The sequence below is a fragment of the Streptomyces sp. LX-29 genome, assembly GCF_029541745.1.
Classification (GTDB): domain Bacteria; phylum Actinomycetota; class Actinomycetes; order Streptomycetales; family Streptomycetaceae; genus Streptomyces.
In genome coordinates, this window is sequence record NZ_CP089746.1 from 4,874,202 (window position 1) to 5,796,947 (window position 922,746).

The 922,746-nt window shown below is 73.2% G+C and carries 668 protein-coding genes, 15 tRNA genes, 1 other RNA gene, 9 pseudogenes, 1 CRISPR repeat array and 1 riboswitch (2 of these 695 running past the window's edge); of the genes and pseudogenes, 385 read left to right on the forward strand and 308 right to left on the reverse strand.

What is annotated here, in order from left to right; all coding sequences use genetic code 11:
• On the forward strand, positions 1-1,198 hold the 3' portion of the coding sequence (locus LRS74_RS20960) for a molybdopterin cofactor-binding domain-containing protein (RefSeq protein ID WP_277742435.1). Its footprint begins 1,148 nt before the window's first position; 1,198 of the gene's 2,346 nt are visible here — the last part of the coding sequence; the start codon falls outside the window, past its left edge; the stop codon is at positions 1,196-1,198.
• Between the two features lie 103 nt (positions 1,199-1,301).
• Here the strand turns inward: LRS74_RS20960 and LRS74_RS20965 are convergent, their stop codons facing one another.
• From LRS74_RS20965 to LRS74_RS20980, 4 genes are all read right to left on the reverse strand, one after another.
• Positions 1,302-5,366, reverse strand: a complete 4,065-nt coding sequence (locus tag LRS74_RS20965) for an amino acid adenylation domain-containing protein (protein WP_277742436.1) — start codon at positions 5,364-5,366, stop codon at positions 1,302-1,304.
• Between the two features lie 106 nt (positions 5,367-5,472).
• Complete coding sequence (locus LRS74_RS20970; protein ID WP_277742437.1) at positions 5,473-5,994, reverse strand: GNAT family N-acetyltransferase; 522 nt, start codon at positions 5,992-5,994, stop codon at positions 5,473-5,475.
• 95 nt (positions 5,995-6,089) lie between these two features.
• Positions 6,090-6,161: transfer RNA gene (locus LRS74_RS20975), tRNA-Cys, on the reverse strand.
• Between the two features lie 100 nt (positions 6,162-6,261).
• Positions 6,262-7,146, reverse strand: a complete 885-nt coding sequence (locus tag LRS74_RS20980) for an alpha/beta hydrolase (RefSeq protein WP_277742438.1) — start codon at positions 7,144-7,146, stop codon at positions 6,262-6,264.
• A gap of 152 nt (positions 7,147-7,298) precedes the next feature.
• On the opposite strand from LRS74_RS20980, the gene LRS74_RS20985 reads away from it, so the two are divergent.
• From LRS74_RS20985 to LRS74_RS20995, 3 genes are all read left to right on the forward strand, one after another.
• Entirely contained in the window at positions 7,299-8,204 is a 906-nt protein-coding gene (locus LRS74_RS20985; protein ID WP_277742439.1) for a LysR family transcriptional regulator, read from the forward strand.
• A 111-nt stretch (positions 8,205-8,315) separates the two neighbouring features.
• Positions 8,316-8,888 (forward strand): cysteine dioxygenase family protein, encoded by a 573-nt coding sequence (locus LRS74_RS20990; protein ID WP_144386321.1) that lies wholly within the window; start codon positions 8,316-8,318, stop codon positions 8,886-8,888.
• Positions 8,888-9,961 carry a putative sulfate exporter family transporter gene (locus LRS74_RS20995; RefSeq protein ID WP_277742440.1) on the forward strand — a complete coding sequence of 358 codons (1,074 nt, stop codon included), beginning with the start codon at positions 8,888-8,890 and terminating at the stop codon, positions 9,959-9,961. The genes LRS74_RS20990 and LRS74_RS20995 overlap by 1 nt, the downstream gene beginning before the upstream one ends.
• 226 nt (positions 9,962-10,187) lie before the next feature.
• Here the strand turns inward: LRS74_RS20995 and LRS74_RS21000 are convergent, their stop codons facing one another.
• Complete coding sequence (locus LRS74_RS21000) at positions 10,188-10,742, reverse strand: hypothetical protein (protein ID WP_277742441.1); 555 nt, start codon at positions 10,740-10,742, stop codon at positions 10,188-10,190.
• Positions 10,743-11,000: 258 nt separating this feature from the next.
• Here LRS74_RS21000 and LRS74_RS21005 point away from each other — a divergent pair, with 258 nt between their 5' ends.
• From LRS74_RS21005 to LRS74_RS21020, 4 genes are all read left to right on the forward strand, one after another.
• Positions 11,001-12,506 carry an MFS transporter gene (locus LRS74_RS21005; RefSeq protein WP_277742442.1) on the forward strand — a complete coding sequence of 502 codons (1,506 nt, stop codon included), beginning with the start codon at positions 11,001-11,003 and terminating at the stop codon, positions 12,504-12,506.
• 76 nt (positions 12,507-12,582) lie between these two features.
• Positions 12,583-14,382: a DEAD/DEAH box helicase gene (locus tag LRS74_RS21010; protein ID WP_277742443.1), complete on the forward strand. Its 1,800-nt coding sequence runs from the start codon at positions 12,583-12,585 to the stop codon at positions 14,380-14,382.
• A 575-nt stretch (positions 14,383-14,957) separates the two neighbouring features.
• Positions 14,958-15,611 carry a helix-turn-helix domain-containing protein gene (locus tag LRS74_RS21015; protein WP_277742444.1) on the forward strand — a complete coding sequence of 218 codons (654 nt, stop codon included), beginning with the start codon at positions 14,958-14,960 and terminating at the stop codon, positions 15,609-15,611.
• Positions 15,612-15,732: 121 nt separating this feature from the next.
• The gene (locus tag LRS74_RS21020; RefSeq protein ID WP_277742445.1) at positions 15,733-16,530 is read left to right on the forward strand and encodes a S16 family serine protease; all 798 of its coding nucleotides are present in this window, start codon (positions 15,733-15,735) and stop codon (positions 16,528-16,530) included.
• A gap of 36 nt (positions 16,531-16,566) precedes the next feature.
• Here the strand turns inward: LRS74_RS21020 and LRS74_RS21025 are convergent, their stop codons facing one another.
• On the reverse strand, positions 16,567-17,034 hold the full coding sequence (locus LRS74_RS21025) for an Lrp/AsnC family transcriptional regulator (RefSeq protein WP_277742446.1): 468 nt from the start codon (positions 17,032-17,034) through the stop codon (positions 16,567-16,569).
• A 134-nt stretch (positions 17,035-17,168) separates the two neighbouring features.
• Here LRS74_RS21025 and hppD point away from each other — a divergent pair, with 134 nt between their 5' ends.
• Both hppD and LRS74_RS21035 read left to right on the forward strand, forming a co-directional pair.
• The gene (gene hppD, locus LRS74_RS21030) at positions 17,169-18,314 is read left to right on the forward strand and encodes a 4-hydroxyphenylpyruvate dioxygenase (RefSeq protein ID WP_277742447.1); all 1,146 of its coding nucleotides are present in this window, start codon (positions 17,169-17,171) and stop codon (positions 18,312-18,314) included.
• Positions 18,315-18,470: 156 nt separating this feature from the next.
• A complete protein-coding gene (locus tag LRS74_RS21035; RefSeq protein WP_277742448.1) occupies positions 18,471-19,838 on the forward strand; it encodes an FAD-linked oxidase C-terminal domain-containing protein in 1,368 nt (455 codons plus the stop codon).
• A 46-nt stretch (positions 19,839-19,884) separates the two neighbouring features.
• On the opposite strand, the gene LRS74_RS21040 is transcribed toward LRS74_RS21035, so the two are convergent.
• Complete coding sequence (locus LRS74_RS21040; protein ID WP_277742449.1) at positions 19,885-20,937, reverse strand: NAD(P)-dependent alcohol dehydrogenase; 1,053 nt, start codon at positions 20,935-20,937, stop codon at positions 19,885-19,887.
• Between the two features lie 297 nt (positions 20,938-21,234).
• Between LRS74_RS21040 and LRS74_RS21045 the strand changes: the two genes are divergently transcribed.
• Positions 21,235-21,618, forward strand: coding sequence for a VOC family protein (locus LRS74_RS21045; RefSeq protein WP_277742450.1), 384 nt, complete (start codon positions 21,235-21,237; stop codon positions 21,616-21,618).
• A 29-nt stretch (positions 21,619-21,647) separates the two neighbouring features.
• Here LRS74_RS21045 and LRS74_RS21050 read toward each other — a convergent pair whose 3' ends face one another.
• Entirely contained in the window at positions 21,648-22,064 is a 417-nt protein-coding gene (locus LRS74_RS21050; protein WP_277742451.1) for an SsgA family sporulation/cell division regulator, read from the reverse strand.
• Positions 22,065-22,332: 268 nt separating this feature from the next.
• Here LRS74_RS21050 and LRS74_RS21055 point away from each other — a divergent pair, with 268 nt between their 5' ends.
• The 3 genes from LRS74_RS21055 to LRS74_RS21065 all read left to right on the forward strand — a co-directional run bounded on the left by LRS74_RS21055 (position 22,333) and on the right by LRS74_RS21065 (position 25,607).
• Positions 22,333-24,129, forward strand: coding sequence for an RDD family protein (locus LRS74_RS21055; protein ID WP_277742452.1), 1,797 nt, complete (start codon positions 22,333-22,335; stop codon positions 24,127-24,129).
• A gap of 128 nt (positions 24,130-24,257) precedes the next feature.
• Positions 24,258-25,058: an RDD family protein gene (locus tag LRS74_RS21060; RefSeq protein WP_277742453.1), complete on the forward strand. Its 801-nt coding sequence runs from the start codon at positions 24,258-24,260 to the stop codon at positions 25,056-25,058.
• A gap of 39 nt (positions 25,059-25,097) precedes the next feature.
• Positions 25,098-25,607 carry an RDD family protein gene (locus LRS74_RS21065; RefSeq protein ID WP_277742454.1) on the forward strand — a complete coding sequence of 170 codons (510 nt, stop codon included), beginning with the start codon at positions 25,098-25,100 and terminating at the stop codon, positions 25,605-25,607.
• A gap of 15 nt (positions 25,608-25,622) precedes the next feature.
• Here the strand turns inward: LRS74_RS21065 and LRS74_RS21070 are convergent, their stop codons facing one another.
• A complete protein-coding gene (locus tag LRS74_RS21070) occupies positions 25,623-25,877 on the reverse strand; it encodes a hypothetical protein (protein ID WP_277742455.1) in 255 nt (84 codons plus the stop codon).
• 315 nt (positions 25,878-26,192) lie between these two features.
• Here LRS74_RS21070 and LRS74_RS21075 point away from each other — a divergent pair, with 315 nt between their 5' ends.
• Positions 26,193-28,586 carry an immune inhibitor A domain-containing protein gene (locus LRS74_RS21075; protein ID WP_277742456.1) on the forward strand — a complete coding sequence of 798 codons (2,394 nt, stop codon included), beginning with the start codon at positions 26,193-26,195 and terminating at the stop codon, positions 28,584-28,586.
• A 123-nt stretch (positions 28,587-28,709) separates the two neighbouring features.
• A complete protein-coding gene (locus tag LRS74_RS21080) occupies positions 28,710-29,051 on the forward strand; it encodes a hypothetical protein (protein WP_277742457.1) in 342 nt (113 codons plus the stop codon).
• A gap of 48 nt (positions 29,052-29,099) precedes the next feature.
• On the opposite strand, the gene LRS74_RS21085 is transcribed toward LRS74_RS21080, so the two are convergent.
• Entirely contained in the window at positions 29,100-29,687 is a 588-nt protein-coding gene (locus tag LRS74_RS21085; protein ID WP_277742458.1) for an isochorismatase family protein, read from the reverse strand.
• A 153-nt stretch (positions 29,688-29,840) separates the two neighbouring features.
• A complete protein-coding gene (locus tag LRS74_RS21090; RefSeq protein ID WP_277742459.1) occupies positions 29,841-31,169 on the reverse strand; it encodes a nicotinate phosphoribosyltransferase in 1,329 nt (442 codons plus the stop codon).
• A 139-nt stretch (positions 31,170-31,308) separates the two neighbouring features.
• Between LRS74_RS21090 and clpS the strand changes: the two genes are divergently transcribed.
• The 8 genes from clpS (at position 31,309) to LRS74_RS21125 (ending at position 37,229) form a co-directional block, all read left to right on the forward strand.
• Positions 31,309-31,611: an ATP-dependent Clp protease adapter ClpS gene (gene clpS / locus LRS74_RS21095; protein WP_186319288.1), complete on the forward strand. Its 303-nt coding sequence runs from the start codon at positions 31,309-31,311 to the stop codon at positions 31,609-31,611.
• Complete coding sequence (locus tag LRS74_RS21100) at positions 31,611-32,264, forward strand: DUF2017 domain-containing protein (protein WP_277742460.1); 654 nt, start codon at positions 31,611-31,613, stop codon at positions 32,262-32,264. Before clpS ends, LRS74_RS21100 begins: the two co-directional genes overlap by 1 nt.
• 345 nt (positions 32,265-32,609) lie before the next feature.
• The gene (locus LRS74_RS21105; RefSeq protein ID WP_277742461.1) at positions 32,610-34,091 is read left to right on the forward strand and encodes an amino acid permease; all 1,482 of its coding nucleotides are present in this window, start codon (positions 32,610-32,612) and stop codon (positions 34,089-34,091) included.
• 67 nt (positions 34,092-34,158) lie between these two features.
• Positions 34,159-34,584 (forward strand): M67 family metallopeptidase, encoded by a 426-nt coding sequence (locus LRS74_RS21110; protein ID WP_277742463.1) that lies wholly within the window; start codon positions 34,159-34,161, stop codon positions 34,582-34,584.
• A 124-nt stretch (positions 34,585-34,708) separates the two neighbouring features.
• Entirely contained in the window at positions 34,709-34,825 is a 117-nt protein-coding gene (locus LRS74_RS33645) for a putative leader peptide (RefSeq protein WP_313956546.1), read from the forward strand.
• 107 nt (positions 34,826-34,932) lie between these two features.
• On the forward strand, positions 34,933-35,220 hold the full coding sequence (locus LRS74_RS21115; protein ID WP_277742464.1) for a MoaD/ThiS family protein: 288 nt from the start codon (positions 34,933-34,935) through the stop codon (positions 35,218-35,220).
• A complete protein-coding gene (locus tag LRS74_RS21120; RefSeq protein WP_277742465.1) occupies positions 35,220-36,170 on the forward strand; it encodes a cysteine synthase in 951 nt (316 codons plus the stop codon). The genes LRS74_RS21115 and LRS74_RS21120 overlap by 1 nt, the downstream gene beginning before the upstream one ends.
• Positions 36,171-36,476: 306 nt before the next feature.
• Entirely contained in the window at positions 36,477-37,229 is a 753-nt protein-coding gene (locus tag LRS74_RS21125; RefSeq protein ID WP_277742466.1) for an MBL fold metallo-hydrolase, read from the forward strand.
• Between the two features lie 137 nt (positions 37,230-37,366).
• Here LRS74_RS21125 and LRS74_RS21130 read toward each other — a convergent pair whose 3' ends face one another.
• A complete protein-coding gene (locus LRS74_RS21130; protein WP_277742467.1) occupies positions 37,367-38,626 on the reverse strand; it encodes a PTS transporter subunit EIIC in 1,260 nt (419 codons plus the stop codon).
• 245 nt (positions 38,627-38,871) lie between these two features.
• A complete protein-coding gene (locus tag LRS74_RS21135; protein ID WP_277744859.1) occupies positions 38,872-40,035 on the reverse strand; it encodes a PTS transporter subunit EIIC in 1,164 nt (387 codons plus the stop codon).
• A 249-nt stretch (positions 40,036-40,284) separates the two neighbouring features.
• On the opposite strand from LRS74_RS21135, the gene LRS74_RS21140 reads away from it, so the two are divergent.
• Both LRS74_RS21140 and rph read left to right on the forward strand, forming a co-directional pair.
• Positions 40,285-40,569, forward strand: coding sequence for a PTS glucose/sucrose transporter subunit IIB (locus LRS74_RS21140; protein WP_277742468.1), 285 nt, complete (start codon positions 40,285-40,287; stop codon positions 40,567-40,569).
• A 101-nt stretch (positions 40,570-40,670) separates the two neighbouring features.
• Positions 40,671-41,408, forward strand: coding sequence for a ribonuclease PH (gene rph, locus LRS74_RS21145; RefSeq protein ID WP_144386350.1), 738 nt, complete (start codon positions 40,671-40,673; stop codon positions 41,406-41,408).
• Positions 41,409-41,501: 93 nt separating this feature from the next.
• Here rph and LRS74_RS21150 read toward each other — a convergent pair whose 3' ends face one another.
• The 4 genes from LRS74_RS21150 to LRS74_RS21165 all read right to left on the reverse strand — a co-directional run bounded on the left by LRS74_RS21150 (position 41,502) and on the right by LRS74_RS21165 (position 45,054).
• Positions 41,502-42,131, reverse strand: coding sequence for a DUF1707 domain-containing protein (locus LRS74_RS21150; RefSeq protein ID WP_277744860.1), 630 nt, complete (start codon positions 42,129-42,131; stop codon positions 41,502-41,504).
• A gap of 54 nt (positions 42,132-42,185) precedes the next feature.
• The gene (locus tag LRS74_RS21155) at positions 42,186-43,151 is read right to left on the reverse strand and encodes an ATP-binding cassette domain-containing protein (protein WP_277742469.1); all 966 of its coding nucleotides are present in this window, start codon (positions 43,149-43,151) and stop codon (positions 42,186-42,188) included.
• Positions 43,152-43,196: 45 nt separating this feature from the next.
• Positions 43,197-43,961 (reverse strand): ABC transporter permease, encoded by a 765-nt coding sequence (locus LRS74_RS21160; protein ID WP_277744861.1) that lies wholly within the window; start codon positions 43,959-43,961, stop codon positions 43,197-43,199.
• A 292-nt stretch (positions 43,962-44,253) separates the two neighbouring features.
• Positions 44,254-45,054 (reverse strand): ABC-2 family transporter protein, encoded by an 801-nt coding sequence (locus LRS74_RS21165; RefSeq protein ID WP_277742470.1) that lies wholly within the window; start codon positions 45,052-45,054, stop codon positions 44,254-44,256.
• A gap of 263 nt (positions 45,055-45,317) precedes the next feature.
• Between LRS74_RS21165 and LRS74_RS21170 the strand changes: the two genes are divergently transcribed.
• Positions 45,318-48,335 carry a transglycosylase domain-containing protein gene (locus tag LRS74_RS21170; RefSeq protein ID WP_277742471.1) on the forward strand — a complete coding sequence of 1,006 codons (3,018 nt, stop codon included), beginning with the start codon at positions 45,318-45,320 and terminating at the stop codon, positions 48,333-48,335.
• 133 nt (positions 48,336-48,468) lie between these two features.
• Here LRS74_RS21170 and LRS74_RS21175 read toward each other — a convergent pair whose 3' ends face one another.
• From LRS74_RS21175 to LRS74_RS21185, 3 genes are all read right to left on the reverse strand, one after another.
• Positions 48,469-48,789: an SMR family transporter gene (locus tag LRS74_RS21175; RefSeq protein WP_144386353.1), complete on the reverse strand. Its 321-nt coding sequence runs from the start codon at positions 48,787-48,789 to the stop codon at positions 48,469-48,471.
• Positions 48,790-48,819: 30 nt separating this feature from the next.
• Positions 48,820-48,885: riboswitch (guanidine-III (ykkC-III) riboswitch) on the reverse strand.
• Between the two features lie 88 nt (positions 48,886-48,973).
• Entirely contained in the window at positions 48,974-49,276 is a 303-nt protein-coding gene (locus tag LRS74_RS21180) for a co-chaperone GroES (protein WP_058046871.1), read from the reverse strand.
• A gap of 112 nt (positions 49,277-49,388) precedes the next feature.
• Positions 49,389-49,709 carry a DUF3618 domain-containing protein gene (locus LRS74_RS21185; protein ID WP_277742472.1) on the reverse strand — a complete coding sequence of 107 codons (321 nt, stop codon included), beginning with the start codon at positions 49,707-49,709 and terminating at the stop codon, positions 49,389-49,391.
• Between the two features lie 178 nt (positions 49,710-49,887).
• Between LRS74_RS21185 and bcp the strand changes: the two genes are divergently transcribed.
• Positions 49,888-50,355, forward strand: coding sequence for a thioredoxin-dependent thiol peroxidase (gene bcp, locus LRS74_RS21190; protein ID WP_277742473.1), 468 nt, complete (start codon positions 49,888-49,890; stop codon positions 50,353-50,355).
• 55 nt (positions 50,356-50,410) lie between these two features.
• Positions 50,411-50,494: transfer RNA gene (locus LRS74_RS21195), tRNA-Leu, on the forward strand.
• 180 nt (positions 50,495-50,674) lie between these two features.
• On the opposite strand, the gene rdgB is transcribed toward LRS74_RS21195, so the two are convergent.
• From rdgB to LRS74_RS21210, 3 genes are all read right to left on the reverse strand, one after another.
• On the reverse strand, positions 50,675-51,277 hold the full coding sequence (rdgB, locus tag LRS74_RS21200) for an RdgB/HAM1 family non-canonical purine NTP pyrophosphatase (RefSeq protein ID WP_277742474.1): 603 nt from the start codon (positions 51,275-51,277) through the stop codon (positions 50,675-50,677).
• 20 nt (positions 51,278-51,297) lie between these two features.
• On the reverse strand, positions 51,298-51,717 hold the full coding sequence (locus LRS74_RS21205) for a hypothetical protein (RefSeq protein ID WP_277742475.1): 420 nt from the start codon (positions 51,715-51,717) through the stop codon (positions 51,298-51,300).
• A gap of 130 nt (positions 51,718-51,847) precedes the next feature.
• A complete protein-coding gene (locus tag LRS74_RS21210) occupies positions 51,848-53,155 on the reverse strand; it encodes an SGNH/GDSL hydrolase family protein (protein ID WP_277742476.1) in 1,308 nt (435 codons plus the stop codon).
• A gap of 480 nt (positions 53,156-53,635) precedes the next feature.
• Here LRS74_RS21210 and LRS74_RS21215 point away from each other — a divergent pair, with 480 nt between their 5' ends.
• The 6 genes from LRS74_RS21215 (at position 53,636) to yidC (ending at position 59,092) form a co-directional block, all read left to right on the forward strand.
• On the forward strand, positions 53,636-54,907 hold the full coding sequence (locus tag LRS74_RS21215; RefSeq protein ID WP_277744862.1) for a DUF445 domain-containing protein: 1,272 nt from the start codon (positions 53,636-53,638) through the stop codon (positions 54,905-54,907).
• 413 nt (positions 54,908-55,320) lie between these two features.
• Positions 55,321-56,127 carry a class E sortase gene (locus LRS74_RS21220; protein WP_277742477.1) on the forward strand — a complete coding sequence of 269 codons (807 nt, stop codon included), beginning with the start codon at positions 55,321-55,323 and terminating at the stop codon, positions 56,125-56,127.
• Between the two features lie 45 nt (positions 56,128-56,172).
• Positions 56,173-56,379: a DUF3311 domain-containing protein gene (locus tag LRS74_RS21225; protein ID WP_260867973.1), complete on the forward strand. Its 207-nt coding sequence runs from the start codon at positions 56,173-56,175 to the stop codon at positions 56,377-56,379.
• Positions 56,376-57,908, forward strand: coding sequence for a sodium:solute symporter family protein (locus tag LRS74_RS21230; protein ID WP_277742478.1), 1,533 nt, complete (start codon positions 56,376-56,378; stop codon positions 57,906-57,908). Before LRS74_RS21225 ends, LRS74_RS21230 begins: the two co-directional genes overlap by 4 nt.
• 66 nt (positions 57,909-57,974) lie before the next feature.
• Positions 57,975-58,292 (forward strand): DUF6412 domain-containing protein, encoded by a 318-nt coding sequence (locus LRS74_RS21235; RefSeq protein ID WP_277742479.1) that lies wholly within the window; start codon positions 57,975-57,977, stop codon positions 58,290-58,292.
• Between the two features lie 98 nt (positions 58,293-58,390).
• Positions 58,391-59,092 (forward strand): membrane protein insertase YidC, encoded by a 702-nt coding sequence (gene yidC, locus LRS74_RS21240; protein ID WP_277742480.1) that lies wholly within the window; start codon positions 58,391-58,393, stop codon positions 59,090-59,092.
• Between the two features lie 272 nt (positions 59,093-59,364).
• Here yidC and LRS74_RS21245 read toward each other — a convergent pair whose 3' ends face one another.
• Positions 59,365-60,465 carry a Gfo/Idh/MocA family oxidoreductase gene (locus LRS74_RS21245; protein WP_277742481.1) on the reverse strand — a complete coding sequence of 367 codons (1,101 nt, stop codon included), beginning with the start codon at positions 60,463-60,465 and terminating at the stop codon, positions 59,365-59,367.
• Between the two features lie 48 nt (positions 60,466-60,513).
• Between LRS74_RS21245 and LRS74_RS21250 the strand changes: the two genes are divergently transcribed.
• The 10 genes from LRS74_RS21250 to LRS74_RS21295 all read left to right on the forward strand — a co-directional run bounded on the left by LRS74_RS21250 (position 60,514) and on the right by LRS74_RS21295 (position 69,573).
• Positions 60,514-61,731, forward strand: a complete 1,218-nt coding sequence (locus tag LRS74_RS21250) for an ROK family protein (RefSeq protein WP_277742482.1) — start codon at positions 60,514-60,516, stop codon at positions 61,729-61,731.
• Positions 61,732-62,299: 568 nt separating this feature from the next.
• Positions 62,300-63,364: a hypothetical protein gene (locus LRS74_RS21255; protein WP_277742483.1), complete on the forward strand. Its 1,065-nt coding sequence runs from the start codon at positions 62,300-62,302 to the stop codon at positions 63,362-63,364.
• A gap of 207 nt (positions 63,365-63,571) precedes the next feature.
• Positions 63,572-63,742, forward strand: coding sequence for a hypothetical protein (locus LRS74_RS21260; protein ID WP_277742484.1), 171 nt, complete (start codon positions 63,572-63,574; stop codon positions 63,740-63,742).
• Positions 63,743-63,959: 217 nt separating this feature from the next.
• Complete coding sequence (locus tag LRS74_RS21265; RefSeq protein WP_347178149.1) at positions 63,960-64,196, forward strand: hypothetical protein; 237 nt, start codon at positions 63,960-63,962, stop codon at positions 64,194-64,196.
• A 115-nt stretch (positions 64,197-64,311) separates the two neighbouring features.
• Entirely contained in the window at positions 64,312-64,476 is a 165-nt protein-coding gene (locus LRS74_RS21270) for a hypothetical protein (RefSeq protein ID WP_277742485.1), read from the forward strand.
• Between the two features lie 126 nt (positions 64,477-64,602).
• A complete protein-coding gene (locus LRS74_RS21275; RefSeq protein ID WP_277742486.1) occupies positions 64,603-66,135 on the forward strand; it encodes an alkaline phosphatase family protein in 1,533 nt (510 codons plus the stop codon).
• A gap of 66 nt (positions 66,136-66,201) precedes the next feature.
• The gene (locus LRS74_RS21280; protein WP_277742487.1) at positions 66,202-66,984 is read left to right on the forward strand and encodes an HAD-IIA family hydrolase; all 783 of its coding nucleotides are present in this window, start codon (positions 66,202-66,204) and stop codon (positions 66,982-66,984) included.
• A 97-nt stretch (positions 66,985-67,081) separates the two neighbouring features.
• Entirely contained in the window at positions 67,082-67,681 is a 600-nt protein-coding gene (locus LRS74_RS21285) for a hypothetical protein (protein ID WP_277742488.1), read from the forward strand.
• A gap of 8 nt (positions 67,682-67,689) precedes the next feature.
• Positions 67,690-68,448, forward strand: coding sequence for a class F sortase (locus LRS74_RS21290; protein ID WP_277742489.1), 759 nt, complete (start codon positions 67,690-67,692; stop codon positions 68,446-68,448).
• 96 nt (positions 68,449-68,544) lie between these two features.
• Positions 68,545-69,573 (forward strand): glycoside hydrolase family 6 protein, encoded by a 1,029-nt coding sequence (locus LRS74_RS21295; protein ID WP_277742490.1) that lies wholly within the window; start codon positions 68,545-68,547, stop codon positions 69,571-69,573.
• Between the two features lie 68 nt (positions 69,574-69,641).
• On the opposite strand, the gene LRS74_RS21300 is transcribed toward LRS74_RS21295, so the two are convergent.
• The 4 genes from LRS74_RS21300 to LRS74_RS21315 all read right to left on the reverse strand — a co-directional run bounded on the left by LRS74_RS21300 (position 69,642) and on the right by LRS74_RS21315 (position 74,710).
• The gene (locus LRS74_RS21300) at positions 69,642-71,600 is read right to left on the reverse strand and encodes a kelch motif-containing protein (RefSeq protein ID WP_277742491.1); all 1,959 of its coding nucleotides are present in this window, start codon (positions 71,598-71,600) and stop codon (positions 69,642-69,644) included.
• On the reverse strand, positions 71,597-73,435 hold the full coding sequence (locus LRS74_RS21305; RefSeq protein ID WP_277742492.1) for a cellulose synthase catalytic subunit: 1,839 nt from the start codon (positions 73,433-73,435) through the stop codon (positions 71,597-71,599). The genes LRS74_RS21300 and LRS74_RS21305 overlap by 4 nt, the downstream gene beginning before the upstream one ends.
• Positions 73,436-73,818: 383 nt before the next feature.
• Positions 73,819-74,499 (reverse strand): FadR/GntR family transcriptional regulator, encoded by a 681-nt coding sequence (locus LRS74_RS21310; RefSeq protein WP_277742493.1) that lies wholly within the window; start codon positions 74,497-74,499, stop codon positions 73,819-73,821.
• A 137-nt stretch (positions 74,500-74,636) separates the two neighbouring features.
• A tRNA-Lys gene (locus LRS74_RS21315) sits at positions 74,637-74,710 on the reverse strand.
• Positions 74,711-74,790: 80 nt separating this feature from the next.
• Here LRS74_RS21315 and LRS74_RS21320 point away from each other — a divergent pair.
• Complete coding sequence (locus tag LRS74_RS21320; RefSeq protein WP_277742494.1) at positions 74,791-75,477, forward strand: nucleoside/nucleotide kinase family protein; 687 nt, start codon at positions 74,791-74,793, stop codon at positions 75,475-75,477.
• A 44-nt stretch (positions 75,478-75,521) separates the two neighbouring features.
• Here LRS74_RS21320 and LRS74_RS21325 read toward each other — a convergent pair whose 3' ends face one another.
• The 3 genes from LRS74_RS21325 to LRS74_RS21335 form a co-directional block, all read right to left on the reverse strand.
• Positions 75,522-76,400: a cytochrome c biogenesis CcdA family protein gene (locus tag LRS74_RS21325; protein ID WP_277742495.1), complete on the reverse strand. Its 879-nt coding sequence runs from the start codon at positions 76,398-76,400 to the stop codon at positions 75,522-75,524.
• Positions 76,397-77,179, reverse strand: a complete 783-nt coding sequence (locus tag LRS74_RS21330; protein WP_277742496.1) for a DsbA family protein — start codon at positions 77,177-77,179, stop codon at positions 76,397-76,399. Before LRS74_RS21330 ends, LRS74_RS21325 begins: the two co-directional genes overlap by 4 nt.
• Before the next feature lie 193 nt (positions 77,180-77,372).
• Positions 77,373-77,864, reverse strand: coding sequence for a hypothetical protein (locus LRS74_RS21335; RefSeq protein ID WP_277742497.1), 492 nt, complete (start codon positions 77,862-77,864; stop codon positions 77,373-77,375).
• 397 nt (positions 77,865-78,261) lie between these two features.
• On the opposite strand from LRS74_RS21335, the gene LRS74_RS21340 reads away from it, so the two are divergent.
• The 5 genes from LRS74_RS21340 to LRS74_RS21360 all read left to right on the forward strand — a co-directional run bounded on the left by LRS74_RS21340 (position 78,262) and on the right by LRS74_RS21360 (position 82,910).
• Positions 78,262-79,059, forward strand: a complete 798-nt coding sequence (locus LRS74_RS21340; RefSeq protein WP_277742498.1) for a hypothetical protein — start codon at positions 78,262-78,264, stop codon at positions 79,057-79,059.
• A gap of 460 nt (positions 79,060-79,519) precedes the next feature.
• The gene (locus LRS74_RS21345) at positions 79,520-80,197 is read left to right on the forward strand and encodes a DNA-binding response regulator (protein WP_277742499.1); all 678 of its coding nucleotides are present in this window, start codon (positions 79,520-79,522) and stop codon (positions 80,195-80,197) included.
• 236 nt (positions 80,198-80,433) lie between these two features.
• On the forward strand, positions 80,434-80,694 hold the full coding sequence (locus LRS74_RS21350; RefSeq protein ID WP_277742500.1) for an acyl-CoA carboxylase subunit epsilon: 261 nt from the start codon (positions 80,434-80,436) through the stop codon (positions 80,692-80,694).
• A gap of 567 nt (positions 80,695-81,261) precedes the next feature.
• Positions 81,262-81,795 (forward strand): ABC transporter permease subunit, encoded by a 534-nt coding sequence (locus LRS74_RS21355; RefSeq protein WP_277744863.1) that lies wholly within the window; start codon positions 81,262-81,264, stop codon positions 81,793-81,795.
• 62 nt (positions 81,796-81,857) lie between these two features.
• On the forward strand, positions 81,858-82,910 hold the full coding sequence (locus tag LRS74_RS21360; protein ID WP_277742501.1) for an ABC transporter substrate-binding protein: 1,053 nt from the start codon (positions 81,858-81,860) through the stop codon (positions 82,908-82,910).
• A gap of 28 nt (positions 82,911-82,938) precedes the next feature.
• Here the strand turns inward: LRS74_RS21360 and LRS74_RS21365 are convergent, their stop codons facing one another.
• The 4 genes from LRS74_RS21365 to LRS74_RS21380 all read right to left on the reverse strand — a co-directional run bounded on the left by LRS74_RS21365 (position 82,939) and on the right by LRS74_RS21380 (position 87,937).
• Positions 82,939-84,216 carry an MFS transporter gene (locus LRS74_RS21365; RefSeq protein ID WP_277742502.1) on the reverse strand — a complete coding sequence of 426 codons (1,278 nt, stop codon included), beginning with the start codon at positions 84,214-84,216 and terminating at the stop codon, positions 82,939-82,941.
• On the reverse strand, positions 84,213-85,013 hold the full coding sequence (locus tag LRS74_RS21370; protein ID WP_277742503.1) for an LLM class F420-dependent oxidoreductase: 801 nt from the start codon (positions 85,011-85,013) through the stop codon (positions 84,213-84,215). Before LRS74_RS21370 ends, LRS74_RS21365 begins: the two co-directional genes overlap by 4 nt.
• Positions 85,014-85,074: 61 nt before the next feature.
• Entirely contained in the window at positions 85,075-86,091 is a 1,017-nt protein-coding gene (locus tag LRS74_RS21375; protein WP_277742504.1) for a zinc-binding dehydrogenase, read from the reverse strand.
• A 277-nt stretch (positions 86,092-86,368) separates the two neighbouring features.
• On the reverse strand, positions 86,369-87,937 hold the full coding sequence (locus tag LRS74_RS21380; RefSeq protein ID WP_277742505.1) for an MFS transporter: 1,569 nt from the start codon (positions 87,935-87,937) through the stop codon (positions 86,369-86,371).
• A 498-nt stretch (positions 87,938-88,435) separates the two neighbouring features.
• Between LRS74_RS21380 and LRS74_RS21385 the strand changes: the two genes are divergently transcribed.
• The 21 genes from LRS74_RS21385 (at position 88,436) to LRS74_RS21485 (ending at position 107,347) form a co-directional block, all read left to right on the forward strand.
• Positions 88,436-89,218 (forward strand): DNA-binding response regulator, encoded by a 783-nt coding sequence (locus LRS74_RS21385; RefSeq protein WP_277742506.1) that lies wholly within the window; start codon positions 88,436-88,438, stop codon positions 89,216-89,218.
• Positions 89,219-89,396: 178 nt separating this feature from the next.
• Positions 89,397-89,648, forward strand: a complete 252-nt coding sequence (locus LRS74_RS21390; protein ID WP_277742507.1) for an acyl carrier protein — start codon at positions 89,397-89,399, stop codon at positions 89,646-89,648.
• Between the two features lie 39 nt (positions 89,649-89,687).
• Entirely contained in the window at positions 89,688-90,935 is a 1,248-nt protein-coding gene (locus LRS74_RS21395) for a beta-ketoacyl-[acyl-carrier-protein] synthase family protein (RefSeq protein ID WP_277742508.1), read from the forward strand.
• A complete protein-coding gene (locus tag LRS74_RS21400; RefSeq protein WP_277742509.1) occupies positions 90,932-92,077 on the forward strand; it encodes a beta-ketoacyl synthase N-terminal-like domain-containing protein in 1,146 nt (381 codons plus the stop codon). Before LRS74_RS21395 ends, LRS74_RS21400 begins: the two co-directional genes overlap by 4 nt.
• A gap of 118 nt (positions 92,078-92,195) precedes the next feature.
• On the forward strand, positions 92,196-93,239 hold the full coding sequence (locus tag LRS74_RS21405) for a beta-ketoacyl synthase N-terminal-like domain-containing protein (RefSeq protein ID WP_277742510.1): 1,044 nt from the start codon (positions 92,196-92,198) through the stop codon (positions 93,237-93,239).
• Positions 93,236-94,063, forward strand: a complete 828-nt coding sequence (locus LRS74_RS21410; RefSeq protein WP_277742511.1) for an alpha/beta hydrolase — start codon at positions 93,236-93,238, stop codon at positions 94,061-94,063. The genes LRS74_RS21405 and LRS74_RS21410 overlap by 4 nt, the downstream gene beginning before the upstream one ends.
• Complete coding sequence (locus LRS74_RS21415) at positions 94,063-95,046, forward strand: hypothetical protein (RefSeq protein ID WP_277742512.1); 984 nt, start codon at positions 94,063-94,065, stop codon at positions 95,044-95,046. The genes LRS74_RS21410 and LRS74_RS21415 overlap by 1 nt, the downstream gene beginning before the upstream one ends.
• A 16-nt stretch (positions 95,047-95,062) precedes the next feature.
• Positions 95,063-96,304: a beta-ketoacyl synthase N-terminal-like domain-containing protein gene (locus LRS74_RS21420; protein ID WP_277742513.1), complete on the forward strand. Its 1,242-nt coding sequence runs from the start codon at positions 95,063-95,065 to the stop codon at positions 96,302-96,304.
• Entirely contained in the window at positions 96,301-97,230 is a 930-nt protein-coding gene (locus tag LRS74_RS21425) for a beta-ketoacyl synthase N-terminal-like domain-containing protein (protein WP_277742514.1), read from the forward strand. Before LRS74_RS21420 ends, LRS74_RS21425 begins: the two co-directional genes overlap by 4 nt.
• Positions 97,231-97,357: 127 nt before the next feature.
• Positions 97,358-98,152 (forward strand): SDR family oxidoreductase, encoded by a 795-nt coding sequence (locus LRS74_RS21430; protein ID WP_277742515.1) that lies wholly within the window; start codon positions 97,358-97,360, stop codon positions 98,150-98,152.
• Positions 98,152-98,478: a DsrE family protein gene (locus LRS74_RS21435; protein WP_277742516.1), complete on the forward strand. Its 327-nt coding sequence runs from the start codon at positions 98,152-98,154 to the stop codon at positions 98,476-98,478. The genes LRS74_RS21430 and LRS74_RS21435 overlap by 1 nt, the downstream gene beginning before the upstream one ends.
• A gap of 1 nt (position 98,479) precedes the next feature.
• The gene (locus tag LRS74_RS21440; RefSeq protein ID WP_144386391.1) at positions 98,480-98,896 is read left to right on the forward strand and encodes a DsrE family protein; all 417 of its coding nucleotides are present in this window, start codon (positions 98,480-98,482) and stop codon (positions 98,894-98,896) included.
• Position 98,897: 1 nt separating this feature from the next.
• Positions 98,898-99,311 carry a hypothetical protein gene (locus LRS74_RS21445; protein ID WP_277742517.1) on the forward strand — a complete coding sequence of 138 codons (414 nt, stop codon included), beginning with the start codon at positions 98,898-98,900 and terminating at the stop codon, positions 99,309-99,311.
• A 65-nt stretch (positions 99,312-99,376) separates the two neighbouring features.
• Positions 99,377-100,528 carry a beta-ketoacyl synthase N-terminal-like domain-containing protein gene (locus tag LRS74_RS21450; protein ID WP_277742518.1) on the forward strand — a complete coding sequence of 384 codons (1,152 nt, stop codon included), beginning with the start codon at positions 99,377-99,379 and terminating at the stop codon, positions 100,526-100,528.
• Between the two features lie 44 nt (positions 100,529-100,572).
• The gene (locus tag LRS74_RS21455; RefSeq protein ID WP_277742519.1) at positions 100,573-101,538 is read left to right on the forward strand and encodes an ACP S-malonyltransferase; all 966 of its coding nucleotides are present in this window, start codon (positions 100,573-100,575) and stop codon (positions 101,536-101,538) included.
• A gap of 68 nt (positions 101,539-101,606) precedes the next feature.
• Entirely contained in the window at positions 101,607-101,858 is a 252-nt protein-coding gene (locus LRS74_RS21460; protein WP_277742520.1) for an acyl carrier protein, read from the forward strand.
• A gap of 12 nt (positions 101,859-101,870) precedes the next feature.
• Positions 101,871-102,806: a hotdog domain-containing protein gene (locus LRS74_RS33650; RefSeq protein WP_347178150.1), complete on the forward strand. Its 936-nt coding sequence runs from the start codon at positions 101,871-101,873 to the stop codon at positions 102,804-102,806.
• Positions 102,807-102,893: 87 nt separating this feature from the next.
• On the forward strand, positions 102,894-103,664 hold the full coding sequence (gene fabG, locus LRS74_RS21470) for a 3-oxoacyl-[acyl-carrier-protein] reductase (RefSeq protein ID WP_277742521.1): 771 nt from the start codon (positions 102,894-102,896) through the stop codon (positions 103,662-103,664).
• An 89-nt stretch (positions 103,665-103,753) separates the two neighbouring features.
• Positions 103,754-104,503, forward strand: coding sequence for a DsbA family protein (locus tag LRS74_RS21475; protein ID WP_277742522.1), 750 nt, complete (start codon positions 103,754-103,756; stop codon positions 104,501-104,503).
• Positions 104,504-104,588: 85 nt separating this feature from the next.
• The gene (locus LRS74_RS21480; protein ID WP_277742523.1) at positions 104,589-105,533 is read left to right on the forward strand and encodes an alpha/beta fold hydrolase; all 945 of its coding nucleotides are present in this window, start codon (positions 104,589-104,591) and stop codon (positions 105,531-105,533) included.
• Between the two features lie 62 nt (positions 105,534-105,595).
• Positions 105,596-107,347, forward strand: coding sequence for a biotin carboxylase N-terminal domain-containing protein (locus LRS74_RS21485; protein WP_277742264.1), 1,752 nt, complete (start codon positions 105,596-105,598; stop codon positions 107,345-107,347).
• 138 nt (positions 107,348-107,485) lie between these two features.
• Here LRS74_RS21485 and LRS74_RS21490 read toward each other — a convergent pair whose 3' ends face one another.
• The 4 genes from LRS74_RS21490 to LRS74_RS21505 form a co-directional block, all read right to left on the reverse strand.
• Entirely contained in the window at positions 107,486-108,139 is a 654-nt protein-coding gene (locus LRS74_RS21490) for an SGNH/GDSL hydrolase family protein (RefSeq protein WP_277742524.1), read from the reverse strand.
• 145 nt (positions 108,140-108,284) lie between these two features.
• Entirely contained in the window at positions 108,285-109,931 is a 1,647-nt protein-coding gene (locus LRS74_RS21495) for an amino acid adenylation domain-containing protein (RefSeq protein WP_277742525.1), read from the reverse strand.
• A complete protein-coding gene (locus LRS74_RS21500; protein WP_277742526.1) occupies positions 109,928-110,779 on the reverse strand; it encodes an alpha/beta hydrolase in 852 nt (283 codons plus the stop codon). Before LRS74_RS21500 ends, LRS74_RS21495 begins: the two co-directional genes overlap by 4 nt.
• Positions 110,780-110,786: 7 nt before the next feature.
• Positions 110,787-111,641, reverse strand: coding sequence for a 4'-phosphopantetheinyl transferase superfamily protein (locus LRS74_RS21505; protein ID WP_277742527.1), 855 nt, complete (start codon positions 111,639-111,641; stop codon positions 110,787-110,789).
• Positions 111,642-111,873: 232 nt separating this feature from the next.
• On the opposite strand from LRS74_RS21505, the gene LRS74_RS21510 reads away from it, so the two are divergent.
• From LRS74_RS21510 to LRS74_RS21545, 8 genes are all read left to right on the forward strand, one after another.
• A complete protein-coding gene (locus LRS74_RS21510) occupies positions 111,874-115,050 on the forward strand; it encodes an AMP-binding protein (RefSeq protein ID WP_277742528.1) in 3,177 nt (1,058 codons plus the stop codon).
• Positions 115,051-115,210: 160 nt separating this feature from the next.
• On the forward strand, positions 115,211-115,471 hold the full coding sequence (locus LRS74_RS21515; RefSeq protein WP_277742529.1) for a phosphopantetheine-binding protein: 261 nt from the start codon (positions 115,211-115,213) through the stop codon (positions 115,469-115,471).
• A gap of 9 nt (positions 115,472-115,480) precedes the next feature.
• Positions 115,481-116,509 carry a 4'-phosphopantetheinyl transferase superfamily protein gene (locus LRS74_RS21520; protein ID WP_277742530.1) on the forward strand — a complete coding sequence of 343 codons (1,029 nt, stop codon included), beginning with the start codon at positions 115,481-115,483 and terminating at the stop codon, positions 116,507-116,509.
• On the forward strand, positions 116,493-117,815 hold the full coding sequence (locus LRS74_RS21525; protein WP_277742531.1) for an acyl-CoA dehydrogenase: 1,323 nt from the start codon (positions 116,493-116,495) through the stop codon (positions 117,813-117,815). Before LRS74_RS21520 ends, LRS74_RS21525 begins: the two co-directional genes overlap by 17 nt.
• Before the next feature lie 20 nt (positions 117,816-117,835).
• Positions 117,836-119,020 carry an acyl-CoA dehydrogenase family protein gene (locus tag LRS74_RS21530; protein ID WP_277742532.1) on the forward strand — a complete coding sequence of 395 codons (1,185 nt, stop codon included), beginning with the start codon at positions 117,836-117,838 and terminating at the stop codon, positions 119,018-119,020.
• Between the two features lie 159 nt (positions 119,021-119,179).
• On the forward strand, positions 119,180-120,457 hold the full coding sequence (locus LRS74_RS21535; protein WP_277742533.1) for an NAD(P)/FAD-dependent oxidoreductase: 1,278 nt from the start codon (positions 119,180-119,182) through the stop codon (positions 120,455-120,457).
• A 59-nt stretch (positions 120,458-120,516) separates the two neighbouring features.
• A complete protein-coding gene (locus LRS74_RS21540; RefSeq protein ID WP_277742534.1) occupies positions 120,517-121,809 on the forward strand; it encodes a cation:proton antiporter in 1,293 nt (430 codons plus the stop codon).
• 196 nt (positions 121,810-122,005) lie between these two features.
• Positions 122,006-122,887 carry an alpha/beta fold hydrolase gene (locus tag LRS74_RS21545; RefSeq protein WP_144387216.1) on the forward strand — a complete coding sequence of 294 codons (882 nt, stop codon included), beginning with the start codon at positions 122,006-122,008 and terminating at the stop codon, positions 122,885-122,887.
• Between the two features lie 684 nt (positions 122,888-123,571).
• Here the strand turns inward: LRS74_RS21545 and LRS74_RS21550 are convergent.
• Entirely contained in the window at positions 123,572-124,420 is an 849-nt protein-coding gene (locus LRS74_RS21550; RefSeq protein WP_277742535.1) for an MOSC N-terminal beta barrel domain-containing protein, read from the reverse strand.
• 235 nt (positions 124,421-124,655) lie between these two features.
• On the opposite strand from LRS74_RS21550, the gene LRS74_RS21555 reads away from it, so the two are divergent.
• Positions 124,656-126,443, forward strand: coding sequence for a tryptophan 7-halogenase (locus LRS74_RS21555; RefSeq protein ID WP_277742536.1), 1,788 nt, complete (start codon positions 124,656-124,658; stop codon positions 126,441-126,443).
• Between the two features lie 128 nt (positions 126,444-126,571).
• Positions 126,572-128,077 (forward strand): FAD-binding oxidoreductase, encoded by a 1,506-nt coding sequence (locus LRS74_RS21560; RefSeq protein WP_277742537.1) that lies wholly within the window; start codon positions 126,572-126,574, stop codon positions 128,075-128,077.
• Here the strand turns inward: LRS74_RS21560 and LRS74_RS33655 are convergent.
• From LRS74_RS33655 to ehuB, 8 genes are all read right to left on the reverse strand, one after another.
• Entirely contained in the window at positions 128,062-128,424 is a 363-nt protein-coding gene (locus tag LRS74_RS33655; RefSeq protein ID WP_347178151.1) for a helix-turn-helix transcriptional regulator, read from the reverse strand. The two genes, LRS74_RS21560 and LRS74_RS33655, sit on opposite strands and share 16 nt — an antisense overlap.
• 236 nt (positions 128,425-128,660) lie before the next feature.
• The gene (locus LRS74_RS21570) at positions 128,661-129,446 is read right to left on the reverse strand and encodes an IclR family transcriptional regulator (protein WP_277742538.1); all 786 of its coding nucleotides are present in this window, start codon (positions 129,444-129,446) and stop codon (positions 128,661-128,663) included.
• A 375-nt stretch (positions 129,447-129,821) separates the two neighbouring features.
• A tRNA-Lys gene (locus LRS74_RS21575) sits at positions 129,822-129,895 on the reverse strand.
• Positions 129,896-130,046: 151 nt separating this feature from the next.
• Positions 130,047-130,808, reverse strand: coding sequence for an IclR family transcriptional regulator C-terminal domain-containing protein (locus tag LRS74_RS21580; protein ID WP_277742539.1), 762 nt, complete (start codon positions 130,806-130,808; stop codon positions 130,047-130,049).
• A gap of 240 nt (positions 130,809-131,048) precedes the next feature.
• Entirely contained in the window at positions 131,049-131,804 is a 756-nt protein-coding gene (gene ehuA, locus LRS74_RS21585) for an ectoine/hydroxyectoine ABC transporter ATP-binding protein EhuA (protein ID WP_277744866.1), read from the reverse strand.
• Between the two features lie 61 nt (positions 131,805-131,865).
• A complete protein-coding gene (gene ehuD, locus LRS74_RS21590) occupies positions 131,866-132,516 on the reverse strand; it encodes an ectoine/hydroxyectoine ABC transporter permease subunit EhuD (protein ID WP_277742540.1) in 651 nt (216 codons plus the stop codon).
• Positions 132,513-133,190 carry an ectoine/hydroxyectoine ABC transporter permease subunit EhuC gene (gene ehuC / locus LRS74_RS21595; protein ID WP_277742541.1) on the reverse strand — a complete coding sequence of 226 codons (678 nt, stop codon included), beginning with the start codon at positions 133,188-133,190 and terminating at the stop codon, positions 132,513-132,515. Before ehuC ends, ehuD begins: the two co-directional genes overlap by 4 nt.
• The gene (gene ehuB / locus LRS74_RS21600; RefSeq protein WP_277742542.1) at positions 133,187-134,119 is read right to left on the reverse strand and encodes an ectoine/hydroxyectoine ABC transporter substrate-binding protein EhuB; all 933 of its coding nucleotides are present in this window, start codon (positions 134,117-134,119) and stop codon (positions 133,187-133,189) included. Before ehuB ends, ehuC begins: the two co-directional genes overlap by 4 nt.
• A 94-nt stretch (positions 134,120-134,213) precedes the next feature.
• Between ehuB and LRS74_RS21605 the strand changes: the two genes are divergently transcribed.
• Positions 134,214-134,729, forward strand: a complete 516-nt coding sequence (locus tag LRS74_RS21605; protein ID WP_277742543.1) for a DUF3830 family protein — start codon at positions 134,214-134,216, stop codon at positions 134,727-134,729.
• A gap of 69 nt (positions 134,730-134,798) precedes the next feature.
• Here the strand turns inward: LRS74_RS21605 and LRS74_RS21610 are convergent, their stop codons facing one another.
• From LRS74_RS21610 to LRS74_RS21620, 3 genes are all read right to left on the reverse strand, one after another.
• The gene (locus tag LRS74_RS21610; protein ID WP_277742544.1) at positions 134,799-135,572 is read right to left on the reverse strand and encodes a hypothetical protein; all 774 of its coding nucleotides are present in this window, start codon (positions 135,570-135,572) and stop codon (positions 134,799-134,801) included.
• A 286-nt stretch (positions 135,573-135,858) separates the two neighbouring features.
• On the reverse strand, positions 135,859-137,310 hold the full coding sequence (locus tag LRS74_RS21615) for an amidase (protein WP_277744867.1): 1,452 nt from the start codon (positions 137,308-137,310) through the stop codon (positions 135,859-135,861).
• Between the two features lie 94 nt (positions 137,311-137,404).
• Positions 137,405-138,367 (reverse strand): D-2-hydroxyacid dehydrogenase, encoded by a 963-nt coding sequence (locus tag LRS74_RS21620; RefSeq protein WP_277742545.1) that lies wholly within the window; start codon positions 138,365-138,367, stop codon positions 137,405-137,407.
• Between the two features lie 324 nt (positions 138,368-138,691).
• Between LRS74_RS21620 and LRS74_RS21625 the strand changes: the two genes are divergently transcribed.
• Both LRS74_RS21625 and LRS74_RS21630 read left to right on the forward strand, forming a co-directional pair.
• Positions 138,692-139,558: an aspartate/glutamate racemase family protein gene (locus LRS74_RS21625; protein ID WP_277742546.1), complete on the forward strand. Its 867-nt coding sequence runs from the start codon at positions 138,692-138,694 to the stop codon at positions 139,556-139,558.
• Positions 139,559-139,611: 53 nt separating this feature from the next.
• A complete protein-coding gene (locus tag LRS74_RS21630) occupies positions 139,612-140,355 on the forward strand; it encodes a decarboxylase (protein WP_277742547.1) in 744 nt (247 codons plus the stop codon).
• 232 nt (positions 140,356-140,587) lie between these two features.
• Here LRS74_RS21630 and LRS74_RS21635 read toward each other — a convergent pair whose 3' ends face one another.
• The 3 genes from LRS74_RS21635 to LRS74_RS21645 all read right to left on the reverse strand — a co-directional run bounded on the left by LRS74_RS21635 (position 140,588) and on the right by LRS74_RS21645 (position 142,688).
• Positions 140,588-140,818, reverse strand: a complete 231-nt coding sequence (locus LRS74_RS21635) for a hypothetical protein (RefSeq protein ID WP_144387020.1) — start codon at positions 140,816-140,818, stop codon at positions 140,588-140,590.
• Between the two features lie 64 nt (positions 140,819-140,882).
• A complete protein-coding gene (locus LRS74_RS21640; RefSeq protein ID WP_277742548.1) occupies positions 140,883-141,845 on the reverse strand; it encodes a helix-turn-helix domain-containing protein in 963 nt (320 codons plus the stop codon).
• Positions 141,846-142,145: 300 nt separating this feature from the next.
• The gene (locus LRS74_RS21645; RefSeq protein WP_277742549.1) at positions 142,146-142,688 is read right to left on the reverse strand and encodes a flavoprotein; all 543 of its coding nucleotides are present in this window, start codon (positions 142,686-142,688) and stop codon (positions 142,146-142,148) included.
• Positions 142,689-143,151: 463 nt separating this feature from the next.
• On the opposite strand from LRS74_RS21645, the gene LRS74_RS21650 reads away from it, so the two are divergent.
• Positions 143,152-144,348, forward strand: coding sequence for an XRE family transcriptional regulator (locus LRS74_RS21650; RefSeq protein WP_277742550.1), 1,197 nt, complete (start codon positions 143,152-143,154; stop codon positions 144,346-144,348).
• Here LRS74_RS21650 and LRS74_RS21655 read toward each other — a convergent pair.
• Entirely contained in the window at positions 144,311-145,156 is an 846-nt protein-coding gene (locus tag LRS74_RS21655) for an alpha/beta fold hydrolase (RefSeq protein ID WP_277742552.1), read from the reverse strand. The genes LRS74_RS21650 and LRS74_RS21655 overlap by 38 nt on opposite strands.
• A gap of 129 nt (positions 145,157-145,285) precedes the next feature.
• Between LRS74_RS21655 and LRS74_RS21660 the strand changes: the two genes are divergently transcribed.
• The 3 genes from LRS74_RS21660 (at position 145,286) to LRS74_RS21670 (ending at position 147,561) form a co-directional block, all read left to right on the forward strand.
• Entirely contained in the window at positions 145,286-145,867 is a 582-nt protein-coding gene (locus LRS74_RS21660) for a hypothetical protein (RefSeq protein WP_277742553.1), read from the forward strand.
• 184 nt (positions 145,868-146,051) lie between these two features.
• Positions 146,052-146,366 carry a hypothetical protein gene (locus LRS74_RS21665; RefSeq protein ID WP_277742554.1) on the forward strand — a complete coding sequence of 105 codons (315 nt, stop codon included), beginning with the start codon at positions 146,052-146,054 and terminating at the stop codon, positions 146,364-146,366.
• Positions 146,367-146,451: 85 nt separating this feature from the next.
• Positions 146,452-147,561: an LLM class flavin-dependent oxidoreductase gene (locus LRS74_RS21670; RefSeq protein ID WP_277742555.1), complete on the forward strand. Its 1,110-nt coding sequence runs from the start codon at positions 146,452-146,454 to the stop codon at positions 147,559-147,561.
• On the opposite strand, the gene LRS74_RS21675 is transcribed toward LRS74_RS21670, so the two are convergent.
• The 3 genes from LRS74_RS21675 to LRS74_RS21685 form a co-directional block, all read right to left on the reverse strand.
• Positions 147,548-148,270: a hypothetical protein gene (locus tag LRS74_RS21675; protein WP_277742556.1), complete on the reverse strand. Its 723-nt coding sequence runs from the start codon at positions 148,268-148,270 to the stop codon at positions 147,548-147,550. The two genes, LRS74_RS21670 and LRS74_RS21675, sit on opposite strands and share 14 nt — an antisense overlap.
• Before the next feature lie 160 nt (positions 148,271-148,430).
• Positions 148,431-148,967 carry a hypothetical protein gene (locus LRS74_RS21680; protein ID WP_277742558.1) on the reverse strand — a complete coding sequence of 179 codons (537 nt, stop codon included), beginning with the start codon at positions 148,965-148,967 and terminating at the stop codon, positions 148,431-148,433.
• Between the two features lie 112 nt (positions 148,968-149,079).
• Positions 149,080-151,197: an EAL domain-containing protein gene (locus LRS74_RS21685; RefSeq protein ID WP_277744868.1), complete on the reverse strand. Its 2,118-nt coding sequence runs from the start codon at positions 151,195-151,197 to the stop codon at positions 149,080-149,082.
• Between the two features lie 613 nt (positions 151,198-151,810).
• Between LRS74_RS21685 and LRS74_RS21690 the strand changes: the two genes are divergently transcribed.
• From LRS74_RS21690 to LRS74_RS21700, 3 genes are all read left to right on the forward strand, one after another.
• A complete protein-coding gene (locus tag LRS74_RS21690) occupies positions 151,811-152,989 on the forward strand; it encodes a M6 family metalloprotease domain-containing protein (protein ID WP_277742559.1) in 1,179 nt (392 codons plus the stop codon).
• 1,126 nt (positions 152,990-154,115) lie between these two features.
• The gene (locus LRS74_RS21695) at positions 154,116-155,825 is read left to right on the forward strand and encodes an AMP-binding protein (RefSeq protein ID WP_277742560.1); all 1,710 of its coding nucleotides are present in this window, start codon (positions 154,116-154,118) and stop codon (positions 155,823-155,825) included.
• Positions 155,826-156,011: 186 nt separating this feature from the next.
• Positions 156,012-156,617 (forward strand): response regulator transcription factor, encoded by a 606-nt coding sequence (locus tag LRS74_RS21700; protein WP_277742561.1) that lies wholly within the window; start codon positions 156,012-156,014, stop codon positions 156,615-156,617.
• Between the two features lie 199 nt (positions 156,618-156,816).
• On the opposite strand, the gene LRS74_RS21705 is transcribed toward LRS74_RS21700, so the two are convergent.
• From LRS74_RS21705 to LRS74_RS21715, 3 genes are all read right to left on the reverse strand, one after another.
• Positions 156,817-158,094: a histidine kinase gene (locus LRS74_RS21705; RefSeq protein WP_277742562.1), complete on the reverse strand. Its 1,278-nt coding sequence runs from the start codon at positions 158,092-158,094 to the stop codon at positions 156,817-156,819.
• A 141-nt stretch (positions 158,095-158,235) separates the two neighbouring features.
• Entirely contained in the window at positions 158,236-160,794 is a 2,559-nt protein-coding gene (locus LRS74_RS21710) for a TOMM precursor leader peptide-binding protein (RefSeq protein WP_277742563.1), read from the reverse strand.
• Complete coding sequence (locus LRS74_RS21715; RefSeq protein WP_277742564.1) at positions 160,794-160,979, reverse strand: hypothetical protein; 186 nt, start codon at positions 160,977-160,979, stop codon at positions 160,794-160,796. The genes LRS74_RS21710 and LRS74_RS21715 overlap by 1 nt, the downstream gene beginning before the upstream one ends.
• Before the next feature lie 291 nt (positions 160,980-161,270).
• Between LRS74_RS21715 and LRS74_RS21720 the strand changes: the two genes are divergently transcribed.
• The 4 genes from LRS74_RS21720 to LRS74_RS21735 all read left to right on the forward strand — a co-directional run bounded on the left by LRS74_RS21720 (position 161,271) and on the right by LRS74_RS21735 (position 166,137).
• A complete protein-coding gene (locus LRS74_RS21720; protein ID WP_277742565.1) occupies positions 161,271-162,095 on the forward strand; it encodes an AfsR/SARP family transcriptional regulator in 825 nt (274 codons plus the stop codon).
• A 680-nt stretch (positions 162,096-162,775) separates the two neighbouring features.
• The gene (locus LRS74_RS21725; protein ID WP_277742566.1) at positions 162,776-163,981 is read left to right on the forward strand and encodes a beta-ketoacyl synthase N-terminal-like domain-containing protein; all 1,206 of its coding nucleotides are present in this window, start codon (positions 162,776-162,778) and stop codon (positions 163,979-163,981) included.
• Positions 163,982-164,073: 92 nt separating this feature from the next.
• Positions 164,074-165,303, forward strand: a complete 1,230-nt coding sequence (locus LRS74_RS21730) for an SRPBCC family protein (RefSeq protein ID WP_277742567.1) — start codon at positions 164,074-164,076, stop codon at positions 165,301-165,303.
• Between the two features lie 216 nt (positions 165,304-165,519).
• The gene (locus LRS74_RS21735) at positions 165,520-166,137 is read left to right on the forward strand and encodes an antibiotic biosynthesis monooxygenase (RefSeq protein ID WP_277742568.1); all 618 of its coding nucleotides are present in this window, start codon (positions 165,520-165,522) and stop codon (positions 166,135-166,137) included.
• Positions 166,138-166,393: 256 nt separating this feature from the next.
• On the opposite strand, the gene LRS74_RS21740 is transcribed toward LRS74_RS21735, so the two are convergent.
• The 7 genes from LRS74_RS21740 to LRS74_RS21770 form a co-directional block, all read right to left on the reverse strand.
• A tRNA-Lys gene (locus LRS74_RS21740) sits at positions 166,394-166,467 on the reverse strand.
• A 292-nt stretch (positions 166,468-166,759) separates the two neighbouring features.
• Complete coding sequence (locus tag LRS74_RS21745; RefSeq protein WP_277742569.1) at positions 166,760-167,440, reverse strand: bifunctional DNA primase/polymerase; 681 nt, start codon at positions 167,438-167,440, stop codon at positions 166,760-166,762.
• Positions 167,441-167,612: 172 nt separating this feature from the next.
• Positions 167,613-167,978 carry a hypothetical protein gene (locus tag LRS74_RS21750; RefSeq protein ID WP_277742570.1) on the reverse strand — a complete coding sequence of 122 codons (366 nt, stop codon included), beginning with the start codon at positions 167,976-167,978 and terminating at the stop codon, positions 167,613-167,615.
• A gap of 125 nt (positions 167,979-168,103) precedes the next feature.
• A complete protein-coding gene (locus LRS74_RS21755) occupies positions 168,104-169,459 on the reverse strand; it encodes an AAA domain-containing protein (RefSeq protein ID WP_277742571.1) in 1,356 nt (451 codons plus the stop codon).
• A gap of 52 nt (positions 169,460-169,511) precedes the next feature.
• Complete coding sequence (locus LRS74_RS21760) at positions 169,512-171,101, reverse strand: hypothetical protein (protein WP_277742572.1); 1,590 nt, start codon at positions 171,099-171,101, stop codon at positions 169,512-169,514.
• A complete protein-coding gene (locus LRS74_RS21765) occupies positions 171,101-172,462 on the reverse strand; it encodes a hypothetical protein (protein ID WP_277744869.1) in 1,362 nt (453 codons plus the stop codon). Before LRS74_RS21765 ends, LRS74_RS21760 begins: the two co-directional genes overlap by 1 nt.
• Positions 172,413-173,411 carry a phosphatase PAP2 family protein gene (locus LRS74_RS21770; RefSeq protein WP_277742573.1) on the reverse strand — a complete coding sequence of 333 codons (999 nt, stop codon included), beginning with the start codon at positions 173,409-173,411 and terminating at the stop codon, positions 172,413-172,415. Before LRS74_RS21770 ends, LRS74_RS21765 begins: the two co-directional genes overlap by 50 nt.
• A gap of 341 nt (positions 173,412-173,752) precedes the next feature.
• Between LRS74_RS21770 and LRS74_RS21775 the strand changes: the two genes are divergently transcribed.
• Positions 173,753-174,346 carry a histidine phosphatase family protein gene (locus LRS74_RS21775; RefSeq protein WP_277742574.1) on the forward strand — a complete coding sequence of 198 codons (594 nt, stop codon included), beginning with the start codon at positions 173,753-173,755 and terminating at the stop codon, positions 174,344-174,346.
• A 349-nt stretch (positions 174,347-174,695) separates the two neighbouring features.
• Here the strand turns inward: LRS74_RS21775 and LRS74_RS21780 are convergent, their stop codons facing one another.
• Positions 174,696-176,330, reverse strand: coding sequence for a hypothetical protein (locus tag LRS74_RS21780; protein ID WP_277742575.1), 1,635 nt, complete (start codon positions 176,328-176,330; stop codon positions 174,696-174,698).
• 218 nt (positions 176,331-176,548) lie between these two features.
• On the opposite strand from LRS74_RS21780, the gene LRS74_RS21785 reads away from it, so the two are divergent.
• Positions 176,549-176,989, forward strand: coding sequence for a hypothetical protein (locus LRS74_RS21785; RefSeq protein ID WP_277742576.1), 441 nt, complete (start codon positions 176,549-176,551; stop codon positions 176,987-176,989).
• Positions 176,990-177,193: 204 nt separating this feature from the next.
• The gene (locus tag LRS74_RS21790; RefSeq protein WP_277742577.1) at positions 177,194-178,066 is read left to right on the forward strand and encodes a fused MFS/spermidine synthase; all 873 of its coding nucleotides are present in this window, start codon (positions 177,194-177,196) and stop codon (positions 178,064-178,066) included.
• A 60-nt stretch (positions 178,067-178,126) separates the two neighbouring features.
• Here the strand turns inward: LRS74_RS21790 and LRS74_RS21795 are convergent, their stop codons facing one another.
• Positions 178,127-178,645 carry a hypothetical protein gene (locus tag LRS74_RS21795; RefSeq protein ID WP_277742578.1) on the reverse strand — a complete coding sequence of 173 codons (519 nt, stop codon included), beginning with the start codon at positions 178,643-178,645 and terminating at the stop codon, positions 178,127-178,129.
• Positions 178,646-178,687: 42 nt separating this feature from the next.
• Here LRS74_RS21795 and LRS74_RS21800 point away from each other — a divergent pair, with 42 nt between their 5' ends.
• The 6 genes from LRS74_RS21800 to LRS74_RS21825 all read left to right on the forward strand — a co-directional run bounded on the left by LRS74_RS21800 (position 178,688) and on the right by LRS74_RS21825 (position 186,960).
• Positions 178,688-179,470 carry a response regulator transcription factor gene (locus LRS74_RS21800; RefSeq protein ID WP_277742579.1) on the forward strand — a complete coding sequence of 261 codons (783 nt, stop codon included), beginning with the start codon at positions 178,688-178,690 and terminating at the stop codon, positions 179,468-179,470.
• The gene (locus tag LRS74_RS21805) at positions 179,467-180,930 is read left to right on the forward strand and encodes a HAMP domain-containing sensor histidine kinase (protein WP_277742580.1); all 1,464 of its coding nucleotides are present in this window, start codon (positions 179,467-179,469) and stop codon (positions 180,928-180,930) included. The genes LRS74_RS21800 and LRS74_RS21805 overlap by 4 nt, the downstream gene beginning before the upstream one ends.
• A 595-nt stretch (positions 180,931-181,525) precedes the next feature.
• A complete protein-coding gene (locus tag LRS74_RS21810) occupies positions 181,526-182,944 on the forward strand; it encodes a cellulose binding domain-containing protein (RefSeq protein WP_277742581.1) in 1,419 nt (472 codons plus the stop codon).
• A 956-nt stretch (positions 182,945-183,900) separates the two neighbouring features.
• Positions 183,901-184,971, forward strand: a complete 1,071-nt coding sequence (locus LRS74_RS21815; RefSeq protein ID WP_277742582.1) for a LacI family DNA-binding transcriptional regulator — start codon at positions 183,901-183,903, stop codon at positions 184,969-184,971.
• Between the two features lie 215 nt (positions 184,972-185,186).
• Positions 185,187-186,395: an FAD-dependent monooxygenase gene (locus LRS74_RS21820; protein ID WP_277742583.1), complete on the forward strand. Its 1,209-nt coding sequence runs from the start codon at positions 185,187-185,189 to the stop codon at positions 186,393-186,395.
• Positions 186,396-186,444: 49 nt separating this feature from the next.
• Positions 186,445-186,960 carry a GNAT family N-acetyltransferase gene (locus tag LRS74_RS21825; protein ID WP_277742584.1) on the forward strand — a complete coding sequence of 172 codons (516 nt, stop codon included), beginning with the start codon at positions 186,445-186,447 and terminating at the stop codon, positions 186,958-186,960.
• Between the two features lie 55 nt (positions 186,961-187,015).
• On the opposite strand, the gene LRS74_RS21830 is transcribed toward LRS74_RS21825, so the two are convergent.
• The 7 genes from LRS74_RS21830 to LRS74_RS21860 form a co-directional block, all read right to left on the reverse strand.
• Complete coding sequence (locus tag LRS74_RS21830; protein WP_277742585.1) at positions 187,016-187,450, reverse strand: hypothetical protein; 435 nt, start codon at positions 187,448-187,450, stop codon at positions 187,016-187,018.
• Between the two features lie 124 nt (positions 187,451-187,574).
• Positions 187,575-189,179, reverse strand: a complete 1,605-nt coding sequence (locus LRS74_RS21835) for a penicillin-binding transpeptidase domain-containing protein (protein WP_277742586.1) — start codon at positions 189,177-189,179, stop codon at positions 187,575-187,577.
• A 129-nt stretch (positions 189,180-189,308) separates the two neighbouring features.
• Complete coding sequence (locus tag LRS74_RS21840; protein WP_277742587.1) at positions 189,309-190,010, reverse strand: sensor domain-containing protein; 702 nt, start codon at positions 190,008-190,010, stop codon at positions 189,309-189,311.
• A gap of 393 nt (positions 190,011-190,403) precedes the next feature.
• Positions 190,404-190,476, reverse strand: a tRNA-His gene (locus LRS74_RS21845).
• 167 nt (positions 190,477-190,643) lie between these two features.
• The gene (gene orn / locus LRS74_RS21850) at positions 190,644-191,258 is read right to left on the reverse strand and encodes an oligoribonuclease (RefSeq protein WP_277742588.1); all 615 of its coding nucleotides are present in this window, start codon (positions 191,256-191,258) and stop codon (positions 190,644-190,646) included.
• Positions 191,259-191,263: 5 nt separating this feature from the next.
• Positions 191,264-192,727, reverse strand: coding sequence for a helix-turn-helix domain-containing protein (locus LRS74_RS21855; protein WP_277742589.1), 1,464 nt, complete (start codon positions 192,725-192,727; stop codon positions 191,264-191,266).
• Positions 192,728-193,095: 368 nt separating this feature from the next.
• Entirely contained in the window at positions 193,096-193,548 is a 453-nt protein-coding gene (locus LRS74_RS21860) for a hypothetical protein (RefSeq protein ID WP_277742590.1), read from the reverse strand.
• A 474-nt stretch (positions 193,549-194,022) separates the two neighbouring features.
• Here LRS74_RS21860 and LRS74_RS21865 point away from each other — a divergent pair, with 474 nt between their 5' ends.
• Positions 194,023-194,547 carry a universal stress protein gene (locus LRS74_RS21865; protein WP_144383416.1) on the forward strand — a complete coding sequence of 175 codons (525 nt, stop codon included), beginning with the start codon at positions 194,023-194,025 and terminating at the stop codon, positions 194,545-194,547.
• Between the two features lie 525 nt (positions 194,548-195,072).
• Here the strand turns inward: LRS74_RS21865 and glmS are convergent.
• From glmS to LRS74_RS21880, 3 genes are all read right to left on the reverse strand, one after another.
• A complete protein-coding gene (glmS, locus tag LRS74_RS21870) occupies positions 195,073-196,902 on the reverse strand; it encodes a glutamine--fructose-6-phosphate transaminase (isomerizing) (RefSeq protein WP_277742591.1) in 1,830 nt (609 codons plus the stop codon).
• A 132-nt stretch (positions 196,903-197,034) separates the two neighbouring features.
• Entirely contained in the window at positions 197,035-197,313 is a 279-nt protein-coding gene (locus LRS74_RS21875; RefSeq protein WP_144383418.1) for a hypothetical protein, read from the reverse strand.
• A gap of 182 nt (positions 197,314-197,495) precedes the next feature.
• Complete coding sequence (locus LRS74_RS21880; protein ID WP_277742592.1) at positions 197,496-198,374, reverse strand: DUF4429 domain-containing protein; 879 nt, start codon at positions 198,372-198,374, stop codon at positions 197,496-197,498.
• Positions 198,375-198,695: 321 nt separating this feature from the next.
• Here LRS74_RS21880 and LRS74_RS21885 point away from each other — a divergent pair, with 321 nt between their 5' ends.
• The gene (locus LRS74_RS21885; protein ID WP_277744870.1) at positions 198,696-200,282 is read left to right on the forward strand and encodes a beta-N-acetylhexosaminidase; all 1,587 of its coding nucleotides are present in this window, start codon (positions 198,696-198,698) and stop codon (positions 200,280-200,282) included.
• A 205-nt stretch (positions 200,283-200,487) separates the two neighbouring features.
• Here the strand turns inward: LRS74_RS21885 and LRS74_RS21890 are convergent, their stop codons facing one another.
• From LRS74_RS21890 to LRS74_RS21905, 4 genes are all read right to left on the reverse strand, one after another.
• A complete protein-coding gene (locus tag LRS74_RS21890; RefSeq protein WP_277742593.1) occupies positions 200,488-201,648 on the reverse strand; it encodes an acyl-CoA dehydrogenase family protein in 1,161 nt (386 codons plus the stop codon).
• Positions 201,649-201,651: 3 nt separating this feature from the next.
• Positions 201,652-202,596: a hydroxymethylglutaryl-CoA lyase gene (locus LRS74_RS21895; RefSeq protein ID WP_277742594.1), complete on the reverse strand. Its 945-nt coding sequence runs from the start codon at positions 202,594-202,596 to the stop codon at positions 201,652-201,654.
• Complete coding sequence (locus LRS74_RS21900; RefSeq protein ID WP_277744871.1) at positions 202,596-204,767, reverse strand: biotin carboxylase N-terminal domain-containing protein; 2,172 nt, start codon at positions 204,765-204,767, stop codon at positions 202,596-202,598. The genes LRS74_RS21895 and LRS74_RS21900 overlap by 1 nt, the downstream gene beginning before the upstream one ends.
• Positions 204,768-204,862: 95 nt before the next feature.
• Positions 204,863-206,494 carry a carboxyl transferase domain-containing protein gene (locus LRS74_RS21905; protein ID WP_277742595.1) on the reverse strand — a complete coding sequence of 544 codons (1,632 nt, stop codon included), beginning with the start codon at positions 206,492-206,494 and terminating at the stop codon, positions 204,863-204,865.
• Between the two features lie 240 nt (positions 206,495-206,734).
• Here LRS74_RS21905 and LRS74_RS21910 point away from each other — a divergent pair, with 240 nt between their 5' ends.
• The 4 genes from LRS74_RS21910 to LRS74_RS21925 all read left to right on the forward strand — a co-directional run bounded on the left by LRS74_RS21910 (position 206,735) and on the right by LRS74_RS21925 (position 209,870).
• Positions 206,735-207,370 (forward strand): TetR/AcrR family transcriptional regulator, encoded by a 636-nt coding sequence (locus tag LRS74_RS21910; RefSeq protein ID WP_277742596.1) that lies wholly within the window; start codon positions 206,735-206,737, stop codon positions 207,368-207,370.
• A 97-nt stretch (positions 207,371-207,467) separates the two neighbouring features.
• Positions 207,468-208,625 (forward strand): acyl-CoA dehydrogenase family protein, encoded by a 1,158-nt coding sequence (locus LRS74_RS21915; protein WP_277742597.1) that lies wholly within the window; start codon positions 207,468-207,470, stop codon positions 208,623-208,625.
• Positions 208,626-208,774: 149 nt separating this feature from the next.
• Positions 208,775-209,665: an acyl-CoA thioesterase II gene (locus tag LRS74_RS21920; protein ID WP_277742598.1), complete on the forward strand. Its 891-nt coding sequence runs from the start codon at positions 208,775-208,777 to the stop codon at positions 209,663-209,665.
• A 67-nt stretch (positions 209,666-209,732) separates the two neighbouring features.
• Positions 209,733-209,870 (forward strand): hypothetical protein, encoded by a 138-nt coding sequence (locus tag LRS74_RS21925; RefSeq protein WP_277742599.1) that lies wholly within the window; start codon positions 209,733-209,735, stop codon positions 209,868-209,870.
• A 200-nt stretch (positions 209,871-210,070) separates the two neighbouring features.
• On the opposite strand, the gene LRS74_RS21930 is transcribed toward LRS74_RS21925, so the two are convergent.
• Positions 210,071-210,907, reverse strand: a complete 837-nt coding sequence (locus tag LRS74_RS21930) for a phosphatase (protein ID WP_277742600.1) — start codon at positions 210,905-210,907, stop codon at positions 210,071-210,073.
• 151 nt (positions 210,908-211,058) lie between these two features.
• On the opposite strand from LRS74_RS21930, the gene speB reads away from it, so the two are divergent.
• From speB to LRS74_RS21945, 3 genes are all read left to right on the forward strand, one after another.
• Positions 211,059-212,039: an agmatinase gene (gene speB, locus LRS74_RS21935; RefSeq protein WP_277742601.1), complete on the forward strand. Its 981-nt coding sequence runs from the start codon at positions 211,059-211,061 to the stop codon at positions 212,037-212,039.
• A 182-nt stretch (positions 212,040-212,221) separates the two neighbouring features.
• Positions 212,222-212,953, forward strand: a complete 732-nt coding sequence (locus tag LRS74_RS21940) for a helix-turn-helix transcriptional regulator (protein WP_277744872.1) — start codon at positions 212,222-212,224, stop codon at positions 212,951-212,953.
• Positions 212,950-213,969, forward strand: coding sequence for a threo-3-hydroxy-L-aspartate ammonia-lyase (locus LRS74_RS21945; RefSeq protein WP_277742602.1), 1,020 nt, complete (start codon positions 212,950-212,952; stop codon positions 213,967-213,969). The genes LRS74_RS21940 and LRS74_RS21945 overlap by 4 nt, the downstream gene beginning before the upstream one ends.
• A 46-nt stretch (positions 213,970-214,015) precedes the next feature.
• Here LRS74_RS21945 and map read toward each other — a convergent pair whose 3' ends face one another.
• Complete coding sequence (map, locus tag LRS74_RS21950) at positions 214,016-214,783, reverse strand: type I methionyl aminopeptidase (protein WP_277742603.1); 768 nt, start codon at positions 214,781-214,783, stop codon at positions 214,016-214,018.
• Between the two features lie 95 nt (positions 214,784-214,878).
• Here map and LRS74_RS21955 point away from each other — a divergent pair, with 95 nt between their 5' ends.
• The 3 genes from LRS74_RS21955 (at position 214,879) to LRS74_RS21965 (ending at position 221,279) form a co-directional block, all read left to right on the forward strand.
• On the forward strand, positions 214,879-215,166 hold the full coding sequence (locus LRS74_RS21955) for a helix-turn-helix transcriptional regulator (protein WP_277742604.1): 288 nt from the start codon (positions 214,879-214,881) through the stop codon (positions 215,164-215,166).
• Between the two features lie 283 nt (positions 215,167-215,449).
• On the forward strand, positions 215,450-216,682 hold the full coding sequence (locus LRS74_RS21960; protein WP_277742605.1) for an esterase-like activity of phytase family protein: 1,233 nt from the start codon (positions 215,450-215,452) through the stop codon (positions 216,680-216,682).
• Between the two features lie 217 nt (positions 216,683-216,899).
• Positions 216,900-221,279 carry an ABC transporter ATP-binding protein gene (locus LRS74_RS21965; RefSeq protein ID WP_277742606.1) on the forward strand — a complete coding sequence of 1,460 codons (4,380 nt, stop codon included), beginning with the start codon at positions 216,900-216,902 and terminating at the stop codon, positions 221,277-221,279.
• A 205-nt stretch (positions 221,280-221,484) separates the two neighbouring features.
• On the opposite strand, the gene LRS74_RS21970 is transcribed toward LRS74_RS21965, so the two are convergent.
• Positions 221,485-221,928: a hypothetical protein gene (locus LRS74_RS21970; RefSeq protein ID WP_277742607.1), complete on the reverse strand. Its 444-nt coding sequence runs from the start codon at positions 221,926-221,928 to the stop codon at positions 221,485-221,487.
• 146 nt (positions 221,929-222,074) lie between these two features.
• Between LRS74_RS21970 and LRS74_RS21975 the strand changes: the two genes are divergently transcribed.
• Positions 222,075-223,499 (forward strand): S28 family serine protease, encoded by a 1,425-nt coding sequence (locus LRS74_RS21975; protein ID WP_277742608.1) that lies wholly within the window; start codon positions 222,075-222,077, stop codon positions 223,497-223,499.
• Positions 223,500-223,506: 7 nt separating this feature from the next.
• On the opposite strand, the gene LRS74_RS21980 is transcribed toward LRS74_RS21975, so the two are convergent.
• Both LRS74_RS21980 and LRS74_RS21985 read right to left on the reverse strand, forming a co-directional pair.
• A complete protein-coding gene (locus tag LRS74_RS21980) occupies positions 223,507-224,187 on the reverse strand; it encodes a hypothetical protein (protein ID WP_277742609.1) in 681 nt (226 codons plus the stop codon).
• A gap of 210 nt (positions 224,188-224,397) precedes the next feature.
• The gene (locus tag LRS74_RS21985) at positions 224,398-226,287 is read right to left on the reverse strand and encodes a glycoside hydrolase family 3 protein (RefSeq protein ID WP_277742610.1); all 1,890 of its coding nucleotides are present in this window, start codon (positions 226,285-226,287) and stop codon (positions 224,398-224,400) included.
• Positions 226,288-226,647: 360 nt separating this feature from the next.
• On the opposite strand from LRS74_RS21985, the gene LRS74_RS21995 reads away from it, so the two are divergent.
• Positions 226,648-226,899 carry a hypothetical protein gene (locus tag LRS74_RS21995; RefSeq protein ID WP_277742611.1) on the forward strand — a complete coding sequence of 84 codons (252 nt, stop codon included), beginning with the start codon at positions 226,648-226,650 and terminating at the stop codon, positions 226,897-226,899.
• Between the two features lie 237 nt (positions 226,900-227,136).
• Here LRS74_RS21995 and LRS74_RS22000 read toward each other — a convergent pair whose 3' ends face one another.
• Genes LRS74_RS22000 through LRS74_RS22020 form a run of 5 tightly spaced genes read right to left on the reverse strand, consistent with a single transcriptional unit; the run spans position 227,137 to position 230,555 of the window.
• Complete coding sequence (locus LRS74_RS22000; protein WP_144383436.1) at positions 227,137-227,583, reverse strand: NUDIX hydrolase; 447 nt, start codon at positions 227,581-227,583, stop codon at positions 227,137-227,139.
• Positions 227,584-227,607: 24 nt separating this feature from the next.
• Positions 227,608-228,399: an STM4013/SEN3800 family hydrolase gene (locus LRS74_RS22005; protein WP_277742612.1), complete on the reverse strand. Its 792-nt coding sequence runs from the start codon at positions 228,397-228,399 to the stop codon at positions 227,608-227,610.
• Positions 228,396-228,899: a hypothetical protein gene (locus LRS74_RS22010; RefSeq protein ID WP_277742614.1), complete on the reverse strand. Its 504-nt coding sequence runs from the start codon at positions 228,897-228,899 to the stop codon at positions 228,396-228,398. The genes LRS74_RS22005 and LRS74_RS22010 overlap by 4 nt, the downstream gene beginning before the upstream one ends.
• The gene (locus LRS74_RS22015; protein WP_277742615.1) at positions 228,892-229,536 is read right to left on the reverse strand and encodes a thymidylate kinase; all 645 of its coding nucleotides are present in this window, start codon (positions 229,534-229,536) and stop codon (positions 228,892-228,894) included. The genes LRS74_RS22010 and LRS74_RS22015 overlap by 8 nt, the downstream gene beginning before the upstream one ends.
• Positions 229,533-230,555 (reverse strand): radical SAM protein, encoded by a 1,023-nt coding sequence (locus LRS74_RS22020; protein WP_277742616.1) that lies wholly within the window; start codon positions 230,553-230,555, stop codon positions 229,533-229,535. The genes LRS74_RS22015 and LRS74_RS22020 overlap by 4 nt, the downstream gene beginning before the upstream one ends.
• A 549-nt stretch (positions 230,556-231,104) precedes the next feature.
• Between LRS74_RS22020 and LRS74_RS22025 the strand changes: the two genes are divergently transcribed.
• Positions 231,105-232,439, forward strand: coding sequence for a helix-turn-helix domain-containing protein (locus LRS74_RS22025; protein WP_277742617.1), 1,335 nt, complete (start codon positions 231,105-231,107; stop codon positions 232,437-232,439).
• Positions 232,440-232,775: 336 nt separating this feature from the next.
• On the opposite strand, the gene cyaB is transcribed toward LRS74_RS22025, so the two are convergent.
• From cyaB to LRS74_RS22040, 3 genes are all read right to left on the reverse strand, one after another.
• Entirely contained in the window at positions 232,776-233,372 is a 597-nt protein-coding gene (cyaB, locus tag LRS74_RS22030) for a class IV adenylate cyclase (RefSeq protein ID WP_277742618.1), read from the reverse strand.
• A gap of 76 nt (positions 233,373-233,448) precedes the next feature.
• Entirely contained in the window at positions 233,449-233,655 is a 207-nt protein-coding gene (locus LRS74_RS22035; RefSeq protein ID WP_277742619.1) for a DUF397 domain-containing protein, read from the reverse strand.
• Between the two features lie 16 nt (positions 233,656-233,671).
• Positions 233,672-234,595 (reverse strand): helix-turn-helix transcriptional regulator, encoded by a 924-nt coding sequence (locus tag LRS74_RS22040; protein ID WP_277742620.1) that lies wholly within the window; start codon positions 234,593-234,595, stop codon positions 233,672-233,674.
• Positions 234,596-234,933: 338 nt separating this feature from the next.
• Between LRS74_RS22040 and LRS74_RS22045 the strand changes: the two genes are divergently transcribed.
• Together LRS74_RS22045 and LRS74_RS22050 are read left to right on the forward strand one after the other, a co-directional pair.
• On the forward strand, positions 234,934-235,293 hold the full coding sequence (locus tag LRS74_RS22045) for a hypothetical protein (protein WP_347178152.1): 360 nt from the start codon (positions 234,934-234,936) through the stop codon (positions 235,291-235,293).
• Positions 235,290-235,562 carry a hypothetical protein gene (locus LRS74_RS22050; RefSeq protein ID WP_277742621.1) on the forward strand — a complete coding sequence of 91 codons (273 nt, stop codon included), beginning with the start codon at positions 235,290-235,292 and terminating at the stop codon, positions 235,560-235,562. The genes LRS74_RS22045 and LRS74_RS22050 overlap by 4 nt, the downstream gene beginning before the upstream one ends.
• A 9-nt stretch (positions 235,563-235,571) precedes the next feature.
• On the opposite strand, the gene LRS74_RS22055 is transcribed toward LRS74_RS22050, so the two are convergent.
• Complete coding sequence (locus tag LRS74_RS22055) at positions 235,572-236,477, reverse strand: LysR family transcriptional regulator (RefSeq protein ID WP_277742622.1); 906 nt, start codon at positions 236,475-236,477, stop codon at positions 235,572-235,574.
• Positions 236,478-236,570: 93 nt separating this feature from the next.
• Here LRS74_RS22055 and LRS74_RS22060 point away from each other — a divergent pair.
• Positions 236,571-237,398 (forward strand): annotated as a pseudogene (locus tag LRS74_RS22060) (EamA family transporter); the annotation flags it as partial.
• Positions 237,399-237,432: 34 nt separating this feature from the next.
• Here the strand turns inward: LRS74_RS22060 and LRS74_RS22065 are convergent.
• The 3 genes from LRS74_RS22065 to LRS74_RS22075 all read right to left on the reverse strand — a co-directional run bounded on the left by LRS74_RS22065 (position 237,433) and on the right by LRS74_RS22075 (position 240,649).
• A complete protein-coding gene (locus LRS74_RS22065) occupies positions 237,433-238,263 on the reverse strand; it encodes a sugar phosphate isomerase/epimerase family protein (protein ID WP_277742623.1) in 831 nt (276 codons plus the stop codon).
• A gap of 200 nt (positions 238,264-238,463) precedes the next feature.
• The gene (locus LRS74_RS22070) at positions 238,464-239,408 is read right to left on the reverse strand and encodes a helix-turn-helix domain-containing GNAT family N-acetyltransferase (RefSeq protein ID WP_277742624.1); all 945 of its coding nucleotides are present in this window, start codon (positions 239,406-239,408) and stop codon (positions 238,464-238,466) included.
• Between the two features lie 146 nt (positions 239,409-239,554).
• The gene (locus LRS74_RS22075) at positions 239,555-240,649 is read right to left on the reverse strand and encodes a LacI family DNA-binding transcriptional regulator (RefSeq protein ID WP_277742625.1); all 1,095 of its coding nucleotides are present in this window, start codon (positions 240,647-240,649) and stop codon (positions 239,555-239,557) included.
• A gap of 323 nt (positions 240,650-240,972) precedes the next feature.
• Here LRS74_RS22075 and LRS74_RS22080 point away from each other — a divergent pair, with 323 nt between their 5' ends.
• Genes LRS74_RS22080 through LRS74_RS22090 form a run of 3 tightly spaced genes read left to right on the forward strand, consistent with a single transcriptional unit; the run spans position 240,973 to position 244,120 of the window.
• Positions 240,973-242,139 (forward strand): Gfo/Idh/MocA family oxidoreductase, encoded by a 1,167-nt coding sequence (locus tag LRS74_RS22080; protein WP_277744874.1) that lies wholly within the window; start codon positions 240,973-240,975, stop codon positions 242,137-242,139.
• Positions 242,136-243,293: a dihydrodipicolinate synthase family protein gene (locus LRS74_RS22085; RefSeq protein ID WP_277742626.1), complete on the forward strand. Its 1,158-nt coding sequence runs from the start codon at positions 242,136-242,138 to the stop codon at positions 243,291-243,293. The genes LRS74_RS22080 and LRS74_RS22085 overlap by 4 nt, the downstream gene beginning before the upstream one ends.
• A complete protein-coding gene (locus LRS74_RS22090) occupies positions 243,290-244,120 on the forward strand; it encodes a sugar phosphate isomerase/epimerase family protein (protein WP_277742627.1) in 831 nt (276 codons plus the stop codon). Before LRS74_RS22085 ends, LRS74_RS22090 begins: the two co-directional genes overlap by 4 nt.
• Before the next feature lie 344 nt (positions 244,121-244,464).
• Here the strand turns inward: LRS74_RS22090 and LRS74_RS22095 are convergent, their stop codons facing one another.
• Positions 244,465-245,373 carry a ribokinase gene (locus LRS74_RS22095; RefSeq protein ID WP_277742628.1) on the reverse strand — a complete coding sequence of 303 codons (909 nt, stop codon included), beginning with the start codon at positions 245,371-245,373 and terminating at the stop codon, positions 244,465-244,467.
• Positions 245,374-245,532: 159 nt separating this feature from the next.
• Here LRS74_RS22095 and LRS74_RS22100 point away from each other — a divergent pair, with 159 nt between their 5' ends.
• Both LRS74_RS22100 and LRS74_RS22105 read left to right on the forward strand, forming a co-directional pair.
• Complete coding sequence (locus tag LRS74_RS22100; protein WP_277742629.1) at positions 245,533-247,764, forward strand: ATP-dependent RecD-like DNA helicase; 2,232 nt, start codon at positions 245,533-245,535, stop codon at positions 247,762-247,764.
• A 152-nt stretch (positions 247,765-247,916) separates the two neighbouring features.
• Positions 247,917-249,206 (forward strand): citrate synthase, encoded by a 1,290-nt coding sequence (locus tag LRS74_RS22105; RefSeq protein WP_277742631.1) that lies wholly within the window; start codon positions 247,917-247,919, stop codon positions 249,204-249,206.
• 487 nt (positions 249,207-249,693) lie between these two features.
• Here LRS74_RS22105 and LRS74_RS22110 read toward each other — a convergent pair whose 3' ends face one another.
• The 9 genes from LRS74_RS22110 to LRS74_RS22150 form a co-directional block, all read right to left on the reverse strand.
• Positions 249,694-252,009: a heavy metal translocating P-type ATPase gene (locus LRS74_RS22110; RefSeq protein ID WP_277742633.1), complete on the reverse strand. Its 2,316-nt coding sequence runs from the start codon at positions 252,007-252,009 to the stop codon at positions 249,694-249,696.
• Between the two features lie 86 nt (positions 252,010-252,095).
• Positions 252,096-252,329, reverse strand: a complete 234-nt coding sequence (locus tag LRS74_RS22115; protein ID WP_144383451.1) for a heavy-metal-associated domain-containing protein — start codon at positions 252,327-252,329, stop codon at positions 252,096-252,098.
• Positions 252,330-252,669: 340 nt separating this feature from the next.
• On the reverse strand, positions 252,670-252,870 hold the full coding sequence (locus LRS74_RS22120; protein WP_277742634.1) for a MerR family transcriptional regulator: 201 nt from the start codon (positions 252,868-252,870) through the stop codon (positions 252,670-252,672).
• 296 nt (positions 252,871-253,166) lie between these two features.
• Positions 253,167-254,225 carry a Gfo/Idh/MocA family oxidoreductase gene (locus tag LRS74_RS22125; protein WP_277742635.1) on the reverse strand — a complete coding sequence of 353 codons (1,059 nt, stop codon included), beginning with the start codon at positions 254,223-254,225 and terminating at the stop codon, positions 253,167-253,169.
• Positions 254,226-254,260: 35 nt separating this feature from the next.
• Entirely contained in the window at positions 254,261-255,280 is a 1,020-nt protein-coding gene (locus LRS74_RS22130) for a Gfo/Idh/MocA family oxidoreductase (protein ID WP_277742636.1), read from the reverse strand.
• A gap of 81 nt (positions 255,281-255,361) precedes the next feature.
• The gene (locus LRS74_RS22135; RefSeq protein ID WP_277742637.1) at positions 255,362-256,285 is read right to left on the reverse strand and encodes a sugar phosphate isomerase/epimerase; all 924 of its coding nucleotides are present in this window, start codon (positions 256,283-256,285) and stop codon (positions 255,362-255,364) included.
• 158 nt (positions 256,286-256,443) lie between these two features.
• Positions 256,444-257,316, reverse strand: a complete 873-nt coding sequence (locus LRS74_RS22140) for an ATP-binding cassette domain-containing protein (RefSeq protein WP_277742638.1) — start codon at positions 257,314-257,316, stop codon at positions 256,444-256,446.
• 5 nt (positions 257,317-257,321) lie between these two features.
• Positions 257,322-258,395 carry an ABC transporter permease gene (locus LRS74_RS22145; RefSeq protein WP_277742639.1) on the reverse strand — a complete coding sequence of 358 codons (1,074 nt, stop codon included), beginning with the start codon at positions 258,393-258,395 and terminating at the stop codon, positions 257,322-257,324.
• A 7-nt stretch (positions 258,396-258,402) separates the two neighbouring features.
• The gene (locus LRS74_RS22150) at positions 258,403-259,416 is read right to left on the reverse strand and encodes a sugar ABC transporter substrate-binding protein (RefSeq protein ID WP_277742640.1); all 1,014 of its coding nucleotides are present in this window, start codon (positions 259,414-259,416) and stop codon (positions 258,403-258,405) included.
• A 332-nt stretch (positions 259,417-259,748) separates the two neighbouring features.
• Between LRS74_RS22150 and iolC the strand changes: the two genes are divergently transcribed.
• From iolC to LRS74_RS22175, 5 genes are all read left to right on the forward strand, one after another.
• Entirely contained in the window at positions 259,749-260,708 is a 960-nt protein-coding gene (iolC, locus tag LRS74_RS22155) for a 5-dehydro-2-deoxygluconokinase (RefSeq protein ID WP_277742641.1), read from the forward strand.
• Positions 260,709-260,810: 102 nt separating this feature from the next.
• Positions 260,811-261,698, forward strand: a complete 888-nt coding sequence (locus LRS74_RS22160) for a deoxyribose-phosphate aldolase (protein ID WP_144383768.1) — start codon at positions 260,811-260,813, stop codon at positions 261,696-261,698.
• 159 nt (positions 261,699-261,857) lie between these two features.
• Positions 261,858-262,820, forward strand: coding sequence for a 5-deoxy-glucuronate isomerase (gene iolB / locus LRS74_RS22165; RefSeq protein WP_277742642.1), 963 nt, complete (start codon positions 261,858-261,860; stop codon positions 262,818-262,820).
• Complete coding sequence (gene iolD / locus LRS74_RS22170) at positions 262,817-264,694, forward strand: 3D-(3,5/4)-trihydroxycyclohexane-1,2-dione acylhydrolase (decyclizing) (RefSeq protein WP_277742643.1); 1,878 nt, start codon at positions 262,817-262,819, stop codon at positions 264,692-264,694. Before iolB ends, iolD begins: the two co-directional genes overlap by 4 nt.
• 27 nt (positions 264,695-264,721) lie before the next feature.
• The gene (locus LRS74_RS22175) at positions 264,722-266,215 is read left to right on the forward strand and encodes a CoA-acylating methylmalonate-semialdehyde dehydrogenase (protein WP_277742644.1); all 1,494 of its coding nucleotides are present in this window, start codon (positions 264,722-264,724) and stop codon (positions 266,213-266,215) included.
• 79 nt (positions 266,216-266,294) lie between these two features.
• On the opposite strand, the gene LRS74_RS22180 is transcribed toward LRS74_RS22175, so the two are convergent.
• Positions 266,295-267,515: an MFS transporter gene (locus LRS74_RS22180; protein WP_277742645.1), complete on the reverse strand. Its 1,221-nt coding sequence runs from the start codon at positions 267,513-267,515 to the stop codon at positions 266,295-266,297.
• Positions 267,516-267,579: 64 nt separating this feature from the next.
• Here LRS74_RS22180 and LRS74_RS22185 point away from each other — a divergent pair.
• Together LRS74_RS22185 and LRS74_RS22190 are read left to right on the forward strand one after the other, a co-directional pair.
• Positions 267,580-267,930: pseudogene (locus LRS74_RS22185) on the forward strand (MerR family transcriptional regulator); the annotation flags it as partial.
• A 180-nt stretch (positions 267,931-268,110) separates the two neighbouring features.
• A pseudogene (locus tag LRS74_RS22190) lies at positions 268,111-268,824 on the forward strand (FUSC family membrane protein); the annotation flags it as partial.
• 17 nt (positions 268,825-268,841) lie between these two features.
• Here LRS74_RS22190 and LRS74_RS22195 read toward each other — a convergent pair.
• On the reverse strand, positions 268,842-268,991 hold the full coding sequence (locus LRS74_RS22195; protein ID WP_277742646.1) for an Arc family DNA-binding protein: 150 nt from the start codon (positions 268,989-268,991) through the stop codon (positions 268,842-268,844).
• Between the two features lie 29 nt (positions 268,992-269,020).
• Between LRS74_RS22195 and LRS74_RS22200 the strand changes: the two genes are divergently transcribed.
• Entirely contained in the window at positions 269,021-270,244 is a 1,224-nt protein-coding gene (locus LRS74_RS22200; RefSeq protein WP_277742647.1) for a transposase, read from the forward strand.
• Between the two features lie 51 nt (positions 270,245-270,295).
• Positions 270,296-271,261 (forward strand): LysR substrate-binding domain-containing protein, encoded by a 966-nt coding sequence (locus tag LRS74_RS22205; protein ID WP_277742648.1) that lies wholly within the window; start codon positions 270,296-270,298, stop codon positions 271,259-271,261.
• 381 nt (positions 271,262-271,642) lie between these two features.
• On the opposite strand, the gene crcB (LRS74_RS22210) is transcribed toward LRS74_RS22205, so the two are convergent.
• From crcB (LRS74_RS22210) to crcB (LRS74_RS22220), 3 genes are read right to left on the reverse strand one after another with little or no spacing between them, the layout of a single operon-like run.
• Complete coding sequence (gene crcB / locus LRS74_RS22210; protein WP_277742649.1) at positions 271,643-272,017, reverse strand: fluoride efflux transporter CrcB; 375 nt, start codon at positions 272,015-272,017, stop codon at positions 271,643-271,645.
• Positions 272,014-272,370: a DUF190 domain-containing protein gene (locus LRS74_RS22215; RefSeq protein ID WP_277742650.1), complete on the reverse strand. Its 357-nt coding sequence runs from the start codon at positions 272,368-272,370 to the stop codon at positions 272,014-272,016. The genes crcB (LRS74_RS22210) and LRS74_RS22215 overlap by 4 nt, the downstream gene beginning before the upstream one ends.
• Positions 272,354-272,806, reverse strand: coding sequence for a fluoride efflux transporter CrcB (crcB, locus tag LRS74_RS22220; RefSeq protein WP_277742651.1), 453 nt, complete (start codon positions 272,804-272,806; stop codon positions 272,354-272,356). The genes LRS74_RS22215 and crcB (LRS74_RS22220) overlap by 17 nt, the downstream gene beginning before the upstream one ends.
• Before the next feature lie 270 nt (positions 272,807-273,076).
• On the opposite strand from crcB (LRS74_RS22220), the gene LRS74_RS22225 reads away from it, so the two are divergent.
• Positions 273,077-273,685 carry a TetR-like C-terminal domain-containing protein gene (locus LRS74_RS22225; RefSeq protein WP_277742652.1) on the forward strand — a complete coding sequence of 203 codons (609 nt, stop codon included), beginning with the start codon at positions 273,077-273,079 and terminating at the stop codon, positions 273,683-273,685.
• Between the two features lie 117 nt (positions 273,686-273,802).
• On the forward strand, positions 273,803-276,877 hold the full coding sequence (locus tag LRS74_RS22230) for a LuxR C-terminal-related transcriptional regulator (RefSeq protein WP_277742653.1): 3,075 nt from the start codon (positions 273,803-273,805) through the stop codon (positions 276,875-276,877).
• Positions 276,878-276,968: 91 nt separating this feature from the next.
• Here the strand turns inward: LRS74_RS22230 and LRS74_RS22235 are convergent, their stop codons facing one another.
• Genes LRS74_RS22235 through LRS74_RS22245 form a run of 3 tightly spaced genes read right to left on the reverse strand, consistent with a single transcriptional unit; the run spans position 276,969 to position 281,289 of the window.
• Entirely contained in the window at positions 276,969-278,042 is a 1,074-nt protein-coding gene (locus LRS74_RS22235; protein WP_277742654.1) for a polyprenyl synthetase family protein, read from the reverse strand.
• A gap of 2 nt (positions 278,043-278,044) precedes the next feature.
• Positions 278,045-278,998 (reverse strand): 4-hydroxy-3-methylbut-2-enyl diphosphate reductase, encoded by a 954-nt coding sequence (locus LRS74_RS22240; protein WP_277742655.1) that lies wholly within the window; start codon positions 278,996-278,998, stop codon positions 278,045-278,047.
• Complete coding sequence (locus LRS74_RS22245; protein WP_277742656.1) at positions 278,995-281,289, reverse strand: FAD/NAD(P)-binding protein; 2,295 nt, start codon at positions 281,287-281,289, stop codon at positions 278,995-278,997. Before LRS74_RS22245 ends, LRS74_RS22240 begins: the two co-directional genes overlap by 4 nt.
• A 215-nt stretch (positions 281,290-281,504) precedes the next feature.
• Between LRS74_RS22245 and LRS74_RS22250 the strand changes: the two genes are divergently transcribed.
• Together LRS74_RS22250 and LRS74_RS22255 are read left to right on the forward strand one after the other, a co-directional pair.
• Positions 281,505-283,145, forward strand: coding sequence for a class I adenylate-forming enzyme family protein (locus tag LRS74_RS22250; RefSeq protein ID WP_277742657.1), 1,641 nt, complete (start codon positions 281,505-281,507; stop codon positions 283,143-283,145).
• A 49-nt stretch (positions 283,146-283,194) separates the two neighbouring features.
• On the forward strand, positions 283,195-284,556 hold the full coding sequence (locus tag LRS74_RS22255) for an FAD-dependent oxidoreductase (protein ID WP_277742658.1): 1,362 nt from the start codon (positions 283,195-283,197) through the stop codon (positions 284,554-284,556).
• Between the two features lie 9 nt (positions 284,557-284,565).
• Here the strand turns inward: LRS74_RS22255 and LRS74_RS22260 are convergent, their stop codons facing one another.
• Both LRS74_RS22260 and LRS74_RS22265 read right to left on the reverse strand, forming a co-directional pair.
• Positions 284,566-285,189, reverse strand: a complete 624-nt coding sequence (locus tag LRS74_RS22260; RefSeq protein WP_277742659.1) for a C39 family peptidase — start codon at positions 285,187-285,189, stop codon at positions 284,566-284,568.
• A gap of 31 nt (positions 285,190-285,220) precedes the next feature.
• Positions 285,221-285,862 carry an NAD(P)H-binding protein gene (locus LRS74_RS22265; RefSeq protein WP_277742660.1) on the reverse strand — a complete coding sequence of 214 codons (642 nt, stop codon included), beginning with the start codon at positions 285,860-285,862 and terminating at the stop codon, positions 285,221-285,223.
• Between the two features lie 102 nt (positions 285,863-285,964).
• Here LRS74_RS22265 and LRS74_RS22270 point away from each other — a divergent pair, with 102 nt between their 5' ends.
• Positions 285,965-286,342 carry a helix-turn-helix domain-containing protein gene (locus tag LRS74_RS22270; protein ID WP_277742661.1) on the forward strand — a complete coding sequence of 126 codons (378 nt, stop codon included), beginning with the start codon at positions 285,965-285,967 and terminating at the stop codon, positions 286,340-286,342.
• 32 nt (positions 286,343-286,374) lie between these two features.
• Here LRS74_RS22270 and LRS74_RS22275 read toward each other — a convergent pair whose 3' ends face one another.
• The 3 genes from LRS74_RS22275 to LRS74_RS22285 all read right to left on the reverse strand — a co-directional run bounded on the left by LRS74_RS22275 (position 286,375) and on the right by LRS74_RS22285 (position 288,136).
• Entirely contained in the window at positions 286,375-287,064 is a 690-nt protein-coding gene (locus LRS74_RS22275) for a YdcF family protein (protein ID WP_277742662.1), read from the reverse strand.
• Between the two features lie 8 nt (positions 287,065-287,072).
• Positions 287,073-287,465, reverse strand: coding sequence for a hypothetical protein (locus tag LRS74_RS22280; protein WP_277745054.1), 393 nt, complete (start codon positions 287,463-287,465; stop codon positions 287,073-287,075).
• Between the two features lie 113 nt (positions 287,466-287,578).
• The gene (locus LRS74_RS22285) at positions 287,579-288,136 is read right to left on the reverse strand and encodes a hypothetical protein (RefSeq protein WP_277742663.1); all 558 of its coding nucleotides are present in this window, start codon (positions 288,134-288,136) and stop codon (positions 287,579-287,581) included.
• Positions 288,137-288,301: 165 nt separating this feature from the next.
• On the opposite strand from LRS74_RS22285, the gene LRS74_RS22290 reads away from it, so the two are divergent.
• The 5 genes from LRS74_RS22290 to LRS74_RS22310 all read left to right on the forward strand — a co-directional run bounded on the left by LRS74_RS22290 (position 288,302) and on the right by LRS74_RS22310 (position 292,555).
• Positions 288,302-289,768: a helix-turn-helix domain-containing protein gene (locus LRS74_RS22290; protein ID WP_277742664.1), complete on the forward strand. Its 1,467-nt coding sequence runs from the start codon at positions 288,302-288,304 to the stop codon at positions 289,766-289,768.
• On the forward strand, positions 289,762-290,247 hold the full coding sequence (locus LRS74_RS22295) for a hypothetical protein (RefSeq protein WP_277742665.1): 486 nt from the start codon (positions 289,762-289,764) through the stop codon (positions 290,245-290,247). Before LRS74_RS22290 ends, LRS74_RS22295 begins: the two co-directional genes overlap by 7 nt.
• Before the next feature lie 113 nt (positions 290,248-290,360).
• Complete coding sequence (locus LRS74_RS22300) at positions 290,361-290,906, forward strand: GNAT family protein (RefSeq protein WP_277742666.1); 546 nt, start codon at positions 290,361-290,363, stop codon at positions 290,904-290,906.
• A 36-nt stretch (positions 290,907-290,942) separates the two neighbouring features.
• A complete protein-coding gene (locus tag LRS74_RS22305) occupies positions 290,943-291,419 on the forward strand; it encodes a hypothetical protein (protein WP_277742667.1) in 477 nt (158 codons plus the stop codon).
• Positions 291,420-291,505: 86 nt separating this feature from the next.
• Positions 291,506-292,555 (forward strand): XRE family transcriptional regulator, encoded by a 1,050-nt coding sequence (locus LRS74_RS22310; protein ID WP_277742668.1) that lies wholly within the window; start codon positions 291,506-291,508, stop codon positions 292,553-292,555.
• 21 nt (positions 292,556-292,576) lie between these two features.
• Here the strand turns inward: LRS74_RS22310 and LRS74_RS22315 are convergent, their stop codons facing one another.
• Complete coding sequence (locus LRS74_RS22315) at positions 292,577-293,986, reverse strand: MFS transporter (protein WP_277742669.1); 1,410 nt, start codon at positions 293,984-293,986, stop codon at positions 292,577-292,579.
• Between the two features lie 95 nt (positions 293,987-294,081).
• On the opposite strand from LRS74_RS22315, the gene LRS74_RS22320 reads away from it, so the two are divergent.
• On the forward strand, positions 294,082-294,669 hold the full coding sequence (locus tag LRS74_RS22320) for a helix-turn-helix transcriptional regulator (RefSeq protein ID WP_277742670.1): 588 nt from the start codon (positions 294,082-294,084) through the stop codon (positions 294,667-294,669).
• 106 nt (positions 294,670-294,775) lie between these two features.
• Here LRS74_RS22320 and LRS74_RS22325 read toward each other — a convergent pair whose 3' ends face one another.
• The 4 genes from LRS74_RS22325 to LRS74_RS22340 all read right to left on the reverse strand — a co-directional run bounded on the left by LRS74_RS22325 (position 294,776) and on the right by LRS74_RS22340 (position 300,758).
• On the reverse strand, positions 294,776-297,073 hold the full coding sequence (locus LRS74_RS22325) for an MMPL family transporter (protein WP_277742671.1): 2,298 nt from the start codon (positions 297,071-297,073) through the stop codon (positions 294,776-294,778).
• 358 nt (positions 297,074-297,431) lie between these two features.
• Complete coding sequence (locus LRS74_RS22330; RefSeq protein WP_277742672.1) at positions 297,432-298,670, reverse strand: benzoate/H(+) symporter BenE family transporter; 1,239 nt, start codon at positions 298,668-298,670, stop codon at positions 297,432-297,434.
• A complete protein-coding gene (locus LRS74_RS22335; protein ID WP_277742673.1) occupies positions 298,670-299,611 on the reverse strand; it encodes a UbiA family prenyltransferase in 942 nt (313 codons plus the stop codon). Before LRS74_RS22335 ends, LRS74_RS22330 begins: the two co-directional genes overlap by 1 nt.
• Before the next feature lie 316 nt (positions 299,612-299,927).
• Positions 299,928-300,758 (reverse strand): class I SAM-dependent methyltransferase, encoded by an 831-nt coding sequence (locus LRS74_RS22340; RefSeq protein ID WP_277742674.1) that lies wholly within the window; start codon positions 300,756-300,758, stop codon positions 299,928-299,930.
• 188 nt (positions 300,759-300,946) lie between these two features.
• On the opposite strand from LRS74_RS22340, the gene LRS74_RS22345 reads away from it, so the two are divergent.
• From LRS74_RS22345 to LRS74_RS22395, 11 genes are all read left to right on the forward strand, one after another.
• Positions 300,947-301,963 carry a hypothetical protein gene (locus LRS74_RS22345; protein ID WP_277742675.1) on the forward strand — a complete coding sequence of 339 codons (1,017 nt, stop codon included), beginning with the start codon at positions 300,947-300,949 and terminating at the stop codon, positions 301,961-301,963.
• Entirely contained in the window at positions 301,953-302,894 is a 942-nt protein-coding gene (locus LRS74_RS22350) for a sugar phosphate isomerase/epimerase family protein (protein ID WP_277742676.1), read from the forward strand. The genes LRS74_RS22345 and LRS74_RS22350 overlap by 11 nt, the downstream gene beginning before the upstream one ends.
• Positions 302,891-304,219 (forward strand): M20/M25/M40 family metallo-hydrolase, encoded by a 1,329-nt coding sequence (locus LRS74_RS22355; protein WP_277742677.1) that lies wholly within the window; start codon positions 302,891-302,893, stop codon positions 304,217-304,219. Before LRS74_RS22350 ends, LRS74_RS22355 begins: the two co-directional genes overlap by 4 nt.
• Positions 304,216-305,364 carry an Ldh family oxidoreductase gene (locus tag LRS74_RS22360; protein ID WP_277742678.1) on the forward strand — a complete coding sequence of 383 codons (1,149 nt, stop codon included), beginning with the start codon at positions 304,216-304,218 and terminating at the stop codon, positions 305,362-305,364. Before LRS74_RS22355 ends, LRS74_RS22360 begins: the two co-directional genes overlap by 4 nt.
• Positions 305,361-306,458 (forward strand): Gfo/Idh/MocA family oxidoreductase, encoded by a 1,098-nt coding sequence (locus tag LRS74_RS22365; protein WP_277742679.1) that lies wholly within the window; start codon positions 305,361-305,363, stop codon positions 306,456-306,458. The genes LRS74_RS22360 and LRS74_RS22365 overlap by 4 nt, the downstream gene beginning before the upstream one ends.
• The gene (locus LRS74_RS22370; RefSeq protein WP_277742680.1) at positions 306,455-306,853 is read left to right on the forward strand and encodes a hypothetical protein; all 399 of its coding nucleotides are present in this window, start codon (positions 306,455-306,457) and stop codon (positions 306,851-306,853) included. Before LRS74_RS22365 ends, LRS74_RS22370 begins: the two co-directional genes overlap by 4 nt.
• Complete coding sequence (gene dxs, locus LRS74_RS22375) at positions 306,846-308,753, forward strand: 1-deoxy-D-xylulose-5-phosphate synthase (protein ID WP_277742681.1); 1,908 nt, start codon at positions 306,846-306,848, stop codon at positions 308,751-308,753. Before LRS74_RS22370 ends, dxs begins: the two co-directional genes overlap by 8 nt.
• Positions 308,750-309,904 carry a flavodoxin-dependent (E)-4-hydroxy-3-methylbut-2-enyl-diphosphate synthase gene (gene ispG / locus LRS74_RS22380; RefSeq protein ID WP_277742682.1) on the forward strand — a complete coding sequence of 385 codons (1,155 nt, stop codon included), beginning with the start codon at positions 308,750-308,752 and terminating at the stop codon, positions 309,902-309,904. The genes dxs and ispG overlap by 4 nt, the downstream gene beginning before the upstream one ends.
• A gap of 183 nt (positions 309,905-310,087) precedes the next feature.
• Positions 310,088-311,275 (forward strand): DegT/DnrJ/EryC1/StrS family aminotransferase, encoded by a 1,188-nt coding sequence (locus LRS74_RS22385; RefSeq protein WP_277742683.1) that lies wholly within the window; start codon positions 310,088-310,090, stop codon positions 311,273-311,275.
• Positions 311,276-311,277: 2 nt separating this feature from the next.
• Positions 311,278-312,396, forward strand: coding sequence for a DegT/DnrJ/EryC1/StrS family aminotransferase (locus tag LRS74_RS22390; protein WP_277742684.1), 1,119 nt, complete (start codon positions 311,278-311,280; stop codon positions 312,394-312,396).
• Between the two features lie 16 nt (positions 312,397-312,412).
• On the forward strand, positions 312,413-313,675 hold the full coding sequence (locus LRS74_RS22395; protein WP_277742685.1) for a nucleotide sugar dehydrogenase: 1,263 nt from the start codon (positions 312,413-312,415) through the stop codon (positions 313,673-313,675).
• A 25-nt stretch (positions 313,676-313,700) separates the two neighbouring features.
• Here the strand turns inward: LRS74_RS22395 and LRS74_RS22400 are convergent, their stop codons facing one another.
• The 3 genes from LRS74_RS22400 to LRS74_RS22410 all read right to left on the reverse strand — a co-directional run bounded on the left by LRS74_RS22400 (position 313,701) and on the right by LRS74_RS22410 (position 316,405).
• Positions 313,701-314,576 (reverse strand): AfsR/SARP family transcriptional regulator, encoded by an 876-nt coding sequence (locus tag LRS74_RS22400; RefSeq protein ID WP_277742686.1) that lies wholly within the window; start codon positions 314,574-314,576, stop codon positions 313,701-313,703.
• Between the two features lie 192 nt (positions 314,577-314,768).
• Positions 314,769-315,368: a hemerythrin domain-containing protein gene (locus LRS74_RS22405; RefSeq protein WP_277742687.1), complete on the reverse strand. Its 600-nt coding sequence runs from the start codon at positions 315,366-315,368 to the stop codon at positions 314,769-314,771.
• Positions 315,369-315,619: 251 nt separating this feature from the next.
• The gene (locus tag LRS74_RS22410) at positions 315,620-316,405 is read right to left on the reverse strand and encodes a carbon-nitrogen hydrolase family protein (RefSeq protein ID WP_277742688.1); all 786 of its coding nucleotides are present in this window, start codon (positions 316,403-316,405) and stop codon (positions 315,620-315,622) included.
• Between the two features lie 260 nt (positions 316,406-316,665).
• On the opposite strand from LRS74_RS22410, the gene LRS74_RS22415 reads away from it, so the two are divergent.
• Both LRS74_RS22415 and LRS74_RS22420 read left to right on the forward strand, forming a co-directional pair.
• Positions 316,666-317,433, forward strand: coding sequence for an alpha/beta fold hydrolase (locus tag LRS74_RS22415; RefSeq protein WP_277742689.1), 768 nt, complete (start codon positions 316,666-316,668; stop codon positions 317,431-317,433).
• An 88-nt stretch (positions 317,434-317,521) separates the two neighbouring features.
• Positions 317,522-320,347, forward strand: a complete 2,826-nt coding sequence (locus tag LRS74_RS22420) for a LuxR family transcriptional regulator (RefSeq protein WP_277742690.1) — start codon at positions 317,522-317,524, stop codon at positions 320,345-320,347.
• Between the two features lie 399 nt (positions 320,348-320,746).
• Here the strand turns inward: LRS74_RS22420 and LRS74_RS22425 are convergent, their stop codons facing one another.
• Complete coding sequence (locus LRS74_RS22425) at positions 320,747-321,352, reverse strand: response regulator transcription factor (RefSeq protein WP_277744876.1); 606 nt, start codon at positions 321,350-321,352, stop codon at positions 320,747-320,749.
• A 19-nt stretch (positions 321,353-321,371) separates the two neighbouring features.
• Positions 321,372-322,601, reverse strand: a complete 1,230-nt coding sequence (locus tag LRS74_RS22430; RefSeq protein WP_277742691.1) for a sensor histidine kinase — start codon at positions 322,599-322,601, stop codon at positions 321,372-321,374.
• Positions 322,602-322,795: 194 nt separating this feature from the next.
• On the opposite strand from LRS74_RS22430, the gene LRS74_RS22435 reads away from it, so the two are divergent.
• The 12 genes from LRS74_RS22435 (at position 322,796) to LRS74_RS22490 (ending at position 466,756) form a co-directional block, all read left to right on the forward strand.
• Positions 322,796-323,353, forward strand: coding sequence for a hypothetical protein (locus tag LRS74_RS22435; protein WP_277742692.1), 558 nt, complete (start codon positions 322,796-322,798; stop codon positions 323,351-323,353).
• Between the two features lie 75 nt (positions 323,354-323,428).
• The gene (locus tag LRS74_RS22440; protein WP_277742693.1) at positions 323,429-323,920 is read left to right on the forward strand and encodes a PH domain-containing protein; all 492 of its coding nucleotides are present in this window, start codon (positions 323,429-323,431) and stop codon (positions 323,918-323,920) included.
• Entirely contained in the window at positions 323,917-325,473 is a 1,557-nt protein-coding gene (locus LRS74_RS22445) for a PH domain-containing protein (protein ID WP_277742694.1), read from the forward strand. The genes LRS74_RS22440 and LRS74_RS22445 overlap by 4 nt, the downstream gene beginning before the upstream one ends.
• Positions 325,474-325,739: 266 nt before the next feature.
• Positions 325,740-350,186: a type I polyketide synthase gene (locus LRS74_RS22450; RefSeq protein ID WP_347178153.1), complete on the forward strand. Its 24,447-nt coding sequence runs from the start codon at positions 325,740-325,742 to the stop codon at positions 350,184-350,186.
• A gap of 47 nt (positions 350,187-350,233) precedes the next feature.
• A complete protein-coding gene (locus LRS74_RS22455; protein ID WP_277742696.1) occupies positions 350,234-360,433 on the forward strand; it encodes a type I polyketide synthase in 10,200 nt (3,399 codons plus the stop codon).
• A gap of 25 nt (positions 360,434-360,458) precedes the next feature.
• On the forward strand, positions 360,459-385,745 hold the full coding sequence (locus LRS74_RS22460; RefSeq protein ID WP_277742697.1) for a type I polyketide synthase: 25,287 nt from the start codon (positions 360,459-360,461) through the stop codon (positions 385,743-385,745).
• 193 nt (positions 385,746-385,938) lie between these two features.
• Positions 385,939-390,903 carry a type I polyketide synthase gene (locus tag LRS74_RS22465; RefSeq protein WP_277742698.1) on the forward strand — a complete coding sequence of 1,655 codons (4,965 nt, stop codon included), beginning with the start codon at positions 385,939-385,941 and terminating at the stop codon, positions 390,901-390,903.
• Positions 390,904-391,127: 224 nt separating this feature from the next.
• Positions 391,128-406,643 (forward strand): type I polyketide synthase, encoded by a 15,516-nt coding sequence (locus LRS74_RS22470; protein ID WP_277742699.1) that lies wholly within the window; start codon positions 391,128-391,130, stop codon positions 406,641-406,643.
• A 50-nt stretch (positions 406,644-406,693) separates the two neighbouring features.
• Entirely contained in the window at positions 406,694-428,149 is a 21,456-nt protein-coding gene (locus tag LRS74_RS22475; protein ID WP_277742700.1) for a type I polyketide synthase, read from the forward strand.
• Between the two features lie 57 nt (positions 428,150-428,206).
• Positions 428,207-437,884, forward strand: a complete 9,678-nt coding sequence (locus LRS74_RS22480) for a type I polyketide synthase (RefSeq protein ID WP_277742701.1) — start codon at positions 428,207-428,209, stop codon at positions 437,882-437,884.
• A gap of 41 nt (positions 437,885-437,925) precedes the next feature.
• A complete protein-coding gene (locus LRS74_RS22485; protein ID WP_277742702.1) occupies positions 437,926-455,124 on the forward strand; it encodes a type I polyketide synthase in 17,199 nt (5,732 codons plus the stop codon).
• 76 nt (positions 455,125-455,200) lie between these two features.
• Positions 455,201-466,756: a type I polyketide synthase gene (locus LRS74_RS22490; RefSeq protein ID WP_277742703.1), complete on the forward strand. Its 11,556-nt coding sequence runs from the start codon at positions 455,201-455,203 to the stop codon at positions 466,754-466,756.
• Between the two features lie 64 nt (positions 466,757-466,820).
• Here LRS74_RS22490 and LRS74_RS22495 read toward each other — a convergent pair whose 3' ends face one another.
• The 4 genes from LRS74_RS22495 to LRS74_RS22510 form a co-directional block, all read right to left on the reverse strand.
• Positions 466,821-467,015 (reverse strand): hypothetical protein, encoded by a 195-nt coding sequence (locus LRS74_RS22495; RefSeq protein ID WP_277742704.1) that lies wholly within the window; start codon positions 467,013-467,015, stop codon positions 466,821-466,823.
• A gap of 84 nt (positions 467,016-467,099) precedes the next feature.
• Positions 467,100-467,432 carry a hypothetical protein gene (locus LRS74_RS22500; protein WP_277742705.1) on the reverse strand — a complete coding sequence of 111 codons (333 nt, stop codon included), beginning with the start codon at positions 467,430-467,432 and terminating at the stop codon, positions 467,100-467,102.
• On the reverse strand, positions 467,429-467,599 hold the full coding sequence (locus LRS74_RS22505) for a hypothetical protein (RefSeq protein ID WP_277742707.1): 171 nt from the start codon (positions 467,597-467,599) through the stop codon (positions 467,429-467,431). The genes LRS74_RS22500 and LRS74_RS22505 overlap by 4 nt, the downstream gene beginning before the upstream one ends.
• Positions 467,599-468,153, reverse strand: a complete 555-nt coding sequence (locus tag LRS74_RS22510; RefSeq protein ID WP_277742708.1) for a hypothetical protein — start codon at positions 468,151-468,153, stop codon at positions 467,599-467,601. Before LRS74_RS22510 ends, LRS74_RS22505 begins: the two co-directional genes overlap by 1 nt.
• 281 nt (positions 468,154-468,434) lie before the next feature.
• Between LRS74_RS22510 and LRS74_RS22515 the strand changes: the two genes are divergently transcribed.
• From LRS74_RS22515 to LRS74_RS22535, 5 genes are all read left to right on the forward strand, one after another.
• Positions 468,435-469,682 carry a hypothetical protein gene (locus LRS74_RS22515; protein ID WP_277742709.1) on the forward strand — a complete coding sequence of 416 codons (1,248 nt, stop codon included), beginning with the start codon at positions 468,435-468,437 and terminating at the stop codon, positions 469,680-469,682.
• Positions 469,679-470,254, forward strand: coding sequence for a GNAT family N-acetyltransferase (locus tag LRS74_RS22520; protein ID WP_277742710.1), 576 nt, complete (start codon positions 469,679-469,681; stop codon positions 470,252-470,254). The genes LRS74_RS22515 and LRS74_RS22520 overlap by 4 nt, the downstream gene beginning before the upstream one ends.
• A gap of 131 nt (positions 470,255-470,385) precedes the next feature.
• Positions 470,386-470,856, forward strand: a complete 471-nt coding sequence (locus LRS74_RS22525) for a hypothetical protein (RefSeq protein ID WP_277742711.1) — start codon at positions 470,386-470,388, stop codon at positions 470,854-470,856.
• A complete protein-coding gene (locus LRS74_RS22530) occupies positions 470,856-473,198 on the forward strand; it encodes a DUF6571 family protein (RefSeq protein ID WP_277742712.1) in 2,343 nt (780 codons plus the stop codon). Before LRS74_RS22525 ends, LRS74_RS22530 begins: the two co-directional genes overlap by 1 nt.
• Positions 473,199-473,247: 49 nt before the next feature.
• Positions 473,248-473,874 (forward strand): hypothetical protein, encoded by a 627-nt coding sequence (locus LRS74_RS22535; protein WP_277742713.1) that lies wholly within the window; start codon positions 473,248-473,250, stop codon positions 473,872-473,874.
• 58 nt (positions 473,875-473,932) lie between these two features.
• Here the strand turns inward: LRS74_RS22535 and LRS74_RS22540 are convergent, their stop codons facing one another.
• The 3 genes from LRS74_RS22540 to LRS74_RS22550 form a co-directional block, all read right to left on the reverse strand.
• Positions 473,933-474,892: an ACP S-malonyltransferase gene (locus tag LRS74_RS22540; RefSeq protein ID WP_144383523.1), complete on the reverse strand. Its 960-nt coding sequence runs from the start codon at positions 474,890-474,892 to the stop codon at positions 473,933-473,935.
• Positions 474,893-474,996: 104 nt separating this feature from the next.
• Positions 474,997-476,430 carry an ABC transporter permease gene (locus LRS74_RS22545; protein WP_277742714.1) on the reverse strand — a complete coding sequence of 478 codons (1,434 nt, stop codon included), beginning with the start codon at positions 476,428-476,430 and terminating at the stop codon, positions 474,997-474,999.
• Positions 476,427-477,434, reverse strand: coding sequence for an ABC transporter ATP-binding protein (locus LRS74_RS22550; protein ID WP_277742715.1), 1,008 nt, complete (start codon positions 477,432-477,434; stop codon positions 476,427-476,429). The genes LRS74_RS22545 and LRS74_RS22550 overlap by 4 nt, the downstream gene beginning before the upstream one ends.
• Positions 477,435-478,000: 566 nt before the next feature.
• Here LRS74_RS22550 and LRS74_RS22555 point away from each other — a divergent pair.
• Both LRS74_RS22555 and LRS74_RS22560 read left to right on the forward strand, forming a co-directional pair.
• Complete coding sequence (locus LRS74_RS22555; RefSeq protein ID WP_277742716.1) at positions 478,001-478,663, forward strand: thioesterase domain-containing protein; 663 nt, start codon at positions 478,001-478,003, stop codon at positions 478,661-478,663.
• Positions 478,664-478,726: 63 nt separating this feature from the next.
• Entirely contained in the window at positions 478,727-480,139 is a 1,413-nt protein-coding gene (locus tag LRS74_RS22560) for a class I adenylate-forming enzyme family protein (protein WP_277742717.1), read from the forward strand.
• 115 nt (positions 480,140-480,254) lie between these two features.
• Here the strand turns inward: LRS74_RS22560 and LRS74_RS22565 are convergent, their stop codons facing one another.
• Both LRS74_RS22565 and LRS74_RS22570 read right to left on the reverse strand, forming a co-directional pair.
• The gene (locus tag LRS74_RS22565) at positions 480,255-481,916 is read right to left on the reverse strand and encodes an NAD(P)/FAD-dependent oxidoreductase (RefSeq protein WP_277742718.1); all 1,662 of its coding nucleotides are present in this window, start codon (positions 481,914-481,916) and stop codon (positions 480,255-480,257) included.
• A gap of 102 nt (positions 481,917-482,018) precedes the next feature.
• Positions 482,019-484,919, reverse strand: a complete 2,901-nt coding sequence (locus LRS74_RS22570) for a LuxR family transcriptional regulator (RefSeq protein ID WP_277742719.1) — start codon at positions 484,917-484,919, stop codon at positions 482,019-482,021.
• 698 nt (positions 484,920-485,617) lie between these two features.
• On the opposite strand from LRS74_RS22570, the gene LRS74_RS22575 reads away from it, so the two are divergent.
• Positions 485,618-486,667, forward strand: a complete 1,050-nt coding sequence (locus LRS74_RS22575) for a sulfotransferase (RefSeq protein WP_277742720.1) — start codon at positions 485,618-485,620, stop codon at positions 486,665-486,667.
• 167 nt (positions 486,668-486,834) lie between these two features.
• On the opposite strand, the gene LRS74_RS22580 is transcribed toward LRS74_RS22575, so the two are convergent.
• Together LRS74_RS22580 and LRS74_RS22585 are read right to left on the reverse strand one after the other, a co-directional pair.
• A complete protein-coding gene (locus LRS74_RS22580; RefSeq protein WP_277742721.1) occupies positions 486,835-488,865 on the reverse strand; it encodes a TerD family protein in 2,031 nt (676 codons plus the stop codon).
• A gap of 263 nt (positions 488,866-489,128) precedes the next feature.
• Positions 489,129-489,201 (reverse strand) — tRNA-Arg (locus LRS74_RS22585).
• A 380-nt stretch (positions 489,202-489,581) separates the two neighbouring features.
• Between LRS74_RS22585 and LRS74_RS22590 the strand changes: the two genes are divergently transcribed.
• From LRS74_RS22590 to LRS74_RS22605, 4 genes are all read left to right on the forward strand, one after another.
• On the forward strand, positions 489,582-491,204 hold the full coding sequence (locus LRS74_RS22590) for a dynamin family protein (protein ID WP_277742722.1): 1,623 nt from the start codon (positions 489,582-489,584) through the stop codon (positions 491,202-491,204).
• A gap of 833 nt (positions 491,205-492,037) precedes the next feature.
• Entirely contained in the window at positions 492,038-493,930 is a 1,893-nt protein-coding gene (locus LRS74_RS22595; protein ID WP_277744877.1) for a GTPase, read from the forward strand.
• Between the two features lie 170 nt (positions 493,931-494,100).
• Complete coding sequence (locus tag LRS74_RS22600) at positions 494,101-494,898, forward strand: single-stranded DNA-binding protein (RefSeq protein WP_277742723.1); 798 nt, start codon at positions 494,101-494,103, stop codon at positions 494,896-494,898.
• A gap of 275 nt (positions 494,899-495,173) precedes the next feature.
• On the forward strand, positions 495,174-496,598 hold the full coding sequence (locus LRS74_RS22605) for a Cys-Gln thioester bond-forming surface protein (RefSeq protein WP_277742724.1): 1,425 nt from the start codon (positions 495,174-495,176) through the stop codon (positions 496,596-496,598).
• A 267-nt stretch (positions 496,599-496,865) separates the two neighbouring features.
• Here LRS74_RS22605 and LRS74_RS22610 read toward each other — a convergent pair whose 3' ends face one another.
• The 12 genes from LRS74_RS22610 to LRS74_RS22665 form a co-directional block, all read right to left on the reverse strand.
• Positions 496,866-498,113 (reverse strand): tyrosine-type recombinase/integrase, encoded by a 1,248-nt coding sequence (locus LRS74_RS22610; protein WP_277742725.1) that lies wholly within the window; start codon positions 498,111-498,113, stop codon positions 496,866-496,868.
• 78 nt (positions 498,114-498,191) lie between these two features.
• Positions 498,192-498,434, reverse strand: coding sequence for a helix-turn-helix domain-containing protein (locus LRS74_RS22615; protein ID WP_277742726.1), 243 nt, complete (start codon positions 498,432-498,434; stop codon positions 498,192-498,194).
• A 455-nt stretch (positions 498,435-498,889) separates the two neighbouring features.
• Positions 498,890-500,365, reverse strand: coding sequence for an ATP-binding protein (locus LRS74_RS22620; protein WP_277744878.1), 1,476 nt, complete (start codon positions 500,363-500,365; stop codon positions 498,890-498,892).
• Between the two features lie 2 nt (positions 500,366-500,367).
• On the reverse strand, positions 500,368-501,243 hold the full coding sequence (locus LRS74_RS22625; protein ID WP_277742727.1) for a bifunctional DNA primase/polymerase: 876 nt from the start codon (positions 501,241-501,243) through the stop codon (positions 500,368-500,370).
• Positions 501,244-501,475: 232 nt separating this feature from the next.
• A CRISPR array of direct repeats spans positions 501,476-501,869; the repeat unit is 28 nt; unit sequence GTGGTCCCCGCGCACGCGGGGGTGTTCC.
• Between the two features lie 43 nt (positions 501,870-501,912).
• Positions 501,913-502,182 (reverse strand): hypothetical protein, encoded by a 270-nt coding sequence (locus tag LRS74_RS22630; protein WP_277742728.1) that lies wholly within the window; start codon positions 502,180-502,182, stop codon positions 501,913-501,915.
• Between the two features lie 202 nt (positions 502,183-502,384).
• Positions 502,385-504,556: an ATP-binding protein gene (locus LRS74_RS22635; protein ID WP_277742729.1), complete on the reverse strand. Its 2,172-nt coding sequence runs from the start codon at positions 504,554-504,556 to the stop codon at positions 502,385-502,387.
• A 91-nt stretch (positions 504,557-504,647) separates the two neighbouring features.
• Positions 504,648-504,836, reverse strand: coding sequence for a DUF6257 family protein (locus LRS74_RS22640; RefSeq protein ID WP_277742730.1), 189 nt, complete (start codon positions 504,834-504,836; stop codon positions 504,648-504,650).
• A gap of 78 nt (positions 504,837-504,914) precedes the next feature.
• Complete coding sequence (locus LRS74_RS22645) at positions 504,915-505,151, reverse strand: hypothetical protein (protein WP_277742731.1); 237 nt, start codon at positions 505,149-505,151, stop codon at positions 504,915-504,917.
• Between the two features lie 90 nt (positions 505,152-505,241).
• Positions 505,242-505,631, reverse strand: coding sequence for a DUF6251 family protein (locus LRS74_RS22650; protein ID WP_277742732.1), 390 nt, complete (start codon positions 505,629-505,631; stop codon positions 505,242-505,244).
• Positions 505,632-505,749: 118 nt separating this feature from the next.
• Positions 505,750-506,607, reverse strand: a complete 858-nt coding sequence (locus LRS74_RS22655) for a protein spdB (RefSeq protein WP_277742733.1) — start codon at positions 506,605-506,607, stop codon at positions 505,750-505,752.
• On the reverse strand, positions 506,604-507,317 hold the full coding sequence (locus LRS74_RS22660; protein WP_277742734.1) for a hypothetical protein: 714 nt from the start codon (positions 507,315-507,317) through the stop codon (positions 506,604-506,606). The genes LRS74_RS22655 and LRS74_RS22660 overlap by 4 nt, the downstream gene beginning before the upstream one ends.
• Positions 507,318-507,367: 50 nt before the next feature.
• Positions 507,368-507,637, reverse strand: coding sequence for a DUF6284 family protein (locus tag LRS74_RS22665; RefSeq protein ID WP_277742735.1), 270 nt, complete (start codon positions 507,635-507,637; stop codon positions 507,368-507,370).
• Positions 507,638-508,279: 642 nt separating this feature from the next.
• Here LRS74_RS22665 and LRS74_RS22670 point away from each other — a divergent pair.
• The gene (locus LRS74_RS22670) at positions 508,280-509,410 is read left to right on the forward strand and encodes an XRE family transcriptional regulator (protein WP_277742736.1); all 1,131 of its coding nucleotides are present in this window, start codon (positions 508,280-508,282) and stop codon (positions 509,408-509,410) included.
• Here the strand turns inward: LRS74_RS22670 and LRS74_RS22675 are convergent.
• Positions 509,394-510,170: a GntR family transcriptional regulator gene (locus LRS74_RS22675; RefSeq protein ID WP_277744879.1), complete on the reverse strand. Its 777-nt coding sequence runs from the start codon at positions 510,168-510,170 to the stop codon at positions 509,394-509,396. The two genes, LRS74_RS22670 and LRS74_RS22675, sit on opposite strands and share 17 nt — an antisense overlap.
• A gap of 411 nt (positions 510,171-510,581) precedes the next feature.
• Here LRS74_RS22675 and ettA point away from each other — a divergent pair, with 411 nt between their 5' ends.
• Genes ettA through LRS74_RS22690 form a run of 3 tightly spaced genes read left to right on the forward strand, consistent with a single transcriptional unit; the run spans position 510,582 to position 513,552 of the window.
• A complete protein-coding gene (gene ettA / locus LRS74_RS22680; protein ID WP_277742737.1) occupies positions 510,582-512,246 on the forward strand; it encodes an energy-dependent translational throttle protein EttA in 1,665 nt (554 codons plus the stop codon).
• 2 nt (positions 512,247-512,248) lie between these two features.
• Complete coding sequence (locus LRS74_RS22685; RefSeq protein ID WP_277742738.1) at positions 512,249-512,764, forward strand: thioesterase family protein; 516 nt, start codon at positions 512,249-512,251, stop codon at positions 512,762-512,764.
• Positions 512,761-513,552, forward strand: coding sequence for a hypothetical protein (locus LRS74_RS22690; protein WP_277742739.1), 792 nt, complete (start codon positions 512,761-512,763; stop codon positions 513,550-513,552). The genes LRS74_RS22685 and LRS74_RS22690 overlap by 4 nt, the downstream gene beginning before the upstream one ends.
• Before the next feature lie 111 nt (positions 513,553-513,663).
• On the opposite strand, the gene LRS74_RS22695 is transcribed toward LRS74_RS22690, so the two are convergent.
• The 14 genes from LRS74_RS22695 to LRS74_RS22760 all read right to left on the reverse strand — a co-directional run bounded on the left by LRS74_RS22695 (position 513,664) and on the right by LRS74_RS22760 (position 532,980).
• A complete protein-coding gene (locus tag LRS74_RS22695; protein ID WP_277742740.1) occupies positions 513,664-514,068 on the reverse strand; it encodes a globin in 405 nt (134 codons plus the stop codon).
• 374 nt (positions 514,069-514,442) lie between these two features.
• Positions 514,443-515,900 carry an FHA domain-containing protein gene (locus LRS74_RS22700; protein WP_277742741.1) on the reverse strand — a complete coding sequence of 486 codons (1,458 nt, stop codon included), beginning with the start codon at positions 515,898-515,900 and terminating at the stop codon, positions 514,443-514,445.
• Between the two features lie 50 nt (positions 515,901-515,950).
• Positions 515,951-517,288 carry a VWA domain-containing protein gene (locus LRS74_RS22705; RefSeq protein ID WP_277742742.1) on the reverse strand — a complete coding sequence of 446 codons (1,338 nt, stop codon included), beginning with the start codon at positions 517,286-517,288 and terminating at the stop codon, positions 515,951-515,953.
• 127 nt (positions 517,289-517,415) lie between these two features.
• Positions 517,416-518,873 (reverse strand): PP2C family serine/threonine-protein phosphatase, encoded by a 1,458-nt coding sequence (locus LRS74_RS22710; RefSeq protein ID WP_277744880.1) that lies wholly within the window; start codon positions 518,871-518,873, stop codon positions 517,416-517,418.
• Positions 518,874-518,875: 2 nt separating this feature from the next.
• Positions 518,876-521,665, reverse strand: coding sequence for a serine/threonine-protein kinase (locus LRS74_RS22715; protein WP_277742743.1), 2,790 nt, complete (start codon positions 521,663-521,665; stop codon positions 518,876-518,878).
• A gap of 45 nt (positions 521,666-521,710) precedes the next feature.
• Positions 521,711-523,042, reverse strand: coding sequence for a hypothetical protein (locus tag LRS74_RS22720; protein WP_277742744.1), 1,332 nt, complete (start codon positions 523,040-523,042; stop codon positions 521,711-521,713).
• A 59-nt stretch (positions 523,043-523,101) separates the two neighbouring features.
• A complete protein-coding gene (locus tag LRS74_RS22725) occupies positions 523,102-524,157 on the reverse strand; it encodes a glutamate ABC transporter substrate-binding protein (RefSeq protein WP_277742745.1) in 1,056 nt (351 codons plus the stop codon).
• 89 nt (positions 524,158-524,246) lie between these two features.
• Positions 524,247-525,671 carry a hypothetical protein gene (locus LRS74_RS22730; protein ID WP_277744881.1) on the reverse strand — a complete coding sequence of 475 codons (1,425 nt, stop codon included), beginning with the start codon at positions 525,669-525,671 and terminating at the stop codon, positions 524,247-524,249.
• A 256-nt stretch (positions 525,672-525,927) separates the two neighbouring features.
• A complete protein-coding gene (locus LRS74_RS22735) occupies positions 525,928-526,755 on the reverse strand; it encodes a tyrosinase family protein (RefSeq protein WP_277742746.1) in 828 nt (275 codons plus the stop codon).
• Between the two features lie 54 nt (positions 526,756-526,809).
• Positions 526,810-527,244 (reverse strand): tyrosinase cofactor, encoded by a 435-nt coding sequence (locus tag LRS74_RS22740; protein WP_277742747.1) that lies wholly within the window; start codon positions 527,242-527,244, stop codon positions 526,810-526,812.
• Positions 527,245-527,583: 339 nt separating this feature from the next.
• Positions 527,584-528,558 (reverse strand): BadF/BadG/BcrA/BcrD ATPase family protein, encoded by a 975-nt coding sequence (locus tag LRS74_RS22745; RefSeq protein WP_277742748.1) that lies wholly within the window; start codon positions 528,556-528,558, stop codon positions 527,584-527,586.
• Positions 528,549-529,811: a 6-phospho-beta-glucosidase gene (locus LRS74_RS22750; protein WP_277742749.1), complete on the reverse strand. Its 1,263-nt coding sequence runs from the start codon at positions 529,809-529,811 to the stop codon at positions 528,549-528,551. The genes LRS74_RS22745 and LRS74_RS22750 overlap by 10 nt, the downstream gene beginning before the upstream one ends.
• 496 nt (positions 529,812-530,307) lie before the next feature.
• Complete coding sequence (locus LRS74_RS22755) at positions 530,308-531,519, reverse strand: ROK family transcriptional regulator (RefSeq protein ID WP_277742750.1); 1,212 nt, start codon at positions 531,517-531,519, stop codon at positions 530,308-530,310.
• A 381-nt stretch (positions 531,520-531,900) separates the two neighbouring features.
• Positions 531,901-532,980, reverse strand: a complete 1,080-nt coding sequence (locus tag LRS74_RS22760) for a mechanosensitive ion channel family protein (protein ID WP_277742751.1) — start codon at positions 532,978-532,980, stop codon at positions 531,901-531,903.
• A gap of 259 nt (positions 532,981-533,239) precedes the next feature.
• Here LRS74_RS22760 and LRS74_RS22765 point away from each other — a divergent pair, with 259 nt between their 5' ends.
• Positions 533,240-533,776, forward strand: coding sequence for an HNH endonuclease (locus LRS74_RS22765; RefSeq protein ID WP_135342018.1), 537 nt, complete (start codon positions 533,240-533,242; stop codon positions 533,774-533,776).
• A 202-nt stretch (positions 533,777-533,978) separates the two neighbouring features.
• On the opposite strand, the gene LRS74_RS22770 is transcribed toward LRS74_RS22765, so the two are convergent.
• Positions 533,979-537,086 (reverse strand): beta-N-acetylglucosaminidase domain-containing protein, encoded by a 3,108-nt coding sequence (locus LRS74_RS22770; protein WP_277744882.1) that lies wholly within the window; start codon positions 537,084-537,086, stop codon positions 533,979-533,981.
• Between the two features lie 416 nt (positions 537,087-537,502).
• On the opposite strand from LRS74_RS22770, the gene LRS74_RS22775 reads away from it, so the two are divergent.
• The 4 genes from LRS74_RS22775 (at position 537,503) to LRS74_RS22790 (ending at position 542,572) form a co-directional block, all read left to right on the forward strand.
• Positions 537,503-537,829, forward strand: coding sequence for a hypothetical protein (locus LRS74_RS22775; RefSeq protein WP_277742752.1), 327 nt, complete (start codon positions 537,503-537,505; stop codon positions 537,827-537,829).
• A gap of 16 nt (positions 537,830-537,845) precedes the next feature.
• The gene (gene malQ / locus LRS74_RS22780; RefSeq protein WP_277742753.1) at positions 537,846-540,776 is read left to right on the forward strand and encodes a 4-alpha-glucanotransferase; all 2,931 of its coding nucleotides are present in this window, start codon (positions 537,846-537,848) and stop codon (positions 540,774-540,776) included.
• 201 nt (positions 540,777-540,977) lie between these two features.
• On the forward strand, positions 540,978-541,211 hold the full coding sequence (locus tag LRS74_RS22785) for a hypothetical protein (RefSeq protein WP_277742754.1): 234 nt from the start codon (positions 540,978-540,980) through the stop codon (positions 541,209-541,211).
• Positions 541,212-541,597: 386 nt separating this feature from the next.
• Entirely contained in the window at positions 541,598-542,572 is a 975-nt protein-coding gene (locus LRS74_RS22790) for an acyl-ACP desaturase (protein ID WP_277742755.1), read from the forward strand.
• Between the two features lie 230 nt (positions 542,573-542,802).
• Here the strand turns inward: LRS74_RS22790 and pepN (LRS74_RS22795) are convergent, their stop codons facing one another.
• The 3 genes from pepN (LRS74_RS22795) to LRS74_RS22805 form a co-directional block, all read right to left on the reverse strand.
• A complete protein-coding gene (gene pepN, locus LRS74_RS22795; protein ID WP_277742756.1) occupies positions 542,803-545,376 on the reverse strand; it encodes an aminopeptidase N in 2,574 nt (857 codons plus the stop codon).
• A gap of 362 nt (positions 545,377-545,738) precedes the next feature.
• On the reverse strand, positions 545,739-546,767 hold the full coding sequence (locus LRS74_RS22800) for an aspartate-semialdehyde dehydrogenase (protein ID WP_277742757.1): 1,029 nt from the start codon (positions 546,765-546,767) through the stop codon (positions 545,739-545,741).
• A 154-nt stretch (positions 546,768-546,921) separates the two neighbouring features.
• On the reverse strand, positions 546,922-550,251 hold the full coding sequence (locus LRS74_RS22805; RefSeq protein WP_277742758.1) for a S8 family serine peptidase: 3,330 nt from the start codon (positions 550,249-550,251) through the stop codon (positions 546,922-546,924).
• Between the two features lie 547 nt (positions 550,252-550,798).
• On the opposite strand from LRS74_RS22805, the gene LRS74_RS22810 reads away from it, so the two are divergent.
• Together LRS74_RS22810 and LRS74_RS22815 are read left to right on the forward strand one after the other, a co-directional pair.
• Positions 550,799-552,538: a TIGR03767 family metallophosphoesterase gene (locus tag LRS74_RS22810; protein ID WP_277742759.1), complete on the forward strand. Its 1,740-nt coding sequence runs from the start codon at positions 550,799-550,801 to the stop codon at positions 552,536-552,538.
• Between the two features lie 177 nt (positions 552,539-552,715).
• The gene (locus LRS74_RS22815) at positions 552,716-553,909 is read left to right on the forward strand and encodes a serine hydrolase domain-containing protein (protein ID WP_277742760.1); all 1,194 of its coding nucleotides are present in this window, start codon (positions 552,716-552,718) and stop codon (positions 553,907-553,909) included.
• Here the strand turns inward: LRS74_RS22815 and LRS74_RS22820 are convergent.
• Together LRS74_RS22820 and pepN (LRS74_RS22825) are read right to left on the reverse strand one after the other, a co-directional pair.
• Positions 553,893-554,930: a hypothetical protein gene (locus tag LRS74_RS22820; RefSeq protein ID WP_277742761.1), complete on the reverse strand. Its 1,038-nt coding sequence runs from the start codon at positions 554,928-554,930 to the stop codon at positions 553,893-553,895. The genes LRS74_RS22815 and LRS74_RS22820 overlap by 17 nt on opposite strands.
• Before the next feature lie 329 nt (positions 554,931-555,259).
• On the reverse strand, positions 555,260-557,869 hold the full coding sequence (gene pepN, locus LRS74_RS22825; protein WP_277742762.1) for an aminopeptidase N: 2,610 nt from the start codon (positions 557,867-557,869) through the stop codon (positions 555,260-555,262).
• 150 nt (positions 557,870-558,019) lie between these two features.
• Between pepN (LRS74_RS22825) and LRS74_RS22830 the strand changes: the two genes are divergently transcribed.
• Positions 558,020-558,661, forward strand: a complete 642-nt coding sequence (locus LRS74_RS22830; protein ID WP_277742763.1) for a DsbA family protein — start codon at positions 558,020-558,022, stop codon at positions 558,659-558,661.
• Between the two features lie 230 nt (positions 558,662-558,891).
• Here LRS74_RS22830 and LRS74_RS22835 read toward each other — a convergent pair whose 3' ends face one another.
• The 3 genes from LRS74_RS22835 to LRS74_RS22845 all read right to left on the reverse strand — a co-directional run bounded on the left by LRS74_RS22835 (position 558,892) and on the right by LRS74_RS22845 (position 562,725).
• Positions 558,892-559,533 (reverse strand): superoxide dismutase, encoded by a 642-nt coding sequence (locus LRS74_RS22835; RefSeq protein ID WP_277742764.1) that lies wholly within the window; start codon positions 559,531-559,533, stop codon positions 558,892-558,894.
• Between the two features lie 203 nt (positions 559,534-559,736).
• Entirely contained in the window at positions 559,737-561,185 is a 1,449-nt protein-coding gene (locus LRS74_RS22840) for an amino acid permease (protein ID WP_277742765.1), read from the reverse strand.
• A 172-nt stretch (positions 561,186-561,357) separates the two neighbouring features.
• Positions 561,358-562,725 carry an amino acid permease gene (locus tag LRS74_RS22845; protein WP_277742766.1) on the reverse strand — a complete coding sequence of 456 codons (1,368 nt, stop codon included), beginning with the start codon at positions 562,723-562,725 and terminating at the stop codon, positions 561,358-561,360.
• Positions 562,726-563,042: 317 nt separating this feature from the next.
• Here LRS74_RS22845 and LRS74_RS22850 point away from each other — a divergent pair, with 317 nt between their 5' ends.
• Entirely contained in the window at positions 563,043-563,642 is a 600-nt protein-coding gene (locus LRS74_RS22850) for a biotin transporter BioY (RefSeq protein WP_277742767.1), read from the forward strand.
• 500 nt (positions 563,643-564,142) lie between these two features.
• On the opposite strand, the gene LRS74_RS22855 is transcribed toward LRS74_RS22850, so the two are convergent.
• Positions 564,143-565,615, reverse strand: a complete 1,473-nt coding sequence (locus LRS74_RS22855; protein WP_277742768.1) for an amino acid permease — start codon at positions 565,613-565,615, stop codon at positions 564,143-564,145.
• 306 nt (positions 565,616-565,921) lie between these two features.
• On the opposite strand from LRS74_RS22855, the gene LRS74_RS22860 reads away from it, so the two are divergent.
• The gene (locus LRS74_RS22860) at positions 565,922-566,410 is read left to right on the forward strand and encodes a ribose-5-phosphate isomerase (RefSeq protein WP_277742769.1); all 489 of its coding nucleotides are present in this window, start codon (positions 565,922-565,924) and stop codon (positions 566,408-566,410) included.
• A gap of 191 nt (positions 566,411-566,601) precedes the next feature.
• A complete protein-coding gene (locus LRS74_RS22865) occupies positions 566,602-567,411 on the forward strand; it encodes a DNA-formamidopyrimidine glycosylase family protein (RefSeq protein WP_277742770.1) in 810 nt (269 codons plus the stop codon).
• Between the two features lie 61 nt (positions 567,412-567,472).
• On the opposite strand, the gene LRS74_RS22870 is transcribed toward LRS74_RS22865, so the two are convergent.
• Positions 567,473-568,711 carry a GNAT family N-acetyltransferase gene (locus tag LRS74_RS22870; RefSeq protein ID WP_277742771.1) on the reverse strand — a complete coding sequence of 413 codons (1,239 nt, stop codon included), beginning with the start codon at positions 568,709-568,711 and terminating at the stop codon, positions 567,473-567,475.
• Between the two features lie 153 nt (positions 568,712-568,864).
• Between LRS74_RS22870 and LRS74_RS22875 the strand changes: the two genes are divergently transcribed.
• From LRS74_RS22875 to LRS74_RS22890, 4 genes are all read left to right on the forward strand, one after another.
• Positions 568,865-570,013, forward strand: coding sequence for a PP2C family protein-serine/threonine phosphatase (locus tag LRS74_RS22875; RefSeq protein ID WP_277742772.1), 1,149 nt, complete (start codon positions 568,865-568,867; stop codon positions 570,011-570,013).
• 20 nt (positions 570,014-570,033) lie between these two features.
• Positions 570,034-570,528, forward strand: a complete 495-nt coding sequence (locus LRS74_RS22880) for an HD domain-containing protein (RefSeq protein WP_277742773.1) — start codon at positions 570,034-570,036, stop codon at positions 570,526-570,528.
• Between the two features lie 174 nt (positions 570,529-570,702).
• Positions 570,703-571,515, forward strand: a complete 813-nt coding sequence (locus LRS74_RS22885; RefSeq protein WP_277742774.1) for an ABC transporter ATP-binding protein — start codon at positions 570,703-570,705, stop codon at positions 571,513-571,515.
• Positions 571,512-574,067, forward strand: a complete 2,556-nt coding sequence (locus LRS74_RS22890; protein WP_277742775.1) for an ABC transporter permease — start codon at positions 571,512-571,514, stop codon at positions 574,065-574,067. The genes LRS74_RS22885 and LRS74_RS22890 overlap by 4 nt, the downstream gene beginning before the upstream one ends.
• Before the next feature lie 32 nt (positions 574,068-574,099).
• Here LRS74_RS22890 and LRS74_RS22895 read toward each other — a convergent pair whose 3' ends face one another.
• Positions 574,100-575,245: an acyltransferase family protein gene (locus LRS74_RS22895; protein WP_277742776.1), complete on the reverse strand. Its 1,146-nt coding sequence runs from the start codon at positions 575,243-575,245 to the stop codon at positions 574,100-574,102.
• A 495-nt stretch (positions 575,246-575,740) separates the two neighbouring features.
• Here LRS74_RS22895 and LRS74_RS22900 point away from each other — a divergent pair, with 495 nt between their 5' ends.
• Positions 575,741-575,935, forward strand: a complete 195-nt coding sequence (locus LRS74_RS22900; RefSeq protein ID WP_144383569.1) for a hypothetical protein — start codon at positions 575,741-575,743, stop codon at positions 575,933-575,935.
• Positions 575,936-576,251: 316 nt separating this feature from the next.
• On the opposite strand, the gene LRS74_RS22905 is transcribed toward LRS74_RS22900, so the two are convergent.
• Positions 576,252-576,325: transfer RNA gene (locus LRS74_RS22905), tRNA-Gly, on the reverse strand.
• 154 nt (positions 576,326-576,479) lie between these two features.
• Between LRS74_RS22905 and LRS74_RS22910 the strand changes: the two genes are divergently transcribed.
• The 5 genes from LRS74_RS22910 to clpX all read left to right on the forward strand — a co-directional run bounded on the left by LRS74_RS22910 (position 576,480) and on the right by clpX (position 583,257).
• Positions 576,480-576,556, forward strand: a tRNA-Pro gene (locus LRS74_RS22910).
• Between the two features lie 168 nt (positions 576,557-576,724).
• Positions 576,725-578,119, forward strand: coding sequence for a trigger factor (tig, locus tag LRS74_RS22915; protein WP_277742777.1), 1,395 nt, complete (start codon positions 576,725-576,727; stop codon positions 578,117-578,119).
• A 2,266-nt stretch (positions 578,120-580,385) separates the two neighbouring features.
• Positions 580,386-580,988 (forward strand): ATP-dependent Clp protease proteolytic subunit, encoded by a 603-nt coding sequence (locus LRS74_RS22920; RefSeq protein WP_277744883.1) that lies wholly within the window; start codon positions 580,386-580,388, stop codon positions 580,986-580,988.
• A 52-nt stretch (positions 580,989-581,040) separates the two neighbouring features.
• On the forward strand, positions 581,041-581,694 hold the full coding sequence (locus tag LRS74_RS22925; protein WP_144383571.1) for an ATP-dependent Clp protease proteolytic subunit: 654 nt from the start codon (positions 581,041-581,043) through the stop codon (positions 581,692-581,694).
• Positions 581,695-581,973: 279 nt separating this feature from the next.
• A complete protein-coding gene (gene clpX / locus LRS74_RS22930) occupies positions 581,974-583,257 on the forward strand; it encodes an ATP-dependent Clp protease ATP-binding subunit ClpX (RefSeq protein WP_144383572.1) in 1,284 nt (427 codons plus the stop codon).
• A gap of 75 nt (positions 583,258-583,332) precedes the next feature.
• Here the strand turns inward: clpX and LRS74_RS22935 are convergent, their stop codons facing one another.
• From LRS74_RS22935 to LRS74_RS22945, 3 genes are all read right to left on the reverse strand, one after another.
• On the reverse strand, positions 583,333-584,193 hold the full coding sequence (locus tag LRS74_RS22935; RefSeq protein WP_277742779.1) for a hypothetical protein: 861 nt from the start codon (positions 584,191-584,193) through the stop codon (positions 583,333-583,335).
• Between the two features lie 78 nt (positions 584,194-584,271).
• A complete protein-coding gene (locus LRS74_RS22940) occupies positions 584,272-585,306 on the reverse strand; it encodes a hypothetical protein (RefSeq protein ID WP_277742780.1) in 1,035 nt (344 codons plus the stop codon).
• 49 nt (positions 585,307-585,355) lie between these two features.
• Entirely contained in the window at positions 585,356-586,237 is an 882-nt protein-coding gene (locus LRS74_RS22945; protein ID WP_277742781.1) for a hypothetical protein, read from the reverse strand.
• Between the two features lie 220 nt (positions 586,238-586,457).
• Between LRS74_RS22945 and LRS74_RS22950 the strand changes: the two genes are divergently transcribed.
• The 12 genes from LRS74_RS22950 to LRS74_RS23005 all read left to right on the forward strand — a co-directional run bounded on the left by LRS74_RS22950 (position 586,458) and on the right by LRS74_RS23005 (position 603,544).
• Complete coding sequence (locus LRS74_RS22950; protein WP_277742782.1) at positions 586,458-589,100, forward strand: valine--tRNA ligase; 2,643 nt, start codon at positions 586,458-586,460, stop codon at positions 589,098-589,100.
• A 183-nt stretch (positions 589,101-589,283) separates the two neighbouring features.
• Positions 589,284-590,810, forward strand: a complete 1,527-nt coding sequence (locus LRS74_RS22955) for a folylpolyglutamate synthase/dihydrofolate synthase family protein (RefSeq protein WP_277742783.1) — start codon at positions 589,284-589,286, stop codon at positions 590,808-590,810.
• A gap of 1 nt (position 590,811) precedes the next feature.
• Positions 590,812-591,162 carry a DUF4233 domain-containing protein gene (locus LRS74_RS22960; protein ID WP_277742784.1) on the forward strand — a complete coding sequence of 117 codons (351 nt, stop codon included), beginning with the start codon at positions 590,812-590,814 and terminating at the stop codon, positions 591,160-591,162.
• Between the two features lie 504 nt (positions 591,163-591,666).
• The gene (ndk, locus tag LRS74_RS22965) at positions 591,667-592,080 is read left to right on the forward strand and encodes a nucleoside-diphosphate kinase (protein WP_277742785.1); all 414 of its coding nucleotides are present in this window, start codon (positions 591,667-591,669) and stop codon (positions 592,078-592,080) included.
• Between the two features lie 303 nt (positions 592,081-592,383).
• Positions 592,384-593,403 carry a rod shape-determining protein gene (locus LRS74_RS22970; protein ID WP_144383784.1) on the forward strand — a complete coding sequence of 340 codons (1,020 nt, stop codon included), beginning with the start codon at positions 592,384-592,386 and terminating at the stop codon, positions 593,401-593,403.
• A 244-nt stretch (positions 593,404-593,647) separates the two neighbouring features.
• A complete protein-coding gene (gene mreC / locus LRS74_RS22975) occupies positions 593,648-594,598 on the forward strand; it encodes a rod shape-determining protein MreC (RefSeq protein ID WP_277742786.1) in 951 nt (316 codons plus the stop codon).
• A gap of 5 nt (positions 594,599-594,603) precedes the next feature.
• Complete coding sequence (mreD, locus tag LRS74_RS22980; RefSeq protein ID WP_277744884.1) at positions 594,604-595,305, forward strand: rod shape-determining protein MreD; 702 nt, start codon at positions 594,604-594,606, stop codon at positions 595,303-595,305.
• A 140-nt stretch (positions 595,306-595,445) separates the two neighbouring features.
• Positions 595,446-597,587 (forward strand): penicillin-binding protein 2, encoded by a 2,142-nt coding sequence (gene mrdA / locus LRS74_RS22985; RefSeq protein ID WP_277742787.1) that lies wholly within the window; start codon positions 595,446-595,448, stop codon positions 597,585-597,587.
• Positions 597,588-597,649: 62 nt separating this feature from the next.
• Positions 597,650-598,783 carry a rod shape-determining protein RodA gene (gene rodA, locus LRS74_RS22990; protein WP_277744885.1) on the forward strand — a complete coding sequence of 378 codons (1,134 nt, stop codon included), beginning with the start codon at positions 597,650-597,652 and terminating at the stop codon, positions 598,781-598,783.
• A 40-nt stretch (positions 598,784-598,823) separates the two neighbouring features.
• Positions 598,824-600,365, forward strand: coding sequence for a CYTH and CHAD domain-containing protein (locus LRS74_RS22995; protein ID WP_277742788.1), 1,542 nt, complete (start codon positions 598,824-598,826; stop codon positions 600,363-600,365).
• Between the two features lie 81 nt (positions 600,366-600,446).
• Entirely contained in the window at positions 600,447-602,399 is a 1,953-nt protein-coding gene (locus LRS74_RS23000; protein WP_277742789.1) for a TIGR03960 family B12-binding radical SAM protein, read from the forward strand.
• A gap of 899 nt (positions 602,400-603,298) precedes the next feature.
• Positions 603,299-603,544 carry a winged helix-turn-helix domain-containing protein gene (locus LRS74_RS23005; RefSeq protein WP_277744886.1) on the forward strand — a complete coding sequence of 82 codons (246 nt, stop codon included), beginning with the start codon at positions 603,299-603,301 and terminating at the stop codon, positions 603,542-603,544.
• Between the two features lie 172 nt (positions 603,545-603,716).
• Here the strand turns inward: LRS74_RS23005 and LRS74_RS23010 are convergent, their stop codons facing one another.
• The 5 genes from LRS74_RS23010 to LRS74_RS23030 form a co-directional block, all read right to left on the reverse strand.
• On the reverse strand, positions 603,717-604,136 hold the full coding sequence (locus LRS74_RS23010) for a hypothetical protein (RefSeq protein ID WP_277742790.1): 420 nt from the start codon (positions 604,134-604,136) through the stop codon (positions 603,717-603,719).
• Positions 604,137-604,590: 454 nt separating this feature from the next.
• Positions 604,591-604,761 (reverse strand): hypothetical protein, encoded by a 171-nt coding sequence (locus tag LRS74_RS23015; RefSeq protein WP_277742791.1) that lies wholly within the window; start codon positions 604,759-604,761, stop codon positions 604,591-604,593.
• Positions 604,758-605,039, reverse strand: coding sequence for a hypothetical protein (locus LRS74_RS23020; protein WP_277742792.1), 282 nt, complete (start codon positions 605,037-605,039; stop codon positions 604,758-604,760). The genes LRS74_RS23015 and LRS74_RS23020 overlap by 4 nt, the downstream gene beginning before the upstream one ends.
• Before the next feature lie 220 nt (positions 605,040-605,259).
• On the reverse strand, positions 605,260-605,475 hold the full coding sequence (locus LRS74_RS23025) for a hypothetical protein (RefSeq protein WP_277742793.1): 216 nt from the start codon (positions 605,473-605,475) through the stop codon (positions 605,260-605,262).
• Complete coding sequence (locus LRS74_RS23030; protein ID WP_277742794.1) at positions 605,475-605,678, reverse strand: hypothetical protein; 204 nt, start codon at positions 605,676-605,678, stop codon at positions 605,475-605,477. The genes LRS74_RS23025 and LRS74_RS23030 overlap by 1 nt, the downstream gene beginning before the upstream one ends.
• Before the next feature lie 170 nt (positions 605,679-605,848).
• On the opposite strand from LRS74_RS23030, the gene LRS74_RS23035 reads away from it, so the two are divergent.
• The gene (locus tag LRS74_RS23035; RefSeq protein ID WP_277742795.1) at positions 605,849-607,189 is read left to right on the forward strand and encodes a tetratricopeptide repeat protein; all 1,341 of its coding nucleotides are present in this window, start codon (positions 605,849-605,851) and stop codon (positions 607,187-607,189) included.
• A 343-nt stretch (positions 607,190-607,532) separates the two neighbouring features.
• Positions 607,533-607,955: an SH3 domain-containing protein gene (locus tag LRS74_RS23040; RefSeq protein WP_277742796.1), complete on the forward strand. Its 423-nt coding sequence runs from the start codon at positions 607,533-607,535 to the stop codon at positions 607,953-607,955.
• Positions 607,956-609,205: 1,250 nt separating this feature from the next.
• On the opposite strand, the gene LRS74_RS23045 is transcribed toward LRS74_RS23040, so the two are convergent.
• Complete coding sequence (locus LRS74_RS23045; protein ID WP_277742797.1) at positions 609,206-609,988, reverse strand: GntR family transcriptional regulator; 783 nt, start codon at positions 609,986-609,988, stop codon at positions 609,206-609,208.
• 209 nt (positions 609,989-610,197) lie between these two features.
• Between LRS74_RS23045 and LRS74_RS23050 the strand changes: the two genes are divergently transcribed.
• From LRS74_RS23050 to LRS74_RS23070, 5 genes are all read left to right on the forward strand, one after another.
• Positions 610,198-610,569, forward strand: coding sequence for a hypothetical protein (locus tag LRS74_RS23050; RefSeq protein WP_277742798.1), 372 nt, complete (start codon positions 610,198-610,200; stop codon positions 610,567-610,569).
• A 3-nt stretch (positions 610,570-610,572) separates the two neighbouring features.
• A complete protein-coding gene (locus LRS74_RS23055) occupies positions 610,573-610,803 on the forward strand; it encodes a hypothetical protein (protein WP_277742799.1) in 231 nt (76 codons plus the stop codon).
• A gap of 226 nt (positions 610,804-611,029) precedes the next feature.
• A complete protein-coding gene (locus LRS74_RS23060) occupies positions 611,030-612,358 on the forward strand; it encodes an FtsK/SpoIIIE domain-containing protein (RefSeq protein ID WP_277742800.1) in 1,329 nt (442 codons plus the stop codon).
• On the forward strand, positions 612,355-612,579 hold the full coding sequence (locus LRS74_RS23065) for a hypothetical protein (protein WP_277742801.1): 225 nt from the start codon (positions 612,355-612,357) through the stop codon (positions 612,577-612,579). The genes LRS74_RS23060 and LRS74_RS23065 overlap by 4 nt, the downstream gene beginning before the upstream one ends.
• A 203-nt stretch (positions 612,580-612,782) precedes the next feature.
• Positions 612,783-614,246, forward strand: coding sequence for a replication initiator (locus tag LRS74_RS23070; protein ID WP_277742802.1), 1,464 nt, complete (start codon positions 612,783-612,785; stop codon positions 614,244-614,246).
• Between the two features lie 553 nt (positions 614,247-614,799).
• Here the strand turns inward: LRS74_RS23070 and LRS74_RS23075 are convergent.
• A complete protein-coding gene (locus LRS74_RS23075; RefSeq protein ID WP_277742803.1) occupies positions 614,800-616,419 on the reverse strand; it encodes a recombinase family protein in 1,620 nt (539 codons plus the stop codon).
• Between the two features lie 249 nt (positions 616,420-616,668).
• On the opposite strand from LRS74_RS23075, the gene LRS74_RS23080 reads away from it, so the two are divergent.
• The 7 genes from LRS74_RS23080 to obgE all read left to right on the forward strand — a co-directional run bounded on the left by LRS74_RS23080 (position 616,669) and on the right by obgE (position 625,799).
• Positions 616,669-617,208, forward strand: coding sequence for a GNAT family N-acetyltransferase (locus tag LRS74_RS23080; RefSeq protein ID WP_277742804.1), 540 nt, complete (start codon positions 616,669-616,671; stop codon positions 617,206-617,208).
• Positions 617,209-617,312: 104 nt separating this feature from the next.
• The gene (locus LRS74_RS23085; RefSeq protein ID WP_277742805.1) at positions 617,313-617,996 is read left to right on the forward strand and encodes a hypothetical protein; all 684 of its coding nucleotides are present in this window, start codon (positions 617,313-617,315) and stop codon (positions 617,994-617,996) included.
• A gap of 229 nt (positions 617,997-618,225) precedes the next feature.
• Complete coding sequence (locus LRS74_RS23090) at positions 618,226-619,002, forward strand: TIGR03936 family radical SAM-associated protein (protein WP_277742806.1); 777 nt, start codon at positions 618,226-618,228, stop codon at positions 619,000-619,002.
• 219 nt (positions 619,003-619,221) lie between these two features.
• Positions 619,222-623,217: an Rne/Rng family ribonuclease gene (locus tag LRS74_RS23095; protein WP_277742807.1), complete on the forward strand. Its 3,996-nt coding sequence runs from the start codon at positions 619,222-619,224 to the stop codon at positions 623,215-623,217.
• Positions 623,218-623,619: 402 nt separating this feature from the next.
• Positions 623,620-623,940 (forward strand): 50S ribosomal protein L21, encoded by a 321-nt coding sequence (gene rplU, locus LRS74_RS23100; protein WP_144383587.1) that lies wholly within the window; start codon positions 623,620-623,622, stop codon positions 623,938-623,940.
• Positions 623,941-623,954: 14 nt separating this feature from the next.
• Positions 623,955-624,212 carry a 50S ribosomal protein L27 gene (rpmA, locus tag LRS74_RS23105; protein WP_144383588.1) on the forward strand — a complete coding sequence of 86 codons (258 nt, stop codon included), beginning with the start codon at positions 623,955-623,957 and terminating at the stop codon, positions 624,210-624,212.
• 150 nt (positions 624,213-624,362) lie between these two features.
• Complete coding sequence (gene obgE / locus LRS74_RS23110) at positions 624,363-625,799, forward strand: GTPase ObgE (protein ID WP_277742808.1); 1,437 nt, start codon at positions 624,363-624,365, stop codon at positions 625,797-625,799.
• Positions 625,800-626,141: 342 nt separating this feature from the next.
• Here the strand turns inward: obgE and LRS74_RS23115 are convergent, their stop codons facing one another.
• Complete coding sequence (locus LRS74_RS23115) at positions 626,142-628,238, reverse strand: hypothetical protein (RefSeq protein ID WP_277742809.1); 2,097 nt, start codon at positions 628,236-628,238, stop codon at positions 626,142-626,144.
• Positions 628,239-628,571: 333 nt separating this feature from the next.
• Between LRS74_RS23115 and proB the strand changes: the two genes are divergently transcribed.
• The 5 genes from proB to LRS74_RS23140 all read left to right on the forward strand — a co-directional run bounded on the left by proB (position 628,572) and on the right by LRS74_RS23140 (position 634,194).
• Positions 628,572-629,759: a glutamate 5-kinase gene (gene proB, locus LRS74_RS23120; protein WP_277742810.1), complete on the forward strand. Its 1,188-nt coding sequence runs from the start codon at positions 628,572-628,574 to the stop codon at positions 629,757-629,759.
• Positions 629,760-630,011: 252 nt separating this feature from the next.
• On the forward strand, positions 630,012-630,485 hold the full coding sequence (locus tag LRS74_RS23125) for a hypothetical protein (RefSeq protein WP_277742811.1): 474 nt from the start codon (positions 630,012-630,014) through the stop codon (positions 630,483-630,485).
• A gap of 194 nt (positions 630,486-630,679) precedes the next feature.
• A complete protein-coding gene (locus tag LRS74_RS23130) occupies positions 630,680-631,978 on the forward strand; it encodes a glutamate-5-semialdehyde dehydrogenase (RefSeq protein WP_277742812.1) in 1,299 nt (432 codons plus the stop codon).
• Between the two features lie 148 nt (positions 631,979-632,126).
• Positions 632,127-632,759 (forward strand): hypothetical protein, encoded by a 633-nt coding sequence (locus LRS74_RS23135; RefSeq protein WP_277742813.1) that lies wholly within the window; start codon positions 632,127-632,129, stop codon positions 632,757-632,759.
• Between the two features lie 340 nt (positions 632,760-633,099).
• A complete protein-coding gene (locus tag LRS74_RS23140) occupies positions 633,100-634,194 on the forward strand; it encodes a hypothetical protein (RefSeq protein ID WP_277742814.1) in 1,095 nt (364 codons plus the stop codon).
• Between the two features lie 157 nt (positions 634,195-634,351).
• Here the strand turns inward: LRS74_RS23140 and LRS74_RS23145 are convergent, their stop codons facing one another.
• The gene (locus LRS74_RS23145; protein ID WP_277742815.1) at positions 634,352-635,434 is read right to left on the reverse strand and encodes a M48 family metallopeptidase; all 1,083 of its coding nucleotides are present in this window, start codon (positions 635,432-635,434) and stop codon (positions 634,352-634,354) included.
• Between the two features lie 125 nt (positions 635,435-635,559).
• On the opposite strand from LRS74_RS23145, the gene LRS74_RS23150 reads away from it, so the two are divergent.
• The 7 genes from LRS74_RS23150 to LRS74_RS23180 all read left to right on the forward strand — a co-directional run bounded on the left by LRS74_RS23150 (position 635,560) and on the right by LRS74_RS23180 (position 640,561).
• Positions 635,560-635,724, forward strand: a complete 165-nt coding sequence (locus LRS74_RS23150) for a hypothetical protein (RefSeq protein ID WP_186319035.1) — start codon at positions 635,560-635,562, stop codon at positions 635,722-635,724.
• A 69-nt stretch (positions 635,725-635,793) separates the two neighbouring features.
• Positions 635,794-635,955 (forward strand): hypothetical protein, encoded by a 162-nt coding sequence (locus LRS74_RS23155; RefSeq protein ID WP_277742816.1) that lies wholly within the window; start codon positions 635,794-635,796, stop codon positions 635,953-635,955.
• A 114-nt stretch (positions 635,956-636,069) separates the two neighbouring features.
• Complete coding sequence (gene nadD / locus LRS74_RS23160) at positions 636,070-636,681, forward strand: nicotinate-nucleotide adenylyltransferase (protein WP_144383597.1); 612 nt, start codon at positions 636,070-636,072, stop codon at positions 636,679-636,681.
• Positions 636,682-636,694: 13 nt separating this feature from the next.
• Positions 636,695-638,590: a LytR C-terminal domain-containing protein gene (locus LRS74_RS23165; RefSeq protein ID WP_277742817.1), complete on the forward strand. Its 1,896-nt coding sequence runs from the start codon at positions 636,695-636,697 to the stop codon at positions 638,588-638,590.
• A gap of 667 nt (positions 638,591-639,257) precedes the next feature.
• Positions 639,258-639,704, forward strand: a complete 447-nt coding sequence (gene rsfS, locus LRS74_RS23170) for a ribosome silencing factor (protein ID WP_277742818.1) — start codon at positions 639,258-639,260, stop codon at positions 639,702-639,704.
• Complete coding sequence (locus LRS74_RS23175; RefSeq protein WP_277744887.1) at positions 639,701-640,354, forward strand: histidine phosphatase family protein; 654 nt, start codon at positions 639,701-639,703, stop codon at positions 640,352-640,354. The genes rsfS and LRS74_RS23175 overlap by 4 nt, the downstream gene beginning before the upstream one ends.
• 134 nt (positions 640,355-640,488) lie before the next feature.
• Positions 640,489-640,561, forward strand: a tRNA-Ala gene (locus LRS74_RS23180).
• Positions 640,562-640,628: 67 nt separating this feature from the next.
• On the opposite strand, the gene LRS74_RS23185 is transcribed toward LRS74_RS23180, so the two are convergent.
• Positions 640,629-641,534: a helix-turn-helix transcriptional regulator gene (locus LRS74_RS23185; protein ID WP_277742819.1), complete on the reverse strand. Its 906-nt coding sequence runs from the start codon at positions 641,532-641,534 to the stop codon at positions 640,629-640,631.
• 94 nt (positions 641,535-641,628) lie between these two features.
• Between LRS74_RS23185 and LRS74_RS23190 the strand changes: the two genes are divergently transcribed.
• The 9 genes from LRS74_RS23190 (at position 641,629) to LRS74_RS23230 (ending at position 653,590) form a co-directional block, all read left to right on the forward strand.
• On the forward strand, positions 641,629-643,152 hold the full coding sequence (locus tag LRS74_RS23190; protein ID WP_277742820.1) for an MFS transporter: 1,524 nt from the start codon (positions 641,629-641,631) through the stop codon (positions 643,150-643,152).
• 70 nt (positions 643,153-643,222) lie between these two features.
• The gene (locus tag LRS74_RS23195; RefSeq protein ID WP_277742821.1) at positions 643,223-643,414 is read left to right on the forward strand and encodes a hypothetical protein; all 192 of its coding nucleotides are present in this window, start codon (positions 643,223-643,225) and stop codon (positions 643,412-643,414) included.
• 7 nt (positions 643,415-643,421) lie between these two features.
• Positions 643,422-643,655 (forward strand): hypothetical protein, encoded by a 234-nt coding sequence (locus LRS74_RS23200; protein ID WP_144383603.1) that lies wholly within the window; start codon positions 643,422-643,424, stop codon positions 643,653-643,655.
• Between the two features lie 306 nt (positions 643,656-643,961).
• A tRNA-Ala gene (locus tag LRS74_RS23205) sits at positions 643,962-644,034 on the forward strand.
• A gap of 292 nt (positions 644,035-644,326) precedes the next feature.
• The gene (gene leuS, locus LRS74_RS23210; RefSeq protein WP_277742822.1) at positions 644,327-647,200 is read left to right on the forward strand and encodes a leucine--tRNA ligase; all 2,874 of its coding nucleotides are present in this window, start codon (positions 644,327-644,329) and stop codon (positions 647,198-647,200) included.
• 251 nt (positions 647,201-647,451) lie between these two features.
• On the forward strand, positions 647,452-648,249 hold the full coding sequence (locus LRS74_RS23215) for a hypothetical protein (protein ID WP_277742823.1): 798 nt from the start codon (positions 647,452-647,454) through the stop codon (positions 648,247-648,249).
• A 271-nt stretch (positions 648,250-648,520) separates the two neighbouring features.
• Positions 648,521-649,366 (forward strand): DegV family protein, encoded by an 846-nt coding sequence (locus LRS74_RS23220; protein WP_277742824.1) that lies wholly within the window; start codon positions 648,521-648,523, stop codon positions 649,364-649,366.
• 563 nt (positions 649,367-649,929) lie between these two features.
• Positions 649,930-650,790 (forward strand): ComEA family DNA-binding protein, encoded by an 861-nt coding sequence (locus LRS74_RS23225; protein WP_347178154.1) that lies wholly within the window; start codon positions 649,930-649,932, stop codon positions 650,788-650,790.
• An 82-nt stretch (positions 650,791-650,872) separates the two neighbouring features.
• Positions 650,873-653,590, forward strand: a complete 2,718-nt coding sequence (locus tag LRS74_RS23230) for a ComEC/Rec2 family competence protein (protein WP_277742825.1) — start codon at positions 650,873-650,875, stop codon at positions 653,588-653,590.
• Here the strand turns inward: LRS74_RS23230 and LRS74_RS23235 are convergent.
• The 4 genes and pseudogenes from LRS74_RS23235 to LRS74_RS23250 all read right to left on the reverse strand — a co-directional run bounded on the left by LRS74_RS23235 (position 653,520) and on the right by LRS74_RS23250 (position 656,393).
• A complete protein-coding gene (locus LRS74_RS23235) occupies positions 653,520-655,010 on the reverse strand; it encodes a substrate-binding domain-containing protein (protein WP_277742826.1) in 1,491 nt (496 codons plus the stop codon). The two genes, LRS74_RS23230 and LRS74_RS23235, sit on opposite strands and share 71 nt — an antisense overlap.
• A 108-nt stretch (positions 655,011-655,118) precedes the next feature.
• On the reverse strand, positions 655,119-655,592 hold the full coding sequence (locus tag LRS74_RS23240) for a pyridoxamine 5'-phosphate oxidase (protein ID WP_277742827.1): 474 nt from the start codon (positions 655,590-655,592) through the stop codon (positions 655,119-655,121).
• Positions 655,593-655,749: 157 nt separating this feature from the next.
• A pseudogene (locus tag LRS74_RS23245) lies at positions 655,750-656,067 on the reverse strand (STAS domain-containing protein); the annotation flags it as partial.
• Positions 656,068-656,099: 32 nt separating this feature from the next.
• Positions 656,100-656,393 carry a hypothetical protein gene (locus LRS74_RS23250; protein WP_277742828.1) on the reverse strand — a complete coding sequence of 98 codons (294 nt, stop codon included), beginning with the start codon at positions 656,391-656,393 and terminating at the stop codon, positions 656,100-656,102.
• 122 nt (positions 656,394-656,515) lie between these two features.
• Here LRS74_RS23250 and LRS74_RS23255 point away from each other — a divergent pair, with 122 nt between their 5' ends.
• The gene (locus LRS74_RS23255) at positions 656,516-659,809 is read left to right on the forward strand and encodes a hypothetical protein (RefSeq protein ID WP_277742829.1); all 3,294 of its coding nucleotides are present in this window, start codon (positions 656,516-656,518) and stop codon (positions 659,807-659,809) included.
• A gap of 823 nt (positions 659,810-660,632) precedes the next feature.
• On the opposite strand, the gene LRS74_RS23260 is transcribed toward LRS74_RS23255, so the two are convergent.
• Both LRS74_RS23260 and LRS74_RS23265 read right to left on the reverse strand, forming a co-directional pair.
• The gene (locus LRS74_RS23260; RefSeq protein WP_277742830.1) at positions 660,633-661,016 is read right to left on the reverse strand and encodes an STAS domain-containing protein; all 384 of its coding nucleotides are present in this window, start codon (positions 661,014-661,016) and stop codon (positions 660,633-660,635) included.
• 19 nt (positions 661,017-661,035) lie between these two features.
• Entirely contained in the window at positions 661,036-661,287 is a 252-nt protein-coding gene (locus LRS74_RS23265; RefSeq protein ID WP_144383613.1) for a hypothetical protein, read from the reverse strand.
• Positions 661,288-661,345: 58 nt separating this feature from the next.
• Between LRS74_RS23265 and holA the strand changes: the two genes are divergently transcribed.
• Positions 661,346-662,338 (forward strand): DNA polymerase III subunit delta, encoded by a 993-nt coding sequence (gene holA / locus LRS74_RS23270; RefSeq protein ID WP_277742831.1) that lies wholly within the window; start codon positions 661,346-661,348, stop codon positions 662,336-662,338.
• Between the two features lie 112 nt (positions 662,339-662,450).
• On the opposite strand, the gene LRS74_RS23275 is transcribed toward holA, so the two are convergent.
• Together LRS74_RS23275 and rpsT are read right to left on the reverse strand one after the other, a co-directional pair.
• The gene (locus tag LRS74_RS23275) at positions 662,451-663,359 is read right to left on the reverse strand and encodes a hypothetical protein (RefSeq protein ID WP_277742832.1); all 909 of its coding nucleotides are present in this window, start codon (positions 663,357-663,359) and stop codon (positions 662,451-662,453) included.
• Between the two features lie 455 nt (positions 663,360-663,814).
• Positions 663,815-664,081 (reverse strand): 30S ribosomal protein S20, encoded by a 267-nt coding sequence (rpsT, locus tag LRS74_RS23280; RefSeq protein ID WP_277742833.1) that lies wholly within the window; start codon positions 664,079-664,081, stop codon positions 663,815-663,817.
• A 213-nt stretch (positions 664,082-664,294) separates the two neighbouring features.
• On the opposite strand from rpsT, the gene lepA reads away from it, so the two are divergent.
• The 4 genes from lepA (at position 664,295) to LRS74_RS23300 (ending at position 670,875) form a co-directional block, all read left to right on the forward strand.
• On the forward strand, positions 664,295-666,166 hold the full coding sequence (gene lepA, locus LRS74_RS23285) for a translation elongation factor 4 (protein ID WP_277742834.1): 1,872 nt from the start codon (positions 664,295-664,297) through the stop codon (positions 666,164-666,166).
• Between the two features lie 303 nt (positions 666,167-666,469).
• Entirely contained in the window at positions 666,470-668,356 is a 1,887-nt protein-coding gene (locus tag LRS74_RS23290) for a long-chain fatty acid--CoA ligase (protein WP_277742835.1), read from the forward strand.
• A gap of 618 nt (positions 668,357-668,974) precedes the next feature.
• On the forward strand, positions 668,975-670,207 hold the full coding sequence (gene hemW / locus LRS74_RS23295) for a radical SAM family heme chaperone HemW (protein ID WP_277742836.1): 1,233 nt from the start codon (positions 668,975-668,977) through the stop codon (positions 670,205-670,207).
• 101 nt (positions 670,208-670,308) lie between these two features.
• Positions 670,309-670,875 carry a Uma2 family endonuclease gene (locus LRS74_RS23300; protein WP_277742837.1) on the forward strand — a complete coding sequence of 189 codons (567 nt, stop codon included), beginning with the start codon at positions 670,309-670,311 and terminating at the stop codon, positions 670,873-670,875.
• Here LRS74_RS23300 and LRS74_RS23305 read toward each other — a convergent pair.
• Both LRS74_RS23305 and LRS74_RS23310 read right to left on the reverse strand, forming a co-directional pair.
• Positions 670,872-671,699, reverse strand: a complete 828-nt coding sequence (locus tag LRS74_RS23305; protein ID WP_277742838.1) for a DUF3097 domain-containing protein — start codon at positions 671,697-671,699, stop codon at positions 670,872-670,874. The two genes, LRS74_RS23300 and LRS74_RS23305, sit on opposite strands and share 4 nt — an antisense overlap.
• Positions 671,700-671,708: 9 nt before the next feature.
• Positions 671,709-672,443: an MBL fold metallo-hydrolase gene (locus LRS74_RS23310; protein WP_277744889.1), complete on the reverse strand. Its 735-nt coding sequence runs from the start codon at positions 672,441-672,443 to the stop codon at positions 671,709-671,711.
• A 320-nt stretch (positions 672,444-672,763) separates the two neighbouring features.
• On the opposite strand from LRS74_RS23310, the gene hrcA reads away from it, so the two are divergent.
• The 7 genes from hrcA (at position 672,764) to LRS74_RS23345 (ending at position 678,993) form a co-directional block, all read left to right on the forward strand.
• Positions 672,764-673,780, forward strand: a complete 1,017-nt coding sequence (hrcA, locus tag LRS74_RS23315) for a heat-inducible transcriptional repressor HrcA (protein ID WP_144383621.1) — start codon at positions 672,764-672,766, stop codon at positions 673,778-673,780.
• Positions 673,781-674,920 carry a molecular chaperone DnaJ gene (gene dnaJ / locus LRS74_RS23320; RefSeq protein ID WP_277742839.1) on the forward strand — a complete coding sequence of 380 codons (1,140 nt, stop codon included), beginning with the start codon at positions 673,781-673,783 and terminating at the stop codon, positions 674,918-674,920.
• Positions 674,921-675,044: 124 nt separating this feature from the next.
• Positions 675,045-676,136: a nitronate monooxygenase gene (locus LRS74_RS23325; protein ID WP_277742840.1), complete on the forward strand. Its 1,092-nt coding sequence runs from the start codon at positions 675,045-675,047 to the stop codon at positions 676,134-676,136.
• Positions 676,133-676,870 carry a 16S rRNA (uracil(1498)-N(3))-methyltransferase gene (locus LRS74_RS23330; RefSeq protein ID WP_277742841.1) on the forward strand — a complete coding sequence of 246 codons (738 nt, stop codon included), beginning with the start codon at positions 676,133-676,135 and terminating at the stop codon, positions 676,868-676,870. Before LRS74_RS23325 ends, LRS74_RS23330 begins: the two co-directional genes overlap by 4 nt.
• A gap of 183 nt (positions 676,871-677,053) precedes the next feature.
• Entirely contained in the window at positions 677,054-677,602 is a 549-nt protein-coding gene (locus LRS74_RS23335; RefSeq protein ID WP_277742842.1) for a hypothetical protein, read from the forward strand.
• Between the two features lie 80 nt (positions 677,603-677,682).
• Positions 677,683-678,042, forward strand: coding sequence for a histidine triad nucleotide-binding protein (locus LRS74_RS23340; protein ID WP_277742843.1), 360 nt, complete (start codon positions 677,683-677,685; stop codon positions 678,040-678,042).
• Positions 678,043-678,048: 6 nt separating this feature from the next.
• Positions 678,049-678,993, forward strand: coding sequence for a ribonuclease Z (locus LRS74_RS23345; protein ID WP_277742844.1), 945 nt, complete (start codon positions 678,049-678,051; stop codon positions 678,991-678,993).
• Here LRS74_RS23345 and LRS74_RS23350 read toward each other — a convergent pair.
• Positions 678,920-679,393 (reverse strand): ATP-binding protein, encoded by a 474-nt coding sequence (locus tag LRS74_RS23350; protein WP_277742845.1) that lies wholly within the window; start codon positions 679,391-679,393, stop codon positions 678,920-678,922. The two genes, LRS74_RS23345 and LRS74_RS23350, sit on opposite strands and share 74 nt — an antisense overlap.
• A gap of 324 nt (positions 679,394-679,717) precedes the next feature.
• Here LRS74_RS23350 and LRS74_RS23355 point away from each other — a divergent pair, with 324 nt between their 5' ends.
• The 6 genes from LRS74_RS23355 to LRS74_RS23380 all read left to right on the forward strand — a co-directional run bounded on the left by LRS74_RS23355 (position 679,718) and on the right by LRS74_RS23380 (position 688,010).
• Positions 679,718-680,842, forward strand: a complete 1,125-nt coding sequence (locus LRS74_RS23355; RefSeq protein ID WP_277742846.1) for a PfkB family carbohydrate kinase — start codon at positions 679,718-679,720, stop codon at positions 680,840-680,842.
• Positions 680,843-681,045: 203 nt separating this feature from the next.
• Complete coding sequence (locus LRS74_RS23360) at positions 681,046-682,974, forward strand: GTPase (protein WP_277742847.1); 1,929 nt, start codon at positions 681,046-681,048, stop codon at positions 682,972-682,974.
• Complete coding sequence (locus tag LRS74_RS23365) at positions 682,971-685,046, forward strand: dynamin family protein (protein ID WP_277742848.1); 2,076 nt, start codon at positions 682,971-682,973, stop codon at positions 685,044-685,046. Before LRS74_RS23360 ends, LRS74_RS23365 begins: the two co-directional genes overlap by 4 nt.
• Before the next feature lie 141 nt (positions 685,047-685,187).
• A complete protein-coding gene (locus LRS74_RS23370; protein WP_277742849.1) occupies positions 685,188-686,195 on the forward strand; it encodes a PhoH family protein in 1,008 nt (335 codons plus the stop codon).
• Between the two features lie 10 nt (positions 686,196-686,205).
• Positions 686,206-686,703 carry an rRNA maturation RNase YbeY gene (gene ybeY / locus LRS74_RS23375; RefSeq protein WP_277742850.1) on the forward strand — a complete coding sequence of 166 codons (498 nt, stop codon included), beginning with the start codon at positions 686,206-686,208 and terminating at the stop codon, positions 686,701-686,703.
• Positions 686,700-688,010, forward strand: a complete 1,311-nt coding sequence (locus tag LRS74_RS23380) for a hemolysin family protein (RefSeq protein WP_277742851.1) — start codon at positions 686,700-686,702, stop codon at positions 688,008-688,010. Before ybeY ends, LRS74_RS23380 begins: the two co-directional genes overlap by 4 nt.
• 73 nt (positions 688,011-688,083) lie before the next feature.
• On the opposite strand, the gene LRS74_RS23385 is transcribed toward LRS74_RS23380, so the two are convergent.
• Positions 688,084-689,523, reverse strand: coding sequence for an MFS transporter (locus tag LRS74_RS23385; RefSeq protein ID WP_277742852.1), 1,440 nt, complete (start codon positions 689,521-689,523; stop codon positions 688,084-688,086).
• A gap of 155 nt (positions 689,524-689,678) precedes the next feature.
• Between LRS74_RS23385 and LRS74_RS23390 the strand changes: the two genes are divergently transcribed.
• Entirely contained in the window at positions 689,679-690,506 is an 828-nt protein-coding gene (locus LRS74_RS23390) for a helix-turn-helix transcriptional regulator (protein WP_277744890.1), read from the forward strand.
• 27 nt (positions 690,507-690,533) lie between these two features.
• Positions 690,534-690,884, forward strand: coding sequence for a cytidine deaminase (locus LRS74_RS23395; RefSeq protein WP_277742853.1), 351 nt, complete (start codon positions 690,534-690,536; stop codon positions 690,882-690,884).
• A 424-nt stretch (positions 690,885-691,308) separates the two neighbouring features.
• Here the strand turns inward: LRS74_RS23395 and LRS74_RS23400 are convergent, their stop codons facing one another.
• A complete protein-coding gene (locus LRS74_RS23400; RefSeq protein ID WP_277742854.1) occupies positions 691,309-692,766 on the reverse strand; it encodes an MFS transporter in 1,458 nt (485 codons plus the stop codon).
• 134 nt (positions 692,767-692,900) lie between these two features.
• Here LRS74_RS23400 and LRS74_RS23405 point away from each other — a divergent pair, with 134 nt between their 5' ends.
• The gene (locus LRS74_RS23405; RefSeq protein WP_277742855.1) at positions 692,901-693,440 is read left to right on the forward strand and encodes a helix-turn-helix domain-containing protein; all 540 of its coding nucleotides are present in this window, start codon (positions 692,901-692,903) and stop codon (positions 693,438-693,440) included.
• Positions 693,441-693,526: 86 nt separating this feature from the next.
• On the opposite strand, the gene LRS74_RS23410 is transcribed toward LRS74_RS23405, so the two are convergent.
• The 7 genes from LRS74_RS23410 to LRS74_RS23440 all read right to left on the reverse strand — a co-directional run bounded on the left by LRS74_RS23410 (position 693,527) and on the right by LRS74_RS23440 (position 702,719).
• Positions 693,527-694,555 (reverse strand): methyltransferase, encoded by a 1,029-nt coding sequence (locus tag LRS74_RS23410; RefSeq protein ID WP_277742856.1) that lies wholly within the window; start codon positions 694,553-694,555, stop codon positions 693,527-693,529.
• 101 nt (positions 694,556-694,656) lie between these two features.
• Positions 694,657-696,609, reverse strand: a complete 1,953-nt coding sequence (locus LRS74_RS23415) for an FAD/NAD(P)-binding protein (protein WP_277742857.1) — start codon at positions 696,607-696,609, stop codon at positions 694,657-694,659.
• A gap of 47 nt (positions 696,610-696,656) precedes the next feature.
• On the reverse strand, positions 696,657-698,045 hold the full coding sequence (locus LRS74_RS23420; protein WP_277742858.1) for a methylaspartate mutase: 1,389 nt from the start codon (positions 698,043-698,045) through the stop codon (positions 696,657-696,659).
• On the reverse strand, positions 698,042-698,530 hold the full coding sequence (locus LRS74_RS23425; protein WP_277742859.1) for a cobalamin-dependent protein: 489 nt from the start codon (positions 698,528-698,530) through the stop codon (positions 698,042-698,044). Before LRS74_RS23425 ends, LRS74_RS23420 begins: the two co-directional genes overlap by 4 nt.
• Before the next feature lie 48 nt (positions 698,531-698,578).
• Positions 698,579-699,754, reverse strand: a complete 1,176-nt coding sequence (locus LRS74_RS23430; RefSeq protein WP_277742860.1) for a fatty acid desaturase — start codon at positions 699,752-699,754, stop codon at positions 698,579-698,581.
• Between the two features lie 890 nt (positions 699,755-700,644).
• Positions 700,645-702,150 carry a helix-turn-helix transcriptional regulator gene (locus LRS74_RS23435; protein ID WP_277742861.1) on the reverse strand — a complete coding sequence of 502 codons (1,506 nt, stop codon included), beginning with the start codon at positions 702,148-702,150 and terminating at the stop codon, positions 700,645-700,647.
• 275 nt (positions 702,151-702,425) lie between these two features.
• Positions 702,426-702,719 (reverse strand): helix-turn-helix domain-containing protein, encoded by a 294-nt coding sequence (locus LRS74_RS23440; protein ID WP_277744891.1) that lies wholly within the window; start codon positions 702,717-702,719, stop codon positions 702,426-702,428.
• Between the two features lie 295 nt (positions 702,720-703,014).
• Here LRS74_RS23440 and LRS74_RS23445 point away from each other — a divergent pair, with 295 nt between their 5' ends.
• From LRS74_RS23445 to LRS74_RS23455, 3 genes are all read left to right on the forward strand, one after another.
• Complete coding sequence (locus LRS74_RS23445) at positions 703,015-704,457, forward strand: MFS transporter (protein ID WP_277742862.1); 1,443 nt, start codon at positions 703,015-703,017, stop codon at positions 704,455-704,457.
• A gap of 80 nt (positions 704,458-704,537) precedes the next feature.
• On the forward strand, positions 704,538-705,530 hold the full coding sequence (locus tag LRS74_RS23450; RefSeq protein WP_277742863.1) for a quinone oxidoreductase: 993 nt from the start codon (positions 704,538-704,540) through the stop codon (positions 705,528-705,530).
• 408 nt (positions 705,531-705,938) lie between these two features.
• Entirely contained in the window at positions 705,939-706,964 is a 1,026-nt protein-coding gene (locus tag LRS74_RS23455; RefSeq protein WP_277742864.1) for a GTPase Era, read from the forward strand.
• 130 nt (positions 706,965-707,094) lie between these two features.
• Here the strand turns inward: LRS74_RS23455 and LRS74_RS23460 are convergent, their stop codons facing one another.
• Both LRS74_RS23460 and LRS74_RS23465 read right to left on the reverse strand, forming a co-directional pair.
• A complete protein-coding gene (locus tag LRS74_RS23460) occupies positions 707,095-707,367 on the reverse strand; it encodes a protealysin inhibitor emfourin (protein WP_144383647.1) in 273 nt (90 codons plus the stop codon).
• Positions 707,368-707,475: 108 nt separating this feature from the next.
• Positions 707,476-708,522, reverse strand: a complete 1,047-nt coding sequence (locus tag LRS74_RS23465) for a M4 family metallopeptidase (RefSeq protein WP_277742865.1) — start codon at positions 708,520-708,522, stop codon at positions 707,476-707,478.
• Between the two features lie 329 nt (positions 708,523-708,851).
• On the opposite strand from LRS74_RS23465, the gene leuA reads away from it, so the two are divergent.
• The 6 genes from leuA (at position 708,852) to LRS74_RS23495 (ending at position 715,401) form a co-directional block, all read left to right on the forward strand.
• Positions 708,852-710,627 carry a 2-isopropylmalate synthase gene (leuA, locus tag LRS74_RS23470; RefSeq protein WP_277742866.1) on the forward strand — a complete coding sequence of 592 codons (1,776 nt, stop codon included), beginning with the start codon at positions 708,852-708,854 and terminating at the stop codon, positions 710,625-710,627.
• 152 nt (positions 710,628-710,779) lie between these two features.
• Positions 710,780-711,514: a TerB family tellurite resistance protein gene (locus LRS74_RS23475; protein WP_277742867.1), complete on the forward strand. Its 735-nt coding sequence runs from the start codon at positions 710,780-710,782 to the stop codon at positions 711,512-711,514.
• Between the two features lie 368 nt (positions 711,515-711,882).
• The gene (locus tag LRS74_RS23480; protein WP_277742868.1) at positions 711,883-712,899 is read left to right on the forward strand and encodes a winged helix-turn-helix domain-containing protein; all 1,017 of its coding nucleotides are present in this window, start codon (positions 711,883-711,885) and stop codon (positions 712,897-712,899) included.
• 57 nt (positions 712,900-712,956) lie between these two features.
• On the forward strand, positions 712,957-713,706 hold the full coding sequence (locus tag LRS74_RS23485) for a type 1 glutamine amidotransferase (protein WP_277742869.1): 750 nt from the start codon (positions 712,957-712,959) through the stop codon (positions 713,704-713,706).
• A gap of 90 nt (positions 713,707-713,796) precedes the next feature.
• Positions 713,797-714,543, forward strand: a complete 747-nt coding sequence (gene recO, locus LRS74_RS23490; RefSeq protein WP_144383652.1) for a DNA repair protein RecO — start codon at positions 713,797-713,799, stop codon at positions 714,541-714,543.
• Positions 714,544-714,576: 33 nt separating this feature from the next.
• Positions 714,577-715,401, forward strand: a complete 825-nt coding sequence (locus LRS74_RS23495) for an isoprenyl transferase (protein WP_277742870.1) — start codon at positions 714,577-714,579, stop codon at positions 715,399-715,401.
• A gap of 79 nt (positions 715,402-715,480) precedes the next feature.
• Here LRS74_RS23495 and LRS74_RS23500 read toward each other — a convergent pair whose 3' ends face one another.
• The 4 genes from LRS74_RS23500 to LRS74_RS23515 all read right to left on the reverse strand — a co-directional run bounded on the left by LRS74_RS23500 (position 715,481) and on the right by LRS74_RS23515 (position 718,767).
• Positions 715,481-715,900, reverse strand: coding sequence for a Fur family transcriptional regulator (locus LRS74_RS23500; protein ID WP_277742871.1), 420 nt, complete (start codon positions 715,898-715,900; stop codon positions 715,481-715,483).
• Between the two features lie 130 nt (positions 715,901-716,030).
• Positions 716,031-716,912 carry a metal ABC transporter permease gene (locus LRS74_RS23505; RefSeq protein WP_277742872.1) on the reverse strand — a complete coding sequence of 294 codons (882 nt, stop codon included), beginning with the start codon at positions 716,910-716,912 and terminating at the stop codon, positions 716,031-716,033.
• Positions 716,912-717,679, reverse strand: coding sequence for a metal ABC transporter ATP-binding protein (locus LRS74_RS23510; protein ID WP_277742873.1), 768 nt, complete (start codon positions 717,677-717,679; stop codon positions 716,912-716,914). Before LRS74_RS23510 ends, LRS74_RS23505 begins: the two co-directional genes overlap by 1 nt.
• A gap of 14 nt (positions 717,680-717,693) precedes the next feature.
• Positions 717,694-718,767 carry a metal ABC transporter substrate-binding protein gene (locus LRS74_RS23515; RefSeq protein WP_277742874.1) on the reverse strand — a complete coding sequence of 358 codons (1,074 nt, stop codon included), beginning with the start codon at positions 718,765-718,767 and terminating at the stop codon, positions 717,694-717,696.
• Positions 718,768-718,907: 140 nt separating this feature from the next.
• Here LRS74_RS23515 and LRS74_RS23520 point away from each other — a divergent pair, with 140 nt between their 5' ends.
• Positions 718,908-720,287, forward strand: coding sequence for a glycine--tRNA ligase (locus LRS74_RS23520; RefSeq protein WP_277742875.1), 1,380 nt, complete (start codon positions 718,908-718,910; stop codon positions 720,285-720,287).
• Between the two features lie 100 nt (positions 720,288-720,387).
• Here LRS74_RS23520 and LRS74_RS23525 read toward each other — a convergent pair whose 3' ends face one another.
• The 4 genes from LRS74_RS23525 to LRS74_RS23540 form a co-directional block, all read right to left on the reverse strand.
• Positions 720,388-720,990, reverse strand: a complete 603-nt coding sequence (locus tag LRS74_RS23525) for a Uma2 family endonuclease (RefSeq protein ID WP_277742876.1) — start codon at positions 720,988-720,990, stop codon at positions 720,388-720,390.
• Between the two features lie 90 nt (positions 720,991-721,080).
• On the reverse strand, positions 721,081-721,662 hold the full coding sequence (locus LRS74_RS23530) for a TetR family transcriptional regulator (protein WP_277742877.1): 582 nt from the start codon (positions 721,660-721,662) through the stop codon (positions 721,081-721,083).
• Between the two features lie 8 nt (positions 721,663-721,670).
• A complete protein-coding gene (locus LRS74_RS23535; RefSeq protein WP_277742878.1) occupies positions 721,671-722,675 on the reverse strand; it encodes an aldo/keto reductase in 1,005 nt (334 codons plus the stop codon).
• Between the two features lie 135 nt (positions 722,676-722,810).
• Positions 722,811-724,193, reverse strand: coding sequence for an MFS transporter (locus LRS74_RS23540; protein WP_277744892.1), 1,383 nt, complete (start codon positions 724,191-724,193; stop codon positions 722,811-722,813).
• A gap of 224 nt (positions 724,194-724,417) precedes the next feature.
• Here LRS74_RS23540 and LRS74_RS23545 point away from each other — a divergent pair, with 224 nt between their 5' ends.
• Positions 724,418-725,293 carry a helix-turn-helix transcriptional regulator gene (locus LRS74_RS23545; protein WP_277742879.1) on the forward strand — a complete coding sequence of 292 codons (876 nt, stop codon included), beginning with the start codon at positions 724,418-724,420 and terminating at the stop codon, positions 725,291-725,293.
• 57 nt (positions 725,294-725,350) lie between these two features.
• On the opposite strand, the gene LRS74_RS23550 is transcribed toward LRS74_RS23545, so the two are convergent.
• A complete protein-coding gene (locus LRS74_RS23550) occupies positions 725,351-726,856 on the reverse strand; it encodes an MFS transporter (RefSeq protein ID WP_277742880.1) in 1,506 nt (501 codons plus the stop codon).
• A 110-nt stretch (positions 726,857-726,966) separates the two neighbouring features.
• Here LRS74_RS23550 and dusB point away from each other — a divergent pair, with 110 nt between their 5' ends.
• The 3 genes from dusB (at position 726,967) to LRS74_RS23565 (ending at position 732,800) form a co-directional block, all read left to right on the forward strand.
• Positions 726,967-728,103: a tRNA dihydrouridine synthase DusB gene (dusB, locus tag LRS74_RS23555; RefSeq protein ID WP_277742881.1), complete on the forward strand. Its 1,137-nt coding sequence runs from the start codon at positions 726,967-726,969 to the stop codon at positions 728,101-728,103.
• A gap of 400 nt (positions 728,104-728,503) precedes the next feature.
• Positions 728,504-731,218, forward strand: a complete 2,715-nt coding sequence (gene ppdK / locus LRS74_RS23560) for a pyruvate, phosphate dikinase (RefSeq protein WP_277742882.1) — start codon at positions 728,504-728,506, stop codon at positions 731,216-731,218.
• A 580-nt stretch (positions 731,219-731,798) separates the two neighbouring features.
• Positions 731,799-732,800 carry a helix-turn-helix domain-containing protein gene (locus tag LRS74_RS23565; protein ID WP_277742883.1) on the forward strand — a complete coding sequence of 334 codons (1,002 nt, stop codon included), beginning with the start codon at positions 731,799-731,801 and terminating at the stop codon, positions 732,798-732,800.
• A 5-nt stretch (positions 732,801-732,805) separates the two neighbouring features.
• Here the strand turns inward: LRS74_RS23565 and LRS74_RS23570 are convergent, their stop codons facing one another.
• From LRS74_RS23570 to LRS74_RS23590, 5 genes are all read right to left on the reverse strand, one after another.
• Positions 732,806-733,963 (reverse strand): alkaline phosphatase PhoX, encoded by a 1,158-nt coding sequence (locus tag LRS74_RS23570; RefSeq protein WP_277742884.1) that lies wholly within the window; start codon positions 733,961-733,963, stop codon positions 732,806-732,808.
• 172 nt (positions 733,964-734,135) lie between these two features.
• On the reverse strand, positions 734,136-734,972 hold the full coding sequence (locus LRS74_RS23575; protein WP_277742885.1) for a carbohydrate ABC transporter permease: 837 nt from the start codon (positions 734,970-734,972) through the stop codon (positions 734,136-734,138).
• Positions 734,973-735,905: a sugar ABC transporter permease gene (locus LRS74_RS23580; protein ID WP_277742886.1), complete on the reverse strand. Its 933-nt coding sequence runs from the start codon at positions 735,903-735,905 to the stop codon at positions 734,973-734,975.
• Positions 735,905-737,170 carry a sugar ABC transporter substrate-binding protein gene (locus LRS74_RS23585; RefSeq protein ID WP_277742887.1) on the reverse strand — a complete coding sequence of 422 codons (1,266 nt, stop codon included), beginning with the start codon at positions 737,168-737,170 and terminating at the stop codon, positions 735,905-735,907. The genes LRS74_RS23580 and LRS74_RS23585 overlap by 1 nt, the downstream gene beginning before the upstream one ends.
• A gap of 205 nt (positions 737,171-737,375) precedes the next feature.
• Positions 737,376-739,286 (reverse strand): APC family permease, encoded by a 1,911-nt coding sequence (locus LRS74_RS23590; protein WP_277742888.1) that lies wholly within the window; start codon positions 739,284-739,286, stop codon positions 737,376-737,378.
• A 231-nt stretch (positions 739,287-739,517) separates the two neighbouring features.
• On the opposite strand from LRS74_RS23590, the gene LRS74_RS23595 reads away from it, so the two are divergent.
• A complete protein-coding gene (locus tag LRS74_RS23595; RefSeq protein ID WP_277742889.1) occupies positions 739,518-740,291 on the forward strand; it encodes a hypothetical protein in 774 nt (257 codons plus the stop codon).
• Here LRS74_RS23595 and LRS74_RS23600 read toward each other — a convergent pair.
• The 3 genes from LRS74_RS23600 to nirB are packed head-to-tail and all read right to left on the reverse strand — an operon-like array spanning position 740,277 to position 744,316.
• Positions 740,277-741,269 carry an oxidoreductase gene (locus tag LRS74_RS23600; RefSeq protein WP_277742890.1) on the reverse strand — a complete coding sequence of 331 codons (993 nt, stop codon included), beginning with the start codon at positions 741,267-741,269 and terminating at the stop codon, positions 740,277-740,279. The genes LRS74_RS23595 and LRS74_RS23600 overlap by 15 nt on opposite strands.
• Positions 741,270-741,329: 60 nt before the next feature.
• Positions 741,330-741,680, reverse strand: coding sequence for a nitrite reductase small subunit NirD (nirD, locus tag LRS74_RS23605; RefSeq protein WP_277742891.1), 351 nt, complete (start codon positions 741,678-741,680; stop codon positions 741,330-741,332).
• Positions 741,677-744,316 (reverse strand): nitrite reductase large subunit NirB, encoded by a 2,640-nt coding sequence (nirB, locus tag LRS74_RS23610; RefSeq protein ID WP_277742892.1) that lies wholly within the window; start codon positions 744,314-744,316, stop codon positions 741,677-741,679. The genes nirD and nirB overlap by 4 nt, the downstream gene beginning before the upstream one ends.
• Positions 744,317-744,638: 322 nt before the next feature.
• Between nirB and LRS74_RS23615 the strand changes: the two genes are divergently transcribed.
• The 5 genes from LRS74_RS23615 (at position 744,639) to LRS74_RS23635 (ending at position 748,788) form a co-directional block, all read left to right on the forward strand.
• The gene (locus LRS74_RS23615) at positions 744,639-745,274 is read left to right on the forward strand and encodes a hypothetical protein (protein WP_277742893.1); all 636 of its coding nucleotides are present in this window, start codon (positions 744,639-744,641) and stop codon (positions 745,272-745,274) included.
• A gap of 5 nt (positions 745,275-745,279) precedes the next feature.
• Positions 745,280-746,656 carry a sensor histidine kinase gene (locus LRS74_RS23620; RefSeq protein WP_277742894.1) on the forward strand — a complete coding sequence of 459 codons (1,377 nt, stop codon included), beginning with the start codon at positions 745,280-745,282 and terminating at the stop codon, positions 746,654-746,656.
• A gap of 15 nt (positions 746,657-746,671) precedes the next feature.
• Positions 746,672-747,322, forward strand: coding sequence for a response regulator transcription factor (locus LRS74_RS23625; RefSeq protein ID WP_277742895.1), 651 nt, complete (start codon positions 746,672-746,674; stop codon positions 747,320-747,322).
• A 119-nt stretch (positions 747,323-747,441) separates the two neighbouring features.
• Positions 747,442-748,221 carry a TSUP family transporter gene (locus LRS74_RS23630; RefSeq protein ID WP_277742896.1) on the forward strand — a complete coding sequence of 260 codons (780 nt, stop codon included), beginning with the start codon at positions 747,442-747,444 and terminating at the stop codon, positions 748,219-748,221.
• Between the two features lie 111 nt (positions 748,222-748,332).
• Positions 748,333-748,788: a MarR family transcriptional regulator gene (locus tag LRS74_RS23635; RefSeq protein ID WP_277742897.1), complete on the forward strand. Its 456-nt coding sequence runs from the start codon at positions 748,333-748,335 to the stop codon at positions 748,786-748,788.
• Between the two features lie 96 nt (positions 748,789-748,884).
• Here the strand turns inward: LRS74_RS23635 and LRS74_RS23640 are convergent, their stop codons facing one another.
• Together LRS74_RS23640 and LRS74_RS23645 are read right to left on the reverse strand one after the other, a co-directional pair.
• Complete coding sequence (locus LRS74_RS23640) at positions 748,885-749,079, reverse strand: hypothetical protein (RefSeq protein WP_277742898.1); 195 nt, start codon at positions 749,077-749,079, stop codon at positions 748,885-748,887.
• 316 nt (positions 749,080-749,395) lie between these two features.
• Positions 749,396-749,899 carry a hypothetical protein gene (locus LRS74_RS23645; RefSeq protein WP_277742899.1) on the reverse strand — a complete coding sequence of 168 codons (504 nt, stop codon included), beginning with the start codon at positions 749,897-749,899 and terminating at the stop codon, positions 749,396-749,398.
• Between the two features lie 230 nt (positions 749,900-750,129).
• Between LRS74_RS23645 and LRS74_RS23650 the strand changes: the two genes are divergently transcribed.
• Both LRS74_RS23650 and LRS74_RS23655 read left to right on the forward strand, forming a co-directional pair.
• Positions 750,130-750,885 carry an XRE family transcriptional regulator gene (locus LRS74_RS23650; RefSeq protein ID WP_277742900.1) on the forward strand — a complete coding sequence of 252 codons (756 nt, stop codon included), beginning with the start codon at positions 750,130-750,132 and terminating at the stop codon, positions 750,883-750,885.
• Complete coding sequence (locus LRS74_RS23655) at positions 750,878-751,345, forward strand: NUDIX domain-containing protein (RefSeq protein WP_277742901.1); 468 nt, start codon at positions 750,878-750,880, stop codon at positions 751,343-751,345. The genes LRS74_RS23650 and LRS74_RS23655 overlap by 8 nt, the downstream gene beginning before the upstream one ends.
• Positions 751,346-751,687: 342 nt before the next feature.
• On the opposite strand, the gene LRS74_RS23660 is transcribed toward LRS74_RS23655, so the two are convergent.
• A complete protein-coding gene (locus tag LRS74_RS23660; RefSeq protein WP_277742902.1) occupies positions 751,688-752,050 on the reverse strand; it encodes a cupin in 363 nt (120 codons plus the stop codon).
• 107 nt (positions 752,051-752,157) lie between these two features.
• Between LRS74_RS23660 and cutA the strand changes: the two genes are divergently transcribed.
• A complete protein-coding gene (cutA, locus tag LRS74_RS23665; RefSeq protein WP_277742903.1) occupies positions 752,158-752,481 on the forward strand; it encodes a divalent-cation tolerance protein CutA in 324 nt (107 codons plus the stop codon).
• 40 nt (positions 752,482-752,521) lie between these two features.
• Here the strand turns inward: cutA and LRS74_RS23670 are convergent, their stop codons facing one another.
• Positions 752,522-753,208, reverse strand: coding sequence for an ElyC/SanA/YdcF family protein (locus LRS74_RS23670; protein WP_277744893.1), 687 nt, complete (start codon positions 753,206-753,208; stop codon positions 752,522-752,524).
• A 248-nt stretch (positions 753,209-753,456) separates the two neighbouring features.
• Between LRS74_RS23670 and LRS74_RS23675 the strand changes: the two genes are divergently transcribed.
• The 6 genes from LRS74_RS23675 (at position 753,457) to LRS74_RS23700 (ending at position 762,687) form a co-directional block, all read left to right on the forward strand.
• Positions 753,457-754,443: an adenosine deaminase gene (locus LRS74_RS23675; RefSeq protein ID WP_277742904.1), complete on the forward strand. Its 987-nt coding sequence runs from the start codon at positions 753,457-753,459 to the stop codon at positions 754,441-754,443.
• Positions 754,444-755,010: 567 nt separating this feature from the next.
• Entirely contained in the window at positions 755,011-756,009 is a 999-nt protein-coding gene (locus LRS74_RS23680) for a CbiX/SirB N-terminal domain-containing protein (RefSeq protein WP_277742905.1), read from the forward strand.
• 38 nt (positions 756,010-756,047) lie between these two features.
• Positions 756,048-757,346, forward strand: a complete 1,299-nt coding sequence (locus tag LRS74_RS23685; protein WP_277744894.1) for a deoxyguanosinetriphosphate triphosphohydrolase — start codon at positions 756,048-756,050, stop codon at positions 757,344-757,346.
• 556 nt (positions 757,347-757,902) lie between these two features.
• Positions 757,903-759,168, forward strand: coding sequence for an FAD-dependent oxidoreductase (locus LRS74_RS23690; RefSeq protein ID WP_277742906.1), 1,266 nt, complete (start codon positions 757,903-757,905; stop codon positions 759,166-759,168).
• Positions 759,169-759,238: 70 nt separating this feature from the next.
• Entirely contained in the window at positions 759,239-761,152 is a 1,914-nt protein-coding gene (gene dnaG, locus LRS74_RS23695; RefSeq protein ID WP_277742907.1) for a DNA primase, read from the forward strand.
• Positions 761,153-761,406: 254 nt separating this feature from the next.
• Positions 761,407-762,687, forward strand: coding sequence for an RNA polymerase sigma factor (locus LRS74_RS23700; protein WP_277742908.1), 1,281 nt, complete (start codon positions 761,407-761,409; stop codon positions 762,685-762,687).
• Positions 762,688-762,743: 56 nt separating this feature from the next.
• Here LRS74_RS23700 and LRS74_RS23705 read toward each other — a convergent pair whose 3' ends face one another.
• Together LRS74_RS23705 and LRS74_RS23710 are read right to left on the reverse strand one after the other, a co-directional pair.
• Entirely contained in the window at positions 762,744-764,186 is a 1,443-nt protein-coding gene (locus LRS74_RS23705; protein WP_277742909.1) for an FGGY family carbohydrate kinase, read from the reverse strand.
• Positions 764,187-764,242: 56 nt separating this feature from the next.
• On the reverse strand, positions 764,243-764,542 hold the full coding sequence (locus tag LRS74_RS23710; RefSeq protein ID WP_277742910.1) for a YtxH domain-containing protein: 300 nt from the start codon (positions 764,540-764,542) through the stop codon (positions 764,243-764,245).
• A gap of 198 nt (positions 764,543-764,740) precedes the next feature.
• Between LRS74_RS23710 and LRS74_RS23715 the strand changes: the two genes are divergently transcribed.
• The 4 genes from LRS74_RS23715 to LRS74_RS23730 all read left to right on the forward strand — a co-directional run bounded on the left by LRS74_RS23715 (position 764,741) and on the right by LRS74_RS23730 (position 766,111).
• Positions 764,741-764,813: transfer RNA gene (locus tag LRS74_RS23715), tRNA-Asn, on the forward strand.
• 5 nt (positions 764,814-764,818) lie between these two features.
• A tRNA-Asn gene (locus tag LRS74_RS23720) sits at positions 764,819-764,891 on the forward strand.
• Between the two features lie 280 nt (positions 764,892-765,171).
• A tRNA-Ile gene (locus tag LRS74_RS23725) sits at positions 765,172-765,248 on the forward strand.
• A 569-nt stretch (positions 765,249-765,817) separates the two neighbouring features.
• Positions 765,818-766,111: a hypothetical protein gene (locus tag LRS74_RS23730; RefSeq protein ID WP_277742911.1), complete on the forward strand. Its 294-nt coding sequence runs from the start codon at positions 765,818-765,820 to the stop codon at positions 766,109-766,111.
• Positions 766,112-766,485: 374 nt separating this feature from the next.
• Here the strand turns inward: LRS74_RS23730 and LRS74_RS23735 are convergent, their stop codons facing one another.
• The 3 genes from LRS74_RS23735 to LRS74_RS23745 form a co-directional block, all read right to left on the reverse strand.
• The gene (locus tag LRS74_RS23735) at positions 766,486-766,773 is read right to left on the reverse strand and encodes a hypothetical protein (RefSeq protein ID WP_277742912.1); all 288 of its coding nucleotides are present in this window, start codon (positions 766,771-766,773) and stop codon (positions 766,486-766,488) included.
• Positions 766,774-766,810: 37 nt separating this feature from the next.
• Positions 766,811-767,218: a chaplin gene (locus LRS74_RS23740; RefSeq protein WP_277742913.1), complete on the reverse strand. Its 408-nt coding sequence runs from the start codon at positions 767,216-767,218 to the stop codon at positions 766,811-766,813.
• A gap of 248 nt (positions 767,219-767,466) precedes the next feature.
• A complete protein-coding gene (locus LRS74_RS23745; RefSeq protein ID WP_277742914.1) occupies positions 767,467-767,730 on the reverse strand; it encodes a chaplin in 264 nt (87 codons plus the stop codon).
• A 254-nt stretch (positions 767,731-767,984) separates the two neighbouring features.
• Between LRS74_RS23745 and LRS74_RS23750 the strand changes: the two genes are divergently transcribed.
• From LRS74_RS23750 to LRS74_RS23765, 4 genes are all read left to right on the forward strand, one after another.
• Entirely contained in the window at positions 767,985-769,511 is a 1,527-nt protein-coding gene (locus LRS74_RS23750; protein ID WP_277742915.1) for a S8 family peptidase, read from the forward strand.
• 110 nt (positions 769,512-769,621) lie between these two features.
• Positions 769,622-769,999 carry a thioredoxin gene (gene trxA / locus LRS74_RS23755; protein WP_277742916.1) on the forward strand — a complete coding sequence of 126 codons (378 nt, stop codon included), beginning with the start codon at positions 769,622-769,624 and terminating at the stop codon, positions 769,997-769,999.
• Positions 769,992-770,600 (forward strand): histidine phosphatase family protein, encoded by a 609-nt coding sequence (locus tag LRS74_RS23760; protein ID WP_277742917.1) that lies wholly within the window; start codon positions 769,992-769,994, stop codon positions 770,598-770,600. The genes trxA and LRS74_RS23760 overlap by 8 nt, the downstream gene beginning before the upstream one ends.
• Before the next feature lie 31 nt (positions 770,601-770,631).
• On the forward strand, positions 770,632-771,060 hold the full coding sequence (locus LRS74_RS23765) for an OsmC family protein (RefSeq protein ID WP_277742918.1): 429 nt from the start codon (positions 770,632-770,634) through the stop codon (positions 771,058-771,060).
• Positions 771,061-771,065: 5 nt separating this feature from the next.
• Here LRS74_RS23765 and LRS74_RS23770 read toward each other — a convergent pair whose 3' ends face one another.
• The 8 genes and pseudogenes from LRS74_RS23770 to LRS74_RS23810 form a co-directional block, all read right to left on the reverse strand.
• Complete coding sequence (locus tag LRS74_RS23770) at positions 771,066-771,662, reverse strand: hypothetical protein (RefSeq protein WP_277742919.1); 597 nt, start codon at positions 771,660-771,662, stop codon at positions 771,066-771,068.
• On the reverse strand, positions 771,646-772,449 hold the full coding sequence (locus LRS74_RS23775; protein ID WP_277742920.1) for an FkbM family methyltransferase: 804 nt from the start codon (positions 772,447-772,449) through the stop codon (positions 771,646-771,648). Before LRS74_RS23775 ends, LRS74_RS23770 begins: the two co-directional genes overlap by 17 nt.
• Before the next feature lie 436 nt (positions 772,450-772,885).
• On the reverse strand, positions 772,886-773,782 hold the full coding sequence (locus LRS74_RS23785; protein WP_277742921.1) for a class I SAM-dependent methyltransferase: 897 nt from the start codon (positions 773,780-773,782) through the stop codon (positions 772,886-772,888).
• On the reverse strand, positions 773,779-775,380 hold the full coding sequence (locus LRS74_RS23790) for a condensation protein (RefSeq protein ID WP_277742922.1): 1,602 nt from the start codon (positions 775,378-775,380) through the stop codon (positions 773,779-773,781). The genes LRS74_RS23785 and LRS74_RS23790 overlap by 4 nt, the downstream gene beginning before the upstream one ends.
• 1,631 nt (positions 775,381-777,011) lie before the next feature.
• Positions 777,012-780,845 (reverse strand): annotated as a pseudogene (locus tag LRS74_RS23795) (alpha-(1->3)-arabinofuranosyltransferase family protein); the annotation flags it as partial.
• Complete coding sequence (locus LRS74_RS23800) at positions 780,842-781,582, reverse strand: class I SAM-dependent methyltransferase (protein WP_277742923.1); 741 nt, start codon at positions 781,580-781,582, stop codon at positions 780,842-780,844. The gene LRS74_RS23800 and the pseudogene LRS74_RS23795, both read right to left, overlap by 4 nt.
• Before the next feature lie 6 nt (positions 781,583-781,588).
• Positions 781,589-782,977: a glycosyltransferase family 4 protein gene (locus tag LRS74_RS23805; RefSeq protein ID WP_277742924.1), complete on the reverse strand. Its 1,389-nt coding sequence runs from the start codon at positions 782,975-782,977 to the stop codon at positions 781,589-781,591.
• Between the two features lie 160 nt (positions 782,978-783,137).
• Complete coding sequence (locus tag LRS74_RS23810; protein ID WP_277742925.1) at positions 783,138-784,133, reverse strand: DUF3068 domain-containing protein; 996 nt, start codon at positions 784,131-784,133, stop codon at positions 783,138-783,140.
• A 172-nt stretch (positions 784,134-784,305) separates the two neighbouring features.
• On the opposite strand from LRS74_RS23810, the gene LRS74_RS23815 reads away from it, so the two are divergent.
• The 4 genes and pseudogenes from LRS74_RS23815 to LRS74_RS23830 all read left to right on the forward strand — a co-directional run bounded on the left by LRS74_RS23815 (position 784,306) and on the right by LRS74_RS23830 (position 787,986).
• A complete protein-coding gene (locus LRS74_RS23815; protein ID WP_277745055.1) occupies positions 784,306-784,560 on the forward strand; it encodes a hypothetical protein in 255 nt (84 codons plus the stop codon).
• A 1-nt stretch (position 784,561) separates the two neighbouring features.
• Positions 784,562-785,839 carry a helix-turn-helix domain-containing protein gene (locus tag LRS74_RS23820; RefSeq protein WP_277742926.1) on the forward strand — a complete coding sequence of 426 codons (1,278 nt, stop codon included), beginning with the start codon at positions 784,562-784,564 and terminating at the stop codon, positions 785,837-785,839.
• Positions 785,840-785,982: 143 nt separating this feature from the next.
• Positions 785,983-786,753 (forward strand): annotated as a pseudogene (locus LRS74_RS23825) (IclR family transcriptional regulator); the annotation flags it as partial.
• Positions 786,754-787,164: 411 nt separating this feature from the next.
• Positions 787,165-787,986 (forward strand): hypothetical protein, encoded by an 822-nt coding sequence (locus LRS74_RS23830; protein WP_277742927.1) that lies wholly within the window; start codon positions 787,165-787,167, stop codon positions 787,984-787,986.
• A gap of 115 nt (positions 787,987-788,101) precedes the next feature.
• On the opposite strand, the gene LRS74_RS23835 is transcribed toward LRS74_RS23830, so the two are convergent.
• A complete protein-coding gene (locus LRS74_RS23835; RefSeq protein ID WP_277742928.1) occupies positions 788,102-788,536 on the reverse strand; it encodes a MarR family transcriptional regulator in 435 nt (144 codons plus the stop codon).
• Positions 788,537-788,655: 119 nt separating this feature from the next.
• Here LRS74_RS23835 and LRS74_RS23840 point away from each other — a divergent pair, with 119 nt between their 5' ends.
• Positions 788,656-789,675: an NADP-dependent oxidoreductase gene (locus LRS74_RS23840; protein ID WP_277742929.1), complete on the forward strand. Its 1,020-nt coding sequence runs from the start codon at positions 788,656-788,658 to the stop codon at positions 789,673-789,675.
• Between the two features lie 135 nt (positions 789,676-789,810).
• Here LRS74_RS23840 and LRS74_RS23845 read toward each other — a convergent pair whose 3' ends face one another.
• Positions 789,811-792,768, reverse strand: a complete 2,958-nt coding sequence (locus LRS74_RS23845) for a CHAT domain-containing protein (RefSeq protein WP_277742930.1) — start codon at positions 792,766-792,768, stop codon at positions 789,811-789,813.
• Positions 792,769-793,049: 281 nt separating this feature from the next.
• On the opposite strand from LRS74_RS23845, the gene LRS74_RS23850 reads away from it, so the two are divergent.
• Positions 793,050-793,874 carry an EI24 domain-containing protein gene (locus LRS74_RS23850; RefSeq protein WP_277742931.1) on the forward strand — a complete coding sequence of 275 codons (825 nt, stop codon included), beginning with the start codon at positions 793,050-793,052 and terminating at the stop codon, positions 793,872-793,874.
• A 94-nt stretch (positions 793,875-793,968) separates the two neighbouring features.
• Here the strand turns inward: LRS74_RS23850 and LRS74_RS23855 are convergent, their stop codons facing one another.
• Positions 793,969-794,751 carry a carbon-nitrogen hydrolase family protein gene (locus LRS74_RS23855; RefSeq protein WP_277742932.1) on the reverse strand — a complete coding sequence of 261 codons (783 nt, stop codon included), beginning with the start codon at positions 794,749-794,751 and terminating at the stop codon, positions 793,969-793,971.
• Positions 794,748-796,058: a pyroglutamyl peptidase gene (locus LRS74_RS23860; protein ID WP_277742933.1), complete on the reverse strand. Its 1,311-nt coding sequence runs from the start codon at positions 796,056-796,058 to the stop codon at positions 794,748-794,750. Before LRS74_RS23860 ends, LRS74_RS23855 begins: the two co-directional genes overlap by 4 nt.
• Positions 796,059-796,306: 248 nt before the next feature.
• On the opposite strand from LRS74_RS23860, the gene LRS74_RS23865 reads away from it, so the two are divergent.
• Together LRS74_RS23865 and LRS74_RS23870 are read left to right on the forward strand one after the other, a co-directional pair.
• Positions 796,307-796,792 (forward strand): DUF6299 family protein, encoded by a 486-nt coding sequence (locus LRS74_RS23865; protein WP_277742934.1) that lies wholly within the window; start codon positions 796,307-796,309, stop codon positions 796,790-796,792.
• Between the two features lie 134 nt (positions 796,793-796,926).
• The gene (locus LRS74_RS23870; RefSeq protein ID WP_277742935.1) at positions 796,927-800,127 is read left to right on the forward strand and encodes a glycoside hydrolase family 3 C-terminal domain-containing protein; all 3,201 of its coding nucleotides are present in this window, start codon (positions 796,927-796,929) and stop codon (positions 800,125-800,127) included.
• Positions 800,128-800,176: 49 nt separating this feature from the next.
• On the opposite strand, the gene LRS74_RS23875 is transcribed toward LRS74_RS23870, so the two are convergent.
• A complete protein-coding gene (locus LRS74_RS23875) occupies positions 800,177-801,073 on the reverse strand; it encodes an SGNH/GDSL hydrolase family protein (protein WP_277742936.1) in 897 nt (298 codons plus the stop codon).
• A 392-nt stretch (positions 801,074-801,465) separates the two neighbouring features.
• On the opposite strand from LRS74_RS23875, the gene LRS74_RS23880 reads away from it, so the two are divergent.
• Together LRS74_RS23880 and LRS74_RS23885 are read left to right on the forward strand one after the other, a co-directional pair.
• A complete protein-coding gene (locus LRS74_RS23880) occupies positions 801,466-801,960 on the forward strand; it encodes a DUF3145 domain-containing protein (RefSeq protein WP_277742937.1) in 495 nt (164 codons plus the stop codon).
• Between the two features lie 131 nt (positions 801,961-802,091).
• Positions 802,092-802,976: an NAD(P)-dependent oxidoreductase gene (locus tag LRS74_RS23885; protein WP_277744895.1), complete on the forward strand. Its 885-nt coding sequence runs from the start codon at positions 802,092-802,094 to the stop codon at positions 802,974-802,976.
• A gap of 530 nt (positions 802,977-803,506) precedes the next feature.
• On the opposite strand, the gene fabF is transcribed toward LRS74_RS23885, so the two are convergent.
• From fabF to LRS74_RS23910, 5 genes are all read right to left on the reverse strand, one after another.
• Positions 803,507-804,769 (reverse strand): beta-ketoacyl-ACP synthase II, encoded by a 1,263-nt coding sequence (fabF, locus tag LRS74_RS23890; RefSeq protein WP_277742938.1) that lies wholly within the window; start codon positions 804,767-804,769, stop codon positions 803,507-803,509.
• 96 nt (positions 804,770-804,865) lie between these two features.
• Positions 804,866-805,114 (reverse strand): acyl carrier protein, encoded by a 249-nt coding sequence (locus tag LRS74_RS23895; protein WP_205033926.1) that lies wholly within the window; start codon positions 805,112-805,114, stop codon positions 804,866-804,868.
• 75 nt (positions 805,115-805,189) lie between these two features.
• A complete protein-coding gene (locus LRS74_RS23900) occupies positions 805,190-806,200 on the reverse strand; it encodes a ketoacyl-ACP synthase III (RefSeq protein ID WP_277742939.1) in 1,011 nt (336 codons plus the stop codon).
• 11 nt (positions 806,201-806,211) lie between these two features.
• Positions 806,212-807,171: an ACP S-malonyltransferase gene (locus LRS74_RS23905; RefSeq protein WP_277742940.1), complete on the reverse strand. Its 960-nt coding sequence runs from the start codon at positions 807,169-807,171 to the stop codon at positions 806,212-806,214.
• Positions 807,172-807,271: 100 nt separating this feature from the next.
• The gene (locus tag LRS74_RS23910; protein ID WP_277742941.1) at positions 807,272-808,456 is read right to left on the reverse strand and encodes a helix-turn-helix domain-containing protein; all 1,185 of its coding nucleotides are present in this window, start codon (positions 808,454-808,456) and stop codon (positions 807,272-807,274) included.
• A 98-nt stretch (positions 808,457-808,554) separates the two neighbouring features.
• Here LRS74_RS23910 and LRS74_RS23915 point away from each other — a divergent pair, with 98 nt between their 5' ends.
• Entirely contained in the window at positions 808,555-809,220 is a 666-nt protein-coding gene (locus tag LRS74_RS23915; RefSeq protein WP_277744896.1) for a pirin-like bicupin family protein, read from the forward strand.
• 97 nt (positions 809,221-809,317) lie between these two features.
• Here LRS74_RS23915 and LRS74_RS23920 read toward each other — a convergent pair whose 3' ends face one another.
• The gene (locus tag LRS74_RS23920) at positions 809,318-810,142 is read right to left on the reverse strand and encodes a serine hydrolase domain-containing protein (RefSeq protein WP_277742942.1); all 825 of its coding nucleotides are present in this window, start codon (positions 810,140-810,142) and stop codon (positions 809,318-809,320) included.
• Positions 810,143-810,275: 133 nt separating this feature from the next.
• Between LRS74_RS23920 and LRS74_RS23925 the strand changes: the two genes are divergently transcribed.
• Positions 810,276-810,746, forward strand: a complete 471-nt coding sequence (locus LRS74_RS23925; protein ID WP_277742943.1) for a MerR family transcriptional regulator — start codon at positions 810,276-810,278, stop codon at positions 810,744-810,746.
• Positions 810,736-811,767: an aldo/keto reductase gene (locus tag LRS74_RS23930; protein WP_277742944.1), complete on the forward strand. Its 1,032-nt coding sequence runs from the start codon at positions 810,736-810,738 to the stop codon at positions 811,765-811,767. Before LRS74_RS23925 ends, LRS74_RS23930 begins: the two co-directional genes overlap by 11 nt.
• Positions 811,768-811,901: 134 nt before the next feature.
• Here the strand turns inward: LRS74_RS23930 and LRS74_RS23935 are convergent, their stop codons facing one another.
• The 3 genes from LRS74_RS23935 to LRS74_RS23945 form a co-directional block, all read right to left on the reverse strand.
• Positions 811,902-812,807, reverse strand: coding sequence for a DUF4429 domain-containing protein (locus LRS74_RS23935; protein ID WP_277742945.1), 906 nt, complete (start codon positions 812,805-812,807; stop codon positions 811,902-811,904).
• Positions 812,808-812,914: 107 nt separating this feature from the next.
• The gene (locus LRS74_RS23940; protein WP_277742946.1) at positions 812,915-814,117 is read right to left on the reverse strand and encodes an alpha/beta hydrolase; all 1,203 of its coding nucleotides are present in this window, start codon (positions 814,115-814,117) and stop codon (positions 812,915-812,917) included.
• Positions 814,118-814,216: 99 nt separating this feature from the next.
• Positions 814,217-814,951, reverse strand: a complete 735-nt coding sequence (locus LRS74_RS23945) for a TetR family transcriptional regulator (RefSeq protein WP_277742947.1) — start codon at positions 814,949-814,951, stop codon at positions 814,217-814,219.
• Positions 814,952-815,066: 115 nt separating this feature from the next.
• Between LRS74_RS23945 and LRS74_RS23950 the strand changes: the two genes are divergently transcribed.
• Positions 815,067-816,668: an MFS transporter gene (locus tag LRS74_RS23950; protein WP_277742948.1), complete on the forward strand. Its 1,602-nt coding sequence runs from the start codon at positions 815,067-815,069 to the stop codon at positions 816,666-816,668.
• 310 nt (positions 816,669-816,978) lie between these two features.
• Positions 816,979-817,296 carry a peptidase inhibitor family I36 protein gene (locus tag LRS74_RS23955; RefSeq protein ID WP_277744897.1) on the forward strand — a complete coding sequence of 106 codons (318 nt, stop codon included), beginning with the start codon at positions 816,979-816,981 and terminating at the stop codon, positions 817,294-817,296.
• Here LRS74_RS23955 and LRS74_RS23960 read toward each other — a convergent pair.
• Entirely contained in the window at positions 817,277-818,071 is a 795-nt protein-coding gene (locus LRS74_RS23960; protein WP_277742949.1) for a potassium channel family protein, read from the reverse strand. The genes LRS74_RS23955 and LRS74_RS23960 overlap by 20 nt on opposite strands.
• Positions 818,072-818,329: 258 nt before the next feature.
• On the reverse strand, positions 818,330-821,077 hold the full coding sequence (gene aceE, locus LRS74_RS23965; protein WP_277742950.1) for a pyruvate dehydrogenase (acetyl-transferring), homodimeric type: 2,748 nt from the start codon (positions 821,075-821,077) through the stop codon (positions 818,330-818,332).
• Positions 821,078-821,576: 499 nt separating this feature from the next.
• Here aceE and LRS74_RS23970 point away from each other — a divergent pair, with 499 nt between their 5' ends.
• Positions 821,577-822,014, forward strand: coding sequence for a DUF3052 domain-containing protein (locus LRS74_RS23970; protein ID WP_277742951.1), 438 nt, complete (start codon positions 821,577-821,579; stop codon positions 822,012-822,014).
• Between the two features lie 82 nt (positions 822,015-822,096).
• On the opposite strand, the gene LRS74_RS23975 is transcribed toward LRS74_RS23970, so the two are convergent.
• Positions 822,097-823,311: an IS30 family transposase gene (locus LRS74_RS23975; RefSeq protein WP_277740628.1), complete on the reverse strand. Its 1,215-nt coding sequence runs from the start codon at positions 823,309-823,311 to the stop codon at positions 822,097-822,099.
• A gap of 115 nt (positions 823,312-823,426) precedes the next feature.
• Here LRS74_RS23975 and LRS74_RS23980 point away from each other — a divergent pair, with 115 nt between their 5' ends.
• The 5 genes from LRS74_RS23980 (at position 823,427) to LRS74_RS24000 (ending at position 827,612) form a co-directional block, all read left to right on the forward strand.
• Positions 823,427-823,885: a peroxiredoxin gene (locus LRS74_RS23980; RefSeq protein ID WP_277742952.1), complete on the forward strand. Its 459-nt coding sequence runs from the start codon at positions 823,427-823,429 to the stop codon at positions 823,883-823,885.
• A 184-nt stretch (positions 823,886-824,069) separates the two neighbouring features.
• Positions 824,070-824,645 (forward strand): TerD family protein, encoded by a 576-nt coding sequence (locus tag LRS74_RS23985; protein ID WP_277742953.1) that lies wholly within the window; start codon positions 824,070-824,072, stop codon positions 824,643-824,645.
• Between the two features lie 266 nt (positions 824,646-824,911).
• On the forward strand, positions 824,912-825,487 hold the full coding sequence (locus LRS74_RS23990; RefSeq protein ID WP_277742954.1) for a TerD family protein: 576 nt from the start codon (positions 824,912-824,914) through the stop codon (positions 825,485-825,487).
• Positions 825,488-825,537: 50 nt separating this feature from the next.
• Positions 825,538-826,689, forward strand: a complete 1,152-nt coding sequence (locus LRS74_RS23995; RefSeq protein WP_277742955.1) for a DUF475 domain-containing protein — start codon at positions 825,538-825,540, stop codon at positions 826,687-826,689.
• A gap of 191 nt (positions 826,690-826,880) precedes the next feature.
• Entirely contained in the window at positions 826,881-827,612 is a 732-nt protein-coding gene (locus LRS74_RS24000) for a Tellurium resistance (RefSeq protein ID WP_277742956.1), read from the forward strand.
• Between the two features lie 253 nt (positions 827,613-827,865).
• Here the strand turns inward: LRS74_RS24000 and LRS74_RS24005 are convergent, their stop codons facing one another.
• Positions 827,866-828,993 carry a TerD family protein gene (locus LRS74_RS24005; RefSeq protein WP_277742957.1) on the reverse strand — a complete coding sequence of 376 codons (1,128 nt, stop codon included), beginning with the start codon at positions 828,991-828,993 and terminating at the stop codon, positions 827,866-827,868.
• Positions 828,994-829,410: 417 nt separating this feature from the next.
• Between LRS74_RS24005 and LRS74_RS24010 the strand changes: the two genes are divergently transcribed.
• From LRS74_RS24010 to LRS74_RS24030, 5 genes and pseudogenes are all read left to right on the forward strand, one after another.
• Complete coding sequence (locus LRS74_RS24010) at positions 829,411-830,598, forward strand: HpcH/HpaI aldolase/citrate lyase family protein (protein ID WP_277742958.1); 1,188 nt, start codon at positions 829,411-829,413, stop codon at positions 830,596-830,598.
• 149 nt (positions 830,599-830,747) lie between these two features.
• Positions 830,748-833,368, forward strand: a pseudogene (locus LRS74_RS24015) (phosphoribosyltransferase).
• Positions 833,365-834,228 (forward strand): HAD family hydrolase, encoded by an 864-nt coding sequence (locus tag LRS74_RS24020; RefSeq protein WP_277742959.1) that lies wholly within the window; start codon positions 833,365-833,367, stop codon positions 834,226-834,228. The pseudogene LRS74_RS24015 and the gene LRS74_RS24020 overlap by 4 nt, the downstream one beginning before the upstream one ends.
• A gap of 679 nt (positions 834,229-834,907) precedes the next feature.
• Positions 834,908-835,690: a phosphotransferase gene (locus tag LRS74_RS24025; RefSeq protein ID WP_277742960.1), complete on the forward strand. Its 783-nt coding sequence runs from the start codon at positions 834,908-834,910 to the stop codon at positions 835,688-835,690.
• 173 nt (positions 835,691-835,863) lie between these two features.
• Positions 835,864-836,184 carry a MazG-like family protein gene (locus LRS74_RS24030; protein WP_277742961.1) on the forward strand — a complete coding sequence of 107 codons (321 nt, stop codon included), beginning with the start codon at positions 835,864-835,866 and terminating at the stop codon, positions 836,182-836,184.
• Positions 836,185-836,962: 778 nt separating this feature from the next.
• Here the strand turns inward: LRS74_RS24030 and LRS74_RS24035 are convergent.
• Together LRS74_RS24035 and LRS74_RS24040 are read right to left on the reverse strand one after the other, a co-directional pair.
• The gene (locus tag LRS74_RS24035) at positions 836,963-837,184 is read right to left on the reverse strand and encodes a hypothetical protein (protein ID WP_144385604.1); all 222 of its coding nucleotides are present in this window, start codon (positions 837,182-837,184) and stop codon (positions 836,963-836,965) included.
• 194 nt (positions 837,185-837,378) lie between these two features.
• Positions 837,379-837,450, reverse strand: a tRNA-Val gene (locus LRS74_RS24040).
• Positions 837,451-837,690: 240 nt separating this feature from the next.
• Here LRS74_RS24040 and LRS74_RS24045 point away from each other — a divergent pair.
• The 3 genes from LRS74_RS24045 to LRS74_RS24055 all read left to right on the forward strand — a co-directional run bounded on the left by LRS74_RS24045 (position 837,691) and on the right by LRS74_RS24055 (position 840,308).
• The gene (locus LRS74_RS24045) at positions 837,691-839,076 is read left to right on the forward strand and encodes a hypothetical protein (RefSeq protein WP_277744898.1); all 1,386 of its coding nucleotides are present in this window, start codon (positions 837,691-837,693) and stop codon (positions 839,074-839,076) included.
• Positions 839,077-839,198: 122 nt separating this feature from the next.
• Positions 839,199-839,414 carry a zinc ribbon domain-containing protein gene (locus tag LRS74_RS24050; RefSeq protein ID WP_144385603.1) on the forward strand — a complete coding sequence of 72 codons (216 nt, stop codon included), beginning with the start codon at positions 839,199-839,201 and terminating at the stop codon, positions 839,412-839,414.
• Between the two features lie 207 nt (positions 839,415-839,621).
• Positions 839,622-840,308 (forward strand): DUF4383 domain-containing protein, encoded by a 687-nt coding sequence (locus LRS74_RS24055; protein ID WP_277742962.1) that lies wholly within the window; start codon positions 839,622-839,624, stop codon positions 840,306-840,308.
• Positions 840,309-840,424: 116 nt separating this feature from the next.
• Here LRS74_RS24055 and LRS74_RS24060 read toward each other — a convergent pair whose 3' ends face one another.
• The 4 genes from LRS74_RS24060 to LRS74_RS24075 all read right to left on the reverse strand — a co-directional run bounded on the left by LRS74_RS24060 (position 840,425) and on the right by LRS74_RS24075 (position 843,894).
• Positions 840,425-841,084: an O-methyltransferase gene (locus LRS74_RS24060; RefSeq protein WP_277742963.1), complete on the reverse strand. Its 660-nt coding sequence runs from the start codon at positions 841,082-841,084 to the stop codon at positions 840,425-840,427.
• A gap of 30 nt (positions 841,085-841,114) precedes the next feature.
• Complete coding sequence (locus tag LRS74_RS24065; RefSeq protein ID WP_277742964.1) at positions 841,115-841,762, reverse strand: response regulator transcription factor; 648 nt, start codon at positions 841,760-841,762, stop codon at positions 841,115-841,117.
• Positions 841,759-843,156, reverse strand: coding sequence for a histidine kinase (locus LRS74_RS24070; protein ID WP_277742965.1), 1,398 nt, complete (start codon positions 843,154-843,156; stop codon positions 841,759-841,761). Before LRS74_RS24070 ends, LRS74_RS24065 begins: the two co-directional genes overlap by 4 nt.
• Positions 843,157-843,276: 120 nt before the next feature.
• Entirely contained in the window at positions 843,277-843,894 is a 618-nt protein-coding gene (locus LRS74_RS24075; protein WP_277742966.1) for a hypothetical protein, read from the reverse strand.
• A 310-nt stretch (positions 843,895-844,204) separates the two neighbouring features.
• Between LRS74_RS24075 and LRS74_RS24080 the strand changes: the two genes are divergently transcribed.
• From LRS74_RS24080 to LRS74_RS24095, 4 genes are all read left to right on the forward strand, one after another.
• The gene (locus tag LRS74_RS24080; protein WP_277742967.1) at positions 844,205-845,065 is read left to right on the forward strand and encodes a putative protein N(5)-glutamine methyltransferase; all 861 of its coding nucleotides are present in this window, start codon (positions 844,205-844,207) and stop codon (positions 845,063-845,065) included.
• A gap of 260 nt (positions 845,066-845,325) precedes the next feature.
• Positions 845,326-845,949 carry a dihydrofolate reductase family protein gene (locus LRS74_RS24085; RefSeq protein WP_277742968.1) on the forward strand — a complete coding sequence of 208 codons (624 nt, stop codon included), beginning with the start codon at positions 845,326-845,328 and terminating at the stop codon, positions 845,947-845,949.
• A gap of 419 nt (positions 845,950-846,368) precedes the next feature.
• Entirely contained in the window at positions 846,369-846,581 is a 213-nt protein-coding gene (locus LRS74_RS24090) for a hypothetical protein (protein ID WP_277742969.1), read from the forward strand.
• Between the two features lie 460 nt (positions 846,582-847,041).
• Positions 847,042-847,941 carry an alpha/beta hydrolase gene (locus LRS74_RS24095; protein WP_277742970.1) on the forward strand — a complete coding sequence of 300 codons (900 nt, stop codon included), beginning with the start codon at positions 847,042-847,044 and terminating at the stop codon, positions 847,939-847,941.
• On the opposite strand, the gene LRS74_RS24100 is transcribed toward LRS74_RS24095, so the two are convergent.
• From LRS74_RS24100 to LRS74_RS24120, 5 genes are all read right to left on the reverse strand, one after another.
• Positions 847,938-848,621 (reverse strand): lytic transglycosylase domain-containing protein, encoded by a 684-nt coding sequence (locus tag LRS74_RS24100; protein ID WP_277742971.1) that lies wholly within the window; start codon positions 848,619-848,621, stop codon positions 847,938-847,940. The genes LRS74_RS24095 and LRS74_RS24100 overlap by 4 nt on opposite strands.
• 142 nt (positions 848,622-848,763) lie before the next feature.
• The gene (locus tag LRS74_RS24105) at positions 848,764-849,429 is read right to left on the reverse strand and encodes a VTT domain-containing protein (protein ID WP_144385594.1); all 666 of its coding nucleotides are present in this window, start codon (positions 849,427-849,429) and stop codon (positions 848,764-848,766) included.
• A gap of 211 nt (positions 849,430-849,640) precedes the next feature.
• On the reverse strand, positions 849,641-850,123 hold the full coding sequence (locus LRS74_RS24110) for a DoxX family protein (RefSeq protein WP_277742972.1): 483 nt from the start codon (positions 850,121-850,123) through the stop codon (positions 849,641-849,643).
• 245 nt (positions 850,124-850,368) lie between these two features.
• On the reverse strand, positions 850,369-852,471 hold the full coding sequence (locus LRS74_RS24115; protein ID WP_277742973.1) for an FAD/NAD(P)-binding protein: 2,103 nt from the start codon (positions 852,469-852,471) through the stop codon (positions 850,369-850,371).
• Positions 852,472-852,864: 393 nt separating this feature from the next.
• Positions 852,865-853,533 (reverse strand): HNH endonuclease family protein, encoded by a 669-nt coding sequence (locus LRS74_RS24120; RefSeq protein ID WP_277742974.1) that lies wholly within the window; start codon positions 853,531-853,533, stop codon positions 852,865-852,867.
• Positions 853,534-854,413: 880 nt separating this feature from the next.
• Between LRS74_RS24120 and LRS74_RS24125 the strand changes: the two genes are divergently transcribed.
• Complete coding sequence (locus tag LRS74_RS24125; protein WP_277742975.1) at positions 854,414-854,995, forward strand: TMEM165/GDT1 family protein; 582 nt, start codon at positions 854,414-854,416, stop codon at positions 854,993-854,995.
• Positions 854,996-855,147: 152 nt separating this feature from the next.
• Here LRS74_RS24125 and LRS74_RS24130 read toward each other — a convergent pair whose 3' ends face one another.
• Positions 855,148-855,816, reverse strand: a complete 669-nt coding sequence (locus tag LRS74_RS24130) for an HAD-IA family hydrolase (protein ID WP_277742976.1) — start codon at positions 855,814-855,816, stop codon at positions 855,148-855,150.
• A 267-nt stretch (positions 855,817-856,083) separates the two neighbouring features.
• Between LRS74_RS24130 and LRS74_RS24135 the strand changes: the two genes are divergently transcribed.
• The gene (locus LRS74_RS24135) at positions 856,084-858,219 is read left to right on the forward strand and encodes an MFS transporter (protein WP_277742977.1); all 2,136 of its coding nucleotides are present in this window, start codon (positions 856,084-856,086) and stop codon (positions 858,217-858,219) included.
• 185 nt (positions 858,220-858,404) lie between these two features.
• Here the strand turns inward: LRS74_RS24135 and LRS74_RS24140 are convergent, their stop codons facing one another.
• The 3 genes from LRS74_RS24140 to LRS74_RS24150 form a co-directional block, all read right to left on the reverse strand.
• Complete coding sequence (locus LRS74_RS24140; protein ID WP_277742978.1) at positions 858,405-858,923, reverse strand: GNAT family N-acetyltransferase; 519 nt, start codon at positions 858,921-858,923, stop codon at positions 858,405-858,407.
• A 146-nt stretch (positions 858,924-859,069) separates the two neighbouring features.
• The gene (locus LRS74_RS24145) at positions 859,070-859,294 is read right to left on the reverse strand and encodes an antitoxin (protein WP_277742979.1); all 225 of its coding nucleotides are present in this window, start codon (positions 859,292-859,294) and stop codon (positions 859,070-859,072) included.
• 102 nt (positions 859,295-859,396) lie between these two features.
• Positions 859,397-859,723 carry an antibiotic biosynthesis monooxygenase gene (locus LRS74_RS24150; protein ID WP_277742980.1) on the reverse strand — a complete coding sequence of 109 codons (327 nt, stop codon included), beginning with the start codon at positions 859,721-859,723 and terminating at the stop codon, positions 859,397-859,399.
• A gap of 114 nt (positions 859,724-859,837) precedes the next feature.
• Between LRS74_RS24150 and LRS74_RS24155 the strand changes: the two genes are divergently transcribed.
• Together LRS74_RS24155 and LRS74_RS24160 are read left to right on the forward strand one after the other, a co-directional pair.
• Positions 859,838-860,725 (forward strand): AraC family transcriptional regulator, encoded by an 888-nt coding sequence (locus tag LRS74_RS24155; protein WP_277742981.1) that lies wholly within the window; start codon positions 859,838-859,840, stop codon positions 860,723-860,725.
• Between the two features lie 251 nt (positions 860,726-860,976).
• Positions 860,977-863,142, forward strand: a complete 2,166-nt coding sequence (locus LRS74_RS24160) for a bifunctional glycosyltransferase 87/phosphatase PAP2 family protein (RefSeq protein WP_347178156.1) — start codon at positions 860,977-860,979, stop codon at positions 863,140-863,142.
• 162 nt (positions 863,143-863,304) lie between these two features.
• Here LRS74_RS24160 and LRS74_RS24165 read toward each other — a convergent pair whose 3' ends face one another.
• Positions 863,305-864,585 (reverse strand): cytochrome P450, encoded by a 1,281-nt coding sequence (locus tag LRS74_RS24165; protein ID WP_277742982.1) that lies wholly within the window; start codon positions 864,583-864,585, stop codon positions 863,305-863,307.
• Between the two features lie 240 nt (positions 864,586-864,825).
• On the opposite strand from LRS74_RS24165, the gene LRS74_RS24170 reads away from it, so the two are divergent.
• The gene (locus tag LRS74_RS24170; protein WP_277742983.1) at positions 864,826-865,995 is read left to right on the forward strand and encodes a steroid 3-ketoacyl-CoA thiolase; all 1,170 of its coding nucleotides are present in this window, start codon (positions 864,826-864,828) and stop codon (positions 865,993-865,995) included.
• 108 nt (positions 865,996-866,103) lie between these two features.
• On the opposite strand, the gene LRS74_RS24175 is transcribed toward LRS74_RS24170, so the two are convergent.
• The 5 genes from LRS74_RS24175 to LRS74_RS24195 form a co-directional block, all read right to left on the reverse strand.
• The gene (locus LRS74_RS24175) at positions 866,104-866,985 is read right to left on the reverse strand and encodes an ECF transporter S component (RefSeq protein WP_277744900.1); all 882 of its coding nucleotides are present in this window, start codon (positions 866,983-866,985) and stop codon (positions 866,104-866,106) included.
• Between the two features lie 299 nt (positions 866,986-867,284).
• A complete protein-coding gene (locus tag LRS74_RS24180) occupies positions 867,285-868,913 on the reverse strand; it encodes an ABC transporter ATP-binding protein (protein ID WP_277742984.1) in 1,629 nt (542 codons plus the stop codon).
• Complete coding sequence (locus tag LRS74_RS24185; protein WP_277742985.1) at positions 868,910-870,208, reverse strand: energy-coupling factor transporter transmembrane component T; 1,299 nt, start codon at positions 870,206-870,208, stop codon at positions 868,910-868,912. The genes LRS74_RS24180 and LRS74_RS24185 overlap by 4 nt, the downstream gene beginning before the upstream one ends.
• A complete protein-coding gene (locus tag LRS74_RS24190) occupies positions 870,205-871,008 on the reverse strand; it encodes an SCO2322 family protein (RefSeq protein ID WP_277742986.1) in 804 nt (267 codons plus the stop codon). Before LRS74_RS24190 ends, LRS74_RS24185 begins: the two co-directional genes overlap by 4 nt.
• The gene (locus tag LRS74_RS24195) at positions 871,008-872,309 is read right to left on the reverse strand and encodes a prenyltransferase/squalene oxidase repeat-containing protein (RefSeq protein WP_277742987.1); all 1,302 of its coding nucleotides are present in this window, start codon (positions 872,307-872,309) and stop codon (positions 871,008-871,010) included. The genes LRS74_RS24190 and LRS74_RS24195 overlap by 1 nt, the downstream gene beginning before the upstream one ends.
• A gap of 459 nt (positions 872,310-872,768) precedes the next feature.
• On the opposite strand from LRS74_RS24195, the gene LRS74_RS24200 reads away from it, so the two are divergent.
• The 6 genes from LRS74_RS24200 (at position 872,769) to LRS74_RS33660 (ending at position 882,468) form a co-directional block, all read left to right on the forward strand.
• Entirely contained in the window at positions 872,769-874,430 is a 1,662-nt protein-coding gene (locus tag LRS74_RS24200) for an aldehyde dehydrogenase (RefSeq protein ID WP_277742988.1), read from the forward strand.
• Positions 874,431-874,433: 3 nt separating this feature from the next.
• The gene (locus tag LRS74_RS24205) at positions 874,434-874,670 is read left to right on the forward strand and encodes a ferredoxin (RefSeq protein WP_277742989.1); all 237 of its coding nucleotides are present in this window, start codon (positions 874,434-874,436) and stop codon (positions 874,668-874,670) included.
• A gap of 212 nt (positions 874,671-874,882) precedes the next feature.
• On the forward strand, positions 874,883-877,801 hold the full coding sequence (gene lanKC, locus LRS74_RS24210) for a class III lanthionine synthetase LanKC (RefSeq protein ID WP_277742990.1): 2,919 nt from the start codon (positions 874,883-874,885) through the stop codon (positions 877,799-877,801).
• A 65-nt stretch (positions 877,802-877,866) separates the two neighbouring features.
• Complete coding sequence (locus LRS74_RS24215) at positions 877,867-877,992, forward strand: SapB/AmfS family lanthipeptide (protein ID WP_144385574.1); 126 nt, start codon at positions 877,867-877,869, stop codon at positions 877,990-877,992.
• A 158-nt stretch (positions 877,993-878,150) separates the two neighbouring features.
• The gene (locus LRS74_RS24220; RefSeq protein WP_277742991.1) at positions 878,151-880,403 is read left to right on the forward strand and encodes an ABC transporter ATP-binding protein; all 2,253 of its coding nucleotides are present in this window, start codon (positions 878,151-878,153) and stop codon (positions 880,401-880,403) included.
• Positions 880,396-882,468 carry an ABC transporter ATP-binding protein gene (locus tag LRS74_RS33660; protein ID WP_347178157.1) on the forward strand — a complete coding sequence of 691 codons (2,073 nt, stop codon included), beginning with the start codon at positions 880,396-880,398 and terminating at the stop codon, positions 882,466-882,468. The genes LRS74_RS24220 and LRS74_RS33660 overlap by 8 nt, the downstream gene beginning before the upstream one ends.
• Here the strand turns inward: LRS74_RS33660 and LRS74_RS24230 are convergent.
• Together LRS74_RS24230 and LRS74_RS24235 are read right to left on the reverse strand one after the other, a co-directional pair.
• Positions 882,394-882,936: pseudogene (locus tag LRS74_RS24230) on the reverse strand (response regulator transcription factor); the annotation flags it as partial. The gene LRS74_RS33660 and the pseudogene LRS74_RS24230 sit on opposite strands and share 75 nt — an antisense overlap.
• A gap of 176 nt (positions 882,937-883,112) precedes the next feature.
• Positions 883,113-883,718 (reverse strand): TetR family transcriptional regulator, encoded by a 606-nt coding sequence (locus LRS74_RS24235; protein WP_277742993.1) that lies wholly within the window; start codon positions 883,716-883,718, stop codon positions 883,113-883,115.
• Positions 883,719-883,938: 220 nt separating this feature from the next.
• On the opposite strand from LRS74_RS24235, the gene LRS74_RS24240 reads away from it, so the two are divergent.
• From LRS74_RS24240 to LRS74_RS24255, 4 genes are all read left to right on the forward strand, one after another.
• Positions 883,939-885,261, forward strand: coding sequence for a glycosyltransferase family 4 protein (locus tag LRS74_RS24240; protein ID WP_277742994.1), 1,323 nt, complete (start codon positions 883,939-883,941; stop codon positions 885,259-885,261).
• Positions 885,262-885,384: 123 nt separating this feature from the next.
• Positions 885,385-886,203, forward strand: a complete 819-nt coding sequence (locus LRS74_RS24245) for a class I SAM-dependent methyltransferase (RefSeq protein WP_277742995.1) — start codon at positions 885,385-885,387, stop codon at positions 886,201-886,203.
• Positions 886,200-887,294, forward strand: a complete 1,095-nt coding sequence (locus tag LRS74_RS24250; protein ID WP_277742996.1) for a prenyltransferase — start codon at positions 886,200-886,202, stop codon at positions 887,292-887,294. The genes LRS74_RS24245 and LRS74_RS24250 overlap by 4 nt, the downstream gene beginning before the upstream one ends.
• A gap of 73 nt (positions 887,295-887,367) precedes the next feature.
• Positions 887,368-888,180, forward strand: coding sequence for a maleylpyruvate isomerase family mycothiol-dependent enzyme (locus tag LRS74_RS24255; protein ID WP_277742997.1), 813 nt, complete (start codon positions 887,368-887,370; stop codon positions 888,178-888,180).
• A gap of 19 nt (positions 888,181-888,199) precedes the next feature.
• On the opposite strand, the gene LRS74_RS24260 is transcribed toward LRS74_RS24255, so the two are convergent.
• The 4 genes from LRS74_RS24260 to LRS74_RS24275 all read right to left on the reverse strand — a co-directional run bounded on the left by LRS74_RS24260 (position 888,200) and on the right by LRS74_RS24275 (position 892,048).
• Entirely contained in the window at positions 888,200-889,210 is a 1,011-nt protein-coding gene (locus LRS74_RS24260) for an LLM class F420-dependent oxidoreductase (protein ID WP_277742998.1), read from the reverse strand.
• A 165-nt stretch (positions 889,211-889,375) separates the two neighbouring features.
• Positions 889,376-890,203, reverse strand: a complete 828-nt coding sequence (locus tag LRS74_RS24265; protein WP_277742999.1) for a DUF5336 domain-containing protein — start codon at positions 890,201-890,203, stop codon at positions 889,376-889,378.
• 179 nt (positions 890,204-890,382) lie between these two features.
• Positions 890,383-891,330 (reverse strand): N-acetylmuramoyl-L-alanine amidase, encoded by a 948-nt coding sequence (locus LRS74_RS24270; protein ID WP_277743000.1) that lies wholly within the window; start codon positions 891,328-891,330, stop codon positions 890,383-890,385.
• A gap of 37 nt (positions 891,331-891,367) precedes the next feature.
• Entirely contained in the window at positions 891,368-892,048 is a 681-nt protein-coding gene (locus LRS74_RS24275) for a class I SAM-dependent methyltransferase (protein ID WP_277743001.1), read from the reverse strand.
• An 84-nt stretch (positions 892,049-892,132) separates the two neighbouring features.
• On the opposite strand from LRS74_RS24275, the gene LRS74_RS24280 reads away from it, so the two are divergent.
• From LRS74_RS24280 to LRS74_RS24300, 5 genes are all read left to right on the forward strand, one after another.
• A complete protein-coding gene (locus LRS74_RS24280; RefSeq protein ID WP_277743002.1) occupies positions 892,133-892,324 on the forward strand; it encodes a hypothetical protein in 192 nt (63 codons plus the stop codon).
• A complete protein-coding gene (locus tag LRS74_RS24285) occupies positions 892,321-893,217 on the forward strand; it encodes an SDR family oxidoreductase (RefSeq protein WP_277743003.1) in 897 nt (298 codons plus the stop codon). The genes LRS74_RS24280 and LRS74_RS24285 overlap by 4 nt, the downstream gene beginning before the upstream one ends.
• A 397-nt stretch (positions 893,218-893,614) precedes the next feature.
• Positions 893,615-894,469: a MaoC family dehydratase gene (locus tag LRS74_RS24290; RefSeq protein WP_277743004.1), complete on the forward strand. Its 855-nt coding sequence runs from the start codon at positions 893,615-893,617 to the stop codon at positions 894,467-894,469.
• Positions 894,470-894,511: 42 nt separating this feature from the next.
• Positions 894,512-895,588 (forward strand): Zn-dependent alcohol dehydrogenase, encoded by a 1,077-nt coding sequence (locus LRS74_RS24295; protein WP_277743005.1) that lies wholly within the window; start codon positions 894,512-894,514, stop codon positions 895,586-895,588.
• 235 nt (positions 895,589-895,823) lie between these two features.
• Positions 895,824-896,756 carry a 3-oxoacyl-ACP reductase gene (locus LRS74_RS24300; RefSeq protein WP_277744901.1) on the forward strand — a complete coding sequence of 311 codons (933 nt, stop codon included), beginning with the start codon at positions 895,824-895,826 and terminating at the stop codon, positions 896,754-896,756.
• Positions 896,757-896,798: 42 nt separating this feature from the next.
• Here the strand turns inward: LRS74_RS24300 and LRS74_RS24305 are convergent, their stop codons facing one another.
• Both LRS74_RS24305 and LRS74_RS24310 read right to left on the reverse strand, forming a co-directional pair.
• Positions 896,799-897,023, reverse strand: a complete 225-nt coding sequence (locus tag LRS74_RS24305; protein WP_277743006.1) for a hypothetical protein — start codon at positions 897,021-897,023, stop codon at positions 896,799-896,801.
• Positions 897,024-898,920: 1,897 nt separating this feature from the next.
• Positions 898,921-899,868 (reverse strand): annotated as a pseudogene (locus LRS74_RS24310) (hypothetical protein); the annotation flags it as partial.
• 838 nt (positions 899,869-900,706) lie between these two features.
• Between LRS74_RS24310 and LRS74_RS24315 the strand changes: the two are divergent.
• From LRS74_RS24315 to LRS74_RS24325, 3 genes are read left to right on the forward strand one after another with little or no spacing between them, the layout of a single operon-like run.
• The gene (locus tag LRS74_RS24315) at positions 900,707-901,555 is read left to right on the forward strand and encodes a Nif3-like dinuclear metal center hexameric protein (protein ID WP_277743007.1); all 849 of its coding nucleotides are present in this window, start codon (positions 900,707-900,709) and stop codon (positions 901,553-901,555) included.
• 16 nt (positions 901,556-901,571) lie between these two features.
• A complete protein-coding gene (locus LRS74_RS24320; protein ID WP_277744902.1) occupies positions 901,572-902,315 on the forward strand; it encodes a C4-type zinc ribbon domain-containing protein in 744 nt (247 codons plus the stop codon).
• A 14-nt stretch (positions 902,316-902,329) separates the two neighbouring features.
• On the forward strand, positions 902,330-903,574 hold the full coding sequence (locus LRS74_RS24325; RefSeq protein WP_277743008.1) for a bifunctional RNase H/acid phosphatase: 1,245 nt from the start codon (positions 902,330-902,332) through the stop codon (positions 903,572-903,574).
• A gap of 552 nt (positions 903,575-904,126) precedes the next feature.
• Here the strand turns inward: LRS74_RS24325 and yaaA are convergent.
• Entirely contained in the window at positions 904,127-904,924 is a 798-nt protein-coding gene (gene yaaA / locus LRS74_RS24330; RefSeq protein ID WP_277743009.1) for a peroxide stress protein YaaA, read from the reverse strand.
• Between the two features lie 165 nt (positions 904,925-905,089).
• On the opposite strand from yaaA, the gene LRS74_RS24335 reads away from it, so the two are divergent.
• Both LRS74_RS24335 and rnpB read left to right on the forward strand, forming a co-directional pair.
• Positions 905,090-906,748: an RNB domain-containing ribonuclease gene (locus LRS74_RS24335; RefSeq protein ID WP_277743010.1), complete on the forward strand. Its 1,659-nt coding sequence runs from the start codon at positions 905,090-905,092 to the stop codon at positions 906,746-906,748.
• Positions 906,749-907,008: 260 nt separating this feature from the next.
• Positions 907,009-907,410: RNase P RNA component class A (gene rnpB, locus LRS74_RS24340), an RNA gene on the forward strand.
• A 252-nt stretch (positions 907,411-907,662) separates the two neighbouring features.
• On the opposite strand, the gene LRS74_RS24345 is transcribed toward rnpB, so the two are convergent.
• Positions 907,663-907,863: a DUF397 domain-containing protein gene (locus LRS74_RS24345; protein WP_277743011.1), complete on the reverse strand. Its 201-nt coding sequence runs from the start codon at positions 907,861-907,863 to the stop codon at positions 907,663-907,665.
• Positions 907,860-908,690, reverse strand: a complete 831-nt coding sequence (locus LRS74_RS24350) for a helix-turn-helix transcriptional regulator (protein WP_277743012.1) — start codon at positions 908,688-908,690, stop codon at positions 907,860-907,862. The genes LRS74_RS24345 and LRS74_RS24350 overlap by 4 nt, the downstream gene beginning before the upstream one ends.
• Before the next feature lie 291 nt (positions 908,691-908,981).
• Between LRS74_RS24350 and LRS74_RS24355 the strand changes: the two genes are divergently transcribed.
• From LRS74_RS24355 to LRS74_RS24385, 7 genes are all read left to right on the forward strand, one after another.
• Entirely contained in the window at positions 908,982-909,254 is a 273-nt protein-coding gene (locus tag LRS74_RS24355; RefSeq protein ID WP_277743013.1) for a hypothetical protein, read from the forward strand.
• 80 nt (positions 909,255-909,334) lie between these two features.
• The gene (locus tag LRS74_RS24360; RefSeq protein ID WP_277743014.1) at positions 909,335-909,877 is read left to right on the forward strand and encodes a hypothetical protein; all 543 of its coding nucleotides are present in this window, start codon (positions 909,335-909,337) and stop codon (positions 909,875-909,877) included.
• A 372-nt stretch (positions 909,878-910,249) separates the two neighbouring features.
• Positions 910,250-910,513: a putative ATP-grasp-modified RiPP gene (gene tgmA, locus LRS74_RS24365; RefSeq protein ID WP_277744638.1), complete on the forward strand. Its 264-nt coding sequence runs from the start codon at positions 910,250-910,252 to the stop codon at positions 910,511-910,513.
• Between the two features lie 5 nt (positions 910,514-910,518).
• The gene (gene tgmB / locus LRS74_RS24370; protein ID WP_277743015.1) at positions 910,519-911,478 is read left to right on the forward strand and encodes an ATP-grasp ribosomal peptide maturase; all 960 of its coding nucleotides are present in this window, start codon (positions 910,519-910,521) and stop codon (positions 911,476-911,478) included.
• Positions 911,475-912,638 carry an ATP-grasp peptide maturase system methyltransferase gene (gene tgmC, locus LRS74_RS24375; protein ID WP_277743016.1) on the forward strand — a complete coding sequence of 388 codons (1,164 nt, stop codon included), beginning with the start codon at positions 911,475-911,477 and terminating at the stop codon, positions 912,636-912,638. Before tgmB ends, tgmC begins: the two co-directional genes overlap by 4 nt.
• Positions 912,639-912,704: 66 nt before the next feature.
• Positions 912,705-913,247, forward strand: a complete 543-nt coding sequence (locus LRS74_RS24380; protein WP_277743017.1) for a winged helix-turn-helix domain-containing protein — start codon at positions 912,705-912,707, stop codon at positions 913,245-913,247.
• Positions 913,244-913,774 carry a transposase gene (locus LRS74_RS24385; protein ID WP_277744903.1) on the forward strand — a complete coding sequence of 177 codons (531 nt, stop codon included), beginning with the start codon at positions 913,244-913,246 and terminating at the stop codon, positions 913,772-913,774. Before LRS74_RS24380 ends, LRS74_RS24385 begins: the two co-directional genes overlap by 4 nt.
• Positions 913,775-914,550: 776 nt before the next feature.
• Here the strand turns inward: LRS74_RS24385 and LRS74_RS24390 are convergent.
• Entirely contained in the window at positions 914,551-914,913 is a 363-nt protein-coding gene (locus tag LRS74_RS24390; RefSeq protein WP_277743018.1) for a hypothetical protein, read from the reverse strand.
• A 160-nt stretch (positions 914,914-915,073) separates the two neighbouring features.
• Between LRS74_RS24390 and LRS74_RS24395 the strand changes: the two genes are divergently transcribed.
• The 3 genes from LRS74_RS24395 (at position 915,074) to LRS74_RS24405 (ending at position 917,447) form a co-directional block, all read left to right on the forward strand.
• Positions 915,074-916,237, forward strand: coding sequence for a helix-turn-helix domain-containing protein (locus LRS74_RS24395; RefSeq protein WP_277743019.1), 1,164 nt, complete (start codon positions 915,074-915,076; stop codon positions 916,235-916,237).
• A gap of 198 nt (positions 916,238-916,435) precedes the next feature.
• On the forward strand, positions 916,436-916,897 hold the full coding sequence (locus LRS74_RS24400; RefSeq protein ID WP_277743020.1) for a hypothetical protein: 462 nt from the start codon (positions 916,436-916,438) through the stop codon (positions 916,895-916,897).
• A 97-nt stretch (positions 916,898-916,994) separates the two neighbouring features.
• Positions 916,995-917,447, forward strand: coding sequence for a hypothetical protein (locus tag LRS74_RS24405; protein WP_277743021.1), 453 nt, complete (start codon positions 916,995-916,997; stop codon positions 917,445-917,447).
• A gap of 113 nt (positions 917,448-917,560) precedes the next feature.
• On the opposite strand, the gene LRS74_RS24410 is transcribed toward LRS74_RS24405, so the two are convergent.
• From LRS74_RS24410 to LRS74_RS24420, 3 genes are all read right to left on the reverse strand, one after another.
• Positions 917,561-918,829, reverse strand: a complete 1,269-nt coding sequence (locus LRS74_RS24410; RefSeq protein ID WP_277744904.1) for a phosphatase PAP2 family protein — start codon at positions 918,827-918,829, stop codon at positions 917,561-917,563.
• A gap of 387 nt (positions 918,830-919,216) precedes the next feature.
• Positions 919,217-920,644, reverse strand: a complete 1,428-nt coding sequence (locus LRS74_RS24415; protein ID WP_347178158.1) for a phosphatase PAP2 family protein — start codon at positions 920,642-920,644, stop codon at positions 919,217-919,219.
• 285 nt (positions 920,645-920,929) lie between these two features.
• Positions 920,930-921,553 (reverse strand): hypothetical protein, encoded by a 624-nt coding sequence (locus LRS74_RS24420; protein ID WP_277743023.1) that lies wholly within the window; start codon positions 921,551-921,553, stop codon positions 920,930-920,932.
• A 352-nt stretch (positions 921,554-921,905) separates the two neighbouring features.
• Here LRS74_RS24420 and LRS74_RS24425 point away from each other — a divergent pair, with 352 nt between their 5' ends.
• On the forward strand, positions 921,906-922,746 hold the 5' portion of the coding sequence (locus tag LRS74_RS24425; protein ID WP_277743024.1) for an alkaline phosphatase D family protein. It continues 809 nt past the right edge of the window; only the first 841 of its 1,650 coding nucleotides appear in the window; its start codon is at positions 921,906-921,908; its stop codon lies beyond the right edge, outside the window.

The following is a 922,746-nucleotide window of genomic DNA, read 5'->3' on the forward strand; positions in this document are numbered from 1 at the left end:
GTACGAGGGCCAGATGGACAAGCTCGCGGCCAAGCTGGGGATGGACCCGGCCGAGCTGCGGCTGCGCAACGCCATGGCCACCGGCGACCTGCTGCCCACCGGCCAGGCCGTCACCTGCCCGGCCCCGGTCGCCGAGCTGCTGACCGCGGTGCGGGACGAGCCGCTGCCCCCGCTCCCCAAGGACGATCCGGACGTCCGGGAGGGGGAGTGGCTGCTGCCCGGAGGCCCGGACGGCGCGGGCGACCCGGACGCGGTACGGCGCGGCGTCGGCTACGCACTGGGCATGGTGCACATGCTCGGCGCCGAGGGCACCGACGAGGTCTCCACCGCCACCGTCAAGGTGACCGGCTCGGTGGCGACCGTCATCTGCGCGGCCGTGGAGACCGGGCAGGGCTTCACCACCCTGGCCCGGCAGATCGTCCAGGAGGTGCTGGGCATCGAGGAGGTGCACGTCGCCTCCGTCGACACCGACCAGCCGCCGGCCGGGCCGGCCGCGCGGGGCCGCCACACCTGGGTGTCGGGCGGCGCCGTCGAGCGGGCCGCCAAGATGGTCCGCACCCAGCTGCTCCAGCCGCTGGCACACCAGTTCGGCATGTCGACCGAGCTGCTCACCATCGCCGACGGCAAGATCACCTCGTATGACGGGGTGCTCAGCACCACCGTCGACGAGGCGCTGGAGGGCAAGGAGCTGTGGGCGACGGCGCAGTGCCGGCCGCACCCCACCGAGCCGCTGGACGAGTCGGGCCAGGGCGACGCCTTCGTCGGGCTCGCCTTCTGCGCGATCCGCGCGGTCGTGGACGTCGACATCGAGCTCGGCCTGGTCCGGGTGGTGGACGTCGCGCTGGCCCAGGACGTGGGCCGGGTGCTCAACCCGCGCCAGCTGACGGCCCGGATCGAGGCCGGGGTGGCCCAGGGCATCGGCGCCGCCCTCACCGAGAACCTGCGCACCTCGCGCGGCGTCGTCCGCCACCCGGACCTGACCAACTACGCCCTGCCGACCGCCGTCGACGTGCCCGACGTCCGCATCGTCGAGCTGATCGAGGAGCGGGACGTGGTCGCGCCCTTCGGCGCCAAGGCGGTCAGCGCGGTCCCGGTGGTGACCACGCCCGCGGCGATCGCGGCGGCCGTCCGCGCGGCGACCGGGCGGCCGGTCAACCGACTGCCCATCAGGCCGCAGTCGGCGGTCGTCAACGCCTGAGCCGGCCGGCGCCCCTCGCGGGGGCGCCCGCGCCCGGACAGCAGAAGGGGCGCGCCCGGGTCCCCGACCCGAAGCGCACCCCCATCGCCGCGTGCTTCGCCGTTCAGCCGGCCGGCGTGACCTCCAGCGACCCCGCCTGCGCCGCGCGCAAGGCCCGGGCCAGCAGCGGGGCGTAGCCGCGCAGATGCTCATCGCGCAGCATCTCGTAGTGCTGCGCGTGGACATGATGCACCGTCACCGCGCCGTCGGTGTACTCCCGCCACGCCTCCGGCACATGGGCCGGGTCGCGCCGGTAGCCGCGGACCCGCTCCTCGGCGGTGAACAGCAGCAGGTCGCCGCGGAACCGGTCCGGGGTGAACTTCCGCATCAGCTCCATGTCGTTGCGCAGGATGTCCAGCAGCGGGAAGCTGGTCCTGCCGGCCAGCAGCCGCGCGGGCAGCCCGGTCTTCCGGCTCAGCTCCGCCGCCAGCGCCTCGGCGTCCAGCTCGCCGCCGTCCGGCCGCAGCGCGGTGATGTCGCGGCCCCCGATGTCGTCCAGCAGCACCCCCAGCCACTGCCGGGTGCTCAGCTCCGGCAGGTCGTCGAAGGTCCGCCAGTTGTCGGGGTAGGCGTCGAGGACGGCCAGCAGGCCGACCTCCGCGCCGCCCTCCTGGAGCTGGGTGGCCATGGCGTGCGCGACCAGCCCGCCGAAGGACCAGCCCAGCAGGTGGTACGGGCCGTCCGGGCGCACCGCGCGCAGCTGGGCCACATAGTCCTCGGCCATCTCCGCCACGCTCGCCGGGGGCACCGCCTCCGGTGAGCTCAGCGCCCGCGCCTGGAGCGTGTAGACCGGCTGCTCCGGGCCCAGGTGGCGGAGCAGCTTGGCGTACGCCCAGCCGAGCCCGCCGCCGGGGTGCACGCAGAACAGCGGTGGGCGGCCGCCCCGCGCGCGCAGCGGCAACAGCGGGTCGAGCCCGTGGCCCCGATCGGACGCCGAACCCCCGGCCGCCTCGTGCAGCCGCCCCACCAACTCCGCCACCGTCGGCGCGTCGAGCAGCGCCCGGATCGACAGCTCCACGCCCAGCTCCGCGCCGATCCGGCTGACCAGCCGGGAGGCCAGCAGGGAGTGCCCGCCGAGGTGGAAGAAGTCGTCGTCGATGGTGACACCGGGGACGCCGAGGACCTCGCCGAAGAGCCCGCACAGCAGCTCCTCCCGGGGCGTGCGCGGCGCGCGGCCGGAGGCGGCCGCCTCGAAGGCGGGCGCGGGCAGCGCCCGGCGGTCCAGCTTGCCGTTGACGCTCAGCGGCAGCGCGTCGAGCAGCACCAGCGCGGCGGGCACCATGGGCGCGGGCAGGGTGCGGTCCAGCGCCTCCCGGGCGGCGGCCGGCTCCGGTGGGGCGCCGGGCCCCGGGACCAGATAGCCGACCAGCCGCCGGTCGCCCGGGGTGTCCTCGCGGACCACGGCCGCCGCCTGCGCCACCCCGGGCAGCGCCCGCAGCGCCGCCTCCACCTCGCCCAGCTCGATGCGGACGCCCCGCAGCTTGACCTGGTCGTCGGTGCGGCCCAGGTACTCCACCGCGCCGTCCGGCAGCAGCCGGGCCAGATCGCCGGTGCGGTACATCCGGGCGCCGGGCTCGCCGAAGAGCGGCCCGTACGGGTCGGCGGTGAAGCGCTCGGCGGTGAGCGCCGGCCGGTGCAGATAGCCGCGGGCCAGCTGTGCGCCGGACAGGTAGAGCTCGCCCGGGGTGCCGGGCGGGCACGGTCGGAGGGCGCAGTCCAGCACGTACACCCGGGTGTTCCACACCGGCCGGCCGATGGGCACCGGGCCGGCGGCCCCCGGCTCGCACGGGTGGTACGTGACGTCCACCGCGGCCTCGGTGGGCCCGTACAGGTTGTGCAGCGCCACCCCCGGCAGCAGCGCGTGGAACCGGTCCACCGTCTCGCGCGGCAGCGCCTCGCCGCTGCACACCACCCGGCGCAGCCCGGCGCCGCACCGCGCGGCCGCCGGCTCGTCCAGGAACGCCTGGAGCATCGACGGCACGAAGTGCAGCGTGGTGATGTGCTGCTGGCGGATCACGCGCGCCAGGTACGCCGGGTCCTGGTGGCCGCCGGGCCGGGCCACCACCAGGGTGGCGCCGGTCAGCAGCGGCCAGAAGAACTCCCACACGGAGACGTCGAAGCCGGCCGGCGTCTTCTGCAGCACGCGGTCCTCGGGGCCCAGCCGGTAGGTCTCCTGCATCCACGACAGCCGGTTGACGATGGCCTGGTGGGACACGGACACCCCCTTGGGGCGCCCGGTGGAGCCCGAGGTGTAGATGACGTACGCGGGGTTCTCCGGAAGGGGCGCCGGGAGCGGCCCGCAGGCGGCGCCGGCGCGGGGACGGGGGAGCGCCGCCCGGGTGGTCCGCGGTTCGGGGACGTCCAGCAGCAGCCGTGGCACGCCGCTCCCGGCGAGCGGCAGCGCGGCCGCGGTGTCCGCGCGGGTGAGGACCAGGGTGGGAGCCGCGTCCTCCAGGGTCAGTCGCAGCCGCTCGGCCGGGTGGTCCAGGTCGAGCGGGAGATAGGCGGCGCCCGACTTGAGGACGGCCAGCAGGGCGACGACGAGGTCGGCGGAGCGGGGCAGCGCGACGGCCACGGTGCGCTCGGGCCCTGCGCCGCGCGCCACCAGCCGGCGGGCGAGCCGCTCGGCGGCCGCGTCCAGCTCGGCGTAGTCGAGCCGGGTGGCCCCGAAGACCAGCGCGGTCCGCCGCGGTGTGCGGCGTGCCCGCGCGGCCAGCAGCTCCGGCAGCGTGGTGCGCGTCACCTCGCGCGCGGTGGCGTTCCCCGCCCGCACCGCCCGGTGCCGCTCGGTCTCGTCGAGGAGCTCCACCGAGCCGATCGCGCGGTCGGTGTCGGCGGCGTCCGCGAAGGCGTGCAGCAGCCGCAGGAACCGTCCACGGTGGGCGGCGAGGTCGGCCGCGCCGTACAGATGGCCGTTGGCGTTGAGGTCGATCCGCATGCCCTGCCCGTCGGACCGGTCGTAGGCCATGATCGACAGGTCTTCGATCAGTCCGTTGGAGAGGTTGTGGGCGGTGACGTCGTGCCCGGCGAAGTCGAAGTCGTAGCCGAAGGACATGACGTTGACGTGCGGTCCGAGCAGCCCCCGTCCGCCGTCGGGCAGTTGGAGGTCGCGGGCCAGGTCGATCCGGCGGTAGCGCTGGTGCCGCAGGGCGGTTCGGACCTCGCGGGACACCCGCCGCACGAACTCCCGGACCCGCAACCGGGGAGCGACCGTCAGACGCAGCGGAACGATGTTGGCCAGCATGCCGGGGGCCGCGCGCAGCGCGGCGTCGGTGCGGGCCGCGACCGGCAGGCTGAGCACGATGTCCGAGGTGCCGGTCATGCGGTGGAGATAGCCGGCCGTGATGGCCATCATCATCGCCGACCAGTGGGTGCCGCAGGCCCGGGCGGCGGCGCGCAGCCGGGCCGCCTCCGCCTCGGACAGCAGCGTCGTCTCGCGCAGCGGGTGCGCGAAGACGGTGGCCCGCCGCCCGGCGAGGCGGGGCGGCTCCGGGTAGTCCGCGAAGCGCTCCGCCCAGTAGGCGCGGTCGGCGGCGAAGTCCGCCGACTCCCGGTACTCCGCGTCCCGTTCGAGCAGCACCGCCAACGGCGTGAACCTCGACGGGCCGGCCGGTCGTCCCGCCGCCTTCGCCGAGTACAGTTCGGCCACCCGCCGGGCGACCAGGGCGCCGCCCGCCGCGTCCGTCACGATGTGGTGGTAGCTCTGGTACCAGGCGTACCGCTGTGGCCCGAGCCGGAACAGGGCGTACGAGAACAGCGGTTCACGCCCCAGGTCCATGGTCCGTGCCAGATCGGCGCGCATCCACCGCTCGGCCGCCGCCCGGGGGTCGGGGGCGTCGGCCATGTCGAGCACCGGCAGCCGCCACGCGGTGGCCGGGTGCGGCTGCATCACCTGCCAGGGCACACCGCCCTCCGAGCCGAAGCGGACGTTGAACGGCTCGGCCTCGGCCACGGCCTGGCGCAGCGCCTCTTCGAATATCTCCGCATCCACCGGGCCGTGGATCTCGAGGTACTCGCCGATCCGGAACGTGGTGCTCTCCGGCTCCAGCTGTTCGCTGAGCCAGATCTCGCTCTGACCGGTCGACAACGGCAGTCGGGAGCCCGGGACGTGGTGCGGGTCGAACTGCAACACTTCCCCCCAGGGGGTATCGGCGGAACCGGGGGAGCTCAGAGGAAAAGCTCGGTGTAATGGCAGAACGAACGACGCCCCCGAAAAGAATCGCCCTGGGGGCGAGCTATGAGGAGATGTCGATCCGCCAGTCGTGACAGCGCATGATGTGCCCGGCGGGATACTCGAACTCGCACGCGCCGAGCAGGGTGAAACCCGCCTTGTCACAGACGGCGTTGGAGGCGGCGTTCCCCACCGAGGGGAAGGCGTGCAGGTGCCGGTGGCGCCGCTCGGCGCGGGCGGCGGATATCACCGCCGCCGCGGCCGCCGCCGCGATGCCGCGGCCCTGGTGCCCCGGCAGTACGCTCCAGCCCGTCTCGTACACCGTCTCCCCGCGCCAGCTCCGTTCCCAGAAGCCCAGGCTGCCCACCGCCGTCCCCTCCGGCCGCAGCGTGATCCGGTACATCCGGCCCGTCCCGGTCGCGGGCAGCGCCAGATAGCGCGCATGCCGCTCGACGAGCTTCTCCTCGCTCTCCGGGCCGCCCAGATGCACCATCGCCGCGGGCGCGTTCAGCGCCCGCAGCAGGTCCAGGTCCCCCTCCGCCCAGGGCTCGATCCGCACCCGCGACGTGTCCGTGTGGTCAGCCATGCGGCCCACGGTACGAGGGGGGTCTGACAGGGGACGCGTACGCGCCGGCCGCGGCCGCCTCCTCGACGAGGGCGGCCGCGGCCGGCGTTCGCGCGAGGCCGTGACCGGAATCGAACCGGCGTCACCAGCTTTGCAGGCTGGCCCCTCAACCACTCGGGCACACGGCCGGGGTGTGGCGTCGCGGTCTCGACGATAGGAGCGGGGCCGAGGCGGTTCAACGGCTCGGGCCGCCCCGACACAGGACCGCAACAGCGCGTTCACGCGCCGTCACGGCCGGGTGAGGAAGTCCTCCACGATGGGCCGGAACAGCTCCGGTGCGTCGACCCAGGGGTAGTGGCCGACCTGGTGCAGCGTGCGGACGCGGGCGTGCGGGAAGGAGGCGGCGACGAGTTCGCCGGCGCGCATCCCGGTGACGGCGTCGCGGTCGCCGGTGACGACCAGGACCGGACGGGTCACCTCGCGCAGTCCGACGAGCAGGGCGCGGCGGGTGGCCTCGTCGACGCCCTGCCAGAAGCCGGCGCGGGGCACCGGGCCCAACTGGGCGCCCTCGGCGGCGGCGTGGGCGCGCTGGGGCTCCTCCCAGCGGCCGTAGGCCATGGGGGCCGCGCGGAACAGCAGGGCGCGGATCTCGCCCGTGTCGTGGGCCTCGGTCAGCTGCTGGGCGGCGATGTAGGCGTCGGGCCACCACGGCTCGTCGGCCCGGGACTCGAAGATCTCGCGGGCGTCGCCGGGGAGTTCGCCCTGGAGCCGGGAGCCGGGGCAGACCAGTACCAGGTGGGTGAGTCGACCCGGGTGGGCGGCGGCGTACGCCTGGGCGACGGCGGCCCCCGCGTCGTGGGCGAGCAGGGCGAAGCGCTCCAGGCCCAGGGCGGCGCGGAGCGCTTCGAGGTCCTCGGCCAGCCGCGGGAAGGCGTAGGCGGCGGGGCGGGAGGCGGGTGGGGAGGCGCCGGTGCCCCGGCTGTCGGGGATGACCAGGTCGCGGGCGGTGTCCATGCCACCGAGGTCGCCCAGGTAGGCGGCGTCCCGGCCGGGGCCGCCGGCCAGGCACACCAGCGGCGGTCGGGCGCGCCGCGGCGTGCCGTCGCCGCGCGCGGGCAGAAGGGTGTAGGACAGCTCGGCGCCGTCGTAGGAGGTGTAGGTGTAGTGCGGCATTGGTTCAGCTTGCCTGTTCTTCGCCCGATCTATTCCTGATCGATGGCCGATGGGGTCCGGTGGGCGGATTCCTGGGGCGGCTGTGGCTCCTGTTCTCAAAGCGGCACGTGGAGGACGGGTTCCCTACCCCAACTTCTGCTTATCATTCAGGGGTGTTCGATTCCCGGCACATCAAGACCTTCCACGAAGTGGTGCGGGCCGGCTCCTACTCGGCGGCCGCCCGCTCCCTCGGCTATACGCAGCCGGCGATCACCCAGCAGATGAAGGCGCTGGAACGCGCGGTCGGCACCCCGCTGTTCACCCGCGTCGGGCGGCGGATGCGGCTGACCGAGGCGGGGGAGGCGCTGGCCCGGCACGCCGGCACCATCCTGGACTCGCTCTCCGCCGCCCAGCAGCAGATGAAGGCCATCACCCGGCTGCGCGCCGGCCGGGTGCGGGTCTGCGCCTTCCCCAGCGCGAGCGCCACCCTCATCCCCGAGGCGCTGGCCCGGATCACCGCCAGCCACCCCGGGGTGCAGGTGGAGCTGCAGGAGTACGAGCCGCCGGAGTCGCTGGGGCGGTTGGTGCGCGGCGAATGCGACATCACCCTGGCCTTCACCTACCCCGGCCTGCACGAGCAGGTCCCGGAGGAGGTGGCGGAGATCCGGCTGCTGGAGGACGAGCTCACGGTGCTGATGCCCACCGGGCATCCGCTCGCCCGGCGCCGCGCGGTCAAGCTCGCCGACCTGGCCGAGGAGCGCTGGATCGCCGGCTGTCTGCGCTGCCGCGCCAACTTCCTGCACGAGTGCGCCGAGCAGGGCTTCGCCCCGGACATCGCCTTCACCACGGACGACAACCTGGTGGTGCAGAGCCTGGTCGCGGAGGGGCTCGGGGTGGCGATGATGCCGGGGCTCGTGCTGTCCTTCCTGTGCCACCGCAAGGTCACCGGACGGGTCCTGGACCCGGCCTCGCGCCGCCAGGTCTCCGCGTACGTCCTCCGCGAGCATCTGCGCATCCCCGCCACCGCGCTGGTGCTGGAGGAGCTCCAGACGGTCGCGGCGCGCAGGGTCGGATGCTGATCCTCCGGGCGCCCACCGGATCACCGGGGGGTCGATCCATAAGCTGTCGTTGGGTTCTGGCTTAGAAACCGTCGTTGGACGTGATGGATCAGTCGGCAGCACGCTGCCCGTATGACCGCTCCGACCGACTTCCGGCCCGCCGTGACGACACCTCGACTCGACTCGCTCGTCCGCGAGGTGCGCGCCACCGTCGACCGCGGGCTGCCGCCCGACCTCACGGCCTACCTGGTCGGTGAGCGGCTCGCCCCGCACCTGGGCGCCCCCGACCTGCTCACCGCCGAGCAACGCGAGGGCGACCCCGAGCGCTACCGCCAGCACGTGCTGCACGCCGAGCACGACGGGAGCTTCTCCATCGTCGCGCTGGTGTGGCTGCCGGGGCAGCGCACCTCCATCCACGACCACGTCTCCTGGTGCGTGACCGGCGTCCACGAGGGCCAGGAGAGCGAGCAGCGCTACCGCCTGGTCTCCGACGGCGCCAGCTCCCGGCTGATCGCCACCGAGCGGGTGGTCAATCCGCAGGGCGCGGTCTGCGGCTTCGCGCCGCCCGGCGACATCCACCGGGTGTGGAACGCCTGTGAGGGCACGGCGCTGTCCCTCCACATCTACGGCGCGGACATCTCCCGCCTGGGCTCCAGCGTGCGCCGCGTCTACCACCTCCCGACCGACGACCGGGACGCACGGTAATGGCGCTGCTCCGGGAGCGGCTCCACACGGCCGCGCCCGCGGCGGCGGAGCGGCCCAGATCACCGGGCAAGGTCCCCGGCCTGCTCTGCGCCGCGCTCGGCGTCGCCGCCGCCTGGGGGACGCACCGGCTGCTGCCGGGCGTGCCGATGCTCACCGCCGCCGTGGTGCTGGGCATCACCGCGGCCCATCTGCCGGGTGCGCGCGCGCTCGTCCGCGGCGCGGGGCGGCCCGGCCTCTCCTACGCCGGCAAGCGGCTGATGCGGCTCGGCGTGGTGCTGCTGGGGCTCAAGCTCAGCCTGGACGACGTGCTCGGGCTCGGCTGGGCGACGGTGGCCATGGTCTTCGGCGTGGTCGCGGCCACCTTCGGTGGCACCTGGTGGCTGGGCCGGCGGATGGGACTGCCCGGCGACCAGCCGCTGTTGATCGCCACCGGCTACTCGATCTGCGGGGCCTCCGCGATCGGCGCGGTCAGCGAGGTGTCCGAGAGCGAGGAGCGGGACATCGCCACCTCGGTGGCGCTGGTGACGCTCTGCGGCACCCTGGCCATCGCCGTGCTGCCGCTGCTCCAGGACCCGCTGGGGCTGAGCGACGCCCAGTTCGGCCGCTGGGCCGGGGCCAGCGTGCACGACGTGGGGCAGGTCGTCGCCACCGCGCAGACCGCCGGCGGCGCCGCGCTGAGCGAGGCGGTCCTGGTGAAGCTGATGCGGGTGGCGCTGCTGGCCCCGCTGGTGGCGGCCGTGGCGGTCGCCGCACGGAACCGCCGGGTGGCCTCGTCCGCCGCCCCGACCGCGGAGGGCGCCCGGTCCGCCCGGCGCCCGCCGCTGGTCCCGCTCTTCGTCCTCGGCTTCCTGGCCATGGTGGGTGTGCGCAGCACGGAGCTGCTCTCCGCCACCGCCCTGGACGTGGCGGGGACCGCCCAGGAACTGCTGCTCGCCGCCGCCCTCTTCGGCCTCGGCAGCGCGGTGCACCTGCCCTCGCTCACCCGTACCGGGGCGCGGGTGGCGGGGCTGGGGCTGTGTGCCTGGCTGGTGGTCGCGGGGGCGAGCTACGGCGGCGTGCTGCTCACCGCGTGAGCCGTCGCGGGGCGAGGCGGTCGAACGTCGGCGGCGGGGTGCCCCCGGCCCGCCCGTCTGCGCGCGCTGGTACGCGGCCGGCGGGGTGCCCGGCCCCGCCCGTCTGCGCGCGCCGGTACGCGGCCGGCGGGTGCCCGCCCCGCCCTGCTTTCCCGCGCGGCGTCGGCCAGCCCTGCTTCCCGCGCGGCGTCGGCCCGACCGGTGGACCCGGCCGGGCCGGCCGGGCTTACGGGTGCCAGACCTCCTTGATGGAGTCGATCTTGCCCTCGCCGTCCAGCGTGATGTCGTAGATGTTCCCGGAGCAGCTGTAGGGAGCCTTCACGGCGCTCTGGTCGGTCAAGCAGTCGGCGGCGTGCGACCACAGCTCGCCCACCGGCACCTCCTTGTGGGTGCCGGAGCCGGTGGACAGCTGCGCGTTCGTCTCCGGCGCGAACAGGTAGTAGTTGGCCTTGCCCTTGCCGTGGTAGATGAAGTCGTTCGGCGTGCACTCCGGCGCGGCGTCCTTGGCGGACAGCGAGCCCTTCGACGGGGGCACGGCGATCTCGACCATCTTGTGGCCGGCGGGCAGCGTTGGCGGCTCCCCGCAGTCACCGGGGCCCTCCTCCTCGGTGCCCTTGCCCTCGCCCTCGCCGGCCTTCTGGTCCTTCTGGTCCTTCGCCGGCTGGGAGGCGGAGCCGCCGGTGGAGCCACCCGCGGTGTCGTCCTCCGGCCCACAGGCGGCCGCGCCGCCGAGCGCGGCGACGAGCACGAGACTGCTGATGAGGCGTCGAGTCGGCTTCATATCGGATCCCCCGTCAGGTGAGAAAAACGTGATGATCATGCGGTTCCGGGGGCCGGGTGATTTCAAGATCAATCACCTGGCCCGGCGGGAATCGTAAGGCATGTTCATGGCGAGCTCGGTGCCGCGTTGATCACCGCGGGCATGTCGTAGCCGGTTCATGACACAGGCGGGACCGTCCGGACACCTAGGACCGAAGGACGATTCGATCTCCGCCCCGAGACAGGTGGCAGACCTGACGGCCCTTCCTACGCTGGCGCAATGACCACCCTCGACTCGCGCGGCCCCGACACCGCGTCCCCCTCGGCGCCGGTGGACGGCGACACCGTGCTCAGCCGCCGCTACCGCGCCCTCACCCTCGGCATCATCTCCGTGGTCTCGCTCGTCGCCTTCGAGGCGAGCGCCGTCAACACCGCCATGCCGGTCGCGGCGCACGCCCTGGACGGGGTGGAGCTCTACGCCTTCGCCTTCTCCGGCTACTTCACCGCGAGCCTGTTCGCGATGGTCCTGTCCGGCGAGTGGTGCGACCGGCGCGGCCCGCTGCTGCCGCTCTTCACCGGCATCGCGGGCTTCTGCGCGGGACTGCTGATCTCCGGCTCGGCGCAGCAGATGTGGATGTTCGTCGGCGGGCGCGCGGTCCAGGGCGTCGGCGGCGGACTGGTGATCGTCGCGCTGTACGTGGTGGTCGGCCGGGCCTACCCGGAGCGGCTGCGGCCCGCCGTGCTGGCCGCCTTCTCCGCCGCCTGGGTGCTGCCGGTCATCGTCGGCCCGCTGGCCGCGGGCACGGTCACCGAGCAGCTCAGCTGGCGCTGGGTCTTCCTCGCCATCCCGGTGCTGGTGCTGCTCCCGCTGTGCGTCATGCTCCCCGCCCTGCGGGCCCTCCCGCCGGGCGACCTCACCCCGGCCATGGACCGCCGGCGGATCCTGCTCGCCCTGGGCGTCGCGGCCGGCGCCGGGCTGCTCCAGTACGCCGCCCAGGACCTCGGCTGGGTCTCGCTGGCGCCCGCCGTGGCCGGGCTGGCGCTGCTCGTCCCCTGCGTGCTGCGGCTGCTGCCGACCGGCACCTTCCGCGCGGCGCGCGGGCTGCCCTCCGTCATCCTGCTGCGCGGCATCGCGGCCGGCGCGTTCCTGGGCGCGGAGAGCTTCATACCGCTGATGCTGGTCAGCGAGCGCGGGCTCTCGGCGACCCTGGCCGGACTCTCCCTCACCAGCGGCGGGCTGAGCTGGACGCTGGGCTCCTACACCCAGAGCCGGCCGCGGCTGGAACCCCACCGGGAGCGGCTGATGGGACTCGGCATGCTGCTGATCGCCCTCGCGCTCGGGATGGCCCCGCTGGCCCTGCTGGAGCCGGTGCCGGTGTGGATCGTCGCCGTGGCGTGGGTGATCGGCGGTTACGGCATGGGGCTCGCGGTCTCCAGCGCCAGCGTGCTGCTGCTGAAGCTGTCCCGCCCGGGCGAGGAGGGCGGCAACTCCGCCTCCCTCCAGGTCTCCGACGCCCTCGGCAACATCGTCCTGCTCGGTCTCGGCGGCGTGCTCTTCGTCTCCTTCGGCGGCGGCTCGGTGGCGGCCGAGGGCGGCCACGCCGGCGCGGCGGCGGCGACCGGCGGCTCCCATCCGGCCGCGTTCGTCGCCGTCTACGTGGCCATGGCGACGGTCGCGCTGGTCGGCGCCCTGGTCACCACCCGGCTGCGCCCCAAGGCGACCACGGGGCCCGCGACGGCCGACGATGTGAGCTCGATCCCACCCGCGGGTGGCGCCCCGCGATAACCCCGAGGCGTGAACCGGGGCCCAGGTAGGCTGACGCGGTTGCCGATCCCGAGCCCCGACCAGCCCGACGGAGACCGTGACTACCACCGCCGCCTCAAGCCACAGCCATCACCTCTCACCGGCCTTCCCGGGCCGTGCCCCCTGGGGCACCGCGAACAAGCTGCGTGCCTGGCAGCAGGGGGCGATGGAGAGGTACATCCAGACCCAGCCGCGTGACTTCCTCGCGGTCGCCACCCCCGGTGCCGGCAAGACCACCTTCGCGCTCACCCTCGCCTCCTGGCTGCTGCACCACCACGTGGTGCAGCAGGTGACCGTGGTCGCGCCCACCGAGCACCTGAAGAAGCAGTGGGCCGAGGCGGCCGCCCGGGTGGGCATCAAGCTGGACCCGGAGTACAGCGCCGGCCCGTTGGGACGCGAGTACCACGGTGTGGCCGTGACCTACGCCGGCGTCGGCGTCCGCCCCATGCTGCACCGCAACCGCTGCGAGCAGCGCAAGACGCTGGTCATCCTGGACGAGATCCACCACGCCGGCGACTCCAAGTCCTGGGGCGAGGCGTGCCTGGAGGCGTTCGACCCGGCCACCCGCCGGCTGGCGCTGACCGGCACCCCCTTCCGGTCCGACACCAACCCCATCCCCTTCGTCACCTACGAAGAGGGCAACGACGGCATCCGGCGCTCCTCCGCCGACTACACCTACGGCTACGGCAACGCGCTCGGCGACGGCGTGGTCCGGCCGGTGATCTTCCTCAGCTACAGCGGCAACATGCGCTGGCGCACCAAGGCGGGCGACGAGATCGCGGCGCGGCTCGGCGAGCCGATGACCAAGGACGCCGTGTCCCAGGCATGGCGCACAGCGCTGGACCCGCGCGGCGACTGGATGCCCAATGTGCTGCGCGCCGCCGACCAGCGGCTCACCGAGGTGCGCAAGGCGATCCCGGACGCCGGCGCGCTGGTCATCGCCACCGACCAGGAGTCGGCGCGCGCGTACGCCAAGCTGATCCGCGAGATCACCGGACAGGGCGCCACCCTCGTGCTCTCCGACGACTCCGGCGCCTCGCAGCGCATCGAGGACTTCAGCCACAACGACGACCGCTGGATGGTCGCCGTCCGCATGGTGTCCGAGGGCGTCGACGTGCCCCGGCTGGCGGTCGGCGTCTACGCCACCACGATCTCCACCCCGCTCTTCTTCGCCCAGGCCGTCGGCCGCTTCGTGCGCTCCCGCCGGCGCGGCGAGACCGCCTCGGTCTTCCTGCCCACCATCCCCATGCTGCTCGGCTTCGCCAACGAGATGGAGGTCGAGCGCGACCACGTCCTGGACAAGCCGAAGAAGGACGGCGAGGAGGAGGACATCTACGCCGAGGAGGAGAAGCTCCTCCAGGAGGCCGAGCGGCAGCAGGACGAGGACACCGGCGAGCAGGACATGCTGCCCTTCGAGGCGCTGGAGTCCGACGCCGTGTTCGACCGGGTGCTCTTCGACGGCGCCGAGTTCGGCATGCAGGCCCACCCCGGCAGCGAGGAGGAACAGGACTACCTCGGCATCCCCGGCCTGCTCGAACCCGACCAGGTGCAGCTGCTGCTCCAGAAGCGGCAGGCCCGGCAGATCGCGCACAGCCGTCGGAAGCCCGATGCCGAGGCCGACCTGATCGAACTCCCCGCCGACCGGCGTCCCGTGGTCACCCACAAGGAGCTCCTGGAGCTCCGCAAGGAGCTCAACTCGCTGGTCGGCGCCTATGTCCACCAGAGCGGTAAGCCGCACGGCGTCATCCACACCGAGCTGCGCCGGGTCTGCGGCGGCCCGCCCAGCGCGGAGGCCACGGCGGGCCAGATCCGGGAACGGATCAAGAAGGTGCGGGAGTGGGCGACGCGGATGCGGTGACGCTGGGCGCTGTGCCGATTTCGACGTGAGCCGCCTGCTCGCGGAGCACCGGTGGTGCGGTGGGTTCGGTACCGCCGGGCTCCGGCGTCGTGGTTGTTCGCCGTCGCGGCGGGGCGGGGGAGGCCGATCCCCGGGGCGCGGGGGCGCGGGGCGCGGGGCGCTCCGGGGTTGCGGTGGGTTTGGCACCGCCGGGCTCCGGCGCTGTGGTGGTTCACCGTCGCGGCGGGATGGGCCTGGCTGCGGCGAGAGCAGAGGCCGTCAAGGGGTTTCAGGCGGATTCATCAAGCTGCCATGAAACCGCTCCCGTCGACCGGCTGTATCACCACATCATCGGATAAAACGGTACGCAATGCGGTCGCCGTTGTGGCCTCCCTTGCTCGGATTCTGGACGGACTCTTCCGCTAAGCGGACCGGCTCGCTACCGTTCCGCGCAACGCACACGCCCCGTGGCAGCGCCGCCGCGGAGCGCAGCCGGTGCGTGGGACACACGACCGGCGGCTCTTCTGCGCGCCGTCGCCGGGACCGAGGGCGCATCCGCAGGGAGAGGGTCGCCACTCACACCGAGGAGGGGCGTCGTGACCGCGGAGACCTCTCAGACACTCGACCGGGGACTGCGCGTCCTCAAACTGCTCGCCGACACGGACCACGGGCTGACCGTCACCGAGCTCTCGACGAGGCTCGGCGTCAACCGCACCGTGGTCTACCGGCTGCTGGCCACCCTGGAACAACACGCACTCGTACGCCGGGACATCGGCGGGCGGGCGCGCGTCGGGCTCGGGGTGCTCCAGCTGGGGCGCCAGGTCCACCCCCTGGTACGGGAGGCGGCACTGCCCGCGTTGCGCGCGCTCGCCGAGGACATCGGCGCCACCGCCCACCTCACGCTCGTCGACGGCAGCGAGGCGCTGGCCGTCGCCGTGGTCGAGCCCACCTGGACCGACTACCACGTGGCCTACCGGGCCGGCTTCCGGCACCCGCTGGACCGCGGGGCCGCCGGGCGGGCGATCCTCGCGGCCCGTAACGCCGTCCGGGAGGGGCAGTCCTTCGATCCGGGATACGCCCTGACCCACGGCGAGCTGGAGGCCGGCGCCAGCGGCGCGGCCGCCCCGCTGCTGGGCATCAGCGGCATCGAGGGCAGCGTGGGTGTGGTCATGCTCACCGACTCGGTGCCGGAGCGGGTCGGCCCGCGCGTCGTGGACGCGGCCCGGGAGGTGGCGGAGGCGCTGGGCTGACGCGCCCCACCGCCGGCGCGGGCGATCGGAGCCGTCGCCCGGCCGATCCCGCCCCGAACGGCGGGGGTGCGCGGACCGGGTCGGGGGCTCGGTGATCCCAGAAGTGAACTAGGGTCACTTCATGCCCGCCGTGCCCGCACTCTCCCGCCGCGCCTGGACCCTGGTGATCTGCGCCACGACCGTCGTCGCCCTGCTCGTGGCCGCCGCGTTCGCACCGCTGCCCTTCGCGATCGCCTACCCCGGCAGCACCGTGAACGTCCTCGGCTCCGACAAGGGCAAGCCGGTGATCTCCATCTCCGGCGCGGACACCCGCAAGAGCAGTGGTCAGCTGCGGATGACCACGATCGTGGCGACCGGACCGGGCACCACCGTCCGGCTGGACGATCTGGTCGACAGCTGGTTCGACGGCGACCGCGCGGTGATGCCGCACGACGCGGTCTACCCGGTCGGCGACACCACCGAGGAGATCGAGCGCCACAACGCCAAGGAGATGAAGAAGTCGCAGGACACGGCGGTCCGTGCGGCGCTGCGCTACCTCCACCGGTCCGATGAGGACATCGACGTCACGCTCCGCCTGGCGGACGTCGGCGGGCCCAGCGCCGGGCTGCTGTTCACCCTCGGGATCATCGAGAAGCTGGACGGCGACGGCCGCGGCGGCGATCTCACCGGCGGTCGGACGATCGCCGGCACCGGCACCATCGAGGCCGACGGCACGGTCGGCGCGGTGGGCGGGGTGCCGCTGAAGACGCAGGCGGCGAAGCGGGACGGCGCGACGGTCTTCCTGGTGCCCAAGGAGGAGTGCTCCGACGCGGAGGCCGAGCTGCCGGAGGGGTTGCAGCTGATCCCGGTGACCGAGCTGAAGGACGCGGTCTCCTCGCTGCGCGCGCTCTCCTCCGGCCAGAAGGTGCCGAGCTGCTGATCGGCCCGCTCAGCCGGTCCTGCCGAAGCCTCCTCCTCAGTCCTCCGCGGCCTGCTTCACCAGCGGGATGATCCGCAGGGGGACCGCGTTCTCCATCACGATCGCCGTGGAGGCGCGCACGATGCCGTCGAAGCCCACCACCCGGTCGATCACCCGCTGGAGATCCGCGTTCGAACGGGCGACCAGACGGCAGAGCATGTCCCCGTGTCCGGTGGTGGTGTGCAGCTCCAGCACCTCGGGGACGGTGGCCAGATGGGCCCGCACATCGGTGCCCTGGCCCTGTTTGATCTCCAGCGTGGCGAACGCGGTGACCGGATAGCCGAGCGCCGCCGGGTCCACCTGGGGACCGAATCCACGGATCACCCCGTTGGCCTGAAGCCGGTCCAGTCGGGCCTGGGCGGTGCCCCGCGCCACGCCGAGCCGACGCGAGGCCTCCAGCACGCCGATCCGGGGCTCGTCGGCGAGCAGCTCGATCAGACGTGCGTCCAGACGGTCGATTCCCACGATGCCTCCTGTGCCGGCTGTGGCCGTAGTCACTATGTACACAATGCCGCGGCTTACTCGACAGTGGCTATACAAACTGCTCAGGAATTCAACAAACTATTGCGCACTCTGAGCCGCGGGGAGAGTCTGCGGTTATGACTGAGACACTGGATCACACCCCCGACACCGCGCGGCAGGCCGATCCGTTCCCGGTGAAGGGGATGGACGCGGTCGTCTTCGCCGTCGGCAACGCCAAGCAGGCCGCGCACTACTACGCCACCGCCTTCGGCATGAAGCTGGTCGCCTATTCGGGACCTGAGAACGGCAGCCGCGAGACCGCCAGTTATGTGCTCGTCTCGGGCGCCGCCCGCTTCGTGCTCACCTCTGTCATCAAGCCCACCACCGACTGGGGCCGCTTCCTGGCCGCCCATGTCGCCGAGCACGGTGACGGCGTCATCGACCTGGCCATCGAGGTCCCGGACGCGCGGGCCGCCTACGCGTACGCCGTCGAGCACGGCGCCACCGGCCTGGAGGAGCCGTACGAGACCAAGGACGAGCACGGCACCATCGTCCGCGCGGTCATCGCCACCTACGGCCAGACCCGCCACACCCTCGTCGAGCGCTCCGGCTACGAGGGCGTCTACCTGCCCGGCTTCGTCCCCGCCGACCCCATCGTCGAGCCCCCGGCCAAGCGCACCTTCCAGGCCATCGACCACTGCGTGGGCAACGTCGAGCTCGGCAAGATGAACGAGTGGGTGACCTTCTACAACAAGGTCATGGGCTTCACCAACATGAAGGAGTTCGTCGGCGACGACATCGCCACCGAGTACAGCGCGCTGATGTCGAAGGTCGTGGCCGACGGCACGCGCAAGGTGAAGTTCCCGCTGAACGAGCCGGCCATCGCCAAGAAGAAGTCCCAGATCGACGAGTACCTGGAGTTCTACGGCGGCCCCGGCGTCCAGCACATCGCCCTCGCCACCAACGACATCGTCGCCACGGTGCGCGCCATGCGGGCCGCGGGTGTGCAGTTCCTGGACACCCCCGACTCCTACTACGACACCCTCGGCGAGTGGGTCGGCGAGACCCGGGTGCCCATCGACACCCTCCGCGAGCTGAAGATCCTCGCCGACCGCGACGAGGACGGCTACCTGCTCCAGATCTTCACCAAGCCGGTCCAGGACCGCCCGACGGTCTTCTTCGAGATGATCGAGCGGCACGGCTCCATGGGCTTCGGCAAGGGCAACTTCAAGGCGCTGTTCGAGGCCATCGAGCGCGAGCAGGCCCTTCGCGGCAACCTCTGACACCCCTGCTCCGCCGCGACGGTCACCACCGTCGCGGCGGACCGGGACCGACCCACCCACCGACCAGCCCCACCCCGCACCAACACCCCCACCCCGCGGCGGCCCCCGCGTGTCGGCGATCTACCCCCGCCCCTCGCGCGGTGCGAGGCTGGAGCCATGACCGACCTCATCGAGCGGCTGCGTTCGGGACTTCCGGCCGAGGCCGTGCTGACCGACCCCGACGTCACGGACTCCTACGCGCGGGACATGGCGAGCTTCTGCGAGGCGGGCGCCCCGGCCGTGGTCGTGCTGCCGCGCACCGTGGAGCAGGTGCAGCACGTCATGCGCACCGCCACCGCGCTCCGCGTCCCCGTCGTGCCGCAGGGCGCCCGCACCGGCCTCTCGGGGGCGGCCAACGCCTCGGACGGCTGCGTCGTGCTCTCCCTGGTCAAGATGGACCGCATCCTGGAGATCGACGCCGTCGACCGGATCGCGATCGTCGAGCCGGGCGTCGTCAACGCGACCCTCTCCCGCGTCGTCGCCGAACACGGCCTCTGCTACCCGCCGGACCCCTCCAGTTGGGAGCAGTGCACGATCGGCGGCAACATCGGCACCGCCTCCGGCGGCCTGTGCTGCGTGAAGTACGGCGTCACCGCCGAGTACGTGCTGGGGCTCGACGTCGTCCTGGCCGACGGCCGGCTCCTCTCCACCGGCCGCCGCACCGCCAAGGGCGTGGCGGGGTACGACCTGACCCGACTGTTCGTGGGCTCGGAGGGCAGCCTGGGCGTGGTGGTCCGGGCCATCCTGGCGCTCAAGCCCGCGCCGCCGCGGCAGCTGGTGCTGGCCGCGGAGTTCCCCTCCACCGCCGCCGCCTGTGACGCCATCTGCCGGATCATGGAGCGCGGGCACGTTCCGTCGCTGCTGGAGCTGATGGACCGCACGAGCGTACGGGCCGTCAACGAGCTGGCGGGCATGGGTCTGCCGGAGACCACCGAGGCGCTGCTGATGTGCGCCTTCGACACCCCGGACCCGACCTCCGACCTGGCGGCCGTCGGGGAGCTCTGCCGGGCGGCCGGGGCCACCGAGGTGGTGCCGGCGGAGGACGCCGCCGAGTCCGAGCTGCTGCTTCAGGCGCGCCGGATGACCCTGACCGCGCTGGAGGCGATCAAGGGCGTCACGATGATCGACGACGTCTGCGTGCCCCGCTCCAAGCTCGCGGCGATGATCGACGGCACGGCCGAGATCGCCCGCAGGTACGACCTCACCATCGGCGTCGTCGCGCACGCCGGGGACGGCAACACCCACCCCACCGTGTGCTTCGACGCCTCCGACCCGGAGGAGTCGCGGCGCGCCCGGGAGTCCTTCGACGAGATCATGGCGCTGGGCCTGGAGCTGGGCGGCACCATCACCGGCGAACACGGCGTGGGGGTGCTGAAGAAGGAGTGGCTGGCCCGCGAACTGGGGCCGGTGGGAATCGAGTTGCAGCGCTCCATCAAGCAGGTCTTCGACCCGCTCGGCATCCTCAACCCGGGCAAGGTCTTCTGACGGAGAATCACGCACCACAGGAGGCGCGGGCGCCTCACTCGGCGGCTCACTCACGCAACGAGGCGACGTCGACCACGAACCGGTAGCGCACATCGCTGGCGACGACCCGTTCGTACGCGTCGTTGATCTGCTCCGCGGGGATGACCTCGACGTCCGCGGCCAGCCTGTGCCGGGCGCAGAAGTCGAGCATCTCCTGCGTCTGCCGGATGCCGCCGATGTTGGAACCGGCCAGGCTGCGCCGCTTCATGACCAGGGTGCTGAGGAGCAGCGCGGACCGGGTCTCGGGCAGCCCGACGTTGACCATCGCCCCGTCCACCCGCAACAGTCCCAGATAGGCGTCGAGGTCGAGGTCGGCGGAGACGGTGTTGAGGATCAGGTCGAAGGCGTCGGCGAGGTCGGTGAAGACGGCCGGGTCGGCGGTGGCGTGGAAGTGGTCGGCGCCCAGCCGAAGCCCGTCGTCCCTCTTCCGTGTCGACTGGCTGAGCACGGTGACCTCGGCGCCCCGCGCGTGCCCGATCTTGACGGCCATGTGGCCCAGGCCGCCCAGTCCGACGACGGCGACCTTGCTGCCGGGGCCCGTCTCCCAGCGGGCGAGCGGCGCGTACGTGGTGATGCCGGCGCACATCAGCGGCGCGGCCTCGTCGAGGGAGAGTCCGTCGGGGATGCGCAGCACGTAGTTCTCGTCGACGACGATGTGCGTGCTGTAGCCGCCGTAGGTGGGTTCGTCGGTGCGCGGGTCGCGTGCGTTGTAGGTCCACACCGCGCCTTCGCGGCAGAACTGCTCCTCGCCGGCGCGACAGTACTCGCACCTCCGGCAGGAGTCGACGAAGCAGCCCACCCCGACGCGGTCACCGACGGAGTGACGGGTCACGCCGGGGCCCACCGCCGCGACGACACCGGCGATCTCATGGCCCGGCACCATCGGGAAGATGCCCTCCGCCCACCCCTCGTGGACCTGGTGGATGTCGGTGTGACAGATGCCGGTGAACGCGATCTCGATCACGACGTCGTGCTCGCGCGGCTCCCGGCGTTCGATCGTGGTGCGCTCCAGCGGGGCCTTGGGGGAGGGGGCGGCGTAGGCGGTGACGGCAGTGCTCATCTCGGTCTCCTGAGTGAGGTCGGAAACCCCCTGCCCTCCAGTCTGTGCCGCGGGCCCGACGGCTGCGCCCCGGCCGCGGCGAGCGGGCCGAGACCTGGGGGAGTAGGCCGAAAGCCCGATGCGGCGGCGGCCGCGTGGGGCGTAGCGTCAGGAGTACGGAAGGCCGACGCCTCTTACCGCTCCGACGTCGACGCACCGGCACGAAAGCACCGGCACCGGCACCGACACCGGCCACGGCGCACCGCAGACAGCGCACAGCGCACCAGACCCCGCACGCAGGCCCTCGGGAGGCACCCCGTGACCGCCAAGCTCGATCACACGATCATGCACAGCAGCGACCAGTTCGTCTCCGCGCGCTTCCTCACCGAGCTGCTCGGTGCGCCGGAGCCCCGTCGCATGGGCCCGTTCGCCGCGGTCGATCTGGACGGCGGGCTGACCGTCGACTACGCGGACTTCATCGTGGCCCCCGACCGGATCGTCCCCCAGCATCTGGCATTGCTCGTCTCGGAGGAGGAGTTCGACGGCGTATACGCGCGCGTACGCGACCGGGACCTGCCCTACTGGGCCGGTCCCGGCCACACGGAGCCGCAGTCCATCGACCGCCGGAACGGCGGCCGCCGGCTCTACGTGGACGACCCCGACGGCCACGCCATCGAGTTCCTCACCGTCTCCGACGGCTGAGGCGCCGCCCAGCGCTCGGCTCGGCGGGGTCAGCAGCCCCATGCGAGCAGCTCGCGCAGCGCGTCGTCCATGCCGAGCTGCTCGCTCTCACTCCCCGGCGGGACCACCCGCAGGGTGCGCTCCAGCCAGGACGAGACGATCACCGCGCTGCCCTCCAACAGCGCCAGACCGTCCGGCGAGCTGAGCGCCAGACAGACCACGGCACGGCCGTCCACCCGGGTCGGCCAGATCTGCACGTCCCCCTCGCCGCAGGGGCGGAAGACCCCCTCCACCATCAGCTCGCGCGCGAAGGTCCAGTGCACCGGCGACTCGGAGCCGATGTGGAAGGCGATGTGTACGGCGTACGGGTCGTCAGACCGGTAGACCAGCCGGGTCGGGACCGGGATGCTGCGCTCCGGCGACAGCACCATCATCATCTCGAGCTCTCGCTCCACCACGGTGTTCATCGAGGGCGTCCCCTTTCTCGTACGTGTTCGCTTCACCGGGTGGGAGCGCCCTCCTTCCGTCTCATTACGCGACTTCGCGCGATCTGCGGAAACTTTTTCGCGCGCGTTCGGGACAGGTACGCGAAGCGAACGCGACTCGCACGTGCGAGTGGTGCGGTCTTTCGGTCGGGCCCGGTCCGCATGCACGTCTGATAGACCTGGAGCTCACCTCGCGGGCAGACTGCATACGCCCCACCCGCAGCACAGCAGACACGGGACATCGGAGATCATGAGCGCCCCTACCTCAGGTTCCGCGGACAGCAGCTCCATCGCGGGCTTCTATCCGGATCCCTCCATCCCCGGCTACATCCGGTACTGGAACGGTGCCGCCTGGGTCCCCGGCACCAGCCGCCCGGCCCCGGCCGAGGGTGAGGCCATGCCCGCCGCGCCGCCGGGCGTCACCACCGCCCAGCCCGCGCCGGTGACCCACGAGCCGATCGGCGGCGCCACGCAGATGACCGGCATGGTGCCGGACGAGACCGGGCCGATGTTCCTCGACCAGCCGTCCGTCGCCGCGGACGCCGCCGGGGCGGGCGCGCCGCCCCAGCTTCGGCAGCGGGGCGAGATGGACCTACGGGAGGCGGGTGGTGGCGCGGCGGACGGCGGAGCGCCGGGCCAGGAGGGCGGCGCCGCGCCGCGCGACGTGCGCGCCGTGCCGCCGCAGCCGGCGGCCTGGGGCGCCCCGCAGGGACCGCTCGGCGCCCACCCCGAGCCCGCGTCCGCCTGGCAGGCCGATGTCTCCCGACAGGCCGGCTTCGGCGGCGACCAGGACCGCCGGGTCTCCTGGGGCGCCGCCCCCGGCGCCCCCGGCGCTCCCGGCGGCTCGGCCACCCCGGCCGTCGACCCGCGGCTGGCCCCGGCCGCGGGGGCCCGCACCCCCTCGGGGGAGGGCGAGGGCGCGCCCGACCGGGCACTGCCGGCCGCCCGCCAGAGCCCCGCGCTGCCCCCGACGGGCGCGGTGCCCGCCCAGGGCTCCGGGCCCGCCTCCGAGAGCGGAGCCGCCCGTGGTGAGGGCACGCTGACCTTCCGCCGCTCGGGCACCGGGGCGACCGACGGGCCCCAGGGCGGCGGCGCGTCGGCGGGCGTTCCCCGCGACCGGGGGACCGTGACCATCCGTGCCACCCAGCGCGGCACCGCGCGGCAGGACGCCGCCACGCCCGCCGCCCAGGCGGCCCCGCCCGCGTCCGCCGCCGCCGCCCAGGCGGCCCCGGCCGCGTCCGCCGGCGCCATGCAGAGCTCCGCCCCGGCCACCACCCCGGCCTCCGCCCAGGTCGCCACCCCGCCCGCCGCCGCTGCTCCCGCTCCCGCCGGGGCCCCGCCCGCGTCGACGCCGGGCGCGCAGCCGCCCGCCGGGGCCGCGCCCCAGGCGCAGGGCGCCCCGGCGCAGCAGGGATGGGTGCACCAGGTGCACCAGCTGGCACAGCAGGGCGCGCCGGCGGCGCCCGCGCCCGCCGCCGGGGGTGGCCCGGGCGCACCGGAGGGCGTGATCCCGTGGAAGCCGCCGGTCGAGGATCCGTTCCGGCAGGCCGCGCAGGCGCAGGGCCGGCCCGCCGGGCTCGGCCGCCGGCTGATGGCCCGGCTGATCGACACGATCGTGCTGCTCGGCGCGGCCGCGGCCGCCGCCGTCCCGCTGTGGGGCAAGGCCATGGACCACATCGACGAGAAGGTGGAGGAGGCCAAGCAGACCGGTGAGACCGTCACCGTCTACCTCCTCGACGGCACCACCGGCGGCTACCTCGCCATCGTGGTGGGCGTGCTGCTGGTGGTCGGCCTGCTCTACGAGGCCCTGCCCACCGCCAAGTGGGGGCGCACCCTCGGCAAGAAGCTGTGCGGGCTGCGCGTCCTGGACATCGAGCAGCACGACACCCCCGGCTTCGGCGCCGCGCTGCGCCGCTGGCTGGTCTACGGGGTGCTGGGGCTGCTCGTCATCGGTGTGCTGAACGTGCTGTGGTGCCTGTTCGACCGACCCTGGCGGCAGTGCTGGCACGACAAGGCCGCCCGGACCTTCGTGGCCTCCCGCGACTGACCGGCGGCCGCGCCGGGAACCCCGCCAGACCCCGCTGGAACCCCGCCGGAGGCCGTCCGGCGGGGGCGGCATAGCCCGAACGGCGCGTGCCGGATGCGGTGCGGCGGGCGCCGGGTTCGACTCGGGCCATGAGTACCCAGCCGCCCGGCGACGAGCCGTCCGACCGCGAGCCGCCGCGCCCCGAGCCGCCCGGCGAGGGGTCGCCCGACCAGGACCCGTTCCGCAAGCGGCCCCCGTCCGAGGCCGGCGGCGAGCCACCGTCGGGCGGCGGCGCCGAGCCCCCGTCCCCGCCACCGCCGCCGGGCTCCGGAGCGGGCGGGCCGCGGGGGGCCGGCCCGTCCTGGCCGGGTGGCGCCGGGCCGGGCGAGCAGGGCCCGTACGGCGGCGGGCCTTACGGCGGTGGTCCCTTCGGCGGTGGCCCGTACGGCGCTCCGCCGCCCGGCGGTCCGTACGGTGCCGACCCGCTGGCCGGGATGCCGCCGCTGGGCAGCCTTCCGCGCCGACTCTGCGCGCGGATCATCGACGCGCTGCTCGTGGGGATCCCGCTCCTCCTGGTCGTGGCGTTCGTACGGGGCGGCTACGACCCCTATGACCCCACGGACTCCACGACGATGGCGGTCGCCGGCTCCGTCGTCTACTTCGTCTACGAGGGGCTGATGCTCTCCCACAGCGGGCAGACCGTCGGCAAGAAGCTGATGAGGATCCGGGTGGCGATGCTGAGCGACGGGGCGATCCCGCGGGGGCAGGCGGGCTGGCTGCGGGCCGCCGTGTACTCGCTGCCGGAGCTGGTGCCGTACTGCGGCTTCGTCTTCTGGCTGGTCAACGTGTTGTGGTGCACCTGGGACCGGCCGTACCGGCAGTGTCTGCACGACAAGGCGGCGACGACGGTCGTGGTCTCCACCGTTCCCGCCCCGGCACCCGCCCCCTGACCTGTCGCCGACCGCGCGCCGGCTGGTGTAATCGGGGGCATGAGCATCCACCAGCCGCCCTCCCCGTACGCCCCGCCCGTCTTCCCGGTGGGCATGCCGCCGCTGGCCACCACCGGCCAGCGCTTCCTGGCCCGGCTGATCGACACGGTGGTGCTGGGCGTCGTGTGGACACTGATGCTCAGCGCCACCGGCGCGCTGGAGTACACGCTGGAGAACCCCGGCGAGTACGACCTGCCCAAGGTGCTGGTCTCGGTGGTGCTGACCTTCACCCTCTACTTCGCGTACGAGGGCGCGATGCTGGCCCGCAGCGGTCAGACGCTGGGCAAGAAGGCGCTGCGCGTCCGCGTGGCGATGCTCGCGGACGGGAACATCCCCGGCCGCCATGGCTGGACCCGGGCCGCGGTCTACGCGCTGCCGGGGATCCTCTACCCGCTGCTGGTCGGCACCGTGTTCTGGGTGGTCAACTCGGTGTGGCAGCTGCGGGACCGGCCGTACCGACAGTGCCTGCACGACAAGGCGGCGAAGACGGTCGTCGTATCGGCCTGGTGAACGGAGCGGTCGGGGTCAGCCGCGCAGGGAGTGCTGGCGCGGCTGGGCCGGGGCCGACGGGCGGCCGGCGGCGACGGTGCGGCTGGGCCGGTGGTAGGCACGCGGCATCGGCACGGTCAGCGCGATGAGAAGTCCGAGCGCGAGCGATGCCAGAGCGATCAGGGCAATGCCCAGACCCGATCGCGTCTCGGACAACAGCAGCATGGCAAGGGTCGACAGAACGACGGTGGCCGAACCATAGGCGAGCTGTGCAGGAGTCGGACGCGGCATGGCGAGACCGTCCTCAAGGCATCGATATTCAGGGAGAGAGTCGCGACGGCGCGCAACCGCACCATGACTCTACGGTCCTGCATGCCCCCGCGGAACGCTTGGTAAGCGTGACCTAACCCACGCCCCGTCGCACGGGGAGCGCGCGGGGTCGCTGCGCACCTCAACCGGCCCCGCGAGTGCGCCTGTTGGTGTCCGCCGTCCGATCATCCGAGGGTGCCGGGCATACTGGCTCCACCTGTTCATGTCAAGGTCTGTCTTTTCAGTTTTCACTCCGGTCAAATACCGACACATATTTGACTGGGGAGGGCCAGACAAGTGAACAGGCAACGGAGGGCCGCAAGATCGGCCGCCATAGCCACCGTGGTCGCCGCATTGGGGGCGGCGACCCTGACCACCGGCCTCGCGCAGGCCGACGAGCGCCCGTCCGCGTCGCGGATCGAGCGCCATGACCCGGCGGCTCCCGGACAGGACGTGGATCACGACCTGGCGGGGCCGTTCAGCAAGGAGCGGGAGGCGCTCCGCGAGGCCGCGCTGCGGCAGGTGATATCCGGCGACAAGGAGCCGGTGAAGCGCGGCGCCTCACAGGTCGTCAAGCTCGGCAAGGGGAAGTACGTCGAGCTCGCCCGGGAGAAGACCGACAAGATCTTCACCATCCTGGCCGAGTTCGGCGACAAGGTCGACGACACCGCCATGTACGACCCTGACGGCCCCGACGGGCCGGAGCCGCCGGTGAAGAAGTACGGCGGCGAGCCGGGCCCGGCGCACAACACCATCGAGCAGCCGGACCGCACCAAGGACAACAGCACCGCCTGGCAGAAGGACTACAGCCGGCAGCACTTCCAGGACCTGTACTTCTCCAAGGCGAAGGGCAAGGAGTCGCTGAAGAAGTACTACGAGAAGCAGTCCTCGGGCCGCTACTCCGTCGAGGGCACGGTCTCGGACTGGGTCAAGGTGCAGTGGAACGAGGCCCGTTACGGCTCCAACTACTGCGGCGACACCAACTGCCACAACGCCTGGGACCTGGTGCGCGACGCCGTCAACCAGTGGGTGGCGGACCAGAAGGCTGCCGGCCGTACCGACGCCCAGATCAAGGGGGATCTGGCGCAGTACGACCTGTGGGACCGTAACGACTTCGACGGCGACGGCAACTTCAACGAGCCCGACGGCTACATCGATCACTTCCAGATCGTGCACGCCGGCGAGGACGAGTCCGCGGGCGGCGGCAAGCAGGGGAAGACCGCCATCTGGGCGCACCGCTGGTACGCCTACGGCTCCGACGCCGGCAAGACCGGGCCGGCCGCCAACAAGGCCGGCGGGACGGAGATCGGCGACACCGGCATCTGGGTCGGCGACTACACCATGCAGCCGGAGAACGGCGGCCTCGGCGTCTTCGCGCACGAGTACGGCCACGACCTGGGCCTGCCGGACGAGTACGACACCACCGGCAAGGGCGAGTCCTCGGTGGCGTACTGGTCGCTGATGTCCTCCGGCTCCTGGCTGGGCCGGGGCAAGGACTCCATCGGCGACCTGCCCGGCGACATGAACGCCTGGGACAAGCTCCAACTGGGCTGGCTCGACTACGACACCGCCAAGGCCGGCGAGAAGTCCCGGCACACGCTGGGCGTGGCCGAGTACAACACCAAGCGCAAGCAGGCCCTGGTGGTCGAGCTGCCCGCCAAGTCCGTGACCACCGAGATCGTCAAGCCCGCCGAGGGCGAGACGCAGTGGTGGGGCGGCCAGGGTGACGACCTGAAGAACACCCTCACCCGCACCGTCGACCTGACGGGCAGGTCCAAGGCGTCCCTGGACCTCAAGGGCTGGTGGGACATCGAGGCCAACTACGACTACCTCTACACCGAGGTGTCCACCGACGACGGCGCCAGCTGGACCCCGATCGACGGCACCGTGGACGGCAAGGCCATCCCGCGCGACGGCGGTGACAAGCCGGCGCTGACCGGCGTCTCCGGCGCGTACAAGTCCCTCTCCTACCCGCTGGACGCCTACACCGGCAAGAAGATCGGCCTGCGCTTCCGCTACCAGACCGACGGCGGCACCTCGGGCAAGGGCTTCACCGCAGACGCCCTGACGCTGACCGCGGACGGCGCGCCGCTGTTCACCGACGGCGCCGAGGGAGGCGACAACGGCTGGGCGGTGAAGGGCTTCTCGCGCGTCGGCGCCTCCTTCACCAAGGACTACCCGCAGTACTACATCGCCGAGAACCGCCAGTACGTGTCGTACGACAAGACCCTCAAGGTCGGTCCGTACAACTTCGGTTGGGCCGACAGGCCGCGGTGGGTGGAGCACTACCCCTACCAGCGCGGCCTGTTGATCTGGCAGTGGGACACCTCGCAGCGGGACAACAACGTCGGTCTGCACCCGGGTCGCGGTCTGATCCTGCCGGTCGACGCGCACGCCACCCCGGAGAAGTGGGCGGACGGCACGCTGATGAAGAACCGCTTCCAGGCGTACGACTCGCCCTTCAGCCGGTACCGCGCCGGCGGCTACACCGTCCACAAGAAGGGCGTCCCGACGGTGATCAAGTCCAAGCCGGGCGTCCCCGTCTTCGACGATCACAAGGGCGTCTACTGGTACGACAGCAACCCGACCGGTGGCGTCCGGGTTACTGACACCAACACCCAGATCAAGATCGTCAAGCAGCCGCGGCACGGCTCCTGGGTCACCCTCCAGGTGGGTCCGTCCACCAGGTAAACAGCGTCATTGCAGGTCAAAGCGGTAGCGGCCGTCGCCCACTAGCGGGCGGCGGCCGTTCGCGTTATAGATGCTCCTACGACCTTGTTATTGACACGACGTCTCACGGGGGAGATGAAGGCATTGGCCGACGGAGGTTTCACCCGCCTCCCGGGCGGCAGCGTGGTCGTCGCGCTGTCGCTGCCACGCCCGCAGGTAGCGGGCGTCTCGGCGGGCTCCCGAGTCCGGATCCTGGTCCACGCCGCCAACCGCCAGCGCGCCCTGACCAGGCTGCGCAATCTGGGGCTGCGCGCCGTGTACCTGCGCGGGAACACCGAACCGCCGACACCGGACGAGGTGACCGCGGTGCTGCACCACCCTGACGGGCTGGTCTGGCGCGCGGCCCCCGAGGACGACAGCGAGCTGTGGCACCCCATCCGGGCCCTGCTCCGGCCGCCGGCCACGACCCCGGCCTGCGGCGGCTGAGACGTCTTTGGGGGATGGGTCGGCGGCCCGGGCCGCCGACCCGCGGCGTCAGCCCACCACCGGCTTGCCGGACAGCTCGACGCCGGCCGCCCGGAGGTCCTCCAGGGCCCGCTCGGTCGTCTCCTCCGCCACGCCGGCGGTCAGGTCGAGCAGCACCTGGGTGGTGAAGCCCTCGCGCCGGGCGTCCAGCGCCGTGGCGCGGACGCAGTGGTCGGTGGCGATGCCGACCACGTCGACCTCGGTCACCTCGCGCGCCCGCAGCCAGTCGGCGAGCGGGGTGCCGTTCTCGTCGGCGCCCTCGAAGCCGCTGTAGGCGGCTGTGTAGGCGCCCTTGTCGAAGACGGCCTCGATGGCGCCGGAGGCGATGGCGGGCGCGAAGTTGGGATGGAAGCCGCTGCCCTCGGTGCCGGCCACGCAGTGCGCCGGCCAGCTGTGCACGTAGTCGGGCTGGTCGGAGAAGTGGTCGCCGGGGGCGATGTGGTGGTCGCGGGTGGCCACGATGTGCCGGTAACCGGGAGTGGTCGCCGCGATCAGGTCGGTGATGGCGGCGGCGACGTCGGCGCCGCCGGCCACCGCGAGGCTGCCGCCCTCACAGAAGTCGTTCTGCACGTCGACGACGATCAGAGCGCGATGCATGACGCCTGCCTTCCGACTGCGGGCGGACAGGACCGGGGCGCGGCGCGGCCCGTGACGGACGTGTCCGCGGCGGGTGTAACTGAGGGTATACATTCCCGGGAGGATCCGGGAGTGGGCAGCGGGGACGCGGGCTTCACCATCGCCGGGCCCGCCTCACAGGTACTCGGTGGGCAGCACCGGCTCGCCCCGGGAGAGCTGGGTCGCCGACATCGGCAGCCCCGCCCGCGCCGCGATGTGCCGGTCCCGGGCCGCGTCCAGGGGCTCACGGCCGACGATCTTCCCGCCCCGCACCAGCTCCACCAGCAGCTGCCGGTCCACGAGCTCGTCCGGGACCGGGCCGGAGCCGATCACCTCCGCCTCGGCCACGCCGTCCGCGTCCAGCCGCCGCGCGGCCCACTTGCGGCCGCCGATGGAGGTCTTGCCACCCAGCGACTTCTTCGCCACCGGCTCCAGGGGCACGTCCGGCCCGCTGCCGCCGGCCCGCGCGACCAGCTTGTAGACCATGGCGCAGGTGGGGTGGCCGCTGCCGGTGACCAGCTGGGTGCCGACCCCGTACGCGTTGACCGGCGCGGCCGCCAGCGAGGCGATCGCGTACTCGTCCAGATCGCTGGTGACCACGATCCTGGTGTTCTCGGCGCCGAGGTCGTCCAGCTGGTGGCGCACCCGGTGCGCGAGCAGCAGCAGGTCCCCGGAGTCGATGCGCACCGCGCCCAGGTCGGGTCCGGCGAGGTCGACGGCGGTGCGGACCGCCTCGGCGACGTCGTAGGTGTCGACCAGCAGCGTGGTGCCCTTGCCCAGCGAGGCGACCTGCGCGGTGAAGGCGTCCCGCTCGCTGTCGTGCAGCAGGGTGAAGGCGTGGGCGCTGGTGCCCACCGTCGGGATGTTGTAGCGGAAGCCGGCGGCGAGGTCGGAGGTGGAGGCGAAGCCGCCCACGTAGGCGGCGCGGGCGGCGGCCACCGCGGCCAGCTCGTGGGTGCGCCGGGCGCCCATCTCGATCAGCGGCCGGTCGCCGGCGGCGACGGCCATCCGGGACGCGGCGGCGGCCACCGCGGAGTCGTGGTTGAGGATGGACAGGACCACCGTCTCCAGCAGCACCGCCTCGGCGAAGGTGCCCTCCACGCGCAGGACGGGGGAGCCGGGGAAGTAGACCTCGCCTTCGGGGTAGCCCCAGATGTCGCCGCGGAAGCGGTAGTCGGCCAGCCAGGCGAGGGTGGGTTCGTCGACGATCCGCTGCGCGGCGAGGAAGTCCAGGACGCCGCTGTCGAAGCGGAAGTTCTCCACGGCGTCCAGCACCCGGCCGGTGCCGCCGACGACGCCGTAGCGACGGCCCTCGGGGAGGCGGCGGGTGAAGACCTCGAAGACGGAGGGCCGGTCGGCGGTGCCGGCCCGCAGCGCGGCCTGCAGCATCGTCAGTTCGTACCGGTCGGTGAAGAGCGCCGTCGAGGGGACGGCCACCGGCAGCCCCAGGTCCGCAGTGTTCATGGTCGTTGATGTTACTCCCAATCTCGTCAAAGTGACGAGATTGGATCGCCTTCCGTCGCACGGGCGTTCCCGTTCTGTGGCGCGGGTGTTCCGGGGCCCCGTTTGTGCGACGACCACCCCCTGGTGGCAGCATGGAACCGTGAGTGTCGCACCGGTGGAGATCGAGCGTCCCGAGTCGAGCGAGGCGGCTGCCGCCGTACCCGAACCCGACGTTCCCTGGGTCACGGTGGTCCACAACGACCCGGTGAACCTCATGAGCTATGTGACATACGTCTTCCAGGCGTACTTCGGCTATCCCAAGGACAAGGCGCACCGACTGATGCTCGACGTCCACCACAAGGGCCGTGCGATCGTCTCCAGCGGGAGCCGCGAGGAGATGGAGCGCGACGTGCAGGCGATGCACGGGTACGGACTCTGGGCCACCCTCCAGCAGGACCGCTGATGACGGGCTACTTCGAGCCGCTGCCCGGCGGCGGGGCGGCCATCGCCCTGGACGAGGTCCAGATCTCCATTCTGCGCAGTCTCGCCGTGCAGTTGCTGGAGCTGATCGGCCCCGGTGAGCAGCCGGTGGCGGGCGACGACCCGCTGGCCGCCCTCTTCGCCGAGGGGCCCAGCGAGCCGCCCACGGACCCCGCCCTGGCCCGGCTGTTCCCGGACGCCTATGGCGGCCCGGAGCTGGCCGGCGTGGCGGAGGGGGACGACCCGGAGGCCCGCAAGGCGCTGGAGGAGGCGCGGATCGCCTCGGCCGAGTTCCGCCGCTACACCGAGAACGACCTGCGGGCCCGCAAGCGCGATGACGCCCTCGCCGTCGTCCGGGCGCTGGACGGGCTGACCCACGGCGGGCCGGGCTCCGCGGACGGCGTCGCGCTCGCCGGGGGCGAGGCGGTGCTGGAGCTGGACCCGGACGAGAGCAGGCGCTGGCTGGGCGCGCTCAACGACCTGCGGCTGGCCATCGGCACCCGGCTGGAGGTCACGGACGAGGACGACGGCTCGGACCTGTTGCTACCGGAGGCCGACCCACGCAAGCCGATCGCCTTGGCGTACCGTTGGCTCGGCGGCTTGCAGGAGTCACTCGTAGAAACACTCATGACATGAGTTGGGCATGAGTTATATCGCTCGATAACAGGCGAATTTTGGACATGTGAGACAGGTGTCCTCTCAGGGGAGTCTCAAGTCCGAATAACGATCCTGTCACCTGGCCTACCCTTTTCGCTGACTCATGGAACGTTTGTCCGCTTTTTCTTGTGGTGTGCACCACAACCCCCCATCCGGATCAGTGTTGCAGGCGTGATAAATCTTCACGACCGCCTGCGAGACGCCACCCCTGTTTCGCGGGGGCGCTAGGACCGGCGGATCGCCGGAAGCACTCCATCCATCCGGGGGGATCGGGACCCGATCCGAGCCTTAGGGCCGGGTCGGCATGGAGAAAGGCGCACACACATGACCTCAGTGCAGGTCGCGCGACACGAAGACGACGCCACCGGCAATGGGGCCGCGGGCAGTACGCCTGAGGAGGGCTACGAGCGGGGGCTTGGCAGCCGCCAGGTCCAGATGATCGCCATCGGCGGCGCCATCGGCGTCGGCCTCTTCATGGGGGCCGGGGCGAACATCGCCAAGGCGGGCCCCAGCATCATCCTCATGTACGCCCTCGCGGGCGTCATCATCTTCTTCATCATGCGAGCGCTCGGCGAGCTGCTCCTCTACCGGCCGGTCTCGGGCTCCTTCTCGGAGTACGCCCGTGAGTTCCTCGGCCCGTTCTTCGGCTATGTCACCGGCTGGACCTACTGGCTGATGTGGATCGTGACCGGCATGGCGGAGCTCACCGCCGCCGCGATCTACATCCACTTCTGGTTCCCGGACATCCCGCAATGGGTGAGCGCACTGGTCTTCCTGGTGGTGCTCTTCGGCGTCAACCTGATCTCGGTGAAGATCTTCGGTGAGGTCGAGTTCTGGTTCTCGATGGTCAAGGTCACCGCGATCATCGGCATGATCGTCATCGGCCTGGGCGTGCTCACGCTGGGCTTCTCGGACGCCGGCGACACCGCCACCCCGTCCAACCTCTGGTCGCACGGCGGCATGTTCCCCAACGGCATCGGCGACAGCCTGATGACCCTGCAGGGCGTCATGTTCGCCTACCTGGCGGTCGAGCTCGTCGGCGTCACCGCGGGCGAGTCGGAGAACCCCAAGGAGACCCTGCCCAAGGCGATCAACACCCTGCCCTGGCGCATCATCGTCTTCTACGTCGGCGCCCTGGCGGTCCTGCTCGCGGTCGTCAAGTGGACCGAGTTCTCCGCCGGCCAGAGCCCCTTCGTGCACGGCTTCGAGAAGATGGGCATCCCGCTCGCCGCGGGCATCATCAACTTCGTGGTCCTCACCGCGGCCCTGTCGTCCTGCAACTCCGGCATGTACTCCACCGGCCGCATGCTGCGCGACCTGGCCAACAACTTCGAGGCCCCGAAGGTCTTCGGCAAGCTCAACGCCCGCAAGACCCCGGCCGTCGGCATCACCGTCTCGGTCATCCTCATGGGCATCGGCGTGGTCCTGAACTACGTCGTCCCGGAGAAGGCGTTCACCTACGTCGTCTCGGTCGCCACCGCCTCCGGCATCTGGACCTGGATGATGATCCTGCTCAGCCACATCCGCTACCGCTCCGCGGTCCGGGCGGGCCGGCTCCCGGCCTCGTCCTTCCCCGCCCCCGGTGGCGCGATCTTCAGCTGGGTCGCCTTCATCTTCCTGGTCTGCGTCACCGGCATGATCGCCTACGACAAGGACAGCCGGGTCTCCCTGTACGTCGGCGCCGTCTGGGCCGTGGCCCTGGCCGTCGGCTGGGTCCTGCTGCGCCGCGCCAACCCGCAGCTCGGCCAGCGGCAGGCGCAGCCGGCCGTCGCGGGCGAGCCGCAGGACGCCACGCCGGGCAAGTAACCCGGTTCGCATCTCGGTAGGCGGGCTCCGGATCTCAGATCCGGAGCCTGCCTCTTATTCTTTGGCCATGCTGACCATCACCCAGGCGCTTCGCGACCAGATCGTCGCGCATGCCCGTGCCGACCACCCCGACGAGGCCTGCGGCGTGGTCGCCGGGCCGGCCCGGAGCGACCGGCCCGAGCGGTTCATCCCGATGCTCAACGCGGCCCGCTCGCCCACGTTCTACGAGTTCGACTCGACCGACCTGCTGCACCTCTACCGCGAGATGGACGACCGGGACGAGGAGCCGGTGGTCATCTACCACTCGCACACGGCCACCGAGGCCTACCCCTCGCGCACCGACATCTCCTACGCCAACGAGCCCAGCGCCCACTATGTGCTGGTGTCCACGGCCGACTGCGGCAACGAGGAGGGCCCGGTGCAGTTCCGCTCCTTCCGGATCGTGAACGGCGAGGTCACCGAGGAGGCGGTGGAGGTCGTCAAGGAGTACTGAGGCGTACGAGCCCGTGCCGCCGTGGGCGGCCCACCCGCCCTACCGTCTCGCGGAACGGTCGAAAGCCGTCCGCATTCCGGGACGTCCCTCCGGTCGGGTGAACGGGAATCGATACGATGACCGCATGGTTTCGTTTGACGTGAGCGAGAAGACGCCGGGCATGCTGCTCGTGGCGCGGCTGCACGTCGACCTGTGCCGCCTCGCCAGCGCGATGTGTCGGTACCAGGGCGCCGCGGCCTGAGTGCCGCGAGCGCGTCCCCGGTACTCCGTACCGCGTGACTGCTTGTCCTTCCCGCCACCGGCCCGCGGGCCGACCGCTCCCACTCCGCACTCCGACAGGAGCCTTCCATGGCCATCGAGGTCCGCATCCCGACCATCCTCCGCACCTACACCGACGGCCAGAAGGCGGTCGTCGGCAACGGGGCGACGCTCGCCGAGCTCTTCGCCGACCTCGACACCCGGCACGCCGGCATCCAGGCCCGGCTGATCGACGAGGCGGCCGGCGGCGAGCTGCGGCGCTTCGTCAACGTCTACCTCAACGACGAGGACGTCCGCTTCCTGTCCGGCGTCTCCACCGAGCTCTCGGACGGCGACAGCGTGACCATCCTCCCCGCCGTCGCCGGCGGAATGCGGTAATGCGGTACGACAGTCCGCTGGCCGCGGTCGGCAACACCCCGCTGGTGCGGCTGCCGCGGCTCTCCCCTTCCCCGGAGGTCCGGATCTGGGCCAAGCTGGAGGACCGCAACCCGACCGGCTCGATCAAGGACCGCCCCGCGCTCCATATGATCGAACAGGCCGAGAAGGACGGCCGGTTGCGTCCCGGCTGCACCATCCTGGAGCCCACCAGCGGCAACACCGGCATCTCGCTCGCCATGGCGGCCAAGCTCAAGGGCTACCGCATCGTGTGCGTCATGCCGGAGAACACCAGCGAGGAGCGGCGCCAGCTGCTCGCGATGTGGGGCGCGGAGATCATCCCCTCCCCGGCCGCCGGCGGCTCCAACACGGCCGTGCGGGTCGCCAAGGAGCTGGCGGCCGAGCACCCGGACTGGGTGATGCTCTACCAGTACGGCAACCCGGACAACGCGGGGGCGCACTACGCCACCACCGGTCCCGAGATCCTCGCCGACCTGCCGTCCATCACCCACTTCGTGGCGGGCCTCGGCACCACCGGCACGCTGATGGGCGTCGGGCGCTATCTGCGCGAGCACGTCCCGGGCATCCAGATCGTCGCCGCCGAGCCCCGCTACGACGACGTCGTCTACGGCCTGCGCAACCTGGACGAGGGCTTCGTCCCGGAGCTCTACGACGCCTCCGTCCTCACCTCCCGCTTCTCCGTCGGCAGCGAGGACGCGGTGGCCCGCACGCGCGAACTGCTGGCCCAGGAGGGCATCTTCGCCGGGGTCTCCACCGGCGCCGCGCTGCACGCCGCCCTCGGCGTGGCCCGCCGGGCGGTGAAGGCGGGAGAGAGCGCCGACGTGGTCTTCATCGTCGCCGACGGTGGCTGGAAGTACCTGTCCACCGGCGTCTACACCGCGGCCACCACCGAAGAGGCGGTCGAGACGCTGCACGGCCAGCTCTGGGCCTGACCGCGGGGAGCCTCCGCCCGGCCCGTGCGACGGGCCGGGCGGTTCGCGCGGTGGCGCGGCGCACCGCCGCGCCACCGCGTCGCGGGGCGCACCGCCGCACCGCCTCCGCCGCACCGCCTCCGCCGCGCCGCACCGTCGCGGCGCGCGGTCGCGGCGCCGGACGCGTCCTAACCGGTGACTTCCCCCACAACCCCGGCCTGCGGAGGGCCGACCAGCACATTCGCGGCTTACTCTCGGGGCACCGCATGACCCCCGGATCCGCCCCTGGCCATCGGCATGGGGACCCCTCAAGGAGGTTCCTGCTCCATGAAGCTCACCGTCGTCGGATGCTCGGGGTCGTTCCCGTCCGCGGAATCGGCCTGTTCGAGTTATCTCGTCGAGGCCGACGGCTTCCGGCTGCTCCTCGACATGGGCAACGGGGCCCTGGGTGAGCTCCAGCGTCACTGCGGTCTCTATGACCTCGACGCCGTGATGCTCTCCCATCTGCACCCCGACCACTTCATCGACATGTGCGGCTACTTCGTGGCCCGCTACTACCGGCACGACGGCGGGCGGGCCCCGGCGATCCCGGTCTACGGGCCCGAGGCGACCGAGGCGCGGCTGGTGGCGGCGTACCACGACGTGCCCGACGCGTCGTCCATGCGGGAGGTCTTCGACTTCCGGACGCTGCGGCCGGGCACCTTCCAGATCGGCCCGTTCACGGTGCGTGTCGCGCGGGTGGACCACCCGGTGGAGGCGTACGGCTTCCGTATCGAGCACGGCGGCCGGACGCTGGTGTACTCCGGGGACACCGGGCCCTGCGAGGCCCTGCACGAGCTGGCCGTGGGCGCGGACCTCTTCCTGTGCGAGGCGGCCTTCACGCACGGCAAGGAGGACATCCCCGAGCTGCATCTGAACGGCCGGCAGGCGGGCGAGCAGGCGGAGCGGGCCGGGGTGCGCTCGCTGGTGCTGACCCACATCCCGCCGTGGACGGACCCGCAGATCAACCAGCGGGACGCGCAGGAGGTCTTCCGGGGGCCGGTGGAGCTGGCGAAGGCGGGCGCGGTCTACGAGCTGTAGCCGCACCGGCGGCGGACGGGCATGAGCGGGCCCCGCGCCGACGGGGGTGCGGGGAACGAGCGAAGGGCCCGGACCGCCCTGTCAGGTGGTGGTCCGGGCCCTTCGCCGTCTCGGGGCGCTCCGGGGAGCTCCGCGGCCTACGCCTTGGTGATGTCCTCGATCTCCTCCTCGGGCTCACGGCCCGGGGTGGCGAGGTTGAACTTGAGGATCGCGAAGCGGAAGACCGTGTAGTAGATGGCCGCGAACACCAGGCCGATCGGGATGATCATCCATGGCTTGCTGGCGAGGTTCCAGTTCAGGAAGTAGTCGATCGCGCCGGCGGAGAAGGTGAATCCGTGGTGCACGCCCAGGGCCCAGGTCAGGGTCATGGAGACGGCGGTGAGCACCGCGTGGACCACGTAGAGCGCCGGGGCGAGGAACATGAAGGCGAACTCGATGGGCTCGGTGACGCCGGTGACGAAGGAGGTCAGCGCCAGCGAGATCATCATGCCCAGCACGGCCTTGCGGCGCTCGGGGCGGGCGCAGTGCGCGATCGCCAGGGCGGCGGCCGGGAGGGCGAACATCATGATCGGGAAGAAGCCGCCCATGAACTGACCGGCGGTCGGGTCGCCGTGGAAGAAGCGGTTCAGGTCGCCGTGCCAGACCGCGCCGGTGGAGTCCTTGAAGGAGCCGATCTCCTGCCAGGCCACGGTGTTCACGAACTGGTGCATGCCGATCGGCAGCAGGGCGCGGTTGACCAGGCCGAAGACGCCGGCGCCGGCGGCGCCCAGACCGGTCATCCACTCGCCGAAGTCGGTGATGACGTCGCCGACGGGCTCCCAGACGAGGCCGAAGAGCACGCCCATGGCGGTGCCCACGAAGGCCATGATGATCGGGACCAGCCGGCGGCCGTTGAAGAAGCCCAGCCAGTCGACCAGCTTGGTGCGGTGGAATCGCTGCCAGATCACGGCGGACAGCAGACCCATGATGATGCCGCCGAAGACCTTGGGGTCGTTGTAGGTCGCCGGGGTGTCCGCGCCCTTCTGGACCACCGCCTCGGTGACCGGGAAGGCGGTCAGCACGTTCTTGTAGACCAGGAAGCCCACCAGCGCGGCGAGCGCCGTGGAGCCGTCGGCCTTCTTGGCGAAGCCGATCGCCACGCCGACGCAGAACAGCAGCGGCAGGTTGGCGAAGACCGCGTCACCGGCGGTGGAGAACACGGAGGCGACCTTGTCCCAGCCCAGGCCGTCGGGACCGAAGACGTCCTTCTGACCGAGGCGGAGCAGGATGCCGGCGGCGGGCAGGACGGCGATCGGCAGCTGCAGACTGCGACCCACCTTCTGCAGGCCCTGCATCAGGCCGGAGCCCCACTTCTTCTTCGCGGGCGCGGGCGCCGCCGTGGCGGTGGCCGTACTCATCGGATTCCTCCTGGCGAGGCGGGCACTCGGGGGAAGGGGGACAGCCCGCTCTATGGTCTACACCACTTGGTGGTTTAGACCTGTTGTAGCACGTGAGGTTCGGATAAAGGAATCCAAAGGAATCCATCGTTCCATGTGGACTGGACCACAGTGGTGTCCGGCCCCCGAACGAGGGTACAGAGGCCCGCGGCGAGGCGGCCCCGCCACCGTCCACCGGTCGGTCGCCCAGGGTCCGAACGCCCCGCTCAGCGCCGGGTGTTCTCCTCTTCCAGCGCCTCGGCGTCGGGCTCCCGGCCCGGGGTGGGGAGATCGAATTTCGTGATCACAAAGCGGAAGACCGCGTAATAGGCGACGGCGAAACATGCGCCGATCGGAATGATCATCCAGGGTTTGGTGGCCAGCCCCCAGTTGATGACGTAGTCGATGAGTCCCGCCGAGAAGCTGAAACCGTCGTGCACCCCCAGTCCCCAGGTGACCGCCATCGAGACCCCGGTGAGCAGCGCGTGGATGACGTACAGCGCCGGGGCGACGAAGAGGAAGGCGTACTCGATGGGCTCGGTGATGCCGGTGACCAGCGAGGTCAGCCCGACCGAGAGCATCATTCCGCCGACCTCCTTGCGGCGGGCCGGCCGGGCGCAGTGCGCGATGGCCAGCGCGGCGGCGGGCAGCGCGAACATCATGATCGGGAAGAAGCCGGAGGTGAAGATGCCGGCGCTCGGGTCGCCGTGCAGGAAGCGGTTGACGTCGCCCTGGTACGTCTGCCCGTCGGGGGCCGTCCAGCTTCCGTACTGGAACCAGACGAAGGTGTTGAGGAACTGGTGGAGCCCGACCACCAGCAGCGCCCGGTTGGCGACGCCGAACAGCCCCGAGCCCCAGGAGCCGAGCCGGGTCAGCGAGTCGCTGAAGTGTGTCAGCCCGCCTCCGACCGGCGGCCAGATCCACAGGCAGACCACCGCGAAGACCACGCCGGCGAACGACATCAGGATCGGGACCAGCCGGCGGCCGTTGAAGAAGCCGAGCCAGTCCACCAGCCTGGTGCGGTGGTAGCGCTGCCAGACCCGGGCGGTGAGCAGGCCCAACACGATGCCGCCGAAGACCCCGGGGTTCTGCGGCTCGCCGTCGTCGCCCGGGAACTGGGCCAGCACGTTGTGGTAGACGAGAAAGCCGGCCACCGCCGCCAGCGCCGTGGACCCGTCGGCCTTCTTCGCCATCCCGATCGCCACGCCCACGCAGAACAGCAGCGGCAGCCCCAGCGAGGGGTCCAGCAGCGCGCCGCCCGCGCCGACGAAGACCTTGGCCACGTCGTTCCAGCCCAGCCCCTCGGCGCCGAAGACGTCAGGCTGGCCGAGCCGGTTGAGGATGCCCGCGGCGGGCAGCACCGCGATCGGCAGTTGCAGGCTGCGCCCCATCTTCTGGAGCGCAGCCAGCGTGGCCGGCCCCCAGCCGCGCCGGGCGGGCCGTGCGCTCGGCGCCGGGGTCGCGCTGGAGGAACTCATCTCGCCCTCCCGGCGGAGGTCGCTGGCCATGCCGCATAATGGTGTAGACCACTTCTGCGCTGGTGTGTTCCGGGGTTCTCCCGGTCGCCGCGCCGGGTGATCGCCATCATTCGCCAGGCGGCGCACCTACGCCTGCGAAGTTGGGCTAAACGTGGTTAACGTATGAAAACCGCTCGTCGGTGTCGCCGAAGGGCCGGAACAACAGGAGTGGCCATGGCCAGCAAGGCAGAGAAGATCGTCGCCGGGCTCGGCGGTATCGACAACATCGAGGAGATCGAGGGCTGCATCACCCGCCTCCGCACCGAGGTCGCCGACGCGTCGCTGGTCAACGAGGCCGCTCTGAAGGCCGCCGGCGCCCATGGCGTGGTGAAGATGGGCACTGCCATCCAGGTCGTCATCGGCACCGACGCGGACCCGATAGCCGCCGAGATCGAGGACATGATGTGAGCCGCCGAGCCACACCGGTGAGCCGCTGAGGCCATGCCACCCGAGGGCCCCGTTCCGCACACCGGAACGGGGCCCTCGGCGTAGCCGATAGGCTCATGCCCATGTCTCGCATCGACGGCCGCACCCCGGACCAGCTACGCGACGTGACCATCCAGCGCGGATGGAGCAAGCACGCCGAGGGCTCGGTCCTCATCTCCTTCGGCGACACCCGCGTCCTGTGCACCGCCAGCGTCACCGAGGGCGTCCCGCGCTGGCGCAAGGGCAGCGGTGAGGGCTGGGTCACCGCCGAGTACGCGATGCTCCCGCGCGCCACCAACACCCGCGGCGACCGCGAGTCCGTCCGCGGCAAGATCGGTGGCAGGACGCACGAGATCTCCCGCCTCATCGGCCGCTCGCTGCGCGCCGTCATCGACTACAAGGCGCTCGGCGAGAACACCGTCGTGCTGGACTGCGACGTCCTCCAGGCCGACGGCGGCACCCGCACCGCCGCCATCACCGGCGCCTACGTCGCCCTCGCCGACGCCGTCTCCTGGGCCCGCGAGAAGAAGCTGATCAAGGCCAGCCGGCAGCCGCTGACCGGCACCGTCGCCGCCGTCAGCGTCGGCATCGTCGACGGCGTCCCGCTCCTCGACCTCTGCTACGAGGAGGACGTCCGCGCCGAGACCGACATGAACGTCGTCTGCACCGGCGACGGCCGCTTCGTCGAGGTCCAGGGCACCGCCGAGGGCGAGCCCTTCGCCCGCGACGAGCTCAACGGCCTCCTCGACCTGGCGGTGGCCGGCTGCGGCCGCCTGACCGAGCTCCAGCGCGAAGCCCTGGCCGCGGCCACCCGAGGCTGACCGCGCCCCCGACCGGGGTGCCCCGACCGCTCGGGGCGCCCCGGTGCTTTCCGGGCGCGGAGGGAACCACCCGCGGAGCCCCTCGGGGGGTTGTCAGTCGCCCCGGCCGAGTTTCCCGCGTTCGCCCTTCAGTCGCTTCAGCTCGGCCTGGGGGAGCTTGCGTCGCACGCCGACGCCGCCCATGAGGGCGAGGCCGGTGACGATGACGCGGGGGCCGTCGGGGATGCCCTGGCCGGAGCCGCTGTGGTCGAAGCCGCCCATGATGCCCACGCCGTTGACCCGGACGTCGACGTCGGGGTCGACGGTGACCTCGATGCCGCCCATGAGGGCGAAGCAGCGGATGACGACCTCGCGCTCCTCGAAGCGGGCCTCGCGCAGGTCGATCTCGCCGCCGCCCCAGAAGGCGAAGGCGGTGAAGCGCCGGGCCACCGTCCACCTGCCCCTGCGGCTGAAGCCGCCCATGACGGCGATGCCGCGCCTGGAGCTGGGCGGGCCGCCGACGCGGTCGCCCGGTGCGGGCACGGCGGGCGCGGGGCGGGCGACCGCGGCGACGGTGCCCGGGGCCGGCAGATCCCGGACCAGCGGCTCCAGCTCGCCGTGGGTGCGGGCGCGATAGGCGGCGTCCAGCCGCTCCGTGAACTCGTCCATGTCCAGCCGCCCCTCGGCGACGGCCTCACGCAGCGCCTCGGCCACCCGCTCCCGTTCCGCGTCGGACGCGCGCATCTCGGGGTTGTGCGAGGGCTCCGGAGACGGGGCGGCGCTTGTCATGTCTGCAGCCTAGCGAGGACCGGCGTACATCCGAGCGATCACAGCCTCGATGTCGGGCTCGCGCACCGACAGGTCGACCAGCGGATAGCCGTCCGCGACCGCCGCGACGATCGGGGCGGCGCTGCCGGTCGCCGGGAAGGCCAGCCACTGGCGCGGGCCTTCGACCCGGACCGTGCGGGCGCCCGGCACGTCGATCGGCGGCAGCTCCCGCTCCAGGTCGACCACCAGCGTGCGCTCGCTCTCGCCCACCGCGTGCAGCCCGTCGAGCCCGCCGTCGTACATCAGCCGGCCGTGGTCGATGACCATCACCCGCCGGCACAACTGCTCGATGTCGGTCAGATCGTGGGTGGTGAGCAGGACGGTCGTGCCGCGCTCGGTGTTCACCTCCCGCAGGAACTCCCGCACCTTCGCCTTGCTGATGACGTCGAGACCGATGGTGGGCTCGTCGAGGTAGAGCACCTCGGGGTCGTGCAGCAGGGCGGCCGCGATGTCCCCGCGCATCCGCTGCCCCAGCGAGAGCTGCCGCACCGGCACCTCCAACAGCTCCGCCAGGTCCAGCAGTTCCACGCACCGCTCCAGGTTCTCCCGGTAGCGGCGGTCCGGGATCCGGTACATCCGCCGCACCAGCGCGTACGAGTCGCGCAGCGGCAGGTCCCACCACAGCGTGGTGCGCTGCCCGAAGACCACGCCGATGCGGTGCGCCAGCCGGGAGCGGTCGCGTGAGGGGTCGACCCCGGCGACCCGCAGCCGGCCGCCGCTGGGCACCAGGATGCCGGTGAGCATCTTGATGGTCGTCGACTTCCCCGCGCCGTTGGGGCCGATGTAGCCCACCATCTCGCCACGCGGCACCCGGAAGCTGATGCCGTCCACGGCCCGCACCTCGCGTCGCTCGCGCCGTAGCAGGCCCTTCCTGCGGCGCACCACGAAGACCTTCTCCACTCCGTCCAGTTCGATGAACCCGTCCCGCCCGGACATGTCCCGGCGTCTCCTTTCTCGTGCCTTCTCCACTCCCGGCCTCGCTCAGCTGCCCGTGCTGCGGTACGCCCGAAGCCCCGCCCGCCAGGCCAACCCCGCCAGCGCGCAGCAGCCGACGGCGACCGGCGGCGCCCCGAACGCGGCCCAGTCCGGCAGGCCCGTCGGGTCGTCCCGGTCCAGGATGTACAGCGCGGGCAGCCAGTTGACGAAGGCCAGCGGGACGACGAAGGTGACGCCGCGCAGCAGCTCGGTGGCGAAGACGGTGGGCGGGTACTGGAGCAGCGCGTTGCCGCCGTAGGTGAACGAGTTCTGCACCTCGGAGGCGTCGTTGGCCCAGAACTGGAAGGCCGCCCCGGCCACGAAGACCGCCCCGAAGATGGCCGTTCCGCCGACCACCATGAGCGGCAGGAGCAGCAGCCGGTCCCAGGTCCAGTCGACGTCGATGCGGGGTGTCGCCCAGACCAGCACCAGCAGGCCCTGGACGAGCCGGCCCACCCGGCGCAGCGCGAAGCGGTCGGCGGCGACCTGGGCCAGGATCGGCGCGGGCCGCACCAGCAGGCTGTCCATCGTGCCGTCCCGCACCCGCCGGCCCACCCGGCCCAGGTTGCCCAACAGCAGGTCGGCCAGGCCGAAGGCGGTGCAGCTGGTCCCGTAGAAGAAGGCCACCTCCGCCAGCGAGAACCCGCCGAGCGCCTCCACGTGCGAGAACATCAGGGTGATCGCGACGAAGTCCAGGGCGTTGGCGATCAGATTGCCCAGCGTCATGATCACGAACGAGGTGCGGTAGGCCATCGTGGAGCGCACCCACATCGCCACGATGAGCCCGTACGCCCGCAGCCCCTGTCGCGCCTGGTCGAGGCGCCCGCCGCGACGATCCCCGGATACGCCGTCCCTGGATGCGCCGTCCCCGGATGCGCCGTCCCCGGATGCGCCGTCCCTGGATGCGCCGTCCCCGGATACGCCGCCCCTCGATACGCCGTCCCTGGATAAGCCGCCGGCGGCTGTCTGGGGGCCGTTTCCGCCCTGGTGCGGGAGTACGCCGCCACCGGCCCGCGCGGGCCCCGTGGACGGGCCCGTGGCGCCCTCGTGCGGAGGGATGTCGTCAGCCACCCTGAACGACCACCTTCCGGGTGGCGAGGGACTGGAGCGCGCGGCCGGCGGCCAGCAGTACCGCCGCCCACCCGAGTTGGAAGGCCAGCGCCTCGGCCAGCCCGGCGCCCCGGTGCCGGCCGAGCAGCACGTCGGCGGGGACCTGGAGCATCGCCGACCAGGGCAGCGCCCGGGCGATCTCGCCGAGCGTGCCGGGGAAGAGGTTGAGCGGCAGGATCATCCCGGAGAAGAAGAGGCAGAGCAGGCTGCTGAGCATGTTGAGCCCGGAGCCGTCGAGCAGCCAGAACGCGGCGAGCGCGACGAGGTAGCGCACCGCGAAGCCGACGAGCACGCCGAGCGTCACCGAGAGCAGGAAGGCCAGCCAGGTGAGCGGGGCGGTGGGCAGGGCGAGTTCGAAGACCAGTGCCCCGCAGGCCATCGGTGCCACGCCCCGCCCCAGCAGTTGGAAGAGCGCCCGGCCCAGATCGCCCGCCAGCCACCACAACTGGAGGTCGACCGGGCGGTAGAGGTCGACGGCGATGTCGCCGGTCCTGATCCGCTCCTGGAGTTCCTCCTGGAAGCCGCCGCCCATCAACGCGGCGGTGGCCAGCAGGGCCTGTCCGACCCAGACGAAGGTGATCGCCTGGGACACGTCGTAACCGCCGAGGTGCGGACGCTGGTCCCACAGTGCGGTATAGGTGTAGGCCCAGATGAAACCGAAGACGGTGTTGGTGAACACCCCTGCCGCGGTGGCGATCCGGTACGTCGCGTAGCGTCTGAACCCGCTCTTCGCGACGGACGCGTACAGCCGCATGTGACCGCCCCTCCCTCCGGGCTGCACCGAAGTTCAGGAGCCTAGGGCGAAGGTCGGAAGGACTTCCAGGTAATTTCACCGGTGGGAGTGATGGAGCTCACCCTTCTGGCCGGTTACAGAGCTGTCACAGGTGGGCTCCACCACCACCGTCGCAGAACGGATGATGCGACAGTGTCTTATGGGGCGTACCACGCTAATCGCCCGACACGCCACCATTCCGTCGCCGTGGAACCTCCGGCGGCGGCCGAGGAGTCTCAGGAGACATGAGCGACGAGCCCCACAAGCAGGAACCCCCACGGTCGAAGGACGGCGGCGAGCAGGCTTCCGGTTCCGCCTCCGACTCTGGTTCCCGCTCCGATACCCCCTGGGCTTCCCGGAAGGACAGCACCACCGCCGGCGGCGGCGAGGCCGTCGGCGAGAAGCGTGAGCGGCACGGCGACAGCGACGGTGGCGAGCGGCCCGGCACGGCCGGTGCGCGACGTGGCGAGATGAGCGAGCGGCCTTCCGGAGGCACGCCGAAGCCGACCGTGCCCCCGGCCCCGACCCAGGCTCCGAAGCCCGTCCCGAACCAGGCTCCGAGGTCGACCCAGGCCCAGGCGCAGGCTCCGGCCTCGAAGCCGGCCCAGGCCCCCGCCCCGAACCAGGCCCCCGCCCCGAACCAGGCCCCCGCCCCGAACCAGGCCCCCGCCCCGAGCCGGGCTCCGGCGCCGCGGGCGAAGCCGGCCGCGGCGGCCACCCCGCCGCGGGTCCCGAAGCCGACGCCCGGCGCCGCCCCGGCCGCGCCCGCCGCGGGCGGCCCGGTGCCCCCCGCCGGCGGCCCCTCCGCCGGTGACGCCAGCGCGCTCGACGCTCTCAACGCCGCCGTCGCCAAGAACGCCGCGGCCGGCGACGCCTCCCCGGACGCCGCCACCCGCGCCGTGCCCGCCGCCAAGCAGGGCTCCGCGGGCCAGGCCACGGCCGAGGCGGCCTCCGCGGCCGCCGCCGCGGGCCCGGCCGCGAGCGACGGGAAGAGCTCCAAGAGCGGGAAGGACGGGAAGGGCAAGGGCAAGGCCAAGCGCACCCGCCCCAAGCGCACCGGCTGGCGCCGGCTCGTCCCCACCTGGCGGATGGTGCTCGGCACCTTCCTGCTGATCGTGCTGCTCATCGGCGGCGCCCTGGTGACCGGCTACCTCCTGGTCGACATCCCCAAGGCCAACGCCGCGGCGACCGCGCAGAGCAACGTCTATCTCTACTCGGACGGCTCCGTGCTCGCCCGCCAGGGCAAGGTCAACCGGGAGAACATCAAGCTCAGCCAGGTCCCCAAGAGCGTGCAGCAGGCCGTGCTGGCCGCCGAGGACCGGGACTTCTACTCCGAGTCCGCGGTCAACCCCACGGCGATGCTCCGCGCCGCCTGGAACACCGCCACCGGCAAGGGCAAGCAGTCCGGCTCCACCATCACCCAGCAGTACGTCAAGAACTACTACCTGGACCAGGATCAGACGGTCACCCGTAAGGCCAGGGAGTTCTTCATCGCCATCAAGCTGGACAACGAGGTGAGCAAGGACGACATCCTCGAGGGCTACCTCAACACCAGCTACTTCGGCCGGAACGCGTACGGCATCCAGGCCGCGGCGCAGGCGTACTACGGCAAGGACGTCGAGAAGCTCAGCACCGCGGAGGGCGCGTACCTGGCGACGCTGCTCAACGCGCCGAGCGCCTACGACGTGGTGGCCCACCCGCAGAGCAAGAAGGCGGCCACCGCCCGTTGGGCGTACGTGATGGACGGCATGGTCAAGGAGGGCTGGCTGGACTCCGCCGAGCGGGAGAAGGCGAAGTTCCCGACCCCCGGCAAGCTCCGCCCCCAGTCCGGCATGTCCGGCCAGCGCGGCTACCTCGTCGAGGCCGTCCAGGACTACCTGATCAGCAACGGCGTCATCGACGAGCAGACGCTGGCGCGCGGCGGTTACCGCATCACCACCACCATCGACAAGAAGCGGCAGAACGCCTTCGTCGACGCGGTCCAGGGCCAGCTGCTGAGCAAGCTCAGCAAGGACCGCAAGGTGGACCGGTACGTGCGTGCCGGCGGCGCGTCGATCGACCCGAAGACCGGCAAGGTCGTCGCGCTCTACGGCGGCGTCGACTACACCAAGCAGTTCGTCAACAACGCCACCCGGCGTGACTACCAGGTCGGCTCCACCTTCAAGCCGTTCGTCTTCACCTCGGCCTCGCAGAACGGCTCCACCACCCAGGACGGCGTCCGGATCACCCCCAACACCGTCTACGACGGCACCAGCCAGCGCCCGGTCGTCGGCTGGAGCGGCGGCAGGTACGCCCCGGAGAACGAGGACCACGCCAACTACGGGCCGGTCACGGTCACCAAGGCCACCGACAAGTCCGTCAACTCGGTCTACGCCCAGATGGCGGTGGACGTCGGCCCGGAGAAGGTCAAGGAGACCGCGATCGAGCTGGGGCTGCCGGAGAAGACCCCGGACCTCAACCCGTACCCCTCGATCGCGCTCGGCACCGCCACCGCCAGCGTCCTGGACATGACCGAGGCGTACGCCACCCTGGCCAACCACGGCAAGAGCGACGGACACATCCTCGTCACGAAGATCACCAAGGACGGCTCGGAGCTCCAGCTGCCGGACCGCGACCCGAGCCGCCAGGCCGTGCCGCGCTCCGCGGCCGACGCCACCACCTCGATCCTGCGCAGCGTCGTGGAGTCGCCCGGCGGCACCGGCTACAACGCCAAGGCCGCCGGCCGTCCGGCGGCGGGCAAGACCGGTACCGCGGAGGAGGACAAGGCCGCCTGGTTCGCGGGCTTCACCCCCGACCTGGCGACCGTGGTCGCGGTGATGGGCCAGGACTCCAACACCGGCGCCCAGAAGCCGCTCTACGGGGCGACGGGCCTGCCGCGCATCAACGGCGGCGGCTACCCGGCCCAGATCTGGGCCGCGTACACCGCCGACGCCCTGAAGGGGAAGCCGGCCAAGGAGTTCGACCTGAGCGTGGAGGGCGGCCCGGCGGTGCCGGAGATCCCGCCGGCCACGACCACCACCGAGCCGACCGACGAGCCGAGCACCGCGCCGCCGACGACGGAGGCGCCGCCGACGACGGAGGCGCCCACCACGCCGCCGACCATCGAGCCCACCCTCACCCCGCCGACCCTGCCCACCCAGCTGCCCACCTTCACCCCGCCCACCCTGCCGCCCACGGGCGGTACCGGGGGCCCGGGCGGGCCGGGCGGCACCGGTGGGACGGAGGAACCGGGGGATCCGGGGACCGATCCGACGCTCTTCTAGCGCCGTACGCGCGAGGGGCCGCAGCCTGGTGACAGGCGGCGGCCCCTCGGCCGTGTACGGGCCCTCGGGCCGTCGGGGCACGGGTTCCCCGGCCCGTGCCGGCTCCGGCCCGCTACGGGCCCGGCGTGCGGGGTCAGTGGCCCGAGGTCGCCTTGAGGCCGACCACGGCCACCAGCAGCAGAGCGACGAAGAAGACCCGGGCGGCGGTGGCGGGCTCGCCCAGCAGGGTCATGCCGAGCACCGCGGCGCCGGCGGCGCCGATGCCCACCCAGACGCCGTAGGCGGTGCCGATGGGCAGGCTCCTGGCGGCCTGGGCGAGCAGCAGCATGCTGGCGACGATCGCGGCACCGGTGAAGACGCTGGGCCACAGCCGGGTGAAGCCCTCGGTGTACTTCATCCCGACCGACCAGCCGACCTCCAGCAGTCCGGCGACGACGAGCAGGATCCAGGCCATGACGGCACCTCCGTGTGCGTGGGCGACAGGGGTGCGTCGTCTTTGCCTGACCCGGTACGGCGCGTCTCGTCGGGATGGTTCCGACCGTAGCAAAGGGCATGAAAGAGGGTGGTGACCCAGGTCACCACCCTCGTTTCGTAGCGTGTCGGCCCCGCGTGGGACGCCGTCGCCGTGCCGGGCGCCGTTACAGGTACAGCCCCGTGGAGTCCTCGGACCCCTCCAGCCGCTCGGCCGCGACCGCGTGCAGATCGCGCTCCCGCATCAGCACGTAGGCCACCCCGCGGACCTCCACCTCGGCCCGGTCCTCCGGGTCGTAGAGCACCCGGTCGCCCGGCTCCACGGTGCGTACGCTCTGCCCGACCGCGACCACCTCGGCCCAGGCCAGCCGCCGGCCCACCGCCGCCGTGGCCGGAATCACGATGCCGCCGGACGAGCGCCGCTCGCCCTCCGGGATGTCGGTACGGACCAGCACCCGGTCGTGCAGCATCCGGATGGGCAGCTTGTCATGGGACGTGTTCGTACTCACGCGAAGACCGTACCTGTCCGAGGGGTACGGCCGCGCCACAGGCGGGGCACGGTCGTGCCCCGGCGCGCGCCGCTCATGCGTCGTGGCGCCGCGAGGAGGTCACCAGCAGGCCGATCACCCCGACGGCGAGCAGCGCCACCGGGACGATCCGCTCCATCCGCGGGGACCCGTCCTCGGCGACCAACTGGGCGCGCACCTGGGTGACCGCGCGCTGCGCGGCCACGTACGCCCGCCCGGCGGTGCGGTCCACCGTTTCGGCGGCCTTCGCCTTGGCGTCGCCGATGATCGTCTTGGGGTGCACCCGGACGCCGATCTCGTCGAGCGTCACGGCGAGCTCCTGCCGCCTGCGGGCGATGTCCGCCTCGATCTGCGCAGGGGTCCTGCCATCCGCCACCGCGCTGCCTCCGTCACAAGTCCGTCGATCCCGAGCTTTCCGTGGTGGACAGTCTGTCAGCTCTGTCCCGTCCATGCCCCACAGCACCCCCGTTTGCCCGGCTGGCTAGGCTCGGAGTGCGGCGCAGCGCGCCCGCCGGACACGATCGGTGCCCGGTGCACCCCCGACGAGGAGAGCCATGAGCGAGCGACTCAAGCCCGGCGACACCGCCCCCGCCTTCACCCTCCCCGACGCGGACGGCAAGCAGGTCTCGCTCGCCGACCACGCCGGCCGCAAGGTGATCGTGTACTTCTACCCGGCGGCGCTCACCCCCGGCTGCACCAAGCAGGCCTGCGACTTCACCGACAACCTGGACTTCCTCGCCGGCCACGGCTACGACGTGATCGGCATCTCGCCCGACAAGCCGGAGAAGCTGGCGAAGTTCCGCGAGAAGGAGAAGCTCGGGGTCACCCTGCTCGGCGACCCGGACAAGGCGGTGCTGGAGGCGTACGGCGCCTTCGGCGAGAAGAAGCTGTACGGCAAGACCGTGACCGGCGTCATCCGTTCCACCGTCGTCGTGGACGAGGAGGGCAAGGTGGAGCGGGCGCTGTACAACGTGAAGGCGACCGGCCACGTGGCGAAGATCATCAAGGACCTGGGGCTCTAGCCAGGACGCCCGCCTGCCCGCCGCGCCGGCGGCCCGATACGATGGCTGACGGCTGGCGGCCGTGGTGGAATTGGCAGTCACGCTGGGTTTAGGTCCCAGTGGGGTAACACCCGTGAGGGTTCGAGTCCCTCCGGCCGCACATCGCGCGTTCCGCGCCGCACGTGCCGTGCCGCGCCGTGAGGCGCGTCCCTGGCGCGGCGCGTCCCGGGCCGACGCGTCCTCATCGAGCGCCACGCTCCCGATTCGGGCGACGTTCGCGCACCACGGGCCCGGACCGGGCAACGACGGTCCGGGCCCGTGGTGTTGGCCGGGCTACGGGTCAGCCGAGCAGCTCGCGCACCACCGGGACCAGCGCCCGGAACGCCTTGCCGCGGTGGCTGATCGCGTTCTTCTCCTCCGGCGTCAGCTCGGCGCAGGTCCGGCTCTCCCCCAGCGGCTGAAGGATCGGGTCGTAGCCGAAGCCGCCGGAGCCCGCCGGCTCGTGGCGCAGCGTGCCCTCCAGCTTGCCCTCGACCACCCGCTCCTCGCCGCCCGGCAGCGCCAGCGCCGCGGCGCAGGCGAAGTGCGCCCCGCGGTGCTCCTCGGCGATGTCGCCGAGTTGGGCCAGCAGCAGGTCCAGATTGGCCTTGTCGTCGCCGTGCCGGCCGGCCCAGCGCGCGGAGAAGATGCCCGGGGCGCCGCCCAGGACGTCCACGCACAGCCCCGAGTCGTCGGCCACCGCCGGCAGACCGGTGGCCTGGGCCAGGGCGTGCGCCTTCAGCAGGGCGTTCTCGGCGAAGGTGACGCCGGTCTCCTTGACGTCCGGGATCTCGGGATAGGCGTCGGCGCCGACGAGTTCGACGTCCAGGCCGGCCCCGGTGAGGATCGAGCGCAGCTCGGTGACCTTGTGGGCGTTGCGGGTGGCGAGGATCAAGCGTGTCATGGGACCCGATTATCGATGCCCTAGCCGGGCGAGCAGACATCGGTCAGCTCGCCCAACGCGTCCGTCACCGGCTTCAGGTCGGGCGCCTTGCCCTCGTCGATGGCCGTCTGCACGTTGTCGACGGCCTTCCGCAGATCCTCGACGGCCTTCTCGATATCGGCGTTGTCGGTCTTGTCCGAGATCTTGTCGATGTCCTCGTTGAGGGTGTCCAGGATCTTGTCCGCGTCCTCCGGGTTGACCGCCGCGCCGGTCACCGCGTCCTGGAGGTCGTCCACGTCGTTGGAGATCTCGACCGCCAGTTGGGCGCAGTCCAGGGCCTTCTGGACCGTGTCGCAGCCGACCAGGGCCGGCCCGGCGAGGGCGACGACGGCGGCCGCGGCGAGCGCGGTGGCGGTGTTCCGGCGGCGGTGTGGGCGGTGCTGAACGCGACGCGTGGCCATGGGTGGTCCCCTCCCCAGCGGCGGCGGGCGGAAGCCCGCGTACCTGTTACCTCCCTAAACGCAGGGCACCCCGTGCGCGGTTGCCTCCGGTCCAGGGCTCCGGTTCAGGGCTCCGGCGCTGAGCTCCGGTTCAGAGCGCGGCGGTGGGCACGCCCTGGAGCTGCCGCAGGTTCAGCGACCGGGCCATGGCGGCGTATCCCTCGTCGCTGGGGTGGAGATGGTCGCCCGAGTCGTATGCGGGCAGCAGCCGCAGCGGATGGGCCGGGTCGCGCAGGGCGGCGTCGAAGTCGACCACGGAGTCGAAGACCTTCCCGGAGCGGATCTGCGCGTTGACGCCCTCCCGCACGGCGTTGAGCTCGGGGGTGAACCCGCGGTGGCCCTCGAAGGGCATCAGGGTGGCGCCGATGACGCGCAGCCCGCGGGCGTGCGCCTGACGGGTGAGCGTACGCAGCCCGGAGACGATCTCGTCGGGGTCGGTGACATGCGGATTGCGCAGGATGTCGTTGACGCCCAACTCGATGATGACGACCTTGACACCGGTGCGGGACAGGACGTCACGGTCGAAGCGGCCGAGCGCGCTGGGGTTGTCCGGCGGGAAGTTCCGGCCGCTGCTGAGCACCCGGTTGCCGCTGATGCCCTGGTTGAGCACGCCGTAGCGGGGCGCGCCCGGCTCCTCGCGCAGCCGTCGGGCCAGGAAGTCGGGCCAGCGGCGGTTGGTGCCGGCGGTGGAGGAGATGCCGTCGGTGATCGAGTCGCCGAGCACGGCCACCGCCCCGGTGGCGTCCTTGCTCCACACGTCGACGGCGGTCAGATAGCGCCAGTACGGGCTCTGCTCGGTGTAGGCGGCGCCCATGGTGTCCGCCGCGCGGTTCCCGTGCGCCAGGTAGGAGGTCTGGCGGGCGTGCGGGTGGTAGGTGACCGAGCCCGAGGGGGTGGGGGAGTAGGTGGTGACGAGCAGGTCGGCGGCGTCCGGGATGTTCAGCCGCACCGGGTCGCTCATCACGGCCTGACCCGCCGGGATGGTCACCGCGGTGCCGTCGTCGAAGGTGAGCCGGCGCATGGTGCCGGCGGCCGCGCCGGGGGTGCCGGGCGCGGCGGCCACCGCGAGCGAGGCGTGGGTGATGTCCAGCGGGCGGGAGCCGTAGAGGTTGGACAGGTGGATCCGCGCGCTGCTGCCGCCGACGCTGAGGTGGACCACGTTCCGTATCGACATGCCCGCGTAGCCGTCGGTCGTGTCCGGTTCCGCGGCCGCCGGCGAGGCGGACCAGCTGCCGACCCAGCCGCCCGCCGAGGCCGGCGTGGCCGGACCGCGGTGCCCGCGGGAGCCGGCCCCCAGGTCGCCTTCGCCGCGCCCCGTACCGACGAATATCGCGGTCGCCACCAGGACCGCCACCGCCGCGAGGGCCGCCATCAGGGCGAACACCGTACGTCTCGGCATCGGGGGCACGCTCATGAGCGGGCGTTTCTCCTCGGGCAGGCGGAGCCGGGCGGCTCGGGTGGTCGGGACGTGCGGTGACGTGCGTGACGCACGGGTGCACGGACGTACGGCGGTACGCGGCGGCCGCGCGGCGGCGTTGCGCGCGGGCGGGCCACATGATCCCACGGTGGGTGGCGCGACCTGCCGGCGCCCCGGCGGATCCGCGCCGGCCACTCGCCCGGTCAGACGCGAGAGGCCCGCGGCGCGTTCCGCCGCGCGCGTGATCGCCGCCTGACGGCGGTGGCGGTCGGGGCGACCGTCGGCCGTCGGGCGCTTCGGCGGGTGAGGCCGGTCGGGGGACTCCGGGGAGCCGGCGCGGGCCCGCCTCGCGCGGCGCGGGGAACCCGCGGCACGCTTCGGGAGTGGTCCGGATGAGCACAATGCACGAAGAGGCGGCGTGAACGGATGGAGCGGACGAATGCGGGTGAGGCCACCGTGGCGATGACCGGCTTCACCGTGGACAGCCCGGCGGACGCGGAGAAGCGGCGCGGACTGCGCCGCATGAAGACCCTCGCGACCGGGCTGCTGCTCGCCGTCGCCGCCGTGTACGCGCTCGCCACCTGGGCCGGGAGCGCCGGGGCCGGCGCCTGGACGGCCTATGTGGCCGCGGCCGCCGAGGCGGGCATGGTGGGCGCGCTGGCGGACTGGTTCGCGGTCACCGCGCTGTTCCGGCGGCCGCTGGGGCTGCCCATCCCGCACACCGCCATCATCCCCACCAAGAAGGACCAGTTGGGGGTGAACCTGGGCGAGTTCGTCGGCGACAACTTCCTCTCCGCCGAGGTGGTGCGGCTACGGCTGAGCGCGGTCGGCATCGGCGCGCGGCTCGGCACCTGGCTGTCCGAACCCGCCCACGCCGACCGGGTGACGGCCGAGCTGGCGACCGCGCTGCGCGGTGCGCTCACCGTGCTGCGCGACTCCGATGTGCAGGCCGTCGTGGGCGAGGCCATCACCCGGCGGGCCGAAGCGCACGAGATCGCCCCCGGCCTCGGCGCGCTGCTGGACAAGGTCGTCGCCGACGGCGGCCACCACCGGGTGGTGGACCTGGTGTGCGTGCGCGCCCACGAGTGGCTGACGCGGCACGGCGACTCCGTCATGACGGCGGTCGTCGGCGGCGCGCCCGGCTGGACGCCACGCTTCGTGGACCGCAAGGTCGGCGAGCGCGTCTACAAGGAGCTGCTGCGGTTCGTCGGGGAGATGCGCGACATGCCGGACCACCCGGCCCGCGGAGCCGTCGACCGTTTCCTCGCCGACTTCGCCGCCGACCTGCGGTCCGACCCCGACACCCGGGCCCGGGTGGAGCGGCTGAAGTCGGAGGTGCTCGGGCGCGGGGAGGTGCAGGAGCTGATCGCCTCCGCCTGGAACGCGGTCCGCGCCATGATCGTGGCCGCCGCCGAGGACGAGCGCAGCGAGCTGCGGCTGCGGGCGCGCGCCTCGATCCTGTCGCTGGGAGCCCGGATGAGCACCGAGGAGCGGCTGCGGGGGAAGGTCGACGGCTGGCTGGCGGACGCGGCGGTCTACGTGGTGACCACCTACCGGGACGAGATCACCTCGCTGATCACCGAGACCATCGCCGGCTGGGACGCCGAGCACACCTCCCGCAAGATCGAGACCCACATCGGCCGGGACCTCCAGTTCATCCGCATCAACGGCACCGTGGTGGGCGCCCTGGCGGGGCTGTGCATCTACGCGGTCTCCCACGCCCTGGGCGGCTGACGCCGGCCGCGACCTCGGCCGCGCCGTGGGGGTGCTCGGGCCGGGCCTCGCGGTGACCGTGGAGCGCTCGGTGCCGCGGACCCCGGAGCCCCCGGAGCCCCCGAAGCCCATGGAGCCCCCGGAGCCCCCGGAGCCTTCGGTCACCGCGGAGCGCCCGGCGCCGGATGCCGCGGACGACGCTGAGTGCCGCCGCGGACCGAGCGGGCGCGTGCGGCCGCATGTCCGTACGGCCGCCTCGGCGGTGATCCCGCGGCGGCGGCCCGCCGGGGCGGCGGTCGAGAGGGTCCGGCCGAGACGCCCGTACCGGGCGAGAACGCGCGCCGCGTCCGCTGCCGGGGGTCCACGAGGTCTGGAGGGTGCCGGCCGTACGTCCTATCCTCCGCACGGCGCGTCCCCGGTCCGAGGAGGGCACCGTGCGGCAGCGGGCACCAGCGGTCCTCGTGCAGAGCCCCCGTGCGCGCCGCCGGGCCGCGCTGGCCCGGGCGCTGTGGGGCGTCGCGGAGACCGCGCTCACGCTGGGCGTGGTCCTGTTGCTGCTCGTCGTCCACCAACTGTGGTGGACCAACCGGCAGGCGCGGGAGGGCGCCCGACGGGAGGTGGCCGCGCTGGAGCGGCGGTGGGACGCGGCGGAGCCCGGTCCCTCGTCCGGCGGCGGGGCGGCCACCGGACCGCGCGCGGGCCCGGAGGACGGCGCGGACGGCGGCGGGACCTCCGGGCCGGGCGGGACGGAGCGCCCGCGCGGCGCGGGGCGGTCCGCAACCCCGGCCCCCGGCCGGGCGTACGCCGTCCTCCGCATCCCCCGGCTCGGACTGGCCGTGCCCATCGCGGAGGGCGTCGGTCGCCGCGGGGTGCTCAACAAGGGCTACGCCGGCCACTATCCGCGCAGCGCGCCGCCGGGCGGGGTCGGGAACTTCGCGCTGGCGGGCCACCGCAACGCCCACGGCGAGCCGTTCCGCCACCTGGACCGACTGCGTCCCGGGGACACGGTGCGGGTGGACACCGCGGAGGTCCGCTACACCTACGCGGTCGAGCGCACCCTGCCGCGCACCTCGCCCGGCGACGGCACGGTCCTCGCCCCGGTGCCGTACAGCTCCACCCACCCCGGCCACCGCTTCACCCGGCCGGGCCACTATCTGACGCTGACGACCTGCACGCCCGCCTTCAGCTCCCGCTACCGGCTGGTGGTGTGGGGCACGCTGCGCGCGGCGGCGCCGCGCTAGGTTCGCCGACTGCCGGGACCGGCGCCCGCGTTAGGCTCGTACCTCGTGCTTCGTTCTCCGTCCCACCTGTGGCTGCTGGTGCCCTACGTGCTCTATCTGGGCGCGATACCGCTGGCCAACCGGGTCCACCCGACCGTCCTCGGGCTGCCCTTCCTGTTCTGCTACATCCTGCTGGCGACGCTGCTGACGCCGGTGGCCGTCTGGCTCACCTGGCGAGCCGACCGCGGTCGCGCCCGGGGTGAGCGCCGGTGAACGCGACGGTGGCGACCTCCGTCTTCGCGGGCTTCATGGTGCTGACCGTGGCACTCGGCCTGCTCGCGGTGCGCGGCCGGGGCTCCGGCGGCGGACTGGCCGAGTGGTCGGTGGGCGGGCGCAGCCTGGGCACCGTCTTCATCTGGGTGCTGATGGCGGGCGAGGGCTACACCAGCTTCAGCTATCTGGGCGCGGCCGGCTGGGGCTACAACACCGGGGCGCCGGTGCTGTACGTGCTGGCGTACATGTCCTGCGGCCACGCCATCGGCTATGTGGTGGGCCCGATGCTGTGGTCCTACGCGCGCCGACACGGCCTGGTCGGCATCACGGACATGGTGGCCCACCGCTACGGCCGGCCGTGGCTCGGCGCGCTGGTCGCGGTGCTGGCCACGCTGTGCCTGCTGCCGTACATCCAACTCCAGATCACCGGAATGGGCGTCGTGGTCTCCACGATCTCCTACGGCGCCATCAGCCTCAACTGGGCCAATTTCATCGCGTTCGCGGTCACCACCGGCTTCGTCGTCGTCAGCGGGCTGCGCGGCAGCGCATGGGTGTCGGTGCTGAAGGACGTGCTGGTCATCGGCACGCTCGCGTTTCTCGCGGTCTATGTGCCGGTCCACTACTTCGGCGGTTACGGCGACTTCCTGGACCGCATGGTCGCCGAGCGGCCGGAGTGGCTGACCGTCCCCGGGCACGGGGGCGGCGGCCTGGGGGAGGGCTGGTTCCTCTCGACGGTCTTCCTCAACTCCCTCACCGTCGTCATCTTCCCGACCACCGTCGCGGGCTACCTCGGCGCGCGCGACGCCGACGCGCTGCGCCGCAACGCGATGCTGCTGCCCTTCTACAACGTGCTGCTCTTCGTGCCGATGCTGCTGGGCATGGCGGCGCTGTTCGTGGTGCCGGGGCTGGCCGGGGCGGAGTCCAACCTGGCGCTGTTCAAGCTGGTGGTGGACTCGCTGCCGGCCTGGGCGGTCGGCGTCATCGGGGTCGCGGCCGCCCTCTCCTCGATCGTGCCGATGGCGGTCTTCATGCTGGTCATCGGCACCATGTGGGGGCGCAGCGTGCTGGGCGCGCTGCCCCGCTTCGCCGGCCGGCCGGACCGTCAGAAGCTCGGCTCCCAGGCGGTGGTGGTGGCCGCGGGCGCGGCGGCGCTGCTGCTCACCTACCTCGCGCCCAACACCCTGGTGCGGCTCTCGCTGGTCTCCTACGAGGGCATGGCACAGCTCATCCCGATGCTGCTGCTCGGCCTGGTGTGGCGGCGGCTGACCCTCCCCGGGGCGCTGGCCGGGCTGGTGGTGGGCGGCGCCCTGGTGAGCTTCCTCGTCTTCACCGGGCGCGATCCGCTGTGGGGCGTGAACGCGGGGCTGCTGGCGCTGGCCGCCAACCTCGCGGTCGCGGTGACGGTCAGTCTGCTGGGGCCGCGGGAGCGGGATCCGCGACCGGACGAGGAGGTGCTGGCCCTGGAAACCGAGAGCGGCCCCGGGGATCGGGAGGGCCTCGCCGACTCCGTTGTCGGTGGTCGGGGTTAGCATCGGACAGGACGGTCGTCGCCGAGGCGGCCGGTAGCCGACGGTGCGTGAGGGGAGGGGAGCCGGATGGGCGAGAGCACGCGCGTCGAACGGGTGCGGATGCGCCTGGGCATGCTCCTCTTCCTGCTGACCGGGCTGATGCTGACCCAGTCCGGCCTGGTGAGCGCGGTCGTCCTCTCCGCGGCCGCCGCCGTGGCGGCGGCGACGCTGGTGCTCTGCGTCCTGCTGGCCGCGCTGTACGCGCTGCCCAGCCCGCCGGGTCGCATACGCACCGCGATACGGGACCGGGAGCGCCGCACCGCGTTCCTGCCCCAGCGCGACCCCGACGCGGCGGGCCGCACCCGTCCCCGAGCCCCCGGCCGTCACCTCCCGACGGCCGCGTAGGAGCTCCGCACCACTTCTCTCCGCCGAGCCCGCGCGGTTCGTCATGCCGATTCCCGCATTCCGCACTCCGGCTGACGAGACCCGTGGAGGGCTCCACCATGTCCGTTTTCACTCCCCTCGGCGCGCTGCTGTCCCACCTGTCCGACGCGCTCACCCCGCTCTTCGGCGGCTCGGCGATGGCCGCCGCGGTCGTCCTGTTCACCATGGGGGTGCGTGCCGCGCTGCACCCGCTGGCGCGGGCCGCGGCCCGCGGCGAGAAGGTGCGGACCGCGATGGCCCCGAAGATGGCGGAGCTGGGCCGCAGGTACGGCAACGATCCGGACCGGCTGCGGCGGGCGGCGGCCGAGCTCTACGAGAAGGAGGGCGCGTCGCCGCTGGCGGGGTGTCTGCCGATGCTGGTCCAGCTGCCGTTCTTCTTCGTGATGTACCACCTGTTCTCCACCGGCAGCGGCGGGGCGGGGCTGCTGGACCACGCGCTGCTGGGCGCGCCGCTGGACGGCAGCTGGACCGAAGCGCTCGGCGACGGCGGGATGTTCGGCACCGCGGGGCTGGTGTACCTGGGGCTGTTCGCGCTCATCGCGGCGGTGGCGACGTGGACGTACACCCGCTCCCGCAAGGCGATGGCCGGCATGCGGACGTCGCCGGTCGCGGGCGCGGCGGGACTGACCAAGGTGCTGCCGCTGCTGTCCTTCGGCACCCTGGTCACCGCCACCGTGGTGCCGCTGGCGGCCGGGCTCTACCTGGCCACGACGACGACATGGACGGCGGTGGAGCGGGCGCTGCTGCACCGCGGGCGGTAGGGCGCCGTAGGCGCCTGGGGGCGGGGGTGTGGTGGGCACCCGAGGACGCCCCTGCCCGGAGAGAAATCGGAGGGCTGGTTTCGGTACCACCGGGCTTCGTCGTCCGGTGTCTCGCCGTGGCGGTGGGATGGAACCCCCGGTGTTCCGTCCCCGCGGTCGGCTGATGCGGGTCGGCACCGCCGGGCTCCGCCGTCTCGGGGCTCGCCGGGGCGGCGGGATGAAACCCCCGGGTGCTTCCCTGTGGTCCGCCCGGGCGCCGGAGGGACCGGCGCTCAGTCGAGACGGACGGTGCGGCCCTCCGCGGCGGAGCGGCGGGCGGCCTCCAGCACGCGCAGGGTGGCGGCGGCCTCGTCGGCGGTGACCGGGGGCGGGCCGCCGTGGCGGACGGCGTCGGCCACGGCCGCGTAGTAGGCCGGGTAGTCGCCGGGCAGGGTCGGCACCGGCTCGCCGCCGCCGGTCTGCGGGGACTCGCCCGAGCCCAGCCGGCCCCAGGTGGACGGGGCCTCCACGCCCCACGCGGTGCCGTCGCCCGGGCGCTTGCCCTCGCGGAGCGCGGCCTCCTGCGGGTCGAGGCCGTACTTCACATAGCCGGCCTGGCCGCCCAGCACCCGGAAGCGCGGGCCGAGCTGGGCGGCGGTGGCGCTCATCCACAGATGGCTGCGCACCCCGCCGGCGTGGGTGAGCGCGATGAAGGTGTCGTCGTCGGCGGCGGCGCCGGGGCGGCGCACATCGACCTCGGCGTAGACGGAGACGGCCGGGCCGAAGAGGGTGAGCGCCTGGTCGACCAGGTGGCTGCCCAGGTCGTAGAGGAGCCCGCCCAGCTCGGCCGGGTCGCCGGACTCCCGCCAGCCGCCCTTGAGCTGCGGCCGCCAGCGCTCGAAGCGGGACTCGAAGCGGTGGACGCGGCCGAGCGCGCCGTCGGCGATGAGCTGCCGCACGGTGCGGAAGTCGTTGTCCCAGCGGCGGTTCTGGAAGGCGCTCAGCAGCAGCCCGCGCTCGGCGGCGAGCGCGGCCAGCGCCTCCACCTCCGCGGCGGTGGCGGCGAGCGGCTTGTCGACCACCACCGGCAGTCCGGCCTCCAGGGCGGCGCGGGCGAGCGGCACATGGGTGCGGTTGGGCGAGGCGACGACGATCAGGTCGAGCTCTGCGGCCCGGTCCGGGGTGAACAGCTCCTCCGGCGTGGCGACGCAGCGCGCCTCGGGGTGCTCGGCACGGGCCTGCGTCTGCCGCTCGGGGTTGCCGGTGACGACGGTGTCCAGGACCAGGCCCGCGGTGGCCGCGATCAGGGGGGCGTGGAAGACGGAGCCCGCGAGGCCGTAGCCGATGAGGCCGACGCGCAGGGGGGTGCCGGTGCTGCCAGGGGTGCCATCCATGACCGTCACTTTGACAACAGTGTTGCCAAAGTGCAAGCGACGGGGAGAATGGCGTCCGTGCGGCACCTCCATGAACGCGATCCCGACGGCCCCCACGGCGCCAACCTCTCCGTGCTGCGCGGCCACAACGCCGCGCTGCTCCTCTCGTTGCTGCGGGACGCCGGCGAGGACGGGGTGAGCCGACCGGAGCTGGCCGAGCGCACGGGGCTCACCCCACAGGCCGTCAGCAAGATCACCGCGCGGCTGCGCGCGGACGGCCTGGCCGCCGAGGCCGGCACCCGCCCCTCCACCGGCGGCAAGCCGCGCACCGTGCTGCGGCTGGTGCGCGGGGCGCGCAGCGCGGTGGGGCTGCATCTGGACCGCGACGAGCTGACCGCGGTGCGCACCGATCTGACCGGGGAGCCGCTCGACATACGGGTGGCGCCGCTCGACTTCGGCGCGGGCGCTGAGGCGGTGCTGGACGCGGCGGTGGCGCAGGTCGCCGCGGTGCTGGCGCCGGACCGGGCGGTGCCGACGCCGGACGGGGCGGCGGCGCGGGACCAGGGAGCGGACCCGGTGGCGGGGGAGGAGCCGGCGGGCGAGCGGGTGGGCGGTGGTCGGGTGCTCGGGGTCGGCGTCGCGTCCCCCGGGCCGCTCGACCACGGCGCCGGAGTGCTGCGCCGCGTCACCGGCTTTCCGCACTGGGACGGCTTCCCGCTGCGCGACGCGCTCGCCGCGCGGCTCGGCCTGCCGGTCGTCCTCGACAAGGACACCAACGCCGCCGCGCTGGGCTTGGCGCGGCGTCCCGACGGGCCGGAGGGGTCGGCCGACTCGTTCGCCTATCTGCACCTGGGGACCGGGCTGGGCGCGGGGCTGGTGCTCGGCGGCGAGGTCTACCGCGGCGCGCGCACCGACGCCGGGGAGTTCGGCCACCAGGTGATCCAGCTGGACGGCCCGCCCTGCGGCTGCGGCGGCCGCGGCTGCGTCGAGGCCCTGTGCCTGGCAGCCGTCGCCGCCGGCGACCCGGCCCGCGCGGCCCGGCTGCTCGGCGTCGGCGCCGCCAACCTCGTTCGCCTCCTCGATGTCGACCGGGTGTTCCTCGGCGGCCGGACCGTGCTCGCCGACCCCGAGCCCTACGCCCGCGGGGTGGCCGCGGTCCTGGCCGCGGAGGCGGGCCGGTCCGGCGCCGGTCATGCGGTGGCGGTCGACGTGGCCGGGCGGGGCCGCCGCCTGGTGGCCGAGGGCGCGGCGCAACTGGTGCTCGGCCGCTTCTTCGGCCGGGCGTAGCGGGGCGCGCGGCGGTTCCGCGGCTGGTGCTGAGAGGCGGGCCGGTTTGGCGGGTCGGTGGGGGCAGGGCGGTTCCGTGGTCGGTGTGGCGGGGCGGGCCGGTTTGGCGGGTCGGTGGGGGCGGGGCGGTTCCGTGGTCGGCGTGGGCCGGGGTGATTCCGCGGTCGGCGGGGACGGCCCAGCGGTTCGCGGTCGGTGTGGGCCGAGGCGGTTCCGTGGTCGGGTGGGGGACAGCCTGGCGGTCCGCGGTCGGTGTGGGTCGGGGCGATTCCGCGGTTGGTGGGCGCGGCCCGGCGGTCCGTGGCCGGGTGGGGGACAGCCCGTTGGTCCGCGGTCGGTGTCGGCTGGGGCGATTCCGCGGTCGGGTGGGGCCGGCCCGGCGGCTTCGCGGTCGGGGGCGGGAAGTCCCGGCGGGGCGGGCCGGGGCGCGGAACGGCCGGGGGCTGCGCTGATCGAGGGGGATTGTGACGGCCACTCGGATGTCGTGCCGGGGCCGGGCCGCGCGGCGGCGGTCGGGTGGGGAAAGGCGCTGGGAGTCCCGCACAGCACCCCGCAGCGAAGGTGAGCCATGCGTCTGCCCAGCGCGCCCGCCGTCCGCCTGGTCATGGCCGCGCTGGTGGCCCTGACCCCGCTCGCGCCCGGGGCGTCCGCCGACGCCGTCGCGGCCGCTCGACACGGCGCCTCAGCCCGGCATCCCGCGCCCGTCACCGAGGCCGTGCCGATCGCCGCGGCCGTCGTCGAGGCCGTGCCGATCGCCGCGCCCGTCGCCGAGGCCGTGCCGACCGCCGCTGCCGTGCCCGGCTGTGGCGACGCGAAGAGCACCGACTTCCCGTTGGACGCGGCGCTGCAGGCGGACCCCAGCGACTACGCGCGCGGCGGCGATTGGCGGGTGTGGCGGTTGCAACTGCGGAACACCACCGAGCGGACCTGCCAGTCGATCCACCCGGTGGTGGTGATGGCGGGCCGGGACCGCAAGCTCCGGCCTCGACACATCCGGCTGGAGTTCCACGACAAGGAGCTGACCGCGGGGGAACGGCGCGTCCGGCAGGCGCGGTGGCGGCCGGTCCGCTTCGAGACGACCGACCAGCACGAGAGCATCGGCATCCTCGAAGCGCCCGGCTTCCCCGGCTTCACGGTGCCGGCCGACCGTTCCATCGAGGTGGCCCTGCGGCTCCGCCTCACCGACGACGCGCCGCTGGGCCCGGTCGTCGCCGCCGTCACCACGGTCCAGCGGCGGGACCGGGACGGCGACTGGGTCGGCCAGTCCGAGAACCACGCGTTCACGGTCGTCGCGGCCGCGCGGACGGAGGGCGGCGCCGGGGACGGCCGGGCGGAGGGCTCCACGGGCGACGACGCCCGCGGTGAGGCCGAGGACCGGCGCGAGTCGGACGGCCGGCGCGAGCACCACGGCCGGACCGAGAACGAGGGGCGCCCGTCCGCCGGTTCCGGCGCTCCCGCCCCGCCCGCCCCACCGGCCCTGGCCGACACCGGCCCCGCCCCCCGCCGCGCCGACCGGGCCGCGCTGCTCGCCCTCTCGGGAGCCAGCGCGGCGTGTCTGCTGGCCGGCGCCGCGCTGCTGGCGTCGGCGCGGCGGCTGCGGGTCGCCGCGGGCGGCGTTCGACGGACGGGCTGACGCGCTCCGCGTACGCCGCGCGCTCCGTGGGGCGCGGCGCGCGGCGCCTCGGGGCGGGGTGGCGCGCCACTTTCCGCCCGCCACTCGGGGCGGGTTTCTCTGGGGAGAGCTTGGCGGCGACGGCGCGCCGCCTGGGCATACTTGGCACGCTCTCGTCGCGGCCGGCGCGGAGCGAACGCGCTGATGGGCGAGTACGGGAGGTGCCCGATGACGGTGGTGAGCGGTGGCGGTCGGGTGATGCCGCAGGAGCGGCCGGAGGCGTCGTTCCGGTGCGGGGGTGGGAGCATCGACCCCCAGTGCGCCACCTGCGGCGGCACGGGCTGGATCGGCGACCAGATCGCCTGCCCCACGTGCAACTGCTCCGGCGAAGGCGCGTAAGCGGAGCGCGCGACCAGCGGCTCAGCCGCCCGACGACGGCGCGGTCCCGGTGTCGCCCCCTCGTGGGCGGGCGACGCGGTCAGGGATGCCCACGGGCGCGTTCGGGCGGTGGCGGGACGCGAGGATCGCGCCGTGGACTCCCCGTACGGCCGGAACCCGCCGCGCCGGTGAGCTTCCGTCATCCCCGGGAACGGCCGCAGGCCCCACGTACGACGCGGTGAAGGCGCGCATCGCCGCGCTGCGGGACGAGTGGGGCGAGGGTGGCACCCTGCCCACCGGGCGCGCTCTGGCGGAGGGGTACGGCGTCGCGCGGGAGACCGTACGGCAGGCGCGGCGCGAGCCGCTGGTGAAGGGGCGCGCGCGGCGGGCCGGTCGGGGCACGGTGGTGGCCGGGTTCGGGGACGCGGACGAGCGGCTGGAGGCCGTGCTCACACCCCGCGCGAGGCGCTGCTGAGCGGGACGCCGCCCGCGCTGCCCATGCTGCTCATCCCCTCGACTCCAGGCTCGGTCGGGGCGCCCGGCGCAAGGCCGACTCCGTCGGCGGCGGCTTCGCGGCCCGCGCCGACGGGGTGGCCACCGGCGACGACGCCGAGGAGCCGGCCGAGTCGATGAAGGGCGTGGAGATCTTCCGGCCCGACGGGGGCGACATCGACCAGAACCTCGGCCGTGACGTCGACATCGACCAGGACCTCGGCCGTGACGTCGGCGCGTGGACGTCGGCCGCCGGCGGCTGAATCCGCCCGTCTCCCCCTCCGTGGTGGAGATTTCACGGTGGCATCACCGCACGGCTCTGGCACATCACGACGACCCGCGTCAGGGTGACGGGCCGGTACCGCCACCCTCGACCCCGGGAGGACGACGTGTCCCGCAGCATCACCCGACGCTCCGTGCTCACCTCCGCCGCCGGCACCGCCGTGGTGGCCGTCGGCGGGCCGCCCACCCCTGCCGCCGCCGCGGCGCCCACCCTTCCGAACGGCACCAGCGCCGACAAGGTGCTGGTCGTCGGCATGGACGGACTGCGCCACGACCGCATCGCCGCCGCCGGCGCCCCCACCCTCACCGGGCTGATGGCGGGCGGCACCTTCGGGGCGAGCCTGTTGTACGCGCCGCCGATGGCGGCCACCTCCTCCGGCCCCGGCTGGTCCACCATCGCCACCGGCGTGTGGCCCGACAAGCACGGCGTGCGGGACAACTCCTTCGCCGGCAAGGACTACGGTCGCTACCCCGGCTTCCTGGCCCGGCTGGCCCAGGTGCGGCCGGGGCTGTCCACCTTCGCGGCGGTGGACTGGAAGCCCCTGGACGCCCAGGGCACGGTCACCCCCGGCGCCGACGCCAAGGTGGTCTACGACGGCGACGCCGAGGGCTATGTCAGCGCCGACGAGCGGCTGACCGTCGACACCGTCGGCGTGCTCCGCGACCAGAACCCCGACGTCGTCTTCGTCTACCTCGGCAACACCGACGTGGTCGCGCACGCGAGCGGCACCGGCCGGAGATACCTGGACGCCATCGCCGTGCAGGACCGGCAGTTGGGACGGCTGCTGGCCGCGATCGAGGCGCGCCCGAGCCGGGCCGCCGAGCGCTGGACCGTCATCGTCGCCACCGACCACGGTCATCTGGACGCCGGCGGCCACGGCGGCAGCGGCATCGCGGAGCGCCGCACCTTCGTGCTCGCCCAGGGCCCGGGCATCCCGGCCGGCGCCCGGCCCGCCGACACCCGGCTGGTCGATGTCGCCGCCACCGTCTTCCACCAGCTCGGCGTCCCGGTCGAGCCGGCCTGGGGGCTGGACGGCAAGCCGATCCAGCGGCGGGCCGGCGACGCCTTCGAGACGCTGTACGGCGCGCTCTCGCCGCGCGTGGACGAGACCGGCATCCCGGCCGGCGTCCTGGGACACACGCACACCCCGCCCAGCGGCTGGTCGGTCGTCAACTCCGCGATGGGCGGCGGCGGGGTGAGCGAGTGGCGGGGTTGGGCCTTCGCCACCGACGAGTTCTGGAGCCGCACCCAGCGCGACCAGTGGCGGGAGCTGAACGTCCGCTCCCGCGGCGTGTTCGCGGTCGCCGACTCCGACGAGTGGGCGGACCGGAGCTTCTCCGGGACGTACGACTCCACGCTGGTCAGCCCGGCGTATCCGGTCGGCGGGGCCACCACCGTACGGCTGGACTTCACCACCCACTACCGGCGGGAGGGGAACCAGACCGCACAGGTCCTCGCCTCCTGGAACGGCGCCACGCCGGTCCCGGTCCGGAGCTACACCTCCGATGTGGTCTCCCAGCCGCAGTCGCTGACCCTGGACGTGCCGGCCGGCGCCTCCAGCGTGAGCTTTCGCTTCCGTTACACCGGGTCCAACAACTGGTACTGGGTGATCGACGGAGTCGACGTGACCAGCGCCTGACGGGCCGAGCCTGACTAGGCTGGTCTCGCACAACCGTCTCATCGCAACCGCAAGAGAGCAGGTCACATGGGAGAGCGGAAGCCGATCGAGTCCTGGCTCACCGACATGGACGGCGTGCTGATCCATGAGGGGGTGCCGATCCCCGGCGCGGACGCGTTCCTGTCCCGGCTGCGGGAGTCCGGAAGCCCCTTCCTCGTGCTCACCAACAACTCCATCTACACGCCGCGGGACCTGCACGCCCGGCTCGCCCGGATGGGGCTGGACGTGCCCGTCGAGAACATCTGGACCTCGGCGCTGGCCACCGCCCAGTTCCTGGACGACCAGCGGCCGGGCGGCACCGCGTACGTCATCGGCGAGGCGGGGCTCACCACCGCGCTGCACGACATCGGCTACGTCCTCACCGACGCCGAGCCGGACTACGTGGTGCTGGGCGAGACCCGCACCTACAGCTTCGAGGCGCTCACCAAGGCCATCCGGTTGATCAACGAGGGGGCGCGGTTCATCGCGACCAACCCCGACGAGACCGGCCCGAGCCCGAAGGGCGTACTGCCCGCCACCGGCTCGGTCGCCGCGCTGATCACCAAGGCCACGGGCCGCGAGCCGTACTTCGTCGGCAAGCCCAACCCGCTGATGATGCGGGCCGGGCTGAACGCCATCGGGGCGCACTCCGAGACCAGCGCGATGATCGGGGACCGGATGGACACCGATGTGCTGGCCGGCCTGGAGGCGGGGATGCGGACCTTCCTGGTGCTCACCGGCCTCACCCGTCCGGAGGAGATCGACCGGTACCCCTTCCGGCCGTCCCGCGTGGTGGACTCCATCGCCGACCTGGTGGACCTCGTGCAGTAGCCCTTCGCCTCCTCACCCGAACGGCCCAGCCGGGGCCCGCAGCGGATGCGGGTCCCGGCCGTTCTTGTGAGCCTTCTGGGGTAACGGGAGGTTCACTATGCGTTCCCAGCGAATAACTCTCTGTGCCGCCACCGTGGCGGCCATCGCCTGCGTCTCCGTCGCCCCCGCCCCCGCCGCCTTCGCGGCGCCGGGCACCGCGGCCGTCGTCCGCGCGGACGACCGGCACGAGGACGACCGCGACGACCGGCACCGCGGACAGGACGAGGACCGTGGCGGCTACGGCCGCCACGACGAGGACGAAGGCCGGGGGGACGGGGGCCGCGGCGAGGACCACGGCCGTCACGACGAGGGCGGCGACCGCCACGGCGGAGGCCAGGGCGACCACGGCCGTCCGGACGAGGACTTCGGCGGCGGCTTCGGGCGCGGGGACTCCGGCGGAGACGACTTCGGTCGCGGCGACTCCGGTCGCGGTGGCGGTGACGACGGCTACGGGGGCCGGCCGGGGATACCGCACGAGCCCTACGCCCCGGTCCACGCCGGCGGTGGCGCCACCGCACGCAGCGACCAGTCCCGCGGGTTCGGCGGGGTGGAGGCGTACGGACTGGTGCTCGCGGGCGGCGCGGCCGTCGCGGTGGGCGGCCTGGCCGTGTACCGGCGCCGCGCGGCCCGCTCCACGTCCCGCTCCTCCGACGGCTGACCGGACCGATGTCCGAGGAAGCCGACGCGCCCGCGGAGCCCGCGGCCGGCTCCCCGCGAAGCGGTACCGCCCGGCTGCTCACGGGGGTGGCCTGGGCGGTGCTGCTGATCGGCCTGTGGCTGTGGGGCCGCGGCGCGTCCGACGGCACACCCACCGCCACCGGCGATGTGGCGGCCGTCGGCCGGCCGCCGGTGCTGGGGCTGCCCGCGGCGCACGCCCCGCTGACGGCCGCCCAGCCGCGGCAGGTCGTCATCGACTCGGCCAAGGTGCGGGCCCCCGTCGTCGCCCGCGGCCTCGACGCCGCGGGCGGGGTGGCCCCGCCGCCCTACGACCGGCCCGGCGCCGTCGGCTGGTACCGCGGCGGTCCCTCGCCCGGCTCCTCCGGTGCCGCGGTGCTGGTCGGCCACGTCGACACCGACTCCCGGCCCGCGGTCTTCTACCACCTCAGCGGGATGAAGCCCGGTCAGAAGGTCCGCGTCGGCCGTTCCGACGGCTCCGTCGCCGAGTTCACCGTCGAGGAGGTCGAGGTCATCTCCTACGCCCGCTTCGACCCCCGGCGCGTCTACGGCCCCCGCGCCGCGCACCGCGCCGAACTCCGCCTCATCACCTGCGGCGGCACCTTCGACCGTGCCCGCCACACCTACACCGCCAACGTCGTCGTGTCCGCCTATCTGACCGATGTGACGGCGGCCCCGAAGTCGCGGACGGCCGCCGGACGTCGGGGGCTGGAAGCGGTGTCGCGCGCGCCGGGCGTGCGCCCTGGCTGAGCCCGCTCGGGCCGGTCGATGCCTCCCCCAAGGGTGGGCGGGGTGTGTAAGGATGGATTCGACCGGCCTTGTCCCGTGCGTGCCAAGGGGGAGTGGATGTACGGCAGTGATACCGGCCGTCGGCGCAGGGTGGTCTGCGCGTTATCCGTGGTGGGGGCGCTAGTGACGCTGTCGGGGTGTTTCGGGTCGTCGGACGCCGACGACGGACCCCGCGCCGCCGCGCCGCCCAAGCAGCGGCCCAAGTCGGCGGTGCCGTACTGGGTGAACCCGGACGGCAGCGCGGCCCGCCAGGTCGCGGCCTACCGCGACCAGGGGGCGGACGAGAAGGCGGCACAGATCTCGAAGATCGCCGACCAGCCGGTGGCGGAGTGGATCGGCACCGAGGACCCGGAGGGGCAGACCCGCGGCTTCACCGAGGCCGCGGCGCGGGCCGATCGGGACGCGCTGCTGGTCTTCTACAACATCCCGCACCGCGACTGCGGGAAGTACTCCAAGGGTGGCGCGGCCGACGGCGACGCGTACCGCGCCTGGTTGGACAAGGCGGTCAAGGGGATCGGCGACCGGGCCGCCACCGTCATCCTGGAGCCGGACGCGCTGCCGCACGTGGTCGACGGGTGCACCCCACGGCAGTTCCACGAGGAGCGGTACCACCTGCTCACCGGCGCCGTCTCCGAGCTCAAGTCGCTGCCCAACACCAAGGTGTACCTGGACGCGGGCAACCCGGCGTGGATCACCGACCCGGGCCGGATGGTGGAGCCGCTGAAGCGGGCGGGCATCGACATGGCCGACGGCTTCGCCCTCAACACCTCCAACTACCAGACCACCGCGAAGAACACGGAGTACGGCAAGCGGCTCTCCGCGATGGTCGGTGACAAGCCCTTCGTCATAGACACCAGCCGCAACGGAAACGGGCCCGCGCCGCACCGCGAGGACCCCGAGGCGTGGTGCAACCCCGCCGGCCGGGCCCTGGGGGAGCGGCCGACCACGCACACCGGCGAGGACCTGGTCGACGCCTATCTGTGGATCAAGCGCCCGGGCGAGTCCGACGGCACCTGCAAGGGCGGCCCACGGGCGGGCCAGTGGTGGCCCCGCTACGCGCTCGATCTGGCCCGCAATTCCCGCTGAGCGGCGGCCACCCGGCGTGGCGAGGGCGGTGCGGGAGGGGAGCCCCGGCCCCCGTCCCCGCCCGCCGGTCAGAACGTGGGCACCTTCTCGTCCTCGGGGACCTTCAGCCACACGGCCTTCGACGGCGTCCCCGCGCCGTCGAGCACATGGAGCATGTACCAACCGGGCGGCACCAGGGACGGGTCCTTGGGGACGGTGATCGTGAGGTCGTCCTTGGTCGTGGTGAACTCCACCTCGATCGACCGCTGCTCGATGTTGGTGACATGGGTGAAGGAACCGGGTCGGATCAGCCGCGCCTTCCGGATCTTCGCGGCGTCCGCGGTGCGGTACGTGGCCTTCCCGCCCAGCTTCACCACCTTCCGCTCGGTGTCGCTCAGCGCGGGGCGTGAGTCGCGGTAGAGGTACGGCGGCGAGTAGATGTCGATCTGCTGCTGGAACTTCCCGGGCTTGGTGTTGGCCTTGTCGCCGAAGAGCGAGTCGGAGCCGAAGGTCATCACCCGGCCGTCGGGCAGCAGCAGCGCCCCGGAGTGGTAGTTGCGCCCGACCAGCGGGTCCGCGACCCCGCGCGAGGTGTTCGTCCTGGGGTCGTAGACCTCGGCCTTGAGGACGTTGCTGGCGTTGCGCCCGCGGTAGTCGCCGGAGCCGTTGGTGGTGAGGACCGTGTCGTCGGGCAGGATCACGCTGCTCGGGTAGCGGGCCTTGGCGTACAGCGGCGGGCCGTCCTTGAAGCGCGGGTTCTTGTCGTGCAGGTCCACGATCCGGGTCTTCTCGGTGGACTTGGGGTCCTCACCGACCCCGCCGCCGCCGAGCACCATGTACCGCTGGTCCTGCGCGGGCGGCAGCAGCACGGACATGGAGGTCTCCAGGGCGTCCGGGTCGCTGATGCCGGGGACCACGTCGAACTGGTTGCTCTTCACGTCCCACAACCCGGGGGTGCGGCCCTTGTCGGCCGGTCCGTAGCCGGCGTTGGAACCGGTGTAGAAGATCTTCCCCTTCTCGGTGAGGAAGAGCGCCGGGTAGGTGGGGAAGAACCGCTGCTTGGGCAGGTAGGTCCACTTCTTGGTCTTGGGGTCGTACAGTTCGTTCTTCCCGGGCACGACCTGGCCGATCTCGTCCAGACCGGAGACCGAGAGCACCTTTCCGTCCTGGAGTGTGGTGAGGGTCGGATACCAGCGCGCCTCGTTCATCGGGTCGACCGTGATGTAGCGCTCGCTGACCGGGTCGAATTCAAAGGAATCCTTGATGCCCTGGAAATCCTTCTTGTCGAAGGAGAGCTTCTGCGCGATGCCGTAGAAGTTCTGGGCGTCCTTCCCCTTGAGACCCGCGATGCGGTAGTTGTCCTCGGTGCCGGTCTGGTGTTTCTTTCCCTTGTGGAGCGCCTCCACATAGACCCGGGCGGTGCTGGCGGTCACCGTGACCTTGCCGGTCTTCTTGTTCTTGGTCTTCTTGGCGCGCGGCACCAGCACCGGGTCCTTGGACTCGAAGGTCTTTCCGTTCGCCTTTCCGGTGAAACGGGTGCCGGCGCGGAAGGTCCGCGGCTTGTCCGGGTTCTCGTTGTGGACGAACATCAGCCCGCCGGCCTTCTCGACGTCGCCCTCCAGCTTCTCGTACCGCTGGGTGCCGCCGGCGACCAGGAGTCTGCCGTCCGGGAGCTGGGTGTGTCCGGCGCAGAACATGTCCTTGGGGGTGGGGATGTTCTTGAAGGTGTTGTCCTCGGGGTTCCACAGCACCGAGCGGAAGGACTTGGCGGCGAAGTTGGCGGCGTTGTTGCCGGAGCCGGCCACCAGCAGCACCTTGCCGGTGTGGAGCAGGGCGGCGTGGATCGTGTTGATCCGGTTGTCCTCGGGAACGTCCACCACCTTCCAGTGGCCGTTCTTCGCCTTGTACTCCGGTCGGTTGATTTTGTAATGGTGGTATTTGTCGGCACTGAAGCGATAGAGGGCCGGTCCGTTGAATCCGGCCAGCACGATCACGGCCGCCGCACCGACCGCATAGCGGCGGGTGCGGCGTGTGGGTCGGTACTTCACTTGTCACGTCCCCCAAGGGCGGTCTTCGACTTCCGTTTCTCCTGGCGCACGGTCCACCGCCAGGCGATGATCGGGGCTGCCGTGATGACGAGCGCGAGCGAGGCCCAAACGGTCATCGCGGGATGACTGTGGCCGAAGTAGAAGGACGAGGCGAGCGACCCGCCGAAGACCAACAGGAAGAAGAGGTGGATACGGAAGGTTCCGAACAGCGTGTCGGGGCTGGCCGAGTCCCCCTTCGGGGTCACCACGAACCTGCTCTTGCGGCGCAGTACGGCATCCATGAGCGAGCGTGCGTAGATGGGTGCGGAGAGTGCGGACATCACCATTCCGGCGACCCCGCCGGAGCCCTCGGGCTCGTGCGGGGAGACGTTGTGCCGCCGGTTCCAGATGTACAGGCCGATCTGCAGGGCGGAGGCGTTGCCGTAGAGCATCATCCAGGTGACCGGGTCGACCTGGAGTCCGGCGGCGCCGAAGCCCAGGAAGAGCGCGCAGCTCAGGGCGGCGAGGATCCAGTTGAGCGCCGACATCGGGTAGAAGATGATCATCATCGTGTAGTTGAAGAACGTGCCCGGCGGCAGGGTGAAGGGCGCCTTCCAGAACTGCTTGAGGATCGTCTCGTAGGTGCCCCGGGACCAGCGCAACTGCTGGGTGAAGAAGTCGGTCCACGCGTTCGGCCCCTCGCCGACGGCGAGCACGTCCGGGGTGTACACCGAGCGCCACTTCTTCCCGGTGGCCGGGTTGCGGTGCCGATGCAGCTCGAAGCCGGTGGCCATGTCCTCGGTGATGGAGTCGTAGAGGCCGCCGATCCCCTTCAGCGCCTTGATGCGCACGGCGTTGCTCGTGCCCACGAACATCGGCGCGCCATAGGCGTTTCCGGCCCGCTGGATGAGCGCGTGGAAGAGGAACTGCTGGCTCTCGGCGGCCTTGGTGACGGCCGCGTCGTAGTTCCCGTAGACCTGCGGTCCGATGACGAAGGCGACGTCCGGGTCGCGGAAGAAGCCGAGCATCCGCTCCAGGTAGTTGGGGAGCGGGACGTGGTCGGTGTCGACGGAGGCGAAGTAGTCGTAGTCGTCGCCGTGGGCGTCCAGCCAGGCGTTGTAGTTGCCGTGCTTGGTCCTGGCCCGGTGCGGGCCCGACGGTTGGTTCCACTTCGCCACGCCCTTGCGGCTGAAGTGGTGCACGCCGAGGCGGGCGCAGACCCGCTTGACCTCCGGGTCGTCGCCCTCGTCCAGCAGCCAGACGTGCATCACCCCGCGGTGGCGCACTCTGACCGCCGCCTCCAGGGTGCGGGTCACCATCTCCAGCGGCTCCTTGCCGGGCACGAAGGAGGTGAGGAAGGCGACGCGGGTACCGGACTCGGGCACCACCGGGATCGGGTCGCGGGCCACCAGGGTGGCGTGGGCGTTGGACGTCACGTTCAGGGTGCGGAATAACTCGATCAGCCCTATGGACACCAGCATGACCGTGTCCAGCACCACCATGACCTGTGAGGAGCCGCCGCGCTCGCTCCAGTGGTCCGGCTGCATCAGCCACAGCAGCAGCCCCAGGGAGACCAGCGGGGCGGCGCCCAGGAGCAGCGCGGCGCCGATGCGGTGCGGCTCGTCGGCCACCAGGCTGCGGTAGCGCACCCGGTAGGGCCGGCTGGGGTCCGGCTGGGTCAGGGGCCCGGCGAGTCGGCTGTAGTGCTCGTAGTCGTAGCGCGGCAGCGGCTTGCGCGGCGGCGGCTGACGGTGCCGGTCGGGCCCGGCCTGATGCGGCCGCGGCACGCGGAGGCGTGTCGTCGCGGACGGGTCAAAGGTGTGGTGTTGCCGGGCGCCAGTCGGCGTCGACGTCATAAGTCCATCCCCCCGCACGCAAGGCTGACTGCGTGTCTCACTGTTCGGCCCTCGCCCAGTCCCCCATGGACCGCTGGGGACGCCACCGCGCGGGGCGGCCGTCCCTCGGATTGCAGGTGACAAAAAATGGACGACTGCCTTCCGGTTTCTTGAGCGTCGACCGGACCCCCTCTGGCCGATCGCCTCCGGCGGTGTCCAACTCCGCTGTGTGAAAGCTGTTTTGGAGCCTGTGCACCCAGCTCAGGGTCTCGAACGGAACTCCATGATCGCAAGGGTGAAACGCGGTGTTTACCGGGCAAAGGTGCGTAATGACCCAGACGGGGCAGCGGGGGGTGTGGGGCGTCGCGCGGGGCCGGTGTGCGGCGTCCGGCGCGGAAACCGTTTCAGCGGCGGTGTGCGGAGCGCAGTCGCGCGCGGATGTTGCCGAAGTGGTCGCGCACGGCGTCCTCGGCGCGCACCGCGTCGCCAGAGCGTACCGCCTCCAGGATCGCCCGGTGCTGGATGCAGGTGATCCGAGGGTCCTGTGGTACGTCGACGAGATCGGTGCGCACCCGGTGGAAGGCGTCCCAGAACGCCTCCAGCACCTCGCTGAGCAGCGCGTTGTCCAGTCCGCGGTAGAGCGCGGCATGGAAGGCCCGGTCGGTGTCGGCGCGGACGTCGCCCGTGGCCGACTCCTTCTCCATCCGCTCCACCAGGGTGTCCAGCTCGGCGAGGTCGGCCTCCGGTATTCGCCCGGCCAGCCGGGTGACCAGCCCGGTCTCCACCGCCTCGCGCAGCTCCAGCAGCTGGAGCAGGCTCTCCTCGCCGCGGTAGTGGCCGGCCACGGTGCGGAAGGTGAGGCCCTCGATCATCGGCGCCATCGACATCGGGCCGACATAGGTGCCGAAGCCATGGCGGATCTCCACGATGCCCATGGCCTGGAGCGCCTTCAGCGCCTCGCGCACCGAATTGCGGCTGACGCCCAGCAGCTCCATCAGCTCGGGTTCGGTCGGCAGCGGGGCGCCCGAGGGCAGCCGGCGGTCGATGATCAGCCTCTTGATCCGCTCCTGGATGTCGCGCGCCATTCCGCGACTGTGCACCGCCACCTCCCCTTTTGGCCAGCGGTGCGACGGAACGACACGACCCGATGCCCTGCCGCGGGCATGGCGCGGGCATGGCAAAGGGCCTCCCCGCCGATGGCGAGAAGGCCCCTCGTGTCACGTGCGCCGCCAGGGACTCGAACCCCGGACCCGCTGATTAAGAGTCAGCTGCTCTAACCAACTGAGCTAGCGGCGCTTGCTGACGAAGGAAACTTTACCCGATGGCAGAGGGTGCTCCGGACCACCCCCCGTCGGGCCCGCCCTAGGGTGGCCCGCATGGACATCGCAGAGCTGGCGGAGGACGCCTGGGAACTGCGCGGCGGCTCCCCCGCGGACGCCGGGCACCGTGCCGCGGGCGGTGCCGGGGCCGCCCCCGGGCGTCGGGTGCTGGGCATCGCCGGGCCGCCCGGCGCCGGGAAGTCGACCCTGGCCCGGGCGCTGGTCGCGGAGGTGAACCGGCGCCACGGCCCCGACACCGCCGGCTACCTTCCGCTCGACGGCTTCCACCTCTCCAACGCCCAGCTGGAGCGGCTGGCGCTCGCCTCCCGTAAGGGCTCCGCCCCCAGCTTCGACGTGTGGGGCTACGCCGCGCTGCTGCACCGCGTCGTCGCCGAGCCCGAGCGCGAGATCTATGTGCCGGACTACGACCGCACCCTGCATGAGCCCGTCGCCGCCCGGCACCGGCTGGCGCCCGGGGCCCCGCTGGTGATCACCGAGGGGAACTACCTCGGCTGCGACACCCCGGGCTGGCGCGACGCCCGCCGCCACCTGGCCGCGCTGTGGTACCTGGAGGCCCCGGACGAGGTCCGGCACGAGCGTCTGGTGGCCCGACAGCTGGCGGGCGGGCGCGACGCGGGGGCCGCGGCCGCCTGGGTGACGGACAACGACCACCCCAACGGAGAGCTGGTGAAGCGGAGCAGGTCCCGCTGCGACCGGGTGCTCGCACCGGTGCGGCTGCCCTAGGCGCTGGGCGCTCGGCGGGGAGTACCGCGAGGGGGCGTCGATCGTCAGCGGGCCCCGCCGGGGCCGGGCTGTCCGCCCCGTTCCGTCTCCTCCTCCGGGCGGGGCTGTCGCAGGGCGACCCGGGCGAGGGCCGCGGCCACCACCAGCGCCACCACCGCCAGCAGGGCGTAGTCCGGTACCGCGTCCCCGATCCGCCGCGCCGCGCGCTCCAGGGCGAACTCCTGGTCGGCGTCGAGGACGCCGGGGAGCGCGGAGGTGCCGTTGTAGCGGAGGAAGAGAGCGCCGATGCCGATGAAGAAGACGCCGGAGAGGAGAGAGGTGGTGTGCAGCCGGAGCCGGCCCAACGACAGCTCGCGGCCGCGCAGCCAGCGTCGCCGACCGAGCTCGAAGCGATCCCACAGCAGGGCCAGCAGGAACAGCGGCAGGGCCATCCCCAGTGCGTAGACCGCCAGCATGGAGGCCCCGTAGACCGCGTTGCCGCTGATCGCGGTCACCGTGAGCACGGCGCCCAGGATCGGCCCGGCGCAGAAGCCGGCCAGTCCGTAGACGCAGCCGAGCAGAAAGGTGGACGCGGCGGAGGCGGCCGAGCGCGGGGTGATCCGGCCCGCGGCCGCCTGGGCGCGGCGGGAGGCGAAGCCCAGCCCCAGGATCTGCGCGAGGCCGAGCGCGATCACCGTCCAGCCGCCGATGGAGATCAGCAGCTCGCGATGGCCGTTGAAGAGGCGGCTGGCGGCGCTGGAGGCCGCGCCGATCGGCACCAGCGTGGTGGCGAGCCCGAGGTAGAAGACGCCGGTACGCGCCAGCAGCCGTCCCGGTGACGAGAGGGAGTAGGCGAAGAACGCGGGCAGCAGCAGCGCGCTGCAGGGGCTGAACAGGGCGAGGGCACCGCCGAGGAAGGCGGCCAGATAGCCGATGTCCGTCACTTGCCGTCCGCCTTGGGGCCCGCGGGCCGCTCCGCGCCGCCGCCCGCCTTGGTCGCCGCCAGCGCCTCGTCGATGACCTGCTCGAACACCTCGGTGGGCTGTGCCCCGGCCACCGGCCGCCCGTTGATCAGGAAGGACGGGGTGGACTGCACGCCGATGCGGTAGCCCTCCTCCGCGTCCCGCTTGAGGGCCGCCTTGGCGTCCGAGCCCTCCATGTCCTCGGCGAAGCGGTCCAGGTCCCGCACGCCGCTCTCCTCGGCCAGGTCGATCAGCTTGTCCTTGGCGAGCGCGTCGCCCTTGCGGAGCTTGGCGAAGAGGGTGTCGTGGAACGGGCGGAAGCGGCCCTGCTGGGCGGCGGCCCAGGAGGCGCGGGCGGCCCGCTCGGAGTCCGCGCCGAAGACGGTGAAGTTGCGGAACTCGATGCGCAGCACCCCGCGGTCGACGTACTTCTGGATCAGCTTCGGTTGGGTCTCGCGGGTGAAGCGGCCGCAGTACGAGCACTGGTAGTCGGCGTACTCGACGAGCACCACGGGCGCGTCGTGGCGGCCGAGGGCCAGCTTGTCGCCGCCCTCGCGCCGCGCGGTGGCCTTGGTCAGCTGGTCGTAGAGCCGCTGCCGCTCGGGGTCGGTGGTGCGCTGTCCCGCGGGGGCGTCGGCGGCCGGTGCGGAGTCGTCGTCGCCCTGGGTGAAGGCGAGGGTGGTGGCGACGAGCGCGACGATGAGCGCGACGACGGCGCCGATCGCCGCGAGTCGCCGGGTGGTGGTGCCGCGTGCGGGCATGGAGGTGCTCCTGATGAGGTCATACGGGATCCGGGCATGCCGAGGACCGGCCGGCGCGACGGTGCCAGGGCCCGCGACGCGAGGGCGCGCACGGCACGAGGGCGCATGGCACGGGGGCGCATGGCACGAGGGCCGTGGCACCGGGACGCGTGGCGCGAGGGCGCGAGGCGCGGGGTGGCCGGTCGGGGGCGGCCTAGAGCCTGAGGACCGGGAGGAGTTCCGCGCAGCCCGTCGGGGGCAGCGGCGGTGCGCGCGGCGGCACGGCGCGCGGGGTGCGGTGCGCGGGCCCGGCGCCGTGGCCGGTGCCGGGGTGCGACAGCGGGTCGAGATGGCGCGGGCCGGAGAGCGTGGCCGACGCGCCGTCGGAGGCCGGATGTTCGCCGTTCTCGCACTGCGCGGGCGCCCGCGGCGCCAGGGCGCGGTCGGCGGTGCCCGCTCGGACGGCCGCGGCCAGGGCGGTCCCCGAGGGGTCCGCCGGGCTGGTGGCCGCGGCGGTCGCCGGGCCGGTCGGCGCCGCGGTCGCCGCGAGGGCCGGCCGGCCGGCCGAGGGGGAGGTGGTCGCGAGGGCCGTCGGCGAGACGAGACCCAAGCCGAGCACGAGCAACGCCAGCGCGAGCAGGGGTGGGAGGAGTAGCGTCGGAACGCCGGGGACACGCGCGGTCGCGCCGCGCCTCAGCGGCAGCATGCGCCTCCCCCCTCTCACTCCTTCACTCCTCCACTCAAGCGTGAGTGCTCCTCCACCCTGAGCGATCCATCGTAGACACGCTGGCAGCAAGCGGACAGCGACGCCCATCCGCAGTCGCTTTCGGTCGTCTCGCCGCCGCGCTCCGTGCCCGGTTCCGGTCCCTCCCCGGGGATACCGGCAGCTTGCTGACAGCACGTGCGCGCCGGCGCGCTCCATTCCGCGTAACCCGGCGCGAGGCTGGGGGCTTTGCCCACTCTTTGCCTTACTCCACGCGTTGACGTCGTCGCTGTGCGCGAATTACTGTCGTCACGGTTTCGATTTCTGCGGCCGACTCACGCATTCAGGCAGAAGAGAAATTCCTCGGGGAATCGTCCACCGCGCCGGGTCAGGGGAAGTCATGGCTGGTCTTCCGATGAGGCACGGGCCGGAGCGCATGCCGGGCCCGGGACCGGTGCGGGACGTTCCGGAGCGGGACGAGGTGGAGCGCGCGCTGCTCGCCGCGCGCGATCTGATCCGGTCCACCGTCGTCCGGCACCGCCACGAACTGGAACGGGCGTCCCTGGTGGGCGCGGGGCCCGCCGACGCCGTCGAACGACTGGTCCGCGGAGCGGTCCGCAGCGTCAGCGCCATCCTGTCCGGCGGCAGCGAACAGGAGGCCGCGCTGCTCACCGCGCTCGACCGGCTGGCGGCCGACGGGGGTGGGGAGCACCTCGCCGTACGGCTGCTGTGCGTGCCGCGCACGGTGGACGACAGCCGGGTCGGCTCGGCGGTGCGCGGCGGTCCGCGCCGCGAGGTGCGGGTGGCCGACGTCGAACTCCAGGAGGCGCTGCTGGTCGACGGCCGCGTCGCCTATATGGCGCCGCCGCCCGAGCGGGCACCCCGCCAGGCGTCGCTGGTGGAGGACTCCGCCACCGTGCGCGCCCTCGACCTGCTCTTCGCCGGCGCCTGGGAGAACGCGGAACCGCTCGCCGACTACCCGCGCCTGGGCGGCCGGCTCAGCCCGCAGACCGCGCGCCGGATCCTGGAGTGCCTGTGCACCGGGCACACCGACGAGGTCGCGGCCCGCGCGATGCGGGTGTCGCTGCGCACCTACCGGCGCTACGTCGCCGAGCTCATGCGCGAGCTCGGCGCGAGCTCGCGCTTCCAGGCCGGGGCGCGCGCGGTGGAACTGGGGCTGCTGCCGGGCCGCCGCTGACCCGGCGGCCGGGCGTCGACGCACGGACGGGGGACGGGATGACACGGGGATGAGGCGCATGTTGCCGGAGCCACCGGCCCGGGGTCGGGGCGGCCCCTCGCAGGGATCGCGGGGATCCGCGGGGGGACCGCTACGGGGGGCGCCAGGGGGAGTGTCCGCCGCCGTCGGGCCAGGCGGCGGCGGACGCGGCGCGCTCGGCCCGGAGGGTGGAGTCGGTCGCGGGGGATACGACGGGGCCGGCCCGGAGGGTGGAGTCGGTCGCGGGGGATGCGACAGGGCCGACGGGCGCGCGGGCGCGGGACGCGCGTCCGCCGAGCGCGGGGGCGTCGGGCCGGAGGCCCGGCCGGGCCCCCGGGGCGGTTCGGGTGGTGGTTCCGGCGGTGGCGGGGGCGCCCGCCCACACGGGCCGGATTCCCTGGAGCGGACGCTGGAGGCGGTCCGGGACCTGATCGAGTCGACGGTGGGGGAGCACCGGGACCGCCAGGCCCGCCATGCGCTGGTCGCGGGCGTCGCGGTGGCCGACGCCGCGGTGCTGGCGGCGGCCGAGCAGGTGGTCGAGGGCGCGCGCCGCGGGGTCTACGTGGTGCTGCCGGCGGCCGGCGCGCGGCTGGCCGCGGTCCACGCGGGGCTGGCGGAACTGGCCGCGCGGGTCGAGGAGCCGCGGGAGCTGCGGTTGCTCTGCGCTCGCCCGCCGGCCGGCTGGGCGCGGCGATACGGGGCGGGCCGGGTGCGGATCGCCACGGTCCCGCTGCCGACCCTGGTCGTGGCCGACGGCCGTACCGCGCTGGTCTGCCCCGCGTCGACGGACGGCGGCCGTGACGGCGGGCGGGCGGCCTCCGTCGTCGAGGACCCCTCCGTCGTGGGCGCGTTACACGCGATGCTCCGCAGCGTCTGGGGCGGTGCCACCCCCGCGGCGGGTCCGCTGGACGGCGCCGACCCGGCCCGCGCGGAGATGGTGCGGCGCGTGCTGGAGCGGCTGCGCGACGGGGTGACGGACGAGGCCGCCGCCCGCGAACTCGCGGTCTCCGTGCGGACCTACCGTCGGTACGTCACCGGCATCCTCGACCTCCTCGGCGCCGGCTCCCGCTTCCAGGCCGGGGTCCTCGCCTCCGAACTGGGCATCCTGCCCGACCGCTGACGGCGCCCCGACGGCCTCTCGGGGCGGCGGTTCGGCCCGGAGGTGCCGTTCCCGGACCGCCCGTTGTCCTCTTGCGGACAGCCTCCAGCGATCCGCTGTCGCCGCGCGAAGGGCGGCTCGTAGGGTGATGATCGCGATGCCGGGGCCGTGCGCCGGGGTGCCGGTGGCACCGCCCGTCCGCGCGAACGCGCGCCACACGCGACACCTCGCCCATCCGCGACCTTGGAGTGCCCGGCATGACGACCACCACCGCCGAACTCGCCATAGAGGGGCCGCTCGGGCCCGCTCTCGTCAAGGTCATCCGCGGCAACCCCAGCCCCGACGAACTGGCCGCTGCCACCTCGGTGTTGCTCGCCCTGGCCCGTCGCTCGGCCGCGGTGGAGCGGGGCGCGAAACAGGACAGGCGGCCCACCGACCCCGGCTGGCGGCGGGGGTTGCCGGACGGCTGCTCGCCGCGTTCCTGGATGTCCCTTCCGCGGACCCCGGTGACGCCGTAGGAATTCGTCGCGGAGCGACGGAAGGCCGCGCACCGGCTAAGCGGAACGGTGATTCCGGTAAGCGCGGAACACACCAGCCCCACCACCCAATTCGGCTTTCTCCGTCCACATTGTGAACCGGAGCGTGCTGGCGATAGGTTGCGTTCAGGCGTGCCGATGATCCGGTAACAGCCGGTAATGCAAGGGGTTTTGGGGATGACGGAGAGGCGCAGAAGAGGTGCGGCCGTGTTGACGCGCGTCGACAACGGGCCGGTACCGCAGGCGCGACACAGGCAGGCGACGCCGATCGGGTACGGCACGAATGCGCCGCATACGGGGCGAGCACGAAAGTCCCGGGGAAATCAACAGGGTGGCGCGGGGGTGTTCCGGCGCGCGGTGCTGCCTCCGCTGCTGCTCGGTTTAGCGCTGCTCATCGCCTGGGACACCGCCACCCGCACCGGTGCCGTTTCGACGTATTTCCTGCCGACCCCCTGGAGCCTGGCGCGGCACTTCACCGACGAGCTGCTCCATGGTGACCTGCCCGAGTACACCCGGGAGACGGCCTGGGAGGCGGCCGCCGGCGGCGGCATGGGCATCGGCGTCGCGCTGCCGCTCGGCTATCTCATCGCCCGCAACCGGATCGCGGCCGCCGCGCTCCAGCCGTACGTGGCCGCCACCCAGGCCATGCCCGCGGTGGCGCTGGCCCCGCTGCTCGGGCTGTGGATCGGGTACGGGCTGCTGCCGATCGCCGTGCTCTGCGCGCTGCTGGTCTTCTTCCCGATCCTGGTCAACACGGTGCTCGGGCTGCGCGCGATCGACCCGGACGTGCTGGGCGCGGCCCGGGTGGACGGCGTGGGGTGGTGGCGGATGCTCTGGCACATCGAGCTGCCGCTGGCCCTGCCGGCCATCCTCACCGGCGTCCGCAACGGGCTGACCCTGTCGATCACCGGCGCGGTGGTCGGCGAGTTCGTCATGGGCGGTGAGGGGCTCGGTCAGCTGCTGTCGGTGCAGCGCCAGGAGGCCGACACCCTGGGCCTGTTCAGCACGCTCGTCATGCTCTGCCTGCTCGCCGCCGTCGTCTACGGGGCGGTGCGCCTGGTCGAGCGGCTCGTGGAGCGCTGAGCGCGCACGCTCCGTGCCGTAGGGAACATCCACTTCATCCGTGAGTCCTTGAGGAGAATTCGTTGCTTTCCACACAGGGAACAGCCAAGCGCCCGGTCAGCAGACGCCGCGCCATCGGGGCGGCCCTGCTGTCGGTGACGGCCATCGCCGCACTGACCTCGTGCGCCGAGGAGCCGGACGGCGAGGGGGGCAAGAGCGGCGACACCGTCACCATCGGGCTCACCTACAGCCCGAACATCCAGTTCGCGCCGTTCTACGTGGCTCAGGAGAAGGGCTACTACAAGGACGCCGGCATCAAGGTGAACCTGCGCCACCACGGGGCCGCGGAAGACCTCTTCGGGGCGCTCAAGCAGGGCCGCGAGGATGTGATCTACGCGGGTGGGGACGAAATGCTCCAGGCCCGTTCCAAGGGTCTGTCGGTGGTCGACATCGCCACCGTCTACCACAAATACCCGGTCGCCCTGCTGGTCCCCGAGGACTCCGACATCCGTAAGCCGGAGGACCTCAAGGGCAAGAAACTGGGAACCCCCGGCGAATTCGGCGAGACCTATTTCGGATTGCTCGCCCTGCTCAAGGAGGCGGGGCTGGCCAAGAAGGACGCCGACGTGCAGTACATCGGCTTCACCCAGCAGGCGGCCCTGAAGGGCAAGCGGGTCGACGGCGTCATGGGCTATGTCAACAACGACGGGGTGGCCTTCAAGGAATCCGGCATTCCGGTGCGCGCCATCACCCTGGACACGGGCGAGGGGGGTGAATCCCTGGTCGGCCCGTCGCTCGGCTCCACTCAGAAGACCCTCGACAAGCGGGGCGACGAGATCCGCAAGTTCGTCGACGCCTCGCTGCGCGGCATGCGGTACACGATCGAACACCCCGAGGAGGCCGTGAAGCTCAGCAAGGGGTACATCCCGGGGCTGGGCGACTCCAAGCGCCAGGAGAACGCGCTCGCGGTCCTCAAGGCCACCGAGCCGCTGATGCGCAACCAGCAGGGCGAGATCGGCTACATCGACCCGCAGGTGTGGGGCAGGATGGCCGACTTCATGTACGAGCAGGGGCTGTTGGACAAGAAGGTGCAGCCCGAGGAGGCGTACGACAGCGACTATCTGCCCAAGTCCTGACCGGCCGGCCGGAGCCGACCGGCCGGACTCAGTCGGCGCCGCTCGCCGCCCGGCGGTGCAGGGCCGCGGCCACCGCGAAGGCCGCGCCCGCGCCGGCGGCGAGCACCGCCCAGCTGCCGCCCGCCGAGGCGTGGGCGATGACGAACAGACCCAGCGGCGGGCCGGTGGCGGTGCCCAGGTTCCAGGCGAGCGAGGCCAGCGCGCCGGCCCGGCCGGTCGCCGACTCACCCGCCCAGCGCAGCAGCAGCGGATAGAACGCCGAGGAGTAGGTGAGCTCGCCGGCGGCGAAGAGCACCGCGAAGGCCAGCAGCAGCCCGTAGCGCGCCGCGGGGCCGCCGGTGTCGCCGAGCAGCACCGCGAGCCAGCCGCAGCCGAAGGCCAGCGCCCACAGCACCGGCCCCGCCGCCAGGCTCACCGTCTCCGGCAGCCGCTCGAACCAGCGCCGGCCCAGCGGTTGCAGCGCCACCAGGGCGAAGGAGTTGGCGGCGATCACCACGCTCACCCAGCCCAGGGTCACCGCCATCCGGTCGTGCAGCAGCAGCGGCACGGTGGCCTCGATCTGGGTGAAGCCGACGATCGCGAAGAGCGCCTGGGCGAGGACGAGCAGCGCCATCGGGCGGGCGCGCAACAGCGTGCGGTACGTGGGCCCGGCGGCCGCCGGCCGCTCCGCGGCCCCCTCGTCCGCACCCGCGCCCGCACCCGTGTCCCGGCCCGTCCGCCGCGGCCGTAGCGCCCACACCACCGCGACCAGCGGCAGCGCGGCGGCCGCGTTGGCCAGGTACAGCCAGCGCAGCACGCCTGCCGGGGTGTCCGCGCCCTGGAGCGCCAGGCCGGCGACGACCGAGCCCACGCCGATACCCGCGTTGTTGACGATGTGTCGGATGGTGAAGGCGGTGCGGCGCCTGCTCTCCGGGACCGCGGCGTCGACCACGCCGACGACGGAGGCGTAGAAGAGCCCGAAGCCGACGCCGACGCAGCCGCCGGAGACCAGCACCAGCCAGATGGCGTCGGCCGGCGCCAGCAGGGCGTAGCCGACGCCCAGCGCGCCGCCGCCGGCCGCCGCGACCCGGTGCGGCCCGGCGCGGTCGGCCAGCGGGCCGCCGACCAGCGCGGCGGCGAAGCTGGCGGCGGCCATGGCGATGAAGTACCCGCCGGCGCCGCCCGAGCCCAGCCCCAGCAGTTCGCTGATGTAGATCGAGGTGAACGGGAAGCACAGGCCGTTGCCGAGGCTGGACAGCAGCAGGCAGGCCATGAGGGCGGTGAAGGGCCCGCCCAGCCGGGCGGGCCGGACCGGGGCGGTGGTCATGCGCCCGGCGCGCCCCGGAGCTTCATCAGCTTCTCGACCACCGTCAGGTCGTAGGGCGCCGGCAGCGAGACCACGACCTCCACCGCGCCGGCCGCGGCGAAGCCCTCGACCAGCCGCAGCTGGTCCGGGTTGATCATCACCGTGCGGGCCACCTCGCCCGGGTCCCGGCCGACCCGCTCGCACCAGCCGTCGAGCACCCCGCTGAGCTCCCGGAACTCGGCGACCGGGTCGGCGGAGGCCCAGCCGTACCAGTTCCACTGGTCGGCCTCGCGGGCGACCAGCTCCAGCGTCCGCTTCCGCCCGCCGCCGCCGATCAGCAGCGGCAGCTCGCCGGCCGGGCCGGGGTTGAGCCTCCCCAGCCGCTCCTTGATCGTCCGAACGGACTCCGCGAAGGCGTCCATCCGCGCGGCCGGACCCGGGAACGGCAGCCCGTACGCCGTGTGCTCGGCCTCGAACCAGCCGGCGCCGAGCCCCAGCACCAGACGGCCGCCGCTGAGCTGGTCCACGGTGCGGGCCATGTCGGCCAGCACATGCGGATTGCGGAAGGCGGTGCAGCTGACGAGCGACCCGAGGGCGGCGTGCTCGGTGTCCACCGCCATCGCCGACAGCAGCGACCAGCACTCGAAGTGGCGGCCCGCCGGGTCGCCGGTGTGCGGCAGGAAGTGGTCCCAGGTCCAGATCGAGTCCACGCCGAGCGCGTCGGCCGCGCGCCAGGCGGCGCGCAGCTCCCCGATGTCGGTGTGCTGCGGATGGAGCTGGACGCCGACGCGCGGGCCGGCGCGGTGGAGCTGTGACACGGTGGTCCTTTCGGGGCGGGACGGCGCCGCGCACCCGGGCGGGGGCGCGCCGGGGAGCGGGTCAGGGGGTGACGACGACCCGGTAGACGGGGGTCTCGGCCGTCTGCCTGAGTGCCTTCTCCACCTCGTCCAGCGGGTAGCGGGCGGTGACGAGCCGCTCCAGGCGCTCGGTCAGCGCGCCGCCGCGCAGCAGCTCCGCCGCGGTGCGCCAGTCCTCGGGCTCCTGGCTGTAGGAGCCGGTCACGGTGAGCTGGCGGCGGTGCACCTCGTAGCCGGGCAGCTCGGCGGGCGGGCCGTCCGGGGAGCCGCCGAAGAGCACGATCCGGCCGCCGTCGGCGACCGCCTCCAGCGCGGTGGCGATGGCCGGGGCGCTGGCGATGGTCACGAACACCACGTCCGCCTTCTCCAGCTCGGCGAGCCGCTCGGGCCCCACGACCGCGTCCGGCCCGGCGGGCTCGATGGCGGCGCGGCGCTGCTCGTCGCGCTCGACGACCACCACGCCGCGGGCCTGGAAGTGGCGGGCCAGGGCCAGGTGGAGGTGGCCCATGAAGCCGGCGCCGATGACGGTGACCCGGTCGCCGGGGCGGAAGGCGCCGCGCCGCAGCGAGTGGACCACGCAGGCCAGCGGCTCGCCCATGGCGGCCAGCGCCGGGTCGGCGTCACCGACGGACCAGACGTGCCCGGCCGGCACCCGGACGTACTCCGACAGTCCGGCGCCCATGGTGATCGCCCCGTCGGAGCGCACCCCGCCCTGCGGCGCGGCGCAGATCGCGGAGTCGCCCCGGCGGCAGGCGCGGCAGGCGCGGCAGCGGGTCAGCAGGTCCACGGTGACCAGCGAACCGACGGCCGGGGTGTCCTCCAGCTCGGCGGCCCGCGCCCCGACCCGCTCCACCCATCCGGACACCTCGTGCCCGGCGGCCGTGGGGTAGACGGGCATGCGACCCGCGTAGAGATTGCCCTCCATGGTGCACAGCCCGCAGGCGGCGATCCGCACGAGCACCTCCGAATCGCCCACCTCGGGCACGGGTATCTCGCCGACCTCGACCCGACCCGCCGCGGTGATGACAGCTGTGCGCATGGGAACTGCCTTCCGAATACAAGACGTTGTGTCCGGAGGCTATGACCTGCCCGGAGCGCGAGGCAAGATCCATGACCGTCGGGCCCCGAAGGGCAAGGTGGCAGGTGTACAAGGGAACTGACGGTGCGCCACCTCGGATTCCCGGGGAAGCGGCGTGTTCATCCCGCCGCGACGGCGAGACGTCCGACGGTGCCTCTCGGCGGTGCCGAGCGACCGTGACCCACGACCCGTGCGACACGAGCGCACCCGCGTGCCGGGGCCCGGGCGACTCCGTACGTCAGCCCTGGCCGCGCCCGCGGCGGAACGCGCTCCAGATCACCACGCCGCCCAGCGCGGCGACCACGCCGCCCACCACCGCCGCCACGTGCATCGCGTGCACGAAGCTCGCGTCGGCGAAGCCGGACAGATTCGGCAGGCCGAGGCGGTCGGCGAGGAGCCGGGTGGACTCGGCGGACTCACGGGCCGTGTCGGCGTAGCGGGCGGGGACGGCGTCGAGCTTCGGCGTGATCCGGTCGCGGTAGACGCCGGTGAGCACCGAGCCGAGGACGGCGACGCCGAGGACGCCGCCGATCTGGCGCATGGAGTTGTTGACGGCGGAGCCGGCGCCGGTGCGGTCGGCGGGGAGCACGGCCATGATCGCCTCGGTGGTGGGGGCGACGGCGGCGCCCATGCCCAGGCCCTGGAGGACCAGGAACACCCAGAAGAGCCCGAGCCCGCTGTGCTGGTCGAGGAAGACGTACGAGCCGAAGCCGACGGCGGCGGTGAGCATGGCGGTCGCCACCACCGGGCCCACTCCCCACCGTTTGGCCAGCGGGGCCGACAGCGGCGCGCCGAGCAGCACCCCGGCGGCGACCGGAGCCAGGGTCAGCCCACAGGTCAGCGGGGACTGGCCGTGCACACCCTGGAGGTAGAAGCTGGTGTAGTACATGGAGCCGTTGAGGCCGAAGAAGACCAGCATCACGGCGACGCTGGCGCCGGTGAAGCGGGCGTTGCGGAAGAGCCGCACATCGAAGCTGGGGTTGTCGACACGGAGCTCGACGACGACGAACAGGCCGACCAGGACCAGCCCGCCGGCGAGTGAGCCCAGGATGGCGGGGTCGCTCCAGTCGTTGCGATGGCCGCCCTCGATGATGCCCCAGACGATGGCGAACAGCCCGGCCGTGGAGAGTGCGACGCCCAGCGGGTCGAACTTCTGCCGCACCTTGGTGGCCGCGCCCGGCAGGTAGACGAACGAGCCGACCAGGCAGAGCACGACGATCGGCACGTTGATGAGGAAGACCGATCCCCACCAGAAGTGGTCCAGCAGCGCCCCGCCGAGCATGGGGCCGGCGGCGATGGCCAGCCCGCTGGATCCGGACCAGATGGCGATGGCGGTGGCGCGGTGCCGCTGGTCGAAGACGCGGGCGATGAGGGCGAGGGTGGCCGGCATGATCAGCGCGCTGCCGACGCCCATGGCGCCCCGGGCCACGATCAGTTCGGTGGCGGAGCCGGCGTACGCGGCCCAGCCGGAGGCCGCGCCGAACACCAGCATGCCGGTGAGCAGCAGGTTGCGGTGCCCGTAGCGGTCGGCGAGCACGCCACCGGTGAACAGCAGCACCGCGAAGACGAGGGTGTAGGAACTGATGCTCCACTGGAGCTGGTTGGGGCTGGCGCCGAGTCCGTCGCGGGGGTCGGCCAGTGTCTTGAGCGCGACGTTGAGAACGGTGTTGTCCAGCCAGACGGCCAGCTGGGCGAGGACGAGCACGCAGAGGGCGAGCCATTGCCGCCCGGTGGGCGGCCCGGCGGAATCGGGCGACGTGCCGGAGGGGCTGGGCGCGGAGTTGGGCGCGGTGTTCGGTGCGGCCATGTGTGCGGCGCCTTTCGGGACCGCGTGGGATACGGGTCCTGGTCGTGCGGCAAGTGGCAGGTCCGGCTTGACGGCAAGTTATCAATCGGTCGGTGTGGGGCGCAGCGTTATCAAGTCGCGGCTGCTTTCCGCTCGTTGACGGCAGACTGCCACTCGGGGCGGCGCGCCGCCGAGTGAGACTTCGCGCCACTTTGCGGAATGGGGTCTTCCCGCACGTCAGAGTGGGTAACGAGAGAAGCCGCCTCGGCGGGTTGGCGGGATTTGTCGCCCGATGTCCTCATGTCCATGCTTGCCGCATGGCTGCCTGAAGGGGGCGATTGGTATTGATCTTTCTTGCCGTGTCGCGCGCCGCCTGGCTACTGTGAAGCTGTGTGAGCACCGATCTCGGCGCCCGCGCGCCAAAGGTAACGGGGGTGCCCTTTGAGCCATTTCGGAATTCAACAAAACCGCCGAGCGCCTTTTGGTGGAGAAGTGGGCGCTGGGGACCGAGTGGACCGAGTGGATACTGAGTCGGGCACGGGTGAGGACGCGGACGGCGGTGGCCTGGAAGCGGCCCTGGGGGAGGCGCTTCGGCTGTTGGAGTCCGCGGTGCACCACCACCGGCGCTCCACGCTCGCCTATCTGACCTCCGAACTGCCCGTCGGCGGCGAGGAAGTGGCCGGCTGGGTGGCCCGGCTGGTGCTGCGCGCCGAGCGCGAGGTGGTCTGGGCGCTGCCACGGATGGCGGACGAGGCGCACGCCAAGCTGATCGCGCAGACCCTGTCCCAGCTGGCCGGCAAGGGCGTGCGGTCCCGGCTGCTGTGTCCGCCGGAGGTGATCCGCGGCCCGCTGTGGACGCGTTCGGTCGGCGCCTTAGGCGGCGCCGTGGAGGTCCGCACCTCCGCGGCGGTCCGCCAGGAGCTGGTGGTGGTCGACGGCGCCGCGGTGATCGCCCCCGATGCCGCCTCCGGTGAACGCGGCGGATCCCGCGCCTCGATGATCCAGAACTCCACCGTCGCCGACATGGTCCACCGGCTGCTCGCCGACATGTGGGACACCGCCCGCAAGCCGATGCGCCCGCTGTCCTTCGAGGGCGGCGCCCGCGGCCGCGTGCTGCACGAGGTGCTGACCCTCATGGGCGAGGGCTACAAGGACGACGCGGCCGCCCGCAAGCTCGGGCTCTCCGTCCGCACCTACCGTCGCTACGTCGCCGACATCATGCGCGACCTCCGGGTCGAGTCCCGGTTCCAGGCCGGAGTGCGCGCCGTGCGCGCGGGCCTCATGGACCGTGAATCCCCGTGACCGAAGGGCGCCGAAGCCGCCCGGCGAACAGCGAGAGTGCAGTTATGTGACATCTCGCAACGGCACTTCGCGGCCCGGTGACAGGTAGTGGACCGTGGCCTTGTGTCCCCGTTCTACGGGCCCCTAGCGTCAAGGGCGTTCAAGCGAAGCCCATGACGCAAATGGAGGTGTGCGGTATATGACCGCCCTTGCCGCAGAACGTCAGGAAACCATCAAGGAGCTCGTTTGCGACATCCTTGAGATCGAGCCGGACGAGGTCACGGAAACCAGCCTCTTCAAGGAGGACCACGACGCCGACTCGCTGCGCGCGATCGAGATCCTGGCCGCCCTGGAGAAGGAGTTCGGCGTCGTCATCGACCAGTCCGAGCTGGGCCGCATGGTGCACCTGAGCGGCGTCTACCAGGTCGTTTCCGAAGCGGCGGGCTGGTAGTCCGCTTCCGGAGCGGGCTGCGGAGGAGGCAGTTCCACGATGCATGAAGAGCCGGCCCGCAGGGTCGTCATCACGGGCCTCGGTGCGGTGTCCAGCATCGGTATCGGCGCCGCGGAGTTTCTTTCCGGACTGCGCGCCGGAAAGAGCGCGGCAAAGCCGGTCACCGCATTCGACACCACCGGGTTCGACCACGCGATAGCGTGCGAGATCCTGGATTTCGACCCCGAGCCGTGGATTAGGAATCTGGATATAGAGACCCTCGGCCGGGCGAGCCAGTTCTCGGTGACCGCGGCCCGTATGGCCGTCGCCGACGCCGGCCTTTCCGAGGAACGGCTGCGGGATTCCCCGTGCCTGGTCTCCATCGGCACCACCGACGGTGAATCGCGCGACCTGGACCACCTGGTCGAGCAGGAGGTGCGGCAGGGCCCGGAGCACATGGACGCCACCGTCGCCCGCCGGGTTCCCGCGGGCAGGCTGTCGGCGGCCATCGCGCAGGAGTTCGCGCTGCGCCGGGTGGAGGCGGTCACCCTGCCCACCGCCTGCGCGGCGGGCAACTACGCCATCGGCTACGGCTTCGACGCCATCCGCAGCGGAGACGTCGAGTTCGCCCTCTGCGGCGGCGCCGACGCGCTGTGCCGCAAGACCTTCACCGGCTTCTACCGCCTGGGCACCATCGCCCCCGAGCGCTGCCAGCCCTTCGACATCGACCGCAAGGGCATCCTCACCGGCGAGGGCGCGGGCGTGCTGCTGATGGAGTCGCTGGAGTCCGCCGTGGCGCGCGGCGCGCGGATCTACGCCGAGGTCCTCGGCTACGGACTCAACTGCGACGCCCACCACCCCGTCGCCCCCAACCAGGACAGCGTGGCCCGCTGCATGCGGCTCGCCCTGGACAACGCGGGCGTCAAGCCGGAGGAGGTCGACTTCATCTCCGCGCACGGCACCGGCACCAAGGCCAACGACGTCACCGAGGCCAGCGCCATCCGCCAGGTCTTCGGCGACCAGGCCCCGCCGCGCACCGTCTCCATCAAGTCGATGCTCGGCCACAGCATGGGGGCCGCCAGCGCGCTGGCCGCCATCGGCTGCGCGCTCGCCCTCACCGAGGGGTTCATCCCGCCGACCATCAACCACGTCCAGACCGACCCCGAGTGCGGGCTGGACTGCGTGCCCAACCGGGCGATCGAGGCGGACCTGAAGGTCGTGCAGAACAACGGCCTGGCCTTCGGCGGCAACAACGCCGTCGTGATCTTCGGCAGCTGGGACCGGCAGCGGGAAGGTGCGTCCTCATGAGCCAGTTGGTGACCGGCGCCGGTGCCGTGGTGAGCGTGGGCGACGGCGTCGAGGAGATCTTCGCCGCCCTCTGCTCCGGCACCAGCGGCCTCGCCCCGCTGCGCGGCTTCGACCGCAGCCGCTACCGGGCCCAGAACGCGTACGAGATCGACGACCGACCCGCCGGCGACGCCCCGGACGTCCCCGGCCGCGCCACCGACTGGCTGCTGCGTGCCGTCGGCCAGGCCGCGGCCCAGGCCGGGCTCGGCGAGGACCTCGGCGGGGTGCCGGTGCTCGTCGGCACCGGGCTGCGCGAGCTGCGCTCGGCCGAGCTCGGCTACCGCGACGGCGCCGCCTACGAGCAGGACCGGCTGCACTTCGGCACCGCGCTCCGCGAGCGCTTCGGCGCCGACCGCACCTACACCTTCGCCGGCGCCTGCTCCGCCTCGCTCTACGCGCTGGCCATGGGCAGCGACATGATCGCCGGCGGCGCCGCGGACACCGTGATCGTGGCGGGCGTGGACACCCTCACCGAGTCCATGTACGGGCTGCTGGACCGGGTCCACATGGACCCGCCCGAGCGCGTCCAGCCCTTCGACCGGGACCGGCGCGGGGTGCTGATGGGCGACGGGGCCGCAGCGGTGGTGCTGCGCCGCGACACCCCCGAGGAGCGGTCCGGCGCCCTGGGTCGGCTGCGCGCGGTCAGCATGAACTGCGACGCGTACCACGCCACCGCGCCCGATCCGCAGGGCATCGCCGAGGCGGTGCGCGACGCGCAGTCGCGGGCCGGGGTCAAGCCGGACGACGTCGACCTGGTGCTGCTGCACGGCACCGGCACGCTGCTCAACGACGAGGCGGAGGCCGCGGCCATCGCCCAGGTCTACGGGGCCGACGTCGGCGGGCCGCTGATGACCGCCATCAAGTCCATGACCGGCCACACCGCCGGCAGCTCCGGTCTGGTCAGCCTCATCGTCGCGCTGCGCGCCCTGGCCTCGGGCCGGGTCCCGCCCACCGTCGGCCTGGAGCAGCCGGTCGACGAGGCGGCCGACTTCCGCTTCGCCCGGGAGCCCGTGACCGCCGCCGACCTGCGCGTCGCCCAGGTCGACGCGTTCGGCTTCGGCGGTGTCAACGCGGTGGCGATCGTGGAGAGGACGGACCGGTGAGCGGCGCCCCCGAGGGACGCGCCCGCGCGCGCCGAGGCCGGCCGGTCGCCGCCGGGCGCCCGGGGACGGTGAGCGCCCCGCCCCGCCGGACCGGCGCGCAAGCGGATGAGGAGATGGGATGAGCACCGTACAGACCGTTGTGACGGGCGTCGGCCTGGCGTTGCCGGGCGGCCCCGCCGACCCGGGCGCCCTGCTGCGCGCGGTGGTGGCGGCCGGGGAGACCCCCGGCGGACCGGCCGCGGAGCCGCTCGCGCCCGTCGACCCGGCCGCGCTGATCGGCCGCAAGGGGCTGCGCTACAAGGACCGGTCGACCCAACTGGCGCTGGCCGCCGCGGCGGCCGGGCTGCGCGACGCAGGCCTGATCCCCGCCGACGGCGAGCGGCTCACCGAGCCCGCCACCTCCGTCGGCGTGGTGGCCAGCTCCAACCTCGGCAACCTGGACACGGTGTGCCAGGTGGCCGACGAGATCGCCCGGGAGTCGGTGCGGCACATCAGCCCGATGGGGCTGCCGAACGCCTCCAGCAACGTGGTGGCCTCCACCATCGCCATCCGCTTCGGCCTGCGCGGGCCCAACGTCATGCTCTGCAACGGCGCCACCTCGGGCCTCGACGCGCTGCACTGGGCCGCGAACCTGGTCGCCGCGGGCCGGCTCCGGCGGGCGCTGGTGGTCGGCGTCGAGACCCACAACGAGGTCGTGGAGAAGCTGCTCGGCCAGGGCCCCGAGGACCTCCTCGACGGCGCGGTGGCGCTGGTCCTGGAGAACGCCGCGGACGCCGAGGCCGCCCGCGCCCGCGGCGCCCGCCCGCTGGCGGCCCTCGGCGGCTACCACCGCGAGGCCGGCCTCGCGACGTGCCTCAAGGCCGTGCTGGCCGAGACCGACACCGCACCCGGCGTCTGGTTCACGCCCGAGCGGCACCCGGAGCCGGCGGCGGCACCCGACCCGGCGCTGGCCGGCGTCGCGCGCCACGACGTCTCCCGTCGCTACGGCCGCGCCTCCGGCGCCCACGGTGTGCTCCAGTGCGCCGCGGCGGTCGGCTGGCTCGGCGCGCAGGGTCCGGCCGCGCCCGGGTCCGCGCCCGCGGCGCTGCTCACCAGCGGCGACGACACCACGGACGGCGTGGCCGGACTGCTGGTCACGGCCCCGGCGGGGGAGTCGGCGTGATCGTCGGCCCGACCCAGCCCGTGGAACTGCGGCGGATGCGCCCGGCGGCGGCCGGGCGCACCCCGCTGCGGGTGCTGATGCTGCACGGGCTGGCCAGCGGGGCCTCCGTGTGGGAGCCCTTCGCGGAGCGGGCGCCGGAGGAGTGCGAGCTGTGGGCCGCCGAACTGCCCTGGCGGGGCAGCGGAGTGCCCGGCTGGGCCGAGTGCCCGGCGGCCGACTGGATCGAGCAGGCGGTGGCCGCCGTGCCCGGCGGGCCGCAGGTCGTGCTGGCCCACTCCTTCGGCGCCGGCGCGCTGCTCGCCTGGCTGGACCGGGCCCGGCCCGCGGCGGCGGCGCTGCGTGGGGTGGTGCTGGTCTCGCCGTTCTACCGGGCCGAGGCCGGCGACTTCAGCTGGGAGACCATCTCGTACTACCTCAACGACTTCTACCGCATCCTCGACGACGGCCTCCGGGTCAGCTCGGCCGGCCGGGTGGGCCCCGAGGTGCGGCACGGGATGGCGCTCAAGGTGCAGGACCGCATCGGGCCGTACGGCTGGGTGCGCTTCTTCGACACCTATCTGGGCACCCCGCGGCTGGGCACCGACCGCATGCGGATGCCGTTCCTGATCGTCGGCGGCGAGAAGGACTTCGCCGCCTTCCCGGCCGACTCCGAGGCGCTCGGCGCGGCGCTGCCGGCCGCCGAGGTGACCATCCTGCCCGGCGCCGGTCACTTCTCCATGGTCGAGCAGGCCGACGAGTTCGCCGCGGCCGCCCATGACTTCCTTCACTCGGTCTCCGTCCGGCCGCGGCCCGGAGACCCCGGCACATCGATGGAGCACACCTGATGACGCTGACCAAGTCGCTGCTGAACGAGGCGACGACGGTGCGCCTGCGGCCCCGCTACGAGGGCTCCAACATCTGCACCTGGATCGGGTTCAAGCACGTCAACTACCTCGTCGAAGAGGCGGTCCTGGTGCACTTCGCGCAGTCCGGGCTGCCGGCCCGCGCGCTGTACGAGGAGCACGGCCTGGGCCTGGACTTCACGACCATGGACACCCGCATCCTGCACGCCTTCCACCTGGACGACGAGGCCGAGGCCGAGGTGGTGCCGGTGGCCAAGGGCGGCGAGGAGGCGCTCACCTTCAAGGTGACCATCCGGGTCGAGCGGAACGGCGAGACCCTCAAGGCGGTCACCTCGAACGTGCGGCTCGCGCTGCGCGTGGACCGTTACCTGGAGGCGGCGGCCGAGGTGCCGGCGGAGCTCGCCCCGTTCGCGGTGGACCGGCTGGGCGTCGAGCTGCCCCCGGTGGCCGACCCCGGCCCGGAGTTCACCGCGGCCGCCAACGCGGCGCTCGCGGGCGGCGGCGACGAGCGGGCCGTGCTGACGGCGCTGACCACCGGCCGCAACGCCTACGCCTGGAAGTGGAACATCCCCTACCCGTACTGCCACTTCACCGAGCGGCTCCAGCTCTCCGGCTATCTGCGGCTGATGGAGGAGGCCAAGGACCGGTTCGTCGCCGACCGCGGCATCTCCATCAAGACGCTGCTGGACGACCGTCGGTGGATCCCGGTCGTGCCGCGCTCCACGGTCCGCATCGTCGACGAGGCGCTGATGGAGGAGGACCTCTACACCGTCTACACCGTGGAGGAGGTCTTCAAGGACTTCACCTACACCTCCCGGATGGACAACTACGTGATCCGCGACGGCGCGCTCCACCTGGTCCAGTCCGGCCGGATCGTGCACGGGTACGCGGTGATCGACAACCGCCGCGACTGGCGGCTGGTCTCCTTCGACGACCGGGTGCTCGACGCGATCCGCGGTCAGTGAGCGGGCGGGAGTCCCCATGAACGACGCCGATGTCGACGTGGTGGTGACCGGGCTGGGCACGGTGAGCTGCCAGGGCTCGGGCACCGCACGGCTGTGGCGCGGCATGCGCGCCGCCACCAGCGCCCCGACCCGGGTGCCCGACCCGCACGCGCGGATGCCGCACCCGCTGATGTACCTGGTGCCGGAGGCCGACCTGCCCGCCGGGCCCGCGGACCACCAGGGGCTGGAGCTGGGGCGCTGCTCGCGGCTGGCGCTGGCGGCGGCGCGGGAGGCGGTCGCCGACGCCGGTCTTGGCGGGCCGGACGGGCTCGCCGGCCCGGCCGCCGTCGACCCGTCCCGGGTCGCGGTCGTCATCGGCAGCGGCATGGGCGACGCGGAGCTGCACGAGCGGCGCCGCGCCGGCGCGGCGGCGACCGGCGACCGCTGGGCGCCGCTCTTCCCGGTGGCCTCCGCGGTCGCCGGCTGGCTGGGGGCGCGCGGGGCCGGCACCAGCGTCAGCAACGCCTGCTCGGCCGGCGGCTTCGCGCTGTCGATCGCCGCCGACCTGATCCGCTGCGGCGAGGCCGACGTGGTCGTCGCGGGCGGCGCCGACGCCTACAGCCGGGTCGGCCTGGCCGCCTTCAACGCGATGGGCGCCATCGACCCCGAGCGCTGCCGGCCGTTCGACGCGGACCGCCGGGGCGCGGTCTTCGGCGAGGGCGCGGCGGTGCTGGTCCTGGAGTCCGCGGCCCACGCGCGGCGCCGTGGGGCGCGCCGGGGGTACGCCCGGCTGGCCGGGGCGGGCTGGAGCTGCGACGCCCACCACGAGACCGCGCCGGAGCCGGAGGGCGAGCAGATCGGCCGCGCGATGCGGCGGGCGCTGGCCGAGGCCGGGGCGAAGGGCGGCGACATCGGCTGCGTGGTGCCGCACGGCACCGGGACCGAGCTCAACGACGTCGTGGAGAGCCGGGTGCTGGGCGAGGTGCTGGGCGGGGACGCGGGCGGGCCGCCGCTCTACAGCCTGAAGGCGCTGCTCGGGCACACCGGCGGCGCCGCCGCGGCGTTCGGCGCGGTCGCCGCCGCGCTGGTGCTGCACCACCGCACCGTGCCGCCCAACGTGCCGGTCGGCCGTCTCGATCCGCGCTGCCCGGTGCGGCTGCCGGCCGCGGAAGGCCGGCTGGCGGCGCCCGACGTCCTGGTCGACGCCTACGCCTTCGGGGGCAACAACGTCTCGCTGGTGTTCGGGCCGGCGCCGGAGCTCGGGGAGGCGGCCGCATGAGCGCGGGTCGGAGGGACGCCCTGGACGTGGTGGTGTCGGGCATCGGGGTGGTGTGCCCGGAAGGCCCGCCCGTCGAGGGCTGGTTCGACCATCGCACCGAACTCGGCCGGCGCGGCTACAAGTACCTGCCCGCCGCCTCCCAGTACTTCCTGGCCGCCGCCCGGCGCGCGCTGGCGCACGGCGGGGACGCCCTGGCGGCGGTCGACCCGGGCCACCGGGGCGCGGCCGTCGGCACCAACACGGCGGTGCACGCGGTGCACGAGGGGATCGACGACACCGTGCTGCGGGGGAAGCGCGGCGCCGACGACCTCTTCCCGCCCACCGCCCCGTACTTCTCGGTGAACCTCTTCAGCACCAAGCTGGCCACCGAGCACGCCGTCAAGGGCTTCAACCTCACCCTGACCACCCCCCGGGTGGCCGGCCTGGAGGCCATCGCGACCGGGATCCGCTGCCTGGCCGCCGACCGGGCCCGGGCGCTGGTCACCGGGGTCGCCGAGGCCGCCCTCGGCGACCCGGCCGCGGGGGAGGCCGCCGAGGCCGGGGCGGTGGCGCTGGTGCTGGAGCCGGCCGCCGCCGCGACGGCCCGGGGCGGCCGGGGCCACGGCCGGCTCGCGGTCCGCACCGCCTTCCTGCCGCCGGACGCCCTCGCGGCGCGCGCGGTCGCCGAGGCGCTGGGCCCGCTGGACGGCGCACCGGTCACGGCGGTGCTCGACGACTCCCCGGTGGCCGAGGCGGTCGCCGCGACCCTGGGCGCGGACGTCGAGCGGGTCCCCGCCGGCCCCGGCGCGCTGGAGCCGCTGCTGCGGATCGCCGGGGCGCTGCGCGCCGGGGCGCCGCCGTCCCTGGTCGTCACCGCGGCGGCCGAGGGACATCTCGCCGTCTGCCGGGTCACCCCGGCCGCGGACCCGCCAGCCGACGGCCGGTGAGGCGGCACGCGGGAGAAGCGACACGGCGACACGGCGACACGAGAGCGACAGGGCGACAAGGCGACGCGGCGACGAAGCGACGCGGCGGCGCGGCGGTCCGGAGACGAAGAGACGAGGAGAGAGGTCCGTGACGGAGTCACTCAAGGGTTCCTGGGCGCTGGTGCTGGGGGTCTCCAGCGGCATCGGGCTCGCCACCGCCCAGCGCCTGGCGCGCGAGGGCGTCAGCGTGCTCGGCGTCCACTTCGACCTGGGCGAGGGCCAGGAGAAGGCGGCCGTGGCCGCGGAGGAGCTGCGCGCGCTGGGCGTCGAGGCGCACTTCGTCAACGCCGACGCCGCGCAGGCCGCCACCCGCCGTGCGCTCGTGCCCCGGTTCGCCGAGCTCACCGGCGGCCGCCCGGTGCGGATCCTGCTCCACTCGCTCGCCTTCGGCACCCTGGCGCCGTACCTCCCCACCGGGGCGGGCAAGCCCGTCACCCCCCGGCAGATGAACATGACGCTGGACGTGATGGCGCACAGCCTCGTCTACTGGACCCAGGACCTGCACGCCGCCGGGCTGCTCGCCCCGGGGTCCAAGATCTACGCCCTGACCAGCGCCGGGGACACCCATGTCTCCCCGAACTACGGGGCGGTCTCCGCCGCCAAGACCGCGCTGGAGGCCCATGTCCGGCAGCTCGCCGTGGAGCTCGCCCCCAGCGGGGTGGCGGTCAACGCGCTGCGCGCCGGCGTGACCCTGACCCCGTCCCTGGAGCGCATCCCCGAGCACGGCGAGATGGTCGAGCGCGCGGCGCGCACCAACCCGCACGGCCGGCTGACCCGCCCCGACGACGTGGCCGAGGCGGTGGTGACGCTGTCCCGCACCGCGTCCTCGTGGATCACCGGCAACGTCATCGGCGTGGACGGCGGGGAGGTGCTCACCAGCTGATGGCCGAGCACCTGCTGATCGAGAGCACCGGCCCCGACGAGGGCCCCGGCTGCGAGCGCTTCGTCGGCGACGCCGCGCGGCTGGCCGCCGCCGGGGACGAGGTGGTGCTGTTCCTGGTGGAGAACGGGGTGACCGCCGCGCTGCCCGGGGCGCTGCCCCCGATGGCCGAACTGCTCCGGCACGGCGGCCGGCTCTACGTCGACGGCTACTCCCTGGGGCGGCGCGCCCTGGCCGCCGCGGACCTGCTGCCCGCGGCCCGGCTCGTGGACATGGACGAGGTGGCCGAGCGGCTGCTGACCCCCGGCATACGGGCGGTGTGGCACTGACATGGCCCACACCGCCCACGGCACCCCGCGCACCGCGGTCCTCTTCGCCCTCTTCGGCGCCCCGCACCAGAACGACATGCTGCTCAGCGCGCTGCGGCTGGCCCAGGCCGTCCTCGACCGGGGGGCCCGCGTCGCCTTCTGGACCTGCGGCGACTCCACCCATCTGACCCGCACCGGGGTGGGCGGGGAGCTGCCGCGCAACTACGCCGACTGGGACCGGGCCTACCCGTCCACGGCCCGCGTGATCGGCGATCTGATGGCCGACCACCCCGGGTTGATCGACTGGTACGTCTGCCACTTCTGCGCCGAGGCGCGCGGCGCGGCCGACCAGATCCCCGAGGTCCGCACCCGGCAGCCGTTCCTGTTCATGAACCATGTGCGGGCGGCCGACCAGGCCCTGGTCATGGGGAGGTTCTGAGATGACCGAGACCCCCGTGGACCGTCCGGCGCGGCGGCTGCTGGTGGTGGTCGAACGCGGCTACCGCGGCACGGTCGAGACCCAGTTCGCCGACGTGCTCTACGCCGTACGCGAGTTCCACCAGCGCTCCCGCGGTCTGGACCTGCTGCTGCGCGGGCTGGCCGCCGGCTACGCGGTGGAGACGGACCATGTGCCCGCCGTCCGGCTGGGCACCCGCACCCTCGACACCCTGCCCGACCCGCGCGCCTCGGTGCGCACCCTGATCGACGACGGGGTCGGCGTCCACGTCGAGGAGCCCGACCTGGCCCGGCTCGGGCGCAGCGCCGCCGACCGGCTGCTCCCCGGCGCGCGCCGGGTCGCGGCCCACGCCCTGACCGACCGCTGGAACGACTACGAGCGGGTGTGGTTCCTGTGACCGCCGCGCCCGCGCCCCACACCCCCGCAGACCCCTCAGCCACCAGTGAAGGAGCACACGCAACCATGGTTTCCGCCACCGCCACGAGCGGACCGCTCATCTCGGCATGGGCCGCCGTCTCGCCCTGGGGCCTGCGCGGGGAGGACTTCGCCTCCGGGCTGCGGTCGGGGCGGCGGGCCGACCGCCCGCTGCCCCGCGAGGAGTGGTCCGTGCCGTACGAGGCTGCCTGTCTGGTCCCGGACTTCGACATCAAGGCCGTGCTGGGGCGCAAGGGCACCCGCTCCATGGACCGGGCCACCGGTCTGGCCGTCACCGCCCTCCGGCACCTCCTCGCCGGGGGCGGAGCGGCAGCGGAGGGCGCCGACGCCGCCGAGGGCGGCCGGCTGGCCGGGGTCGGCGAGGACACCGGCCTGGCACTGGGCACCAGCACCGGCAGCGCGCAGAGCATGATGGACTTCACCCGCGACTCGCTCGTCAGCGAGCGGCCCTTCTTCGTCGACCCGGCCCGGTTCCCCAACACGGTGATGAACTGCGCGGCCGGCCAGTCCGCCATCTGGCACCGGCTCAAGGGCCCCAACACCACCATCGCCGGCGGCCGCGCCACCGGGCTGCTGGCGCTCCAGTACGCGCTGCGCCTGCAGCGCGCCGGGCGCGCCGGCAGCGTGCTGTGCGGCGCCGTGGAGGAGTTCTCCGCCGCCCGCGCCTGGCTGGAGTGGCACACCCGCGAGGCGGCCGCCGACGGCGCCGCGACGGACGGCGGGACGCTCGGCGAGGGCGCGGCGGTGTGGCTGCTGGAGCCCGCCGAGACCGCGGCCGGGAACGGGCGACGCGGGCTGGCCGAGGTCGCCGGCCTCGAGTTCGGCTTCGCCGCCGAGGCCGAGCAGGCCCGCGGTGTGCTCACGGACACCGTGCGTCGGCTCCTGGAGCGCACCGGCACGGCCCCGGGCGACGTGGGGCTGGTCGCGGACTCCCAGGCGCCGGGCGCCCTCGGGACGGCCGAACGCGCCGCCCTGGACGAGGTGTTCGCCGGCGCGGCCCCGCGCCGGCTGGCCTGCGCCGACTCGATCGGCGACACCTACGCGGCCTCGGCGGCCTTCCAGGTCGCCGCGGTGCTGGCGCTGGCGGAGACCGGGGAGACGGCGGCCGGGACGGTCGCCCTGGTCACCTCGGTCGACCGGGACGGCGTGGTCGGCGCGGCGCTGCTGCGCACCCGCTGACCGGGACGACCGGCGGACGAGGACACGGACAGGAGACGAGCGAGATGACGACGGCAGTGCGGGACGAGACGCGGGACGGCCGGGCGGGCGGCCCCCGCACGGCGCTGGTCTTCCCCGGCCAGGGCGCCCAGAAGCAGGGCATGGGCGCCGTCTGGCGGGACAGCGCCGCCTGGCCGGTGGTGGCCGAGATCTCCGAGTACATCGGGATGGACGTCGAGGACCTGATCCTCCGGGCCGACGACGCGACGCTCAGGCGCACCGACCTGGCGCAGATCGCGGTGTTCAGCACCGAGGTGCTGGCCTACCGGGAGGCGGCCGCCGCCGGGGCGCTGGGCCGGGTGGTGGCCTGCGCCGGACACAGCCTGGGGGAGTACACCGCCCTGCACGCCGCCGGGGTGCTGTCGCTCGCCGACACGGCCCGGCTGATCGCCGCCCGCGGCCGGGCGATGCGCGAGGCAGCGGAGACCGCCCCCGGCACCATGGCGGCGATCGTCAAGCTGACCACCCCGGTGGTGGAGGAGCTGACGGAGGCGGCGCGCGCGACCGGGCAGCGGGTCTGGGTGGCCAATGTCAACGCGCCCGGCGCGGTGGTGGTCTCCGGTACGGCGGAGGGGGTGGCGGCCCTGGAGGAGCCGGCCCGCGAGGCCGGCGGCAAGCTGATCCGGATCGCCGTCGGCGGGGCCTTCCACAGCCCGCTGATGGCACCGGCCGCCGACGCGCTGGGCATCGCCCTGGAGACGGCGGACTTCGCCCCCGGGACGGTCCCCGTGGTCGCCAACGTGGACGCCCGCCCGCACCCCGGATCCGAGGCGTGGCGGGAGCGCGAACTGCGCCAGCTCACCAGCCCGGTGCGCTGGGAGGAGAGCGTGCGCACCCTCGCCGAGGAGCTCGGCTGCACCCGCTTCCTGGAGCTGGGACCGGGGCGTCAGCTCATCGGGATGATCCGGCGGATCGCGACCGACGTGGAGAGGGTCGCCGTCGACAAACCCGAAGTGCTGACCGCGATATGACCTCGCGTCGGGGGCTGGCACGATAGGCGGCGTCACCATCCCCCGATTCTGATGAGGAGTCACTCCCCGTGAATGACACCGCCGTTATCGACATGGAAGACCTGCGGGCCACCGTCGCCGAGGTGCTGGACATCGACGAGGACCTGCTGACCGACGAGGCGCATTTCACCGAGGACCTGGACGTCGACTCGCTGATGGCGCTCGGCGTCATGGTCGTCCTGGAGAAGAAGTACGAGGTCAAGCTCCGGGAAGAGGAGCTCAAGGACATCACCAGCCTGCGCCGGGTGCACGACCTGCTCGCAGAGAAAATAAGGAAGTAGAAGAGAAGGAAGATGCCGACCCTCAGCAGTGTCACCCCGGTCGACGGCACGCCGGAGATTCTCGAGTCCGGGGCGGGCGACGGCGCCCGCGCCCGGACCCGGGTCACCGTCACGGAAGACAGCGAAAAGGTGTTCGTCGGCCATTACCCGGGATTTCCGATATTCCCGGGTGTGTGCATCGTCGAGTATGTGCACCGCAGTGCGCTGGCCACCTTCCCCGAGCCGGGCGAAGCCTGGTCCCTGGCGGCCGTCGAGTCGACCCGGTTCCTCAGCCCGGTCTTCCCCGGCGACACCCTCACCACCGAGATCACCTGGACCCGGCGCGGGGACGGCTGGCGCTGCCAGGCCGTCGCCGGCACCGAGCGCGGCCCGTCCGCCAAGGTCCGGCTGCGCTACGCGACCGAGCCGGCGGCCTGGACGGGGGAGCCCCCGGTGAGTCCGCCGGCCGCGGAGACGGCCGCCGCCCCGCTCACCACCGAGGCGATCAAGCGGATCCTGCCGCACCGCTACCCGATGCTGCTGGTGGACCGGGTCGAGGCGCTGGTGCCCGGCGAGCGGCTGACCGCCGTGAAGTCCGTCAGCTGCAACGAGCCCTGGTACCAGGCGCTGCCGGACAAGGCGGCCGCCACGGACTACCACTACCCCGAGACCCTGCTGGTCGAGTCCTGGTGCCAGTCGGCGGGGGTGCTGGTCGCCCACGACACGCCCAACCCCGATGTGCTGGCCGGACAGGTCATGCTCTTCGGCGCCATCTCCGACGTCGCCTATCTGCGCCCGGTGCGCCCCGGCGACGTGGTCGAACACCGGGTCCGGCTGGTGCGCGCGCTGCGCGACACCATGTTCGTCGAGGGGGAGAGTCTGGTCGCGGGCGAGCCCGTGATGAGGGTCGGCTCGGTGGTGATGGCGATGCGCCCCGCCGAGGAGCTGACCGGCCGCCCGACGGCGTGACCGTCCCCTGGCCTCCCTCCCGTGACTCCCCTATCCGCACGTCCGCAAGCGATGTCCAGCGTCAAGCGATCGACAGGAGCACCAGAAGTGTCCGCAGCATCCGCACCGTCCGCCGCTGAGAAGGCCGTCGAGAGGAAGGTCGCCCTGGTCTCGGGCGGCTCACGGGGGATCGGCCGGGCCGCCGCGCTGCGGCTCGCCCGTGACGGCTTCGACGTGGCGTTCTGCTACCAGTCCAACCCGGACGCCGCCCGAGCCCTGGAGAAGGAGGCCGAGGAGGAGGGCCTGCGGATCGTCGGCAGGCAGGCCGACGTCTCCGACGCGACCTCGGTACGGGAGTTCGTCGCCTGGACCGAGGAGCGGCTGGGCGCCGTCGAGGTGGTCGTCACCTCGGCCGGCATCACCCGGGACAACCCGCTCCTGCTGATGAAGGACGAGGACTGGCACCGGGTCGTCGACGTCAATCTCAACGGCACCTACAACGTGTGCCGCGCGGTGGTCTTCGAAATGATGAAGCGCAAGTCCGGCTGCATCATCAACATATCCTCCGTGGCGGGTGTCTACGGCAATGCCACCCAGACCAACTACGCGGCCACCAAGGCGGGAATCATCGGCTTCACCAAGTCGCTCGCCAAGGAGGGCGGCCGGTACAACATCCGGGTCAATGCCATCGCGCCGGGATTCATCGACACCGATATGACCTCGGTCCTGACCGACTCGCTCAGGACCGAGGCGGTCAAGGGCATTCCGCTGCGTCGCTTCGGCACCGCGGACGAGGTCGCGGACGGGGTGTCGTACCTGGTCCGGGCGGGGTACGTGACGGGCAGCGTGTTGCAGATCGACGGCGGCATCATCCTCTGAGCACCCCGGGCCGCGGCGGCCGGCCACGACGTTCGGAAAGACGTTCGGAAAGACTTTCGCAAAACTCTCGCAAAGAGGGGATGACGGCCATGGCGCGCAGAAAGCGCAGCACGCATCCGGTCTTCTATTTCAATTTCCGCAGCCCGTACGCATGGCTCGCCTATCATGATCTGATGGAACGTTATCCCGACGTCGCACGGGTGCTCGAATGGCGCCCGTGGTGGGAGCCGGACGCGGCCAACGAGCGCCGGCTGAACGAGGCCGGCGGTACGTTCTCCTACGTCGCGATGTCCAAGGAGAAGCACCTCTACATCCTCCAGGACGTGCGCCGGCTGACCCGCGACCGCGGCCTGTCGGTGACCTGGCCGGTGGACCGGGACCCGGTCTGGGAGGTGCCGCACCTGCCGTACTTCGTCGCCCGGGAGCTGGGTCGGGCCCCGGAGTACGTCAGCGCCGTCTACGAGGCCCGCTGGCATCGCGGCATGGACATCTGCGACCCGGCGACCATCGCCGTGCTCGCGGCGGAGCTCGGGCTTCCGGTGGACCGGATGACCGGCGCCGCCACCGATCCGGGGCTGCGCGAGAAGGAGGCGCACGAGGCGCTGCTGGCGTTGAGCGACGCCGGCGCCTTCGGGCCGCCGTTCTTCACCCACGGCTTCGACAAGTTCTGGGGGGTGGACCGGCTTCCGGCGTTCGTGGAGTCGGTCCGCGCGTCGCTCGACGGCGCGCCCGCCGACGCCGCTCCCGCCGCGTCCGGCGCCCCCGCGGAAGTACTGCCCGAGGCGGACTTCACGGCGGCCCTGGCGGGTGATCAGGGCCACCCCGGTGGCTGCGGCTGACCATCTCGGCGACCGTCCGCGCCGAGCGGTGCGAGACTGCCTGTGAGTCCTGACGGACCCCCACTGCCACCAGGAGGAAGCGCAGATGCCCGAGTCGAGGATTCCGGCCCGTCGGGACCGGCATGCCACGCTCAGGAGCCGGGCGCTGTCGGCGGCGGCGCTGCCGATAGCGCCGTTGTACGGCGCGGCGCTGGCGTATCGCGCCTTCCATCCCCGGCGCCGGGTGGTACCGGCCGAGGCCGGCCACCCCCGGGACCACGGCCTGCCGTGCACCGAGGTGAAGGTGCCGTTCCGCGCCGGGAGGTATGTCCACGCCTGGCTGTGCCCGGGCTCGCCGGAGCGGGTGGTGGTGCTCGGGCACGGGATGGGCGCCAGCAAGGTGCGCAGTCTCGAACATGCGAAGTTCCTGCACGAGGCCGGCTACACCGTCTGTCTGTTCGATCACCGCAACCACGGGGCCAGCAGTCAGGACGCGTCCTGGCGCGGCCTCGGCGACCGCTTCGCCAGCGACATCACCGCCGTGGTCGGGCACCTGCGCAGGGTGCGCGGCTACGGCGATGCGCGCTTCGCCATATACGGCTTCTCCTTCTCCTGCTTCTCGTCCATGTGGGCGCTCACCCACTCGGGCTTCGAGGTGGACGCGATGGTCTGCGACAGCGGCCCCGGGCACGATGTGCCGCCGCTGTTCCGGAAGTTCCTCGAGGCCGACGAGCTGCCGATGCCGGGGCCGCTGGGTGGCGAGCCCTCGCGGGCGGTGGTCACCGGAGTGCTGTGCGCCCTGGGCACGGCGATGATCCGGGCCCAGTGGCCGCCGCCGGTCACCGGCAAGTTCGCACGGATCCCCCTGCTGTTCATGTCCGGTGAGCGGGACGCCATCGTGCCGCCCTCCTCCGTCGATGCGCTGGCCGAGCGGTTTCCGCAGGCCGAGACCCATGTGCTGCCGGGGGCCGAGCACCTCCTGGGGCTGCGCGCCGATCCCGAGACTTACGCGAATGTCGTCCTCGACTTCCTCAAACGGGCCCTCGGCTAGCACGACAATGCAACTGTCCGTCCTCGGTGGACGGGGTTCTTCAGGAAAAGGGAAGAGAGAGCATGCGCAAGGTGCTCATCGCCAACCGTGGCGAAATCGCTGTCCGCGTTGCCCGTGCCTGTCGGGATGCCGGGATCGCGAGCGTAGCTGTGTACGCCGAGCCGGACCGGGACGCGGTGCATGTGCGTGCGGCTGACGAGGCCTACGCGCTGGGCGGTGACACTCCGGCGGCCAGTTATCTGGATATGGCCAAGGTGTTGGCCGCGGCGGCGGAGTCGGGTGCGGACGCGGTGCATCCGGGGTACGGGTTCCTGTCTGAGAACGCGGAGTTCGCGCAGGCTGTGATCGATGCGGGGTTGACCTGGATCGGTCCGCCGCCGCAGGCGATCCGGGATCTGGGTGACAAGGTCGCCGCTCGTCATATCGCTCAGCGTGCGGGTGCTCCGTTGGTCGCGGGTACTCCTGACCCGGTCTCGGGTGCGGAGGAGGTCGTGGCGTTCGCGCGGGAGCATGGGCTGCCGATCGCGATCAAGGCTGCTTTCGGTGGTGGTGGGCGTGGTCTGAAGGTCGCCCGCACGCTGGAGGAGGTGCCGGAGCTGTATGAGTCCGCGGTGCGGGAGGCGGTGGCCGCCTTCGGTCGGGGTGAGTGCTTCGTGGAGCGCTACCTGGACAAGCCGCGGCATGTGGAGACGCAGTGTCTGGCCGACCGGCATGGCAACGTGGTGGTGGTCTCCACCCGTGACTGCTCGCTTCAGCGGCGTCATCAGAAGCTGGTGGAGGAGGCCCCGGCTCCGTTCCTCACCCCGGAGCAGAACGCGCAGTTGTACGCGGCGTCCAAGGCCATCTTGAAGGAGGCCGGTTATGTGGGTGCCGGCACGGTGGAGTTCCTGGTCGGCAGCGATGGCACGATCTCGTTCCTGGAGGTGAACACCCGGCTTCAGGTGGAGCACCCGGTGACCGAGGAGGTCACGGGGATCGATCTGGTGCGGGAGATGTTCCGGATCGCCGATGGTGAGGAGCTCGGTTACGGGGACCCTGCGGTGCGGGGGCACTCGTTCGAGTTCCGGATCAACGGTGAGGACCCGGGTCGTAACTTCCTGCCCGCTCCGGGCACGGTCACGCTGTTCGCCCCGCCGTCGGGTCCGGGTGTGCGGTTGGACGCGGGTGTGGAGTCCGGGTCGGTGATCGGTCCGGCGTGGGACTCGCTGCTGGCCAAGTTGATCGTGACCGGTGCGACCCGTGAGCAGGCGTTGCAGCGGGCGGCGCGGGCTCTGGCGGAGTTCAGGGTGGAGGGGATGGCGACCGCGATCCCGTTCCACCGGGCCGTGGTCACCGACCCGGCGTTCACCTCCGATCCGTTCACGGTGCACACGCGGTGGATCGAGACGGAGTTCGTCAACACCATCCCCGCCTACACGCCCACCGGTGTGGAGGAGGTTGAGGCGGAGTCCCGCGAGACCGTGGTGGTCGAGGTCGGGGGTAAGCGGCTGGAGGTGTCCCTGCCCGCGTCTCTCGGTGTGGCGACCGCGGCCGCCGGAGGTGGGGGTGCGCGTAAGCCGAAGCGGAAGGCGGCTCGTAAGTCGGGTTCGGCGGCTTCGGGTGACGCGTTGGCGTCGCCGATGCAGGGCACGATCGTGAAGGTGGCGGTCGAGGAGGGTCAGCAGGTCGCCGAGGGCGAGCTGATCGTGGTCCTGGAGGCGATGAAGATGGAGCAGCCGCTGAACGCGCACCGCGCGGGCACGGTCAAGGGACTGGCCGCCGAGGTCGGCGCGTCCATCACCTCCGGCGCCGTCATCTGCGAGATCAAGGACTGAGACGCCCACCGCGCGGACGCCGCGAGGCGACGTCGCCCGAGGACGGCCCCGTGACCGCGGGCGCCGTCCTCGCCCGCGCGTACGGGCGCCTTCGGTCGCCTCGATCCACCGGCGCCGCGCGCGGAGTCACGCTCCGGCTCAGTGCCGCAGCCGGCCGCTCAGGACCTTGATCAGCTCGGTGGCGGAGACGGCGTGGCCGCGCATGGACGGGTGCAGCATGTCCCGGCTGAACAGGTCGCGTTGCTCGCGCGCCGGATGGGTCCACTTGTCGATGAACAGCGCGCCGTGGCGGTGGGCCACCGCCTCCGCGGCCTCGTTGAACGCCATCATCCGATCGTGCAGCACCGCGAGCCGCGGAAAGGCCAGGGTGAGGTCGATCAGGCCGGCCATGACGACGTCGGCGCCCACGTCGCGCAGCGCGACGATCATTCCCTCCAGGGTGCCGGCGACGACGACGGCGTCGAAGTCGTGGCCGAGCAGGTCGTTGCCGCCGCAGTGCAGCACGGCCAGGTCGGGCCCGAAGTCCAGCGCGGGGGCGAGCTGGGTGTCCCGCACCCGTCCCGCGCTGAGGTTGCGCTGCCCCAGGTTGAGGTAGGCCAGGTCCGGCTGCTGCCGGCGCAGCGCCTCCGCGGTGCGGTCCGCCCAGGACAGGCTGCGGTAGCCGGGCACGGGATCGCCGAGCCCCTCGGCGTGGCTGTCGCCCATCACCACGAACCGGCGCCAGGGGGCGCCGCTCAGGAGCTTGTCGATCTCGCTGTCGCTGAGGCAGTGCGGGTCCTTGGCCTCGCTCATCGGCTCGCTCCTTCCGCGGTCACCATGCCGACGCCGTCGATCCGTCGGCGGGCATGCGGTCCGGTGCAGTATGCCCCTTCGGCGGGGTGGTCCTGGACGCTCGACCCGTCGTTCACTCCGATGCGCGGATGCGTGTTGACCTGCGTCACGAGCTGGCACCTCCTGTGGGCGGGGCCGTGGGGGGCGGGCCGGGCAGCCCCGCGAGCCTGGTCCGGTCGGTCTTGCCGCGCGCCGTGGACGGCAGGCCGTCACAGATCAGGACGCGGTCGGGAAACATCCGCCGGGGCAGGGCATGCGCCATCGCCCGGTTGACGCTCCCCCTATGAAGACCGGACGCCACGACATACGCCCACAGTTCCCCGACATGTCCGGGACATGTCTTGGCGACCACGGCGGCCGCCGTCACCCCCTCCACCTCGAGCAGCACGCTCTCGATCTCCCGCAGTTCGATCCGCACCCCGCGCCGCTTGACCTGGTGGTCCCGTCGGCCGTGCAGTTCCAGCCGGCCGTCGGCGGCCAGCCGGCCCAGGTCCCCGGTGGCGTAGGCGCGGCGCACCGTGCCGTCACGGAACCGCACCGGGCGCGTCGGATCGGTCAGCCGCCCGCCGTCGGCCAGATAGCCGAGGAAGACGGTCTCGCCCGCGACCCGCACCTCCCCCTCGCCGTCGGTCCACCCTCCGTCGGCGTCGGTCACCTCGATGTGGTCGCCGGGCAGGGCCCGTCCGGCGGAGAGCCCGTCCGCGGCCGTCCAGCCGGGCGGCAGCGGCTCGTAGGTGCAGACGTTGGTCTCGGTCGGCCCGTAGAGGTTGTAGAACCGCACCCGGGGGAAGCACCGCACGTAGTCCTCCAGGAGGTGCGGGGGGAACGGTTCTCCGGCGAAGGCGGCGAGGCGCAGCGCCGGCGGCGGGGCCTTCGCGATCCCGCCGCCGAGCAGCAGCAGTCGGTAGAAGGTCGGCACGGCGTAGAAGACCGAGATCTCCTCCCGCCCCAGCCAGCCCACCACGTCGCGCGGGAAGAGCCGCAGCACCTCCGGCAGCAGATGGACGCAGGCGCCGGCGAGCGCGGACGAGAACAGGTCGAAGGTGCTGAGGTCGAAGGTGAGCGGGGACTGCGAGCCGACCCGGTCGGTGGCGTCGAGGCGGAACTCGGCGGCCGCCCAGCGCGCGAAGTGCAGCACGTTCCGGTGGCTCAGCAGCACCCCCTTGGGCCAGCCGGTGCTCCCGGAGGTGAACAGCACATAGCCGCCCGCGCCCTCGGTCGGGTCGCCCGGGTCGGGGGCGGTGGCGGGGAGCGGCACCAGCGACAGCCCGTGCGGCAGTCCCCGGACGCCCTCGGCGGGGTCCCCCGCGAGCCGGCGCGCCGCCGGCTCGGCGTCCGCCGTGGTGAGCAGCGTCCGCAGCCCCGCCCCGTGCACCATGCGCGCGGTGCGGGACCGGGGCTCCGCGGGGTCCAGCGGGGCCACCACGGCACCCGCGCGCAGCGCCGCGTAGAGGGCGGTCACGGCCGTCACGCCCTTGGGCGCGTGGACGCCGACGCGGTCGCCGGGGCGCACGCCGTGTGCGGCGAGCCGGGCCGCCACCTCGTCGACCCGTCCGTCGAGTTCGGCGTAGCTCAGCACCAGCCCGTCGGCGGCGAGGGCGGGGCGGTCCGGGTGCCGGCGGGCGGCGGCGGCCAGCGGCTGGTCCAAGCGGTCCGCGACGTCGGGCAGGCCGGGATCACCGGGGGTGCCGCGGTCGCCGGGGGTGTCGGAGGCGTCGGGGCGCGACGACGGCCCCGGCGAGGGGCCGGTCACGGGCGCGCGCCCCGGGCGTCCCCCGCGGGGGCGTCGAGTCCGGTCAGGAAGTCGACCAGCGCGGCGCGGGACTCCAGACGGGCGCTGTGCAGCAGCAGATGGTCGCCGTGGGGGAGGTCCACCCGGCGCACCGGGCCGGCCAGCCCGCGCTCGATCGCCGCGACCTGGGCGGGGGTGGCGAACTCGTCGGCGGTGCCGCCCACCACCAGCGTGGGCGCGGTGACCCGGGCCAGCCGGTCCTCGATGCTCCAGCCGCGGAAGGTCGGCGACAGCCAGACGTCGCTCCAGCCGTGGAGCGCCGCGTCGGGGTCCTCGTGGAACATCGCGACCTTCCGCCGCAGCAGGACCGCGTCGCCGTCGGCCCCCGGCGCCCGCGCGGCGCCCGACGCGTACGCCGCCGCCCCCGACTCGTACGCCTCGCGCACCGCGCGGATGGCGCGGAGCGTGCGGTCCTCCACGAAGACCAGCGGTCCCAGCAGCGCCAGCGCGGTGACCGGGCGGCGGCCCCGAGCGGCGTGCAGCAGCGCGATGGCGGCGCCGTCGCTGTGTCCGACCAGGACCGGGGCGCGCACCCCCAGCCGGTCCAGCACCTCGGGCAGCACCTCGTGCGCCTCGCGTTCCATGTAGTCGGCGGGGCGGGGCAGTTCGGTCGGCGCGGAGCGGCCGTAGCCGTGTCGGGTGTAGACCAGCGCCGGGCGCCCGGTGGCCTCGGCGACCGCGTACGGGAAGCGGCGCCAGGTGGAGACACAGCCCAGGCCGTGGTGGAGGTAGACCAGCGGGGCGAGATCCGAACGGCCGTCGATCCACACGTATTCGAGCGCCCCGTGGGTGGTGTGGAGCACAGGCATCGCGGTATCAGCCCAGCGTCAGATGGCGGAGGGTAACGAGGGGTCGGCCGCTGGCGGCGACGGTGTCGCCGGCGGGGGTGCGGACGGCCACGGCGGCATGGTAGCCGGGCGGCGCCGCCACGTCGACGAGCGCCCAGCCCGCCGGGACCGGGGAGCCGGCGGGCGCCAACCCCTCGGCCAGGCCCACGTGATGGGTGCGGATGCCGCCGGGCAGCCCGGTGCCGATGCCCTTCAGATACGCCTCCTTCCGCACCCAGCAACTCAGGAACGCCTCGTCGCGCAGCGACTCGGGCAGCGCCGCGATCGCGGCCCGCTCGTCCGGGTGCAGCGCGCGGGTGAGGTCCACCCCGCTGCGGCGCGCCCGCGCGGACTCGATGTCGGCGCCCACGACGCTCCGTGCCACCGCGACCATGGCGGCGTCCTCGGAGTGCGACAGCGAGAAGTGGAGTCCGGTGTGCTCCGCCAACGCCGGGCGCCCGTGCGGCTTCTCGCAGTCCGGCATGCCGCAGAGCTCGCGGGTCAGGGCGACCGCGGCCGGGTCCACGCCCAGATAGCCGCCGAGCAGCGTCCGCAGCCCGACGTGGGAGGTGACATAGCGCTCGCGCAGCCCGGCGTCCTTGAACCGCGCCGCGCGCCGGGCCTCTTCGGCGTCCAGCATCCCGTCCGCCACCGCCGCCGGGGCGAGGTTGGCCGACAACGACAGCAGCCAGACCGCGACACGGCCGGGGCCGGGAAGGTCCTCGGGGCTGGGGGGCGGGGCCGCGGGCCCCCAGGGTTCGACGGACGCGGTGGCGGCCCGGGGCGCGTCGCCCGTCCCCGCCGCACGCGCCGGATATGCCGTGCCGGCCGTGCTGTTGAGCATGATCCCCGCTACCCCCGCGTCCCTGCGTCACGCGACTGCCGTGCGCTCACGCACCTGTTCGCGCCCCCACGGGTGAGCCTAGAACGCCCCGGGGGTGATCTTCGAGCGGTTGCGACGACAGGAACCTGACGCGGACGTGGACCGGTGCCGGGGCGGCGGCGGTACGCGGGCCAGTTGTTGCCAGCCGCGGCGAAACCTGGCGCACGGCCGCGATGTGTGCTGCGCTTTCAGCGTGCTCCTGAACTGGCTCGAAGATCCGTCACCGACCCGGGGAATCCGCTTCGCCGCCCCCGGCCAGGGCTGGCTGTTCCGCTCCTACGCGGACCTCGCCGCCGAATCCCTGGCCGTCGCGGCCGCCCTGCGCGACCACCTCGGCCCGCCGCCCGCGGCCGGGGTGGTGAACCTGCTGACCGCGGACCCGCGGCGGTTCGTCACCGGCTTCTTCGGTGTGCTGCTCGCCGGGTGTACCCCGTCGCCGATCGCCCCGGCCACCGCCTTCCGGGACCGCTCCGGACACCCGGACCATGTGACCGGCATCCTGCGCACGGCCCGGCCGGTCGCGGTGCTGACGGACGAGAAGGCGTACGCCACCGCCGCGGCCGCCGCCACCGCCGCCGGGCTGGCCGGCCGGGTCCTGACCCATCCGGTGGGCGACGCGGGCGCGGTGCCGGAGCCCGCGCGGGGCACCGGCGGGCCGGTCGGCCCCGGGGCGCACCGTGCCGCCCCGCCGCGGGACGCGTTGCTCCAGTTCACGTCCGGCTCCAGCGGCAACCCCAAGGGCGTCCGGGTCTCCTGGGAGAACCTGCGGGCCAATGTGGCGGCCATCAGGCGCTGGTTGGACTGGAGCGACCAGGACGCCTTCGCCAGCTGGCTGCCGCTCCACCACGACATGGGCCTGATCGGGGCGATGATCACCCCGGTGGTCTCCGGGACCGACCTGTGGCTGATGACCCCGGAGCAGTTCCTCCGCTCGCCGCGCCGCTGGTTGGAGTGCTTCGGCGCGCACGGCGCCACCCTCACCACCGCTCCCGGCTTCGGCTACGGCTACGCCGCGCGGCGCGTCACCCCGGAGGAGATCGCCGACCTCGACTTCGGCGGCTGGCGGGTGGCGATCCTCGGTGCCGAGCGCATCGATCCGGCCGCGGCCGCCGACTTCACCGCGCTCACCGCCCCGCGCGGCTTCCGGCACACCAGTCTGGTCCCGGCCTACGGGCTGGCCGAGGCGACCCTCGCCGCGACCGGCACCACCCCCGGTACTCCCGCGCCGCTGATCGACGTCGGCCCCCGGCCGCCGCGCGTGGGCGACCCGGTCGAGGTGCTCGGGCGCGGGGTGCTGGGCGTGGACCGGGCCGGCGGCGCCGGCTGGCTCACCGGCTGCGGGGCGCCGGTGCCCGGGCTCACGGTCCGCGTCGTCGACGAGGACGGCGCGGCCCTGCCGGACGGCCGCTTCGGCGAGATCGAGTTGCGCGGTGACTCCGTGGCGCGCGGGCACGTCACCGCGGACGGGCTGCCCCCGGCCGCGCCCGGCGCCACCGCCTTCGTGCCGGACCCGGTCGACGGCGCCCCCGACGTGCTGCGCACCGGCGACTGCGGGCTGCTGCTGGACGGGCAGTTGTACGTCCTGGGCCGCATCGGGGACAGCCTCAAGGTGCGCGGTCGCAGCCTGTACGCGGAGGACCTGGAGGCGGAGCTGGCGTCCGCCTTCGGCCCCCGGGCGGGCCGCTGCACCGCCGTCCTCGGCGCCGCCTCCGGCCAGGACCTCGCCCTGGTGCTCCTGGAGGGGCCGCCGGCGGACGCCGCGGACGACCCCGACCTGGTGCGGGAGGTGCTGGCCAAGGTGCGGGCCGTGACCTCAGAGCGGGTCCGCACGGTGGTGCTCCGCGGCGGTCGCGGCAGCGTCCCGCGCACCTCCAGCGGCAAGCCCCGCCGCCGTGCGGTGTGGGACCGCCTGGTCGACAGCGCGGGCGGCTCCGACGACTGGGAGCTGATCGGCGATTCGGGCCCGCCCGGCGACGACGGGACCCCGGTTCGCCCCTGGGTGCGACAGCGGGGCGAGGCCGCCCGCGCGGAGCCGTCGCCCGACGCGCCCACGCAGCCGTCGCCTGACGTCCCCGCCGGTGCCGTCGCCCGCGCGGAGCCGTCGCACGCCGACGCCCCGGTCCCGGCCGCCCGCGCGGAGCACACCGAAGCGCCCGGCGCGGACCGGGCGGGAGCCCGCCGTACCGAGCGGGGAGAAACACCCCGGACCGAGCACGCGGAGGCGCCCCGCGCGGAGCGTGCGGACAGGCCGGGGGCGGAGCCTCTCGACGCGTCGGAGGAACCCGCCGGGCGGCGGCCCGCGCGGCTGCCCACCTCCCGCGAGCTCTACGACCGCTGGGAGCGCCAGCAGTGGAGCGTGCGGGAGGTGGCGGTGGAGCGGGACGCCGAGACCTGGGGCGGGCTGCGGCCCTTCGCCCGCCAGGAGCTGCTCTCCGCGCTGGCCGAGCTCGAGGTCGGCGAGGTGTGTGTGACCCAGACGCTGAGCTCGCTGGTCGACGGGGCGCCCACCGAGGACGACCGGATCTACCTGTGCACCCAACTCGCCGACGAGGGGCGCCATGTGCGCTTCTTCCAGGACTACCTGGAGTGTGCGGCCGGCGTGGACCTGGCCGCGCCCGCGGACGGCGGGGCCCTGGAGCTGGCGGCGGCGTACGGCCGGCTCTTCGAACCGGAGCTGCGCCGGGCCACCGCCGCCGCCCGGGACGCGGCGGACGGCGGACACGACGCCTGGTACCGGGCGTTGACGTACTACCACCTGATCACGGAGGGCGTGCTGGCCACCACCACGCTGCGCACCACCCGCGCCCTCGCGCGGCGCTTCGGCCTGCACGCCCTGGACGACGGGCTGACCCATGTGACCCGGGACGAGTCCCGGCACGTCGCCTTCGGGCTGGCCGCCGCCCGCGCGGGGGTGCGCGGGGGCTACCGGGACGCCGTCGCGGAGAGCTACCTCAGCGGGGTGGAGCTGGCCGCGCGGGTCATGGTGGCCCCCGACCGCCGGGCCGTGTCCCCCCGCCTGCGGCCGGCCCTCGTTACCCGCGCGGAACAGCTGTCCGGCCACTGGGAGTTGGCCCGAGACCGGATGCTGCGACAGCTGGGCCAGATCGGCCTCGGCGAGCTGCGGGGGGTGGCCGGGCGGAGCTGGGACGGCGGCCGGGAGCGAGCGCTGGACGAGTACCGCGAGCGGTGGGGGGTGGACCACCCGGTGCGGCTGGCCGCGGGCGGCGCGACCACGGGCGGCGCGACCGGAGGCGGCGCGACCGGAGGCGGGCCGGCGCGGGCGGCCACCGCCCCCGCTCCCTCCTCCGCCGGCGCGGGCGCCCCGGGGTCGTCCGAGGAGACCCCAGCCGGTCGCGGCCCGTCCGCCTGAGCGGCGACTGAGGGACGTCGGAATTCGGCCATGCCGCCGCTGCCCGGCGAACCGCGTGCGCCGACCGACCGTCTTCATCCAATGACCGTCACGAGCCGTCGACCACGCGCGGTACGAAGTACCGCACGTGGCGGGGAACTCTTGTTAAGGAGCGCAACGCATGGGAGCCGCTGAGGCGCTCGACGCCAGGATCCGGGAGATCATCGGCGAGATGTGTCCGCTGGGGGCGCGCACCGTACGGGACAGCGACCGCCTGTCCGACGACCTGGGGTACGACTCGGTCGCCTTCCTGGAGCTCGCGCTCGCGCTGGAGGCCGAGTTCGAGCTGGAGGCCATCGACGAGGACGAGGCGGGCGAACTCGCCACCGTCGCCGACATCGAGACCCTGGTGCGCCGGCTCTGCGGCGTGGGCGCGGAATAGGCGGGCACGGTGGGGGAGTCGATGGTCCGCGAGGAGGAGGGGCGGCTGCACGGCCGGTACCGACTCGTCGGCGCGGAGGTGGAGGTGTGGACGGCGCCGGTGCCCCGCCGGCTGACCGACGCGGCCCTGGCGTGTCTGTCGGCCCCGGAGCACGCACGGGCGCTGTCCTTCGGCGAGCCGTTGCGGCGCCATGAGTTCGTGGCCGGCCGGGCGCTGGCCCGGCGGGTGCTCGCCGCCCGGCTCGGGGTGCGCCCGGCGGAGGTGGCGCTGGCCGAGGATCCGGCCGGTCGGCCCTATCTGGCCACCGACCGTCGGCTGGCCACCCTGCGCCGCACCGAGGCCCGGGTGGGCGACTTCAACCTCTCCCACTCCGACGGACTGGTGTTGTTGGCGCTGACCGGCAGCGCCCACGCCCGGGTCGGGGTGGACGTGGAGCGGCTGCACCCGCGCCCCTGCGCCGACCGGTTGGCGGCCCGCTACTTCTCCACCGAGGAGCGGCGTCGGCTGGCCCGCTGCGCGGGGCACGAGGAGCGCGGGCTCGGCGAGTGGTACCGCATCTGGACCCGCCGCGAGGCGCTGGCCAAGGCCCGCGGGGCCGGGGCCCGGGGCATGCGGTGGCCGCCGCCCGCACCCGGGCGACACGGCGCGCGCATGCTCACCCCCGCCGTGGGCTACGCCGCCTGCCTGGCCGTGCTCCGCACCCCACCGTCCGCCTCACTCCGTCAGGAACCGCGCATGAACACCGTGGAAGACCTCTGCACGCTCATCGAGTCGTGCATCGCCTGGGAGGCGGACGAGACGCCTCAGCCGATCACGCCGGACACCGCGCTGCTGGCCACCGGGATGCTGGACTCCATGGCGATCATGAAAATAGTCGCCGCCGTGGAGGCGGCCACCGGCGTGCCCTTCCCCGAGACCCGCATCGTCGCCGCCAGCTTCACCTCCCCGCGCGCCCTGTGGGAGGCCGTGGAGGACGTCCTCGCCGACGTCGAGGCCGATGCCGCCGCCAGTGGAGACGCGCGTGGCGCTCTTCAGTGAACACCCCGCCCTGGAGGCCCGGGTCGCCTCCTACGCGGCCGCCGCGCGGTCCGCGCTCCGCGCGGGACGCGACGAGCAGGGGGCGGGCGGGCCGGACTCCGGGGAACGGGCCCCCGGCGCGCACGAGATACGCGCCCGCTGGCGCCGGATGGCGGTGCTGGGCGTGCTGCCGCCGCTGACCCCGCCGGAACCCGGGATGCCCGCCCCGACCCCGGGGGAACCCGCCCCACCCCCGACGGAGTCCGGCCCGGACCAGCCGGACGGCCCGGACCAGCCGGACGGCCTGGACCGGCCGGACGGCCCCGCTGCGGGGGCCGCCGCGCCCTACGGGGAGGTCGCCGGCACCCTCGCCGCCCTCGAGGGCCTGGGGCTGGCCGGGGTGGACATCGGACTGTGTTACGCCCTGACCTCGCAGGCGTTCGGGATGCAGTTCCCGCTGCGGCCGTGGCTCACCGCGGAGCAGCGGGCCGCGCTCGCGGGGGCGGCCGAAGGCGACCGGCTGCTGTGCCACGCGCTGACCGAGGCGGGCGGCGGCAGTGACCCGTTGTCGATGACCACGCGGGCCGAGCGCCGGCCGGACGGCTCGTATGTGCTGCGCGGCGAGAAGCGGTTCGTGACGGCGGCGCCGGTCGCCGACACCGCCCTGGTCTTCGCCCGCACCGGCGAGGGCCGCTCGCCCTTCGCCCTGTCCGCCTTCCTGGTCGACACCGCCGCCCCCGGTGTCGTACGCGGCGAGCCGGTGCACAAGACCGCGCTGACCGGGGTCCCCATGGGCGGGCTGCGGCTGGACGGGGTGCGGGTGGCCGCCGAGGCCCGGGTGGGCGAGGAGGGCGCGGGTCTGGCGGTGCTCACCGCCACCACCACCTGGGAGCGGGCGCTGCTGCTCGGCCACGCCCTGGGCCCCATGCGCCGCACCCTGGACCGCACCCTGGAGTGGGCCAAGTCGCGCGAACACTTCGGCCGTCGGATGGCGGCCAGCCACCTGGTGGCGGGCCGGATCTGCGAGATGGCGCTGGCGCTGTACCGCTCGCGGAAGCTGCTCTACGGGGTCGCCGCCCGGCTGGACGCCGGGGTGTCCGTGCGGCAGGTCGCCGACGAGGCGGCGCTGATCAAGATCTCGGTCACCGAGGACCACCAGGCGTTCGCCCGGCACGCGGCCCAGCTCGGCGGGGTGCGGGCGTTCCTGCGCGACGACGAGCTGGCGGTGGACCTGGCCGGGCCGATGGCCGGCAGCAGCTACGCCGGCCCCAACGACCTGCTCCGGATCACCGTGGCGCGCCAGCTCGGCCTGCCGGTGCCGAGCTGATGCGGGGAGACCGGGGGGCGATGAGGGCGACCGTACTGCCGGAGACGCTGGCGGACATCCTGGAGCTGACCGCCGAGGTCGGCGACCGGCTCGCCGCGCGGGCGGCCGCGGTGGACGCCGGCACCGAGCCCAGCGAGCCCGGATACCGGGAGCTGCGGGAGGCCGGGCTGCCGGCGCTGCTGGTGCCCCGCGCGGCCGGCGGCGCCGGACTGGACTTCGCGGGCTACACCAGGGTGCTGGAGACGCTGGCCGCGCGGGACGCCGCCACCGCGCTCGGCTTCAACATGCACAACGTGGCCATCGGGGCCCTCTGCGAGTCGGCCGACACCCCGCTGCCGGCCGGCGCCGAGGAGTTCCGGCACTGGGTGTTCACGGAGGTGACGGAGGGCCGCGCGCTGTTCGCCTCGGCGGTCTCCGAACCCGGCACCGGCGCCAAACTGCGCGCCCTGCGCACCACCTACCGCGCGGACGGCGACGGTTACGTCCTGGACGGCACCAAGTCCTTCGTCTCGCTGTCGGGCCTGGCCGACTACTTCGTGGTCGCCGCGGCCGCGCGGGAGGGGGCGGACGAGGTCTCGCACTTCGTGGTCGCCGCCGACGACCCCGGGGTGCGCTTCGGGGAGCTGTGGGAGGGCGCGGCGATGAACGGGACCCGCACCGGCGGCCTGGTCCTGGACGGCGTGCGGCTGCCGCGCTCCCGGCTCTTCCTGGGCGTGGAGGGCATGTCGCTGTACAAGCTGGTGCGCGAGCCGCACTGGATGGTGGCCGGCTACACCGGGGTGTACCTGGGGATCGCGCAGGCGCTGTTCGACCACGTCGTCGACTTCGTGCGCGGCAGCGCGCGGCACCGGGACTCGCCGGTGGTCCGGCACGAGGTGGGGCGACTGTCCGCCGAGCTGCGGGCCGCCCGCGCGCTGGTCTACGCCGCGGGCGAGCTGGTCGTCGCACGGCGTGGCTCGACCGAGGCGAACGCGTCCGTGCACGCCGCCAAGTACACGGTCGGCGAGCTGGCTCCACGGCTGGCGCTGGCCGCGGTGCGGATCTGCGGCGCCTCGGCGCTGGGGCGGGCGCGGCCGGTGGAGCGGCTGCTGCGCGAGTCGAGCTTCGCGCTGGTGATGCCTGCCAAGCCGGACGAGTGCCTGGAGTACCTCGGGAAGGCCGCGCTGGGGGTCAACCTGCGCGACGTCGACTCCCTCGACTGGTGACGGTCGTCGGCGAACACCCGAGCCCCGCCGGGCACGACAGGTCGAGCGCGAGGCAGGCGGGGCGGACCCGGCGAGCACCGGGCACCGAGCGCTGAGACCCGGAAACGCGAGAAACCGAGAGATCGAGAAACCGAGAGATCGAGGACGAGGGAGGGATCGATGCACCCGGACACGGTGGACGCGGTGGTGATCGGCGCCGGGCCCGCGGGTTCCGTCGCCGCCACGGTGCTGGCCGGGGCCGGTCGTTCGGTGCTGCTGCTGGAGCGCCGCACGCTGCCCCGCTTCCACATAGGCGAGTCCCTGCTGCCGTACAACATGGCGCTGTTCGAGCAGTTGGGCATCGCCGACCACCTGGCGGCCCAGGGGTACGTCGACAAGCACGGGGCGGAGTTCTGCGGGGGCTCCCTCGGCCGGTTCGGCCGGCTGTCCTTCACCGCCCAGGGGCCCGATCGCCACCACGCGGCGTACCAGGTGGAGCGGGCGAGCTTCGACCACACGCTGGCCCGGGTCGCCCGTGAGCGCGGCGCCACGCTGGTGGAGGAGGCCACGGTCGGCGAGCTGCTCCGCGAGGGCGAGCGGGTGACCGGGGTGAGCTACCGGCACGCCGGCCGCACCCACACCGTCCGCGCCCCGTACGTCATCGACTGCGGCGGCCGCGCCAGCAAGATCGCACAGACCTTCCGGCTGCGCCGCCCGCTGCCCGACCGCCGCATGGTCGCCGTCTTCCGCCACTTCACCGGCGTACGGGAGGAGCACAACCCCGGACACGAGGGCGACATCCAGATCGGCAACCACAAGGACGGCTGGCTGTGGGCCATCCCGATCCACCGGGACACGCTCAGCGTGGGTGCCGTGATGCCGCGCGAGGTCTTCGCCTCCGGCACGCCCGAGGAGCTCTACGACCGCCACCTGGCGCGCGTCGCCCGCATCGCGCGGCGCGTCACGGGCGCCGAGCCGGGACCCGAGCTGCGCGTGGAGACGGACTACAACTACTACGCGGACACGGTCGCCGGGCCCGGCTGGTTCCTGGCCGGCGACGCCGCCGCCTTCTTCGACCCGATCTTCTCCGCCGGCGCGTTCCTCGCCATGACCACCGGCAAGGCCGCCGCCGAGGCGGTGCACCGGCTGCTGGACGCCCCGGAGGAGGCCGCGCCGGCCCAGGAGGCGTACGCGTCCTTCTACAAGACCGGCTACGACATGTACGCCCGGCTCATCCACGCCTACTACGACCACACCTACAGCCTGCGCTCCTTCCTGAAATCCATGGGAATGGAGATAGAGGGCGCGGTCATCGACAACACGTGGTTCGTACGGCTCGTCAGTGGGGATTTCTGGACCGACGGCAATCCGCTGAACGAGCTGCTGCGCGGGGAATCCCGATGGGACACGTTCGCTCCCTTCGAGCGCGTCCGGAAGTGCCCGTTCTACAGCGGTTGAGTGTCATGTCTGGGTCACCGCGGCGAAGTCGCTTTTACCGACACGGGGGTTGATAGCACATGGACAGTCATCTGATCGTCACGCTGCTCTTGGATCTGGCGTTAATCGTCGTTCTGGCGCGCGTCTTCGGCGCGGCGGCGCGACGGCTGAAACAACCGGCGGTGATCGGCGAGGTGTTCGCCGGCATCCTGGTCGGCCCCACCCTCTTCGACGGCTGGATAGCCGACAACCTCTTCCCCGCCGAGGCGCGTCCCTTCCTCTCGGCCCTGGCGCAGGTCGGCGTCGCGGTCTTCATGTTCGTCGTCGGCCTGGAGGTCGACCGCACCCTGCTGCGCAACCGCGGCCGGATCGCCGCCAGCGTCTCCCTCACCTCGATCGCGCTGCCGTTCTCACTCGGCCTGCTGCTGGCGCTGTACCTGGTCGACCGCCACCAGAGCCCGGACGACCTGGGCTTCGTGCTGTTCATGGGCGCGGCCATGTCGATCACGGCGTTCCCGGTGCTGGCCCGCATCCTCACCGACCGGGGCCTGCACCGCACCGCGCTCGGCGGCCTCGCGCTGGCCTGCGCGACCATCGACGACGTGCTGGCCTGGTCGCTGCTGGCGGTCGTGGTCACGGTGATCGGCGCCGACGCCGAGCAGTGGCGGATCCTGCTGGTGCTGCCCTACGTCGCGGCCATGGTCACCGTCGTGCCGCCGCTGCTGCGCCGGCTGATGGCGCGGGGGAAGCCGGGGACGGGCGAGGAGCACGCCCGGGCGCGGGTGCTGGCGGTGGCGCTGGCGGGCCTGCTGGCCTCCGCCGCGGCGACCGAGTGGATGGGCCTGCACTTCATCTTCGGCGCGTTCCTCTTCGGCGCCGTCATCCCGCGCGACAGCTTCGAGTGGGCGCACCGCGCGGTGGTGGAGGGGCTCGGCCAGATCAGCACCGTCCTGCTGCTGCCGGTCTTCTTCGTCGTCGCCGGGCTCAAGGTCGACCTGTCCGGCCTGGACGCCGGTCGACTGGGCGAGCTGGCGCTGATCCTGCTGGTGGCCATCGGCGGCAAGTTCTGCGGCGCGTACCTGGCGGCACGGGCCCATGGGGTGGCCCAGCGGCAGGCCGCGGCGCTCGGCGCCCTGATGAACACCCGCGGGCTCACCGAGCTGATCATCCTCAGCGTGGGGCTCCAACTGGGCGTCCTGGACCAGAGCCTGTACTCCCTGATGGTGGTCATGGCCGTGGTCACCACCGCCATGGCCGGTCCGCTGCTCCAGGCCATCTACCCGGACCGGCTGGTCCAGCGGGAGCTCGACGTGCTCAGCCGGCCCAGCCGGCGTGAGCGGCGCGAGGCCCGGGCGGAGCGCGCCGCGCGGTAGCGGCCGTTCACGGGCCGGGGGCGAGCCGGTCGTGCGGGGCGGGTGACGGGCCGGGCGGGAGGTGACGTAGGCCACGATCTCGCCGCGGCGGATACGCGTGCTGTGACGGCGCGACTACGATCACGCACGACCGCGCTCAACTCTCTGGGGGCTCAAGGACATGGCGAAACCGGGGGTTCGGACAAAGCTGGCGTCGATGGCGGCGCTCCCGGCGGCTCCGCTGTACGGGGCCGCCCTGTCGTACCTCGTCTACCACCCGCCCCGTCGGCCCCACCACAAGAAGCCGGCCGACCTGGGTCTGACCAGCTCCGACGTGGTGGTGCCGCTGAACGGCGACACGGGCCGGGGCATCCATGTGTGGCTCTGCCCCGGTGATCCGGGCCGGGTGGTGGTGATGGGCCACGGGTTGGGGCTGAGCAAGTCCGCCAGCCTCGCCCAGGCCAAGCTGCTCAACGACGCCGGCTACACCGTCGCCCTCTTCGACCACCGCAACCACGGCAAGAGCGGCGCCGACCGTGCGTGCTGGTCGATGAGCGACCGGCACACCGCGGACGTCGTCGCGGTCGTCCGACACATGCGCGCCCGCCCGGAGCACGCCACCGCGCGGATCGCCGTCTACGGCTTCTCCATCTCCACCTTCCCCTCGCTGTACATGCTGCGGAAGGCGGACGAGTGCCCTGTCGACGCGGTGGTCTTCGACAGCGGCCCGGCGGTCGACCTGCGCCCGCTGTTCCGCAACTTCATCGCGGCGGGCGGACTTCCGGTGCCCCGCCCGCTGCGGACCGGCTCCGCCGGGCGGACGCTGGAGAAGGTGTTCTCCTCCGTCGCCACGGCCATGCTGCGGGTGCAGTGGCCCCCGCCGGTGACCGGTGCGTACGAGAGCACCCCCATGCTGTTCCTGACCGGCGAGCGGGACTCCATCATCCCCGCGCCCGCGGTGCGCGGCCTCGCCGAGCGCTTCCCGCGCGCGGAGGTCCACGAGCTGCCCGACACCGAGCATCTGCTGGGGATCAAGACGCATCCGAAGGTCTACGCCGAGACGGTGCTGGACTTCCTCCAGCGCACCCTCAAGGGCTGAGACGGGACACGCTTGGGCTCCCCCGCCCCCGTTACGCGGGGGAGACCAAGACCGTGCCCAGGGAGCCCGCTGCGCCGGCGGGCCCCATGGAATTGATGGCTCCATCCTGCGGCACGCGCGCCCCCAGCCGAAGGACTCTGTCACCAACCTGCCAATTCACCCGGCGTGGGCCCCGTGACGCGGAGCGGACCCCTGCCCCGCCACGCCGCCCCGAAGCCGCCGCCCCGGGCTCCGCCCGGGTTCCGTGGCAGATGGGGCGTCGCCCCACACGGTGGGGGTCGCTCCGGGCTCCGCCCGCAACCCGTGCGTGCGCGTCCGGGCTTCGCCCGGGGCCCGTGGCCGGGGGGCGGCACCTGACCCCGCCACCACGGCGCCGAAGCCGCCGTTCCGGGCTTCGCCCGGTCCCGTGGCGAGGGCGGGCGCCTGATCCCGCCGCGACGGCGCGTCACCACGACGCCGGAGCCCGGCGGTGCCGAACCGGGCGTGGCCCCCGGGGTCCCCGGCCGATGGGGCACCTGACCGGTGCCGACGCCACACGCGGTGGGGGCCCTCCGGGCTCCGCCCGGAACCGGCGTGGTGGGCTCGTCCCGGGCTCCGCCCGGAACTCGCACCGTGGGCACAGGGCCGGGCTCCGCCCGGGAAGGCGCGGCGCCATCCCGTCGAGACGGCGCGCCCCCGGGCGCCCTACGCCTCTGAGGCGCCCCATTCGGTCACCGTCACCTCGTCGCCCACGGCCAGCTTCCCCGGCCGTACGACCGAGAACTTCGTGCCGAAGACGATGCCGCCGGCCGCGGTGCGGCGGTAGTGGGCGAGGGTGCGCAGCGGCTCGGGGCCGGCCTTGACGCCCCGTGTCTGGTCGACCATGGTGACGGCGCAGCGGACGGCGAGCTTGAGGTAGCCCAGTTCGGCGTTACCGGCGAGGACCCGGCGGGCCCGGTCCTCCCAGTGCGGCTCCGCGAGTTCCACGGGGTCCGCGGAACGGGTGTCGACCACCACGTTGGGCCGGAAGCGGTCCATCGGCAGCGAGGGGGAGCCGGCCGCCCGGAGCCGTCGGTCGAGCTCGTCCATGCTCGCGCGGGAGAGCACGAGCAGCGCGCCGCTGTCGGCGTAGCCGGCGGTGCCGGGGATCCAGCCGTCGGTGACCCGTCCGTGGTCCCGCGGCACCCGCACCAGCCGGCTCGGGGCGCCGAGCAGCTCGGAGAACCAGGCGGCGGCGTCCGGGCCCTGGTCGATGCCCCGGTAGGGCTTGTCGAACATCTCCACCGCGCGCGGGGCGGAGTGGCTGTCCACCGCGATCCGCAGCGGCGTCATGCCCGGCGCGTTCAGGGTGAGCCGCTCGCCGTCGGCACTGATCTCGGGGCGCACCACCGCGAGGAGCGGCTCGCGTCGCTGGCTGCGGAAGACGCCGTCCTCGCTGACCACCATGAAGCTGCGGTCGTATGCCAGTCCCGCCGGTGTGAGCAGGGATTCGGTGAGCGGAATTCCGGCACACCCCTTGATGGGGTAGGAGATCAGATCGACGACTTTCACCATCACCCCACTGTACAGCCGGGTAAGGGGCGCCGACCGAGGTGGCCCCTTCGGTCGGCGGACGTTCAACCGCCGTATGCCCGCCCACGGTTGGGCCGCGCTCTCCCGTATGTCGTCAAGGCCGTCTCAGGGCCCGATAACTGCCGCTCTTACTGCCGCATTTACTGCCGGTCGGGGGATGACCCACGCAGTAGATTTCCCAGCACGTAGGACCGCATAACGGGGGAGTGACATGGGAGTGAGTACCGAAGAAATCAAGGCGCACTACGACGTGGTCATCATGGGCGGTGGCCCGGGTGGATCGACGCTGGGCGCGCTGCTGGCGCGGGACAGCGACCTGAGCGTCGCGATTATCGAGAAAGAGGAGTTCCCGCGCGAGCACATCGGTGAGTCCTTCGCGCACCCGCTCATACCGGTGCTGGAGGAGAGCGGCGCGCTGCCCAAGGTGCTGGCCTCCGACTGTTGGGTCCAGAAGTACGGCGGAATCTTCAACTGGGACCCCAGCGGGCCCTCGGTGGCCCTCTTCGACCACGCCAACTGGGCGGTGGACGGGATCTACCGCTGGGCGATGCACGTCAACCGCTCCGAGTTCGACAAGATCCTGCTCGACCACGCCAAGGACACCGGCGTCGAGGTCTTCGAGGGGGTGTCGGTCTCCTCCTGCACCCCGCGCGAGGGCGGCTGCGACGTGCTGCTCAAGGACGGTCGGCAGATCTCCGCGGGCTATTTCGTCGACGCCTCCGGGCGCCGCAACAGCATCGTGGCCAAGAAGAAGCGGCAGTGGCTCTCCGGCTACCGCAACATCGCCATCTGGCAGCACTACACCGGCGGCCGGTTCGCGCAGACCCTGCCCGGCGACTGGAACGTCTTCCGCGAGGAGAACCTCTCGCCCATCGGCTGCTTCGCCTTCCAGGACGGCTGGTGCTGGTACATCCCGGTGCCGAAGATCATCGACGGGGAGCGGAAGCTCACCCACTCGATCGGCATGGTGACCCTGCCGGAGATCCTCAAGGAGCCGGGCAAGGACTTCACCGACCCGGAGATCTTCCTGCGCACGGTCCAGCAGGTGCCGATGCTCAAGGACCTGATCCAGGACGTGACGCCGGTGATGAGCGACCGGATGCTCACCGCCACCAACTACTCCATGATCAACGACCGGTTCGCCGACTTCGACGAGCGCTGGGTGCTGCTCGGCGACGCCTCGTACTTCGTGGACCCGCTGTTCTCCTCCGGCGTGGCCTTCGCCGCCGCCCAGGCGTCCGCCACCGCCGCGCTGCTCCGGCACACCGCCGAGTCCTCGCTGCCCGAGGAGGACAAGCGCGGCCTGTGGCGGGACTACGACACGGAGTGGCACGGCATGGCGGAGACCTTCGCGCTCTCCATCGACCAGTGGTACCACGCCATCGGCAAGAGCCACCCGGACAGCGTCTACTGGTCCTCGCGCGGCGGCGCCGACGAGGCCGCCGCCAACCGCGAGCAGACCTTCCAGGCGCTGCTGAACACCGCCTTCACCCCGGATCTGCTCCAGGTGCTCAGCAAGGGCAGCCGGAAGGTGGACGACCTGGAGCACGAGGGCCCGTACATGCGCGCCTACGGGCTGGCGGCGGCCGCGGAGCCGGACAAGGAGGCGCTGATCTCCCTGGCGGCCGGCGTGGAGATGCGGTCGAGCGTGGGGCTGGACGTGCCCGGCTTCAAGGCGTTCATCCCGCCCGAGCCCCTGGAGTTCCCGGAGGAGGCCAAGTCGGCCATCGCCACGTACTGGAAGGATCCGGTGGCCAACGGGCACCTGGTGAGCTCGCCGCTGGCCGAGCCCATCGCCTGCCACCGCTTCTTCTTCACCGCGGACCCGGAGCGCGTCCAGATCCGCTCGGTCGAGGGCCGGGACGGCGGCGCCGAGCTGTGGGAGCTGCTGGGTGAGGGCCCCAAGCCCTGGCGCGAGCTGACCGCGCTGCTGACCGACGCACAACAGCGGCTGGCCCGACGGCTGCTGCGAGCGGGGATGTTGGAGGCCCGAGAGGCCGACTGATCCCCGGCGGCGGCGCGCTTCCCGCGGGCACACCGGCGACCGGTGTGCCCGCGGCGTCCCCGCGCGCGGCCGCGCGCAGCACCCCGCCCGGCCCCCGGGCGCCGACTCCGGAAAGGACAGTGCCAGCAGTGTCAGCAACAGAACAGGTCGCCGCCGCCGTCGCGGACTGGACCCGGTCGCTGGGCGAGGACGGTGTCGTCACCGATCCCCAGGCCATCGCCCGGACCGTGGAGAACACCTCCCGGTTCCCCATCCGGCAGGTGGTGGCGGTCCTCACCCCGCGCACGACCGAACAGGTCCAGGCGCTCGTGCGCGCCGCCCGCGAGCACCGGGTACCGCTCTACCCGTACAGCACCGGGCGGAACTGGGGGATGGGCTCCAAGATGCCGGTCCGGGACGGCTGCGCGCTGGTCGACCTCGGCCGGCTGGACGCCATCCGCGAGGTGGACGAGCGCTACCACTACGCGGTCGTCGAGCCGGGCGTCACCCAGCGCCGGCTGAGCGCGTACCTCCGGGAGCGCGGGCTGCGGCTCCAGCTCAACGTCACCGGCTCCACCCCCGACTCCAGCGTGGTGGGCAACCTGGTGGAGCGGGGGACGGGCTTCCGTAACCACCGCACCGAGGACCTGCGCGGCGCCGAGGTGGTGCTGGGCACCGGGGAGTTGCTGCGCACCGGCTTCTGGGCCGAGGCCAAGCAGCCGCGCGAGACGCACCACTACCGGTACGGCATCGGACCGCACCTGGACGGGCTGTTCACCCAGTCCGGGCTGGGGCTGATGACCGCGGCCGTGGTGAATCTGATCCCGGTCCAGGAGGAGACCCGGATGCTCATGTTCTCCTTCGCGGAGACCGAGCTGTCCCGGATCGTGGACCGGATCTCCGGGCTCTACAAGGACGGCACGCTGCGCTGGATCACGCATGTCTTCAACGACAAGCGCATCCTCACCATGACCAGCGAGGAGCGGGTGGCGACGTGGACCGGCATCGGCGCGGTCGACGGCAGCCTGGCGCAGGTGGAGTTCACCAGCGGGCAGATCCGCGCGGCGCTGGAGGAGTGCGGGGCGCGGGTCGCCTTCGTGGACCGTGAGGCGGCGTTCGCGGAGGACGCCGATCCGATGGTGCGCGGGATGTACCGGCTGCACACCGGCGAGCCCGACACGGTCTTCATGGAGGGGCTCTACCACACCCTGGGTAGCGAGTCCGGGATCGAGGGGGAGGTCACCGAGCTGGACGAGCTGGACCACTCCCGTTTCGGGATGCTGGCCTGCCTGCCGATCTTCCCGCTGGAGGGCGAGCAGGTGACCGAGGCGGTGGGCATCGTGGAGCGGGTCTGCGCGCGCCACGGCCTGGTGGCCGCGGTGGCGCTCAACCCGATCGACTCCACCTGTGCCGAGTCGGTGATCAACGTCTACTTCGACCGGACCGACGAGGAGGCGGTGGGGCGCGCCCAGCGGTGCGTCCGCACCCTCCACCGCGAGCTGTACGAGGCGGGCTTCCGCTTCTATCGGGTGGACATCGAGAACATGGGCCAGCTGGCGGAGCTGGACCCGGAGCTGTGGGCCGGAGCCGATGCGCTGAAGGCGGCCTTCGACCCCGACCACATCATCGCCCCGGGCCGCTACAGCCGGCTGTGAGGGCAGGCGGCCACGGCCGGTGCCGGGCCGGCCAGCGCCGGCCCGGCACCGTCCGCCCCGGGCATCATCACCACGGCGAGGATCACCATGCCGCCGCCACCCCCGCGGTGGCGGCGGCTGGCCACGGCCTCGAAGGCCGCCCTCTGTAAGCCGTCCAGGCCGAGCGCCTTGGCGAGCAGCCGGATGGTCTCCTTGCGTGGACGGTTGACGCGTCCGTGCTCCAGGTCCCTGATGGCCCGGACGCTGAGGGTGGAGAAGTCGGCGAGCTCCTTCTGGGTCATACCGATCTGGAGCCGGAAGTCGCGGAGAACGTCGGAGAATCGTGCGGTGGGCGCGGAAACACTCACGGTAGGCCTTTCCCGGTCGCCGCCGAGGCCCACGGTGTCGCCGAGGGCTCGGCCAGGGCTGCTGCCCCGCTCCGGCGCCCCGGGCCGGGTCGGAGTTGGAGCAGCCGGGTGGGGCGCCGAAATACAGACCCGAAACAGTATTCGTTATGACTGAACTCCGTTCGGAAGCTACGGAGTCACATCCCAACTGTCAAGGTTTGTATCACCGTTGGCCCGGAAGAGGCGTAGACCTGTCTTCATCCTGCCAGTCGGGCACCACAGCCGCGGGGTGCGCCCAGGTCGCGGGAGAGTGCGCGCGCGGTATCCCGCACGGCCACCGCGAGGCGCTGCCGGCTCTCCTCCGCCAAGAGTCGCTCCCGGGGGCCGACCAGCCCGATCGCCCCGGCCGCCGCGCCCGAGCGGTCGAAGACCGGGGCGGCGATGCCCGCCTCGCCCAGCGCCGACTCCTGGTCCTCCACGGCGTAGCCGGTGGCCCGGGCGACGTCCAGCTGGGTGGCCAGCTCGGCGGGGTCGGTGGGGCCGGCGCCGGCGGGGCGGGTCCGCGCCGCGGCCAGCAGCCGCTCCCGCTCCGGGCAGGGGGCGAAGGCGGCGATCGCCTTGCCGAGGGCGCACGCCGGCCAGGGGAGGGAGGACCCGGCCTCCGGCAGTTGGAGGGCGCCGGTCGGGCGCAGCGCGTGGTGCACCACCAGCACCCGCTCCCCGGTGAGCACGCCCACCCACACCGCCTCGCCGGTCTGCGCGGCCAGCGCCTCCGCCCACACCACCGATCTGGTCCGCAGCGTCTGCGTCTCCAGGTAGGCGTTGCCCAGGAAGACCAGCTCCGGCCCGAGCTGGTACTTGCTGGTCTCGGCGTCCCGCTCCACCAGGCCCTCCGCCTCCAGTGTGCGCAGCAGCGCGTGCACGGTCGGCTTCGCCGCGTCGACGCGGGCGGCGAGGTCGGTCACCCCCAGCCGGGGGCCGGCGCTCGCGAGCTCTCGCAGAATGCGCACCGCACGCTGGACGGACTGCACCGACTGGGTCATGTCTTGTCTCCTGTTCGGAGTTACTGAACGCGGCACATGAATGCGGCATCCCCCGTTCGTACGTACCCCACGGAAGTGGAGAGTACTGATGATCGTGACCAGGACACGACAGAAGAGAGTGAAGAGGGCGGTGGATCGGGGGCGCGGCCGGGAGCGGTCTGGTGGCGCGGCGCGCCGGGGCACGTGAAGCCCATGGCTGGACGGCGCATGCGACGCCTCCTGGGGCGCATGTGGCACGGCGGATGTGCGGAGCGTCGGCATGTGCGGCACGGGAGGCAGATGGGGCGCGCGCATGCGGCGCGGGGAGCCCGACCGAGGCGGCACATGCAAAAGTGGGCGTTCCCGACATATCGGGAACGCCCACTTTCTTCAGTGTGCGCCGCCAGGGACTCGAACCCCGGACCCGCTGATTAAGAGTCAGCTGCTCTAACCAACTGAGCTAGCGGCGCCTGCTGACAGAAGTAATACTACCTGGTCCTCGGGGGTGCCCCCGACCACCCCGGTCCCGGCCCCGGAAACCAGGCTCCCCGGGCGGCCCCGAGGCCGTGCGGCGGCGCCGCCGGGCCGGGGGAAGGGTCGTCGTCCCAAGAGAGGGGCCGCTCACAGGGTCAGCGAGAGCAGCACCGGGGCCGCCTCCCGGTTCAGGGTGTACGCCGCGTGTCGCAGCCGGTGCGCGTGCTCCACCGGCAGGGAGAGCGCCAGACAGCCGACCGACTCGCCCGCGGTGATCGGCACCGCGGCGCAGACCGTGCCCACCGCGTACTCCTGGAGGTCGAGCACGGGGACGGTGGCGGGCTGGTTGTCCAGCTTGTTGAAGAGGACCTTCTCGTTGGTGGTGGTGCGCGAGGTCAGCCGCACGGTCTTGTGGCGGGCGAGGTGATCGCGGCGGCCGTTGTGGTCGAGCTGAGTGAGCAGACACTTGCCCACCGCCATGGCGTGACCGGCCGAGCGGAAGTCGAACCACTCGTTGACCTTCGGCGTCCGCGGCCCGTCCGCGTACTGCATGATCTTGATCTCGCCGTCGACATAGCGGCTGACGTAGATCGCCGCACCAATGGAGTCGCGCAGGGAGTCCAGCGTCCGCTGGAGCTTGTTCTCGATGGCGGCCTGGCGGTCGGGGCCGCTGGTGCCGAGCAGGATGAGGGATTCGCCGACGACGTAGGCGCCGTCGGTCACCTGCTCCACATAGCCCTCCCGATGCAGCATCCGGAGCAGATGGGCGAGGTGTCCGACCGGCAGGCCGGTTTCACGGGCGATCTGGACGTCGGTCACACCGCCGCCGTGCCTGGAGACCGTCTCCAGGACGCGCAGCGCGTACTGCACCGAGTGGAACGGCGCGGTCGGCTCTGGCTTGAGCGCCACGGTTTCCCCCTACGAGGTTGTTACCGCTTGCCACAACGTCGTTGCTGCAGGTCACGACCCCGGGGCAGCCTTCACCCCGGTGCTGGGCACCTTCCCTGCGGAACGGCTGCCTATCACGGTAGCGGTCAACCGGGGCATCGGGAGCGGGTGTTGACGATATTGGGGGCGCGTTCCACCGTCGTCACCAGGAACGCGCTCCCATGGCATATGCCAACGTCATCCATCGACCGGCATGTCGGTTCAGAGCACCGCGCTCAGGAACTCCCGCGTACGCTCGTGCTCCGGCTCGCTGAAGATCCTTTCCGGGGGTCCGGACTCGATCACGCGGCCGGCGTCGAACATCAGAACCTCGTCCGAGATGTCCCGCGCGAAGCTCATCTCGTGGGTCACGCACACCATCGTGATGTCCGTCGTGTGGGCGATGTCCCGCAGCACGTCGAGCACGCCGGCCACCAGTTCCGGGTCCAGCGCCGAGGTCACCTCGTCCAGCAGCAGCACCCGCGGCCGCATCGCCAGGGCCCGCGCGATCGCCACCCGCTGCTGCTGCCCGCCGGACAGCTGGGTCGGGTAGGCGTCGCACTTCTCTCCGAGCCCCACCAGGTCCAGCAGCTCGCGCGCCCGCTCCTCGGCCTCCGCCCGGTCCAGGCCCAGGACGTGCACCGGGGCCTCGGTGACGTTGCGCAGCACCCGCATATGGGGGAAGAGGTTGAACTGCTGGAAGACCATGCCGATCTTCTTCCGCACCTCGCGGGTGTGCTTCTCGCCGGCCGGCACCAGCGAGCCGCCGCGCCGCTCATGGGTGAGGAGGGCGCCGTCGACGCTGATGGTGCCGGCGTCCGGTCGCAGCAGCGTCATCAGCAGTCGCAGGATCGTGGTCTTGCCCGAGCCCGAGGGCCCGATCAACGTCACATGGCGGCCGGGCGCCACCGAGAAGCACAGGTCGTCCAGGACCGTGGTGTCGCCGAAGCGCTTGGTCACCCGGTCGAAGCGGATCAGCTCGTCGGGGGCCGCCGTCGCCGCTGCCGCCGTGTCGGTGGGGAAGGTGGTCTTCTTCGGTTCAGTGGCCAAGACGGCGCTCCAGGGCTCGCAGCAGAAGGGATGCCGGGTAGGCGATGAGGACGAAGGCGATGCCGGTCATGGTGTACGGCTCGATGTACTGGAAGGACGAGGCGCCCTCGGAGCGCGCCTGCTGCAACATGTCGACCACGCCGATCAGCGCGAGCATCGGGGAGTCCTTCAGCATCGCGATCACGTAGTTGCCCAGCGCCGGCACCACGCGGCGCACCGCCTGGGGCAGGATCACCACGCCCCAGGTGCGGGCGGGGGAGAGGTTCAGCGCGGTGGCGGCCTCCCACTGCCCGGCCGGCACCGCGTCGATCCCGGCCCGGTACACCTCCGAGGTGTACGTGGAGTAGTGCAGGCCCAGCGCCAGCACCCCGGTGGTCAGCGCGGAGAAGGTGACGCCCCAGGTCGGCAGCACGTAGTAGAAGAAGAACAACTGCACCAGCAGCGGGGTGTTGCGGATGAACTCCGTGACGCCCAGAACCGGCCAGCGCACCGGCCGACGCGGTGAGCGCAGTGCCACCGCCCACACCAGACCCAGGGCGAAGGAGAGCATCGAGCCGAGGACGGTGGCCTCCAGTGTGACCAGCAGTCCGTCCAGCAGCTCGGGGAGGAAGTCGCGGGCGACGCCCCAGTCCCAGCTCATCGGGCACCCCCGGACGGCTCGGGCGACCGGCCCAGACCCGCCTTGGCCCGCCGCTCCAGCAGCCGCATCAGCCGGGTGAGCACGAAGGCCAGGGCGAAGTAGAGGGCGAGCACGATCGCGTAGATCTGGAGGCTCTCGCCGGTCGCCAGCCGGGACAGCTGGGCGGCGAAGGTGATGTCGGCGACGCTCACCGCCGAGACCAGCGCCGTGGCCTTGAGCAGCTCGATCAGCAGGTTGGTGAAGGGCGGGATCATCTCCGGGACGGCCTGCGGCAGGATCACCCTGCGCATCCGCTGCGCCGGGGTGAAGCTCAGCGCGATCGCCGCCTCCCGCTGCGCCGGGGTCACCGCGGCGATGGCGCCGCGCACGATCTCCGCTCCGTAGGCGCCGTAGGTCAGCCCGAGCGCCAGGACCGCCGCCCACATGGGCATCAGCTGCATCTCGAAGCTCAACGGCATCACGAAGAACAGCCAGAACATCAACACCAGCGCGGAGGTGCCCCGGAAGACCTCGACGTAGCAGCCGACGAGGAAGCGCACGATCCACAGCCGGGAGGTGCGCGCGACGCCGAGGGCGAAGGCGACGACCGCCGCGAAGGCCGCGCTGTAGAGCGTCAGCTGGACGGTGATCCAGATACCCGGCAGCAGCCAGTGCTGCCACAGTCCCACGGTCATGACGCGCACAGCTCCTCGGCGGTCAGATCGGTCATCTCCGCCTCGGTGAATCCGAAGGGCCGCACCACGCGCAGCAGTTCGCCGCTCTTCTTCATCGCGCGCAGCTCGCTGTTGAAGGCGTCGCGCAGCCGGGTCTCCGCCGGCCGGAAGGCGAAGCCCCCCGCGCCGATGTCGGGCTTGCCGTCGACCGTCGCCTGGAACGGCTCGGTCGCCTCCGCCTTGCCGCTGTGGGTCTGGCGGACCACGTTGTGCACGGTCACCGTGGTGCCGGCGAAGACGTCCACCCGGCCCTGCTCCACCGCCAGCAGTCCGGCCAACTGGTCGGGCAGCACGGTGATCTCGCTCTCCTTCACCCCGGCGGCGACCGCGTAGCCGATCTGCGCGTACGCCGTGCCGCTGGCCAGCTTGGCGCCGGTCCTGACGATGTCGCGGTAGTCGTGGAGGTTCTTGGGGTTGCCTCTGGCGACGATGAAGGCGTCGCGCATCCGGTAGTCGGGGTCGGAGAAGATCACCTGCTGGCAGCGCTCGGGGGTGATGTACATCCCGGCCGAGACCACGTCGAACTGCTGGGCGCGCAGTCCGGGGATGAGCGAGGCGAACTCGGTCGGCACCGGCTGGACCCGTTCCACGCCCAGCCGCTGGAAGACGACCTTGGCGATCTCCGGGGCCTCGCCGGTGAACTCGCCGTCCCGGTCGATGTATCCGAACGGGATCTCACCCGCGATGCCCAGCCGCACGGTCCCCTGGGACCGCAGCCGCTCCAGCAGGTTTCCGCCGTCCTTCGCGTCGGCGCCGGAGACCCGGCCGCAGCCGGCCGCGCCCCATGCCCCGAGTGCCGCCCCGCCGAGCAGGAGGGAACGGCGGTGGATTCCCGCCCGTATGCCGTGCGCCGTGTCGCGTCCTCTGTCTCTGCCACGTGATCGAGCCATGGGCGCGCGGCTACCCGACTTCACCGGAAACATGTCAGCCGGCTCGGGCACGATGGGTTGTCCGGAATATCCGCAACGACCGGGAGGAGAGCCGATGAGCGGCCACCCGAGTCCGCAGCGTTTCGTCGAGATCTCGCTGGACAAGCGCGGAGTGAGCTGCACCGCCGTGCTGTTGGACGACCGCGCGCCCCTCACCTGTGAAGCCGTGTGGAACGCGCTCCCGTTGGGCGGTGACGTCTACCACGCGAAGTACGCGCGCAACGAGATCTACACGCTGCTGCCGTCCTTCGCGCCGCAGGAGCCGCCGCTGGAGAACCCGACGGTCACCCCGATCCCCGGCGACCTGTGCTACTTCACCTTCACCGACACCCTGTTGGGCACCGCCTCACACGGCTACCAGCCGGATGCGGCACACCGGGGCGACAGCCGGGTGGTGGATCTCGCGCTCTTCTACGAGCGCAACAACCTGCTGCTCAACGGCGACACGGGCTGGGTGCCGGGCATCGTCTGGGGCGCGATCGTGGACGGCCTGGACCGGATGGCGGACGCCTGCCAGGACCTGTGGCGGGCCGGGGCGCGGGGCGAGACGCTGGGGTTCCGTCGGGTGTAGCCCGCCGGGCGCGGCGGGGTGCGCCGCACCCGACGGGTGCGCGGTCCGGCGGAGACGGCCGGGGCGGGGTCAGACGATCCGGACGCCCAGCGCGTAGGCGGTGATCGAGGCGGGGTCGGAGCGCAGGTGGTCCTTGGCCGCGGCGCTGAAGCTGGGGGTCCGGGAGGTCGCCGGCTCCAGCCGCCACAGCAGGTTGCCGTCGCCGCGCCAGTGCACGTCACCGCCGCCACCGGTCAGCGCGTAGCCCGGGGCCACCGCGGCGACGGCGGCCGGGTGGGCGGTCTGACCGGAGTCGGCGCGGGTGATGGCGACGTCGACGCGGCCGACCGGCAGGTGGCGGCGGAGCGCGATGGCGTAGGCGCGGATGTTGGCGGGGTCGGAGACCAGGTGGTCCTTGGACCGCGCCTTCCAGGAGAACTCGGTGGCGGGGAAGGAGGCGGTGCCGAGGTTGCCCTGGCCGTGCCAGTCCACCCGGAACCCGCCGCCGACCAGGACGTAGTCGGTGGACGAGGGGATCCCCGCCTCCGCCTCCGGGTGCGGGGCGGCGCCGCTGTCGGCGCGGGAGACGTAGACCGACCGCAGCAGCTGCGCGCGGCTGAGTCCGGCGATCTTCAGACCGATGACATACGAGGTGAGCTCGTGGGCGTGCGCCCGCAGATGGTCCTTGGAGCTCACGACCCAGCCCGACAGGTCGTCGTTGGGGTACGAGGCCGTCAACAGCGCCCCGGGGTCGGCGTCGGTGGCGGTGGCCCCGCCGCCGATGGCGATCATCTCCCCGTCGCCGACGAGCGTGGTCTTGTCGATCCAGTGCTGCTGGGGAGGGTTGCCACGATGCGAGAACACGGACACCGTTACGCGGCCGGAGGCGTCCTGAAAGGTGTTCAGACGCGTGCCGACGTTGTCGGCTCGGCGCGCCGCGGAGGGGATCGAACTCCGCGCGGCGGCGGTCCCACCGCTCACGGCTCCGACGGCAGCGGCCCCCGCGACGGCTGTCGCCGTACGCAACACTGCTCTCCTGCTCTTCATCGACCTGCCTCTCTGGTCACTGGTGCAACCTGTGGCGCTTGTCGGGACGTGACCCTAACCTTCGTCATGTGCATGGCGATATGCCCACAAAGGGGGGTTGACGTCAGGGGCGCGCCACCCCCGCTGCGTACAGCGCGTGCGCCGTGCGCAGTACCAGGGCGTCGGCGTGGCGCGCCGCCACCAGCTGCACCCCGATCGGCAGACCGTCGGCGTCCACCCCGCAGGGGACGGTCGCGGCGGGCTGCTGGGTGAGGTTGAAGGGGTAGGTGAAGGGCGTCCAGCCCGTCCAGCGGGTGTGCTCCGAACCGGGCGGCACCTCGACGCCGGCCGCGAACGCGGTGATCGGCAGCGTGGGGGTGACCAGCAGGTCGTACGCGGAGTGGAAGCGGCCCAGCGCCTGGCCCAGCGCGGCCCGTACGTCCACCGCCGCCAGGTAGTCCAGCGCGCTGTACCCGGCGCCCCGGGCGCAGATCTCGCGCAGCCCGGGGTCCAGCAGCTCCCGCTCCTCGGGCGTCAGAGGTTGCACCAGTCGCGCCGCGCCGCTGAACCACAGCACGTGGAACGCCTCCACCGGGTCCGTGACACCCGGATCGATCTCCTCCACGCCCGCGCCGAGCTCGGCCAGCAGCTCCACGGCGCGCCGCACCGCCGCCGCCACCTCGGGGGCCACCGGGGCCGCCCCGCCCAGCGCCGGGCTGTAGGCGACGCGCAGCCCGGACACCGCGCCGGTGCCCGACGCGAGGGCGGCCCGGAAGCCCGCCTCGGCCGGCCCGAGCGGCGCCAGCTGCGACCAGTCGCGCCAGTCCGGACCGCTGATCACCTCCATCATCAGCGCCGCGTCCGCCGCGTCCCGGGTGATCGGTCCCACGTGCGCGAGCGTCCCGAAGGGGCTGGCGGGGTAGAGCGGCACCCGGCCGTAGGTGGGTTTGAAACCGAAGACGCCGCAGAAGGAGGCGGGAATGCGGATCGACCCGCCGCCGTCGGTGCCCAGGCTCAGCGGGCCGGCGCCCAGCGCGACGGCGGCCGCGCTGCCCCCGCTGGAGCCGCCGGCGGTGCGCCGCGGGTCGTGCGGATTGCCGGTCACCCCGGTCAGCGGGGAGTCGGTGACGCCCTTCCAGCCGAACTCCGGGGTGGTGGTCTTGCCGACGAAGACCGCGCCGTGCTCGCGCAGCCGCGCCACCGCGGGCGCGTCCTCGTCCCAGCGCCGCCCCTCGGCACGCACCGTCCGCGAGCCGCGCAGCGTCGGGGCGCCGCGCACCGGTAGCAGGTCCTTCACCGAGACCGGCACCCCGTCCACCAGCCCGGCGGGCTCGCCCCGTCGCCACCGCTCGGCGGAGGCCGCCGCCTGCCGCAGCGCCTCCTCGGCGTCCACCCGACAGAAGGCGTTGACGCCGGCCGGGATCCGCTCGACGCGCTCCAACACCGCGCGGACCGCCTCGACCGGGGAGAGGGAGCCGGCGGCGTAGAGCTCGACCAGCCGGACCGCGCTGAGGTCGGCGGGATCGACGGCGTCCTCGACGCCGGCGGCGGCGCCGCCTTCCGCGTCCCCCGCCAGGTGGCCGGCGTCGGCGGCGGGGTGGTCGTGCGTGTCGTTCGCGTCGGTCACGGGCCCTCCACGGCTGGTGGTCGGCGAATCACTCCACGGGCGGTCACTCCACAGGCACATACCCCAGGCGCTTGTCGACGACGTTGAAGAGCGGCCGGCCCGTCACCCAGCGGTCGTAGTTGTCCTGGAACTGCCGGGCCAGCTCGTCCCGCCAGCCGACCGTGTCGCCGCTCATGTGCGGGGAGACCAACAGCCCCGGCACGTCCCACAGCGGGTCGTCCGCCGCCAGCGGCTCCTGGACGAACACATCCAGCGCCGCCCCCGCGATGCGCCGCTCCACCAGCGCCGCCACCAGCTCGTCCTGGTCCACCAGCGGGCCGCGGCCGACGTTGACGAAGCGGGCGGTGGGCCGCATCCGGGCGAACGCGGCCCGGTCGAACATGCCACGGGTCTCCTCGGTCAGCGGGGCCGCGCACACCACCCAGTCGGCGGCCGGCAGCAGCTCGCCCAGCTCCGCGGCGCCCCGCACCCCCTCGTCGGGGCGCGCCCGGCGCCCCACCAGCGTGACCGCCACACCCAGCGCGCCCAGGGTGGCGGAGATCGCCCGCCCGATGGGCCCGGCGCCGACCACCACCGCACGCGTCCCGGCCACCCGCTGCGTCTCCCGGTGCCGCCAGTGCCGCCGGCGCTGCGCCTCCCAGCTGCCGGGGAAGTCCTTGGCCAGGGCCAGCATCAGCCCCGCCACGTACTCGGCGATCGGCTGTTCGAAGACCCCGCGGGCGTTGGTCAGCAGGGTCGGGGAGGTGACCAGCTCGGGGCAGAGCACCCGGTCCACGCCCACGCTCGCGGTGTGCACCCAGCCCGGCCGCCGCCCACCGCCCGGCCAGGCGGCGCGGGCCGCGTCGGAGCCGAAGTCCCAGACGAGCAGCACATCGGCGGTCGGCAGCAGCTCCGGCAGCGTCCGCTCGTCGCAGACCCGCACCCGGGCCCGGTCGACCAGTCGGGGAAGCGGGACGGGGGGCTCCTCGCCGAAGACGAGGACGGTGGGGAGGCGGTGCTCGGTCATGGCGCGGACCCGGGGTCGGGGACGGTTTCCGGCCACACCACGGGTGGTCCGGGGCGTCCGAGGAGCGTCCCGTACCGACCGCGGAACTGCCGGAGATGTGAGGATTGACCACGCTAGGGACCCGTCACTACGGTCGTCAACACGGCTTGTGCCGCCGGGCCTTCCGCCCCTGGTGCCAGGGGTCCGACATGTCCCGGAGGCCGACGTGTCCCGGGGGTCGCGCGCCCCGGGGGTCGACGTGTCCCGGGGTTCGCGCACCCCGGGGGTCGACGTGTCCGAGGGCCGACGTGCCCTGGGGGTCTCACATGTCCTGGGGGTTCCGACATGGACGTCTCCTTCCTGGGCGGTCCGCGTCCACAGCGCGGCGTGGGCGTCGTCGCGCCCTTCGACTTCGCCCTCGACCGCGAGCTGTGGCGCTGGGTCCCCGACGAGGTGTCGCTGCACCTGACCCGCACCCCGTTCGTCCCGGTCGAGGTGAGCCTGGACCTGGCCCGGATCGTCAGCGAGCACGAGACGCTGCACGAGGCGGTGCGGGCGCTGTGCGCGGTCTCCCCGGAGGTCGTCGCCTACGCCTGTGCCTCGGGCAGCTTCGTCGGCGGCGTGGCCGGGGAACGGGCCATGTGCGAGGCGATGCGACGGGCCGGCGAGGTGCCCGCCCTGACCACCTCCGGCGCCCTGCTGGAGGCCCTGCGCGAGCTCGGCGCCTCCCGGATCGCGCTGGTCACCCCGTACACCCGGTCGGTCACGGACGCGCTGGAGGAGTATCTGGCGGGGGCCGGCGTGACCGTCGGCGGGCGCTCCTACCTCGGGCTGACCAGCCACATCTGGAAGGTGCCGTACCGGGACGTGGTCGGCATGGCCCGGGAGGCGGTGGTCGGGTCGGCGGACGCGCTCTTCATCAGCTGCACCAACCTCCCCACCTACGACGTGATCCCGCAGTTGGAGGCGGAGCTGCGGATGCCGGTGCTGTCGGCCAACCAGGTGACGATGTGGGCCGCGCTGCGCGCCATCGGCGCGTATGCCGTCGGTCCGTACCAGGCGCTGCTGGACTTCGATGCGCGCGGCGGCCCGGCGGCGCTCTCGGCCGACCGGGGGTCCGCGGCGCTGCCGGGGGAGCCGGACCCGGCGGCGGCGCTGCCGGGGGAGCCGGGCGAGGCGGTGCCGCCACCGCCGCCCGAGACCGAGACATGACATCTCGCGCCCGCCATCGGGCGTCGGGTGCGACAAGAGAGGCGAGTCAGGGTATGACACCAGGAGGCGCCCGGAACGACACCTGGCCACCGGCGGTCGGCTTCCTCTACCCGGGCCACTCCGCGGAGGACGACTACCCGCGGCTGGAGGCGCTGCTGGGCTGTGCCGCCCGGCTTCCGGTCGTCCACACCGACATCGGCGAGGACGCGCACCGGGTGGACGCGCTGCTGGAGATGGGCTCGGCGGAGCGGCTGGCCGCGGGGGTGGCGGGGCTCAAGCGGCGGGGCGCGCGGGCGGTGGTCTGGGCCTGCACCAGCGGCAGCTTCGTCTTCGGCTGGGACGGGGCGCACGCCCAGGTCCGCGCGCTGGGGGAGGCGTCGCGCCTGCCCGCCTCCAGCACCTCCTTCGCCTTCGTGCACGCGGTCCGCGCGCTCCGCGTGGCGCGGGTGACGGTCGCCGCGACGTATCCGGAGGACGTGGCCGCGCACTTCACGTCGTTCCTGGAGGCGGCGGGGGCGGAGGTGGTCGCGATGCGGGGCAGCGGCGTCGTCACCGCGGCCGAGGTCGCCACCTGGGGGCGCGAGGACGTCCTGGCGCTGGCCCGCGCGGGCGACCACCCCGACGCGGAGGCGGTGCTCATCCCCGACACGGCGCTGCACACCGCGGCCTGGCTCCCCGAGCTGGAGGCCGCGGTCGGCAAGCCCGTACTGACCGCCAACCAGGTCACGGTCTGGGAGGGTCTGCGCCTGCTGGGCCGCTCGGTGACCGGCCCGGCCCTGGGCGCGCTGTCCGCGTAGCCGCCGACCGGTCGGCGGGCCGGAACGGGGAGCTCGGCGGGTCGGAACGGGAAGCCCGACGGGCCGGAACAGGGAGCTCGACGGGCCGGAGCGGGGAGCTCGGCGGGTCGGAACAGGGAGTTCGACGGGCCGGAACGGGGAGCCCGACGGGCCGGAACAGGGAGCTCGACGGGCCGGAACGGGGAGCTAGGGGCCCACGAAGCGGTCCGTCGGCCCCTGCCCCCCCCGCCCGTCAGTACTCGCGGATGTACCAGCCCTTCTTCAGCTCCCCGTCCGGGGTGGCCTTGTAGTACAGGCACTTGTAGTCCGGGCCGCGGTAGTGACCCTTCCGGTAGACGTCGCACTTCGCCTTGGTCTTGAAGGGGCCGGCGACGAGCTTGACGGAACCGGCGGCCTCCGCGGCCGGGACGGCCGCGACGGTGACGGCCACCGCGACCGCGGCGGCGCTCAGGAGCTTCTTCACGTGACGATCCCCGTTTCGTGTGGGACGCGGGACGGCATCCCATGATCGATTACGGCGGATCATGCTACTGAGCGGTTGACGGGTGGGGAAGGTCGAAGAGAGGTGAACGCGGGCCAGCGCGGTCGGGTGCTCGACAGTCCCGACACAGTCCGGGTGCGGGTGCGCGAAAGGCCCGTTCGCACCCGTCGCAGGTCTGGAACGGGTCGGGGCGCGCCGCGCGTTGCTCACGCAGCTCGGGAACGACCGGTGGCAGCCACTCGGCCAGCCGGTGCGCGAGCAGCCGCGCGGGCCGACGGATGGCGCCTGCCGGCAGCGTCCCGGTGAGCGTGCGCGCCACCTGATCGCCGCCGACCCCGCGCTCCAGCCACCGACACACGGCGGGCACCAACTCCCGTACGTCCCGCTCGGACAGCACCAGCCGGGGCTCCAGGAGGCGCAGCCCGGCCAACAGCCGCGCGGCGTCACGAGCCGACGGCCCGGAGGGGGCGGGAACGACGGGCACGACGGCGGTGGGCCTTACGGCCGGCTTGACGAGATCCACGCGCTGCGGTGCCGGCGCCGGTCGCACCCGGCGGACCGCCGCCGCCCCGGCAACCGCCCTTGGGGCGGCGCCCCGCTGCTCGGCCACCGGCCCCGCCGCTCCGGGCCGCTCGAAGAAGGTCGTACGGGTCACCACCCGCCCACCGCTCACCCGCTCCCGCCGCCGCTCCAGATACCCGGCGGCCTCCAACTCCCGTAACGCCCGCGCCAAGGTCATCTCCCCCTCGCGGAACCTGCCGGTCAGCTCCTTGATCCCGACGCGGGCACCGTCGGGCAGCGACTGGATGTACACACCGACACCGATCGCGACGGCGGAGAGCCGGGGATGCTGCGCGAGGTGGTTGCCGACGACGGTGAAGTGGCTGTCGTGGCGATGCCGGACGTGGACCACTCCGGCGGTCGGGAAGGCGGCCGAATCGGGGGCCGGAAGGGAGTCCGAACGGGCGGCGCGCGCGGCGGGGCCCGCGCTAGGATGCGCTGAAGTCATCGGGAAGCGTGCTTCTTCCTGTTGATCAGGCCCTCGGCAATGGGGATGGCCGTCCCCGCCGGGGGCCGAAGTCTTTTCTGGGGTCATTCCTGCGGTTGTTGGCGCGACCGTACTCCGCAGTCGATCGCACCTGCCACCCCATCACTCGATGGAGTGACAAGGGGGTTGGGTGGGGATGGGTTTGGTTCTCTTCCAGGTTCTTTGAGGAGACGTCGCGGGACGCCGGGACGCGGTCGACCGGGACGCGGGTTTCCGCGATGCGGTGTTCGTCGGTGCGGGCGAGGAGACCCGCTGGCCCCTTCACGTAGCCAGCGATTCCCGCGCGGCCGCGAGCGCGAGATGCCACGGATACGCCTCAGGCCGTCCTTGCCCCGGCTTGTTCGGCACGAACCCGCCCGGCCCATAGAGGACTCGCACGCGGGCACCGCGGAGCGTCGCGAGGCTCTGTTCGAACTGGGGATGCTGGGCGTACGCCTCGTTGACGCACGGCATGGCGACCAGGGGGATGGCCTTCCCGATGGCCTCCGCGACGACTCCCACCACCCAGGTGCCCGTGATTCCCAGCGCCCACTGATTGATCGTGTTCATCGTGGCCGGCGCCACCACCACGACAGACGCCGGCGGCCACACATCGGGCTGGCCGGGTTGCCGGTAGGAGCTTCGCACCGGCCGCCCGGTGAGTTCAGCCAGCTCCGGCAGCCGGCCCCCCAGCCACGCTTCGGCGGTCGGCGTCAACCCGAGGCACACCTCCCACCCCTCCGCTTGGGCCCCTCGGATCGCGTGGTCGATGTAGTGCACGGGAGGCGCGGCACAGCCGAAGAGGTACATCACCGGGGCATCCATGCGCAGCAGTTCACCACACGTGGGGCATCAGCCCACTCCGTCACCCGATGTAGTGATACCGGGAGTTGGGGGGATGGGTTTGGTTCTCTCCCAGGTTCATTGAAGAGACATCGCGAGGCGCCGGGGCGCGGTCGGCCGGGTCGAGGAGGTCCGCGATGCGGCGCCGAGGCGGAGAGAACCCAGAGGCGATGAGGAGGGCAGAGTGCGAGTCATCCGACGAGGCCAGGTGTGTGCCCGCTGCGGCGCCACAGTGGCCAGGGATAACACGACGGCCGTATGCGAACCGTGTCGGAAAGCGTTGCGAGGACTGTTGGCGGAACCACCCCAGCTCGATGACGACTTCTGGCGTAGCGCCCCTATGCTCGCCGCTCTCAGCAGTTGGCACATGGGTAGGGTCTTCCGGGCATACCGCACCCATCCGGCACACGGGAAAGTCTTGCCCCAGGGAATCCTGGCGCGGTGGTTGAACCTGACTCAGGCGCAGTTGAGCCGTATTGAGAACGGCGCTGCTCCCCAGGAGCTCGACAAGCTCATTCACTGGGCGAAGACTCTGGGCATCCCCTCCGAGCACCTCTGGTTCAAGCTCCCGTGCGAGCAGCGACTCCCGACCGAGGATTCGCCCGGCGGCGAATCACGCTTCCCAGAGCTGGAGCGGCGTGCGTTTTTGGCCAGGGGGCGCGCTGTGGCCGCTCTGCCCTCCTTTCGCCTCGACGACCTACGTCACTTCGTCGCCGCATTGGATGACGCACGTAGATACGCGGACCGGGACGTTGTCCGATACCTCCACGACCGACTCAAGGAGTTCGCGGCAGATGACGGCCGGCGCGGACCGAAAGCGACACTGCCCGCAGTTCTCGGCCTGCTGGCCGCACTGGAGAGGCTGTGCAGCCATGCCAAGCCCGCCGTGCGCGGGGATCTTCTCTCGGTGGGGGCGTTGGCAGCTGAGTTCAGCGGCTGGCTCTACCGGGATATCGGCGCACTGGACATGGCCGAGCATTGGCAGGACCGGGCGATTGAGTGGGCCCGGGAGGCCGAGAACAAACCGTTGCAGGCGTACGTCATGCTGCGTAAGAGCCAAGGCTGCTGGGACACGCGCGATGCTCGCGGCATGAGCGTGCTGGCGCATGCCGTTCAAGAACCCGGCTACGCGTTGCCCGCTCGGCTGAGAGCGGAGGCCGCGCAGCAGGAAGCTCGCAGTTGGGCGATGCTCGGCGAACCGGTCGCCGCCGTGGAACGCAAGCTCGATGAGGCGCGCGCTCTCCTGGCCTCGGATCACGGGCAGCCGATGGGAGATGTCGAGGTGACAGGCGCGGCGTACAACGAGGCGACATTGGATCTGCAGACGGCTATTTGCCTTACCGAGGCTGGTCATCCGACAAGCGCCGTCGACGTCTATCGGAAGCGATTGGACCAAGACGGGCTGTCATACCGTGATCGCGGCTATTTCTCTGCGCTGTTGTCGGTGACGCTGGCTTCTGCGGGAGAGCCCGCAGAAGCGGCGACTGTGGGATTGGACGCTCTACGGGCGGCCGAAGCCACGTCCTCGGTCCGCACCGTGCGGGAGCTGATGCGAGTCTCGGACCGCCTGAGCCCCTGGGCCGCCCATCCGCAGGTGCGCGCCTTCAACACCGCTCTTCGAGCCGGGGCTCGCTGTTCGTGAGCCAGTCCGCGACGGCCCGCACCACGCTGGCTTGCCATTGCCGCGTCTGCGGTTGCTCGTAAGCCGGGTCGTCAGGCATGGCGATCCCGTGCTGGGCGCCGTCGATCTCGAGGAGGTGGCGCGTGGCGGAGCCCAAGCGGTCCAGGTAGTAACGCGAGCTTTCGACCGGGATGAACGTGTCCTTTGTGCCGTGCACGATCAATGTGGGCTGCTGAACCCTGCCCAGGTAGTCGGCTGGCACCACGTGCAACACTTCATTCAGCAGTGGCCGGCCCAGCTTGAACGTCGGTGAATGTGGCAGAAAGCCGTCGGCGAGCAAGGCATGAGCCTCTTCCTGCCGTAGTCGATCACCGGACCAGTAGGGCTTCTCCACCACGAACCGTCGCTTGTAGTCGAGAAGCGGATTCAGCAGCACCAAACGGCCTACGACCTCCGGGTAGGCGCCGGCTGCCATGGCTGAGATGCCTCCCGAGAAGCTGGCGCCGACGAGGTGCACTCCACCGGGCTGCCCCGTCCGGGCGGTGATCACATCCGCCGCCGCTCGGATGTCGTTCGCGACGGCCATGAGGGTGAGGTCCTCCTGTCGTCCCTCGCTCTCCCCATGACCGCGCAGATCGAATCGGAGCACGGTCATGGACGCCAGCGCTGCGATGCCCTGGGCCAGTCGCCGGAAGAAGCCGCCTTCCTCCCTGGTGACCCCACCTCCGTGGACGAGAACAACACCACCGACAGGTTGCTCCGTGAGCGTCAGGGTGCCGCGCAACCGCAGGCCATCCAGGCTCCGGAACTCGATGTGCTCCTCTGTCACTCCCACCTGTCCCTCCACCTTGCGACGTCGGACACGCGATCCTTCCCCGGTATACGCGCGACGCATACCGATCGCACGCATTTCGGCATAACGGTCTTCGCGAGTGCACCCCAGGGTGGAGCCATGGCGATGACTACCAGGAGACGGACGACCTCGACGGCGCAGCAGGCATGGTGGCCGCACAGCGGCCAGGAGATCAAACCCCATCCCGCCGGGGAAGCGTGGGACGCCGTGAGGGTGCCCACCCTGGTCGGCGAGCTCGTGCTGGAGCGGCTCGGCGCGGACAGCGGCGCGGTCATCGACGACCCGTTCACGGCCGTCTGGTACTGGCTCGTGCGGCCGGGCGCCGCCGCGGACTGGACGCTCCAGCGGGTGCTGAGCAAGGGTGCGTTCGTCGCCGTGCCGCCTCGGGAGCGTACGTACGGCCCCGGACCGCACTGGCGCGTGCCGCCGGGCCCTGACCGCTGTCTCACCGACGCCGACCGGCTGCATGCCGCGCTGCTGGCCGCCATGGGAATGGTGAAGTACTGCCTGCGTTGCGAGCGGCTGACCGCCGAGCCCGTCGCCGTCGTCGACGTCCACGGCGGCAGTGGAGCAGGCCGCACTCTCTACGCCTGCGAGCAGTGCGCGCTGCACTTTCCGACACACCGTGACCCGTTTACCGAACTCGCCGCCGCGCACCGCGCCCGGCAGGAGGGTCGATCCCGATGAGCGGGGAGACCGAACGCGTCACGGCCCGCGCGGGCTCCTCGGACCTTCAGTGCGGCATGCGAACGTGGCGGGCCGTCCTCGACCACCTCACGGAGTGCACCGCCTGCCGGAACGGCCCGGCTCCGTGCGCGGTCGGCCGGGAGCTCACCCAGACACACCGTCGGGCGACGCGGGGCGAGACCACATGACCGCCCGCTGGATGGCCCTCGGGCTGCTCCTGGGCGGGCCTTCCTCCGCGGTGCCAGCGGAGGAGGCCCTCCCGCCCGGTGAGCGAAAGCCGCCCCGCTGGGACGTGGCGGCGGCCGCTGAGCGGGCCGAGTGGGAGATCCAGCAGGCGGGGTACGAGCCGCTGGACCCGTACCCGGGCCGGGTGGCCGCCCCCTGGCGAAGCCGCTGCACCACCTGCGGAGCCGTAGGCACCCCGACCCTGGCTCGCGTCCGCCGCTTCGGTGGGTGCCGGCACCAGCGCTTACCCACCATGCGGACCCCCCGGGAATAACCGGAGATTCGCTCCGGTTGCGCTGACGGCAGATTCCGTACGCCGCGCGGGCGGCGACGCCGAGCGTAGAGAGGGGCGGGCCATCGTGGCCGAGGAGCAGCAGGACGAGGCGATTCGAGGCCGGGCCCGTGGCACCGCGCCGGTGCCGTTGTCGGTGCTTGATCTGGCGACCGTCGGGAGCGGGCTGACCGCAGCGCAGGCGCTCAGGACGACGGTGAGCCTGGCGCGGCTGGCGGAGCGGCGGGGATTCCACCGGTTCTGGGTCGCCGAGCACCACTCGATGCCGGGGGTGGCCAGCTCCTCGCCGGCGGTGATCCTCGCCCACCTGGCCGCGCACACCGAGCGGATCCGGCTCGGCTCCGGCGGGGTGATGCTGCCCAACCACGCGCCGCTGGTGATCGCCGAGCAGTTCGGCACGCTGGAGGCGCTGGCGCCGGGCCGGGTGGACCTGGGGCTGGGGCGGGCGCCGGGGACCGACGGCGCCACCGCGGCGGCGCTGCGTCGGGCCGACCGGCTCAGCGAGGGCGCCGACGAGTTTCCGCAGCAGCTCGCGGAGTTGGTGCGGTTCCTGGACGACGACTTCCCCGACGGGCACCGCTACGCCCGTGTGCACGCCATCCCCGGGCCGGTGCAGGGCACCGTCCCCGGCGGCGTGCAGTCCGCCGACCGGCCGTCGGTGTGGCTGCTGGGCTCCAGCGGGTTCAGCGCCCGGCTCGCCGGGATGCTGGGACTGCCGTTCTCCTTCGCGCACCACTTCTCCTCGGCCAACACCATCCCCGCGCTCGACCTGTACCGGGAGAGCTTCCGGCCCTCCGCCGTGCTGGACCGGCCGTACGCCTCCATCGGCGTCTCGGCCTTCGCCGCCGAGGAGGAGCGGGAGGCCCGGCGGCAGGTGATGACGGGCGCGCTGTCCATGCTCAGGCTGCGCACCGGGCGGCCCGGCCTGGTGCCCACCCCCGAGGAGGCGGAGGCGTACGTCTTCAGCGACATCGAGCGGGACTTCGTGCACAGCTGGCTGGCGAACGTCGAGTTCGGGACCCCGGACGCGGTCCGCGAGCAGCTCAACGACCTGATCAAGCGGACCGGTGTCGACGAGATCAAGATCACGGCGGTGGGGCACGGCCGGGAGGCCCGGCTGCGCTCGTACGAACTGATCGCGGACGCCTACGAGTTGCCGGTGGTCACGGGTTCTTGAGGTAGCCCACGTGGAACCGCACCGTTCCGGCGTACGCCGAGCCCTCGGGGAGGAACTGCCCTTGCAGCAGCGTCCAACGGCCCTCGCTGGTGTGGACGCACAGGCTCTGGTCGGGCTTCATCATGTTCATGTATAAGGAGCCCTGCTGGAGCCGAGCCCGCGTCGAGCACTTCGGCACGTTCGCGTCGTCGATGACTCCCAGCTTGACCCCTGAGGACGGCGCGAGCCAGCCCGTGGAGTAGTAGAGGTCGTGGGCCGGGCCCGGTACGTTCGAGATCGCTTCGCCGTCGACGTCCAGGTAGTGCGCGTTCGGCACGTCGATGTCGTAGACGCCGGTCATGTGCTCGTCGAGGGCGAGGAACGGATCCGTGGAGTCCGGCGAGGGCGGGTCGAGCACAGTGGGCGGGTCGGACGGGCCCTCGCTCGCGCTCTCGCTCTCGCTCGGGGACGGCGAGGAGGGGGTGGGCGATGCCGAGGCCGGCTCGGCGCTGCTGGCGGAGGGGCTCGGAGGCGTCGAGGTCGGGGGCGGGGGTGACGCCGTCGACGGGGCGGTCGAGGACGGTGGCGGGTGCGTCGCCGAGTCGTCGTCATCCGAGCCGATCATGTCGGGCACCACGATGGCGGCCACGCCCATGATCACCGTCGCCAGGACGCCCGCCCACGCCTGAAAGGTCCGTGAGCGCAGCAGGCCGTAGCCGTCGTCCCCCATGTTCGGCGCCCCCCGGCCGTCGTGAACCCTGGAATCTCGCTGGAGTGGCTCCCCATCGTGGCAGCCCTCGCCCGGCGATCGTTCGAAGTTGCACTACCGTTACGGAGCGGCTCACGTGAGCGCCCCCGGCCCCCTCCCGGACCGGCGAGACACCGGGTACTCAGGGAGTCCGGGGCGCCGGGAGTCGCCATTGGCCGGAGTGGCCGGGCGGGAGCGCCAGGTCACTCCGGACCGCCGCGTAGTACCTCTCGCGCGCGGTGCGCTGGCGCTGGAGCAAGGCCGACCATGTTTCCGGGCTACGGGTCTGGTCGCGTAGGAACCCTTCCATGTCCATCACCGCGACGACCCATTCGCGGGCCCTCTCCACCACGTCCGGGCTGCCGAGCATCAACAGGGCCTCCCCGGCCGGGTCCCGGGCCTCAGCGGCCTCGGCCAGCTGCGGCGCCGCCTCCTCGGGAGACAAGGGGTGCGGATGAGGGTCGTTGCCGAGGTGGGCCGCGACCCGGTACGTCAGGGTCACGCTCTTCTTCAGCGACCTGGCGTAGTCGGCGTAGGCCGTCAGCCGCCGCTCCTCCCAACGGGCGGCCTGCTCGCGACGGAAGCGGGCCTGATCGCCGCGCGTTATCGCCACGTACGATCCGAGGGCGCCGATCACCACGCCCAACAGGGCGGGGAGCTGTTGTATGAACGCGGACATGGCCACACGGTATAGGGCGATGTCAGAGCCGATTTGACCCTGTTTCGGGTTGCCCTCCGCACACACGTCAGGGTGCCCGGAGGCGGACCGAGCCCTGAAAAGAAGGGCGCGCTCAAGCCCCGCCGACCGCCGCCGCGTACCCCGCGCATCCGCCGATCATCGCCGTGATCAGCTCCGGCGAGACCGGTCGCGAGTAGAACCATCCCTGTCCGGTGTCACAGCCGATGCGCGCCAGCCGCTCCGCCTGTTCGGCGCTCTCCACGCACTCCACGGTGACGGTCTGGCCCAGCCGGTGGGCCAGGTCCACCAGGGCCTTGACGATCGTCTCGTCGGCCGGGTTCGGCTGGGCTCCGGCGCGGAAACCCTGGACGAAGGAGCCGTCCAGCTTCAGGGTGTTGACGGGGAGACGGCTGAGGTAGGCAAGGTTGGAGTAGCCGGTCCCGAAGTCGTCGATGGCGATCGCCACGCCCATGTCGCTCAGCTGCTGAAGCGCCTCCAGCGGGCGTCCGGCCGAGCCCATCACGGCCGACTCCGTCAGCTCCAACTGGAGGAGGTGGGGCGGGAGCCCGGTGCGACCGAGGATCGTGGCGACGTCCGCCACCAGATCCGAGTCCCACACCTGGCGCACCGCCACGTTCACGCTCATCACCAGTGGGTTGTGGGGGTGGGTGAGCTGCCAACTGCGGCCTTGGCGGCAGGCGGTCTCCAGGATCCAGCGGCCCAGGGGAACGATCGCGCCGTTCTCCTCCGCCAGTGCGATGAACCGATTCGGCGAGAGCCGGCCGAACCGCGGGTGCTGCCAGCGGACCAGCGCCTCCACCCCCCGCAGCACCCCGTCCACCAGCCCCACCAGCGGCTGGTACTCCAGCACGAACTCCTCGCGCTCCACCGCCCCACGCAGCGCGCTGGACAGCGCCTGGCGGGTCATGCGGTGGGCGTTGCGCTCGGGGTCGAAGAGGGTCCAGCGGGCCTTGCCGTCGGCCTTGGCCCAGTACAGCGTGGTGTCGGCCGCCTGCATCAGCCAGGTGGCGTGGGTCTCGGCGGCCGCCCGCTCCACGACGCCGATGCTGGCCGAGACCGACAGCCGGTGCCCGCCGAGGTCGAACGGCTGCTGGAGCGCGGCGAGGACGCACCGCGCCAGGTCGCACAGTTGCTCGGTGCCCTGCGAGTCCTCCACCAGCAGCGCGAACTCGTCCCCGCCCAGCCGCGCGACCAGATGGCCGCCGGGCCGCGCGCAGTCGGTCAGCCGTTGCGCCACCGCGCTGAGCAGCCGGTCGCCGACCCGGTGGCCGAGGGTGTCGTTGATCGCCTTGAAGCCGTCCAGGTCCAGGTAGCACAGGCCCACCCGGCCGGTGCGCCGGCCGGCGTCGGCGTGGTGGTCCGTGCCGGCGGACGGGGGGCCGGTGGGGGCGCCCGCTTCCCCGGGCCGGGCTCCGCCGCCCGGGGGCGCACCGCCGGGCGCCACCCCGCCCGGCGTTCCGCTGCCGGGGCTGCCGGGGGGACCAGTGTTGCCAGGGGGGCCAGGGGGGCCAGGGGGTCCAGGGTTGCCAGGAGGGCAAGGGCTGCCGGGGAGACCAGGGAGGCCAGGGCTGTCAGGGAGGCCGCCCCCGGGACGCCGGCCGCTCGGCAGCCCGGCAGCGCCCGGAGGCGCGTCGCTCGGATGTCCACCGCCCGGCGGCCGGCCGTCGGGATGTCCGGCGCCCGCAGTCCGGCCGTCGGGATGTGCGGCGCCCGCAGTCCGGCCGTCGGGATGCCCGGCGCCCGGAGCCCGGCCGTCGGGGTGTCCGCCGCCCGGAGCCCGGCCGTTCGGGAGCGCGCTCGCCGCGGCCTCCTCCAGGGCCACCGCCAGCCGCTCGAAGAAGAGTGCCCGGTTGGGCAGTCGGGTCACCGGGTCGTGCAGCCGCACATGGTTCAGTCGCGCCTGGAGGTCCCGCCGGTCGCTGATGTCGACGAGCGAGAGCAGCACGCTGCGGCCGTCCGGCGTCGACTCCACCGTGACCTCGGCCCACAGCACCTGTCCGTCGGTGCGTTTCAGTCGTCGGGTGCGGCAGAGCCGGTCCCGACAGCCGCGCAGCACCTCGCGGAACTCGGCCCAGGTGAGCGGGTCCTCCCGTAGGTCGGCCAGGTCGGCGGCGTCGCGCGCCGCCAGCTGCGCCGGGTCGGCGCCCAACAGCGCGCCGAAGGCCGGGTTGGCCTCCAGCACCGTCCCGTCCGGGTGGACGACGGCCATCGCGAGGCAGGCGGCGTGGAAGGCCGCCCGGTAGTCGCCGGGGGTCGGGCCGGCGGCGGCGCTCGGGCCGGGGTCGGTGGCGCTGGCCCGAACATGACGTTGTGTGATCGTCTGAGGCGTGGTGCGGGGCGCGGGGCCCTGGCCTTCAGGGGATCCGCTCACCGGTCGCTCCCGCGTGGTGTCCGTCTCGTACAGGTCGTCTGCATATCTCACACCGAGCGTCGGGCGGGCCGTGAACCGCCGCCCGAATAGGGAATCCCCGCTGGAAAAGTCGCGATCATAGAAGCTATTACTCCGGCCGTTCCAGGAGTGCAACCAAGGCCCAAAGCGTCTTCATCATCTCTATGGCCGTTTCTGCTCGACTCTGCACGGACTCGCTTGCATCAATGACCGACTGTGACCGTCAGTTACGTACCCGGATGCCGACCCTTTCACTCGACTGGGTCAGTGGAACAGGGCGCATCGCCGCATTCCGCCCGAGGGTGGTTGGGGTGCCCCGATGGGTTCCGATGCTGTCCGGGAGGTCTTTGTGGCCCGTCCGCGCGTGTCCGAAGGGGTGGGCCGACCGTCGCGGCTGCGCCGCGCCGGGGCCATGTGCACCTCACTCTCCGCGATGATCGCCACGACAGTGGTGGGAGTTCCCGCGGTGGCCGCCGGAGCGGGCGGCCCGTGCGCCCTCCCGCGCAGCACGGCGCACCACTCCGAGGGCCTGGACAGCTGGCATGCGGGCTATCCCCGCCCCACCCGCACGCTCGACGCGCTGATGCTCTTCCTCCGCTTCCCGGACGCCGTGCCGTACACCACCCCCCGGCAACTCGTCGACGACCACTTCCCGGCCACCACGGAGTTCTTCCGGCGCGCCTCCTACGGGCGCTTCTCCCTCCGGGTCCACCCGGTCACCCGGTGGCTGGAGATGCCCAGGGACTCCACCACGTACGCGATACGGCGCGACTGGGCGCCGGACCGCCGCACCGCCTATCTGCGCGACGCCATCGCCACCGCCGACCGGAGCGTGGACTTCGGGCGCTACGACCTGGTCTACCTCGTCGCCGACCCGGACGCCCCGGGCATAGACGCCGATGCCACCAAGGTCGTCAACTTCGACCGCCCGCTCCGCGCGGACGGCGCCGCGCTGCGCCGGCTCGTCACGATCTTCGAGCACCACCCACCCGACCGGAACGTGCTCGCCCATGAGACCGGACACGTCTTCGACCTGCCCGACCTCTACCACCGGCCGACCGGCGGCGGTGGGGACTGGGACACCCGGGTCGGCGACTGGGACCTGATGGGCAGCCAGTTCGGGCTGGCCCCGGAGCCCTTCGGCTGGCACAAGTGGAAGCTGGGCTGGCTCGCCGCCTCCCAGGTGCGCTGCGTCCGCGAGCCGGGCGCGACCACGCACGCCCTCCTGCCCGTCAGCGCCCCCGACCCGCACGACATCCCCGCGCCCGAGGGCCGCCCCCGGCTGGTCGTCGTCCGCACCGGCACCGCCCGGGCCCTGGTCATCGAGGCCCGCGCCCGCTATGGCAACGACGCCGAACTGTGCACGGAGGGCGTCCTCGTCTACCGCGTGCGCAGCGATGTCGCCTCCGGCGACGGCCCGGTCGAGGTCCTCGACGGCCACCCCCACAGCGAGGCGTGCCCGGACGAGTCGGTCTACCCGAGGCTCGCGGACGCCCCCCTGGGCGTCGGCGAACGCCTCGACATCCGCCAGGACGGCGTCCGCGTGGAGGTCCGCGGACGCACGACCCACGACGCCTGGCTCATCCGCGTCACGCGCGCGGAGCGCCCGTAACACGGCGTCGGACTGACTGTCGGGCCGTCTGTCGGTCTGCCTGTCGGACTGCCCGGCGGCCCGTCTGTCGGCCCGTCTGTCGGCCCGCCCGTCGGTCTGCCTGTCGGACCGCCCGCCGGCCGGCCCGTCGGACTGCTTGCCGGACAGCTCGTCGGAGACCCACCGGCCGTGGGCCGGGGCCCGTCGGCCGCGCATCGGGCTATAGGCCGCACTACGGCCGCCCGGTGGCCGCGTTCCGGCCGTGCTTCGGCCGCCCAAAGGCCGGGGTATGGGCTGCGCTCCGGCCGCCCATCGGCCGCGCCTCGCCGGCCGCTCTCGGGCGCCTTCGTCCGTGCTCCGGCCACCCTTCGGCCGCCGATCGGCTGTGCACCGGTCGCCCACCGGTCCGCATCGGCTGTGTACCGGCCGCCCTTCGGCCGCCGAGCGGGCGCACATCGGGCGTGCACCGACCACCCGTGCACCGGCCGCGCACGGGGCCTGCGCCGGCCGCGTTCCGGGCGTGCACCGGCCGCGTTCCAGGCGCGCACCGGCCACCCTGCCCATGGCGCTCTCCGGCCGCCTGGGGCGGGGAGCCTCTCTGGCGACTCTGCCCGGCGCTCTCCGGCGGCGCTCTCCAGCCGCCTGGCGGGCCCCTCTCCGGCCGACGCCCGGCCAGCCCTCGGCCAGCCCCCGGCCAGCCCGCGTCACTCGCCAGCGTCGCCTCCCGTCGCGCTCGCCGGCGTCGCCTCCCGGGTGCTCGCCGGGGCGTCGCCACCCGGCGTGCCGATACCGGCTGCGGGTCCGCGGGGGCCGCCCCGCGCGGGCTGCCACCCCGGCTGGGTTGTCGATGCGTGAAATCGTCGCCCGGGGGGGCCACCCCGCGCGGGGCGGCCCCCCCCCGGGCGACGAGGTGCCCGATGGCAGAGCGCCCGGTCGCCCGCCGCGTGCGCCCCCGTGGGCGTGGCACGCCCGTTGTGACCCCGGTGACCCCGACGCTCCCCGTTCGATGTCTGTACGGGCCACAGGACGCCCTGAGCGGTGGTCGAGTCGGGTTCGAGGGGGGCCGTCGACACTGGCGCCGGGGGCTTGCCGGGTGCACGTGCCGGATCGACGGCCTCCGCATCCAGCCGCGAGGGAGTTTGCCCCTATGGCCCCAACCGCGCACCTGGTCGACGAACTGCTGACACGCGCCGCTCACTGCGGCGGAGATACGGCCGTGATACACCCCGCGTCGGACGGCGCGATACGGCAGGTGTCGTACGACGAACTCGACCGGCGCGCCCGCGCGGTCGCCTCCTGGCTCCATGCCCACGACGCCGCCGGGCGCCGTGTCCTGATCGCCATGGACACCGGCCCGCACCAGGCGGCGGCACTGCTCGGCTGCCTGTACGCGGCGGCCGTGGCGGTGCCCGTGCCCGCGCCGGGCGACGCCTCCGGGACCACCGCCGCGCGGACCGCCGCCATAGCCCGGGACGCCGCCGTGCACCTGGTGCTCACCGAGGTCGCCCACGCCACGGAGGCGTCCCGTCTGCTCTCCCTCGTGGGCGCCCCGAGCCTGACCTGCCTGGCCGTGGACGGGCTGGGCCGGCACGACGAACACCCGTCCCGCGCGGCCGAGGATCCGCATGGAGCCCCGGCCGCACGGGACGGCTGGCTGCCCGCCCGCACCGACCCCGACACCCTCGCCCTGCTCAGCTACGACTCGGGGCCCGCCACCGCCCCGCGCGGGGCGCGACTGACCCACGGCGCCCTGCGGGTCGCCGTCTCCGCGCTCCGGGCCGCCCTGCGCACCGACCGCACCTCTCGGGTCGGCTGCTGGCAGGTCCGCCCGCACACCCTCGGGCTGATCGCGCAGGTGCTGCACCCCCTGTGGCTGGGCGCGACCGCCGTGCTGCCGCCCACGCTCCCGCCGCCCGCCGGGGGACGGGACGGCGACTGGCTGCGCGACCTGAGCCGCTACGGCGTCACCGAGACCGCCGCCCCCGACTCGCGCTATGCGCGCTGCGCCCTCGCCTCGGCGGTGGCCTGGGCCGGCGTCGACCTGTCGCGGCTGCGCACGGCGGTCAACGTCGGTGAGCCGGTCTCCGCCGCCACCCTGGCCGGCTTCGCCCGCCGCGGCGCCGCCGCGGGGCTCCGCGCCGACACGCTGACCCCCGGGTACGCCCCGGGCGAGGCGGCGCCCTGGCTGGCCGTGGAGGGCCGCGGCCCGGTGCCCGGCGCCGAACCGCGCGTGGTCGACCCGCGCGCCCTCCGCACCCTGCCCGACGGCGTCACCGGAGAGATCTGGGTCCGCGGCCCCGCCGTCGCGGACGGCTACTGGGGCAGCCCCCCGGACGCCGGGCGGGTCTTCCGCGCCCGCACCGCGGAGGGCGTCGACGGCTTTCTGCGCACCGGGGACCTCGGGTGGTCGGGGGAGGGCGGCACGCTGCGCCCCACCGGGCGGCTCGACGACCTCCTGATCGCCGACGGCGTTCCGCTGCACCCCCAGGACGTGGAACGGGAACTGCTGGGCTGCGGGCGCCCCCTGGGCACCGCGCGGGTGTTCTGCGCCGGGCCCGGCACCGGGCGGCTGGTGGTGGTCCAGGAGGTCCGTACGGTCCGCGGCGCCCACGCCGGACTGCCCCACCTCGCGGCGGCGATCCGGGACCGCGTGGCGCGGGAGTTCGGCGCGGAGCCGGGCACGGTGCTGCTCGTACGGGCCGGCACGCTGCGCCGGGCCGGCGGCGGCAAGGTCGGGCGCTCCGCGCTGCGCGCGCAGTACCTCCGCGGCGACGTGCGGACCCTGCACGTAGACGTCATCCCCGAGGCGAGCGGCTCCCCGGGGGAGCGCGGCTTACGCCACGGCGGGGCCGCCTGAGCCGGAGCTCGCGGGACGGGAACGGACGGCGCTGAAACACCCGATCGAAGGGTGGAATCGGCGAACGAACGGTAGAGCGGCCGGGTGCCCTTGGGAATAATCGCGGATGTGCGGCGACCGGGGTCCGGGGCACCGTAGGAGGTCGGTGGCGGCACGGGGTCGGGCGACGAAAGCGGCGGGGGAGACGTGGTCAGGGTTCTCATAGCCGAAGACATGCATTTGTTGCGCAAGGCGCTCGTCGCGCTGCTCGATCTCGAACCCGATATCGAAATCGTGGCCGAATTATCGAGTGGTTCCGATATCGTGCCGCGCGCCCAGGAACTCCGGCCGGACGTGGCGGTGCTCGATATCGACCTGCCTGGCATGGACGGGCTGACCGCCGCCGCGGAACTGCACACGCTCGTTCCCGAGTGCCGCACCATGATGCTGACCAGCCTGGGCCGGCCGGGGAACCTGCGCCGGGCGCTGGCCGCCCACGTCTCCGGCTTCCTGCTCAAGGACAGCAGCCCGGACACGCTCTGCTCCGCCATCCGCGCGGTCGCCAAGGGCGAGCGGGTGATGGACCCACAGCTCGTGCTCGCCGCGCTGGACGACGAGCCGCAGCCGCTGACCCCGCGCGAGCGGGAGGTGCTCCAACTGGCCTCCCAGGGCGAGGGGGCGCAGCAGATCGCCGCGCGGCTCTACCTGTCGGCGGGAACGGTACGCAACTATCTGACCTCCGTGGTCACCAAGTTGAACGCCCGCAACCGGGTGGACGCCATCCGGATCGCCCGCGAGGCCGGCTGGCTGTAACGAACGGTCGCCCCGCGCGAGCGGGCTCCCGGCCCGCCGTGGCGCGGGCCGGCGGCTCCCCCGTGCCGCACACCGCGCGGCACGGGGTTTCCGGGACCCCGCCACGCGCGGTACCGGGATTCCGGACCCCGGCCCCGCGCGGCACCCGGTTTCCGGAACCCCGCCCGCGCGGCACCCGGTTCCCAGGCTCCCCGCCGCCTTACGCCGGCACCGGCGGGGGCCCGTACTCGTCCTCCGTGCCGTGGTCGTCGCCGCCCCGCGCGGTGGAGCCGTCGGCCGAGTCCAACTCGGCCGTCAGCTCGAACCAGCCGTCGGGGCGCACCCCCGCCCGCAGTCGTCCGCCGAGCTTGGCCATCCGCACGCTCAGGTTGCCCAGCCCGCTGCCGCCGTGGGCGTTGTCGGCGCGCAGGATGGTGGAGGGCTTGCCCACCCCGTCGTTGGCGAGGGTCAGTCGGACCAGCGCGCCCTCGCGGGCGGCCTCGATGGCGCAGTTCTCCGCCTTGCTGTGGCGCAGCACGTTGGTCAGCCCCTCGCGCAACACGCTGGCCAGCACGGTGTCCACCAGGTCGGGCAGGTCCCCGCAGTCGACGTGGGTGGTGGTGTCGATGCCGACCGCGGCGAGCATCGACTGGGCGGTGCCGACCTCGGCGGAGAGTGACATCCGTCGGTAGCCGCGGGCCACCGCCCGCACATCGGCCAGCGCCTGCCGCGAGGTCTGGAGGATCTCGGTCAGCTCCTGCTGGGCCCGGGCGTTCTGCTCCGGCACCAGCCGGTGCACCAGCTCGCACTTGAGGGTGATGGTCGAGAGGCTGTAGCCGAGCAGGTCGTGCAGGTCGCGGGCGAACCGCAGCCGCTCCTGCGCGACGGCCATCCGGGCCAGCTCCGCGCGGGACCGGTAGACCTCGGAGACCAGCCCGGAGAGCCGGGAGAGACCGAAGACGACCAGTCCGGTCAGCCCGGTGGAGACGGTGGTGTAGGCGACCTCGCCCCAGCCGAACCCCACGTAGAACAGCAGCACGTCGGTGGTCGCCAGGATCGTGCCGAAGGCCAGCCAGCTCAGCGGGGCGCGCAGCACCAGCAGCGTGGAGCCGGCCAGGAAGCCCGGCATGCCCAACCAGGACTGCTTGAAGATCGCGAACGGGAGGAAGGTCAGCAGGGCCTGGACCCCCAGCGTCCAGTGCCGGGCCCGGCTCAGCCGGGGGGCCAGGCTGGGGAAGGAGTGCGCCAGCTGGAGGCCCAGCAGCATCAGCAGCGGGGGTAGTTGCGCGAGCATCAGCAGCGCGGCGTCCAGCCCCTCGGCCAGGGGGTGCGCGTCGTCCACGTAGGTGATCGCGACGCTGAAGTAGCCGAGCAGGACGACCACGGTGATCGCCACGGCCATGCGTGGCGCCAGGTCGTCCCGGTAGCGCTCCGGCTGGTGGCGGTGGCGCTCCGGGCCGTGACCGGCATCGCCGTAGGGCGAGGTGGTCCCCTGCACTCATCCTCCGGAAGTTCGGGCCGGATTGGGTGGCTTGCCCGAGAGTATCCGATCTTTATATGGGGTGGAGAGGGGGCGAACGCACCGATGGAGATCACAGGATGAGCCAGCGGGGGGATCAAGGGAAGAGCCCATACGGCATCAGAGGAACAGCGGGACGGGATTGAGATCGTCATACGGGGTGGGAGCCGTCAACCGGCCCAGCGCGACGGGCACCTCGAACAGTCGCCCGGGCGCGAACCGCGCCCAGTGCGGGCGCAGTCCGGGCACGAACACCTTTGCCACCGGCAGCCCCACGTCCGGCCGCGTCTGGTCCAGGACGAGCAGTTCGAGACCGCGGGCCCGGAGCAGCTCGACCAGCGCGGCGACGGCTTCGGCGGGGTCCGGGCTGGAACGTACGCAGGTCGCGAGCGAGAGCGGCGCGGCTGCTGGATCGGGGCTCAGATAGGTCTGGTTGGCGAGGGTGGCGGTGCTGAACCAGCGCAGCGCCTCCGGGTCCAGGTCCTCGTATCCGCCACCGTCCAGGCGCGCCCCGGCCACCGGCGGGAGCATCTGGTTGAGCTCCGTCAGCGCCCGGCGCAGCGCGGTGTGCCGGTCGAAGTCGGCACCGAAGCCGAGCACGATGTCCTCGGCCGGCTTGTCGACGCGCCGGGAGAGCGCGGCGACCACCGGGATGCCCAGGTCCGCGGTGAGGTCCAACGCCCACACCTCGCGCCGCATGGCGGCGTGGACCCGGCGCAGCTGGGCGATCCACGGGTCGCTCCACGGGGCGTCGTCGGCGTCCAGGGCGAGGCCCGGCTGGCGGGTCCGGTTGTACCACCACAGCGCCACCGCGTCCCGCTCCACCAGCTCCAGGAAGCCGCGCAGCGCCGCGTCGGCCAGACTGCCGCCCGCCGCCGCGCCGTTGGAGTTGGCCAGGCAGTAGCGGCGGCCCGGGGCCTGCGGGGCGTCGTAGTACAGCAGCGCGGTGGGCATGAGCCGGTGGACGCCGGCGGAGAGCGACCACACCGGGGTCCAGTCCACCTCGGCGTTCTCGTCGAAGGGGTCGCACACCCAGTGCCGCGCGGCGTGCGCCGCGTTCCACCGGTCCCGCTCGGCGAACTGCCGCTCCGCGTACAGCTGCACGGCGTCCGGATGCACCGCGGCGCCCGCCCCCAGGTCGCGCCAGCGGGCCCGCTGGCGGGGCTCGCCGTCGGTGAAGTGCCCGCTGTGGTGCTCCAGGGCCTCCAGCAGCGCCCCGGCCCTGGCCTGGTCGGCGGTGGCGCCCTTGCCGTGCGCGGCGGCGCGCAGCCCGGCGCGCACCGAGTCCAGGCCGCCCGGCGCGGAGGGCGCGGGGCGGTACGGGGCGTGGAAGCAGTTGAGGAACGCGGGCCCGCGCGGGTCCCGCTGGATGCGGGTGACCAGTCCGGTGACCGGGCTGACCAGGTGGCCGTAGGCGGCCAGCAGCCGGGACGGGGACATCGCCACGGCCGAGGAGGCCGCCGCCGCCGCGTCCCCGCGCGGGGTGAGTCGCACCGGCGCCCACACCCGGTCCGCGATCAGCTTCGGGTCGCCGCAGGTCGGGCACTGCGGGAGGCGGCGCACCGGGTGCCGTTCGGTGGTCGCGGTGAGGCAGTCCAGGGTGCACAGCGCGTCCTGGCCGGGGTGCCGGTGCCCGGCCAGCCACCCCGCCGCCTCCAGCGCGGCGAGTTGGAGCGCGGCGCCCCGACTCGCGGGCAGCGCGGCGGGCGGACGGGGCAGCGGCGCGTCGCGCTCCAGCCGGCGCAGCAGATGCGCCTCCGCGCGGCGACCCCGCCACAGCCGGTCGGCCATACAGCTCCAGCACGGCCCGTCCGGTGCGCCCAGCACCGGCCCGAACCACGCCTGGACGCCCACCGGTTTCACCGGGAGCCAGCGCCGACCGGCCGTCCGGTGCTCGGCGTCCACCCGGCTCAGGCCCGGGTCCAGGTAGTCGTCGCACACCACCACCGTCAGCCCCGCCTCCGCGGGCTCCGCGACACCGCGCAGCCCCGCCGCCCCTAACGCCCGCCTCGCCTCCTCGGGGTCGGTGCAGCCGAGCACCACGAGCGCCACGGCGGGTGCGGCCTCCGCGCGGCGGTCGGCGCGTGCGCCCTGGCTGCCGGGCCCCAGGGGCGGCGTGGGCCGTGTGACCTGGGTGTCGAGGCCCGGGCGCGACACGGACCGAGTGCGGGGGCCGGGGACGGGGAGGTCCGCGGCGGGCCCGGGGCGGCCGGGGGCGGGGCGGGCCGCCCCGGCGCGGAGTCCGGGGCGGCCCTGTCGGGCCTCCGGGCGGGCCGTGGAGGGCCCGTGTCCCCCCGTACCGGCCTCACCGCGCCCCAGGGCCCGCCCGGCGCCTCCGGAGTCCGCCGCGAGCCTCACGGGGCCGCCCTCGGCGCCGGCGAGCGACCAGTAGGCGTCCTCCGGACCCGGGGGCCGGTCGCTCTCGTAGACCAGGCCGGCGGCGCGCAGCCGGGCGACGATACGGGCGGTCTGGGCGGCGGGGACCGCGTCCGGCCCGCGGGCCGGGTCGGACGCGTCCGTGGAGAGCGCGGCGAGGTCGCGGGTGCCGTCGAGCAGGGGGGCGAGCGCCGCCACCTGCCGTCCGTGCAGCGCGGTCACCCCGCGCTCCGACACCAGGTAGACGGCCTCGCCCGGCACCGGCTCGACCCTCAGGTGCGGCGTGAAGCGCAGAACGCCCATCAGGTGGTGCTGAAGGTGCAGATGCAGATGCCGGGCGGCGGCACCGGCCAGGGGTCCTCGGTGAGGTTCTCGATGAGGAATCCGTCGGCGGACGAGGATCCGTCCGCGGCCGGTGTCTCGCCCGCGAGGGCCGTACTGAGCGTGTCTTCCGGCCCGAACGGCCGTAGCGCGGTGGGGGTGTTCATGGCTGTCGCTCCTCGTCGTGGGCGGTGGGGTCATATCGCGAAGGACATGCCAAGGAGTCTGCGGTGACGAATACACCGTGGACCAGTGCCCCCGTCATGACCAGGGCGTGAAATTGTCACGGCGCGCGCCTCCCAGGATTCATGACGGGAACGGGATTCCGGCACTGGCAGGGACGCCCCCCGCGCGCGAGGCTCGTATGTGCCTCGATGGCGGCACCTCGGCCAGGAGGGCATGCGACGGATGTGTGACGGGTGACGTGTGGCATGTGAACGTGACGGAGGTACGGAACCATGGACATCAAGCTCTTGGGGCCACTCAGCGTGGAGGCGTGCGGTCAGTCGATCGTGCCGAGCGCGGGCAAGCCGCGGCAGATCCTGGCGCTGCTCTCCGTCTACGCCAACCAGATGATGCCGGTTCCCACCTTGATGGAGGAGATCTGGGGCACGGGGCTGCCGCGGAGTGCTCTGACCACCCTGCAGACGTACATCCTCCAGCTCCGTCGGAGACTGGCCGCCGCCTACGGTCCCGAGGAACCGGACGCCTCCAAGGCGGTGCTCGCCACCCGCTACGGCGGCTATCTCCTGGAGGCCGAGCCGGGTTCGGTGGATGTCCACGAGTACGACCGGTTGGTCGCCGCCGGGCATGACGCCCTGGACGCCGGCGACGACGAGGAGGCGTCGCTGCTCTTCCGTGAGGCACTGGCGGTCTGGCGCGGCCCCGCCCTGGTGGACGTGCGGGTCGGGCCGATCCTGGAGATCGAGGTGGCCCGGCTGGAGGAGAGCCGGCTGGGCGTCCTGGAGCGCCGCATCGAGGCCGACCTGCGCCTGGGCCGCCATGCCGAACTGCTCACCGAGCTGACCGAGTTGACCGCCCGGCATCCGCTGCACGAGGGACTGCACGCCCAGTGCATGGCCGCGCTCTACCGCGCGGGGCGGCCCTGGCAGGCGCTGGAGGTCTATCAGGGGCTGCGCGGCCGGCTGGTGGAGGACCTCGGCCTGGAGCCGTCCCCGCGGCTCCAGAAGCTGCAACAGGCCGTGCTCGCCTCCGACCCGGCGCTCGACCTGGACCTCGGCGGCAGCTGGCGCCGCCCGGTGCTCGACCTGTTCGCCGCCTGAGGATGCGGCCCGCCGGGTCGTCCGAACCACGATGAAGCCGCCCGGCTCCCCTCCCGCCGGGCCCACCACGGCTCCGCTGCCCGGTCCCCCCGTCCGGGCGAGCGGAGCCGTGGTGCGTGCGCGACACGCGAGGGCCGAGGTCGACGGTCCGGGCCGCCCATCGGGGTCGCGGCCGGGGCCGCCGGCCGGGTCGCGTGTCGGACTCCGCGCGTGCTGCCGGCCCGTTCCGCGAGTGCTGCCGACCGGGTGCCGGACCGTCCACCGGGGTGCGCCGGGGGGAGAGGTTCGCCCCGGACCGTCCACGGGGCGCCGGCCGGGTCGTCTGCCGCGGCGTGTGTCGGGTCGGGCCACCCGCCCGGTACGTCCGCTCGGTGGGGCCGCGCCGGACCGCGCTCGATCGCGTAGGACCGTACCGGACAGCAACGGGAGCGCGAGCGGACCGCTCCGGGCTCGGATCCGATCACGGTCCACCCGGCTGGTGCGGTTGCCTCCGTGTGAACGCGATAAGTCCGCCCCGGACGCGGTAAGTTTCGCCGGGTACCGGCTCGACTCCGTCCCCGCCGCCGTCGACCGACGCCGGCCCATGAGCGCCGGACCGCCCGGACGACACGGAGTCGAAGGCCCGTCGAGGACGGGACGCCAGCTCGGCGGGGGAGTGCCACGCCGAAGGGGAAGCCCAGTTGACCGGAACGACCGTCACCGCGCGTACCGCCACCGACGTCGGCACCGGCGGCGCCGCGGCCGTCTTCACCGGCATCGGCGTCGCCGCCCCCAACGGCCTGGGCACCGCGTCCTGGTGGCGGGCGACGCTCAACGGAGAGAGCGGCATCCGCCCCGCCTCGCGGTTCTACGCCAACGGCTACCCGGCCCGCCTCGCCGGGGAGGTGCCCGGCTTCCCCGCACGCCCGCCGCGCTGGTCGCCTCGGCAGGAGCCCGAACGCGCCGTCGGCCTCGCCTCCGTCGCCGCCCGTGAGGCCCTCGACGACGCGGGCGTCGATCCGGTGGACCTCGGCGGTCCGTACGGCGCGTGGGCGGCGTCCAGGGGCGCCGCCGGCGGCCTGGTGCTCGGACAGCGCGAGCCGGGAGCCGTCGGAGCGGGCGCCGGCGCGCGGAACGGTCCGGGTGACCTCGTCGGCGCGCTGGCGACGGGACGGGTGGGCGGACTCGACCTGACCGCGCGGGCGCGCCGCACGATCCGCGCGGGCAGACGTGTGGTGCTCACCGGGGGCATGGACGGGGCCGGTTGCCCCTGGGGCTGGACGGCGCAGCTCGCGGGCGGTCGACTCAGCCCGGCCGTCGACCCGACCCGGGCCTTTCTGCCCTTCGACAGCGACGCCAGGGGCTATGTGGCCGGCGAGGGCGGGGCCATCCTGGTCCTGGAGGCGGCCGAGACCGCGCGGGAGCGCGGCGCCCGCCTCTACGGCGAACTCGCGGGCTATGCCGCCGTCTTCGACCCCCGTCCCGGCGTCCGCGGCAGCCCCGGGCTGCGCCGCGCCGCCGAACTCGCCCTGGAGGAGGCGGGAGTGGCGGTCCGCCGGGTCGACGTCGTCTTCGCCGACGCGGCCGGGGTGCTCGCGCTGGACCTCTCGGAGGCCGAGGCCATCAGCGGCCTCTTCGGGCGCTACCGCGTCCCGGTGACCGCGCCCAAGACCATGACCGGGCGGCTGTACGCGGGCGGCGCCTCCCTCGACCTGGCCGCAGCCCTGCTGGCGATCCGCGACGACGTCATCCCGCCGACCGTGCACACCACCCGCCCGGCGCCCGGCGTCGCCCTGGACCTCGTCACCACCCGGCCCCGTCCGCACCCGGTGCGCACCGTCCTCATCCTCGCCCGCGGCTGCGTCGGCTACGCCGCGGCGGCCGTCGTCACGGCCCCGCGCCGCTGACGTACCGCCGTGCCCTCGACCGGCCGTCGATCAGGGTTCAAGACCCTTCCGTCACCGTGGACGGTGCGGCGACGCGGGAGGAGCGGGCTGGCATGGCGAGCGAGCAGCGGCGGACGACCGGAACGCAGCAGACGGTCCACGGCATCACCGTACGGGCGCCGGCGACGACCGTGTACGGCATCATCGCCGACAGCGCCGCCTGGCCCCAGCGCTTCGCCACACACGTGCACGTCGAGCCCCTGGAGCGGGGGGCGGGCCGCGAGCTGATCCGGATATGGGCGACGGCGGGCGGCGAGGTGACGTGCTGGACCTCGCGTCGCGAGCCGGACCCGCGCGGGCTGCGCGTCGCCTTCCAGCAGGAGGTCACACAGCCGCCGGTGGCCGCCATGGAGGGCGTGTGGCGGGTGGTTCCCGGTGTCGGCGGCACCTGCCGCCTGGAGCTCCGGCACGCGTTCCGCGCGGTCGGCGACGACCCCCGGCAGGCGCAGTGGCTCATCGACGCCGTCGACGACACCAGCGAGCGGATGCTGGCGTCCGTGAAGATGTTCGCCGAACGCGACGGCGCCCTGAGCGAGGTGGAGTTCAGCTTCGCCGACACCGTGCGGGTGAACGGCGACGCGGCCGCCGTGTACGACTTCCTGCGCCAGGCCGACCTGTGGGAACGGCGGCTGCCGCACGTCTCCCGGCTCGACCTCAGGGAGGACTCGCCCGGCGTGCAGCTGGTGACCATGGACGCGCGGATGGCCGACGGCTCGGTGCACACCACCGAGTCGGTGCGGATCTGCTTCGCCCCGGACCGCATCGTCTTCAAGCAGACGGCCGCGCCCGCCCTGTTGGCCGCCCACACCGGCAGCTGGGCGATCGGCCCGGCCGGCGGCGGGACGCCGAGTGGGGGGCCGTACGCGGGCACCTCCGCGGAGGCCGGCCCGGCGGCGCACGGAGCGGCCGCCGCGGACCCGGCGGGTGTCGTGGACCCGGCGGGTGTCGTGGACGTCACCTGCCGGCATACCGTGATGGTCAACGCGGAGGCGGTGGAGCGGGTGCTCGGACCGGGGGCGACGCCGGCCGACGCCCGCGCCTATGTGCGGGGTGCGCTGAGCGCCGCCTGCACCGACACGCTCCGGCACGCGCGGGCGTACGCGGAGGGGCGCCGGGTGGCCGAGTCCCGTCGCGCCGTCGAAGGGCTTCCGGGCCCTGGACGGCCGCGGGTCCCGGAGCAGGTGCGGGCCCCCGAGCTCACACGGGCGCCCGAGCTCACCCGGGCCCCCGAGCTCGCACGGGCACCCGAGGCGCGTCCGGCCCACCGGCGCCGGCGCGGCTGACCGCCCGGGACGAGTGCCCCGCGCCGCAAGGCCACCCTCCTGCGGGCACGGCCGGGCCCCGTCCCTCGGCGCGGTGGGCGCCGTGCCCCGGCCCGCGCCCGCACCCCTCTCCGCCGTATCGCTTCTTCGCACCGCCCGCCCGCACCGCCCGCCCGTACCGCCGGCCCGCAGGACAGGCGTCTCGGCCTGCTGCAGGAAGAGAAAGGTCGCACCTCCATGCCCTACGCCATGCGGCACACTGGCCTCTTCACCGTCGTGAACACCTTCACACTTCGGGACCCCGCGCGGGCCCCCGAGTTCGAGCGCAGCTTTCTGGGCCACGCGGCCTGGATGCGGGCGCAGGACGGTTTCGACTCGCACCAGGCTGTGCTGCTGGCCGAGCGCCCGGGCGTGTACGTGAACATCGAGCGCTGGCGGAATCCGGAGAGCTTCCAGCGGGTGCGCGGCAGCTCGGTCTTCCAGGCGCACGGGCGGGAGTTCCACGCGTTGGGCGAGGTCGCCGTCGACCCGTCCCGCAATGTGCTGCGGGCGGGCGACGGCGATGTGTCCGAGGGCGCGCCGCTGGTGGTCGTGGAGTGGCTGACGGCGGAGGGGATGAACCTGGAGGAGTTCGACCGCGCCTACCGCGCGTACGCGGCCGCCCTCTGCCACGAGTCCGGCTTTCTCCACGCGGACCTCAGCCGCTCGCTCACCAAGCCCGGTGCGTACACCTTCGTCACCTGGTGGCGGGATGCCGACGTGTGGCGGGCGACCCGCCGGGCCGCGCCGGCCACCGGCGCCGCCGAGTGCGCCGTCCACCTCACCGCGCGACAGGCGGCCGGGCACGCCCGCTGACCGCGCGAGGCACGGCGAGGGCACGGGCAGGCGCGGAAGGGCCGGCCGGGCCGTGCCGGGTCCGGGCCGGGTCCGCGCCGCGCGGTCGTCGGGTGCGATACGGCTGGGTCGCCAGGTCGGCGCCCGTGCGCTCGTCGGGTGCGCCGCGCGGCCGTGCGCCGGGCCGCCCACGGCCTGGGACCCCCGGGCACCACCTGGGACCATCTGGAGACACGAGGAAGGCCCCTCACCGGAGTGAGGGGCCTTCTTCTGTCGGTGCGCCGCCAGGGACTCGAACCCCGGACCCGCTGATTAAGAGTCAGCTGCTCTAACCAACTGAGCTAGCGGCGCCTGCTGACGTAGAAGACCTTAGCATCCTGATCCGGCCAAACGAAAATCGATACTTCCGGACACCGTGGAGCCCGTGCGGAGCACCTGCGGGGCCCTGAGCTGCGGCCTACGGCCGTACATACGTCGGCCCGGCGGCCCAGGGGCGGCCGCGCGGGGATGGGGCGCGCGACGGGCGGCGTACCGCGCGAGCCGGGGGCGCGGCAGCGGACGGGCGCGGTCCGGTCGGGTCCGGGGGTCAGGCCGGGGTCGGGGGGTCAGGCCGGGGTCGGGGGGTCAGGCCGGGGTCGGGGGGTCAGGCCGGGGTCGGGGCGGCGAGCGGCCCCGCCGCCCGCGCGGTCGCCCGGGCGGCTCGCACGCAGGCCCACAGCAACACATCGGGCCCCGGCAGCCAGGGGTCGCCGGCCGTGGGTGCGACCAGCCAGCGGGCCGCGGGCTCGGCGGTCGGCCGGCGACCGGGCCGTCCGGCGGTCGCGGCCACGTCGCCCCAGGCGGGGTCGGCCACGTCGCCCCAGGCGGGGTCGGCCGGGTCCGCGGCGGTGCCCGGGGTGGCCCCCGGGGCCGCCTCCCCCGGCCCCATGGCCGGCTCCACGGGGCGCGGCGGCGGCACGGTGACCGCGTCGCCGGCGCCGTGGCACAGCAGCGGCGGAGTCGCCGCCCCCCACTCCTCCCAGCGCAGCAGCGCGGGCAGCCGCTGCGCGCAGCCCGGCATGGCGAAGATCAGGATGCGGTCCCGCTGTGCGCCCACCGGCCCGGTGCCCGGCCCGTACGCCCACAGCCGGCTCACCATGTGCCGCCCGAACAGCGCCGGAACGCTGATCACGTCGAAGGTCACGCCGCAGGGCAGCACCACCTGGGCGGCCGGGTGCTCCGCCCAGAGGGCCCGCACGCTGCGCGGGAACGGACTGGCCGAGGCGAGCCAGTCGGCTCCTTCCGGGGTGGCGTACGGACGGGGGTGTCGAGGCCGTCTGCTCATGCTGCTCATGGCCTCCACATCTATCGGCGCCCCATCCCGGATTCCGCGGATTGCCGATTACCGGGACAAGGGGCCGTGAGAAGGGGTATATTGCGCCGAACTCACATATCGAACATGTATCCGTTTCGCGTGTGCCTCGGGCATGCCCGGCGGCATATGCCTGGTCAGCGCCCTAGTCGACGCCGTGCGTCAGCTCCCGGCCGAACTCCACCATCTTCTTGGCGTAGTCCTCCGTCCACTCCGCGCGCTCCGCGATCAGGGCCGGTGGCAGCCGGTCGAACCGGCGCGGGTCGGCGAGCTGGGCCGCCGCCATCGCCTGGTACTCCATCGCCCGGTCCGTCGCCGCGCGGAACGCCAGCACCAGCTCCGTGGACCGGGCGAGCAGCTCCCGCGGGTCCTCGATGGACTCCAGGTCGAAGAAGTGCTCGGGGTCGGCCGCGGCCTCGGTGGGCTCGAACAGCAACGGTGCGGGCTTGAGCCGGCGCTGCGGACTGGGGGCGCCGGCGGGCGCCTGGGGAGCCGACTGCGGCTCGGACATGGACGTACCTCCCGGATCGTGTGCCGCATTCCATTGTCGCGCCGGGCGCAAGTGGCCGGTGACGGCCCAGGGCGCGTCGCGCGCCGCGGCGCGGCCCTCGCGCCGCCTCGGTCGCGTTCCGCCGCTCAGGGTCGCCAGGCCACCCGGTGCTCCGCCAGGTGCGCCAGGACCGCGTGGTTCGCCTCCCAGCCGTCCGGAAACTTCACCGTCACCCCCAGCCGCACCGGCTCCGTGGACGGATGCTCGTCCAACAGCTCGGCGACGCCCGCGCGGCAGACCACGACGCAGGCGTGCCGGTGGCGTGAGGCCAGCACGCACAGCCGGCCCGTCTCCAGGTGGAACTCCGTCGCGTCCGGGCGGCCCGACAGCGGGTGCAGGACCACCGTCACGTCGAACTCCCGCCCCTGGAGGCGGTTGGCGGTGTCCACCGTCACCCCGCCGACCCCGAGCGCGGTCAACGCCGCCCGCACCGCCGCCGCCTGGTCCCGGTGCGCGGTGCCCACCGCGATCCGGTCCGCGGTGAGCGGCACCGGCCGCTCGGACCGCTCGCTGACCGCCGCGCCGCCCCGGTCCAGCAGCCGCCGCACCACCAGCGCCACCGCGCGCACCGCCTCCGGGTCGGTGCGCGGGGTGTGCCGCGCGGGCAGCTCCAACAGCCCCCAGCCGGACTCCGCGGCCTCGTCCAGCACCCGGTCCGGGCCCGAGCCGTCCGAGGGCACGCCGAAGGACAGCCTCCGGTCGCCGTGGTCGGTGCCGCTGCGGAACGGCGTGTACGGGTAGAACGCCGCGGACACCAGCGGCGCGGCCGAGGCGGGCAGCCGCCAGGACACCGGGAGTCGGTGCTGCGGCAGCCGCGGGTTGTGCGAGAGCAGCGTGGCCACCGCGCTCGCCGACGGGTCGTACGACAGCCCCGCCCACTGCTCGGTGCCCACCACGCTGAACGGGTCCAGCTGCCCCGGGTCGCCCACGAACAGGGCCCGCTCGAAGAGCCCGGCGACGGCCAGCAGCGCGTCCGAGCGCATCTGGTAGGCCTCGTCGACGATGGCGTGCCGCCACGGCTCCACGTTCTTGATGTGCGCCCACTTCGCCGCGGTGGACACCACGACGCCGAGCCCGGTCAGCTCCGCGACCTTGGCGGAGGTCACCACGTTCGCGTGGCCGTCGAGCACCGGGTCGTACGGGTGCGGGTCGTTGCTGTGCAGCCGGCCTACCGGCAGCTCCGGGTCCTCCCGCGCCAGCCGGTCCACCAGGTCGTCCACCTGCGCGTTGGTCTGCGCCACCACCATCAGCGGCCGCCCGGCCGCCGCCAGCTCCCGCGCGGCCCGCACCACCAGCGTCGACTTCCCCGCCCCCGGCGGGGAGTCCACCACCACGCCCCGGTCCGTCCCGTGCAGGGTGTCGCGCAGGATGGCCTCGGTCGCGCGGGCCGCCGCCGCGCCCGGGTCGAAGGCGGCCTCCGTACCGGCCTCCGCGCCCCTCATGCCGCTCCCTCACGACCGGGGCGCGGCGCGCCGGGGGTCGGGTCCGTGCGGATCACAGGAAGTCCTCCGGGGTGACGGGGTCGGGGACGTGGCCGGCCGGCTCGGGGGAGTCGGAGGGCGGGCCGCCGTGGGTCCAGGGGGTGCGCTCGGGGTCGGGAAGCTCGGGGCCCCCGCGAGGGGCGTGCTCGAAGAGGGTCCAGCACACCCGCTCGCCCGGCTCGGGAACGGAGCCGGGCTCCGGCATCCTGCCCCGGCCCATGCCGCCGGTCAGCCGGACCACCGGCGAGCCGCCGTCCGCGGCGTACCCGACGAACTCGGCGGTCTGGGCCCTGCCGTCGTCCAGCGCCCGGTACAGCTTGGTCCGCTCGGCCAGCAGCGGGCGGTCGTCGGTGCGCAGGGTGAGCAGCGGCCGGGGGCGCGGCACCTTCGCCTCGGTCCAGGCCATCTCCACCTCCGTGACGGCTCCGGCGAACGCCTCCCCGGCCAGCCGCCGGCCCGCCATCACCAGCGGGTCGTCCAGTGCCTCCTGGGCGTCGAGCTGCGCCTGCGCGGTCTCCCGCGCCATCAGCTTGCGCGCGGCCGTCACCGCGTCGTCGTGCCGGGGCTGCGGCGGCTCCCCGGCCCGCACCCGGTCCCGGTGGCCGGTGTACGACCAGCGGTCGCGCTTCCAGCGGTCCACGACCCGCGACCCCTCCGGCAGCGCCCGCAGCAGGTCCACCGCCCGCCAGACGGCGTCCCAGGTCGGCCGCAGCTGGCCGCCGACGAGCGCGCGCAGCTCCTCCTCGGCGGCGCTCAGCCGCGCGCCCGCGCCGGGCACGCCGTCGATGACGCCCGCGCGGGCGGTGTCGTAGCGCTTCATCGCCGGGGCCAGCCGGGCGTTGTCGAAGACCGGGTCGGTGGCGGGGCCCGCGGGCGGGCACTCCAGCAGGCCGTCCGCGTCCCGCGCCAGCTCCGCGCGGAGCGCCGCCTCCGCCCCCGACATCCCCTCCGGGGGGTCGATCCAGCCCAGCAGCGCGCCCAGGTGCTGGTCCTCCAGCACGCTCTGCCCGGTGGCCCAGTGCCGGCCGAGCAGGTCGGTCAGCGCGAGCAGCAGCGAGGAGCCGGGGACGCGGGAGCGCTCGCCGTAGTGGGTGAGCCAGCGGCCGAGCAGCGGTACCCGCGCGGGGGCCGGGAAGGGCGCCTCCGGGTCCTGCTCGGCGGTCCGCCGGAACCGCATCGACCGGCCCAGCAGCCGCACGAACTCCACGCCCGCGCCGCTGGGCACCAGCAACTGCGGGGCGTCCGCGCACAGATCGACCTGGACCGTGACCTTCCGCCCCGTTTCGGGGTCGGTCTCCTTGCGCTCCTCCTGGACGGTGTCGTCGGCGTACGCCTCGATGTGCGGGAGCATCTCCTCGGCCAGCTCGGCCAGGAACGCGAACCGCAGATCGCGGTCGCGCGGCTGCGCCACCACCAGGAGTCGCGGCGCGTCCCGGTCGGTCCCCACCATCGCCCCCAGCGGCGCGCCGGCCTCGCCGGCGGTGGTGAGCGGCACGAAGACCAGCGGGCGGTCCGCGAGGTGTCGGTGCCGGACGGTGGTGGCGGGCCGGGCCCGCCCGTCCCGCACCGCCTCCATACGGGCAAGAGTGGTGATCAGCGACATCAGGCGCCTCCCGCCCGGGCCGCGGCGGCGGGACCGGCCGCGGCGGGTGCCGCCATCCCGGCCGCCGCCAGGGCCTCGGCGCGCAGCGCGGCGGCCCGGCGCAGCGCGACCACGGTGGGGTCGTCGTCCGGCTCCGAGGCGCCGGCAGCCCCGGAGACGCCACCCGCCCCGGAGACGTGGGGGGAGGCGTGACCGTCCTCGGAGGGGGTGCCCGCGCCGGAGGGGCCCGCCTCGGAGGGGGCGCCGGCCGCGGCCAGTACCGCGTCGACGGTCGTCAGACCGCCCAGCTCGCCGCGCACGCCGCGGCCCAGTGCCTCGACCGAGCCCGCCGCGCGGGCCCGCTGACGGCAGTGGAAGGCCAGCTCACAGGCGGCCAGGCACTCCGGCGCATAGGACGCGTCCACCGCGTCCACCGCCACCGCGAGCTCCTCGGCGGGCCGGGTCGTGCGGCCGTCCTCGGCGGGGCACAGGTCGAAGCTGGTCCCCTCCGGGAGCGCCGCCGCGATCTCCTCCACCCGGGTCAGCCGGCCCAGCTGCCGTCGGGTGACCGCGAGCTGCTTGCGCACGTCCACCAGCTCGCCCGTCGGCAGGTTGGAGAAGTCCTTCGGGCACACCAGCAGCACTCGGTGGCGCACCCGGTGGACGCCCGCGGGGGCCGGGGAGAGCCGGGGCACCTCCGCGTCGGTGAGCTTGACGACGTCGGTGAGCCGCGCGGCGACCCGCTCCAGGGCCAGGGCGTAGACGGCCGCCTGACGCGCCGCGGCGCCCACCTTGGCCGGGTCGGCGGCGCCGTCGATGACGGGGAAGGACTTGATCTCGACGACGGTCCAGCTGCCGTCGGGGTGGACGACGACCGCGTCGGGCTCCAGGAACGCGGGCGACCCGGCGACATCGAGGCTGAGCAGCGGGTGGTCCAGCAGCGTCCAGCGACCGACGGCGGTGGCCTCGCGCAGGGCCAGGGCGGTGCGCGCGGTCCGGCCCTCGGGGCCGACCGCGGTCAGGTCGGGGGTGCGGGTGCGGCCGGGTTCGGGGGCGGGCACCCCGTCCGCCTCGGCGCCCAGCGCCGCGTACAGCAGTCGCAGCAGTTCGTCCCCGCCGTCGGCCTTCACCCGGGCCTCGAAGGTGTTGCCGCGCTGGTGGGCGAACTGCGACTGGCCGAAGGTGGCGGGGGAGCCCAGGGCCCGGGCCAGGGCCCGCTTGTCGACCCCGGCGCCGTCCAGCAGGGTGCGGCGACGGCAGCCGGGGTTGGCGGCCAGCGCGGCGAGCGCGCGGGCGTCCAGAGGGTGTGGCGCGGCCGTGGGGCCGCGCAGATCAGCGAGCCGCCGCCGCAGCGCCGTCGTCGGCCCCGCGGGGGCCGGCAGCCGCGTCGGACTCGCCGTGCCCGCCTGCCTCGGCCGCGGCGCCCGAGCGCTGCTGCTGTCGGGGGATGCGTTCGCGTTCACGGGGCGAAGTCTCGCACCCGTCACCGACAGGCGTGGCGGAAGCGCTCGCTCCGGAAGCGGCGTCCTTCGCCCCGGGCCCCGGGGTCGCGTCGCCGGAGTCGCGGAAGCGGGCCAGCACCCGCTCGGCCAGCCGCATCGCGGGGCGGGCCAGCAGGAAGCCGATGCCCATGACGGCCATGCCGGCCGCGGCGTCCATGAAGTAGTGGTTCGCGGTGCCCATCACCACGATGGTGATGATCAGCGGATACAGCACCCCGACGATCTTGGACCAGACCGAGCGCCCCTGCCACCACAGGGCCACCCCGCACCACAGGGCCCAGCCCACGTGCAGGCTCGGCATCGCCGCGAACTGGTTGGTGAAGCCGCCGAGGCCGCGCGGGGCGCTCGCCTCGCTGCCCCACCAGCCGTAGGAGCTGTACTGCGCCATGGTGTCCACGAAGCCGTAGGCGTCGTCCAGCAGCCGGGGCGGGCAGGTGGGCATCAGCGTGAAGCCGACCAGCCCGATGAGCGTGGAGACCAGCAGCCAGGTGCGCAGCAGCCGGTAGTCCTGCGGGCGGCGCTTCCACAGCCAGACCAGCAGCGCCGGAGTGGCCACGTAGTGCAGCGAGGCGTAGATGAAGTCGGCGGGCACGCCTATGGAGGCGTACTTGGTGAATATGTCGTTGAGCGGCGTCTCGAAGTCGAGGTGCAGGCTCTGCTCGAACCGCAGGATGGACAGGCCGTGGTCCACGGCGGTCTGCACATCGCCGCGGGCCAGCAGGCGACCGGCCGAGTACGCGGCGTACACCACAGCGATCAGCGGCAGTTCGGTCCACCAACGTGGCCGACCGCCCTGTGATGCTCCGGCACGGGGCACGGTGTAGGGCATCCGGACGCTCTCCCAATGAGTTCAGGTCAGGTAGTCAGGCGGCCACGTCGACTGGATGAGGCGCGCACCAAACCGTACGGCGTAAGCGAAACGCCCCGCGCACCGCCCCCGAGGTGCCCCCGGGCCGCCCCAAGGTGCCACCACGTGCCGCCGTACGGCAGCACGCGAGGGCTAAGACGCCGCCGCCGCCCCGGAGGTTGCCTTTCGATCGCGTGAGCGATGATGGAGGGGCGACGGTCGGGCAGAGTCGCCAGAACGGCCGAAAGAGCGGGAGACACCGCCATCGGTCTGTCGCGTACATCACTCGGAACATTGCTCACACCCGGCGAAAGGCCCCCTGAATGGCACCGCGCATCCTGCTCGCCCGGCACGGTCAGACGGAGTGGTCGCTGAGCGGCCGCCACACCGGCCGTACCGACATCCCGCTCCTGGACGAGGGTCGGCGCGGCGCCAAGCTCCTGGGCGAGCGGCTGCACCGCGAGCCGTGGGCGGGGCTGCCGGGCGTGGAGGTGCGCACCAGCCCGCTGGTGCGGGCCAAGGAGACCAGCGAGCTGGCCGGCTTCGGCGACCGGGCCCGGGACTGGGACGCGCTGATGGAGTGGGACTACGGCGCGTACGAGGGCCTGACCCCCGCCCAGATCAAGGCGGACCGGCCCGGCTGGCTCATCTGGCGCGACGGGGTCCCCGAGGGCGAGACCCTGGCGCAGGTGGCCGCGCGGGCCGACCTGGTGATCGCGTGGGCGCGCGGCGAGGACCGCGATGTGCTCGTCTTCGCCCACGGCCACATCCTGCGGACCCTCGCCGCCCGCTGGCTGGGCCTCGACGCCTCCTTCGCCGCCCGGCTGCGCCTGGAGCCCACCTCGCTGTCCATCCTGGGCTGGGCCTACGGCGAGCCGGCCATCGAGCGGTGGAACGACACCGGACACCTGGCCTAGCCCCGCCGCCCGCCCGCCCCCGGCCGCCGCGCGGCACCCCCGCGCGGGGAGCCCGTGCGGCGTGGGGCGGGCGGTTTCCCTCCGTACGACGGCCCGCGCGGGGCCGTGCCGCGGCCCCCTCGGCGCCCGATGCCGGCCGGTCTCGGCTCGGGCGGGCACTCCGCGGGTCCCCCACGGCACCGCCCGCGTCGGTCGCACCAGCCGCGTCGGTGGCACGCCCCGCGTCGCTCGCACCGCCGGCTTCGGCCGTCTCACCCTGAGGAGTCGTCGCCCGCGCGGGGCGGGGCGGCCCGGACCGCTGTGGGCGGACGACGCCCTACCGTTCCCGCACGGGTCCACCCCGCGCGGATCACGCCGGGTGGCCGGCCGCCGCATACCGGGCGAGGAAGTCGGCGACGGTCGCGTTGCGCGCGTAGGCGCGGAGGGTGCGGGCGGCGCTGCCGAGCATGGCGCGGATACGGCTGGACTGGACGCGGGAGAGCAGGTCCTGGGTGCGCCGCGCCTCCAGGGCGGCCTCTTCGGGGCGGCCGCTGCCGGCCAGGTCGGCGGCGAGCTCTGCGGTGAACAGCGCGATGTTCCGCGCGAAGTGCGGTTTCTGGAGGTCGACGGCGCGCCGCGCGTGCTCGGCCGCCCGCCGCCAGTCGCCCAGCGCGGACCAGACCTGCGCCTCCAGGCCCTCCAACTCCGCCTCGCCGTAGAAGGTCATCCACTCCGGGTCGGCGGCCGAGGGGCCCCGCCCGAAGAGCCGCTGCGCCCGCAGCAGCGCGTGCTCGCACGCCGTGCGGTCGGCCAGCCCGGCCCAACCGCCCGCCTCGCGCAGCGCGATCAGCGACAGCAGTCGGGGCGAGGCGAGGCCCCGCGCGGCGCCGTGTGCGGCCTGGGCCGCGCGCACCGCCTCGCGCGGTCGACCCACATCGCGGGCGAGGAAGGCGATGTTGCAGAACGCGTGCGCCTCCAGCGCCCGATCGTCGGCGACCCGCGCGGTGGCCAGCGCCTCGGCGTAGTGCGAGCGGGCGTCGGCGAAGCGGCCGGAGTCGTGGGCGAGCCACCCCACCGAGATGGCGAGCTCGCCGGCCCCGGTGTGCAGCCGATCCGAGACCGACTGGCGTTGCGCTCCCGCGTCGAGGAGGGCGTAGGCGGTGCGCAGCGGCTGTGCGGAGCGCAGATAGAGCCCGTCGGCGCCGTAGCGGTCGTCGAACAGCCGGATGTGCCGCACCGCGTCCTCCACGGCGGCCGCCTCGGCCTCGCCGGCCCGGTGGTGGCCGCGGACCGGTCGGTCGGGCCAGGCGTCGCCGCCCTCCTCGCCGCCGTCCCGCCCGGGCATTCCCCAGGGGGTGGTGGCCACGGCGGTCGGGCCGCCGGTGATGAACGCGCGACGCAGCACGTCGCTCTCCTCGTAGACGTCGATGTCGGGGTCGGTGGGTGGGCCGGGGCGCGGATGCGCGGCGGCCGGATGTCCGGAATCGGCCGGGTAGGACGGGTCCTGTCCGAAGCCGGACGGCGATGGTGCGGAACCGACCGCGTACGCCCCGTCCACGCCGGCCATGCCTCTGTGCGCCGGGTCCTCGCGCTCCGCGCGGTCCCGCACGCTCCCGTTCATCGCGACCCCGCGCGCCGCGTAGCCGCGCACCGCCTCGCGCGGGGCGAATCCCAGGTCCGTGAGCGTCCGGCCGGGGAACATATGCCGGAACACCCGTTCGTACGCGTAGTTGGGGCAGCGGATCGCCCCGGACTCCACGCGCCCGATGTAGCGGGCGTCACACGACACCTGTTCGCCGATCTCGCGCGCGGCACGGCGCACGACGGCCGCGAACTCGGCGGGCGACAGCTGTCCGCGCAGCCGCCGGAACGCGGTGTTGGGCGAGGTGGCGGGGATCGGGCGCGGGGTCTGTGGGACGGGTGGAGCGGCGGGCGGAGCGGGGACGGGGGACGGTGGAGCGGAGGGCGACGACGAAGGCGACGAGGACCCGGGAAGCGGCGTCATGGCCAGCCCTTTCCCTACGGTGATGCCGTTTCGGCGGAGCTGCACCGTACCGCCGCCGTCTTATACGACATCAGGACTTTGGCTACAAACCGGATATCTCACGCGCGATCTGCCATGAACTGCCATCCTTTATGAGGGCATTGCGCCGTAGCCGTTGACATGGTCAAGCGTTGAACCTGGCATATGTACGCGGTTACGAGCGTGAGGAGGGGTTTCCCTTGGCGAAGGCCCGAGTGGACTTCAACGGCTCGCGGACGCCGCCCCGGCACCTTCACGGCCCGCACGGCTTCCACGGCGACCAGCGGTGCGACCTCGTCACCGTCCCCGCCCGCCAGGGCCTGGAGGCGGTGGACATCCTGCGGCTGCGGGTCGGCGGCGGAGTGGGCCCGGTGCTGCACGACGGCGCGGGCGACACTCTGGGCTTCCTGGTGCCGCCCGGCACCGCGGCCGGCTGGGACCTACCGGGCAGCGCGTGCACCCAGACGTTCGGGCGCGCCCCGGTCGACGAGGGGCACGGTGCGGCGGAGCCCCCGGTGACCGGCACCGGCTGGCTGGTCCCCCCACACGCGACGTACATCCCGGCCACCGACCCCCAGGCGCTGCGCGAGGCGCTGGGCGAGGCGGCCCGGACCATCGAGGCCGTCGACCGCTGCCAGTGACCCCGGCCTCGCCGGCGCGCGCCCGCGCGGTCACCTGGTGGCGTTCGCCCCCTCCGGCCACCCCTGGACCGCCCCTCGGGCCACCCCGCCGGTGACCCGCCCGGTGACTCGCACGGCGCCGGCGTCCGAGACGCCGGCCGGCGACCGCGGCACCCGTCGCGCACGCCCCGCCGGGCCCTCGTCGCCCCGGGCGATACTGGACGCGTGGCGAAGAGCAGAGGCAGGCAAGGCCGGGGGCGGGCCCCCGAACCGGTCGCGGGACCGGTCGACGGCGGCTGGGCGGAGCTGATACCCGACCGCGACCGCCCGCGCGGCTGGACCCTGCTGCTGGACGGCGCCCCCCAGTCCCATGTGGACCTGGACGACCCGGCCCATCTCGACTTCGAGTACCAGCGTCGGCTGGGCCACATCGCCGATCTCGCCACCCCGACCGGCGACCGCGGCCTCCACGCCGTGCACCTGGGCGGCGGGGCCTTCACCCTCGCCCGCTACGTCGCGGCCACCCGGCCCCGCGCCACCCAGCAGATCGTCGAAGTCGACACCGCGCTCATCCGGTTCGTCCGGGAGCATCTGCCGCTGGACCGCGGCTGGCGCGTCCGGGTGCGCGGGATGGACGCGCGGGCCGGGCTCGCCAAGGTGACCGACGGCTCCGCCGACCTGATCATCGCCGACGTCTTCAGCTCCGCCCGCACCCCCGCCCACCTGACCAGCACCGAGTTCGTGCGCGAGGTGCGGCGCGCGCTGCGCCCCGGCGGGCTGTACGCGGCGAACATCGCCGACGGTCCGCCGCTGGCCCACCTCAAGGCGCAGATCGCCACGGTGCGCACGGAGTTCCCCGAGCTGTGCCTGATGGCCGACCCCGCCGTGCTGCGCGGACGACGCTTCGGGAACGCGGTGCTGCTCGCCTCCGACCAGGAGCTGCCGGTGGCCGAGCTGCGCCGCCGGGCGGCGGGTGACCCGCACCCCGCGCGGGTGGAGCACGGCCGGGCGCTGCTGGAGTTCACCGGCGGCGCGGCGGCGGTGACCGACGCCGGCGCGGTCGCCTCGCCCGCACCGCCGCCCGGGGTGTTCCGCTAGCCCGCCCTTCCCCGCGTGCGCCGTGCGGCGGCACTCCCGCCGCCCGTGGCGCCGCGCGGCTCAGTCCTGCACGACCTGCACCCGCGGCGGATGGCCGTTCCAGGTCGCGAAGACCGAGGTCGTCTCCTCGTCCGAGACGAAGTCCACCCGGATCCAGGCGCTCTGCGTCCACACCCGCATCTGCCACTCCGCGTCCGGCGTCGCCGAGACCAGGGTGGCCGAGCTCGTCCCGAGGTCGAAGACGACCCGGCCGCCCTTGACCGAGTAGTTCTTCACCTTCCCGCCGTCCGCGCGGGGCCGGGACGGCGGCCTCGGGGGTGAGGGCGCGGCCGGCCGCCGGGTCGCGGGCCCGGACCGGCGGGGCGGCGTGGGGGAGTCCACCGAGGGCGGTTTGGGGCGGTGGGTGGAGGAGGCCAGCTCGGGGGAGGCCGTCGGTAGCGCGGCATCGGAGATGGGCAGCGCGCGTGGCGGCTCGTACGCGGTGCCCGTCAGCACCGTGCGCACGCCGTACCAGGACACCGCCATTGCCGCGCTCGTGGCCAGCGCCCAGGCCAGCGCGTGCAGAAGACCTCGTCGCATCCGGCTCATACTGCCTCACTCGAATGGCGTACGGTGCCGCCCATGGCAAGAGTGCTGGTCGTCGAGGACGACCCGTTCGTGCGCTCCGCCCTCATCCGGCAGCTGACAGAGGCGTCCCACACCGTACGCAGCGTCGGCACCGCACTGGAGGCGTTGCGCGAGGTGGCGCACGTCGGCTTCGACGTGGTCATCCTCGATCTCGGCCTGCCCGATCTGGACGGGGCGCAGGCGTTGAAGATGCTGCGTGGCATCACCGATGTGCCGGTGATCGTGGCCACCGCGCGGGACGACGAGGCGGAGATCGTCCGACTGCTCACCGACGGTGCCGACGACTACCTGGTCAAACCGTTCTCGGTCGCGCACCTGACGGCCCGCATGGCCGCCGTGCTGCGTCGCGCGCGCGGCGGGGCGGGGGCCGGAGGCGGCTGGGCCGGCGGTGAGCCGGAGCCCTCGCGAGTGCTGCGGGTGGGTGGGCTGTCCATCGATCCGCTGCGCCGCCAGGCCGAACTCGACGGCGCCCCGCTGGACCTGACCCGGCGCGAGTTCGACCTGCTGGCCTTCCTGGCCGGGCGGCCCGGCGTCGTGGTGGCGCGCAAGGAGCTGCTGGCCGAGGTCTGGCAGCAGTCCTACGGTGACGACCAGACCATCGACGTCCATCTGTCCTGGCTGCGCCGCAAGCTCGGTGAGACGGCCGCGAGGCCGCGCTACCTGCACACCCTGCGCGGGGTCGGGGTCAAGCTGGAGCCCCCGCCGGACGCGTCGCCCCAACCCCCGCCGCTGCCGCCCTCGCACCGGCCTCCGTCGCATCCGGAGCCGGGCCTGTGAGATGGGCACTGGTCAAGGTCTCACTAGCCGTCACCGTGATGGTGGTGCTGGCCTTCGCCGTGCCGCTCGGGCTGGTGGTCAAGGAGCTGGCGAGGGACCGGGCGTTCACCGACGCCGAGCGGCAGGCGGCCCAGATCCGCCCCGCACTCGCCATCACCACCGACCGCGGCCAGCTGGAACGGGCCGTCGCCAGCTCCCAGGCGGGTGGTGACGGCCGGATGGCGGTCCATGTGCCGGGCACCGAGGAGCTCCACGACGGACGGCGTGACGGCGCCCACGGCGGCTCCCGCCACGGGCTGGTCGACGGTACGCGCGAGGGCCCCCACGACGCGTACGTCGTCGGCGAGCGGCGTGCCGACCCGCGCGTCGTGGAGGTGGCCCGGCGCGGTCGCTCCACCATCACCCCCGTGCCCGGCGGCTACGCGCTGCTCCAGCCGACCGCGCTGAGCGCTCGTGAGTTCGCGGTCGTCGAGGTGTTCGTGCCGCACCGCGCGGTCAGCAACGGCGTCACCACCTCCTGGGTGATCCTGACCGGTGTCGGCTTCGCCCTGATCGCCGGCTCCGTGGCCACCGCCGACCGACTCGGCCTGCGCCTGGTGCGCCCGGCGGAGCGGCTCGCCCGGGCGGCGCAGGAGCTGGGCGACGGTCGGCTGGGCGTACGGGTGCGCGAGGACGGCCCGGCCGAACTGCGCGCGGCCGCCGTCGCGTTCAACTCCATGGCCGACCAGGTGGTGCAACTCCTCGCCAGCGAGCGGGAGCTGGCCGCCGACCTTTCACACCGACTGCGCACCCCGCTGACCGTCCTGCGGCTCAACGCCGCCTCCCTGGGCGAGGGCCCGGCCGCCGACCAGACCCGCGCCGCCGTCGCCCAGCTGGAGCGCGAGGTGGACCAGCTGATCCGCACCGCGCGGGAGGCCAAGACGCACGCCCCCGTCGGCTGCGACGCCTGCGAGGTCATTCGCGAGCGGATGGACTTCTGGTCCGCGCTCGCCGAGGACGAGGGGCGTACGGTGCGGCTCGCCGGCGTCTCCGAGACCGCGTGGGTGCCGGTCGCCCGTACCGAACTCGTGGCCGCGCTCGACGCGATGCTCGGCAACGTCTTCCGACACACCTCCGAGGGCACCGCCTTCGCGGTGGACGTGCACCGCAGTGAGGAGGCGGTGATCGTGCTGGTCTCGGACGCCGGCCCGGGCATCGCGGACCCGGACGCCGCGCTGCGCCGCGGCCACGGCGACGGCGGGCCCGGCTCCACCGGCCTCGGCCTGGACATCGTGCGCCGGGTCGCCGAGTCCACCGGCGGAGACGTGCGGATCGGCCGCTCGGTGCTCGGCGGTACGGAGGTGCGGGTCTGGCTCGCGCTCCACGGGAACGGGGGCTCGCGCAGGGGGCGCCGCATGTCGCGCGCGGCCCGCGCGGGGCGCTTCCGGCGCGGCCGCGCCCGGCGCCCGTCCCAGGTCTGACCCTGGGCGGGACGCGGGGGTGACGCCGGGCGGGACGCGGCTGTGACCGCCGGGCGGGACGACGAGGTGGACACCGGGCTGGAAGCGCGTACCTGGCGGGACCGCCTGGACGCGGGTATGGCCGCCGAGCGGGGTCGCGGGGGTTGACGCCGGCTGAAAGCGGGTGCATGGCGGGGACCGCCGGGCTGGAGGCGGGTGCCTGGCAGGACTGCCGGGCCGGCAGCCGGTGTGACCGCCGGGCGGGACCGGGAGGGTGAACGCCGGCGAGGACGCCTCCGCGACCGCCGGGCCGGGCGACGGGCGTCCCTGCCGGTGCGGGCACGGGGACGCCTGTCGGGACGGCGACAACGGGTGTGCGCGTACCGCCCGCGCCCCGCATTCCGACGCTCTTTCAGAGGCCGGTCCGATGCCTCGTCAGAGTCGCTGCGGGCGTGCCGCGGAGCTCCTCTGAGGGTCAGCTTTAATCGCGGCCGATGGCTTCCTTAAGCGCGCCATAAGAAGTGCGTCCGCAGCCCCGATCCGGTCATTTGCCTGATTCGTTCTCGCTAGCGTGCTGCTCGCACTCACCCCCGACATATGACAGGCAGGCAATGCGATGGGTTCCTCCCAACACCGTCGACGCATGAGCCGAAGGGCGCAGCTGATAGGCGCCGGCGTCGTCGTGGCGATCGCGACGGGTGGGGCGTTCGCGCTCACCGGCACCGCCCAGGCCGCGTCGGTCGGCGCCGCCTACTCCACGACCAGTCACTGGTCGAACGGCTACACCGGCCAGTACGTCATCACCAATGACACCGACCGGGAGCTGTCCGGCTGGACTCTGAAGTTCACCCTCCCGGTCGGGACCAAGGTGACCTCGGTGTGGAACGGCAAGCACACCGTCAGCGGGGGGAACATCACCGTCAAGCCGGAGAGCTGGAACGGGACCATCGCCCCGGGCAAGTCCGTGACGGTCGGCTTCGTCGCCTCCGCCACGACCGGCAAGGCCCTGGCCCCCGTCGAGTGCGTGATCAACGACGCGAAGTGCTCGGCGGGCGACGGGCCCGCGCCGCGGCCGAGCACCTCCGCCCCGCGACCCACCCCCACGCCGACCAGCTCGCAGACGCCGGCCCCCGGTGGCAAGGCCGGCCGGTTCGCCCCGTATGTCGACACCTCCCTCCACCCCGCCTACGACCTGCTCGGCACCGCCAAGAAGACCGGGGTGAAGACCTTCAACCTGGCCTTCGTCACGTCCGGCGGCGACTGCACGCCGAAGTGGGGCGGGGTGACCGACCTCGGCGCCGACGCCGTCGCCAAGCAGATCGGCGAACTGCGCAAGGCCGGCGGGGATGTGCGGGTCTCCTTCGGCGGCGCCGCGGGCTCCGAGCTGGGCCTGGTCTGCTCCTCGGCCTCGGAGCTCGCCGCCGCGTACGGCAAGGTGGTGGACGCGTACAAGCTCACCAAGGTCGACTTCGACATCGAGGGGGGCGCGCTCCCCAACACGGTCGCCAACACCCGCCGCGCGAAGGCCATCGCCCAGCTCCAGAAGAAGCACCCCGGCCTCGACGTCTCGTTCACCCTGCCGGTGATGCCCACCGGGCTCACCCAGGACGGCGTGAACCTGGTCGAGGACGCCAAGAAGAACGGCGTGGCCGTCTCCGCGGTCAACATCATGGCCATGGACTACGGTTCGTCCTTCACCGGCGACATGGGGCAGTACGCGATCGAAGCCGCCACCGCCACCCAGGCGCAGGTCAAGGGAGTGCTGGGGCTCAGCGACGCGGCCGCCTGGAAGGCCGTGGCGGTCACCCCGATGATCGGCGTCAACGATGTGGCCGTGGAGGTCTTCAAGGTCGACGACGCCAAGCAGCTGGTGGACTTCGCCCGGTCCAAGGGGATGGGTTGGCTGTCGATGTGGTCCGCGACGCGCGACAAGCAGTGCCCCGGCGGCGCGCAGAACCACGCCTCGCCGACCTGTAGCTCCATCGTCCAGGACGATCACGCGTTCACCAAGGCGTTCGCCGCCTACCAGGGCTGAGGGGCTTCCCGTTCCCTTCCTCTCCACTCCACGAAGACCCACCCCCCACCCCCACTGAGGACCGCCCCACCGGTCCCCGACACCCCCCACAGGGGGCCGCCCCACCGGCCCCCCGCCTCACCGGAACCGGGGGCTGCCCCACCAGCCCCCGCACCCACCACCGGGGACCGCCCCACCGGTCCCCGACACCCCCCCCACAGGGGGCCGCCCCACCGGCCCCTGACCCTCCGGCAGGGGGCCGCCCCAACGGCTCCCGACGCCTCGGCGGGGGGCCGCCCCACCGGCCCCTCGCTCCCATCGGAACCGGGGGCTGCCCCACCAGCCCCCGTTCCCACCACCGGGGACCGTCCCACCGGTCCTCGACACCCCCCCACAGGGGGCCGCCCCACCGGCCCCTGACCCTCCGGCAGGGGGCCGCCCCAACGGCTCCCGACGCCTCGGCGGGGGGCCGCCCCACCGGCCCCCCGCCTCACCGGAACCGGGGGCTGCCCCACCAGCCCCCGCCCCCCCACCACCGGGGACCGCCCCACCGATCCCCGACACCCCCCACAGGGGGCCGCCCCACCGGCCCCCTGCTCCCCCCACCGAGGGCGCCCCACGGCCCTCGACCTCCCCCCCCCCCCGGAAGCCGCCCCACCGGCCTCCGACTCCCCCCACCCGGGGGCCGCCCCACTGGCCCCCGGAGCTCCCCCCACGGGGGCCACCCCTGGGACCCGGCTCCACCGAGGCCTCACAGGCCCCCCACACCTGCCACCCCCCATGGGCGGGGTGCGGCGGCTCCACCCCCGGCCGTCGCACCCCGCCCGCAGGTCTGTTCCGGGAGGGAACCGCCGGAGAACCGCCGGCGGCGACCGACGCCCCACCACGCGAACCACAACGGTCCGGAACCGTGCACCTGTTGAATGGGCATCTCTGGGACGTAACACGTACGCAGGGCTGGCTGGAGGCGGAAGACCATGGCAGGAACCCGACGGCGCGGGGGCGCGGGGCGTGGCAGACCCACCTTGGAGGAGGTCGCCGCCCGCGCGGGAGTCGGTCGGGGCACCGTCTCACGGGTGATCAACGGCTCGCCCAGGGTCAGCGACCACACCCGCGCCGCCGTCGAACAGGCGGTGGCCGAGCTCGGATACGTCCCCAACCGGGTCGCCCGGGCGCTCGCCGCGGGCAGCGCGGACGCCGTCGCGCTGGTCATCCCCGAGCCGGAGACCCGGCTCTTCGCCGAGCCGTACTTCTCCGACATCATCCGCGGTGTCGGCGCCGAGCTGGCGGAAGCCGACCTCCAGTTGCTGCTCACCCTGGTGCGCACCCCCAAGGAACGTCAGCGGTTCGCGGACTACCTGGCCGGTAACCGCGTAGACGGCGTGCTGGTGGTCTCCGTGCACATCGACGACCCGCTCCCCGACCTGCTGGAGCGGCTCGAGATGCCGGCCGTCCTCAGCGGTCGCCGCTCGGCGCGCGAGACGGTCGCCTATGTGGACGCCGACAACACCGGCGGCGCAGGCGCGGCCGTCGCCCACCTGGCGGCGCGCGGCCGTCGCACCATCGCCACCATCGCCGGGCCGTCCGACATGTACGTGGCCTCTTGCCGTCTGGAGGGCTACCGCGCGGCGCTGGACGCCGCGGACCTCCCGTTCGATCCGCGGCTCGCGGAGGTCGCGGACTTCACCGAGGAGGGCGGACGCCGCGCCATGCGCGCGCTCCTGGACCGCTGCCCGGCGTTGGACGCGGTGTTCGCCGCCTCCGACGTCATGGCCGCGGGCGCCCGCCAGGTGCTGCGCGAGGCGGGACGCCGGGTCCCCGACGACGTCGCCCTCGTCGGCTTCGACGACTCCGCCGTGGCCCGGCACATGGACCCGCCGCTGACCAGCGTCCGCCAGCCCACGGAGGAGATGGGCCGGGCGATGGTGCGGGTGCTGCTGGAGCAGATCGACGACCAGCGGGGGAGGGGCCGTCGGCCGGCGGGGTGGGCCCGGGAGCGGGCGCGGCTGGTGCTGCCGACGGAGCTGGTCTGTCGGGCGTCGTCGTAGCCGCCCGCCCGCTCGACCGGGGCCCGGCGGCGGCCGGCGGTCCGCTGTGGTCGGCACCGCGGTGCGCCGTCTCCGCGCCGTCTCCGTGTCGGCTCGGTGTCGGCGCGGCATCGGTACGCCGTCAGTCCGCTGTCGGGGCGCTGTCGGTCCGCTGTCGGCGCGCTGCTCCAGGCTCGGGGAAGACGGAACGACCTCGGGTTGAACAGGAGTCTCCCATGCGCACGATGAACGTCCTGATCTCCGGCGCCAGCGTCGGCGGACCCGCCCTCGCCTACTGGCTGCGCCGGTACGGGTTCGGGGTGACGGTGGTGGAGCGGGCCGCCGGGCTGCGCCCCGGCGGGCAGGCGATCGACGTCCGAGGCCCGGCGCTGGGGGTGGTCGAGCGGATGGGCGTGCTGGACCGGATACGGGCCCGGTGCACGGACCTGCGCGGGATGTCGGTCGTCGACGACGACGGTGTGGAGCTGTTCCGCACCACCGAACGGACCATGAGCGGCGGTGAGATCGACAGCCCCGATGTGGAGATCCTGCGGGACGACCTGGCGGAGATCCTCTTCGAGGCGTCCCGTGGCGAGGGCGTGGAGTACCTCTTCGGCGACTCCGTCGCGGAGCTGGAGCAGAACGCCGACGGGGTGCGGGTGCGCTTCCAGAGCGGCGCGCGGCGCACCTACGACCTGGTCGTCGGCGCCGACGGAGTGCACTCCGGCACCCGCCGGATGGTCTTCGGCACGGACGAGGAGTGCTACCGCCACCTGGGGAGCTACCTCGGCGTGTGGACGGTGCCCAACCACCTCGGACTGGACCGCTGGCAGGTCGTCTACCGCATGCGCGGGAGCGTGTGGGGCGGCATGGCGATGAGCGTCCGCGACAACAAGGAGGTACGCGTCTACGTCGGCATCGACGCGGACGTGCCGCCCGCGGAGTTCCTGCCCCGCTCCGTCGAGGAACAGAAGCGTCTGGTGGTCCGCGCCCACGCGGACGGGCGCTGGGAGATGCCGCGGCTGTTGGAGGGCGTGTGGGACGCCCCGGACTTCCACTTCGACTCGGTGTCCCAGATCCACCTGGACTCCTGGTCCCGCGGCCGGGTGGTGCTCCTGGGCGACGCCGGCTACTGCGGCTCGCCCGCCTCCGGCCAGGGCACCACCATGGCGCTGATCGGCGCCTACGTCCTGGCCGGTGAGCTCGCCGCCGCGGGCGGGGACCACCGCGCCGCCTTCCTCGGCTACGAGCGGGCGCTTCGCGAGTACGTGACCGCCAGTCAGGAGATCGCGCACATCGGCGTGGCCCGGCTGCGCACCGAGCTGGAGGCCGACCTGGGCGACCCGGAGGCGGCGGCCCAGCTCGCCGAGGACCCCGCGGACGCCTTCAAGAAGATCGGCTCGATCCGCTTCCGGGACTACGCGACCCCGGCGGGCCTGCTGTAGCCCGGAACTGTAATGGGTGCTCTGGCGTAACGCCCCTATACTGCGCCTCATGACCTCGCCGATGATCAAGCGCGCGACCGCCCGCGACGCGGAGCGCCTCACCGATCTGATGCACGCCTCCCGCGCCTACGAGGGCGCCTACGCCACGATGCTCGCCGGCTACCGGATCACGGCCGACTACATCGCCGCGCACCCGGTCCACCTGGCGGAGTCCCCCGACGGGGAGCTCCTGGGCTTCTACGCCCTGCTGCCGGAGCAGGCGGAGCTGGACCTGCTGTTCGTGGCCGACGCCGCGCAGGGGACCGGTCTCGGCCGACTGCTGGTGGAGCACATGCGGGAGCGGGCGCGGGAGCATGGGCTGGAGCGGGTACGGGTGGTCTCCCACCCGCCCGCCGAGCACTTCTACCGCCGCATGGGCGCCCGCCGGACCGGCACGGTGCCGGCGTCCCCGCCGAAGGTCACCTGGGAACGCCCGGAGCTCTCCTTCACCACGGCCGCCACGGTCACCGTGGCCGCCACCGTCGAGAGCCCCCGCGGCACGGCCCACGCGAGTGGGCGCGGTTAGCCGCGCGGCGAAGGCGGGCAGCCGGGCGCCGAGGGCGGCCGGCCGGCGGGGCGCCTCAGGAGTCGGTGCCCAGCACGCGGACGTAGATCCTGGCTCCTGAGTGGCAGCGGACGGTGAGCCCGTGGTGGCCGGGGCGGGGATTCGCCCGCCCCGACCACTGCTCGATGCTGCTGATCTCCCGGCTGCCACCGGAGGCCAGCAGGGCGGCGAACCACGCCTCCGCCTCGACGGGCCCGAGCCGTGCCCCCACCTCGGGCACGGGCACCGGCGCCATCGGCTCGCCCTCCACCGGCGCCTCCGTCTCGCTGTAGTCGTCGCCGGGCGAGGACTCCGCGATGAACTGCCACCGCGCCTCGCCCCCGGCGTGGGTCATCGCGAGGCCGAAGGGATGCTTGTCGTCGCCGGCCTCCCGCAGCCTGCTGACGCCGCTGACGCCGGCGGCGTTCTTGACCAGGTCGAGAGCGTGTTCTTCGAACCGAGAGGGCCGCATACGCGGCAGCCTAGGAAGGATCACCGCGCGCCCACCGCGTCCATGTCCCCCGGCGGGGTTGATCTCGCTGAGGGGCCTGACAGGCAGGGCTGCGAGGTGCTATTGACGGCCGGGCGACGGGCGTTCAGCCGCCCGCGCCGAGCACCGCCCGCACCACCGGACCCGCCGTGTCCCCGCCGTGGCCGCTGGCGGGCACGCGGGCCGCCGCGGCCATATCGCCGTGGTACGCGGTGAACCACGCGTCGGGACGGCCCTGCCCGTCGACCTCGGCCGACCCGGTCTTGGCGCCGATGTCACCGCGCAGGCCGGTCATGGCACGCGCCCCGGTGCCGCTGGTCGCGGTGAGCCGCATCAGGGACTTGAGCTGCCGCGCCACCGCGGGGGACAGGGCGCGCTCGGCGGTCGCGACCTCGCGGTGGTCCAGCGACGGCGCGACGAGGTACGGCTGCCGGAAGCGGCCCGACTGGGCGGTGGCGGCCACCGACGCCATGGTCAACGCGTTCATCTGCACCCGCCCCTGACCGATCATGGCGGCGGCCTTCTCATCCCCTCCCTCCGTGGGAACCTTCCCCTCGCTGCTGGGCACCCCGATGTTCCACACCGGTCCGATGCCGAACACCTCGCGGGCCTCCGCCTCCAGCGCGTCGTCGGATATCTCGTCGGCCAAGGAGACGAAGGCGGTGTTGCAGGAGGCGGCGAAGTCCTCCGCGAAGGTGGCGTCGGGCTGCTCGCCGCTCTCCAGGTTGTGGAAGCTCTTGCCCTGCCGGTAGGCGGCGTACTTCGGGCAGGGCAGCGACTTCTCCGCCGTGACCTTGCCCTGTTCCAACAGGGTGGCGGCAGTGACGATCTTGAACGTGGAGCCGGGAGCGGTCTGCCCCTGGAGCGCGGTGTTGAACTCCGTGCGGGCCGAGTTGGCGATCGCGAGGATCTCGCCGGTGCTGGGCTTGACGGCCACGACAGAGGCGTCCTCGTGCCGCGCCACCTGCGCCTCGGCGGCCCGCTGCGCCTTCGCGTCCACCGTGGTGCGCAGCGTGCCCGGCTTGCCCTCGCGGAGGACGTGCAGCACCTGCGACGGGCTCCCGTTCACCTGGATCGCGATCGCGGGGCTGCCGCCCGACTCCGTCGCATACCGCTTGCGCAGCGAGGCCAACACCGGCGACAGCGAGGGGAAGTCCTTCTCGTCCAGCGCCTTTCCGTGCCGGTCCATCACCTTGATCGACGACGGCAGTGCCGCCTCGCCCGTCGTCAGGGTGTCCCCGCTCGTCTTCAGCTTCGGGTGCAGCACCGAGGTCTTCCAGGAGACCAGCGGTCGCCCACTGGTCTCCCCCCGCACCACGTCCAGCGACGACTCGTAGGTCCAGGTGGAGCGCTTCTCTCCGGTGTCGATGTGGGCGGCGACGGTGAACTGCACCTCGGTCCCGTCGGCCTCGCCCTGGGTGAGTTTCACCTTGGTGACGTGCGTGCCCTCGCGGTAGCGGGTCAGCGCGCCGAGCGCCGCCACCGCGTCGTTGGTGAAACCCGCGGCCCGCTGGTCGTTCCCGTCCTGCCAGGCCGTGAGGAAGTCGGATGCCGCCTTCGTCACTTGAGCGTCACTCAGGGGGCCGTCGGGTCTCTCGGTGCCCGAACTACCGCCGGCCATGGCGTCGTAGATGTTGTAGACGCCGACTCCCGCGACTCCCACCACCCCGGCGACGACCCCGCCGAGCACGATTCTCCCCACTGTGCGCATGGCCCCGTGGCCCCCCGTGTATCCGTCGACCGCCGGGTTGGCGGCCGGTACAGCCGACGATCGTAATCGGCATGAGGGGCAAATCATGCCGGATCCCGCAGATGTGTTCGAGTCAACGCGGTGCGACCGCTATCGGCGGGCGCGCTCCGCGGCGTACCGGTTCGTCAGCAGGCCACGCGCCAGGCCGGATTGGAGCGCGACCAGCGCGCGGATGACCGGTATCGCCGAGGCGGCCATCAGCACCCCGATGCCGGTGTTGAACGCGATGTCGGCGACTCGGGAGTCCACGCCGAACATCAGGTCCAGCAGCGTCTGGTCGTCCCCGTCCCGGGGTACCGCCCATGACCAGGTGACGTACAGCAACTCGCCGACCGTGCCCACGGTCCACGTCAGAGCGAGGCAGAAGCCCACCACCCGCGCCGGGAACGCCACGACCATGTGCAGCAGGTCCCGCCATGACTGCGGATCCCCCAGCGCCCGCACCAGGCCGCCGAAGCCGGAGCCGCCCCGCTCCCGGTAGTGGTGCGGCGGCAGCGCCCGCCCCGTCGCGCTCTCCACCCGCCGGCGCTCCACCCGGGCGAACCCCCGCGCCGCCCGCAAAAGCCCCACCAGCACCGGCAGCCCCAGCCAGACCACGAGCGTGCCCAACCCGAACGAGAACCCCGCCACCGCCACGACGAACGCGGCTATGCCCAGCGGCAGTCCGGTCAGCAGATAGCCCAGCTCCCGCCCGAACCGCCCGAACCGCCCGGCGTGGGGGCCGATGGAGACGGTGGAGGTGGTGGAGGCGGTGGCGTACGGCACCCTGTGCGGCGAGGTCATCTCGGTCATGGATCCACTCTCGCCGCTCCGTCGCCCCCTGCCCAACCGGCCTGCCCGCCTTCTTGGGGTGGTGCTAGCACCACCCCCTCGGGGGCTCCTGCCCCCCGGGCGGCTTCCCGTGGTGGCTCCCGCGGCGATCCCCGGGCGGCCCCCACGCTCCGTGGGCGATCGTGGTCGGGCGGCCTCTCGCGTCAGGGACGACCCCGCGGTGTCACCGCGTCTCCGAGCCAGCCGCTCCGAGCCAGCCGCTCCGGGTCAGGCACTCTCAGTCGGGCACGTCAGGCGCGTGGGTCACGTCAGACGCCCCGGTCTCGGAGGGGGCGGCCGGGACTCGAGATCTCGTCCCGCCAGGAAAAGGCCGAGGCCCGATGCGCCTGCGCGCATCGGGCCTCGATCCCTCAGGGTGAGTAACGGGACTCGAACCCGCGACATCCTGGACCACAACCAGGTGCTCTACCAGCTGAGCTATACCCACCATGACCGGCGGTTTTCCGCTTTTCCTTACCGGCCGAGAAAAAGTGTACAGGGTCCGGAGGTGTGCTCGCTCCCGGGTTTCGGGTGTGCCGGGAGCGAGCTACGTCACTCCTGCCGCACGAGACGCCCGCGAGGTCCTCTCAAGGACCCCGCGGGCGTCTCGCTGGACTACGGCTGCGGCTGCGGCGCGGAGACCACGTGCTTGGCCGCGATGGCCTTGGCCGTCTCGGAGTCCGGGCCGGGCTGCGGCACGAAGACCGCCTCCCGGTAGTAGCGGAGTTCGGCGATGGATTCGCGGATGTCGGCGAGGGCCCGGTGGTTGCCGTTCTTCTCCGGGCTGTTGAAGTACGCCCGCGGGTACCAGCGCCGGGCGAGCTCCTTGATGGAGGAGACGTCGACGATCCGGTAGTGCAGATACACCTCCAGCTCCGGCATGTCGCGGCTGAGGAAGCCGCGGTCGGTGCCGACGGAGTTTCCGCACAGCGGGGCCTTGCCGGCCTCCGGGACGTGCTCGCGGATGTAGGCCAGGACCTGGCGCTGGGCGTCTTCCAGCGTGGTCCCGCCGTCCAGCTCCGCGAGCAGCCCGGAGGCGGTGTGCATCTCGCGCACCACCTCCGGCATGGTCGCCAGCGCCTTGGCCGGCGGGCGGATCACGATGTCCACGCCGTCGCCCAGAATGTTCAGCTCGGAGTCGGTGACCAGGGCGGCCACCTCGATGAGCGCGTCGTCGGCCAGCGAGAGTCCGGTCATCTCGCAGTCGATCCACACCATGCGATCGTTCATACGTCTCACCCTACGGGGCGTTCCCGCTGACCCGGCAGGGTCGGACGGCCCGGAAGCCGCCCGCCGGCCTGTTCGGGCAGGCGAGGAGCGTACTCGTCCGACTCCGGCTTGCCCGGCTCACCGCCGAGGCCGCCGGCTGCCAGGCCGGTGGGCAGACGGCCGCCGTGGCCCGCATGCCCCGGGTGACCCGCATGGTTTCCCAGTGCCCCGCCGCCCACGGCCCCGGACGGGCCCGGCGGAGAATAGCCGCCGTGACCGCCGTGGACCGCCGCGCCATGGCCGCCGTGACCGCTATGCGACCCACCGTGCCCGGCGTGCGCCACCGAGGCCGCCGCCCTGCGCAGCGCTCCCGCCGGCTCGGCGCCGCGCTCGACCGCCTCGGCCCGGTCCAGCCGGTCCAGGCGGTCGCGCTCCGGACGCTCGGGGCGTTCGGAGCGCTCGGAGGCGCCGCCCTGGGGCCGGCGGGCGCGGTACGCGGCCCGGTAGGCGGCCGGGGAGGACCCCAGCTGCCGCCGGAAGTGCCCGCGCAGCGCGACCGGAGACCGGAACCCGCAACGCCCGGCGACCTCGTCGACGGAGTAGTCGGAGGTCTCCAGGAGTCGCTGGGCCTGGAGCACCCGCTGGGTGATCAACCACTGGAGTGGAGCGCTCCCAGTGAGCGAACGGAACCGGCGGTCGAAGGTCCGGCGGCTCATATAGGCGCGGGCGGCCAACGCCTCGACATCGAACTGTTCGTGCAGATGTTCGAGTGCCCAGGCGACGACCTCGGCCAGCGGGTCCGCGCCGATCTCTTCTGGTAAAGACCTGTCGAGGTAGCGCTCCTGACCTCCGCTGCGCCGCGGCGGCACGACCAGGCGGCGGGCCAGGGCCCCGGCCGCGTCGGCCCCGTGGTCGGTGCGCACGACATGGAGGCACAGATCGATCCCGGCGGCGGTGCCCGCCGAGGTCAGCACGTCGCCGTCGTCCACGAACAACTCGCGTGGGTCCACATGGACGGACGGGTAACGCTTGGCCAGTGTCGGCGCGTACATCCAGTGAGTGGTGGCCGGCCTGCCGTCGAGCAGACCCGCCGCCGCCAACACGAAGGCCCCCGTGCACAGGCCGACGATGCGGGCGCCCTCCTCATGGGCGCGGCGCAGCGCGTCCAGCGCGGCGGTGGGCGGTGGTTGGGTGATGGAGCGCCATGCGGGTACGACGACGGTGCCGGCCCTGGAGAGTGCCTCCAGGCCATACGGAGCGGTCAGTTCCAGTCCGCCGGTCGTTCGCAATGGCACATCTTCGCCCGCGCACACGAGCAATCGGTATCGAGGGACACCGGCGTCCTGCCGGTCGATACCGAAGACGGAGAGCGGGATGGAGCTCTCGAATATAGGGCCGCCGCTGAAGAGCAGCACCGCGACGATTTCGCGTCGGCGGCGTCCGGAGAGCTTACGCGAGGTCTCCGGTACGGTTGTGGAGTCCTGGCTCATGGAACTAAGCCCCCCTCGGTGGTCGCGTCCTCTCGGTCCTGCACTGTTCCCCTCGGTCCTGAACGGTTCCCCCGCCGGTCATCGCCAAGATCGAATCTACTGCGTCGCGTGTGCTCGGCGTGACCAGTTCACCACTCGACACTATGTCGACATGACAACTTGGCGCGAAGCATTCGATCACGAAGCGTTGCACTCGTAGGGCTCGCTGGGAAGTGCGCCTATGGCCCACGCCCACTCCCCGTAGGGGGCCCGAACCGCCGATACCCCTTTCCCTGCAGGTCGGAAGGGGGTTGGGCGTGCCGTTTGCCGTGGAAAGAAGTGCGGCGTGAAGTTGGCTGAAAAGAATCGGGTGCAGGCGCGCGATGGACTCATTCCACCGGCGTACGCGCACTCCTCACCTGGGCGTCGGACCGCGCCGTCATGCGCCCGCGCCCGTGCCGCGCGAGGTGGAGCGCCGGCCCCTCCGCGACCCGCCGGGCGGCGTGGGGCACCGCGGCGCGCTCGGAGCGCCGCAGCAGCGCGCGGCATCCGGCGGCGGTCGCCACGAGCGCCGTAGCGATCCCCGCCGCGCCACCGAACGAGGCTCCGCAGGCGAGGAGCAGCACGGGGGCCAACGCGCAGCTGAAGGCGGTCCAGCGCAGCACAAAGGCCCCCTCGCCGACCGCCGTCGCCCGGCCGTGCGCCATCCCGCCCGACCTCCGCGCGGCGCACTCCCCGATCCCCCGTCGCCCGCCTCGTGCCGCGCCCGTACGGCCCGGCGCCGGTTTCGCGGCGGCGCGGACCGAGGGCTCGACGACGACCTGGCGACTGCTGCCGGACATGGGCTGCTCCTCGCGGGCGGCGGATGGCGGCGGGTGACGACGAATGTGCCGCGGCCGGGAACTGGGCGGCACGGAAGTGCGACTAGTAGGCAGGTACTACGCAACGGTTCACGGCTACTACAACGCCCGGCCCGGCGCCTGGTCACGTGTCGACGGCCGCGTGGCGTACGCCCAGGGGACCACTTGGGGCATTGCGCTACGAGCCGCCCTCCGGCATGCTCCGGGGAACGCCTCGGGGCGCCCCCGCGCGGGGGCGGCCTCTGGGCAGGCGAGGAGTGGCGCCGTACCCTTGGGGGTATGGGCTTGGAAAGATGAATCCCGGACGGATTTCGTTCGTTCGATTATCTGCCCCGGGGGCGGCCCGTCCGGCCCCGAGCGACGCCCCGAACCGACAGAGCCTCCAGTCCCTCGACAACTCCAACCAGAGCCCACCGCCGATCCCTCCGCACGAGGACATCCTTCGCCGAGACACCGATGGCCGGTCACGAATTCTCCGATCCCGCGGACCGCAAGCGGGTCGCCGATCACCACGAGGCGCACCCCGAAGCGGCGGAAGAATCACGTCATTCCTGCGACCCGGCGTTCCAGCACGGCGTCGTGGTCGGATTCGACGGTTCCATGTCCAGCGAGCGAGCGCTCGCCTACGCCATCGGCATGGCTCGGCGCTCCGGCTCCGGGCTGATCATTGTCCATGTGGCGAACCGGTTGCCGACGACGGTCTGGGCGGGCTGTGAGCCACCGGTCTTCGTGGACGTCCCCGACCATCGCACCGAGGTGCTCGGCCTCGAACTGGCCTGTGCGGACCACCTCTCCGAGGTGCCCTGGATCCTGGTCGAGCGGGGCGGCGACATCTGTCACGAACTGGAGGAGGTCGGCCGGGAGTACGCGGCCGACGCGATCGTGGTCGGCTCGACGCACGGCCTGGTAGGACGCATCTTCGGCTCCGTGGCGGGGCGGTTGGCCCGCCGCGCGCAGCGCCCGGTCGTCGTCATCCCCTAGCCGTCGTCATTCCGCGGCCGTCTCATCAGGCACCGTTCCTCATCAGGCGCCGTCTTCGTCAGGCACCGTCTTCGTCAGGCGCCGTCCGCGGAACCGCCGTCGGGGGTCGGCATTCCATCGCCCTCGTCCGCTGTCCGCTGTCCGCCGTCCGTCATCCGCCGGACAAAGCGGCCGCAACCGCCGTGTGAGGCCGCGGGGCGCCCTCGCGCGTAGCCGTCGGGGCGCCGGCCGGGAAGCCGGTTGTTGCGTCAATTTCCTTGCGGGACGGGCGACATGGTGCGGGTCGCGCCACGGTCGGGCCCGTCAATCTGCCCACGCGTAGGCGTGGATTGTGCGTTTGTGATGGGTACACACCGACCAGGCGTCAAGCACGCGCCGCCGCCCGGGAGGTGACGGTTCCCGGCGTGGTGGCGCGCCGCCGGCGTGAAGGGCGACGTCGGCCAAGGGGAGGCGGTTCCCCGCGTGCGTGGTGGCACACGCGGGGAACCGCCTGAACATCCGGAGTCCAAGCCCTGGAGGGGTGGACTACTCCACCGTGACGGACTTCGCCAGGTTGCGCGGCTTGTCGATGTCCCGGCCGAGGGCCAGCGCCGTGTGGTAGGCGAGGATCTGGAGCGGAATGCCCATCAGGATCGGGTCGAGCTCGACCTCGTTCTTGGGCACCACGATGGTGTGGTCCGCCTTCTCCTGCTCCTGGTGGGCGACCGCGAGTATCCGGCCGCTGCGGGCCTTGATCTCCTCCATCGCCGCGCGGTTCTTCTCCAGCAGGTCGTCGTTGGGGACGATCGCGACCGTCGGCATGGCCGGCTCGATCAGCGCCAGCGGACCGTGCTTCAGCTCGGAGGCCGGGTACGCCTCGGCGTGGATGTAGCTGATCTCCTTCAGCTTCAGGGACGCCTCCAGCGCCACCGGGTAGCCGCGCACCCGGCCGATGAACATCATCGACTTTGCGTTCGCGTACTCCTCGGCGAGCTTCTTGATCTCCGGCTCCAGCTCCAGGATCTCCCGGATCTGCTCCGGCAGCTTGCGCAGACCCTCGATGAGGCGCTTGCCGTCGGAGACCGACAGGTCGCGGATGCGGCCCAGGTGCAGGGCGAGCAGCCCGAAGGCGACGACCGTGTTGGTGAAGCACTTGGTGGAGACGACGCAGACCTCCGGGCCGGCGTGGACGTACACGCCGCCGTCGGTCTCGCGGGCGATCGCCGAGCCGACGACGTTGACCACGCCCAGCACCCGCGCGCCCTTGCGCTTCAGCTCCTGCACGGCGGCCAGCACGTCATAGGTCTCGCCGGACTGGGAGACGGCGACGTAGAGGGTGTCGGGGTCCACGACCGGGTTGCGGTAGCGGAACTCCGAGGCCGGCTCGGCGTCGGCGGGGATGCGGGCCAGCTCCTCGATCATCTGGGCGCCGATGAGGCCCGCGTGGTACGAGGTGCCGCAGCCGAGGATCTTCACCCGGCGCACCGCGCGCGCCTCGCGCGCGTCGAGGTTGAGGCCGCCCAGGCGGACGGTGGAGAAGCGGTCGTCGATGCGGCCGCGCAGCACGCGGTCGACCGCGTCCGGCTGCTCGGAGATCTCCTTGTGCATGTACGTGTCGTGGCCGCCCATGTCGTACGACTCGGCCTCCCACTCCACGGTGGTCGGCGAGGCGGTGGTGCGGGTGCCCTCGGTGGTGTACGTGCGGAAGTCGTCGGCCTTGAGGGTGGCCATCTCGCCGTCGTCGAGGGTGACGACCTGGCGGGTGTGGGTGACCAGCGCGGCGACGTCGGAGGCGACGAACATCTCCTTCTCGCCGATGCCCAGCACCACCGGGGAGCCGTTGCGGGCGACCACGATGCGGTCGGCGAAGTCGGAGTGCAGCACGGCGATGCCGTAGGTGCCCTCGATCAGGTGCAGCGCCTGGCGGACCCGCTCCTCCAGGGTCTCCGCCTCGGAGCGCGCGATGAGGTGGGTGAGCACCTCGGTGTCGGTCTCGGAGGCGAACTCCACGCCCTCGGCGACCAGCTTGGCGCGCAGCTCGTCGGCGTTGTCGATGATGCCGTTGTGGACGAGGGCGAGCTTGCCCTCGGGGTCCATGTGCGGGTGGGCGTTCTCGTCGCTGGGGGCGCCGTGGGTGGCCCAGCGGGTGTGGGCGATGCCGGTGGTGCCGGCGAAGCGCTTGGGGACGCGCGCCTCCAGGTCGCGGACGCGACCCTTGGCCTTGACCATCTTCAGGGCGGCCGGGGTCTTGCCGGACGGCTTCCCGGTGATCACGATGCCGGCCGAGTCGTAGCCCCGGTACTCCAGGCGCTGCAGGCCCTCCAGGAGCAGCGGTGCGACATCGCGCCTACCGATGTATCCGACAATTCCGCACATAAAGATTCCCCTCCGGTTGGTTGAGACGAGTGCTCGACCCGTGTGCCCGGTGCTCCGGGCCGTCTGTTCCGTGGTGGTCCGAGCCGCCGGCCGGGGCGGGTCGCCCTCGGTGGTCGGCCGCTCGGACGGTGGTCAGCCGTAGACGATGCGGCGCAGCTGTCGCAGGGACAGCTCGGGTGGCGCCACCGCCCGCCGTGGCAGCTCGTGCGCGATCCGCTCGAAGATCTCCGCGTTGTTCAGCCCTCCGGACTGCAACTCGCGGTGGCGGCGGCGCACGAACTCCTCGGTGGTCTCGTCGAAGTACGCCAGCACGTCCAGTACCACCCGGGCGGCCTCGCCGCGCTGGAGCGGCGTGGTGCGGACCAGGTGGTCGACGAGGTCGTCGTGGTTGGACGTCGGGCGTTCGAGCACCCGTCGATACTGCGTGGTTGCGCAGAGTTTCGCAAGAATCCTGCCCGATTTCGGGCAGGGATTGTGCAGAGGTGCGTGGGAATCGGCCGCTCCGGGCCGGAATGGGCAGAGACCGGCGGTGCGGTGAGCGGTGGGGAGGGCCGGCGAGCCGCGGCCGCCCCCGAGCCGCCTTCGGCCGGCGGTCAGAAGCGGCGGAGTACGGCCTGCTTGGCCGCCGTGAACTCCTCCTCGGTCAGCACGCCCGACTGCCGCAGCTCACCGAGCTCCCGCAGTCGGCGCAGCAGCGCGTCGTGGTCCTCCGTGCCACCGGCCCGCTCGCCTTCGCCGGACGGAAGCGCCGTCGCGGCCGGCTCGGGCGGCGCCGCCGGGTGCGGCATCCGCGCCGTGACCGCGGCCGCGACCAGCGTCATCAGCATGTCCTTGCGGAAGCCGTAGAGCTCGATCGCGTACGGATCGTACTTCGGTGGGATCTTGGCCGCGTGCCGGCCCATGACGAACCGCAGATAGCCGTCCTCCAGGCCGGCGGCCGGGAGCCACTCCACCGCGTGCACATCCGCGACCGGGAAGGACCGGGCCCCCGACGAGCGCTTGGACTCCTCGGTCTTCCAGTTCCACTCCAGGTGGATCCGCTCGCCGTCGAAGGAGGCGGTGCCGTCGCCCGCCGAGGCCGACAGCGGCACCGACGGGCCGGGCAGCAGATAGCGGTCGCAGGGCCCACCGGGGACCTGCTCCAGCAGCAGCGCGTTGCGCACCTCGTCGACGAAGTACTCGGCGACGCCGGAACGGTCCTGCTGCACCGTGAGCTGGTACGGATTGGCCGCGTCCGGCAGCTTGCCGCCGGTGGCCTGGAGCAGCGGGTCGGAGCCGTCCCGCAGCCGCAGTCGCAGCCGGCCGGACTTGCGGCCCGGCTCGTAGGAGATGCCCGCGAGGGCCTCCAGCGGGACCGCCAGCTCCCCCAGGGACTGCCGCGCCAGGTTCACTCCCTTGTCGTGGCCGGGCACGATGCGCACGCTCTCGCCGTCGAACGCCCAGGTCCCGTCCCGCTGGATGATTTCCGCCATGGGTGGAATTCTGGCAGGCGTGGCCCGCGCGGTGGTCTGGACCTCGACCGGCCGCGGGCCTCGCTCCACCCAGGGGGAACGGGCGCCGGGTCACCCCGCGCTTCCCGCCCGTTCGCACGCCGTTCCCCTCGGCCATGCTCCGCGCACGCTCCAGACCCGCAGGCTCTTCCCGTAGGCAGTTCGTTGAAGGGACCGCCCGTGAGACGACGCAGCGCCCGCAACCACGACAGAGCGACCCCGTCCCCCTTTCGGCCCCGCCGTCCGGCCCGATCCACCCGGCCACGCTCCCGGGCGCTGTGCGCCCTGCTGCTGGCGATCACCGTGATCGGGGCGTCGGCCGGCGCCTGCGCCTCCCCGAGCGCCCCGGCCGCCGTGGACCCGGCCGCCGCACGGGCCGGTCAGGGTCCGGGGAAGGAGGAGGCCGCCGTGGACCCGCTGAGCAGGGTGGTGCCCGCCCCCGCCACGGTGCGGACCGGCGGCGAGCCGTACGTCATCGGCTCGCGCGACCGGATCGGGGTGCCGGCCGGCGACCCGGCCGCCCGGCGGGTCGGCGACTACCTCGCCGAGCTGCTGCGCCCGGCCACCGGCTTCGAGCTGCCGGTCACCACGCGGAGCGGGGACGCCGGCGTACGGCTGCGCATCGCCCAGGTGCGCGGGGTGGGCCCCGAGGGCTACCGGCTGGAGACCGGCGGCGGCGCGGTCACCATCAGCGCGCCCGAACCCGCAGGGCTCTTCCACGGGGTGCAGACGCTGCGGCAGCTGCTGCCCGCGGCCGTGGAGCGGCGCACGCCGCAGCCCGGCCCCTGGCTCGTGCCCGGCGTGACGATCACGGACAGCCCCCGCTACGCCTATCGCGGGGCCATGCTGGACGTGGCCCGGCACTTCTTCACCGTCCAGCAGGTCAAGCGCTACATCGACCAGCTCGCCCTCTACAAGATCAACAAGCTGCATCTGCACCTCTCCGACGACCAGGGTTGGCGGATCGCCGTCGACTCCTGGCCTCGGTTGGCGAGCTACGGCGGATCCACCCAGGTCGGCGGCGGGCCCGGCGGCTTCTACACGAAGGACGACTACCGCGAGATCGTCCGGTACGCGGCGAGCCGCCACCTCACCGTCGTGCCCGAGATCGACATGCCCGGGCACACCAACGCCGCCCTGGCCTCGTATGCCGAGCTCAACTGCGACGGCGTCGCGCCGCCCCTCTATACCGGCACCGAGGTCGGCTTCAGCTCGCTGTGTGTACCCAAGGAGGTCACCTACCGCTTCGTGCGGGACGTGCTGCGCGAGCTCGCCGAGCTGACCCCGGGCCCCTATCTGCACATCGGCGGCGACGAGGCGCACTCCACCAGCCACGCGGACTATGTGACCTTCATGGACCGGGTGCAGCCGCTGGTGGCCGAGCGGGGCAAGACGGTGGTCGGCTGGCACCAGCTGACCGGCGCCCGCCCGGCCCCGGGCGCCGTGGCCCAGTACTGGGGCCTGGACGGAAAGGAGAAGGAGGTCGCGGACGCGGCCCGCGCCGGGACGAAGATCATTCTGTCCCCGGCCAACCGCGCCTACCTCGACATGAAGTACACCAAGGACACCCCGCTCGGACTGGACTGGGCCGGATACGTCGAGGTGCGCCAGTCCTACGACTGGGATCCCGGGCGCTACCTCCAGGACGTCCCGCCCTCCGCCGTGCTCGGCGTCGAGGCGCCCCTGTGGTCGGAGACCATCTCCACCAGCGACCACATCGAGTACCTCGCCTTCCCCCGGCTGCCGGGCATCGCCGAGCTGGGCTGGTCCCCGCCCTCCCGGCACGACTGGTCCTCCTACCGGGTCCGGCTGGCGGCCCAGGGGCCGCGCTGGGACGCGATGGGCGTCGATTTCTACCGGTCGCCGCAGGTTCCGTGGCCCTCTGAGTGAGCCCTCGGCCCTCGCGGGCGGCGGTCTGGGTGGCGCGCGTCGGCTGTGGGGTGCTGCCCGCGCCACCCCCGGCCGGCTGTGCTCGGTTCGGCACCGCCGGGCCCCGCCGCCTCGGTTCTCGCCGTCGCGGCGGGATGAAAGACGTTTCCCCGTCTGCTCTGGGGCCGTCGCGGCGGGATGAACCCGGGCTTCCCGCCGCCAGGCGTCAGCTGGTCAGCCCCAGTTCGCGGGCGATGAGCATGCGCTGGACCTCGCTGGTGCCCTCGCCGATCTCGAGGATCTTGGAGTCACGCCACATCCGGGCCACCGGGTACTCGTTCATGAAGCCGTAGCCGCCGTGGATCTGCGTGGCCTCACGTGCGTTGTCGACGGCGACCGTGGAGGAGTGGAGCTTGGCGAGGGCCGCCTCCTTCTTGAAGGGCTCGCCGTTGACCAGACGGGAGGCGGCGTCGCGCCAGGCGAGACGGGCCGTGTGGGCGCGCATCTCCATGTCGGCGAGCTTGAACTGGATGGCCTGGTTGGCTCCGATGGGGCGGCCGAAGGCGTGGCGCTCCTTGGCGTAGGCCACCGACTCGTCGACGCAGCCCTGGGCGAGGCCGGTGGCGAGCGCGGCGATGGCCACCCGGCCCTCGTCGAGGATGCGCAGGAACTGGGCGTACCCGCGGCCCTCCTCGCCGAGCAGATTGGCGACCGGCACCCGGCAGTCGGCGAAGGAGAGCTCGCGGGTGTCCGAGGCGTTCCAACCGACCTTGGAGTAGGGGGCGGCCACGGTGAAGCCGGGGGTGCCCGAGGGGACGATGATGGTCGAGATCAGCGGCGAGCCGTCGTCCTTGCGGCCGGTGACCGCGGTGACGGTGACCAGGCCGGTGATGTCGGTGCCGGAGTTGGTGATGAAGCACTTGGTGCCGTTGATCACCCATTCGTCGCCGTCGCGCACCGCCGTGGTGCGGGTGCCGCCGGCGTCCGAGCCGCAGTCGGGCTCGGTCAGCCCGAAGGCGCCGAGGACCTCGCCGGAGCACATCCGGGGCAGCCACTCCCGCTTCTGCTCCTCGGTGCCGAAGCGGAAGATCGGCATCGCGCCGAGCGAGACGGCGGCCTCCAGGGTGATGGCCACCGAGGAGTCGACCCGCGCCAGCTCCTCCAGGGCGATGCCCAGGGCGAGGTAGTCGCCGCCCATGCCGCCGTACTCCTCGGGGAACGGCAGGCCGAACAGGCCCATGCGGCCCATCTCGCGGACGATCTCGTAGGGGAACTCATGCCGTTCGTAGAGATCGCCGATCTTGGGGGCGACGACGTCGCGCGCGAACTCCTCCACGGTGCGGCGGAGCTCCTCGTGTTCGGCGGAGAGCCGGTGGTCGAGCGACATGGTTCAGTTCTCCTTCTGGGAGAGTGCGCGTACGGTGCGGGACGGGCTGGGTCGGCCCAGATGCCCGGCCATCCACACGCTTGTGGCGGTGAGTCGGCCGAGGTCGACCCCGGTCTCGATGCCGAGGCCGTGGAGCATCCACACCAGGTCCTCGGTGGCGAGGTTGCCGGTGGCGCTCTTGGCGTAGGGGCAGCCGCCGAGACCGCCGGCGGAGGCGTCGACGGTTGTCACGCCGTGCTCCAGCGCGGCGAGGGTGTTGGCGAGGGCCTGCCCGTAGGTGTCGTGGAAGTGCACGGCGAGCCGGTCGGTGGGCACGCCGACCTCGTTGAGGCGGGCGAGCAGCTCCCGGACGTGGCCGGGGGTGGCCACGCCGATGGTGTCGCCCAGGCTCAGCTCGTCGCACCCCAGCTCCATCAGGCGGGCCGCGACCGAGACCACCTGGGGGACGGGGACCGGCCCCTCCCAGGGGTCGCCGAAGCACATCGACAGATAGCCGCGCACATGCATCGTCGCCTCGCGGGCGCGGGCGACGACCGGCTGGAACATCGCCAGCGACTCGTCGACCGTGCGGTTGAGGTTCCGCCGGGCGAAGGTCTCGGTGGCGCTGCCGAAGACCGCGATCCGTCGGACACCCAGCTCCACCGCGCGGTCCAGGCCGCGCTGGTTGGGCACCAGCACCGGAAGCTCGGCGTCCACCCCGTCCAGCAGCGGGATCAGCCGCGCGGCGTCGGCCAGCTGGGGCACCCATTCGGGGTGCACGAAGCTGGTCGCCTCGACGGTGGTCAGCCCGGCGTCGGCGAGCCGCCGGATGAACTCGGCCTTCACCTCGACCGGGACGATCGCCTTCTCGTTCTGCAGGCCGTCGCGCGGACCCACCTCGTGGATGCGCACCCGGGCGGGCAGCTCGGCGGCGGGCACGGCCATGGGCAGTCCTGGGGGCAGGGCCATCACGCACGCTCCTCGCTCGCCGGGGCGGTGTCCTGGGTGTCGTGCGGGGTGACCACGGCCAGCACCTGGTCCATGGCGACCGTGCTGCCCGCCGTCACGTCGAGCTCGGTGACGACGCCGTCGTGCGGCGCGGAGATGACGTGCTCCATCTTCATCGCCTCCACGACCAGCAGGCCCTGACCGGCGGTGACCTCGTCGCCCACGGCGGCCTTCACCACCGTGACCGTGCCCGGCATCGGCGCGGTCAGCGCGCCCGCGTGGGCGGCCGCGGAGCCGCCGCGCAGCGCGGCCTCCACGGGGTCGTGGTCCTGGACGTGCCAGGCGTCGCCGTCCCGCCCCAGCCAGCGTCCCTCCGGGCCGGGCGCGGCGGTGAAGGTGTGGGTGAGCCCCGCCCACTCCATGGTGACGCGGTCCATGGCGGTGGTGCCGCCGACGAGGCGGGCGCGGACGGGTGGGACGACCGCCTCCGGGGACGGGGTGGCTCCCTCGTGCGCCGGGCCCGGCCGGTCGACGAGGAGCTCCGCGTCCCGGACCGAGCCGCGCACCCGGACGGTCACCGGCTCATGACCGGGGACGCGCAGGTGGTGGAGGGTCCAGGCGGGGGTGCCGCCCAGCCGCCAGCCGGTGGCCGTGGAGAACGGGTCCACCCAGCCGGAGCCGCCGGCGCCCGGCGCGTCGACGCGGCCGCCGCCCGACCCCTCGCCGGGGGAGCCCACGGAGGCGCCGCGCTCCAGGGCCGCCTGGCGGAGCAGGGCCGCGGTCGCGTAGACCTCGTCGGGGATGGCGTGCGGCACCAGGGTGGCGGCGTCCCGGTCGACCAGGCCGGTGTCGAGGTCGCCGGAGACGACGGCCGGGTGGGCGAGCAGCCGGCGCAGAAACCCGGTGTTGGTGTCGAGTCCGAGCACGGTGGTGTGCCCGAGGGCGGCCCGCAGCCGGCGCAGCGCGGTGGCCCGGTCCGGGCCGTGGGCGATCACCTTGGCCAGCATCGGGTCGTACAACGTGCCGACCTCGGTGCCGGCGGTCAGGCCCGAGTCGACGCGCACGCCCTCGCCCTCGGGGTCGCGCAGCACGCGCACGGTGCCGGCGGAGGGCAGGAAGTCCACCCGGTCACCGGATGCCCTCGCGGTCTCGGCGCAGATCCGCGCCTCCACGGCGTGGCCGGTCAGGGTGATGTCTCCCTGGGCGAAGGGCAGCCGCTCGCCGGCGGCCACGCGCACCTGCCACTCCACCAGGTCCAGGCCGGTGATGAGCTCGGTGACCGGGTGCTCGACCTGGAGGCGGGTGTTCATCTCCATGAAGTAGTAGGCCGACGGGTCGTTGCCCGGCACGATGAACTCCACCGTGCCCGCGCCGGTGTAGCCGCAGGAGCGGGCCGCCTGGGCCGCGGCCTCGCCCATCGCCGCGCGGGTGGCCTCGTCCAGCAGGGGGCTGGGCGCCTCCTCGATGATCTTCTGGTGGCGGCGCTGGAGGGAGCACTCGCGCTCGCCGAGGTGCACCACGTTCCCGTGGCCGTCGGCGAGGACCTGGATCTCGATGTGGCGCGGGCGGTCGATCCAGCGCTCCACCAGCAGGGTGTCGTCGCCGAAGGAGCCGCGCGCCTCGCGCCGGGCGGCGGCGATCTCGTCCGCGAGCAGCGCCTCCTCGCGCACCAGCCGCATGCCCTTGCCGCCGCCGCCCGCCGAGGGCTTCAGCAGCACCGGCATGCCGATCTCGCGGGCGGCCTCCGCCAACTGGGCGTCGGTCAGCCCGCTGCCCGAGGAGCCGGGCACCACCGGGACCCCGGCGGCCCGCACGGTCTCCTTGGCCCGGATCTTGTCGCCCATCAGCTCGATCGCGCCGGCCGGCGGCCCGATGAAGGCGAGTCCGGCATCCGCGCAGGCCCGCGCGAAGGCCGCGTTCTCGGCGAGGAAGCCGTAGCCCGGGTGGACGGCCTGCGCCCCGGTGCGCCGCGCCGCCTCCAGCAGCCGCTCGACGGAGAGGTAGCTCTCCGCGGCGGGCGCGGGGCCGATGCGGACGGCGGTGTCCGCCTCCCGCACATGCCGGGCGTCCGCGTCGGCGTCGCTGAAGACGGCGACCGAGCGGATGCCCAGCTCCCGCAGGGTGCGGATCACGCGGACCGCGATCTCGCCCCGGTTGGCCACCAGGACGCTCTCCAGCGCCGCCGCCTTCATGGAAGCCCCTCCCTGGAGGTCCGCGGAGTCCGTCCGCGCCGCCGCGTCGTCGCGCGCGGCCGAGCCTGTCTGCACCATCGTCCGCATCTCCCTCATCACATCCGGAAGACGCCGAAGCCGGGCGCCGTGTCGTCCTGCCGCGGAAGCGGCGCGTTTCCGCAGGCGGTGAGGGCCAGGCCCAGCACCTGGCGCGTCTCCATCGGGTCGATGACCCCGTCGTCCCACAGCCGAGCCGTCGCGTAGTACGCGTTTCCCTGGGTCTCGTACTGCTCGCGGATCGGCGCCTTGAAGGTGTCCTCCTCCTCGGCGCTCCACTCCTCGCCGCGCGCCTCCAACTGGTCGCGCTTGACGGTGGCGAGCACGGAGGCGGCCTGTTCGCCGCCCATCACCGAGATCTTCGCGTTGGGCCACATCCACAGGAAGCGGGGGCTGTAGGCCCGGCCGCACATGGAGTAGTTGCCCGCGCCGTAGGAGCCGCCGATGACGACGGTCAGCTTGGGGACCCGGGTGCAGGCCACCGCGGTGACCATCTTGGCGCCGTGCTTGGCGATGCCGCCCGCCTCGTAGTCCCGGCCGACCATGAAGCCGGAGATGTTCTGGAGGAAGAGCAGCGGGATGCCGCGCTGGTCGCACAGCTCGATGAAGTGGGCGCCCTTCTGGGCGGACTCGGAGAACAGGATGCCGTTGTTGGCGACGATGCCGACCGGGTGGCCGTGGATGTGGGCGAAGCCGGTCACCAGCGTCGTGCCGAACTCGGCCTTGAACTCGGCGAAGCGGGAGCCGTCGACGATCCGGGCGATGACCTCGCGGACGTCGTAGGGGGTGCGCGAGTCGGTGGGCACCGCCCCGTACAGCCCCGCGGGGTCGACCTTGGGCTCCTCCACCGTCCGCACCGTCCACGGCAGCGGGGAGCGCTCGCCGAGGGTGGAGACGATGGTGCGCACGATCCGCAGCGCGTGCGCGTCGTCCTCGGCGAGGTGGTCGGTGACGCCGGAGACCCTGGAGTGCACCTCGCCGCCGCCCAGCTCCTCGGCGGTGACCACCTCGCCGGTGGCGGCCTTCACCAGCGGCGGACCGCCGAGGAAGATCGTGCCCTGGTCCCGCACGATCACCGCCTCGTCGCTCATCGCCGGGACGTAGGCGCCGCCCGCGGTGCAGGAGCCGAGGACGGCGGCGATCTGCGGGATGCCGGCCCCCGACATCCGGGCCTGGTTGTAGAAGATCCGCCCGAAGTGCTCGCGGTCGGGGAACACCTCGTCCTGCATGGGGAGGAAGGCGCCGCCGGAGTCGACGAGGTAGAGGCAGGGGAGCCGGTTCTCCAGGGCGATCTCCTGCGCCCGGAGGTGCTTCTTGACCGTCATCGGGTAGTACGTGCCGCCCTTGACCGTGGCGTCGTTGGCGACGATGACCGCCTCGCGGCCGGAGACCCGGCCGATGCCCGCGATGACGCCGGCGGCCGGGGCCGCGCCCCCGTACATCCCGTCCGCCGCCAGCGGGGCGAGCTCCAGGAAGGGCGAGCCCGGGTCCAGCAGCGCGTCCACCCGGTCGCGCGGCAGCAGCTTGCCGCGCGCGGTGTGCCGCGCCCGGGCCTTCTCGCCGCCGCCGAGTCCGGCCGCCGCGAGCTTCTCGCGCAGCCGGTCCACCAGCTCGCGGTGCGCGGCCTCGTTGGCCCGCCAGGCGTCGGACGCCGGGTCGGCGCCGCTCCTGAGCACCGGTGCCTGCTCCATGGGTACGAGCCCCCTTGCTCGATCCTGCCGATCCGCCGCCCGGCGCCGCGCCTGGTGGGCGCCGACCCCGGTCCGGTCGATCCGTCGTTGAGCGCTCTGTCGTCGAGCGACCCGTCCCTGAGCGATCCGCCGGGGAACGGTCCGTCGATGAGCGATCTGGTACTGAGCGATCTGTTAATGAGCGTTAACCTGTTGCCATCAGGTTAACGACCACTAACGCCGCTGTCTAGAATCAATTTCATGAGCACGCATGCCCCCGCCCCGACCCGACGCGAGCAGATCCTCAGGGAGGCGGCCCGGCTCTTCGCCGAGCGCGGTTTCCACGGCGTGGGTGTGGACGAGATAGGTGCGGCGGTGGGCATCAGCGGCCCCGGTCTCTACCGCCACTTCGCGGGCAAGGACGCGATGCTCGCCGAGCTGCTGGTCGGGATCAGCGGCCGGCTGCTGACCGGCGGCAAGCGGCGCGCCGCGGAGGCGACGGCCGCCGGCGACGGTCCGGCGGCCGTGCTGGACTCGCTGATCGAGGGGCACATCGACTTCGCGCTGGACGACCGCCCGCTGATCACGCTGCACGACCGCGAGCTGGACCGGCTGCGGGACAGTGACCGCAAGCTGGTGCGCCAGCTCCAGCGGCAGTACGTCGAGCTGTGGGTCGAGGTCGTGCGCCAGGTCTATCCGGCGCTGGCCGAGGCCGAGGCGCGCGCCGCCGTGCACGCCGTCTTCGGGCTGCTCAACTCCACACCGCACCTGGGGCGCCCCGGCGCCCTCCCCGGTCGCGGCGCCACCGCGGACCTGCTGCACCGGCTGGCGCTGGGCGCCTTCGCGGCCGCGGCGGGCGTCGGGCCCGGGGCGGACGGATCTGGACAGCGCTACTGACCGCCCGGTAACTTTCGGTGGCGTAACTGAGCAAGCGCTTAGAGGCGTGCTGGGGCCGGCCCAGCCGGGGAGGCTGTTCCAGCCGAGGAGGCTGTTGATGCGTCGGACGGTGTTCAACGAGGACCACGAGGCGTTCCGCGAGACCATACGTGAGTTCATCGCCGCCGAGGTCGTGCCCCGGTACGACCAGTGGCGGGAGGCCGGCCAGGTGCCCCGCGACTTCTACAAGAAGCTGGGTGAGCTGGGCGTCTTCGGCATCGAGGTGCCCGAGGAGTACGGCGGCGCAGGCCAGACCAGCTTCAAGTTCCACGCGGTGATCGCCGAGGAGGTCGCGCGGGCCGGCGTGACCTTCGGCGGCAGCGGGGTGCACACCGCGCTCTGCCTGCCGTACCTGCTCGCCTACGCCACCGAGGAGCAGAAGCGGCGCTGGCTGCCGCCGTTCGTCTCCGGCGACATGATGACGGCGATCGCCATGACCGAGCCCGGCACCGGCTCCGACCTGGCGGGCATGCGCACCACCGCCAAGCTCTCCGCGGACGGCCGCCACTACGTCCTCAACGGCGCCAAGACCTTCATCACCGGCGGCGTCCACGCCGACCGCGTCCTGGTCTGCGCCCGCACCGCCCCTCCCACCCCCGAGGACCGGCGCGGCGGCATCTCCATCCTGGTCGTCGACACCACCAGCGAGGGGTACGCCGTCGGCCGCAAGCTGGAGAAGCTGGGCCTGCACACCTCCGACACCGCCGAACTGTCCTTCACCGACGTGCGGGTGCCGGTCGAGGACCTGCTGGGCGAGGAGGGCCGGGCGTTCGAGTACCTCACCCACAACCTGCCGCAGGAGCGGCTCGGCATCGCCTTCGGCGCGTACGCCCAGGCCGCCGCGGCCGTGGAGTTCGCCAAGGAGTACGTGCGCGACCGCACCGTCTTCGGGCAGCCCGTGGCGTCCTTCCAGAACACCAAGTTCGTGCTGGCCGACTGCAAGGCCGAGGTGGACGCGATGCAGGCGGTCGTCGACCGGGCGCTGGACGCCCACGACGCCGGGGAGCTGACCGCCGCCGACGCCGCCTCGGCGAAGCTGTTCACCACCGAACGCGCCGCCGCCGTCATCGACAAGTGCCTCCAACTGCACGGCGGCTACGGCTACATGATGGAGTACCCCATCGCCCGGCTCTACGCGGACACCCGCGTCAGCCGCATCTACGGCGGAACCAGCGAGGTCATGCGCTCCATCATCGCCAAGTCCATGGGCCTGTGACGGGCCCACCACGCCCGACGAACGACGCACCGGTCCCACCCACCACGCCTGACCTGCCCGCCCCGCCCGCCGGAGCCGACGCGCTCCACGGGCACGCCGCGGGCGCTCCCCAGGCACTCCGACGCACTCCGGATGAACGAAGCGCCCAGATGAACGAAGCACTCCAGGATCTGCTCGACCTGCTCGACCTGGAACAGGTCGAGCGGGACATCTTCCGCGGCACCAGCCGCCCCTCCCTGGTGGAGCGGGTCTTCGGCGGCCAGGTCGCGGCCCAAGCGCTGGTCGCCGCGGGCCGCACCGTCCCCGAGGACCGCACGCCGCACTCGCTGCACTCGTACTTCCTGCGCCCCGGCGACCCCGGCGCGCCGATCGTCTACACGGTCGACCGCATCCGCGACGGCTACTCCTTCACCACCCGCCGGGTGGTGGCCGTGCAGCACGGCAAGGCGATCTTCCACCTCTCGGCCTCCTTCCAGCGCGCCGAGGAGGGGCTGGAGCACCAGGAGCCGATGCCGGCCGCCCCGGACCCGCTGACGCTGCCCACCGCCGAGGAACTGCTGCCGCGGTACGCGCACCTCTTCGGCGACCCGGTGGTCAGCCGGCGCATGCTGGAGGCGCGGGCCGCCGTCGACGTGCGCTACGTGGACGCCCCGCCGTACGGCACCATCGGCGAACCGCGCGAGCCGAGGTCGCAGGTGTGGTTCCGCACCAACGGCAAACTGGACGGCGAACAGGACCGTCCACTGCTGCACATCTGTCTGGCCACCTATGTCTCGGACATGACCCTGCTGGACTCGGTGCTGCTCGCGCACGGTCGCGGCGGCTGGGCCGTCGGCGACGTGGTCGGCGCCAGCCTGGACCACGCCATGTGGTTCCACCGCCCCTTCCGCGCGGACGAGTGGCTCCTCTACGACCAGGAGAGCCCGACCACGGCGGGCGGGCGGGGACTGGCCAAGGGCCGCATCTTCACCGCGGACGGCCAGCTCGCCGTGTCGGTGATCCAAGAGGGGCTGGTGCGGGTCCCGCGCGGGCGGGACTGAACCGGGGTCCGGCGGCGTGGTGGCCCGGTGGCCCGGTGGCCCGGCGGCCCGGTGGACTGGCGGCGGGATGACCCGGCGGCCGGGCGCCGCGGTGGCCTGCGGCGCGGTGATCTGGCAGCTCGGCGGGCCCGGCGCCACGGTGGACCGCGGCCCGGTGGTCTGGCGGCGCGGTGGTCTGGCGGCCGGACCCGCCCCGAGGCCGTAGGGCTGGAGAGCGGGACCGCCGGGTGGCCGGCCGGAGCCATGGGGCGGCCGCGCCCTGCGCCGCGGTGGGATGGCGGGGCGCGCCGTGGGGCAGCGGGTGGTGCCGGCGCGCGGTCGCGCTCGGGCACCGGAGATCGCATGGGCCGGTGCCCGCCCCGCGGGGCGCTGGCGCGGCCCTCGGTCCGTAGGCGTCAGTAGGTGTCAGTAGGCCGGGGAGAGGCCCGCGGCGTCCAGCAGATAGGCGGTCATCGGGTCGTAGAAGCGCGGGTTGACGACGTGGTCGTCGAGCGGGACCACCACGGCCAGGGTGCCCTCCGCCTCGCCGATGAACAGCGCCGGGTCGTTGCAGTCCGCGTACCCGACCGCGTCGATGCCGCGCTGCCCCGCGCACCCCGCCCAACCGTGGTCGGCCACCACCAGGTCCGGCAGCGGCCGCCCCTCGCGCGCCAGCCCGTCCAGGATCGCCGCCATGGGTGCGGGGGAGTGGGTGTGCCACAGCGTCGCGCCCCGCTCCAGCACCGCGACGTCGGCGAACTGGAAGACGAACCCCTCGTCGGCCTGGAGCCCGCCGGGGATCTCCATGATCTCGCAGCCCGCGGCCCGCAGCGCGGCGGCGGTCGCGCGGTGCACGTCCAGCAGTCCGCCCGGGTGACCGGTGGCGAACAGCACCCGCTCGCCCGCCTCGGCCGCCTTGCGCAGCACCGCCGCCATCCGGTCCAGGGCGCCGACGGTCAGCTCCGGGTCGATGGTGTCCTGGCCCACCCGGTGCTCCGGGTCGTCGATCACCCCGCACCGCTCCGCCATGACCGCGAGGACGTCCTGCTCGTCCGTCCAGCGGTCGCCCAGCTCCAGACCCAGCCAGTAGTGGCGGTCGCCGTTGGCGAGGCTGCGGTAGTGGGACAGGTTGTTGCCGCGCGGAGTGGCGACGTTGCCGGCGACGCGGGTGGCCACCAGGTGGTCGATCAGTTCGGCGCGGCTGGGCACGGAGCTGGCTATTCGGGGGTACGGGGGTCGTCCCCCGGAAGAAGGCAGCGGCATGCCGCCTATTGTCCTCCTTGGAGCTTGCACATGGACGTGGTGTCCAAATAGCCGGGCTTGGCCCTCGGGAACGTACATGTGCGGAATCCGCGGCGCTGCCTACTCTCGAATCACAGCCCCCGAAACCCCACCGCCGAGAGGCAGTAGTCGCATGTCCACCACCGCTCGCCAGCCCGGCCCCGTCGGCCCGGTCGACTCCTCTCGCATTCCGCGCTACGCGGGGCCCGCGACCTTCGCCCGGCTGCCGCGCATCGACGAGGTCGGCGGCACCGCCGACGTCGCCGTGGTCGGCGTGCCGTTCGACACCGGCGTCTCCTACCGGCCCGGCGCCCGCTTCGGCGGCAACGCCATCCGTGAGGCGTCGCGCCTGCTGCGCCCCTACAACCCGGCCCAGGACGCGTCCCCCTTCGCGCTGGCGCAGGTCGCCGACGCCGGTGACATCGCCGCGAACCCGTTCAACATCAACGAGGCCGTGGAGACCATCGAGGGCGCCACCGACGAGCTGCTGTCGTCCGGTGCCCGACTGATGACGCTGGGCGGCGACCACACCATCGCGCTGCCGATCCTGCGTTCCGTGGCCCGTAAGCACGGTCCGGTCGCGCTGCTGCACTTCGACGCGCACCTGGACACCTGGGACACCTACTTCGGCGCCGAGTACACCCACGGCACCCCGTTCCGGCGCGCGGTCGAGGAGGGCATCCTCGACACCTCCGCGCTCTCCCACGTCGGCACCCGCGGCCCGCTCTACGGCAAGCAGGACCTGGACGACGACGAGAAGATGGGCTTCGGCATCGTCACCTCGGCCGACGTGATGCGGCGCGGCGTGGACGAGGTGGCCGACCAGCTGCGGCAGCGCATCGGCGACCGGCCGCTGTACATCTCCATCGACATCGACGTGCTCGACCCGGCGCACGCGCCCGGCACCGGCACCCCGGAGGCGGGCGGTCTGACCTCCCGCGAGCTGCTGGAGATCCTGCGCGGCCTGTCCTCCTGCAACCTGGTCTCGGCCGACGTGGTCGAGGTCGCCCCGGCGTACGACCACGCCGAGATCACCTCCGTCGCCGCGTCCCACACGGCGTACGAGCTGACCACGATCATGTCGCGGCAGATCGCCGCCGCGCGGGAGGCGTGACGCCCCGCGCGGTGCGCTGACAGCGCGGCGCGCCGAGTGAGGAGGCGCGCTGACAGGAGGCGCGGCGGTGGCCCTTTTGGGTCACCGCCGCGCCTCGCGCCTTTTCCGGTCCCCGGTCACCCGGTTCGGCCGGACTCTTGGACGGACCGTCTGATCTCTGTACAGTTGATCCAGTGAGCACCGTGGGAGCATCAGTGAACGCGGAGGCGGACGCCGTCATCGCGGCGCTGCGACCGGTCGCGGAGGGGCTCGCCGCCACCTTCGGCCGGTCCTGCGAGGTCGTGGTGCACGACTTCCGCACGCCGGAGAACTCGGTGGTCGTCATCGCGGGCGACCTCACGGGGCGCGCTGTCGGCGGCTCCATGAGCGCCATCGGGATGGACCTGCTGCGGCAGGGCGACGCGGCCCCCGACCGGCTCAACTACGTCACCAGGACCCCGGCCGGCCGGATGCTGAAGTCCTCCACGGTCGTGCTGCGCACCAGCGACGGCACGGCCTTCGGGGCCTTCTGCGTCAACCTCGACATCACCGCGCTGACCCAGGTCCACGAGCTGGTCGGCGACCTGGTGGGCGTGGTTCCCGGCGCGGCGGGGCAGCGGGCCACGGGGGTCGCCGCCGTGGTGCCGACGACCACTTTCAGCAACGAGGTGGACGACGTCGTCGACGCCGCGGTGGACGGTCTCCAGCTCGCGCACGGCAAGCAGTGGGCCCAGCTGGACCGGGCCGAGCGGGCGGAGCTGTTCGCCCGGCTGGACGCGACGGGCGTCTTCGCGGTGCGCCGGGCGGTGCCCCGGGTGGCCGCCCGACTGGGCATCTCACGGGCCTCGGCCTACGCGTACCTGTCCGACGCGCGGAAGCGCGCGGCGGACAGGGGGCGCGCTCCAGGGACTTCAGCGAAAGGCGGTTCCGCATGACGCCCATTCAGCCGGCCACGCCGTCGGGGGCCCGGTCGGCCACGGGGGAGCGCGCCGCGCCGGTCACGCTCGACGACGTCCGCGCGGCCGCGGCCAGGATCGCGGGGGTCGCGCACCGCACCCCGGTGCTGACGTCCCGGACGCTGAACCGGCGGGTCGGCGCGCAGGTGTTCCTCAAGTGTGAGAACTTCCAGCGGGTCGGGGCGTTCAAGTTCCGAGGCGCCTACAACACGATCGCCCAGCTGTCCGCGGAGCGGCTCCGGCGCGGCGTCGCCGCCTACTCATCCGGTAACCACGCGCAGGCGGTGGCCCTGGCCGCCCGGCTCCTCGGCGCCCCCGCCGTGATCCTGATGCCCGAGGACGCGCCGGAGTCCAAGCGCGCCGCGACCCTCGGCTACGGCGCGGAGGTGGTGACGTACGACCGCTACACCGGCGACCGGGAGGCGATCGGCCGCAAGCTGGCGGAGGACCGCGGGCTCACACTGGTCCCGCCGTACGAGCATCCGCAGATCATCGCCGGCCAGGGCACGGTGGGCCTGGAGCTGCTCGAGGAGGTCGGCTCCCTGAACGCACTGGTGGCCCCGGTCGGCGGGGGTGGCCTGATGGCGGGCTGCGCCACCGCCGTACGGGGCATCGACCCCGCCGTCCGCACGATCGGTGTGGAACCGGAGGCGGGCGACGACTACAAGCGCTCGCTGGAGGCTGGGCACCGGGTGCGCGTTCCGGTGCCGCACACCATCGCCGACGGCCAGGCCCTGGAGACCCCGGGCGAGCTGACCTTCTCCATCAACCGGCGGCTGCTGGACGAGGTGGTGCTCGTGAGCGACGACGAGATCCGCGAGGCCATGGCCTTCGCCTTCACCCATCTGAAGATCGTCGTCGAGCCGAGCGGCGCCACGGGCCTCGCCGCCCTCCTCGCGGGGCGGGTCGCGTCGGTCCCCGAGCGGGTGGGGGTCGTGATCTCCGGCGGAAACGTGGATCCGGGGCGCTTCGCCTCGCTGGTCGGGGCGGGCTGACGAGACCCGGTGGCCGCCCGCGCGGGAGCGCGTGTGGGCGGCCGCCCTAGGGGAGCGTGAGGACGCGCGGGCCGTCGTCGGTGATGGCGACGGTGTGTTCGCTGTGGGCGGCGCGGCCGCGGTCGGCGGTGCGGAGGGTCCAGCCGTCGGGGTCGGTGAGGTAGGCGTCGGAGCCGCCGGCGAGGAACATGGGCTCGATCGCGATCACCATGCCGTGGCGGAGGGGGAGGCCCCGGCCCGGTCGGCCCTCGTTGGGGACCGGGGGGTCCTCGTGCATGCGTCGGCCGATCCCGTGGCCCCCGAAGTCGGCGGGGATGCCGTAACCGGCGGCGCGGCCCACGCTGCCGATGGCGTGTCCGATGTCCCCCATCCGGGCCCCGACCACGGCCGCCGCGATGCCGGCCTCCAGGGCACGCCGGGTGGTCTCGACGAGTCGCTGGTCGTCGGGGCGCGGGGTGCCGACCGTGAAGCTCACCGCCGCGTCGCCGGCCCAGCCGTCCAGCATCGCCCCGCAGTCCACGCTGAGCAGATCGCCGTCGCGCAGCCGGTAGCCGTCGGGGATGCCGTGCACGATCGCGTCGTTGACGGAGGCGCAGATCACGGCGGGGAAGGGGGTGGGGGCGAAGTGCGGCCGGTAGCCGAGGAACGGGGAGCTCGCCCCCGCCGCGCGGAGCACCTCGCGGGCCGTCTCGTCCAGCTCCCGCAGGGACACGCCGACGGCGGCCACCCCGCGCACCGCCTCCAGCGCCTTGGCCACCACCCGGCCGGCCTCGCGCATGGCCTCCAGCGCCGCGTCGGTCTTGATCTCCACCATGGCCAGCCGTCCCTTCGCTCATGGGAGACCCGATGTCGACGGGGGGTGCCGACGGGGTGGGTCCCAATTCTTATACCGGTATTAGTATCACGGTCATGGTGCGCACCCCTCTCACCGCCCTCGAACGCGAACGCGGCCGTTGTCTCGGCGCCCTGCTGCGGCAGGCGCGCGGCGAGCGCAGCATGGCCGAGGTCGCCGCGCGGGCGGGCATCTCCGCCGAGACCCTCCGGAAGATCGAAACCGGCCGGGCGCCGACCCCCGCCTTCTTCACCGTCGTGGCGCTGGCCTCCGCGCTGGGGCTGGGGTTGGACGATCTGTCGACGCGGTGTGCGGAGGCCGCCGACGAGGCCGCCGCCGCCGCGGAGGACAGCGCGGCCGCCTGACCGACGCCGCCCGTTTCCGAACCGTGCGCCGCGCGGCCATACGGTGTACGGGCGGTGCGGTCTAGAGTCTCCTGGCACCGGGGGCGCCAGCCCAAGCACTGGTGTGCCCGCGTGGGCGCCGGTGTGCCCCCGGGCGCCGGGGTGCCCTCAGGCACTCGCGTGCCTCAGGCACTCGCGTGCGCCGCGCCGGCGTCGCCCTCGGCGCCCGGCCGTGCCTGGTGCGGGCGCCGTCGGTGTCACCGCGCCGTCGGTGTCACCGGCCGAGCCGAACCAGGAGGACACTGTGCGAAGCCGCCGTACCCGCCGCACCCGTCACGCCCAGGCCCTCACCCGCACCCTGACGACCCTCGCGCGTCCGCGCGCCTCCCTCGCCGCCACCGCCGCGATGCTGGTCGCGGCCGCCTGCCTGGCCGCCCCCGACGGCGCAGCGCGGGCGCAGGGCCACGCGCCGCAGGCCCAGGCACAGGGCCGTACGTCGGAGTGGGCGCGGAGCCGTACGTCGGAGTGGGCGCAGGGCCACGCGTCGGAGTGGGGGCAGGGGCCCGGCCCCAGCCGGGCCTGCTCGCCTCGGGTCTCCATCGAGGGCTTCTCCGACGCCCTCGACAAGGGCGACCACGACGGCGTCTTCACGGGGAATCTCTCGGCGCTCGCCGTCGACCGGGACGGCACGCTGGCCGCGCTCTCCGACCGCTCCGTGCTGTTCGGCCTCACCCTGCGGGACGGCGTGCCGCGCACCACGGGCGCGGTCCGGCTCGCCGACGAGCAGGGGGCGGCGCTGGACGCGGAGGGCCTGGCCGTCGAGCGTTCCGGCGCCCGGCTGGTCGCCGCCGAGGGCGAGCCGGCCGTCCGCCGCTACGACCGCGACGGCACGCTGCGCGGCCGGCTGCCCGTGCCCGCGGCGCTGCGCGTCGCCCCGGCCGGGCGGGCCAGGTCCAACCAGACCTTCGAGGGGCTCACCCTCCGCCCCGGCGGCGCCACCCTGATCGCCGCCATGGAGGGGCAGCTGTCGGGTGACGGGGCCGACGCCGAGGGGCGGCCGCTGCTGCGGCTGCAGACCTGGCAGCGAGAGCGGTGGCACCGGGACGACTTCCGTCTCGGGGCGCAGTGGGGCTACCCCGTCGACGCGGGGCTCGGCGTCTCGGAGATCGCCGCCGCACCCGGCGGCCGGCTGCTCGTCCTGGAGCGCGGCTTCACGGCGGGGGTCGGCAACACCGTCCGGCTGTACCTCGCCGATCCGCGCCGCGCCGGCGACGTCGGCGGCGTCGAGAACCTGACCGCCTCCTCCGGAGCCCGTTTCGTCCGCAAGAGCCTCCTCGCCGACCTGGTCGACTGCCCCTCGCTCGGCGCCTCGGCCAAGCAGCCGCAGCCCAACCCGCTGCTCGACAACATCGAGGGGATGGCCGTCCTCGGGCCGGCGCGGGGCGGCCGGCTGCGGGTGCTGCTGGTCAGCGACGACAACGAGAGCGCCCGGCAGACGACGCGGTTCTACTCACTCACCGTCGCCGCCCGCCCCTGACCGGACCCGCCCCTGACCCGATCGGCCCTTGACCCGACCCGCCCCTGATCGGATCCGGAGCCGGGTCGATCGGCCTGGGCCCGAATCCCCGAGTCCGCTTCCGGCTGGGCGACGCTCGGTGACGATCCCCGACGATTTCTTTGTTGCGTAAGGATGAAATCCGCACGCCTGTGCGTTGCAGCCTTCCGGTAGGACGGAAAGATCCGGGAGGTCGTGGGTGTCAGGCACAGGACAGGGCTGGGTGCGACGGCTGACCCGGTACTGCTGGCGGTACCGGCGCAATGTGCTGCTGTCTCTCGGCGCCTCGCTCGCCGGAATGGCCGTGCTGGCCCTCGTGCCGCTCATTCCGCGACTGATCATCGACGATGTCGTCGTCAGTCAGGAGCGCCCGCTGGGCCCCTGGGCCGCGCTGCTGATCGTCGCCGCGGTCGTCGTCTACGCCCTGACCTATCTGCGGCGCTACTACGGCGGGCGGCTCGCCCTCGACGTCCAGCACGATCTGCGCACCGAGATGTTCGAGGCGATCACCCGGCTGGACGGCAGGCGGCAGGACGAGCTGTCCACCGGCCAGGTCGTCAGCCGCGGCACCAGCGACCTCCAGCTCATCCAGGGCCTGCTCTTCATGGTGCCGATGATGATCGGCAACGTGCTGCTGTTCGTCATCTCGCTGGTCGTGATGGCGATCCTCTCGCCGCTGCTCACCGTCGTGGTGCTGGCCGTGGCCCCCGCCCTGTGGATCATCGCCGCGCGCAGCCGCACCCGGCTCTTCCCCGCCACCTGGTACGCGCAGAGCCAGGCCGGCGCGGTCGCGGGCGTCGTCGACGGCGCCGTCACCGGCGTGCGCGTCGTCAAGGGCTTCGGACAGGAGCACCAGGAGACCGGCAAGCTGCGCGAGGCCGGCCGCCGGCTGTTCGCCGCGCGGCTGCGCACCGTGCGGCTCAACGCCCGCTACACCCCCGCGCTCCAGGCCGTGCCCGCGCTGGGCCAGGTCGCCATGCTGGCGGTCGGCGGCTGGATGGCCACCCGCGGGCAGGTCACCCTCGGCACCTTCGTCGCCTTCTCGACCTACCTCGCGCAGCTCGTCGGCCCGGTGCGGATGCTCACCATGATGCTGACCATGGGCCAGCAGGCCCGGGCCGGCGTCGAGCGCGTCTTCGAGCTCATCGAGACCGAGCCGGCCATCGAGGAGCGGCCCGACGCCCGGGAGCTGCCGGCCGACGCCCCCGCCACCGTCGAGTTCGACCACGTCACCTTCGGCTACGCCGGCGCCCGGCGCCCGGTCCTCGACGACGTCTCGCTGCGCATCGAACCGGGCGAGGTGCTGGCCGTCGTCGGCGCCTCCGGAAGCGGCAAGTCGACCCTCTCGATGCTGCTTCCGCGCTTCTACGACGTCTCCAGCGGGGCGGTGCGGATCGGCGGTCAGGACGTGCGCGACCTGACGTACGCCTCGCTCCGCGGCGCCATCGGGCTCGTCCCCGAGAGCAGCTTCCTGTTCTCCGACACCGTGCGGGCGAACCTCGCGTACGGCGCCCCGGACGCCACCGACGAGCAGATCCGGGCCGCCGCGCGCGCGGCGCAGGCCGATGCCTTCATCAGCGAGCTGCCCGACGGCTATGACACGGAGGTGGGCGAGCAGGGCCTCACCCTCTCCGGTGGCCAGCGGCAGCGCGTCGCCCTGGCCCGCGCGATCCTCACCGACCCCCGGCTGCTCGTCCTGGACGACGCCACCTCGGCGGTGGACGCGCGCGTCGAGCACGAGATCCACGAGGCGCTGCGCGGGGTGATGGCCGGCCGCACCACGCTGCTCATCGCCCACCGCCTCTCCACCCTCGCCCTCGCCGACCGCGTCGCCGTCCTCGACGCCGGCCGCGTGGTCGACGTGGGCACCCACGACGAGCTGCGCGAGCGGTGCGAGCTCTACCGCCGGCTGCTGACCGACCCCGACGAGCTCAGCGGGATCGAACGGGACCCGGCCGGGGCCGCGCCCGACCGGGGTGGGGACCTCGCCTTGCGTGCCGGAGCGGCCGACGCGGGTCGCGCCCCCGACGCGGGGAGCGCCGGTGTGCGGACGTCCGCCGTCCAGGGCGGCGGACGTCCCGCGGGCCCGGCCGGCGCGGCGCCCGCGGCCGTCGGACGTGACGCGTCCGTGAGTGCCGCGCCGGAGGACGGCTCGGCAGGCGAGCCGGACGGATCCGCACCGGCCGGAGCCGCGGGCGGCTCAGACGGTGAGGCGGCCGTCGCGGGGCTCGCCGAGCCGGAGATCCAGGGCGTGGACCTGGGGCTGGGCCGGGACACCGGCCGGGACGCCGGGCACCGGCTGGACCGGAGCCCCGCATCGGCGCGGCACCCGGCGACGAACGGCGCGACGGGCCAGGACTTCTACCGGGCGCTGGACCGCGAGCTCGACCTGGACGTCGACATCGAGGTCGAGGCGGAGATCGACAGCGAGCCGGTCAACGCCCGGCGCCGGGTCGTGGACGGGGTGACGCCCGAGCTCTGGAAGCGCCGTCAGGACGGTGCGGACGGCGCGGACACCGCGTCGGCCGGCACGGCCGGAGCCGCCGGTCCGTCCGCCGCGGCGACCGGCCGGCCCGGCGCCATGGCCGGCGCGCTCGCCGGGGCGCCCGCGACGCCCGAGCTGCTCGCCAAGGTCGCGGCGCTGCCGCCGGCCGCAGACACCCCCGACATCGACGAGGACCAGGCCGAGCGCCCGGAGGACTCCTACGGGCTGCGGCGGCTGCTGCGCGGCTTCGGGCTGCCGCTCGGCCTCGCCCTGGCCCTGGTCGCCGTGGACGCGCTGGCCGGTCTGCTGTTGCCCGTGCTGATCCGGCAGGGCATCGACGAGGGTGTGCAGCGTGCCGCGCTGGGCGCCGTGTGGGTGGCGTCCGGGCTCGCCCTGCTGGTGGTGCTCGGGCAGTGGGCCGCGCAGATCGGGGAGACCCGACTGACCGGGCGGACCGGCGAGCGGGTGCTCTACTCCCTGCGCGTCAAGATCTTCGCCCAGCTCCAGCGGCTGGGCCTGGACTACTACGAGCGCGAGCTGACCGGCAAGGTCATGACCCGCATGACCACCGATGTCGACGCGCTCTCGACCTTCCTCCAAACCGGCCTGGTCACCGCCGTCGTCAGCCTGCTGAGCTTCTTCGGCATCCTGGTCGCGCTGCTCGTCATCGACGTACAACTGGCGATGGTGGTCTTCGCGACGCTGCCCCCGCTGATCATCGGCACCGTCTTCTTCCGGCGGCAGAGCGTCAAGGCGTACGAGCTGGCGCGCGAGCGCATCAGCGGCGTCAACGCCGACCTCCAGGAGAGCGTCGCCGGGCTGCGGATCGTGCAGGCGTTCCGCCGCGAGGACAGCGGACGGCGGCGGTTCGCCGAGCGCAGCGACGACTACCGCCGGGCCCGGGTGCACGGCCAGTGGCTGATCTCGATCTACTTCCCCTTCGTCCAACTGCTGTCCTCCGTCGCCGCCGCGCTGGTGCTGATCGTCGGCGCCGGGCGGGTCGGCGACGGGACGCTCACCGCGGGCGCCCTGGTCGCGTACCTGCTCTACATCGACCTGTTCTTCGCCCCGGTGCAGCAGCTCTCCCAGGTCTTCGACGGCTACCAGCAGGCCACCGTGTCGCTGCGCCGCATCCAGGAGCTGCTGCGCGAGCCGACCAGCACCCCGGTCGCCGAGCGGCCGCGCGATGTGCGCTCGCTGCGCGGCGAGATCGCCTTCGAGGACGTGCACTTCCACTACGGCGCGGCCGCGGAGGCCGCCACGGCCCCGGTGAGCGGTCCGGCATCGGAAAGCGGCGCGGCGGCGGACGCCCGTAAGGCCGCCGACGCCGGCGGCGGGGTCGGCGCCCGCGCCGACGAGGCGGCGCTCACCGGCATCGACCTGCACATACCCGCTGGGCAGACCGTCGCCTTCGTCGGCCAGACCGGCGCCGGCAAGTCCACCCTCGTCAAGCTGGTCGCCCGGTTCTACGACCCCACCGCCGGCAGCGTCCGGGTGGACGGCGCGGACCTGCGCGAGCTCGACCTGACCCGCTACCGGCACCGGCTCGGCGTGGTCCCCCAGGAGTCCTACCTCTTCGCCGGGACCGTGCGCGACGCCATCGCCTACGGTCGTCCCGGCGCCACCGACGCCGAGGTCGAGGCGGCCGCGCGGGCGGTGGGCGCGCACGCCATGGTCGCCTCCCTGGAGGGCGGCTACCTCCACGAGGTCACCGAGCGCGGGCGCAACCTCTCCGCGGGCCAGCGGCAGTTGATCGCCCTGGCCCGTGCCGAGCTGGTCGACCCGGACGTGCTGCTGCTCGACGAGGCGACGGCGGCCCTGGACCTGGCGACCGAGGCGTTGGTCAACCAGGCCACCGACCGGCTCGCGGGCAAGCGCACCACGCTGGTGGTCGCCCATCGGCTCACCACGGCGGCCCGCGCCGACCGGGTGGTGGTGCTGCACCAGGGGCGGGTCGCCGAGGACGGCACCCATGACGAGCTGCTGGCGCTCGGCGGACGCTACGCCGAGCTGTGGCGCACCTTCACGGGTGAGGCCGGGCCGACGGCGGCCGACGTCGACGAGGGCACGGCGACGGCCACGCTGGCGCGTTGACCCTGGCGGGTGCGTGGTCGGCGGTCGTCCGCCGTTCTCGTTTCTCGTCGGGGGCTCGGGGGCTCGGGGGCTCGGGGGCTGGGGGTCGGTGAGGTGCCGCCGGTCTCCGCCGCGGAGGTTGCTCGCCGTCGGGGCGGGAGGGTTTCGCTACGCGCCGTAGTTGCCTTCGGCTACGGCGCGTAGCGGCCACCGGGCTCCGCGGCCGCTAGGGCTCCATGCCGCTCACCCGGGCTATCGCCTCCACCTCCCGGCGGTCCCGCTCCCGCTGCTCCGCCTCGGCCGCCACCCGCTGCTTGTGTCGCTGGAGGAACTCGGGGTCGTCCGCGCGGTCCTGGGGCACCAGGACCTTCATGCCCTTGGCGTGCGGGCTGTCCCCCAGGTCCACCACGACCCGCTCGTCCTGCGACGTCAACAGGCCGAAGAGCACCAGCAGTTCCGCCTGTAGTGCCGGCGTGAACAGCTCCTTCTCCTCCGGGCCCATGCCGAGCTCGTACGTCCCTCCCCGTACGGCGGGTGAGGTGCTCAGCTCCCGCAGCAGACGCATGAGCAGCTCCAACGCCCGTGGCTCGACCCGCTCCTGCAGTTCCGTCAGGTACTGCCTCAGCCGCTCGGCCCGTTCGCTCCGCTCGTGCCGTTCGTCTCGGTCCATGTAGGCAGCATGCGCCATCACGCGCCGCTACGAAAGAGGGCGAGCGACAACTCTCCGTATTCACAAGCGCGATGGACGGGGCTAGCGGGTCGGGTAGCGCCCCCGATAGGTTTCCCGGCGACCTCTGAGAAGGAAGGGGAGCGCGCATGCGCAAGGCGCTCAGATGGCTGCTGTCGCTCGTGGTGCTGATAGGCACCGCGGTCGTCGGCAGCGCGTCGTCCATGACGGCGGCCCACGCCGCCGAGCCGGACATCAAGGAACGCATCCTCGCGATACCGGGGATGAGCCTTATCGAGGAGAAGCCCTACGAGGGCTACCGCTTCTTCGTGCTCAACTACACGCAGCCGATCGACCACCGGCACCCGTCCAAGGGCACCTTCCAGCAGCGGCTGACCCTGCTGCACAAGGCCACGGACCGGCCGACGGTGTTCTTCACCTCCGGCTACAACGTCAACACCAACCCGCGCCGCAGCGAGCCCACGCAGATCGTCGACGGCAACCAGGTCTCGATGGAGTACCGCTTCTTCACTCCGTCCCGACCCCAGCCGGCCGACTGGTCCAAGCTCGACATCCAGCAGGCCGCCAAGGACCAGCACCGCATCTTCAAGGCGCTGAAGCCGATCTACGGCAAGAACTGGCTGGCCACCGGCGGCAGCAAGGGGGGCATGACGGCCACCTACTACCGTCGCTTCTTCCCGAACGACATGGACGGCACCGTCGCCTACGTCGCCCCCAACGACGTGCGCAACAAGGAGGACTCGGCCTACGACCGCTTCTTCCGCACCGTCGGCACCGCCGAGTGCCGCGCCAAGCTCAACGCGGTGCAGCGCGAGGCCCTGGTGCGGCGCGACGAGATCGTCGACCGCTACCAGAAGTGGGCGGCCGAGGAGAAGCAGACCTTCACCGTCGTGGGCAGCGCCGACAAGGCGTACGAGAACGTGGTGCTCGACCTGGTGTGGGCCTTCTGGCAGTACCACCTGCTGAAGGACTGCGACACGGTGCCGGCGGCGACCGCCTCCACCGATGACCTGTACACCTTCATCGATGACATCTCCGGCTTCTCCGCCTACACCGACCAGGGCCTGGCGAACTACACCCCGTACTACTACCAGGCGGGCACCGAGCTGGGCGCGCCCTCCTTCAAGACCCCGCACCTGAAGGGCCTGCTGCGCTACCCGGGCATCTACAACCCGCGCAACTACGTGCCCCGCGACATCCCGATGACCTTCAAGCCGTGGGCCATGCGGGACGTCGACCGCTGGGTGCGCCACCACAGCGAGCGGATGCTCTTCGTCAACGGCGCCAACGACCCGTGGGCGGCGGAGCCGTTCCGCGTAGGTCGCGGGTCCGAGGACAGCTACGTCTTCACCGTCCCCGGCGGCAACCACGGCTCCAACGTGGCCGGGCTGCCCGCCGCGCAGAAGGAGAAGGCCACCCAGGAGATCCTGGAGTGGGCGGGGGTCGCCCCGGCCGCCGTCCGTGAGGGCGACAAGCCGGCCAAGCGGCTGACCCCCTACGACCCGAAGCTCGACAAGCAGCTCGTCGAGCGCGAGCCGCTGCTGCGGCCGTAACGGTCGTTCAGCCCTCGGGGCCGTCCGAACCGCTCAGGGGACGGGATCGGACGGCGCACCCCACCGGCAGTTCGCCGTCCAGGTGCACATAGAGGGCGGTGCCCGGTGGGCAGTCAGCCCGCCGGGCCACCGCCGCCACCAGCCGGAACTCCGGCGGCCGGGCCCCCGAGCCGTCACAGGCCGTCTCCCGCACCTCGCCGCGCCGGGCGCCGTAGACGCAGTCGCCGACCACCGTGCGCGGCCCGCCGCCGGCGCCCGGGTCGCCCGGATGCGGCGGCTCCAACGCGCGCATGCAGGCGTAGCCCTCCGGCGCCGTGCCGTCGCCGTCCTCGTCCGCGTCCGGACGGGCGCCGGAGATGTGCAGCACGAAGTCGGTGCGCTCCGGACAGTGGGTTCCGGAGTCCGGCGTCCCCTCGTAGCGGGCCAACACCCGCGCGGTCGCCCGTTCACTGGTGCACGGCACCTCGGTGAAGGCCGTCCGCCGCTGAGCGCCGCACTCGCCCCGAGCCAGGAAGGTCGCGCCGTAGTCGGCGCTCCCCGTGGCCGCCGCCGGCGTCGTCCCATCGGCCCGCCCGTCCCCGTGGCAGCCGGTCAGCCCCATCGCCGTCCCGGCCAGCGCGAGCGCCAGCACGGCCGCGCGGGACCCGGCGCCGCGCCACGGCGAGCGTTCGCGTGTCCCGCCCTCCATTCCCACCCCCGGCCGCCAGCCTGGGCCGCGCGGGCGGGCGCACGCCAGGCGTACGGCGCGGAATCCGTCGGCCGCGGGGGGACGCGCGGGAGCACGCCGTACTCGCCGTACGCCGGGCGCGGGGCCGCCGCGCCGCGCCCGTACGACGGCCCCGTACGACGGCCCCGTACGACGGCCCCGTGCACCGCCTCGGTACGTCGTACCGACCCCTCAGTACGACAGTCCGTGGCCGATCGGGTAGAGCAGCCGGGACGGGTCGTCCGCGCGGGGCACCGCGACCGGCAGCCGGCCGCGCGGCCGGACGCGCCCGGCCAGCACCCGCGCGGCCGCCCGCAGTTCCACATCGGTCCAGGAGTAGGTGGCCAGCGAGGCCGCCAGGCCGTAGCCGGTCACCTGGGCGATGTCGTACGGGTTGCGCAGCGCGAGATGGACGACGGGGACGCCGGTCGCGGTGAGCGCCGCCACCAGGGTGCGCTGGCCGGAGCTCGGACCCACGTTGTACGTCGCCACGAGCACCGCGTCCCGGCCGCGCGCCCGCGCCACCGCCGCCGCGATCCGCTCCGGTGACGGGTCGGGCCGGGAGCCGGTCCCGGTGGACAACGCCTCGGCGGTGAATCCCAGTTCGGTCAGGGCCCGCGCGAGCACGGCGGTGGGCGGTCCGCCGGTGCCCGAGGGGGCGGCCGGGTCGACGCCGACGACCAGCAGCGAGCGGTGCCGGCGGGGCGAGAGCGGCAGCAGCCCGGCGTCGTCGGCGACCAGCGTCGTGGTCCGCCCGGCGATCCGGTCGGCGGCCCGGAGATGGGCCGGCACGCCCACCGTGCGGTCCACCGCGCGGTCGCTGGTGTACGGGTCGGCGAACAGTCCGCGGCGCGCCTTCAGCTCCAGGATCCGCAGGATCGAGGCGTCCAACCGCGCCTCGCTCAGCTCCCCGTCCCGCACCGCCTGGTGCACCCCGCGCCAGGCCGTGGGCAGGTCGGGCGGGTTCAGCAGCTGGTCGGCGCCGGCCTTCAGGGCGAGCACCGGCACCCTCGCGTCGCCGTACTTCTCGCGCACCCCCGCCATGCCGAGCGAGTCGGTCACCACCACGCCGTCGAAGCCGAGTTCGCCGCGGAGCACCCCGGTGAGGATCGGCCGGGAGAGCGTCGCCGGGTCGTCCACCGGGTCCAGCGCGGGGAACAGCAGATGCGCCGTCATGATCGCGTCGATGCCGGCCGCGATCGCCGCACGGAACGGCGGGGCGTCCAGCCGCTCCCACTCCGCCCGCGAATGGGTGATCAGCGGCAGCCCGACATGGCTGTCCACGGTGGTGTCGCCGTGCCCGGGGAAGTGCTTGGCGGTGGCCGCGACCCCGCTCCGCTGGTACCCCCTGACCTGGGCGGCGACCAGGCGGGCCACGGCCTGTGGGTCGGCGCCGAAGGAGCGCACGCCGATGACCGGGTTGGCCGGGTTGACGTTGACGTCCGCGACCGGCGCGTAGTCCTGTCGGATGCCCATGGCGGCCAGCTCGGCACCGGCGATGCGGGCGGCGGTGCGTACGTCCTCCGTGCTCCCGCCCGCGCCCAGCGCCATCGCGCCGGGGAAGAGGGTGGCCGGCGCGCCGACGCGGGCCACGATGCCGTGCTCCTGGTCGGTGGTGATCAGCAACGGCAGCGGGGTGGGCTGGGCCAGCCCGGCGCGCTGGATGCCGTTGGACAGGTCGGCGATCTGGTGCGGCTCACGGGTGTTGTGCGCCCAGGCGAAGTAGATGATCCCCCCGACGTGGTATGCCTCGACCAGCTCGGCGGCGTTGGCGACGCCCATCTCCTTGCGGTTCGCCTCGACGTCGACGGGGTCCGGCGCGGTCGCCGAGTGCCCGTACACCCGCATCACGAAGAGCTGGCCGACCTTCTCCTCCAGCGTCATCCGGGAGATCAGGGCCCGCAGCCGGGCCCGGTCGGGTCTGCCGGCCCCGACGACTTCCCCCGCCCGTTCGGCGGCCCCGGCGGCTCCGGTGGCGCAGGCGGCGGCCGTGGCGGCCGTGGCGGTGAGCAGCGTACGTCGGTGCACCTCGCGCCCCTTCCGTGGCAGGACATGGCGAAGAGTCGCCTCTTGGCACGGCATAGGCGCGGACGCGGGGCGGGTCAAGGGGGTGGGATGTGCCGCCGCCGGCACAGGTCCGCGAGGGGCGTGCCGGCGGCGGGGCACTGCCGGCCGCGGGCGGCGGAGAGGGAGGTCGGCGTTCGCAGCCAGCAGCGAGGCCGACACCGCACCGCGGAGGCTTCCCGGCAGCACGTTCCTTGGACGGGGGGCCTCGCGGAGCGGTTCCACCGGGCCGATGACCCCGGCCGGGTCGGGTGGTGTTTCCCGCCCACCCGCCCCCACCTGTGCGGGGACCGCCGTTACGTCGTGAGTGCGGCCGGAGTGATCGTGCGGGCTCGCTCGTAGAGGTCCCGGGCGGCATGGTTGCCCAGGTGCGGTCGGATGAGCTTGAACATGTTCTGCACACGCTGGTCCGCGCGCCCGGACTGGACCAACGGGTCGCTCGGTCATGGCGATGACCATGTCGACGTCTGGCATCCGGATGCGCTGCACCTGCCCCGTGTGAGCGGCCTCCATCCTGCCTACGACATCGGGCAAGTCGGGGACGTGAGGGCGACCGAGAAACGTCGTGAAGTCTTCCTCACGGAGGCCGAGTTCGCTCATGACATTCCAAATATCGTCAAGCGCCGATAAGAGTTCTTCATCCTCTTGGACCATGGTCTCGACTTCCAGGAAAGTTCCCGCGATCTCCGGCACTTCGACCAGCGTCGCGAGCAGGCCGCACCCGTGAGAGCTGATCTCACAGTTCCGGCATCGCTTCCGGAACGAGATCACCTGATCGAAACCGAGGCCGCGCAACAAGGCCTGAACGGTGCAGGGCGGGCGTAGTCGTGATCCACATGAATTGCCGAAGCTAACCGCCGCCGGAAACTACGCGGGCTCTCCACGGTCGGCCAGGAGCAGGGCGAGGGGCCCGGCCGGGAGGAGGAATCGGCGCTGGGAGGCGGCGTCGAGGGCGTCGGCCATGGGCCACCAGGACAGTTTGAATCCCTCCTCCGTCGGGGTCAGCTCCTGCGGTCCGAGCGTCAGCCCTTGGGCTTCGTAGAGGTGTACGCGGGCAGTCGATTCCAGGGTGATCGCGTACGCGCCCAGGTGCCGCCACCGAGTGGCGGTGATCCCGGCCTCTTCACGCAGTTCCCGTCGAGCGCACTCTTCGGGGGTCTCGCCGTCCTCGCGACGACCGCCGGGCAGGAACAGGTACTCGCCGCCATGGCGGGGGAAGTCGGCCGACAGCAGGGCCACCAATCCATCCGCGTCGCGGGCCACCACCACCGCCGCGTCGCGGGCCGGGCCGCGTGCGGGAACGTCGTCGCTCATGGCGCGCGAGCATAGCGGTGACCCTCAACGCACCCAGGCCGCGAACGGCACATTCATCACGACGGGATGCGCGATGCCCCGGCCGTGGTAGCCGTCGTCTCCGTAGGCGTCGCCGTGATCGGCGCACATGATGACCAGCCACCTTCGCTTCGCGGTCAGGGTGGTGACCAGGCGATCGAGGTGTTCGTCTGCGTATGCGAGCGCGGCCTTCTGGGAGGCGGTGGTGTCGGTGCTCTCCCCTATGTAGTGGCCATGGGGTACGTGGGTGGCCGAGACGTTGACAAACAGGAACAGACGCCGCCCGGCGTGCGTGTCGGCGACCTCCAGGGCCTGGTCCACCTGGTGCCGAGTGGAGTCCGGTTCCGGGGAGCAGAACTCCGGCCGCCAGTAGTCCTCGTCGAACATGTCGGGCAGCACGCCGCCGAGCGGAGTCTCGCGGGAGAAGTAGGTCACCCCTCCGATGCACACGGTGCGATACCCGTTGTGACCGAGCCCCGTGAGGAGGTTGGGGGCATCGAACACGAACGTCTGGAGATCGACTGCCTTGAACGCCGGGGGGCGGCATTCCCACAGGCGGGGTGGCTGGTTGGGCTGGGGGAGCTTGGGCAGGAACCCGGAGAAGTACGCCATGTGCGCGGGCAGCGTGAAGGAGCCGGGGGTCTGTCGCCGTTCCCAGCCACCTTCGGGCAGCAGCCCGGCCAGGTGCGGGGTCAGACCCTCGTCGTACGCGGCGCGGGCCACGTCGTACCGCAGAGCGTCCAAGGTGACGAACAAGATGCCCGCCCCGGAGCCGATGAGTTCAGCCGCGTTGATCACTTCCCCACTCCTTGCGGTGGGAACGGGTAAAGCTCAACGCGGCCCTTGGCGTCCGCGTTGACCGGGATGGGTACGCGGTCCTCAGCGATCAGGCGGCGGATCTTCGCCAGCCCCGCCTCCTCCGCGAGGGGGCAGCCCTGCGCGTCGTACACGGCGATGCGGACGGTCTCGCCCTCTTCGGTGGCAGTGGTGGTGACCATGACACCGGGCACCGACCCGAGATCGTTCGTGGCGGCCAGCAGAGCAGCCTCGTCGGCGGCACGGAGGTCCATCACCCGGCACGCGTAGTGCTCGGCGTTCATCGCACCCCGACACAGGCGTTCGTGAAATGACGTGCTGGTCGGGTGCCCGTCGTGGGCGACCGCAATACGGGCCGCCTTGGTCACGACGACCAGGCATGCGCCCACCCACCAGGCGACGCCCTCGTGGATCTCGCCGGGGAAGCGGCCCACCGCGCCGCCGTCACGGATCACGCCCTCAGCGTTGATCGGATTAAGCACGGCCGGCCTCCACGTGGTTGATGATCCAGTCAGCGAGTTCGTCCGGGGTCTTGCCGTCGGTGTTCAGGACGACGGCCGTGGGGTCCTCGTCTGCCACAGCCTCGAAGTTGTCCAGAAGCCGCGCAAGGCGACCGGGCACGGTGAACAGCTCGGCGTCGTCGGAGGTGAGATTGCTGTCCGCCGCCTTCGCGGTCATGCGGTCGCGTAGGACCTGTTCCGAAGACCGCAGGTAGAAGGTGTGATCCGGGGTCTCCAAGTAGGGCAGGAAGGGCCCTAGCAGCAGCCGGACCTCGTTCAGCGCGACACGGTGGACGGCGCTGTGGCAGGCGATCACCGAGGAGACGTACCGGTCGGCGACCACGGGGCTGATCGTGCGGGCCTGCCGAACGGAGTCGGCGGCATGCAGGACGCCGGAGAGGTAGAACGCGAACTGGGGCAGGGGCCGAAGCCGCCCGTTGGCCACCGGCGACCACCCGCTGTGCGGAGTGTGGAGGGTGTGCAGGCTGGAGGCACCGAGCCGCCGCCTCAGCAGTTCGGTGAGGGTGGACTTGCCGATGCCGGAGACCCCTTCCAGGACGTAGAACGGCTCCCGGCGGTCGGCGTACAGGATCGGCTCGTACGCGTGCGGCAGGCTCATAGCGTCCCTTCGGTGAATGAGGTGATGTGGCCGGCCACAGAAGCGGCGAGCCGGTCCGGGTCGCCCAGCAGGTCCTTGAGGTCCAGGCGCAGGTCTTCGCGCAACAGGCACGGCTGCAGGCCGCCGCCGTGGTCGACGCGCAGGGCCCAAAACCCTTCGACGCACTTGGTGCGCAGCGGGCAGGTGCCGCACTGGCCGACGTGGTGGCGACCGAGGTTGCGGTGGATGACGTCGACCTCGATGCCGTCGATGCGGAAGACGCGGCGGCCCTGGCCCACCCCGGCGATCTCGGTGTGTTCGTCGCTGGCCAGGGTCCGCAGGTATCCGACCGTCTCGTCCGCGGGTACGGCGGAGGCGGCCCGGCCCTCGTTGAAGTCGGTGCCGACCAGTTCGATGAATTGCACCGGCATCCGCCGCTGAAGCGCGAAGTCCAGGATCGGGCGGATCTCGTGCGCGTTGTCCTTGAGGAGGAGGCAGTTCAGTTCGACCCGCTCGAAGATCTCCCGTGCCGCCTCGATGCCGTCCAGTACAGCCGTGATCCCGATGCGCGTCCCGGCGATGGCCCGCAGTGACTCGTCGGAGAAGTAGTGAAGGGAGACCTTCACCTTGTCCAGCGGCGTCCGGGCCAGCCAGTGCTGGTGTGCCGGTACGCGGGTGCCGTTGGTGATCAGGGTGTAGGAGCCGTCTGGGCCGGGCGGCGGGAGCCGTTCCAGCACGGGCCGGGTCAGCGGGGAGACGAGTGGTTCACCGCCGGTGAAGTAGACCCGCTTCATCCCGGCCTTCATGAGGGCGGTGATGACCGTGACGTAGTGGCCGGGGCACAAAGCGCGCTCGCGTGGCCGCTGGGCGGAGTCGAGCCGCATGATCGGGGGCGGGACGTCGCCTTCGTTGTGGCAGAACCAGCACTGGATGTTGCACTTCGGGCCGAAGGAGACGCGTAACTGCCCACGGAGGGCGACAAAGTTGCCCAGGGCGGTCCAGTCGACCGCGGTCGGTGCGAGGGTGGGCGGGACTTCCACGGTGTGCCTCCCTGATGAGTGGCCGCCCGCCGCCGACGACGGGCTGACCGGCCGGTGTGTCGTGGGACATGTGCTGCTGCGGTCCGGGTGCCGGAACGCTCTAGGCGCTCTCGGGACCGGCCGGGGCGTCGGGTGCTGAAACCGGCGCCAGATGTCGAGCCCCGAGAAGTTCGGGCAGGTCGACCGCCTGGCCTCGCGGGGCCCATCCAGGCCCTGCGAGGCCGAGCACAGCGATCACGAGCAGGGCAGGCCCTCGGACCGGTCGCCCCGCTGAGCGGTGGTGCGGTGTCTGCCGGTCACGGTCGCAGCCTCCTCGGGGGTGTGATGGGCGGCAGCCCCTCCGGGGCAGAGCGCAGGACGAAACCCGGAGGGGCCGCCGCCTTCAGGAGCCGCAACCGGTGGGAGGAGCCACATCCCTGGTGATCCGGCGCGGCGCAGATCAGTCAACTCGCCCTGCTCCAGAGGAGGTAACCCCATGCGGGGGCCACCCATGGTGGGTACATTCCATGGGGGTACTGCCGCATCCGAACCGTCCCCTTGGGGGGAGGCATGGACTACCCACCGTCACCGGCCGCCCTGCCCGCACGGCTGCGGGCCGATCCACGCGTCACCAGCGCTCTTGCCCGTCGAGACATCGGGGCCATCTTCGGCATCGCGAAGGCTGAGGCGGGCATCAGCTACAACAGGCTCGCCGAAGCGTGCGGCATACGCGCCGAACGGGTAAGCCGGATGGCACGGGGCGACGGCATGGTCACCTCCTTGCCGGTCCTCGAAAGAGTCGCGGACGGCCTCCGGATTCCCGGAATTTGCTTAGGCTTGGCGGAAAGGCCGTGGGAGAAACCCGCCCACACTCCACCAGGTGATCATCACGAAGATGGAGACGACCCCATGAAGCGCCGCGACGTTCTGCGCGGCGCGCTCGCTGCCGGTCTGGCAGGTCCCGGGCTCGCCGCTTTAACGACCACCCGCCACGACACCGACGCCGCTCTGGCCGCCGACCACAGCTCCGCCGATCTCGGCTACTGGGAGCACGCCGCCGAGCGCTACAGCTACGGCTACCACGGGCAGGCCCCGGCCAAGGTCCTCTCCGACCTGGTCGCGGACTTCACCGACATGAAGCCGCTTCTGTCACAGCCGCAGACCGTCAAGAACCGCGCCACGCTGTGCCACGTGACCGGGCAGATGGCGGGAATGATCGCGATTGTTCTGCACGACCTCGGCCAGCACCGCGAGGCGCACGGCTGGTTCCACACAGCCGGGCGCGCAGCCGATGAAGCCGGCGACCTCCTCCTGCATGCCTGGGTCCTGGGGCGAGAGGCGATGGTGCCGCTCAATTACGGTGCCCCCCAGGCCGCCGCCCACCTTGCGGCGAAGGCCCGCCATTTCGCGGGCGACAAGCCGAGCGCCGCCGCCGCGCTGGCATCAGCGGTAGCCTCCCGCGCCTACGCCATCGGCGGCCACAAGGACAAGGCCCGTCACGCCGTGGCCGACGTGGAGGCGATGATGGAGCGCCTGACCCCGCAGCAACAGGCCGACACCTGGTTCGGGTACCCGGCGCAGAAGCACCACGTCCACATGAGCCAGGCCCTGACCCTGCTCGGGGAAACGTCGCGGGCCTATGCCACCCAGGAGCGGGCGCTGGAGCTGTCGCGCTCCCCGTCGTTGATGACGCGGGCGCTCATCGCCATAGACAAGGCGGCCTGCCGGGCTCACGACGGGGCACGGGACGAGGCGGCGCACATCGCCGCCCAGGCGTACGGGGCCCTCCCAGCCTCCTACCGATCCGGGCTCACCCGCACCCGCGCCATGGCCCTCTACGAGTCCCTGCCGAAGCAGACGGCGGGGCGCGACCAGCTCGCCAACGCGCTCGCCCTGCCAACCTGACCCCTGGCCGGTGTCGTGCGATGAGGTCGGCTGGGCATCACACCGAGCGAGCCCAGGACGGTGAAGTAGTCGTCGATGCTCCGTACGGCGCCGGCGACCGCGTGTGCCTGCTCGCGCAGCCACTCCCGCGTGGCCTTCTCCTGGCCCTGGCGTTCGGCCTTGGCGCGTTCGGCGCCGGTGGGGGTCTTGGGTGCACCCGACCCTGCCGCACGGTTTCCATCCTGCCCACGACGTCAGGCCAGTTGGGGATGGTGAGGGCGACCGAGAGGAGCCCCGCTCCCAGGACGCCGCGCCGGGACGGGTGCATGTCCTGGCTACCGAGGTCGATGATCCCTTTCATGGTGTTCGGGGAGGTGCTCCTTCGGTCACGGGGGCAGGCACACGCCGAGCCGCTACGGCGTCTGTGTAGAGCTCCAACGTGAAGTCTTCCTCACAGACGCCGAGTTCGCTCATGACAGACCGGATGTCGTCAAGCGCCGATGAGAGTTCTTCATCCTCTTGGACCATGGTCTCGACTTCCAGGAAAGTTCCCGCGATCTCCGGCACTTCGACCAGCGTGGCGAGTAGGCCGCGCCCGTGAGAGCTGAGCTTGTAGTTCCGGCATCGTTTCTGGAACGAGATCACCGGAACATAGCCGAGTCCGCGCAGCAGGGCGTGAACGGAATCCGGGTTGTCCACACCCGTTTCGTGCTCTGGCTTCGAGCCGGAGGTCGGGTCGATCCGGGCGCCCTTGTACGTGAGGACGGTTCGAGTTGAGTGGGGCCCACGGATTGTGCGGACCCTCAGTTCCTGGTCCTGCGCGCCGAGGCTTCCCGATGGGTCGTCGTAGTAGGTGTCCTGATAGACCTCCTCCCGCCCCTCTGCCATGCGTTCAAGCTGCTCCATGACGTCCTTCGGGGCGCGAACACGCGCCTTCAGCTCTGCTTCGATCAAGGCGTGATCCTCTGCTCGGATTGCACGGATCCCTGTTTCGCTCACGCGAGCGGTGCGCCGTCGCGGCTCCCGTGGCTCAGCCGCAGGGCCTCTCTCCTTCCGTGACGGAGGCGACAAACGCCGCCCAGACGGGTACGGGGAAGGCGAGGGTTGGGCCGTCGGGGTTCTTGCTGTCTCGCGTTGCCACCACCCCGTGAAGGAACGCGATCTCGACGCATTGGCCATTTCCACTGCTGTAGGAGCTCGTACGCCATCTCGCCTCTATAGGGCCCACCTCATGCATCCTTGACTGCCTCCGCTCACAGCATGTCGCCGATCAACTCGGTGATCAGGCTCAGCGTGCCATCCGGGCTGAGTGCCTGGGCACGCAGGTTGTCGAACATCACGCCGTACCGGCGTACGTCGATCTCGGCTTCGAGGAAGAGGTCGCCGGCCATGCTGTCCAGGTACACGATCTCGGGATCTTCCGCGTCGGCGAAGCCCATCAGGACGAACGAGCCGGGCATTCCCGCGTGCGCTCCCGCGCTGAACGGGATGGCCTGGAGCGTTACATGCGGTTCCTGTATGACCCGGGCCAGGTGTTCCAACTGTTCACGCATGACCTTGCGGCCGCCGACCAGGCGGCGCAGCGCGGCCTCGTCCGTGATCGCCCAGAGCCGTAGCGGGTCGTCCTTTGTGAGCACGTACTTTCGCTCGACGCGCGCCTGCACTCGTTGCTCTACCGCCTCGGCAGTGGCCATGGGCAACGTCCCTCTGATCACGGCTCGCGCGTAGTCCTCGGTCTGCAAGAGGCCGGGGACGAACAGGGACTCGTAGTTGCGGACTTCCCATGCTTCGCTCTCGAAGCTGATGTAGGCAGTGTATTCCTCGGGTAGTTCGCTGTGATACGGCCGTAGCCACCCTTGTTTGTTCGCACCCTGCAAGAGGGCCAGGACTTCGCCACGGTGCGGATCACGCACTTCGTAGAGGTCCAGCAACGCGACCAGCGTCCGGCGCTGGGGCCGGACGCGTGCCGTCTCGATGCGATACAGCGTCGCCTCGTTGATGCCCGTACGGTTCGTGACGTCTTCCCTGGTCAGCTCTGAGCCATTGCGGAGGCGTCGTAGCTCTGCCGCGAGGCGACGGAGGCGGACCGTGGGGATCTGGCGCTTCGGAGTCACCACAACCAACCCTTCATCTGCGCAAGACGACGGCCGATTCTGGCCGCTCATCAGCTCGCCCATCAAGCTGAGGCCGCATATGCAAGGTATGCATTCACATACCTTGCGAGCGACGGGCCTGTGGGTGCACCCTGGTCTCGGAAGTCGCTCCGTGTAGCAACTCGACTACAGCGGTGCGGCGTTGATGCGCACTGTTGTGCGTACGAAAGACCCCCGCGACGTTGCCGGACGTCCGGGGGCGCGGCCATCACCTGATGAGAGGTTGACGACGCCATGGACACTATCCGAACGATCTTCGAATCGCTGTTGGTGCGGTTACTGCCAGGACCTGGTCGGCACCGTGCCACCGGACCCCGACATGCCCTGCCGCGGCACGCGTACCGGCTGGCGGTGGCGGCCCGATGAGCGAGCAGACGCCACCGCCGGCGGGCGGCAAGGACCGCCCCAGTCTCGAAGAGCTCGGTCGGCGTGGGGACGATCTGGCCGAGCGGGTCCGTAGCCACCTGGGGCCCCGGGGTGCAGCCCGTCGTGCGACGTACCGGTTCCGGGAGTACACCATCGGCCTGGACCGCCGGCCGGAGGCCGAGCCGCACTCGTTCACCATGCAGTGCGCGGACTGCGGGGACCACAGCGCGCCGCACGACAGTGGTGAGGGCGGCACGGAATGGGCCGTGGCGCACCTGAAGGCCCACCCCGGACACCTCGCCTATCGGGAGATCATCACGCGTCCGTACCGGTTCGAGCCGGGGGTGTGGCGGTGAGCCTGCCGTCGTCGCGCTGGCGCATCGGGCCCGCGCCCGAGCGGCGTCCCAGCCGCACCGAAGAGGGCGACGTGACGATGTCGTTCCCGATCAGCCGTGCCGGGAAGCCCGTCGCCATCGCCCCGCTCACGCTCACGCCCGCCGAGGCGGAGCAGCTCCACGCGGCGCTCTGCTACGTCCTGGCCGGCCAGCGGCCGCCCGACGGGGGCGACGTGCCGGAGTGCCGGTCGGCGTACCCGCGGAACGGGCCCGTCGTTCGCTGGCCGTAGCCGCCCCGTTCAGCCCGCCCGCGGCTCCCAGTGCTCCCGTAGCAGTCGGACCGTTTCGGTGATGGCGGGGCGGCGGGCGGCGCCGGGGCGCCAGAGGGCGTACAGCCGGCGGATCGGGGTGGGGCGGAGCGGGATGGCGATGACGCCGTCCGGGAGCGGGCCGCGGCCGAGGGCGGGGACCAGGGCGACGCCCAGCCCGGCGGCGACCAGGGCGATCTGCGAGTGGTACTCGGCGACCTGGTAGGCCAGGTCGGGCTCGTGGCCGGTGGCGCGCAGGGTGCGGACCAGCCAGTCGTGGCAGACCGTTCCCGGTGGCTGGCAGATCCAGCGGAGGCCCACCAGCTCCTCCCGGCGCAGGGTTGTGCGGTCGGCCAGCGGGTGCCGCGCCGGGACCAGGACGTCCGAGGGGTCGTCGCCGATCACCGCCTGTCGGACGCCGTCGGGGGCCGGGCGGGGCGCGATGTCCCAGTCGTGGGCGACGGCCAGGTCGATCACCCCTCGGGCCACCAGGTCGGGGGAGAGGTGCGGGTCGACCTCGACCAGGCGGACGTCCAAGGACGCGTGGCGGTCCTTCAGCTCGGCGAGGACCGTCGGCAGCAGACCGCGCGCCGCCGTGGCGAAGGCGCCGATCACCAGGCGGCCCGCGGGCTGGCCGCGGCGCTCCTCCAGGGCGGTCTCCGCCCGCTCGACCAGGGCCAGCAGCTCCTCGGCCGTATCCGCCAGCTGGCGCGCCGCGTCGGTCAGAGCCACCCCGCGGCCCTGTCGCTCCAGCAGCGTCGTACGGGTCTCCCGCTCCAGCTTGGCGATCTGCTGGGAGACCGCCGAGGGCGTGTAGCCGAGCGCGATGGCGGCCGCGCTGACGGAGCCGTGGACGCCGACGGCGTGCAGCGCCCGCAACCGCGACAGGTCAAGCATCGGTCCCCCAGGTGACTTTGAAGCGTCGCTTCATCCAACCATGAAGGGATCCGCGCTGGTGCTTCACGGTCCGCAGCCGGGAAGCTCGAGGTCATGCGTCCCGCCCACATCGCCCTCGCGGTCGGCACCGCCGCCGTCTGGGGGCTGAACTTCGTCGTCATCGAGGTCGGCCTCGACCACTTCCCGCCGCTGCTCTTCTGCGCGCTGCGCTTCCTGGCGGCCGCCTTCCCCGCCGTCCTGCTCGTCGGGCCGCCCCCGGTCGGCTGGCGGTGGATCGTGGCGGTGGGACTGGCGCTCGGTGTGGCCAAGTTCGGCCTGCTCTTCATCGGCATGCACCAGGGCATGCCCGCCGGGCTGGCCTCCCTGGTCCTCCAGATCCAGGCGGTGTTCACCGTACTGATCGCCGCCGCCGTGCTCGGCGAACGCCCCGGCCGGACCCGACTGCTGGGCATGGCCGTCGCGGCCGCCGGCATCGTCGTGGCCGCCGTCGACGGGGGCACCTCCGGGCCCGTGCTCGGCTTCGCCCTCACCATCGCCGCCGCGCTGTGCTGGGGCGTCTCCAACGTGGTCACCCGCCGTGCCGCGCCGCCCGACGCGCTGCGCTTCATGGTCTGGGTGAGCCTGGTGCCGATCCTGCCGTTGCTGGCCCTCTCACTGCTGTTCGAGGGCTGGTCCGCGGACCGCGAGGCGCTCGCCTCCCTCGACTGGGGCGGCGCCGGCGCGATCCTCTACGTCGCCTGGGGCGCGACCGTGCTGGGCTTCGGAGCCTGGGGCTTCCTGCTGCGCACCTACGACGCCTCCGCGGTGGCCCCGTTCTCGCTGCTGGTGCCGGTCTTCGGGATGTCCTCCGCAGCGCTGCTGCTGGACGAGCGCGTCAGCCCGCTGCGCTGGCTGGCCGCCGCGTTGCTGGTCGCCGGGGTCGCGTTGACCACCCTGACCGGTGTCGGGGCCCGGCTCAGGGCGCGGCGCCCGGCAGCCGCCGGAGCCACTCCCGCGCCGCGCCCAGCAGCCCCGCCAGCTCCGGGACACGCGGGTACCAGCGCTTCTCGTACTCCCAGCACAGCCAGCCGTCCCAGCCCGCGCGGCTGAGCAGCCCCAGGCACTCGGTCAGCGGGAGCACTCCGGCGCCCAGCGGCAAGGGGGTGGTGTCGTCCGCCGAGGCGACGTCCTTGAGTTGCACATAGGCCAGGTGGGGGGCGAGGGCCGCATAGGAGTCGGTCGGCTCCTCGCCGCCCAGCCATGGGTGCAGCACATCCCAGATCGCGCCCACCGCGCCATGGCCGATCTCGTCGGGACCGACCACCCCGCCGTGCTCCACCCGGCCGAGCAGCCGCGCCACGGCCGCCCCGGTGCGATGCGAGTCATGGGTCTCCACCAGCAGCCGCACCCCCAGCTCGGCGGCGTATGGCGCGACGGCGGCCAGGCGGCGCACGGCGTCGGCGTCCGCCTCGTCCTCGGGGCGCTCCCCGGCGCCCGGGAAGACCCGGACGTGGCGGGCCCCCAGATCCCGGGCCAGGCCGAGGAGGGCGCGCAGCTCGGCGAGGACGGGTCCGTCGGAGCCGGGCGCGGCGACCCGCGCGTATCCGGCGACGGCGAGGACCTCCACCCCCGCCGCCCTGAACTCCTCGGCCGCCCGGCGTCGTTCGGCCGTGCCGAGCCCCGGGTGCACCGGCTCCTCCGGGTGGGCGCGCAGCTCCACGCCCTGGTAGCCGTGGTCGGCGGCGAGCGCGACCACCTCGGAGAGGGGCGCGCCGGGGACGCCCAGCGTCGAGAAGGCAAGCTTCATGACGATGACGCTAAGCGCTTCGCTGGCGGGTATGCCATCTGCGGGTGCGTCGTGGCTGGTCGCGCCCACGCGGCGGAGCCGCACATGTCACAGCCCCGCGCCCCTTTGGGGCGCTGCCGAACCGCACCGGACTTCGCCGAGCCCGCTGAGCGCCGCCCGCTGGACGGGCCGGGCTGCGCGCCCGTGGACCGTACGGGGCCTCAGGTCGTCAGCGCGAGGCGCCAGTCCTGGCCGACCAGGTCGACGCCGAAGCTGTGGTGGGGCCGCTCGGCGACCAGCTCGAAACCGACCCGCTCGTAGATCGTCCGCGCGGCGGAGAGCACGTCGTTGGTCCACAGCACGACCTCCCGGTAGCCCCTCTCGCGCGCGAAGTCCACGCACCGCCGTACCAGCAGCTCCCCGATGCCCTCGCCCCGCGCGTCCGGCTCGACCAGCAGCAGGCGCAGCCGCGCGGCCCGCGGATCGTCCGCGTCGCGCACGCAGAGCACGGAGCCCACCGGGCGGTCGGCGAGCTCCGCGATCCAGGCCCGTTCGCACGCCGGGTCGTGCCCGGCGGCGAAGTCGCCGACGATGCGGGCCACCAGGCCCTCGAACGCGGCGTCCCAGCCGAACTCACGGGCGTACAGCGCCCCGTGCCGCTGCACGATCCAGCCGTAATCGCCCGGTGCCGGCGGCCGCAGCCGCACCGGGGACGGCGGCCGCGGCTCCCCCAGGACGTCCGTCGCGATGCGCAGCGCGTCCCGCAACCTGCGCAGATCGGCCCAGCGCAGCCCGCGCAGCAGCAGGGCGACGGAGGCCCGTGAACGCTCCTCCAGCTCCGCGGCGACCGCCCGGCCGGCCGCGGTGAGCAGGACCTGCTGGTAGCGGGCGTCCATGTGGTGCCGCTCCCGGGTGATCAGACCCTGCTCCTCGAACCGGCCGAGGGTCCGGCTCAGATGCGCGGCGGTCAGCCCGAGGTCCTCGCGCAGCTGGGAGACATGGGTGCGCTCGCGCCGCGAGAGCTCGCAGAGGATCCGCGCCTCGCTGGGCGTGTAGGGCGTGTGCGGCCGGCCGGGATGGTCCAGGGACCCGGTGAGCCGGGTGTAGAGGCGTTGGAAGCGGCGCACCTCGTCCACGGTTGCGCGCAGGTCGTCCCCGTGCCCCATCGAGCTCCCCCTTCACGGAATCGCTTGACCCCATACTTGCTCCCGAACAACTGCCTGGGAAGGGGTGTGGACGACCGGAGGCGAGGACGGCGCGCCGCCGACAGGCCCGCGGGGCGCGGGTGGCCCCGGCGCGGGGGCCGCGGGGCTCAGGCCGCGGCGCCGGCGCGGGGCGGCGCGGTCGACGCGCGGGCCATCAGTTCGGCCCGTACCATCGCCACCCCGCCCGGCGGCTCCGGCTCGCGGCCCAGCGCCAGCCTGCCGGCCCGCGCCCCCGCGTCGTGCAGCGGCAGTCGCACGGTAGTGAGCGACGGCACGGCGTCCACGCTGAACGGCAGGTCGTCGAAGCCGGCGACCGAGACGTCGTGCGGGATCCGCAGCCCTTGGTCGCGCAGGGCCGCGCAGGCGCCGAGCGCGACGGTGTCGTTGGCGGCTATGACCGCGGTCAGCCGCGGTTCCCTGCGCAGCAGTTCGAGGGTGGCGTCATAGCCGCAGGAGCGGTCGTACGGGCCGTGGACGGTCAGTCGCTCGGCTCCGTCGGCGAGGCCCTGGCCGGCCAGCGCCTCCCGGTGCCCCTCCAGACGGTCCCGAGTGGTGCTGCGGTCGGCCGGGCCGGCGACATAGCCGATGCGGCGGTGGCCGAAGGCCAGCAGGTGCTCGGTCAGCCGGCGCGCGCCACCGCGGTTGTCGAAGGTCAGCGTGGTGGCGTCGGGGATCGGGGGACGTCCGCAGAGCACCACCCGGGTGCCGGCGGCGGCCAGCCGGGATGCCTTGGCCTCCACGGCGGCCGCGTGCTCGGGGTGCTCGATCGCGCCGCCGGTGAGGATGACGGCGGCCGCGCGCTGACGCTGGAGCAGGGTGAGATAGGTGAGTTCGCGCTCCGGCGAACCGCCGGTGTTGCAGATGACGGCCAGCTTCTCGCCACCGCGCCGCGGCTCCCCGCCACGGCCCGGTTCACGGCGGGCGCCCGGCTCGCCGGCACCGCCCATCTCCGACTGCACGGCACCGGCGATGATCCCGAAGAACGGGTCCGCGATGTCGTTGACGAGGACGCCGACCAGGTCAGAGGTGGCGGCCGCGAGAGCGCTTGCCGGGCCGTTGACCACGTACTCCAGCTCGTCGACCGCCCGCAGCACCCGGGCCCGGGTCGACTCGGCCACCGGGTAGTTGCCGCTCAGGACGCGGGAGACGGTCGCCGCCGAGACCCGCGCCCGCGCCGCCACATCAGCCAGCGTCACTGTCATGGCTTCCTCCGTATGTGAGCACCGTGTGCGCCCGGCGCGCGCCGGGCGCCCCAGGGTTGCCGCATGCTCCGCCCATGCTCTCACCGCACCGGTCCGGGGCGGTGAACCGGTGACCGTCAGGCGAGACGCCGGGACGGTACGACATGCAACGCCCGCCCGCCATACGGCTGATAAGCGACCGGCGCCCTTGTTGGCGGATGCAAAAGGCGACTAGCGTGAAAGGGAGGGAAAGCGCTTGCTACGACCGTCCGCGAGGCCCGGGCGGCGAGGGCGGGCGGGGCCGGCGCGTGGGCGGACCGAAGGAGACGGACCAGGTGACGAGCGTGTCCCGCAAGACCTTACGCATCGCCATGAACGGGGTGACCGGCCGCATGGGCCACCGTCAGCACCTCGTGCGCTCGCTGCTCGCCATCCGGGAGCAGGGCGGCGTCGACATCGGTGACGGCGGCACGCTGTGGCCGGAACCGGTGCTGGTGGGGCGGCGGGAGCACGCGCTGACCGCGCTGGCCGAGCGCCATGGACTGGACCCGGTCGGCGACGTCAGCACCGACCTCGACGCGGTGCTCGCCGACCCGTCCGTGGACATCTACTTCGACGCCCAGGCCACCACGGCCCGCGAGGGCGCCGTACGGAAGGCGATCGCGGCCGGCAAACACGTCTACACCGAGAAGCCCAGCGCCGGATCGCTGACCGGGGCGCTGGAGTTGGCCCGGCTCGCCGAGGCCGCCGGGGTGCGGCACGGAGTGGTCCAGGACAAGCTCTTCCTACCGGGCGTGCGCAAGCTCAAGCGGCTGATCGACGGCGGCTTCTTCGGCCAGATCCTTTCGGTGCGTGGCGAATTCGGGTACTGGGTCTTCGAGGGGGACTGGCAGCCGGCGCAGCGGCCGTCGTGGAACTACCGCGCGCAGGACGGCGGCAGCATCGCCGCCGACATGTTCCCCCACTGGGAGTACCTGCTGCGCGAGCTGTTCGGTCCGGTGCGGACCGTGCAGGCGCTGGTCACCACGCACATCCCACGCCGGTGGGACGAGCGGGGCAAGCCGTACGAGGCGACCGCCGACGACGCCGCGTACGGGATCTTCGAGCTCGACGGCGGGATCGTGGCGCAGGTCAACTCCTCCTGGGCGGTGCGGGTGCACCGCGACGAGCTGGTGGAGTTCCAGGTGGACGGCACCGAGGGCTCGGCCGTGGCGGGGCTGCGTGAATGCCATGTGCAGCACCGCGCCACCACGCCCAAGCCGGTCTGGAACCCCGACCAGCCGACGGCCGAACGGTTCCGCGAGCAGTGGCAGCGGGTCCCCGACAACGCGGGCGACGAGGCCGACAACGCCTTCAGGGCGCAGTGGGAGCTGTTCCTGCGCCATGTGGCCCTCGGCGAGCCCTGGCACTGGGACCTGCTGGCCGGAGCGCGCGGCGTCCAACTGGCCGAGCTGGGCCTGGCCTCCTCGGCCTCCGGGCGTCGGCTGGACGTGCCGGAGCTGACGCTGTGACGCTCCGGCTGCCGCGCGCGGGCGGCGCGCTGACCGCGTACCGGCCGCGCACCGAGCCGGTCTGGCATCCGCCTTCCGGTCGCCCGCCCGCTTCCCGCGCGGTCTTCGCGGCCGCACACGTGGTCGCGGACCCGTACGCGGATTCCGGCCCCGAGGGCCCGGCCGTCGTGGACTGGGACGCCACCCTCGCCTTCCGCCGCCATCTGTGGGCGCACGGGCTCGGGGTGGCCGAGGCGATGGACACCGCGCAGCGCGGCATGGGCCTGGACTGGGCCACCGCGGCGGAGCTGATCACCCGGTCGGCGGCGGAGGCCAAGGCGGCCGGCGGCCGGATCGTCTGCGGCGCGGGCACCGACCAGCTGACCGGGCCGGCCTCGCTCGCCGCCGTCCGCACCGCCTACGAGGAGCAGTTGGCGCTGGTGGAGGGGGCGGGCGTGCCCGCCGTCCTGCTGGCCTCGCGCGCGCTGGCCGCCGTCGCGCGCGGCCCCGAGGACTATCTGGAGGTGTACGGATCGCTGCTGCGGCAGGCCGCCGAGCCGGTCGTCCTGCACTGGTTGGGCGCGATGTTCGACCCGGGCCTGCGCGGCTACTGGGGCGCCGACCGCCCGGAGGAGGCGGCCGAGACCCTGCTCGCGCTCTGCCGCGCCCACCCGGACAAGGTCGACGGGGTCAAGGTCTCGCTGCTGGACGCGGGGCGGGAAGTCGAGCTGCGCCGCCGGCTGCCCGCCGGGGTGCGCTGCTACACGGGCGACGACTTCCACTACCCCGAGCTCATCGCCGGCGACGCCGACGGCTTCAGCGACGCGCTGCTCGGCGTCTTCGACCCGCTGGCCGCACCGGCCGCCGCCGCCCTGCGGCGGCTGGACGGCGGCGACGCCCGGGGCTTCCGGGCGCTGCTGGACCCGACCGTGGCGCTGTCCCGGCAGCTGTTCCGGGCGCCGACCCGCTACTACAAGACCGGCGTGGTCTTCCTGGCCTGGCTCGCCGGCCACCAGGACCACTTCACCCTGCTCGGCGGCCTCCAGTCGGCGCGCTCGCTGCCCCATCTGGCCCGGGTGTACGAACTCGCCGACGGGCTGGGGCTGTTCCCCGACCCGACGCTGACCACGGCCCGCATGCGCCACTTCCTCGCCGTCCACGGAGTGGCGCCGTGACCGACCTGGCCGGGTTCAGCCTGAACCAGCAGACCATCCGGCAGTGGTCGCTGCCGCGGCTCGTCGAGGGCTGCGCGCGGGCCGGCGTCACGGCGGTCGGGCTGTGGCGGGAGCCGGTGCGGGAGTACGGGGTGGCGGCCACGGCCGCGCTGGTGCGGGCCGCCGGGCTGACCGTGACCAGCCTCTGCCGGGGCGGCTTCCTCACCGCCGCCGACCCGGCCGGGCGGGCGGCCGCGCTCGCCGACAACCGCTCCGCCATCGACGAGGCGGCGACGCTCGGCACCCGCACCCTGGTGCTGGTCTGCGGTGGGCTGCCCGACGGCAGCCGCGACCTGGGCGCCGCCCGGGAGCGGATCGGCGAGGCGCTCGCCCACCTCGCCCCGTACGCCGCCGAGCGGTCCGTGCGGCTGGCCGTCGAACCGCTGCACCCGATGTACGCCGCCGACCGCTGTGTGGTCTCCACCCTCGCCCAGGCCCTGGACCTGGCGGAGCGCTTCCCCGCCGACCAGGTGGGGGTGGTGGTGGACACGTACCACCTGTGGTGGGACGACACCGTGGCCGGGCAGATCGCCCGGGCCGGCGCCGGCGGCCGGATCGCCGCCTTCCAACTGGCCGACTGGGTGACTCCGCTGCCCGAGGGGGTGCTGCTGGGCCGGGGCCAGCTCGGGGACGGCTCCGTCGACCTGCGCTGGTTCCGCGGGCGGGTGACGGACGCCGGCTACTCCGGCCCGGCCGAGGTGGAGATCTTCAACCCGGCGCTGTGGGCGCGCGACGGCGCCGAGGTGCTGGCGGAGACGATCGGGCGTTTCCGCGCGCACGTGCTGTGAGCGTCCGGCCCTGCCGCCCCGCCGCCCCGCCGCCCCGCCGTCTCGGTGCGCGGGCGCACGTTCGGCGCGCTTTTGTTCGCATCTCGTTCTTATGTCGGCCGGCGTGCGTGACGTTTCCCGCCAGCGATGCTGACTTCAGGTAACGGATCGATAACTCTGGGAAATCGTGCAACCCTTCAGGGCTGAGTGGGGTCGTAACTGTCGTGCGGCCGCCCGGGAGTCTGGGGGGATGGTCCGAGGGGCCGCGCATGGGGGGAGGGAAGGGGCCCGGTCCACGGACCGGGCCCCTGGAAACGTTCTCCGGTCAGAACGGCACCCGGCACCAGCTCCCGCACCGGACCGTTTCACAGGGCCGCCACCTGCTCCGCGGTGGGGAACGACTGCTGGGCACCGGGCCGGGTGACCGCCGCCGCGCCCACCCGCACGGCGAACCGCACCGCCGTCGCCAGGTCGTCGCCGACCCCCAGCCGCCAGCCGAGCGCCCCGGTGAACGCGTCGCCCGCGCCGGTGGTGTCCACCGCCGCCACCGGCACCCCGGGCACCCGGACCGCGCCCCGGTCGTCGGCGGCGAGCGCGCCGGCGGCGCCCAGCGTCACCACCACCGAACGCGGCCCACGGGAGCGCAGGGACGCCGCCCACGCCGCGGGGTCCTCGCTCCGCGCCGCCGGGTCGTCGCCCAGCAGGAACCGCGCCTCGTGCTCGTTGACCACCAGCGGGTCGCAGGCGGCGAGCACCTCGGCGGGCAGCGCGGCCGGCGGCGAGGGGTTGAGCACCACGCGGGTGTCCGGGCCCACCGCCGCCACCGCCGTGGCGACCGTCTCCAGCGGGATCTCCAGTTGGAGGGAGACCACGCGGGCCGCGGCCAGCAGCGGGGCGGCGGTGCGGACGTCCTCGGGGCTGAGCCTGGCGTTGGCGCCGGGGGAGACCACGATGCTGTTGTCACCCGAGGGGTCGACGGTGATCAGCGCGACCCCGGTGGGCGCGCCGCCGACCAGGACACCGGAGGTGTCCACGCCGGCCGCCCGCTGCACCTCCCGCAGCATCCGGCCGTGGTCGTCGTCGCCCACCCGCGCCAGCAGCGCGGTGCGGGCCCCCAGCCGGGCGGCGGCGACGGCCTGGTTGGCGCCCTTGCCGCCGGGGTGGACCGCCAGGTCGGAGCCGAGGACGGTCTCCCCGGCCGCGGGGCGGCGCTCGACCCCGACCACCAGGTCGGCGTTGGCGGACCCCACGACCACCAGGTCGTAGCGGTGCATGCGTCTGTCCTTTCATCGGCTGGCATGTCGACCCTATGAGGCCCCTCGCCGCCCTCACCGGCACCGGCGGCCGGCCGCCGAGGGTCACCGCCCCGCCCGTCGCCCCGGTTGTCCACAGGCCCCCGGGGCCCTGTCGCACCCGGGCGGTACCGTCGGTCCATGCTCAAACTCGCGGTCGTGGAAGGCGTTCTGGAGCGGCTGACGTATGTCAATGAGGAGACGGGCTACACGGTCGCACGGGTCGACACCGGCCGCGGCTCCGGTGACCTTCTCACCGTCGTCGGCTCGCTGCTCGGGGCGCAGCCGGGTGAGTCGCTGCGTCTGGAGGGTCGCTGGGGCTCACACCCGCAGTACGGCAAGCAGTTCACGGTGGAGAACTACACGACCGTGCTGCCCGCCACCGTCCAGGGCATCCGCCGCTATCTGGGCTCGGGGCTGATCAAGGGCATCGGGCCGCGGATCGCGGACCGGATCACCGAGCACTTCGGCGTGGACACCCTGGACGTGATCGAGAACGAGCCGAAGCGGCTGATCGAGGTGCCCGGCCTCGGCCCCAAGCGCACCAAGATGATCGGGGCGGCCTGGGAGGAGCAGAAGGCGATCAAGGAGGTGATGGTCTTCCTCCAGGGGGTGGGCGTCTCGACCTCCATCGCGGTGCGCATCTACAAGAAGTACGGAGACGCCTCGATCTCCGTCACCAGGAACGAGCCGTATCGGCTGGCGGCCGATGTCTGGGGCATCGGATTCCTGACGGCCGACAAGATCGCGCAATCGGTGGGCATCCCGCACGACAGCCCGGAGCGGGTCAAGGCCGGGCTGCAGTACGCGCTGTCGCAGTCGACCGACAACGGCCACTGCTATCTGCCGGAGGAGCGGCTGATCGCGGACGCGGTGAAGCTGCTCCAGGTGGACACCGGGCTGGTCATCGACTGTCTCGGCGAGCTGGCGGCGGACCCGGAGGGGGTGGTCCGGGAGTCCGTGCCCGGGGAGGACGGAGAGCCGGTCACCGCCGTCTATCTGATCCCCTTCCACCGCGCCGAGCTCTCCCTGGCGGCACAGCTGCTGCGGCTGCTGCGCTGCGAGGAGGACCGGATGCCCGCCTTCCAGGAGGTGGACTGGGAGACGGCGCTGGGCTGGCTGGCTCGGCGCACCGGCGCGGACCTCGCCCCCGAGCAGCGGGACGCGGTGCGGCTGGCGCTGACCCGGAAGGTGGCGGTGCTCACCGGCGGCCCGGGCTGCGGCAAGTCGTTCACCGTGCGGTCCGTGGTCGAGCTGGCCCGGGCCAAGAAGGCCAAGGTGGTCCTGGCGGCACCGACGGGCCGGGCCGCCAAGCGGCTCGCGGAGCTCACCGGGGCGGACGCCTCCACGGTCCACCGGCTGTTGGAGCTCAAGCCGGGCGGCGACGCGGCCTATGACCGGGACCGCCCGCTCGACGCCGATCTGGTGGTGGTGGACGAGGCCTCGATGCTGGATCTGCTGCTCGCCAACAAGCTGGTCAAGGCCGTTCCGCCGGGCGCGCACCTGCTGTTGGTGGGGGATGTGGACCAGCTGCCGTCGGTGGGGGCCGGCGAGGTGCTGCGGGACCTGCTGGCGGACGGCGGACCGGTGCCCGCGGTGCGGCTGACCCGCATCTTCCGGCAGGCCCAGCAGTCCGGGGTGGTGACCAACGCACACCGCATCAACTCCGGCGTGCCGCCCGTCACCCAGGGCATGACCGACTTCTTCCTCTTCGCCGAGGAGGATGCCGAGGCCGCCGCGCGGCTCACGGTGGATGTGGCGGCCCACCGCATCCCCGCGAAGTTCGGCCTCGATCCGCGCCGCGATGTGCAGGTGCTGGCCCCGATGCACCGCGGCCCGGCCGGTGCCGCGGCGCTCAACGGGCTGCTCCAACAGGCCGTCACCCCCGCCCGCCCCGACCTCCCCGAACGCCGCTTCGGCGGCCGGGTCTTCCGGGTGGGCGACAAGGTCACCCAGATTCGGAACAACTACGAAAAAGGGGAAAACGGCGTCTTCAACGGCACCGTCGGGGTGGTCACCTCGCTCAACGCCGAGGAGCAGCGGCTGACCGTCCGCACCGACGAGGACGAGGAGGTGCCCTACGACTTCGACGAGCTGGACGAGCTGGCCCACGCCTACGCCGTGACCATCCATCGCTCCCAGGGCAGCGAGTACCCGGCCGTGGTGATCCCGGTGACCACCAGCGCCTGGATGATGCTCCAGCGAAACCTGTTGTATACGGCGGTAACCCGGGCAAAGCGCCTCGTTGTGCTGGTCGGGTCTCGTCGGGCACTGGCTCAGGCGGTGCGTACAGTGTCCGCCGGTCGTCGCTGTACCGCGCTCGATCACCGAATCGGCGGCGCCATGCGTGTCGAGAGGGTTTCCGAACGGTGACGAAGGGGGCAGGATGGGCATCGAGGGAGGCACTCAGTGCCGCCGATAGGCCCTTTGGCCGACCCCGAGTGCACGTTCATCGTCCAAATGGGGGAAGGTAGGGGGAGTCAGGGCACCTCGAAGAAGAGAACCAGACGTCGGTGAGGGATGACGTGAGCGACAACTCTGTAGTACTGCGGTACGGGGACGGCGAATACACCTACCCGGTGGTCGACAGCACCGTCGGCGACAAGGGCTTTGATATCGGCAAGCTTCGCGCCCAGACCGGTCTGGTGACCCTGGACTCCGGTTACGGCAACACCGCAGCGTACAAATCCGCGGTCACCTACCTGGATGGTGAGGCGGGCATTCTGCGCTATCGGGGCTACCCGATCGAGCAGCTGGCCGAGCGCAGCAGCTTCCTTGAGGTCGCTTATCTGCTCATCAACGGCGAGCTGCCGACCGTGGACGAGCTGGCGGTCTTCAAGAACGAGATCACCACGCACACGCTCCTGCACGAGGACGTCAAGCGCTTCTATGACGGCTTCCCGCGGGACGCGCACCCGATGGCGATGCTGTCCTCCGTGGTCAGCGCGCTGTCGACCTTCTACCAGGACAGCCACAACCCGTTCGACGAGCAGCAGCGCAACCTGTCGACCGTCCGGCTGCTGGCCAAGCTGCCGACGATCGCCGCCTACGCGTACAAGAAGTCGGTCGGCCACCCGTTCGTCTACCCGCGTAACGACCTCGGCTACGTCGAGAACTTCCTGCGGATGACCTTCTCGGTCCCGGCCCAGGAGTACGAGCTCGACCCGGTCGTGGTCAACGCGCTCGACAAGCTGCTGATCCTGCACGCCGACCACGAGCAGAACTGTTCCACCTCGACGGTCCGCCTCGTCGGCTCCTCGCAGGCCAACATGTTCGCCTCCGTCTCGGCGGGCATCAGCGCCCTGTGGGGCCCGCTGCACGGCGGCGCCAACCAGAGCGTGCTGGAGATGCTGGAGGGCATCCAGCGGTCCGGCGGCGACGTCGACACCTTCATCCGCAAGGTGAAGAACAAGGAAGACGGCGTGAAGCTCATGGGCTTCGGGCACCGCGTCTACAAGAACTTCGACCCCCGGGCGAAGATCATCAAGGCGGCGGCGCACGACGTCCTCTCGGCGCTCGGCAAGAGCGACGAGCTGCTGGACATCGCGCTCAAGCTGGAAGAGCACGCGCTCGCCGACGACTACTTCGTCTCGCGCAAGCTCTACCCGAACGTGGACTTCTACACCGGTCTCATCTACCGGGCGATGGGCTTCCCGACCGAGATGTTCACCGTGCTCTTCGCGCTCGGCCGGCTCCCCGGCTGGATCGCCCAGTGGCACGAGATGATCAAGGAGCCGGGCTCCCGCATCGGCCGCCCGCGCCAGATCTACACCGGCGTGGTCGAGCGCGACTTCGTCCCGGTCGAGCAGCGCTGACGCCTGCGGCGCGCCCGAGCGAGGTCGGCGGTGATCCGTCGGCCGCGGGCCGTCCGCGGCTGATCGAGCAGTTCCCCGCGCCCCTTCGGGGCGCGGTTCGGTGCCCCGAAACGAAAGCGCCCCGCGCCTAATCCCCCCACGGGTTAGGGCGGGGCGCTTCCCGTTCCCCGGTGCGGATTCCCCCCACGGGATCCGGCCGGGCGTCTGCTGGCCGCAAACAACCAGGGTCGCGACCTGCCGGGACCCGTACGTGCGGGAGGGCCGCTCAAAGCTTCCCGTGTACGTGCCCCGGCTACGCGTAGCCGGAATGCGTCCCCCAAGACGACCCAGCCGCACAGTTAGACTCTCCACTCCCGCCAATGGTTACGTTCAGTTGACTGTGATCTGCGTCTCTTGCCATATGCGCATCTAAAAGGGCAAGAGCCCCGATCTGGAGATCGGGGCTCTGCTGTATGGGTGGTGTGCGGCTTATGGCGGCTCGGTAAAGCTATGTGGACGATGTGAAGGTCCGCAGTCGCAGGCTGTTGGTCACCACGAAGACCGAGGAGAAGGCCATCGTGGCCCCGGCGATCATCGGGTTGAGCATGCCGGCCGCCGCGAGCGGCAGCGCGGCCACGTTGTAGCCGAAGGCCCAGAAGAGGTTGCCCTTGATGGTGCCGAGGGTCTTGCGGGAGAGCCGGATGGCGTCCGCGGCCACCCGCAGGTCGCCCCGGACCAGGGTCAGGTCCCCGGCCTCGATGGCGGCGTCGGTGCCGGTGCCCATCGCCAGCCCCAGGTCGGCGGTGGCCAGCGCGGCCGCGTCGTTGACGCCGTCGCCGACCATGGCGACGGAGTGGCCCTCGGCCTGGAGTCGCTTGACCACGTCGACCTTGTCCTGCGGCAGCACCTCGGCGTAGACCCGCTCGATCCCGACCTCGCGGGCCACCGCCTCCGCGACCAGCGCGTTGTCGCCGGTCAGCAGCACCGGGGTGAGCCCCAGCGCGCGCAGCCGGGCGACGGCCTCGGGGCTGCTCTCCTTGATCGCGTCGGCGACGGTGAGCACACCGCGCGCCGCGCCGTCCCAGGCCACGGCGACCGCCGTGCGGCCCTCCGCCTCCGCGGCGGCCTTGGCCTCGGCCAGCTCCGCGGGCAGCTCGATGGACCACTCGGCCAGCAGCTTCTCGCGACCGACCAGCACCGCGCGCCCCTCGACGACCCCCTGGACGCCGAGGCCGGCGAGGTTCTCGAAGCCCTCGGGGGCGGGCAGGGCGGCCGCGCCGGTGCGCTCCAGGGCGCCGTCGGCGATGGCGCGGGCGATGGGGTGCTCCGAGGCGTGCTCCAGGGCGCCCGCCAGCCGCAGCAGTTCGCTCTCGTCGACCCCGGGGGCGGGGTGCACCCCGTGCAGGCTCATCCGGCCGGTGGTGACCGTGCCGGTCTTGTCCAGGACCACGGTGTCCACGCGGCGGGTGGACTCCAGCACCTCGGGGCCCTTGATCAGGATGCCCAGCTGGGCGCCGCGGCCGGTGCCGACCATCAGCGCGGTCGGGGTGGCCAGGCCCAGCGCACAGGGGCAGGCGATGATCAGAACGGCCACGGCGGCGGTGAAGGCGGCGGCCGCGTCGCCGGTGAGCAGCAGCCAGGTCGCCAGGGTGCCCAGCGCCAGCAGGATGACCACCGGGACGAAGATCCCCGAGATCCGGTCCGCCAGCCGCTGCACCTCCGCCTTGCCGTTCTGGGCGTCCTCCACCAGCCGGGCCATCCGGGACAGCTGGGTGTCGGCGCCGACCCGGGTGGCCTCGACGACCAGCCGCCCCGCGGTGTTCACGGTGGCTCCGGTGACCGCGTCGCCGACCGTCACGTCCACCGGCACCGACTCTCCGGTCAGCATCGAGGCGTCCACGGCGGAGGCGCCCTCGACCACGGTGCCGTCCGTGGCGATCTTCTCCCCGGGGCGGACGACGAAGCGGTCGCCGACCGCCAGCCGGCCGACCGGGATGCGCTCCTCGCGGCCCCCGCGCAGCACGGTGACGTCCTTCGCGCCCAGCTCCATCAGGGCGCGCAGGGCGGCGCCGGCGCGGCGCTTGGAGCGGGCCTCCAGATAGCGGCCGACCAGGATGAGCGCGGTGACCCCGGCCGCCGCCTCCAGGTAGATCGAGGAGGAGCCGTCGGAGCGGGAGACGGTGAGGTCGAAGCCGTGGTTCATGCCGGGCATGCCCGCGTCGCCGAGGAACAGCGCCCAGAGCGACCAGCCGAGCGCGGCGAGGGTGCCCATCGAGATGAGGGTGTCCATGGTGGCCGCGCCATGTCGGGCGTTGGTCCAGGCGGCCTTGTGGAACGGATAGCCGCCCCAGGCCACGACGGGGGCGGCCAGGGTGAGGGACAGCCACTGCCAGTAGTCGAACTGAAGCGCGGGGACCATCGCCAGCAGGACGACGGGCACCGAAAGCGCGACCGTGACGAGCATGCGCTCGCGCAGGGCGGCGAGGTCCTCGGCGCCATGCTCGGCGGCCGCCTCGGCGGGACCCTCCGCGGTGCCCCGCGGGGCCGCCTCGGGCCGCGCGGGCGGGGGCTCCTCGGCGGTGTAGCCGGTCTTGACGACGGTCGCGATCAGATCGGCGACCTCGACGCCGGCGGGGAAGGCGACCTTGGCCTTCTCGGTGGCGAAGTTGACCGTGGCGGTGACGCCGTCCATCCGGTTGAGCTTCTTCTCCACGCGCGCCGCGCAGGAGGCGCAGGTCATGCCGCCGATGGCGAGTTCGACCTGGCTGGTCGGCGGTTCCGCGACGGTGGGGTGAGCCGTGGTTTCGGGGGCCGTGCTGGTCATGGGGGTCTCCCGTGGGGTGGGCCGGGTCGTGCGGCGGCTGTATGAGCAGGGCGGCACGACCCGGCGGGGTAAGGCTGCGGGGTCGGTCAGACCCGGCCGACGAGCTCGTAGCCGGCCTCGTCCACGGCGGCGCGGACGGCCTCCTCGTCCAGCGCGGCGGCCGAGACCACGGTGACCTCGCCGGTGGCGGCGACGGCCTTGACCGAGCTGACGCCGGCGATGGCGGAGATCTCTTCGGAGACGGCGCCCTCGCAGTGCCCGCAGGTCATTCCCGTCACCTTGAAGACGGTGGTCACGGCGGTGTTGGCCTCGGAGGTCATGGTTGCTCCTGTAGGGGTGTGTATACGGCTGTGCGCGGGGAGGTCGGCGATGTGCCGGTGGCCTCCCCACCTCCACAACTGTATACCCCTAGGGGGTATCGCGCACCCCTTCTTCTTGGCCATGTCTTCGACGTATGTCCGTGCGATCCGGTGCCGGGTGCGCGAGTGTGCGGCGCGCTCGCGGCGGCGGGCGACGGGGACCGGGCCGCCGGTGGCGGCGGCGAGGCCGAGCCGGACCCGCGCCGCCGCCTGCGCCGTCGCGCCCCCCCGCAACGCGAACGGGCCCCGCGCCTCGTGGTGAGGTGCGGGACCCGTTCGGGGGAGAGCGGCTCTGGCGGGGTCAGGGATCGCGGCGGGGGCGGTTGCCCGGCCGGCGGGTGACCCAGGCGCGGATGGTGTCGGCGAACCAGTACGGCTTCCCGCCCTCCACCAGGTCCGGCGACGGCAGCAGCCCGTGCTTGCGGTACGAGCGCACGGTGTCGGGCCGCACGCCGATGTGCGCGGCGATCTCCCGGTACGACCAGAGTCTGCGGTCGGTCATGTCTCGCGCCTTCCTGCAGGGCCGCGGCGGACGGCTCAGGCGAGAACCGTCGGGGGTCGCCGCGGCGCGACCGTTGGTGGTCACTCAGCGTGCCCGTTCCGCCTCGCGGCCCGGCCGGTGCGAGGCGGGTGTGGAAGGGCTGTGGCGCAAGGGGCACGGAAGTGTGACGTCTGTGACGGAACAGTGACGCTCCGCGACGGCGTGGCGTGTTGTCGAGGGACACCGGCCGCCCCCGTCCGGCCGGTGCCCCCGCCGGCCGGGTGGCCCGGCCGGCGGCCTCCTCCGCGCGTCCGCGATCAGGGCGCGGGCGCGGCCGCCTCGGTCAGCGCGGCCATGCGCTCGGTCATCTCGCTCAACCGCACCGGGCGGTGCTCCAGCCGGGAGAGCTCGCACGCCTCCGCGACCAGCAGCGCGTTCAGCGCCTGCTCGCCGGAGCAGGGGTTGGGGGCGTCCCCGCGCGCCGCCGCCACGAACGCGGCCAGCTCGGCCCGGTAGGCGTCCTCGAACCGCTCCAGGAAGCCGGTCCAGGGCCGGGCCGGGGCGCCCGGCCCGCCCGGCTCGGCGGAGGTGAACGGCGTCCGGGCGTCCAGCCCGACCACATGGCTGTCGCGCTCGCCGGAGAGCTCCATCCGCACGTCGTAGCCGGCGCCGTTGTAGCGGGTGGCGGTGGCCGTGACCAGGGTGTCGTCGTCCAGGGTGAGCAGCGCGGCCGCGGTGTCCACATCACCCGCGTCGCGGAAGAAGGCGGCGCCCCCGTTGGCGCCGGTGGCGAAGACCTCCACCACCTCACGGCCGGTGAGCCAGCGCACCGCGTCGAAGTCGTGCACCAGGCAGTCCCGGATCAGCCCGCCGGAGTGCGGCAGGAACTCCGGGGGCGGCGGCGCCGCGTCCGAGGTGACGGCCCGGATGGTGTGCACCCGCCCCAGCTTCCCGGAGGCGTACGCCTCCTTCGCCGCCCGGTAGCCGGCGTCGAAGCGGCGCTGGAAGCCCATCTGGAGCAGCGTCCCGGCCGTCGCCACCTCACGCAGCGCCCGCACCGTGCCCGCCAGATCCAGCGAGATGGGCTTCTCGCAGTAGGCGGGCAGCCCGGCGCGGGCCGCGCGGGTGATCAGGTCGGCGTGCGAGGCGGTGGCGGTGGCGATCGCCACGGCGTCGATTCCGGCGTCGAAGACCGCGTCCACCGACTCCGCGGCCGTGACCCGGTCGCCGAAGCGGTCGTTCAGGGCGGCGGCGAGCGCGGCGGCCCGTCCGGGGTCCACATCGCCGATCACCAGGTGGTCGACGCCGTCGGTGGCGGCGAGGGCGGCGGCGTGGAAGGAGCCGATGCGCCCCGCACCGAGAAATCCGATACGCATGGGGTTCCTGTCTGGGTGGAGGGGGTCGAGGGGGCTCAGCGGTAGAGGGCGGGGCGCTCGATCAGCTCGACGGCCACCCGCTCGCCGGTGGCCTGGGCGCGCACCCCGGCCTCGCAGACGGCGGCCGCGGCGTAGCCGTCCCAGCAACCGGGGCCCTCGACCTCGCCGCGCCGGGTGGCGTCCACCCAGGCCTGCACCTGCCGGTCGTAGGCGTCCTCGAAGCGCTCCACGAAGCCGGGGGCGATCTCGCCGCCCCAGCGGCCGGCGCTGTTCACGAACACCCCGTGATCGTCGCCGATCCGGGCGGTGCCGCGCTCGCAGACCGCCTCGCAGCTCACCTGGTAGCCGAAGCCGCAGTTGAGGAAGAGCTCGGTGTCGACGAGCTGCCCGGCGGCGGTCTCGAAGAGCGCGAACTGCGGGTCGTCCAGCCCCTCGGGGGCGTGCGAGGTGGCGGCCGGGCGCACCATCCGCACCGAGGTGATCTCGGTGTCCAGCAGCCAGCGGGTCACGTCGATCTCGTGCACCAGGGAGTCGTTGACGACCATCGCGTTGCTGAAGCCGGGCGGGGTGTCGGCGTTGCGGTGCTTGTTGTGGAGCATCAGCGTGCGGCCGTAGGCCCCGGCGTCCAGCAGCCGCTTGAGCCGCGCGTAGTCGGCGTCGTAGCGACGCATGAAGCCGACCTGCACCCGCCGGTGGCCCAGCCGCTGCTCGGCCTCCAGCACCCGCAGCGCGGAGGCGGCGTCCGGGGTGAGCGGCTTCTCGCACAGCACCGGCAGGTCGTGCCGGAAGGCGGCCAGCAGCGCGGCCTCGTGGGCCGGCCCCGGGCTGGCGATCAGCACGGCGTCCACCTCGGGGGCGGCCATCGCGGCCTCCGGGTCGGTGTGGGCCGTGCAGCCCTCGATGGAGTCCGCGAGGGCCTTCACCCGTTCCGCGTCGATGTCCACGACGGCCGCGACGCGGGCGCCGCTGATGACGTCGTTGATGCGGCGCACGTGGTCGGCGCCCATGCGGCCGGTGCCGATGACGGCCACGCCGAGGGTTCCCTGTCGGCTCATCTGGGTCTCTCCTTGCTCCGCGCCGGGGGTCGGTCGGTACGGAAGTAGCGCTGTACGAGTTCGCTGGGGGCGGCGGCCGGGTCAGGCGCCGCAGCCGCGCAGGAAGCGGCGGGTGCGCTGGGCGATCGGGAAGGGCTGGTCGGGCGGGCAGGGATACATGTCCTGCTCGACGATGGCGAACAGGTCCACGCCGAGGTTCTGCGCCGCGGCCAGCACCGGCTCCAGCGCGGGCACGCCCTTCGGCGGCTCGCACATCACGCCCTGTCGCACCGCGGGCCCGAACGGCGTGCCGTCGGCGACGACGCCGGCGAGGATCTCCGGGTCGACCTGCTTGAGGTGCAGATAGCCGATGCGCTCGCCGTAGGTCTCGATCAGCTTGACGCTGTCGCCGCCGCAGTAGGCGTAGTGGCCGGTGTCCAGGCACAGGTTGACCAGGTCGGAGTCGGTCGCGTCGAGGAAGCGCTCGACGTGCTCCTCGGTGTCGATGTGGGTGTCGGCGTGCGGGTGCACCACGATGTCCAGCCCGAAGCGCTCGCGCACCTCGCGGCCCAGCCGCTCCATGCCGCTCGCCAGGTGCTTCCACTGCTCCACGGTGAGCTCGGGGTTCTCCAGGATCTCGGCGGTCTTGTCGTCCCGCCAGAAGGAGGGGATGACCACGAGGTGCCCCGCGTCCATGGCCTGGGTGAGCTCGGCGACCTCCGAGACGTGTGCCCAGGTCTTCTCCCAGACCTCCGGGCCGTGGTGCAGCGAGGTGAAGATCGTGCCGGCCGAGACCTGGAGCCGGCGGCGGGCCAGCTCGCGGCGGAGGTGGGCCGGGTCGGTGGGCAGGTAGCCGTACGGCCCCAGCTCGATCCACGCGTAGCCCGCCTCGGCGACCTCGTCCAGGAAGCGCTGCCAGGGGACCTGCAGCGGGTCGTCGGGGAACCACACCCCCCAGGAGTCGGGGGCCGAGCCGACCCGGATGCGGTCCAGCGCGGGGGTGGGGGCGGGGGTGGGGGCTGTCATGGCTGGGGCTCCTCTCACCGGTCGACGGTGACCGGGGATGACCGGAGAAGACGGGCGCTCTCTGCGGCAGCTTCACCGGCCGGGTGGGCGGCCGTCAAGGGCAGGTCAGGACATACGGACGTCAGGTCAGATGGTGGGCGGGCGCGCGGGGCGCCCCGTCAGGAGGCCGGGGCGGTGACGGCCTCCGGGAGCTCGTCGACGTCGACCCCGCGCACCTGGGCCAGCTCGTGCTTGAGCGCGGCGAGTTCGGCGCCACCGGCCATGTGGTTGGTGAGCTCCTCCAGCGTGACCTCGTCCCGGGCGGCGTTCAGCTCCAGGGCGCCCAGCCGCAGCACCGAGAAGTGGTCGCCGACCATGTAGGCGTGGTGCGGGTTGTGGGTGATGAAGATGACGCCCAGGCCGCGCTCGCGCGCCGCGGCGATGTACTTGAGCACCACGCCGGACTGCTTGACGCCGAGCGCCGCGGTGGGCTCGTCCAGGATCAGCACCCGGGCGCCGAAGTGCACCGCGCGGGCGATGGCGACCGACTGGCGCTGGCCGCCGGAGAGGGTGCCGATGGGCTGGTCGAGGTCGTCCAGGTGGATGCCCATGGCGGACAGCTCCGCGTCGGTGGTCCGCTTCATCGTCTCGATGTCCAGCCGGCGCACCGGCCAGGGGCCGCGGGTCAGCTCCGAGCCGAGGAAGAAGTTCCGCCACACCGGCATCAGTGGGACGGTGGCCAGGTCCTGGTAGACGGTGGCGATGCCGCGGCCGAGCGCGTCGCGCGGGTTGGCCAGCTTCACCGGTTCGCCGTCGACCAGGAACTCTCCCTCGTCGTGCTGGTGCAGCCCGGAGATGATCTTGATCAGGGTGGACTTGCCGGCGCCGTTGTCGCCGAGGACGCAGGTCACCTGGCCCGGCCGGACCGCCAGGTCGATGCCGCGCAGCGCGTGGAAGTTGCCGTAGCGCTTGCCGACGCCCTTGAGCTGGACGATGGGCGCGGCGGTCTCGGGGGTCCGCTCGGTCTCGGTCGGGGAGGTCGTGTCAGTCATGGCGATCACTTCCTGGTGGCCTGGCGGCGCACCCACAGGTTGACGAGCGTCGCGACCAGCAGCATCACGCCGAGGAAGAACTTGAACCAGTCGGGGTTCCAGTTGGCGTAGACGATGCCCTGGTTGACCATGCCGAAGATGAACGCGCCGATGACCGCGCCGATCGCGGAGCCGTAGCCGCCGGTCAGCAGGCAGCCGCCGATCACCGCGGCGATGATGTACAGGAACTCGTTGCCGACGCCCTCGCCGGCCTGCACGGTGTTGTACTCGAAGAGCAGGTGCATGCCGACGAACCAGCCGGCGAAGCCCACCGCCATGAAGAGCGCGATCTTGGTGAAGGTCACCGGGACGCCGACGGCCCGCGCGGAGTCCTGGGAGCCGCCCACGGCGAAGATCCAGTTTCCGAAGCGGGTGCGCAGCAGCACCCAGGTGGCCAGGGCCGCGAAGGCCAGCCACCACAGCACGGTGATCTTCACGTCGACGCCGCCGAGGGAGATCTCCGAGGAGAAGATCTGCTTGGCCGAGTCGAAGCCGTCCATGTCGTTGATGGTGTCGGTGGCGACGTTGCCGGTGAGCAGCTTGGTGATGGCCAGGTTCAGGCCCTGGAGCATCAGAAAGCTGGCGAGGGTGACCAGGAAGCTCGGCAGCCCGGTCTTGACCAGCAGGATGCCGTTGATCGCGCCGACCGCGAGCGAGACCAGCAGGGCGGCGGCGATGCCCACCCAGACGTTCGCGGTGAGCTGGAAGCTGACCATGCTGGCGGTCAGCGCGGAGGCGGTGACCCCCACGCCGGCCGACAGGTCGAACTCGCCGCCGATCATCAGCAGCGACACGGCCAGCGCCATGATGCCCATGGTGGAGGCCTGGTAGAGCACGGTGGCGAAGGAGTCGGCCTGCCGGAAGGAGGGCGCCACGATGAAGAAGAAGGCGTAGACGCCGACGGCGGCGACCAGCGCGCCGATCTCGGGGCGGGCCAGCAGGCGGCGTATCAGCGAGCGGTCGGCGGTGCGCCGTTCGGGGCGGGCGGCCGGGGCCTCGGGCGGCGTGGCGGTGGCCGCCGGTGCGGCAGTCTGCGTCATGGCCGGGTCACCTCGTGCCCTTCGTGGCGAACTTCTCGATCTCGCTCACGTTGTCCTTGTCGACGAAGGCGGGACCGGTGAGGACCGGCTCCTCGCCGCCGCCGCTGAAGTTGCCGTTGTTCTCGTAGAGCCACAGCGCGTCGACGGCCAGGTAGCCCTGGAGGTAGGGCTGCTGGTCGACGGCGAGCTCCACGTCCCCGTCCTTCACCGCGGCCACCAGCTCCTTGTTGAGGTCGAAGGTGGCGACCTTCGCGTCGGACTTGGAGTCGTCGACGGACTTCACCGCGGTCAGCGCGAACGGGGCGCCGAGGGTGACGACGTGGTCGATGCTGTCGTCCTGCTTGAGCTTGGCGGTGATGGTCGACTTCACCGAGGGCATGTCGGTGCCGTTGACGTAGAGGATGTCGGTGTCGCCGTCGAAGGTCTCCTTCACACCGCCGCAGCGGTCCTCCAGGCCGACGTTGCCCTGCTCGTGGATCACACAGATGGTGTGCTCGGCGCCCATGGAGTTGAGCCGCTTGCCGAGCGCCTCGCCGGCGATGGACTCGTCCTGGCCGAAGAACTCCAGCAGGCCCTGGTCCTTCCACTCGCCGAGGCCGGAGTTGAGCCCGGCGACCGGGATGCCGGCCTTGCGGGCCTTGGCGATCGCGCCCTTCATCGCGTCGGGCTTGGCGAGCGTGACCACGATGCCGTCGACCTTCTGGTCCACCGCGTTCTGGACGAGGTTGGCCTGGTTGGCGCCGTTGGGGTCGCTGGAGTACACCAGCTCCACGTTGTCCTTGGCCGCGGCGGTCTTGGCGCCCTTGCGCACGACGTCCCAGAAGGTGTCGCCCGGTGCCGCGTGCGTGATCATCGCGATCTTCATCCGGGGGGTGTTCGCCTTGCCGGCGGAGATGTCGTCGGCGGCGTCCTGGGCCTTCTTCCCGCCCTGACTGCTGCAGCCCGCCGCGAGGAGCAGGCCCACGGCGGTCGTCGCGGCGATGGCGGCCGCCCTGCGGTTTCTGGTGATCTTGAGGTCCATCTGGCCTTGCACCTCTCAAACGTGATCCGGAGCGGGGTCCGGGGTGTTCCGGAGCGGCATCCGGGCGTGATCCGGGGGACATCCGGGGCGTGATCCGGAGGGCGTTGACTCCGGATGAACACGGCCGTTGCAGAACGGGAGCCAACTCCCTGGGGACATGCACTGTCAAGACTTTGTCATGACAACATTTCATCCGGACGTAACGACCCGATAACGCGCCCAGAAGGGTCCGGGGTCTAGACGTCAGAATGTAAGGACAAATTCTTGACAGTGGGTGGCGAGTCCCTCTAGACCTGAGTCTGGAAGTGCCGGGATCCCGCGAAGGGGCACGCATGAGTGAGCCGTTTGACCTGATCACGATGGGCCGGATCGGAGTGGACATCTATCCGCTCCAGACCGGCGTTCCGCTGCCGCAGGTCGAGACGTTCGGGAAGTTCCTGGGCGGCTCGGCCACCAATGTGGCGGTGGCCGCCGCCCGCCTCGGTCGCCGCACCGCGGTCGTCAGCCGCACCGGGGCCGACCCCTTCGGCACCTACGTCCACCAGGCGCTGCGCGAGTTCGGCGTGGACGACCGCTGGGTGACGCCGGTCGCCGAGTACCCCACCCCGGTCACCTTCTGCGAGATCTTCCCGCCCGACGACTTCCCGCTCTACTTCTACCGCCGGCCCAAGGCCCCCGACCTGGAGATCCACCCCGGCGAGCTGGACCTCGACGCGGTCCGGGACGCCCGCATCTTCTGGATGACCGGCACCGGGCTCTGTGAGGAGCCCAGCCGCACCGCCACCCTGGCCGCACTGGAGGCCCGGGCGAAGGCCGGGGTCGCCACCGTCTTCGACCTCGACTGGCGGCCCATGTTCTGGGCCGAGGACACCGGACCTGAGCAGGCCCGCGCCCTCTACGCCCGGGCGCTGCGGCACGCCACCGTCGCCGTCGGCAACCTCGACGAGTGCGAGATCGCCACCGGCGTACGGGAGCCCGGGGCCTGCGCCCAGGCGCTGCTGGACGCGGGCGTGGAGCTCGCCGTCGTCAAACAGGGCCCCAAGGGCGTGCTCGCGGTGCACCGCGACGGCACCGTCGCCGAGGTCCCCCCGGTCCCCGTCGAGGTCGTCAACGGGCTCGGCGCCGGCGACGCGTTCGGCGGCTCGCTCTGCCATGGCCTGCTCGCCGGCTGGGAGCTGGAGCGGATCATGCGCCACGCCAACGCCGCCGGGGCCATCGTCGCCTCCCGCCTCGCCTGCTCCTCCGCGATGCCCACCGAGGCCGAGGTCGAGGCCCTCCTGGCGGGTGGCTGACGCCGCGGCGGCCCGGCCGCCCGGGCGGGGCGCGCCGCGCTCGGCCCGCCCCCTCCCGTACCCCTGTCCCATCGCGAAGGCGAGGAGCCTCCCTTGAGCCCCGTGAGCATCAGCATCTCCGACCTCGTGAAGGTGCGGACCCAGCACCCCGAGGCCATCGCCGAGGCGGCCGCCCGCCGCGCCCGGCGCCCCCTCGTCGGGGCCAGCGGCCGGCTGATGATCGTCGCAGCCGACCATCCGGCGCGCGGCGCGCTGGCCGTCGGCGGCCAGCGCCTGGCCATGGCCAACCGGATCGACCTGCTGGAGCGCCTGTGCCTGGCGCTGTCCCGGCCCGGCGTCGACGGAGTGCTGGCCACCGCGGACATCCTCGAAGACCTGCTGCTGCTGGGCGCCCTGGAGGGCAAGGTGGTGATGGGCTCGATGAACCGCGGCGGGCTGGCCGGCGCCTCCTTCGAGCTCGACGACCGCTTCACCGGCCACCGCCCGCGCGACCTCGCCCGCCTGAACTTCGACGCCGGCAAGCTGCTGCTGCGCATCGACTACCAGGACCCGGGCTCACTCAGCACCCTGGAGTCCACCGCCCGCGCCATCGACGAGATGGCCGAGCACCGACTGCCGGTCTTCGTCGAGCCGTTCATCTCCCGGCGGATCGACGGCAGGGTCGCCAACGACCTGAGCGCCGAGGCCGTCACCCGCTCCATCGCCATCGCCTCCGGGCTGGCCGGCACCTCCGCGTACACCTGGCTGAAGGTGCCGGTCACCGACAACGCCGACGAGATGGCCGCCGTCATGGAGACCTCCACCCTGCCCGCGGTGCTCCTCGGCGGCGACGTCAGCGGCTCCGCCGCGGCCCAGGAGGAGGCGTACGAGCGATGGCGCAAGGCGCTGCGGCTGCCCACCGTCCAGGGGCTGGTCGTCGGGCGCTCGCTGCTCTACCCGGCGGAGGGCGGCGTCGAGGCGGCCGTGGACACGGCAGTCGGCCTCCTCTAGGTGGCTGTGATGGGCCGTCGATCGTCTGCGGGCTCGTCGGGGCTGGTCGCGCAGTTCCCCGCGCCCCTTCGGGGCGCTGCCGAACCGCAGCCGATTCACCAGAGCCGCTCAGACGATTGCCCGCCCGTTGACCCACTTCGACCAGGGAAGACTCACCCCATGATCTCGACCACCCCGAACTCCCCCTCCGGCGCCTCCCGTGCCGAGTTCTGGCTCCCCGCCGGCAAGGCGGCCGTGGGCCCGTACGCCGTGGACATCGACCCCGCGCGGGCCGACTGGGGCTACTCCTCGCTGCGCGTCCTGGAGCTGCCGCCGGGCGGCGAGCACTCCTTCGCCACCGGCGACAGCGAGTGGATCGTGCTGCCGCTCCGCGGCGGCTGCACCGTCCGCGCCGCCGGGGAGCGCTTCGAACTCCACGGCCGCACCGACGTCTTCAGCGGCGTCACCGACTTCGCCTACGCGCCGCGCGACGCCGAGGTGCGCATCGACACCGCCACCGGCGGCCGGTTCGCGCTCACCGGCGCCCGCTGCGAGCGACGGCTGCCGGCGCGGTACGGACCGGCCTCGGGCGTCCCCGTGGAGCTGCGCGGCGCCGGGAGCTGCTCCCGACAGGTCAACAACTTCGCCGCGGCTGCCCCCGCCGGAGGCGGAGACCCGAGGAGCGGTTTCGAGTGCGACCGGCTCATCGCGGTCGAGGTGCTCACCCCCGGCGGCAACTGGTCCTCCTACCCGCCGCACAAGCACGACGAGTGCCGGCCGGGCGAGGAGAGCGAGCTGGAGGAGATCTACTACTTCGAGATCGCCGAGGCGCACGGCACCGAGGGCCTGGGCTACCAGCGCGTCTCGCCCTCCGGGCGCGGCCGCGGCACCGACGTCCTGGCCGAGGTGCGCAGCGGAGACACGGTGCTCATCCCCGACGGCTGGCACGGCCCGTCCATCGCCGCCCCCGGCCACGACATGTACTACCTCAACGTCATGGCCGGCCCCGGCCCGGAGCGCTCCTGGCTGATCTGCGACCACCCCGAGCACGCCTGGATCCGCGGCAGCTGGCCCGACCAGCCCGTCGACCCCCGACTGCCCCTCTACGACGCCCCCACCGCATCCACCGGAGACGCCCGATGACGACCCGACGGCTCACGGTCGCCCAGGCCCTGATCGCGTTCCTGTCCCACCAGTACACCGAGCGGGACGGCCGACGACACCGCCTGATCAACGCCTGCTGGGGCATCTTCGGCCACGGCAACGTGGCCGGCCTCGGCCAGGCGCTGCTGGAGTCCGGCCCGGACGCCATGCCCTACCTCCAGGGCCGCAACGAGCAGTCCATGGTGCACGCCGCCGTCGGCTACGCCCGCCAGCACAACCGGCTCGCCGCCCAGGCCGTCACCACCTCCATCGGCCCCGGCGCCACCAACCTGGTCACCGGAGCGGCGCTGGCCACCATCAACCGGCTGCCGGTGCTGCTGCTGCCCGGCGACACCTTCGCCACCCGCCCGGCCGAGCCGGTGCTCCAGCAGCTCGAAGTCCCCGCCGCGGGCGACGTCTCGGTCAACGACTGCCTGCGCCCGGTCTCCCGCTACTTCGACCGCGTGACCCGGCCCGAGGCGCTGATCCCCGCCGCGCTCCAGGCGATGCGTACCCTCGCCGACCCGGTGGACACCGGCGCCGTCACCCTCGCGCTGCCGCAGGACGTGCAGGCCGAGGCGTACGACTGGCCCGAGGAGTTCTTCGCCGACCGGGTCTGGCGGGTGCGCCGCCCGGCCCCGGACGCGGTCGAGTCGCAGCGGGCCGCCGCGGCCGTCCGCGCCGCCCGCCGACCGCTGATCGTCGCCGGCGGCGGAATCCACCACAGCGAGGCCGAGGAGGCGCTTCGCGCGCTGGTCGACGCCACCGGCATCCCGGTCGCCTCCACCCAGGCCGGCAAGGGCTCGCTGCGCCACGACCACCCCGCGGACATCGGCGGCATCGGCCACACCGGCACCGCGGTCGCCGACGAACTGGCCCGCACCGCCGACCTGGTCATCGGCGTCGGCACCCGCTACAGCGACTTCACCACCGCCTCCAACACCCTCTTCGCCGACCCCGGGGTGCGCTTCGTCAACCTCAACATCGCCGCCTTCGACGCGCACAAGCTGAGCGCCCTCCCGCTGGTCGCCGACGCCCGCGCCGGCCTCGAAGCGCTGACCGCCGCGCTGGCCGGACACCGGGTGGCGGCGGAGTACGAGGCCGAGTACGGCGCCGGCAAGGCCGACTGGGAGCGGCGGGTGGACGCCGCCTACGCCGCCGCGGACGACTCCGCCCGGCCCTCGCAGACCCAGGTGCTGGGCGCGCTGGACGCCCTCGTCGACGACAGCGACGTGGTGATCAACGCAGCCGGCTCGCTCCCCGGCGACCTGCACAAGCTGTGGCGGGCCCGCTCGCCGCGCCAGTACCACCTGGAGTACGGCTACTCCTGCATGGGCTACGAGATCCCCGCCGCCATCGGCGTGAAGCTGGCCGCGCCGGAGCGGCCGGTGTGGGCGCTGGTCGGCGACGGCACCTATCTGATGATGCCGACCGAGCTGGTCACCGCGGTCCAGGAGGGCGTGAACATCAACGTCGTCCTGGTCCAGAACCACGGCTACGCCTCCATCGGTGGCCTCTCCGAGCAGACCGGCGGCGAGCGCTTCGGCACCGCCTACCGCTACCGGGCGGCCGACGGCACCTACACCGGGGACCCGCTCCCGGTCGACCTGGCCGCCAACGCCGCCTCCCTGGGCATGGACGTGATCCGTGCCGCCACCGTGGGCGAGCTGCGCGCGGCACTGGCCACCGCCCGGGCCTCCGACCGTCCCACATGTGTCTATGTGGAGACCGAAACGACCGACACAGTGCCGGGCGCGCCCGGCGCCCAGGCGTGGTGGGATGTTCCGGTCGCCGAGGCCGCGACCCGCCCGGCCGCCGTCAAGGCGCGCGAGGAGTACGACCGCCAAGCAGCCGCCCGCCGTCGCTATCTCTGACTCCTTCGAAGGAAAGGTTCCACTGAGATGAAGACCGTCAACCACTGGATCGGTGGCAAGCCCGTCGAGGGCGCGTCCGGCAACTTCGGTCCGGTCTACGACCCGGCGACCGGTACCCAGCCCACCCGGGTGGCGCTGGCCTCCGTGGACGAGGTGGACGCTGCCGTCGCCGACGCCAAGGAGGCGTTCCGGAGCTGGGGCCAGGTCTCCCTGGCCAAGCGCACCGCCATCCTCTACAAGTACCGCGAGCTGCTCGACGCGCACCGCGACGAGATCGCCTCGCTGATCACCGCCGAGCACGGCAAGGTGCACTCCGACGCGCTGGGCGAGGTGGCGCGCGGCCTGGAGATCGTCGAGCTGGCCTGCGGCATCGCCCACAAGCTCAAGGGCGAGCTGTCCACCGAGGTCTCCACCGGGGTGGACGTCTCCTCGATCCGCCAGCCGCTCGGCGTCGTCGCGGGCATCACGCCGTTCAACTTCCCGGCCATGGTGCCGCTGTGGATGTTCCCGGTCGCCATCGCCTGCGGCAACACCTTCGTGCTCAAGCCCAGCGAGAAGGACCCCTCGGCCTCCTACCGGCTGGCCGAGCTGGCCGCCGAGGCGGGCCTGCCGGCCGGCGTGCTCAACATCGTCCAGGGCGACAAGGTCGCGGTGGACCGCCTGCTGGAGCACCCGGACATCGCCGCGGTCAGCTTCGTCGGCTCCACCCCGATCGCCCGCTACATCCAGTCCAAGGCCGTGGAGCACGGCAAGCGGGTGCAGGCGCTGGGCGGCGCCAAGAACCACATGCTGGTCCTGCCCGACGCCGACCTGGACTTCGCCGCGGACAACGCGATCAACGCGGCCTACGGCTCGGCGGGCGAGCGCTGCATGGCGGTCTCGGTCGTGGTCGCCGTCGGCGACACCGGCGACGAGCTGGTGAAGAAGATCGCCGAGCGGGCCGCTGGGCTGCGCATCGGCCCCGGCACCGATCCGTCCTCCGAGATGGGCCCGCTGATCACCCGTGAGCACCGGGACAAGGTCGCCTCGTATGTGCACGGCGCGGCCGCGCAGGGCGCCGAGGTCGTGGTGGACGGCACCGGCTACAGCGTGGAGGGGCATGAGGACGGCTTCTTCATCGGCGTCTCGCTGCTGGACAAGGTGCCGGTGACCGCCGACGCCTACCAGGACGAGATCTTCGGCCCGGTGCTGTGCGTGGTCCGCGCCGAGACATACGAGGAGGCCATCGAGCTGATCAACAGCTCGAGGTGGGGCAACGGCACCGCCGTCTTCACCCGGGACGGTGGCGCGGCCCGCCGCTTCCAGCTGGACGTCGAGGCCGGCATGGTCGGCGTCAACGTGCCGATCCCGGTGCCGGTGGGCTACCACTCCTTCGGCGGCTGGAAGGAGTCGCTCTTCGGCGACCACCACATCTACGGCAACGACGGCGTGCACTTCTACACCCGCGGGAAGGTCATCACCACCCGCTGGCCCGACCCCAGCGACGGCGGCATCAACCTGGGCTTCCCCAGGAACCACTGATCCGCCGACGACCGGTGGGCGGGGCCGTCGCGGCTCCGCCCACCGGTCGCGTGCTTCGGGTCGGTGCCCGCGGGGTGTCTCATCCGGTCGTGGTCGGCCGCCGGGCCGGGAAGCCGTGGGTGCGGGCGGTGCCGACCACGAACAGCACCGGGACCAGCAGGGCCAGCAGACTCCAGGGGAAGGAGACGGCGCCGAAGCGGTCCAGGAGCAGTCCGCCGGCCACGCCGCCGCCGGCCATGGCCGCGTTCCAGAGGGTGACGAGCATGGCCTGCGCGGCGTCCGCGGAGTCGCCGGCCGCGTCGCCCGCGGCGGTCTGCAGCAGGGTCGGGACGCCGCCCCAGCCGAGGCCCCAGAGGGCGACCGCGAGATAGACCAGGGCCGGACTGTCGGCCGGGACCGCCAGCAGGGCGGCGGCGCCGGCGACCAGGAGGGCGCTGCCGAGGGTGAGGGCCCGCAGCCGGCGGTGGATGTGGGCCCCGGTGATCCCGATGCCGGCCAGCGAGGCACCGCCGAAGACCAGCAGCACCAGGTCGGTGGAGCCGGCCATGCCGACGTGGTCGAGGAAGGTGGCGACGTAGGCGTAGAGGATGGTGTGGGCGAGGACGAAGACCAGGGTGACGAAGAGGACCGGGGTCACCCCGGGCACGCGCAGCGCCCGCAGCATGGAGGCGCGGGCCGCCGGCCGCTGACCGGGGTGGTCCGGGACGGTCGCGGCGATCCAGCCGAGCAGGGCGAGGGTGAGGGCGGTCATCAGCCAGAAGGCGGCCTGCCAGCTGAGGGCCTTGCCCAGGAAGGTGCCGGCCGGCACGCCCAGCGACAGGGCGACCGGGATGCCGGCCATCGCGATGGCGATCGCCCTGCCCTGGAGGTGGGCGGGGGCCAGACGGCGCGCGTACCCGGCCAGCAGCGCCCAGGCCAGACCCGCGGCCACGCCGGCGAGGAACCGGGCAGCCATGGTGAGGGGGTAGCTCACCGAGACCGCCGTGACCGTGTTGGCGACGGCGAACCCGGCCATGGCCGCCAGCAGCAGCCGCTTGCGCCGCCAGCCCGCGGTGGCCGCGGTCAGCGGGATCGCCGTGAGCGCCGTCCCGACGGCGTAGACGGTGATGGTCTGCCCGGTCGCGGACTCGCCGACCCCGAGGTCCTCGCTCATCGCGGGCAGCAGCCCGGCGGGCAGGGTCTCGGTGAGGCTGGTGAGGAAGACGGCCGTGGCCAGCGCCAGCAGGGCCGCCATGGGCAGCCCGGGAGCGGGGGCGGGACGGTCGGGGACAACTGCGCGGGGCGCGGTGTGAGTTCGCATGCCCGTATGCTCAAACCATCACACTGATGTGAAGGTCAACCTGACGGGCTGTGAGGGCGATCACATGCGTATCGGAGAGCTGTCGGAGCGCACCGGCACCCCCCGCCGGCTGCTGCGCTACTACGAGGAGCAGGGGCTGATCATCCCCGATCGCTGCGCCAACGGCTACCGCTCCTACGACGAGCGGCTGGTGGACCGGGTGCTCCAGATCAGGGGGCTGCTGGACGCCGGGCTGCCGACCCGGATCATCAAGCAGATCCTGCCCTGCCTGGACAAGCCCAGGGCCATCCACTTCCCCGACGCGACACCGGAGATGCTCGCCACGCTGGAGCACGAGCGCGACCGGATGACCCGACACATCGCCTGCCTGGTCCGCAACCGGGACGCCATCTCCGAGTACCTCGACGCGGTGCGCGGAGACGTCGACGCGGCCACGGCCCAGGACGGCCCCGGCGCCGTCGCGGCCGACGACGACCCCGCGGCGCCCGCTCGCCCGGCGGTCCCTCCGGCCGCCCGCCCGGTCGACCGCTCGGGTGAGCTCTCCGCCGTCGGCGTCCCCGGCTGATCCCGCGATCAAGGTCGTACGCTCTGCAGTATGACCTGGTCACGAGCGCTCAAGGAGACGGCTCGATCCGGGCTGACCGTCGAACGGGCGAGCCTCGAACCGCTGGTGGCGGTGCGCGGCGCCGTCGGGGTGGCCCTGATCGTCGGGCTCACCCTGTGGCTGGGCTCGCCGTCGCTGGCCGCCTCCTCCGCGTTCGGGGCGTTCTCCTCGGGGCTGGCGACCTTCCAGCGCAGCTGGCGCCCGCGGCCGGCGCTGGCGCTGGGGGCCGGGGCGGGGCTCGCGGTCGGCACCTTCCTGGGCTACCTCGCGGCCGCGCACACCGCCACCTTCGTGGTCATGCTGGTCGCCTGGACCCTGCTGACCGGGATGGCCTGGGCGGTCGGCCCGGTGTCCGGGCTGGTCGCCACCCAGATGGTGGCCGTGATGCTGGTGACCGTCACGCTGCCGACCTCGGTGCCCGGAGCCCTGGAGCACACGGCGCTGATCGCCCTCGGCGGCGTGGTGCAGGCGGCGCTCATCGTGCTCTTCCCGGTGCGGCCGTGGGGCGCGCAGCGCGACGCGCTGGCGGACGCCCTCGCCGGGGTGGCGGACTACGCCCGCCGGCTGCGCGCGGACCCGGTGGCCCCCTTCGACCCGCAGCCGCTGATGGCCGCGCGCAGCGCCGCCGCGATGACCCCGCGTCAGGCCCGGGGGCGCCCGTCCGAGCTGCACGGCTTCCGGGGGCTGGCCGAGCAGATCCGCCCGAATCGCCGTCAGGGTGATTAGTCGTCCGCTGGAGTGTTGCCGCGCCCGACCTCAAGCCGGTGAAGGATCTCGGAGTTGAGTGACCTGCGGGCGACCCTCGCCTCGGAGGTCAGCCACGTGTGGAGGTCTGCGGGCAGTCGAAGAGTGATGCGTACCTCGTGATCCATGAACCCAACTGTAGTAGTAGAATGGTGGTATGACGACACCACGGTTATCGGAGGGCGCTGGGCATGCCCGGTACACCTACCGGGTCCGTGTGTCGTCGACCGCTCGCACGGCGTTGCTCGCCGAGTGGGGCCGGTGTCGGTGGGTGTGGAACGAATGCGTCGCCAAGTCCGGCGCCGTGCACGCCCACAACCGTGCGCATCCGGACTCCAAGCTGGCCTGCGGTCCTGCACAGCTCGACAAGATGCTGACCGAGGCCCGCGCGAGGACGCCGTGGCTCCGCGACGGGGCGAGCGTCCCGCAACAGCAGACGATCCGGGACTTCGCCAAGTCCCGTTCCAAGGCGCTGAAGGACATTGGGAAGCGTCTGCCGGTGAAGCGGCGCGCGGGCATGCCGCGTCACAAGAAGAAGCGCGAAGCGGACCCGACGCTGAACTACACCACCCGAGGGTTCCGGCTGAAGGACGGACGCCTGCACCTCGCCGGGAACATCGCCCTGACCGTGGTGTGGTCCCGCGAACTGCCCGCCGCGCCGTCGAGCGTGCGCGTGTACCGGGACAGTGTCGGGCACTGGTACGCGTCGTTCGTCGTCGCCACCCAGGTGCAGCCACTCGCAGCGACGGGCGCCGTCCTCGGCGTGGACTGGGGCGTCAAGGAAACCGCCACCACCACATCCGACGACCACGACCTCCGCCATGCCCAGCACGGCAAGCGCGCGGCGCAGCGCCTCGCGCGCTATCAGCGGATGATGGCCCGGCGTCGCCCCGCCAGGGGGCAGGCGGCATCCAAGGGCTACCGCAAGGCGCAGGCGCAGGCAGCCAAGCTGTACAAGAAGGTGGCGCGACAGCGCGAGGACACCGCCCGCAAGTGGGCGAAGAAGGTCGTCCGTGACCACGACGCCATCGCAGTGGAGGACTTCCGGCCCACGTTCCTCGCGAAGACCACCATGGCCCGCAAGGCGGCAGACGCCGCCATCGGCGCCACCAAGCAGGCCCTGATCGAGATGGGCCGCAAGCACGGGCGGGACATCCGCCTCGTGCATCCCGCGCACACCACCATGGACTGCGCATCGTGCGGAGCGAGAACCAAGCACGCACTTCCTCTGTCGAAACGTACCTACACCTGCACCACGTGCGGAGCCGACTCCCCCAGGGATAAGAACTCCGCACGCGTGATGCTCGCCCGGGCTGGTCTCATCCCGGCTGGCGTCGAGGGCACAAGACCTCGGGGAGCGCTGCTCCCGGAGGCAGCCTGAGCCAGGAATCCCCTCCCTTCAGGGAGGGGAGGAAGTCAATATGATGCCGGCGTGCAACTGCATCAGCTCCGCTACTTCACGGCCGTCGCGGACACCCGGCACTTCACCCGCGCGGCCGAGCGGCTGCACGTCGCGCAACCCTCGCTGTCCCAGCAGATCCGGGTGCTGGAGCGGGAGCTGGGGGCCGAGCTGTTCCACCGGGTCCGGGGCAACATCGCGCTGACGGACGCCGGGGAGGCGCTGCTGCCGCTCGCCCGACAGATCCTGGCCGACACCGAGACCGCCCGCCGCGAGGTGCAGGAGGTCGCCCAACTGCGCCGGGGACGGGTGCGGCTCGGGGCGCCGCCGAGCCTGTGCGCCAGCCTCGTCCCCGATGTGCTGCGCGCCTTCCACGCCCGCTACCCGGGGATCGAGCTCCTCATCGACGAGGGGGGCTCACAGGACCTGGTGCGCACCCTGGCGGCGGGCGAACTGGACCTGGCGCTGATCATCACACCGCTGGCGGCCGGCGCGCCGCCGCTGGCGACCACCGAAGTGCTGCACGAGGACCTGGTGGTGGTCTCCGCGCCCTCCGACCCGGCGCCGGTGTCCGGCCGCCGGATCCGGGTGGCCGACCTGCGGGACCGACCGCTGGTGATGTTCCGGCGCGGCTACGACCTGCGGGAGTTCACCACCGCCGCCTGCCACGGCGCGGGCTTCGTGCCGGACTTCACGGTGGAGGGCGGCGAGATGGACGCCGTCCTCGGCTTCGTCCGCGCAGGGCTCGGGCTGGCCGTGGTGCCCGGCATGGTGGCCGCCCGCTCGGGGCTGCGGGTCACCCCCTTCGCGGCGCAGGAGGGCATGCGCCGCACCATCGCGGTCGCCCACCGCAAGGACGTCGCCCCGCCGCGCGCCGCACGGGAGCTGCGACGGGTGCTGATGGAGCATCTGGCGGAGTCCGACGCCGGGGAGTCGGCCGTCGGGGACTCGGAGGCCGGGGAGTCCCCAGGGCCGAAGACGTCGGAGCCGGGTTCCTAACCGACCCGCGGGCGCGCCCGCGCCGAACATGCCGCGCGGACCCCGGGCCGCACGTCACCCCGCGCGGGCGCCGGCTCCTGGCCGGTCGGGCCGGGGGTGTGCGCCCCCCCCACCGCGCGGGCGCCGGCTCCTGGCCGGTCGGACCCGGCGTGTCAGCCCTACGCGGCGCGGGTCCCGGCCTGTAGTCGGTCGGATCGGGGGTGTCAGCCCTACCCGGCGCTGGCCCCGGCCTCTGGCCGGTCGGGCTGGCCCGGCCCCTGGCCGGTCGGGCCGGGGGTGTCAGCCCCAGACCGCGGGGGCCCCGGCCCCTGGCGGGTCGGAGCCGGGGCGTCAGCCCCACGCCGCGCGGGCCCCGGCCCGTAGCCGGTCGGGCCCGGGGCGTCAGCCCCAGACCGTGTGGGCCAGCGCCCCGCCCGCGAAGGCGGCGGCCAGGCCCGCCGCCACGCTCGCCACGACGTTGACGAGGGCGTGCAGCCGGGCGCCGCTCTCGGCCAGGCGCAGCGTCTCGTAGGAGAAGGTGGAGTAGGTCGTCAGCGCGCCGCACAGGCCGGTGCCGAGCAGCAGCTGGGTGCGGGAGCCGACGGCGCCCGCGGCCACCGCGCCGGTGAGCGCGCCCAGGATCAGACAGCCCACCACGTTGACGACGAAGGTGCCCCAGGGGAAGAGCGAGTCGTGGCGGCGGTTCACCGCGCGGTCGGCCAGATAGCGCAGCGGGGCACCGACCATGCCGCCCGCCACGACCAGGAGCCAGTTCACCGGCCGGCCCCCGGGGTCTCGACCTCGTCGCCGGGCTCCAGCACCTCGACCTCGTCGAGGGTGACGAGTCCCTCGTCCACGAGCTCGTCCAGCTGCGGAAGGAAGGCCCGCACGCGCTCCGCGGCGTCCACGATCACGACCGCCACCGGGAGGTCCTCGCTGAGCGACAGCAGCCGGCCGGTGTGGATCACGGACGCGGCGCCGAAGCCCTCGACGCCGCGGAACACGCTGGCCCCGGCGAGCCCGGCCCGGTGGGCGCGGCGCACGATCTCGGCGTAGCGCGGCCGGTGGTGCCAGGTGTCGCGCTCGCCGAGGTAGACCGTCAGCCGCAGCGCCCTACCGCACGACCTCACGCTCCGGCACCTCCTCCACCGCGGGGTGCCGGTAGCGCCACCGGTCCACCGTGAGTCGTCGGGTCGCCGTCGCCGCCAGCCAGACCGCGGTGAGCGCCGTCACCAGCGTGGCCAGGAGGTAGGCCGCCGCGGTCGGGGCGCGGCCGTGCTCGAGGAGCCCCCGGATCTCCACGGCGTAGCTGGAGAAGGTGGTGAACCCGCCGAGGACGCCGGTGCCGAGGAAGGGGCGGACCAGCGGATGGGCGGGGCGGGCCTCGGTGATCAGAACCAGCAGCACGCCGATCGCGGCGCAGCCGACGGTGTTGATCGCGAAGGTGGTCCAGGGGAAGCCGTCCTGCGGGGTCGGCCAGGCCAGTCCGGCCGCGTAACGCGCCGCCGCGCCGATGCCGCCGCCGACCGCCACCGCGGCCACGATGGGGGACTGTGCCGTTGCCATGCCGTGCTCTGCCTCGCCCGCGCCGTTCCTCGTCCATGTCGTCCATGCCGTCCCGGTGGGCCCCGGTGTGCCCGGGTACGGTCCCGCCGCGGCGCCGCGCCCCGTCCCGCGTGCGGTGCCCCGGTCCGCCGCGGTCGTCCCGTCACGGCGCGTACCGGCTGCTGTCAGGCTAGCGCCGAGCCCCGCGCACCGCCGGACGAGGTCGTATTGTGTGAGGCAACTGTGGCGCAATCTGCCCCACAGTACGGGTTCACGTGGGGAGTGTGGAGCATGGTGAAGGGCGGCACGAAGGAGACGCGTGCGGCGGGGCGCGCGCTGGACCCGCGGGCGGAGCGCAGTCGTGCGGCGGCCCTGGCGGCCGCCAGTGACCTGCTGATCGAGCACGGCTGGTCCGGCGTGACGCATGTGTCCGTCGCCTCCCGCAGCGGGGTGGGTCGGACGACGCTGTACCGGCACTGGCCGGAGTCCGCGATGCTCATCCAGGAGCTGCTGGCCGAGCTGTTCGAGGTCGAACGGCCGGTGCGGACCGACGACCTGCGCGAGGACCTGATCCGCGAGCTCCAGGCGTTCCTCGCGGTGCTGCTCAACCCCAAGTCGGAGCGGGCGCTCCGGGTCATCATCGACCAGGCGCCGCTGGATCCGCGGTACGCGGAGGTGTTGGCGTCGTGCAGCCGGAAGGGGACCGACGGGCTGCGCGCGATCGTGGACGACGCCAAGGCCGCCGGCGGGCTGTCGGGCGGTCTCGACACGGACGTGGCGATCGATCTGCTGCTGGGGCCGCTGACCTTCCGTCGGCTTATCTCGGGCCATGGATTCGCCGAGCGATACGTCCCCGACCTGGTCGACGGCTTCCTGGCGGCGCACGCCCGACGATCTTGATCGGTTCTTCAGCGGCCCACCAGTGGGGCACGATGTGCCGCACAAATCCTTGGCTTCACGATCTATGAAACACCCTGTTCCGCGAGGGGGGTCGCGGATGGTGACGGGAGGGATTTCGTGAGCCAGCTCATGGACCGTGGTGTCCGCGAGGAGGACACACGGAGAACGGGGGGCCCGATACCGCGGGACGTGCGGCTGCGCGTCCCGCGCGGGGACCGGCTCCATGGAAGGGACGCCGAACTCGCCGAACTCGCCCGGATGCTGAGCGATCCGGGCATCCGGCTGCTGACGGTCACCGGGCCGGCGGGGGTGGGCAAGAGCGCACTGGCCCGCTTCGCGCTGGGCGGCGGGGCGGCCTACGGGGGCGCGACGCCGTTCGGGGACACGACCGCGTACGGGGACAGCACCTCGTACGGGCGCACGGCCTCGGACGAGGGCGCGACGTCGTACGGGCGCACGACCTCGTCCGAGGAGGCGACCCCGTACGCGAGCCCGGCGGTCCGCGGCGGCACGACGCCCGGCCCGGGACCGGCCGCCCCCGGGGATACGACCTCGTACGGCGGCGGGGCCGGGGCCGGGGACGCGGCGGCGCGCCGCGCCGAAGCCGCGCGGGACGCGACCGCGGTCTCGCTCCCGCTGCCCTTCCCCGGGCCGTACCCCTTCCTCGGGTTCCTCGGGCATCCTCCGCTGCTTGAGCGGGTCCCGGCCCCGCGCCGGGCCGCCGGCCCCGGGCCGGCCCCGGGCGCCGTCGTCGTCGGCGTGGACCTGGCCTCGACCGGTAGCCGCGGCACCGCCTGGCGCGCGGTGGCCGCCGCCCTGGGCGCGCCGGGGCGGCCCGTCGCCGACGCCCCGGTCGACGCGCTGCCGGAGCTGATCGGGGCCCACCTCGGCGACCGCGAGGTGCTGCTCGTGCTGGACAACGGCGACCTGGTGGCGTCGCGGCTGCCCGGCGACATCGCCGCCCTGCTGCGTCGCTGCCCGCGGCTGCGCATCCTGCTCACCAGCCGCTCCTCCCTGGACGTCTCCGCGGAACACCTCTTCCCGGTGACGCCGCTGCCCGTGGGGCCGCGTGGTGGCGCGCCGCTGGACTCGGTGGCGGTGCGGCTGTTCGTGGACCGGGTCGGCGCGCACTACCGCCGCGACGTCCTCCAGCCGACGGAGCTGCGGAACATCGCCGAGATCTGCGCCGAGCTGGACGGGCTGCCGCTCGCCATCGAGGTGACCGCGCGGGCCGTGGGCACGGTCGGCACCGGCGCGCTGCTCGCGGCGCTGCGGCGCGGCGAGTACCCGTACCACGGCCGGCTGCTCGACGTCCCGACCCGGCACCAGTCCGTGCCCGGCGCGCTCTCCTGGGGCGACCGGGCGCTGAGCGGCGAGGAGAGGTCCCTGCTGCGGCGGCTGGCGGTCTGCGAGGTCGCCATCGACCTGCTGACCGTGCAGCGCCTGGGCGGCCTCAGCCGGATGCAGGCCGCGCGCCGGCTCGACTCCCTCGTCCGCAGGAGCCTGCTGGTGAGCGCCAAGCGGGAGGGCGGCGATCCGGAGTTCCGGATGCTCACCGCCGTCCGCAGCTACTACCGCAGACAGCTCGCGCAGAGCCCGCAGGAGGCGGCCGAGGCGTACCGTCGTCACGCCGAGCACTACGCGAAGCTCGCCGGCGCCGCAGAACAGGGGCTGCGCGACACCGAGGAGCGGGCCCGCTGGCTGGCCGCGGTGCCCACCCGGCTCTCCGATCTGCGCGTCGCCGTCACCCGGCTCCAGGCCGCCGGCCGGCATGCCACCGCCCTTCGCACCCTCCTCAGCCTCGAAGCCGCGCTCGCGGTCCACGACGCCCTGCCGATGGCGGCCGAGCTGCTGGAGCGCTCCGTCGCGGCCATGGAGGCGGAGGGGGCCGCGCGCGACGGCGGCGTGCTCGCCGACGCGCTCAGGGTGTCCGCCGGCTGGGCGTTGGCGGCGGACGACCGCCCGCGGGCGGCGGCCCTGCTCAGCCGGGCCGCCGCGCTGTACGAGCGGGCGGGCGACCCGGTCGGCGTCGCCCAGACGGGCGTCCTCGCCGCCGAACTGGCCCGGCGGCTCGGGGACACCGAGACCGCCCAGGCGCGGGCGCTGTCCGCCGTCGCGGCGGCGGAGACCCGCCGGGACGTGCGCGGCGCGGCCGCCGCCCGGCGGGTGCTGGCCCTCGCGCGGGCCGACCGGGGCGCGGCGGACGCCGAGGAGCCGTTGTCGCGCGCCCTGGACGAACTGCGCTCCCTCCGGGACCCGCACGCCACCGCGCTCGCCCTCATCGACCTGGCGCGGGTCAGGTCGGCCCTCGGCCGCGGCGCCCCGGCCCGCGCCGCGGTCCGGGAGGCGATGGAGCTGCTCCTGTTGCACGGTGGCAGCCCCGCCGAGGTGGTGCTGGCGCTGGAGATCGCCGTCCGCACGGCGCCGGGCGGAGGCGGCGTCGAGCGACGGCATGTCCAGCGGGTGACCGCCCTGGTCCGGGCGCTGCGCGAGCGGTACGCGCTGCCCGGCGACGGCCTGGCGGACGACGGAACCGGCCCGGACGGCGTCGGCCGGACCGGCGGCCCGGCCCGGGGAATGGTGCCGGAGGCGCCGCGCGCCGCCGGTCGCGTGCCGGCACCGCGTACGCCGGACCGCGCGGGGCCGCCGCCCCCGGTCGAACCCCGGGAGACCTCGGGCGGGAACGGCCCCGCCGAGCCCCCGACCGGGTTCGGCGGCGCGAAGGCCCCGACGGGGTTCGGCGGCGCGAAGGGCCCGGACGGGTCCCGCCGTGCCGAGGCGTCGGTGGGGTCCGGCCGCGCGGAGGGGGAGCGCGCCGGCGACGCCGCGCGGGCGGCGGCCCCGCCCGCCACCGCGGCCGCGGAGCCGGGGGACCCCGCAGGTCACGCCGCCGAACCGGTCGACTGCCCCTCCCTCCAGTCGGCGCTGACCATCGCCCTGTCCACGCCGCCGCCCGCCCCCGACCCGGCGCCGGAGCGGGAGGGCGGCGAGGACCCGCGGCTGGCCGGGCTCACCCCGCGGCAGCACCAGATCGCCGAGCTGGTGGCGGAGGGGATGACGAACCGGCAGATCGCGCGGGCGCTGGAGCTGTCGGAGTGGACGGTGGTCAACCATCTGCGGCAGGTGATGACCAAGCTGGAGTGCCCGTCCCGGGTGCACGTCACCCGGATCGTGCAGCGCAGCGCCGGCTGAGACCGTCGGCCGGGGGCACGACACACGTCGGCCGCGCGGGGTCACCCCGCGCGGCCGACGCTCGTCCTCGGGCTCGTGTCCCGGCCCGCCGCTACTTGTCCCGGTACACCGCGGCCCGCGCCATCGCGTGCAGCTCCGCCGCCCACTCCGGGGGCAGCGCCGAGCTCACCGCCTCGTTGGCCACCTGGAGCCGCTCGGCGATGACGGCCTCGACGCGGTCCCGGATGCCGGTGCGCACCAGCAGCTCGTACAGCGCGTCCGGGTCGGTGCCCGGCAGGTCGTCGCCGACCAGCTCCCGCACCTCCGGCTCGTCGCTGAGCGCGAAGGACATCAGCAGCGTCATCTTGTGCTGCTTGAAGTCCAGCCGGGCGGGCTTGCCGGTGACCTCGGCGCTGCCGAAGGCGTCGAGCAGGTCGTCGCGGAGCTGGAACGCCTCGCCGAGCGCCAGCCCGTACGCCTCGAAGGCCGCGAGCAGCTCGGCCGAGCCGTCGGACAGCGCGGCACCGACCGCCAGCGGACGGGAGACCGTGTAGCGGCCGGACTTGAACAGGGCGATCCAGCGGGCCAGCGCGGCGTCGGGCCGGAACCGGGCGGCCGCGCGGACGTCGAGGAACTGCCCGACCATCAGCTCGGTGCGCAGCTCGCCCCAGACCTCGCGGGCCCTGGGGGTGCCGGCGGGCATCAGCCGGTCCGCGTAGACCAGGGCCAGGTCGCCGGCGAGGACGGCCACGCTCTCGCCGTAGCGCCGGGGCTCGCCGTGCCAGCCGCGGTCCTGGTGCAGCGTGGCGTGCAGCACATGCGCGGTGGGCTCGTTGCGGCGCAGCTCGGAGGCGTCGAAGACGTCGTCGTGGAGCAGGGCCGAGGTGTGCAGCAGCTCCAGCGCCGCGGCTGCGTCCACCGCGTCGTCCGCGGCCGGGTCGCCGCCCGCCGCCAGATAGGCGGCGAGGCAGAACGAGGGGCGCAGCCGCTTGCCGCCGCTGGCGACCATGGTGGCCACGCAGTCGACCAGCTCCACGGCGTCCGGGTTGAGCTCGGACCACTCGCGGCGCTCCGCCGCGAGGAAATCCGTGAGGCGCCGCTCCACCCGGGCCAGCAGCGCCGCGCGCTGGTCTGCCGGGGCGTCGCCCGGGGTCCCCGCGGGTACGGCTGGCCTGTGCTCGGTCACGGTCACTGCAGACTCCCTGGCATGGCGAAGACGACGTCCTCGGTGGTGGTCGTGATGGTGTCGACGTGGCCATAACCCAGCTCCCCGAGGCGGGCGACCAACTGCTCGACGAGGATCTCCGGGGCGCTGGCGCCGGCGGTGACGCCGACCGTCCGCACACCCCGCAGCCAGCGCTCGTCCAGCTTGGAGACGTCGTTGACGAGGTACGAGGCTGCCCCGTGCCGGATCGCCACCTCGACCATGCGCACCGAGTTGCTGGAGTTGTCGGAGCCGACGACGAGGACCAGGTCGGCCTCGGCCGCCAGCTCCTTGACCGCGTTCTGCCGGTTCTGGCTCGCGTAGCATATGTCGTCCGAGCCCGGGCCCTGGATTTCGGGGAAGCGCCTGGTCAGCTCGTCCGCGATGGCGCGGGTCTCGTCCAGCGACAGTGTGGTCTGGGTGAGGTAGGAGACGCCGTCCGTGCCGGCCGGGAGCCGCACCGTGCGGGCGTCCTCGACCGTCTCCACCACGATGGTGTGCTCCGGCGCCTCGCCGACCGTGCCCTCCACCTCCTCGTGGTCGGTGTGCCCGATCAGCAGGATGGTGTGGCCCGCCCCGGCGGCGCGCTTGGCCTCCTGGTGCACCTTGGACACCAGCGGGCAGGTGGCGTCGACCACCCGGAGCTCGCGGGAGGCGGAGTTGGACCGGACGGCCGGCGAGACGCCGTGCGCGGAGAAGACGCACACCGCGCCGCGCGGCACCTCGTCCTCCGAGTCCACGAAGACCGCGCCGCGCCGCTCCAGCTGGTTGACCACGTACTGGTTGTGGATGATCTGCTTGCGGACGTAGACGGGCGCCCCGTGGATCTCCAGGGCCCGCTCCACCATGCCGATCGCGCGCTCCACCCCGGCGCAGAAGCCCCGCGGCTCCGCCAGGATGACCCGCTTGCGGTCGGTGGTGTCCGTCGTCGTGGTCATGGTGTCCTCCGAGTCGTCGACAGGGGGCGTGCGGCGGCAGAGGCGGCGTCGGCCGCCGCATGCGGGTCGGTGTCGGCCACCGGGTGCGGGCCGGTGTCGGCCAGGGGGTACGGGTCCGGGGCGGCAACCGGGTGCGGGGTGGTGTCGGCCGTCGGGGGCGGGCCGGTGTCGGCTGCCGCGTACGGGGTGGCGTCGGTCCCCGCGGCCGCCGCCGGTCCTTCCGGTGCCGGGCCGCCCAGGGCCAGCACCGCCTGGGCGATGGCGTCCGCGTCGCCGAGGGTGACCGAGTTGACGCCCGGTCTGATGCCGGCGGCGGTCACCCAGTGCACGGCCTCTGTCGGCACCCCGTAGGCGAACCGCGCCGGGTGCGGCCGCCCCGCGGCGTCCAGCACCCGGTAGGGGCGCTCGGTCACGGCGAGCCCGCCGGTCACCAGGGCCCCGCCGCGCGCGGCCGGGATGCGGTACGGCCGGCACTGTCCGGTGGCGAGCAGCCGGCGCAGCAGCGGGTCGGCGGCGCGTCGCAGGTCGGGCTCCGGCAGTCGGGCCTCGACCAGCGCCCGCGCCGCCACCCGGGAGCCGGGCACGGCGGGGGACTCGGCGACGAAGCGGCCCGAGCCGGGACCGGCCGCGCCGGGTTCGGCCCGGATCCGGGTGTCGGGCCCGATGATCCGCACCACCCCGGCCTCCAGCAGCGCCAGCAGCTCCGCGATCCGGTGGGCGGGCGGGCCGATGGACAGATAGGCGTTGAGCGGGGTGTACCAGCCGTCCAGGTCGACGCGGTGCGAGTCGCCGTCCAGGCCGCCGTGGTCGACCGCCAGCCGGATCTCGTTGCGCAGGTCGCGCAGCACGTCGAGGGCGGCCTTCAGCGGCCCGGTGACGTTGCCGGCCCGGGCCGCCGCCAGGTCGGCGCGGAGATGGTCGGCCAGCCAGCGGTGGAAGTCCTCGGGGTCGGTGAACCGGCGGTCGCCGTGGGGGCGCTGCACGGCGGCCCAGTCCCAGCGGTCGCCCGGCGCCACCCCGGCCTCGGTCAGCAGCCAGTCCTCGCGCTCCCCGCCCGGCGGGCAGGCCAGGAAGCGCTCGCGGAACTCCCAGGCCAGGTCCGGCCGTCCGCGGGCGGTCAGCAGCGCCGTGTAGTAGACCGCCTCGACCTCCTTGGCGATCAGGGGCCACAGCATCTCCCGGAAGTCGAGCCCGGAGCCGTCGGGGGACTGGGCGCGCAGCTTGGCGATCAGCTCGGGGGTGAGCAGCATCGGCTCGTGACGGCCGGAGACGCCCTTCTCGTTCTCGCCGCGGGCGTGGTACGGCAGCCCGCGCCGGGAGCCGGCGTACAGCAGCGGCTCCCGCCCGGACGGGACGTACGCCAGCCGTCCGTCGCGTGTCTCGTAGCGGCCGCCGCGGCCCTCGGTCAGCAGCGCCATGTGGTCGAAGAAGGTGAGGCCGAGCCCGCGTAACAGCACCGGCTCGCCGGGCGCGAGCGCGGCGAGCGCCGTGTGGGTCGCGTCGCTCGGGGCGGTCGTCTGGGTCGCGTCGCTCGGGGCGGTCGTCTGGGTCGCGACGGTCGTGTCGGTCGTCTCGATCGGGTCGGCCAGGTCGGCGGGGTTGGCCGGGGGCAGGTGCAGCAGCCCGTGTTCGGCGGCGAAGGCCCCCAGCGCGGCGTCGACGGCGGAGGGCTCGGGGTCGACATGGCCCTGGGCGAGCACCACCGCGTGCAGCCCGGTCAGCCGGGTGCCGTCCGCCAGGGTCACCGTCTGGGTGCCCGTCACCGTCTGGGTGCCCGCGCGGCCGTCGTCCGGCCCGGGGCGCGAGCCGTCGGGGACGTCGTCGAGAGCCACCGCGCGCTGCCGGTGCACCCGCAGCGCGACCCGGTCCGGGGCGCGCTCGGCCACCCGGCGGAACGCCCACTCCAGATAGGCGCCGTACAGGGCGCGGGTCGGGTAGGTGTCGGGGCCCAGCGCGCGGGCCTCGGCGCGGGCGGGCCCGTCGAGCGTCTCGGCCGCCGCCGGCGAACACGCCCACGCGTACAGGCTCGGCCCCGGCTCCAGCGGACCCGCCAGCTCCACGCTCTCGTCGGTGAAGACGGTCACCTGGCAGGCGACGGTGTTCATGAGCAGCCGGCGGGACTGGTCGGTGCGCCAGACGCGCCCGGCGCCCGGCGGGTACGGGTCGACGACGTGGACGGTGATCGCGCGGTGTCTTCGGGACCGGCGGGCTCCCGCGCACAGCCGCTCCAGCACCGACAGACCGCGGGGCCCGGCCCCGATGAGGCAGACATCGAGGCGTATGCCGCTCATGTCAGGTCTCCATTCCCCTACGGCTCCACCGGAGTCGGTTTCTGGAGACAGATCGTGGGGGCGCGGGGACCGGGCCGGAAGCGGCTGATTATTGCTATCCGAAGCTGGCAGGTTGTCATGGCGATTGCTATGGCTGGCTGCCGAGTTCCGCTTCTAATTTGTGCACTCCTTGAGCGATGAATGCCATTCCTGGCAGCTGACTGGGGAGTGCTGAAATGCCGTTCCGTAAACACCCGACGCACCTGGGAGTGTTGTTCGACTGGCATGCGGAGGGGGACCGGCAGACGGTCGCCCACCTCGACCGACCCTTCGACATCGCTCCCGAGGCCGGGACCCGGCTCAGCGGGCGGCAACTGGCGGCGATCGTCCGTGACTTCGCCGCCCGACTGTACGCGGCCGGGGTGCGCAGCGGGGACCGGGTGGCCATCGTCAAGGACAACCACCTGGACATGACGCTGGCCGCGGCCGCCGCCGCCCGCATCGGGGCGCTGCCCGCCACCATCGCGGCGCTCAACAAGCCGGAGGCGCACCGCGCGATGATCGCCCGGCTGGAGCCGTCGGTCCTGGTCGTCTCGCCGGGCCCGCTGGCCCGGGCGGCCGCCGCCGGGGTGAGCCTGGCGGGCCCCGGGACCCGGGTCATCGTGCTCGGCGGACCGGACGGGCCGGGGGAAGGGTTACCGGAGGAGGCGCCGGAGGGCGCGCTCACCCTGGCCGAGCTGGCGGGGGCGCCGCCCGCCCCGGTCCACATCCGCCGCCGGGACGAGCCGATGCTGGTCATGCACAGCTCGGGGACGACCGGGGTGCCCAAGCTGGTGGTGCACTCCGCGGAGACCATGCTGGGCGGCATCGCCCGCACCGAACGGGTCCGCTTCCCGATCCTGGCCAGCAAGCACCGGGACGTGGCGGCGACCTCGGTCTCCTTCGCGCACGGCCGGATCGTGTCCTGGCTGATGGGACAGTTCGTGCTGGCGCCCAGGAAGATCGTGATCATCTCCAGGCATGAGCCGGAGGTCGCCGAGCGGATGATCGCCGAGCACCGCCCGACCTCGCTGGAGGCGTGCCCCAACGTCTTCCAGCGCTGGGAGGAGCTGGCGCTCGCCAAGCCGGAGCTCTTCCGCCAGGTGCGGCTGTACGTGGGCACCTTCGACGCCATCCACCCGCGCACCGTGCGCACCTTCCTGGGCGCCTCGGAGCGGCGCTTCCCGGTGTGGCTCCAGGGCTGGGGGCAGAGCGAGGTGGGGCCGATGTGCTTCACCGTGTTCACCCGCGGCCGGCTGCGGAAGCGGTCCGAGGACTCCTCCGTCACCAGCGACATCGGCTGGGCGACGCCCGGGCTGACCCGGGTGAAGGTCGTCGACGTCGACACCGGCCGCCCGGTGTCCAAGGGCCGGCCGGGGCTGCTGATGGCCTCCTCCAAGGCCCGCTGTCTGGACTACCTCGGGGAGTCCGACCGGCACGCGGAGAAGGTCCGCAGCCGGTGGTGGAACACCGGGGACGTCGGGGAGCGCGGCCGCCTCGGGCGGCTGAAGCTGGTCGACCGCGAGGTCGACATCATCCCCGGCACCAGCGGCATCGAGCTGGAGTCGATCCTGCTGGACCGGCTGCCGAGGGCGTCCGACGTCACCGTGCTGGGTGTGCCGGGCGAACTCCCCGTCCCCGTCCTGTGCATGAACGACAACCGACTGGACCCCGAGGAGTGGCGGGCCGCCACCCGTGGCCTGCCCGAGCTCGCCGCCCCGCGGCTGGTCCCCTTCGAGGACGTGCCGCGCACCGCCACCTGGAAGGTGCGCCGGCTCGACCTGCGCGAGCAGGTCCTCGGCAGCAAGGAGTCCATCGGCACGGGGCGTTGGACGTGACCTTCGCCGCATCGTGTACGCGGATCGTCCCGCCCAGAGGAGGAGCGCAGTGACCGATATCGACATCGCGGTGGTCGGCGCCGGGATCGCCGGGCTGACCACGGCCTACCGGCTGGCGAAGGAGGGCCACCGGGTCGAGGTGTTCGAGTCCGGCGACGAGCCGGGCGGCCGGATGCGCGCCGCCCGCGTCGACGGCTACACCATCGACCGCGGCGCCGAGACCCTCTCCCCGTACGGGTACCCGGCCACCTGGGAGTTCATCGAGGAACTGGGCCTGGCCCGGCAGGGCCGGCTGCACCGGATCGAGCACCCGGTGGGGCTGTGGAGCCAGGGCCGGGCCCACCCCTGGGTCGGCCACCCCCGGTCGCTGCTGACCGGCGCCGGCCTCTCCTGGCGCGGGCGGCTCCAACTGCTGCGGATGCTGGTCGCCGGCAACGGCCGGGGCCGGGTCGACCCCGACCGGCCCGAGCGGTCCGTGCACGGCGACATGACCCTGGCCGAGTTCGGCCGTCGCCACGGGGACGAGCTCGTCGAGCGCTGCCTGGGCCCCGTCGCCACGGCCGCCTTCGGCTGGCTCCCCGAGCGCAGCACGGCCGCCCCGATGCTCGCCATCATGCAGGGCACGCGGGGCATCTACCGCTGGCAGACCTACCGCGACGGCCAGGACACGATGGCGCGGACGCTCGCCGAGCGGCTGAAGGTGCACCTGTCGAAGCCGGTGGTACGGGTCGAGCGGGACGGCCGCGGGGGCGGCCGCGGGGACGGCCGCGGAGTGCGGCTGTCCTTCGCGGACGGCACCGAACTGACCGCCCGGGCCGCCGTGCTGACCCTGCCCGCCCCGGAGATCGCGGCGATCCACCCCGGCGCCCCCGAGGAGGAGCGCCGATTCCTGGACGCGGCCACCTTCACCACCATGATCCGGGTGGGCGTGATGCTGGACCGCCCCCTGGAGCCCCGCCGCACCGCCCGGCAGCCGCACCTCTACGCCTTCGTCATGGCCCCCTGGGAGGACTCCCTCCTCTCCGGCGGCACCTGCGAGCACAACAAGTGCCCGCACCGCGTCCCGCCGGGCCGCGGCCTGGTCACCCTGCTGGTCTCCCCGCGCCGGGCGGCGGAGGTCTACGACCTCCCCGACGACCAGGTGCTGGAGCGGGTCCTCGACGAGAGCGAGCGTTTCATCGACGGCATGCGCGCCGCCTACGTCGGCCACCAGGTGACCCGCTGGCGCCACGGCCTCCCCGAGGCGACCCCCGAGGCCCTCCGCCTCCGCGCCCCCTTCACCCGCCGCCCGGCCAGCCCCATCGAGTACGCGGGCGACTGGCTCTACCTCCGCCCGAGCAGCGAGGCCGCGATCGCCTCGTCCCGGCTGGCGGTGGACCGGGTGCACGCGTGGCTGCGCGACGGCGGCTGACGGCGGCCGCTACGGCGCCCCCAACACCACCCCGCGCCCCGCGAAGAACCGCTCCAGGTCCGCCCAGCCGACGGCCGCGTACTCCTGGGAGTGCCCCGGCAGCCCGGACGGGTTGTTGAGGCGTACGCCGTCGTCGTCGGCGTCGACCACGAGCACCAGGTGGCCGCCCCGGGCGGGGGGTTGCGGCTCCAGGACGCGGAGGGAGAAGTGCACGGAGATCATGACCAGCCCGCCGGCGTCCACGGTCCGCCGGATCTCTCCGGCGGTGAGCTCGGGCACCGACCGTGCCCGCATCCCCCACCGCGCGCCGACGTACTCGGCGAACGGCTGGTAGATCAGCCCCTTCACCTCGTCGCCGTCGCGTACGTACGCCCCCGCGGCCTCCAGCTCGCGCACCAGCGGCACCGAGGGCGGTACCGGCAGCCCCCAGTGGTCCAGCGCCATCCGCAGACACGCGACACCGCACATGCGGTGCGCCCAGAAGGCGTACTCCTCCGGGCTGTCGGCGCCCGACTTCTGCCACAGCGGGTCGTCCAGCGCCGACCTGGCCCCGGTCACGAACTCGGGTACCAGGTCGGCGGATTCCCACTGGGAGTAGTAGGGAACGGTCGGGCGCGGGGCGGCATGGGTCATGGAGGCCAGTGTGCTGCACACGCGGGGGCGGTCAGGTGGCGGCCCGCTCGACGCCGATGTGCGTGCGGTGGTGCCGCGGGGTGTCGATCTCGTCGATGAGGGCGATGGCGAAGTCGGCGTAGGAGACGCGGCTGGCGGCGTCGGCGGGGGCCGTGACATAGCCGCCGGTCCGCTCCCCCTCGTGGTCGAAGTCGCCGGCGGGGCTGACCACCAGCCAGTCGAGCCCGCCACCCGCCGCCGCCAGCGCGGTCCGGCCCGCCTCGTGCGCGAGGTAGAACGGGCGGTACTCCTGCGGATATCCGGGGGTGTCCATCAGCGGCGTGCCGGAGGCCGTCTCCAGGATCGACGCCAGGCCGACGAAGACCAGCCGCCGCACGCCCGCCTCGCCCAGGCCCCGGTCCAACGCCCGTGCGGTGGTGGTGAAGAAGTCGCCGGGCTGGGCGGCGGGGTCGTAGACCGCGGCGACGGCGGCGTCATGGCCCGCGGCCAGCCGCGCGACGGCCTCCGGATCGGTGACGTCCCCGGCCACCAGCCGGACCCCGTCCGCCGCCGGCTCGGCGTGCCGCCCCGGCTCCCGTACGACGGCGGTCACCTCGTGCCCGCGTCGGAGCGCCTCCCCGACGGCCGCCCGGCCGGCCCGGCCACCCGCACCGAAAACAACGATCCTGCCCATGAGTTCACTCCTAGCGTTGCGGACCTCGTCCACGTCCTGACCTGCCCCGCACGCTAGTGAGGACCATGGTTACCTCCGGGGTACCGCACTACTGTGCCCCTTGTGACCAAGCCACTGGACCCCGAGATGTTCGACGAGCTGTGCCCCTCCGACCTGTCGCCCATCCGGGTGGGCGACAAGTGGGCCGCGATGATCATCCGCTGTCTCGAAGAGGGCCCGCGCCGCTTCTCCGAGCTGCGCGTCCCGCTGCACCGCGTCACCGCCAAGGTGCTCACCCAGTCCCTCCGCTCGCTGGAGCGGGACGGCTTCGTCACCCGCACCGTCCGCACCGAGCCCGCCCGCCACGTCGAGTACGCCCTCACCCCGCTCGGCCGCAGCCTCCTCGGCCCCCTCGACGCGGCCTGCGCGTGGGCGGCGGAGCACTGGGACGAACTCATCGACGCCCGCGAGGCGGGGTCCGCCGTGCGGCGGGCGGGCTGACGGGCTCAGGGGGCGGGGTCACCCTTCCGGCCTCAGGAGCTGATGAGCCTGCTGTCGAAGCCGGCGCGCAGGAGGCGTTCGTACGCGTCATGGACATCTCCCGGTACGTCCTGCACGACGGCGAAGCCGAGTGCCGGGTACTCGATGACCCGTTGCAGGTCCCCCACGAGCATGTCGACGACGAGTTTTTCGTCGCCGATGGACTTGATGTAGTCGTCGAACTCCAGCGGCTCGGAGGCACAGATGACCTCGACCTCCGGCCAGAGCTTGCGGCACGTGGCGTACGAGCGGCGCTCCATGTACGGCTTGGAGATCAGAAGCAGCGACTCGACCTCCACGCCGGCCTCGCGCAGTACCTCTCGGGACAGCGTGATGTTCTGGCCGGTGTTGCCGGCCTTGGTTTCCAGCAGGATTGCTTCGCCGGGCACGCCCAGGTCGAGGGCGTGCTCGCGGTAGTGGACCGCCTCGCCGCGCGGGAAGCGGGCCGCCGTGGTCGGGCTGTTTCCGCCGCTGAAGACGACGACGGGGAATAGGCCGGCGCCGTAGAGGTCGGCAGTGGTCGTGGCGACATCGAGATCGTGGCTGCCCAGGCCGATGGCCGCCGAGCAGGGGCGCACTTCGTGGCCCATCTGGTGATAGCGCCAGATCAGCACGGCGTCGTTCCACTGCTCGTCGGTGATGGTGCGCTCTGCGCGGTCCGGCACGGGGACTCCCTCGATCATCGCTGCCTTCACCTCGACACGAGGGCCCGCGGGTCGTCGTACGACCGCCGGATTCCCTCGATGCTGCGGAGCTGGTGGCTCAGGCCGTGGTGGGAGGCCATGCGCGCCACGTCGTCGAGGACGGTCAACCCATCATCGCGGGTGGCCGGGTCGGACAGAAGGATGTGCGTACGGCGCCGCAGGTCGTGCAGCAGTATGTACCCGGGGCGTCGACCCGCCCTGGGTACGCCCCCAACGGCTCGTTCCATCTCCCACTCGGCGCGCTCGGCGGCCGCCGCCAGGTCCCACCGGGAGGGCCTCCGGTCGGCGGGCGGGAGGACGAGGTCTGCACGGCTGGCGTTGGACGGCCCGCCGAAGGCCAGACCGAGACTGACCCACCGCCCGCCCCATCGCCCGGTCACCGGCAGACCCCTCGCGCCGCGCGGCGCGCCTGGAGCAGCGTCCGCCCGACCGGGCACCCGGTGGCCGACCGCGCGCAGGCAGCGCACTCGGTGAGATGCGTGATCGCCGCCCGTCAGGTCCGCCGTTCCTCCCGGCTCCGCTGCGTGGCGGGGAGGTCGGCGAGCGGATCGGACTGCGGCGGGAAGTACGGGGCGCAGTCCGGACAGGCGTAGTGCGTGCGGCCGCCGTTGCCGCCGTGCACGAGGGCGACGGTGACCGGCCGCCCGGTCATCCGCTGGCAGCGCAGGCAGACCTTCACCGAGGCGTGCGCGGTCCGCAGCGCGGAGTGCAGCCGCCCCGCGTCGGTGAGCCGCCCCTCCCGCGCCGGGACGACCCTCCAGTGCGGCCCCGGCCCATACGTCCGCTCCACCGGCGGCACCGCCACATACGCCCCAAGGCTCAGCACCCGCTGAATCGTCCAGTCACCGGCGACCCCGGGCGCCACCAGCCAGTACCAGACGGCCCCGTAGGTGTCCTCGATGACCGGCCCGCTGTTCCCACCGAGGAGCGCCAGCGCGCGCTGGCCGATGAGACTCGGCACCTTGACGGCATCCCACCACCGCCCGGCGGGCTGCGCCTCGATGTCGGGGCCGTGGGGTGGGTTCCATGGGTGGGGGGTGTTGACATGCATGCGATCCCCGGTGTGGTCGGTGGTACGGGTCGATGACAACTTCGAGGCTCGTCGCACGAGGATGCTCAAGGAATGACCATCGGGGGTTACCGAGGCGGTAATACACTCGTTGCCGCTGCGACGACACACCCGCACATGCCAGGATCTTTCCCGGAAGTTGACCCCATGGACGCTTCTGCCACCGGCCCGCTGAGCCTCGAAGTGCTTGACCGAGAAGATTTGCGCCGAGCCCTCAAGGAGCACGACTTCGCCGCAGCCTTCCTCTTGATCAAGAAGTGGGGTGGGCTGACGCAGAACCGAATTGCGATGGCCTGTCATCTGACCCCCGGCAAGGTCAGCAACATCATCAGCGGGCAACAGCAGGTCACGTCTTTCGATGTCCTTTGCCGCATCGCAGACGGACTGCGCATCCCGGGCCACATGCTGGGTCTGGCGCCCCGCCCTTGGGAGAGCGAGCAGCAAGAACATCATCAGAGCGTGGAGTTACGAGGCCGTCCGTGCGAGGACGAGATCCCATGGCAGCCTGAGATTGCCGTGGAACTGGCTACTCAGCTGACGAGGAGCGATCTCGTGATGGACCGACGTGGAGCGAGTCGCGCGCTGGCGGGGGCGGCCCTCACCGGGGCTGCCTTGCTCGACCCGCTCGAGGGCTGGCTGCGGCCGCCCGGGGACAGAGATGCCCCACGTGTCCGCGGACGTCTCGGAGTTCAGGAGATCGAAGAACTGGAGATCGCGGCGCGCGCCTTTCGTCGCTGGGATCACCGCTACGGTGGAGGTCTGCGATACAAGGCCGTTCTCGGCCAGCTCAACGAGGTGGCGGAAGCGCTTGACGAACATCAAGCACCTGCCATTGAACAGCGCCTCTATCAAGTGATGGCCCACCTGGCTGGGGTGGCGGCCACCATGGCGTGGGACTCCAAGTTTCAGCGTCGGGCCCAGGACTACTACCGCCTCGCCCTGCGTGCGTCGCACGCGGGGAAGGACCCCGTTTTCGGAGCGAACGTGTTGGCGGGGATGGCTCGCCAGATGCTCTACCGCGATCGACCTCAGGACGCATTGGAACTGGTGCGCTTGGCTCAAGAAGGATCGCGGAACGCGGCGGGACCCCGGGTGCATGCCATGCTGCACACACGTGAGGCCTGGGCATTCGCTGCGATGGGGCGTGTGTCCGCCTTTCAGCGTGCTACCGCGCAGGCGGCTGAAGCGTTGGCGGAAGCCGAGCCGGTCGCCGAGCCGTACTGGATCGCGTACTTCGATGAGGCCGAGCTTGCCGGAGTCACTGGTGGTCGACTCCTGGACTTGGCGCGCAAGGACCCGCGTCAGCATGCCGAGACGGCGACGGCACAGATTCGTAGGGCGATTGCCGTGCGTGACCGGGATGCAGGGCGTAGCCATGCTCTCGACCGGATCGGGCTCGCGGAGTGTCGGTTCCTCGCGGGAGACGTGGCAGGGGCGGTCGACGAGACGCACAAGGCAGTCGAGGCTGCTGGCCGTACACGTTCGGGGAGGGTACGAGCTCAGCTCGGCGAGCTTTATCCGTACACGGTGGGCCACAACGTATCAAGGGGTGTACGGGAAGCGCGGGATAAGATCCGCGGCCTGTTGTTGAGCTGTGAGGAGAGGCCATGCTGACCATCGCCGTGACCGGCCACATGGACCTGACAGAAGAGAGCGTCCCCCTCGTGCGTGGGGCGCTCGATGAGCTGCTGCGGCCCCGTGCCGGCGGACTTGTCGGCATCTCGTGCATCGCGAAGGGGGCGGACTCCCTGTTCGCTGAGGCGGTGCTCGCGGTCGGCGGTCGGTTGGTGGTGGTGATTCCGTCGCGGGACTACCGGCAGGCCAAGGTCAAGCCCGAGCACGCGGCCACGTTCGACCGGCTCGTCGCGGCCGCCGGCGATGTGCTCGTCATGCCCCATGAGACGGCGAACCGGCAGGCGTACGAGGCGGCGAACGCCGAGCTGCTCCAGCGGGCCGACCGGCTTGTCGCCGTCTGGAACGGGCAGCCGCCCACGGGGAAGGGCGGCGGCACGGCCGACGTGGTGCTGGTGGCTCGCGAGGCCGGGATTCCCGTGGATGTGGTCTGGCCGGAAGGCGCTTCGCGACGCGGGTGAGGTCCCGACCATGCGCCTTGGGCCTCAATGGACATCGGGGGCTGCCGGAGTCAACCCCACTTGGCGGTGGCTCTGGCCCCGATCAGCGAGCCTGAACGGTAAGGTCCGGAGCCATGCATCCGGTCACTCGTGACAGTGCACGTCTCACTCTGCGAGAGCTCTCGCTCGACGATGTGGACGACGTCCTCGCCATCTACGGCAGCGCCAAGGCCACCGAGTATCTGAGTTTCACCCCGCGCTCCCGCGAAGAGGTGGCCGGCATCGTCTCCCGCTCCATCGCCTCCGCGACAGCGAGCCCGCGAGAGGAGTACGCGCTGGCCGTGACGCAGCGGGACTCGGCCGACCTGATCGGCTTCGCCCGCCTGGCTCTTGATCCGCACCAGCAGCGCGCGGCCACCATCGGCGCCGCGCTGCGCCCCGAGGCGTGGGGCGTCGGCTACGGCAGGGAGACCCTGCATCTGCTCTTCGGTCTTGCCTTCGCCGACCTGGATCTCCATCGTGCCTGGGCGGCCCGATCACCGCTGAACGCGGCCGCCGAGAGGATGATGCTGGCGGCGGGGATGGTCGAGGAGGGGCGCATCCGCGGCCATGTCCATGTGCGGGACGCGTGGCGAGACTCGATCGTCTACGGGATCCTGCGCGACGAGTGGCAAGGCTGAAGACGGCGCGAGCAGTCCGCACAGGGAGGTACCACCATGCGCCTGGGCGTCACCGGACACCGCGGGTTGCCGGAAGAGACCGGGAAGCTCGTCCGTGCCGCTCTCGCAGCGGAGATCGAACGACACGCGCCCGATGGCCTCGTGGGCGTCTCCTGCATCGCGGACGGACCCGACGCGTGGTTCGCCCAGGCCGTTCTCGACCACGGCGGTCGGATCGAGGTCGTCATCCCCGCTGCCGAGTACCGCGAAGGGCTGCCTGAGGACCACCACGCCGTCTACGACGCGCTGATCCAGCGGGCATCCGAGACCCACTCCACGGGGATGACGGAGTCCGACGAGCGGGCCCACATGGCCGGTAGCGAGATTCTCGTGGATGTCGTGGACGAGCTTGTCGCTGTCTGGGACGGGCAGCCAGCCCGGGGCTACGGCGGCACGGCGGACGTCGTGGCGTACGCCGAACGGACAGGCGTCGCTGTCCGGGTGATCTGGCCGGAGGGGGCGACCCGGGATTAACGCCCAGCGGGGCATGCGACCCCAAAGTCGCCGTCTGGAGCGGGCCGCCGAACGGTTTGGCGCCTGTTGTCGATCACAATGGCCCCGTGAACGGGATAGGTGCCGCCGACATCCGTCGTAACCGCTCGGGTCGGCGCCGGCCACGTCCGGCGGGCGGGGCGGGCGAGGGTGGGATGGGGTACGCGGAGGCGGGCGTCCTTCCCGGTCCGCCGCCCGACGGCGCTCACGATGACGGCTACGCCCAGCACGTCCGCGAGTTGTCGCAGCGCCTCGTGGTGCTCGACAACGAGCTGAACGACCTGCCGGTCGCGGACATGGCCGTGCACGCCTTCGCTGAGGTCCGTCGACGGCTCGCCGCAGGCGATCACGCGCGGAGGCGGGGGCGGGACATCCAGGCGGCGGCCGCCGAGTTGGCGGAGGTGGCGGGGTGGGCGCTGTTCGAGGCGGAGCGGCCGGGGGAGGCGCGGCGGTTGAACCAGGAGGCGCTCCGACTCGCGGAGGCGTCCGGCGACCGTGCGATCGGGCTCCTGACGTTGCAGAACATGGGCATGCAGGCAGGGTGGCTGGGGGCGCCACGGGAGGAGCTCGCCATCGCGCGGGGCGTCCTGGAGCGGGGGAGGACGTCCCCGCGGGTCGAGGCGATCTTCCGGGTGCGGGAGGCGAAGGGGCTCGCCGGCTCGGGGCGGGTGGCCGAGGCGGAGCGGGCGTTCCAGCGCGCCCGCTCGCTTCTTCAGGAGAGTGGGCGGCTCAGCGACCCCTTCTGGGTGTGGTGGGTGACCGCGGACGAGGTCGACGGCCATCACGGCTTCGCCCACCAGGAGTCGGGTGACCCGGCGAAGGCGGTCCCGTATCTGCGTCGGGCCATGCGCCAGGAGGCGGGGGCGCCGGTCGGCTACCGGAACATCTACGCCGCCCGGCTGCTCTCGTGCCTCCTGGGGCTCCGGGCGTGGCGGGACGCCGAGGAACTGGCCGAGCAGGTCATTCCCGTGGCGGACGCGACCCCCTCGCGGCGGACGCGCACGCTCTTGGCGGGCGCGGCCCGGCGCGGGCGGTCGCTGCGCCGGGCCCCGGGCGGTCTGCGCGACGCCCTGCACGAGATCTGCCTGATGTTGGAAGAGGGCCGGAGCGAGCTCTGATCGGCCCGCGGGGCGATGCCCTCAGGGCGTCTTCCGGGCCGGTGAGGCCACCTCCTGAGAGGCGCGGGCGACGACGAGGAGGAACAGTCCGCAGGCCGTCACGAGCAGCCATCCGGGGCGGGAGGCGCGGGCGATGCCGGCGGGGTCGACGTCCGTGACCAGGCCGCCCGCGATGGCGATACCGATCGCTGAGCCGACCTGGCGGGCGGCGGAGGTGATGGCCCCGGCGACGCCGGCCCGGGACTTCGGCAGGCCGCTGACCGCGGTGTTGGTGATCGGTGCGTTGGCGAAGCCGAACCCGATGCCGATGAGCAGGTACGCCAGCAGGAGCAGCAGGACGCCGGTGTGCTGTCCGAGGTTCACCAGGCACAGGCCGCCGGCGGTGGTGAACCCGCCCGCGAGGAGCAGCGGGCGTCGTGGTCCGAGGCGCCCCACGAGGTTGCCGGACCACGGCGCGCACAGGGTGGCCCCGAGCGCCATGGGCAGGGTCGCCATGCCGGCCTCCAGCGCCGTCCATCCGCGGGCGTGCTGGAGGTAGAGGGTGTTGAGCAGCAGGCTCACGTTCAGCGCGATGAACACCGCCACGGCGCCCAGCACCGCCGTGGCGAAGCGCGGTCGTCGGAAGAGCCCGAGGTCCATCAGGGGCTCGTTCTGGCGCAGCTCGACCCGGACGAACCCGGCCGCCGTGGCGACCACCAGCGCGTAGCCGACCAGGGCCGGCGGCGAGGTCCAACCGATGCGGGGTCCCTCGATGAGGACGCCGATCGAGAGGCCCAGGGTCAGGATGAGCAGGGCCTGGCCGGGCAGGTCGAGCCGTCGGTCGCGCTGGCCGTGGGACTTGGGTACGAAGACCGCGACCAGGACGAGGGCGGCGACGATGACCGGGGCGTTGATCCAGAACACCGATCGCCAGCCGAAGGCCGCTATGAGTGCCCCGCCGGTGACCGGGCCGGCCGCCATGCTGAGCCCGAAGACCGCCGCCCACACGCCGATGGCCCGGGCTCGCTCCCGGGCGTCGGGCATCGCGTTCACCACGATGGCCAGGGCGACGGGGCTCAGCATCGAGGCCCCGACCCCCTGGAGGGCCCGTGCCGCGACGAGGAAGCCGAGCGAGGGGGCGACCGCGCAGGCCAGGGAGGCGAGGCCGAAGACGACCAGCCCGCACTGGAAGACGCGACGTCGTCCGAAGCGGTCCGCGAGCGCGCCGGAGGCGATGAGGAGACCGGCCAGGACCACGGTGTAGGCGTCCACGACCCATTCCAGGTCGCGGGTGCCCACGCCCAGGCCACGCCCGATCTCGGGCAGGCCCACATTGACGATGGTGGTGTCCAGGCCGACCAGGAACATGCTCAGCGCGCAGACGGCCAGCACCGTCCACCGTCGGCGGGCACTCAGTGTGGCGGGCTGGGCTGGCGGGGATGTCGTGGTCACGGGTGCGCCTTCGGTCCGGGATCGTCTGCCGGCCCATGCTCGGATCAGCCGGCGGCGCAGACCCAGCACTTTTGCGGAAACCGCAAAATGGACCCATGGACGCCAAGGACACGGAACTCGCGGAGACCCTCGACAGCATCGGGCCACGGCTGCGAGCGCTGCGACACGACCGCGGACTCACCCTCGAGGCGCTCGCGGAGGACACCGGGATCTCCGTCAGCACGCTGTCGCGCCTGGAGTCGGGCAAGCGACGGCCGACGCTCGAACTGCTCATCCCGCTCGCGCGAGCGCACCGTGTCGCCCTGGACCAGCTGGTCGCGGCGCCCGCCACCGGCGACCCGCGCGTGCACCTGAAGCCCCACCGCAGGGAGCGCGGAAGCGTCCTCGTGCCCCTGACGCAGTACCCGGGCCGGGTCCAGGTCTTCAAGCAGGTGCTGGCGTACCGTGAGCCGAAGCTCGTGACCCACGCCGGCTACGAATGGCTCTATGTGCTCGCCGGCGAACTCCGCCTCATCCTCGGCGACCGCGAGTTCGTCCTCCGGCCGGGCGAGGTGGCCGAGTTCGACACCGGCGAGCCGCACTGGTTCGGCCCCGCCGGCCCCCACGCCGTGGAGATCCTGCATCTGTTCGGCCCCCACGGGGACCAGGCCGTCGTCCGCACCGGCCCGTCGGCGACGTCCTGACCCACCACGACGAGTGCACCACGGCGAGTGCACCACGACGAGTCGCCCCGCCGAGGGTTCGACGGGGCGACTCGTGCGGCGTGCGGCCGGCGGCCGCGAGGGCGGACTACCGGCGGCTCGCCACCCGCTCCCGCTCCGCTTCCGTGCCCGCCGGCGCCGCGCCCGCCACCGGGTGGCCCTCCTCGCTGAGGCCGTAGCGGTCGTGCAGGCGGCGCAGCGGGGCCGGGGCCCACCAGCTGCGGTTGCCGAGGAGGCGCATGGCGGCGGGGAGCAGGATGCCGCGGATGAGGGTGGCGTCCAGCAGGATGGCGAGCGGGACGCCGAGGCCGAGCGCCTTCATGTAGCTGATGCCCGAGGTGAGCATCACGACGAAGACCAGCGAGAGGATGATCGCGGCGTAGGTGACGACCTTGCCGACCCGTTCCAGGCCGGTGGCGACGGCGAGTTGGTTGTCCCCGGTGCGGTCGTACTCCTCCTTGACCCGGGAGAGGATGAAGACCGCGTAGTCCATGGAGAGGCCGAAGCCCAGCGCCGAGATGAGGATCGGGGTGGTCCAGGTGATCGCCCCGGTGTTGATGAAGTCGCCGACGAGCCACTGGAGATGGCCGTCCTGGAAGACGAAGACCAGGGAGCCGAAGGTGGCGCTGAGGCTGAGGGCGCTGAGGGCCATGGCCATCAGGGGCAGCAGCAGGCTGCCGGTGAGCAGGAAGAGCAGCACATAGGTGCCGACGGCCAGGATGCCCAGGGCGTAGGGGAGCCGCTCCTTGAGCAGGTCGAAGGTGTCGACGGAGATGGCGGGCTGGCCGCCGACGGTGATGGCGAAGGGGGCGTCGGCGTCCCGGACCCGGTCCACGATGGCCTCGCCGCGCTCCGAGAGTCCGTCGACGGCCGGGACCACGGACAGATACGTGGCGTCCTCGCCGGCGTAGCGGCGGTTGAGCTCGCCGGGCGGGACGACGCGCTCACCCTTGGCGTAGGAGCCGGTGAGGGCGTCCACGCGGGCCACGTCGGGCAGCCGGGAGAGGGTGGCCGCGTAGTCGGCGATCTCCTTCTCGCGCCCCGCGGGGTCGCCGGTGTTCCGTGCGACGACCTGGAGGGCCTGCGCCTCGCGGTTGTTGAAGTTCTCCTGGACGACCTTGGCGACCTGCGCGGACTGGGCGCTCTTGGGGAGGATCTGCTCGTCCGGGAGGCGCATCTTCAGGTCGACGACGGGGGAGGCGAGGAGCGCCATCAGGACCAGGACGCCCGCGGCCAGCGGGGCGGGGCGGCGCATGACGACGACCGCCAGGCGGTGCCAGAAGCCCTGCCCCTCGGCCGGTTCCGCGGCGGCACCGGCCGATGCCGCCGACCCGGCCGCCTCGGCCCGCGGCTTGCGGCGGATCAGCCGCAGCCTGTCGATCCGCGGGCCGGCCCAGGCCAGCAGCGCGGGGACGATGACCAGGGTGGCGAGGGCGGCGGCCAGGGTGGTGACGGTGCCGCCGACCGCGATGGACTGGAACATCCCGAAGGGGATGACCATGAGGGAGAGGAAGGCCACCGCCAGGGTGACCGCGGAGAAGGTGACCGTCCGGCCGACCGTCCGCATGGTGGCGCGGATGGCGTCCGGGATCTCGGTGCCGTCCCTCTTCAGCTCCTCGCGGTAGCGGGTGATGAACAGCAGGCTGTAGTCGATCGCCAGGCCCAGGCCCAGGAAGGTGGTGATGTTGACCAGCAGGTTGTTGGCGTCGAAGACGAAGGTCAGCGCGAACATCAGACCGAAGACCAGCAGCATCGTGGCGAGGGCCACCGCCAGCGGCAGCGCGGCGGCGACCAGCGAGCCGAAGATGACCACGAGGACGATCAGCACCAGCGGGAAGACCAGGGACTCCGCCTTGGAGGCGTCCTTGGCGGCCTGCTCGGTGTTCTCGAAGTTCATCAACGCCAGCCCGCCGAGCTTCACATCGAGCCCGTGGACGGTGCCGGTGTACTTCTCCTTCAGGCCCTCGATCCGGTCGTTGACCTGGTCGAAGTCGCCGAGCACGGTGCCGGTGACCAGGGCCTGCTCGCCGGACTCGCCGCGCAGCGAGGCCGCCTTGCCCGCCGACCAGTACGAGGCCACGTTGCCCAGGTCCGGGTTGTCCGCCAGCTCCTTCGTCAGCTTGAGCCCGGCGGCGGTGACGGCCGGGTCGTCGACTCCCCGCGAGTCCTCGACGACGAGGGAGAGGTTGGGTCGGCCCTGGCCGAACTCCTTCTCCAGGACGGACTGGGTGGTGGCCGACTCGGTGTCGTCGTTCTCGTAACCGCCCATCGTCAGACGGTCGGTGAGGCCCATGGAGCCGCCGCCCACGCAGAGGACGATGATCAGCACGGCCAGCAGAATCTTCTTCGGCCTGGGGAGAATCAGGCTCGCTAACCTGTCGAGCATGTCGGAGCTCTCCTGGGATCCTGGGATGCGGGACGGACTGTTCTGAAGTTCCGGTACGCCTTGTTCTGAAGCTATGAAACAGCATGTACCAGAGATTGGTTTCGGTGCAAGCTGTTCTATAGGCGTGGCGCGCGTCCGCCGCGCGAGCCGGCGCCCTCTCGCGCAGATTCGGCCCCTCAGCGCTCCGTGGAAGTGCCGTGACGGGCCGTCGTCCGCCCGCGGGCCCGTTGTGGCCCGCGGGCCCGTTGTGGCTGGTCGCGCCCACGCGGCGGAGCCGCACATGTCACGGCCCGCACCCCTTCAGGGCGCTGCCGAACGGCGGCCGACGTCACCGGAGCCGCTGAGGGGCCCGGGGTCCCTAACCCCGCTCCGACCCCCGCCGTGACAGCGCCAGATGCGTCGCCACCCCGGCCACCAGCCCCCAGCAGGCCGAGCCGACGCCCCAGAGCTCCACCCCGGAAGCCGTCATCAGAAAGGTGACCAGGGCGCCGTCCCGATGGGCCTCCTCCCCGGTCGCGGCCGCCAGCGCCCCACCCAGCGCGCCCAGCAGGGCGATGCCCGCGATGGCCGCCACCAAATCCGCCGGCAGCGCCGTGAACACCGCGATGAACGTGGTGCCGAACACCCCGACCAGCAGGTAGCAGACGCCGGCGACCACCCCCGCCGCATACCGCTTGTCCGGGTCCGGGTGCGCCTCCCGCCCGGTGCAGATCGCCGCCGTGATCGCGGCCAGGTTGATGGCGTGGGCGCCCACCGGGGCCAGGGCGGCGGAGGCCAGCCCGGTGGTGGTGACGGTGCGACCGGAGCGGGCCGCGTCCATCCGATAGCCCGCCGCGCTCAACACCGCGATGCCCGGGGCGTTCTGCGAGGCCATCGTCACCAGGAACAGCGGCAGCCCGAGCCCCACCACGGCGTCCCAGGAGAACGCGGGCGCGGTGAACACCGGACGGGCCACGTCCGGATGGACCCCGCCGAAGGAGACGTCCCCGGTCAGCAGGGTCCAGCCGACGCCGGCCAGCAGCGCCCACGCCGTCGCCCAGCGCGGCGCGAACCGGCGCCCCACCACATAGGCGGCCAGCATCAGGGCCACCAGCGCGGGCGCGTCCTCGGTGGCCGTGAAGAGGTCGATGCCGAACTTCACCAGGATGCCGGCGAGCATCGCCGCCGCCACCGACTGCGGCAGCAGCCGCATCACCGTGCCGAACAGGCCGGTCGCCCCGACCAGCACGGTCAGCGCGGCGGCCACCAGATAGGCGCCGACGGCCTGGTCGTACGGATGGTCCGTCAGCGCCGTCACCAGCAGCGCCGCGCCCGGCGTCGACCACGCGGTGACGACCGGGACGCGGTAGGCCAGGCTCAGCAGCACGCAGGTCAGCCCGCTGCCGATGGATATCGCCCAGACCCAGGACTCCAGCCGGGCGTCGCTCAGTCGGGCCGCCTCCGCCGCCGTGAAGACCACGGCCATCGGGCCCGCGTACGAGACGATGACCACGATCAACCCCGCGACGGCGGTCGAGACCGACCAGGCGGAGGGGGACGAGGTCGGGGGCGGGGCGGTGGAAGCGGAAGAGGCCGTCAGGTTTTCAGAATCACTCATCACACGTGCAACAAAAGCGCATTGCCGAGCAGGAGCAACGGAATTCCCCAGCGGTGCAGCCTGATGCCGAGCATCCGCGCCACCAGCACCTGTCCCCGCGCCAGCCCCGCCCGTGCCTGGACCACCCGGCCCGCCCACAGCGGCAGCGCCAGCGCCACGAACCACGCCGGTACGGCGCCCACGGCGACGGCCACCCCCACCGCCAGCGGCTCCAGCAGATGGAAGCCGATGACGACGCGGCGGTAGCCGGCGGGGGAGGAGAGCGTGGCGAGGTTGCGCCGCCCCGCGAGCCGGTCGCCCTCCACGTCGTTGATGTTGGAGTAGACCGACACCAGCAGGCTCCACAGCCCGACCAGCACCGTCTCCAGCACGATCAGGCCGGTGACCTCGCCGGTCAGTAGCGCGTACGGGAGCAGCACGGCGAGGCCCGGGGTCACCAGGATCAGCTCCTGACCGCCCCGGTAGCTGATCTTCAACCCGTAGGAGTACTGGGCGTTGCTGAGCAGCACCAGCAGCATCGCCACCGCCGTCCACGGCGCGCTGTGCGGCGCCACGGCGAGCGTCGCCGTCCACAGCACCGCACCCCACAGCGCCGCGCCCCAGCCGAAGAGTTCCGCCTGGCGCACCGTCAGCGCCCCGCTGAGCAGCGGCTTCCGCGACAGGTCGCGCAGCGCGCCGGACTCGGGGGAGTAGTTGCGCGCGTCGCTGCCGTCCCGGATGCCGGTGACGTCGTCCAGCGCGACGGTGGCGGCCACCACGCCCACATAGCCGAGGGTGTAGAGCGCCAGCACCGCCCAGCTCCGGCCCTCCCACAGCAGCGGCTCGGGCAGCGCCACCCAGACGACGAAGAGGCTCAGGTAGTAGTCGTAGAAGGAGAGCTTGCCGAGCTTGACGTAGGCCCTCAGTCGCCCTCGGAGGTCGGGCGGGGAAGCCGTGCTCACTGCGGACATCGGCGGGTGCCTTCCGGTCGCGGATGGGGGACGGACAGCGGCCGGCCGCCTTCCCCCGGAGGGGAACGGGCGGCCCTTGGGGCGGGGAGCGAGGTGGCCTTTCCGGCGGCTGCGGGTGCGGGTGCGGGTGCGGCTGTGGGTGCGGGTGCGGGTGCGGGTGCGAGTGCGGCGGTGCGGCTGCGAGCGCCGGTGCGGGTGCGGGGGCGGGTGCGGGTGCGGCGGTGCGAGTGCGGGTGCGGGAGCGGGGCGGCTGCGGGGCACGGGCCCGGGAGCCGTGCTCGCCCCCGGGCCCCGCCCCGCGTACGGGCTAGCGCGCCCTGCGCCCGAGCGTGGAGATGAGGACCTGCGACAGCCAGCGGTGCCCCGGGTCGGCCATCTCCCGCAGCGCCTCGTCGACACGGGCCTCCGAGACCAGGCCCTCGGCGACGATCCGCTGCCGCAGGGACTCCAGCCACAGCATGTAGTGCCGGGCCTGGCGGGAGCCGCCGTGCACCATGACCGCGCGGCCCTCGGCGGAGACCTCCTCAAGGCCCAGCTCCAGCGCCGCGTCCAGGTCGAAGTGGCCGCCGCGCGGCTCGTGCCCGGAGCGGCGCATCAGCCCGTACCCGGCGGCCTTGACGTCCTGGAGGAAGTCCTCGCCGGCGGAGCTGCGGAACAGCGACAGCGAGTCGGTGTCCTCCAGGAAGAGCCAGCCGCCCGGCTTCAGCGCGCGCACCAGCTTCGCCACGGCGGCGGGGCGGTCGGCCAGGTGCTGCACGACCATGCGGGAGTGCACGAGGTCGAAGGCGCCCGCGGGGAGCTCCTGGGTGCGCAGGTCCAGCCGCACGGCCTCGACGTTGGCGGCGGTCAGCCAGTCCAGCCGGGACGGCTCCAGATCCACCGCCACCACCCGGCCGTCCGGGCCGACCCGCTCGGCGAGCCAGGCCGCGATCGAACCCGTACCGGCGCCGACCTCCAGCACCGACCAGCCGGCGGCCACCCCGAGCCGCTCCAGCCGCTCGATCGTTCCCGGATCCCAGATCGCCTCGTTGGTCCGCAGCCGCTCCGACTCCTGGTCCCAGGACTGGTCGAACACGTACTCCGCACCCCGGGCGACGTCCGGGTCCGCGGCGATCTCCGCGCCCTCGGTGACGCTCATGGGAAACCCCCTCGATTCGGCTTCGGGCCCTTCACGCTAGGAACCCGACCGCCGCCCCGGCCATGGCAATTGAGTGTCCGCGCCCCCCGGCGCGCAGGCAGGTATCTGCTAGCGCTCTGCTACGGACCGGCGGGCGGGTCGGGACATAGCGTGGGCGCTCCACTTCACGGATTCACGAGGAGTTCCCGATGCTGCACACCTTGCTTGTCGGGCTCGGACGCTCGGGGCGAGAACTCCATCTGCCGGTGCTCCACAAGCTGCGGCAGACGACCGCCGCCGGGGACCCCTTCGCGCCGGAACCGCCCCTCGGCTACGACATCCGCCCCCTGGGCGAGCCCGTACCGGGGCTGGTGACCGTGGACTCGCCGGCCGCCGCCCGGGCCCGGCTCGACCCGGCACGCACCGTGGTGCACCTGTGCACCCCGCCCGACCAGCGGGTGGAGGTGCTGCGCGAGCTCGCGGGGGTCGGCTTCCGCCGCTTCCTGGTCGAGAAGCCGATCGGCACCGACGGCGCGGCGGTGGAGGCGATGCGCCGGCTGCGCGACGAGCGCGGGCTCGCGCTGGCCGTCGTCGCGCCCTGGCTGCACAGCACCCTCACCGAGCGGCTGGGGCGACTGGTGCGCTCCGGCAGCCTCGGCGGACTGCGCCGGATCACCGTGCACCAGCGCAAGCCCCGGCTGCGCCGGTCGCTGAGCACCCCCAGCCACCCGAGCGCCTTCGACGTCGAGCTGCCGCACTCCGTCGGCGTCGCGCTGCGGCTGGCCGGCGCCGGCCGGGTCGAGGCGGCCTCCTGGACCGATGCCCGCGCCGGCACATCCGTCGTCCCCCGCATGGGAACGGCGCAGCTGACAGTCCGTCATGAGGGGGGAGTGATCAGCGAGATCGACACCGATCTGACCTCGCCGCTGCGCGAGCGCAGCATCACGCTGGAGTTCGACGCCGGCACGGCCGTCGGCCACTACCCGGTCAGCGGCGAGGACCCCTACGCCCACCTCCGCGTGCGCCCCATCGGGCTGCCGCAGACCCATGACGTCTTCCCCGACGAGGCCCTCGACGCCTGTCTGCTCCAGGTCTACCGGGACTTCGCCGCCGGCGCCGACGTCACCGCGGACTTCGCGCTCCAGGCCGAGGTGGTGGCCGTGCTGGAGCGAGCCAAGGAACAGGCCGCCGCCGCGGCCCGGAAGGGATACCTCCATGTCGGCTGAGCACCCGCGCCCCACCCCCGAAGGCCCCGGGCTCCCCGCCGGGATCCGGCTGTGCGGCATCGGCGACGAGGCCGGCGCCTCGCTGGACGAGCAGATCACCGCGCTCACCACCCTCGGCTGGGACGCCATCGAGCTGCGCACCGTCGACGGCACCGCCGTCGCCGACCTCGACGAGGCCGCCTTCGAGCGGGTCGCCGAGCGGCTGACCGCCGCCCGGCTGGAGGTCGCCTGCGTGGACTCCCGCATCGCCAACTGGGCCCGCCCCGTCACCGCGCCCTTCGCCCAGGACCTGCACGAGCTGGACGTCCTCGTCGAGCGCTGCGCCCGCCTGGGCACCGACCGGGTGCGCGTGATGTCCTACCCCAACGACGGCCTGCCCGAGGACCGCTGGCGCGCCGAGGCGCTGGCCCGGTTGGCCGCGCTGACCGCGCGCGCCGAGGCCGCCGGGCTGGTCCTCCTGCACGAGAACTGCGCCGGCTGGGCCGGCACCCGCGCCGACCGCATGCTCGACCTGCTGGCCCACGTCGACAGCCCCGCCCTGCGGCTGCTGTTCGACGTCGGCAACGGCGTCGCCTACGGGTACCGGGCGTACGAGCTGCTGCCGCGACTCACCCCGTACATCGCTCATGTGCACATCAAGGACGCCGTCGGCACCCCCGAGGACACCCGCTACACCCTGCCGGGCCACGGCGACTGCCGCGTGCCCGAGGCGCTGCGCCATCTGCTGGACCACGGCTACACCGGGGTGTGGTCCATCGAGCCGCACATCAACGTGCGCCCGCACGACTTCCTCGCGCGGAGCGGCGACGACGTCCTGAGCGCCTTCGTCGACTACGGGCGGGAGCTTGAGAAGCTCATCGGCGGGCTCGGCGGGCTCAGCGGCTCGGCCGCGGCCGGCGGGACCGGCACAGCCTCCGAGGTGCGCTCATGAGCCCCGTCACGCTCCTCCCCGCCGAGCGGGATCTGCTGCTGCACCTCATCGGACTGCGCACCGCCGGCCCCCTGGAGACCGGCCCCGACGGACCGCCCCCGCGGCTGTGGGAGGCGCAGCGGGCGTACGCCGAGGCCGCCGCGCCGCTGGGCTTCCGCGTCGTCCACCACGCCGCCCCCGACCCGTCCGTACTGGATCGGGACGGGGTGCCGCGGACCGTGCGGGAGGCCGCGGAGCGTACCCCGGACTTCCTGGAGTGCCAGCCCAGCATGGTGCTGCGGCTGGGGCCCGAACTCCCGCCCGAGCGCACGGTGATGTTCAACGCGCACCTGGACACGGTCGCCGGATGGGAGCCGCCGGTCTGCCGCGACGGGCGGTTCCACGGCCGGGGCGCGATCGACGCCAAGGGGCCGGCCGTGGCCCTGCTGGCCGGGTTGCGGGAGGCGGTCGCGGCCGTACCCGAACTGGGCGTCACCACGGGGGTGCTCATCCAACTGGTCGCGGGTGAGGAGGGCGGCGCCATGGGCGTCTTCGGCACCCGCCCGCTGGTGGCGGCCGGGTACACCGGGCGGCTCAACGTCTTCTGCGAGCCGACCGGGAACCGGCTGGTGCCCCGCGCCACCGCCGCCGCCACCGCCCGGATCACCGTCGCCGGCACCGACTCCATCGACGACCACCCCGGCGGCGGCCACAACGCCACCGTGCTGCTCGGCTTCCTGGCCCAGCACCTCGCCGAGCGCCTGGCCACCCGTGCCGACGACGGCCGGGTCTGCGTCGCCGGGCTGCACACCGGCCACCTGCACAACAAGGTCTACGGCACGGGGCACCTGCTGCTGAACCTCGCCTACGGGACCACCGCCGCCGGGACCGCGCTCCAGCGGGCGCTGGAGGACGAGCTGCGCGGCGGTCTCACCGCCTTCGCGGGGCGCTTCGGCGCCCTCCCCGACTTCGCCCTGACCGCCGCCGAGGCCGCCGAGATCACCACCCTCGACTGGCTCAAACGCGGACTGCCGGCGCTCGACGACCACGACCCCTGGGCCGAACGGCTGCTGGAGCGGGCGGGCATCCCGTACGCCCCGCCCGACGCCCCGGCCTGCACCTGCGACGCCATCTGGATGCACGGCGCGCCCGGCGCCTACACCGCCGTGCTCGGCCCCGGCGACCTGGCGGCCAACCACGCCCACGCCGAGGGCGAGTACGCCGACACCGCCGACCTCGAAGCCTTCGCCACGCGGGTCACCTCGCTCCTGCGGCACTTCACCGACCACTTCGCCCACCACACCGCCCGGCGCTCCGACGCCCGGGCAACGGACGGATCGTTATGACAACCACCCTTCCCGACGCGGCCGCCCCGACGGCGGTCCGCGTCCCCTACGACAGCCTGCTCGGCTTCGCCACCGAGGTGTTCGCCGCCCGCGGCGTGCCCCGCCCGCGTGCCGGCGCCGCCGCCGAGGCCCTGGTCTACGGCGACCTGGCCGGGATGCGCTCACACGGCCTGGCCAACCTCACCCGGCTCTACCTGCCGCTGTTCGACGACGGGCGGGCGGTGCCGGACGCCGAGCCCGAGGTGCTCGCCGACCGCGGCGCCGCGGTCCTCTGGGACGCCCACAAGGGGCTCGGCCTGTGGGTCGCCGGCGAGGCCATGGAGCTGGCCGCCCGGCGCGCCGCCGAGTACGGCGTCGGTCTGGTCTCGGTCCGCGACGCCACCCACTTCGGCTGCGCCGGCCACCACACCGAGCGCACCGCGCGACGACACGACGTCGTCGCCGTGCTCGCCTCCAACTGCGGACGGCAGCGGATCGCCCGCCCGCCGGGCGGCCGGGTCGCGATGCTCGGCACCAACCCGATGAGCGTCGCCGCCCCGGCCGGCCCCGACCTGCCGCCGTACGTGCTGGACATGTCCACCACCGCGGTGCCCACCGGCAAGATCCGAGAGGCCGCGCGCGCCGGCCGTGAGATACCCGAGGGCTGGCTGCAGGACGCCGAGGACCGGCCGGTCACCGACCCGGGCGCGCTCGACCGCGGCGAGGGCTTCCCGCTGTGGCTCGGCGGCCGCCCGGAGACCGGCGCCTACAAGGGCTACGGGCTCGCGCTGCTGGTCGAGGTGCTCGCCGCGCTGGTGCCCGGCGCCGGACTCGGCCCCGCCACCGAGGCGTACGCCGGCACCGGCGGCCCCTCCGGACGCGACGACGACATCGGCTTCCTGGCGCTGGCGGTCGCCCCCGGCGCGCTGCGCCCGGTGGCCGACTTCCTCGGCGAGTCGGCCGGCCTCTTCCAGGCCCTGGTCGACTGCCCGCCGGTGCGCCCCGGCACCCCCGTCAGCTACCCCGGCGCGCGCGAGGCCACCCTGGCCGTCGATGCCCGGCGGGCCGGGGTCCCCCTCACCCCCGAGCTGTACGCGGAGATCCGCGCGGTCGCGGCCGAGCTGGGGCTCCCGACCCCGGCCATCCTGGAAGGGGAGAACGCGTGACCGACCGGAGCAAGGAGACACCTCGCCCCTCCGAGGGCCACCGCGTGGAGGACTCCGGCGTGGACCGCCGGCCCGACGGCGGCCCGGCCGCCCACCCGCCCGGGAGGGCGCTGCGGGTCGGGATCGTCGGGCTCGGCGTCATCTCCCGCTTCTACGTGGCCGCCTTCGACGCCCTGCCCGATGTCGAGCTGGCCGCCGTCTGCGACCTGCGCCCCGAGGCGCTCGCCCCCTTCGCGGGCCGGGTCGCCGGCTACCCGGACCACCGCGCCATGATCGCCGCGGGTGGGCTGGACTCGGTGGTGGTCAACGTGCCCAACGACGCGCACGCCGCCGTCTGCGCGGATCTGCTGGCCGCCGGTCTCGCGGTCTGCGTGGAGAAGCCCCTGGCCACGCGGGTCGAGGACGGGCGGATGCTGGCCCGTACCGCCGCCGACCACGGGGCGGTGCTCTTCACCTCCTTCCACCGCCGCTACAACGACAACGCGCTGGCGCTGCTGGACCGGGTCGGCGAGCAGGGCAGCCCCCTGGTCTCCCTCACCGTCCGCTATCTGGAGCGGATCGAGGAGCACGCGGGCGCCGACCTCTGGTACCTGGACCCGGAGCGCTGCGGCGGCGGCTGCGTCGCCGACAACGGGCCCAACGCCTTCGACACCGTCCGCCAGTTCCTCGGCCCGGTCCGGGTCGTCGACGCCACCGTCGTCCGGGACGAGCACGGCACCGACCGCCGGTCGGCGGTGCTGCTGCGCGCCGACACCGGCGCCACCGCCCGGGTCGAACTGGACTGGTCCTACCCCGGCGAACGCAAGGACATCGAGGCGCGGTTCGCCGACGGCACCGTGCTCACCGCCGACATGCTCGGCGGCCACGACGGCTTCAAGCAGTCGTTATGGCACGAGTACGTCGGCGTGCTGCGGGACTTCGCCACCGCCGTACGGGCCGGCGAGGACCGCTCGGCCGACGGGCTGGCCGCCCTGGAGCTGGTCGCCGAGGTCTACCGGCGCGAGGACCGCACGGCCCCGGACGCCGGCACCGCCCCGCCCGCCGGTGCCGCCCCCTCGGCCGAGACCGCCCGCACCGCCGGAGCCGCCTCGTGAACCCCCATGAGGACGGGCTGAAGCGCCCGGTCACCGGCAGTCTGGTGAAGATCCTGATCCACAGCCGGGACGATCGCGGCATGGTGCTGGAGGAGTACGCCAGCCGCTGTGTGCGCCGCGAGGAGATCCACGAACTGGTCACCACCGACCAGCACGACCCGGCCCCGGGCGCCGTCGTGGACCGCGTCGGCTTCCTGGGCTTCGTGGAGATCGCCACCGGAGGCGTCATCGACCGCGGCGACGAGGTGTGGGCCGACGGCCATCTGATCGGCACCGTGCTCGGCTTCGACGCCTGCCACTTCCCCAACCACTACAACGTCCTGATCGCGGTCGACAAGACGGCCACCGGCCCGGACCTCGGACTCACCCCGGAGATGGAGGTGCGCTTTGGCTGAGCCGCCCACCCCGCTGCTGGACACCGTCACCGGCCCGGAGCGCCTGCGGGCGCTGGACCCGTCCCGGCTGCCCGAGCTCGCCCGCGAGATCCGCGAGTTCCTCATCGCCGCCGTCTCGCGGACCGGCGGCCACCTCGGCCCCAACCTCGGCGTGGTCGAGCTGACCATCGCCCTGCACCGGGTCTTCGACTCCCCGCGCGACCGCCTGCTGTGGGACACCGGCCACCAGACCTACGTCCACAAACTGCTCACCGGTCGCAAGGACTTCTCCCGGCTGCGCAGCCGCGGCGGGCTCTCCGGCTACCCCAGCCAGGACGAGTCCGAGCACGACGTCATCGAGAACTCACACGCCTCGACCGCGCTGAGCTACGCCGACGGCCTCGCCAAGGCGCACCGGCTGCGCGGCCTGACCGGCCGCCACGTGGTCGCGGTCATCGGCGACGGCGCGCTCACCGGCGGCATGGCCTGGGAGGCGCTCAACAACATCGCCGCCGCCAAGGACCTGCCGCTGATCATCGTCGTCAACGACAACGGCCGTTCCTACGCCCCCACCCGGGGCGGGCTCGCCGACCACCTCACCACGCTGCGCACCACCCAGGGCTACGAGCGCTTCCTGCGCTGGGGCAAGGACCGGCTGCGCGACAGACCCCTCGGCGGCCCGCTCTACGACGCGCTGCACGGGGCGAAGAAGGGGCTGAAGGACCTCGTCGCCCCGCAGGGACTCTTCGAGGACCTGGGGCTGAAGTACGTCGGGCCGGTGGACGGCCACGACACGGCGGCGGTGGAGGCGGCGCTGGCCCGCGCCAAGGCGTTCGGCGGGCCCGTCATCGTGCACTGCATCACCCGCAAGGGCCACGGCCACCCGCCCGCCGAGGCGCACGAGCTGGACCGCTTCCACGCCATCGGCGCGGTCGCCACGCCCGGCGCCCGGCCGGCCGGACCCTCCTGGACCTCGGTGTTCGCGAAGGAGATGGTCGAGGTCGGGGCGGAGCGGGAGGACGTCGTCGCCATCACCGCCGCCATGCTGCAACCGGTGGGCCTGGACGCCTTCGCGACCGCCTACCCGGAGCGGGTCTTCGACGTGGGGATCGCCGAGCAGCACGCGGTGACCTCGGCGGCCGGCCTCGCCCTCGGCGGACTGCACCCGGTGGTGGCCGTCTACGCCACCTTCCTCAACCGCGCCTTCGACCAGGTGCTGATGGATGTGGCGCTGCACCGCTGCGGGGTGACCTTCGTCCTGGACCGGGCGGGCGCCACCGGCAACGACGGCCCCAGCCACAACGGCATGTGGGACCTGTCCATCCTCCAGGCCGTCCCCGGCCTACGGATCGCCGCGCCGCGCGACGGCACCCGGCTGCGGGCCCAACTGCGCCAGGCGGTGGCGGTGACCGACGGCCCGACCGTGGTCCGCTTCCCCAAGGGGGCGGTCGCGGCCGACACCGAGCCGGTCGCCACTGTCGGCGGCGTGGACGTCCTGGCCCGACCGCGCGGCACCCACCGCGTCGACGTGCTGCTGGTCTCCGTCGGAGCCATGGCCGCCACCGCGCTCGCCGCCGCCCGGGAGCTCGCCGACCGCGGGATCACGGCCACCGTGGTGGACCCGTGCTGGGTCAAGCCGGTCGCCCCGGCCCTGGTGCGGCTCGCCGCGGACCACGCGCTGGTGGCCACCGTCGAGGACAACGGCCGGGTGGGCGGGGTGGGCGGCGCCATCGCCCAGGCGGTGCGGGACGGCGGGGTCGCCACCCCCGTCCACACCTTCGGCCTGACCCAGAAGTTCTTCGACCACGGCAGCCGCGCCGAGCTGCTGACCGAGGCCGGACTCCAACCCGCGACCCTCGCCGACGACATCGCCGAGGCGCTGGCGGCGGCCGGCGCCGCCCGACTGAAGGGGGCCTCATGACCGCCGTCTCACTCGGCATCCCGGCCGTCCCGACCACCCTCGCCCCGCGCCGGGCCAGCCGACGGATCCAGGTGGGGTCGGTGGCGGTGGGCGGGGGTGCGCCGGTGTCGGTGCAGTCCATGACGACGACGGTGACGGCGGACATCGGTGCGACGTTGCAGCAGATCGCGGAGTTGACGGCCTCGGGTTGTCAGATCGTGCGGGTGGCGTGTCCGTCGCAGGATGACGCGGAGGCGTTGTCGGTGATCGCGAGGAAGTCGCAGATCCCGGTGATCGCGGATATCCACTTCCAGCCGAAGTACGTGTTCGCGGCGATCGACGCCGGTTGTGCGGCGGTGCGGGTCAATCCGGGCAATATCCGGCAGTTCGACGACAAGGTGAAGGAGATCGCGAAGGCGGCGTCCGACGCCGGTGTCCCGATCCGTATCGGTGTCAACGCCGGCTCTCTCGACAAGCGGCTGCTGGCCAAGTACGGCAAGGCCACCCCGGAGGCGCTGGTGGAGTCGGCGCTGTGGGAGTGCTCGCTGTTCGAGGAGCACGGCTTCAGGGACATCAAGATCTCCGTCAAGCACAACGACCCGGTGGTCATGGTCAACGCCTACCGGCAGCTCGCCGCCCAGTGCGACTACCCGCTCCACCTGGGCGTCACCGAGGCGGGCCCCGCCTTCCAGGGCACCATCAAGTCCGCGGTGGCCTTCGGTGCCCTGCTCTCGGAGGGCATCGGCGACACCATCCGCGTCTCCCTCTCCGCCCCGCCGGCGGAGGAGGTCAAGGTCGGCATCCAGATCCTGGAGTCGCTCAACCTGCGCCAGCGCCGTCTGGAGATCGTCTCTTGCCCGTCCTGTGGTCGTGCCCAGGTGGACGTCTACAAGCTGGCCGATCAGGTGACGGCGGGTCTGGAGGGCATGGAGGTGCCGCTGCGGGTGGCGGTGATGGGCTGTGTGGTGAACGGTCCCGGTGAGGCTCGGGAGGCCGACCTCGGGGTGGCCTCGGGCAACGGTAAGGGGCAGATCTTCGTGAAGGGCGAGGTGATCAAGACGGTGCCCGAGTCGAAGATCGTCGAGACCCTCATCGAAGAGGCCATGAAGCTCGCCGAGCGGATGGAGCAGGACGGCACCCCCTCGGGCAAGCCCGAGGTCGACGTCGCCTGAGCGGAGCCCCTTCGACGGATTCCCCCACCACGACGGATTCAGGAAGCCCCCGATACGACATCAGGTGTCGTATCGGGGGCCTTTTCCATACCCGGGCCCATGACAAGCCCTGCTAATGGCGCGAAGGACCGGCAATTTATTGTCCGTAGCGGCACAAGCGCGCACGTCCGTAGCGTCATTCCCATGCCGACCACGTCAATTCCGCGCCAGGCGCCACCGGTTCCGTTCTTCACCCAGGCGGAAAGCTTCACCGAGCTGTGGCCGCTCATCGCTCGGCACACCGATGACGTCTTCGACCGCGGCAAGTTCTCCCATGGCCGTAAGGTCGCCGAACTGGAAAGCGCCATCGCCGGATACACCGGCGCCCGGCACGCCGTGGCGGTCAACAGCGGCACCGACGCCCTGGTCCTCCTGTTGCGCGCGGCGGGCGTCGAGCCGGGCGACGAGGTCATCGTCCCCGCCTTCAGCTTCTTCGCCTCCGCCTCCGCCGTCAGCCTGGCCGGGGCCACCCCGGTCTTCGCCGACATCACCGCGGACGGCGACTACGGCATGGACGCAGGCTCCGCCGAGGCGGCGATCACCGATCGCACCCGCGCCCTGCTGCCCGTGCACCTCTTCAGCCAGCTCGCCGACATGGCGGCGCTCTCCCAGCTGGCCCACCGCCACGAGCTGACCCTGCTGGAGGACAGCGCCGAGGCCATCGGGATGCGCTGGAACGGCACCCACGCCGGCCTGCTGGGCGCCGGCGGCGTGCTGTCCTTCTTCCCCACCAAGACCCTCGGCGCGCTGGGCGACGCCGGGATGATCCTCACCGATGACGAGCAGGTGGCCGAGCGGGCCGGGGTGCTGCGCCACCACGGCCGGATGGGCCGGACCATCGACCACATCGCGGGGATCTCCAACCTCTCCGGGGTCTCCGGCACCAACAGCAAGATGGACGACGTCCAGGCGGCGGTGCTGCTGGCCAAGCTGACCCGACTGGACCAGGACATCGCCCGCCGCGCCGAGCTCGCCGCCGCCTACACCGAACGGCTGGCCGGCGCCGACGGGGTGCTGGCCGTGCCCCGCCGGGTGCCGCGGCCGGTCGCCAGCGACCCGGTCCACTACGTCTACCTCGTCGAGGTCGAGCGGCGGGACGAGCTGGTGGCCCATCTGACCGCCCGCTCGATCGGCACCGAGACCTACTACCCCCGGCCGCTGCACCTCCAGCCCTGCTACGCCGGGCACCCGGACCACCGCGCGGGCCGCTTCCCCGTCGCCGAGGCCGCCTGCGAGCGGACCGTCGCGCTGCCGCTCTACCCGGACCTCACCGAGGAGCAGCTCGACACGGTGTGCACCGCGATCTTCGACTTCTACGCCGGGAGGCGGTGACGATGTCCCTCATCCCCTTCTTCCCCCCCGACCTCTTCGAGCAGGACCGCGAGGCGTTCAAGCGGCTGCTGCACGAGGTGGGGACCGATGCCGAGCAGAAGTTCATCCTGGGCCGGCGCACCGCGGAGCTGGAGGCGGAGCTCGCCCGCTCCACCGGGGCCGAGCACGTCATCGCCTGCTCCAGCGGCACCGGCGGGCTCAACCTCGCCGTCCAGGCGCTGGGCGTCGGGCCCGGCGACGAGGTCATCGTGCCCGCCTTCTGCTGCCAGCCGGTGGCCAGTTCGGTGGCCAACCTGGGAGCGACCCCCGTCTTCGCCGACGTCGACCCGCACACCATGGTGATCGACCCGGACGCCGTGGAGCGGCTGATCACCGAGCGGACCCGGGCCGTCATGCCGGCCCATGTCTTCTCGGTCATGGCGGACATGCCGCGCCTCAAGAAGATCGCGCAGCGGCAGGGCATCCCCGTCATCGAGGACGCGGCGGTGGCCGAGGGCGCGGTCCTGGACGGTGTCCCCTCGGGACGCTGGGGGGACCTGGGAGTCTTCTCGTTCTTCCAGGTCAAGGCGTTCGGCACAGCCGGCGAGGGCGGGGTGGTGCTCACCGACGACCCGGAGCTGGCGCGCACCGTGCGGATGCTGCGCAACCACGGCCAGGACGGCGTCCACCGCTTCCTGCACCACCGCGTGGGCCAGAACAGCCGCTTCGACGAGATCCTCGCCGCCTTCCAACTGCACCGGCACGGCGGCTTCGCCGACCGGCTGGAACGGCGCGCCCGCATCGCCGACTACTACACCGAGCGCTTCGCGCCGCTGGCCGAGCGCGGTCTGCTCGCCCCGCCCGCCGGGCGCAACGGCCGCTGCTACTACGTCTACTCGCTGCTGGTCCGGCGTCGCGGCGATCTGCGCGCCTGGCTGACCGAGAAGAACATCGGCAGCCACGTCTACTACCCCGTACCGCTGCCCCGCCAGCCCGCCTTCGAGCGGTACGCGCCGGACGGCGTCGAGTGGCCCGGCGCCCAGCACGCCAGCGACCACAACCTGGCCATCCCCATCTGGCCACACCTCACCGATGCGCAGGTCACCTATATCGCCGACGCGATCTGCGAATTCTTCGACTGAGCACGGAGGAGCTTCGATGACCACGAAACTGGTCGTGATAGGTCAGGGGTACGTGGGGCTGCCGCTGGCGGTCGCGGCGGCCGAAGGCGGCTTCCACGTCGTCGGATACGACATCGACGAGCGGCGCGTGGACAAGCTCGCGGCCGGGGACAGCTACGTCGGGGACGTGGCGGCGGAGCGGCTGCGCGCGATCCTCGACCGGGGCACCTACCGGCCCAGCATCGACCCCGACGACCTGGACGGCTTCGACATCGCCGTCATCACCGTGCCCACCCCGCTGCACGAGGGCGTCCCCGACCTGAGCTACATCGAGTCCGCGGGTGAGGCCCTCGCCTCACGGCTGCGCCCCGGGGCCACCGTGATCCTGGAGTCCACCAGCTACCCGGGCACCACCGAGGAGGTGCTGGCCCCGCTGCTGCACAAGGGCTCCGACCTCGCGCCGGGCGTCGACTTCCACCTCGGCTACAGCCCCGAGCGCATCGACCCCGGTAACGCGCGATGGACCTTCGAGACCACCCCCAAGGTGGTCTCCGGGGTCGACGCCGCCTCGCTGGAGCGGGTCCGGGCGTTCTACGCGACGATCGTCGAGGAGGTGGTGGTCGCCCCCTCGCCGCGCGTGGCGGAGCTGGCCAAGGTGCTGGAGAACACCTTTCGGCACGTCAACATCGCCCTGGTCAACGAGCTGGCCACGCACGCCGAACACATCGGGGTCGACGTCTGGGACGCCCTGGAGATCGCCTCCACCAAGCCGTTCGGCTTCATGCGCTTCACCCCGGGGCCGGGGGTGGGCGGACACTGTCTGCCGGTGGACCCGCTGTATCTGTCCTGGAAGGTGGAGCGGACCCACGGCAAGCGGTTCCGCCTGGTGGAGCTGGCCGACGAGCTCAACAACCAGATGCCCGAGTACGTGGTGCGGCGGCTCACCCGGGGCCTGGACCGGCGGCGGCAGACCGTCACCGGCTCCCGGATCCTCATGCTGGGGCTGGCCTACAAGGCCAACACCGGGGACGTGCGCGAGTCCCCGGCGCTGCCCATCGCCCGGATGCTGATCGAGGCGGGCGCCGCGGTGCGGGTGGCCGATCCGCATGTGACCGAGGGGCCGGACATCCCCGGCCTCACCCGGGTGGAGCCGACGCCGGAGGAGCTGGCGGCGGCCCACGCGGTGCTCATCACCACCGACCACGACGCCTTCGACTACGCCGCGGTGGCCGCCCACGCCCGCTATGTCTTCGACTGCCGCCACCGCATCCCGCCGGCCGAGCACATCGAGTCGCTCTGAACCGGGCCGCCGCCCCGGGCGCCGCTCAGGGGCGGCCCCGGGGGGCGACGGCGCCCGGACCGTCGTGGCACAGCACCTCGCCGTCGCCGCCACAACCGGGCAGGTGCACCACGGAGTCGGTGCCGACCGGCTTGTCGATCAGCGGGTCGCAGACCAGCACCGCCTGGTGCAGCTCCTGGATGCGCGGCGACGGCTCCAGGCCCAGCTCGTCGCGCATCACCTGACGCAGCCGCTGCACCACCTCCAGCGCCTGGGTGCGGCGGCCGGAGCGGTAGAGCGCGATCACCAACTGGGCGTGGAGGTACTCCTGGGTGGGGTGCTGGGCGCTGAGCGCGCTCAACTCGCCCAGCAGCTCATGGTGGCGCCCCAGTCGCAGGTCGGCGTCGATGCGCTGCTCCTGCACGCTGATCCGGTCCTCGGCCAGCCCGACCAGATGCGCCCGGAGCACCGGCCCGGCCTGGACGTCGGACAGGGCCGACCCGTGCCACATCCGCAGCGCCTCGCCCAGCAGCCGGGAGGCGCCCGCGTCGTCCCGGCGCAGCCGGGCCCGACCCTGGCGGACCAGCGCGGTGAACCGATGGGCGTCCAGCTCGTCGCCGCGGACGACGAGCAGGTATCCGCCGTCGCGGGTCTCCAGGACCCGCCGGGCCGCCTGGAGCGAGCCGATCCGCGGAATCCGCCCCAGCGCGCGGCGCAGTTGCAGGATGTACGACTGGATGGTGGAGAGCGCGGTGTTCGGCGGGGCGTCCTCCCAGAGTTCGTCGATGCAGGCGCTGGTGGAGACGACCTGATTGGCGTTGAGGAGGAGCAGGGCGAGCAGCTGCCGCTGTTTGGGCGCCGTCGGTGTATAAGAGTGTCCCCCTTCGCTGACGCGAAGGGGGCCTAATACGGAAAATTCCATGGCGTTCTCGTACACCTTCCAGGCGAGCGTCCCATCAGGCCCAGCAGTCGGCGGCTCTCGTTCGGCAGCTTAAGGTGAAACGGCTGTAGAGGTGGCGGATATCCTAGGCCACGTAAGTGACCGATTCAACAGCATCTTTCCGAACCGGGAATTCCGCTTCTGGTTGCAGCTGTGAAGAGAAAGCGATGAATTTCATTCCGTGTCCGGAAGCTGCCAACGATTTTTTCGTTCGTAGCGCGGACGCCAGAGTGTGCGGAATTTCAGCCGGGTGACGGGGGAGAGCAGCCCCAGCACCTCGCGCCGGGTGTGCCGGGGGGCGCCGTCCAGCAGCCAGGGGAGGAAGGTCGCGGCGCCCTCGGGGCCCAGCAGGCGTCGCTGCACCTGCTCGAAGACCCGCCACTCCCACTCGTCGGCCATGGCCAGGGCCAGCGGGAGCGCCGCCTCCTCCTCGTGGTCGAGGTGGGCCAGCAGGGCGGTGCAGAAGTCCGCGGCGAGCTCGGGTAACCGGGTCGGCCGCTCCCCGGTGAGCGCGTCGTCGATCCTCGCCATCAGGGGCTGCAGGCCGGCGTGCTCGGCCTCCATGGCGGCCAGGGTCGTCAGGTTCCGGTGACCGGCGCCCGGCTTGTACCGCAGGGCCGGCCAGAGGGCGACGTCCTCGGCCGTCTGGTGGATCGACAGATAGCGCCGGAAGAGCTTCCAGTCCGGCCCGAGCGCCGAGGGGTCGGCGACGCCGGCGGACGACACCAGGAGCGCCGCCTCGCGCCGGAAGGCGTCGTGCAGCGCGTAAAGCAACGACGCGCGCCTCCTGTGGCTTTGCGCCCGGGGTGCCGCTTTGGTGCTCAAAGGCTGACTCCTCACGAAGGCGTGCCGCGGCACGGGATGGGGGAGGGGGAATGAACCCGGCGTGAATCGTCGGTGCGGATGAATTCTGAAATCCGGGGTCCAGTATCGCCCCGAACGGCACTACGGTGCAAGATGTTCCATAGATGGTACGGATGTTCCCGACCCGGCTCCGTGGCCGCGGTGGGCGCTCGGGCCCGGCGTCAGGAGGAGTACAACTCCGGCCGCCGGTCCTGGAGATAGGTGGTCGCGGCGCGGGCACGCCGCAGGACCGCGGGATCGACGTCTGCGACCAGCAGCCCCTCGCCCTGCTCGGGGAGCGCCTGCGAGCTGCCGTCGGGGGCGGCCACCGTGGTGTGGCCGGCGAACCCGATGCCGCCGTGGGTGCCGGTCCAGTTGGCGTACGCGATGTACAGCTGGCTCTCGAAGGCGCGGGCGGGCACCAGGGTGCGGGCGACGAAGTCCCAGGGGCGCATCAGCCCGGTGGGCACCAGCAGGAGATCGGTGCCGGCCACCCCGTGCGCCCGTACGGCCTCCGGAAACTCGACGTCGTAGCAGATCAGCAGGCCCAACGTCAGGCCGTTGTAGGAGGTCTGCACCACCCCCTGCTCGCCGGGGGTGAACATGGCGCGCTCGCCGCGTCCGTACAGGTGTGTTTTGCGGTAGACCGCGAGGGTGTCACCCTGGGGGGAGACCAGCCGGGCGGAGTTGTAGAGCTCCCCGCCGTCGGTCTCCGGCCAGCCGTGCACCAGCGCGAGATTGAACTCGCGGGCGATGGCGTCCACCTCGGCGCACTGCGGGCCGTCGACCGGACCGCACGCCTCCTTGAGATTGCTCATCAGCAGCGGATAGCCGCCGATGGAGATCTCGGGGGTGACGAGCAGCTCGGCGCCCGCCTCGGCCGCGCGGCGCGCCGCCTGGCGCAGCTGGTCGAGGGAGTGGGTCAGGCCGGTGGTGCCGCAGGCCGCCTGCTGGCAAGCGATCCTCACTGGGGGTCCTCCCGGAAGCCTGGCCGTTCGCACATGAGTTCCTCACGATACCCGCACACGGAGAGTGCGAAGGATCGGTCGCACGTCACGCGGTGTATTCGGGGTCGGATATCAGGGGGGGTGGCTTAAACCTAGGGGTACCCCCTACTTCAACTACCGTGATAAACATGAAACATGCCGGGACGGTACCGTTCCGGATAAATCCCGGCGAGAAACCGGGTGCCTCCCACACAAAACTTAAGGGAAAGATTCTTCGGCACATGGGTGAACAGCGAGAGAATAGCGCTTGGGTACGCCGGTTCCACCCCGTCCCGGAGAGCGGTGTCCGGCTGGTCTGTATGCCGCACGCCGGGGGCTCCGCCCCCTTCTATTTCCCCATGTCCCAGGCGCTTTCCCCGGCCGTCGACGTGCTGTGTCTCCAGTACCCCGGGCGCCAGGACCGCCGACTGGACCCGGCCATCGAGAACATCCCGGACTACGCCGACGCGATCGTCGCGGAGCTCAAGCCCTGGCTCGATGTGCCGACGGCGTTTTTCGGCCACAGCATGGGTGCCGTCCTCGCCTACGAGGTGGCGCTCCGGCTGGAGCGTGACGGTCACTCCGGCCCGATCGCCCTCTTCGCCTCCGGTCGTCGCGCTCCCTCCCGCTACCGCGAGGAGAACGTGCACCGCCGGGACGACGACGGCATCGTCAAGGAGATGCAGCTCCTGAGCGGCACCGACTCCCGCATCCTCGGCAACGAGGAGATCCTGCGGATGGTGCTGCCGGCGATCCGCAGCGACTACACGGCCATCGAGACCTACCGCTCCGAGGAAGGGGCCGCGGTGCGCGCCCCGATCACGGTCCTCACGGGCGACAACGACCCCAGGACCAGCATGGAGGAGGCCGAGGCGTGGCGCGCCCACACCACCGGCGACTTCGACATCCATGTCTTCCCCGGCGGTCACTTCTTCCTGGCCAACCACTCGGAGAAGATCATTGAGATCGTCTCCAAAAAGATCAACGCGGTCGGCTCCCAGCAGTACTGACCGGACCGCGCATCCGCGTCAACGCACAATTCCCACGGCCCGGCGTGACTACCGGGCCGTGGGCCGAGTTCCGGGGGACGGACTCACCATGCCTGCCAAGCTCTTCGAACGCGAGAACCACCTTGCCGCGCTGACCGACATGTTGTGCGGCGCCAAACAGGGCAGGGGACGGCTGGCACTCATCAGCGGGGCGGTGGCCAGCGGAAAGACCGACCTGCTCGACAGGTTCGCGGCCCAGACGCTCTCCCGCGGGGTGCTGCTGCTGGAGACCACCGGGTCCCGCGCGGAGCGGGAACTGCCCTTCGGCCTGCTCAAGAAGGTCTTTGACAACGCTGCCATGCCGTCGGAGGCGCGCGCCGAGGCGATCGCGCTGCTGGACGACGTGGACACCGACGAGGAGAGCGGCGCCGCCTCCCGGCTGCGGACGATGTCCCGCGTCTCCTCGGTGCTGCTGCGTCTGGCCGACGAACGCCCGCTCGTCATCACGGTCGACGACGTGCACTGGGGCGACGGCCACTCCCTCCAGTTCCTGCTGCACCTGGCCCGCCGGGTGCGCCAGGCCAAGGTGCTGGTGGTCCTCACCGAGTCCACCCGACTACGCCAGGAACAGCTGAGCTTCCACGCCGAGCTGCTGCGCCAGCCCAACTGCGGCCGGCTGCGGCTGCACATGCTCACCGAGCCCGGCATCACCCGCGTGCTCACCGGCTACGTCTCTCAGGCCGTCGCCGCCCGACTGGCCCCCGAGTGCCACCGACTCACCGGCGGCAACCCGCTGCTGCTGCGCGCCCTGCTGGAGGACTGGCGGGCCGGCGGCGAGCACGGCGAGTCGCTGCAACGGCCGGTCCCCGGCGAGGCGTACGCCCAGGCCGTGCTCGGCTGCCTGCACCGCGGCGCCCCCGATGTGCTGACCATCGCCCACGGCATCGCGGTCCTCGGCGACGCCGACTGCCCGGTGCTGCTCAGCGAGCTGCTCGGGCTGACCGCCGGCGCCGTCGAACAGGGCGTCCAGGACCTGCACCAGAGCGCGCTGCTGGAGGGCGGCGCCTTCCGCGCCCCCGCCGCGCGCACCGCCGTCCTCGACGCCGTCCCCACCGCCACCCGCGCCGCGCTGCACCGGCGCGCCGCCCACCTGCTGCACAGCGACGGCGCCGCGGCGCTCGAAGTCGCCCGGCACCTGGTCGCCGGCGGACAGGACGTCGAGCGCTGGGCCGTCCCGGTGCTGCGCGAGGCAGCCGAGTACGCGCTGGTCGAAGAGGACCTGGAGTTCGCGCTGCGCTGCCTGGAACTGGCCCACGCCGCCAGCCAGGACGGGCGGGAGCGGGCCACCCTGAAGGCCCGGCTGGTCAGCGTGGCCTGGCGGATGGGGCCGGCGGTCGCCGAAGCGCACCTCCCCGACCTGGCCGACGCGTTGCGGGGCGGCCTGCTCGCCCCCCGCGACCTGGCGCTGTCCGTCTCCTACCTGGCCTGGTCCGGCCGGCTGGAGCAGGCGGCCGACGCCATCGCCGGATCGACCGCGACCGCGCGCCCCGCCCCCGGGGGGTCGACCATCACCGGCGTCGAGGACGCGCGCGGCGCGGCCCTCGCCGCCACCGCGCAGTGGCTGACCGTGATCAGCCCGCCGCTGCGGTCCCGCGTCCCCACCCTCGGCACCACCGCGCCGGCGGCCTCCACCGGCCCGCGCGACCTGGCGGGCGAGGCCTACGCGCAGTCCGCCGCCACCCTGTCCACCGCGCTCGGCGGCCAGACGGCCCGCGCCGTGGTCGAGGCGGAGCGCGTTCTCCAGCGCTACCACCTGTCCGACAACTCCCTCCAGCCGCTGGCCTTCGCGCTGCTGGCCCTGGTCTACGCGGACCGGCTCGACCTCGCCCAGTCCTGGTGCGAGCGGCTGCTCGGCGAGTGCGCCAGCCGCCGGGTGCCCACCTGGCAGGCGCTGCTCTCCGCCGTACGGGCCGAGATCGCCCTGCGTCAGGGCGACCTGCCGGTCGCCGCCCACCAGGCGCGGACCGCGATCTCCCGGATCTCCCCGGCCGGCTGGGGCGTGGCCATCGGCCTGCCGCTGGCCACCCTCATCCAGGCCGAGACCGGCATGGGCCGCTACGACGAGGCCATGGCGCTCCTGGAACAGCCGGTCCCCGACGGGCTGTTCCAGACCCTCACCGGACTGCACTACCTCCGGGCCCGCGGCCGCTGCCACCTGGCCACCGGCCGCTACCACGCCGCCCTCGGCGACTTCAACACCTGCGGCGAGCTGATGGCCGCCTGGCGGGTGGACTCCCCCCAGCTGGTGCCGTGGCGGCTGGACGCCGCCGAGGCATGGCTGGCCCTGGAGGAGACCGAGCGGGCCCACACCCTGGCCGAGGAGCAGCTGCGACGCAGCCCCGGCCAGCCGCGGCTGCGCGGCGCACTGCTGCTGATCCTGGCCCGCGGTGAGGACCTCAAGCGGCGGCTTCCCCGGCTCAAGGAGGCCGTCGAGATCCTGGAGAGCGGCGATGACCGACTCCAGCTCGCGGGCGCGCTCGGCGAACTCGGCCGCGGGTACCGCGCGCTGGGCGACTTCAACCGGGCGCGGGTGCTGGTCCGCAAGGCGTGGCACGTCGCCAAGGCATGCGGCGCGGAGCCGCTGTGCCGACAGCTCATCCCCAGCCACGGGGACGGGGCCGACCTGGTCGCCCCGGTCGGCCAGCCGGGCGACGACGCGGCCCAGCGCGAGGTCGAGGCGCTCACCGAGGCCGAGGCGCGGGTCGCCCTGCTGGCGGCGCACGGAAACACGAACCGGGAGATCGCGTCCAAGCTGTTCGTCACCGTGAGCACGGTGGAGCAGCACCTCACGCGGATCTATCGCAAGCTGAAGGTGAAGCGGCGGCGTGATCTGCCGGCGAAGCTCGCCGACAGCAGCCTCACCGGTATCGCCTGACGGCGGGTCCTGTACGGGTCGGGGTGCCCCCGTGGCGCCCCTGCGGGCTGCGGCCCGCGGGCTGCGGGGCGCGGTTGCTGGCGTGCGGTTGCGGGCGGTTCGGCACCGCTGGGCCGCGTCGTCTGGGTCGCTCGCCGTCGCGGCGGGAACAAGGGGCCCTTGTCGGGCCCCTTGTGGATCCCCTCGCGGTGTCGTTGAGGCCGTTCCGAACGGGTTGCGGGCGGTTCGGCACCGCCGGGTCGCGTTGTCTGGGTTGCTCGCCGTCGCGGCGGGAACAAGGGGGCTTGCCTTGGGCCCCTTGTGACACCCTGTTTTACGGGGTCTGGGGCAGAGCCCCGGTTTCGGGAAGGGGCGGGTCAGGGGAGAAGACCGCCACCGGGCCACAGCCCACCGACACGCCTACAGCAGCCCGCGTTCCAGGGCTGTCATGACGGCTGCCGTGCGGTCGGAGACCCCCAGCTTCTTGAAGGAGCGGAGGAGGTGGGTCTTGACGGTGGCTTCGCTGATGAAGAGGCGGGTGCCGATCTCGGCGTTGGTGAGGCCCTGGCTGACCAGGCCGAGGACCTCGCGTTCGCGGCCGGAGAGCGGGACCGGCTCGACGACGGCGCGGGGGCGGAACAGCTTGCCGGCGAGGGACGGGGTGAGGACGGTCTCGCCGCGGGCCGCGCTGTGCACGGCGTCGATGAGCTCCTGCCGGGAGCTGCCCTTGAGCAGGTAGCCGGCGGCCCCGGCCTCGACCGCGCGGAGGATGTCGGCGTCGTCCTCGTAGGTGGTGACGATGACGACCTTGGTGCCGGGGCAGTCGCGCAGGATGTGACCGGTCGCGGCGACGCCGTCCATGCCGCCCATGCGCAGGTCCAGCAGGACGATGTCGGGGCGCAGCGCGGTGGCCTGGACGACCGCCTCCTCACCGGAGCCGGCCTGGCCGACCACGCTGATGCCCTCGGCGGACTCCAGCATGGCGCTGAGGCCCTCGCGTACCACCGGATGGTCGTCGGCCAACATCACCCGGACTGTTGTCGTCTCAGCCACTGAATGCCTCCTGGGCGACCGCGCCCAGCGGGGCGGTCACCTCGATCGTGGTGCCGTGTCCGGGGCGGCTGTCGACGGTGGCCGACCCGTGGATCTCCGCCGCCCTGGCCCGCATGCCACGCAGCCCGTACCCGTTCTGGTCGTCGTCGGGGGAGAAGCCCTGGCCGTCGTCGCGGATGACGACGCGGACGGTGTCCTCCTCGTAGGCGACCAGGACGTCCACCGTGCGGGCCCGGGCGGCGTGCTTGCGGACGTTGGCGATGGCCTCCTGCACCGAGCGGAGCAGGACGACGTTGACGTTCATCGGCAGCGGCTTCTCGTCGCCCTCGACGGTGCAGCGCACGTCCAGGCCGGTCTCGGCGACCAGGCCGTCGGCCTGCCGGCGCACGGCCTGGACGAGGGAGCTGCCGCGCAGCGCGGGCGGGGTGAGGGTGGTGACGAAGTCCCGTGCCTCGGCGAGCGACTCCTTGGCCACCCGGCCCGCCAGCGACAGATGGGTGCGGGCCAGGTCGGGGGAGTGGTCCAGCTCCGACTCCGCCGTCTGCACCAGTCCGATGATGCTGGTCAGACCCTGGGCGATGGTGTCGTGGATCTCGCGTGCCAGCCGCTCGCGCTCGGCGGAGATGCCGGCCTCGTGGGAGAGCCGGGCCACCCGCTCGCGGCTGCGCCGCAGGTCCTCGATGAGCCGGCCGCGCTCCTTGCTCTGTCGGACCACCCGTTTGACCCACAGTCCCAGCAGCGTCGACAGGGCGATGCTCAGCAGCGCGATGGGCAGCACCTGGAGCACGCCGAGGCCCATGTCCTCGCCGCGCAACCACACCACGGTCACCGGCCAGAGGTGGGCCGCGATGAGCATGACCACGGCCTGCCGCATGGACAGGCTCATGATCAGCATCGGGACGACGGCGAACATGGCGAAGGAGCCGGCGAGGCTGAACGAGGTGGCGACCGCGAACAGCAGCAGCAGGACGCCGGCGAAGACCAGGTTCCGCGGCCCGACCGCGTCACCGATCATCAGCGGCCGGCCCAGCGCCGCGTACCACGGCACGATCAGGGTCAGCGCGCCGATGGCGACGGCATGGGTGCCGGAGGTGAGGAGCAGGGTGGCGGTGACGAGATAGGAGACCGCGAAGAAGCCGTCCCACAGGCCGAACCAGCGGCTTCCGGACTCGGGTCCGTAGTACGCGCCGGCCTGGGGCACGTCGTGCTGAGCCTGCGACACGCCTCGTCGGAAGTGAGTGCGCACGTCACTAGTCCTACCACGCGTGTCCACCGTGTCCACCGTCCGGTGGACAGCCGGAACCCACCGTTCAGTCGTCTCGGCGACAGGGCGCGCGGACCTAGCGTGGAGGTATCAGGACGCCGGTGAAGCGGCGCGCCACAGCCAAGAGCCCATCAGGGCGGGAGACATCGCACATGAGCCAGTTCGTCACCGCACTCATCGCCAGCGGCACGATTCTGACCATCATCCTGGCCACGGACATCGGCCGTAAGAAGATCACCGCCACGCGCATGGTGCGCTCGGTGGTGGCCGTGGCCGTCATCATCGCCATCTTCGTGCACTCGTTCCCCACCCAGGGCAACGACGTCTCGCTCCAGCTCGTAGGGGTCGGTGTGGGGGTGATCTCCGGTCTCATCGCCGGTACCCTGTTGCCCGCCTACCGTCATGAGTCCGGTGAGATCTACACCATCGGCGGGATCGGCTACGCGCTGGTGTGGGTCGTGCTCTCCAGCGGGCGCGTCCTCTTCGCCTATGGTGCCGAGCACTGGTTCACCGAGGATCTCATCCGCTTCTCCATCGACTACAAGATCAGCGGACAGGACACCTATGCCAACGCGTTCGTCTTCATGTCCCTGGCCATGGTCCTGACCCGCACCGCTGTCCTGCTGACCAAGATGCGCAAGCTGCGCGCCGCCGAGGCGGCGCAGGCCGCGGCGCTCGAGTCGCAGCGCGGCAGCGGTGCCTCGGTCTGATCCAGGTGAATGACATCCCATCAGCCCGGCAACCTGCCCTGACGTGAGAACTTGGGTGAAGCAGCAGTGGAAACCATGGAAGATGTGAGGCTTCGACCGCCCCGGCACCGGGTGGGGAGCCGCGCGATCGGCTGGTGGACGGTGCAGTCGGCGCTGTTCGCCGTGCCGCTGCCGCTCACCTTCGGCATCCTGTGGGCCTCCATCCCGCCCACCCGCGAGTTCTTCATGTGGGCGACGCTGATCTCGCTGCTGCCCGGCCTCCTCTACACGGCCGTCATGCCGGCCTGGCGCTACCGGGTGCACCGCTGGGAGGTCACCGACGAGGCGGTCTACGCGGCCTCCGGCTGGCTGTGGCAGCAGTGGCGGGTGGTCCCGCTGTCCCGGGTGCAGACCGTGGACACCCTGCGCGGCCCCATCCAGCAGATGTTCGGGCTCTCCGGGGTCACCGTGACCACCGCCTCCGCCTCCGGCGCCGTGAAGATCAAGGGCATCGACCACCAGGTCGCCGAGGAGCTGGTGGCGCATCTGACCCGGTTCACCCAGGCCACCCCGGAGGACGCCACATGAGCGGCGAGACCACCGTACGGCGGGCGGCACACGCCGCGCCGAGCGACTGGGGGCGGCTCAACTCCCGGCTGCTCCTGGTCAACCTCGCCATCCTGGTGGCCCCGGTCGCGATGTTCCTGGCCACCTATCTGGTCGCCGGGAAGACCAACCTCCAGATCCTCATCACCCTCGGCTCGCTCTTCCTCACCTTCCTGGTCATCAGCGGCATCGGCCTGATGCGCCTGATGACCACCCGCTACCGGGTCGGCGAGGACATGGTGGAGCTCCAGTCGGGGCTGCTCTTCCGCAGCCGGCGCTCGATCCCCCTCGACCGCATCCGCAGCGTCGACCTGACGGCCAATCCGCTGCACCGGCTCTTCGGCCTCACCACCCTCACCATCGGCACCGGCGAGCAGAGCTCCTCCGCCGGCCAGCGGCTCTCCCTGGACGGCATCAGCGCGGCGGACGCCGCCGAGCTGCGCCGGCAGCTGATCGAGCGACGGGACGCCGGGCGCGGCCTGGGCGCCGCGGCCGAGGACGACGGCCCGATCAGCGAACTCGACTGGTCCTGGCTGCGCTACGGCCCGCTGAGCGTGTGGGGCGTCGGCGGTGTCTTCATCGCCGCCGCCAGCGTCTACCGCACCCTGCACGAGCTGAAGGTCGACCCGCTGGAGTGGGGGGTCGTCAAGGACCTGGAACACCGCTTCGGCTCGGTCCCCCTCTGGTACGGCGTCTTGGTCGCCCTGGCCGTCGTGGTGGTCCTCGGCATCGCCGGCTCCACCGGCGCGTTCATCGAGAGCTGGTCCGGCTACCGGCTGGAGCGCGAGGACGGCGGGATGTTCCGGGTCCGCCGCGGACTCTTCGTCACCCGCTCGGTCAGCATCGAGCAGCGGCGGCTGCGCGGCGTGGAACTGGTCGAGCCGATCCCGCTGCGCTGGGCCAAGGCGGCCAGGCTCAACGCCGTCGCCAGCGGCCTGGGCAACCTGGAGGACAACCGCAGGCGGCGCGCGCTGACCCCGCCGGTGCCCCGCGCCGAGGCCCGCAGGGTGGCCACCGAAGTCCTCGGCGAACACCCCGCGCTGACGGTGCGGGACGGCCTGCTGGGCCACCCGCGGGCCGCCCTGCGGCGCCGCGTCAACCAGGCGCTGATCTGGTCCGTGCTGATCGCCGCGGTGCCCTTCGGCCTCGGCGTCTGGCTCGGCCCGGCCTGGGTGACCGTCGGCTGCGTCACCGGCGCCGTCCTGGTGCCGGTGCTGGTGGCCTTCGCGGTCGACGCCTACCGGACCCTGGGCCACGGCATCCGCGGCCGCTACCTGGTCACCAGCGCGGGGACGTTCGCCCACCGCACGGTGGCCCTCGAGCGGGAGGGGATCATCGGCTGGAAGATCACCCGGACGCCGTTCCAGCGCCGTGCCGGACTCCTCACCCTCGGCGCCACCACCGCCGCCGGTGAGGGCGTCTACAAGGTCCGTGACGTCTCCACGGGCCAGGGAATCGCCCTCGCGGAGGACGCGGTACCGCAGCTCCTCCTCCCGTTCCTGGAACGGGCACCCCGGTCCGCCCGCCGCGGCTGACCGCATCGCAGACCAACTGGCGAATCCCCCGAGAGGTGGAGGGGCGGACCGAAAAGCCGCCCCTCCACCTCTGAATTCCTTGCCTGTATCCGCATTCTCGTGCACTCTGGTGAATTACGCATTGCCCTCCGAGGCCGCCCGGTAGATAAGGGACCCAAGGAAAAGCTAGGGGTCCGTAGGGGGTTTGAAGGGGTTTCTGGGGGACCCTCCCTGTGCAAGGCTGGCGCACGGTCTTGGTTTATGTCTGCAGGGTTATGGGGCGCGCGATGATGAGTGAGTCCGAGGATTTCACGCCCGAGAACACCGAAATGCGGGAGCACGGTCCCGGTGCGGTGTCGGCGTGGCGGGAGCGACTCGCCGACCTGCCCGAGCCCGAGCGTGCCGAAACCGCCCTGGAGTGGGTCGGCGACCTGGTCACGGCCGCGCTCAAGGAGAACGCGCCCGCCCAGCTCGACCCGCACCGTCCCTTCCAGGACCTGGGCTTCGACTCGATCGCCGCGGTCGACCTGCACAGCCGGCTGACCGCCGCCACCGGGCTGCGGCTGCCCGTCACCCTCGCCTTCGACCACCCCACCCCGGCCCAGCTGGCCGCCCATGTGCTGGCCGAGCTCGGCCTCGCCGAGGGCCCCGACACCGCGACGGTCGTCCCCGGCGCCGCCTTCGCCGACGGCGAGCCCATCGCCATCGTCGGAATGAGCTGCCGTTTCCCCGGAGACGTGCGGTCACCGGAAGAACTCTGGGAAATCGTCGCCGGGGCCCGGGATGTCATATCCGAATTCCCCACCGGTCGCGGTTGGGATCTCGCCGGTCTTTACGACCCCGACCCGGAACGGGCCGGCAGCAGCTACGCCCGTGAAGGCGGATTCCTGCACGACGCCGATCGCTTCGATCCGGCGTTCTTCGGCATCTCGCCGCGTGAGGCCCTCGCGATGGACCCGCAGCAGCGACTGCTGCTGGAGACCTCCTGGGAGGCGTTCGAGCGGGCCGGCCTCGACCCCGCACTCTTCCGCGGCGGCCGCACCGGCGTGTTCGTCGGCGCCGAACAGCAGGACTACGGCCCGCGGCTGCACGAGGCCGAAGAGGGCTTCGAGGGCTACCTGGTGACCGGCAACGCCGCCAGCGTCGCCTCCGGCCGCATCGCCTACACCTTCGGCTTCGAGGGCCCCACCGTCACCGTCGACACCGCCTGTTCCTCCTCGCTGGTCGCCCTGCACCTCGCGGTGCAGGCGCTGCGCGCCGGCGAGTGCTCGCTGGCCCTGGCCGGCGGCGTCGCCGTGATGGCCAACCCCGGCTCGTTCATCGCCTTCAGCCGCCAGCGCGGCCTGGCCCCCGACGGCCGCTGCAAGCCGTTCGCCGCGGCCGCCGACGGCACCGCCTGGGGCGAGGGCGCCGGCATGCTGCTCGTCGAGCGGCTCTCCGACGCGCGGAAGAACGGCCACCCGATCCTCGCCGTCATCCGCGGCACCGCCATCAACCAGGACGGCGCCAGCAACGGGCTCACCGCGCCCAGCGGCCCCGCGCAGCAGCGCGTCATCCGCCAGGCCCTCGCCAACGCCGGCCTCACCCCGGCCGAGGTCGACGCCGTCGAGGCGCACGGCACCGGCACCACCCTGGGCGACCCGATCGAGGCGCAGGCGCTGCTGGCCACCTACGGCCAGGAGCGCCCCGAGGGGCAGCCGCTGTGGCTGGGCTCGCTGAAGTCCAACCTCGGCCACACCCAGTCCGCGGCCGGCGTCGGCGGCATCATCAAGATGGTCATGGCGATGCGCCACGAGGTGCTGCCCAAGACCCTGCACGTGGACGCGCCCACCCCGCACGTCGACTGGTCCGCGGGCGACATCGAGCTGCTGACCGAGGCCCGCGCCTGGCCGCGCACCGAGGAGCGGGTGCGCCGTGCCGGCGTCTCCTCCTTCGGCATGAGCGGCACCAACGCCCACGCCGTCATCGAGCAGCCGCCGGCCGCCGACGAGTCCGCCGAGCCGGCCGAGGTCCCCGCCGGGCCCGCCCCCGCCGTCCTGCCCTGGACCCTGTCGGCCAAGACCGAGACCGCCCTGCGCGAGCAGGCGCGGCGACTTGCGGAGCGGCTGGACGCCGAGCCGGAGCTCGCCCTCGCCGACGTCGGCCACTCCCTGGCCACCACCCGCGCCGTCTTCGAACAGCGCGCCGTGCTCGTCGCCGGCGACCGCGCCGGACTCCGGGACGCGCTGCGCGCCCTCGCCGCCGGCGAGCACTCCCCGGCCGTCGTCCAGGGCGCCCCCGTCGCCGGCAAGCTGGCCTTCCTCTTCACCGGCCAGGGCAGCCAGCGGCTCGACATGGGCCGCGAGCTCTACCAGGCGTACCCGGTCTTCGCCGAGGCGCTCGACGACGCCGCCTGGTACCTGGAAGAGCAGCTGGAAGTTCCGCTGCTGGACGTCGTCTTCGCCGAGCAGGACTCCCCCGAGGCCGCCCTTCTCGACCGCACCGACTACACCCAGCCCGCCCTCTTCGCGATCGAGGTCGCCCTCTACCGACTGGTCGAGTCCTGGGGGCTCCGCCCCGACCTGCTCGCCGGCCACTCCATCGGCGAACTGGCCGCCGCCCACGTGGCGGGCGTGCTCTCCCTGGAGGACGCCTGCGCGCTGGTGGCCGCCCGCGGCCGACTGATGCGCGAGCTGCCCGCCGGCGGCGCCATGGTCGCCGTCCAGGCCGCCGAGGAGGAGGTGCTGCCGCTGCTGAACGACCGCGTCGGCATCGCCGCCGTCAACGGCCCCGCCTCCGTCGTCGTCTCCGGCGACGAGGACGCCGTCACCGAGGTCGCCGACGCCTTCCGTCTCCAGGGCCGCAAGACCAAGCGGCTGACGGTCAGCCACGCCTTCCACTCGCCGCTCATGGACGGCATGCTCGACGAGTTCCGGCGCGTCGCCCAGGTGCTGGAGTACGCCCCGCCGCGCATCCCCGTCGTCTCCACCGTCACCGGCCGGCCCGCCACCGCCGAGGAGCTGTGCTCCCCCGAGTACTGGGTGCGGCACGTGCGGGACGCGGTGCGCTTCCTGGACGGCGTGCGCGCCCTCGCCGAGCGCGGCGCCACCACCTTCCTGGAGCTGGGCCCCGACGCCGTGCTCACGGCCATGGCCCAGGACTGCCTGCGGGACGCCGACGGCGCCGTCTTCGCGCCCGCGCTGCGCGCCGCCCGGCCCGAGGCCGAGACCCTGACCCTGGCCGTCGCCCGCGCCCACGTCCGCGGCAGGAAGGCCGACTGGAGCGCCCCCTACGCCGGGACCGGCGCCCGCCGCGTCGACCTGCCCACCTACGCCTTCCAGCGCCAGTCCTACTGGATGGCCACCCCGGCCGCCGCCGAGGTCGCCGTCGCCGTCGACCCGGCCGGCGAGCGGTTCTGGGAGGCCGTGGAGAGCGGCGACCTGAGCGCCCTCGCCGCCGAACTCGACGTCGACCCCGAACTGTCCCTGAGCGCCGCGCTGCCCGCCCTGTCCTCCTGGCGGCGGCAGCGCACCGAGCGCACCCTGGTGGACGGCTGGCGCTACCGCGCCGTCTGGAAGCCGCTGACCGACCGCTCCGGCACCTCGGCCCCCACCGGCCACTGGCTGGTCGTCACCCCGGCCGGCGCCGCCCGCGACTGCGCCGAGGGCGTGGTCCGCACGCTCACCGGGCGCGGCGCCCGCGCCGAGCTGATCGAGCTGGCCCCGGCGGACGGCGCGGACCGCGCGGGCCTCGCCGAGCGGCTGAGCTCCGCGGCCGCCGACGCCGCCGCCGTCACCGGCGTGCTCTCCCTGCCCGCCCTCGACGGCACCGCGGGCCTCCTCGCCACGATGACGCTGACGCAGGCGCTGGGTGACGCGGGCATCGAGGCTCCGCTGTGGGTGGCCACCCGCGGCGCGGTCTCCATCGGCCGCTCCGACGCGCCGGTCGACCCCGCCCAGGCGCAGATCTGGGGTCTGGGCCGGGTGGCGGCGCTGGAGCTGCCGGAGCGCTGGGGCGGACTCATCGACCTGCCCGCCCTGCCGGAGACGCTGGATGAGCGGGCGCTGTCCCGACTCGTCGGGGTGCTGACCGGAACCGAGGACCAGGCGGCGGTCCGCTCCTCCGGCGTGTTCGTCCGCCGGCTCGCGCGGGCGGCCGCGGCCGCCGCGGGGGATGCCGCGGGTTGGCGTGCCGGTGGTTCGGTGCTGGTGACGGGTGGGACGGGTGCGCTGGGCGCTCATGTGGCGCGTTGGTTGGTGGAGCGGGGTGCGGAGCACCTGGTGTTGACCAGCCGTCGTGGCCTGGAGGCGCCGGGCGCGGCCGAGCTGCGTGACGAGCTCGTCGCGCTGGGCGCCCGGGTCACCGTCGCGGCCTGCGATGTGGCCGACCGTGCGGCGCTCGCCGCGCTGATCGCGTCGCTCCCCGAGGAACTCCCGCTCACCGCCGTGGTGCACGCCGCCGGTGTGCTGGACGACGGCGTGCTGGACGCGCTGGACGCCGAGCGGGTCGAGCGGGTGCTGCGCGCCAAGGCCGTGTCCGCGCGGAACCTGCACGAGCTGACCCGCGACCTCGACCTCTCCGCCTTCGTCCTCTTCTCCTCCGTCAGCGGCTCCGTGGGCGCCGCCGGCCAGGGCAACTACGCGGCCGCCAACGCCTACCTGGACGCGCTGGCCGAGCTGCGCCGCGCCGAGGGCCTCCCCGCCACCTCCGTGGCCTGGGGCCCCTGGGCCGGCACCGGCATGGCCGCGGACGAGGCCCTGGAGCAGCGCATGCGCCGCGAGGGCATGCCCCCCATGGCGCCCGCGCCGGCCATCGCCGCGCTCCAGCTCGCCCTCGACCTCGACGAGACCGCCGTGACGGTCGCCGACATCGACTGGGACCGCTTCCCGCGCGTGCTGACCGCCGTACGGCCCAGCCCGCTCATCGCCGACCTGCCCGAGGCCGGGGCCACTCCGGTCGGCGGCACGGACACCGCCCGCGTCGTCACCGACGCCGACATGGCCTCCCCGCTGGGCGAGCGCCTCGCCGGGCTCTCCCCGGCCGAGCGGGACCGGCTGCTGCTGGACCTGGTGCGCACCCACGTAGCCGAGGTGCTCGGCCACAGTGGCGCCGACGCCGTCGAGTCCGGCCGCGCCTTCAAGGAGCTGGGCTTCGACTCGCTCGCCGCCGTCGAGCTGCGCAACCGCCTCAACGCAGCCACCGGTCTGCGTCTTTCGCCGACCCTCGTCTACGACTACCCGACCTCGGTCGCGCTCGCCGAGCACCTCCGCACCGAACTGGTCGGGGCGCGGACCGCCGCCGACAGCGGCGACTCCGCACGGCCCTCCGTGGCCGTCGACGACGACCCGATCGCGATCGTGGCGATGAGCTGTCGTTTCCCGGGTGGGGTGCGGTCGCCGGAGGACCTGTGGTCGCTGCTGACGGCGGGTGCGGACGCGGTCGCGGAGTTCCCGAGCGACCGCGGCTGGGACCTGGAGGGGCTGTACGACCCGGATCCGGACCGGCAGGGCACCTCGTACACGCGTGAGGGTGGATTCCTCTACGACGTGGCCGATTTCGACGCGGCGTTCTTCGGGATCTCGCCGCGTGAGGCGCTCGCCATGGACCCGCAGCAGCGGCTGCTGCTGGAGACGTCCTGGGAGGCGTTCGAACGGGCCGGCATCGACCCGGCGACGCTGCGCGGCAGCAGGACCGGCGTCTTCGCCGGCACCAACGGCCAGGACTACGCCGCGCTGGTCTCCGCCCCGCCGGAGGGTCTTGAGGGCCACCTCGGCACGGGCAACGCGGCGAGCATCGTCTCCGGCCGCGTGTCCTACACCTTCGGCCTGGAGGGCCCGGCCGTCACGGTCGACACGGCCTGCTCCTCCTCGCTGGTCGCCCTGCACCTCGCCGTGCAGGCGCTGCGCCAGGGCGAGTGCACGCTGGCGCTGGCCGGCGGCGTCACCGTGATGTCCACCCCCGAACCGTTCGTCGACTTCAGCCGGCAGCGCGGGTTGGCGGCCGACGGCCGGATCAAGGCGTTCGCGTCCGGTGCCGACGGCACCGGCTGGGGCGAGGGTGTCGGCATGCTGCTCGTGGAGCGGCTGTCGGACGCGCGGCGCAACGGTCACCCGGTGCTCGCGATCGTGCGCGGTTCGGCGGTCAACCAGGACGGCGCGAGCAATGGTCTGACGGCGCCGAACGGTCCGTCGCAGCAGCGGGTGATCCGGCAGGCCCTGGAGGGTGCCGGGCTGTCGACCGCGGACGTGGACGCGGTGGAGGCGCACGGCACGGGGACGACGCTGGGTGACCCGATCGAGGCGCAGGCGCTGCTGGCCACCTATGGCCAGGACCGGGCCGTCGAACAGCCGCTGTACTTGGGCTCGATCAAGTCCAACATCGGCCATACCCAGGCCGCGGCCGGTGTCGCGGGCATCATCAAGATGGTGCTGGCGATGCGGCACGGCGTGCTGCCCAGGACCCTGCACGTCGACGCGCCGACCCCGCACGTCGACTGGACGGCGGGCGCCGTCGAGCTGCTGACCGAGTCGGTGGAGTGGCCGGAGACCGGCCACCCGCGCCGCGCGGGTGTCTCCTCCTTCGGCCTCAGCGGCACCAACGCCCACACCGTCATCGAGCAGGCCCCGGCCGCCGAGACGCCGGACACGGAGGCCACCGCCGAGGTACTGCCCGGCGCGGGCCGCGTGACGCCGCTGTGGACGCTGTCCGCCAAGGGCGCCGACGCGCTGCGCGCCCAGGCCGCCCAGCTGGCCGCCCACCTCCGGGCCCACCCCGAGCTGAGCGACACCGACCTCGCCTTCTCCCTCGCTACCGGCCGCGCCGCGCTGGAAGACCGCGCGGCGGGCGCCGCCGGCGACCGTACGCGGCTCATCGCCGCCCTGGAGGCGCTCGCCGCCGGCCAGAGCACCCCCGACCTGGCCCAGGGCTCGGTCACCGAGGGCAAGACGGCGTTCCTGTTCACGGGTCAGGGCAGCCAGCGGCTGGGTATGGGCCGTGAGCTGTATGACGCGTACCCGGTGTTCGCGGACGCGCTGGACGCGGTCTGCGCGCACCTGGACGGCCACCTTGACCGGCCGCTGAAGGACGTGGTGTTCGGCGAGGACGCCGAGCTGCTGCACCAGACCGGCTACACCCAGCCCGCCCTCTTCGCGATCGAGGTGGCGCTCTTCCGCCTGGTGGAGTCCTGGGGCATCGAGGCCGATGTGCTGTCCGGCCACTCCATCGGCGAGCTGGCGGCCGCCCATGTCTCCGGCGTCCTCTCGCTGGAGGACGCGGCCAAGCTGGTGGCCGCGCGTGGTCGCCTGATGCAGGAACTCCCGGCCGGTGGCGCGATGATCGCGCTCCAGGCGGCGGAGGACGAGGTCCTGCCGCTGCTCACCGAGGGTGTCAGCATCGCCGCCCTCAACGGTCCGACCTCGGTCGTGATCGCGGGCGACGAGGACGCCGCCGTCGCGATCGCGAGCGGCTTCGAGGCCCAGGGTCGTAAGACCAAGCGGCTCACCGTCTCGCACGCCTTCCACTCGCCCCGTATGGACGCGATGCTGGACGACTTCCGCGCGGTCGCCGAGACCCTCACCTACGAGGCTCCCCGTATCCCGATCGTCTCGGGTCTGACCGGCGCGCTGGTCTCCGCCGAGGAGATCACCACCGCCGACTTCTGGGTCCGTCACGTCCGCGAGGCCGTGCGCTTCCTCGACGGCGTGCGCGCCCTGGAGGCGCAGGGTGTCACCACCTTCGTGGAGCTCGGCCCCGACGGCGTGCTCACCGCCATGGCGCAGGAGTGCGCCGAGGGCGAGGACGCGGCGTTCGTCCCCGTGCTGCGCAAGGGCCGTGGCGAGACGGAGACGCTGACGGGCGCGCTGGCCTCGCTGCACGTCCGCGGCGTGACCCCCGACTGGACCGCGTACTACGCGGGTACGGGCGCGGGTCGCGTCGAGCCCGCCGCGCTGGCCGCGCTGCCCACGTATCCCTTCCAGCGGGAGCGCTTCTGGCTGGCCGAGACGGCCGTCGCGGCGGCTGAGACCACCCCGCGCGGTGCCGTCGACGAGAGCTTCTGGGCGGCCGTGGAGCGCGGCGACCTGTCGACGCTCGCCGCCGAGCTCGACATCGACCCGGAGCTGTCGCTCGGCGACGTGCTGCCGGCGCTGGCGGCGTGGCGTCGCCGGCAGGCCGAGCGCGCGACCGTGGCGGGCTGGCGCTACCGCGCCCTGTGGAAGCCGGTGACCGAGCGCCTGGCGGGCTCGCTGACCGGCCGCTGGCTGGTCGTCACCCCGGCCGCCGACGCCGAGGCCGACCGCGACGCCGAGATCGTCCGGGCGCTGACCGCGCGCGGCGCCGAGGTGGCGCGCGTCCAGTCAGGCGCCGAGGACGACCACGCGGGCCTGGCCGCGCTGCTGCGCGCGGCGGCGGACGGCGCCGCCGTGGCGGGCGTGCTCTCGCTGTCGGCGGTCGAGGCCGGCGAGGCCGGGCTGCCGCGCACGGTCGCGCTGGTGCGGGCGCTGGGCGAGGCGGGCGTCGAGGCTCCGCTGTGGGTCGCCACGCGCGGCGCGGTGTCGGTGGGTCGGTCGGACAAGGCCGTGGACCCGGCGCAGGCGCTGGTGTGGGGCATGGGCCGGGTGGCGGCGCTGGAGCTCCCCGAGCGCTGGGGCGGACTCATCGACCTGCCCGCGCTGTCGGAGACGCCGGACGAGCGGGCGCTGGACCGGCTGGCCGGAGTGCTGGCCGGAGCCGGCACGGGCGCCGTCGCCGAGGACCAGCTCGCGATCCGCGCATCGGGCGTGTTCGTCCGCCGGCTCGCGCGGGCGGCCGCGGCCGCCGCGGGGGATGCCGCGGGTTGGCGTGCCGGTGGTTCGGTGCTGGTGACGGGTGGGACGGGCGCGCTGGGCGCTCATGTGGCGCGTTGGTTGGTGGAGCGGGGTGCGGAGCACCTGGTGTTGACCAGCCGTCGTGGCCTGGAGGCACCGGGCGCGGCCGAGCTGCGTGACGAGCTCGTCGCGCTGGGCGCCCGGGTCACGGTCGCGGCCTGCGATGTGGCCGACCGGGAGGCGCTGGCCGCCCTGATCGCCTCGCTGCCGGCCGAGCTTCCGCTGACCGCCGTGGTGCACGCGGCCGGTGTGCTGGACGACGGTGTGCTGACCGGTCTGGACGCGGACCGCATCGAGCGGGTGCTGCGCGCCAAGGCCGTGTCCGCGCGGAACCTGCACGAGCTGACCCGCGACCTCGACCTCTCCGCCTTCGTCCTCTTCTCCTCGCTCGCCGGCTCGGTGGGCGCGGCGGGTCAGGGCAACTACGCGGCCGCCAACGCCTATCTGGACGCGCTGGCCGAGCTGCGGCGCGCCGAGGGGCTGCCCGCGACGTCGATCGCGTGGGGCCCGTGGGCCGGCACCGGCATGGCCGTCGACACCGCGATCGAGCAGCGGCTGCGCCGCGACGGGGTGCCGCCGATGGCGCCGCGGCTCGCGATCATGGCGCTGCAACAGGCCGTCGAGCTCCAGGAGACCGCGGTGACGGTCGCCGACCTCGACTGGGACCGCTTCCTGCCGGAGTTCACCGCCGTACGGCCGAGCGCTCTCCTCGCCGAACTGGCCGCGCCGCACACCGAGTCCGAGACGGCGCCGCACGGCGCGTCCCGCGCGGGCGCCACCATCGGCGGCGGCACGCTGGCCGAGCGGCTGGCCCCGCTGAGCGAGGCCGAGCGCGAGCAGGAACTGCTGGGGCTGGTCCGCGCCCAGGTCGCCGCCGTCCTCGGGCACGGCGGCGCCGACGCGGTCGAGTCCGCGCGCGCCTTCAAGGAGCTGGGCTTCGACTCGCTCACCGCGGTCGAGCTGCGCAACCGCCTCAACGCGGCCACCGGTCTGCGTCTTTCGCCGACCCTCGTCTACGACTACCCGACCGCGGCCGCCCTCGCCGCCCACCTCCGCACCGAGCTGCTCGGCTCCGAGCCCGCGGTGGCCGGTGCCGACGGCATCCCGCCGCTGGTAGCGGTGGACGACGACCCGATCGCGATCGTGGCGATGAGCTGTCGTTTCCCGGGTGGGGTGCGGTCGCCGGAGGAGCTGTGGTCGCTGCTGACGGCGGGCGCGGACGCGGTCGCGGAGTTCCCCAGCGACCGTGGTTGGGACCTGGACGGGCTGTACGACCCGGATCCGGACCGGCAGGGCACTTCGTACACGCGTGAGGGTGGATTCCTCTACGACGTGGCCGACTTCGACGCGGCGTTCTTCGGGATCTCGCCGCGTGAGGCGCTCGCCATGGACCCGCAGCAGCGGCTGCTGCTGGAGACCTCGTGGGAGGCGTTCGAGCGGGCCGGGATCGACCCGGCGACGCTGCGCGGCAGCAGGACCGGCGTCTTCGCCGGCACCAACGGCCAGGACTACCTGTCCCTGCTGATGAAGGCGCCGGACGGGCTTGAGGGCCACCTGGGCACGGGCAACGCGGCGAGCGTGGTCTCCGGCCGGGTGTCGTACACCTTCGGTCTGGAGGGCCCGGCGGTCACGGTCGACACGGCCTGCTCCTCCTCGCTGGTCGCCCTGCACCTCGCGGCCCAGGCGCTGCGCAACGGCGAGTGCGAACTCGCCCTCGCGGGCGGTGTGACCGTCATGTCCACCCCCGAGAACTTCATCGACTTCAGCCGGCAGCGGGGGCTGGCGGCCGACGGCCGGATCAAGGCGTTCGCGGCCGGTGCCGACGGCACCGGCTGGGGCGAGGGTGTCGGCATGCTGCTCGTGGAGCGGCTGTCGGACGCGCGGCGCAACGGTCACCCGGTGCTCGCGATCGTGCGCGGTTCGGCGGTCAACCAGGACGGCGCGAGCAACGGTCTGACGGCGCCGAACGGCCCGTCGCAGCAGCGGGTGATCCGGCAGGCCCTGGAGGGTGCCGGGCTGTCGACCGCGGACGTGGACGCGGTGGAGGCGCACGGCACGGGGACGACGCTGGGTGACCCGATCGAGGCGCAGGCGCTGCTGGCCACCTACGGCCAGGACCGGGCCGTCGAACAGCCGCTGTACTTGGGCTCGATCAAGTCCAACATCGGCCACACCCAGGCCGCGGCCGGTGTCGCGGGCATCATCAAGATGGTGCTGGCGATGCGCCACGGCGTGCTGCCCAGGACCCTGCACGTCGACGCGCCGACCCCGCACGTCGACTGGACGGCGGGCGAGATCGCGCTGCTGACCGAGTCGGTGGAGTGGCCGGAGACCGGCCGGGCGCGCCGCGCGGGCGTGTCGTCCTTCGGCATCAGCGGCACCAACGCGCACACGATCATCGAGCAGGCCCCGGCCGTCGAGGACGAGGCCCCCGAGGCCCCGACCGGCGCGCGGCGCGAGATCGCCCCGCTGCCGTTCGCGCTGTCCGGCAAGGGCGCCGAGGCGCTGGCCGCGCAGGCCGCGCGGCTGCGCTCGTACCTCGACGAGCGGCCCGGGACCGGGCTGCTCGACCTCGCCCACTCGCTGGCCGTCGGCCGTGCCGCGCTGGAGCACCGCGCGGTACTGACGGCGGCCGACCGCGGGGAACTGCTCGCCGCCCTGGAGGCGCTGGCGTCCGGCCAGAGCGCCCCCGGACTGGTCGAGGGCTCCGTCGGCGAGGGCAGGACGGCGTTCCTGTTCACCGGTCAGGGCAGCCAGCGGCTGGGGATGGGCCGTGAGCTGTACGCCGCCCACCCGGCCTTCGCGGACGCCCTGGACGCCGTCTGCGCCCACTTCGACGCGCTCCTGGACCGCCCGCTGCGCGAGGTCGTGTTCGGCGAGGACGCCGAGCTGCTGGACCAGACCGGCTACACCCAGCCTGCCCTCTTCGCGGTCGAGGTGGCGCTGTTCCGTCTGGTCGAATCCTGGGGTGTGAAGGCGGACTTCCTCTCCGGTCACTCGATCGGCGAGCTGGCCGCCGCCCATGTCGCCGGTGTGCTGTCCCTGGAGGACGCCTGCACGCTGGTGGCGGCGCGTGGTCGTCTGATGCAGGAACTCCCCGCCGGTGGCGCGATGATCGCGGTGCGGGCGTCGGAGGACGAGGTCCTTCCGCTGCTCACCGAGGGTGTCAGCATCGCGGCGCTCAACGGTCCGACCTCGGTCGTGATCGCGGGTGACGAGGACGCGGCGGTCGCGATCGCGAGCGGCTTCGAGACCCAGGGTCGTAAGACCAAGCGCCTCACCGTCAGCCACGCCTTCCACTCGCCCCGTATGGACGCGATGCTGGACGGCTTCCGCGCGATCGCCGAGACGCTGACGTACGAGAGCCCCCGTATCCCGATCGTCTCGGGTCTGACCGGCGCGCTGGTCTCCGCCGAGGAGATCACCACGGCCGACTTCTGGGTCCGTCACGTCCGTGAGGCCGTGCGCTTCCTCGACGCCGTCCGCGCGCTGGAGACCCAGGGCGTCACCACCTTCGTGGAGCTCGGCCCGGACGGCGTGCTCACCGCCATGGCGCAGGAGTGCGCCGAGGGCGCGGACGCGGCGTTCGTCCCCGTGCTGCGCAAGGGCCGTGGCGAGACGGAGACGCTGACCGGCGCGCTCGCCGCGCTGCACGTCCGCGGGACCGCCCTGGACTGGGCGGCGTTCTTCGCCGGCACGGGCGCGCGGCGCGTGGAGCTGCCGACCTACGCGTTCCAGCGGCAGCGCTACTGGCCCGCCGCCACCGCGGCGGCCGGCGACCCGGAGTCGATAGGGCTCGGCGGGACGGACCACCCGCTGCTGGGCGCGGCGGTGCCGCTGGCCGACGCGGACGGCTTCCTCTTCACCGGGCTGCTGGCCACCCGGACCCACCCGTGGCTCGCCGACCACGCCGTCATGGGCACCGTGCTGCTGCCGGGCACGGCCTTCGTGGAGCTGGCGCTGCACGCCGGCGCCCAGGTCGGCTGCGAGCGGCTGGACGAGCTGACCCTGGAGGCGCCGCTGGTGCTGCCCGAGCGGGTCGCGGTCCAGCTCCAGCTGGTCGTGGACGGCCCAGACGAGTCCGGCCGCCGCTCCTTCAGCCTGCACTCGCGCCGGCAGGACGCGCTCGCGACCGAGCCGTGGACCCGGCACGCCAGTGGTGTGCTGGCGGCCGCCGCCCAGGACGCGCCCGGCGACCTCGCCGTGTGGCCGCCGCGGGGCGCCACCGCCCTGGCCGTCGACGGCCTCTACGAGGAGCTGTCCGGGGCCGGACTGGGCTACGGCCCGGTCTTCCAGGGGCTCAAGGGCGCCTGGCGGCTGGGGGCCGACCTCTACGCCGAGGTCGTGTTGCCGGCGGCCGAGGAGGTGCCCTCCGTCCGGGGCGCCGAGGCCGACCGGTTCGGACTGCACCCCGCGCTGCTCGACGCCTGTCTGCACGTCATCGGTCTGGACAGCCCGGACCGCGAGGCGGCGCTGGCCGAGGGCGCGCTGCTGCCCTTCGCCTGGAACGGCGTGCGGCTGCTGGCCGCCGGCGCCGGCGCGCTGCGGGTGCGGCTGACCGAGCAGTCGGAGAACGCCGTGTCGCTGCTGGTGGCCGACGGCACCGGGGCGCCGGTCGCCACAGTCGAGTCGGTGGCGCTGCGTGCGGCCTCCGCTGAGCAGGTGCGCGCCGCGCGGAGCGGACTGCACGAGTCGCTGTTCCAGCTGGAGTGGACCGCCGTGCCGGTGCCCGCCGTGGGCACCGGGGGCGGCGACTGGGCCGTGCTGGGCGCCGACGCCGCCGGACTGGCCGAGCTGGAGGCCGCGTTCGGCACCGGCGTCCGGCTGGCCGCGTACCGCGACCTGTCGGTGCTGCGTACGGCCGTCGAGGCCGGGGCGGCCGTGCCGCACACCGTGCTCGTCTCGGGCGGCGGTTCCGGCGACGGCGCCGACGCGGCGGCCGTGCGCACCACCACCCTGGGCACCCTGGACCTGCTCCAGTCCTGGCTGGCCGACGAGCGGTTCGTCGACTCGCGGCTGGTGCTGCTGACGCGCGAGACGGTGGCCACCGAGACCGGGGCGGACATCGCGGAGCTGCCGCTCGCCGCCGCCCGCGGCCTGTTCCGCTCCGCCCAGTCGGAGAACCCCGGCCGGCTGACGCTGCTCGACGTGGACGGCGCGGCCGCCTCGTACCGGAAGGTGCTCGCCGCGCTCGCCGTGGACGAGCCGGAGTTGGCGCTGCGCGACGGCGTGGCGCTGGCGCCGCGGCTGGCCCGGGTGCCGGCCGTGGACGACGAGACCACGACGGCACCCGAGTTCACCCTTGACGGGACCGTCCTGGTCAGCGGCGCCACCGGCCAGCTCGGCGGGCTCTTCGCCCGCCACCTGGCCACGGAGCACGGGGTGCGCCACCTGCTGCTGATCAGCCGCCGGGGCGCCGAGGCCGACGGGGCCGCCGAGCTCACCGCCGAACTGGCCGCGCTGGGCGCCGAGGTGACCTGGGCCGCCTGCGACGTGGCCGACCGCGACGCGCTGGCCGCCGTGCTGGCGGACATCCCCGCCGCGCACCCGCTGACCGGCGTGGTGCACACCGCCGGTGTGCTGGACGACGGCATCCTCGGCTCGCTGACCCCGGAGCGGGTGGCCCGCGTGCTGCGGCCCAAGGTCGACGCCGCGCTCAACCTGCACGAGCTGACCCGCGAGCTGGACCTCTCCGCTTTCGTGCTGTTCTCCGGTGCCGCCGCCGCGTTCGGCGCGCCGGGACAGGCCAGTTACGCGGCCGCCAACGCCTTCCTGGAGGCGCTGGCCCAGCACCGCACCGCCTCCGGACTGCCGGCGACCGCGCTGGCCTGGGGCCTGTGGGCGGGTTCCGGCATGGCCGCCGACCTGGACGAGACGGACCTGCGGCGCATCGCGCGCGGCGGCGTCGCCCCGCTGGCCGCCGAGGAGGGCCTCGCGCTCTTCGACGCCGCCCGCGCGGACGGCACGACCGTGCTCTTCCCGATGCGGCTCGACCACGCGGGCCTGCGCGCCGAGGCCGCGGCCACCGGCACCGTGCCGGCGCTGCTGCGCGGCCTGGTGCGGGTGCCGGTCCGCCGCGCGGCCGTCGCGGCCGCGGTCGCCGACGGCGGCGGGCTGGCCGAGCGACTGCGCGCGCTGCCGACCCCGGCCGAGCGGGACGCCCTGCTGCTGGAGCTGGTGTGCGGCCGCGTCGCAGCCGTGCTCGGCTACGCCGGTCCGGACGCCGTCGACGCGGGCCGGGCCTTCAAGGAGCTGGGCTTCGACTCGCTGACCGCCGTCGAGCTGCGCAACGACCTCAAGAACGTCACCGGGCTGCGCCTCCCCGCCACCCTCGTCTTCGACTACCCGACGCCGACCGCCCTCGCCGGCCACCTGCGGGACGAACTGCTGGGCGCCGAGGAGCCCGTCTCCGCCGCACCGATCGCCGCCCCCGCCGCGCTCGCCGCGGTGGCCGACGACCCGATCGTGATCGTCGGCATGGGCTGCCGCTTCCCGGGCGGGGTGCGCTCTCCGGAGGACCTGTGGCGGCTCGTCGCCACCGGCGGCGACGGCGTCTCCGGCTTCCCCGTCGACCGCGGCTGGGACCTGGACGCGCTCTACCACCCCGACCCCGACCACGCGGGCACCAGCTACACCCGCGAGGGCGGCTTCCTGCACGACGCCGCCGAGTTCGACCCGGCGTTCTTCGGGATCTCGCCGCGTGAGGCGCTCGCCATGGATCCCCAGCAGCGGCTGCTGCTGGAGACCTCGTGGGAGGCGTTCGAGCGGGCCGGCATCGACCCGGCGACGCTGCGCGGCAGCAGGACCGGCGTCTTCGCCGGCGTGATGTACCACGACTACGTCACCGGCATGGACGGCTTCCCGGAGGGCGTCGAGGGCTACATCGGCACCGGCAACGCGGGCTCCATCGCCTCCGGCCGGGTCGCCTACACCTTCGGCCTGGAGGGCCCGGCGGTCACCGTCGACACCGCCTGCTCGTCCTCGCTGGTGGCGCTGCACTGGGCGATCCAGGCGCTGCGCAACGGCGAGTGCACCATGGCGCTCGCGGGCGGCGTGGCCGTGATGGCCACCCCCGAGACGTTCGTCGACTTCAGCCGCCAGCGCGGTCTGTCGACCGACGGCCGCTGCAAGTCCTTCGCCGCGGCGGCGGACGGCACCGGTTGGTCCGAGGGCGCGGGCATGCTGCTCGTGGAACGGCTGTCGGACGCGCGGAAGAACGGCCACCCGGTCCTCGCCGTCGTCCGTGGCTCGGCCGTCAACCAGGACGGCGCCAGCAACGGTCTGACGGCTCCGAACGGTCCGTCGCAGCAGCGCGTCATCCGGCAGGCCCTGGCCAACGCCGGTCTGTCGGCCGTCGAGGTCGACGCGGTCGAGGCGCACGGCACCGGCACCACGCTGGGCGACCCGATCGAGGCGCAGGCGCTGCTGGCCACGTACGGGCGGGAGAAGTCCGCCGACGAGCCGCTGTGGCTGGGGTCCATCAAGTCCAACATCGGTCACACGCAGGCCGCCGCCGGCGTCGCCGGCATCATCAAGATGGTCATGGCGATGCGCCACGGCGTGCTGCCCAGGACCCTGCACGTCGACGCCCCCTCGCCGAAGATCGACTGGGATGCGGGCGCGGTCGAGCTGCTCACCGAGGCCGTCGACTGGCCGGAGACCGGCCGGGCGCGCCGCGCGGGCGTCTCCTCGTTCGGCATCAGCGGCACCAACGCGCACACGATCATCGAGCAGCCCCCGGCCCAGCCGGTCGCCGACACCGCGGCCGTCGCCGTGCCACCGGTCGTGCCGTGGCCGCTCTCGGCCATCGGCCAGGACGCCCTGCGCGACCAGGCCCGCCGACTCCGCGACCACCTGCTCTCCGTCGGCGACTTCGACCCCGTCGACGTCGGCCACTCCCTGGCGACCGGCCGCGCGGCCTTCGAAGACCGCGCGGTGCTGGTGGCCCAGGACCGCGACGGCTACCTCCGTGCCCTGGCGGCCCTCGCCGCCGACGAGCCGGCCACCGGCGTGGTGCGCGGCTCGGTGGCCGGCGGCAGGACGGCGTTCCTGTTCACGGGTCAGGGCAGTCAGCGGCTGGGCATGGGCCGTGAGCTGTACGACGCGTACCCGGTGTTCGCGGAGGCGTTCGACGCGGTGTGTGCCGCGCTGGACGGGCGTCTGGAGCGTCCGCTGAAGGACGTGGTGTTCGGTGAGGACGCCGAGCTGCTGGACCAGACCGGCTACACCCAGCCGGCGCTCTTCGCGGTCGAGGTGGCGCTCTTCCGCCTGGTCGAATCCTGGGGTGTGAAGGCGGACTTCCTCTCCGGTCACTCGATCGGCGAGCTGGCCGCCGCCCATGTCGCCGGTGTGCTGTCCCTGGAGGACGCCTGCACCCTGGTGGCGGCTCGTGGGCGTCTGATGCAGGAACTCCCCGCCGGTGGCGCGATGATCGCCGTCCAGGCGTCGGAGGACGAGGTCCTTCCGCTGCTCACTAAGGGTGTCAGCATCGCCGCCCTCAACGGCCCCACCTCCGTGGTGATCGCCGGTGACGAGGACGCGGCTGTCACGATCGCCGGGACCTTCGAGCAGCAGGGTCGTAAGACCAAGCGGCTCACCGTCTCGCACGCCTTCCACTCGCCCCGTATGGACGCGATGTTGGACGACTTCCGCGCGGTCGCCGAGACGCTGTCGTACGAGGCTCCGCGTATCCCGATCGTCTCGGGTCTGACCGGTGCTCTGGTCTCCGCCGAGGAGATCACCACGGCCGACTTCTGGGTCCGGCACGTCCGCGAGGCGGTCCGCTTCCTGGACGCGGTGCGCACCCTGGAGGCGCAGGGTGTCACCACCTTCGTGGAGCTGGGCCCTGATGGCGTGCTCACCGCCATGGCGCAGGAGTGCGCCGAGGGCGAGGACGCGGCCTTCGTCTCCGCGCTGCGCAAGGGCCGTGCCGAGGCGGAGTCGCTGACCGGCGCACTGGCCTCGCTGCACGCTCGCGGGACCGCCCTGGACTGGGCGGCGTTCTTCGCCGGCACGGGCGCGCGGCGCATGGAGCTGCCGACCTACGCGTTCCAGCGGCAGAGGTACTGGCTGGACGTCCGGCCGAGCGCCGCGGCCGCGCCGTCCGCGACGAGCGACACCGACCGCTTCTGGGAGGCCGTGGAGCGGGAGGACCTCGACTCGCTGGCGGCCACCCTGGACGTCGACGGCGAAGGCGCCCTGGAGGCACTGCTTCCGGCGCTCTCGACGTGGCACCGGCAGCAGCGTGCGCGCTCGGCGGTGGACGGCTGGCGCTACCGGATAACCTGGAAGCCGGTCGGCGACCGCGCGGCCGGTGCCCTGGAGGGCCGCTGGCTGGTCGTCGCCCCGGCGGCGGCCGGGACGCCGTGGGCCGAGGCCGTCGCACGGACGCTGGCCGAGCGCGGTGCCGAGGCACGGCTGATCGAGCTGGGCGCCGGGAGTGACCGCGGGTCGGTGGCCGAGCGGCTGCGGGCCGAGAGCGGCGACGCCGCCGTGGCGGGCGTGTTCTCGCTGCTGGCGCTCGCCGAGGACGGCGGGCTGCTCGCTTCCGCCGCCCTGGTGCAGGCGTTGGGTGACGCGGGCGTGGACGCGCCGCTGTGGGTGGCCACGCGTGGTGCGGTGTCCGTCGGCCGGTCCGACGCGCCGGTGGACCCGGTGCAGGCGCGGGTCTGGGGTCTGGGTCGGGCGGCGGCGCTGGAGCTGCCGGAGCGCTGGGGCGGACTCATCGACCTGCCCACCCTGCCGGAGACGCCGGACGAGCGGGCGCTGTCCCGGCTCGCCGGACTGCTCTCCGACCGTGGCGGTGAGGACCAGCTCGCGGTCCGCTCCGCCGGAGTCTTCGGGCGCCGGTTGGTGCGGGCCTCGGTGCCCGCCGAGGCCGGGCGGACCTGGCGGCCGGGCGCCGGCACGGTGCTGGTCACCGGGGGCACCGGCGCGCTGGGTGCGCGGGTCGCCCGTTGGCTGGTGGGCCAGGGTGCCGAGCACCTGGTGCTGACGAGCCGTCGGGGTCTGGACGCGCCGGGCGCCGCGGAACTCCGTGACGAGCTGGCGGAGCTGGGCGCCCGGGTCACCGTCGCGGCGTGCGACGTGGCCGACCGGGACGCGCTGGCCGCGCTGCTGGCGGACATCCCCGCCGAGCACCCGCTGACCGCCGTGGTGCACACCGCCGGTGTGCTGGACGACGGTGTGCTGGACGCGCTGACGCCGGAGCGGTTCGCGAGTGTTCTGCGGGCCAAGGCGGAGGCCGCGGCCCATCTGGACGAGCTGACGCGTGAGCTGGACCTGTCCGCGTTCGTGCTGTTCTCCTCGATCTCCGGGACGCTGGGCGCCGCCGGTCAGGCCAACTACGGAGCGGCGAACGCCTTCCTGGACGCGCTGGCCGAGCGTCGGCGTGCCGAGGGGCTGCCGGCGACGTCGATCGCGTGGGGTCCGTGGGCCGAGGGCGGCATGGCCGCCGACGAGGCCCTGGAGCAGCGCATGCGGCGCGGCGGACTCCCGCCGATGGACGCCGGTCTCGCGATCGACGCCCTCCAGCGGGCCCTGGACCTGGACGACCCGGTGCTGGCCGTCGCGGACGTCGACTGGTCCCGCTTCGCGCCCGACTTCACGGCCGTACGGCCCAGCCCGCTCTTCGCCGAGCTGCCGGAGGCCCGTCCGGCCCCGGCCGACGCGGCGGAGCCGGGCGCGGCCGCGGGCGGCTCCTCGCTCGCGGAGCGGCTGGCCGGGCTCTCCCCGGCCGAGCGGGACCGCGCGCTGCTGGAGCTGGTCCGCACCCATGTGGCCGACGTGCTCGGGCACGACGGCTCGGGGTCGGTCGGCGCCGACCGGGCCTTCCGCGAGCTGGGCTTCGACTCGCTGACCGCGGTCGAGCTGCGCAACCGGCTCGGCGCCGCCAGCGGCGTGCGGCTGCCGGCGACGCTGGTCTTCGACTACCCGACCGCCGCGTCGCTCGCCGGTTACCTGCGCGACGAGCTGGTGGGCACCGAGAGCGCCGCCACCCCGGAGGCGGCCCCGGCCGCGCCGGCCGACGACGACCCGATCGCGATCGTGGCGATGAGCTGCCGCTTCCCCGGCGGTGTGCGCACCCCCGAGGAGCTGTGGGCGCTGCTCACCTCCGGCGGGGACGCCATCGCGGAGTTCCCGACCGACCGCGGCTGGGACCTGGAGAAGCTCTACGACCCGGACCCGGACCGACAGGGCACCTTCTACGCCCGGGAGGGCGGATTCCTCTACGACGCCGGCCAGTTCGACGCGGCGTTCTTCGGGATCTCGCCACGTGAGGCGCTGGCGATGGACCCGCAGCAGCGGCTGCTGCTGGAGACGTCGTGGGAGGCGTTCGAGCGGGCCGGCATCGACCCGGCCACCCTGCGCGGCACCTCCGCCGGTGTCTTCGTCGGCTCCAACGGGCAGGACTACGACTCCGCGCTGCGCGACATCCCCGAGGGCGTCGAGGGCTACCTCGGCACCGGCAACGCGGCCAGCGTGGTCTCCGGCCGGCTCGCCTACACCTTCGGCCTGGAGGGCCCGGCGGTCACCGTCGACACCGCCTGCTCCTCCTCGCTGGTGGCGCTGCACTGGGCGATCCAGGCGCTGCGCAACGGCGAGTGCTCGCTGGCGCTGGCGGGCGGCGTGACCGTCATGTCCAGCCCCGGCGCGTACATCGAGTTCAGCCGGCAGCGCGGGCTCGCCCCCGACGGGCGCTGCAAGGCGTTCGCGGCGGCCGCCGACGGCACCGGTTGGGGCGAGGGCGTCGGCATGCTGCTGGTCGAGCGGCTGTCCGACGCGCGGCGCAACGGCCACCCGGTCCTGGCGATCGTGCGCGGCTCGGCCATCAACCAGGACGGCGCCAGCAACGGCCTGACCGCCCCCAACGGCCCCGCGCAGCAGCGCGTCATCCGGCAGGCCCTGGCCAGTGCCGGGCTGGCCGCCGGGGATGTGGACGCGGTCGAGGCGCACGGCACCGGCACCCGCCTCGGCGACCCGATCGAGGCGCAGGCCCTGCTGGCCACCTACGGCCAGGGCCGGGACGCGGACCGGCCGCTCCACGTGGGCGCCATCAAGTCCAACATCGGTCACACCCAGGCCGCCGCCGGCGTCGCCGGCGTCATCAAGATGGTGCTGGCCATGCGGCACGGCGTGCTGCCGCCGTCGCTGCACGTGGACGCGCCGACCCCGCACGTCGACTGGTCGGCGGGCGCCGTCTCGCTGCTGACCGAGAACACCCCGTGGCCGGAGACCGGCCGCCCGCGCCGCGCGGGCGTGTCCTCCTTCGGCTTCAGCGGCACCAACGCGCACACCGTGTTGGAGCAGGCGCCCGAGCAGGTGCCGGCCCCGGCCGCCGCCGAGCGGCAGCCGGTGGTGCGGCCGGAGGTGCTCGCCTGGCCGCTGTCGGCCAGGAGCGCCGACGCGCTGCGCGCCCAGGCCGAGCGGCTGCGCGCCCACGTGGCCGCCGACGAGACGCTGCGCCCGCTGGACCTGGCGTACGCGCTGGCCACCACCCGCTCCGCGCTGGAGCACCGCGCGGTGGTCACCGGCGCCGACCGGGAGCGGCTGCTGGCGGGCCTCACGGCGCTGGCGCGCGGCGAGTCCGCGACCCACGTCGTCCAGGGCACGCCCACCGAGGGCCGCACCGCGGTGCTCTTCACCGGCCAGGGCAGCCAGCGGCTGGGCATGGGCCGCGAGCTGTACACGGCGAGCCCGGTGTTCGCCGAGGCGCTGGACGCGGTGAGCGCCGAGCTCGACCGACACCTGGACCGTCCGCTCTACGAGGTGCTGTTCGGCCAGGACGCCGCCGAGCTGGACCGGACGGGCTTCACCCAGCCCGCCCTGTTCGCCGTCGAGGTCGCCCTGTACCGGCTGGCCGAGGCCGCCGGGGTGCGGCCGGACTTCCTGGCCGGCCACTCCATCGGCGAGCTCGCCGCCGCCCATGTCTCCGGCGTGCTGTCGCTGGAGCACGCGGCCTCCCTGGTGGCGGCGCGCGGCCGACTGATGCAGGCGCTGCCCGCAGGCGGCGCGATGATCGCGCTCCAGGCCACCGAGGAGGAGGTCCTGCCGCTGCTGGCCGGCCGCGAGCACGAGCTCGGGGTCGCCGCCGTCAACGGGCCGGAGTCCGTGGTGATCGCCGGTGCCGAGGGCGCGGCGCTGGAGGTCGCGGAGGAGCTCCGCGGCCGGGGCCGCAAGACCAAGCGGCTCACCGTCAGCCACGCCTTCCACTCCCCGCTGATGGACGGCATGCTCGCCGACTTCCGCAAGGTCGCCGAGAGCCTCACCTACGGCGAGCCGCGCATCCCGGTCGTCTCCACCGTCACCGGACGGCTCGTCACCGACGAGCTGGGCGACCCCGACTACTGGGTGCGCCACGCCCGCCAGGCCGTGCGCTTCCTCGACGCGGTCCGCACCCTGGAGGCCCAGGACGTCGCGACCTACCTGGAGCTCGGCCCGGACGGTGTGCTCACCGCCATGGCCCAGGACTGCGTCACCGCCGACGGCGCCGCCTTCGTGCCGGTGCTGCGCGGCGGCCGCCCCGAGCCGGAGACCCTGACCGGGGCGCTCGCGGCCCTGCACGTGCGGGGCGCGGCCCTCGACTGGGAGGCGTGCTACGCCGGCACCGGCGCCACCCGTGTCGCGCTGCCCACCTACGCCTTCCAGCGCCGCCGCTACTGGCTGGAGGGCTCCGCGCAGCCGGCGCGGGGCGCCACGGCCACGGCCGTGGACCCGGTCGACGCCCGGTTCTGGGAGGCGATCGAGGCCGCCGACCTCGGCGCCCTCACCGAGGTCGTCGACCTCGACGCCGAGCAGCCGCTGAGCGCCCTGCTGCCCGCCCTGTCCGCCTGGCGGCGACGCCGGCGCGAGCAGGCCGAACTGGACGGCTGGCGCTACCGGGTGAGCTGGAAGCCGCTGGCCGAGCCGGAGACCGCCGCGCTCGTCACCGGCAGCTGGCTGGTGCCCGTGCCCGCCGAGCACGCCGACACCCAGGCCGTACGGCGGCTCCTGGACGCGCTCGCCGACCGCGGCGCCCGGGTGACCCCGGTGCGGCTGACCGCGGCGGCCGGCCTGGACCGGGCGGCGCTGGTCGACGCGCTGCGCGAGGCCGCCGCCGGCGAGCCCGTCGACGGAGTGCTGTCCCTCCTCGCCCTGGCCGAGCGGCCGCACCCCGAGCACCCCGCGGTGCCCGCCGGGCTGCTGCTCACCTCGGTGCTGGTGCAGGCACTCGGAGACACCGCCGCCCTCGGCTGGGACGCGCCGCTGTGGTGCGTCACCACCGGCGCGGTCGCCACCGCCCCGTCCGAGCGCACCGGAAGCGCCGCCCAGGCGCAGATCTGGGGCCTCGGCCGGGTCGTCTCCCTGGAACACCCGGAGCGCTGGGGCGGCCTCGTCGACCTACCCGCCCCGTCCGCCACGCTCGACGAGCGGACCGCCGACCGGCTGGCCGCCGTCCTCGGCGGCTCCCTCGGCGACGGCCACGAGGACCAGCTGGCGCTGCGCACGGTCGGCATCCTGGCCCGCCGCATCGGCCGCGCCGAGCCGGACACGGCGCCGGGCGAGCCCTGGCGGCCGCGCGGCACGGTCCTGGTGACCGGCGGCACCGGCGCGCTCGGCGCGCACGTCGCCCGCTGGCTGGCGGGCAACGGCGCCGAGCACCTGGTGCTCGCCAGCCGCCGCGGCGCCGACGCGCCGGGCGCGGCCGCGCTGCGTGACGAACTGACCGCGCTGGGCGCCGAGGTCACCCTCGCCGCCTGCGACGTCACCGACCGGGAGGCGGTGGCCGGGCTGCTGGCCGCCGTGCCCGCGCGGACCCCGCTGACCGCCGTGGTGCACACGGCGGGCGCCGGGCAGTTCGCGCCGCTCGCCGAGACCGGCCCGGCGGACGTCGCCGAGGTGGTGGCCGCCAAGGTCGCCGGCGCCGTCCACCTGGACGCGCTGCTCGGCGAGGCCGAACTGGACGCCTTCGTGCTCTTCTCGTCGATCGCCGGCGTGTGGGGCAGCGGCGGCCAGGGCGCCTACGCGGCGGCCAACGCCTTCCTCGACGCGCTGGCCGAGCGGCGCCGGGCCCGCGGGCTCACCGCCACCTCGGTGGCCTGGGGCCCGTGGGCGGACGGCGGCCTGGTCGCCGACGACGAGGCGGCCGAACAACTGCGCCGCCGCGGCCTGCCGGTGATGGCCCCGCACTCCGCGATCGCCGCACTCCAGCAGGCGCTGGACGGCGACGAGACCACGGTGACCGTCGCCGACGTCGACTGGGAGCGTTTCGCGCCCGCCTTCACCGCGGCCCGCCCCCGCCCGCTCATCGCGGACCTGCCCGAGGTCCGCGAGGCGCTGGCGGAACCGGCCGCGGAGGCGACGGAGACCGCCGGCGAGGACGCCGGGTCGCTGGCCGAGCGGCTGGCCGGACTCAGCGGCCCCGAGGCCGCGCAGGCACTGCTCGACCTGGTCCGCACCCATGTCGCGGCCGTCCTCGGCCACGACGGGATCGGGGAGATCCAGGAGGGCCGGGCGTTCAAGGAGCTGGGCTTCGACTCGCTCACCGCCGTGGAACTCCGCAATCGCCTCGACGCGGCCACCGGACGGCGACTCCCGGCCACCCTGGTATTCGACTACCCCACGCCCGGGGCGCTCGCCGACCAGCTGCGTGCGGAAATCCTGGGCGAGGACACCACTCCGGAACTTCCGGCACTCGCGGAAATCGACCGGCTGGAATTCACTCTCACCAACGTCCCCGCCGACAGCGCGGAACGGGCGAAGGTCACGGCGCGACTCGAAGCGCTGCTGCGGACGTGGAACGAGGCCGATAACCCGGCGTCCGGAAACGCGAACGACGACGAACTCGAAATCGATTCGGCCTCCGCCGAAGACATCTTCGACATCATCAACAATGAATTCGGAAGGTCCTGACGTGATGACCGCTCACATTCCGACTCTTTCCAGGGGGTGACGTTTCAGTGGCTACCGCGAACGAAGAGAAGCTTCTCGACAACCTGAAGTGGATGACCACTGAGCTGCGCCGGGCTCGCCGCCGCCTGACCGAGGTGGAAGCGGACGCGCAGGAACCGATCGCGATCGTCGCGATGAGCTGCCGCTTCCCCGGCGACGTGACGTCCCCCGAGGACCTGTGGCGCCTGGTGGACGAGGGCGGCGACGCCGTCTCCGGCTTCCCCGCCGACCGCGGCTGGGACATCGAGGGGCTGGCCGACCCCGACCCCGACCGCAAGGGCACGTTCTACAACAGCGGCGGCGGCTTCCTCGCCGGCGCGGCCGAGTTCGACCCGGCGTTCTTCGGCATCTCGCCCCGCGAGGCCCTCGCCATGGACCCGCAGCAGCGGCTGCTGCTGGAGACCTCCTGGGAGGTCTTCGAGCGGGCCGGCATCGACCCGGCCACCCTGCGCGGCAGCAAGACCGGCGTCTACGTCGGCGCCGCCGCCATGGGCTACGGCAACGACCTCCAGGGCGCCCCCGAAGGGCTGGAGGGCCTGCTCCTGACCGGCGGCGCCACCAGCGTGCTGTCCGGCCGGATCGCCTACACCTTCGGCCTGGAGGGCCCGGCCGCCACCATCGACACCGCCTGCTCCTCCTCGCTGGTCGCGCTCCACTGGGCGGCCCAGGCGCTGCGCACCCGCGAGTGCTCGCTGGCGCTGGTCGGCGGCGTCACGGTGATGCCCAACCCCGATGTCTTCGTGGAGTTCAGCCGGCAGCGCGGCCTCGCCCCCGACGGCCGCTGCAAGTCCTTCGCCGCCTCCGCCGACGGCACCGGCTGGTCCGAGGGCGTCGGCGTGCTGCTGGTCGAGCGGCTCTCCGACGCGCGGAAGAACAGCCACCAGGTGCTGGCCGTCGTCCGCGGCTCCGCCGTCAACCAGGACGGCGCCAGCAACGGCCTGACCGCCCCCAACGGCCCCTCCCAGCAGCGCGTCATCCGGCAGGCCCTGGAGAACGCCCGGCTGTCGGCCGCCGAGGTCGACGTGGTCGAGGCGCACGGCACCGGCACCACCCTGGGCGACCCGATCGAGGCCCAGGCACTCCTCGCGACGTACGGCCAGGAGCGGCCCGAGGGCCGGCCGCTGTGGCTCGGCTCGCTCAAGTCCAACCTCGGCCACACCCAGGCCGCCGCCGGCGTCGCCGGCATCATCAAGATGGTCAAGGCCATCGAGCACGGGGTGCTGCCCAAGACCCTGCACGTGGACGAGCCCACCCCCAACGTCGACTGGTCCACCGGTGAGGTCGCGCTGCTGACCGAGGCCCGAACCTGGCCGGAGACGGGCCAGCCGCGCCGCGTCGGCATATCGGCGTTCGGCGTGAGCGGCACCAACGCCCACACCATCCTGGAGCAGGCTCCCGAGCCGACCGCCGAGGAGGAGGACGCGCCCGCCGCCCCGGCCCCGGCCGCCACCGCCGCCGTCCTGCCCTGGACCCTCTCCGCCAGGAGCGAGGCCGCGCTGCGCGAGAGCGCCCGGCGCCTCGCCGCCCGACTCGACGGCGCCGCCCACCCCGTCGCCGACGTCGCCCACTCCCTGGCCGTCGGCCGCGCCGCCCTGGAGCGCCGCGCCGCCGTCGTCGCCGTCGACCACGACGGCTTCCGCGCGGCCCTGGACGCCCTGGCGCGCGGCGAGTCCGCGCCTGGCCTGGTCGAGGGCACGGCCACCGGCGGCAAGACGGCGTTCCTGTTCACCGGTCAGGGCAGCCAGCGACCGGGCATGGGCCGTGAGCTGTACGACGCCTACCCGGCGTTCGCGGACGCCCTGGACGCGGTCTGCGGCGAGCTGGACCGGCACCTGGACCGGCCGCTGAAGACCGTGCTGTTCGGCGACGACGCCGAGGCCCTGGACCGGACCGGGTACACCCAGCCCGCGCTCTTCGCCCTCGAGGTGGCGCTCTACCGCCTCGTCGAGGCGTGGGGCGTCACGGCCGACTTCCTGTCCGGCCACTCCATCGGCGAGCTGGCCGCCGCCCATGTCGCGGGCGTTCTCTCGCTGTCCGATGCGGCGAAGCTGGTGGCCGCGCGCGGCCGGCTGATGCAGGCGCTTCCGGCCGGTGGCGCGATGATCGCGGTGCAGGCGTCGGAGGACGAGGTCCTGCCGCTGCTCACCGACGGCGTCAGCATCGCCGCCCTCAACGGCCCGCAGTCCGTGGTCGTCGCGGGTGACGAGGACGCGGCGCTCGCCATCGCCGCGGGCTTCGAGGCGCAGGGTCGTAAGACCAAGCGCCTCACCGTCTCGCACGCCTTCCACTCGCCCCGTATGGACGCGATGTTGGACGACTTCCGCGCGGTCGCCGAGACCCTCACCTACGAGGCCCCGCGCATCCCGATCGTCTCCAACCTCACCGGCACCGTGGTCCCGGCCAAGGAGATCACCACCGCCGACTTCTGGGTCCGGCACGTCCGCGAGGCGGTGCGCTTCCTCGACGGCGTCCGTGCCCTGGAGGCGCAGAACGTCACCACCTTCGTGGAGCTGGGCCCCGACGGCGTCCTCTCCGCCATGGGCCAGGAGTGCCTCACCGGCACCGAGGCCGCCTTCGTACCCGTGCTCCGCAAGGACCGCCCGGAGGCCGAGGCGCTGACGACCGCCGTCGCGCGGGCCCACGTCCGCGGCGTGCGGATCGACTGGGCCGCGTACTTCGCCGGCACCGGCGCGGGGCCCGTCGACCCGGCCGTGCTGGCCGCGCTGCCCACCTACCCCTTCGAGCACCAGCGGTTCTGGCTGGCGCCGGGCGCGCCCACCGGCGATGTGACCGCCGCGGGCCTGGAGTCGGCGGACCACCCGCTGCTCGGCGCGGCGGTGCCGCTCGCCGAGAGCGACGGCTTCCTGTTCACCGGGCGGCTCGGCCTCGACACCCACCCGTGGCTGGCCGACCACACCGTCATGGGCTCGGTGCTGCTCCCCGGCACCGCCTTCGTCGAGCTGGCCGTGCGCGCCGGCGACCAGGTCGGCTGCGACCTGCTGGAGGAACTCACCCTGGAGGCGCCGCTGGTGCTGCCCGCCCGCGGCGGCATCCGGCTCCAGCTCACGGTGGGCGCCCTGGACGACGCCGGCCGCCGGCCGCTGGCCATCCTCTCCCGCGCGGCCGACGCCCCGGCCGAGGAGCCCTGGACCCGGCACGCCTCCGGCGTGCTCGCCACCGGCGCCCCGCGGCCCGACTTCGCGCTGACCGCGTGGCCGCCGAGCGGCGCCGAGGCGGCCGAGGTGACCGAGCTGTACGCGACGCTGGCCGCCAGCGGCCTGCCGTACGGCCCGGCCTTCCAGGGGCTGACCGCCGCCTGGCGGCGCGGCACCGAACTCTTCGCCGAGGTGCGGCTGGGCCAGGAGGCGCAGGCCGCCGACTTCGGGCTGCACCCGGCGCTGCTGGACTCCGCACTGCACGCGCTCGGCCTGGACGCCGACGACCAGGGCCGGGGCCGGCTGCCGTTCGCCTGGAGCGGGGTGTCGCTGTACGCGAGCGGCGCCACCGAGCTGCGGGTGCGCCTGGAGCTCCAGGGCACCGAGGGCGTCCGGCTGGAGATCGCCGACGCCACCGGGGCGCCCGTCGCCGCCGTGGACTCCCTCGCGCTGCGCGAGGTCTCGGCCGAGCAGGTCCGGGCCGCGCGGGCCGCGTACCACGAGTCGCTGTTCCGCCTGGAGTGGGCCGAGCAGCCCGCCGCCGGCACCGGTGCGCCCGGCGCCTGGGCGGTGCTGGGCGCCGACCGTCTGGGCCTCGGGGCCCCGGCGTACCCGGACCTCGCCGCGCTGACCGCGGCGGTGGACGCCGGCGTCCAGACGCCGGAGTTCGTCCTCGTCGCACCCGCGGCGAGCGACCCGGCCGACGCGTCCGGCGCGGCGCACCGCGCCACCGCCGAGGCGCTCGCCCTCGTCCAGGAGTGGCTCGCCGAGGAGCGGTTCGCCGGCTCCCGGCTGGTGCTGGCCTCGGCACCGCGGGACCTCGCGCAGGCCGCCGTATGGGGTCTGGTGCGCTCGGCGCAGGCCGAGAACCCGGACCGTTTCGTCCTGCTCGACATCGACGGCGAGGACGCCTCCCGGGCCGCGCTGCCCGCCGCGCTCGCCTCCGGCGAGGAGCAGCTGGCCGTCCGCGCGGGCGTGGTCCGCACCCCGCGGCTGGCCCGGGTGCCGGTCGCCGACGAGACCGCGGCCGCCGACTGGAACCCGGACGGCACCGTGCTGGTCACCGGCGCCGCCGGCCAGCTCGGCGGGCTGGTCGCCCGCCACCTGGCCGCCGAGCACGGCGTGCGGCACCTGCTGCTGGTCAGCCGCCGCGGCGGCGCGGCCGACGGGGCCGTCGAACTCACCGCCGAGCTCGCCGAGATCGGCGCCTCCGCTACCTGGGCGGCGTGCGACGTGGCCGACCGGGAGGCGCTGGCCGCCGTCCTGGCGGACATCCCCGCCGCGCACCCGCTGACCGCCGTGGTGCACACCGCCGGCGTCCTCGACGACGGCACCATCGGCTCGCTGACCGAGGAGCGGCTGGCGAAGGTGGCGCGGCCGAAGGTCGACGCGGCCTGGAACCTGCACGAGCTGACCCGCGACCTGGACCTGGCGGCGTTCGTCCTCTTCTCGTCCGCCTCCGGCGTCTTCGGCAGCCCCGGCCAGGGCAACTACGCCGCCGCCAACGCCTTCCTGGACGCGCTGGCGGTCCACCGCCACGCCGCCGGACTGCCGGCGAGCGCGCTGGCCTGGGGCCCCTGGGCGGGCGCCGGCATGGCCGGCACGCTGGACGAGGTCGACATCAGCCGGATGCGCCGGGCCGGACTGCCCCCGCTGTCCCCGGCCGAGGGCCTCGCCCTGCTGGACGCGGCCCTCACCGTCACCGAGCCGGCGCTGGCCCCGATGCGGGTGGACACCGTGGCGCTGCGCGCCCGGGCGACCACCGGCACCGTCCCGGCGCTGCTGCGCGGCCTGGTCCGGGCCCCGGCGCGGCGCGCGGCGCGCACCGCCGCCGACGCCGGCGCCACCGGTCTGGCCCAGCGGCTCGCCGGGCTGAGCGAGAGCGAGCGGCACCGCGTGCTGCTCGACCTGGTCCGCACGCAGGTCGCGGCGGTGCTCGGCTACGCGGGACCGCAGGCCGTCGAGGAGGGCCGGGCCTTCAAGGAGCTCGGCTTCGACTCGCTTACCGCCGTCGAGCTGCGCAACCTGCTCCGCGAGGCGACCGGGCTGCGGCTCTCGCCCACCCTGGTCTTCGACTACCCGACCTCGCTCGCCCTCGCCGGCCACCTGCGCGCCGAGCTCGTCGGCGACACGGCCGAGGCGATCGTCCCGGACCGGGTGACCACCGCCGCGGACGACGACCCGATCGCGATCGTCGCCATGAGCTGCCGCTTCCCCGGCGGCGTGCGGTCGCCCGAGGACCTGTGGCGGCTGCTGGTCTCCGGCGGCGACGGCATCACCCCCTTCCCCGCGGACCGCGGCTGGGACCTCGACACCCTCTACAGCGACGACCCCGACCTCGAAGGCACCAGCTACACCCGCGAGGGCGGCTTCCTGCACGACGTCGCCGACTTCGACGCGGCGTTCTTCGGGATCTCACCGCGTGAGGCCCTGGCCATGGACCCGCAGCAGCGGCTGCTGCTGGAGACCTCGTGGGAGGCGTTCGAGCGGGCCGGGATCGACCCGGCCACCCTGCGCGGCAGCCGGACCGCCGTGTACATCGGCAACAACGAGCAGGACTACCTGACCCTGTGGCTGGACGAGCCGCAGGGCCTCGAAGGCCACCTGGGCACCGGCAACTCGTCGAGCGTGGCCTCCGGCCGGATCTCGTACACCTTCGGCCTGGAGGGCCCCGCCCTCACCGTCGACACCGCCTGCTCGTCCTCGGTGGTCGCCCTGCACCTGGCCGCCCAGGCGCTGCGCAACGGCGAGTGCGAACTCGCCCTGGCCGGCGGCGTCACCGTGATGTCCACCCCGAGCGCGTTCCTGGAGTTCAGCCGGCAGCGCGGGCTCGCCGCCGACGGCCGGATCAAGGCGTTCTCCGGCGACGCGGACGGCACCATCTGGTCCGAGGGCGTGGGCGTGCTCCTGGTGGAGCGGCTCTCCGACGCGCGGCGCAACGGCCACCCGGTGCTCGCCGTGCTGCGCTCCACCGCCGTCAACCAGGACGGCGCCAGCAACGGCCTGACGGCGCCGAACGGCCCGTCCCAGCAGCGCGTCATCCGGCAGGCCCTCGCGGGCGCCGGTCTGTCCACCACCGACATCGACGCGGTCGAGGCGCACGGCACCGGCACCACGCTGGGCGACCCGATCGAGGCGCAGGCGCTGCTCGCCACCTACGGCCAGAACCGGCCCGACGACCGGCCGCTGTACCTGGGCTCGGTGAAGTCCAACATCGGCCACACCCAGGCCGCCGCGGGCATGGCCGGCATCATCAAGATGGTCAAGGCCATCGAGCACGGCGTACTGCCGCGGACGCTGCACGTCTCCGAGCCCACCCCGCACGTGGACTGGGCCGCCGGCGACATCGAGCTGCTCACCGAGGCCCGGGACTGGCCGGAGACCGGCCGCCCGCGCCGCGCCGCCGTCTCCTCCTTCGGCTACAGCGGCACCAACTCCCACGCGATCCTGGAGCAGGCCCCGCCGGCCGAGACCCCGGCCGCCCCGGCCGCCGAGACCGCCCCGCCGGTCCTGGCCTGGCCGGTCTCGGCCCGCGACACCGACGCGCTGCGCGCCCAGGCCGAGCGGCTGCGCTCGCACCTGGCCGCCGCCGACGCGCCGCGGCCGCTGGACCTGGCGTACTCGCTGGCCACCACCCGCGCGGCCCTGGAGCACCGCGCCGTGCTGCTCGGCCGGGACGCCGAGGAGCTCGGCCGCGGCCTGGCGGCCCTGGCCGCCGGCGAGTCCGCGCCGGGCCTGGTGACGGGCTCCGCGGACGGCGGCAAGACCGCCTTCCTCTTCACGGGCCAGGGCAGTCAGCGGTTGGGCATGGGCCGTGAGCTCTACGACGCCTACCCGGCCTTCGCGGCGGTCTTCGACGCCGTCTGCGCCGAGCTGGACCGGCACCTGGAGCGGCCGCTGAAGGACGTGGTGTTCGGCGACGACGCCGAGGCCCTGGACCAGACCGGCTTCACCCAGCCCGCGCTGTTCGCGGTCGAGGTGGCGCTGTTCCGCCTGGTCGAGGCGTGGGGCGTGACGCCGGACTTCCTCTCCGGTCACTCGATCGGCGAGCTGGCCGCCGCGCATGTGGCGGGTGTCCTCTCGCTGTCCGATGCGGCGAAGCTGGTGGCCGCGCGTGGCCGGCTGATGCAGGCGCTTCCGACCGGTGGCGCGATGATCGCGGTGCAGGCGTCGGAGGACGAGGTCCTTCCGCTGCTCACCGACGGCGTCAGCATCGCCGCCCTCAACGGCCCGCAGTCCGTGGTGATCGCCGGTGACGAGGACGCGGCCCTCGCGATCGCGAGCGGCTTCGAGGCCCAGGGCCGCAAGACCAAGCGGCTCACCGTCAGCCACGCCTTCCACTCGCCCCGTATGGACGCGATGTTGGAGGACTTCCGGGCGGTCGCGGAGACGCTGACGTACGAGAGCCCGCGAATCGCCCTCGTCTCCCACCTGACCGGCGGGCTGGTCTCCACCGAGGAGATCACCAGCCCGGACTTCTGGGTCCGGCACGTCCGCGAGGCGGTCCGCTTCCTGGACGGTGTCCGCGCGCTGGAGGCCGAAGGCGTCACGACCTTCGTCGAGTTGGGTCCCGACGGCGTGCTCACCGCGATGGCGCAGGAGTGCGTCACCGGCGAGGGCGCGGTGTTCACCGCCGCGCTGCGCAAGGGCCGTCCCGAGGCGGAGGCGCTGGCGCACGCCGTGGCCCAGGCGGCCGTCCGGGGCACGGACCCCGACTGGGCGGCGTTCTACGCCGGCGGCGGCGCCGTGCGCCTCGACCTGGCCACGTTGCCCACGTACGCCTTCCAGCCGCGCCGCTTCTGGCCGGAGGCCGACGGCGCCGCGGCGCCCGCCGGGCGGCTGCCCGCGGACGCGGTGGACGCCCGCTTCTGGGAGGCCGTGGAGCGGGAGGACCTGGAGTCCCTCGCGACGGAGCTCGCCGTGGAGGGGGAGCAGCCGTTCAGCGCGGTGCTGCCCGCCCTGTCCTCGTGGCGGCGCAGGCAGCAGGAGCGCGCCACCGCGGACGGCCGGCTCTACCACGTGGAGTGGAAGCCCCAGCCGCAGACCGGCACGCCCACCCTCAGCGGCACCTGGCTGACCGTCGTCCCCGCGAGCCTCGCGGACGACGCCCGGGTCGGCGCGGTCGGCGACGAGCTGGCGCGGCGCGGGGCGCGGACCGTCCGCGTGGAGCTGGACGCGGCCGACACCGACCCGGCGGCGCTCGCCGAGCGGTTGGCGTCGGCGGCCGACGGCCCCGTCGCCGGCGTGCTCTCGATGCTGGCGCTCGACGAGCGGCCGCACCCCGAGCACCCGGCGGTGCCGGTCGGCCTGGCCCTGACCGGCGCGCTGGCCGAGGCGCTGGCGCGGCGCCCGGAGTACGCGGCCGCGCGACTGTGGTGCGCCACCCGCGGCGCGGTCGCGGTCGGCGCCTCCGACCGCCTGGACAGCCCCGCACAGGCGCAGGTCTGGGGCCTGGGCCGGGCGGTCTCGCTGGAGCAGCCGGAGCGCTGGGGCGGACTCATCGACCTCCCCGCCCTGCCGGAGGCGCTGGACGAGCGGGCGCTGGGCCTGCTGGCCGGCGTGCTCGCCGGCGCCCACGGCGACGAGGACCAGCTCGCGCTCCGCGCCGCCGGTCTCTTCGTCCGGCGCCTCGCGCAGCGCACCGCCCCCGCCGGCGGCACCGAGTGGACCCCGCGCGGCACCGTCCTGGTGACCGGCGGCACCGGCGCGCTGGGCCGGCATGTGGCCCGCTGGCTGGCCGGCAACGGCGCCGAGCGGCTGGTGCTGCTCAGCCGCCGCGGCGCCGACGCGCCGGGCGCGGCCGAGATCGTGGCCGAACTGTCCGACACCGGCACCACGGTGACCGTCGAGGCCTGCGACGTCGCGGACCGCGAGGCGCTGACCACGCTGGTGGACAAGCTGGCGGCGGACGGCGCCCCGGTGCGGGCCGTGGTGCACGCGGCGGGCGTCTCCCAGGTGCCCGGCACCGGCACCGAACTCCCCGAGTTCGCCTCCGTCGTGGGCGCCAAGACGACCGGCGCCGTCCACCTGGACGAGCTGTTCTCGGGCGACACCGAGGACCGCACCCTCGACGCCTTCGTGCTCTTCTCGTCGATCGCCGGCGTGTGGGGCAGCGGCGGACAGGGCGCCTACTCGGCCGCCAACGCCTTCCTCGACGCGCTCGCCGAGCGGCGCCGGGCCCGCGGCCTGACCGCCACCTCGGTGGCCTGGGGCCCGTGGGCGGACGGCGGCATGGCCACCGAGGGCGACGCCTCCGAGCAGCTCAGCCGGCGCGGCCTGCCGCCGATGTCGCCGGAGCTGAGCATGGCGGCGCTGCGCCGGGTGCTGTCCCGCGACGAGACCGCCACGACCGTGGCCGACGTCGACTGGGAGCGTTTCGCCCCCGCCTTCACCGCGGCCCGCCCCCGCCCCCTCATCGCCGACCTCCCGCAGGTCCGCGCCGCCCTGCGGGACGGCGCCGAGGACGCGGGCGGCACGGCGGCCGAGGGCGCGGCGCCGGCGCTGCGCGAGCGGCTGGCCGGACTCTCCGAACTCGAGCGGCGGGACGCCGTGCTGGAGGTGGTCCGCGGGCATGTGGCGGCCGCCCTCGGCCACGCCTCGGCCGCCGACGTCGACGCCGGACGCGCCTTCAACGAGCTGGGCTTCGACTCGCTCACCGCGGTCGAGCTGCGCACCAAGCTGGGCGCGGCCACCGGGCTCCGGCTGCCCGCCAGCCTCGTATACGACTACCCGAACCCACAGGCGCTGGCCGACCAGCTGCTGCGCGAACTGGCCCCGGAGGGCCCGGGCCACGGCCCGGCCGCCGGCCCGGCGGCGGTGATCGACACCGACCCGCAGGACGCCGAACTGCGCAGGACCCTGGCGGCCATCCCGATGAACCGGATCCGGGAGGCCGGGCTGCTGGAGTCGCTGCTCCAGCTGGCCGACCCGCACGCGGCGACGCCCGCCGCGAGCCGCGCCGATGACGCCGCCGAGTCCATCGACGAGATGGACGTCCAGCACCTCATCGACATGGCGCTCGACCTCGACAGCCTCGACGGCACCGATTCCTGACGCGGCCCAAGCACGGAGTACCAAGATGACAACCCCCAACGAAAAGCTCGTTGAAGCGCTGCGGGCCTCGCTCAAGGAGACCGACCGGCTGCGCCGGCAGAACCAGCAGCTGACCGACGCGTCCCGGGAGCCCATCGCCATCGTCGGCATGAGCTGCCGGTACCCCGGCGGCGTGCGCTCGCCCGAGGACCTGTGGCAGCTGGTCGACCGCGGCGGTGACGCCATCTCCGGCTTCCCGGAGGACCGCGGCTGGGACATCGAGTCCCTGTACGACCCGGATCCGGACCGCGAGGGCACCTTCTACGCCCGCGGCGGCGGCTTCCTCTACGAGGCCGCCCAGTTCGACCCCGGCTTCTTCGGGATCTCGCCGCGTGAGGCGCTGGCCATGGACCCGCAGCAGCGGCTGCTGCTGGAGACGTCCTGGGAGGCGTTCGAGCGCGCCGGCATCGACCCGGCCGCCGTCCGCGGCTCCCGCACCGGCGTGTTCGTCGGCGCCTCCGCCCAGGCGTACGGAGCGGGCGAGTACGACCTGCCGGACGGCGTCGAGGGCCACCTGCTCACCGGCACCGCCTCCAGCGTGGTCTCCGGCCGACTCTCCTACGCCTTCGGCCTGGAGGGCCCGGCGGCCACCATCGACACCGCCTGCTCCTCCTCGTCCGTCGCGCTGCACCTGGCCGTCCAGGCGCTGCGCAACGGCGAGTGCTCGCTGGCGCTGGCGGCCGGCGTGACCGTGCTGGCCTCCCCGGACGTCTTCGTGGAGTTCAGCCGGCAGCGCGGCCTGTCCGCCGACGGCCGCTGCAAGTCCTTCGCCGCCTCCGCCGACGGCACCGGCTGGTCCGAGGGCGTCGGCGTGCTGCTCGTCGAGCGGCTCTCCGACGCCCGCCGCAACGGCCACCAGGTGCTCGCGATCATCCGTGGCTCCGCCGTCAACCAGGACGGCGCCAGCAACGGCCTGACCGCGCCCAACGGGCCCGCGCAGCAGCGCGTCATCCGGCAGGCCCTGGAGAACGCCCGGCTCACCACCGCCGACATCGACGCCGTCGAGGCGCACGGCACCGGCACCACCCTCGGCGACCCCATCGAGGCGCAGGCGCTGCTGGCCACCTACGGCCAGGAGCGCCCCGAGGGGCAGCCGCTGTGGCTGGGCTCGCTGAAGTCCAACATCGGCCACACGCAGAACGCCGCCGGTGTCGCCGGCATCATCAAGATGGTCATGGCGATGCGCCACGGCGTGCTGCCCAAGACGCTGCACGTGGACGAGCCGACCCCGCACGTCGACTGGTCCGCGGGCGAGGTCTCGCTGCTGACCGAGTCGGTGGAGTGGCCGGAGACCGGCCGCCCGCGCCGCTTCGGCGTCTCCTCCTTCGGCGTGTCCGGTACCAACGCGCACACCATCATCGAGCAGGCCCCCGCCGAGGAGGCCGTCGAGAGCGCCGCCGAGCCGGGCGCGGTCCCGCCGCTGCTGCCGGTGGTGCTGTCCGCCCGTACCGGTGAGGCCCTGCGGGCGCAGGCCGAGCGGCTGAGCACCCACCTGGCGGCCGCGCCGGGCGCCGGACTGGTGGACCTCGGCCACGCCCTGGCCACGCACCGCGCGGCCTTCGAGGAGCGCGCCGCGCTGGTCGTCGCCGACCGGGACGCCCTGCTGACCGGCCTGGCGGCCCTGGCGCTGGGGGCACCTCCCAGCGGCCGCGCTGGGGGAGAGTCGGCCGCGGGCCTGGTCACCGGCTCGGTGGCCGGCGGCAAGACGGCGTTCCTGTTCACCGGCCAGGGCAGCCAGCGGCCGGGCATGGGCCGTGAGCTGTACGACGCCTACCCGGCGTTCGCGGAGGCGCTGGACGCCGTCTGCGCCGCGCTCGGCCCGCACCTGGAGCGGCCGCTGAAGACCGTGCTGTTCGGCGAGGACGCCGAGCTGCTCGACCAGACCGGCTACACGCAGCCCGCGCTCTTCGCCCTTGAGGTGGCGCTGTACCGGCTGCTGGAGGGTTGGGGCGTCAAGGCCGACGTGCTGTCCGGCCACTCCATCGGCGAACTGGCCGCCGCGCACGTCGCGGGTGTGCTGTCGCTGGACGACGCGGCGAAGCTGGTGGCCGCGCGCGGCCGGCTGATGCAGGCCCTGCCGACCGGTGGCGCGATGATCGCGGTGCAGGCGTCGGAGGACGAGGTCCTCCCGCTGCTCACCGACGGTGTCAGCATCGCCGCGCTGAACGGCCCCACGTCCGTGGTGATCGCGGGCGACGAGGACGCGGCGCTGGAGATCGCGAGCGGCTTCGAGGCGCAGGGTCGTAAGACCAGGCGGCTCACCGTCTCGCACGCCTTCCACTCGCCGCGCATGGACGCGATGCTGGCGGACTTCCGCGCGGTGGCCGAGGGGCTGTCGTACGCGGCTCCGCGCATCCCGATCGTCTCCAGCCTCACCGGCGCGCCGGTCTCCGCCGAGGAGATCACCACCGCCGACTTCTGGGTCCGCCACGTCCGTGAGGCCGTGCGCTTCCTCGACGCCATACGCACCCTCGAGGGCCTGAACGTCACCACCTTCGTGGAGCTGGGCCCCGACGGCGTCCTCTCGGCCATGGGCCAGGAGTGCGTCACCGGCACCGAGGCCGACTTCGTGCCCGTGCTCCGCAAGGGCCGCCCGGAGGCGGAGGCGCTGACCACCGGCCTCGCCCGGGCGCAGGTCCGCGGCGTGCCGGTGGACTGGGCCGCGTTCTACGCGGGCACCGGCGCGCGCCGCGTCGAACCCGCCACCCTCCCCACGTACCCCTTCCAGCACCAGCGGTTCTGGCTGGAGCCGGGCGCCACCACCGGCGACGCCACCGCCGTCGGCCTGGAGTCGGCGGACCACCCGCTGCTGGGCGCCGCGGTGCCGCTGGCGATGAGCGACGGCTTCCTGTTCACCGGGCGGCTCGGCCTCGACAGCCACCCGTGGCTGGCCGACCACGCCGTGCTCGGCTCCGCCGTGCTGCCCGGCGCCGCCCTCGTCGAGCTGGCGATCCGCGCCGGCGACCAGACCGGCTGCGAGCACCTCGCCGCACTCGTCCTGGAGACCCCGCTGGTGCTGCCCGCCCGTGGCGGGGTGCGGATCCAGGTCGAGGTCGGCGCGCGGGACACCGCCGGGCGCCGCCCGTTCACCGTCTCCTCGCGCGCCGAGGACGCCGCCGCCGACACCGCGTGGACCCGGCACGCCACCGGCGCCCTGACCGACGCCCGCCCGGCGACGGCCCCCGCCGAGCTGACCGCCTGGCCGCCGCCCGGCGCCGAGCCGATCGACGTCGACGGCCTCTACGACGCGCTGGCCGAGGCCGGGCTGCGGCACGGGCCGCTCTTCCAGGGCCTCACCGCCGCCTGGCACGACGGCGAGGAGCTGTACGCCGAGGTGCGGCTGGCCGAGGACGCCGCCCCGGCCGCCGTCGCCTTCGCCGTCCACCCGACGCTGCTCGACGCCGCCCTGCACGCCCTGCACGGCCGCGCTGGAGCCCGGCTGACCGCCGCCTGGCAGGGCGTCACCCTGCACGCGGTCGGCGCCGACACGCTGCGCGTCCGGATCTCGCCCGCCGGCGAGGACACCGTGGCGCTGGCGCTCGCCGACGCCACCGGCCAGCCGGTCGCCACCGTCGACGCGCTGACCCTCCGCCCGCTGCAGGAGAGCGGCGCCGACCTCGACGCCGCCCGCGTCTCCGCCCACCAGCAGGCCCTGTTCCGGCTGGACTGGGTGGCACCGCAGGCCGCCACGGCCGAGCCGGGCGCCGCCGGACGCCGCGCGATCCTCGGCGCCGACGCCTTCGGACTGGGCCCGGCGGGCGTCGCCGACGCCTCCTTCCCGGACCTCGCCGCCCTCGCGGCGGCCGTCGACGCGGGAGAGACCCCGGCGCCCCAGCTGGTCCTGGCCGCCTTCCCCGCCGGCGAGGACGGCGACGACGTCGCCGCCGCCACCCACCGGGCCGCGCTCCGCGCCCTGGAGCTGGTGCGGGAGTGGCTGGCCGACGCCCGCCTCACCGACGCCAAGCTGGCCCTCGTCACCCGCGGCGCCATCGCCGCCGGCCCCGACGAGGACGTCACCGACCTGGCGCGCTCCGCCCTGTGGGGTCTGCTGCGTTCAGCCGAGACCGAGAACCCGGACCGCTTCGTCCTCGTCGACCTCGACGGCACCGACGCCTCCGCGGCCGCCCTGCACGACGCGCTCGCCACCGGCGAACCGGAGCTGGCGCTGCGCGCCGGCGAGACCCTGGTGCCGCGCCTGGCCCGCACCACCGCGGCCGACCTCCAGGGCCCGGACACCCCCGTGCCCGCCCTGGACACCGAGGGCACCGTCCTCATCACCGGCGGCACCGGCAGCCTGGGCCGTCTGGTCGCCCGCCACCTGATCACCGAGCACGGCGTCCGCCACCTGCTGCTCACCAGCCGCCGCGGCCCCGAGGCACCGGGCGCGACCGAGCTGCGCGCCGAACTCGCCGCGCTGGGCGCCGAGGTGACCATCGCCGGCTGCGACGCCGCCGACCGCGAGGCGCTCGCCGCCACGCTGGCCGCCGTCCCCGCCGCCCACCCGCTCACCGCCGTCGTGCACACCGCCGGTGTGCTGGACGACGCCACCCTGCCCGGCCTGACGCCCGAGCAGCTGGACCGCGTGCTGCGCCCCAAGGTGGACGCCGCGTGGAACCTGCACCAGCTCACCCGCGAGCTGGACCTGTCCGCGTTCGTGCTGTTCTCCGCCATCGCCGGCACCCTCGGCGGCGCCGGCCAGGCCAACTACGCCGCGGGCAACGTCTTCCTCGACGCGCTCGCCGGCCACCGGCACGCCCAGGGCCTGCCCGCCACCTCGCTGATCTGGGGCCTGTGGGCCGAGGCCAGCGGCATCACCGGCGGACTGACCGAGACCGACCTGCTGCGGCTGGCCCGCAGCGGCATGGGCGCCCTCACCAACGACGAGGGCATGGCGCTCTTCGACGCCGCCCGCCGCACCGGCCGGGCCGTGCTGGTCCCGGCCCGCCTGGACCTGGCCGCGCTGCGCTCCGCGCACGGCACCGGCCCGGTCCCGGCGCTGCTGCGCGGCCTGATCCGCGGCACCGGCCGGCGCACCGCCGCCGCCGGGCTCGCCGCCGGTTCCTCCCTGGCCGAGCGGCTGCTCGCACTGCCCCCGGCCGAGCGCCGGCGCACCCTGCTCGACCTGGTCCGCACCCAGGTGGCCGCGGTCCTCGGACACGCCACCCCGGACGCCGCCCCGCCGCGCCGGGCCTTCAAGGAGCTGGGCTTCGACTCGCTGATCGCCGTCGAGCTCCGCAACCGACTCTCCGCCGCCACCGGGCTGAAGCTGCCCACCACCATCGTCTTCGACTACCCCAACTCCGCCCTCCTCGCCGACCATCTGCGAGGCGAGCTCCTCGGCGATCTCGTCGAAGAGGGTGCCGAGGGCGCCGAGCTGGCCGGCTCGGGCGACGCCGCGACCACCGCCGCGCTCGCCGACGACCCCATCGCCATCGTCGCGATGAGCTGCCGCTACCCCGGCGACGTCAGCTCCCCCGAGGAGCTGTGGCGGCTGGTCACCGGCGACGAGGACGCCATCACCGGCTTCCCGGTCAACCGCGGCTGGGAGGCCATGGAGTGGGCCTCCGAGGGCGAGACGGGCGACTACGCCCGCGCCGGCGGCTTCCTGCACCAGGCCGATCTCTTCGACGCGGCCTTCTTCGGCATCTCGCCGCGTGAGGCGCTCGCCATGGACCCGCAGCAGCGACTGCTGCTGGAGACCTCCTGGGAGGCGTTCGAGCGCGCCGGGATCGACCCGGACGCCGTGCGCGGCCGCAGCGTCGGCGTCTTCGTCGGAGCCTCCTACAGCGCCTACGAGGTGGGCCTGGAGCAGGCCGGCGCCGAGGTCGCCGGCCATGTGATGACCGGCAACGCCGGCAGCGTCATCTCCGGCCGCATCGCCTACGCCCTCGGCCTGGAGGGCCCGGCCGTCACCGTCGACACCGCCTGCTCCTCCTCCCTGGTCGCCCTGCACTGGGCCATCCAGGCGCTGCGCCAGGGCGAGTGCTCCATGGCGCTCGCCGGCGGCGTCACCGTCATGACCACCCCCGGCACCTTCACCGAGTTCAGCCGCCAGCGGGGGCTGGCCTCCGACGGCCGCGTCAAGGCCTTCGCGGCGGCCGCCGACGGCACCGGCTGGGGCGAGGGCGTCGGCATGCTGCTCGTGGAGCGGCTGTCGGACGCCCGGAAGCACGGCCACCCGGTGCTCGCCGTCGTGCGCGGCTCCGCCGTCAACCAGGACGGCGCCAGCAACGGCCTGACCGCCCCCAACGGCCCCGCGCAGCAGCGTGTCATCCGCAAGGCGCTCTCCAGCGCCGGGCTGACCACCGCCGAGGTCGACGTGGTGGAGGCGCACGGCACCGGCACGACGCTGGGCGACCCGATCGAGGCCCAGGCCCTGCTGGCCACCTACGGCCAGAACCGGGACGGCGACCAACCGCTCTACCTGGGCTCCATCAAGTCCAACATCGGCCACTCGCAGGCCGCCGCGGGCGTCGCCGGCATCATCAAGATGGTCCAGGCGATAACGCACGGCGTGCTGCCGCGGACCCTGCACGTCGACGCGCCCACCCCGCACGTCGACTGGTCGGCCGGGGCGGTCGAGCTGCTGACCGAGGCCGTCGACTGGCCGGAGACCGGCCGCCCGCGCCGCGCCGCCGTCTCCTCCTTCGGCATCAGCGGCACCAACGCCCACACCATCATCGAGCAGGCGCCGGCCGCCGACCCGGCGCAGCCCGCCTCCGCCGCCACGCGGCTCCCGCTGCTGCCCGTCACCGTGTCGGCCAAGAGCCCGGACGCGCTGCGCGCCCAGGCCGAGCGGCTGCACGCCCACCTGACGGCCCACCCGCAGCTGGAGCCGGTCGACGTCGCCCACTCGCTGGCCACCGGCCGCGCCGCGCTCCACCACCGCGCGGTGCTCGCCGCCGACGGCCGCGACGCCCTGCTGACCGGCCTGGAGGCACTGGCCGCCGGCCACCCCGCCCCCGGGCTCACCGAGGGCACCGTGGCCGAGGGCGAGACCGCGTTCCTCTTCACCGGTCAGGGCAGCCAGCGGCTGGACATGGGCCGTGAGCTGTACGCGGCCTACCCGGTGTTCGCGGAGGCGCTGGACGCGGTCTGCGACGAGTTGGACCGGCACCTGGAGCGGCCGCTGAAGACGGTGGTCTTCGGGGACAACGCCGAACTGCTGGACCAGACCGGCTACACCCAGCCCGCGCTGTTCGCCGTCGAGGTGGCGCTCTTCCGCCTCGTCGAAGCCTGGGGCATCACGGCCGACTACCTCTCCGGTCACTCGATCGGCGAGCTGGCGGCCGCCCATGTGGCGGGCGTTCTCTCGCTGTCCGACGCGGCGAAGCTGGTGGCGGCGCGTGGCCGTCTGATGCAGGCGCTGCCGGTCGGTGGCGCGATGATCGCTGTCCAGGCGTCGGAGGACGAGGTCCTTCCGCTGCTGAACGAGCGCGTGAGCATCGCGGCGCTCAACGGCCCCACCTCCGTGGTGATCGCAGGCGACGAGGACGCGGCTGTCACGATCGCCGGGACCTTCGAGCAGCAGGGTCGTAAGACCAAGCGCCTCACCGTTTCCCACGCCTTCCACTCGCCCCGTATGGACGCGATGTTGGAGGACTTCCGCGCGGTGGCGGAGACGCTGTCGTACGAGAGCCCGCGGATCGCGATCGTCTCGGGTCTGACCGGTGCGCTGGTCTCCGCCGAGGAGATCACCAGCCCGGACTTCTGGGTCCGTCACGTCCGCGAGGCCGTGCGCTTCCTGGACGCCGTCCGGACTCTGGAGGCGCAGGGCGTCACCACCTTCATCGAGCTGGGCCCCGACGGGGTGCTCACCGCGATGGCGCAGGAGTGCGTCACCGGCGAGGGCGCGGCCTTCGTGCCGGTGCTGCGCAAGGGCCGTGCCGAGGCCGAGGCGCTCACCGCGGCCGTGGCGCGGGCGCACGTCCGCGGCGTGACGGTGGACTGGGCGGGCCTCTTCGCCCGTACCGGCGCCGCGCGCGTCGACCTGCCGACCTACGCCTTCCAGCGCCGCCGTTACTGGCCGGACGCGCCGGTGCGGGCCCTCGCGGCCCCGGCCGGGGTCGACGGCTGGCGCTACCAGGTGTCCTGGAAGCCGCTGTCGCTGAGCTCCACGGCCCGGCCCACCGGCGTGTGGCTGATCGCCGCGCCCGAGGGCGAGGCGGAGTGGACCGCCGGCGCCGTCCGTACGCTCACCGAGCGCGGCGCCGAGGCGCGACTGGTCGAGCTGGGCGCGGCGGACGGCCGCGCCGGTTACGCCGAGCGGCTCCGCGACGCGGCCGCCGGCGCCGAGGTGGCCGGTGTGCTCTCGCTGCTGGCGCTCGCCGAGGACGGCGGGCTGCTGGCCACGGCCGCGCTCACCCAGGCGCTGGGCGACGCGGGTGTGGACGCCCCGCTGTGGGTGGCCACCCGCGGCGCGGTGTCCACCGGCCGCACCGACGCCCCGGTGGACCCGGTCCGGGCGCAGGTCTGGGGCCTGGGTCGGATCGCCGCCCTGGAGCACCCGGAGCGCTGGGGCGGACTCATCGACCTCCCCGCCCTGCCGGAGACGGCGGACGACCGCGCGTTGACCCGACTGGCCGCGGTGCTCGCCGGCGCCGGCGACGAGGACCAGCTCGCGGTCCGCTCCGCCGGCGTCTTCGGCCGGCGGCTCGTCCGGGCCGCCGCCGCACCGGTCGCCGAGGCCGACGCCTGGCGCCCGCGCGGCTCCGTGCTGGTCACCGGCGGCACCGGCGCGCTGGGCGCCCAGGTCGCCCGCTGGCTCGTGGAGAACGGCGCCGAGCACCTCGTGCTGACCAGCCGTCGCGGCCTGGACGCGCCGGGCGCGGCCGAGCTGCGCGACGAACTCGCGGCCTCCGGGGCCCGGGTCACCGTCGCCGCCTGCGACGTGGCCGACCGGGACGCGCTGGCCGAGCTCATCGCCTCCCTCCCGGCCGAACTGCCGCTGACCGCCGTGCTGCACGCCGCCGGTGTGCTGGACGACGGTGTGCTGGACGCGCTCACTCCGGAGCGGTTCGCGGGCGTCCTGCGGGCCAAGGCGGAGGCCGCGGCCAACCTGGACGAGCTGACGCGTGAGCTGGACCTGTCCGCGTTCGTGCTCTTCTCCTCCATCTCCGGGACGCTGGGCGCCGCCGGTCAGGCCAACTACGGCGCCGCCAACGCCTTCCTGGACGCCCTCGCCGAGCGGCGACGGGCGGAGGGCCTGCCGGCGACGTCGATCGCCTGGGGTCCGTGGGCCGAGGGCGGCATGGCCGCCGACGAGGCCCTGGAGCAGCGCATGCGCCGCGCCGGCCTGCCGCCGATGGACGCCGGTCTCGCGATCAGCGCCCTCCAGCGGGCCCTGGACCTGGACGACGCCGTGCTGGCCGTCGCCGATGTGGACTGGGAGCGGTTCGGTCCCGGCTTCGCCGCCGTACGGCCCAGCCCGCTGCTGTCCGACCTGGCCGAGGTGCGCCAGGCGGCGGCCCGTGCCGCCACCGTCGCCGACCAGCCCGGCCAGGTCGCCGAGCCGGCCTCCTCGCTCGGCCGCCGGCTGCTTGAGCTCGGCGAGTCCGAGCGCGGCACCTTCCTGCTGGACCTGGTCCGCGGCCATGTCGCCGAGGTGCTGGGCCACGCCCACGTCGAGGACGTGGCGGCCGACCGCGCGTTCCGCGAGATCGGCTTCGACTCGCTGACCGCCGTCGAGCTGCGCAACGGCCTCAACGCCGTCACCGGCCTGCGGCTGCCCGCCACCCTCATCTACGACTACCCGACCCCGAACGCCCTCGCCGACCACCTCCTCGCCGAACTCCTCGGCGAGCAGGCCGCGATCACCGGTCCGGTGGTGACGGCCGTGGCCGACGACGACCCGATCGCGATCGTCGCCATGAGCTGCCGCTTCCCCGGTGGCGTGCACACCCCCGAGCAGCTGTGGCAGCTGCTCTCCTCCGGCACGGACGTCATCTCGGGCATGCCCACCGACCGCGGCTGGGACCTGGAGGCGCTCTACAACCCGGACCCGGACGCCGAGGGCACCTCGTACGCCCGGGAAGGCGGCTTCCTGCACGACGTCGCCGACTTCGACCCGACCTTCTTCGGCATCTCGCCCCGCGAGGCCCTCGCCATGGACCCGCAGCAGCGGCTGCTGCTGGAGACCTCGTGGGAGGCGTTCGAGCGGGCCGGGATCGACCCGGCGACGCTGCGCGGCAGCCACGCCGGTGTGTTCGTCGGCACCAACGGCCAGGACTACCTGTCGCTGCTGCTGGGCGGCTCCGAGGGCCTTGAGGGCCACATGGGCACGGGCAACGCGGCCAGCGTGATCTCCGGCCGGCTCTCCTACACCTTCGGCCTCGAAGGCCCCGCGGTCACCATCGACACGGCCTGCTCGTCCTCGCTGGTCGCCCTGCACTCCGCCATCCAGGCGCTGCGCAACGGCGAGTGCTCGCTGGCGCTGGCCGGCGGTGTGACCGTGATGTCCACCCCGGGTGTCTTCATCGACTTCAGCCGGCAGCGCGGGCTCGCGGCCGACGGCCGCATCAAGGCGTTCGCGGCCGGCGCCGACGGCACCGGCTGGGGCGAGGGTGTCGGCATGCTGCTCGTGGAGCGGCTGTCCGACGCGCGTAAGAACGGTCACCCCGTGCTCGCCATCGTGCGGGGCACCGCGGTCAACCAGGACGGCGCCAGCAACGGACTCACCGCCCCCAACGGCCCCTCGCAGCAGCGCGTCATCCGCCAGGCCCTCGCGACGGCCGGGCTCACGGCCACCGAGGTCGACGCGGTCGAGGCGCACGGCACCGGCACCAAGCTCGGCGACCCGATCGAGGCGCAGGCGCTGCTGGCCACCTACGGCCAGGACCGGCCGGAGGACCAGCCGCTGTACCTGGGCTCCATCAAGTCCAACATCGGTCACACGCAGGCCGCCGCGGGCGTCGCGGGCGTGATCAAGATGGTGCTGGCGATGCGCCACGGCGTGCTGCCGCGGACCCTGCACGTGGACGAGCCCACCCCGCACGTCGACTGGACGGCGGGCGACATCGCCCTGCTGACCGAGTCGGTGGAGTGGCCGGAGACCGGCCGTCCGCGTCGCGCGGGCATCTCCTCCTTCGGCTTCAGCGGCACCAACGCCCACGCCATCGTGGAGCAGGCGCCTGCCGAGGAGCAGCCGGAGCTGACCGCTCCGGCGCGCGGCGAGGCCCCGGCCCTGCTGCCGGTGGTTCTGTCCGCCCGCACCGGTGAGGGCCTGCGCGCCCAGGCCGAGCGGCTGCGCGCGCACCTGACCGAGGAGCCGGACACGGCGCTGGTGGACCTCGGCTACACCCTGACCGCGCACCGCGCCCGCTTCGAGGAGCGGGCCACGCTCCTCGCCGGGGACCGGGACGCCCTCGCGGCGGGCCTGGCGGCCCTGGCACGGGGCGAGTCGGCCACGGGACTGGTCACCGGCTCGGCGAGCGCCGACAAGACCGCGTTCCTCTTCACGGGTCAGGGCAGCCAGCGGCTGGGCATGGGTCGCGAGCTGTACGCGGCGTACCCGGTGTTCGCGGAGGCGCTGGACGCGGTCTGCGACGAGTTGGACCGGCACCTGGAGCGTCCGCTGAAGACGGTGGTCTTCGGGGACGACGCCGAACTGCTGGACCAGACCGGTTACACCCAGCCGGCGCTCTTCGCGGTCGAGGTGGCGCTCTTCCGCCTGGTCGAAGCCTGGGGTGTGAAGGCGGACTTCCTCTCCGGTCACTCGATCGGCGAGCTGGCGGCCGCCCATGTCGCCGGTGTGCTGTCCCTGGAGGACGCCTGCACGCTGGTGGCCGCGCGCGGCCGGCTGATGCAGGCGCTGCCGACCGGTGGCGCGATGATCGCTGTCCAGGCGTCGGAGGACGAGGTCCTGCCGCTGCTCACCGAGGGTGTCAGCATCGCGGCCCTCAACGGCCCCACCTCCGTGGTGATCGCGGGTGACGAGGACGCGGCGCTTGCGATCGCGGCGGGCTTCGAGGCGCAGGGTTGTAAGACCAAGCGCCTCACGGTGTCGCATGCCTTCCACTCGCCCCGTATGGACGCGATGTTGGAGGACTTCCGCGCGGTCGCGGAGACCCTCTCGTACGAGGCTCCCCGTGTCCCGATCGTCTCGGGTCTGACCGGTGCGCTGGTCTCCGCCGAGGAGATCACCACGGCCGACTTCTGGGTCCGCCACGTCCGCGAGGCCGTGCGCTTCCTGGACGCGGTGCGCACCCTGGAGGCTCAGGGCGTCGCCACCTTCGTGGAGTTGGGCCCCGACGGGGTGCTGACCGCCATGGCGCAGGAGTGCGTCGTGGACGCCGGCGCGGTGGCGTGCGCCGCCGTGCTGCGCAAGGGCCGCGACGAGGCGGAGACGCTGCTCGGCGCGCTGGCGCGGGCGCACGTCCGCGGCGCGAAGGTGGACTGGGCGGCGTACTACGCGGGCACCGGCGCCTCTCGGGTTGAGCTGCCGACCTACGCCTTCCAGCGCGAGCGCTACTGGCCGAAGGTCTCGGCGCTGTACCTCGGCGACGTCGCCGCGGTGGGTCTCGGCCAGGCCGGGCACCCGCTGCTCGGGGCGAGCGCCGAACTGCCGGGCGCCGACGGGATCCTGTTCACCAGCCGCCTGGCGCTGTCGACGCACCCCTGGCTGGCGGACCACACCATCATGGACACGGTCCTGCTGCCGGGCACCGCGTTCGTCGAGCTGGCGATCCGCGCCGGCGACCAGGTCGGCTGCGAGCACCTCGAAGAGCTGACGCTGGAGGCGCCGCTGGTCCTGCCCGAGCAGGGCGGCGTCCAACTGCGGCTGTGGGTCGGCGCGGCCGACGCCTCGGGCCGCCGCCCGCTGGCCTTCCACTCCCGGCTGGAGAACCTCCCGGCCGAGGAGGCGTGGACCCGGCACGCCAGCGGTGTCCTCGCGGCCGCCGCGGACCGCGCGGAGCCGGCGTTCGAGCTGAGCGCCTGGCCGCCGGCCGGGGCGGCCGAGATCGAGGTCGGGGACCGCTACGCGCACCTGCGGGACGTCGGCTTCGCCTACGGCCCCGCCTTCCAGGGCCTGCGCAGGGCCTGGCGGCGCGACGGCGAGATCTTCGCCGAGGTGCTGGTGCCGGAGGACGCCCAGGCGGCGGACTTCGGGCTGCACCCGGCGCTGCTGGACTCGGCGCTGCACGCACTGGGCCTCGGCGGCCTGGGCGGCACCGAGACCCAGGGCCGACTGCCGTTCGCCTGGGCCGGGGTGTCGCTGCTCGCCAGCGGCGCCTCCAGCCTGCGCGTCCGGATGGCCGCCACCGGCGGCGACGGCGTGCTGTTGGAGATCGCGGACGCGACCGGCGCGCGGGTCGCCGCGGTCGACTCGCTCGCGCTGCGTCCGGTCACGGCCGAGCAGCTGCGCAGCGCCCGCACGACCTACCACGAGTCCCTCTTCCACCTGGAGTGGGTCGAGCCGGCGGCCGTGGCCGCCGCGACCGCCGCGGACCGCTGGGCGGTCCTCGGCTCGGCCGCCCTCGTCGGCGCGGACGTCCCGGCGTACGCCGCTTACGCGGACCTCGTCGCGGCGATCGACGCGGGCGTCCCGGCGCCGGAGTTCGTCCTCGTCTCGCCGTCCGCCGACGCGGCCGGCGTGGACGCGGCGGCCGCCGCCCACCGGGCCGGCGCCGAGGCGCTCGCCCTGGTGCGGGCGTGGCTGGCCGAGGAGCGCTTCGCCGACTCCCGCCTCGTCGTGCTGACCTCGGGGGCCGCGGCCACCGAGGCCGGCGCGCCGGTGACCGACCTGGCGGGCGCGACCGTACGGGGCCTGCTGCGCTCGGCGCAGTCGGAGAACCCGGACCGCGTCCTCCTGGTCGACCTCGACGGGCACGCCGACTCGCTCGCCGCGCTGCCCGCCGCACTGACCGCCGGTGAGCCGGAGCTCGCCATCCGGGAAGGCGCCCTCAAGGCGCCGCGACTGGCCCGCGCGGCCTCGGCGGACGACGCCGACGCCACCGTCTGGAACCCGGACGGCACGGTGTTGGTGACGGGTGCCAGCGGCTCGCTGGGCGGCCTGTTCGCCCGGCACCTGGTGGCCGAGCACGGGGTGCGGAGTCTGCTGCTGGTGAGCCGGCGGGGCGCCGAGGCGCCCGGCGCGGCCGAACTCGCCGCGGAGCTGGCGGAGTCCGGTGCGTCGGTGACGTGGGCGGCCTGTGATGTGGCCGATCGGGAGGCGTTGGCCGCCGTCATCGCGACGGTTCCGGTGGAGCGTCCGCTGTCCGGTGTGGTGCACACGGCCGGTGTGTTGGACGACGGCACGATCGGTTCGCTGACTGCCGAGCGGCTTGCGCACGTCTTCCGTCCGAAGGTGGACGCGGCCTGGAACCTGCATGAGCTGACGCGGGATCTGGATCTGTCGGCCTTCGTGGTGTTCTCCTCGGCCGCCGGCGTCTTCGGCGGGGCGGGTCAGGGCAACTACGCGGCGGCCAACGCCTTCCTGGACGCCCTCGCCCAGCACCGCCGGGCGAACGGCCTGCCCGCCACTTCCCTCGCCTGGGGCCTCTGGGCCGGCGGCGGCATGGGCGACACCCTGGACGAGGCCGACATCACCCGGATGCGGCGCGCCGGAGTGCCCCCGCTGTCCGTCGCGGACGGGCTGCGGCTCTTCGACGCCGCCCTCACCACGGGCGACGCGACGCTGGTCCCGATGCGGCTGGACCTCGCGGCCCTGCGCACGCAGGCCGCGAACGGCCCGGTCTCCGCGCTGCTGCGCGGCCTGGTCCGCGTCCCGGCGCGCCGCGCGGTGGACGCCGTCGCGGCGGGCGCGGGCGAGTCCGGCCTCGTCCAGCGGCTCACCGGGCTGAGCCCGGCCGAGCAGGAGCGGACCCTCCTGGACCTGGTCCGTACGCAGGTGGCGACCGTGCTCGGCTACGCCGGGGCGGAGACCATCGGCTCCGGTCGGGCGTTCAAGGAGCTCGGCTTCGACTCGCTGACCGCGGTCGAGCTGCGCAACCAGCTGAACGCGGTGACGGGGCTGCGGCTCCCGGCGACGCTGATCTTCGACTACCCGGACCCGACCGTCCTCGCCCGCCATCTGCGGACCGAGCTCGTCGGTGACGAGGTCGTGACCGCGGCCCCGGAGACCACCGTCATGGTGGCCGACGACGAGCCGATCGCCATCGTCGGCATGAGCTGCCGCTTCCCGGGCGGCATCACCAGCCCCGAGGAGCTGTGGCAGCTCGTCCTGGGCTCGGTGGACGCGATCTCCGGCTTCCCGGCCGACCGCGGCTGGGACCTGGACGGGCTGCACGGCGACACCCCCGGGGCGTCCGGCACCAGCTCCACCATCGAGGGCGGTTTCCTGCACGAGGCTGCCGAGTTCGACCCGGCGTTCTTCGGGATCAACCCGCGTGAGGCCCTCGCGATGGACCCGCAGCAGCGGCTGCTGCTGGAGACCTCGTGGGAGGCGTTCGAGCGGGCGGGCATCGACCCGACCTCGGTGCGCGGCAGCAGGACCGGCGTCTTCGCCGGCGTCATGTACCACGACTACCTGACGCGGCTCACGGCCGTGCCGGAGGACCTGGAGGGCTACCTCGGCACCGGCGCCGCGGGCAGCGTCGCCTCCGGCCGGGTGTCGTACACCTTCGGCCTGGAGGGCCCGGCGGTCACCATCGACACGGCGTGCTCGTCGTCGCTGGTGGCGCTGCACCTGGCGGCGCAGGCGCTGCGCAACGGCGAGTGCTCGATGGCGCTGGCCGGCGGTGTGACCGTGATGGCCACCCCGGACACGTTCATCGACTTCAGCCGTCAGCAGGGCCTGTCGACCGACGGCCGCTGCAAGTCCTTCGCCGCGGCGGCGGACGGCACCGGCTGGTCCGAGGGCGCGGGCATGCTGCTCGTGGAGCGCCTGTCGGACGCGCGGAGGAACGGCCACCCGGTCCTCGCCGTCGTGCGGGGCACCGCGGTCAACCAGGACGGCGCCAGCAACGGTCTGACGGCGCCGAACGGCCCGTCGCAGCAGCGCGTGATCCGCGCGGCGCTCGCCAACGCGGGCGTCTCGGCGGCCGAGGTCGACGTGGTCGAGGCGCACGGCACCGGCACCACGCTGGGTGACCCGATCGAGGCGCAGGCGCTGCTGGCCACCTACGGCCAGGAGCGGCCGGAGGGGCAGCCGCTGTGGCTGGGCTCCTTCAAGTCGAACGTGGGCCACACCCAGGCCGCGGCCGGCGTCGGCGGCATCATCAAGATGGTCATGGCGATGCGCCACGGCGTGCTGCCCAAGACCCTGCACGTCGACGAGCCCACCCCGCACGTGGACTGGGCGGCCGGCGACATCGAGCTGCTGACCGAGGCCCAGGAGTGGCCGGAGACCGGCCGTCCGCGCCGCGCGGGCGTCTCCTCCTTCGGCGTGAGCGGCACCAACGCCCACACCATCCTCGAGCAGGCGCCCGAGGAGGCCCCCGCCCGGCCCGCCGCCCCGGCGGCGGAGCTCCCGGCGGTCCCGTGGGTGCTGTCGGGCAGGTCCGAGGCCGCGCTGCGCGGCCAGGCCGAGCGGCTCCTCGCCCACTTGGACGCGCACACCGAGCTCGACGCCACCGACGTGGCCCACTCGCTGGCGACCGGCCGGGCGGCGCTGGAGCGGCGCGCGGTCGTCGTCGGCGACGACCGCGTCGGCCTCCGCGCCGGCCTGGACGCCCTGGCGCGCGGCACCACCGCCGCGGGCCTGACCACGGGCACCGCCGCCGAGGGCAAGACGGCGTTCCTGTTCACCGGTCAGGGCAGCCAGCGGCTGGACATGGGCCGTGAGCTCTACGACGCCTACCCGGTCTTCGCGGAGGCGTTCGACGCGGTCTGCGACGAGCTGGACCGGCACCTGGAGCGTCCGCTGAAGACCGTGGTCTTCGGGGACGACGCCGAACTGCTGGACCAGACCGGCTACACCCAGCCCGCGCTGTTCGCCGTCGAGGTGGCCCTGTACCGCCTGGTGGCGGGCTGGGGCCTGCGGCCCGACTTCCTGTCGGGTCACTCGATCGGCGAGCTGGCGGCCGCGCATGTCGCGGGCGTTCTCTCGCTGGCGGACGCCGCCAAGCTGGTGGCGGCGCGTGGTCGTCTGATGCAGGCGCTGCCGACGGGTGGCGCGATGATCGCGGTGCAGGCGTCGGAGGACGAGGTCCTTCCGCTGCTGAACGATCGCGTGAGCATCGCGGCGCTCAACGGCCCCACCTCCGTGGTGATCGCGGGCGACGAGCACGCCGCGGTTGAGATCGCGAGCGGCTTCGAGGCGCAGGGTCGTAAGACCAAGCGGCTCACTGTCTCGCACGCCTTCCACTCGCCCCGTATGAACGCGATGTTGGAGGACTTCCGCGCGGTGGCGGAGACGCTGTCGTACGAGAGCCCTCGTATCCCGATCGTCTCGGGTCTGACCGGTGCGCTGGTCTCCGCCGAGGAGATCACCACGGCCGACTTCTGGGTCCGGCACGTCCGCGAGGCCGTGCGCTTCCTGGACGCCGTCCGGACGCTGGAGGCGCAGGGCGTCACCACCTTCGTGGAGCTGGGCCCCGACGGCGTGCTCACCGCGATGGCGCAGGAGTGCGTCACCGGCGAGGGCGCGGCGTTCGTGGCCGCGCTGCGGAAGGGCCGTGCCGAGGCCGAGTCGGTGACCGGCGCGCTGGCCGCGCTGCACGTCCGGGGCGTCGTCCTGGACTGGGCGGCGTTCTTCGCCGGCACCGGCGCGGCGCGGGTCGACCTGCCGACGTACGCCTTCCAGCGGCAGCGCTACTGGGTCGAGTCCCCCGAGGGGCCGGCCCAGGGCGGCGCGCTGACCGCGGACGCGGTGGACGCGCGGTTCTGGGAGGCCGTGGAGCGCGAGGACCTGGAGGCCCTCGCGGGCACGCTGCGCTCCGAGAGCGCCGACGAGCTGTCCTCGCTCGGCGCCGTCCTGCCGATGCTGTCCTCGTGGCGGCGTCAGCAGACCGAGCTGTCGACCGTCGACGCCTGGCGCTACCAGGCGACCTGGAAGCCGGTGACCCTCCGCTCCGAGGGCGCGCCGAGCGGTCGCTGGCTGGTCGTCACCGCCGCGGAGCAGGCCGACGCGGCCTGGGCCGAGGGCGTCGTACGGATGCTGGCGGCGCGCGGCGCCGAGGCCCGGCTGATCGAGCTGGGTGCCGAGGGCGACCGCGGGTCGGTGGCCGAGCGGCTGCGCGCGGAGGCCGGTGACGGCGCGGTGGCGGGCGTGTTCTCGCTGCTGGCCGTCGCGGGTGACACCGGGCTGCTCCGTACGCTCGCGCTGACGCAGGCGCTGGGTGACGCGGGCGTGGACGCGCCGCTGTGGGTGGCCACGCGTGGTGCGGTGTCCGTCGGCCGGTCCGACGCCTCGGTGGACCCGGTGCAGGCGCGGATCTGGGGCCTTGGCCGGGTGGCGGCGCTGGAGCTGCCGGAGCGCTGGGGCGGACTCATCGATCTCCCGGCCCTGCCGGAGACGCCGGACGAGCGGGCGCTGTCCCGGCTCGCCGGGGTGCTCTCCGGCCGTGACGGCGAGGACCAGGTGGCGGTCCGCTCGTCCGGTGTCTTCGGGCGCCGGCTGACCCGGGGCGCGGCCCCGGCGAAGGCCGGGCGCGCCTGGCGGCCCGGGACCGGCACGGTGCTGGTCACCGGCGGCACGGGTGCGCTGGGCGGCCATGTGGCGCGCTGGCTGGTGGGCCAGGGTGCCGATCACCTGGTGCTGACCAGCCGTCGGGGCCTGGAGGCCCCGGGCGCGGCCGAGCTCCGCGAGGAACTCGTCGCGCTGGGCGCCCGGGTCACCGTCGCCGCGTGCGACGTGGCCGACCGTGCGGCGCTCGCCGCGCTGATCGCCTCGCTCCCCGAGGAACTGCCGCTCACCGCCGTGGTGCACGCGGCCGGTGTGCTGGACGACGGCGTGTTGGACGCGCTCACCCCGGAGCGGTTCGCGGGCGTCCTGCGGGCCAAGGCGGAGGCCGCGGCCAACCTGGACGAGCTGACCCGGGACCTGGAGCTGTCCGCGTTCGTGCTCTTCTCCTCGATCGCCGGTTCCATGGGCGCCGCGGGGCAGGGCAACTACGCCGCCGCGAACGCCTTCCTGGACGCGCTGGCCGAGCGTCGGCGTGCCGAGGGGCTGCCGGCGACGTCGGTGGCCTGGGGCCCGTGGGCCGAGGGCGGCATGGCCGCCGACGAGGCCCTGGAGCAGCGCATGCGCCGCGCCGGCGTCCCGCCGATGGCGGCGGAGCTGGCGATCGCCGCGCTCCAGCGGGCGCTGGACCTGGACGAGACCGCGGTGACCATCGCGGACGTCGACTGGGCACGGCTCGCGCCGGGCTTCACCGCCGTACGGCCCAGCGCCCTGCTGCGGGAGCTGCCCGAGGCGCGCGCCGCGCTGGAGGCCGAGGCGGCCCAGGCGTCCGGCGCGGGCGCGGCCGCCGAGGACGAGTCCTCGCTGGCCCAGCGGCTGGCCGGGCTGTCCGCGGCCGAGGCCGAGCGGGCGCTGCTGGACCTGGTGCGCTCCGCGGTGGCGGACGTGCTGGGCCACGCCGACGCCGAGGCGATCGAGGCCGGCCGGGCCTTCCGGGAGCTGGGCTTCGACTCGCTGACCGCGGTCGAGCTGCGCAACCGGCTCAACTCGGTGACCGGACTGCGGCTGCCGCCCACCCTGGTCTACGACTACCCGTCGTCGGCGGCGCTCGCCGACCACCTCAGGACCGAGGTCCTGGGCGAGGAGAGCGCGGTCGTCGCCGGCCCCGCCGCCCCCGTGGCGGCCGTGGCCGACGACCCGATCGCGATCGTCGGCATGAGCTGCCGCTTCCCCGGCGGTGTGCGCACCCCCGAGGAGCTGTGGCGGCTGCTGGCCTCCGGCCGGGACGCCGTCACCGGCTTCCCCGCCGACCGCGGCTGGGACCTCGACGGGCTGTACGACCCGGAGTCCGACGGCGAGAACACCAGCTACGTCCGTGAGGGCGGCTTCCTGACCGACGCCGGCGCCTTCGACGCGGCGTTCTTCGGGATCTCGCCGCGCGAGGCCGTCGCGATGGACCCGCAGCAGCGGCTGCTGCTGGAGACCTCGTGGGAGGCGTTCGAGCGGGCCGGCATCGACCCGGCGACCCTGCGCGGCCAGCAGGTCGGCGTCTTCGCCGGCACCAACGGCCAGGACTACATGTCGCTGGTGCTCAACTCGTCCGACGGCGGCGACGGCTTCATGGGCACGGGCAACGCGGCCAGCGTGATGTCCGGCCGGGTCTCGTACGCCCTGGGCCTGGAGGGCCCGGCGGTGACCGTCGACACGGCCTGCTCGTCCTCGCTGGTGGCGCTGCACTGGGCGATCCAGGCGCTGCGCAACGGCGAGTGCTCGCTGGCGCTGGCGGGCGGCGTGACCGTGATGTCCACGCCGGGCTCGTTCGTCGAGTTCAGCAAGCAGCGCGGGCTCGCCACGGACGGCCGGATCAAGGCGTTCGCGGCCGGCGCCGACGGCACCGGCTGGGGCGAGGGCGTGGGCATGCTGCTCGTGGAGCGGCTCTCCGACGCCCGGCGCAACGGCCACCCGGTGCTCGCGATCGTGCGCGGCAGCGCCGTCAACCAGGACGGCGCCAGCAACGGTCTGACGGCGCCGAACGGCCCGTCGCAGCAGCGGGTGATCCGCCAGGCGCTCGCCAGCGCCGGGCTGACGACCGCGGACGTGGACGCGGTGGAGGCGCACGGCACCGGCACCACGCTGGGCGACCCGATCGAGGCGCAGGCGCTGCTGGCCACCTACGGCCAGGAGCGGGCCGCGGACCGGCCGCTGTACCTGGGCTCCATCAAGTCCAACATCGGTCACACGCAGGCCGCGGCGGGCGTCGCGGGTGTGATGAAGATGGTGCTGGCGCTTCAGCACGGCGTGCTGCCGCAGACGCTGCACGTGGACGAGCCGACCCCGCACGTCGACTGGTCGGCGGGCGAGATCGCGCTGCTGACGGAGTCGGTGGAGTGGCCGGAGACCGGCCGCCCGCGCCGGGCCGCCGTCTCCGCGTTCGGCATCAGCGGCACCAACGCGCACACCCTCCTGGAGCAGGCGCCGACGGAGGCGCCGGCGGAGACCGCCGCCACCGCTCCGGTGGCGGAGCTCCCGGTGCTGCCGTGGGTGCTGTCGGGCAAGTCCGAGGCCGCGCTGCGCGGCCAGGCCGAGCGGCTGCGGGCGCACCTCGCCGAGCGGCCCGAGGCGGACGCGGTGGACGTGGCGTACTCGCTGGCCACCACCCGCGGCGCCCTGGACCACCGGGCCGTGCTGGCCGCCGAGGACCGGGACGGGCTGCTGCGCGGCCTGACCGCCCTCGCTCGCGGCGAGGCGGCCGAGGCGGCGGTGCCCGGCCTGACCCGGGGTTCGGCCACGACCGGCAAGGCGGCGTTCCTGTTCACGGGTCAGGGCAGCCAGCGGCTGGGTATGGGCCGTGAGCTGTACGACGCGTACCCGGTGTTCGCGGACGCGCTGGACGCGGTCTGCGCGCACCTGGACGGGCATCTGGAGCGTCCGCTGAAGGACGTGGTCTTCGGCGACGACGCCGAGCTGCTGCACCAGACCGGCTTCACCCAGCCCGCGCTGTTCGCGGTCGAGGTGGCGCTGTTCCGTCTGGTCGAGGCGTGGGGTGTGAAGGCGGACTTCCTCTCCGGTCACTCGATCGGCGAGCTGGCCGCCGCGCATGTCGCGGGTGTGCTGTCCCTGGAGGACGCCTGCACCCTGGTGGCCGCCCGCGGTCGCCTGATGCAGGAACTCCCGGCGGGCGGCGCGATGATCGCCGTCCAGGCGTCCGAGGAGGAGGTGCTGCCGCTGCTCACCGAGGGCGTCAGCGTCGCCGCCCTCAACGGCCCCACCTCCGTGGTCGTCGCGGGTGACGAGGACGCGGCTCTGCGGATCGCCGCGAGCTTCGAGCAGCAGGGTCGTAAGACCAAGCGCCTGACCGTCTCGCACGCCTTCCACTCGCCGCGCATGGACGCGATGCTGGCGGACTTCCGCGCGGTGGCCGAGGGGCTGACGTACGAGGCTCCGCGTATCCCGATCGTGTCGAACCTGACCGGTGCCCTGGCCTCCGCCGAGGAGATCACCAGCCCGGACTTCTGGGTCCGGCACGTCCGGGAGGCGGTCCGCTTCCTCGACGGCGTCCGCGCCCTGGAGGAGCTCGGCGCCACCACCTTCGTGGAGCTGGGCCCGGACGGGGTGCTCACCGCCATGGCGCAGGACTGCCTGGCGGAGCCCGACCGCGCCGAGCTCGTGCCGGCGCTGCGCAAGGGCCGGGCGGAGGCGCAGGCGGCGACCGACGCGCTGGCGCGGCTGTTCGTCCGGGGCGCGGCCCCGGACTGGGAGGCGTTCTTCGCCGGTACGGGCGCGCGCCGCGTGTCCCTGCCGACCTACGCCTTCCAGCGGCACCACTACTGGGCCGACGCCCTGCTCAGCCTTGACGAGTACGCCTCGATGGGGCTCGGCGCCGCCGGTCACCCGCTGCTGGGTGCCGCGGTGGAGCTGCCCGACTCGGACGCGTTCCTCTTCTCCGGCCGGCTGTCGCTGCGCTCGCACGGCTGGCTGGCGGACCACACGGTCGGGGACGTGGCGCTGGTGCCGGGCTCGGCCTTCGTGGAGCTGGCCGTCCGCGCCGGCGACCAGGCCGGCTGCGAGCTGCTGGAGGAGCTGGAGTTGGAGGCGCCGCTGGTGCTTCCGGCCCACGGTGGGGTGCAGCTGCGGGTGTCGGTCGGCGAGCCCGACGACACCGGCCGCCGCACGCTGGCCGTCCACTCCCGCCCGGAGCGCGGCGACCAGCCGTGGACCCGGCACGCCAGCGGCCTGCTGGCCACCGGCGGGCCCGCGGCGGACCCGGCGGGCGCGGCCGAGACGGCCGTCTGGCCGCCGGCCGAGGCGCAGCCGGTGCCGGCCGACGAGGTCTACGCCCGGCTGGCCAGGACCGGTCTGCTGCACGGCCCGGCCTTCCAGGGCCTGGAGCGCGTGTGGCGGCGCGGTGCGGAGCTCTTCGCCGAGGTCCGCGTCGCGGAGGACCGGCAGCCGGAGGCCGCGCGCTTCGCGCTGCACCCGACGCTGCTGGACGCCGCGCTCCAGCCGCTGGCGCTGCTGGCGGCGGACACCGAGGGTGCCGCGCTGGCGGGTTCGTGGCGCGGGGTGAGCGTGCGCGCGGTCGGCGCGGACGCGCTGCGGGTGCGGCTGGCCCCGGCCGCCGACCCGGCCCAGGACGGGGCGGTCTCGGTGGTCGTGGCCGACGCGGCGGGCTCGCTCGTCGCGACCGTCGACGCGCTGGCCACCCGGCCGCTGGACGTGGACCGGATCGCCGGCGCGTCCACGGCCACGGCCGGCCGCCACGAGTCGCTGTTCCGCATTGACTGGACGACGGTGCCGACGGTGCCGGCGCTGCCGGCCTCCCCGGCGGCCCCCGTCGAGCGGTTCGCCGTCGTCGGCGGCGACGAGCTCAAGCTGGGCGTCGCGCTGGAGTCGGCCGGGGCGCGCGCCGAGGCGTACGACGACCTCGCCGCGCTGAACGCGGCCGTCGCGGCGGGAGGCGCCGCCCCGGACACGGTGCTGCTGCCGCTGCTGTCCGAGCCGGGCGACCCGTCCGGCGAGGACCTCGCCGCGGCCGTCCACGCCGCCTCCCACCGCGCCCTGAGCCTGCTTCAGGAGTGGCTGAACGGCGGCCGACCGGGCGCCGCGCGGCTGGTGGTCGTCACCCGCGGCGCGGTCGCCGCGGCCGGCGACACCGCAGTCACGGACCTGGTGAACGCGCCGGTCTGGGGCCTGCTGCGGGCCGCACAGGCGGAGAACCCCGAGCAGTTCCTGCTGCTCGACGTGGACAGCGACGCCTCGTTCGCGGCCATCCCGGGCGCGCTCGCCTCGGGCGAGCCGGAGCTGGCGCTCCGCGCGGGCACGGCGTACGCGCCGCGCCTGGCCCGGGTCGAGACCGCGGCCGGCGTCCCGGCTGCCCTCGACCCCGAGGGCACCGTCCTGATCACCGGGGCCACCGGTGGTCTGGGCCGGCTGCTGGCCAGGCACCTGGTCGCCGAGCACGGCGCCCGTCGCCTGCTGCTCGTCAGCCGGCGCGGTCCGGCCGCCGAGGGCATGGCGGAGCTCACCGCGGAACTGCGCGAGCTGGGCGCCGAGGCCACCGTGGCCGCCTGTGACGCCGCCGACCGGGAGGCGCTGGCCGCCCTGCTGGCGAGCGTCCCGGCGGAGCACCCGCTCACGGCCGTGGTGCACACCGCGGGCGTGCTCGACGACGGCGTCATCGACCTGCTGACGCCGGAGCGGGTGGACCGGGTGCTCGCGCCCAAGGTCGACGCCGCGGTCAACCTGCACGAGCTGACCCGGGAGCTGGACCTGTCCGCCTTCGTGCTCTACTCGGCGGCGGCCGGCACCCTCGGCAGCCCCGGTCAGGGCAGCTACTCGGCGGCCAACGTCTTCCTGGACGCCCTCGCCCGGCACCGTCGGGCCCGCGGCCTGGCCGCCGTGTCCCTGGTGTGGGGCATGTGGGCCGAGGAGCGCGGCATGGCCGGCACGCTCGACGCGGCCGACCTCAGCCGGTCGGCGCGCGGCGGTGTGCTGCCGCTGTCCGGGACGGAGGGCCTGGCCCTGTTCGACGCGGCCCGCGCGGCCGACGAGCCGGTGCTGGTGCCGGTGCGGCTGGACCTGGCCGCCCTGCGCGCCAACGCCGCCGCCGGGGAGCTGCTGCCGCTCTACCGCGGCCTGGTGCGCACCCCCGCCCGCCGCGCCGCGGAGTCCGGGCGTCCCGCCGTGGCCGCCGAGGCGACGGCCGAGACGCTGGCGGCGCAGCTCGCCGGCCTGTCCGAGGCCGAGCAGCAGCGCACCGTGCTGGACCTGGTGCGCCGTCAGGTGGCGGCCGTCCTGGGCTACGCGTCCAAGGACCAGGTCGGCGCCGAGCAGGCGTTCAAGGAGCTCGGCTTCGACTCGCTGACCGCCGTGGAGCTCCGCAACCGCCTCAACGCGGCCAGCGGGCTGCGGCTCTCGGCGACGCTGGTCTACGACTACCCGACCCCGCTGGCGCTGGCGCGCCAGCTGCGGGCCGAGGTGGCGCCGGAGGCCGCGGAGCCCGGGATCTCCGTCCTGGAGGAGCTGGAGCGGCTGGAGAACACCCTGTCCGCCCTGGCGCCGGACGACCTCGCCGCGATGGCCGAGGACGAGGCGGCCCACGACCGGGTCGCGGTGCGCCTGCAGTCCCTGCTGACGAAGTGGAACGACGTTCGGAACGCCGCGGACGACACCGCCGGGGCGAACGCGCTCGAAGAGGCCAGTGACGACGAGCTCTTCGACTTCATCGACAAGAGGTTCGGCACGAGCTGAGAAAAACCTGCCGAGAAAACCAGCCGAGAGATTCGGCTGAGAGTTCCGGCTGAGAAATCCGGCTGAGAAATCCGTGCGGGCCGGGGGAAACGCCCCGGCCCGCACCACGGGGGAGACTCGGCGGCCCGAAGCGCGGCAGCACCACCCCACAGACCACCCCGACGATTCACCGCACGCGAAGAGGAAACGCCACATGGCGAATGAAGCAAAGCTCCGCGAGTATCTGAAGAAGGTCACCACAGAACTCGACGAGGCGTACCGGCGACTTCAGGGCTTCGAGGACCAGGCCCGCGAGCCGATCGCCATCGTGGCCATGAGCTGCCGGTTCCCCGGTGGCATCCGCACCCCCGAGGAGCTGTGGCGGCTGCTGGCCGCCGGCGGCGACGCGGCGACGGAGTTCCCCGCCGACCGCGGCTGGGACCTGCGGAACCTGTTCGACGCGGACCCGGACACCCCGGACACCACCTACACCCGGGAGGGCGGGTTCCTCGAGGACGCCACCCGTTTCGACCCCGGCTTCTTCGGGATCTCGCCGCGCGAGGCCATGGCGATGGACCCGCAGCAGCGGCTGCTGCTGGAGACCTCGTGGGAGGCGTTCGAGCGGGCCGGCATCGACCCGGCCGCCCTCCGTGGCAGCCAGACCGGCGTCTTCGCCGGCATCAACGCCTCCGACTACCTGTCGGTGGCACTGGACGCCGAGGAGGACTTCGGCGGGCACCTGGGCACCGGCAACTCCGCCAGCGTGCTCTCCGGCCGGGTCTCCTACGCGTTCGGCCTGGAGGGCCCGGCGGTCACCGTCGACACCGCCTGCTCCGCCTCGCTGGTGGCGCTGCACCTCGCGGTGCAGGCGCTGCGGCTGGGGGAGTGCTCGCTGGCGCTGGCCGGCGGCGTCCACGTGATGTCCACGCCCGGCCTGTTCATCGAGTTCAGCCGGCAGCGCGGGCTCTCCCAGGACGGTCGCTGCAAGGCGTTCGCGGCCGACGCCGACGGCTTCGGGCCGGCCGAGGGCGTGGGCGTGCTGCTCCTGGAGCGGCTCTCCGACGCCCGTCGACACGGCCACAAGGTGCTCGCGGTCGTCCGCGGCACCGCCATCAACCAGGACGGCGCCAGCAACGGGCTGACCGCGCCCAACGGCCCCTCCCAGCAGCGCGTCATCCGGCGCGCCCTGGCCAACGCCCGGCTGTCCGCCGCCGATGTGGACGTCGTCGAGGCGCACGGCACCGGCACCGCCCTCGGCGACCCGATCGAGGCGCAGGCCCTCCTCGCCACGTACGGCCAGGACCGCCCCGCCGACCAGCCGCTGTTGCTGGGCTCGGTGAAGTCCAACATCGGCCACACCCAGGGCGCCGCGGGCATCGCGGGCGTCATGAAGATGGTGCTCGCCATGCGCCACGGCGTGGTGCCCGAGTCGCTGCACATCGCCGAGCCCTCCCCGCACATCGACTGGGCCGCCGGCTCGGTGGCGCTCGCGCGGGAGGCCACCCCCTGGCCGGAGACCGGACGTCCGCGCCGCGCGGGCATCTCCGCCTTCGGCTTCAGCGGCACCAACGCGCACGCCATCGTGGAGCAGGCCCCGGCCGAGGAGCCGGCCGCCGCCGAGGAGCCGACGCGGCAGCCGGGCGTGCTGCCGTGGGTGCTCTCCGGCAAGGGCGAGGCGGCGCTGCGCGCGCAGGCCGCCAAGCTGCTGGAGCGGCTGGCGGCCGACGCCGGCGCCCGCCCGGTGGACGTGGGCTACTCGCTCGCCGTCACCCGCTCCGCCCTGGAGCGCCGCGCGGCGATCGTCGGCGAGGGCCGCGACGCGCTGCTGACCGGGCTGGAGGCGCTGGCCGCCGGCTCGATGGCGCCCGGTGTGGTGCAGGGTTCGGCCGTCGACGGCCAGGTCGCCTTCGTCTTCCCCGGTCAGGGCTCCCAGTGGGCGGGGATGGCGGTCGGGCTGATGGACGCCTCGCCGGTGTTCGCGGCCCGGATCGAGGAGTGCGCCGCCGCGCTGGCGGAGTTCTGCGACTGGTCGCTGGTGGACGTCCTGCGGGGTGTCGAGGGTGCGCCGTCGTTGGAGCGGGTGGACGTGGTCCAGCCGGTGCTGTTCGCGGTGATGGTCTCTCTGGCGGAGCTGTGGCGCTCGCTGGGCGTGCGCGCCGACGCGGTGGTCGGCCACTCGCAGGGTGAGATCGCCGCCGCGTGTGTGGCGGGGATCCTGTCCCTTCAGGACGCGGCGCGGGTGGTCGCGCTGCGCAGCCAGGCGATCGGTCGGGGGCTGGCGGGCAAGGGCGGCATGGTGTCGATCGCCCTGCCGGTGGCCGAGGTCCGGGAGCGGATCGCGGCGTGGGGCGAGGACCGTATCTCGGTGGCGGCCGTCAACGGCCCGTCCTCCGTGGTGGTCTCCGGTGAGCCGGAGGCGCTGGACGAGCTGATCGCCTCCTGCGAGGCGGACGAGGTCCGGGCCCGTAAGGTGCCGGTGGACTACGCCTCGCACTCCGCGCAGGTGGAGCTGCTCCGCGACGAGCTGCTGAAGCTCCTCGCCCCGGTGACGCCGCGGGCGGCCGAGGTGCCGTTCCTGTCGACGGTGACGGGGGAGTGGGTCAAGGGCCCGGAGCTGGACGCCGCGTACTGGTTCACCAACCTCCGTCAGACCGTCGAGCTGGAGAGCGCGGTGCGGCGCCTGCTGGACGAGGGCTTCGGCGCCTTCATCGAGTCCAGCGCCCACCCGGTGCTGACCATGGGCGTGCAGGAGACCGCCGAGGACGCGGGCAGCGAGGCCGCGGCCCTGGGCTCGCTCCGCCGCGACGAGGGCGGCCTCGACCGCTTCCTCACCTCGCTGAGCGAGGCGTGGACGCGCGGTGTGGCGGTCGACTGGGACGCCGTCTACGGCGGCGTCGGCGCCCGGCGCGTCGAACTCCCCACCTATGCCTTCCAGACCGAGCGGTTCTGGCCGGAGGCGGCGCCCGCGCGGGCGGCCGGTGCGGCGCAGGCCGACCCGGTGGACACCCGCTTCTGGGAGACCGTGGAGCGCGAGGACTGGCAGGCGCTGGCCCAGGAGCTCGCGGTCGACGGCGACCAGCCGCTCAGCGCCGTACTCCCGGCGCTCTCCTCCTGGCGCAGGCAGGCCCGCGAGCAGTCCGCGGTGGACGGTTGGCGCTACCGCGTGACCTGGAAGGCGCTGCCCGAGGGCGCCGCCGCGCGGCTCTCCGGCACCTGGCTGCTGGTCGCCCCGGACACCGAGGACGAGCGCGCGACGGCCGTCGCCGCCGCGCTGGGCGAGCGGGGCGCCGACGTACGGCGGATCACGGTGGACGCCACGGCGACCAACCGGGAGGCCCTGGAGGCCCTGGTGCGCGCCGAGCTCGCCGGGGACGACGCGGCGTGCCACGGCGTGCTGTCGCTGCTGCCGTTGGACGAACGCCCCCTCCCCGGGCACGCGGCCCTGCCCGCCGGCGCCGCCGCGCAGCTGGCGCTGATCCAGGCCCTGGGCGACGCCCAGCTCGCCGCCCCGCTGTGGTGCGCCACCAGCGGCGCCGTCTCCACCGGCCGCTCCGACCGGCTGGAGTCCCCGGAGCAGGCGCTGGTCTGGGGCCTCGGCCGGGTGGCCGCCCTGGAGCACCTGGAGCGCTGGGGCGGACTCATCGACCTCCCGGCCCTGCCCGAGTCCCTGGACGAGCGGGCGCTGGGCCGGCTGGCCGGGGTGCTCGCCGGCGACGGCGATGAGGGTCAGGTGGCGATCCGCGCCACCGGCGTCTTCGGACCGCGGCTGGTGCGGGCCGGGCTGGCCGACACCCCGGCCGTACGGGACTGGCGGCCGGCCGGCACCACGCTGGTCACCGGCGGCACGGGCGCGCTGGGCGCACAGGTGGCCCGCTGGCTGGCCCGCAACGGCGCCGAGCACCTGCTGCTCGCCAGCCGCCGCGGCGCCGACGCGCCGGGCGCGGCCGAGCTGCGCGAGGAGTTGACCGCGCTGGGCGCCGAGGTCACCCTCGCCGCCTGCGACGTCGCCGACCGGGAGGCGCTGGCCGCGCTGCTCGCGGAGATCCCGGCCGAGCGGCCGCTGACCGCCGTGGTGCACACCGCCGCGGTGATCGAGGACGGGGTGATCGAGGGGCTGACGCCGGACCAGATGGACCGGGTGCTGCGCCTCAAGGTCGACGCCACCCGTCATCTGCACGAGCTCACCCGCGACCTGGAGCTCTCCGCCTTCGTGCTCTTCTCGCACTTCTCCGCGGTCTTCGGGGCGCCGGGGCAGGGCAACCAGGCGCCGGGCAACGCCTATCTGCACGCCTTCGCCGAGCGGCGACGCGCCGAGGGGCTGCCCGCCACCACGCTCTCCTGGGGCCCGTGGGGCGACGGCACCACCGTCGACGGCGCGGTCGGCGACCGGATGCGCCGCCACGGCATCAACGAGATGGCGCCGGAGCCGGCCGTCGCCGCGCTGCGGCACGCGCTGGACCGGGACGAGACGGCGCTGACCGTCATCGACATGGACTGGCGGCGGTTCACCCTGGCCTTCACCGCCGACCGGCCGCGCCCGCTGCTGCACGAGCTGCCGGAGGCGCGTCAGGTCATCGAGGAGGCGCGGGCCGAGGCCGCCGAGGCCGGGGCCGCCGGGCCGGCGCTGGCCCAGCAACTCGCCGGGCTGCCGGAGACCGAGCGGGAGCGGGTGCTGCTGGACCTGGTCCGCTCGGCGGTGGCGGCGGTCCTCGGGCACGCCGACGCCTCGACCATCGAGGCCGGCCGGGCCTTCAAGGAGCTGGGCTTCGACTCGCTCACCGCGGTCGAACTGCGCAACCGGCTGGGCGCCGCCAGCGGGCTCAAGCTGCCGGCGGCTCTGATCTTCGACCACCCCACGCCCGCCGCCGTGGCCGCGTATCTGCGCGCCGAGGTGGTGCCGGACGAGGCGGCCGGCGGAGCGTCGGTGCTGGAGGAGCTCGACCGGCTGGAGGCGGCGATCGCCGGCAGCACCCCGGACAACGTCACCCGGGCCCGGATCACCATGCGGCTCCAGTCGCTGCTCGGGAAGTGGAACGAGGGCCCGGTCGCCGGTCCCACCGGGCCGACCCCCGCCGCGGCGGCCCCGGCCCCCGAGGCCGCCGAGGTGGTCGAGGAGCTCCAGACGGCCAGCGACGAAGAGCTCTTCGCGTTCATCAACAAGGGGCTCGGAAGGGCCTGATGAACATTTCGCTATTGACGTGCCTTTCGAAGTCGGACAGGATTTCCCGCACTCTCGTATAAGGCTCGGTATTCCCGCTGCCCCCTATCATCCCCCGGTCGTCCAGGGGGTGATAGGGGGCAGTTAGGGGTTGTAGGGCGGGTTAGCCCGGACATAGCCTCTCGCCGAGAAGTCGACTAATTGCTTATTTTCCGATGCCGTCTGCCGTAAATGGGTTGCGTTAAATGGCGAATGAAGAGACGCTGCGGGACTACCTCAAGCTCGTGACGGCGGATCTGCATCAGACTCGTCTTCGCCTGCGTGAGGCGGAGGCCAAGAACCACGACCCCATAGCCATCGTGGGGATCGGCTGCCGCTACCCCGGCGGTGTGCGTTCCGCCGAGGACCTGTGGCGGGTCGTCAGCGAGGGTGTGGACGCGGTCAGCGACTTCCCCGTGGACCGCGGATGGAACGTCGACACGATGTACCACCCGGACCCGGACCACCCCGGCACCAGCTATGTGCACGAGGGCGGCTTCGTCGACGCGATCGCCGACTTCGACCCCTCCGTCTTCGGCATCTCGCCGCGCGAGGCGCTGAGCATGGACCCGCAGCAGCGCATGCTGCTGGAGACGTCCTGGGAGGCGTTCGAGCGGGCCGGCGTCGACCCGACGTCCGTGCGCGGCCAGCAGATCGGCGTCTTCGTCGGCACCAGCAACCACGACTACCTGGCGGCGATCCTCAGCTCCACGGAGAACTTCGAGGGCTACTTCGGCACCGGCAACGCCGCGAGCGTCGCCTCCGGCCGCCTGTCGTACACCTTCGGCCTCGAGGGCCCCGCCGCCACCGTCGACACCGCCTGCTCCTCCTCGCTGGTGGCCCTGCACCTGGCGGTGCAGGCGCTGCGCAACAACGAGTGCACGATGGCGCTGGCTGGCGGCGCGACCCTGATGTGCGCCCCCGGCGTCTTCGTCGACTACAGCAAGATGCGCGGCCTCGCCCTGGACGGCCGCTCCAAGCCCTTCGCCCCCGAGGCCGACGGCTTCTGCCTCGGCGAGGGCGTCGGCGTGCTGCTGGTCGAGCGGCTCTCCGACGCGCGGCGCAAGGGCCACCCGGTGCTCGCCGTCATCCGCGGCACCGCCGTCAACCAGGACGGCGCCAGCAACGGCCTCACCTCGCCCAACGGCCCCTCCCAGCAGCGCGTCATCCTCCAGGCGCTGGCCAACGCCCGGCTCACCCCGGACCAGGTCGACGCCGTCGAGGCGCACGGCACCGGCACCGCGCTCGGCGACCCGATCGAGGCCGACGCGCTGCTCGCCACCTACGGCCAGGACCGCCCCGAGGGCCGGCCGCTGCTGCTCGGCTCCGTCAAGTCCAACATCGGCCACGCCCAGGCGGGCGCCGGCGTCGGCGGCGTCATCAAGATGGTCATGGCGCTGAAGCACGGCGTGCTGCCCAAGACGCTGCACCTGACCGAGCCGACCCCGCACGTCGACTGGACCTCCGGCGACATCGAGCTGCTGACCGAGGCCCGGGAGTGGCCGGAGACCGGCCAGCCGCGGCGCGCCGGCGTCTCCTCGTTCGGCATGTCCGGCACCAACGCGCACACCATCATCGAGGAGGCCCCGGCCCCCGCCGCCGAGGAGACGGCGGACGCGGCGGACCCCGCCCCCGCCGCCCGCCCGCCGCTCACCCCCGTCGTGCTGTCCGGCAAGGACCAGGGCGCGCTCCGCGCCCAGGCCGCCCAGCTGCACGCCCACCTGACCTCGGGCCGGCCCGCCGCCGACCTGGTCGACCTCGGCTACTCGCAGGCCGTCACCCGCCCCGCCCTCGACCGGCGCGCCGCCGTCGTCGCGGCCGACCGCGACGAACTCCTCGCGGGCCTGGCCGCGCTGGCCGAGGGCCAGAGCCACCCCCTCCTCACCGAGGGGCTGGCCGCCGAGGGCAAGCTCGCCTTCCTCTTCACCGGCCAGGGCAGCCAGCGGCTGGGCATGGGCCGCGAGCTGTACGCGACCCACCCGGTCTTCGCCAAGGCCCTGGACGACGTCTGCGCCCAGCTCGACCGCTTCCTGGAGCGGCCGCTGAAGGACGTGCTCTTCGGCGACGACGCCGAGCCGCTGAACCGGACCGGCTACACCCAGCCGGCGCTCTTCGCCGTCGAGGTGGCGCTGTTCCGCCTCGTCCAGTCCTGGGGCCTCAAGCCGGACTTCCTCGCCGGACACTCCATCGGCGAGCTCGCCGCCGCCCATGTCGCCGGGGTGCTGTCGCTGACCCACGCCAGCGCGCTGGTGGCCGCCCGCAGCCAGCTCATGCAGCAGCTCCCGGCCGGCGGCGCGATGATCGCCGTCCAGGCGACGGAGGACGAGGTCCTTCCGCTGCTCACCGACGGCGTCAGCATCGCCGCCCTCAACGGCCCCACCTCCGTGGTGGTCGCCGGCGACGAGGAGGCCGCGGTCGCGATCGCCGCCGCCTTCGAGGCGCAGGGCCGCAAGACCAAGCGGCTCGCCGTCAGCCACGCCTTCCACTCCCCGCACATGGACGGGATGCTGGACGCCTTCCGCGAGGTGGCCGAGCGGCTGACCTACCACGCCCCGACGATCCCCATCGTCTCCAACCTCACCGGCGACCTGGTCTCCGCCGAGGAGATCACCACCGCCGACTTCTGGGTCCGCCACGTCCGCGAGGCCGTCCGCTTCCTCGACGGCATCCGCGCCCTGGAGGCGCGCGGCGTCACCACCTTCGTCGAACTCGGCCCCGGCGGCGTGCTCTCCGCCATGGGACAGGACTGCCTGGCCACCACCAGGGCGCACGCCGTGGCGTTCGTCCCCGCCCTGCGCGACGACCGCCCCGAGGCCCGCACCCTGACCCAGGCCCTCGCGCAGGCCCACACCCGCGGCGTGGCCGTGGACTGGGCCACCTTCTACGCCGGCACCGGCGCCGACCGCGTCGACCTGCCCACCTACGCCTTCCAGCGCCAGCGCTTCTGGCCGTCCAACCCCTTCGCCGACATGGGCGACCCGGCGGAGACCGGCGCGCTCAGCGCCACCGACGCCCGCTTCTGGGAGGTCGTGCACAGCGAGGACCTCGCGGCCCTCGCCGACACCCTCGGCATCGACGGCGACCAGCCGCTGAGCGCCGTGCTCCCCGCGCTGTCCGCCTGGCGCCGGCGCCACCACGACCGCTCCACCGTCGACGGCTGGCGCTACCGCACCACCTGGAAGCCGCTGACCGGCGCCCAGCCCTCGCTGCTCACCGGCACCTGGCTCGTCGTCACCCCGGCCGGCGCGGCCGACTCCCCGTGGCCCGCCGAGACCGTCCGCATGCTCACCGAGCGCGGCGTGCGCGTCGCCCAGCTCTCCGTGGACGCCACCGCCGCCGACCGCGCCGACCTCGCCGAGCGGCTCCGCGCCGCCCTGCCCGAGGACACCGCGCCCGCCGGCGTGCTCTCCCTCCTCGGCCTCGACGAGCGGCCGCACACCGACCACCCCGAGCTGACCGCCGGCCTCGCCGGCACCGTCGCCCTCGTGCAGGCGCTGGGCGACGCCGACCTCGACGCCCGGCTGTGGGCGGTCACCCGCGGCGCCGTCTCCACCGGCCGCTCCGACCGGCTCACCAGCGCCGTCCAGGCCCAGCTGTGGGGCCTCGGCCGCACCGTCGGCCACGAACACCCCGAGCGCTGGGGCGGCCTGATCGACCTGCCCGAGGCCGCCGACGAGCGGGCCCTCGGCCGGCTCGCCGAGGCGCTCTCCGGCCTCGGCGACGAGGACCACCTCGCCATCCGCCCGCAGGGCGTCTTCGTGCGCCGCCTCGCCCGCGCCCCGCACGCCGAGACCACCGACGAGACCACCGACGCGGGCTGGACCGGCCGCGGCACCGCGCTCGTCACCGGCGGCACCGGCGCCCTGGGCGCCCATGTCGCCCGCTGGCTCGTCGGCCAGGGCGTCGAACACCTGGTGCTCACCAGCCGCCGCGGCGCGGACGCGCCGGGCGCCGCCGAACTGCGCGAGGAGCTGACCGCGCTGGGCGCCGAGGTCACCCTCGCCGCCTGCGACGTCGCCGACCGGGACGCGCTGGCCGCGCTGCTGGCGTCGATCCCCGAGCGGTACCCGCTGACCACCGTCGTGCACGCCGCCGGCGTGCTGGACGACGGCGTCCTGGACGCCCAGACCCCGGCGCGTCTGGCCGCCGTGCTGCGCCCCAAGGCCACCGCCGCGCTCAACCTGCACGAGCTCACCCGCGACCTGGACCTGAGCGCCTTCGTGCTGTTCTCGTCCATGGCCGCCACCTTCGGCGCCGCCGGCCAGGCCAACTACACCGCCGCCAACGCCTACCTGGACGCGCTGGCCGAGCAGCGCCGCGCCGAGGGCCTGCACGCCGTCTCGCTGGCCTGGGGCGCCTGGGCCGAGGGCGGCATGGCCACCGACGAGCTGGTCGCCGAGCGGCTTCGGCTCTCCGGACTGCCCGCGCTCGCCCCCGAGCCGGCCACCGTCGCGCTGCGCACCGCACTCGACCTGGACGAGACCTTCTCCCTGGTCGTGGACATCGACTGGGACCGCTTCGGCCCCGGTCTCACCGCCATCCGCCCCAACCCGCTGGTCGCCGACCTCCCCGAGGCGCGGCACGCCCTGGAGGCGGCGCGGACGGCCGACGGCGACGGCGCCGACGAGGCGTCCTCCCTCGCGCGGCGGCTGGCCGCCGCCGCGACCGAGGAGGAGCGCGACGCGCTCGCCCTGGACTTCGTCCGCACCCAGGTGGCGGTCGTCCTCGGCCACGCCGGCCCCGAGACCGTCGAGCCCACCCGCGCCTTCCGCGACCTCGGCTTCGACTCGCTGACCGCGGTCGAGATCCGCAACCTGCTGGGCTCGCTCACCGGGCTGCGGCTGCCCGCCACGATCATCTTCGACTACCCGACCCCGATCATCCTGGCGGAGTTCCTCCAGGAGGAGCTCGTCGGCTCCCGCCCGGTCGCCGCCGGCCCCGCCGCCCCCGTGGCGGCCGTGGCCGACGACCCGATCGCGATCGTCGGCATGAGCTGCCGCTTCCCCGGCGGCGCCACCACCCCCGAAGAGCTGTGGAAGCTGCTCATATCGGGCCAGGACGCGGTCACCGGCTTCCCCGCCGACCGCGGCTGGGACGTCGACGCGCTCTACGACCCGGAGTCCGGCGCCGAGAACACCACCTACGTCCGCGAGGGCGGCTTCCTGCACGACGCCGCCGACTTCGACCCGGCGTTCTTCGGGATCTCGCCGCGTGAGGCGCTGGCCATGGACCCGCAGCAGCGGCTGCTGCTGGAGACGTCGTGGGAGGCGTTCGAGCGGGCCGGCATCGACCCGGCGACGCTGCGCGGTCAGCAGGTCGGCGTCTTCGCCGGCACCAACGGCCAGGACTACCTGCCCGTCATCCTCGCCGCCCCCGGCGGCTCCGAGGGCTTCATGGGCACCGGGAACGCGGCCAGCGTGCTCTCCGGCCGGGTCTCCTACGCCCTGGGCCTGGAGGGCCCCGCGGTCACCGTCGACACCGCCTGCTCCTCCTCGCTCGTCGCCCTGCACTGGGCGATCCAGGCGCTGCAGAGCGGCGAGTGCTCCCTCGCCCTCGCCGGTGGCATCACCGTGATGTCCACCCCGGGCAACTTCATCGACTTCAGCCGGCAGCGCGGGCTCGCCACGGACGGCAGGATCAAGGCGTTCGCGGCCGGCGCCGACGGCACCGGCTGGGGCGAGGGTGTCGGCATGCTGCTCGTGGAGCGGCTGTCCGACGCGCGGAAGAACGGCCACCCGGTCCTCGCGATCGTGCGCGGCTCGGCGGTCAACCAGGACGGCGCCAGCAACGGTCTGACGGCGCCGAACGGCCCGTCGCAGCAGCGCGTGATCCGGCAGGCCCTCGCGGGCGCCGGGCTGACGACAGCGGACGTGGACGCGGTCGAGGCGCACGGCACCGGCACCAAGCTCGGCGACCCCATCGAGGCGCAGGCGCTGCTGGCCACCTACGGCCAGGACCACACCCCCGAACAGCCGCTGTACCTGGGCTCCATCAAGTCCAACTTCGGCCACACCCAGGCCGCCGCCGGCGTCGCGGGCGTCATGAAGATGGTCCTCGCCATCCAGCACGGGATGCTGCCGCAGACGCTGCACGTCGACGAGCCGACCCCGCACGTCGACTGGTCGGCCGGCGAGATCGCGCTGCTCACCGAGCCGGTGGAGTGGCCCGAGACCGGCCGCCCGCGCCGGGCCGCCGTCTCCTCCTTCGGCATCAGCGGCACCAACGCGCACACGATCATCGAGCAGGCCCCGGCCGAGGAGGCCGCTCCGGCCCGCGGCACGGCCCCGGCCGCGCTGCCGGTGGTCCTGTCCGCCCGCACCGGAGAGGGCCTGCGCGCCCAGGCCGAGCGGCTGCGCGCGCACCTGGCCGAGGAGCCGGACGCCGCACTCACGGACGTCGGCTTCTCGCTGGCCACCCGGCGCGCCGCCTTCGAGGAGCGGGCCGCCCTGGTCGTCGCCGACCGCGACGCCCTGCTCGCGGGCCTGGAGGCCCTGTCCGCCGGCCAGTCCGCGCCGGGTCTGGTGACGGGCTCCGCGGACGGCGGCAAGACGGCGTTCCTGTTCACGGGTCAGGGCAGCCAGCGGCTGGGCATGGGCCGTGAGCTGTACGACGCGTACCCGGTGTTCGCGGACGCGCTGGACGCGGTCTGCGCGCACCTGGACGGCCACCTTGACCGGCCGCTGAAGGACGTGGTGTTCGGTGACGACGCCGAGCTGCTGCACCAGACCGGCTACACCCAGCCCGCGCTGTTCGCGGTCGAGGTGGCGCTCTTCCGCCTGGTCGAAGCCTGGGGCGTGAAGGCGGACTTCCTCTCCGGTCACTCGATCGGCGAGTTGGCCGCCGCGCATGTCTCTGGTGTGCTGTCCCTGGAGGACGCCTGCACCCTGGTGGCCGCCCGCGGTCGCCTGATGCAGGACCTCCCGGCCGGCGGCGCGATGATCGCCGTCCAGGCGACGGAGGACGAGGTCCTTCCGCTGCTCACCCAGGGCGTCAGCATCGCGGCCCTCAACGGCCCCACCTCCGTGGTGATCGCGGGTGACGAGGACGCGGCTGTCACGATCGCCGGGACCTTCGAGCAGCAGGGTCGTAAGACCAAACGCCTGACCGTCTCGCACGCCTTCCACTCGCCGCGCATGGACGCGATGCTGGCGGACTTCCGCGCGGTGGCCGAGACGCTGTCGTACGAGGCTCCGCGTATCCCGATCGTCTCCAACCTGACCGGCGCTCTGGTCTCCGTCGAGGAGATCACCACCGCCGACTTCTGGGTGCGCCACGTCCGGGAGGCCGTGCGCTTCCTCGACGGGATTCGAGCCCTGGAGGCTCAGGGCGTCACCACCTTCGTGGAGCTGGGCCCCGACGGCGTCCTCTCTGCCATGGCGCAGGAGTGTGTCGAGGGCGCGGACGCGATCTTCGCCGCCGCGCTGCGCGCCGGCCGTCCCGAGGCCGAGGCGCTGGTCGCGGCCGTGGCGCGGGCGCACGTCCGCGGCCTCGCCGTGGACTGGGCGGCGTTCTTCGCCGGCACCGGCGCCGCGCGCGTCGAGCTGCCGACCTACGCCTTCCAGCGGCAGCGCTACTGGCCGAAGGTGTCGTCGCTCTACCTCGGCGACGTCGCGGCCGTGGGCCTGGGCGAGGCCGAGCACCCGCTGCTGGGGGCGAGCGCCGAACTGCCGGACGCGGACGGGGTGCTGTTCACCGGCCGCCTGGCGCTGTCGACGCACCCCTGGCTGGCCGGCCACACCATCATGGACACGGTCCTGCTGCCGGGCACGGCCTTCGTGGAGCTGGCGATCCGCGCCGGCGACCAGGTGGGCTGCCCGCACCTGGAGGAGCTGACGCTGGAGGCGCCGCTGGTGCTGCCCGCACAGGGCGGCGTCCAGCTGCGGCTGTCGGTCGCCGCCGCCGACGAGTTCGGCCGCCGCCCGCTGTCGCTGCACTCCCGCCTCGAGGACCTTCCGGCCGAGGAGCCGTGGACCCGGCACGCCAGCGGTGTGCTCGCGACCGCCGACGGGGTGCCCGGGCCGGCGTTCGAGCTGAGCGCCTGGCCGCCGGCGGACGCCGTCGAGGTGGAGCTGGGCGACCGCTACGCGGGGCTGCTCGACATCGGCTTCGCCTACGGCCCCGACTTCCAGGGCCTGCGCAGGGCCTGGCGGCGCGACGGCGAGATCTTCGCCGAGGTGCGGCTGCCCGAGGAGACCCAGGAGGAGGCCGGCCGCTTCGGGCTGCACCCGGCGCTGCTGGACTCCGCGCTGCACGCCATCGGCATCGGCGGTCTCGGCGTCAGCGACGGCACGGGCCGGCTGCCGTTCGCCTGGAGCGGGGTGTCCCTGTACGCGAGCGGGGCCTCCGCGCTCCGCGTCCACCTGGCGCCCGTGGGCGCCGAGGGCGTCCGGCTGGAGCTCGCCGACGTGACCGGCGCGCCGGTCGCCGCCGTCGAGTCCCTCGGCCTGCGCCCGGTCTCGGCCGAGCAGCTGCGGACCGCCCGCACCGCCTACCACGAGTCGCTCTTCCACATGGAGTGGACGGAGCTCACCGGCGCCGCCGAGGCGGCCCCCGCGGGCCGCTGGGCCGTGCTGGGCTCCGCCGAGCTCCTCGGCGCGGACGTCCCGACGTACGCCGCGTACGCCGACCTGGCCGCCGCGGTCGACGCGGGTGTCCAGGCCCCCGAGTTCGTCTTCGTCACGCCCGGCGCGACCGGTGACGGGGACGCGGCCGCCGCCGCGCACCACGCCGCCGCGGAGGCGCTCGGCCTGGTACAGGAGTGGCTGGCGGACGACCGGTTCGCCGACTCCCGGCTGGTCGTGCTGACCTCCGGCGCGGTGGCCGCCGTCCCGGGCGAGCCGGTGCCCGACGTGGCCCGGGCCGCCGTCTGGGGCCTGCTGCGCTCGGCCCAGTCGGAGAACCCGGACCGGCTGCTGCTGGTCGACCTCGATGAGCGGGACCTGTCCCGCCGGGCGCTTCCCGGCGCCCTCGCCTCGGGCGAGTCGCAGCTCGCGCTCCGCGCGGGCGTCGCCTCCACGCCGCGGCTGACGCGGGTGGCCGTGGACGCCGACGCCGAGCGGGAGTTCCGTCCGGCCGCCGACGGCACGGTGCTGGTCACCGGCGCCAGCGGCTCGCTGGGCGGGCTGGTGTCCCGGCACCTGGTGGCCGAGCACGGGGTGCGGAACCTGCTGCTGGTCAGCCGCCGCGGCGCCGAGGCGCCCGGTGCGGCGGAACTCGCCGCCGAGCTGGCCGAGTCCGGCGCGGACGTCACCTGGGCAGCCTGCGATGTCGCCGACCGGGAGGCGCTGGCCGCCGTCCTGGCGGACATCCCCGCCGCGCACCCGCTGACCGCCGTGGTGCACACCGCCGGTGTGCTCGACGACGGTGTGATCAGCTCGCTGACCCCCGAGCGCGTCGACCGCGTCATGCGCCCGAAGGTGGACGCGGCCTGGAACCTGCACGAGCTGACCCGCGAGCTGGACCTGGCGGCGTTCGTCCTCTTCTCGTCCTCCTCCGGCGTCTTCGGCGGCCCGGGCCAGGGCAACTACGCCGCCGCCAACGCCTTCCTGGACGCGCTGGCCGCGCACCGCCGGGCGAGTGGCCTGCCCGCCACCGCCCTCGCCTGGGGCCTGTGGGCCGGCGGCGGCATGGGCGGCACCCTGGACGAGGCCGACATCAGCCGGATGCGGCGCGCCGGTCTGCCGCCGCTGCCGGTGGCCGAGGGACTGGCCCTGCTGGACACCGCCCTGCGGATGCCCGAGCCGGCGCTGGTGCCGATGCGCGTCGACGTGGCGGCGCTGCGCGCCGTGGCCGCCTCGGGCGCCATCTCGCCGCTGTTGCGCGGCCTGGTCCGGGTCCCGGTGCGGCGTGCGGCACAGGCCGCGGGGGTCGCCGGCGGCGAGGCCGGGCTGGCCGGGCGGCTCGCCGGGCTCAGCGAGAACGAGCAGGAGCGGATGCTGCTGGACCTGGTCCGCGGCCAGGTGGCGACCGTGCTCGGCTACGCCGGGGCGGAGACCATCGGCTCGGGTCGGGCGTTCAAGGAACTGGGCTTCGACTCGCTCACCGCGGTCGAACTCCGCAACCAGCTCAACGCGGTGACGGGGCTGCGGCTCCCGGCCACGCTGATCTTCGACTACCCGGACCCGACCGTCCTCGCCCGCCACCTGCGGACCGAGCTCGTCGGCACCGGCACCGGCACCGCGGCGCTCGCCCCGGCACCGGTCGTGGCGGCCGTCGGCGACGACGAGCCGATCGCCATCGTCGCCATGAGCTGCCGCTACCCGGGCGGGGTGCGCACCCCCGAGGACCTGTGGCAGATGATCGCCGCCGGCGACGACGGCATCTCGCTCTTCCCCGACAACCGCGGCTGGGACCTGGACGCCCTCTACGACCCGAACCCGGAGACCCAGGGCACCTCCTACGCCCGCGAGGGCGGCTTCCTGCACGACGCCGCCGAGTTCGACCCGGCGTTCTTCGGCATCTCGCCGCGTGAGGCGCTGGCCATGGACCCGCAGCAGCGGCTGCTGCTGGAGACCTCCTGGGAGGCGTTCGAGCGGGCCGGCATCGACCCGCTGTCGGTGCGCGGCAGCCAGACCGGCGTCTTCGCCGGCGTGATGTACCACGACTACGGCTCGCGGCTGCACGCCGCGCCGGAGGAGGTCGAGGGCTACCTCGGCACCGGCAGCTCCAGCAGCGTCGTCTCCGGCCGCGTCGCGTACACCTTCGGCCTGGAGGGCCCGGCCGTCACGGTCGACACGGCCTGCTCCTCGTCGCTGGTGGCGCTGCACCTCGCGGCGCAGGCGCTGCGCAACGGCGAGTGCTCGCTGGCCCTCGCCGGCGGCGTCACCGTGATGTTCACCCCCGGCACCTTCATCGAGTTCAGCCGGCAGCGCGGGCTCGCCGCCGACGGCCGCTGCAAGTCCTTCGCCGGCGCCGCGGACGGCACCGGCTGGGGCGAGGGCGCGGGCATGCTGCTCCTGGAGCGGCTCTCCGACGCCCGTCGACACGGCCACGAGGTGCTGGCGATCGTCCGCGGCTCGGCCGTCAACCAGGACGGCGCGAGCAACGGTCTGACGGCGCCGAACGGCCCGTCGCAGCAGCGCGTCATCCGCCAGGCCCTGGCCAACGCGCGGCTCACCGGCGACCAGGTCGACGTGGTCGAGGCGCACGGCACCGGCACCACGCTGGGCGACCCGATCGAGGCCCAGGCGCTGCTGGCCACCTACGGCCAGGACCACTCGGCGGAGCGCCCGCTGTGGCTCGGCTCGGTCAAGTCCAACCTCGGCCACACCCAGGCCGCCTCCGGCGTCGCCGGCGTCATCAAGATGGTGCTCGCCATGCGGCACGGACTGCTGCCCCAGACGCTGCACGTCGACGAGCCCTCGCCGCACGTGGACTGGACGGCGGGCGCCGTCGAGCTGCTCACCGAGGCCAGGGAGTGGCCGCGCGCCGAGCGCCCGCGCCGGGCCGGCGTCTCCTCCTTCGGCATCAGCGGCACCAACGCGCACGCCATCATCGAGCAGGCCCCCGAGGCCGACCCGACCGAGGGCGCGGCCGAGCCGCAGGCCCCCGCGGCCGGCACCGGGCTGCCCTTCGTGCCCGTGCTGCTCTCGGCGCGCGGCGAGGACGGGCTGCGGGCCCAGGCCCAGCGGCTGCGCGCCCACATCGGCGAGCGGTCGGAGACCGCGGGCGACGACCTGCCCGGCCTGGCCGACCTCGGCTACTCGCTGGCCACCACCCGCGCGGCGCTGGAGCACCGGGCCGCGCTGGTCGTCGCCGACCGCGACGAGGCGCTGCGTGCCCTGGACGCGCTGGCGCGCGGCGAGGCCGACCCGGCGCAGGTGCTGCGCGGCGTGGCGACCGAGGGCAAGGTGGCGTTCCTGTTCACCGGACAGGGCAGCCAGCGGCTCGGCATGGGCCGTGAGCTGTACGCCGCCTTCCCCGTCTTCGCGGAGGCGCTGGACGCCGTCTGCGGAGAGCTGGACCGGCACCTGGACCGGCCGCTGAAGGACGTGCTGTTCGGCGACGACGCCGAGCTGCTGGACCGCACCGGCTACACCCAGCCCGCCCTGTTCGCCGTCGAGGTGGCCCTCTACCGCCTGGTCACCGCCTGGGGCCTGCGGCCCGACTACCTGTCCGGCCACTCCATCGGCGAGCTGGCCGCCGCCCATGTGGCGGGCGTCCTCTCGCTGGCGGACGCGGCGAAGCTGGTGGCCGCCCGCGGCCGGCTGATGCAGGAACTCCCCGCCGGCGGCGCGATGATCGCCGTCCAGGCGACGGAGGACGAGGTCCTGCCGCTGCTCACCGAGCGGGTCGGCGTCGCGGCCCTCAACGGCCCGCGGTCCGTGGTGATCGCGGGTGACGAGGACGAGGCTCTGCAGATCGCGAGCGGCTTCGAGGCGCAGGGTCGTAAGACCAAGCGGCTCACCGTCAGCCACGCCTTCCACTCGCCGCTCATGGAGCCGATGCTCGCGGACTTCCGGAAGCTCGCGGAGGGCCTCACCTTCCACGCCCCGAAGATCCCGATCGTCTCCAACCTGACCGGCGCCGTGGTCACGGCCGACGAGATCCGGCTGCCGGAGTTCTGGGTCCGCCACGTCCGGGAGGCCGTGCGCTTCCTCGACGGGGTGCGCGCCCTGCACGCCGCCGGCGTCACCACCTTCCTCGAACTCGGCCCGGACGGCGTGCTCTCGGCGATGGCCGAGGAGTGCCTGACCGACGCCGCGGACGCCGGCGACACGGCCTTCGCGCCCGCGCTGCGCACCGGCCGTCCCGAGGCGCGGACGCTGGCCACCGCCCTGGCCCTGGCCCACGTACGGGGCGTCGCCCCGGACTGGGCCGCCTTCTACGCCGGCACCGGCGCGACCCGCACCGCCCTGCCCACCTACCCGTTCCAGCGCCAGCGCTACTGGCTGGACGTGGGCATCTCCGCCGAGGACGTGGCGTCCGCGGGCCTGGAGATGGCGGGCCACCCGCTGCTGGGCGCGGCGGTCGAACTCCCCGACACCGGCGGCTTCGTCTTCACCGGCCGGCTGTCGCTGCGCAGCCACCCGTGGCTGGCCGACCACGCCGTCATGGACACCGTGCTGCTGCCGGGCACAGCCTTCGTCGAGCTGGCGCTGCGCGCCGGCGAGGAGGCCGGCTGTGACACCGTCGAGGAGCTGACCCTCCAGGCGCCGCTGGTCCTGCCCGAACAGGGCGCCGTACAGCTGCGCCTGGAGCTGACGGCCGCCGACGAGGCCGGGCGGCGGGGCTTGAGCCTGCACTCCCGCCGCGAGGAGGCCGAGGCCGACGAGCCGTGGACCCGGCACGCCACCGGCTTCCTGGCCCCCGGCGCGGCGGCCCCCGCCGAGCCCTTCCCGGACGTCTGGCCGCCCGCCGGCGCGACCGCCCTCGACACCGCCGACTTCTACCCGGGCGCGGCCGCCGCCGGGCTCGGCTACGGCCCGGTGTTCCAGGGCCTGACGGCCGCCTGGCGCGCCGGCGACGAGCTGTTCGCCGAGGTCCGGCTGCCCCAGGGCTTCGAGACCCAGGCCGGTGAGTTCGGGCTGCACCCGGCGCTGCTGGATTCGGCACTGCACGCGCTGGGCCTGGACGGCTCCGGCGAGGGCGCGCGGCTGCCGTTCGCCTGGACCGGGGCGCGGCTGCACGCCGCCGGCGCCGCCGGGCTGCGGGTCCGGCTGCGGCCGGCCGACGGCGGCGTGGCGCTCCAGCTCGCCGACGCCACCGGCACGGCGGTCGCCTCCATCGACCAGCTGGTGTTGCGCCCGGTCTCCGCCGAGCAGCTGAACGCCGCGCGCACCGCGCACCATGAGTCGCTGTTCCGGCCCGAGTGGACGGCGCTGCCGCTGCCCGCGGAGCAGACCGGCGAGGTGCCGCTCGGCCAGCGCTGGGCGGCGCTGGGCGGCGAGCCGTTCGCCGTCGTCGGCCGGACCCTGGACGGCTATGCCGACCTGGCCGCGCTGGCCGCCGCCGACGGGGCCGTCCCGGACGTCGTCTTCGTCCCGCTGGCCGCGGCCGGCACCGGGCCGCAGCTGCCCGAGACCGCCCGCGCCGCCGCCCGCGACGCCCTGGAGCTGGTGCGGGCGTGGGTGACGGAACCCCGGTTCGAGGACGCGCGGCTGGTGTTCGTCACCCGCGGCGCCGTCGCCGCCGGCGCCGGCGAGGAGCTCGCCGACCCGGCCCACGCCACCGTGTGGGGCCTGGTCCGCACCGCCCAGTCGGAGCACCCCGGACGCCTCGTCCTGGTCGACACCGACGCCACCGACGCCTCGCGGCGGGCCCTGCCCGCTGCGCTCGGCGCCGAAGAGCCGCAGCTCGCGCTGCGCTCCGGCACGGCGCACGCCTTCCGGCTGGCCCGCGTCCCGGCCCAGGACACCGGCACCGCGCCGGAGTTCGACCCGGCCGGCACCGTCCTGCTGACCGGCGCCAGCGGCACCCTCGGCGCGCTGTTCGCCCGCCACCTGGTGGCCGAGCGGGGCGTACGCCACCTGCTGCTGGCCAGCCGGCGCGGCGAACGCGCCCCCGGCGCGGCCGAACTCGCCACCGAGCTGACGGCGCTGGGCGCCGAGGTCACCTGGGCGGCCTGCGACGCCGCCGACCGTGAGGCGCTGAAGCGGCTCCTCGGCGCGATCCCGGCCGAGCATCCGCTGACCGCGGTGGTGCACACCGCGGGTGTGCTGGACGACGGTGTGATCGACTCGCTCACCGGCGAGCGGCTCGACGCGGTGCTGCGACCCAAGGTGGACGCCGCGTGGAACCTGCACGAGCTCACCGAGGGCCTGGAGCTGTCCGCGTTCGTGCTCTTCTCCTCCGCCGCCGGCGTGTTCGGCAGCGCCGGGCAGGGCAACTACGCCGCGGCCAACACCTTCCTGGACGCCCTGGCGCGGCACCGCGCCGCCCGCGGCCTGCCCGCCACCTCACTGGCCTGGGGCCTGTGGGTGGCGGCCGGCGGCATGGCGGGCAGCCTGGACGAGTCCGACGTGACCCGGATGCAGCGCGGCGGCTACGCGGCGCTGCCGCAGGACGAGGGCCTGGCCCTGTTCGACCTGGCCGGCACGCTGGCGGAGCCGGTGCTGGTCCCGATCCGGCTCGACACCGGGGCGCTGCGCGCCCAGGCCGCCGCCGGGATGCTGCCCACGCTGCTGCGCGGCCTGGTCCGCACCCCCGCGCGGCGGGCCGCGGAGACGCCCGCCGCCGGCGGCGCCCCCGCCGCCACCGGCTCGCTCACCGAGCGGCTGGCCGGGCTGTCGGAGGCCGAGCGCGACCGGGAACTGCTGGACCTGGTGCGGACGCAGGTGGCGGCCGTGCTCGGCTACGCCGGGCCGGACGACGTCGACGCCGGGCGGGGCTTCCTCGACCTGGGCTTCGACTCGCTCACCGCCGTGGACCTGCGCAACCGACTGGGCGCGGCCGCCGGGCTGCGCCTGCCGGTGACGCTGATCTTCGACTACCCGACGCCCACCGCGCTCGCCGGATACCTGCGCGAGGAACTCGTGGTGGACGGCGCGGACTCCGTGCTCCCGTCCGTACACGCGGAACTCGACAAGCTGGAGGCGATCCTCTCCGGGGTCGGCCCCGACGACGTCGAACGCCCCGGAATCGCCGCCCGTCTGCGCGATCTCCTGTCGAAGTGGAACGAAACGCAAAGTGCAACCGACGGCGCGGCCGAGGACCGCGAGATCGCGTCCGCGACCGCTGACGAGATCTTCGATCTGCTCGACGACGAGCTCGGCTTCAACTGACCAGCTCCACGTGAGCTTTCGGAATTCTTAGTTACGTGGGGATGGCGTAAATGGCTGTGGCGAACGAGGAGAAGTACCTCGACTACCTCAAGCGGGCGACGACCGATCTGCGCGAAGCGCGTCGGCGACTGCGCGAGGTGGAGGAGCGGGAGCAGGAGCCCATCGCCATCGTGGCGATGAGCTGCCGCTACCCGGGCGGGGTCCGCACCCCCGAGGAGCTGTGGGAGCTGGTGGCCCGCGGTGACGACGCGGTCTCGCCGTACCCCGTCAACCGCGGCTGGGGCGAGGACGTCCTCTTCGACCCGGACCCGGAGACCGGGCACGAGGAGTACGTCCGCGAGGGCGGGTTCCTGCACGACGCCGCCGACTTCGACCCGGCGTTCTTCGGGATCTCGCCCCGCGAGGCGCTCGCCATGGACCCGCAGCAGCGGCTGCTGCTGGAGACCACCTGGGAGGCGTTCGAGCGGGCCGGGATCGACCCGACCACGCTCCGCGGCAGCAGGACCGGCGTCTTCGCCGGCCTGATGTACCACGACTACGCCTCCCGGCTGTACTCCGCGCCCGAGGACGTCGAGGGCTTCCTCGGCAACGGAAGCACCGGCTCCATCGCCTCCGGCCGGGTGTCCTACACCTTCGGCCTGGAGGGCCCGGCCGTCACCATCGACACGGCGTGCTCCTCGTCGCTGGTGGCGCTGCACCTCGCCGCGCAGGCGTTGCGCACCGGCGAGTGCACGCTCGCCCTCGCGGGCGGCGTCACCGTCATGTCCACCCCCGGCACCTTCACCGAGTTCAGCCGCCAGCGCGGCCTGGCCGTCGACGGCCGCTGCAAGTCCTTCGCGGCGGCCGCCGACGGCACCGGCTGGGGCGAGGGCGTCGGCATGCTGCTCCTGGAGCGGCTCTCCGACGCCCGCAGGAACGGGCACCCCGTGCTCGCCCTGGTCCGCGGCTCGGCCGTCAACCAGGACGGCGCCAGCAGCGGCCTGACCGCCCCCAACGGCCCGTCCCAGCAGCGCGTCATCCGGCAGGCCCTGGCCAGCGCCCGGCTGTCCGCCGGGCAGATCGACGCCGTCGAGGCGCACGGCACCGGCACCACGTTGGGCGACCCCATCGAGGCCCAGGCGCTGCTCGCCACCTACGGCCGCAACCGCTCCACCGACCAGCCGCTGTGGCTCGGCTCGGTCAAGTCCAACCTCGGCCACACCCAGGCCGCCGCGGGCGTCGCCGGCATCATCAAGATGGTCATGGCGATGCGCCACGGCGTGCTGCCCAAGACGCTGCACGTGGACGAGCCCACCCCCAACGTCGACTGGGCGGCCGGCGCCGTCGAGCTGCTGACCGAGGCCCGCGCGTGGCCGGAGACCGGCCAGCCGCGCCGCGCCGCCGTCTCCTCCTTCGGCATCAGCGGCACCAACGCCCACACCGTGTTGGAGCAGGCCCCCGAGCCGGAGCCCGCCGACACCCCGGAGGAGCCGGCCGCCGCCCCGGCCACCGCGCTGCCGCTGTGGACCCTGTCGGCCAAGAGCCGGGACGCGCTGCGCGACCAGGCCGCCAACCTCCTCACGCACCTGGCCGCCCACCCGGAGCAGTCCCTCACCGACCTCGGTCACTCCCTCGCCACCGGCCGCGCCGCCTTCGAGCACCGCGCCGCGGTCGTCGCGGACGACCGCGCCGGCCTCGTCCAGGCGCTGGAGGCGCTGACCCGCGACGAGCCCGCGCCCGGCCTGGTCCTCGGCAAGGTCGCCACCGGAAAGCGCGCCTTCCTCTTCACCGGCCAGGGCAGCCAGCGGGCCGGCATGGGCCGCGAACTGTACGCGGCGCTCCCGGAGTTCGCCGCGGCCCTGGACGCCGTCTGCGCCGAGCTCGACAAGCACCTGGGACGTCCGCTGAAGGACGTGCTCTTCGGTGACGACCCCGAGCCGCTCCACCAGACCGGCTACACCCAGCCCGCCCTGTTCGCCCTCGAGGTGGCCCTCTACCGGCTGGTCGAGGGCTGGGGCCTGAAGCCCGACTTCCTCTCCGGCCACTCCATCGGCGAGCTCGCGGCCGCCCATGTCTCCGGCGTCCTCTCGCTGGAGGACGCGGCCACGCTGGTCGCCGCCCGTGGCCGCCTGATGCAGGCCCTGCCGACCGGCGGCGCGATGATCGCCGTCCAGGCGACCGAGGACGAGGTCCTGCCGCTGCTCACCGACCGCGTGAGCATCGCCGCCCTCAACGGCCCGCGGTCGGTCGTCATCGCGGGTGACGAGAACGCGGCCGTCGAGATCGCCGAGGGCTTCGAGCGACAGGGCCGCAAGACCAAGCGGCTCACCGTCTCGCACGCCTTCCACTCGCCGCACATGGACGGCATGCTCGCCGAGTTCCGGCGCGTCGCGGCCGGCCTCTCGTACGCGGCCCCGCAGATCCCCATCGTCTCCAACCTGACCGGCGCCCTGGTCTCCGCCGAGGAGATCACCGACCCGGAGTTCTGGGTCCGGCACGTCCGCGAGGCCGTCCGCTTCCTCGACGGCGTCCGCGCCCTGGAGGCACGGAACGTCACCACCTTCATCGAGCTCGGCCCCGACGGCGTGCTCACCGCCATGGCGCAGGACTGCCTGTCCCGCGAGGACGCCACCCTCGTGGCGGCGCTGCGCGCCGGCCGCCCGGAGCCGCGCGGCCTGGCCGCCGCCCTGGCGGGCGCCCACGTCAACGGCGTCTCCCCGGACTGGCACGCGGTCTTCGCCGGCACCGGCGCCGCCCGCGTCGACCTCCCGCTCTACGCCTTCCAGCGCGAGACCTACTGGCTGGACACCGGCTACCTCACCGGCGACATGGCCTCGGCCGGGCTCGGCGCGGCGGACCACCCGCTGCTCGGCGCGGCCGTCTCCCTCGCCGACACCGACGGCTTCCTCTACACCGGGCGCCTAGCCCTCGACACCCACCCGTGGCTGGCCGACCACGCCGTGGCGGGTTCGGTGCTGCTGCCGGGCACGGCCTTCGTGGAGCTGGCGATCCGCGCCGGCGACCAGGTCGGCTGCGACCTGCTGGAGGAGCTGACCCTGGAGGCGCCGCTGGTCCTCCCGGAGGACGGCGGGGTGCAGCTCCAGCTGTCCGTGGGAGCCCCGGACGACTCCGGCCGCCGCACGCTCGCGGTCTACTCCCGTGACGAGGACGCGGCCGCCGACGAACCCTGGGTCCGCCACGCCTCCGGCCTGCTGGCCACCGCGGTCGTGGCGCCCTCGCACGACCTGTCCGCCTGGCCCCCGGCGGGGGCCACCCCGCTGCCCCTCGACGGCCTCTACGAGGGCCTGGCCGAGGCCGGCCTCGCCTACGGACCCGTCTTCCAGGGCCTCACGTCGGCCTGGCGGCTGGGCGACGAGGTCTTCGCGGAGCTGGAGCTGCCGGAGCAGGCGGCGGCGGACGCGGGCCTGTTCGGGCTCCACCCGGCGCTGCTGGACTCCGCCCTGCACGCGGTCGCCCTCGGCGGCCTGATCGACGGCGCGGACGGCGCCCGGCTGCCGTTCGCCTGGTCCGGCGTCTCCCTGCACGCCGTGGGCGCCTCCGTGCTGCGCGTACGGCTGGCCGCCACCGGCGCCGACGGCGTCTCCCTCGCCGTCGCCGACGGCGCCGGCCGCGCCGTGCTGTCGGTCGACTCGCTGGTGCTGCGCCCCGTGTCGGCCGAGCAGATCAGCGGCGCCGCACGCGGCACACGCCAGGACTCCCTCTTCCGGCTCGACTGGGCCGAGGTGTCCGCCACCGCCGCCACGGGCGGCCGCTGGGCGCTGCTGGGCCCCGACACCCTGAACCTGGCCGCGACCGCCGGCGAGCGCCTCGACGCCCACGCCGACCTGAGCGGGCTGACGGAGGCGATCGACGCGGGCGCGCCCGCACCGGACGAGGTGCTGGTCACGTTCGCGCCCGGCGCCGAGACCGACCCCGCGACGGTGCACGCCGCCGCCCGGCGGGCCCTCGCCCTGGTCCAGGCCCACCTGGCCGACGAACGCCTCGCCGACTCCCGGCTGGTCGTGCTGACCTCCGGCGCGGTGGCCGCCGGCACCGGTGAGTCGGTGACGGACCTGATCCACTCCGCCGTCTGGGGCCTGGTGCGCTCCGCCGAGTCGGAGAACCCCGGCCGCTTCGTCCTGATCGACCTCGACGGCGACGACGCGCCGCGCGCCCTCCCGGCGGCGCTCGCCTCCGGCGAGCCGCAGCTCGCGGTGCGCGAGGGCACGCTGCGGGCGCCGCGCCTCGCCCGCGCGGCCGTCCCGTCGGCCGACGCGGACGCCGAGCGCTACGACGCCGAGGGCACGGTGCTGGTCACCGGAGCCAGCGGCACCTTGGGCGGGCTGTTCGCCCGGCACCTCGTCACCGAGCGCGGCGTGCGGCATCTGCTGCTGGTGAGCCGTCGGGGCGGGGCCGCTCCGGGCGCGGAGGAGCTGGCGGCCGAACTGGGCGCGCTGGGCGCGTCGGTGACCTGGGCGGCCTGTGACGTGGCCGAACGCGAGGCGCTGGCCGGCGTGATCGCGGCGATCCCGGCGGAGCGTCCGCTGACCGGCGTGGTGCACACCGCCGGTGTGCTGGATGACGGGGTCATCGGCTCGCTGACCGAGGAGCGGCTGGAGCGGGTGCTGCGTCCGAAGGTGGACGCGGCCTGGAACCTGCACGAGCTGACGCGGGACCTCGACCTGTCCGCGTTCGTGCTGTTCTCCTCCGCCGCCGGCGTCTTCGGCGGTGCCGGGCAGGCCAACTACGCGGCCGCCAACGTCTTCCTGGACGCCCTCGCCCAGCACCGCAGGGCCGCCGGGCTGCCGGCGAGCTCGCTCGCCTGGGGCCTGTGGGCCGCCGAAGCCGGCGGCATGGCCGGGGAGCTGGACGAGGCCGACGTCTCCCGGATGAACCGGGCCGGCGTCGCCGCCCTGTCCGCCACCGAGGGCCTGGAGCTCTTCGACGCCGCGGCCCGCTCCGAGGAGGCGCTGCTGGTGCCGGTGCGGCTGGACCTCGCGGCCGTCCGCGCCCAGGCCGCCTCCTCCGACGCCGTCGCCCCGCTGCTGCGCGGCCTGGTGCGGGTGCGGGCCCGCCGTACGGCGCAGGGCGCGGCCTCCTCGGGCGCGCTGGCACAGCGACTAGCCGGGCTGGGCGAGGCCGAGCGCTTCGACGTCCTGCTGGAGCTGGTCCGCACCCAGGTCGCCGCCGTGCTGGGCCACGGCTCCGGCGACGCCGTCGACCCCGAACGCGCCTTCCGCGACCTGGGCTTCGACTCGCTGACCGCCGTCGAGCTGCGCAACCGCATGAACGCCGTCACCGGCATGCGGCTGCCCGCCACGCTGGTCTTCGACTACCCGACCTCCGAGGTGCTCGCCCGCCACCTGCGCGACGAGCTGACCGGCTCCGCCGCCCAGGCGGGCGCCGTGGCACGAACCGCCGCGGTCGACGACGAGCCGATCGCCATCGTCGCCATGAGCTGCCGCTACCCCGGCGGCGTGCGCACCCCCGAGGAGCTGTGGCAGCTCCTCGTCGCCGGCCAGGACGCCGTCTCGGAGTTCCCCACCGACCGCGGCTGGGACCTGGACGCCCTCTACCACCCCGACCCGGAGCACCCGGGCACCAGCTACACCCGGGAGGGCGGCTTCCTGCACGACGCCGCCCAGTTCGACCCCACCTTCTTCGGCATCTCGCCGCGCGAGGCGCTCGCCACCGACCCGCAGCAGCGACTGCTGCTGGAGACGTCCTGGGAGGCGTTCGAGCGGGCCGGCATCGACCCGGTGACGCTGCGCGGCAGCCGTACCGGTGTCTTCGCCGGCGTCATGTACCACGACTACGCCACGCTGGTGGAGCAGGCCCCGGACGGCGGCGGCGAAGGCGCCCTCGGCTCCGGCAGCACCGGCTCCATCGCCTCCGGCCGGGTGGCGTACACCTTCGGCCTGGAGGGCCCGGCCGTCACCATCGACACGGCCTGCTCCTCCTCGCTGGTCGCGCTGCACTGGGCCATCCAGGCGCTGCGCGCCGGCGAGTGCGAACTCGCCCTGGCCGGCGGTGTCACCGTGATGGCCACCCCCGGCACCTTCGTCGGCTTCAGCCGCCAGGGCGGTCTCTCCGCCGACGGTCGCTGCCGCGCCTTCTCCGCCGAGGCAGACGGCACGGGCTGGGCCGAGGGCGCGGGCATGCTGCTCGTGGAGCGGCTCTCCGACGCCCGGAAGAACGGCCACCCGGTCCTCGCCGTCGTGCGCGGCTCCGCCGTCAACCAGGACGGTGCGAGCAACGGACTGACGGCTCCGAACGGCCCGTCGCAGCAGCGCGTGATCCGGCAGGCCCTGGCGAGCGCCGGTCTGTCGGCCGCCGAGGTCGACGCGGTCGAGGCGCACGGCACCGGCACCACGCTGGGCGACCCGATCGAGGCCCAGGCGCTGCTGGCCACCTACGGCCAGGAGCGGGACGGGGACCGGCCGCTGTGGCTGGGCTCCATCAAGTCCAACATGGGCCACACCCAGGCCGCCGCAGGTGTCGCCGGCATCATCAAGATGGTCATGGCGATGCGCCACGGCCTGCTGCCGCAGACCCTCCACGCGGACCAGCCCTCCCCGCACGTCGACTGGTCGGCGGGCGAGGTCGAGCTGCTCACCGAGCCCATGCCGTGGCCGGAGACCGGCCGCCCGCGCCGGGCCGGCGTCTCCTCCTTCGGCATCAGCGGCACCAACGCGCACACGATCATCGAGCAGGCCCCGGTGGACGAGCCCACCCCGGCCGCCTCCGAGGAGACCCCGGCCGCCGACATCGGCGTGGTGTCCTGGACCCTCTCCGGCCGCAGCGCCGACGCCCTGCGTGCCCAGGCCGAGCGCCTCCTCGCCTACGTCGCCGGTCGCGCAGAGCTGAGCCCGCAGGACGTCGGGCACTCCCTCGCCACCGGCCGGACCGCCTTCGACCACCGCGCGGTCGTCGTCGCCGAGGACCGTGCCGGGCTGCTCTCCGGCCTCGAAGCCCTCGCCGAGGGGCGCAACGCGGCCGCCGGCCTGGTGGCCGGCTCGGTGGCGAGCGGCAAGGCGGCGTTCCTGTTCACAGGTCAGGGCAGTCAGCGGCTGGGCATGGGCCGTGAGCTGTACGACGCGTACCCGGTGTTCGCGGAGGCGTTCGACGCGGTGTGTGCCGCGCTGGACGGGCACCTTGAGCGTCCTTTGCAGGATGTGGTGTTCGGTGAGGACGCCGAGCTGCTGGACCAGACCGGCTTCACCCAGCCGGCGTTGTTCGCGGTCGAGGTGGCGCTGTTCCGCCTCGTCGAGGCGTGGGGTGTGAAGGCGGACTTCCTCTCCGGTCACTCGATCGGCGAGCTGGCGGCCGCGCATGTGGCGGGCGTTCTCTCGCTTGCGGACGCCGCCAAGCTGGTGGCCGCGCGCGGTCGACTGATGCAGGCGCTGCCGACCGGTGGCGCGATGATCGCGGTGCAGGCGTCGGAGGACGCGGTCCTTCCGCTGCTCACCGAGGGTGTCAGCATCGCGGCCCTCAACGGCCCCACCTCCGTGGTGATCGCCGGTGACGAGGACGCGGCTGTCACGATCGCCGGGACCTTCGAGCAGCAGGGTCGTAAGACCAAGCGGCTCACCGTCTCGCACGCCTTCCACTCGCCCCGTATGGACGCGATGTTGGACGACTTCCGCGCGGTCGCCGAGACCCTCGCCTACGAGGCTCCCCGTATCCCGATCGTCTCGGGTCTGACCGGTGCTCTGGTCTCCGCCGAGGAGATCACCACGGCCGACTTCTGGGTCCGGCACGTCCGGGAGGCGGTCCGCTTCCTCGACGCGGTGCGCGCCCTGGAGGCGCAGCACGTCACGACCTTCGTCGAGTTGGGCCCCGACGGGGTGCTGACCGCCATGGCGCAGGAGTGTGCCCAGGGCGAGGACGTCGCCTTCGTCTCGGCGCTGCGCAAGGACCGTGGCGAGGCCGGGGCGTTGGTGGCGGCCGTGGCGCGGGCGCACGTCCGTGGTGTGAAGGTGGACTGGTCGGCGCTGTCCGTCGGGACGCGGGCCTCGCGGGTCGACCTGCCCACGTACGCCTTCCAGCGCGAGCGCTACTGGCCGGAGCTCCCGGCGTCCCGCGTCGGCGGCACGGCGGGGCTTGGCCTGGCGACGTTCGAGCACCCGCTGATGGGTGCCGCGGTCCCGCTGGCCGGCGGCGAGGAACTGCTGCTGACCGGTCGGATCGGGCTGGACACCCATCCGTGGCTGGCCGACCACGCGGTGGCGGGTTCGGTGCTGCTGCCGGGCACGGCCTTCGTGGAGCTGGCGATCCGTGCCGGCGACCAGGTCGGCTGTGATCTGCTGGAGGAGTTGACGCTGGAGGCGCCGTTGGTGCTTCCGGAGGACGGCGGGGTGCGGCTCCAGCTGTCCGTGGGCGCGCCGGACGCCTCCGGTCGTCGCTCGCTGGCCGTCTACTCCCGCCACGAGGACGCCGAGGCCGACGAGCCGTGGCTGCGGCACGCCTCGGGCCTGCTGGGCTCGGGCGCGGCGACGCCGTCGTACGACCTGTCGGCGTGGCCGCCGGCGGGCGCGTCCGCCCTGTCGGTGGAGGGCCTCTACGAGGGCCTGGCCGAGGTCGGTCTCGGCTACGGGCCCGTGTTCCAGGGGCTGAGGTCGGCCTGGCGGCTGGGTGGCGAGGTGTTCGCGGAGCTGGAGTTGCCGGAGGAGGCGCGCGCTGAGGCGGGTCTGTTCGGGCTGCATCCGGCGTTGTTGGACTCGGCGCTGCACGCGGTCGGCCTCGGTGGTCTGATCGAGGGTGAGGACGGCGCGCGGCTGCCGTTCGCGTGGTCCGGTGTCTCCCTGCACGCCGTGGGCGCCTCGGTGCTGAGGGTGCGGCTGGCCGCCGCGGGCGCGGACGGTGTCTCGCTGGCGGTGGCCGACGGCGCGGGTCGCGCCGTGCTGTCGGTGGACTCGCTGGTGCTGCGGCCCGTGTCGGTGGAGCAGATCAGCGGCGCGGCGCGCGGCGGTCGGCAGGACTCGCTCTTCCGAGTGGACTGGGTGGCTGTTCCCGCGACCGTCTCCTCCGCGCCCGTGCCGCGGAGCCGTTGGGCGGTGCTGGGCTCCGCCGAGCCGGCCCGTCGCGTGGTCGGCGACCAGGTCGCGGCGTACGCGGACCTCGCGGAGCTGGCCGCGGCCGTGGAGTCCGGCGAGGTCCCCGAGTTCGTCTTCGTGGCGCCCTCCGTGGCCGCCGGCGAGGGGGCCGCGGCCGCCACGCACACCGCGACGGCCGAGACGCTCGCCCTGGTACGGGAGTGGCTGGGCGCCGAGCGCTTCGCCGGCTCCCGGCTGGTGGTGCTGACCTCCGGCGCGGTCGCCGCCGACTCGGCCGAGTCGGTGACGGACCTGCCGGGTGCGGCGGTCTGGGGCCTGGTGCGCTCCGCCGAGTCGGAGAACCCCGGGCGTTTCGTCCTGGTCGACATCGACGGTCGGGACGACTCGATCCGCGTCCTGCCCACCGCACTGACCTCCGGCGAAGCGCAACTCGCCATCCGTACGGGCGCGGTGCGCGCGCCCCGGCTGGCCCGGGCCGACGTCACCGCCGCCTCCGTGCGGGAGTTCGCGGCCGGTGGGACGGTGTTGGTGACGGGTGCGAGTGGCACGCTGGGTGGTCTGGTGGCCCGGCACCTGGTGACCGAGCACGGTGTCAGGCATCTGCTGCTGGTGAGCCGTCGGGGCGGCGACGCCCCGGGCGCCGGAGAGCTGGCGGCCGAGCTCGGCGCGCTGGGCGCGTCGGTGACCTGGGCGGCCTGTGATGTGGCCGACCGCGAGGCGCTGGCCGGTGTGCTGGCGGCCATCCCCGCCGCCCATCCGCTGACCGGTGTGCTGCACACCGCGGGGGTGCTGGACGACGGCACGATCGGCTCGTTGACGCCGGAGCGGCTGGCGAAGGTGCTGCGTCCGAAGGTGGACGCGGCCTGGAACCTGCATGAGCTCACCCGTGAGCTGGATCTCGCCTCCTTCGTCCTGTTCTCGTCGGCCGCCGGTGTGTTCGGCAACGCGGGGCAGGGCAACTACGCCGCGGCGAACGCCTTCTTGGACGCGCTGGCCCAGCACCGTAGGGCCGCCGGTCTGGCCGGTAGCTCGCTGGCGTGGGGTCTGTGGGCGGACGAGGGCGGCATGGCCGGTGAGCTGGCCGAGGCCGATGTGTCCCGGATGAGCCGGGGCGGCGTGGACGCGCTGACCGCCGCCGAGGGCCTGGAGCTCCTCGACGCCGCCGGCCGCAGCGCCGAACCGCTGCTGGTCCCGATCCGGCTGGACCTGGCCGCGCTGCGCGCCCAGGCCGCCAACGGAGCCCTGCCCGCACTCCTCAGCGGACTCGTCCGAGTGCCCGCGCGCCGCGCCGCCGAGGGCGCCACGGCGTCCGGCGCCCTGGCCCGCCGACTGGCCGGGCTGGACGAGGCCGAGCAGCACGGTGTGCTGCTGGAGCTGGTGCGTACGCAGGTCGCCGCCGTGCTCGGATACGCGGGCGCGGAGACGGTCGAGGCCGAACGCTCCTTCCGTGAGCTGGGCTTCGACTCGCTGACGGCGGTGGAGCTGCGGAACCTGTTGGGTGCGGCGACGGAGCTGCGGCTGCCGGCGACGCTGGTCTTCGACTACCCGACGCCGAAGGTGCTGGCGGACTTCCTGCGCACCGAGCTGGTGGGCGCGGTGGCGGACGTGGCCGGTCCGGTGGTCGTGGCCGCCGCCGATGACGAGCCGATCGCGATCGTGGGTCTGGGCTGCCGTTACCCCGGTGGTGTGGAGACGCCGGAGGACCTGTGGCGGCTGGTCATGGAGGGCCGGGACGCGATCTCGGAGTTCCCGACCGACCGCGGCTGGGACCTCGACGCGCTGTACCACGCGGACCCCGACCACAACGGCACCAGCTATGCCCGCGAAGGCGGCTTCGTGGACGAGGCCGGCCACTTCGACCCCGGCTTCTTCGGGATCTCGCCGCGTGAGGCGCTGGCGATGGACCCGCAGCAGCGGCTGCTGTTGGAGACGTCGTGGGAGGCGTTCGAGCGGGCCGGTATCGATCCGGGCGTGCTGCGCGGCAGCCGTACGGGCGTCTTCGCCGGCGTCATGTACCACGACTACGCCTCGCTGCTGGAGCGCGTGCCCGAGGGCGTCGAGGGCTTCCTCGGCACGGGCAACGCGGCGAGTGTGATCTCGGGTCGGCTGGCGTACACCTTCGGCCTGGAAGGGCCGGCGGTGACCGTCGACACGGCCTGTTCCTCCTCGCTGGTCGCCCTGCACCTGGCCGTCCAGGCGCTGCGCAACGGCGAGTGCGAACTCGCCCTGGCCGGCGGTGTGACCGTGATGGCCACCCCCGCCGCCTTCGTGGAGTTCAGCCGGCAGCGCGGCCTGGCGGCCGACGGCCGCTGCAAGGCGTTCTCCGCCGACGCGGACGGCACGGGCTGGGCCGAGGGCGCGGGCATGCTGCTGGTGGAGCGGCTGTCGGACGCGCGGAAGAACGGCCACGAGGTGCTGGCGATCGTCCGCGGCAGCGCGATCAACCAGGACGGTGCGAGCAACGGCCTGACGGCGCCGAACGGCCCGTCGCAGCAGCGCGTCATCCGGCAGGCCCTGGCCAACGCCGGTCTGTCGGCCGCCGAGGTCGACGCGGTCGAGGCGCACGGCACCGGCACCAGCCTCGGCGACCCGATCGAGGCGCAGGCGCTGCTGGCCACCTACGGTCAGGAGCGGGACGGGGGCCGGCCGCTGTGGCTGGGCTCCATCAAGTCCAACATGGGCCACACCCAGGCCGCCGCCGGTGTCGCCGGCGTGATCAAGATGGTCATGGCGATGCGCCACGGAGTGCTGCCGCAGACCCTCCACGCGGACGAGCCGTCGCCGCACATCGACTGGTCGGCGGGCGAGGTCTCGCTGCTGGCCGACGCGGTGGCCTGGCCGGAGACCGGCCGCCCGCGGCGTGCCGCGGTGTCCTCCTTCGGCTTCAGCGGCACCAACGCGCACACGATCATCGAGCAGGCCCCGGTGGACGAGTCCGCTCCGGCCGAGCGCGAAGCCGCCCCGGGGGCCGACGCGGGCGTCCTGCCCTGGACCCTCTCGGCGAAGACGGCCGACGCGCTGCGCGCCCAGGCCGAGCGGCTCCGCAGCCACCTCGCCGACCGTGCGGACGTCATCCCGGTCGACCTCGGCTACTCGCTGGCCACCACCCGCGCCGCCCTCGACCACCGCGCCGTCCTGGTGGCCCAGGACCGCGCCGGGTTCCTGACCGCCCTGGACGCCCTCGCCGAGGGGCGCAACGCGGCTGCCGGCCTGGTGGCCGGCTCGGTGGCGAGCGGCAAGGCGGCGTTCCTGTTCACGGGTCAGGGCAGCCAGCGGCTGGGCATGGGCCGTGAGCTGTACGCGGCGTACCCGGTGTTCGCGGAGGCGCTGGACGCCGTCTGCGACGAGTTGGACCGGCACCTTGAGCGTCCGCTGAAGACGGTGGTCTTCGGGGACGACGCCGAACTGCTGGACCAGACCGGCTTCACCCAGCCCGCCCTCTTCGCGATCGAGGTGGCGCTCTTCCGCCTCGTCGAAGCCTGGGGTGTGAAGGCGGACTTCCTCTCCGGTCACTCGATCGGCGAGCTGGCGGCCGCGCATGTGGCGGGCGTCCTCTCGCTGGCCGACGCCGCGAAGCTGGTGGCCGCGCGCGGTCGCCTGATGCAGGCGCTGCCGACCGGTGGCGCGATGATCGCTGTCCAGGCGTCGGAGGACGAGGTCCTTCCGCTGCTCACCGAGGGTGTCAGCATCGCGGCCCTCAACGGCCCCACCTCCGTGGTGATCGCGGGTGACGAGGACGCGGCGCTTGCGATCGCGGCGGGCTTCGAGGCGCAGGGTCGTAAGACCAAGCGGCTCACCGTCTCGCATGCCTTCCACTCGCCCCGTATGGACGCGATGTTGGAGGACTTCCGCGCGGTCGCCGAGACGCTGTCGTACGAGGCTCCGCGTATCCCGATCGTCTCGGGTCTGACCGGTGCTCTGGTCTCCGCCGAGGAGATCACCACGGCCGACTTCTGGGTCCGTCACGTCCGCGAGGCCGTCCGCTTCCTGGACGCGGTGCGCACCCTGGAGACCCAGGGCGTCACCACCTTCGTGGAGCTGGGCCCCGACGGCGTCCTCTCGGCCATGGCGCAGGAGTGCGTCGCCGGTGAGGGCGCGGCCTTCGCGGCGGTGCTGCGGGCCGGACGGCCCGAGGCGGAGTCGCTGGTGGCGGCTGTTGGGCGGGCGCACGTCCGTGGTGTGAAGGTGGACTGGGCGGCGTACTACGCGGGCACCGGTGCCGCGCGGGTCGCCCTGCCCACGTACGCCTTCCAGCGGAAGCGCTACTGGCCGGAGGTCTCACCCGCCGGCCTTGCCGGCACGGCCGGCCTGGGCCTCGGCGCGGTCGACCACCCGCTGGTGGGCGCCGTGGTGCCGCTCGCCGGTGTCGAGGGGCTGGTGCTGACCGGTCGGCTCGGGCTGGACACCCATCCGTGGCTGGCCGACCACGCCGTCATGGGCTCGGTGCTGCTGCCCGGCACCGCCTTCGTGGAGCTGGCGATCCGTGCCGGCGACCAGGTCGGCTGTGATCTGCTGGAGGAGTTGACGCTGGAGGCGCCGTTGGTGCTTCCGGAGGACGGCGGGGTGCGGCTCCAGCTGTCCGTGGGCGCGCCGGACGCTGCCGGTCGTCGTTCGCTGGCCGTCTACTCCCGCCACGAGGACGCGGCCGCCGACGAGCCGTGGCTGCGCCACGCCTCCGGCCTGCTGGCGGAGGGCGCCACGCCGGCCGCCTTCGACCTGTCCGCCTGGCCCCCGGCCGGGGCCACGCCGCTGTCCGTCGACGGCCTCTACGAGGGCATGGCCGAGGTCGGTCTCGGCTACGGGCCCGTGTTCCAGGGGCTGAGGTCGGCCTGGCGGCTGGGTGGCGAGGTGTTCGCGGAGTTGGAGCTGCCGGAGGAGGCGCGCGCTGAGGCGGGTCTGTTCGGGCTGCATCCGGCGCTGTTGGACTCGGCGCTGCACGCGGTCGGCCTCGGTGGCCTGATCGAGGGTGAGGACGGCGCGCGGCTGCCGTTCGCGTGGTCCGGTGTCTCGCTGCACGCCGTGGGCGCCTCGGTGCTGCGGGTGCGGCTGACGTCCTCCGGAGCCGAGGGCGTCTCGCTCGCCGTCGCCGACGGGGCTGGGCGACCGGCCCTGACGGTCGACTCGCTGGTCCTGCGCCCCGTCTCCGCCGACCAGATCGACGGCGCGGCGCGCGGCGGACGCCAGGACTCGCTCTTCCGCCTGGAGTGGACCGAGCCGGTCGCCGCCCGCACGCCGGACACCGCGCTCGGCGACCGCTGGGCGGTGCTCGGCGCCGACGCCTTCGGGCTGGCCGCCGCCGACTCGGCGATCCCGGTCCACCCGGAGCTGAGCGCGCTGGTCGAGGCGGTGGAGGCCGGCACCGCGGCCCCGCGCGAGGTGTTCTTCGCTTGCGCCGCCGCCGCCGATGACGACGCCGACGGCGGCCCCGCCGCCGTGCACCGGGCCGCCGCCGAGGTGCTCGTCCTGGTGCAGACATGGCTGGCCGACGAGCGCTTCGCCGACTCCCGGCTGGTCCTGCTGACGTCGGGGGCCGTGGCCACCGACGCCGACGAGCCGGTGACGGATCTCGCGGGTGCGGCGGTCTGGGGCCTGGTGCGCTCCGCCCAGTCCGAGAACCCGGGGCGGTTCGTCCTGGTCGACCTCGACGGCACGGGCGGCTCGCTGCGCGCCCTCCCGGCGGCGTTGGCCTCCGACGAGCCGCAGCTCGCCCTGCGCGACGGCGCCTGGCGTGCCCCGCGCCTGACCCGGGCGCTCCACCCCACCGCCGAATCGGCCGACTCCGTGCGGGAGTTCGTGGCCGGTGGCACGGTGTTGGTGACGGGTGCGAGTGGCACGCTGGGTGGTCTGGTGGCCCGGCACCTGGTGACCGAGCACGGTGTCCGGCATCTGCTGCTGGTGAGCCGCCGGGGCGGCGACGCCCCCGGCGCGGCGGAACTGACCGTCGAGCTCGCCGAGTTCGGGGCGTCCGTCACCTGGGCCGCCTGTGACGTGGCCGACCGGGAGGCTCTCGCGGACGTCGTCGCGGCGATCCCGGCGGAGCACCCGCTGACCGGTGTGCTGCACACCGCGGGTGTGCTGGACGACGGCACGATCGGGTCCCTCACCCCCGAGCGGCTGGCGAAGGTGCTGCGTCCGAAGGTGGACGCGGCCTGGAACCTGCATGAGCTCACCCGTGAGCTGGATCTCGCCTCCTTCGTCCTGTTCTCGTCGGCCGCCGGTGTGTTCGGCAACGCGGGGCAGGGCAACTACGCCGCGGCGAACGCCTTCTTGGACGCGCTGGCCCAGCACCGTAGGGCCGCCGGTCTTGCCGGTAGCTCGTTGGCGTGGGGTCTGTGGGCGGACGAGGGTGGCATGGCCGGTGAGCTGGCCGAGGCCGATGTGTCCCGGATGAGCCGGGGCGGGGTGGACGCGCTGACGGCCGCCGAGGGCCTGGAGCTCCTCGACGCCGCCGGCCGCAGCGCCGACGCCGTGCTGATCCCGATGCGGCTCGACCTGGCCGCGCTGCGGGCGCGCGCCGCCTCCTCCGGCGCGGTGGCGCCGCTGCTGCGCTCCCTGGTCCGGCTGCCGGGCCGCCGCGCCGCCGAGGGCGCCACGGCGTCCGGCGCGCTGGCCCAGCGGCTCGCCGGCCTGGGCGAGACCGAACAGCAGGGTGTCCTGCTGGAGCTGGTCCGCACCCAGGTGGCGGCCGTGCTCGGCCACGACTCCACGGACGCCGTGGAACCCCACCACTCCTTCCGTGAGCTGGGCTTCGACTCGCTGACGGCGGTGGAGCTGCGGAACCTGTTGGGTGCGGCGACGGAGCTGCGGCTGCCGGCGACGCTGGTCTTCGACTACCCGACGCCGACGGTGCTGGCGGACTTCCTGCGCACCGAGCTGGTGGGCGCGGTGGCGGACGTGGCCGGTCCGGTCGTGGTGGCCGCCGTGGACGACGAGCCGATCGCGATCGTGGGTCTGGGCTGCCGTTACCCCGGTGGTGTGGAGACGCCGGAGGACCTGTGGCGGCTGGTCATGGAGGGCCGGGACGCGATCTCGGAGTTCCCGACCGACCGCGGCTGGGACCTCGACGCGCTGTATCACGAGGACCCCGACCACCCCGGCACCTCGTACACCCGCGAGGGCGGATTCGTCGACGAAGCGGGCTACTTCGACCCGGCGTTCTTCGGGATCTCGCCGCGTGAGGCGCTGGCGATGGACCCGCAGCAGCGGCTGCTGCTGGAGACGTCGTGGGAGGCGTTCGAGCGGGCGGGCATCGATCCGGGCGTGCTGCGCGGCAGCCGTACCGGCGTCTTCGCCGGCGTCATGTACCACGACTACGCCTCCTCGCTGCCGGCGCTGCCGGAAGGCGTCGAGGGGTTCGTCGGGACGGGCAACGCGGCGAGTGTGATCTCGGGTCGGCTGGCGTACACCTTCGGCCTGGAAGGGCCGGCGGTGACCGTCGACACGGCCTGTTCCTCCTCGCTGGTCGCCCTGCACCTGGCCGTGCAGGCGCTGCGCAACGGCGAGTGCGAGCTGGCGCTCGCGGGCGGTGTGACCGTGATGGCGACACCGGCCCCCTTCGTGGAGTTCAGCCGGCAGCGCGGCCTGGCGGCCGACGGCCGCTGCAAGGCGTTCTCCGCCGACGCGGACGGCACCGGCTGGTCCGAGGGGGCGGGCATGCTGCTCGTGGAGCGGCTCTCCGACGCCCAGCGGCAGGGCCACCCGATCCTCGCCGTGGTGCGCGGCTCGGCCATCAACCAGGACGGCGCGAGCAACGGGCTCACCGCCCCGAACGGCCCGTCGCAGCAGCGCGTCATCCGGCAGGCCCTGGCCAACGCCCGGCTGACCGCGTCCGAGATCGACGTGGTCGAGGCGCACGGCACCGGCACCACGCTGGGTGACCCGATCGAGGCGCAGGCGCTGCTGGCCACCTACGGTCAGGAGCGGCCGGAGGGGCAGCCGCTGTGGCTGGGCTCCTTCAAGTCGAACGTGGGCCACACCCAGGCCGCGGCCGGCGTCGGCGGCATCATCAAGATGGTCATGGCGATGCGCCACGGCGTGCTGCCCAAGACCCTGCACGTGGACGAGCCGTCGCCGCACATCGACTGGTCGGCGGGCGAGGTCTCGCTGCTGGCCGACGCGGTGGCGTGGCCGGAGACCGACCACCCGCGGCGCGCGGCGGTGTCCTCCTTCGGCTTCAGCGGCACCAACGCGCACACGATCATCGAGCAGGCCCCGGTCACCGAGGAGCGGGCCGTGGCGCCCGCCGCCGTGGCGCCGCCGGTCGTGGCGCTGCCGCTCTCGGCGAAGACGGCCGACGCGCTGCGCGCCCAGGCCGACCGGCTCCGCAGCCACCTCACCGACCGTGCGGACGCGTCACCCGCCGACCTGGGCTACTCGCTGGCGACGACCCGTGCCGCCCTGGACCACCGTGCGGTGGTCGTGGGCGCGGACCGGGAGGCGCTGGTGGCGGGTCTTACGGCGCTGGCGGGCGGCGAGTCGGCCGCGGGTCTGGCCGAGGGTTCGGTCGCCGACGGCAGGACGGCGTTCCTGTTCACGGGTCAGGGCAGCCAGCGGCTGGGCATGGGCCGTGAGCTCTACGCGGCCTACCCGGCCTTCGCGGAGGCGCTGGACGCGGTCTGCGACGAGCTGGACCGGCACCTGGAACTGCCCCTCAAGACCGTGGTGTTCGGCGAGGACGCCGAGCTGCTGAACCAGACCGGCTACACCCAGCCGGCCCTGTTCGCGATCGAGGTGGCCCTCTACCGCCTGGTCGAGGGCTGGGGGCTCACCGCCGACTTCCTCTCCGGTCACTCGATCGGCGAGCTGGCCGCCGCGCATGTCGCGGGCGTTCTCTCGCTGGCCGACGCGGCGAAGCTGGTGGCGGCTCGTGGCCGTCTGATGCAGGCGCTGCCCGCCGGTGGCGCGATGATCGCGGTGCAGGCGTCGGAGGACGAGGTCCTGCCGCTGCTCACCGAGGGTGTCAGCATCGCCGCCCTCAACGGTCCGACCTCGGTCGTGATCGCGGGCGACGAGGACGCCGCCGTCGCGATCGCGAGCGGCTTCGAGGCGCAGGGTCGTAAGACCAAGCGCCTCACCGTCTCGCACGCCTTCCACTCGCCCCGTATGGACGCGATGTTGGAGGACTTCCGCGCGGTGGCCGAGACGCTGTCGTACGAGGCTCCGCGTATCCCGATCGTCTCCAACCTCACCGGCGCCCTGGTCTCCGCCGAGGAGATCACCACCGCCGACTTCTGGGTGCGCCACGTCCGGGAGGCGGTCCGCTTCCTCGACGGGATTCGCGCCCTGGAGGCGCACGGCGTCACCACCTTCATCGAGCTCGGCCCCGACGGAGTACTCACCGCCATGGCACAGGACTGCGCCACCGACCCCGACGGGGCGGCCTTCGCCGCCGCCCTGCGCGCCGGCCGCCCCGAGCCGGAGGCGCTCGCCGCCGCCGTGGCCCGGGCACAGGTCCGGGGCGTGCCGGTGGACTGGGCGGCGTTCTACGCGAACACCGCCGCCCGCCGGATCGACGACCTGCCCACCTACCCGTTCCAGCGCCAGCGCTACTGGCTGGAGGCCCCGGCCGGCGCCGCCGGCGACGTGGCCTCGGCCGGGCTGGGGTCGGCCGACCACCCGCTGCTGGGCGCGGCGGTGGACCTGCCCGACTCCGACGGCCTGCTCTTCACCGGACGGCTCTCGCTGCACAGCCACCCCTGGCTGGCCGACCACGCCGTCATGGACACCGTGCTGCTCCCCGGCACGGCCCTGGTGGAGCTGGCCGTGCGCGCCGGCGACCAGGTCGGCTGCGACCTGCTGGAGGAGCTGACCCTGGAGGCGCCGCTGGTGCTTCCGGCGCGCGGCGGCGTCCAGTTGCGGGTCACCGTCGGCGAGCCCGACGAGGCGTCCGGGCGGCGCGCGCTGCACGTCTACTCCCGCCCCGAGGACGCCTCGGACGAGCCGTGGACCCGGCACGCGGCCGGCGCGCTCGCGGTCGGCGGCACCGCCGCCCCGGCGGCCGTGCCGGGGGAGTGGCCGCCGGCCGACGCCGAGGCGGTCGAACTCGACGGCTTCTACGACGCCTTCGCGGCCCTCGGCCTCGGCTACGGGCCCGTGTTCCAGGGGCTGCGTGCCGCCTGGCGGCGTGGCGACGAGGTGTTCGCCGAGGTCGCGCTCGGCGAGGCGCAGCAGGCTGAGTCCCGGGCGTACGGGCTGCACCCGGCGCTGCTGGACGCCGCCCTGCACGCGGTGGGCCTCGGTGGCTTCTTCGCCGGCGAGGACGAGGGCGAGGCCGCCGGGCGGGCCCGGCTGCCGTTCGCGTGGGACGGGGTGCGGCTGCACGCCGTCGGCGCCTCGGCGCTGCGGGTGCGGGTCTCCCCGGCCGGCTCGGGCGCGGTGGCGCTGGCGGTCGCCGACGAGGCCGGCGCGCCGGTCGCCTCGGTCGACTCGCTCGCGCTGCGACCGCTCGACGCCGAGCAGTTCACGGCCGGCCGGGCCGCGCACCACGAGTCGCTGTTCCGCGTCGACTGGGCCGCCCTGCCCGCGCCGGCCGCGCCGCCGGCCGCGGAGGCCGGCGCGTACGCGGTCCTCGGCGGCGACGAGCTGAAGGTGGCCGCCGCGCTGGAGGCCGCGGGCGTCGACACCGTGAGCCATGCGGATCTGACCGCCCTCGCGGCGGCCGTGGACGCGGACGGGGTCGCCCCGGACGTGGTGCTGCTGCCCTCCCTGCCCGACCTGGCCACCGCCGGCGACACCGCGGCCGCGACGCACGCCGTCACCGGCCGGCTGCTGGCCCTGGTGCGGGAGTGGCTGGCGGACGAGCGGTTCGCCGACTCCCGGCTGGTGCTGCTGACCCGTGGGGCCGTGGCCGTGGGCGACGGAGTGGCGGGCGACGGCGACGAGGCGGCCCCGACCGAGGCGGCCTGGGACCTCACACACGCCGCCGCCTGGGGACTGGTCCGCTCGGCGCAGGCCGAGCACCCGGGCCGGTTCGTCCTGGTGGACGTGGCGCCCGACGGCGCCGGCGCCGCCGGCGCGCTGCGGGAGCTGCCCGCCGTGCTGGCGACCGACGAGCCGCAGCTCGCGCTGCGCGGCGACACCTGGCACGCCCCGCGCCTGGCGCGGGTGGCCTCGCTCGCCGAGGAGACCGTGCCGGCCTTCGACGCGTCGGGCACCGTGCTGGTCACCGGCGCCAGCGGCACCCTGGGCGGGCTGCTGGCCCGGCACCTGGTGGCCGAGCGCGGCGTGCGGCACCTGCTGCTGACCAGCCGTCGGGGCGCCGAGGCGGCGGGCGCCGCCGAACTCGCCGCGGAGCTGACCGCGGCCGGTGCCGAGGTCACCTGGGCGGCCTGCGACGCGGCCGACCGCGAGGCGCTGGCCGCGCTGCTCGCCGCCATCCCGGCGGAGCACCCGCTCACCGCGGTGATCCACGCCGCCGGTGTGCTGGACGACGGCATCGTCGAGTCGCTCACCCCCGAGCGGCTGGCCAAGGTGCTGCGGCCCAAGGTGGACGCCGCGTGGAACCTGCACGAGCTCACCCAGGACCTGGACCTGTCGGACTTCGTGCTGTTCTCCTCGGCGGCCGGCGTCTTCGGCAACCCGGGCCAGGGCAACTACGCGGCGGCCAACGCCTTCCTGGACGCGCTGGCGGCGTACCGACGCGCCCAGCACCGCCCGGCCGTCTCCCTGGCCTGGGGCCTGTGGGAGGACGAGGGCGGCATGGCGGCCACGCTCGCCGAGGCCGACCGGCAGCGGATGAACCGCGGCAGCATGGGCGCGCTGAGCGACGCCGACGGGCTGGCCCTGTTCGACGTGGCCTGCCTGGCCGAGCACGCCCTGCTGATCCCGGCCGCGCTCGACCTCGCGGCGCTGCGCGCCCAGGCGACGACCGGCGTGGCCCCGCTGCTGCGCGGGCTGATCCGCACCCCGGTGCGGCGCGCCGCGGCCGGCGGCGCGGGCGCGGCGGCGGAGGCGGAGAGCCTCGTCGAGCGGCTCGCCGGAATGGCGGCGGCCGAGCGGGACCGCTTCCTGCTCAACCTGGTCTGCGGCCAGGTGGCGACCGTGCTCGGGTACGGCGGTGCCGGCGCCATCGAACCGGGCGCGGCCTTCAAGGAGCTGGGCTTCGACTCGCTCACCGCGGTGGAGCTCCGCAACCGGCTCGGCGCGGCCACCGGGCTGCGGCTGCCGGCGACGCTGATCTTCGACTACCCGACGCCCGAGGCGCTCGCCGACCATCTGCGCGCGGCGCTGCCGGTCGGCGACGGCGGCCCGTCGGTCTTCGGCGAACTCGACCGGCTGGAGGCCGCCCTGGCCGGAGCCGCGGACGACAGCGTCACCCGCTCGCGGATCACGATGCGCCTCCAGGCCCTGATGGCCAAGTGGAACGAGGCGCAGGAAGCGACGGCCGACACCGAGACCGGCGACGACGACCTCGCATCGGCAACCGACGACGAGCTGTTCGACCTGCTCGACGACGAACTCGGCTCCTCCTGAAGGGGAGCGCACTGAACTGATGAGCATGACCTCCCCTTTCGCAAGGAGCCGACGGCAATGAACAAAGACGCAGCTGGGAGTAAGGGCGCGCCCGTGAACAACGAGGACAAGCTCCGCGACTACCTCAAGCGGGCGACGGCCGACCTGCGTCAGGCCCGCCGCCGGCTCCGCGAGGTCGAGGACCGGCACCAGGAGCCCATCGCGATCGTCGCGATGAGCTGCCGCTACCCGGGCGGGGTGCGCACCCCCGAAGACCTGTGGCGGCTGGTCGCGGGCGGCGAGGACGCCGTCTCCGGCTTCCCGACCGACCGCGGCTGGGACCTCGAGACCCTCTATGACGCCGACCCCGACCAGGCCGGATCCAGCTATGTCAGCGAGGGCGGATTCCTCTACGACGCCGGCGCGTTCGACCCGACCGTCTTCGGGATCTCGCCGCGTGAGGCGCTGGCGATGGACCCGCAGCAGCGGCTGCTGCTGGAGACGTCCTGGGAGGCGTTCGAGCGGGCCGGCATCGACCCCACCGCGATGCGCGGCAGCCGCACGGGCGTCTTCGCCGGCGTGATGTACCACGACTACACCTCGCGGCTGGACTCCGTGCCCGAGGGCGTCGAGGGCTTCCTGGGCACCGGCAGCTCCGGCTCCATCGCCTCCGGCCGCGTCTCCTACGTCTTCGGCCTGGAGGGCCCGGCCGTCACCGTCGACACGGCCTGCTCCTCGTCGCTGGTGACCCTGCACATGGCGGTGCAGGCGCTGCGCGCCGGCGAGTGCTCGCTGGCGCTGGCCGGCGGTGTCACCGTGATGGCGACCCCGTCCACCTTCACCGAGTTCAGCCGGCAGCGCGGGCTCGCCGCCGACGGCCGCTGCAAGCCCTTCGCGGCCGCCGCGGACGGCACCGGCTGGGGCGAGGGCGTCGGCATGCTGCTGGTCGAGCGGCTGTCGGACGCGCAGAAGAACGGCCACCCGGTCCTCGCGATCGTGCGCGGCTCGGCCATCAACCAGGACGGCGCCAGCAACGGCCTGACCGCCCCCAACGGCCCGTCCCAGCAGCGCGTCATCCACCAGGCGCTCACCAACGGCCGGCTCTCCGCCGAGGACGTGGACGCCGTCGAGGCGCACGGCACCGGCACCACCCTCGGCGACCCGATCGAGGCGCAGGCCCTCCTCGCCACGTACGGCCAGGACCGCCCGGCCGACCAGCCGCTGCTGCTGGGCTCCATCAAGTCCAACATCGGCCACACCCAGGCCGCCGCCGGCGTCGCCGGCATCATCAAGATGGTCAAGGCCATCGAGCACGGCGTGCTGCCCAGGACCCTGCACGTCGACGAGCCCACCCCGCACGTCGACTGGTCGGCGGGCGCCGTCTCGCTGCTCACCGAGAACACCCCGTGGCCGGAGACCGGCCGCCCGCGCCGCGCCGCCGTCTCCTCCTTCGGCTTCAGCGGCACCAACGCCCACACCATCCTGGAGCAGGCCCCCGCCCCGGAGCAGGACGAGACGGCGGCCGCCGAGGAGCAGCCGCCGGCCGCGACCACGGCGCCGGAGGTGCTGCCGTGGCCGGTGTCCGGCAAGAGCGCCGCCGCCCTGCGCGAGCAGGCCGAGCGGCTGCTCGCGCGGCTGACCGCCGCCCCGGCGCTCCGCCCGGTCGACGTGGGCCTGTCGCTGGCCACCACCCGCGCCGCCCTCGACCACCGCGCCGTGGTCCAGGGCGCCGACCGTGAAGCGCTGCTGGCTGGGCTGGCGGCGCTGGCGGCCGGCTCGATGGCGGCGGGTGTGGTGCAGGGCTCGGCCGTCGGCGGCCGCGTCGCCTTCGTCTTCCCGGGCCAGGGCTCGCAGTGGGTCGGGATGGCGGTGGAGCTGATGGACGCCTCGCCGGTGTTCGCGGCCCGGATCGAGGAGTGCGCCTCCGCCCTCGCGGAGTTCTGCGACTGGTCGCTGGTGGACGTCCTCCGGGGCGCCGAGGGCGCGCCGTCGCTGGAGCGCGTCGACGTCGTCCAGCCGGTCCTCTTCGCCGTGATGGTCTCCCTCGCCGAGCTGTGGCGCTCCTTCGGCGTCCAGCCGGCGGCCGTCGTGGGCCACTCCCAGGGCGAGATCGCCGCCGCCTGCGTGGCGGGGATCCTGTCCCTCCAGGACGCCGCGCGGGTCGTCGCGCTGCGCAGCCAGGCCATCGGCCGCGTCCTGGCCGGCAAGGGCGGCATGGTCTCCATAGCCCTCCCGGTGGCCCAGGTCCGCGAGCGCATCGCGGCGTGGGGCGAGGACCGTATCTCGGTGGCGGCCGTCAACGGCCCGTCCTCCGTGGTCGTCTCCGGTGAGCCGGAGGCGCTGGACGAGCTGATCGCCTCCTGCGAGGCGGACGAGGTCCGGGCCCGTAAGGTGCCCGTGGACTACGCCTCGCACTCCGCGCAGGTGGAGCTGCTCCGCGACGAGCTGCTGAAGCTCCTCGCCCCGGTGACGCCGCGGGCGGCCGAGGTGCCGTTCCTGTCCACCGTCACCGGCGAGTGGGTCGAGGGCCCCGAACTGGACGCCGCGTACTGGTTCACCAACCTCCGCCAGACCGTCGAGCTGGAGAGCGCGGTGCGGCGCCTGCTGGACGAGGGCTTCGGCGCCTTCATCGAGTCCAGCGCCCACCCCGTGCTCGCCATGGGCGTCCAGGAGACCGCCGAGGACGCCGGCCGCGAGGCCGCCGCCATCGGCTCCCTCCGCCGCGACGAGGGCGGCCTGGGCCGCTTCCTCACCTCGCTGGGCGAGGCGTGGACCCGCGGCGTCGCCGTCGACTGGACCACGGTCTACGAGGGCACCGGCGCCGCGCGCGTCGAACTCCCCACCTACGCCTTCCAGCACCAGCACTACTGGCTGGAGTCCGGCGCCGCCGCCCCGGCCGCCGCCACCCCGGCCACGGACCCGGTCGAGGCCCGCTTCTGGGAGGCCGTGGAGCGCGAGGACTGGCAGGCGCTCGCCACCGAGCTCGCCGTCGACGGCGACGAGCGGGTCAGCGCGCTGCTGCCCGCCCTCGCCACCTGGCGCAAGCAGAGCCGCAAGCAGTCCACCGTGGACGGCTGGCGCTACCGCGTGACCTGGAAGCCGCTGGCCGACGGGCCGGCCGCGCGGCTCTCCGGCAGCTGGCTGCTGGTCACCCCGGCGACCGTCGCCGAGGGCGACTGGGCGCGGGGCGCGGCCCGCGTCCTCGCCGAGCGCGGCGCCGACGTCCGCGTGCTCGCCGTCGACACCGACACGGACGACCGCGAGTCCCTGACCGGGCTGCTCCGGCAGGCCGCGGCCGAAGAGGGCCCGTTCAGCGGCGTGCTGTCGCTGCTGGCCCTGGAGGATCGGCCACACCCCGTGCACACCTCCGTCCCCGCCGGGGTCGCCGCCGAACTGGCGCTCCTCCAGGCGCTGGGCGACGCCGAGATCGCCGCGCCGCTGTGGTTCGCCACCCGCGGCGCCGTGGCCACCGGCCGCGCCGACCGGCTGGAGTCCCCGGCGCAGGCCCTGATCTGGGGCCTCGGCCGGGTGGCCGCCCTGGAGCACGGCGAGCGATATGGCGGACTCATTGACCTACCCGCCCTACCGGAGACCGCCGACGACCGGGCGCTGGCCCGGCTGGTCACCGTGCTGGCCGGGGCCGAGGAGGAGGACCAGGTCGCGATCCGGCCCAGCGGGCTGTTCGTGCGCCGCCTGGTGCGCTCCCTCCTCGCCGAGACGCCCGCCGTACGGGAGTGGCAGCCGGCCGGCACCACGCTGGTCACCGGCGGTACGGGCGCGCTGGGCGCGCACGTGGCCCGCTGGCTGGCCCGTAACGGCGCCGAGCACCTGGTGCTCACCAGCCGTCGCGGCATCGACGCCCCCGGCGCGGCCGAGCTGCGCGACGAACTGACCGCCCTGGGTGCCGAGGTGACCGTCGCGGCCTGCGACGTCGCCGACCGCAAGGCGGTGGAGGCGCTGCTGGCCGGCATCCCGGCGGAGCGGCCGCTGACCGCCGTGGTGCACACCGCCGCCGTCCTCGACGACGGCGTGATCGAGGGCCTGACGCCCGAGCAGGTCGACCGGGTGCTCAAGGTCAAGGTCGACGCCACGCTCCACCTGCACGAGCTCACCCGGGACCTGGACCTGTCCGCGTTCGTGCTCTTCTCCTCCTTCGCCGCCACCTTCGGCGCCCCCGGCCAGGGCAACTACGCACCGGGCAACGCCTTCCTGGACGCCTTCGCCGAGTGGCGCCGCGCCGCCGGGCTGCCCGCCACCTCGGTGGCCTGGGGCCCGTGGGGCGAGGGCGGCATGGCCGAGGGCGGCGTGGGCGACCGGATGCGCCGCCACGGCGTCATCGAGATGTCGCCCGAACTGGCCGTCACCGCGCTCCAGCACGTCATGGACCGGGACGAGACGGTGCTCACCGTCGTCGACATGGAGTGGAAGCGCTTCGTCCTCGCCTTCACCTCCGGCCGCTCCCGGCCGCTGCTGCACGACCTGCCCGAGGCCCGCGAGGTCATCGAGGACATGCGGGGCGACGCGGAGGCGGACGACGCCGACGCCGCCGCCCTCACCCAGCAGCTCGCCGGACTGCCCGAGGCCGAGCAGGAGCGGCTGCTGCTGGAGCTGGTGCGCACCGCGGTCGCGACCGTGCTGGGCTACGCCGGCGCCGACGCCGTCGAGGCCGTGCGCGCCTTCAAGGAGCTGGGCTTCGACTCGCTCACCGCGGTCGAACTGCGCAACCGGCTCAGCGCCGCCAGCGGCCTCAAGCTGCCGCCGACGCTGATCTTCGACTACCCGACCCCGACCGCGCTGGCCAAGCACCTGCGCGTCGAACTCTCCGGCGGACAGCTGGCGGCCGCGGCCCCGCTGCCCACCGCGCAGGCCCTGGCCGACGACGAGCCCATCGCGATCGTCGCCATGAGCTGCCGCTTCCCCGGCGGCGTGCGCACCCCCGAGGAGCTGTGGCAGCTGCTGACCTCCGGCGGCGACGCGCTCTCGGAGTTCCCGGCCGACCGCGGCTGGGACGTGGAGTCCCTGTACAACCCGGACCCGAACGCGCAGGGCACCAGCTACACCCGCGAGGGCGGCTTCCTCACCGGCGCCGCCGAGTTCGACCCCACCTTCTTCGGCATCTCCCCGCGCGAGGCGATGGCGATGGACCCGCAGCAGCGGCTGCTGCTGGAGACCTCGTGGGAGGCGTTCGAGCGGGCCGGGATCGACCCGGCGACGCTCCAGGGCAGCCAGTCCGGGGTCTTCGTCGGCACCAACGGCTCCGACTACTCGATCCTCATGCGGAACACCACCGACGGCTACGAGGGCCACCTGGCCACCGGCAGCGCCGCCAGCGTGGTCTCCGGCCGGCTCTCCTACGTCTTCGGCCTGGAGGGCCCGGCGGTCACCGTCGACACCGCCTGCTCCGCCTCGCTGGTGGCGCTGCACCTGGCCGTCCAGGCGCTGCGCAACGGCGAGTGCGAACTGGCCCTCGCCGGCGGCGTGACCGTGATGGCCACCCCCGGCACCTTCATCGAGTTCAGCCGCCAGCGCGGACTCTCCTCCGACGGCCGCAGCAAGGCGTTCTCCTCGGACGCCGACGGCTTCAGCCCCGCCGAGGGCGTGGGCATGCTGCTGGTCGAGCGGCTCTCGGACGCCCGCCGACACGGGCACCCCGTGCTCGCGATCGTCCGCGGCACCGCCATCAACCAGGACGGCGCCAGCAACGGCCTCACCGCGCCGAACGGCCCGTCGCAGCAGCGCGTCATCCGGCAGGCACTCGCCAACGCCCGGCTGACCACCGCGGACGTCGACGTGATCGAGGCGCACGGCACCGGCACCACCCTCGGCGACCCGATCGAGGCCCAGGCGCTGCTGGCCACCTACGGCCAGGGACGCCAGGAGGACCGGCCGGTGCTGCTCGGCTCCATCAAGTCCAACATCGGCCACGCCCAGGCGGCCGCCGGCGTCGCGGGCGTGATGAAGATGGTGCTCGCCATGCGCCACGGCGTGGTGCCCGAGTCGCTGCACATCGCCGAACCGACCCCGCACGTCGACTGGTCGGCGGGCGCGGTCTCCCTCGTCACCGAGGCCACCCCGTGGCCGGACAGCGGCGCTCCGCGCCGGGCCGGCATCTCCTCCTTCGGCTTCAGCGGCACCAACGCCCACGCCATCGTGGAGCAGGCCCCCGCCCCGGAGCAGGACGAGCCCGTGGCCGCCGCGGAGCCGGAGGGGCAGCCGACCGGCGCCCTGCCGTGGGTGGTCTCCGGCAAGACCCAGGCCGCGCTCCGCGCCCAGGCCGAGAAGCTGCTCACCCACCTCGAGGCCGGCCCCGACCTCCGCCCGGCCGACCTCGGCTACTCCCTCGCCACCACCCGCTCCGTCCTCGACGAGCGCGCGGTGCTGGTGGGCACGGACCGCGACGACCTCCGCCGCGGGCTGGACGCCCTGGCCCGTGGCCAGGCCCTGCCCCAGCTGGTGCAGGGAGCCGGAATCGGGGGTAAGGCCGCATTCCTGTTCCCGGGACAGGGGTCACAATGGGTAGGCATGGCCGTCGGGCTGTTGGATGCTTCGGCAGTGTTCGCCGCCCGGATTGATGAGTGTGCCGTCGCTCTCGCGGAGTTCACCGACTGGTCGTTGGTGGACGTCCTGCGTGGGGCGGAGGGCGCGCCGTCCCTGGAGCGCGTCGACGTCGTCCAGCCGGTGCTGTTCTCCGTGATGGTCTCCCTGGCGGAGCTGTGGCGCTCCCTGGGTGTGCGGCCGGCGGCCGTCGTGGGCCACTCGCAGGGCGAGATCGCGGCCGCGTGCGTGGCCGGTGCGCTCTCCCTCCAGGACGCGGCGCGGGTGGTCACCCTGCGCAGCCAGGCGATCGGCCGGGTGCTGGCGGGCAAGGGCGGCATGGTCTCCGTGGCGCTGCCCGTCTCCCGGGTGCGCGAGAGGATCGCCGCGTGGGGCGAGGACCGGATCTCGGTGGCGGCCGTCAACGGCCCGTCCTCCGTGGTCGTCTCCGGTGAGCCGGAGGCCCTGGACGAGCTGATCGCCTCCTGCGAGGCGGACGAGGTCCGGGCCCGTAAGGTGCCGGTGGACTACGCCTCGCACTCCGCGCAGGTCGAGCTGCTCCGCGACGAGCTCCGCGAACTCCTCGCCCCCGTACGGCCCCAGGCGCCCGAGATCCCGTTCCTGTCCACTGTCACCGGTGAGTGGGTCGAGGGTCCGGAGCTGGACGCCGACTACTGGTTCACCAACCTGCGCCGGACCGTCGAGTTGGAGGCCGCCGTGCGGCGGCTGCTGAACGAGGGCTTCGGCGTCTTCATCGAGTCCAGCGCCCACCCGGTGCTGACGATGGGCGTGCAGGAGACCGCCGAGGACGCCGGCCGCGAGGCCGCCGCGTTCGGCTCGCTCCGCCGCGACGAAGGGGGCCTGGACCGCTTCTGGCTCTCCCTCGGCGAGGCGTGGACCCGCGGCGTGGCCGTCGACTGGGACGCCGTCTACGAGGGCACCGGCGCCCAGCGCGTCGACCTGCCCACCTACGCCTTCCAGCACCAGCACCTGTGGCCGCGGGCGGCCGAGCCGGCACCGGGTGCCGAGACGCTGCCCGCCGACGCCGTCGACGCCCGCTTCTGGGAGGCCGTCGAGCGCGAGGACCTGGAGTCGCTCGCCGGGACCCTGGAGTTCCGGGGCGACGAGGCACTGACCTCGCTCGGCGCCGTCCTGCCCGCGCTGGCCTCCTGGCGCAAGCAGAGCCGCGAGCTGTCCGCGCTGGACGGCTGGCGCTACCGCGTGACCTGGAAGCCGCTCGCCGAGGGCGCCGCCGCGCGGCTCTCCGGCACCTGGCTGCTGGTCGTGCCGGAGTCCGCGCTCACCGACGACTGGACGCTCGGCGCGCTGCGCGCGCTCGCCGAGCGCGGCGCCGATGTACGGCAGCTCACCCTGAGCGCCGTGGAGCTGGACCGCGAGTCGGTCACCCGCCGGGTCCACGAGGAGCTGGACGGGGCCGCGCCGGTCGCCGGGGTGCTCTCGCTGCTGGCCCTCGACGAGCGGCCCGCGCCCGGCACCGACAGCGTCAACGCCGGCCTGGCCGGCACCGCCGCGCTGATCCAGGCGCTGGGCGACGCCGGGGTCGACGCGCCGCTGTGGTGCGCCACCCGCGGCGCCGTCTCCGTCAGCCGCTCCGACCGCCCCGACCACCCGGCCCAGGCGCTCGCCTGGGGCCTGGGCCGCACCGCCGCCCTGGAGTACCCGGAGCGCTGGGGCGGACTGGTCGACCTGCCGCAGACCGCCGACGACCGGGCGGTGGGCCGGCTGCTCACCGTCCTGGCCGCCGCCGACGGGGAGGACCAGCTCGCCGTCCGCGCCGCGGGCGTCTTCGCCCGCCGACTGGGCCGCGCCCCGCTGGCCGACTCCGCCCCCGTACGGGAGTGGCAGCCGGCCGGCACCACGCTGGTCACCGGCGGCACGGGCGCGCTGGGCGCGCACGTGGCCCGCTGGCTGGCCCGTAACGGCGCCGAGCACCTGGTGCTCACCAGCCGTCGCGGGATCGACGCCCCCGGCGCGGCCGAGCTGCGCGACGAACTGACCGCCCTGGGTGCCGAGGTGACCGTCGCGGCCTGCGACGTCGCCGACCGCAAGGCGGTGGAGGCGCTGCTGGCCGGCATCCCGGCGGAGCGGCCGCTGACCGCCGTGGTGCACGCGGCGGGCGTGCTCGACGACGGGGTGCTGGACGCCCTGACGCCGAAGCGGTTCGCGGCGGTGCTCGGCCCCAAGGCCGACGCCGCCCGCCACCTGCACGAGCTCACCCGGGACCTGGACCTGTCCGCGTTCGTGCTGTTCTCCGGCATCGCGGGCACCCTCGGCGACGCCGGGCAGGGCAACTACGCGGCGGCCAACGCGTACCTGGACGCGCTGGCCGAGCAGCGCCGGGCCGACGGGCTGCCCGCGACCTCGGTGGCCTGGGGCCGCTGGGGCGACACGGGCCTCGCGGCCGGCGGCGCCATCGGCGAGCGGCTGGACCGCGGCGGCGTGCCCGCCATGGCGCCGGACTCGGCGATCAGGGCGCTCCAGCAGGCCCTGGACCACGCCGACACGGTCGTGGCCGTCGCCGACATCCAGTGGGACCGCTTCGCCTACGGCTACACGGCGGTGCGGCCCAGCCCCTTCATCGGCGACCTGGCGGAGGTCCGGCGGCTGGCCGAGGCCGCCCCGGCCGGCGGCGGCGAGGCCGGTGCCACGGCCGACCCGGCGCAGGCGCTGCGGCAGAAGCTGGCCGGGATGTCCCAGGCCGAACAGTCCCTGGTCGTCCTGGAGCTGGTGCGCACCAACGCGGCCGCCGCGCTGGGGCACCCCTCGACCGACGAGGTCGGCGCGGGGCGGGCGTTCAAGGAGCTGGGCTTCGACTCGCTGATCGCGCTGGAGCTGCGCAACCGGCTGGGCGCGGCCACCGGCCAGAAGCTGCCGGCCACGCTGGTCTTCGACTACCCGACGCCGGCCGCGCTGGCCGAGTACCTGCGGGCCGAGATCACGCAGGACGGCGGCGCGGCGGCGGCCGCACCGGGCGTCGCGGAGCTGGAGAAGCTCGAGTCCGCGCTCTCGGTGATCGACCCGGCCGCGGAGGACGACGAGACCCGGGCGGACATCGCCGCCCGACTCCAGGCCCTGCTGGCCCGGTGGGACGCGCCACGCGCGAGCGCGGCGGAGTCCACCGGCGAGACGGTGACGGAAAAGCTGCAAGAGGCAACGCCCGATGAGGTCTTCGACTTCATCGAAAAAGAACTCGGTATCTAGGGATCCACGATCCGCGGGCAGCAAGGTTTGTGACGAGAAGCATGGGTGAGACTCCAATGGCGGATCAGGACAAGATCCTCGACTACCTCAAGCGGGTAACTGCCGATCTGCACCAGACGCGGCAGCGTCTTCGCGAGGTCGAGTCGCAGGAGCCTGAGCCGATCGCGATCGTCGGCATGAGCTGCCGCTTCCCCGGAGGCGTCACGTCTCCGGAGGAGCTGTGGCACCTCGTCGCCTCGGGCGGCGACGCCATCGCGGACTTCCCCACGGACCGTGGCTGGGACGTCGAGTCGCTCTTCGACGCCGACCCCGACCAGCAGGGCACCAGCTACACCGACAAGGGCGGGTTCCTGAAGGGCGCGGGCGAGTTCGACGCCGCGTTCTTCGGGATCTCGCCGCGCGAGACCCTGGGCATGGACCCCCAGCAGCGGCTGCTGCTGGAGACCTCCTGGGAGGTGTTCGAGCGGGCCGGGATCGACCCGGCCACGCTGCGCGGCTCCAAGGCCGGTGTCTTCATCGGCACCAACGGCCAGGACTACCCGGAGCTGATGCACCGGCTGCCGCAGGGCGTCGAGCAGTACCTGCTGACCGGCAACGCGGCCAGCGTCATCTCCGGCCGCATCTCGTACACCTTCGGCCTGGAGGGCCCCGCCCTCACGGTCGACACGGCCTGCTCGGCGTCGCTGGTGGCGCTGCACCTGGCCGTCCAGGCGCTGCGCAACGGCGAGTGCTCGATGGCGCTCACCGGCGGTGTCACCGTGATGAACAGCCCCCGGGCGTTCATCAACTTCAGCCGCCAGCGCGGCCTGGCGCCCGACGGCCGCTGCAAGGCGTTCGCCGACGGCGCCGACGGCACCGGCTGGGGCGAGGGCGTCGGCATGCTGCTCGTGGAGCGGCTCTCCGACGCCCGGAAGAACGGCCACCCGGTCCTGGCGATCGTGCGCGGCTCGGCCATCAACCAGGACGGCGCCAGCAACGGCCTGACCGCCCCCAACGGCCCGTCCCAGCAGCGCGTCATCCGGCAGGCCCTCACCGACGGCCGGCTCACCCCCGCCCAGGTGGACGTCGTCGAGGCGCACGGCACCGGCACCAGCCTCGGCGACCCGATCGAGGCCCAGGCGCTGCTCGCCACCTACGGCCAGAACCGGCCCGACGGACGGCCGCTCTACCTCGGCTCCATCAAGTCCAACGTCGGCCACACCCAGGCCGCCGCCGGCGTCGCCGGCATCATCAAGATGGTCAAGGCCATCGAGCACGGCGTCATGCCGCAGACCCTGCACGTCGACGCCCCCTCGCGGGACGTGGACTGGGCGGCCGGCGACGTCGAGCTGCTCACCGAGGCCCGTGCGTGGCCGGAGACCGGTCAGCCGCGCCGCGCCGGCATCTCCTCCTTCGGCGTGTCCGGCACCAACGCCCACACCGTCATCGAGCAGGCCCCGGCCGAGGACCGGGCCGCCGCGGAGGAGCCCGCGGCGGACTGGTCCGGGATCGGCGGCCTGATACCGCTGCTGGTCTCCGGGCAGACCACGCAGGCGCTGCGCGCCCAGGCCGAGCGGCTCGCCGCGCACGTCCAGGCCGACCCGGCGCTCCGCCTCACCGACCTCGGCCACTCCCTGGCCACCACCCGCGCCTCCCTCGACCACCGCGCCGTCCTCCTCGCGTCCGCCGACGGCGGCCGGGACGAGCTGCTGCGCGGCCTCGCGGCGCTGGCCGCCGAGGGCACCGCGGCCGACCTGATCCAGGGTCATGTCACCGAGGGCAAGACGGCGTTCCTCTTCACCGGTCAGGGCAGCCAGCGGGCCGGCATGGGACGCGAGCTGTACGCGGCCGTCCCGGCCTTCGCCGAGGCCCTGGACGCGGTCTGCGCCGAGCTGGACCAGCACCTCGAACGCCCGCTGCGCGAGGTGATGTTCGATGCCGACTCCACCCTGCTCGACCAGACCGGCTACACCCAGCCCGCCCTCTTCGCCGTCGAGGTCGCGCTGTTCCGGCTGTTGGAGGGCTGGGGCGTCAAGCCCGACTTCCTCGTCGGCCACTCCATCGGCGAGCTGGCCGCCGCCCATGTCTCCGGCGTCCTCTCGCTGGCGGACGCCGCGAAGCTGGTGGCCGCGCGCGGTCGCCTGATGCAGGAACTCCCCGCCGGCGGCGCGATGATCGCGCTCCAGGCGTCCGAGGACGAGGTCCTCCCGCTGCTCACCGACGGCGTCAGCATCGCCGCCCTCAACGGCCCGCGGTCGATCGTGATCGCGGGCGACGAGGACGCGGCGCTGGAGATCGCCGCGGGCTTCGAGGCCCAGGGGCGTAAGACCAAGCGGCTCACCGTCTCGCACGCCTTCCACTCGCCGCGCATGGACGGCATGCTCGACGCCTTCCGCGAGGTCGCGCAGAGCGTCGCCTTCCACCCGCCGGTCATCCCGATCGTCTCCAACCTCACCGGCGCCTCCGTCTCCGCCGCCGAGATCGGCACCCCCGACTACTGGGTGCGGCACGTCCGCGAGGCCGTCCGCTTCACCGACGGCATCGGCTGGCTCCAGGAGTACGGCGTCACCACCTACCTGGAGCTCGGCCCGGGCGGCGTCCTCACCGCGATGGCGCAGGACTGCGTCACCGCCGAGAACGCGGCCTTCGTGCCGCTGCTGCGCGCCGACCGCCCCGAGGCCCGCGCGCTGGCCGGCGCCCTCGCCCAGGCCCACGCGCACGGCGTCGGCGTCGACTGGGCCGCGGTCTTCGCCGGCTCCGAGGGCCGCCGCGTCGAGCTGCCCACCTACGCCTTCCAGCGCGAGCTGTACTGGCCCGAGCCGGCCGGCCCCTGGACCGGCGACGTCACCGCCGCCGGACTCGGCTCCGCCGACCACCCGCTGCTGGGCGCCGCGGTGTCGCTGGCCGACGCCGCCGGCTTCCTCTTCACCGGGCGGCTCTCGCTCGCCACCCACCCGTGGCTCGCCGACCACGCCGTCATGGACACGGTGCTGCTGCCCGGCACCGCCTTCGTCGAGCTGGCCGTCCGCGCCGGCGACCACGCCGGCTGCGACGTGCTCGAAGAGCTCACCCTGGAAGCCCCGCTGGTGCTGCCCCCGCAGGGCGGCGTGCAGCTCCAGGTGGCCGTCGGCGCCCCGGACGGCTCCGGCCGCCGCTCGCTGACCCTGCACTCCCGCCTGGAGGAATCCGGCGACGGCACGGGCTGGGGCGAGGAGGGCCAGGAAACATGGACCCGGCACGCCACCGGTGTGCTCGCCACCGGCGCCACCGCCCCCGCCGCCGACCTCGCCGCCTGGCCGCCGGCCGGCGCCACCGAGGTCCCCGTCGACGGCCTCTACGAGTGGCTGACCGAGACCGGCTTCGCCTACGGACCGGTCTTCCAGGGCCTCAAGGCCGCCTGGCAGCACGGCGACGACGTCTACGCCGAGGTCCGCCTCCCGGAGACCGCCCGCGAGGAGGCCGGCCTCTTCGGTCTCCACCCGGCGCTGCTCGACGCGGCCCTGCACGGCGTCGGCATCGGCTCCCTGCTGGAGCCCACCGAGCACGGCCGACTGCCGTTCTCCTGGAGCGGGGTGGCGCTGCACGCCGTCGGCGCCGCCGCGCTGCGCGTCCGCCTGTCGCCCGCCGGCCAGGACACCGTGGCCGTCCTGGTCACCGACGAGAGCGGGGCGCCCGTCGCCTCCGTCGACGCGCTGCTGCTGCGCCCGGTCTCCCCGGAGCAGGTGCACGCCGCCCGCTCCACGTTCCACGACTCGCTGTTCCGCGTCGAGTGGACCCCGGCGCCGGTCCCGGCCGCCACCACCCTCGCCGCCGGCCAGTTCGCGCTGCTGGGCGAGGAGGTCGCCGCCGAGCTGACCGCCGCGCTGCCCACCGCCGCGGCCTACGCCGATCTGGCCGCGCTCGCCGAGGCCGTCGCCGCCGGCACCCCCGTGCCGCAGGCCGTCGTGGTGCCGTTCTTCGGCCCCACCACGGACGCCATGGACGCCGAGGGCGCCGCGGAGCTGACCGCCGACGTCCGGGCCGTGCTGCACCGCACCCTCGCGCTGGCCCAGGACTGGCTGGCCGACGACCGGTTCGCCGACTCCCGGCTGGTCGTCGCCACCCGCGGCGCCGTCGCCACCGCCGCCGACGCGGACGTGGCCGACCTGGCGCACGCCCCGCTGTGGGGCATGCTGCGCTCCGCCCAGTCGGAGAACCCCGACCGCTTCGTGCTGCTCGACCTCGACGGGCAGGACGCGTCCTACCGCGCGCTGCCCGCCGCGCTCGGCGTGGCGGCCCCCACCGGCGGCCACGCGGCGGGAGAGCCGCAGCTGGCCGTCCGCGCCGGGTCCGTCGTCGTGCCGCGACTCGCCCGCGTCGCCGCCGACCCGGAGCACACCGTCCCCGCCCTCGACCCCGAGGGCACCGCCCTGGTCACCGGCGCCACCGGCACCCTCGGCGGGCTCGTCGCCCGCCACCTGGTCGCCGAGCACGGGGTGCGGCACCTGCTGCTGCTCAGCCGCCGCGGCGCCGCCGCCCAGGGGGCCGACGAGCTGGCCGCCGAACTCCGCGCCGCCGGCGCCGAGGTCACCCTCGCCGCCTGCGACGTCGCCGACCGGGACGCGCTGGCCGCCGTGCTCGCGGACATCCCCGCCGCCCATCCGCTGACCGCCGTGGTGCACACCGCCGGCGTGCTCGACGACGGCGTCCTCGACTCGCTCACCCCCGAGCGCGTGGACCGCGTCCTGCCGCCCAAGGCCGACGCCGCGCTCCACCTGCACGAGCTCACCCGCGAGCTGAACCCGGCCGCGTTCGTGCTGTTCTCCGCCGCCGCCGGCACTCTCGGCGGCCCCGGCCAGGCCAACTACGCGGCCGCCAACGCCTTCCTGGACGCGCTCGCCCAGCGCCGCCGCGCCCAGGGGCTGCCCGCCACCGCCCTCGCCTGGGGCCTGTGGGCCGAGCGCAGCGGCATGACCGGCGACCTGGACGACACCGACATCCAGCGCATCACCCGCGCCGGCGTCGCCGCGCTGTCCTCCGCGGACGGCCTGACCCTGCTCGACACCGCACTGGCCGTCGGCGACCCCGCCTTCGTGCCGATGCACCTGGACCTGGCGCCGCTGCGGCAGGCCACCGAGGCCGCCCAGATCCCGGCCATGCTCCGCGGCCTGGTGCGGCTGCCCGGCCGCCGGGTCGTCGAGTCCGGCGCCGCCGCCCCCGTCGGCGGGCTCGCCGAGCGGCTGCTCGGCCTCTCCGTGCCCGAGCGCGACAAGCTGCTGCTGGAGCTGGTCTGCACCCAGGTCGCCGCCGTGCTCGGCTACGCCGGGCCGGAGGCCGTCGACGCGAGCCGGGCCTTCAAGGAGCTCGGCTTCGACTCGCTCACCGCCGTCGAGCTGCGCAACCGCATCGGCGCCGTCACCTCCGTACGGCTCCCGGCCACCCTCGTCTTCGACTACCCGACGCCCACCGCGCTGGCCGGCTTCCTGCGCACCGAGATCCTCGGCGACAGCGCGGACGCCGCCGCCACCCAGGTGACCACCGTCGCGATCGCCGACGACGAGCCGATCGCCATCGTCGGCATGAGCTGCCGCTACCCGGGCGGCGTCACCAGCCCCGAGGAGCTGTGGCGCCTCGTCATGGGCGCCGAGGACGCCATCTCCGGCTTCCCGACCGACCGCGGCTGGCAGCTGGACGGGCTGCAGAGCGACGACCAGGGCGCGGCCGGCACCAGCGCCACCATCGAGGGCGGCTTCCTCTACGACGCCGGCGAGTTCGACCCGGACTTCTTCGGGATCAACCCGCGCGAGGCCCTCGCCATGGACCCGCACCAGCGGCTGCTGCTGGAGACCTCCTGGGAGGTCTTCGAGCGCGCCGGCATCGACCCGGCCACCGTGCGCGGCAGCAAGACCGGGGTCTTCGCCGGCGTCATGTACCACGACTACCTGTCCCGGCTCACCGCGCTGCCCGAGGGCCTGGAGGGCTACCTCGGCACCGGCACCGCCGGCAGCGTCGCCTCCGGCCGCATCGCCTACACCTTCGGCCTGGAGGGCCCGGCCGTCACCATCGACACGGCCTGCTCCTCGTCGCTGGTGGCGCTGCACCTCGCCGCGCAGGCGCTGCGCAACGGCGAGTGCACCATGGCCCTCGCCGGCGGTGTCACCGTCATGTGCACGCCGGACACCTTCGTGGACTTCAGCCGCCAGGGCGGCCTGTCCACCAGCGGCCGCTGCAAGTCCTTCGCCGCGGCGGCGGACGGCACCGGCTGGTCCGAGGGCGCGGGCATGCTGCTCGTCGAGCGGCTCTCCGACGCGCGCAAGAACGGCCACCCCGTGCTCGCCATCGTGCGCGGCACCGCGGTCAACCAGGACGGCGCCAGCAACGGTCTGACCGCCCCCAACGGCCCCTCGCAGCAGCGCGTCATCCGCCAGGCCCTCGCCAACGCGGGCGTCTCCGCCGCCGAGGTCGACGTCGTCGAGGCGCACGGCACCGGCACCACCCTCGGCGACCCGATCGAGGCCCAGGCCCTTCTCGCCACGTACGGGCGGGAGAAGTCCGCCGACCAGCCGCTGCTGCTGGGCTCCATCAAGTCGAACATCGGCCACACCCAGGCCGCCGCGGGCGTCGCCGGCATCATCAAGATGATCATGGCGATGCGTCACGGCGTGCTGCCGCGAACCCTCCACGTGGACGAGCCCACCCCGCACGTCGACTGGGAGGCGGGCGCCGTCTCGCTGCTGACCGAGTCGGTGACCTGGCCGGAGACCGGCCGCCCGCGCCGCGCGGGTGTCTCCTCCTTCGGCGTGTCCGGCACCAACGCGCACACCATCATCGAGCAGGCCCCGGAGCCGGAGGCCGCACCGGAGCCCGCCCCCGCCGCGCCCTCGCGCGAGGCCGGCGTGCTGCCCTGGGCGCTGTCCGGCAAGAGCGCCGACGCCCTGCGCGCCCAGGCCGAGCGGCTGCTCGCGCACCTCGACCGCTTCCCCGAGCAGCGGCCGCTCGACCTCGGCTACTCGCTGGCGACGACCCGTGCCGCCCTGGACCACCGTGCGGTGGTCGTGGGCGCGGACCGTGAGGCGCTGGTGGCGGCTCTGGAGGCGCTGGCCCGCGGCGAGTCGGCCGCACACCTGGTCGAGGACGCGGTCGCCGACGGCAAGACGGCGTTCCTCTTCACCGGCCAGGGCAGCCAGCGGCTCGGCATGGGCCGCGAGCTGTACGCGGCCTACCCGGCGTTCGCCGAGGCGTTCGACGCGGTCTGCGCCGCGCTCGACCCGCACCTGGAGCGGCCGCTGAAGGACGTGGTTTTCGGCGAGGACGCCGAGCTGCTGCACCAGACCGGCTCCACCCAGCCCGCCCTCTTCGCGATCGAGGTGGCCCTCTACCGCCTGGTCGAGGGCTGGGGGCTCACCGCCGACTTCCTCTCCGGTCACTCGATCGGCGAGCTGGCCGCCGCGCACGTCGCCGGCGTCTTCTCGCTGGCCGACGCCGCGAAGCTGGTGGCCGCGCGCGGTCGCCTGATGCAGGCGCTGCCGGCCGGTGGCGCGATGATCGCGGTGCAGGCGTCGGAGGACGAGGTCCTTCCGCTGCTCACCGACGGTGTCAGCATCGCGGCGCTCAACGGCCCGCAGTCCGTGGTGATCGCGGGCGACGAGGACGCGGCCGTCACGATCGCCGGGACCTTCGAGGCGCAGGGTCGTAAGACCAAGCGCCTGACGGTCAGCCACGCCTTCCACTCGCCCCGTATGGACGCGATGTTGGAGGACTTCCGCGCGGTCGCCGAGACCCTCACCTACGAGGCTCCGCGCATACCGATCGTCTCCAACCTCACCGGCGCCCTGGTCGCCGCCGAGGAGATCACCACCGCCGACTTCTGGGTCCGTCACGTCCGCGAGGCCGTGCGCTTCCTCGACGGGATCCGCGCCCTGGAGGCGCACGGCGTCACCACCTTCGTCGAGCTCGGTCCCGACGGGGTCCTCTCCGCCATGGCGCAGGACTGCGTCACCGGGGACGGCGCGGTCTTCGCCGCCGCGCTGCGCGCCGGCCGTCCCGAGGCCGAGGCGCTGGTCGCGGCCGTCGCCCGGGCGTACGCCCGCGGCCTCGCCGTGGACTGGACGGCGTTCTTCGCCGGCACCGGCGCCGCGCGCGTCGAGCCGGCCACGCTGCCCACGTACGCGTTCCAACGCCGCCGCTTCTGGCTGCGGTCGCCCGCGGGCGCCGTGGGCGACGTGGAGTCGGCGGGCCTGGGCCGCGCCGACCACCCGCTGCTCGGCGCGGCCGTGCCGCTGGCCGACTCCGACGGCTTCCTGTTCACCGGGCGGCTGTCGCTGGAGAGCCACCCGTGGCTGGCCGACCACGCCGTCATGGGCACCGTGCTGCTCCCCGGCACCGCCTTCGTGGAGCTGGCCATCCGCGCCGGCGACCAGGTCGGCTGCGACCGGCTGGACGAGCTGACCATCGAGGCGCCGCTGATCCTCCCCGAGCAGGGCGCGCTCCAGCTCCAGATCCTGGTCGGCGCCGCCGCCGACGCCGGCCACCGCACCGTCGAGCTGTACTCGCGGGCGCAGGACGCCGCCGCGGGCGAGCCGTGGATCCGGCACGCCAGCGGTGTGCTGACCGCCGGCGTCCCGCAGCCCTCCTTCGACCTCGCCGAGTGGCCGCCGCCGGGCGCGGAGGCCGCCGTGGTCGAGGGGCTCTACGAGCACCTCGCGCACGGCGGGTTCGCCTACGGGCCGGTGTTCCAGGGCCTCAAGGCCGCCTGGCTGCGCGGCGAGGAGGTGTTCGCCGAGGTCGAGCTGCCGGAGGACCGGCGCTCCGAGGCCGCCGCGTTCGGGCTGCACCCGGCGCTGCTGGACGCCGCGCTGCACTCCACCTTCGCCCGTGAGGGCGGCGACGAGCAGGGCAGGCTGCCGTTCTCCTGGAGCGGGGTGTCGCTGTACGCGGTCGGCGCCGGCACGCTGCGGGTCCACCTCAGCCCGGCCGGTGCCGACGGGGTGACCCTGGAGCTGGCGGACGGCACCGGCGCGCCGGTGGCCGCCGTGGAGCACCTGGCGCTGCGCCCGGTCGCGGCCGGCCAGCTGGGCGGCGGGCGTACCGCCGCGCACCACGAGTCGCTGTTCCGGCTCGACTGGGCCACCGTGCCGGTGCCCGCCGCCGCGGACGCCGCGCCGTGGACGGTGCTGGGCGCCGAGGCGCCCGCCGAGCTGCTCTCCGGCGCGGCCGTCCACACCGACCTGACCGCGCTCGGCGCGGCCGTCGACGGCGGCGCCGAGGCGCCCGCCCTCGTCCTAGTGGACTGCGCGCCGCCGGCCGCCGCCGCCGACGCGGTGACCGGGGCCGTCCACACCGCCGCCCAGGACGCGCTGGCGCTGGTGCGGGAGTGGCTGGAGGACGAGCGGTTCGCCGCCTCCCGGCTGGTCCTGGTCACCCACGGCGCCGTCGCCACCCAGGGCGACGCGGGGGTGCACGACCTGGCCCACGCCCCGGTGTGGGGCCTGGTGCGCTCGGCGCAGTCGGAGAACCCGGACCGGCTGGTCCTGGCCGACCTCGACGGCGACGCCGCCTCGTACGAGGCGCTGCCCGCGGCCCTCGCCTCCGGCGAGCCGCAGTTCGCGCTGCGCCGCGGCACCGCGCACGCCCCGCGGCTGGCCCGGGTGGCCTCCGCCGGCGCCATGGTGCCGCCGGCCGGCGAGCCGGCCTGGCGCCTGGACATCCTGGACAAGGGCACGCTGGAGAACCTCACCCTGCTGCCGACCCCGGAGGCCGTCGCGCCGCTGGAGGCCGGGCAGGTGCGGGTCGCGGTCCGGGCCGCCGGCGTGAACTTCCGCGACGTGCTCAACGCGCTCGGCATGTACCCGGGCGACGCCGGTCTGATGGGCAGTGAGGGCGCCGGCATCGTCCTGGAGACCGGGCCCGGCGTGACCGACCTGGCCCCCGGCGACCGGGTGATGGGCATGCTGCCCGGCGGCTTCGGCCCGCTGGTGGTCGCCGACCGCCGGATGATCGCGCCGATGCCGGAGGGCTGGTCCTTCGCCGAGGCCGCGGCCGTGCCGATCGTCTTCATGACGGCCTACTACGCGCTGCGCGACCTGGCCGACCTCAAGGGCGGCGAGGCGCTGCTGGTGCACGCCGCCGCCGGCGGCGTCGGCATGGCCGCGGTGCAGCTGGCCCGGCACTGGGGCGTGGACGTCTTCGCCACCGCCAGCCCCGGCAAGTGGGACACGCTGCGCTCGCTCGGCCTGGCCGACGACCGCATCGCCTCCTCCCGCGACCTGGCCTTCGAGGAGAAGTTCCGTGAGGCCAGCGCGGGCCGCGGGGTCGACGTCGTGCTCGACTCGCTGGCGCGCGAGTTCGTCGACGCCTCGCTGCGGCTGCTGCCGCGCGGCGGCCGGTTCGTCGAGATGGGCAAGACCGACGTCCGCGTCCCGGAGCAGGTCGCCGAGGAGTACCCGGGCGTCTCCTACCAGGCGTTCGACCTGACCGAGGCGGGCCTGGACCGCATCCAGGAGATGCTCCGCGAGCTGCTGGAGCTGTTCCGGCAGGGCGCGCTGAAGGCGCCGCCGATCACCTGCTGGGACGTGCGGCAGGCCCCCGACGCCTTCCGCTACCTCAGCCAGGCCCGGCACATCGGCAAGGTCGTGCTGACCGTGCCCGCCGCCTGGAACCCGGACGGCACCGTGCTGATCACCGGCGGCACCGGCACCCTGGGCGGCCTGGTCGCCCGGCACGCGGTGACCGAGCGCGGCGCCCGGCACCTGCTGCTCACCAGCCGCCGCGGCGAGCGGGCCGCGGGCGCGGCCGAACTCGCCGCCGAGCTGCGCGAGCTGGGCGCCGAGGTGACCATCGCCGCCTGCGACGCGGCCGACCGGGAGGCGCTGGCCGCCACCCTGGCCGCCATCCCGGCGGAGCACCCGCTGACCGCCGTGGTGCACACCGCCGGTGTGCTGGACGACGGCGTCGTCGGCTCGCTCACCCCGGAGCGGCTCGCGAAGGTGCTGCGCCCCAAGGTGGACGCGGCGGTCAACCTGCACGAGCTGACCCGGGACCTGGACCTGGCCGACTTCGTGCTGTTCTCCTCCGCGGCCGGCACCTTCGGCGGCGCCGGCCAGGCCAACTACGCGGCCGCCAACTCCTTCCTGGACGCCCTGGCCCGGCACCGGCACACCCTGGGCCTGGCCGCCACCTCGCTGGCCTGGGGCCTGTGGGCCGAGGCCAGCGGCATGACCGGGGAGCTGGACGAGACCGACAAGTCCCGGATGAGCCGCTCCGGCGTGCTGGGGCTGTCCTCGGCCGAGGGCCTGGCCCTCTTCGACGCCGCCCACCAGGTGGGCGAGGCGTTCCTGGTGCCCATGCAGCTCGACCTGGCTCCGCTGGCGGGCGCGCCCGTCGGCATGGTGCCCGCGCTGCTGCGCGGCCTGGTGCGCGGCGGCACCGCCCGGCGCACCGCCGAGGCGGGCACCGGCTCCGACGCCGGCTCGCTGGTCGACCGGCTGGTCCGGCTGCCCGAGGTCGAGCGCGACGCGGCCCTGCTGGAGCTGGTGCGCACCCAGGTGGCCGTCGTCCTCGGCCATGACTCGCCCGACGCGGTCGAGGCGAGCCGGGCCTTCAAGGACCTCGGCTTCGACTCGCTGACCGCCGTCGAGTTCCGCAACCGGCTCGGCGCGGCCGCCGGGCTGCGCCTCCCGGCCACCCTGGTCTTCGACTACCCGTCGCCGACCGCCCTGGCCGGCTACCTCCGCGACGAGCTGCTCGGCTCGGCGGCCGCGGCCGCCCTGCCGGAGCGGACCGGCGGCGGCGCCGGGACCGCGGCGGCCGACGACGACCCGATCGCGATCGTCGCCATGAGCTGCCGCTTCCCCGGCGATGTGCGCACCCCCGAGGACCTGTGGGAGCTGCTGGCCGAGGGCCGGGACGGCATCGCGCACCTGCCGACCGAGCGCGGCTGGGACATCGAGGGGCTCTACGACCCGGACCCGGACCGGCCCGGCACCTCGTACGCCCGCGAAGGCGGCTTCTTCTACGACGCCCACCACTTCGACCCGGCGTTCTTCGGCATCAACCCGCGCGAGGCGCTCGCCATGGACCCGCAGCAGCGGCTGCTGCTGGAGACCGGCTGGGAGGCGTTCGAGCGGGCCGGCATCGACCCGGTGGGGCTGCGCGGCCAGCAGGTCGGCGTGTTCGTCGGCCAGATGCACAACGACTACGTGTCCCGGCTCCAGACCTTCCCCGAGGGCGTCGAGGGCTACCTGGGCACCGGCGGCTCCAGCTCCATCGCCTCCGGCCGCGTCTCGTACACCTTCGGCTTCGAGGGTCCGGCGGTCACCATCGACACCGCCTGCTCCTCGTCGCTGGTGGCGCTGCACCTGGCCGCCCAGGCGCTGCGCAACGGCGAGTGCTCGCTGGCGCTGGCCGGCGGTGTCACGATCATCACCACGCCGACCGTGTTCACCGAGTTCAGCCGGCAGCGCGGGCTCGCCGCCAACGGCCGCTGCAAGCCCTTCGCGGCCGCCGCGGACGGCACTGCCTGGGGTGAGGGCGTCGGCATGCTGCTCGTCGAGCGGCTGTCGGACGCGCGGAAGAACGGCCACCGGGTCCTCGCCGTCGTGCGGGGTACGGCGGTCAACCAGGACGGCGCGAGCAACGGTCTGACGGCGCCCAACGGCCCGTCGCAGCAGCGCGTCATCCGGCAGGCCCTGGCCAACGCCGGCCTGTCGGCCGCCGAGGTCGACGCGGTCGAGGCGCACGGCACCGGCACCACCCTGGGCGACCCGATCGAGGCCCAGGCCCTGCTGGCCACCTACGGCCAGGAGCGGGACGCGGACCGGCCGCTGTGGCTGGGCTCCATCAAGTCCAACTTCGGCCACACCCAGGCCGCGGCCGGCGTCGCCGGCGTCATCAAGATGGTGCTGGCCATGCGGCACGGGCTGCTGCCCAAGTCGCTGCACGTGGACGCCCCGACCCCGCACGTCGACTGGGAGGCGGGCGCCGTCGAGCTGCTCGCCGAGGCCCGGGAGTGGCCGGAGACCGGCCGCCCGCGCCGCGCCGGCGTCTCCTCCTTCGGCATGAGCGGCACCAACGCGCACGCCATCATCGAGCAGGCCCCGGAGCTTGACGCCCCGACCGTCGAGGCGGCGGCCGACGCACCGGACGCGTCCGGTGGATCCGACGGGTCCGGCGCGGCGCCGCGGGTGCTGCCGTGGGTGCTGTCGGCCAAGTCCCCCGAGGCGCTGCGCGCCCAGGGCGCCCGGCTGCACGCCCACCTCACCGCCCGCCCCGAGCTGGACCTCCCGTCCGTCGGCCGGGCCCTGGCCACCGGCCGCGCCTCCTTCGAGCACCGCGCGGTGCTCGTGGCCGGCGACCGGGACGGTCTGCTGGCCGGCCTGGACGCCCTCGCCGAGGGCCGCGCCGCCGCCGGCGTGGTGCACGGTCAGGTCGCCGAGGGCAGGACGGCGTTCCTGTTCACCGGCCAGGGCAGCCAGCGCCTGGGCATGGGCCGCGAGCTCTACGCCGCCCACCCGTCCTTCGCCGAGGCGCTCGACGCGGTCTGCGCGCACCTGGACGGGCACCTGGAGCGGCCGTTGAAGGACGTGCTGTTCGGCACGGACGCCGAGCTGCTCGACCAGACCGGCTACACCCAGCCCGCGCTCTTCGCGATCGAGGTGGCCCTCTACCGCCTCGTGGAGTCGTGGGGCGTCAAGCCCGACGTGCTGTCCGGTCACTCGATCGGCGAGCTGGCCGCCGCGCACGTCGCCGGGGTGCTCTCACTGGCGGACGCCACCAAGCTCGTGGCCGCGCGCGGTCGCCTGATGCAGGCGCTGCCGGCCGGCGGCGCGATGATCGCCGTCCAGGCGTCGGAGGACGAGGTCCTGCCGCTGCTCACCGAGGGCGTCAGCATCGCCGCCGTCAACGGACCCACCTCGGTGGTCGTCGCCGGTGACGAGGACGCGGCCGTCGCGATCGCCGCGACCTTCGAGGAGCGGGGGCGCAAGACCAAGCGCCTCACCGTCAGCCACGCCTTCCACTCGCCGCACATGGACGGCATGCTCGACGCCTTCCGTACGGTGGCCGAGGGGCTCACGTACGCGGCTCCGCGCATCCCGATCGTGTCGAACCTGACCGGCGCGCCGGTCTCCGCCGAGGAGATCACCACGGCCGACTTCTGGGTCCGCCACGTCCGTGAGGCGGTCCGCTTCCTCGACGGCGTCCGCGCCCTCGAGGAGCACGGCGTCACCACCTTCGTCGAGCTCGGCCCCGAGGGCGTGCTCACCGCGATGGCGCAGGACTGCGTCACCGGCGAGGGGCTGTCCTTCGCCGCCGCGCTGCGCTCCGGCCGCCCCGAGGTCGAGACGCTCCTGGCCGCGCTGGGCACCGCCCACGTCCGGGGCGCCACCCCGGACTGGTCCGCCGTCTTCGCGGGCGTGGACCACCGGCCGGTCGACCTGCCGACGTACGCCTTCCAGCGGGCGCCGTTCTGGTTGCACAACGGGCCGGCCACCGGGGACGCCTCCTCGATCGGCCTGCACGCCGCCGACCACCCGCTGCTCGGCGCGGCCCTGGAGCTGCCCGACTCCGACGGCGTCGCCTTCACCGGGCGGCTCTCGCTGGCCACGCACGGCTGGCTCGCCGACCACGCCGTGATGGGCGCGGTGCTGCTGCCCGGCACCGCCTTCGTGGAGCTGGCGCTCCGCGCGGGCGAGCACGTCGGCTGCGACCGGCTCGACGAACTCACCCTGGAAGCGCCGCTGATCCTGCCCGAGCAGGGCGGCACGCAGCTCCGGCTGACGCTGGCCGCGCCCGACGAGGCGGGGCGCCGCGCGCTGACGCTGCACTCCCGCGCGGAGAGCGCCGCCGAGGGCGAGCCGTGGCTGCGGCACGCCACCGGAGCGCTGGCCACCGGCGCCGCCGAGCCGACGTTCGACCTGGCGGCCTGGCCGCCGGCGGACGCGGAGCGGATCGACACCGACGGGCTGTACCAGGGCCTGGCCGACTCCGGCTTCGGCTACGGGCCGGCCTTCCAGGGCCTCACGGCCGCCTGGACCCGTGGCGACGAGGTCTACGCCGAGGTGCGGCTGCCCGAGGAGGCCGCGTCCGACGCCGGCTCCTTCGGGCTGCACCCCGCACTGCTGGACGCCGCGCTGCACGCCCTCGGGCTGGCCGCCGCGGAGTCCGGCGGCCAGGGCCGGCTGCCGTTCTCCTGGTCCGGCGTCTCGCTGCACGCCGTCGGCGCCTCGGCGCTGCGGGTGCGGCTGACCGGCACCGGCGGCGGCTCCGTCTCCCTGGAGCTGGCCGACGCGACCGGCGCCCCGGTGGCCTCGGTCGAGGGCCTGGCGCTGCGCACCGTGGCGCCGGAGCAGCTCGGCGCGGGCGCCGGCGGCGGGGCCAAGGACGCGCTGTTCCGCGTCGACTGGACGCCCGTACCGGCCGCGGCCGGCACGGTCTCCGCCGACCGGTGGGCCGCCGTGGGCTCCGACGTCCTGGGGCTCGACGCCCACGCGGACCTGGCCGCCCTGGCCGCCGCGATCGAGGCCGGCGAGGCCGCTCCGGAGTACGTGTTCTACGTGCCCGGCCCGGCCCGCGGCGACGAGTCGGCCACCGCGACGCACGAGCTGTCCGCCGAGGTCCTGGGCGTGCTCCAGGGCTGGCTGGACGAGAAGCGGTTCGCCGACGCCAGGCTGGTGGTGCTGACCACCGGCGCGGTGGTCGCGGCGGCCGGCGACCCGATGGCGCACCTGGCGGGCGCCGCGGTGCTCGGCCTGGCGCGCACCGCCCAGCAGGAGAACCCGGACCGCCTCGTCCTGGTGGACGCCGACGAGCGGGGTGACCTGCGCGCCGCCGTCGCCGCGGCGCTCGCCACCGGCGAGCCGCAGACGGCCGTCCGCGACGGCCGGGTCCTGGCGCCGCGGCTGGCCCGTACGGCAGCCGCCGAGACCGAGCCGACCGCCTGGGACGCCGACGGCACGGTGCTCGTCACCGGCGCCAGCGGCATGCTCGGCGGCCTGATCGCCCGCCACCTCGTCACCGAGCACGGGGTGCGGAGTCTGCTGCTGGTGAGCCGGCGGGGCGGCGACGCCCCGGGCGCAGGCGAGCTGGCGGCCGAGCTGGCGGAGTCCGGTGCGTCGGTGACGTGGGCGGCCTGTGACGTGGCCGACCGGGAGGCGTTGGCCGGCGTCATCGCGACGGTTCCGGTGGAGCGTCCGCTGTCCGGTGTGGTGCACACGGCCGGTGTGTTGGACGACGGCACGATCGGTTCGCTGACTGCCGAGCGGCTTGCGGGTGTCTTCCGTCCGAAGGTGGACGCGGCCTGGAACCTGCATGAGCTGACGCGGGATCTGGATCTGTCGGCCTTCGTGGTGTTCTCCTCGGCCGCCGGCGTCTTCGGCGGGGCGGGTCAGGGCAACTACGCGGCGGCCAACGCCTTCCTGGACGCCCTCGCCCAGCACCGTCGGGCGAACGGCCTGCCCGCCACTTCCCTCGCCTGGGGCCTCTGGGCCGAGGGCGGCATGGGCGGCGAGCTCGACGAGACGGAGATCGCCCGCATCCGGCGCGGCGGTGTCGTCGCCCTCACCGCCGAGCAGGGCCTGGAGCTGTTCGACGCCTCCGCCCGGGTGGACGAGGCGGTGCTGGTGCCGATGCCGCTGGACCTGGCCGCGCTGCGCGCCCAGGCGGGCAGCGGCATGCTGCCGCCGCTCTTCCGCGGCCTGGTGCGGGTGCCGGTCCGGCGCGCCACCGGCTCCCCGGCGGCCGCGGCCGCCGCGGCCGGCGGAGCCGAGGCGCTGCTCCAGCGCCTGGCCGGGCTGACCGTGCCCGAGCGGGACGAGGTGCTGGTGGAGCTGGTCTGCGTCCAGGTGGCGGCCGTCCTCGGCTACCCCGGACCGGAGACCGTCGACCCGGCGCGCTCGTTCAGCGAGGTCGGCTTCGACTCGCTCACCGCGGTCGAGCTGCGCAACCGGCTCGGCGCGGCCACCGGCGTCCGCCTCCCGGCCACGCTGATCTTCGACTACCCGACACCCAACGCCCTGGTCCAGTTCCTGCGCGGGGAGCTCGTGCCGGACGACGCGAACGCGGTGACGCCGCTGCTCGCCGAGCTCGACCGACTGGAGGCGTCCCTCGCCGGGGCCGCCCCGGACGACGAGGGCAGGACCAGGATCACCGCACGACTGCAGGCTCTGCTGGCCAAGTGGAGCGACGACCGAGGACCGGAGGACGGGGCCGACGTCGCCGACGAGATCGAATCGGCAACGGACGACGACCTCTTCGAATTCATCGGCAAAGAATTCGGGATCTCCTGACCGTGACCGCGACCGTGAGCGGCGGCGTGACCGGCCCCGACCAGCCTTCCGGATCCCTCGAAGGGGAACGCACGAAATGAATGAGGAAAAGCTCCGTTACTTTCTCAAGCGGGTGACTGCCGACCTGCACGAGACCCGACGCCGCCTCCAGGAGGTGGAGTCGGAGAACCAGGAGCCGATCGCGATCGTCGGCATGAGCTGCCGCTACCCGGGCGGCATCCAGTCGCCCGAGGACCTGTGGCGGCTGGTGTCCGAGGGTGGGGACGGCATCTCCCAGTTCCCCACGGACCGCGGCTGGGATATCGAGCGGCTCTTCGACGACGACCCGGACGGCGCGGGCACCAGCTACGTCCGCGAGGGCGGGTTCCTCCACGACGCCAACTACTTCGACCCGGCGTTCTTCGGCATCAACCCGCGCGAGGCGCTCGCCATGGACCCCCAGCAGCGGCTGCTGCTGGAGACCACCTGGGAGGCGTTCGAGCGGGCCGGGATCGACGCGACGACGGTGCGCGGCAGTCGCACCGGCGTCTTCGCCGGCGTGATGTACCACGACTACGCCTCGCGGCTGCGGGCCGTGCCGCCCGGTGTCGAGGGCTACCTCGGCACCGGCGGCTCCAGCTCCATCGCCTCGGGCCGCGTCGCGTACACCTTCGGCCTGGAGGGGCCGGCCGTCACGGTCGACACGGCCTGCTCCTCCTCGCTGGTCACCCTGCACATGGCCATGCAGGCGCTGCGCAACGGCGAGTGCACCCTCGCGCTCGCCGGCGGCGTCACCGTCATGTCCACTCCGGGCACCTTCACCGAGTTCAGCAAGCAGCGCGGGCTGTCCTTCGACGGCCGCTGCAAGTCCTTCGCGGCGGCCGCCGACGGCACCGGCTGGTCCGAGGGCGCCGGCATGCTCCTGGTGGAGAAGCTCTCGGACGCCCGGCGCAACGGCCACAAGGTGCTGGCGATCGTCCGTGGCTCGGCCATCAACCAGGACGGCGCGAGCAACGGTCTGACCGCCCCCAACGGGCCCTCGCAGCAGCGCGTCATCCGGCAGGCCCTGGCCAGCGCCCGGCTGACCTCCGACCAGATCGACGTGGTCGAGGCGCACGGCACCGGCACCACCCTCGGCGACCCGATCGAGGCACAGGCGCTGCTCGCCACCTACGGCAAGGAGCGCCCGGCCGAGCAGCCGCTGCTGCTGGGCTCCATCAAGTCGAACGTCGGCCACACCCAGGCCGCCGCGGGCGTCGCCGGCATCATCAAGATGGTCAAGGCCATCGAGCACGGCACCGTGCCCAAGTCCCTGCACATCGACGAGCCCAGCCCGCACATCGACTGGGCGGCGGGCGCCGTCGAGCTGCTGACCGAGGCCCGCCCGTGGCCGGAGAGCGACCGGCCGCGCCGCGCCGCCGTCTCCTCCTTCGGCATCAGCGGCACCAACGCCCACGTGATCATCGAGCAGGCCCCGCCGGCGGAGGCCGCCGCGGGAGAGACCCCCGAGGCCGCCGACGGCACCGAGAGCGCCGAGGCCGCGGAGAGCGCCGAGGCCGCCGAGCCGGTGGCGCCCCGCTCGCTGCCGCTGCTGCCGTGGCTGCTCTCCGGCCGCGGCGAGGACGCCCTGCGCGCCCAGGCCGCCCGGCTGCACGCCCACCTCACCGCCCGCCCCGAACTGGACGTGCTGTCCGTCGGCCGCTCGCTGGCCACCACCCGCAGCGCGCTGGAGAACCGGGCGGCCGTGGTCGCCGCCGACCGCGAGCGGTTCCTGGACCGGCTGGCCGCGCTGGCCGCCGGCGAGCCCGCCGCCGGACTGGTCCAGGGCGTCGAGGGCCGCGGCAAGACCGCCTTCCTCTTCACCGGCCAGGGCAGCCAGCGGCTGGACATGGGCCGCGAGCTGTACGACGTGTACCCGGCCTTCGCGGAGGCGTTCGACGCGGTCTGCGCCGAACTGGACCCCAAGCTGGAACGGCCGCTGAAGGACGTGCTGTTCGGCGGCGACGCCGCGGCGCTGGACCAGACGGGCTTCACCCAGCCCGCGCTCTTCGCGATCGAGGTCGCGCTCTACCGGCTGGTGGAGTCCTGGGGCCTCAAGGCCGACCTGCTCTCCGGCCACTCCATCGGCGAGATCGCCGCCGCCCATGTCGCGGGCGTCTTCTCGCTGGCCGACGCCGCCCTGCTGGTCGCCGCCCGCGGCCGGCTGATGCAGCGGCTCCCGGCCGGTGGCGCGATGATCGCCGTCCAGGCGACGGAGGACGAGGTCCTTCCGCTGCTCACCGACGGCGTCAGCGTCGCCGCCCTCAACGGCCCCGGCTCCGTGGTGATCGCGGGCGACGAGGACGCCGCCCTCGCGATCGCCGCGACCTTCGAGCAGCAGGGTCGTAAGACCAAGCGGCTCACCGTCTCGCACGCCTTCCACTCGCCGCGCATGGACCCCATGCTCGACGCCTTCCGCAAGGTCGCCGAGCGGCTGACGTACGAGAACCCGAAGATCCCGATCGTCTCGGGCCTCACCGGCGCCGTCGTGCCGTCGGCCGAGATCGCCGGCGCCGACTTCTGGGTCCGGCACGTCCGCGAGGCCGTCCGCTTCTGCGACGCCGTGCGGACCCTGGAGGCGCAGGGCGTCACCACCTTCGTGGAGCTCGGCCCCGACGGGGTGCTCACCGCCATGGCGCAGGACTGCGTCACCGGCGAGGGGCTGTCCTTCGTCTCCGCGCTGCGCGCCGGCCGCCCCGAGGCCGAGGCCCTGACCACCGCCCTCGCCACCCTGCACGTCGGCGGCGTGGCCCTGGACTGGGAGGCGTACTACGCGGGCACCGGCGCCGAGCGCGTCGAGCTGCCCACCTACGCCTTCCAGCGTGAGCACTACTGGCTGGACGCCGGCACCACCTACGGCGACGTCAGCTCGGTCGGCCTCGGCTCCGCCGACCATCCGCTGCTGGGCGCCGCCGTGTCGCTGGCCGACGCCGACGGCTTCCTGTTCACCGGGCGGCTCTCCCTGGAGACCCACCCCTGGCTCGCCGACCACTTCGTCATGGGCTCGGTGCTGCTGCCTGGCACCGCCTTCGTGGAGCTGGCCGTCCGGGCCGGCGTCCGGGCCGGCTGCGAGCTCGTCGAGGAACTCACCCTCGAAGCCCCACTGATCCTGCCCGAGCAGGGCGGAGTGGCCCTCCAGATCGCCGTCGGCGCGCCGGACACCACCGGCCGCCGCCCGGTGGCCTTCCACTCCCGCGCCGACACCGCCGCCGACGACGAGCCGTGGCTGCGGCACGCCACCGGCACCCTCGCCGCGGGCGACGACCGCCCGGCCGCCTTCGACCTCAGCGCCTGGCCGCCGGCGGGCGCCGAGCCGATCGAGGTCAGCGGCCTCTACGAGGGCCTGGCCGCGGCCGGCTTCGGCTACGGACCGTCCTTCCAGGGCCTGCGGGCCGCCTGGCGTCGCGACGGCGAGGTCTTCGCCGAGGTCGCCCTGGAGGAGGGCGTCGAGCCCGGCGCCGGTCTGTTCAGCCTGCACCCGGCGCTGCTCGACGCGGTACTGCACGGCATCGGGCTCGGCGACCTGGTCGAGAGCACCGGCCAGGGCCGGCTGCCGTTCTCCTGGAGCGGGGTGACCGTCCACTCGGTCGGCGCCGACGCGGTCCGGGTGCGGCTCTCCGCCGCCGGCAACGGCACCGTGGCACTGGAGCTCGCCGACGTCACCGGCGCCCCCGTGGCCTCCGTCGACCGGCTGGCGCTGCGCTCCGTGGCGCCCGAGCAACTGGGCGCCGGCGGCGCGGCCGGCGGCGTCAAGGACGCGCTGTTCCGCGTGGACTGGGCGGACGTCCCGGCCTCCCGCACCGCGGAAGCCGAGGCCGACCGCTGGGCGCTGCTCGGGGCGGACGCCCTGGGCCTCGACGCCACCGGCGCCACGATCGACACCCACCCGGACCTGACGGCCCTGGCCGCGTCCGGGACGATCCCCGCGTACGTCGTCGTCACCCCGGCCGCCGACGGCGCCGAGGACCTCGCCGCCGCCACCCACCGGGCCACCGCCGAGGCGCTCACCCTGCTCCAGGAGTGGCTGGCCGACGAGCGGTTCGCGGACTCCCGGCTGGTGGTGCTGACCTCGGGCGCCGTGGCCACCACCCCGGACGAGGCGGTCGCCGACCTGGTCGCCGCCACCGTCCGCGGCCTCGCCCGCTCCGCGCAGTCCGAGAACCCCGGCCGCATCGTCCTCGTCGACGTCGACGGCCACCCCGACTCGCTGCGCGCCCTGCCCGCCGCCCTCGACCGCGGCGAGCAGGAGCTCGCGATACGCCAGGGCACGCCGAAGGCGCCGCGGCTCGGCCGCGCCGCCGCCGGCACCACGGACGCCGCCTGGAACGCCGAGGGCACGGTGCTGGTCACCGGAGCCAGCGGCACCCTGGGCGGGCTGTTCGCCCGGCACCTCGTCACCGAGCGTGGCGTGCGGCATCTGCTGCTGGTGAGCCGTCGCGGCGGGGCCGCTCCGGGCGCGGAGGAGCTGGCGGCCGAACTGGGCGCGCTGGGCGCGTCGGTGACCTGGGCGGCCTGTGACGTGGCCGAACGCGAGGCGCTGGCCGGCGTGATCGCGGCGATCCCGGCGGAGCGTCCGCTGACCGCCGTCGTGCACACCGCCGGTGTCCTCGACGACGGCGTGATCGCCTCGCTGACCGCGGAGCGGCTGGCGAAGGTGCTGCGTCCGAAGGTGGACGCCGCCTGGAACCTGCACGAGCTGACGCGGGACCTCGACCTGTCCGCGTTCGTGCTGTTCTCCTCCGCCGCCGGCGTCTTCGGCGGTGCCGGGCAGGCCAACTACGCGGCCGCCAACGCCTTCCTGGACGCCCTCGCCCAGCACCGCAGGGCCGCCGGGCTGCCGGCGAGCTCGCTGGCCTGGGGTCTGTGGGCCGAGGACGGCGGCATGGCCGGGGAGCTGGACGAGGCCGAGATCGCCCGACTGCGGCGCGGCGGCATCGTCGCCATCACCGCCGAGCACGGCCTGGAGCTCTTCGACGCCTCCGGCCGCTCCGACGAGGCGCTGCTGGTGCCGATGCCGCTGGACCTGGCCGCGCTGCGCGCCCAGGCGAGCGTCGGCATGCTGCCGCCGCTCTTCCGCGGCCTGGTCCGGGTGGCCCGGCGCGCCGCCCAGAACGCGGCCGCCTCCGCCCCGTCCGGCGAGCTCGGCCGGCAGCTCGCGGCCGTCTCCGCCGACGAGGCCGAGCGGATCGTCCTCGACCTGGTGCGCACCCACGTGGCCGCCGTCCTCGGCTACACCGGACCCGAGGCCGTCGACCCGCAGCGCGCCTTCAGCGAGGTCGGCTTCGACTCGCTCACCGCGGTCGAGCTGCGCAACCGGCTCGGCACGGCCACCGGCGTCCGCCTCCCCGCCACGCTGATCTTCGACTACCCGACGCCCACCGCGCTCGCCCGCTTCCTGCGCGACGAGGCGCGGGGCGGCCAGGCCGCGGCCGCCGCGCCGGTCGCCGCCGCCCCGGTCGGCGACGACGAGCCCATCGCCATCGTCGCGATGAGCTGCCGCTACCCGGGCGGGGTGCGTACCCCCGAGGACCTGTGGACGCTGGTCACCGAGGGCCGCGACGCCATCACCGACATGCCCGCCGACCGCGGCTGGGACATCGACGGGCTGTACGACGACGACCCCGACCAGCCGGGCACCTCGTACGCCCGCAACGGCGGCTTCCTGCACGACGCCCACCACTTCGACCCGGTCTTCTTCGGCATCTCGCCGCGCGAGGCGCTCGCCATGGACCCGCAGCAGCGACTGCTGCTGGAGACGTCCTGGGAGGCGTTCGAGCGGGCCGGCATCGACCCGGCGACCGTGCGCGGCAGCCGCACCGGCGTCTACACCGGCGTGATGTACAACGACTACGGCACGCTGCTGCACCGCGCGCCCGACGGCCTCGAGGGCTACATGGGCACCGCCAGCTCCGGCAGCGTCGCCTCCGGCCGTGTCTCGTACACCTTCGGCCTGGAGGGTCCGGCGGTCACCGTCGACACGGCCTGCTCCTCCTCCCTGGTGACCCTGCACATGGCGGTGCAGGCGCTGCGCGCCGGCGAGTGCGAACTCGCCCTGGCGGGCGGTGTGACCGTCATGGCCACCCCCGGCACCTTCGTGGCCTTCAGCAAGCAGCGCGGCCTGGCCACCGACGGCCGCTGCAAGCCCTTCGCGGCGGCCGCCGACGGCACCGCCTGGGGCGAGGGCGTCGGCATGCTGCTCGTCGAGCGGCTCTCCGACGCGCGCAAGAACGGCCACCCGGTCCTCGCGATCGTCCGGGGCAGCGCGATCAACCAGGACGGGGCGAGCAACGGCCTCACGGCGCCCAACGGCCCGTCCCAGCAGCGCGTCATCCGCCAGGCGCTCGCCAACGCGGGCCTGTCGGCGGCCGACGTGGACATCGTGGAGGCCCACGGCACCGGCACCACGCTGGGCGACCCGATCGAGGCCCAGGCCCTCCTCGCCACCTACGGCCAGGAGCGCCCGGAGGACGAGCCGCTCCGGCTCGGCTCGGTGAAGTCCAACTTCGGCCACACCCAGGCCGCGGCGGGCGTCGCCGGCATCATCAAGATGGTCAAGGCCATCGAGCACGGCGTCATGCCCAGGACGCTGCACGTGGACGAGCCCTCGCCGCACGTGGACTGGTCCGCGGGCGCCGTCGAGCTGCTGACCGAGGCCGTGGAGTGGCCGGAGTCCGACCGGCCGCGCCGCGCCGCGGTCTCCTCCTTCGGCATCAGCGGCACCAACGCCCACACCATCCTCGAGCAGGCCCCGGCCGAGGAGCCGGCCCCCGCCGAGAAGCGGCACGTCGAGCCCGGCGTGCTGCCGTGGGTGCTCTCCGGCAAGAGCGAGGCGGCGCTGCGCGCGCAGGCCGCCAAGCTCGCCGCAGCGCTGGAGGCCACGCCGGAGGGCGAGGCGACGCCGCGCCCGGTCGACGTCGGCTACTCCCTGGCCACCACGCGCGCGGTGCACGACGAGCGCGCCTTGCTGGTGGGCACGGACCGGGACGACTTCGTCCGCGCCCTCACCGCCCTCGCCGCCGGCGAGGCACGGCCCGACCTGGTGCGGGGCGTCGGCACGGCCGGCAAGACCGCCTTCGTCTTCCCCGGCCAGGGTTCGCAGTGGGCCGGCATGGCCGCCGGACTGCCCGACACCTCCCCGGTGTTCGCCGCCCGCATCGCCGAATGCGCCGCCGCGCTGGCCGAGTTCTGCGACTGGTCGCTGGTCGATGTCCTGCGGGGTGTTGAGGGTGCGCCGTCCCTGGAGCGCGTCGACGTGGTCCAGCCGGTGCTGTTCGCGGTGATGGTGTCGTTGGCGGAGCTGTGGCGCTCGCTGGGTGTCCGGGCCGACGCGGTGGTCGGCCACTCGCAGGGTGAGATCGCCGCCGCGTGTGTGGCTGGTGCGCTCTCCCTCCAGGACGCGGCGCGGGTCGTCGCGCTGCGCAGCCAGGCGATCGGCCGGGTGCTGGCGGGCAAGGGCGGCATGGTGTCGATCGCCCTGCCGGTGGCCGAGGTCCGGGAGCGGATCGCGGCGTGGGGCGAGGACCGTATCTCGGTGGCGGCCGTCAACGGCCCGTCCTCCGTGGTCGTCTCCGGTGAGCCGGAGGCCCTGGACGAGCTGATCGCCTCCTGCGAGGCGGACGAGGTCCGGGCCCGTAAGGTCCCGGTGGACTACGCCTCGCACTCCGCGCAGGTCGAGCTGCTCCGCGACGAGCTCGGCGAGCTCCTGGCCCCCGTGAAGCCGCAGCCCGTGAAGGTCCCGTTCCTGTCGACCGTGACCGGCGAGTGGATCGAGGGCCCCGAACTGGACGCCGCGTACTGGTTCACCAACCTCCGCCAGACGGTGGAGCTGGAGGCCGGTGTCCGGCGGCTCCTCGATGAGGGCTTCGGGGTCTTCATCGAGTCCAGCGCGCACCCCGTGCTCGCCATGGGCGTGCAGGAGACCGCCGAGGACGCCGGCCGCGAGGCCGCCGCCATCGGCTCCCTCCGCCGCGACGAGGGCGGCCTCGACCGCTTCTACACCTCGCTGGGCGAGGCGTGGACCCGCGGCGTGGCCGTGGACTGGGAGGCGGTCTACGCCGATCTGGGCGCGCGCCGCGTCGAGCTGCCCACCTACGCCTTCCAGCACCAGCGCTTCTGGATCGAGGTCCCGCTTTCGGCGATGGGCGACGTGTCCTCCGCGGGGCTCGGCGCCGCCGGGCACCCGCTGCTGGGCGCGGCCGTCGACCTGCCGGACTCGGACGGCGTGCTGCTGACCGGGCGGCTCTCGCTCCAGACCCACCCCTGGCTGGCCGACCACGCCGTCGCCGGCACCGTGCTGGTGCCGGGCACGGCCTTCGTCGAGCTGGCGGTGCGCGCCGGCGACCAGGTCGGCTGCGACCTGCTGGAGGAGCTGACCCTGGAGGCGCCGCTGATCCTGCCCGAGCGGGGCGGGGTGCGACTGCGGCTGACCGTCGGCGCCGCCGAAACCACGACCGGGCGCCGGACGCTGGAGATCCACTCCCGGCTGGACCAGCCGGACCAGCCGTGGAGCCGCAACGCGAGCGGTGTGCTGATGGCCGACGCGGCGGGCGGGCAGGCCGAGGGCCTGTCGGTCTGGCCGCCGGCCGACGCCGTCGCGGTCGACGTCGAGGAGCTGTACGAGCGGTTCGCGGCGGGCGGCTTCGGCTACGGCCCGGCGTTCCAGGGGCTGAAGGCCGCCTGGCGGCGCGGCGACGAGGTCTTCGCCGAGCTGCGGCTGCCCGAGAAGCAGCGCTCCGACGCCGCGCTCTTCGGGCTGCACCCGGCGCTGCTGGACGCCGCGCTGCACGGTGTGGCGCTGGGCGACTTCCTGGGCGAGGGGGAGGGCATCAGGCTCCCGTTCTCCTGGAGCGGGGTCACCCTGCACGCCGCGGGCGCCACGGCGCTCCGGGTGCGCATCGCCCCGGCCGGGCCCGACGCGGTCGCCCTGACGGTGGCCGACGAGGCCGGCGGGGCGGTCGCGACGGTCGACTCCCTCGTCCTGCGGCGCGTCGCGCCCGAGCAGCTGCGCGCCGCCCGGGTCGCCTACCACGACTCGCTGTTCCGGCTCGAATGGACCGGCGTCCCGGCCCCGGCGGCGACCGCCGCCGGGCGGTGGGCGCTGGTCGGCGCCGACGGCCTGGGCCTGGGCTCCGCGCTGGCGGCGGCCGGGGTCGACTGCGAGGCGTACGCGGACCTGGCGGAGCTGGCGGCCGTGGTGGCGAGCGGGAGGCCCGCCCCGGAGCTGGTCCTTCTCCCGTACGGGGTCGAGGCGGCCGGGGCCGAGGTGGCGGAGCAGGCCAGGCGGGCCGCGCACGCCGCGCTCGCGGACGTGCAGGCGTGGCTGGCGGCGGAGGGCTTCGCCGGCTCCCAGCTGGCGTTCGTCACCCGCGGCGCCGTGGCCACCGCCGCCGAGGCGGACGTGACCGACCTGGTGCACACCCCCGTCTGGGGCCTGGTGCGCACCGCGCAGACGGAGAACCCGGACCGGTTCCTGCTGCTGGACGTGGACGGCGAGGAGGCGTCCGTACGAGCGCTGCCGGCGGCGGTGGCGACGGGCGAACCGCAGCTGGCGCTCCGTACGGGCGACTGCTTCGCGCCGAGGCTGGCGCGGCAGGCGCAGGCGGCCGAGCCGGCACCGGAGTTCGACCCGGAGGGCACGGTCCTGATCACCGGCGCCACCGGCGTGCTGGGCGGGCTGCTGGCCCGGCACCTGGTCGCCGAGCACGGCGTGCGGCACCTGCTGCTCACCAGCCGGCGCGGCGCCGAGGCCCCGGGCGCGGCCGAGCTGCGCGAGGAGCTGACCGCGCTGGGCGCCGAGGTGACCGTCGCGGCCTGCGACGCCGCCGACCGCGAGGCGCTGGCGCGGCTGCTTGCCGAGGTACCGGCGGAGCGCCCGCTGCGCGCGGTGGTGCACACGGCGGGCGTGCTGGACGACGGGCTGATCCCGGCGCTCACCCCGGACCGTGTCGACACCGTCTTCCGCCCGAAGGTGGACGCGGCGCGGAACCTGCACGAGCTGACCCGCGACCTGGACCTGACGGCGTTCGTGCTGTTCTCGTCCGCGGCCGGCACGTTCGGCGCGCCGGGCCAGGGCAACTACGCGGCCGCCAACGTCTTCCTGGACGCGCTCGCCCAGCACCGGCGGGCCGCGGGCCTGCCCGCGCTCTCGCTGGCCTGGGGCCTGTGGGAGCAGCGCTCGGAGATGACGGGCGACATGGCGGAGGCCGACGTCCAGCGCATGGCGCGCTCGGGCATGGCGCCGCTGTCCTCGGCGGACGGCCTGGAGCTGTTCGACGCCGCGTGGACGGCCCAGGCGGCGGCCGGCGAGTCGCTGCTGATCCCGCTGCACCTGGACCTGGCGCCGCTGCGCGCCCAGGCCGACGCGGGCGCGCTGCCGGCCGTCTTCCGCGGCCTGGTGCGCGGCGCCCGGCGCCGTACGGTCGACTCCGCCCCGGTGGACACGGCGGGCCCGTCGCTGGCCCAGCGGCTGGCCGGCATGGCGGAGGCCGAGCGGGAGGCCGCGCTGCTGGAGCTGGTCTCCACGCAGGCGGCGGTCGTCCTGGGCTTCGCGGACGCCGACGCCATCGGCGCCGACCGCGGCTTCCTGGAGCAGGGCTTCGACTCGCTGACCGCGGTGGAGCTGCGCAACCGGCTCAACGCGGCGAGCGGGCTGCGGCTGCCTCCGACGCTGCTGTTCGACCACGGCACCCCCGCCCTCGTCGCCCGGCACCTGCTGGACCGTCTCGCGGACGCGGTGGCCGGCTCCGCCGCCCCGGAGGCCGTACGGCAGCAGCCGGCCGACGGTGAGCAGGGCGTGTTCGGCGCGATGCTGCGGGAGGCCGGGGAGGCCGGCCGGCAGGAGGAGTTCACCCGCCTGCTGATGGACGTGTCGCGCTTCCGCCCGTCGTTCACGGGCACGGCCGACCTGGCCAAGCCCCCGACGCTGGTGCGCCTGTCCCGGGCCACGGAGGGTTCGACGCCGCCGGCGCTGTTCTGCTTCTCCTCGATCCTGTCCATCTCGGGCCCGCACCAGTACGCGCGCTTCGCGGCGGACTTCCGCGGCCACCGGGACGTGTGGGCGATGGCCAACCCGGGCTTCGTGGCGGGCGAGCAGCTCCCGGCGACCCCGGAGGCGCTGGTCGAAGCCCAGACGGAGACGATCCTGCGGCAGACGGACGGCGCACCGTTCGTCCTGCTGGGCCACTCCTCGGGCGGCATCCTCGCCCACGAGGTGGCCGCGCGGCTGGAGGGTGCCGGGGTCTTCCCGGAGGCGGTCGTCCTGCTCGACATCTACTCCCACGACGCGGACGCGGCCACCGGCATCCAGCCCGGCCTCACCGCGGGCGTGGACGAGCGGAGCGACGCCTACGTCCCGGTCGACGACGCCCGACTGCTCGCCATGGGCGCCTACTTCCGCCTCTTCGGCGACTGGCGCCCGCGCGAGATCAAGACGCCGACGCTGCTGGTCCGCGCCGGAGAGCGGCTCTTCGACTGGACCCGCGACACGGACGGAGACTGGCGCTCCTACTGGGACCTGCCGCACACCGCGCTCGACGTGCCGGGCAACCACTTCACGATGATGGAGGCGCACGCGGGGACGACCGCGCGGGCGGTGGGGGACTGGCTGACGTCCTGAACCCCGCGCATGAAGGCCGCCGGCCCCGCCCCGATCCGGGGCGGGGCCGGCGGCCTTGTCCGCATCACTCCCGGCCGGCTTCCCGTACGCAGTCGAGGCACACCCACCCCGCACGGGCGACGAGTCGGGTCCGCTCCTTCGGATGCTTGCCGCACCACTGGGAGGGGCCGGACCGGTCGGGGAGATCGCGCTTGATCAGCATGCCGATCATGGAGCGGCGCGGCAGTGGTTCGTCCTCGGGCAGGGGTTCGTCCGTCATTCGTCGTCCTCGGCCGGGGGCTCCGGCTCGGGGGCCGGAGTCACGATCTCGTTCTCGAAGACGTCGTACCCGTTGACCTGTTCGTCACCCATGGGGCGTTCCTTCCTGATCGCTGGTGCTTGCGGGGCGCTTGTGCGTGCAGCCGCCGGAGCGGCGTACGCGGGAGAGGGACGGGGTCCGTAAGGCGCCGCAGGTGGTGCACCGGCACCGCCAGGCGGCGTCCACCCGTCCGGGGTACGGGGCCAGTGGCTCGTAGCCGGCCTGACCGATCTCCCACTCGGCCCGCTCAGCGGCGGCGGCCGTGTCCCAGCGGGGCGGCTTCCGCTCGCAGGGCGGGAGGGCGAGGTCCGCGCGGACGGCGGGGGAGGGGCCGCCGATCCGCATGCCGAGGCTGATCCACCGGCTCTGCCCGGTCACGCGCCGCCCGCCCTGGCCACCCGCCGGTGCGCCTGGATCAGCGCCCGCCCCGCCGGGCAGGGGGCATCGGCGCCCAAGCAGGTGCCGCACGAGGTGAGGTGGTCGAGGACCGCCCGCCAGGTCTCCACGCTCTCGCGGGTCGGGGCGCCGACCGTCGCGTCCGCCATCACGCCCGCCCCTCGCGCTGGGCCCGCCGCATGGCGGCGAGCTCGGCGAGCGGGTCGCGCTGCGGCGGGAAGTGATGGGCGCACGGCTTGCACGCGTAGATCGTCCGACCCACTCCGCTGGCGACATGGACGACGGCGACGGCGACGGGCTCGTCGGTCAGCCGATCGCAGCGACGACAGGGCTTCAACGCCCTCGCCGCGGCCAGCAACGCGGCGTGCAGCCGGCCGGGTTCGGTGAGATAGCCGTCATGCGTCGGGGCAACCCGCCAGTGCGGCCCCGGCCCGTACCTGCGGTCCTGCGGCGGCACGGCGACGTAGGCGCCCTTGCCCAGCACCCGTTGGACCGTCCAGTCCCCGGCGGCTCCCGGCGCCACGAGCCAGTACCAGACGGCGCCGTACGAGTCCTCGATGACGGCGCCGCTGTCGCCCCCGAGGAGTGTCAGCGTGCGCTGAGCGATCGCGGTGGGCACCTTCACGGCGTCCCACCAGATGCCGGCGGGCTGGGGCTCGATGTCCGGGCCATTCGGCGGCCTCCAGGGCTCAATACGGGTCATGACGACGCCTTCCCGCTGCGGGTGGAGCTGGTCCGATCGCGCGCAGCTCCACCTTCACGAGCTGCGGACACGGCCTCAGACAATCAGGTAAAACCGGACGGAAGGGAGGCCAGAGCGATGCAAGAACGATGAAAGTTCAGGGTCCGGGGCGCGGGGCTTTCCGATGCGAGCGCGAGAAGGAGCTGCGGGCGGTAGGCTCCCCTAGCCTGTGGCGGGAGTGTCGCGAGTCTCTCGGAGCGGACATGGCCATTCAACGGACGCCCAATGAAACTCTCCGGGCCGTGCGCGAGCTTGAATTTCAGATGAGTCGCCCGGAGTTCGCCCGTGACATCGTCACACGTGGCCGGGACATGGGGGAGAACGTTGCCTGTTCGGCCCGTCTGATCGCCGCGTGGGAGGACGGTACGGTGCGGTGCCCACAGCCTCCGTACCGACGCATCCTCACCGACATGACGGGTCGGTCCATGATGGAGTTGGGGTTTCGGGTCCCAACCGCTCCCTCGGCAGGAGGCGATGCGGAAATGGAACGACGCGATTTCGTCTTCGACGGCGTAGCCCTCGTGCTGCCAAAGGGTGTTGATCTGGAGAGGGCGCCCGGGAGGGTAGGTGCGAGGGAGATCCGCACCATCAGCAAGGCCGTCCATGAGATCTACTCTCACGACCATGATCACGGCTCGGCCTCGTTGCGTCGTGCAGCAGCCGACGCTCTGCACACGGCCTACCGTTGGCTACAGGACGGCACATATACACAGCGCACCGGACAGAAGCTTCGATCCGCCGCAGGCTTCCTCTCCATCGCCGCCGGGTGGCTCTCCTACGACTCCGGACGATCAGCGGACGCGCGCTCTCTGTATGGCGAAGCGCTGGCCGCTGCCCGTATCGCGGACGATGCCGGACTGGAAGCGCACGCCTTCGGCTGTCTGTCGTTGCTGGCCAAGGCCAGTGGCCGCCCACGCGAAGCGATCTCCGCCGCCCAAGGCGCGCAGACGGTGGCGCGCAATCTCGAATCACCGCGCATGCTCGCGCTGTTCCACATGAGAGAGGCCAGTGGCTGGGCGCTTATGGGCGATCGTTCCGCCGTCGATCGGGCGGTAGTCCGTGCGCACAACTATTACGCTCACGGAAGCCGCGAGATGGACCCCGACTGGCTGGAGTTCTTCACTCCCGCTGAACTGGCCGGTCTCGAATCGCTGTGCCGCGCGGACCTTGGCCAGCATGACCGCGCCGCTGCCGGGGCGGAGCAAGCCGTGCTTCTGCACGGGGAGGGCTTTGCCCGAAACCGGGCCCTGTACACCGCAGATGTCGCTATCCAGCAGGCTGTCCGGGACCGGCCGGAGCCGGAAGCTGCCGCCGAGGCCGCTGGCCTTGTCCTGGCGTTCATCCCGGAGGTGAAGTCGGACCGGCTACTGAAGGCGCTGCATGACGTCGCTGGGGCGCTGCAGCGTCATTCCCGTGTCCCCGCAGTCGCCCACTGGCTGGAGCAGTACCGAACCACCACCGGGTGTACCCCGAAGAGGAGCGAGGCGTGAATCCGGGGACCAGCATGGGTGTTGTTATCCGCAGCTACGGGCCCGGTCAGGTGCCCACCCTGGTGGACGCCCTGTCCGACGTGTGGGCCGACGCGCATCCCGAACTCGTCGACAACCCGGAGGCGGCCACCGACGGGTTGTCCGTTGCCGCCCTTCGCCGTCAGATCCTGGGCCACGTCAAGCACGAGGGCTTCTCTCTCGCCGCTGCCTACAGCGGCGGGACGATGGTCGGCTTCGGATACGCCTTCCCCTGCACCCCCGAGTACTGGTTCGGCGCGGAACTGCTGCCCCACATCCCCCCACAGGTCCTGAGCGGTCGGCTCATGGGGCTGTGCGAGCTAGCGGTTCGTCGGCCCTGGCAGTCCCAGGGCATCGGCTCCCGTGTCCACGCCGAACTGGTCAAGGCCATCGACCCGCAGTGGTCGTCGCTGCTTGCGCTTCCCTCCAACCAGCGTGGCCAAGGTCTGTACGAACGGCTCGGGTACCGCTACGCCGGGCCGTACCGCAACACGCCGGACGGCCCCGTATTCGACCTGCTGGTCATGCAAGTCATTCCGGAACCCGAAGCCTGACGCTTCATAGAGCCCGCGCGCCAGGCGGACCCGTCAGGTGTTGGTAACGCCATGGCCACGTCACATTTCCCCGCAACGCCTACAGTCCATCCGCTCGGAGATCTTGTCGCCAAGGACAACACGGGGGAAACGTGGGCAACGCGACGTACGAGGAGAAGTGGGCGCTGTTCCAGGCGCCGGGGCAGCCGACGCCCCCGTCTCACATGCGGCTCAACCAGGCCGGCGTCAACGGTGGCGGCACCGGGCCCGGGGGGCAGGCGAGGCTCAACGTCACCTCGTCGCTTCTGGACACGCGGGCGGGGAAGGCCGACGAGGTGCGGGGGAGTTTCCTCAAGGCCGACGACGACGTGATGCGGGAGACCGGGGAGGTGCCCGGCACCCTCGCCGGGTTCGCCGCCGATGAGGCGCTCACCGCCTTCCAGGAGCGCTGGCGGGACCAGATGTCCTACGTACAGGAGAAGTTCACCGGGACCGTCCAGGCGCTGCGCGAGGCGGCGGAGGCGTTCCGTGCGGAGGAGGAGAAGCGGCGGCGGTCCATGGGGGGCGGCCAGCAGAACTCCAACGGGCAGAACTCCAACGGGCAGGGCGGGGGCACGCCCTGATGAGCGGACTGACCTACACCGACGTCCGCAACGCCAACCTCACGCCACTCAGCGAAGCGGTCACGCAGTGGAAGAACGCGCCCAACAAGTTCCAGCAGATCCAGATCGACTTCTACAACCTCGTCACCAAGGGGCTGGACACCTCCGACTGGGAGGGTGAGGCCCGCGACGGCGCCGTGGAGAAGTTCGAGTGGATCCAGAAGCAGATGTCCGCCGCCGTGTCGGAGTCCCTGCACGTCTTCAACGTGATGAGTGAGGGACTCACCCAGTTCACCGCCGCGAAGAAGGCGCTGGAGGCCATCGAGACCGAGCTCGAGGGGCACAAGCACCTCAGGCTCAACAAGACCGACGGATCGGTCTACCTCCAGCTCAGCGCCGATGAGGAGCCGAGCCGTACCGCGCTGACCAAGTCCTACGAGGACACCTTCGAGCACTACCGCGACCGCACCCGCAAGGCGATCGAGCAGGCCGCCCAGGCGGACAGCGCGCTGGTCCAGGCCCTGACGGCCGACGTCAACGGCGAGTCGCGCGGGTTCAACGAGAAGGCGTACGACAGCCTGGGCGAGGCCCGCCGGGAAGCCGAGAAGGACCTGAAGCAGGCCGTCTCACTCGGCGGTATCGAGAACGGCAAGATGAGCTCCGACCAGCTGAAGCAGCTGTCGGAGCTCATGGGGCGGCACAGCAAGGACCCGCTGTTCGCCGAGGCGTTCGCCACCGGGCTGGGGCCGGAGAAGACGCTCCAGCTCTGGTACAACGCCACCCATCCGCGCAACCTGAACTTCCCCGACACGGACATCGACGAGAAGGTCTGGTGGCCGGCGGCGGAGAACCTCCAGGTCAGCCTGGGCACCACGCTGGCGACCGCCACCCACTCCGACAGCCCCGACATGAAGGCGTGGAAGGACGAGATCCTCCGCATGGGCCCGGAGCGGCTGGAGAGCGGCGGGAACACCCACCCGTACGGCTACCAGGTCATGAGCAACCTCATGCGCTTCGGCACGTACGACGCGAAGTTCCTGAACACCTACGGTGACCGGCTCCTGGCCTGGGACAAGAAGAACAACACCCGGGACGGCCTGCCCTACTGGTCGAACAACGCCGACGTCGACATGCTCAACCTGCACGGAGCCAAGAAGGACGGCTGGCTCGACAAGGGCCATGACCCGGTGATCGGCTTCCTTGAGGGTCTGGGGCACAACCCGGCCGCCTCCACCGAGTTCTTCAAGCAGCCCGGCGGCGTCAACGGGGTGGTGGACCAGAAGTCCGAGATCAACTCCCACCTCGCCTACCTCGCCCAGGAACGCAACTGGATCTTCGACGGGAACACCTCGGGCGAGCCCCGCAAGATGCCGGGACACGAGGCGCTCGGCCACGCCCTCACGGCGGCGACCACGGGCTACGCCTGGGACGCCGAGGAGCTCCGGGGCAAGGATCCGGAGATCTTCAACCACGGTGGCGACCGGCGGACGGCGGCGACCGCCGATGTGATGGAGCAGGTCGTCGCCGTCTACGGCGGCGAGGACGGCCCCCGGCTCCTCCACGAGCAGCCCTCGATGGCCACCAGCCTCGGCGTGATGGGCGGGTCCTATGTGGACGACATCAACCACGCCGTCTCCGGGGTGGGCGACTCCCTGGAGAACGACGAGGCGTTCCCCGCCGGGTACCAGGGCCGCGCCGACTTCGGCAGCAAGGGCGCCGTCGACTTCCTCAGCGTCCTCGGCCAGAACCCCGACTCGCACGCCATCATGAACCAGGCCGAACACCTCTACACCCTCGACCGGTTCGCGCAGAATCCATCAGCCGAAGGGGTGGAGAACTACGCCCACTCCCGCCGGGCGCTCCTCACCGAGGCCGAGGTGCGCGGCATCCTCGACCACTCCCTCTCCGGGCAGATCGAGGCGACGTACCAGCACGAGAAGGCGGCGGCGGAGGCCGCGTACAAGAACTCAACGGACTGGACGCGGGTGGGCATGAGCGCCGGCGCCCCCGCGGTGGCACAGGGGATCGTCAACATCGTGGGGAAGTCCGGTCCCTGGGGGCTGGCCATCCCCGTGGTCATGGGCGGGGCCACGGAGTTCGCGAAGCTCTTCCACAACGACGCGGTGTTCGGCGGCCCGCAGCTCCCCCAGCCCACCGACTCCCGCCAGCTCTTCGAGAACGGCGTCACGACGCTGGGCAAGACGGCGGAGCAGTACGAGTTCGCGAAGTACGAGAGGGAGTACGGGGCGGGTGTCGATGCCGTGGACGCGAAGGGCACGCTCTCTGATCGGATCAAGCAGGCTTACCTCGGCACGGGGACGGCGACCGACCTCTACCGGGGACGCAGTCCGTACACGCCGTGACCGTCGCACGACGGCACTCCCGCTGTGGCTGTGCGTCGCGGCGCTGAGCGTGGCGTCGTGCACGGCGGAGGAGAAGAAGGCGGACGGCGTTCCGGCGGCGAAGGTGTGCGCCTCCTCGCTCGACGCGCCGGCGGCTCAGGCGCTCGACCGCCTGAGCCGGGTGGAGGAGTTCCGGGATGTGGAGGGCCCCTCGTTCGAAGGCGCGGTGGCCAACCTGCGGCAGGGCGTCTCCTTCCAGGAGACGCGCCGCTCGTCGGTGTGCCGCGTGCGTGAGGCGCGGGACACCGAAGGCTCGCCCCTCTTCGACATCGAGTTCGCCCACCCGGGCTCCGAGATCGACTGGCCGGAGAGGCTGAGGCCGTACGAGACGTACTACCGCGTGGGCTTGTACGGGAAGGCGAGTGAGAGCGACGCGCTCATCGCCTTCCGCTGCGACGGGGGCCTCGGCGAGGGCGCTCCGCCCATCGCGCTGGGCACCCTGCATCTGTGGCCCAAGGACGACGCCTACGAGGTGTCGGGTGGGCCGGAGCGGGGCCGGCTGCTCATGACCATCCTCCATGCCGCGACCCGGGTGATGGCCGAGGAGCTGGGCTGTCGGAAGCAGGCCGGCATTCCGACGAAGCTCCCCGAGCCGTCCGACCGCTCCGCGTACCGGAAGCCGGAGAAGGGCCGCTAGGGCCGCCCGGAGCCCGGCCCCTCGGGAGGACGTGCCCCTCGCCGCGCGCCCCGCGGGGTCAGCGCTTGCGGGGGGCGCGGTCGCGGGCGCGCTTGCCCGGGCCCACCGTGACGACCTCGAAGTTGGACTTCGTGGTGTCCAGCCGGTGGAAGAGGTTGTCCGGGCCGGCGATGCAGACCTTGGCGACCTGCTCCGCCTTGAGGGAGGCGACCACCTTCGGCCAGTCGATCGGCAGATCGAACGTGTCCAGGAGCATGGTGCGCAGCGCGTCGGCGGTGCGGATGATCGTGCCGTCCTGGTCGGTGACGACCGGCAGCTTCGGGTCCGCCAGCTCGTACTTCGGCAGGACGTCCTCCTCGACGCGGCGGCGCAGCTCCTTGAAGGCGGGCGCGTGCACGGCCGGCACCATGGTGTACATCGAGTAGCCGCCGATCTGGCTGACCCGGTGCTTGAGCCCCTCCAGCTCCTTCTCCCGCAGGGAGATCATGCAGAAGCCCTCGTCGAGGTAGCCGGAGTAGTCGTACCACTCGCCGCGCTCGTCGAACTCGGCGAGAATCTCGGCCAGCTTCTCCCGGGGGGTGCGGAAGAAGGTGTGGGTGACCGCGTCCTGGTACTCCTCGGTGAAGTACTGGATCTCGTAGCGGGCCATCTCCGCGGTGAGCCGGACCAGCTCCGGGAAGGGCAGCGAGCCGACGAAGGCGGTGGCCGCCTTCTGGCCGAAGCTGGGGCCCACGCAGATCTCGGGGACGAGGCCCAGCTCCTCCACGGCCCGGTCGGCCGAGGCCATCGAGTTGACCAGGAAGGCGATCTGGGTGGCCTCGGAGTAGTCGTCCTCGGAGTCGCGGAGGCGGTCGAAGACGGAGTAGCCCAGCGCCTCGTCGGCCTCGGCCAGCCGCTTGCGGGCGAAGGGGTCGAGCATCAGGAACTTGCCCACCTCGGCGAAGCTGGACGGTCCCATGCCGGGGAAGACGATGGCGGTCTTGGGCTGTGCGGCGGCGGTCGACTCGGTTGCCGTCATGTCGGTGTGTCCTCACTTCTCGGACTGCTCGGGGGTTGGAAAAAACGCAGCCGAGGGGCCCGCGCCGGCAGGCCCCTCGGATGTCGCGCTCGGTCGGCTCAGGGTCAGTCCTGCGCCCGCTTGTTGAAGCCCTTGATGCCGATGAACCCGTAGAGCAGGCACGCGGCGCCGATGGCGGAGACGCAGATCCACAGCGGGATCGAGTCCGGCCCCTCGGGCGGCAGCAGCAGCCCGCGCATCGCCTCGCTGACGTACGTCAGCGGGTTGAAGGCGCACAGGATCTGGAACCAGCGGAGGTCCGACAGGCTCTGCCACGGGAACTGGGTGGCGCCGGTGAACATGATCGGGGTCAGCGTCATGGCGAACACGATGCTGATGTGGCGGGCGGGCGCCAGGGTGCCCAGCGTCAGCCCCACACAGCCGCCGACCAGCCCGCCGAGGGTGAGGATGCCCAGCGTCGCGGGGAGCGTGTGCAACGGCCAGCTGACGTTGTCCAGCAGCGCCAGACCGATCGGGATCATGATCAGCGAGCCGATCAGACCGCGGATCGCGCCGAAGACCACCTTCTCGATCGCCACCAGCGCGAACGGGATCGGCGCCAGCAGTCGGTCCTCGATCTCCTTCGTCCAGGAGAAGTCGATGGCCAGCGGCAGCGCGGTGTTCTGCAGCGCCACCAGGAAGCTGTTCAGCGCGACGACGCCGGGCAGCAGCACCTGCTCGAAGCCGGGCGCCGTGTAGCCGAGCTGTCCCAGCACCTTGCCGAAGACGAAGAGGATGAAGAACGGCTCGACCAGCACCTGGCCCAGGAAGGGCGCGAGCTCCCGGCCGGTGACGAAGATGTCCCGCCACAGGATGAAGAAGAACGTGCGCCAGCGACCCGCGCGGCGCCGGTGCCGGCCGCCCTTGCCCGCGGACCGGGCCGGCTTGACGGCGGCCGCGGGCGCGGCGACGGCCTCGGCGACGGCCACGCCACCGCCCTTGGCGCCACCCTCGACGGCGGCGCCCTTCACCCCGGCGCCGCCCTCGGCCTGGGCGCCGCCCTTGGCCTGGGAACCGCCCTTGGCCAGGGCGCCGGCCCCGGTCTCGGTGTCGGTCTCGCTGTCGGTGTCGGTCGGGGTGGCGAAGACATGGCCTGGAGGCAGGGCGGGCGAGGTGACGTTGGTGATCACCGGGACGACGGCGGTGTCGGAGTTGCCCGAGGCGCCGCCCTTCCCGTCCCCGGCCGGCTTGCCCTTCCCGGCGGCGGGACCGGCGTCGCCGGCCTTCGTCCCGGGAGCCCTGCCGGCCGCGCCACCGGCGGGCTTGCCCCCGGCGGACTTGCCGCCGGCAGGCTTGCCACCGGTGGACTTGCCACCGCCGGACGCGCCACCTCGGCCGGGCGAACCCGACCCGCCGGACGCGGCACCCTGGCCCGGTGCCCCGCCCTTGGCGGATATCGCGGGCTTGGCGGCCCCCTCGCCGCGGGGCTCGGCACCCCCGGCGGACTTCTTTGCGGCTCCGTCCCCGGCGGGCGTGGACGGGGGAGCGGAAGTGGTCATCGCAGCTCTCTTCCGGTCAGCTCGACGAAGACGTCCTCCAACGTCGCCTGGCTGACGCTCAGGTCCTTGATCTCGCAGCCGGCGTCGGTCAGCGCCTTGATGGACGTCGGCAGGATGGTCGAGGAGGGCGCGTCGCTGTAGATCTTCAGCCGTACGCTGCTGTCCAATCCGGCCCCGCCCAGCAGGCTGTCCACGAGATCGTCGTCGTCCTGCTGGAAGGTCTCGACCCGCTCCACGCCGTAGATGTTGCGCACCAGCGAGAGCGCGTAGTCGAGCCCGTGGGCCGGCGGCTGCACCGTCACCGTCAGCGCGGTGTTGCTGAGGGTGTCGATCAGGGCCTGCGGGGTGTCGAGGGCCAGCAGCTTGCCGTGGTCGACGATGCCGACCCGGTCACACAGCTTGGCTGCCTCGTCCATGTTGTGGGTGGTGATGACCACCGTGACGCCGCGCGTCTTGAGCTCGGCGACCCGCTCGTGCACGAAGATCTGCGACTGCGGGTCGAGGCCGGTGGCGGGCTCGTCCAGGAACAGCACCCGGGGGCGGTGCATCAGCGCACGGGCGATCATCACCCGCTGCGCCTGGCCTCCGGAGACCTGGTCCGCCCGGGCGTCGGCGTGGTCGGCCAGGCCCACCCACTCCAGACTCTCGTCGGCCAGCTTGTTGCGCTCCACCCGCGACAGCCCGTGGTAACCCGCGTGGAACGTGAGGTTCTGGCGGATCGTCAGGGAGCGGTCGAGATTGTTGCGCTGCGGGACGACGGCGAAGGACTGACGGGCCACGGCCGGCTTGGCCACCACATCGACGCCCTGCACGAACGCCCGACCACCGGTCGGTGCGACCCGGGTGGTGAGAATGCCGATGGTGGTGGTCTTGCCGGCGCCGTTGGGGCCGAGAAAACCGAAGACTTCACCGTGGTTGACGGTGAAACTCAGGTCGTCCACCGCGGGTGCGGGACGGCCGGGGTAGTGCTTTCTGAGGCCGTCGACAATGACGGCGAAATCCATGGGGCGTGTTGTATCCATCGATGCCTGCGTATCAGACGGAACACGAGACGGCAGCGCGGTGTTGTGCCAGGACCAGACCAAAGGCGACCTGCTGCGCTGTCGCGCGCCGATATATGGGATTACGGAAAACCTGCTTGCCATGTTCTAACACGCACCGTCAACTCGCCGGCAAGGGTGGCCTGGACGTTTAGGGGGCGCCGGGCGCGGCTAGGGGGCTTTAGGGGAGTGCCGGGTATGGGCGACGAATCCAGCATTTTACGCCTCTGGCACCCCTGCGATAGCCAAGGCATACCCCCGCAATATCCGGTGTAACCGTGTACTCACATAGCGGTTACTAGGGGTTGTGGCGCATGGATAAGGGCTCATAGCCTCGCGGCGTGAGCGCTTCGAATAGCTCTTTACCGGGCGGCCCCGATCGGGGGCGGTGACGGGGGAGAGGGCGGGCAAAGCGTCGAGGCATCGCGGCGACCACGGCAAGGTGCAGAACCACTCATGACGACATCGACCACCGGGACGACCGGCGCCACGAGCGCCGCCGTAGTCAACCGGCACCAGGGACGTACTCGTTGAGCCAGGTCAAGCCCGAAGATGTCGGCCTCATACGGATTCTGCAACCGGAGACCCCCAGTAGCTTCCGGCTGATCTGCTTCCCCGAGTCCACGGACTCCACCGCGTACTACCTCTCCCTCTCGGAGCTGTTGCTCCCCACCGTGGAGGTGCTCGTGGTGCAGTACCCGCCCGACATCGCCGCCGACCAGGAGGAACAGCTAGCCGACTCCGCTGAGTTGGCGGACCGGATCCACGAGGCGCTGGGGGAGTGGACCGACCGCCCCGTGGCGCTCTTCGGCCACCGGGCCAGCGCGGCCCTGGCCTACCGGGTGGCCGAACGCCTGGAACGGGAGTCCGACTCGGCGGTGCTCACCCTGTTCGTCTCCGGCAGCAGCCCCCAACGGGACCCCGACCGGCGGGGCACGCCGCTGGGTCCGCCGGTGCTGGGCTGCCGCATCGTCGCGCTCGCCGGCGAGAGCGACCCCAAGACCCCGCTGCAGGGCGTACGGGCCTGGCGGCGGTGTACCCGCGGACGGTTCGACCTGGAGGTGTTCCCCGGGGCCCGCGGCTACCTCGATTCGAGCCGGAGAGAGGTCGTCAATCTGGTGCACGACCAGCTGCTCTCCCAGTCAACCCTCGATGCCGAGTGGGAAATCGGCGCCGCCCACGAGGGCGCCTAGGGGCCGGCAAGGGTCCCGCGGCTGCCCGTACTCCACACAGAAGAAGAGGAAAGAGTACGACCGATGACCGCGAAGATCTTTGCAGTCGACTCGGTGCAGACCCTCGCAGATTTCGAGCAGGACGCACTGCGTGTCGCCGATGTGATCCGTGAGCACGGGGTGGTCGCAGGCGACCGCGTCATCCTCAAGGCCGGCAACTCCGCCGCCTACGTGAGCGTGCTGTTCGCGCTGATGCACGTGGGCGCCTCCATCGTGCTGGTCGACCAGCAGGAGCACGTCGACGAGACCCGGCGCATCGCGCTGCGCACCGGCACCAAGGTGGCTTTCGTCGACGACGACGCCCCGATCGACGACGACACCCCCGCCGTCAACCTCTACGAGCTGATCGCCCCCGCCGCCGGCCGCCCGCTCGCCCCCGGGCAGCGGCTGGACTTCGAGGCGTGGGGCGACCGACCCGACGGCCTGATCATGTGGACCTCCGGCTCCACCGGCCAGCCCAAGGGCGCCGTCAAGTCGGGCCGCAAGTTCCTGAAGAACCTGGAGCGCAACGCGGACCAGGTGGGGCACGTCGAGGACGACGTGCTGCTCCCGCTGCTCCCCTTCGCCCACCAGTACGGGCTGTCCATGGTGCTCATCGCCTGGATACGCCGGTGCTCGCTGGTCATCGCCCCGTACAAGCGGCTCGACCGAGCGGTGCAGATGGCCGGGCGGACCGGGGCCACCGTCATCGACGCCACCCCCGCCAGCTACCGCTCCATCCTCAACCTGGTCACCCGCAAGCCCGCGCTCCGCGCCCATCTGGAGCGGGTGCGGATGTTCTGCTCCGGCGCCGCACCACTGGACGGGGCGCTCTCCGACCGCTACGTCGACGAGTTCGGGCTGTCGCTGCTGGACAGCTACGGCTCCACCGAGCTCGGCAACATCGCCTTCGCCACCCTGGACAACCCGGTCTCCTGCGGCCGCGCCATGGAGGGCATCAAGCTGCGCGTCGTGGACGAGGACGGCGTGCCGGTGGCCGCCGGCGAGGCCGGGGAGATCGAGGTCGACACCCCGGACGCGCTGGAGGGCCACCTCGCCGAGGACGGCGGCATCGACCCCTTCCCGTCCGGCTGGCAGCCCACCGGCGACCTCGGCTACCTGGACGAGGACGACAACCTCTTCGTCCTGGGGCGCAAGTTCGCCGTGGACCGCATGGGCTACACGCTCTACCCGGAGCTGATCGAGCGTAAGGCCGCCGTCGCGCGCATATCCGCCCGGATCGTCCCGCTGCCGGACGAGCGGCGCGGCACGCAGCTGGTCTTCTTCGTCGAGGACGAGGAGCTGCGGGAGACGCAGCACTGGCGCGACCGGCTGTGCGAGGTGCTGCCCGCCTACGAGCAGCCCAACCGGGTCGTCGTGCTGGAGTCGTTCCCGCTCAACCGCAACGGCAAGCCGGACAAGAAGCAGCTGGAGAAGCTGGCGCGGGAGTCCTCGTAGCGGGACCGGAGCGACGGACCGGGAAACGGTCCGGGAACGGACCCGGGCCCGGAGACGGTCGGAGCCGGTGGCGGATCACCCGCCACCGGCTCCTTCGTCATGGGCGCCAGGTGCGTCAGCCGTACGGAAGCTCCACCGGCGCCAGCTCGTGGAAGAGGTCGCCGGGGCCCGGGTTGTCGGGATGGGTCGCCCCGCCCAGGTGGTTCAGCACGCCCCACACCGCGTTGAGAGCCGTGGTCACCGCGCCCTCGGCGAAGCCCGCCGTCCAGGAGACGTCGTCGCCGCAGAGGAAGAAGCCGCGCTGCGCCGGCTCCATCTCCTCCTGCATGAACTGGGTGAACAGCCGCCGCTGGTAGCGGTACTGGCCGGGCAGATTGGACTTGAACGCGCCCATGAAGCGCGGCTCGGTCTCCCAGGTGACGGTCAGCGGCTCGGCGATCACATGGGAGCGGATGTCGACGTCCGGGTAGATCTCCGCCAGCCGGCTCAGCAGCACCTCCAGCCGCTCCTCGGCGGAGAGCGTGGCGACCTTCAGCGAGTCGTCGTTCCACGTGTACGACAGGCACATCACGCCCGGCCGGTCCGGGCCGTCGTCGAAGAGGTAGACCCCGCGCGGCATGCGGTCGGTGAGCGTCATGCTCATCGCGTCCTCGCCGGTGGCCGGGTCGCGGTCCCGCCAGAACGGCCGGTCGACCAGCACGAACAGCTTGGACGCCCCCATGTAGTGGGTGCGCTCCACCGCCGTCCAGTGCTCGGCGGGCAACAGCGCGGGATCGCAGTCGACGCGGTTGAGCAGCGCCCACACGTGCGGACTGAAGACGACCGCCGGAAAGTCGCGGGTGCGGCCGCTCTCGTCCGTGACGGATATGCCCTCGGTGGTCCGCCGCAGCCGGGTGACCGCCGGCAGCGGCCGGCCGTCGGGGTGCAGCGAGGCCAGCGAGGTGCCCGCCGGCCAGTGCGCCGGCCGCTCCGGCCGGTGCTCCCACAGCCCGCGCGGCACCTGCTGCGCTCCACCGTCGATGAGCTGGTGGTTGTCGTCCGCCTCGGTGAAGACGACGCGCAGGATCTCCAGCACCGAGTTGGGGAAGTCGGTGTCCCAGCCGCCGGTGCCGAAGCCGACCTGCCCGAAGATCTCCCGGTGGCGGAAGGACTGGAAGGTGCCGGAGGTGGCCAGGAAGCCGTAGAAGGACTGGTCGTCGAAGTCCCGGACCAGCCGGTTCCAGATCGCCTTCAGCGTCTCCACGTCCCGCCGCTGGATGGCGTCGCGCACCGTGGAGAGCTCGGCGCGCTCCTGGAGGGCCTTCTCCCAGGCGTCGGCGACCTCCTGGTAGACCCCCGGGAGCTCGGCGGTGGTGCGCGCCCGGTGGCGGCCGCCGTTCAGGTCGATCAGGGTGCTCGGCGTGGCCGGCGCCAGCGGGTTGGGGAAGGGACGGGTGCGCAGGCCCAGCAGCTCGATGTAGTGGAACAACGAGCGCGCGGAGACGGGGAACCGCATGGCCCCCATCTCCGCCACGTATTCCGGATTCCCGGGAAAGGGAACCGAACGCATCCGCCCGCCCAGTTGCTCGGCCTCGTACAGCACCGGGCGCAGCCCCAGCCGCATGAGTTCGTACGCTGCCGTCAATCCGGCCATTCCGCCGCCGACCACCGCGACATCGGTGCCCGCCGCGCCGGGCGGCAGGGCACCGAGGCCGGCCGGATGGCGCAGCCAATTGTCGTAGGAGAACGGAAAGTCCGGCACGAGCATTGTCGTCGAAGCCGCGGTGGCTGACGTCATAGGAGAAACCTCTCGGGGGCGCGCCGAAGACGATCTCACGCTATTTACCGGTCGGTTGGGGCAACAACCCCTATTCACCCTTGCTGACGCGCCGTGAAGGGGTCATGCGGTGTGAGCCACATCGCACCCGAGGCTGGCCGGGAGGTCCTGCCGATGGGTGATGTTGATCTTCCGGTAGACCCGGGTCAGATGCTGCTCCACCGTACTGATCGTGATGAACAGCTTCGCCGCGATCTCCCGGTTGGTGTACCCGGACGCGGCCAGCGCGGCGACCCGGCGCTCCGCGTCGGAGAGGCTGGAGAAGCCGGCCACCGGCTCGCCCGCCGGTCCGGCCGCAGCGCTCGCGCCGTCCGCCGTGGCCGTACGACCGGGGGTGCGCTGGAGCGAGCGGGAGAGCTCCTCGGCGCCGCAGCCGTCCGCCAGCCGCCAGGCCCGGCGGGTCATCAGCCGGCTCTTGTCCGACTCCCCGAGCTGCTTGTACGCCTCGGCGAGCTGCGCCATCGTGCGCGCCATCCCGTACCAGCTGTCGCCGCTCTGCAGCAGGTCCAGCGCCTCCTTGAGCAGGGCGGGCTGCTCGGTGACCGGACGGGTCGCGGCCAGCACGCGCAGCGCCGAGCCGCGGGTGCGGGGGAGCGAGGGGTGCGCCAGGTCCAGCTGCTCCTGGGCCAGCCGGGCGGCCTTCTCCCGGTTGCCCAGCGCCAGCCAGGTCTCGGCCATGCCCAGCCGCCAGGGCACCACGGAGGGCGAGTCCAGCCCCCAGCCGGTCATCTTCTCCCCACAGGCGCGCAGGTCGGTGAGGGCCGCGTGGTGGCGCCCGGTCGCCAGCTGGTGCATGCCGCGGGCGTGCAGATAGTGCAGGCCGAACCGGGTCTGGAACAGCGCCTCGGGCACCGGGCGGGCCAGCAGTTCGCCGGCCGCGTCATGCTGGCCCATGGCGGTGCGCGCGTGGATCAGCACCGCCAGCGGCATGCCGACGACCACGCCCCAGCCGCGCGCCGGCAGCTGCTCCAGGGCGCCCTCCGCGTACCGCACCGCGTCGTTGAGCCGCCCACCGCGCAGTGCGATCTGGCCGCGGATGGCGCTGAAGCCGGCCAGCCACGCCTGGGTGGAGCAGCGCGCGGCCTCGGCCAGCACCCGGTCGCACCAGGTGGCGGCGGCGGTCAGCCGGTCCGCGTAGATCAGGGTGCGCAGCGCGGCGCGCAGCGCGTACGCCGTCCGCTCGCCCAGCCGGGTGCTCTCCAGCACGCGCTCGGCGGCCTGCACGGCCGACGCGTCGGCGCCGTCCTTCAGCACGCCCCGCAGCGCGGTCAGGGCGGCGATCCCGGGGGCCTCGGCGGCGCTGAGCGCGGGCCCCCGGCCCGGCACGTCCAGCCCCAGGTCCAGGGGGTGCCCCTCGCTCTCCGCGGTGCCCCACACCTCCTGGAAGCGGCGCAGCTCGGGCGTGCCGGGGTAGGTGCAGGACAGCGCGAGCCCGATGACGCGCAGCTCCGCGTCCAGCTCCGAGCCGGGGGTGTCCCCCAGGGTCTCGCTGACCTGACCGATGGCGGCCGCCGCGTCGTCCAGCGAGCCGATGCGCATCAGCCCGACGGCGACCCGCAGGGTGTGCCGCGGGGGCAGCAGCCCCTCGCGGGCCGGCGCCGCGAGCGACTGGAGGCGCCGCACCTGGGTCAGCGGCTTGACCCGCCACAGGGCGTCGGCCAGGGTCGCCTGGATGATGAGCGACTCCTGCTCGTCGGTGCAGCAGCGCTTGGCCAGTTGCAGGCAGCGGACGGCGAACTCGGTGCGGTCCTCGGCGAGCGCCAGCCGGGCCGCCTCCCGCAGCACCTGCGGCACCCACTCCTCGTCCGGCGCCGCCGCCTCGTGGCTGAGCAGCTGCTGCGCCACCTCGGTGGGGTCGGCGTCCTCCTCGTGCAACAACTGCGCCGCCCTGCGGTGCAGCCGGCCGAGCTCCGCGCACGGCAGGTCGTCCAGCAGCACGGAGCGGACCTGCGGGTGCCGGAATCCGGTGCCCTGGAGGATGCCCAGCTCGCCGAGGGTGGCCACGGACTGCCGTACGACGCGCTCCTCGACCCCGACCAGTCTGCTCAGCAGCTGCGGGGAGGTGGCGTCGCCGAGCAGCGCGACGCCGTGCGCGATCCGCAGCTCCTCGGCGCCGCCCCAGCGGTGCAGGCAGGACAACGTCGCCTGACGGAAGAGCTCGCCGATCAGCGGGCCGCCGGCGTCGTCCGCGTCGTTCACGTCGTCGGCGCTGTTCACGTGGCTCGCGTGGCTCACGTGGTTTTCGTACGGCCCGCGCCCGTGCGCGCGCCGGGACAGGTGGTCCTCCAGCAGGCCGCGCAGCAGCAGCGGGTTGCCGCCGGTGGCGGCGTGGAAGGCGGCGGCGTGCCGGCGCGCCTCCGCGACGCCGAGCTCCTCGGTCAGCAGCCGGCCGACGCCCGCGAGGCTGAGCGGACCCAGCCGCACCTGGCAGACCGGGCGCTGCTGGAGCAGCTCGTACAGCGCGGTGGAGGCGGTGGGGCCGCTGCGCGGGCGATGGGTGACCAGGGTGGTCAGCGCGACGCCGCGGCAGCGGCGGACGGCGTACGCCAGGCACTGGAGCGACTGCGGGTCGGTGAACTGCACATCGTCGATGGCGATCAGCAGCGGGCCGGATGCGGCCAGTTCGGTGAGGGCGCGGTGGAAGCCCTGGAGCACGCCGAGCGGGGCCTGGCCCGGCTCGCCGAGCGCGGCGCCGTCGAGGTCGGGGCCGAGCAGCCGCGGAGGCACCCCGCGCAGCAACTGCTCCAGCACCGCGTACGGGAACTCCTGCTCCGAGGCACAGGCGACGGCGCTCAGCAGCCGGACGCCCCGTGCGACAGCGATGTCTGACACCTTGTTGAGCAGCTCGGTCTTGCCCGAGGCGACGGCGCCGCTGATGACACCGAGTCCCCCACCCGCTTCGTCAGGCCCCCCGGCAAAGAGCTGGGTGAGCCGAGCTATCTCCTCGTCGCGCTCCACCAACACCTGTGTGAACTCCTTCCCCCGATAAAGACTTTCCGGGGGTGGCGAAAGCGCCTGTGTGCATTAGCGCATTCCATTCGGTCGCCGAAACCCGAGTCCGAAGAATGCGTCACGCTCCCCCGCAAGAGAATTCCCCCGCGCTGTCGGGCCTACCCCCGACTCCTTCCGTTCTTGAACTGTGGTATGCGGTGGCATGACGCTCCAGGTCAAGAACGTCCGGCCGCCAACAGCAGGACACATGACAGGTCGTGATGTTCAAACCTGTTGTCCCGAGGGGCAAGTGCGACTGTAGCAGTGTCCAGGAACGTCAAAGTAACGCCGTTGTGACCACCGGAGCGCGCGCCGGGGCGCGCGCTGGGTGGTCGTGCGCTGGTCACGGCGGTGCGGCCCAGGTCAGTAGGTGGTTGATTCCTTGACTACCTCAAGTGTTCTCAATTTCCCCACAGTTCCGCCGGATCGGAAAGGTTGGGCAAAATCCGACCGGTTTGCCGACCTCAAGGTTCATTACGGGGTCAACCGCTTGGCCGTGGATCGGGAGGTGGCCTGAACGCGTCAATGACTGATCTATGACTGACTTTGACTGGCCCCATACACAAGGCGCCTGCGGCACCTATTACGGTGGGGTTCGACTGCCGAATGGATCGTCGCGCGGGAAGTCGTCACGACCCTTTGGCGCACCAAGCAAACGGGAGGAAGTCGGCTTGCACACCGAGAAGTTGACCTTTGTCGTCGGTACCGGACGTTGTGGCTCGACGGCGCTGTCCGCGGTGGTGAACCTCCACCCGGACGTGCTCAGCCTCAACGAGCTCTTCGCCAGCGTCACCGACCCGGCGGTGCTGACCGAAGCGCCGCTGAGCGGGGAGGAGTTCTGGGGTTACCTGTCCCGGCCGAACCCGGCCAGCGACAGCATGATCCGCAACGGCGCCCCGCCCTCCGAGTTCCTCTACAACCGCCACCCGGAGTGGCGCTACTCCGCCGAGACCACCGGCATCCCCGCGATCAGCATGATGGTCCTGCCACATCTGACCGACGACCCCGACGGGTTGCTGGACGCGTTGGAGCCCGAGGTCAGGTCCTGGCCCACGCGACCCGTATCGCTCCAGTGGCACGCGCTGTTCGCCGCCCTGGCGGCGCGGTTCGGCACCACCGGCGCCGTCGTCGAGCGGTCCGGGCTCTCCCTGGGCAAGGTGGCGCAGCTACGCGCCCTCTTCCCGCAGGCGCGCTTCGTGCATCTGCACCGCGACGGCCCCGACTGCGCGCTGTCCATGAGCCGGCACGTCGCCTTCCGGATGCTCCCGATGCTGTGGGAGATGGCCCAGCGCTGCGGCCTGGAGTCCCCGCACCAGTTGACCCCGGAGCACGCCGCCCAGCTTCCGCCGGACCTGGCCCCGCTGTTGACCGGCGCCTACGACCCCGCCCTCATCCTGGACCGGCCCATCCCGCTCGCCGTCTTCGGCGACATGTGGTCCCGCTGGATCGTCGACGGCGTGCGCAACCTGGGAGAGCTCCCGGCCGACATCCGCACCTCCCTCTCCTACGAGCACCTCCTGACGGAACCGCGCAAGGAGCTGACCCGGCTGGCCGAGTTCATCGGCGTCGAGGCGCATGCCGACTGGCTGGACTCCGCGTCCGCCCTCCTCGACGGCGACGGCCGCCGCGGGTCCGCGCTCAAGCTGCCCCCGGCGGAGCTGGAGGCGCTGCGCGCGGCCTGTGCGGAGGGGACGGAGGCCCTGGCGGGTCGGGGCCTGTAACCCCCTTCGTCCGCTTCGCCCCTGGCCCCGCGGCCGAGAGAGCTGTAGCGAAATACGTACGGCCGTCACCGAGTCATGACATCCGGTCCATGGCGCCGGGTCCGGGGCATCCGGGGCGGCCTGTATGTCACGCAAGGCGCCGCGGAGGGGTCGACGGTGACGGGTGTTCAGTCGGCGATGTCGACTCCGTAGCCCCGGGCGAGGTCGTCGAGGCCGTGGTCGTAGCCCTGGCCGACGGCGCGGAACCGCCAGACGGGTCCGCGCCGGTAGATCTCGGCGAGGAGCATGGTGCGCTCGGTGGTGGCGGCGTCCAGGGTGGCCTGGGCCAGCGCCGCCGCACCAGCCCCCGGGGCCATGGTGATCTGGACGGCGCCGACGTCGCCGAAGGAGGCGGTCCCGTCGATGGCGGCGGCGACCACCACCCTGCGCGTCGCCGGGGGCAGGGCGGCCAGGTCGACGGCGACGGTCTGCTCGGTCGGGCCGTCGCCGAGCAGCCGCACCCCGCCGTTCGGGCTCTCCGGGGCGCCGTAGAACACGAAGTCCTCGTCGCAGGAGACCTGTCCGTCCTCGTCCACGGCGAAGGCGACCAGGTCGATCTCGCAGTGCGTCTGCTGGGCCCAGGAGGCGGCGACGTCCCACCGGCCGGTCGCACCGGTGACGGAGATGCCGGGGCCGGCGCCGCCGGCGGGGGACGTGCCGGCGCCGGGGGCGCCGGTGGCGGCAGTGCCGGTTGAGGGGGCGCCGGTGGCGGGGAGATCGTTGCCGGGGAGGTCCGTGACGCCGCCGCGCGGCAGGACCTGCGGCGCCGCGCCCCACTCGCCCGCCCGGGGCGTGAGTGCCGCGGTGGGCGCGTCGAGCCAGGGGGCACCGTGCGTCGGAAGCTCGAGGGCGGCGATGCGACGCATACGGCGATCCGTCTCGCCGCCGGGGAGGAGCACGACGTCGGTGACGCTCGCGGAGAGGTTCACGGCCGCGGATCCGCCGAGCTCCACGACACGGGCGCGGGCCGCCGCGGCATCCCGGTGCACACCGCCCAGGACGAGGACCCGGCGCCCGGCCAGCGGCCTGCCGTCGACCGCGGGCATCGGCCGGCGGGCGGACGGAACGGGTGCGGTCGGCGTGGGCTCCGCGGGCTCGCCGGGTGCCGTCGGCGGCACCGTCGCGGGAGCGGCGGGCGTCGTCGCCGTGGGCGGGGCGGGCATCGGCGGCGTCGCGGCTGGGGCAGCGGGCGTTTCGGCGCGCGGGGCGTGGGGTGGGGCGGCGGCCGAGGTCCTCTCGTGCGGTGTCCCCGGGCGCACCTCACCCAGGAGGGTGAGAAAGGTGGGCTCGTCGATGATCGGCACGCCTTCGGCGGCCGCGCGCCGCGCCTTCGCCGACCCGGAACCGGAGTCGTTGGTGACCAGGGCACTGGTGTGCCGGCTGACCGAGCCCATCACGTTCAGCCCGGCGGCGACGGACCGCGTCACCAGCTCCGCACGGGATGTCGCGGTGTCCCCGGTGATGGAGATCTTCATGCCCTGGACGAGCGGGCCGCCAGGGGCCAACCGCCCCGGGTTCCGGAACGCGCACGGCGTCTTGGGCGGCTTCGGGGCGAACCGCGGGTCCTGCCGAGGGGGGCAGGCGACCAGGGGCAGCGCCAGATCGAGCCGCGCCGCCTCCCGCAGGGAGGCGCGGAGGATCCCGGCCAGCACCCGGGTGTCGTCGAGCGCGTCATGCGCCTTCGTCTGCGGTACGCCGTAGTGCGCGGCCAGCGTTCCCAGGCGCATGTCCGGGGTCGGTGGATCCACCCGTCGGTTCAGCGCCAGCGTGCACAGCCGCTGCGCGACCGGGAGATGGCTCCCCGCCCGGGCGAACTCGTGCGCCAGGAAGTCGTAGTCGAACTGCGCGTTGTGCGCCACCATGACCCGGCCCTCGAGCAACGCCCCGATGCGCCCCACGACCTGCTCGAAGGTCGGCGCCCCACGCAGCCGCTCGGCGGTCAGACCGTGCACATGCACCGGCCCGGGGTCGCAGCCGGGGTCGAGCAACGTGGAGAACTCGCCGGTCTGCTCGCCGTCCGGCCCGATCGTCACCACCGCGATGGACAGCACCCGGTGTTGGCGAGGTGTCAGCCCGGAGGTCTCCACATCCACCAGTGCCCAGTCGAAGGCGTAGTCACGCAGGTCGGGCACGGCGTGGGCGGCGGAGGAGAGAGTCATGACGGCAAGGATGATCTGCCACTCGTCCCGCCTTCAACCGGAATGCCGATATGTCCCGCCTCGGACCTCGTGAAGGAATGGAGAGGGACGGGGGGATGGGCCGGGGGGTCCGGTCGGGACCGGGGGTCCGATCGGGACCCGGGCGATGCCACCGCCAGCCCCGCGTCCGCCGCCAGCCCTTACATCGCCGCTACGCCGCCCCCGCTACAGTGGCTCTGACCTGCAAAAAAGGCCCTCCGTGAGGGAGGGCCGGACTGGGGAGGCGCCCCCGGCAGGACTCGAACCTGCGGCCAAGCGCTTAGAAGGCGCCTGCTCTATCCACTGAGCTACGGGGGCCAGATGGTGGGTCGCGGACAGCTGAAGCCCCCGGGTTGCCTGCGGGTCCGCCATGCGGGCCGTGGTGCCGGGTAGCCGGGCTTGGCGGATCCGTGACCTTGCCGGGGACAAGGATAGGGCTCCGTGCACCTCGTCCCGGTTGCTTCACCTCCGTGGCACGTTGTGGAGGTTCAGTGAAGCGGTCCTGATAATCGCAGGCAGGTACGAATTCTGCATCGTTTTTCACGCCTTGCGTCGCGGGTGTTGTGTACTCGTTATGCCTGAGCCCCAGCTACCACCCCTGTCATCTGTCCTATCTGGGGTGATCCGGGCGGGTCTGATCGCTGCGTGTGGACGGCCATACGCTTCAAAATGTCACCAAAATTGTGCATTCTGCGCACGTGGCGACCTTGGACGTACGGCCCCGACTGCTCGACACGCTGTCCGCTCTGCGTGACCGCGTGGACGCCGCACGTTTCCCGCTTCCCCTTCCGGGCGCGGCGCGCGCCCGCCGTAACCGGGCCGAGCTCCTCGCTCAGCTTGACGACTACCTCGTGCCCCGGTTGCGCGCCCCCGAAGCGCCCCTTCTGGCGGTGGTCGGCGGGTCCACTGGAGCGGGGAAGTCCACCCTGGTGAACTCGCTGGTCGGGCGGCGGGTCACCGAGGCGGGGGTGCTCCGCCCCACGACCCGCATGCCGGTGCTGGTCTGCCACCCGGACGATCATCACTGGTTCGCCGGACAACGGGTGCTGCCGCAGCTCACCCGGGTCTGGGTGCCCGCGCAGGGCGACACCGGACTGGGGGCGTACCCGGAGGAGGTCGGGGGGGCGGACGAGGGCGGGCCGCCGCCGCTGCGCGTCGAGACCGACGACGCCCTCCCCCGTGGGCTCGCGCTGCTCGACGCCCCCGACATCGACTCCCTGGTCACCCGCAACCGCGAGCTCGCCGCCGAGCTGGTCTGCGCCGCCGACATCTGGGTGCTGGTCACCACCGCCACACGCTACGCCGACGCGGTGCCCTGGCATCTGCTGCGTACCGCCAAGGAGTACGACGCCACACTGGTCACCGTCCTCGATCGGGTGCCGCACCAGGTCGCCGCCGAAGTCTCCCGGCGCTACGCGGCGCTGCTCAGCGCGGCCGGTCTCGGCGACGTGCCCCGCTTCACCATCCCCGAGCTGCCCGAGTCCGCCAGCGGCAGCGGCCTGTTGCCCGCCACCGCCGTCGCCGCGCTGCGCGGCTGGCTCACCCAGTGCGCCCAGGACCCGATCGCCCGCGGCAACGCGGCCCACCGCACCGCCTCCGGGGTGCTCGCCTCGCTCCGCTCCCGGATGCCCGCGCTGGCCGGCGCGGCCGCGGCCCAGCACGCCGCCGCGGTGCGTCTCATCCAGAGCGTCGAGGACGCCTACGGGGCGGCCGCCGAACGGGTGCGCCGCGATATCGCCGCCGGCGCCGCGCTGGCCGGTGGCGCGCTCACCCACTGGCACGGTTACCCCGAGGACAGCACCCCCGACGAACTCCTCACCGCCCTCGCCGACTCCCTCGCCACCCTGCTGCGCAGCGCGGCCGCCGCCGCGGACGAACAGGTCGCCTCGGCCGGCGGTCGCGACCCCGCCGCACGTGCCGGGCTCGCCCCGCGCGACCCCCACGGCGCCGCCGCCCGCATCGACGTGGCCGCCCGCCACTGGCGCCGCTGCCTGGAGGAACAGGTCGAGGTCGAGGTACGGCATGCGCGAGCCGAACGCGGCGGAGCCCCGGACCCGGACGCCACCGCCGCACTGCTGGCCGTGGCGCTGCTCGGCGGCCGCCGCGCCCGCACCGCCGGCGAGACGCTCGCCGAACGCCTCGGCGCCCACGCCGCGGTGCGCCTCTGCGACGACGGCCGGCAGCTCCTCGGTACCTGCCTCGGCCGGGCCCTGGACGCCGAGCGGGACCGGCGGCTGGCCCCGCTCGACGCCCTCGACGTCAACCCCGAACACCAGGTCCGCCTCATCGCCGCGCTGTCCGTACTACAGAAGGAGAGGTGACCGCGGTGACCGCGACCGTCGCCGGACCGGACGACGCCGGCCAGGCCCCCCGGACCGCTGGCAGTCCCCACTCCGGCCCTGCCGGGCACCGGGGCGCCGGGCACGAGCCGGACCACGGTGCCCCGGGCGCCCCGCGGTACGCCCCGGAACCCGATGTGCGGGCCGGACGTGAGCTCGGGGGCGGCCGTGAGGCCGATGGTGCCCGCGAGGTCGAAGTCGGTCATGGGACTGGAGTCGCTTCCGTGGCCGACGTGGCCTCTGGGGCAGAGGTCGACCATGGGTCTGGTGGGGTGCGCGAGGCCGGAGCCGAACCCGGGGCCGCGCACGGGCCGCGGCAGGGGAGCGGGAGCGCCTATGGGGGTGAGGTCGGCGTCGAGGGTGGGTGCGGACATGAGCACGGGGGTGAGGGCGGAGACGGCGTTGAGGTCGGCCGCCGCGTCGAGGCCGGGTACGACCGCGATATCGCGCCCCCTCCGGCGGCGCCGGGGGCGGCGGGCGCCCTGACGCCGGACCGACCCCCCACAGCTCCGGCGCCGGACCGACCCCCCGCAGCTCTGGCGTCGGACGGGCGCCCCGCTCGGTCCTCAGACGGGCCCCCGGCTCCGGCACCGGACGGCCGCCCCGCTCGGTCCTCGGACGGACCCCCGGCTCCGGCGTCGGACGGGCGCCCGGCTCGGTCCTCGGACAGGGCCCCGGCACCGGACCGGCCCGCCGGTCTGAGCCCGGAGGGCCCGTCGGACCCCTCGGAATCAATCGCTCCCTCGACCTCGGCTGCCCCGCTCACTGTCCATGCGGCACCGGATGCGCCCGACCCCCATGCATGGGACGACGGCCTGATCGCCCGGCGGGCCACCTCGGCGAAGCCCGCCCCGCCGGGCCGCCCGGAGCGGCCGGCTCGGCCTGCCCGTCCGGAGTCCCCGGGGGCGGCGAGAGGGATCGGAATCACTAATTCCGGGCCCCCGGTCGACGGGCCGCCGCCGGGGTCCGTGGACGAGTGCGCCGCCCCGGCCGCTTCGACCACCTCGGCGCCCCCCTTCCGGCAGCCGCCTGGTGTGCCGGAGAGCGGGACGGCCGCCGACCGGACCGGGTACGCACCACGCCCCGGGTTCGCCCCGGGCCCCGCCTTCGGCTTCGGTGCGCTGCGCCCGCGCCTCGACGCCCTCCGGGAACTCGTCGGACTGTCCCGCACCCGGTTGGACCGGCGCGCGCTCGGGGACGCCGGGCGTGTGCTCGACGAGGCCGCCGCGCGAGGCCGGCACTCCCTGGGGCACACCGTGGTCGCCCTGGCCGGTGCGACCGGCAGCGGCAAGTCGACGCTGTTCAACACCCTTGCCGGAGTGGAGCTCTCCGAGGCCGGCATCCGCCGGCCGACCACCGCGGAACCGATGGCCTGCGCCTGGACCGACCACGCCGACGGGCTGCTCGACCGGTTGGGCATCCTGCCCGGGGCCCGCCATCTCCCCGCCCATCCGTATGATCCGGCGCTCCGCGGGCTGGTGCTGCTCGATCTGCCCGATCACGACTCCGCGGCGGCCGGGCACCGGGAGCGGGTGGACCGGCTGCTGGGGCTGGTGGACGCGGTGGTGTGGGTGGTGGACCCGGAGAAGTACGCCGACGCCGTGCTGCACGAACGCTATCTGCGGCCGCTCGCCGGGTACGCCGAGGTCACCTTCGTCGTACTGAACCAGATCGACCGGTTGCCGGGGGACGCCGCCGACCAGGTGCTGGACGATCTTCGGCGGCTGCTGGACGAGGACGGGTTGGCGCTGGGCGAGCATGGCGAGCCAGGAGCGGCGGTGCTCGCCGTGTCCGCGCTGACGGGAGCCGGTATGGGCGAACTGCGCGAGGCGTTGGGACGGTTCGTGGGCGAGTGCGGGGCGGCGGAGCGCCGTTTGGCGGCGGATGTGGACGGGGTCACTGGGCGGCTGCGCTCCTCATATGTGGCGGATGGCGGGTGGGTCGGTGGGCTGTCCGAGCGCGCCCGGGCGGAGTTCGAGAACCGCTTGGCGGACGCGGCGGGGGCGGCCGTGGTCGGGCAGGCGGCGGAGCGCGCCTGGCTACGGGCGGCGGATCGGGCATGCGGTACTCCGTGGTCGCGGTTGTGGTCCCGCCGGAGCGGCGGAGGACGGGACATGGCCGGGGGTGGTCGTGGTCGTCTGGCGGCGGTGCCGGTCGCGGCCCGGCCGGCGGTGGAAGAGGCGGTGCGGAACGTGGCGGACGAGGCGGCGACGGGGCTGCCCACCCCCTGGGCACAGGCGGTGCGCGAGGCGGCCCGACACGGGGCCATGGGGCTGCCGGAGGCGATGGACGAGGCGGTGGCCGCCACCGCGCCCGGTGGACAACCACCCCGTCCGCGCTGGTGGTCGGTGGCGGCCGTGCTGCAAGGCGCGCTGCTGGTGGTGCAGCTGGTGGGCGCCGGCTGGCTGCTGGCGGCAGTCGCCGAGCGGTTCAGTGCGCCCGTCGGCGCGGGCGGTCTCGGTAGTGGATGGTGGGCCCCCGCACTGCTTTTGACGCTGAGTGCGGCAGGCGGGCCGATGGTGACGTGGGGCTGCGCCCTGTTGGCCCGGGGGCCTGCGCAGCGATACGGACAGTTGGCGGAGCGGCGGCTGCGGGAGGCTGCCGCGGAGTGCGGACGGACCCGGGTGCTGGAGCCGGTCGCGGCGGAGCTGATGCGCTATCGCGGGGTGCGGGAGCAATACGCCATCGCGGCGGCGCGGTCGAGATGAGTCATGCCCCGTGGCGCCGACCGCACGCACCGGCCCCGTGTGTTCCCTCTGACGAGTGGCCGAGTTGTCCACAACGGAGCGGTCGTCCACAGCCCTCAGCGGGTTTCGTCGGGCGCGGGCACGATGACGGCACGGCAACACGAATCCGCGATGACGGGGGAGGCCATACAGTGAACGAGACCTTGGTGACCTTGGTGGGAAACGTGGCGACGGCGCCGGACTTCCGGCAGACCGCCTCGGGCGTTCCGCTGACCCGGTTCCGGCTGGCGGTGACGGCCCGGCGCTGGGATCGGACGCGGGCGGCCTGGACGGACGGGGACACGAGTTTCTACACGGTGTGCGCGTGGCGCACGTTGGCCGCCAATGTGGCCGCGTCCGTGACGATCGGTGAACCCCTCGTGGTGCAGGGCAGGCTGCGGATCCGGGAAGGCGGCCGGGACGGCTCCCGGGAAGGGGTCGGTGGCGGTTCCCGAGACGGCTTCCAGACCGGGACCCGCGAGGGAGGCCGACAGGCGGCGTTCCCGGAAGGCGGGCGCGAGCGGGAGGGCGGACGCTGGCTGTCGGCCGACATCGAGGCGGTGGCGGTGGGGCACGACCTGGCGCGGGGCACCTCGGCCTTCCGCCGGGTGTCACAGGCCAGGCCGATGACGCCGGCCCTGGCCTCGATGCACGGTGCGGTGCCCATGGACGGGGCGCCCGCCGGGCCAGCGAGCACCAGCCCCGCGACCACCGGCCCCGCAACGGCCGAACCGGCGCCCGCCGGGCCAGCGACCGCCGTGCCCGCCCAGGCTGACACCCTGTTCACCGATCCGGCCCCGGCCGTCTCCGTGTCCACCGACTCGGCAGGCCGCCCGACCGCCGTCCGCCCCACCGCCGGTGGCCCGACCGCTCCCGGTGCCGCGGCCCACGGCGCGCAGTCCAGCCCACCCGCGGCCGAACCGGCACTCACCGGGGCGACACCTGCATGAAGGTCGGAGATTTGTCGATATACCCAGATCGAAAGTGGAACTGAGGGATAACAATTCCGATTCGGATCGGGTCGGCAGGCGCATTCCCGGCGTCTGTGGACGCGCTCTCTCCCTAGGATCCACCCGGTGCCAACGGGGGTTCCTGAGTTTTGAGTTCGCCGGCGAGAAGCGTTCCGGTATCCCACGGCAGCCCATGGCCTCGACGACTCGCACACGATGACGCGTGCTCGTGCCGGTGCCCGTGATGGTCCTCATGCTCGCCCGGAGGGGAAGAAATGAACTCAGTGAAGAGGCGGAGAGTGGTCCGTCTCGCCGCCGCTGTGCTGGCCTCTGCGCTGGCGGCGGTCGGCGCGGTGGCGGTTGCGAGTCCCGCCGCCGCCGATGACCTCCCCTCCGGTCGGGGCGGTGCCACGGCCACCCTCGGCGGTCTCACGGTCTTCGACCAGGCGGTCGTCCGGAACGGGGCGCAGAAGGAGCAGGTGGGCGCAGGGCTGTTCGAGATGGCGGTCGACGAGGGCGGCACCATCCAGACGTACTGTGTCGACATCCAGAACCCGACGCAGCCCGAGGCCACGTACCGGGAGAAGCCCTGGAGCGAGACCTCGCTGCACGACAACGCCGACGCGGGCAAGATCCGCTGGATCCTGCGGCACTCCTACCCGCAGGTCAACGACCTCTCGGCGCTGGCCGCGAAGGCCCACACCGGCCCGCTGACCGAGAAGACCGCCGCTGCGGGCACCCAGGTCGCCATCTGGCGCTTCTCCGACGAGGCGCAGGTGGAGGCGGTCGACCCGGCGGCCGAGAAGCTCGCCGACTATCTGGAGAAGAAAGCCGAGCGCCTTCCGGAGCCCAAGGCCTCGCTGACTCTCGACCCGCCGGCTGTCTCCGGTAGGTCGGGGGAGCGGCTCGGGCCGGTGACCGTGCGCACCGGTGCCACGGCCGTCAGCGTCGCCCCGGCGGCCGTAACCTCCGGGGTCAGGGTCGTCGACAGGGCCGGCAAGCCGGTCAGCAGCGCCGTCAACGGCAGCCGGCTCTACTTCGACGTCCCCGCCGGCACCCCGGACGGCACCACCTCGCTGACCGTGCAGGCGTCCACCGAGGTGCCGGTCGGCCGCGCGTTCGCCAGCGAGAGCAAGAGCCAGACCCAGATCCTGGCCGGGTCCAGCAGGTCAAACGTGTCGGCGACCGCCACCGCGAGCTGGGCGCGGAAGGGGCCCATCCCGGCCCTGTCCGCCGCGGAGAACTGCGCCAAGAGCGGCGTCGACGTGACCGCGCGGAACGCGGGCGACGAGCCGTTCACCTTCGAGTTGGCGGGCGTCGAGCACACCGTCGCCGCGGGGAAGTCCGAGACCATCACCGTCCCGGTGCGGGAGGACCAGGAGTACGCGTTCACGATCAGCGGCCCCGACGGTTTCGAGCGCACCTTCTCCGGGGTGCTGGACTGCAGGACCGCGAGCACGGGCGGCGGGTCCACCGGGGCCGGCACGGGGGGCTCCGGCGGTGACGCGCCCGCCAACGAGCCGGCCCCGGCCTCGGTCGGCGGCGCCTCCGGCGGTGACATCCCGGACGACGGCGATCTCGCCGAGACCGGCTCCCACAGCGACACTCCGCTGATCGTGGGCCTCGCCATCGCCTTCGTCGCGGCCGGCGCCGGCATGGTCTTCCTCCTCCGCCGGAAGGGGTCGCCCGAGGGGGAGTGATGGTCGGGGAGTGACAGGAGCCACCGCGCGAGGAGAGTGATCGAGCCGGAGCGTAGTCGTCGGGTGACCGTCCGAAGCGCGACGGGTCTCGACGGGTGCTGCGCTCCGGGGCCGTGCCGCTCCGCGCCGGTCTGTGGTTTTCGCCGTGGCCTTGTCGTACGGCAAGATGGGGTGTTTCTTGCGAATCAGGGGAGCGAAACGGCCCCTGACCTGCGGAGGAGCCGCCAATCAGGGGCCGCTGTGGGGCCGTGGGCCGTCTGTGGGCCGTCAGGCCGCCTCAGGGACACCCTGAGCGCGACCGAAGACGGCAGACACAGCCGCGCGTGTCCGCTGCTCGCTGCTCGGCATCAGGTGGGTGTAGATCCGCAGCGTGAACCCCGGGTCCGAGTGACCGAGGTACACACTCAGGGCCTTGATGCTCTCGCCACCGTCCAGGAGCACGGAGGCGTAGAAGTGCCGGAGGGCATGCATGCCGTCGTCCGGTGCGGCAGCGTACCGCTTGCCCGGCTCCCGGGGCGGGATGACGCCAGCGGAGGCCAGGGCGGGCTTCCACACGTGGTCGTCGAAGTAGCTCCGCCAGATGGCATGGCCCACAGCGCTCGTGAAGACGAGCTGACGGGCCACCAGCGGCCCGTCAGGAGTATTCCAGGGCAACTTGACCTCGACCGGGGGAAAGCGGTCCACGTGGGCGTGCAGGGCCGCAGCGGTCACCGGACTCAGAGGAACGTCACGGAGCTTGCCCCGCTTCGGGGGAGCGAAGACGAGCGTGCCGCCCACGCGCTTGACCTGCTGCCGCACGTAGAGCCACCCGGCGGCGAAGTCGATGTTCTCCTGGTCTAGGCCGAAGATCTCCCCCTGACGCAGGCCGCAGCCCCCGCCGGCATCCACGGTGGCGGCGTAGCGGTCGGGCAGCCCGGCCTGGACGGCGAACACGCGCTTCTCGGGCCACGGCTGAACCAGGCGCGGGTCCGGCTCCGGAGCCTTGACCGACTGGGCGTGGCAGGGATTCGACCGGATTACCCCGTCGTCCACCGCCGCGTTGAACAGGGACGACACCGAGTCGTAGATGGCCCGCCGGTACGTCGCGTTGGGGAGCGACGTCTTGAGCTTGCTCAGCCAGGCGCGTACGTGCTCCGGCTTGAACGACCCCATGGGGCGGGCACCCAGATGCGGGATGGCGTGGAGGCGGATCCGCCTCTTCACTGCCTCCTGACTGACCACGTCGGTCGTCAGGCCGCCAAGCCACTTCTCGGCGTATTCCCGGAAGGTGATCCGCCCGGCCTTCGGGTCGAAGAACTGCCCCGAGTCCATGTCGGCCTTGATCCGAGTCAGCCACTTCTCGGCCCGGCCCTTCTCGCGGTCCGGGAAGCTCTGCGACTGCTCGGTGCCGTCGGGGCCGACGTACCGGGCCCGGTATCGCATGCCGGTGCCGTGGCGGTCGGTCTTGACCCGGCGGGGCTTGCCGTCGGGGCCGACCTCGGTCTTGTACCAGCGGTCCTGGATGTGGCCAGCCATAGGGCTGTGGGTCCTTTCTGTCGCAAGGGAAGGCCCGTGCCGCCCTGGTGAGGGACGGCACGGGCCAGCGAGGGATGGTCAGGCGGCGGTGTCGAGCTCGCTCTGCTGGGTGACCCAGGCATGGACGGCGACGGGGTCGTAGCGGACGTAGCGGCCGGCGCGAAATCCGGGCGGGCCGATGCGCTTCTTGCGCCAGTGGTAGACGGTCTCCAGCGGGACGCCGAAGAGCACGGCGATGTCGTCGGGGGTGAGGTAGCGGTCGGGCAGGCCGCTGCGGAGGGCGGCGCGTGGGTCGGGTTGAGCGGAAGGGGTTCGGCTCATGGGGTCCTCGGAGTCGAGTCGTGTTGCGTTCGGGGCTTCTCGCGGCGCGCGCCTGTCCGAGGTGCGGATTTCTGCGTCATTGCGTCATCAGCGTCATTCGCGCCTCTGACCTGGGGTTTTGTGTGACGCAGTGGCTGGGGTGTGCGTCATCGCAGCGTCATGGGCTGCGTCATGGGATGACGCAGATGACGCAGGATGACGCAGGCGCCGTCGCCTGCGTCATGGCTGTAGCCGCAGGTCAGGTGCCGTATTTCGGCCTGCATGACGCAGATGACGCAGCGTCTTCCCTCTTAGGACAAAGAGGAGGGGTGTCTGTTGTAGTGCGGTGCCCCTCAGAGCGTGAAGAAGGAGCCGCTTCGCGGCGCGTCCTTGGGGCGGCGTTCCGCCGAACAGCAAGAGGAGCACGCCCGGCCGGGGTGCTCTTCTTGCTTGTCCGGGCGAGCGCGGATCGCGGGTCAGAACATCGGTTTGTGCTGGTGTGGGGGCGCCGTGGCCGGGCGGGTCATTTCGAGATAGCGGCCCTCGCTGGTGCGGCCGGTGTCGATAAGGACACCGCGGGCGGCAAGGGTCGGCTGGAGGCGCTTGAGCCGGTCGGAGAGGACTTTGCCCGTGGTCGGCCAGCCCTTGGGCAGGGGGCGCGGTTCGTCGCCGCTGTAGAGGCGACTGAGGCAGTGCAGCCACTCGGTGGACGTCATCCGCTGCGCCGCACCGGGCTCGATGGTGTCGGCGTGTCTGAGGACGGTCTGGGCGAGGAGATCGCCCTCGATCACGTCGTCGTTCAGGTCGTCCAGGCTGGCCCGGTAGGCGGCGAGTGCCCCGAGGCCTGTCGCTGCGTCGAGCTGCGCGCACAGGTGCGCGAAGTCTGCCATCCGCAGATCGGTGGGGGTCTCCGCCTCAACGGCTCGGACCTTGACCGTCAGGTCCAGGAGCGAGCCGAGAACGACGGGCAGAACCTCCGCGTAGTCCGCCCACAGTTCGGCCTCGGTGCGCCGGACGCGGGGCCGCTCCAACCGCAGCGGCAGGAGCCGCTCGGCGAGGTCGGGCCGGATGACGCCCACGTCGATGCCGGTCAGGAGCAGGGGGCGGCGGTAGCCGACGCGGAACACGTCCCCGTCGGTGAACAGCGCGCGCTTGACGCTCTCGGCGCCGGTGACGATGCAGCACATGGCGTCGGACAGGTCCGGGGTCATGTGGGAGAGGTTGTCCAGGGCGGTGACCCATCCGGCCGCCACCGCCGCGATCAGGTTCTCTTCATCCTTCGGCGCCCGGCGCAGGTCACCGCTCATACCCTCGATGATCCGCACGAGCATGCGCCCGCCGGTCGACTTGCCCGCACCCTGCGGCCCGGTGAGGAACGGCGCGGGGACGGGCACGGACGGTCCGAGGCAGCCGATGAGCCAGGCGATGGCCAGGCATTCGGTCTCGGCGTTGGCGAAGTTGCACAGCCTGAGTAGGAGGTCGATGCCCTTGCCGTCGGTGTCCTTGGCCGGCACGGGCAGTTCGCCGGTGAGCTGGGTGCGCCGCCAGCACACCTCCCGCGGGTCCGGGATGGCGATGTCCCAGCCGGTGGGGTGGATGCGGACGGACTGTCCGTCGTTGCGTCCCAGGTCCAGCCACGTCGCTCCGTCGTACCCGGGGGCGACGCGGATGCTCACAGGCTGCACGTCCTCCGTCAGCGCGAGTGCTTCGATCAAGTCCAACGCCTCTTTGAGCGCGGTCCCGTTGAACACGCCGACCCCGTCCTTGAACAGGCCGACCATGAGTTCCTGGCGGTGGCTGCCCGTCGTGCCCTGGGAGCGGATCGGACGGGCCACGGGGTGGCCGTTCTTCTGCGCGTACACGGTCCCGTCAGCGGTACGGAAGTACCGGAAGTGCGCATGCGCGTAGTTGGCGATGACCTCGCGGGCAGGGTTCTTCTCGTCGTCGGGCATGGTCACAGTCCCAGCCTGGTGCGGGCGTTGGTCCACGCGTCGGTGCAGTGCCGGGCGGATTCGCCCTTGGCCTGCGCTGCGGTGAACAGGCGCGCAATGTGGGTGTCGGTGAGGCAGCCGCACCGGCCGTGGACGGACAGCACGGCGAGGAAGGTGCGGTAAACGGTGGCGTGGATCGCGCTGCGGGCCTCGGTGATGCGCTGCTCCGCCATGGCGATGCCACGTTCCAGGTAGACGGGAGTGCGGTGGCGGCATTCCCCGCCCCCGACCGGCGCGGGCACGGTGACGGCAGGCTGTGCCGGCCGGACTGTGGGGGGTTCCTTCACGGCCAGTGCGCGTACGACCGTCGGCAACGCCGTCATGGAGCCGGTGCCGGGCCCGAGCCACCGTGCGTAGGCCATCGTGGACTTGATGTCGACGCCGTCACGCACGGCGTTCACGGACCGCATGGTGCCTTGATAGACCCAGTGTTCGCCCCGCGTGGTGACCACAGTCCGGGTCGGGGGCAGGGACTGCCTGGCCCAGGTGACGGCCTTCGTGTCGTCCAGGTCCACGACGGTGAGTCCGGCGCCGCCGGGGTGGTAGGCCACCGCCGCCGCCTCGCGCCACGCCCCCGCCCACTCCCGAGATCGGATAACGGTGGGGTCGCTGGTGGCGGCGGCCCATGCGTGGCACGGGCGGGGGCAGGTGCACGGTCCGGCGTGCCTCATGTTCGGCCGGCCGCCGCACGCGAGGTCGGTGCAGTCGGGGCAGTTACCGAACGGGACCTTGCCGGCCCGCAACGGCAGGACCGGCACCCGTAGGACGGCGAGTCCGAGCGCGGTGTTCAGGTGGCCGGTCACGCGGGCCACTCGCCGGATGGTGGTCGGTTGGGTCATGCTGGAGACCTCCACAGGTCTTGTCGAGACAGGTGGACAAGGGGCGGCCCGAGACTTTGGCGAGACGCGGGCCGCCCTAGCCATCACTGGATGGGCGGTTGTTGATGAGCTGAGTGGGCGCGCGGCGCAGACGTCGGGCGAGCCTGGACACAGGAGGGAGTCCGATATGCCGGAGCTGGCGAAAGTGAGTAAAAACCGGCCCAGCCTCGCGTAAACTCCCAGGTCAGCAACTGTGGTCCCCGCGCACGCGGGGGTGTTCCCGCCTCCGGTGCGGGCACCGGGTCCCGATCGGAGTGGTCCCCGCGCACGCGGGGGTGTTCCCCGACCGATGCCGCGCTGCAGGAGTGGGAGAACGTGGTCCCCGCGCACGCGGGGGTGTTCCCCAGGCCACCAGGAACGGCATGCCGGGGCAGTCGTGGTCCCCGCGCACGCGGGGGTGTTCCCTCAGCTGGGGCGAGTGCGGGCCGATGGCCGCTGTGGTCCCCGCGCACGCGGGGGTGTTCCTAAGGAGAGCGGGCAGAGCGCTGGCACGATCGTGTGGTCCCCGCGCACGCGGGGGTGTTCCCGCCTTGAGGTTTTCGGGCGTCCGCATCTGCCGGTGGTCCCCGCGCACGCGGGGGTGGCGCGGCGGCCCGAGGCTTTGGCGAGCTGCGGGCTGCCTAGCCGTTGTTAGAAGGGCGGTTCGTCGCTGTAGCCCGCGTTGGCGCGGCGGAGCCGGCGGGGCAGGCGCGGGAGGGGGAGTAGGGTCCAGCGGCGGTGTTCGTCCCAGCAGGGGCAGGGCTCCCAGTCGGTGCCGGCGTACTCGCCGGTCTTGTAGTCGCCGTAGCCGTACGCGGTCCCGCCGTCGCCGTCGCAGGTACGGCAGGCGGGGCGGGGCGTGTCGGTCAGGACGAGCGCGGCGCGGGGCCAGTTGACGCGCCGGATGCGCAGTCGAGCCATGGTTGAACCTCCAAGAGCGATCACTGTGCGTTCAGGGAGGGAGGCAAGGAGGGGCCCGTCGGGCCGTGTTCTCGGGGGTTTCCGCAGGTCCGGGGCGAGTGCCTCCCTGCCTCCCTGAAGGGGTATTTGCGCTGTTCAGGTCAGGGAGGTGGGGTGAGGGAGGCGGTGAGGGAGAACTCCCTGCCTCCCTCACCGCCTCCCTTCACTCAGGGTCACAATCTTCGGTGTCGCCGCGGCGGGAGAGAGCGGCGTGGACGAGGTCCGTGCTGGCGACCATGACTCCGCTGGACTTGTACGGGGCTGCCCCGGCGTCCTCCAGGACTTCCTTCAGGTCCTGCGCGGTCCAGGTGCGGTAGACGCGCGGGTTGCGCTCAGCCAGCCGCTGCCTGATCTCTTCGGTGCGCATCCGCTTGGTCTCGCCGAGCACGCTGGCGATGTCGGCGAGGTTGTCGACGTCTTCCTCCTCGCCGGTGGCGATGGTGGTGCGGGTGGTGACACCGGAGCGCCGGGCTTTGATCCGCTCGGCGATGTCGTCGGCGTCGTCGTCGTTGATGTAGTGGGTGCGGATGGTGATGGCGGGTTGTCCGGGGGCGAGTTTGACGCCGTCGCCGGCGACGACGACGGTGCCCTTGTCCAGGCCCTGGCGGAGCTTGTGGGGCGCGGCGCCGGCATCGATGGCGGCATCGCCGAGGGCCATGCGGGCCTGGGACTCGGTGCCCAGGACCAGGGAGGCGCGGATGTGGTTGCCTTCGCGGGAGCGTTTGGGCAGGTTCTCGTTGGTGGGGTCCTGGGTGCCTTCCCAGACGGTGACGTTGACTGCCCGGCCCTGGTCGTGGATGGCCTTGACGGCCTGGAAGTAGCGGCTGGTGGCCTTGGACCCGCCGTAGGGCCGCTTGTCTTCGCCGATGGCGCCGGAGCCGTAGGCGACCTGGGCTTCGTCGCAGATCAGGACCAGCGGTGGGAAGACGCTGCCCTTCGGGGCGAGGAGGCGGCGGTTCATCTCCTCCACGCCGTCTTCCATCATCTCGGTGGCGTCGGCGACGTGGTCGTCGGTGGGGCCCTGGATGAGGACGGTGGCGATGCCGTCCGTGCACTGCCAGTCGCCCACACCCTTGAGGTCCGCGATGCGGAACTCGACCGCGATGTCGTGGGCCAGCCACAGCGCCAGTGCCCGCAGCGAGGCGGTTTTGCCTTGGTTGGACAGGCCCGTGATGAGCATGTGGCGTTGGTAGAGGCTGATCAGCGCCACGTCTCCACGCAGGTCCACACCCCAAGGTGCCCGGCCGGTTTTGTAGTCGGCGCTGGCCTCGGGGTCGGTGACCAGCGGGGAGGGTCCGATGGGCTCGTCCAGGGCGCCGGAATCGGCGATCCAGGCCCTCACGGTGCGGGCGGCCGGCGCCACCGACAGGTGCACCTCATGCTCATGCCGCCCCAGGTTCTCCGCCAACTTGCGGCGCCGGGCCAGCACCTCTTCCGTGCTGCACCCGCTGGGCAACAGGATGTCGACCTCAACGCCGCAGCCGGCGAGCACGATCGGGGAGAGCATGGAGGCACCAGCGTCGCCCATCTCCTTGATGGCGGTGCGCAGGGCCGGGATGCCCAGGTCCCGCAGGGACTTGACCACGATCGACGGCGTGATCGGCTCCCCGTCACTGTCGCGCTGCCCGGCAGGCATAGCCCACTGTGGTGCGGCTTTCTGTTTGGCGCCGACCGCCCACAACCCCGCCAGCGCCAGCCACGGCCCCACCGCGACCGCTGGCCCCCAGACCACGGAGACGATGAAGACGAGCCAGCGGATCGTCTCGATCGTGGCCACCAGCGGCACGATGACTTCGGCGGGGGCGCCGTCGGCTATCGCCATCACCGTGCCCAGCGCCAGCAGGCCCCCCAGCCCCGTCCCGGCGCCGACCAGGGCACCCTTGGCGACGCGCTGCGGTGCGGTCAGCAGGTCCATGCGGCGCTGATGCCGCGCCGCGCGGAACTGGCGCCCGCGCTCCTCCCATTCGGCCGCCTGCTCGATCTGACCGGCAGCCTCGGCGGCCCGCATCATCCGCTCGTAGCGGGCGGCGGTCCGGCCGTCCCAAGTGCGCTTGGCGACGATCCGGGCACCGGAGACGGTGTAAAGGGTGTGCCGGGCGGCAAGGCGGCCCGCCGCGCGGGTGCGTTCGTGTGTGGCCACCACACGCACCGTCCGTGCACCCCGCGCCCACACAGGGACGGCCGGGGCCGGCGGGGCAGGGTCCGTGTCGCCCTCGGGGGCCGCGGCGGGGGTCTCCTTGGTCAGCCTGAGCGGGGCGGTGGTGTCGCGGGGGCGGTGGTCATCGAGGTGGTGAACGGTTCCCATGCCGGAGACCTCCGGCGCGGGGTCGGTCATGATGGTGGTCTCCTGTCTCGCTGATAGGCGAACGGGTAGGCCCAGGGCGGCCGGGTTCCTTGGCCGGGATGGCGGCCGCCCCGGGGCGAAGTCACTTGCTGTTCTTGGCGGCGCGCTCCTCGCGCTTGCGGGCGCCGTCGATGATCCGGTCGACCTTGCGCTCCAAGTCGGCCTGGAAGACGTTCTCGTCGCCGGCGATGCCGCGCTTGGCCATCCGGGCGACGTACCAGGCCACCCGCGCCTTTTCGCCGGCGGTCAGCTTGGGCTCGGGCTGTGCCATCGGGTTCCCCTCCCTGGGCCGGTCTGTCCGGCTCCCCCTCACCGCCCGGGGTGCAGGGTCGGGCGGATCAGGCAGCCGTCAGGCCGCGGCCGGGCGAGGGATGGCGCGGCAGCGTTCGGCGTGTTCCTGGGCCCACGCGGTGGCCCGGGTCAGGCTGGGCGTGGAGATCCCGGTCGCGCCGGGCGGGCATCCGGTGCACTCGGCGCGGTGCCCATTGGCATTCGACTCGGGCGCAGGCTGCACGTCGATGGTGGCGCCGGCGAGGTTGAGGTATCGGGCGATGACGCCCGTGGGCCAGTTGGTCTGGGCGGTCATGGAGTCGGCTTCCTTCCCTGCGGGTGGCCGGGCTGTCCGGCCACCGCACCCCACGCCCGTGACGGCACGTGGAGCACTGTGGCCGGACGCTCAGCCACGCCGCCGGGCTTTGGCGACTGCCTTGGTCGCGGCTTGCCCGTCGGCGCCGGCGACGGAGCGGACCACGCTGACGACGGCCGAGCAGACGAGGGCGACGACCAGGGCGGCGATGGCGAGGCTGATCGCGACCGAGGTAAGCGTGGCGACCAGCAGCGGGCCGAAGTACACGCCCGCCGCCACCGCACCGCCGCCGGCCCCGGCGCCGAGGGCGACGCGTTGGGTAGTGCGGTCCGGCGGAGCCTGATGCACGTGGATCACCTGCGGCACCGGCGTCTGCGCCTGCGCCGGGAGGATGGGAAGGCGGTCGGTGTAGGCCCAGGTGCCGTCCGGGAGCTGGACGACCGCGGGCGGGGTGGGCTGCGGGGCCGGAAGGTTCGTCATAGGAGTTCCCCCTCCTTGGGCGGGGTCGAGATGGTCACTGGTCATGCGGCGCGCTGCTGGTCGGGGTAGGCGCGGCGGGCGCCGGTGGGGTCGTAGCACCGGCCGAAGGCGGGGGACATCATGCGGCCACGCGCTTCCATGCGGCCCGTAGGCGGACTTCGGATGCGGAGTGGCCTGCCGCGCGGAACCGGGCGGACATCTCGCGGTAGGACAGGGCGGGCGTCTCGCTGTGCCGGATCTCGTCGACCAGCGCGTCAAGCGCCTCATCCGTGAGCGCGGGCCCTGTCTCCAGCGCGGGAACGGGCTCAGTGGGGCCCCACACGGGGAGTTCCCATGAGGGTGTGACGCCGGGTGTGACGCGGGTCGTCACGCTGGTCAGGGCCCTGCCGGTGTCCTCGCCCCGCCGCGCCGTCTCCAGCGTCGACCATGCTTCGGCCAGGGTGTCAGCGGTCTTGGCCTGGACGCGTGCGACGCGGGCCCCGGCCTGCGTCACGGCCGTCAGCCGGGTCTCCTCGGTGGCAGCTTCCGCCCGCAGCCGGGCGCGGGCAACGGCCGCTTCGTCACGGGCCTCTTGCTGGATTCCCCGGATCGCACCGAGCGCGGCCGGGGTGAGGGCGGTGCGCTCCCACAGACTGTGGACCAGCCACATTGCCTTAGCCGCGAGGGGCAGCCAGGCCACGGCCAGCCACGCGCCCGGCGACTCTTCGGCGGTCAGCGCGTGGGCGATGAGGACGCCAGTGGCGACCAGGCCGAAGAACCAGCCGACGCCCGTCACGGTGCGGTTGTGGTCGCCCTGCGCGGCGAGTCGGCGTTCATAGGCGAGCGTGGCAAGCCATCCACCGTCGATGCCGAGACCGACGACCAGCGCGACCGGCCACGGCACCGCCGTGCCCAGCCACACCAGGACCACGGCCAGAGTGAGGACCATGGACACCGCCGTCATCGCCACGGCGGGAAGAACGGTCTTGGCGCTCACGCCGTACCTCCCTTGCGGCCGTTCTCCGCGCGGCTGCGCTGGCTCGGCTGAGTACGCGGGGCGCCCTCGTACCAGACGAACGGCGGGATGTCGTCCGCGGCGATGAAGACACGGATGGCGGCGCCCGCCGGGGCGTCGGGCAGGGCGTAGACGCTGCCACGCTCCAACGACGCCAGCAGCCGGGCCCCGTGGTGCTCGCAGCCGTCCGCCCCATCGTTGTAGGCGTCCAGCACGGTCACGACGGCCGGGCCGTCGCACGGGGTCGGGTCGTCGGGGTGAGCGGCTGGGCAACGGACGGTGCCGGTCACGCCACACCCCCCGACCACAGTCAGTTCGTCGACGAAGGGGCGGCTGCGCCGGTTGCAGCCCATGTCACCCTCGACCGCGTCCCACCACACGCCGACGTACTCACGACCGTGATTCGGGTGGTCAGTGTTGGTGACGCGGCCGATGTCGCCCCCGTTGACGGTCCCCATGCGCCCCTCGGCGCACATGACGCGGGTCCCCTTCGGGAGGTCGGCGGCGGTGCGGGGGGTGATCGACCCCATAGCCGTGCCCTGGCCCCGGACTTTCGCCAGCAGGGCAGAGCCCTTCTCCGTCAGCGTGCTCTCGACGGGGTGGATCAGACCCCGGGCGACCAGGGCGCGCTCCGTGCGGACACCGCACGCCACCACTTGGCCTTCCTCGCCCGTGTAGAGGGCACGAAGCATGGGCGCGCTCAGCTTGTGAGCCCTGATGATCTCGGCGGCGGGTGCGGCCCTCACGCGGCACCCCCGGGAACGCTCGCACCGGCCGTCTGGTTGATCACGGCGACGCGCGCGGCCAGCACCCGCCGCCGCGCCCGCCGCAGCCGCCGCTCGTCCAGCTCCGACAACGGCCGGTCCAGCGTCATGATCTGCACGTCCAACAACTCGACCTCCGCCCGGATGACGGGCATCTCGCGGTCGATCGCGTCCAGCTCCGCGGCCGACGGCTCGCGGTCGAACGGCACGGCCGTAACGGCCGCCTGAAGTGCAGCGATGGGCTTCATTGGGTGTGTTCCTTCCAGACAGGAACGGCCCGAACCGAACCCCCGGTGTTCCCGCACCGGGGGTTCTCGCCGTTAGAACCAGTACTTCCGGCTCCCCTCGGCCCCGCCCGTACCGCAACCCGCGAGGGGCCCGGACGGGCGGAGGAGGCAACCGGCCGCAGCCGGACGGCTGCGGAATCGGGTGGTGCAACGGAACTGGCGATCTTTGCCCTTGTCTCACCGCGCGTGGGCGAGTCCCTTCGCCACCCGAGGGCGGCGGGGAGAAAGGTGCGTGCTGCTCGCGCGGCAGGGCCTGCGGCTTGTCGCAGATGCCTGCTGTTTCGGACGCTCTCTGTTGAGTTCTCAAGGAACGGACGCTTCCTTCGGGGCCGCCATCACGCGCTGCCCTCCGGGCGTACCGAGCAGACCGAGACGAACCCCTGCGGGCCCATCTGGTGCGCACCAGAAGAATGGCATCTGGTGCGCACCAGATGCAACCCCTTCGTGCTGGGTGTCCGCGCCGGCGCTGCCTGGCGTGACTTCAGGAAACGGCGAAAGAGTGGGTCGCCGGTAGCCAACTGGGGTTAACCTCAGATGGGTTAACCCCCTCTCACCTGCGGCTATTTGATTGCCCGCCAGGCGGACTCCCCGGAGGCGATGCACGTGAGCAAAGGTTTGCGGTCTGCACGTACGGCGCGCGGGTGGTCGCAGGACCGGCTGATCTTCGAGATGGAGCGGTACGCGCAGAAGCGCCTGATGGACATCGCGTCCAGTGCGAGCCTCAAGACCTATGTCTCGGAATGGGAGAACGGGAAGCGGCCCATCGGCGAGCGGTATGCCGCGATCCTCCGCCCGCTTCTTGGCGTCACAGATGTCGAACTGCGTGGTGAGCCGGAGAAGTCGATGCCGCAACAGGCGGACGGCTACGACGACCTGTTGAGCCGCATCGATGCCGCCCAAAGTGTCAGCGACTCGATGGTGCAGACGTTCCTTGATCAGACGGAGCTACTGCGCACGATGGACAGGCAGATGGGTGCTGCGAGCCTTGTCGACCAGATGACCGGGCATCTGGCGTCGATGGAGGATGCGCTGACGTTCGCCGTTCTCCCCGGGGCGCGCCGGCCGATTGCTACGGCCCTGGCAGGAGCGTCCACGCTCGCCGCGTGGCAGGCGCTTGATGCCGGCTTCGTGGAGCGGGCGTGGCGACACTACGAACTCGCGAAGCGGGCGGCCCAGGAGGCAGACGCGCCGCTGTACCTCGCACACGCGATGGGGGAGCAGGCGTACGTGCTCCGCGATGCCGGGCGCCCGGAGATGGCTGTGGAGCTGGTCCGCGATGCGCAGCGCACGCACGCAGAGCGGCATTCACCCCGGCTCAAGGCATGGCTGAGCGCTGCCGAGGCGGAACTGTGCGCCGCGGCGGGCTGGAGCGACGACGCGTGGCGTGCCCTGGAGCGGGCCGCCGGCGTGCTGCCTGGCGGCGATGAGACGCGAGACGCCGACATGCTGAGCATCTTCCTCAACGAGGGGCATCTGACCCGCTGGCGCGGCAACGTGCTGGCGATGCTCGGCGACGGCGCGGCGATGGACGAGCTGTACTCGGCCCTGCGCACTGCTGACAGCTCGTTCGTGCGGGCGCGATCCGGTCTCCACAGCGACCTTGCCGAGGCGCACCTTGCCCGCGGCGAGCTGGACGATGCGCGCACACACCTCCAGCAGGCTCGACTGCTGGCGAACCGCACGGGGTCCGTGCGGTATCGCCGTCGGGTTGAGTTGCTTACCGGGAGGTTGTAGGGCGCGACGCGAGGAGGTGTAGCAGGGCAACGAGCGTTCCCGACCCCATCAGCTTGCCTTCCCCCATGAGAGCGGGAATCTCGGCCAGGGGGATCCAGGCAACGTGACCCGCTTCCTCGGCGTCACTCGGTTCCCCGACCTTCGTGGCTCCGTGGGCCACGAAGATCTCATGGGGTGAGTCGACCATGCCGATCATGGGCTGATAGGTGACGACGTGCTCCACCTTGGCCGGCCGCCAGCCGGTCTCCTCTTCCGTCTCGCGCGCGGCAGTCAGCGCTGCGTCTTCTCCGGCGTCCACGATCCCGCCGGGGAGCTCCCAGCCCCACCGCTGCGGGACGAACCGGTAGCGCCACAGCATGAGGACTCGGTCTTGGTCGTCCACCACGGCAGTGATGGCCACGTGATGCAGTCGGACTACGTGGTGCTCGAAGCGCTCGACTCCCGGCGGTTCCACGTCCACAAGATCGAGGTTGACCCAGCGGTTCTCGTAGAGGCGTCGGCTGCCATGGATCTGCCAGGGCTCCAGATCGTCCGGCGCTGGGACGCTCACCGCGCCGGCGACGCGGTACCGGCTGCGGTCGTGCGCCGTGATGAGGCGCTCGTTCGTGAGACGTGCAAGTACCTGCCGAAGCGCCGTGCGGCCGATCTCAAGCTCGGCGCTCAGCGCGCGCTCGGACGGCAGCTTGTCGCCGGGCGCGTAGTGGCCCGACTCGATCCTGGACCGGATCGTCTCGTAGACCCTCTGCGTCTTGGGTCCCATCCTCGGCGCACACTCCCGGATCGTCGGCTGGTGCTGGCCAGCGTATCGAGGGAGTAGAGCGGATGACTCAGCCATTCGAATCTCTCATCCTTGCCCCCGCCCACACCCTGGGGTGCGGGCGGGGCGCACGTATCAGGGATCTTCCTCTGGGGTGCCTGAGCTGCGGGGCCCTCATTCCCGACGGGGCCGTCTCTGGGCCGTGACAGGGCCGCCACTGGTCACCAATGACCACCGAAGATCACCTGATCGGCCCGGAGGAACCCCGGCTGCGGCCCAGGTGACGGCCTTCCCCCCTACTCGTTTCCATCTGAGGGTGGACGTCAGGCAAGATGGGGTGTATCTGCCCGCACACGGCGGAGCCCACGCGGCGGAGCCGCATTTCGACACCTATAGATTGCCGGACGGTTTCTCTTGGCTGAGTACATCTACACCATGCGCAAGACGCGCAAGGCGCACGGTGACAAGGTGATCCTCGACGACGTGACGTTGAGCTTCCTGCCCGGCGCCAAGATCGGTGTCGTGGGCCCCAACGGCGCCGGTAAGTCCACGGTCCTCAAGATCATGGCCGGCATCGAGCAGCCGTCCAACGGCGACGCGTTCCTGTCGCCCGGCTACAGCGTCGGCATCCTGCTCCAGGAGCCGCCGCTGGACGAGTCGAAGACCGTGCTGGAGAACGTCCAGGATGGTGTCGCCGAGGTCAAGGGCAAGCTCGACCGGTTCAACGAGATCGCCGAGCTGATGGCGACCGACTACTCGGACGCGCTGCTGGAGGAGATGGGCAAGCTCCAGGAGGACCTCGACCACTCCAACGCCTGGGACCTGGACGCCCAGCTGGAGCAGGCCATGGACGCCCTGGGCTGCCCGCCCGGCGACTGGCCGGTCACCAACCTCTCCGGTGGTGAGAAGCGTCGGGTCGCGCTCTGCAAGCTGCTGCTGGAGGCCCCCGACCTGCTGCTGCTCGACGAGCCCACCAACCACCTCGACGCCGAGTCGGTGCAGTGGCTGGAGCAGCACCTCGCCAAGTACGCGGGCACCGTCGTCGCCATCACCCACGACCGGTACTTCCTGGACAACGTCGCGGGCTGGATCCTGGAGCTCGACCGCGGCCGCGCCATCGGCTACGAGGGCAACTACTCCACCTACCTGGAGACCAAGCAGGCCCGCCTGAAGGTCGAGGGGCAGAAGGACGCCAAGCGCGCCAAGCGGCTCAAGGAAGAGCTGGAGTGGGTGCGCTCCAACGCCAAGGGGCGGCAGGCCAAGTCGAAGGCGCGTCTGGCCCGTTACGAGGAGATGGCCGCCGAGGCCGAGAAGACCCGGAAGCTGGACTTCGAGGAGATCCAGATCCCGCCGGGCCCGCGTCTGGGCAACGTCGTGGTCGAGGTGAACAACCTCTCCAAGGCGTTCGGCGAGAAGGTCCTCATCGACGACCTGTCCTTCACCCTGCCGCGCAACGGCATCGTCGGCGTCATCGGCCCGAACGGCGCCGGCAAGACCACCCTGTTCAAGATGCTGCAGGGCCTGGAGAAGCCGGACTCCGGCGACATCAAGGTCGGCGAGACCGTCAAGATCTCCTACGTCGACCAGAGCCGCGCCAACATCGACGCCAAGAAGACGCTGTGGGAGGTCGTCTCCGACGGCCTGGACTACATCAACGTCGGCCAGGTCGAGATGCCCTCGCGCGCCTACGTCTCCGCGTTCGGCTTCAAGGGCCCGGACCAGCAGAAGCCGGCCGGCGTGCTCTCCGGTGGCGAGCGCAACCGCCTCAACCTCGCGCTCACCCTCAAGCAGGGCGGCAACCTGCTGCTCCTCGACGAGCCGACCAACGACCTCGACGTCGAGACGCTCTCCTCGCTGGAGAACGCGCTGCTGGAGTTCCCGGGCTGCGCCGTGGTCGTCTCCCACGACCGCTGGTTCCTGGACCGCGTGGCCACCCACATCCTCGCCTATGAGGGCGAGTCCAAGTGGTTCTGGTTCGAGGGCAACTTCGAGTCCTACGAGAAGAACAAGATCGAGCGGCTCGGCCCGGACGCGGCGCGTCCGCACCGTGCCACCTACAAGAAGCTCACCCGGGGCTGAGCGTGGCCCGACACCTCTACTCCTGCCCGCTGCGCTGGTCGGACATGGATGCGTTCGGCCATGTCAACAACGCGGTGTTCATCCGCTACCTGGAGGAGGCGCGCGTCGACTTCATCTGGCGGCTGGCGCCGAACGACGGCAGCGGCGCCTTCACCGGCGGCATCGTGGTGGCCCGGCACGAGATCGACTACCTGAAGCCGTTGGTCCACCGGCACACGCCGGTGACCATCGAGCTGTGGGTGACGAAGATCAGGGCCGCCCAGCTGGCCGTCGCCTACGAGATCAAGGACGAGGAGGCCGTCTACGCGCGCGCCACCACGCTCCTGGTCCCGTATGACCTGGAGGCGGGCCGGCCCCGCCGGCTCATGGAGCAGGAGCGGCTCTTCCTGGAGCGCTACCTGGAGGAGGAGCCCGGGCGGGGCACAAGCGCCCGGGACCGCCGGAACGGGCAGGCGCCGGCCGCGCGGGACGGCCGGGACGCCCAGTCCGGGAAGCCGGAGGAGGCCGTCGTCGCATGACGACGCGGCAGCTGCACTTCGCCGACGACAGGGAGGCGGCGGACCTCGCCGCCTTCCTGTCCCGGCTGCTCCACTACGACCGGGCCGCCGCGGTGCGGCTGCAGGCCGGCGGCGGCGTGCTCGCCGTCTTCGGCCGGCCGCCGTCCTTCGAGGTGCTCGCCATCCGCACGGCGCGGCTGGCCCAGCCCGCCACGGAGCAGCTGGACACCACCGTCTCCGCCGGGCAGTTCGCGGACGCCCTGGACGCCGCCCGCCCGTCGGGCGCGCCCGAGGGACCCGGGCCGCGCGGGCTGACCGTCGCCGTGCCGGACCCGGTCACGGGGCCGCCGTGGGCCGGGGTGCTCCCACCACGCGGTGGCTGGCAGCGGATGCCCGGCCTGCCGGGCACGGAGGCGATGCGCGGGGCGGTGGCCGCCGCCATCGCCGAGTTCCGTGCCCGCGACGAGGCGCTTCCCGAGGAGCGGCGCACGCGCGCGGAGCGCGACCGCATCGGCCGCCAGATCTGGTCCCGCACCCTCGGGGACACCGAACTGCCGCTGCGTGCCGTGCACGCGGCGCAGTCACTGGGCTTTCTGCGTCCGGGCCGCACCCCCCAGCGGCCGGCCGCCTCCGCGGCCACGGCCCTCGGCGACGCCGCTTCCGCGACGCGCGGCGCGGGGTCGACCGCCGTCGCCGACGAGCCGCTCGCCCTGCTGACCGCGGGCAGCTGGCTGCGGCTGCGCACCCCGTACGGTTCGATCGCGGTGCGCCGGGCCGGGCTGTCGGCCCTGCCGTTGTCCCCGGTCTGACGCCGGACGGAAGCCGGGCCGAGCCGGCCCCGCTGACCGACAGCGGGGTGTGACGGGCTCACCGCGACGGGCTTGCCGGCATCGACCGGTCAGGCGGCTCCCCGATGGGTGTCAGTCCGGGGTGTTGAGCATCGAGGCCGCGGCGTAGGTGAGGTAGTTCCACAGCTGCGTCTCGTGCTCGGGGGAGAGGTCGAGCTCGTCGACGGCCTCGCGCATGTGGCGCAGCCAGGCGTCGTGGGCGGCGCGGTCGACGGTGAAGGGGGCGTGGCGCATCCGCAGCCGCGGGTGTCCGCGGTTGTCACTGTAGGTGCGCGGCCCGCCCCAGTACTGCATCAGGAAGAGTGCGAGCCGCTCCTCGGCGGGCCCCAGGTCCTCCTCCGGGTACATCGGCCGCAGCAGCGGATCCTCCGCGACACCCTGGTAGAAGCGGTGCACCAAGCGCCGGAAGGTCTGCTCGCCGCCGACCTGCTCGTAGAAGGTCTGCTCCTGAAGCGTGCCGCGCGGGATCTCTTTCACCCTTCAATGCTCTCAGATGACCGGAGGAGGTCTGTAGACGTAGGTCACACGATGACCGCTTCCCGCCCCCACGCCCGGCGGGACGGTGCCGGCGCCTCGCGCGGTGGACGGCGCCCCGCGTGGTCGAGGGCATCTCGCGCGGTCGACGGCACCTCGCGCGTGTGACGCACCTCGCGCGGTTGACCTGCCCGCGCCGGGCGGCACCCCGTGCGGTTGACCGGCTCGCGCCCGGCGGCACCCCGCTGCGGACGCCGGCCTGCTGCCGATGCCCGCTCGCTGTCGACGTCGGTCCGCGCGGCGCGGGCGGCGGCCGGGAGGCGGCCGTCGCCCGCGCCCTGGTGTCGAGGGGCGGACCCGTACGGAACCGGGTCGACTCAGCCTCGGCGCACGGTGATCGTCGTCCAGGCGCCGACGTGCACCCGGTCGCCGTCCTGGAGCGGAACGGGGACGTACGGCTGAATCGGGTCCTCGGCGCCGTTGATGGTCGTGCCGTTGGTGGAGTTCTGGTCCACGACCGCCCAACTGCCGTCCGGCTGCTGGACGAAGACCGCGTGCTGGTGCGAGACGCCCGGGTCCTCCGGCGGGCGGGCCAGGTCGATGTCGGGCGACTCGCCGGTGCTGTGCCGGCGGCGGCCGATAGTGACCTGGTTGCCGGTGAGCTGGATGTGCTGGTCCGGGCTGTAGGCGGGAAGGTTCAACCCGGCGGCCTCGGGACCGCTGCGGTGCATCATCGCCATGAAGTACTCGCGGTCCGGGGCCACCACGGCGACCCAGCCCGCCGGGGCCGGTGGCGCGGCGGGCTGGAACGGGGCGGCCGGCTGGGGCGGCTGCGGCTGCGCCGGCGGCTGCGGGGAGCCGGCACCCGGGAAGTCGTCACCCCCGAAGACCGGCGCGGCCGGCATCGGCGCCGGCGGAGCGGGGGCCGGGGCCTGCGGCGGCTGGTACGGCGAGGGCACCGGACCGGGGGCCGGTGCGGGCGCCGGCGCGGGCGGCACCGGAGGAGCGGGTGCGGCGGCTCCCACCGGGCCGCCGCCCGGAGGCGGCAGTGGCCAGTCGTCCTCCACGCCGTACGCGCCGCCGGTGGACTGCGGTCCGGTCAGCGGCTCCGCCGGGCGGTTGACCTGGGACGGATGCGAGCCCGGGTAGTCACCGCCGCCGTGCGTCGCCTGCGCCGGGACGTGCGGGTGCGGCGGCTGGCCGGGCGACGGCCGCGGCGGGGCCGGCGGCTGCGGCGCCGGGGGGAAACCGCCCTGCGCGGGCGGCGCCGGCGGCGCGATGTACGGGCTGGCGGACTGCGTCAGGAAGTTGTAGCGGCACTCCTCGCAGAACGGCGCCTGCGCCTCGCGCGGCGTGCGGCACTGCGGGCACAGCTCCGCCTGGACGGTGGCGTCGGACTGCTGCGGGCCGGGGTAGCCGTAGCCGCCCGCCGGCGCGGGGGGCTGGGAACCCGGGTAGCCGTAGCCGCCGGGCGCGGCGGGCGCGGCGGGCGCGCCGAGCTGACCGTGAGCGCCCGGAACGCCCGGAACACCCGGAACGCCTGGAGCACCCGGAACGCCGGGGGTACCCGGCATGCCGGGCATACCGGGAAAGCCGGAGACATCCGGTGCACCGGGGTCACCAGGCGCGGGGCCACCAGGCGCACCGGGGCCGCCGTGCGGCCCGGGCGCACCGCCCGGAGCCACCGGGGCGAGGGGCGCGCCCGGCATGGGGAGCGGTGGCGGCGGTGGTGGCGGGACGCTGCCCGCGGGCATGGGCGTCCCCGACATGCGGTGGCCGCACACCTCGCACCAGTCGTCGGCTGTCGACTGGTGGCCGTTCGGGCAGGTCGCCATGTCGGAGTTCCCCCTCGTGTGCCGTTTTTTGGCGTTGCTCGTGGACGGTGCTACTTCTTGACGCGAACTGTCCTGGTGGAGCGCGTGTCGAGTGTCATCTCGGCGGCGTCCGCGACCTTCGCTTTCAGTCGCACAGTACCCGTCGCCGCGTCGACGACGTCTACCACCTTCGAAAGCAGTTTCGCGGTGTCCTCGTTGCCCAGTGCGCTCGCGAGCTGGACCGCGCGGCCCAGTCTCGCCGTCGCGCCGTCCCGGTCGCCGGCCTTGCGGGCGTCCAGCCCCTGCTGGATCGCCTGGGCCAGCTCGGCCTGCCCCGTGTAGTGCGCGACCTGCTGGTTGATGCGGGTGGAGGCCGCCATGTCGTCCGTCCAGACGACCCGTACCAGCTGCTGGGCGAGAGGGGTCGGGGCGCCGCCGTCCGGCGCCGGCAGCACCAGCGAGACCCGGGCCGCGAGCATCTCCCGGCCCACGTCGGCCGCCGGCACCCGTACGCACACGTGGTAGTCGCGGGACTCGTCGCCCCACGACCCGGTCGGGTAGTCGCCGGCCCGCGCGTTCGCCTCCGCGCGGCGGTCGGTCAGGTCCTCGATGGTGGGGGCGACCTGCTTGACGAAGACCACCTCGGCGCCCTGCGGGGTCCACAGCCGCAGCGCCACGTCCGCGACCTGCTTGCCCATTGCGGTCTCCATCATCCGCGTGAAGTCCGCGGCCAGCCCGGAGGGGTCGGCCACGATGTCGGCGCTGCCGAGCAGCGCCGAGGCGATGCCGGTGACCTCCTTGACGTCCCAGTCGGTGCCGACGCCACGCGCGTCACAGGTGAAGCGGCCCGCGCAGGCGTCGAGCGCCGCGCGTAACTCCTCCGGCGTCTCGTGTTCGTTGCGCCCGTCGGTGAGCAGGACGCCGTGTCGTATCGGCGCGTCGCCGGTCGCCAGCACCCGGTCGGCCAGCCGCAGCCAGGTGCCGATCGCGGTGCCCCCGCCCGCGCTCAGCCGGCGCAGCGCCTCCTTGGCCCGCGCCCGGGTCGTCGGGCCGGCCACCGCCAGCCGGCCGTCGCCCGGATAGACGTCCTCCGCCTTGTGTGTGCCGGCGATCACGGTGAAGGAGACGCCGTCGCGCAGGGTGTCGATCGCGGCGGCCGTGGCGTCCCGCGCGTTGCGCATCTTGGTGGGCGGGTAGTCCATGGAGCCGGAACAGTCGATCATGATGGCCACGGCCGCGTCGGGCGTGTGTTCACCGTCGGTGGGGATCGGCAGGCCGCCCGTGGTGCCGCCGCCGGTGGCGGTCACCGTCACGATCGCGTTGACGTCCCGACCGCCCTCGGGCAGGTACTCGTTCTGGTAGACGTCGACGGTGAACTGCGGAACGTTCGATTTCGCGAAGTTGGTCATCTGATCCGCTCCTCGGCCCCGGTGCCCCGGCGCCCCGCATATGGACAAAGCGATATATGGGCGTGCGGAGTCGAGGTCCCCCGCGTGTGCCCGCGTCTTCGACGCGGGCACCACCCCCCTCAGGCCGTCAGGCCGATCCTGCCCTCCCGACCGCTACGGGGAACGGGACCACCGCCACTGTTACGTTGTCGTGGCCCCCGCCCTCCAACGCGTACGTCACCAGCCGGCGCGCGCTCTCCATCGGCCGGGTCCGGGCGTCGGCCGGCACCACCCGGGCCATCTCCCGCGCGGATTCGGCGTAGTTCCACAGCCCGTCGGTGCACACCACCACCACGCCCGGCCGGTCCGGCTTGAAGGACGCGGTGTGCGGCTCCAGCTCGTACGCGTCGGCGCCCAGCCAGCCGGTGATGGCGTGCGCCCGCTCGTCCGCGTACGCCTCCTCCTCCGACATCAGCCCCGACGCCACCATCTGGGCGGCCCAGGAGTCGTCCTCGGTGAGCCGCGCGGGCGGCGCGTCGGGGTCGTCGGGCACCCAGTAGGCCCGGCTGTCGCCGACCCAGCCCACGGTCAGGATGGGCCCGGCCGCCACCGCGCTGACGAGGGTGCAGGCCGGCGCGTTCTGTCGGTAGTGGTCCTCGGGCCGGGCCACGGGCTCCCGCGCGAGCGCGTTGACGGCCTCGGCCGCGACGAAGATCGCGTCATGCATGGCCTGCTGCGGTTGCGTGCCGCGCGAGACCGCCGCGATCAGCGACTCGCCGGCGGCCTGTGCCGCCGCGGCCGAGGCGTCGTCGGGCCGGGTCGCGGAGGAGACGCCGTCGCAGACCACGGCGACGACGGCCGGGGTGCCGTCCGGGAGCGCGGTGGTGGACACGGCGAAGGCGTCCTCGTTGCGGTGGTGCCGCAGCCCGCGGTCGCTGGCGGCCGCGACGCCCTCCAGCTCACGCTCCATGTGGTCGCGTTCGCGAGGCTGGGCGTGGCCGCAGTTCTCGCAGTAGCCGTCCCTGTCGATGGTGCCCTCCCGACACGCGGCGCACCGGCGCCGCCCCGTACCGCCCGGCCCGCCGGTGGTCGGCGTGCCCTCCGCCCCGCTCGGGGCCGTGGCCCCGACCCCCGCCGCGGCCCGCGGGTCGGCGGCCGGGCCGTCGACGGTGGCCGCGCCGGCCGGTCGCTCGTCGCCGTGCGGACCGGGGTCGGCGGTCGCACCGTCCCGGCCGCCGCCGCCGTACGGCCCGGCTCCGATCGCGTCGCCGCCGTACGGTCCGCCGGCCGCCGCCCCGGAGGGCGCCGCCGGCGACGGGGGCGCCGTCGACACGGACACCGATGCCACCGGCGGGTTGGGCGGCGGCAGCGGATAGTCGTCGGGCTCCGCGGGGCTGGGCCCAGCCTCGCGGGCGGCGGCGCGCTCCGCGAGGTGGGCTACGCCGTTCAGGGGGAGCGTCGGCGCCGGGGCGCCGTCCGGTCCGGTGGAAGGCGGCGGCACCGAAAGCTCGGCGCCACAGCCGCCACAGAAGTTGTCGCCCGTCTCAAGGGGCTCGTGACAGCCTGGGCAGGCGGCCAGCCGGGGCAGCTGCGGCATATGGGACATCCTCACACCCACGTCCTGGGGCGGAAGCGGTTGGCCCGCTCCACCATGTCGATCCTCTCCTCGCCGCGCTGCGCGAGCCTGGCGAGCGTGCGGTACGAGCGTTCGAGACCGAAGCGCAGCCCACGCTCGTTCAGGCTGCTGCCGAGCAGCGGGTGCGCCGCGGCGTCCCGCGGGGCTCCGTTGCCCCCGGCCAGGATCCAGTCCAGCGCGCCGCCCAGCACCTCCGTGCTCAGGAGCTCGCGGCGCACCGCGTCGAGGCCGAGCTCGCCCAGCCGCTCGACCTGCCCGGACGCGGCCACCAGGTCGTCGAACAACGCGTCCCGCGCGGCGCGCTGCCGCAGCCTGGCCCGGACCGCGGCGACCCGGGCCGCCGTGTAGTGGATCGACGAGGCCGGCACCGACTCCAGGGCGGCCACCGCGCCCCGCCGATCCCCCGAACACAGCCGTACGCGGGCGAGCCCGAAGGCGGCGCTGACGTAGCTCGGGTCGGTCGTCCACACCAGTCCGTAGTACTCGGCCGCGTTGTCCAGCTGGCCCAGCACCTCGGCGCAGACCCCGAGCGCCAGCTTGGTCGCGGGCTCGCCGGGGAACGCGTCGTAGACGGCGTCGAAGGAGAGCGCGGCGGTGGTGTGGTCGCCGGTCGCCAGCGCGTGCAGTCCGCGATACCAGACGATCCGCCAGTCGTCCGGGTGGTCGGCCTCAAGGCCGGAGAGCAGCTCCGCGGCCGTCCGTTCGTCGCCCAGCTCCAGCTCGGCCCGCACCCGTCGCAGCCGCAGCTCGGTGGAGTCGGTGGGCGCGGCCCGCAGCGCGGCGCTCACCTCCGCCGGCGGGGACGAGGCCGGCAGCCCCTCGAGAAGCCCGGCGTTGGGGTCGGCGGGGGAGACCCGCGGGGTGGGCAGGGCCAGCGCGGTGGCGCGCGCGTCCAGCGGGGCGAGGAGCGGCAGCGGATCGTGCACGGCGGCCGCGGTGTCGGCGCCGACCTCGGCGGCGCCGGGGGCGGCGCTCGTGGCCGTGGAGGAGCCCGAGCCGCCGCTACCGGAAGCGGTGGCCTTTGGGCCCGAGCCACCGGCCGTCCCCGTGCCCGTACGACCGGACGTTCCCGCCCTCGCACCACCGGGCGTGGCTGGGGCGGCGCCACCGGACGGTCCAGAGCCGGCGCCGCCGGAGCCGGTGGATCCGGTGTCGAGGGTCGCACCCGCGAGCCCCGTCCCGCCGGGCGGCACCGTGCCGCCGCCCGTCGCCGTCGAACGCCGGCCGGGAAGGGCTCGCAGGCCCCGGCCGCCGGGCGCGCCGACCTGCCGGGTGCCCAGCCGCGAGGCGTCCCCGCTCTGCTCCGTGAACAGCTGGGTGTCCACCACCCGCAGCTCCGACTCGAACAGCGTGGAGAGCGCCGGTCGAGGCTGCCCCGACTGCAGCGCCACGACCTCGCGCAGCACACCCGTCAGCTGGTCGGCCATCTCCTCCGCCGAGGCGAACCGGCGCTCCGGGTCCGGGTCGGTGGCCCGGACCAGCAGCCGGTAGAAGGACTCGTAGCGCCGGAAGACCTCGATGTGCTCGGGGTCGGGGAGGCTGTCCACGAAGACGTTCGTGTAGCCCTGGAAGTCGAAGGTGAGCACGGCGAGCGTCCGCGCCACCGTGTACAGGTCGGAGGCGACGGACGGGCCGGTCTCGGAGAGCTCGGGGGCCTGGTAGCCGACCGTGCCGTACAGCGGACTGGTCTCGTCGCCCTCGCGGCGCACCGCGCCCATGTCGATGAGCTTGAGCTGGTCCTGCTGCTGGATGGCGTTGTCGACCTTGAAATCGCAGTAGAGCAGCTTGCGGCTGTGCAGGTGCCCCAGGGCCTCCAGCGCCTCGATGCCGTACGCGCACGCCTGCTCGACCGGCAGCGGGTCGCGTCTGCCGTCCGGCGTCCGGCGCTCGTTGGCGATCTCCTTCAACGACTTGCCGCCGACGTACTCCATCACGATGTAGCCGTCGAGGCTGCCGGTGCGCTGGTCGAGGTGCTCGACGAAGTTGTAGATGCGCACGATGTTGGAGTGCTCGATCTCGGCCAGGAACCGGCGCTCGTTGACCGCGGCCGCCAGCGCGTCCTCGTCGCCGGTGTCGAGCAGGCCCTTGAGCACCACCCAGCGGTGCGCGACCGCTGTGTCCATCGCCAGGTAGACCCAGCCCAGGCCGCCGTGCGCCAGGCAGCCCGCCACCTCGTACTGCCCGTGCACCAGGTCGCCGGGGTGCAGCTTCGGCACGAAGGAGTAGGGGTGGCCGCACTTGGTGCAGAAGCCCTCGGTGCGGCCCGGCCGCTCCGCGCGGGAGCGACCCACCGGCGCCCCGCAGTCGCCCCGGCTGCAGAACCGCTTCCGCTCCGGCACCTCCGGGCGGTCCAGCACGACCGTGCGCGGGTCCGGGCGCGGCACCTTGGGCACGTTGACCAGCCCCGCACCGAGCCGGCTGCGCACGGAGGTGCCGGCGGAGGGCGCGCTGCGCACCGACACCGACCGCGTCGACGACGGGTCCGACCGCGAGAACGACAGCCGTCCGGAGACCGACCGCCGCGAGGACCGCGAGCTCTGCGAGCGGGTGGAGAACCGCGACGAGGAGTGTGAGCCCGAGCCGGTCGAACCGCTGCCCTGGTGCCCGAACGCGGTGATGCCGGTGGGCGCCGAGACCACCAGCCCCTCGGAGGACACCACCGGCGCGAGCCCACAGGTGTCGCAGTACAGCTCGCCGCCGCCCATGTCCTCGTAGGCGCCGGCGCAGTCGGGCCGCTGGCACGGCTGGTTCGGTGTGCTCATCCCGCTCCCCCGTCCTGCCTCATCGGTCCGCCCCCGCGTCTCGCCTCATCGGTGCTCCCCGGTCCGGTCGGCCGGCTCGGGCCGGTGCTCCGTCCGCGGGGGCGCCAGCGCCTCGGCGGCCGCCTGCTGGTAGCGCAGCACGGCGGCCTCGGCGGCGCGCAGGTCGCACGGCGCGCTCCACAGCATCCGACGGGCCACGTCGAACCGCTCCACCAGCAGCGGGTCCTCGGCCATGCCGTGCCGGGCGACCTTCGCCTTGTACGCGTCCAGCCGTCCGCGCAGCTCCGCGCGGACGGCGAGCGGCGCCGTGACGGCGGTCAGCGACTCGCGGGCGCGCAGCAGTTCGTCCTCGGCCCGCTGCTCCAGGCTCTCCAGCAGCGGCGAGAGCCGGTGCCACTGGGAACGCCTGCGGTACTCGGCCGCCGCCGCGAGCTGCTCCTGGAGCGCGGTCGGCGGCCCGCTGACCACCGGGACCTCCGAGGCGGCGATCTTCGCGAGCACCTCCCCGCGCGCCTGCCGGGCCTCGGCGAGCGTGCGATCCGCCCGGGAGAGCAGATCGCGCAGATGCATCAGCCTCCGCTCCGCGTCCTGCCGCACGCCCAGCACCGCCTCGATCTCGCGCCGCACGTCCTCCAGGGCGCGGGCCGCCCGGTCGTAGCGCCCGGTGTCGGGACGGCCGCCACCGGGCGCGGCGGAGCCCGATCCCCTGGTCCAGAAGGCGAGCGGGTCGCGCACCACCTCGGCGCGGAGCGCGGCCAGTTCGGCGGTGATCTCCTCCAGGTCGTCCCCGGCGGGATGCTCGCCGGGGCGCACCCCCACGGAGTGCGCCAGCGAACGGGTGCGCTGGAGCTCGGCCGACAGCATGTCGATGCGCGCGGGCAGGGCGGACCACACGGCGTCGGCGGCGACGATGACGTCCAGCGCCTCCGCGTACCACCGGTTCATCCGGGCCACCAGCTCCTCGACGCCCACCTGCTCGCTGAGCAGGGCGGCCCCGGTCAGGGTGGCGCTGCTGGGCAGCGTGATGCCGCTGCCGCGCAGCAGCTCGGTGAGCTCGGCCAGCTCGCCCGCGGTGGGCCAGCGGCGCCGGCCGCGCACCTCACGGGCGGCGGTCAGGGTGTCCGTATAGGCGTCGAAGTACGTCCACAGGAGCGAGATGGCCTGCTCGGTGATGGACCACCGGTCCTTGGTGCGGCCGGTGAGCTCGGCGCCCTCCAACAGCCTGCGGCCGGCGTGGTCCTGGAGGGCGAGCAGCGAGGACTCGATGGCCTCGTGCTCGGCGCCGAGCCGCGCCAGCGCACGGTCCACCTCCTCACGGCTCATGGCCGGCTCCTGGGGCCTCCCCGTGGAGCTGGGAACGGGTCCCGCGACCCCCATCGATCACCTCTCGGTATGTCGTCCGCCGTCGGTCCCGGCCCGGTGCCGGGCGCCGGCGCTCAGTCCCTGTACTCCGGCCGTGGTGGTGTCGCCCCGTCCTCCCCGAGGTCTTCGGCGAGCCAGGTGCGGTAGGCCCGCTCCCAGGCTCCGCTGTCGCGGTAGTCATCCAGCACGTCGTTGACCCGGCGTACCAGGTCGGTGTCGTTCTTGTTCATCGCCACGCCGTAGTGCTCCACCGTGAAGGGCTTGCCGACCAGGTGGACGGAGGGGTCCTGGGCGGCCTGGCCGGCGGCCAGCGCACTGTCGGTGATCACCGCGTCCACGGTGCCGAGTTGCAGCCGCACCAGGCAGTCGAGCTGGTTGGGGACCGGCGGGACCTTGATCGCACCCAGCGACTCCGCCCCCGTCTTCGGATCGTCCAGCGCCGCCTCGGCGGTGGAGCCCTTGGCCGTGCAGACCCGCTTGCCGCGCAGCGAGTCGTCGTAGCCGGTGATCGACCTGTGCCTGACGGGGGCGAGCACCTGCTGGCCGGCGGTGAAGTAGGCCGTGGAGAAGGCCACTTCCTTGATCCGGTCGCAGTTCACGGTCATGGTGCGCACCACCACGTCCACCTTGCCCTCTTTCAGGGCCGGTATGCGCTGGCTGGTGGGGATGGTGCGGTAGATGACCGCGTCCGGGTCGCCGAAGAGGTCCTTGGCGATGGCCCGCACCAGGTCGATGTCGAAGCCGGTGAGCTCGCCGCTGACCGGGTCCCGGTAGCCCCAGCGGTAGCTGTTCTGGTCGACGCCGGCGATCAGCTTGTTGAGCTTGCGGCCGTTGACCTCGCGGTTCTTGATGCGCTTGATGGCGTCGCCCGCGTCCCGGGAGGGGCGCAGGCTCGCCTCGGGCCTCTCGCAGTCCGCCGCCGAGGTGTCGACCTCCTCCACGGCGCCGTCGGGCAGCCCGGGCGCGGGGTGACCCGCGCGCTCCACGCGGTCGCCGTGCGCCGCGCGCCCGCCCCGCGTCGCGCGCTCTTCGCCGTCCGCGAGCGCGCCGGGCAGCAGGACGGTGGCCAGTACGGCCAGGGCCGCGGCGGACACGGCCAGCGCGGACCGCGTCGACCGGCCGGCTGTCACGCGCCGCGCCGGTCGGCTCCGTCCCGGCTCCGCCGCCCGCGCCGTCTGCGTCGACCGCGACGTCTTCGACCGCATGCCCGTGTCCCCCCTCATCGGTACTCCGACAGCCTGCGTCCGATGCCGAGCACCGCGCCGGCGGCCCCGAGGACGGCCAGCACGGCCGCGCCGACGACAAGGCCGGAGAGGGCGCCGCGCCCGTCGTCGGCGGCGTCGCGGAACTCGCCGTCCTCGTGGGCGAGAGCCTCGGCCAGCGCGGCGTCGATCCGGTCGAAGGACTCGCGGGTGCTGGCGCCCGCGCCGATCACCTGGGCCACCGCGCTGTCGTACTCGCCGTTGTCGTCGGTGGCGCGGGCGGAGCGGTGGCGCTCCTGCCACTGCCGGACCGCGTCCAGCGCGCGGGCCACCGGTTCGCGGCCCGCGCGGTCGTCCGCCAGCTCGCTGGCGCGCGAGAGCAGACTGCCCCGTTCGGCCAGCCCGACGCTGCTCTCCGAGCCGACCAGGGCGCGCATCTGGTCGCGGTAGCCGACCTCGTAGGCGTCCTTGCCCTGGTCCGGGCCCTCTTTGGTGACGACCACCGCGCCGCGGGCCACCAGGGTGAGATTCTCGTCGCCGCGCGCCTGGAGCGCGGTGATCCGGGCCTCGTTGAGCACCCGCAGGGAACGGGCGCCGTGCTCGTCGGAGTCGTCGAGTCGGGCGCTGGCCACGCCGTGGCCGACCGCCAGCCACAGCAGCACCACGGTGGTCGAGGCGGTCGCCGCGAGCAGTCCGTGGTTGAGGACGCGGTTGGTCCGCTGGTACAGGCGGCGCTGGGCCCAGCCGAGGCCGCCGAGGGCGAGGACGCCGGCGCCCAGCGCGGCCCACGGCCACGCCTCGGCGTCCGCGTAGTCCCGGTCGAGGCGGGCGGACTCGGTCTCGTACAGCGCGCGGGCGGCCGGCAGCAGCTCGGTGGTCATCAGCTCGTTGGCGTACCGCAGATAGGCGCCGCCCAGCGGGAGGCCCTGGCGGTTGTTGGCGCGCGCCGCCTCGACGATCCCGGTGTAGACCGGCAGCCGCTCGTTCAGCCGGGCTATCTGGCGCTGGGCGGCGGGGGAGCCGCCGGTGCCGGCCGCCTCGGCGAGCCGCTTGGACGCCGTCGCGATGTCCTCCACATAGCGCCGGCGCACCTTCGACGACTCGTCGCCGCCGGCGAGGAAGCCGCTGGCGGCGGTGGTGTCGGCGTCGGCCAGCGAGCGGTAGATGTCGGCGGCGTCGGCGCTCAGCGGCTGGCTGCGCTCGACCACGGCGTCGGCGGCGGCCGCCCGGTCGGAGACCTGCCAGGCCGTCACCGCGCCGAACCCCAGCACCAGGGCGGCGAGCACGGCTCCGATGACGCGCAGCCGACCGGGCTCGGTGACCGCCGCGGCCCGCAGGCGCTCGACCCCCTCCTGCCACGCGGTCTGCCGCGGCGCGCCGGGCGCCGCGGCAGACGGGGTCGCGGTGGGTGGTGCCGTGCCGGGCGGCGCCGTGGGCGGCACGGCTCTGCCCGTGGTCGGCGACTGTGACACGAGACCCTCCCCCTCGGTCGCTGGCGCGGTGACCGGGTAACCGCGGGGCGGCGTTCCGGTCACTCGGCAGCAGTATGGCGTCAGACTCTGACAATCTCACCGGTGTTGACTCGATCTTGTTCGGATCGCGATCTTCACCGGAGCCGCGCCACCACTGCTGTGAGCCATCACGCGCCCCGGCGGTGTTCGGTTCCGGTGGGGCGCGTGGCTCGGGGGTCGGGCCGGGTCAGGCGGCCGTGTCGTAGGTGTAGAAGCGGGTGTGGTCCCACATGTCGGCCGGGGTGACGTCGTTCCAGGGCCGCATGGGCTCGTCGCGGTCCACCACGTCGGCGGTGCCGCCGGTCGGGAGGTAGGTCGAGCCGGGGTGGCGCCGCTGCCACTCGGTCCACAGCTTGTCGATGAAGCAGTGGTGCAGCCAGAAGATCGGGTCGTTGGGCGAGACTCCGGTGGCCATCTGGCCGCCCATCCACACATGGACGCGGTTGTGGAGGTTGACGCCGCGCCAGCCCTCCAGGTGGTTGCGGAAGCCGTTCGAGGCGCTGTTCCAGGGGGCCGTGTCGTAGGTGCTCATGGCCAGAACGGAGTCCACCTCGGCCCGGGTGGGCAGCGAGGCGGTGCGGGCGCCCATCTCGCGGACGAGGTAGTCGCGGCTGTCGACGCTCACGTTGATGGGCCACCGGCCGCCGCTGAAGGCGAACGGCCCGGTGGTCACCTGACCGTCGCGCGGGCGGCCGTTGCCGCCGAGGAAGTCCGCGCTCCACACCGTGGAGTTGACGGTGCGGTCGGCGGTCCAGTCCCAGTAGGGCAGCGTCACCGAGGAGTCGATCGCCTGGAGCTCCCGCTCGAACTGGAGCAGGAACTGGCGGTGCCAGGGGAGGAAGGAGGGTGAACGGTGGCCGACGCGGTCGCCGTTGTCGGTGTCGCTCATGATGAAGGAGTTGTGGACGCGGACGAAGCCGTCGTAGCGCCCGCTGCGCTTGAGCTCCAGCACGGCGTTGACGAAGTTGCGCTTCTCGGTGGCGGTCAGGCTCGCCTGGTTCTTGCGCACTGCCATGGGGGTGGTGTCCTCTCGGGGATGGGGCGGGGTTGTCCGGCGGCAGTGGGCCGGTCAGGCGGTCTGGATCGGGACGAGCTCGGCGCCCCGCAGCTTGTCCACGGCGGCGCGCGCGACCGCGCGGGGGTCGCGGAACGTCTCGTAGTGGTTGATGACGCTGATCCAGGTGTCGTCGGCGTTCCGCATCAGGTGCAGTTCCTCGCCGTCGACGTAGACGGAGTAGCCGACCTCGTGGTGGCCGCCACCGTCGTGGCCGCCGTCGCCTCCGGTGGCCCGCCCGGCTATGTGCCGGCCCTGGTAGACCTCGACGAACGGCGCGGGCGCGGCGGTGCCGGCGTGTCCGGTGCCGCCCCCGTGGCCCGCCGCGTCGCCGGTGCCGACGCCCTCGGACCGTACGGCGGCGGTCGCCGCCGTACCGGCCAGCGCGGCCCCGGCGACGGCCATGGTGGTTCCCCTGAGTATCAGGCGACGGGTGGGGTTGGAAGGCATGCGTGATTCCCCCCTCGGGAATGGGCGATGTGGAGCAGGGAGTCGTCACGCGCGGGGGTCGATGTCCCCATAAGGGCTGTTACGTGCCGTAATCACGTGATCAATTCCTGTGAAGCCGGATGCTTGCATGATCACGAGGAGGGCGGGGAGGGTCGGATCGAATCCGGACATTGGGTCTATGAAGGGTCAACCAGTGTTCGGGGAGGAATTGCCCCTCGGTTCGGTCGGGACGGCCTTATGGGCAAGAAACAACCGGAGGAGGGGGTTCCGTCGAAAAGATCTTCGTCGGCGCACCGTTTCCGGTGATGCCTCTCACAACGTGAACATGACGTGAAGGGCTCAGCCGTAGTGCGACCGCAGCCGTTCGTAGGCCTCCTCCCGCGCGGCCACCCGGTCCAGGGCGAGCAGGGCCGCCCCGAGCACCGGTGGGGCGGTGATCAGACGCGGCTCCGCCTTGGGGGCGCGCTCGGCGAGCAGCGCGCGGACGCGGCCGTCGAGGAGCGGATGGCGGGCGGCCAGCACCCCGCCGCCCAGGATCACCGGCACCACCTCGTCCAGCAGCCCCAGCCGGGCCAGCGCGGTGACCGCCAGCGCGACGACCTCCTCGGCCTGACGGACCACGATGGCGCGGGCGACCGCGTCCCCGGCGGTCGCCGTCGCGAAGAGCACCGGGGTCAACTCGTGGCGCCGCCCGTTCTCGATCCGCCCCAGATGCAGCGCCTCGATGAGCGCGTACATGCTCGGCAGCCCGAAGTGGTCGGGCAGCGTCCGGGCCAGCGCGGTCGGCTCGCCGCGGCCGTCCTCCGCGCGCGCCGCCCACCACAGCGCCTCCTCCGCCAGGAACGCCCCGCCGCCCCAGTCGCCGGAGATCCGTCCGACCGCCGGGAAGCGGGCGGTGCGCCCGCCGGGCGCCAGGCCGGCGCAGTTGGCGCCCGCGCCGCACACCACCGCCACACCGCGCGGTTCGCCGGTGTCGCCGAGCCCCGCTCGCAGCAGCGCGAAGGTGTCGTTCGCCACCGTGACGGCGCGCCCCCAGCCCCGCCCGGCGACGGCGTCGGTCAGCCGCCGCTCCTCCTCCGGCAGGTCGGCGTTGGCCAGACAGGCGAAGACGTGCGCCACCTCCGGCGCGGCCCGCGCGGTGGCCTCGGCGACCAGCGGGGCCAGCCGCGCCACCGCGCGCTCCGCGCCGACCAGATGGGGCTGGAAGCCACCGCCGCGGGCGGCGCCCAGCACGCTGCCGTCGGTGCCGACGAGCACCACGTCGGTCTTGCTGTTGCCCGCGTCGATCGCCAGGACGGCGCTGCTCAGGCCCACGCGAGATGCTCCCGGTTGTGTGCGATGAGGTTGTCGGTGAGCCGCTCGGCGTAGGCGTACTGGCCGATCAGCGGATGGGCGAGCAGCGCTGAGAAGACCCGGCCGCGACCGCCGTGCAGCGCCGCCTCCAGGGCCAGCCCCTCGTACGCGGTGACGTGCGCGACCAGCCCCGCGAAGCGCGGGTCCAGCGGGGGCTGCGGCAGCGGCCGCGCGCCGCCCGCGCCCACCGTGGCCGGGACCTCGATCACCGCGTCGGGGGGCAGGAAGGGCAGCGTGCCGCCGTTGACGGCGTTCACCACCTGCACGTCGCCGGTGTCCCGCAGCAGCGAGGCGGTGAGCGCCACCGCCGCCTCGGAGTAGAAGGCACCACCGCGCTTCCCCAGCAGCTCGGGCTTCTCGTCCAGCGTCGGGTCCGCGTACGCCGCCAGCAGCTCACGCTCGATCGCGGCGACCTGCCGAGCCCGGGAGGGCCCGGTGCGCAGCTCCCGTACGACCTCGTCGTGCTGGTAGTAGTAGCGCAGGTAGTAGGAGGGGACGACGCCGAGTCGGTCCACCAGCTCGCGCGGCATCCGCAGGTCAGCCGCGATCGCCTCGCCGTGCTCGGCCAGCAGCCCGGGCAGCACGTCCGGCCCTTGCGGGCCGCCGAGCCGCACCGCCCGCTCCCAGGTGAGGTGGTTGAGCCCCACGTGGTCCAGGCTGACCTCCCCCGGGGCGACGCCCAGCAGAGCGGCGAACCTGCGCTGGAAGCCGATCGCCACGTTGCACAGCCCGACGGCTCGGTGCCCCGCCATCAGCAGGGCGCGGGTGACGATCCCCACGGGGTTGGTGAAGTCCACGATCCACGCGTCCGGGGTGCGGCGGCGCACCCGCTCGGCGATGTCGAGCACCACCGGGACGGTGCGCAGCGCCTTGGCCAGGCCGCCGGCGCCGGTGGTCTCCTGGCCCACGCAGCCGCACTCCAGCGGCCAGGTCTCGTCCTGGTCGCGCGCCGCCTGCCCGCCGACGCGCAGTTGGAGCAGGACCGCGTCGGCACCGTCCACGCCCGCGTCCAGGTCGCCGGTCCAGCCGATCCGCCCCGGGTGCCCCTGCCGGGCGAACATCCGCCGAGCGAGGGCGCCGATGAGCTCCAGCCGCTCGGCGGCCGGGTCGATGAGGACGAGCTCCTCCAGGGGCAGGACGTCGCGTAGCCGCGCGAATCCGTCGACCAGTTCGGGGGTGTAGGTGGAGGCTCCTCCCACCACTGCGAGCTTCAACCCTTGACTCCTGTCCGTGTCAGGCCTTCGACGAAGGCTTTCTGAGCGAAGAAGAAGACGGCGATGACGGGGCCGACCGGGCACGGGCCACAGGGCTCTGACCGGGCGGCGGCTCGGGGCGCGTTCGGGGGGCCCGGGCCGCGCCGCCGGGCGGGGCCGGGGCGGGGGGGCGAGCCGGGACGGACGGCTTACGCGGGGCGGGCGGTCGTGCGGATGGCTTGCGCGGGGCGAACGGGGCTTGGGGACGGCTTACGCGGGGCGGACGGTCGTGCGGGCCGGTGCCTCCATCGCACGGCCGGGGGTGGTGGCTCAGCGGGGCCGATGTCGCCGGGGCGGGGCAGAGGCGGGGCGGCAGCGGGCCGGGGCGTGTGTCGCTCGGAGGGGTCGGAAGGCGGGCCGGAAGGCGGTCGGTGGGCGGGTCGGAAGGCGGTCGGTGGGCGGGTCGGAAGGCGGGCGGTGGGTGGTCGGGCGGTCGGTGGGCGAGGGCCGGGCGCGCTCAGGTCGTGTCGAAGACGGAGTGCCGGGCGGCTCGCAGAGCGGTGCGCAGTGCGCCCTTGAGGATCGGGGAGCCCTCCACGGCGCTCAGCCGCAGTTCGGGCCGGGGCAGAGCGAGGTCGGTGAGCTCGGCTTCGACCAGCGACCGCAGCCGCTCGCCCCCCGCCTGCGGCACCGCGCCGGAGAGCACCACCAACTCCGGGTCCACCACGGCGACGACGGAGGCCAGCCCGGTGGCCAGCCGGCGGGCGAGCTCGGCGAGCACCGCGTCGCCGCGGCCCGGGGTGCGCAGCGCCTCGGCGAGCGCCGCGGGCGCCGCGTCGGCCGTGAACCCGTGCGCGCGGGCGAGCGTGAGCACGGCGGGGGAGGAGACGAGCATCTGGAACCCGCCACCCCCGTCCGCCCCGGCGGTGGCGTCCGAGCCGCCGCGCGCCAGCGGGGCGCCGGGCAGCGGCATGTACCCGATCTCGCCGGCCCCGCCGGTCGCGCCGCGCAGCGGGTTCCCGCCGAGCACGATGGCGGCGCCGACGCCGTCGTCCGCCCAGACGAGCACGAAGTCGTCGAAGTCCTGGGCGGTGCCGTGGTGCTGCTCGGCGACGGCGGCGAGGTTGACGTCGTTCTCGATCACGACGGGGGTGCCGAGCGTTTCGGCGAGTTCCTCGCGCAGCGTGCGGGACTGCCAGCCGGGCAGGTGGGGTGCGTAGCGCAGGGCACCGGTGAGCGGGTCCAGCGCACCCGGCGTGCCGATCACAGTGTGGTGCAGGTCCTTCCGCGTCAGCCCGGCGGCGCTGAGCGCGCCGTCCACCGCCTCCGCCACCAGCCGAACCGTCCGCTCCGGAGTGCCGTCGGCGAGGGCGGGCGCGCGGATCCGGTGCTCGCCGACGACCTCGCCGGTGATGTCCGCGACGGCGGCGGTGATGCCCCGCTCGGGGTCCACGGCGAGCGCGGCGATCCGGGCGGCGGACGGCTCGATCTCGTAGAGCCGGGCGTTGGGCCCCGGCCGTCCGGTCGCGGTCCCGGTCGCCCGCACCAGCCCGGCGGCCTCCAGCCGGGCCAGCAGCTGGGACGCGGTCGGCTTGGACAGCCCGGTCAGTTCGCCGAGCCGGGCGCGGGTCAGCGGGCCGTGGGCGACCAACAGCTCCAGCGCGGCCCGGTCGTTCATCGCGCGCAGCACGCGCGGCGTGCCCGGGGTGCCCCTCGCCGTACCGGCCATACGGTGCCCCTCGTCTCCTGCCGTACGGAAACCCAGGCGTGCCCGCACGGGTTCCCCACGGCTCCCATGGAAAGGCGCTCTGTCAGGAAACCTTCCTGTCGAGTGACCAGGAAGGTAGAGGCGGCCGGAGGTCGGGTCAAGGGTGCGGGGCGTACCAGCGGACCCCGGGCCGCGCGGAGGGGACGGGCACCGGGGCGGGAAAGAGCGTGGCGCGGACCGCGGGCCGAAAGCAGCGACCGCGGAAGGGGAAAGCAACGACTGCGGGCCGAAAGCGGCGACCGCGGAGGGGAAAAGCGGCGACCGCGGAGGGGGAAGAGCAGCGACCGCGCGGGCGGCGCCCCGAGGAGCGGCCCGCGCGGTCGCGTCGTTCGCGCTCGCGCGCTACTTCTGGGTGCTCGGGGTACCGACGCTCTGCGGCGCCAGCGGGGTCGCCGCCTGGGACTGCGGCGAGGTCGGGTTGGCCAGCGCGGAGGGGGCGGCGACGTTCGCCATGGGGTCGGGGACGGACTCCGTCTCCAGAGCCGGGTCGGTCGGGCGGCCGACGATGCGGATGCCCTCCGCGTCCAGCGCCCGCTTGATCCGCCAGCGCAGCTCGCGCTCCACGCCCAGCGCCACCCCGGGCATGGTCTTGGCAGACACCCGGATGACCACCGAGTCGATGTAGACCGCGGTCAGGCCGAGGACCTCCACCGGCTCCCACAGCCGCTCGTTCCACGGCTCGTCCTTCTGCATGTCCTCGCCGACCCGGGTGATCACCTCGTTCACCCGGTCCAGGTCCTCGTCCGCGCGGACCTGCACATCGACGCCGGCGGTAGCCCAGCCCTGGCTGAGGTTGCCGATCCGCTTCACCTCGCCGTTGCGCACGTACCAGATCTCGCCGTCCGCGCCGCGGAGCTTGGTCACCCGCAGCCCGACCTCGACCACCTCGCCGGAGGCCACCCCGGCGTCGACCGAGTCGCCGACCCCGTACTGGTCCTCAAGGATCATGAAGACGCCGGAGAGGAAGTCGGTGACCAGGTTGCGGGCGCCGAAGCCGATCGCTACGCCCGCGACACCGGCGCTGGCCAGCAGCGGGGCGAGATTGATCTCCAAGGTGGAGAGGATCATGAGCCCGGCCGTGCCCATGATCAGGAAGGAAGCGACGCTGCGCAGCACCGAGCCGATGGCCTCGGAGCGCTGCCGGCGCCGCTCGGCGTTGATCAGCAGACCGCCCAGGGCCGTGCCGTCCACCGCCTGCGCGGTGCGGTTCATCCGCTCTATCAGCTTGGTGATCGCGCGTCGGACGACCGTGCGCAGCACAAAGGCTATGACCAGGATCAGCAGGATGCGCAGCCCGATGCTGAGCCAGGTGGACCAGTTCTCCTCCACCCAGCCCGCGGCGTTGGTGGCGCTCTCCTGGGCCTCATCGAAGCTGTTGGGACGGGGTGTCGGGTCTCCGGCCAGAGCAGCGGACCAGAACACAGCAGGAACCCTTCGTGGGGGACATGCCCGGTGGATGACGCGCACCGGGGGCAGACCCTCCACACTAACGGGGCCGCGCAACGGACCCGACGTTGTGTTCGAGAGAGAACCGCTCTCTTGCGGGGGATGAACACAGTGTGGTCGAAAACACTCCCAGGCCGTTACCCGGCGGTGGTGGCGCGTCTACCAGGGATGCGGGGACACTGGGGGGAGATCGTCCCGGCGCGAGCCACGCGCCGCCGGCGTATTAGGAGGCACCGTGCCGCACGTCCTGGTCCTCAACGCGTCGTACGAGCCCCTCGGCGTCGTACCGCTCCGCCGCGCGCTCGTCCTCGTCCTTAACGACAAGGCCATCAGCCTTGAGGACTCAGGCGCCCTGATGCATAGCGCGACCCATGTCATACCCGCACCGAGCGTAGTCAGGTTGAAACGCTTCGTGCGGGTCCCTTTTCGAGGTCCCGTTCCCCTCACCCGCCGCGCCCTGTTCGCCCGAGACGGCGGGAGATGCGCGTACTGCGGCGGCGTGGCCACCAGCGTCGACCACGTCATTCCGCGCAGTCGGGGCGGCCAGCACACCTGGGAGAACGTGGTAGCGGCGTGTCGCCGCTGCAATCATGTCAAGGCCGACCGCCATGTCGCCGAGATCGGCTGGCGGCTGCGCCACCAACCCGCGCCCCCTTCCGGCCTGGCCTGGCGCATCATCGGCACCGGACATAGGGACCCGCGCTGGCTGCCATACCTGCAGCCGTACGGCGCGGACGACGCGATGGCCCGGATCGACGGCATATCCGCCTGAGGACCGGGCCATCGTCGTACCCGCGGCGCGGTCGCGGCGGACGGTGGTCCGGCCTCCCGGCCCGCCCGCCCCCGCGCGGCCGTGCGCCAGCCGCTTCGCGCGGCTCTTCGGCGCCTCTTCGGCCTCCCGTCCTTCGCCTCCCGCCGTCCGTGCAGTGCGCGCTCGCCCTGCGGTGCGCGCCTCGCGTGCCGTGCTTCGCGCGTTACTCCGCCACCGCGAAGGCCCGCACCGACCACAGGGAGTACCCGAACTCCGTCGCCCGCGCGACGCCCTGGATACGGATGAACCGGGCGCCCGGGGCGTCCAGGCGCACGGTCTCCGTCCCGCCCCGCCCGTCGTTCACCGTCGCCGCCGTGCGCCAGCTACGGCCGTCCGCCGAGACCTGGATCCGGTAGCGCGTCGCGTAGGCCTCCTGCCAGCGCAGCTCCAGCCGGCCGACGCGGGCCGGCCGGGCCAGCTCGACCTGGAGCCAGGCACCGTCCTCGGCGGGGGAGGACCAACGGGTCCCGGGGTCGCCGTCGACGGCCGCCGCGGCCGGGAAGTCCGACGTCTCGTCCCCGGAGGAGTCGGCCCGTGCGCCGCTCGCCGCCGCCGCCAGGTCGGGGCCACCGGTGCGCGGGACGGCCCGCACGGTCAGCATCGAGGTCTCCGAGCCGAACCGCACCGGTACGGAGAAGGTCCCCGACCTGGTGCCCGCCGGAACCGACACCGCGATCCGCGCGGTGGTCACCCCGCCGCGCTCCGCCGTGACCTGCTTCGGCGCCGTGACCGTGACGCCGCGCGGGGGCCGGACGGTCAGGTCGCCGCGCACATCGCCGGGGCGGCGGGCCGCGAGCCGGGCCTCCACCACGACGGGCGCACCACCGATCTCCACGTCCGCCACGCTCTGCGACAGTTCCAGCTCGGCGGCCGGGGTGTCGCCGAACCAGGGGGTGACCTCGTGCACGGCGGGCGGCTCGGCCCCGCCGGCCCCCGACCACACCAGCCGCACCGCGTCCGCCCGCACGCCCTTGCCGCTCGCCTGCGTCCAGCCGCTGCCGGAGACCGCGCCGAGCCGCCGCCAGCCCTCGCCCGGCACATGGGCCTCGATCGCGCCGTGCTCCTCGGGGCCGCGGCCGGTCAGCGCGGTGACGGCGGTGAGCGGGCGGGCCCGGCCGAAGCGGAGCGTCACCGGGGACGTCGAGGTCAGCGAGGTGGCGGGGTCGCCGTCGGCGGCCGCGCGGTGCTCCTTGTCGGCGCGCGGCGGCTTCTCCGCCGTCTCGTCCAGCCCCGTCCAGGCGTCCGCGCGGTCGGTGGCCCGCTTCAGGAAGGGCGCCAGGACGCCCTTGCCGACGGTGGCCGGACTGTCCGCGATCTCCTCGCGCAGCCGCTGGATCTCGAGCCGCTCGGCCCAGGCGGTGGCCCCGTCGCCGCGCCCCTGGGCGGTGAGCATGTCCACCGCGCGGATCCCCGCGTCGCCGTAGCGGCCCAGCTGGTCCAGCCACGGCCGCACCTCGGCGCCGAGCTTCGCGTCCAGCCGCGCCGGGGCGTCGCGCATGGTGCGGAAGGCGGACCGCAGTCGCTCGGCCGCCCGGTCCAGCGTCGGGTCCGAGGCTCCCGCCGTCCGCGCGGCCCCGCCGGGCGCCGTGCCGCCCGCCCCCGAGGCGTCCAGGGCGGCGAAGAAGGCGTCGATGCGGGGGCGGAGATAGGCGGACTCCTCGCCGCCCAGCACCGATGAGGCGTCGTTGCCGGCCAGCGCGCGCAGCGCCGCGCGGTCCTCGCGGTCCGGACCGGCCAGGTCGTCGATGGCGGCCAGCCAGGAGGCGCGCGGGTCGTAGCCGCGCGGGTTCCAGGCGAAGTCGGCGGCGGTGAACAGCGGGATCCGGGAGGCGGTGGCCTGCTGCATGGCGTTGGCCAGCAGTCCCGAGGAGCCGCTGGCCACGGCCGGGTCCCGACCGGTGTACGGGCCGAGGAAGACCCGGTCCTTGGCGTAGTCGTTGACGGGGTAGTTGTCCATCGTCATCAGCCGGTGACCGAAGGCCGCGCGGGCGTCGGACAGCTCGCCCCCGGTGATCGTCCTGGGCACCACGCCGACCCCGGTCCAGGCGACCTCGACCCCGTCGTCCAGGGCGTCGGCCAGCGCGCTCCGGAAGTCCGTCGCCCCGTCCTGGAAGTACTCGGTCGGCATCAGCGACAGCGCCGCAGCGCCGGGGTGACGGCGCGCCAGGTGCTCGGCGACGGCGTTGGCGGTCTTGGCCTGCGCCATCGCGGCCGCCTCCGGCCCCGAGCCGAAGACCGAGCGGTCCCGGCCGCAGTGCCACTCGCTGTAGCTGACGTCCTGGAACTGGAGCTGGAAGGCGCGCACGCCCAGCGCCCACATCGCGTCGATCTTGCGGTTGAGCGCCTTGAGGTCGCTCTCGGAGGCGAAGCAGAAGTTCTGGCCGGGCGTCACCGCCCAGGCGAGCGTCACATGGTTGCGCCGGGCGCGCTCGGCGAGCGCCCGGAACTCCTCGCGCTTGTCCGCCGGGTACGGGTCGCGCCAGCGGGCCTGGCGGTACGGGTCGTCGCCCGGGGCGTACAGATAGCGGTTCTGCTTCGTCCGCCCCATGAAGTCCAGCTGCGCCAGCCGCTGCTCCCGGGTCCACGGCGTGCCGTAGAAGCCCTCCGTGGTGCCGCGGACGGTCGCCGCGGGCCAGTCGCGGATGGTGACGGCGGAGAAGCCGTACGAGCCCGTGGCCGTGGAGCCGTCCCGCACCAGCAGTTGACGCAGCGTCTGGACCGCGTGGAACAGACCGTCAGCGTCGGACCCGGACAGCGCGATCGTGGGCGCCCCGGCCACCGTGCCGGTCGCCAGCCGGTAGCCGCCCGCCGGAAGGTCGCCCCGCGCGGGCGCGCGCAGGGCGCGCAGCGCGGCCTCCGCGTCGCGCCCCTGGACGCGCACGACCAGCCCGCGGGGCGGTGCCACCATGCCGGGGCGGCCGCCGGCCGCGGCGGGGTCCTCGGTCAACTCGACGACGTCGCGCGCCCCGGCCTCGTGCAGCAGGAGGCGCAGGGCGTCCAGCGCGTACGGGTCGGAGCTGCCGTCCGCGATCAGGGTGACCTCGTCGCCCACGGGCACGAACGTCCCCTGCGCGCGCATCGACTGCGGCCGCGGCCACACCGGCGGCGCCCCGCCGTCGCTGGTCCGCTCCGGCGCGGCGGCGCCCGAGGGGCCGGGCGTCCCGGGCGGCGTGGGCGCGGCGGTCGCGCTGGGCGCACCGCCGAGCAGCCCGCCTATCACGGCCGCGGCGACCGCGGTCGCCCCCGCCGACTTCGGCCTGTGCGACCGCATCCCCCGGAACTGCACGGTGCTCTCCTCGTTCCTGGTCGTGGTGGCTGGCGTGATGGCTCGTCTGTGGTGTCGTGTGTGTCGTCTGCGGTGTCCCGCGCCGTGTGCTGCGCTCGGCGCTGAGCCCACCACCCCCCTGGCGAGGTGTCAACGGGAGTGACCGAAGTGCCGGTATTGCGGTGGCGGGTGGCCGCGGGGCCCCGGTCGCACGGCTGTTCAGCGCCGTGCGCGGCGCCGTAAGACCGCCGCCCCGCCGGGTCGACATCCGGATGCTCTCCTCCGTCGGAGCCTCCCGGCCGACGATTCGCCTGTAGCCGGGGAGTGTGACCTGACGCACGTTCCCCGAGCGTGGACGTCTGCGATCGCCCGCAGTGGGTAGGGCTGTCGTATCCCCATTTCCGAGACTCACGGAGGCCCGTGTGGCCACGTCCTCCCGCCTTCTGCTCTCCGCCTTCTTCAAACCCGCCTCCGCCGCCTCCCTGCCCGAAACGGCCGCGCCGGCGGACTCCGGGGACCTCGTGCCGGACCGGGAGCCCGACCCATTCGCCGGGGTCTCCGGCCCCGACTCCATGACCGGCGCCTCGGCCTCCGGTGGTGGCGTCGAAGCTCCGCTCACCAGCGAACCGCCGCTGCCCGCCCTCGCGCCCCTGACCAGCGAACCACCGCTGGCCGCGGAGCCGCCGCTGACCAGCGAGCCGACCGCCGCCGGGCTCGGTGGGGCGGCCATGGAACCGATCGAGTTCTGAGCGGCGGGGAGTCCCCATGGACCGAGCGCGACTCGCCGAGCTGCATGGTGTGACCACGTCCTACGAGCCCGAGCCGGGTCGTACCGTCCGCGTGCCCGACGAGACCGTCGTGGCCGTGCTCGCCGCCCTCGGGGTCGACGCCTCGACGCCCCGCGCGGTGCGCGCCGCGCTGGAACGGCGCGCGCTGGCCGACCGCGAGCGCCTGTTGCCCCCGTGCGTCGTCCTCGGCCCCGGAAGCGGCCCCCGGCTCGCCCTGCCCCCGGGCACGGTGTTGCGACTGGAGACCGAGGCAGGGGAGGTGCGGGAGTGGCTCCCGGAGGCGAGCGACCCCTGGGCGGGATCGGGCGCCTCGTGGGCCGGCGGCGACGGCACGGGGAGCACGGACGGAGCGGGCACGGGCCCCGCGGGGCACCGCGCGGCGACCACGGGCGGCGGAACGGGCCACGGCTCCGGGGCAGGGAGCCGTCAGGGCGGCCGCGCGGGCGGTGCGCGCACAGGCGCACCGGCGCGGCGCCAGGCCGGGGGCGGAGGCGTGCCCGGGCCGGGCCGCGGGGCCGGGCCGGGGCGCGCGGCGCGCGCGCGCGCGCGGCGCGCGGCGGGCCGGGCGCCGCGCCGCCGCCCCGCGCGCGCGAGCGCGGAACGCCAAGCGGCCGCCCGCGCGGCCGGCGGGGACGGCTCGGAGCGGGCGCCGCTGCCCCCGGGCGGCCACACCCTCCACGCGCACAGCCCCGACGGGCGGTCCGCCGTCGCCACCCTGCTGGTGGCCCCCGAGGGCATGCCCGCCCCGCCCGGCCGCACCCACGGCTTCCTCGTCCAGCTCTACTCGCTGCTGTCCGCCCGCTCCTGGGGCATGGGTGACCTCGGCGACCTGGCCGACCTCGCCTCCTGGTCGGGGCGGACGCTCGGCACCGACTTCGTCCAGATCAACCCGCTGCACGCCGCCGTGCCGGGCGCGCCGACGGACCCGTCCCCCTACCGCCCCTCCTCGCGCCGCTTCCCGGACCCGGTCTACCTGCGAGTGGAGGACGTACCCGAGTACGCGCGGCTGAGCGGTTCGGCCCGGACGCGAGCCGCGGCCCTGCTGGAGGCGGCCGCGGCGCTGCGCGCGTCCGTGCTCGACCAGGGCGAGCTGATCGACCGGGACGCGGTGTGGGCGCTCAAGAGCGAGGCGCTGCGCCTGGTGCGGGCCGCCCCGATGAGCCCCGGTCGGCGCGCCGCCTACTGCGACTTCCTGGCCGAGCGGGGCCAGGCCCTGGACGACCACGCCACCTGGTACGCGCTGGCCGAGGTGCACGGCCCGGACTGGCGCTCGTGGCCACGCGCGCTGCGCGACCCGCGCTCCGTCGCCACCGCCCGGGCCCGCGGGGAACTCCTCGACCGCATCGACTTCCACTGCTGGCTGGCCTGGCTGACGGACACCCAGCTCGCGGCCGCCCAACGGGCCGCGCTCGACGCGGGCATGTCCATCGGCCTCGTCCACGACCTGGCCGTGGGCGTCCACCCCTCCGGCGCCGACACCTGGGCGCAGCGGGACGTCTTCGCCGCGGGCATGTCCATCGGCGCCCCGCCGGACGCGTTCAACGCCCGCGGCCAGGACTGGGGCCTGCCTCCGTGGCGCCCGGACGTGCTGGCCGCCACCGGCTACACGCCCTACCGCGAGCTGCTGCGCGGGCTCCTGCGGCACGCGGGCGCGCTCCGCATCGACCATGTGATGGGCCTCTTCCGGCTCTGGTGGGTCCCGGAGGGCCGCGACCCCACCCAGGGCACATACGTCCGCTACGACGCGGAGGCGATGCTCGCCGTGCTGGCCCTGGAGGCCCAGCGGGCGGGGGCCGTGGTCATCGGGGAGGACCTGGGCACGGTCGAACCGGGCGTCCGGGAGACCCTGGCCGCGCGGGGCGTGCTGGGCACGTCCGTGCTCTGGTTCGAGCGCGACTACGCGCGGGCCGCGCCCGCGCCCGCGGCCGGGACCACCGCGGGAGCCGGGACCACCGCAGCGCCCGGGACCACCGCGGCGCCCGTGGAGGCCCCGACCGCGGGGCCGTCGGGCGCCGCGACCGATCCCGCCGTGCCGGAGGTCGAGCCGGTGGCGCTGGGGGCGGGGCCGGTGGGCTCGGACCTCGCGGTGCCCGATCCGGCGGTCGCGCCGGCGGTGCCCGAATCCCCGATGCCGGGGCCGGCGGAGGCGGACCCCGTGGTCGCCGTCGCCGTCGCCGGCGCCCCCGCCGGTCCGGGCGCCGCCGCGGCCGCCGGGACCGGGGGCGCGGACGACCTCCGTACCGCCGTGGCCGCCCCCGGGACCGACGTCGGGGCCGCTGCCGGGGTGGACGTCGGGGCGGCCGCCGGGGCCGATGTGGGGGCTGGGCGCGGCGTCGCGACCGGGGCGGTGTCGAGGTCCGTGCGGGACGCCCTGGCCGGGGCGGCTGGCGAGCCCGCCGTCCGGGGTGGCGGGCGGGCCCGTCCGCTGCCGCCCGAGGCGTGGCGGGCCGGATGCCTGGCGACGGCCACGACGCACGATCTGCCCAGTACGGCGGCGCGGCTGACCGGCGTCCACGTCGAGCTGCGGCACCGGCTGGGGCTGCTCACCCGGCCACTGGGGCGGGAACGGGCCGAGGACGCGATCGAGGTCGCGGAGTGGCTGGCGCTGCTCGGACGGCTGGGGCTGCTCCCCGAGGGGCCCGAGCACGAGGAGGCGGCGGTCAGGGCCGTGCACCGCTTCCTCGTCCGGACGCCCGCGCGGATGGTCGGGGTGTGGCTGCCGGACGCGGTCGGCGACCGCCGGCCCCAGAACCTCCCCGGCACCTGGGGCGACCGGTACCCCAACTGGCGGCTGCCGATCGCCGACCACCGGGGGCGCCCGGTCTCCCTGGAGCGGCTGGTCGCGTCCCCCCGGCTGCACGCGCTGATGGAGGAGGTACGGGCCGGCCTCGCCGCCGCGCCCGGCTGAGCGCCGCCCGGAGCCGAGCGGGCCGGGGCGGAGTCGGGGTGGGATATCGGGGTCGAAGGCCGGGCTCGGTGGCGGGCTCGGAGGTCCGGACGGGTGGAGCGCGGGCCCGCTCAGGGCCGAGGGAACCCGCTCGGGCCCCGTTTCGACCCGTACGGGCACCCCGGCCGCGCGGCGCGTTCGGGCGTTCGCTAGGTTGGGAGCGTGGTCAAGAAGAATGCCCTGCGCGCCGGCGCCGTGTCCGCCGGAACGACGCTGATGCTGCTGATGTCGTCCCCTGCGTTCGCGCTCACCCGCGACGACGGCGACGACCCGGGTCCGGGTATGAGTGCCGCCGAGACGCTCGGCCTCTTCGTCGTGCTGCCGATCGTCTCCTTCCTGGTGATCGCCGGCCTGGTGATGCTGGGCGACAAGTCCCGCAAGCAGCCGCAGCAGTAGCACACCTTCGCCGGTCCCCGACCGGCGTCGAAGCCGACTCCGGAGCCCGGGATCGGCGACTCCGCGCCCGAGGTCGGAACACCGACCGAAGGAATCGGACAAAAGCATATAGATGAGGCGCCCCTGGTCGTATCGGCCGGCGGGCGCCTTGTCGCGTCTTCTCGCGGGCGCCCGCCCCGCTTAGGCCGATTGGCCCTGTCTGGAGTCGGCCTCCTCCGCGCCGAACTCGACTTCCCTCACGCCGGATTGACCGGCCGTCCGCCCGCCGCTCCTGGTGGCCAGGGGACCCTTATTTTCGCTTTAACCTACGGTGTCGTAACCTACGGGACCGTTACCTACGGGCTCGTAGGTAACGAGCCGCCCTCTCCCGTCCCCAGGAGCCTGCTGTGACCGTTGCCCCATCCCTTCACTCCGGCCGAGCCGAGTGGAGCGACAGCAAGCTGCTGTACGCGCTCGAAGAGGTCGTGGAGGAGGAGCTCAACCGCCACCTGAAGGTGGCCAAGGAGTGGATGCCGCACGAGTACGTGCCGTGGAGCGACGGCCGCAACTTCGACGGGGTCATGGGCGGCGAGGCATGGGCGCCCGAGCAGTCCAAGGTCAGCGACATCGCACGCACGGCGCTGGTGGTCAACCTGCTGACCGAGGACAACCTCCCCAGCTACCACCACGAGATCGCCACCCTCTTCGGCCGTGACGGCGCCTGGGGCACCTGGGTGCACCGCTGGACCGCCGAGGAGGGCCGGCACGGCATCGTGATGCGCGACTACCTGCTGACCAGCCGGGCCGTCGACCCGGTCGCGCTGGAGCGGTTCCGGATGCAGCACATGTCCGAAGGCTTCGAGTCGGACAACCGGCACAGCATGCTGCACTCCGTGGCGTACGTGGCCTTCCAGGAGCTGGCCACCCGGATCTCGCACCGCAACACCGGCCACCACTCCGGCGACCCGGTCTGCGACCGGATGCTGTCCCGCATCGCCACCGACGAGAACCTGCACATGGTCTTCTACCGCAATCTGCTCGCCAAGGCGTTCCAGATCGCGCCGGAGCAGACCATGGCCGCCGTCCGCGATGTGGTGGTGAACTTCCGCATGCCGGGGCACGGCATCCCCGGCTTCGAGCGCGCCGCCGCGCAGATGGCCATCGGCGGGGTCTACAACCTGCGCATCCACCACGACGACGTGCTGCAGCCCGTGCTGCGCTTCCTCAAGGTCCTGGACCTGCCGGGGCTCGGTGCCGAGGGGCTGCAGGCGCAGGAGGAGCTGGGCCTGTTCATGAACGGCCTCGACGACCAGGCCACCCGGTTCGACGAGCGCCGTGCGGCCCTCCTGGCCCGCCGCGCCGCCCGCGCCGAACGGGGCTGAGCCGAGCGCACGCGTCGCCCCGCACCGCCGGCACCCGCCGGTGGACGCGGGCGGGCACCGGGCGCGGGGCCCGCGGCCCCCGTGACCGGTCCGGTCGATGCCGGTCCGGTCCGGGGGCGTCCTCGCGGTCATCCCGGGCCCGCCCTGGTCTCAGGCCGAGGCCCCCGCCGCGCGCTCACCCGGCCGAGGCCGGAGACCCGAGCCGGAAGCCCTGACCTTCGGCGTCGGACTCAGGCACCCGCCGCCGCGTCGGCGGCCTGGGCCCTGAGGGCACGCTCGATGCCCGCCCGGGACTCGGTGACCAGGCGGCGGAGCGCCGCGTTGGGCTCGGCGGAGGCCAGCCAGGCGTCCGTGGCGTCCAGGGTGGCCTGGGAGACCTGGAGCGACGGGTAGAGCCCCACGGCGATCTGCTGGGCCATCTCGTGGCTGCGGCCCTCCCAGACGCCCTTCACCGAGGCGAAGTACTTCTCGGCGTAGGCGGCCAGCAGCTCGCGCTGGTCGGTCTGGACGAAGCCGCCGATGACCGCCTCCTGCACCGCGTTCGGCAGCTTGTCGGACTCCACCACCGACGCCCATGCCTCGGCCTTCGCCTCCGGGGTCGGCCGGGAGGCGCGCGCGGTGGCCGCGTGGCGCTCGCCTGCCGAGGTCCGGTCCCGCTCCAGCTCGGCGGCGATCTCCGGCTCATCGGCCTTGCCGGTGGCGGCCAGCCGCTCCAGCAGGGCCCAGCGCAGCTCGGTGTCGACGACCAGGCCCTCGATGGTCTCCGAACCGTCCAGCAGCCCGGCCAGCAGAGCGAGCTGCTCGTCGGTGCGCGCGGTGGCGGCGAAGGCCCGGGCCCACGCCAGCTGGTGGTCGCTGCCGGGGGCCGCCGCGCGCAGGTGTCGCAGCGTCGCCTCGGTCCAGGCGGCCAGGCCGGTCGCCCGCCAGTCCGGGGCGCCGTACAGATCCAGCGCCAGCTTCACCTGGCGGTGCAGCGACTGCACGACGCCGATGTCGGACTCCTTGGCGATGCCGCTCAGCACCAGGTCCAGATAGTCGCGGGTGGGCAGCTCGCCGTCGCGGGTCATGTCCCAGGCCGAGGACCAGCACAGGGCGCGCGGCAGGGACGCCTCGAAGTCGCCGAGGTGCGCGGTGACGGCCTTCAGCGACTCCGCGTCCAGCCGGACCTTGGCGTAGGACAGGTCGTCGTCGTTCAGCAGCACCACGCCCGGGCGCTTCCGGCCGACCAGCTCCGGCACCTCGGTCAGCTCGCCGTCCACGTCGAGCTCGATGCGGTCGGTGCGCACCAGCTTGCCGGTGGCGTCCAGGTCGTAGGCGCCGATCGCGATGCGGTGCGGGCGCAGCACCGGCTCGCCGGTCGCGCCGGCCGGCAGCGCCGGGGCCTCCTGGCGCACCGCGAAGGCGGTGATGGTGCCGGAGTCGTCGGTCTCGATCTCCGGGCGCAGGATGTTGATGCCCGCCGTCTCCAGCCACTTCTTCGACCAGGTCTTCAGGTCGCGCCCGCTGGTCTCCTCCAGCGCGCCCAGCAGGTCGGACAGTCGGGTGTTGTCCCACTGGTGCTGCTTGAAGTACGCCTGGACGCCCTTGAAGAACTCGTCCATGCCGACGTAGGCGACCAGCTGCTTCAGCACGGAGGCGCCCTTGGCGTACGTGATGCCGTCGAAGTTGACCAGCACGTCGTCCAGGTCGCGGATCTCGGCCATGATCGGGTGGGTCGACGGCAGCTGGTCCTGCCGGTAGGCCCAGGTCTTCATGGAGTTGGCGAAGGTGGTCCAGGCGTGCGGCCACTTCGACCCCGGCGCGTACGCCTGGCAGGCGATGGAGGTGTAGGTGGCGAACGACTCGTTCAGCCACAGGTCGTTCCACCACTCCATGGTGACCAGGTCGCCGAACCACATGTGGGCCAGCTCGTGCAGGATCGTCTCGGCGCGCGTCTCGTACGCCGCGTCCGTCACCTTGGAGCGGAAGACGTACTGGTCGCGGATGGTCACCGCGCCGGCGTTCTCCATCGCGCCCGCGTTGAACTCGGGCACGAAGAGCTGGTCGTACTTGGCGAACGGGTAGTCGTAGTCGAACTTCTCCTGGAACCAGTCGAAGCCCTGGCGGGTCACCTCGAAGATCGCGTCCGCGTCGAGGAACTCGGCGAGCGAGGGCCGGCAGTAGATGCCCAGCGGGACCGACTGGCCGTTCTTCTCGTAGCTGCTGTGCACCGAGTGGTACGGACCGGCGATCAGCGCGGTGATGTAGGTGGAGATGCGCGGCGTCGGCTCGAAGTGCCAGACGTTGTCCTTGGGCTCGGGCGTCGGCGAGTTGGAGATCACCGTCCAGCCCTCGGGCGCGGTGACGGTGAACTGGAAGGTCGCCTTGAGGTCCGGCTGCTCGAAGCTCGCGAACACCCGCCGGGCGTCCGGCACCTCGAACTGCGTGTACAGATATGCCTGCTGGTCCACGGGGTCGACGAAGCGGTGCAGCCCCTCACCCGTGTTGGTGTACCCGCAGTCGGCGACCACCGTCAGCTCGTTGGCACCTGCCAGCAGTCCCGGCAGCGCGATCCGCGAGTCCTTGAACACCTGCTCCGGGTCGAGCGCCTCGCCGTTCAGCACCACCTCGTGCACGGTGGGGGCGACCAGGTCGATGAAGGACTCCGCGCCCGCCTCGGCGGCGTTGAAGCGGACCCGGGTCACCGAGCGGTAGGTGCCCCCCTCCTGCGCGCCGGAGAGGTCGAGGTCGATCTCGTACGAGTCGACGGTGAGCAGGCGCGCCCGCTGCTGCGCCTCGTCGCGGGTCAGATTCGTGCCAGGCACGTAGGCATCTCCTTATGTCGCGTTTCCGGTCATCCTTCCACGTCGCACCTGACCGTGGCGGGAGCATTTCCGGGCGTGAACGTGACGGTCCGGGGGCGAACGTGACGGACCGGGAGGCGACGGAGGAGCGCCGGGATCGGCGAAGGAGGAGTGTCGCGGGAGGGGCGCGGTCGGGCGACGGGACACGCCGTGGCGACCCGGCGCCGAGAGGCGGCCGGACGCCGGGAGGAGGCGCGGAAGCGCGGCGGGGGCGGGCGGAGAACCGCCGTCGGTGACGTGGGACATGCTGGAACCGTCCCACATCCGTCCGGGCGGCCACGGTGGTTGTCCACAGCCCGCCCCCGCCGGTATGACTTATGCCGTCAGGCGCTCAGCTCCGCCGCGACCAGCTCCGCGATCTGCACCGCGTTGAGCGCCGCGCCCTTGCGCAGGTTGTCGTTGGAGAGGAAGAGCGCCAGACCGTTCTCCACGGTCTCGTCGACGCGGATGCGCCCCACGTAGGAGTCGTCCTTGCCGGCCGCCTGGAGCGGGGTGGGGATCTCCGAGAGCACCACGCCGGGCGCGTCCTGGAGCAGCTCGTACGCCCGCTCGACGCTGATCGGACGCTCGAAGCGGGCGTTGACCTGGAGCGAGTGGCCGGAGAAGACCGGCACGCGGACGCAGGTGCCGGAGACCTTGAGCTCCGGGATCTCCAGGATCTTGCGGGACTCGTTGCGCAGCTTCTGCTCCTCGTCGGTCTCGAAGGAGCCGTCGTCGACGAGGTTGCCGGCCAGCGGCAGCACGTTGAAGGCGATGGGGCGCTTGTAGACGCCGGGCTCGGGGAACTCCACGGCCTCGCCGTCGTGGGTCAGCTCGGCGGCCTGGTCGATCACCTTCTTGACCTGCCCGTCGAGCTCCGCCACGCCGGCGAGCCCGGAGCCGGACACGGCCTGGTAGGTGGTGGCGATCAGCGCGGTCAGACCGGCCTCCGCGTGCAGCACCTTCAGGACCGGCATCGCGGCCATGGTGGTGCAGTTCGGGTTGGCGATGATCCCCTTGGGGCGGTTCTTGATCGCGTGCGGGTTGACCTCGGAGACGACCAGCGGGACCTCGGGGTCGCGACGCCAGGCCGAGGAGTTGTCGATCACCACGGCGCCGGCCGCGGCGACCTTCTCGGCCAGCGCCCTGGAGGTGGCGCCACCGGCGGAGAAGAGCACGATGTCCAGGCCGGAGTAGTCGGCCGTGGCCGCGTCCTCGACGGTGATCTCCGCGCCGCGCCACTCCAGGGTGGAGCCGGCGGACCGGGCCGAGGCGAACAGCCGCAGCTCGTCGACCGGGAAGTTCCGCTCGGCCAGCACCTTGCGCATCACGGCGCCGACCTGCCCGGTGGCTCCGACGATTCCGATCCTCATGTGTCTGACTCCTCCTGTGCTGCCGATGCCGGGTGCGCCGACGGGCCGGCGCGCCGTTGCGCCCGCCTGTCGACATGCCCACGTTCCGACACGCCGACGTGCCGACGGGGCGGGTGCGCCAGGCGCCCGCCCCGTCGTCCAGTGTCTCAGGTCGCTACGGAACGACCTTTTCGATTTTCACGCCACCGGTCCCGGCGACCGTGCCGGTCCCGTTGACCAGCTGCACCTGGCCGAAGAAGGACCGCCCCTCGGGAGCCGCCCCGGCCACCACCACATCGGCGCTGACCTGCGCGGACGCCCCGCTGGCCAGCTTCACCGAGGAGGCTTCGCCGGTCTTGATCTCGCCCAGCGAGGAGGCGAAGTACACATCGCGGTAGTCGTACGCGGTCGAACCGCCCGGGATGCTGTAGCCCGCGACCTCGACGGTGTAGGTGCCGGCCTTCGGCTTGGCCAGGCTCACCGCCTCCTCCGAGTCGCCGTCCGCCGAGGACCCGACGGACTTGCCGTTCAGCAGGACGTTCAGGTCCAGGTCGGCCTTGGCGTCGGAGACGCCGCCGATGGCCACGTCGAGCCGGGAGACGCCCTCACCCACGGTGACGGTGGTGGTCTGCTTCTCGCCCTGCTTGATCGTCGGCCGGTCGGTCTTGGCCGAGCCCAGCTCGCCGCCCTTGAGGGTGCCGTCGATCGCCGCGAAGTCGTTGCCGACCTTCCACTCGACCTTGGTCGGGGTGCCGACCTTGGCCTCCGCCACGGTCTTGACCGCCGGGTCGAACGTGGCGCCGAGCACGTTGGCGGTGAGCGTGTACGGGTTGTCGAGCAGCGGCGAGGTGCGGCGCGACTCGACCTCCAGCTCCCACACGCCCGGCAGCGGGTTCACGTAGGACCGCTGGTCCGGACGGCAGGTGTTCGCCGGGTTCGGGTAGTTCGGGTAGCAGTTCGGCGTGCCCGTCGGGTCGACCGGCAGACCGTAGGGGTTGATCGCTATCCACCGGGTCTGGCTGCCGGCGGCGAGCCCGCCCAGCGAGACCTCCAGCGACTTCGCCCCCTTGGGCACGGTCACGAAGTACGAGGTGGTGTTGTTGCGCTGCTGCGTGCCGGTCTCCTTGACCGTGTACGACGGGCTCGCGAGCGGCTTGGCGGCCACCACGGTGGTGAGGATCTGCTTGTCGACGCCCTCGGTCCGCTCGTCGTCCACGTCCAGGATCGCGGAGTGGATGCCGGCGGTCCGCGCCTTGGCCGTGACCTCGAAGGTGACCGGCTGGTTCAGCGGCAGCTTGACCTTGCCGCTGCCGGGCAGGTCGAAGGTGCCGTCGTTGTTGCGCCAGTCCAGCTCGTGCCAGACCGGACGGTCGGGACCGGTGGTGCGGGTGACGGTGACCTCGTAGGTGCGCGACTGCCGCACCTTGAGCCCGCCCTCGCGGTCGTAGAGACCGGTGCCGAAGCCGGGCTCCTTGAGGAAGCCGGACAGCTTGGTGTCGACCGGGGCCTTGACCGTGTACTGGTGGGCGGTGGCGCCGTCGCGGATCGCGTCCCACGCCTCCACGATGTCGATCAGGCCGGCCCCCTCCTGGTACGCCTGGGCGCCCCGGATGTGCTTGGCCGTGCTGGTCAGCGCGGTGCGCAGATCCGCGGGGGAGAGCTCGATGCGCTTCTGCTTGGCGGCGGACAGCAGCAGCGCCGAGGCGCCCGCGGCCTGCGGGGAGGCCATCGAGGTGCCCTGCAGCATGCCGTAGCCGGGCGGCAGCTGGTAGCCGGCCTCGGCGGTCGGGGCGCCGGGCAGCCAGGTCTGGATGGTGTTGACCGAGGCGCCGGGGGCGGAGATCGACGGGGTGAAGCCGCCGTCCTCGCGCGGGCCGCGCGAGGAGAACGGGAACATGGCGTACTTGCGCTTCACCTCGGAGCCGTAGTTGGCGGCCCAGGTCTGCTTGGAGACGGTGGCGCCCACGCTGAGCACCTTGTCGGAGAGCGCCGGGTCGCCGATGGTGTTGGCGCCGGGACCGCTGTTGCCCGCCGAGATCACCAGCTGCACGCCGTAGGTGTCGATCAGGCGGGTGTACAGCTCGGAGCGGGCGTTGTTGCCGTCGTTGAGCGCCGGCAGCCCGCCGATCGACATGTTGACGATGTCGACGCCGCGGTTGACCACCAGGTCGATCATGCCCTCGGTCAGCGCCACGTTGGTGCAGCCGCCGGTCCAGGTGCAGGCGCGCGAGGAGACCAGCTTGGCGCCGGGCGCCGCGCCGTTCATCTTGCCGCCGAAGAGGCTGTGGGCGGCGGTGATGCCGGCGACGTGGGTGCCGTGCTCGGACTCGATGACGCCGATGTTGACGAAGTCGGCCTTCTTGCCGACCCGGTCGCCGCCGAGCGGGTCCGTCGGCACGTCCTTGCGGATCTCGACCACGAAGGGGATCCGCTCGGCGATCGGGGTGGCCGGGTCGTCCTTGCCGAAGTAGCCGACCTGGAAGCCGTCCTTGTACGGCTTCATGGCCTCCTCGTCGCCGAAGTCGCCGTCGTCGTCGAGGTCGACCCGTACGGTGCCGGCGGCGGCGTCGTAGAGCAGCGCCCAGGAGTCCTTGGTGTCGCCGTCCCGGTTGAGGTCGCCGGCCGCGTCGCCGCCGGTCGTCGCGCTCTCCCGGAAGAGGCTGACCTGGTAGGAGCCGGCGGGCGCGGTGTAGCCGCGGCCGTTGAAGCTGAAGTCCGGGCCGGAGACGGAGGTCAGCATGGGGCGCCAGGTGCCGTCCTGGTCCACGATCGGGTCGGTCGCCGTCACCCAGTCGACGATCTTGCGCTCGCCGGTGGTGGTCTTCTGCAGCGCGGGGTGGCCCAGGTCGACGCCGGAGTCGAGGATGCCGATCGTCACGCCCCGGCCGTCGGCCTTGGGGTGGTCCTTCACGAACTCGACGGCGCCGGTCTCGAAGGCGGGCTGGTACGGGTTCTTGGCCGGCGTGTCCTTGCCGGGGGCGGGGTAGGAGCCCGCCGCGGCGCGCTTGGCGCCCTCCGCGCGGTCGGCGCCCGGCGTCGGGTCCGGAAGGGTGATCTCCTGGCGGAGGTCGATGCCGTGGACCGAGGAGAGCCGCTCGGCCTTGGCGATGGCGGCGTCGGCCTTGCCGGTGGGCACCGTGGCCCGGACGTAGCCGAGCTTGTCGTAGGTCTGGCCCACGGAGGCGCCCGGCACCGCGTCCAGCTGCGAGGCGACCTGCTCGGTCGCGCCCGGCGCGGTGGCGATCATCATCGTGACGTTCTTGTCGCCGTCGGCCTTGGCGTCGGCGAGGAGGTCGGCGTCGGTGGCGCCGAGCTTGTCCGAGGAGGACTTCGCGGGGGCGGAGTCGGCGGGGGCGGTGACCCACGGATCGTCCCCGTGCGGGACGGCGAAGGCGGGGCCGGCGGCGGCCAGCGAGGCCACCAGGCCCGCGGCTATCGCGACGCGGACCACCGCGGGTCTGGCGCCCGCGCGACGGGCCGATCTCTCTTCTGCTGAGGGGGGCATGGGCATCCTTGTTCGGAAATCGGAGCCAACAGTCCGTTCACCTTTGTGGAATGAGCGGATGTTTGGGGAGAGTTGCCCGAGCCTGATTGCCTCATTGGCATATTTCCGCCATGCGTCATCGGGGACGAAACGGTGGGAATAGCCGTCAAGTGGCCGGTCACAGCGGCCCTGTGCCCTTTATGGATCGCTCTCAGTGCGGCGCGGTTCCCGTGCTGCCCGTTGTTGTCCGCGATGTGGTTGGCAATGTGTGTGGCGACGCGGCCGGTGGCGTGGAGGACGACGACACGCCCGGGTGGCGGCCCGGCGGATCTCCCTCGCCGCCCGTACGGGCCGTCGCCTTCCCCGGCAGATGAACGGCAAGTGAGCGACACCGCGCCGGCGGAGGAGCGGCAGATGACCGTCCACGGGCCGGCAGATCGATGTGCGGTGATCGGCGGCGCGCGTTGCCGCTTCGTTAACGCGCAGGTCACTCCCGGTGCCAACGATCCCAGTGACAGGGCAGGACCCCTGCCCGACCGCTCACGCCTCGCCCCCGGGGAGATCGCGCATGTCCCGCATACGGTCCGCAGCACGCGCCCTCGACCGTCGTACGTTCATCGCCGCCGCCGGTGCCGCGGGGGCCGCCACGGGCCTCGGTGTGGCCTTCGGGCCGGGCAGCGGCTCCGCGACCGCCTCCCCGCCCACCGGCTCGCTCGAGGCCGCCGGCGCCCCCGCCGCCGCCCGGGTGGTCACCGCCCCCGCCGGGCCCTCCACCGCGGGCACCACACTCCGGAGCGTCGCCGCCCCGCGCGGCAGCGGCGCCTTCAAGCGGCTGGGCGACGGCCCCGGTTGGGCCCGCGTCGTACGGACCGAGCTGGCCGCCGCCAAGAGCGGCCGCGAACGCCGCCGCACCGCGCTGGCCTCCTTCGTCCAGCTCACCGACCTCCACCTCACCGACGTGCAGCACCCGGTGCGGTACGAGTTCCTCCGCTCCGGTCAGGTCAACGCGTGGCGGCCGCACGAGGCGCTGTCGGCGGCCGGGGTGGTCTCCCTGATCGAGCGGATCAACGGGCTGCGGGGCGGGCCGGTCACCGGCGCGCCGCTGTCCTTCGCGATGACCACGGGAGACAACACCGACAACAACGCGAAGATCGAGCTGGACTGGTTCCTGACGGCCATGAGCGGGGGCCGCATCACCCCGAACAGCGGCGACCCGCGCCGCTACGAGGGCGTGCAGGACAGCGGGCTGAAGACCTTCTGGCACCCCGACGCCGCGCTGCGCGACGCCGACAAGCAGCTCGGCTTCCCACGCATCGACGGCTTCCTCAAGGCCGCGCTCCGCACCGTCAACAGCCCCGGCCTGCACCTGCCGTGGTACTCCACCGTCGGCAACCACGACGACCTCTCGGGCGGCGTCTACGCCTTCGACCGCGGCTACATCACGGATCTGGCCACCGGCGGCCGCAAGCTCCAGATCATCCCGGCCGCGGAGGCCAAGAGGATCTACGAAGCGGAGCGCCAGGGCGCCGACCCCAAGGGCAAGGTCATGAAGGAGCTCTTCCGTACCTACGCGAGAAAGATGCGGTCGGTCACCCCCGACGAGCGCCGGGCGCCGTTCACGCCCAAGGAGTACCTGGCGGCGCACCTCGACCCGAAGTACGCCGGGGCGGGCCCGGTCGGCCACGGCTACACCCGGGCCAACCTGGAGAAGGGCACCCTCTACTACTCGTTCCGGATCTCCGACGACGTCATCGGCGTCAGCGTCGACTCCACCGACCCGGGCGGCCACTACACCGGATCCATCGGGACCGGGCAACTGCGCTGGCTGGAGCGGACCCTGAAGGCGCACAAGGACGACCACGTCCTGGTCTTCAGCCACCACTACAGCCGCAGCATGAAGAACATGACGCCCGATCCCGCCAACCCCCGCGAGGCCCGGCACACCGGCGAGGAGCTCGTCCAGCTCTTCCGGCGCCACACCAACGTGCTGGCCTGGATCAACGGCCACAGCCACCGCAACGAGATCACCCCGCGCGGCAGCTTCTGGGAGATCACCACCGCCTCGCACATCGACTTCCCCCAACTGGCCCGGGTGATCGAGGTCGTGGACAACCACGACGGGACGCTGTCGCTCTTCACCACGCTGGTGGAGTCCGCCGCCCCGCACCGCACGGACTTCACCGACCTCTCCCAGACCGGCCTGGCCGCGCTCTACCGGGAGCTGTCCTTCAACGCGCCCGGTGCCCGCGGCACCCTTGCGGGGCAGCCGACCGACCGCAACACGGAGCTGCTGCTGCGCAAGCGCTGATCTCCACTCAACTTCCCGGCGCCGACCGGAGTCCTCTCCCGTGGATCCCGAGAAACGGGGTCAAGAGGGCTCGACGGAAGAAGAGTTGAAGTGTCAAACAATGTGACGACACCGGTGAGCTCGTCCGTGACGCGCGCGAAGCGCCGGGGGCGGGTCGCACGGGCTTCGCTGGCGGCCGTGGCGGCCACCGCCGCCTTGGGCACGAGCGCGCTCCTGGCGCCGGGCGCCTCCGCCACGACCCACTCCGCCGGCGCGGGCGCCGGCAAGGGCCACGCCGCCACCCAGAAGGCCCTCGACGCCAACGTGGCGCTCGGCGTGCCGGGGGTCGTCGCCCAGGCCCGCGACGCGCGCGGCACCTGGAACGGCACCTCGGGGGTCGGCAACCTCAAGACCAAGAAGCCGCGGGGTGCCGACGACCGCTTCCGAATAGGCAGCATCAGCAAGACGTTCGTGGCGACCGTGGTGCTCCAACTGGAGGCGGACGGCAAGCTCGACATCGACGACAAGGTCGACAAGTGGCTGCCGGGCGTGGTCCGCGGCAACGGCCACGACGGCCGTCGCATCACCATCCGCCAGCTGCTCAACCACTCCAGCGGCATCTACAACTACACCGAGGACGCGGCCTTCGGCCGGAAGATCCTCAGCAAGAACTTCCTCGAGCACCGCTACGACACCTTCACCCCGCGCCAGCTGGTGAAGACCGCCATGGGGCACCGGCCGTACTTCAAGCCGGGCGCCGACTGGCACTACTCCAACACCAACTACATCCTCGCCGGGATGATCATCGAGAAGGCGACCGGCCGCCCGTACGCCACCGAGGTCGAACGGCGCATCCTCAAGCCGCTCAAGCTGCGCTCCACCTCGCTCCCCGGCACCAAGGCCAGTGTGCCCGGCCCGCACAGCCGCGGGTACAGCACGCTCTTCGACACCAGCCCGAAGGCCAAGGTCTACGACGTCACCTCGATGAACCCGTCATGGGGCCACTCGGCGGGCGAGATGATCTCCACCACGAGCGACCTCAACCGCTTCTACGGGTCCCTGCTGGGCGGCCGGCTCCTCCCGGCCAAGCAGCTCAAGGAGATGAAGACCACCATTCCGATGGGCAAGGCGGCGCCCAACGGCCGCTACGGACTGGCGCTGGCGAAGATCAAGCTGCCCTGCTCCGTCACCGTCTGGGGCCATGACGGCGGCATCCACGGCTCGACGAGTCTCGGCCTCACCACCGGGGACGGGCGCCACACGCTGGCCGTGAACCTCAACGGGGACTGGGCCGAGGACCTCGGCTCCGTGATGACGGCGGAGTTCTGCGGCAAGGGCACCCCGACGGCGGCCGGCGGCTGGTCGACCCCCTCGCTCACCGGGGGAGAATGACGACATAGGCGGCGGGCTCGCGGTCGGCCGCGGCCATCAGGGCCGTGCGGACCACCGCGGCCTGCTGTGCGGGGACCTCGCGCAGCTTGCGCGGAGTGATCCGGACCACCGTGATGCCCAGTCGCTCCAGGTGCTCGCGCCTGCCGGCGAATCCGGCCGACGGCGGGTTCTGCTCATGGCGAGAGGACCGGGTGTCCAGGTCCACCGCCACCGACTGCTCCGGCCAGAAGGCGTCCACACCGCCGAGGCACGGGCCGCCGGGCAGCCGCAGATCGACGTTCCACAGCGGCTGGGGCAGCACGTGCGCGCGCACCATCTCGTACAGCTGCCCCTCCGCGATCGCCCGTCCCTCGGCGAGCAGGCCGTCGACCGCGTCGACCACGTGCGGCCGGGACAGCAGCCGCGAGGCGGAGAGCTCTCCCACGATCGCCGTCGCCTCGCAGTGCCCGCCGCGCACCGCCTCGGTGAGCAGCCGGCGCACCGCCGAGGCGTCGGTGAGCCGTGCCACGGTGTCGGCCAGCGCCCGGGCGACGGGGGCGGTGGGCACCCCGGCGATCTCCTCGGACCGGGGCATCGCCTGGGTGCGTACGAACCGTACGAAGCCGGTGGAGCGCAGCCGTCGGTTGCGCGGCACGAGGACGTCCACGCGGTCCAGCGAGAGCAGCGGGGGAGCGGAGGAGAAGCGGTGCAGGGCGAGTGCGGCCAGGCCGGTGATCGCCGCCGGCCCGTAGCCCTCGGCACCCGGGGGGCCCTCCTCCGCCGGCTCGGCGACGCCGCCGGGGGTACGGCTCGCGGTGTACAGCAGCGCCGCGTGCAGCCGCTCCTCGCTGGTCGGCGGCCCGGGATGGAGCAGATGGACGCCCGGCAGGATCTGCTGCCACGGCCCGCCGGTCCGGCACCGCTCGGCCGCCGTCGCCGCCGAGACGCCGTGCGCCCGTAGCTGACGTGTCGTCATCACCAGGCGCTGCGTGTCGGACAGGTGGTGGAGGGGGCGGGGCGAGAGTGGAGTGTTGTGGTTCATGCCCCGGCCATTCCCGCGTCCGCTCGGCCCCCAACCCCTGTTACACAGTCGTCGACAAAACTGGACAACACCGTACTAAAGCAAGGGCGTTCGGACTTCCGTCATCTGTGCGGACGAGCCGGGCGGCCACGGTGGTTCCCCGTGGTCCCGGGAGCCCGGGGCGCGAGCCACGGGGTGCCGGCTCCGCGCGGCCACGGACGACCGCGGCCGCGCGGGGCTGGACCTCGTATCGAAGGCGGAACACCGGTGCGGTCGCGGAGGCCCGCGGCGCGCACGCCCGAGCGGGTCACCGGCCCCCCGACCGGATCGCCGGCCCCCCGACCGGATCGCTAGACCACGGCGCGGGCGTCGCACTCCTGGGCCCGCAGCGCGCGGGCCAGGTCGTCGCGGGCCTCGATGACCAGACGACGCAGCGCCGGGGCGGCGTCCTCGTGCGCGGCCAGCCAGACGTCCGCGGCCTCCAGCGTCGTGGGGTCGTCCTGGAGCGCCGGGAAGAGACCGCGCACGATCGCCATGGCGATCTCGATCGACCGGGTGCGCCACACGTCCTCGATCACCGCGAAGTACCGCGGGGCGTACGGCGCGAGCAGCTCCCGCTGGCCCGGCTGGTCGAACCCGGCGATGGTGGCCTCCACCAGCGCGTTCGACAGCGCGTCGGACTCCACGACCACCGCCCACGCCTCCGCCTTGACCTCGGCCGAGGGGCGCGCGGCCAGGCAGCGCACCTGGTGGCGCTTGCCGGACGCGGTGTCGTCCCGGCGCAGCTCGGCGGCGAGCACCGACTCGTCCGCCACGCCCTGCCCGGCCAGCGTCTCCAGGAAGGTCCAGCGCAGCTCCTGGTCGACGTCGAGCCCGTCGATCCGGGCCGTGCCGTCCAACAGCCCGGTCAGCAGCTGCAGATCGGCGTCGTCGGAGGCCGCCTGGGCGAAGAAGCGGGCCCACGCCAGCTGGTGGCCGCTGCCCGGCTCGGCGAGCCGCAGCTCGCGCAGCGCCCCCTCGGCCAAGGCCCGGCCCCCGCGCTCGCGCCACTCCGGCGCCGCGTAGTGCACCAGCGCGCCGCGGGCCCAGACGTGGAGCATCTGGAGCACGCCGATGTCGGTCTCCGCCCCGGCGAACCGCAGCACCAGGTCGAGGTAGTCGCGGGCCGGCATCAGCCCGTCCCGGGTCAGGTTCCACAGCGCGGACCAGCACAGCGCGCGGGCCAACGGGTCGGTCAGGTCGCCGAGATGACGGCGCAGCGTGTCCAGCGAGTCGGCGTCGAAGCGCACCTTGCAGTACGTCAGGTCATCGTCGTTGACCAGGATCAGCTCGGGCCGCTCGGCACCGGCCAGCTCCGCCACCACGGTGCGCTGTCCGGTGACGTCGACCTCCGCGCGGGCGTAGCGCACCAGCGGCCCGCCCGCCTCCACGCGGCGGTAGAGGCCGACGGCGACCCGGTGCGGCCGCAGCGTCGGCAGCGCGGGGTCGGCCTCCTGCATGATCGCCAGCTCGGTGACGCGGTCCGCGGCGTCGTAGGTGGCCTGGGGGGTGAGCACATTGACCCCGGCGGTCTGCAGCCAGGACTGGGCCCAGGCGGTCATGTCGCGTCCGGAGGTCTCCTCCAGCACCGACAGCAGATCGGCCAACCGGGTGTTGCCGTAGGCGTGCCGCTTGAAGTAGCGGCGGGCGCCCTCCAGGAAGGCGTCCCGGCCCACGTACGCCACGAGCTGCTTGAGCACCGAGGCGCCCTTGGCGTAGGTGATGCCGTCGAAGTTGAGCTTGGCGTCCTCCAGGTCACGGATGTCGGCGGTGACCGGGTGGGTGGAGGGCAGCTGGTCCGCGCGGTACGCCCACGCCTTGCGGCGGTTGGCGAAGGTGATCCAGCCCTCGGTGAAGCGCGTCGCCTCCACCAGCGAGAAGGCGCCCATGAAGTCCGCGAACGACTCCTTGAGCCAGAGGTCGTCCCACCACTCCATGGTGACCAGGTCGCCGAACCACATGTGCGCCATCTCGTGCAGGATGACGTTGGCCCGGTTCTCGTACGCGGCGCGGGTCACCTTGCCGCGGAAGACGAACTCCTCGCGGAAGGTCACGCACCCCGGGTTCTCCATGGCCCCGATGTTGTACTCCGGCACGAACGCCTGGTCGTACTTGCCGAACGGGTACGGGTAGTCGAAGTGGTCGTGGAAGAAGTCCAGGCCCTGCTTGGTGACGGTGAAGATGTCGTCCGCGTCGAAGTGCTTGGCCAGCGAGGCCCGGCACAGCGCGCCGAGCGGGATCTCCAGCACCGTGCCGTCCTCGAGGGAGCGGCGGTAGTGGTCGCGCTCGACGTGGTAGGGGCCGGCGACGATCGCGGTGATGTAGGTGGAGATCGGCCGGGTCGGCACGAAGCGCCACACGGCCGCCCCGCCCTCGGCGGGCTCCGGCGCCGCCGCCTCACCGTTGCTCAGCACCGTCCAGTCGGCGGGGGCGGTCACCGAGAAGGTGAACGGCGCCTTCAGGTCCGGCTGCTCGAAGTTGGCGAAGACGCGCCGGGCGTCGGCCGGTTCGTACTGCGTGTAGAGGTAGACCTGTCCGTCCTCCGGGTCGACGAACCGGTGCAGGCCCTCACCGGTCCGGCTGAACGCGCACCGCGCGTCCACCACCAGCACGTTCTCCTCGGCCAGCCCCTCCAGCGCGATCCGCGCGCCGTCGAAGACGGCCGCCGGGTCCAGCTCGCGCCCGTTCAGCGTCACCGAGGTCACCCGCGGCGCGACCAGGTCCGCGAAGCTGTCCGCGCCCGGCTCGGCGCAGCGGAACCGGATCGTCGTCCTCGAGCCGAAGGTGCGTGGGCCCTCGCCGTCTCCCGTGTCCGCCGGGTCGACCGCCGTCCGCAGGTCCAGCGCCACCTCGTACGAGTCCACCGTCAGCAGCCGGGCCCGCTCGTGGGCCTCGTCTCGGGTCAGGTTCTCACCGGGCACGACGCGACTCCCTCGTCTCCGTCACGGAGTTCTCGAATATCGGACGCTCGAAATCATGACACGCGGGGCGGATGGCGGGAATCGTGGGAATGAGACCTGTGGACAACGGCGTTCCGAAGAGTGACGTACTTTCCCGTTCAAGGAGCGACCGTGACCGCGACCACTGCCAAGACCCCCGTCGACTTCTGGTTCGACCCGCTGTGCCCCTGGGCGTGGATGACCTCGCGCTGGATGCTCGAAGTGGAGAAGGTGCGCCCCGTCGAGGTGCGCTGGCATGTGATGAGCCTCGCCGTGCTGAACGAGAACAAGCTGGACCAGGTGCCCGAGGAGTACCGGGAGATGCTGCGCACCACCGCCTGGTGGCCGGTGCGGGTGTGCATCGCGGCCGAGCAGAAGTTCGGCAGCGAGGTGCTGGGTCGGCTCTACACGGCGCTCGGCACCCGCTTCCACAACCAGGGTCTGGAGCGCGACCGCGAGACGATCGTCGCGGCGTTGGAGGAGGCCGGCCTGCCCGCCGAGCTGGCGGACGCCGCGTACACCGACGCGTACGACGCCGAGCTGCGCGCCTCCCACCAGGAGGGCATAGGTCTGGTCGGCGAGGACGTCGGCACCCCGGTGATCGCGGTCCCGGGCGCGGACGGGGAGCGCGTCGCCTTCTTCGGTCCGGTCGTCACCCCGGCTCCCAAGGGCGAGGCCGCGGCCCGACTGTGGGACGGCACGCTGCTGGTGGCCTCGACGCCGGGCTTCTACGAGATCAAGCGCACCCGGACGGCCGGCCCGATCTTCGACTGAGCACCGGCACCGGCGTCGGCGACCGACGCCCGCCGCGGAGCGCAGAGCGAAAAGCGCAGAGCGAAGAGTGAAGTGAAAGGCCCCGCGCGAGCCACCGCGCGGGGCCTTTTCGCGCCTGCCACGTGAAGGGTGAGAAGACGATCACGAGCAGGACGACCGTGCCGGGCAGGTCCTCCCCGGACGTGCGGGTCCCGACCGGATGAGCAGGTCCCTACCGGGAGAGCCGGCCCTTACGGGGCGAGCAGGAGGTTGTTGGCGTTCTCCTTGGCGGCCGCGTACCGCTTCGCCACGTCCTGCCAGTTGACGACCTGCCACATGGCCTCGATGAAGTCCACCTTCTGGTTCTTGTACTGGAGGTAGAAGGCGTGCTCCCAGGCGTCGAAGACCAGGATCGGCACCGATCCCTGGCCCACGTTGCCCTGGTGGTCGTAGACCTGCTCCACGATGAGGCGGCCGGTGACCGGCTCGTAGGCGAGCACGCCCCAGCCCGAGCCCTGGGTGGTGGCGGAGGCCTTGGTGAGCTGCGCCTTGAACTTGGCGAAGGAGCCGAAGCTCTCGACGATCGCGTCCGCGAGCTCGCCCACGCCGTCCTTCTCCAGCGGCTCGCCGCCGCCGTCGCCGGTCATGTTCTGCCAGTAGATGCTGTGCAGGATGTGGCCCGACAGGTGGAAGGCCAGGTTCTTCTGAAGACCGTTGATGGCACCCCACTGGTCCTTGTCGCGGGCCTCCGCGAGCTGCTCCAGGGTGTCGTTCGCGCCCTTCACGTACGCGGCGTGGTGCTTGTCGTGGTGCAGCTCGATGATCTCGGGGCTGATGACCGGAGCCAGCGCCGAGTAGTCATACGGAAGTTCAGGAAGTGTGTAGATGGCCATGCCGAGCCCTCCGACGCTTATTGCAATTCACTTGCAAGTGCACGCTACCAGCAGGGATGTCGCGCGACGGTGATCAGGGGCGGACTCCGACCAAAGACGGAGGCGGGGCGGGTCCTCGGTCTGAGGACCCGCCCCGCCTCGGGAGCCGGTCGCCGCGCGGAGCGGCTGGGGGAGGGGGTGGCTGTGTGTTCAGCCGCCGCCCGTCACCGGGTGAGCTCGGCCGCCTGCTTCCGCTCGGCCGCCTTCTGTCGGACGATGCCGAGAACGGCCAGCACCACGGTCAGTCCGCCGGTGTAGTAGAGCTGCTCACGGGTGCCCTCCTGGCGGGCCATCAGGGCCAGGAAGGCCAGCACGCCGGCGAGCGCCACCCAGGTCAGGTACGGGAAGGCCCACATGCGGACGACCAGCTTCTCCGGCGACTCGCGCTCCAGCCGGCGGCGCATCTGGAGCTGGGAGACGGCGATGAAGCCCCAGACCACCAGCACGACCGCGCCGATCATGTTCGCCACCCAGACGAAGACCTTGTCCGGCGACCAGTAGTTCAGCAGCACGGTGATGAAGCCGAAGAGGCAGGACGCGGCCACCGCGAGCCGGGGCACGCCGCCGCTGACCTTGCCCAGGAAGGCCGGGCCCTGGCCGCGGGCGACCAGCGAGTAGGCCATCCGGGAGGAGCCGTAGATGTTGGCGTTCATCGCGGACAGCAGGGCGACGAGCACCACGACGTTCATGATCTCGCCGGCCGCGGGGATGTCCAGGTGGTTCAGGACCGAGACGTAGGGGCCGTCGCCGACGACCTTGGGGTCGTTCCACGGGATCAGCATGACGATGATGAGCATCGAGCCGATGTAGAAGAGCGCGATCCGCCACATCGCGGTGCGCACGGCGTTCGCGACGCCCTTGACCGGGTTCTCGGACTCGGCGGCGGCGATGGTGACCGTCTCCAGACCGCCGTACGCGATCACGGAGGCGACCAGACCGACGACCAGGCCGTCGACGCCGTTGGGCATGAAGCCGCCGTGGCCGGTGAGGTTGTCGGTGCCCGGGGCGTCGGTGCCCGGCAGCACGCCGAAGATCGCGAGCAGGCCCAGCACCAGGAAGAGACCGATGGCGCCCACCTTCAGGGCGGCGAACCAGAACTCGAACTCGCCGAAGTTCTTCACCGAGGCGAGGTTGGAGCCCAGGAAGACGATCATGAAGATCAGGACCCACATCCAGGACTCGGTCTCGGGGAACCAGCCCGTCATGATGCCGGCCGCGCCGAGCCCCTCGACGCCCACCGCGAAGGTCAGCAGCGTCCAGTACATCCAGCCGGCGGTGAAGCCGGCCCAGGGGCCGAGGGCCCGCTCCGCGTAGACGGAGAAGGATCCGGAGGCCGGGTTGGCCGCGGACATCTCGCCCAGCATCCGCATGACCAGCATCACCAGGAGGCCGGACAGCGCGTACGCCAGGACGATGGAGGGGCCGGCCGCCGCGATGCCGAGACCGGAGCTGACGAAGAGTCCGGCGCCGATCACGCCGCCGAGCGCGATCATCGACAGATGGCGCTGCTTGAGGCTGTGGGAGAGCGAGGCGCCGGAATCCCCGGGCATGCCGGTCTTGTCGGTCGCCTCGACGTCGCGCTCTGGCGCGGAGGACGCAGGTGTCCGATTCATGTCGATGATGTGTCCAGTACGTGAGAGCGGAGAGGTACGGAGGGCCCTCAGTGTGGGGTGCGTGTCCGCTCAGGACAACACCTGCGTCAGTGTTGTCTGAATATCGGACACCGACGTGACGCTAAGCGACCGAACATTCGTCAGGTTGTGATCGAAGTAGAACGAATCATGGTCATTTGTTCCGGGCGCGCAGCTCCCGCAGCCCGGCCACCGCCAGCACCGCGGCGGTCGCCCCAGCCGACCACAGCAGCTGCGGACGCGCCTGCTCGTCGGTGGCCATGAGAACCAGCACACCCGCCATCCCGACCAGCGACACCCACGTCAGCCAGGGGAAACACCACATGCGCAGTATCAGGTCGCCCGGCGCCTCACGCTCGATACGGCGCCGCAGCCGCAGTTGCGACACGGCGATCAGGCCCCAGACGAAGAGCAGTACCGCGCCGACGGCGTTCAGCAAATACTGGAAGATCGAATCCGGCCACTTGAGATTGAGTAGGACCGAGGCGAAACCGAAGGCGACCGAGGCCAGTACCGCCCGGCGCGGCACCCCGCCCCGGGAGATCGCGAGCAGCGAGCGCGGCGCCTCGCCCCGCTCCGCCAACGAGAAGACCATCCGAGATGAGCCATACAGATTGGCGTTGAGCGCGGACAGCAGCGCCACGAAGACGACCACGTTCATGATCTGCCCGGCGGCCGGCACCCCGATGTGGTCCAGCACGGCCACGTACGGGCTCGTCCCCGGCGTCATGGCCGTCCAGGGCAGCACGGTGACGATGACCAGGATCGAGCCGATGTAGAAGAAGAGGATGCGCCACACCGCGCTGCGCACGGCGCGGCCGACGGCCCGTGCGGGGTCCTCCGACTCCGCCGCCGCGATCGTGACGACCTCCAGGCCGCCGAAGGCGAAGACGACGGCCAGGACGCCGGAGACCACGCCGCTCCAGCCGTTGGGCAGGAAGCCGCCCTGTCCGGTGAGGTTGGTCAGCCCGACCGGATCCGTGTCGGGCAGCACCCCGAAGATCGCGAGCAGGCCGAGGCCGAGGAAGAGCACGATCGCGCCGACCTTGAGCGCCGCGAACCAGAACTCGAACTCACCGAAGTTCTTCACGGCCGCCAGGTTCGCGAGCGTGAAGACCACCATGAAGACCAGCACCCACGCCCACTGCGGCACCGACGGGGCCCAGCCGTTGGCGATCCGCGCCGCCCCCGTCGCCTCCACCGCCAACACGACCACCAGCAGGAACCAGTAGAGCCAGCCCACCGAGAAACCCGCCCAGCGGCCCAGCGCCCGCTCCGCGTGCACCGAGAACGCGCCGGAGGCCGGCATCGCCGCCGACATCTCGCCCAGCATGCGCATCACCAGCATCGCGAGCGTGCCGGCGAGCAGATACGAGACCACGATGCCGGGTCCCGCGACGGCGATTCCGGCGCCGGAGCCGACGAACAGCCCCGCCCCGATCACCCCGCCGAGGCCGAGCATCGTCAGATGGCGCTGCTTGAGCCCGTGCGCGAGGGGTTCTTGGGGCAGGGGCTCGGACATGGTGCTCATATCTTTCGGGTTTGGGGAGACTCCACAGTCTCCCGTACAACCGCGACTCCCTGCAAAAAGCCGGGAGTGCGCCCCGGACCTCACGTGACGAGCATCACGTCACCCATGCGCGGGAGAACGCATGAACGTCTGACTTTGTGTGAACTCCACCAAGGCCACTCCCGCGCCTTTGTGGCCAAATCATGGTGATGGGCCGTTGATCACTGGGCTAACGTCACCTTGTTCCACGTGTTTTCGCATGCCCGGTCCTTCTTTGCCGTCCGCGTCACCACCAGCTGTTCCGAGCCTTTCGACCAAGCGGAGTCCTGATGAGCACTGCTGCCGCCGCCCCCCGTTCCGGAGCGGTCCTCGCCGATCTGCTGCCCGCCGCCACCAGCGGCCGGGCCCACGTCCGTGACGCGGCCCTGATCCTCGGCGGCGCCGCGCTGACCGGCCTGGCCGCGCAGCTCTCGGTGCCGGTCCCCGGCTCCCCGGTCCCGGTGACGGGGCAGACCTTCGCGGCGCTGCTGGTGGGCACCTCCCTCGGCGCCCGCCGCGGCTTCCTCTCGCTCGCGGTCTACACCCTGGTCGGTATGGCGGGCATGCCGTGGTTCGCCCAGGCCACCTCCGGCGCCGCGATGCCGTCCTTCGGCTATGTGCTGGGCATGCTGCTGGCGGCGACCGTGGTCGGCGCGCTGGCGCGGCGCGGCGGCGACCGCGGGGTGCTGCGCACGGCGGGCACCATGGCGATCGGCTCCGCGATCATCTACGCGATCGGCGTGCCGTACCTGGCGCTCGCCACGGGCATGTCGATGAACGAGGCGGTGGCCGCCGGCCTCACCCCGTTCCTGATCGGCGACGCGCTCAAGGCCGCGCTCGCCATGGGCGCCCTGCCCGCCGCCTGGAAGCTGCTGGGCCGCAAGGGCTGAGCCTGACTGGTACCCCGCGTACGAGCCGGGGCCGGCGCACCTCGTGTGCGCCGGCCCCGGCTTTTCCGTTGCGGGCGGGCGTCGGTGCGGCGCCCTTGGGGGCGCGTGGGCCGGTGTATGCGGTCGCGAAGGGGGGGGCGGTTTCCCGGCGTAGGCCCGAAGAGTGGGACGGTCTTCCGGTGCGGGCCGGGCGGCGCGGTCTCCCGTCGGAGGGCGGCACGGCGGGGCGGTCTCCCGTCGTAGGCATCGGTGGGACGCCACCGGCGTCCTCTGAGCCCGCACCGCGCCTCCCGGGCCGGTGAGTGCCTCGCCTCGCTCACGCCTCGCTCACGCCTCGCTCACCTCGCCCTCTCCTCGCTCCTCCCGCCCCGAAACGCAGACGACCCGTACACCCCCATAAGAGGGGGTGTACGGGTCGAGGTCGCTTCCTGCGTCGCTCGAACCGCAGACCCAGCGGCAGCGGATCGAGCGACTGCGGAGGGCGCTCGGGGGCGGCTCGGTTACGAGCGGGTCAGAGCGTCCTCGGACTCGCTCTGCGCGGCCGACGCCCCGTCCTTCGACTGCTGGGCGGCGGCACCGAGGCCGAGCTTGTCGCGGACCAGGGCGATGGCCAGGACCAGCACGGCCACCAGCACCGACAGGCTCACGACCTCGCGGTTGGCGTCGTCGAAGAACATGTAGCCGATCACGAAGGTGATCATCGCGATGGTGGCCCAGGTGAGGTACGGGTACAGCCACATCCGGACGACCAGCTTCTCCGGGTTCTCGCGCTCGATGATCTTGCGCATCCGCAGCTGGGTGAAGCAGATGACCAGCCAGACGAAGAGCGCGACCGCGCCGGAGGAGTTCAGCAGGAACTGGAAGACGGTGTCCGGCCACTGGTAGTTGAACCAGACGGCGAGGAAGCCGAAGACGACCGAGCCGAGGATGGCGGGCTGCGGGACGCCGCGCTCGTTGACCTTGGCGAACGCCTTCGGGGCGTCGCCGCGCTGGCCGAGCGAGAAGGCCATGCGGGAGGCGGTGTACAGACCGGAGTTCAGGCAGGAGAGCACGGCGGTCAGCACGATGACGTTCATGACCTGGCCGGCGTGCGGGATGCCGATCGAGTTCAGCGCGGCGACGTAGCTGCCGTCCTTGACGATCGACGGGTCGTTCCACTTCAGCAGGGTCACGACGACGAGGATCGAGCCCAGGTAGAAGACCGCGATACGCCAGATGACGCTGTTGGTGGCCTTGGTGACCGCGCGCTGCGGGTCCTCCGACTCGCCGGCCGCCAGGGTGACGATCTCGGAGCCCATGAAGGAGAAGACGACCATCAGCACACCGGTGAGGATGGCGCCCCAGCCGTTGGGCAGGAAGCCGCCGGCGTCGGTGAGGTGCGCGAAGCCGGCACCCTCGTTGTCCGAACCGGGGAGGACGCCGAAGACGGCGAGCAGGCCGATGACCACGAAGGCGCCGATGGCGACGACCTTGATGCCGGCGAACCAGAACTCGAACTCACCGTAGGAGGAGACCGAGGCCAGGTTGGTGGCGGTGAGCACCACCATGACGATCCCCGCCCAGGCCCACTGCGGGACGTCCGGGATCCAGCCCTCCAGGATCGCGGCGCCGGCCGTGGCCTCCACGGCGAGCACGACCACCCAGAAGAACCAGTAGAGCCAGCCGATGGTGAAGCCGGCCCAGCGGCCGAGCGCGCGGTCGGCGTAGGCGGAGAAGGAGCCGGAGGTGGGGTTGGCCGCCGACATCTCACCGAGCATGCGCATCACGAAGACGACCAACATGCCGACGAGGGCGTACGACAGCAGAATGCCGGGACCGGCCTTGGCGATGCCGCCGCTGGATCCGACGAACAGGCCGGCGCCGATCACACCGCCGATCGCGATCATGGAGAGATGGCGGTTCTTGAGGCCGGCCTTGAGGCCGTCGGAGGCCTGACCGGGGTCGCCGGAGGGCGTCGCGGGCTGTGCGCTCATGTGCGCGATCCTTTGCACTGGGGTTTCGAGCCACGCCAGTGAATCTCAGGGGAAGCGATAGATGAACCTTTGAATCCAGATTGTTACTTGAGGTTTCCATGAGCTTTCTCCGGCTTTCCCGAAGATCAAGCAGGGAACTCGGCGAGATTGCCTCGTGGTTGCACTGCGTTTGCAACGCCTTTCGGCGTGCCGTTCGCGCCATGCCGCGTGTGGCCGCCGGGGTGAATGGCCCCGTTCGGGGTGCGTGTGGGGGTGGTCGCCCACCCATGGCCGCCGGTGGATGGCGCCCATGTCACACTGCATGCCATGCGCGTCTACCTCGGCTCTGATCATGCCGGATTCGAACTCAAGAACCGCCTCGTCGAGTGGCTGACGGCCCACGGCCACGAGCCCGTCGACTGCGGCCCGCACATTTACGACGCCCAGGACGACTACCCGCCGTTCTGCCTGCGTGCGGCCGAGCGGACCGCCGCCGACCCGGACAGCCTCGGCATCGTGATCGGCGGTTCCGGCAACGGCGAGCAGATCGCCGCCAACAAGGTCAAGGGCGTGCGCGCCGCGCTGGCCTGGAGCGAGCAGACCGCCGCCCTGGGCCGCGAGCACAACAACGCCAACGTGATCAGCATCGGCGGCCGGATGCACACCGAGGAAGAGGCGACGAAGTTCGTCGAGATCTTCCTGGGCACCCCGTACTCCGGCGAGGAGCGGCACACCCGCCGCATCGAGATGCTCAGCGTCTACGAGACCACCGGTGAGCTCCCGCCGATCCCGGCCCACCACCCGCAGCAGCCGTAGCCCCCGGCCGGCCAGCCAGCCGGCCATTCGGCCACGCCCGCCCCGCGCGCCGAAGCGACCGGGGCGGGCGCTCGCGTTTCTCCGGAGGTGGCGTTCCTGAGGTGGCGTTCCTTCGGATCCGGCGTTCTTCCGGCGTCCGGGTGCCGGCCGCGTACCCTCATCCGTGTCGAATCGCCTCCGGAGGAGTCCGCGTGCCCGAGGGCCACACCATTCACCGTCTGGCGGCGGACCACCGCGCCCTCTTCGCGGGGCGCCCGGTGCGGGTGAGCAGTCCGCAGGGCAAGTTCGCCGACAGTGCCGCGCTGCTGGACGGGGAGCGGCTCACCTTCGCCGAGGCGCACGGCAAGCACCTCTTCCTCGGCTTCGGCGAGCAGGGCTGGGTCCATGTCCACCTGGGCCTGTTCGGCAAGTACGACCTCGGTGACGCCCCCGCCCCGCCGGCGACGGAGACCGTGCGACTGCGACTGGTCGCCGTCGACTCGTACGCTGACCTGCGCGGCCCCACCACCTGTGCGCTGATCACCGACGCCGAGAAGCAGGCGATACACGACCGGCTCGGGCCCGACCCGCTGCGCCCGGCGGACGACGGCGAGGGCGCCTGGGCCCGCGTCTCGCGCAGCCGCACCTCGGTCGCCGCACTGCTCATGGACCAGAAGGTGATCGCGGGCGTCGGAAACGTCTACCGCGCGGAAGTGCTGTTCCGGCATGGCATCGATCCGTACCGATCGGGGCGTGATCTCACCCGCGCTGAATGGGACGCGATCTGGGACGATCTGGTCGCCCTGATGCGCGAGGGGGTGCGGAACAACCGGATCGACACCGTCCGGCCCGAACACACCCCCGAGGCCATGGGACGCCCGCCGCGCGTCGACGACCACGGCGGCGAGGTGTACGTCTACCGCCGTGCCACCATGCCGTGCCACATCTGCGGCGGCGAGGTCCGCACCGCCGACCTCGCCGCCCGCAACCTCTTCTGGTGCCCGGGCTGTCAGCGGAGGTAGCGGCCCCGGAGAGCGAGGGCCTGGGCCCCGAGCGAGGTGACCCCCGGGCGCCGCGCGGCCGTCAGAAGCTGTGCGGCAGCCACGGCGCGACATCGCTGCCGAACGCCGTCGACACCTCCGCCAGCGCCCCCGGCCGCAGCTCGTGCACCCGCCCCGCGCCGGCCAGCGCGGAGAGCGCCACCCCGCCCAGATAGGCGGCGCCCAACTCGCGGACACCCAGCCGCAGATCGGCCGGCTCGGTGTCGTCGACGCGCTTGCAGGAGGCGCCCTTGGCGTCGCCCGCCAGCCGCCAACGCCCCTCGTTCCACGGGCAGAACGGGTCGACCACCTCCAGCACGGCGTCGACCGGGACGGGGTACGTCCGCGCCTCCAGCGCCGCGCCGACATCCACCAGTCGTACGTGCAGCGCGTCCCGCACCCCGACCTTGCAGCGCCGAACGTCGGACACCAACTGCCAGAGCGGATCGTCGACCGCGCGGGAGCTCAGCCTGAGCGTCGAGGTCAGATCGAGCTCGAACAGGTAGCGCCACAGGGCGGCGTACGCGGCCGGAGTCAGCGCCTCCAGATCGGTCAGGACCACCTTGCCCTCCGGGCCGGACGGCAGCCACTCCGCGATGATCGCGTACCGCGCGTAGCCGAGCACCTCGCCGCCCGCCGACTCGGCCAGCACGCAGCGCAGTGGTGAGGAGCCCTTGCGCCTGCCCGGTGGATCGAGCAGCGGCATCCGGTCCCAACCCGGCTGTCGCACCAGCATGCCCGGCCGGGTGGCGACCCGCTGCGCGTAGACGCCCTCGCAGGCCGACCGCGCGGCCTCGGGGGTGCTCTGACGCAGCCGTATGCCCTCGGTGCCCTGCGGAAGATCGATCCGGACCCGCGAGGTGTCGATCTCGGCGTACGCACTCTGCGTAGCGATGCCGTAGCCGAAGCGGCCGTAGATGGCGGGCTCCGAGGCGGTGAGCACCGCGAGGGGTTCGCCCAGCGCGCGTACGTCATCCAACTGCCGGCGCATCATCGCGGTCAGCACGCCGCGCCGCCGGTGGGTCGCCCGCACCCCGACCATGGTCACGCCGGCCGCCGGCACCAGCGCCCCGCCCGGGACCGACACCCGGAAGCTGAAGGCGCCCGCCGAGCCGATGATCAGGTCCTCGTCCCAGGCGCACAGGGAACGCTCCACCTCGGCGAGCTCGCGCCACAGCGCGCGCTCCGCCCGGGACTCCAGGGCGCCGCCGAAGGCGCCGTCCAAGACCCCGTACCACTCGTCCCAGTCCTCCGCGCGCAGCACCCGTAGCTCCGTGGTCATGTGGCCAGGACTATCAGCCCGGTTCCGTCGCGCGCGAACGATTTTCCCCCTGATCGGGCACGGCGATACCCACCGGTTCGCCCCACCCCGGCGGGTGGTTCGGGACACCGCGAATCGACGCGCGTCCGAACGGATCGATAGGGTCCCAAAGCAATGACTGGTAGCGGCGGAGCGGACAGCCCCACGGCCCGGATGCGCAAGGCGCTGCACCGGGCCCGGACAAGCGTGCGCAAAGCCGGGGTCGACTACTTCCGCGGCGACGGCTCCGACTGGCTGGCGCTGGCCACCCTGCTGCTCGCCGTGCCGGCCATCGCCCTGGGCACCATCGCCCAACCCGACTGGTGCGCCCCCTCGGCCCTCGTCCTGCCGATCGTCGCCGGCGGGTTGCTGCTGCGCCCGGCCAGCCTGCTGGCGCTCTACGCCGCGGCCGCGGCGGCGCTCATCGTGGAGTCCGCGGTCCTCGGCCCCTATCCGGGGTCGGGAGGCGCCGCCCGGGTCACGCCCGGCACCATCCTGGTCGTCGCCGCGGTGGGCTTCTTCGGGCTGCTGATCGCCCAGTTCCGCAGCAGAGTCGGCGTTCCCTGGCGGCGCGGCGGCACCATGCTGTTCGACCTGCGCGAACGCATCCGGGTGCAGAGCAAGTTGCCCGGACTGCCGCGCGGCTGGCACCGGGAGATGGCGCTGCGCCCGGCCGGCGGCCAGTCCTTCTCCGGCGACTTCGTGGTCGCGGCCCGCACCAACGGCGGGCGGACCCTGGAGGTCGTGCTGACCGACGTCTCCGGCAAGGGCATGGACGCGGCCTCCCGCGCGCTGCTGCTGTCGGGTGCCTTCGGCGGACTGCTCGGCTCGCTGCCCCCGCACGGCTTCCTCCCGGCCGCCAACGGCTATCTGCTGCGCCAGGACTGGGACGAGGGCTTCGCCACCTCCGTCCACCTCGTCCTGGACCTCGACAGCGGCGACTACGAGCTGCTGTCCGCCGGCCACCTCCCCGCCCTCCAGTTGAACGCCGGCACCGGCCGCTGGGAGGAGAAGGCGGCGGAAGGCCCGCTGCTGGGCGTCTACGACGGGGCCCAGTTCGACCCGGTCAAGGGCACCCTGCGCCAGGGCGACGTCCTGATGCTCTTCACCGACGGGCTCGTGGAGACGGCGGAGCGGGACATCAGCGAGGGCATGGACCGGCTCACCGGCGAGGCCGACCGCTATGTGACGGCCGGCTTCAACGGGGCGGCCTGGCACCTGATCGAGACCGTGGCCAAGGACGTCAACGACGACCGCGCGTTGCTGCTGATCTGCCGGCACTGACCGGCCTGGGAGGAGCCGAGATGGATGCCGGGACGAACGCCCGGAGAATCGCCGAGCGAGACGCCGGGACGAGCCCGCTGAGCCTGGCGGAGGTCGAGCGGCTGGCGCGGCGGGCACACGCGGCGCAGCGGGACAAGGCGGGCCGGCCCTACGTCGAGCACCTGGCGGCGGTGGCGGCCGGCGTGCGGGAGCGCGGCGGCACGGACGAGCAGATCGCCGCCGCCTGGCTGCACGACGCCGTGGAGGACGGCGCCGTCACCGCCGAGTGGCTCGCCGACGCGGCGCTGTCGCCGTGGACCAAGGACATGATCCGCGCCGTGACGAAGGTGCCGGGCGAGTCGCTCGCGGAGTACACCGCCCGCGTCCTGGCCACCCCGGGCGCCCTGCTGATCAAGGAGGCGGATGTGGCGCACAACGCCGACCCGGACCGTCTCGCCGCCCTCGACCCGGCGACCCGCGACCGCCTCACCGCCAAGTACGCCGAAGTCCGTCGCCTGCTGGGACTGGCCGACTGACCGGCTCACCCGCCGCCCGCGCGGTCCCGCGCGGCCCCACCTCGGGACAACCCCGGCCTCATGCTCGGGTTTTCCCCACCTCCGATCCGCCAGCAGTCGCCATGGTCCCGGCCCCCTTCCCCTCCGTACGTTCGAGGGGCTGAACGAACGGACGAGGCGGAGGGACGGACGGCCATGGGGCTGGGCGGTAAGCGGCGGCGGGCGCGGGCGGAGGAGGCGCCCCTGAGCACGGGGGACTGGGCCGTGGAACTGCGCGGTGTGCGCCGCCAGTACGGGCGGGGGTCGGGCGCCGTCCACGCCCTGCGCGGAATCGATCTCGCCCTGCCGCGCGGCAGCTTCACGGCCGTCATGGGCCCCTCCGGCTCCGGCAAGTCGACCTTCCTGCAGTGCGCCGCCGGGCTGGACCGGCCCACCGCCGGCTCGGTCCTCCTGGGCGGCACCGAGATCACCGGCATGAGCGAGAACAAGCTCACCGCGCTGCGCCGCAGTCGCCTCGGCTTCGTCTTCCAGGCGTTCAACCTGTTGCCCTCCCTCACCGTCGAGCAGAACGTCGTGCTGCCGATGCGGCTCGCCGGGCGGCGCCCCGATCGGCACCACGCCCGCGAGGTGCTGGACCGGGTCGGGCTGCGCGAGCACGCGCGGCGCCGCCCCGGGCAGCTCTCCGGCGGCCAGCAGCAGCGCGTCGCCATCGCCCGCGCCCTGGTCACCCGCCCGGACGTGGTCTTCGCCGACGAGCCGACCGGCGCCCTGGACACCGGCACCGCGGCCGATGTGCTGACGCTGCTGCGGCAGGCGGTGGACGGGCTCGGGGCGACCGTCGTCATGGTCACCCACGACCCCGTCGCCGCCGGCTACGCCGACCGGGTGCTCTTCCTTGCCGACGGCACCCTCGCCGACAGCCTCAGCCGCGGTTCCGCCGCGGAGATCGCCGCCCGGATGACCCGGCTCACCGCCGGCACGCGCCCGATGGTCGGAGCGGTGGGATGAGGTCCCTGACCAACGGGCTGGCCCGCGCGGCGGTGCGGTTCAAACCGTCCTCCTTTGTCGGCACCTTCGTCGCGCTGGCCTTGGCCGCGTTCATCGTGTCCGCCTGCGGCATCCTTCTGGAGACCGGGATACGAGCCTCCGCGCCCCCGCGGCGCTACGCCGACGCCCCCGTGGTCGTCGCCGCGGACCAGACGTCCCATCTGCCCGTCGGCCACGGCGAGGACCGCGAAGACGGCGCCGCGCCGGTGCCCGACCGGGCCCGGCTGGACGCCGCCCTCCTGACCACGGTGGCCCGTACGCCCGGGGTGGCCGCCGCCGCGCCCGACATGACCTTCCCCGTGCGCGGCGACGAGGAGGCGCTGACCGCGCACGGCTGGGGCGCCGCCCCGCTCACCGGGGTGACCCTGAGCGCGGGCGCCGCTCCGCGCGGCGGCGAGGTGGTGCTGGACGCCGCCGCCGCGCGGGCGCTGGGCGTCCGCCCCGGCGACCGGACCGCGCTGACCACGCCCGCCGGTGATCGGGAGGTCCGCGTGGCGGGCGTGGCCCGCGCCCGCGCCGAGGCCGGGCCCACGGTCTGGTTCCCCGACGACCGGGCGCGGGAGGCATCGGGGCACTCCGACCGGATCGACGCGATCCTGGTCCGCCCGACGTCCGGCGTCACGCCGGACCGGCTGGCCGACCGGCTGAAGAAGGCCCTCGACGAGCCGCGCGGCGCGGATGCGCGCGCCGCGGCCGCCGCCCGGGTGCACACCGGCGAGGACCGCGGCGGCGCCGAGGAGTCCGGCCTGGCCGGGGCGAAGGAGATGCTGGTCGCCCTCGGCGGCTCCTTCGGCGGTATCGCGGCGGCCGTCGCCGTCTTCACCACCGCCGGCACGGTCGCCCTCTCCATCGGCCAGCGCGGCCGCGAGTTCGCGCTGCTGCGCGCCATCGGCGCCACCCCGCGACAGATCCGTCGCTCCGTGGCCACCGAGGCGCTGCTGGTGGCGCCGGCGGCGGGCGCGCTCGGCTGCCTGCCCGGCATCGCGCTGGCGCACTGGTGGTTCGGCCAGCTCAAGGAGAAAGGGGCGATCCCCGCACCGGTGGAGCTCGCCGTCTCCTGGATACCGCTGGTCTCGGCGGTCGGCGCCGGCCTGCTCACCTCGTTGCTCGCCGGGCTGATCGCGGCCCGCCGGCCCGCCCGGATCAGGCCGGGACAGGCGCTCGGCGAGGCCGCCGTCGAACGCCTCCGACCCGGCTGGATCCGCACCCCGCTCGGCGTGGCAGCCCTGGCCGGCGGCGTCGCGCTGGCGGGTGTGGCCGCCCACGAGTCCGGCGAGGACGCGGCCAACGCGGCGCTCGGCGTCGTCATGCTCTTCATGCTGGCGGTCGCCCTGCTCGGCCCGGTCATCGCCCGCTGCTGCGCCTGGCTGCTGGGCCTGCCGCTCCGCGCGGGCTCCGCCCCCGCCGAGCTGGCCTCGGCCAACTCCCGCGCGAACGCCCGCCGCCTGGCCTCCGCGATCACCCCGATCGTGCTCGCCATGGCCTTCGCCTCCACGCTGGTGTTCCTCCACACGAGCGAGGACCATGTGATGACCGAGCAGCGCCGCGCGGGCATCGTGGCCGACCACGTCATCGGAGGGCCCGAGGGGCTGCCCGCCGACACCGCCGCGCGGGCCGCCGCGACGCCCGGCGTCGCCACCGCCGTCGGCGTCCTGCGCACCGGCGTGCTGGTCCCGGTGGGCTCGGGCGCCGACCGTTGGCTGGAGAGCGCCTCCGCCCAGGGGGTGTCGAACGGCGGCCGCGACCTGGCGGCCGTCCAGGACCTGGACGTGCGCACCGGCCGATCCGAGGAGATCGGCCGCCCCGGCACGGTGGCCGTCGACGCCCTGCTCGCACGCTCCGCCCGGGTGAAGGTCGGCGACCGGCTGGATCTGCGGCTCCCGGACGGCACCGAGCTGTCGCCCCGGGTCGTGGCCACCTACGGCCGCGGGCTGGGCCTCTCTCAGGTCACGCTGGCCCGCGCGGCCCTCGCGCCGCATGTGACCGCGGCGTACGACGGCGATGTGCTCGTCCGCGCGGAGCACGGCGTGGACCGGGCCGCCCTGGCCGCCCGCCTCGCCACGCTCGGGGAGGTCGGGGACGCCGACGGCTACGCGGCCGCGGAGGACGAGGACCGCGCGGTCAACGCCTGGGCCAACGCCACCATGGCGGCGGTGCTCGCCGGCTTCGCCACCGTGTCCGCCGCCAACACCCTGGTCATGACGGTCCTGGACCGCCGCCGAGAGCTGGGCACGCTGCGCCTGGTGGGGTCCACCAGGCGCCAGGTTCTGGGCATGGTCCAGTGGGAGGCGCTGCTGGTGGCCGTCGCGGGCATCGTCCTGGGCACCGCGATCGCTCTCGCCACCCTGGTGCCCATGGTGCGCGGAATGACGGGGGAGGACCCCTATATCCCGCCGCTGCTGTACGCGGCCTTCGCGGGTGCGACGGTTGCCGTGGGGCTGGCCGCCACCTCGCTACCGGCCCGCGCGGCGCTGCGTTCGGCCGCCCTGGCGACGGGCGGGCAGAAGCAGTGACCGCCCGCCCCGCCCGCCGTCCGGCAGGACGTTCATGGCGTCGATGACGTCCATGGCGTCGGCGACGTCTGTGGCCCCGGTGACGTCTGCGGGCTCGGCGACGTCTTCCGGAACGCCCACGCCATCCTGGGTTCCATCGCCCAGCGGAACATCCGCTGGACGGGTGGTGTGCACAGGGCGGTGACCACCGCGGCGGCGATCAGGGAGACGGCGATCTCCCCGAGCGGCTTGTGCAGCCAGGCGTACTCGTCGAACCAGCCCCAGAAGCGGGAGCCCTTGGCGAGGAAGCCGTGCAGCAGATAGCCGTAGAGCGTCCCGGCGCCGAGCACCGTGAACCACATCCGGCGCCGGGGCACCCAGGACAGGAAGCAGACGACCAGCAGCATGGAGCAGCCGAAGAGCGCGAGGGTCATCACCGGGCCGGTCCACGGCGGAGCGGACAGCTCCTGCACGCTGTCGCGGTGGTAGAACCAGGCGGAGTTCATCCGGGGGGCTGCCCAGTAGGCCACCAGCACGGCGCAGCCGAACGCCGGGAGGGACAGCAGCCGCACCTCACGCCGTCGCATCAGCTGGAAGTGCTCGGCCTTCATACACAGGCCGATCACGAAGAAGGGCAGGAACTGCAGCACCCGCTGGAGGTCGAGGTCGTCGCCGATGTCGGGGGAGACGGAGGCCAGCACCGCGATCGCCAGGGCGAGCGGGACGGGCCAGCGCACCAGCTTCCAGATCGGCGTGGTCAACCGCCAGACGAAGAGCGCGGCCAGGAACCAGGTGAGGTACCAGGGGTCGAGCAGGCTGAAGTCGTACGTGGGGTCGTCGTCGGCCCAGCGCTTGAAGAGCGTGTAGGCGAGCTCGAAGATCACGTAGGGCACCGCCACGCCGGTGATCAGCCGCTGGAGACGGTCCGGCCGCATGTCGAAACTGCGTGAGAAGTAGCCGGAGATGAGGATGAACGCGGGCATGTGGAAGGCGTAGACGGTCATGTACAGGGCCTCGGCGGCCCGACTGCCGTCGGTCAGCGGCTCCCACGCGTGCCCCATGGCGACCAGCACGATGGCGAGGTACTTGGCGTTGTCGAAGAACGCGTCTCGCTGCTTCGGCTGACCTTTGCCCGGTGGGGCGGGCTCGGCGGGGCGGGGAGCGGCCTCGCGTACACGGGCGGGGGGAGCGGGGAACATCTGCGGCACGATAGCGCCGCGCGCGCAATTCGTAAAACCACGGAGTGCTCCCCTTTGACGCTCGGGGATTTTCCATAGCCGTAAGTGAATTGATCTCCGTACGATGACCGATCTGTACGGTTTCATCCTGTTTAAACGGTGCATATGCCCCGGAACCGACGCGGGTGAAATGTCCAAATCAATGGCGCTTTGGCGGTTCGCCGAGTGGTTCTTCGTCGAATTCGGAATTCCGACTCCCCGTGACTGATCGACTCCGAATTCGGCCCGCCGTGCATACCCTCGAATTGTGTGTGGGGTCACTTTCCGGTCGTCGTTCCGGGATGGTCGGCGGGTGGCTCGAGAGGGTCGTCGGCGGGGTCGAGGACTGTCCGACGATTCACCAGCGGCCTCCAACGCGGGGCGAGTTGATGGCACGATGGTGGTGGCGGGGGGTGTGCGGGGTCGTGTGCCTCCCGGGCTGGTGAGACGTGTGGCGACCGAGGTGAGTGATCTGTTGTGGCCATTTCCCTTTCGTTGGTGCTCCTGGTGGGCATCATCCTGGTGCTGATGATTCGCCAGGGCCAGGTGAAGTGGGGGCCGGCGCTCGTCGCGGCGCTCTTCGGCTTCCTGCTCGCCTCGACGGACATGGCCCCGGACATTCAGAACTTTTTGGACTCGGTCGCGGAGACGATCGGCGATATCAACCCCTGAGCCCGCCCCGCCCCGGTCCGTCTCGTCGGCGCTTGCCGCGTGCGGCTCCCCCCGGCGGGCGTCGCGATCGCGAACGGTCGGGTGGGGCGCGTACGGGTGAAGGCGGGGCGCCCTGAGGTGCGGAGCGCGGGCGGAGGCGTGTCCGCGCTCGGGCGTGCCCCGGGGGCGCGTCGCGGCGGGCCGCGCGCCGGGTGTCGGGTGGGGTGTGTCCGGCGCCGGATGGCGTCGGCGGTCGTCCTGCGTGGGAAGTCGGCGGTCGTGCTGCGCGGGAACGCGAACGGCCCGGTCGGGGGACACCCCCGGCCGGGCCGGACCATGGAGCGGGCGACGGGAATCGAACCCGCGTAGCCAGTTTGGAAGACTGGGGCTCTACCATTGAGCTACGCCCGCGCGCGCCGGTGAACACCCCTTCGGTCGAGGACCTCGGGGCACGGCACGGTGTGCATCGTAGCGGGTCCGGTGGGTTTCCCGCACACCCCCGCCTGCCAGCGGAAAAGCAGCAGCCAGGGCCCCTCCTGGCCATGTACCCTACGTGTCGCACCGACGGGGTGTGGCGCAGCTTGGTAGCGCGTCCGCTTTGGGAGCGGAAGGTCGTCGGTTCGAATCCGGCCACCCCGACCATCACACCGGCAAGATCACATTGTGGGGCTCATCCGGCGTGCGGTTACTATGCAAGCTGCGCGTCTGTGTCTCTCTGCTACCGGGCGCGATCAGCTGGACCGCTGAAGCCCGACCGCTGAAGCCCAGCGTCAGCAGATACCGAGAAGTCAGCCCCAAGGAGACCGAACCGTGAAGAGCGCCGTGGAGACCCTGAACCCGACTCGGGTTCGGCTCACTGTCGAGGTGCCCTTCGAGGAGCTCAAGCCCAGCCTCGACGCGGCGTACAAGAAGATCAACCAGCAGGTCAGCGTGCCGGGCTTCCGCAAGGGCAAGATCCCGGCCCGGGTCATCGACCAGCGGTTCGGTCGTGGCGCCGTGCTGGAGGAGGCCGTCAACGACGCGCTCCCGAAGTTCTACACCGAGGCCGTCAACGAGGGTGAGCTCAACCCGCTCGGCCAGCCCGATGTCGACATCACCGAGCTCAAGGACAACGAGCTGCTGACCTTCACCGCCGAGGTGGACGTCCGCCCGACCATCGAGATCCCGGACTACTCCGGCATCGAGGTCACCGTCGACGCCGTCGAGGTCTCGGACGAGGACATCGAGAAGTCGGTCGAGCAGCTGCGCGACCGCTTCGCCACCACCTCCGTCGTCGAGCGCGCCGCCGTCGAGGGCGACGTCGTCACCATCGACCTGGAGGCCAAGGTCGACGGCGAGGTCCTCGCGGACGGCGTCGCCAAGGGCGTCAGCTACACCATCGGCTCGGGCGAGCTGCTGGACGGCATCGACGCCGCCGTCACCGGCCTGGAGGCCGGCGGCAGCGCCACCTTCACCTCCGAGCTCAAGGGCGGCTCCGCCAAGGGCAAGGAGGCCGAGGTCAAGGTCGACGTCACCGAGGTCAAGGCCCGTGAGCTGCCGGAGCTGGACGACGAGTTCGCCCAGCTGGCCAGCGAGTTCGACACCCTCGACGAGCTGAAGGCCGACAGCCGCAAGCGGCTGGAGCAGGCCCGCAAGTTCGAGCAGGCCACCCAGGCCCAGGAGAAGGTGCTCGACGCCCTCCTGGAGCTGGTCGAGGTCCCGATGCCCGAGAAGCTGCTCGAGGACGAGATCAAGACCCGCAAGCACAACCTGGAGCACCACCAGCTCGGCCAGATGGGCCTGTCCCTGGAGGCCTACCTCCAGATGCAGGACAAGACGGTCGAGGAGTTCGACGCCGAGACGAAGGAGCAGGCCGAGCGGGGCATCAAGACCCAGTTCGTCCTCGACGAGCTCGTCAACAAGGAGAAGCTGTCGGTCGGCCAGGAGGAGCTCACCGAGCACCTCGTGCGCCGTGCGCAGTCCTCCGGCATGAGCCCGGACCAGTTCGCCCAGGCCGTCGTCGAGGGCGGCCAGGTGCCGATGCTCGTCGGCGAGGTCGCCCGCGGCAAGGCCCTCGCGGTCGTCGTCGAGGCCGCCACGGTCAAGGACAGCAACGGCGAGGTCGTGGACCTGGACGACGAGGACGAGACCGCCGAGACGGTCGAGGCCACCTCCGAGACCACCGAGGAGGCCGCCGAGGCCGCCGAGGAGAAGACCGAGAGCTGAGCCTCGGGGGCGCTCTGAGCCCCTGACAGCTCGTGTGAACGGGCCCGGAAGCGCATTGCGCTCCCGGGCCCGTTCCCGTTCTCGGGAGCCCCTCCAGCGGCCGTACGCGGCCTCTGTCGCCCGGGCCCGGGGGCGGGGAGGTCGCCGGGCCCGGGACGCGCGGCCCGGCCCCGGCGGGCCGCCCCCGACGCCGGGCGTCCGGCCTTCCGCGCTGCGGTTTCTACGCTGCGGTTTCCGCGCTGCGGCTTCCGCGTGTCCGCCTGCCCGCCGACACCCGTCCCGCGTAACCGCTGGGCGCCTCTCCGCGGCGGCACGGCCTCGCCCGAGGGGCCCGAGCGCGTCAGAGGGGCACTCGAGGACGCGGAGCCCGCGCGGGCTCCGGCGAGACCGCGTACCCGGCGCGTGCCCGCGCGGGGCCGCTCAGCCCGGGCCTACGGGCGGGGAGGTCGCGGGGCCCGCCGGGCGCGGCACCCGTCGGCGCGGGCCGTACGCGGCGCTGGCGTCCGGGGCCGCGCTCCGGCTCCCGCGCGTCCCCTGCCCGCCCACACCCGTGCCCCCGCACCGCCGGGCTCCTCTCGGCCCGCGCGGCCCTGCCCGATCACCCGAGGCGCCCGAGCGCGTGAGCGAGTCCCTCAAGGACGCGGCGCCCCACGCGGGGCCCCGGCGGGACCAGTACCCCCCGCGCGCTCGCGCGGGGCCGCTCGCCCGGGCCTACGGGCGGGAAGGCCGCGGGGCCCGCCGGGCGCGGCACCCGTCGGCGCGGGCCCCACGCGGCGCCGGGCCTCCGGGGCTGTGCTCCGGCTGCCTTGCGTCCCCCCTGCCTGCCGACACCCGTGCCTCGCACCGCTGAGCTCCTCTTCGGGCCGGCACGGCCTCGCGATTCGCCCAAGGGGCTGGGCGTCAGCGAGTCACTCACGGACACGGCGCCCGCGCGGGGCCCCGACGGGACCGCGTACCCCGCGCGGGTACGCGGGGCCGCTCAGCCGGGCCCCAGCCCGCGGATACGCCGCGCCCCATGCCAGGGCGGCCTTTCCCGGCGCCGAGAGCTCCCGTAGTCGCCCGCGCGGGCACGGCATCGGCCGGCCGAAGTGCGGTGGGCCGCGAGGCTGCGACCAGGAGGGCCGCGGTGCGGCGAGCAACGCCCACGGCCGCGGCGCCCGCGCGGACGCCGCGGCGGCCGGTCGCGGACCAGCCGCCGTCCGCGCGGCGCGGCGCGGGCCAGCCAGTCGACGCCGGCGCCGAGTGGAGGGCGAGGTCCGCGCGAGAACGTGCGTACCGCGGCCCTGGGGACCCGGCTCCCGACCACGGGGCCCGCTCCCGGCCGAAGCCCGTGGCGGGCTCCTGGTCGGCCCCGTCGCGCCCCGCCTTGCCGTGACGGCCCACCATGCCTCTGAAGCCCGCAGACACCCCCGCACGGGCCGGCTCGGCACCAGCAGACGCGGCCGCCCCCGCGCCGCGCACCTCGCCCCTGTGTCGAGCGGTCGCTCCGGCGCCCTGCCCCATGCCGAGCCGCCGGCCGGTGTCCCGCCACCCCGCGCACGGGCCGGCGTGCCACCCAGGCGCGGCCGCTCCGGCGCCCCGCCCCACGCCCAGCGACCCGCCGGTGTCGCGCTCTGGTGTCGCTCGCCTCTCCCCGCCCGCCGTGCCTGCACAGCGTTGCGCGCGGCCGCACCGTACCCCCGGTGAGGCGCTGAGCGAGCCCGCGCGGGTGCCCGCCAGGGCCGGCGGGGTCGGGCCGGTGGGCACCGGCGGGGTCGGGGCCGGTGTGCAGGAGCGGCCCATGGGGGCAGCCCCGGGCGGGCCCGCGTAGCGGCCCACGACGGCACCCCGGGCGGGCCCGCGTGGCGCCGCCCCGCGTGAGCGGCCCCAGCCGCCCCGCCCCCCCCATGGCGCGGGCGGCCGCCCTCCACCCGCGGAGGCGGGCCCATACGTCGTGCCCGGGATGGGCGGCACCCCCGCGCGCCGACGTGGCCGCGCGCGGTCCCCCCGGCACGCGGTTGGCCCACCGGGGCGGGCCGGGGACGCCGGGTGCTGTTCGAGCGCGGTGATCAGGGCCGCTCGGCGGCCCGGGGCGTGGGTCTCACCGGGGGTGAACCTGCGCTCAGAGCGAACAGTTCCTGATGCGGGATGGCGGCCGGTCACCAGCGCGTTAGGGTCCGTAGATACGAGGGCAGGGGAGTCCCCGGAGCCCGGAAGAACCCGAAGATGATGCTGAGACGGCGCGCGCCGCCGTCAGAGACGAGCAGGTGGACACGTGACGATTCCGATGCCTTCCGCCGCCAGCGAGCCCAACCTCGGTGGCCTCGGCGACCAGGTCTACAACCGACTGCTCGGCGAGCGGATCATCTTCCTCGGTCAGCCCGTCGACGACGACATCGCCAACAAGATCACCGCGCAGCTGCTGCTCCTTGCCGCCGACCCGGACAAGGACATCTACCTCTACATCAACAGCCCCGGTGGTTCGATCTCGGCGGGCATGGCCATCTACGACACCATGCAGTACATCAAGAACGACGTGGTCACCATCGCGATGGGCCTCGCCGCGTCGATGGGTCAGTTCCTGCTGAGCGCCGGCACGCCCGGCAAGCGCTTCGCGCTGCCGAACGCCGAGATCCTGATCCACCAGCCCTCCGCCGGGCTGGCCGGTTCCGCCTCGGACATCAAGATCCACGCTGAGCGGCTGCTGCACACCAAGAAGCGGATGGCCGAGCTCACCGCCTTCCACACCGGTCAGTCGGTCGAGCAGATCACCCGTGACTCGGACCGCGACCGCTGGTTCTCCGCCGAGGAGGCCAAGGACTACGGCCTGATCGACGACGTCATGACCACCGCCGCGGCGGTGCCGGGCGGCGGCGGCACCGGCGCCTGAGCGCCCTCCGCCCCAGCCCTTGATCGCTCATCACGAGGACGGTGACACCCACATGAACAACCTTTCCGGCATCAGCCGCTACGCCGGCCCCCGGGCCGAGTCGCGCTACGTCGTTCCGCGCTTCGTCGAGCGCACCTCGCAGGGCATCCGCGAGTACGACCCGTACGCCAAGCTCTTCGAGGAGCGCGTGATCTTCCTCGGCGTGCAGATCGACGACGCCTCGGCCAACGACGTGATGGCGCAGCTGCTGTGCCTGGAGTCGATGGACCCGGACCGTGACATCTCGATCTACATCAACTCGCCGGGCGGCTCGTTCACCGCGCTGACCGCGATCTACGACACGATGCAGTTCGTGAAGCCCGACATCCAGACGGTCTGCATGGGCCAGGCGGCCTCCGCCGCGGCCGTGCTGCTCGCGGCCGGCACCCCCGGCAAGCGGATGGCGCTGCCCAACGCGCGGGTGCTGATCCACCAGCCGTACAGCGAGACCGGCCGGGGCCAGGTCTCCGACCTGGAGATCGCCGCCAACGAGATCCTGCGGATGCGCTCGCAGCTGGAGGAGATGCTGGCCAAGCACTCCACCCAGCCGATCGAGAAGATCCGTGAGGACATCGAGCGCGACAAGATCCTCACCGCCGAGGAGTCGCTGGCCTACGGCCTGGTCGACCAGATCGTGTCGACCCGCAAGACCTCCGTCGGCGTCTGACGGAGACGCCTCGTAGGCGGCGCCGGACCCGGCGCTGACGCGTACGAGTGGCGTACGAGCGCGGCACGGTCGCGCTCCTTGCCCAGGTCGCCCCCTTGGACCGGGAACGGCGGACACGGTCCGCACACCGAGTCGGTCCAAGGGGGGCCCGCACACCGGGCCCGGCAAGGTACCGTCATAGGGGGCTGGGGCCTGCCTCCAGGCGAACAAGCAGCAAGCGCAGCGCAAGCACTCGGGTCCGCGGAGCAAAGCGGATCCCAGGCGAAGGGGAAGCACCTCGTGGCACGCATCGGTGACGGCGGCGACCTGCTCAAGTGCTCGTTCTGCGGAAAGAGCCAGAAGCAGGTGAAGAAGCTCATCGCAGGCCCGGGTGTGTACATCTGCGACGAGTGCATCGACCTCTGTAACGAGATCATCGAGGAGGAGCTCGCGGAGACCTCCGAGGTGCGCTGGGAAGAGCTTCCCAAGCCCCGCGAGATCTACGAGTTCCTCGAGGGCTACGTGGTCGGCCAGGAGGCCGCCAAGAAGGCGCTGTCCGTCGCCGTCTACAACCACTACAAGCGGGTGCAGGCCGGCGAGAACGGCGGCAACCGCGACGACGGCATCGAGCTGGCCAAGTCCAACATCCTGCTGCTCGGCCCCACCGGCTCCGGCAAGACGCTGCTCGCCCAGACGCTGGCCCGGATGCTGAACGTGCCCTTCGCCATCGCCGACGCCACCGCCCTCACCGAGGCGGGCTATGTCGGCGAGGACGTGGAGAACATCCTCCTGAAGCTGATCCAGGCCGCGGACTACGACGTCAAGAAGGCCGAGACCGGCATCATCTACATCGACGAGATCGACAAGGTCGCCCGGAAGAGCGAGAACCCGTCGATCACCCGCGATGTCTCCGGCGAGGGCGTCCAGCAGGCCCTGCTGAAGATCCTGGAGGGCACCACCGCCTCGGTGCCCCCGCAGGGCGGCCGCAAGCACCCGCACCAGGAGTTCATCCAGATCGACACGACGAACGTGCTGTTCATCGTGGGTGGCGCCTTCGCCGGTCTGGAGAAGATCATCGAGGCGCGCGCCGGCGCCAAGGGCATCGGCTTCGGCGCCACCATCCGCTCCAAGCGGGAGATCGAGGCGAGCGACCAGTTCCAGGAGGTCATGCCGGAGGACCTGGTGAAGTTCGGGATGATCCCGGAGTTCATCGGCAGACTTCCGGTCATCACCTCGGTGCACAACCTGGACCGCGAGGCGCTGCTGCAGATCCTCGTCGAGCCGCGCAACGCGCTCGTCAAGCAGTACCAGCGGCTCTTCGAACTCGACGGTGTCGAGCTGGACTTCGACCGGCCCGCCCTGGAGGCCATCGCCGACCAGGCGATCCTGCGCGGCACCGGCGCGCGCGGACTGCGCGCCATCATGGAAGAGGTCCTGATGTCGGTGATGTACGAGGTGCCGTCCCGCAAGGACGTGGCCCGCGTCGTCATCACCGCCGACGTCGTCCACTCCAACGTCAACCCGACGCTCGTGCCGCGCACCCGCGGCGGCGAGCCGGGGGAGCGGCACGAGAAGAGCGCGTAGCCGACACACGGAAGAGGGGCCGTACGGCGTGCTGCCGTGCGGCCCCTCCGCGCGTCCGCTCCGCGCCGCCGTCGGTCACTCGGCCGGCTTGCGCGTCTCCTCGTAGATCCCGGCGGTCACCTTCGCGAACTCCTCCACGTCGACGTCGTCGACATTGGTGTTGTCCGCGTCCAGGTCGAGCACCATCGCCGCGTCCGTCTTCTCCGCCCAGGCGCACACCGGCGCGTAGTACTCGTCGTACATCTTGACGACCTCGCAGCTGAGCTTCGGACCGTCCGCGCCGTTCGGCTGGAACGACGCGCGCTTCTTCTCGACCGCGGCCTTGCCCCCGGACTCGAAGCTCTTGAACATCTCGTCCTGGATCTTGGCGGGGTCGCCGATGTCGCCGTACATCCCGGAGAAGGACAGACCGGAGTTCGGGTCGTCGGCGTGCTTGTAGGAGGCCAGCACCGAGGTGGTGCCCTCGGGCATGTCCTGCTGCACGCTGGTCCCGGCGTCCTTGAGCGCCTTGGTGTCCTTGTCCAGCTCGTAGTCGTCGTCGTGCAGCGAGTTGGGTGTGACCAGCCGCATCGCGTCGGTGGACTCGCCCTTCCCGGTCAGGAAGAAGGCCCCCACGGCGACCGCGGCGACGACCACCACGGCCGCCGAGCTGATCGCGATCACCTTGGTCCTGTTGCTCCCGCCGCCCGGCTGCTGCGGAGGCGGCGCCTGACCCGGGTCCGGCTGCTGCGGATAGCCGTACCCCGACTGCGCGGGCGGCTGCTGGGGGTAGCCGTAGCCGGGCTGCGCGGCCGGCTGCTGCTGCGGGTAGCCGTACCCCGGCTGCTGCGCGTACGGATTGGACCCGCCCGGGGGCTGCTGCGGCGCCCCGCCGTACGGGTTGGGCTGACCGCCCCCGTACGGACCGGGCTGGGGCGGCGGCTGGTTGTAGCTCATGGGGTTCCCCTTCGGGGTTCGCTGAGAACCGGTGGGCTGGGCGACGCGGACGCGACGGCGGGCCGTGGCGGAAGGGCGCTACGGCAGGGCGACGCGAGTCTCGGAGCGCACCTTGGCGGTGGTCGCGCCGGCCTCTTCCAGCGTGACGGTCTTGCCGGAGGTCATGGCCGCCGCGTCGCTGAGCGCCACATAGCCGATGGTGCTGCTGTCGCCCCAGATGCAGAACGGGATGGTGAACGAGGCGCTGGTGCCGGCGGCGCCGGTGAACTTGACGTTCTGACACTTGAGCACGGCGCCCGCGTCCAGGCCCGGCGCGTTGATCTGCTGCGGGCTGCCGTCCAGGGCCGCGGTGCCGCCGCCGCCGAGGTCCGGGTCCTTCTTGGCCTCTTCGGCCATCTTCGCGAACATCGCGTCGACGACCTTGTTCGGGTCGCTGACGGTCCCCCAGACACCGCTGAACTGCATCTGCTTGGCGGAGAGGCCCTCACCGGCCTTGTACTCGGCTCCGGTGGAGTCCGTGGTCACGACCCCCAGCTGGGAGAGCTCGGACTTGCTGTCCGAGAAGATGGAGTCGTCGGCGCCGCTGGTGGGGTCCTTCTTGTACTCACCAACCAGCACCGGCGGGGTCTGCAGCTTGTACTTCTTGCTGTCGACCGGGACGTCGCCGCCACCACCGTTGGCGCCGGGGACGGTGACCTTCTGGCCGCCCTTGCCCTTCTTGCCCTTCTTGCCGTCGTCGTCACCGCCGGTGAACATGAGGACGCCGCCGATGATCGCGCCGACCACCACCAGGGCACCGACGACCAGACCTATCGTCTTGTTCTTGTTGCCGCCGCCCTGCGGGGGCATCGGCACCTGCGGCGGCTGGCCGTACGGCGCCGGCTGCTGGGGCTGGCCGTACGGGCCCGGCTGCGGCTGCTGCGGGAAGCCGTAGCCCGCCGCCTGCGTCGGCTGGTTGTACGGGTTCGGCTGCCCCGCGGGCTGCTGAGGGTAGCCGTACCCCGGCTGGCCGGCCGTGCCGCCCTGGCCGTACGGGTTGGGCTGCTGGGGCTGGCCCTGCCCGTAGGGACCGGGCTGCTGCGGCTGGCCCTGCCCGTACTGGTTGTAGCTCATGTCAGTCCTTCGTTTGATTGCGTGTTGCCTTCGGGGCGGGCCCGATGTGCTACCCGTCGATCTCGACGCGTGCGTCCTTCCGTACCTTCGCCGTGAGTTCCGCCGCGTCCTCCAGTGACATGCCGCCGCTGCCCAGGACGGCCGCGGCCGGGTCCGCCATCACCGTGACGCCCAGCGTGCTCTTATCGCCCCAGACGCACGCGGGGGCCTCCATGGATCCCTTGGGGGAGGCGAACTTCAACATCTGACACTTGAGTACGTCCCCGTCGAAGCCGTCCGGGGTGAAGCTCTGGGCCGCGCCCTGGGGTTGGGCCGTGTCGCTGTCCTGGAGGGCCTTGACGATGCCGGCGAGGGCGAGTTCGGCTCCCCGCGCGGGGTCGGATATCTCGCCCCAGACGCCGGTGAACTTCATCATCTGCTTGCCGGAACTGAGGTAGTTGGCGGCCACCAGGTGCGGATCCTTGACGCCGGGGACCTGCTTCAGCTGCTGCTGCCCCGACTCGGAAAGGTCCTTCTCACTGGTGCCGGAGCCCTGCCGGGCGTAGTCGCCGGCGACGGTGTCGGGGGTGGTCAGCTTGTGCGGGCCGGAGTCGCCCGAGCCGCCGCCGGTCAGCAGGACGGCGCCCACGCCCACCGCGGCCAGCGCCAGCAGCGCCCCGCCGGCGAGCGCGAGCTTCCTGCCCTTGCCGCCGCGGGGGGCGGGAGCGGGCGGGGGATAACCGTAGCCGTAGCCCGGCTGGGCCTGGGTCTGCGCCGGGGCCTGCGGCTGCGCCGGCTGGCCGTAGGGACCCGGCTGGGTGTACGGGCCGGGGGCCGGCTGCTGCGCGTACGGGCCGGGAGCGGGCGTCTGGGGGTACGGGCCGGGCTGGCCCTGGCCGCCGCCGGCCGGGGGGTAGCCGTAACCGGGCTGCTGGGCGTAGGGATTCGGCATCGGTGGCTGACCTGCGCCGTACGGGCCCTGCTGGGACCCGTAGGGCCCGGGCTGCGGTGGCGGCTGGTGGTAGCTCAAGCGTGCCCCTCTTCGATGCGACGGAATGCTCTTCGATGCTCGCGACAGATGCGCAACATCCTTCCCGACGTCATACGGACGCTTGACGCCGGGGCGACAACGGGTTCGTAACGGAGTGGCGGGGCCCCTTAGACTGACCGTCGTGACCGAGAACACTCAGCAGAGCCCCGCGAGCGGGCCGAACAGCCACCCTGAACTGCCGACCCAGTACGCACCGGCCGAGGTAGAGGGGCAGCTGTACGAGCGCTGGGTAGAGCGCGGTTACTTCACGGCCGACGCGAAGAGCGACAAGCCCTCGTACACCATCGTCATCCCCCCGCCGAACGTCACCGGCTCGCTCCACCTGGGCCACGCCTTCCAGCACACCCTCATGGACGCGCTCACCCGGCGCAAGCGCATGCAGGGCTTCGAGTCGCTGTGGCTGCCCGGCATGGACCACGCCGGCATCGCCACCCAGAACAAGGTCGAGCAGCAGCTCGCCGAGGAGGGCAAGTCCCGGCACGACCTCGGGCGCGAGGAGTTCGTCGAGCGCGTGTGGCGGTGGAAGGAGGAGTACGGCGGCAAGATCCTCGGCCAGATGCGCCGCCTCGGCGACGGCGTCGACTGGAGCCGTGAGCGCTTCACCATGGACGAGGGCCTGTCCCGCGCCGTCCAGACGATCTTCAAGCGGCTCTACGACGACGAGCTGATCTACCGCGCCGAGCGCATCATCAACTGGTGCCCGCGCTGCCTCACGGCCATCTCCGACATCGAGGTGGAGTACCAGGAGGACGACGGCGAGCTCGTCTCGATCCGGTACGGCGAGGGCGAGGACAGCGTCGTCGTCGCGACGACCCGCGCCGAGACCATGCTGGGCGACACCGCCGTGGCCGTCCACCCGGACGACGAGCGCTACGCCCACCTCATCGGCAAGCAGATCAAGCTGCCGCTGACGGACCGCACCATCCCGGTCGTCGCCGACACCCACGTCGACCCCGAGTTCGGCACCGGTGCCGTCAAGGTCACCCCGGCGCACGACCCCAACGACTTCGCGATCGGCCAGCGCCACGGCCTGCCCTCGCTGACGGTCATGGACGAGCGCGGCAACATCACCGTCCACGGTCCCTTCCAGGGCCTGGACCGCTTCGAGGCCCGCTCAGCCATCGTCGGCGCCCTGCGCTCCCAGGGCCGGATCGTCGCCGAGAAGCGCCCGTACGTGCACTCCGTCGGCCACTGCTCGCGCTGCAAGACCACGATCGAGCCGCGGCTGTCCATGCAGTGGTGGGTCAAGGTCGGCCCGCTGGCCCAGGCCGCCGGCGACGTCGTCCGCGACGGCGTGGTGAAGATCCACCCGGAGGACATGTCGAAGCGCTACTTCGACTGGGTCGACAACATGCACGACTGGTGCATCTCGCGCCAGCTGTGGTGGGGCCACCGCATCCCGGTCTGGTACGGCCCGGACGGCGAGGTCGTCTGCGTCGGACCGGACGAGCAGCCGCCGACGGGCGAGGGCTGGCACCAGGACACCGACGTCCTCGACACCTGGTTCTCCTCCGGCCTGTGGCCGTTCTCCACCCTCGGCTGGCCGGACCGGACCCCGGACCTCGAGAAGTTCTACGCCACCGACGTCCTGCTCACCGGCCACGACATCATCTTCTTCTGGGTCGCCCGGATGATGATGTTCGGTCTGTACGCGATGGACGGTGTCGCGCCCTTCCACACCATCTCCCTCACCGGCCTGGTGCGGGACGAGCGCGGCAAGAAGATGTCGAAGTCCTTCGGCAACGTCGTCGACCCGCTGGACTGGATGGACAAGTACGGCTCCGACGCCGTCCGCTTCACCCTGGCCAAGGGCGCCAACCCGGGCACCGACGTGCCGATCGGCGAGGACTGGGTGCAGGGCTCCCGCAACTTCGCCAACAAGATCTGGAACGCCACCCGCTTCGCGCTGATGAACGGCGCGACGGTGGAGGGCGAGCTGCCGCCGGCCGAGCGGCTGCGGCCCGAGGACCGCTGGATCCTGTCCCGGCTCAACGCGGTCATCGCCGAGGTCGACGCCTACTACGACGACTACCAGTTCGCGAAGCTCTCCGACGCGCTGTTCCACTTCGCCTGGGACGAGGTCTTCGACTGGTACGTCGAGCTCTCCAAGACCACCTTCCTCAAGGGCGGCCCCGAGGCCGACGCCTCGCGCCGCGTCCTGGGCGAGGTCCTGGACGTGACGCTGCGGCTGCTGCACCCGGTCGTCCCGTTCGTCACCGAGACCCTGTGGACCTCCCTCACCGGCGGCGAGTCGATCGTCATCGCCGCATGGCCGGTCGACAGCGGTTTCCGCGACCCGGCCGCCGAGCGGGAGATCGAGACCGTCCAGCAGGTGGTCACCGAGGTCCGCCGGTTCCGCGCCGACCAGGGCCTGCAGCCCGGCCAGCGGGTCCCGGCCCGGCTCGACCTGGAGGACGCCGTGCTTCCGGGGCTCGCGGCCCACGAGGACGCCATGCGTGCCCTGCTGCGGCTCCAGCCGGCCGGTGACGACTTCACCGCCACCGCCTCGCTGCCGGTCGCGGGCGCGACCGTGGCCCTGGACCTGTCCGGCGCCATCGACGTCGCGGCCGAGCGCAAGCGGCTGGCCAAGGACCTCGCGGCCGCCGAGAAGGACCTGGCGCAGACCACGGCGAAGCTCGGCAACGAGGCCTTCCTGGGCAAGGCCCCCGACCACGTGGTCGAGAAGATCCGCACCCGGAAGGCGGCCGCCGAGGCGGACATCGCCCGGATCACCGCCCAGCTGGCGAACCTGCCGCAGGGCTGACCCCGGCACCACCCCACGGCGGGCCCGTACGGATGTCGCATCCGTACGGGCCCGCCGTGCGTGTGTGGGTGTGGGTGCGGGTGTGGTGTGGTGCGTGGCCCGCACCACCCGGGCGCCGGTCGGATCCGGCCTCGTCCGCCTGTCCGGCCGGTGTTGTCACAGGGGGCTCGTAGACTGGTCCGCGTGAGCGAGCGCCCCCGAAACGACGACCCCGACTCCACGCCCGGTCCGATCGACGAGTTCGACGAGATCGTGGAGTCGGAGACCGACCGCGACCCCGACCTGGCGGTGATCGAGGCGGGGAGTCGCACCCTGCGCACGCAGGCCGGGCCGCCGACGGGAGACCCGATCCCGGCCCGCCCCACCGACCCCGAGGTCGACCGCGCGCTGCGCGAGGTGGAGACGGAGCTCGCCAGCCGCTGGGGCGAGACCAAGCTCGACCCGTCGCTGGTGCGCATCGAGGCGCTGCTGGACATCCTCGGCTCGCCGCAGCGCGCGTACCCGTCGATCCACATCACCGGCACCAACGGCAAGACCAGCACCGCCCGCATGATCGAGGCACTGCTGGCCGCCTTCGACCTGCGCACCGGGCGCTACACGAGCCCGCACGTGCAGTCGGTCACCGAGCGGATCAGCCTGGACGGGGCGCCGATCTCCGCCGAGCGGTTCATCGAGACGTACCGGGACATCCAGCCGTACATCGAGATGGTCGACACCCAGCAGCAGTACCGGCTGTCCTTCTTCGAGGTGCTCACCGCCATGGCCTTCGCGGCCTTCGCGGACGCCCCGGTGGACGTCGCCGTGGTCGAGGTCGGCATGGGCGGCACCTGGGACGCCACCAACGCGATCGACGCGGGCGTGGCCGTGGTCACCCCCATCGCGCTGGACCACACCGACCGGCTCGGCGCCACGCCCGAGGAGATCGCGGTCGAGAAGTCCGGGATCATCAAGAAGGACGCCACCGTGGTGCTCGCGCAGCAGCCGGTGGACGCCGCCTCGGTGCTGCTGAAGAAGGCCGTCGAGGTGGACGCCACGGTCGCGCGCGAGGGCCTGGAGTTCGGCGTGCTGGCGCGCGAGGTGGCGGTCGGCGGACAGCTGCTGACGCTGCGCGGGCTGGGCGGCGAGTACCCCGAGGTCTTCCTGCCGCTGCACGGGGCGCACCAGGCGCACAACGCGGCGGTGGCGCTGGCGGCGGTCGAGGCGTTCTTCGGCATCGGCTCGCAGCACGCCCGCACGCTCGACATCGACACGGTGCGCCGGGCGTTCGCCTCCGTCACCTCGCCGGGCCGGCTGGAGGTGGTGCGGCACAGCCCGACCGTGGTGCTGGACGCCGCGCACAACCCGGCGGGCGCGCAGGCCACGGCCGCCGCGATCTCCGAGGCGTTCGGCTTCAGCCGGCTCATCGGCGTGGTCGGGGCCAGCGGCGACAAGGACGTGCGCGGCTTCCTGGAGGCGTTCGAACCGATCTTCGCCGAGATCGTGGTGACGCAGAACTCCACCCACCGCGCGATGGACGCCGACGCGCTGGCGGCGCTCGCGGTGGAGGTCTTCGGCGCGGAGCGGGTGCAGGTCGAGCCGCGACTGGACGACGCCCTGGAGGCGGCGATCACGCTGGCCGAGGAAGAGGGCGAGTTCACCGGCGCGGGCGTGCTGGTCACCGGCTCCGTGATCACGGTGGGCGAGGCCCGGCTGCTGCTGGGGAGGGGCTGAGATGCGAACCCTGTGTTCGAGCACGCTGATAGGCGAGTTCTTCGTGATCGGCTTCGCCGGGCTGGTGGCGATGAACACCTCCGACCTGTCGACCGCCACGGTGTGGACGGTCAGCGGCGTCGCCATGGTGCTGTGCCTGCTGCTGTGCGGCATGGTCAGCCGCCCGGGAGCGGTGCAGATCGGCTGGGCGCTCCAGATCGGACTGATCCTCAGCGGCTTCGTCGTCGGCACGATGTTCGTCCTGGGCGCCCTCTTCGCCGCCCTGTGGTGGGCCTCGGTCCACTTCGGCCGCAAGGTCGACGAGGCGAAGGCCCGCTTCGCGGCGCAGGCGGCGGCCGAGCGATCCGCCTAGCCGCGTAGCCGGGCGTCCCGCCTGGCGCGGGTGACCGGCCATGCGATGCGTCCCGGTGGGGGCGCCGGCCAAGCGTCCGTCGCCCCGCGCGGCCCGTTCGCGAAGCCGGGTGGAGGCCGTACGCGAAGCCGGCCGAAGGCCCGTCCGTGAAGCCGGCCGGAAGCCCGTTCGCGATGCCGGCCGGAGGCCCGTCCGTGAAGCCGGCCGGAGGCCCGTTCGACCAGCGGATGCCCCGGCCGGATCCGGACCCGGCGGTGGTCCGGGCGGGGTCCGGAGGCGGTTCGGGAGGGCACGACGGGGCCCGGTCGGGGCCCGGCAGCGGCCGCTTCGGGCGGCCGCCGTTCCGGTCCGTCCGAGCGATCGATGAATATCCGATGACCAGGTGTGATGCCGGGTGCTGCGCACCCGTCCCGCCCCTGTAGCCTTCGGCACACACACCGACCGCGTACACCCGTCTGTGCGACATCGCCATGCCGCGCGACGCCTGCCCCAAGGAGCCGCACCATGACCCAGCGCACCCTCGTCCTCCTCAAGCCCGACGCCGTTCGGCGGGGCCTGGTCGGCGAGATCATCGGCCGGATCGAGCGCAAGGCGAACTGGGCCGTCACCGCGCTGGAGCTGCGTACCCTCGGCCGCGACACGCTGGAGCAGCACTACGCCGAGCACGTCGGCCGGGACTTCTACGAGCCGCTGGTGGGCTTCATGTCCTCCGGCCCGATCGTGGCGCTCGTCGTCGAGGGCGAGCGGGTCATCGAGGGCGTCCGCGCGCTGGCCGGCCCGACCGACCCGATCAAGGCGCCGAGCGGCACCATCCGGGGCGACTTCGGCACCATCACGCGCGAGAACCTGATTCACGCCTCGGACTCGGAGGAATCCGCCGAGCGGGAAATCAAGATTTTCTTCCCCGGACTCGGCTGAACCCGCACCATCTTCGTCTGAGGCGGAATCACGGCCACACCCCGCTGACCGGGGGCGACCGCTATTTTCGGTCGCCCCTTGGCATATGCCGGCCGATCGGGGGAACGCGACACCCCGACACGACGTCACCATGAGAGGGGGCGGGGACGTGTTCTGCTGACAATGGCGGAGGACCCTCGCGTCGTGTTCGAGCGAGCGAGACTACGATGAAGCTTCCGCGCCTCGCAGCGCACCCATCCTGCCGACCTCAAGTAAGCATTCGCTCCAGTTGGGAAGGCCAGACGTATCCTCATGGGGAACAACATGTCGTTCATCGGCCGTGACATGGCTGTCGACCTCGGGACCGCCAACACGCTGGTGTACGTCAGGGGCCGCGGGATCGTCCTCAACGAGCCGTCAGTCGTCGCCATCAATACCAACACCGGCGGAATCCTCGCGGTGGGCGCCGAGGCGAAGAAGATGATCGGCCGGACCCCTGGCAATATCGTGGCCGTCCGTCCGCTCAAGGACGGTGTGATCGCCGATTTCGAGATCACCGAGCGGATGCTCCGTTATTTCATCCTCAAGATCCACAAGCGGCGCTATCTGGCGCGTCCGCGGGTCGTGGTCTGCGTGCCGTCCGGTATCACCGGGGTCGAGCGCCGCGCCGTGATCGAGGCGTCCACCCAGGCGGGTGCCCGTCAGGTGCACATCATCGAGGAGCCGATGGCGGCGGCGATCGGCTCGGGTCTGCCGGTCCACGAGGCCACCGGCAACATGGTCGTGGACATCGGCGGCGGCACCACCGAGGTCGCCGTCATCTCGCTCGGTGGAATCGTCACCGCGCAGTCCATCCGGGTCGCCGGCGACGAGTTGGACAACGCGATCATCCAGCACGTCAAGAAGGAGTACAGCCTCCTGCTGGGCGAGCGCACCGCCGAGAACATCAAGATCACCATCGGCTCGGCCTACGAGACCGAGCAGGAGGAGCACACCGAGATCCGCGGCCGTGACCTGGTCAGCGGACTCCCCAAGACCGTGGTGATCTCCGCCGCGGAGGTCCGCAAGGCCATGGAGGAGCCGGTCAACTCCATCGTCGACGCGGTCAAGACCACGCTCGACAAGTGCCCGCCCGAGCTCTCCGGCGACGTGATGGACCGCGGCATCGTGCTCACCGGCGGCGGCGCGCTGCTGCGTGGCCTGGACGAGCGGCTGCGCCGGGAGACCGGTATGCCCATCCACATCGCCGAGGACCCGCTGGACTCCGTCGCCCTGGGCTCCGGCAAGTGCGTCGAGGAGTTCGAGGCCCTCCAGCAGGTGCTGGACGCCCAGCCCCGCAGATGACCCGCGGGTGATCCGCGAACGGCCCACGCCCGGTGCCGTGGCGGCATCCCCTCACCGTCGTACGTCCCCGTGCGACATGTGTACGACCTCCGTATGGACGCCGTACCAGCTCGTGGATGACACTCCGTCATCGGCGCGTTTCCGCCGCACGGGCGCCGCTTCGCCCATGCGGCGGAACGCCGGCAGACAACGCTGATATACAGGCATAAGGTCCGACTCCTACGAGGAAGGCACGTCGCCGCACGTGAGGGACACACGAGAGAGCAGACTGCTCCTGGTGCTGCTGATTGCCATCGCGTTCGCACTGATCACGGTGGACATCCGCGGCGGCGAGGACTCACCCCTGGACGGCGCCCGGCAGTCCGCCGAGTCCGTCTTCGGGCCGGTGGAGAACGGCGTGGCCCAGGTCGTCGACCCGGTCGGCAACGCCATCGCCGCCGTGCGGGACTCCGACGAGCGACACAACCGCATCAGCGACCTCGAACGGGAGAACGCGGAGCTCAAGCAGCGACTCGGCAGCGAGGAGCGCAACCGCGCCCGGCACGCCGAGTACGACCGGATGATGAAGAGCGCCGGTGCCGGCCGCTACGGCGTCATCGGCGCCGAGGTCATCGCCATCGGCGCCGCCCAGGGCTTCTCCTGGACCGTCACCATCGACGTCGGCAGCAAGGACGGCATCCGCCGCGACATGACCGTCATCAACGGCGACGGACTGGTCGGCCGGGTCACCACCGTCGGTCGCTCCACCTCCACCGTGCTGCTGGCCGGCGACCCCGACTTCACCGTCGGCACCCGCATGGAGAAGACCGGGGAGCTCGGCTTCGCCACCGGCCAGGGCGACCGACCGCTGCGGCTCCAACTGCTCAACGGCAAGGCCAAGGTGAAGAAGGGCGACCGGCTGGTCACCTTCGGCTCGCGTGCCAACAAGCCGTTCGTCCCCGGCGTCCCGGTCGGCGAGGTGGTGCGCGTCGACCCGTCCGACGGCGGACTCACCCGCACCGTCCAGGTGCGCCCGTACGTCGGCTTCACCAAGCTCGACATCGTCGGCGTCGTCGTCCAGCCGCCGCGCGAGAACCCGCGCGACGCGGTGCTGCCGCCCAAGCCGAAGAAGCCCAAGCCGGCGCCCACGGTCACCGTCACGGCCACCCCGCCCGCGCGCGAGGACGAAGACGCCTACGCCGCCGAAAGGGACTGACGATGCTGCGCATCAACCGGATCCTGCTCTCCACGACCCTGGTGATCGTCGCCCTGATCACCCAGGTCTGTGTGCTCGCCCGGCTCAACCTGCCCGGCGCCGTCCCCGACCTGCTGCTGCTCGTCGTGCTCGGCCTGGCGCTGGTCTACGGACACACCGGCGGCGCCCTCATCGGCTTCGGCGCCGGCCTCCTCGCCGACCTGGCCCCGCCCGCCGACCACGCCGCCGGGCGCTACGCCCTGGTCCTGTGCGTCATCGGCTACCTGGCCGGCCTCGCCCGACCCGAGAACGGGCAGCTCCGCTCGGCGACCGGCCCCATGCTGGTGGTCGTCGCGGGCGCCCTCGGCTCCACCCTGCTCTACGCGGGCGTCGGCTCCCTGGTCGGCGACACCGCCGCCAGCCATGTGGGCCTGGGCCACCTGCTCTTCACGGCCGCCCTGTACGACCTGCTGCTGGCGCCCTTCACCGTGCCGCTGATCATGGCCATCGCCCGCCGCACCGACAACGACCCGATGGCGGACGGTTCCGGCGGCGGAGCCGGCGACAGCGGCTGGCTCACCCCGGCCGGCTCGATGCGCACCGGCCGCGGCTCCGGCCGTATGGGCAGGGCCGCCCGCATCGGCAGCCAGCGCGGCGGGCTCCTCACCAAGGCCGCCAAGAGCCGCGCCAACAAGGCGGGACGCATCAAGGGGGTCAAGAGGCTGTGAGGCGGCGCCGTCACGGCTCATGGAGGACTCCATGAGCAACTCCCTCCCGTCACCCGCCACCACCCTCAACGGAGGCGCTGACGCGCCATGAGCTCCCTCCCGTCACCCGCCACCACCCTCAAGGGAGGTGCTGACGCGCCATGAGCAACATCCCTGAGACCGGGCGGACCACGCGTATCACCGTCCGCCTCATCGCCATCCAGATCCTGGTCTTCTCGCTGCTGCTCACCCTCGCCGGGCGCCTGTGGTACCTCCAGATCCGCAACGGCGACGAGTACACCGCCGAGGCCGCCAGCAACCACGTCCAGCAGGTCATCCAACCCGCCACCCGCGGCTCGATACTGGACGCCCGCGGCATCCCGCTCGCGGACAACGAGACCCGCCTCGTGGTCTCCGCCAGCCGCACCGACCTGATGAAGATGAAGGACGACGGCAAGGCGGTGCTCACCCGGCTGGCCGCGGTCCTGGACATGAAGCCGCAGGAGGTCATGGACAAGGTGCGGCTGTGCGACGCCAAGACGCCGCAGCCGTGCTGGAACGGCTCCCCGTACCAGCCCATCCCGATCACCGACGAGGCCACCACCCAGCAGGCGCTCCAGATCCGCGAGCGCGCCGAGGACTTCCCCGGCATCAGCGCCGAGCCCACCCCGGTGCGTCGCTACGCCGCGCCCGGGGACGCCAACGCCGCCCAGGTCCTGGGATACCTCTCCCCGGTCACCGACGAGGAGATCAAGGACGCCGAGAAGAGCGAGTCGCCGCTGCTGCGCTCCGACCAGATCGGCCGCTCCGGCCTGGAGCGCTCCTACGACGACCAACTGCGCGGCAAGGCCGGCATCACCCGCTACGAGGTGGACAACCTCGGCCGGGTCATCGGCAAGGGGAAGAGCGAGCGGGCCGAGCCCGGGTCCAACGTCGTCACCAGCATCGACGCCCGGGTGCAGGCCATCGCCGAGAAGGAGCTGGCGCTGGCGATGAAGGAGGCCCGCAAGGTCTCCGACCGGAACACCGGCACCAACTACAAGGCCGACGCGGGCGCCGTCGTCGTCATGGAGGCCAAGACCGGCCGGATCGTCGCCATGGCCTCCAACCCCACCTACGACCCCAACGCCTGGGTCGGCGGCATCTCCGCCAGGGACTACCGGAAGCTCACCGGCAAGAAGTCCAACTACCCGCTGCTCAACCGCGCCATCCAGGGCCAGGCGGCCCCCGGCTCGATCTTCAAGGTCATCCCGACCACGGCCGCGGTCAACGCGGGCTACCGGTTCTCCGACCGCTACCCGTGCCCCAGCTCGTACAGCATCGGCGGCCAGGTCTTCAAGAACTTCGAGTCCCAGGGCCACGGCAGCATCACCCTCGGCCAGGCGCTCGAGGTCTCCTGTGACACCGTCTACTACGGGCTGTCCCACCAGCAGTGGCAGAAGGACGGCGGGATCAACCCCAAGAAGCACCCGAAGGACTGGTTCTACAAGACCGCCCACCAGTTCGGCCTCGGCAAGGAGACCGGCATCGACCTCCCCAACGAGGTCAGCGGCCGGGTCCCGGACCGCCAGTGGAAGAAGGACTACTGGAAGGCCAACAAGGACGTCTGGTGCAGGCAGGGGAAGAAGGGCGGCGACTACGCCGAGCGGATCGCCTACGAGAACTGCCTCGAGGGCATGAAGATGCGCGCCGGTGACGCCGTCAACTACTCCATCGGCCAGGGCGACACCCTCGTCACCCCGATCCAGATGGCCACCATCTACTCGGCCATCTCCAACGGCGGCACGCTCTACGACCCCACCGTCGGCAAGGCCGTCATCAGCGCCGACGGCAAGAAGGTGCGCGAGATCAAGCCCAGCTCGCACGGCAGGCTGCCGATGGACGCCAAGACCAATCGGCAGATAAACGAGGCTCTGGCCGGCGTCGCCACCCGCGGCACCGCCGCCTGGCGCTTCGGCGGCTGGCCGCAGGACAAGATCCCGATGCACGCCAAGACCGGTACGGCGGAGGTCTACGGCAAGCAGACCACCTCGTGGTTCGCGTCGTACACCAAGGACTACACGATCGTGATGACGATCTCTCAGGGTGGCACCGGCTCCGGCGCCTCCGGGCCGGCCGTGCGCAACATCTACAGCGCGATGTACGGGGTGTCCCCGGACGGCGAGATCGACCGCGGGAAGGCGCTGCTGCCCGAGCCGCAGCGCAGGCTGCCCAAGATCAACCGTGATGGGACCATCGAGGCCAAGTCGTTCGGCGAGAAGTACACGGCCATCGGCACGACCGGAAGGCGGCCCGAAGAGTGAGCGCGTCGTCCGATCTCGCGGTACGCAGGTACGGGCCGGAGAAGTCCACGTGGGGCAAGCTCATGGCGCGCGACTCCCTCGTGCGCCGGCTCGACTGGATACTCATGCTCTCCGCGCTCGCCCTGTCCGCCATCGGCGCGGCGCTGGTGTACTCCGCGACCCGCAACCGCACCGAGCTCAACCAGGGCGACCCGTACTACTTCCTGTTCCGCCATGTGCTGAACACCGGCATCGGGCTGGCGCTGGCGGTGGCCACCATCTGGCTCGGCCATCGCACCCTGCGCGGCGCCGTGCCGGTGCTCTACGCGCTGTCGGTGCTGCTGGTGCTGGCCGTGCTCACCCCGCTCGGCTCCACCATCAACGGCGCGCACGCCTGGATCGTGATCGGCGGCGGCTTCTCCCTCCAGCCGTCCGAGTTCGCCAAGATCACCATCATCCTGGGGATGGCGGTGCTGCTCGCCTCACGGGTGGACGCGGGTGACCGCGTCGACCCCGACCACCGCACCGTCGTCCAGGCGCTGGCCCTGGCCGCGCTGCCCATCGCCATCGTGCTCCTCATGCCCGACCTGGGCTCCGTGATGGTGATGGCGGTGATCGTGCTGGCCGTGCTGCTCGCCTCCGGCGCCTCCAACCGCTGGATCGCCGGGCTCATCGGCACCGCCGTGCTCGGCGCGGTCCTGGTCTGGCAGCTCGGCGTGCTCGACCAGTACCAGATCGACCGCTTCGCCGCGTTCGCCAACCCCGCCCTCGACCCCGCCGGCGTCGGCTACAACACCAACCAGGCGCGCATCGCCATCGGCTCCGGCGGCCTCACCGGTTCCGGGCTGTTCCAGGGCACCCAGACCACCGGTCAGTTCGTGCCCGAGCAGCAGACCGACTTCGTCTTCAGCGTCGCCGGCGAGGAGCTCGGATTCCTCGGCGCGGGCCTGATCATCGCGCTGATCGGCGTCGTGATGTGGCGGGCCTGCCGCATCGCGCGGGACACCACCGAGCTGTACGGCACCGTGGTCGCCGCCGGGATCATCGCCTGGTTCGCGTTCCAGTCGTTCGAGAACATCGGGATGACGCTCGGGATCATGCCGGTGGCCGGCCTGCCGCTGCCGTTCGTCTCCTACGGCGGATCCTCCATGTTCGCCGTCTGGATAGCGGTCGGACTCCTGCAGTCCATCCGCGTGCAACGGCCGGTCGCCGCCTGACGACCTGTTGCCGAACCCGCCGCGGGGCTAGATTCGACGCATGGCGGACACCGTGCGAGAAGTCGAGCGGAAGTACGACGCGGCCGACGCCGGAGGGCTCCCGGACCTGAGCGGAGTCCCCGGCGTGGCGCGCACCGTCGCCGGGGGAGTGGTCACCCTCGACGCCACCTACTACGACACCCCCGACCGGCGGCTGGCGGCCGACGGCATCACGCTCCGCCGCCGCACCGGCGGCGACGACGCCGGATGGCACCTGAAGCTGCCGGTCGGCCCCGACACCCGGGACGAGATCCGGGCGTCGCTCGCGGACGACCTGCCCCGCCGGCTGGCCGCCCTCATCCACTCCCGCACCCGGGGCGCCCGGGTGGTCCCCCTGGTCCGGCTGGTCTCCGAGCGCGAGGTGCACCGGCTGCTGGACGCCGAGGGCGTGCCGCTCGCGGAAGGCTCCGTCGACCGGGTCACCGCCTACCGGCTGGCGGACGGGGAGCGGGCGCCGGCGCACTGGACCGAGATCGAGGTGGAGCTGGCCGAGGGATGCGACCCCCGGCTGCTCGACGCGATCGAGAAGAAGCTGCGCAAGGCGGGCGTGCGGCGCGCCGCCGCCAGCTCCAAGCTGGCCAGGGCGCTGCACGAGACCGCCACCGAGGAGGAGCGCAAGCGGACCGCCGAGGCCCGGCGGCCGGCCCGGCCGGCCGAGCCCACCGCCGGCGACGTGGTGCTGGACTACGCCCGCGGCCAGCTCGCCGCCATCGTCACGCTCGACCCCGCCGTGCGCCTGGACACCCCCGACTCCGTCCACCGGATGCGTGTGGCCACCCGCCGACTGCGCAGCCTGTTCCGGTCCTACGCCAAGGTGCTCGACCGCGGTGTCACCGACCCCGTCGGCGAGGAGCTCAAGTGGCTGGCCGCCGAGCTCGGCGTGGACCGCGACCGCGAGGTGCTCACCGAGCGGCTGAGCCGGCGACTGGACGAGGTGCCGCCCGCGCTGCGGGTGGGCCCCGTGCGCAACCGGCTGCACACCTGGTCGCACGCGCGCCGCGGCGGGTCCCGGCGGCAGGTGATCGCCCTGCTCGACGGCGAGCGGTATCTCGCGCTGCTGAACACGCTCGACGCCCTGCTCGCCGCCCCGCCGCTGCGCCCGGCCGCCGCGAGGCCCCCGCGGAAGGTGCTCCGCAAGGCGGTGCTCCGCGACTTCGCCCGCCTCGCCGGTCGGGTGGAGACCGCCCTGAGCGCCCCGGCGGGACCCGAGCGCGACGAGGCCGTCCACGCCGCCCGCAAGGCCGCCAAGCGCACCCGCTACGCCGCCGAGGCGGCCCGCCCGGCGCTGGGCAAGCCCGCCAAGCGCTTCGCCCAGCGGATGACCTCCGTCCAGGATGTGCTCGGCGACCACCAGGACAGCGTGGTCGCGCGCCAGGCGCTGACCGACCTGTCCGCCGAGGCGCACGCCGCGGGGGAGAGCGCCTTCACCTACGGCCTCGTCTACGGGCGCGAGGAGGCCGTGGCGGCCGACCGCGAGCGGGAGCTGCCGGAGCTGTGGGCCGAGGTCTCGCGGAAGAAGCACCGGGCGGCGCTGGGGGCGTGACGCGGCTCGGAAGGGGATGCCCGCCGATCGGGGTACGCTGGATGGTCACCTCTGTCCGCTCATGAGAGACGACCCCATCAGATGCCTGTCGAGTCGGTCTTCCCGCGCCTGGAAGCGCTTCTTCCGCATGTCCAGAAGCCGATCCAGTACGTCGGCGGAGAGCTCAACTCCACCGTCAAACCCTGGGACGAGTGCGACGTGCGCTGGGCGCTCATGTACCCGGACGCCTACGAGGTCGGGCTGCCCAACCAGGGCGTCATGATCCTCTACGAGGTCCTCAACGAGCGCGAGGGCGTGCTCGCGGAGCGCACCTACAGCGTATGGCCGGACCTCGAGGCGCTGATGCGCGAGCACCAGGTGCCGCAGTTCACCGTGGACAGCCACCGCCCCGTCGGCGCGTTCGACGTCTTCGGCCTGAGCTTCTCCACCGAGCTGGGCTACACCAACATGCTCACCGCCCTCGACCTGGCCGGCATCCCGCTGGAGTCGAAGGACCGGACCGTCGACCACCCGATCGTGCTCGCCGGCGGCCACGCCGCCTTCAACCCCGAGCCGATCGCGGACTTCATCGACGCGGCGATCATCGGCGACGGCGAGCAGGCCGTCCTCGACATGACCGAGATCATCCGCGCCTGGAAGGCCGAGGGCCGCCCGGGCGGGCGCGACGAGGTGCTCCTGCGGCTGGCGAGGACCGGCAGCGTCTACGTCCCCCGGTTCTACGACGTGGAGTACCTGCCCGACGGGCGCATCGCGCGCGTCGTGCCCAACCGCTCCGGCGTGCCGTGGCGGGTGTCCAAGCACACCGTCATGGACCTGGACGAGTGGCCGTACCCGAAGCAGCCGCTGGTGCCGCTCGCCGAGACCGTGCACGAGCGCATGTCGGTGGAGATCTTCCGCGGCTGCACCCGCGGCTGCCGCTTCTGCCAGGCGGGCATGATCACCCGCCCGGTGCGCGAGCGCTCCATCACCGGCATCGGCGAGATGGTGGAGAAGGGCCTCAAGGCGACCGGCTTCGAGGAGGTCGGCCTGCTGTCGCTCTCCTCCGCCGACCACACCGAGATCGGCGACATCGCCAAGGGCCTCGCCGACCGGTACGAGGAAGACAAGATCGGTCTGTCGCTCCCCTCGACCCGGGTCGACGCCTTCAACGTCGACCTGGCCAACGAGCTGACCCGTAACGGCCGTCGGTCCGGCCTCACCTTCGCCCCCGAGGGCGGCTCCGAGCGCATGCGCAAGGTCATCAACAAGATGGTCTCGGAGGAGGACCTGATCCGCACCGTCTCCACCGCGTACGGCAACGGCTGGCGCCAGGTGAAGCTGTACTTCATGTGCGGTCTGCCCACCGAGACCGACGAGGACGTGCTGCAGATCGCCGACATGGCGACGAAGGTCATCGCCAAGGGCCGCGAGGTCTCCGGCAAGAACGACATCCGCTGCACCGTCTCCATCGGCGGCTTCGTGCCCAAGCCGCACACGCCGTTCCAGTGGGCGCCGCAGCTCTCCTCCGAGGAGACCGACGCCCGGCTGGAGAAGCTGCGCGACAAGATCCGCGGCGACAAGAAGTACGGCCGCTCCATCGGCTTCCGCTACCACGACGGCAAGCCCGGCATCGTCGAGGGCCTGCTCTCGCGCGGTGACCGCCGGGTCGGCGCGGTGATCCGGGCCGTGTACGAGGACGGCGGCCGCTTCGACGGCTGGCGCGAGCACTTCAGCTACGACCGCTGGATGGAGTGCGCCGGCAAGGCGCTGCCGGAGTTCGGCGTCGACGTCGACTGGTACACCACGCGCGAGCGCACCTACGAGGAGGTCCTGCCCTGGGACCACCTGGACTCCGGTCTCGACAAGGACTGGCTCTGGGAGGACTGGCAGGACGCGCTCGACGAGACCGAGGTCGACGACTGCCGCTGGACCCCGTGCTTCGACTGCGGCGTCTGCCCGCAGTTTGATACATGGCCACAAGTAGGCCCCACGGGCAAGAAGCTGCTCCCGCTTACGGTTAACAAGGCTGTGACCAGCCCAAACGCGTGTTCATGACCACTGCTGGGCGGTAGGTCAGCACGTGCTGATTCTGCCCCCTAAATGATCAGCCCCGCCCGGCATGCTGCCGGACGGGGCTGATGCGTTGTGCGGCCACTCGGGCGCTAGCGGATCACCTCGCCGGGGGTCGGGCCCGGGGTGGGGGCGCTAGAGGCGCACCCAGGACAGGCGTACAGCGCCACACCGGGGCCACTGGGACGCTCGGTGTACCGAATCTCCACGGGGGCGTTCGTGAGGCTGTCACACACGCAGCACGGGACGATTCGAGGGGGCGGCACAGGGTTGATCAGCGCCTCGACGGTCATGCGGTTACCCCCCTGCCGGGGGCCATGTCGTGTCGCTCGGGGTTCGGGTAGTGATAGCCGAAGCTCGCCGCGACGACGGCTAGGCAACGCTGGTGCTGCCGCTCGCGCTCGGCTTCCCGCGCGACCCATGCCCGGATGTAGAGCGGGACGAGGGGGCGCGTGTCCGCAGGCACGGGCATGGTGCGGGCGAGAACCTGCGGCGGAATCGGCTTTCGGGGGCCGCAGATTACGTACGGCGCCCTGGTGGGCGGTGCCACGCTGGCGGGGCCTTGCAGCCCGGGGGCGGCGGGGGATTCCCGGTGTCGTCCGTGGGCGGGCAGTAAGAGGCGGAGCGCCCACCCGAGGGCGCGGACGATAGCATCGCGCATGGTCGTTTCAGCTCCCTTTAGCTGATCGGCTGAGCCCCGGCGGACCGCGTAGGACCGGTCTTCCGGGGCGTTTCCTTTGCGCGGTCGACGGTAGACGCACACGTCTAACCTGTCTACACGTCTAACTCGTCTGCTGGTCTAAGTCGCTTGCCGATGATCGAGTGTCTACGCTCTCCGTATGCCTGAGCGCCCGACCGACCCCCACACTCCGCGGGCCCCGTACATGCGGGTTCTGCGCGCGCTCCTCGCCGACATCGAGTCGGGCAAGTACGCCCCCGGTGAGCCCATTCCGTCCGAAGCTGAGTTGTGCAAGGCGCACGGCGTGGCTCGGGAGACTGCCCGCCGAGCCGTACGGGTGCTCCGGGATCGCGGCATCGTTGAAACCGAATGGGGGAAGGGCAGTCGCGTGACGGGTCCGGTGAAGCAGGACCAGGGTGAGCCTGTCAGTGAGGGCGAGAGCGGTGAATAGCACGAAGCCCCGCCCGGGACGCTCCGGACGGGGTTCGCGAGAGGTTGGTTACCGGCTCACAGACAGAACGACTCACGTACTGCCTTAACGATGCGGGCGCCCTGGTCCGAGGTGAGTGTCAGCACGTCGCCACGCTGAACCACTCGGCGGCTCGCTGGCTCACTGGCTAAGCTCAGGGCTTCGGACAGCCGTAGTCGGGCCGCATGCGGTGGGGGCTGCATGCGATCAAGCACACGGACAGGAAACGGCCCCCCTTCAGCCACCATCCGCCGCAGAAGTCTTCCCCTCCCCGCACCGCGGCGCCGGCGCTCTCGATGTGGGCATGGAGCGTCTCGCGGGCATGGTCCGACTCGAACGACGGGGAGTGTTCTTGGGTCTGCTCTGCAACCCAATTCGCGGCTTCCTGCGGGTCACGAAAGGTCCCCCTGACGAACTGTGGGGGCTTTCGCAGCCAGTCAGCCAGCTCCAGGGGCGTGATCGTCGCGGTGCGGAAATCGGGGCTGTTCGCCCGTCGGGGGCCGTCGGTCTTCATCTGGCTGCCGTGGCCGGACCAGACGTAGCCGTGGTGATGATCAGGTTTACTGAACTGCATCGGTTTCCTCTCAACTGCAAGGGGCAGCCCCCGAGTTGATAGGGGACTGCCCCTCTGGTGGCCGGAGCCTACCGGTTACTGACGGCCGCAGCCGTCACCGTCACCGCAGCCCCCGGCGGACGAATCGTCGTCGTTGTCGGAGTCGTCTTCCGGGTCGTGCGCCGTCAGTGAGAGGTCTTTCACGTGCTGGTTGGGTCGCATTGCGTCCTCCTTCACGTGGTGCTCGACACGGGGCGGTCCCGCGCCGTCGTGCCCTTACTGACCCGCCCGGCGGACCTACCGCACATGGGGAGCGTGGTCCGCCGGGGCGGGGGTCTAGGGCCCCCTGGGGGCTACCGAGCAGGCTGGTGGAGCCCGCCCCTACTGGTGTCTGCGCGGGGGGTGCTGGCCCAGTAGGGGCGGGCGCTGGTCCTGGTCCCGCCGGGGTAGTCAGTACGGCGGGGACCAGGGGTCTCTAGGGCCAGAAGAGCGGGTAGGGCCTGAGCGCCGCCGCGAGGCGGAACAGCGCTAGGTCGCCGTCGGTACGGGAGGCGTCGTGGTGCTCCCTTGCCGCGCGCTCCTGATGCTGGTCGTCCGGGCGCTGCTCGGGGTCCTCACCGCCCTCGCGTGCAAGGTGCGTCGTCATCGAGGCGCGCCGGGGGTAGCCGGTCCGGCGTCCAGTGCGTGGGGCTGCCGCTCGACCTCGCCAGCGATGACGGCGCCCGAGGGCGGCGTGACGACAGCTACGTCTACGAGCGTCCGCCGGAACGTGCGGTGCCCCGTCTTCTGGGCGTGCTCACAGATCCATTTGTCCATCGCAGCGCCGTCGTCCAGTGCGGTGAAGTGGTCGCCGCACGCCACGTCGGCGCCGTCGATGCACGTAGCCGTGAACTCCACGCACGTCCCGGCGTCCCGAGTGATCATCCAGTCAGCGAAACGGAAGATGCGACGGCTCACGAGGCATCCCCTGTCTTCGCTACGTCGGCAGCGATGCGCTGCTGAAGACGAGCGAGGAACTCGGGATCGTTGCACCGGGCAGCCACCACGGCGTGCGCCCATCGACGGCTAGGCGAGACCAGCCGCACGGGCCACGAGAACTGGGCCTTGAGGCACCACCACATCTCGATGCGGACGAGTAGCCCCTTCACCCCGCACTCTCCGCCGGCTTGCTCGCCGCATCGAGGCGTAAGCGTACGGAGGAGTCGGGGCGCCCCTTCCCCGCCAGGTGCTCGGGGCACTCGCACTCGGGGTACTTCATGGTGCCTGGGGGCAGCTCGGCGCCGCCGCTGTCGTTGGCGAGCATCACGTCCGATCCACCGCGCTCGTCCCACAGATGCGAAGGGGTGTGTGCCGTGGTCATCACGCCACCCCCTGGAGGCCACGCGACCAGACGAACGCCACGTCCGCGGCGGCGAGGAACCACCAGGGGCGGCGCAGCTGGAGCGTCGGAGCGCCGGGGATGCCCGTGGCGGGCGAGCGCAGGCTGGTCTCCACACGGCGACCCGGGATACGGAGTAACCGCCGCAGCACCAGTTCGAAGATCCACGCGATAGCGTGGTGCATGTCGTCAACCTCCTGGGGTTGGTGGCCACGCCCCCGGACGCTCGCCGGCCAGCAGCGTTGCGGGGGTCTCGCTCGCTCTAGGCAACCGCTTGGCTACACATCGCGCTACCGTGGCCACCCCAGTAGCTTTCAAATAGCGTCAAACGCTATGGATTTCAGGGGAGTTGACCATGGCCGCACGGGAGCCAAATCGCGATCTACAGCGGCTGCACATCGAGGCAGGGTGGACGCTGCGCCAGTTCGCGCAAGCGGTGAACCGGGTCGGCACCGAGTGCGGCACTCCCACGACGTACAGCGCCCAGAGCGCCCATGCGTGGCTCAAGGGGCACATGCCGCCCGCGGAGCGGCAAGCTTTGATCGTGGAGGCGCTGTCACGGAGGCTCGTACGCCCAATCGGTCCAGTGGAGGCCGGGTTCCCTGCCCCGAGTGAAACGAACGCCAGTCCGGGTATCGATACGGTGGACGAGATTATCGAACTCGAAAGGCGAGCCATGGTCGACGCAAGCCGCCGAAGCATGCTAGGGATTGGTCTCTATTCCGCAGCGCTAAGCATTCCCGGATGGCAAGATGTGCTTTCTCGCATGAATTCTATCAAGGTGAACACCCATGCGCGGATTGGACGCTCAGACGTTCAGGCTGTCTCAGCGATGACTGATCGCCTTTCGGGCTTGGATGGGGAATTCGGCGGACAGTACGCACGCCCCATGGCCGCCGCTTTCTTTGAACGTACGGTCGCCCCGTACTTGAGGGCGACCGCATCCGGGGAAGTTCGAAAAGAAATGATGTCCGCGGCGGCACTTCTCTGCTACTTGACCGGCTGGATGGCTGTGGATGAAGAATCACACGGCCTCGCTCAACGGTATTATGTAAAGGGGCTGGAGCTTGCTGGCGCCAGCGGTGATCGCATGACCTACTGCCACATTCTTCGAGGCATGTCCGTGCAGGCCGCCAACTTGGGGCACGGGGCGCCAGCTGTACGTTTCGCAAACGCCGCTGCCGAGGCATCTCCGGAGTCCAACCCTCGCATGCGAGCGTTCCTCGCAGGCCAGCAGGCGCACGCGTACGCGCTGGCCGGAGAGCGGGCAAACGCGCGGAGTAGTCTTCGAGAGGCGGAGCGAGCCGTAAACCAGGCTGAATGTGGATACGGTACTTTCGGCGGCTATAACTCGGCGACGCTGGCATATCACACGGCGCAGGTGCGGCACGCTTTGGGAGACGTCAAGGGGGGTATTGAATCATTGAGTGACCACTTCCCGCTACGGCAGGCGGACGACACGCTGCGATCCGAACTGCTATTTGGATCACTTCTCGCCGAGCGCCAATTGAAGATTGGCCACCTGGACGCGGCATGCGCCCAGTGGAATAGGATCTTGGACGCTTATCCGCGCATGCATTCAGGTCGCCTCGACAGTCACGTAGCCAATATCCCAAAGCTTTTGTCCCCCTACGAGGGGAACGCCGCTGCGCGGGAGTTGCGAGAACGCGTACGTGAACTGCCTTCCAGGGCGTGAAACAGCGAGAGCCCCCGCACCTTGATGAAGGTAGCGGGGGCGGCTCCGTGGATAGCAGCAAGCCCCGACTCGCCGGACGAGGTGACGGTTTCGCGCGCCGCCGGAGTCGGCGTTCGTTGGAGCCGTAAAGGGTGGTCATCTGTAGAGCTGACGCCCTGTCAGGATTGCCCCCGTCTCGTCGGGCGACGGGGGCTTCCTCATGTCTCACCGAGTTCCGTCGATCGCATCGGACTGTGCGTCTAAAGATTGTTTGCGGCGAACGGCGCTGCCCCTCAAGCTGAGTTGTACGGACGACTGACGACCAGTCGACCGTTGTCTAGATCTCTCACGCGAAAGGGACTGAATGTATCTGGCAGGATTCCGAATCAAGGCCGGGCTGACCGTGGTGGCCATTGCTGTGCTGATGTCGTGGGGCAGCCCTTCGGATGCGGCGACGCGTCCCGGAGCCTCCGTGCATCCCGGCCCGGCCGGCGTTACGACGGTGGCCGACGCTGCTTCGTCGGTTCGGTCGGCGTCGACTCCTGCGGCGCACTCGACTTTGCGCCTGCGGACGGTGACGGTGGATGGCCTGCGGCTGCGCTCCAAGCCCAGTTACCGAGGGTATGTGAAAGGTCAGCTATACCGGGGTGATCGGGTGCATCTCCGCACCACCTATGACCCGTCGTACATACGGGACTGGGTGGAGGTGGTGCTCTGGAAACCCAGCGCGGGCGGCCTGCCTCGCAAGACCAAAGGGTTCGTTCACAAGAGCTACCTGGCTAAGTAGCCCACAGGCGGGGTGTATGCCCCGTGGGCAAGGTCAACTGCGTGCAAATGGAGGCGCGGTGACATGGCGGTCCCTCTCCTTGGCTGGGGAGGGGCCGTCTCTGCTTGCCCGTTACGCACCGTTTGCATGGTTGCGCCACTGGCAAGTGCCTCAAGTGCCTTGAAAACGTGTGTCGTTCACTAGGTGTGCTGATCTGATCACGGTACTGTGTGCGATTCGGAGCAAGGTGTTCAAGAGTGCTCGATTGGGAGGTGGCCGGATGTGCGAAAGGGAGGATGGGTCCGGAGAGGGCGCTGCATGGGTGCGGGGAGTGTCCTATGTGGAGAGCTGGGCTGTGGCGCGGGATGCGTGGGCGGAGCTGCGTGCAGCTCTGGATGAAGCGGGGGTCGAGTGCCCCATGGAGGCGACCCCGAGTACGGATGATCAGGGCCTGCCGGTGATCCGGTTCCGAGGGACCGTGGCGGCCTCTGAGGTGCTGGCCATGGCGGAGCGGCTGAGGCGCGGCGCGGGGATGTCGCCTGAGCCCTACGACCGGGTGTAGGGCCGCTGATCGCGGTGGTAGGTGCCGGGGTCACCGCGGTGGGTCAGCCGGACGGCGCGCCACGATGGCGGTGCAAGCGCTTGGAGCGGTGCCGGGCTCAGCCACCTCGCGGCAGCTGCTGGCCCCCTGCCAACCGCGGTCGGCGGAGGGTCCGTTCACGCGGGCGCGGTCGCGACGGCGACGGTACGGTCGGCACTCCAGTGCGGCGGGCGGTCGGGCGGTCTTCACCAGCACACCGCCCCCCTCTCCCGCTGCTGGCCTCATGACGGCACAACATCGAAAGGGACGGTCGGGCGACGGCTGGCCATGTAAGCCGCCCAGGGATGCCGCCGATGGCGGCGGGAAGGGGACTTCGATGCGGGGTAGGTCGCGTGTGCTGGGCACGTGGAAGACGACGGGAAGCGGCAGCAAAGTCCGTGCGCTAGAGGAGGCGGGGACGCTGTTGGTCACGTGCGACGGGTGTTGCGGCCGGTGGTTCGCGCGAACTGCGTCCGCTGCTAGGCGTGATGCGGCCGCGCATGCCGGATCGTGTGCCCGGTGACGACCGGCTTGGCCTGGCCGGGGTCGTCGGTGCTCGCCTCGGTGCTGTCAAGGGGCGTGGTGAGAGTTGGGCGTCGGCGTCCCGGTCGGCGGGCCGAAGGCACAAGCCGACCGGGGGCGCCGGGCGCCCGGCGCGCCTCCGGCGCGCCCTTGAGTAAGTAAAGAAGATCTAGACCGCGGCGGCCTTGCCGGTCGGCACGGCCTTGCCGGGGGTGAGACGGAACCGCAGCTCGACGCCCGCTGCGCTGGCACGCAGCTCTTCGAGGATGAGCGGCTCGCCGCTGCTGGCGGCGGTCACCCGGTAGCTGATGAGCACCGGGGATGCGTCTTCGATCAACAGCGCGGCCCGCTCATCTGGCATGGGCGGGCGGGCGGTGACGGTCTCGTGCCACGTCAACGAGTGCTTGGCGGCCAGCGCGGCATAGATCGTCTCAATGGGCGCGTCCGGCTGTTCGCTCAGTGTGGGCGTTTCGGCTGCAACAGAGAACGGGATCATGAGCCGATGTGCGATCCGTGCGCCCGTGGCCGGGTCGATGAGAAGTCGGTCGACAGAGAACGCTTGTTCCCCTCCTTCCCCTCCCCTCTCCAAGAGGTCTCCTGGGGTTCCTGAGAGGTGGGTACGGGTGACGGCGGGCGCCTCCCCCTCTATCAGGGGACAGTCGTCCACGATCTTCCTTCCGTGCCGGACCAACGACCGGGTGACCACTCCCCGCTCCTGGCGGGGTCGGACGAAGGAACCTCGTCCATGCTCCTTCTGGATCAATCCCATGGCCACAAGCTCGGTGAGGGCCTGCCGGACGGTCTGACGGGAGAGCCCATACCGGGCGGAGAGGTCGGCCTCCGTGGGTAGCTGACTACCGGGCTCATAGGTGCCGGAAGCGATGTCCTCGGCCAGAAGATCGGCGAGTTGTAGGTACCGGGGTCGCTCGGCGCGAATCTCACGGGACGGCATCGGGTGATCATCTCCAAACGGACCGGTGTGGTCGGTCGTCTCGTCGTCGGTCGTCCGGACAACTCCGCGACCAGGATAGTTATCCCTTGCGCGTCCGGGTCAACAGGGCGCATGATCTGTAGTTGTACGGATGACTGACATCCGGACATTGGGCGACCCATGTCTTGCGGGTCAAAAGGCATGAACGAAAAGAAAGGGGTGAAAGCGGCATGAAGCAGATTCCGGTAGATACGGCGCGTCTGGGTGCCCTGATGTGTGTGGTTCCGCCCGAACCGCGCACTGATCGCGACACCGGGCAGGTACGCACCGACCGTGACGGACGGACGCAGTACCTCGTAGGCGTGGCGGTCCGTCAGATGGACGCGCGCACGACTGACGTGATCGAAGTCGTCGTGCCGGGGGAGCCGATGGGCATCACCGAGGGCGTTCGTCTGCGCATTGACGGCCTGGTGGCCACTCAATGGGAGATCGAGGGGCGGAAGGGGGTGAGCTGGCGGGCAACTGCGGTGATCCCGGCAGATGCTGGTCCGGCTGCGCCTGCCGGTGGTGCCGGCCGCGGTAAGGCGTCGGGGGGTGAGTGAGCCGTGACGGTAGCGGAGTTTGGCCAGATGCCGCCGGAGCCCCTCGGCTGGGAGGCGCTGCGTGCTCAGGTCATCCAACTGGCCAAGGATGTGGCGGATGCCGACCTTGACGGCATGAGCATGGCGGAGCGGGAGCGCATCGCCCGTGTCGCTATGGCTACGGCGCACCTGGCGCAGCGCCTCATGGCGCGTACCGCTCAGCCAGGGGGTGAGTGGTGGACGACGCTTCGGTAAGTGGGCGGACGCCGGGCCACGACGCGGTGCTCGCCGGTCAGCTCATGCGAGACCTCAAGATCCTGGTGGGGTGCGAAGCGCTCCTTACCGGGCTGCTTGGCGGCGCGATGGTTGATCCACTACTGACCCTGACGGCCCGTCATGCGCAGTCTGCGGCGGCCGCTGCTAGCGCCCTGCTGGACATGCGCCAGCGGGCCGGCGGGGGCGGGTTTGGGGGTGGTCAGTGATGCTAGCCAGTCTGGTGGTCTGGCTGGTGACTGCGGTCCTGTGCGTGGGGCTGCTGAAGCAGCGCCTGTGGGAGCACAAGCGGCCGACGCTGCCGGAGCTGCTCCGACAGACCCCATGGCGGTGGTACCTGATCGGGTACCCGACCGTGGTAGTCAGAATGCGGTGGACCTGGCGCCGCCTGTGTCGCGTTGCTGACCTGTCCATCACTCCTCAGCCTCGACATGCCGTCCTCGGCCGCAGCCTGGTCGTGAGCGGTAGGCCCATGCGGCAGATCCCGCCCCGGCTCGGCCTCCCTCGCGTGACGCGCCTAGGGCTGACGGTGCGGGTGCAGCTCCATCCTGGGCAGACACCCCGTGCCCTGATCACGGCGGCTGACGCGTTCGCACACGCGTGGCGGGTTCACTCGGTGCGGGTTGCCCCCGCCCGCCGGGGCGAGGTGCTCATCACGGTGATCGCGCACGACCCGCTGACCGGGGTGGGCGCGGTCCCGCCTCGTCCGTCGGGGGAGGTGCTGTTGTCCGCGACAGTCGGCATGGCTGAGACCGGCCAACCCTGGGTGATCAATCTCCGTAGGGTGCCGCACTGGCTGATCGTGGGGGCGACTCGATCAGGTAAGTCCACGCTCCTCGCCGCACTCATCACGGAGCTTGCTCCTCAGCCGGTGGCCCTGGTCGGCATCGACTGCAAGGGCGGTGTAGAGCTGACCCCGTTCATGCGGCGGCTGTCCGCGCTGGCCTGCACCCGACATGAGGCGCTCGCTCTGCTCGGAGACCTGATCACTGAGGCAGAAGAGCGCATGGCCCAGTGCCGGGAAGCTGGCGTCCGCAGTATCTGGGAGCTCCCGGAGGACGTGCGCCCGGCACCCATCGTCGCCATCGTGGATGAGGTCGCCGAGCTGTACCTAGTCGACGGGTCGCGCGCTGCCCGCACCGAGGCGGAAGAGTGCTCGACCGCACTCCTTCGCGTCGCCCAGCTCGGCGCCGCCCTGGGTATCCACCTGGTGGCGGCGGCGCAGCGCCTCGGGTCGGAGCTCGGGCGAGGTGTCACCGCGCTGCGCGCGCAGCTCGGTGGACGGGTCTGCCACGCCGTGCACGATGCGGCTACCGCAGAAATGGCCCTGGGTGATCTCGCGGCCGATGCGGTGGAAGTGGCGTTGTCGATCACGGAGGAAGAGCCCGGGGTTGCAGTGACCACGGTGGGCGGTCGCTGGCTGCGCGTCCGCTCGGCACTCATCACCACACAGGACGCCCGCCGCGCGGCCGCCGAATACGCCGGTGCTGCACGCCCGCTCAGCAGCGCGCGACTGCATGACAAGGAGCGGCCATGATCGTAGCCGCAGAAATCCTGATGTCGGAAAACGAAGCATTCCCGCTCATGGTCGTCATGGCCGTGGTATGCGTCCTCCTCGTCCGGAGCCGTGAGCTCACATGGTGGATGGGGGCGGCGTTCTTCCTCTGGGGCTTCACCGCAGCATCCACAGGACCCGCTGAAGTCATTACCGACTTCATCGAGTGGGGAAAGAATTTGATCCTGGGGTCGAATTCCTAGTAGAGGGGGGAGCATGCCACACCGGTACGTGCGATGCCCATACTGCCTCCGGGTCCGTGAGCGGACCATCGGCGGCCACCTGCGGCGCTGCCGGTGCTGCCGCACAAGGCGACTGCGGCGACGCTGAAACAGCACACCCCCAAATTCGCCACTCGTGGCGACGAAACGGAGAACGACATGGAAAACGCACCATCATATCCGGCTTGGGCGGCTCGCGCCGCCCGTCACGAAAGGGCACCACCCAATTGAGCTCAAATTCGGACTCCGAGGCGCGGCGCTCTGCTCTCCAAAAAGCAGAGCGCCTGCGCCACCTTTCTGAAACGGAACGTGACCTCATCCGGCTCGCCAATGAGCCGAAATTCCGGCGCTGGCTGGAACAGATACAGGCTACCGGTGGCTGCGCTCACCCCATCTATTTGGCGGGCCACACCACCACCCTGGACGCCGATACCGGCGCCGTGCTCCGCCACTACTCGACGCTGGATGAGCCTGGTAGGCGCCTGGCCCTACGGTGCCGAAATCGCCGCAACAGCGTCTGCGAGCCGTGCTCGCGGATCCACAGCGGCGACACCTTCCACCTGGTCCGCGCGGGCCTCATGGGCGGCAAGGGCACTCCAGCCGGCGTCGCCAGCCATCCACGCCTGTTCGTCACCCTGACCGCGCCCGGCTTCGGCGCCGTGCACCGCGGTAGCCGGACCGGCGTCGACCTGTGCCGGCCGCGCCGAAGCGCCCCGACGTGCACACACGGACGCCCGGCAAGCTGCGGCAAAGTCCACGCCCCCACAGACAGCATTGTCGGCCAGCCACTTTGCGCTCACTGCTACGACTACACAAGCCACGTGTTATGGCATGCAAAAGTCGGCGAGCTTTGGAACCGCAGTTGCCGCACCATCGGTCGACGTTTGGCTGCCGCTGCGGGGATACCGCAACGGGGTCTCCCTCGCCATCTGCGGCTGTCATTCGCGAAAGTCGCCGAATTCCAGAAGCGCGGAGCAATTCACCTCCACGCCGTGATTCGCATCGACGGACCAGAAGGCCCGGATTCGCCACCCCCCTCGTGGGCGACGAAATCACTCCTGACAACCGCGGTTCATTCGGCCCTGGAGTCAGTAGAGGTCACCACGCCGTACGCCCCTCGGCTCGGCCAGTACACCTGCCGGTGGGGATCAGAGATCGACGTACACCCCATCGGACCCCATTCGCGGGCCACGGTCGTATCGGATGAGGCGGTCGCCGCGTATGTCGCAAAGTATGTTTCGAAAAGCGTCGGCGACGTGGGTGGAGTCGACTACCGAATCACCTCCGCGCGGGAAATTCCTGCCCTGCCTGTAAACGCACACATTCGCGCGCTAATAGGGACCTGTTGGCGCCTCGGTGGAATTCCCGAACTGGAATCGCTGCGGCTCCGCCTGTGGGCGCACTCCCTGGGATTTCGGGGGCATGTACTCACCAAATCTAGGAAGTACTCCACGACCTATGCGGCCCTGCACGCGGCACGAACCGCGTACAGGGCGAGAAATGCCGACGGGCATAACTTGCCGGCGACAGTCATAGACTCGGCCTGGCGATACGTTGGGTCCGGGCACACTCCGGCTGAAGCGGAAATAGCCGCTGGGATAGCGGCTGCCGCTGCCCGTGAGCGCGAAATAGCAATGGAAGAGTCATGATCGGGCGGGACGTCGACGGAGAGGAGAAGACGCCAAGCCGTAGCGAGTCGGAGAGTCGTCAGGGAAGGGTGCGTGTGACGAGTGAAATCGTCATCGTGGATGATGACGGCACCGAAGAACCGTATGACCCGAGCAAGCTCTAGGCTCCTGCGTCACTCTTCGATCTGACGGCCAACCACGGCGTGCCCGTCGCGTACGAGAAGGATGAGCGGGCGGGGTACCTCGTGCTCTTCAAGCCCCCCTTCCGGCACCCTGGGGCCCCCTGGATACTCACGCGTGCTGCCCGCATCGGGGTAGTCCCATACCCACTTCGGGTGGTCGGAACGAATGCGGAGATTTCCCTCAGCGTCAAGGACGACATCCCCGGGCCGCCACGTGTCATCCATGGATGTGATCTTGTACGTGGGTGTCATGCCTCCATGATGACGGGGCCCACTGACAGTGCTGACGTTAGGCGCAAGGCCGCTCATTGCTGCGGGGGCGTCCACCAGCCCTCGAAGCGGCGGCCTCCTGGTGGCGCTGCCGGCTCGCGCCACCAGGAGAGGGCGTGTGATCAGAACCGCTCGGCAAAGTCGTCTTCCTTGATCACGAGACGCTCCCGCACGTCTTTCGGGATGATCAGCTTCAGGTGCACCTTCGGAGCCCGTACCTTGGGGATCTTGGTACGGGTGACTTCACACTTGATTCCGACTCGCAACAGGTCGGCGGCCATGGCGTCCATGCCGCCCTCCTCCCAGCGCTGCCGGAACGTCGCGCCATTGTGGACGTTCACCCACCGATCCTTCGTGGTTTCCGGGTCGATGGTCGCAAGGGCGGTGATCAGCTCCTCTAGGGTCTGCTCGGCCTGCTCTCGGGTGAACCGGGTCTTCGTGTACCGTCCGCCCGGCGCCAGCTCCTTCATGTAGTAGGCGACGGACTCTTCGAGCTGCTTCACCTCCTTCCGGGCCTCGGCCCCCTGGGCGTACTCCCGTACCTGTACGGGGAAGTCGCCTAGGGCAGACAGGGTGTCCTTGGTGAATCGGTCGTACACGGCCTCGGGGTTCGGTGCACCTAGCCCGCCGCTCTTGCACCCCTGGCAGCGGAGGTACTGGTACATGCCGTGCTTGTTGGTCGTCTTCTGGACGGTCATGTTGCTCTTGCAGTCGATGCAGGTCAGCACCCCAAGAAACTTCGTGGCGCCGCCTGGCTGACGTGCTGGCTGGTCCTTGCCGTTAGCGTCCAGTACGGCTTGCAGGCTGTAGAACTCCGCCTCGGTGAAGATGGCTTCCGCTACCTTGATCGGCTTCCCGCCCTTGCCGAGTATCAGTTTCGACCGACGCTTCCCCCCCTCCTGGTCCACCTCGACTCGGTACCCCATGAGAGCAGGGTTCCTGAGTCTGCGCAGAAGAGTCGCCGGGGTCAGCTCCGGGCCGCACAGTCCTGCTCGGATCAGCACCTTGACCATGCGCCTGGCTGAAGCGCGGTGCGGCCTCATGGCTGCACGCCGGCACCAGTGGAGAGCGCGGTACACGTCCTTATCTATATAGAGGGCAACCCGCCCGGCCTCGTCCCTCCCCGTGAGGTAGCCCCATGCTGGCTTGCCTACGAGCCACTCGCTCTGCGTCTTCGTGTAGTCCCAGAGGCTCGCAACTCGCGTGCTGGTGTTTGCTGCCTCGATCTCAGCGATGCCGCCGATGATCGTCACCATGATCTTGCCCGCCGTGGTGGTCAGGTCGATGCTGTCGTGCTTGGAGACGAGATTCTTCCCGTACTTCAGGCACCAATCGATCATGGTTGCCAAGTCGCTCAGGCGACGTACAAAGCGGTCCAGCTTCCAGAAGAGAAGAACGTCGAACTCGGGGGCTCGGTTGTTCAGCCAGTCGCCTAGTTGCTTGCGCTTCCACGGAGGGACCTTGGTCGCGCTGACGTTCAGATCGCTGGCGACGCCGACCACCCTGCACCGCATGTCCCGCGCCAGGATCCGCAGATCCAGTTCTTGGCGGACCGGGGATGTCGTCTCGTCCGTCAGTACCGACAGTCGCACGGACAGGAGTGCGCGGGGGGCGTCCTCTGGTAGCTGCTCCTCCGCCCTCTTCAGCTCTTCCAGTAGCGCTAGGTCCGCTTCCGTCCACTCCGCCTCTAACGCGGGGGACCCCTTCTGGGCTGTGCTGCCTCGGCTGCTTCGTTTTCTCATGTCGAGAGGCTACCCACGGATTTGGAGCTGTATCCCTATGGCCGCAGATGGACACGCACATCCAGATCGGCCCCACGGGCAAGAAGCTGCTGCCCCTGTCGGTCGTCAACAACTGACCCGACCGAGCCGAGCTCGCGTACGGCCCCGGTGGTACCCGCCACCGGGGCCGTACGACGTCCACGGGCACCCCGTGGCCGGAACCGCTCAACCCCTCTCCCGTGCGGAGGGACCGGGCGCCACAATGTCGCGATGCCCGAACTCATCGCCCCCACCGCCCGGGTCCACGCCTCCTTCCTGGCGGCCATGGACGAGTTACGCGCCGAGGGCCGGGACAGCACCAGCGAGACCACGGTCAGATCCGAGCTCACGGAGTACGGCGACATCTGGCACGATCCGGGCGTCTTCGCCGACTACATAGCCCGGCTGCGGACCGACGCCCGGGAGACCGCCCCGCCCGCCCGCGACGTCGTGCCGATGACCACCCTCTGGTACGTCGACGGCGCCACCTACCTGGGGCGGCTCGCCATCCGGCACCGCCTCGACGACTTCCTGCGCGAGTACGGCGGCCACATCGGCTACGGGGTGCGCGCCTCCGCGCGCCGCCAGGGCCACGGCACCGCCATGCTGCGCGCCGCCCTGCCGCATGCCCGGGTGCTGGGCCTCGACTCCCTCCTGGTCACCTGTGACAGCGACAACATCGGCTCGCGCAAGGTCATCGAGTCCTGTGGCGGGCACCTGGAGGACGAGCGTGGGGGCAAGCTGAGGTACTGGATCTGCACCGCGGGCTGACCCGGTACGCTGCCCGGATGGAACGGCTCGACGGGTACACGACATCTCCAGCTCCGCGTCAGGAACCCGGAGGTGGATGTCTGACCAGGGCTTTCCTGCTCCCGGTGCGGATCGTGGCGTTGATCGTCGTCGTTCCCCTGCGCCTGCTGTGGGAGGCGCTGACCGCCTGCGGCCGGGCCCTGTACCGCTGGCTGCTGCTCCCGCTCGGGCGCGCCCTGGCCTGGCTCCTCAACATCCTCGTCGTGGTGCCGCTGCGGGCACTCGTCACGGCCGTGGGATGGCTGCTGCACCATCTGCTGGTGGTCCCCGCGGGGTGGCTCTACCGGGTGCTGCTGACGCCCCTCGGCCGCGGGCTCGTCTGGCTCGGCCGCCACCTCTTCGTCGTCCCGCTCGTGGCCCTCTACCGTTTTGTGCTGACGCCGATCGGCCACGCCATCTCCTGGGTGGCACGCGGAATCTGGGCCGTCATCACCTTCGTGGTGCGCTACACGGTGGTGGTGCCGCTGGTCGCGCTCTGGCGCTATGTGCTGGGGCCGATCTGCCGCGGTGTCGGAACGGTCCTCGGCTGGGCCTGGCAGGTCGCCGGCCACGTCGCTCGCTTCCTCTGGGGGATCGTCTCCACCCTGTTCCGCTGGGTGATCGTCATCCCCGTCGGATGGGTCTGGCGCGGTCTGCTGCGGCCGGTGCTGCACGGCGTCCGCGACTACGTGTGGCGCCCGGTCGCCACCGTCGTGCGGCAGGTCACCGCCGAGGTGCGGCGGGCGCTGTTCGGCGCGCCGCGCGCGTAGCCGGCCGTGACCGGCGGGAACCGCGGCCGGTGAAGGCGCGTACTCTAGAGCAAAGGACTGGGCGCGAAGTGTCACCGCCGACGGGGCGGTGATCCGGACCGGACGACGCCGGGATGGCGGCGGCCGGAAGCGTCCCCGCCGAGGCGGGGACCGCGCCACGGCTCGATGTACACAAGGAGAATTTCCACTGGGCAAGCGACAGCCCGAAGGCCCGCCGCCCGCACCCGCGGTGCAGCGCATCCGCCTTCGGTACACCAAGCGCGGCCGCCTCCGCTTCACCAGCCACCGCGACTTCCAGCGTGCCTTCGAGCGTGCGCTGCGGCGCGCCGAGGTGCCCATGGCCTACTCGGCGGGCTTCACCCCGCACCCGAAGGTGTCGTACGCCAACGCCGCCCCCACCGGCACCGGCAGCGAGGCCGAGTACCTGGAGATCCAGCTCGCCGAGGCCCGCGAACCGGAGACGCTGCGCCGGCTGCTCGACGAGTCGCTGCCGACCGGGCTCGACATCACCGAGGCCGTCGAGGCCCGCACCTCGGGCCTGGCCGACCGGCTGCAGGCGTCGGTGTGGGAGATCCGGCTCGACGGGGTCGAGGTCACCGAGGCCGAGCGGGCCGTCGCGGCCTTCCTCGCCGCGGAGACCGTCGAGGTCCAGCGCAGGACCAAGAACGGCGTCCGCACCTTCGACACCCGGGGCGCCGTGGCCCGGCTCGCAGCGGTCGCACCCGCGGCCGATAGGCCCAGCGACGGTGCCTGTGCGATACTGCGGCTGGTTGTGCGGCACGAGACACCTGCCGTACGGCCCGACGACGTCCTGTCCGGCCTCCGCGCCACGGCCGACCTGGCGCCGCCGGTCCCCGCAGCGGTGACCAGGCTGGCGCAGGGGCTGCTCGATGAGGAGACCGGCACGGTGACCGACCCGCTCGCGCCCGACCGCGAGGCAGTCACGGCCGCCCCATCCACGGCCGCCGGACTGGCCGCCGCGAAGGCGGCGGAAGGTTCCGGGTAGGACCGCCGTCGATGCGCCGCCGAGGTACCAGGGAGCCACCCGGGTCCGGCAGGCGCACTGACCAGGAGACTTTCGCCGGTCCCCGCCTTTCGGGTCCCGGCGAGCGAGACAAGAGCTCCCGTGTGGCGCCCGCGCCCCGGACGGTGGCAGTCGCGCATTGCGCGTGCCGCGCCCGGAACCCGGCGCGGCGCCCGGGAGCGTGACGGGAGAACCGCCCGCATGCTCGAATCAATTGAGCCCACTGAGCCCCAGGACCAGTCGGACGCGCGAGGACGGGCCGCCGATGGCGGTGCCGCCGGCACGACCGGTACCGGGCAGGACAACAACAACAGCCCCAGCGACACCCTGCCGCCGCGGCGTCGGCGCCGCGCGGCCTCCAGGCCGGCCGGCCCGCCGACGGCGACGCTGAGTGACGACGCTGTCGCCTCCGCCTCCGCCGCTGCCGCCATACCGACGGAGGAGGCCGAGTCGGCCGCTGCCGAGCCGGTCGTGGAGCCGGTCGCCGAGGCGAAGCCCCCACGGACGCGTCGTCGTGCCACGCGTAAGGTCGCCGCCCCGGCGCCCGCGGAGGTTGCCGAGCCGGTCGCCGAGGAGGTCGTCGAGGCTGAGGTGCCCGTGGCCGAGGCGGAGCCGGTGGTCGAGGCTGAGGTGAAGCCCGCGCGGGCGCGTCGTCGTGCCACGCGTAAGGTCGCTGCCCCCGCGCCCGCGGAGGTTGCCGAGCCGGTCGCCGAGGAGGCTGTCGAGGCTGAGGCGCCTGTCGCCGAGGCGGAGCCGGTGGTCGAGGCTGAGGTGAAGCCCGCGCGGGCGCGTCGTCGTGCCACGCGTAAGGTCACCGCTCCGGCGCCCGCGGAGGTCGTCGAGCCGGTCGCGGAAGAGGTCGAGGCTGAGGTGCCCGTGGCCGAGGCGGAGCCGGTGGTCGAGGCTGAGGTGAAGCCCGCGCGGGCGCGTCGTCGTGCCACACGTAAGGTCACCGCTCCCGCGCCCGCGGAGGTCGTCGAGCCGGTCGCGGAAGAGGTCGTCGAGGCCGAGGTGCCCGTCGCCGAGACGGTCGTGGAGCCGGAGCCGGTCGTGGAGCCTGTCGCCGAGGCGAAGCCCGCGCGGACGCGTCGTCGTGCCACGCGTAAGGTCACCGCCCCCGCGCCCACGGAGGTCGCGGAGGAGGCGGTCGAGGCCGAGGCGCCCGTCGCCGAGCCGGAGCCGGTGGTCGAGGCCGAGGCGAAGCCCGCGCGGACCCGTCGCCGTGCCTCCCGCAAGGCCACCGCCCCCGAGACGCCGACCGCGGAGGCCGTCGAGCCCGCGCCGGTGACGAAGCCGGAGCCGGTCCGATCGGAGCCCGCTGCCGCACCCGTGGCCGAGGAGCCCGCGCCGGAGGCCCCCGCGCGGTCCCGCCGCCGGGCCGTGCGCCCGCCGACGGCCCTGTTCCAGGCCCCGGTGTTCACCGAGCCGATGTTCCAGACCCCGGAGACGGCGGCGCTCGCCGCCGCCGAGGAGCGCGCGGCCGCCGAGGAGGCGGTCGAGGCCGAGGAGGCTGTCGAGGTCGAGGCCGAGGAGGCCGAGCCGCTGCGCCCCGCCGCCAGCCGCCGTCGCCGTCGTCGGCGCGGCGAGCCGGTCGAGGAGCGCGTGGAGGCCGAGGAGGCCCTGGAGACCGCCGAGGCGGAGGCCGAGGGCGTCGCCGAGCCGGTCGAGGCCGAGGCGGACGAGGAGGAGCCGGGCGACCGTCCGCGTCGTCGTCGCCGCGGCGGCCGTCGTCGTCGCCGTGGTGAGGCCGCGGAGGCCGAGGGCGGCGAGGAGCGGCTCGAGGAAGAGGCCGAGACCGAAGCCGAGACCGAGGGTGCCGAGGCGGAGGCCGAGGGCGAAGAGCCCGCCGAGGACGAGGACGCCCTGGTCGGGGCCGGCTCCAGCAGCAGCCGTCGCCGCCGCCGTCGGCGTCGGCGCAGCGGCGACGCCGTCGAGGGCGAGCCCGGCGCGGACGAGCCGGAGCGCACGGTCGTCAAGATCCGCGAGCCGCGCAAGCGCGAGGAGCCCTCGGACGAGGTGCAGTCCATCAAGGGCTCGACCCGTCTGGAGGCGAAGAAGCAGCGCCGCCGCGAGGGCCGTGAGCAGGGCCGCCGCCGGGTGCCGATCATCACCGAGGCCGAGTTCCTGGCGCGCCGCGAGGCCGTCGAGCGGGTCATGGTCGTGCGTCAGAACGGCGACCGCACCCAGATCGGCGTGCTGGAGGACAACGTCCTCGTCGAGCACTTCGTCAACAAGGAGCAGTCCAACAGCTACGTCGGCAACGTCTACCTGGGCAAGGTCCAGAACGTGCTGCCGTCGATGGAGGCCGCGTTCGTCGACATCGGCAAGGGCCGCAACGCCGTCCTGTACGCCGGTGAGGTGAACTTCGAGGCGCTGGGTCTGGCCAACGGCCCGCGCCGGATCGAGACCGCCCTGAAGTCCGGGCAGTCCGTGCTGGTCCAGGTCACCAAGGACCCGATCGGCCACAAGGGCGCCCGGCTGACCAGCCAGGTCTCCCTGCCCGGCCGCTACCTGGTGTACGTGCCCGAGGGCTCGATGACCGGCATCAGCCGCAAGCTGCCCGACACCGAGCGGGCCCGGCTGAAGCAGATCCTCAAGAAGATCGTCCCCGAGGACGCGGGCGTCATCGTGCGCACCGCGGCGGAGGGCGCCAGCGAGGACGAGCTGCGCCGCGACGTCGAGCGGCTCCAGGCGCAGTGGGAGGAGATCCAGAAGAAGGCGAAGAGCGGCGGCGCCCCGACGCTGCTGTACGGCGAGCCGGACATGACCGTGCGCGTCGTCCGCGACATCTTCAACGAGGACTTCTCCAAGGTCATCGTCAGCGGTGACGGCGCATGGGAGACCATCCACGGATACGTCTCCAACGTGGCGCCGGACCTGGCGGACCGGCTCCAGAAGTGGACCTCGGACGTCGACGTCTTCGCCACGTACCGCATCGACGAGCAGCTGATGAAGGCGCTGGACCGCAAGGTCTGGCTGCCCAGCGGCGGCTCGCTGGTCATCGACCGGACCGAGGCGATGGTCGTGGTCGACGTCAACACCGGCAAGTTCACCGGCCAGGGCGGCAACCTGGAGGAGACGGTCACCAGGAACAACCTGGAGGCGGCCGAGGAGATCGTGCGCCAGCTGCGGCTGCGCGACCTCGGCGGCATCATCGTGATCGACTTCATCGACATGGTGCTGGAGTCCAACCGCGACCTGGTGCTGCGCCGCCTGCTGGAGTGCCTGGGCCGGGACCGCACCAAGCACCAGGTGGCCGAGGTCACCTCGCTGGGTCTGGTCCAGATGACCCGCAAGCGGGTCGGCCAGGGTCTGCTGGAGTCCTTCTCCGAGTCCTGCGTGCACTGCAACGGCCGCGGCGTCATCGTCCACATGGACCAGCCGACGTCGGTCGGTGGCGGCGGCAAGCGCAAGAAGAAGAAGGCCGGTGCCGGTGCCCCGCAGGCCGAGCCCGAGCAGCTCGTGGAGGAGCTGCCGGAGCCGGAGGCGGCCGAGACGGTGGCCGAGGTCGCCGCCGAGGTCGCCGAGCCGCAGGCGCTCCCCGAGCCGGCGTTCGCGCCCGACGAGGAGCTCTACAGCAGCGCCGCCGAGGCCGAGGCCGCGGCGATGCGCGGTCGTGGCCGTGCCCGTCGCCGGGTGACCCGTAAGGCGACCGCCCCGGCGGGTGCGCCGAAGGCCGCGGAGCCGGTGGTCGTGGAGCCGGAGGTCGTGGCGGAGGTCGTGGCCGAGGCCGTGAGCGAGGCCGTGGCGGCGTCCGAGGCGCCGGCGGTCGTCGCCGAGCCCGAGGCCCAGCCGGAGCCCGTGGCGGCGCCGCGTGCCCGTCGTCGGGTGACCCGGAAGGTGTCGGCTCCGGCCGGTTCGCCGGCAGGCGCCGAGGACACGGCCGTGGTCGTCGTGGCCACCCCGGCCGCCGAGGCCGTGGCCGAGGCCCCCGCTGAGGCTCCGGCCGAGGCGGTGGCGACCGAGGCTGAGGCCGAGGTCGCGGCGCCGGCCAAGAAGACGGCCCGCAAGGCCGCCAAGAAGGCCCCGGCGAAGAAGGCCACCGCCAAGAAGACGGCCGCCAAGAAGACCGTCGCGAAGAAGGCGACGACCAAGAAGGCGACCGCCAAGAAGACGACGGCCAAGAAGAGCGCCACCAAGAAGGCCGCGGCGGCGGAGCAGACGCTCTCGTCCGTCACCGCTTCCACGGAGGGCTGACCTTCAGCGCGTCCCGTCGCCGCCCGGAGCCGCGCTCCGGGCGGCGACGTCGTTCCCGGACGGTGTGACACCGCCCGGGGCCGCCGAGCGGCCGGACCGGCCCGGGGCCGCCGGGGTGGCCCGGGGCGGTCGATCGGGAGCCGGTGCGGGCCGGTTCGGGCGCCGGTGGGAGCCCATGGGGGCCGGCCGGGGGAGGGTGACGCCCGGTGTCGGGTGGCCCGGTTTGACCGGTAGCCGAGGGGCCCGTAATCTTGACCGTCGGCGTCTGTACGCCACACCCCTGAGCAATCACCTCCCGGTCCCTCGGGAGAGGCCGCTCGTCCTTCATGGATGGTCATGGACCCCTGGTCCCTGCGAGCGGCTGGCATCAGAGGTCCGTTTTCGAGCGAGAGAGAGTTCCGCGTGTACGCGATCGTGCGCACCGGCGGCCGCCAGCAGAAGGTTTCTGTGGGCGACGTCATCGAGGTTGACCGCATTTCCACCAGCAAGGTCGGCGACACCGTCGAGCTCTCGACCCTGCTCGTCGTCGACGGCGACTCGGTCACCAGCGACCCGTGGGTCCTGGCCGGCGTGAAGGTCCAGGCCGAGGTTGTGGACCACCACAAGGGCGACAAGATCCGCATCCAGAAGTACAAGAACAAGACCGGTTACAAGAAGCGGATCGGCCACCGCCAGCTGCACACCGCGCTGAAGATCACCGGCATCGACGCTCCGGCGAAGTAAGGGACTGAGGAGACATGGCACACAAGAAGGGCGCATCGTCCACTCGGAACGGTCGCGACTCCAACGCTCAGCGGCTCGGCGTGAAGCGCTTCGGCGGTCAGGTCGTCAACGCCGGTGAGATCCTGGTCCGTCAGCGTGGCACCCACTTCCACCCGGGCACGGGCGTCGGCCGTGGCGGTGACGACACGCTGTTCGCGCTGGCCGCCGGTGCGGTGCAGTTCGGCACCTTCCGCGGCCGCAAGGTCGTGAACATCGTTCCGGTCGCCGAGTAATCTCGGTTCCACCAGGAGCGACACAGCACCTTCCGAGGGCGGACCGCCCTTCCCCGCCACGCGGGGAAGACGGTCCGCCCTCGGCGTGTTACCCCAGAAGTACATCCCGCAGATTTCCCGTATGCACAGCCACAGCAGGAGGCAACCGTCATGACCACCTTCGTGGACCGCGTCGAGCTGCACGTCGCCGCGGGTAACGGAGGCCACGGCTGCGCCTCCGTGCACCGCGAGAAGTTCAAGCCGCTCGGCGGCCCCGACGGGGGCAACGGCGGCCGTGGCGGCGATGTGATCCTGGTCGTCGACCAGTCCGTCACCACGCTCCTCGACTACCACCACAGCCCGCACCGCAAGGCCACCAACGGCAAGCCCGGCGAGGGCGGCAACCGCTCCGGCAAGGACGGCACGGACCTGATCCTGCCCGTCCCGGACGGCACCGTCGTCCAGGACAGCCGGGGGAACGTGCTGGCCGACCTGGTCGGCCACGGCACCCGCTTCATCGCCGCCCAGGGCGGCCGCGGGGGCCTCGGGAACGCCGCGCTCGCCTCGGCCCGCCGCAAGGCCCCGGGCTTCGCGCTGCTGGGCGAGCCCGGCGACACCGGCGACATCGTCCTGGAGCTGAAGACCGTCGCGGACGTCGCGCTGGTGGGCTACCCGAGCGCGGGCAAGTCCTCGCTGATCTCGGTGCTCTCCGCCGCCAAGCCGAAGATCGCCGACTACCCGTTCACCACCCTGGTGCCCAACCTCGGCGTGGTGACCGCCGGTTCGACGGTCTACACCATCGCCGACGTGCCGGGTCTGATCCCCGGCGCCAGCCAGGGCAAGGGCCTGGGCCTGGAGTTCCTGCGCCACGTCGAGCGCTGCTCGGTGCTGGTGCACGTGCTGGACACCGCCACGCTGGAGTCCGAGCGCGACCCGCTGACCGACCTGGACGTCATCGAGTCCGAGCTGGCGGAGTACGGCGGCCTGGGCGACCGGCCGCGGATCGTCGTGCTCAACAAGGTCGACATCCCCGACGGCCAGGACCTCGCCGACATCATCCGCCCCGAGCTGGAGTCCCGCGGCTACCAGATCTTCGAGGTCTCCGCGGTCTCGCGCAGCGGCCTCAAGGATCTCTCCTTCGCGCTTGCGAAGATCGTTGCCGAGGCGCGGGCGGCGAAGCCGAAGGAGGAGGCGACCCGGATCGTCATCCGGCCGAAGGCCGTGGACGACGCGGGCTTCACCGTCACCGTCGAGGCGGACGGCCTCTTCCGCGTCCGCGGCGAGAAGCCGGAGCGCTGGGTCCGCCAGACCGACTTCAACAACGACGAGGCCGTGGGCTATCTGGCCGACCGCCTCAACCGCCTCGGCGTCGAGGAGGAGCTGGTGAAGGCCGGTGCCCGCGCGGGCGACGGCGTGGCCATCGGCCCCGAGGAGAACGCCGTGGTCTTCGACTGGGAGCCCACCATCTCCGCCGGCGCCGAGATGCTCGGCCGCCGTGGCGAGGACCACCGCTTCGAGGCCCCGCGCCCGGCCGCCCAGCGCCGCCGCGAGCGCGACGCGGAGCGGGACGACGCGGAGCGGGAGTACGACGAGTTCGACCCGTTCTAACCGGCGACCTCGGCGGTTCCGGGCAGGCCCTACGGGCGTCCCGGAGCGGTCCGGGCACCCGCGACCGGGGTGGGCCCCGGCACGCCCCTGAAGAGCCCGCAGGGCCCCGTACGAGACGTACGGGGCCCTGCGGGCTTCTGTGTGCCCCGGACCGCCGACCGTGGCCCTGTGGGTCAGAAAAGGGCGGCGCAGCCCCGGGCGCGTACGGCGCGTACCCGAACCAGCCGATCTGCCCCTCGCCCCCTCCCCGCCGCCCCGGAGGCGACGGTGCGTACGGCGAAGCCCCTCGGAGGACGTCCTCCGAGGGGCTTCGGGTACTGCCGGTGCGGGTGCCGGGCGGGATCAGACCCCCGCGGTCTCCTCCGAGGCGTCGGAGATGTCGGCGCCGGCCTCCATCTCCATCTCCTCGGCCGCGTCATTGGCCTCGCGCTGCCCGGGGAACTCGGCCGCGAGCCGGGCCTCCATGCGGACCGCGCGCTCCTCGGCCTCGGCGCGCAGGTCGAGGGCCGCCTGGTTGAAGCGGGCCAGCGACGGCGGGTCGGACGGGCCGAGCAGGTGCTCCTTGAGCTCGGCGCGCTCGGCGGCGAGGGTGTCGTGCTCCGGGTTGCGGACCGCGTCCAGCAGCGCCGGGACCTCCGTGGCCTCCGGGGTGAGGATCATGGCGGCGCGCACGGTCGGGAAGCCCGCCCTGAACTCCTCCTCCGACATGCCGCTGGTGTTCGCCACCGCGTACGGCTTCTCGCTGCTCAGGTAGTCCGAGACCACACTGGAGACGTCGCTGATCAGCACGTCGGCCTGGTTGAAGCAGTTGAAGATCGCCGGGCGCGGGCCGGTGACGATCTGGTGCTCCCACGCGGGCAGCGAGGCCCAGAAGGCGTTCTCCCAGGTGGCCATGGCCTCCTCGACGCGGGCCGCGCGGTGCGGGTCCGGGGCGCCCTGGACCCGCATCCGCTCCATCTCGTCCACGCTGGGGCGGAAGGTGGAGGTGGTGAGGGCCTTGAGCTCCTCCGCGCGGCGGGTGAGCTCGGCCTCGGCCTCCGGGCCCGGACGGGCGCCGGAACGCTGGGTGTTCGCCTCGGCGATCATCGCCTTGATGCGCTGGTTGGCGGCGCCGGCCTCCGGCACCACCGAGCCCGTCATCGGGTGCGGCTTGTAGATCAGGCGCACGGCCGGGTCGGCCAGCAGGGCGCGGACGATGTTCTCGCCCGCCAGCATCACCGAGGTGTTGCCCGGGTTGTCGTCCCAGCCCTCCCAGGTGGGGGCGTAGAGGACGTTCAGGAACTCACCGGTCGGCTTGCCGGCGTACGGCTGGATCGGGGCCAGCTGCGGGCGGCCCACCTCGACCACGTCGAGGTCGTCGACGCCGATGTCGGCGAGCTGGTAGCGCTCGCGGGCGGCCGGGCCGGCCACCCAGACCTCGTCGTACGCCTTGGCGTACGGGTTGCAGCTGGAGAGCTTGTCGCTCTCGCCGTGGTTGATGAAGGCGTGCTTGATCGACGGGATGCGCAGCACCTGCGAGGTCTTGCCGGAGTTGGCCGGGTGCAGCAGCACCTTGAGGGTGGAGTGCTCCAGCCGCATGAGGTTGGCGACCTTGGGGAGGCACACGATCGGGATGTCCGTCGCGTCGATCTTCTGGACCATGAAGCGCTCGCGGAGCACGATGATCGGCTTGCCGTCGAGGGCGGCCAGGGTGGAGAGCCACATGTTGGCCTGGTACGCCGACGAGGTGCCGCCGGAGAAGTACATGCCCACGGTCGGCTGGTACTCGGCCAGCCACGTGTCCAGCCACTCCAGGGCGGCCTGCTCGCTCACCGCGCGCTTGCGCGGCAGCAGCCAGCTCGCCAGGTGGATCGTGCCGGCGATGCCGATCAGCAGGCCGACGGCGAGACCGACGGCGCCCAGCAGGGCGTTCTCGGTGGCCGCGGTGACCACCAGGCCGGCGGTGACCGGGACCGCCAGACGCAGCAGGCGGCGCGCGTGCTGGCGGGCGAAGAGCCGCGGCGGCGCGTCCGTCAGCCGCAGCCCGGACGTGTCGATGTTGCGGGTGACGAACGGCAGCTGGCGGGTGCGGCGGACCATCACCGCGGCCGCCTGGCAGGCGAAGTGGACCACGTAGAAGAGCAGCACACCGACGGCGAGCGGAGCGTGCTCACTCGTCGGGTCGATGCCGTCCACGCGCGCCAGCCCGACCAGCAGGAACATGTCGCGGATCAGCTGCCGCACCACGACGTCGAAGCGGATCTTCCCCAGCAGGGAGAGCAGGCCAGGCTGCTTGTGCTGGAGATACAGGTCGAGCGCGAGGCCACCCGCCGAGGCGACGACGAGGAGCGGCACGTTCGGCAGCAGGGCGCCGGCGAGCTGAGTGGCGAAGAACACCACCATCGCGAGCAGCGCCGCCAGCTGTACGGCTCGGCGGGAGGAGGATCCGGCAGAGGGCACGGGGTGGGCTCCTGGCAGGAGTGACGGGGACTGAGGTTCGTGCAAAAGCGGGGGTTGGCCGCCTGTTCCACCCGTAGACGTCGGAAGGACGTGCGAGGTTGCGGAAGGGGCCGACCACCGACCGTATGACGCCGCCAGCCCCGGTGACAATCTACGGTGACGTGATTCATCTCCAACCGGGACCAATCGCACCGTCCACCCGCTGAAACCGGGCGGCGGCCCCCGGCTCCACTGACGTAGATTGCGGACGACGGAAACGGCGGTTCCGGCTCCCGCGCGGTGGCGCGGAGGCAGCGGGACTGCGGATGGACAACGGGAAGGCAAGGGGACGGCGTGGCAGGGCAGGACGGGTCGGCGGCGGCACGGGCGGAGCGCACCAAGGTCGTCGAGGCCCGCAGGATCGTGGTCAAGATCGGCTCTTCGTCGCTCACCACCGCGGCGGGCGGGCTGGACGCCGACCGTGTCGACGCCCTCGTCGACGTCGTCGCCAAGGTCCTGGGCGCCGCCGGCAAGGGGGACGGGGGCGAGGGCGGCGCGGCCGAGAAGGAGATCGTGCTGGTCTCCTCCGGCGCCATCGCCGCCGGTCTGGCGCCGTTGGGCCTGGACCGGCGCCCCCGTGACCTCGCCCGCCAGCAGGCCGCCGCCAGCGTCGGCCAGGGCCTCCTGGTGGCCCGCTACACCGCCTCCTTCGCCCGCTACGGCCGGCGTGTCGGACAGGTGCTGCTCACCACCGACGACACCAGCCGCCGCGCCCACTACCGCAACGCCACCCGCACCCTGGACCAGCTGCTGGCCATGGGCGCCGTCCCCATCGTCAACGAGAACGACACGGTCGCCACGGACGAGATCCGCTTCGGCGACAACGACCGGCTCGCCGCCCTGGTGGCCCATCTGGTCAAGGCCGACCTGCTGGTGCTGCTCTCCGACGTCGACGGTCTGTACGACGGCGATCCGTCGCTGCCCGGCACCAGCCGTATCGCCGAGGTGCGGGGGCCACGGGATCTCGACGGTGTCTCGATCGGCAGCGCGGGTCGGGCCGGCGTCGGCACCGGCGGCATGGTCACCAAGGTCGAGGCGGCCCGGATCGCCGCGGCGGCCGGCATCCCGGTGGTGCTGACCGCCGCCAGCCAGGCCGCCGACGCGCTGCTGGGCCGCGCCACCGGCACCTACTTCCACCCCACCGGCCGGCGCTCCCGGGACCGCCTGCTGTGGCTGGCGCACGCCTCCACCCCGCGCGGGGCGCTCACCCTCGACGACGGCGCGGTGCGGGCCGTCGTGGAGCGACGCACCTCGCTGCTGCCGGCAGGTGTGGCGGCCGTCGAGGGCGACTTCACCGCAGGGGACCCGGTCGAGCTGCGGGACGCCCAGGGCCGGCCGATCGCCCGCGGCCTGGTCAACTTCGACGCCAAGGAGATCCCCCGGCTGCTGGGGCGCTCCACCCGCGACCTCGCGCGGGAGCTCGGCTCCGCCTATGAGCGGGAGATCGTGCACCGCGACGACCTGGTCGTGCTGCATCCCTGACGGGCGTCACATCTCCGCCGCGATGGGCGCCTCCCGGGACTGTGGTGGGCGCCACCGGGGCCACGGGTTCCACCCACCCGGGCACCGGAGCGGTGAATCCCCGGAGACCTTCTGTAAAACCGCCCCGCGCTCGCCCCGGGACTGGTCAACTTTGTTTACGGGGCCGTAAGCGCAGCGCGGCTCCATGCCGGGAGAGAGCACCACAGCCTCCGTCCGCGCGCGGACGGAGCGGCGATCGACAGGAGGCCGTCGGTGAGACGAGGGCGCCCGGGGGCGCTGCCCCGAGGGACGGCGGAGCGCACCCTGACCAGTGTCGGGAGCGGTGACGAGATCGGCGGGACGCGAAACCGTACGGCGTCGGTGCCGAGCGGGGACGGGCACGAGGGCTCCCGGCTGTGGCATGTCACGCTCAGTCTGTCGGGCGCCGCGGCGCCCCTGGCGGAGGTCCGGCGGGCCCTGGAGCGGCTCGCCCACGACCACCCGTTCCTGCTCACCAGCCGCTATGCGAGCGACCACGCGGAGATTCGCTACTGGGAAGAGGCTCGGGACCTGCACGACGCGGCGGCGGTGGCGCTGCGTCTGTGGGGCGAGCACCGCTCCACCGCCCAGCTGCCGCCGTGGGAGATCGTCGGCCTCGAGGTGATCGGCCGCGAGACGTATCACCAGCGGATAGCGGAGGGGCACGGCCCGCTGGCCGCGTCCCCGGTCGGCGTGCACCCCTTCTGAGGCCGGCCCGTGCCCGTGCGGCCCAGGTCACGTCCTGGGGCGGGGGCCGCTCCGGGAGTCGTCTCCGGTGAAGCCATGTCCCTCGGGACGTGCCTCATGGCGCGTCTCATGCGGCGTGTCTCATTATGGAGAACATCGTCTCGAAAGGCGGGATAGCGGGCGGTGTCGTCCCGCCGCCTCAGTAGGCTGCGGGCATGACCAGCGCATCCACCTCGCCGCTCGCCAACCCCTGGCCGAAGTCTCCGGTCCTCCAGGCCGCCTACCGGGCCCAGAGCGCGGCCGCCGATCTCGCCCCGATGCCGCGCGCCGCCAAGGACGACGCCCTGCTGGCGATGGCCGACGCGCTGGAGGTCCGCACCAAGGAGATCGTCGAGGCCAACGCGGTCGACGTGGCGCGCGCCCGCGAGGCCGGCACCAGCGAGTCGATCGTCGACCGGCTGACCCTCACCCCCGAGCGGGTGCGGGCCATCGCCTCCGACGTGCGCGACGTGGTGGCGCTGCCGGACCCGGTCGGCGAGGTGGTGCGCGGCTCGACCCTGCCCAACGGGATCGACCTGCGCCAGGTCCGGGTCCCGCTCGGCGTCGTCGGCATCATCTACGAGGCCCGGCCGAACGTGACGGTCGACGCCGCCGCCCTCTGCCTCAAGTCGGGCAACGCGGTGCTGCTGCGCGGCTCTTCCTCCGCGTACCAGTCCAACAGCGCGCTGGTGACCGTGTTGCGCGACGCCGTCGGCGGGGCCGGACTGCCCGCCGACGCGGTGCAGTTGGTGCCCGGCGAGAGCCGCGAGTCGGTGCGCGAGCTGATGCGCGCCCGCGGCCTGGTGGACGTGCTGATCCCGCGCGGCGGCGCCTCGCTCATCCGCACCGTCGTCGAGGAGTCCACCGTCCCGGTGATCGAGACCGGCACCGGCAACTGCCATGTGTACGTGGACGCGCAGGCCGACCTCGACACCGCGGTGCGGATCCTGGTCAACTCCAAGGCCCAGCGGCCGAGCGTGTGCAACGCCGCCGAGACGCTGCTGGTGCACCAGGACATCGCCGCCGAGTTCATGCCCCGGGCGCTTGCGGCGCTGGCCGAGGCGGGGGTGACGGTGCACGCCGACGAGCGGGTGCTGGCCCTGTCCGAGGGCTCCCAGGCGACGGTCGTGCCGGCGGTCGTCGAGGACTGGGAGACCGAGTACCTCTCGTACGACATCGCGGCGGCCGTCGTGGACTCGCTGGACGCGGCCGTGCGACACATCCGGCTGTGGTCCTCCGGGCACACCGAGGCGATCGTCACCACGTCACAGGAGGCGGCTCGCCGGTTCACCCGTCTGGTGGACTCCACGACGGTCGCGGTCAACGCCTCCACCCGCTTCACCGACGGCGGCCAGTTCGGCTTCGGCGCCGAGATCGGCATCTCCACGCAGAAGCTGCACGCGCGGGGCCCGATGGGCCTGCCGGAGCTGACCTCGACCAAGTACATCGTCACCGGCGACGGCCACACCCGTTGAGCCTCGCGGGGAGCCGCCGGGGCGGTCGGCCGCCCCGGCGGTCGCGCCCGTCCCGGACCGGCGCCCTCCGCTGCCCCGGGCCCCCCCGGTCAGGGCTGAATTCTTTTCCGCCCTGCCCAAATTGACCGCTCCGGTCTACCCTGATGGGGTGCCGGACGACGTGGGGGGCAGGCCGTTCCCGGACGGCGATGAGCCCGACGAGCGCAGCCACGGGGACGCGGAGGACGCCTTCGCCACCGTGATCTTCGACGAGGACTTCGTGCGGTCCGCGGAGATCCACGAGCCCACCGCGGTCGAGCGGATGCTGGCCGCCGCGCAGGCCCGCGCCGAGGCCGAGGCTTCGCGCCGGCGCAGCCGCGGCGGCCCCTCCGACGACGATCTCTACGACGAGGGGTACGGCCCCGACGGCGACTTCGGCTACGACCCCGACGACGAGCGCGGCGTCGACGACCGGTTCGGCCCCGGTCGGGGCGCGGACGGCGACGAGGACGACGCCTTCGGTCCCTACGGGCGCTACGGCAGCGCCGGGCGCCCCTACCACGGCCATGCGCGCTGGCACCGCCCCGTCGCCTGGCTGCTCGCCGTGCTCATGGGCATCGGCGTGGTGGCCCTCGCCTTCGCCGCGGTCTACCGCGGTGCCTCCAGCGGCCGCCAGGACCCCGTCGCGCCGCCCACGAGCACCGGCGTCGACAGCCCCTCCGGGGACCGCTCGGGCGCGCTGCCGTCCGTCTCCGCCTCCACCGGAGCGCCTCCGGCGTCCGCGGTGCAGCGCTCTCCCTGACGCCCTCTCCCCGCCCGTCCCGGGGATCGCGCCGCGCGATGTTCCGCGACGGGCGCGGGCCGCGCCGTGCGGCCTCCCTCGACCGGGCCGGTGCCCACGCTCCGGCCGTGTCGCCGACGAGCCGCTGACCGGGTCCCGTGGCCCCCTCCCCGGCCGGACCCCGCTCCCGCCCCCGCGGCCTTCCCGCCCGGGCGACGGTCCCACCGCGCGATGTCCTCCGACCCCGCTCCGACCGTGTCGCCCGGCGTTTCCGGGGCCGTTCCGGCCGCGTGGTCCGGCCCGTCCGAGATGGTCGCCCGCACCGCGTTTACCGTCGGCCTTCGCGACCTACTCTTGTGTTATGGCCGGGCGTGGAGACCCTCCCGAGGGGACACCCGAGGGCGTCCCGGGAGGTGCTGACGACGAGTACCGTTCCGTCGTCTTCGACGAGGACTTCGTCCGGGCTGCCCGCCTCCAGGAGTTCTCGGCCGAGGAGCGCCAGGGTGACCACGCGCCTGCCGTCCGTAGTCGGCACCTCTGGTCCCGCGCCAGGGCCTCCCGGCAGGCCGTCATCCTGGTCATCCTCATAGCCGCGGCCTTCGCGGCGGCCGTCTACATGGGCGTGCGCCACCCCTACCAGGAACCCCGCCCGCGGCCCGCCGAGACGCTGCGCAGCACCGTGATCCCGCTCGCCCCCGCCGACCCCGTGCCCGGCGGATCGCCGGCCGACCTGTTCCGGCACAGCCGCGCCGACCAGTACCGCGGCGGCGCCGACGGCGTCACCCTGCCGCCCGCGCGGCGCACCGACAACTTCTCCGAGAGCCAGGTGATGAGCGCGCTCACCACCGCCAGGGACTACGTGGTGGCGTCCGCCGTCGACCGTGAAGTGGTCCGGGGCGCCGCCACACAGCCGGTGCGGCTGCTCCTCGACGCGGCCCAGTACGGGCAGTTCGAGCAGAGCCTGGAGCGGCCCGCCGCCGACGGGCGGCACGCCGTCACCGGCTGGCTGATCCGGTTCGACCCGGCCCAGGTGGCGCTCGCCGACGAGCCGGTGCGGGTGCGCGGCACCTTCACCGTCGACGAGGCCACCTCCAGCGCGCTGGAGGTCACCGCCGCGCACACCTACGTCTACGCCGTGCGGCCGGCGGGCGCCGAGACCTCCGCGCCCGCCTCGCTGTACACCGTGCGCCGCGAGCTCCGGCTGCGCCTGGACCACGAAGACCTCCGCGACCACCGCGTCGAGGTCGTGCAGAGCCGGGTCCAGGCCGGCCCCCAGTCCTGCGCCGCCGACTCCGCCGCGTACCTGAGGCCGCTCCTGGCCGGCCAGCGGGCCGGCTCGGAGGCCCCCAGCCCCACCGACCCCTTCGCCCTCAGCCACGACGCCCCGCTCGCCGCCTGCGGTCTGCTCGCCCCCAGCGCCCAGCCCAGCGGCCTGCCGGCCGGGGACGACGGGTGACGAGGACCCACGTCATACGCCCCCGAGCCATACGCCCCCGCGCCATACGACCCCCGCACCAGACCCCACGCCACGCGACCCCGCGGTCTTCGCCGCGACCCCGCGGTCTTCGCTACGGTCTTCGCCGCGACAGCCCGCGAGCCCCGCGGCGCGGTCGCTACGAGCGGTCGGGCCCCTTGTCCGACGACGTGCCCCCGGCGCCCCCTCCGGCGCCGAACCGGTCCCGCAGCCGACCGCCCAGGTCCCCCGCGCCCCCGGCGACGTCGCGGACGAACCCCATCAGCGGGTCCTTGCTCCTGCGGACGGAGTCGGCGTAGTGGGCGGCGGACTCCTTGAAGGAGTCGGTCACCGAGGTGTTCTTGTCCTCGTCGCGCCTCGGGTAGTGGCCCTCCATGATCCGCTGGTAGTCGCGGCCGGTGGCCCACTTCTTCAGCTCGGCGGCGCGCACGGTGGTGAACGGGTGGCTGCGCGGCAGCAGGTTCATGATCTTCAGTACCGAGTCCCGCAGGTCGCCGCCCGCCTCGTACTCCTCGGCCTGCTCCAGGAACGCGTCGACGTTCATCTCGTGCAGATGGTGGCCGCCGGCCAGCTTCATCAGCCCGCGCATCGAGGCATGCAGATCCTGCCCCACCAACAGCCCCGCGCGGTCCGCGGACAGCTCCGACTTGCGGAACCACTCCCGCAGCGCCGTGACGATCGCCATCACCGCGACGTTGCCCAGCGGGATCCAGGCGACCTTGAGCGCGAAGTTGGTGAGGAACAGCAGGACCGTCCGGTAGACGGCGTGGCCGGACAGGGCGTGCCCCACCTCGTGGCCGACGACCGCCCGCATCTCCTCCTCGTCGAGCAGCTCCACCAGGCCGGTGGTCACCACGATCATCGGCTCGTCCAGGCCGATGCACATCGCGTTCGGGCGCGGGTCCTGGGTGACGTACATGGCCGGGACCTTCGGCAGGTCCAGGACGTAACAGGCGTCCCGCAGCATGTCGTTGAGGTGCGCGAACTGCCGGTCGCTCACCCGCACCGAGTCGGACAGGTACAGCAGCCGCAGACTGCGCTCCGGCAGCAGTCCGCTGAGCGTCTTGAAGACGGTGTCGAAGCCGCTCAGCTTGCGCAGCGCCACCAGCGCCGAGCGGTCCGCGGGATGTTCGTATGCGCGGGACGAGATGCCCGGGAAACGTCGTCGCTCGCCGCCGGGCGGGTTCTCCCAGCCCGTGGTGCCGGTGCTGCTGTCGCTCATCGAAACCCCCTACGAGTGGGCTGTCGGCGCCCCTGCGCCCCGGTGCGGCCGCGCCGCGGCCGTGGTCCCGTCCCCCGACATGCCCCCACCCTAGGTCCTCGGGGCGGAGTGGTTACCGTGGAGGCATGCCCGAGATGACTGGTGTGGCCGCCGTGACCACCGAACTGCTCGCCGCCACCTCCAAGGACCAGGGACCCGGCTGGATCCTCCGCACGGTCATCGTGGTCGGCGTCGTGGGAGCCGTGCTGCTGGGGTGGTTCCTGCTGAGGGGGTACGGCGGGCGGGACTGACGCAGGGACACCGCATACGATGTGGCAGACGACTTCGCCCGCTCACATCCTGGATAGGTCCTGGCGACGATGACCGCTTACAGCACCGCGCACACCCTGGCCACCCTCGCCTCCGGTGGCGAGCACGTGGACACCCACGAGAGCATCAGCCCCTATGTGACCGGCGGCGGTGCGCTCGTCGTGCTGCTCCTGATGCTGTGGATCACCACCCGCTTCAACCGGGACCGCTGAGCCGGGACCACACGGCCGCTGCGCCGCGGTGGGCCCCCGTAGAGCCGGGTCGTGCGGTCACGCACGACCACCTGCGGCCTTGGCCGTCCACCGCGCGCAGTAGGGTCTGCACGCATGGGAGAGCAGAGAGGGCCCGCGAAGCGGCGGCTCGGTGTCATGGGTGGGACGTTCGACCCCATCCACCACGGTCACCTGGTCGCGGCCAGCGAGGTGGCCGCGCAGTTCCACCTCGACGAGGTGGTGTTCGTGCCCACCGGGCAGCCGTGGCAGAAGAGCCACAAGAAGGTGTCCCCGGCGGAGGACCGCTACCTGATGACGGTGATCGCCACCGCCTCCAACCCCCAGTTCTCGGTCAGCCGCATCGACATCGACCGCGGCGGTCCCACGTACACCACCGACACCCTGCGCGATCTGCGCGCGGAGAACGGTGACGCGGACCTGTTCTTCATCACCGGCGCGGACGCGCTGGCCCAGATCCTCACCTGGCGGGACGCCGAGGAGCTGTTCTCGCTGGCCCACTTCATCGGGGTGACCCGGCCCGGGCACATACTGGCCGATCCCGGCTTCCCGGCCGGTGGCGTCTCCCTGGTCGAGGTGCCGGCGCTGGCGATCTCGTCCTCCGACTGCCGCGCCCGGGTCGCCAAGGGCGAACCGGTCTGGTATCTGGTGCCGGACGGTGTGGTGCGCTACATCGACAAGCGCGAGCTGTACCGGCACGACTGCTGAAGGGGCACCCCCGGTGAACGACGGACAGGACCCGTACGCACCGCAGGATCCGTACGGCGGGCAACCGCAACCGCAGGCGTACGGCTACGACGCCTACGGCCGACCGGTGTACCAACAGCCGCAGTCGGTGCGGCAGGACGCGCAACAGCCAGCGCAGCCACCGCAGACGTACGACCCCTATGCCTCCTACGACCCGTACGAGGCATACGGCCAGCAGGTGCCCCAGCAGTACGACCCGTACGGTGCCGACGCCTACGGCCAGCGCGCCCAAGGACCGGACGGCTACGGCGGGCAGGGGCAGCAGCAGCCGCAGTCCTACACCGGGTCGCAGAGCCCCGCGTACGCCCCACAGGGGTACCCGGGGCAGGGCTACCCCCAGCAGGGCGCCGGAGGGGCGGACTACGCGCCCTACGGGGCCGCGGGGGCGGCTGAGACGGGAGTCGCCGGGGCCCCGGGAGTCGCCGGGGGCACGAGAGCCGCTGGGGCGACGGGAGCCGCCGGGGTGACGCGGCAGCAGCCCGTCGTGCCGCCGCAGCGCGAGGAGGAGCCCCGTCCCGGCTCCGGCGCCGTTCGGGAGCCCCGCGCGGGCGGGCGTCGGCGCTCCGCTGAGCCCGGGCAGGAGCCGGGCCGGGAGCCCGAGGCCGGGCCGTACCGCACCGAGCAGTTCTCCTTCCTCGAAGAGCCCGACGAGGACTCCGAGGACGTCATCGACTGGCTGAAGTTCGCCGAGACCCGGACCGAGCGGCGCGACGAGCGCAAGCGCAAGGCCCGCAACCGCGTGATCGCGCTGGTGGTCGTGCTGGCGCTGGCAGCGGTCGGCGGCGTCGGCTACCTCTGGTACGCGGGCAAGCTTCCGGGCCTCGGCGGCGGCGAGGAGAAGGCGGCCCAGGCGGGCGGCCCGCAGCAGCGCGACGTGATCGTGGTCCATCTGAAGGAGACCCGGGGCGGCGACAGCTCCACGGCGCTCCTGGTGACCAACGAGACCACCAAGAAGGGCACCACCGTCCTGCTGCCGAACGCGCTCGCCGTCGCGACCGAGGACGGCGGTTCCACGACGCTCGGCAAGTCGGTGGAGGACGAGGGCACGGACGCGACGCGCGACGCCCTCTCCACCCTGCTCGGCGCGAAGATCGAGGGCACCTGGCAGCTGCACACGCCGTACCTGGAGAACCTGGTCGAGCTGGTCGGCGGCATCGCCCTGGACACCGATGTGACCGTCCCCTCCCCGAAGAAGGGCGAGGGCCCGCTGGTCAAGCCGGGCAAGGAGCAGTCGCTCAACGGTCGCGCGGCGGTCGCGTACGCCACCCACCGCGAGCCGGCCGAGCCGCAGACCAAGCAGTTGGCCCGGTTCGGCCAGGTCATGCAGGCCGTCCTGAAGAAGCTCTCCAGCGACGCGGACGACGCGACCGTCACCGTGCAGTCGCTCGCCCAGATCCCGGACCCATCGCTCACCGAGAAGCAGCTCGGCGCCTCGCTGGCCGGCCTCGCCGAGCAGGCCAAGACCGGCTCGTACGCCACCACGCTGCTGCCGGTGCGGCAGGACGGCACGCTCAGCGAGCAGGCCACCGAGCAGATGGTGAAGGACATCCTCGGCGGCACCGTCAAGAACACCGACCCGGGCGGGGCGCCGCGGGTCAGCGTGCGTGACGCCAGCGGCAAGGAGGGCGCCGCCGGCGCCGCCCAGGTCGCGCTGGTCAACGGCGGCTTCACGGTCGTCGCCGCCGGCAACACCGGCGGTCCGCAGCCGGCCTCCAACGTCACCTACGCCGACGAGCGGCAGGCCGAGCAGGCCCAGGAGGTCGCCAAGACCCTGGGGCTGCCGGTGACCGCCGTGAAGAAGGGCAAGGGTGCCTCCAACGCCGACGTCACGGTGGTCCTGGGCAAGGACTACAAGGGTTCGGTGGGCTGAGCGCGGGGCCCTGACGGGCCGTGCCGGGCCCCGCGGGGGCCCAAGCCGGGCCCGCGGAAGGAAGGCCCGGCGCAGGAAACGGGAGATCTGGAGGCGCGGTCCGGGCGGGCGGACCGCGCCTCCGGCGCGTTCGCCCGGCGTGCCGCCGGCCGGCACGGGGCGGTCGAGGGGGATCCGAGGGGGATGGCGGTCCGCGCGCATTCCACTCCGCGCGGTGTGGCCCGTGCCGCGCGCCCGTCCTCGCGCGGTGGGGTGCCGGCCTGTGGGCGTGTGCGTGTCCCGCGCGGTGGGGTGCGGCCTGTGTGTGGCGCGTGTGCGTGTCCTCGCGCGGTGGGGTGCCGGCCTGTGGTGCGTGTGCGTGTCCTCGCGCGGTGGGGTGCCGGCCTGTGGTGGGCGAGCGCGATGTGGTCCCAGCCGGGTGCGTCGCCCGCGTTCCCGCGCGGTGGGCGGTGTCCGGCCCCCGGCCGCGCGCTTCTCCGGCGGCGCCGTGGCCGCTCGCCCCGCGCGGTGCGGACCCCGCCCGAACAAACGGCTGGCGGAGGTGATGGTGGGCCGTGAGACCCTTGAGGTACCACATCCCGCCGACGGGTCGTACGCGTGTGCGAGTCGCTCGGTGGTCCGGACCTGCCGGACATCCCCACATCGACCCCGAGCCGAAAGCCTGCTTGTGACCGCCACGGACCGTTCCATCGAGCTCATCAACGCCGCCGCCCAGGCGGCCGCCGACAAGCTCGCGCACGACATCATCGCGTACGACGTCAGCGACGTGCTCTCCATCACCGACGCCTTCCTGCTGGCCTCGGCCCCCAACGACCGCCAGGTCAAGTCGATCGTCGACGAGATCGAGGAGCGGCTGAACAAGGAGCTGAACGCGAAGCCGGTCCGCCGTGAGGGCGACCGCGAGGCCCGCTGGGTGCTGCTGGACTACGTCGACATCGTGGTCCACGTCCAGCACAGCGAGGAGCGCGTCTTCTACGCCCTGGAGCGGCTGTGGAAGGACTGCCCGCAGCTGGAGCTGCCCGCCGACGCCGTCGCGACCCGCGGCAAGGCGGCGGAGTACGCCCAGGCCCAGGCCGCGGCCGGGGACGGCGGCCCGGACGGTGAGTTCCACTGAACGGAAGCAAGGGCGGTCGCGGCCGTCGCATCGTGCTGTGGCGGCACGGCCAGACCTCCTGGAACCTGGAGCGCCGCTTCCAGGGCTCCACGGACATCGAGCTGACCGAGACCGGCGTCGCGCAGGCGCGCCGGGCCGCCCGGCTGCTGGCCTCGATGAAGCCGGACGCGATCATCGCCTCCGACCTCAAGCGGGCCACGGCCACCGCGGCCGAGCTCGCGGCCGTCACCGGCCTGGAGGTCGCGCACGACGCCGGGCTCCGGGAGACCTACGCCGGCCACTGGCAGGGGCTCACGCACGAGGAGATCATCGAGCGCTTCGGCGAGCAGTACGCCGCGTGGAAGCGCGGTGAGCCCGTGCGACGCGGTGGCGGCGAGCTGGAGACTGAGGTCGCCGACCGGGCGGCGCCGGTGGTCCGCGCCGCCGCCGAGAAGCTGCCGGACGGCGGCACGCTGGTGGTGGTCAGCCACGGCGGCACCATCCGCACGACCATCGGCCGGCTGCTCGGGCTGGACTCCCACTCCTGGGAGGCGCTCGGCGGGCTGACCAACTGCTGCTGGTCGGTGCTGGGCGAGGGCGCGCGCGGCTGGCGCCTGCTGGAGCACAACGCCGGCACGCTGCCGGAGCCGGTGCTCGGCGACGACGTCTGACCTCGGGCAGGCCCTCCGACGACGGTCCCGGAGGGCCTCCGAACCCCGGATTTCACTTTCTGGCGGTGCGCAGGCTAAAGTTCTTCTTGTTCGCAGGGACGGCGGGGAAAACCCCGACGAAACCAAAGAACAGCGGGGCTATAGCTCAGTTGGTAGAGCGCTTGCATGGCATGCAAGAGGTCAGGAGTTCAATTCTCCTTAGCTCCACAATCAAGATCCCGCTCCCCTATCAGGGGGGCGGGATCTTCTGCGCATGCGGCCGCAACCCATGGGCTCACGCCGTCGTCGCCTGCGCCGACGCGGGCGAAGGCGCGTGCTCCGGCTCCGGACGCAGCCTCCGGAGCCGGCTCAGCCGCTCCCAGCTCTCCGCGTCGTTCGGGGTGTAGACGACGATCCGGTTCTCCGGCATCCCGTTGATCGACAAGGAGACCGAGGTCATCCGCAGCCGGTCGACGTCGGGGTGCCAGAAGGTCTTCACCCGCGGGCCCGGCTCGACGACGTCGCCGCTCCGCCACAGCTCGGCGAAGCGCGGGCTGGCGGCCGACAGCCCGCGGACGAAGTCCTCCCAGGCGGGCTCGCCCACATGGCGCCCGTAGGCGCTGCGCAGGGTCGCCACCATCACCGGCAGCTCCCTGTCCCGGTAGACGAGCGGACAGGCGCTCACGTCGACGGTGAAGAGCATCCACAGCACGTTGCGCACCCGCCCCTCGCGGAGCAGGGGCACGTCGAACAGATGGCGGTAGGCGGGGTTGGTCGCGAGGATGTCGTACCGCGCGTTGTAGACCACCGCCGGATGCGGGTCGAGCGCGTCGATGATGCCCTGGACCTCGGCGCCGACCTGCCACGCGTCCCCGATCGGGCCGGGCGCGTACGCCACCTCCGCCAGGTGGTAGAGGTGCTCCCGCTCGGCGGCGTCCAGCCGTAGCGTGCGCGCCACCGCGTCCAGCACCTGGGCGGAGGCGTTGATCGGGCGGCCCTGCTCCAGCCACGTGTACCAGGTGACGCCGACGCCGGAGAGCTGCGCCACCTCCTCGCGGCGCAGTCCGGGGGTACGGCGCCGCAGTCCGGGCGGCATCCCCACGTCCTGCGGGGTCACCCGCGCTCGGCGGCTGCGCAGGAAGGCGGCCAGCTCGGGCCGGCGGCGCTGTGGTGTGGTGGCCATCGTCGTCACATCCCCCATGGTCGATGCCGCGTTCCGCCGCTGCCAGGTGCTGCCAGTACCAGCATCGGCGGGCTCTCGTTACCGGTATCGGCATGCGGCGAGTCTCGTGGACATGACCAACACCGTACGGGCGACGCCCGCTTCCTCCGTCCACCCCGACCCGTCCGTCCGCTCCGACGCGTCGGCCCGTCCCGAACCGGGAGTGGCCGCGGACCGGGCCGGGGACGCCTCGGGCGGGCCGCCGAGCAGATCGGCGCCGCGGCCCGGCTGGCTGCTGGCAATTGTTCTTACCGGCCTGTTCATGGCGCTGTTGGACGTCTTCATCGTCAATGTGGCGGCGCCGACCCTCGCCGCCGATCTGCACGCCTCCGGCGCCGGGCTGCAACTGGTCATCACCGGCTACACCATCGCCTACGCCGTCCTGCTCATCACCGGCGCCCGGATCGGGGCGCGGATCGGGCACCGCAGGGCGTTCCTGGCCGGTCTCGCGGTCTTCACCGCCGCCTCGCTGGCCTGTGGACTGGCCCCGAACACCGGGTCGTTGATCGCGTTCAGGGTGGTGCAGGGCACGGGCTCGGCCCTGATGCTGCCGCAGGTGCTCAGCCTGATCCAGCGTACGTACACCGGCAGTTCACGGGCGCGGGCGCTGGGCGCGTACTCCGCCGTGCTCGCCTCGGGCGCGGCCGCCGGACAGATCGTCGGGGGCGTGCTGGTGAGCGCCGACCTGTTCGGCGCCGGCTGGCGGCCGGTCTTCCTGGTCAACGTGCCGATCGGGGTGCTGCTGCTGGTGGTCGGGCCGCGGTTGATGCCGCGCGACCGGGTGGACGCGGCGGCCGCATCCCGTCGGATGGACATGCCGGGCCTGCTGCTGCTCGCGGCGGCCGTTCTGCTGTTCACCGTGCCGCTGGTGCTCGGGCAGGACCGCGGCTGGCCGCTGTGGTGCTGGGTGGCGCTGGCCGCGAGCGCGCTGCTGGTGGCGGCGTTCACCGGGTACGAGGCGCGGCTGTCCCGGCGCGGTGGGGCGCCGCTGATCGCCCCCCGGGTGGTGCGGGCGCCGGGGATGCCGGTGGCGGTGGTCCGGCTGGCCGTGGCCATGGCCGTGAACGGAGGCTTCCTGTTCGTCCTGGCGTTGCACACCCAGAGCGCGCTCGGCTACAGCGCGCTCCGCGCGGGGCTGACCTTCGCCCCGGCCGCGGTGGCCTTCGGGGTGACCGGGCTCAACTGGCGGCGGCTGCCCCGGCGGTGGCAGCCGGGGCTGGTGCCGGGCGGCTTCGTGCTCGCGGCCGTCTCCTTCGCCGGCGTCGGGCTGGCGCTGCACGGCGGCCACCATGCCGACCTGGGGCTCTACGCCTCGATGGTGGGCGTGGGCGTCGGCCTGTCGCTCGCCTACAGTCCCGCCCTCGCCAGGGCGCTGGAGACGGTGCGGCAGGAGGACGCGGCGGACGCCAGCGGGGTGCTCGTGACATCGGGTCAGATCGGACTGCTCGTCGGAGTGGCGGCACTGGGCGCCCTCTACCTGGGGATGGCGGGGGACGTGCCCGCGGGGGACTCGGCCGGGGACGCGCTCCTGGCGACCGCGCTCGCCATGGCCGGCACCTCCCTGGGCGGCGCCCTGGTCGTCGGGCGCCGCCGCTGACCGGAAGGCCGTCCCATGGCAGAATCGATCGCCGGAGGGGGGACGGGGCCCACAGGGGAGGAATGGTGCGATGCAGACCAGTGTCCTCAAGGAGGTCGGCGATCTCGGCGACCTCCGCGACAGTGCTGCCTCCGCCGGGTCCGACCGTTCGCCTGTCGGCCTCAGATGCCCGGCCTGCCAATCGGTCAACGTCGCCCAGGTGCTCGGCGACAACGGTGGCGTTTCCTACGTCTGTACGGCCTGCGGCCACATCTGGAGCTGAGTGATCGATGGGGGCACACAGCCGGAAGTGCGACTGGTGCAACAGCGGGACGCCGATCGTCCGCGACATGGAGCCGCTCAATCCCGAGTACCAGTACTGGTGCGTGGAGTGCGCGCGGGCGCTGATCATAAAAGGCGACCCGATCGAGACCTACCGTGAGCTGGAGGGCGAGCCGATCTACGGCCGGCTCCTCGACGAGCACTGCACCCTCAAACGCTTCTATTCGTTCGCGACGGCGTGACCGCGGTGCCGTGACCGCGGTGCCGTGACCGCGGTGCCGTGACCGTGGGTGCGTGGGTGCGGGCGGTGGCCTGAAGCAGGCCGCCGCCGGCCACCCGCGCGGACCGCGTGAGCCGAGGGGAGCCCCGCGCGGGCCGCGGAGTGGTCGGCTCCGACCGTGGACTGGTCGACGAGGTCCGCGCGGAGGCGGTGCGAGGGCCCCCGGGGGAACCGATTTGGCAAAGGGCCGGGTGGTCCGTGTAATGTAGGCATCGCCGCCGAGGGGAACCGGAGGGAAACCGAAGGAGAACCAAGCGGTGCAAAGCCTGGGGCTATAGCTCAGTTGGTAGAGCGCTTGCATGGCATGCAAGAGGTCAGGAGTTCAATTCTCCTTAGCTCCACTCTCTAAGAGGGCGGGTCATCCGAAATGGATGGCCCGCCCTCTTCCGTGTTAAGCGGCTGTGTTGTGGCTCACCGCGGTGCGGCCCCTTGGCACGCTGCGGTAATCTGACCCCATGCGTGCCGTACGCCTTCTGCTTAGCGGGCCGCGCTGATCAGTACCGACCGGTGACACACCAGGTCGGCATCGGCGCGGCGTCCCCTCCTGTGCGAGGGGATTTTTCATTTCCGCCGGTGGCCGCCGGAGCCCCCGGTGATCCGCTGACAGAGACGATCGATGGAGCTTTGAGGACGATGAGCGAGACCCACACCGCTGCCGAGGCGGCGGCCGCCCCGCACCGCTACACGGCGGCGCTGGCCGCCGACATCGAGGCCCGCTGGCAGGACGTCTGGGACGCGGACGGCACGTACGAGGCGCCCAACCCGAGCGGCGACCTGGCGGGCGACTCCGAGCTGGTCGCGCGGCCGAAGAAGTTCATCATGGACATGTTCCCGTACCCCTCGGGTGCGGGGCTGCACGTAGGCCACCCGCTGGGCTACATCGCCACCGACGTCTACGCCCGCTTCCACCGCATGACCGGGCACAACGTCCTGCACACCCTGGGCTTCGACGCCTTCGGCCTGCCGGCCGAGCAGTACGCGGTGCAGACCGGCACCCACCCCCGGGTCTCCACCGAGGCCAACATCGCCAACATGCAGGCGCAGCTGCGCCGCCTGGGCCTGGGCCACGACAAGCGCCGCTCGTTCGAGACGATCGACCCGGACTACTACAAGTGGACCCAGTGGATCTTCCTCCAGATCTTCAACTCCTGGTATGACGAGGAGGCGCGGCGGGCGCGCCCGATCGACGAGCTGGTCGAGGCGTTCGCCTCCGGTGAGCGCGCCACCCCGGACGGGCGCCCCTGGAGCGAGCTGAGCGCCGCCGAGCGCTCCGACGTGCTGGGCGGCCACCGCCTGGCGTACGCCTCGGACTCGCCGGTCAACTGGTGTCCGGGCCTGGGCACCGTGCTGGCCAACGAGGAGGTCACCGCGGACGGCCGCTCCGAGCGTGGCAACTTCCCGGTGTTCAAGGCCAACCTGCGCCAGTGGAACATGCGGATCACCGCGTACGCGGAGCGGCTACTGACCGACCTGGACGGCCTGGACTGGCCGGAGGCCATCAAGCTGCAGCAGCGCAACTGGATCGGGCGCAGCGAGGGCGCGCGGGTCGACTTCGCGGTCGACGGCCACCCGGACGCCAAGGTGACGGTCTTCACCACCCGCCAGGACACCCTGTTCGGCGCCACCTACATGGTGCTGGCCCCCGAGCACGAGCTGGTCGAGGAGATCGTCCCGGCGGCGTGGCCCGAGTCCACCCACGAGGTGTGGACCGGCGGGCACGCCACCCCCGGCGAGGCGGTGGCCGCCTACCGCAAGCAGGCCATGGCCAAGTCGGACGTCGAGCGGCAGGCCGAGGCCAAGGACAAGACGGGCGTCTTCACCGGCGCGTACGCGATCAACCCGGTCAGCGGCGACCGCGTCCCGGTCTTCATCGCCGACTACGTGCTGATGGGCTACGGCACCGGCGCGATCATGGCGGTCCCGGCGCACGACTCCCGCGACTTCGCCTTCGCCCGCGCCTTCGAGCTGCCGATGCGCTGCGTCGTGAGCCCCTCGGACGACCGCGGCACCGACCCGTCCACCTGGGACGACGCCTTCGACTCGTACGAGGCGGAGATCATCGGCTCCGCCGGCGCGGAGGTCTCCCTGGACGGGCTGGTGGTCCCGGACGCCAAGGTGAAGATCACCGAGTGGCTGGCGGCCCGGGGCATCGGCGAGGGCACCGTCAACTACCGGCTGCGCGACTGGCTGTTCAGCCGACAGCGCTACTGGGGCGAGCCCTTCCCGATCGTGTACGACGAGGACGGCGTGGCGCACGCGCTGCCCGAGTCGATGCTGCCGCTGGAGCTGCCCGAGGTCGACGACTACGCGCCGCGTACCTTCGACCCCGAGGACGCTCACTCCAAGCCGGAGACCCCGCTGTCGCGCAACGAGGCGTGGGTCGACGTCGAGCTGGATCTGGGCGACGGCCCCAAGCGCTACCGGCGTGAGACCAACACCATGCCGAACTGGGCCGGTTCGTGCTGGTACGAGCTGCGCTATCTGGACCCGCGCAACAGCGAGAAGCTGGTCGACCCGGAGATCGAGCGCTACTGGATGGGCCCGCGCGAGGGTCAGCCGCACGGCGGCGTCGACCTGTACGTGGGCGGCGCCGAGCACGCCGTGCTGCACCTGCTGTACGCCCGCTTCTGGTCGAAGGTCCTGTTCGACCTGGGCCACATCTCGTCCCCCGAGCCCTTCCACCGCCTGTTCAACCAGGGCATGATCCAGGCGTACGTCTACCGGGACGTCCGTGGCTTCCCGGTCCCGGCCGCCGAGGTCGAGGAGCGGGACGGGAAGTTCTTCTACGCCGGCGAGCAGGTCAAGCGCGAGCTGGGCAAGATGGGCAAGTCCCTGAAGAACGCCGTCACCCCGGACGAGATCTGCGCGGAGTACGGCGCGGACACGCTGCGCCTGTACGAGATGGCCATGGGCCCGCTGGACGTCTCCCGTCCCTGGGACACCCGCGCGGTCATCGGCCAGTACCGGCTGCTGCAGCGGCTGTGGCGCAACGTCGTGGACGAGAACACCGGTGAGGTGACGGTCACCGACGCCGAGCCGGACGAGGCCACGCTGCGCGCCCTGCACAAGGCCATCGACGGTGTGCGCCAGGACATGGCCGGGCTGCGCTTCAACACCGCCATCGCCAAGATCACCGAACTGAACAACCACGTCACCAAGGTGGGCGAGGTGCCGCGCTCGGTGGCCGAGGGCCTGGTGCTGCTGATCGCCCCGCTGGCCCCGCACATCGCCGAGGAGCTGTGGCGCAAGCTGGGGCACCAGGACTCCGTGGTGCACCACGACTTCCCGGTCGCCGACCCCGCCTTCGCCGTGGACGAGGCCGTGACCTGCGTGGTGCAGATCAAGGGCAAGATCAAGGCGCGGCTGGAGGTCCCGCCGTCGATCACCGACGACGAGCTGGAGAAGCTGGCGCTGGGCGACCCGGCGGTCGTGGCGGCGCTGGGCGGCGCGGGCATCCGCAAGGTCATCGTCCGGGCGCCGAAGCTGGTCAACATCGTCCCCGCCTGATCCGCGCCTGATCCCCGGCCGCCCTGGGTCGGGGACTGCCCGGCCCTGGGCCGGGGCGTAGGGGATGTCCACTACGGGCAGGTCGCGGGTTCCGCTGGAACCCGCGACCTGCCCGTAGCGTTTACGGTGAAAGGGCCGTGAGGCCGCCCGTCGGTTCGGTTGGTTCGGTCCGGTCCGGTCCGGTCCGGTCCGGTCCGGTCCGGTCCGGTTCGGTTCGGTCTGGTTCGCTTCGGTTAGGTGAAGGAGCACCCATGGAAACCATTGGGTTGATCCTGCTGCTGCTCTTCGTGCTCTTCGTCGTGGCGGGCGCCTACGTGACGGTGCGAACCGTTCGCGCGGCGAGGCGCGGCATCGACCGCACCGTCACCCAGGCCCGGCGCACCGTGGAGGACACCCGCTTGCGCGCCAAGCGGTACGCGACGCCCGGCGCCGCCGGAGAGCTGGCCCAGCTGCGCCTGTCGCTGCGCACCTCGATGCGCGCCACCCGGGAGACGCTTGAGGCGGGGGTCGCCGAGGACCCCGCCCTGAAGGAGTCGCTGGCCCTGTTCGAGCGGCTCAGCGCGCACGGGGTGGAGCTGGAGGGCGAGCTCAGGCGACTGGAGCGGGAGCCGGACCGGACCCGGCTGGCCGCCCGGCTGCCGGAGCTGCGCGAGCGCACGGAGCGGATCACCCACTCCGCCGACTCGCTGCGCTGGGCGGCGCGGGAGCGAGCCCACCGGTTCGCCTCGGACGACCTGGCCGATCTGGGACGCGAGATCGACCTGGAGGCGGGCGCGCTGCGGCACTGGGCGCCGGCTGCGGAGCCGGACGCCCCGTCGGGTGCGCCGGCGGGGGCTGCGCAGGGGGTTGGCCCGCGGGCCGGCGGAACGGGGTCCGGCGCGGGTACGGGTGCGGGCGACGTGCCCGGGGTCGGCGGCGGGTCGGGATCCGGGTTCGACACAGGACAGGCGGGGCCGCGGGCGATCGCCGCCCCCGAGGACCCCGAGTGGCAGCCGGGCCACGGCTGGCAGCGCTGGCAGAAGGAGCCGAGGCCGGAGAGCAACGGCTGAACGGCGGCGTGGCCGGTGAGCGGCGGCTGGACGGCGGTGGGGTCGGTGAGCGGCGGCTGAACTGCGCTGCGGCCGAAGAATCGGTGGCTGGACGGTGCTGCGGCGGTGAGCGGTGGCTGGACGGCGGTGTTGGTCGAAGAGCGGCGGTGCGGCGGTGAGCGGCGCGTCGCGTGCCGGGCGGATCCGGCGTACGGCCCGGGGCCGGCTGCGCACACCACGGTCGGAGGGCCCGCGCTGTCCGTGATCCGTGTCCCCCGATAACCTCCCAGTCATGCCCCGCCATGTCGCCATCGTCACCGATTCCACGGCGTATCTGCCGCAGCACGCGATGGAGCGGCATCGCATCACGTCGGTGCCGCTGACGGTGGTCCTGGGGGACCAGGCGCTGGAGGAGGGCACCGAGATCAGCGCCCGGTCCGTCGCGCAGGCGCTGCAGAAGCGCACGCCGGTCACCACCTCACGGCCCAACCCGGAGATGTTCGCCGCGGCCTACAGCGCGGCCGCCGCGACCGGCGCCACGGGGATCGTCTCGCTGCACCTGTCGGCCGAGTTCTCCGGCACGTACGACGCGGCGGTGCTCGCCGCCCAGGACGCGCCCGTGCCGGTGCGCGTGGTGGACACCGGGATGGTGGCGATGGCGTTGGGCTTCTGCGCGCTGGCCGCCGCCGAGGCCGCGGAGAGCGGCGGCACCCTCGACGAGGCGGTGGCCGCCGCCGAGAAGTGCGCCGAGGGCACCTCCGCGTACTTCTACGTGGACACCCTCGACTACCTCCGCCGCGGCGGCCGCATCGGGGCCGCCCAGGCCCTCGTCGGCTCAGCCCTCGCGGTCAAGCCGCTGCTCCAGCTCGACGAGGGCCGGATCGAGCTGCGGGAGAAGGTGCGCACCGCCTCCAAGGCCATCGCCCGCCTGGAGGAGATCGTCGTGGAGCGCGCCGGATCCAGCCCCGTCGACATCGCGGTTCACCACCTGGCCGCCGGTGAACGCGCCACCGCCCTCGCCGCACGCCTGCGCGAGCGGGTTCCCGGCCTTGCCGAGCTCTACGTCAGCGAGGTCGGCGCGGTCATCGGGGCCCACACGGGGCCGGGGCTGCTCGGCGCGGTGGTCTCACCAAGGTAGGCGGTCGGGCCGGCTGGGCGCCGGGGATGTGGGGCGGTACGCCGGGAGATCGGGCGTGCCTCGGGACATCGGGCGGTGCGCCGGGACACTGGGCGGTTCGCCGACAGGACATCGGGACGCTGGGACATCGGGCGGTGCGCCGGGACAGGACATCGGGGGCGGGCGCCGGGGTATCGGGCGGACGCCCTCGTGTGGGTGACGCGCTTATCCACAACGCACGGGTTATCCACGGAATCTGAGCGCGCTCAGCGGTAGCCGCGACGCCGGCCTACCGTCGGCGCATGGACATCCGATCACGCACCGTAATCGAGCCGGCCATGGCCTTCGCCGCGGTGGCGCCCCCACGGGAGCGGGCCGCCCGCCTGCTCCGCGACGCACCCCGCGTTCGACATGACGCGCCCCGTGGCGCCCCGCGAGCGGGACCGGCCGCCGAGGAGCCGGATGCCGGGGGCGGGGAGCCGGGCGTGGGGGAGGGCGGTGCGTCGTGCGGCGGAGGGGTGGTGTCGCGCGAGGGATCAGGCGTCCTCCATGACAGGGAGGCTGCGGCACGAGACAGGACGGGCATGCCCGCAGACGCGCCGGGCGTGCCGGGAGACGGGCCGGGCGTGCCGCGAGGCGAGGAGGGCCTGGGCCTGTCGCGTCCCGGAGACACGGACAGCGCCCACGAGCCGGGCGCGCCCGTCGAGCCCGATGGCGCGGCGCCGACGTCCCCCGGCGGGCCGCGGCTGCGTCCGCGCGTCCGTCTGGCACTGAGGGAGCGACTCCCGCTGTGGTGGCAGACCCGCTGCGGCGTCGAGCCGAGGGCGCTCGCGGCCCTCGGACTGGTGCTGCTGGCGGTGACGGGGTTCGGCGTCTACCACTTCTGGGCCGGGCGACCGCAGACCGTGCGGGCACCGGAGGTCGAACCTCCGCGGGCGGCTCCCACGGAGCCCGGGCCCCCGATGGGAGCCGGTCCCACGGCGGCTGCCGGACCGGGGCGGACGGTCGTGGTGGATGTGGCGGGGCGGGTGCGGGACCCCGGGGTGCACCGGCTGCCGACGGGGTCACGGGTCGCCGACGCTCTCAGGGCGGCGGGCGGGGTGCGCCCCGACACCGATGTGAGCGGCCTGAACCGCGCCCGCACGCTGACGGACGGTGAGCAGATCGTCGTCGGCGGCACACCGGCTCCGGTCCCGGCACCACCCGGGGGTCCGGCCGTTCCGCAGCCCGGGGGCGCGCCCACGCCCGGCAGCGCCCCGGTCAGCCTGAACTCCGCCACCGCCGAACAGCTCGACGCGCTGCCGGGGGTGGGCCCGGTCCTCGCCCAGCACATCCTGGACTACCGCACGCGGCACGGCGGCTTCCGCTCCGTGGACGAGCTGCGCGACGTCAACGGCATCGGCGACCAGCGCTTCGCCGACCTCAGCCCCCTGGTGCGGCCATGACGCGTCAGCCGCCCCCGGTCGGGGCCACCCCGGAGCGGCCCGGTCGACGCGTGCCCGTGGCGGGCGTCATGAGGGCGGCGCCATGACGTCCTCGACGCCGACCTCCGGGCCGGGCCGTGGAGGGGCCACCGGCCCGGGCCGGTCGCCGATCCGCCGGCCGGCCGGGGCGCGGGCCGCGGTGCACAGCGCGGCGGCCTCGCCGCTCGGTGCGTCCGATCCGCGCCAGGAGGGGCCGGCCGACCTTCGCCTGGTTCCTCCCGCTCTCGCCGCCTGGGGTGCGGCCGCGCTGGCGCTGGGGATGCCGGGAGTCGTCGTGGCGATCGGCTGCGCGGGGGCGGTCCTCGTCGCGGTGGCGCTGTGGTGGAGCGTTCTCCGGCGGCGCCGCCCCTTCGGCGGCCCGGAGGGCGAGTCGGCACGGGGCCCGGCGGCGCGGCGCCGGGCGGCCGGGCCGGTGACCGCCGTGGTGACCGCGTTGTTGTGCGCCGCCGCGGCCGGGTCGGTCGCCGGTCTCCAGGCCGCTGAGCTGCGCCGGGGACCGGTCGCCGCGCTGGCGGGGCGGTACGCGGAGACCACGGTGGAGCTGACGTTGACCGGTGACCCGAGTCAGGTGCGGCCGCGGGTGCGCGGCGCCGCCACGCTGCCGTCCACCGTGGTGGTCCCGGCCGAGACCCTGCGCGTCACCACGGTCGGCGGGGCGGTGACGCACACCGAGGTGCCCGTGCTGGTGGTGGTCCATCCGCAGGGCCGGGCGCGGGCGGCGTGGCTCGGGCAACTGCCTTCCACCCGGCTGCGGGTGACGGGCCGTCTGGCGCCGTCGACGCGCCCCGGGGACCGGGCGGCGGCGGTCGTACGGGTGCGGGGCGCCGGGCCGCCGCACGTCATGGCAGGGCCGACAGCGGCGCAGCGCGTGGCGGGGCGGATGCGCGCCGGTCTCCGTGAGGCGAGCGACGGGCTCGCGCCGGACGCCCGGGCGCTGTTGCCGGGGTTGGTGGTCGGGGACACGGCACGGATTCCCCCAGACCTGGACGACGCCTTCCGGGCCACGGACCTGACGCACTTGTTGGCCGTCAGCGGCAGCAACCTCACGCTGGTGCTCACCTTGCTGATCGGCCCACCCCGGTCGGCCGCGCGGGCCGAACGGGGCGGGCTTGCCGGGAGGCTGGGCATCCCGCTGCGGGCCACGGCCCTCCTGGGCGGCGGGCTGACGCTCGCCTTCGTCATCGTCTGCCGCCCGGAGCCCAGCGTGCTGCGGGCCGCCGCGTGCGGCCTGATCACTCTGCTGGCGATCGGCACCGGGCGCCGGCGCGCGCTGCTCCCCGCGCTCGCCGCCGCGGTACTCGCCCTGGTGCTCTACGACCCGTGGTTGGCCCGGAGTTACGGCTTTCTGCTCTCCGTGCTGGCCACCGGTGCGCTGCTGCTCATCGCGCCGCGGTGGAGCGCCGCGCTACGGCGCCGAGGGGTGCCGTCGCGGCTGGCCGAGGTGCTGGCGGCGGCCGCCGCGGCCCAGGCGGTGTGCGCGCCGGTGATCGTGGTGCTGGCCGCGCGGGTGAGCCTGGTGGCGATCCCCTGCAACCTGCTCGCCGAGCTCGCCGTGGGCCCCGCCACGGTCCTGGGCTTCGCCGCCCTCGCGGTGGCGCCGCTCGCCCTCCCGGTGGCCCGTGCGCTGGCCTGGCTGGCCGGGTGGCCGGCGGAGTGGATCGCGACGGTGGCCCGGACCGGCGCCGGGCTGCCGGGCGCCGAGGCGGGCTGGCCGGGTGGCTGGAGCGGCGGGCTGCTGCTGGCGGCGGCCACCGCACTCGCCATCCTGCTGGGACGTCGCCTGGCCTCTCACCCCCGGTTGTGCCTGGCCGGCGCGTTGCTCCTCCTGGTGGCGCTGGTGCGCCCCGCCCCGCTGGCCCGCGTGGTCACCGGCTGGCCGCCGCCCGGCTGGCGCATGGTGGCGTGCGACGTCGGCCAGGGAGACGCCCTGGTGCTGGCGGCGGGCGCCGGCTCCGCCGTCGTCGTGGACACCGGGCCCGAGCCGCGCACCGTCGACCGGTGCCTGCGCGACCTGGGCGTGGACCAGATCCCGCTGCTGGTGCTGACGCACTTCCACGCCGACCATGTGGCGGGGCTGGCGGGCGCCGTGCGCGGCCGGCCGGTCGGCGCGATCCAGACGACCGCGCTGGCCGAGCCGCCCGGCCAGGCGGCGCTCGTGCGCCGCGTGGCGCGGGCCGCTCGCATCCCCGTGATCACCGCGACGCCGGGTGAGCGACGGCGGGCCGGGCCGCTGTCCTGGGAGGTGCTCTGGCCGCCGGTCGGCGCGGCGGCCGCGCGGGGTGGGGCGCCCGGTGGCTCGACCGGATGGCCGGGCGAGGGGCCGAACGACGCGAGCGTGACGCTGCTGGTCCGCACCGGGGGGCTGACCCTGCTGCTCCTGGGCGATCTCGAACCGCCCGCCCAGCGGGCCTTGCTGGCCGCCGCGCCGGGGCTCGGACCGGTCGACGTCCTCAAGGTCGCGCACCACGGATCGGCCTACCAGGACCCGGAGCTGTTACGCCGGCTGCGCCCCCGGCTGGCCGTCGTCTCCTGCGGGGCGGACAACCCGTACGGGCACCCGTCGCCCCGCACGATCGCGGCGCTGCGTCGGCAGGGCGCGGTGGTGGTACGCACGGACACCGACGGTCCGATCGCGGTCAGCGGTGCCGGTGCCGGACTGCGGGCCTCGGTCAGGGGCGGCAGACGTCGGGTCAGGGGCGGCAGACGTCGTGGGGGGCGCTCTGCCGGTCGGAGCAGGGCACGTGCTTGTACATGCGCATGAAGTTCCGGGCGGTGTCGCTGTTCAGGAAGGCGAGGAACTTGGCGGTGAGGGAGCCGTCCTCGGGCCGCCCGTACGTGTAGAGGTATTCGACCGCCCAGAAGGGATAGTCGCGTTGTCTGCCCCATTCGATGTCGGGCTCATGGCCGTCCAGCCGGAGGGTGTGCACGCCGGCGTGCTTGGTGGCCGCGTAGGTCTCCGTGTAGCCGAGGGCGCCGGGCGTGCGGTTGATCGTGTCGAGCAGGTCCTCGGTGCTGTTCACCTCGCAGCGGGTGACGCGGGCCCGGCGGTCCCGGTCCTTGGTGGCGCAGTCGAAGGAGGAGACGACGCCGGGCTCGGAGCGGTCGAGCACCGTGGTCTCGAAGGTCCTGCGGGTGCCGGACCTGCTGTCCCGGCTGACCAGGCGTATCGGCTGCTCGGCACCGCCGAGTTGGCGCCAGTTGGTGTAGGTGCCGTCGTAGATCGCCCGCACCTGCCGGCGGGTGAGGCTGTCCACCCCGTTGCGCTCGTTGACCACCAGGCTGAGCAGGACCACGCCGACCGGTGGTTGGCCCTCCAGCCGTCGGTAGGACCTGGGGGCGGGCACGTCCGACATGGCGATGAAGGCCGGGCTGCCGTTCGGCGCCGAGCGACCGGCGCGATCCAGGTTGCCGAGCCCCGCCAGGCTGCCGCTCTCCCGCACCGTGATCTCGGCGCCCGGGCACTGCTTCTCGTAGGCGCGGGCCGTCTCCCGTATCGGGGGAGCGAAGGCCGTGGACCCGTCGAGGGTGAGCCGCCCGGACGCGCACTCCATGCGGACGGGCTCCTCGGCGGCCGAGTTGAGCAGCAGCCCGCCCAACAGCCCGACCAGGACGATGAAGGTCGCGCCGAGCGCGAGGCTGGGGGTGCTCGGCCCACGGCGCTGCGCGTTGCGTCTGACGTGGCCACCGCTGAGGAAGCCGTCGAGGGTGACCGAGTCGCCCGAACCGGACAGCAGGACCAGCAGCTTGAAGTGGTCCCGCTTGTTGAGCGGCACGCGGGGGATGGCGAGTCGACTGCCGTCGGGGCGCAGGCCGCCGTTGCGGCCGAGCATGGCGGTGAGCGTGGACGGATTGGCGTCGGGCACCTCGACGCCGATGATGGTGCGGCCGGGGAAGTCGACGGTGAGCGGCTCCTGGTAGTCGTTGCGCACGATGTCCTTGCTGCCGTCGTTCTCGATCCGCAGCAGCGCCAGCGTGGCGTCGGGCACCTCCCGGTTCTCCCGCAGCAGCCGCAACTGCACCATGCTGTGTGCGGCCTGGGGATTGACGCCGATCGCGGTGTCCATCTGCACCCGGTAGCCGATGCGTTTGCGGCCCGGCAGAAAGCGCTCCACCGCCCAGAGCACCCCGGTGGTCACCAGCCCGGCCAGCGCCAGAATCGTCTCGGTGTCAGGCAGGGCCATGGCAACCTCGCACGTATGGTCGGATGTGGGTCCGAGCAATCTACGAAGGAGGCACGGCTTCCGCGGAGGCTTCGAAAAGCGGTCACCAGAGGTTCATCGTCCGGCCCCTCAGACCGTCCACACCCCGCCCCGCATCAGGTGCCGTCCTGGCATCTCCGGAATCTCGTGCCACACCTGCACCTCTGTCAGCAGCACCCGGTGGTAGGCGTAGGCGTGGCCGTTGCGCGGATGGCGAGGGTCCCAACCGGCCTTGGCGGCGAAGGCGTTCGCAGTCGCGGCCGGCACCTCGTCCACCCGGACGACATCCGCCACCCGGCCCTCCAACAGCGCCACATCGCGGGTGTGCGCCAGCGAGAGCCGCACCGGGCGGCCGGGCTCGCCCAGGTTGCGACCGGTGGGGTTGGACCTGCGGGTGGAGAGCCATATCGCCTCCCCGTCCCACAGGAACGACAGCGCGACCAGACAGGGCACCCCCGCGGAGTCGGCCGAGGCGACCCAGATGTCCTCCTCGCGCTCCAGTCGCTCCAGCAGATCGCGCCGTCGCTGCTCCGCGCTGCGCACGGCCGTGGTCTCCACCGTCATAAGGGGCTCCTCACCTGGGGAAATGCGGTTTCAAGGGCGAGCCCCTCGCACACTACCCGTGGGCGCTCCCCGCCTCCTCGGTCGCGAAACGCAGGGCGCGGGCCCGACGGCCGGCGAGATCCTCCGTCAGGCGCGGCAGGCCCTCCTCTGCCGCGGCGACGCTGGAGTAGATCGGGAACACCTTGCGGAGCCCGGTGATCCGGAAGATCTTGAGAATGCGCTCCTCGGTGCAGACCACTCCCACGCAGCCACCGCGTGCCCAGGTGCGCTTGAGCGCGCCCACGATGACTCCCAGACCCGTGCTGTCGAGATAGTCCACGCCGCTCATCTCGATGATCAGGAGAATGCGCCCGTGGTTGACCAGCTCGATGATCACCTCCCGCAGCTTCGGGGCGGTGTAGACATCGCATTCGCCGACCGTCGTGACGACGGTCATCTCGTCGGAGACATGCTCATAGGTGATGCTCAGGTCCATGGCTTCCCCTGCGCGGAGCGTGTCTGACAAGTCTACGACCGGGACGGGTCGTGCCCACCCATGGGCGACAACGCGCGGGTCCAGCAGATCAGTTGACGTACGATCCGTTCCGCCCGTGCCCCACCGGCCGGCCAGAACGGCAGCAGGGCGAGAGCGGGCAGGCTGGCGATGGTGACCAGCAACAGCGCCGGTACGAGCAGGGCCGCAACCGCCACCGCGCGGAGCGCGTCGCCCCAACGGGCGGCGGTGCGAGCGACGAGGGAAACGAGGGAAACGAGGGAAAGGGGCACGGGCAGCAAGGCGGCCTCCAGACGGGCGGATGTCACGCCAGGTGGTGCCGGCGGGCGGTGGTGCGCCGCCGGTGATTCCACGATGAGGCCGGGCGCGAGGGCGTCGACCGGAGGCGACGGGTGGCGACGGGGCCGGGGCCGGCCGAGGAGGGGATGCGATGGGACGCGATGAGGAGGGCCGGGGCCACCGCCGCGACGGGAGGCACGGGGAGCACGACAGGGCCGGCGGAGGGGGCGAGGGACGCGGCGACGGACGGGACGGACGCGGCGAGGGACGCAAACCACGGACGGTCGCCCCGCCGCGCGTGCCGCCGGGCGCGCTGCGCGAGTTCAAGCGGTATCTGTACCGGCTCTACCTCACCGCGGGCGCGCCCAGCCTGGAGGGCATCGCCGCGCTCATCGCGGAGGACGACGGCCTTCCCGGCGCCCCCGGCAAGGACACCGTCGCCCGGCTGTTGAGCGGCGGAAGGCTGCCGAGTCTCCAGGACGCCGAGTCGGTGGCGGCCGTGCTGGGCCGCGAGGCCGACCACGGCAGGGACCCCGCCGAGGTGGTCGCCCGCACCCGTGAGCTGTGGGTGGCGGCCAACGAGAACCCCGTGCCGCCGCTGCGGACCGTCGAGGAGTGGGGCCCGTTCCGGCTGGGCGTGCACCACGCCGTCGCCGCCGACGGCCAGCGGACCGATCCGCTCACCCCCTACATCGAGCGCAACCACGACGAGGCCCTGCGGGACCGGCTGCGGCAGGCGGCGGACAGCCGGCAGTCCGTGCTGGTCGTGCTCGTCGGTCAGTCGTCCACCGGCAAGACCCGCGCCGCCTACGAGGCGGTGCGCGCCGAACTGCCCGGCTGGCCGCTGCTGTTCCCCGCCGACGCGGAGGAGCTCGCCGGCTGGGTCGCCGCCGACGCCGTCGACGCCCGCACCGTGCTGTGGCTCAACGAGACCCAGCGCTACCTCTCCGGTACCGCGGGAGAGGTAGCGGCCCGCGCCCTGGCCACCCTGCTGGAGCGGGTCACCCCGCTCGCGGTGGTCGGCAGCATGTGGCCGGAGTACGCGCGCAAGCTGACCGCGCGTCCGGCCGGGACGCAGGACCGGAACTTCCACGCCCGCGGCCTGCTGGAGCTCCATCGGGCCGAGATCCACGTGCCGGACCACTTCGCCGGCGGCCTGCCGCGCGTCGGCGAGGCCGCCGCGCGAGACCCGCGCCTGGCCGCCGCGCTGCGCGTGGCCGGGGTCGAGGCCCGGGTACTGCAACAGCTCACCGGCGGCCCGGAGCTGGTGCGCCGGTACGACGAGGGGCCGGGCAACGCCTTCACCGAGATCGAACACGCGGTCCTCACCGCGGCGGTCGACGCCCGACGCCTGGGGCACACCAGCGCGCTCCCCGCGGAACTGCTCGCCGAAGCCGTCGCCGGATACCTCCCGACCACCGCGCGGGTCACCCATGACCGCGACTGGTTCGCCGCCGCCGTCACCGCCCTGTGCCCGCGGGCGCACGCCAACGGCACGCTCACCGCGCTCGTCCCCGACCGGGTCGCCCCGGGTCTCGGCGCCGCCGACGGCTACCACCCCGCCGACTACCTCGACCAGAGCGTGCGTCGCTCGCGCGGCCATCTCGCCCCACCCGCCCAGCTCTGGCAGGCGGCCGAGCGGCACGCGCGCACCGCCGACGACCTGTACGCCCTGGGCCACGCGGCCGAGGACCGACGGCGGTACGGCCACGCGTTACGGCTCTACCAGCGCGCCGTCGACCACGGCAGCCCCGCGGCCCGCGCGGCTCTCGCCTCGCTCCTCGACGCCGTCGGCGACCACCTCGGGGCGGAGGCCGCCGCCGCGGACTGCCCGCGCGCCTGGGCGGCCCTGGCCATGGCCCGCGAGGCCGGCGGCGACCTGCCCGGCGCCGAGCGCGCCTACCGCGTCGCCGCCGAGACCGGAGAGCCCTGGGCTTGGGCGCCCTTGGCCCGCATCCGGGAGAACGCCGAGGATCCGGAGGGCGCCGAGGAGATCGCCTCCCGCGCGGCCACCGAGGGACACCCGCAGGTGTGGCTCACCCTGGCCCGGCTGCGCGAGCGCTCCGCCCCGGCCCGCTCCCGCCCGCGGCCCGCGGCGGAGCCCGGAACGGGCCCGGGAACGAGGACGGTCACCGGCAGGCCGTCGGTCCCGGCGTCGGGGCCCGGCCCGGTCGGCGGGGGCGGCACCCCGACCGGCACGGGAGCGCACGAGGGCGCGACCGTGAACGGCAGGAGCCCCTCGCCGCCGCGCGAGGTGGAACCGGTCGTGGAAGGCCGCCTGTCGGGGGTCACGGGCGCCCGCCTCCCGGCGCAGCCCGGCCGGAACGTCCATATGGTGGACGCCCGCGCCCCGCGATCAGAGGAAGCCCCGAAACCGGCGGGTACGGAGGCCACGGCGGGAGTCGAGGGGGAGCCGGTCGGGCCCGCGGAGCGCGCCTACGCGGCGGCCGCGGCAGCCGGGGAGCCCTGGGGCTGGTTGGGCCTGGCCCGGCTGCGCGAGCGGGCCGGGGACGTGCCGGGCGCCGAGACCGCCTACGGTCAGGCCGCCGCGGCGGGGGTCACCGCCGCCTGGACCCACCTGGTCCAGGTGCGCCGGCGGTCCGGAGACCCGGTCGGAGCGGAGGAGGCGGCCGTCCGCGCGGCCGAGCACGGGGACGCCGAGGCGTGGAGCGTGCTGGCCCGGCTCCTGGAGCAGCAGGGCGACCTGCCGGGGGCCGAGCGCGGCTACGCGGCCGCCGCGGCCACCGGCGCCAGCAGCGCCCTCGCCCGCCTGGCCGGGCTCCGCGAGGAGTGTGGGGACCGCCCGGGCGCGGAGCGCGCCGCGGTCGACGCCGGGCGGGACGGGGACGGCGAGGCGTGGAGCACGCTGGCCCGGTTGCGGGAGGCGGCGGGCGACGGCGACGGCGCCGAGTACGCCGCCGCGCAGGCGTCCCGAACCGGGGACGCCGAGATCTGGACCGTGCTCGCCCGGCTGCGCGAGGCGGCGGGGGACCAGGTGGGCGCCGAGCGCGCGGCCGACGAGGCGGCCGAGAACGGCGACCCCGACGCCTGGGCCGCGCTCTCCCGGATCCGGGAGCGGGCCGAGGACCGGGAGGGGTCGGAGCGCGCCGTTCGACGGGCGGTCGACGTCGGGGGCACCGGCGCCTGGGCGGCCCTCGGCCGGGTGCGGGAACAGCACGGGGACGCCCCTGCGGCCGAACGCGCCTACCTCGCCGCCACCGCGCTGGGCGACACGGACGCCTGGGGCGACCTGGCCCGACTGTACGAGGAGACCGGCGACCGGCGCCGCGCGGAACAGGCGTACCGCACGGCCGTCGACGCGGGCGACACCGAGGCGTGGGGCGGGCTGCTGCGCGTGCTGCGCCCGGGCGGCGGCCGGCGGCTTGAGCCGCGGCGGCGGCGCCACGGACTCGACGCGGCCGGCGGCTTCGCCGGCGCCCCGTGACGCCGGCTCACCCGACCCCGCGCCCCCCACCCCCGATCGCCGGTGCCACACCCCGCAGCACGGCCGCGGCCCCGACAACCCCGCGCCGTACCGGCCCCCGGCCGTACCGGCCCCCGGCCGTACCGGCCCCCGGCCGTACCGGCCCCCGGCCGTACCGGCCCCCGGCCGTACCGGCCCCCGGCCGTACCGGCCCCCGGCCGTACCGGCCCCCGGCCGTGCGGGGCCGTGGTCGTGGGGCCGGCAGCCCTGCGGCTGTGCGGGCGGGCAGCCCCCCATGGTCGTGTGGGGCACCCTCCGGATCGGCCGTGCGGGTGGTGGCTGGTCCGCGGACGTGTGGGTGGACCGGCCGCCCTGGGGCCGACGGCTTTCGCCCCGGCCGCTCGGTGTGTGGCCTCGGCACCGCGCTGGGCCGGGGTCGACCGACGCCGTCGACCCTCGACTTCCGTCGCTGGTCGGACTCCGTCGGCCGACACCGGGGTGTCGGGGCCGTCGGCCCCCAGGGTCGCGCGGGCGGCTGCCCGCCCGTGATCGCGTGGTTGCTGTGCCGGTTGCTGGTTGCCGGTTGCCGGTTACCGGTTGCTGGTTGCCGGTTGTCCGGTGGGCTCGGCCGCGCGGGGCGCCCCGTCCCGCCGCCGCGGAGGTGGCCTCGGCACCGCGCTGCGCCGGGGTGTCGGGTGCCGTCGGCCCCCACGGCCGCGCGGGCGGCTGCCCGCCCGTGATCCCGTGATCGGCCGGTTGCCGGTTGCCGTCGCCCGGTGGGCTCGGCCGCGCGGGGCGCCCCGTCCCGCTGCCGCGGCGGGGCCGCTGCCACGGTCACGGCGGGTCACCGCTGGGGTGAGATGAGGGCCCGGCGCGGTTCCGTGTGGGTCAGGGCTTCCACGGCGTGGGCCACCGAGGCGTGGTTCCTGAAGAGCTTGGCGGCTCCCATCCTGCTGAGCATCGTGGTGACCTCGGGGGTGATCCTCATCAGGGCCATGCCGCCCCCGCCGGCGCGCAGCCGCTTCCGTGCGCCCACCACGACCCCCAGAAAGGTGCTGTCGACGAACTCCACCCCGCTCATGTCGAGCACCAGATGAAGGCGGCCCTGGTCGATCAGCTCGATCAGCGCCGCGCGCAGTCCGGGCGACGCGTAGACGTCGTATTCGCCCTCGACGGTCACCACGGTCACCGTGTCGGACAGGTGCTCGTACACGACCTTCAGCTCCATCGGCGAGCCACCGCCCCCGCTAAGACTCCGGACTCTCCAGCCATCCCTCGTACTCCTCCGCCAGCTCGTGGAGCGCCTCGCCGTGGAGGTTCCCCGCCGTGTCCTCGACCACCACCAGCCACTGGGCGTCCTCGGCGTCGTCCTCGCCCGCCAACGCGTCCCGGACCAGTTGCGGCTCCTCGGTCAGGCCGAACCGCTCCACCACGGTCTCGGCCACCTCCTCCGCCGCGTCGCGGTCGGGGAGGACCAGCACATGTCGCACATCGCTCACGGGCATATTCTCCGGCACGGATCGAGGGTGTCAGCCCCTCGTGGGATGCTGGTCCGCGATGGCCAGGAAGAGTACGACCGACGACCTGCTCGCCCCCGTGACGATCGCCGTGGGGCAGGAGGACCTGCTGCTCGACCGCGCGGTGCAGCAGGTCGTGGCGGCCGCGCGCGCCGCCGACCCGGACACCGATGTGCGCGACCTCATGCCGGACGCGCTGCAGCCCGGCACGCTGGCCGAGCTGACCAGCCCGTCGCTGTTCGCCGAGCGCAAGGTCGTGGTGGTGCGCAACGCCCAGGACCTCTCCGCCGACACGATCAAGGACGTGAAGGGGTATCTCAACGCCCCGGCCGAGGAGATCACCCTGGTGCTGCTGCACGCCGGCGGGGCCAAGGGCAAGGGGCTGCTCGACGCCGCGCGCAAGGTCGGCGCCCGCGAGGTGGCCTGCCCCAAGATGACCAAGCCCGCCGACCGGCTGACGTTCGTGCGGACGGAGTTCCGGGGGACCGGCCGCTCCGCGACCCCCGAGGCATGCCAGGCGCTGGTCGACGCCATCGGCAGCGATCTGCGCGAGCTGGCCAGCGCCTGCGCGCAGTTGGTGGCCGATGTGGAGGGCGTCATCGACGAGGCCGTCGTCGCCCGCTACTACACGGGGCGGGCCGAGGCGTCGAGCTTCACCGTCGCCGACCGCGCGGTCGAAGGACGTGCGGCCGAGGCCCTCGAAGCGCTGCGCTGGGCGCTGGCGACCGGCGTCGCCCCCGTCCTGATCACCAGCGCGCTCGCCCAGGGCGTCCGCTCCATCGGGAAGCTCGCCTCCGCGCCCCGCGGCGCCCGCCCCGCCGATCTCGCGCGCGAGTTGGGCATGCCGCCATGGAAGATCGACCGCGTGCGGCAGCAGATGCGCGGTTGGTCGGCGGACGGGGTGGCGGTCGCGCTCCGCGCGGTGGCCGAGGCCGACGCGGGCGTCAAGGGCGGCGGCGACGACCCGGAGTACGCCCTGGAGAAGGCCGTCGTCACCATCGCCCGCGCCGCCCGCTCGAACCGCGGCCGCTGACCCCCGCTCCCGGTCCCGGTCCCGGGATGGGGACCGGGACCGGGATGGGGACCGACGGCGACCGGGACCGACGGCGACGGCGACGGGGACCGACGACCGGGGCCGGGGCCCGTTACTTCTGGAGCTTGGCCAGCGTCGCCTTGGCGCTGGTCTGCAGCAGTTCGCCCGCCTTGTCGGGGGAGACCGCCGTGACGCCGGTGGAGGAGGACGACACGTACTCGGACCAGGTGATCTGGTAGGTGAACCAGCCGTCGCGGACGCCGAGGATCACATAGGCCCCGTCGTCCTCGCCGTCCTTCTCCTTCACGGTCACCAGGTACGCCTCGTCGCCGACGCCGGAGACGTCCTTGACGACGTACTTGTCGCCCCCGGCCTTCCGGGTCTCGAACGCCTTGTACTGGGCCTCGAACTCGGGCGCCGGGTCCGTCTTCTTGTGCAGGCTGGCGGAGGTGTAGACGCTCGCCGAGGAGTAGTCCTCGCTGGACGCGCCCGTCGGCTTGTACTCGATCTCGCAGGTCATCCCGTCGAGGGCGGCGTGCTCGGAGCCCTCGTGCTCCGGGTTCTTCTCGTCCTCGTCCGGGGTGTCCTCCCGGAACCCGGCGCCCTCGAAGGCGGAGAAGTCGGAGGACGCGCACAGGTCCTCCTGGTAGCGGTAGCCGCCCAGGTCGGCCTTCTCCTCGCCGTCGAAGCCGCCCGTGGCGAAGAGCGTGCCGGCCCAGACCGCAGAGGCGAGCACCGCGCCGCCGACGCCCCACAGCCAGCCCTTCCCCTTGCCGCCTCCGCCGCCGCCGGGCGGGGCCGGGAAGCCGGACGGGGGCGTGACGGCGCCGAAGCCGGCAGGCGGGGGCACCGCTCCCGGCGCCGCTCCGGGCGTCCCGCCGGCCGGGGGCTGCGCGTACGGATTGGGCTGCGGCGGCTGCGGTGGGACCTGGCCGTACGGGTTCGGCGGCGCGGGCGGCATCCCCGGCTGCTGCGGCGGCTGCTGGTACGGATTGGGCGTCTGGTCCCCCGGTATCGACATGCGCGAAGAGTACCCGAACGGGCACACGGCGAAGGCGCGTCCCCGGTCACGAAACGGCTCACGCCTCCACCGGGTCCCCGGTCAAAGCGGCTCATGCCTCCCCGCGTCCCCGGCGCCCCGTGGCGCCCGCCCGCACTCGCCGCCGTGCACCCGCGCCCGACCATGCCGAAGGCCCCGTCCGGCCTCCGGGGGAAAGGAGGCGGACGGGGCCTTCGGTACCAGCTGTGGTGCGCCGCACCCGCGTGGCGAACGCAGGCCGCGTGCGGCGCGATGTCGCTGTGCGAGACAGCGAGGCTTGCTCTACAGGACTGCTCCTGCGGGCCGCCGGTCGGAGCGGGTGAGAGGGACCGCTGTGCCCGTTCCGGCGGGGGCTTCACGCCCCGGTGGGTTCCGGAAGCACCTCGTCAGGACCCGGAGGTCCGAACCCGGCGGCGTCCCGGAAGACGTGCGGAAGGTCAGCCCTTGAGGGTCGCGACCTGCTGCGCCAGCGCCGACTTCTTGTTGGCGGCGGCGTTCTTGTGGATGACGCCCTTGCTGGCGGCCTTGTCCAGCTTCTTGCTGGCCTCGCGGACGGCGACGGTGGCCTTCTCGAGGTCACCGGCGGTCACGGCCTCGCGGGCCTTGCGGATGGCGGTCTTGACCGAAGACTTGATCGACTTGTTGCGAAGCCGCGCCTTCTCGTTGGTCTTGTTCCGCTTGATCTGGGACTTGATGTTCGCCACGAATGAGCCTTTTCAGGTTCGAATGAATGGTTCGCTTGGATCCCAGGGGATCCGGGGCGCGCCTCGGCGTGAGAGGGCACGAGGCACAGTGGACCAGGCTACCAGCAGGCTCTAACGCGTCCCAAACCGGAGAGCGCCGCTTGGTCATGGGACGATAGGGGGAAACCAACACCTGGAACCAACACCGCGTCCCGCCTAGACACAGGACCCTGCGTGCCCGCGACCCCTACCCACGTGCCGGAGCCGAGCCGTACCGACCCGGCGCTCATCCGCAACTTCTGCATCATCGCGCACATCGACCACGGCAAGTCGACGCTGGCCGACCGGATGCTTCAGCTCACCGGAGTGGTCGAGCAGCGGCAGATGCGCGCGCAGTACCTCGACCGCATGGACATCGAGCGCGAGCGCGGCATCACCATCAAGTCCCAGGCGGTCCGTCTGCCGTGGGCCCCGACCACGGGGCCCGACCAGGGCCGTACCCACATCCTCAACATGATCGACACGCCTGGGCACGTCGACTTCACCTATGAGGTCTCCCGGTCGCTGGCGGCCTGTGAGGGCACCATCCTGCTCGTCGACGCCGCGCAGGGCATCGAGGCGCAGACCCTCGCCAACCTCTACCTGGCGATGGAGAACGACCTCGCCATCGTCCCCGTGCTGAACAAGATCGACCTGCCGGCCGCGCAGCCCGAGAAGTTCGCCGAGGAGCTCGCGAACCTGGTCGGCTGCGACCCGGACGACGTGCTGCGCGTCTCGGCCAAGACCGGCATGGGCGTCGAGGCCCTGCTGGACCGCGTGGTGCGGGAGGTCCCGGCTCCGGTGGGCGTCGCCGACGCCCCCGCCCGCGCGATGATCTTCGACTCGGTCTACGACTCCTACCGCGGCGTCGTGACCTACGTCCGCGTCGTCGACGGCCAGCTCGGCAAGCGCGAGCGCATCCGAATGATGTCGACCGGCGCGACCCACGAGCTGCTGGAGATCGGCACCAACTCGCCCGAGATGCTGCCGGCCGACGGCCTCGGCGTCGGCGAGGTGGGCTACCTCATCACCGGTGTGAAGGACGTCCGTCAGTCCAAGGTCGGTGACACGATCACCCAGCAGAGCAAGGGCGCCACGGAGGCGCTCGGCGGCTACAAGGACCCCAAGCCGATGGTGTTCTCCGGCCTCTACCCGCTGGACGGCTCGGACTACCCGGAGCTGCGTGACGCCCTCGACAAGCTCCAGCTCAACGACGCCGCGCTGGTCTACGAACCGGAGACCTCCGCCGCGCTGGGCTTCGGCTTCCGCGTCGGCTTCCTCGGCCTGCTCCACCTGGACGTGATCCGCGAGCGCCTGGAGCGCGAGTTCGGGCTCGACCTGATCGCCACCGCCCCCAACGTGGTCTACCGCGTGCTCATGGAGGACGGCAGCGAGCACACGGTCACCAACCCGAGCGAGTTCCCCGAGGGCAAGATCTCCGAGGTCTACGAGCCGGTGGTGCGCGCCACCATCCTCGCGCCCAGTGAGTTCATCGGCTCGATCATGGAGCTCTGCCAGACCCGTCGCGGCACCCTGCTCGGCATGGACTACCTCTCCGAGGACCGGGTGGAGATCCGCTACACCCTGCCCCTCGCCGAGATCGTCTTCGACTTCTTCGACCAGCTGAAGTCCAAGACCCGCGGCTACGCCTCGCTGGACTACGAGCCCACCGGCGAGCAGACCTCCCAGCTGGTGAAGGTCGACATCCTGCTGCACGGCGACAAGGTGGACGCCTTCTCGGCGATCACCCACAAGGACGCCGCGTACGCGTACGGCGTGCGGCTCGTCGCCAAGCTGCGCGAGCTCATCCCGCGGCAGGCCTTCGAGGTGCCCATCCAGGCCGCCATCGGCTCCCGCGTCATCGCCCGCGAGACCATCCGCGCCATCCGCAAGGACGTCCTCGCCAAGTGCTACGGCGGTGACATCTCCCGTAAGCGGAAGCTGCTGGAGAAGCAGAAGGAAGGCAAGAAGCGGATGAAGATGGTCGGCTCCGTGGAGGTCCCGCAGGAGGCGTTCATCGCGGTGCTCTCCAGCGACGACTCCGCGGGCGGCAAGGGCAAGAAGTAGCCCGTACGCCTCGCGGGCGCCCGGGAGCGCGCCCGCGAGGCACGGCCGTGGAATCCGCGGCCGGGTCGTCACACCGACCCCGACAAGGGTCCGGCGCACCACGCCGGGCCCTTGATCCGCGTTCTGCGGACAACGTCCCCGCCAGACCCTTACCAACAGCGGATACGGCCTCTACGCTGATCTCCACTCGAAGGTTACCCACGAGTCAATAAGACGAGTCGGCCGACGGAGTCCGACCATCGACGGAAGTCGAGGGTCGACGGCGTCGGTCGACGAGCGTTGAGGCGGGCCCCGGAGGATGCCGTGACCGACACGAAGACGTTGCTAGAGAACCGGCCGCCGTCCCTGGCGACGCACTTCCTTCGGCGCGTCGACAAGACACCCGACAGCGAGGCGTTCCGCTACCCGGTGCCGCCCGCCTCAGGCGAGGGCCCCGACGAGTGGCGCCCGCTGACCTGGCGGCAGACCGCCGATCGGGTCTTCCACGTCGCCGCCGGCCTGCTCGCCCTCGGGGTGCGCCCCGAGGAGCGGGTGGCGATCGCCGCCGGCACCCGCGTCGAGTGGATCATCAGCGACCTCGGCGTCCTCTGCGCCGGCGCGGTGACCACCACCGTCTACCCCAGCACCAACGCCGAGGAGACCGCGTTCATCCTCGCCGACTCCGGCAGTCGGGTGCTGATCGCCGAGGACGCGGCCCAGCTCGCCAAGGCGCGCGAGCAGCGCGACCGGCTGCCCGAGCTGACGCACGTGGTGGTCATCGAGGCGGCGGACGCGGTGGCCGCCCCGGACGACCCGGACGGCTGGGTGCTCTCCCTGGCCGAGCTGGAGCGGCGCGGCGAGGCCCATCTGGCCCAGCACCCCGACTCCGTCCAGGAGCGGATCGACGCGCTCCGCGCCGACCAGCTGGCGACGCTCATCTACACCTCCGGCACCACCGGGCGCCCCAAGGGCGTGCGGCTGGCCCACGACGCGTGGTCGTACATGGCCGTCGCCATCGGCAACATCGATCTGCTCTACCCCGACGACATGCAGTACCTGTGGCTGCCGCTGGCGCATGTCTTCGGGAAGGTGCTCACCGCCGGGCAGATCTACGTCGGGCACGCCACGGCCGTCGACGGCCGGGTCGACAAGATCATCGAGAACCTGCCGGTGGTCCGACCCACCTACATGTGCGCCGTGCCCCGGATATTCGAGAAGGTCTACAACGGCTCGGCGAAGAAGGCCCGCGAGGCCGGCGGCGCCAAGTACAAGGTCTTCCAGTGGGCCGCCGAGGTCGCCCGGGAGTACGCCAAGGTCTCCCAGGACAACTTCCGGCGCACCGGCACCGCGGCGGTCCCGCTCGGGTTGCGGACCAAGCACGCCCTGGCCGACAAGCTCGTCTACGCCAAGCTGCGCGAGGCGTTCGGCGGCCGGCTGCGGGCCGCCGTCTCCGGCTCGGCCGCGCTCTCCCCCGACATCGCCTACTTCTTCGGCGGCGCCGGCATCCACATCCTGGAGGCGTACGGACTCACCGAGTCCAGCGCCGCCAGCTTCCTCAACCCGGAGAACTACCGCACCGGCACCGTGGGCAAGGCGCTGCCCGGCCTGGAGGTCCGGTTCGCCGAGGACGGCGAGATCCTGCTGCGCGGCCCCGGCATCATGCAGGGCTACCACGGGCAGCCGGAGAAGACCGCCGAGGTGCTGGAGCCGGACGGCTGGTTCCACACGGGCGACATCGGCGAGCTCTCCCCGGACGGCTATCTGCGGATCACCGACCGCAAGAAGGACCTGATCAAGACCTCGGGCGGGAAATACGTGGCCCCGGCCGAGGTCGAGGGACAGTTCAAGGCGGTCTGTCCGTTCGTCTCCAACATCCTGGTGCACGGTGCCGACCGCAACTACTGCACCGCGCTCATCGCCCTCGACGAGCCGACCATCCTCGGCTGGGCCGAGGACCACGGCCTGGGCGGCAAGACGTACGCCGAGGTGGTGGCCAGCCCCGAGGTGCACGAGCTGATCGACGGCTATGTCAAGCGGCTCAACGAGGGCCTCCAGCGCTGGCAGACGATCAAGAAGTTCCGGCTGCTCCCGCGCGACCTCGACGTCGAGCACGGGGAGCTCACGCCGAGCCTCAAGCTGAAGCGGCCCTTCGTGGAGCGCGAGTACAAGGACCTCCTGGAGGAGATGTACGCGGGCACCCGCGAGGCGTAGCGCCTCGCCGGCGGGGCGAAGCGAGGCTGAGGGGCCGGTCGGATCCGGCCCCTCACGGCTCCCGCGCCCGGTCGTCCGCGGACCGACCCCTTCCGCGGCGCGACCGTTCCCGGGCCGTCCCGCGCCCCGACCGTCCCCGGGCCACCCCGCGGCCGGGCCGGCCCCACCACGGGCGGGGCGGTGACGGCCGGTCCGACCGGCTCCCCGCGGGTCGATCCGACCGGCTCCCGGGGCCGGTGCGCGCGCCGCGACGGTTCCGAGCCTCCGCCCCGCGCGGCGTCCGGCCGTCTGGTCCCCGCGTTCGTGCCCGGGCCGGCGCCGTGGGCCCCGGCAGTCGTCTCGGCCGGCTGGTGTCCGGCGGCCGCCCGGACTCCGGTGTCCGTCCCCGGTGCCCGGCCGCCGTCCCGATCCCCGGGCTGCCGGCCCGTCTTCCCGGCCGCCGGCCTGTCCTCCGGCTGCCGGCCTGTCTTCGGCTGCCGTCCCCGTCCCGCCAGCCACCCCCGCACGCCCCCCGCCCACCACTCCCGCTCGCCGTTTCCGGCCTCGCCCGCCGTCCACCGGGCCCTGCCCGGGGCCGCGCGGCCCGGGTCGCTCCGGCGATGCCGGACAATGGGTTGCATGCCTTCCGTACTGCCCGATGGTGAGCCCGTGCCCGACGACGGGGCGCTGCCCCGCGACGCGCTGGCGGGTGCGGCCGGGCGGCCGCTGGGCTTCTACCTGCATGTGCCGTACTGCGCCACCCGCTGCGGCTACTGCGACTTCAACACGTACACCGCCAGCGAGCTGCGCGGCTCCGGCGGCGCGCTCGCCTCGCGCGAGACCTACGCCGACACGCTGATCGAGGAGATCCGGCTGGCGCGCAAGGTGCTGGGTGACGACCCGCGCCCGGTCCAGACGGTCTTCGTCGGCGGCGGCACCCCGACCCTGCTGCCCGCGGCCGACCTGGGGCGGATGCTCGCCGCCGTCCGGGAGGAGTTCGGGCTGGCGCCGGACGCCGAGATCACCACCGAGGCCAACCCGGAGTCCGTCGACCCGCGCTACCTCGCCGAGCTGCGCGAGGGCGGATACAACCGGGTCTCCTTCGGCATGCAGAGCGCCCGCCGGCATGTGCTGAAGATCCTCGACCGCACCCACACCCCGGGCCGCCCCGAGGCCTGCGTCGCCGAGGCCCGCGCGGCCGGCTTCGAGCACGTCAACCTGGACCTGATCTACGGCACGCCGGGTGAGAGCGACGACGACTGGCGCGCCTCCCTGGACGCGGCGCTGGGCGCGGAGCCCGATCACGTCTCCGCGTACGCGCTGATCGTCGAGGAGGGCACCCAGCTCGCCCGGCGCATCCGACGCGGCGAGGTCCCGATGACCGACGACGACGTGCACGCCGACCGCTATCTGATCGCCGAGGACCGGCTGTCGGCCGCCGGCTTCGAGTGGTACGAGGTCTCCAACTGGGCCACCACCCCCGAGGGCCGCTGCCGCCACAACGAGCTGTACTGGCGCGGCGCCGACTGGTGGGGCGCGGGCCCCGGCGCCCACAGCCACGTCGGCGGCGTGCGGTGGTGGAACGTCAAGCACCCGGGCGCCTACGCCCAGGCCCTCAGCGAGGGCCGGTCGCCCGGCGCGGGCCGCGAGGTCCTCGCCGAGGAGGACCGCCGGGTCGAGCGGATCCTGCTGGAGCTGCGGCTGTCCGAGGGCTGCCCCCTGGACCTGCTGAAGCCGGCCGGCCGCGCGGCGGCCGAGCGCGCCCTGGCGGACGGGCTGCTGGAGCGGGGCCCGTTCGACGCCGGCCGTGCGGTGCTGACGCTGCGCGGGCGGCTGCTGGCCGACGCGGTGGTGCGCGATCTGGTGGACTGATTACCTGTTCGGGTGAACTGACGCGCGTGAACCCCATGCCTCCCTAGGGTCTTCATAGGCTGTGGGTGAATCGCACGCGGCGGATGTGGAGGACCACGGAGATGACCGCTGTGTACGAGCGAATGGTCGACGTATTCGAGAAGTACCCCGAGATCTTCGGGCACTACAAGATCGAACTGCTGCGGGGGGACATCGTGATGATGGCTGGGCCCGACCGGGTCCACAACATCAATGTGCTGCTCATCGAGAGGCAGATTCCTCTTGATCGCTGGTACCCACTCCAGACGCAGGACATCGCTCTCCCCGGAGAGGAGAGCGAGCCGCAGCCGGACCTGGTGGTCATCGAACAGGGCGCCTTCGAGGGCCCGGGGCGACTCGTCGACGGCCCGGCCGCTGCCCTGCTGGTGGAGGTCGTGTCCAAGAACAGCGGCCACTACGACTACGAGATCAAGCGCCGGATCTATGCAGCCGGACGGGTTCCCGCCTACTTGATCGTCGACCCCTTCGCTGCCCAGTGCGTGCTGCTCACAGAACCCGTCGGAGCCGGAGACGAGGCCGACTACTCGGTCCAGCGAACCACCAAGTTCGGTGACCCTGTACCCCTGGACATGCTGGGCGTCACTCTTGACACGTCCGCCTTGCTGACCCTGCCGGGCAAGCCGCGCTAGGCTCCCACCGTCACGAAGTCGATCAGCTCCTCCACCCGTCCCAGCAGCTCCGGCCGCAGGTCCTTGTAGGAGTGGACCGAGCCCAGGATCCGCTGCCAGGCCGCGCCGGTGTGCTCCGGCCAGCCCAGGGCTCGGCAGACGCCGGTCTTCCAGTCCACCCCGCGGGGGACCGTCGGCCAGGCGGGGATGCCCACGGACGAGGGCTTGACCGCCTCCCAGACGTCCACGTACGGGTGGCCGACGACGAGGACGTGGTCGCCCGTCACCTCGGCGGCGATGCGGGACTCCTTGGAGCCGGGGACCAGATGGTCCACCAGCACGCCCAGCCGGGCGTCGGGGCCCGGGGCGAAGTCGCGGACGAGGGCCGGAAGGTCGTCGACGCCCTCCAGGTACTCCACCACCACGCCCTCGACGCGCAGGTCGTCGCCCCATACCTTCTCCACCAGCTCGGCGTCGTGGCGTCCCTCGACGTAGACGCGGCCCGCGCGGGCGACGCGGGCGCGGGCGCCGGGCACCGCGATCGAACCGGAGGCGGTCAGCCGGGGACCCGCCTGCCGGGCCGGGGTCGTCGGTCGGACCAGGGTGACGACCCGGCCTTCCAGCAGGAAGCCGCGCGGCTCCATGGGGAACACCCGGTGCTTGCCGAAGCGGTCCTCGAGAGTGACGGTGAGGCCCTGGGCGGTCTTCTCACAGCGGACGACGGCGCCGCAGAAGCCGGTGGTGACCTCCTCGACCACCAGATCGGGCTCGGCCGGCACCTCGGGCACGGGAGCGCTCCGCTTCCACGGAGGGGTCAGATCCGGGTCGTACTGTCTGCTGCGCACCGGGAGACGCTACGCCACCCCGAACCGCGCCGCCAGCTCGGCGCGTTGGCGGCGCACGAAGGCCGCGTCCACCACGGCGCCGTGCCCCGGGACGTACCGCGCGTCCTCGCCGCCCAGGTCGAGCAGCCGGTCCAGGGCGGCGGGCCAGCGACCGGGGAGCGCGTCCCGGCCGGCCTGCGGCTCGCCGGACTCCTCCACCAGATCGCCGCAGAAGACCACCGGCGGCTCGTCGGAGGCGGGCGCGCCGGGGACCAGCACCACCAGGTCGTGGCTGGAGTGGGCGGGGCCGAGGTCGGCGAGCAGCACCCGACGGCCGCCCAGGTCGACGGTGAGCTCCCCGGTGACCGGATGGTGGGGCAGCACCAGGAAGTCGACGGCCTCGGCCGCCGCGTCCGCGTCCACGCCCTGCCGGACCGCGCTTCCGCGCAGTTCGTCCCGCTCCCGCTCCAGCAGCCCGGCCAGCCCCACCGACCCGTACACCTCGCAGCCCGCGAAGGCGGCGGTGCCCAGGACGTGGTCGAAGTGCGGATGGGTGAGCACGATGTGCGTCGGGCGGCGGCCGAAGAGCTCGGTCACCTCCCGGCGGATCTCCGCCCCCTCCCGCAGGGTGGAGCCGGTGTCGACGACCAGCACCCCCGTCTCCCCGGCGATCGCCCCCACCGTCGCGTCCCAGCCCGGCAGCCGGCGTCGTGCGACCCCCGGCGCGAGGCGCTCCCAGCGCGCCCGCTCGCCGTCACCGTTCATCCCCGCCTCTTCCCCATCGCTGCTCATAGGGAGACGCTAGCGCCAGCACGACGGCGTCGCGCGGGCGCCCGGGGCGGCTCGCGGTCGCCGGCGGCGACGCCGGGAGCGGGGCGGCAGCGGGCCCGGACGGGGCTCGGACCGGGCCCGGACGGGCCGGTCAGGGCTGGTGCGGGGCCGGGGCGGCGGGGCCGGCCCTTGCCCGCGCCCTGGCACCCGGCCGTACACTGGGCCCGGAAGATCTGGCACTCGACTCAGGTGAGTGCCAGGGGGAAGAGACTTCAAGCCCCGAGCGGCGGCCGGACTGGAGGTGTGTGTGCGCCATGCTGAGTGAACGCAGACTCGAAGTGCTGCGCGCCATCGTCCAGGACTACGTGGGCACCGAGGAGCCGGTCGGCTCCAAGGCGCTCACCGAGCGCCACCGGCTCGGCGTCTCCCCGGCCACGGTGCGCAACGACATGGCCGCCCTGGAGGACGAGGGATACATCGCCCAGCCGCACACCAGCGCGGGCCGCATCCCCACCGACAAGGGCTACCGCCTGTTCGTGGACAAGCTCGCCGGCGTCAAACCGCTCTCCCAGGCCGAGCGGCGCGCCATCCAGAACTTCCTGGACGGCGCGGTCGACCTGGACGACGTGGTGGGGCGCACGGTCCGGCTGCTGGCCCAGCTGACGCGGCAGGTCGCCGTCGTGCAGTACCCGTCGCTCAGCCGGTCGACGGTGCGCCATGTCGAGCTGCTGGCGCTCGGGCCGGCCCGGGTCATGGTGGTGCTGATCACCGACACCGGACGGGTCGAACAGCGGCACGTGGAGTGCCCCGCTCCGGTCGGCGAGACGACCCTCGCGGACCTGCGGGCGCGGCTCAACGGCCGGGTGGTGGGGCGGCGCTTCGCCGACATCCCGCAGCTCGTCCAGGACCTGCCCGACTCCTTCGAGGTGGACGACCGCGGCACGGTCTCGGCCGTCCTGGCCACCCTGTTGGAGACCCTGGTCGAGGAGACCGAGGAGCGGTTGATGATCGGCGGCACCGCCAATCTGACCCGCTTCGGACATGATTTTCCTCTCACCATCCGGCCCGTCCTGGAGGCCCTGGAGGAGCAGGTCGTGCTCCTGAAACTCCTGGGTGAGGCCAAGGATCCGGGCATGACCGTACGCATCGGGCACGAGAACGCCCACCAAGGGCTGACGTCCACGTCCGTCGTCGCGGTCGGCTACGGTTCGGGCGACGAGGCGGTCGCCAAACTCGGCGTGGTCGGACCGACCCGCATGGACTACCCCGGAACGATGGGAGCGGTACGCGCAGTGGCACGTTACGTCGGACAGATCCTGGCGGAGTCGTAAGTGGCGACGGACTACTACGCAGTCCTGGGCGTGCGGCGGGATGCCTCGCAGGACGAGATCAAGAAGGCGTTCCGCCGGCTCGCTCGCGAGCTGCACCCGGACGTCAACCCGGACCCGAAGACCCAGGAGCGGTTCAAGGAGATCAACGCCGCTTACGAGGTCCTCTCCGACCCGCAGAAGAAGCAGGTCTACGACCTCGGCGGCGACCCGCTCTCCAGCACCGGCGGTGCCGGGGCCGGCGCCGGCGGCTTCGGCGCGGGCTTCGGCAACTTCTCCGACATCATGGACGCGTTCTTCGGGACCGCCTCGCAGCGCGGACCCCGGTCCCGCACCCGGCGCGGCCAGGACGCCATGATCCGCCTCGACATCGAGCTCGACGAGGCGGCGTTCGGCACCACCAAGGACATCCAGGTCGACACCGCCGTCGTCTGCACCACGTGCACCGGCGAGGGCGCGGCCCCCGGCACCTCGGCGCAGACCTGCGACATGTGCCGCGGCCGTGGCGAGGTCTCCCAGGTCACCCGGTCCTTCCTGGGCCAGGTCATGACCTCCCGCCCCTGCCCGCAGTGCCAGGGCTTCGGCACCGTGGTGCCCACCCCGTGCCCGGAGTGCGCCGGCGACGGCCGGGTGCGCTCCCGCCGCACGCTCACGGTCAAGATCCCGGCCGGTGTGGACAACGGCACCCGGATCCAGCTCGCCGGCGAGGGCGAGGTCGGCCCGGGCGGTGGCCCGGCGGGCGACCTGTACGTCGAGATCCACGAGCTTCAGCACCCGGTCTTCCAGCGTCGCGGCGACGACCTGCACTGCACGGTCACCATCCCCATGACGGCGGCCTCGCTCGGCACCAAGGTGCCGCTGGAGACGCTCGACGGCATGGAAGAGGTCGACATCCGGCCCGGCACCCAGTCCGGTCAGTCGATCCCGCTGCACCAGCGCGGCGTCACCCATCTGCGCGGCGGCGGCCGTGGCGACCTCGTCGTCCACGTCGAGGTGCAGACGCCCAGCAAGCTCGACCCGGAGCAGGAGGAGCTGCTGCGTCGGCTCGCCAAGCTGCGCGGCGAGGAGCGCCCCACGGGCGAGTTCAAGCCGGGGCAGCAGGGCCTGTTCTCGCGTCTGAAGGACGCGTTCAACGGGCGCTAGGCACGTGGCACGCGGAGCCCGGAGAGAGGCCCTCTCCGGGCTCCGCCTCGCCGTCGGGCGCCCGGCCGCGGCCGAGGCCCGAGGTCGGTACTGTGCGGTGCGGGGGACGTGACACGATGTGGTCATGTCCTCCGCGCTGACCGATCTCTATCGGTACCCGATCGTGCAGGCCCCCATGGCCGGTGGCGCCTCTTGTCCCCGGCTCGCCGCCGCCGTCTCCGACGCGGGCGGCCTCGGTTTTCTCGCCGCGGGCTACAAGACGCCGGAGGCGATGTACGAGGAGATCAAACAGCTCCGCGCCCAGACGGAACGCCCCTTCGGGGTGAACCTGTTCATGCCGCAGCCCGCCGTCGCCGACCCCTCCGCCCTCGAGGTCTACAGCGAGCAGCTCGCGGCCGAGGCCACCTGGTACGAGACGCCGCTGGGCGACCCCGACTCGGGCAACGACGACGCCTACGAGGTCAAGCTGGCGATACTGCTGGACGACCCCGTCCCGGTGGTCTCGTTCACCTTCGGCTGCCCCTCGCGCGCCGTCTTCGAGGCCTTCGCCAAGGCCGGCACGCGCACCGTGGTCACCGTGACCTCGCCGGAGGAGGCGGAGGCGGCGCAGTGGGCGGGCGCCGACGCGGTGTGCGTCCAGGGCGTGGAGGCGGGCGGCCACCAGGGCACGCACCGGGACGACCCGCAGGCCGACGGCGCCGGCGCCGGCACCGGGCTGCTGACGCTGACCGCGCTGGTCCGGGACGCCGTGCGGATCCCGATCATCGCGGCGGGCGGACTGATGCGTGGCGGGCAGATCGCGGCGGTGCTGGCGGCCGGCGCGAGCGCGGCCCAGCTGGGCACGGCGTTCCTGGTCTGCCCCGAGTCGGCGGCCAACCCGCTGCACAAGGCGGCCATGACCGACCCGCTGTTTCCGCGCACCGAGCTGACCCGAGCCTTCTCGGGTCGCCCGGCCCGCGGCCTGGTCAACCGGTTCATCCGCGAGCACGGCCCGTACGCGCCCGCCGCCTACCCCCAGGTGCACCACCTCACCTCCGGCCTGCGCAAGGCGGCGGCGAAGATCGGCGACCCGCAGGGCATGGCGCTGTGGGCGGGCCAGGGCCACCGGCTGGCGCGCGAACTCCCCGCCGGACGGCTGGTCGAGGTGCTGGTCGGCGAGCTGGAGGCGGCGCGGGCCGGACAGTCGGCCGCCCCGCGCGACGGGGTGGCGTCATGACGGCGCCCGTCTTCGTGGTCGACACGGTGCCGGCGGCGGGGGAGTTCGTCCTGGACGGACCCGAGGGCCGGCACGCGGTGTCGGTGCGCCGGCTGCGCGCCGGTGAGGAGTTGGTCCTCACCGACGGCCGCGGCGCCTGGGCGGAGGGCGTCGTGCTCGCCGCCGAGGGCAAGGACCGGCTGGTGGTCCGGGTGACCGCCGGCGGCGCGGCCGAGCCCGAGCCCGCCCCGCGCATCACCGTCGTCCAGGCGCTCCCCAAGGGTGACCGCGGCGAGTTGGCCGTGGAGACCATGACGGAGACCGGGGTCGACGCCATCGTGCCGTGGGCCGCCTCCCGCTGCGTCACCCAGTGGCGCGGCGACCGGGGCGCCAAGTCCCTGGCCAAGTGGCGGAGTACGGCACGCGAGGCGGGCAAGCAGTCACGTCGGGTGCGCTTCCCCGAGGTGCACGACGCGATGACGACCAAGGAGGTCGCCGCGCTCCTCGGCGACGCGGACTTCGCGGCCGTGCTGCACGAGGAGGGCAGCGAACCGCTCGCCACCACGGAACTCCCCGCCTCGGGGAGCATCGTGCTGGTCGTGGGCCCCGAGGGGGGCGTCTCCCCGGAGGAGCTCGCCGCCTTCGCGGAGGCCGGCGCCCGACCGTACCGGCTGGGCCGCACGGTCCTCAGGACCTCCACGGCGGGCACGGCCGCCACCGCCCTCCTCCTGGGCCGCACCGGCCGCTGGTCCTGACGGAAACCCCCGGCGACCGCGCAGTCACCCGTTCATCACCGTGCGCGCCGCCGAGCTGAAGGCGAGCGACCACGCCGGCGGAGCCCAAGTGGTGCCCGACCGGCGCGCGGTGGTGACCGTTCCGGCGAACCGGAGCGGCAGCGCCTCTTCCGGATCGCGCGGCGGGCTGGCAGTCTGTCCCGTATGGGGGCATTACGACATGCGCGGCGGCTGCTTGCCGCCGGCCTCACGGGAGTTGCGGTCCTGGCCGTGACGGCCTGCGAACCCGAGGAGCGTCGGGGGCTCAGCGCCATCGGCGTGGCCATCACCACGGACAAGGTCGCCACCCGGGCGCTGGAGCGCGGCGGCATCGGCGTGCGGTGGATGACCTGCACCGCCGACCTCAAGGGCGACCAGGTGATCGGGGCGTCCTCCTCACCGGCCAGCGAGGCGTCCGTGGACTGTCGCGGGGAGACCGAGCGGGGCGACGCGGAGATCCGGGTCACCGGCGTCGTGACCCATGCGCGCGAAGGGCGGTGCGTGCGCGGCGATCTGACGGCCAAGGTGGCCGGCAAGCAGGTCTTCCGCGCGAACGTGATCGGCGAGTGCGGCGGGGGCGGCGAGGGTGGCGGCGACGGCGGCGAGCGGCCGCCGTCCGACGGCGCCACGCGAACCGCCCACCAGCCCACCGACGATCCCGCCACCGGCCCGTCCGCGCCGCGGACCTCCGCACCTCCCACCGTCGGCAAGTAGTGCGGCACCGGATGCTGACCGCCCGGTAGCATCCCCACCGTACGGAACCGTACGAGCCGACGACCCGGAGGAGCCCACCGGTGGCGGGAGAACCGCAGGCCGACTGCCTGTTCTGCAAGATCGTGTCGGGAGACGTGCCCGCGACCATCGTCCGGGAGAGCGAGACCACCGTCGCCTTCCGCGACATCAATCCCCAGGCTCCGACGCACATCCTGGTGATTCCCAAGGCGCACTACCCGGACGCCGCCTCCCTCGCGGCCGCCGAGCCGACGATCGCCGCGGACATACTGCGTGAGGCGGGCGAGGTCGCCACCGAGGAGAAGATCGACGGCACCGGCTTCCGGATCGTGTTCAACACCGGCACGGGCGCGGGCCAGACCGTCTTCCACGCCCACGCGCATGTGCTCGGTGGCCGCGGCCTCCAGTGGCCTCCGGGGTAAGTTCCCTTGTCCGCACGAGAACTGGTGGTCCTGGGCACCGCCAGCCAGGTCCCGACCCGCCACCGCAACCACAACGGCTATCTGCTCCGCTGGGACGGCGACGGCATCCTCTTCGACCCCGGTGAGGGCACCCAGCGGCAGATGCTGCGCGCCGGGGTCGCGGCGCACGACATCGACCGGATCTGCGTCACGCACTTCCACGGCGACCACAGCCTGGGCCTGGCCGGGGTGATCCAGCGGATCAACCTGGACCGGGTGCCGCACCCGGTCACCGCGCACTACCCGGCCAGCGGCCAGCGCTTCTTCGACCGGCTGCGGTACGCCACCGCCTACCGGGAGACCGTCGAACTGGCCGAGCGGCCGGTGGCGGAGGACGGGGTGCTGGCCGCCTGCCGCGGCTACACCCTGGAGGCCCGCCGGCTCTCCCATCCGGTGGAGTCCTACGGCTACCGCCTGGTCGAGCCCGACGGCCGCCGGATGCTGCCCGAGGCGCTGGCCGAGCACGGCATCGCCGGGCCGCGGATCGGACAGCTCCAACGGGAGGGGGCGGTCCAGGGCGCCGACGGCCGCCTGGTCCGGCTGGAGGAGGTCAGCGAGGAGCGCCCAGGTCAGCGCTTCGCGTTCGTCATGGACACCCGGCTGTGCGCGGGGGTCCACGCGCTCGCCGAGGGGTGCGACATGCTCGTCATCGAGTCCACCTTCCTGGACGAGGACGAGTCGCTGGCCGTCGAGCACGGCCATCTGACGGCCGGCCAGGCGGCCGCGGTCGCCGCCGGGGCGGGGGTGCGGCACCTGGTGCTGACCCACTTCTCCCAGCGGTACGGCGACCCCGCCGAGTTCGAGCGTCAGGCGCGGGCCGCGGGCTTCGCGGGAGAACTCACCGTGGCCCGTGATCTGATGCGGGTCCCGCTGCCCAAGCGTCGTCAGCCGCGTCCGGCGTCCGGTGGGTGACGAGGAAGGACACCACCTTCCCCGTCGGCGTGGGCTCCGACCGGAGCTCGGCCACCATCGCCTGGAGCAGGGAGAGTCCGCGCCCCGTCTCGGAGTCCCACGCCGCCTCGGCCGGCACCGCCATGCGCGGGCTGGTGTCGTGCACCATGACGACGAGCCCCTCGGGTCGCTCGGCCAGCGTCAGGGTGCACGGCGCGCCGTGGCCGACGTGCTTGTGCACGTTGGTCAGCAGCTCGCTGATGCCCTGGGCGACCACTTGCCGGACCTCCTTCGCGTGACCCCAGTGGCGCAGCCGCTCGTTCGCCAGCCGTCGCACATGCTGGATCTCCTCCGGGTGGGCGGTCACCGCCGTCACGCTGACGCGCGGACCGGAGGAGCTCTCAACCACGTGATCTGTCATGGGGACCCTTCGCACAGGACACACGTGACCACCACCCGCCAGGCGGTGTGCGCGCGGTCTTCGGCGGACGGGGGCCACAGCCTGACCCGCAAGGGCTGCCCCGCGCAAGCGTGTTGAGCACCACACGCGCGCCTTTATCACGCGGGGACGGCGCACGGGCCGGGTCGCGGGCCGGGACCGCCGGCCGGGTGGCCGCGACGGGGCGTTGTCAGTGACATGAGGCACACTGGCCAGACCACAGCACATCGGTGGCATGACGCCTCGCTGACCCCTCACCGCGGCGCCATGCCGGCGCGGAGCGCGGAGCGACCCGGGGAGCGCACGGTGACGACACACAGCAGTGATCAGTTCGAGGCGGACAGCCCGCTGCTCGACCCGCTCGCCGCCCTGCGCACGCCCGCCGATCCGCCCCGGGACGTCTACCTCACCGGCACCGTCTTCCTCGACATCATCTTCACCGGCCTGGACTCCGCCCCGGTGCGCGGGACCGAGTCCTGGGCGCGCGGCATGGGGTCCAGCCCCGGCGGGGTCGCCAACATGGCCACCGCGCTGGCCAGGCTGGGCCTGCGCACCTCGCTGGCCGCGGCCTTCGGCGACGACCACTACGGGGAGTACTGCTGGGACGCCCTCGCCCAGGGCGAGGGCATCGACCTCTCGCTGTCCCGCACCGTCCCCGGCTGGCACTCCCCGGTCACCGTCTCCATGGCGTACGAGGGCGAGCGCACCATGGTCTCCCACGGCCACGAGGCGCCCCCGCCGGAGCCCACGCCCGACACCCCGCCGGCGGCGCGGGCCGCCATCGCCTCGCTGGTGCCCGGCTGCCGCGAGGAGTGGATCGCCCAGGCCGCCCGCCAGGGCAGCCGGATCTTCGCCGACGTCGGCTGGGACGACAGCGGCCGCTGGGACCCGGCCGACCTGGCCGACCTGGAGCACTGCGAGGCGTTCCTGCCCAACGCCGCCGAGGCGATGCGCTACACCGGCACCGACTGCCCGCGCGCCGCCGCCCGGGCGCTGGCGGACCGGGTGCCGCTGGCCGTGGTCACCCTCGGCGCCGAGGGGGCGTACGCGGTGGACGGGCGCACCGGCGAGACCGCCGAGGTCCCCGCCATCGAGGTCGAGGCGCTGGACCCCACCGGCGCCGGGGACGTCTTCATGGCGGGCTTCGTGACCGGCACCCTCGCCGACTGGCCGCTGGCCGACCGGCTGGCCTTCGCGGGGCTCACCGCCGCGCTCTCGGTGCAGGAGTTCGGCGGCTCCCTGTCCGCGCCCGGGTGGGCGGAGATCGCGGCCTGGTGGGAGCGGGCGAAGGCGCTGCGCTCGGCACGACCGATGGGCTCCGCGCCGTGCGCGCTGTCCCGCTACGACTTCCTGGACCGGATACTGCCCGCCACCCACCGCCCCTGGCCGCTCCGCAGGGCCGTGCCGACGATCGGCTTCCGCTCGTCCTGACCCGGCCGGGCCCCGCGTGAGCGTGGAGAGGCGGAGAGGGCGGGGCGGGGCCACGGGCGGCGGTGGCCCTGTTATGGCCAAAGCCCGGCGGGTGGGGAGCGGTGCTTGCCATCATGGGACGCCTTCGGGCATCGGGAGGCCCGAGCGGGGCCGTACGCGCCTGCGGATGTCGGCGCACTCATGGGGCGAGGTGGTCATACGGCATGGATGCGGCGTGCGCACCGCCGGGTGAACCGAGGGAAGCAGACGAAGGGGGCGAGGGGGCCGAAGGGGGAGCAGGAGGCGAAGGAGATCCGAGCGGCAGGGCCGAACCGGACGACGACCGAAAGCCCGGTGGCCGCGACGCGCGGTACACCTCGGCGGAGCACGCGCGGCTCGCGCCGGCCGACCATCCGCAGCTCGCGCTGGCCGAGCGGGTGGCCCTGCTCGCGGACCGCGCGGGAGCCGACGGCGCCGCCGCGCTCATCCGCCGGGCGGGTCGCCGCGCCGGCACGCCGCTGGCCCGGGTGTGCGTCGTCGGCAGCACCAATGCCGGCAAGTCGCAGCTGGTCAACCGGCTCGCGGGCGCGGCGCGGGTACCGGTCTCGGCGCTGCCGGTCGCGCGCCCGCCGACCGTGGTGCGATCGGAGGGCGGGGACGACTGGCTGGCGCGGTCCGGTCTGGAGCTGGTCGACACGCCGGGCTGGGATCTGACGGCGGAGGCGCCCGCCCACTGGGCGGACGGGGGCGAGCCGGCGCGGGTCGTCGCGGACTCCGACGTGGTCGTGGTGGCCACCGAGGCGCGCAGGGCCCTGCTGGGCACCGAGCAGGCCCGGATCAGGGGGCTGGCCGGCCAGCCGCACGCGCCGGCCATCGTCGTGGTCGTCACCAAGCTCGACGAGGTCGAAGACGAGCGGGACGAGGTGATGCGCCGGGTCAGACACCTGATACGCACCCTCGCCCCCGAGGCGCATCTGCTGCCGGGCCCGCTCCCGGAGCGGGCACCGGACGCCTCCCCGGCGGACCGGTCCTCAACGGCGGGCTCTCCGACGGGCGGCGACCGCGAGGACGGCGACCGCGAGAACCGTGGGCGCGAGTCGGGGGCGAGCCGGCCCACGCGGGACGACGAGCACCTGGAGCTGTGCCGGTCGGCCCTCACCGCGCTCACCGGCGCCCGGCAGCGGATCGCGCTGCGCACCGTGCGCCGACTGCGGCTGCTCGCCGACGCCTGCGAGCTGGTGGCGGGCGCGGCCGAGCGGGGGCCGGCCGACGCGCGGCGCGACACCGAGCGGCAGACGCGGGCGCTGGAGGTGTGGCACGCCGCCCACGAGAGCGCCCGGTTCGGCTGGATCGTGCTCGGGTCGGAGCTCGACCGGCGCCGGGCCGCGCTCATCGGGCGGGTGCGCGCCGAGGCGGGCCTGCGCCGGGCCCGCTGCGCCGCCGAGCTGTCCGCCACCCTGTCCGAGGCGCCCGACCTCCCGGCCTTCCTGCGGCTCCGGGCCCTGCCCCGCATCGAGCTGGCGCTCGAGGAGTTCGAGGGCTGGATCGTCGGGGCCGTCGAGGCGGCACTGGCCGAGGACACCGGCTGGCTGCGGGAGCGGCTGGCCGCCGGCCGGCCGGGCGAGCACCTCTTCGCGGAGCTCACGCCCGCCCCGCCGGCGACGCCGTACGAGGCTCCTGCGCCGCCGCGCTCCGGGGCCGGCGGAGGAGCCTTCGAGGGAGCGGCCGCCTGGCTCCCGGAGGCGGTCGGCGGCACCGTCGAACAGGCCCTCGCGCCGGTCGCCTCCGAGGCGATCGCGGCCGTGCTCGGGGCCGTGGCCACCGGGCTGGTGGAGGGCGCCCTGGCCCGCGGCCAGGAGCGGCGGCTGCTCGACACCGTCGACCAGGTCGACCACGCGGTCGACACCGCCTTCGAGGAGCACCTGGCCGCCGTCGAGCGCCGCGTCGCCGGGCTGTACGAGCGGCTGGAGGCCGGGGCCCGGGACCGGGACGAGCAGTGGTGGCGGCTGCACACCGCGGCCCTGGCCGCGCCCCCGGCCTCCCGTGAGCACTGGCGGAGCCTGCGCGACGAGGCGGCGCGGCTGCGTCGGGAGGTCGAAACCCATATGTCCGCACTGGGGGTAGAAATGCCGCGACCAGGAGGGTCTTCGTGAGCCAGGAAATCCAGCAGGAATCCGGTAGCCAGGAAATCCAGCAGGAATCCGGTCCGGCGGCCGCGAGGTTCGACGACTGGGCGAGTCGCGTCCGAGAACTGCGGGAGCTTTTTCACCGACTGCAGGTCATCGCGGAGAACGCCGACGAGATCATCGGCGAGACCCGGGAGCTCGGCGCTGCCCAGCGACTGGAGAAGACCGAAAGCGTCTTCGAGCGCGAGACCTTCCGCATCATGGTCGTCGGCGAGTTCAGCAGCGGAAAGAGCACGCTGATCAACGCGATGCTGGGGAAGAAGCTGCTGCCGACCAAGGCGAACCCGGCCACCGCCTTCACCACCCTGCTGCAGTGGGGCGAGGTGGAGAAGGCCCGGCTCTACCGCGGCGTGGAGCGCCGGGGCTCCTCCACCGTGGTGAGCATCGACAAGTTCCAGGAGGAGGTCTCGCTGAAGATCGACGCCGAGGGGGCGCCGCGCGAGCCCTCCTTCGGCCTGGCCGTCGTCTCCCAGCCGCTCGACCTGCTGCGTCAGTCGGTGGAGATCGTCGACTCCGCGGGCATCAACGAGAGCCCGGAGCGGGAGCTGATCACCCTCAGCTTCCTGGAGCAGGTGGACGCGGTCGTCTTCGTCACGGACGCCGGCCGCCCCTTCACCCTCAACGAGACCAAGAACTACCTGGACCACGTCCGGGAGCTCGGCCACCGGGACATCTTCTTCGTGGTCAACCAGTTCGACCGGATCGGCGAGGAGGACCGGGCCGAGGTCCAGAGCCGGTGTCGGAACGTCGTCACCCAGTTCAGTCGCGCGTCGGGGTCCTCAAGCGGCACGAACATCTTCTTCGTGAGCGCCCTGACCGCCCTCAAGGCCCGGATCTCGCATGACGGCGCGGCGGAGCGGGAATCCGGGATCCTCGAGTTCGAGAAGGCCCTGGAGCTGTTCTGTCAGCGGGATATCGCCCGGGTGAAGTTCGTGCGCCTGGCGGAATTCCTCCGCCACAACGTGGTGCTGCTCCGGCGGCGGCTCCAGGGCGAAAGCGCCATGCTGGCGAAGTCCGCCGAGGAACTGCGCGCCATCCTGGACCGCAGCCAGGGCACCCGCGACCACCTCCAGCAGTCCCTGACCCAGATCCGGGACTGCGTCGACCGCTGGATCTCGGAGGTGGAGTCGGAGGTGAAGATGTCGTTCGCCGAGTTCCTGCGGGAGCTGGGCGAACAGGTCCCGCAGTGGGACGCCAAGGGCAAGGGGTCGCTCGGGCGGCTTTCCCGGGCCTTCACCCGGGACGGCCGGGTCGCCCTCTCCCGGGAGATCCAGCAGGGCTACGTCAGCGTCCTCCAGCGGGAGATGCAGATCTTCTGCACCCGCACCGTGGACCCGTTCATACGGCAGAAGCAGACGGAGCTGCTCCAGCGCATCGAGCCGCTGCTGCAGTCGTACGCGAACACGCTGGAGGAGCTGCGCAGCGAGCTGACCGGCCTCCCCGCGGTGCCGGACCACGACTACCTCCAGCAGGCCCTGGCCCTGTCGGCGGACCGGGGCCGGGCCGCGGGGGAGGACCCCGATATCCCGCTCCACCTGCGGGCGGTGCCGATGATGGCGTTCGGGGCCGGCGCGGGCGCGGGGGCGGGCGGTGGCTTCGCCGCCGCGGCCAGCGCCGGAGCCGTGAGCCTGGGCGTGGCCATGCCGCCGCTCGGCGCCGCCATGGCCTTCGGCGCGGCCCTCGGCGCGCTCAGCGCCGGCTTCGTGGCCGTCTTCTCGGTCGGCAAGCTGCGCGGCAAGGTGGCGGAGGACTTCGCGGCGCACCTGGTGCGCACCGCCGACGCCTCGGGCCAGCAGTACGCGCGCAACCGCGCCGCCGACCTGCGCGGCCACTGGCGCGGGGTCGCCGACGCCCTCGCGGACCGGCTCCAGGAGCTGATCGTCAGCGTGAAGCGGAACATCGACGGGGCGCGGGTGGACGAGCAGGAGAAGGTGCGCCGGCGCAACGAGATCTCCCACCACGAGAGGTCCCTGACGGACATCGAGGACCTCATCGGCGCGTTCCTCAAGCCCTACGTCTCGGAGGTCCCGCGGGACTGAGCACGCCCGCCCCCGGCCCGGAACAGCCTTCCGGAAAAGGGCTCGGGCGATGTCGGCATACCGTCGTACCCTTGATATCCCAAGGAGGTCGAGCAGGGGCACCCTGCACGAGGAGGTAGCAGCAGGCCCGAGTGCCGGCCCATGACGCAGACACCCACAGAACGGCAGGCGCACGCCCAGTTCACCGTCCCGAGCAAGCACCCCATGGTCATGGTCCTGGGCTCCGGTGACTCGCTGCTGCGCGTGATCGAGCAGGCGTTCCCGTCAACCGACATCCACGTCCGGGGCAACGAGGTCAGTGCGACCGGAGACCCCGCCGAAGTGGCTCTGATCCAGCGGCTGTTCGACGAGATGATGCTGGTGCTCCGCACCGGTCAACCCATGACGGAGGATGCGGTGGAGCGCTCGATCGCCATGCTGCGAGCGGCGGACAACGGCGAGACGGGCGTTCCCGAGAGCCCGGCCGAGGTGCTCACGCAGAACATCCTGTCCAACCGCGGCCGCACCATCCGGCCGAAGACGCTCAACCAGAAGCGTTACGTCGACGCCATCGACAAGCACACCATCGTGTTCGGCATCGGCCCGGCGGGCACCGGCAAGACCTATCTGGCCATGGCCAAGGCGGTCCAGGCGCTGCAGTCCAAGCAGGTCAACCGGATCATCCTGACCCGGCCGGCGGTCGAGGCGGGGGAGCGGCTGGGCTTCCTGCCCGGCACGCTCTACGAGAAGATCGACCCGTATCTGCGCCCGCTCTACGACGCCCTGCACGACATGCTCGACCCCGACTCCATCCCGCGACTGATGGCCGCCGGGACGATCGAGGTGGCCCCGCTGGCGTACATGCGCGGCCGGACGCTGAACGACGCGTTCATCATCCTGGACGAGGCGCAGAACACCAATCCCGAGCAGATGAAGATGTTCCTCACCCGGCTCGGCTTCGACTCGAAGGTCGTGATCACGGGTGACATCACCCAGATCGACCTCCCCGGCGGCACCAAGAGCGGGCTGCGTCAGGTGAGGGAGATCCTCGAAGGGGTGCAGGACGTCCACTTCTCGATGCTCACCAGCACCGACGTGGTCCGACACAAGCTGGTCGGCCGTATTGTCGACGCGTACGAGCAGTACGACAGCCGCAACGGGAAGCAGTAGTCACAGCACCATGGCGATCGACGTCAACAACGAGTCCGGAACCGACATCGACGAGCAGGCGATCCTGGACGTCGCCCGCTACGCCCTCGCCCGGATGCGTATCCACCCGCTCTCCGAGCTCTCGGTGATCGTCGTCGACGCCGACGCCATGGAGCAGCTCCACATCCAGTGGATGGACCTGCCCGGCCCCACCGATGTCATGTCCTTCCCCATGGACGAGCTGCGCCCGCCGGCCAAGGACGACGAGGAGCCCCCGCAGGGGCTCCTCGGCGACATCGTGCTCTGCCCGGAGGTCGCCAAGCGCCAGGGTGAGGAGGCGCCGACCAACCACTCGATGGACGAGGAGCTCCAGCTGCTCACCGTGCACGGCGTGCTCCACCTGCTGGGGTACGACCACGAGGAGCCGGACGAGCGGGCCGAGATGTTCGGGCTCCAGGCCGCCATCGTGGACGGCTGGCGCGCCGAGCGCGGTATCACCGGTCCCTCGCCGGCCCCCACCACCCGATGACCGCACAGCTGATCGCGGCGACCGTCCTGCTGGTGGTCGTCGCGTGGCTGGCGGCCTGCGCCGAGGCCGGCCTGGCGCGCACCACCCGCTTCCGCGCCGAGGAGGCCCTTCGCTCGGGGCGGCGCGGCAGCGCCCGGCTGATGGTGGTGACCGAGGACCCGACCCGCTATCTGAACGTCGCGCTGCTGGTCCGGGTGGCCTGCGAGGTGGCGGCCGGCGCCCTGGTGACCTACGCCTGCCTGCGCGAGTTCGACCAGACCTGGCAGGCGCTGACCGTGGCCATCGGCGTGATGGTCCTGGTCAGCTATGTCGCCGTCGGCGTCTCCCCGCGCACCATCGGTGCCCAGCACCCGCTGGGCACCGCCACCGCGGCCGCCTATGTGCTGCAGCCGCTGGCCCGGGTGATGGGCCCGGTGCCCGCGCTGCTGATCCTCCTGGGCAACGCGCTCACCCCCGGCAAGGGCTTCCGCAAGGGCCCGTTCGCCTCCGAGGCCGAGCTGCGCGCGCTGGTCGACCTGGCGGAGAAGGAGTCCCTCATCGAGGACGAGGAGCGGCGCATGGTGCACTCCGTCTTCGAGCTGGGCGACACGCTGGTGCGCGAGGTGATGGTGCCCCGCACCGACCTCGTCGTCATCGAGCGCTACAAGACCATCCGCCAGGCGCTCACCCTCGCGCTGCGCTCCGGTTTCTCCCGCATCCCGGTGACCGGGGAGAACGAGGACGACATCGTCGGCGTCGTCTACCTCAAGGACCTGGCCCGCAAGACGCACATCAGCCGGGACGCCGAGACGGAGCTGGTGTCCACGGCGATGCGGCCGGCGACCTTCGTCCCCGACACCAAGAACGCGGGCGATCTGCTGCGCGAGATGCAGCAGGAGCGCAACCACGTCGCCGTCGTCATCGACGAGTACGGCGGCACCGCCGGCATCGTCACCATCGAGGACATCCTGGAGGAGATCGTCGGCGAGATCACCGACGAGTACGACCGGGAGCTGCCGCCCGTGGAGGAGCTGGGCGCCGACCGCTACCGGGTGACCGCCCGGCTGGACATCGGGGACCTGGGCGAGCTCTACGGGCTGGAGCTGGACGACGAGGACGTGGAGACGGTCGGCGGGCTGCTCGCCAAGTCCCTGGGCCGGGTGCCGATCGCCGGCGCCTCCGGCCTGGTGGACCTCCCGGACGGCCGGTCGCTGCGGCTGACCGCGGAGGCCGCCGCGGGACGTCGGAACAAGATCGTCACCGTGCTGGTGGAGCCCATGCCCTCCGCCGAGCTGAGCGAGGAAGCGGGGCTGCCCGCACCGTCCTGACCTGGAGGTCCGGAGTGGTCGGACGGTCCCGTCCACCCACCCCGGACCTCCGCCTCAGGCGCGGGCCGGCTCGTCAGGCCCGAGCCGACTTCCGCAGCCCCAGCGCCACCAGCAGCCCCGCCGCCACGACGATCGCCGCGTCGACCCCCAGCACCAGACGGACGCCCGGCAGCAGCTCGGAGCCGGTGGTGGCCAGGACGCCCAGCAGCGGGATGCCGACGGTGAGGCCGACCTGCTGGGTGCTGGTGACCAGGCCGGTCGCCAGCCCCTGCTCCTCGTCCGGCACCCCGGAGGTGACGGTGAGCCCGTAGGAGATGATCGCGCCGAGGTGGCACATGCTGGCCAGCGAGACGGCGGCGGTCGCCAGCCACACCGACCGGCCGTCGGAGTCCAGGCCCAGCAGCGCGGCGATGAACAGGCCCTGCCCCAGCAGCGAGAAGACCAGCGTGCGACGGGCGCCGAAGCGGCCGGTCACCCGGGGGGCGAGGCCGCCGGCCACCGCCGAGAGCGCGCCCTGGACGCCGAAGACCAGCCCGGTCTGGAAGGCCGACAGCTCCAGCACCTCCTGGAGGTACAGGGTCAGCACGAAGATCACCGTACTCATCATGGAGAAGGTGACCAGCCCGCCCAGGTTGCCCCAGGCGATGGTGCGGCGTCGCAGCATCGGCAGCGAGACCAGCGGCTGTGCGGCGCGGGACTCCACGATCACGAAGGCCACCAGCAGGGCGATGCCCACCGCCAGCGTGACGAGGACGTCGGCGCCGCCGAAGCCGCGCTCGCCCGCCGTCGACAGGGCGTAGATGACGGCCAGCAGGCCACCGGTGACCGTCACGGCGCCCGGCACGTCCAGCCGCGGCCGGTCCGGGGTGCGCGACTCGGACAGCAGGCCCGGCGCCAGCGCCAGCACCAGCAGCGTGCACACCGCCAGCAGCCCCATGGTGGAGCGCCAGCCCAGGGTGTCGGTCATGGAGCCGCCGAGCACCATGCCGATGGTGAAGCCCAGCGACAGCAGGGTGCCGCTGATGCCCAACGCCCGCTCGCGCTCCGGGCCCTCGGCGAAGGTGGTGGTCAGCAGCGACATGCCGGCCGGCACGATGGCGGCCGCGGCCAGACCCTGGAGCGCGCGCCCGGCCAGGAGGGCCGCCGGGTTCCAGGCCAGGGTGGCCAGCACCGAGGCGGCGGTGAACAGCGCCAGCCCGGCGAGGAACAGCTTCCGCCGCCCGTACAGGTCGCCGATCCGGCCGAACAGCAGCAGGAAGCCGCCGGACGGCAGCGCGAACGCGGTCACCGCCCACTGCAGATCGGCCTGGCTCATCCCCAGGTCGGCGCCCATCACCGGGAGCGCCACGTTCAGGATCGAGAAGTCCAGGGCCACGATGAACTGCGCGGCGCACAGCACCATCAGCACGAGCCTGGCGCGGCCGGACATGCGGGCGGGGGCGGGGGAGGTCGGCGCCTCGGGGCGGGTGGGGGTGTCGGACGGGGCGGGGCGTGTCGGGGAATCGATCGGCATGATCAAGAGGTTCATGCGAACCGAAGGGGTGTGGGGAGCGGGAGAATATCCTGTTGGCCCGACCACCAGGCAGTGCGAGAGCAGGGGGAAGCGTGGCACCGGCCACCGAGAGCAGCGCGAAGACCCGTCGTCGGCAGGATCTGCGTGACTTCCTGATGAGCCGTCGGGCCCGGATCAGCCCCACCGACGCGGGCCTCCCGGACGGCGGGGCGCGGCGCCGCACGCCGGGGCTGCGCCGCGAGGAGGTCGCGGTGCTCGCCGGGGTCGGCGCCTCCTGGTACCAATGGCTGGAGCAGGGCCGGGACATCACGGTCTCTCCGCAGGTGCTGGACGCGGTCGCGCGGGTGCTCCAGCTCAGCGTCGCCGAGCGGCGCCATCTGTACGTTCTGGCGGGGCTCAACCCGCCGTTGCCGTCCCCCGAGCGCGACGACGCCGAGTACATGTGCGAGGGGCTGCGCCGGCTGATCGACGCCTGGATGCCGTTCCCCGCGCACATCATGGACGCGTACTGGAACACCATCGTCCATAACGAGGCCGCCCGCCTGGTCATGGGCTACGGCCAGCCGGGCGTCTCGTCGAACTGCGTCGTCGCCTTCTTCACCGACCCCGTCTACCGTGCGCGCGCCAAGAGCTGGGAGCGGATCGCCCCCTGGGTCGTCGCCCAGTACCGAGCGGCCTGGTCGGAGCGGCCGCACGACGAGGGATACGCCGAGGTCGTACGGGAGGCGACCGAGGCCAGCGAGGAGTTCGCCGAGCTGTGGGCGCTCGGTGACGTACAGGCCGGTGGCCAACTGGTCAAGGAGATGGAACATCCGCGGGTCGGAGCGCTGTTCTTCGAGTCCACCCAACTGCGGGTCCCGGCCCGGCCGGACCTGACGATCGTGCTGCACAACCCCGTGCCGGAGACCGGCACGGCGGCGAAGCTGGAGCGGCTGATGTCCCCCGAGGACCGTCGCGACGGGATGTACTCGGTCGCGGGCTGAGCGGGGCGTGCGCATATCCTCGTCCCCATGAGCGACGCTGCACCGCTGGACCCCGAAGACCGCAAGATCATCACGCTCGCCCGCTCCGCGCGCGCCCGCAACGGGGTGCCGGAGGGCGCGGCCGTACGCGACGAGACCGGCCGGACCTATGTGGCCGGCACCGTCGCCCTCGACTCGCTGCGGCTGACCGCCCTGCAGACCGCGGTCGCCATGGCCGTGGCCAGCGGTGCCAAGTCGCTGGAGGCGGCCGCCGTGGTCACCGAGGCGGCGGACGCCGCCGACATCGACCTCGCCGCGGTGCGCGACCTCGGCGGCCCGGGCACCCCGGTGCTCCTGGCGGGGCCGGACGGTGAGCTGCGGGTGACCGCCCGAACGTGACGCCTGGCGGCGGTTGAGGGCTTCGCCCTCGTCCCCCCCCCGGCTGGGGTTGAGGGCTCGTCCTCGTCTCCCTGTCTCCCTGGGGGCTGGGGGCTTGCCCCTGTCCTGGGGCGCGGACGGTGCCGTCGGTTCTGTCGGTTCGGCACCGCCGGTCCGCGACGTGGTGGTCGCGCGCCGTCGCGGCGGCATCAAGGTGCCGGTCCGCGGCCGGTCGAAGGTGCTGGTCCGCGGCGCGCCCCGGGTGCTGGCCTGCGGCGCCGTCAGGGTGCTGGGCCGTGGGGGAACAAGGGTGCCGGTCCGGTGTGGTCGCGCGCCGTCGCGGCGGCATCAAGGTGCTGGTCGGCGGCGGGGCGAAGGCGCTGGGCCGCGGCGCGCCCGGGTGCTGGCCTGCGGCGCCGTCAGGGGGTGCCGGCCCTTGGGTGGGTCAGCTGGGCGAGGCCACCCGGGGGTGTTCCGTGACGGGCGGTTCGACGGCGGGCGTACGGGCCTCCGCGCGGGACTCGGCGAGCCGGGCCCAGAGGGCGATGGCGGCGCCGGCCAGGCAGAGCGCGGCGGCGACGAGGAAGGCGTTGTTCGCTCCGTCGGCCATGGCCTGGCCGGGGCCGGCGGCCGACTCGGACCGGCTGATGACGGTGACCATGACGGCGACGCCGAGGGCGGAGCCCAGGTAGCGGGCGCTGTTGTTGGCGCCGGAGCCCATCGCGGCCCGGTGCGGCGGCACGCTGCTGACGGCGAGTCGGGCCAGGGCGGCGTTCAGGACGCCGCTGCCGATGCCGGCGATGACCAGTCCGGGCACCAGGTGTGCCCAGGAGTCGCCTGCGTCCAGCCCGTACAGGGCCGCCTCGCCGATGCCGCACAGCAGCAGTGAACCGGCGACCTGGGTGGCGGCGGCCACCTTGGCGGCCAGCCGGCGGGCCTGGAGCGCCGAGACCACCGAGAGGCCGGACCAGATGGCCAGCACGCCGGAGGCGGTCAGTGGGGACTCGCCGAGCGACTTCTGCACCACGGTGGGCAGATAGCTCATCAGGCCCACGATGGACATCCCGGTGAAGAAGGCGCCGCTGGTGGAGGCGATGAAGCCGGGCGTCCGGAACAGCCCCAGCTCCAGCATCGGTTCCGTCACCCGCGCCTCGACCAGCACGAACGCGGCGAGCAGCAGCACCCCGGCGCCGAGCAGCGTCAGCACCTGGGTGCGCCCCCAGCCGTAGCGGCCCTCGGCGAGTCCGGCGATCAGGCAGGAGGAGCCGGCGCCCAGGGTGAGCACGCCGAGCGGGTCGAGCCGGCGCGGGCGGTCGTTCTTGGACTCGGCCAGGGTCACGGCCGTGAGCGCGATGAGCAGCGCGGACAGCGCGGACAGCACCCAGTAGATGGCGCGCCAGCCGCCGGCCCGCTCGACCAGGGCCGCGTAGACCGGGCCCAGCGCGATGCCCAGGCCGACCGAGGCGCCCCACATGCCCAGCGCCTTCACCCGCGCCGGGCCGACCGGGTAGGCGTTGCCGATCAGTCCGAGGCTCGGCGCCAGGATGGCCGCGGCGGCGCAGCCCTGGAGGATCCGCCCGGTCAGGAAGAGGCCCGTGTCCGAGGCGGCGGCGGAGAGCGCGGTCGACACCAGCAGCAGCCCGGCCCCGGCGCCGAACACCCGCTTGCGGCCGTAGTCGTCGGCGACGCTGCCCATGGTGAGCAGTAAGGCCGCCAGACCCACCAGGGTGCCGGTGAGCACCCAGGTCTGGGCGGAGGGGGTCATGTCCAGCGCGGCGGCGGTGGGGGAGAGCGTGGTCAGCGGCGAGGTGTAGTCGATCAGCACCAGCAGGGTGCCGAAGCTGGCGGTCAGCAGCGTGAGGCCGGGGCTGCGGAACGCGGAGGGTGAGGCGTGGGGCGCCATGGCGGGTCCTCTGTCGGTCCTCGTACGCCGGTCGGGCCGACGGCGTAGCTCTGGTCAAGTAAGTCTGTTCAACGAACTTAGGTGAACGTACCACGGTTAATTCGTTCACCGAACCTATTCGTTAGACTCATGCCATGGCGCTGGGAACGGATTACGCACAGCAGGACTGCTCGCTCGCACGCGCCCTGGAGGTGGTCGGCGAGCGCTGGAGCATGCTGATCGTGCGCGACGCCTTCTACGGCGTGCGGCGCTTCAACGACTTCCTCGCGCACCTGGACATCCCGCGCGCGGTGCTCACCCAGCGGCTCCAGTCGTTGGTCGCCGCGGGCGTGCTGCGCAAGGAGCCGTACCAGCAGGCGCCGGTGCGCCACGGCTATGTGCTCACCGACGCGGGGCGGGCGCTGTGGCTGCCGATCTACGCCCTCGCCCAGTGGGGCGAGCGGCACGCCTCCGACGGCCGGTCGCGGACCGTCTTCAGCCATGTCCCCTGCGGGACGCGGCTGGATCCGCTCGGCAACTGCCCCTCCTGCGCCGTGCCGGTGGCCCCCGGGGACATCTCGATGCGGCCGGGCCCCGGCGCCGACGACGAACTGCGGCAGGACCCGGTCTCCCGGGCCCTGGCCCGGCCGCACCGCTTGCTGAGCCCCATCGAGCCGGAGGCCGGACGGGTCTGAGCCGCCCGCCGCGGCACCCCGGACCCCCGGGGCGCCGCGCGGCGGCGTCCGGACCCGCCCGGCCCCGCGGCGGACGGAGACGTCGGCTAGGCGTCCGCGGACCGCGTCCGCGGCACGGCCACCAACAGCTCGCTGTCCAGCGGCAGCCCGTGGACGACGGAGAGCGCGAAGCCCGACTGCTCCAGCAGCGCCGCGTACTCCGAGGCGGTGCGCTCCGAGCCGCCCGCGATCGCCAGCATGTGCACGTCGAACCAGGCGGCCAGCGAGGGTGAACCGTCCTCCGGCACCACCCGCTCCACGATCAACAGCGCGCCGTCCTCCGGGATCACCTCCCGGATGCGCCGCAGCACCTCCAGGCACCGCTGGTCGTCGCGCCCGTGCAGCACCCGCGAGAGCAGGTAGACGTCCCCGCCCGCCGGGACCTTCTCGTAGTAGTCGCCCCAGGCGTAGTCCAGCCGGTCCGCCAGCTCGGTCCGCGCCAGCTCCGTGCGGGCCGCGTCCACCACGTGCTCGGTGTCGAACAGCACGCCGCGCAGGTGCGGATGGGCCCGCAACACGGTGGTCAGCAGCGAGCCGTTGCCGCCCGCGATGTCCACCACGGTCCGCGCCTCGCTGAAGTCGAAGAGGGTCGGGATCGGGTCGAAGAACGCCGAGCTGGCCGCCATGGCCCGGTCGAACTTGGCGGTCAGCTCCGGGGTCCGGCCGAAGTACGGGTACATCGCGGCCCCGTGCAGCGCGGTGAAGGCGTTCTCCCCGGTGCGCACGGTGTGCGTCAGATTGCCCCAGCCGGCGTAGAACTCCTCGCCGTACAGCAGCGCCAGATCGCGCATCGAGCCCTGCTCCTCGGTGCGCAGGGTCCGGCCCACCTCGGTGGTGCGGTAGGTGCCCCGCGCCGGGTCCCGTTCGACGACGCCCAACTCGGCCAGGAAGCGGAGCAGTCGGGCGAGGGAGGGTTCATGGGTGCCGGTGCGGTCGGCCAGTTGCGCGGGGGTGGCCGGACCGTCCGCCAGCTCGTCCGCGAGGCCCAGCTTGGCGGCGGTGTAGACGGCCTGGGAGGCCCAGTAGCCGATCATCAGGTCCATCAGTCTGCGCGAGGCCGCTGCGCCGTCGGTCATCCTGCGTCTCCTTGCGTGCGGAAGTCAGAAGGGAAGGGGGCCAAAGGGAAAGGGAGGGAAGAGGAACGAAGGGGAAGGGGCAGGGGAAGGGGGAACGAGGCTCAGGCGACGGCCATGCGGCGCTGCCCGAGGTTCTCCACCCCGGTGCGCAGACAGCCGCGGGTGATCGCGTCGCCCTGGAGCAGCGTGCGGGAGCCCACGTGCGGCCGGGCGCCGATCGCGGTCACCCACTGCACCGACTCCACCGGGGGCCCGTACGAGAAGCGGCCGCGGTGCGGGGTGCCGGCGACGTCGATCAGCCGGAAGCTGGTCTCGGCGACGTCCACGCCGCCCGTCTCGTAGCCCGGGCCCTCCGTGTCGGGGATGGTGTGCGGCCGGCAGCCGCCCGTGGTGAGCAGGTGGCGCAGCAGCGGATCGGTGGCGCGGCGCACGTCGGTCAGCGCCAGGTGCGCCTCCAGCAGCGCCGTCACCTCCAGCGGCGCCTCGTCGACCTCGGGCGAGGAGACCAGGAAGCGGCCGCGCTCCGCGTCGCACTCCACCCGCATCCGGGGGCCGACCATGCGCACCACCCCGGCCGCGACCAGCGCCTCCAGCTCCTCGATCCGGGCCACCGGCGGACCGGAGGCCACATAGTTGTTCAAACCGCTGAACCAGCGGTCCACGTGCTCCCGGTACGACGCCCCGCGCAGCCCCTGGTGGGAGATGACCTGCCGGATCTCGTCGCGCAGGTCGCGCATGATGGCCGCGGTGGCCTTGAACGGGCTTGTCGCGGGGCCGGCCGCCGACTGCTCCAGGTCCCAGCGCAGCCGGCCGGCCACCCAGGCGTCGTACTCCGCGCGGTCGGCGAACCGTCGGCCGAGGCCGGGCCGGTCCACCCGCGCCCAGTCCCACCGCTCGGCGGGGTCCGGGACATGGCGCTCGATCAGCTCCAGCATCGCGGCGCTGTCCCAGTCGAGCCGGGAGTACTCCGCCAGGAACGCCTCCCGCTCCGCCTCCGGGGCCCGGCCCAGCAGGGCCCGGTAGTAGACGAACCCGACCTCCTTGGCCACGTACGGCCACAGGTGGTTCATGAAGTCGGTCTCGCCACGCCCGGCCCCGTGCCGCAGCTCGGTGATCACCTCGGCGGTCAGGAAGCGCGGCTGGTAGCGCGGCACGACCTCCAGGTGGATCTCGGCCCGCGCGGTGTACGGCACACCCCGGCCCGAGCCCGCGTAGAGCAGCGGCTCCTTGCCGGAGGGCTCGTAGCGCAGCCGGCCGGCCTCGTCCCGGTGCAGCCGGCCGCCGCGGCCCTGCGTGAGCAGCGTGACGTAGTCGAAGAAGCTCAGCCCCAGGCCGCGCAGCACCACCGGCTCGCCGGCGGGGAAGTCGGACAGATCGGCCTCGGCGGGGCTGACCGGCTCCTGGTAGACCAGGCCGTGTTCGGCGGCGAAGTGCCGCAGCCGCTGCTGGCTCTCGGTCGGCGCGACGTCGAAGTGGCCCTGGGCCAGCACCACCGCGTCCAGCAGCAGTTCCGTCTCCGCCCCATCCTCGCGCTCCTCAAGGCGCAGCACCTGCCGGCCGCCGGACGCGTCGTCGAGCGCCACCGCGCGCGTGGCGTGGGTGCGCACGGAGATCTCCGCCGGCGCGGTGCGGATGATGTGGCCCAGCGCCCAGCGCAGATAGCCGCCGTTGAGCGCCCGACTCCCGTACGACCAGGGCAGCATCCCGGCGCACTCGGCCCGGTCCGCGGCGCTCACGTCGTCGATCAGCCCCTCGGTCACCATCCGGGCCCACTGGTACTGGGTGGGCCCGGGGACGATCGGCCCCTCACAGGGCACGGAGTCGTCGGTGAACACGGTGACGTCCGAGGCGACGGTGTTCATCAGCAGCGAGCGGTCCTGGTCCTGCTGCCAGACCCGGCCGCCGCCCGGCGGGCAGGGATCGATCAGATGGACCTCCACGGTCACGCCGGGAGCCAGCAGCGGGGCGTTGGCACACAGCCGTTCGAGCGCGACGACGCCGCGCGGGCCGGCGCCCACTATGCCCACTCGTATGGTCGACTGGCTGGTAGCCACGGGTGCGTTCCTCTCGGTTGCGGGGTCCTTCGCGGGGCCGGGGCGGGTCACCGCGCCGACCCGCCGTCTCCGGCTTCGCTGAACAGGTGGGGGAAGTAGTCGATGTCGAACCGCAGCGCCTGGAAGAGGTCGCCGCCGGGGGTGGCGCCCGGGGCGGCGCCGGGCCCGGCCGCCAACAGCCGCTGGTTGCGTGCCACGCTGGCCGGCGACAGCGGCAGCCGACCGTGCGAGTGGTAGCGGATCGCCCCGCTCGGGTCCCGCCGCGGGATGATCGCCGAGTGGGCGTGCCGGCTGGCGCTGAACGGGATGTCGAGGCGGCCCTCGGCGAACGCGGTGACGATGGCGCTGTGCAGCCGCGGGGCGGCCAGCACCGGCTCGACGATCTCCGCGACCTCCCGGCAGATCCACCGCTGCTCCTCGGACACCGCCTCCTCGTCGACCGTGACGAAGTCCAACAGCTGGGAGTTGGCGATGCCCGCCAGCCGCAGCCCGGCCACGTTGGCCGCCGCGTCCGGGATGCCGTGCGCCTCCTGGTACGTCTTGGTGATCATCTTGGAGGCGCCGCCGAGCCGGGCGGTCAACGCCCCGTAGAAGATCAGCTCCTCGGCGTGGTGCCGTTCCCTGGGGAAGACCCCCATGAACTCGTGGAGCACCGCGTGGGTGCGCACCCCTGCCGGCAGATAGCGGCCGGCCAGCTCGGGGATGGCGCGCAGCGCCGCCACGTCCTGGGCGAGATGGCCGCTCTGCGGATACGAGACGGAGACGCAGCGCACGCCCTCGGCCGTCGCCGCGACCGCCTCCAGCACGCTGATCGCCAGCGAGATCGACGGCGGCACGAGCACCGCGGTCAGCGTGCCGAACAGCTCCCGGTCCACCACGGTGCCCAGCCGCGCCAACTCGCCGCAGGCCGCGTCCACCTCGGCCCAGGCGGCCAGCGAGTGCGCCAGCGGCACGTCCTTGGAGTACGGCAGGTTGTACGAGATCCCGCCGCCCTCGAAGGAGGTGATGCCGGCGGCCACCGAGGTGGCGAACAGGGCGCGCGGGTCCGGCGAGCCATGTCGGATCTCCAGCGGCACCGACACGCTCTCGTTCAGCTCCCGGCCCCGCCGCCAGCCGTGGGTGACCAGCGGATAGCCGTTCAGCCCGAGCGGGTCGGCGCGCAGCGCCCGCTCGGCGTGCTCCCAGCGGAGCAGCCGGGTGTGCGCGTCGATGGTCAGGGTCAGGATGTCCGGGCGGCCCTCGCGTTCCAACTCGGCCAGGAGCGCCGCCATCTCCCGGTGGCCGCCGACGCCGCAGCGCGGCTGGAGCGCCACCCGGCCCGTCGCCTGCGCGAGGTCCAGCACCTCGGCGGCGGTCGGCTTGCCCAACCGGCCGATGTAGGCGACCGACTCCCGGAGGGAGGGCAGCTCTTCCGGCCCGGCCGGTGCGTCGGTCATCGGGCCGCGGCACCGGCCAGCGCGCGGACGGCGGCACCGGCGCCCGCCCCGACCGGGGTGACGGCGGGTCGCAGGGTGTCCAGCAGCGGGGTCAGCTGCGAAGGACTGTCCAGCACATGGTCGACGCCCAGCGCGTACAGCCGGTCGATCGCGGAATCCTGCTTGACGCTGCCGACCGAGAGGTTGCCGCCGACGATCACGGGGCAGCGGATCCGTCCCGCCCGCTTGGCGTCCGCCAGGTCGTGCAGATCCGCGTGGATCTGACCGTTGAGGCTGCCGATGATGACGGCCTCCGCCTCGGGGTGGCGCGCGCAGGCGTCCGCGAACTCGGCGACCGGGGTGCAGGTGCCCAGGTTGATGACGGTGAAGCCGTCGGCGCGCAGCGAGTGGGCGATCAGATGGTTGGCGACGGCGTGCGCGTCGCTGGCCGCGACGCCCAGGATCACCAGGCGTTCGGGGGAGTCGGGGGTGGCGGACATGGTCATCCTGCGGAACCTCTCTGGCGGTACGGAGGGGGTGGGCGAGGCCGGCCGTCAGTCGTCGAAGGCGGCGAACAGCTCGCGGCGGCTGACCGACCGGAGCCGGGCGATGTCGAACTCCTCGGAGTCGGCCACCGACAGCGAGTCGAAGACCCGGTTGATGGCGGCCACCAGGCCCCACTCCGCGGTGTACGGGGGCCAGCCGCGATGGCCGTCGGCGATGTCCTGCTGGCGCACGAAGACGTAGTCGTACCACTGGCGGCTGGCCGGATAGCGGTGGTGGTAGTCGTGCACCACGGTGTCCCCGGTGAGCACCAGGTAGCGGGTGGGGAAGTGCACCAGGGTCATGCGGAGCGTCCAGCGCGTCCAGGCGGCCGTCGCGCGCCCCGCCGAGAGCCCGGGCGCGGGGGCGGGTTCGCCGATGAAGATGGCGTTGGTGAGGCTGGCGAAGTACTCCTTGCCGCGCCGGACGGTGGCGTCGGGCGCCGGGAAGGTGTGCTTGACGCACAGCCGGAGGGTGTTGCTGATCTGGTAGAAGAAGATCAGCGGCAGAAACCAGACCACCAGCACCGGTACGACGAGACCGGTCCATACGGCGGCGACGGCGAGCGCTCCGTAGAGCAGGGGCGCCAGGACCTTCTCGGCGCGGGCGGAGTTCTTCCAGAAGGAGCGCACGCGCGCCACCGCGAAGGCCAGGTGGAAGCGCGGGGAGACCAGCTTGAGCAGCACCCTGCGCCACATCTGTCGACGCGTCATCCCGGGATGCAGGTCCAGGCTGACCAGGAACGCCTGCACGGTCGGGTCGCGCAGGGTCATGTGGTGCACGGCGTGGTGGTCGGCCACGTGCTCCTTGCTGTAGCGCTCGAAGTTCTGGATGACCAGCAGGCTGGAGACGGCGTAGCCGATGGCGGCGTCCAGTCGGCGGCGGCCGAACATGTTCCGGTGCGAGCACTGGTGATAGATCATCATGCGCAGGTTGCGCTGGCCGTGCAGGGTCATCGCCCAGCCGGGGACCAGGAGCGGCAGCCAGCCGCCGCCGAGCACGAGCGCGGAGCTGGAGAGCGCGATGCCGGCCAGCATGCTCAGGACGGCCGTTGTCAGGTGGAATCCGGGCGACAGGTTGACAGGACGCTGGCCCGCCAGCGGTTTGCCGGTCAGGAAGGTGAGGGGTAACTGGAGCGGGCCGGGTAAGACCCGCATGGACTCGCGTGTGGCATCCGCGGTCGACATGGACGCATTGCTGGCACTCATGGTGGGCGGGGGCCTTTTCTGCGTGGCGGCATGGCCGAAGGGGGTGTACAGGCAGAACCAGGTGCGGAGAGCAGGGGGCCGTACAGCGGTGAAACCGGCGGAGCGGGGTACGGAACAGGCGCGGGAGGTGGCGGGCCACTGCCAGCGGCACGGCGCTCTGGAGGCGCGACCTTGTGACGTGCCATCTGACTGGCGGGCGGTGCCAAGCTACTCAGGTCTGCCAGGGGCAGTCAAGCATTGGTCATATCAAGTCACGACTAGTCAGTTCGCGCGCACATGGGCTAGGCTATTTAGGACTGTTGAACGAACCTGTGTACGTCACACATGGTCCTGGACAGTGGGGGGAGTACCGGGATGCCGGAGGAGCGGGGCGTGACTGCGGCCGCGTTACGGCCGGGTGTCACCGCCGCGGCGCGAGGCGGTTCGGGAGGGCCGCGCCGGACGCCGCGGCAACGGCTTCCGCGAGGCGGGAAGGTGCCCCGTCGACCACCGCTCCGAGGATCCTCACCGAGACGACCCGCTCCCCGCCGACCGGCCTTGTGGCCCTCGGTGTCGCGGCAGCCGGTTTCGCGGCCGTCGGTGTCAGAGGAGCCGGCGCTTCGAGGCCGACCGGCCCGGTGCCTACCGCCCGTGCCGCGGGCGCCGAGGAGCGCCTCTTTCCCGAAGTCCCTTCAGGGTCGTCCCGTTCCGCGTGTGTCGCCCGCGGGAGGACGACCTCCGGCCGCCTCGTCCGGTGCGCGACGGCCTGGGTCCCGGATCGCCGGGCCGCGGCGGAGGCTCAGGCCCTGGGCGTGCGGCGCCCCGCGCCCCCGACGCCGGTGGGGTGCCCCGCGCCCCGGAGCTCCATGGCGCGTCCCACACTCGCGGAGTCAGTCGTGCGCGGCGGGGCTTTCCGGCCGCCTGCCGCTGCCCCCGCTCCCGTTGACACCTCTGACAACGCCGTCCCTGGCCGGGGGCCGGGGCCCGTCCAGCGGCGTCCCCGCCCACTGGGTCTCGTCCAGCCGGGTCGCGTCCAACAGCGCCCCCTCCAGCGGAGTCATGTCCGTCTCGCCGGTGAGGGTCCCCCCGCGCGGGGCGCCGATCCTCCGGTCGCCCTCCGTCTGGGCCCCGTCCAGCGCCGAGGCCAGCGACTTCCACGCCTCGGTGGCCAGGTCGAGGTACCCCGAGTCCTCCGCCTGCATGGCCACGGCCCGCATCTGCGTCCGCGCCTCGGCCTCGGAGCCGATCCGCAACAGGCAGCGGCTGCGCAGCAGCCGGTTGCGCAGACCGTCATGAAACGCGAGCAGTCCGGTCTCCTCGGCCTGGTCGGCCGCCGCGATCGCCGCACGGTAGTCGCGCTCGATCCACAGCAGCCAGGCCGTCAGGGACAGCAGTGCGGCGCTCTGACCGGGGCCGCCCACCAGATCGACCGCGCGGCGCGCCTCCTTGATCCAGCCCCGGACGTCGTCGGTGCGCCCACTGCGCAGCCGCAGCGCGCTGGCCGCCATTCGCAGCCGCGCCCAGGCCAGCAGGTCGTCCCGGCTGTCCAGGATGGCCAGGGCCTTGAGCATCAGCCGGTCGCTCTCCTCGGCCCGCCCCTGACGGCTGCGCACCCCGGCGCAGGTCCAGTAGATCTGGGCGGCCGTGCGGGGAGTGGTGGCGTCGGCCAGGGCCAGCAGCTCGGGCACCCGCTTGTCCGCGAGCCGCACCGCGCCCAGCTCGGTCTCGGCCGCGGCCACCGCCATCAGCGCGCGCGCCTGCTCGGGCGCTCCGGCTCCGCGGGCGGCCGCGACCGCCTGCTCGCCCGCCTCCAGAGCGGCCGGCAAATGGCCCAGGGCCCGCTCGTCGGCGGACAGGTCGGCCAGGATGCCGGCCCGGACCGCGGCCGCGTCCGGCCAGGTGGCGCTGGTGTCGAGCATGGTGCGCAGCACGCGGACCCGCGCGGGCAGCTCCTGCCGGCGGCCGTACGCCTCGGCCAGTGTCCACAGCAGATGCCAGTGCCAGCCGAACGGGACGGCCGCCTCCGCCTGGTCCAACTGCGGCTCCAGCAGCTCGATGACGCGGGCGGTGTCGCCGTCGCGCAGCGCGGTGGCCGCCTCGGCCAGCAGCAGGCTGCGGGCGGAGTGCGGATCGTCCGCTCCGCCGGGGCCCGCGCCGCCCGAGCCGGCTTCCGCCCCCTTCGACGGCGCGCAGGTCATCAGGGCCTCACTGGGCACGCCCAGCTTGTCCGCGAGGTAACCGAGGGCCGCGGGAGAGGGAAGGCGGTTGCCCATCTCGAGCCGTGAGATGTAGCTGGCGGACACCGGTCCACCGGCCAACTCCGTCTGCTTGATCCCGCGCTCCAGCCGCAGTTGCCTCAGCCGCTGACCGAACTCGGGCTGGTTGACCACCGTCATGGCAAGCCCATTACTTCCTTGGGGAGAAATCCGGACATGTTAAGACTTCTTGCTGCATTGGTCATGTCGCTCACGGTCCAGGCGGCGGCCCAGACCTGCGCTGTGCCGACCTTGACCGAGGATGAGCGATCGGGTGGCCGGTTCGTGGCCCGAGCGGTGTCGCGCCCGACGGGGCCGGGGAGCTCCACCGACCTGGAGTGGCCGTAGTCCGGGTGGTGGCGTCGACACCGCCCGTATGACAACGCTATGACACCGCCAGTCAACTGGCAAGCAACTCAGGGGCATCGGTATGTCGGCGCCGGCGGGCGCTCGGTGAGGACCAGGGTGAGCAGGCCGGGAAAGGCGGCGTCGAACTCCTCCCGGCGCAGCCGGTTGAGCCTCCGGGCGCCCACGTCGCGCTGTTCGAGCAGTCCGGCGTGGCGCAACACCGTGAAGTGGTGGCTGCGGGTGGCCTTGCTGACGCCCAGGTCGAAGGTGCCGCAGGCGCGGCTCCAGTCCGGACAGTCGGCCAGTTCCCGGATGATGGCGCGGCGCACCGGGTCACCCAGCGCGCCCAGCGCGTCCTGCAGCGTGGCCTGGGCCGGGTCGGTGTGGGTGAGGCGGCGGGCGCGCTGCGAGACGCGGGCGCGGGCGTCGCTCGGTGGGGGGTCGGCGGCCGGGAGGTGCTCGCACGGCCGTGCGTCCAGAGGGGAGTCGTCCAGAGAGCGTTCGTTCAGGGAGGAGTCGTCGGGAGAGGCGGCCGTACTTGACTCGGTGTCAGGAGAGCGGCTTTTATTCATCGTGATCGACCTCCATCGAACACTATAGACCGTGCGGGCGTCGCCGTGTCCGGCGTTCGCCCCGGAAGTGGATGCGAGTTGTCAGGTGAGTGAAGCCCTGGAGAGCGGTCCGGCGGCTCCGGCGCCGCGCGGTCGGGCGCCCTCGAAGGTACCGGAGCCCGCGAACCCGGGCGGCGGAACCGCCCTGGCGGCGGTCTGTCTCGGCTTCTTCATGGTGCTCATGGACGCCAGCGCGCTCAATGTCGCACTGCCGCGACTCCGCGCGGAACTCGGCGGCGGACTGGCCCCGTTGGAGTGGACGGTCAACAGCTACACCATCGCCATGGCGGCCTGCCTGCTCGGCGGCGGCGCACTCGCCGACCGGCTGGGCGCCCGTCGCCTCTTCGAACTGTCCCTGCTGCTCTTCGTCGCCGCCTCGGCCGCCTGCGCCGCCAGCCCCGGACTCGGCGCGCTGATCGCCGCGCGCACGGTGCAGGGCGTGGCGGCCGGCGGGCTGCTGCCCGCCTCGCTCGCGGTCATCGCGCACATGTACCCCGAACCCGCGCGGCGCGCCAAGGCGTTCACCATCTGGGGCGGTGTCAGCTCCCTCGCCCTGGTCATCGGCCCGGTGGCGGGCGGCGCCCTGACCGCGGCCGTCGGCTGGCGCGCCATCTTCCTCATCAACGTGCCCATCGGGCTGCTCGCCGTCGCCGGCTGCCGCCGGCGGCTGGCCCCCTCGCCGACCCGCGCGGTGCCCCTGGACCCCTGGGGCCAGCTGGCGGCCGCGGTGGTGGTCGGCTGCGGTATCGGGGCGCTGGTCGAGGGCGGCAGCCACGGCTGGTCCGCCCCGCTGCCGCTGACCCTGCTCGGCGCGGCGGCCCTGGCGGCCGTCGCCTTCGGGCTCGCCGAACGCGCGGCCCGCCACCCGGTGCTCCCGCTGGGCGTGCTGCGCCGGCCCGGGTTCGCGGCCGGACTGGGGCTCGGGGCGCTGTTCCAGTTCGGCGCCTACGGCGGCCAGTTCGCCCTCTCGCTCCATCTGCAACACCGCTGGGGGCTGGGCGCGCTGGGCGCCGGACTGGCCTTCGTACCGTTCGCGAGCTGCTGGGCCTTCGCGTCGTTCGTGCTGGCCCGCGCGGTGACCCGTACCGGCCCCCGGCTGTTGCTGATCGTCGGCTCCGCCGGGGCCGCCGCCGGCGCCCTCGCGCTGCTCCCGCTCTCCGGCGGTCGGGACTGGCCGCTCTTCACGGTCGGCAGCTGTCTGCTGGGACTCGGCGCCGGGCTGATGGGTCCCAGCCTGCCCACGGTGGTGCTGCGCTCGCTCCCCCCGGACCAGTCGGGGCTGGCCTCCGGCTCGCTGAACGCGCTGCGGCAGGTGGGCGGCGCGATCGGCGTGGCGCTCTTCGGACCGCTGCTGGACGGGCGGGGCGACGCCGGCCTCCGGGTGTGTCTGGCCCTGGTGGCCCTGGGATTCGCGGCGGCCGCGCTGGTGGTGCGCCACAGCATGCCGGCTGTGACCCGCGCGAGGCCCGCGGACATCCGAACGACCTGAGAACGCCGCGAACGTAGCGAACGCCACGTCATGCGAGAGACACGAGGAACACGAGAAACACCAGAGAGGGGAGGCGCCTGATGCGCGCTGTAGTGGTGGAGCGGGCCGGTGGCCCGGAGGTGCTGGTCCCGACGGAGCTGCCGGACCCGGTGCCCGGCCCGGGTGAGCTGCTGGTGCGGCTCGCGGTGGCCGGCGTCAACTACAAGGACGTCTACGAGCGCCAGGCCGGCAGCCGCGCGACGCCGCCCTTCGTCCCCGGCAGCGAGGGCGCCGGCACCGTCCTGGCGCTGGGCCCCGGAGCCGAGGGGTTCGCGGTCGGCGACCGGGTGGCGTGGTGGGCGGCACCCGGAAGCTATGCGGAACAGGTGATCGTCCCCGCCGCCGCGGCCGTACCGGTGCCGGAGGACATCACCGCGGCGGACGCGGCGGCCGTGCTGCTCCAGGGCCTCACCGCGCACTACCTCACCACCTCCGTCCACCCGGCGGCCAAGGGCGAGACCGCCCTGGTCCACTCGGCGGCCGGCGGCCTCGGCCGACACCTCACCCGGCTGCTCACCGCGCAGGGCGTACGGGTCCTGGCCACCGTCTCCGCCCCGGAGAAGGTCGAGGCGGCCCGCGCGGCCGGCGCCCAGGAGGTCCTCGTACGGGCCGAGGGCGGCGCGCTCGCCGACGGCGGTGAGCTGGCCGCCCGAGTCCGCGAGCTCACCGACGGTCGGGGTGTCGACGTGGTCTACGACGGCATCGGCCGCGACACCTTCGAGGCCGGCCTGGGCGCGGTGCGCCGACGCGGCCTCTTCGTCCTGGTCGGCTCCGCCTCCGGGCCCGCCCCCGCGCTCGACCCGCAGTCCCTGGCCTCCCGCGGCTCGCTCTTCCTCACCCGCCCCACCCTGGTCGACTACGCCACCGACCCCGACGAGCTGCGCTTCCGCGCGGCCGAGGTCTTCGACTGGCTCCGCGACGGCCGGTTGGAGCTCGCCGTCGGCGGCCGCTACCCCCTGGCGGAGGCCGCCCGTGCCCACGCCGACCTCCAGTCCCGCCGCACCACGGGCAAGCTGCTGCTGCTCCCGTCCTGAGGGAGCCCCGACGCGGCCGGCCCCGGCCCCGGGGCCCCTGCCGGCGGGGACGGGCCCGGGGCTCTCCCGGCGGGGACGGGGCCGGGGGCCCTGCCGGCGGGGACGGGGCCGGGGGCCCTGCCGGCGGGGACGGGCCGGGGCCCCTCCGGGCAGGGACGGGGCCGGGCGCCGGCCGCTCCCAGCCTGCACCGCCCCCGGGCGGGCGCCCCCTCCCGTTGGTCCCCCGGTCCGCCGCCCCTCCCGACCGCTCGGCCTGGAAGCCCACCGCCGGGCCTGGCCTGGCGCCCGGTCCCGGCCGCCCGCGACTCCCCGGTCCCGGCCGCCCGCGGCCCCCCGGCCCCGGCCGCTCCCGGCCTCGCTGCCCCGGGCTGGTCGGCGTAGTGCGGCGCATCGGGGACAATGAGCGGCATGAGCGATCGTTCCCCGTCCCCCGAGACCGCGCCGAAGACCACCCAGCAGCAGCCGGCCCCGCACCGCGCGGGCTTCGCCTGCTTCGTCGGCCGGCCCAACGCGGGCAAGTCCACCCTCACGAACGCTCTGGTCGGCACCAAGGTGGCCATCACCTCCAACCGGCCGCAGACCACCCGGCACACCGTGCGCGGCATCGTGCACCGCCCGGACGCCCAGCTGGTGCTCGTGGACACCCCCGGCCTGCACAAGCCGCGCACCCTGCTCGGCGAGCGGCTCAACGACGTGGTGCGCACCACCTGGGCCGAGGTCGACGTGATCGGCTTCTGTCTGCCCGCCGACCAGAAGATCGGCCCCGGCGACCGCTACATCGCCGCCGAGCTGGCCGGGATCAAGAAGACCCCCAAGGTCGCCATCGTCACCAAGACCGACCTGGTCGACTCCAAGCGGCTGGCCGAGCAGCTGATCGCGATCGACAAGCTGGGCCAGGACCTGGGCATCGTGTGGCAGGAGATCATCCCGGTCTCCGCGGTGGACGCGGACAAGCAGGGCGGCCGCGGCCCGGCGGTCGTGGGCGGTGGCGGACGCGGGGCCGGCCAGGTGGCGCTGCTCGCGGATCTGCTGGTGCCGCTGCTGCCGGAGAGCCCGCCGCTGTACCCGGAGGGCGACCTCACCGACGAGCCCGAGCAGGTGATGGTCGCGGAGCTGATCCGCGAGGCCGCGCTGGAGGGCGTGCGCGACGAGCTGCCGCACTCCATCGCCGTCGTGGTCGAGGAGATGCTGCCCCGCGAGGGCCGCCCGGCCGACCGCCCGCTGCTGGACATCCACGCCAACGTCTACATCGAGCGGCCCAGCCAGAAGGGCATCATCATCGGCCCCAAGGGCGCCCGCCTGAAGGAGGTCGGCACCAAGTCCCGCAAGCACATCGAGGCCCTGCTGGGCACCCCGGTCTTCCTGGACCTGCATGTGAAGGTCGCCAAGGACTGGCAGCGGGACCCCAAGCAGCTGCGCAAGCTCGGCTTCTGAGCGCCCTCCCGGGAGCGACCTCCGGGCGCGCTCCCGCGGGCGCCCTCCCGGGCGCCTTCCCTGGGCGCCAGGTCACGGGCCCCGGCGGGGCCCGGGACCGCCCTTCAGGCGACTCCCTCAGGCGACTCCCTCAGGCCCCTTCCCTGAGCACCGCGCGGACCAGCTCGCGCTGGGCGTCGCTCAGGTGCGGGTCGGCGCAGTGCGCGGTGCGCCCGTCGACCGTGATCTCGTAGGAGAAGCCGTCCGGCACCCCCCGGACCGCGGTGGCCTCGGCCGGGCTCGCCGACACGGCCTGGTGGGCCAGGGCCTCCAGGTGTCGGGCGTCGGGCCGGCCGGAGGTGTCCAGCTCGGCCCGGCGCTCGATGCCGGCGAAGCCGCCGGAGCGGATCACAGAGATGCGCATGGCTCCATCCTTACGACCCGCGGCCCGGAGTGCTACCCCGATCCGCCCCGGGCGCGTCGCCTCCCGGCGTGCCGTCCCGTGGGCGTGGCGCTCCGCGGTGGCCGCTCGCTACTGCGCCGGGACGCCGACCTGGCTCCACGCCTTGTCGACCGCCTCCAGCTCCGCACCCTCGCCGAAGCGGGCGCGGGCGGCGGCCACCGACAGCCGGGCGAAGTCCGCGAAGGTGGCGTCGGTGGACAGCTCGCCGCCGGTCAGCGTGTCGTACCAGATCCGGCCCGCCCGCTCCCAGGCGTTGCCGCCGAGGGCCGTGGCGACCAGGTAGAAGGCGTGGTTGGGGATGCCGGAGTTGATGTGCACACCGCCGTTGTCGCGGCTGGTCCTGACGTAGTCGTCCATGGTCGCGGGCTGCGGGTCCTTGCCGAGGACGTCGTCGTCGTAGGCGGTGCCCGGAGCCTTCAGCGAGCGCAGCGCCTCGCCGGTGACGCCGGGGGCCAGCAGCCCCGCGCCGATCAGCCAGTCGGCTTGGTCGGCGGTCTGACCGAGGGAGTACTGCTTGATCAGCGAGCCGAAGACGTCGGACATGGACTCGTTGAGCGCCCCGGACTGGCCCCAGTACTCCAGGTTGGCGGTGTACTGGGTGACACCGTGGGTCAGCTCGTGGCCGATGATGTCGATCGAGACGGTGAAGTCCAGGAAGATCTCGCCGTCGCCGTCCCCGAAGACCATCTGTTGGCCGTCCCAGAAGGCGTTCCCGTAGTCCTCGCCGAAGTGGACGCTGGCGTCCAGCGGCAGCCCGGAGTCGTCGATGGAGTGCCGGCCGTACGCCTTCAGGAACAGCTCGAAGGTGGCGCCGAGCCCGTCGTAGGCGCGGTTGACCGTGGTGTCGGCGGTGGCCTGGTCGCCCTCGCCGCGGACCTTCCTGCCCGGCAGCCGCTCGGCGCCCTGGGCGTCGTAGATGGTGCGGTTCGGCTTGTCGGAGGGGGCGCCGGTGGGCGCGGCCAGGGCGCGCACGGTGGTGATGCGGCGGCGGGTGCGCTGGAGGGCGTCGTGCTCCAGGGTGCGGCTGGCCTTGTCGGCGATCCGGGATTCGCCGTGGCGGGCGAGTTTGTCCAGGATGTGCGGTGGCACGATGGTGCAGAAGAGGGTTTCAGCCATGTCGGGCAATGTGGCAGCGCGTCATGGGCTTGTCACTACTTGGCGCAATGATTGATGAAATCGAGTGGTTGATTCCCATTCGCACGCAACGGCGGCGCCGACCCCCACTCGTCCCGCATAGTGAAACGGGGGCTCCACATGCCGTACGGCTCGGATATGGTCGTTTCCATCATGCGTTTCGGGCTGCTTCTTCTTAGCTGCCGCGGCGAGGGCCTGTTGTCGTAGGTCGACCCCCTCCCCGCGGAGTGCGGTGTTGCGCCATACGCGCCCCGTCGGCCGTCCCAGTGCATCCCATGAATCCACGCGGACACCACAGGAGCCCCACGCAGATGTCGGTCCCTTCCACTCCCGAGCATTCCGTCGGCCGTCCCACGCCCATCACGGCGGCGACCGTCACGCAGCGGCCGTCCGGGATGCCGATCCACAAGTACGGCCCCTACGAGGCGGTGGACCTGGCCGACCGCACCTGGCCGAACCATCGCATCACCGCCGCGCCGCGCTGGCTCTCCACCGACCTGCGGGACGGTAACCAGGCGCTGATCGACCCGATGTCCCCGGCCCGCAAGCGGGAGATGTTCGACCTGCTGGTCCGGATGGGCTACAAGGAGATCGAGGTCGGCTTCCCCTCCTCGGGCCAGACCGACTTCGACTTCGTACGGTCGATCATCGAGGAAGGCGCCATCCCGGAGGACGTGACGATCTCCGTGCTGACCCAGGCGCGGGAGGAGCTGATCGAGCGCACCGTGGAGTCGCTGCGCGGCGCGCACAAGGCGACCGTGCACCTGTACAACGCCACCGCGCCGGTCTTCCGCCGCGTCGTCTTCCGCGGCTCGCGCGAGCAGGTCAAGCAGATCGCCGTCGACGGCACCCGGCTGGTGATGGAGTACGCCGAGAAGATCCTGGGTGACGAGACCGTCTTCGGCTACCAGTACAGCCCCGAGATCTTCACCGACACCGAGCTGGACTTCGCGCTGGAGGTCTGCGAGGGCGTCATGGACGTCTGGCAGCCGGAGGCCGGGCGGGAGATCATCCTGAATCTGCCCGCCACGGTCGAGCGGTCGACCCCCTCCACCCACGCCGACCGCTTCGAGTGGATGTCGCGGAACCTGTCCCGGCGCGAGCACGTGTGCCTGTCGGTCCACCCGCACAACGACCGGGGCACCGCCGTCGCCGCCGCCGAGCTGGCGATCATGGCGGGCGCGGACCGGATCGAGGGCTGCCTGTTCGGCCAGGGCGAGCGCACCGGCAACGTCGACCTGGTGACGCTGGGCATGAACCTGTTCTCCCAGGGCGTGGACCCGCAGATCGACTTCTCGCAGATCGACGAGATCCGTCGCACCGCCGAGTACTGCAGCCAGATGGAGGTCCACCCGCGCCACCCGTACGCCGGTGACCTGGTCTACACCGCCTTCTCCGGCTCCCACCAGGACGCCATCAAGAAGGGCTTCGAGGCGATGGAGGCCACCGCCTCCGCCGCCGGCAAGACGGTGGACGAGATCGAGTGGGCGGTTCCGTACCTGCCCATCGACCCCAAGGACGTGGGCCGCTCCTACGAGGCGGTCATCCGGGTGAACTCGCAGTCCGGCAAGGGCGGAATCGCCTACGTGCTGAAGAACGACCACAAGCTGGACCTGCCGCGCCGGATGCAGATCGAGTTCTCCAGGACGATTCAGGCCAAGACCGACGCCGAGGGCGGCGAGGTCACGCCCAAGGACATCTGGGCCGTCTTCCAGGACGAGTACCTGCCCAATCCGGCCGACCCGTGGGGCCGCATCCAGCTGCGCGCGGGCCAGACCACGACCGACAAGGACGGCATCGACACCCTCACCGTCGAGGCGGTCGTGGACGGCGTGGAGACCGTGCTGACCGGCTCCGGCAACGGCCCGATCTCCGCGTTCTTCGAGGCCCTGGCCGCGATCGGGGTGGACGCCCGACTGCTGGACTACCAGGAGCACACGATGAGCGAGGGCGCGAGCGCCCAGGCCGCCTCGTACATCGAGTGCGCGATCGACGGCAAGGTGCTGTGGGGCATCGGCATCGACGCCAACACCACCCGCGCCTCCCTGAAGGCCGTCGTCTCGGCGGTCAACCGGGCGCACCGCTGATCCACGCCCCGCCCGGTGCCCGCTCACCCGTGTGGTGGGTGGGCCACCGGGTTTGGCCTGTTGTCTCCGTACGGGGTACTGACGACACATTGGCGATGTGGCTAACATCACGTCAACGCGGCGACGTTGCCGGAGCGTGATGGAGGTGCGACGTGGTGCACACGGAGAGCCGCGGCGGCGGCGACGGCCGGAGCGGCCGGGAGCTGTGCGTCGTGGGTGTGCGCACGCTCTGGAAGACCGTCGGTGACGGCGAGTTCTTCTGCACCGAGTGCGGCGGCGACCGCAACTACCGCCGGCGCACCGGCCGCCGGCGCGTCGTGCTGTTCGGCCTCCCGCTCCCGCTGCTGCCGCGCAGCCAGGTCGCGCCCGTCCTCGAATGCGCCTCCTGCCGGGGCCGCTTCGGCATGGAGGCCCTGGACCACCCCACCACCACCCGCTTCTCCGCGATGCTGCGCGACGCCGTGCACACCGTCACCCTCGCCGTCCTCGCCGCCGGCGGCACCGAGGCCCGCCCGGTCCGCGACGCCGCCGTCGGCGCGGTCCGCAACGCCGGCTTCGACGACTGCGACGAGGAGCAGCTGCTCACCCTCATCGAGGCCCTGGCCGCGGACACCGGCCGCCTCCCCGACACCTGCGCCTCCCGCGACGGACTGGACCCCTGCGGCACCGCGCTCGCCATAGAGCTCCACGAGGCACTGGAACCCCTCGCCCCCCACCTCGCCCCCGCCGGCCGCGAGGCGATCCTGCTCCAAGGCGCCCGCATCGCCGTCGCCGACGGCCCCTACCGCCCCGCCGAGCGCGCCGTCCTCGAAACCGTCGGCCGTGCCCTGATGATCGGCCCGGACGACACGGCGCGGCTGCTGGCGACCACGCGGACCTCGTCCTGACGCGCCGCTGGCCCTGACGCGCCCGCGGACCGGAGCGTGAGGGCTTCGGGTGTCGGGGTGCTCGGAAGCGGGGCGGTGATACGCGGGCCGACGATACGCGGGCCGACGCGGCCGTCCAGGGCGCCGACGCGATGCGTCAAGGGAGGCGACGCGGCCGTCCACGGGCCGACGCGGCGTCCACGGGCCGACGCGGCCGTCTGTGGTGCGCGGGCGTGGCCGTGGCGCGAGAGTAGGGTGCGACACGGAGGCACCTCCCCCCGTTGAACAACCGGTACCTCCGTGCCGCGTAACCAGACTGGATGGCAGGCGAGGCCACGTCGACGTGTTTCGGCGAGGCCCGAAGGACGGCGAATCGGGAGGATCAGCCCATGGTGCTGCGCATCCACTTCACGGCCGAGGATCTGGCGCGCACCCGGCTGGCCGACCGGCCGCGGCCGCTGCTCGAACTGGGCAGCGCGATCCGGCTGTTGCAGAAGCCCACGCACACCTCGACGCATCCGGTCTGCTTCGACGCCTGGCGGCACCGGGCGTTCACCCGGCTGAGCCCGCGGGTGCGGACGCTCTTCGAGCTGATCCCGGCGTCCGGCTGGTCGTTGGACTTCCTCACCCCCGAGGCGTACGGCGACCCCGCGGCGCTGCTGGAGGAGGTGCGCCGCACCCCGAGCGCCCGATTACGCGCCGACCTGGCCGAGTGGGCGGAGCAGCGACCGCGAATACCGCGATGGACCCGCCGGCTCATGGACGAACCCCGGCAGCTGCAACGGCTGGTCGACACCATGGAGCACGCCTACGACCAGGTGATCGCGCCGTACTGGACGCAGATCGAGCAGCATGCCCGCACCGACCGGGCCGTCCGCATGCGCCAGCTCACCGAGGAGGGGCTCGCGGGGCTGCTGGGCGGGCTCAACCCGCGCTACATCCGGTGGGACCCGCCCGTCCTGGAGGTGACCCTGGCCTCGGGCCTCAGCGGCGACCTCCCGCTGTGCGGCCGCGGGCTGCTGCTCGTCCCCTCCTACTTCGAGTCGACCTTCCCGGTGCTCAACGACGCCGATCCGCAGCCCTGGATCGTCTTCCCCATCTGCGTCGACGAGAACATCCTGGTCCCGCTCGCCGCCACCACCGAGTCCGCCCGCGCGGGGGTGCCCCAGTCCCTGACCGCCCTCCTCGGTCGTACCCGCGCCACCGTCCTCCGCGCCATCGCCGACCACCCCGGCTGCACCACCAGCGAACTCGCCGACCACGCCCGGATCGCCACCGCCAGCGCCAGCGAGCACGCCACGATCCTGCGCGGCGCCGGCCTCACCACCAGCAGCCGCCACCGCAACTCCGTGCTGCACACCCCCACCGCGGCCGGGATCTCCCTGCTCAACGCGGCCACGTACTGACGTGCGAGGATCATGGGCCGGACCCACGCCACCACCCCACCGAAGCGAGGAGACGGCATGCCCGCGCGCACCGTACTGATCCTGCAGCATGTCGAGGTCGAGAAGCCGGGCATGATCCTTGACGCGCTGGCCGGCTGCGACGTCGAGGTCGACATCCGCAACCTGCTCACGACGGCGCCGGGCGCCCCGGCCGGTGAGCTGCCCGCGGCGGCCGAGTTGGCCGGGCTGGTCGTCATGGGCGGCCCCATGAACGCCGACGACACGGCCGCACACCCCGGGCTCGCCCGGGAGCGGGAGCTCCTGGCGGACGCCGTGGCGGCCGGTGTGCCGACGCTCGGCGTCTGCCTGGGCGCCCAACTGCTCGCCCGCTCGCAGGACATGAAGGTGCTGCCCGGTGCCGCCCTCGGCCAGGGCCCCGAGATCGGCTGGGCCCCGCTCCACGACGTCGACCGCCGTGACCCGGTCGTCGGTCCGCTCGCCGACGCCCCGGGAGTGCTGCACTGGCACGGCGACCGCATCGTCCTGGACGGGCCCGCCCTGGCCCGCACGGAGACCACCTCCTGCCAGGCGTTCCGCGTCGGGCCCGCGGCATGGGGGCTCCAGTTCCACCTGGAGGTCACCCCCGCCCTGCTGGACGAGTGGCTGGCCGAGCCCGGCTTCGTCGCGGAGGCGCGGGACGCCCTCGGCCCCGGCGCCCTGGACCGGCTGCGGGCCGACGCCCGCACCGTCGCCCCGGCGCTGCGCCCCCTGGCCGAACAGAGCCTGAGCCACCTGCGCCGGCTGGTCCAGGAGCGGGCGGCACGCTGACGCCGAGCGCCGCCGCCGAACCCCGAAACGGGGGCGGACCCGGCCGGGTGCGTGGCGCCGCGGGGCGCCGCCGTACGGAACAATGGCTCCATGAGTCTGTTCCGCGACGACGGCATCGTGCTGCGCACCCAGAAGCTCGGCGAGGCGGACCGGATCATCACGCTGTTGACCCGGGGCCACGGACGGGTGCGGGCCGTCGCCCGGGGGGTGCGACGGACCAAGTCGAAGTTCGGGGCTCGGCTGGAGCCTTTCTCGCATGTGGACGTGCAGTTCTTCGCACGCGGCAGCGACCTGGTCGGCCGTAGCCTGCCGCTGTGCACGCAGAGCGAGACCATCGCTCCGTACGGCAGCGGTATCGTGACCGACTACGCGCGCTACACCGCCGGGACCGCGATGCTGGAGACAGCGGAGCGGTTCACGGACCAGGAGGGCGAGCCCGCCGTCCAGCAGTATCTGCTGCTGGTCGGCGGGCTTCGCACGCTTGCGGCGGGGGAGCACGCTCCGCATCTGGTGCTCGACGCGTTCCTGCTGCGCTCGCTCGCCGTCAACGGCTACGCGCCGAGCTTCGGCGACTGTGCGAAGTGCGGCATGCCGGGTCCGAACCGGTTTTTCTCGGTCGGCGCCGGCGGCGTGATCTGCGGTGAGTGCCGGGTGCCCGGAAGCGTCGTACCCTCCTCGGAGACGCTGACGCTGCTCGGGGCGCTGCTCACGGGGGACTGGGAGACGGCGGACGCGTGCGAGGCGCGGCACGCCCGCGAAGGCAGCGGGCTGGTCGCGGCGTACCTGCACTGGCACCTCGAGCGGGGACTCCGGTCCCTGCGGTACGTAGAGAAGTAAGCAGCACCAGCCACGAAGGAGACGTGACACCGCATGGCACGACGCGGGATTCTGGGCCGGAGGCGACGTGACTACCGGGCCCCGGACCCACACCCCTCCGGTGCCCGGCCGCCGAAGATCCCCGGTGAGCTGGTCCCCAACCACGTGGCGATCGTCATGGACGGCAACGGCCGCTGGGCCAAGGAGCGCGGCCTGCCGCGCACCGAAGGGCACAAGGTGGGCGAGGGCGTGGTGCTCGACGTCCTCAAGGGCTGCCTGGAGATGGGCGTCAAGAACCTCTCCCTCTACGCCTTCTCCACCGAGAACTGGAAGCGCTCGCCCGACGAGGTCCGCTTCCTGATGAACTTCAACCGCGACGTCATCCGCCGCCGCCGCGACGAGATGGACGAGCTGGGCATCCGCATAAGGTGGACCGGCCGGATGCCCAAGCTGTGGAAGTCCGTGGTGCAGGAGCTCCAGATAGCGCAGGAGCAGACCAAGGACAACGACGCCATGACGCTGTACTTCTGCGTCAACTACGGCGGTCGCGCGGAGCTCGCCGACGCCGCGCAGGCGCTGGCCCGGGACGTCGCGGCGGGGCGGCTCGACCCGGACAAGGTCAACGAGAAGACGCTGGCGAAGTACCTGTACTACCCGGACATGCCGGACGTGGACCTGTTCCTGCGGCCGTCCGGAGAGCAGCGGACCTCGAACTACCTGATATGGCAGAGCGCCTACGCCGAGATGGTCTACCAGGACGTGCTGTGGCCCGATTTCGACCGTCGGGACCTGTGGCGGGCCTGCCTGGAGTACGCCTCCCGGGACCGCCGCTTCGGCGGAGCGATCCCCAATGAGGAGCTCCTCCGCAAGGAGGGGTGACAGGGCGGACAAGGGTGCGGGGCCGGCTGTGACAGCCGGCCCCGCACCCTTGTGTCGTTCTCGCCGCCGGTGGCCGGCGCTACGCCTTGGCCGCCGCGGCGCAGTCGCCGCAGGTGCCGAAGATCTCGATCGTGTGGGCCACGTCCACGAAGCCGTGCTCCGCGGCGATGGAGTCCGCCCACCGCTCCACGGCCGGGCCCTCCACCTCGACGGCCTTGCCGCAGGAGCGGCAGACCAGGTGATGGTGGTGGTCGCCGCTGCTGCACCGGCGGTAGACGGCCTCGCCCTCGGTCGTGCGCAGCACGTCGACCTCGCCCGCGTCGGCGAGCGACTGCAGCGTGCGGTAGACCGTGGTCAGCCCGACCGAGTCACCGCGGTGCTTGAGCATGTCGTGGAGTTCCTGCGCACTGCGGAACTCGTCCACCTCGTCCAGCGCTGCCGCCACCGCCGCGCGCTGCCTGGTGGACCGGCCGCGTACTGGGGGACCCGCGGTCGCCACAGTTTGCCTCCTCAAGCTCGGCTGCTCGAACTCACCCGTCCGGACTTGCATGGTCATTGTGCCAGGTAACGCATGGCGGCCGGGCGAGGCCTGTACAGCCGGGGCGAGAGCCGGGACGGTGGCGTCGGGGCTAGACCTGGACGTCGTCCCGCTTCGGCGTCTCCAGAGTGCACTCCGCGCCGGCCTCCTCGGCCCGTCGGGCGCGCTTTCTGGCCAGCGGTGCGGCGAGGACGGTGATCGCGGCGAAGACGGCGATGGCGAAGACGACGATGGTCGCGCCGGGGGGCACGTCCTCGTAGTAGGAGTAGACGGTGCCGGAGAGGGTGACGGTGACGCCGATGCCCATCGCCGCTGCCAGCGTCATGGCGAAGCCGCGAGTGGCCTGCTGGGCGGCGGCGACCGGGACCACCATCAGCGCGCTGACCAGCAGCAGGCCGACGACCCGCATGGCGACGGTGACGGTGATGGCGGCGGTGACGGCCAGCAGCAGGTTCAGCAGCCGCACCGGCAGCCCGGTGACGCGCGCGAACTCCTCGTCCTGGCAGACCGCGAACAGCTGGCGGCGCAGCCCGATGGTGACCAGCACCACGAAGCCGGCCAGGCAGCTGATCGCGGTGACGTCCTCCGGCGAGACCGTGGTGATCGAGCCGAAGAGGTAGGTCATCAGCTTGCCGTTGCCGCCGTCGGGCGCGAGGTTGATCAGCAGCACGCCGCCGGCCATGCCGCCGTAGAAGAGCATGGCCAGCGCGATGTCGCCGCGGGTCTTGCCGTACCAGCGGATCAGCTCCATCACGATCGCGCCGAGCGCGGAGACGGCGACCGCCGTCCACACGGGGTTGGCGCCGGTCAGGAAGCCGAGGGCGACGCCGGTGAGGGCGACATGGCCGATGCCGTCGCCCATGATCGCCTGGCGGCGCTGGACGAGGTAGATGCCGACGGCGGGGGCGGTGACGCCGATGAGGAGGGCGGCGATCAGCGCCCGCTGCATGAAGGCGTAGTTCAGGAATTCCATCAGCTCAGCAGCCCCGTCCGGATCGGCTCGGCGTCGGGCGCCGCATGCGGATGTACGTGGTCGTGGCCGGGCAGCGCGTGCTGGCCGACGGCCTCCGGCGGGGGACCGTCGTGCACCACGCAGCCGTCACGCAGCACCACGGCGCGGTCGATGAGCGGCTCCAGCGGGCCCAGCTCGTGCAGCACCAGCAGCACGGTGGTGCCGGCGTCGACCTGCTCGCGCAGGGTGGCGGCCAGCACCTGCTGGCTGGCCAGGTCCACCCCGGCCATCGGCTCATCCATGATCAGCAGCTCCGGCTCGCCGGCCAGGGCGCGGGCGATCAGCACCCGCTGGTGCTGGCCGCCGGAGAGCGCGTTGACCGAGTCCCGGGACCGGTCGGCCATGCCGACCAGCTCCAGGGCGCGGTCCACCGCGGCCCGGTCGGCGCGGCCCAGCAGCCCCAGCCGGGAGCGGCCCAGTCGACCCGCGGAGACGACCTCCCGGACGGTCGCGGGGACGCCGCTGGCGGCGGTGGTGCGCTGCGGCACATAGCCGATCCGCGCCCAGTCGCGGAAGCGGCGGCGCGGGGTGCCGAAGAGCTCGAGCTCACCCTCGCTGAGCGGCACCTGGCCGACGACGGCGCGCACGGCCGTCGACTTGCCCGAGCCGTTCGCGCCGAGCAGGGCCACCACCTCGCCGCGGTGCACGGTGAGGTCCACGCCGCGCAGCACGGGGCGCGAGCCCAGCGAGGCCCTGGCCCCGCTGAGGGATATGACCGGCTCCGTCATCTCTGTCGCCTCCGTCACTGTGCGCCCAGGGCTCCCTGCAGGGCCCGCAGGTTCGCCCGCTGGACCGCGAAGTAGTCGTCGCCCCGAGAATCCTCGGCGATGCTCTCCAGCGGGTCCAGCACATCGGTCTTGAGCCCGAGGTCCCCGGCCAGCGTCTTGGCCGTCTTGTCGCTCACGAGCGTCTCGAAGAAGACGGTGTTCACCTTGTCCTCTTCCGCCACCTGGTGCAGCTTCTTCATCCGGGCCGGGCTGGGCTCGGCCTCCGGGTCGAGCCCGGAGATGGCCTCCTGCTCCAGGCCGTAGCGCTCGGCGAGGTAGCCGAAGGCGGCGTGGGCGGTGATGAAGGTGTCGGTGGTGCGGTTCTTCAGTCCGGTGCGGAACTCGCGGTCGAGCGCGTGCAGCTCCTCGACCAGCTTGGCGGTGTTGGCGCGGTAGTCGGCCGCGTGCTTCGGGTCGGCCTTCTCCAGGGCCTTCCCGACGCCCTTGGCCACCTCGGCGTACTTCACCGGGTCCAGCCAGACATGGGGGTCGGCGCCGGTGTCCTCGCCGTGGTCGTGGCCCTCGTGGTCGCCCTGCGGCTCGTCGTGGTCCTCGGCGTGGTCGCCGTGGCCCTCATCGCCGTGGTCGCCGTGGCCCTCATCGCCGTGGTCCTCGCTGCCCTCGCCGTGGCCCTCGGCGCCGTGGTCGTGGCCGTCGACCTCGGCCCCGTGGTCTTCGAGGGGGGTGTACGAAGCGGCGTCGGCGACGTGCTCGGGGCCGTTCTGGTCGATGGCCTCGTCGACGGCGGGCTGCAGGCCCTTGAGGTAGATCACCAGGCCCGACTCGGAGAGCTGGGCGGTCTGCTTGGGGCTGATGTCCAGGTCGTGCGGCTCGGCGCCCGGCTTGGCGAGCGTGGTCACCCGTATGTGATCGCCGCCGATCCGCTCGGCCAGGAACTCCATCGGGTAGAACGCCGCCATCACGCGGAGCTTGCCGTCCCCGTCCCGGCCGTCGGAGTCGGTGGTGGAACAGGCGGTGAGGGCCGCCAGGCCGAGAGCGAGGGCCCCCGCCACGGCGGCCGAGGGTATGAGGCGACGTGCGACGTTCATGACTCTCATTTTCAACAAAACTGGAAACCATTGTCAACAACGGTGGTCGCAGTGCTCAGGGGCCGATCGATTTGATCGAAGGGGTGCACGCGCCGGTAATCTGAGGCATTCGCTTCGTCGTCTTCAATGAAGAGAGCACCGTGGCCGCCGACAAGATCGAAACCATCGTCAGCCTGAGCAAGCGCCGTGGCTTCGTTTACCCCTGCAGCGAGATCTACGGCGGCCAGCGCGCCGCCTGGGACTACGGACCGCTCGGTGTCGAGCTGAAGGAGAACATCAAGCGCCAGTGGTGGCGCTCCATGGTCACCTCGCGTGACGATGTCGTCGGTCTCGACTCCTCGGTGATCCTGGCCCGTGAGGTCTGGGAGGCGTCCGGCCACGTCGCCACCTTCACCGACCCGCTGACCGAGTGCACCTCCTGCCACAAGCGGTTCCGCGCGGACCACCTGGAGGAGGCGTACGAGGCCAAGCACGGCCACGCCCCGGCGAGCCTGGCCGAGCTGAACTGCCCGCACTGCGGCACCAAGGGCTCCTTCACCGAGCCCAAGCAGTTCTCCGGTCTGCTCTCCACCCACCTCGGCCCGACCCAGGACACCGGCTCGGTCGCCTACCTGCGCCCCGAGACCGCCCAGGGCATCTTCACCAACTTCATGCAGGTCCAGCAGACCTCGCGGCGCAAGCCGCCGTTCGGCATCGCCCAGATGGGCAAGTCGTTCCGTAACGAGATCACGCCGGGCAACTTCATCTTCCGCACCCGCGAGTTCGAGCAGATGGAGATGGAGTTCTTCGTCAAGCCGGGCGAGGACGAGCAGTGGCACGAGTACTGGATGGAGCAGCGCTGGAACTGGTACCGCGACCTCGGCATCCGCGAGGAGAACATCCGCTGGTACGAGCACCCGAAGGAGAAGCTGTCCCACTACTCGAAGCGCACCGCTGACATCGAGTACCGCTTCAACTTCGGCGGCACCGAGTTCTCCGAGCTGGAGGGCGTGGCCAACCGCACCGACTACGACCTCAAGGCGCACTCCGCCGCCTCCGGCCAGGACCTGTCGTACTTCGACCAGGAGGCCGGCGAGCGCTGGACCCCCTACGTCATCGAGCCGGCGGCCGGCGTCAACCGCGCCATGCTCGCCTTCATGCTCGACGCCTACATCGAGGACGAGGCGCCCAACGCCAAGGGCAAGATGGAGAAGCGCACCGTGATGCGCCTCGACCCGCGCCTGGCGCCGGTCAAGGTCGCGGTGCTGCCGCTGTCCCGCAACCCGCAGCTGTCCCCGAAGGCCAAGGGCCTCGCCTCGGACCTGCGCAAGCACTGGAACATCGAGTTCGACGACGCCGGCGCCATCGGCCGCCGCTACCGTCGCCAGGACGAGATCGGCACGCCGTTCTGCGTCACCGTCGACTTCGACACCCTCGAGGACAACGCGGTCACCGTGCGCGAGCGCGACACGATGAAGCAGGAGCGCGTCTCCCTGGACCAGATCCAGAGCTACCTGGGCGGCCGCCTGATCGGCTGCTGACGGCTCGGCCTGCCGGCCTGGCCTGAGCGCGGCGAGGCCCCGGTTTCCGTACGGAGCGTACGGAGGCCGGGGCCTCGTGCGTGTGGCGCGGTGCGGTGGCCTACGCCTCCCAGCCGGCGGTGTCGAGCTCGAAGTCGAAGGGGGCGGGGATGTGGACCTTGTCGCCGAACTTGCACGGTGTCCGTGTGGTGTAACCCCATTCGGAGGGCCCGGAGAACACCGTGAGCACCCGTTCCTGCATGTCCAGCAGCAGGTAGACGGGCACATGCCGGCCGTAGACAGCCAGCTTGTCCTGGTAGTCGATGTCGCGTGTTGAGGCGGAGGTCAGCTCGGCGACCAGGGAGAGAGCCTCACCAGGAATCCGGATGCCCTCGGATACGCTCGCGAACGCTGCTGCCTCCGTGACATGCACATCCGGCCCGTAGGCACGCTCGGCGTCAGCGAACACGAACAGGAACGGCGAGGTGTCCACGTTGGAGCCGACGGGTAGGCGGGGCCGCAACTGGTCGCGCAGCGAGAGCATGGGCGCTTGGTATGAGGGCTTCGACCAAGGCGACAAGACGATCTTTCCCCCGATGATCTCGGCGCTGAAGCCTGCCGGTACATGCTCGTTCATGGCCTCCAGGGCTTCACACAGCTGCGCGAAGCTGGCGGCTCCTGGCGTCGTTATCGTCGGTGGTGGGAAGTCCAACATGGTCGTCATGATGCGCCTCCTAGCGTCAGTAGGCCAGCCAACACTCACCGTAGTCAGTCCCGCTGGCAATCGCTGGTGCCATCATCCGATCCGGGGAGCTCAGGTCCGCAGTCCGCACAAAAGCAAGTCGCACACCGCCGCGAACGCCCCGTCGATCTCCGGCAGCGACCACTCCGCCGCGTACGCCGGGTCGTGGAAGCGGTTGGTCGCGTCCCACAGGGCGCGGGCGGTGGTTGCCGGGTCGAGCTCGGTGAACTCGCCGGTGGCCACGCCGGAGGCCACGATGGTCGCGAGCTGCCCGACCATCGTGTCGATGTGGTGCTCCACCGTGGCGCTGTTCTCGCCGACCAGCGCCATGTAGGTGGCGAAGAGCTCCGGGTCGTCGCCGGCCTTGCGCCGCTTGGCGGCGAACAGGGCGGCGAGCCAGGCGCGCAGTCGGTCCGCCGCCGGCTCGGACCCCGCGGCGATCGCGGACAGCTCCGCGTGCGACTGGTCCAGCCACCGCTCGGTGACCGCCTCGCGCAGCGCCGCCTTGGTGCGGAAGTGACGGTAGACGCTGCCGTGGCTGACCCCCAGCGCCCGGGCGACGTCCACCACGGTGGCCTTCGCCGGGCCGAAGCGTCGCAGCACCTCCTCGGTGGCTTCGAGGATGCGGTCGGGGGTCAGCTGCTCGGGCGGCATCGGGTCCCTTACTTCTCGCTGTCGAGGTGCGCCATCTGGGCCTCCGGGTAGCGCGCGCCCGCGGCGGCGCCCGCCGGAACGGCCGCTTCGATCGCGGCCAGGTCGTCGCCGTCGAGCGTAACGTCCAGCGCGCCCACCGCCTCGGCCAGGCGGTCCCGACGCCGCGCGCCGACCAGCGGCACGATGTCCTCGCCACGGGACAGCACCCAGGCGATGGCGATCTGAGCGACGGTCACGCCCTTCCGCTCGGCGATCTCGCGCAGCGCGTCCACCAGGTCCAGGTTGCGGTCGAGGTTCTCCCCCTGGAACCGCGGGCTGATGCCGCGGAAGTCGTTCGCGGCGAGCTTGCGGTCGCGGGCGAAGTGGCCGCTGATCAGGCCGCGGGAGAGCACGCCGTACGCGGTGACGCCGATGCCCAGCTCGCGCGCGGTGGGCAGGATCTCCCGCTCGATCTCCCGCGAGATCAGCGAGTACTCGATCTGGAGGTCGGCGATCGGGGCCACGGCGGCGGCCCGGCGCAGGCTCTCCGCGCCCACCTCCGACAGCCCGATGTGCTTCACATAGCCGGCCTCCACCAGCTCGGCGATGGCGCCGACGGTCTCCTCGACCGGGACGGAGTGGTCGAGCCGGGCGATCCGGTAGATGTCGATGTGGTCCGTGCCCAGGCGCTGCAGCGAGTACGCGGCGAAGTTCTTCACCGCCGCCGGGCGGCCGTCGTAGCCCAGCCAGCTGCCGTCGGGGCCGCGCAGGGCACCGAACTTGACGCTGGTCAGGGCCTGCTCGCGCAGCGCCGCGGGGGCGGTGCGCAGCGCCTCGTTGAGCAGCAGCTCGTTGTGGCCCATGCCGTAGAAGTCGCCGGTGTCCAGCAGTGTGATGCCGGCGTCGAGGGCGGCGTGGACGGTGGCGATGGACTCCGAGCGGTCGGCTTCGCCGTAGAGGGCGGACATGCCCATCGCGCCGAGACCGAGGGAGGAGACCTGGGGGCCGGTGGTGCCGAGGGTGCGGGTCTGCACGGGGTGCTCCTTGGGGGTGGGAGAGCGGCTGACGCCATCGAGAATGACATGTGCGATGACAGATTTCAATATTTGTCATCGAGATTCTGTTCAGTGTCGCTCGAACCCGCGCCGCCCCGTCAGCCCACCGCCCCGTCAGCCCACCGCGCGCGGCAGCCGCAGGCTCAGCAGCGCCGTCAGCACGATGGCCGCCACCTGCACCGCGAGCGTCGTCACCAGCGCGTCCCGCATCCCCGCCGCGGACTCCACGGAGAGGAAGAGCGTGCCGAGGGTGGCCACGCCCAGGGCCATCGCGGACTGCTGCGTGGTGACCATCACCCCGCTGCCCACCCCGGCCCGCTCGGCCGGCACCTCCGCCAGCACGATCCGGAACAGCAGCGGCAACTGGAGCCCCTGGCCGAAGCCGGCCAGCGCGATGCCCGGCAGCAGCGCCCACACGTCCAGGTCCGGCCAGCCGCGCAGCACCGTCACGGCGAGCAGCGTCAGGCCCAGGCCCTGCACCACCGCGCCGACCGTGATCACCCGGCTGCCGAACCGGGCCGCCAGCCGCGGGCCCGCGAGCGAGACGCAGAAGAAGGCCACCGCCATCGGCACCAGCGCCACCCCGGCGGCCACCGGCCCGAACCGCAGGCCCTCCTGGAGCGCCACCGCCACCACGAACATGAAGCCGCCGAAGCCGGTGGAGAACGGCACCACCAGCGCCAGGCCGCGCCGCAGCCCCGGCAGCGCGAACAGGCTCGGCGGCACCAGGGGGACCCGGTCGGGCCGGCCCGCGGCGTCGAGGCGCCGCTCCACCACGAAGAACGCGGCCGCGGCCGGCGGGAACAGCGCCAGCAGCACCCAGGTCCACAGCGGCCATCCCGCGGCCCGCCCCTCCGTCAACGGCAGCAGCAGCGTGACCAGCGAGAGCGCCAGCAGCACCGTGCCGGCCACGTCGACCGGCGCCGGGCGGTCGGAGCGGGTCTCCGGGACGGTACGGGCGGCGAGCACCAGCCCCAACAGCGCGACCGGCACGTTGACCAGGAACACCGCGCGCCAGCCGGTGCCCGCCAGGTCCGCCGCGACCAGCACCCCGCCCAGGATCTGGCCGGCGACCATCGACAGACCGCCGGTGGCGCCGTACAGGCTCAGCGCCCGGGCCCGGCGCGGGCCGGAGGTGGTGGCCTGGATGGTGGCCAGCACCTGGGGGAGCAGCAGCGCGGCGGCCGCGCCCTGCGCCACCCGCGCCCCGACCAGCGTCCAGGCGTCCGGTGCCAGCCCGCAGGCCAGCGAGGTCACGCCGAAGGCGGCCATGCCGACGAGGAACAGCCGGCGGCGCCCGAAGGTGTCGCCGAGCCGGCCGCCGAGCACCAGCAGCACGGCGTACGCCACGCCGTACCCGGCCACCACCAGCTCCAGCACGGCCGGGCTCGCGTCGAGGTCGCGGCCCATCGCGGGCAGGGCGACGTTGACGATGAAGAAGTCGATCATCGGCAGGGCGGAGCCCAGCAGAATGGTGATCAACCCGGGCGCGGTCAGCCCGGCCGGGTCCTTGGCCGGGGCCCGGCCCCGGGACGTGGTCGAGGTCGAAGTCGACGTCGAGGTCGAGATGGGTGCTGTCGAGGTGGGGGGAGCCTGGGCTCGTATCCGGGTATCGCTCACGCCGACGAGCCTCGTCGCCGCCCCAGCCTGGTACCAGAGTCTCTTTATCCTGGTACAAGAGGTACCTGGCAACCGGCTGGGCGCTCCGGCAGGCTGAGATCATGAGTACGACGATCATGCGGCCCGCGGGCACCGACACCGAGACCCGGCGCTCCGAACTCGCCGCCTTCCTGCGCAGCCGTCGTGAGCGGATCACCCCCGAGCAGGTCGGGCTGGTGCGCGGCGCCCGGCGCCGCACCCCCGGCCTGCGCCGCGAGGAGGTCGCCCAGCTCTCCGCCGTCGGCGTCACCTGGTACACGTGGCTGGAGCAGGGCCGCGACATCAAGGTCTCCGCCCAGGTGCTGGACGCCATCGCCCGTGCGCTGCTGCTCGACCGCAGCGAGCGCGCCCATCTCTTCGCCCTCGGCGGGGCCACCGACCCGGCTCCGAGCGGCGAGTGCGGCGGGGTGCCGCGGTCGCTGCGGCTGTTGATGGACGAGTTGGAGCCCTTGCCGGCCTGCGTGCAGAACAGCCGGTCCGACATCCTCGCCTACAACCGCGTCTACGGGCGGATGATGTGCGACCTCGACGCCCTGCCGCCGGAGGACCGCAACTGCCTCTGGTTGGCCTTCACCAACGCCGCCTGGCGCGCCAGCCTGGTCGACCCGCACGAGGCGGTCCGCGCGATGACCGCCAAGTTCCGCGCCGCCATGGCCGAGCACGTCGCCGATCCGGCCTGGAAGGCCCTGGTCAGGCGGCTGCACGAGGCGTCGCCTGAGTTCCGGGAGATCTGGCGGCGGCACGAGGTGCTGCGGCCCGGCGAGAAGACCAAGGTCTTCCGCCAGTCGAGCGTCGGCCTGTTGCGCCTGAACTACACCCCTCTCTGGACCGCCCAGACCCCGGGCGTCGGGACCAGGCTGCTGACGTACGTCCCCGCCGACGCGGAGTCCCGCGAGCGTCTGGAACGGCTGCACGCGCTGGCCCTGACCCCGGCCTGATCCGGTCCGAGGGCGATCGCCGGAGGGCGGTCGCGGGACCTGCGCGGAGCGCTGAGGTCACGACGGCCCCACGCCGGGCGGCGGACACATGTCGGCGTTGGCCGGGGGGCGGCCCGGTCGGGCGGGCTCGTCGAAGAGGGTGGCGGCGCGGCGGGCGGAGCGGTCGGCCCAGGGGGTGGTGGTGAGGACGCCCAGCAGCAGGATGACGCCGCCGCAGCCGGCGATGATCCACCAGGCGGGGCGGCTGGCGGCGGCGAAGTCGGCGGCGGAGGCGGCGCCGTGCAGGGAGGCGACGCCGCCGACGATGCCCGCCGCCAGGACGGAGCCGATCACGGCCACGCCCAGCGAGGTGCCGATCTGCCGGCTGGTGGAGGCGACGGCGGCGGCGACCCCCGCCTGAGCGCGGGGCATGCCCGAGACGGCGGTGTTGGTGATCGGGGCGTTGACCAGGCCGAAGCCGATGCCGAAGAGCACATAGCCGGTGATCAGCGTGGCGTTGTGGGCATGGGCGTCGAAGCCGGCGAAGAGGACCCCGCAGCCGCCCATCGCCAGCCCCGCCAGCAGCAGCGGCAGCCGTGGCCCGCGCCCGCCGACCATCCGCCCCGACAGCGGCGCGAAGACCAGGCACATGGTCGCCATCGGCAGCATCCACAGCCCGGCGTCCAGCGGGGACAGCCCGCGCACCTCCTGGAGGTACAGGGCGTTCACGAACAGGAAGCCGCTGAGCGAGGCGAAGGCGCACACCGCGTTGACGGTCGCCCCACTGAACGGGACGCTGCGGAAGAAGCGCAGTTCGATCAGCGGGTCCACCCGGCGCCGCTCGTAGTGGATCAGCCCCACCAGCGCCAGCACGGCGATCGCGGCGCAGATCGGGATCAGCGGCCCGTCCAGCCCCACGCCCGGCGCCTCGATGATCGCGTAGGTGACGGAGCCGAGCAGCGCGATGACCAGGAGCTGGCCGACGACGTCGACCCGGCGCGGGCGGGGGGCCTGGGACTCCGGCACGTACCGCGCGGTCAGCGCCATCGCGAGGATGCCGACCGGGAGGTTGACCCAGAAGATCGAGCGCCAGCCGACCGACTCCACCAGCACTCCGCCGATCACCGGCCCGGCCGCCATGCTGATGCCCACCACCCCGCCCCATACCCCGATGGCGCGGGCGCGCTCGCGGGGGTCGGTGAAGGTGTTGGTGATGATCGACATCGCCACCGGGTTGAGCATCGAGCCGCCGACGGCCTGCACCATCCGGAAGACCACCAGGAGCTCCAGGTTCGGGGCGAGGCTGCACAGCCCGGAGCCCACCGTGAAGATCACCAGTCCGAGTTGGAAGACCCGCTTGCGGCCGATCCGGTCGGCGGTCGACCCGGACAGCATCAGCAGGGAGGCCAGCACCAGGGCGTAGGCGTCGATCGTCCACTGCATGCCGGAGACCGAGGTGTCCAGGTCCCGTCGCATCACCGGCAGCGCGACGTTGAGCACGGTGTTGTCCAGGCTGACGAGCAGCAGGCTCATACAGCAGACGGCGAGCACGAGCAGGCGCCGCCGTTGGCTCAGCTCAGGCATGATCTGAACGCTACAGCGGCAGCGCCGCTCCGGCGCTGGCGATGCGTCCGCGTGGGTGCGGGACAATGGGAGGTCGTCCCTCCTGCCCGCGCACCCCGAGGAAGCCGCCCATGACCCTGACGCAGCAGTTGCAGATCGGACCGCACACGGTCCAGCCGCCGGTGGTGCTGGCGCCGATGGCCGGGATCACCAACGCGCCGTTCCGCACCCTGTGCCGCGAGTTCTCGGGCGGTAAGGGCTTGTTCGTCAGCGAGATGATCACGACGCGGGCGCTGGTCGAGCGGGACGCCAAGACCATGCGGCTGGTCCACTTCGACGGGACCGAGAAACCGCGTTCCATCCAGCTGTACGGGGTGGACCCGGTCACCGTCGGCAAGGCCGTCCGGATGATCGTGGAAGAGGACCTCGCCGACCACATCGATCTGAACTTCGGCTGCCCGGTGCCGAAGGTGACCCGCAAGGGCGGCGGCTCGGCGCTGCCGTTCAAGCGCCATCTGCTGCGCGCGATCCTGCGCGAGGCGGTGACCGGCGCGGGCGACCTGCCGGTGACGATGAAGATGCGCAAGGGCATCGACGACGACCACCTCACCTACCTCGACGCGGGCCGGATCGCGGTCGAGGAGGGGGTGACGGCCATCGCCCTGCACGGTCGCACCGCGGCGCAGCACTACGGCGGCACGGCCGACTGGGAGGCCATCGCGCGGCTGAAGGAGGCCGTGCCGGAGATCCCGGTGCTGGGCAACGGCGACATCTGGTCGGCGGACGACGCCGTGCGGATGATGCGCGAGACCGGCTGCGACGGCGTGGTCGTGGGGCGCGGCTGCCTGGGGCGCCCCTGGCTCTTCGGCGACCTGGTCGCCGCGTTCGAGGGCGGCGGGAGCCCCGCGCGACCCACGCTGCGCGAGGTGGCGGCGGTGATGCGGCGCCACGCCGAGCTGCTGGGGGAGTGGCTGGAGGACGAGGCGCGCGGTGTCATCGACTTCCGCAAGCACGTCGCCTGGTACACCAAGGGCTTCTCGATCGGCTCCGAGGTTCGGAAGAAACTGGCGATCACCTCATCGCTGGACGAAATGGACGCTCTTATGAGCGAGCTCGACCTCGACCAGCCCTGGCCGATGGGTGCCGACGGCCCGCGTGGACGCACGTCGGGGAGGAACCGGGTCGTCCTGCCGGATGGCTGGCTCAATGATCCGTATGAGCAGGCATCCGTCGACGTCGACGCGGAGTTGGACACCTCGGGGGGATGACGCCCTCGTAGCGCGGCCGTAACGGGTCCGAATGATGGGATCCGGCCAGTGGGCGGTGCGTGATTCTCGCCACGCTTGATGCATGGTTTGCTCATATGAGCGTTTTCGAGGCGGATCCATCTTTCCAAGGGGTGGCACTGGGTGCCACCCCTTTGGTGTTCGTTCCCTTCGGGCTATCCTCACGCTCCGTATGTATTACCGCGCATGGCGCTGGCGTACGGTAGTCATGTGTTCGACTCTTGAAGATGACCCTCCGTGGTGCAACCCAGGGTGAGGACTTTCGATCTAGTGGCGGACGGGTGGTTACGGCCGCATGACGGCCAAGTGGACGTACCCAGGAACCTTCGATCTGGGTACGCTCCCCGCCGTCAGGGCAGCCGTCCGGAGGAGATCGAGTCCCGTGTCGGATACACAAGGTCAGCAGAAGTTCGTTTACGACTTCACCGAGGGCAACAAGGATCTGAAGGACCTGCTCGGCGGGAAGGGTGCCAACCTCGCCGAGATGACCAACCTGGGTCTTCCCGTCCCTCCCGGCTTCACGATCAGCACCGAAGCGTGCCGTGTGTACCTCGAGAGCGGCTCTGAGCCCACGGCACTGCGTGACGAGGTGAGCGCCCACCTCACGGCGCTCGAAGAGACCATGGGCAAGCGCCTCGGCCAGGCGGACGACCCGCTGCTGGTATCGGTGCGCTCCGGCGCCAAGTTCTCCATGCCCGGCATGATGGACACCGTCCTGAACATCGGGCTCTCCGACGAGTCGGTCTCCGGGCTCGCGACGCAGGCCGGCGACGAGCGGTTCGCCTGGGACTCCTACCGCCGTCTGATCCAGATGTTCGGCAAGACCGTCCTCGGCGTCGACGGCGAGCTGTTCGAGGACGCCCTGGAGGAGGCCAAGCGCGCCAAGGGCGTCACCGTCGACGTCGACCTGGACGCCGCCGACCTGCGCCAGCTGGTCGCCGTCTTCAAGGACCTCGTGGCCAAGGAGACCGGTCGCGCGTTCCCGCAGGACCCGCGCGAGCAGATGGACCTCGCCATCAAGGCGGTCTTCGACTCCTGGAACGGCGAGCGTGCCAAGCTCTACCGCCGTCAGGAGCGGATCCCCAGCGACCTGGGCACCGCGGTCAACATCTGCTCGATGGTCTTCGGCAACCTCGGCCCCGACTCCGGCACCGGCGTCGCCTTCACCCGCGACCCGGCCAGCGGCCACCAGGGCGTCTACGGCGACTACCTGCAGAACGCCCAGGGCGAGGACGTCGTCGCCGGCATCCGCAACACGGTCCCGCTCGCCGATCTGGAGCAGATCGACAAGGCGTCGTACGACCAGCTGATGCAGATCATGGAGACGCTGGAGACGCACTACAAGGACCTGTGCGACATCGAGTTCACCATCGAGCGCGGCAAGCTGTGGATGCTCCAGACCCGCGTCGGCAAGCGGACGGCGGGGGCCGCCTTCCGCATCGCCACCCAGCTGGTCGACCAGGGCCTCATCGACGAGGCCGAGGCGCTCCAGCGGGTGAACGGCGCCCAGCTGGCGCAGCTGATGTTCCCGCGCTTCGACGAGAACGCCACCGTGGAGAAGATCGGCCGCGGCATCGCCGCCTCGCCGGGCGCCGCCGTCGGCAAGGCGGTCTTCGACTCGTACACCGCCGTCAAGTGGTCCCGCTCGGGCGAGAAGGTCATCCTGATCCGCCGCGAGACCAACCCGGACGACCTGGACGGCATGATCGCCGCGGAGGGCATCCTCACCTCCCGCGGCGGCAAGACCTCGCACGCGGCCGTGGTCGCCCGCGGCATGGGCAAGACCTGTGTCTGCGGCGCCGAGGAGCTGGAGGTCGACACCAAGCGCCGCCGGATGACCACCGCCTCCGGCGTGGTCGTCGAGGAGGGTGACGTCGTCTCCATCGACGGCTCCACCGGCAAGGTCTACCTGGGCGAGGTCCCGGTGGTCCCGTCCCCGGTCGTCGAGTACTTCGAGGGCCGCATGCACGCGGGCGCCGACGACGCCGACGAGCTGGTCAAGGCCGTGCACCGGGTCATGGCGTACGCGGACCGGGTGCGCCGGCTGCGGGTGCGCGCCAACGCCGACAACGCCGAGGACGCCGCCCGCGCCCGCCGCTTCGGCGCCCAGGGCATCGGGCTGTGCCGCACCGAGCACATGTTCCTCGGTGAGCGGCGCGAGCTGGTGGAGCGGCTCATCCTCGCGGACACCGAGGACGAGCGCGGCCAGGCGCTGGAGGCCCTGCTGCCGCTGCAGAAGGGCGACTTCGTCGAGCTCTTCGAGGCCATGGACGGGCTGCCGGTGACGGTCCGCCTGCTCGACCCGCCGCTGCACGAGTTCCTCCCGGACATCACCGAGCTGTCGGTGCGGGTCGCGCTCGCCGAGGCCCGCGAGGAGACCCACGAGAACGAGCTGCGGCTGCTTCAGGCCGTGCACCGGCTGCACGAGCAGAACCCGATGCTGGGCCTGCGCGGCGTCCGCCTCGGCCTGGTCATCCCCGGCCTGTTCACCATGCAGGTCCGGGCGATCGCCGAGGCCGCGGCGGAGCGGAAGAACGCCAAGGGCGACCCGCGTGCCGAGATCATGATCCCGCTCGTCGGCACCGTGCAGGAGTTGGAGATCGTCCGCGAGGACGCCGAGAAGGTCATCGCCGAGGTCGAGGCCGCCACCGGCGTCGAGCTGAAGCTGGCGCTGGGCACGATGATCGAGCTGCCGCGCGCCGCGGTGACCGCCGGTCAGATCGCCGAGGCCGCCGAGTTCTTCTCCTTCGGCACCAACGACCTCACCCAGACCGTGTGGGGCTTCTCCCGGGACGACGTGGAGGCGAGCTTCTTCACCGCCTACCTGGAGAAGGGCATCTTCGGCGTCAGCCCGTTCGAGACGATCGACAAGGACGGCGTCGGCGCCCTGGTCCGCAGCGCGGTGCAGGCCGGCCGGGCCACCCGCCCGGACATCAAGCTCGGCGTCTGCGGCGAGCACGGCGGCGACCCGGAGTCCGTTCACTTCTTCCACGAGGTGGGTCTGGACTACGTCTCCTGCTCCCCGTTCCGGATCCCGGTGGCGCGCCTGGAGGCGGGCCGCGCGGCGGCCCAGAGCACGGGCAGCGACAGCCGCTGACGCAGCGGCCCTCGCCGGCCCGCGCGAGCGGGCCGGCAGGGGCGCGACCGCGGTGGGCCGTCCGTCCGAAGACGGCGGCCGCGACCTTCCGCGGACGGCCTTGAGACGGCTCGACGGCGGGTCGCCGGCTTGATGCGTTGAAGGCGGTCTCGACGGTCGACAGACGACCGGAGTCCGTACGCCGGGCACTACCCTCAGCCCGGCCGTGGTTCCGGCTTACAAGGGGGCGGCACCTGTGCGGAGGTGCCGCCCCCTCTCACTCCCCCCACGGGAGCTGTTGCCGCTCGCATCGGCCCGAGCGGCAACAGAAGTGCTCAGTGGCCGGTACGCACTCGTCACCCCCCACGGGAACGAGCAATCCGATCCTGAGCACCGCTGTTGAATAGCGGACATTCGCCACACTCCCGCCGCTGCGGCGTTGGGGCGTATACCCGCTTTCCTGGGGAACAGCATTCCGGTTGGCGCCCGTCTCCGCGACCCGTTTCAAGTGTGGCCAAAAGGGCGTGGTGACTGCCTGTGTTAGTGTGCATACTCGTCCGTGATCGGGGGGTGGCCACGGCATGTCGCATGTGGGGGTCAGGTGCTACGCGTTCACTTCAGTGAACTCGATCTGGCGCGGTTGCGGATGGCGACCCGCCCTGACGCGCTCTGGGAAACCGTTTTAAGTTTCCACCGGCTCCGCGACAAACAGGGGGAGTTGGTATACGGGGAATGGCGCTCCGGAACGCGCGCCCGGTTGAAGGGTGAAACGCGTCTGCTGGCGCCCCTGATTCCGCTCCGCGGCTATTTCCCCGACTTCCTGACACCTGCCGAGGGAATAATCGGCGCGGACGCCGCGATGGAGGCGCTGCGGGCCACGGATAGCAATCGCTTGCATGATGAAATCTCCCGGCTCACCGCCGCGCGCAGTCTACCCGCGTGGATACGGGACCTGGCCGAGGGGGTGGACCGGTCGCTGGAGCGGCTGGTCAGCGCGCTGCGCGCGTACCACCAGGCGGCCATAGCGCCGTACTGGCCGCACATACAGGCCCGTATCGAGGCCGATCGGGCCACCCGGGGTCGGGCGCTGCTGGACGGGGGCGCGGACGGTCTGCTGGCCTCGCTGCCGTCGACGATGCGCTGGAGACCTCCGGTCCTGGAGGTGGACTACCCCGCAGACCGGGATCTGCGGCTGGGCGGGCGCGGTCTGCTGCTCCTGCCGTCGTTCTTCTGCCGGCGGACGCCGGTCACCTATCGGAATCCCGATCTGACGCCGGTGCTGGTCTATCCGGTGGAGCACACGCCCGAGTGCGCCCCGCCGCGCCCGCTGTGCCAACCGGTCAGCGCCCCGGGCAAGACGCACTCGCTCGGCAAGCTCGTCGGGCAGACCCGGTCCGCGGTGCTCCAGGGCGTCGGCGGCGGGTGCACCACCAGCGAACTCGCCCGCCGGGTCGGGGTGTCGCTGGCCTCCGCCAGCCAGCACGCCAGCGTGCTGCGCGAGGCTGGACTGCTGTTGACCCTGCGCCAGGGTGGCGCGGTGCTGCACACGCTGACCCCGCTGGGCGCCGCCCTGCTGCGGGGCGGCGCACCGGCGGAGGTCTGAGCGGCCTAGCCGCGGAACGGCCCCGTCACCTCGTAGGTGACCCCGGCCGAGGAACTCCCCGAGCTGCCGCGCTGGCTGGAGAAGTAGAGCCGGCGGCCGTCGGGCGAGAACGCCGGGCCGGTGATCTCCGAGCCGGAGTGGCCGGTGACCCGCAGGAACGGCGCGACGACGTCGTCCGGCGTGATGAGGCAGATCTCCATGTTCCCGCCGTCCTCGGCGATGTACAGATCACCCGAGGGAGCGCCGGTGATGTTGTCCACGCCGGTGAGCGGGGGCGTGCCGGAGACCAGTGAGTCGTCGTAGGCCAGCTCGTACGTGCCGGCCGCGAGGTTGACCTGCCACACCCGGTTGTCGCCCTTGGTGGTGAACCAGACGGTGTCGTCCGCGTAGTGGCAGCCCTCGCCGCCGTTGAACCGCTTGGCCCCGGAGACCTGGTTGCGGGTGGCGGTCGGTGAGCCGTCCGGGTCCGGCACGGTCGCCCAGGTGAACGTGCCGGAGGTGGCGGAGCCCGCCCTGAGCACCTGGAGGGTGCCGGTCGACAGGTCGCCCCAGGTGGTGGGGAGGAAGCGGTAGAAGCAGCCGTCGCCGGTGTCCTCGGTCATGTAGACGGCCCGGCGCACCGGGTCGGCCGCCGCGGCCTCGTGCTTGAAGCGCCCCATGGCCGGACGGCGGACCGCCGCGTTCACGCCCCACGGGTCGGTCTCGTAGACGTAGCCCCGGTCGACCTCCTCGCAAGAGAGCCAGGTGCGCCACGGGGTGGCGCCGCCCGCGCAGTTCTGCCGGGAGTCGGCCAGGATCCGATAGGCGCCGGTGATGGTGCCCGCCGCGTCGAAGCGCACGGCGCTCACCCCGCCGCCGGGGTTGATCTCGGAGTTGGAGACGTAGATCCAGCCGCTTCCGTCGGCGAAGCAGGCGCCGCCGTCGGGGGCGTCGTGCCAGCCGTACGAGGTGCCCGCGACGGTCTGGCGAGACCGGGCGATCACCCGGCTGCTGAAGCCGGCGGGCAGCTGGATGCCCCGGGCATCGGCCGCCCCGAGCGCGCCGTACGGGCCGGGGCCGGGCTGGGCGGGCGCGGCGTACGCGGCGCCCCGGGTGAGGGTGCCTCCGAAGACGGCGGCCGAGGTGCCGATCACCGCCGCGCGCAGGAGACTGCGTCGTTCCATGGTCACTCCACCGGAGTCGCGGGTGCCCCGCGACCGGGCGGGCGCGGGGGAGGAGCCAGGTCAGTGCGCCGAGGACCATAGGAGGGGTTGGTTGACTGTACGCGAACAAGTGATGAAGGGGAAGCGGCGAACCCGCGTCCCTCCGGGCGCCCGAACGGCGGCGTCGCCCGGGTCAGTCGTCGATTCCGGAACGCTCCACACCCGCGACGATGTGGCGCTGGAGCAGCAGGAAGACGACGAGCAGCGGAAGCACCGACACCGCGGCGGCGATGAACAGCTCGTGGATCCGGACCGTCTGGGCCGTGGTGAACGTGGAGAGCGCCACCTGCACCGTCCAGGAGTCCCGGTCCTGGCCGATGACCAGGGGCCACAGGAAGGAGTTCCAGGAGCCGATGAAGACGATGGAGCCCACGGCGGCGAAGACGGGACGGGAGTTGGGGGCCACCACCCGCCAGAAGACGCGCCAGTAGCCGAGCCCGTCGACCCGGGCCGCGTCCTCCAACTCCTTCGGGAAGCCCAGGAAGTACTGGCGGAAGACGAAGCAGGCGAAGGCGGAGAAGAGGGTGGGGATGATCAGTCCGCGCAGCGTGGAGATCCAGCCCAGGGTCGAGACCAGCACGAAGCTCGGCACGAAGGTGACCGCCGCCGGCACCATCAGGGTGCCCAGGATGGCGTAGAAGACCGCGTCGGCGTGGCGGTAGGGGATGCGCGCCAGCCCGTAGCCGGCCAGCGAGGCGAGCAGCAGGGTGCCCAGCGTCGTGGCGACCGCGATCAGCGAGGAGTTCAGCAGGGCCCGCGCCATCGGCACGGTCGGGTCCTGGAACAGCTCGCTCAGGTTCGACCAGCGCACCTCACCGGGGAAGAACGTCCAGTCGGGCGCGGTGATGTCCTCCTCCCGGGCCAGGCCGTTGCGCACCAGCAGGTAGAAGGGGACCAGGAAGAGCAGGGCCAGGGTGAGCAGCAGCACCAGCCGCAGCGCCCGGCCGACCCGCACCAGCGCGTCCCACATCTAGACCTCCTCCTTCCGGCCCAGCCCGAACCAGCGGGCCTGGACCACCGTCACCACGCCGATGACCAGCGCCAGGATCACCGCGCCGGCGCTGCCCAGCCCCAGGTTCTGCCCCTGCCCGAGCGCGGTGTAGTAGAGGTAGACCAGCGGGGGCCGGGCGTACGGGGGGTAGCCGCGGGCGTCCGAGAGCAGGTTGTAGAACTCGTCGAACGCCTGGAAGGCGTTGACGACCAGCAGCAGCACCACCGCCACCGAGGTGGCCCGCAACTGCGGGAAGGTGATGTGCCGGAAGACCTGCCAGCCCGGCCGCGCGCCGTCCACCGCCGCGGCCTCGTACAGCCGCGGCGGGATCCGCTGCAGGCCGGCCAGGAAGAGCAGCATGTAGAAGCCGGCCTGGAGCCACAGCCGCACGGTCACGATGACCAGCCAGTACCAGGGCGGGTCGGTCGTCGACAGCCAGGCGATCTGCTCCCCGCCGAACCGCCCCAGCACCGTGTTGGCCAGCCCGAACCGCACCCCGTTGAAGATCGACATCTTCCAGATCAGCGCCGCCACCACATAGGAGCAGGCCACCGGAAGGAAGAAGACCGACCGGAAGAACGCCTGCCACCAGCGCAGTCGGTTGACCATCAGGGCCAGCGCCAGGGCCAGCGCGTAGGTCGCCGGGACGATGAAGGCGGTGAAGACGGCGAAGGTGCGCAGGCTGTCGGTGAAGGCGTCGTCCCGCAGCATCGCCGCGTAGTTGTCCAGCCCGACGAAGTCCTCCCGCGACGGCGAGACCGTGTTGTGCGCGTCGAAGAAGCTGAGGTAGACGCTCCAGCCCAGCGGCACATAGGTGAAGACGAGGAGCCCGAGGACGAACGGGCCGACGAACAGCCAGAACCACAGCGTGCGGTTCTGCGGGCCGGCCGGCGCGCGCGGCCGCCACCGCATCAGCGCCGCTTCCGCACGCGCCGCAGCTCGTCCTCGGTCGTCCGGAGCACCGCGCGCAGCTCGCGCCCGGGGTCCGCCCCGCCCTTGACGATCCGGCTGAGCGCGTCCTGGTACGCGGTCCGTGCGGCCACCGTCCAGCGCAGTGGCTCGGCGGCGAAGCCGTGCTCGCGGGTGAACCGGACCGCGGCCGCGGCCGGACCCCGCCGCAGCGGTTCGGCCTTGGCCGCCAGCGAGGTGCGGGCCGGGATGTGGAAGCCGTAGGAGAGCGCGAAGTCCACCTGGTGGTCGGTGCGTTCGACCCACAGCCAGCGCACGAACTCCTTCGCCGCGGCCCGGTTCCGGCCGCGGGCGCTCACCGCGGCCCCGTACGCCCCCACCGGGACGGCGGGCCGGCCGTGCGCGCCGTCCGCCGGGAACGGCAGCACCCCGAAGTCGTCGCCCAGCTCCTTCCGCACCCGCGGCAGCGCCCACAGCCCCGACCACTGCATCGCGGTCAGCCCCTGGAGGAACGCGGACGGGTCCGACCAGTCGGAAGGCGCGCCGAGCAGCAGCGACTTGTCGGCGTAGAGCCGGCGCAGCTTGCCGAGCGTCCGGGCGGCGGCCGGGTCGTCGAAGCCGGGACGGCCGTCCTCCGTGACCGGCGCCAGACCGGCGGCGTGCAGCGGGGTGCCCTGGAGGACGCCCGCGCCGCCGTCGTTGCCGAGGAACAGCCCCTTGACGTCGCCCCGCGTCAGCTCCCGCGCCGCATCGACCAGCGCGTCGAGCGTGGCCGGCGGCTCGACGCCGGCGTCGGCCAGCAGGCTTCGGCGGTAGTAGAGCAGCTGGGTGTCGATGACCTGAGGGACGCCCCAGATCCGGCCCTCGTACGTCTTGGGCGCCAGCACCGCCGGGTTGAAGTCCTCCCGCACGCCCCGGAGCAGATCGGTGAGGTCCACCACCTGCCCGCCCTGGATCTGCTCCAGCGTCGGGCCGCCCTCGAAGACGTCCGGCCCGGAGTCGGTGAGCAGCGCGGTGGCGGTCTGCTGGTCGTAGGCGCCGGGCCGCCACTGCACCCGCACCTCGGCCCGGTCATAGCCGGCGGCGTACCGGCGCACCGCCTGCTCGACGCCCGCCTCGCCGTACTGGTGGTACCACTGCTCGATGACCGGCCGGCCACCCGAATCCCCTGATCCACGGCCGGTGTCGGACCCGCACCCGGCGGCCGGCGCGCCGGTGAGAGCGAGCCCCGTGCCCGTGCCGAGCAGTCGTCTGCGGCTGATGGACATGTCCGTGCGCCCCCTCGTCTCGTGGGTTCACCCATCCAACGATCAACCATGGAGGGGGAGGACGACAGGCGGATTGCGGCCGTCTGTCACCCGCACGAGGGATGCGGGGCCGGGTGCGACCGGTGGGCCGCGTGGGCGGAGCGCCGGGCTTCCGGCCGGGTGGGGGCGCCGTTGTGGCGGGCAACCGCCTGGACGGCGGGTCGAGTCAGCCCCGTACCGACAGGCGGAAGCGGAGGCGGCAGATGACGGCGTCCGTGTCCCGACGGACCGCGTGGGCGACGACCGCGCCGCGCTGGTTCTGCAGCAGCCGCTGCCAGACGTGGGCGGGTTCCACCTCCGGGATGAGCACGGTGATCCGGGTGCCCGGGTGGCGCGCGCCGAGTTCGCGGACGAAGGAGGCCACCGGGCGGCCCACCGTGCGGGTCGGCGAGGGCAGCTCCAGCAGCTCGACGCCGGGGTTCCACAGCTCCCAGTCGCGGCGCAGCAGCGCGGCCGACTCCCGGTCCTCCGGGTCGGGGTGGGTGACGGTGACCGCCAGCACCTCGTCGCCCAGGGAGGCCGCGGCGGTGAGCGCCTCGCAGGTCAGCCGGGACAGCCCGGAGACCGGCACGACCACCAGCGAGCGGTCGCGGTGCGGGGCCTCGGGCACCCGGCCCAGCCCCAGGGCCTCGCCGATGCGTCCGTAGGCGCGGTGCACCAGCTCGAAGCAGACCACCAGCAGCGGCAGCGCGACGACGATCAGCCAGGCCCCGTCGTGGAACTTGGTGGCGGTCACCACGACCGCGCTGACCCCGGTCAGCACCGCGCCGAATCCGTTGAGCAGCGCCTTGCCGCGCCAGCCGGGGCCGCGCTGGGCCCGCCAGTGGCGCACCATGCCGGTCTGGGCGATGGTGAAGCCGACGAAGACGCCGATGGCGAAGAGCGGCACCAGGGTGTTGGTGTCGCCGCCGGAGAAGACCAGCAGCAGGGCGGAGACCCCGGCCAGTGTCAGCACGCCGTGCCGGTGCACCTGACGGTCGGCCTTGAGTCCGAACACGTGCGGCAGGTAGTTGTCCCGCGACAGCAGCTTGAGCAGCACCGGCAGCCCGCCGAAGGAGGTGTTCGCGGAGAGCGCCAGCAGCGCCATGGTGGCGAACTGCACCAGGTAGAAGGCCCAGTTGTGGCCCAGCGAGGCGTCCGCGAGCTGTGCCAGCACCGTCACGCCCTCCACCGGCTCGAGGTGGAAGCGGGAGATCAGGATCGAGAGCCCGATCAGCATGACGCCCAGGATCGCGCCCAACGCCACCTCCGCCCGCTGCGCGCGCCGGACCGCCGGGGCCCGGAAGGCCGGCACCGCGTTGGCGATCGCCTCCACGCCGGTGAGCGCGGAGCACCCGGACGCGAACGCCTTGAGCAGCAGCAGCGCGCCCACGGTGGTGGCGTCGTCGGCGAGTACGGAGGCATGGCCCGCCGACGCCTCGGTGCTGACCGGAGCGGACCGGAACAGGCCCACGACGATCAGGGCGCAGATGGAGAGGATGAAGACGGCCGTGGGGACGATGAAGGCGCGCGCCGAGTCCACGATGCCGCGCAGGTTCACCCCGGTGATCAGCACCAGCACGCCCAGGCACAGCCACAGCCGGGCGTCGTACAGCTCGGGGAAGGCGGAGGTCAGCGCGGCGACCCCGGCGGTCACCGCGACCGCCACGTTGAGCACGTAGTCCAGCACCAGGGAGGCGGCCGCGACCAGGCTGGTGCGCCGACCCAGGTGCGCCTTGGCCACGGCGTAGGAGCCGCCGCCGTCCGGGAAGGCCGCGATGACCTGGCGGTAGGAGGCGACCAGCACCGCGAGCAGGGCGGCGATGGCCAGGGTGACGGGGAGGGTGAAGCCCAGCCCGTGCGCGCCGGCCGCGGCCAGGACCAGGACGATCGCCTCCGGCCCGTAGGCGACCGAGGCCATCGCGTCGAGCGACAGGGCGGCGAGCCCGGTGATCGTGGTCAGCCTGTGCCGGGCGCCGTGGTCCTCCGCGGCCTCTCCGGCCTGCGCGGAGCCGGACGTCGCGGCCCCGGTATCGGGCGGTTCCTCGTCGCCGGCGACCCCTCCGGCCGCGGTCTGCCCCTTCGACAACATGGACATGGGTGGGTCTACCTCCGCTGGTGCTGTGCTCCTCCGGTGAGGAGGAGTCCCCAGCGTGAGGGGGTGTTTTCCGCCATGCGCGTCCCTTTGGCGCGCTCTTGGCGCGCAACCGCCGGATCCCTACGGATCTTTGACGCCGACATCAGCGGTGCGTCAAGGAAAGGCAGCGACGAGTCAGCACTACGTCAACGACCCGCACAACCGGTCGAACCGGTCCTACCGTCCGGAAGTATGGAACCCGGACCCGGATGCGGCCCCATGACCGGCGGCGACGACGCCGACCGGAACGGTGGGCGGCGGCGCCACGAGCCGCCCGACACCCCTCCGCCGGCTGCCGCGGCCGACCCCGTCGACGCCCCCGCCGATCGCGCCCGGCGGCGGCCCGCAGACGAGGGCGCCCGGTCGCTGCCCGCCGACGACCGTGTTCGTCCGCTGCCCGTCACCGACCGCGCCTGGTCGTTGCCCGACGGCTCGGAGCCGGCCGTCCTCGTCGGGCCCCCGTCGGCCACGCTCGCGGTGGACCGGCACTGGGCCGGCGAGCGGCGCTCCGCCGTCCGGGTGGCCACCGTCATGCTCGCCCTCATGGCCGTCTTCGACCTCGCCAACGGCACCCTGACCGCGCCCCGGGGCCTGTGCTGGACGGCCGTCGCGCTGCTGCTCCTCGCCGTCCTCCACCCCTCGCGGGTGAGCGCCGGCGACGGCTGGCTGGCCAGCCGCGGTCTGCTGCGCGAACGGTGGGTCCACACCGACCTGCTCACCAGCGTCGTGCGCGCCGAGGGCATGGCCCCGCGGCTGGTGCTGCGGGACGTCTTCGGCCACCGGGTCGAGCTCGACCCGAAGGTCCTCACCGCCAACCCGCTGCTCTGGCACGAACTGGACCGCGGCGCCCGCCGCTCGCTCCAACGCGGCCTGCTGCGCTGCGGCGAAGCCCCGCTGCGCGCCCTCGCCGCGCGCATCGACGGCGACGGCGCCCGCCGGCTGCTGGAGTCCTCAGGGCTGGACTGACCCCGGCCGGGGACCCTCCGCGGCCGGCGAGCCGTCCGGCGGTTCCAGGGCCTCGTACGCCACCCCCGTCAGCCGCACCGAGGCCGCCCACAGCTGGGCCGCCGCCTTGTCGCTGCGGGCCCAGGAGGCGCGCAGCGAGCGGGTGGGCGCGCCGCGCCACAGCTGCAGCCGTGGCCCGAAGAACTCGTCCGCCCGCACATCGGGCGCGGTCGCCGCGTACAGCGTGGGCAGGGCGCCCGCCTCGGCGCTCTGCGCGAAGACCCGGTTGCCCAGCTCCATCAGGCGCGTCGCCGCCCGCCGGCCCTCCATGCGCGGCCCGGCGGTCTGCAGGTTGGTCGCCGCGTACCCGGGGTGCGCGGCGACCGCCGTCAGCGGGGCGCCGGCCGCCCGCAGCCGCCGCGCCAGCTCGTGGGTGAAGAGCAGGTTGGCGGTCTTGGAACGGGCGTAGGCGGTCCACCGCCCGTACCGCCGGGTGCTGTTGAGGTCGGCCGGGTCGATGGTCGCCATCAGGTGCGCGCTGCTGGAGACCGACACCACCCGCGCCCCGCGGCCGGCCGCCAGCAGCCGCGGCAGCAGCAGCCCGGTCAGCGCGAAGTGCCCCAGGTGGTTGACGCCGAACTGCATCTCGAAGCCGTCGGCGGTCTCCAGCCGGGGCAGCGCCATCACCCCGGCGTTGTTGATCAGCAGATCGAGCCGGTCGCCCGGCAGACGGGCCGTGAGCTCCGCCGCGAAGTCACGGACGGAGGCCAGGTCCGCCAGGTCCAGCGGGGCCACCCGCACCCGCGCCCCCGGCGCCTCGGCCCGGATCCGCTCCGCGGCCGCCGTGCCGCGCTCCGCGCTGCGGCAGGCCAGCACCACCTCCGCGCCCCGCCGTGCCAGCTCGCGCGCCGTGACATAGCCGATGCCGCTGTTGGCACCGGTGACCACGGCGGTGCGGCCGGTCTGCTCGGGGGTGTCACTCACCGTCCAGCCCGTCATGCGGCCAGCCTAGGCCCCGCGGGGCGGCGGCGCGTAGGGATCGGGAGCGATCCGGATACGTCAGCCGGTCCGCACCTCGTACGCCGTCACGCTGACCGAGGCGTCGTCCAGGCACCGCCCGGTGGCCAGGTCGAAGCGCTGCTTGAGCAGGGGCGAGGCCACGAAGGCCCGGCCCCGGGCGGAGCCCAGCAGCCCGCGCGAGAGCACATACGCGCCGGTGAACGGGTCGCGGTTGGCGATGGCGTACGCCCGCCCGGCGCGGTCCAGGAACACCGCCACCTGACGGCCGTCCGGCAGCAGCGCCGCCACCCCTCGCCCCGGGGTGAGGTCGGTGAGCGCGCACACCGGGAACCAGCGCTGGTCGACCAGCAGCTCGACGCGGAGATCGGTGTGCTCGGGGGCCAGGGTCATCGGGAGGGGCTCCCTTCGAGGGCTTCGAGGGTGTCGAAGGCGCGGACGGGGATGGTGGGGCCGGACAGGATCGTGAGGTCCGGCTTGAGCTGCTCGCGCTCCGGGACGAACTTCACCGTCGGGTCGGGCGCGTCCGGGGCGTTGACGAAGGAGACGAAGCGCCGCAGCCGCTCCGGGTCGTCCAGGGTCTCGGCCCACTCGTCGCGGTAGTGGGCGACGTGGTCGGCCATCAGCGCCTCCAGCTCGGAGCAGAGCCCCAGCGAGTCGTGCACCACCACGTCCCGTACGTGGTCGAGTCCGCCCTCGATCCGCTCCAGCCACGCCGAGGTGCGCTCCAACCGGTCCGCGGTGCGGATGTAGAACATCAGGAACCGGTCGATGAGCCGGATCAGCTCCGTGTCGTCCAGGTCCTGCGCCAGCAGCTCGGCGTGGCGCGGCTCGGCCCCGCCGTTGCCGCCGACGTACAGGTTCCAGCCGTTGGAGGTGGCGATCACCCCGAAGTCCTTGCCGCGCGCCTCCGCGCACTCGCGGGCGCAGCCGGAGACCGCCGACTTCAGCTTGTGCGGGGCGCGCAGCCCCCGGTAGCGCAGCTCCAGGTCGATCGCCATCCGCACCGAGTCCTGCACCCCGTAGCGGCACCAGGTCTGTCCCACACAGGACTTGACGGTGCGCAGCGCCTTGCCGTACGCGTGCCCGGACTCGAAGCCGGCGTCCACCAGCCGCGCCCAGATCCGCGGCAGCTGGTCCACGCGGGCCCCGAACAGGTCGATCCGCTGCCCGCCGGTGATCTTCGTGTAGAGCCCGAAGTCCCGCGCCACCTCGCCGATCACGATCAGTTTCTCGGGGGTGATCTCGCCGCCGGGGATGCGCGGCACGATCGAGTACGAGCCGTTGCGCTGGAGGTTGGCCAGGAAGTGGTCGTTGGTGTCCTGGAGCGCCGCCTGCTCGCCGTCGAGCACATAGCCGCTGGCCCCGAGCGTCGGCGCGAGCGAGGCGATGATCGAGCCCACGGTGGGCTTGCAGACCTCACAGCCGTCGCCGCGTCGCGCCTCCTCGCGGCCGTGGCTGTCCAGCAGCCGCGCGTAGCTGGTGATCCGCAGCGTCCGCACGATCTCGTACAGCTCGGCACGGGTGTAGGCGAAGCAGCCGCACAGCCCCTTGTCGACGCTGATCCCGCCCGCCTCCAGCTCGGCGTTGACCAGGGCGGTCAGCGTCTTGACGCAACTGCCGCAGCCGGTACCGGCCTTGGTGCACTTCTTCACCTCGGCCACACAGGTGCATCCGTCGTCGGCGACGGCCGCGCGGACGGCGCCCTTGGTGACGTTGTGGCAGTTGCAGACGACCGCGGCGTCGGGCAGCGCGGCCGGGCCGAGCGCCGCCCCGCCGCCCGTGCCCGCGGGCAGCACCAGCTGCTCGGCCGGGACCGGGGGGACGCTGCCGGTCAGCGGGCGCAGCAGGCCGTACGCGTCGGCGTCGCCGACCAGCACGCCGCCCAGCAGGGTGCCGTCGGCGCCGACGACCAGCTTCTTGTAGACGCCCGCGCGGGCGTCGGAGTAGACCACGTCCAGCGCGCCGTCCGCGGCGCCGTGCGGGTCGCCGAAGGAGGCGACGTCGACGCCGAGCAGCTTGAGCTTGGTGGAGGTGTCGGCGCCGGTGAAACCGGGGGACGACGGGGCGTCGCCGGGGCCCGCGGCGCCCGCCGCGATGTCCGCGGCGGCGACCAGCGCCATCTCGTAGCCGGGGGCCACCAGCCCGTAGACCCGGCCGTCGGTGGCGAGCGCGCACTCGCCGATCGCGTATACGGCCGGGTCCTCGGTGCGGCACCGCTCGTCGACCGCGATCCCACCGCGCTCGCCGACCCGCAGCCCGCAGTCGCGGGCGAGCTGGTCCCGGGGCCGGACCCCGGCCGAGAAGATCACCAGATCGGTGTCGATGCCGGAGCCGTCGGAGAGCTCCATCCGGGCCACCGCGCCGGAGTCGTCGGCGACGATCTCCTTGCCGCCGACGCCGGTGTGCACGACCAGCCCCATGTCCTCGATCGTGCGGCGCAGCGCGGCACCCCCGCCCGCGTCCACCTGGAGGGCCATCAGCCGCGGCTGGAACTCGACGACGTGCGTGGTCAGCCCCAGCCCGCGGAGCGCCCCGGCGGCCTCCAGCCCGAGCAGCCCGCCGCCGACCACCGTGCCGGTCCGGCACCCCTTGGCGTACTCCTCGATCGCCAGCAGGTCCTCGATGGTGCGGTAGACGAAGCAGCCCGCGCTGTCCCGGCCGGGGACGGGCGGGACGAACGGATACGAGCCGGTGGCCAGCACCAGCGTGTCGTAGCCGATCGTCAGCCCGGACCGCGAGGTCACCGTCCGCGCGCCGCGGTCGATCGTCACCGCCGGGTCGCCCAGCCGCAGTTCGATCCCGTGCCGCTCCAGGAAGCCCTCCTCGACCAGCGAGAGCTCCTCGGCGCCGCGGCCGGCGAAGTACGCGGACAGCTGCACCCGGTCGTAGGCCGGCCGCGGCTCCTCGCACAGCACCACGATCCGCGCCGCCTCGGTGACCCCCCGCTCGGCCAGCGCCTCCAGGAACCGCTGGCCGACCATCCCATGGCCGACCAGCACGATCGTCGGCTTCACCGGCTTCGTCATCGTCAGGAGCCTCCATCGTTGGTGAGCGACGCGCGACAGCGCGCGGCGGCCGAGGCGCGATCGCACGCTGTCGTCCTCGCACAGCGCCACCCGTCCGGCCCGGGGTCCGGCCTCATGCCACGAAGCCTGCGACGCCCCTGTTTCCCGGCCGCATCGCCTCCGTTTCCCCCAGGCAACGCTGCCCTCAGCGCGCGGGCCCACGGTGCGTGAGGGGGCGGGGTGAGGGGTGGTGAACGGTGGGACGGGGGTGGGGTAAACCGAACCCCCGGGTTCCGTGCTGGCACGATCGTCCGGGGGCCGCCCGCACGCGAGCCTTGAGGGCATGACGAGCGACACGACGAACGCCCTCGCGCGGACTTCCGTCCAGCAGCCCCGCAAGCAGTCCCTCACGCCCGCCCTCCGCGGTGTGTGGCGGTGGTCCTGGCGCACGACGGTGCGCGGTGCGGCCGGGCTGCCGCTGGCCCTCGCCGCGGTGCCGCTCACCCTGGTGGGCGCCTGGGGCCCGGCCGCCCGCGCCCAGCGGGCCATGGTCCGGCGCTTCGGGCCGGGCGACGCCGGTGACCGGACCGCGAGGGGCAGGGCCGCCGAGTGGGCCGCGACGCGCGAGGCCGGCGGCCGGGCGAGCGACCGGTCCGTGGGACCCGGACCGCTGAGGGTCCTCGCCCACAGTGCGGCGGTCCTGCTCCCGGCCCTGGTGGCCTTCGTCTGCGCGGCCTTGATCGCCTGGGGGGTCTACGCCGGATACCTCTACTTCATCCGCCCGGACGCCTCGTTCGCCATCGGCCACCCCTTCACGCCGGACGACCGGTTCCACACCTCCTGGGGCGGTCCCACGCTGGTGGGCGCGTGGTTCGTGCACTCCTGCGTGGCGCTGGGCTTCCAGATCGGCTCGCTGCTGCTGATCCGCGGCTGCCTCGCCCTCCAGGACCGGGCCACCCGCCGGCTCCTGGGAGGCTGAGCGGCATGCGCCACCCGTCACTCCCCGAGCCGTCCGCCCCGGCCCATGGCATACGGTCCCGCCCGCCGCACCGGCTGCGCGCCCTGACCGCCGCGCCCTTCACGCCCCGTGCGCTGGCCGCCGTGGGATACGCGCTGCTCGCCCTGCCGCTCGCCCTGACCGGGTTCCTCACCGTACTGGCCGGGCTGGCGGTCGGCGGGGTGCTGTCGGTGACGCCGCTCGGGCCGTGGCTGATCGCGCTGACCGTACGGGGCGCGCTCGCGCTCGGCACCCTCCAACGCGCGCTCGCCGCCCGCCTCCCGGGGTGGACGATCGACCCGCCCGCGCGGCGCGGGGCGCCCGGCGCCTTCGGCTGGCGGCGGGCCACGCTCGGCGACCGGGCCGGCTGGCGGGCCGTCGGCTGCGCCCTGCTCACCCCCGTCACCGCCGTCCTGCCGCTCCTCGCGGTGGGCGTCGGCTACGTGTACGGGGCGCTGCTGCTGGCCCACCCCGTCGTCAAGCGCTGGAACCACACCACCGTGCGCCGACCCGACGGCTCCGTACGCCGTGTCTCGCTGGAGGTGGCGGACGTCCAGCTCGACTCCTGGCCGCGCTGGCTGCTGCCGGTGGCCGTCGGCGCCCTCCTGCTCCTCGCCGTCCCGTGGCTGCTGCGGTACGCGCTGACCCCGCACCGCCTGCTGCTCCGCTCGCTCCTCGGCCCCGGCCGTGCCGACCACGCCGACCAGCGCATCCGCACGCTGGAGGAGACCCGCGCGCACGCCGTCGACGACGCGGCGGCCACGCTGCGCCGCATCGAGCGCGATCTGCACGACGGCACCCAGGCCCGGCTGGTCGGCCTCGGCATGCAGCTGACGATGGTGCGCGAACTGATCGTCGCCGACGCCGACCGGGACCGGCTGCTGGCCGTCGTCGAGACCGCCCAGTCCAACGCCAAGCAGGCCGTCGCCGACCTGCGTCACCTCGTCAAGGGCATCCATCCGCCGGTCCTGGACCAGGGCCTCGACACGGCGCTCGCCACCCTCGCCGCCGACAGCGCGCTCCCCGTGGAGCTGACCGCCGCCCTCGACGCCCGCCCCTCCCCGGCCATCGAGTCCATCGCCTACTTCTGCGCCGCCGAACTCCTCGCCAACGCCGCCAAGCACAGCGGCGCGCCCAGCGTGATGATCGACGTGCGGACGCGCGACGGCGTGCTGCTGCTCTCCGTCGGGGACGCCGGGCGCGGGGGCGCGGCGGTGGGCGCGGGCAGCGGCCTGACCGGCCTGCTGGCCCGTATCCGCACCGTCGACGGCACCCTGACCTGCGACAGTCCGCCAGGAGGCCCTACGGTGGTCACCGTCGCACTCCCGCACGCCCCCCACACCCCCCGTCCCCTCCACCGATAGGGAACTTCGAAGGTCATGCGCGTCGTCATCGCCGAGGACTCCGCGATCCTGCGCGACGGGCTCGCCCAACTGCTGGAGCTGCGCGGCGTCGAGGTGGCCGCCGCGGTCGGCGACGCCGACGCGCTGCTGGCCGCCGTCGCCGAACACCGCCCCGACGCCGCCATCGTCGACATCCGGCTGCCGCCCACCCACACCGACGAGGGCCTGCGGGCCGCCGTGACGCTGCGCCGCGCGTCACCGCCGGTCGGCGTGCTGATCTTCTCCCAGTACGTGGAGACGAAGTACGCCGCCCAACTGCTGGGCGACGGCTCGGCGGGCGTCGGCTACCTGCTCAAGGAACGGGTCGTGGACATCGGCGAGTTCACCGAGGCGCTGCGCCGGGTGGCCGCCGGCGGCACCGCGCTCGACCCCGAGGTCGTCTCCCAGCTCTTCAGCGCCAGCCGCCGCCGCTCCGCCCTGGACGCGCTCACCCCGCGCGAGCGCGAGGTGCTCGCCCTGATGGCCGAAGGCCGTACGAACCAGGCCATCGCGGCGGCGTTCACCGTGTCCGAGCGCGCGGTCGAGAAGCACATCGCCAACATCTTCACCAAGTTCGACCTGCCGCCTTCGGAAACCGGCCACCGCCGCGTGCTGGCCGTCCTCCGCTACCTGGAGTCGGCCGCGTAGACCGGTGGACGGGGCGCGCGGGCGCGAACCGGCCGGCGCGCCCGGCCGATCGCCGCCGCGTCGGGCGCCGGGCGGATATTCCGATCATGCGCGCCGGCGGGCTCGCTAGGGTCGCGATCATGCCTGACATATCCCTGACGACGGTGGTGCTGCTGTGCGTCGCGGCGGCCGCGGCCGGCTGGATCGACGCCGTCGTCGGAGGCGGCGGCCTCCTCCAACTCCCCGCCCTCATGGTCGCCCTGCCCCACCTCCCACCCACCTACATCCTCGGCACCAACAAGGCCGTCGCCGTGGTCGGCACCTCGGCCGCGGCGGTCACCTACACCCGCAAGGGCCTGGTGGACGTGGGCTCGGCGCTGCGCATCGGCCTGGCGGCCGCGGGCGGTTCGCTGGCGGGCGCGTTCTTCGCCGCCGGCATCGACAGCGAGGTGCTGCGCCCGCTCATCATGGCCGTCCTGCTGGCGGTGCTGGCCTTCGTCCTGCTGCGGCCCGCCTTCGGCACCGCACCGGCCACCGGCCCGGTGACCCGCGCCCGGGTCGTGGCGGGCATCGCCGTCGCGGGCCTGGGCATCGGCTTCTACGACGGCCTCATCGGCCCCGGCACCGGCACCTTCCTGGTCATCGCCCTCGTCGCCACCCTCCAGATGAACCTGGTCACCGCCTCCGCCACCGCCAAGGTCGTCAACGTCTGCACCAACCTGGGCGCCCTGCTCACCTTCGCCTACCAGGGCACCGTGCTGTGGCGACTGGCCGCCCTGATGGCCGTCTTCAACTTCGCCGGCGGCACGATCGGCGCCCGCATGGCCCTCAAGCGCGGCAGCGGTTTCGTCCGGGGCGTGCTGGTCGTGGTGGTGGTCTCGCTGGTCTGCAAGCTGGCGTACGACCAGTGGCTGGCGTGAGCCCCTGGCCGGTCGCGAGGCACCCGAGAAGCCTGCCCCTTGACTTCAACCAAAGGTGAACTTCTACGTTGATCACGTCCGGCCGTTCGAAGACGAGAAGGAGCCGCCGCCGTGGTCATCAAGGAGTACCCCCGAGAGCGCCTCGCCGCACAGCCCATCGGCTACTGGGCGAGCTACGCCGGCCGGGTCGTCGTCGGCCGGATCCGCGCGGAGCTGGCCGTGGAGTCGCTGACCCAGCCGCACTGGTGGATCCTCAACCACGTGGCCGGCGCCCCCGCGGCCTGGGACCGCACCCGGCTCGCCCGGCGCCTGACCTTCTTCGACGACCAGGACACCGACTTCGACGCGGTCTTCGACGACTTGGTCGCCCGGGGCTGGATGACGGAGCAGGACGGGGCGCTGACCCTGACCGAGGCCGGCGAGGCCGGCCGACTGCGCGCCAGGGAGCGCAACGCGCGGGCCCATGAACAGATGCACGAGGGCATCGAGACGGAGGAGTATGTGGCGGCGCTGAACGTCCTGCGCCGCATGATCGCCAACTTGGGTGGGGAGAGTGATCTTCCCTGATCGCCGGCTGAGGCTCCTCTCCACTCCGAGTGCGGGGCGGCGCAAGGCCCCGTTCACGCGCTGCGAGGGCATCATGAACGGGGCCGTCGAAGCGGGTCAGCGCGGGTGCGCACCCTCGCGTGCGCAGTGATCGCACACGTACCGGGAACGGAGTATCAGCCGCATGGCAGCCGGGTCCTTGTGGACCTGACAGAGCCAGGACAGTTCCGACTCCTCCGACAGGTCGTGTTTGAGGAACCGCCGCAGCGTGGCCCGCACGCCGCCGCCTTCGGGAGTGCTGCTACTGGTCATCTCCGCTGTCGTCCTCGTCGCCGTTCGTTTCCTCTGCGGGCGGGTCGGCGGGCTGAATCGTCTCGTTCGCGCCCAGGTCGTACCCGTTCACGTTGTCGGTACCCATGTCGGGCTCTCCTCAAGTGGTCCGTCCGGGGGCCGTCCCCGGCCGTCGTGCCCTTGCTGATTCGCCCCGGTCGCGTCGTCCCGTGGAAGAGGCGAACGACCGGGACGGGGTGACCCGCTCCCCACGGGTGTCTGCGCGGGGGTGCTGGCCCTGTAGGGGCGGGCGCTGGTCCTGGCCCCCCGGAACCGGGAGGTGGCGGGGGGCCAGGGGCTATGGAGCCGACGAGCCGGGGGGGCCGGCGTCCTCCAACGCGGGCCACTCCTCCGCCGTCGGCTGACGGAACGTAGCGGTGTCCCACGGCTTGCCCTGGCCGTCCGGCGGTCGGAGGGTCACCCGGGCCCGCTGCGGCCCCGCCCAACCGATCAACAGGCCCACACGCCCGGTCATGGCGTCCAGCACAGGGTCGCCGACCGCCGGCATGGGGGTCAGCGGCATCGAGCGCTGGTCGCGGCTCTCGGCGACGTTCACCGCCATGTGGAGCGCCTCCACGAGGCGTTTGGCGAGGAACCGCAGCTCGTCCACGTCGACCTCCGGCCGGTCGAGCAGATAACGGGCGTGCCCGAGCAACTCGCCGCACATGAACACCTGGGCGTCCTCGATCGCGACGGTGTCTCGGTGTTCGTCGATGACGCCGGTCGTGCGGCCGAGGACTCTGCCGGGGGCGTCAGTGGCGGACCGGCCGTGATCGGCGGGGGTCAGTCGCTGGTGCGTCACCGTGCCGCCCCCGTCAGCGGGGAATCGAAGATCCACCCGATAGCGCGGTGCATGTCATCAACTCCGTGGGTTGGTGGCCATGCCCCCGGACGTTCGCCCGTCGCGGGGGTCCTTGCGTGACTTGCGCCCACACTCCCGCCTGTGGCGGTGCGTTCCTACCGCGTTCGGTGACCGTTAGGCACGGAGGGGGTCTACCGTGTGAAGCGTGCCTAACGTCCCAGGGAGTGCCTGTGAACGAAGGACTGCGACGCGCCATGCTTCGATCCCGCGTAACGGATCGTCAGTTAGCCGAAAGCTGCGGCGTTGACATCAAGACCGTGGGCCGATGGATTACCGAGAGTGGGCGGGTACCTCGCGCCCGCCATCGGTGGGCTATCTGCGAGGCGCTCGGTGCAGACGAGGCGGCGCTATGGCCGGCAGCCACGCAGAAGGCCATCAAGATCGGCCCCGACCGCGAGATCGTTTCCGTGTACCCGTATCGATCCAACTGTCCGGCCTCCTTGTGGCAATCACTGATCGCAGGGGCTGAACGGGAGCTGACGTTCGCGGGCTACACCAACTATTTCTTGTGGCTCGAACAGGCCAGATTCGGTGCCACGCTGCGCCGCAAGGCATCCCGCGGGTGTCAGGTGCGCTTTCTGGTCGGCGACCCGGACAGCGAGCTCACGAAGTCTCGGGAAGATGACGAAGGAGTCGCCCTTTCGTTGTCGACGCGCATCCGGGTGACTCTCGCAGAATTGGAGAAGATCAAAGGGCAGCCGGGCATCGAGGCGAAGTACAGCAGCGGGCACGCACACCTGTCCGTTTTCCGCTTCGACGACGACATGATTGTCACGCCTTTGCTGACTCACAGCGTGGGTCACGATGCGCCCACGTTGCATTTGCGCCGCCGGCAGGACGATGGCATCTTTGATCGCTTCGCTTCACATGTAGAGGAACTGTGGGAGCGGGGCACGCCGGTGGGGGGAGAGGTGCGCGATGGGTAGGCGAGACTATGAGGGCGACCCCGATGCTCCGGCGGCGAACAGCCTGGTTCCCGCTGCTTCCGTGGTCGTCGTCGATGACTCGGGGAGCATCCTGCTTCAGCGTCGGCGCGACAACGACATGTGGGCGCTCCCCGGCGGCGTCATGAACATCGGTGAGTCACTGCCGGACTGTGCCGTCAGGGAGACGCGCGAAGAAACCGGGATCGATGTCGAGATCGTCGGCATCGTCGGAACATACACGAACCCTGGTCACGTCTTCGCCTATGACGACGGCGAAGTGCGGCAAGAATTCTCCATTTGCTTCCTGGCTCGACCCATCGGTGGGCACGTAGCCGTTTCCGACGAATCCACGGATGTGCGCTGGTTCGCGCCGGGAGAGATTGACGCGCTCCCCATGGTTCCGAGCATTCGAAAGCGCGTGGACGACTGGCGGAACGGAAACATGCCTGCTATTCGGTAGCCGATACGGGTAGCCGCGGCGCCAGACAAGGGGCAGGGTGCGGTGGCAGTCGGGGTGGTCGACGTGCGGCCAGCCGACCGGGGCGTCGGTCACGGCGCCCTGCGCGGCGCGGGCCATGGCGGGCATCAGGCCGAGTCCGGGGCCGGCGGCGTCGGCGAGCGCCCGGCAGGCGTCGTCGAGCTCCCCCAGGGCGTGGTCGACCCGGCGCAGGAAGGCGGCGCCGTAGCGGTTGAGCCGTACCCGGCGGTCCTGCCGGTCGAACGGCGCGGCGCCCGCGAGCTTCCCCGGACTCGGACAGTCGCCGGTGTCCCCGGACTCGGACAGTCGCCGGTGTCCCCGGACTCAGCCGCCGGTGTCGCGGGAATCGCCGGGCGTCGGGCAGCCCGTCGTCGCCGTCACCGCCGTCAGCAGCACCACCGAGTCCTGGACCGCCGTCAGCCCCTGCCGCTCCGGTGGGAGGCACTGCACCTGCCCGGCGATGAGGTCCTGCTGCCGGTCCCGGGTCGTCAGCCGGACATGGCCGTGCAGCACCTGCAGGCTGGCGGCGGGCGGCGCGTTGTGCTCGTCCAGCGCGGTCCCGGAGACCAACGCGATCACGCTCTGCCGCAGCGGCCCGCTGTGCAGGAAGAGATGGGCGCTGCGGCCGTGCGGGTCCTCCTTGGCCTGGTCCAGGTGGCGGCGGGCGAGCGTGGGGAGGTCGTCCATGGCTTACCTCGGCTTGGCTGTTCGCTTCCGGACCGTCGGCGGCATGTCTCAATCGTCACCGGCTAGCGTGGTGCGCGCCAGTCGCGGACCGACGCAGCGGAGGACTCGTGCCGGACTTCCTGACCGTACTGACCACCACGGACAGCCCCGAGAAGGCCGAGGCGCTGGCGCGCGGGGCCGTGGAGGCGCGGGTGGCGGCGTGCGCGCAGATCAGCCAGCTGGTCACGTCCGTGTACCGGTGGCAGGGGATGGTGGAGACCGCCGCCGAGTGGCAGGTGCTGTTCAAGACGACCACGGCGCGGTACCCGGAGCTGGAGGCGTACGTCCGCCGGAACCACGACTACGACACGCCGGAGGTCATCGCCACGCCCGTCACCCACGGGAGCGAGGGGTACCTGGCGTGGGTGGTGGCGGAGACGTCGCCGAAGTGACCCCGGCGCGGCCGGGTGTGCAGGGAGCGATCCGGCCCGGTCACCGGTCGAGCGCGAGCACGTCCGTGACGCCGTGCTCGCGCGGGCCGAGGAAGGTGGGATCCGGCTTGAAGGTCGCGTCGAGCGCGGCCTTCCCCGCCGCCACGATCTCCCGCAACCCGCCGTACTGCCAGGTCGCGTCGTTGGGCTCGCCGACCCCGACCCCGTACGCGTCGACCCCCGCCGCCTCGCACAGCGCCAGCGCTCGGCGGATATGGAAGCCCTGGCTCACCAGCACCGCCTTGCGCACCCCGAAGATCCGCTGGGCGCGCACGCAGCTGTCCCAGGTGTCGAAGCCCGCGTAGTCGCTGACGATCCGCCGGTCCGGCACGCCGTGCTCGACGAGGTAGCTCCGCATCGCGCTCGGCTCGTCGTAGTCCCGCCGGCTGTTGTCCCCGGTCACCAGCACCGCGCGGACCTTGCCCCGCCGGTACAGCTCCGCCGCCGCGTCCAGCCGGTGCGCGAGGTACGGCGTCGGCCGGCCGGTGTACAGCCCCGCCCCGAACACCACCGCCACCGGGGCCGACGGCACGTCCGCCACCGTGCGCACCCGGTCGTCCGTGCTCAGCCGCAACCAGGTCGCCGGCAGCAGTCCCAGCACGCAGACCAGCACCACCACCTGGAACGCCTGCCGCTGCCCCCGCCGCGTCCGGGGCCACCGCGGCCGTATCCTCCGCACCCTCCGCAGCCCCGCCCGTACCCCGTCCCGCAGCGCCCCTGCCCCACCCACGCCTCGCACCCGCCCCTCCGGATCCGCCGATCACGTCACCCGGTGCGACGTCGGGGGAGGGGGCGTGGTTGCCTCAGGTGTTCGACCAGACACCGCCGCGCCCCCACTCTCCTCTCTCGATAGCCTGAATCACGTACGTCACAGAACCCGCGGCGTCCGCGCCGTTCGCGGAGCGCGCCAGAACGAGCAGGCAGGTGTCACCGACCGTGCCCCCGATACCCAAGGCAGAGCTGCACCTCCACATCGAGGGCACCCTGGAGCCGGAGCTGGCGTTCGCGCTGGCGGAGCGGAACGGGGTGGTGCTGCCGTACGCGACGGAGGACGAGCTGCGCGCGGCGTACTCGTTCGTCGACCTCCAGTCGTTCCTGGACCTCTACTACGCGCTCATGGCGGTGCTCCGCACCGAGCAGGACTTCGCGGACCTCGCCGACGCCTATCTCGCCCGCGCGCACCGGCAGGGGGTGCGGCACGCGGAGATCTTCTTCGACCCGCAGGCCCACACCTCGCGCGGGGTCGACATCGGCACGGTGATCGAGGGGCTCTCGGGCGCGCTGGACGCGGCGGAGGAGACGTACGGCATCACCACCCGGCTGATCATGTGCTTCCTGCGGGACGAGAGCGCCGAGTCGGCCCTGGAGACCTTCGAGGCGGCGCGGCCGTACCTGGACCGGATCACGGCTGTGGGGCTGGACTCGGCGGAGGTCGGACACCCGCCGTCGAAGTTCCGCGAGGTGTACGCGCTGGCGCGGGAGGCCGGGCTGAAGTGCGTGGCGCACGCGGGGGAGGAGGGCCCGCCGGCGTACGTCTGGGAGGCGCTGGACGTCCTCAAGGTGGACCGGGTCGACCACGGGGTGCGCTGCCTGGAGGACGAGGCGCTGGTGGCACGACTGGTGGCGGAGCAGGTTCCGCTGACGGTCTGTCCGCTCTCCAACGTGCGGCTACGGGTCTACGACCGGCTGGCCGACCACCCGCTGCGCGCCATGCTCGACGCCGGCCTGCTGGTCACCGTCAACTCCGACGACCCTGCCTACTTCGGCGGCTACGTCGACGACAACTTCACCGCGGTGCGGGACGCGCTCGGACTGGACCAGGAGGCGCTGCGCACCCTCGCCCGCAACTCCTTCCACGCCGCCTTCTTGGAGAAGGACCTCCGCGCGGCGTACCTCAAGGAGGTCGACGCGCACCGCGGGTGAGTAGCGACTGCGCGTGAGCCGCGACTGCGCGTGGGCCGCGCCCCGGGTGAGCCGCGCACGGGCGGGAGTCGGGCACGGTGCGTGGGTTGGGCGCCGGGCCGGGGTCGGGCACCGCGGGTGGGCCGGGTACCCCGGGTGAGGGGCGACCGCGCGTGAGTGGGCACTGCGGCTGAGTCGGGCCCGGTTGTGAGTTGCGCACCGCGCGGAGTCGCGTACCGCGCGTGTGTCGGGCCTCGGGAGTGAGCCGGGCACCGCGCGTGAGCTGTGACCGCGGGAGCCGCGCACGGAGCGTGAGGCGCGACCACACGTGAGCCGCACACCGCGCGTGTGTCAGGCACCGCCCGTGTCAGGCACCGCGCGTGAGCCGCGGGTCGTACGGCGCCCGGGCCCACCGCCAGCCTGCCTGCCTGCCTGCCTGCCAGCCAGCCAGCCTGCCAGCCAGCCTGCCAGCCGGCCGGCTGGCCCGGGCCGCGCCTCAGCGGCTCCGCTCCGCGCCTGTGAAGCGGGTGAAACCAAAGGTCATCCGCCCGCAACGGCGGGGCAACGCGCCGCTGACAGGCTCGGCACATGACGCCCACTCTGCTCGCCGTCGCGCACGGCAGCCGCGACCCGAACGCGCTGCGGACCGTGACCCCGCTGCTGGAACGGGTCCGGCGGCTGCGGCCCGGCCTGCCGGTGCGGCTGGGGCACATCGAGCTCAACGAGCCGCTGCTCGGCGACGTCCTCGCCGGGCTGCGCGGCCAGGTCGTCCTCGTACCGCTGCTGTTGGGCCGGGGCCACCACGTCAAGGTCGACCTGCCCGCCGCGGCCCTCGCCGCCCCCCATCTGAGCGTGCGCGTCGCCGCCCCGCTCGGCCCCCACCCGCTCCTCGCCGAGGCCCTCGCCGCCCGGCTGGTCGAGGCCGGCTGGCCGCCGCTCGACCCGCCGGCCCCCGACCCGTCGACTCACGAGCAGGGGCTCTGCGGCCGGGACCTCTCCGGGCAGCCGCTCACCGACCCGTCGGCTCCCGAGCAGCCGATCTCCCGCCGGCCCTTCCCCGCGTCGCCCCGCTCCGGCCGACCGCTCCTCGGCCGGTCGCTGCTCGGTCCGAGCACCGTGCTCGCCGCGCGCCCCGCGGACCCCGGCCACCCCGCCCGCCGCGCGGCGGACCCGCACCGCACCGGTGTCGTGCTCGCCGCCGCCGGCTCGCGGGACCCGCACTCGGCCGAGGACACCGGCCGCACGGCCGGCCTGCTCAGCGCGCGGCTCGGCGGGGTGCCGGTGCGGCCCGGCTACGCCTCCGCCACCGGACCCGGCGCACCCTCCGTCACCGAGGCGGTCGCCGCGCTGGCGGCGCGGGGGTGCCGGCGGGTCGCGGTCGCCGCGTACTTCACCGCCCCCGGTCGCTTCGCCGCCCAGTGTGCGGCGGAGGCCGCCGAGGCCGCCGCGGACCTCGGCATGTCCACCTCCGTCGCGGCCGCCCCGCTCGGCGACCAACGCGCCATGGCCCGCCTGGTGCTGCACCGGTACGAGCGGGCCCTGGTGTCTGCTCCGTTGTCACACCCGGCGGTTACTGTCGGTGTATGAACGGGACACCACCGACCGCACCCGACACCACGGCCGCCATGGGCGCCCCGGACGTCCCGGGATACCAGGCGTCAGACATCGAGCGGTGGGCCGTGGAGCCCGACAAGCGGCCCGGCCGCACCGCTTTCCAGCGTGACCGCGCGCGCGTGCTGCACTCCGCGGCGCTGCGCCGGCTGGCCGGGAAGACCCAGGTGGTCACGCCGGGATCGGCGGCCCACTCCTGGGACGCCTCACCGCGCACCCGGCTGACCCACTCGCTGGAGTGCGCACAGGTGGGGCGGGAGCTGGGCGCCGCCCTCGGCTGCGACCCGGACCTGGTCGAGGTGGCCTGCCTCGCGCACGACCTCGGCCACCCGCCCTTCGGGCACAACGGCGAGCAGGCGCTGGACGAGGTCGCCGCGGACTGCGGCGGCTTCGAGGGGAACGCCCAGTCGCTGCGGCTGCTGGCCCGCCTCGAACCCAAGCGGTTCGTCGCCGACCCGGAAAGCGGCGAGCCGGTCAGCGTCGGCGTCAACCTCACCCGCGCCGCCCTGGACGCCGCCACCAAGTACCCCTGGCCGCGCGGTGGACATCCGGCCGACCCCGCCTCCCGGAAGTTCGGGGTCTACGAGGACGACCTGCCGGTCTTCGCCTGGTTCCGGGAGGGCGCCCCCGGCCACCGCACCTGCTTCGAGGCGCAGGTCATGGACTGGTCCGACGACGTCGCCTACTCGGTGCACGACGTCGAGGACGGGCTGCACGCCGGCCACCTCGACCCGGCCTGCCTGCTGGCCGACCCCGAGCGGCGCGAGGTGTTCGCCGTCGCCGCGGTGCGGTACGCCCCCGGGGCCGACCCGCAGGAGCTCGCCGAGGCGCTGGACCGGCTGCTCGACCAGGAGTGGTGGCCGCACGGCTACGACGGCTCGGCGGTCGCCCAGGCCCGGCTCAAGGACGCGACCAGCCAGCTCATCGGCCGGTTCTGCCTGGCCGCTGAGACCGCTACCCGCGCGGCGTACGGCCCCGGCCGCCTGACCCGCTACCGCGCGGAGCTGGTGGTGCCGCGCGCCACCCGGCTGGAGTGCGCCGTGCTCAAGGCCGTGGCCGACCGCTATGTGATGCAGCGCGAGGACCAGGAGCTGCTCCGCGCCGAGCAGCGGGTGATCATCGCGGAGTTGGGCGAGGCGCTCATCGCCCGCGCCCCGGACGGGCTCGACCCCCAGTTCCGCGCGATCTTCAACCAGGCCGAGGCCGCGGGTGACGAGACGGCGCGGCTGCGTGCCGTCGTGGACCAGATCGCCGCCCTCACCGACGCCTCCGCCCGCTCCCTCCACGCCCGACTGGTGCGGCACCGACCGTGACCGGGGGCCGCACCCCACGGAATTTCGTGCGGTCGCGGCCCTTTGCCGGGTCCCGCGTGGCCCCGCCGGACTGCCTGGCGGGCCCGCGCCCGCCGAGACCCGCTCGCGCCGGCTCCAGCACATCGGCCGTGTGCTCGTCGGAGGCCCACCGGTCGGGAACGGCGGAACCCCGCGGAATCCCAGGGCACCCCGCGGGGACGCGCGGAACCCCGGGGACAGGCGCGGACACGTCGGGCCTGCCGGGACTCGTGCGGACTCCCGGGGACTCACGGGGCGTCCCCGGGACCCGCCGCCGGCCGGGGCGGAACCGACGGACACCCGACGGACATCCAACGGACATTGCCCGGACATCCGAGGGGAGATCGACGCACGGACGAGCACGACGAAAAGCCCCGGGAGGGGCGGGCCGAGAGGGCTGGTGGGAGGCGTGATCGCTGGACCGTCCGGCGTACTGCCCCTTCCCGCATCCCGCTCGGTGCGGGACGCTCACCTAGGCGAAAAGTGACCAGTAGGTAGCGACAAGCAGACGTCCTGCTTGGCGGCGAGGAGGCAGCAAGTGGTCGACGCAGACCAGACATTCGTCATCGTCGGTGGGGGCCTGGCCGGGGCCAAGGCCGCGGAGACCCTCCGCGAGGAGGGCTTCACCGGCCGGGTGATACTGATCTCCGACGAGCGCGACCACCCCTATGAGCGACCGCCGCTGTCCAAGGGCTTCCTGACCGGCAAGGACGACCGCGACAGCGTCTTCGTCCACGAGCCCGCCTGGTACGCGCAGGCCGACATCGAGCTGCACCTCGGCCAGCCCGCCGTCCGCCTCGACCGCGCCACCAGGGCCGTCGTCCTCGGCGACGGCACCCGCGTCCCCTACGACCGGCTGCTGCTGGCCACCGGCGCCGAGCCGCGCCGGCTCGACATCCCCGGCACCGGCCTGGCCGGCGTCCACCACCTCCGCAGGCTGGCCCACGCCGAGCGACTGCGCGGGGTGCTGACCGCCCTCGGCCGGGACAACGGCCAGCTGGTGATCGCCGGAGCCGGCTGGATCGGCCTGGAGGTCGCGGCCGCCGCCCGCGGCTACGGCGCCGAGGTCACCATCGTCGAGCCCGAGCCCACCCCGCTCCACGCGGTCCTCGGCCCCGAGCTCGGGACCCTCTTCGCCGACCTGCACCGCGAGCACGGCGTCCGCTTCCACTTCGGTGCCCGGCTCACCGAGATCGTCGGCCAGGACGGCATGGTGCTGGCCGCCCAGACCGACGACGGCGAGGAGCACCCCGCCCACGCCGTCCTCGCCGCCATCGGCGCGGCGCCGCGCACCGCCCTCGCCGAGGCCGCGGGCCTCCAGGTGGTGGACCGGGCGCGCGGCGGAGGCATCGCCGTCGACGCCTCGCTGCGCACCTCCGACCCCGACATCTTCGCGGCCGGCGACGTGGCCGCCGCCGACCACCCGCTGCTGGACGTGCGGCTGCGCGTCGAGCACTGGGCCAACGCCCTCAACGGCGGCCCCGCGGCCGCCCGCGCCATGCTCGGCCAGGAGGTCTCCTACGACCGCGTGCCGTACTTCTTCTCCGACCAGTACGACCTCGGCATGGAGTACTCCGGCTACGCGCCGCCCGGCTCCTACGACCAGGTGGTGTGCCGCGGAGACGTCGGCAAGCGGGAGTTCATCGCCTTCTGGCTGCGCGAGGGCCGGCTGCTGGCCGGGATGAACGTGAACGTGTGGGACGTCACCGACTCCATCCAGCGGCTCATCCGCTCCGGCGCCCGGCTGGACCCGACGGCGCTCGCCGACCCGCAGACCCCGCTGGAGTCCCTGGTCGAGGAGTAGCGACGGGCCCCGTGGCGTCATGGCCCCGCGCGGGATCCGGCTGTCACCGGCCCACCGTAGAATTCACCCCGTGGCAGGCAGGATCAACGATGACGACGTGAGGGCCGTACGGGAGGCGATCCCGATCGACGCCGTCGTGTCCGAGTACCTCCAGCTCCGCAACGCCGGCGGCGGCAACCTGAAGGGCCTGTGCCCCTTCCACGACGAGAAGTCCCCGTCCTTCCACGTCAGCCCCGCCAAGGGCCTGTACCACTGCTTCGGCTGCCAGGAGGGCGGGGACACCGTCGACTTCATCATGAAGGTCGACCACCTGTCCTTCGCCGAGACCATCGAGCGCCTCGCCTCCCAGGCCGGCATCACCCTGCGGTACGAGGAGGGCGGCTACACCCCGGGCCGCCAGCAGGGCGAGCGCACCCGCCTGGTGGAGGCCCACAGGATCGCCGCGCAGTTCTACGTCGAGCAGCTGGACAGCCCCGAGGCGGAGATCGGCCGCAAGTTCCTCGCCGAGCGCGGCTTCGACCAGGCCGCCGCCCAGCACTTCGGCGTCGGCTACAGCCCGGCCGGCTGGGACCACCTCACCCGCTACCTGCGCGGCCGCGGCTTCAGCGACAAGGAGCTGACTCTCTCCGGCCTCTCCCAGGAGGGCCGCCGCGGCCCCATCGACCGCTTCCGCGGCCGCCTGATGTGGCCGATCCGCGACATCGCGGGCGAGGTCGTCGGCTTCGGCGCCCGCAAGCTGCGCGAGGACGACAACGGCCCCAAGTACCTCAACACCCCCGAGACCCCCCTCTACCGCAAGTCCCAGGTCCTCTACGGCATCGACCTCTCGAAGAAGGAGATCGCCAAGACCAACCGGGCCGTGGTCGTCGAGGGCTACACCGACGTCATGGCCTGCCATCTCGCCGGTGTCACGACCGCCATCGCCACCTGCGGCACCTCCTTCGGCGAGGGCCACATCAAGATCCTGCGCCGCCTCCTGATGGACAACTCCGGCTCCGAGGTCGTCTTCACCTTCGACGGCGACGCGGCCGGCCAGAAGGCCGCGCTGCGCGCGTTCGAGGACGACCAGAAGTTCGCCGCCGAGACCTCCATCGCGATCACGCCCGGCGGCATGGATCCGTGCGAGCTGCGCCTGGCCGAGGGCGACGCGGCCGTCGCCGGCCTGGTGGAGTCCCGTACCCCCCTGTTCGCCTTCGCCCTGCGCTCGATCGTCTCGCGCTACAACCTCGACACCGAGGAAGGACGCATCGCGGCTGTCGACGAGGCTGTGACCGTCGTAGCTGCGATCAAGGACACCAGCCTGCGGGACCGCTATGCCATTCGGCTGGTCGGCATGGTGGGCATCACCAGCCAGGCCGAGGAGCAGTCGATCATCCGTCGCGTACGGGGCCTGGCCCGCAGTCGTGCTGGGCGGGCACCGCAGGGCCCCGCACGCACCGAGACGCGCGCCGCGGCCGGCAGGGGGGCGCCGACGACCGCTGCCCCTCCGGTGCCTCGCGGTCCGGCACTCAACCTCCGCAGCCCCTCACGCCTGGTCGAGCGCGAGCTGCTCAAGCTCGCCCTTCAGCGCCCCGACCTGGTCGCCCCCGCCTTCGACGCGTATGGCGTCGACGAGTTCACGGCGCCGCCCTACGCCGCGGTTCGTCAATGCATCCAGGACGCGGGCGGCGTGAGTGCGGCCGATGCCGGATACACCGCCCGCGTTCTCGAAGCCGCTGCCGACGACTCCGTCCGCACGATGATCACCGAACTCACCGTCGAGTCCCTGCGTACCCGCCGTGACCCCGACGTGGCCTACGCGGGCGAGCAACTGGTGCGTGTTCGCATCGCGGCGGTGGATGCCCGGATCGCCGATCTGGAGGGTGCCGCCCGCCGCTGCGAGGCCCAGGGCGACCACGAGGGTGCCGCCGACGTCCACAAAGAGGCATGGGTCCTCCAGCAGTACGCTCGCTCCCTCCGCGAACGAGGCTCTGCGGCGCTGTAGCCGATTCCAGCCCGTCCCGATCGAGCCTGCCGGTACTCGGCCACGAGCCCAGGCCGAGACCAGCCCGTCCGGCGTCTGAGGACGAGCCCGGCGAAGCCGGGGCGACACCGCACCCGCACCCACAAACGGCGCCCGACTCGCCCCGACCTTCCCGCCGGACGGCAAGGGGTCATCGGTCGGTCACCGCCCGCTCGGCAAAAAGTGCCCGCACGCCCCTCGTGGCGGGCCTGTGTCGTACTCCACACTGGGGAGCGGTGCCTGAGTCTTCGGAACGCGGCGGTGTCGGCGGTCGGGAAGGACCGGAAGCCCCCGCAGATCCGCTCACGATGTACGGGACGGATGGCGGCGCGGCCGCCGCAGCCGCGCCCGATCGCCCTGTCGTCTCAAGCGCGATCACCCTGGAGGTCGCCCTCGTGCAGACCCAGACCCTCACCGACGTGACGACGACGGACGTCACCACCGAGATCCCCGCCCATGTCGCGGCCCTCGCCACCGGCGGTGGCGCCGCGGACACCGTCGTGCCGTCGCAGGGCATGCCCCCGCTCCATCCCGAGGCGGACCCGGGCGAGCCCCCGCCCCCGCCTGAGGCCCCCGAGCCCGCCGCCGTACGGGCGGACACCGGTAGCCCCTCCTCGGACCTCTTCCGCCAGTACTTGCGCGAGATCGGCCGCATCCCGCTGCTCTCCGCGGCCGAGGAGGTGGAGCTGGCGCGCCGGGTGGAGGCCGGGCTGTTCGCCGAGGAGAAGCTGGGCAACGCCCCGGACCTGGACACCCAGCTCGCGCTCGACCTCGACAAGCTCGTGGTGCTGGGCCGGATGGCCAAGCGCCGCCTGATCGAGGCCAACCTGCGGCTGGTCGTCTCCGTCGCCAAGCGCTACGTCGGCCGCGGGCTGACCATGCTGGACCTGGTCCAGGAGGGCAACCTCGGCCTGATACGAGCCGTGGAGAAGTTCGACTACGCCCGCGGGTACAAGTTCTCCACCTACGCCACCTGGTGGATCCGCCAGGCCATGTCGCGCGCCCTGGCCGACCAGGCCCGGACGATCCGGGTCCCGGTGCACGTCGTCGAGCTGATCAACCGCGTGGTGCGGGTGCAGCGCCGGATGCTCCAGGAGCGGGGCTACGAGCCCCCGCCCGAGGAGGTCGCCGCCCACCTCGACCTGCCCCCCGAGCGGGTCAGCGAGGTGCTGCGGCTTGCTCAGGAGCCGGTCTCACTGCACGCCCCCGTCGGCGAGGAGGACGATGTCGCCCTCGGTGACCTGATCGAGGACGGCGACGCCGCCTCCCCGGTCGAGTCCGCGGCCTTCCTGCTGCTCAAGGAGCACCTGGAGGCCGTCCTCTCCACCCTCGGCGAGCGCGAACGCAAGGTCGTCCAGCTCCGCTACGGCCTGGCCGACGGCCGCCCCCGCACCCTGGAGGAGATCGGCCGCATCTTCGGCGTCACGCGGGAGCGGATCCGCCAGATCGAGTCGAAGACCCTCAACAAGCTGCGCGAGCACGCGTTCGCGGACCAGCTGCGCGGATATCTGGACTGACCGCCCGGTGCGGGGCGGTGGTGGAGCGGGACGACGCGGCGCCCCGGTCCGCCGTCCTAGACCGTGCGCGCCGGGTCGAAGGCGCCCGGGTGGGTCTGTTCGCGGACGGCGACGTACTGCTGGCGGACGGCCTGGCCGACGGCGAGCTCCTCGCCCGGCTCGAAGACCTGGCTGGCCGCCGCGGGCCACATCGGCGGCTGGCGCGGGGAGAGGGTGCCGTGGTGGACGCCGAGGGCCCAGGCGGCCTGGCGGGCGGCTCCCAGGGCGGCGTAGTCGGCAGGCTGGGGGACGACGATCTGGGCGCCGAGGAGGGCGGGGGCGATCGCCCGGACGGCGGGCAGGTCGGCGGCCGGGCCGAGGAGGAAGACGCGGCGCACCTCCACACCACGCCCGCGCAGCACGTCCAGCGCGTCCGCGAGCCCGCACAGCATGCCCTCGAAGGCGGCCCGCGCCAGGTGCTCCCGCTTCATGCTCTCGCGCCGCAGGCCGGCCAGCGTGCCGGCGGTGTGCGGGAGGTGCGGGGTGCGCTCGCCCTCCAGATAGGGGAGGAGGACCAGGCCGTAGGAGCCGGGGGAGGAGGCGAGGGCGAGCTCGGAGAGGCCCTCCAGGTCGCAGCCGAGCAGCTCCGCGGTGCCGCGCAGCGCCCGCACCGCGTTGAGGGTGTGCACCACCGGCAGGTGCATGCCGGTGGCGTCCGCGTAGGAGGTGATGGTGCCGGTGGGGTCGGCGAGCGCCTCGTGGTGGACGGCGAAGACGGAGCCGGAGGCGCCGAGGGAGATCACCGCGTCGCCGATGCCGACGCCCAGTCCGAAGGCCGCCGCCATCGTCTCGCCGGTGCCGGCGGAGATCAGCAGCCCCTCGGGCGTGTGGCCGGCGGGCTCGCAGGGGCCGATGACGTCGGGAAGCCGCACCTGGTGGCCCAGGGCCAGCTCCACCAGGTCGGGGCGGTAGCCGCCGGTGGCCGCCGACCAGAAGCCGGTGCCGGAGGCGGCGCCGCGGTCGGTGGTGCGCCGCACCGGGCGGCCCAGCAGCTGCCACACCAGCCAGTCGTGCGGCTGGAGCAGCTCGGCCACCCGGCGCGCCGACTCCGGCTCGGAGCGGGCCAGCCAGCGCAGCTTCGCCACGGCCAGGCCGGAGTGCGGCACCAGGCCGACGGCCTGCGCCCAGGCGGAGCGCCCGCCGAGCGCGTCGATCAGGTCGGCGGCGGCGGCCTGCGCCCGCTTGTCGTTCCCGGCCATCGCGGGGCGCACCAACACCCCGCCGGCGTCCAGCGCCAGCAGCCCCTGCTGCTGCGCGGAGACGCCGATGGCCTGCACGCCCTCCAGCAGACCGCCCTCGGCGGCCTCACCGAGGGAGAGCAGCCACGCCTGCGGGTCCACATCGCTGCCGCCGGCCGGGTGCGGCGCGTACCCCTGCTTGAGTACGGCACCCGTGTCCGTGTCGCAGACGACGATGCGAGTGCTCTCCGACGAGCTGTCCAGACCGGCGACTATCCCCATAGCCCCAGATGATGCCCTATCGCCGCACTGCGGGCGTCCTGTATCGGCGTGGGGCGTCAGGTGTTGCTGGTGCCCCAGTCGTCGTCCTCCGGGGCCCGGTCCTCGCGCAGCGAGCGGACCCGGCTCGCCATGGAGTCCGGGAGCCGGTCCCCGACCCTGGCGCTGACCGTGTCGAACGCCTTGGAGGCGGCCTTGCGCCCGCCGAGCGCGGTGGCTTCGGCGGTGTTGCGCACCGCCGGATTCCGGGCGACCCGCTGCGCGGTCTTGCGCAGCTGCTCGTACCGCTCGCGGCCGGCGCGCGTGCCGAGCACGTACCCGACGGCCACTCCGGTGATGAACGTCAGCCGGTAGCGCATCCCACTGCCCTTCCCGTTGGACCTGGCCCCGTACCCGCCTACCCTCGGCCGCCGGAGATCATCCGTCGGACACGCGCAGGCCACCTCGGGGATACCGATTGGCGGAGCACCCCCCTGCTTGCGCTAATGTATGTCTCGCAGCGAGCGCGCGCCGTCCGGTTGGACCGGGTGGGGGCGTGATCGAGGCACACGGAGCAATCCCCTGTAGCTCAATTGGCAGAGCAGCCGGCTGTTAACCGGCAGGTTACTGGTTCGAGTCCAGTCGGGGGAGCTCGGTCCCCTGTAGCTCAATTGGCAGAGCATTCGGCTGTTAACCGGAGGGTTACTGGTTCGAGTCCAGTCGGGGGAGCAGCGGAAGAGGACCCCTTCGGGGGTCCTTTTTCATGTTCGGGCCCGCGCGGGCGAGGACTGCCGGGCCGGTTTCAGACCGGTGCCGGCCCGGAACCCGGCCGGTTTCACGCCCGGATTTCGGCCTCGGGATTTTTCCCGATCCACCGGGAACCGAACGTCGGTGATCGCAGTCCTCTAGGTTGGCAGTGCCGCTTACGGCGGCCCCCCGGGGCAACAGATCGTATGAGCGGCTATGCTGCGGCAGACGGCGCGCACAGATGTGCGCGACACGCCGCTACGGGGCGGTAGCTCAGCCGGTTAGAGCAGCGGACTCATAATCCGTCGGCCGTGGGTTCGAGTCCCACCCGCCCCACCAAAGCTCGCTGGGAAGAAACGATCTGACCAGCTTCGTGATCACGTCACCCCGCCGGGTCGGCCCGGCTGTCCCACGCCCCGCCGCGTAGCGGGAGCGGCGTTCGGGGGACGGGGCTGCCGCGCCCCGCGGGACCGGGCGAGCCCTGGCATCTGCTGCTGCGCTTCACCGGCCGGGATCCTCGCGACCACCCCGGCGGCGGTGCCGTCCAGCCGGCCGGCGCGCTGGAAGACGGCGGTCGCCTCGACGCTCGCCATCGCCGCGGTCACTCTCTGCGCCAGCGGTCGGCTGGCGCCGCGTCCGGCGGGGCTCTCCGTGGTGCCGTGCACCCTGCTCGTCGCGCCGCTGTCTAGGGTGCTGATGACCTATGTGGCCCTGCGGGTGGTCACCCGGCTGCTACGCCGTTGCTATTGGATCTATCCCACCACACTCAGATAAGACGCCTTTTGTCCGACTTGAGAGTGAAAGAAGGGAATTCTTCGGAAGAAAGCCGTCACATCCTGTGTCTCACCGCGTTTCTCCAGGTGTCGGCGTCCGCTGGCCGTCGTTGAACATACGAGGAGAAAACCCCCATGCTGAAGAAGGCCCTTGCCTGCGCTTCGCTTGCCGTCGCCGCGACCGGAGCCACGGGCTTCATCGCCCCGGCTGCCATCGCTTCGGACGCCGAAGGCGGCAACTACTCGCAGAACATCAACCTGCTGCCGCACCTGTGCGTGGACGCCAAGGACATCAACGTCCTGAACGTGACGCCGATCGAGGTGCTCAACGGCACCGACGGCCAGCAGTGCAACGAGGAGTCGAAGGTCTTCGACAACTCGAAGGACCCGCTCTCCGACCTCCTCGACCTGGGCGCCTACCAGAACTGATCAGGCCTTCCAGGCAGCGGCCGCCCCGAGCCTCCGGGGCGGCCGCTTCAGTGTGCCCGCCGTCGCGCTCCGCCGGCATGCCGCGCCCGCCCGATCCGCCCGGGTGCGCGTCGCCATGCCGTCGCCGTGGCGCCGCTGTGCCGTTACGGGTAGACCCGCCGGTCGGCCGGTCCTTCGTGCGCGCCCGTGCGTGTGCCCGTCCCGTCCGGTGATCCTGTCGCCGGGGGCGTCGTCCGGCCGCGGTGTCCCGACGTGGCGCGCCGGAGCGCCGGCCGGGACTTTCGGGACGCACCCCGTCACCCCCGCCGCCGGACAACGGGGCTGGCCCCCCGCGGATCCGCGGGGGGCCAGGAGGAGCGTGCGAAGCGAGCGGCTCAGTTCTGAGCGGTGCCGATGTCGAGGAGGTCGGCGAGGGGGTCCTTCGAGTTGTCGAAGACCTTCGACTTCTCGTTGCACTGCTGGCCGTCGGTGCCGTTGAGCACCTCGATCGGCGTCACGTTCAGGACGTTGATGTCCTTGGCGTCCACGCACAGGTGCGGCAGCAGGTTCACGTTGGAGCTGAAGTCGCCGCCTTCGGCGTCCGACGCCATGGCGACGGAGGGAAGCACGAGTCCGGTGGCTGCCGCGGCCAGGGAGGCGCAGGCGATGGCCCTCTTGAGCATGGGGGGTGGTCTCCTCGGGTGGATCAGAGGTCAGGGGTCAGCGGTTGATGCAGATGTTGCCCATGGCCGGGTTCAAGAAGCCGACGGCGTTGATCGTGTTGCCGCACAGGTTGATCGGGATGTTGATCGGGACCTGGATGTTGTTGCCGCTGACGACACCTGGCGAGCCGGCCGCGAGGCCGTTGGCGTGGGCGCCGCCGTACTCGTTGTACTCGCCTCCGTTGTCGTGGTGGTAGAAGTGCTTCTCGTCGTGGGTGTCGCGGTGGTTGCCGTGTCCGCCGTTGTGGTTGCCGTGTCCGCCGTAACCACCGTTGTGGTTGCCGTGGTCACGGCCCTTGCCGTTGCCGTTGTTGTCGTGGTCGTGGGCGAGGACGCCGGCGGCCGAGCCGAGGACGGTGACGCCCGCGGCGACGGTCAGGACTGCGGCTTTCGAGAGTGCCTTCACGGAGCTCTCCATTTCTCTGTTCAGTGGTGACTTCCCGGGTGACTTCCTGGTGACCTGAGAACGACCTCGTCGTATGGCAGGTGCGGAGCGCCACTCGGATGGCTCTGCAAAGGCGAGCCGTACTGTGTCAGCGGCTTTTCGTCAAAGGTGGATCGATCGACCGCGTGGGATGGCGCGCGTGGAGACCGTGGACACGGAATTCCCCGGTCACACGGTCTCCGGATCGCCTGGCGCGTCAGACGTTGAGGTCAGACGTTGGCGCAGAAATTGCCCATCGCCGGGTTGAGCGCACCGACGAGGTCGATGGTGTTGCCGCACAGGTTGATCGGGATGTTGACCGGGACCTGGATGTTGTTTCCGCTCACCACGCCGGGCGAGCCGATGGCGCCACCGTTGGCGATGGCGGCGTTCCCTCCGTCGTCGCCGCCGCCGGCCACCGCGGTGCCGGCGCCGCCGAGGGCCACGGCGCTCGCGCTGATGGTCAGGACCGCAACCCTGGAAATGCGCTTCACGATGCTTCCTTTCGCTGATCGTCGCTCGGGCGGCCTGAACAACGAATGGAGCAGTACGCGGATACGCCGCGTCACCCGAATGCCGGCTTGCGGGAGTTCGCGACCCGATAATCCGGTCGGTGGCCGGGGCCGGCCGTGCGCGGACCGCCAGTCGGAGTAACAGATCATGCGAACCGCGATGGGCGCGGATAGCAAGGACGTGTTGACGCCCCTTCAGGGCGATCCGGTCGTGACCCAGTTAAGGAATGACGCCCATGCGCATGTCCCTGCGCTCCGCGGCCGTGGCCGCCCTGATAATCGCGGTGCCGCTGACGTCCTTGTCGGCCGCCGCGGTGACCTCGCCGCGGTACATCGACCCCCCGGCGCGGTCCGGCCTCGCCCCGCTTCACCAGTCCGGCGACGACGCCATCCCCGGGCAGTACATCGTGACCCTGGCCGCCGGGGTGAGCCCCGAGGCGGTCGCGGGCCTGATCGGCGTCACGCCGCTGTACACGTACACCGACGCGCCCCGGGGCTTCGCGGCGCGGCTCACCCCCGAGCAGGTCGAGATGTTGCGCCGACAGCCCGGGGTCGAGGCGGTCGAGGAGGACGCGATCTTCTCCGTCCCCCCCGACGCCAACGCCAGCGGGCCGGCGGGCTATCGGGGGCCGGAACGTTACGAGGGCCGCTACGAGGGTCGTTACGAGGGGCGTGACGAGGGCCGCAACGAGGGCCGGCGCGCCGACGAGGAGGGGCCCGGCGACGTCGATGTCGGTGAGCTCGGTGATGGTGGTGATGTCGGTGATGCCGGCGTGGGCGACGTCCGTGAGGACGAGGCCGGCGCGCCGGAACCGCCGCTGGCCGACCGAGAGGTGGACGGGAGCGACCCCGTCGGGCGGCCGGGCCCGGACCTCCCCCCGCACAGCCCGAACACCGGTGCCCTGGACCGTACGGTCACCGGCCACGCGGCGGACGTCCCCTGGGGTCTGACCAGGATCAACGGCCGGGAGCCCGGTGGCAGCGGCTTCACCGTCACGGCCACCGGGGCGGGCGTCACCTCGTACGTCATCGACAGTGGCGTCGAGCTGGCGCACCCGGACTTCGGCGGACGGGCGGTGGCGGGAGAGACCTTCATCGACGACGGCCGGGGCGCCGGCGACTGCGCCGGGCACGGCACCCACGTGGCCGGCACGCTCGGCGGCACCGAGTCGGGGGTGGCCAAGCAGACGAAGCTGGTCTCCGTACGGGTCTTCGACTGCGAAGGTGAGAGCTCCAACTCCATCATCATGGCCGCCATCAACTGGGTGGCCGCCAACGCCCAGAAGCCCGCGGTGGCCAACCTCTCGCTGGGCGGGCCGTTCTCCCGCGCCATGAACCTGGCGGTGGAGAACCTCGCCGCCACCGGCGTCTTCCCGGTCGTGGCGGCGGGCAACGACGACATCAACGCCTGCGGGATCTCCCCGGCGAGCTCGGCCGGCGCGTACACCGTCGCCGCCGTCGACAAGGCCGACCGCAAGGCGTGGTTCAGCAACTGGGGCGCCTGCGTCGACACCAACGGCCCGGGGGTGGGCATCCGCTCCACCTTCCTCGACGGCAGCTTCAGCGAGTTGGAGGGGACCTCCATGGCGGCACCGCACGTCGCGGGCGTCGCCGCGCTCTACAAGGAGGCCAAGGGAGACGCCTCCTTCGAGACGCTGTCCTCCTGGCTCACCGAGAACGCCACCACCGGCATCGACACCAGCGGCTACCTCGGCATGCCCACCGGGACGCCACCCCTGCTGGTCTATACCGGAGGGCTGTGAGGGGGCGATCCAGCCACCGGCTCCAGGGCCGGGGCCGGAATACCGGTCGGCGGCGGACCGTTACCGTGGCGGGGCATCCGCCGCCGACCCGGAAGCAGGGACCTCACACCATGAGCACCGTGGAACTCACCAAGGACAACTTCGACGAGATCGTCGCCGGCAGCGACTTCGTCCTGATCGACTTCTGGGCGGAGTGGTGTGGCCCCTGCCGACGCTTCGCCCCCGTCTACGAGAAGGCCGCCGCCCGCCACCAGGACCTGGTCTTCGGGAAGGTCGACACCGAGGCGCAGCCCGAGCTCGCCGCCACCTTCCAGATCCAGTCCATCCCCACCCTGATGATCGTGCGCGACGACATCGCGGTGTACGCGCAGCCGGGCGCCCTCCCCGAGCAGGCGCTGGAGGACCTCATCAGCCAGGCGCGGGCCCTGGACATGGACGAGGTGCGGGCCTCGGTCGCCCAGGCCGGGGAGCCGGGCGCGCGTGGGTGAGCTGCTCCTGGTCCGCCACGGCGAGACCGAGTGGAGCCGCTCCGGCCGGCACACCAGCTGGACCGACCTGCCGCTGACCGGGCGCGGCGAGGACCAGGCCCGGGCGCTGCGCCCGCTGCTGGCCACCCGCACCATCGGCCTCGCGCTGGTCAGCCCGCTCGCCCGGGCCCGGCACACCGCGGAGCTGGCCGGCATCGAGGACGCGCGGACCGAGCCCGACCTCCACGAGTGGGACTACGGAGGGTACGAGGGCATCACGACGGCCGAGATCCGGAGCGCCCGGCCCGGCTGGGAGCTCTGGACCGACGGTGTCGTGGCCGGCGGCCCCGACCACCCGGGGGAGTCCGCCGAACAGGTGGGCGCGCGCGTCGACCGGCTGCTGGCCCGCATCGCCCCGTCGCTGGCCCCGGAGGCCACCGAGGGGGACGTGCTGCTGGTGGCGCACGCCCATGTGCTGCGGGTGCTGACGGCGCGTCGACTCGGCCTGGAATCGGCCGCCGGGGCGCTGTTCCGGCTCGACACCGCGACCCTCGGTCGACTGGGGTACGAGCACGGGCGCCCCGCGATGCTCGCGTGGAACGTAGGCTCTGACCTGTCCTGACAACAGCTCAGCCACAGGAGGCAACGAGCCCATGGCCACCACTCGCACCGCAGCCACCCACTGGGAAGGCAATCTTCTCGAGGGCAAGGGCCAGGTCAGCCTGAACTCCTCGAACATCGGCACCTACGACGTCACCTGGGCGTCCCGCGCCGAGCAGCCGGCCGGCCGGACCAGCCCCGAGGAGCTGATCGCCGCCGCCCACTCCAGCTGCTACTCGATGGCCTTCTCGCACGGCCTGGCCGGCAAGGGGCACACCGTGGAGTCGCTGGACACCAAGGCCGACGTCACCTTCCAGCCCGGCGAGGGCATCACCGGCATCCACCTCACCGTCAAGGCGCGGGTTCCGGGTCTGAGCGAGGAGGACTTCCAGGCAGCCGCCGAGGACGCCAAGAAGAACTGCCCGGTGAGCCAGGCCCTGGCCGGCACCACCATCACCCTGGAGGCGGAGCTGCTCGGCTGATCCACTCAGTCGACCGGCGTCACCCGCTGGAGCAGCCCCCAGGTGAACTCCGCCACGTGTGGGCGGGGTTCACCACCGGGCCGCTCCGGCGCCTCGAAGGCCAGCCGCCAGCGCGTCGGGGCGGTGCCCTCCATGGGTCGTGCCGGCGCGAAGGCCCGTGCCACCTCGTCCACGGTGCAGCTCCACGGAGTCAGGTCCGCGGCCGTACGGGGCGTGGGCCCCGGGGCGCCGGGGACCCGCACCAGCCACTCGTTCCACACCGCCCCGCCCGGCGCCACCAGCACCTCGAAACGGAGATCGGGCCAGAGCGGCACCGGCCATCGCAGCGCCTCGCACCTCAGTTCGCCGACGCTCCGGAGGGACGTCGACTCGGGCGCCCCCAGCACGGAGCGGTAGCGGGCGGCGGCGCCGCGCCGCCGCGGCGAGTGCCGCATCGCCTGCCACCGCTTGTTCGCCTCGCGCATCTGCGCCCGGCTGAAGCCCAGCTCCCGCAGCGCGTCCTCGACCAGCTCCGGGTGGTGGTCGGCCATCCTGCGCAGCAGGACCAGGATGAAGGGGAAGGGCTCGGGAAGCGCGTCGGACGCCTCAGGCGCGGAGTTCATGACCCCCATCGTCGCGCACCGACACGCGCCCCGGCCGCCGCGTCCCGGGGAGGAACAGCACCGAGTTGACGTACCGCCGGCGGCCCGGCCCCAGGCTGCGGCGCAGCAGCCCGTGCTCCGCCACATGGCAGCTGCGGGCCTGGTGTCCGGCCAGGTCGAAGCGGGACAGCTCCACCCACTCCCGGCCCGGCAGCACCCAGCCCCGATAGCCGAGCCCGCCCAGGAGCTCCAGCACCGGCCCGGGCGGCTGGATGCGCGCCTCCAGCTCCACGAAGAGCGCCGGGTGCTGGCGGACGAGCAGCCGTCGCGCTCCGCGCAGCACGGCCAGCTCGGCGCCGTCCACATCCACCTTCAGCAGGGTCACGGGGCCCAGCACCAGCTCGTCCAGCGCCACACAGTCCACCTCCAACGCGGCCCCGTGCACCGGGCGGCGCACCAGGGAGGACACGCCCCGGTCACCGCGGCCACCGGGCGGCAGCCACAGCGTGGCCCGGCCGGGGCCCTCGGCGGCCGCGGCCTGGATCACCTGGACGTTGGCGGCGGAGGTGGCGGCCAGGGCCCGGGCCAGGTGCGGCACCGGTTCGATCACCACCACCCGCTCCGCGCGCCGCGCCAGCCGCCGGGTCCACGGCCCGTACCAGCCGCCGACGTCCACGGCGGTGCCGCCCGGCGGGCAGAAGTCGGCGAGCCGGGCCAGCTCGGGTTCGAAGCGCGGGTAGAGGCGGGAGGCGGCCTCGGCGACGAGCCGGGCCGGCAGCAGCGGGCCGAGCCGGGCGGCGAGCGTCATGACCGGGGTCTCCCGTCGTCTGCCGGGGTGTTTCCGGGGGCGTGGTCGGAGGCGGGGGCGGTGTCGGGGACGGCGGGGGCGGCCTTGGAAGGGGAGGCGGGGCAGGCGGGGGAGGCGGGAGACACCGGGGATGCCGGGGACGCCGGGGATGCCGGGGACGCGGGGGAGTCCGCCGCCAGCCGGCCCAGCAGCACCCGGTGTTCGGCGACCGTCAGCCGCTGCCCGGAGGACGGGAGCAGCTGCGGGATGCCGTCGACGATCGGATAGCGCAGCCGCAGTCGCGGGTTGTAGAGGGCGTCGTCCGGGACCACCAGGGCGAGCGGTCCCTTGTCGAGCGGACAGACCAGGAGCTTCAGCAGCGGGTCGTCGGGCGTCATGACGCGGTCACTTCCTCGGTCGGGGTCGTGGGGTCCTGGGGGCCGTCGGGCCGTCGGGGTCATCGAGGCGGGGCGGCGCGAGGTCGTGGCCGCCGGGCGGCCCGCCCGGCCGTCCCGGCCCGTCCCGGCGCCTTGACCGCGTGCACCAGCAGGATCGAGGCGAGCGACGGCACCCGGCAGGCGGCTCGGTCCAGCGCCCGGAGCGGGCGCGGCACTCCGTGGAAGGGCGCGCCGGTCAGCGTGACGACCGTGAAGCCGGAGGCGGCGAGGAAGCCGCGCAGCGCGCGGGAGGTGAACAGCCGCAGATGGCCGACCACCTCGCGGCCGGGGCGGCCGTGCACCGCGCGCATGCTCACCTCCGAGAACACCGGCTGGACCCCGGCGAGCAGCAGCGCGCGGTTGTACCAGGCGGCCAGGTTCGGTGTGGACAGCAGCAGATGGCCCCCGGGCCGCAGCACCCGGCGCAGCTCGTCCAGCGCCGCGTCCGGCTCCACCAGGTGCTCCACCACCTCGCTGAACAGCACCGCGTCCACGCTGCCGGCCGCGAACGGGAGGCCGGCGCCGGACAGTTCGCCGCGGACGACATCGGGCAGCCGGTGCGCGGCACGGCGCAGCGCGTCCTGCGACCAGTCGACGCCGATCACCCGATGACCGGCGAGCAGGGGCAGCGCCAGGGCCGCCGCCGAACCGTCCCCGCAGCCGACGTCCAGCACCACGGCCGGGTCCGCCCGTCGTGTCGGCCCGAGGGCGCGGGCGAGCAGCAGCGCCTGTCGGCGGCTCCGCTCGACGCCGGAGGCGACGGGCACCGTCGGGTCCTCGTAGAAGGCCCGCAGCTCGCTTCCCGCCGTGGCCGCGGCCGCGTTCGCGTTCGCGTTCGCGTTCGCGTACGCGGAGACGGGGACGGAGGCGGCGGCGTGGGCTTGGTCGGAGCCGGAGAGCGACCGGGAGCGGGTCATGACGCCTCCTCAGCGGTCGGGGCCTGGAGCGGTGGCCGCGGCCGTCGTGGCAGCGCCGGCTTCGGCTCGGGCGTCGGTGGTGTGGTCGCGGCCGCCGTGGCGGCCAGTGACCGGGCGAAGAGCGCCGCCAGCTCGTCGCCGGCCGCGTCGTCGAGGACCGCGCGGGACCAGCGCAGCCCCAGGTGCAGCCGGCCACCGGTCGAGGCGCAGGTGAAGGTCACCCCTCGCGACGGGCGGGTCGGCGCCGAGAGCCATACGGCGGTGGCGCGCCCGGCGTCGCCGAAGTCCAGCGGGTCGGGGAGCCGGCCGAGGTTGCTCAGCAGGGTGGTGGCGGTCCACGGCGCCGCCACCCGGCGCAGCCCGCGCGTGACCGCCGCGCGGAGCCCCACCGGCAGCACGGGCGCGGTGAGCAGCGCGCCCGCCCGTCCGAGCTGTGGTCCCGAGGCGGCCTTGAGGGCACGGGTGCGCGCGGCGGTGTACTCCAGCAGCCGCGCCACCGCCGCCGGGTCCGGCCGCTCGGCGGACAGCAGCGCCGCGTCCGTCCGCTCTCCCGGCCCGAAGCCCACCTCCACCAGGCGGGTGCCGTTGCCGATCGGCAGCTCGACGGCCCCGCGCGGGCGGTCGTCCACCGGCATGGTGATCCGTACGGGGCGGGGCGGCCGGCCGTGTAGCCGGTTCCAGCGGGCGATCGTCAGGCAGGTGGCCACCAGCAGCTGGTCGTTGACGGTGGGCACGACGGCGCCCGCGGCGCCGGTGGAGCGCGAGCGGGCCGCCGGCCGGGGCGGCAGCGGCAGGTCGGCCAGGAACAGGCCGTTGCCCGCGGCGCCGGGGGTGCGCGTGTCCGCGGCGACCCGGGCCGGTCGGGTCAGGCGGCGCGAGGGCGCCGGCGGAAGGGCCCTCGGCGTACGGGGCGGGGGCGCGGACGCGGGTGCGGGTGCGGGTGCCGGTGTGGGGACGGGTGCGGTACGCGGCGCGGACGGCGGACCGGACACGGCGCGCGGCTCGTGGGCGGCACACGGCCCGGGGGCGGCGGGCCGCGGGGCCGGGAGGTGCGCCGCCGTCCGGCCGGCGCCGTACAGCGCGGCGGCCGTGGCCAGCACCCGCAGGCAGGACGGTCCGTCGAGGGCCGTGTGATTGATCGTCAGCAGCAGCACGGACCCGGTCTCCCCGGGGCCCGGGGAGACCAGCTCCAGCCGGACGGGCGGCGACACAGCCAGCGGCGGGCAGTGCGCCACCGCGCGGGCCCGCGCCAGGGCGAGTGCCCGCGGGCCCGGCGGCGCGCAGCGGACCGGGTCGACGTCCGGCTCCCCGGTCCGCTCCCACACGTACCGCAGCCGCCACCAGCCGCCCGGCGCCTCCCGCACCAGGATTCCCGGATGCCGGCGCAGCGCCTCGTGGAAGGCCGCCCGCAGCCGGGCCGGGTCCAGCCGCCCCGGCAGGTGCACCTCGATGTGGACGTTCTCGGGGTCGTCGTCCCGCTGGCAGTGACGGGAGACCTCGTCGACGGTGGGGAAGGGGAACCGGTCATCGCGCGGGGCGCGATGACCGCGGTCCCGTGCCGCGGCCCGGAACGATCCGGTGGAACGCTCCGCGGTCATCCTCCGGCCTCCTCTCCGACGGGCGCCCGCCGGGGCTTCCTCTCCGGGGTGCGGTCCGGAGCGGTACGAGCGGGCTCCGCGGCTTGTTCCCCGTCGTCGACGCGTCCGGCCCCGGCGCGTCCGCCTACGGCGCGTCCGGCCGTGGCGTGTCCGGCCACGGCGCCTCCGGCCTCGGCGTGTCCGGCCGCGGCGCCTCCAGTCACGGCGTGTCCCGCTGCGGCGCCTCCGGCCCGGGTGCCTCCGGCCCGGGTGCCTCCGGCCCGGGTGCCTCCGGCCCACGTGGCGTGTCTGGCCACGGCGCATCCGGCCTCGGCGCGTCCCGCCGCGGCGCGTTCGGCCGTGGCGCCTCCGCTCACGGCGCGTTCGGCCACGGCGCCTCCGGCCTCGGCGTGTCCGGCCGCGGCGCCTCCAGTCACGGCGTGTCCCGCTGCGGCGCCTCCGGCCCGGGCGCCTCCGGCCCGGGTGCCTCCGGCCCACGTGGCGTGTCCGGCCTCGGCGTGTCCGGCCGTGGCGCCTCCGGCCTCGGCGTGTCCCGCCGCGGCGCCTCCGGCCGCAGCGCCTGCGGCCTCGGCGTGGCTGTCGCCGGCGGTGTGCTGCTCGGTGTGCTGCCCGGTGAGGTCTCCGGCCGGCGCTCGCCGAAGGCCGCCGAGCCGGGCCCGTCGCCCGCGTCGGCTGGGCCGCGGGTCGCGGTCCGGGACGGTGATCCGCTCCGTAAGCCGTGCCCCGTCCCCCGTTCCGCTCCGGTTCCGCGATCGGCCCCGGTCCCTCGATCGGTCCGCGTCCTGCTCTCCGACTCCTTCCCGCTTCCGGTCCGCGGCCCCCTCGGCCCCGTCGCCGCTGGCCCCGTCGCCGCCCGGCCCGGCGGTGCCGTCTCCGGCGGGCGTGGGTCGGGGCGCCTTCCGGGCGACCCACTGACGCCATCGGCCGTGCCACGGATCGCGGTCCGGGGCGGAACGGGGCGGGAGGGGTCGCGTCAACCGCGCGGTGTCGCCGTCCGGGTCGTCTCCGTCGGCGCCGTCCGCGGCCGCGCCCGCTCGGGCGCCGCCGCCCTCGCCGAGGCCGGGGCCGCTACCGATGCCGGTGTCGACGCCGTCCTCGTCGGGGCTGTCCTCGCCCTTCGGTGACCGGGGCCATCCGGTGCCGGCCGGGACCGTGACCACGGCGGCCGCCAACGCGAGCAGTGCGAGCAGTTGGGCCAGCGCGCTGAACGGCCCCTCGTCGAGCGAGAACGGCTCGCCCGCCCCCGTGGCCGCCGTGACACCCGCCCCCGCCATGGCCGCCAGGGCCACCAGCGGAAGCAGCCCGGGGCGCCGGTGGGCGAGGGGCGCCAGCACGAGCACGACCAGGGCGAGCGGACCGGCGACGAGGATGAGCACCACGGTGAGCGCCGCCACGCCGAGCAGCCAACCCGGTTCGGGCGGTGCGTCCTCGGCCGGTGGGTCGGTCGCCGTCGTCCCCACGACCGCCGCCATCGTTCCCGATCCCGTTCCCGATCCCGTTCCTGTTCCCGATCCCGTCCCCGTCCGCGTTCCCGTCTCCATCCCCGTCTCCGGCGTCATCGCCGTCGTCCCCGTCTCCGGCGTCCCCACCGGCGCGGGCGGCGGTTGCGCGCCCGCCGTCGGCGCGCCCTCGGGCGCCCGGCGCCGGACGAGGCCGAGGCCGAGCAGCACCACGAGGCCCGCCGCGCCGCCCAGCAGTCCCGCCTGGTAGGTCGTCGCGGGCTCGTAGGTGAGGGTGACGGTGCCGCCGGAGCCGGCGGGGATGAGGAAGCCCTGCTGCCAGCCGTCGATGCGCAGCGGGGTGAGGCGGCGGCCGTCGAGCCGGGCGGTCCAGCCGCGGTTCTCGTTCTCGTACGTCTGGAGGTAGACGGCCGGACCGGCGCCGACGGTGAGCTGGCGCCGGTCGCCCGCCCAGTCGCGCGCCGTGAGGGCGCGCGGGGCGGTGGTGGACGGCGGTTCGGGGGTGCCGCGGCGCAGGGTGACGTCGGTGAGCGCCAGCGGGCCCGCGTCCCCCGCCTCCACCCGGTGGCGGCCGGCGGGCAGTCGCAGGGTGGCGTCGTCGTCGGTGCCGGCCTGGCACAGCTCGACCCGGACCGGGCGGCGCTCGGTCAGGTCCCGCACCAGTCCGGACGCCCGGGTGGCGTGCAGGGTGCCGTCGACGGCGAGGAGCGGGCCGCTACCGCAGGGGAGCGAGAAGCGGGCGCGGGGCGCGGGCGGCTTGGCGCGCAGGTCGGCCAGGGCGGGGACATGGATCTCGCTGAGCCCGACCGGCAGTTGCAGCTGCCGCCCGGCGAGCGGGTTGTGCAGGGTCAGCGGCGCGACCTTGCTGAAGGTGAGGGAGAGCCGGTCGGTCACGATGGGGTCGAAGCGCGCCCGCCCCAGCTCGTCCACCCCGGCGGTGGCGGCGCCGTCCGGCGAGTTGACGATGACCTCGGTGGGGCGGGTGGAGACGCCGCCCGCCGCGGCGAGGACGATCTCGTCGATCTCCCGCTTCTTGGGCCAGCTCAGGTGCACCACCGGCGCGTTCCCGGCGATCCACGCGGTGGTGAGGTCGCCGTCGACGAGGTTGCGGGCGCTGAGCGCGGGCCCGGCGTGGCCGGTGGACTCGGCCGTGACGTCGATGCGGCCGCGGCCGCGGCCGGGGGCCACGCGGTCCAGCAGCCGGTCCAGCTCCGGGCCGGGGACCGCGCGGGCCAGGCCCGAGACCGTGTGGTCGGCGGCGGCCGGGGTGCGGAACTGGCGGTGCAGGCCCAACTCCGCCGAGGCCGGCGACAGCCCGCCGGGGTCGCTGCCCCGGTGCAGCGAGACGACGTCCGCCGCGGCCTCCGTGCGACCGGCCGCGGCCTCCGTGCGACCCGTCGCGGACTCCGCGCGGTCCGCGTCGGTCGGCAGCGCCAGCAGCCGCGACACCTGGAGCCCCTCCACCGTCACCTCGGAGAAGCCCGCGCCGGACAGCCCGGGGCCGGCCCGCTGCGCGCCGGTGATGGTGAGCTTCAGCCACTTCGCCGGCCCCGGCGGGGCCTTGACCGGCTGCGGCAGACCGGTGGGCTGCAGCGGGCTGTCGGCCGCGCCGCGGTCGGTCTCCACCCGTACGGAGGTGGGCGCGGCCCGCAGTCCGTCGCCGGGCAGCGGGGTCACCTGGATCGCCTCGGGCACGGCGAGCGCCTGGGTGAAGTCGACGCGCACCCACTGGCCGGTCGCGTCGCCCGCGCTGCCCTCGGCCCAGGCGGTCCGCGGGTCGCCGTCGAAGGCGTGCACCGGGTCGTACTGCGGCAGGTGGAACAGCCAGTTGCCGCTGCTGGAGGCGGTCACCGAGGCGGCGCCGCGCAGCACCGCCGTCGTCTGGTGGGCGGCGCCGGTGATCGGCAGGATCTGGTGCGGTCGCTCGCCCGGGTTCTGCACGCTGTCCGGGTGGTTCCGCTCCCGTGGACCGTAGGTGTACGAGGTGTTGGTGTTGACCAGCCCGAACCGGGTGTCCGCACGGCGCAGCCCGTCGGCGACCGCCTGGAGCGGGGGCGCGCCGAGCCCCGGATGCCGGTCGCCGGTGAGCACGGTGGCCCGGTCGCGCAGCGTCGGGTCGGTGCCGGAGAGCTGGAGCAGCGCCTCGGGCCCGCCGCTGACGACGGCCGTGTCCGCCACCGCCCGGACCGCCGCCGGGCCCGGCCGTGGCGCGCCGGTGGGCTCGTAGACCTCCACCGCCCGCTGGCGCGGGAAGAGGCCCTGGATCTGCACCGGGGTGTCCTCGGGGATCCGGCCGCCGGTCAGCACCGGGCCGAAGGCGGCCGCGCGCCGGTAGCCGGACTCCTCCAGGGTGCGGCGGACGGTCTGCGGCGGCACATAGCCGATCTGGTCCGGGTCGAGGTCGTTGCGGACGACGACCGTGTACAGCCCCGCCCGCAGCAGGAAGTCGCGCAGCCCCGGCACCGCGCCGCCGCTGGTCAGCGCCTGCTCCACGGCGTCCATGGCGCGCCGCGAGCCGGGGGTGCCGAAGGGGACGTAGTCGCGCTGCGCCCAGCGTGACCCGGCCAGCACGTCCAGCGGCTGGTCGATGGGGGAGCCCCAGGTGTAGAGGCCGTGCGCGGTGGCGGGCACCACCAGGGCGCGGCTGTCGGGGGAGTGGTCCCGCAGCCAGTCCGCGGTCTGCTCCCAGTGCGTGGGCAGTCTGTCGAACGGGCCGGGCTGGAGCACCGTGCCGTTCAGGTACGGCCAGGCGAGGCCGGGCAGGACGACGGCGGCGGTCACCGCCGGAAGCAGTCGGCGGCCTCCGGGGACCGACCGCGGGCCGCGCTCGCCGGCCGCGACGCCCACCAGGTGGGTCAGTCCGAGGGCGAGCGCCAGCGCCAGCCCCGGCTGGAACTTGTAGACGTTGCGGAACGGCGCCAGCCAGCCGTTGAGCCACTCCCGCACGGTGTCGTGGAAGGGCGCGCCGAACTCCCCGCCGTATCCGGCCAGCGTGATCGCCGCCACGGTCAGCACGGTCAGCAGCAGCCAGCGCCGCTCCGGCAGATCGCGGCGGGCCAGCCCGGCCAGGCCGAGCGCGGCGGCCGTCGCCGAGGCCAGGACGGCCACGGTGGAGGTGGCGACGGTCCAGCCGCCGGGCAGCCACGCCTCACCGAAGTGCAGATACGCGATCCAGTTGCCCGCGCCGCGCAGCAGCTCGGTCGCGGACATGGTGGCGGTGGTGGCCTCCGAACGCTCCACGTACGGCATGAAGTTCTCGCCGTAGACGCCGAGCAGCAGCAGCGGCACCACCCACCAGGCCGTCGCCAGCAGCACCCCCGGGATCCACCAGCCCAGCAGGGCGCGCCGGTGTCCGCCCGCCGGGCGGCTGAGCAGGTAGAGGCCCACCGGCAGCAGCGCGGCGAGGGTGGCTGCGGCGTTCACCCCGCCCATGAAGGGGATCAGCAGCGCGGAGCGTGCGGCGGCGAGCCGCGGGGAGAAGAGGCGCGCGGCGCTTGCGTCGGCGGGGCGGATCAGCGGCAGCAGTACCCACGGCAGGGCCGCGCCGGGCAGCGCGGCCGCCGAGGTCGACCCGATGACCGCGGTGAAGGTCGGCCACAGCGCGTACGCCAGGGCGCCCAGCGGCCGGGTGGCCGGCGAGCCGATCCGCAGCCGCTCCGCCAGCCGCAGCGCGCCCCAGAACGCCGCCGCCACGATCAGCGACAGCCACAGCCGTTCGGCCAGCCACACCGGCAGATGCAGCAGATGGGCGAGGGCGTAGTAGGGCAGCATCGGGAACGCGTAGCCGATGTACTGGTCGGCGAGGCCGCCGAAGCCCGCGCGGTCGTGCCACAGGTCCCCGAGGTCCGCGAGGAACCCGAACGGGTCGACGGCCACGGCCAGCTTGGTGTCGAAGGCCATCTTGCCCGGCGCCTGGGCCACGAAGCCGACGAAGGCCGCCGCCCACACCCCCAGCAGCCAGGTCCGCTTGCGGTGGGCGGGGTGTGCGGGGCGCGTGGGGATCATGAGGACCGCCTCAGGATCAGAAGGAGGTTCCAGGTGGCCACCTCGCGCAGGCCCGGCACCCGCGTGACGGCCGCCGCCCAGAAGGGCCAGTAGCGGGAGCGGGCCGCGAGCACGGTCACGTCGTCACGGCCCCGGACGTGCCGCAGGGTGGGGCCGACATGCACGCGGAAGAGGTTCTCGCCGACGGTGTGCTTGGGCGGGCGGCCGGTACGGCGGCGATAGCGGGCGCCGGCCCGCTCGGCGCCCAGGTAGTGCCACGGCGCCGTCTCGTGACCGCCCCACGGCGAGAGCCAGTTGGTGAACGAGAGGTAGATCAGCCCGCCGGGGCGGGTGACCCGGACCAGTTCGCTGAGGAACGTGCGGGGATCGGCCACGTGCTCCAGCACGTTCGAGGCGAAGCAGACGTCCGCCACGCCGTCGGCCAGCGGCAGCAGATAGCCGTCGGCGCGCACCGCCCAGCCGGGGGCGCTGTCGCGGACCGCCCCGTGGGCGGCGCGCAGCTCGCCCGGGTCGGGCTCGAAGAGGTAGCAGCGGGCGCCGCGCCGCCGGAACTCGCGGGTGAAGTGCCCGCCGCCCCCGCCGACGTCGACGACCAGCCGGCCGCGCAGCGGCCCGTAGCGCTCCAACTGCCCCGCCGCGTCCCGGGCGAGCAGCCCGTAGCAGTGCTCCGGGTCGCTCTGCTCGCGCCGGAACGCGTGGAAGAGGGCGAGCGAGCGGCGCAGTGAGGGGTCCCGCACGACCGCTCACCGGCCTGCTCTCGTGGTCGCCGTGGTCGCCCGTGCGTGGGCCTCGACGGCCGCGGCCCGGAAGCCGCGCACGGTGGCGCTCCAGCGGAACCGCTCGGCGCGCAGCCGGGCGGCGCGGCCGAGGCTCTCCCGGCGCTCCGCGCTGAGGGCCAGGGCGCACCAGGCGGCGGCGAAGGAGCTCTCGCCCCGGGCCAGCACCCCGGTGACGCCGGGTTCGACCGAGTCGCGCAGGCCGGGGATGTCGAAGCCGACGGCGGGGGTGGCGCGGGCGGCGGCCTCCATGACGGCCAGCCCCCAGCCCTCGACGGCGGAGGGGTGCAGCAGCAGCCACGCCCGGCACAGGAGCCGGTGCTTGAGCTCCTCGTCGACATGGCCGGCGAAGCGCACCCCGGGGCCGGCGAGGGCGGTCAGCCGCTCGCGCTCGGGGCCGTCGCCGAGGATGACCAGCCGCCCGCCGGTGACCGGCCGGACCCGCTCCCACAGCCGCAGCAGCAGGTCGATCCGCTTGTACTCCACCAGCCGGCCCAGCGCCACGAAGAGCGGCTCCTCGGCCTTGGGGAGCAGCGGGCCGGGCGCGGCCACGCCGTTGTGCACGATCCGTATCCGCTCGCGGGCCACGCCCAGGGAGCGCAGCGCGCCGGCGGTGGAGCCGGAGACGGCGACCATGAGGCTGTCGCGATGGGCGCCGGCCAGCGCCCAGTGCTCCAGCCGCCGGCCGAGGCGGGCCGCGGGCGCGGGCAGCCGCATCGACCACAGGCTGGTGTGCACGTGGTTGACCAGACAGAGGGTGGGGCCGTGGTGCCACAGCGGGGCGAGGTAGGGCAGGCCGTCGCAGACCTCGACCAGCAGGTCGCAGCCGCCGACCCGGCGGGCGAAGGCGTGCGGGGTGCGCAGATAGCCGCCGAGCTCCCCGAGGCCGGCGGCGCGGGTGCGGCCGCCGGCGGACACCACCCGGTAGCCGCGGCCGACCCCCGCCGGGCCGGCGCACACCAGCGTGACCTGGTGCCCGGCGGCCGCCAGCCCCTCGGCGACGCGCCCCACCAGCAGCTCGGAGCCGCCGGCCGCCGGATCGCCGAGGCCGCGGCGGGCGAGGAAGACGATGCGGTGGGGGCCGTGCGGACGGTGGTGCGCGGCGGGGACGGCGTCGTACGGGATGTGCGGGTCGTACACGTCCTGTGAGCCGTACGGCTCGTGCGGGTGCTGCGAGGTGTGCGAGGCGTGCGCGTGGTGGGCGGCGTGCGGACCGAGCGCGTTCTGGGGCGTGTGCACGTCGTGCGGGTCGTGGGCGTCCCGTGGGGCACGCGGTGGGGGCGCGCCGTACGGGACCTTCGCGCTGGACGGGGTGGGGGAGGAGGCGGTGGGGGACGGTCGTGCGTGCTGGGGCATGGGTGCTCCAACTCGTCTCTGAGGGCGGAGACTTGTGAGGGGGGCGAGCCGACCGGGCGGTGCTCATGGGGGAGCCAGTGTTCGCCGACTTGTTCGCGCCGGGCTACTCACCGGATTGACAAATCCCGCCCATCGGAGGGCCGGAGGTTCGTCATCATGCTCAGGATCGACCGGCCGGCGGTCGCCCTCGCACCACCAGCCCCATCCCCGCCGCGGCCAGAACCACCCCGGTGGCCAGCGCGGACAGCGGCGCCGTCACGCCGACCAGCTCCAGTCGGTCGTTGTCGTCGCGGGCCAGCGCCACCTGGCCGCGCTGGGTCTTCTCGGTGAACTCCAACCCCTCGCCGCGCAGCAGGACCACCTTGTCGCGACTGCCGCCGGGCGCCCGCAGCGTCAGCCGGGGCGAGATCCTGGCGTTGATGATGCGGCCCGTGCGTCGGTCGGCCACCAGCTCGATGCCGCTGTTGGCGTACCACTCCTCGGCCTGGACCTGCCCCTGTCGGGCCCGCCCCACCAGCCGCCCCGGCACCTGGCGGGAGCCGACCTCGGTGGGGCGCACGGACCCGGTGAAGCGGTAGCCCTGGTGGCCCTGGACCCTCACCACACCGGCGAAACGGAGCGGCACGGTGGACCCGAGCGTGCTGTCCCACCAGCTGTAGGTCCGCTTCTGCACATCGAAGGGGAACTTCAGGTACGCCTCCCCCTGGAACGGTGTCGGTCGCTCGCCGCAGCAGTGCACCGGCGCGTTGGTGCGGCGGTCGGTCACCCAGCGTTCGACGGTCCACCGCAGCGACCTGCGCGGGTCCTTCAACGCGAGCGTCTGGGGGCTGTCGATGGTGGTGGACACGTCCCAGACGGCGCGGCCGCTGCGCTCGCTGTCGCGCACGTCGCCCAGCACATGGCGGGTGACGGTGAGCCGCTGGCCGTCCTTGACCGCCACCTCGGCGGTGTCGAAGTAGCTGCCGGGGCCGGTGAAGACCGTGGTCACATCGGTGTCGGTGGGTGTGCGCTGGGCCCGTGGCGCCACGTACCAGGCGAGCATCGGCGCGAGCACCAGCAGAAAGGTGCCGAGGCCGAGGACGGCCAGGGAGAACGGCGACGCGGTGCGCGAGCCGGGGTGCGGGCGGGAGTGGGAGCGAGGGCGGGTGCGGCGCATGGCGGGCACTCCGATCGGGGGGCCGAGGACTGCGGGGCCTCGGGGCGGCTGAGGGTGCCTTTAGGGCCGGGACCGTAGACGGAGACTTGACGAAGTGTCAATTACACTTTCATTCTGAGGAGTTACCGGAACCGGGCCGGTGCGCAGCCAGATGGAAGGGGCTCACCGCGCCATGCCCAGACTCCTCGCCGCCGCCGCGACGGCCGTCGTCGCCGCGGCCCTCGCCGTCGCCGCCGCCTTCGGACTCGTCGCCGTGCTCGACGCCACGCCCGAGCAACCGAACGTCCCGCTGGTCACCTTCCCCACCGCCGCCCCCGACCCGGACGCCGACGAGCGCGCCGGGGCGGGCGAGGGCGGTGACCGTACGCCGCCCGACGGCGGCTCGCGCGGGGAGCGCGGGGCGGACCCCGGAACCGGGGAGCGCTGAGATGCCGCCGCCGCGCTCCGCCTGGCGGGACGTGCCCGAGGAGCGGGTGCGCGGCTTCGCCGAACGGTCCCTCGCCGAGGTGCCCGTGCTCGCCGAGGACATCCTCCGCGAGATCCGCCGCGAGTACCCCAATCTGCCCTTCACCCCGGACGAGAACGGCGAGCCCATGGCGCTGGTCGCCATCCGGCGCGCCCTGGAGCACTTCGTCCGGCACATCGCCTCCGACGCCGGCCGCCCCCATGACCACCCCCGGGTCTTCCAGGAGTTCGGCCGCGGGCAGGTGCTGCGCGGCCGCAGTCTGGACTCGCTCCAGGCGATGTACCGGCTCGGGGTGCGCCTCGCCTGGCGCAGGCTGGCCGAGATCGGGCAGCAGCTCGACATCCCGGCGCCCGCGATGTACGAGCTGGCCGAGACCGGTTTCGAGTACCTGGACGGGCTGGTCGCCCAGTCGATGCGCGGCTACGCCGAGGCCGCCGCGCGGCAGGCCGGGGAACGCCTGCGGCTGCAACGCCGGCTGCTGGACCTGCTGTTGGCGGAGAACCCGCGCCGGAGCCCGGCCGCCGCCACCGAGGCGCTCGCCGAGCGCGCCGCCCGGATCGGCTGGCCGCTGCCGGAGCGGGTCGCCGTCGCCGTGCTGCTGCGGCCCGCGCGGGAGGCGCTGGCGCCCGCCGTGGGCCGGCATGTGCTGCTCGACATGGAGTGCGAGCAGCCGCGCATGGTGGTGCCGGACCCGGAGGAGGCGGGCCGCCCCGAGCTGCTGCGCCGGGCCACCGTCGGCTGGTCGGGGGCGCTCGGACCGCCGGTGCCGCTCACCGAGGCGGCCAAGTCGCTGCGTTGGGCCGAGGCGGCGGTTCGGCTGATGGAGCGTGGGCTGCTGCCCGCGGATGAGGTGCTGCACTGCACCGAGCACACCGAGGCGCTGGTGCTGCTGCCGCCGGAGGAACTGATCGACGCGCTGGCCCGACGCCGGCTGGCGCCGTTGGAGCGCTGCGGCCCCACCCACGGCCGCAGGCTCGCCGAGACGCTGCTGGCCTGGTTGGAGACGCGCGGCGGGGCGCCGGAGGTGGCCGCGCGGCTGGGCGTGCACCCACAGACCGTGCGCTACCGGCTGCGCCAGATTCGGGAGCTGTGGGGCGCCGAAGTAGACGATCCGGACAGCCGGTTCGAGCTGGAGCTGGTGCTGCGGGCGCGGCGGCTCCGGGGCGAACTGACCGGATCGGCGGAACGGGTGTCAGACGAGTGGTCCAGGCCATTGCCGGGGGAAGCCGGCTGTGCATAGCCTGAGTCCCGTATTCCGGATAACGCCCGGAATATCGAACGGGCTGTCGGCGCTCTTGTCGGAGGTACGGACGCGTACCCGTGCCCTCTCAGCCCATTCTCGGCAGCACTCGACATTCGAAAGAAAAGGGGTAGGCGAGCGACATGGGACGCCTGGTGCCCGCGGTGGCCCGAGCTCTGGACATCCTGGAGCTCTTCCTCGACGGCGATGAGACGCTCTCCGCCCCCGAGATCACCCGCAAGCTCTCACTGCCCCGCACCACCGTCCACGAGCTGGTGACCACGCTCACCGCCCGCTCGTATCTGACGCGTGTGCCGGAGGCCCCCGGCCGCTACCGCCTCGGGGTGCGCACACACCAGCTCGGTGGGCGGTACGCCGAGCAGTTGGACCTGGCCGCGGAGGGGCGGCAGGTGGCCCGGGGCGTGGCGGAGAGCTGCGACGAGACGGTGCACATCGCCGTCCTCGAAGGCGCCGACATCATCTCGATCGCCAAGGTCGACAGCTCGCACGCCGTCCGCATGGTCGCCACCGTCGGCCGGCCGCTGCCCGCGCACTGCACGGCGGCCGGCAAGGTGCTGCTGGCCGCCCTCCCCGACGCCGAGCTCTCCGCCCGGCTCCCGGAGGACCGGCCGCTGTCCGCGCTGACCCGGTTCAGCAACACCGACGTCGGGGTGTTGCGCCGCCAGCTGGACACGGTTCGGCTGCGCGGTGTCGCGGTCGACGAGCGCGAGGCGGACCCGGAGGTCAGCTGCGTGGCGGCGCCCGTCCGGGACTCGGCCGGGCAGGTGGTGGCGGCGCTGAGCATCTCGGTGCCGACCATCCGCTGGAACCGTGAGCGTGAGACGCAGCTGGCGGCGCTCGCCGCCGAGGGCGCCGGGGAGCTGTCGGTCCGGCTGGGCCACCAGCGCCGCGAGGCGTCCGAGCGGGTCCCCGGCCGCCGAGGCCCGGTGGACGGGGCGTCACTCCGCGAGGGGTGGGGCTCCGCAACGGGGGTCGTGCGGCAGGGGCCGATGGGAGTGTCCCGCGGAGTGGAGCACGAGCCGGCGGGGTCGTCGAGCCGAGCGCCCGGAAGGCGGTGAGCGGCGGCTGCTCCGTCGGGGCCCGGAGGGACTGAGCGGGCCTTCCACCGAGGGCCGGAGGGGCTGAGCAGGCCGTTCCAACGAGGCGCGGAAGGGGTGAGTGGGCCCTTCCATCCGGGGCGCGGAAGGGGTGAGCGGGCCGTTCCATCCGGGCGCGGAAGGGATGAGCGGAGGCCGTTCCTCCACACGATCCTCACAGGTGGCCGGTTTCCTCCGCCCCAGGGGTCACATAATCTGCCGGGCGAAATGGACTACTGCCCTCCGTGCCGACGGCACCTCAACGGCGCGCTCTCCTGCCCCGGGTGCGGCACCCCCGCCGCGGAACTCTCCGCGCCCTCCGACGAGTCCGGCCCGGCCACCGCGTCGCTGCCGGCCCTCGCCGAGGACCCGTGGTCGGCGCGTCGCGCCTCCCGCAAGAAGCCGCGCCCGGTACGCGAGGCCGGTCGCTCCCGACGGGCCCGGCGCGGCCCGCGGCGCCGGATCGCGGTGCTGGCGGCGGCGCTGGGCCCGGTGCTCGCGGCGGTGTTCGTCGCGGAGCTGGCCACCGAGGGCAGCCTCTTCCGTGATCCCGCCCCACGCCCCGCCCGCGAACAGCCGGTGGCCGACCGCAGCCCCCACGGCGGGGTGTCGGGTGAGTCGGGCGCCGACGCGGTGGATCCGGCCGCCGGACCGTCCTCGGGTGGCGTCGAGGAGAGTGGCCCGGCCGGTGCCGGCGCGACGGACCCGGCCGAGAAGGACGCCGAGCCCGGTGAGGACGCTCGTGACGGCGCGGCGGAGGCGGACGGCGAGAGCCGGGACGGTGTTGACGGCGCGGCGGACGAGGCGGCTCCGGGTGAGACGGCGGGCGGCGCCGCGGAGGTGACCGCACCGACCGCGGGCGGCGCCTCCGGCACCCCCTCCGGCGGCGGCTCCGCCCCGGCGCCCACCACCTCGGGCGGCGGCTCCGGCCCGGCCAAGCCGTCCGACCGGCCCTCGCACCCGGTTCCGTCGCCGAGCCAGAAGCCGTCCCTCGAGCCGGTGCCGGAACCCGAGCCGACGTGCGACCAGTTCCTGTGGTGGTGCACCTAGGACCCGCGGGTCCCCGCGTGCCGTAGCGGGCTCCCGGGCTCGGCCGGCCCGACGCGCTCGGCTGGTCCCGACGCGCTCGGCCGGCCCGACGCGCTCGGCCGCGACCCGGTGCGGGTCACGCGTCGTCCGGCGACTCCAGCATCCGGCGCAGCAGGTCCCGGAGCGTCCGGCGCTCCGCCTCGCTGAGCGCCGCGAGCGGCTCGCGGGCGAATCCCAGCGAGCCGCGCAGCCGGTCGGCGGTCTCCCGGCCGGCGTCGGTGGCGGCGGCGAGCTTGACGCGGCGGTCGGCCGGGTCGGGGCGGCGCTCGACCAGGCCGCGTGAGGCGAGCCGGTCGACGATGCCGGTGATGTTGGACGGCTCGCACTTCAGCTGCTGCGCCAGCCCACGCATGGGCGACGGCTCCCGGGCCAGCAGGGCCAGCACCCGTGCCTGGGCGCCGGTCAGCGAGTGCTCGGCGGCGACGTCCTCGTACTCGTCGTGATAGCGCGCCACGACGGCGGCGATGAGTTCGACGACCTCGAGGGTCAGTGGATCGGGAGGGGCACTCATGGGCCTCAGTCTACCCAGTTGCTTGACATCCTTAAATATTTAAGAGAAGGATTGTTTCACTCCCTGAAGCATCTCGCCCTCGGGGAGACCCCACATCGCTGGAGCACGGAGGCACACCCATGCCCGAGACCCCCGCCGTCGGCCGCGAATGGCACCTCGCCGCCCGCCCGAAGGGCTGGCCGAAGCCCGAGGACTTCGCGTTGCGCGAGGCCCCCGTCGCCGAGCCGGGACCGGGGCAGATCCTGGTCCGCAACCTCTTCATGTCCGTCGACCCGTACATGCGCGGCCGCATGGACGACCGGCCCTCGTACGTCCCGCCTTTCCAGCTGGACCGGCCGCTGGACGGCGGCGCGGTCGGTGAGGTCATCGCCTCCCGCGCGGACGGCATCGCCGTCGGCGACCACGTCCTGCACGGCCTGGGCTGGCGCGAGTACGCCGTGCTGGACGCCAAGCACGCCACGGTGGTGGACGCCGACGCCGCCCCGCTCTCCGCCTACCTCGGCGTCCTCGGCATGCCCGGGCTCACCGCGTACGCGGGGCTGCTGGAGGTCGCCTCCTTCAAGGAGGGCGACGCGGTCTTCGTCTCCGGCGCGGCCGGCGCGGTCGGCAGCCAGGTGGGGCAGATCGCCCGGCTCAAGGGCGCCTCCCGGGTGATCGGCAGCGCCGGCTCGGACGACAAGGTCCGGGCGCTCGTCGAGGAGTACGGCTTCGACGCCGCCTTCAACTACAAGAACGGCCCCGTCGCCGAGCAGCTCAAGGCGGCCGCCCCCGACGGCATCGACGTCTACTTCGACAACGTCGGCGGCGAGCACCTGGAGGCCGCCCTGGAGCGTCTCAAGCCGCATGGGCGGGTCACCGTCTGCGGCATGATCTCCATGTACAACGCCACCGAGCCGCCCGCCGCACCGCGCAACCTCGGCCTGGTCATCGGCAAGCGGCTGCGCCTCCAGGGCATGATCGTCACCGATCACGCCGCCCTCCAGCCGCAGTTCCACGCCGAGGTCGGCGGCTGGATCCGCGAGGGCAAGCTGCACTACAGCGAGACCGTGGTCAAGGGCGTCGACAACGCCGTGGACGCCTTTCTCGGCATGCTGCGCGGCGCCAACACCGGCAAGATGGTCGTCGCCCTCGGCGACTGACCCCCGGGCCCGCCCGGCCCCGGCCCCGGCCCCAGCCGCCCGGCAGCCGCTGAGCGGCCGACGCCCAGCCCGAGTCCGACTCCGGAGGGGCGGACGGGCCGAGGCGGCGCCGGCGCCCCCCGGGGGGCGTGGGGATCACCGCGCCCCGTAGGCGGTGATCCCCGCCCAGCCCCCGACCCGCCGCGGAGCGTCGGCGTCGTCCAGCAGCTCCACCGCGGCACGGCGGGCGGCCTCCAGGGGCGCGGCCCCGGTGGCGCGCTGGGCGAACCATCGCAGGCAGTGGTGGGTGGCCAGGCGCGGCGCGACCGGCAGCGCCCCGGCCAGCACGAAGGCGGCGCCGGCCTCGTGCAGGGCGTGCACCAGGGGGTGGGCGGCGGCGGCCGGGCCGGGGCCGCACGCGGTGAGCACGACCTCCGCGAAGCGCATCCGGCCGAGCAGGAGGTCGCGGGCGCCGACCGACCCGTCGACCATGCGCACCCCGCCGTCGAACGGCGACTCGACGTCCTGCTCCGTGCCGTGCGCGGCGATGTGCAACAGCGCGGTCCCGTCGTGCGGCGCGGGGCCGGGCCGCAGCAGGGCCCGCAGGGCCGCGGTGTCCGCGGCACGGCCCAGGCGCGGCGGCCCGTCGAGCCGTGCCTCGCCCAGCAGCCCGGCGACGGCCGCCACCACCCGCGTCACCCGGCGCGCGCCGTCGCCGCCGTCGCCGCCGTCGCCGCCGTCGCCGCGGTGGGCGGGGTCGGCGGCGCCGAGCAGGGTGGCCCGTATCGGGCCGGCGGGGCGGTGGTCCAGCAGCGGGGCGCAGGAGAGGCCGGGCACGACGCCCAGCGCGGTGGAGCGCACCAGGCGGGTGTCGCGATGGCGGACCACCGTCCACGGGAGGGCGTGCAGCCGGCCGTGCGGGGAGAGCAGACAGGTGCCGCTCGCGGCGATCTCGTCGGCGAAGGCCGCGGGGACGAGATCGGCCAGCCCCACGCCGTAGTACTCCCAGAACTCCAGCCGGGCGGTCTCCCCACCGGGCTCCCGCACCGCGCGGCGGTGCAGGTCCAGCGCCCGGCGGGTGGCGGCCGTCGGTACCCGCCGCCCCAGCCGCGGCTGCTCGTCGGGGGTGACCAGCACGGACAGGACGGCGTCGGGGCGTTCGAAGAGGCCGAGGGCCACGCAACGGCCGCGCCGGCTGCCCGGGGCGCCCGAGCCGTAGGCGGCCAGCCAGGCGGTGAGGGCGGCCAGGTCGAGGGGCGGGCTCTCGTGGATCGGCAGCCGGCGTGGCTCCGCCGCGCGGACGCGGGCGAGCAGCGCGGCGCGCTCCGCCCGCAGGCGCCCGGCGGCCGTGAGCCGCTCCCGGTGCTCGGCGAACGCCGCCTCCTCGTACAGCTCCGCCAGGCGCCGCCGGTCCGGGTCGGGCTCCCCCGCCCACTCGGCGGAGCCGGAGGGGGAACAGGCCGGGGAGAGTCGGGCGGCACAGGCGCGCGCCTTGAGCAGCTCCGTCACCTCGGCGGCCAGCCGGGGGTCGTCGGCCCGCTCGGCCGCCGCCAGCGCCTCCTCCAACACCGGCGCACGGAATTGCAGATGGAGCGTGTCGAAGCGGTGGCCGAGCGGCACCCGCAGCAGCCGGTCGAGGGCGAGGGCCGCCAGCCGGTACGCCGTCACGGCCCGCGGCGCGTCCCCCAGCGCGAGGTGGGCCCGGCCCTCCTCCAGGCGCACCATCGCCTCCGTGGCGTCGTCCGGATGCTCCGCCAGGAACTCCCGTCCCCGCTCGCACCAGGCCAGCGCCTCCTCGTGGCGCCCGTACTGCCGGGCCGTCTCCGCCCGCATGCGGCAGAACGTCGCCCCCCGCGTCCGTCGCAACCACGCCCGCGCCGCGGCCCGGCCGGCCGCCTGGGGCACCGTCGGGGGAGCGGGGCGAGCCGCCCCCGCGCCGGCCCGGCGCAGGCCGTCGCCTGGTGACACGTCCCGTGTCTCGCGTCGCGCGGCGCCGCGCGCCTCGTCCGAGGGCGCGCCCCCTCGACCGCTGCCGTGCCGGCCGCTGTCGTGTCGACCGCTGTCATACCGGTCGCTGTCGTACGGGCCGTGGTCCCGGCTACCGTCGTACGGGCCGTTCCGGCCGCCGTCGTACGGCGGGTCGTTTCGGCCACCTTCGTGCGGGCCGTGGTCCCGGCAACCGTCGTACGGGCCGGTCCGGCCGTCGTCGTGGCGGGCGTCCGGGCTCGGGGTGGCGCCCAGCGGGGTCGTGGCGAAGAGCGGGGCGATCCGATCCAGCCAGCGACGGGCGCGGTCCGGCTGGCCCTGGTCCAGGCAGAGCCGGGCCAGGTGCAGGCCGCCGAGCTGCGGGACGCCGCGGGCGCGGCAGTGCGACATGAGCATGAGGGCGGCGCCCTCGGCCTCCGCCGGGCGGCCCAGGTCCCGTAGCGCGCCGACCTTGGTCTCCAGGACCTGCCGGTAGACGGCGGAGGCGGCGAGCAGCCGGGCCGCGGGCGTGGTGTCCGCCGGGCCGGGCGTCGGCTCGTCCTCGATCCGGCGCCTGACCGTGGCGTCGGGGGCGAGCAGGGGTCCGTCCGGGAGCAGTTCCCGGAGCTCGGCCTCCAACGAGGCTTGGACGGTGAGGGCGGTGGCGGGGTCGTAGAGCCGGTGCAGCGCCGCCGCGCGGGTCGCGCGCAGGTCGCCGTGCAGATAGTCCGCGGCGGTCCCGGTGGGTGGAGGGCCGGGTAACCGCGCCGCCTCGTCCACGAGCGCCAGTGCCTGGCCCGCCCGCCCCCGGTCCAGCCAGTACGCGGCCTTGGCGGCCAGATGGAGCCGGCGCCGCGCCGGACCCACCCGGAGAAGGAATTCCTCGGCCGCCGTCCAGTGGCGGCGGATTTCGGAATGGCTCCAGGAGGTCTCCGCCCGAGGGGTCACCACTTCCCGTTCGTATGCCTCGAGAAGGGTGCCGGCGATATCGGCCGCGACGGCGGCGTCAGTGCTCGCACGGCCGAGGATATCGCGCCCGGCCGAGACGAGATCCTCGAACGCCTGCCTGCTGGGCAGGGCGTCCTGGACGGTATGCCCATAGACGGTGAACAGTTTGTGGAATTCCTTCACGTGGCCGTCGTCGATCAAGCCCGCCCCCCGAGTCGGCCATTCAGGCGATATGCGAAGCAGACTCTAGCGAGCGCCCGTCGATACGAGAACACGCCTGTCGAAGATTTCAAGAGCCATGAAATTCGAACGCGAATATCGAGTGCGTCAGTTCGGTTTTGGGTGGGGAGTGTGCGTCGGGTGAGCCGGGCGGGGGCCCTGAGGCGACGCCCGAAGTCCCCGCTCAGGGCCTCCGTCGCACGCGCCGCCTGCGGCGTTCGCGCGCGCGGCCGCTCGTGATCAATACAGCTAGGCTGCGGGCCATGCGTGATCTCGTGGCCGGTTTCGGCTATCTGATGAAGGGGCAGCGCTGGGTCGCCCGGCACGGACGGTGGTGGGGCATCGGCATGCTGCCCGCCCTCGTCACCCTCGTCGGCTATGCGGCGGCGCTCGTCTGCGTGGCGTTCTGGACCGACGACGTGGTCGCCTGGGCCACCCCCTTCGCCGACGACTGGGCGAACCCGTGGCTCGGGCTGTTCCGCGGCGCGCTCGCCGGGCTCTTCGTCGCCGCCTGCCTGCTGCTGGCGATCCTCACCTTCACCGCCGTCACCCTCCTGGTCGGCCAGCCCTTCTACGAGTCGCTCTCCGAGGAGGTGGACCGCTCCGTGGGCGGCTTCGCCCCGGAGTCGGGGCTGCCGCTCTGGCGAGAGCTGCTGATCTCCGCCCGCGAGAGCCTCGCCGTGCTGCTGCGAGCCGCGCTGTGGGGCGTGCTGCTCTTCGCGCTCGGCTTCGTCCCCGTCATCGGCCAGACCGTGATCCCCGCCATCGGCTTCTGCGTCTCCGGCTTCTTCCTCGCCGAGGAGCTGACCGCCGTCGCGCTCGCCCGCCGCCGGGTCCCGCTGAAGGAACGGCTCCAGCTGCTCCGCGGCCGCCGGATGCTCACCCTCGGCTTCGGAGTGCCGCTGACCCTGCTCTTCCTGATTCCGCTGGTCTCGGTGTTCCTGATGCCGGGCGCCGTGGCCGGGGCGACCCTGTTGGCGCGGGACCTGACAGGCGAGGACGAGGTGGCCCCGGACGGGGGAGCGTTCGCGGGACACGCGGCGGACGTCGCGCCGACCCCGCACGCCCCCAGCGGGTACGCAAGCTGAGCGCGCCCACCGGGTTCGCCGGCTGAGCGCGCCCCCGCGGGTTCGCCGCACGTCAGGTCCGGTCCCGGCCGCCTCGGGACCGGACCCCTGCCCGTCAGCCGGTCACGGGGGCCGATGCCCCGGAGCCCAGCGGGGACGCGCCACCCACCGGGAGCTCCACCAGCACCACCTCCGGGTCCGTCCCGGACCCCTCCGCCAGGGAGGCCCCGTCCGGGCCCCAGGCGCCGGCCAGCCCGCAGCCGATGAGCGGCCCGGTCGGGCCGACGGCGTTGGCGAGCACCACCCACAGGCCGTTGTCCCGGGCCAGGCCCGGGTAGTGCGGCTGCCCCCGGCCGACGTCGGACTCCGGGTCGTGGACGGCCGATGCCAGATACACCTGGCAGCCGTCCGCCGCGGCGCGCTTCGCGATCTCGGGGAAGCGCGAGTCGTAGCAGACGGCCAGGGCGAAGTCGACGCCGCGATAGGCGAACCGGCCGTCCCGGCAGCCGGCGGTGAAGACGCCGCCCTCCTCGCCGTGCAGCTTCAGCTTGTCGTAGCGGGTGAGCGGCTCGCCGTCCGGCCCGATCACCAGGGAGGTGATGGTGAGCGGACCGTCCGTACCGCCCGTGCGCACCGCGCAGTTCACCACCGCGGCGACCTGGGCCGCCCGGCAGGCCCGTACGACGGGCTCGAGCCGCGGATCGCCCTCCGCGGTGACCGCCAACCGCTCCGGGGCCGCGGCGATCGCGGACAACGCGTACCCGGTCAGCTCCAACTCCGGAAAGACCACCAGTTCCGCGCCGCGCCCGGCGGCCTCCTCGATGACTCCGGCGATCCGCTCGGCGTTGGCCGCGACGTCGCACGGCACGGGTGTGGACTGCACAGTGGCGATGATCATCTGTCCAGGGTGCCAGCCGCGACGACGAGGAGGGCACGCACCTGCCCGGTGATCGCCATCCGCTCGCGGACGAAGTCCGGATCGGAGACCGTCCCCGTCGCCGGATCGGTGTTGCCCGCGCCGAACCGCAGCACCGGCGTGTGCAGATGCCCGCCGGGAGCGTGCAGACCCACCGCGTCCCGCAGCAGCGTCGCCCGGTAGGCGATCTCGTTGGACAGGTAGTCGCCGCCACCGCCCGCGCGGGCGGTGGAGCCGGGCGTCGGCCCGTCCGGCCGGCCCACGGGGTCGGCGCCGCCCGCCGGGATCTCGGTGACGGCGGTGTTGTCGCGGACCGGGAAGGGGCCGGTGGCGGCATCGACGAGCTGCCGGTACGGCAGGGTGGTGGAGGTCCACTGCGGCTGCGGGGCGGGCGTGGGCACCCCGGCCGGGATCGGCACCGTGCCCCGGGCGGAGACGTCGAGGTTGTCCGGATAGCCACCGCGCCAGGCCCCGTTGGTGCGCTCCAGGTCGAACCGGCCCGGTCGCCCCTGGCTCACGGTCAGGAACAGGTCCGCCCGGCGCGGGCCCGACCGGAAGTGCGGCAGCAGGGTGCGCTCCACCGTGCCCTCCGCGAAGTCCCCCCAGCGGACCGGGAAGACCGCGGCCTCCACTCGCGCCGGCCCCGCCGCCGTCTGGACCGTGGTCCCGTCCAGCGCCAGCGCCGCCGCGCCCGACGGGTTGCTGCGCCGTATGTCGTCGTCCAGTTGGAACGGGTCGAAGCCGGTCAGCACGATCCGCTTGACCCGGTGCCCGACCGGTAGCGTCACGGAGTCCTGCCCGCGCGACGCGCGCTCCAGGGCGGCCGACAGCCCGGCCCGGCGCGCCTCGCCCAGCGGGAACGCCGGACGCCACTCTCCCAGCGCGCGCGTCATCCCGAGCCGGGCCCAGTACAGCGGCCGGTCGTCGTCGCGGCTCAGCTCCCCGCCGGCCGGGCCGCGCCCCTGCGCCCGGTCCACCGCCCGCTGCCACAGCCGCGCCCCGTGGCGCGCCGCCACCCGCTCGGCCTCGTCCGCGGACCGCACCCGCTCCAACGCCCGCGCGAACCCGGGCGCCACGTCGTCGAAGCCGCTGCGCCGCAGGATCTCCCGTACCGCGTCCCGGTCCAGCCGCCGTTCCTCCACGGTGGGAGCGGCCGTGGTCCCGGTCGCCACGCCCCGGTCGTCGGCCGAAGCCGACGCGGCGGGACCCAGCGGGACGGAGGCGAGGAGCACGGCGGCGCCGAGCGCCCCCAGCCGGGTGCCGAAACGGCTCGTACGACGGAGACTCACGCGAGGTCCTTTCGCGGCGGGAGTCGAGGACGGTCCCCTTTCCCGGAACCGCGCCCGACACGGAAGACCGCAGTATTCCCGCCGGCCGGGCGGGCGGGAAGACGGCGTCATCCGCGTGTTCGACGCGCATCGGGCCGGTCCGGCCCGCCGGGCTGACACGCCGTCGCCAGGGTGACGGTCCCGCCGGCCGGCCCCGGCAGCCGGTAACCCGTACAGGGTCCGTACACCTCACCCCCGCGGAGACCGCCATGCGCTTCCCCCGCCACACCGCCGGCGCCGCCCTCGGCGCGGCCCTGCTGTCCCTCGCCCTCCCGACCCCCGCACCCGCCGTGCCCTCCGTGCCCTCCCTCCTCGGCCTCGACGAGTCCCAGATCACCATCGACGACACCGGCTACCTCGACGAGAACGGCGCCATCACCCTCTCCGGGACCTACCGGTGCGACACCCACGGCGCCTCCGGGCCGGTCTTCATCAGCTCCAGCATCCGCCAGGGCGACATCCGCCGAGGTATCGGCGGATCCGCCGCCCGCTGCGACGGCGAGGTCCACCGCTGGCGCAACAGCGACCGCGCCGCCCGGCCCCAACGCGGCATGTACGCCCCCGGCCAGGCCGCGGTCGACGCCGCCCTGCTCCGCCTGAGCACCGAGGGCGCGCTCCCCCTCCCCTCCGTCCTCGCCGGCGAGGAGCGCACCGTCGACCTGGTGTCGGGCCCGGGCACGGTGGCCGTCTCGTAGCGCCTTCGCCCGGGCGCCCGCCACTCGGGCGAGGGGCGCGCCGCTCCCTTCCGGTCCCTTCCGGTCCCGCGACGACCGGGCCACGATGGCTACCCGGACATCTGCGGTGGCGCGCGAGGACGGAGGGGACCGGCATGCGGACTCCGACGGGAGGTGCGGCTGTGACGGCGGGGACGGCGCGTGTGGAGGCGGCCGTCGTGGCGGCGCTCGGGAGGCTCGACCTCGACACCAAGACCCGGCTGCTCGCCGGGCAGGACATGTGGTCGCTGCCGGCCGTGCCCGAGATCGGTCTCCGGTCGCTGGTGATGTCGGACGGGCCGATCGGGGTGCGGGGCGTGCGGTGGAGCGCGGACGACCCGTCGGTGGCGCTGCCCAGCCCCACCGCGCTCGCCGCCACCTGGGATCCGGAGCTGGCGCGGCGTGCGGGGAACCTGCTGGCGCGGGAGGCGCGGCGCAAGGGGGTGGACGTGCTGCTGGCGCCGACGGTGAATCTGCACCGTTCGCCGCTCGGCGGACGGCACTTCGAGGCGTACAGCGAGGATCCGCTGCTGACCGGCGAGATCGGCGCGGCCTATGTGACGGGCGTGCAGGAGTGCGGGGTGGGGGTCACGGTCAAGCACTTCGTCGCCAACGACGCCGAGACCGAGCGCTTCACCGTCGACAACCGGGTGCCCGAGCGCGCGTTGCGCGAGCTCTACCTCGCCCCCTTCGAGGCCATCGTCCGCACCGCCCGCCCCTGGGGGGTGATGGCCGCCTACAACTCCGTCAACGGCACCACCATGACCGAGCACCGCGCGTTGCTGCACGAGGTGCTGCGCGGGGAGTGGGGCTTCGACGGTGTGATCGTCTCCGACTGGCTGGCCGCCCGCGACACCGTGCGGGCGCTGCTCGGCGGGCTCGACCTGGCCATGCCCGGCCCCCGGACCGTCTTCGGCCCGGCCCTCGCCGCCGCCGTCCGGGCCGGGGAGGTCCCGGAGACCGCGGTCGACGACGCCGTACGACGGGTCCTGCGACTCGCCGCGCGGGTGCGCGCCTTGGACCTGGACGGGGCCCACTCACCCACGGGATCGGTCCCCGCTGCTGAGCCACACGCCCCGACGCGGGGCGCCCCGGCGGTGGGGGCCGTCCAGGCCGTTGGGGCCGTCCACGCAGTTGAGACCGTCCGAGCCGTTCAGACCGTCCGAGCCGTTGAGGCCGGCCAAGCCGTCGCGGACGCCCCCGACCCGGGGGACGCCTCTGAGCCGGGGGACGCCGCCGATCGGGCGGACGCCTTCGGTCTGGGGGATGCCTCCGATCGGGCGGATGCCTCCGGTCCGGGGGGTGTCCCCGATTCGGGGGACGGCTCCGGCCGGGCGGATGCCTGCGACCCGGGGGATGCCTCCGATCCGGGGGACGCCTTCGATCGGGCGGCGGCCTCCGATGCGAGGGGCGCCTTCGAGTCGGGGGACGGCTCCGGCCGGGCGGATGCCTGCGACCCGGGGGATGCCTCCGATCCGGGGGACGCCTTCGATCGGGCGGGCGCCTCCGATGCGAGGGGCGCCTTCGGGTCGGGGGACGGCTCCGGCCGGGCGGATGCCTGCGACCCGGGGGATGCCTCCGATCCGGGGGACGCCTTCGATCGGGCGGCGGCCTCCGATGCGAGGGGCGCCTTCGAGTCGGGGGACGCCTCCGGTCGGGCGGATGCCCCAGCCCCGGGGGACGCCTTCAATCCGGCTGGCGTCCCCGACCCGGCGGGTGCCCCCGATCCGGCGGACGCCTCCGACCCGGCGGGCGCCCCCACCATCGACGGCCCCGCCCTGGCACGGCTGATCGCCCGGCGCGGGTGCGTGCTCCTCAAGAACGACGGCCGCGTGCTGCCCCTGGATCTCGGGCGACCCCGGCGCATCGCCCTCATCGGCGCCGCCGCCCGGGAGGCCCGGGCGTTCGGCGGTGGCTCCGCCGAGGTCTTTCCGGAGCGCGTCGTCTCTCCTCTGGAGGGGCTGCGCGCCGCCCTGCCCGCGGCGCACTCCCTCACGTACGCCGTGGGCGCCGACCCCTCGGCCGAACTCGCCGTCGCCGGTGTCGGGTTCACGCTCCGCGCCGTGGCCCGGGGGCGCGACGGCCGGGTGCTCGGCGAGCGGCGGCTGCCCAGCGGTGAGGTGCGGTGGCTGGGCGGCGACCTGCCCGACGGCGTGACCCACGGGGAGCTGCGCACCGTCGAGGTCGTCGGCACCTTCACCCCGCGCGTCGACGGGGCGCACTCCTTCGGCACGCACGGGGTCGGCGGGTTCCGGCTCGCCGTCGACGGGCGGGTGCTCTTCGAGGGGGAGCAGCGGCCCGGCCCGGGCGACCCCTTCGAGGCGTTCTTCGGAATGCCCGCGACGCGCGGACGGATGGAGCTCGTCGCGGGCCGGCCCGTCGAGGTCAGCCTCGGCTGCACCGTCGCCCGGATCGAGGACGCCCCCGCCCCGGCCGTCGGCTTCGCGCTGACCCATCGCGAGCCCGAGCGGGAACCGGACGAGCTGATCGAGGAGGCCGTCGCGGCGGCCGCGGCCGCCGACACCGCCGTCGTCGTGGTCGCCACCACCGCGCGGGTGGAGAGCGAGGGCTTCGACCGCACGGACCTGCGGCTGCCCGGCCGCCAGGACGAGCTGGTCGCGCGGGTGGCCGCGGTCAACCCCCGTACCGTCGTGGTGGTCAACTCCGGTGCCCCGGTGGAGCTGCCGTGGCGCGAGGAGGTCGCCGCCGTGCTGCTGTGCTGGTTCCCCGGTCAGGAGGGTGGCGCGGCCCTCGCCGACGTCCTGTCGGGCGCGTGCGAACCGGGTGGTCGGCTGCCCACCACCTGGCCGGCCCGTCTCTCCGACGCCCCCGTCTCCCGCGTCGTCCCCGCCGCCGGCGTGCTCGACTACGCCGAAGGGGTCTTCATCGGCTACCGCGCCTGGGACCGGGCCGGCGCGACGCCCGCCTACCCCTTCGGACACGGCCTCGGCTACACCGACTGGGCGTACGAGTGCCTGGAGGCGACGCCCGACGGTGGCACGGTGCGAGCCACTGTCCGGGTCCGCAACGTCGGACCCCGCCCTGGCCGCGAGGTGGTGCAGATCTATCTGGCCCCCCTGGCGGACGGGGGCGGTCCCGAGCGCCCGGCCCGCTGGCTCGCGGGCTTCGCCGGCGTCTTCGCCGCTCCGGGCGAGGCGGTCGAGGTCACCGTCCCGCTGCGGCGCCGCGCCTTCGAGGTCTGGGACGACGCGACCCGCTCCTGGCGGTTCCTGGCCGGTGCCTACGCCGTCGAGGCCGCCCGCAGCGTCGCCGACCGCCGGCTGTCCACGCCGGTCACCGTGGAGGCCGGGCACTGAGGTGTGCGGTCGCCGAAGTTCACCCGGTCGATTGCGCCGACCGGCCTAGCTAGGCCGTCGGCTCCTTCCTGGTGATCTCGCGATAGGCGATGTCGGCCAGCACCTCCTGGCCCTCCTTGCTGGGGTGGAACCAGTCCCACTTGCTCAACTCGTCGGTGGTGAAGCGGTAGTCGTGCACCGCCGCGTCGTAACGACACAGCGGGTCCCTGCCGCAGATGTCCTTCAGCGCGCTGTTGTACGCCCGCACCCGGTCCTCGACCCGGCTCCGCCGGGCGACCGCCTCCGGGTCGGTGTCGTCGGAGTCCTTGAGCATGGAGGGGCAGATGCCGAGCTTCCAGATCTGCTTGCCGAGGAAGTTGCCCCGGCCCTCCGACCACAGTCGTCGCAGGTCCGGCACGCTCGCCACGTACACCTGGGTCTTGGGCAGGGTGCGGCGCAACTCCCGCAGGGAGGAGCTGAAGTCGGCGCTGAACTCGGAGACGGGGGTCATGTCGTCGACGTCGTCCCGGCAGGCGTCGTTGGCGCCGATCAGCACCGTCACCAGCTCCGGCCGGCGCTCGGCGGCCGACCGCAGCTGTCCGGGCAGATCCGCCATCCGCGCCCCGGTCTTGGCGTAGTTCCAGCTGCGGGCCGGGGAGCCTTCGGTCGTCGGGGGCAGCAGCCGCCGCGCGAGGCTGTTGACCTCGGTCCCGGTGGACCAGGAGACCTCGGGGCAGTCGGAGAGCACCGAACAGGCGTCGAAGCCACGGGTGATGGAGTCGCCGACCGACGCGATGGAGGTGGGGCGGGTGTCCCACTGCGGGGCGGGCGGGGCGGACGGACGCGCGCCGGAGCCGGCGCCCTGGCCGGAGCCGGATGCCTGGTCGTCCTGTCCGGCGGCGGTGCAGCCGGTCAGCAGGGCCGCCACGGACAACGCGGCGGCCACCGCTCCACGGGCGTTCGACATGGGCGCCGTGGTCGGAAATCGACACAGACGGTGCCCGGTCTGATCCCGCATGGCTGTTCCCCCTCCGACTGATGGGTGATATCTATCCAGGACCGACGGTACGTCACTCCGCTATGGGTTCCGCGCGGTAGCTTTTCCTCGTGTCGAGTTGGGCGGCGTTCCCCCGGAGATCCTCCCGGGCGTGGCACGCACTCCGACACCAGAGCTTTACGCCGCGTCACATCCTGTCCCTTTTGAGGAGAATCCCACCCGGTGGTGTTTACTTCAAGTGACCTCGGAAGCTGGTGCGGGAGTGACCGGTGGGGCAGAATGTCTCCTGCTGTCCTGGGCGCGACCGGCACGGGCGCGAGGCCGCTGGGGAAGGCGAACCTCGAACCGCACTGGAGGTCCCGGTGACGACCCGTGGAGTTCTGTACGTACACTCCGCCCCGCGCGCGCTGTGCCCCCATGTCGAATGGGCCATCGCGGGCGTCCTCGGCGTGCGCGTCACCCTCGACTGGATCAAGCAACCGGCCGCGCCGGGCACCTGGCGGGCCGAGTTCTCCTGGCAGGGTGAGGTCGGCACCGCCTCCAAACTCGCCTCCGCGTTGCGCGGCTGGCACCTGCTGCGCTTCGAGGTGACCGCCGAGCCCTGCGCCACCGCCGAGGGCGAGCGCTACAGCTCCACCCCCGAACTGGGCATCTTCCACGCTGTCACGGGCATCCACGGCGACATCCTCATCCCCGAGGACCGGCTGCGCGCCGCCTTGGCCCGCTCCACCCGCGGCGAGACCGACCTGGCCGCCGAGGTCGCCAAGCTGCTCGGCAAGCCCTGGGACGACGAACTGGAGCCGTTCCGCTACGCCGGCGAGGGTGCCCCCGTCCGCTGGCTGCACCAGGTCGTCTGATCGCTCCGGCGGGCCCTGCTGCCGTCGTCTGACGTACCGTCACCTGGCGTGCCGCGCTTGCCCTCGAGTGCGCTCCAACCCCTAACGTGCGGCTCATGACCGACACCATCCCTGTGACATCCGCGGCCCCCGTGACCTCCGTGAACTCCGTGGCCGTGCTCGGCACCGGCATCATGGGCGCCCCCATGGCCCGCAACCTCGCCCGCGCCGGCCTCGACGTCCGGGTATGGAACCGCACCCGCGCCAAGGCCGAGCCGCTCGCCGAGGCCGGAGCGCGGGTGGCCGACACCCCCGCCGAGGCGGTCGACGGCGCCGACGCCGTCCTCACCATGCTCTACGACGGGGCCGCGGTGCTCGACACCATGGGCCGCGCGGCCCCCGCGCTGCGGCCGGGGGCACTGTGGATCCAGTCCACCACCGCCGGCGTCGAAGCCCTTGTCGGCCTCTCCCGCCTCGCGGCCGAGCGAGGGCTCGTCTTCATCGACGCCCCCGTCCTCGGCACCCGGCAGCCGGCTGAGAGTGGACAGCTGATCGTCCTCGCGGCCGGCCCGGAACCGGTGCGCCCCGCGCTCGCCCCGCTCTTCGACGCCATCGGCAGCCGCACCGTCTGGGTCGGCGACGACGGCGCCCAGTCCACGGCCAGCAGCCTGAAGCTGGTCGTCAACAGCTGGGTCCTCGCCCTCAACAACGCCACCGGCGAGGCGCTCGCCCTCGCCAGGGGACTGGACGTCGACCCCCGGCACTTCCTGGACGCCGTCGCCGAAGGCCCGCTGGACAACGGCTATCTTCGCGTGAAGGCCCAGCAGATCCTCACCGGTGACCTCACCCCGTCCTTCGCCACGGCCACCGCCGAGAAGGACGCCCGCCTCATCGTGGCGGCGGGGGAACGCACCGGTGTACGCCTCGACCTGGCCGCCGCCGGCGCCGACCGCTTCCACCGCGCCGTCTCCCAAGGCCACGGCCTCGACGACATGGCCGCCTCCTACTACGCGAGCTTCGAGGAACGCGGCGAGTAAGCCCACCCACCCACCCGATCCCGGGACGCACACCTCACCCCGCCACGCCGGCGCCCCCCGCGTACACCATGACCCGGGCCGGCCCCTCATCCCGCGGCGACGGCGCGCGGCTGAGAGGGCGGGTGTCCGGGCGGGGCACCGCATCCCGCCGCGACGGCGCGCGGCTGAGAGGGCGGGGTGTCCGGGCGGGCACCCCATCCCGCCGCGACGGCGCGTAGCCGAATCGGTGCGGCCCGGCGGTGCCGAGCCCGCCGTTGGCGGCGGGCCAGGGGTCGGGTACGGGAGGGTGCCCGGGTGCGGGAGGTGCACGGCCGGGGCACCCCCTCCCGCCGCGACGGCGCGCAGCCGAGACGGCGCGGCCCGGCGGTGCCGAACAACCGCAAGCGGTCGCGTGTTCGGGTGCCGGATGCCGCGTTCCGGGTCCGGGTTCCGGGTCCGGGTTCCGGGTCCGGGTTCCGGGCACGCGAAAGGGCCCGCCCCAGCCGAAGCGGGGCGGGCCCAACGCGTAGTCCCGAGGTGCGGACCGCAGGTCAGACCGTGCGGAAGGCCAGCACCACGTTGTGCCCGCCGAAGCCGAACGAGTCGTTCAGCGCGACGATGGTGCCCTGCGGCAGCTCGCGCGGCTTGTCGCGCACGACGTCCGCGTCGGCCTCCGGGTCCAGCTCGCCGATGTTGATGGTCGGCGGGGCCATCCGGTGGTACAGGGCCAGCACGGAGGCCACGGTCTCCACGCCGCCCGCGCCGCCCAGCAGGTGACCGGTCATCGACTTGGTGGCGGAGACCGCCATGTGGTCGACGTCGTCGCCGAAGACCTTGCGCAGCGCCTTGAGCTCGGCCACATCACCCTGCGGGGTCGAGGTCGCGTGCGCGTTGACGTGCGCGATCTCGGCCGGCTTGAGGTCGGTGCGGTCCAGCAGGTGCTGCAGCGCGTGCGCGATGCCGTTGCCGGACGGCTCGGGCTGGGTGATGTGGTGGGCGTCGGCGGAGATGCCCTGGCCGACGGCCTCCGCGTAGACCCGGGCGCCGCGCGCGGCGGCGTGCTCGGCCGACTCCAGCACGATGATGCCGGCGCCCTCACCGAGGACGAAGCCGTCGCGACCCACGTCGTACGGGCGCGAGGCGCCCTGCGGGTCGTCGTTGTTCTTGGACATCGCCATCATGTTGCCGAAGGCGGCGATGGGCAGCGGGTGGATGGCCGCCTCGGTGCCGCCCGCGATGACCACGTCGGCGCGGCCGGAGCGAATCATCTCGATGGCGTAGCCGATGGCCTCGGCGCCCGACGCGCAGGCGCTGACCGGGGTGTGCACACCCGCGCGGGCGCCCACCTCCAGGCCCACGTTGGCCGCGGGGCCGTTGGGCATCAGCATCGGCACGGTGTGCGGGGAGACCTTGCGGAAGCCCTTCTCCTTCAGCACGTCGTACTGGTCGAGGAGGGTCCACACCCCGCCGATGCCGGAGGCGACGACCGCGCCCAGCCGGTCGGGGTCGACGGAGGAGTCCTCGCCGGCCTTGCCGGTGAAGCCGGCGTCCGCCCACGCCTCGCGCGCGGCGATCAGCGCGAACTGCGCCGACCGGTCCAGCTTGCGGGCCTGCGGGCGGGGGATGATCTCGGCCGGATCCACCGCGATCTGCGCGGCGATGCGGACGGGCAGCTCGGCCGCCCAGTCCTGTTCGAGGGGGGTGACGCCGGAACGTCCGGCGAGCAGGGCCTCCCAGGTCGATGCGCTGTCGCCACCCAGCGGTGTGGTTGCGCCGATACCGGTGACGACCACGGTGCGATTGGTCGCGTTCACAGGAATTTACTCCACGTGTAGAGGGGGCTTGACCTGCCACCGCATGGGTGGCGACAGGCGCTCAGCTAGGTCCTGGTGGGCTTGCGCCCACCGGGATCAGGCCTGGTGCTTGAGGATGTAGTCGGTCGCGTCGCCGACCGTCTTGAGGTTCTTGACGTCGTCGTCCGGGATCTTGACGTCGAAGCGCTCTTCGGCGGCGACGACGACCTCGACCATGGACAGCGAGTCGACGTCCAGGTCGTCGGTGAAGGACTTGTCCGTCTGGACGTCCTCGACCGGGATGCCGGCGATCTCGTTGACGATCTCAGCGAGACCCGCGACGATCTCTTCCTGCGTGGCGGCCATGTGCGGCGCTCCTTCTTCGGTGTGTTGCGGTAAGTGCGCAGCGTCCGCTAGCCGCGGAGCTGCGTGGGATCTTGCCTAGGGGAGGGTAACGACCGATGCTGCGTAGACGAGACCCGCCCCGAAGCCGATGACGAGCGCGGTGTCACCGCTCTTCGCCTGCCCGGTCGCCAACATCCGCTCCATGGCGAGCGGAATCGAGGCGGCCGAGGTGTTGCCGGTCGTCTCCACATCGCGGGCGACCGCGACGTGCTCCGGCAGCTTAAGGGTTTTGATCATCGAGTCGATGATCCGCATGTTGGCCTGGTGGGGGATGAAGACGTCGAGGTCCTCCGCCGCCACACCGGCCTCGTCCAGCGCCTGCTGGGCGACCTTGGCCATCTCGAAGACGGCCCAGCGGAAGACCGCCTGACCCTCCTGGGTGATGGCCGGGAACCGCACCTCGTCGGCCTTGGCCTCGCGGTACACGTCCCAGGCCAGCGTCTGGGTGATGGTCTCGGACTTGTCGCCCTCGGAGCCCCACACGGTGGGGCCGATGCCCGGCTCCTGGGACGGGCCCACGACCACGGCGCCGGCGCCGTCGCCGAACAGGAAGGCCGTCGCCCGGTCCTTGAGGTCGGTCAGGTCCGACAGCCGCTCGACGCCGATCACCAGCACGTGCTCGGCGCTGCCCTCGACCACCAGGCTCTTGGCCAGCGTCAGCGCGTAGCCGAAGCCGGCGCAGCCCGCCGAGATGTCGAAGGCGGCCGGCTTGCCGGTGCCCAGCAGATGGGCGATCTCGGTGGCGATGGCCGGGGTCTGCTTGAAGTGCGAGACCGTCGAGACGATGACCGCGCCGATCTGCTCCGGCGTGATGCCCGCGTCCGCGATCGCCTTCCCGCCCGCCTCGACGGACATGGCGGCCACGGTCTCCTCGGGGCCGGCCCAGTGTCGCGTGGCGATGCCGGAGCGGCTGCGAATCCACTCGTCCGAGGAGTCGATGTGCTTGAGGATCTCCTCGTTCGGCACCACCTGGGTCGGGCGGTAGCCGCCCACACCGAGAATGCGCGCGTACGGGGCGCCCTTGCGGGGCTTGATCTTCGCGGTCATGCTCTGGGCTCCTATTCGGCCGGGATGTCGGCGGCGGGAGTGGCGGCGTGCTCGGCGATCAGGTCGCGGGCGGCCGTGAGCTCGTCCGGGGTCTTCAGGGCAAGGTTCCGCACCTCGGGCAGCGCCCGCTTGGCGATGCCGGTCAGCGTGCCGGCCGGGGTCACCTCGATCAGCGCGGTGGCACCCAGCTGTTGGAAGCGTTCCATGCACAGGTCCCAGCGGACCGGGTTGGAGACCTGGGAGACCAGTCGCTCCACGAGGTCGGCGCCGGAGGCCACCACCGCGCCGTCCCGGTTGGAGACGAAGGGCGTGTGCGGGTCGGCGACGTCCAGCTCCTTGACCGCCGTCTCCAGCGCGGAGACCGCGGGCGCCATGTGGTGGGTGTGGAACGCGCCGGCGACCTTCAGGGCCACCACCCGGCGGGTCCCCTCCGGCTTCTCCGCGGCCAGCGCGGCCAGCTGCTCGGCGGTGCCCGCGGCCACGATCTGACCGGCGCCGTTGACGTTCGCCGGGGTCAGCCCGAGCTTCTCCAGGTGCGGCAGGACGACCTCCGACTCGCCGCCGAGCAGCGCGGCCATGCCGGTCTCGGTGACGGCGGCCGCCTCGGCCATCGCCAGCCCGCGCTGGCGCGCCAGGCGCACCGCGTCGACGTCCGACATCGCGCCGGACAGCGCGGAGGCGGCGAGCTCGCCGACGCTGTGGCCGGCGACGACGCCGACGTGCGCGGTGACGTCCGCGGTGGTGGGGAACAGGGCCCGGGCCGAGAGCAGCGCGGCGGCGACCAGCAGCGGCTGGGCGACGGCGGTGTCGCGGATCTCGTCGGCGTCGGCCTCGGTGCCGTAGTGGATCAGATCCAGATCGATGGCCGCGGACCATTCGCGGAGGCGGTCAGCCACACCGGGAAGGTCGAGCCAGGGGGTCAGAAAGCCGGGCGTCTGGGCGCCTTGGCCGGGAGCGACGAGTACGAGCACTCTCACACTCTCTCTTGTGGGGGGTCTGGGCCGCCCGTGAGGACAGGGACGAAGAACAGTGAAGGGAATTGTCGGTGTCCGACAAAGGACCGGCAATCAATTACATCTGAGTGTCGCCGTCGGCGAGTCGTCCCAGGATGAGCGCGATGCGCAGAGTGAACGCCGACCTCACATCGGAGGGTGACCATCCGGTGACGTCGGTCACACGTCGAAGCCGGTAGCGCACGGTGTTGGGGTGGACGAAAAGCATCCGGGCGGCGCCTTCCAGACTGCTTGCCTGCTCCAGGTAGACGCTCAGCGTTTCCAGCAGCGCCGAGCCCGCTTCCTCCAGTGGTCTGTAGATCTCCTCCACCAACTGATCCCGTGCGCCGGGGTCGCCCGCCATCGCGCGCTCCGGGAGCAGGTCGTCCGCCAACACCGGGCGCGGCGCGTCCGGCCAGGCGGCGCACGCCTTCAGGCCGGCCGCCGCGGCGCCCGCCGAGCGGGTGGCGGCGAGCAGATCGGAGACGACCGGGCCGGCCACCACCGGGCCCGCCGCGAAGGGGCCGATGAGCGCCTTGGCCGCCTGGATCGGATTGTCCGAGCCGCCCGCGATCACCACCAGCCGGGCGCCGAGCACCCCGGTGAGCACCTGGAGCTTGGCGTGCCTGGCGGCCCGCCGGATCGCCTCCACGGTCAGCTCGCTGTCGCCGTCGGGCGCGGTGCCCAGCACCACGCAGACGTGTTCCGGGGAGTTCCAGCCGAGCGCCGCCGCCCGGGACAGCGCGCCCTCGTCCGCCTCCCCGGACAGCACCGCGTTGACCACCAGCGACTCCAGCCGCGCGTCCCAGGCGCCGCGCGCCTCCGCCGCCTGCGCGTACACCTGGGCGGTGGCGAACGCGATCTCCCGCGCGTACACCAGTAGCGCCTCGCGCAGCACCGACTCGTCGCCCGGGGCCGCGACCTCGTCGATCGCGGACTCCATGACCTCGATGGTGGTGCGGACCATCTCCACCGTCTGCCGCAGCGTGATGGCCCGGGTCAGCTCGCGCGGCGCGGTGCCGAACACATCGGTGCTGATGGCCTGCGGGGCCTCCGGGTGCCGGAACCACTCGGTAAAGGCCGCGATACCCGCCTGGGCGACCAACCCGATCCAGGAGCGGTTCTCCGGGGGCATGGCGCGGTACCACGGAAGCTGCTCGTCCATGCGGGCGATGGCGCTGGCGGCCAGCTTTCCGGAGGACCTCTCCAGGCGGCGCAGGGTCGCGGAGTGCGGATGTGCGTGATTGGCTGCTGGTTCGGGCACGGGACAAGCCTGCCTTATCGCGTGGGGTGCTTGTGGGGTACCCCCAGGGCAAGGGCGCCCCGCGGCCGGACGCGGAGGCGGCTACCGTGGGGCGCGTGATGTGGGTGCAGCGGGCAAGTGAGCGCTATCGGGGCGGGGACGGCGTGCGCGTCGACACCCGCCATGCCTTCTCCTTCTCCGGCTTCTACGACCCCGACAACGTGCGCTTCGGCATGCTGGCGGCCTGCAACGAGGAGCGGTTGGCGCCCGGCGCCGGCTTCGACGAGCACCCGCACCGCGATGTGGAGATCGTCACCTGGGTCGTCGAGGGAGAGCTCACCCACGAGGACTCCACCGGCCACCGCACCGTGGTGCGCCCCGGCGACGTCCAGCGGCTGAGCGCCGGCAGCGGCGTGCGGCACACCGAGCGCAACGCCGGCCCCGAGCCGCTGCGCTTCGTGCAGATGTGGCTGACCCCGGCGGAGTACGGCGGAGCCCCGGCGTACGAGGTGCTGCGCGGCATCGCCGACGCCACCCCGTACCCGGTGCCGCGCGCCGAGGCGGTGCTGCACGTGCGCCGGGTGACCGAGGGGGAGCGCGTCGCCGTCCCCGCCGCTCCCTGGGTCTATGTGCACGTCGTCCATGGCTCCATCACCCTCGGCGGCGAGTGGCTGGGCCCCGGCGACGCCGCCCGGATCGACGACTGCGAGGGCCTGGAGGCCGAGTCCGGCCCCACGGCGGAACTGCTGATCTGGGAGATGCACGCGGAGCCCACCTTCGGCTGACGCCGCCCCGCAGCGCGAGCCGGGCGGGGCGGCGGGCCGGCGGGGCGGCGCCGCCGTGACGACCGTCAGGCCCGCGGGTGCGCCGTACGCGCCGGGGCTAGGCGGCGAGCTCGGCGAGCACCGCGTCGGTGAAGACCGGCCACGCCTCCACCGCCCACGGCCCGAAGGCCCGGTCCGTGAGGGCGACGCACGCGGCCCCCGCCTCCGGGTCGACCCACAGGAAGGTGCCGGACTGGCCGAAGTGGCCGAAGGTGCGGGGCGAGGAGCCGGCACCGGTCCAGTGCGGGGCCTTGGCGTCGCGGAGCTCGAAGCCCAGACCCCAGTCGTTGGGCTTCTGGTGGCCGTAGCCGGGCAGCACCCCGCTCAGCCCGGGGAAGACCACCGAGGTCGCCTCGGCGAGGGTGGCGGCCGCCAGCAGCCGCGGGGCCTGGAGCTCGGCGGCGAAGCGCGCCAGGTCGTCGACGGTGGAGACGCCGTCCTTGGCGGGGGAGCCGGCCAGCTCGGTGGCGGTCATCCCCAGCGGCTCCAGCACCGCCTCCCGCAGGTAGTCCGCGAACGGGATGTCGGTGGCCTTGGCGAGGTGGTCCCCGAGCACCTCGAAGCCCGCGTTGGAGTACAGCCGGCGGGTGCCGGGCGCGGACATCTCCCGGTGCTCGTCGAAGGCGAGCCCGGAGGTGTGGGCGAGGAGGTGGCGGACGGTGGAGCCCTCCGGACCCGCCGGCTCGTCCAGCTCGATCGCGCCCTCCTCCACGGCGACGAGCGCGGCGTACGCGGCCAGCGGCTTGGTGACCGAGGCGAGGGGGAAGCGGTGACCGGTGGGTCCGTGCGATCCGGCGAGGGTGCCGTCCGCGCGTACGACGGCCGCCGCCGCCGTGGGCACCGGCCAGGTCTCGATCGTCCGCAGGCTCTGCAGGCTGTCCATGGCCACGAAGCCTAGCCCGAACGGGCTCGTACAAGAGTCCGTCAAGTTTCCGCTTGCTTGGAGTGCGCTCCAACTCCCTAGCGTTGAGGCGAGCGTGAGGGAAAGCCCGCGAACGCGAAGAGGAGACGACTTCATGACCGTGGTGGAGAGCGTGCCGGTGATCCGTCCGGGGCATGGGTCGGTGTTGCACCCGAGGCCGGCCGGACAGGACCGCTACACCATCAGTGAGGTCGCCGAGCACACCGGACTGTCGGCGCACACCCTGCGCTGGTACGAGCGGATCGGTCTGATGCCGCACGTCGACCGCACCCACACCGGCCAGCGCCGCTTCACCAACCGCGACCTGGACTGGCTGGGCCTGGTGGGCAAGCTGCGGCTGACCGGCATGCCGGTCGCGGACATGGTCCGCTACGCCGAACTGGTCCGGGCCGGCGACGACACCTTCGCCGAGCGCGAGGCGCTGCTGACCGCGCACCGCGAGGTGGTGCGGCAGCGGATCGCGGAGCTCCACGGCACGCTCGACGTTCTCGACTGCAAGATCGACCTGTACGCCGACGCCCGCCGGGCGTCGGAGGAAGCGTGGAACAGTTCACATGAGTGCTGACAAGGTCACCGATGACAGGCTCGCCGCCGTCGCGCTGGGCACCGACGGCCCCCTGGTGGGCGTGCAGGGGCTGGGCTGCATGGGCATGGCGCACGCCTACGGGCCCACCGACGAGGCCGAGGCGCGGGCGACGCTGGAGCGGGCCCTGGAGCTGGGCGTCACCCTCTTCGACACCGCCGACATGTACGGCTTCGGCCGGAACGAGGAGTTCCTGGCGCCCTTCGTGCGGGCCCACCGGGAGCGGCTGACGCTGGCCACCAAGTTCGGCATCGTGCGGCGCGAGGACGACCCCTCGTACCAGGAGATCCGCAACGACCGCGACCACATCCGCCGCTCCATCGAGGGCAGCCTGCGCCGGCTCGGGGTGGACCACGTCGACCTCTACTACATGCACCGCCGCAACCTGGACGTGCCGATCGAGGAGACCGTCGGCGCGATGGCCGAGCTGGTCGCCGAGGGCAAGGTGCGGCACCTGGGGCTGAGCGAGGTCTCCGGCAGCGAGCTGCGCGCCGCCCACGCGGTGCACCCGATCGCCGCCGTGCAGTCGGAGTGGTCCCTGTTCAGCCGGGACGTGGAGCGCAACGTGGTGGCGGCCGCCGCCGAGCTGGGCGTCGCCTTCGTGCCCTACTCCCCGCTCGGTCGCGGGTTCCTGACCGGCTCCTTCGTCAGCGCCGAGAAGGAGCTGGACGCGAACGACTGGCGTCGTACCCAGCCGCGCTTCACCGGTGACAACGCCGTCGCCAACGCGGCCCTGCTCGCCCCGGTGCGGCAGATCGCCGAGGCGCGCGGCGTCACCCCGGCGCAGGTCGCGCTCGCCTGGGTGCACCAGCGGGCCGAGGTCCACGGGCTGGCCGTGATCCCCATCCCGGGCACCCGCAAGCGTGTCCGGCTGGCGGAGAACACCGCCGCCGCGGGCCTCCGGCTCGGTGCGGACGAGCTGGCGCTGCTGGAGCCCATCGCCGACAAGGTGGCCGGCAACCGCTACCCCGACATGGCCTTCTCCTCCGCCGGACGCGAGTGAGCCGGAGGCCGGGCGGCCGGCGCCCGGAGGCCGAGGCGTGAGCCCGGAACCCGGTGGTGCTGGGACCGGACGCCGGGGCCCGGAGACCTGGTGGCCCGATGGCCCCGGGACCCGGCGCCCCCGGCGACGGTCGGCTACAGCTCCGCCAGCAGCTCGGCCTTCTTCGCGCTGAACTCGTCGTCGGTCAGCAGCCCGGCCGTGTGCAGGTCGCCCAGGTGGCGGATGCGGTCGGCGATGTCGGCCGGGTCGCGGCGGGCCGGGGCGGGGGCCGGCACGGCGGCCACCGGCTGCTTGCCGGGGCCGGATGGAAGGGCCGGGCCCGCGGCCCGCACCGCCTCCAGGACGGCGGCGGCGAACGGCAGCGACTCGTGGACCAGGCCGTAGCCCATGCCGAAGACGACGGCGGCCGGATCCTGGTCCGCGGCGCCGGGCCCCCCGTCCGCGCCGCCGCCCGGTGCGGCGTCGCGCGGCAGCAGCCGCAGATGGCCGTTGAAGATCTCCGGCGAGCGCCACTCGACCCCATGCAGCTCGTCGACCGTGAACCGCTGGTCCCCGGCCTTCCACTTGGCCGTGGAGGCGCCCGTCCAGAACCATCGGAAGGTGACGGCCTTGCCGTCGAAGGACGCCTTGCCGTCGTACGCCTTGAAGGTCAGCGGGGCGGCGGGGGCGGCCACGAGATGGCTCTCGGCCGGGGTCGCGGCCGAGGGTCCCAGGGTGCCGCGCATCTCCTCGGCGTAGTACTCGGCGAGGGTCTCGCGCTCGGCGGGCAGCACCAGCCGGTAGGGGTCGCACCCCTCCTTGAGCTGGCCGTCGGCGGCCTCCATCAGCGGATCGGCACCGGGTCTGGGCACGGCGCGCAGCACCACCGTGCCCCTTTTGCCGGGAGCGAGCTCCACGGCGGTCAGCGCCTCGTAGGGGACACGGCGTTCGCCCAGCGCCTGGAGCAACTTCGGCGTACGAATCCCCCGTTCGAAGCGGATGAGCACGGAGTCGGTATCGAACTCCCAGACGGTGTGGAAACCGGCCAGCACATCACCCATGCGGCTCATCGTATGCGGCAGTCGCCCGCACGTCCCCCTTTGGTGCGCTACGCGCGTCAAACGTCCTTTTCGCGACCGCTTGGCGAACGGCTCGCCGCGGCTCGCGGTCAGGTCCGACCGACGGCACAGTCGTCCCCGTCCGCGCAGCTCACCGAGGCGAGCCGGCCGATGCTGACCTTGGCGAAGTTGAGCAGCGAGTCGGTGCCGGGCACGAAGTAGCCGGAGTGCCCCTCGGCGCGCTCGGCGGAGAGCACCCGCGCGCCGAACCCGGGGGAGACCGGGTCGGCGCCGTGTCCGAGGCCGCCGACCTCCAGGTTGGGCACGTCCTCGATCCAGTCGTCGGCGTCCCGCATCGCCCAGACCCGCGCCGCGCTGCCCAGGTCCGAGGCGTGCTCGGCGCGCATGCCGGGGCTGCCGGCGACCGCGATGTCGGTGACGTTGGGGCTCAGGTCGCGCGCGGCCACCCCGCACACCACCGAGCCGTAGCTGTGGCAGACCAGCGTGGTGCGGGACCGCGCGGGCAGCGCGTTGGCCAGGGCGCGCAGCCGCAGCGCGCCCTCCGCAGCGAGTTTGCCGGTGGCGGCGTCCAGACCGGTGCCGACGGGGGCGGTGTAGTCGGCCCAGGCGATGACGGCGTTCTCACCGTCCGGTTCGAGGCTGCGCTCCGCGCGGTACAGCGCGCGTGCCATGCCGACCGGCGCCCGGTAGACGCGCTCGGTGCGCTCGAAGGTCAGCGCGTTGGTGTCCACGCCGGGGACCACGATCGCGACGTGCTCGGCCCGCGCGAGGTCGCCGAAGACCTCGGCGACCCGCCCGGGCCCGGCCGGGTCGAAGGCGAGGATCTGCCGGTCGCGGCGGAGCAGCGACTCGTAGCGGTGCATCCGACGGCCCGCCTCGGCGCGGCCCAGCGGGGTCAGCCGATCGTCGCGCATCCGCCGCCGTTCGACGTCGCGCGCGGTGGCCAGGGCGTACCGGTTCGCCTCGTAACGCAGGCCCACCGGCGCTCCGTTGAGGTTGCCGACCACCAGCGGGTAGCGACGGGCGAGGTGGTGGCGCTGCGCGGCCGTCAGCGAGTCGAAGAAGCGCCCGAGCGGGCGCGGCCGGGCGTGCGGGTCCGGGAGCGGCCGGCCGTCGATGGTCCCCTGCTGCCAGGCGGCCAGCGCCACGGCGCGGGGGTCGGAGCTCTGCTGGTGCCGGATCGCCGTCCAACCGGTGGTGGCGAGCAGCACGAACACCACGGCCAGGGCGAGCAGCGCGCGCCAAGCCGTGGTGCCGGGAGAGGGGGAGTCGAGCTCCGGAAGGGATGTCACCGCGGGACACCCTAGGAGACGCGCGGGGGCGACCGCCAAATGCGTGATCTATTTCACGTTTGAGGGAGGGTTAAATGCCGGAGGACATCCGTATTGCGGTTATTTGTGCCAGTTTTCGGCGAGGGCCGGGCCGAGCTGATCCAGATAGGCGACGGTCAGGTCCCGCAGCGACTCCAGGGTGGGGTCCGGCGCCGTGGCGTCCGACGTCGGAGCGGCGTCGGACTTCAGGGCGGCGTCCGGCGTCCGAGCGGCGTCCGGCGCCGGGGCGGAGTCCTGGCCGCCGACCCAGAGCTTGCCGGTCACCCGCATCACCCCGCTGAACGTCGCCACCAGCAGCCGCGGGCGGATGTCGACGTCGACGTCGAGCCCCTCGCGGCGGGCGATCTCGCGCGCCATCCGCTCCTCCAGCTCGTCGGTGTGGCGCAGATGGGCCGCCAGCAGCACCGGCGTCGACTCGATCATCCGGTACGCGCGCAGATAGAGCTCGATCGGGATGGTCTCCTCGATCACCGCGTCGATGGTGCTCCAGGCGTCGATGATCGCGCCCCGCAGGGCCGCCATCGGCGCCTCGTGGGCCGGGCGCAGGCACAGGGCGGCGAAGAAGTGCGCCTCGGCGGCCGACTGGACCGCGAAGGCCACTTCCTCCTTGTTGGCGAAGTAGCGGAAGAAGGTGCGCTGGGAGACGTCGACCGCCTCCGCGATCTCGTCCACCGTGGTCCGCTCGTACCCCTGTCGGGTGAACAGTTCGAGCGCCGCGCGCACCAGCGCCGCGCGGGTGCGTCGCTTCTTGCGCTCGCGCAGCCCGAGTGGAGGCGCTGCCTGCTCGATGGTCACCTCTGGGTCCTCCTGTCGAGACCGGACGTGATCACCCTACCGGCGGAGCGAATTGTCAGTCCCGGACTCTTGTCTCAGTTTGCCAGTTGTCAGCGACTGACACTAATCTGCCAATATGAAGTCCCAGCCCACCGTCGCCGACGCGACGCCGGAACTCCCGTCAGCGGATGCCCGGACCGGCCTGCGAGGCCGACCCTGGCTGACCCTTCTCACCGTCGCGATCGGCGTCACGATGGTCGCCCTCGACGGCACGATCGTGGCCATCGCGAACCCGGCTATTCAGGACGACTTCGACGCTTCACTCGCGGGCATCCAATGGATCACCAACGGCTATCTGCTCGCCCTCGCCGTCACCCTCATCACGGCGGGCAAGCTCGGTGACCGTTTCGGACACCGGCAGACCTTCCTCATAGGTGTCAGCGGCTTCGCGCTCACCTCCGCGGCCATCGGCCTGTCCGGCGGGGTCGGGCTGGTCGTGACCTTCCGCGTGCTCCAGGGCCTGTTCGGAGCGCTGCTGATGCCCGCCGCGCTCGGGCTGCTGCGGGCCACCTTCCCGGCCGAGCGGCTCAACATGGCGATCGGCATCTGGGGCATGGTCATCGGCGCCTCGACGGCGGGCGGGCCGATCGTCGGCGGGCTGCTGGTCGAGCACGTCAACTGGCAGTCGTGCTTCTTCATCAACGTGCCGGTGGGTTTCATCGCGCTGGCCCTGGGGATCGTGATCCTGCGTGACCACCGCGCGGAGAACGCGCCCAGGTCCTTCGACGTCCCCGGCATCGTGCTGCTCTCCGGCGCCATGTTCTCCCTGGTCTGGGCCATCATCAAGGCGCCGACCTGGGGCTGGGGCGACACCCGGACGCTGGGCTTCCTGACGCTCGCCGCCGTCGCCTTCCTGCTCTTCGTGTTCTGGGAGACCCGGACCCGTGAGCCGCTGATCCCGCTCGCCATGTTCCGCTCGGTCGCGCTGTCCGCCGGCACCGTGCTGATGATGCTGATGGCCTTCGGCTTCATGGGCGGGCTGTTCTTCGTCACCTTCTATCTGCAGAACGTGCACGGCATGAGCCCGGTCGACGCCGGACTGCACCTGCTGCCGCTGACCGCGACGATGATCGTGAGTGCCCCGGTGGCCGGTGCGGTGATCACCAAGGTGGGGCCGCGGCTGCCGATGGTCATCGCCATGCTGATCACCGCGGTCGCGCTCTACGGCCTCTCCGAGCTGGACACGGGCACCAGCACCGAGATGATGTCGCTGTGGTTCGCGCTGCTGGGCGTGGGCCTGGGGCCGGTCATGGTCGGCGCCACCGAGGTCATCGTCGGCAACGCGCCCTTGGAGCTCTCCGGCGTCGCGGGCGGGCTCCAGCAGTCGGCCATGCAGGTCGGCGGCAGCCTCGGCACGGCCGTGCTGGGCGCGGTGATGGCCGCCACCGTGGACAGCGACCTGCCCGCCGCCTGGGAGCGGGAGAAGCTCCCGCCGCTGCCGCCGGAGCAGATGGCCAAGGCGTCCGACGCGGTGGAGGTCGGCATGGCCCCGGTCGGCGAGGACACCCCGCCCGAGATGGTGGAGCCGATCACCCGGGCCGCGCACGAGACCTTCGTGTCGGGGATGCAGCACGGCTTCCTCGTGGCGGCAGGCGTCGCGCTCGCCGCGGCCGTGGTGGCGGCCTTCACCAAGCGCGGTGAGAACGCCGAGGTGGCCGCGGGCGGCGCCCATATCTGAGCCGATGATCACCTGTCAGGGTGGTTTGGGACGCACGCCCTTGTGTGGAACGAGAGTCGGCCGTCAGGCTGGTTCTCGTTCACGCGTTCGCATTCATCGCGTCCGCATCGACAGGGGGGAAGTGATCCATATGCGTACGACCCTGCGTACGGTCCTGGGGAGGGCCTTCGGCGGTTCCTCGCCCGCCGGGCCGATGTCCACCGGGCCGGCGCCCGCCGCGCCCGTGTCCGCCGCGCCCGCGGCCGCCGGGCGTCCGACCACCGCGAGGACGGCGGCGCTGGCCGCGATCGTCCTCGCCGCGCTCGTCACCCTGCTGCTCCCGGCGCCCGCGAAGGCCGCCGGGCCGCCGCTCGGGGACTGCGCCGCCGGCCAGTTATGTCTGTGGGCCAAGCCCGGCTTCGTGGGCGCGCGCACCACCCATGAGCTGGCCGACACCGACATCGAGAGCTGCGTCCCGCTGAGCCCCGGGGCCACCGCCGCCTCGCTGGCCAACCGCACCCGGCACCCCGTCACGGTGTACGAGAGCGCCGAGTGCGGCGAGACGGGCGAGTTCGACACCTATCCGTCGGGCTCCTGGGCCCCCGAGCCGCCCTATCGGATCCGGGCCTTCAAGATCTGGGAGAGCTGACCGGGGGCTCGGCCACCGCCTGCGTCCGGGCGGCGGTGAGCTCGGCGAGCTCCTCGCGCAGCGCGTGCACCTCGGCCGTGAGCGCCTCTATCGCGGCCGTCTGACGTCGCTCGATGGCGTCGTCGCGCTCGAAGCGGGCGATGAACCACGCGGCGATGTTGGCGGTGACCACACCGAGCAGGGCGATGCCGGAGAGCATCAGCCCCACCGCCAGCAGCCGGCCCAGGCCGGTGGTCGGCGCGTGGTCGCCGTAGCCGACCGTGGTCATGGTGGTGAACGCCCACCACGTGGCGTCGCCCAGCGTGTGGATGTTCGAGTCGGGGGAGTCCCGCTCCACCTCCAGGACCGCCAGCGAGCCGAAGGTCAGCAGCCCCAACACCGCCCCGACCGCGTAGGTCGTCAGCCGCACCTGGGCCGCCATCCGGGCGCGCTGCCCCGCCAGCAGCAGGGTGGCGACCAGGCGCAGCAGCCGCAGCGGCTGGACCAGCGGCAGGACCACCGCCACCAGCGCCAGCGGCTGGCCGCGCACGAACGCGATGCGGTCCGCCGTCCAGTACAGCCGCAGCCCGTAGTCGAGGGCGAAGGCGCCCCACACCGTCCACTCGGCGATCCAGCACAGCCGGTGCAGCGTCGGGTCGACGTCGGGCCGCACTATCGGCACGGCGTACGCGACCGCGAACGCGATCGCGAGCAGGAGCAGCGGCGTCTGGGTGCGCCGCTCCCAGCGGTCCAGTAGGGCCGACTTCCGCGCGGCGTCTTGTTTCTTCATGTCCATGTCCCACCCCTCGGTACAGCCTTTTAACACAGCGGCGGTCCCGGGGAGTGGGTTGACCCCTTTGGAGTGCCTTGTGAGGTGTGTTCCGGGAGAAATCCCGTCCGTCGGTCCCCGTTCCGGACCGACTCCGGGCGACCTGACCTCAGGGCCCGGGGTCCGGGGCGCGGCCCGGTGAGAGCGATCTGGTCACGGCAGCGGCCCCCACCGGGGTCCGGTGGGGGCCGCTGCCGTCAGCCGGGTGCCGCTAGCGCGCGGCGATCAGGCGTCGCCGCCCGCGGCGCCCGGGTCGGCCGCCGCCACGTCCAGCAGCTGGTAGCGGTCGATGGCCTGCTTGAGGGCGGAGCGGTCGACCTTGCCCTCCTTGGCCAGCTCGGTGAGGACCGCCAGCACGATCGACTGGGCGTCGATGTGGAAGAAGCGGCGGGCGGCGCCCCGGGTGTCGGCGAAGCCGAAGCCGTCGGCGCCCAGCGACTGGTAGGCGCCCGGCACCCAGCGGGCGATCTGGTCCGGGACGGCGCGCATCCAGTCGGAGACCGCGACCTTCGGGCCCTCGGCGGCGGCGAGCTTCTGCGTCACATACGGGACGCGCTGCTCCTCCTCCGGGTGGAGCAGGTTGTGCTCCTCGGCCTCGACGGCGTCGCGGCGCAGCTCGTTCCAGGAGGTCGCGGACCAGACGTCGGCCTTGACGTCCCACTCGTCGGCGAGGATGCGCTGCGCCTCCAGGGCCCACGGCACCGCCACGCCGGAGGCGAGGATCTGCGCCGGGATGGCGCCCTTGTCGCCCTGCTTGAAGCGGTACAGACCCTTGAGGACGCCCTCGGCGTCCACGTCGGCGGGCTCGGCCGGGTGCTGGATCGGCTCGTTGTAGACGGTGAGGTAGTAGAAGACGTCCTCGCCGTGCGGGTGCTCGGCGGAGGAGCCGTACATCCGGCGCAGACCGTCCTGGACGATGTGCGCGATCTCGAAGCCGAAGGCCGGGTCGTAGGCGACGACGGCGGGGTTGGTCGAGGCGAGCAGCTGCGAGTGGCCGTCCGCGTGCTGGAGCCCCTCGCCGGTCAGGGTGGTGCGGCCGGCGGTCGCGCCCAGTACGAAGCCGCGCGCGAGCTGGTCGGCCATCTGCCAGAACTGGTCGCCCGTGCGCTGGAAGCCGAACATCGAGTAGAAGACGTAGACCGGGATCAGCGGCTCGCCGTGGGTGGCGTGCGCGGAGCCGGCGGCGATCAGCGAGGCGGTGCAGCCCGCCTCGGAGATGCCGTCGTGCAGCATCTGGCCGGTCGGCGACTCCTTGTACGCCAGCAGCAGATCGCGGTCGACGGCCTCGTAGGTCTGGCCCAGCGGGTTGTAGATCTTGGCCGACGGGAAGAGCGAGTCCATGCCGAAGGTGCGGTACTCGTCCGGCGCGATCGGCACGAAGCGCTTGCCGATCTCCTTGTCCCGCATCAGGTCCTTCAGCAGCCGCACGAACGCCATCGTGGTGGCGATCTGCTGGTTGCCGGAGCCCTTCTTCAGCGGGGCGTAGAGCTTGTCGCCCGGCAGCGCGAGCGGCTTGGAGCGCACCACGCGGGTCGGCACATAGCCGCCCAGGGAGTTGCGCCGGTCGTGCATGTACTGGATCTCTTCGGAGGTGCGGCCCGGGTGGTAGTAGGGCGGCAGGCCGGACTCCAGGTCCTTGTCCGCGATCGGCAGGTGCAGCCGGTCCCGGAAGCGCTTGAGGTCGTCGACCGTCAACTTCTTCATCTGGTGGGTCGCGTTGCGGCCCTCGAAGTTCGGGCCGAGCGTCCAGCCCTTGACGGTCTGCGCCAGGATCACGGTCGGCTGGCCCTTGTGCGCCTTGGCCGCCGCGTAGGCCGCGTAGATCTTCTTGTGGTCGTGACCGCCGCGGCCCAGGTGCTGGATCTGGTGGTCGGTCATGTTCTCGACCATCTTGCGCAGCCGGTGGTCGTCGCCGAAGAAGTGCTCGCGGATGTAGGCGCCGGACTCGGTGGCGTAGGTCTGGAACTGGCCGTCCGGGGTGGTGTTCAGCTTGTTGACCAGGATGCCGTCGCGGTCCTGGGCCAGCAGCGGGTCCCAGGAGCGGTCCCACACCAGCTTGATCACGTTCCACCCGGCGCCGCGGAACTGCGACTCCAGCTCCTGCATGATCTTGCCGTTGCCGCGCACCGGGCCGTCCAGGCGCTGCAGGTTGCAGTTGACCACGAAGGTCAGGTTGTCCAGGCCCTCGCGCGCGGCCAGCGACAGCTGGCCCAGCGACTCCGGCTCGTCCATCTCGCCGTCGCCGAGGAACGCCCACACGTGCGAGCGCGAGGTGTCGGCGATGCCGCGCGCCTCCATGTAGCGGTTCATCCGCGCCTGGTAGATCGCGCCGAGCGGGCCCAGGCCCATGGAGACGGTCGGGAACTCCCAGAAGTCCGGCATCGAGCGCGGGTGCGGGTAGCTGGACAGGCCGTAGGGCGCCTTGGACTTCTCCTGGCGGAAGGCGTCCAGCTGCTGCTCGGTGAGGCGGTCCAGCAGGAACGCGCGGGCGTAGACGCCGGGGGAGGCGTGGCCCTGGAAGAAGATCTGGTCGCCGCCGTCGCCCTGGTCCTTGCCGCGGAAGAAGTGGTTGAAGCCCACGTCGTAGAGCGAGGCGGAGGAGGCGAAGGTGGCGATGTGGCCGCCGACCCCGATGCCCGGGCGCTGCGCGCGGGAGACCATGACGGCCGCGTTCCACCGCGTGGCGTTGAGGATCCTGCGCTCGATCTCCTCGTTGCCGGGGAAGAACGGCTCGTCCTTGGTCGCGATGGTGTTGACGTAGTCCGTGCTGCGCATCTCGGGGACCGCGACGCGCCGCTCGCGGGCGCGCTCGATCAGCCGCAGCATGAGATAGCGGGCCCGTTCCCGGCCTCGCTCATCGACGGCTGCGTCGAGCGAGTCGAGCCATTCCTGGGTCTCCTCCGGATCGAAGTCCGGGACCTGGCTGGGAAGGCCGCCAATGATGATCGGGTTGCGATCGGATCCGGAAGCCACGCTATTCCTTCGCTGTTCGGGTCGTGCCAGATCCTGCACGCGAATGATCCCGCACGCGCTCAGGTCCTGCCACTGCTGGTATCGCTTGCTATCGCGCCGATCTCCATCGTGTACCTCGGGTGTGGGATACGTCATCTCTACCGGGTGGTAACCACCACTCTGTGAGACGGGTGCTGTACGCCCGGTCGGCTGCGACGGCCGAAGCGCAACCTTACGCCCACGGGAAGCGCGCCCCGCGTACGACCGTTCGGCCCTCGGCGGCATAATCTGGCGACACAAGTCCACAAATGTGACAGAACACGGCGGTGGGAAACGCCGACGGCGTGCTCGGCGCATTGCGAGATGCGGCGACACGTCAACGTTTGGGGGGGATCGGCGGCCGGGTACTTGCGCGATCCGCCTGGCACGTGTGGACTACGCCCAATGCCCCGCGTACGCGCGAGGCGTACAACGACTTCGGATATAAACGCAAGATGAGCAAGACGACAGGAGGCAATCCGTGAGCGCGACCGCGGACCACGCGGAGGAGCGGACCAACCCTGCCACCCGGCTGGGGTTCGAGCCCGGACAGGTGGTCCAGGAGATCGGCTACGACGACGACGTCGATCAGGAGCTCCGCGAGGCCATTGAAGACGTCACCGGCCAGGAGCTCGTCGACGAGGACTACGACGACGTGGCCGACGCCGTCCTGCTGTGGTTCCGCGACGAAGACGGCGACCTGACGGACGCGCTGGTGGACGCCATCGGCCTGACCGACGAGGGCGGCGAGATCTGGCTGCTGACCCCGAAGACGGGACGCGACGGCTACGTGGAGCCCAGCGACATCAACGAAGCCGCTCAGACCGCCGGCCTCACCGCGGCCCGGAGCATCAACGTGGGCAAGGACTGGGCGGGCAGCCGGCTGGTCAGCCCCAAGGGCAAGGCGGGCAAGCGCTGAGCCGCCCCCGGGACACCCTGCCAGAGCCCCCTCCGGATCGCTGGCGGTTTCTAGGGGTCGTTGCAACACGTGGTCGTGTTGATCAGGCCGCGAGCAGTTTATGCAGGCGCTCGGCTGGGGTTTCCCAGCCGAGCGTTTTGCGTGGGCGGCCGTTGAGTTCGGCGGCGACGGCGTCGAGGTGCTCGCGGCTGTGGGTGGACAGGTCGGTGCCCTTGGGGAAGTACTGCCGCAGCAGGCCGTTCGTGTTCTCGTTCGAGCCGCGCTGCCAGGGACTGGCCGGGTCGCAGAAGTAGACCGGGATGTCGGTGGCGAGGGTGAACGCGCCGTGGGCGGCCATCTCCGAGCCCTGGTCCCAGGTCAGCGAGCGCACCAGGTGTGCAGGGAGGGTCTTCACGGTTGTCACGAGGGCGTCGCGGACGAGTTCCGCGCTGCGGCCCTCGGGCAGGTGCAGGAGCATCACGTAGCGGGTCGCGCGTTCGACCAGGGTGCCGATCGCGGAGCCGTTGTCCTTGCCGATGATCAGGTCGCCCTCCCAGTGGCCGGGCACCGCCCGGTCCTCTGCCTCGGCCGGACGCTCGCTGATCATGACCATCGGGGTGGAGAAACGAGGCTGCCGCTGCTGGGCCTGGCGGCGTGGCATGCGCCGGGCGCGTCCCGAACGCAGGGCTCGGGCCAGCTCGCGGCGTAGTTCGCCGCGGCCCTGGACGTAGAGGGCCTGGTAGATCGTTTCGTGGACCACGTGCATCTCCGGCCGGTCAGGGAACGTCCGGCGCAGACTCTCGCAGATCTGCTCCGGACTCCACTTCAGGTCCAGAGCGTCCTGGATGAAGTCCCGCAGTGCGGTGTTCCGGCCGATCTTCCCCGGCTTGGGGCGGGGCCGGCGGGCATCGGCCCGGGCCTGGGCCGCGTGCGGCCGGTACTGGCCGCCCACCGGGTGCCGGTTGCGGCGGATCTCCCGGCTGACCGTGGACGGGCTGCGGCCCAGCTCGGCCGCGATCGTGCGGACGGTGGCCTTCTCCCGCAACCGGTCGGCGATGTGGATCCGGTCGGCCTCCGAGAGGTACCGGGATGGCGCGGAGGCCGCCCGCACCAGATGCGCGGGCGGCCTCGGCCGCTTCTTGCGGCCCTCGGGCCGACCGTTACGCCATTCACGGCCGGTCCGAGGGTTGACGCCGACGCGTCGGCTCGCTTCTACGTTGCCAAATCCCAGCTGCACGAGCCGGAAGTATTCCTCCCGTTCCCGGTGCAGCTTCCGGGGCCCCTGTTCCTTGCGGCTCTCACGGATCTTGAAGTCCATCGCATCCCCTGAGCTGGGGTGTTGCGACGACCACTAGAACCCAAGGCTTCGGAGCGGGGCTCTGCGCGTAGGGTGGACGCGATCTGTTGAGATTGCTGCGAAGGGATGTCTCCCCATGGCCATAGAGGTCGGTACGAAGGCCCCCGAATTCGAGCTGAAGGACCAGCACGGCCAGACGGTCAGGCTCGCCGACTTCCGCGGCGAGAAGAACGTCGTGCTGCTCTTCTACCCGTTCGCCTTCACCGGCGTGTGCACCGGAGAGCTGTGCGCGATCCGCGACAACCTCCCGAAGTTCGCCAACGACGACGTCCAGCTGCTCGCCGTCTCCAATGACGCCCCGTTCAGCCTGCGCGTCTTCGCGGAGCAGGAGGGTCTGGAGTACCCGCTGCTGTCGGACTTCTGGCCGCATGGCGAGACCAGCCGGGCCTACGGCGTCTTCGACGAGGAGAAGGGCTGCGCGGTGCGCGGCACCTTCGTGATCGACAAGGAGGGCGTGGTGCGCTGGACGGTCGTCAACGGCCTGCCGGACGCCCGCGACCTGAACGACTACCTCAAGGCCCTCGACAGCCTGTAGGGGGCCGTCGCGGCGCGCCGTGTCCAGGCCCGCCGCGGAAGGGGAAGCCGGCGACCCCGGCACACGTCGGCGGCCCGACCCCGGGTCGGGAACCGCTGACTAGGATCAGCACGTTTGATCCGATGGAAAACGCATCGCACAAAGGGGCACACCGTGCTCCTGACGAATCTTTTTGGGAGGACTCGTGGGAGTCAGCCTCAGCAAGGGCGGCAACGTCTCGCTGACCAAGGAAGCCCCGAACCTGACCGCGGTCATCGTCGGTCTGGGCTGGGACGTGCGCACCACCACGGGCACTGACTTCGACCTCGACGCCAGTGCTCTGCTCACCAACGAAGAGGGCAAGGTCGCCAACGACCAGAACTTCATCTTCTTCAACAACCTCAAGAGCCCCGACGGCTCCGTCGAGCACACCGGTGACAACCTCACCGGTGCGGGCGAGGGCGACGACGAGCAGATCAAGGTGAACTTGGTCGGTGTCCCGGCCGACGTCGCCAAGATCGTGTTCCCGGTCTCCATCTACGACGCCGAGACGCGTCAGCAGAGCTTCGGCCAGGTGCGCAACGCGTTCATCCGTGTGGTCAACCAGGCCGACGGCAACGAGCTGGCCCGCTACGACCTGAGCGAGGACGCCTCGACCGAGACCGCCATGGTCTTCGGCGAGCTGTACCGGCACGGCGCGGAGTGGAAGTTCCGGGCCATCGGCCAGGGCTACGCCTCGGGTCTGCGCGGCATCGCGCAGGACTTCGGCGTCAACGTCTGAGACGCGGGCGTCCTCGACGTCCTCGTCCGAGGGGCGGGCGTCCGCGCCGTCGACGTCCGACGAGTGGCTTCCACGACGTCGACGTCCGACGAGTGGGCGTCCGCGACGTCGCACCGGCGTACCCGAGGTCGCGGGCGGGTGTCCGCGACATCCCGCCCGGGCCCGAAGGCCCTTCAATCTCATCCGGCGCCGCACACCTGAGAAGTCGGGGGTGCGGCGCCGGAGTCGCTCTCAGCCACGCAGGACACCGGGGAGGAATCAGGATCATGGGCGTCACGCTTGCCAAGGGAGGCAACGTCTCCCTCTCGAAGGCCGCGCCGAATCTCACTCAGGTGCTGGTCGGTCTGGGCTGGGACGCGCGCTCCACCACGGGGGCGCCGTTCGACCTCGACGCCAGCGCCCTGATGTGCCGGTCGGGTCGGGTGCTCGGCGACGACTACTTCGTCTTCTACAACAACCTCCGAAGCCCGGACGGCTCCGTCGAGCACACCGGCGACAACCTCACCGGTGAGGGCGACGGGGACGACGAGTCGCTCCTGGTGGACCTGTCCGCCGTTCCGGCCCAGGTCGACAAGATCGTCTTTCCGGTGTCGATCCATGACGCGGACCTTCGCGGACAGACCTTCGGGCAGGTCAGCAACGCTTTCATCCGTGTGGTCAACAAGGCCGACGGGATGGAGTTGGCCCGTTACGACCTGAGCGAGGACGCCTCCAGCGAAACCGCAATGATCTTCGGTGAGCTCTACCGCTACGGCGGCGAGTGGAAGTTCCGTGCGGTGGGCCAGGGGTACGCGTCTGGCCTGCGTGGCATCGCTCTAGACTTCGGGGTCAACGTTTCGTAAAGCCGCGTACAGGCGCGGGGGAGACCTTTCAGACGAAGGATTGGGTGCACGTGCTCCTGAAGACCTTTGGCTGGTCGTTCGCCGTCACGGCGGGTGGCCTGGCCTTGGCCGGTGTTCTCTGGGGTTGGAAGGGGCTCGCGATCGTCGGGATCCTCTCGGTCCTGGAGATCTCGCTCTCATTCGACAATGCGGTGATCAACGCCGGCATCCTGCGGAAGATGAATGCCTTCTGGCAAAAGATCTTCCTCACCATCGGCATTCTGATCGCCGTGTTCGGCATGCGCCTCGTCTTCCCGATCGTGATCGTCGCGATCACCGCGAAGCTGGGGCCGATCGAGGCGATCGATCTGGCGATCAACGACAAGGAGCAGTACGAGCACCTTGTCACCGCCGCCCATCCGTCCATCGCGGCCTTCGGTGGAATGTTCCTGCTGATGATCTTCCTCGACTTCATCTTCGAGGAGCGGGAGATCAAGTGGCTGGAGTGGCTGGAGCGCCCGCTGGCCAGGCTCGGCAAGCTGGACACGCTGTCGGTCGTCGTCGCCCTGGGCGTGCTGATGGTGACGGCCACCACCTTCGCCACCGACGTGGCGCACGGCGGCGGTGACAAGGCCGCCACCGTCCTCCTCTCCGGCGTCGCCGGTCTGCTGACCTACCTCATCGTCGGCGGCATCTCCGGCTACTTCGAGGAGAAGCTGGAGGAAGAGGAGGAGGCGCTGGAGGAGGCCGAGGCCGAAGCCCAGGCCGAGGCGGCCGCCAAGAGCCCCGCGAAGAACGGCGGCCCGACCGTCGTCGGGCTGGCCGGCAAGGCGGCCTTCTTCATGTTCCTCTACCTGGAGGTCATCGACGCCTCCTTCTCCTTCGACGGCGTCATCGGCGCCTTCGCCATCACCAACGACATCTTCGAGATGGCGCTGGGTCTGGGCATCGGCGCCATGTACATCCGGTCGCTGACCGTCTTCCTGGTCCGCAAGGGCACCCTGGACGACTACGTCTACCTGGAGCACGGCGCGCACTACGCCATCGGCGCCCTGGCCGTGATCCTGCTGGTCACGATCAAGTACGAGATCAACGAGGTCATCACCGGTGGCATCGGTGTGGCCCTGATCGGCCTCTCGTACTGGTCCTCGGTGGTGCGCAACCGCCGCGAGAAGGGCACGGGCGGCGCTACGGATCGGACGGAAGTCAGCCCCGGAGTGTGACAGGGGCACGTTTGCGGAACGCTCTGAGCGGGGCGGCCGTGGGGTTCCACCTCACGGCCGCCCCGCGGCGGTTGTAGCCATGGACGTGCGGCCGTGCCAGGGGGTGCGCGGCCATGGGGGGCCGCCCCGGGTTCGAGGCCAAGACGAGGCCGGCGGGCGCCGCGGCGCCCGCCGGGGGGTGGGGGTTCAGGGTGGGTTTCTGGAGCAACTGGGGACGGGGCGAGGGGCAGCAGTTCGACATCGGAGGCGCCTCCGGGGCGGTCGAGCTGACCAAACGGAACAGCACGGTCTCCCTCACCAAACAGGGCGCCGCCACCGGCAACATGCGGGTCAACCTGTCCTGGCGGATGCGGACCTCGGACTTCGACGACCGCCGGCCCAGCCTGCTGCGCCACCCGCTGCGGATGTTCAAACCGGAGATGGTGCAGGCCCAGGGCCCGGCGATGGTCAACGTCGACCTCGACCTCGCCTGCATGTACGAGCTGAAGGACGGCTCCAAGGGCGTGGTGCAGCCGCTCGGCAGCTTCTTCGGCAGCCTGAACGCCGCGCCGTACGTCCAGCTCAGCGGGGACGACCGGTTCGGCTCGCCGTCCGGCGAGACCATCTACATCAACATGGACCACATGGACGACATCAGGCGGCTGCTGGTGTTCGTCTACATCTACGACGGCACGCCTGCCTTCGACCGCACCCACGGGGTCGTCACGCTCTACCCGAGCAACGGCCCCCGTATCGAGATCACCCTCGACGAGCGCGCCCCCCAGGCCCGCTCCTGCGCGGTCGTGCTCATCGAGAACGCCAAGAACGAGATCATCGTCCGTCGCGAGGTCAGGTACGTCTACGGCTTCCAGGCCGAGCTGGACCGGCTCTACGGCTGGGGGCTCCAGTGGGGCCGGGGGTACAAGAACCAGCAGAAGGTCTGACGCGCGGACGGCTCGGGCCGGAGCCGCCGGCCCGGAACGCCGGCCCGGAGCCGGCGGAGGGGCTGCGGTGGCGGCCCGGGGTCCGGCGGAGAGGTCCTGCGCGGCGGCCCGGGGTCCGGCGGAGAGGTCTTCCGTGGCGGCCTGGAGCCGCCGGAGGGGCTGTCGCGGCGGGCCCGGTGTCCGGCGGAGGGTCGGCCGGTTTCCGGGGTCGTCGGCGGTCCGCAGCCCGGGGCGGCCCGCCCGCCCCGGACGGCTACCGCTGCTGGAACTGCGGCCCCTGCGGCGGCAGCCGGAAGGACGGGTCGGGCACCGGCGGAGCCGTGGGCTGGGCCTGCTGGGGGTAGCCGTAGGCGGGGGGCTGCGGATAGCCGTAGCCGGGCTGCTGGCCGGGCTGCTGTCCGGGCGGGGCGGCGGGCGGCGGAGGGGCCTGCTGGGGGTAGCCGTAGGTGGGCTGCGCCGGGGGCGGGCCGGCCGGAGGCGCGGGGGGCGCCGGCGGGTAGCCGTAGCCGGAGGAGGCCGTGGCGGGCTGCGGGGCGGCCGGTCCCCAGGCGTCCTCGCCGTAGCCGGGCGCCGGGGTCGGCGTCGGCGCGGGGGCCGGGAAGGGCTGAGTGGTGGCCCCGGTCGGCGGTACGGGCACGGGCGGCGGCGCGGGGGATCCGTGCGGCACCTGGCCCTGCTGGGGCCCGGGCGTGGCCACCGTGGCGGCCGAGGCCGCATCGGGCGCCGCGGAACCGGTCCCCGCGGTCGCGCCGCTTGTCGGGGCGTCGGGGGCGGGCGTCGCGGCGCTCGGACCCGATCTCACATCGGTGCTCGCGCCGGCGCCCGCGCTCGTGTCCTCGTCGTCGACCGAGATGCCGAACTCGGTGGCGAGTCCGACCAGCCCGGACTCATAGCCCTGGCCCAGGGCCCGGAACTTCCACGTGTCCCCGCGGCGGTACAGCTCGCCGCAGATCATGGCGGTCTCCTGGCCGGTCTCCGCGGTGACCTCGAAGACCGCCAGAGGCTCGGCGCCCGCCGGGGCCGCCGCGTCGTGGAGCCGCAGGCAGAGGTCGGTGACGCGGCCGAAGGGGCCGCCGTCGGCGGAGGCGGCCAGCACCACCCGGTCCACGCCCGGCTCCAGGGCCGACAGATCCGCCTCGACGGTGTCCGTGAGGCCCTCGGGGAGCCGCTTCTTCGGCAGGTGCCGGACCAGCCCGGAGGGGTGCCGGGGCTGGTTGTAGAAGACGAAGTCGTCGTCGGAGCGCACGCGGCCGTCGGCGGCCAGCAACAGCGCGGAGGCGTCCACGTCGGGCACCTCCGGGCCGGGAGTCCAGCGCAGGACGACCCGTACGGCCGTGGCCTCCAGTGGGATGTTCGATCCCTTCGACATCGCGTGCGTCATGGCCGCAATCCTGCCTTCCTCAAGGGGGCGGGGACAACGCAGGGGGTGGGAGGGGGCAAGTCAGGGTGGGTGGGAGGGAGTAAGACAGCCGGGTGGGAGGGAGTAAGACAGCCGGGTGGGAGGGGGCAAGTCAGTGAGGGTGGGAGGGGGCAAGGCAGCGGGGAGGGAGGAGACGACACAGGGTGGCGGGAGGGGCGAGGCAGCGGGGCGCGGCGGGCGGGGCGGGGCCGGCACCGGGGCGCTGACGCGGGCCGTGGGGCGGTGCGGCGGGGTCGAGCGGGACACTCCAGCGACTCATATGAGTTACTTGATTTTCACGTACTTGGGGAACTCTTGACCCGCCACTGGACGTACGATAATCGGCCATGCTCAGGGCCGGGACCGACGGTGGAGGGCACCGGCAGGACGGGGATATAAATGCAACATTTCAGGCATCTGCCGGAAGGATTGCGGAGCAAGCTGTTCCATCGGCAGCCTGGAGAATTCAGCGCGCACTCCCCGGCGCGCACCCTCGCCGTGGCCCTCGGTGCCACCCTCTACAGCCCCGCCACCCGCCCCCGGCTGGCCGAGGACATCGTCAAACAAGCAGGTCACGGCGTTGTATCCATGGTCCTGTGCCTGGAGGACTCGATCGACGACCGCGAGGTGGCGGCGGCCGAGGAGAACCTCGTACGGCAGTTCTCGGAGCTCGCCGCGCGCGATGTCGCGGATTCTCTGCCCCTTTTGTTCATCCGGGTGCGGACCCCGGAGCAGATAGCCGACCTCGTACGGCGCCTCGGACCGGCCGTGCGGCTGCTGTCCGGATTCGTACTGCCGAAGTTCACCGAGGAGCGCGGCGCCCCCTTCCTGGACGCTCTGATATCCGCGGAGACACCCGAAACGGTCGACGCGTTGGACGGGCGCCGGCTCTTCGCCATGCCGGTCCTCGAGTCACCCGAATTGCTGCACCTCGAGACCCGCACCGACACCCTCGGCGGTATCGCCCGCACCGTCGACAAGTACCGCGAACGAGTGCTGGCGCTGCGCCTGGGCGTGACCGACTTCTGCTCCGCCTACGGGCTGCGCCGGGCGCCCGACATGACCGCGTACGACGTCCAGCTCGTCGCCTCGGTGATCGCGGACGTGGTGAACATGCTGGGCCGCGCGGACGGCACCGGCTTCACCGTGACCGGCCCGGTGTGGGAGTACTTCAAACCCCACGAGCGCATGTTCAAGCCCCAGCTGCGGCGCAGCCCCTTCTTGGGCCGGGCCGAAGAGGTGCGCGCGGCCCTCATCGAGCACGACATGGACGGCCTGCTGCGCGAGATCGAACTCGACCGCGCCAACGGCCTCCAGGGCAAGACCTGCATCCACCCCTCCCACGTGGCGCCCGTGCACGCGCTGTCCGTGGTCAGCCACGAGGAGTTCAGCGACGCCAGCGACATCCTCGAACCCGACCGCGACGGGGGCGGTGTGCTGCGCTCCGCGTACACCAACAAGATGAACGAGGTGAAGCCGCACCGCGCCTGGGCGGAGCGGATCATGCTCCGCGCCGAGGTGTTCGGCGTGGCACGGGAGGACGTGAGCTTCGTGGAACTGCTCAGCGCGGGGCTGCGGGACGTATGAGCGCGGGGGACGACGAGAAGGGAACGGCGGAGGTGACCGGGATGGCGGGACCGACCGGAGCGGCGGCTGGACCGACCGGAGCGACCGGCGGGACCGGCGGGACCGGCCACGGCGGGAACGGCGACGGCAACGGCCTCGGCGACGGCACGGTGTGGTCCGGCCAGTGGGTGGCCGACCGGCTGGGCGTCGGCCTGGACGGCGGCCCCGAGCTGCGGGACCTGCTCGGCCTCGCCCTGCGGCGCAACCCGCGACGGGCCCATCTGCTGGTCTCCAACGTGCTGGGCAAGCATGTGCCGCGGCACCCGCGGACCGTGTACGGCACCGGGCTGGCCCTGGGCCGCCGGGTCCGCGAGCTGCTCGGCGACGAGGCCGCCGCCCGCGCCGTGGTGCTGGGCTACGCCGAGACCGCCACCGGCCTCGGCCACAGCGTCGCGGACGGCCTGGCCCTCGCCCCCTACCTGCACTCCACCCGCCGCCCCGTCGCCGGTGTCCGACCGGTTGGCGGCTTCGAGGAGGAGCACAGCCACGCCACCTCCCATCTGCTGCTACCCGAGGACCCGGAGCTGCTGGCCGGCACCGGCCCCCTGGTCCTGGTCGACGACGAGTTCTCGACCGGCAGGACCGTGCTCAACACGATCGCCGCGCTGCACGCCCGCTACCCCCGCGACCGGTATGTGGTGGTGGCCCTCGTGGACATGAGGTCGGCCGCGGACCGCGACCGGCTGGACGCGTTCGCGGCCGACCTCGGTGCCCGCGTCGACCTGGTCGCCCTGGCGTCCGGCACGGTGTCGCTGCCGGAGGGTGTGCTCGAGCGGGGGCAGGAGCTGGTGGCGGCGCACGAGGTGCCCGGCGACCCCGCCGGGTCGGAGACCTCCGGCGCGGTGGAGCCCGGGGACGGCGCGGGACGACTCACGCGGGTCGACCCCGGCTGGCCGGTGGGGCTGCCCGACGGCGGTCGGCACGGCTTCACGCCCGCGCACCGCGAGAAGCTGGAGGCCGAGCTGCCGCGGATGGCGGCGCGGATCGCCGAGGCGCTGCCGGCGGCGTCGGCAGCCGCGGACTCGTCCCGGGCCGCGGACTCGTCTCCGATCGCGGAGCCATCTCCGGTCGCGGACTCATCTCCGGCCGCGGAGTCGTCTCCGGCCGTGGCCCGCCGGGTCCTGGTCCTCGGCTTCGAGGAGCTGATGTACGCGCCGCTGCGGCTGGCGGAGGCGCTGGCGGACGCGCTGCCGGACGGCGTCGACGTCCGGTACTCCACGACGACGCGGTCGCCGGTGCTGGCCGTCGACGACCCCGGCTACGCCATCCGTACCCGGCTGACCTTCCCCGCCCATGACGCGCCGGCCGACGGCCCGGGGGAGCGCTACGCGTACAACGTGGCGCCGGGCGCCGACCCCGCACGCCGCTTCGACGCGATCGTCGCCGTCGTGGACTCGACCGCCGACACCCCGGAGCTGCACGCCGCCGGCGGGCTCCTCGACCGGCTGGCGCCCCACACCGACCAGGTACTGCTCGCCGTGGTCCCCTCCTACACCCCCCACATCCCTGAAGTCCCGACCGTCCCCGAACGACAGGCCCAGTGATGTCAGAACCGCGCCGTGGACCCCTCCGCGGACCCGACTTCTCCTCCTACGCCCCCGACGACGTCGGCTGGCTGCTCCAGGACTTCTCCGACGTCACCCTGGAGGCGCCCACCGAGGAGCGGGAGGAGGCGATCCAGAGCGGCGGGGCGCACTACGCCGAGTCGCTGCCCGTGGAGTACCAGCCGAGCGAGGCGTACCAGGCGCTCTTCCGCTCCGCGCTGGACGAGTCGGCCACCCGGATCGCCCGCGCGGTCGGCACGGTCACCGAGACGGTGCTCGCCGAGCGCTCCCCGCGTCCGGTGCTGGTCTCGCTGGCCCGCGCGGGCACCCCGGTCGGTGTGCTGATGCGCCGCTGGGCGCTGCACGCGCACGGCCTGGACCTGCCGCACTACGCGATCTCGATCGTGCGCGGCCGGGGCATCGACACGGAGGCGCTGCGCTGGCTGGCGGACCACCACGACCCGGCCGATGTGGTGTTCGTCGACGGCTGGACCGGCAAGGGCGCGATCACCCGCGAACTGGCGGCGGCGGTCGCGGAGCTCGCCGCCGAGGGCCTGGCCGGCTTCGACCCGCGCATGGTCGTGCTGGCCGACCCCGGCCGGTGCGTGGAGACGTACGGCACCCGCGATGACTTCCTCATCCCCTCCGCCTGCCTGAACTCCACCGTCTCGGGCCTGGTCTCGCGCACCGTGCTGCGCGCCGACCTGGTCGGCCCCGGCGACTTCCACGGCGCGAAGTTCTACCGCGAGCTGGCCGAGGCGGATGTCTCGGGGCTGTTCATCGACACGGTCGCGGCGCGCTTCGACGACGTGGCCGCCGATGTCGCGCTGGAGGTCAAGGAGCTCGCCGCCGCCGACCGCACCCCCACCTGGGAGGGCTGGGCCGCGGTGGAGCGGATCAGCGAGGAGTACGGCATCCACGACGTGAACCTGGTCAAGCCGGGTGTCGGCGAGACGACGCGGGTGCTGCTGCGCCGGGTGCCCTGGAAGATCCTGGCCGCCCCGGGCGCGGGCGCCGACCTGGACCATGTGCGGCTGCTCGCCGAGCAGCGCGGTGTGCCGGTGGAGGAGGTGGAGGGCCTGCCGTACTCGTGTGTCGGCCTGATCCACCCCCGCTATACGAGGGGAGCCACCGGGGCGGACGGCAAGGCCGTCGCCGCGGCCGGGCGAGAGGCGGCGGGGGAATGACCGTGCTCATCGCCAGCGACCTGGACCGGACCCTCATCTACTCGTCGGCCGCGCTCGGCCTGGAGATGCCGGACGCCGAGGCGCCCCGGCTGCTCTGCGTGGAGCTGTACCAGCACAAGCCGCTGTCGTACATGACGGAGACCGCCGCCGGCCTGCTCGCGGAGCTGGCCCGCACCTCCGTCTTCGTGCCGACCACCACCCGCACCCGCGAGCAGTACGCCCGCATCCACCTGCCCGGCCCGGCCCCCGCGTACGCGGTCTGCGCCAACGGCGGCCACCTGCTGGTCGACGGCGAGCCCGACGTCGACTGGCACCGGGCCGTACGGGGCCGGCTGGCCGCCGACTGCGCCTCGCTGGAGGAGGTCCGCGGCCACCTCACCGCCACCGCCGACCCGGCGTGGCTGCTGAAGGAGCGGGTGGCCGAGGACCTCTTCGCGTACCTGGTCGTGGAGCGGGATCTGCTGCCCGAGGGTTACGTCAAGGAGCTCGCCGACTGGGCCGAGCCGCGCGGCTGGAACGTCTCCCTCCAGGGCCGCAAGATCTACGCCGTCCCCAAGCCGCTCACCAAGAGCGCGGCCATCGCCGAGGTCGCCCGTCGCGCCGAAACCGGCGAGGTCCTCGCCGCCGGCGACTCCCTCCTCGACGCCGACCTCCTCCTCGCCGCCGACCAGGGCTGGCGCCCCGGCCACGGCGAACTCGCCGACACCGGCTGGGCCGCCGAGCAGGTCACGGCCCTGACCACCCGCGGTGTCCAGGCCGGCGAGGACATCGTCCGCGCCCTCGCCGAACGCGCCTCGGAGACCCGGGCGCGGGCGCGCAGCGAGGCGGTGATCCGGGCGGTGTCGCGGGGGAGGGCCTGACGCCCGCCGCGAACGGTCCGCCACGCCACCAGCCCCCTCGACCGGCCTATGGTCGTTCGAGGGGGCTTCCGCGTCACCGGCCTACCGGCCCGGGGGGAGCGGCGGGTGCGCCGTCGGCCTCGGCGTCACACCTCGTCGAGCAGCCGCTTCGCCTGCGCTCTGCCAGCAGCAGCCACCGCCCCTCGCCAGCCGCGTCCTTGACCACCGACAGGCTCCCCTCGTGGTGCCGGCCTCCATGTCGACAGGTCAGGTAGTGGTCCATCAGCCCATCCCCCTCTTGTTGGCCGCGGGCCGCACGGTCTACGCCTGCCCGCGCTGTGCCCCGCACTTCCCGAGGCGACTCGACGTGAAGGAAGCGCGGGCTACGGCACGCGCCGGCAAGCCGGTCGGCCGCCCCTGGACCGGGTGGTTTCGGGGGGCCGCGGAGCTGATCCTCTCGAGCTGGCGGCCCGTTCACCCCGTCGAGACGGGGTTCGAGAACCGCCACGGGGTAGCCACTTCGGGTCGAACCACAGACAGGAGGGCACCGAATGATCCTCTCGAACTGTGACCACGACTGGGTCCAGTGGAGCGGCAAGAGCCGCTGCCGCAAGTGCGGAGAGACGTCAGGTTGATCCGTCGCACGTCACGGGAGCCGGTTTCGCCGGCTCCCTTCCCCGAATCCCGGAGCGAGGACGTCATGACATCCCGTATCACGTGGCATCACTTACCGGCTGTGGTCCAGGAGGCGATCGAATGGCACACCGGGCCGGTCGTCCAGGCACGCTCCATGTCGCACGGTCTCAACTGCACCGTGGCGGCTTCCCTCACCAGCCCGGCCGGGAAGACCTTCATCAAGGGCGTTCGCCTCGATGACCAGGCGGGCGGGGCGCAGCATCAGTGGGAGGTCGACCTCAACCCGTACGTGGCGGCGGTCTGCCCTCGTCTGCTGTGGCGTGTGGCGGTGGGCGGCTGGGACGTGCTGGGTTTCGAGTTCGTGGAGGGCCGGCACGCGGACCTGTCGCCCGGCTCGCCCGACCTCCCGAGGGTCGCGGAACTCCTGCGCCGTGCGGGCGAGCTGGAGCGGCCACCGCACCTCGCACTCCCCCGTTTCGCCGACCGCTGGGCCGACCACCTCGACCAGGCGGACCTCGACCTCCTCCTCGGGGACGCCCTCCTGCACACCGACACGAACCCGCACAACATCCTCGTCAGCTCGGGCCGCGCCTACCTCATCGACTGGGCCACTCCGGCCCGAGGCCCCGCCTGGGTGGACGTGGCCCACACCGCCGTACGGCTCATGGAGGACGACTGCCCGCCCGCGCAGGCCCGCGCCTGGGCGGCCGCCTTCCCCTGCTGGAGGACCGTGGACCGCGACGCGCTGCGTGCCTTCGTGAGGGCGAGCTGCCGCTCCCTCGCCGCAGCCGTCGGCGAGTCCGGTGCCAGGGAGAGCAACGCCCGATTCGCGGCACTTCTCCACTAGCCAGCCGTCACGCCGCCCCGTCCGTGGGGCGCTGACGGAGCTTCGCCGTACGGCCGGCCTGCCGGCAGAGCACACCGTGCTTGAACCCATCGCGTGGGCCGAGCCGGCCGCAGCCGTGTCGGCGGTGCTTGACCCCACACAAACGACTGAGCAAACGACTGAGGAGGAAACCGATGAAGGACACCACCTGGAGCCGGGTGGAGCGGCTGCGCGCCTGGCTGGATGAGCACTCCGACCCGGCGACGGCCGGGGACGCGAAGCTGTGGCGCGTACTCAAGATCGGCGAGGAGTTCGGTGAGGTCGTGGAAGCCATGCACGGTGCTGTGGGCGCCAACCCCCGCAAGGGCCCGAGCCACACCTGGGACGACGTCCACAAGGAACTGTGCGACGTCATCGTCACGGGCATGGTCGCCCTCGCCACCTGCACCCCGGACGCCGAGAAGCTGCTCGACGACCACCTCAGACACCTCGTCGCCCGGACAATGCCTTCGTGAGCCGTACCCCTCGACCGCTCCCCTCCAGCAGCGAAAGAGCCCCGCACCGATCTTGGTACGGGGCTCCGTCGCCGGTCAGGCATGGTGGGCACAGACGGATTTGAACCGCCGACATCTGCTTGGTAAGCCTGGTGGTGATCTCCGCGGTGTGTCTGCTGGTCGCCAGGCAGAGGGCCGACTCAGCGTGTCTTGGGGTGCCGGCACCGATGGACGCCCTGGGTGACCGCGGCTGACCGTCCGTTCTGGCACGCATCTGGCACGCTGCGCCAGGGGGTGGAGTTCGCTGCTGCCCACTGTCCAGGACGAGCCATGGCAGGGCCGCAACCGGTGTCTGGCTGCTTGGCACACACGCAGGCCCTCCAACTGTGTTGGTGGGTGGCCTGGCTGCGTGCAGGGACGTGCCTACGGGAAGGGCTCACCACACGCTCTCGTCTGAATGACGGTGAACGGGCCTGAACGAGACGGCCGCGCTCCTCACCGTCGACACCGGAGACGGCCCTCGCCGGGCAGCCAAGCCACCGTCGCCCGTGGAGCTAAGCTGCCCCGTGTCGCACCGTACGCATGCCTGAGGCGGGCCCCTGTGCGTCCTCGAGCGGGAAGGTTTCGTCTTCCCCGAAGTCCGCGGCCTGGAAGGGGTTTGTCGTTGGAGGCGGCGATGCGGCCGAACAGCGGGGTTGCCCTTCCAGAGCGGAAAACAGCGACGTCAGATCGATGAGAGGTCTCCCTTTCGTTGCAGGTCCCTGAAGGGGCCTGGCGTGCCGTGATCGGGCACAGTGGTCTACAGCTTGGTCATCTTGGCGTACGGGCTCAAGATCCGCATTGGCGCCGAGCCGAAATCCACGAGCGCCGCGATTCCCTCCTCGATGCCGATCACCCGGCCGAGGCCGTACATGTCATGTGTGACCTGGTCGCCCAGAGCGAAGTCCTTGGGAACCGGTGTGACCGGGGCCTTGAAGGGGCTGGTGGGCAAATGACGCTTCGGTGCAGCAGGCTTAGTCATTGTCCTCAGTATGCGCCTACGTGTGTCCCGTTCGCTGTGGCCGCCGGTACAGACCCGGTACGGACAGCCCGAAGGCCGTTCTGGGACGTAAGTGGCACGGGGCCTCGGCGCAGTTCCCCGAGCCGAAAAAGATCAAGGCCCAGGTAACTGGTTTCACACCGGTTGACCTGGGCCTTTGCCGTGTTCGGCGAGGGTGGGCACAGACGGATTTGAACCGCCGACATCTGCTTTGTAAGAGCAGCGCTCTACCGCTGAGCTATGCGCCCTGGGACGAAGAGACAGAGTACATTGCCGCCACCCCGACTTCGCAATCCGGCCAGCGTGCGCTGATGGGCCTCCGGGGCGGGGGCCGCCCCGGAGGTCGGGCCGCTGGTTTGTTCGGGGCGGTGGGAGAATGGCAGCCGGGTCTGGGGCGATCTTGGCGATCTAGCGGGAGAGGTCGGTAGAGGGTGGTGACGGGGACACTCGTGCGGGCCGTGCGGGCGGTGGTGTGGGCGGGGCGGTCCGTGCGCCGCCCTGGGGGTCGGAGTGCGGTGCGGGAGGTCGCCGGCGTGGTGCTGCTGCCGTTGCCGCTGCTGGCCGTGGCCGTCGCGGCGCTGCCAGGGGCCTTTCCCGGGGGCGGGGCCCGACGGTGGTTCGGGGGGCGCGGGGAGGGGCAGCGGGCCGAGGCGCAGGCGGCCAAGGACGCCGCCGCGGCCGCGTTCTACGAGCTGGACACCGCGCAGCGGGAGCTCCGGATCTCCATCGAGACCATCAGCGCCGTCGACGACTCACCCGGCGCGCGCAAGGTGATCGAGGACTTCGCCGCCTTCGGGCGGCGCGTCGACGAGGTCAGTCACGCCTACATCACCGCGGTCGACGCCCACGACCTCGACCGGGACGACCTGGACGGCGGCACCGCCGCCCGAGCGCGGACGGAGCTGGCGCGAGCGAAAGAGGAGCTGGACCGGGTCCGGGCCGAGCTGGAGCGGTTCGGGGAGGGGCTCGGGCCGCTGCTGCGCCAGGCCGAGAGCCGGCTGGCCCAGCTCGCGCCCGCGGTGGAGCGGGCCCGCCAGGCGCTGCTCGCCGCCACCCAGGCCCTGGACACCGTACGGGCCTCCGGCCTGCGCGCCGACGACCTCGCCGCCCGGCTGGCGGCCCTCGCGCCCGAGCTGACCAAGCTCAACCAGGGCGCCGGCCAGCACGGCGTACAGGAGACCATCCGGCGCGCGGACGACGTGCTGCGCCGCGCGGAGGCGGTGCGCGGCGAGGCCGAGCGGCTGCCCGAGCGGGCGGCGGAGACGGACCGGCGGCTGGTCTCCCTCCGTACCCGCTCGGAGGCCATCAGCACCCGAGCCGCCGGCGTCGAGCCCGTGCTCAGCGAGCTGCGCCGGCGCTACAGCGCCGCCTGCTGGCAGGACCTCCAGCCCGTTCCCGAGCAGGCCGTCCGCGATATCGCGCTCGCCCAGCAGAAGCTCAAGGAGGCCCAGGCCGCCCGCGACGCCCAGCAGTGGGCCGACGCCACCGCCCGGCTCGCCACCGTACGGGCCCTCCTCAACACCACCGACGAGGCCGTCTCCGCCGCCGGGGACCGGCTGCGCCGCCTCGACCGGGTCTCCTACGACCCGCAGCAGGAGATCGACCGCACCCGCTTCACCATCCGCGACGCCCAGCGGCTCGCCATGGACGGCCGTTCCACCCCCGATCCGCGGCACGCCCGGCCCCTCGACGCCGCCGTCGAGCGGCTCGACCGCGCTATCGCCGGCCTGGAGGGCCGCCATCCCGACTGGTGGCACTTCCTCACCGAGCTGGAGGACGTACGACTGGCCGTCGGCCGGGTGGTCCAGGACATCCGCACCGAGCGCGGGGGATCGAACGCCGGACAGAACGCCGGACGGAATAGCCGGCGGTGATCCGCCTCGCGGGCCGGGGAATCTCCGGTGGCCTCGCCGTGTCGCTGTGATCCGCGGGGCTCCTTGGGGCCCCGCGCCCGCGTACCTGTTGACCTGCGGCTCCCCTCGTTATGCTGCCTCTCATGCCTCGCTACGAGTACCGCTGCCGCGCCTGTGGGACGACCTTTGAGCTGAACCGGCCGATGGCCGAGTCCTCCGCCCCCGCGGCCTGCCCCGAGGGCCACGACGACACCGTCAAGCTGCTCTCCGCCGTCGCCGTCGGCGGCACCGCCGCGCCGCGCCCCGCCTCCGGAGGCGGGGGTGGCGGTGGATGCTGCGGAGGCGGATGCTGCGGCTGACCGCCCCTCCGGACAGCCCGTCCGGACGGCCCCTCCGGCCCGCCCTCCGGTAGGCCCCGGTCTTCCGAAATCCCGCCGCCCCGCGGTTTCGTCCGCTCCGGTTGAGGCACGCGCAGCCTAGGCGGATCCTTGAAAAAGGTCCGTTTCAGTCACCTCCGCAACGCGCGACGCAACCGCTCGCGACGCAATCGCATAAGGAGGCCGGACATGGCTACCGCAGGCCACACCCTTCCCGGCGGCACCCACCCCGGCGGCACCGCGCGCAACTGGCCCGAACGGGTCGGGGTGCGCACCAAGCTTCAGGAGCATCTGCCCGTCGACCACAGGCTCAGCAAGGTCTACCGGCTCGGCTCCGCGCTCACCGGGCTGGTGCTGATCGCCTTCGGCGTCTTCGGGCTGCTCGACAAGGTCGGGTTCTTCGACACCCGCGGTGACACCGTCGCCGGGCTGAACACCAACGGCGCGCTGAGCGTGCTCTCCATCGTGATCGGTCTGCTGCTGTTCGTCGGGATGATCATCGGCGGCAACTTCGCGTCGACCCTGAACATCGTCGTCGGCTTCGCCTTCATCCTGAGCGGGTTCGTCAACCTGGCCCTGCTCGCCACCGACTACAACTTCCTCGCGTTCCGCATCCAGAACGTGATCTTCAGCTTCGTCGTCGGGCTGATGCTGATGTGGTTCGGCATGTACGGGCGGGTGAGCGGCAGTCTCCCGCACGACAACCCGTACTGGCGCAGCCGTCACCCCAGGCAGGCCGAGCGTGAGGACCGCGTGGACGCGCTCGCCCGCGCGACCGTCATGCGCGAGGAACTCAACGAGACCACCCGGCACGACACCTACGAGCAGAAGCTGGCCCGGTGGGAGGTGGCCCCGCGGCGGCCGGCCCGGCGGTAGCCCGTCCGGGCGGCGGCCCGCCCAGCCGCCGTGGCAGGCCGTGGGGCCGGCCACGGCGCACGCGGAGCCCGGCGCACGCGGAGTCCGGCGCACGCGGAGTCCGGCGCACGCGGACGCTAGCGCCTGCGCGCCAGCGTCACCCCGTCCGCCACCGTCAGCAATACCGTGTCGGTCCGCGCGTCCGCCGCCACATGGTCGTTGAACGCGCGGATCGCCGCGGGGTCGCCCGTCGCCTCTGGGTCGACGACCCGGCCGCTGAAGAGGGTGTTGTCCGCGACGATCAGCCCGCCGGGGCGCATCCGCGGGACCAACTCCTCCCAGTAGCCGATGTAGTTGACCTTGTCCGCGTCCAGGTAGACCAGGTCGATGTGCGGCTCCTCGGGCAGCGCGCGCAGGGTGTCCAGGGCGGGCGCGATGCGCAGGTCGACGCGGTCCGCGACGCCGGCCTTCGCCCACGCCTCGCGGCCGTACGCCGTCCACTCCTCGGAGATGTCACAGGTGATCAGCGTGCCGTCGGCCGGCAACGCCTGGGCCATGCACAGGGCGGAGAAGCCGGTGAAGGTGCCGACCTCGACGATGTGCCGGGCGCCGGTCAGCCGGACCAGGAAGGCCAGCAGCGGGCCCTGCTCCTCGGCGGACAGCTTGACGGCGACCTCGGGGAGCCGGGCGCGAGTGGCGTCGACGAGCTCACGCTGGACGGGGTCCAACGGTGGGTTGTGAGCCAGCACGTACCGGTACAGCTCGTCCGTGATCGGCACCCACTTGGACTCGGTCATCACACATCCCCTGAGCTCGGTGGTGAGCGGTCAGCTCCCCAGGTAACGCAGTACCGCCAGCACTCGCCGAGAGTAGCCCGAACTCCCATGCAGTTCGAGCTTCTCGAAGATCGCGGCAATGTGCTTCTCCACCGCGCTCCGCGACACGTGCAGCCGCTCGGCGATCGCGGTGTTGGTGTGTCCCTGCGCCATGGCGTCCAGGACGTCCCGTTCGCGCGGGGTGAGCCGGCCCAGCGGGTCGGTGTGCGTGCTGCGCACCAGGAGCTGCCGCACCACCTCCGGGTCGAAGGCGGTCCGGCCGGCGGCGACCCGCTCCAGGGCGTCGAGGAACTCGTCGACCTGCACCACCCGGTCCTTGAGGAGATAGCCGATGCCCTCGCCGGCCCCCGTCAGCAGCTCGGTGGCGTAGCGCTTCTCCACGTACTGCGAGAGCACCAGCACGCCCACCCCCGGATACGTGGCCCTGATCTCCAGCGCGGCGCGCAGCCCCTCGTCGGTGTGGGTGGGAGGCATCCGGACGTCCACCACGACGGCGTCGACGTCCGGGTGCCGGGCCACCTCCGCCAGCAGCGCGGTCGCGTCGCCGACCGCGGCCACCACCTCGTGCCCCTCTTCGGCGAGCAGCCGCACCAGCCCCTCGCGCAGCAGGGTCGAGTCATCGGCCAGGATCAGTCTCATCGGGTCTCACTCATGCTCTCTCCCCTGGCCTCGCGCAAAAAATCGCCCCAGGGGTCCGGGAGGTCGTGGAACGCGCACGGCAGCTCCGCCGTCACGGTGGTCGGCCCGCCGCGTGGGCTCAGCACCCGCAACGTGCCGTCGAGCGCGGCGACCCGGCGGGCCAGGCCCAGCAGGCCGCTGCCCGTGGGGTCGGCGCCGCCGACCCCGTCGTCGGTGACGTGGACGAGCAGCGGCCCGCCGGCGAACCCGCCCCCGTACGCCGATCCGCCCTCGTACGCGGATCCACTCTCGTACGCCGATCCGCCCTCGGACGCGGAGCCGTCCCCGCGCGTTCGGCCGTCCCCGGAGCCGTTCGCGCCCCCGTCTCCGCCCGCGGCTCCGCGCGCCGGGCCCCCGGGGGAACCGGCTCCCGCGCTCAGCGCGACGGTGATCCGCGCCGCCCCCGAGTGCTTGATCGCGTTCGTCACCGCCTCGGACACCACGAAGTACGCCACCGTCCGGACTGCCGTGCTCGGCTCCGCCGGCAGGTCGTAGTCGAGCCGCACCGGGATGGCCGACCGCTCCGCCACCGTCTCCAGCGCCGCCCGCAGCCCGGCGTCGTCCAGGGCGATCGGATAGACGCGCCAGGCCACCTCGCGCAGGTCGGTGAGGGCCTGGCGGCTCTCCTCATGGGCCTGGGCCAGCAGGGTGCGCACCTTCTCCTCGTCCTGGCTGCGGCGGGCGCGGCCGAGCAGCATGCCGAGCGCCACCAGCCGCTGCTGCACGCCGTCGTGCAGGTCCCGTTCGATGCGGCGCCGCTCGTCGTGCACGGCGTCCACCACCCCGGCCCGGCTGGTGGCGAGCTCCTCGATCCGGCGCTGCAGCGCCTCCTGCTGGCTGGGCCCCAGCAGGTGATGGACCAGCCTGCGCTCCAGAGCGGCCACGCCCACCATCCCCTGGAGGGAGAGGAAGAGCAGGAACAGGCCGCCGAGCGAGGAGAAGGAGAGCGTCAGCCACTTGTGAGCCGCCATGATGAACCAGCCCCAGACCAGCAGGGAGCCGTAGAAGACGCCGGACACCACCGACATCAACACCAGGCCGCCGAGCAGACCCAGCGCCGAGCGCGCCGCCACGTACCGCAGGGCCTGACGGTTCGCGTAGTCAGCCGAGGAGCGGTGGTTGAGGAACCGGTCCAGCCGCCATCGCTCCAACTCGGTCAGTTGCCGTGCCCTCGCCGCCACCGGGCGTAGCACCCACTGCCGGGCGCGCGGCCACGCGGTCACACACAGCAGGGCGAGGCCCGCCAGCGCGCAGAACACCAGCCCCACGACGGCGGTGCCGACACCGATCGTGAGCCCGACCGTCAGTCGCCATCCCCGCCCGATCCATCCGTGCCGTCGCACCCACCCCCGCATGGCACGCAACGCTAACCGCTTCCGTACCCCTCCCACACTGCGGTTTTCCGCAGGTTGCGGCTGTGGCGCGGGCCCACGAGGCCAGCGTCCCTCTGGTCCCGTCCGCTCACTTCAGCCAGGTCACTTCAGCCGGGGGAGATGGTTCTCGTAGCGCCATCCCGAGCCGGTCCTCACGTACGCCCCGTCGTGCCAGGGGGTCGGGCCGGTGGCCGCCGGGCAGTGGGAGCGGCCCAGGTGCGGAAGGTAGAAGAGGGCGCGGCAGCGGCGGCAGCGGCACCAGCCGCCCTGCTTGGGGAAGTTCGACAGGGGCGGTTGAAGGTCGGTCTCGATGCGGAAGGTCCGGGCGGAGGGGGTGTGGCCGTTCTCGTTGTTGGGGCAGACGCCGCGGCCGCCGGAGAAGTAGGCGGCCTTGCAGGTGAGGCACCATTTGAGGGCGAGCATGCCGAACCGGTCCTGACCTGGCTGCGGGGTGCCGTCGGTGAACCAGTAGGTGCCGCTGCCCTCCTCGTAGTGGCTGTGGTCCCACCAGTGGTGGACGGGGCAGTGGCCGCTGTCGCCCGAGGAGCGGAACCACATGCCCTGGCAGCGGTTGCACCAGCGGAAGCCCGCGCTGCTGCCGGCCACGGCCGGGGCGGCGGAGGCGAACGCGGCGGCGCCGAGCGCGGTGGTAGAGGCGGCGAGGGTCCCGCCGATGAGGCGGCGGCGGCTGAGCCGGCCTGCGTCGTGATCGTGAGGCACAATCCCCTCCTTGACTAGGGTCCTTGGCGCCCTGCCGAGGAGACGCTCGGCCGCCGCGGCCGGTTGGGGCGCGTACGCGCGCCGCAGACGGCGCGTGGAGGCCCGGGGGCGGGCGCCGGAACGAACGCGCGCCGGGTCCGACGGGGAACGTGGCGCGCGACGTGGGGTACTGTGGTCCTCCCCGTAGGAACGGCCCAGGAGGTGAGACCCATTAACGCAGTGTCAGGCGGGGTGCTCTCGACTCGCGGCCGTACGGTCGCACCGGTATAGGTGACCGGGAGGGCGCCCTTCGGTGATCCGAAAGGTTTCCGTGACCCTCTCTTCAGATTCTGCTTTCTCCTCCGTTCTCTCCGTGCTCCGCTCCACCGTCGTCGACAGGCTGCGGGCCGCCGGCTGTGTCTTCGCCGAGGACGAGGCGGAGTTGCTCCTCTCCGCGGCGGCTTCACCCGCCGAGCTCGACGCCATGGTGGACCGGCGCGTCGCCGGCCGGCCGTTGGAACACGTCCTCGGCTGGGCCGAGTTCTGCGGGCTCCGGATAGCGGTGGATCCGGGGGTGTTCGTCCCGCGCCGGCGGACCGAGTTCCTGGCGCGCCAGGCGGCCCGACTGGCCGGCCGCACCGAGGGTGCCGTGGTCGTGGACCTGTGCTGCGGGTCCGGGGCGGTGGGGGCGGCGCTGGCCTCGCACCTTCGGGCGCGGCCCGTGGAGCTGTACGCCGCCGACATCGACCCCGCGGCGGTGCGGTGTGCGCGGCGGAACCTCGCCGGGCTCGGCCGGGTCTACGAGGGTGACCTCTTCGACGCACTGCCGGGGGCCCTGGCGGGACGGGTCGACGTGCTGGTGGCCAACGCTCCGTATGTGCCGACGGAGGCGATGGAGCTGTTGCCGCCGGAGGCGCGGATATACGAGTCCCGGGTGTCCCTGGACGGGGGCGAGGACGGGCTCGACGTGCAGCGGCGGGTGACGGCGGAAGCGCGGCGGTGGCTGGTCCCCGGCGGGTATCTGCTGGTGGAGACGAGCGAGCGGCAGGCACCGCGGACGATGGCGGAGTTCGCCCGGAACGGCTTGGTGCCGCGGGTGGTCGACTGTGAGGACCTGGACGCCACCGTCGTCATCGGACGCCGTGAAGGCCCGGCGACCGATCTCGGAGCGGGCCTCTCCACCGAGCGGTAGAAGCCCTTCGGTCCCTTCCTCCGAGCGGTGGGGCCCCTTCGGGCCCTTCCGCCGAGCGGTGGCGCTCCTTCGGGTCCTCGGCCCCCCGGCGGCGCGCCACCGCCCGGGGCCGGCTCCGGTGACGCCCCTTCCGTGTGGCGCGCCTGCGGCGCCCGGGGGACGCGCCGCCGGCTCCCGCGTGTCGCGTCCGCGATGAGTTTCGCCCTCCGCTGGAGTCTGACCTGGTGGATCACTGACGACGACCAGAAGGAGCCACGGCCATGGCCACGGTGTCACTGACGGAATTCCTGTCGCTTGACGGGGTGGTACAGGCGCCCGGTGGGCCCGAGGAGGACACCAGCGGAGGCTTCGAGTACGGGGGCTGGCTGGTGCCCTACGCCGACGAGGACATGATGCGCATCGTGGCGGAGCGGTTCGAGACGGCGACGGGGTTCCTGCTGGGGCGGCGTACGTACGAGATCTTCGCGGCGTACTGGCCGCAGGTGACCGACCCGGCGGACCCCGTCGCCTCGCGGCTCAACGGCCTGCCCAAGTACGTCGCGTCCACCACGCTCGACCGGGTGGAGTGGCAGAACTCCACGCTGCTGGAGGGGGACGTGGCGCGGGCGGTGGCGGAGCTGAAGGAGCGGCACGAGGGGGAGTTGCAGATCCACGGGAGCGGGACGCTGGCGCGGTCCCTGATGGCGCACGATCTCATCGACGAGTTCCGGCTGTGGGTGTATCCGGTGGTGCTGGGGACGGGGAGGCGGCTGTTCGAGGACGGGGCGGCGCCCAGCGCGCTGCGGCTGACGGACTCCCGGACGACCGGCGCCGGGGTCGCCGTACTGAGCTACGAGCTCGCCGGGCGGCCCACCTTCGGGACCTTCGATCTGGAGGAGCAGTAGCCACGGGGCGTCCGCCGCGGCGGCACCGGGGGCGAGCGCAATGATCCGGCCGAACTGCGGGCCCCCGGCGGGCCCGCGGCGGGCTCCTCCGGGCGACGCGCTGTGTACGCGGCCGGCCGCGGCCGCGCCGGCGTGGCGCCCTTCGCCACGGGCCGGGTGGCGGCGCGTACCTCCGGCATATGGGTCTGTCACCGTCACGGGAACGGCTGTTCGTAGCGGGCGCGAGGGGTGTGGTGGCCGGGGCCGCCCGACGGGCGCCGTGGCGGTGGATCGACCTTCGCGCGGACGGCCGCCGGGGGCGGGGGTGGGGGCGGGTGTGTCGCCCGCGTAACCGGGGCGGGCGGCCCCACCGCACCGATGTGGCCACGCTCGACCGATGGTGGGCTTTCGTTGTCAGAGCCTGCCCTTAGCCTTGTCCCATGTTCCCGTCATCCCTGGCTCCCGATGCCGTGCGCCCGGCCACCGAGGCCGTGTGCTCCGACGCCGAGCATGCCAATGAGGAGATACGCGCCTTCCTGCGGGCGCGCCGGGCCAGGCCGCTCCTGCCCGAGGAGCGGGTGGAGTACACGCGGCTGCTCGGGCTCTATCTTCGGGCGGTGCGGCGAGAGATGGCCCTCACGGCGGCCGCCTGACGCACGCTGTCCCCGGTGGCCCTGTCGCACCGGTCACCTCGTCGCCCCGTCGCCCCGTCACCCGGTGGGTGGCGGGGCCGCGGGGCGGTGGTGTCGCGGGTTCGACGGACCCGGCAGAACGGCGACGGGCCCGCCTGACCCCGGCGGGGAGCGCGGAAAGGCGCGAGGGGATGGGTGCGAGGAGATGGGCGCGCCGGGATGGGTGGTAACGGGAGCACACCGCACAGGCCGTGTCGACGCACCAGGTAACGGACGTACCGGATGGGAACAGCAGGAGCGCCCGTAACGGCCGCGACCCGACGTAGCGGATGTCGCGTACGGAACGCGTCCATGGCGGGCGATGCCGTCACGGTCGTGGCGCATATGCGCAACCGCCTTGCCGTACCCGTCGGTCGCGACGAACGTTGTCGGCGCGGGCGCGGCCGGCGTGCCCGTATATCCGACTGGGACCGGAGGCGCCATGGGAGCCCATGTTCCACCCGTCGTACCACCCGTCGAGCCAGGCGTCGTGCCGCCTTATGAGGTCGTCGGCGACGGACCGCATCCGGTCATCGCCGTGCACGGCTGGTTCTCCGATCGCGCCGCGTACGCCGCGGTGCTGCCGCACGTGGACCGGCGGGCCTTCACCTACGTCCTGCCCGACCTGCGCGGCTATGGCGAAGCGCGCGACATAGCGGGCGCGTACACCACCCGGGAGGCGGGCCAGGACCTGCTCGCGCTCGCCGACCACCTCGGCTGGGACCGGTTCTCCCTCCTGGGCCACTCCATGGGCGCCTCGGTCGCCCAGCGTGTGGTGGCCGCCGCGCCGCAGCGGGTGCGGCGGCTGGTGGGAGTGGCGCCGGTGCCCGCCTCCGGAGTGCCCTTCGACGGCGACCAGTGGGAACTGTTCGTCGGCGCCGCCGAGCGTCCGGAGAACCGCAGGACGATCATCGATCTGACCACCGGTAGCCGCCATCCCGACGCCTGGCTTGACCTGATGGTCCGACACTCGCTGGACAACAGCGACGCGAAGGCGCTCCGGGCCTGGCTGGACTCCTGGGCGCGGGAGGACTTCCACTCCGAGATAGAGGGCGTCACCGTCCCGGTGCGCGTGGTGGTCGGGGCCTACGACCCGGCACTCACGGCGGAGGTGATGCGGCGGACATGGCTGCGCTGGTACATAGACGCCGAGCTGGTGGAGCTGCCGTGCGCCGGACACTACCCCGCCGACGAGACGCCCCTGGAACTGGTGCGGGCGATCGAGGACTTCCTGACCGCGGACGCGATCGACGCCGCCGACGCGGCGGATGCCGTGACGGCGGTGGGGCCGACCGCGGCCACCCCGGTCGACGGTGTGGCGGGCGCGGCGGAGCCGCGTTAGCTCACGGTGCCGGCGGCGGGTCCGGCGGCGGGACCTGTGGGGGAGCCGGAGGCCGGGGCGGACGCGGGCCCGGAACCGGGGCTCGACGGAGCGTCGGAGGCGGGCTCGGACGGGGCGTCGGACGCCCGCTCCGCCTCGCTCTTCCGGTAGTCCGGGAGCAGGGTTCTCACGATCCGGTCGACATAGCCCTCGGTCTCGTCGATCCGCGGTATGCCACGCGCCTTGAGCACCGCGTTGGGGCCGGCGTTGTACGCCGCCAGGGCCAGCTCGGTCGGGTCGCCGGCCACGTCCTCGACCACCTCGTACAGATGGCACATGTACCGGGCCTGCGAGGGGATGGCGTCGGCCGGCTTCCAGACGTCGGCCTTGCCGTCGCCGTCCCCGTCCCGGCCCCACTCGGACCAGGTGACCGGCGCGAACTGCGAGATGCCCTGGGCGTGCCCGGAGTCCGCGTCCTCCCGCCAGCCGCTCTCCGCGTCGATCTGCGCGGCCAGCAGCGGCACGCTCAGCTGCGGGCAGGTGCGCGCGGCCGACTCGATCATCGGCCGGTACTCGTCCGGGATGGTCGGTAGCCCGGGCCCGGAGAAGAAGGACTTCCACACGACGACGCCCGCCGCGGCGGCCAGCACCAGCGTGCCGCCGCCCGCGATGACGGCGGTGCGCCCGCCCCGCCCGCTCACCGGGCCGCCAGGTGGCGGCTGGACTGCAGGCTGGGAGTCGAGGTGAAAGTCCGCATGGTGGGACCGTAGCCGGAGATCCCGTTTATCTGAAATCGCCCCGTTCGCCCCGTAGTCGGTCGTCGCTCCCGCGCCATGGCCGGCCCTACGAGGCGCCGTGCTGGGCTGCCTGCCGCGCCTGGTCTCCGACGCCCGGCCGCTTCACGAGGAACGCCGCTCCAGCGCCCGCCAGGAACAGGGCGGACACCGACACCGCGGTGCCCAGCCAGGTGGCGCCCAGCCAATGGCCGCCGAAGTAGCCGAGGGTGACGCTGTAGGCGGCCCAGGCCACGCCGGCCACCGCGGACCAGGGCAGGAACTGTCCGACCCGGTAGTGCGCGGCCCCGGCGCTCAGGCTGACCACCGAGCGGCCGGCGGGGGCGAAGCGCGCCACCACCATGAGCGGGCCGCCGCCCCGTACCAGCGCCGAGCCCAACTTCTCCTGGGCGCGGGTGAGTCTGCGCGAGCGCGCGATGGCCCGGTCAAGGCGATCGCTGCCGCGCGAGGCCAGTCGGAAGGCGACCATGTCGCCGACGACGGAGGCGGTGGCGGCGCACACCACGAGGCCCAGCATCTCGGGAAAGACGCTGCCGGCCGCCCGGGCGCTGGCCGCGCCGACCACGTCGGCGGTGGTGCCGGCGACCGCCGTGGCGGCGGTGATCACGAGGACACCGCTGGGCAGCACGGGGAGGAACACGTCCAGAACGACCGAGAGCCCGATCACGGCATAAATCCATGGGGTATTGATCAATGACCCCACATGCTCCAACAACGTCTCTCCCGGTCCCGTTCCCCCGCCGCGACGTCGCAGCGAGAGCGGCAGGAGCGGCCTTTACAGCCGTACAGCGTACGCCTGTGACTGAAGAGAATACCGAGCAGGGGGTGATGATGTTGTTCGAATCACGTCATGCGGGACGTTCTCGTCCCGCATGACGTGATCCACGCCTCATCTGAGGGGCGTTCGGGGATGATTCAGGCGTGATTCACACCCGGGACGGCTGGCGCCGCGCCTCGTTACCGGCGGCCGCCGCGCGGGAGTTGCCCAGGAGTCGGTCCACGGCCAGCGGGCCGGGGCCGGTGAAGACCAGGAGCAGCAGCGCCCAGCAGAACATGGCCGACGCCTCGCCGCCGTTCTGAATGGGCCAGAGCTTCTCCGGCTGGTGCTCGACGAAGTAGGCGTAGGCCATCGAGCCGGAGGAGATGAACGCCGCGCTGCGGGTGCCCAGGCCGATCATGACCAGGCCGCCGCCGACGAGCTGGATCACCGCGGCGTACCAGCCGGGCCAGGTGCCCGCGTCGATGGTGGCGCCGGTACCCATGGCCCCACCGAACCAGCCGAGCAGCGAGGCGGCGCCGTGGCAGAAGAAGAGCAGGCCGACGACGATCCGGAACAGCGACAGGACGTACGGCCGGGTGGCGTCCAGGCGCTCGGTGAGCGGCTGGAAGGGGTTCGGAGAGGAAGACATGGGACGTGCCCTCGTTTCAGGTTGGGGGACGGGAAGCGCGAGGTTGCCAGGTTAGGGTCGCCTCATATTTTGTTGCAAGTTCAAGTTCATGCCATTCTTACATCGGGCGACGAGCTATGCGCTGGGTGATATCCGTGCAGATGGTGGTCGGTGCCCGGCTTCCGGCGGCACTGGACTCGCCGATTCGGGCCACGACGACCCGTGTGGCAGAGCCCCGTCCGCGGTCCGACGGGACCGGCGTGGCATCAAGCGGTCCCACCCCTCGCGGTCTCGCCCGCCTCAGTGGTAGCGGACCCGGGTTTCGTTCGGGTGACGCGCAACACGGCCCGCGCCACCGCGTCGGCGTCCGCCAGTGTCACCGAGTTCACCCCGGGCCGGGCGCCCGCCGCCGTCACCCAGTGCACGCCCTCCGTCGGCACCCCGAGGGCGAAGCGGCGCGGGTGCGGGCGGCCGGCGGCGTCGATCAGGTGGTACGGGCTGGGCGTGACGTCGAGCCCGCCGGTCTCGTAGCCCTCGGCGCCGTCGGGCGCGTCGCGGAGGTTCGGGTCCCGGTCCGACGGGGCAGGGCGGGACGGGGCGCCGCCGGGCGGGTCGTCGCGGAGGTTCGGCACCCCGTCGAGGTCCGGGGCGGTGTCGAGGTCCGGGGCGCGGCCCGGCACCCGGTGCGCGCGGCAGCCGCCCGTCCGCAGCAGGTGCGCCAGCAACTCGTCCGCCGTGCGCCGTAGGTCCGGCTCCGGCAGCCGCGCCTCGATCAGGGTCGTCGCCCGTATGGGGGCACCCGGCACCCGGGCCGAGCGGGCCAGGAAGCCGGGGCGCTCGTCGGGCCCGCTGGTGCCGACCTCCAGCTCCGGGCCGAGGACCTCCACCACCCCCGCCTCGATCAGCGCGACCAGCTCCTCTATCCGGCGGCGCGGCGGCCCGATGGAGAGAAAGGCGTTGAGGGGCGTGTACCAGCGGTCCAGGTCGGCCCGTCGGGACGGCCCCGGCAGCCCGCCGTGGTCGACGATCTGCCGCAGCTCGTTCCGCAGGTCCCGCAGCACGTCCAGGGCGGCCTTCACCGGCCCCGCCACATTGCCCAGCCGGGCCTGCGCCACATCCCGGCGCAGATGGTCCACCAACCAGTCGCGGAACTCCGCGGGCCCGGCGAACCTCCGCCGCCCGTACGGCCGCGCCAGCTCCTCCCAGGACCATCGATCGCCCGCGCCGATGCCGTACGCGTCGAGCACCGCCGCCTCCTCCGGGCCGCCGGGCGGCGTCGCCAGGAAGCGCCCACGGAATCCGGCGCCGGGCGTACCGGGTGCGCCCGCCGGGCCGGTGGCGGAGGCCGCGGGCGCGCGGGCGGCGAGCAGCGCCTCGTAGTAGACGGTCTCGACCTCCTTGGCGACCAGCGGCCAGATCTCGGCCCGGAAGTCCGGCGCGTCACCGGCCGTCGCCCGCTTCCGGAAGAGGGCGATCACCTCCGGGGTGAGCAGGACGGGCCGGTGCCGCCCGCAGGCGCCCTTCGCGTTGTCGCCGCGGGCGTGGTACGGGATGCCGCGCCGGGAGCCCGCGTACAGCCGGGGTTCGCGGCCCGAGGCGTGGTAGACCAGCGCGCCGTCGGCGCCCGTGGCGAAGCGCCCGCCACGACCGGTCGTCAGCAGCGCCATGTGGTCGAAGAAGTTGAGGCCCAGGCCGCGCAGCAGCACCGTCTCGCCGGGGGCGACGACGGACAGGTCGAGGTCGGCCGGGTTCCCGGGCGGCAGGTGGCGCAGCCCGTGGGCCGCGGCGTAACCGGCGAGCCGCCGCTGCTCGGCGTCGGGGGCGGTGGGCAGATGGCCCTGCGCCAGGACGACCGCCGACAGGCCGGTCAGCCGCCGCCCGTCGTCCAGGGTGAGCGCCTGCGCACCGTCCGACCGTTCCTCCAGCCGTACGGCGCGTGTCGCGTGGGTGACGACCGTCAGCCCCTCCGGCGCGGTGCGCGCCACCTCCGCGAAGACCCATTCCAGATAGCGGCCGTACAGGGCCCGGGGCGGGTAGTCGTCGGGGCCGAGCGCCGACCCCCGCGCCGCGCACCACTCGTACAGGCTGGGTCCGGGGCGGATCGGACCGGCGCACTCGACGCTGGCGTCGGTGAAGAGGGTCACCTGCGAGGCCACGGTGTTCATCAGCAGCCCGGCGGGCTGTGCGGTGCGCCAGACCTGGCCGGGGCCGGGCGGGGCGGGGTCGATCAGATGCACGGTCAGCCGGACACCGGGTGCCAGCGCGGGGGCGGAGGCGCATATGCGCTCCAGCACGCTGGTGCCCCTGGGGCCGCAACCGACGATGGCGATCTCGTGCTGGACTCCGGGCGCGGGGCGGGCTCCGGCCAAGGTGACGTCTCCCGGGGGCAGCTGAGGGGCGGACGGACGAGGCGCTCGCGCCTGCGGACGCGAGCACCCGGCCGTACGTGGACGGGCACACGGAACACCCGGTCATCGGTGGTGACCGGTTGTGACGGGACGGGCGCGCCCCATCATGCCCGGCGTGCCCGGAGAGTCCAGACCCTCGGCGAAACATCCGGCCCGGGTGTGGGAGGGATCACTGCCAACAGCCCTCGGGGGCCGGGCGGCGGACGCGTCGCGCGTTCGTCGCGGGCTCCCTGGCGGCCCCGCCATCCGGCCCTCCTCCGTCGATCCGTGGGGCCGTACGGCACGGAACGCGGGGGAGGGCGCGGAGGATCCGCCGCGCGGCGGATCCTCCGACGGCGGGTCGGCGGCGGTCCGTCAGCAGCCGTTGAGGAGGGAGGCCAGGGCCGACTTCTCGGCGGAGTCGACGGACAGCTTGTAGTCGTGCTTCACACCGACCCACATGCGGGCGTACTCGCAGCGGTACGAGGTGACCGACGGCAGCCACTTGGCCGGGTCCTTGTCGCCCTTGGCCTGGTTCACACGGTCGGTGACGGCGATGAGCTGCGAGCGCGTCAGGTCGTTGGCGAAGCCCTGGCGCTGCGTGGTGGTCCAGGTGTTGGCGCCGGAGCGCCACGCCTCGGCGAGCGGCACGACGTGGTCGATGTCGATGTCCGCGGCGTCGGTCCAGGTGGCGCCGTCGTACGGCGAGAACCAGCGGCCCTTGACGGCGGCGCAGCGGGAGTCCTGCTCGACGTCGGTGCCGTCGCGCTTGAGGACCACCTCGCGGGTGTTGCAGGCGCCCTGCTGGGTGCTCCAGTGCGGGAACTTGGAGCGGCTGTAGCCGTCCAGGGAGCCTTCCCCGCGCACGGTGAGGGCGGCCAGGTAGGTGCGGGCCGTGGCGGCGCTCGGCGGGGCGGGCGGCGCCGCCTGGGCGGACGGTCCGCTCAGTACGAGGGTGGAGACCACGGCCGTGAGGCCGGCGGCCGTGGCGACATGACGCGCGTAGAGACGACGACGCGCGATGGCACTGCGCAGTCGGGACATGCTGAACTCCCTCGGAGGTGGGGGGATTCATGACCGGAGGTGCCCGGTCATGGTGGCGACGCCGGGTTACCGATGAAAGGGCGTCAGGTTACAGACTGCCGACGCGGGCATGTCAAAGGCAAGGGTGGTGTGGCGGACGTTCGCTGTGGTAGGAGCGGTGGGCGGGCCGTCTTGACCCGAGGCCGCTCCTCGATCGGTCCCCGCGCGGTCCCGGCCGGAGAGCGCCCGACGGGTGACCTCGGGCGCCGTCGCCGTCGCCGTCCCCGTCGCCGACGTTCGTCCGAGGCGGAGTGTGGGTCTCGTCACGCCGCCGAGGGTCCTCGCAAGCACGCCCGCCGGGGCCTCCCCGGGCATGCCTCCGGGTGGCGCCGCACCCGTGCCGGCCACGGTCGTGCCGGCTGAGGTCGTGCCGGCCACCCGTGCCGGCCACGGTCGTGCCGGCCATCCGTGCCGGCCGCGGTCGTGCGGCTGGCTGTTCGCTCCCGACGCGCTCCTGGCGCCTCCCGGCGCGCTCCCGGCACCGGAGACGGCCACGGAGGCGGCGACGGAGGCGGCCGCCCTCGCGGTGGCGCTGGAGTCGGTGGCACGCCGTCGGCCGCCCCACGCGGCCGCTGCCGTATCCTTGACCGGAGCAGAAGGGGAGTAGCTCTCCGCCGGACCGTCGACATACTGCCCGCCCTCGCGGTGGGCCGGCGCCCGGAGCGTAGGACGCGGCCGTGATCCACGGCGGTGCCCGAGTGGTCGTGACCCGCGACCGCGAGTGGACGCGTCGTACGCCAGCGAGACCTTCGGCCGCAGTGTCCGACGCTGCCGTGCCGAAGCGACCCCTCTCCCCGAGGGCCCCGTTCGGTGCGGCCCTATCGAACGAGGTATCCACCCCGTGTTCAGCATCACCGTCGCCGCAGTCGTCTTCGGCGTCGTCTTCCTCGCCGAGCTCCCCGACAAGACCGCCCTCGCGGGGTTGATGCTCGGCACCCGCTACCGCGCGTCGTACGTCTTCGTCGGCGTCGCCGCCGCCTTCGCGGTGCATGTCGCCCTCGCCATCGCCGCCGGCAGCGTGCTGTCGCTGCTCCCGCACCGGGTGGTGCAGGCGGTCGTGGGCGTGCTCTTCCTCGCCGGCGCGGCCACGCTGCTCTTCAAGAAGGACGACGGGGAAGAAGAGATCAAGAAGCCCGCGGACCAGTCCTTCTGGAAGGTCTCGGGCGCCGGTTTCATGCTGATCCTGGTCGCCGAGTTCGGCGATCTCACCCAGATCATGACCGCCAACCTCGCCGCCCGCTACGACGACCCGATCTCGGTGGGCGTGGGCGCGGTGCTCGCCCTGTGGGCGGTGGCCGGTCTGGGCATCGTGGGCGGCCGCACGCTGATGCGGTACGTGCCGCTGAAGCTGATCACGAAGATCGCGGCGATGGTGATGCTGGCGCTGGCCGGCCTGAGCCTCTACGAGGCCGTCGCGGGCTGACGCGCTGACGTGCTGAGGCGCTGACGCGGGCCGTCGCGGGCTGACGTGCTGACGCGGGCCGCTGTGTAGGTCGGTGCGCCTCTGACGCCGGCCGGTGCGCCGCGGACGGCGGCGCGTCGGCCGTCCGCGGGTCGCCCACAGGGGCCGCGGCGCTACGCCGTGACGTGCAGCCGGAGCGTGCCGTCCGTGAGCGCCTCGACCCGGATCCGCTCCAGGTCGCGCACATGGACGTCCGGCGCGTGGGCGGCGGCGCGGGGGCCGACGCCGACGACCCGCATGCCGGCGGCCCGGCCCGCGGCTATGCCCACCTCGGAGTCCTCGAAGACGACGCAGTCGGCGGGGGCGAAGCCCAGCTCGGCGGCGCCCTTGAGGAAGCCCTCCGGGTCCGGCTTGCTGGCCCCGACGCTCTCGGCGGTGACGCGCACGGCGGGCATGGGCAGCCCGGCTGCGGTCATCCGGGCCGTGGACAGGCCGCGGTCGGCGGAGGTCACCAGGGCGTGCGGCAGATCGGCGAGCGAGGCCATGAAGGCGGGGGCGCCGGGGATGGGCACGACGCCGTCGACGTCCGCGGTCTCCCACTCCAGCATCCGCCGGTTGTCGGCGAGGTTCTGCTCCATCGGCCGCTCGGGCAGCAGGACCGCCATCGTGGCGTGGCCCTGCCGGCCGTGCACGACCTTGATCACGCTGTCCCCGTCCAGGCCCTGCTCGGCCGCCCACCGCCGCCAGCAGCGCTCCACCACCGCGTCGGAGTTGACCAGGGTGCCGTCCATGTCCAGCAGGACGGCGCGGGCGGTGAGCGTGGCGGTGGTGGCCGGCGACATGAGCGAACTCCAAACGGCGCCGAGCGGGGCGGAAGGGCACCGGGCGGCACGAGGGGGCGCGGCGAAGGAAGACAAGCGGCTCCGCCCGCCGGTCAGGGTGTGCGGGCGGAACCACTTTGTTCCCTCACGATACAAAACGAGAGGGGGGTTGCGCCAGCGGGGTCCGGACTTCCGTTCGCACATCCGCCGAGGTCGCCCGCTCGGCGGGACGTAATACGGCATACGGGTGAGTATGGGAGGGATGGCTACCCGTTCGGAGGAGGCGCGATGGCGGACGAGGTGAGCGGAACCGCGCCGGGCCCGCCGCCCCCGGCGGCCCGGACCGTCGTCCCCGGCGCCGGGCAGCCGCGGAGCACGGTGCTGGTCGCCATCGGCGCGCTGCTGCTGGGGATGCTGCTGGCCGCGCTCGACCAGACCATCGTCGCCACGGCCCTGCCGACGATCGTCAGCGACCTGGGCGGCCTGGACCACCTCTCGTGGGTCGTGACCGCCTATCTGCTGGCGTCGACGGCCGCCACCCCGCTGTGGGGCAAGCTCGGCGACCAGTACGGGCGCAAGAGGCTCTTCCAACTCGCCATCGTGATCTTCCTGGTGGGCTCCGCGCTGTGCGGGCTCGCGCAGGACATGTCGCAACTGATCGCCTTCCGCGCGCTCCAGGGCCTGGGCGGCGGCGGGCTGATCGTGCTGTCGATGGCGATCGTCGGCGACCTCGTCCCCCCGCGTGAACGCGGCCGCTACCAGGGGCTGTTCGGCGCCGTCTTCGGCGGCACCAGCGTGCTCGGACCGCTGCTCGGCGGGGTCTTCGTGGACCACCTCAGCTGGCGCTGGGTCTTCTACATCAACCTCCCCGTCGGCGTCGTCGCGCTCGCCGTGATCGCCGCCGTGCTGCACATCCCGGCCCGCCGCACCGCGCACACCATCGACTACCTCGGCACCTTCCTCATCGCCGCGGTCGCCGCCGCGCTGGTGCTGCTGACCTCCCTCGGCGGCGTCAGCTTCGGCTGGGACTCCTGGCAGGTCATCGGCCTGGCGCTGCTGGGAGCGGTGCTGCTGGTGGCGTTCGTCCTGGTCGAGCGGCGGGCGGCGGAGCCGGTGCTGCCGCCGCGGCTCTTCCGCAGCCGCACCTTCACGCTCTGCTCGGTCATCGGCTTCGTCGTCGGCTTCGCGATGTTCGGCAGCATGACCTTCCTGCCGACCTTCCTCCAGGTCGTCCAGGGCGTGTCGCCGACCGTCTCCGGGCTGCATCTGCTGCCGATGGTGCTGGGCATGCTGCTGGCCTCCACCGCCTCCGGCCAGATCGTCAGCCGCACCGGGCGCTACAAGTTCTTCCCCATCGCCGGCACCGCGCTGACCGCGCTCGGGCTGCTTCTCATGCACCAGCTCGACGAGGCCAGTTCGGTCGCCCGGACCAGCGGCTACCTCTTCGTCTTCGGCTGCGGTCTGGGCCTGGTGATGCAGGTACTGGTGCTCATCGTGCAGAACGCGGTGGGGTACGAGGACCTCGGCGTCGCCACCTCCGGCGCCACCTTCTTCCGCTCCATCGGCGCCTCCTTCGGCGTCTCCATCTTCGGCACGATCTTCGCGAGCCGGCTCGGACCGCGGATCGCCGACGCCCTGGCCGGCAAGCCGCTGCCGCCCGGCGTCGACCCCGGCGAGCTGAGCGCCGACCCGCACGCCCTCCGCCTGCTGCCGCCCGCCGACCAGACCGCGGTGCTGCACGCGTACTCCGTCTCCATCACGGATGTCTTCCTCTACGCGGTCCCGCTCGTGCTCGTCGCCTGCGCGCTGGCCTGCTTCCTCAAGGAGGAGCCGCTGCGCGGCAGCGTCACCGCCCCCGACACCAGCGAGGTGCTCTCCAGCAACCCCGTCCAGCGCTCCTCCCGCGAGGAGTGCGCCCGCGCGCTGTCGGTGCTCGGCAGCCGCGAAGGACGCCGGCACGTCTACGAGCGCATCACCGCGCGCGCCGGGCTCGACCTCCATCCCGCCAGCAGCTGGCTGCTGCTGCGCATCCAGCGCTACGGCACGGCCGAGCCGCATGTGCTCGCCGACCGCACCCAACTGCCGCTGAGCGTCATCACCGAGGCGGTCCGCGAGGTCGAGTCGCGCGGGCTCGCGGCGCGCCGCGGGCTCTCGCTCTTCCTCACCGACGAGGGCAGGGAGGCGGCCCGGCGGCTCTTCGCGGCGCGCGAGGAGTCCCTGGCGGAACTCCTCGGCGACTGGTGGACGCCGGACCGCCCGGCGGACCTGCTGGAGCTCGTACGGGAGCTGAGCCGGGAGCTGTGCGGCAGCGACGCCGAGCAGCCGCACAACGGCGAAACCGTCCACCGTGACCACGAGCGCCCGCACGGACCGCCGCGCAGCCCGCCGCCCGGGCTGCGCCCCGGAGCCGGGGGCGGCGGCTGAGCAGGCCCCGCACCCCGGCCGAGCGCCCGCCGCTGACGGCGCCCCCCCCCGGCGGGTCCGCCGACGCGGTCGGGCGGCCGGCACTACGAGGGTGCGGACCCGGATAGGTCCTTGGCGCTACGAGGATGTGGACCCGGACAGGTCCTTGGAGCTGCGAGGGTGTGGACCCGGCCCGGCCCTTGGCGCTAGGAAGGTAGGGGCCCGGCCAGGTCCTTGGCGTACCAGCACTCCGCGTACGGATCCTCGTCGCCCGCGTACCGCGCGGTCTCCTGGAAGCCGTGCCGCGCGTACAGCGCGCGGGCCTCGACCAGGTCCAGCCTGGTGTTCAGAACGAGGCGCTGGGCGCCCAGCCCGACGGCGGCCCGCTCGGCGGCCCCGAGCAGCAGCCCGGCGCCGCCCAGCCCGCGCTTGGCGGACCGGATGTACATCCGGGTGAGCTCGGCCCGGTCGCCGTCCAGCAGCCGCAGCCCCACGCACCCGCCCGGCTCGTCGTCGTGTCGGCCCACCAGGAACACCCCGCGCGGCGGGGCGAGGTCGTCATTGACCATCTCGGCCAGGTGTCCGGCCATCTCCTCGACGGTCGCGGCCCGCCCGTGGTGGCGCAGATACCAGCGGTCGGCGACGTCGATCAGGTACTCGCGCAACAGCGCGGCCGCCTCGGGGGTGCCGGGCGGCCGGGGAGAGACGGTCCAAGGGGAGGTCATGCGGTGCTCGCTCCTGACTGGCTCCGCACCGGGCCGCACGGAACGGCGGGGACCGGATGGCTGGTTCGTCAGCCACCCGGCCCCCGCCGGCCATGGGCGGAGGGATCCGCGGCCGTCCGGGGACGCGTCCGGGGGACGGCCGGGAATCAGGCACCCGGGCTGTCACCGCCCGGACGGTCCTGCCGTCGCTTCTCCTCCGGCGACAGCAGGGCGTCCTTGGCCTGCTGGGAGCCGCGCTCGATGTGTTCGGTGTACTTCCCGCCGGTGCGCCGGTCGGCCCGCTCGGCGCCCCTGTCCATGCCGCGGTCGACCTTGTCCTCGTGCCCCTTCAGCCGCTCCTTGAGATGCCTCATGGTGTCCTTGAAGCTCATGGAAATCACTCTTCTCGCTCGGGCTGACGCTGCTTCCAGCGTTGGGCAGAGCGGAGAGCACGGCCAAAGGGACTAGCCCGAACGGGGTGGGCCGCCGCCGGGTCAGTCCTGCTTCGGGGCGGCCTGCTGGACGACGTCGAAGGACCACAGGGTGGAGCCGGTGGCCGCCGGACGCTGCTTCGGGGCCCCCTCGCCGCCGCCCTGGTGGGCCTGACGCATCGACCCCTCCATCCACGCCTTGTACGACTCCTCGTCGCGCCAGCGGGTGTAGACGAGGTACTCGTCGGTGCCCTCCACCGGGCGCAGCAGTTCGAACCACTCGAAGCCGTCGGAGCTCTCCACGGACCCCGCACGCGCGGCGAAACGCTGCTCCAGCAGCTCCCGCTGCTCGGCGGGCACGGTCAGCACGTTGATCTTCACGATGCTCATGGCCCCATCCTCCCGCACCCGCCCGGCCCGGCCGCCACGCCCCTCGGCCCGGCGCGCCCCGGAGGAGGGGGACAGGGGAGCGAGTGGGAGCAAAAGGCAGGCGACAATGGGGCGATGGGGGTGGAAGGCGGAGGCGACCGCGACGGCTGGGCGCGGTACTGGCGGGACCCGGAGCGGCCCGTGGAGGCCATGCACGCGCACTTCTTCAGCCATCGGTTCCACCGGCACAGCCACGACGCGTACTCCTTCGCGGTGACGGAGGTCGGCGCCCAGCGGTTCCGCTGCCGGGGCGCGGTGTGCACCAGCGGGGCGGGCATGGTCATGGCCTTCAACCCGGACGACCCGCACGACGGTGAGGCCGCCGCGGAGTTGGGCTACCAGTACCGGATCGTGTATCTGGGGCCCGCCGTGGTGCGGGAGCTGCTGGCGGACCTGGGTGGGGACGCCGACCGCCCTGTCGCGCTGCCGCTGTTCGACCGGCCGGTCATCACCGACCCGCGGCTGGGCGCCGCGGTGTTGCGGCTGCACACCGCTCTGCTCGCCGGCCCGGCGGCCGGCCCGCTGGTGCGGGACGAGCGGCTGACCGCCGCGGTCACCGCCATGGTGCGGCACGGCGCCACCCGTGCCGCTCGGGTCCGTGCCCCCGGCTCCTCGGCCGGCCAGGCGGTCGCGGCGCGGCGCGCGCGGGCGGTGCTGGAGGAGACGTACGCCGAGGAGATGCCGGCGCAGGCGCTCGCGGAGGCAGCCGGTTGCAGCCGCTTCGCGCTGTACCGCGCCTTCCGCGCGGAGTACGGCATGGCGCCCAGCGACTACCAACGCCAGCTGCGGCTGCGCCGGGCGCGGCGGTTGCTCGCGACCGGTCGGACCGCCGCGGAGGCGGCCGGCGAGGCCGGCTTCGTGGACCAGAGCCACCTCCACCGATGGTTCGTCCGCTCCTACGGCGTGACGCCGGGCGTCTTCCAACGGGCGACCGGAATCGTCGCCCGAACCGCGCACGGCTGAGGAAAGCGACGCGGAAGTCGGTCCTCTGTGGCCTACGCTGGATTACCGCAAGTCTGGATGATTCGGACAAATTTCCGGAAGTCATCAGGCGAAGCGCGGGTGTTGTGCGTCTGAGTAGTGGGCCTCCGACTCACACACCCGGTACCGGTACCAGCGAGTGGGGGGAGCGGCGGCGCGTGGCGAACCTGGAACGCAGGGAACCGGGGAACCCCCCAGGCACGGGGCGGGATCCCGGTGGACTCGGGTCACGATTGTCGCGAACCGGAGTGGTGCTGGGCGCGCTGTGGCTGCTGGCCGGCCTGCTGGCCGCACGCCAGGCCGCGGCGGTGCTGCGGCTGCCGCCCGACGAGCGCCTCACCGCCCTGGAGACCTGGATCGGTGAGGACGGTGTGCTGCACGTCAGCGGCTCACTGTACGAAGGCTCGACGTTCACCGGCACCCCCTTCTCCGGCCTCGCCCTCAAGCCGCTCGCCCGCGCCGCCGAGCAGAGCCTCGGCGTCGCGTGGACCTTGGGCACCCTGCTGCTGGTGGTCGCCCTCGGCCTGGTCGTCGCCCGCTCGCTGCCGGGGCCGGTCTCCCGGTCCGCCGAGCTGCTCGCCGCACCGGTGGCCATCAGCGTGATGGCGCTGTCGCTGCCGGTCCGCAACACCTTCACGCTCGGTCAGTCCAGCATCATCCCGGTGCTGTTGGTGCTGCTCGCGCTCCTGCCGCGCACCTCGGACCGACAGTCCGGGCTGCTGGTCGGGCTCGCCTCCGCGCTCCAACCCGCGCTGCTGCTCTTCGCCGTCGTCCAGTGGCTCACCGGGCGTCGGCGCGCCGCCGGCTTCGCGGGCGGCACCTTCGCCGTCTGTACGGCGCTGGCCTGGGCCGCGATGCCGCGCGACTCGTGGACGTACTGGGTGCACCACATCGGCGGCGCGGGGCTCGGCGGCGCCGCCGACGGGCCGGCCAACCAGTCACTCCACGGCCTTCTGCTGCGCACCGGTCTTGAGGGCCCGGTCGAACTGGCGCTGCTGGCCGTGCTCGCGGGGGGCGTGGTGGCGCTCGGCCTGCGCCGCGCGGTGTTCTACGCCGAGGACGGGCAGCTGCTGCTCTCCGCGGCGATCACCGGCTGTGTGGCGCTGGCCGTCTCGCCCACCTCCTGGCAGCACCAGCAGCTGTGGATCCTGCTCGCCGCCGCCGGCCGGGTGGGCAGGCGGCGCTCGGACCGGCTGGTCTGGCCGGTGTCGGTGGTGCTGGTGATGACGCTCAGCCGCACCGTGCTGATGCCCGACATCGAGCTCCTGGGCCACATCGCGAACAACGGCCCGCTGCTGGCCGCGCTGGCCGCCGCGCTCGTGCTGCCGTTCCTGCCCCGCACCTCGCCGTACTGGGACGACCCGGTCGAGACGCCGACCGCCGAGCGCGAGCGGAGCCGCCTCCGGTGCGTACCGCTGCTGCGCAGCTACCGGCGCCCGCTGACCCGGCCCAATCTGCTGCTCGAGCTGATGCTCATCCGCGTCGGCTACTTCGTCTACTGCTACATCCGCGGCAGCGCGCCCGACCGGCGCTCGCTCGCCGAGGAGAACGGCGGTCAGCTCTTCTCGCTCGAGAGCCGGCTGCACATCGACATCGAGCACTGGTTCAACCAGATCGTGGCCGACGCGCCGTGGCTGCGGGACAGCATGGGCTGGTACTACGCCAAGCTGCACTTCTTCGTGCCGCTGACGCTGCTGGCCTGGCTGTACCTCGTGCGACCCGCGGCCTACCGGTGGGCGCGCGCGCCGCTGGCCTTCGCCACGCTCTTCGCGCTGATCGGCTTCTGGCTCTACCCGCTGGCTCCGCCGCGGTTGATGCCGGGGCTCGGCTTCGTCGACACCACGCACGGTCCGCAGGACCTGGCCAACCCGGACTTCGGCGCGCTCACCAAGCTGTCCAACCAGTACGCGGCCATACCGTCATTGCATGTGGGCTGGTCGCTGTGGAGCGGTGTGGTGATCGCGATGGTGGCGCCCAAGCTGTGGATCAAGCTGCTGGGTCTGATGTACCCGGTGCTGACCACCGTCGTGGTCGTGGGCACCGCCAACCACTATCTGCTGGACGCGGTCGGCGGCGCGGTCGTGGTGTCGTCCGGGTTCGCCCTCCAGTACGCCCTGACCGGCACCGCCCGGATGCCCTCGGCCGACGCGCACGTCACCACGGTGAGCCGGCTCAAGGAGATCCTGGCGCGGGTCGGCGCGAAGGCCGGCCTGGGCGAGCCGGCCAAGGCGGCCGAGCCGGCCAAGGCGGCCGAGACGGTCACGGCGGGCGCGACAGCCAAACCGGCCGAGACGGTCACGGCGTCCGCGACAGCCAAGGCGGCCGAGACGGTCACGGCGGGCGCGGACGGTCGGGACGGTGGACGGCACTCCGGCGACGCGTCCCCGACCGGCTCGTAGCGGCTGCACGGCGTTGCGCTCTCGGGCCGTACCCCGGCCGGCACGGGTCGGGGCGGTCGGGCACGGGTCGGGGCGGACGGGCTGAGGCCCGCCACCGGAAGGCCGGCGGGGCGGCGGTCGGCCGTGCGTGGCCGGTGAGACGCAGGCGGCGTACGTGCCCGATCAGGCGTAGCTGACCCGCAGTTCCTTGATGCCGTTGAGCCAGGCCGAACGGAGCCGGCGGGGCGCGCCGGTGAGCCGGATGTCCGGGATGGCGTCCGCGACGGCGTTGAAGATCAGCCGGATCTCCAGCTCCGCGAGGCTGCGGCCGAGGCAGAAGTGCGGCCCGCCGCCGCCGAAGCCGAGGTGCGGGTTCGGGTCGCGGGTGATGTCGAAGACCTCGGGACGCTCGAAGACCTCCGGGTCGTGGTTGGCGGAGGAGTAGAACAGGCCGACGCGCTGGCCCCGGGTGATCCGCCGACCGCCGAGCTCGGTGTCCCGGGTGGCGGTGCGCTGGAAGGAGACCACCGGGGTGGCCCACCGCACGATCTCGTCGGCGGCCGTGGCCGGGCGCTCGCGCTTGAACAGGTCCCACTGCTCGGGGTGGGTGAGGAAGGCGTGCATGCCGTGGCTGATGGCGTTGCGGGTGGTCTCGTTGCCCGCGACGGCGAGCAGCAGCACGAAGAAGCCGAACTCGTCAGCGCCCAGGTTGCCCTCGTCCTCGGCGGCGACCAGCCGGCTGACGATGTCCTTCGCGGGGCACGCCTTGCGGTCGGCGGCCAGGTTCATGGAGTAGGAGATCAGCTCCATGGCCGCCTCGGTGCCGACCTCCTCGGTGATGGCCAGCTCCGGATCGTCGTACGCCACCATCTTGTTGGACCAGTCGAAGATGCGGGCGCGGTCGTGCTGGGGGACGCCGATCAGCTCGGCGATGGCCTGGAGCGGCAGTTCGCAGGCGATGTCGGTGACGAAGTCGCCGCTGCCGGCCGCCTTGGCGCCGGCCACGATGCGGGTGGCGCGGTCGCGCAGCGCGTCCTCCAGCGCCCGGATGGCGCGTGGGGTGAAGCCGCGCTGGACGATCTGCCGCACCCGGGTGTGCTCGGGCGGATCCATGTTGAGCATGATCAGCTTCTGGGCGTCGATCTGGTCGCGTCGGATGTGCTCGTTGAAGCGGATGATCGCGGTGTTGACATGGGACGAGAACAGCTCGGGCCGGGTGGAGACCTCCTTGACGTCGGCGTGCCGGGTGACGACCCAGTAGCCGTCGTCGTCGAATCCGGCGACGCCGTGCGGCTGGGGGTTCCACCACACCGGGGCGACCTGCCGGAGCCGGGCGAACTCCGGGAGCGGCACGCGGTGCTGGTAGAGGTCCGGGTCGGTGAAGTCGAAGCCGTCGGGTATCCCGTCCGGGGTGCCTGCGGGGGCGCCCTTCGGGATGCCTTCTGGGCTCGCGGGACAGGTCATGGCCACTCCGGATCTGACGAACCATCAGAAGTGCGGAAGTGTCCAGAAGGTAGTGACCGGTTCTGTAAGTGGCAAGTGGGCAGGGCCCGCGCGGTCGTCGGAGGGCGGAGGACGTGGGGTTACCGGTGGTATGTGGGTGCTGCACGACCCTTGCCCCCCGGGGGTGTGCCTCAGCATGCTGGAGGCGGAACTAGAACGCGTACTAATTCGAGGTGTGAGGACGCGAGGAGAGGACCAGTCATGGCCGCCGAACCCGTCATCGTCGACGCCGTGCGCACCCCGATCGGCAAGCGCGGCGGCGCGCTCGCCAACCTCCACCCCGCCTATCTGCTCGGCGAGACCTACCGGGAACTGCTCGCCCGCGTCGGCATCCAGCCGGACTGCGTGGAACAGATCGTCGGCGGCACCGTCACCCACGCCGGGGAGCAGTCCATGAACCCCGCGCGCACCGCCTGGCTGGCCATGGGGCTGCCGTACGAGACGGCCGCCACCACGGTGGACAGCCAGTGCGGCTCCTCACAGCAGGCCAACCACCTGGTCGCCAACATGATCAGCAGCGGTGTCATCGACGTCGGCATCGCCTGCGGGGTGGAGGCGATGTCGCGGGTGCCGCTGGGCAGCGGCTCCAAGCACGGACCCGGCCGGCCCTATCCGGACGAGTGGAACGTCGACCTGCCCAACCAGTTCGAGGCGGCCGAGCGCATCGCCCGCCGGCGCGGGCTGACCCGCGAGGACGTGGACACCCTCGGCCTGCTCTCGCAGCGGCGGGCGGCGGCCGCCTGGGCGGAGGAGCGCTTCAAGCGGGAGACCTTCGCGGTGCAGGTGCCCACCACCGAGGGGGAACAGGCCGCGGGGCAGGGCATGTGGCGACTGGTCGACCGCGACGAGGGGCTGCGCGACACCAGCATGGAGGCGCTCGCCCGACTGAAGCCGGTCATGCCCACGGCCGTACACACCGCGGGCAACTCCTCCCAGATCTCCGACGGCGCCTGCGCGGTGATGTGGGCCTCCAAACGGATGGCCCGCGCGCTCAGGCTCCGCCCCCGGGCCCGTATCGTCGCCCAGGCCCTGGTCGGCGCCGATCCGCACTACCACCTCGACGGCCCGATCGACGCCACGCACGCGGTCCTCGGCAAGGCCGGGATGACGCTCAAGGACATCGACCTGGTCGAGGTGAACGAGGCGTTCGCGTCGGTGACGCTCTCCTGGGCCAGCGTCTTCGGCCAGGACCTGGAGAAGGTGAACGTCAACGGCGGCGCGATCGGCCTCGGTCACCCCGTCGGCGCGACCGGCGCGCGGCTGATCACCACCGCCCTGCACGAGCTGGAGCGGGCCGACAAGGAGTTCGCCCTCATCACGATGTGCGCGGGCGGGGCGCTGGCGGCGGGGACCATCATCCAGCGGCTGTGAGCCACCGTCCCGGGCCCGCTCCCGGGCCGTACGCCGGCAGGGAGAGGCGCTCGGTCCCGGGACGCCCCGCCCGGTCCCGGGAGGCCCGGCCCCGGCGGGCGGTGCGGATCACTCCGGCACGCGCCGCCCGTCAGGGTCGGAGTCGGACGTCGTCGGGCTCGCGGAAGCGACCGGTGCCGCGGACCCGGCCGACGGCGCGGACCGGGCCGACGGCGCGGCCCCGGTCGGCGCCTCGAAGGCCACCGGTGCCTCGAAGGCCGCCCGGCGGGTCGCCCGGCGCAGCGCCTTGAGGATGGTGCCGCCCAGGGTGAGGGTGAGGACCGCGGTGACGATCGCCCGCGGCAGGTCCCAACCGAGCGAGGTGGCCAGGCAGTACGCGACGAAGCGGGCCAGGTTGTCGGGGAGCGGGTCGCCGGGGACGAAGGAGACACTGGACGCCAGGGCGTTGAGATACGGCCAGCCCTGGAGGTTCATCACGGTGCCGTAGAGGACCGACGCGACCGCCCCGTACGCCGCCAGCAGGGCCAGCTCCCCGCGCCCGCGCAGCCGGTGCGGGCCGGGCAGCAGACCCGCGCCCATGGCCACCCAGCCCATGGACAGCATCTGGAACGGCATCCAGGGGCCCACGCCGCCGGTCAGCAGCGCGGAGGCGAACATCGCCAGCGCCCCCAGCACGAAGCCGAAGCCCGGCCCCAGCACCCGCCCGGAGAGCACCATCAGGAAGAACATCGGCTCGATGCCCGCCGTGCCGCCGCCCAACGGCCGCAGGGCGGCCCCAGCCGCCGCCAGCACCCCGAGCATCGCCACCGCCTTGGCGTCCAGCCCGGTGTCGGAGATCGTCGCCACCACCACGGCCAGCAGCAGCGGCAGCAGCGCCGCGAACAGCCAGGGCGCGTCGGCGGAGTGCGCGAGACCCGACTCCGGCGCGGCCAGCAGCGGCCAGCCGAAGGCGACCACTCCGATCGCCGAGATCAGCCCGAGCGCGACGATCGAACGCGGCCCGAGCCGTACGGCCCGCGCCTGCCGGTCGGCGGTCGCACGGTCCCGGGACGGGCGGTCCTGGGACGCGCGATCCTGGGAAGACGGGCGGTCCTGGGTCGGGCGATCCTGGGAAGACGGGCGGTCCTGGGTCGGGCGGTCCTGGGTCGGGCGGTCCTGGGTCGGGCGATCCTGGGAAGACGGGCGGTCCTGGGTTGGGCGGTCCTGGGTTGGGCGGTCCTGGGTCGGGCGGTCCTGGGTCGGGCGGTCCCTGGACGGGCGATCCTGGGTCGGGTGTTCCTGGGATCCGCTCATGCGTCACCCTCCTCGTCCCCCTCCGCCAGCGCCTCCCGCACCTGGCTGACCGTCAGCCAGGGCAGCGGGGCCAGCACCTTCGCCACCTGGGGCGCGAAGGCGGGGGAGGAGACCACGACCTCGGCGGTGGGGCCGTCGGCGACCACCTCGCCGTCGGCCAGGATGACGACCCGGTGGGCGAGCTCGGCGGCGAGTTCGACGTCGTGCGTGGCCAGCACGATGGCGTGGCCGTCCGCCGCCAGCGCGCGCAGCACCTCGGCCAGCCGGGCCTTGGCCGCGTAGTCGAGGCCGCGCGTGGGCTCGTCGAGCAGCAGCAGCGGGGGACGGGCGGTGAGCACCACGGCCAGCGCCAGGGCCAGCCGCTGGCCCTCGGAGAGGTCGCGCGGGTGGGTCGCGTCCAGCACCTCGGGCAACAGCCGGGCGACCAGGGCCCGGCAACTGCCGGGCGCCGCGCCCGCGTCGGCGTCGGCGGCCGCGCACTCGGCGGCCACCGTGTCCGCGTACAGCAGGTCGCGCGGCTCCTGCGGCACCAGCCCGACGTGGCGCAGCAGCCGGGCGGGCGCGGTGCGGTGCGGTTCGGCGCCGGCGGCCCGGACCGAGCCGGCGGCCGGCTCGTGCAGCCCGACGAGCGTGCCCAGCAGCGTCGACTTGCCGGCGCCGTTGCGGCCCATGAGCGCGACCGTCTCGCCGGGGCGGACGGACAGCTCCACCCCGTGCAGCCGCTCGACGCCGCCGCGCCGAACGGACAGCCCGGAGGCCACGCCGACGGGCGCGGCCGGGGCGGGCTCGGGGACGGCGGTCGGCTCCCGGTCCGTGAGCCGCTCGCGCAGCGCGGCGGCCTTGCGGCGGGCGTCCCGTACCGACAGCGGCGGTGGGGTCCAGCCGGCGAGCCGGCCGAGCGCGACGACGGGCGGGTGCACCGGGGAGACCGCCATCAGCTCCGCGGGATCGCCGACCACCGGCGGCCGGCCGGCGCCGGGCAGCAGGATCACCCGGTCCGCGTACTGCACCACCCGCTCCAGCCGGTGCTCGGCCATCAGGACGGTGGTGCCCAGGTCGTGCACCAGCCGCTGGAGGACGGCCAGCACCTCCTCGGCCGCCGCCGGGTCCAGCGCCGAGGTCGGCTCGTCCAGCACCAGGACGCGCGGGTGGGTGGTGAGCACGGAGCCGATGGCCACCCGCTGCCGCTGTCCGCCGGAGAGCGTGGCGATGGGCCGGTCGCGCAGCTCGGTGAGGCCGAGCAGGTCCAGGGTCTCCTCGACCCGACGGCGCATGGTGTCCGCGGGCAGCCCCAACGACTCCATGCCGTACGCCAGCTCGTCCTCGACGGTGTCGGTGACGAAGTGCGCCAGGGGGTCCTGACCCACGGTGCCCACCACGTCGGCGAGCTCGCGCGGGCGGTGGTCGCGGGTGTCGCGGCCCGCCACGGTGACCCGGCCGCGCAGGGTGCCGCCGGTGAAGTGCGGCACGAGTCCGGAGACGGCGCCCAGCAGGGTCGACTTCCCCACCCCCGACGGCCCCACCAACAGACACAGCTCCCCCTCGGGGACGGTCAGATCCACCCCCTGGAGGGCGGGGGCGGGGGCGTCGGCGTAGGTGACCGAGACGTCCTCGAAGCGGATCACGGCGTGGTCTCCTTCGGGTCGGCCTCCCCGCGGTCGGCCTTTCGGGTGCGTACGGACGGCTTCCGGGTGCGCACGGACGTGGGGTGCGCGCCCATGCGCGGTGGGGGCGGCGGGGCCGCGAAGGCGGGGACCAGCCCGAGCAGCACCGACAGCGCGGGCCACAGGGGGAGGGTGGGTGCGGTGAGCGGGACCGCGGGCGGGTGCAGCGCCTCGGGCGCGTACGAGGACGCCCAGATCATCAGGAGCGCCACAGCCGCCCCCGACCCGGAGACCAGCCAGGCCCGGGCGCCCCAGGGGTCGGGACGGTAGCGGGTGCGGACCGTGCGCCGGCGGCCCAGCCACAGCCCGCCGAGGGCGGCGCCGAGCCCGGCCAGCAGCAGCGGCAGCCCGTAGCCGGCGCCCTCCGCGGCCAGCAGCCCGTAGCTGCCGGCGCAGACGCCGAGCAGGCCGCCGAGGGTGAGGGCGGTGGTGGTGTGCCGCACGACGGTCGGCACCTGGGCCGTGCGGCCGTAGCCGCGCGCGTCCATCGCCGCGGCCAGCGCCACCGAGCGCTCCAACGCCCCCTCCAGCACCGGCAGCCCGACCTGGAGCAGCGCCTTCACGCCACGGGTGGGGCGGCCGCGCAGCCGGCGCGTGGCGCGCAGCCGCCGCACGTCGGAGACGAGGTTCGGCGCGAAGGTCAGCGCCACGACCACGGCCACGCCCGCCTCGTAGAGCGCGCCGGGGAGGGACTTCAGCAGCCGGGCCGGGTTGGCGAGCGCGTTCGCGGCGCCGACGCAGATCAGCAGGGTGGCCAGCTTCAGCCCGTCGTACAGCGCGAAGAGCAGCCCCTCCGCCGTCACCCGGCCACCGAGCCGCACGCCCTGGGCCCACTCCGGGAGCGGCACCTCGGGCAGCGTGAACAGGACCCGGGTTCCCGGGATCGGCGATCCCAGGAAGACCGCGAACCCCAGCCGGATCGCCAGCACGACCAGGCCCAGCCGCAGGAACGCCGCGTACGACCGGGCCCACGGCGCGTCCGTCCGCCGCACCGCCACCACATACCCGGCGACCGCGATCAGCAGCCCGAGCAGCAGCGGATTGGTCGTCCGTGAGGCCGCGGTCGCCAGCCCCAGCGCCCACAGCCACCAGGCCCCGGCGTGCAGCGCGTCGCGGCGTGCGCCGGTCGGCTCCCGGCGCGCGAGGACGCGACGGGGGCGGGGGAGCGTCGGCCGGGTCGCCGGCCGGGTCGCCGGCCCGGCGAGGGGCGCGGACGCGGTGCCGCGGCGGGACGCGGGGGTGGTCTCGTCGGTCATGCGCGGCGGCGACGGGCCTGCCAGAGGGCGGCGGCGCCGAGGGCGACGACGGCGGTGACGCCGCCGATCAGACCGGCGGACGGGCCCTCGTCCCGGTTCTCCGACGCGTGCTTCGAGGCGCCGGACCTCTCGGCCTTCGCACCGGCGCCGGCCTCGGCCAGCTCGCCGCAGCCCGTCGCCGGGTAGCCGGCGATGCCGCACAGCATCGCCGAGGAGTCGTAGCGCAGCGGCTTGGCGACGGCGGCCAGCGCCTCGGCGGCGCTCGCCGAGCCGTCGACCCGGGCGCACTCCGTACGGGCCCGGGGCGGGGTCTCGTCGCCCGGCGCGTCGGCGGCAGTGCCGAAGTCCAGGACGATCGCGACCCGCTTGCTGCCCGCCTTCGCGGGCGTGTCCGCACAGATCGTGTCGAAGTCGGCGGTGCCTCGCGGGCGGGTGGCGTCGCCGGAGTCCTCGCTCACGGCGAACCGGAAGCCCACGGTGTCACCGTCGCCGGGCCGCGCGGTCGACGGCCCCTCCGTGGCGTACGTCCAGGAACCGCCCTCCCGCTGCCAGAAGGACCAGTAGCGGTACCCCTGAGCATGGGCGGGAGCCGCCGCGCCGACCACAAGCAGCAACAGCCCGAGCGGCGCGCCGAGGAGCGCGCCGAGCCGGACGGCCCGCGGCGCGGCGGCCCGACGGCGGCCGGGACCCGCGTCCTGGACGCGGCGGGGCGGTACGGGTGTGGGGTCCGCCGGCCGGGCGGCGGGCGCGGCGGACCGTCGGGCGGCACGCGCGGCGGTCCGTCGGGCCGTGGCCGCCATCAGAACTGCTGCTTCTTCCTGCCGCTGAGCAGGAAGCCGATGCCGACGCCGGCGATCAGACCGATACCCACGACCCACCACAGGCTGATGCCGCCCTCGTCGTCCTTCTTCTCCTCGCCGTCCCGCGTGGCGTCGGAGTGGTCGCCGTCCGCCGCCGGCTTGAGGCCGGTGGCGTTCAGCTGGCGCACCAGGTCGGTGCCGCCGAAGTCGCGGGGGTCGATGCCGGCGGCGTGGGCGGCCAGGATCAGCTTGGCGAGCGCGCCCGGCTTGTCCTTGGCCCAGGTGACCGCGCCGTTGTCCTTGTTCTCCAGCCAACGCATGGGGCCCGCGGCCGCCGTGCGGTGCTCGCCCGCGGAGAGCGCCACGACCGCGTCGGCGGTGCCGCCGAAGTCGGCCTGCTTCTCCTGGCCCGGCATGCTGGACGGCAGGTGGTCGCCGTTCTTCTCCAGGGTGGCGGCGAGGTACGCGGACGCGGCCTCCGCGGCGTCGCCCGGCTCCCGCGCGCCGTCCTCGTCGTCCTTGACGCCCTGGTCGGCGCCCTGGCAGTCCAGCGGCTCGACGGGCTCGTCCTCCGCCTTGTCGCCCTTGCCGGCCGGCGTCACCACGAAGCCCTCGCCCTCGGCGGCGAGCGCGCCCGCGGCGGTGGCCAGGGCGTTCGGACGCAGGGCGCCCTTGTCGGGCAGGTAGGCGAAGGCGCCACGCTCGCCGGCCTTGGCCTCGCAGCCCAGCTGGAGCGCGAGCAGCGCGGCGTACGGCGACTTGCCGCCCTTCTTCGACACCGTCTTGGCCGGGTCCTGGCCGACGGCGGCCAGGGCGCCGATCGCGGCGGAGGTGGAGTTGGCGTCGCTGGGGCCACCCGGGTTCATGCCCCAGCCGCCGTCCGCGTTCTGGTGCTTCTTGAGCCAGCCGACGCCCTTCTCGACCACGGCGCGGCGCCCACCGACCGCGGCCAGGGCCTGCACGGCGGCCGCGGTGGCGTCGGTGAACTCGCCCTTCTTGGCGTCGCACGGGGTCGCCGTCTCATGGCGGAAGGCGGGGAAGCCGCCGTCGGCACACTGCTGCCCGGCCAGCCAGTCGACGGCCGCGTCGGCCGGCGTGACGCCGACCGCGTGCTGCGCCAGCAGGGCCAGGGACTGCCGCCACACGCCGTCGAAGGTCGGGTCCGTGGTCCCGTAGAGGCCCCGCGGGAGCGAGGACTCCTTCGGCGCGGGCTTCGGGCTGTCGGCGAACGCCGCGGGGGCGGCGGCCGCGCCCAGCACGGCGGAGACGGCCAGGGCCGCGGCGCTGCGGCGTACGTTCATCGGGACGATGCCTCTCGGTGGATGATCACTGCGTGGCTGGACGGCGGCGCCGGGCTCAGCCTCGCAACTCTAACCGGCGCCCCCCACCGGGCCGGCGGGCAGTGGCCCCCGCTCCGCCCTCGCGCGAGCCGTGCGCCACCCCTCGGGCTGAGCGCCCCCGGGGCCTTCGGTCGGGCCATCGCCCCGAGCCTCGCCATCGCCCCGAGCCCGGTGCCGGGCGTCGGCTCGTCAGCCCCGGGCTTTCGGCCTGGTCATGTCCTCTGGTTCCGTGATGTCGGGCGTCGGCTCGATCCATCTCGTCGACCCCCGCCCCGACCCCGGCGCTCCCGTCCGCCCGGCCCTCGACCGGCCCGTCCGACCGGCTCGCGTGGGCGCCCGCGTGGCATTGCCCCCTCCGGCGGGAGCTGCTATCGAATCTGATGCAGCGTCAGATTCTGGCCCATCCGGGAGGCGGCGGCCATGAGCGACCCCAGCGCGCACGACGCACACCGCGCACACCACGCACACGAGGCGCCCGACGCACGCGACCTGATCGAGCACCGGCGGCTCTGGATCGGCGGTGAGCTGGTCGACCCCGCCGGGACGAGCGCGATCGAGGTCGTCTCGCCGCACTCGGAGCAGGTCATCGGGCGGGTGCCGCACGCCTCGCGGGAGGACGTGGACCGCGCGGTCGCGGCCGCGCGCGTCGCGTTCGACGACGGGCCGTGGCCGCGGACCCCGCCCGGGGAGCGGATCGAGGTCGTCGGTCGGATCAAGGACGCCTTCGCCGCCCGCCACGAGGAGATCGCTCGGACGATCAGCGCGCAGAACGGCAGCCCGTACTCCTGGAGCGTGCTGGGGCAGGCGCTGGGTTCCCTCATGGTGTGGGAGGCCGCGCTCCGGGTGGCCCGGGATTTCCGGTACGAGGAGCCGCGGGCCGGGATCCTGGGGCCGCTGCTGGTGCGGCGGGAGCCGGTCGGGGTGGTGGCGGCGGTGATCCCCTGGAACGCCCCGCAGTTCGTCGCCGCCTCCAAGCTCGCCCCCGCGCTGCTGGCCGGCTGCCCGGTGATCCTCAAGCCCGCGCCGGAGGCCCCGCTCGACTCGTACCTCCTGGCCGAGATCGCCGCCGAGGCCGGGCTGCCGCCCGGTGTGCTGTCGGTCCTGCCGGCGGGGAGCGAGACCGGGGAGTACCTAGTCGGGCATCCGGGGGTGGACAAGGTCTCCTTCACCGGCTCGATCCCCGCGGGGCGGCGGGTCATGGAGCTGGCCGCGCGGCAGCTGACGCGAGTCACCCTGGAGCTGGGCGGGAAGTCGGCGGCGATCATCCTGCCGGACGCCGACCTCGACGCCGCCCTCGGGAACATCGTGCCCAACGCGTGGATGAACAACGGCCAGTCCTGTGTGGCCCTGACCCGGGTGCTGGCGCCGCGCGGCCGCTACGACGAGATCGCCGAGCGGCTCGCAGCCGCGGCCTCCGCGCTGGTCGTCGGGGACCCGCTGGACCCCGCCACCCAGGTCGGCCCGCTGGTCACGCGGCGCCAGCAACGACGCTCGCTCGACTACATCGCCAGCGGACAGCGGGAGGGCGCCAAGGTGCTGGCCGGCGGCGGGCGCCCGGCGGCGCCGGAGACCGGGTGGTACGTCGAGCCGACGCTGTTCGGAGAGGTCGGCGGCGCCATGCGGATCGCCCGTGAGGAGATCTTCGGCCCGGTGATCTGTCTGCTGCCGTACGAGGACGAGGAGGACGCGGTGCGGATCGCCGAGGACTCCGACTACGGGCTCTCCGGCAGCGTCTGGACGGCGGACCTGGAGCACGGGGTCGAGATCGCCCGGCGCATCCGCACCGGCACCTTCTCGGTGAACACCTTCAGCCTCGACATGCTCGGTCCCTTCGGCGGCTACAAGAAGTCCGGTCTCGGGCGGGAGTTCGGCCCCGAGGGGTTCGCCGACTACATGGAGCTCAAGACCATCCACCTGCCCCAGGACGGCGGCGTGCGACTGCCGGCGGACCTCGGCGGCGCGGGCGACTCGGGTGCGGCGGGCGCGGCCGGCGACGTCGGTGACGCCGGCGACCGGGACGGCGCGGGCGGCGCGGGTGGGGCGGAGTCGACGGGCGGCGCCGCCGGCGGACGGACGGGCTGAGGGATGGCGGACCGCTGGCGGGCGGCCGTGGACCAGGGGCTCTGCGTCGGTTCGGGCCTGTGTGTGAGCACCGCCCCGCACGCCTTCCGGCTGGACGGCGCCACGCGCCGCTCCCGCCCCGTGACCCCCGAGGTCGAGGCGTCGGACGCGGTGCTGGCGGCGGCGGAGGGGTGCCCCGTGGAGGCCATCGTGCTGCGCCTCGGCGACGGCGGAGAGCCGGTATTCCCACCCGCCGAATAGCGGAACGTGAGATATTGGCCAAAGATTCTTGGTACAGTTGCGCGATTTCTCGGGACTTCTCGTGTGCGTCGCGCGCTCCCCTTCCGCCACGCCTCCGTCGCGTCTCAAGTGTTACTCATGCGTACCGCACGGTCCCTTCGTGACGGATGTGACTGTTCCCCTTCCGGCGTCCATGGAAATCTCATTTCCCGGAGCAGCCGAGGGGGAACGATATGGACAAGCGGTACGAGGTCTTCTGTCTTGCGGACAGGTATTTCTACGAGACCCCCGACCGTCTGTCCGGCGGCCGCCCCGGAGCCGTGGAGAGCAGCGGTTTCTACGAGGCCGCCCAGCGCCCGGTGCCCGACGGTTGGAAGACGTCCGTCTCCGGAGACTGGTTACACGTCAATCCGGTGACGGCGGAGGGCGCGCCGCGCCCCGGCCGGCCGCTCCAGGGCTGGAAGATCCATGTTTCGGCCTGTCTGGAGAACGCGGAGAAGGCCGCCGCCAAGGTCTGGGACTATTGCGTCCCCCGAGAAATCCCCTTCAAATTCGTGCCCACCCGGCATGCGCTGCACCTGCGGAACTCGAAATACGCCGGGCGCGGTTCGAGCGGGAAGTTCGCCACCCTCTATCCGGCGGACGAGAGGGAACTCCACACCGTTCTCCGGGAGCTGGGGGAGCTGCTCGACGGCGAGCCCGGCCCGTACATCCTCACCGACCTGAGGTGGCACCAGGGCCCGCTGTACGTCCGCTACGGCGGCTTCGCCCACCGCTACTGCGTGGACGGCGCGGGTGGCGGCGCGCTGGTCCCGGCCATCGAGGACGCGTCGGGCCGGCTGGTCCCCGACCGCAGGGACCCGACCTTCCACGTCCCCGAGTGGGTGACGCTTCCGGACTTCCTCAAGCCGCATCTGGCCGCCCGCAACGCCACCACCGTCGGCGACCTGCCGTACCGCATCGAGCGGGCGCTGCACTTCTCCAACGGCGGCGGCGTCTACGAGGGCCGCGACACCCGGACCGGGGAGCGCGTGGTGCTCAAGGAGGCGCGGCCGCACGCCGGGCTGGCCTCCGACGGGGCGGACGCCGTGGCCCGGCTGGAGCGCGAGAGGACGGCGCTGGAGCGGCTGTCCGGGCTGGGCGTCGCGCCCGAGGTCCGGGACTGGTTCACCCTGGGCGACCACCGCTTCCTGGTGATGGACCACCTGCCCGGTCAGACCCTCAACTCCTTCTTCGCGCGCCGTCATCCGCTGCTCGCCGTCGACCCGGAGCCCGAGGCCGTCGCCGCCTACACGCGCTGGGCGATGACCATCCACGACGCCGTGGAGGAGGCCGTCGCCGCCGTGCACGGCCGGGGCGTGGTCTTCAACGACCTGCACATGTTCAACATCATGGTCGCGCCCGACGAACAGTCCGTGACCCTGCTGGACTTCGAGGCCGCCGCGCACATCGGCGAGAACCGGCGCCAGGTCATCGCCCACCCCGGCTTCATCGCCCCCGCGGACCGCACCGGCTTCGACGTCGACCGCTACGCGCTGGCCTGTCTCCGGCTCGCCCTCTTCGTCCCGATGACCTCGCTGCTGGTGGTGGACCGCGCCAAGGCGGCCCACCTGGCCGAGGTCGCCGCCACGCAGTTCCCGGTGGACCGAGCGTTCCTCGACGAGGCGGTCCGGGTGATCACCGGCCATGAGCGGGGAGGCGCGAGCACGGCCGCGGGGCCCCGTGCGCGTACGGGAGCCGTGACCCGTACGCCCACGGCACCGCCGACGGAGGCGCCCGGGAGCGCCGAGGCGCCGACCGTGGACGGGCCCCCGGAGGCGACCTCCGAGGGCGCGGACGCCACGTCAGACCGCGTCTCCGGCACCGCGGGTGCCGTGTCAGGTGGCATGTCCGGCGCGGTGGTCGCCACGTCCGGCGCCGTGGGCGCCGCGTCCCGCGGTGCCGTGGCGGCCCCCGCACCGGAGCCGTATCTCCCCGTCGACCCCGCCGACTGGCCGCTCAGCCGGGACTCGATGGCGCGCGCCATCCGCGCCTCGGCCAGCCCGGAGCGGGACGACCGGCTGTTCCCCGGCGACGTCGCGCAGTTCGGCGACGGGGGCGGCCTGGGTGTGGCGCACGGCGCGGCGGGTGTCCTCTACGCCCTCGAACGCACCGGCGCCGGGCGCTACGAGGCGGGCGAGGAGTGGCTGCTCGCGCACACCGCCCCGCCGCCGCTCGGCACCCCGCTCGGCTTCTACGACGGACTGGGCGGCGTCGCCTACGTCCTGGAGCGGCTCGGCCACACCGAGCGTGCCCTGGAGCTCGTCGACCGCGTCCTCGCCGAGAAGTGGCAGCGGCTCACCCCCGATCTGCACGGCGGCGTCGCCGGCCTCGGCCTCGCCTTCGACCACCTGGCCCGCGCCACCGGCGAGAGCGCCCTGGCCGACCGGGCCGCGGAGGCCACCCGGCTGCTCGCCGACCGGTTCACCGCCGACGAGCCCGACGCCGACACCGACGCCCGGGACGGCGCGGGCGCACGGCGCGGCGGCGCCAAGGGGCGGGCCGGACTGCTGTACGGCGCCAGCGGCCCGGCCCTGCTCTTCCTACGGCGCTACGAGCACGACCGCGACCCCGCCCTGCTCGACCTCGCGGCCGCCGCACTCCGCCGCGACCTGGACCGCTGCGTGCCGGACCGCCACGGCACCCTCCTCGTCGACGAGGGCGTGCGCACCATGCCCTACCTCGGTGGCGGCAGCGTCGGCATCGGCATGGTGCTCGACAGCTACCTGGAACATCGCGCCGACGAACGCTTCGAGGCGGCCCGCGCCGCGATCACACCCGCCGCTCGACTGCGCTACTACGCCCAGCCGGGCCTGTTCAACGGGCGTGCCGGAATGGTGCTGCACCTCAGCCGCACCAGCACCCCCGGCACCGAGCCCGCGCAGCTCGCCGCCCAAGCGGAGCGACTGGCCTGGTACGGCATGCCGTACCAGGGCCACCTCGCCTTCCCCGGCGACCAGATGATGCGCCTCTCCATGGACCTGGGCACCGGAACCGCGGGCTGCCTGCTCGCCCTCGGCGCGGCACGGCACACCGAGCCGGTCGGACTGCCCTTCCTCCCGCCGCCGCGGCGGCCCCAGAGCCGGCCCCATCCAGGGGTCGAAACCGAGTAAGTGCGAGGAGCTCGAACCCGAGCCTCCCGTCCCCACGGAAGAAACCACGAAAGGACACGACCACCATGGCCCTTCTCGACCTGCAGAGCCTGGAGACCCCCCAGTCCGACCACAGCGGCGGCGACCAGAGCAGCCTGAGCCTGCTGGCCTGCGACAAGCACAGCTCTAACAGCTTCCTGCTCTGCCTGTGATCTGACGGGCCTCTGTGCCGCGGCCCCGGGTGAAGTCACGCCACCCGGGGCCGCACTCCCGTCGCCGCCCCTCCCGGACGCCGGCGGTCGCCACCCGTAGGCCGACGAACCGGGTGCGACGTCGACACCAGGACCCACGGACGCGAGGACCACCGCGCATGGCCGCCGCCCCCCGCACGCGCTCCGCCCGCTCCCACGCCGGCCGTACCGGCCACCACATCGGTACCCGCCCGCCCGCCGACGCCGCCCTCGCCGACGCCGCGCCCGCGGACGCCGGGGCCCCCGCCGCCCGCGCCGGCGACCGCCTGCTATGGGGCACACTGCGGCACAACGCCGCCCGCGCGGCCGCCATCTGTCTGCTCACCACCTCCTCGGCCGCCGCCGCGCTCGCCATGCCCGCGGTCCTCGGCCACACCCTCGACCTGCTGCTGGGCGACCCCGACGCGGCACGGACCCGGCACTGGATCGCCCTGTGCGCCGCGCTGACCGGCCTGATCGTGGTCCTGGACGCCCTCGACGGGCTGCTCACCGGCACCACCAACGCCCGCTCCACCGCCTGGGTGCGCGGCCGGTTGCTGCGCCACACCCTGGCCACCGGCCCCCGCCCGGACGGGCTCGCCCCCGGTGACGTCGTGGCCCGACTCGTCGGCAACGCCGCTCACGCCGGCACCGCCCCCGCGGCGCTGGCCGCCGCCCTCGCCGCCGTGATCACCCCCGTCGGCGGCCTGGTCGCCCTCGCCCTGATCGATCCGTGGCTCGCCGTGGCCTTCCTGCTCGGTCTGCCCCTGCTCGCCGTCCTGCTGAAGTCGTTCGTCCGGCACACCACGGACAGCGTGGCCCGCTACCAGCACAGTCAGGGCGAGATCGCGGCCCGGCTGACGGAGGCGCTGCGCGGCGCCCGCACCATCGCCGCCGCCGGAACCGCGGAGCGGGAGCGGGCCCGGATCCTCCAGCCGCTGCCCGAACTCGCCCACCAGGGCCATCGCATGTGGCGGGTGCAGGGCCGCTCCACGGCGCAGGCCGCCGCCCTGGTGCCGCTGTTGCAGATCGCCGTGCTCGCCGTCGCCGGAAGCCGGCTGGTGGCCGGCGAACTGACCGTCGGCGGCCTGCTGGCCGCCTCCCGCTACGCCGTCCTGGCCACCGGCTTCGGCGCCCTCGTCGGCCACCTCAACGGCCTGGTCCGCAGCCGCGCCGCCGCCCGCCGGCTCGGCGACGTCCTCGCCGTGCCCACCACGGCCTACGGCACCCGCGCCCTCCCCACCCCCCACGCGCGGGGTCCGGTGGGCCGGCCGAACCCCGCGGAGCCCGGGTGGCCGTCGGGGCGGCGTCTTCCGCTCCCGCCGGCGCAGCCGCTCGCGCCTCAGGTCGGCGATCTCGCCCCGCCCGCGCGGGGGCCGGTGGGCCTGCCGAACGCCGCGGAGTCCGGGTGGCCGTCGCCTGAGCCCGGTTGGCCGTCGGGGTGGCGCTTTCCGTACCGGCCGTCGCGGCCGCCCGCGCCTCAGGTCGACCATGCGCCGCCGGCTTCCCCGGGCTCGCCGCCCGGGGCCCCCGCGGAGCCCGCGCCGGGGCCGGTGGGCCGGCCGGACCCCGCGCAGCCTGGGTGGCCGTCGGGGCGGCGCTTTCCGTACGCACCGGCGCAGCCGCTCGCGTCTCAGGCCGACCACGTCGCGCGGCGTCCGCCCGGGGCGCGTCCGCCGGGGACGTTGGAGATGCGCGGGGTCGGGGCCATGCGTGGTGGTCGCGTCGTCCTCCATGACGTCGACCTGTGGGTGCCCGGTGGGAGTTCGGTGGCCGTCGTGGGCCGTTCGGGTAGCGGCAAGTCGGTGCTGGCGGCCTTGGCCGGTCGGCTGGCCGACCCTGATCGCGGCCGGGTGCTGCTCGACGGGGTGCCCCTGCCGGAGCTTCGCCACGACGTGCTGCGCCGTGCCGTCGGCTACGCCTTCGAACGCCCGGCGCTGTTGGGCGACACCCTGGGCGACACCATCGCCCTGGGCCTGGACGAGCCCCCGCCCGCGCGGGTCGCCGCGGCCGCCCGCGCGGCCTGCGCCGACGAGTTCATCCGGCTGCTGCCGGGCGGCTACGCCACCCCGTGCGCGGCCGCCCCGCTCTCCGGTGGCGAGGCGCAACGACTGGGTCTGGCCCGCGCGTTCGCGCACGACGGACGGGTCCTCGTCCTGGACGACGCGACCTCCAGCCTGGACACCGTCACCGAGCGCCGCGTCGTCCGCGCCCTCTCCGACCCGGCCACCCGACGCACCCGGCTGGTCGTCGCCCACCGCGCCGCGACGGCCGCCCGCGCCGACCTGGTGGCCTGGCTGGACGGCGGGCGGCTGCGGGCCGTGGCCCCGCACGCCGAGCTGTGGCGAGACCCGTCCTACCGCGCGGTGTTCACCGAGGACCGCGATGGCTGAGCCGCGCGGCGCGGAGACCCGCGCCGGGCGTCGCCCCGCCGGGCGCGGCGCACGGCGCCGCTCCGGGGGCGGCGCGTGGCGCCCCGCCCGGCGCGACACTGGGCGCCCCGCTGGGCGCCATGCCGCGCCCTCCGCCGGGCGCGCCGCCGAGGTGTGGCGCCATCTGCGCCGCGAACGCGCCGTGCTCGCCCGGCTGGCGGCCTGGTCGGTGCTGGAGGCCGGGCAGACGTTCCTGACCGGCTACGCCCTCGCGCGTGCCCTGGACGACGGCTTCCTGGCGGGCGAGCGGGGCGTCGGCCTCGGCTGGCTGGCCGTCGCGGCGCTCGCCGTCGTCGTCGGCGCGTACGGCACCGGGCGCGTCTACCGCGCGGTGGCCGCGCTCGTCGAGCCGCTGCGCGACGCGCTGGTGCGCCGCGTCGTCGAGCGGGCGCTGCGGGAGTCCGCGCGGGACGGCGCGCCCGGCACCGGCGACGCCGCCGTATCGCGCCTCACCCACCAGGTGGAGATCGCCCGCGACACCTTCGCCGGACTGGTGATGGTCTCGCGTGCCTTCGTCTTCACCGCGGCCGGCGCGCTGATCGGTCTCTGCTCGCTCGCCCCGGAGCTGTTGCTGGTCGTCCTCCCGCCGCTGCTGCTCGGCATCGGGCTCTTCGTGGCGACCCTGCGACCGCTGGCCCGCCGCCAGGAGGCGTTCCTGGTGGCGGACGAGACCATCGCCGAGTCCCTGGGCGGCGTCGCCGCCGGGCTGCGCGACATCACCGCCGCGGGGGCCGAGGAGCGGATCGCGGCGCGGTCCGACGCGCACATCGAGAGCGAGGCCCGCGCGGCGCGCGCCCTGGCCCGCTGGGGGGTGCTGCGGGTCGTCGCCGTCGCGGTCGGCGGTCGGCTGCCGGTCGTCCTGCTCCTGGTGGCCGGCCCGTGGCTGCTCGACCACGGGGTGACCGCGGGCGCCCTGGTGGGCGCGTTCGTCTACCTGACACAGTCGCTGCTGCCCGCCCTGCAGAGCCTCATGCACGCCCTGGGCACCGGCGGCTCCCGACTGGCCGTGGTGCTGCGACGACTGTCCGGACCGCGGGAGCCGGCAGACCACGGGCGTCCCCCGCGGTCGGCCGCCGAACCCCCCGCCGCCTCCGCCGAGGCGCCGCCCGCCGTCGAGCTCCGCGCGGTCTCCTTCGCGTACGGCGAGTCGGCCGCCCCCGTCGTGGCGGGGCTGGACCTCACCGTCCCGGCCGGCGGGCACCTGGCCGTGGTCGGGCCGAGCGGCATCGGCAAGTCCACGCTGGCGGGTCTGATCGCCGGCGTGTTGGAGCCGCGCGGCGGGGAGATCCGGGTGTGCGGGCGGCCGGTGCGGGGCGACGCCGCGCCCCACGCGACCGGGCTGCGCGTGCTGATCCCGCAGGAGGCGTACGTCTTCTCCGGCACCCTCGGCGACAACCTGCGCTATCTGCGCCCGGATCCGGTGCCGGAGGCGGAGCTGGCGGCCGCGGCGGCGGCGGTGGGCCTGGACGGGCTCGCGGAGCGGCTGGGCGGGTCGGAGGCGGTCCTGGACCCGGCCGCCCTCTCCGCGGGCGAGCGCCAGCTGATCGCGCTGGGCCGGGCGTATCTCTCGTGCGCGCCGGTGGTCCTGCTGGACGAGGCCACCTGCCATCTGGACCCGGCGGCGGAGGCCCGGGTGGAGCGGGCCTTCGCCCGGCGGCCGGTCCCACCCGGTCCCCACGGCGTTCCGGACGCCGCGCGTCCCACCCGCACCACTCTGGTCGTCATCGCCCACCGGGCCGCCTCGGCCCGCCGCGCCGACCGGATCCTGGTGCTGGACGGCCGGCGGACGGACTGCGGACGCCACGCGGAGCTGCTGGAGCGCTCGGCGCTCTACCGGGATCTGGCCGGGGACTGGAGTGGGGAGGAACTACACCCAGCCGGCGCCGCGCGATATGCGGATCGCGTCGACGCGGTTGCGCGCCCCGGTCTTGCGGGTGATGGCGGCCATGTAGTTGCGCACGGTCCCGTTGGACAGGTGCAGGCTGTTCGCGATCTCGGCGATGGAGGCGCCCCCGGCGGCCAGTGACAGCACGCTCAGTTCGCGCTGGGTCAGCGGGATCTCGGCGGCCTGGAGAAAGCCGAAGCCGAGGGAGTCGTCGACGTAACGTTCCCCCTTGGCGACATGGCGGATGCCGTCCAGCAACCGGCCCGGCGGAGCGTCCTTGTTGACGAAGCCGAGGGCGCGCGCCTCGTAGGCGCGCCGCAGCGGACCCGGCCGTTTCGGGTTGGCCAAAACCAGTAGGGGGCGCCCCTCCTCCTCGCCGCGGCGCCCGGTGCGACCCGCCAGCCGGCCCAGACTCTCCACCAGCGCGGCCCCCACCACACCGGTGCAGTCCGTGTCGACGACGCACACATGCGGCTTCAGCAGCCGCGCCCGGCCGTCCGCCTGGTCCCAGGGTGTTTCGATCACCTCGATATCCGGTTCGGCCGCGATCAGCGCCGCCAGCGCGGATCGCAGCAGACGCGAGTCGTGCACAAGAAGTACCCGGATCACTCTCTGCCCCTCCTGGCCCGCGGCGACCGGTGTGTGCCGAGGGCCCGTTCATGGATACCGGTCCGGGCGGTGTCATGGACGCGAAAATCGAGCCATAGCGGGGCGTGGGGGCGCATTCAAGCCTTGGCAGCGCTTAAACGGTCGTGTAATGCGCCCCGTGCGCCCCCATGCCTCGGTCAGTGCGGGGCGGTGAAGTCGATGAGTCGACAGGCCGTCTCGATGTCGATCTTGACCTGGGCGATGGAGGCACGCCCGGACAACCAGGTGATCAGAGCCGAGTGCCAGGTGTGCTCGATGACGCGGACCGCGGAGAGCTGCTCGGCGGTCGGGGGGCCGGCCAGCCGCATGGCGTCCAGGATGATCGCGGTGGTGAGCCGCGAGACGGCGTCCACCTCCGGGCTCACCGACCGGTCGGCGAAGGTCAACGCCCGCACCATCGCGTCCGCCAGATGCGGCTCGCGCTGCAACGCGCGGAACGCCCGCATCAGCGTCCGCGCCACCCGCGCGGACGGCTCCACCTCCGTGGGCGGGCGCTTGCGCAGCGTCTCGTGCAGCTGCTGCAACTGGTCCTGCATGGTGGCGACGAGCAGATGGACCTTGGAGGGGAAGTACCGGTAGAGCGTGCCGAGAGCCACGCTGGACAGCTCCGCCACCTCGCGCATCTGCACCGCGTCGAACCCGCCGCGGCTGGCCAACTGCGCGCTGGCGTGCAGGATCCGGCGACGGCGCGCCTCTTGCCGTTCGGTCAGCTGCAGGGGGGCTGGCTTGGCTTCTGCGGTCATCTGTCCTACTTCGGTGCGTTCCGTCTGCAGGCTGCGGACACCGTGCATGATGGCAGGTGCGGGGTCTGTCTGCGTACCCGAAACCGCACCGGACCACCGGCCCTCGGGCCGTCCCGGCCGCCCTCGCCCGCGCCCGCCGCCCGTGACCAAGGTGAAACTTGTTCTAGCCAGCGGCTTGCGGCTACGCTCCCGCTGAACTGCACCGAGAGGGGGGCCGCGAGTGACCAGCGACAGCCCGCTGCGCATCGCGCTGCTCACCTACAAGGGAAACCCGTTCTGCGGCGGCCAGGGCGTCTACGTGCGCCACCTGTCGCGCGAGCTGGCCCGGCTGGGCCACCACGTCGAGGTCATCGGCGCCCAGCCCTACCCGGTCCTGGACGACGGGGTCACCCTCACCGAGCTGCCCAGCCTCGACCTCTACCGCCAGCCGGACCCGTTCCGCACCCCGCGGCGCGAGGAGTTCCGCGACTGGATCGACGCCCTGGAGGTCGGCACCATGTGGACCGGCGGCTTCCCGGAGCCGCTCACGTTCAGCCTCCGCGTCCGCCGCCACCTCGCCTCCCGCCGCGGCCAGTTCGACGTCGTGCACGACAACCAGACCCTGGGCTACGGCCTGCTGGCTCTGGACAGAATCGGTTTCCCGCTGGTCACCACCGTGCACCACCCCATCACCGTCGACCGGCGGCTGGAGCTGGACGCGGCCGCCGACTGGAAGCGCCGGCTGTCCGTGCGCCGTTGGTACGGCTTCACCCGGATGCAGAAGCGCGTCGCGGGCCGGCTGCCCTCCGTCCTCACCGTCTCCGGCTCCTCCCGCCGGGAGATCGTCGACGACCTCGGGGTGCGCCCGGACCGCGTCCACGTCGTGCCCATAGGCGCCGACACCCGACTCTTCTCCCCGGACCCCGCCGTCGCCGAGGTCCCCGGCCGGATCGTCACCACGTCCAGCGCGGACGTGCCCCTCAAGGGGCTGGTCCACCTCGTCGAGGCGCTCGCCAAGGTCCGCACCGAACACCCCGACGCCCACCTCGTGGTGGTCGGCAAGCAGCCCCAGGAGGGCCCGGTGGCCACCGCGATGGCGACCTACGGGCTCGACGGCGCCGTGCGGTTCGTCAAGGGCATCAGCGACGCCGAACTGGTCGACCTGGTGCGCAGCGCCCAGATCGCCTGCGTCCCCTCCCTCTACGAGGGCTTCTCGCTGCCCGCCGCCGAGGCCATGGCCACCGGCACCCCGCTGGTCGCGACCACCGGCGGCGCCATCCCCGAGGTCGCCGGACCCGACGGCGAGACCTGCCTGGCCGTGCCGCCCGGCGACGCCGGGGCGCTCGCCACCGCGCTCACCCGGCTGCTCGGCGACGCCGAACTGCGCCGCCGGCTCGGTGGCGCGGGCCGCGAGCGGGTGCTGCGACGGTTCACCTGGGAGCAGGCGGCGATCGGCACCGCGGAGCGGTACCGCGAGGCCATCGCGGCCCAGAGGGGCGCCGTGCGCCGGGGCCCGGCCGCGGCCGGCTCGCTCGGCCGCCCACGCCAAGGCCAACGCACCTAGCCCCGGGGCGGCGTGGCGGTCGCCCGCGCGTGGCCGCCGGGCGGCCACCCCGCCGCCACCGCCCCATCGCCCTCGTGATCCCATGACCTCGCCGGCCGCCCACCGACCCAGAAGGCAGACCCCGTGCTGACCGTCGACTTCTCCCGCTTCCCGCTCGCCCCAGGCGACCGCGTCCTCGACCTGGGCTGCGGCGCCGGACGGCACGCCTTCGAGTGCTACCGGCGCGGCGCGCGCGTCGTCGCGCTCGACCGCAACGGAGACGAGATCCGTGAGGTCGCCAAGTGGTTCGCCGCCATGAAGGAGGCCGGCGAGGCCCCGGCCGGCGCGACCGCCACCGCCATGGAGGGCGACGCGCTCGCCCTGCCGTTCCCGGACGACAGCTTCGACGTCGTGATCATCTCCGAGGTCATGGAGCACATCCCCGACGACAAGGGCGTGCTGGCCGAGATGGTGCGGGTGCTCAAGCCCGGCGGACGGATCGCGATCACCGTGCCCCGCTACGGACCGGAGAAGGTCTGCTGGGCGCTCTCGGACGCCTACCACGAGGTCGAGGGCGGCCACATCCGCATCTACCGCGCGAACGAACTGCTCGGCAAGATGCGCGAGGCCGGGCTGCGGCCGTACGGCACCCACCACGCGCACGCCCTGCACAGCCCCTACTGGTGGCTCAAGTGCGCCTTCGGCGTGGACAACGACAAGGCCCTGCCGGTCCGCGCGTACCACAAGCTGCTGGTCTGGGACATCATGAAGAAGCCGCTGGCCACCCGGCTCGCCGAGCGGGCCCTCAACCCGCTCGTCGGCAAGAGCTTCGTGGCGTACGCGACCAAGCCGCGGGCGGCCGCCGGAGCCGAACAGGCCGCCGGAGCCGACCACGCCACCGGCGCCGCCACCACCGCCGGTGTCGCCGACACCTCCGCAGCGGACGCGGAGGCGGGCGCGTGACGGCATTCAGCCGCGGCCCCGGCCGCACCGAACGTCTCGTGCTGCCCGGAGTCCTCACGGCCGAACAGGCCGCGGAGACCGTCGCCGGCATCGCCGCCGCCCAGCGCGAGGACGGCGCCATACCGTGGTTCCGCGGCCACCACCTCGACCCGTGGGACCACGTCGAAGCGGCCATGGCCCTGGACGCGGCCGGCGAACACGAGCGCGCCCGCGCCGCCTACCGCTGGCTCGCCCGGCACCAGAACCCGGACGGCTCCTGGTACGCCGCCTACCCCGACCTGCCGGACGGCGTGGACGCGGCCGGCCCCACCGACCGCGGCGTCGAGACCAACTTCTGCGCGTACGTCGCCGTCGGCGTGTGGCACCACTACCTCTCCACCGGCGACGACGCCTTCCTGGACCGCATGTGGCCCACCGTGCTGGCCGCCATCGAGTTCGTCCTCCGCCTCCAGCAGCCCGGCGGCCAGATCGGCTGGCGGCGCGACCCGGACGGCACGGAGGTCGCCGACGCGCTGCTCACCGGCAACTCCTCGATCTACCAGGCGCTGCGCTGCGCCCTGGCCATCGCCGAACACCGCGAGGAACCCCAGCCCGACTGGGAGATCGCGGCCGGCCGGCTCGCGCACGCCATACGCCACCACCCGGAGCGGTTCCTCGCCAAGGACCGCTACTCCATGGACTGGTACTACCCGGTGCTCGGCGGGGCGGTGACCGGCGCCGCCGCCAAGGAGCGCATCGAGTCCGGCTGGGACCGGTTCGTCGTCCCCGGGTTGGGCGTGCGCTGTGTCGTCCCCAACCCCTGGGTCACCGGCGGCGAGAGCTGCGAACTGGCCCTCGCGCTCTGGGTGATGGGCGAGTCGGACCGCGCGGTGGAGATCCTCCAGTGGATCCAGCCGCACCTGCGCGCGGACGACGGCATGTACTGGACGGGGTACGTCTTCGACGACCAGGCCGTCTGGCCCGAGGAACGCACCACCTGGACCGCCGGATCGCTGCTGCTGGCCGTGGCCGCGCTCGGCGGCGACGAGGCGACCACCGCGGTCTTCAGCGGCGAGCGCCTGCCCAACGGCCTGGACACCGACTGCTGTTAGCGCGGACGACGAGGCGTCAGATGTCGGCGAGGGCGGCCCGGAAGGATCCGGCGCCGCCCTCTACGCTGAGGCCATGACCGACCAGGGAGTGCACCGCTTCGACCGCCTCGACCACGACCGCTGCTGCGCCGAAATCATCTCGCAGACCGACCTGTTGCGCGCCGCCGTCACCGGCGCCGACCCGTCGGTGACCTGCCCGACCTGCCCCGACTGGTCGATCGCCGACCTGCTGCGGCACGTCGGCAACGCCCACCGCTGGGTCGAGGCGATCGTCCGCACCCGCGCCACCGCCTACCTGCCGCCCGACCGGATCCCCGACGACGCCCCACAGGGCGACGACCTCGCGGCCCTGGACGCCTGGCTGGCCAAGGGCGCCACCGCGCTCGCCGAGACGCTGCGCGCGGCCGGCGCGAGGACCCCGGTCTGGACCTGGGCGGAGGACCAGAGCGTCGGCTTCTGGGCCCGCCGCATGGCCCACGAGACGGTGGTCCACCGGGCCGACGCGGCCATCGCGGCCGGCGTGGAGTACGCCCTGGCCCCGGAGGTGGCGGCGGACGCCGTCGACGAGTGGCTGGACGTCCTCCGCCAGCCGAACCTCCGCGTGGCCTTCCCGGACCTCGCCAAGCTGCGCGGCCCCGGCCGCTCCCTCCATCTGCACGCCACCGACACCGCCCCGGAGGCGGAGGCCGAGTGGCTGATCGAGCTCGACGAGGAGGGCTTCGCCTGGCGGCGCGCCCACGGGAAGGCGAGCGTCGCCCTGCGCGCCCCCATGACGGACCTGCTGCTGGCCTTCTACCGCCGACTGCCGGTGGACAGCGACCGGGTCGAGGTGCTGGGCGACGCCGCGGTGCTGGAGTTCTGGCTGGAGCACGCGACGTTCGGCTAGTGGGCCGTGGGTGCGGCCGCTAGGAGTTGAGCTCGGCGAGGACGCGCAGCGTGTGCGGGTCCGGGGCGGTGAGCAGCAGATCCGTCACCGGGCCCGCCCGCCACAGCTCCAGCCGCTCGGCGATCCGCTCCCGCGGGCCGACCAGCGAGATCTCGTCCGCGAAGGCGTCCGGCACCGCCGCGACCGCCTCGGCGCGGTGCCCCTCGGCGAACAGCTTCTGGACCCGTCGCGCCGCCTCCTCGAAGCCCATCCGGGCCATCAGGTCGGCGTGGAAGTTGTGGCGGGCGTGGCCCATGCCGCCGATGTAGAAGGCCAGCATCGCCTTGACCGGCCGCAGCCCCTCCGAGACGTCGTCACACACCCGCGCCTGCGCGATCGGTGCCACCACGAAGCCCTCCGGAGCGGCGGCGAGCGGCTCCTCGTACATCGCCGTGCGCAGCGGCGACCAGTACAGCGGCAGCCAGCCGTCGGCGATGCGCACGGTCTGCGCGATGTTCCTGGGGCCCTCGGCGCCGAGCAGCACGGGCAGGTCGGCCCGGAGCGGGTGGGTGATGGACTTGAGCGGCCGGCCGAGGCCGGTGGCGTCGTCGCCGGTGTACGGATGCGAGTGGAACCGCCCCGCCAGCCGCACCGGCTCCGCGCGACGCAGCACCTGTCGTACGACGTCCACGTACTCGCGGGTGGCGGTGAGCGGACTCGCCGGGAACGGCCTCCCGTACCAGCCCTCCACCACCTGCGGCCCGGACAGCCCGAGTCCGAGCGTCAGCCGCCCCCCGGAGAGGTGGTCCAGGGTGAGCGCGTGCATCGCGGTGGCCGTGGGCGTGCGCGCCGCCATCTGCGCGACGGCGGTGCCCAGCCGGATGCGGGTGGTGTGCGCGGCGATCCAGGCGAGTGGGGTGAAGGCGTCCGAGCCCCAGGACTCGGCGGTCCAGACGGAGTGGTAGCCGTAGGTCTCCGCCTGCCGGGCGAGGGCGAGGTGGCCGGGGGCGGGGGTGCGGGACCAGTAGCCGAGTGCCAGACCGAGCCGCATGCGGGCCCCCTTGGGTGACGGTACGTCAGCTGAATGACCGTACGGGGTCGTCGCGGCCGCGGCAATGCCCCGGTGCGGGCCGGGGCGCGGGGCCGCCGGAAAGGGAACGGCCCCCCGTCCCAGAGGGGACGAGGGGCCGTGTCGCCGGCGACAGAGATGCGGGGGCTAGCCGCGCTGGATGCCGGAGGTGTCCTGGAGGACGCCGCGGCGGCCGTCCTGGGTCTGGGCGACGAGCGCCTGACCGCGCTGCTCCACCGCGAGGTACCAGGTGCCGGGGGCGAGCTCGGCGATGGTGTTCGACGAGCCGTCCTCGGCGTACAGCGGACGGGCCACCGGAACCGCGAACCAGAACGGCGCGAAGTCCGAGGCGCCGCCGGCCGCCGGGGCCGGCTGCGGGGCGCCGGCGCCCGCGGCGGGCTGACCCGCCTGGGCACCGAACGGCTGCTGCTGGCCGAGCGGAGCGGCACCGCCACCGGTCTGCTGGCCCGGGTAGCCGTAGCCGGCCTGCGGCGCGCCGCCGCCGAACGGGGTCGGGGCCTGCGGGCCCGCGGCGCCCATCAGCGGAGCCTTGAGGGCGGGGACGCGCTGGGTGAGCAGCGCGCCGGCGGCCAGGGCCAGGGTGGCGATCAGGCCGAGGATCTGCCCGACGCCCTTGTCGACGTGCTCGTAGCCGCCGAGGATCGTCCACACCGAGCTCCAGGCGGAGAACACCGCGAGCGCGATGCCCCACTGCTCAAGGGTGAGTCCGAAGAGGTTGCGGGCCTGCGGCTGGAACCGCGCGGCGACGATCAGGGCCGCAGCGATCACACCCGCCAGGAAGATCGACGGAAGCACCGGGAAGAAGTCGGACTTCCACCCGTTCTCGCCTTCCTCGCGACAGAAGTCAGACCCGCCGCAGTCGGTCGTGTAGAAGTCCAGGAACGAGGCGATGAACAGCAACACCGCTGCTCCGATCACCACGCCGTCGCCCCTAGTGAGAGAGCGGATGTTCAACGTATGGTCCTTTGTCGGTCTCGTCAGTAGTCGTGTCGCTGTCGCCGGACGCGTGCGCGAAGGCTCGGGGGTGGGTCCCCCATCGTACGGGTGAATCTAACGGCGGGACCTGTCGGGTCGCGCGGTCGGTATCTCCCCGTTACGGTCCTGTTCCGGAGCTGTTCCGGACTGTTGCCGACTTACCCCCGCAGGAAGTCCGTAATGCCCTCCGCGATCCCTTGTGCCGCGCGTGCGCGCCACTTCGGGTCGGTCAGGCGTGCCGCGTCCTCCGGGTCGCGCATATTGCCACACTCAATGAACACCTTGGGGACGGTTGACAGATTCAGGCCCCCGAGATCGTCGCGGACCGTCAACCCCGTTCCGCCGCCGAGATAGTTGGCGGGCTCGGTGCGGGTGGCGGCGGTGAAGCGGTCGATGACGGCTTCGGCCAGTTCGCGGGAGGGGCCGACGATCGCGGAGGTGTCGGCGGCGCCGCCGCGCACCGACGCGGGGGCGATGACGTGGAATCCGCGTTGGCCCGCGCCCGCGCCGTCCGCGTGGACGGAGACGACGGCGTCCGCTCCGGCCCGGTTTCCGATCCGGGCCCGTTCGTCGACGCACGGGCCGTACCGCCGGTCGCCGTCCTGCGTGAATTCCACCTTCGCTCCGCGCTCTTCCAACAGCGTGCGGGCGCGGCGCGCGACATCGAGGGTGAACGAGGCTTCGGGGTAACCGGAGTTCGTCGCCGTACCCGTGGTGTCGCATTCCTTCTTCTTGGTACCGATGTCCACGAGTCGGGCGATCTCGGAAGGGTGTTCGCGGTTGTGGGGATTGTGGCCGGGATCGATCACGATCACTTTGCCTTTGAGGCTGCCGCGATTGTCTTTGTTGTTATCCGGGCTTCCGGACGGGTTCGTCCGCGACGGAGACGATGCGGAAGGCGCGGGTCCGCCGTCGGGCTCGCCGGTGCCCGTGCCGGTGCCCTTGCCGGAGCCGCTGCTGTGAGCGGCGCCACCTCGGCCGTCACGGTCGCCGTCGCCGGCGCAGCCCGCGAGGGCGGCCGGCGCCAGCGCGGCCAGGGCGAGCAGGGTCAGCAGGGTGCCGCGCGGGCGGCGGCCGGATGTGGGGGGAGAGCTGCCGTGGGACACGCCGCGATCGTAACCGGGCCGCCGCCCCGAAGTCGTATCAGATGCCCGTGCCGGTACGGCGCAACACCCGCAGCGAGTGCGTCACCGAGACCTCGGTGAAGGCGCCGGACTCCAGGGCGCGCCGGTAGACGCGGTACGGGGCCTGGCCGCCGTCGGCCGGGTCGGGGAAGACGTCGTGGATGACCAGCAGCCCGCCGGGCGCCACATGCGGGGCCCAGCCCTCGTAGTCGCCGGTGGCGTGCTCGTCGGTGTGGCCGCCGTCGATGAAGACGAGCCCGACCGGGGTGTTCCAGACCGCCGCGACCTGGGGGGAGCGGCCCACGACGGCGATCACGTGCTCCTCGAGGCCGGCCGCGTGCAGCGTGCGGCGGAAGGCGGGCAGCGTGTCCATGCGACCGACCTCGGGGTCCACGACCGTCGGGTCGTGGTACTCCCAGCCGGGCTGCTGCTCCTCGGAGCCGCGGTGGTGGTCGACGGTGACCGTCACGGTGCCCGCCGCGCGGGCGGCGTCGGCCAGCAGGATCGTGGAGCGGCCGCAGTACGTTCCCACCTCCAGCAACGGCAGCCCGAGCCCCGCGGCCGTGGTGGCGGCCGTGTGCAGGGCGAGGCCCTCGTCGACGGGCATGAACCCCTTCGCCGCCTCGAACGCGGCGAGTATCGCGGGCGCGGGGCCCTCGGCCACGGGGCCCTCGGTCGTGGGAGTGGGCGTGCCGGCCATCTGTCGCGTCCTCCTGGTGGTGCGTACGGCGTGCCTACGGCTCGCGCTCGTTGCCGTGCGCTGGGGCGCGCTCGGCTCGCGCCCATGCTGCCCTACGGAGGCCCGGCGAGCCCCGCCGGCCTCACCTCGACCGCCCCCGGCCGACCGCAGGCGCTGGCCGCCGGATACGGGCGGGCGTTCCTGGTGGCTTCGGGAATCATCGTGGCGGGCGTGGTGCTGATGGCGGTACTGCTGCCGGGCGCTCGCGCGGCGGCCAGGAAGGGAGAGCACGCATGACCGACCCCGGTGCCCGTGACGACCTCGCGGCTCCCACGGACGCCTCGGCTCCGTCGGGTGTTCCTGTTCCGGACGCCCCCGCCGTCTCCGATCTGCCCGATCTGGCTGTCGGGTCCGACGTTCCGAACTTTCCGGCCACCGGGCGTCGGGTGCTGGTCAGCGGGGCCTCGCGCGGGGTGGGCCGGGCGGTGGCCCAGGCGTTCGCGGCCAACGGCGACCGGGTCGCGGTGCACTTCGGCAGCCGCCGGGCGGAGGCCGAGGCCACGCTGGCGAGCCTGGAGGGCACCGGTCACGTCCTGCTGGGCGCCGACGTGTCGGACCCCGTGGAGGCGGCGCGACTGGTGGACGCGGCGGCCGAGGTGCTGGGCGGTGTGGACGTGCTGGTGAACAACGCCGCTGTCAACAGCGGCCCGCACCCGCCCGCCACCACTCCGTACGACGAGTGGGTGGCCGTCTGGCAGCGGCACATCGCCGTCAACCTCCTCGGCACCGCCCAGCTGAGCCGACTGGCCGCCGGGCGCATGATCGACCAGGGTCGCGGCGGACGCATCGTCAACATCGGCTCCCGCGGGGCCTTCCGCGGCGAGCCCGACCACCCCGCGTACGGGGCGACGAAGGCGGCGGTGCACGCGCTCGGCCAGTCGCTGGCGGTCGCCCTGGCCCCGCACGGCATCGCCGTCACCTCGGTGGCGCCGGGGTTCATCGACACCGATCGGGTCGCGCCCCGGTTGGCGGGGGCGGAGGGCGCGGCGATCCGGGCGCAGAGCCCGTTCGGGCGGGTGGCGCGCCCGGAGGAGGTCGCCGAGGCCGTGCTGTGGCTGGCCTCGCCGGCCGCTCAGTGGAGCTCGGGCACCGTCCTGGACCTCAACGGGGCCTCCTACCTGCGGACGTGAGCGCCCCGGCCGGGGCAGGCCGTGCCGGCCCCCAGCTCCGCCGGAGCCTCCGCGACCAGGCGGACCGCGGCCGCTCCCTCTCCGGGGCGGTGCGGGCAGCTCCTGACGGGTGGCGCGCGGCATGGCGACGGTCGACGAGGTGCCGGGTGCCTGGAACGGTCGAGTCCAGGCGGCCCGGCGCCTCCCGCGTAGCTGACGAACCGTCAGTTAGTCTGCGGCTGGTGTCTTCCCACCCCATGCGGGATGGGTTATACATGGCCCGTCGGCTAGAACGCGTTCTAGGCACCGCGCGGCCGGCCGACCAGTGACGACCCCGGCGCGGCCGACGGTGCGGACGGGCGGGCCGGGGTCTTCGCACCGGATCCCACCGTCACCGCGGCCAAGGAGCACCCACCCGATGCCCATCGACGCCGTCAAAGCGGTCTCGGCCCCGCCCACCAGCACCGAGATCATCTGGAACCACAAGGACGTCCTGCTCTACCACCTCGGCATCGGCGCGGGCCTCCCGGCGACCGACCCGGCCGAGCTCCGCTACACGTTGGAGAGCCGGCTGCACGTGCTGCCCAGCTTCGCCACCGTGGCGGGCGGCGGCATGGCGCTCGCCGGCGGGCTCGCGGCGCCCGGCATCGACGTCGACCTCGCCGCCGTGCTGCACGGCGGACAGGCCCTCACCGTGCACCGGCCCCTCCCCATCAGCGGCGACGCCACCCAGACCTCGAAGGTCGCGGCCGTCTACGACAAGGGCAAGGCCGCCGTCATCGTGCTGCGCACCGCCACCGCGGACGCCGACGGCCCGCTGTGGACCTGCGACACCCAGATCTTCGTCAAGGGGGAGGGCGGCTTCGGCGGTGAGCGCGGCCCCTCCATGCGGCTCGACACCCCGGACCGCGAGCCCGACCACACCCTGCTGCGGCCGCTCCGCGAGGACCAGGCGCTGCTCTACCGGCTCTCCGGAGACTGGAACCCGCTGCACGCCGATCCCGACTTCGCCGCGCGCGCCGGCTTCGAACGGCCCATCCTGCACGGCCTGTGCTCCTACGGCGTGGTGCTCAAGGCCCTGGTGGACACCCTGCTCGACGGGGACGTCGCCCGGGTCCGCACGTACGCCACCCGCTTCTCCGGCGTCGTCTACCCCGGGGAGACGCTGCGCGTCCGGGCCTGGCGGGACGGTCACCGCATCCAGGCGACGGCGACCGCCGTGGAGCGGGACGACGCGCCGGTCCTCGCCGACACGGTCCTCGAACACACCTGATACCGGAAGCCGTCTGGACGGTCGTACGAAGGGAGCCGCACCGTGCGCGCAGCCGTACTGCACGAGATCGGGCAGGACAGGCTCGACGTCCTCGACGACGTGGAGCCGGTGGGGCTGGGCCCCGGCAAGGTCAGGCTGCGGGTGCGGGCCACCGGGCTGTGCCACTCGGACGTCTCCGCGATGAAGGGCGTGCTGCCGCAGCCGGCGCCGTTCATCCCCGGCCACGAGGGTGCCGGCGAGGTGCTCGACGTCGGCGACGGCGTGACGGGGCTCGGCCCCGGCGACCGGGTGCTGATCTGCTGGCTGCCCGCCTGCCGCGGCTGCCCGGCCTGCCGACGTGGCCAGAGCCATCTGTGTCTGGCCGGCTTCGCCGGCGCCGGGACGCCCAACTTCACCCGCCCCGCCGGTGAGGTCTTCGGCTTCGCCGGCACCGGCACCTTCGCCGAGGAGATCGTCGTCAGTGCCGGCAGCGCCGTGCCCATCCCCGACGACGTGCCGTTCGACATCGCCGCCCTGATCGGCTGCGGGGTCTCCACCGGCCTCGGCGCCGCCCTCAACACCGCGCGGGTGGCGGCCGGTTCCTCGGTGGCCGTCATCGGCTGCGGCGGCGTGGGCATCAGCACCATCCAGGGCGCCAGAGTCGCCGGCGCCGCGCGGATCGTCGCCGTCGACCCCGTCGCCTCCCGCCGGGAGGCGGCGCTCCGCTTCGGCGCCACCGAGGCGGTCGCCCCGGACGGGCTCGCCGACGCCAAGAGCCGCGTCACCGCGGGCGAGGGCTTCGACTACGTCTTCGAGGTCGTCGGCACCTCGGCGACCGCCCGCACCGCCTACGAGTCGACCCGCCGCGGCGGCACCCTCTGCGTGGTCGGCGCGGGCGCGCTCGACGACCACCTCCGGATCAGCATGTTCGAGCTGTTCTTCGACGAGAAGCGCATCCTGCCCTCGCTGTACGGGGGCGGCGACGTGCTGCGCTCCTACGAGCGGGCCATCGCGCTGTGGCGGGCGGGCCGCATCGACCTGGAGGGGCTGATCACCCACCGGGTGCGGCTGGAGGAGGTCAACGACGCGCTCGACCAGATGCGGACGGGCGCGGCGCTGCGCACCTGCATCGAGATCTGAGGCGCCGGCGAGGCTCGGCGGGGCCGGTGGGTCCGGCGGGGGTCCGGCCAGAGACGGGAGCCCGCGGGGGCGCGGAGCCGCGGGGCGCCGAGCCGGGCGGCCGAGTGGACGAGCAGGCGAAACCCGAACAGGCATGAAGCAGCCGAGCAGCCGAGTAGCCGGAGCCGAGTAGGCGGGCGGCCAGAGAGCCGAGAGGAAGGGGCGGGGCATGGCGGACAGGGCGGCGATGGCGGGCATGGCGGGCACGGTGTCGCTGGAGGGGAAGACCGCGATCGTCACCGGCGGCGGCCGCGGGCTCGGCCGCGCGGAAGCGCTGGAACTGGCCCGGCTGGGCGCCCACGTCATCGTCAACGATCACGGTGAGCCGGGGCCGGCCGAGGAGGTCGTCGCCGAGATCCGGGCAGCCGGCGGCAGGGCCACCGCCCACCTCGGCGACGTGGCCGACTTCGAGGTGGCGCGCGGGCTGGTCCACCTGGCGGTCGACACCGGCGGCGGCCTCGACGTCCTGGTCAACAACGCCGGCATCCTCCGCGACCGGATGGTCTTCTCGATGACCGAGGACGAGTGGGACGCGGTCATCCGCGTGCACCTCAAGGGCGCCTTCAACACCATCCGCTTCGCCGCCGCGCACTGGCGGGAGCGGGCCAAGGCGGCGGACGGACGGCCGGTCCAGGGCCGGATCGTCAACACCTCGTCCGAGGCGTTCCTCGCCGGATCGGCCGGCCAGCCCAACTACGCCGCGGCCAAGGGTGGCGTCGTCGGCCTGACCACCTCCACCGCTGCCGCCCTCGCCCGCTACGGCGTGACGGCCAACGCGATCTGCCCCCGCGCCCGCACCCGGATGACCGAGGACGTCTTCGCCGCGGTCCCGGCCCGGCCGACGGGGGCGCCGGGGGACGCGCTCGACCCGCTGGCCCCCGAGCACGTCGCACCGCTCGTCGGCTACCTCGCCTCGCCCGCCGCGGCGGAGGTCAGCGGGCAGCTCTTCGTCGTGCACGGCGGGATGGTGGCGATCGTGGACCGGCCTCGGGTCGCCGCCAAGTTCGACACCGAGCAGCGCGCCTTCACCGCGGAGGAGCTGGCCGGGCTGCTCACCCCGTACTACGCGGCGCGGCCGCCGGGCGAGTCGTTCGCCGCGGTCGAGGTGCTCGGCCTCAAGCGGGGCTGACGCGGGACCGGGCGGGCCGCCCTCGGCGTGGCGGTCGCGAGCTCAGGACGCCTGCTGCTGCGGCGGCGTTGGCCTACGGTGCCGGCCGTGGCCGGGGGCCTGCGCGTCCTCGGACGCGGCCTGCACTCCACGGTGCCGACCCCCGCCCACCGGGGCTATGGAGGCGCTCTGCGCCGTGGCGTCCGGGGACTGTGGGAAGGACTGCGGGAAGGCGTGCGGAGGGGACTGCCGGTACGGCTGGACGGCGTCGCTTCGGGCTTCGGTCATGTGGGAATTCACCCCGTCAAATCGGTTTCGTGCGGTGCACGAGAGGCCCGTCACGACCGACCGCACGCGCCACCGGAACGCTCCGTGAAGCCGCCACCGTCGAGCGTCGGTGGTGTACGGAACACGTGGCCGCGTAAGCCCCCCGGGAGGATTTTAGCCAGGTCGGCGATCTCGGGGGAGCCGGACTCGCCGGTAGGACAAGCGGGTTGGTGGTGGGGGCGGTTGCTCATGGCCGCGCCATCGGCGCCTGCTGGAGCGGCACCGGCCGCGCTGCCGCGCCGCCGGCCCCCGCGCCGAGGCCGCGGTGAAGCGACCCTGGGCCGCCGATGGAACGGTGCTCATCACCGGAGGCACCGGCAGTCTCGGCGCGATGCTCGCCCGGCACCTGGTGGTGGCCCACGGCGTACGCAACGGGCGCGCCCCCTCCGAGCGCCGTCACGCCGGCCACCGTGCCTCCCGTCGAGCCCTCGGCCGTACTTCCCGCCGCGCCTTCCGCGGCGGCGTGCGACGGGCCGCACGCGCCCGTGGCCCCGTCGACCGCGCCCGTACGGCGGACCCAGATCGGCCGCGGTGCGTACGCCGCGCCGGGCGCCGGGTCCGTGCCGACCGGCCGCCCCGCGGCCCCCTCCGGGCCGCCGCGCCGCTCCCACACCAGCCCAGGCACCGTGATCCGGCCGTCGATGGAGGGGCCCGGCAGCGGCGAGCCGGCCGCCGACCCCGGCGCCGCCCGCCGCCCGGCGGGCGCGCCCCCCGGCCGCCCCTCGCCGTCCCCGCCGCCACCCGCCCAGAGAGGGGCTGCTCCAGCGGGGGCGCGCCCTGCCGGGGTGGTCCTTGTGGTGGTGGTTCCCGTGGGGGTTGTCGGGGTGGGTTTCCTGGGGTTGGCCCCTGCCGGGGTGGTCCCCGTGGGGGCGGCTTCCGCCGGGTTGACCTCTGCTGAGGTGGTCCCTGTCAGGTCGGCCCGTGTTGCGGTGGCTCCAGCCAGGGCGGCTCCCATCGGGATGATCCCTGTCAGGGTGGCTCCCGTTGGGGTGGCCCCTGCCGGGGCGGTTCCGGTCGGGGTGGCCCCTGCCTGGGTGGGTCCGGTCGGGGTGGCCCCTGCCGGGCTGGTCCCCGTTGGGGTGGCCCCTGCCGGGGTGGTCCCTGTCGGGTCGCCCCCTGCCTGGCCTGCCTGGGTGGTCCCCGTCGCATCGCCCCCTGCCTGGGTGCCTCCCGTCGGGTTGGCCCCTGCCGGAGTGGCATGTAACGAAGGGGCTCCCGCCGGGATGGCACCTGCTGGAGTGGCACGTACCGCAGGGGCTCCCGCTGGGATGGATCCCGCCGGGATGGCCCCTCCCGCGGTGGCCCCCGTCGGGCGCGGCGTCGCCGGCGCGGGTCCGGACGGGTGCGGCGGCTTCGCGTCCGGCCGGGTGCGGAGTCTGGCTTCGCCACGCCGCATCAGCACGCGCGCCCCCCTGCCCGGCTTCACGTCCGCCCCGGATACCGGCGTTCCGTAGGCTGTGTTCAGCCCGGATCCCAACGTTCCGCTGCCCGCGCCCGCACCGGACGCCGACGTTCCGCTGCCCATGCCCGCGCCGGACGCCGGCGTCTCGCTGTCCGCCCCCGCACCCACGCCGGATGCCGGCGTTTCGTCGACCAGGGCCACGCCCGCGCCCATACCCGCCCCGGATGCCGGCGTTCCGCCGCCCGCGCCCGCGCCCGCACCGGCCTCGGGGCGTGTCCCCGCCCCGGCTGTCGGCGCACCGGTGTCGGCCCTCGCGCCGGCGTGGGACCGCGCGCCCGTTCCGGCGGGTGCGCCCGCCCCGGCGCTCGTATCCGCCCGCCCGCTCGTGTCCGTCCCGGCTTCGGGTGGGGTGTCTGTCCCGACCTCCGACCGCGTGGCCATCCCGTAGGCCCCGCACGGCAGCCGCACCCGCGCGAGGCCGCAGGGCACCTGCCCGGTCGCGTACGGCAGCCGCAGCTCACCGTCGCGGGTCCACAGGCCGGCGCCCGGCAGCCAGCCGGTCGGCGCCGCCAGCCGCTGCAACCGCCGCTCGGCGGGGCGCCACACGGCGATCGACGGTCCGCCGCGATCGTCGATCTGGAAGGCCACCGCGCACCCCTCCGGGGCCAGCGCCTGGCCGGGCTGCACCGCGAACGGGGTGGCCGCCGCCCCGGCCAGCCGCAGGCACTCCGGGAACCGCACTGGCAGCGCGGAGCCCAGCACACCCCAGCCCAGCCGCTCCTGGCCGGGGGCGTCGGACCGCACCAGCAGCAGTCCGCTGTCCGGATCGGCCAGCAGCAGCCGGTCGTTGCTCCCCTCGGTGATCTGGAGCAGCGGGCTGGTCTCGCCGTCGCGTCGCAGGTCGACCGCGACCGCCTTGGTCCGGCCGTCGAGTTCCCGGTCGAGCGCCAGCAGCCGGCCGCCGCGGTCCAGCCAGCTGCCGCCCGTACAGCGCCCCGGTAGTTCGGCGATGCGGCGCGGCGCGTCGGCCCCGTACACCAGCCACAGTGAGGTCGTGGTCGCCCCGGCGCCCGCGCCGCGACCGAGCGCGAACACGGCCGTGCCGCCCGGCGCGGGCGGCAGCAGGGACAGCTCCGCGCAGTCGACGGAACCCACCTGCCGCTCACCGGTGCCCGGGCCGGTCGGATAGAGCAGCGACAGCGCGTGCCGGTCGGCCACCCGGCGGCGGATCAGCACCCGCCCGTCGGCGAGCGGTTGCACCTCGCTGTCCGGCTCCTCCGGCTGCCGCCCGGCCAGCGGCACGGCGTACGGCTCGGGGCCGTCCAGCGTCCAGCGCTCGGGGTACCAGCTGCCCGTCGTGACGCTGAGCGTCAGCCGCGCCGCGTACGAGCCGTCGGCCGCGATGGCGAGGTCCGCGCGGGGACGAGGCGCCGGGCGCTCCCGGGACTCCGCGCCGCGCGCCGCCGTGGCGTCGTCCTCCGGCACGCTCGTGACGCTCTGGGATTCGGTGGCACAGGCCGTCATGGTGTACGTCACCTCCGCCTGATGAACGTAGTTTTCGCACTTCCAGCCGAACAGTGCGAGTTGCGCCTGTTCACGCATAAGAGTGGCAACTGCCTGATTCCGCTGAGGGGGTGGAGTCGGGTGTGCTGGGCGGTGAGGTGCGTTTGTGGTGATTCGGTCTGTGGTCGATCCGGACACGGGGTCGGCGGAGCCGGGGCCCGTGATGCGCGGCCCGTGGCTCGTAGCCTGTGGACCGTATTCCGTAGCCCGCGGGGCGATCTCCGCGGTGCGATCTCCACGGCGCGAGGCCCGTAGCCCGCCGTCCGTAGCCCGCGGGGCGATGTCCGTACGGCCGTGGGGCCGCGTGTCCCCGCGTCCCCATGCCCCCGCGTCCCCGTGTCCGCGTGTCCGGTGTCCCCTTGTCCGCGTCTCCGCAGGGGGCCGCGTGTCCCCCCGTCCGCGTGTCCGTCGGTCCGTGGGTCCGGATATCCGCCTTCGCCGTCTCCAGCCCGCGGTCCGTGGTCCGTGGTCCGCGCCGCGCGATCCGGGGCGCGGGGTGGATACGGGCCGGGGCTCCGCTGCCGTACGCCCCCGTGACCGCCGCCGCACACGATCGCCCGCCGGGCCCAGGTGGCCGCTTCCCGCCGTCCCGGGCGGCGGCTCGCGTCGGGGTCGGACGGAGAAGCGGCACCGACGGCTCCGGGACAACAGGGCACAGGTGGGAGGTAATCTCTGACCTGTGCCCGCACTCTCTGATGTCCTCGCCGCGCTCGACGCCCTCTGGCCCACCGAGTGGGCGGAGCAATGGGACGCCGTCGGCACGGTGTGCGGCGATGTCGGCAACCCGGAGGCCCAGGTCAGCCGGGTGCTCTTCGCCGTGGACCCGGTGCAGGAGGTCGCCGACGAGGCGGTGCGGCTCGGTGCCGATCTGCTCGTCACCCACCACCCGCTGTATCTGCGCGGCACCACGACGGTCGCGGCCGACACCTTCAAGGGTCGGGTCGTGCACACGCTGATCAAGAACGACATCGCGCTGCACGTCGCGCACACCAACGCCGACCGCGCCGACCCCGGCGTCTCCGACGCCCTCGCCGGCGCCCTGGACCTGCGGGTCACCGCGCCGCTGGTGCCGGACCCGGCCGACCCGGCCGGCCGCCGCGGCCTCGGCCGGATCTGCGAGCTCCAAACGCCGCAGACCCTCGCCGAGTTCGCCCGACGCGCCGCCGACCGGCTGCCCGCCACCGCGCAGGGGATCCGCTTCGCCGGCGACCCCGACCGCGTGATCCGCACGGTCGCCGTCTGCGGCGGCTCCGGCGACAGCCTCTTCGACGAGGTGCGCGCGGCCGGCGTCGACGCCTATCTCACCGCCGACCTGCGCCACCACCCGGCCTCCGAGGCCAGCCAGCGCAGCCCGCTCGGCCTGGTGGACGCCGCGCACTGGGCCACCGAGTGGCCCTGGACCGAGCAGGCCGCCGCCCAGCTCGACGAGATCTCTGACCGACACGGCTGGGGGCTGCGCACCCATGTCTCCCGTACGGTCACCGACCCCTGGACCGCCCACGCGGCGTCCTCCGCTGTCCCTCACTAACCACAGGAGCCCCACACTGAACGCCGCGCCCGCCGACCAGATCCGCCTTCTCGACGTCCAGTCCCTCGACGTCCGTCTCTCGCAGCTCGCCCACAAGCGCAAGACCCTGCCGGAGCACGCCGAGATCGAGACCCTGAACGGCGACCTCACCCAGCTGCGCGACCTGCTGATCGCCGCGCAGACCGAGGAGAGCGACACCGCCCGCGAGCAGACCAAGGCGGAGCAGGACGTGGACCAGGTGCGCCAGCGCGCCGCCCGCGACCAGCAGCGCCTGGACTCCGGCGCCATCACCTCGCCGAAGGACCTGGAGAGCCTCCAGCACGAGATCGCCTCGCTGGCCAAGCGCCAGGGCGACCTGGAGGACATCGTCCTTGAGGTCATGGAGCGCCGCGAGGCCACGCAGGGGCGGGTCGCCGAGCTGACCGGCCGCGTGGAGTCCGTGCAGGCCAAGGTGAACGACGCGACCGCGCGTCGGGACGCGGCCGCGAAGGAGATCGACGCCGAGGTCGCCACCATCACCAAGGAGCGCGAGGTCGTCGCCGGGTCCATCCCGGCCGACCTGCTGAAGCTCTACGACAAGCTGCGCGCCCAGCAGGGCGGCATCGGCGCGGCCCGGCTCTACCAGCGGCGCTGTGAGGGCTGCCGGCTGGAGCTCAACATCACGGAGATCAACGAGGTGCGCGCCGCCGCCGCCGACGCCGTGGTGCGCTGTGAGAACTGCAGCCGCATCCTGGTCCGCACGCCCGAGTCGGGGCTGTGACGGGGCCGTCGAACGTGACGCGTGAACTGATCGTCGAGGCGGACGGCGGGTCCCGGGGCAACCCGGGGCCCGCCGGTTACGGCGCCGTCGTGATCGACGCGGCCACCGGCGAGACGCTCGCCGAGGCCGCCGAGTACATCGGCCGCGCCACCAACAACGTCGCCGAGTACCGCGGGCTGATCGCCGGCCTGCGTGCTGCCCACGCCCTCGCGCCGGACGCGCGGGTGCGGGTCCGCATGGACTCGAAGCTCGTCGTCGAGCAGATGTCGGGCCGCTGGAAGATCAAGCACCCCGACATGCGGCCGCTGGCCGCCGAGGCGGCGACGATATTCCCGGCCTCCGGCCAGGTGTCCTACGAGTGGATCCCGCGCTCGCAGAACAAGGCGGCGGACCGGCTCGCCAACGAGGCCATGGACGCGGGCGCCAAGGGCGGCCAGTGGCAGCCCAAGCGCGGCGCCGCGGCGCCGACGGTTGTGGGGGCGGGCGCCGAGCCGGGCGCCGCGGTCGGTTCGCGCGCGTCCGTCGCGTCCGTCACGTCCGCCGTGGCCGCGGACCCCACGTCGGAGGCGGCGCTGGCCGCCGAGCGGCCGCAGACCCCGCCGGTGGGCTGGGCCGCGCCCGCCGACCTCGGGGCGCCCACCACCTTCGTGCTGCTGCGGCACGGGGAGACGGCGCTCACCCCGCAGAAGCGCTTCTCGGGCAGCGGCGCCCAGGGCACCGACCCCGAGCTGTCGCCCGCCGGCCGCCGCCAGGCCGAGCAGGTCGCGGCCGCGCTCGCCGCGCGGGGCACCATCCAGGCCGTCGTCACCTCGCCGCTGCGCCGCTGCCAGGAGACCGCCCATACGGTGGCCGCCCGCCTCGGTCTCGACGTGCGCGTCGACGAGGGGCTGCGCGAGACCGACTTCGGGGCCTGGGAGGGGCTGACCTTCGCGGAGGTGCGCGAGCGCCACCCCGAGGACCTGGACGCCTGGCTGGCGTCGGCCAAGGCCGCCCCGACCGGCGGCGGCGAGAGCTTCGCGACGGTCTCCCGCCGCGTGGCGCTCTCCCGCGACAAGCTCATCGCGCGGTACGCGGGCAAGACGGTCCTTCTCGTCACGCATGTCACGCCGGTCAAGACGCTGGTGCGGCTCGCCCTCGGCGCGCCGCCGGAGTCGCTCTTCCGCATGGAGCTGTCGGCCGCGTCGCTGTCGGCGGTGGCGTACTACGCGGACGGCAACGCCAGTGTGCGGCTGTTGAACGACACCTCGCACCTGCGCTAGCCGCTCACGCGGGCGGCGACGGCGTCCTCGACCGGGATGGCCTCGCGCTCGCAGACAGCCGCTTCACGCGCGCGGCGACGGCCGCGCGGAAGCGCGGTGGTCGCGCGAGAACGAGGCCCGCGTGAGACCGCGGTACGTGGTGGCGGCGTGGGAACCCGGGGCCGCGGGAATGCGATGGCCGCGCGGGAAAGCAGTGGCCGCGCGGGACTCAGCCCAGCGCGGTCGCCGCGCGGGCGTGGCGTTCGATCGTGGGCCACGTCCCGCTCGCACGGCGCGGGATACCCGGTGGCGCCGGGTAGGGACCGGAGGCCGGCCGTGGCGGTGGCACCCTCCAGCTGCCGCCCACGTCCCGCTCGCACGGCGCGGGATACCCGGTGGCGCCGGGCAGAGATCCGGAGATCGGCCGTGGCGGTGGCACCCTCCAGCCGTCGCCCACGCGGCCCCCGTTCGGCAGGGCGAGGTGGCCCGGTGCGGAGCCCGCGGTGATCCCACCGGTGGGGCGCACCGCGGAGTGGGGGACGCGGACGGAGGCGAGGGAGGCCCGGCGTGGGGCTAGAGCTCGGTCACGATCACGTCCAGCGACCAGGTGGTGCCGGCCTTCGCCGGGGCGGTGGCCTCCACCGCGTACCCGAGGTCGCGCAGCGCGGTCACCAGCTCCGCGGGTCCGGCCGGCGCCGTGCCCGACGTCAGCAGCTCCCGGACCAGCCGCCCCTTCGTCGCCTTGTTGAAGTGGCTGACCACCGACCGCTTCTCGACCCCTGCCACGATCTTCGACTGGAGGACCCGCACCGTCGCCGTACGCCCCGCGACCTCACCCTTCGGCCGCCAGGCCGTCGCGTACGCGGCCGAGCGCAGATCGAGCACCAGCCCGCCGCCGGCGGCCTCGGGCAGCACGTCGGCCAGCGGGGTGCGCCAGTAGGCGCCGAGCGCGCCGAGGCCGGGCAGCTTGACCCCCATCGAGCAGCGATACGAGGGGATGGGGTCGCCGATCCGCACCGCGCCCCACAGCCCGGAGAAGACCAGCAGCGAGCGCTCCGCCCGCCGCCGGGCGGCCGCGTCCAGCGTCGCCAGGCCGAGGGCGTCGTAGAGCACCCCCGTGTAGATCTCCCCGGCCGGGCGGGTGCCCGCGGTGCGCAGCCCGGCGTTCTTGGCGATCTCGCCGCGCAGCCCCTGGCTCAGCCCGAGCACCTCGGCGGCCTTGTCCTCGTCGCCCCCGCACAGCGCCACCAGCTCGTCGAGCACCCTGGCCCGCGCCTCGGCCAGCCCCGGCAGCGCCAGCGCGTCCAGCGCCAGCGGTTCGCCGGACCCCTCCCCGGCCTTCCCCTCGGACGGCGGCAGCAGCACGAGCACGGTGTGTCTCCTCGGTGTCGGTGAAATCGGCCCCCAGGAACCCTACGGGGTCGCGGGAGTCGCGGAGTGCGGTGCGGGGACGCGGGCGGGCCCCAGGCCCGGACCCGGGGCGCTGCCGGCATCGTCGGGAGGCGGCGGCGTGGTCCCGCGCCTACGCTCGGAGCCATGCCCCGCCGACCCATGCATGTGGCCGAGCCGGCCGGTGCGCCGCTGCGTGCCGCGCTGCACGCGTTGCGCGGTGAGCTGGGGCTGCCGGCGGGCTTTCCGCCGCACGTGCTGGCGGAGGCCGAGGACGCGGCGGTGCACCCGCGACCGCTGCCGGACCGGGAGGACGCCACCGACGTCCCGCTGTTCACCATCGACCCGCCCGGGGCGCGCGACCTGGACCAGGCGATGTACCTGTCCGTACGCCAGACGGGCGGCTTCCGCGTGTACTACGCGATCGCGGACGTCGCGGCCTTCGTCGTGCCGGGCGGCGCGCTCGACACCGAGGCCCACCGCCGGGCGCTGACCGTCTACCTGCCGGACGGACGCATCCCGCTCCACCCCGAGGTGCTGAGCGAGGAGGCCGCGAGCCTGCTGCCCGACGAGGACCGCCCCGCCCTGCTCTGGCAGCTGGACCTCGACGAGTTCGGCGAGGTGATCTTCACCGACGTACGCCGGGCGCTGGTGCGCAGCCGGGCCCGGCTGGACTACGCGGGGGTGCAGCGCGAGCTGGACGCCGGCGCGGCCGAGGAACCGCTGTCGCTCCTGCGCGACGTGGGGCTGCTGCGGGAGGAGCTGGAACGGGCCCGCGGCGGTATCTCGCTCACCGTCCCGGAGCAGGAGATCGTCCCGGTAGGGGCCGACGGCGACGGCGACGGCGGCGCGGGCGGAAGCGGCGAGGCGGGCGACCACGGCGGCCACGGCGGCGGAAGCGGAAGCGGAAGGGGAAGCGGGAGCCGCGACAGCGCGCGCGGCCACGGGGACCATGGCGGCGCGGCGGGCGGCGCGGTGGGCGGTTACACGCTCGCCTACCGCTCCCCACTCCCCGTCGAGGGCTGGAACGCGCAGATCTCCCTCATGATCGGCATGGCCGCCGCCGACCTGATGCTGGCCGCCGGGACCGGCATCCTGCGCACGCTGCCCGCCGCCCCCGACGGCGCTGTCGGCCGGCTGCGCCGCGTGGCGCACGCGCTGGACGTGGAGTGGCCGCACGGCACCTCGTACGCGCAGGTCATCCGCTCCCTGGACCCCTCCCACCCGCCGTCCCCGCTCAACGGGGCGCGCCCCGCGCCGCGCGACGTCCCCGCCCACCACGCCGCCTTCCTGCACGAGTGCACGGCCCTGCTGCGCGGCGCCGGCTACACCCCATTCGACGGCGACCCGCCCGATCCGGCCCGCGCCCGGCACGCCGCCCTGGCCGACGACTACGCGCACTGCACCGCCCCGCTGCGCCGCCTGGTCGACCGCTACACCGGCGAACTCTGCCTGGCGGCCGCGGCCGGCGTCCGCGTCCCGGACTGGGTCCGGGCCGCCCTCGACGACCTTCCCGCCGAGATGGCCGCCGGCGCGTCGCGGGCCAACGAGGCCGAGCGCGAGTGTGTGGACCTCATCGAGGCGGCGGTGCTCCGCGACCGGGTCGGCGAGGTCTTCGACGGCTGTGTGATCGACGTGGCGGAGCGGGATCCCACCCGCGGCACGGTCCAGCTCCACGACCCGGCCGTCGTCGGCCGGCTGGACGGCGACCCGGCCGGACCGGAGCTGCCGCTGGGCCGGCGGCTGCGGGTCAGGCTGGTGGAAGCCGATCCGGGACGGGCGAAGGCGCGCTTCGTCCCCGCGTAGCGGCGGCCTCGCCGGCGGGCGCGCCGACACCGGCCGTGACGAGGTTCCCGATGGTGGCCACCGCCGCGCGAGGGTCCTCGGCGTGGAACCGCAGAGTCCGCACGCCGACCCGCGCCCCGAGCGGCCGTACGGCGGTGACGGGGGCGCTCAGCTCGACGGTGACCGTGGTCCGTGCGGCCACCGACAGATCGCGAGCAGCCGCCGCGACCGTCGGGTACGGCCTCCGCCCCCGACTCGTCTACCATGGTCACCACGGCAGACGAGCCGGGCGGACGGCCGCGTCGGGACTCATGGGTCCCGCCGAGGAACGTCCGGGCTCCACAGAGCAGGGTGGTGGGTAACGCCCACCCGGGGTGACCCGCGGGACAGTGCCACAGAAAACAGACCGCCGGGGACCTCGGTCCTCGGTAAGGGTGAAACGGTGGTGTAAGAGACCACCAGCGCCTGAGGTGACTCAGGCGGCTCGGTAAACCCCACCCGGAGCAAGGTCAAGAGGAGCCGCTTCGCGGCGGCTCTGCGCGGATGTTCGAGGGCTGCTCGCCCGAGTCCGCGGGTAGACCGCACGAGGCCGGTGGCAACACCGGTCCTAGATGGATGGCCGTCTCTCGACGGGCCGCGAGGCCCGCCGATGACAGAACCCGGCGTACAGCCCGACTCGTCTGCCGCCCCTTCGGGGGCAGGCCCCTGATCAGGTCTTTTGCCTGGTCAGGGGGCCACTTTCATCTCCCTGGAGCCGAGTAATCACTGCTCACTCTTTGTGACTGTTTCCGGGTGTTTCTCGGTGCTGTGTGGCGATCCTGTGGCGGTGCCTGGGCTGCTGAGCCGGTCCAGGTCAGTGCCCTAACTTGAGGCAACGCGTCAAGGACCTCCTCGTCAGCAGGAGGGCTTTGACGCGTTCAGGCTCGGTCAGGTGTCTAGAGCTCGCCGCGCTTCACAGCGTCGACGAAGGACGACCAGCCGTCGGAGGAGAAGACCAGGGCAGGGCCCTCGGGGTTCTTGCTGTCACGGACAGGCACGACGCCGGACGGAGAGACGAGGTTTGCGGCGACCTCGACGCACTGGCCGCCGTTGCTGCTGTAGGAGGACTTGAACCAGCGGGGGGAAACGGTAGTCACAGGATGCCCTTTCGTGCCTGCTCAATCATGGCCGCGGATGTCGCCTGAGAAAGCGCCTCGGCCTGTAGTTGATGGTAGGCCGTCATCAGAGGCTGAACGAACCTCATATCGCGCTCTAGCCGCCCTTGCTGTGCAGACTCGGCGTACGCGATATGGGACCGATCGGTGAGGGTGAGCAACGTTACTGGTAGGTCGAACGCCCTTCGCTCCCCAAGATCGTAGGGAGCCACTTGGAGGATCGTAGAGGGCAGCTCGGCGAACGCGGCAAGCCGGTCCAACTGCGCCGCCATGACTCGGGTGCCACCCACCACGCGCCGTATGCAGCTCTCGTCAAGAACCACGTGCACCAGTGGTGCGGGAGTCCGATCCAGCGACGCCTGCCGTCGAGCGAGGAGCGTTAGCCGTTCCTCTGCCTGCTGTTCCGTGATCGCTCCGCGCCGCACGGCACCCGTCGTGATGGCTGCGGCGTACTCCGGTGTCTGAAGCAACCCCGGAATGATGCCCAGCTCAAAGAGCCTGATCTCTGCCGCGCGTACCTCATGAGCAACGAACTCGGGGAATCCCTCAAGTATCGCGGTGTGCCATACGGCCCGCCCCCGACGTTCGAGCTGATCCCCCGTGCCAAGGGCCCTGTCAGCACTTGCCGCGAAGCGGGGAGTTGGAGGACGCCGACCAGTTTCGACGGCGGAGATGTGCGTTCCGGAGCACCCCATCCGCTCGCCTAGCTCGTCCTGCGTCCAGCCGCGCTCGTCGCGCAACGCGCGTAACCGCTGGCCGAAGCGCTCACCGGGCGACCCTTCAGGGTCCAGTTCTTTGCGGTTCACCATCTAGGCGCCCAACTCCCCGAGCAATCCGCGCAAGTTGAAGACCGCCCGACTGTAGTCCACGCTGGACATCCCTCGGTAGTGAAGGTGCTACGGAGAGGAGTAGCTCAGGAGTCCGATCAGCGGCAGGTGCGTGACGCCCTAGCGACTTCCGCTCAGCCGCGCTGCATCTCGCGCAGGCCGCTGAACAGCTCACCACGCTCTGAATCACGCAGATCAACGGCCAGACAAGAACCCCCGCAACCGCGCAACCGGCTCGGGGGCGTGGCCACCAACCGCTTGGGAGTTGATGACGTGAACAAACGTACCGTGCTGATCTTCGAATCGGTGCTCGGAAGGCTGCACACATTGGTGCGACGGCGCAGCCCCGCCCCCGCCCTCGTGCCGCTGAAGGCCCCGGCCAGTGCGACCACCCTCCCGTGCGTGGTGTGGCGGCCGTGGATGGTCAATGGAGAGGGCGTTGCCTTGGTCCGCCCCTACGTGCTGTCCAGTGAGCACGTGGACGGCCGGGGCAGGCTCGGGGTCAACGAGTGCGCGGGCTGCGAGTCCACGGAGGTTTCGTGGTGACTCTCCGGCAACTGCCCCCGGACGAAGACGGCCGTACGGGGATCGTGATTACCGACAACCCTGACGGTCTGCTTAGTCGCGTGGCCGACGAGTTCGACAGCGCGGCGGAAGACGAGAACGTGTTCATGTGCAGCCAGCTCCTGGGGCACGCACGTGACTTGCTCAAGCAGCCGAAGGTGACCGTGGAAGAACTGCGGTTCCTCGCTGAACGGCTCGTTGAGGGGCTGCTCATGGCCATCAACGTGGCTGAGAGCCGTGACTCCCGTTCGGCGCCGATCACCCCCATGCCCATGGTCGGTGATCCGGTGATGGACACGGTGACCGGCAAGGTGGGGCTGATGATGGGTTGGGAGGGGCCTCAGCGTGCACGGGTGACCCTTTATCCGCCGAATGGCAAAGGCACGCCCTGGGACACCGCCGGCTTCCGTCAGCCCACGAAAGAGGAGTGGCCCGTTGAGGCCCCGCCGCCGCTCCGGCCAACGCCTTCGGACTATCCGCGCAGTGCTCCGATGTCGGCGAGGCCCCTGGAACAGTCGATCGTGGAGGAAGGGCAGAACGGGCACCGCGGTGGGCTGAACATGGCTGCCCTGGCGCCTCCACCTGCCTCGATCTTCGGACCGTAGAAGACTCCTGGTCCCCGCTGTTCTCGGCTACCTCAGCGGGGACCAGGTCCCGCGCCCGCCCCTACCGTGTGCCAGTCATCCCCCGAAGGCGACACCGGTAGGGGCGGGACCTCACACAACCTGTCCAGTTGGCGAGTTGGAGAGGAGCGACCGACATGAAGACCAGCCCATCACAGCCGGTCGCCCTGCCCATCCGCACCAGTCCCCCGCCCGGCGGACACTCGCTGGGGAGCGTGTACGCCGGGCGGGTCAGCAAGGGATCGACCAGTTCACGTCTCATGACGGAAGGGAGGCGAGGTATAACCGAGCCACTCGGCTCGTAGTGCAGGCACCACCCAGATCCGCAGAACTCATCCTGAGGAGTCAACTGTGATCACCACTGCTACTGGGCTCACCGCAACCCGACCGTGGGGGGCTAGCCGACTGGCGCCGTACCCCACCACGGTTCGCCTCCCGCACGCCGCAGTCGAGGTTGACCCGGACACGCAGCTTGGCGTGTTCCGCGACTGTCACGGCCAGGTGGTTGAGATGGGCAAGCACGGAACCGGCACCGGCACCGAAACCAATGTAACCACCAGTTCGGATAACCAGACGGGTAACGACCAGGGCAAGGACCAGGAGAACGATCAGGACTGACGATAGTGACCGAGGAGAGGCCGGTACTCGTGGTCACCGAGGCGAACGACATTACCGCCGACATGGTGATCAGCGAACTGAACCGGCGCAGTGTGCCGGTAGTCAGGTTCAACCCTGCCGACATTGATGGAGGCGGCCTGACGGTCTCGGCTCGGTTTGGTACCTGCCCGGCCCCGGTGGCCGGGCAGGTACGCACCGTGTCGAGGACCGTGGATCTGGGCCACGTGCGGGCGGTGTACTGGCGCCGCCCCGACTGGCCCACCTTCCCGCACTTAGCCGCCGACGATGCGCGGTTCGCCGCGGCGCAGGTCCGCTATGGGCTCGGAGGCACGCTCTACGCCCTGGACGGGCCTCTGTGGGTCAACCACCCCCTTCGTATCGCCGCCGCCGACTACAAGCCCGCTCAACTCGCCCTTGCGCAGCGGCTGGGCCTCGCGGTGCCACCAACGCTCGTAACCAACGATCCAGCCGCGGCACGGGAGTTCATCACTGCACACGGTCAGGTGATCTACAAGGTGCTGCGGTGGACCCCGTACGAGCGAGACGGGATTCCGGTCACGGGCTGGGCTGATCTGGTCACTGCTGACGAGATCGATGACAGTGTGCGCGTGACACCACACCTCTTTCAGGCCCGCGTGGATAAGGCCGCAGACGTGCGGGTGCTGGTGGTCGGTCGGCGAGCGTTCGCCGTGCGCATCGACTCCGACCTGTTGGACTGGCGCAAGGACTACTCCGCGCTCTCCTACACCGTGGTAGACCTGCCCGCCAACGTGAACAAGGCGCTCTTGGCATACCTGGATCGCCTCGGGTTGGTGTCCGGGAGCTTTGACCTCGCTATGGATCGGGCGGGCGACTACTGGTGGCTGGAGCTGAACCCCAATGGCCAGTGGGGGTGGCTGGAGGAGAAGACCGGACTGGAGATGTCCGCTGCATTCGCTGACCTGCTACGAGGAGACAACCCATGACCGATACCACGCCCGAGCGGCGTGCCCTCGCCGATCGGCTGGTTCAGGCTGGTGCCCTCAAGACCCCCGCGTGGCGGGCGGCCGTAGAGGCAGTACCGCGTGAGCTCTTTCTGAACCCCGGGGTGTTCCTTCAAGAGAAAGGACGATGGCGACCTGTATCGGCCGCGGGCGCCGATCCGGCGGAGTGGGCGCATATCGCGTACACCCTAGACACGCTGACTACGCAACTCGATGGGCACCTCACTGCCGACGAGGTAAAAGAGCCCGTGGCGGGTCTACCCACGTCTTCCTCCACGACCCCGGTCCTCGTGCTTGGCATGATCGAGAGCCTGGACGTGGAGGACGGGCACCAGGTCTTGGAGATTGGTACCGGTACTGGCTACTCCTCCGCCCTGATGTGTCACCGCCTCGGCGAGGACAACGTGACCACGGTGGAGGTTGACCCGGAGGTGGCGGCCCGTGCGGACGCCGCGTTGGAAGCGGCCGGGTTCTCGACGTGGACCGTGACCGGAGACGGGCTCCTCGGGCACCCTCGCCGGGCCCCGTACGATCGGGTGATCGCCACCTGCGCCGTCCGCCGCATCCCTCATACTTGGGTCCGGCAGACCAGGCCAGGCGGCGTCATCCTGGCCACCGTCGGTTCCTGGGCAAACGGCGCCGGCCTTGCAAAGGTAACGGTGAATGCCGAGGGTGCGGCCGAAGGCGGCATGATCGGACACGCCTCGTTTATGCAGGCTCGATCTCAAGCGGCAGTGCCGGTAGGCGGTGACCTCTCCGCCCGCACTGCCTACGCCGATAGTGAGCGGGATGTGGGGGTGTCTCCCCTCGTGCTTGAGGAGCAGATGCCTGCTTTCCTCGCCCAGCTCTCCGCCCCCGGCACGCAGTTCATTCGCGCCGCCCGCAGTGACGGCACACGGCTCTTGTACCTCTTCGACCCGCAGCGCGAGTCCTTTGCCGAGTTCATCGCTGACGGAGACGGTTGGACCGTCCGCCAGGGTGGGCCCGTGGCCCTGTGGGACGACATCGAGCGGGCTGTCACCGCTTGGCAGGGTGAGGGAAGCCCTGACATCACCACCGTAAAGCTCCACATCACTGCCAGGACCCATACGTATTGGATCGGCGACAACCCGGCACTGCGATGGGAACACCACCTCAGCTAGAGATCTTTAACGGCGGAGGTTACGTCGGGTCGTGACGGCTGTCAGGGTCCGCGCTATGCCTGGAGGATGAGGTATCCCGATGGCGGTGGACTGACGGCCGAGGAACGGGCTCGGCGTGAGCAAGTCCGGCTTGCGGCCGCAGATCTGATCGAGGGCGGGGCCAGTGACCGGGAGGTGGCTCGGCGGTTCAGGGTGACCCGGATGTCGGCGAACCGCTGGCGGCGGGCGTTGGCTTCCGGTGGTCGGCAGGCCCTGGCCTCCAAGGGGCCCGGCGGCGCCCGCTGCAAGCTCGATGCGGGACAGCTCCGCGTCCTGGAGACGGTGTTGGATGCCGGTCCGGCCGCTTCCGGCTGGAGTGACCAGTGCTGGACGCTGGCGAGGATCGCCGAGGTCGTGCGCCGCTGGTTCGGCGTCGAGTACACCCTGGCCGGGCTGGACCTGCTGCTGCACCGCATCGGCTGGAGCGTGCAGGTCCCATCCCGCAAGGCCACCGAGCGGGACGAGGCGAAGATCGCCGCCTGGAAGGACGAGCAGTGGCCCGTCATAAAAAGAGGGCGGCGGACTTGGGCGCCTGGCTCTGCTTCGAGGACGAAGCCGGCCAGGGCCTGAGGCCGCCCAAGGGCCGAACCTGGGGCCGACGGGGCCATACCCCGGTGGTCCGGGTCACCGCCGCCGGCACCAAACGCGTCTCCATGGCGGCGCTGATCTGCACCAAAGCCGGCCGCAGATCCCGGCTGATCTACCGCATCCACCTCGACCGCGGCCCCGCCAAAGGCCGCCGCAAAGGCTTCACCGAGACTGACTACGCCCGCCTGCTGGATGCCGCACACCAGCAGCTCGGCGGCCCCATCGTCTTGGTCTGGGACAACTTGAACACGCACGTCAGCCGCACTATGCGGGAGCTGATCGCCACCCGATTATGGCTGACCGTCTACCAGCTGCCCCCGTACGCGCCCGAGCTCAACCCCGTCGAGGGCGTGTGGTCGCACCTGAAGAGATCGCTGGCCAACCTCACCAAACACGGCCTCGACCAACTCACCGCGTTGGTGAAGACACGGCTCAAACGCATGCAGTACCGCCCTGTCCTCGTCGAGGGTCTCGTCGCCAAAACCGGGCTCGACCTCCAACCGCCGTAACCTCAGCCGTTGAAGATCTCTAGCCGCCTGAAGGCCGGCGAACCGGTACCGGTGAGATTCGGAGGCTCAGGCACTAGATCGGGTGCCTGAGCCTCCTTTCACATGACGGTACTGAGGAGTAGAACCACCATTTACCTCAAGGCACCCCTTCGTGGGGGTGCCAGAGAGGTAGTCCTCAAGGATTGGGTGGGGGGTATAGAGAACCCCCCACCATAAATAACGTACCTGTCCTCTGGAGGTCCCTGGGACACGTCTGTGAGCCAGGTAACGATAATTATTGTTACCTCACACTGCCCAGGTCTGGTTCATGTGTGTGACCGATGACCTTGAGGGGCCTACGAGCTCCTGGAGCCGGATGAGTCGGGGGCCTTCATCGAGGCCGGCCCGGCCTTTTCTGCATTATTGAAACCCGTACATGATGAAAGGAAGGCGCCCCGGCGGTCCTCGTGACAGCAACAAAGGGGCATTACCCGGCGTACAGCCCGACTCGTCTGCCGCCTTTTCCTCGCCTTCGACGAGCGCAGGGCGGGTCCTTGCAGCCAGTGTCCGCCGCCACGGAGCTGGCGCAGTCGGACATGAACGCAGCGATCCGCGGCAGCCGCGTCGCCGGCTCCCGCCACGGTCATCAGCCCGGCTCGTCGTACTCCTCGGTGCTCAGCCGTTCGAGGTCGTCGGCCCACTGCTGGGCCCACGCGCGCAGGCTGGCGATCTGGTCGGGGTCCGTAGGCGGCGAATTTGGACGGCATACCCGCCGGCGATGACCAGTGGGTACAGGTTCACGCCGCGGCAGGCGCCTGGCGAGCGAGCAGGGGGAATGCCTCTTCCCACGCGGCGCTGATGTGCCGGCTGATCAGCGTGCGCAGGACGGGCCACTGCGCGATCAGTAGCTGGCGGTCCAGGAGGGCGACGAGGTCGTCGTGCTGCCCTTCGGCCAGCGCGGTGCGGTACAGGCTCATGCGCTGCCGCGGCCGGTCCAGATCGTAGGTGCGAAGACCAGACCAGGCGACGTGCAGCGGCAGCTGGACCGCGCCGTGAGTGGACCCGGCGAGTTCGTCGAGCGAGGCGGGCAGGCGGCCCTGGTACCGCACACGCAGCACATCAGCAGCGGGTGGACACGACGTCGACGTGGGGTCAGCCATGACACCGATGATCGCCTCTGCCCCGGGCGCCCGATACCTCACTCCGCGCGGCTTCCTCCGCATCGGGACGGCACGACGGCCCCCACCGAAGCGAGGGCCGGGCGCGTGGCACCCCGGCAGGAGTACCGTTCTGAGTGTCCAGTTCAGAATGGGAGTAAGTATGCCCGAGAGTACGTACTTTGGCGCCCGCTTACGTGACATTCGGAAGCGGCGAGGGCTGAGCCAGCGTGAACTCGCAGCGGCTGCAGGTCTTTCGCTGTCCACCATCAGAACCCTGGAGCAGGGCGAGCACGCCTCCCCCCGCATGGAGACAGCGCACCGACTTGCTGTTGTGCTGCGCATGTCCACCACGAGCCTGCTGCAGCGCGAGGGTGAACAGGAGGTGGTTTCCGAGCCTTGGCGACCGCTTCAGCGAGCAGTCGAGGTTGCGGAGACGCAGTTGCCGGACGAGCCGACTCTGGCTGGCGTGCGCGCGGCTTTGGCCGACGTTCGTACCACCTTCTTCGCCAACGAGATTGCCGAGCTCTCCACCCTCCTCGGGCCTCTGCTGCGTGATGCCGAGGCGCTGACCGACGACGCCGAGGGGAGGGCTGTCCGAGCTCATCTGCTCCAGATCGCGGGGTCGACGCTTACGCAGGTGAGGCAGTACGCGGCGGCGGAGACCGCGCTGCGGAGAGCCCTGGACGAGGCGCCTGACCGCCTGCGTGCCGCGTCGATCGTCACCACGTGGTGCTGGCTCCTGGTCCGGCAGGGGAGGCTCGATGAGTCTCGCGAGCTGGCCACGCGATGGGCCGACGACATGGAACCTCGCGTCTCGCGGGCCACAGTGGAGGAGCTTGCGGCCTGGGGCTGGCTCCTTCTCCAGGCATCCGCGGCCTGCCTTCGCGACAACAGGCCCGGAGAGGCGGCCGATGCCCTGCGGCTGGCCAAGACCGCCGCGACGGCCACTGGACGCGAACTCCCCAAGGGCGACATCCGGCTGGCGTCCTGGGGGCCGACCACGGTCGCGTACAAGCAGGCCGAGCGGTACATCATCGCGGACCGACCAGATGAGGTACTGGCGACGTCGCAGCGGCTGGCCGCTGTGCGGCGGATGGGCGGTACGGAGTTCAACCGGCACCGGCTGGATGTGGCCAAGGCGCACGTGAAGTTGAAGCAGCCCACCGAGGCCATGGCCGTGCTGGCGAAGATCCATGCCGCGGCGCCGGAGTGGCTGGCCGAGCAGCGGTATGCGCGGGACATCATGGGCGATGTGGTGAAGCGTCGCCGAACTCTGACCCCCGAGATGCGGATGATGGCTGACGCCGTGCGGCTGCCGATGTAGATCCGTCGGCGGTGGTGATACTTCGGGGCGACAGGCTCCGGAACCACCATTGATGATCGCTCGGCGTGACCATACGGTCACAGCATGCCTGGTCAAGATTGCAGTGAAGCGTGGTCACACGCGTGGAGTCCGCCCGGCGGGAAGAGCGTGCAGGCGCAGCCCGCCGGCCGGTGGTGGGATGCCGTACGGGTGCCTGCCGTGATCGGCGAGGTCGCGCTGGCGCTCCTTGGCGAGGAGTCCGGGGCGGTCATCGCCGACACGCGCGGCGCGGTCTGGTACTGGCTCGTGCGGCCCGGCACCGCAGCGGACTGGTCGCTGCACCGGGTGCTTGCGCAGGGGGCGTTCGTCGTCGTACCCGGGAGGGAGCGCAAGGGCGGGCCGGGACTCCACTGGCGTGTCCCGCCGTCGGGGGCCCGGTCCCTCACCGACCCCGATCGTCTTCACGCCGCGTTGATGGCCGCCAACAGGGCCGTGAAGTGTTGCTATCGCTGTGACCGGCTGACTTCCGATCCCGTGTTCGTCGCGGACGTGCACGTGGCCAGTGGCGCTGACCGGGCCGTCTACGCCTGCCGGTCCTGCGCGGAACGCCTCTCGGAACGACCCGACGTGCTCGGCGAGGTCGCGGCCGGCCGTCGCGCGTTGGAAGGGCGGGCCCGATGAGCGGTGGCGACATCGCGACGCGCGGGGCCGTCACGCTGCCGAGCGGTGCGGAACCCGTGAAGCAGCCGGCGCGGGGCTGACCTGGGACGCCGTACGGGTGAGCCTCGGCTGCGCGGACGGTGTGCTGGAACGGCTCGGGGACGAGACCGGGGCCGTCATCGAGGACCCGCGCGAGGCGTGCCGGTACTGGCTGGTGGCCCCGGGCTCCGCGGAGGGGTGGGCTCTGCCGCACCCGGTGCTACGGCGGGGCGCCTTCGTGCCGGTGCCCCCGGCGGGGTGCACGGAGGGCCCCGGGGTGTGTTGGCGTGTGCCGCCGGGCCCCGGGCGCGGCCTGACCGACGCGCTGCGTCTGCACACGGCGTTGCTGGAATCGACCGGTGACCGGGAGGACCCGGTCCGGGCGGCATGGATCCCGTTCATCGTGCACGCCTCCAACTGCCCCCAGTGCCGCGACCGCCCGACGGCGTGCACGACAGGGCTCGCACGGTGGGCCCGCTACCGGGAGGCGTTGTCCGGGGCTCGCGGCGGCAAGGTGGCCGGCTGCCCGTAGACCGGCGGGGCGGCGGGTCCGGCTGGCCGCCTGCCGTCAGTCGGGCACCGCGCACGAACCCGCCGAGGGCCGCATTCGGGAGGCGCTCAGGCCGCCCCCCGATGCGGCACGATTCACACCAGTTCGGGCTGCGGCTCCGGCTGCGGCGCCGGTGCCGCCTTCGGCTCCCACTTTCTGGTCGTCCGTATGTAGGCGTAGATCACGGAAGTCATCGCCAGAATGAGAAGCGGTCCGAATACCCACGGAAGTTCGGCCATCTGCATCGGGATATAGCGGTAGGACAGCAAGAACGCGGCGAAGACCGTGGTGCCGTAAGCGACCAGCTGGATTCCCGACCGATCCCAGCCACGTGCCTGCGAGCGCAGAGCCGCCTCGATCGTGAGCGTGAAGACCACGCCGGCGATGATGTCCGCGCCGTAGTGGTAGCCGAATCCCAGCGTCGCGCCGAGCGTGGTGATCAGCCAGAACACGCCGAAGAACTGCAGAATCCGCGGGCCCCGGAGGGAGTGGATGAAGATCGCGGTAGCCCACGCCGTGTGCAGGCTGGGCATGCAGTTGCGCGGGGTGACCTCGTTGAAGGGCATGTGGTGCGGCGCGTCGAGCGGCGGAGGTGTGTCCGGCCACAGGTTGGCCACCGCCCACTGCCCGCCGTCGGTGCCGTAGATGAAGATCGGTCCGACCACCGGGAAGATCATGTAGATGGCCGGCCCGAGGAGGCCGATCACCAGGAAGGTGCGCACCAGGTGATGGCTCGGGAAGCGGCGCTCGACCGCCACGTGGCGCAGCTGGTACAGGCTGACGACGACCGCGGCCACCGCGAGCTGAATGTAGACCCACTGGAGGAGAGGGGTGCCGATCGAGCCGGTGGCCTCGATGATCCGGCCGGCCAGCCACGACGGGTTGCCCAGCGCGTGATCGGCGGTCGCCACGTACTGGTCGAGCACCGTGGGGCGGGTCTTCGCCGTGATGAGCAGCCACGTATCGCCGGTCTTGCGGCCGGTCACCAGCAGCAGGCCCAGCCCGACGCCCTTCAGGAGCAGGGCACGTTCCCGGCCGGTGCGGCGTGTGACGGCGATGACCGCACAGCCCAGCATCACCCACAACGCGCCGTTGCCGAAGGGGTGGCCGTAGCCGGCGGGCGTCTTGGCGTCGACCGCCCACCGCACCAGAGTGAAGACGATGTCGATGCCGACTGCGACACCAGTCGCGATGAGCCGTTCCCGCCAGGTGAACACCACCATCATCAGCGCCATGCTGCCGTACAACAGCGGCCCTGATTTGGGGAAGAAAATCACCTCTTTCGCCTGGTTGGTGATCGGCCCCTGCTGGCCGTAGTGGCGCGCGGCGATCTCCAGCGCGATGAGGAATCCGAGGGCTACCACACCGGCCGTGGCCCACAGGATCGCCCGCGGCTGACGCCACGCGGCGAACGCAGTTCTGCGGTCTGTTCGCGATATCAATGCTTTAGCCGATTTGCTCGATTTTGGTCGGATATTCTGCTGATCGTGCTAGATGGCATGATTTTCCGGTGAAGGGTGGGCGATGAGGGCGATCGTCAAAAGTCGGATCATGCTATCGGAGTCGAAACGGGCGGCCTGAGCGGGATATCGGCCAAGCCCGGTCCAGGCAGACCCAGTTCTCCCCGGTCCGGGCAGCCCCGGTTCTCCTCGGTCCGGGCGGCCCCGGTTCTCGCCGATCCGGGCGGCCCCGGTTCTCGCCCCGGCCCGCCCCACCCCGCACGGCACAGCGCAAGAGGCTCGAACCGGTGATCAGTCGATCGGGTTCGAAGCACCTTCGGAGGGGCCGGCAGCCTTGGTGAGGCAGAGGTCCTCGGTCGTCTCTCGACGCAACCCACTCGCGCTGCGGGCCACGCCATTCCGCGGCGCCGGTACGGCGGCCTTCGGCTCCCACGTTGCGGTGGTCCGTACGTAGCCGTAGATCACCGAGGCCATCGCCAGAAGGAGAAGGGGGCCGAACAACCACGGGTAATCGGCCATCTGCGTCGGCAGGTAGCGGTAGGACGTCAGGAGCGCGGCGAAGACCGTGGTGCCGTAGGCGACCAGTTGGATTCCCGACCGGTCCCAGCCGCGGGTGATCGAGCGCAGAGCCGCCTCGATCGTGAGCGTGAACACCACACCGGCAATGAGATCCACGCCGTAGTGGTAGCCGAATCCCAGCGTCGCGCCGAGCGTGGAGATCAGCCAGAACGTGCCTGCGAAGCGCAGAACGCGTGGGCCCTTGCGGGAGTGGATGAAGATCGCGGTAGCCCACGCCGTGTGCAGGCTGGGCATGCAGTTGCGTGGGGTGATCTCGTCGTACGGCATCGGCTGCGGGGTGTCGATCGTCGGCAGCGTGTCCGGCCACAGGTTGGCTATCGCCCAGGGTTCGCCACCGGTACCGAAGGCGCCGGTGCCGTAGACGAAGATCGGTCCGACCACCGGGAAGATCATGTAGATGGCCGGCCCGACGAGGCCGATCACCAGGAAGGTGCGCACCAGGTGATGGCTCGGGAAGCGGCGCTCGACCGCCACATGGCGCAGCTGGTACATCGTGACGACGACCGCGGCCACCGCGAGCTGAATGTAGACCCAGTCGAGAAGGTGAGTGCCGATCGGATCGGTGGCCTGGACGATTCGGCCCACCAGCCACGACGGGTTGCCTAGCGCGTGATCGGCGGTCGCCACGTACTGGTCGAGCACCATCGGGCGGGTCTTCGAGGTGATGAGCAGCCAGGTATCGCCGGTCTTCCGACCGGCCACCAGCAGCAGGCCCAGCCCAACGCCCTTCAGCAGCAGGGCACGTTCCCGGCCGGTGCGGCGTGTGACGGCGATGACCGCACAGCCCAACATCACCCACAACGCGCCGTTGCCGAACATCATCTTGGCGTCGACCGCCCACCGCACCAGGAAGAAGGCGATGTCGATGCCGACCGCGACACCCAAGGCGATGAACCGTTCCCGCCAGGTGAGCACCACCATCATCAGCGCCATGCTGGCGTACAGCAACGGCCCCGATTTAGGGGCGAATATCACCTCTTTCGCCTGGTTGGCCATCGGCCCCGGTAGGCCGTAGTGGCGTGCGGCGATCTCCAGCGCGATGAGGAATCCAAGGGTTACCACACCGGCCGTAGCCCACAATATCGCCCGCGGTTGACGCCACGCGGCGAATGCATTTCTGCCGTTTATTCGCGATATCAATTGCCTGGCCGATTTGCTAGGTTTTGGCGGAATGTGTCACTCATCGTGCTGGATGGCATGGTTTTCTGGCGAAGGGTGGGCGATCGGGGCGGTCATCATGAGTTCGGGTCATGTTATCGGAGCGCTCGGGGTGGGTTTCGTCGGCCGTGGACGGCGTCAAGATCGGTTGATTGATCCCGCGCTCGATGGTCCAGCTGTTTTGGGCATGGCCATGAAATCCGGCGGGCACGGTCCGCGTGCGCCGCGCACCCCGGCTCACGCCTCCCCGGCTCACGCCTCCCCGGCTCACGCCTCCGCCAACGCCTCCAGCGCCGCCCTGGCAGCCGTCAGCGCCCCCTTGCGGATCGTGTCGGCGTCGGCGGCCTCGCCGGAGGCGAAGTCGCTGCCGTTGTAGGTGACGGTGATCATCGCGTTGTCCTGGTGGAGGACGACCACCGCCTCGCGGGTCCGCTGGCCGTCCTCGGTGGTGACGCGCTCGGTGAGGGTGGCGTGGTCGCCGAGGTCGGGGACGGGGGTGCCGGGGGTCTCGGTCGCGGGAGTGGGGGGACGGCGGGTGGGGGTGATGTCGTAGGTGACGTCGAGCCAGCGGTAGTCGTAGCCGTGGAGGGCGTGCCAGGAGCAGCCGGTGCGACGGGTGGCGTCGGTGGAGGTGAGCAGGGAGCCGGCGGGGTTGGCGCCGGGGACCAGGGGCTTCACGGTGGCGGCGGGGAGCGTCGCGCAGGCGTCGCGCGGGGGCGCGGAGTGGCGTGGGGCCGGTGCGCTGGCGCTCGGGGCGGGGGAGGGGTCCGACCCGGCGGCGGGTTTGGGGCGTGCGTCCGAGGGGCCGGTGGCGGTCATGGCCAGGCCGGCGGCGGTCAGCGCGGCGACGGGCAGCAGGCGGGCGCCCAGGGTGAGGGGGAGAGAACGCACGTCGGCTCTCTTCGGTCGGCAGGATGTTTCGGCGGGGCGTGGGGTGGAGGGGTTCCGCCGGACGTTCGGCCGTGGGGCGCTCGTCCGGGCGCGTCCTGCGGGCGCGTCCTACGGGCGTGTCGGCAGGAGGTCTCCTCATCCCGACACCGCTCCTGCGGCGGCGGGAAGATGACCTTGCCACAGGAACCCCGCCGAGAACAGACCACCTGCGGATTACGCCGAATGCCTGAAGCGGAGGTGGATCTCACTCGTACGACATATATATGTCGTGAACGGGTCAGGACATCGCCGCCCGTAACCCTTCCAATTTCCTCTGACACCTCTCAGGTCGGAGGAATGCCCCATGGGACACATGGCACACGCAGCACGCTCAGCGCGCTCAGCACGCGCCACGCACCAGCCGGAGCTTCGGGCCGCCGCCGCACGTCTGGGGCGCCGCCGGTTCCTCACCGTCACCTCGGCCGCCGCGGCCCTCGCCTTCAGCACCAACCTGCCGAGCGCGCACGCGGCGGAGGTGACGCCGCGCAGCCTCTCGGAGGACCCGTTCACCCTCGGGGTGGCCTCCGGCGACCCGCTGCCGGACTCCGTGCTGCTGTGGACGCGGCTGGCCCCCCGCCCGTACGAGCCGCGCGGTGGGCTGCCCGCCGAGGGCGTGGTGTGGGTGGAGTGGGAGATCTGCCGCGACGACCGGTTCAGACGCGTGGCCCGGCGCGGCACCGCCGCCGCGCACGCCGCGTTCGACTACGCCGTGCACGTGGAGGCGGACGGCCTCGCCCCCGGCCGGGACTACTGGTACCGCTTCCGCGTCGGCTCCTGGGTCAGCCCGGCCGGCCGCACCCGCACCGCCCCGGCCCGCCGCGCCCACGTCGACCAGGGCCGCTTCGGGCTGCTCTCCTGCCAGGCGTACCACGACGGCTACTACACGGCCCTCGGACACCTCGCGAACGAGGACCTCGACGCCGTCTTCCACGTCGGCGACTACCTCTACGAGTACGCGGTCAACGCGGTCGGCGGCGCTCGCAACTACACCGACCGCACACTTCCGGACATCTTCAACCGCGAGACCCTCACCCTGGAGGACTACCGGCTGCGCTACGCGCTCTACAAGACCGACCCGGAGCTCCAGGCCGCGCACGCCGCCTTCCCCTGGTTCGTCACCTGGGACGACCACGAGACCGAGAACAACTACGCCG

What these genes read in the sequence shown, in the direction of transcription:
- LRS74_RS21400 (WP_277742509.1), top strand. Translation starts at nt 90,932, where the DNA reads ATGAGCCAGTTGGTGACCGGCGCCGGTGCCGTGGTGAGCGTGGGCGAC.
- LRS74_RS23935 (WP_277742945.1), bottom strand. Translation starts at nt 812,807, where the DNA reads ATGGGTGATGTGCTGGCCGGTTTCCACACCGTCTGGGAGTTCGATACC.
- LRS74_RS21085 (WP_277742458.1), bottom strand. Translation starts at nt 29,687, where the DNA reads ATGCATCGCGCTCTGATCGTCGTCGACGTGCAGAACGACTTCTGTGAG.
- LRS74_RS21690 (WP_277742559.1), top strand. Translation starts at nt 151,811, where the DNA reads ATGATCGCCACGACAGTGGTGGGAGTTCCCGCGGTGGCCGCCGGAGCG.
- LRS74_RS21840 (WP_277742587.1), bottom strand. Translation starts at nt 190,010, where the DNA reads ATGACCGAGATGACCTCGCCGCACAGGGTGCCGTACGCCACCGCCTCC.
- LRS74_RS22045 (WP_347178152.1), top strand. Translation starts at nt 234,934, where the DNA reads ATGAGCGAGCAGACGCCACCGCCGGCGGGCGGCAAGGACCGCCCCAGT.
- LRS74_RS23770 (WP_277742919.1), bottom strand. Translation starts at nt 771,662, where the DNA reads ATGAACTCCGCGCCTGAGGCGTCCGACGCGCTTCCCGAGCCCTTCCCC.
- LRS74_RS22115 (WP_144383451.1), bottom strand. Translation starts at nt 252,329, where the DNA reads ATGACCTCCGAGGCCAACACCGCCGTGACCACCGTCTTCAAGGTGACG.
- iolB (WP_277742642.1), top strand. Translation starts at nt 261,858, where the DNA reads ATGATCTCGACCACCCCGAACTCCCCCTCCGGCGCCTCCCGTGCCGAG.
- LRS74_RS23505 (WP_277742872.1), bottom strand. Translation starts at nt 716,912, where the DNA reads ATGGAATTCCTGAACTACGCCTTCATGCAGCGGGCGCTGATCGCCGCC.
- LRS74_RS22620 (WP_277744878.1), bottom strand. Translation starts at nt 500,365, where the DNA reads ATGCCCGACGACGAGAAGAACCCTGCCCGCGAGGTCATCGCCAACTAC.
- LRS74_RS22770 (WP_277744882.1), bottom strand. Translation starts at nt 537,086, where the DNA reads ATGCGGTCGCACAGGCCGAAGTCGGCGGGGGCGACCGCGGTCGCCGCG.
- LRS74_RS21930 (WP_277742600.1), bottom strand. Translation starts at nt 210,907, where the DNA reads ATGCCGCTGCCTTCTTCCGGGGGACGACCCCCGTACCCCCGAATAGCC.
- LRS74_RS23435 (WP_277742861.1), bottom strand. Translation starts at nt 702,150, where the DNA reads ATGACGGTGGTCAACCAGCCCGAGTTCGGTCAGCGGCTGAGGCAACTG.
- LRS74_RS22320 (WP_277742670.1), top strand. Translation starts at nt 294,082, where the DNA reads ATGGACGCCAAGGACACGGAACTCGCGGAGACCCTCGACAGCATCGGG.
- LRS74_RS22645 (WP_277742731.1), bottom strand. Translation starts at nt 505,151, where the DNA reads ATGACCGCCCAGACCAACTGGCCCACGGGCGTCATCGCCCGATACCTC.
- LRS74_RS21675 (WP_277742556.1), bottom strand. Translation starts at nt 148,270, where the DNA reads ATGGGGGACGACGGCTACGGCCTGCTGCGCTCACGGACCTTTCAGGCG.
- LRS74_RS23420 (WP_277742858.1), bottom strand. Translation starts at nt 698,045, where the DNA reads ATGACCGACGCACCGGCCGGGCCGGAAGAGCTGCCCTCCCTCCGGGAG.
- LRS74_RS21135 (WP_277744859.1), bottom strand. Translation starts at nt 40,035, where the DNA reads ATGGGGCGCAGCCTGCAACTGCCGATCGCGGTGCTGCCCGCCGCGGGC.
- LRS74_RS22260 (WP_277742659.1), bottom strand. Translation starts at nt 285,189, where the DNA reads ATGACCCATGCCGCCCCGCGCCCGACCGTTCCCTACTACTCCCAGTGG.
- LRS74_RS22875 (WP_277742772.1), top strand. Translation starts at nt 568,865, where the DNA reads ATGACTGGTAGCGGCGGAGCGGACAGCCCCACGGCCCGGATGCGCAAG.
- LRS74_RS21040 (WP_277742449.1), bottom strand. Translation starts at nt 20,937, where the DNA reads ATGAGCACTGCCGTCACCGCCTACGCCGCCCCCTCCCCCAAGGCCCCG.
- LRS74_RS21830 (WP_277742585.1), bottom strand. Translation starts at nt 187,450, where the DNA reads ATGCGGCCCTCTCGGTTCGAAGAACACGCTCTCGACCTGGTCAAGAAC.
- LRS74_RS23975 (WP_277740628.1), bottom strand. Translation starts at nt 823,311, where the DNA reads ATGGACTTCAAGATCCGTGAGAGCCGCAAGGAACAGGGGCCCCGGAAG.
- LRS74_RS23145 (WP_277742815.1), bottom strand. Translation starts at nt 635,434, where the DNA reads ATGAGCGACAGCAGCACCGGCACCACGGGCTGGGAGAACCCGCCCGGC.
- LRS74_RS21680 (WP_277742558.1), bottom strand. Translation starts at nt 148,967, where the DNA reads ATGTCCGCGTTCATACAACAGCTCCCCGCCCTGTTGGGCGTGGTGATC.
- LRS74_RS24005 (WP_277742957.1), bottom strand. Translation starts at nt 828,993, where the DNA reads ATGACGCACGCGATGTCGAAGGGATCGAACATCCCACTGGAGGCCACG.
- LRS74_RS22120 (WP_277742634.1), bottom strand. Translation starts at nt 252,870, where the DNA reads ATGACCGACCGCAGACTCTGGTCGTACCGGGAGATCGCCGCGCACATC.
- LRS74_RS21745 (WP_277742569.1), bottom strand. Translation starts at nt 167,440, where the DNA reads ATGAGCAGACGGCCTCGACACCCCCGTCCGTACGCCACCCCGGAAGGA.
- LRS74_RS20995 (WP_277742440.1), top strand. Translation starts at nt 8,888, where the DNA reads ATGGCGCTGCTCCGGGAGCGGCTCCACACGGCCGCGCCCGCGGCGGCG.
- LRS74_RS24395 (WP_277743019.1), top strand. Translation starts at nt 915,074, where the DNA reads ATGCCCGAGAGTACGTACTTTGGCGCCCGCTTACGTGACATTCGGAAG.
- LRS74_RS23785 (WP_277742921.1), bottom strand. Translation starts at nt 773,782, where the DNA reads ATGACCCGCTCCCGGTCGCTCTCCGGCTCCGACCAAGCCCACGCCGCC.
- LRS74_RS22920 (WP_277744883.1), top strand. Translation starts at nt 580,386, where the DNA reads ATGCCTTCCGCCGCCAGCGAGCCCAACCTCGGTGGCCTCGGCGACCAG.
- LRS74_RS21945 (WP_277742602.1), top strand. Translation starts at nt 212,950, where the DNA reads ATGACGCCCATTCAGCCGGCCACGCCGTCGGGGGCCCGGTCGGCCACG.
- rph (WP_144386350.1), top strand. Translation starts at nt 40,671, where the DNA reads ATGTCTCGCATCGACGGCCGCACCCCGGACCAGCTACGCGACGTGACC.
- LRS74_RS22630 (WP_277742728.1), bottom strand. Translation starts at nt 502,182, where the DNA reads ATGGCTCGACTGCGCATCCGGCGCGTCAACTGGCCCCGCGCCGCGCTC.
- LRS74_RS22840 (WP_277742765.1), bottom strand. Translation starts at nt 561,185, where the DNA reads ATGAATCGGACACCTGCGTCCTCCGCGCCAGAGCGCGACGTCGAGGCG.
- LRS74_RS24300 (WP_277744901.1), top strand. Translation starts at nt 895,824, where the DNA reads ATGGCGGGCACGGTGTCGCTGGAGGGGAAGACCGCGATCGTCACCGGC.
- LRS74_RS24305 (WP_277743006.1), bottom strand. Translation starts at nt 897,023, where the DNA reads ATGACCGAAGCCCGAAGCGACGCCGTCCAGCCGTACCGGCAGTCCCCT.
- LRS74_RS21280 (WP_277742487.1), top strand. Translation starts at nt 66,202, where the DNA reads ATGGGAGAGCGGAAGCCGATCGAGTCCTGGCTCACCGACATGGACGGC.
- LRS74_RS21310 (WP_277742493.1), bottom strand. Translation starts at nt 74,499, where the DNA reads ATGGCGCGCGACATCCAGGAGCGGATCAAGAGGCTGATCATCGACCGC.
- LRS74_RS23200 (WP_144383603.1), top strand. Translation starts at nt 643,422, where the DNA reads ATGGGGGCACACAGCCGGAAGTGCGACTGGTGCAACAGCGGGACGCCG.
- LRS74_RS24200 (WP_277742988.1), top strand. Translation starts at nt 872,769, where the DNA reads ATGAGCGACCCCAGCGCGCACGACGCACACCGCGCACACCACGCACAC.
- LRS74_RS21395 (WP_277742508.1), top strand. Translation starts at nt 89,688, where the DNA reads ATGCATGAAGAGCCGGCCCGCAGGGTCGTCATCACGGGCCTCGGTGCG.
- obgE (WP_277742808.1), top strand. Translation starts at nt 624,363, where the DNA reads ATGACCACCTTCGTGGACCGCGTCGAGCTGCACGTCGCCGCGGGTAAC.
- LRS74_RS23060 (WP_277742800.1), top strand. Translation starts at nt 611,030, where the DNA reads ATGCTAGCCAGTCTGGTGGTCTGGCTGGTGACTGCGGTCCTGTGCGTG.
- LRS74_RS21055 (WP_277742452.1), top strand. Translation starts at nt 22,333, where the DNA reads ATGAGCGCCCCTACCTCAGGTTCCGCGGACAGCAGCTCCATCGCGGGC.
- LRS74_RS24205 (WP_277742989.1), top strand. Translation starts at nt 874,434, where the DNA reads ATGGCGGACCGCTGGCGGGCGGCCGTGGACCAGGGGCTCTGCGTCGGT.
- LRS74_RS22015 (WP_277742615.1), bottom strand. Translation starts at nt 229,536, where the DNA reads ATGAGCCTGCCGCACGCGTACGAGCCGATCCTGTACGCCGACCGCCGG.
- speB (WP_277742601.1), top strand. Translation starts at nt 211,059, where the DNA reads ATGTCCACCACCGCTCGCCAGCCCGGCCCCGTCGGCCCGGTCGACTCC.
- LRS74_RS24215 (WP_144385574.1), top strand. Translation starts at nt 877,867, where the DNA reads ATGGCCCTTCTCGACCTGCAGAGCCTGGAGACCCCCCAGTCCGACCAC.
- LRS74_RS23900 (WP_277742939.1), bottom strand. Translation starts at nt 806,200, where the DNA reads ATGACCGCGAAGATCAAGCCCCGCAAGGGCGCCCCGTACGCGCGCATT.
- LRS74_RS24055 (WP_277742962.1), top strand. Translation starts at nt 839,622, where the DNA reads ATGGCTACCGCAGGCCACACCCTTCCCGGCGGCACCCACCCCGGCGGC.
- LRS74_RS22820 (WP_277742761.1), bottom strand. Translation starts at nt 554,930, where the DNA reads ATGAACCACAACACTCCACTCTCGCCCCGCCCCCTCCACCACCTGTCC.
- LRS74_RS21155 (WP_277742469.1), bottom strand. Translation starts at nt 43,151, where the DNA reads ATGTCCGGGCGGGACGGGTTCATCGAACTGGACGGAGTGGAGAAGGTC.
- LRS74_RS21415 (WP_277742512.1), top strand. Translation starts at nt 94,063, where the DNA reads ATGACGCTGACCAAGTCGCTGCTGAACGAGGCGACGACGGTGCGCCTG.
- LRS74_RS23830 (WP_277742927.1), top strand. Translation starts at nt 787,165, where the DNA reads ATGGACTACTGCCCTCCGTGCCGACGGCACCTCAACGGCGCGCTCTCC.
- LRS74_RS22055 (WP_277742622.1), bottom strand. Translation starts at nt 236,477, where the DNA reads ATGCTTGACCTGTCGCGGTTGCGGGCGCTGCACGCCGTCGGCGTCCAC.
- LRS74_RS22720 (WP_277742744.1), bottom strand. Translation starts at nt 523,042, where the DNA reads ATGGGGGTCGCGGGACCCGTTCCCAGCTCCACGGGGAGGCCCCAGGAG.
- LRS74_RS21490 (WP_277742524.1), bottom strand. Translation starts at nt 108,139, where the DNA reads ATGAGCGAGGCCAAGGACCCGCACTGCCTCAGCGACAGCGAGATCGAC.
- LRS74_RS21625 (WP_277742546.1), top strand. Translation starts at nt 138,692, where the DNA reads ATGGACGTCTCCTTCCTGGGCGGTCCGCGTCCACAGCGCGGCGTGGGC.
- LRS74_RS21050 (WP_277742451.1), bottom strand. Translation starts at nt 22,064, where the DNA reads ATGAACACCGTGGTGGAGCGAGAGCTCGAGATGATGATGGTGCTGTCG.
- LRS74_RS22715 (WP_277742743.1), bottom strand. Translation starts at nt 521,665, where the DNA reads ATGAGCACACCGAACCAGCCGTGCCAGCGGCCCGACTGCGCCGGCGCC.
- hemW (WP_277742836.1), top strand. Translation starts at nt 668,975, where the DNA reads ATGCCTTCCGTACTGCCCGATGGTGAGCCCGTGCCCGACGACGGGGCG.
- LRS74_RS22740 (WP_277742747.1), bottom strand. Translation starts at nt 527,244, where the DNA reads ATGCCTTCCAACCCCACCCGTCGCCTGATACTCAGGGGAACCACCATG.
- LRS74_RS21000 (WP_277742441.1), bottom strand. Translation starts at nt 10,742, where the DNA reads ATGAAGCCGACTCGACGCCTCATCAGCAGTCTCGTGCTCGTCGCCGCG.
- LRS74_RS22345 (WP_277742675.1), top strand. Translation starts at nt 300,947, where the DNA reads ATGCTGCACACCTTGCTTGTCGGGCTCGGACGCTCGGGGCGAGAACTC.
- hppD (WP_277742447.1), top strand. Translation starts at nt 17,169, where the DNA reads ATGACTGAGACACTGGATCACACCCCCGACACCGCGCGGCAGGCCGAT.
- LRS74_RS22390 (WP_277742684.1), top strand. Translation starts at nt 311,278, where the DNA reads ATGTCCCTCATCCCCTTCTTCCCCCCCGACCTCTTCGAGCAGGACCGC.
- LRS74_RS21110 (WP_277742463.1), top strand. Translation starts at nt 34,159, where the DNA reads ATGCTGACCATCACCCAGGCGCTTCGCGACCAGATCGTCGCGCATGCC.
- LRS74_RS22605 (WP_277742724.1), top strand. Translation starts at nt 495,174, where the DNA reads ATGAACTCAGTGAAGAGGCGGAGAGTGGTCCGTCTCGCCGCCGCTGTG.
- LRS74_RS23865 (WP_277742934.1), top strand. Translation starts at nt 796,307, where the DNA reads ATGCGCTTCCCCCGCCACACCGCCGGCGCCGCCCTCGGCGCGGCCCTG.
- LRS74_RS23025 (WP_277742793.1), bottom strand. Translation starts at nt 605,475, where the DNA reads ATGACCACGGCACACACCCCTTCGCATCTGTGGGACGAGCGCGGTGGA.
- LRS74_RS21365 (WP_277742502.1), bottom strand. Translation starts at nt 84,216, where the DNA reads ATGACCACCGCCCCGGTCCGGCCCGCCCGGCTGGGCGGGCCCTTCACC.
- LRS74_RS23015 (WP_277742791.1), bottom strand. Translation starts at nt 604,761, where the DNA reads ATGACGACGCACCTTGCACGCGAGGGCGGTGAGGACCCCGAGCAGCGC.
- LRS74_RS23230 (WP_277742825.1), top strand. Translation starts at nt 650,873, where the DNA reads ATGACGTCCTCGACGCCGACCTCCGGGCCGGGCCGTGGAGGGGCCACC.
- LRS74_RS21925 (WP_277742599.1), top strand. Translation starts at nt 209,733, where the DNA reads ATGACCCGGCGGCCGGGCGCCGCGGTGGCCTGCGGCGCGGTGATCTGG.
- LRS74_RS24155 (WP_277742981.1), top strand. Translation starts at nt 859,838, where the DNA reads ATGGGGGTGGAAGGCGGAGGCGACCGCGACGGCTGGGCGCGGTACTGG.
- LRS74_RS21955 (WP_277742604.1), top strand. Translation starts at nt 214,879, where the DNA reads ATGGTGCGCACCCCTCTCACCGCCCTCGAACGCGAACGCGGCCGTTGT.
- LRS74_RS21865 (WP_144383416.1), top strand. Translation starts at nt 194,023, where the DNA reads ATGGCCGGTCACGAATTCTCCGATCCCGCGGACCGCAAGCGGGTCGCC.
- LRS74_RS21090 (WP_277742459.1), bottom strand. Translation starts at nt 31,169, where the DNA reads ATGAACACTGCGGACCTGGGGCTGCCGGTGGCCGTCCCCTCGACGGCG.
- LRS74_RS23750 (WP_277742915.1), top strand. Translation starts at nt 767,985, where the DNA reads ATGCGCATGTCCCTGCGCTCCGCGGCCGTGGCCGCCCTGATAATCGCG.
- LRS74_RS23655 (WP_277742901.1), top strand. Translation starts at nt 750,878, where the DNA reads ATGGGTAGGCGAGACTATGAGGGCGACCCCGATGCTCCGGCGGCGAAC.
- LRS74_RS23155 (WP_277742816.1), top strand. Translation starts at nt 635,794, where the DNA reads ATGACCGCTTACAGCACCGCGCACACCCTGGCCACCCTCGCCTCCGGT.
- LRS74_RS23030 (WP_277742794.1), bottom strand. Translation starts at nt 605,678, where the DNA reads ATGCACCACGCTATCGCGTGGATCTTCGAACTGGTGCTGCGGCGGTTA.
- LRS74_RS23300 (WP_277742837.1), top strand. Translation starts at nt 670,309, where the DNA reads ATGACCGCTGTGTACGAGCGAATGGTCGACGTATTCGAGAAGTACCCC.
- LRS74_RS22250 (WP_277742657.1), top strand. Translation starts at nt 281,505, where the DNA reads ATGCCGTTCCGTAAACACCCGACGCACCTGGGAGTGTTGTTCGACTGG.
- LRS74_RS24060 (WP_277742963.1), bottom strand. Translation starts at nt 841,084, where the DNA reads ATGACCGAGTCCAAGTGGGTGCCGATCACGGACGAGCTGTACCGGTAC.
- LRS74_RS21290 (WP_277742489.1), top strand. Translation starts at nt 67,690, where the DNA reads ATGTCCGAGGAAGCCGACGCGCCCGCGGAGCCCGCGGCCGGCTCCCCG.
- LRS74_RS21245 (WP_277742481.1), bottom strand. Translation starts at nt 60,465, where the DNA reads ATGGATGGCACCCCTGGCAGCACCGGCACCCCCCTGCGCGTCGGCCTC.
- LRS74_RS23405 (WP_277742855.1), top strand. Translation starts at nt 692,901, where the DNA reads ATGGCGCTGGGAACGGATTACGCACAGCAGGACTGCTCGCTCGCACGC.
- LRS74_RS21485 (WP_277742264.1), top strand. Translation starts at nt 105,596, where the DNA reads ATGCGCAAGGTGCTCATCGCCAACCGTGGCGAAATCGCTGTCCGCGTT.
- LRS74_RS21715 (WP_277742564.1), bottom strand. Translation starts at nt 160,979, where the DNA reads ATGAACACCCCCACCGCGCTACGGCCGTTCGGGCCGGAAGACACGCTC.
- LRS74_RS22545 (WP_277742714.1), bottom strand. Translation starts at nt 476,430, where the DNA reads ATGACCACTTCCGCTCCCCCGTCCACGCCCGCCGGGGACGGAGCCGCA.
- LRS74_RS22325 (WP_277742671.1), bottom strand. Translation starts at nt 297,073, where the DNA reads ATGCTCGACAGGTTAGCGAGCCTGATTCTCCCCAGGCCGAAGAAGATT.
- LRS74_RS23615 (WP_277742893.1), top strand. Translation starts at nt 744,639, where the DNA reads ATGACGAGCGACACGACGAACGCCCTCGCGCGGACTTCCGTCCAGCAG.
- LRS74_RS24275 (WP_277743001.1), bottom strand. Translation starts at nt 892,048, where the DNA reads ATGGCCGGCACGCCCACTCCCACGACCGAGGGCCCCGTGGCCGAGGGC.
- LRS74_RS22880 (WP_277742773.1), top strand. Translation starts at nt 570,034, where the DNA reads ATGGATGCCGGGACGAACGCCCGGAGAATCGCCGAGCGAGACGCCGGG.
- LRS74_RS22530 (WP_277742712.1), top strand. Translation starts at nt 470,856, where the DNA reads ATGAGCGGACTGACCTACACCGACGTCCGCAACGCCAACCTCACGCCA.
- LRS74_RS21920 (WP_277742598.1), top strand. Translation starts at nt 208,775, where the DNA reads ATGAACGAAGCACTCCAGGATCTGCTCGACCTGCTCGACCTGGAACAG.
- LRS74_RS22285 (WP_277742663.1), bottom strand. Translation starts at nt 288,136, where the DNA reads ATGCATGTCAACACCCCCCACCCATGGAACCCACCCCACGGCCCCGAC.
- iolD (WP_277742643.1), top strand. Translation starts at nt 262,817, where the DNA reads ATGACGACCCGACGGCTCACGGTCGCCCAGGCCCTGATCGCGTTCCTG.
- LRS74_RS20980 (WP_277742438.1), bottom strand. Translation starts at nt 7,146, where the DNA reads ATGCCGCACTACACCTACACCTCCTACGACGGCGCCGAGCTGTCCTAC.
- LRS74_RS23080 (WP_277742804.1), top strand. Translation starts at nt 616,669, where the DNA reads ATGCCCGAACTCATCGCCCCCACCGCCCGGGTCCACGCCTCCTTCCTG.
- LRS74_RS21350 (WP_277742500.1), top strand. Translation starts at nt 80,434, where the DNA reads ATGACGACCACCACCGCCGAACTCGCCATAGAGGGGCCGCTCGGGCCC.
- LRS74_RS22625 (WP_277742727.1), bottom strand. Translation starts at nt 501,243, where the DNA reads ATGACCCAACCGACCACCATCCGGCGAGTGGCCCGCGTGACCGGCCAC.
- ehuD (WP_277742540.1), bottom strand. Translation starts at nt 132,516, where the DNA reads ATGAGCTGGGACTGGGGCGTCGCCCGCGACTTCCTCCCCGAGCTGCTG.
- LRS74_RS22935 (WP_277742779.1), bottom strand. Translation starts at nt 584,193, where the DNA reads ATGAGCTACAACCAGCCGCCGCCCCAGCCCGGTCCGTACGGGGGCGGT.
- LRS74_RS22100 (WP_277742629.1), top strand. Translation starts at nt 245,533, where the DNA reads ATGCTCAAACTCGCGGTCGTGGAAGGCGTTCTGGAGCGGCTGACGTAT.
- LRS74_RS23260 (WP_277742830.1), bottom strand. Translation starts at nt 661,016, where the DNA reads ATGGAGCTGAAGGTCGTGTACGAGCACCTGTCCGACACGGTGACCGTG.
- LRS74_RS22700 (WP_277742741.1), bottom strand. Translation starts at nt 515,900, where the DNA reads ATGGCGACCTGCCCGAACGGCCACCAGTCGACAGCCGACGACTGGTGC.
- LRS74_RS21335 (WP_277742497.1), bottom strand. Translation starts at nt 77,864, where the DNA reads ATGCTGCCGCTGAGGCGCGGCGCGACCGCGCGTGTCCCCGGCGTTCCG.
- LRS74_RS22095 (WP_277742628.1), bottom strand. Translation starts at nt 245,373, where the DNA reads ATGCACCGCTACGACCTGGTGGTCGTGGGGTCCGCCAACGCCGACCTG.
- LRS74_RS21060 (WP_277742453.1), top strand. Translation starts at nt 24,258, where the DNA reads ATGAGTACCCAGCCGCCCGGCGACGAGCCGTCCGACCGCGAGCCGCCG.
- LRS74_RS21720 (WP_277742565.1), top strand. Translation starts at nt 161,271, where the DNA reads ATGGACATCAAGCTCTTGGGGCCACTCAGCGTGGAGGCGTGCGGTCAG.
- LRS74_RS21035 (WP_277742448.1), top strand. Translation starts at nt 18,471, where the DNA reads ATGACCGACCTCATCGAGCGGCTGCGTTCGGGACTTCCGGCCGAGGCC.
- LRS74_RS22445 (WP_277742694.1), top strand. Translation starts at nt 323,917, where the DNA reads ATGAGCGGCGAGACCACCGTACGGCGGGCGGCACACGCCGCGCCGAGC.
- LRS74_RS23035 (WP_277742795.1), top strand. Translation starts at nt 605,849, where the DNA reads ATGGCCGCACGGGAGCCAAATCGCGATCTACAGCGGCTGCACATCGAG.
- LRS74_RS22415 (WP_277742689.1), top strand. Translation starts at nt 316,666, where the DNA reads ATGGGTGAACAGCGAGAGAATAGCGCTTGGGTACGCCGGTTCCACCCC.
- LRS74_RS21605 (WP_277742543.1), top strand. Translation starts at nt 134,214, where the DNA reads ATGAGCGGCCACCCGAGTCCGCAGCGTTTCGTCGAGATCTCGCTGGAC.
- LRS74_RS22245 (WP_277742656.1), bottom strand. Translation starts at nt 281,289, where the DNA reads ATGAGCGGCATACGCCTCGATGTCTGCCTCATCGGGGCCGGGCCCCGC.
- LRS74_RS22295 (WP_277742665.1), top strand. Translation starts at nt 289,762, where the DNA reads ATGCTGACCATCGCCGTGACCGGCCACATGGACCTGACAGAAGAGAGC.
- LRS74_RS23225 (WP_347178154.1), top strand. Translation starts at nt 649,930, where the DNA reads ATGCCCGCAGACGCGCCGGGCGTGCCGGGAGACGGGCCGGGCGTGCCG.
- nirB (WP_277742892.1), bottom strand. Translation starts at nt 744,316, where the DNA reads ATGACGAAGCCGGTGAAGCCGACGATCGTGCTGGTCGGCCATGGGATG.
- LRS74_RS21695 (WP_277742560.1), top strand. Translation starts at nt 154,116, where the DNA reads ATGGCCCCAACCGCGCACCTGGTCGACGAACTGCTGACACGCGCCGCT.
- LRS74_RS22495 (WP_277742704.1), bottom strand. Translation starts at nt 467,015, where the DNA reads ATGACGGACGAACCCCTGCCCGAGGACGAACCACTGCCGCGCCGCTCC.
- LRS74_RS23385 (WP_277742852.1), bottom strand. Translation starts at nt 689,523, where the DNA reads ATGCCGATCGATTCCCCGACACGCCCCGCCCCGTCCGACACCCCCACC.
- LRS74_RS23705 (WP_277742909.1), bottom strand. Translation starts at nt 764,186, where the DNA reads ATGGGGATAGTCGCCGGTCTGGACAGCTCGTCGGAGAGCACTCGCATC.
- LRS74_RS23370 (WP_277742849.1), top strand. Translation starts at nt 685,188, where the DNA reads ATGACGCAGACACCCACAGAACGGCAGGCGCACGCCCAGTTCACCGTC.
- LRS74_RS23960 (WP_277742949.1), bottom strand. Translation starts at nt 818,071, where the DNA reads ATGGACATGAAGAAACAAGACGCCGCGCGGAAGTCGGCCCTACTGGAC.
- LRS74_RS21750 (WP_277742570.1), bottom strand. Translation starts at nt 167,978, where the DNA reads ATGTCCGAGCCGCAGTCGGCTCCCCAGGCGCCCGCCGGCGCCCCCAGT.
- LRS74_RS23915 (WP_277744896.1), top strand. Translation starts at nt 808,555, where the DNA reads ATGTGGGTGCAGCGGGCAAGTGAGCGCTATCGGGGCGGGGACGGCGTG.
- LRS74_RS22425 (WP_277744876.1), bottom strand. Translation starts at nt 321,352, where the DNA reads ATGTTGGCCGACGACCATCCGGTGGTACGCGAGGGCCTCAGCGCCATG.
- LRS74_RS22480 (WP_277742701.1), top strand. Translation starts at nt 428,207, where the DNA reads ATGAACAAAGACGCAGCTGGGAGTAAGGGCGCGCCCGTGAACAACGAG.
- LRS74_RS22035 (WP_277742619.1), bottom strand. Translation starts at nt 233,655, where the DNA reads ATGCATGAGGTGGGCCCTATAGAGGCGAGATGGCGTACGAGCTCCTAC.
- LRS74_RS22460 (WP_277742697.1), top strand. Translation starts at nt 360,459, where the DNA reads ATGACAACCCCCAACGAAAAGCTCGTTGAAGCGCTGCGGGCCTCGCTC.
- LRS74_RS21455 (WP_277742519.1), top strand. Translation starts at nt 100,573, where the DNA reads ATGACGACGGCAGTGCGGGACGAGACGCGGGACGGCCGGGCGGGCGGC.
- LRS74_RS22615 (WP_277742726.1), bottom strand. Translation starts at nt 498,434, where the DNA reads ATGAGCCGAACCCCTTCCGCTCAACCCGACCCACGCGCCGCCCTCCGC.
- iolC (WP_277742641.1), top strand. Translation starts at nt 259,749, where the DNA reads ATGAGTGAGCCGTTTGACCTGATCACGATGGGCCGGATCGGAGTGGAC.
- LRS74_RS21170 (WP_277742471.1), top strand. Translation starts at nt 45,318, where the DNA reads ATGAGCGACGAGCCCCACAAGCAGGAACCCCCACGGTCGAAGGACGGC.
- LRS74_RS23710 (WP_277742910.1), bottom strand. Translation starts at nt 764,542, where the DNA reads ATGCGCTACCGGCTGACGTTCATCACCGGAGTGGCCGTCGGGTACGTG.
- LRS74_RS21320 (WP_277742494.1), top strand. Translation starts at nt 74,791, where the DNA reads ATGGACATCGCAGAGCTGGCGGAGGACGCCTGGGAACTGCGCGGCGGC.
- LRS74_RS23350 (WP_277742845.1), bottom strand. Translation starts at nt 679,393, where the DNA reads ATGACAGATCACGTGGTTGAGAGCTCCTCCGGTCCGCGCGTCAGCGTG.
- LRS74_RS21970 (WP_277742607.1), bottom strand. Translation starts at nt 221,928, where the DNA reads ATGGACCGAGACGAACGGCACGAGCGGAGCGAACGGGCCGAGCGGCTG.
- LRS74_RS22610 (WP_277742725.1), bottom strand. Translation starts at nt 498,113, where the DNA reads ATGGCTGGCCACATCCAGGACCGCTGGTACAAGACCGAGGTCGGCCCC.
- LRS74_RS22510 (WP_277742708.1), bottom strand. Translation starts at nt 468,153, where the DNA reads ATGACCCGTATTGAGCCCTGGAGGCCGCCGAATGGCCCGGACATCGAG.
- LRS74_RS21390 (WP_277742507.1), top strand. Translation starts at nt 89,397, where the DNA reads ATGACCGCCCTTGCCGCAGAACGTCAGGAAACCATCAAGGAGCTCGTT.
- LRS74_RS22350 (WP_277742676.1), top strand. Translation starts at nt 301,953, where the DNA reads ATGTCGGCTGAGCACCCGCGCCCCACCCCCGAAGGCCCCGGGCTCCCC.
- LRS74_RS22330 (WP_277742672.1), bottom strand. Translation starts at nt 298,670, where the DNA reads ATGAGTGATTCTGAAAACCTGACGGCCTCTTCCGCTTCCACCGCCCCG.
- LRS74_RS24140 (WP_277742978.1), bottom strand. Translation starts at nt 858,923, where the DNA reads ATGACCTCCCCTTGGACCGTCTCTCCCCGGCCGCCCGGCACCCCCGAG.
- LRS74_RS23815 (WP_277745055.1), top strand. Translation starts at nt 784,306, where the DNA reads ATGCCCAGACTCCTCGCCGCCGCCGCGACGGCCGTCGTCGCCGCGGCC.
- LRS74_RS21665 (WP_277742554.1), top strand. Translation starts at nt 146,052, where the DNA reads ATGACCGCCCGCTGGATGGCCCTCGGGCTGCTCCTGGGCGGGCCTTCC.
- LRS74_RS23525 (WP_277742876.1), bottom strand. Translation starts at nt 720,990, where the DNA reads ATGACGACCATGTTGGACTTCCCACCACCGACGATAACGACGCCAGGA.
- LRS74_RS24185 (WP_277742985.1), bottom strand. Translation starts at nt 870,208, where the DNA reads ATGACCGACGAGACCACCCCCGCGTCCCGCCGCGGCACCGCGTCCGCG.
- LRS74_RS21825 (WP_277742584.1), top strand. Translation starts at nt 186,445, where the DNA reads ATGACCTCGCCGATGATCAAGCGCGCGACCGCCCGCGACGCGGAGCGC.
- LRS74_RS24070 (WP_277742965.1), bottom strand. Translation starts at nt 843,156, where the DNA reads ATGCGGGGGTGGGTGCGACGGCACGGATGGATCGGGCGGGGATGGCGA.
- orn (WP_277742588.1), bottom strand. Translation starts at nt 191,258, where the DNA reads ATGAACGATCGCATGGTGTGGATCGACTGCGAGATGACCGGACTCTCG.
- LRS74_RS23920 (WP_277742942.1), bottom strand. Translation starts at nt 810,142, where the DNA reads ATGGACAGCCTGCAGAGCCTGCGGACGATCGAGACCTGGCCGGTGCCC.
- LRS74_RS23930 (WP_277742944.1), top strand. Translation starts at nt 810,736, where the DNA reads ATGAGTGCTGACAAGGTCACCGATGACAGGCTCGCCGCCGTCGCGCTG.
- LRS74_RS21915 (WP_277742597.1), top strand. Translation starts at nt 207,468, where the DNA reads ATGCGTCGGACGGTGTTCAACGAGGACCACGAGGCGTTCCGCGAGACC.
- LRS74_RS22150 (WP_277742640.1), bottom strand. Translation starts at nt 259,416, where the DNA reads ATGGACCTCAAGATCACCAGAAACCGCAGGGCGGCCGCCATCGCCGCG.
- LRS74_RS21890 (WP_277742593.1), bottom strand. Translation starts at nt 201,648, where the DNA reads ATGTCGCTCGACCACCGGCTCTCCGCCGAACACGAGGAGCTCCGCCGC.
- recO (WP_144383652.1), top strand. Translation starts at nt 713,797, where the DNA reads ATGAGTCTGTTCCGCGACGACGGCATCGTGCTGCGCACCCAGAAGCTC.
- LRS74_RS22940 (WP_277742780.1), bottom strand. Translation starts at nt 585,306, where the DNA reads ATGAGCTACAACCAGTACGGGCAGGGCCAGCCGCAGCAGCCCGGTCCC.
- LRS74_RS22550 (WP_277742715.1), bottom strand. Translation starts at nt 477,434, where the DNA reads ATGGATTTCGCCGTCATTGTCGACGGCCTCAGAAAGCACTACCCCGGC.
- LRS74_RS21115 (WP_277742464.1), top strand. Translation starts at nt 34,933, where the DNA reads ATGGCCATCGAGGTCCGCATCCCGACCATCCTCCGCACCTACACCGAC.
- LRS74_RS21480 (WP_277742523.1), top strand. Translation starts at nt 104,589, where the DNA reads ATGCCCGAGTCGAGGATTCCGGCCCGTCGGGACCGGCATGCCACGCTC.
- LRS74_RS22290 (WP_277742664.1), top strand. Translation starts at nt 288,302, where the DNA reads ATGGACGCTTCTGCCACCGGCCCGCTGAGCCTCGAAGTGCTTGACCGA.
- LRS74_RS23515 (WP_277742874.1), bottom strand. Translation starts at nt 718,767, where the DNA reads ATGAACGTCGCACGTCGCCTCATACCCTCGGCCGCCGTGGCGGGGGCC.
- LRS74_RS24030 (WP_277742961.1), top strand. Translation starts at nt 835,864, where the DNA reads ATGAAGGACACCACCTGGAGCCGGGTGGAGCGGCTGCGCGCCTGGCTG.
- LRS74_RS23590 (WP_277742888.1), bottom strand. Translation starts at nt 739,286, where the DNA reads ATGTCCATGTTGTCGAAGGGGCAGACCGCGGCCGGAGGGGTCGCCGGC.
- LRS74_RS22360 (WP_277742678.1), top strand. Translation starts at nt 304,216, where the DNA reads ATGACAACCACCCTTCCCGACGCGGCCGCCCCGACGGCGGTCCGCGTC.
- LRS74_RS22040 (WP_277742620.1), bottom strand. Translation starts at nt 234,595, where the DNA reads ATGGGCGAGCTGATGAGCGGCCAGAATCGGCCGTCGTCTTGCGCAGAT.
- LRS74_RS23585 (WP_277742887.1), bottom strand. Translation starts at nt 737,170, where the DNA reads ATGTCCATCAGCCGCAGACGACTGCTCGGCACGGGCACGGGGCTCGCT.
- LRS74_RS22735 (WP_277742746.1), bottom strand. Translation starts at nt 526,755, where the DNA reads ATGGCAGTGCGCAAGAACCAGGCGAGCCTGACCGCCACCGAGAAGCGC.
- LRS74_RS21120 (WP_277742465.1), top strand. Translation starts at nt 35,220, where the DNA reads ATGCGGTACGACAGTCCGCTGGCCGCGGTCGGCAACACCCCGCTGGTG.
- LRS74_RS21880 (WP_277742592.1), bottom strand. Translation starts at nt 198,374, where the DNA reads ATGGCGGAAATCATCCAGCGGGACGGGACCTGGGCGTTCGACGGCGAG.
- LRS74_RS24390 (WP_277743018.1), bottom strand. Translation starts at nt 914,913, where the DNA reads ATGGCTGACCCCACGTCGACGTCGTGTCCACCCGCTGCTGATGTGCTG.
- LRS74_RS23040 (WP_277742796.1), top strand. Translation starts at nt 607,533, where the DNA reads ATGTATCTGGCAGGATTCCGAATCAAGGCCGGGCTGACCGTGGTGGCC.
- LRS74_RS22945 (WP_277742781.1), bottom strand. Translation starts at nt 586,237, where the DNA reads ATGCCGAATCCCTACGCCCAGCAGCCCGGTTACGGCTACCCCCCGGCC.
- LRS74_RS21355 (WP_277744863.1), top strand. Translation starts at nt 81,262, where the DNA reads ATGGGCATCGGCGTCGCGCTGCCGCTCGGCTATCTCATCGCCCGCAAC.
- LRS74_RS23530 (WP_277742877.1), bottom strand. Translation starts at nt 721,662, where the DNA reads ATGCCGCCCGAGCAGCTGACCCCCGACCGCATCCTCGAAGCCACCGAG.
- LRS74_RS22465 (WP_277742698.1), top strand. Translation starts at nt 385,939, where the DNA reads ATGGCGAATGAAGCAAAGCTCCGCGAGTATCTGAAGAAGGTCACCACA.
- LRS74_RS24290 (WP_277743004.1), top strand. Translation starts at nt 893,615, where the DNA reads ATGCCCATCGACGCCGTCAAAGCGGTCTCGGCCCCGCCCACCAGCACC.
- LRS74_RS22420 (WP_277742690.1), top strand. Translation starts at nt 317,522, where the DNA reads ATGCCTGCCAAGCTCTTCGAACGCGAGAACCACCTTGCCGCGCTGACC.
- LRS74_RS22400 (WP_277742686.1), bottom strand. Translation starts at nt 314,576, where the DNA reads ATGGAATTTTCCGTATTAGGCCCCCTTCGCGTCAGCGAAGGGGGACAC.
- LRS74_RS22855 (WP_277742768.1), bottom strand. Translation starts at nt 565,615, where the DNA reads ATGAGCGCACAGCCCGCGACGCCCTCCGGCGACCCCGGTCAGGCCTCC.
- LRS74_RS22000 (WP_144383436.1), bottom strand. Translation starts at nt 227,583, where the DNA reads ATGAGCGACGACGTTCCCGCACGCGGCCCGGCCCGCGACGCGGCGGTG.
- ybeY (WP_277742850.1), top strand. Translation starts at nt 686,206, where the DNA reads ATGGCGATCGACGTCAACAACGAGTCCGGAACCGACATCGACGAGCAG.
- LRS74_RS22355 (WP_277742677.1), top strand. Translation starts at nt 302,891, where the DNA reads ATGAGCCCCGTCACGCTCCTCCCCGCCGAGCGGGATCTGCTGCTGCAC.
- LRS74_RS21630 (WP_277742547.1), top strand. Translation starts at nt 139,612, where the DNA reads ATGACACCAGGAGGCGCCCGGAACGACACCTGGCCACCGGCGGTCGGC.
- LRS74_RS20970 (WP_277742437.1), bottom strand. Translation starts at nt 5,994, where the DNA reads ATGGCTGACCACACGGACACGTCGCGGGTGCGGATCGAGCCCTGGGCG.
- LRS74_RS22505 (WP_277742707.1), bottom strand. Translation starts at nt 467,599, where the DNA reads ATGGCGGACGCGACGGTCGGCGCCCCGACCCGCGAGAGCGTGGAGACC.
- LRS74_RS23410 (WP_277742856.1), bottom strand. Translation starts at nt 694,555, where the DNA reads ATGACCGACGGCGCAGCGGCCTCGCGCAGACTGATGGACCTGATGATC.
- LRS74_RS22195 (WP_277742646.1), bottom strand. Translation starts at nt 268,991, where the DNA reads ATGGATCACGAGGTACGCATCACTCTTCGACTGCCCGCAGACCTCCAC.
- LRS74_RS22125 (WP_277742635.1), bottom strand. Translation starts at nt 254,225, where the DNA reads ATGCGTATCGGATTTCTCGGTGCGGGGCGCATCGGCTCCTTCCACGCC.
- LRS74_RS23835 (WP_277742928.1), bottom strand. Translation starts at nt 788,536, where the DNA reads ATGAGTGCCCCTCCCGATCCACTGACCCTCGAGGTCGTCGAACTCATC.
- LRS74_RS22710 (WP_277744880.1), bottom strand. Translation starts at nt 518,873, where the DNA reads ATGTCCCATATGCCGCAGCTGCCCCGGCTGGCCGCCTGCCCAGGCTGT.
- LRS74_RS21820 (WP_277742583.1), top strand. Translation starts at nt 185,187, where the DNA reads ATGCGCACGATGAACGTCCTGATCTCCGGCGCCAGCGTCGGCGGACCC.
- LRS74_RS24095 (WP_277742970.1), top strand. Translation starts at nt 847,042, where the DNA reads ATGGGAGCCCATGTTCCACCCGTCGTACCACCCGTCGAGCCAGGCGTC.
- LRS74_RS21005 (WP_277742442.1), top strand. Translation starts at nt 11,001, where the DNA reads ATGACCACCCTCGACTCGCGCGGCCCCGACACCGCGTCCCCCTCGGCG.
- LRS74_RS23925 (WP_277742943.1), top strand. Translation starts at nt 810,276, where the DNA reads ATGACCGTGGTGGAGAGCGTGCCGGTGATCCGTCCGGGGCATGGGTCG.
- LRS74_RS22305 (WP_277742667.1), top strand. Translation starts at nt 290,943, where the DNA reads ATGCGCCTGGGCGTCACCGGACACCGCGGGTTGCCGGAAGAGACCGGG.
- LRS74_RS23390 (WP_277744890.1), top strand. Translation starts at nt 689,679, where the DNA reads ATGAGCCGTCGGGCCCGGATCAGCCCCACCGACGCGGGCCTCCCGGAC.
- LRS74_RS24150 (WP_277742980.1), bottom strand. Translation starts at nt 859,723, where the DNA reads ATGAGCATCGTGAAGATCAACGTGCTGACCGTGCCCGCCGAGCAGCGG.
- LRS74_RS23095 (WP_277742807.1), top strand. Translation starts at nt 619,222, where the DNA reads ATGCTCGAATCAATTGAGCCCACTGAGCCCCAGGACCAGTCGGACGCG.
- LRS74_RS21855 (WP_277742589.1), bottom strand. Translation starts at nt 192,727, where the DNA reads ATGAGCCAGGACTCCACAACCGTACCGGAGACCTCGCGTAAGCTCTCC.
- LRS74_RS22835 (WP_277742764.1), bottom strand. Translation starts at nt 559,533, where the DNA reads ATGGCCATCTACACACTTCCTGAACTTCCGTATGACTACTCGGCGCTG.
- LRS74_RS21295 (WP_277742490.1), top strand. Translation starts at nt 68,545, where the DNA reads ATGTACGGCAGTGATACCGGCCGTCGGCGCAGGGTGGTCTGCGCGTTA.
- LRS74_RS23805 (WP_277742924.1), bottom strand. Translation starts at nt 782,977, where the DNA reads ATGCCCCAGCACGCACGACCGTCCCCCACCGCCTCCTCCCCCACCCCG.
- LRS74_RS21165 (WP_277742470.1), bottom strand. Translation starts at nt 45,054, where the DNA reads ATGCGGCTGTACGCGTCCGTCGCGAAGAGCGGGTTCAGACGCTACGCG.
- LRS74_RS23335 (WP_277742842.1), top strand. Translation starts at nt 677,054, where the DNA reads ATGGGGGCATTACGACATGCGCGGCGGCTGCTTGCCGCCGGCCTCACG.
- LRS74_RS21735 (WP_277742568.1), top strand. Translation starts at nt 165,520, where the DNA reads ATGCCCTACGCCATGCGGCACACTGGCCTCTTCACCGTCGTGAACACC.
- leuA (WP_277742866.1), top strand. Translation starts at nt 708,852, where the DNA reads ATGTCGGTCCCTTCCACTCCCGAGCATTCCGTCGGCCGTCCCACGCCC.
- LRS74_RS21130 (WP_277742467.1), bottom strand. Translation starts at nt 38,626, where the DNA reads ATGAGTACGGCCACCGCCACGGCGGCGCCCGCGCCCGCGAAGAAGAAG.
- LRS74_RS23255 (WP_277742829.1), top strand. Translation starts at nt 656,516, where the DNA reads ATGGGACGCGATGAGGAGGGCCGGGGCCACCGCCGCGACGGGAGGCAC.
- dusB (WP_277742881.1), top strand. Translation starts at nt 726,967, where the DNA reads ATGACCCTGACGCAGCAGTTGCAGATCGGACCGCACACGGTCCAGCCG.
- LRS74_RS23150 (WP_186319035.1), top strand. Translation starts at nt 635,560, where the DNA reads ATGCCCGAGATGACTGGTGTGGCCGCCGTGACCACCGAACTGCTCGCC.
- LRS74_RS21620 (WP_277742545.1), bottom strand. Translation starts at nt 138,367, where the DNA reads ATGACCGAGCACCGCCTCCCCACCGTCCTCGTCTTCGGCGAGGAGCCC.
- LRS74_RS21985 (WP_277742610.1), bottom strand. Translation starts at nt 226,287, where the DNA reads ATGCCGTGCCAAGAGGCGACTCTTCGCCATGTCCTGCCACGGAAGGGG.
- LRS74_RS22665 (WP_277742735.1), bottom strand. Translation starts at nt 507,637, where the DNA reads ATGAAGCCCATCGCTGCACTTCAGGCGGCCGTTACGGCCGTGCCGTTC.
- LRS74_RS23595 (WP_277742889.1), top strand. Translation starts at nt 739,518, where the DNA reads ATGGAACCCGGACCCGGATGCGGCCCCATGACCGGCGGCGACGACGCC.
- LRS74_RS22895 (WP_277742776.1), bottom strand. Translation starts at nt 575,245, where the DNA reads ATGTTCCCCGCTCCCCCCGCCCGTGTACGCGAGGCCGCTCCCCGCCCC.
- LRS74_RS23330 (WP_277742841.1), top strand. Translation starts at nt 676,133, where the DNA reads ATGACGGCGCCCGTCTTCGTGGTCGACACGGTGCCGGCGGCGGGGGAG.
- LRS74_RS21435 (WP_277742516.1), top strand. Translation starts at nt 98,152, where the DNA reads ATGGCCGAGCACCTGCTGATCGAGAGCACCGGCCCCGACGAGGGCCCC.
- LRS74_RS23195 (WP_277742821.1), top strand. Translation starts at nt 643,223, where the DNA reads ATGCAGACCAGTGTCCTCAAGGAGGTCGGCGATCTCGGCGACCTCCGC.
- LRS74_RS22845 (WP_277742766.1), bottom strand. Translation starts at nt 562,725, where the DNA reads ATGTCCGAGCCCCTGCCCCAAGAACCCCTCGCGCACGGGCTCAAGCAG.
- LRS74_RS24380 (WP_277743017.1), top strand. Translation starts at nt 912,705, where the DNA reads ATGAGGTATCCCGATGGCGGTGGACTGACGGCCGAGGAACGGGCTCGG.
- LRS74_RS23990 (WP_277742954.1), top strand. Translation starts at nt 824,912, where the DNA reads ATGGGCGTCACGCTTGCCAAGGGAGGCAACGTCTCCCTCTCGAAGGCC.
- LRS74_RS23735 (WP_277742912.1), bottom strand. Translation starts at nt 766,773, where the DNA reads ATGCTCAAGAGGGCCATCGCCTGCGCCTCCCTGGCCGCGGCAGCCACC.
- LRS74_RS21330 (WP_277742496.1), bottom strand. Translation starts at nt 77,179, where the DNA reads ATGCCCGCACGCGGCACCACCACCCGGCGACTCGCGGCGATCGGCGCC.
- LRS74_RS24255 (WP_277742997.1), top strand. Translation starts at nt 887,368, where the DNA reads ATGACCGACCAGGGAGTGCACCGCTTCGACCGCCTCGACCACGACCGC.
- LRS74_RS24010 (WP_277742958.1), top strand. Translation starts at nt 829,411, where the DNA reads ATGCAACATTTCAGGCATCTGCCGGAAGGATTGCGGAGCAAGCTGTTC.
- LRS74_RS22140 (WP_277742638.1), bottom strand. Translation starts at nt 257,316, where the DNA reads ATGACTGACACGACCTCCCCGACCGAGACCGAGCGGACCCCCGAGACC.
- LRS74_RS21065 (WP_277742454.1), top strand. Translation starts at nt 25,098, where the DNA reads ATGAGCATCCACCAGCCGCCCTCCCCGTACGCCCCGCCCGTCTTCCCG.
- LRS74_RS21210 (WP_277742476.1), bottom strand. Translation starts at nt 53,155, where the DNA reads ATGCCGAGACGTACGGTGTTCGCCCTGATGGCGGCCCTCGCGGCGGTG.
- LRS74_RS22565 (WP_277742718.1), bottom strand. Translation starts at nt 481,916, where the DNA reads ATGACGTCAGCCACCGCGGCTTCGACGACAATGCTCGTGCCGGACTTT.
- LRS74_RS24090 (WP_277742969.1), top strand. Translation starts at nt 846,369, where the DNA reads ATGTTCCCGTCATCCCTGGCTCCCGATGCCGTGCGCCCGGCCACCGAG.
- LRS74_RS23425 (WP_277742859.1), bottom strand. Translation starts at nt 698,530, where the DNA reads ATGACCATGTCCGCCACCCCCGACTCCCCCGAACGCCTGGTGATCCTG.
- LRS74_RS22690 (WP_277742739.1), top strand. Translation starts at nt 512,761, where the DNA reads ATGACGACGCGGCAGCTGCACTTCGCCGACGACAGGGAGGCGGCGGAC.
- LRS74_RS23950 (WP_277742948.1), top strand. Translation starts at nt 815,067, where the DNA reads ATGAAGTCCCAGCCCACCGTCGCCGACGCGACGCCGGAACTCCCGTCA.
- LRS74_RS22130 (WP_277742636.1), bottom strand. Translation starts at nt 255,280, where the DNA reads ATGAGCCGACAGGGAACCCTCGGCGTGGCCGTCATCGGCACCGGCCGC.
- LRS74_RS23240 (WP_277742827.1), bottom strand. Translation starts at nt 655,592, where the DNA reads ATGACGGTGGAGACCACGGCCGTGCGCAGCGCGGAGCAGCGACGGCGC.
- LRS74_RS22240 (WP_277742655.1), bottom strand. Translation starts at nt 278,998, where the DNA reads ATGACCACGACGACGGACACCACCGACCGCAAGCGGGTCATCCTGGCG.
- LRS74_RS23075 (WP_277742803.1), bottom strand. Translation starts at nt 616,419, where the DNA reads ATGAGAAAACGAAGCAGCCGAGGCAGCACAGCCCAGAAGGGGTCCCCC.
- LRS74_RS21405 (WP_277742510.1), top strand. Translation starts at nt 92,196, where the DNA reads ATGAGCACCGTACAGACCGTTGTGACGGGCGTCGGCCTGGCGTTGCCG.
- LRS74_RS22805 (WP_277742758.1), bottom strand. Translation starts at nt 550,251, where the DNA reads ATGCCCCCCTCAGCAGAAGAGAGATCGGCCCGTCGCGCGGGCGCCAGA.
- LRS74_RS21285 (WP_277742488.1), top strand. Translation starts at nt 67,082, where the DNA reads ATGCGTTCCCAGCGAATAACTCTCTGTGCCGCCACCGTGGCGGCCATC.
- LRS74_RS21475 (WP_277742522.1), top strand. Translation starts at nt 103,754, where the DNA reads ATGGCGCGCAGAAAGCGCAGCACGCATCCGGTCTTCTATTTCAATTTC.
- LRS74_RS23065 (WP_277742801.1), top strand. Translation starts at nt 612,355, where the DNA reads ATGATCGTAGCCGCAGAAATCCTGATGTCGGAAAACGAAGCATTCCCG.
- LRS74_RS21500 (WP_277742526.1), bottom strand. Translation starts at nt 110,779, where the DNA reads ATGCCTGTGCTCCACACCACCCACGGGGCGCTCGAATACGTGTGGATC.
- crcB (WP_277742651.1), bottom strand. Translation starts at nt 272,806, where the DNA reads ATGGCAACGGCACAGTCCCCCATCGTGGCCGCGGTGGCGGTCGGCGGC.
- LRS74_RS22650 (WP_277742732.1), bottom strand. Translation starts at nt 505,631, where the DNA reads ATGACGAACCTTCCGGCCCCGCAGCCCACCCCGCCCGCGGTCGTCCAG.
- LRS74_RS22970 (WP_144383784.1), top strand. Translation starts at nt 592,384, where the DNA reads ATGTCGTTCATCGGCCGTGACATGGCTGTCGACCTCGGGACCGCCAAC.
- LRS74_RS21800 (WP_277742579.1), top strand. Translation starts at nt 178,688, where the DNA reads ATGGCAAGAGTGCTGGTCGTCGAGGACGACCCGTTCGTGCGCTCCGCC.
- LRS74_RS23460 (WP_144383647.1), bottom strand. Translation starts at nt 707,367, where the DNA reads ATGCGCATCTCTGTGATCCGCTCCGGCGGCTTCGCCGGCATCGAGCGC.
- LRS74_RS23220 (WP_277742824.1), top strand. Translation starts at nt 648,521, where the DNA reads ATGCCCCGCCATGTCGCCATCGTCACCGATTCCACGGCGTATCTGCCG.
- LRS74_RS21140 (WP_277742468.1), top strand. Translation starts at nt 40,285, where the DNA reads ATGAAAACCGCTCGTCGGTGTCGCCGAAGGGCCGGAACAACAGGAGTG.
- LRS74_RS23895 (WP_205033926.1), bottom strand. Translation starts at nt 805,114, where the DNA reads ATGGCCGCCACGCAGGAAGAGATCGTCGCGGGTCTCGCTGAGATCGTC.
- nadD (WP_144383597.1), top strand. Translation starts at nt 636,070, where the DNA reads ATGGGAGAGCAGAGAGGGCCCGCGAAGCGGCGGCTCGGTGTCATGGGT.
- LRS74_RS24035 (WP_144385604.1), bottom strand. Translation starts at nt 837,184, where the DNA reads ATGACTAAGCCTGCTGCACCGAAGCGTCATTTGCCCACCAGCCCCTTC.
- LRS74_RS22175 (WP_277742644.1), top strand. Translation starts at nt 264,722, where the DNA reads ATGAAGACCGTCAACCACTGGATCGGTGGCAAGCCCGTCGAGGGCGCG.
- LRS74_RS24170 (WP_277742983.1), top strand. Translation starts at nt 864,826, where the DNA reads ATGGCCGCCGAACCCGTCATCGTCGACGCCGTGCGCACCCCGATCGGC.
- LRS74_RS22810 (WP_277742759.1), top strand. Translation starts at nt 550,799, where the DNA reads ATGTCCCGCATACGGTCCGCAGCACGCGCCCTCGACCGTCGTACGTTC.
- LRS74_RS22885 (WP_277742774.1), top strand. Translation starts at nt 570,703, where the DNA reads ATGGGGCTGGGCGGTAAGCGGCGGCGGGCGCGGGCGGAGGAGGCGCCC.
- LRS74_RS21755 (WP_277742571.1), bottom strand. Translation starts at nt 169,459, where the DNA reads ATGAGGGGCGCGGAGGCCGGTACGGAGGCCGCCTTCGACCCGGGCGCG.
- LRS74_RS21260 (WP_277742484.1), top strand. Translation starts at nt 63,572, where the DNA reads ATGACGGTGGTGAGCGGTGGCGGTCGGGTGATGCCGCAGGAGCGGCCG.
- LRS74_RS23235 (WP_277742826.1), bottom strand. Translation starts at nt 655,010, where the DNA reads ATGGCCCTGCCTGACACCGAGACGATTCTGGCGCTGGCCGGGCTGGTG.
- ehuB (WP_277742542.1), bottom strand. Translation starts at nt 134,119, where the DNA reads ATGGCTCGATCACGTGGCAGAGACAGAGGACGCGACACGGCGCACGGC.
- LRS74_RS22485 (WP_277742702.1), top strand. Translation starts at nt 437,926, where the DNA reads ATGGGTGAGACTCCAATGGCGGATCAGGACAAGATCCTCGACTACCTC.
- LRS74_RS23840 (WP_277742929.1), top strand. Translation starts at nt 788,656, where the DNA reads ATGCCCGAGACCCCCGCCGTCGGCCGCGAATGGCACCTCGCCGCCCGC.
- LRS74_RS21730 (WP_277742567.1), top strand. Translation starts at nt 164,074, where the DNA reads ATGGCGAGCGAGCAGCGGCGGACGACCGGAACGCAGCAGACGGTCCAC.
- LRS74_RS21530 (WP_277742532.1), top strand. Translation starts at nt 117,836, where the DNA reads ATGAGGGCGACCGTACTGCCGGAGACGCTGGCGGACATCCTGGAGCTG.
- LRS74_RS23580 (WP_277742886.1), bottom strand. Translation starts at nt 735,905, where the DNA reads ATGCGGTGGCGGCCGCGCGCGCCGGCCGGCCCGCAGAACCGCACGCTG.
- LRS74_RS23625 (WP_277742895.1), top strand. Translation starts at nt 746,672, where the DNA reads ATGCGCGTCGTCATCGCCGAGGACTCCGCGATCCTGCGCGACGGGCTC.
- LRS74_RS21835 (WP_277742586.1), bottom strand. Translation starts at nt 189,179, where the DNA reads ATGCGCACAGTGGGGAGAATCGTGCTCGGCGGGGTCGTCGCCGGGGTG.
- LRS74_RS23545 (WP_277742879.1), top strand. Translation starts at nt 724,418, where the DNA reads ATGAGTACGACGATCATGCGGCCCGCGGGCACCGACACCGAGACCCGG.
- LRS74_RS23550 (WP_277742880.1), bottom strand. Translation starts at nt 726,856, where the DNA reads ATGCCTGAGCTGAGCCAACGGCGGCGCCTGCTCGTGCTCGCCGTCTGC.
- LRS74_RS21640 (WP_277742548.1), bottom strand. Translation starts at nt 141,845, where the DNA reads ATGACTTCAGCGCATCCTAGCGCGGGCCCCGCCGCGCGCGCCGCCCGT.
- LRS74_RS22340 (WP_277742674.1), bottom strand. Translation starts at nt 300,758, where the DNA reads ATGAGCGTCACCGAGGGCGCGGAGATCGCCGCGGACCCGGACGTCGCC.
- rpmA (WP_144383588.1), top strand. Translation starts at nt 623,955, where the DNA reads ATGGCACACAAGAAGGGCGCATCGTCCACTCGGAACGGTCGCGACTCC.
- LRS74_RS22705 (WP_277742742.1), bottom strand. Translation starts at nt 517,288, where the DNA reads ATGACCAACTTCGCGAAATCGAACGTTCCGCAGTTCACCGTCGACGTC.
- LRS74_RS33645 (WP_313956546.1), top strand. Translation starts at nt 34,709, where the DNA reads ATGGTTTCGTTTGACGTGAGCGAGAAGACGCCGGGCATGCTGCTCGTG.
- LRS74_RS21535 (WP_277742533.1), top strand. Translation starts at nt 119,180, where the DNA reads ATGCACCCGGACACGGTGGACGCGGTGGTGATCGGCGCCGGGCCCGCG.
- LRS74_RS21180 (WP_058046871.1), bottom strand. Translation starts at nt 49,276, where the DNA reads ATGCTGCACGACCGGGTGCTGGTCCGTACCGACATCCCGGAGGGCGAG.
- LRS74_RS23570 (WP_277742884.1), bottom strand. Translation starts at nt 733,963, where the DNA reads ATGGAACGACGCAGTCTCCTGCGCGCGGCGGTGATCGGCACCTCGGCC.
- map (WP_277742603.1), bottom strand. Translation starts at nt 214,783, where the DNA reads ATGGTGGAGATCAAGACCGACGCGGCGCTGGAGGCCATGCGCGAGGCC.
- LRS74_RS24350 (WP_277743012.1), bottom strand. Translation starts at nt 908,690, where the DNA reads ATGGTGAACCGCAAAGAACTGGACCCTGAAGGGTCGCCCGGTGAGCGC.
- LRS74_RS21975 (WP_277742608.1), top strand. Translation starts at nt 222,075, where the DNA reads ATGCGCAAGGCGCTCAGATGGCTGCTGTCGCTCGTGGTGCTGATAGGC.
- LRS74_RS22925 (WP_144383571.1), top strand. Translation starts at nt 581,041, where the DNA reads ATGAACAACCTTTCCGGCATCAGCCGCTACGCCGGCCCCCGGGCCGAG.
- rodA (WP_277744885.1), top strand. Translation starts at nt 597,650, where the DNA reads ATGGCGCGCGACTCCCTCGTGCGCCGGCTCGACTGGATACTCATGCTC.
- LRS74_RS23630 (WP_277742896.1), top strand. Translation starts at nt 747,442, where the DNA reads ATGCCTGACATATCCCTGACGACGGTGGTGCTGCTGTGCGTCGCGGCG.
- malQ (WP_277742753.1), top strand. Translation starts at nt 537,846, where the DNA reads ATGGACCGAGCGCGACTCGCCGAGCTGCATGGTGTGACCACGTCCTAC.
- LRS74_RS23455 (WP_277742864.1), top strand. Translation starts at nt 705,939, where the DNA reads ATGAGCGATCGTTCCCCGTCCCCCGAGACCGCGCCGAAGACCACCCAG.
- LRS74_RS21340 (WP_277742498.1), top strand. Translation starts at nt 78,262, where the DNA reads ATGGCTGGTCTTCCGATGAGGCACGGGCCGGAGCGCATGCCGGGCCCG.
- LRS74_RS22640 (WP_277742730.1), bottom strand. Translation starts at nt 504,836, where the DNA reads ATGGCACAGCCCGAGCCCAAGCTGACCGCCGGCGAAAAGGCGCGGGTG.
- LRS74_RS23185 (WP_277742819.1), bottom strand. Translation starts at nt 641,534, where the DNA reads ATGGGGGATGTGACGACGATGGCCACCACACCACAGCGCCGCCGGCCC.
- LRS74_RS21100 (WP_277742460.1), top strand. Translation starts at nt 31,611, where the DNA reads ATGACGGGCTACTTCGAGCCGCTGCCCGGCGGCGGGGCGGCCATCGCC.
- LRS74_RS22435 (WP_277742692.1), top strand. Translation starts at nt 322,796, where the DNA reads ATGAGCCAGTTCGTCACCGCACTCATCGCCAGCGGCACGATTCTGACC.
- lanKC (WP_277742990.1), top strand. Translation starts at nt 874,883, where the DNA reads ATGGACAAGCGGTACGAGGTCTTCTGTCTTGCGGACAGGTATTTCTAC.
- LRS74_RS23855 (WP_277742932.1), bottom strand. Translation starts at nt 794,751, where the DNA reads ATGATCATCGCCACTGTGCAGTCCACACCCGTGCCGTGCGACGTCGCG.
- LRS74_RS21995 (WP_277742611.1), top strand. Translation starts at nt 226,648, where the DNA reads ATGAGCTTGAACATGTTCTGCACACGCTGGTCCGCGCGCCCGGACTGG.
- LRS74_RS23575 (WP_277742885.1), bottom strand. Translation starts at nt 734,972, where the DNA reads ATGTGGGACGCGCTGGTGCGGGTCGGCCGGGCGCTGCGGCTGGTGCTG.
- LRS74_RS23765 (WP_277742918.1), top strand. Translation starts at nt 770,632, where the DNA reads ATGGCCACCACTCGCACCGCAGCCACCCACTGGGAAGGCAATCTTCTC.
- LRS74_RS21895 (WP_277742594.1), bottom strand. Translation starts at nt 202,596, where the DNA reads ATGGCCCTGCCCCCAGGACTGCCCATGGCCGTGCCCGCCGCCGAGCTG.
- LRS74_RS21900 (WP_277744871.1), bottom strand. Translation starts at nt 204,767, where the DNA reads ATGAAGGCGGCGGCGCTGGAGAGCGTCCTGGTGGCCAACCGGGGCGAG.
- tgmC (WP_277743016.1), top strand. Translation starts at nt 911,475, where the DNA reads ATGACCGATACCACGCCCGAGCGGCGTGCCCTCGCCGATCGGCTGGTT.
- LRS74_RS22385 (WP_277742683.1), top strand. Translation starts at nt 310,088, where the DNA reads ATGCCGACCACGTCAATTCCGCGCCAGGCGCCACCGGTTCCGTTCTTC.
- LRS74_RS24285 (WP_277743003.1), top strand. Translation starts at nt 892,321, where the DNA reads ATGACCGACCCCGGTGCCCGTGACGACCTCGCGGCTCCCACGGACGCC.
- LRS74_RS21255 (WP_277742483.1), top strand. Translation starts at nt 62,300, where the DNA reads ATGCGTCTGCCCAGCGCGCCCGCCGTCCGCCTGGTCATGGCCGCGCTG.
- LRS74_RS23010 (WP_277742790.1), bottom strand. Translation starts at nt 604,136, where the DNA reads ATGCAGTTCAGTAAACCTGATCATCACCACGGCTACGTCTGGTCCGGC.
- LRS74_RS21175 (WP_144386353.1), bottom strand. Translation starts at nt 48,789, where the DNA reads ATGGCCTGGATCCTGCTCGTCGTCGCCGGACTGCTGGAGGTCGGCTGG.
- ispG (WP_277742682.1), top strand. Translation starts at nt 308,750, where the DNA reads ATGACCGCCGTCTCACTCGGCATCCCGGCCGTCCCGACCACCCTCGCC.
- LRS74_RS22300 (WP_277742666.1), top strand. Translation starts at nt 290,361, where the DNA reads ATGCATCCGGTCACTCGTGACAGTGCACGTCTCACTCTGCGAGAGCTC.
- LRS74_RS21250 (WP_277742482.1), top strand. Translation starts at nt 60,514, where the DNA reads ATGGCGTCCGTGCGGCACCTCCATGAACGCGATCCCGACGGCCCCCAC.
- LRS74_RS21420 (WP_277742513.1), top strand. Translation starts at nt 95,063, where the DNA reads ATGAACGACGCCGATGTCGACGTGGTGGTGACCGGGCTGGGCACGGTG.
- LRS74_RS22145 (WP_277742639.1), bottom strand. Translation starts at nt 258,395, where the DNA reads ATGACGCAGACTGCCGCACCGGCGGCCACCGCCACGCCGCCCGAGGCC.
- LRS74_RS21980 (WP_277742609.1), bottom strand. Translation starts at nt 224,187, where the DNA reads ATGGAGGGCGGGACACGCGAACGCTCGCCGTGGCGCGGCGCCGGGTCC.
- LRS74_RS22265 (WP_277742660.1), bottom strand. Translation starts at nt 285,862, where the DNA reads ATGGGCAGGATCGTTGTTTTCGGTGCGGGTGGCCGGGCCGGCCGGGCG.
- leuS (WP_277742822.1), top strand. Translation starts at nt 644,327, where the DNA reads ATGAGCGAGACCCACACCGCTGCCGAGGCGGCGGCCGCCCCGCACCGC.
- LRS74_RS22475 (WP_277742700.1), top strand. Translation starts at nt 406,694, where the DNA reads ATGGCTGTGGCGAACGAGGAGAAGTACCTCGACTACCTCAAGCGGGCG.
- LRS74_RS23275 (WP_277742832.1), bottom strand. Translation starts at nt 663,359, where the DNA reads ATGTCGATACCGGGGGACCAGACGCCCAATCCGTACCAGCAGCCGCCG.
- LRS74_RS21215 (WP_277744862.1), top strand. Translation starts at nt 53,636, where the DNA reads ATGACCGGCTTCACCGTGGACAGCCCGGCGGACGCGGAGAAGCGGCGC.
- LRS74_RS23875 (WP_277742936.1), bottom strand. Translation starts at nt 801,073, where the DNA reads ATGTCGAACGCCCGTGGAGCGGTGGCCGCCGCGTTGTCCGTGGCGGCC.
- LRS74_RS21860 (WP_277742590.1), bottom strand. Translation starts at nt 193,548, where the DNA reads ATGTCCGGCAGCAGTCGCCAGGTCGTCGTCGAGCCCTCGGTCCGCGCC.
- LRS74_RS21540 (WP_277742534.1), top strand. Translation starts at nt 120,517, where the DNA reads ATGGACAGTCATCTGATCGTCACGCTGCTCTTGGATCTGGCGTTAATC.
- holA (WP_277742831.1), top strand. Translation starts at nt 661,346, where the DNA reads ATGGCCAGGAAGAGTACGACCGACGACCTGCTCGCCCCCGTGACGATC.
- LRS74_RS21440 (WP_144386391.1), top strand. Translation starts at nt 98,480, where the DNA reads ATGGCCCACACCGCCCACGGCACCCCGCGCACCGCGGTCCTCTTCGCC.
- LRS74_RS23130 (WP_277742812.1), top strand. Translation starts at nt 630,680, where the DNA reads ATGACCAGCGCATCCACCTCGCCGCTCGCCAACCCCTGGCCGAAGTCT.
- LRS74_RS22860 (WP_277742769.1), top strand. Translation starts at nt 565,922, where the DNA reads ATGCGCGTCTACCTCGGCTCTGATCATGCCGGATTCGAACTCAAGAAC.
- LRS74_RS21125 (WP_277742466.1), top strand. Translation starts at nt 36,477, where the DNA reads ATGAAGCTCACCGTCGTCGGATGCTCGGGGTCGTTCCCGTCCGCGGAA.
- LRS74_RS21505 (WP_277742527.1), bottom strand. Translation starts at nt 111,641, where the DNA reads ATGCTCAACAGCACGGCCGGCACGGCATATCCGGCGCGTGCGGCGGGG.
- LRS74_RS22850 (WP_277742767.1), top strand. Translation starts at nt 563,043, where the DNA reads ATGAGCACTGCTGCCGCCGCCCCCCGTTCCGGAGCGGTCCTCGCCGAT.
- LRS74_RS21645 (WP_277742549.1), bottom strand. Translation starts at nt 142,688, where the DNA reads ATGGATGCCCCGGTGATGTACCTCTTCGGCTGTGCCGCGCCTCCCGTG.
- LRS74_RS22075 (WP_277742625.1), bottom strand. Translation starts at nt 240,649, where the DNA reads ATGACAGTGACGCTGGCTGATGTGGCGGCGCGGGCGCGGGTCTCGGCG.
- LRS74_RS23775 (WP_277742920.1), bottom strand. Translation starts at nt 772,449, where the DNA reads ATGACGCTCGCCGCCCGGCTCGGCCCGCTGCTGCCGGCCCGGCTCGTC.
- LRS74_RS21770 (WP_277742573.1), bottom strand. Translation starts at nt 173,411, where the DNA reads ATGCCCTACACCGTGCCCCGTGCCGGAGCATCACAGGGCGGTCGGCCA.
- LRS74_RS24025 (WP_277742960.1), top strand. Translation starts at nt 834,908, where the DNA reads ATGACATCCCGTATCACGTGGCATCACTTACCGGCTGTGGTCCAGGAG.
- LRS74_RS24145 (WP_277742979.1), bottom strand. Translation starts at nt 859,294, where the DNA reads ATGAGCTTCAAGGACACCATGAGGCATCTCAAGGAGCGGCTGAAGGGG.
- LRS74_RS21375 (WP_277742504.1), bottom strand. Translation starts at nt 86,091, where the DNA reads ATGCGCACAGCTGTCATCACCGCGGCGGGTCGGGTCGAGGTCGGCGAG.
- LRS74_RS22180 (WP_277742645.1), bottom strand. Translation starts at nt 267,515, where the DNA reads ATGCGAACTCACACCGCGCCCCGCGCAGTTGTCCCCGACCGTCCCGCC.
- LRS74_RS21160 (WP_277744861.1), bottom strand. Translation starts at nt 43,961, where the DNA reads ATGTGGGTGCGCTCCACGATGGCCTACCGCACCTCGTTCGTGATCATG.
- LRS74_RS23680 (WP_277742905.1), top strand. Translation starts at nt 755,011, where the DNA reads ATGACGCCCACTCTGCTCGCCGTCGCGCACGGCAGCCGCGACCCGAAC.
- LRS74_RS21445 (WP_277742517.1), top strand. Translation starts at nt 98,898, where the DNA reads ATGACCGAGACCCCCGTGGACCGTCCGGCGCGGCGGCTGCTGGTGGTG.
- LRS74_RS23400 (WP_277742854.1), bottom strand. Translation starts at nt 692,766, where the DNA reads ATGGCGCCCCACGCCTCACCCTCCGCGTTCCGCAGCCCCGGCCTCACG.
- LRS74_RS21070 (WP_277742455.1), bottom strand. Translation starts at nt 25,877, where the DNA reads ATGCCGCGTCCGACTCCTGCACAGCTCGCCTATGGTTCGGCCACCGTC.
- LRS74_RS21235 (WP_277742479.1), top strand. Translation starts at nt 57,975, where the DNA reads ATGGGCGAGAGCACGCGCGTCGAACGGGTGCGGATGCGCCTGGGCATG.
- LRS74_RS21810 (WP_277742581.1), top strand. Translation starts at nt 181,526, where the DNA reads ATGGGTTCCTCCCAACACCGTCGACGCATGAGCCGAAGGGCGCAGCTG.
- LRS74_RS21425 (WP_277742514.1), top strand. Translation starts at nt 96,301, where the DNA reads ATGAGCGCGGGTCGGAGGGACGCCCTGGACGTGGTGGTGTCGGGCATC.
- LRS74_RS21150 (WP_277744860.1), bottom strand. Translation starts at nt 42,131, where the DNA reads ATGCGCGCGTCCGACGCGGAACGGGAGCGGGTGGCCGAGGCGCTGCGT.
- LRS74_RS33650 (WP_347178150.1), top strand. Translation starts at nt 101,871, where the DNA reads ATGCCGACCCTCAGCAGTGTCACCCCGGTCGACGGCACGCCGGAGATT.
- LRS74_RS24260 (WP_277742998.1), bottom strand. Translation starts at nt 889,210, where the DNA reads ATGCGGCTCGGTCTGGCACTCGGCTACTGGTCCCGCACCCCCGCCCCC.
- LRS74_RS23140 (WP_277742814.1), top strand. Translation starts at nt 633,100, where the DNA reads ATGGCCGGGCGTGGAGACCCTCCCGAGGGGACACCCGAGGGCGTCCCG.
- LRS74_RS22225 (WP_277742652.1), top strand. Translation starts at nt 273,077, where the DNA reads ATGGTGAAGGGCGGCACGAAGGAGACGCGTGCGGCGGGGCGCGCGCTG.
- LRS74_RS22755 (WP_277742750.1), bottom strand. Translation starts at nt 531,519, where the DNA reads ATGGCCGGTACGGCGAGGGGCACCCCGGGCACGCCGCGCGTGCTGCGC.
- LRS74_RS22470 (WP_277742699.1), top strand. Translation starts at nt 391,128, where the DNA reads ATGGCGAATGAAGAGACGCTGCGGGACTACCTCAAGCTCGTGACGGCG.
- LRS74_RS23730 (WP_277742911.1), top strand. Translation starts at nt 765,818, where the DNA reads ATGCTGAAGAAGGCCCTTGCCTGCGCTTCGCTTGCCGTCGCCGCGACC.
- LRS74_RS21775 (WP_277742574.1), top strand. Translation starts at nt 173,753, where the DNA reads ATGGCACCGCGCATCCTGCTCGCCCGGCACGGTCAGACGGAGTGGTCG.
- ehuC (WP_277742541.1), bottom strand. Translation starts at nt 133,190, where the DNA reads ATGACCGTGGGACTGTGGCAGCACTGGCTGCTGCCGGGTATCTGGATC.
- LRS74_RS24165 (WP_277742982.1), bottom strand. Translation starts at nt 864,585, where the DNA reads ATGACCTGTCCCGCGAGCCCAGAAGGCATCCCGAAGGGCGCCCCCGCA.
- LRS74_RS23480 (WP_277742868.1), top strand. Translation starts at nt 711,883, where the DNA reads ATGGTGCTGCGCATCCACTTCACGGCCGAGGATCTGGCGCGCACCCGG.
- LRS74_RS23005 (WP_277744886.1), top strand. Translation starts at nt 603,299, where the DNA reads ATGCGGGTTCTGCGCGCGCTCCTCGCCGACATCGAGTCGGGCAAGTAC.
- LRS74_RS21795 (WP_277742578.1), bottom strand. Translation starts at nt 178,645, where the DNA reads ATGCGACGAGGTCTTCTGCACGCGCTGGCCTGGGCGCTGGCCACGAGC.
- LRS74_RS23640 (WP_277742898.1), bottom strand. Translation starts at nt 749,079, where the DNA reads ATGACCAGTAGCAGCACTCCCGAAGGCGGCGGCGTGCGGGCCACGCTG.
- LRS74_RS23660 (WP_277742902.1), bottom strand. Translation starts at nt 752,050, where the DNA reads ATGGACGACCTCCCCACGCTCGCCCGCCGCCACCTGGACCAGGCCAAG.
- LRS74_RS21760 (WP_277742572.1), bottom strand. Translation starts at nt 171,101, where the DNA reads ATGTCGCTGATCACCACTCTTGCCCGTATGGAGGCGGTGCGGGACGGG.
- LRS74_RS21780 (WP_277742575.1), bottom strand. Translation starts at nt 176,330, where the DNA reads ATGACGCCGCTTCCCGGGTCCTCGTCGCCTTCGTCGTCGCCCTCCGCT.
- LRS74_RS23380 (WP_277742851.1), top strand. Translation starts at nt 686,700, where the DNA reads ATGACCGCACAGCTGATCGCGGCGACCGTCCTGCTGGTGGTCGTCGCG.
- LRS74_RS24195 (WP_277742987.1), bottom strand. Translation starts at nt 872,309, where the DNA reads ATGAACGTACGCCGCAGCGCCGCGGCCCTGGCCGTCTCCGCCGTGCTG.
- LRS74_RS21815 (WP_277742582.1), top strand. Translation starts at nt 183,901, where the DNA reads ATGGCAGGAACCCGACGGCGCGGGGGCGCGGGGCGTGGCAGACCCACC.
- LRS74_RS22490 (WP_277742703.1), top strand. Translation starts at nt 455,201, where the DNA reads ATGAATGAGGAAAAGCTCCGTTACTTTCTCAAGCGGGTGACTGCCGAC.
- LRS74_RS23465 (WP_277742865.1), bottom strand. Translation starts at nt 708,522, where the DNA reads ATGGCTGAAACCCTCTTCTGCACCATCGTGCCACCGCACATCCTGGAC.
- LRS74_RS24335 (WP_277743010.1), top strand. Translation starts at nt 905,090, where the DNA reads ATGCCCCGCCGACCCATGCATGTGGCCGAGCCGGCCGGTGCGCCGCTG.
- hrcA (WP_144383621.1), top strand. Translation starts at nt 672,764, where the DNA reads ATGCTGAGTGAACGCAGACTCGAAGTGCTGCGCGCCATCGTCCAGGAC.
- LRS74_RS23395 (WP_277742853.1), top strand. Translation starts at nt 690,534, where the DNA reads ATGAGCGACGCTGCACCGCTGGACCCCGAAGACCGCAAGATCATCACG.
- LRS74_RS22800 (WP_277742757.1), bottom strand. Translation starts at nt 546,767, where the DNA reads ATGAGGATCGGAATCGTCGGAGCCACCGGGCAGGTCGGCGCCGTGATG.
- nirD (WP_277742891.1), bottom strand. Translation starts at nt 741,680, where the DNA reads ATGACCCTGGCCCCCGAGCACACCGATCTCCGCGTCGAGCTGCTGGTC.
- LRS74_RS21515 (WP_277742529.1), top strand. Translation starts at nt 115,211, where the DNA reads ATGGGAGCCGCTGAGGCGCTCGACGCCAGGATCCGGGAGATCATCGGC.
- LRS74_RS22580 (WP_277742721.1), bottom strand. Translation starts at nt 488,865, where the DNA reads ATGACTCTCTCCTCCGCCGCCCACGCCGTGCCCGACCTGCGTGACTAC.
- LRS74_RS23050 (WP_277742798.1), top strand. Translation starts at nt 610,198, where the DNA reads ATGAAGCAGATTCCGGTAGATACGGCGCGTCTGGGTGCCCTGATGTGT.
- LRS74_RS21710 (WP_277742563.1), bottom strand. Translation starts at nt 160,794, where the DNA reads ATGGGCGTTCTGCGCTTCACGCCGCACCTGAGGGTCGAGCCGGTGCCG.
- LRS74_RS24135 (WP_277742977.1), top strand. Translation starts at nt 856,084, where the DNA reads ATGGCGGACGAGGTGAGCGGAACCGCGCCGGGCCCGCCGCCCCCGGCG.
- LRS74_RS23810 (WP_277742925.1), bottom strand. Translation starts at nt 784,133, where the DNA reads ATGCGCCGCACCCGCCCTCGCTCCCACTCCCGCCCGCACCCCGGCTCG.
- LRS74_RS23980 (WP_277742952.1), top strand. Translation starts at nt 823,427, where the DNA reads ATGGCCATAGAGGTCGGTACGAAGGCCCCCGAATTCGAGCTGAAGGAC.
- LRS74_RS24020 (WP_277742959.1), top strand. Translation starts at nt 833,365, where the DNA reads ATGACCGTGCTCATCGCCAGCGACCTGGACCGGACCCTCATCTACTCG.
- LRS74_RS22070 (WP_277742624.1), bottom strand. Translation starts at nt 239,408, where the DNA reads ATGGGGCACGGGGACGACCTGCGCGCAACCGTGGACGAGGTGCGCCGC.
- yidC (WP_277742480.1), top strand. Translation starts at nt 58,391, where the DNA reads ATGTCCGTTTTCACTCCCCTCGGCGCGCTGCTGTCCCACCTGTCCGAC.
- LRS74_RS23190 (WP_277742820.1), top strand. Translation starts at nt 641,629, where the DNA reads ATGACCAACACCGTACGGGCGACGCCCGCTTCCTCCGTCCACCCCGAC.
- LRS74_RS23215 (WP_277742823.1), top strand. Translation starts at nt 647,452, where the DNA reads ATGGAAACCATTGGGTTGATCCTGCTGCTGCTCTTCGTGCTCTTCGTC.
- LRS74_RS24050 (WP_144385603.1), top strand. Translation starts at nt 839,199, where the DNA reads ATGCCTCGCTACGAGTACCGCTGCCGCGCCTGTGGGACGACCTTTGAG.
- LRS74_RS21380 (WP_277742505.1), bottom strand. Translation starts at nt 87,937, where the DNA reads ATGGCCGCACCGAACACCGCGCCCAACTCCGCGCCCAGCCCCTCCGGC.
- LRS74_RS21905 (WP_277742595.1), bottom strand. Translation starts at nt 206,494, where the DNA reads ATGGAGCAGGCACCGGTGCTCAGGAGCGGCGCCGACCCGGCGTCCGAC.
- LRS74_RS24085 (WP_277742968.1), top strand. Translation starts at nt 845,326, where the DNA reads ATGGCCACGGTGTCACTGACGGAATTCCTGTCGCTTGACGGGGTGGTA.
- LRS74_RS24220 (WP_277742991.1), top strand. Translation starts at nt 878,151, where the DNA reads ATGGCCGCCGCCCCCCGCACGCGCTCCGCCCGCTCCCACGCCGGCCGT.
- bcp (WP_277742473.1), top strand. Translation starts at nt 49,888, where the DNA reads ATGAGCGAGCGACTCAAGCCCGGCGACACCGCCCCCGCCTTCACCCTC.
- LRS74_RS23360 (WP_277742847.1), top strand. Translation starts at nt 681,046, where the DNA reads ATGGATGCGGCGTGCGCACCGCCGGGTGAACCGAGGGAAGCAGACGAA.
- LRS74_RS23310 (WP_277744889.1), bottom strand. Translation starts at nt 672,443, where the DNA reads ATGAACGGTGACGGCGAGCGGGCGCGCTGGGAGCGCCTCGCGCCGGGG.
- LRS74_RS23790 (WP_277742922.1), bottom strand. Translation starts at nt 775,380, where the DNA reads ATGACCGCGGAGCGTTCCACCGGATCGTTCCGGGCCGCGGCACGGGAC.
- LRS74_RS23850 (WP_277742931.1), top strand. Translation starts at nt 793,050, where the DNA reads ATGCGTGATCTCGTGGCCGGTTTCGGCTATCTGATGAAGGGGCAGCGC.
- LRS74_RS21450 (WP_277742518.1), top strand. Translation starts at nt 99,377, where the DNA reads ATGGTTTCCGCCACCGCCACGAGCGGACCGCTCATCTCGGCATGGGCC.
- LRS74_RS22135 (WP_277742637.1), bottom strand. Translation starts at nt 256,285, where the DNA reads ATGACAGCCCCCACCCCCGCCCCCACCCCCGCGCTGGACCGCATCCGG.
- LRS74_RS24130 (WP_277742976.1), bottom strand. Translation starts at nt 855,816, where the DNA reads ATGTCGCCGGCCACCACCGCCACGCTCACCGCCCGCGCCGTCCTGCTG.
- LRS74_RS23510 (WP_277742873.1), bottom strand. Translation starts at nt 717,679, where the DNA reads ATGACGGAGCCGGTCATATCCCTCAGCGGGGCCAGGGCCTCGCTGGGC.
- LRS74_RS21910 (WP_277742596.1), top strand. Translation starts at nt 206,735, where the DNA reads ATGAGCACGCATGCCCCCGCCCCGACCCGACGCGAGCAGATCCTCAGG.
- LRS74_RS22675 (WP_277744879.1), bottom strand. Translation starts at nt 510,170, where the DNA reads ATGGGACCCAAGACGCAGAGGGTCTACGAGACGATCCGGTCCAGGATC.
- LRS74_RS24280 (WP_277743002.1), top strand. Translation starts at nt 892,133, where the DNA reads ATGCTGCCCTACGGAGGCCCGGCGAGCCCCGCCGGCCTCACCTCGACC.
- trxA (WP_277742916.1), top strand. Translation starts at nt 769,622, where the DNA reads ATGAGCACCGTGGAACTCACCAAGGACAACTTCGACGAGATCGTCGCC.
- LRS74_RS23685 (WP_277744894.1), top strand. Translation starts at nt 756,048, where the DNA reads ATGGGCGCCCCGGACGTCCCGGGATACCAGGCGTCAGACATCGAGCGG.
- LRS74_RS24235 (WP_277742993.1), bottom strand. Translation starts at nt 883,718, where the DNA reads ATGACCGCAGAAGCCAAGCCAGCCCCCCTGCAGCTGACCGAACGGCAA.
- rdgB (WP_277742474.1), bottom strand. Translation starts at nt 51,277, where the DNA reads ATGACACGCTTGATCCTCGCCACCCGCAACGCCCACAAGGTCACCGAG.
- LRS74_RS23820 (WP_277742926.1), top strand. Translation starts at nt 784,562, where the DNA reads ATGCCGCCGCCGCGCTCCGCCTGGCGGGACGTGCCCGAGGAGCGGGTG.
- LRS74_RS23495 (WP_277742870.1), top strand. Translation starts at nt 714,577, where the DNA reads ATGGCACGACGCGGGATTCTGGGCCGGAGGCGACGTGACTACCGGGCC.
- LRS74_RS22870 (WP_277742771.1), bottom strand. Translation starts at nt 568,711, where the DNA reads ATGACCACGGAGCTACGGGTGCTGCGCGCGGAGGACTGGGACGAGTGG.
- LRS74_RS22200 (WP_277742647.1), top strand. Translation starts at nt 269,021, where the DNA reads ATGACGACACCACGGTTATCGGAGGGCGCTGGGCATGCCCGGTACACC.
- LRS74_RS21685 (WP_277744868.1), bottom strand. Translation starts at nt 151,197, where the DNA reads ATGGCCGTCGTCCACCCGGACGGGACGGTGCTGGAGGCCAACCCGGCC.
- LRS74_RS22440 (WP_277742693.1), top strand. Translation starts at nt 323,429, where the DNA reads ATGGAAGATGTGAGGCTTCGACCGCCCCGGCACCGGGTGGGGAGCCGC.
- LRS74_RS23620 (WP_277742894.1), top strand. Translation starts at nt 745,280, where the DNA reads ATGCGCCACCCGTCACTCCCCGAGCCGTCCGCCCCGGCCCATGGCATA.
- LRS74_RS22660 (WP_277742734.1), bottom strand. Translation starts at nt 507,317, where the DNA reads ATGCTTCGTGCCCTCTACACGGGCGAGGAAGGCCAAGTGGTGGCGTGC.
- LRS74_RS21545 (WP_144387216.1), top strand. Translation starts at nt 122,006, where the DNA reads ATGGCGGCGCTCCCGGCGGCTCCGCTGTACGGGGCCGCCCTGTCGTAC.
- LRS74_RS21205 (WP_277742475.1), bottom strand. Translation starts at nt 51,717, where the DNA reads ATGGCCACGCGTCGCGTTCAGCACCGCCCACACCGCCGCCGGAACACC.
- LRS74_RS23600 (WP_277742890.1), bottom strand. Translation starts at nt 741,269, where the DNA reads ATGACGGGCTGGACGGTGAGTGACACCCCCGAGCAGACCGGCCGCACC.
- ndk (WP_277742785.1), top strand. Translation starts at nt 591,667, where the DNA reads ATGACCCAGCGCACCCTCGTCCTCCTCAAGCCCGACGCCGTTCGGCGG.
- glmS (WP_277742591.1), bottom strand. Translation starts at nt 196,902, where the DNA reads ATGTGCGGAATTGTCGGATACATCGGTAGGCGCGATGTCGCACCGCTG.
- LRS74_RS22635 (WP_277742729.1), bottom strand. Translation starts at nt 504,556, where the DNA reads ATGACCGACCCCGCGCCGGAGGTCTCCGGCATGGGAACCGTTCACCAC.
- LRS74_RS22960 (WP_277742784.1), top strand. Translation starts at nt 590,812, where the DNA reads ATGCGAACCCTGTGTTCGAGCACGCTGATAGGCGAGTTCTTCGTGATC.
- LRS74_RS23430 (WP_277742860.1), bottom strand. Translation starts at nt 699,754, where the DNA reads ATGTCGACCGCGGATGCCACACGCGAGTCCATGCGGGTCTTACCCGGC.
- LRS74_RS21020 (WP_277742445.1), top strand. Translation starts at nt 15,733, where the DNA reads ATGCCCGCCGTGCCCGCACTCTCCCGCCGCGCCTGGACCCTGGTGATC.
- LRS74_RS21105 (WP_277742461.1), top strand. Translation starts at nt 32,610, where the DNA reads ATGACCTCAGTGCAGGTCGCGCGACACGAAGACGACGCCACCGGCAAT.
- LRS74_RS23870 (WP_277742935.1), top strand. Translation starts at nt 796,927, where the DNA reads ATGCGGACTCCGACGGGAGGTGCGGCTGTGACGGCGGGGACGGCGCGT.
- mrdA (WP_277742787.1), top strand. Translation starts at nt 595,446, where the DNA reads ATGAGCAACATCCCTGAGACCGGGCGGACCACGCGTATCACCGTCCGC.
- LRS74_RS22275 (WP_277742662.1), bottom strand. Translation starts at nt 287,064, where the DNA reads ATGATCGAGGGAGTCCCCGTGCCGGACCGCGCAGAGCGCACCATCACC.
- LRS74_RS21305 (WP_277742492.1), bottom strand. Translation starts at nt 73,435, where the DNA reads ATGACGTCGACGCCGACTGGCGCCCGGCAACACCACACCTTTGACCCG.
- LRS74_RS23045 (WP_277742797.1), bottom strand. Translation starts at nt 609,988, where the DNA reads ATGCCGTCCCGTGAGATTCGCGCCGAGCGACCCCGGTACCTACAACTC.
- LRS74_RS23000 (WP_277742789.1), top strand. Translation starts at nt 600,447, where the DNA reads ATGCCTGTCGAGTCGGTCTTCCCGCGCCTGGAAGCGCTTCTTCCGCAT.
- LRS74_RS22065 (WP_277742623.1), bottom strand. Translation starts at nt 238,263, where the DNA reads ATGAAGCTTGCCTTCTCGACGCTGGGCGTCCCCGGCGCGCCCCTCTCC.
- LRS74_RS21550 (WP_277742535.1), bottom strand. Translation starts at nt 124,420, where the DNA reads ATGGTGAAAGTCGTCGATCTGATCTCCTACCCCATCAAGGGGTGTGCC.
- LRS74_RS22025 (WP_277742617.1), top strand. Translation starts at nt 231,105, where the DNA reads ATGGACTACCCACCGTCACCGGCCGCCCTGCCCGCACGGCTGCGGGCC.
- LRS74_RS20990 (WP_144386321.1), top strand. Translation starts at nt 8,316, where the DNA reads ATGACCGCTCCGACCGACTTCCGGCCCGCCGTGACGACACCTCGACTC.
- LRS74_RS23485 (WP_277742869.1), top strand. Translation starts at nt 712,957, where the DNA reads ATGCCCGCGCGCACCGTACTGATCCTGCAGCATGTCGAGGTCGAGAAG.
- LRS74_RS23325 (WP_277742840.1), top strand. Translation starts at nt 675,045, where the DNA reads ATGTCCTCCGCGCTGACCGATCTCTATCGGTACCCGATCGTGCAGGCC.
- LRS74_RS21570 (WP_277742538.1), bottom strand. Translation starts at nt 129,446, where the DNA reads ATGACCCAGTCGGTGCAGTCCGTCCAGCGTGCGGTGCGCATTCTGCGA.
- LRS74_RS23450 (WP_277742863.1), top strand. Translation starts at nt 704,538, where the DNA reads ATGCGCGCTGTAGTGGTGGAGCGGGCCGGTGGCCCGGAGGTGCTGGTC.
- LRS74_RS22395 (WP_277742685.1), top strand. Translation starts at nt 312,413, where the DNA reads ATGACCACGAAACTGGTCGTGATAGGTCAGGGGTACGTGGGGCTGCCG.
- LRS74_RS21660 (WP_277742553.1), top strand. Translation starts at nt 145,286, where the DNA reads ATGACTACCAGGAGACGGACGACCTCGACGGCGCAGCAGGCATGGTGG.
- LRS74_RS22890 (WP_277742775.1), top strand. Translation starts at nt 571,512, where the DNA reads ATGAGGTCCCTGACCAACGGGCTGGCCCGCGCGGCGGTGCGGTTCAAA.
- LRS74_RS24110 (WP_277742972.1), bottom strand. Translation starts at nt 850,123, where the DNA reads ATGTCTTCCTCTCCGAACCCCTTCCAGCCGCTCACCGAGCGCCTGGAC.
- LRS74_RS23020 (WP_277742792.1), bottom strand. Translation starts at nt 605,039, where the DNA reads ATGATCACTCGGGACGCCGGGACGTGCGTGGAGTTCACGGCTACGTGC.
- LRS74_RS22110 (WP_277742633.1), bottom strand. Translation starts at nt 252,009, where the DNA reads ATGACCAGCACGGCCCCCGAAACCACGGCTCACCCCACCGTCGCGGAA.
- LRS74_RS24065 (WP_277742964.1), bottom strand. Translation starts at nt 841,762, where the DNA reads ATGAGACTGATCCTGGCCGATGACTCGACCCTGCTGCGCGAGGGGCTG.
- LRS74_RS22995 (WP_277742788.1), top strand. Translation starts at nt 598,824, where the DNA reads ATGGCGGACACCGTGCGAGAAGTCGAGCGGAAGTACGACGCGGCCGAC.
- LRS74_RS22450 (WP_347178153.1), top strand. Translation starts at nt 325,740, where the DNA reads ATGATGAGTGAGTCCGAGGATTTCACGCCCGAGAACACCGAAATGCGG.
- LRS74_RS22540 (WP_144383523.1), bottom strand. Translation starts at nt 474,892, where the DNA reads ATGACGGCAACCGAGTCGACCGCCGCCGCACAGCCCAAGACCGCCATC.
- LRS74_RS24190 (WP_277742986.1), bottom strand. Translation starts at nt 871,008, where the DNA reads ATGGCGGCCACGGCCCGACGGACCGCCGCGCGTGCCGCCCGACGGTCC.
- LRS74_RS24120 (WP_277742974.1), bottom strand. Translation starts at nt 853,533, where the DNA reads ATGTCCCGACTGCGCAGTGCCATCGCGCGTCGTCGTCTCTACGCGCGT.
- LRS74_RS33660 (WP_347178157.1), top strand. Translation starts at nt 880,396, where the DNA reads ATGGCTGAGCCGCGCGGCGCGGAGACCCGCGCCGGGCGTCGCCCCGCC.
- LRS74_RS22560 (WP_277742717.1), top strand. Translation starts at nt 478,727, where the DNA reads ATGACCGCGAAGATCTTTGCAGTCGACTCGGTGCAGACCCTCGCAGAT.